Consider the following 922,746-nt stretch of genomic DNA (forward strand, 5'->3'; position numbering starts at 1 on the left):
CGCGGCGATGAGTTCTTCCCGTCGATCCTTCGCTGCCATGCGAGACATTCGGTCCACCGTTTCATCAAGAGTGAAATGCTCACTCCATGCTAACCGGCGTCTTGGACGATCGACCAACTGTGATTTCGGTCGTCGGAGTCGATGGCGTACATCTCGTCCGTGGGCTTCAGGCAGTAGCCGGTGTGGGCCTGGTCATCGATGTCGATGCCCTCGTCCACGAGCCCACGAAGTACTCGTCCTTGCTGATGCCGATGCGGTGGCCATCAGCTCCGTGGAGTAGCAGTCCTTGCCGGAGATGTCCGGGTAGCCGTCGGGCCGGGGCCCTGGAGTGGGCCCGGCGGTGGGCGTCAGGGATGGTGGTGCTGGTCGAGGGCGCGGCGGGCGAGGTCGTAGGCCATGCCGAGGGCGGCAAGTGCTACGCAGGGCCATACGTAGGTGGGCTCGACGTCGCCCGTGACGAAGGAGATGAGGAGTCCCGTGCCGCCGCCGGTGGTGGCGATGCCGGGCAGGGATGTCGTACCGGGCCCGCCGACCATCAGCTGGACCGGCCGTGGCCGCGCCTCCTCCAGGCCCAGAGCCCACTCGGCGTTCTCCTGGGCCCGGATAGCCATGAGGCACGGCTTGCACAGCCCATCCGTGTTGAGGTGTGCCTCGTGGGCGGCACCGCGGGCACACCCCGAGCTCGGGGTACTTCCTCACCCAGGGCCGGCACCCGTCGCACACTCGGTACCAGTGCACCACCAGCCACCCCAGGCACACCGGGCAGCTCCGCGCCAGCCCCTCCCCACGCCCCACCGCCACCGTCCAGCCCCTCAGCTCGGCGGGAGCGAGCGTGGACCGGCACCACGACGGCCGCGAGGCACCGGCCGCACCGGGCCCGCCGACGGCTGTTCCTCGGCGCCGACGGCCCGTTGGCCGACCTCCGGCGCGGCCTGGCCCGCCGCGAGCGGCTCAGCCTGGAGCAGGTCGGCGACCGTGCAGTTCAGTGCGGCGCACATCTTGTCCAGGTCATAGAGGCGCACCGTGACCGGCGTACCGCTCCATAGTGCGGCCACCTTGCTCAGCGACGGGTTGAACCCGACCTGCTGAAAAGCGGCGAGCACCTCGGTCGGCCGCCACAGGTCCCGCTGGGCGGCCACCATCCGCAGATTCCATTTCACCGAAGGTTCCCCTTGTCCATCACCAGTCGCCGGGCCGCCCGGGAGCTGGCTGTCAGATTCGCGAGCTCCGGGTCAGCGTGTGCAGTCGCCATGTACCGAAGAGTCGTAGTTGCCCAGTCGCGTCCGAGGACCTTCTGGACCTCCCAAAGTGTCATCCCGCGCTCGTAGTTGTGGGTCGCGCAGGCATGCCGCAGCAGATGCGGAACCAGGTCAGTGACCGGTCCCGTCAGGTACTGCGCGGCCGCGGTGTGCAACGCCTTCCGGAATGTCGAAGGCACGATCGCCGGTGCGATCGGCACGTTCAATTCCGCGATCGCCTTCGACTTGCGCTCCGAAGGCCACAGCGGCGCCCGCGGATGCTCAGCGTCGTCGCCGAACTCGCCCCGGATCTCTTCGATATACCACCACAGCAGGGCACGGCCCTCCTGAAACAGGTACGCCTCCCTCGGACGAGGACCGGAGCCCCGGGCGCCCTTACCCAGGACAACGAACCGGCCCCACTGGCCGTGCTCCCAGTGGATGTCGCCCAGGCATACCCCGCACAGCTCCGACGCCCGGACACCCGAGAGGTAGGCGACCTTCGTCATCACGTAGTCGCGGCAGGCGACCGCGTACTTCCGCGCGTTCGGCAGGTCCTCGCGCCACCGGCCGAAAGAGTCCTTCACCGCAGTCTGGGAGGGCGGGATGCGCAGCCCGAAGTCCCCTCGGTGACGCGGGCGGTTGAACGGGTCGATCGGCGACTCGACGGAAGCGCCGAAGCGGCGCATGATCTCGCCGGCATAGCGCTGCTCCAGGAACGCGAAGTACGCGTCGAGCTTGTTGATCTTGCCACGCAGGGTCGACTGGGCCCGCTTGCCCGGTCCGGCGAAGTACCGGTCGACCTCGCGGGAGGTCAGCTGCCATGGAACAGTGCCGTAGAACTCGCAGACCTCGATCACCGGCTTGATCAGCCCGTCCAGCGTCGTGGGCGCCAGACCGGCCGCGTCGCGCGCCCACTGGTATTCGGACAGCGTGTCGAGGAAGAAGCTCTCCTCGTCGTGCACCGAGATCCGTGCCTGGCGCCGCCGTTGGAGCGTGACCACGTCCGCGAGCCCGGTCTCCACCGATACGTCGGCCGGGTCCATCACGGCCGCCGGATCCGGAGTTGGGCGCACGAGGGTCAGCACGCGACTTTCAGAATCTGACACGAGAACGCATATTACTGCGATCACTCGCAGATTTTGCGAGTTACTGCAGAGATCTCACATGAGCGATCCAGGGCGTACAGCACCGTCATTGACCTGTTGAGATGCGCGTTCCCAGGTTGTGAGCGCTCCAACGGAACCCGCGCGTACTCCACTAGTGAGGGCGGTCGGGTCGGGAGGGATCGCGTGAAACGATCTCCGCGGCCAGGCCGCCGCAATTAGGCTCGTCCGCATGGACATTCTGGGAACCACGCTGCGTGTCTGTGTCGATGACCTGGAGGCCGCGGTCGTCTTCTACGAACGGCTGGCGGGCGCCAAGGCTCTCCGTTTCGAGCGCGGCGGCGTCCAGGTGGCCGCGGTGGGCTGCTTCCTGCTGATGAGCGGCCCCGAGGCCGAGCTGGAGGTGCTGCGCAAGGTCGCGGCGACCATCGCGGTGAAGGACGTCGACGAGGCCCACCGGCTGCTCAGCGAGCTGGGCGCCCGCGTCATCGCCGGCCCCGTGCCGACGCCGGTGGGCCGCAATCTGATCGCGATGCATCCGGACGGCGTGGTGTACGAGTACGTGGACCGCAACGTCGGCTAGAGGGACGGCCGGCCTCCCTATGTCTCGGGCCGCATCCGGAAGTCGTGGAACGGCGGCAGCGGTTCGTCGCTGACCCGGCTCCACAGGTCACTGATCGCCTCGGCACCCTCCCGCAGATCGGCGACCTCGAAGCCCTCCTCGAAGACGGCCCGCGCCACCTCGGGCCGCCCCTCGGCGAGCAGCAGTCCGGCTTCGATCAGCCGGAACCGGCCGCGCGCCCGGATCCCCGGATACAGCCGCTCCCACACGGAACGCGCCTCGGCCGTACGCCGTGCCGCGAGCAGCGCCTCGATCGCCTCGCGGCCCAGCGCGGCGGTGGCCGCCGTCCACGACTCGCCGTCGTCGCGCCGCTCGTGGCACAGGTCGTCGAAGGCGTCGGCGTACCGGTCGGCGGCCCGCTCCCGGTTGCCGGTCTCCACGTCGGCGACGGCGAGACAGCGCAGCAACGGCCAGACGGAGGGGGCCAGTTCGAGCCCCCGCTCCCAACTGCGCACCGCCTGGGCCCGGTCACCGGCGTGCCACTGGGCCACGCCCAGGTGGTACTCGGTGAGCGGGGTGGCGGGCGCGGTCTCCAGCATGTCCCGCCAGTGCTGCGCGACCAGCGTCTCGCCGGGCGGCCGTACCCGGCGCGGTTCGGGCAGGGCCCCGGCCCGCAGCAGCTCCAGCCAGGGCGCCTGGGCCTCGCCGAGGGTGCTCTCCTCGAAGGGTGTGCCGGGCAACTTCCAGTCGGCGCGCAGCACTTCGAGGGCACCCCAGCCCGAACCGACGGCGAGGATCTCGCCGGGTTCGGTGTCGGCGTAGGGCTTCCAGGCGGCGTAGGCCTCGTCGACGGCGGCACGCGGCAGTACGGCCTCCAGGCGCGCCTCCGCCTCGGCCGGCACCGGCGGCGCGCTGAGCGGCCCGTAGGCCTCCAGCCACGCCACCTCGCTCACCACGTCCAGCGGTACGTGCTCCACCTGGGTGCGGGCGAGCCCGGCCTGGATCTCGCAGTAGCCTCCGGTGCCGGGCTCGGTCAGCCACTCCTGCCATCGCCGACCGCCGCTGCCGGTCCCCCACACGAACAGCTTGCGGCCCCGCAGGACGTCCGTGGACGTCTGCACCAGCCCGTGCCCCTCGGAGTCGAGGGCGGCGATCCAGCGGCGCTGCGCGTCGGGCAGGTCGTAGAAGTAGTCGGCGGCATGAGAGCTGCCCAGCGGGTCCGGCGGGACGGGAACCCGGCTCAGGTGCCGCTCATGTCCGAAGTGCCAGGCCTCCTCGGCCGGGGCGAGCACCCTGCGCTCCTCGGGCACGGCGATGTTCGACCACCAGTAGCCCGGCACCGGCCGCTCGTGCGGATTGCGGATCCGCACCCCGACGTACAGGAAGTCCGATGCCTCCGGCAGCCACAGGTCCACCTGGAAGGGCAGGTCGCGCAGCCGTTCCCACTCCCACAGGCGGAGCATCTCGCCGTCGTCGGGGGCGGGCACGCGGGCGGCGTGCAGGGGGGCGCAGGAGAGGGTGGTGTGACCGGTGGCGCCGATGTTCCACTCGATGCCGCCGGAGAACCAGGCGCCGTTCAGCGCGAAGTTCGCGGGCTGGAACACCGGGTTGCGGTAAAGGAGTTCACGCCCGGTCGGCTTGTGGAAGAGGGAGGCGACCCGGCCGCCGAGACCGGGGAGCACGGTGGCCCTGAGCCGGTCGTTCTCGATCACGATCGTCTCGAACTCGCGGGGTGCGCGCTCTCTGCCGTAGCCGTCCCGGACGCGGACGGGCAGCAGGCTGTGCAGCGGCCCGTAACCCGCCTGCCGGGCCATGTCCCGGGGCAGGTCCTCCCGGTCCCGTATGTCGATGCGATGGACCTCGTGGAGGAGCCGCAGCGGGGGCAGGGGGTTGTCCGGGCCCAGCGGTGCGGCGGGCAGGGTGAGTACGTCTCGCCGGATCGTCGTCACGATCACCATGGAAACGGCTCGACGGTGAGTCGGCCAGGGGAGCCGCCGGTCAGGATTGCGCAAAGGCGTCCACGACGATGTCGGTGAGCAGCGCGCCGGCCGTGCCCTCGGGGTCCAGATCGGGGTCGTAGATGGTGATGTTGAGGCCGACACAGGAGGGGGAGGCGAGCAACGGCCGCAGCAGGGAGGTGAGTTCGGCGGGCAGGAGCCCCTCCGGGTCGGGGCTGTCGACGGCGGGCATGACGGACGGGTCGAGGACATCGGCGTCCAGGTGCACCCAGAAGCCGTCGATCTCGGGGATCTCGAAGGCCTGGACGGTGGCCCGGGCGAGGGCGTCCGCGCCCCACTCCCGGAGATCACCGACCGTCACGACCGGGATCTTCAGGGCGGCGAGCTCGGCCCTGTCCTCCTCGAACTCGTCACGGATCCCGAAGAACCGCACGTCCTCGTCCCGCAGATAGGGCCGCAGACCTTCCAGGTTCGTCAGGTCCTCCTGCCCACGCCCGGTGGCCAGCGCGACCTCCTCGCCGCCCGCCGCGCCGATGCGGTCGGAGTTGCCGGTGTGCCGGAAGTCCGGCGAGGCGTCGATCGCGGCCAGCCCGTGGCGTCCGACGCGGCGCAGGGCGAGCGAGGCGCCGAGCTGGATGGAGCAGTCGCCGCCGAGGACGACGGGGAGATCCCCGGCGCGCACATGGCGCTCGATGCGGTCGGCGAGCCTGACGGTGTACGAGGCGATCGCGGCGGCGTTGAAGACGCCGTCACCCTCCTGCCAGTCCCCGCGGTCGTAGCGCGGCGGCACCACCACGCCGCCTTCCAGGGCGTGCAGCCGCTGTACGATCCGCTGCTCCCGGAGAGCACCTGCGAGCTTGTAGCAGCCGGGCACGGTGCCGGGGGCGGGCGGACGCAGGCCGAGGTTGGAGGGGGCGTCCAGCACGACGATATTCCGCATGCGGATCATCGTCGCCGACGTACAGTCGACCGTCCACGGGATTGACGAAGGAGCGACAGTGAGTGAGCAGCACACCTACCGGGTGATCGTGCGCGGAACCTGGGACGGGCTCACCGACGAGGCCCGCGCCCGGCTGCTCGCCGAGGCGGCGGACCACGGCATGGCGAGCATGCGGTTCACCGAGGAGGGCTCGCTGTCGTACGAGCCGGCGCCGCTGAAGCACTTCTCGATGCGGTACGTGGTGGTCTCGGACGCGGCGGACGGCGAGGAGATGGCGGGGGCGATCGCGGAGGACCGCGCCGAGGGCACGCTGCGGGATCTCGGTTACGGTTTCCGGGACCTGAAGTCGACGGTCACGGACCTCGACACCATGAAGATCAACCGGAAGCCCGCATCTCGGCGGTGATGGCCCAGCGCTCGTGGTCCCGCCAGTCCCCGTCGATGTAGATCATCTTCGGTGAGAAGCCTTCGAGGCGGAAGCCGCAGCTGCGGGCGAGGGCGAGGGAGCCGGCGTTCCGGGGCTGCGCGTTGATCTCGAGGCGGTGCAGCCGCATCGGGCCGAAGGCGTGGTCGATCACGAGGTTCAGCCCTTCGCGCATCAGCCCGCGCCCGGCCGCGTGCGCGAAGGCGCCGTAGCCCAGGGCCCCGCACTGGAAGCCGCCCTCGACGATGTTGTTGATGTTGATGTATCCGGCGATGGCCCCGTCGCCCCGCTCGCCGTCCTTCTCGCAGACCAGGAACCCCGCTTTGGTCCGGTCCTCGATCAGCCGTCCGGCGTAGGCGAGATAGGCGCTCTCGCTGTCGGGCGGGAACAGCCACGGCTGGTGGAGTTCCTTGCTCTCCCGGGCCCGGGCGGTGAACTCGGCGCCGTCCTCGTAGGTGAAGTGGCGTATGCCCACGCGGGGGCCTTCGGCGAGATAGCGGGAAGCGGTGTGCGGCATCTGACCACCCTACGATCCGCCGGGCATGAACCTCCGGGCAGTCCTAGCCGCGCCTCTTCATGACATACGCCCCGCACAGGGCCCCGATGAGGCCGGTGGCGAGCAGAGCCGTCCACAGGGGCATCGTCACCTCGGGGACCAGCAGCCGGATCCTCGTCGCCCGGGTGTTCTCGAAGATGAAGGTCAGGGCGAGGGCGGCCAGCAGCAGGACGACCGCCCTGGCGGGCGGCATCGTCCCGCTCCTGCCCTCGGTGGTGCCGGCTGCGGAGGTCTTCGGGCTCATGCGACCAGGGTGAGCCCGAAGACCTGGTCACGCACGGTGAGAGCTGCCCTCCGGGTGACTCACCGTCCGCCGACCGGCAGCTCCAGCACCCCGGCCCGCCCGGGCGCGCTCACCACGGTCACCGGCTTGATGCCCCGGTTCCCGAAGTACGCGTCGTCGCTCGCCGCGATGACGAACTGGAGCCGGTGCCCCTTCTCGTAGCGGTGGACGACCCCCGGCAGGGTCACCGTGAACGGCTTCGTCACGTCGGGCACCCGGACCGGCGCGACCAGCCGGTGGGCGAGCGTCTTCGTGCCGTCCGGAGCGATGTCGTAGATCTTGGCGAACAACACCAGCTTGTCGGCGGCGTCCCCCGAGTCCTGCGTCCGCTCGGCCTTCGGGGAGCTCACCTCGAGCGTGACCTTCGGGGCGCCGACGACGTCGAGGGTCCGGGGCAGGGGGGCACTGGTCCAGTCGGCGTAGGTGCCCTCGGTGTCGTACGGCGCCGGGTCCGGGAGGCCGAGGGCGCCGTACAGCGAACTCTCCGAATGGCTCGTGGGAACCAGCCGGTTGCTGTACGACCGACTGCCCCACGTCACCTTCCTGCTGTTGTCGACGAGCTTGCCGTCCCCGGAGAGGTAGAGCTTCTGGCTGAGCGCGGGCAGGTGGTCGGCGGTGGCGTAGGTGCCGTTCGGGTCGGTGATCCAGTCGCGGTAGTAGGCGAAGGCCGGGCCCGTGTCGACGTCCTTCCGCCCGTGCAGGTACCGGTCGAACCAGGCGAGGATCCGCCGGCCGACATAGCTGGTCTCCAAGTTGCCCTGGACGAGGTTGAGTTCACCGGCCGCCGGATCGGTGATCCCGCCGCTGTGCCCTCCCGACTGCCAGATCATCCTGGCGGTCGTGCCCTGCGCCTTGAGCTTCTTGTACGTCGCGGTCGCCTCGTTGAGATTGAAGAGACTGTCGCTCTGTCCCTGGACGAGCAGGGTGGGCGCCTTGACGCGGCTCAGGTACGACACCGGCGAGACACTGTGCGAGTAGTCGAGCAGCTCGGCCGTGCGGGCCGCCGGAAAGCTCCCGGAGTTGAGCGTACGGACGGTGTCGCAGGCCTCGGTCACGAAGTGCAGACAGCCCAGGGAGTTGATGCGGGACGGGTCGAGGTTCACCTCGGTCAGCGGCTGGCTCTCGCCGATGAGGTAGAAGCCGTTGGCCCACTGCCACTTGAAGGCACCGGGGACGCTCCCGGCGCGCGTCGTGTTGTTGGGGGCCAGTGCGTACGCCAGGTCGTTCCAGGTGATCATCGGCACGAGGGCGTCCACCCGATGGTCCACGGCGGCGGTCGCCAGCTGGATGGCGCCTCCGTAGGAGCCTCCGATCATGCCGACCCGCGGGTCGCCCGGGCCGTCGAGGGTGACGAAGTCGGCCCTGGTCCCGTCGTCGGCGGCACGCTTTCCGCCCAGGAAGTCGATCAGCGCCGAGGCGGCCGTCCCGTCGATGCGCGGGTCGTCGAGGGAGATCAGACAGCCGGACCTGCCGAAGCCGAGCCCCGACCAGGCGAGCGAGACATAACCGCGCTGGGCGAAGGCCCTGGCGGTGGCGTCCGTGGAACCGTCGGACTTGCTGCCGCCGAAGCCGTTGGTGGTGAGCACGGCGGGCGCCCGCTCCACACCCGACGGGCGGTACAGGTCGGCGTCGATCGTGCAGGTGCGACTGCCGACCTGGACCGTGAACTTCACCGCGCTGACGGTGTATTGGCCGGTCGCGGGGGCGGGAGTGGTGAGCGTGGCGGCGAGCAGGAGCGCGAGTGGGACGGAATGTCCGAGCACACGACGGGACACGGAGATACCTCCACACTGGGGACACAACCCGAGACTTACCGACCGGTAGTCATGGTGTGACACGTGTCAGAGGAGGTCAATCGCCCGACCGGGTGTTTCTGACGGAGATTCAGCGGAGGGCGGGTTCTGCCAGCGTCAGCGTGCCCGTGTCGGCATCGAGCTCGGCGGCCACTCCGAAGGGGATCGTCAACGCCCCTTCGCAGTGGCCGAATCCGAACTCCTCGACGACGGGCACGCCGAGTCCGCCGAGCCGGTCGAGGAGCAGCGCGCGCACGCTCTCGTACGGTTCGCACCTCTCCCACGACCCGAGGAGCACCCCGCGCACCCCGTCGAGCCAGTCGGCGCGCAGGAGCTGGGTCAGATAGCGGTCGAGGCGGTACGTCTCCTCGCCGACGTCCTCCAGGCAGAGCAGGCCCCCGCGCGCGCCGGGCCGGGCGTGAGCGGAGCCCAGTTCGGAGGCGAGCAGGCACAGACAGCCGCCCAGGGTGACGCCGAGGGCCCGGCCGGGGACGAGGGCCCTGCCACCGGAGGCGATCGTGCGGACCGTCTCCGGCGCGAACAGCGTGGACCTCAGATGCTCCTGGGCCCGCGCGTTCTTGATGAAGTCGAAGCCGGCGGCCATCGGACCGTACAGCGTGACCAGGCCGAGCCGGGCGGCGAACGCCTCGTGCAGCGCGGTCACGTCACTGAATCCGACCAGCACCTTGGGACCGGCCGCGCGCAGGGCGTTCCAGTCGAGCAGTTCGACCATGCGCATCGCGCCGTATCCCCCGCGGGCGCACAGCACGGCGTCCACGGACGGGTCGCACCAGGCGTTCTGGAGATCTGCCGCCCGGTCGGCGTCGGTGCCCGCGAGGTAGCCGAACTCGCCGTGCCGGTCGAGGACATGGGGTCCCACGACGGGGTCCAGATCCCAGCCGCGCAGGATGTCCAGGCCCGCCTGGAGCCGTTCCTCCGGCACCGGCCCGCTGGGCGCGACCACGGCCACGCGCGCGCCCGGGGTGAGTCTGGAGGGCCTGACGAGTTCCTTCACTTGACGAGCTCCAATGTCGGTACGCCGGGCGGGTTCAGCCCGAACACCTGTGCATACAGGGAGAGTTCGGCCTCAAGAGCCCGGATCATGGTCTCGGCCCGACGGAACCCGTGCCCCTCCCCCTCGAAGGCGAGGTACGCGTGCGGCACCCGCCGGCCGGCGATCCGGGACAGGAACCGCTCGCACTGCGCGGGCGGGCAGATCACGTCGTCCAGGCCCTGGAGCAGCAGGAAGGGCACGGTGACCCGGTCGGCGTGCTCGACGGGCGAGCGTTCCGCGTACCGGCCGGGGACCTCGGCGAACGGTCCGACCAGGCTCTCCAGATACTGGGACTCGAAGTCGTGGGTCTCCCCCGTGCCCCAGCCGGCCAGGTCGAGGATCGGGTAGACGATCGTGCCGCAGGCGTAGACGTCGGTCGCGGTGAGCGAGGCGGCCGCGGTCCAGCCGCCCGCGCTGCCGCCGCGGACGGCGAGCCGGTCGCGGTCGGCGGTGCCCTCGTCGGCGAGGGCGAGCGCGACGGCGGCGCAGTCCTCGACGTCGACCACGCCCCACTGCTCGCGCAGCCGGTTGCGGTACTCCCGCCCGTACCCGGTGGAGCCGCCGTAGTTGACCTCGGCGACGCCGATGCCGCGCGAGGTGAAGTAGGCGATCGAGAGGTCGAGCACGAGGGGCGCGTGCCCGGTGGGTCCGCCGTGCACCCAGACGACGTACGGCGGCAGCTCGCCGCCCGGCGCCCGGTGTCCGGGGTGGTGGGGCGGGTAGACGTGGGCGTGGATGTCGCGGCCGTCCGGACCGGTGAAGGTACGGATCAGGGGCTCGGGGTAGTACACGGGGTCGACGGGGTCGTCGTGCGGGGCGCCGATCACCCGGGCCCGGCCGGTGCGTGTGTCCAGCTCCACGACCTCGTAGGCGGTGCGGGGGCTGGCGCCGACGGCGACGACCCGTTCGCCGTGCACCGCGAGGGTGGGCGCGAACTCGGTCCAGGGCCCTGCCGCGTCCACGAGTTCGCCGGTCTCAAGGTCCAGGATCCCGAGGGCGGTCGAGCCGCTGCCGTGCACGACGGCGATCAGTCCGCTGTCCAGGGGCGCGAACCAGCGGTGGCCGAGCTTCCAGAGGGCGCCGCCGAACTCCTCCTCGCGCGGGCAGAGTTGCTCGCCGTCGCGGTAGAGGTTCCACCAGCCGGTGCGGTCGCTCGCGTACAGGAGACGGCCATCGGGCGACCAGTCGGCCTGGGCGATCGACTCCTCCGGACCGCCGGCCAGGGTGCGGGGCTCGACGAGCGTGCCGTGGGGCCCGATGTCCGCGACGACCAGTTCCGTGCCGTCCCAGGGCATGCGCGGGTGGTCCCAGGCCAGCCAGGCCGCGCGCGAGCCGTCGGGGGAGATGCGGGGGCCGGTGACGAACCGGTGGCGGTCGTCGGTGAGTTCGCGCACCGCGTCCCGGTCCCGCACGGCCGAGCCGTCGAGCGGTACGGCGGCCAGGACCCGGCGGACGTCGGTGGGTCCGTCGCCGGTGAACTCCTCGAGGACGCACCACACTTCACCGAGGTCGAGTCTCACCTGCGGTTCCGCCCAGCGCAGTCCGCCGCCCACCGGGGAGAGGGGTGTCAGGGGACGCGGCTCGCTCCCGGGCTCGTACCGGTACAGCCGCTGGTCGGCGAAGTGCACGAACACGACGAGCGGTTCGCCGGCCACCACCGCGCCGGACCAGGGATGGCCGCCGTACTCGATGACCCGGCTGCGCACGTTCCACGGCGCGGGCAGCACCGACTCCTCCTGCCCGTCGGCGCGTCTACGCACGAGCGTGCGGCGGCCGCCCTCGGTGGGCCGGGGTTCGGTCCACCACACCTCGTCCCCGACGAAGCCCAGCCATTCGGGGTGCCCGTCGTGCGCGGCCGCGAGCGCCGCGTCGATGGGCGAGGGCCAGGAACCGTATGCCGACGTCTGCACGTTCTCCCCCACTTGCTCAGGCCGTTCGCAGGAAGCGGTCGAGTACCCGCACGCCGAAGTGCAGTGCCTCGACGGGGACGCGCTCGTCGACCCCGTGGAACAGGGCCTGGTAGTCGAAGCCCTCCGGGAGCTTCAGGGGCGCGAACCCGTACCCGGTGATGCCGAGGCGGGAGAACTGCTTGGCGTCGGTGCCGCCGGACATGCAGTACGGCACCACATGCCCCTCGGGCGCGAACTCCTCGACGGCGGCACGCATGGTGGCGTACGTCGGCGAGTCGACCGGCGCCTGGAGGGCGACCTCGCGATGACTGAACTCCCAGTCCACGTCAGGTCCGGTGAGCAGGTCGAGGGTCGCCCGGAACTCCTCCTCGCCGCCGGGCAGATAGCGGCCGTCGACGTAGGCCACTGCCTCCCCCGGGATCACGTTGAGCTTGTAACCGGCCTCCAGCATGGTCGGGTTGGCGCTGTTGCGGACGGTCGCCTCGACCAGCTTGGCGGCGGGGCCCAGCTTCTCCAGCAGCCGGTCCACGTCGGTGAGGTCCGTCTCGATGCCGTAGAGCGCGGCGAGTTCGGCGAGGGCCGCGCGGACGGTCGGGGTGAGCCGCAGCGGCCACTCGTGCTCGCCGACGCGGGTGACGGCGGCGGCGAGCCGGGTGACCGCGTTCTCCTTGTTGACCTTGGAGCCGTGCCCCGCGCGGCCACGCGCGGTGAGCTTCAGCCAGCCCGTGCCGCGCTCCCCCGCGGCGATGGGGTAGATCTGCCGCCCGGCGCCGTCGTGGAAGGTGAACGCCCCCGACTCGCTGATCCCCTCCGTGCACCCCTCGAAGAGCTCGGGGTGCTCGTCGGCGAGGAACCCTGAGCCGTCCACGGCACTGGCCTCCTCGTCGGCGGTGAACGCGATCACGAGGTCCCGCCGGGGCCGTACGCCCTGCCGGGCCCAGCCCCGCACCACGGCCAGGATCATCGCGTCCATGTTCTTCATGTCGACCGCGCCGCGCCCCCAGACGACGCCGTCGCGGATCTCCCCGGAGAAGGGGTGAACGCTCCAGTCGGCGGCCTCGGCGGGCACGACGTCCAGATGGCCGTGGACGAGCAGCGCGTCCGCCGACGGGTCGCTGCCCTCGATACGGGCGACGACGTTCGTACGGCCCTTGGTGCGCTCCAGCATCATCGGCTGAAGGCCCGCCCCGGCCAGCTGCTCGGCCGCGTACTCGGCGGCGGGGCGCTCCTGGCAGTCGCCGCCGCCCCGGTTGGTGGTGTCGATGCGGATGAGGTCGGAGGTGAACCGGACGACCTCGTCCAGTGCCTGCTGGTCAGCCATACTGCTCCTCCACGGCGGCCGAGACGATGGTGGTGACCGCCTTGAAGGTACGGATTCCCGCGTACATGGTCTCGCTGGGGTACGCCACCTTCCGCTCCCCGATCCGCCGCACCCCCGGCACCACGGTGGCGGCCATCGCGAGATGCTCGGCGTCGAACTCGACGGCGATCGTGAACGGCCCTGCCTGCACGGGCTCCTGACGAGTCGCCAGCCGCGCCGCCTCCTTGGCGGCGGCCCGGATGTCGGCGGCCGTCCGGGTCGGCGTACGGCACACGGCCGCATAGCGCGAGACGTGGTCCTTGACCGCGACCTTCAGTGCCTGCGGGGCGTAGCCGAGCGCGTCCTCGCAGGCCACGTCGTCGCCGGTGACGAGCACGACGGGGACGCCGTACTCGGCGACCACGTGCGCGTTGAGATGTCCCTCGCTCGCGGGCACGTCGTTCAGCCACACCCCGGTGATGGAGTTGGCGAGGTAGGTGTGGGCGAGAACGCCCTCCTGGCCCGCGCCCGCGTGGTAGCCGAGGAACGCGATGCCGTCGACGTCGCCGTGCTGGACGCCCTCGACCATGGAGAGGTCCTTGTGCCGGCCGGTGAGCATCTGCGCGCGCTCGTCGAGCCGCTCCAGGAGCAGGTTGCGCATGGTCCAGTGGGCCTCGTTGACGAGTACCTCGTCGGCGCCCCCGTCGAAGAAGCCCAGCACGGCGGCGTTCACGTCCGAGGTGAACATCGCCCGGCACCGCTCCCACTGCGGTGTGCCCGGCAGCACGTCGGCCGGCCAGGTCACTCCGGTCGCGCCCTCCATGTCGGCGCTGATCAGGATCTTCATGGTCCGCCACGTTACGCGTCGCGGAGGTTTGCGTCGCCCGCAGGTGGTGAGGCGAGTCCTTGTGCCGCTCCCCCCTGCCGCACAGGCAACCCCTGGAAGACGCGTATCCTCCCTCGCGGGTTCCACAGGAGACGGACAGGGAGCAGCGTGAGCGACACCGCACAGCCCGTACAGGCGCCACGACGGACGACGGCGACCACCGCGCCGGGGAACCCGCCCGGACGCCCGAAGCAGCGCGACGCGTTCTTCGACAACGCCAAGTACCTCGCGATCGTGCTGGTGGCCATGGGGCACGCCTGGGAGCCGCTGCGCTCCGACAGCCGTGCCGTCACCGCGCTCTACACGATCGTCTACGCCTTCCACATGCCGGCGTTCATCATCATCTCGGGCTACTTCTCCCGCTCCTTCGACGCGAGCCCGGCGAAGATCAAGCGACTGGTCACCGGCGTCGTCGTCCCTTACGTCGTGTTCGAGACGGCGTACACCTATTTCACCCGGTGGTCCGACGGTGTCCCGGACCGTGAGATCAGCCTCCTGGACCCGCTCTACCTGACGTGGTTCCTGGCGGCCCTGTTCATCTGGCGGCTGACCACCCCGATCTGGCGGAGCGTGCGGTGGCCGCTGCCGATCGCGCTCACCCTCGCCGCGCTCGCCACCCTGAGCCCGTCCATCGGCAACGACCTCGACCTCCAGCGCACCCTGCAGTTCCTGCCGTACTTCGTGCTCGGTCTGTGTCTGCGCCCCGCGCACTTCTCGCTGGTACGGCAGTGGCGGGTGCGCATCCTCGCGGTCCCGGTCCTCGCGGCCGCGCTGGTGTTCTCCTACTGGGCGGTCCCGCGCATGGACTACGCCTGGTTCTTCCACCGCGACGCCGCCGAGGACTTCGGTGTGCCCGCCTGGTACGGGCCGCTGATGACGCTGGCCCTCTTCGGCTGCTCGCTGGTCCTGGTCGCCTGCTTCCTGTCCTGGGTGCCGGGGCGCCGGATGTGGTTCACGACCCTGGGCGCGGGCACGCTCTACGGCTATCTGCTGCACGGTTTCGTCGTCCAGGCCGGCAACCACTTCGACTGGGCCGGCCACCACTGGGCGCACACGCCACTGGGCGCGATCGCCGTGACCGTCGTCGCCGCCGTGGTGGTGACCGCGCTGTGCACCGCGCCCGTGCGGCGGGTCTTCCGGTGCGTGATGGAGCCGCGGATGGAGTGGGCGTTCCGGAAGACCCCGCCCGGCACGGGCGCGGTGCCGGCCCAGGTGCGCCGGTAAGGCCTGCCTCCAGGGAAGAGGCCGGCCCGGTCGTCAGGCGGCGCGGCCCACCGCCCACCACTTCGACGGCAGTTCGATCCGGGTGCCGTCGGACCGGTACTCGGTGGTGATGAGCGGCAGTTCACCGCTCGCCACGATCGTCAGCCCGGCCGCCCCGAGGTACACCGGCACCGCCTCGTCGGCCACCTCACCAGGGGCGATACCGTGCGCGAAGATGGGCGCCAGCTTGGCGGGCGGCCCGTCGGGGCTCTGCGCGAGGCCCACGAGGACGGCCTTGGCCGCCTCGGAGAGCTCGACGAGGAAGGCCCGGCCGCGTTCCCCGACGAGCGTGGCGATCCCGTCGACCATCTGCTGCCGGTCCTCGGGCGCGGCCTGGTGCAGCACGCCCCGCATGTAGACGTTGGCGTCGCCGAGTGCGGCGTGCAGGTTCTCCGGCTCGGCCTTGTCGGAGGCGTCCAGCAGCCGGTAGGTCACCTGCTCCTCGGGGTCGGCGTCGCGGGCGCGATCGAGGGCGGCGGCGGACAGGTCGACGCCGATCACCTGGGTGAAGTGGGCGGCGAGAAAACGGCTCTGGGTGCCGTTCCCGCAACCCAGGTCCACGAGTGGCAGCCCGGCGTCGACCAGGAGCGGCTCGAAGTGGGCAAGGTGGACCCCGGCGGTCAGCACCGGCTCCGCATCCCAGAACACGGCCCCCTGCCGTCCCGGGGCCTCCCGCCAGAACCCCTCCCAGGACTCCCGGTACCGACCGCTCACGCTCATGCCCAACTCCCCAGGATGCGAACACAACCCGCCACATCTGACAGGCCAGTACGGTGTATCGCGCCGAGGTTGCGCGGACAAGCGCATGGCGCATTCCTTCACTGCCAGTTCGAGCGAGCGCCCGTGGACAGCCGATCAGCGACGCGGCAGGGTCAGTTCGAACCAGACGGTCTTCCCGGCCTTCGTACGACTCGCCCCCCACTCCCGGGCGAGCGTACTGACCACCCTGAGTCCCCGCCCCAGTTCATCGGTGGGTCCGGCACTCAACAGGTTCGGCAGCTCATGGTCGTCGTCGTCCACCTCGCACAGCAGGGAGTCCCCCCGCACGAGCCGCAGCTCGACGGGACGGCTGTGGGAGTGCCGCACCGCGTTGGTCACCAGCTCGCTCACCATGAGCTCGGCGCCGTCGGCCAGCCTTCCCAGCCCCCAGTCGTGAAGCTGCTCCCGCACCACCGCGCGGGCCCGCCCCACCTCGACCGGATCCAGGGAGATCCGCCACTCGGCCACGTCGTCCGGCTCGATGCCGTTGAGCCGGGCCATGAGCAGCGCCACGTCGTCCTTGCGGCCGCCGCGTGTGTTGAGCGCGCGGATGATGGCGTCGCAGGCGTCGTCCATGGACGCGGCCGGATGCGCGGCGGACTCGGTGAGCGTCGCGAGACCGACCCCGATGTCCTCGCCGCGCACCTCCACCAGCCCGTCGGTGCACATCAGCAGCCGGTCACCGGGCGCCACACGCACGCGTATCGCCTCGAACGGCACCCCGCCGACACCGATGGGCGCCCCGGTCGGCAGGTCGAGCAGCTCGCTGCGCCCGTCCCCGGCCCGCACGATCACCGGCGGGATATGCCCCGCGTTGGCGATGTGGAGTTCGCTCGCGATCGGGTCGTAGACGGCGTAGAGGCAGGTCGCGAGGTAGGTGTCCCCGAGTCGCTGGGCGAGGTCGTCGAGGTTGCGCAGCAGCTGGGCCGGCGGCAGGTCGAGCGCCGCCATGGTCTGTACGGCCGTCCGCAACTGGCCCATCATGGCAGCCGAGTTGAGCCCGTGCCCCATCACGTCGCCGACCACGAGAGCCGTACGCGCGCCGGGCAGTTTGACGGAGTCGAACCAGTCGCCGCCGACACGTCCCAGGAGCGTGCCCGGCAGATAGCGGGTGGCGATGTCGCAGCCCGCCATACGGGGCGGGATGTGCGGCAGCATGCTGTCCTGGAGGGTCTCGGCGACGGACTCCTGGAAGGTGTACATGCGCGCGTTGTCGAGCACGAGGCCCGCGCGGGCGGCGAGTTCGGCGCCGGTGACCCGGTCCATGTCGTTGAACTCGACGCGCTCGGGGTGGCGCAGCAGGATCATGAAGCCGAGGACCACATTGCGGGCCTTCAGCGGTACGACCAGCATGGAGCGGCCGGTGATCAGCGGCCTGATGTCCCGCTTCTCGAACTGCGAGGCGATCGCGTGCCCCATCTGCTCGCTGATCCGCGGCACGAGGACGGGCTCACCGGTGGTCATGCACTGGAAGAACGGCGTGTGCGCGGGGAACGGCATGGCCTCGCCGACCGGCACGACATCGTCCCAGCGGCCGGGTTCGTCGGTGTGCTCCAGGGCCACCCGGTGCCACATGGTGGTGGTGTCGGGCACCCCGTCGGGGAACCCCTCACCGGCGACGACCTGTTCGCGCAGATAGGTGCCGGCGACATCGGTGAAGCGGGGCACGACGGCCCTGCTGACCTCGACGATGGTCCGGGACAGGTCGAGGGACGTGCCGATCTTCCCGCTGACCTCGTTGAGGAACTCCAGCCGCTCGCGTACGGCGACGTACTCGAGGTCCTCGCCCTCGTCCAGGTCGTCCTGCGGCAACGGCAGGCCCTCCGCGGCCGCCCGGGCCGCCCACTCACGGCGGGCCTTGCGCTCGGCACGCCGGGGCACGCCCCAGTCGGGGGTGACGGGCACCCGGTCGTTCTGGCTGAACTCCATGACGGGATAGCCCAGTTCGAGGACCTGCGCGACGATGCGGGCGCTCTCGCCGACGCTCATGCTGGGCAGGATCTCGGGGAGCCCGCGGGCGAGCTCGTCGGCGCCCGGGAAGTCGGTGTGCAGGGCGAAGGCGGGCGCGATCCGCTCGACGGCCACCGTGCCTTCGTCCAGGTCCAGGTCCTGGTGGAGCAAACCCGCGTCGGCGGCCAGCACCAGCAGACGCTCCCGGCCGGGGCCCACCAGCGGGTAGGCCCACCACAGGACGTCCACGCGGTCCGCGCCGGGCACGGTGAGACGCGCGCGTCCGGCGGCCGGGTAGGAAAGGCCGCCGTCGAGAGAGGACTCGAGATCGGGTCCGAGTCCGTCGTAGGCCGCGTACACGCCGTAGGGCGGGGTGTCCTCCTCGGCGAGTGCCCCGGAGACGGGCAGCAGGTCGGCCGCCGAGCGGCCGATGGCCTCCTCCTTGGTGGCGCCGAACAAGCGGCTCGCGCCGCGGCTCCAGTGGGAGACCATGCCGTCGCGGTCCACCACGACCACGGCCAGCGGGACACGTCCGGCCGCGGCGGGTCCGTCCGCCGCGCCGTTCCCAGCTCCGCGGCTGGGAGGTGCGCCCCTCTCGGTGCCACGGTCCATGGCCCAGGCCCTCTCTCCGCAAGATCTGTGCCCGCCTGCTCCACCGTACGGCGCCGGGCAGCACGGTGTGCGGCAACGCGGGAATTGGCCGGACCGGATCGCACCGGCGCGCGCCCCCGTCCTGACACTCCGTCAGTCTCCGTGTCCGAGCTGGAGATCCCGCTCCGTCCGGCCGCCTCCGCCCACCTGGAGGACGGTGGCGACCGGTGGGTATCCGGCGGCGATGACGGTGTACTCGCCGCCGGACAGGTCGCCGAAGCGGAAACCGCCGTCGGGGCCGGTCGTGAGGGTGTCCACGACGTTGCCGGCCACGTCCAGGAGGGTCACGCGCGCGTCCTCGACGGACCGTCCGCCACCGGCCCGCACGGTGCCGCGCAGCACCGCGCCGCCCGCGAGTTCGACGTCCTGGCGGGTCTCCCGGGAGGCCTGGACGGTGACGGGGAGCGCCGCGGGTCGGAACGCGGGCGCACTGGCGGCGAGGGTGTACTCCCCGGCGACCAGTTCGGTGACGGCGTAGCCGCCCTCGTCTCCGCTGCGGGTGGTGGCCACGACCTCGCCGTGCACATCGGTGAGGGTGACGGCGGCGTCCCGCACGGGCGTGCCGTCGGCGGTCCGCACCCGGCCCGCGAGCCGTCCGGCGCCGCCGAGGACGATGTCCAGTTCGACGGGACGCTCGCCGACGGTCACGGAGACGGCCTGCGGCTGGTGGCCGCCCGCGGCGGAGATGAGGACGTACGTCCCCGGTCCGGGCGTCGACAGCGCGTACCGCCCGTCCTCGCCGCTGGCACCGCGCCCGATCTGCGCACCGGCCACGTCGATGAGCGTGAGCGCGGCCCGCGGCAGGACGGTGCCGTCGCAGTGCTGCACGGTGCCGCGGACGGAGGGCCCGGCGGTGCCGGTGTACGGCGGACGCGACTGCGGGATCGTGGCGTTCACCGGCGCGGTCGCCGTCTCGGGGGCATCGTGGGTCACCAGCGGTTTCTCCTTGAGGAAGAAGGCGATGAACAGGCCGAGGGCGAGGACCGGCACGAGGTAGAGGAAGATCCTCGGCATGGCGTCGGCGTAGGCCCGGATGTAGCTGTCGCGGAGCGCCGGGGGCAGGGCGTGGACGAGCTGCGGGGTGATGGACTCGGGGTCGGGCAGCCCGGCACCGGTCGGCAGCCGCTCGGTGAGCGCGTCGGCGAGCCGGTCGGCGAAGAGCGTGCCGAAGACCGCCGCTCCGACGCTGCCGCCGATCTGCCGGAAGTAGTTGTTGGCGCTGGTGGCGGTGCCGAGGTCGGCGGGGCGGACGGAGTTCTGCACGGCGAGGATCAGCACCGGCATCACCATGCCGATCCCGGCGCCGAGGACGGCCATCCAGACGCTGTAGTGCAGCCGGGGTGTGTCGACCTCGAGGCGGGACAGCAGCCACATGCCGACGACGGAGAGGGCGCTGCCGAGGATCGGCCAGATGCGGTAGCGGCCGGTGTGGCTGATGAGCTGCCCGGAGACGACGGAGGCGCCGACGATCCCGGCCATCATGGGCAGCATCAGCAGTCCGGACTCGGTGGCGCTCGCCCCGTCGACCATCTGGAGGAAGGTCGGCAGATAGCTCGCCGCCCCGAAGAGCGCGACGCCGATCACCAGGCCCACCAGAGCGGTGACGTTGAAGACGGGGTCCCTGAACAGCCTCAGCGGCATGAGGGGTTCGGCGGCGAAGTGCTCGGCGACGAGGAAGAGCACCGCGGAGGCGGCGGCCCCGGCGCCCAGTCCTAGGACGACCCGCGAGTCCCAGGCGTACTCGGTCCCGCCCCAACTGGTCAGCAGGACCAGGCAGGTGGAGGCGGCGGCGAGCAGGAGGGTGCCGAGGACGTCGAGCCGCGGCGTGACCCGGGGCTTCGGAAGCTTCAGTACGGCGGTGACGACGGCCAGGGTCAGCAGACCGAAGGGCACGTTGATGTAGAAGCACCAGCGCCAGGAGAGGTGGTCCGTGAAGTAGCCGCCGAGCAGCGGGCCCGCGACGGAGGCCAGTCCGAAGGCGGCGCCGATCAGGCCCATGAAGCGGCCGCGCCGCCGGGGCGGCACGATGTCGGCGATGATCGCCTGCACCCCGATCATGAGACCGCCCGCGCCGACACCCTGAACCGCGCGGAAGGCGATCAACTGGTCCATGGTCCCGGCCCGTCCGGCGAGCGCGGAGCCGACGACGAACACGACGATCGCGAACTGGAAGACGCCCTTGCGGCCGAGCAGATCGCCGAGCTTGCCGTAGACCGGCAGTCCGATCGTGGCGGTGAGCAGGTAGGCGGTGATCGCCCAGGACATCCGGTCCAGGCCGTGCAGCTCACCGACGATCTTCGGGAGCGCGGTGGCGACGATCATCTGCTCCAGCGCCGCGAGGAGCAGCGCGAGCATCAGCCCGAAGAAGACCAACCGCACCCGCCGCGGGCCGAGTTCGACGGGCGGCGTAGGTACCTCGGGGGGCGCTTCGACCCGTTCCTCATGCACCGGAGTCGTCACGCCCACGTCCCGCTCCCCTCGTCGCGCCTGCCACGCAATTCCCGCTTTAGGCGACAACTACGAACAAGCGCGACGAGTTACGGCATACCGGGAGGCCCTACGGAGATCCACTCGATCCGGTGACCGAGATCAACATCCGCCGAGCGCCGGGGACTTACTTCTCGACCTCGGTGGCGAGCCGGCCGAGGAGGGAGTCGTAGATCCGGCCGAGGCCCTTGGGCGCGAAGGTCTTCTCGAAGAAGCCGCCGATGCCGCCGGCACCGTCCCAGGTGGTGGTCACGACGACGCGGGACTTGCCCTCGCCGGCCGGGGTGACCCGCCAGGTGGTGACCATGGAGGAGTTACGGTCCTTCTCGACGAGCTCGCCGTCGGTGGGCTCGGTGACCTCCAGGAGGCAGTCGCGCACGCGCTTGCTGGTGGCCTGGAGCTTCCAGTGGACGAGGGTGCCCTCGCCGTCACCGCCCTCGCGCACCTCGTACTCGCTGAACTGCTCGGGCAGCACCTTCCCGCGCGTGCCGCTGTAGTCGGCGACGGCGTCGAACACCTTCTCCGCGTCCGCCGCGACGATCCGCTCCGTAGTGGCCTCGACCTGCGCCATCGACTTCCTCCAGGACTTCAAGTTCTCGGGGTCGGGGCAAGCCAACCACCCGCGCCCACGGGCGCCCAAATCGGGGTTGCGCAGAAATTCGAACAAGTGTTTCACTCGAGGGGCAGTGCTACCGAGGAGGCCTCATGCGCTGGGAGAACCTCACCGAGTCCGCCGAACACGGACGGGCCGACGCCGCCCTGTTCGGCGCCGACGCGGTGGTCAGCCGTACCTTCGACACGCCCGAGTTCGCCGGGATCACGTTCCACGAGATCCGGGCCCGCTCGATCATCAACCGGGTGCCGGGCGCCTCCCGCATGCCTTTCGAGTGGACGGTCAACCCCTACCGGGGCTGCACGCACGCGTGCGTCTACTGTTTCGCCCGCAAGACCCACAGCTATCTCGACCTGGACACCGGTCTCGGCTTCGACTCACAGATCGTGGTCAAGGTGAACGCCCCCGAGCTGCTGCGCCGCCAGCTGGGCTCGCGCCGCTGGGCGGGCGACCACATAGCGATGGGCACCAACGTCGACTGCTACCAGCGCGCGGAGGGCCGCTACCGCCTGATGCCGGGCATCCTCGCCGCCCTGCGCGATCACGCGAACCCCTTCTCGATCCTGACGAAGGGCACGCTGATCCTGCGGGACCTCGACCTCCTCACACAGGCCGCGGAGGTGACGGACGTCGGGATCTCCGTGTCGGTCGGCTTCACCGACCCCGAGCTGTGGCGCACCGTCGAGCCCGGCACCCCGGCTCCGGAGCGGCGCCTGGACGTCGTACGGACACTGGGCGAGCACGGGATCGGGTGCGGGGTGCTGATGGCGCCGGTGATCCCGTTCCTGAGCGACCAGCCGGCACAGTTGCGGGCCACGGTGCGCGCGATCGCCGCCGCGGGAGCCACGTCGGTCACCCCGCTGGTGCTGCATCTGCGGCCGGGCGCCAGGGAGTGGTTCATGGCCTGGCTGACCCGGGAGCACCCGTATCTGGTGCGCCGTTACGAGCGGCTCTACGCGGACGGCGCCTACGCTCCGAAGTGGTACCAGCGCCGGATCACCCGTCAGGTCCACGAGCTGGCCCAGGAGTACGGCATCGGTCCCGCGGGCGCGGGGATGCCGCGACGGATCCGGGAGCCGGAACCCGAGGTCGCGCCGATGTCCGAACCTACCCAACTCACGTTGATCTGAGAGCGTTCGAGCGCATCGGACGGCCCAATCGGGTCAAGTATTGTCAGAACACGTTCTTCCGGGCGTACTTTTCGGGACGATGCGGCGGGGACCGTGACCCTCGCGGCCCGAAACCCTCCGTCCTGGGAGGACTTCATGAGAAAACGCGCAGCCGTGCTGTGCGGTGCCGCGATCGTCGTGGCCGGGACGTTCACCGCCGTCCCCGCCGACGCCAGCGCCCCGCCCTCCGCACCCACCGCATCCGCCGCCGGACTCACCTGGAAGAAGTGCGGCACCGCCGACTACCCGACCCTTCAGTGCGCGTCCCTCAAGGTGCCGCTCGACCACGCGAACCCGCGCGGGCGGCAGATCACCCTCGCGCTGTCCCGGGTCCCCCACACCGCGAAGGAGTACCAGGGCCCACTGCTGGTCAACCCCGGCGGCCCCGGCGGCAGCGGTCTGACCTTCGCCGGATTCATCGCCTCCGGCCTGCCCAAGGCCGTCGCGGCACAGTACGACGTCATCGGCTTCGACCCGCGCGGGGTGGGCGCGAGCAAGCCCGCCCTGAACTGCAGGCCGGGCTACTTCAACCCGGTGCGCCCGGACTCCGTGCCGAGCACGCCCGCGATCGAGAAGGCCAACCTCGAGCGAGCGAAGTCCTTCGCCGCGGCCTGCGGCCGGAAGTACGCGAGCGTGCTGCCGTACATCAACACCATCAGCGCCGTGCAGGACATGGACTCCGTCCGCCGGGCCCTCGGCGCCAAGAGGATCAACTACTTCGGTTACTCGTACGGCACCTACCTGGGCGCGGTCTACGCCAAGCTCTTCCCGCACCAGGTGCGCCGACTGGTCCTGGACTCGATCGTGGACCCGACCGGGGTCTGGTACGACGACAACCTCGGCCAGGACTACGCGTTCAACGACCGGCACCGCGCGCTGATGGCCTGGATCGCCAAGTACGACGCGACGTACAAGCTGGGCACCGACCCCGAGAAGATCGAGGCCAAGTGGTACGCGATGCGGGCGGCCCTCGCCAAGAAGCCCGCGGGCGGCAAGGTCGGCGCCTCGGAGCTGGAGGACACCTACGTCCCGGGCGGCTACTACAACGGCTACTGGCCCTACCTGGCCGAGGCGTTCGCGGCGTACGTGAACAGCAAGAACGCCGACCCACTGATCGACGCGTACGAGGACTTCGGCGCCGTGGACGCGTCCGGGGACAACGGCTACAGCATCTACACGTCCGTCCAGTGCCGTGACGCCTCCTGGCCGCGTGACTGGAGGCAGTGGCAGAAGGACAACTGGGCCGTGTACGAGAAGGCCCCGTTCATGGCCTGGAGCAATGCCTGGTACAACGCACCGTGCGCGTTCTGGCCGACCGGCTCGCTGAAGCCGGTGAACATCGCCAACGGCAAGCTGCCGCCGGCGCTGCTCTTCCAGGCGACGAACGACGCGGCCACCCCGTACGAGGGCGGTGCGACGGTCCACCGCATGCTGGCCGGATCCAGCTTCGTCGTCGAGGAGGGCGGCGGAAACCACGGCATCACGCTGAGCGGGAACACCTGCCTGGACACGTACCTCGCCGCGTATCTGACCGACGGCAAGGTGCCGCGTGGCGGCGGCGAGGCCGACGCGGTCTGCCAGGCGCTGCCCGATCCGAAGCCGCTCACCGCCAAGGCGGCGTCCACGTCCTCGCGCGGTGCGGCGCTGCACCGGCTGCTCGGCGCCCGAAGCTGATCGCCTGACGCTCCGTCGGGGACGGGCGTTGTCAGTGCCGTGGTCCACCATGGACGCATGAGTGAGCTGACCAGGATTCCCGCCCCCGCCGGGCTCGCCCCCGCGGCCCAGTACTCCCACGTGGTGCTGGGCCGTGGCCGTTTCGTCGCACTCTCGGGCCAGGTGGCTCTCGACGAGGACGGCAAGCTCGTCGGCGAGGGCGATGCCGCGGCCCAGGCCCGTCAGGTCTTCGAGAACCTCCGCCGCTGCCTGACCGCCGCCGGAGCGACCTTCGACGACGTCGTCAAGCTCACCTACTTCGTCACGGACATGGCCCACATGCCGGCACTCCGGGCGGCCCGCTCCGAGCACATACCCGACGACCGGCTGCCGGCGGCCTCGGCCGTGCAGGTGGCGGCGCTGGTGCGGCCGGAGTTCCTGATGGAGGTGGAGGCGTTCGCGGTGGTGGGCGAATAAATCCGAGGCCGGAGCGGGTGGGTGGTGCCTAGGGTGCCGCCATGGACGACGACCGACTCCTCATCCGCCCGATGGTCCTCGCCGACTGCGACCGCGTGGCCGAGATCCGCGTCCGCGGCTGGCAGAGCGCGTACCGGGGCCTCATCCCGCAGTCGTACCTCGACGCCATGAGCGTGGCGCGGGACGCCGAGCGGCACCGCACGCGCTTCGGTCAGGGGGACGGCAGCGTCGTGAACCTCGTGGCCGAGTGGGACGGCGAGGTCGTGGGCTGGGCCTGTCACGGCCCGTACCGGGACGGCGAAGTCCGCACCGACGACGCCGAGTTGTACGCCGTCTACGTGGACCCGCGGAGATACGGCACCGGTATCGGACACGCCCTGCTGCTGGAGTCCCTGTGGAACCGCACGGCCGTGGGCCACGAGCGCATGTACCTGTGGGTCCTCGAGGACAACACCCGCGCGCGCCGCTTCTACGAACGGGCGGGCTTCGAGGCCGACGGCACCGAGGAGCCCTTCGAGGCGGACGGCGTCCCCGTACAGGAGGTGCGGTACGCCCGGACGCTCAACACCTGACCGCCCGCCGCCTGTGCGGTGCAGCGGGGCCGGCCGACCGGACGGGGGGCGCGGACGCCCTCGCCCGCATCCGTACCTCCGCCGTGCGGCGGGGCCCACGGCACGCACGCGTTGCCGGGCAGGGCGCTCACCGGCGCCGATCCGGCGACCTCGCCCGCGTCCGCGTCCGCACTTCACCGCTCTGCGGGCCGCGGCCGACGCCGACGCCGACGCCCGCCGCAGATGCCCGCCAACTCGCCGTCCACCACCCGGCCCCCGCGCCCGACAGCTCCCCGCACCCCGCCGGCCGGCTCACCGCTGCTTCGGGATCCGTGCCAGCGCCCGCACCGCCGCCTCCGCGAGCGTGGGATGCGCGAGCGCCTCGTTCAGTACGGGTCTGGCGCGGGTGTCCGCCAGGGTGCCCAGGCCCTCCACGCAGGCGAGCGCCACGCGGCGGTAGGGGTCGTGCGGGCGCAGCCGGCGTTCCAGCGTGGTGATCAGCGCCGGCACGGACTCGGGGGCGCGCAGCTCGGCCAGGAGCCGGACCGGGTGCAGGGCGTAGGCGACCCGCAGTTCGTTGGTGGCGAGGGCGGCGGCCGCGCGGGCCGTGCGCGGGTCGTCCAGACGGGCGAGGGCGTACGCGGCGGCGGCGCAGCGCGGCGGATCCCGGTGGTTGAGCAGCAGGACGAGGGACTCGAAGGCCCGGCGGTCCCCGGCCAGGCCGAGCCGGAACGCGGCGAGCTCCCGGGCCCACAGCGGCTGTCCGGGCTCGGTGAGCACCCCGGCCAGTTCGTCGAGGTCCTCGGTCGCCATCAGACGGTCGTAGGCGGCCGACGCTCCCGACTCCTGCCGTAAACGCTCCGTGAGCGATCGCAACTCTTCGTCCATGAACCCGAGGTTAGGCGGCCCGCCCGGAGCGCGGGACGTACATCACAAATCCGGGGGCTGGCGTGCTCGTTACCCACCGGTTAAGCTCAGACGAGCGAGTTACCCACTCGTGGAACTCCTTGCGGGGGCCTGGTGACGCAGCCGCCGCGAGAGCAGTCGGTTCGGTACCTCGGGTACCACCAGTACGACCCCGGCCTGGGACAGGGCCGGTCGGTTCCACCGTTCTCCGGGCATGTGCAAGGCCCGCGACGACGGCCCGGGCGTGTGCGCCAGCAGCCCGGCAACACCCGCATTCAGCAGTTCCTCACGCACCCGGTGCGCCCCTCGGCGTACCGGGTCGCGCTCCCAGTCGTCACCCTCATTCCTGGAGTTCCGCGATGGCCACTCCCCTGTCCGACCCCTCCCTGTCCCCGCTCAAGACGATCGCCGTCGTCGGCCTCGGCACCATGGGCACCGGCATCGCCGAGGTCCTCGCCAGGGCCGGCCGCGACGTCATCGGCATCGACATCAGCGAGGCCGCGGCCGCCAAGGCAGCCGCCACTCTGGAGACCTCGACCGCCCGTGCCGTGCAGCGCGGCCGGCTGACCGAGCAGGAGCGCGCGGACGTCCTCGCCCGTGTCCGCACCTCCACCGACCTCACCGCCGCGGCCGAAGCCGACCTCGTCATCGAGGTGGCTCCGGAGTCGTACGAGATCAAGCACCAGATCTTCCGCGAGCTCGACGGGATCGTGCGCCCCGAGACGATCCTCGCGACCGGCACCAACGCCCTGTCCGTGACCCGCCTGGCCGCCGACTCGGCCCGCCCGGAGCGCGTGCTGGGCCTGCACTTCTTCAACCCGGCGCCCGCGATGAAGCTGGTCGAGGTCGTCTCCTCGGTGCTCACCGCGCCGACGGCGGTCGCGGCGGTCACCAACCTCGCCCTGGACCTCGGCAAGGAACCTGTCGCGGTCGGCGACCGGCCCGGCTTCGTCGCGGACGGGCTGCTGTTCGGCTATCTCAACCAGGCGGCCGCGATGTACGAGGCGAAGTACGCCTCCCGCGAGGACATCGACGCGGCGATGCGGCTCGGCTGCGGTCTGCCGATGGGCCCCCTGGCGCTGCTGGACCTGATCGGCATCGACACCGCGCGGACGGTCCTGGAGGCCATGTACGCCGAGTCCCACGACCGGCTGCACGCCCCCGCCCCGGTTCTCAAGCAGCTCAGCGAGGCGGGTCTGACCGGACGCAAGTCGGGACGCGGCTTCTACACCTACGAGGCTCCGGGCAGCGCGACGGTCGTGCGGGACGCGCTGACGCCCCTGGAGGGCTCCGAGCGGAACCAGGGCCGCGAGGTCCGCTCCGTCGGTGTCGCGGGCTCCGGCACCATGGCGTCCGGTATCGCGGAGGTGTTCGCCAAGGCCGGTTACGAGGTCGTGCTCGCCGCCCGCAGCGAGGAGAAGGCGCAGACGGCGAAGGCCCGCATCGGCAAGTCGCTGTCCCGCTCCGTCGACAAGGGCCGGATGACCGCCGAGGCGGCCGCGCGGACCCTGGACCTGATCACCGCGGCGGGCTCGTACGAGTCCTTCGCGGACGTCGACCTGGCCGTCGAGGCCGTCGCCGAGGACCTGGAGATCAAGCAGCAGCTCTTCCAGACGCTGGACAAGGTCTGCAAGCCGGGCGCGGTCCTGGCCACCACGACCTCCTCGCTGCCCGTCGTCGCCTGCGCCCGCGCCACCTCGCGGCCGCAGGACGTGATCGGCATGCACTTCTTCAACCCGGCGCCCGCGATGAAGCTGGTCGAGGTCGTCCGTACGGTCCTGACGGCCGAGGACGTCCACGCGACGGTCCGCGAGGTCTGCGTCAAGATCAAGAAGCATGCGGTCGACTGCGGCGACCGTGCGGGCTTCATCGTGAACGCCCTGCTCTTCCCGTACCTCAACAACGCGATCAAGATGGTGCAGGAGCACTACGCGTCCCTCGACGACATCGACGCGGCGATGAAGCTGGGCGGCGGCTACCCGATGGGCCCCTTCGAGCTCCTGGACGTCGTCGGCCTGGACGTCTCGCTCGCGATCGAGAAGGTCCTGCACCGCGAGTTCCGCGACCCGGGACTGGCTCCGGCCCTGCTGCTGGAGCATCTGGTGGCAGCGGGCTGCCTCGGCCGCAAGACCGGCCGTGGCTTCCGCGAATATGCCCGGCGCTGAGCGTCCCGGCGACTGGTTCCGAGACGGTGAGGACTGGGGTGGGCTGCTCGACCCGGGCAGCCACCCCCCGCTGACGGGGTCCGGCGCCTGCCCGCCGGCCCCGGGCGGGACAACCCCGGGACACGCGCACCAACCTGCGCACATGCAGTACGTTCGGGTCATGTCCCAGCCCGCCAAGTCCTCCCGTACACCAGCCACGTCCGACGCGCCGGAAAGTGCCGCAGGCAGTCGTGCGGCCGCCCAGCGGCTCAAGATGCGCCGAGAACTGGCGGCCGCCGCGATGGAGCTGTTCTCCACCAAGGGGTACGAGGCAACCACTGTCGACGAGATCGCGGCCGCGGCCGGGGTCGCCCGTCGCACCTTCTTCCGCCACTTCCGCTCCAAGGAAGAGGCGATCTTCCCCGATCACGACGACACGCTGATCCGGGCGGAAGCCGTGCTGAACGCGGCCCCCGCGCACGAGCACCCGCTCGACACGGTGTGCCGCGGCATCAAGGAAGTCATGAAGATGTACGCGGCCCGGCCGGAGATCTCGGTCGCCCGCTACAAGCTGACGCGCGAGGTGCCGACGCTGCGCGAGGCGGAGATCGCGTCGGTGGCCCGCTATGAGCGGCTGTTCACGCGCTATCTGCTCGGGCACTTCGACGAGCACGCGCACGACGACGACGCGAACGACGACCCGCTGCTGGCGGAGGTCGCCGCGTCCGCCGTGGTCACCGCGCACAACCATGTGCTGCGCCGGTGGCTCCGGGCCGGGGGGCAAGGGGACGTGGAGGCGCAGTTGGACCACGCCTTCGCAATCGTGCGGAAGACCTTCGGGACGGGAATCGGGGCAGGTCGGGACACCGCGGCGCCGCGGCCGGCTCCGGCTTCCGTGGCCTCTCAGGGAGAGGTCCTGGTCACCGTCGCTCGCACGGACGCGCCGCTCGATGAAGTGATGCGGGCCATCGAGCAGGCGCTCAAGGAGCGCTGACGAGCGTGGGCGCGTCGAGTCCGGCGACCGATAGCGCCCGATTGATACCTACTCTCCAGTAGCTTTGATCGATCATCGCTCATTTGTTACGTAAAGATTTCACCTGAGGGCAATATCTGGCACTCAGTGCCTTGCATGGTGGCACGCGGTGTCTTACGTTGAAGGTGTCCGGGCGGCCGGCGTGCAGAGACCATACGTACGCCGGCTGTCCCAGCAAGTCATCGACCTGCCCGCCCGGACGCCTGCGTCACAGGCAACCTCCCGCGCCACAAAGCGCTGCCGAACAGCATGACCGCCGAACCGACGGCACCGACGTAACCCTCAGCGTCTCCCCTCAAGACGCCATTCGCCGGAGGCAACACCGTGACCGTGAAGGACATCCTGGACGCGATCCAGTCGCCGGACTCGACTCCGGCCGACTTCGCCGCTCTGCCGCTCCCCGAGTCGTACCGCGCCATCACCGTCCACAAGGACGAGACGGAGATGTTCGCGGGCCTGCAGACCCGCGACAAGGACCCGCGCAAGTCGATCCACCTCGACGACGTGCCGGTGCCCGAGCTGGGCCCGGGTGAGGCCCTGGTCGCCGTCATGGCATCGAGTGTCAACTACAACTCGGTGTGGACCTCGATCTTCGAGCCGCTGTCGACCTTCGGGTTCCTGGAGCGCTACGGCCGCACCAACGACCTGGCCAAGCGGCACGACCTGCCGTACCACATCATCGGCTCCGACCTCGCGGGCGTCGTCCTGCGCACCGGCCCGGGCGTCAACGCCTGGAAGCCCGGCGACGAGGTCGTCGCCCACTGTCTCTCGGTCGAGATGGAGTCCTCGGACGGCCACAACGACACGATGCTCGACCCCGAGCAGCGCATCTGGGGATTCGAGACCAACTTCGGCGGCCTCGCTGAGATCGCGCTGGTCAAGTCCAACCAGCTGATGCCGAAGCCGGACCACCTCAGCTGGGAGGAGGCCGCCGCCCCGGGGCTCGTGAACTCCACCGCCTACCGGCAGCTCGTCTCCCGCAACGGCGCCGGCATGAAGCAGGGCGACAACGTCCTGATCTGGGGCGCGAGCGGCGGACTCGGCTCGTACGCCACACAGTTCGCGCTGGCCGGAGGCGCCAACCCGATCTGTGTCGTGTCCTCACCGCAGAAGGCGGAGATCTGCCGGGCGATGGGCGCCGACGCGATCATCGACCGCAACGCCGAGGACTACAAGTTCTGGAAGGACGAGCAGACCCAGGACCCGAAGGAGTGGAAGCGCTTCGGCAAGCGCATCCGTGAACTCACCGGTGGCGAGGACATCGACATCGTCTTCGAGCACCCCGGCCGCGAGACCTTCGGCGCGAGTGTCTTCGTCACCCGCAAGGGCGGCACCATCACCACCTGCGCCTCGACCTCGGGCTACATGCACGAGTACGACAACCGCTACCTGTGGATGTCCCTGAAGCGGATCATCGGCTCGCACTTCGCCAACTACCGCGAGGCCTGGGAGGCCAACCGGCTCATCGCGAAGGGCAAGATCCACCCGACGCTGTCGAAGGTCTACTCCCTGGAGGAGACCGGCCAGGCGGCCTACGACGTGCACCGCAACCTCCACCAGGGCAAGGTCGGCGTGCTGTGCCTGGCCCCCGAGGCAGGTCTCGGCGTGCGCGACGAGGAGATGCGCGCCCAGCACATCGACGCCATCAACCGCTTCCGCAACATCTGAGACACCCGGGGTCATAGATGACTGAGCGTCAGTTTGCCGACGGCAAGCGGGAGAAGGACCGGCCGTGGCTCATGCGCACGTATGCCGGTCACTCCACGGCCGAGGCGTCCAACGAGCTGTACCGGCGCAACCTCGCCAAGGGCCAGACCGGCCTGTCGGTCGCGTTCGACCTGCCGACGCAGACCGGCTACGACTCCGACCACATCCTCGCCCGCGGCGAGGTCGGCCGGGTCGGCGTGCCGATCGCGCACCTGGGTGACATGCGCCGGCTGTTCCAGGACATCCCCCTGGAGCAGATGAACACCTCGATGACGATCAACGCCACCGCCATGTGGCTGCTGGCGCTCTACCAGGTCGTCGCCGAGGAGCAGGGCGCGGACATCACCCAGCTCCAGGGCACGACCCAGAACGACATCGTCAAGGAGTACCTGTCCCGCGGGACGCACGTCTTCCCGCCGGGGCCGAGCCTCCGTCTGACGACCGACATGATCGCGTACACGGTCTCCCACATCCCGAAGTGGAACCCGATCAACATCTGCAGCTACCACCTGCAGGAGGCGGGCGCCACACCGGTCCAGGAGATCGCGTACGCGATGTCGACGGCGATCGCGGTCCTGGACGCCGTCCGGGACTCCGGCCAGGTGCCGCAGGAGCGCATGGGCGATGTCGTCGGCCGTATCTCCTTCTTCGTGAACGCGGGCGTCCGGTTCATCGAGGAGATGTGCAAGATGCGCGCCTTCGGCCGTATCTGGGACAAGGTCACGCGGGAGCGCTACGGCATCGAGAACCCCAAGCACCGGCGCTTCCGGTACGGCGTCCAGGTCAACTCCCTCGGGCTGACCGAGGCGCAGCCGGAGAACAACGTCCAGCGGATCGTCCTCGAGATGCTGGCCGTGACCCTCTCGAAGGACGCACGCGCGCGTGCCGTCCAGCTGCCGGCCTGGAACGAGGCCCTCGGTCTCCCCCGGCCCTGGGACCAGCAGTGGTCGCTGCGGATGCAGCAGGTGCTGGCGTACGAGAGCGACCTGCTGGAGTACGCGGACATCTTCGAGGGCTCGCACGTCGTCGAGGCGAAGGTCTCCACGCTCGTCGAGGACTCCCTCGCGGAGATCGAGCGGATCCAGGAGATGGGCGGCGCGATGGCCGCCGTCGAGTCGGGCTATCTGAAGTCGCAGCTCGTCTCCTCGCACGCCGAGCGCCGGGCTCGTATCGAGTCCGGGCAGGAGAAGATCATCGGCGTCAACATCTTCGAGACGACCGAGCCGAACCCGCTGACGGCCGACCTGGACACCGCGATCCAGACGGTGGACCCGGCCGTCGAGGCCCGGGTCATCTCGGGGCTCCAGCACTGGCGCGACACCCGCTACCAGCCGCCCTTCAACCACCCGCGCCCCTGCAAGGCGCTGGAGAAGCTGAAGGAGGCCGCCAAGGGCACCGCCAACCTCATGGAGGCCACCCTGGAGTGCGCCCGCGCCGGGGTCACGACCGGCGAGTGGGCCGGCGCGCTGCGCGAGGTGTTCGGCGAGTTCCGCGCCCCGACCGGCGTGTCGTCGGCACCGGTGGCGGTCCCGGCGGAGGAGGGCTCGGCCATGGCCGACGTCCGCCGCAGGGTCGACCTGACCGCGAAGGACCTGGGCGTCGGAAAGCTGCGCTTCCTGGTCGGCAAGCCGGGCCTGGACGGGCACTCCAACGGCGCCGAGCAGATAGCCGTACGCGCGCGGGACGCCGGCTTCGAGGTCGTGTACCAGGGCATCCGGCTGACGCCCGAGCAGATCGTGGACGCGGCCCTCGCCGAGGACGTGCACGCGGTCGGCCTGTCGATCCTGTCCGGCTCGCACGCGCAGCTGGTGCCGGACGTACTCGAGAGGCTGCATGTGGCAGGCGCCACAGATGTACCTGTCATCGCCGGTGGGATCATCCCCAATGGAGACGCCGAACAGCTCAGGGCTGCCGGCGTGGCCGCGGTCTTCACCCCGAAGGACTTCGACATCACCGGCATCATCGGCCGCATCGTCGACGAGATCCGGAAAGCGAACAAGCTCGACCCCCTGGAGGTCCCCGCATGACCGTCAACCGTCTGCGTCCCCGCCGCTCGTGTCTCGCGGTGCCGGGAAGCAACCCCCGCTTCCTGGAGAAGGCGCAGGGCCTCCCGGCGGACCAGGTCTTCCTCGACCTGGAGGACGCGTGCGCGCCGCTCGCCAAGCCCGAGGCGCGGCACACCATCGTCAAGTTCCTCAACGAGGGCGACTGGACCGGTAAGACGAGGGTCGTGCGCGTCAACGACTGGACGACCGAGTGGACGTACCGCGACGTCGTCACGGTCGTCGAGGGCGCCGGCCAGAACCTCGACTGCATCATGCTGCCGAAGGTGCAGACGGCCGAGCAGGTCGTCGCGCTCGACCTCCTGCTGACCCAGATCGAGAAGACCATGGGCTTCGAGGTCGGCAAGATCGGCATCGAGGCGCAGATCGAGAACGCGCAGGGCCTCAACAACGTCAACGAGATCGCGACGGCGTCCCCGCGCGTCGAGACGATCATCTTCGGCCCGGCCGACTTCATGGCGTCGATCAACATGAAGTCGCTGGTCGTGGGTGAGCAGCCGCCCGGCTACCCGGCGGACGCCTACCACTACATCCTGATGAAGATCCTGATGGCCGCCCGCGCCAACAACCTCCAGGCGATCGACGGCCCCTACCTCCAGATCCGCAACCTCGACGGCTACCGCGAGGTCGCCCAGCGCGCCGCGGCCCTCGGTTTCGACGGCAAGTGGGTGCTGCACCCGGGCCAGGTGGAGGCGTCCAACGAGATCTTCTCGCCCTCCCAGGAGGACTACGACCACGCCGAGCTGATCCTGGACGCGTACGACTACTACACGTCCGAAGCGGGCGGCAAGAAGGGCTCGGCGATGCTCGGCGACGAGATGATCGACGAGGCCAGCCGCAAGATGGCGCTGGTCATCTCCGGCAAGGGCCGTGCGGCCGGCATGCAGCGCACGTCCAAGTTCGAGACCCCCGACAACTAAGGAGCGCTGAGCGCGATGCAGTTCGGACGCACCTACGAGGAGTTCGAGGTCGGGGCGGTCTACAAGCACTGGCCCGGGAAGACGGTCACGGAGTACGACGACCATCTCTTCTGTCTCCTGACCATGAATCACCACCCGCTCCACATGGACAGCAATTACGCGGAGAAGACGACCGACTTCGGCAAGAACGTCGTGGTCGGGAACTACATCTACTCCCTGCTGCTCGGCATGTCGGTACCGGACGTCTCCGGCAAGGCGATCGCCAACCTGGAGATCGAGTCGCTCAGGCACGTGGCGCCGACCTTCCACGGCGACACGCTCTACGGCGAGACGACCGTGCTCGACAAGTGGCCGTCCAAGTCGAAGAACGACCGCGGGATCGTCCACGTCGAGACCAAGGGCTACAAGCAGGACGGCACGCTGGTCTGCGTGTTCCGCCGCAAGGTCATGGTGCCCACCGAGACCTACATCAAGGAGCGCGGCGGCGAGCAGCCCGGCCGCCCGGAACTTCAGGAGGGCTGACCCCCATGGCACGCCTCGCCCAGACCGCCGGTCTGACCGACATCCAGCAGGAGATCCTCTCCACCGTCCGCGACTTCGTGGACAAGGAGATCATCCCGGTCGCGACCGAGCTGGAGCACCGCGACGAGTACCCGCAGCAGATCGTCGACGGGCTCAAGGAGTTGGGCCTGTTCGGGCTGATGATCCCCGAGGAGTACGGCGGTCTGGGCGAGTCCCTCCTGACGTACGCGCTGTGCGTGGAGGAGATCGCCCGCGGCTGGATGTCGGTCTCCGGCATCATCAACACCCACTTCATCGTGGCGTACATGCTCAAGCAGCACGGCACTCAGGAGCAGAAGGACCACTTCCTGCCGAGGATGGCGGCCGGCGACATCCGCGGCGCCTTCTCGATGTCGGAGCCGGCGCTCGGTTCGGACGTGTCCGCCATCACGTCCAAGGCGGTCAAGGACGGCGACGAGTACGTCCTGAACGGTCAGAAGATGTGGCTGACGAACGGCGGAACGTCAAGTCTGGTCGCCGTTCTCGTCCGAAGTGATGAAGGACACTCCCCCGAAGAGGCGGCCGCCAAGCCCCACAAGTCGATGACGACCTTCCTGATCGAGAAGGAGCCCGGGTTCGGAGAGGTCCGTCCCGGCCTCACCATCCCCGGGAAGATCGACAAGATGGGCTACAAGGGTGTCGACACCACCGAGATGATCATGGATGGCCTGCGACTTCCGGCCAACCGTGTACTCGGCGGCGCCACCGGCCGAGGTTTTTACCAAATGATGGACGGAGTCGAGGTAGGCCGCGTGAACGTGGCGGCGCGTGGCTGCGGCGTCGCTCAGCGTGCCTTCGAGCTGGGCGTCTCGTACGCCCAGCAGCGTCACACGTTCGGCAAGCCGATCGCTCAGCACCAGGCGATTCAGTTCAAGCTGGCCGAGATGGCTACCAAGGTCGAGGCCGCGCATGCGATGATGGTCAACGCGGCACGCAAAAAGGACTCCGGTGAGCGAAACGACCTTGAGGCAGGGATGGCGAAGTACCTCGCCTCCGAGTACTGCAAGGAGGTCGTGGAGGACGCCTTCCGGATCCACGGCGGCTACGGCTTCTCCAAGGAGTACGAGATCGAGCGCCTCTACCGTGAGGCTCCGATGCTGCTGATCGGTGAAGGTACCGCCGAGATCCAGAAAATGATCATCGGTCGCAGGCTGCTCGAAGAGTATCGGTTCCAGGGCTAGATGTCCGGATACGGGGTGTTTTCTTGGAGAAGAAGATCACACCCCGTCAAGGCGGTTCAGCCGCCGACTCGGCTTCCTGGCTTGCCCAGTTGTGGCCCACGACCGGTACGATCCCGGAAAGCCGCCGTCCCCCGTCTAGTGCGCGGCATCATCCGCTACGAAGGTCATCCATGCCCCACAGCCAAACCTCTGCACCTCGCGACAGCCTGGCAGGCGTACGCCTCGCGCGCGGAGCATCGCCGTGGCTCCTCCCGACCGTCGCCACCGCAGCACTGAGCCTGGTACGCGCGCGCAAGTCCGGCGCCGCCAAGGCCGTCGCCGTGCCCGCCACCGCGCTGGCGGCGGGCATGCTGTGGTTCTTCCGCGACCCCGAGCGCGAGATCGCCCCGGGCCGGGTCATCTCGCCCGCCGACGGTGTGGTGCAGAGCATCATGCCGTGGAAGGACGGTCGCACCCGGGTCGCGATCTTCATGAGCCCGCTCAACGTCCACGTCAACCGCGCGCCGCTCTCCGGCACGGTGACCTCGGTCGAGCACATCCCCGGCGGGTTCGTTCCAGCGTTCAACAAGGAGAGCGAGAACAACGAGCGCGTCGTCTGGCACTTCGACACCGAACTCGGTGACATCGAGATGATCCAGATCGCCGGCGCGGTGGCCCGTCGCATCGTCCCCTACATCCCGCAGGGCACGAAGGTCGAGCAGGGCGACCGCATCGGTCTGATCCGCTTCGGCTCGCGCGTCGACATCTACCTGCCGGAGGGCGTGGAGGTCGCGGTCGAGGTCGGCCAGAAGACGGTGGCTGGGGTGACTCGCATTGACCGTGATTGATCCTGAGACCCAGGCGGGCTGGGTGCCCGAGGCCGACGAGGTCGACGACGAGGAGGAGATGCCTCTTTCTCTCCGCCTCTCAATAGCGGACACCCTCACCCTCGGCAACGCCACGTGCGGCTTCATGGCGGTCTACTTCACGACCACCGGCATCCTGATCCCGCACCTGACCGACAGCCAGGAGACCGGCATGGCGCGCAACAGCGCGGCCACCGCGGTCATCCTGATGCTCTGCGCGGCGGTCTTCGACCTGTTCGACGGCCTGGTGGCGCGCAAGCTGCGCTCGTCGCCGATGGGCGCGGAGCTGGACAACCTCTCGGACCTGATCAGCTTCGGTCTGGCCCCGGCGTACTTCGTGCTCGTCTACGGCATGGTGGCGGACGACGCGTCCCAGCGGGTGGCGGCGGTGGGCGCCGTCGTGGTGCTGCTGGCGGTGGTACTGAGGCTCGCGAGATTCTCCTGTGTGACGGTGAAGGACGGCACCTTCCAGGGCATGCCCTCGCCGTTCGGCGCGCTGACCGTGGTCTCGATCGTCCTGCTGGAGCTCCCCTTCGTGGCGACGCTCCTGGCGATCCTGGGCACCGCCTGGCTGATGGTGAGCCGGGTCGAGTACCCGAAGCCGCGGGGCCGCCTCGCGGTCGCGATGCTCTCCTGGATCGTCCTCGGGATGGGCCTCCTCGCGGCCTGGGCGTTCGGCGCCCCGGGCGGCCAGCTCCTCCTCCAGACGGGCTGCGCCCTCCAGCTGGTCATGGGTGCGGTGATCCCCCTGTTCGCCACGGCCCGCCGGGTGAACAACTTCCGCGGCAACCGGCGCGAGGCCCGCGCGGCCCAGCTGCCGTAGGCTCCGCCGTATCGCTTCCGAGGGGCCCGAACCGTTGACGGTTCGGGCCCCTCACCGTTGCGGCCACCGCTACCTGTACGGCGCTGGGCCCGGGCTTTTCCAACCCGCTCCTCAGGCCTCCGGTGTGTACGCCTCCGCCACCTCTGATGACCCCGCCCGTCACGCTCCGGTCCGGCTGGAGGATCACGCTCTCGCGGGAGGACTGGGCTTTGGGGTCGGTGAAGTTCTGGGCGACGCCGAAGCCGACGCGTGGAGTCGATCGACAACAGGGGGCGCGCCGGGCGGCTCGCCGAGCCGGCGCTGCGCACCTGTCCGCCGGACGGCACCGCGGTCGTGCGCCTTGATCAGCGGATGCCGACCGGGCTGATGGTGAGCCGGCCGACCGGCTGGTGTCGGCCGCTGGGCGGCTGTACTGCCACCACAACACGGTCATGACGTCGGCGCTGGACGCGTACCGATGGTCGGGGCCACGTCAGTGACCCGCGAGGGGCGGATCGTGCGGGTCAGACCAGGAAGTCCCGGCCGATCTGTTCCGCCACGTCCTCCAGGATCGGCCCCGCCTCGGTGATGCACCGCTGGATGTCGGGCTCGGCGTCGGTGAGCGGGTAGACGCGGCGGATGCCCGCCCGGCCGAGGGCCTCCGGGGGCAGCGCGAGGCGGCCGCACACGGCGACGACCTCCTTGCCCTTGGCGCGGGCCGCCGCGGCGACGCCCGCCGGGGCCTTGCCGTGCAGGGTCTGCTCGTCGAGCGAGCCCTCGCCGGTGATCACCAGGTCCGCCCACTCCAGCGCGGGCGCGAAGCCCAGGACATCGAGCATGACCTCGATGCCGGGGCGGAACCGGGCGCCGAGGAGGAGGGCACCGTAGCCGATGCCGCCGGCCGCGCCCGCACCCGGCGAGGCGGCGTACCCGGCGGCCTTCGCACCCACGGCCTCCTCCAGCACCTTCGCGTAGTGGGCGAGGGCGCTGTCCAGGGCCTCGACGTCGTCCGGGGAGGCGCCCTTCTGCGGGCCGTAGACCGCGGGGGCGCCCTTGGGGCCGGTCAGCGGGTTGTCGACGTCGCTGGCCAGGATGAACTCGACGGACGCGAACCGCGGATCCAGGCCCGACAGGTCGGCCGAGGCGAGATCGGCGAGGCCTCCGCCGCCGGGGGCCACGGGCTCGCCGTCGGCGTCCAGGAAGCGGGCGCCGAGCGCGGAGAGCATGCCGGCACCGCCGTCGGTGGTGGCGCTGCCGCCGACCCCGAACACGATGGTGCGGGCGCCGGCGTCCAGCGCGGCGCGCAGAAGCTCTCCGGAGCCGTACGTCGACGCCGTGAGCGGGGCGAAGACGCCTGCGGGCAGCCGCTGCAGGCCGCTGGCCTCGGCCATCTCCACGACGGCGGTGTCCCCGCGGACCGCGAAGGCGGCGGTGACCTCCTGTCCGAGGGGCCCGGCGACCGGCACGTCCCGGCGCTCGAAACCGGCCGCGACGGCCGCGGCGACGGTTCCGTCACCGCCGTCGGCGACGGGCAGCGCCTCGACCTCCAGGCCCGGCACGACCCGGCGCAGCCCGGCCGTCACCCGCTCGGCGACCTGCACGGCCGTGAGCGAGCCCTTGAACTTGTCCGCGGCGATGAGCACGCGCAGTGTCACGTTTTCCCCTTGCTCTCCGGGCCTCGCGCACGTCAAGGCCAGTCGCGCCGCTGCGACCTTAACCGGAGACGCCCCCCGACGTCATGCACCGCCCGGTCCCTGAGAAGGCCCCGCCAACGCTCTGTCGCCGGCCGCGGTCATGAGCTCCGTGCTTCCCGCGCGTTCCGCGTCCGGTCACCGCGGCTCTCGGATGCTGTCGACGACGCGGGTCCAGTTGTCGCTGCCGTGTCCGTTCTCGATCGCGCGTCGGTAATGGGCCCGCACGGCCAGGGGGAGCGCGAGGTCGAGGCCCAGGGATCTGCTGGTCTCGACGATGTGGTCGGACGTCGCACCCATGATGGTGACCGTGCTGAGGTCCCCGGGATGCTCACCGGCTTCCAGCGCGGCACCGAGCGTCTCCTCCCCGGCCCTCAGGGCGGCGCCGATCGAGTCGGCGAAGAAGAGCAACTCCGGCCGGGCGTGAACCGGTCCCGCGGCCGGAGCGACGACACCACCACCTCGGCGGGGGGACTGAGCGGCTCTCCGGAATCGGGTACACCGGAGCTATGACCCCTGTGGGCACCGAACCAGAGCTCGCCGACCGCATCCTCGGGGGCTGGCTCGGCCGGATCGCGGGCAACATGCTCGGCAAGCCGGTCGAGCAGGGCGACCTGTGGACGCGGGACCGGATCGACCGCTATCTCCGGCAGGCCGCCGCCCTGCCCCTGACCGACTACCTTCCCGAGCCCGTCGGCGAGAGCGACGGTTTCGAGCTGCGGCCCGAGTGGCGTGAGTGCGTGCGCGGCCGCATCCATGGCAGCTGCCGCGACGACGACGTCGACTACGCCATCCTCGGCCTCGACCTCCTGGAGACCCACGGCTTCGGCTTCAGCACCGAACAGGTGGGCGATCTGTGGCTGCTGAGGCTGCCGTATCTGCAGACGTTCACCGCCGAGCGGGCCGCCTATCGCAACCTCGCCAACGGGCTGAAACCGCCGCTGACGGCGACGTACGACAACCCCTGCCAGGAGTGGATCGGCGCCCTCATCCGTGCCGACATCTACGGATGGACCTGCCCCGGTGCCCCGCGTCGCGCCGCCGCCCTGGCCCGCCGGGACGCGGTGCTCTCGCACACCGGCAACGGTGTGCAGCTGGTGGTGAGCGAGTTGGTCACCAACGCCCGCAAATGCGCGCCCGGCCCGTGTCTGCTGGACCTGGAGATCAGCAAGGGTGCCGTCCAGATCAGCGTGTGGGACAGCGACACCACCCTCCCGTCGGTCCAGGGCGCCGACCCGGACCGGATCGGCCAACACGGCCTGGAGATCGTCATGGCGGTGTCCCAGACCTTCTGCGTCCACCGAGCGCCCGTGGGCAAGAAGATCACCTTGGTGTCGCCTTGGCAGCGAAAGCCGGCGCAGCGGCTGGTAGGAGGCCGACGACCGCTATCGCGGCGGCCGCCAGCGCGAGAGACGGGTGTGCTCTACGTCTCGGTCTCAAGGATTCCCCTAGGTCCGAAAGAGAATGTGCCAGGGCAAAACTCCGCAGCCATGCCGGTAGGTGTGACACTGGTTCAGCGGCGGAGAGCTTGTGTGGGCTGGATACGTGCGGCTCGCCGGGCCGGATAGTGGTCGGCGAGAGGGCCAGTGAGCGACCCGATGGCTGGGTCGATCGCGACGACAGTGGGCGGGATGACGGGGCCCTCTGGCGGGTGACGGCCACGACGAGGACGGTCAGTGTGCCCAGCGTGCCCAGGGACGCGGACTAGTACTGCAACGGTGCTTGTTCTGAGTGCTGGGCAGTTCAGGGGCTGTGTCCGCGTCGTTTGTAGTGGCTGATGCGGGCTTGGTGCTGGCGTCGTCGTCGCCAGGTTGACCAGTGCAGGATGTGGTCGGCCGGGGTGGGACGACGGTCGGTGAGGCGGGTGATCAGACGTCTGATCTCGGCGAGGCTGAGATGGATGAGCTGGGAGGATCCGTTTCTGCTTTGTCGGTGTCCAGCTGTCGGGCTCGCAGGACGGTCAGGCAGGCGTGGGTGGCCATGGCCAGGGTCATGTGACGGTGCCAGCCGGGGTAGCGGCGGACCTGGTAGTCGTCCAGGCCGCACTCCTGCTTGGCGGTCTGGAAGCATTCCTCGACGGCCCAGCGGCTGCCCGCGATGCGGATCAGCTCGTCCAGGGTGGTGTCGGCGGGACAGTAGGCGATGTAGTAGGAGATCTCCTCGGGCCTGCTCACGCTGCGGCGGGCGAGGACCCAGTGCCGGCGGTCCTCGCGGTGCCAGGGCCTCACTTCGACGCGGGCCCAGTCGTAGATCCGCCGGCCATGGGCTCCCTCGCCGCAGGAACGGCGTTTCCATTTCTGCCGGGGCAGGCCGGGGAACAGGTCGTGGACGGGGTGGTCGATGGACCAGCGGGTGACGACGGTGTCGTGCCGGGTGGTGGCCATGACGTGGAAGACGTCCGCCTGCTCGAGCTCGAAGCGCCAGCCCTTGCTGTAGCCGTAGGCGGCGTCCGCCGTCACCCATCCGAAAGGGATCCGGTCGGTGATGGCCCGGCGGACCATCGCCTTGGCCATGGCCACCTTCGTCTCGAAGGCGACGTGGTCGTCGATGCCGGCCCGCCGGCAGCGGTCCCGGTCGTCCGTCCAGGACGTGGGCAGATACAGACGGCGGTCTATCAACGTGCGTCCGCGGCCGGTGGCGTAGGCGAGGAACACACCGATCTGGCTGTTCTCGGTGCGGCCGGCGGTTCCGGAGTACTGCCTTTGCACACCGGCCGAGCGGATGCCCTTCTTGAGAAAGCCGGTGTCGTCGACGATCAGGACGGCATCCCGGTCTCCGAGGTGTTCCACGACGTAGTCGCGTACGTCGTTCAGGACCTCGTCGGCGTCCCACTCGATCCGGTTCAGCAGTCGGTGGATGCGATCGGGACCGGCGTGTCCGGCCTCCTCCGCCAGCGTCCAGCCGTTCTTGCGCTGCAGCGGAGCGACCAGGCCCCGCATGTAAGCCAGCGCCGACTGACGTGGCTCCTCCCGGTTGAACCTGTGCACGAACCGCTCATGCAGAGCGTCCAGTTCACCCGCCCACAGCCTGACATCAGCAAGGTCCCCACCCATAACCACACCAACGACCGAATTGGCCAGCAGTCACGGCAAAGACCGTTGCAGTACTACTGATCTTTTCGTAAGTTCGGTGGGTGTGGTGGCTGTGTGGGTGGGAGGCTGTCTGGGTGGCTTATCAACCTTCCCCTTCGGTTGCCGGCTCCTCCCTTCCTCCTTTGTCACGGCCTCAGTTGGCGGAGGCACGTCGTGTTCGGGCAGTCGAGTTGTTCGAGGACAGCGTTTCGAATGCGGACATCGCGAGGGCGGTAGGGGTGTGTGCCGAGAGCGTGCGGCGTTGGCGGCGGGTGTGGGAGCAAGGCGGTGCTTCGGCCCTGCGGCGACGGGCAGCTACCGGACGCCCACCCAAGCTGGACGACGCCCAAGTCGAGATGGTCCGGGCCGCGTTGGAGCAAGGCGCCCAGGCTCATGGTTTCGAGGCCGACCTGTGGACCCTGGAACGAGTCGGCGCGGTCGTCACCCGGGCAACGGGGGTGGTGTTGTCGAGGGCATCGGTGTGGCGGCTGCTGACCGGCCGGCTCGGATGGAGCCTGCAACGGCCCGAGCGGAGGGCTGTCGAGCGGGACGATTCGGAGATCGCCCGCTGGATCGCGCACGAGTGGCCGCGCATCAAAAAGGGGCCGTGAACACACGTGCCTGGATCGTCTTCCTCGACGAATCAGGCGTCTTCCTGCTCCCTCAGATCCGCCGCACCTACTCGCCCCGTGGGCGGACTCCGCTCCTGCGGCACCGCCTGAACTGGAAGCGCGCGTCGATGGCGGGGGCCTTGGGCTACCACTCCACCGACCCCGATCGCGGGGCCCGCCTGTGCTTCCACCTCAAGCCCGGCAGCTACGACACCGCCGGACTCATCGAGGTCCTGGAGCAGATGAAGGTGTTCTACCGCGGCGAGCGAGTGGTCCTGGTCTGGGACGGCCTGTCCGCCCACTGGAGCCGGGCGATGCGGGCCTGGGTCGCCGAACAGGACTGGCTCACCCTGGAACGATTACCCGCCTACGCTCCCGAACTGAACCCGGTGGAACTCCTGTGGTCCTCGCTCAAGAAACGTGAACTCGCCAACCTCGCCGGCGACCGCCTCGCCGATGTCGCCGACGCCACCGAGCAAGGCATCCACCGCATCAACGCCAACCCCCGACTGCCATGGTCATTCCTCGCCCATACCGGCCTGACCATCCGCCCACCACACCCACCGAACTTACGAAAAGATCAGTAGGTGAGGAGCTGCGCAGCGATGTGCCAGCCCCGGGTCCCGACTGCCTTGCGCTGCCCGATGCCGACGGTTTGTTCCAATACTGCGACCGGGGTGGTGTTGGCGATGCCAACGACTTCGACGATCGGGCAGGATACGACGCGTGCTGATGCCCGACGTGGAAGACGACTGAGCGTCGTCAGACCAGATGTCCCTCACCCAGGGCGAGTTCACTCGGTACGGTCGCGGATCGCCGTGTGCAGATGGGGCGGCCCGCCCCTTCTCGTAAGCCCGGTTAGAAGGTTCTCGGCTTCATCGGCAGATGTCGGGGGTCTCAGCGCCGCCTCCGGCTTGGACCGTGGCGAGGACGGCTTCGTGAAGGTCTTGCAGCCCGTGGTGGCAGAGCGAGGTCGGGCTTCCGACGAGCGTGTACAACTCGTCGGTGTCGGTGTATCGCCCGCAGGGAAATCCTGCAGACGACTGCAGGGGAGCGCGGCAGCTTTCCAACCCCCTGTGTTCCCCCAAGACACAATCCCCCCAGATTGAGTGCCGCGCACGAGGCTGCCTGCCTGCAGCCCGTGAGCTCTATGCGTGTAATGGGCTAGGGCTTCCTGCCCGCCGCTCGGGTCACAGTAGTTGCAGCCGTTACGAAACAGGCACCCCTGAAGGCGTCCCTGACCAGAATCGGGTGCACCCGACAGCGTTAAGCGGAATCCGCACCTTGCGCAACGCGGTAAGCACTTGCAGGCCTGCGGGTGAAAAAGCGGAGGGATCTCGTCAGGGAGCATCCTGATCAGGTTGTCTGGATCCCGGCACGCGGATCTTGTTGAGGGCCAGCCGCAGATGTCCACCGCCCACCGCACCTCGTAGGCCGCCTCGCACGCCGCCACGCTCAGGCCAGGATGTCGTCCTCACAGTTGACGAGATTCCTGGGGAGCACCTTCTCTCCGCCCGCGTTGACTCCGAACGCCCAGCGATGGGCCTTGTCGGCGTCGGTGTCGACCCAGATCTGCTTGTGACGTTCCGTCACCGTCGTTGCTCCGTTCCTCAGGCACCAGCACCTTTGAGGTCCGGGAACACTCCGCCGCCAAGCCCTTAACCAGCGGGAGGTCGATTGCGTCAGGATAGGAGACCAACGAGGCTCCTGCGCCGATTGAGTTGAGACGTGGAACACCTCTCTCAACGGCAGAGGAGCCTCGTGCCTTACGGGAGGCCGCCCCGTCACCCGACCGGTGGCCACTCTGAAAACGCCCAGTGACGGAAAGCACGATTCCTGTATGCCCAGGAGGCTCCCGGGCTGATTCGAAACAACCTGGGCCAGCCGTCTCCAGTCGGTCTCAACCGCCTGCCACGGGCTTGGAGCCGATGGCTGCGCAGGCTGCCTTCTTTGTGGGGTAGCCGTCCGCCGGGTAGACCACCGGCCCGCCGAGTGCCCCCTCGTCGTCGGGGGCCGAGGATTCGCCGCTGTCAGGCTGCGCGTTGGGGAAGAAGCAGGCCGCGAACCGGGTTGGCTTGGGAGTCCGTGGCCTTGTGTCCTGGGCAGGCTGATTCCACATCCGATCCCAGGATGCCGCGCAGGAACGCGCCGCGTCCTGCGGATCGAAGTCCTTCATGGCTTTGACCGGCAGCTGGCTCAGGTCCGCCTCGGGTGACAGCGTGCGAGCGCACATGACATTGCGCCCGTCCTCGTCCCATGGCCCGAATGTGGCTACGGCAGCCGTGGTGGCGCCCCCGAGGAGTGCGGCCGTGACCGCACCCAGCATGAACATGTGCCGACGTCTCCCGGAACCGGCCGTGGCACGCGGCTGCCCGGTGCGCAGCAGGATCCCCCGCAGGGCGGCCTGGCCGTCTTCCGACGCCGCCCAGCCTTCGGTGCCGTCGCCGGTGGGCCGCAGAGCGCGGACGGCGGCGAGGTCGGCCGCCTGGATGCGCTTGGTGACGCTCTGCTTCATGCTGACTCCCGTTGGATGAAGTGGGGGTGGGAAATCGCGTTATGGACCGGCCGTGCATGGCCTGCACGGAGCAGCGCTGCCCTGAACCGTTTGCGCGCCCGGTGCAGACGCACAGCGAAGGCAGTGGCCGTGCAGCCCGCGACTACGGCCGCCTGCTTGGCCGTCAGGCCGTACCAGGCGCTCAGCACGAGTACCTCCCGGTCCTGTTCGGAAAGCGCCGACAGCGCGGCGGCCACCTCGGCACGCGTCCCTATCGTGTCCGCGATCTCCGCGGCCCCCGTCCGGTCGGCCATCACCGCCAAGTGCTCCGTCAGTGCGCGGTGCCGCTGGTCGGACCGCACGCGGTTGGCGAGCAGCCGCCGGGCCGAGGCGAGCAGCCACGGCAGGGCATCGTCGGGTACGGACCCGGACTTACGCCAGGCCAGCACGAAGGTCTCCGACAGGATGTCCTGAGCTGTCTCCCGGTCCGTACGGTGCAGCAGGTACGCCAGGACCCGATCAGCATGAGCCGTATAGAGCGCCTCAAGGGCCCGGTGTCCGGCCGGGTCACCGTACTCCCCGGCGGTTGTTCGTCGTCGTCTCACAGCACCTCCATGGACCATCCATCAACGGCCGTCAACCGGGAGATGTACGGCCGGGCCGGATTTCTTACAGCCTCTGACAGATTCACGCTCGGGCCGTCTCGGCGGGCGTGATACGGAGCACGAGCCTGCCGTCAGTACACACTGCGCGCGAGTCGCTCGTGTGCACCTCCCCTCCGGTGGAGAGCATGACCGGAGGGATAGTTGGGGGTCGTGGCATCCGGGAGGCGCATCTACGACGCCGAGTTCCATGACTGGGCGGTGCGGATCATGACGGAGTCCGGGAAGCCGATTCCGGAGGTGGTCGAGGATCTGGGTATCCATCCCGGGACGCTGCGCAGCTGGGTCTCGCGGGCCCGGCGCAACGTGTCGCCGTCGTCGGACCGGCCAGTGGCAGAGCCATCTCCTAGATCAAACGCCCTCTGAGTGCCTGCACCCAGGACCCGGTCCTGTGGGTCTGCAACATAGCCCCTCGGTCGCCTGTGTGATGAGTGAGATCACCACGCCGACGACGAGGGTCTCTGCCACGTCACACATCTCGCTGACCAGCCCGCTTCACCCCTGCAACCCAGGATGAAAGAGGCTCAGTGCGGTGTGTTCATGCTCCTTGCCCCCGTGTCAGGCACGCTCGACCTGGAAGACGTCGACCTTGTCGTTCCAGTTGCCGCCACCTGGGTAGTCCATGTTCTTGAAGTTCGCCCAGCCGTGCGGCGGGACGAGTTCACGCTCCCGGTCGTGCAGCGGCCAGGACCGCGAGTCCCAGATGGTCGCAGTTCCGAAGTTGATCGACCAGCGGCCGACCCAGTAGAAGACCGAGCTTAGCTTGTCGCGGAATCCGTAGTCGCCGAGGTTCTTCTTGCCGCTGCTCGAGAACTGCAGGCGCCTGCCACCGTAGTTGGCGTCCTGAAAGAGGCACCAGTAGTCGGCGGCACATTTGTCGTGCGGGTCAGAGGCCAGATCGGTGGTGGCTCTGAGGCTTGCCTTACGGACCTGGGCCGGAAGTTCTGGGTCCGCCAGGGATTCCTCGTTGGAGTCGTAGCAGTGGACTTCGCCGTTGGGAAGTTCCGTACAGATACTGGCACCTTCCCATGACTCGGCGAGGTTGATCTTCTTCCCGTCATAGTCGGCGATCACCGGGTTCACCGGGTCTGCGGTCGGCTCCCCGGTCGGCTCTGCAGTCGGCTCTGCAGTCGGATCCTCAGTTGCCGTGGCCGACGGCTCCACAGTGGGTCCCTCCGCGTGTGCCAGCGGGGCAGTACCCAGCAGAAGGGCTCCAGCAGATGCTGCGACTAAGAGGGTGGACGTAAAGAGTCTCGGTCTCAAGAGGAGTTCTCCCTGGTGGTGTCGTAATGGTGCAATCTGGTCCCGTCAGGGCCGTACACGTTGAGCACGTAGCCCTGAAGGAGGCTGACGCCCGTCCCGGTCAGGAAGGACGTCAACGTCTCGTCGAACTTGTCGAAGCCGCTCCCGTAGCCGGACTTCTTGCGGGTCCATACAGTGAGGGTCAGCAGGCCATCCCGGTTCTTCGTGTGCTTGATGCCGGACACGTCCGGGTCTCCGCCGGCCCGGCGATAGCGTGCCGCCAGATCTCTGTCGCTACCGGACGGGGACGCGCTGGTGGTCGGCGGGCCGCTCTTCGGCGTCGTCTCCGTGCTGCATCCCGACAGCAAAACCGCGATGGTCAACAGGAATGCGGGAAGGATTCTTTTCATGGCCTCAGCGTGGCAAAGGGTCAGTGGTGGACGTACGTCGAGCCCCGCTTGCCATTGGGCCCTTCACTGGTGAACGGGCAACACGACGATGCTGGGGCAGCCCTATTACGTCGGCGAGCACTATGCGCTTCGGCCGGAATCTCAGCGGGCGCCAGCACTGACCGCGTAGGTCGTCGCCCGTGGGCGACTGGTCACCGAACGAGACCAGAAAGAGGCCCACGTGGAGAAGTCCCCTAGGCCGGTGACCGGCAGTTTCACGAAGGACTGGTCCAGCTGCCGTACGTCGCGTTGACGAACTTCTACCCCTGCAACACCATCTGGTCGGCCATCAGCATCCCTCCGTTTTCGGCAGGGAGCGTCGACATGATGACGCAAAGCGGCTCCCCCCGTCGCCGTTCCGATACACGCCCCCTTGTTCGAGCGGTGGTCAGCCGCGTTCGAGGACGAGCGGGGTCACTGTAGACAGGCGAGTACTGAGATATGCAAGAGAAGATCAACAAGGTGGCGTGAAACAGCAACACTTCACTCCGGTCATCCGATCACCAAGATTCCGTGCGGTAGCTGCAGTCTTTAGGTGAAGAACCGATGGTGGGCGGAGTTCGGATTCAAGCGAGATGACCGAAAGTGGGCCCATCGGCAGCCGTGACGGTCCGCACCCCGCCACGGGCCGGTCCCCGCGCCCTTGAGGCTTCCCGAAGGTGCGGAGGAAGCTGATAGAGGTCAGAGGGGGACGCATGAGAGGAACATTGACCATGACTTCCCCCAGGAAACGGCCTCCCGGGGCCTTCAGGTCCACCTGATCCTCGACAACTATGTGACCCACAAGACACCCGACATCAAGAAGTGGCTGCTGGCTCACCCGCGGTTCCACCTGCACTTCACCCCGACCAGCGCGCCCTGGCTGAACCTGGTGGAGCGATGGGTCGCCGAGCTCACGCAGAAGAAACTCAAGCGCGGCGTCCACCGCTCCGTCCAGGCCCTCGAACGCGACATCCGATCCTGGCTCGCCGACTGGAACGAACAGCCCAGACCTTTCACCTGGACGAAGACAGCCGACGAGATCCTCGACAAGGTCGCCGCCTACTGCCGACGAATCTCTGAACGGATCACTAGCAGGTGACGACGTCGAGGAGGTGCTCCTCGTGTCCGAGCGTCAAAGGAGCGAGGTCGAATAGAGCATCTCCCTGGCCCGTCGGACCAGTCGATGACGCCCACCGTCTCGTCACCGTCGACGCACACGTGAGCGATCTGTACCTCGCCGTGCCTCAACACCGGAGTCCACGGCCGGCGAGGGGCCTCGGCGACCTGGCGGTTACGGGTGACCAGGTCGGCGGGCAGCGCGCCGTTGGGCACAAGCCACTCGCACTCGCCGTCGAGATCCGCCGCCGGCTCGCCGAGGCCCCGGCGGGGGCGGCAGCGGCACGTCGTGCAACGTCCCGATGGCGGCAACCGCTGCGGCCCGCCTCGCCGGAGACGCGGTCGACGGCTCGCCGAGGCGGCCGAGCGCCGGCCCCGGGACCGCGGCGATCACGAACACAGGCGGCCTGCGCACCAGGACCTTCGGGGGCGGACCGGCGCAGGGCCATCGCCTGGACTTCGACGCCGATGCGCGCCTGATCGACGTCCACCTTCAAGGGCACGTCGCCGACGCGCAGGGTGGCGCGCGAAATGAGGCGACGACGACCTTGACCTCGTCCATGACGATCAGTTTCCTGGATGACCGTCCACGGCGCCGGAGCATCGCGTGCGCATGCGCGGCCGACCACGTCCCGCCACCCGGCCGCCTCGTGCGCGACACCGATCCCGGACCAGGTCAAGCGCGCCATAAACCGCACCGGTAGGACATTCCTGACCCGGCCCCGACGTGGCGCGCTGCCACGCGAGGAGCGGGGATCGGCCAATCCGATCAAAGCGCCAACCTTCTGCCGCATCTCTGCGGTCACAGGAACCTCACAGGTGACACGATTTTCGGCGGACCGTAGAGCGGCGGCTTCGCGTGGCGGTGCAGTGGATCACTTTCCGCCATGTCCGCATCGAGCTCTATGTGGCATGTTCACGTGGCATTTACAGTGGCCCAGCGTCCGGCGGAGTGGACCAGACCATCCTTCGTACCGTCGGCGAAATGAGCGGCTGGCAGCGGGAATTGGCTTGATGTACGGCGGTGTGTCCCTGCCTGCCGTGAACCGCCGATGTGAGGGGGATCCGTGCGTCTCAGTGGCACAGCACCGAAGAGCTGTGCACCGCGCAGAACCGCAGCGTCGCATCTGGCGTTTTCGCAGCCTTCGCTCTTGCTGAAGTAACGCTGGTTGTCCGCCTGGAACGCACCTCCGGGATTGGGTTGAGCACGGTGCTGCTGACCGATGCGTGTGCTGTCCGGCGCGCCTCTCACATGCATGACCGCCCTTCTCTCCCTCTTCGTTGCATCGGGCGTGTGCGATTGCGCGGCCCGTGCCCACGAGCCCTTCCCACTCGCATTCCCGCCCCGGTCAATCGACCTCTGCGGCGGGACAGACCGCGCATCACAGCGCGAGGAACCACTGAAGGAGAAGCGTTGAGATTACGCAGACGAGTGCTCGCGCCACTAGCCGCGATGGCAGCGGGTACGGTGCTTGCGGGAATGGTCCCCGCGACCGCCCGGGCTGAGGAGCCCGAAGCGGCAGACACCACGGTGAAGACTCAGGCCAAGGCGCCGTCCGATGCGGTGCCGCCGGCGAAGCGGGCCCTGGTCCTGGGAAGGTCCTGGCAGAAGTCGAGCGACCTGGCGTGGACGACGTCGAGTGACGCGGAGGGCTTCCACCTCCTCACGGCCCGCAAGAAGGACGGCTACACGTGGCGCAGTACGGCCTCGTTGTCCGAACCGGGTCTGGAGGCGGATGCGTGGATCGGCAACGCCTGTGTGACCGGCTCGGGCAGGCGGGCGGTCGTGGTCTACGCGCCGCGCACCTTCACCAACAAACCGCAACTGATGGCCAGGGGGGCCTTCACGGCGGTCGTTGACCTCGTGTCCGGTCGGGTGACGAAGCTGGACGTCAAGGCGTCATTGTCGTACTACAACCCGGGTTGCGGGACGGGGGAGACGGCTGTCTTGACCCAGTCGGGCGGTGAGGACCTGCCCGGTACCCGGCTGTTCAAGCTGAACACGTCAACGGGCAAGCTGAGCAAACCCATCAAGCTCAAGGGACAGGTCACCTCGGCCGTCCCGGCCGCCGACGGCCTCATCGCCGCGGCCTTCGGAGCTGAGGTCGTCCACATCGACGCCCGAGGCACCCGCACGGCCGTCGTCCGCACGGACGGCGTGCCCTACCGGCTCACCCCCGACAGCTCGGGCGGCCTCACCTTCTTGGACAAGCGCGGGCAGACCTCGACGGTCAAGCGCGTCAGCGCCACCGCGCTCAGCCGCCCGAACACGCGGACCGCGCGCGCCGCAGTGCTGGCCCGGGGCCTTGCGGCCGAGACCGGACTGACGCGCAGCGCCGGGAGCGTGTATGTGACCGGCCGGACGACGCCGGTGGCGAAGCACTTTCCCGCCGCGGTACGGCGCCTTTCGGGGGCGGCCAAGGACGTCACCGTCTCCAGCCGCGGCGAGGCCTTCGTGACCCATACGACCTCGGCCGACGGCAAGGGCAGCCTCCTGCTGCCGGGGGAGGCCGCGACGGCCCGCCCCGTACGGATGTCCATGACCGCGCTGGGCTCGGGGCGCACGGTCTCCTTCACCGCCGATCCGGGCAAGCGCGTATCCACGTACGCACGCCAGGGTCGCGATGCTTCCCCTGGCCTGCTCACCGGGGCCGCGGGCACCCACCCGAGCGCCGCGCCCGTGGCGGCCGCCGGTGACCCCAGCAACCCGGTGGAAGAGGAGCGCACATGCTCCGTTCCGCGCAACGACCCGCGCAACCAGGCCATGCAGCCCAAGCCGCGCCAGGTGGAATGGGCCGTCGACATGGCGGTCAAGGGGCTGCTGAACACCCACATCTCGCGGCCGGCCAACTGGAAGAACCTCGGCATGCCGGCCTACCAGCCGCAGACCCTCTTCCTGAACCCGGCGCTGAGTGGCGGTGGCCGCGCCATCGCGCAGGTCATGCTCGGTGTGACCACCCAGGAGTCCAACATGTGGCAGGCCGCCCGCTCGGCCGTGCCCGGTGTCACCGCCAGCCCGCTGATCGGCAACTACTACGGCATCGACCTCTATGACGGCGACTCGGCCAATGACTGGGACGTCAACTTCGCCAAGGCGGACTGCGGTTACGGCATCACGCAGATCACCGACCACATGCGGATGGCCGGCCGAGAGGACGGGCACGGCGGCGAGGCCTGGCCCTACCAGAAGCAGCGGGCCGCGGCGCTGGACTACACGGCAAACATCGCCGCGGGTCTGCAGACCCTCGTGTCCAAGTGGAACGAGACCCGTGCCGCGGGCCTGATCGCCAACCACGGTGCCAACGGCCGCCCCGAGAACTGGTACTTCGCGCTGTGGGCCTACAACTCCGGCTTCCACCCCAAGGACGCTGCCGCGCCGTGGGGCCTGGGCTGGGCCAACAACCCGGCCAATCCCGAATGGGACGCCGGACGGCTGCCGTTCATGGAGAACTCGGCAGGCAACGACGACGCCAGCGCCGCCGCCCGCCCGCAGAACTGGCCCTATCAGGAAAAGGTCCTCGGCTTCGCCGCCCACCCGCCGTCCTTCCTGGAATCCCCGGGTGTGATGGTTCCGGCCTTCCGTCAGTCCACCTGGAACGGCACCAACGAAGGCGTCACCGTAAAGGGCAGCGCCAAGTACAACCGTGCCCGTGTCAAGGCGCCCGAGGACGCCTTCTGCGACTCGTCCAACTTCTGCTCCCCGGGCAAGATATCCGACGGTGCCTCCAACGACAGCGCGACCAGCGGCCCCTGTGGCCGTGAGGACTTCAAGTGCTGGTGGAACAAGCCGGTCACGTGGAAGAGCGACTGCGTCGACACGTGCGGTTTTGAGTTCATCCGCTTCGGCGAGAGCATGCCGGAGGAGGCCGACGGCACCGCCTACCCGCCGGTCTGCACCAGAAGCGGTCTGCCGGACGGTGCCCTCATCGTCGATGACGTTCCTGCGGGCACACCCGTCGTCCGCCCCGGCTGCAGCAACTCCTGGACGAACTCCGGCACTTTCTCCTTCAACTTTGCCAGCAACGCGGTGGAGACCGTCTATCCCGCCAAGGTCGACCTGCACCAGTTGGGCGCGGGGTTCGGCGGGCACTTCTACTTCGGCCACACCCGGCAGAACGACGCCAAGGGCCAGAGGCTGAAGATCACCGGCAACTGGAAGCTGAACCGGGAGCTCGACAAGGACGCCAGGGTCTGGGTCCACCTGCCCGACCACGGCGCACAGACCAAGCTCGCCAAGTACGAGGTCAAGACCCGCAACGGGTGGCGCAGCAAGACCGTCTCCCAACCCGGCAACAGCAACCGCTGGGTGAAGCTGGGCATCTTCCGCACCAAAGGCATCGTGCCCGAGGTCAGACTCGCCACCCTCACCGCTGACGGTACCGGGGACGAGGACATCGCCTTCGACGCCGTGGCGTTCGAGCCCGGCAACTGGGACTTCGTTCCCGACATGGTCATCCCGGAGGCCGACCCCGACGCCCCGGACCCCGAGTTCGAGGACACCGACCGCCAGAAGCAGCCCAACCCCGATGGCGTGATCGGCCTCGCCGCGAACAAGGAACAGTGCTACAACACGGACCGCGACGGCGTACGCCAGTGCATCAAGCTCGACTACGACGTCAAGAAGTACGGCGCCGATGCCTGGCAACAGCCCCGCACCCGGGCGGCGAACCTCGACGGCCCCTTGGTGGCCTGGTGCGACGATCCCACAGTCGCCGGCTACACCCTCACGCGCCGTGAGGGCTGCCACAAACTGGCGGTCCTGGTCAGGTGGACGGCTGACGGCAAAACCGTGGGCACGGCCACCTTCCTGGTCCGTGAGGAATTCGTGGTGGAGAACAAGAAGGAGTTCCGCGAGCGACTGTTCATGAGCCCGCTGTCCATCGACGCGGCGCTGGGCACGGTCTCGCTGGACTACTGGGACGCGATCTGCACACCGGACTGCGACGAGAGCTACGTCGGGACCTGGGACGGTGTGACCGCATGGGCTCCCCTCGTGGACAAGCACTGGGTGTCGGCCACCAAGAAGTTCACCTGGACCACCCCGACGACCGGTACGGTGCAGGATTTCGACCGGGGAACGTTCCTCAGCTTCAAGGCCAGTTCGCCAGAAGCCTCCGGCGCGGTCGAGGCCATCAAGCCGGAGTGGACCTTCTGGGACCAGGTCACCTGCGACGCCGCCGTCACCGTGCCCAATTCGACAGGCTGTGTGTTCGGCAAGCACATACCGACCTTCGAGACCAACACCAAGCGGTATCCGGCCGCGGCCGCCTACTACTGGGTGCTGAGAGAGAAACTGGCCGACCATCCGGGCAGCAAGAAATACGGCAAGCCGATGCACCGCCTGATGGACAAGGTCCAGCAGGACCACAACCGTGACACGATCTGCAACAAGACCGGCGTCGGCAAATGGACGGCCCATCCGGACGCCACGCCGGACACCAAGGGCGTGCAGTGCGACGAGTTCCCCTTCGCGGCCACCCGGGAGAGCGGCGGCGTCCCCACGCCGGTCGTCAACGGGGGCATCTGCGTCCAGCTGTACGCCGAGAAGCAGGACGACGGCACCTGGCGGCTCTTCGACGACGAGCGCTACGACCCGCCCACGTGGAACGAGATCTGCGGACGGGCCTCGATGCCGGGCAAGCAGAACGGAGACGCGGGCCGCGGGCCTGGCCTGTCGGGCTTCTACACCAAGGCGCGGGTGCAGAACGGAGGAGAGTTCTACATCGAGGTACCGGGATACGAGGGCTGCAACACGCAGGACGTGTGCATCGTGCGGCCGTGATGTGATGTCACCGGCGTGACAGAAAGGGGGGACCGGCACGACTGGTCCCCCCTTTCCGCGGTGTCAGCGCCAGACCAGTTGCCAGGTGCCGTCGTCCTCGTGGACGTACTCGGCCCGGATCTCCTTGCCCAGTGCGGTCACCACAGGATGTCCCGTCTCCAGGGAAACGACCGTCTCCTCGAACATCTCCGCCACGCTCTTCCAGCGGACGACGCCCCACAACTCCGCATCCTGGTCGATCTCCAGGACCGCCCCTTGGGTCGGCCCCTCCCTATGGTCGACGACAAGCTCCACCCCCGACAGCGTCCTGGCCAGCGGGACCCACCGGACATGCGCGGTCGTCCCGACGACGGACTCCTCGCTCTCGTCCTCCAGACTCCAGGCCACTTCCTGTTCCATGTCCCGCTGCCCGAGCCGCATCCCCTCCGCGTCCAGCGGATAGTGGCCACCAGGCAGCCATCCCCCCGGCCCTCCCGGCCGCGTCCAGGTCGACACCCCGTTGTGGCGGGCGAGCCAAAGCCCCAACTCCGGATGGAGATCGAACCGGTTCTCGGCGACTTTACTGATCTGCGCCGCCGTAGCGGGCGGGTTAAGAGTGCGGAACTCGTCTGGCGCGTGGGCTTCCAGCCACGAATCCAGGCGATTCAGTATGTCAGGGAAGGGCACGGTTCATCCTCACGTCGCGATGCGCTCTCACCTGTCAGACCCACAGGCCTCCTCGTGGGTTCCCGCATTCCCACAACCTCACGCCCGGCTCACGACAGCCGTGTCCTTCGGCCCGCAGAATACTCACAAGCAGGGAGTAATCGTCAAGGCCTGTGGATGGGGTGGCATGTCGCCTCGCGGTGCGCCGCCCTTGCGTCGAGGGGCAGCTTCGTCACTCCGCAGACCGTGGCCGCCTCAGGCGAAGTCTGCTGCGGTGATGCCGTCGGGAGGCGTTGTCACGTTGTTGGGTGGGTAGGGCCTGACGGTGTGTCGAGGCATGGTTCAGTTGGGCTCCGGTCCTGTTGCTCAGGCCGCTGAGGGTCGGCCGGTTACCTGGTCCCAGATCGCAAAGCGGATGGTCATCTCGACTCGGTAACCGGGAGCGGTCATCAGGTGGCGGCGGGGCCGGAAGTGGGGTGAGATGCCGCTGAACGCGGACAGGAACCGCTGGGCAGCGCCGGTACTGCGGAAGCCTTTCATAGCGCGTGCGCGTTGCCTGGGGGCTGTTCTCGGCCCGGTTGTTCAGGCCCTTGTGGGAGCGGTGCTCCACCGAGGGCATGACCTCACGGTGGGCGGCGCCGTAAGAGCGGAGCTTGTCCGTGACGACTACCCGCGGCACCGCGCCCGCCGTCTTGAGCAGCCGGCGGAAGAAGCGCCTGGCCGCAGCCTTGTCCCGGCGGTTCTGCACGAGGATGTCCAGCACCATGCCGTCCTGGTCGACGGCCTGCCCCAGGGACTTCCGCTCGCCGTCGATCTTGATGAAGACCTCGTCCAGATGCCACTTCGGCGGCGGCGCAGCGAATTGGAGAGATCACCGCGACCGGGTACCTGTGACCCCTGTGCGACGGCAACGCGCTCCCCACGGACGCCACCCTCCACCATGATCAACCCGGCGATCATCCCACCCACCCAGCCAACGTGACAGCGCCCGCCCGGCCCCCGCATCGGCGGCCCGACCGACGGAAGCGATCTCGACGAGCTGGTTCGCCAGGTCCACCAGTGGCATCCGCATTCCCGCTGGGTGCTCATCGCCCAGACACTGCACACGTTCGTCTGCAGACTCACCGAAGAAGCGAGAACGGCAACCACACCGGCAGATGCGAGCCGAACTTCGCGGCCAGCGCTGCCGAACGGGGCCCGTCGCCCAGAAGGTCGGACACCACGAAGCGCAGCAGACTCGACTTTCCCGCTCTCGACTCGCCACCACGATGGAAAGATCACCGTCGGACAGCCACTCGTCGCAGGCGCTGCGGGTCACCTCCAGGCCGCCCAGTTCGTCCTCTGCCCGACCGCGCGCCAGCAGGCGGTCCCGGGAACGGCGTCACGGTAGGACCAGTGAGCGTGCACGCCGACGGCCTGTTCCATCTCCGCCGTTCCTGCCGCACCAGGGCCGGTCGCGCTGGGCAAACCATGCCCGTCTCGGCGCTCGTCCGCCAGGGCCCGCTCACCCGCAGTGCCCGGCTGGCCGCCGAGGAACTCACCGCGCTGCCGGTGATGTCCAGCAGCACGTATTCAAGCGGCTTGAGCGGGCGTGGACACGGGCGGAGCCAGCAGGACCTCCTGCGGTCCCGAATCAGGGTTCTGACCGACGAGCTCCAAGAACGGGGTTTTAGCGTGTACGGGGCGATGTGGGCGGCGGCGCTGATCTCGGCGGCGTACACGGTCGACACGGTGCGGCAGGCCGTGGACCAGGCGCTCGCGGTGATCCCCGCGAGCAGCCGCCTCGCGCGCACGGTACACCGGGTGGTGTCCCTGCACGACACCCGGATGACCTGGGAGGACACCCTGACGACGGTCTCGGAGGAGACCGCCGGGCTCGGCTGGATCCAAACCATCCCGAACGCGGCCGTCCTGACCGCCGGACTGCTCTACGGCGACGGCGACTTCACCCGCACCATCACGCTCACCGTCCGGGGCGGTCTGGACACCGACTCGAACGGAGCCACGGCCGGTTCGGTGGCCGGGGTGCTCACCGGGGCGGACGCGATCCCGGGCCAGTGGAAGGAGCCGCTGGAGGACCGGGTGCGCAGCGCGGTGTTCGGGTTCGACGGGGTGCACATCAGCGAACTGGCCGAACGGACGGTGCGGTTGGCGGGGGCGGAGACCACCTGCTGAGCAGGCGAAGGCGGCAGCGGTTGCTGGTTACCCTTCGAGGATGACCACCACCCCTGACTTCGCCACGTACATCGCCGGTCTGCCCCGGATCCTCGCCGGTGCCGCCGCTCTCTTCCGTGACGCCTCGGGCCGGATCCTGCTCGTCGAGCCCAACTACCGTGAGGGTTGGGCGCTTCCGGGCGGCACGATCGAGTCCGACGAGGGCGAGACCCCTCGGCAGGGCGCGCGCCGCGAGACCCTCGAGGAGATCGGGCTCGACCGCGACCTCGGCCGGCTGCTCGCCGTGGACTGGGTGTACCGGCCGACCTGGCCGCCCCTGGTGGCGTACCTGTACGACGGCGGTGTCCTCGGCGAGGACGACCTCAAGGCGATCCGCCTCCAGGAGGAGGAGCTGCTGTCCTGGCGGCTCGTGCCGCACGAGGAGCTGGCCGAGTATCTGCCCGACGGGCTCGGCCGCCGGGTCCTGGCCGCGCTGGACGTGCTCGCGGACGGGGCGGGGACGGTGGAACTGGAGAACGGGCGCCGGGTGGGCTGATCCCGCACGCTGTCTGCGTTCACGGTTGCTCGCGCCCAGGCGGTGGAATATCCACTCGCCGCACCCGGATCACCCGCCCTACCCTCGGCACCATGACCAAGCCCCTCGTCGCCCTCCTCAGCGGCGCCGGCATCTCGACCGACTCAGGGATCCCCGACTACCGCGGTCCGAACGGACTGTGGCGCAAGGACCCCGAGGCCGAGAAGCTCGTCACGTACGACTACTACATGAGCGATCCGGAGATCCGCCGCCGCTCGTGGCAGATGCGGCGCGCGAACCGGACCCTGAAGGCCGAGCCCAACGCCGCACATGTGGCGGTGGCCGAGCTGGAGAAGTCCGGGGTGCCGGTGCGGGTGATCACGCAGAACGTGGACGGGCTGCACCAGCTCGCCGGGATGCCCGCCCGCAAGGTCCTCGAACTGCACGGCACCGCACGGCAGGTGGTGTGCACGAAGTGCCATGCCCGCGGACCGATGGAGGACGCCCTCGAACGCGTCGAGGCCGGCGAGGCGGATCCGTCCTGCCTGGAGTGCGGCGGCATCCTGAAGTCGGCGACCGTGATGTTCGGCGAGCGCCTGGACCCGGTGGTGCTCGGCGAGGCCGTCGCGATCACCAAGGCCTGCCAGGTGTTCGTCGCCGTGGGCACCACCCTCCAGGTCCAGCCCGCGGCGGACCTCGCGGGTGTCGCCGTCGACCACGGCGCCCGGCTCGTCATCGTCAACGCGGACCCGACACCGTACGACGACCGGGCCGACGAGGTGATCCGCGAACCGATCGGCACGGCGCTGCCCGAGCTGCTCCGCGGCCTGAGCGCGGGCTGAGGCCCTCGGTGCCCGAGCTCCTGCGGCTGCGCGCGGAACACGCCCCGGCGGTCCTGGCCTTCGAGTTGGCCAACCGGGAGTACTTCGCCACCTTCGTCTCCGACCGAGGCGACGACTTCTTCGAACGGTTCACCGACCGGTTCAACGCCTTGCTGGTCGAGCAGGAGGCCGGCATCTGCGCCTTCCACGTGCTCGTCGCCGAGGACGGTTCGGTCCTCGGCAGGTTCAACCTCGTCGACCTCGAGAACGGCACCGCGGACCTCGGTTACCGGGTCGCGCAGCACGCCACCGGCCGCGGGGTGGCGACGGCGACCGTCCGCGAGCTGTGCCGTCTCGCGGCGACCCGGTACGGGCTGGACACCCTGTGCGCGGCCACCAGCCACGAGAACGTCGCGTCCCAGAGGGTGCTGGCCAAGGCGGGCTTCACCCCGGTCGGCCCGGCGGACCCGGCCGACCTCGGCGGCAAGGCCGGCATCCGGTACCGACGGGACCTGCGCGGCTGAGGGTCGCTCGGCACGCCCGGTCCCCGGCGAATCACCGGGGACCGGTCAGAACAGCGCCGCTCCCCGCTCGAAGTCCAGCAACCGCTGCTTGCGTTCCACCCCGCCGCCGTAGCCCGTGAGGCTGCCGTCCGCGCCGACCACGCGGTGGCAGGGGACGATGATGCCGATCGGGTTCCTGCCGTTGGCGAGGCCGACCGCGCGGGAGGCCTTGGGGTTGCCGAGGGCGTCGGCGAGTTCCCCGTAGGTGCGGGTCTCGCCGTGCGGGATCCGGCGGAGTTCTTCCCAGACCGTGCGCTGGAAAGCCGTTCCGTGCAGGCACAGTTCCAGGGTGAACTCCTTCAACTCGCCCTCGAAGTAGGCCATCAGCTGGTCCTCGGCCTCCTTGGACCAGCCGTCGTCCGGCTCGCCGAAGGTCTCCTGCGGTGGGCGGTGGCGTTGCTCGGTCATGTAGAGGCCGCACAGGACGCCGTCATCGGCGACGAGGGTCAGCGGGCCGTAGGGGCTGTCGATCACGGTGTGCTGTTTCACTGGACGTCCTTATACGGGAAGGAAGTTGATCGGGTGACTGTCGGTCGCCCACAGGTACTGGACCGCGTAGGCCCGCCAGGGCCGCCAGGCCGCCGCCCGGGCCGTCAGCGCGGCCGGGGTGGAGGGCAGGCCCAACTCCTGGGCCGCGCGGCGGATTCCGAGGTCCGTGGGGAGGAAGGCGTCCGGGTCGCCGAGGGCGCGCATGGCGATGACATCGACCGTCCAGGGGCCGAAGCCGGGCAGACCGAGAAGGCGGGTCCGGGTCTCCGTCCAGTCGGTCTCCACGCCCAACTGAAGGGTTCCGTCGGCCAGTTCGCCGACCAGGGTAGTGAAGGTCGTGCGACGGGTGCGGGGCATCGCGAGTAACGCGGGGTCCACCGCGGCCAGTGCCTCGGGGGACGGGAAGAGGTGCGTCAGGCCGCCCTCGGGGTCGTCGACCGGTTCGCCGTGGGCCGTGACCAGGCGGGCCGCGTGGGTGCGGGCCGCCGCCGTGGAGACCTGCTGGCCCAGCACGGCCCGTACGGCGAACTCCGCCTCGTCGACCGTGCGCGGGACGCGTCGGCCGGGCGCCTTGTCCACCAGGGGTGCCAGGAGCGGGTCCGTGCGCAGCCGGCCGTCGATCGCGACGGGATCGGCGTCCAGGTCGAGCATGCGGCGGCAGCGGCTGATGGCGACGGTCAGGTCGCGCAGGTCGCTCAGCATCAACCGGCAGGCGATGTGGTCGGGCTGGGGCGTGAGGGCCACGATGCCGTGTCCGTACGGCAGCCGCAGCGTCCGGCGGTACGCGCCGTCCCGCCACTCCTCCACCCCCGGGACGGCGGTGGCCGCGAGGTGACCGAAGAGGTTGTCGGGGTTGAGGGGGACGCGGAACGGCAGGCGCAGGGACAGGAAGCCGGGGGTGTCCGGCGTGGACTTCTTCGCGGCGCGGGTGCGCAGGTCGCTCGGCGAGAGCGCGAAGACCTCACGCACGGTGTCGTTGAAGGTGCGGATCGCGGAGAAGCCGGCCGCGAAGGCGATGTCCGCCATCGGGAGCGCGGTCGTCTCGATGAGGATCCTCGCCGTCTGGGCGCGCTGGGCGCGGGCGAGGGCGAGCGGGCCCGCGCCGAGCTCGGCGAGCAGCTGGCGCTCGATCTGCCGGGCGCTGTAGCCGAGCCGGGCGGCGAGGCCGGGCACGCCCTCGCGGTCGACCACGCCGTCGGCGATCAGCCGCATCGCGCGGGCCACGAGGTCGGCGCGCTGGTTCCACTCCGGGGAGCCCGGACTGGTGTCGGGCCGGCACCGCTTGCAGGCCCGGAAACCCGCCTGCTGGCAGGCCGCCGCGCTCGGGTAGAAGGTCATGTTCTGGGGCTTGGGCGGTACGACCGGACAGCTCGGCCGGCAGTAGATGCGGGTCGTCAGGACCGCCGTGAAGAACCATCCGTCGAACCGTGCGTCCTTGGACTGCACGGCGCGCACACAGCGCTCGGTCTCGGTGTACATCCCCGTCTGCATGCGTCCAGCATCGGCCACCGGCCGGGTCCTGGCTGGCGAGAATCCGACATCACCCTCGCGTGCCCTGGGACGGGAGCCGGCCCGGTCCCACAGGACGAGCCCGGTCATGGAGGTACCCGCGATCATCAGGTTCTGGACGACCAGCCGGCGGGCGGCCCGGGACAGCCGTACGACCGAAGGGACGGTCGCGAGCTCGTCCCGTACGACGACCGCGTCCGCCGTCTCCAGCGCGAGGTCGGAGGCCGCGCGGCCCACCGTACGGCGACATAGGCCACCGCGTACAGCGGGCCGTGCGCTCACCACGAACACATGAAGACTCATTCATCTGTTCATGTGCGACGGGTAAGATACCGCCCATGGGTCATGGAGCCGTCACCACCGCGCGGGAAGCCGCCGAGCGCGTACGTTTGGACGTGGCCAACGTGGCCAAGGTGGCCACCACCCTCCAGGCCCTGTCCACCCCCTCCCGGCTGCTGATCCTCGCGCGGCTTCGCGAAGGACCGCTGCCGGCCACGGAGTTGGCCGCCGAGGTGGGGATGGAGCAGTCGGCGTGCTCCCACCAGCTGCGGCTGCTGCGCAATCTGGGCCTGGTCGTGGGCGAGCGCCGGGGCCGGTCGGTGGTGTACGCGCTGCACGACCACCATGTCGCCGAACTTCTCGACCAGGCCGTCTACCACGTCGAACATCTGCGGCTCGGGCTCAGTGACGCCACCGACTGAGCCGCCTCGGCGTCTGATGTGGCCGCTGTACGCGGCCGGTTTCACCACTGCCTTCGGCGCGCACGGCATCGCCGCGAACCTCGGCGCGGACTCGGCGGACGCGGTCACCTCGCTGCTCGTACTGGGCGGTCTGCTCGCTCTGTACGACGGCGCCGAAGTCCTGCTCAAACCGCTGTTCGGCACGATCGCCGACCGGATCGGGGCGCGTCCTGTGCTCCTCGGCGGACTGGTGGCCTTCGCCGTGGCGTCCGCGCTCTACGCCCTCGCCGACAGCCCCGGGTGGCTGTGGGCGGCGCGACTGGGGCAGGGCGCGGCGGCCTCCGCCTTCTCCCCCGCCGCGTCCGCGCTGGTGGCCCGGATGAATCCGGCCGCCAAACGCGGGCGGGCCTTCGGGAGTTACGGCTTCTACAAGTCGGTCGGCTACACCCTGGGCCCGCTCCTCGGCGGGGTGCTGGTGTGGGCGGGCGGGCTGCGGCTGCTGTTCACGGTGCTGGCGGTGCTGGGCGCGGCCGTGGCGGTGTGGGCGCTGATCGCCGTGCCCGTCGTGCCGCCCCTCCCCCGGGCCCGGCAGACGGTCCTCGACCTGGCCCGGCGGCTGGCCGACCCGGTGTTCCTGGTCCCGACGGCCGCGCTCGCCGGGGCGACCGCCGCGCTCTCGGTGGGCGTGGGCTTCCTGCCCGTGTCGGGCGCGGTGGCGGGGCTCGGCACGGTGGCGACGGGTGCCGCGGTGTCGGTGCTCGCGGCCTGCGCGGCGGTCGTACAGCCGCGCGCCGGGCGGGCGTTGGACGCGGGGCGGCTCACGGTCCGGGGCGGGCTGACCGCCGGACTGCTGCTGGCGGCGGCCGGCCTGGGCTGCGCGATGCTGCCGGGGCTCGTGGGTGTGCTGCTGGGGGCCGCGCTGATCGGCGTGGGGACGGGGCTGATCACCCCGCTGGGGTTCGCGGCGCTCGCCGCCTCGACTCCGCCGGAGCGGCTGGGGCAGACGATGGGGGCGGCCGAGCTGGGACGCGAACTGGGAGACGCCGGGGGGCCGTTGCTGGTCGCCGGGGTGGCCGCGGCGGCGAGTCTGACGTACGGGTACGGGGTGCTGGCGGTCCTCCTCGCGTGCGGTCCGGTGGTGGCTGTGGGTCTGCGTCGCCGGCGTGGGTGAGGCGTTCCCGGGAGTCCTGGTCCGCCCCACCCACGCCGTGCGCTAGACGGAGGCCGTCGGCCGCCGTGAGGCCGCCGTCGCCCGGGCCACATCCGTCAGAGGGCGCAGCCGATACGTGTACGAGTAGTCCCGGTTGGCGAACAGCTTGTACTCGTCGTGGGTGTGCGCGCCCCAGCTGTTGTCGCCGCCGACACCCATCTGCCGGTGGTTCACGCGCAGGACGACCGCGTCGCGCGGGGTCAGCTGGTAGTCGTGGCGCACTCCGTTGGACAGGTCCTCCGGGGTGAAGTGCGAGGCGTTGACCTCCAGGAGGGGCTCACCGGCGACCAGCAGTCCCACGCCGTCACGGCCGGTCAGGGCGGCCCAGCGGACGTCGGTCTTGTTGCCGTTCTCCTGCGGGCGGATGTAGGGGGTCCACTGCTCGGCGACGGTCCCGGAGTAGAGCCCCACGTCCGTACCGTCGTTGCGGTCCCAGTGGTTCTCCTCGGGTCCGCGGCCGTAGTAGTGCAGCCTGTCCAGGCGGCGCGGCAGGAACAGGATCGTGCCGACCTCCGGGATGTAGGGCAGTGAACTCGCACCCGGGTGCAGGGTGTTGTCGACCTTGATCTCGCCGTTGCCGAAGACCGTGTAGGTCGTCGTGTACGTCGACTCGGTCGTCGTCGGCAGCGTGCCGCTCACCTTGATCGCGACGGCCCGGTCCCGCAGGGCCCGCACGCTCACGTCGGTCACCTTGCGGTTCGCACCGGCGTCGCGCCAGGTCTGGTTGCGGGTGTGCTGCCCGTTGCCGTGGTCGTTGTCGGTGGGCGCCCGCCAGAAGTTCGGGACGGGACCCGAGGTGATCAGACGGGTGCCGTGCGCCTGGTACGACGTGATGGTCCCGCTGCCCTTGTCGACGGTGACGGAGAAGTCCTTGCCGGTGACGGTGACCTGGGCGGAGGCGTCACGGTAGGTCACTGCCGGGACCTTGGCGAGCGGTACCGGCGCCACCGCCGGGCTGTTCGCGTCGACGGCCAGCTGCTGCTTGGCCACCTCGAAGCCGGCCCGCGCCCAGGGTGTGGACTCCTTGGTGGCGAAGGAGAGCTGGAGGAAGTACTCCGTGCCGGGCGCGGGGGTGCTCGGGAGCTCGTACGGGACGGTGATGGTCTTGCTCGACAGCGGTGCCAGGTTCAACTGGTCCCGTGTCAGCCTCCCGCGCTGCACCACCTTCCCGTCGGCCGAGAGTGTCCAACTGCCGTCGAGTTCGCGGAGGTTGGTGAAGAGGTACTCGTTGGTCAGGGTCACCGACCCGTCCGCGGCCCAGGACGCGTTGACCGCCTGGTAGATCTGTTTGACCTCGGCGGCCTTGCCGGTGTGGCCGCGGTCGGCGGTGACGATGCCGTCCGCGACGAAGGCGCCGTCGTTGGGGTTGTCGCCCCAGTCGCCGCCGAACGCGAAGAAGGTCTTCTGGGCGGGCCGCTTCTCGGTGAGCCTCACGGTCGCCGCGTCGAACCAGAACCGCACGCCCTCGTCGCCGGGCCCCCGGCTGTCGGAGGCCAGTTCGGCGGCGGTCAGGGCGCGGCCGTACACGCGCGCCTTCCTGATCGTGCCGCTGAACTCCCTTGTGGGGTTGTCGACATCGACGGCCAGCGCGAGGGGCGCGGTGTTGCCGCCGGGCCGCTGCGTGGTGGCCTTGGTCGCCCTGACCTGGCCGTCCACATGGAGGGTCAGCGTGCCCGCGGCCGCGTCGAAGACACCGGCGACATGGTGTTCCCGCCCTGTCCAGTCGTCCGGGACCGCCCAATTGGCCGCGATCCACTGACCGCCGCCGTAGATGTAGAACTCCAGTGTCCTTCCGGACTGTTTGAGGGCGTAGTGAGTGTCGCCCTTGGCGATGATCGGCTGGTGATTGCCCGTCACCTTCGGTGTGAACCAGGCTTCCAGGGTCAGCGAGCCGGTGAGGTCGAGTCGGGGGTCGCGGGCGAAGACCGTGCCACCGGAGACGCCCTTGTCGCGGTCGAACCTGGCGCGCGCGGGCAGCACTTCGCCCTTCAGCGCGCCGGGCCCGCTCTCGGTCAGCAACTGGCGTACCGGGACGGGCTCGCTGAGGGACTGGTCGACGAAGTCCCAGATCCAGCCGCCCTGGAGGACGGGGTAGCGGCGGACGATGTCCCAGTACTTCTTGAAGTTGCCGTTGGAGTTCCCCATCGCGTGGCAGTACTCGATCATCACGTACGGCCGGGTGTCGGAGGTGTCCTTGGCGCGCTGCTCGACGCGTGCGGGGCTGTCGTACATCTCCGAACGGATGTCGCTGACGGTGGGCCGGTCGTCGCCCTCGTACTGGACGACACGCGTGGTGTCGTACGACTTGATCCAGTCGCGCATGTTGACGAAGGTGCTGCCGCCGCCCGCCTCGTTGCCGAGGGACCAGATCACCACCGAGGCGTGGTTCTTGTCGCGGTGGACCATGTTCTGGGCGCGGGCCACACAGGCCGCGCTCCAGTCGGGGTGGTCGCCCGGGTACTCGTCGCGGATGCCGTGGGTCTCCAGGTTGGTCTCGTCGACGAGGTAGAGGCCGTACTCGTCGGCGAGTTCGAGCCACAGCGGGTTGTTGGGGTAGTGCGAGGTGCGGACCGAGTTGATGTTCATCCGCTTGATGATCGTGATGTCCTTCACGAGGTCCGCGCGGGTGAGCGCGGTGCCGCGGTCGGGGTGCATCTCGTGGCGGTTGGTGCCCCGGAAGGAGACCGGCTTGCCGTTGATGCGCATCAGCCCGTCCTTCAGGGCGAACTCCCGCAGGCCGACGCGGTGCGAGAGCGTCTCGATCACCTTGCCGGCGGGGTCGCGCAGCCGCAGGACGGCGGTGTACAGGTTCGGGTGCTCCGCCGACCACAGCTTGGGCGCGGGCACGGCCTTCGCCGCCTGTACGGTCGTCTCGTCGCCGGTGTCGAGCGCGACGGCCTGCTGGAGGGGGCGGGACCAGACCGCGTGGCCGCCCGAGTCGTACAGCTGCGTCTCGACCGTGTAGCGGCCCTGGTTGCCGCCGCCGTAGTCGCGCACGCTCGCGGTGACCGAGAGTTCGGCGGAGGTGTAGTCGTCGCCGAGCGGGGTGTCCAGCTTGAAGTCGCGCAGGTGGACGGCCGGGGTGGAGTAGAGGTAGACCGAGCGGAAGATGCCGCTCAGCCGGATCATGTCCTGGTCCTCCAGCCAGTCGCCGTCGGAGTAGCGGTAGACCTCGACCGCGATCTGGTTCGTGCCCGGCTTGAGGTGCGGGGTGATGTCGTACTCGGCGGGCGTGCAGGAGTCCTCGTGGTAGCCGACGAGTTCACCGTTGATCCACACGTAATGGGCGGACTTGACGCCCTCGAAGTGCAGGAAGGTCCGCCGCCCCGACCAGTCCTTCGGGACGGTGAAAGTACGTCTGTACTGGCCGACGGGGTTGTAGCGGGTCGGGGCGGCGGGCGGCTGTGCCTCCTCGCCGAGGCCATTGGGGCCCCACCAGGGGTAGGTGATGTTGACGTAGATCGGGAAGTCATAGCCATGCACCTGCCATACCGAAGGGACGGGAAGCGTGTCCCAGTCCGTGTCGTCCACGTCGATGCGGTAGAAGTCGGTGTCGCGGTCGGCGGGGCGGTCGGCGTAGGCGAACTTCCACGTGCCGTCGAGGCTCAGCCGGTACGGCGAGCGGGTGCGGTCGGCGGCGAGTGCCTGGCCGACGTCGGCGTACGGCATGAGGGTGGTGTGCGGGGGCTGGGTGCCCACCCGGAAGAGGTCGATGGCGCCGTTCCACTCCGGGGCGCCCTCCGCCGCGTGGCCGCGACCGGCCAGGGGGCCGGAGGAGAGGGCGAGGGCGCCGAGGACGGCGGCCCCCGACTCCAGCAGACGCCGGCGGCTGATGGGAGCGGGCAGATACGGGTGGGGCATCGGTGGAACCTTCCTCGGGACGACAGTGCGGTGTACGTACTGAGGGAGCGTCAATTCCTGTGCGCTATTGGTGACTTTGAGGCACAGGATGCGACTCAACCTAGATCCCGAAGACTTCCTAGGCAATAACTCTGTCGGACTTTGTGGGGTCCTGGGGACATGAGGACATGCGGCACCCCCGCGTGCGCTCACGCGGGGGTGCCGTGGAATGCCGTGGTGTCAGCTGGTGGCCGGCAAGGAGGGCAGACCGCCGCCGAGGAGCCCGGTGACGGCTCCGACCACAGAGCCCAGGAGGCCGGTGACCGAGCCCACCACACCGCCCAGGTCCAGCGAGGTCAGTGACTTGAGCAGCTCGTCGACCGCGGACTGGAGCGAGGCCAGGAGATCGGAGACCGGGTCGGCCGCCGCCGCGGACCGGTCGGTGGCGCTCAGCTTCCGCAGCTGTTCCTGGACATCGGCGTTCGCCGCCTTCACGGCCTTCGCGTGGGCGGCCGCCTCGCTCGCGTCGAGGTGGGTGCCGTCCAGGGCGGTGATGTCGGTGACGGCATCCAGGAGGGGCTGGAGGACGCTGCCGTGCGCGGAGCGGTCCAGTGCGTCGAGGCGGTCCGTCAGGGTGTCCGTGTCGTCGGTGCCGTACCAGGTGGCCGCCCGAGCGACACCGTGGTTCGACGCGCCGCGGCCCGCGTCGACGACGGCGGCCGCGGTGCCGACCGGGCCGAGGATCAGCGCGGTACAGACCAGCGTCGGCAGGAGGAGGCCGCGGGAGACGAGGGGGCGCATGCAGGGGTCCTTTCGAAGTGTTTCTTTGAGCCCACCGTGAGAACCGCCCCCGCTCCGCGCAACCGGTCACGGAGCCCCCACTCGGACGAGCATCGCGTTGAGATGCCTCTGACCAGTGATTTTCCCCGTCTGCCCCCGCTTTCGGGGCCCGCGGCCATTCGGCCGTCCGAGGAGGAGCCCGGCGAGGTCAGGCGACCTGCCGCGCGAACGCCTGGTACGCCTTCTCGTCGAACAGCACGAACCGGGCCTCCTCGACCGCGGTCTCCGTCTCCCATACGGTCTGAACAGCGATCCGGGCGGCGTCGTCGATCGGCCAGCCGTAGATGCCGGCCGAGACGGCCGGAAAGGCCACGGTCCGGGCCCCCAGTTCGTCGGCGACGCGCAGGGACTCGCGGTAGCAGGAGGCCAGCAGCTCCGAGCGGTCCTCCTCCTGGCTGTAGCGGGGGCCGACGGTGTGGATCACCCAGCGCGCGTCAAGGTCGCCCGCGGTGGTGGCGACCGCCTTTCCGGTGGGAAGCCCCTTGCCGTGGTGACCGGCGCGCAGCTTGCGGCAGTCCGCCAGGATCGCGGGGCCGCCCCGGCGGTGGATGGCGCCGTCGACTCCTCCCCCGCCGAGGAGGGAGGAGTTCGCGGCGTTGACGATCGCGTCGGCGCTCTCTCGGGTGATGTCGCCCTGGACGAGGCTGATGGTGGTCATGACCACCACTCTTCCAGCCCGCCCCGCCGGGGGCAGATCGGTCAGATCTGCTGTCGCAGGCTGCGCCAGACGGCTTTCGCGGCGTTGTGGCCCGACATGCCGTGCACGCCCGGTCCCGGTGGGGTGGCCGACGAGCAGATGAAGACGGCCGGATGAGGAGTGCCGTACGGGGACAGGGAAAGCTTGGGGCGCAGCATGATCTGGAGTCCGCTGACCGCGCCGGAGCCGATGTCGCCGCCGACGTAGTTGGCGTTGCGGGCGAACAGTTCGGGCGGGCCCGCGGTGGCGCGGGCGAGGACGCGGTCGCGGAACCCCGGGGCGAAACGCTCCAGTTGGCGCTCCATGGCGTCGGTGAGGTCGCCGGTCCAGCCGCTGGGCACGTGGCCGTAGGCCCAGAACACGTGCTTTCCGGCAGGGGCGCGGCCGGGGTCGACGACGCTCGGCTGCACCGTGATCATGAACGGCCGGTCGGGTGCGCGGTCCTCCCGGGACGCGGCGCGCAGGGCGGTGCCGATCTCCGCGGAGTCGGCGCCGATCTGCACGGTGCCCGCGGCGCGCGCCTCCTTCGCGGTCCACGGCACGGGGCCGTCGAGGGCGTAGTCGACCTTGAAGACGCCCGGGCCGTAGCGGTAGCCCTCGTAGTAGTTGCCGAAGCCGGCGATGCGGGCCAGGGCGGTGGGCGAGGTGTCGAAGACGTACGCGCGCGCGGGCGGCAGGTCGTCGAGCCGCTTGACCTCGTAGTCGGTGTGGACGGTGCCGCCGAGGTCCTTGAGGTACGCGGCGAGCGCGTCGGAGATGGACTGGGAGCCGCCGCGGGCCACGGGCCAGCCGCGGGCGTGTGCGGCGAGGGCGAAGACCAGGCCGATGGCGCCGGTGGCGAACCCGCCGAGCGGGGCCATGACATGCGCGACGAGTCCGGCGAACAGGGTCTTCGCGCGCTCGTCGCGGAACCGGCGCATCAGCCAGGTCGACGGGGGCAGGCCGACGAGACCGAAGCGGGCGAGGGTGACCGGGTCACGGGGCAGCGCGGTCGCGGGCAGGGACATGAAGTCGCGGACCAGGGTGTCCCACCTGGGCAGGAACGGCTCAACGAGCCGTCGGTAGGTCCCCGCGTCGCGCGGTCCGAACGAGGCGGCCGTCTCGGCGACCGACCTCGACAGCACGGCGGCGGTGCCGTCGGCGAAGGGGTGCGCCATGGGCAGCTCGGCATGCAGCCACTCCAGGCCGTAGCGCTCCAGGGGCAGGGCACGGAACGCCGGGGAGTTGATGCCGAGGGGGTGGGCCGCGGAGCACGGGTCGTGCAGGAAGCCGGGGAGGGTCAGCTCCTCGGTGCGGGCTCCCCCGCCCACGGTGCCGCGCGCCTCGAAGACGGCCACGGAAAAGCCGCGCCGGGCCAGCTCCACGGCAGCCGTCAGTCCGTTCGGCCCCGCACCCACCACGACCACATCGAGCATCGACGGCACCTTCGGACCCCTTCGTCAGCCGATGGCCAGAGGATCAGGATATGCCGGGGGACCGACAGTCTCGGGGTTCGGGGGTAAGTCGGTGCCGGTTGAGGTTCGGGGGCCCCTCCCGTTCGGACGCCGGCGCCCGACTCGGGGTTCCGGGGTAAGCCGGGACCGGGCCGGGTTCCGAGGCCCCTCCCGTTCCGACGCCGCCGCCCCACTCGGGGTTCCGGGGTAAGCCGGGACCGGGCCGGGTTCCGAGGCCCCTCCCGTTCCGACGCCGCCGCCCGACTCGGGGTTCCGGGGATCGGGGATAGGCGGGCACGGTTCGGGTTCCGGGGCCGCTCAGGCTCCGGCTCCAGGGCCGCTCCAGTTCGCCCAGCCCTGGCCCTCCCCCACGTGGAGCCGGCCCGACCCGGCGGTTGCGTCAGACCTCGGCCGCCAGCAGCGCCCGCACCCTGCGGGCCGTCGCCGCGTCGCGGGCCGCGGTGAAGGGGAGGGTGTTGCCGCCCGTGATGCGGAACGGTTCGCCGGTGAGCGTCAGATGGGTGCCGCCCGCCTCCTCGACCAGCAGCAGCCCCGCCGCGTGGTCCCAGGCCGCCTCCCAGGAGAAGGCGACGGCGTCCGACTCGCCGCGGGCGACAGCGAGATACTCCAGGCCGGCCGAGCCGCACGCCCACGGTGCGACGCCGTCCGTCCACAGTCCCAGCAGGCCGCGCTTCTGCTCATCGGTCGTGTAGTCCGGGTGGGAGGTGGCCACTTGGAGGTCGCGGCCCGGGTCGGGGACGCCCGCGTACAGCCGCTCGCCGTCGAGGAAGGCGCCCCGGCCGCGTATCGCCGTGGCCAGTTGGTCCCGGGCCGGGGCGTACGTCCAGGAAGCGAGCAGAACGCCGCTCTTGGCCAGGGCGACCAGCATGCAGAAACCGGGGTCGCCGTGCACGAACTGCCGGGTGCCGTCGACCGGGTCGACGATCCAGACCGGGGTGTCGCCCTGCAGCGCCTCGTACGACGCCGGGTTGGCGTGGACCGCCTCCTCGCCGACCACGACCGAGCCGGGCAGGAGGGCGCCGAGCGCCTCGGTGAGATACCGCTCGGCCAGCCGGTCGGCGTCCGTCACCAGGTCGTGCGGGCCGGCCTTCTGGTCGACCTCGTGCGCGGCGAGCCGCCGGAAGCGCGGCATGACCTCGGCCGCGGCGGCCTTGCGCACCGCTTCTTCCACGTCGTCCGCGTGCCGGTCGAGAAACTCGTCGATGGTTTCCGTGTCTTCGATCATGGCTCCATGAGAGCACGCGGGACTGACAATCCCCACCCGCCCGATGGAGGGTGAGTGGAATCGGCGTGAATAGCGGGATCTGGAGGCAACGATGTTCATATCAGGCCCAACTATGCGATAGGGGCCGATGTGCAGACCCTGTAGCCACAGCGGCAGACGGCAGACGCTTCAGCGGCCCAGCAGGTGCAGCCCGCCCTACACCAGCTCGGACGACGGCAAGCCCCGACGGCGATCATCAATCGGCCGCTCGCTGCCACCTGCTTCCCGCCCAGTTGCTCCGGGCCGGCGTCCCTTCTCGGCCCGATCAGCCCTCGGGCATCGGTCGGTCCGCCCTCGGCCCCCTTGGTCACCCGCCCACTCGGCCCGGCCGACGCCCCCGCGCAGCTACGTCACCGCCCCACCGCATACCCCTGCATTCCTCGCGGATTGGCCCCCGCCGACAGCACCCCCGTCTCCGGGTCCCGGGCCACCGCGCACAACCGTCCCTCCGACCACGACTCCCCCACCGTCACGTCGTGCCCCCGCCGCCGTAGCCCTTCGACCACTCCGGGATCCGTCCGCGCCTCCACTGTGACGCTTCCCGGCCGCATCCCCCGCGGATAGAACGACCCCGGGAAGCTGTCGTTGTGCCAGTTCGGGGCGTCGATCGCGCCTTGGAGGTCGAGGCCGCCGCGGACCGGGGAGCGCAGGGCGAGGGCCAGGAAGAAGTGGAGCTGCCACTGGTCCTGCTGGTCTCCGCCGGGCGTGCCGAAGGCCAGAACCGGCACCCCGTCGCGCAGGGCGATCGAGGGGGTGAGGGTGGTGCGGGGGCGGCGGCCGGGAGTGAGGGAGTTGGGCAACCCCTCCTCCAGCCAGGTCATCTGGAGCCGGGTGCCCAGGGGGAAGCCCAATTCGGGTACGACGGGATTGGACTGGAGCCATCCCCCGCTGGGCGTGGCGGCCAGCATGTTGCCCCAGCGGTCGACGACGTCGATATGGCAGGTGTCGCCCCGGGTCGTGCCGTCGGGGCCGACCTCGAGCTCGCCCGGCACGGGCGACATGGGGTTCTTCGCGACCGTCGGCTCGCCCACGCCCATCGGGCCGAAGCCGGGCTCGTCGGTGACGACCACGCGCGCGTGCGCGCTCAGCCGGGGAACACGCCCACCGGGACTGCCCGGCCGGAGCTCATGGGAGGCCTTGTCGCCGACGAGCTCACGCCGTCCCGCGTTGTACTGCGCCGACAGCAGCTCACCGAGCGGCACTTCGGCCGCGTCCCCGTACCAGGCCTCCCGGTCGGCCATCGCCAGCTTGCAGCCCTCGACCAGCAGATGGACGTACTCGAGGGACCCGTACCGCGGCAACTCGGGCGGCAACAGCGCGAGCTGCTGGAGGAGGACAGGACCCTGGCTCCAGGGGCCGGCTTTGCACAAGGTCCAGCCGTTCCAGTCGTACGTCGCCGGCGCCTCGTAGGTCGCGGACCACCCGGCGAGATCTGCGGCCGTGAGCGTGCCGGCGTTCCGCGAGCCGCTGGTGTCCATGGTGGGTCGCCGCGCCTGCCGTACGAGCGCCTCGGCGATGAATCCGGTACGCCACACCTCACGAGCCGCGTCGATCTGCGCGGCCCGGTCGCCCGCCCCGGCCACCTCGTCGATGAGCCGCTTCCAGGTGGCGGCCAGGGCGGGGTTGCAGAACAACTCGCCGGGCCGCGGGGCCTTGCCTCCCGGCAGGTACACCTGCGCCGACGAGGTCCACTCCGTCTCGAACAGCTCCCGCACACTCTCGACGGTCGCGCCGACGTTCTCCACGGGCGCGTGCCCGTCCTCGGCGTACCCGATGGCGTACTTGAGGACGTCGGCGAGGGACTTGGTGCCGTGATCGCGCAGCAGCAGCATCCAGGCGTCGAAGGCGCCCGGGACGGCGGCGGCGAGGGGGCCGGTGCCGGGGACGAGATCCAGGCCCAGCGCCTGGTAGTGGGCCACGGTCGCCCCGGCGGGCGCGACGCCCTGTCCGCACAGCACCCGCACCTCCCCACCGGCGGGCGCGAGCAGGATCGGCACCTCACCGGCGGGCCCGTTGAGGTGCGGCTCGACGACGTGCAGCACGAACGCCCCGGCCACCGCCGCGTCGTACGCGTTGCCGCCCTCCTCCAGCACCGCCATCGCCGACTGCGAGGCCAGCCAGTGGGTGGAGGACACCATGCCGAAGGTGCCTTGAAGTGTGGGTCGAGTCGTGAACTGCATCTCTCACCTCAGTCTTCGCGTGGGTCGGTCGGCCATATCCAACATCAGAAGCCGCCAAGGAGGCATCTGACGGTGCGTCATAAAAGCTGGCAAAGGGTTGGCAAGAATCCTGCCGGTGCCGCCCACGGACGAAGACACCGTGGAATGGCGCAGCACCGCGCATCGGACTTGCGGCGCGCCCAGCCACGCTCCCGCACACGACGTGACCGCGGAAGACGACGCACGCCGGCCAGTCACTCGCCCGTCACCGATCAATCAGGCATTTCCGCAGGTCACCGAAAAACGAGACACGCCATGCAGTCTCAGTGGCCCCATGGCATCGAGCCGGTCTCAAGGTCTGGTCGAGCGGTCACCGTCAGAGTGCTGTTGATCGAGCAAGCGTTTGCGGGCGGGTGCGAGTCGGCGGGCAGTTGCCGCGGACAGAAACGCCGAACAGGCGCGCACGCCCCCTGTGACGGGAAGGTGGACTACGCCGTGACCAGCAGACTGCCTTGGCCCGAGCCCGACCATGACACCACGGACACCACGGACACTCCGATTGTGATCGTCGGCCTCGCTGCCCCGGAGGGGGCTCCCGAGCCCGTACGCCGAGCGGAAGCGTCCGGCCCGGTCGGCGTGCGGGTGCGCTGTGCGCCCGACGGGGTCGCGGCGTTCATGGGGGACTCCGTGCATGGGGCGTCCCAGGAGCGGCTCAGCGCGCTGCACCTGGTGTGGGCCGCGCTGGAGGACGCCGGAATCGTCCCCGGTTCGCTGCGCGACGCCGATGTGGGTGTGTTCCTCGTGCAGGCAGAGGCCGGGAACGGGGACGCCGACGGCTCAGACGCGCTGGCGACGCTGGTCGGGGGCGATCTCTGCTGGGGGCGTGGCCCCCGGGTGACGCTCGGGGCGGAACTGCCGGCGTGCACGGCGGTCGAGTCGGCCGCCGGGCATCTGCGCCGGGGGGAGTGCGACGTGGCTGTGGCGGGCTCCGTCACGGGCGCGGTCGCAGTCCTGCGGCGGGGCTCCTCCTCCGTACCGGCCGGTGTGCGCGTGCTCGCACCGGCGGAGGCGTTCGGCTCCGACGATCCGCTCGCCCTCGACGGTGCGCCGGCACAGCCGGCCGCGCGGCTCGTGCCGCTCGTGCTGTCCGGGCGCAGCGACGCCGCCGTGGCGACGCTGGCCCGGAATCTGCTCGCCCGTGTCGAGGCCGACCCCGAGCTGTCGCCGGACGACCTGGGGTGGTCATTGGCGACCACCCGTACGACCGGCCTCGCGCGGCGGGCCGTGCTGCTCGCCGCCGACCGGGAGGAGGTGGTGCGCGGGCTGCGCGCCGTCGCCGAGGGCGGATTCGCCCCGCTGCTGTTCCGTACGGCACCCGGTGCAGGCGTCGAGGGCGGTGGAGGCGTGGTCCAGGTCTTCCCCGGGCTGGGCTCCCAGTGGCCGGGCATGGCGCTCGACCTGCTGGATGCCTCCCCTGTGTTCCGTTCACGGATGGAGGACTGCGCACGGGCTCTCGAACCTCTCGTTCCCTGGTCGCTGCACGACGTACTGCGCGGTGCCGCGGGCGCGCCGACGCTGGACGAAGTGGACGTCGTCCTGCCGGTCCTGTTCGCCGTGAGCGTGTCGCTGTCCGCGCTGTGGAGTTCCTGCGGTGTGGAGCCCGCAGCCGCCGTCGGCGCCAGCCTCGGTGAGATCGCCGCGGCGCACGTCGCGGGTGCGCTGACGCTGGACGAGGCTGCCCGGGTGGCCGTCCTGTGGAGCCGGATGCAGGCGGAGGCGGCCGGGGAGGGCGAACTGGCCGCAGCGGCCCTGTCTCCCGACCGACTCCGACCCTTGCTCGACGCCGAACGCCTGCGCGGCCGGGTCCACTTCGCTGGTACGAACGGTCCACGATCCGTGCTGTTCGGCGGGGAGAGCGCGGCCGTGAACGAAGTGGTCGAGATGCTCGCGGCCAAGGGCCTCCAGGCCAAGAAGCTGAACCTCGGTCTAGCCGCACACACGCCGGGCCTGGCCGTCGAATCCACCGCGTTCCTCACCGGTACGGCGGCGATCACACCGGCTCCCGCCACCGTGCCCTTCTACTCGTCCCTCACCGGCGGCGAGTTCGAGACGACCGGTCTGGACGGCGCGTACTGGCTCCGCAACCTCACCTCCGAGGTCCGTTTCGAGACAGCCGTACGTGCCCTGTCGGCGGCAGGTCACCACACGTTTCTCGAGATCAGCCCGCATCCCGTGCTGCTCGGCGGGGTGCAGGAGACGCTGGAGGACATCGGTGCGGGCACCGGGGCGGCTGCGTCGTCCGGCGTCGTCGGCACCCTGCGCCGGACGCAGGACGGGATCACGGCGTGGCTGACGGGGATGGCGCAGCTATATGTGCGCGGGATCTCCGTCGACTGGGCCGCCTTCTTCCAGGGGAGTGACGGCCGGCGCATCGCCCTGCCGACCTATCCGTTCGAAGTCGAGCAGACGGACGGGGCGGAGGGTGCGGGTGACCCGACCGTCGTGGCCCGTGGCACCGGCACCGGCACCGGCCTGTCCCTCACCGGTCTTTCGGCGGGCGAACGGGCGCATGCGGTCGAGGAGTTCGTACGGGCCCAGGTGGCGACGACACTGGGGCACAACGACCCGGATGCGGTCGCCCTGGAGCATGTCTTCCTGCAGTTGGGCTTGGACTCGCTGCAGGCGGTGGAGCTGCGCAACCGACTCAACGAGGCCACCGGGCTGAACCTGCCCACGACGCTGATCTTCGATCATCCGACTCCCGCGGCCGTCGCTGTCCTCATCGGCGAGTTGCTGGCAGTCCGGACGGAGCAGCGTCCGGAGCGGGGCGCGGGCCAGGGCACGCTGCCGGCGGTCCTCGCCCAGCTCGATGCCCTGGAAGCCGAACTGCTCGCCTCCGGCCTCCTGCATGACGGCGACGACGGCTCGGGGAGCGTTCCCGCGCGGGAGCGTGTGGCGGCACGGCTGCACGACCTGCTGGACCGGCTGGCGCCGGACGACGAGGACGATTTCGGGGATCTGTCCATGGACGAGTTGCTCGATCTCGCCGACTCCGATCTGCGCAAGCCATGACACAGCAGCAATCAGCTGCGGACCTCTGCGAACTCCTCGAACACGGCCCTGCGCACTCATACGCGGTCCCACGCATTCGCGCGCAGTCGTAGCAACGCGCAGCTACTCGTACGCAATCGGAGAGTCCCCCACGTACTTGGAAAGGCCACGGCACCATGACGAGCAGCGCGAAGAACAGGACGGCCGACGCTGCGACCGGTGACGGCGAGGTTGTCGACACGCTCAAGCGGATCACCGCCGACCGGCGCACCACCCGGCAGCGGCTTCGGGAAGCCGAGGAATCGGCCGGTGAGCCCATCGCGATCGTGGGCATGGCCTGTCGCTTCCCCGGCGGGGTCGAGTCCCCCGAGGACCTGTGGCGGCTGGTGGCGGAGGGCCAGGACGTCATCTCAGCGCCGCCGGCCGACCGTGGCCGGGACGAGGATCTGTACGACCCGGATCCGGCCCGGCACGGCGCTGTCCACGTCCCGGAAGGCGGCTTTCTGGACGATCCGGCCGCCTTCGATCCGGCCTTCTTCGGTATGAGCACCCGGGAGGCGCTGGCGACCGACCCGCAGCAGCGGCTGCTGCTGGAGACGTCCTGGGAGGCCGTCGAGCGGGCCGGTATCGCCCCGACGTCGCTGCGCGGCAGCCGCACCGGCGTGTTCGTGAGCTCCTTGTGCGAGCACGACGAGTCCCGGCTGCGCAACGCCCCGGCCGACTTCGAAGGGCACCTCGCCGACGGCAGCGCGGGCGGCGTGACGTCCGGCCGGGTCGCGTACACGCTGGGCCTCGAAGGACCGGCCGTCACCATCGGCACGTCCTCCTCGTCGTCGCTCGTGGCCCTGCACGAGGCCGCGCGGGCGATGCGGGCGGGCGAGTGCGATCTGGCACTGGCGGGTGGGGTGACGGTGATGGCGTCGCCGCAGTGGCTGTCGCGGTTCCGCCGGTGGCGCGGGCCGGCCCCGGACGCGCGGTGCAAGTCGTTCGCCGCCGCCGCGGACGGCACATCGCTCGGCGAGGGCGTCGGGATGCTGCTGCTGGAGCGGCTTTCGGACGCACGCCGGGGCGGCCGGCGGATCCTCGCCGTCATCCGGGGTTCCGCGGTCGACCAGGACGGTCCGAGCAGCGGACCGACGGCGCCCAGCGGGCCCGCGCAGCGCCGGGTGATCCAGCTGGCCCTGGAGTCGGCTGGGTTGGCGCCCGCAGACGTGGACGCGGTGGAGGCGCACGGCACCGGCACGAAGCTGGGTGACTCCGTCGAGGCACAGGCCCTGATCGCCGCCTACGGCCGGGACCGCCCCGCCGGCCGGCCGCTCTGGCTCGGCTCGGTCAAGTCCAACATCGGGCATTCTCAGGCCGCCGCCGGTGTGGCCGGTGTGATCAAGATGGTGAAGGCGATGGAGCACGGCGTGCTGCCCAGGACCCTCCACGTGGACGCGCCGACACCGCGGGTGCCCTGGTCGGCAGGCGCGGTCAAGCTGCTGACCGGGGCCCGGGACTGGCCGGACACGGGACGCCCCCGCCGGGCCGGCGTCTCATCGTTCGGCGTCAGCGGCAGCACCGCGCATGTGGTGCTGGAGCAGCCGGAACAGAGCGCTGATTGCGGACCGCCCGCGGAAACCGACCAGATACGGACGTGGCCCACCGGGATTCCGTGGGTGCTGTCCGGGCACAGTGGCGACGCCCTGCGGGCGCAGGCCGCGCGGCTGGCGGCGCATGTGGCGGAGCATCCGGAGCTGACGCGTGCGGAGGTGGGCGCCTGGTTGGCGCGAGGCCGGTCGGTGTTCGAGCACCGGGCGGTGGTCCTCGGCTCCGACCACGCCGAACTGTGCGCGGGCCTGACGGCCCTGGCGGAGGGCCGATCGGCGCCCCAGCTGTTCCAGGGCCGGGTCACCTCCGACAGCCGTACCGTGCTGGTGCTCTCCGACCGCGGTCTGGCGCAGGACATCGACTGGGCCGCACGGCTCGTGCTGACCTCGCAGACGTTCTCCCGGCGGCTGGCGCACTGCCAGCGTGCGCTGGCCAAGGCAGGCGACCACGCGCTGCGCGGCGGCGCCTTCCCGGGATCCGAACCGACCGTGCGGTGGGCGGTGCTCGTGGCGCTCGCCGAGGTGTGGGTGGAGCACGGCGTGGCTCCCGAGGCGGTGGTCGGCGAGGGCATCGGTGAGATCGCGGCGGCCTGTGTGTCCGGCGCGATGTCACTCAAGGAGGGCGCACAGGCAGCGGCGCACGGCACAGGCGTGGAACCCTACGAGGGCCGGATCCCGTTCCTGGGGACGTCTTCGATCCCGCTCGACGACGCCGGCCGCATGTTGAGCGCGCACAGTCAGGCACTGTTCGTGGAGGTCGGTGCCGCCTCGGCCGTCACTCCCCGTCTCACCGCGGCACTGAACGGGCGCACGGCGCGGGTCGTCGCCTCCCCGGTGGGCGGGACGAGCGGCGCGGACGGACTGCTGCCCGAGCTGGCCCGGCTGCACGTATGCGACACCACCGTGGCCTGGCCCGCGGCCTTCCCGTCCCTGATCCTGGAGGGCTGCCCGCCGGCCGACCTTCCGACGTACGCCTTCCAGCGGCGCCGCCACCGGCTGGACGATGGGCCTCGCAGGCTCGACGCGGCCGGGCACGCGCCCGCGGACGCTCCGGCACCCGGCACGGACGGCACCGGCACCTCGGTGTCCACGGAGGTCGCCGACGCGGCCGGCGTGCCGGTGGCGACGCTGCACCTGAGATCACTTGACCGGGAATCGACCGGCGCCGTCGGCGTCGGCCCGACGGAGGCCGTCGAGGAGTCGGCGCTCGTTCCGCGGGGGCCGGACATCGCGCAGAGGACGAAGCGAACGGTCTCAGGCAGGCTGCCGCCGCAGGGCTCGCCGGTGGACGGCTCCGAGGCGGCTCCGGAGGCGGCCCCACGTCGGTTCCCGAGGCGGGCCGAGGCCGGGCACCGAGACCGAGGTGACGGGCGGGCACCGGTGTCCTCCAACGCGGAGTCGACGCCCACGACGTCTGCGGCGGGGCTCAGGCGGGCCCTCCTCGGTGGCCCGGCGCCCGCGGCGGACAGCGCCCCGAACGACTTGCACCACCTCTACGCGGACGACCTTGTCGAGCCGACGTTCGGCGCGTGGGAGCAGTGACCACCTGGGACCGCGGACAACGACCATGAGCGCAGAAGGGATCCCTGTGACGCAGGACTTGCCGGGCACACGGGCCGAGGAAGGTGCCGCGACGAGCGGCCCGGACGGCGACCGGACCGAGCGGATGATGGAGGCGCTGCGCCACTCCCTGAAGGAGAACAAGCGCCTGAAGCAGCAGAACCGGCAGTTGGTGGAGGCGCGCCACGAGCCGATCGCCATCGTCGGCATGGGCTGCCGCTACCCGGGCGGCGTGCGCTCACCCGAGGACTTCTGGCAGCTCCTTGACGAGGGGCGGGACGCGATCACGCCGTTCCCGTCCGAACGCGGTTGGGACATCGAGTCGCTGTACGACGCGGACCCCGACCGGCCGGGCCACACCTATGTGCGCCACGGCGGGTTCCTGCGCGACGTCGACCGGTTCGACGCCGGCTTCTTCGGGATCAGCCCACGTGAGGCCCTCGCCATGGACCCGCAGCAGCGGCTGCTGCTCGAGACCTCCTGGGAGACACTTGAGCGGGCCGGTATCGACCCGACGTCACTGCGCGGCAGCCGCACGGGTGTGTTCGTCGGTGCGGCGTCACACGGATACGGCGGCCCCGGGACGGGGGCGGCACCCGAGGGCACCGAGGGCCATGTGCTGTCCGGCACCGCGCTCAGCGTCGCCTCCGGCCGGCTGGCGTACACCTTCGGGCTGGAGGGGCCGGCGATCACCGCCGAGACGGCGTGCTCGGCGTCGCTGGTCGCGCTGCATCTGGCAGTGCGGTCGCTCCGGGACGGCGAGTGCGGGCTGGCGCTGGTGGGCGGGGTCTCCGTGATGGCCCACCCCTTCATGTTCGTGGAGTTCAGCAGGCAGCGCGGCCTCGCGCTCGACGGCCGCGTCAAGGCGTTCGCCGCCGCCGCGGACGGTACGGCCTGGGGCGAGGGCGTCGGGATGCTACTGGTGGAGCGGCTGTCGGACGCCCGGCGCCACGGTCACCGGGTGCTGGCCGTCATACGCGGCAGCGCCGTCAACCAGGACGGCGCCTCCAACGGCCTGACCGCGCCCAGCGGCCCCGCCCAGCAGCGTCTGATCCGGGCGGCCCTCGCCGACGCGCGCCTCGCCCCGGCCGACGTCGACGCCGTGGAGGCGCACGGCACGGGCACGAAGCTGGGCGATCCCGTCGAGGCGCAGGCGCTGCTCGCCACGTACGGGCAGAACCGGACGGAGCCCCTCTGGCTGGGCTCGGTGAAGTCCAACATCGGGCACACCACACACGCGGCCGGTATCACCGGCATCATCAAGACAGTGCTGGCGATGCGGCACGGCAGCCTGCCCGCGACCCTGCACGTGGACGAGCCGACCCCGCATGTCGACTGGTCCAGCGGGGCCGTGCGACTGCTGGCCGAGGCGCGGGAGTGGCCGTCCACCGGCCGGCCCCGGCGCGCGGCGGTGTCGTCCTTCGGGATCAGCGGCACCAACGCGCACGTCATTCTGGAGCAGGCCGAGGAGTACGCCGTCGGGAAGGCCGACGACCAGGGCACGCCCAGCGAGGAGACCCGGGCCACCGCCCCGGCGCTCGTCCCCTGGCAGCTGTCCGCCGCCGAACCGCAGGCCCTGCGTGCCCAGGCCGAGCGGCTGCACGAGGCGGTCGTCGCGCACCCGGACCTCGATCCGGCCGCGCTCGCCCTGCCGCTGTTCGCCGAGCGGGCGAGCCTCGACCGGCGTGCCGTGATCGTCGGTACCGGCCGGGACGATCTCCTCGCGGGTCTGGACGCGCTGCGCGGCGCCGGTCCGGCCGAACCCGGCCAGGTCATCACCGGCACGGCGGTGAACGGCACGGGCCTTGCGTTCCTGTTCACCGGCCAGGGCGCGCAACGAGCCGCCATGGGGCGGGAGTTGTACGCCGCCCAGCCGGTGTTCGCCGGGTCCCTCGACCGGATCTGCGCGCTGTTCGCCGAGCGGGCGGATCTTCGGCTGCGCGAGGTGCTGTTCGCCGACGAGGGGTCGGAGCAGGCGGCGCTGCTGGACCGTACGCAGTGGACGCAGGCCGCGTTGTTCGCCCTCGAAGTGAGCCTGTACCGGCTGGTCGAGTCCTGGGGGCTGCGCCCCGGCCATCTGCTGGGCCACTCCGTCGGCGAGCTGTCCGCCGCGCATGTCGCGGGCGTCCTCTCGCTCGAAGACGCGGTCACCGCGGTGGCGGCCCGCGGGCGGCTCATGCAGGAGTTGCCGGCCGGCGGGCTGATGGCAGCCGTCGAGGCCACCGAGGACGAGGTCGCCGAACTTCTCGTGGGCCACACCGACCTGGCCGGCATCGCCGCGGTCAACGGCCCGACCTCGGTGGTCGTGTCGGGTGACGAGGACGTGGTGCGCACGGTGGCCGGGACGCTGCACGCCCGGGGACGGCGGACGAAGGAACTGGCCGTGAGCCACGCGTTCCACTCGCCGCGCATGGACGGCATGCTGGACGCCTTCCGCACGGTCCTGTCCTCGCTGGACCTGCGTGAGCCCCTCATCCCCATCGTCTCGAACGTCACCGGCCACCCGGTCACCGCACAGGAGATCCGCTCCGCCGACTACTGGGCACGGCACGTCCGCCAGGCGGTGCGTTTCCACGACGGCGTGCGCACGCTCCTGGGCCAGGGGGTACGCACGTTCCTGGAGTTGGGGCCGGACGGGGTGCTGTCCGCGATGACCCGCGACAGCGCCGCCGACGTGCTGTCCCAGGAGGAGCACTCCGACGTTCTCGCGCTGCCGCTGCTGCGCCGCGACCGCTCCGAGGCCCGCACGGTCCTCATCGCGCTGGCCGAGGCCCACGTCCGGGGCGTCGCCGTGGACTGGCGGGCGCACCTCACCGCCGCCGGTGCCGGTGCCGCGCGGCGCCTGCCGCTGGAGCTGCCGACGTACGCCTTCCAGGGCGAACGTTACTGGCCGGACGGCGCCGGGAAGGCGTCGGCCGAGCCCGGCGATCTGGGGCTGGCCCCGGCCGGGCACCCGCTGCTCGGTGCCGTGCTCACCCCGGCGGACGGCGGTGGGCTGGTCCTCACCGGCCGGCTGTCGTCCCGTACGCACGGGTGGATCGCCGACCACGTCATCCTGGGCTCGACCATCGTCCCGGGCACCGCGCACCTCGACATGGCCCTGCACGCGGGCCGTTTGACGGGCTGCGGCACGGTGGAGGAGCAGGTCCAGGAGACCCCGCTGATCCTCGGCGAGGGCGACGTCGTCCACATCCAGGTCACCGTCGGAGAGGACGACGGCAGCGGACGCCGCAGGTTCACCGTGGCCTCCCGGCCGGCATCCGCGACGCTCGCGGAGGGCGAGGCGACCGCGCTGCCCTGGACGCGCCATGCCGCCGGTGTGCTGTCGGACGCCGCCGCCCAAGCTCCCGCCGAAGGCGGCCTGACGGGCGCGTGGCCGCCCGCCGGTGCCGTGCCGGTGGACGTCACCGACTTCTACGACTCGGTCGCCCTCGACGGGTTCACGTACGGGTTGTCCTTCCAGGGGCTGCGTGCGCTGTGGCGCCTGGGTGACAAGGTGTTCGGCGAGGTGGAGTTGCCGGAACCCTTCCGGGCGGAGGCGGCCCACTACGGAGTGCACCCCGCACTGCTGGATGCCGCGCTGCACGCGGGGCTGGTCGGCCACACCGGCGACCAGGTGCGGCTGCCGTTCGCCTGGCAGGACGTACGGCTGCACCGCACCCGTGCCACCACGTTGCGGGTGCGCATGTCGCCGCTCGGCGACAACGCGACACCGGTGCTCGTGACGGACGCGGACGGGGTGCCGGTGCTTTCCGTGGGGGCGCTGGGGACCCGACCGGTCTCCGTGGAGCAGTTGCGGGCAGCCTCCCGGCACGGCCACACGGACAGCCTCTTCCATGTCGCGTGGCAGCCGCCGGCCGGGTCCGGCGCCGGGACGGTCCCGGACCTCGTCGGCGTGGGCGACGGCACGCTGCCGGACGGGTCGGCCACCGAGACGTTCGCCGATCTGGCGGCACTGGGGACGGCGGTGGCGGCCGGCCGGCCGGTGCCCGGCGCGGTGGTGTGGGACTGCGCGGCGGCGGTGCCCGCCGACGAAAGCGTCCCGGCGGCCGCACGGGCAGTCGAGCGTGCGGTGCGCTCCGTGCTCGTGGCCTGGGCGGCGGACGAACGGCTCGCCGGGGCACGGCTGGTCGTGGTGACGCGGAACGCGGTGGCCGTCGACGCCGACGACGAGGTGGGGGGACTGCGGCAGGCGCTGGTGTGGGGGCTCGTACGGGCCGCACAGGCCGAGCATCCCGACCGGTTCGTCCTGCTGGACGTGGACGGGGCCACGGCGCACGACGGGGAGCTGTGGCGCGCGGCGATCGGCTGCGGTGAACCGCACCTCGCGCTGCGGGACGGAACGCTGCTGACGCCTCGGCTCGTGCGCACCCGGGAGGCGCCCTCGGACGGGTCGGCACCGGTGGCAGGTCTCGATCCCGAGGGCACGGTCCTCGTCACGGGCGGCACGGGCGCCCTCGGCAGCCTCGTCGCCCGCCATCTCGTGACGGAACACGGCGTACGCAGGCTGGTCCTGCTGAGCCGCGGCGGGCCGCGGTCCGCCGGGGCTCGGGAGCTGGCCGACGCGCTGGGAGCACTGGGCGCGGACGTGACGGTGGAGGCGTGCGACGCGGCCGACCGCGACGCGTTGTCGGCCGTACTGGACCGGATTCCCGCCGCGCACCCGCTGACGGGGGTGATCCACGCGGCGGGTGTCATCGAGGACGGTGTGCTCGACGCGCCTACCCCCGACATCGTGGACGCCGTCCTGCGCCCGAAGCTCGACGCGGCCTGGCATCTGCACGAGCTGACCCGGGAGACGAAACCGCCGGTCTTCGTACTGTTCTCCTCCGCCACGGCCACGCTCGGCGCCCCGGGCCAGAGCAGCTACGCGGCGGCCAACGCCTTCCTCGACGCCCTCGCCCAGCACCGTGCGTCCCTGGGGCTGCCGGCGGTCTCACTGGCCTGGGGCGCTTGGGACGCGGGTATGGCAGCCCGCCTGGACGACGTGGCCCTGCGGCGCTGGCGGCGCTCCGGTGTCCTCTCGCTGTCCCCCGAGGACGGACTGGCCCTGTTCGACGCGGCCTTGACGGCCCTGCAGGCAGGGAACGGGACACGGGAGGACCGGACACCCCGCACGCTGTTGCCGGCCCGTCTCGACATGGCCGCGCTGCGCGGCGCGGACGGCTCCGTTCCCGCGTTGCTGCGCGGGCTGGTACGCCCCTCGGCCCCGGCGGCAGCGGCCGGCGCACCGGCGCGGGAAGACGCCTCCGGGGAACTGCGGCGGCGGCTCAACGGAGCCGACGCGGAGGAGAGGGAGCGGATCCTGCTCGATCTGGCGCGCCGCACGGTCGCCGAGGTGCTCGGGCACCCCGACAGCTCCGCCGTCGCACCGGGGCGCGCCTTCAGCGACCTGGGCCTGGACTCGCTGACGGGCGTGGAACTGCGCAATCGGCTGGGCGCCGTCACCGGGCTCCGGCTGCCCGCGACCCTCGTCTTCGACCATCCGACAACACAGGCGCTCGCCCGGTACATGGACAGCGCGCTGCCGCGGGACGACGTACCGGGGGCCGAGCCGGTGCTGGCCGAACTCGATCGGCTGGAGCAGACGCTGACCGGGATCGCGGCCGATCACCCCGATCGCGCCCGCATCGCCGCGCGGCTGCGCGCGGTCGTCGCCGACTGGGGCCTGCAACCGACGACCGGCACCGGAACACCACCTGACGAAACGACGGTGCACCTCGACTCGGCCGGCGACGACGAGGTCTTCGACTTCATCACCAACGACCTCGGGATCTCCTGACCCGTGCGGAACAGAGAGGACAGCGCCATCGTGGCGAACAGCGAGACCACCGAGGACAAGCTCCGCTACTTCCTCAAGAAGGTGACGGCCGACCTCCAGCAGACCCGTGCGCAGCTGAAGGAGCTGGAGTCCGTCGAGGGCGAACCCATCGCCGTCGTCGGCATGTCGTGCCGGTACCCGGGCGGCGTCGAGTCGGCGGACGGTCTCTGGCAGTTGGTCCTGGAGGGCCGGGACGCGACGTCCGCGTTCCCGACCGACCGGGGCTGGGACGTCGAGTCGCTGTACGATCCGGACCCGGACACGCCGGGGACGACGAACACCCGCGAGGGCGGCTTCCTCGACGAGGCCGACCGCTTCGACGCCGGTTTCTTCGACATCGGCCCGCGTGAGGCCCTCGCCATGGACCCGCAGCAGCGGCTGCTGTTGGAGACCTCCTGGGAGGCGTTCGAGCACGCCGGCATCGACCCGAGGACCCTGCGGGGCAGCCGCACGGGCGTGTTCGTGGGCACCGGCCAGCAGGACTACCGGACGCTCGTGGGGAGCGCCCCCCAGAACGTCGAGGGCTATCTGATCAGCGGCCTCACCGCAAGCATCCTCTCGGGCCGACTGGCGTACTTCTTCGGGCTGGAGGGCCCGGCGCTCACCGTCGACACGGCGTGCTCGGCGTCGCTGGCCGCCCTGCACGTGGCCGTCCAGTCGCTGCGGCGCGGCGAGAGCGAGCTGGCCCTCGCCGGCGGGGCGACGGTGATGGCCACGCCCTTCATGTTCACCGAAACGGCCCGCCAGCGCGGCGTGTCACCCGACGGCCGCTGCAAGGCCTTCGCCGCCTCAGCGGACGGCACGGGGTTCAGTGAGGGCGCCGGTGTGCTCGTACTGGAGCGGCTGTCGGAGGCTCGGCGGCACGGGCACCGGGTGCTGGCCGTCATACGCGGCAGCGCCGTCAACCAGGACGGCGCCTCCAACGGCCTGACCGCGCCCAGCGGCCCCGCCCAGCAGCGCGTCATCCGGCAGGCGCTCGCCAACGCCCGCCTCACCCCCGCCGACGTGGACACGGTGGAGGCACACGGCACCGGCACGAAACTGGGCGACCCCATCGAGGCGCAGGCGGTGCTCGCGACGTACGGCCAGGACCGCGAAGAGCCTCTGTGGCTGGGCTCGGTGAAGTCCAACATCGGGCACACACAGGCTGCCGCCGGCGTCGGCGGCATCATCAAGATGATCATGGCCATGCGCCACGGCGTGCTCCCCAGGACCCTCCACGTCGACGCGCCCACCCCGCACGTCGACTGGTCGGCGGGCAAGGTGGAACTGCTCACCGAGCAGCGCGAGTGGCCGGCCACGGACCGGCCCCGCCGCGCCGCCGTGTCCTCCTTCGGCGTCAGCGGCACCAACGCGCATGTGGTGCTGGAGCAAGCGCCCGCCGAGGCCCCTCAGCCGGCGGACGAGCCCGCTGTGCCCCTCGCGCCGGTCGTGCCGCTCGCCCTCTCCGCCCGCGACACCGCCGCACTCCGCGCCCAGGCCGAGCGCCTGGCCACCGGCCTCGACGACCTTCCGGACGTACGCGAGGTGGCACACGCCCTCCTCACCCAGCGAGCCAACCTCGACCACCGCGCGGTTGTCCTCGGCACCGACAGGGACGAACTCCTGGCAGGACTTGAGGCCCTGGCCACGGGGGCGGCGGATCCCGGCGTCATCACCGGCCAGGGTGAGTACGAGCGTCCGGTGTTCGTCTTCCCCGGCCAGGGCTCGCAGTGGGTCGGCATGGCCACCGAACTCCTGAAGACCTCCGACGTGTTCGCCCGGTCGATCGCCGACTGCGAGGCCGCCCTCACCCCGTACGTCGACTGGTCCCTCACCGAGGTGCTGTGCAGCGGAGAGCGGATCTCCCGCTCCGTCGTCGTGCAGCCCGCCCTTTTCTCGGTGATGGTCTCCCTCGCCGCCATGTGGCGCTCCCTCGGCGTCGAACCCGCCGCCGTCATCGGCCACTCCCAGGGCGAGATCGCCGCAGCCGTGGTGGCCGGGGCGCTCTCCTTGGAGGACGGCGCCAGGATCGTCGCGCTGCGCAGCCAGGCCCTGCTCGGCGTCACCGGACAGGGCAGCCTGGTCTCCCTGGCGGTGTCCGAGGAGCGGGCAGGCGAGCTGATCGAGCCCTGGCAGGGGCGTCTGCACGTGGCCGTCATCAACGGCCCCGGAGCCACCGTCATCGCCGGAGAGCCGCAGGATCTCGACGAACTCGTCGCCCTCTGCGAGGAGAAGGAGATCCGCGCCCGCCGCATCGACGCCGACTACGCCTCTCACTCCCCGTACGTCGAACCCGTCAAGGACGAGGTCGTCCGGGCCATCTCGGGCATCACGCCCCGTTCGGGCACGGTCCCGTTCTACTCCACGGTCACCGGTGAACTCATCGACACGGCCGGGCTCGACGCCGACTACTGGTACTCGAACCTGCGCCGGCCCGTCCGCCTCACCGACGCGGTCCGCACCGCGTTCACCGAAGGTCACACGGCGTTCATCGAGTGCAGCCCCCATCCGGTTCTCGCCCTCGCCCTCGAAGCCATCGCCGAGGAAGACGAGCGCGACATCTTCGTCACCGGCACCCTCCGCCGCGACGAGGGCGGCTGGCCCCGTGTCCTCACCTCCGCCGCCCACGCCCACTGCCAGGGCCTGTCCGTCGACTGGAGCGGGTTCACGACACCGCCCGGCCGGGTCCTGGACCTGCCGGCCTATCCCTTCCAGCGCCGGCGCTACTGGATGGACGTCCGGCAGGAGAACACCGTCCTGGCGCAGACGGGTGCCGTCCCCGCCTTCGCGGCGACGGGCAGCGGCCCGGAGTCCGAGGGCAACGCCGAGGGCACGGACCTGGCCCGCCGGCTGGCCGGACTGCCCGAGGACGAGCGGCGGCAGCTGGCGCTGGACCTTGTGGTGGATGAGGCCACCGCCGTGCTGGGCCTCGACGCCCCCGCCTCGCCCGGCCGGTCCTTCAGCGACCTCGGTTTCGTCTCGATGACCGCCGTCGAGTTGCGCAACCGGCTGCGCGCCGCGACCGGCGCCCGCCTGTCGACGTCCGTCGTCTTCGACCACCCGACTCCGCAGGCCCTCGCCGGTCATCTGCTCGACCGGCTCTCCGGTGCCCGGGACCGTGCTCCGGTGGCCCAGGCGGACGCGTCCGCGGACGGCGACCCGATCGCGATCGTCGCGATGGCCTGCCGCTTCCCGGGAGGCGTACGGGGACCGGACGACCTGTGGCGGCTGGTGTCGGACGGCACGGACGCGATCTCGTTCTTCCCCAAGGACCGCGGCTGGGACGTGGAGTCCATCTACGACCCCGACCCGGACCGCGTCGGCCACACGTACACCCGCGAGGGTGGCTTCATGGACGACGCCGACCAGTTCGACGCGGCGTTCTTCGGGATCAGCCCGCGCGAGGCCCTCGCCATGGACCCGCACCAGCGGCTGCTCCTGGAGACATCCTGGGAGCTTTTCGAGCATGCCGGAATCGACCCGACCACCCTGCGCGGCAGCCGTACCGGCGTCTTCGCGGGCCTGGCCGGGCAGGACTACCCGCAGCTGCTGACGGGGACGTCCGCGCGGGAGGGCGTCGAGTCCTTCCTGCTGACGGGCGGCGCGGCGAGCGTGCTCTCCGGCAGGCTCTCGTACACCTTCGGACTGGAGGGCCCGGCGGTGACCGTGGACACCGCGTGCTCGTCGTCGCTGGTGGCGCTGCACCTGGCGGCGCAGTCACTGCGGGCGGGCGAGTGCGAGTTGGCGCTGGCCGGCGGGGCCACCGTGCTGTCGACCCCGGAGGCGTTCATCGGCTTCAGCCGGACGCGCGGACTGTCCCCGGACGGCCGGTGCAAGCCGTTCTCGGCCACCGCCGACGGTACGAGCTGGGGCGAGGGCGTCGGTCTGGTGCTGCTGGAGCGGTTGTCCGACGCCCGGCGCAACGGGCATCGCGTACTGGCCGTCGTCCGCGGCACCGCCACCAACCAGGACGGCGCCAGCAACGGGCTGTCCGCGCCCAACGGCCCCTCCCAGCAACGCGTCATCCGCCAGGCCCTGGCCAACGCCCGCCTCTCCACCGCCGACGTGGACGCCGTGGAGGCGCACGGCACCGGCACCACGCTCGGCGACCCGATCGAGGCGCAGGCTCTGCTGGAGAGCTACGGGCAGGACCGCCCGGCCGACCAGCCCCTGTGGGTGGGCTCGGTGAAGTCCAACATCGGGCACACGGCCGCGGCCGCGGGCGTGGCCGGTGTGATCAAGATGGTGAAGGCCATGGAGCGGGGCGTCCTGCCGAGCACGCTGCACCTGAGCGAGCCGACGCCGCACGTGGACTGGTCCGCGGGTGCCATGGAGCTGCTGTCTGAGGCGGTCCCGTGGCCGCAGACCGGGCGTCCGCGGCGAGCCGGTGTGTCGGCGTTCGGCATCAGCGGGACGAACGCGCACGTGATCCTGGAGGAGCCGCCCCAGGAGGAGGCCCCGCAGCCCGAGGCGCCCGCGACGGCTCCGGGGGCCCTGCCGTGGCTGCTGTCGGCGCACAGCGCGGCGGCCCTGCGGGCGCAGGCGGAACGACTGCGCGAGCACCTGTCCGCGCGGCCCGGGACCGACCTGGCGGCCGTGGCCGGGACGCTGGCCTTCAACCGCGCGACACTGCCGCACCGCGCGGTCGTCGTCGGCGCCGACCGGACGGACTTCGAGGCGAGTCTCGCGGCCCTGGCGTCGGGCACGTCGGGTCCCGGCCTGGTGCGTGGTACGCCCGCCACCGGCCGCCTGGGGTTCCTCTTCCCCGGCGAGGGCAGCCAGTTCCCTTGCATGGGGCGGGAGTTGTACGAGCGCTACCAGGTCTTCGCGCGAGCGCTGGACGAGCTGTGCGAGGCCTTGGACCGCGAGATGAACCTCCACGGCGACTCGGCCCGGCCCGGGCTGCGCGAGGTGCTGTTCGCCGTGGCCGGCACCCCTGAGGCTGCCCTGCTGGACGAGACCGAGTACGCCCAGGCCGGCCTGTTCGCCGTCGGGGCGGCGTCCTTCTGGCTGCTGCAGTCCTGGGACGTGGTCCCGGACGTGCTGGGCGGTCACTCGGTCGGCGAGCTGACGGCCGCCTACGCGGCGGGCGCGCTGTCTGCCGAGGACGCCTGCCGGCTGGTGGCGGCGCGCGGGCTCCTGATGCGAGCAGCGTCCGGTGAGGGCGAGCTGCAGCGGTCGTCGCGGGAGTCCCGCCCGGCCCTGACCGACAGCGCCCTGGAGGAGTTCGGGCGGATCGCCGGCACGCTGGCCTTCCAGCCACCTCGTATCGCCCTGCTGTCGAGCGGCACGGCCGAGGAGGTGAGCACGCCCGAGTACTGGGTGCGCCACCTGCGCGAGGCAGCCGGCGCCCACGACACCGTGCGCGCCCTGCTGGATGCCGACGTCACGACGGTGGTCGAGCCCGGCGCGGGCGGTGCGCTGACGGCGCTCGTGACCGACGCGGCGGCCGAGCGCCCGGGCCCGGCCGTCGAGGCGGTGCCGCTGCTGCGGCGCGACCACCCGGAGCAGCAGAGCGCACTGGAGGCGCTGGCCCGACTGCACGTCCGCGGAGTGCGGGTCGACTGGTCCGCCGCCCTGGACGTCCCCGCCGGTGCCCACACCGGCCTCCCCACGTACGCGTTCCAGAGCCGCCGTTTCTGGCCGGACGGCACGCTCCCGACGGCGGTCGCGACGGTCGGCGGCGCGGGCGACGGGCCGTCCCCCGACGACGCGGCGGCACAGCTGCACGAACGCCTGGCCCCGCTCACCGCCGACGCCCGTGAGGACGCCCTGCGAACCCTGGTCGCCCAGCACGTCGCCAGGGCCCTCGGGCACGCCGACACCACGGAGGTCGAGGAGGCGTTCAGCCTCCCGGAGCTGGGCATCGAATCCGTCATGGCCGCGGAGATCCGTGTCCAACTCCAGACGGCCACCGGAGCGCGGCTCCGCTCCACGGTCCTCTTCGAGCACCCCACGCTCGACAAGTTCGCCGCCCACCTCCACACGCTACTGGTCACCGCGTCGCTGCTTCCTCCGCCGGGGGACCTGCCCGGGGACTCCCAACCCGTCGCGAGCGAGACGGCCGCCCCGGAGCCCGCCGGCGGGGGCGTCCTGGCCGCGCTGGCCGCGCGGGCCGGACAGGAAGGGCACTTCGCGGAGTTCCTCACGTTCCTGGAGGACGCCGCCCGGTTCCGGGAGACATTCGACGCGGCGGACGTCGCGGCCGGGACCGTACGGCGGCCCGCGCCGGTGCGGCTGGCGCGCGGCGGTGACGGACCCGCACTCGTGTGTTTCCCGTCGTTCGCGGGCAAGTCCGGCGCCCACCAGTACGCCCGGCTCGCCACCGGCCTGCGCGGCGAACGGGACGTGTGGGTGCTGCCCGCGCCCGGCTTCGTCGCGGGCGAACCCCTGCCCGCCGACCTCGACGCCCTGGTCCGGCTGCACGCCGACGACGTCGAACGGTGCACCGACGGCGCGCCGTTCGCGCTCCTCGGGCACTCCGCCGGAGGCTGGCTCGCGAACGCGGTGGGCACGGAGCTGGTGCGCCGGGGTCTGCGTCCCGCGGCCCTGGTCCTGCTGGACAGCTACGCGCCCGGCAGCCCCGTGCTGCCGCCCATCGGGCAGTACATCGGCCGCTCGCTCACCGAAGCGCCCGTCGACGGCGCCGCCGCCCTCCTGGACGACACCGCCCTGACCGCGATAGGCGGCTTCGGCCGGATCTTCGCGGGCTGGGTCCCGGCCGATCTCGACGTCCCGTCCCTCCAGGTCCGGGCGACCGAGCGGGTGCCGGAACCCGGATTCCCCGAGTCCGGCTGGCAGGCGCACTGGCCCGGACTGCCCGCGCCCGTCGAGGTGGATGTGCCCGGCGACCACTTCACGATGATCGTCGACCACGCCGGGACCACGCTCGACGCGGTCCGCGCCCACCTTTCCCCCTGACCCGGTCGTAACCCGGCCGTGAGGGCGGGAGTCCGGGGCCATATCCCCGGCCCCGGACTCCCGCTCTCGTTCCCGACCAGCGATCCGGGCCGGTCCCCCGCGGCGGCGGCCTCGACCGCGCCCGCAAGGCCGCCTGACGCGCACCGACCCCTCCGCTCTCCCCGCAGTACCACTCCCCCCGCAGACTCCCTCCGGAAGGACGACCTCCGATGCCCACTCGCTGGTACCCGGTCGAAGAGGCCGGCGACTCGCTCTTCACCACCGCGTCCGTCTACCTGACGCGCACCGTCGACGTTCCCTACCCGGCCGAGGAGACCTGGGCGGCCCTGACCGACGACTCCGGCCCTGCCCACTGGACGAAGGGCGTGAAGCGGCTGACCTGGACCACTCCCCGGCCGTTCGGGGTCGGGACGACCCGGGAGGTCGAGACCTACGGAGGCTTCGTCCTGCGCGAGCGCTTCTACCGCTGGGACGAGGGACACCGCAAGACGTTCACCGTCGTCGAGAGCACCCGCAACGTCTTCAGGAGCCTCGTGGAGGACTACGTCGTGGAGTCCACCCCGGACGGCTCCCGGCTCACCTGGCAGTGGGCCGGCGAACTGCACCGCCCGTGGTCGCGGATGAAGGGCGTGGTGAAGCGGCTCGTCCTGGAGCCGACGGCCCGCTCCCACATCGGCGGACTGCCGGCCCACATGGCGGCCACCCGCTGACACGCGCACGAGTCGGACCACCACCGAACAGAACATCAGCAGGAGAGGACGCACATGTGTGGGATCGTCGGCTGGATCGCCTTCCAGCGTGACCTGGCGAGGGAACGCCCCACCCTGGACGCGATGACCGCCACCATGGTCTGCCGCGGCCCGGACGCCGAAGGCACCTGGGTGTCGCCGCACGCCGCCCTCGGGCACCGCCGGCTGTCGGTCATCGACCTGGAGGGCGGTGTCCAGCCCATGACGGTGGACACCCCGGACGGCCCGGTGGTGATGACGTACAGCGGTGAGGCATACAACTTCCGGGAGCTGCGCGACGAACTGCGGCGCCGTGGGCACGAATTCCGCACCTCCAGTGACACCGAGGTCGTCCTGCGCGGTTACCTGGAGTGGGGCGAGGCGGTCGCCGACCATCTCCTCGGCATGTTCGCGCTGGGCATCTGGGACGGCCGTACGGACCGCCTGATCCTGCTGCGCGACCACCTCGGCATCAAGCCGCTGTACGTGTACGAGACCGAGGACGGCGTCCTGTTCGGTTCGGAGACCAAGGCCCTACTGGCCCATCCGGCCGTGGAGGCCGTGGTGGACCGGGACGGCTTCCGGGAAATGATGGGGTACGTCAAGGAACCGGGCCAGGCCACGTGGAAGGGCATGCGGGAGGTCAAACCGGGCACCATGCTGATCGTCGACCGGGGCGGGGTCCGCGAGCGGGTCTACTGGCGGCTGGAGGTCGGCGAGCACCACGACGACACGGAGACGACGGTACGCCGGATCCGTGAGCTGCTGGAGGACAGCGTCAGCCGTCAGCTGGTCGCGGACGTACCGCTGTGCCTGCTGCTCTCCGGCGGTCTGGACTCCAGCGCCCTGACGGCCCTGGCCGCGCGGAAGCTCACCGAAGAGGGACGGCAGGCCAGGACGTTCACGGTCGACTTCGAACAGCCGGACGACTTCCGCGCGAACGAACTCCGCGGCTCGCCGGACGCCCCGTTCGCCCGCGAGGTCGTGGACCACGTCGGCACGCTGCACAGCAACATCAAACTGGACCACCAGAAGCTGGCCGACCCCGAGGTACGCCGGGCCGTGATCGCGGCCCGCGATCTTCCGTTCGGCTTCGGCGAGGGCGACAACTCCCTCTACCTGCTGTTCAAGGCGATCCGCGAGCACTCGACGGTGGCACTGTCCGGCGAGGGCGCCGACGAGACATTCGGCGGCTACCCGTGGTTCCACTCCCCGGCGGTGCAGCAGACCGCGACGTTCCCCTGGGTGGAGCCTCTGGTGCCCACCCGGCTGTACGAGCCGGAGCTGACGCTCGGCACCCTCGACCTGCCCGGCTACCTGGCGCAGCGCTGGTCCGACACGGTCGCACAACTGCCGTCCCTGCCCGGCGAGGACGCGCACGAGCGCCGTATGCGCGAGTTCTGCTACGTCCATGTGACCAGCGCGCTCCCCACGTTGCTGGACCGCAAGGACCGGATGAGCATGGCGGTCGGCCTGGAGGTGCGAGTTCCGATCTGCGACCACCGGCTGGTGCAGTACGTCTTCAACACGCCGTGGTCGATGAAGGCGTTCGACGGCCGGGAGAAGAGCCTGCTGCGCGCCGCCGTGCGCGACATGCTGCCGGCTTCGGTGGCGGACCGGCCAAAGGCGGGTTACCCGCTGACCCAGGAGCTGAGCTACGTCGGGGAGGTGCAGCGCCAGGTCGGAGAGCTGCTGTCCGACGACCACCGCGCGGTGGAGTTCTTCGACCGGGCGGCACTCACCGAAGCCGTGCGCGGGAAGCCGGAGGCGGTGGAACGTGACACCCGGGACGCCTTCGAGCGGGTCCTGGACCTGGCCGTCTGGCTCGACCTGTACCGCCCCACCATCAAGCTGTCCTGACCTCGCGTCACTGAGCCCGTCGAGGGGCACGGCCGGGCCGTGCCCCTCGACGGGCGAAGGATGGTCCGACTACGTGCGGGTGACGCGGTGTCGGACGGTTGCGGCGGGGCGCCGCTCCAGGTCGGGCTCGGCGAGGGCGAGCAGGCTCGCCCGGACCTCGTCGGCCAGCTCGCGCATGAACGGCCGGCTGAAGCAGGCGGTGTGGTGCGGGAACTCGATGGCGAGGCGGCCGTCGAACGTAGTGACGCAGGCCATGATCGGGCTGCGGCCGGCCTGCGGGAAGTAGTGCTCGCGGGCGGGCGTGAGCCGTACGTCGGTGACGCGCGTGCCCTCCGGGAGACGCGGGCCGGACACGGCACCCATGTTGGTGACGATGACCGTGCCGAGGTGGAGTGTCGGATGCTGCGGGACCGACGGCATGATGTGCATCTCCCGGAAGTGATCGCCGCGGTCGAGGAAGTCCCGCAGGCCGTCGCCGAATTCACGCGCCAGCTCCAGTACATCGGTGTCCTCGCCGACGGGCAGGGCCTGCAGGTGCATGCTGACCGCGGCGACCATGAGGGTGGCGGGCACCGGCGGCGACAGACGCGAGCGCAGATCGACCGGTGACAGGCAGCCCAGGACGCGCGGGTCCGTGCCGTCCATGCGCCGACGGGCCGCGAGCAGCAGGGCGGCGCTGATCAGGGCGTGCACGGACAGACCTTCCGCGCGGGCCCGCTCGCGCAGCCCGGTGGTCGGTTCGGTGTCGAGCAGCAGCCGCCGGACCTCGATGCGGTGGGGCTCCTCGGGCGCTTCCTCCGCTGCCTGCACGTCGTACGCGACGAGTTCGACCGGGCGGCGGCCGACGTTCTCCACACGCTGTTCCAGGTACTTCGCCGTGTCGGCCGCGTCCGAGTGTGGCAACAGCGTGCTGATGGGCGCGGGGAGTTCGGCCACGGGCGTGCGCGGAGCCAAGGTGTCGCCCATGCGCTCCCGGTAGCGGTCCCAGAGGGTGTTGAGCAGGGCGATCCCGCTGTGTCCGTCGGTGATGACGTGGTCGATGCTCAGGACCAGGGTGTGCCGCTCCTCGTCGGGGTCGCTCACGAGGACCGCCCGGGTCAGCGGACCACCCACCGTCAGCGGGGTGTTGAGCTCCTCCACGTACGCCTCCTCGCCCCCGGTGCGTGTCCGCAGCCGGGGCCGCTCGGCTTCCGGGAGAGATTCGAGGGCGTGGCCGTCGCCGTCCGGGACGATGTGCGTCAGCAGTTGCGGCTGCTCCGCCGTGACCGCCTCGAACGCCGCGGACAGGGCCGCCGAGTCGACGGGACCGTCCAGGGCACAGGAGAGGACCGCCCTGCTTCGCTGGGCGACGTAAAGGTTTTCCACGGGGCACAGCACGCGTCGCATGCAAACAGCCTTTCTCCGCGTCGGTCACACTCCGCAGGAGAACACGACTGACGAATTCTCTTGCTCACGCGGCAGGATAGAACGGTTTCTGGAGCGGGCGGGACGGAACACCGGCATCTCGAGGAAGAGTCGAGCGCAGCTCAAGGAATCATCGAGCGGAAAGCACCGCTCAGCCCCAGGTACCGCACGCGCTCAGGGGTGCCCCGTCTCACATGAATTCCCTTCGGCTGAACCCGGTAGAAGCGTGCGCGAATTTCCCTTGAGTCTTATTCGTGCGTCACTTGAGCCGCCCTGGAACGCCTTGACTGGCCGACTCCCGGTCGAGCAGTGTGAGGCGGCAGGAGGTGATCGTCGTTTGCCTGTACTCCCCATTCGACAGCATCCAGCGGGTGATTCGTGTGAATCCCGCGCGTCATTGAGGGTTGGTGCCATGTCAATCCAGCAGTACGAACATCGCCCGCTGTCGGGAGCCCAGGAGGGTCTGTGGTTCGCCGGGCGGCTGGCGACGCACACGGCCGCCTACAACACCGGCGAGTACGTGGAGATCCACGGCCCGGTCGACACCGGCCTGTTCGAGGCCGCGCTGCGCCGTACAGTCAGGGAAGCCGATACCTTCGCGCTGCGCTTCGTCGAGACGCCGGACGGGCCCCGCTGCGTTCCGGTCGACGACCCGGACGACTGGCCGTTGCACCGCCTCGATGTCAGTGCCGAGCCCGATCCACAGGCCGCGGCGGAGGACTGGATCCGGCGCGACCTGGCGACGGCGACCGACCTCGTCTCGGGAGCGCTGTTCTCGCACGCGCTGATCACGCTGGGGCCGGACCGGTTCATCTGGTTCCTGCGGGCCCATCACATCGTGCTGGACGGTTACAGCTACAAGCAGGTGGCCCGTCGGCTCGCCGACACGTACACCGCTCTCGCCGCCGGGCGCGAGCCGGAGCCCGCCGGCTTCGAGCCGGTCGCGCGGCTCCAGGCCGAGGAGGCCGCCTATCTGGCCTCCGAGCGTCACGAACGGGACCGCGCGTTCTGGGCGTCCCGGCTGGCCGGTCTGCCCGACCCGGTCCGCCTCACCGAGCGCACGGCCCCGCCCCAGGCGCCCTTCCTGCGCTGCACCCACGACCTCACGCCCGCCGAGAACGAGGCGCTGAGCGAGGCGGCCGCCCGCCTCGGGGTCTCCCCCACCGACCTGCTGGTGGGTGCCGTCGCCGCGTATCTGCACCGCATGACCGGCGCCGACGATCTGGTCCTGGGCCTGACCACGATGAGCCGGCTCGGCTCGGCCGCGCTGCGCACGCCGGGCACGGCCTCCGACATCCTGCCGCTGCGCGTCGCCATCTCCCCCACCGCGCCGGTGGGCGATCTGATGCGGTCCGTGGCCGAGGAGCTGCGGTCGCTGCGCCGACATCAGCAGTACCGGGGCGAGTCCGTGCGCCGCGACCTGGGCCTCGTGGGCGCGGGTCGGAAGGCGTACGGGCCGGTGGTCAACGTGGTCCCGTTCGCCGAGGACCTGACCTTCGCCGGGCGTCCCTCGACCTCCCACCACCTCTCCGGCGGCGCGGTCGACGACCTGCAGATCAGTGTGCGCCCGGGAGCCGAGGCAGGTGGCCTGTGGCTGGCGTTCGACGCCAACCCGTCGGCGTACGAGCAGACCGAACTGGACACCCACCTGCGGCGGTTCCTCAACCTGCTGAACCAACTCGCCACCGGGGACGAGCAGTCGGCACTCGCCGACGTATCACTGCTGCTGCCGGGCGAGCAGCCGCAGACCCGGCCCGTGCGCACCTACACCATCACGGGCACCCTCACTCAGCGCTTCGAGGAGCAGGCGGCCCGCGCTCCGCACACCACTGCGGTGACCTGCGAGCGGGAGCACCTCAGCTACGCCGAACTCAACGCGGAGGCCAACCGGTTGGCGGGACTCCTCGTCGAGCGCGGTGCGGGACCGGGAAGGATGGTCGCGCTCGCGCTGCCGCGCGGGATACGCCTTGTCGTGGCGCTGCTCGCCGTGCTGAAGACGGGTGCCGCGTATCTGCCGCTGGACACCGGTCACCCGGCCGAGCGGCTGCGGCTCGTCACCGAGGACGTGCCGCCGACCGTGCTCGTCACCGACGCCGAGACCGCGGGGGCGCTTCCCGCGATACCGGCGCCGACCGTCGTGCTGGGCACCCGGGAGACCGACGAGGACCTCGCCGTACGCCCGCCCGGCGACCTCACGGACGCGGACCGCACCGGACCCACGGGCCCGGACGACCTCGCGTACATCATCCACACCTCCGGCTCCACCGGCCGCCCCAAGGGCGTGCCCATTCCGCACTCCAATGTGCTGCGGCTGTTCGAAGCCTCCAACGAGCACTACGACTTCGGCGCGGACGACGTGTGGTCGCTCTTCCACTCGTACGCCTTCGACGTCTCCGTCTGGGAGTTCTGGGGTGCGCTGCTGCACGGCGGGCGGCTCGTCGTTGTGCCGTCCGCGGTCACCCGCTCGCCGCGCGACTTCCTGCGGCTGCTGCGGGAGGAACGGGTCACGGTGCTCAGCCAGACGCCGTCCGCGTTCGAGCATCTGATGCAGGCGGATCTGGAGGACGAGCGCGCCGAGACGGCCCTGCGGTACGTCGTGTTCGCCGGTGAGGCGCTGCGGATGGAGCGGCTGCGGCCGTGGGCGGACCGGTACGGCCTGGACGCGCCGGCGCTGATAAACATGTACGGCATCACCGAGACGACCGTCCATTCCACGTTCCAGCGCCTGACCCGTGCCCACCTGGACGATCCGCGGCGACCCAGCGTGATCGGCCTTCCGCTGGCCGATCTGTGCATCCACCTGCTCGATGCGTCACTCCGGCCGGTTCCGCCCGGGGTGACCGGCGAGATCTATGTGTCGGGTCCGGGTCTGGCACCCGGCTACCACGCTCGGCCCGAGCTGACGGCCGAGCGGTTCGTGGAGGACCCGTTCGGCCCGCCCGGCACGCGGATGTACCGCTCCGGCGACCTCGCCCGGCGCAGGGCCGACGGGATCCTGGAGTACGCAGGACGCGCAGACCACCAAGTGAAGATCCGCGGGTTCCGTATCGAACCCGGCGAGATCCAGGCCGTGCTCGCCGATCACGCGGACGTCGCCTCCGCGGCGGTCGTCGTGCGGCGGACCGCGGACGGCGACCCGCAGCTCGTCGCGTACGCCGTGCCCGTCGAGGGACACCGCCCGGACCCGGCCGAGCTGCGCGCACACCTGGCCGAGAGGCTGCCTGGTCATATGGTCCCGGCTGCCTGTGTGCTGATCGACGCGCTGCCGCTGACCGCGAACGGCAAGCTCGACGTGCGGGCCCTGCCCGAGCCGGACTTCACCGACGCCGCGTCGGGGCAGCGCCCCACGACGCCCGAACAGTCACTGGTCTGCCGCCTGTTCGCCGAGGTGCTGCGACTGCCCGAGGGTTCCGTGAGCGTGGTCGGCAACTTCTTCGACCTGGGCGGGCACTCTCTGCTGGCCGTGCGGCTGCTGGCCAGGCTGCGCGCCGAGACGGGCGAGGACATCCCCATGACGGTGCTCTTCGACACGCCCACGCCCGCGGCCCTGGCGCTCCGGCTGACGGAGGAGTCCGGTTCGATCCGGCTGCCCCCTCTGGAGGCGGCGGCGCGTCCCGCGCGGGTGGCGCTGTCGTTCGCGCAGGAGCGGATGTGGTTCCTCAACCGGCTGGACGGAGCGTCGGCGACGTACAACATCCCGCTGGTCGTCCCGCTGGAGCACGACCTCGACGAGGAGGCGCTGCGCGCGGCGCTCGCCGATGTCGTGGACCGGCACGAGAGCCTGCGCACGGTGTTCGCGGACGACGGGGACGGTGCGCACCAGCGGATCCTGCCGCCCGGGACGCTGCGTCCGGAGCTGCGGATCGTGGACTGCCCGGGCGAGGAGGTGGACGCGCAGGTGGCCGCTGCGGGCCGGCACAGGTTCGACCTGACGCGGGAGAGCGCACTGTGGGCCGCGGTCGTCGGCAGCGGGGCGCGCCGCACGCTGCTGCTCGTCCTGCACCACAGCGCGGCCGACGGCTGGTCGCTGCGGCCCTTGGCGGAGGATCTGAGCGCCGACTACGAGGCCCGCGGGGAGGGCCGGGCGCCGCACGGGAAGCCGCTGCCGGTGCAGTACGCCGACTACGCGCTGTGGCAGCGCGGTGTCCTGGCCCCCGCGCCCGAAGGGCCCGGCCGTCTGGAGCAGCTGACCGGTTTCTGGCGCGAGGTTCTCGCGGGGCTGCCCGAGGAGAGCACCCTGCCCGCCGACCGGGCCCGGCCCGCCGTGGCCGGCGGCGCGGGCGCGAGTGTGTCGGCGACCGTGGACGCGGCGCTGCACGCGCGGCTGGAGCGGCTGGCGGACGCCGAGGGCGGGAGCCTGTTCATGGTCCTGCACACCGCCGTGGCCGCGTTGCTGTCCCGCTGGGGCGCCGGCACCGACCTGGCGATCGGCACGCCGGTGGCCGGACGCTCCGAAGCCGTGCTGGACGACGTCATCGGGCTGGTCACCAACACACTTGTGCTGCGCACCGACGCCTCGGCCGATCCTGACTTCCGTGAACTGCTCGCGCGGACCCGCCGGTTCGACCTCGCGGCGCTGGACCACCAGGATCTGCCGTTCGACCTGCTGGTGGACGACCTCAACCCGCCCCGGCACCCGGCCCGCCATCCTCTGTTCCAGGTCATGCTGGCCCTGCAGAACAACGAACCGGCCGTGCTCCGGCTCGGCGACCAGAGCACCCCGCTGCGTCCCACGGCCACCGGCACCGCCAAGTTCGACCTCTTCGTGGACGTTCTTGAACGGCGCGACGAGCAGGGCGCGCCCCAGGGCCTGGACCTCCATGTCGAGTACGCCACTGACCTGTTCGCCCCGGAGACCGCCGTCCGCTTCGCCGAAGCGCTGTCCGCCGTCCTCGGTGACGTGTGTGCGAATCCGGCGCTGCGGGTGAGCGACCTGCCCGCACGGCGTCCCCGTCCTCAGGGCCCGCCCGACGACCTTGCCGCCGTGGCGCTGAACGTCGCCGGCGTGCGGGACGCGGTCGCCCTGCCGTCCCGCGACGCCTCCGATGCGCCGTCGCTGTACGTGGTGCCCGGCCGGGCCACCGCGCCCGGCCAGGTGGAGCAGACCCTCGGCGCCGCGCGTGTCACGGCCGTGAACGGGCTGCCTCGCACCCCGGACGGCGCACTCGACGTCGATGCCCTGCGCGCGCTGCCTGCCGTCGACCGCACCGCCGCCACCCGCTGGGAGCGGGAACTGGCACGGCTCACCGGAGTCCGCGAGGCGACGGTCGAACCGGAGGACATTCCCGAGGAGCTGGGCCGGATCCACGCGGGGCCGCCCCGGCCCGGGACCCAGCCGGAGGCCTCCCCCGAGACCACGCCCCGGACCGATCGCGTCCCCGCCCTCAGCGAGGGCCCTCTCCTGCCCGAACCGTCCGTCTCCGGCTGGGCGGCAGCCCTCACCCGCGCGGCGGCCAAGCCACACGGCGAGATCGTGCACGTGCGCGCCGACGGCAGCGAGACCCGCCGCAGCTACGCCTCACTCGTCGAGGAGGGCTCGCGTGTCCTGGCCGGACTGCGGCAGAAGGGGTTGCGTCCCGGCGATCAGGTCATCCTCCAGTGCTCGGACACGGAGGACTTCGTGGCCGTGCTGTGGGGCTGTGTCCTTGGCGGGTTCGTGGCCGTGCCCCTGACCGTGCCCACCTCCTACGCCACCCCCTCGGCCGCCGTCACCAAGCTGGAGGGCATCTGGCGGATGCTGGACCGGCCGTGGATCGTCGCCTCGCCGTCGGACGCGCCCGGCCTGCGGGAGCTCGCCGGGCGGGACGGCTGGCCGGGGCTGCGGCTGACCACAGCCGACGCACTGCGCGAGGCGCCCGAGGACCGCGACTGGCACGAAGCGGCACCGGACGACCTGATTCTGATGCTGATGACCTCGGGCAGCACCGGCCTGCCCAAGGCCGTGCGGATCACCCACCGGGGCGTTCTGACCCGGTCGGCGGCCACCGAGGCGATGAACGGCCTGGGCGAGCACGACGTCAGCCTCAACTGGATCCCGCTGGACCATGTGACCGGCGTCGTGATGTTCCACCTGCGGGACGTGTATCTCGGCTGCCGGCAGATCCACGCGCCGACCTCCTGGATCCTGCAGGACCCTCTGCGCTGGGCCGACCTCGCCGACCGGCACCGGGTCACCGTCACCTGGGCGCCGAACTTCGCCTTCGGGCTCTTGGCCGAGCAGGCCCATCGCTTCGAGGGCCGTACCTGGGACCTGTCGCCGATGCGGCTGGTGATGAACGCAGGCGAGGTCGTCGTGGCCTCGGCCGCGCGCCGCTTCCTGCACGTGCTGGGTCCGTTCGGGCTGCCGCAGGACGTGATGCACCCCGGGTGGGGCATGTCCGAGACCTGCTCGGTGGTCACCGACTGCGTGCTGCCCGCCGAGCCGCCGGGACACGACGAGTCGTTCGTCAGCTGCGGGCTGCCGTATCCCGGGTTCGCCATGCGCGTCGTCGACGACCGGGACACCCTCCTGGCCGAGGGCGACGTCGGCCGGCTCCAGGTGCGCGGGACCTCGGTGACCGAGGGCTACTACGACAACGCGAAGGCCAACGCGCAGTCGTTCACCGAGGACAGCTGGTTCGACACCGGCGACCTGGCCTTCCTGCGCGACGGCGAGCTGTACATCACCGGCCGGGCCAAGGACGTCATCATCGTCAACGGTGTCAACCACTTCAGTCACGAGATCGAGTCCTGCGTCGAGGAACTCCCCTGCGTGGTGCGGAGTTTCACGGCCGCCGTCGCGGTCCGCTCCGATCCGTCCACGACCACCGACGAACTCGCCCTCTACTTCCACCTCGCCGAGGGGCACGACCCGGCCGGCGCCCTGCGCGAGATCGGCGGCAAGGTGACAAGGGAGATCGGCGTGAGCCCGGCCTTCCTCATCCCCGTCGGCACCGAGGACATCCCGAAGACCGAGATCGGGAAGATCCAGCGCACCAAGCTCCGCAAGAGTTTCGAGGCGGGCGACTTCGACGAGGCGGTGCGCGAGGCGCAGCTGCTGCTCGGCGGCGCGGCCACCCTGCCGGACTGGTTCCTGCTCCCGGTGTGGCAGCGGGCCGACGCCCTGCATCCGCCCCTTACAGCGGCGGGGCGGCACGTCCTCGTACTGGCCGGGCGCGAGCCCGAGGCCGCCGCACGCGTGGCCGGACGGCTGCGGGCCGCGGGCGGGCTGTGCACAGTGGTCGCCGAGGGGCGGGCGTACGAGCGGATCGACGCCGCCGCCTATCGGGTACGGCCCGCTGAAGTGGGCGACTTCGCAGCCGTGCTGGAGCGGCTCGGCGCCGACGGGCGCGAGGTCGACGCCGTGATCCGCCTCGGCTCGGACGGCGACACCGACCCCGCCGAGTCCCTGCTCGCCTTCGCTCGCGCGCTGATCGACCGGCATGATCCGAAGCGCCCGCTGCCGTTGCTGTTCGCCACGGCCGGCGCGCACGCCGTCACGCCGCACGACCGGCCGCGCTGCGACCACGCCACGTCCGTGGGTCTGCTCAAGTCCCTGCGCGAGGAGCAGCCTTGGCTGCGGGGTGTGCATGTCGACGTGGCGCCGAACTGGGACGTGGAGGCGCTGCTCGGCGAGCTGACGGCCACGCCCGTGGAGGCCGAGGTCGCCCACCGCGACGGCCACCGGTATGTGCGCCGCCTGGCGCCCCTGCCGGACCCGCTGCCGCGCACCCAGCCGTCCACCGCCGGCTTCCACCTGATCAGCGGCGGCCTCGGCGGTGTGGGCGTCGAGATCGCCCAGCATCTGCTCAAGACGCCCGGTACGAGGCTGCTGCTGCTCGGCCGCGGTGAGCCCAGCGACGAGCTGCGGCGGCTCGCCCAGCTCGGGGACGTGCGCTGGGCGCGGGCCGACGTCACCGACACCGCGCGGGTGCGGGCCGCCGTACGCGAGGCGGGCGAGGCGTGGGGCGTACCCCTGACCTCGGTGCTGCATCTGGCCGGTGCCTTCGACGAGCGGCCGGTGAGCGAGCTCGACACGGAGAGCTGGCGCACGGCACTGGACGCGAAGGTGCGGGGTGCCTGGGCGCTGCACGAGGTCGCGGCGGAGCACCCGGTCGACTCCTTCGTCACCTTCTCCTCCGTCAACGGCTACTTCGGCGGCGCGATGAACTCCGCGTACGCGGCTGCCAACGCCTTCCTGGACGCGCTGGCCGTGCACCGCCGTCACCTGGGGCTGCCCGGGCAGAGCCTGGCGTGGAGCATGTGGCGCGAGCGTGGCATGAGCCGCGGCTATGGGCTCACCTCGCTGACCGAGGCCCGGGGCTATCGGGTCCTCGACCCGGCGGCGGCGCTGCGTTCGTTCGATTTCGCGCGCTCCCTGGATGAGCCGCAGGTCCTGATCGGAGCGGACCGTACGGCACCGTGGGTGCGCGGTCACGTCGTGGACCCGGTACGACAGGTGCGGCGGCTCGCCGCGAGGGTCGCCCTCGACGAGGGCACCGACCTCGGCGCGCTGTACCGAGACGCGGCCCGGATCGCGGAGGGCGACGTGTGGGTGCTGCGGTCGGCCGGCATGGCCACCGACCGGTCCGAATCCCCGGAAGCCGGCGAGGAGTCACACCGACTCGAGCAACGGCTCGCCGGCATCTGGTGCACGGTGCTGGGCCGGGACCGGGTCGGCCGGGACGACAACTTCTTCGACCTGGGCGGCAATTCGCTGCTCCTGGTCGGCGCTCAGGCGGCGCTCAACAAGGAACTGGGCTGCGAGCTCGACGTGGTGGACCTGTTCGCGCATCCGACGGTGCGGGCGCTCGCCCGGCACCTGGTCAAGAGCGGAGTCGCCCCCGGCGATGTCGAGGCGGCCCCCGCGCCCGACCGGCCCACCGGCCTGGACCGGGCCAAGCAGCAGGCGCAACGGCAGCGGGCGGCCCGCGGCGCCCGTCGCTCCGTACACGGACGGAAGGACCGAACCGATGGCTGAGGCCACCACCGATCCGGACGAGGAGGTGCCCGCCGTCGCCGTGATCGGCATGGCGGCGCGCTTCCCGGGCGCGGACGACGTGGACACGTTCTGGGAGAACCTGGCCGCGGGCCGGGACGCGGTGCGGCCGGTCACCGACGAGGAGTTCCTCGCGGCGGGCGGCGATCCGAAGGACCTCGACGACCCGACCGTGATCCGGATGGCGTCCGTCGTCGAGGGCATCGACCTCTTCGACGCGGACTTCTTCGGCATGAGCCCGGCCGAGGCGGCCGTCGTCGACCCGCAACAGCGGCTGCTGCTGGAGATGGCGTACCACGCGCTGGAGGACGCGGGGCAGGTGCGCGAGGCGCAGGAGGCCACCGCCGGCGTCTACGCGGGCGCCGGCGACAGCCGCTACTACCCGGCGCACGTCCATCCCCAGTACGCCGGTCAGCCGGGGTCGGTGGCGCTGGTGCACGCGGCCACCGCCAACTCGCTCGGCACACTGGCCACCCGGATCTCGTACGAACTCGGGCTCACCGGGCCGAGTCTGTCGCTGCAGACGGCGTGCTCCACGGCGCTGGTCGCGCTGCACACCGCGTGCCAGGACCTGCTGGACTTCCGGTGCGACCTGGCGCTCGCGGGGGCGGTGTCCCTCAACCCCTCGGCGCTTCTCGGCTATCGGCATGTGCCGGACGGGCCCTTCTCGCCGGACGGGCGCTGCCGGGCCTTCTCTGCGGAAGCGGCCGGCACCTCCTCGGGCAACGGGGGCGGGGTGGTGGTACTGAAGCGGCTGGAGGACGCGCTCGCCGACGGTGACCGGATCCGAGCCGTGGTGCGGGGCTCGGCGGTCAACAACGACGGGCGCCGCAAGGTCGGGTTCACCGCGCCCAGCGCGCCCGGCCAGACCGAGGTGATCCTCGCGGCGCAGGCGCAGGGCGACATCGACGCCGGCACGATCGGGCTGATCGAGGCGCACGGTACGGCCACGCGGATCGGCGATCCGATCGAAGTGGCGGCGTTGACCGAGGCGTTCCGGCAGAGCACGGACCGGCGCGGGTTCTGCGCACTGGGCTCGGTGAAGAGCAACATCGGGCATCTCGGCGCGGCGGCCGGCATCGCCGGCGTCGTGAAGGCCGTACTCGCCCTCGAACACCGCCAGATACCGCCCAGCCTGCACTTCGACACGCCGAACCCGCTGATCGACTTCGCATCCGGTCCGTTCCGGGTGCCGACCGAACTGCAGGAGTGGCCGGACGCCGGCCATCCGCGCCGGGCGGCGATCAGCGCCCTGGGCATCGGCGGCACCAACGCCCACGTCATCGTCGAGGAGGCACCGGCCGCCGCACCGGAGCCCCGGCCCGCCGAAACGTCCCGGCGGCATGTCCTGCCGCTGTCCGCGCGCACGGCCGGCGCGCTGCGCGGCCAGGCCGAGGCCCTGGCCCGCCATCTGGAACACCACCCCGAGCTGCGGCTCGACGACGTCGCACACTCCCTGCACACCGAGCGCCCGGCCCTGCGCCACCGGCTCGCCGTCAGCGCCACGACGCCCGCCGAGGCCGTGGACGCGCTGCGCACCCCACAGCCGCCGGTGGGTCCGGTGCCCGACGATCCGTCGCGGGTGGCGTTCCTGCTGCCCGGCGGCGGCACCCAGTACGTCGGCATGGGGGCCGAGCTGTACCGGGACAACGACGTCTACCGCGACGTCGTGGACGAGTGCGCGCGCGTCCTGCGGCCGGTCGTCGATGGCGATCTGCGCACCGCCCTGTTCGAGCGGGTCGAGCCGGACGGCCTCGCCTCCTTGCTCACGCTGATCGTCACCGAGTACGCGCTGGCCACGACACTCATGGAGCAGGGCGTGCGCCCCGACGCACTGATCGGGCACTCGCTCGGCGAGTACACGGCGGCCTGTCTGGCCGGAGTGATGGATCTCGACGAGATGCTGCCGGTGGTCACCGAGCGCGTACGGCTCATCCTCTCCCGCGGCGGGGCGACCGTCGGCGTCGCCGCCTCCGCGGACGCCGTCGCGCCGCTGCTCGGCCCGGACCTGTCGCTGGCGGCGGTGAACGGCCCCGCGGCCTGCACGGTCGCCGGACAGGCGGATGCGGTGTCCCGGTTCGAGGCCGAACTCACCCGCCGGGACGTGCCGTTCCGTCGGCTGCGTATACCCGCCGCCGCTCACTCCCACGTCCTCGACCCGATCCTCGACACCTTCGCCGGCCAACTGCGCCCCCTGCGGCTGCGAGCGCCCAAGATCCCGTACGTCACGAATGTCACCGGCACCTGGATCACCGACGCGCAGGCGACGGGCGCAAGGCACTGGGTCGACCACACGCGGCGCACCGTGCGGTTCGCCGACGGCATCCAAACGCTGTGGGCGGGCGGGCGGCCGGTGCTGGTGGAGATCGGACCCGGGGACAGCATGACCAAGCTGGCCCGAGCCGCGCTGGAGCACGAGGACCCGGTGACGGTCACGACCATGCGGCACGCCAAGGCCGACGGGCCCGACGGCTTCGTCTTCGCGGGCGCGCTCGGCAGGCTGTGGGCCGCCGGTGTCGACGCGGCGCTGCCCTACGACACCGATTCGGCCGGGCCGCCGCGCCGGGTGCGGTTGCCCGGGTACGCCTTCGACCGGCGGCGGCACTGGATCGACGCCCCGGGCGCGCACACCGGGTCGGGGGCAGCCGAGCAGGAGCGGGCCGTGGACGCCGGGCACGGGCGGGTGCCCCGTCCGCTGCTGACCTCCGAGCGCGTGGCGCCGCGCACGGAGCGGGAGCGGGCCGTGGCCGAGGCGTGGGAGGAGCAACTGGGCATCGACGGCATCGGCGTCCACGACAACTTCTTCGACCTCGGCGGCGACTCGATGCGGGCCGTGCTTCTCGCGGGCCGACTGCGTGCGACGGGTGTGCTGGACGTGCCCGGCGGCTCGCTGCTGGCCGCTCCCACGGTCGCCGGCCTGCTGGAGTGGGTCGACGAGCGCCAGGGCCCGTCCTCGAACGCGCTCGGCCCCTTGCTGCCGCTGCGCCGCGAGGGCGCCGAGACGCCCCTGTTCTGCATCCACCCCGGCGCGGGCGTCGCCTGGCGGTACACCGGACTGCTTCCCCATCTCGGCCCGGATCAGCCGGTCTTCGGCATCCAGGCGCACGGCCTCGACGGCAGCCGCCCGCCCGCACCGGACGCCGCGTCCATGGTGGCTTCGTACGTGGACCTCGTGCGAGAGGTCCAACCCAGCGGCCCCTACCGGCTGTTGGGCTGGTCCTACGGCGGTTTCGTCGCGCACGCCATGGCCTGCGCACTCCAGGAGCAGGGCGAGCGGGTCGAGTTGCTGGCCATGCTGGACGCCCCGCAGACCCGCGGCATGCTCTACGCCCCGGAGCAGGTCGAGCGGCAGGTGGCCGGGCTGCTGATGCGGGTGGCGGGGCTGCCGGTCGACGCGGACACCGCGATCCCGGACGTCGACAGCGTGCTGGCGCGCATCGGTGAGGATCCGGCCGACGGCGACGCGACGGCTCCGGTGACGCGCGGCGAGGCCGCGGCGATCGCCGACGTGATGCGCAACAACCTGCGCATCGCCCCGCAGTTCAGTCCCGGCGTCCACGGCGGCGATGTGCTGTTCTTCACCGCCGCCGAGGACACCCACACCGATGGCGCCGATCCCGCGCTCGCCGCCGGAAAGGCGGACGCGTGGCGGCCGTACGTCGACGGATCGCTGACCGATCACCCCGTGCCGTGCGGCCACTACGCGATGACCGAACCCGCGCCCATGGCCGTGATCGGCGCCGTGGTCGCCAAGGCGCTGCGCCCCGTCTCCGAGTGAGCCGATCCGCTTCCCCACGCTCCCCCACCGAACTCGACCACCTCACGCTCGGCTTCGACGTCCGTCCGGCCGACCACCCGACTCGCAAGACCTTCAGGAGAGGGAGACCACCTTGGCAAGCACCGGACGACACCAGGGCAGGACCGCGCTGGTCACGGGAGGCAGCCGTGGCATCGGGCGAGCCGTCAGCAGCCGGCTGGCGCGAGAGGGCGCGCTGGTCGCCGTCCACTACGGGCACGACGAGGCGGCGGCGGACCGTACGGTCAAGGAGATCGAGACGGACGGCGGCCGGGCGTTCGCGATCCACGCGGAACTGGGCGTCCCCGGTGACGCGACCGCCCTGTGGTCCGCGTTCGACCGCGAGCTGGCCGCGTACGCCCCGGATGCCGAACCGGGCCTGGACATCCTGGTCAACAACGCCGGGATCACACTTCCGCGGACGATAGAGCATGTCACCGAGGAGGACTACGACCGCGTCTTCGCCGTCAACACCAAGGCGCCGTTCTTCATCCTCCAGCAGGGCCTCGGCCGGCTGCGGGACGGGGGCCGGATCATCAACATCTCGTCAGGGGCCACGCGTTTCGCGTACCCGGTGATCATGACGTACTCCATGACCAAGGCGGCCATGGACCACCTGACGCTGTCCCTCGCCGCCGAGCTCGCCCCGCGGAACATCACGGTGAACGCGGTCGCCCCCGGCTTCACCGAGACCGAGATCAACCCGACCCTGAAGGACCCGCAGATCCGGCAGGCGCTGTCCGCGCACTCGGCGTTCAACCGGCTCGGCCAGCCGGCTGACATCGCCGATGTGGTCGCCTTCGTCGCGAGCGACGACGCCCGCTGGGTGACCGGCCAGTTGCTCGACGCGACCGGCGGCGTCCACCTCGGCCTGTAGGCCGACCCGTTCGCGCGTCCCCCAGCCCGTTCCGAGCGGACGGCAGTTCCAAGGAGCACTTCATGAACGACGGCATGTGCGTCGTGAACGCCGATCACCCGCGCGAACCGGCCTCGCTTCCCGGAGTCGTGGGCGGTGCGCGGTGACATCCAGGGAGATCTCGGCCTTCGCCGCCGAGGAGGAGCAGCGCGTCCTGAGCCTGAAACCGGTCCTCGCGCCGGTGCACGGGAAGTACGGTGACCATCCCCACCAGGTCTACGACGCCTGGCCCGCCGAGGACCCGGAAGCACCGCTGGTGCTGTTGCTGCACGGCGGATACTGGCGCTACGACCGGATGCATCTGACGCCGTTCGCCTCCTGGCTGGCGCGTCAGGGCTTCTCTGTGCTGCTGCCGGGCTTTCGCCGGTCCGGGGGTGCCGGAGGTTATCCGGAGACCTTCGACGACGTCGCCCGGATCGTCGACACGCTGCCCGAAGGCCAGCCGTACGTCCTGGCCGGCCACTGCTCCGGCGGCCATCTCGCCCTGTGGTGCGCGGCCCGCGCTCTCCTGCCCGCCGACTCGCCGTGGCACACGACGTCCCTCCCACCCGCCGTGCTCGCCCTCGCCCCGCTGACCGACCTCGAGGCCACCCGCCGGGACCGGCTCAGCAGCGACGCGGCGCTGCAACTCCTGGGCGGATCCGACCTGTTCGAGGCGCGGATGCCGAACGTCGATCCGCTGACGCTGCTGAAGGGGCCGGGAACGACGGGCGTACGGACCGTGCTGCTGCACGGCGCGGTCGACGAGGAGGTGCCTCTGTCGCAGTTCACGGACTACGCGGCGGTGCACGACGACCTGGAGACGATCGTCCTGCCTGACATCGGCCACTACACGCTCATCGAGCCCGACGCCCCCGGCGCGATCGCGGTCGCCGACACCATGCGCCGCCTGGCCGCGACCGTAGCCGTCGATGGACGCGGCCGCCTCTGACGCCGCTGCCCCCCGCTCCGGGCGACGCTGTACGCGCGCGGCCCCGGAGAGCGCTGCCGTCCGTCAGGGGCCGTTCGGCGAGGTGCCCTGTCAGCGGCGAAGCCGGTCCGGCCATGGTGAGATCGACGACCCGGTTCACAGGCCCTCGAAGGCCGGGGTGAATGCCGTCACGGCTCAGGCCTCAGGGCGCCCGACGACGGACGCCGGGGCATGACGACGGAACCGTTCCCGCCGGATGCGGCGATCCGCCGGGCGGCGAGCGACTCCAGAGCGCAGCGCGCCTCGGCATCCCGGAGAGCGCGGCCCCTGCGGCGCCCACCTCATCTCAAGCCCGGGCCGGAAGGCTCGACTTCGCTACCCAGGGCGAACACAAGGAGAGTCGTTCATGACGCATACGACACATACACAGCGGCGTGGATCCACGGGCGTGGCCGACACATTCGATGAGCGGCCAGGTCTTACCGTCCGGCTTGTGTCCCGAGTTCCGCGAGATGGGTCAGGGCGGGGAGAGCGGCGGCGATCGCCTGTCGTTCCGCGGGCGTCAGCCGGGCGATCAGCGGGAGCAGGTGCCGGCCGCGGTCCTCGTGCCGGGCCTGGCCGATCTTCCGGCCGCTGTCGGTGATGTGGATGAGGACGGCGCGTCCGTCCTCCGGGTCGGGACGGCGCTCCACTAGTCCGTCACGCTCGAGTCGGGTGACCATCTGGGTGAGCCCGGGCTGGCTGATCTGCTCGGTCCTGGCGAGTTCGGTCAGCCGCTTCGGACCGCCGACGGCCAGCGTGTCCAGCACGGACAGTGTCGTGAACGTCAGCTTCTGCACCACGGGAAGCCGGATGTAGTAGCGGTTGAAGTTCTCGATCACCCGCGTGAAGTCACCGACATTCAAGTCGGAGTCGAGGTCGGCTCGATGAGTAGAGGTCACCATGGAAATGTACCGCAGTCTTATATAAGCTACTTATTGATCGCGGTACCGGCGCCTCCCCCGGGCGCGTGGTCTGCATCGCCCCGCGGCGCAACGGCGCGTCAAACGACATCACAAGCGTTAGGCGAAAGACACACCCATGACTGTGCGTATCGGCATCAACGGCTTCGGACGTATCGGCCGCAACGTCTTCCGGGCGGCGGCAGCGCGGGACTCGGAGCTGGAGATCGTCGCCGTCAACGACCTGGGCGATGTGCCCACCATGGCCCACCTGCTCGCTTACGACTCCATCCTGGGCCGCTTCCCCGAGGAGATCACCGCCGCGCCGGATGCGATCCGCGTGGGCGACCGGACGGTCAAGGTCCTCGCCGAGCGCAATCCCGGGGACCTGCCCTGGGGCGACCTCGGTGTGGACATCGTGATCGAGTCCACCGGCATCTTCACCGACGCCGAGAGGGCGCGCTCACACGTCGAAGGCGGCGCGAAAAAGGTCATCATCGCGGCTCCGGCCAGCGGCGAGGACCTCACGGTCGTGCTCGGCGTCAACGACGGTGCCTACGATCCGGAGCGCCACACGATCATCTCCAACGCCTCCTGCACCACCAACTGTCTCGCCGTGCTGGCCAAGGTGCTGCACGACACCGTCGGCATCGACACCGGCATGATGACCACGGTCCACGCCTACACGCAGGACCAGAACCTCCAGGACGCCCCGCACAAGGACCTGCGCCGGGCCCGGGCCGCGGGCATGAACATCGTGCCCACCTCCAGCGGCGCTGCCAAGGCCATCGGCCTCGTCCTGCCGGAACTCGCCGGCCGGCTGGACGCCTTCGCCCTGCGGGTGCCCGTCCCTACCGGCTCGGTCACCGACCTCACGGTCACCACCCAGCGCGGCACCACGGTGGAGGAGGTGAAGGAGGCGTACGCGGCCGCGGCCTCGGGACCGTACAAGGGGCTGCTCTCCTACCTGGACGCACCTCTGGTCAGCACCGACATCGTGGGCGACCCGGCCTCCTGTGTCTTCGACGCCGGGCTGACCCGGGTGTCCGGCCCGCAGGTCAAGGTCGTCGGCTGGTACGACAACGAGTGGGGCTACTCGAACCGCCTCATCGACCTGGCACTGCTCGTCGGGTCGTCTCTGTAGTTTCTCGCCGGAGCGGCGGCCGCCGCTCCGTCTCCGCTTCGGCGCGCCCGTAGCCCGGCGCGCAGCGTACCCGACGCCACTGATGCCGTCGGCGTGCCCGGATACCCCACGAATCCCATGCACGACGCCCCGAGGACAGACCAAATGACGGAACTTCCGACGCTACCGTTCGACAACCCATCCATACTCGGCATCGCGCCCCAGATGCGCGCACTGCAGCAGCAGGGGCCGATCGCCAGGGTGCGGACCGCCGGTGAAGACGCCTGGCTGGTCACCCACTACGGCGAGGTGAGGAAACTGCTCGCCGACCCCCGACTCGGTCTCAGCAATCCCCACCCGGAGCAGTCGGCCAAGAGCGCGGCCAGGAAATTCATGATGGCGCTGATGGCCGGGGACGACTACGACACCGAGGCCACCAACCATCCGCAGATGCGCGAGCTGCTCGTGCCCCGGTTCTCCACGCGCCGGATGCGCCTGATGAAGACCCGGATCGAGCACCACGTGGACGAGCTGCTCGACAAGTTGGCCGCCGGCACGGCGCCGGTCGACCTGCACCACGCGCTGTCGTTTCCGCTGCCGACCATGGTGGTCTGCGATCTGCTCGGCGTGCCGTTGGCCGACCGGGAGCGGTTCGGGCAGTGGGCGAGGGGCACATTCGACGAGAGCGACGGCCAGCACGCGGCGAACACCTTTCAACAGGTTGTCGACTACATGATGGACCTGGTGGCGCGCAAGCGAATCGAGCCGGGCGACGACATCCTGTCCGAGCTGATCGCCGAGAAGGACGGCTCACTGTCCGATGCGGAAATCGCCCAATTGGGTAACGCCGTACTGCTGTTCGGCTACGAGACCACCATTGTGCGCATCGACATGGGCGTCCTCCTGCTGCTGCGCAATCCGGCCCAGCGTGCCCAGCTGGCCGAGAACCCCGCACTCGCGCCGGCCGCGGTCGAGGAGATCCTGCGCCTGGCCGTCGGCGGCAAGGGATCCAACGCGCTGATACCCCGCTACGCGCACAGTGACATCACCCTCGGCGACACAGTCATCCGGACCGGAGACGCGGTGCTGCTGGCCATCGGCGCAGCCAACATCGACGGCCGGGCGTTCCCCGACAGCGACCTGTTCGACCTGGCCCGGGACAGGCCCAAGTCGCACATGGCATTCGGGCACGGCACCCGGCACTGCATCGGCCGCGTGCTGGCCCGGATCGAGCTCACCGCGGTGTTCGAGCGGCTGTTCCGCAGACTGCCCAGCCTGCGACTCGCGGTACCCGAGGAGTCGCTGCGCTGGCAGGAGCACCGGATCACCGGCGGATTCGACGAAATCCCCGTCACCTTCTAGCGGCATTGCACGGGCAAAACCCACAGCCGCCCACCGTCCATGGCCATAGGTGGCCACAACCGCAAGATCCAATCCGTTGGCCCGCCCGGATGTTTGACGCTCCTCCCCCCACACGCACAGACGTCACGAGGACAAGGAACCATGACGGACACTTTCAGCGACTACATCGACTGCACGCCTCTTCTCGACGACCGTGAGGCCCTCGACCGGTTCTACGACGAGCACGGCTACCTCTATCTGCGCGGCGTTCTGGACCGTGATCTCGTGCGGGCCGCCGCCGAGCAGATGCTCGAGGGCCTGATCGCACTCGGCCACGCCGCCCCCGGCACCACGCTCGACACCCTCACCATCGAGTCGTTCGAGGCGGTCGACGAGAGGGCGATGCACGGCTACGTCAAGTACGACGACCTGTGGAACCACCCCTCGACCCTCAAGGTCTGGGAGAAGGTCTTCGGCGAGCCCGTCTTCGTCTTCAAGTCGACGACGATCCGCTACTACCCCTCCGGCGCGGGCTCCCCGGCGCCGAGCTTCCTGACGCCGCTGCACCAGGACGGCTACTACATCGGCCCGAACAAGGACTTCCGCACCGCCTGGATGCCGCTGCTCGCGACGACCCGCGACATAGGCGGCGTCGCCCTCGCCAACGGCAGCCACAAGAAGGGCCCGCGCGAGCACGTCGCCACGGAGAACCACCGCCGCTTCGGCCACCCCATGCGCGGTATCCCGGCGGAGGAGTTCGGCGCGGACGAGCAGCTGCTGCTCTCGCCCATGGAACCGGGCGACGTGATCATCTTTCACGCCTTCATGTGTCACAAGTCCATCCCGAACGTCTCGGTGAACCCGGCCGGCATGCGGATGTCGATGGACACCCGCATCCAGCCCGCCTCCTCGCACCGCGGGTTCAACGCCCTGACCCCCTGGGCGGAGTCCGCGAAGGACCCCTCCAAGGGACTCGTCGCGAAGCTCTCCGGCACCCCCGCCACCAGCGAGTGACGTTACCCCCGCATCCGCCCCAACCGTCCCCCACAACGCCCGGGTAGGCAGCGCATGACGAAACGCGAGGGCCTCCCCCCTCTGAAGGAGCCCACCGCGGCACCGGAGCCCTCGGCCGTCACGGAACCGGCCACCGCGAGGCTCAGTGGCATCGCCCTCATGGTGGTGCTCACCGGATACGTCTTGTCCATCGTGGACGCCTCCATCGTCAATGTGGCGCTGAACTCGATCAGTGACGACCTCCACGGCGGCCCCGCCGCACTGGAGCTGGTGGTGTCCGGCTACGGCCTCACCTACGCCCTCGGCCTGGTGCTGGGCGGACGGCTGGGCGACGCCTTCGGCAGACAGCTCCTGTACGCCTACGGGCTCGCGGCGTTCACCGTCACCTCGGCGCTGTGCGGACTCGCCCCGACCATCGAGGTCCTCATCGTGGCCCGGCTGTTGCAGGGCGCCGCCGCCGCCATGCTCGTACCGCAGGTGCTGGCGACGATCCAGGCGGTCACCGTGGGCCAGGCGCGCGCCCGTGCGATCGGCATGTACGGCGCGACCGCGGGCGTCGGCATGGTCATCGGGCAGATCCTGGGCGGGCTGTTGGTCTCGCTGGACGTCGCCGGGATCGGCTGGCGGATGGTCTTCGTGATCAATGTGCCGATCGGAGTGGCCGCGCTGCTGGCCGTCCGGCGCGTCCCCGCGACCAGGGCCGACGCGAAGCCGGGCTTCGACCCGCTGGGCACCGTGCTGTTCGGTGCCACCATGGTCTGTGTCCTGGCCGTGGTAGTGGCGGGCCCCGACCTGGGCTGGCCGCTGTGGCTGTGGTCGTTGCTCGCGGTCGCCGCGGTGGGGGCGCTGGCGCTGGTGCGGGTCGAGCGCGGGCTGGAGGCGCGGGGCGGCTCACCGCTGCTGTCCCCGTCGGTGCTGTCTCATCCGGGGATGCGCAGAGGGCTGGCGGCGATGGTGCCGTTCTCGGCCGGCTTCGGCGCCTTCCTGTTCGTCTACGCGCTGATCGCGCAGGGTCACTTCGGCTTCGACGGGCTCGCCTCCGGCGCGGGGATGGCGCCGTTCGCCGTGGCGTTCTTCGTGGTGGCGCAGTTCACCCCGAGGATCGCGGCGGCCCTGGGCGGCCGGATCGTCACCCTGGGCACCGTCGTCCAGGGCGCGAGCCTGCTGCTGCTGGCGCTGGTGCTCTGGCTGGGCTGGCCACATCCCTCCCTGGCGCTCGTGCTCGTCGGGATCGGCTTCTTCGGCGCAGGCGCGGCGCTGATCGGCCCGACGCTGTTCCGGACGATCCTCGCCGACGTACCCTCCGCGCAGGCCGGCATGGGCAGCGGTGTGCTGGTGACCAGCCAGCAGATGGCGACCGCGCTGGGCGCGACCGTCGGCGGAACCCTCTACATCTCCCTGGCCGGTTCGCTGTCGACGGTGTCGGCGGCCGTGCTCGTTCTCGCCCTGTTGATGTGTTTCCTAGTGATCGTTCTCGTGATCAGCCTGAAGCTCCCCGACCCCAGCTGACACCCGCGCCCCTCGAACGGCGCTATCTGATCCAGACCTTCTCGTTGGCAACGGCGCGCCGTTCTTCGGCGTACCCGCGCGCAGGAGTGGAGACAGCCAAGTGCAGTTACAGACAAGGACGGCCGTGGTGACCGGCGCGGCCAGCGGCATCGGCCTCGCCCTCAGCGCCCGCTTCGCACGGGCCGGCGCCGGGGTGGTCATGGCGGACGTCGAAGGCGACGCGCTGCACCGGCGGGCCGCCGAACTCACCGCACAGGGCGCTCAGGTCACCGCCGTGACCGCAGACCTGACCGACCCGGACGCCGTTGAAGGGCTCGCGGACACGGCGTTCGACCTGCTCGGCGACATCGACGTGGTGTGCAACAACGCCGGGGTCCTCGGCCCCGTGGGACAGCCCCTGTGGGAGGTGCCGCTGGAGCGGATGCGACAGGTCTTCGAGGTGAACCACTGGGCGCACGTCCTGGTGGCCCGCGCCTTCGTCCCCCGGCTCCTGGAGCGCGGCCGGCCCGCCCATCTGATCCACACCGCCTCGATGTCCGCCTTCGTCGTCGGCGCGGGCAGCGCCGCCTACGCCGCCTCCAAGCACGCCGACCTCGCGGTCGCCCGCAGTCTCCGTGCCGATCTGCGGGGCACCGGGGTCCGCGTGTCGGTGCTGTGCCCCGGCCGGGTCGACACCCCCATGGTCCAAGGCCTGACGGCCCCGCGCGGCGCGGGCGGCGACATCTCGGTGAGCGCCGAGGACGTCGCCGGACTCGTGTGGGAGGCCCTCGGCTCCGACCGCTTCTATCTCTTCAGCAACTCCGACGCCCCGCTGCGGCTGCGCGGTCAGTTCGACGACGTGTGGCGTCATGTATCCCTTCCGCCCCCTTCCCTCGAGGAGGAGCTGTGGCCCGCGCCGAAAGCGACGACCGTAGCGACGAAACACTGACCATCGACCTGGAAGCGGTGAGGGAGAAATACCGGCAGGAACGCGACAAGCGCAGCGTCGGCCGCACCTACCGGTTCGCGCGCGGTGACTTCAGCCGCTACGCGCGAGACCCCTACACCGAGCGGCAGGAGCGCGAGCCGCTCACCGACGAGGTGGACGTCGCCGTCGTCGGCGCCGGCATCGGCGGCCTGCTGACCGGCGCCCATCTGCGCAAGGAGACCGGCCTGGAGCGCATCCGGCTGATCGACGAGGCCGGCGATGTCGGCGGCACCTGGTACTGGAACCGCTTCCCAGGCGTCCGGTGCGACGTCGAGAGCTACGTCTACATGCCGCTGCTCGAAGAGATCGGCACGATACCCACCGAGAAGTACTCCACCGGGCCCGAGATCTTCGCCCACCTCCAGCAGATCGCCCACAGGTACGACCTCTACCGCGACGCCCTCTTCCAGACCACCGTCACCGAGCTGCGCTGGGACGAGGCCGCCGGGAAGTGGCTGGTGAGCACCGACCGCGGCGATCTGATCCGGGCCCGTTACGTGGCCATGTCGATCGGTCTGATGCACCGCCCCAAACTCCCCGGGCTGCCAGGCCTGGAGACGTTCGCCGGGCACTCCTTCCACACCAGCCGCTGGGACTTCGACTACACCGGCGGCGACAGCACCGGCGGCCTGACCAAGCTGAAGGACAAGAAGGTCGGCGTCATCGGCACCGGCTCGACGACCATCCAGCTCGCCCCGCACCTCGCCGAGTGGGCCGAGCAGCTCGTCCTCTTCCAGCGCACCCCGGCCGCCGTCGACGTCCGCGGCAACCGGCCCACCCCGTCCGACTGGGCGGACACCCTCGAACCGGGCTGGCAGCAGCACCGGATGGAGAACTTCCACGCGCTGACCTCCGGCCTCCCGCAGGACGAGGACCTGGTCCAGGACCGCTGGACCCAGACCACGGCCAAGCTGGCCGCCGCGATCCTGCCCACCGGCGACACCGGGGGCGACCCGAAGGAGCGGGCGCTCGCGGCCGAGCGGGCGGACTTCCTCAAGATGGAGGAACTGCGCGCCCGCATCGACAGCGTCGTCACCGACCCCGCGACCGCCGCCGCCCTCAAGCCGTACTACCGCGTGTACTGCAAGCGGCCCTGCTTCCACGACGGCTACCTCCAGACCTTCAACCGGCCCAACGTGACCCTGGTCGACACCCAGGGGCAGGGCGTGGAGCGGCTCACCCCGGCCGGGGTGGTCGCGAACGGCCGGGAGTACCCGGTCGACTGCCTGGTCTTCGCCACCGGCTACGAGCACGAGTTCGCCGTCCCGTACACCGACCGCGCCGGCTACGACATCGTCGGCCGCAACGGCGTGAAGCTGTCGGAGAAGTGGGCGGACGGGGCGCACACCCTGCACGGACTCCAGGTGAATGGTTTCCCCAACTGCTTCATCCTGTCGAAGGTCCAGGCCGGCCGGCACGTCAACATCGCCTACATGCTGGGCGAGCAGACCCGGCACCTCGCGCACATCGTCAAGTCCGTCGAGGAGCGCGGCCACCAGGTCGTGGAGGCCTCCGAGGCCGGCGAGAAGGAATGGGTCGAGGAGATCCTGCGGCTCGCCACCAACGACCTCGACTTCCTGGAGAACTGCACGCCCGGCCTCTACAACAACGAGGGCGACCCGAGCGGACTGCCCCTGCTCAACTCCAGCTACGGCGGCGGCTCGGTGGAGTTCGTGAACATCCTCAGGCGCTGGCGCGAGGCGGGCGACCTCGCCGGCCTCGAACTGCGCTGACCACTCCATCCCCTTCTGCGAAAGGCGGCAACGCCCATGGATGTAACGCCGATACCCGGCGCCGCTCTCGGCGCCGTCGTGCACGGCGCCCATATCACCGGCGACATGGACAAGACCCAGTTCGAGGAGATCTGGGCGGCGCTCGACTCGCATCTCGTCCTCGTCTTCCGCGGCCACGAGACCCCCTCCTACGAGGAGTTCCTGGGCTTCGGCCGCCGCTTCGGGTACATCCCGAAGACCGGTCTGACCAGCGGCGCCCACCCCGACCACAACGAGATCCTGATCGTCTCCAACCTGGTGGAGGACGGCCGCAAGATCGGCGTCGGCGACGCCGAGTGGATGGGCTGGCACACCGACTACTCCTTCCGCCCCCGCGTCTCCCAGGTCGGCTTCCTGGAGGCCGTGGAAGTGCCGTCCTCCGGCGGCGGGGAGACCCTCTTCACCGACATGTACGCCCTGTACGAGTCGCTGTCGCCCGAGGAGCGCCGGCGTCTGCACTCCTACCGGGTCCGCCACGCCTTGCGCACCGGGTACGAGGAGACCATCGAGGAGGAGCTCCAGGGTGAGGTGTCCCTCGGTGAGAGCACCGCGCGGATCCAGCCCGAGGACGGCACTTCCACCATCCACCCGCTGATCGCCCGCAATCCGCGCACCGGCCGCCAGTCGGTCTACATCAGCACCCTCAACACCAAGCGGATCGTGGACCTCGCCCCCGACGAAAGCCGCAAGCTGCTCGACGAACTGCTGTCGCACGCGGGCAAACCCCAGTACACCTACGCCCACACCTGGCAGCCCGGGGACATCGTCATGTGGGACCAGCTCGGCACCGTCCACGCCAAGCAGGCCTTCGACCCGGCCGAACGGCGCGTCATGCGCCAGGTTGTCAGCATCTTCGACGACCCGACCGGCCCCTGGCGCGCGGAGGTCGCCGCATGAGCACCGCTCCCGCCTGCCTCAGCCACAGCCGGGGCACGATCACCCCGGCGCTGCGCGCCGCCGTCGACCGGCTCGACCACCGCTCACGTCACCAGGCGGCCTACCACTTCGGATGGATCACCGCCGGCGGCGCGCCCACCAGCGCCGACGCCGGCAAGGCCGTACGGCCGGCGCTCGCGCTGCTGTCGGCCGAGGCGGTCGGCGCACCGCCGGAGGTCGCTCTGCCGGGCGCCGTCGCCGTGGAACTCGTGCACAACTTCTCCCTGGTGCACGACGACCTGATGGACGGCGACGAGGAGCGCCGCCACCGGCGCACGGTGTGGAAGCTGTGGGGTGCCTCCAGCGCGATCCTGACCGGTGACGCGATGCTGGCGCTGGCCCAGGAGGTGCTGCTGGACACCGGGCTGCCGACGGCGGCGCCCGCCGCACGGCTGCTGGCGCGGACCACCCGGCATCTGATCCGCGGCCAGGTCCAGGACCTGGTCTTCGAACAGCGCTCGCACGTCACGGTCGAGGAGTGCGTCGACATGGCCGCCGGCAAGACCGGCGCGCTGCTGTCGGCGAGCGCCGCGATCGGCGCCGTCCTCGCCGGGGCACCGGAGGCGACGGTGGACGCGCTGGCGCTCTACGGCGACCAGGCCGGCGTCGCCTTCCAGCTCGTCGACGACGTTCTCGGCATCTGGGGCGACCCGGCCGTCACCGGCAAGTCGGTCCACTCCGATCTGCGCTCCCGCAAGAAGTCCCTGCCGGTGAGCCACGCACTGAACCAGGACGGCCCGCTCAGCGACGAGCTGGCCGCCTGGCTCACCACCCCCGGCGAACCCGACGAGGAGGAACTGCGGCGCGTGGCCGACCTGATCGAGGACGCCGGCGGCCGGGACTGGGCGCTGGCCGAGGCCGCCCGGCGAATGGCGCTGGCCGAGGACGCGCTGCGCGGTGTCGAGCTGGACGCCGGCGCGCGGGACGAACTCCTCGCGCTCGGGCGGTTCGTCATCGACCGCGAGGTCTGAGACCGGACCGGTCCTGATCCCCGTTCCGTTGCCCCTTCTTTCTTCCCTCAGGACACCGCGGTGTCCACCGCTCCCCACTTCAAGGATTTCTTCATGCCCCAGGATGTCCACTTCCACATACCCCTGCCGGGTCGGCAGAGCCCCGACCACGCCCGGGCCGAGGCCGAGCAGCTGGCGTGGCCGCGCTCGCTCGGTCTGATCAAGTCCGAAGCGGCGGCCGAGCGTCATCTGCGCGGCGGCTACGCCGACCTGGCCTCCCGCTTCTACCCGCACGCCACCGGCGCCGACCTGGACCTGGGCGTCGACCTGATGTCGTGGTTCTTCCTCTTCGACGACCTCTTCGACGGTCCGCGCGGCGAGGACCCCGAGGAGGCCAAGCGCCTCACCGACGCGGTGGCGGCCGCACTGGACGGTCCGCTGCCCGCCTCGGCGCCACCGATCGCCCACGGGTTCGCCGACATCTGGCGGCGCACCTGCGAGGGCATGACACCCGCCTGGTGCGCGCGCAGCGCCCGGCACTGGCGGAACTACTTCGACGGGTACATCGACGAGGCCGAGAGCCGGTTCTGCGACACGCCGGCCGACTCCGCCGCGCAGTACCTCGCCATGCGGCGGCACACCATCGGTGTGCAGCCGACGGTGGACCTCGCCGAGCGCGCGGGCCGCTTCGAGGTGCCGCACCGGGTCTTCGACAGCGCCGTGGTGTCCGCGATGCTCCAGATCGCCGTCGACGTCAACCTGATGCTCAACGACATCGCCTCCCTGGAGAAGGAGGAGGCCCGCGGCGAGCAGAACAACATGGTCCTGATCCTGCGCCGCGAGAACGGCTGGTCCAAGAACCGCAGCATCTCCCACATCCAGGGCGAGGTGCACGCCCGGCTCGAACAGTTCCTGCTGCTGGAGTCCTGCCTGCCGAAGGTCAGCGAGATCTACCGGCTCGACACCGGCGAGCGCGAGGCACTGGAGCGATACCGCACGGACGCCGTACGCCCGGTGATCCGCGGGTCCTACGACTGGCACCGCTCCTCGGGCCGCTACGACGCCGAGTTCGCGGTTGCCGCCAGCTCCCAGGGCTATCTGGAGGAACTCGGCAGCAGCGCCCGCTAGCAGCACCGCACACCAGCAGCACGCACCCGCGCCCGACCGTCGCGTCGGTACAGCTGTCAACAGACCGGAACAGCCGTCAACAGAGCAGTAAAGACGGGAAGTTGAGAATCGAATGACCGAGCAGACCACCTTCTCGGCGGGAGCGGCGCCAGGGGCGCTCCCCGTCGTGGGACACGCCCTCCAGATGATGCGTCACCCCGTGAACTTCATGACCTCCCTGTCAGCCCACGGAGACCTGGTCGAGATCAAGATCGGCCCCACCACGGCCCACGTCCCGACCCACCCCGAACTGCTGCGGCACGTCCTGACCAACGACCGCATCTTCGACAAGGGCGGCGTCTTCTACGACCGCGCCCGTGACATCGCCGGCAACGGCCTGGTCACCTGCCCGTTCGCCGACCACCGCCGCCAGCGCCGGCTGATGCAGTCGGCGTTCACCCGCGGCCAGCTCAAGCGGTATGCCGAGGCCATGCAGGCCGAGATCGAGGAGACGGCGTCGCGCTGGCAGGACGGCATGGTCGTCGACGCCTTCCAGGAGATGTACGGCATGGCCCTGCGCACGGTCGGCCGCACCCTGTACTCCACACCCGTCAGCCCCGAGCTGACGGCGAAGGTGGAACGTTCCTTCGACGTCGTGCTCAACGGCCTGTTCCGGCAGATGTTCCTGCCGGCCTCGATCCGCCGGCTGCCCCTGCCGTCCCAGCGCCGCTACAAGAGCAACCTGGACTTCCTGCACGAGACCACCCAGCAGCTCATCAACGACTACCGCAACGACGGCGCCGAGCATGACGATCTCCTCGCCGCGCTGCTGGCCTCCCGCGACGACGACGGCGGCCGGCTCGACGACAGGGAGATCCACGACCAGGTCATCACCGTGATGGCGGCCGGCACCGAGACGGTCGCCGGCACCCTCACCTGGGTCTTCTACCTGCTCTCCCAGCACCCGGAGATCGAGGCGGCGCTGTACGAGGAGATCGACACCGTCCTCGACGGCCGCGCGCCGGAGTGGGACGACCTGCCCAGCCTCTCCCTGGCCGACCGGATCATCTCCGAAGCACTCCGACTGCACCCGCCGGCCTGGCTGTTCACCCGGCTCACCGCGTCTGCGACCGAACTGGCGGGCCGGCAGCTGCCCGAGGGCACGACCATCGTCTTCAGCCCCGCCGCGGTGGCCCAGTACGAGGACGCCTTCGACAACCCCGCGAAGTTCGACCCGGATCGCTGGCTGTCGGACCGGGTCTCGCCGCTGGCCCGCCAGACGTTCATGCCGTTCGGCACCGGTGCCCGCAAATGCATCGGCGACCTGTACGCGCGCACCGAGGCCACGCTGGGGCTAGCCACGATCCTCGGCCGCTGGCGGGTCACCTGTGAGCCGGACATGGACATCCGCCCGGTACCACTGGCCACCGTCTACCACCCGCGCCGGCTGCGCCTGAAGCTGTCCGCGCGCACCCCGCGCCCCGTGGCGTCCTCCGTACCGGCACCGACTGGGGGTGACGCCGCATGACGGGCAGCGTCGTCCTGGCACAGCCGCGCGGTTTCTGCGCGGGCGTGCGACGAGCCATCGGCATTGTCGAGCGGGCACTGGACCTGCACGGAGCGCCGGTGTACGTGCGCAAGGAGATCGTGCACAACCACTACATCGTCTCGGAACTCAAGAAGCGCGGCGCGGTCTTCGTCGACAGCGAGGACGAGGTCCCCAAGGGCGCGGTCTGCGTGTTCTCCGCGCACGGCGTCTCTCCCGGTGTGCGGTCCTCCGCCGTCGAACGGCAGCTCGAAGTCATCGACGCCACCTGCCCGCTGGTCTCCAAGGTGCACCAGGAGGCGGTGCGCTTCGCCCGAGACGGCCGGACCATCCTCCTGGTCGGGCACGAGGGACACGAGGAGGTCGAGGGCGTCCTCGGCGAGGCCCCCGAGCGTATCGTCGTCATCGAGACCGAGGAGGACGTACGGCGGCTCGGTCTGCCCGACGACACCCCGGTGGCGGTTCTCACCCAGACCACCCTGTCGTTCGACGAGACCGCGAAGGTCGTCGAGGCGCTACGCGCCCGCTTCACGGACCTGATCACCCCGGGCGACGACGACATCTGCTACGCGAGCCAGAACCGGCAGAACGCCGTCAAGGACCTGGCGCGCCGCAACGACCTGGTCCTCGTCATCGGCTCACGCAACTCCAGCAACTCGCTGCGCATGGTCGAGGTGGCACGGGAACACGGGGCCGCGGCGCATCTCGTGCCCGACGCGAGCCATCTCGAACAGGCATGGCTGGAAGGGGCCTCGGCCATCGGCATCAGCTCGGGAGCCAGCGCCCCGGAAATCCTGGTCGACGGTCTCGTCACCAGGCTGGCCGAGCTCGGTTTCGACCGGGTCGAGCTTCAGCAGGGCATCGCCGAGGACGTCGTGTTCTCCATGCCCGGACGCCTGGCCGACCCGGTCAGCGGCCGGGTGCCGCAGACACCGCTGGCCGGTGAGGCCGTGTCCTCACCCGGTGTGACGCGATGAGTCCGTCACAGGAGAGGGAAGGTTCCGTCATGCCACGTCTGGAGGAGATCCGGGGGCCGGAGGACCTGCGGGCCCTGTCCTCGCGACAGGCCCGCGATCTGGCGCCGCAGATCCGGCAACTGCTGGTGGACACCTGCACCGTCACCGGCGGTCACCTCGGTCCCAACCTCGGGGTTGTCGAGCTGTCGATCGCCCTTCACCGGGTCTTCGACTCCCCCCGCGACCGGATCCTGTGGGACACCGGCCACCAGGCCTACGTGCACAAGATCCTCACCGGCCGCACCGAGGCCCTGGCCACGCTCCGCCGGACCGGCGGGCTGTCGGGGTATCCCTGCCGCGCCGAGTCCGAGCACGATGTCATCGAGAACTCGCACGCCTCGACGGCGCTGTCGTGGGCGGACGGGCTGGCGCGCGCCCACGCCATCCGTGGGGAGACCGACCGTGCCGTGGTGGCCGTGGTCGGCGACGGCGCGCTGACCGGGGGCATGACCTGGGAGGCCCTCAACAACATCGCGGCCGCCCCCGAGCGCCCGGTGGTCGTGGTGCTCAACGACAACGGCCGCTCCTACGCCCCCACGGTCGGCGCCATCGCCGAGCACCTGGCCGTGCTGCGCGGCCCCGACGCCCCGCAGGCCCTGTTCGAGAGCCTGGGGCTGGCCTACCTCGGCCCTGTGGACGGCCATGACATGGAGGCCGTGGAGGCCGCGCTGCACAAGGCGGCCGCCCTGCGCCGGCCCGTGGTGGTGCACTGCGTCACGGAGAAGGGCCGCGGCCACCTCCAGGCCGAGCAGGACGAGACGGACCGATTCCACGCCGTGCGCGCCGCCTCCGCGAAGAAAGCGGCCGGCGCGCCCTCGTGGACGTCGGTGTTCGGCCGGGAGCTGGTGGACCTCGCGGCCGACCGGCCGGACGTGGTCGCCATCACCGCGGCCATGCTCGACCCGACCGGGCTGAGCGAGTTCGCGCGCCGCTACCCGGAGCGCACCATCGACGTGGGCATCGCCGAGCAGCACGCCGTGACCTCCGCAGCGGGACTGGCCCTGGGCGGCCTGCATCCGGTCGTCGCGCTGTACGCCACCTTCCTCAACCGTGCCTTCGACCAGCTCCTGCTGGACGTGGCCCTGCACCGCGCACCGGTGACCTTCGTCCTGGACCGGGCGGGCGTGACCGGCGACGACGGCCCGTCGCACAACGGCATGTGGGACCTGTCGCTGCTCAACCTGGTGCCCGGCCTGCGCCTCGCCGCACCGCGGGACGCCGCCACCCTGCGCCGCGCGCTCAGGGAGGCCGTCGCCTGCGACGACGGCCCGACCGCCCTGCGCTTCCCCAAGGGCGCCAGCGGAGACGACATTCCCGCCGTAGACGTCTTCGCCGGAATCGACATCCTGCGCCGCGGCGAGCGGCCGGACGTCCTCCTGGTCTCCGTCGGCGTCATGGCCGCCACCTGCCTGGAGGTGGCCGACCTGCTGGCCGCGCAGGGCGTCGGCGTCACCGTCGTGGACCCCCGCTGGATCAAACCGGTCGCATCCGAACTGATGGGGCTCGCCCTTGACCACCAGCTGGTCGCCACGGTCGAGGACAACGGCCGGGTCGGCGGCGTCGGGGCACGTGTCGCCCAGGCGCTGAGCGATGCCGAAGCTACGCTGCCGGTCCGCACCTTCGGCGTCCCGCAGCACTTCCTGAACCATGGCTCACGGTCCGACCTGTTGGAGGCAAGCGGCCTCACAGCCCGTCACCTCGCCCAGACGCTGCTGGAATCCTTGCCTGCCGGACGGTACGAAGCCCGGCAGGAGGCCACTCCCTCCCTGGCCCTCGGCGGACACTGAGGACTTCAAGGAGGAATCCCAATGAGGGTGTCACCGCAGGCGCCGGTTGCAGCGTTTGGGCCGGTGGTAGCTGACACCGCGGCGGCCGGCGTCAGGGCAGCCGGACAGGTCGTCGGTCTGAAAGGCCTCGCGGATCTCCCGATCGTTGTTCGTGATCCGTCGGCGTCGACCACCACCGCCCGGTGCCGGAGTCGGAGCCTCACCGGAGGACCGGGCGGTCATTCCTCCCGAGCCAACAACGGCAAACAGTCATCAACGACAAACAGTCATCAGCCACACCCGGTCCTCCCGGACCGGCCGACATGCTGGGGGAAACTGTCATGCCTGTCGCACTCGGAGTGCCGACGGTGCCGCCGAGGCTGGCCCAACGACGTACCAGCCGTCAGATCCACGTAGGACCCGTGCCGGTGGGCGGGGACGCCCCGGTGTCCGTGCAGTCCATGACCACCACCCGTACATCGGACATCGGCGCCACCCTGCAGCAGATCGCCGAACTGACCGCGTCCGGCTGCCAGATCGTGCGGGTGGCCTGCCCGACTCAGGACGACGCGGACGCCCTGGCCACGATCGCCAAGAAGTCGCAGATCCCGGTGATCGCGGACATCCACTTCCAGCCCAAGTACGTGTTTGCCGCGATCGAGGCCGGGTGCGCGGCGGTCCGGGTCAACCCGGGCAACATCAAGCAGTTCGACGACCAGGTCAAGGAGATCGCGCGGGCCGCGAAGGATCACGGCACGCCGATCCGCATCGGCGTCAACGCCGGTTCCCTGGACAGGCGGCTGCTGCAGAAGTACGGCAAGGCCACCCCGGAGGCCCTGGTCGAATCGGCGTTGTGGGAGGCGTCCCTCTTCGAGGAGCACGGCTTCCGTGACATCAAGATCTCCGTCAAGCACAACGACCCGGTGGTGATGGTCAACGCCTACCGGCTGCTCGCGGAGAAGAGCGACTACCCCCTGCATCTCGGGGTCACGGAGGCGGGCCCGGCGTTCCAGGGCACGATCAAGTCGGCGGTCGCGTTCGGCGCGCTGCTCAGCGAGGGCATCGGCGACACCATCCGCGTGTCACTGAGTGCCCCACCCGCGGAGGAGGTCAAGGTCGGCATCCAGATCCTGGAGTCGCTGGGCCTCAGGCAACGGCGCCTGGAGATCGTCTCCTGCCCCTCCTGCGGCCGCGCCCAGGTCGACGTCTACAAGCTGGCCGACGAGGTCTCGGCCGGCCTGGACGGCATGGAAGTGCCGCTGCGCGTCGCCGTGATGGGCTGCGTCGTCAACGGCCCCGGCGAGGCCCGCGAGGCCGACCTCGGCGTCGCCTCCGGCAACGGCAAGGGCCAGATCTTCGTCAAGGGCGAGGTCATCAGGACCGTCCCCGAGTCGAAAATCGTCGAGACGCTGATCGAGGAGGCCTTGAAGCTTGCCGAGCAGATGCCTCGGGAAGAGGCTGACCCCTCCGCCGAGCAGGTGACCGTGAAGGTGGTGGGCGAGTGAGTACGCCGCCCACGGTGAAGCAGCTCGACCGGGTCGTGATCCGGTTCGCCGGCGACTCGGGCGACGGAATGCAGCTGACGGGCGACCGGTTCACGGCGGAGACAGCGGGCTTCGGCAACGACCTGTCGACGCTTCCGAACTTCCCCGCCGAGATCCGGGCGCCCGCCGGCACTCTGCCCGGGGTGTCGTCCTTCCAACTGCACTTCGCCGACCACGACATCCTCACCCCCGGTGACGCGCCGGACATCCTGGTGGCGATGAATCCGGCTGCGCTCAGGGCGAACCTGGCGGACCTGCCGCGCGGTGCGGAGATCATCGTCGACACGGACGAGTTCTCCCGGCGCGCCCTGGCAAAGGTGGGCTGGAGCGCCAACCCGATGGACGACGGCACGCTGGAGGCGTACCGGGTGCATCCGGTGGCGCTGACCACGCTGACCGTGGAGGCGCTGAAGGACTCGGGGCTCACCCGCAAGGACGCGGAGCGGGCGAAGAACATGTTCGCCCTGGGCCTGTTGTCCTGGATGTACCACCGGCCCACCGAGGGCACCGAAAGGTTCCTGCACACCAAGTTCGCCCGGCGGCCGGAGCTTGCCGAGGCCAACGTGACCGCCTTCCGGGCGGGATGGAACTATGGCGAGACCACCGAGGCGTTCGCCGTCTCCTACGAGGTGGCGCCGGCCGAGCGGGCCTTCGCGCCGGGCCGCCATCGCAACATCTCCGGAAACCTGGCCCTGTCCCTGGGGCTGGTGGCGGCCGCCGAACGCGCGGGCCTGCCGCTGTTCCTGGGCTCGTACCCGATCACCCCGGCCAGCGACATCCTGCACGAGCTGAGCAAGCACAAGAACTTCGGGGTGCGCACCTTCCAGGCCGAGGACGAGATCGCCGGCATCGGCGCGGCCCTGGGCGCGGCCTTCGGCGGCGCGCTGGGCGTGACCACCACCTCCGGTCCGGGCGTGGCCCTGAAGTCGGAGACCATCGGCCTCGCGGTCTCCCTGGAACTCCCGCTCCTGGTGGTCGACATCCAGCGCGGCGGACCGTCCACCGGACTGCCCACCAAAACCGAGCAGGCCGACCTGCTCCAGGCGATGTTCGGCCGCAACGGCGAGGCCCCGGTCCCGGTCCTCGCCCCGGCCACCCCGGCCGACTGCTTCACGGCCGCTCTGGACGCGGCCCGCATCGCCCTGACGTACCGCACTCCGGTGTTCCTGCTGTCCGACGGCTACCTGGCCAACGGCTCCGAGCCCTGGCGCATCCCCGACGTGGCCGAACTGCCGGACCTGCGGGTGGAGTTCGCCACCGCTCCGAACCGGCCCGACGGCGCCTTCTGGCCGTACCTGCGTGACCCCGAGACGCTGGCCCGCCCTTGGGCGGTGCCGGGCACCCCGGGTCTGGAGCACCGCATCGGCGGCATCGAGAAACAGGACGGCACGGGCAACATCTCCTACGACCCCGCCAACCACGACCGCATGGTGCGGCTGCGCCAGGCCAAGGTGGACGGCATCGCCGTACCGGACCTGGAGGTCGACGACCCGTCGGGGGACGCCCGACTGCTGGTGCTGGGCTGGGGCTCGACGTACGGCCCGATCACCGCCGCGGTGTCCGAGGTGCGCGCCGCCGGCGGCAGGGTCGCGACCGCGCACCTGCGGCACCTCAACCCCTTCCCCGCCAACCTCGGCGCGGTGCTGCGCCGTTACGACCGGGTCCTGGTGCCGGAGATGAACCTCGGTCACCTCGCACTGCTGCTGCGCGCGCGGTTCCTGGTGGACGTCCGCTCCCACACCCAGGTCTCCGGCATGCCGTTCAAGGCCGCACAGCTGGCCACCGTGATCGAGGAGAACCTGGAGGCCACCGGTGCCCACTGACCTCGCCCTCACCCCGAAGGACTTCAAGTCCGACCAGGAGGTGCGCTGGTGCCCCGGCTGCGGCGACTACGCGATCCTTGCCGCAGTCCAGGGCTTCATGCCGGAGCTGGGCGTCGCACGCGAGAACATCGTCTTCGTCTCGGGTATCGGCTGTTCCTCCCGCTTCCCGTACTACATGAACACGTACGGCATGCACTCCATCCACGGCCGCGCCCCGGCCATCGCCACCGGCTTGGCCTGTGCCCGCCCCGACCTGTCGGTGTGGGTGGTCACCGGCGACGGCGATGCGCTGTCCATCGGCGGCAACCACCTCATCCACGCCCTGCGCCGCAACGTCAACCTCAAGATCCTGCTGTTCAACAACGAGATCTACGGCCTCACCAAGGGCCAGTACTCGCCCACCAGCGAACAGGGCAAGATCACCAGGTCGACCCCGATGGGCTCCCTGGACGAGCCGTTCCGCCCGCTCTCACTGGCCATCGGCGCGGAGGCCTCCTTCGTCGCCCGCACCCTCGACTCCGACCGCAAGCATCTGACGGACGTCCTGCGCCAGGCCGCCGCCCACCAGGGCACGGCCCTGGTCGAGATCTACCAGAACTGCAACATCTTCAACGACGGCGCCTTCGACGACCTCAAGGACCCCGCCACCCGCGACGGCGCCCTGCTGCGTCTGGAACACGGCAGGCCCTACCGGCTCACCCCGGACGCCGAGGAGATCGTCCACGACGTCGAGGATCCCGATCCCACCGCTGCCTTCGCCCTCTCCCGGCTCAGGCACCCCACCCCCATCGGCATCCTGCGCAGTGTCCGGCGCCCCGCCTACGACCAGCTCATGAACCAGCAGATCTCCAGGGCCGCGGCCGAGCGGGGCCCGGGCGACCTGGCCGCGCTGCTGACCGGTACCGACACCTGGACAGTCGGGGACTGAGCCCGACAGCGACAACCTCCACAGACAGCCACATGAACAGAGGGAGCATTCGTGACCTACGTCATCGCGCAGCCTTGTGTCGACGTCAAGGACAAGGCGTGCATCGAGGAGTGCCCCGTCGACTGCATCTACGAGGGCCGGCGGGCCTTGTACATCCACCCGGACGAATGCGTCGACTGCGGGGCCTGTGAGCCGGTCTGCCCGGTCGAGGCCATCTTCTACGAAGACGACACTCCCGAGGAGTGGAAGGACTACTACAAGGCGAACGTCGAGTTCTTCGACGAGCTCGGCTCCCCCGGCGGCGCCAGCCAGCTGGGTCTGATCGAGCGCGACCACCCGGTCGTCGCCGGACAGCCGGTCCGCACGGCATGAGTCGGGTGGGAGGGAATGCGCGACATGGGTGACGGTCCAGGCTACGGGCCCGCCCCGGGGCACGGCTCGGCGCCACGGTTCAAGGCCCGGGAGCGGCCGAAGTACCGGTCGGGGAAAGCAACGGAAGCCGGCGACGGGAAACGATCTCCGCGAGCCCCTGAGTATTCGCTGACCCAGCACGTTCGTCGGTGTCCCCGTTGCCCGCCACCGTACAACGACGTCAGGAGCGCCGCCGTCCTGCCACCATCGGCCTCGTGCAAGGGATGATCATCAAGGAGGTCTTCAGAGGCACGGCGCGGCGAACACCGCGGCCTGCGCACCGGCCGATGTGTCCGCCGCGGAGACGCCCGCAGCCGCCCGGCTCAGGGTAACCAGCCTTGGTCGTAGGCGATCCGGACCGCGTCGATGCGGTTACGTGCGCCGAGCTTGGAGACGACGGAGGTCAGGTAGTTGCGCACGGTCCCTTTGGACAGACACAGGCTGTTGGCTATCTCGTCGGCGTCGGCGCCCCGGGCAGCGTGTCGCAGGACCTCTGTCTCCCGGGCCGAGAGGGGACTCTCCTCGGAGTTCCAGGCGTCCAGCAGTAGTTCGGGGTCGATCGCGCGCTGACCGGCGGCGACCGCGCGCACCGACTTGGCGAGCTGGCCCGGCTGGGCTTCCTTCAGGAGGAACCCCAGCACATGGGCGGCCAGCGCGCGGCGCAGCAGGCCCGGGCGGTCGATGGAGGTGAGGATCAGGGTGCGGCAGCTGGGGAGTTTCTGGTGGAGTTCCGTCGCCGCGGTGAGCCCGTCCGTGCCGGGGAGATCGATGTCGAGCACGGCTACGTCGGGCCGGGTTTCGAGAGCGGTCGGTACGATGTCGTTCCCGCAGCTCACCGAGGCCACAACTTGCATATCCGCTTCCAAGTCCAGCAGGGCTGCCAGTGCCCCGCGGACCATGTGGACTTCCTCGGCGAGCAGGATTCTGGTGTGCATGGTCGTGTACCTTCGTCTCGTTCCGTGCGCTCCGGCCCCACGCCGGTGCATTTGCTCTGCTCCCGTTGCTTTCGGCAACAGCCGCCCAACCGTGCAAAGTCCTCAGTGGTGCCTCGGCGACGGGGCGAAAGCGACCGTCCGCGCCAACGCCCGCGCCCGCGCCCGCGCGGCCACCGAACTCCGCCAGGCGGGCGCCGAGAAGGGCCAGTCGATGGCCGCCCGGGGAGTCCGGCGGCGGGGACGGAACGACGCCGTCACTCACCATGAAGAGTCGCGGGGTACTGCCGGACGCGGTGAGCGTGACGTGGCGGTTCCTGGCCTTGCTGTGTCTGATGACGTTGGTGGCGCCTTCCCTCAGAACGATGACCAGGACGACGTCGAGCGCCGGGTCCGGACCGGTCGTGGTCAGAACCGACCGCACCGATCCCTGCTCGGCTGCGAATGGCATGGGGTACCGGTAGCCCCTGGTCACCACACGGGGCGCATGCTGACCAGCAGGACCGAACCGGCCGGCGGCCCCGCCATACGGGTCCAGGGGACGCCGTACCGGAGCAGAGTCCGACAGGTCGGGGCTTGCGCACCGGGGATCGCCGGCAGTTGGCCACTCGTCCGGCGCGTGATCGCCCTCTGAGCGGCGAACACGAGCACGAAGAGGGCGATGGCCAAGCGGGATGACGGTGATGATCCAGGTCAGCCAGTATGTGGGGATGTCATAGTCCGGAAGTCGATCCAATCCGCCCGGCCACCACTCCCCGATCACACCCGGGGGCCGTCTTACGCCAGGCGCCGACGCGCCTTTTACCACCCCGAGCAGCACCCACATTTCGTCTCCCCCGAGCGCTGGCCGCTGGGTCCGGAACCAGCCATGTCTCAAACGTGCCGCGCGATACAGGAGTTCTCGCCGCCGTAACCGACTGGGCGTCAGGACGACCGCCGCCAGTCCGAATGTTGCACCCACCTCATACGAATGCCATTTCCTGCCACTTGAGGATGGTCGCATCGAAGGCAGTCGGCGATGGGGGGATTCTCGCGAGCGAATGAAGGAATCAGAGCACAGCAATAACGCGGAGGCGAAAGCCGAGGATGCGCTCCGCCCTTCCTCCTCGGCCTCCCTGCGCCTTGGGTACGGAAGATCCCGAGCGCCGGTGACCGGGCATTCCGCTTCGCCGCATCAGATCCCTGCCCCACCGCGCCTGTTGATAACCGCCCGGCAGACCTGAACGTGGCACATGTCACCGACGGCATATGCGCCCCAACTCCCGCCGTGACAGCGGAACATGCGCGAGCGGTAGGGTCGGCCGCCTCTGCACCCCGTGCCCTCTCCGACCCATCGAGCCCTGCCCGACTGCGCCGCCCCCGGGTGAGCAGTGAATACAGTTTCCCGATTCTGTGATATGCCACACAGGGATAATTGCGACACAGAAGCAAGGGGGGCAATGAGTGGGGGGGCCTCATGGTTCCATGATGGCGGACCTGGCCACCATGTCAAGATTCTTGAAAACTAAAAGGCCCTCAAATCTTTCGTGAACAGACCTCACTCCGATGAACACTTAATGAGGGGGATCAGGGTTTCGGCATAGTCGGATGGCGTCCGGTTTGTGATCACCCGAGGCCGAGAAGTGCCACATGTCGCGGCGGCGCGTGGCTAGAGGTCGTCCCGTGTGGGGTGTGGGTTTTCCGGTGAGGGCCAGGTTGTGCAGTCGGGCGATACCGAGCATTGCCTGGTGAACGCCGTTGCCTTTGAGGCGGCAGTCGCGCAGGATCTTCCAGTTCTTCCGCCGGGGCAGAGCGTGTTCGACCCGGGCTCGGGCCCGGCGATGGATGGTGTTCTCCGCTTCCTGCTGCGGGCTGAGATGCGTCTGGACACGTCGTCTGCGGTGTGGGATGAGCAGGCCGGTGCCCTGGTAGCCGCCGTCGGCGATGACCGGGGCTCCGCGGCAGGCCCGGTCGACGCCGGACTCCGTGAAGGCCCGGCAGTCGTTGCGGCTGCCGGGCAGCGGGCTCCCGATCGCCACGACCAGGCTGCTGTTGGCGTCGATGACGACCTGCAGTTTGGTCGAGCAGCGGTAGTTCTCGCTGGAGGCGGCGATGCTGCGGCCGCGGGTGGGCCCAGGGCGCTGTCGACGATGTAGACGGTGTCCTCACGTGGCCGGCGCGCCGGCGAGATCGCCAGCAAGGGTGCGTGGCGATCAAGGATGCGATGGGCCACGGACTCTGAGACCCGAACAATGATGCCACCTGCCGCAACGTGAGGTTCGTGCGCCAGTACGTCGCGACCACCAGCACCCGGTCCTCCAGCGGAAGACGCCGAAGACGCCAGGGACGGCCTCGTTGAACGTCACCGCCACGGCGCCGCACCAACACCACCAGCCTGGCGAACTGCACCTCGGCCAACCCGGAGACCGGCTCGATTTGCTTCGACTCATCCGCTGAAATCGCCCCACCCATACTCACTCAACGCACCAACTGCGAGGCTGCCCCGGCCAGTACCGCACGAGCGGTCAGCCGAGGACGACCGCCAGGACAGGCCGTATCAACGATGACGCGATCTTGGAAGCCGTGCCTGGTCTTGTTCCCGGGGCCGCCGCCCGACAGACCGTCATGGACCTGGCGCCACATGACCACGCCGGAGTCCTGGACCGGATACCGTTCGGCCCGCGGGCACAGGCCGTCCCGAGGCCGCTCGACTCGGCCGGTTGAGGCATGACATGACATCTTAATGTGCAAATTCGTGAATGGATCACTGGGCCCCACGGCACGGTCCTGCCAGTCTTCAAGGCGCGGGGGGTTCCCAAGACAGCAGAGGACTTCTATGACGGACATCACCGTTCTGGGGCCGTTCACAGCTACCTACGGACAGTCGTCGTTCGCCCCCAGTGCTACCAAACCCCGACAGATTCTGGCACTCCTTGCCCTGCAGGCCGACCGTGTCGTCACCGCGCCCACCCTGATGGAGGAGATCTGGGGCGAAGAACTGCCTCGCAGCGCCGTCACGACACTGCAGACCTACATCCTGCAGTTGCGCCGCAAGCTCTCCGCCGCCCTGGAGTGCGACGCGGTGGACGCGAAGGACGTCCTGGTGACCCTGCACGGTGGGTACCTCCTGCGGGCCCGGCCCGAGCAGATGGACGCACGGGGATTCGAGAAGCTGGCCGCCTCGGGAGACAGCGCCTTCGAGGCGGGTGACGACCTCACGGCCTCCCGATTCTTCAGCCAGGCCCTCGGGCTGTGGCGCGGGCCCGCGCTGATGGATGTGAAGGTGGGCCGTGTGCTGGAGCTGGACGTCGTCCGACTGGAGGAGAAGCGGATGACCGTCCTGGAGCGCCGGATCGACGCGGACCTCCGACTCGGGCGCCATGGCGAACTCGTCCCGGAACTCTCCGTGCTGGCCACCCAGCACCCCATGCAGGAGACGTTCTGCGCGCAACTCATGACGGCCCTGTACCGGTCCGGCGGCGCGTGGCGGGCCCTGGAGTCCTACCAGCGTTTACGCTCGGCCCTGGTGAAGGAACTGGGCCTGGAACCCTCACAACGGCTCAAGCGGCTGCACCAGGCGGTGCTCTCCGGCGAGGAGTTTGTCGACCACCGCAGCTTCGCCCCATCCCACAGCCGCACCGAGGCCCGACTGATCAGCCGGACGACCGCCGCCTGAGGCTGCCCTGCGCCACCGAGGCCGTCCGCCTGCCGCGTCCCGGCGAACGTCCGGGGTCCCGAGCGGCGCTTCGTCCCGCTGTTCGACCCGGGCAATCTCCTGGGGCACACCACGCTGCTCCGCCGACGAGTGCGGCCGGAGCCGACCAAGGCCAAGCGGCTGCTCGACGACCGCGGTTTCCGCACCGCGTTCGTGCCCGCCCCGCTCGGCGGAATGCTGCTCCGGCTCGATGGCCTCAGCCGGGGCGTCCGGCCGGTCTTCCGGCGGGATGTCTCGCTCGGCTTCGGCCACGGCCTCGCCGTCCTCTGCGCCGCCGCACCGTGTGGACCTGCGGCGACGACCGGCAGCGTGACCGGATCGCCCGACCAGGGCGGGTGTCGGAAGTCCCGTCGTCCGTCGGCAGGGCGGGTCCCGCGGAGTCGTGGGGCACCGCCCGCGCGAGCGAAGCCGAGCGTGCCCTCGGCGTGCCGGCCGGAAGTCCTCGTACTGGATGTACTCGGTCTTCGGCCGGTGCGACGCGAGGGCCTGCCGAGCACCGCTCCTGGCGAAGGTGGCGCACACCTGCCGGTCGACGGTCCGGGCGCGTACGCGCCGCGGCCGGGTACGCCGTACCCCTGCTGGTGCGGGAGACAGCGCACGATCCGTGCCGGCCGTCCTGGGTGCCGCACGCTTCGGCCGACACGGCGTCGACGGGCCTCGCCCGCCCGGACGCTTTAGTGGATCCTGGCGCCCAGTTCGTCGGCGTGGTTCAGCAGGATCCGGTCGGCCTTCCCCCGTCCCCGCGGGAGTGTGGTCGCGATCCCACCCCCTGCCTGCCACGTTCGCCGAAGAGGACCTCGGCCGCCCGGAAGCCGTGGGTCAGCCCGCGGAACCCGTGCGCTCTCGATGTCCCGCTGCCGGGCGGACGTCCGACGACGCCGGTGTGGTGGCGGGTACCGGCAACTCACGCGGTGGTCACCCCTGCGGGGCCGCCGCCGAACCTGCGATGGCGAAACCGTCCGAACTCACACAGGCTGCCGGGCAGGGCGAGAACCGTGTCCGTGATCGTCCTGATACGCGGGCCGGTTGCGTCAACGCTCCGGTTCCGCACTCGAGCCTGACTCGGTCGGCGCCAGAACAGCCGGTGGACCGATCCGGCCGAGCCGGCCCGCCAAGGCCGTCCGGAACTCCGGCTCGTCGAGGAAGAAGTGGCCCTCGCGCAGCAGCGTCAGGTCGAAGGGCCGTTCGGTGAGCTCGGCCCACGCCTCCATGCCCGCCTGATCGGTCAGCCGGTCCTGGAGTCCCGCGAAGGCGGCGATCGGCAGGTCCAGCGGGTCGCTGTGCGTATGAGCGTAGGTCTCGACCATCTGCAGGTCGGCGCGGAGCGACGGCAGGTACACCTGCAGCACCGACGGACTCGCGAGCAGGGCTTGAGGGATGCCGCCCATCCGGCTCAGCCCGGCCGTGAACAACGGATCCGGAAGCATGTGGAGGGCCTCGTGGGACAGCGGCCACGCGGGGCTGTTACGCCCGGAGACGAGCAGCAGTTCGGGCGGCGTGCCCAACTGCTCCAGACGCCGCGTGGTCTCGTAGGCGACGAGTGCGCCGAAACTGTGGCCGAAAAGGGCAAAGGGCCGACCCTGATCCTCCCCATCAGACGGATCACCTCGGTCACGACCTGCCCCATGTCCCGCAGCAGGCGCTCGCGCAGCCGCGTCCCGTGGCCGGGCAGTTCCAGCGGGACCACCCGCACTCCCCGTGGCACCGCGGTCCCCAGGCGGCCGTACGGCTGTGCGCTGCCGCCTGCGTGCGGCAGGCAGTAGAGAGTGAGCCAGGTCTCGGGGTTGAAGACCTGCGTCATGGATCGTCTCCTTCCGCGGCACGGGGGAGGTCCGTGCCGCCTCGATCACCGGTGGGGTCGCATCACCCGTAGCGGTAGAACCCTCGCCCTGCCTTCTTGCCCAGGAATCCGCTCGCGACCATACGCGTCAGCAGCGGCGGCGGGGCGTAGAGCGTCTCCTTGAACTCGTCGTAGAGGGCGTCGGCCACCGAGCGCAGGACGTCCAGGCCGACCAGGTCGGCGAGTTTGAGCGGGCCCACGGGGTGGGAGCAGCCCAGCGTCATGCCGCGGTCGATGGTCTCGGCGGAGGCGAATCCCGACTCGACCATCCGCACGGCGGCCAACAGATAGGGAATCAGGAGCGCGTTCACCACGAAACCGGTGCGGTCCGTCGACGCGATGGCCTGCTTGCCGAGGCCCGCGGCCACGAACTCCTCGGCCCGGGCCAGCACCGACTCCGCCGTGTGCAGGGAGGAGATGATCTCGACGAGCGGGATGCGCTGCGCCGGGCTGAAGAAGTGCATCCCCAGGACCTGCTCGGGCCGACCGGTCGCGCTTGCCATGGTCGTGATGGACAGGGAGGAGGTGTTCGAGGCCAGGATCGCCTCCGGGTCCTCCAGCGTCTTGTCGAGCAGGGCGAACAGCTCGACCTTGGCGGCCTTGTCCTCGGCGATGCTTTCGATCACCAGCTGACGGTCCGCCAGGTCGATCAGGTCGGTGGTGAAGGAGATCCGGCCCAGCACCTCGTCTCGCTCGGCCGCGCCGATCCGCTCCGCGCGCACCGCCCGGTCGAGGGAGGCGAGGATGCGCTTCCGCCCGGCCGTGAGCGAGTCCTTCGAGGAGACGGCCACCCGCACGTCGTACCCGGCCTGCGCCGACAGTTCGGCGATGCCCGAGCCCATCAGTCCGCAGCCGACGACGCCGACCCGTTCCACCCCGCCGGCCCCTTCCTGGTGGCGTGACGCCGGCGTCATGCGGCGGCCCCCCAGCGCAGATAGGCGGCCGCCATCGCCATGCCACCGCCGAAGGCGCCCAGCATGACCAGGTCCCCGGGCCGCAGGTGCCCCGCGCGGGCGGCGTCGTCCAGGGTGATCGCGACCGAGGCGCTCCCGACGTTCCCGTAGCGCTCCAGCGTGCGGTGGGTGTGCGCGTGGGCCAGGCCGCCGGCCTCGACGAGTTCGGAGAGCATCACGCCGTTGGGCTGGTGCGGAACGAAGTGCCGCACCTCGCTGAGCGGAATCCCCGTCCTCTCGGCCAGGCCTCGGGCAAAGGGCGGAAAGTTCTCCATCACGAATTCCCGCACACCCCGCCCTTCCATGCGGACGAAGTGGTCACCACGGGCGAGAGTCTCGGCGGACGCCGGGAGCCGGACGCCGCCCGCGTCCACCCGGATGAGCCGCTGGGCATCACCGCGGCTGGCGAGTTCGAAGTCGACGAATCCGGATCCGTCCCCCGTCCGGCCGACGAGCGCCGCCCCGGCACCGTCGCCGAACAGCACCGCCGTGCGGCGGTCGGAGAAGTCCAGAGACCGGGAGTACAGGTCGGCGGCGACCACGAGGGCACGGCTCTCCGGCCGCTGGGCGACCAGGGCACGGGCGAGCGCGAGGGCGAAGATGAAGCCGCTGCACACTGCGTTGATGTCGAAGCAGGCGGCACGAGTGGCGCCCAGCATGTCCTGCACAAGGCAGGACGTCGGAGGCTGCGGTGAGTCCGGCGTCGAGGTGGAGACGATCAGATAGTCCACGTCCTCGGCCGGCACGCCGGCGCGATCCAGTGCCTCGGCCGCCGCACGGGCGACCATGTCGGACGTCACCTCGTCGGGTGCCGCGTAGCGCCGGCTCCTGATCTGTGTCTTGCGCTCGATCCACTCGGTTTCCACTCCGACGCGTTCGGCGACCTCGGCGTTGCTCACCTCCTGCTTCGGTAGATACGAACCCGTACTCAGGATTCCTATGGGGTGGAAGGACATGGGCAATGTCTCCTTCGGGCGTCATTCCGGGTTCATGTCGGATTCCAGGTCGGGCATGGCTTCAATTACGGGCGGAATGCGACTCGGGATTCCGCAACAGGTTGAGCCGCTTGTCCCCGATCCTCGCCCGGAGTTCGGGATCGGTGACGCCCAGTCCCTCGCGAGGGGCCAGGCAGAGCACTCCGACCTTTCCGACGTGCCGGTTCTGCTGCACCAGGCGCACCGCCGCACCGCTGTCCTCGAGGGGATAGAGATCGGACAGAGCCGGAAGGAGTTTCGAGAGGCCGAACAGCCGGTTGCACTCCGCCATCTCCTGAAGGTTCGCGGCATGGCTGCCCACGATGCGCTTCAGGTTCATCCACAGATAGCGGTTGTCGTACTGGTGCTGATAGCCGGTGCTCGATCCGCAGGTGACGACCGTGCCCCCGCGGCGGACCACGAACACCGAGATCCCGAAGGTCGCCGCGCCGACGAAGTCGAAGACCACGTGGGGATCCTCGCCGGTCTCCTTGCGGATGATCCTGCCCAGCCGCTTGCCGAGCGTGATGGGGTCCTCGGGCGCGCTGTCGCCGTGCAGGCCGATCTCCGCGCGGTTGACCACCACGTCGCAGCCGAGGGACCGCACCAGCTCTGCCTTCTCCTCCGAGCCGACGACGCCGACCGGAATGCCGCCCGCGTTCTTGACGAGTTGGACGGCGTAGGCGCCGAGGCCGCCTGCCGCTCCCCAGATCAGGACGATGTCGCCGAGCTTGATCCGGGCTCCCCGGTCGCTGATCAGCATCCGGTAGGCGGTCCCGGCGGTCAGCAGGTTGACGGCTGCCTCCTCCCAGGTCAGATGGGCGGGCTTGGGCAGAAGCTGGCTCGCCCGGACCACCGTGTAGTGCGCCATTCCGCCGAAGTTGGTCTCGAAGCCCCAGGCGCGCTGCCCGCTGCCGAGCACGCCGTCGGCGTGGGTCATCGGCTCCTGGTCGTCGGCCTGGATGGGGCTGACGACGACGTGGTCGCCCACCCGCCACCTTCGGGTGCCGGAGCCCACGCGGACGATGACGCCGGCGGCGTCGGACCCGATGACGTGGTAGGGCTGGTCGTGCCGGGCGGCGTGGCCGCCCTCCCTGCCGAAGCGTTCCAGGAAGGCGAAGGTCGGGATCGGCTCGAACATGGCCGACCAGACGCTGTTGTAGTTGACGGAACTGGCCATCACGGCCACCAGCACCTCGTCCGGGGCCAGTTCCGGCATGGGCACCATACCCACGTGGAGCGCCTTCCGGACGTCCTTGTCCTCGACCCCCGCGAAGATACCCACATCTTCCTTGCGAAGGTGGGCAGCAAGGTATTCGTCCGGGACTTTCTCCCGTTGCAGTTCTTCCGGATCCGCACCGGCCAGCACCGCCTGGGTCAGAGACGACATGGGAATTCCTCCAACTCGCTTCCGAACAACTTGTTTCCCACGGCTTTGGCCTTGTCCGCGGCCCGCGCTCGGCGAAGCCGAAGTGCTTGCGCACGTGATTCGCCCTGGCCATGTGGTCGTGCAGGGCGTCGATAAACCCGGCCGAATGCGAGGTCGGACAATAGCGGTGGCCCACCATCTGCCCAGCGGAGTACTGGAGCCGGACGCTCCCGGGCCGGTACCGCGTCCGCGAACTGCGGCGCGATGTCCGGGAACCGGGAGACGCTCCGGCGGGACTCCTTCTCCGGCAAGCAGTCCCGTTCCGGGGGGACAACCGGAACGAGGCTGAGGCCGACGCTCCACAGCGAGTTGGTCGCGGTGGGGGCGGCCACGCTGTACTGCGGTGGTTTGCCGAGCATCACGTACGCCTCCGCCGGTCCGGGAACACAAGGCCCGGACGGGATCACACCACTGGCGAGTCGTACTTCGGCGGAGATCCGCTTGAGGACGGCTCGGCCGGTTCGGCGTTCGGGAGCCGGGCCGATGGACGTCGACCGCGGTGCCCCGCGCCCGCGCGTGCCGGATGAGCCGTTCGGCCGCCCCACTCGCTCTGAGGGTAGCCATTGACCAGCTTGCCGGCCCTGAAGATGTCGACGTCTCAGCGGTCCGGCGGCACCTCGGTGACGACATCGGTGGTGTCCTCAGCAAGCCCCACGGCCCGTCGACTCCCGACCCGCCGCCGGGACACCGGCATCCCGCGCCCACGACGGCAACGGTGTCGGTGTACCGAGATGCCGTTCCGAAGTCGGTCGTTCCTTTGGACCGCCGGGCGAACGGTGTGCGACCACGCTGCGCGGCCTGTCCGGAACGGCCCTCGAACACGGCTGGACAGCACACCCCGCAGCCGTTCGGCCGGTTTTCGAGACAGATTCCAGGCGCCCTGGCCAGGCTTCGGGGCATGAGAAATCCCGATGCCCGAGCTCACCCGGCGTACGACGTCGCGGTGCTCGGCGGCCGTCTCTCTGCGGGCCTGCTGGGGGCGGTCCTGTCCAGGCGAGGCGTCCGGGTTCCGCTGATGAGCACTCCGGGTGATCTCTCCGAGCTCGTGGGCGAGGCAACGATGCCGTACACCGACGGCCGCCTTCGGCCTGTTCACCGAGTTGCCCGCACGGCTCCGTGGCGCCGGCGGCACGAACCGCGGCCTGGGATGCCTCATCACCGGCCGGGCATCCGGCCCGGCCGGCCCTCACCATTGACCACGGCGACCGACCGTGGAGGGAGGTTCTCAAGGAGAGCAGACCAGCCCCCGACCGCCCGTCACACTCGTGAGGCCCCATGACCAGCCCCCATATGCCGTGGACGCCCAAGGCCAGCCCCGAGCCCTGCGAAGCCGACGTCATCCCTTCCCGCGACCGCCACACCCCGCAGGTGAGCATCCTGTTGCCACGCGCTCAGGCCGGTGACCGTGAGGCCATGAACGACCTGTTGCAGCACGTCGCCCCACTGGTCGTGCGGCACTGTCAGCGGGTCACCCGGCGGCACGGCCCGGATGCCGCGCAGGAGGCCATGCTCGCGATCTACCGCGGCATCCGCGGACTGCGTGAGCCCAAGGCCTTCTACGCCTGGGCCCGCGCGATCGCGGTACGGGAAGCCATCCGCACCAACCGGCGCCTTGGTGACTTCGCGGCCGGTGACATGCCCGACCTGGCGCAGGACAGCAATCCCATGGCCGCCGTCCACATCAGCGACGTCCTGGACCGGCTGCCGAACCACCATCGCGAGGTACTCACCCTCCGAGCGGTCTACGGCCTGGACGAGCAGGAGATGGCGACGGCACTCGCCCTGCCTCTCGGGACGGTCCGCTCCCGGCTGCACCGGGCACGGCAGAACTTCCACTACGCCTGGCACCAGCAGTCCGCCTGACGAACCCGGCTCAGGGCGCCGGGCCACACCCTTGTGGGGTGGGTGACGGGCCCCTTCCTTGAGTTCCTTGAGTTCCTTGAGTTCCTTGAGCAGGATGCGGTGGGCGTCCGGCCATGCCGTCGTTCGACCATGCCGCTGGTCTGAGGCCGTGCAGGAAGTCGGGGCCGTGCAGGAAGTCGGGAGCGCCCGTGGCTACGGGCCGGTTCGCCGGTGGCCCGGTCCGGTGCGGCCGACGTCGGCATGCCGTGACACTGCCGCAGGGCACGGCGCACGCGACCCGGTTGCAGGCCACGAGTCGGCCCGTTGCCGGACGTCGCCGCCCGGCGGTTTCTCGACGCCGACCGGACCGGGCAGGGGCCGGACCGCTTCTCCGTCCTGCTGCGGAACGCGGCTCACCCTGCGGGAGGTCACGTCCGCCGCGCAGCGCGAGGCGCGGGGTTTGCTCTTGTGCCGGACGGTCAGGTGACGGCTGCGCGGTGTCGGAAGCGCGGGTCCCGGTGCTCCCCTCGGGTCACAGCCTGCCGCAGGTGTCGTACAGCCGTCAGCATGTCGCGGTGGGAGAGGTACAGGGCGTTGACGCCGAACCGCAGCAGGTCCGGAGCCCGCATGTCGCCGATGACGCCGCGGGCGGCGAGCGCGCTCACCAGCGGATACGCGTCCGGGTGCCGGAGAGCCACCTGGCTGCCGCGCCGGTGCGGTTCCCGTGGGGTGACAGCGGTGAAACCGAGACCGTCCAGCAGGGTGTCGGCGCAGTCCATGAAGAACTCGGTCAGCGACAAGCTCTTGGCCCGGACCTGCTCCATGCCGACCCCCTCGAAGGCGGTGAGGGCCGCCTCAAGTGCGAGCAGGGAGAGGATCGGCGGCGTGCCGATGCGAGCGCGCTCCACTCCCGGGGCAGGAAGGTAGTCGCCGCTCAGCCCGAAGGGATCCACGTGCCCGTTCCAGCCGGTGAGCGGATGATCGAAGGCGGCCTGGTGGCGCCGGGCGATATAGATGAAGGCCGGGGCGCCCGGTCCGCCCGACAGGAACTTGTAACCACAGCCCACCGCCAGATCGACGCCCAGCTCGTCCAGTTGGACGGGCAGCGCGCCGGTCGCGTGGCACAGATCCCACAACATCAGCCCTCCGGCCTCCTGTACGGCACGGGTGATCGCAGCCATGTCGTGGAGCTCACCGGTGCGGTAGTCGACCGGCGAGTAGCCGGCCACCGCCACCTCGTGTCCCCGTTCGGCCAAGCACCGCGGCAGGTCGTCCACCGCGACCCGGCGGACCTCCAGGCCGAGCAGCCGGGCCACAGAGTCGGCGATGTACCCATCGGTGGGGAAGTGGCCCGGGTCGGTCAGCAGCAGCCGCCGCCCGGGACGCAGCCGTGCTGCCGCGGCCAGGCCATTGAACAGTTGCACGGTGGTGGAGTCGCCCGCCACGGTCTGCCCGGGCGCCGCGCCGAGCAGCCGTCCGATGGCGTCCCCCACCCGCAGCGGCGCCTGCCACCACTGGTGCTCGTTCCAGGAGCGGATCAGGCCCACACCCCATTGCCGGTGGACGCCGTCCGCGAGCGCTCCCGGCACCGCGGCCGGTAGGGCACCTAGCGAGTTGCCGTCCAGATAGACGATTCCGTCCGGCAGGATGAAGCGTTCCCGCTGTGCTGCCAGCGGGTCCGCGGTGTCGAGTGCGGACGCCCGTGCCAGCAGTTCCTCCAGGGCGGGTGCGCTCTCGGAGACGGTCACGGTCACTCCTTCCCATGGCGGGACGGCCGGGTGAAGAAGTCGATCACCTCGTGGAGGCCTGCGCGCCGGGCTCGATGGGGGTGTGGTGGCCGGTCTCCGGCAGGATGACCAGCTCGGCCACGGGGTGCACTGCCGTGTAGTCGCTGAAGTGCTCCCACGGCACCTTCTCGGCGGCGGCGCCGGTGACCGGAGCCAACACGAGCACCGCGGGCAGCCGCCCGCGCGCCGCCCACAGGGCGAGCCGGCCGCCGGAGCAACAAGGAGGGACCGGCCCGGATGGTGTCCACCGCCAGGTCGGCGTCGTCGAACACGCCCGGACAGCCACCGGACCGCCGGCCCTCGGGCAGCACCATGGTGAACCCGTTCGCCGCCAGGTACGCGGCGAAGGGCGCCAGATGCATCCGGTGGTACCGCCAGTGGCCGCCGTGCCGCAATATGACCAGCGGGGCGTCGGGGTCCTTGGCCGCCCCCAGGTCGTAGGCCTGGCCGGGGTGCTCGCCGCAGGACCGGTGGACCGGCGCGAGCACGGGCTCCGGGCCCAGCACCCGGTGCTCCTCCTCGGCGGCGCCTGCGGAGATCTGCCTAGACATGACCGCGCGCCGTCCATATCTCGGGGAACAGCGGACGGGCGGCTCGTTTCTCCAGCCAGGCGACACCCGAGGAGCCGCCGCTGCCCGCCTTGGAGCCCATCGCCCGGCGGGTGGCGAGCAGATGGTCGCCACGCCAGCGCATGACCGCATCGGCGATGTCGGTCAGCGCCTCGCCCAGGTCCAGCAGCGGGTCGTTCTGCGGGCCGGCGTAGATGCGCCGCCAGACCTCCTCGATGTCCGGGTCGGCCTCGTACGGGGCGCTCACGTCGCGTTCCAGCACATGCTCCGGGACGGGCAGGCCCCGGCGGTGCAGGTAGAACAGCGTCTCGTCGTACAGCGACGGCTGATACAGCAGCTCCTCCAGTTCGGCGTACGTCCTGGGGTCGTCCCGCTGCGGGTTCATCAGCGAACGGGACCTGTCGCCGAGAAGGAACTCCATCTCCCGGTACTTCGCCGACTGGAAACCGGACGCCGCGCCGAACGCCTCGCGGAATCCGTTGAACTGGGCGGGGGTCATTTTCGCGATCGGCTGGAGGGAGTCGTTGAGCGCGTGATGAGCGCTGATGCTGCGACGCAGGGCGCCCATGGCGCGCTCGTGGTCGTCCTTGACCAGCGCGTCCCGGGCGGTCCGCCACTCGTGGACGGTCAGGGTGAACCACAACTCCATCACCTGGGTCGTGACCAGGAACGCCATCTCGTGCGGGGCGTCGGTCAGGGGCTGCTGCAGCGAGGACAGCACCGAGGCGTGGACGTAGTCGTCGTAGGGGGTCCTTCCCTGGAAGGTCACCAACGGATCGTCCGTCCCCGAGGTGCGGGGCAGTGACGTGGCGTCGGGCATCGTGTCTCCTCAATGGGCTGCGGTGATCAGCGCGGTGAGATGTCAGCGGGCAGTGGTCATGCGGTGCCCTTCTCGTCTGCTCAGACGTCGAAGTCCAGCCCCGTCTCGTCGGACTCGGGGCGGGCACGGCAGGCAAGGGTGTATCCGGCCGCGAGTTCTCCGGCCCCCAGCACGTACTGGCGGCCGGTCGTGACGGCTCCGTGGGTCACCCTGGCGCGACAGCTTCCGCACAGACCCTCGCGGCAGGCGTACGGGATGTCCGGCCGGGCCCGCAGCAGTGCGTCCAGCGCCACCCGGTCCTGGTCCTCCATGACGGCTTCGGTCGTCCGTCCGCGGAGAGAGGCGGTGATCCGCAAGGTGCGGCCGCGCGGTTCGGCCACCGGAGGTGACGGGGCCTGGGAGCCGAGGGAGAAGAGTTCGGAGCGTATCCGTGCCGGGTCGGCACCCCACCGGGTCAGGGCCGCGCGCAGCGAGGTGACCATTCCCCAGGGCCCGCAGAGGTAGAAACACGCGTGGCCGTCCGGCTCGGCGCCGACCGCGCGGAGCAGTTGCGACAGCCTCGTGGTGTCGATGTGGCCGGAGAGTATCTCGGCCTCGCGGGTCTCCCGGGTCAGCAGGTACAGCGGGAGGAACCGGTCGAAGTGGGCGTCCTTGAGGTCGGCCAGTTCGTCGGCGAGCAGCACCGACGGGGCCGTACGGTTGATGTAGAGCAGCGACACCCTGCACCGTGGATCGTCCCGCAGTGCCGCCGTGGCCATGCTCAACAGCGGGGTGATACCGCTGCCGGCGGCCACCATCACATGGTGCGCCCCGGGGCGCGCCACGATCCCGAAGCCGCCGACCGGAGGCCCGACGTCCAGCTCGTCACCGGCAGCCAGGACGGTCGTGGCGTACTCCGCGAAGCCGCCGGGGCCGAGCCGCTTGACCACCAGGCGCAGTTCGCCCGGTACGTGGGCCGGCGGGCAGATCGAGTAACTGCGGCGGATCCCGGTCCCGTTCAGGACATGCCGGACCGTCACGTGCTGACCGGGCCGATGGGCGAAGGCACTGGCCAGCCGGTCAGGGAGGTCCAGGGTGAGGGCCACCGCGTCCTCGGTGAGCGGCCGCACCCGCGCCACCCGCAGCCGGTGCCATCCCGTCGCCTCCCCGGTGTTGCCCACCGCGCCCTGCTCGGTACTCGTCATGGGCGCCGTCACACCGCCTTCATGTGGGCGAAGGACTCCCGGCAGGCGGTGCACACCAGGATCGTCTGGCATCCGGTCGACCCGAACGGGCCGAGCGGCCGGGTCGCCACGGAACCGCAGTTCGGGCAGGGCCGGCCGAGACCGAGCCGGACCTGCAGCGGTGCTCCGGCGGCACCGGGGGGCACGATGCCGTGTTCGGCGAGCTTGCGGCGACCCGCCTCGCTGATCCACTCGGTGGTCCACGCGGGCGAGAGCGCCCACGTCACCCGCCCTTCGGGATGCCCGCAATCCGCCAGTACGGTCCGCAGATCGGCCTCGATCAGCGGGAGCGCCGGACAGCCGAGGTAGGTCGGCGTGACGACGACCTCGATCACACGGTCCGCCCCCTCCCGCACCGAACGGATCACTCCCAGGTCGGCCAGCGTGATCATCGAAAGTTCCGGGTCCGGTACGACCTCGACCCGGGCCCGGACCTGGTCGGGGTTCAGCCGGACGGCCGCGCTCACCAGTGGCCTCCGGGATACTGCCGGAAAACCGACTGGAACTCGGCCAGCAGCGGGGCGAATGCCTCGGTGTGAAGTCCCGATCGCCCGCCGGTCGCCTGCCAGGACGGCGCCGGGAGGGTGAGCCCGGCCTCCGTCAGAACCTCGGTCACCTCCCGTTCCCAAGCGGCCCGGAGGCGGGCCGGGGCGACCGCCGTGCCGTCGGTGTCGAGCCGAGTCGTCAGGTCGTCCTCCTCGAACAGCTCGGCTGCATAGGGCCATACGTGTTCCAGACCCGCCTGCATCCGCCGATGGCTCTCCTCGGTTCCCAGACCCAGCCGTACGGTCCATTGCGAGGCGTGCAGGCAGTGGTACTCCGCCTCCTTGGCCGCGCGAGAGGCAAAGGACGCCAGCCCTTCGTCGGCCGATGCCGCCAGCTCCGTGTACAGCAGGGCCGTGTAGTGCGTGTACGCCAACTGCCGGGCGATGGTCGCGGCGAAGTCGCCGTTGGACAGCTCCAGCAGCAGCGCGCTGCGGAACTCGCGCTCGGTCCTGCGGTAGGCGAAGTCGTCGTCGCTGCGGTTCGTCCCGTCCGAACGGCCGCTGAGGCCCAGCAGGACTCTGGCGTGGCCGAGCAGGTCCACTGCGATGTTCGACAGGGCCAGATCCTCTTCGATGGTGGGGGCGTTGGTCACCCAGGCGCACAGTCGCTGACAGAGGATCAGCGCGTCGTCACCGAGCCTGAGGGCGTACTCGGCGATGTCGTGGTCCCGCCTGGCCCCGAGGGCAACGGGGAGTTCACTCGTCATGGTCGCCTGCCTCGCTGAGCGGCACGTACATCTGCGGATACCGGTAGGGCTTGTCGGCTCCGTTGCTGAAGAAGGGGTCTTTCTCACCGGGAGACGAGGCCCGCACCGCGTCGGAGCGCACCACCCAGATCGACAGCGGGTCCCCGCGGCGGGTGTACAGGTCCCTGGCGTTGGCGATGGCCATGTCCGCGTCCGCGCCGTGAACCGAACCGACGTGCTGGTGGGAGAGGCCCCGGCGCGGCCTGATGAACACCTCCCAGGGCGTCTGCCCCCCGGTGGTTTCGCAGCTCATGGCTCCTGCCTCTCCGTCACCGGGCGTGCCGCGTAGGCGTCGACCGCCGCGCGCACCCAGGCGCCGTTCTCGTGGGCCGCCACGCGGTGCGCCAGCCGCTGTCGGCCGCACTGTGCGCCGGCGGCCAGGGCCGTGCGGTACACCTGCCAGGTCACCGGGGCGAAGTCGTAGTGCCCGCGCTTCTCGTTCCAGCGGATCGTCGGGTCGGGCAGAGTCACCCCGAGCCGCTCCGCCTGCGGGACGACGTTGTCCATGAAGCGCTGCCGCAGTTCGTCGTTGGTGTGGCGTTTGATCCCCCAGGCCATCGAACGGCGACTGAGCGCGGCGCCCAGGGCCGCGGCCCGCGTGTCCCCGCCGTCGCCCGCGGCCGTGTCCGGCGGGCCGAACATCAGGGCCACCGCAGGCAGCCACCATCGGTCAACGGCGTCCTGTGCCATCTCCTGCTGCTCCCGCGTGCCCCGGCACAACGCCCAGAGCAGGTCGTATCCCTGACGGACGTGGAAGGTTTCCTCCTGGCACACCCGCTGCATGGCCCTCGCATACGGGCCGTAGGAAGTGCGGCACAGCGGGGCCTGGTTGATCACCGCCGCGCCGTCCGTCAACCAGGCGATCGCCCCGGTGTCGGCCCAGGTCCGGGCGGGGTGGTTGAACGTGTCCGAGGACCGCTGGTGTCCGCTGTGCAACGCGTCGAGAAGTTCGGCCCGGGTGACGCCCAGGGTCTCCGCCGCCGCGTACAGGTACAGGCCGTGTCCAGCCTCGTCCTGCACCTTGGCGAGCAGGGCCGCCTTGCGATGCAGGGAGGGGGCCCGGGTCAGCCAGGAACCCTCCGGCTGCATCCCGATGATCTCCGAGTGCGCGTGCTGAGCGATCTGCCGGAGCACCATCCGCCGGTAGCCGTCGGGCAGCCAGTCCCGGGGTTCGATGCACTCGTCGGACGCGACGAGCGCATCGAAGTACTGGTCACGTTGCTTCACGTCGTCCGCGGCAGCGGCCGTGGAATCTGCCTCGGTGGTCACCTGGAACCTCCACTCCCCCTCTTCCTGGAGGGCTTCACATACGGAGGAGTGGCGGCGCGGTGGTTTCCATCCCTCACCGGTTGTCGAAATGGCGTGAGCAACACCACAGCGGTGGCAGGGATTGTCGGCGCCCTCCCGTTCCTCCTTCCGAGACGAGAGACCGCTTGGCATTGCGAACCGTTGTGAAAGGTGGACAGGCGTGAGCACCATACGAGAGCTACTCACCGAACTGACCGGGACGTCGGAGTACGCCGAGAAACTCAGCGACGACACAGATCTGGCCGCCAGCGGTATCGACTCGGGGGACCTCGTTCGTCTGATCCTGCTCGTCGAACAGAACACGGGAGTGGAGATCACCGCCCAGGACATGGAGCAACTGTCCACGATCGCGGACTACGAACGGTTCCTCGCCGCCCGTGCCGACTCCGTGCCGCAGCCTGGCAGTGCGTGATGTGGCTGACCCAGTTGCTCCAGCGCAACCGCCAGTGCTTCCCCGACCGGACGGCACTGGTGGACGCGCGCCGCTCGGTCACCTGGGCCGAACTCCACGACAGGGTGGCCCGGCTCGCCCACGGGCTTTCCGGGCGCGGCATCCGCCGTGGCGACCGCGTGGCCGTCCTCTCGCTGGATCGCGTCGAGGTGCTGGAGACTTACTTCGCACTGGCCCGTCTCGGAGCGCTGTTCGTCCCGCTCAATCACAGCCTGACCCCCGCCGAGGTGACCGGGATCGCGGAGTCCTGCGAACCGGTGGCGGTGATCGGTGAGTCGGCCCTGCTGGATCGGCATCCGGACCTGCCTGTGCGGATCCGTGTGCCGGTGGACGGCGCGGAGTTCGCCGCACTGTGCGAGACGGACGGGCCGGCCCTTCCCGACGCGCCCGTGCCGGACCCTGGCGGAACCCCGGGGCTTCCCGACGTGCCGGACGACTCGCCGGCCGCGATCCTGCACACCTCGGCGACCACCGGCCGGGCCAAGGGCGTCGCCGTCGACCACGCCTCGTTCCGGGCCATCGCGCTCGGCTGGCTCGCCCAGGCGCGGCCCACGAACGACATCGTGCTGGTCAACTGCTGCCCGCTGTACCACGGCAGCATGGTGGTCTCCCTCACCTATATGGCCGCGGGTGCCACCGTGGTGCTCATGCCGGGCTTCCAGCCGCAGCGGGCGCTGGCCGCAATCGAGGACAACCGGGCCACGCACGTCTGGCTGGTGCCTCAGATGATCCGTTTCCTGATGCAGTCGAAGTCGCTGCAGGGCACGGACCTGTCCAGTCTGCGGGAGGTGCTCTACGGTGCCGCGCCGATGCCGCCGGAGGTCTACGCCGAGGCCGTCGAGCGGCTCGGCTGTGGCTTCCGGCACGTCTATGGGATGACCGAGGTGGGCGGTCCGTTCGTCACGCTCGGTCCGGACGAGCACCCCGCGCCGGGCGGCACCGACGTGATCCCGGCCGGCCGGGTGATCCCCGGCATGTCGGTGAAGGCCCTGGACCCGAAGGACCAGGAGGTGCCCCACGGCGTCATCGGGGAGATCTGTGCGCGTGGCCCCGGTCTGATGCGCGGCTATTGGAACGACGAGAAGGCCACCGCCGACATCACGACGACGGACGGCTGGATCCGCACCGGCGACCTCGGCTTCCTCGACCGCGACGGCCGGGTGCACCTGATCGATCGGAGCAAGGACCTGATCATCCGGGCAGGACAGAACGTCTACCCCAGGGAGATCGAACAGGCTCTGCGTTCCCATCCCGCGGTGCACGACGCGGCCGTGGTCGGGGTCACGGACGCCGACTACGGCGAGGTGCCGCTGGCCTTCGTGGTGGCCGAGGACGGGACCACCCCCGACGAGGTGTCTGCCCACCTGGTCGGCCTCCTCGCCGCCTACAAACGGCCCCGACACATCCGGTTCATCGAAGAGGTGCCCAGGAACCCCGCAGGAAAAATCCTCAAGAAGTCGCTGCCCCTCTGACCCGCACGCCCGGGTTGGCCCGAGCGTCCCGGCGCGCGTCTCGCGCCGCCGGCCGCGCTCGCGCCGTACCGGATCACCGACGAGGACGTGGCGGCCTGGCGGCGGCCGGAGCACACCGACCAGCTGCTGGTGCACCTCGTGGCCTACGGGGCGTTCCTGGCCGTGGACCGCGTCGAATCGGCCCTCTGCCGGCCCATCGTCCGGACATAAACGGACACATGACGCATCGGCGGCAGGGCACAGTGACGGCACAGGTACGGAGCGAGTTCGCACTTCCACCCCACAGGGAGACGTGTGAAACTGGCGTCCCGTCCGCAGTGCGGACCCGTCCGCGCCGTCCGTCCCCCACGAAAAGTGCGCCGTGCGAAATCTTTCCCTGCCGCTTGCCCTCACCGCGCGCATCTCGCCCGTCGTCGTGCTCGCCGCGGCGGGCTGGGCGCTGACGTCAGGCCCGGCCACGACGCCGGCCGCCGAGAAGGAGTCGGCGCCGCAGTCCGCCGACGAGACCCCCTCGGGCGCGTCCACGGCAGCGGCCTCGAAGCAGTACGCGGCCGCCCCCGCACCCTGCGGCAGCATCGGTACGGCCACCATCAAGTCGCTCGTACCGGGTGCCAAGACGGCCGGCAAGGAGATCCCCTCCACGGACACGGCCCTGCGTCGCACCTGCTCCTGGAACGCGCTCAAGGGGTACAACTACCGCTGGCTCGACGTCTCCTTCGAGATCACGGAGTCCGACGCGGCGGCCGCCAAGTCGTACAAGGAGACCATCGCCGAGAAGAGCGGCGGCGGGACCGTGCCCGGTGTCGGCGACGCCGGCTACTCGGTGGTGAACCTCACCACCGAGGACAAGCAGCAGACCCGTGAAGGCGTGGTCATCATCCAGGCGTCCAACGCGCTGGTGACCGTGACGTACAACGGCAGCGACTTCGAGTCGAAGAAGGCGCCCAGCACGGACGAGATCAACAAGGGCGCCATCAAGGCCGCCAAGGAGGCGGTGGCGGCACTGGAGGGCGGCCAGAAGGCCTGAGCCGACAGGCCGGGACCGAGCCCGACCGCCCTCCACGCGCGCGTGACGCGAACCGTCAGGCCGCGATGCCCTCCTGCTCCCTGCCCTTCGGCAGCATCAGCGCGATGTACAGCAGCAGGGACGCGCTCAGGCCCACCGCCCAGCCGTAGTCGGCCAGTGGCTTGAGGAACGGGATCAGACCGTCGGTCGGGAATGGCCCCGTCTTCTTGCCGTCCGCGCCCACCCCCGAGTACGAGCCGCCCACCGCGAGCAGACCGCCCACCACGAAGGCGACGATGGCCCGCCAGTTCCAGCCGTTGGTGTACCAGTAGCGGCCGCCGGGCGTGTAGAGGTCCGCGAGGTGCAGGACCGTACGCCGGACGATCCAGTAGTCGGCGATGAGGATGCCCGCGACCGTGCCGAGCAGACCGCCGACCACGCCGAGCCAGGTGAAGATGTAGAACTCCGGCGTGGAGATCAGCTTCCACGGGAAGATCAGGATGCCCACGACACCCGTGATCAGCGCACCGGTGCGGAAGTTGATGAACTTCGGGGCCAGGTTGGACAGGTCGTACGCCGGTGAGACCACGTTCGCCGCGATGTTCACGGAGATGGTGGCGACCAGCACGACGATCAGCGCGAAGAGCAGCCCGAAGGCGTTGTCCGCCTTGGCCGCCAGCGCGACCGGGTCCCAGATGGCCTCGCCGTAGACGACCTCGGAGCCGGAGGTGACCAGCACGGCGAGGACCGCGAAGAGGGTCATCGTGGTCGGCAGCCCCAGGGACTGGCCCCAGGTCTGCGCCTTCTGACTGGCACCGAAGCGAGTGAAGTCAGGAATGTTCAGGGACAAAGTCGCCCAAAAGCCGATCATTCCCATCAGGGACGGGAAGAAGACCGGCCAGAAGTCGGGGCCCCAGCCCAGCTTCGACGGCTGGTCGAGCAGCGCGCCGAAGCCGTCCGCCTTGACCGCAATCCAGATGAGCAGCACGATCGCCCCGGCGATCACGAAGGGCGCGGCCCAGTTCTCGAAGTGGCGCAGGAAGTCCATGCCGCGGTAGATGATCGCGATCTGGAGCGCCCAGAACAGCAGGAAGCAGAGCCACAGGGGCCAGGGGTTGCCCGCGATCTGGCCCGCGTTCTCCCAGTGGCCGCCGGTGAGCTTGGAGCCCAGCGCGAAGATGCCGCTGCCGCCGATCCAGGTCTGGATGCCGAACCAGCCGCAGGCCACGGCCGCCCGGATCAGGGCCGGGATGTTGGCGCCGCGCAGCCCGAAGGAGGCGCGGGCGAGGACCGGGAAGGGGATGCCGTACTTGGGTCCGGCGTGCCCGGTGGCCAGCATCGGCAGCAGCACGATGATGTTGGCCAGGGCGATGGTGAACACGGCCTGCTTCCAGTCCATGCCGAGCGCCACCAGGCCGGAGGCCAGGGTCCAGCTGGGGATGCAGTGCGCCATGGAGATCCACAGGGCCGCGAAGTTGTACGTCGTCCACTTGCGCTCGGAGACCGGTACGGGACGCAGGTCCTCGTTGGCGAAGGGGCTGTCGGTGGGGAAGGCCTCGGGGGCGAGCTCGACGCGGCCACCGGCCGACTGCGATATCGGGGACCCCGTGGGGACTGTTTCGGTCATGGGCAGGCCAATCGATCAGAGCGGGACGGGAGAGGCCGTGCGGGGGCCTTGGGCCCCTCTCCGCCCCGGGACGGCGGGAGGAGAGGGGGGAACAAGGTGTGGGGGGTCGCGGGTCGGACGTCAGGCGTTGAGGGCGGGGATGACCGTCGAGCCGTACGCGTCGATGGTCGCCTCCTGGGCGTCGTGCATGTCGTAGACGGCGAACTGGTCGACGCCCAGCTCGCGCAGCGCGTTCAGCTTCTCGATGTGCTTCTCGACCGGTCCGATGAGGCAGAACCGGTCGACGATCTCGTCGGGCACGAACGCGGTGTCCGGGTTGTCGGCCCGCCCGTGGTGCGAGTAGTCGTACCCCTCACGCGACTTGATGTAATCCGTCAGCTCGTCGGGTACGGCGGCCGAGTGCTCGCCGTACTTGGAGACCAGGTCGGCGACGTGGTTGCCGACCATCCCGCCGAACCAGCGGCACTGCTCGCGCGCGTGGGCGAGTGCCTCGGGGGAGTCGTTCTCGGTGACGTAGGCGGGGGCGGCCACGCAGATCTTGACCTCGTCCGCCGAGCGGCCGGCGGCGACGGCCGCGTCCTTGACCGCCTTCACCATGTACTCGGTCAGGTACAGGTCGGCCAGCTGGAGAATGAACCCGTCAGCCTCCTCGCCGGTCATCTTCAGCGCCTTGGGGCCGTACGCCGCCATCCATACGGGGAGTTCGGCTCCCGGCTTGATCCACGGGAACCTGATGACCGTGCCGCCGAGGTCGGCCTCGTCGCCCCGGCCGAGCGCCCGGATGACCTTCATGGCCTCGCTGATGCGGGCCAGCGTGTTGGGCTTGCGGCCCGCGACACGCATCGCGGAGTCGCCGCGGCCGATACCGCAGACCGTGCGGTTGCCGAACATGTCGTTGAGGGTGGCGAAGGTGGAGGCGGTCACCTCCCAGGTACGGGTGCCCGGGTTGGTGACCATCGGGCCGACCTTCAACTTCGTTGTGTTCGAAAGGATCTGACTGTAGATCACGAACGGCTCCTGCCAGAGCACGGCGGAGTCGAAGGTCCACCCGTAGGTGAAGCCGTTGCGTTCGGCCCGCTTCATCAGGCTGATGACCTTCGAGGCGGGCGGATCCGTCTGCAGGACGAGTCCGAAGTCCATGGGCGCCACTCCTAGTTGAGGTACTGACAGGTGGAGCGGGGGGTGTAGGTGCCGTGCCCGGCGTGCCCGGTGTACTCCCGCTCGGTGATGACGAGTTGGCCGCGCGAGAAGACCGTCTCGACGCGGCCCGTGAGGCGCTTTCCTTCGTACGCCGAGTAGTCGACGTTCATGTGGTGGGTCTCGGCGGAGACGATCTGCTCGGCGTGCGGGTCGTAGATGACGACGTCGGCGTCGGCGCCCGGGGCGATGGTCCCCTTCTTCGGGTACATGCCGAACATCCGGGCCGGGGTGGCGCAGGCGATCTCGATCCAGCGGCGGCGCGAGATGTGTCCGTCCACGACGGCCTGGTGGAGCAGGTCCATGCGGTTCTCGACGCCGGGCAGGCCATTGGGGATCTTCGAGAAGTCGCCGCGGCCGAGTTCCTTCTGGCCCACGAAGCAGAAGGGGCAGTGGTCGGTGGAGACGACCTGGAGGTCGTTGGTGCGCAGCCCCTGCCAGAGCTTGGCCTGGTGTTCCTTCGGCCTCAGGGGAGTTGAGCACACGTACTTGGAGCCCTCGAAGTCCGGCTCCGCGAGGTTGTCCGTCGACAGGAACAGATACTGCGGGCAGGTCTCGCCGAAGACGTTGAGCCCCTCGTCGCGCGCGCGTGCCAGTTCGGCCACCGCCTCCATGGCCGAGACGTGCACGACGTAGAGGGGAGCGCCGGCGACCTGCGCGAGCTTGATGGCGCGGTGGGTGGCCTCGGCCTCGAGGAGGGCCTTGCGTACCTCGCCGTGGTAGCGGGGGTCGGTCTCGCCGCGCGCCAGCGCCTGCTCGACCAGCACGTCGATCGCGATGCCGTTCTCGGCGTGCATCATGATCAGGCCGCCGTTCTCGGCGGAGCGCTGCATGGCGCGCAGGATCTGGCCGTCGTCGGAGTAGAAGACGCCGGGGTAGGCCATGAACTGCTTGAAGGAGGTGACCCCCTCCCCCACCAGCAGGTCCATCTCCTTGAGCGTGTCCTGGTTCACATCGGAGACGATCATGTGGAAGCCGTAGTCGATGGCACAGTTGCCTTCGGCCTTGGCATGCCAGGCGTCCAGACCCTCGCGCAGCGAGTGGCCGACGCTCTGCACCGCGAAATCGACGATCGTGGTCGTACCGCCCCAGGCGGCGGCCCGGGTGCCGGTCTCGAAGGTGTCGGAGGCGAAGGTGCCGCCGAACGGCAGCTCCATGTGGGTGTGGGCGTCGACGCCACCGGGGATGACGTACTTCCCGGTGGCGTCGATGGTCCGGTCGGCTGTGAACGACTCGGCTGCCGAGGTGCCCGAGGCGGCGAGGGCGGCGATGCGGCCGTCCTCGATCAGCACGTCGGCGTGGATCTCGTCGGACGCGGTGATGACGAGGCCACCGCGGATGACGGTACGGCTGCTCATGTTCCCTCTCCTGCCAGAGTGGACGGTTCGGTCAGGGTGCGGTCAGCGGGGGGTATGCGTCCGGACGGCGGTCGCGATAGAACTGCCAGCGGTCGCGGACTTCCCGCAGCTTGGCCATGTCCAGGTCCCGGACGACCAGTTCGGTCTCCTTGTCGCTCGCCACCTCGCCGACGAACTGGGCCTCGGGGTCGACGAAGTACGTCGTTCCGTAGAAGTCGTTGTCGCCCAGCTCCTCGACGCCCACCCGGTTGATGGCGCCGACGAAGTACTCGTTGGCGACGGCCGCGGCCGGCTGCTCCAGCTGCCACAGGTAGGCGGACAGACCGCGCGAGGTGGCCGACGGGTTGAAGACGATCTCGGCGCCTGCCAGGCCCAACGCCCGCCAGCCCTCGGGGAAGTGGCGGTCGTAGCAGATGTACACACCGATCCTCCCGACCTTGGTGTCGAAGATCGGCCAGCCGAGGTTGCCGGGGCGGAAGTAGAACTTCTCCCAGAATCCCGGCACTTGGGGGATGTGGTGCTTGCGGTACTTGCCGAGGTACGAGCCGTCCGCATCGATCACGGCGGCGGTGTTGTAGAGGACGCCGGGCTGCTCCTCCTCGTACATCGGCAGGATGAGGACGATGCCCAGCTCCTTGGCCAGCGCCTGGAATCGCTTGACGATCGGGCCGTCCGGAATCTGCTCGGCGTACTCGTAGAACGCCTTGTCCTGGACCTGGCAGAAGTACGGTCCGTAGAACAGCTCCTGGAAGCACAGGACCTGAGCACCCTGCGCGGCCGCGTCCCGGGCCGCCTGCTCGTGTACCTGGATCATCGACTCCTTGTCGCCCGTCCACGCGGTCTGGAAGAGGGCGGCACGAATCACTCTGCTCATCGGGACCTCCGGTCACTCGGTGTGCGAGAAGACTAGGAAGTCCGAAAAGGTGCTTTGAGTTGCACGGTGTCACGTCTGCGGGCCTTGGGCGTGCCACGGTGTCACCCTGTCGTGCGCCCATGTTTCACCGCCGTTTTCCCAGGTCGCGGCATGTTTCAGCTCTGTTGCGCGTCGTGTGCGAGAAGCGCGATGTGCACCGAGGCCGCCTGTTCGAAGTCGTCGAGGTCGACCCCGAGGCGGCCCTGTATCGCTTCCAGCCGCCGGTAGAGCGCGGGGCGGGAGACGTGGTGGAGCTGGGCGGTGCGGGACTTGTTGCGGCCGGTGGCGAGATAGGTGCGCAGCACCGCCAGCAGATCCTCTCCCGCCCCGCACAGCAGCCCGTCCAGCTCGCGTTCGGCGAAGGACTGGACGTGCGGGTCATCGCGCAACAGCCGGATCAGACCGCGCAGATGAACGTCCTTGAGGCGGACGACGGGCGGGAGGTCGAGGACCCCCGAGGCGACCGCGTCCGCGACGTGCCGGGCCTCACGCATACCGGCGGGAACGTCGTCCCAGGCGGTCCTGGGATCCGCTGCCGCCACGACCGTCCGCGACAGCCGGGCCGCGAAGTTCGCCGTGAGCACCGTGGCGTCCTGGTCCCGGGCCAGGCTGAGCAGCACGGCGGTGGCCCCGTCGGCGAGCTCGGCGACGATCCCGGGCAGGCCCAACAGCCTTAGTACCCGGTCGAGTTCGGCTGGATCGCCGTCCCGCACGACCAGCGGCACGAAGGTGCGCCGGTTGACGGGCAGTCCGGCCGCCCGTGCGCGGGGCAGTAGCTGCCTCGCCGGTACGACCCCGCTGACCAGGTCGGTCAGCAGGCTCTGCGCGGACTGCTCCTCCCAGGTGTGGGCGGAGGTGCCGCCCAGCATGCGGTGCAGGACGAGGGCCTCGGCGGCGCGGTCGGCGAGCAGCCGTCCGGTGGCGGTGTCGCCCCGGTAGCCGCACAGCATGATCTGACCCCAGCGCTCCCCGCGCCCGCCCAGTTCGGCGCGGATCCAGCCGTCGCCCTCGCTGCCGCCGGCCTGGCGGGCGATGCGTTCCCAGTCGCGCAGCACGTCCTCCACCGCGGAGCGCTCCCCCCCGGTGGCGAGGACGCGATGGGCGAGGTTGGTGACGACGACGGGACAGCCGCTGTGGTGGGCGATCTCGTCCAGCATCCGCTGGAGCGGGGCGCCCGCGGTGATGAGTCCGGTGAGGGCCGTGCGCACGGCCTCGGACATGCTGACGGCGGCGAACTTCCGCCGTACGAGCCGGGCTTGGACCTCCTCCGTCAACTCCGCGAAGGGGAAGGGCCGGTGGAGGACGACCATGGGCAGCCCGCACCGCTCGGCGGCCCGCCGCATCACGTCCGGCGGGGCCGGAAAGGCGCGGCCGAGGCCGAGGACGACGGCCGCGGCCTCCGCGCGGTGCAGGGACCGGATGTACTCGGCCTGCTTGTCGTCGTCCCCGGCGAGCAGCACTCCGGTGGTGAGGACCATCTCGCCGCCGCTGAGCATCACGCCGACGTCGGCGGCCTCCGCCACGTGCACCCAGCGCACGGCCCGGTCGAGCTGGCTCGCACCGGCCACCACCTCGGGCTCCCCGGCCAGGACCCGTTCCAGCATGAGGACCTGGCGGACCGACAGGGTCGGCGCCAAGGACTCCAGGGGCTCCAAGGTGGTGCTCATGACGGTGTTCCCTTGCTGTGGGCCTACTGGATGGTGCTCCTCAGAGCGTGTTCGAGGATCGTGGCGCCCTCTTCGGCCTCCGCGACGGTCAGGGACAGGGGCGGGGCGATCCGCAGCGCGCTGGTGTTGTGCCCGCCGCCCTTGCCGAGGAGCAGCCCCTCGGCGCGGGCCGCCTCGAGCACGGCGGACGCGGCCTGCGGATCGGCCTCGTCCGTGCCGGGCTTCACCAGCTCGACGCCGAGCATGAGCCCACGGCCACGCACCTCCCGTACGCCCGGAACCTGCGCCGCGACGGCCCGCAGCCGCTCGATCAGCAGCCCACCGACGCGCCGGGCGTTGCCCTGCAGGTCGTGTTCCAGGAGATACGTCAGGTTCGCGAGGCCGGCCGCCATGGTGATCTGGGTGCCGCCGAACGTCGAAATGCTGTTGGAGTCCAGGCAGTTCATGATCTCGGCGCGGGCCACCACCCCGCCGATGGACATGCCGTTGCCGATGCCCTTGGCGAAGGTGAGGATGTCCGGCGGACCCGACCCATCGTGCGCCTGCCAGCCCCAGAAGTGGTCGCCGGTGCGGCCCCAGCCGGTCTGCACCTCGTCGGCGATCCACAGGATGCCGTGCTCGTCGAGCACCTCGCGGAAGGCCGCGTAGAGGCCGTCGGGCGGGGAGGTGAAGCCGCCGACGCCCTGGATCGGCTCGGCGATCAGGGCGGCGGGCGGGCGGGTGTGACCGAGCAGGTCCTTGAGGTCGTCGACGCAGGCCTCGATGAAGTCGTCGTCGCCGAGGGAGGCGTACGGGCCGCGGGTGCGCACGCCTCCGTGGACGTACAGCGTCTGGAGCGGGGACAGCGAGGTGGGTGACCAGCCGCGGTTGCCGGTGATGCCGACCGCGCTGAAGGAGCGGCCGTGGTAGCTGTTGCGCATCGCCAGGATCGTGTTGCTGCGCCGGTAGGTGGTGGCGAGCATCAGGGCGGTGTCGTTGGCCTCGGTGCCGGAGGTGGTGAAGAAGACCCGGGCGTCCGGGATTCCGGACAACTGGGCGATGCGCTCGGCGAGTTCGACCATCGGCCGGTTGAGGTACAGGGTCGACGAGTGGATGATCCGCCCGGCCTGTTCGGTCACCGCCTTGGCGATCTCGGGCAGGGCGTGCGCGGTCATCGTGGTCAGGATGCCGCCGAAGAAGTCGAGGTACTTGTTGCCCTCGGCGTCCCACACGTGCCGGCCCTCGCCGTGGGTGATCTCCAGCGGGTCCTCGTAGTAGAGGGCGAGCCAGTCGGGCAGGACGGCACGGTGCCGTCCCAGCAGGTCCTCGGTCACGGCTGCACCAGCCCTTCGTAGGCGTCGGGGCGGCGGTCGCGGTAGAACGCCCACTGCTGCCGCACTTCTTCGACGAGGTCGAAGTCCAGGTCGCGGACGAGCAGTTCCTCCTCCTTGTCGCTCGCCGTGTCCCCGACGAACTGACCGCGCGGGTCGACGAAGTACGACGTCCCGTAGAAGTCGTTGTCGCCGTACTCCTCGACGCCGACCCGGTTGATCGCGGCAACGAAGTACTCGTTGGCGACGGCGGCTGCGGGCTGCTCCAGGCGCCACAGGTGGGAGGAGAGTCCCCGGTGCGTGGCGGAGGGGTTGTAGACGAGCTGGGCGCCGTTCAGGCCCAGCTGGCGCCAGCCCTCCGGGAAGTGGCGGTCGTAGCAGATGTAGACGCCGACCTTGCCCACCGCGGTGTCGAAGACCGGCCAGCCGAGGTTGCCCGGCTTGAAGTAGTACTTCTCCCAGAAGCCCTTGACCTGCGGGATGTGGTGCTTGCGGTACTTGCCGAGGACGCTGCCGTCGGCGTCGATCACGACCGCGGTGTTGTAGTAGAAGCCGGACTGCTCGACCTCGAACACCGGCACGACGATCACCATGCCGGTCTCGCGGGCGAGTTCCTGCATACGACTCGTGGTGGGGCCGTCGGGCACCGGCTCGGCCCAGCGGTAGTGCTCCGGTTCCTGGACCTGGCAGAAGTAGGGGGCGTTGAACACTTCCTGGAACCCGATGATCTTCGCGCCCTGTCGGGCCGCCTCGCGGGCGTGCTCCTCGTGTTTCGCCACCATGGACTCGGTGTCGCCGGTCCAGGTGGCCTGGACCAGAGCGGCACGTACGACGTTGGCCATGAGCTGCTCCTTCGGCGGGACGTCAGAGCCTCTACGCCCGTAGATGTAGCCGTAGAGGGACGAACGTAAGCCTCCTGGAGAGGCTTGCCAAGCCCATCGTCGTTAACCCGCGAAGTCGATCACGTTTCACACTCCAGTGGAGGAGTCACGCGGCCGGTCAGTGGGTTGCGGGGGACCTGTCAGGCGGAGAATCCGGCGACCCGCAGGGCGTGGACCAGGTCCCAGTGCCGCTCGTCCGAGACGCCTCGCGCGGCGGCCAGCAGGAGCGGTACGAGGGTCTGGGGGCCGGGCTCGGCGCTGCGGGCGGCCTCCTCGGGGGTGCGGACCCGGACGTAGGCGTCGAGGAGCGCGGAGACCTCTCGACGACGGCCCTCGGCGACCAGCCCGAGCACGGCGGCGCCGATCTCACCCGCGGGCCGTGCGACGCCCTGCCGGAGCACCTGTTCCCCGTCCGCGCCCCGCCCGGCCGCGACCAGCGCGTCGGCCGCCGCCACCAGCCGGTCGGCGGGCAGCGAGGCGGCCTCCCACAGCAGGGTGGCCCAGTCGGCGCGGAGCCCGGCACGCTGAAGCTCGGCGGCGAGCAGCGGAAAACGGTCGGCGGGCCAGTGGGCGACCTCGGCGAGCAGCGCGTGCGCCTCACCGGTCCGGCCCTCCGCGCGCAGCCGCATCAGCGTCGCGATGGTGTCGGCGGTTTCCCTCCGAGCGACCACGTCCGACGGCTCGGCCCGCTGTTCCGACCGCTCCTCCGCCGCCTCCGCGGCCCCGGCGAAACGGGCCCCACGCGGGGTGCGCCCCTGCGTCACGGGCCCGGTGGGCAGATCGGGCACGGCCGCCGGGGGTACGACGACGGGGGCGCCGCCCTCCTCGGCCATACCGGCGAAACGGGCACTGCCACGGCGGCGCTTGCGCTTGGCCGGTTGAGCAGCGGGCGTCGGTTGTCGCGGGGCCTCGGCGTCGGGGCGGGTGACTGCGGGCGAGGCCTGCTGGTACGGGGCGTACGTCGTGCGGGAAGCGTCGGCCTCGCTGGACTGCTGCGGGCCGGGGCGGGTTGCGTCGACGGGAGCGGCGGGATGCGGGCTGTACGCCGGACGGGTCGCTTCGACGAAGTCGGACCACTGCGGGGTGTGTCCCGCACCGGATGTTTCGGCGGAGTCCGACCACTGCGGGGTGTGTCCCGCACCGGGCGTTTCGGCGGAGTCCGACCACTGCGGGGTACGTCCCCCATGGGCCGCATCGGCGGAGTCCGACCACTGCGGGATTCGTCCCTCACGGGCCCCTTCGACGGATCCCGACCACTGCGGGATACGTCCCCCATGGGCCGCATCGGCGGAGTCCGACCACTGCGGGATTCGTCCCTCACGGGCCCCTTCGACGGATCCCGACCGCTGCGGGGTACGTCCCGCACGGGCCGCATCGGCGGAGTCCGACCACTGCGGGGTACGTCCCCCACGGGCCGCATCGGCGGAGTCCGACCACTGCGGGGTGCCTCCCGGACTGTCTGCACCAGCGGGAGTCGACCATTGCGGGGCGTGCCCCTCGTCGTCCTCGCCGGCATGAGCCGAGGCCTGCGGAGCGTGCCCCGCGCGAGGGGCTTCGGCAGCGCCCGACCAGCCCGGCGCGCGCCCCGCACCCTCCGCTCCAGCAGAAGCCGACCCTTGCACGGCATGGCCCGGACGAGCCTCTTCGACAGCACCCGACCACTGCGGCGCCCGCCCAGGACCAGCCACCCCGGCAGGAGCCGACTCCTGCGGAGCGTGCCCCGCACGGGCCGCCTCGGCGAGGCCCGGCCACTGCTTGGCGGGTCCTCCGTGGGTCGCTTCGGCACCTGTGATCGACGTGCTGTCGCGCTGCTGGGGCATGTTCAGGGACTCGGCGCCTCGGCCGCCCATCGACCGTCCGTCCAACTCGGCCATTCGGGACTGGAGTTCGGCGCAACGGCGGACGGCGCGCTCGTGGTCGTCGCGGGCCCAGGCGAGGTCCAGGCGGATGGCGTCGGCCTCCTCCTGGGTGGTGGCGCCGGCGAGCAGGCGGCCCAACTCGGCCTGCCGTTCCGCGGCGTAGCGCTGTTCGCGGAGCATGACGTCGAAACGGTCACCGAGGGCGTCCCGGCCGCCGGGTCGGGCGTCGTGGGCGGTCTGGGCCGCGGCGTGCAGAGGGCGGGCCCGCTCCGCCTCGACGTGGGCCACCTCGGGGCCGTACTCCGCGGCGAGGTCCTGAAGGAGGGCCTCGACCACGTCCCAGGGCGGCACTTCGCGGCCGTCGAGGCAGGCTTGCATACCGTCCGGGTCGCGCTGCCAGAACACCGCGCACCAGCCGCCGCCCTGATCCAGACGCGCGAGCAAGCCGTCCAGGTAGGCCACGAACTCCCGCAGCCGCCCCGGGAGTTGATCCACTGCCATCGCTCAACTCCCGTTAGACCGGAGCACTCCGGTCCGTAAGGCAACACCAGCAGTGTTACGAACGGGCTACAGCCAGTTTGCAAAGGAGCAGCAGGACCCTCCTGGCGCGACCCCGGACCGGTGAGCGAACTTCCGTCACACGCCCGCCAACTCGCACAGTCCGGCCAGCTCGTCCATGGAGAGCCCGAGGGCCCGGGCAAGCGCGGCCACCGTGAAGAACGCGGGGGTGGGAGCCCGCCCGGTCTCGATCTTCCGGAGCGTCTCCGGGGAGATCCCGGCACTCGCCGCGACCTCCGCCATACTGCGGCCGCCACGGGCTTCGCGCAGCAGCCGGCCGAGCCGCTCGCCGCGTTCGTGTTCTTCGGGAGTGAGAGGGGTGCGCACCATGCCCCCATTCTAATACCGGTATAGTAATTGGCATGGTGGAGCTGAAGACAGACACATCGATCGAGGCCATGTACGAGGCGGGACAGGTGGTCGGGCGCGCCCTGACCGCCGTACAGAAGGCCGCTGACGTGGGCGTTTCCCTGTTGGAACTGGACGAGGTGGCACGTGGGGTGCTGCGGGAGGCCGGGGCGTCCTCGCCCTTCCTCGGTTATCGCCCCTCCTTCGCCACCACCCCCTTCCCCGCCGTCATCTGCGCCTCCGTGAACGACGCGATCGTGCACGGCATCCCCACCGGCTACCGGCTGCGCGACGGCGACCTCGTCTCGATCGACTGCGGTGCCCAACTCGGCGGCTGGGCCGGTGATTCGGCGATCAGTTTCACGGTCGGCAGGCCGCGCCCCGCCGACGTCCGACTGATCGAGGCCGCGGAACAGGCGCTGGCGGCCGGGATCGCTGCGGCGGTCGTGGGCAACCGCATGGGCGACATCGCGCATGCGATCGGCACGGTGTGCCGGGGCGGCGGCTACGGCATCATGGACGACTTCGGCGGGCACGGCATCGGCCGCCGTATGCACGAGGACCCGCCCGTGCCGAACGAAGGGCGCCCGGGACGGGGCCTCGCCCTGCGACACGGCATGGTGCTCGCGATCGAGCCGATGCTCATCGCCGGCGGCACGGACGAGTACCACGCCGCGCCGGACGGCTGGACGCTGAAGACCAACGACGGTTCGCGTGCCGCACACACCGAGCACACCGTGGCGATCACGGACGCGGGCCCCCGCGTCCTGACGGCGCGCTGAGTCAACCTGCGTCCCTGTCCATGTCGGGCGCGCCGCGCCCGACGAGCGGTACGGGGAGGACAAGCCGCCCGCCCGCCGCTTCCCGGCCGCCCATCACGAGGTCGGCACCGTCGACTGGCGGCCGCAGGTCCGCGAGGTGCTGAGTGGACCGGCATGGCCGGCCGACCGCTGAAAGTGCCCCACTCCCCCATCCGTGCGAAGGTGTAACCGGCTGACACCCGGGTTACCCGGCCCCGGCACGTCGATCAGCGAGGGCATCCCCGGCCCTCTTCCAGTCCTCGAACGGGCTCGGCCCGGGGGGACTCCCATGGGGATGCCGGATGGGAACGCCATGACCAGCGGATTCAGCGGACCGGAAGGCTATGACGCCTTCGGAGAGTTTCTCGCCCGTTTCTTCGGCGGACCGCGTCCCGGCCCCCGGCAGATCAACATCGGCCAGCTGCTGAGCCAGCCGGCCCGGGAGCTGGTGCGGGGCGCCGCCCAGTACGCCGCAGAGCACGGCAGCCGGGATCTGGACACCCAGCACCTGCTGCGCGCCGCGCTGGCCGCCGAGCCGACCCGGACCCTGCTGAGCCGGGCCGGCGCCGATCCCGACTCCCTCGCCTCGGAGATCGACGAACGTTCCGGCCCCGTCCAGCACCAGCCCGAAGAGGCCCCTCCACCCACCTCGCTGTCCCTCACCCCCGCCGCCAAGCGGGCCCTGCTGGACGCACACGACCTGGCCCGGGCCCGGGGCGCCGGTTACATCGGCCCGGAGCACGTCCTGAGCGCCCTGGCCGCGAATCCCGACTCGGCCGCCGGGCACATCCTGAACTCCGCCCGGTTCGCCTCCACCGGCCTGCCTCCCGAGACGGCCCCGGATTCCGGACAGCCCCGCGGCGAGGCACCACGCAACACGGGCACGCCCACGCTCGACAAGTACGGCCGCGATCTCACCGACCTGGCCCGCCAGGGCCGTATCGACCCGGTGATCGGCCGGGACGAGGAGATCGAGCAGACCATCGAGGTGCTGTCCCGGCGCGGCAAGAACAACCCGGTGCTCATCGGTGACGCGGGCGTCGGCAAGACCGCCATCGTGGAGGGCCTGGCCCAGCGGATCGTCGACGGGGACGTGCCCGACGTGCTGACCGGGCGTCGGGTCTTCGCCCTCGACCTGACCGGGGTGGTGGCCGGCACCCGCTACCGGGGCGACTTCGAGGAGCGCCTGACGAACATCGTGGGCGAGATCGGCGACAACTCCGACCGGCTGATCGTCTTCATCGACGAGCTGCACACGGTCGTCGGCGCGGGCGGGGGCGGCGAGGGCGGCTCGCTGGACGCCGGGAACATCCTCAAGCCCGCCCTGGCCCGCGGCGAGCTGCACATCGTGGGCGCGACCACGCTGGAGGAGTACCGCAGGATCGAGAAGGACGCGGCCCTGGCCCGCCGCTTCCAGCCGATCCTGGTACCGGAGCCCACCGCGGCGGACGCGATCGAGATCCTGCGCGGGCTGCGCGACCGCTACGAGGCCCACCACCAGGTCCGCTACAGCGACGAGGCGCTGGTGGCCGCCGTGGAGCTGTCCGACCGTTATCTCCCCGACCGCCGCCTGCCGGACAAGGCGATCGACCTCATCGACCAGGCGGGGGCGCGGGTACGCCTTCGCGCGCGGACCAAGGGCACCGACGTACGGGCCCTGGAGCGCGAGGTCGAGCAGCTGACCCGGGACAAGGACCAGGCGGTCGCCGACGAGCAGTACGAACAGGCCACACAACTGCGCGACCGCATCGCGGAGTTGAAGCAGCGGATCGGCGAGGCCACCGGGAACGAAGAGGCCGACGAGGGCCAGAACCTGGAGGTCACCGCGGAGGCCATCGCCCAGGTGGTGTCCCGGCTGACGGGCATCCCGGTCAGCAGCCTCACCGAGGAGGAGAAGGACCGGCTGCTCGGCCTGGAGCGGCACCTGCACGAGCGGGTGGTCGGCCAGGACGAGGCCGTACGGGTCGTCTCGGACGCCGTGCTGCGCTCCCGCGCGGGCCTCGCGAGCCCGGACCGCCCGATCGGCAGCTTCCTCTTCCTCGGCCCGACGGGCGTCGGCAAGACCGAACTGGCCCGCGCCCTCGCCGAGTCCCTGTTCGGCAGCGAGGAGCGCATGGTCCGGCTGGACATGAGCGAGTACCAGGAGCGGCACACGGTCAGCCGGCTGGTGGGCGCCCCGCCCGGATACGTCGGCCATGAGGAGGCGGGCCAGCTCACCGAGGTGGTCCGCAGGCACCCCTATTCGCTGCTGCTCCTGGACGAGGTGGAGAAGGCCCACCCGGACGTGTTCAACATCCTCCTCCAGGTCCTCGACGACGGACGGCTCACCGACTCCCAGGGCCGCACGGTCGACTTCACCAACACCGTCATCGTGATGACGAGCAACCTGGGCTCGGAGGCGATCACCCGCAGGGGCGCGGGCATCGGCTTCGGGCCGGGTGGAGCGGACTCGGACGAGGAGGCCCGCCGAGAGCGGATCCTGCGCCCCCTGCGCGAGCACTTCCGCCCCGAGTTCCTGAACCGCATCGACGAGATCGTCGTCTTCCGCCAGCTGACAAGTGATCAACTACGCGAGATCACCAGGCTGTTGCTGGAGCGGACCCGCCGTCTGCTCCACGCCCAGGGCGTCTCGGTCGACTTCACCGACAGTGCGGTGGACTGGCTCGCCGAACGCGGCTACCAGCCGGAGTACGGCGCCCGGCCGCTGCGCCGCACGATCCAGCGGGAGGTGGACAACCAGCTGTCCCGCCTGCTCCTGGACGGCAGGATCGCGGACGGCGGCCGGGTGACGGTGGACACGGAGGCAGGCGGGTTGACGTTCACCGAGACTCCGTAGGTGCGCGGCCGGCCCCGCGCACCCTCGACACCTACGGCGCGGGGTGCACCACTTGCGCGGAGCCCCCACCCCGGCGAACGGTCTCAGCGGCCGCCAACCACTTCCCGCCCGGCAACCGCTGCACCCCGGTCGCCGCGCCGATCTCCGGATTGAGCTTGAACGAGTGTCCGATCGCCTCCAACTGGGACCGCACCCCACTGCTGAACAGCGCCGGCTCCAGCTCGGTCTGCGCGGCATTGCGCTGACTCGCCCGAGGCGCGGCAATCGCGTCCACGAGCGGCAGTCCACGATCCACGAACTCGGTCAGCACCTGCAGCACGGTGGTGATGATGGTCGCCCCACCGGGCGAGCCCAGCGCCACCACGGGCTTGTTGTGCCGGTCGAGCACGATCGTCGGCGAGATGGAGGACCTGGGCCGCTTGCCGGGGCCGGGCAGATTCGGGTCATGAACAGCCGGGTTGGCGGGAGCGAAGGAGAAGTCCGTCAGCTCGTTGTTGAGGATGAACCCACGCCCGGGCACGGTGATCGCGCTGCCACCGGTCTGCTCGATGGTCAGCGTGTAGGCGACGACGTTCCCCCACTTGTCGGCCACCGTCAGATGCGTGGTGTTCTCACCCTCGTACGTCGTCGGAGCCGCCGTACCCCCGTCCGAGCAGGCCGCAGGATCGCGCGGGTCCCCGGGCGCCAGCGGACTCGTGAGCACCGCGTCGTCCTTGATCAGACACGCCCGTGAGTCGGCGAACCGCTGCGACAGCAGCCCCTTCGTCGGTACGTCCTCGAAGGCCGGGTCGCCGACCCAGCGCCCCCGGTCCGCGAAGGCGATCCGGCTGGCCTCGATGTAGTGGTGCAGGTACTGGACCTCACTGGCCTTCGAGAGGTCGGTGTTCTCGAGGATGTTGAGGGCCTCACCGACCGTCGTGCCGCCGGAGGAGGAAGGCGCGATGGAGTAGACGCCGAGCCCTCGGTACGAGGTGCTGGTCGGCTTCTGGAGCTTGGCCCGGTAGGCCGCGAGGTCCTTCTCGGACAGGTCCCCCGGCCGTGCGTTCCACCCTGAAGCCGGATCCACGGGCGGGTTGTTCACGGTGTCGACGATGTCGTCACCGAGGTCGCCGTGGTAGATGGCTCCGACGCCCTTGTGGCCCAACTCCGCGTAGGTGCGGGCGAGATCGGGGTTCTTGAAGGTGGAGCCGACGGCCGGCAGCTGCCCGCCCGGAAGGAACAGCTGCGCCGTGTCCGGGAAGTAGCGGAACCGTGTCTCGTTGGACGCGGTCTGCGAGCGGAAGGTGTCGTCGACGACGAAGCCCTGACGGGCGATCCGCTCGGCGGGCTTCAGGACGTTGCCGAGCGATCTGCTGCCCCACTGGCCCAGCGCCGTGGCCCAGGTGGCCGGCGTGCCCGGGGTGCCGACGCTCAGTCCGCTGCTGACGGCGTCGGCGAAAGCGAGCGGCTTGCCGTTCTCGAGGAAGAGGTCGGAGTCGGCGGTCAGCGGTGCCGTCTCGCGGCCGTCGATCGTGTGGACCGTACGGGACTTGGCGTCGTAGTAGACGAAGTAGCCACCCCCGCCGATGCCGGAGGAGTACGGCTCGGTGACGCCGAGCGCGGCGGCGGTGGCGACGGCCGCGTCGACCGCGTTGCCACCGTTCCTCAGGACCTCGATGCCCGCGGCGGACGCGTCCGCGTCCACGCTGGAGACGGCGCCGCCGTAGCCGACGGCGACGGGTACTTTCTCGGGTGCCGAGGCGGCTTGCGGCGGCGCTGCCGCCCCCACCGACACCACGGCGGCCGAGACCGCCAGAACCGACAGTTTCCGTGCGACAGGGCGACGCATCCGTACCTCCAGGCCAGGACCGTCCGCGCAGCGTAACCACATCACCGGGGCCCCGACAGCCCTCTTCGGGTCAGGTGTCATGCGAATGCCACACTTCGAACACCGGTACGTACCAACGACGTCGGGCCGCTACCATGCGCGCACATGACTGACGACGTGCGCAATATCGTTCTGGGCGTGCTGGCGGCCGGCATCAGTGCCGCGCTCGGCTGGCTCGCCCGGACGTATCTGTGGAAGCGGAAGCTCCGCCGCAAGCAGGCCTTCTTCGGGCTGCCGGACAACTCGGAGTCACTGCTGGTCGTGAACCGCGGCGCGAGCGGCCCGGACCTCGCGGTGATGCGCTACGACGTGTTCGCCCTCCTGGAACTCGCCGCGCTCATCAAGGACTGCAACGCACACGCCCAGGTCCTTCCGCACGACGCGGCACGGCAGGGCTTCGGCGAGCGCACCGAGTTCTGCGTGGGCGGGCCAGCCTCGAACCGCCGTATGGCCGCACACCTTTCGTCCCTGCTGCCCGGCGTCCGCGTGAACGTGGACGCCGAGCCGAGCCCGGACCGCGGCGCCTTCCAGGTTGGCACCGAGCGCTACCGGGTGGAGGTCGGCACGACCGAGTACGCGCTCCTCGCCCGGCTCACCGTCGACCAAAGCAACGGCGCCCGGCCGGTCTTCCTCTTCTGCGGCCAGACCGCGATCACCAACCAGGCGGCGACCCGCTATCTGGCCCGCAACCAGGAGCGGTTGACCCGCAAGTACGGCGACAGCACCTTCGTGCTGCTGCTGAAGGTAGTCAACTCCGGGGCCTACGGGCCGGACGTCGTGGAGTTGGTCGCGGATGTGACCCGGGAGGCCAAGACCCCCCTCCCGACGGCCGCGGCTCCACGCAACTCCCACCGCGCCTCCTGAATAGATTCACACCACAACAATCGTTACTCCCACGTAACTTACCGACGGGTTACCTCCGGTAAAGCGTCGAGGTTACCGTCTGGTCACTTTGCAGTGACACGAGTAGGGAGTGACCCGTGGGACACCCTCGCAAGGCCCTGCGTACGACCACCGTGGGCGCCGTCTCCGCGACTCTGATCGCCGGTAGCGCCCTCGGGCTCGCCCCCACCGCCCAGGCGGCGGACGCCATCCGCTTCGTCGACATCGCCGGCGACGGCGGCACGGTCCTCAAGGCGAACGTCGTCATGCCCGCCGGAGCCGACGGCACCCGGCGCTACCCGCTGCTCGTCCTGCCCACGAGCTGGGGCCTGCCGCAGATCGAGTACCTCGCCCAGGCCCAGAAGCTCGCGAACTCCGGCTACGTCGTGGTCACTTACAACGTCCGCGGCTTCTGGCAGTCGGGCGGGGAGATAGAGGTGGCGGGCCCTCCCGACACCGCCGACGCGTCCAAGGTCATCGACTGGGCGCTCGCCAACACCCCCTCGGACGACCGGCACATCGGCATGGCGGGCGTCTCCTACGGCGCCGGCATCAGCCTGCTCACCGCCGCCAAGGACAAGCGCGTCAAGGCGGTCGCGTCTCTCAGCGGCTGGGCCGACCTGATCGACTCGATCTACTCCGGCCGCACCCAGCACGTCCAGGCCGGGGCCCTGCTGGACGGCGCGAGCCTCGTCACCGGCCGCCAGAGCGCCGAAATCCGCCAGATCTTCGACAACTTCTACGCGTCGAACCTGTCGAAGGAACAGGAGATGATCGATTGGGGGAAGAAACGTTCGGTCGCCACATATGTGGACCAGCTGAACCAGAACGGCGCGGCGGTCATGATGGCCAACGCGTGGGGCGACACGGTCTTCCCGCCCAACCAGTACGCGGACTTCTACGAGAAGCTGACCGGCCCGAAGAGACTGGAGTTCCGTCCCGGCGACCACGCCACCGCCGAACTGACCGGGCTGTTCGGTCTGCCCAACGACGTGTGGACCGACACCGAGCGCTGGTTCGACCACTACCTCAAGGGCGCGGACAACGGGATCAACCGCGAGGAGCCGGTCCGGCTCAAGTCCCGTTCCACAGGCGGCTACGAGGGCTACCCGGACTGGAAGTCGGTCGGCGCGACCCGCAAGAAGATCGCCCTTGCGGGCACGACCACGATCCACACCAACGTCGACTCGGGCGCCGACGGCGGGATCGTCTTCCTGTCCAGCATCCTCGACCAGATCGCCAAGGCTCCCCCGGTCGCCTCGATCCCCCTGCTCCCCCGCCGCTGGGCCGCCGTATGGCAGTCGGAGAAGTACCCGACCGCCCAACAGGTGCGCGGCACCGCGAAGTTGCACACCACGGTGACGCCCACCAAGGAGAGCGGCACCCTCGTCGCCTACCTCTACGACGTGGGGCCGCTCGGCCTCGGCAAGCTGGTCTCCCACGCGCCCTACACCTTCCACGGGCAGACGCCCGGGAAGCCGATCGGCGTCGACCTGGAGCTGTTCTCCACGGCCTACGACGTCCCGGCAGGGCACCGGCTGGCCCTGGTGGTCGACACGGTCGACCCGCTCTACATCGAGCACAACCCGTCCGGCGCCCAGCTGACCTTCTCCTCGCCGTCGAACGACCCGTCGTACGTGTCGATTCCGCTGCGCGAGCAGTGATCTCCGGCCGGCGCCGGGCGGGTATGGCTCTGTGACTGCCGCCCCCTGCGGTTCAAGGGCCGTGGGGGGACCCCCAACCCGGCAGCAGCGACCCTGGAGGCTCGGTCGCCGTCACCGTGGGGAGGAGCGGACCATCGTAGTCGAGGTTCGAGGACATGGCCGCGCCCCTCTCAGTGTTTGAGGATCTTGGAGAGGAAGTCCTTGGCGCGCTCGCTGTCGGGGTTGGTGAAGAAGTCGTCGGGGGCCCGGTCCTCGACGATGCGGCCGTCGGCCATGAACACCACACGGTTGGCGGCCGAGCGTGCGAAGCCCATCTCGTGGGTGACGACGACCATGGTCATGCCCTCCCGGGCCAGTTGGCGCATGACCTCCAGCACCTCGTTGATCATCTCCGGGTCGAGGGCCGAGGTGGGCTCGTCGAAGAGCAGGGCCTTGGGCTCCATGGCGAGGGCACGGGCGATGGCCACGCGCTGTTGCTGGCCGCCGGAGAGCTGGGCCGGGTACTTGTCCGCCTGGTCGGCGAGGCCCACCCGGTCGAGGAGTTCGCGGGAGCGACGGTCGGCCTGCTCCTTCTTGCGCTTGCGGACCTTGACCTGGGCCAGCGAGACGTTCTGCAGGACCGTCTTGTGGGCGAACAGGTTGAAGGACTGGAAGACCATGCCGACCTCGGCACGGAGCTTCGCGAGGGCCTTGCCCTCCTCGGGCAGCGGCTGCCCGTCGAGCGTGATGGAACCGGACTTGATGGTCTCCAGGCGGTTGATCGTCCTGCAGAGCGTGGACTTGCCCGACCCCGAAGGGCCGATGACCACGACCACCTCCCCCTTGCCGACGGTGAGGTTGATGTCCTGCAGGACATGCAGCTCCCCGTAGTACTTGTTGACGTCACGCAGTTCGATCAACGGATCGACGACGGCCATACCCAGCCCTACTCACTCTCAGCTGTGTCGTGGTTGCCGCAACTTATCGAGGCAAGATCGCACTTAAGGAACGACACGCACTTTTCGGTCATAAGCCGTATTTACGCCGCACTTACGGCCATGGTTTCACTCCTCGGCGACCTCCGCGTAGAGCTGGGACAGCTCAGGCACCCCGCTCGCGGCCCACTCGTGTCCGGAGGCGACGACGTCGAACTCCCGGCCGGATTCCAGCCGGATCACGGGCTGGCCGTCCGAGCGCAGATCCCAGGCCGCTCCGGGGACGGTCCGCACGATGACCGTGCCCAGGTAGAGCCCGGCGTCGTTGCCGAGCCAGAGCAGGATCTCCTCGTCGTCGCGCCAGCCCGGCACCAGCTGATCGAGCGCCTCCAACGAGGCCGCCGTGTCGTCCAGTCGGACACCTGAACGGGACGCGTGGGAGCGCAAGAGCTCGCACTCGGAGAGGAGTTCGGCGATGCCCTCGGCGTCACGGGTCCCGGGCTTCTCGCCCCGGCCGCCCAGAAAAGGGATCTTCATACGCCCAGCGTGTCACTCACCCGGCCGCATGCACCACAGGCGCGCGGACTGTCGTTTCCGGTCGACTTCGCACCGAGTCCACGCGTGGCGCGTTGACGTGCCGCCGATGTCTCCTTGGCGCCGTGATGCGCCTTTCGTCCCCCGTGAGCAGGAGAAGTCTGCTGTGCACCGACGCGTCCGGGGTGGTGCGGTGGCCCTCGCTGTGGGCCACCGCAGACCGTGGCGGTGCCGGTGCACGGGCCGGCGCTGCAGCGGTCGTATGTGAGCGGGGCCGGCGACCACACGGGGCGTCGGTGGGTACGGCCGTGGGGTTCGAGAGCGTCAACGCCGTGCGGGGCGAGTCGGCCAGGAAGGCGTCGAGAGGCTGCGGGGCCAGGCCCGGTACACGGCCGCCGTCGACACCGAACAGGCCGCGGTGGGGTCTGGTCGTGCCAACTAGACGTCCAGGTCCACGACCACCGGCGCATGGTCGGACGCGCCCTTGCCCTTGCGCTCCTCACGGTCGACGTACGCGTCGGTGACCGCCTTCGCGAAGGGCTCGTTGCCGTACACCAGGTCGATGCGCATGCCGCGGTTCTTGGGGAAGCAGAGCTGGCGGTAGTCCCAGTACGTGAACGGATGGTCGTACTTGAGGGGCCGCGGGACCACGTCCGACAGGCCGGCCTCGCGCAGGGAGGCGAGGGCCGCGCGCTCGGCCGGGGTGACGTGGGTGAGGCCCTCGAAGGCGGCCACGTCGTAGACGTCGTCGTCCGTCGGCGCCACGTTGTAGTCGCCCAGGACCGCGAAGGGGCGGCTGCCCGCGGCGTCACCCGCCACGGCGGCCCTGAGGGCCTCGAACCACTGGAGCTTGTAGGCGTAGTGCGGGTGGTCGACCTCGCGGCCGTTCGGCACGTAGACCGACCAGACGCGGACCGGGCCGCAGGTCGCGGAGATGGCGCGGGGCTCCGGGGCGCCGTCGTAGCCCGGGTCGCCCGCCAGGCCCTTGACGACGTCCTCCAGACCCACTCGGGAGATCACCGCCACGCCGTTCCACCGGCCGGTCGCGTGCACCGCCGCCTCGTAGCCCGCCTCGCGCAGTTGGTCGAACGGGAACTGCTCCTCGGCGATCTTGGCTTCCTGGAGGCACAGCACATCGGTGCCGGTGCTCTCCAGCCAGGCCAGCAGCCTCGGGAGGCGGGCGGTGATCGAGTTGACGTTCCAGGTCGCGATGCGCATGCCCGACAACCTACCGGGCGGCACTGACACTCAGAGTGCCGCGCTCTCCCTCGGCTGCAGCCGCAGGTGCTCCGCGCCACCGAGGGCGCCGATCTGGTTGTCGTAGACCGGGCGCGCGAGGTCCGTGAGAAGGGCGTCGTGGATGTCGTAGGCACGCTGGGGCCTGACCTCACGGACATAGTCGATGACCTCGGAGATCTTGCTCCAGGGGGCCATGACGGGAAGCATCAGCGTCTCGACGGCGTGGTCGGGGACGGTGAGGGCGTCGCCGGGGTGGAAGATCCGGCCGCCGTCGACGAGATAGCCGACATTGGTGATGCGCGGGATGTCCGGGTGGATCACGGCGTGCAGTTCGCCGTGGACCTGGACGTCGAAACCGGCGGCGGTGAAGGTGTCACCGTGGCCGACGGTGTGCACGCGGCCCGGAAAAGCGGTCGAGATCTTCTCGGCGACCGACTTCAGCGTCCAGATCTCCGCGGCCGGGTTGGCGTCCAGGGCCGTCCGCAGCCGCTCCTCGCTGAAGTGGTCCAGGTGTTCGTGCGTGACGAGGATCGCGTCCGCGCCGAGGGCGGCGTCCTCCTCGCTGAAGGCACCGGGGTCGAGGACGAGCGTCTGTCCGTCCTTCTCCAGGCGGACACAGGAGTGCGACATCTTCGTGAGCTTCATGGGTCCATCCTGCCCCCGGGTGAAACACCCGGCTCACTCGGTGGGGGTGGTCTCCTCGCGGATCACCTGCTGGGCCACCTTGAAGGCGCTGTTGGCCGCCGGGACACCGCAGTACACAGCCGCTTGGAGGAGCACCTCCTTGATCTCGGACGGGGTGAGGCCGTTGCGCAGGGCGGCCCGGGTGTGGAAGGCGAGCTCGTCCAGATGTCCGCCCGCGACCAGGGCGGTGAGGGTGACGCAGCTGCGCGAGCGACGGTCGAGTCCGGGCCGGTCCCAGATCTCGCCCCAGGCGTAGCGGGTGATGAACTCCTGGAAGTCACCGGAGAACTCGTCGGCCTGCGCGAGCGCCCGGTCGACGTGCGCGTCGCCGAGCACCTCACGGCGCACCTTGATGCCGGCGTCGTACGGGTCGGGACGGGTCCCTGACTGCGGGGCGGGGGCGGCCGGGGCGATCTCGGCGATCGGCACCGGTTGCGGCGGCGCGGCCGTCAGGACCGCCTGGAGCGGGGTCGCGGGGATCGCGGTCTGGCCGGTGGCCGAGTCGAAGGCGGGCTGCCAGGCGGTGGAGAAGTGTCTGACCAGCAGGTCGGTGACGGCCGCGGGCTGCTCGACCGGCACCAGGTGGGAGGCGCCGGGCACGACGGCGAGCCGGGCGTCCGGAATGCCCGCGACCAGGGTGCGGGCCTCGGCGGGGCCGGTGACCTGGTCGTCGGAGCCGACGAGGACGAGGGTCGGCACCCCTACCCGCGCGAGGTCGGCCCGCACATCGAACGCGGCGAGCGCCTCGCAGGCCGCGATGTAGCAGCCCGGGTCGGTGGTGCGCACCATCTGCACGGCCCACTCGGTGATCGCGGGCTGGGCGGCGGCGAACCCGGAGGTGAACCAGCGCTCGGGCGAGGTGCGGGCGATGGGATCGAGCCCGTTCGTCCGTACGATCACCCCGCGCTGGCGGAACTCGTCGGCCGTGCCGAAGCGGGGCGAGGCGGCGATCAGCGCGAGCGAGGCGAGCCGCTCCGGGTGGCGCAGCGCCAGCTCCATGCCGACCGCGCCGCCCAGCGAGCAGCCCGCGTAGCCGAAGCGCTGCACACCGAACTGGTCGAGCGTGGCGAGCAGCCGGTCGGTGAGATCGCGGACCGAGCCCGCCGGGTAGGCGGGCGCGCCGCCGTGCCCCGGCAGGTCGAACCGGAAGATGCGCCACTGCTTGACCAGGTCGGGGACCTGGCGGTCCCACATGTGCCACGTGGTCCCGAGCGACGGCCCCAGGATGAGGACCGGGGCGTCTTCCGGGCCGTCGAAGCGGTACTGGAGGGCGGGGGTCTTCGTCTCACTCACGGCCCCCACGCTAACCGTCTTTTCTTACGTTACGGACCCTGGGCCCCTGCCCCCCACACCTGGCTCCCGAACATCACCGCCGCACTCTCACACGGCCTTCACCGGGTGTCGGACTGGGGCGGCGTCGAGACGGCTCCGGGCCCGTGGGTGTCGAGGAGGGCGGCGCCCGGACTGCCCCGCCCCCTGCGACAGCGGTCCGCTCCGGGGGTACGTCGGGTGGGACGGTCCGGCCATGGGGCGGTGGGGCGGCGCCGGGGGGACTGGGACATGGGCGTCAGGCGGGTCAGAGGTCGGTCGGTGTGCCTAGGCCCGTGAGGGCGCCGACCGGGTCCAGGTCGGGGGTGCCGCGGGGCCACCAGTCGTCGTGGCCCGGTTCGGACTCGTAGGCGTACCACAGGCCGTCGCGGCCGAGGCGGAGCTGGATGTGGCCGCGGGGATGGGTGAGGTGGTTGTGCCAGGGGCGGAAGGCGGGGAGGTCGGCGGCGAGGAGGAGGGGACGGGCGCGGTCGAAGCGGCCGGCAGGGGGGTCCCAGGGTTCTTCGAGGACGGCGAGTCCTTCGATCCCGCCCTGCCTCCAGGCGGCGACCGCGCGGGCCAGATCGGCCGGGGTGCGGTCGGTGGCGGCGGCGAGGGAGGCGTAGAGCGCTCGGGTGCCGGCGGTGAGGCCGGAACCGGGGCGTGCGGCGGCAAGGCGTACCGCGTCCTGCCACAGGGTGAGTTCGCCCACCGGGTCGCGGCCGGTGCCGAGCAGAGCGTGGGCGCGGGCGGCGGCGTCGGTGGCCAGCTGGTCCAGGGCGAAGGGGTCGGGGCCGCCCGGGGACGCGGGGTAGGCCGGGGGCTGCTCGGGATGCGCGGGGGCGGGCAACGGGGCCGGAAGCGGCGGGAGTCGGCGGGACGCGAGGGCTTCACTGGCCCGTACGCCGGGCAGTGGCGTCGGTTTCTGTTCCTGGGCGGCACGGGCCGCGCGGGCGGCGCTGAGACGGGACAGGGCGTCGAGCAGTTCACGTTCGCCCCGGCCTCGCAGCAGGAGCAGGACGAAGGGATCGGCGTCGAGCAGGCGTGCCGTCTGGTAGCAGAGGGCGGCGGCGTGCTTGCAGGGGTGACCGCGGTCGGGGCAGCTGCACTGCGGTTCGAGATCGCCCGGACCGGGGAGCAACGGCACTCCGCACTCGGCCAGCGCCTGAGGCATCTCCCTGTCGAGGAGTGCGGCGATGTGTCCGGTCCGGTCGGCGGCGAGGTCCAGGAACCGGTCCCAGTCGACGTCGCCGAGCGTCCGCAACCGCACCTGCACGCGGTACGGCCGCGGGCGGCTCCCCTGCACATAGGCGAGCACCAGCCCCGGCGTCACGGTGATCGCGTCCACATGCCCCTGCTCGGCATAACTCCGGCCCCGCGCAAGCCGCTTGGCGTCCAGCGCGCCCTCCTCCAGCGCGGAGACCCAGGCGTTGCCCCACCAGGTGGCGGCGAACCGGGCGTCCTCGGAAGTCCGGGGAGGGAAGGCGGGGAAGGTGCGACGCAGGTCGTTGTCCCGGTTGGGGGCGGCCATGGAGTGGGGGCGGTGTGGGGAGGCCGGAGTTGGCGCGGAAGCGGGTGCCGGGAGGAGCCTGCTCTCGTCGGCGCCGGTGTCCGTGGGGGCGTCGCCGGGCGGGCCCGACGCAGCCGTGCCGATTCGGTTGCCGGTGCTCGGAGCGCTGTCGTCGGCAGCGGGTGGCCGTGGAACGGAACTCCCTTGCCGCATACCGTCGTTGTCCTCGGGATCCTCGGGGTCCTCCCCCGGCAGGTCCACGTCGTCGGGCATCCGGAACGCGTCGGCCAGCAACTCCTGTACATCACGCGCCCGGGCGCCGGCGGCTGGACGCGGTGCGGGGCTTCGGTCCCGGGATGCGGTCGGGGCCGTACGACGCGACCGACCCGCGAGTGCGGCCTCGGCGGCCGCCCGCCTCTTGCGTGCCTCACGCAGCGCTTCGCGGGCGGCATCCGCGGGGCGCGCCTGGGGACTCCCGGGCGCGGCGTCGTGGACAGCCGGGGCAGCCGGAGCCGACTCGGCGACTTGTTGCGTTTCCGCACCCAGGGAGTCGGCGGAAGCCGCGGAGGGTGCGCCCGCGTCGAGCCCACCTGAGTCGTCGACTTCCGTATCCGCACTCGGGGCACGCCGGGCCGCGACGGCTCCCCGTAGCGCCGCGCGGGCCGCGTCACCTGGCCGAGACTCGGGCGGGGCCGGGTCGGGCTCGGCGTTCTCTGGCGCCGCGCCCTCCGTGTCCTGCCCGCCAGGTCTCCCCGGCTCATCGGGATCCGCGTTCGCCCGGTGAGCCGCGCCCTCGGCCGTCGAGCGGTTCGCCCCTTCTGCCGCGAAGCCACCGGCGTCCTTCACCGCAGGACGGTCGCCCCCCTCGCCCTCGATGCCCCCCGCGCCCCGCACCGTGAAACTACCGACCCCCTCGACAGCGAGGAGGCCCCCCGTACCCTGCGCCGCAGAGCCGCTCGCCTCCTGCGTTTCCCCGCCGTCCGCACCGGCGACCGTCTGCCCGCCCGCATCCTCCGTCCCCTCCCGGCTCGCCCGCTCCCGTGCCGCCCGCAGGGCACGGCGGGCCTCGTCGGCGGGGCCGGGGGTCATGACGGCCTCCGGAGGGAGACCAGGTCGGACAGGTCGCGGTCGGTGAGTTCCGTGAGGGCGGACTCGCCGGAGCCGAGGATCGCGTCGGCGAGGGCGCGCTTGGACTCGAGCATCTCGGCGATGCGGTCCTCCACGGTGCCCTCGGTGATGAGGCGGTGGACCTGGACGGGCTGGGTCTGGCCGATGCGGTAGGCGCGGTCGGTGGCCTGTTCCTCGACGGCCGGGTTCCACCAGCGGTCGAAGTGGACGACGTGGCCCGCGCGGGTGAGGTTGAGGCCGGTGCCCGCCGCCCGCAACGACAGGACGAGGACCGGAATCGCGCCGCTCTGGAAGCGGTCCACCATGCGCTCCCGCTCCGGCACCGGCGTCCCCCCGTGCAGCAGGTCCACCGGGACCGCGCGGGCAGCGAGGTGGGCGGCGATCAGACGGGCCATCCCCACGTACTGCGTGAAGACGAGCGCGGAGCCGTCCTCGGCCAGCAGGGTGTCCAACAGCTCGTCCAGCAGGGCCAGTTTGCCCGATCGGGCGACCAGCCGCTCGCCGGCCGTCGGCAGGACCTCCTCCTTCAGATACAGCGCGGGGTGGTCGCAGATCTGCTTCAGCGCTCCCAGCAACTTCAGCACCAGGCCCCTGCGCGCGATGCCCTGCGACGTCTCGATCGCCAGCATCGACTCGCGCACCACCGCCTCGTACAGCGAGGCCTGTTCGCGTGTGAGGGGGACCGGATGGTCCGTCTCCGTCTTGGGCGGCAGCTCGGGGACGATGCCGGGATCGGACTTCTTGCGGCGCAGGAGGAAGGGCCGCACCAGCCTCGCCAGCCTGGTCACCGCCTCCTCGTCCTCGCCGTTCTCCACCGCGCGCGCGTGCCGGGCGCGGAAGGACTTCAGGGGGCCGAGGAGCCCGGGGGTCGTCCAGTCGAGCAGTGCCCACAGTTCGGAGAGGTTGTTCTCGACCGGTGTGCCGGTCAGGGCCACGCGCGCGGGCGACGGGATCGTGCGCAGGGCCTTCGCGGTCGCCGAGTACGGGTTCTTCACATGCTGGGCCTCGTCCGCCACGACCATGCCCCAGCGCTGCTCGGCCAGCCTCGCGGCCGCCGCCCGCATGGTGCCGTACGTGGTGAGGACGAAACCGCCGTCGAGGTCGTCCAGGCTGCGGTCGGTGCCGTGGAAGCGGCGGACGGGGACACCGGGCGCGAACCGGGTGATCTCCCGCTGCCAGTTGCCCAGGAGCGAGGCCGGGCAGACGACGAGGGTCGGCTCGCGGCGTGCCCGGCGCAGGTGCAGGGCGATGACGGTGATCGTCTTGCCGAGTCCCATGTCGTCGGCGAGGCAGCCGCCGAGGCCCAGGGACGTCATGAGGTCCAGCCAGGCCAGGCCGCGGAGTTGGTAGTCGCGGAGGGTGGCGTGCAGGCCCGCGGGCGGTTCGGCGGGGTGGACTCCGGTCGTCAGGCGGTCGCGCAGGGCGGCGAGCGCGCCGACCGGGACCGCCTCCACCGTCTCGCCGTCGACCTCGGCGCTGCCGGTGAGGGCGACGGAGAGCGCGTCGACCGGGTCGAGCAGGCCCAGTTCACGCTTGCGTGCCTTGCGGACGAGGGCGGGGTCGACCAGCACCCACTGGTCCCTGAGGCGTACGACGGGGCGGTGGGCCTCGGCCAGCGCGTCCATCTCGGCCTCGCTGAGCGGGTCGCCGCCGAGCGCCAACTGCCAGCGGAACTGGAGGAGTTCCTCGCTCTCGAAGAAGCCGGTGCCGTCGGTCGCCGAGCCCGGCGCCGGTCGTACCACCGCCGCCGCGGTGAGGTCCTGCGCCAGATCCCGCGGCCAGTGCACCGCGACCCCGGCAGCCGCGAGCCGGGGCGCCGCCACGCCGAGAAGATCGCCCAACTCCTCGTCGGACAGGGCCAGTACATCGGGCACGTCCTGCTCGGAGAGCCGGTCCAGGGGCGGCCACACCCGGGCGGCGCGCCGCACCGCGAGGGCCGCGTCGACGCGTGCGCGTGGACCGAAGACGGCGTCGGCGTCCCCCGCCCACAGGGCCGCCGCGTCGGCCACGAGGGTCGGGTCGGCGAGGCTGTGCACCTGGACGATCGCGGCGCCCGCGCTGCGCGCGCCGTCGGCGTCGGCGTTGAACAGGTTGTACGCCGACAGGTCCAGGCGGAGTGAGATCCGCACGCCCGCGTCCATGCCGGCGGCGACCTCCGCGGCCCAGTCGTGGGCATGCGGCAGCCGCTGCGGTGCGCGGGCCGCGAAGGGTTTGCCGGAGGCGAACGGTGCGGCGGGGGTGCGGGGCAGGGTGTCGGCGACGGCGTCCAGGAAGGAGCGCATCAGTGCTTCCGGTTCCGGCAGCCGGAGCGGGCCGGGGCCGGGCAGCGGAACCGCGTGGCCCTCGTGGGGCAGGGCGGCCGCGACGGCGCGGAGGTGGGCGATGTCGTCCGGGTCCAGCGGTCCGGCCCGCCAGGCGTCGTGGCCGGTGGCGGTGAGTCCGGGCAGCAGACGGCCGCGGGCCGTCAGCCGCAGCGCGTGCAGGGCGGCCGCGCCCCAGCAGGCCGTGGCGGGATGGGCGGCGGGATCGCGGCGGGCCCGGACGAGCAGCGGAAGGGCCGCGCCGACCGGGAGGGAGAGGGCGGGGGCAGTGCGACGTCGGACTCCCGCTCCGTGCGGTCCTACGACCGTGAGCTCGGTGCGCTCGAGCGAAGAGGCGTCGGCCTCGGCTTCGGGACTCTCGGCCGGCAGGGGCGCGCCCTGGGGATCCCAGAAGGCGATCCGCCCCTCTCGGGGAAGTGGTGCGGGCAGGAAGACGGCTGCGAGCCGGACGGGAACGGCCGCCCCCTGCCGCTCGCCCGTGCGCTCGGCCACCACGGCGCTGTCGCTCATACGTCCTGTCACCTCCCGCCCGCATGTCGGATCACTCGTCTTCGACTCTACGGGCGGGGTCTGACAATCGGCTCCGGCGGCCGGGTCAGGGGACCGTGCGCGAGACGACGTACACCTTCGGGGCGTTCGGCACGGTCAGGTTGACCATGACGTCCTGCGTGGGCGCCGGGTCCTTCTGGGAGTGGGTCAGCCCCCACCAGGAGCGCGGTCCGTCGAACCGCCAACCGCTGATCTTCTGGTCGCGTTCGCTGATCGAGATGTCGCCCTTCTTCAGGTCGGCGCGGCTGACACCCATGCCGGTGAGGAAGGCGGCCAGACCGGCGTCGGTCGTCCGGAACTGGACGTAGAGGCGGCTGGTCTTCCAGTTGTTGGTCTCGTAGGAGGCGACCAGGTCCGCGGGGTGCGGGACCGGCACCTGGTAGAGGCGGCGCTGGACCTTGGACGGCCAGTCGGGCGTGAGGCCCGTCGCCGAGTACTTCGCCTCCTTGTCCTTGCCGCTGTCGCGGCTCTGGTTGGCGGAGATCACCAGATAGCCGGCCGGGACGCCGATGAGCAGACCGATGATGAGCAGCGTGATCGCCCGGCGGCGGATCATGTGACGGCGGTCCTCGGTGGGCCGCTCCGGCTCGCCGGGGGGCGCCGAGGCCTGGCGCGGCAGGGATGCCGTCATGCGGTGTCCCGGGACGTACGGCGGGCCTCCACGTACCGTTCGTATCGCTCGTGCCGCTCCACCCGGCGCCGGTTGGCACGCCGGAAGCGGCGGGCGACCAGGCGTGCGAGGTCGGCGGCGCCGACCATGCCGGCCTCGGGGCCGAGCTGGGCGCGGGCGATGCGGGCCTCGGGGCGGTAGCCGCGGCCGGTGAGCTGTCGCTTGAAGGCATCCCGCGCGGGGCCGATCAGCAGGTCGTCGGCCGCGCTGACGCCGCCGCCGATGACGAAGCAGGACGGGTCCAGGGCGGCCGCGAGGTTCGCGATGCCGACGCCGAGCCACTGGCCGATGTCCTGGAGCAGCTCGATGCACATCGCGTCGCCGTCGCGGGCCAGCTCGGTGATCATCGGACCGGTGATGTCGGCGATGTTGCCCTTGACGTGCTCGATGATCCCGTACGCCACCGGGGAGTCCGCGGCGGCCAGCTCCCTGGCCTCCCTGACCAGTGCGTTGCCGGAGCTGTACTGCTCCCAGCAGCCGCGGTTGCCGCACGGGCAGCGGTGGCCGCCGGGGACGACCTGCATGTGACCGAACTCGCCGGCGACGCCGTACTTGCCCCGCTTGACCTGGCCGTCCTCCAGGATCGCGCCGCCGATGCCGGTGCCGAGCGTGATCATGACGAGGTGGTCCTCGCCACGCCCCGCGCCGAACCGCCACTCGGCCCAGGCGGCGGTGTTCGCGTCGTTGTCCACCAGGACGGGGACCGCGAGGCGGCCGGCGATGCGGTCGCGCAGCGGCTCGTTGCGCCAGGACAGGTGGGGGGCGAACAGCACGCGGTTGCGGTCGGCGTCGACCCAGCCTGCCGCGCCGATACCGACCGCGTGCACGTCGTGGCGGTCGGACAGGTCCAGGACCAGCTCGACGATGGTGTCCTCGACGACCTTGGGGCTCTTGGACTTGTCCGGCGTCTCGGTGCGGACCTTCTCCAGGATGTTGCCGTCGGCGTCGACGACACCCGCCATGACCTTGGTGCCGCCGATGTCGATGCCCACCGTCGGCACGCGGGGTGCGGTCAGGTGTGAGCGGCGTTCCCTCGTGCCGACGGTCCGCAGGGCGGGGGCGCGGCGGGAGCCTATGGGGGCGCTGAAGTTGCCGTAGGTGCTCATCGGCCCCGATTCTGCCGCACGCTCACGCTGGGTGCCGAACGGGGGAGCTAAGGGGGAGTGCGCGAGTCATGCCGGCTGCGGCTGATACGGGGCTGATCGCGCAGTTCCCCGCGCCCCTTAAGGCCGGACCAAGAGCTGGAATTCAAATGAATAGCGAGTTGGGCGATATGTGTGCGTGCCGTACTCGACCGCTCGCCCCGTGTCATCGAAGGTCACTCGCTGCATCGTCAGCAAAGGGGCGCCCGCCTCCTCGGCGAGGCGTTCCGCCTCCGCCTGTGTGGCCGCTCTCGCGCCGATGGACTGGCGGGCGCTGTGCAGGGTGATTCCCGCGGTGCGCATCATGCGGTACAGGCCGGTGGCCTCCAGCTGGGCGGTGTCCAGGTCGAGGAGGGCCGGGGGCAGGTAGTTGCACAGGTACGCCATCGGCTCGCCGTGCGCGAGGCGCAGGCGTTCCACCCGGTGTACGTCGCTGCCCTCGGCGACGCCGAGGGCAGCGGCGATCTCGGCGGTGGCGGAGACGACGGTGTTGACGAGGACCTTGGTCGCGGGACGCTGACCGGCCGCCTCCAGGTCGTCGTAGAGGCTGCTGAGCTCCAGGGGGCGCTTGACCTGGCTGTGCACGACCTGGGTGCCGACTCCGCGGCGCCGCACCAGCAGGCCCTTGTCGACGAGCGACTGGATGGCCTGGCGCACGGTGGGCCGGGACAGGCCGAGCCGGGCGGCGAGCTCGATCTCGTTGCCCAGCAGGCTGCCAGGAGTGAGCGTTCCGTGCTCGATCGCGGCCTCCAACTGCTGGGACAGCTGGAAGTACAACGGCACCGGGCTGCTGCGGTCCACACTGAGCTCGAGCGTCACGGTCGGGTCCACTCCTGGTTTCGGCACGGGCCCGAGCGTAGCTCCGCGCGTTGTTGACGGGAAGTCGTGTAGTCAGATTGTCCGGACATACAGATTGACAGCAGGGGGTTCTCGACCACACTTTGTTCACATGCGCATCGGGGTCATAGGGACGGGCCGCATCGGCACCATTCATGCGAACACGCTCAGCCGCCATCGGGAGGTCGGTTCCTTAATCCTCACGGACGCGGACGGAGCACGGGCCCAGGAGCTCGCGCACCGCCTCGGGGAGACCGCGGCCCCTGGGGTCGACGAGATCTTCAAGTGGGGCGTGGACGCCGTGGTGATCACTACGGCGACCTCGGCCCATGCCGAGCTGATCGGCCGGGCGGCGCGCTCGGGACTGCCCGTGTTCTGCGAGAAGCCCATCGCACTCGACCTGCCCGGCACGCTGCACGCCATCGCCGAGGTGGAGACCGCAGGGACGGTTCTCCAGATGGGCTTCCAGCGCCGCTTCGACGCGGGCTACATGGGCGCGCGCGAGGCGGTGCGCTCGGGACGGCTCGGGCGGCTGCACACCGTGCGGGCACTGACCTCCGACCAGGCGCCGCCGCCGGTCGAATGGCTGCCGCTGTCCGGCGGGCTGTACCGGGACACCCTGATCCACGACTTCGACATCCTGCGCTGGGTGACCGGGCACGAGATCGTCGACGTGTACGCCGCCGGGTCCGACGCCGGGCCGCCGATGTTCCGGGCCGCGGGGGACGTCGACACCGCGGCCGCCCTGCTCACCCTCGACGACGGCACCCTCGCGACGGCCACCGCGACACGGCTCAACGGGGCCGGGTACGACGTGCGCATGGAGCTCGCCGGGGAGCTGGACCAGGTCGTGGTGGGCCTGGACGACCGTACGCCCATCGCGTCCACCGAGCCCACGGGGCCGCCCGCGGCGGACAAGCCGTGGACGGGGTTCCTGGAGCGCTTCGGTCCGGCCTACGAGGCCGAGCTGGCCGCGTTCATCGAGGTGGTCCGGGGCGAGAGAGCGAACCCCTGTGACGGGCGCGAGGCGTTGCAGGCGCTACGAGTCGCCGAGGCGTGCGAGACGTCCCGGCGCGAGCGCAGGGCCGTGCGGCTGGCGGAGATCCCGGGCGGCGCGAGCGCGGCCGCGTTCTGAACTCGTTCCGCCCAGCAGACCCGGCCTCACCGGCCCAGCCGAGGTCACCCCGTCACGCCCCACCGACCTCACGCCGCCATGCCTCACCGGTCTGCCCCGGTCACCCACCCGTCCCCGGTACGTCCGGCCGACCTCGCCCCCGTCACCCGCCGAGCTGAACACGCCCCGCCCGTGGGCCCACCCACCTCCCGCCAACAGCCCCCGTCAGGTCCCCGCACGAACGAGCCGAGCCCCTCCCGTCGAACCCACCAAGCCCTACCACCGCACCGGCAAACTCCGCACTCCTCTGATCAGCATTCCCGGCAGCCACTCCCCCGCGGGCCCGGCGAGCGCCAGGGCGGGGGCGCGGTCCAGCAGGGTCCGGATTGCCGTGCGGGCTTCCAGTCGGGCCAATGGGGCGCCCAGGCAGTAGTGGATGCCGTGGCCGAAAGCGAGGTGGCCGCGCGGGTCGCGGCGGATGTCGAAGCGGTCCGGTGCCGGGTAACGGGAGTCGTCGCGGTCGGCCGCGCTCAGGCAGATCATCACCGGGTCGCCCTTGGCTATGGCCCGTCCCGCTATCTCCAGGGGCTCGGCGGCGTACCGGAACGTCGCGTTCTCCACCGGGCCCTCGTAGCGCAGTGTCTCCTCGACCGCGCCGTCGATGAGGCTCATGTCGGCGCGCAGGGCGGCGAGTTGGTCCGGATGGGTGAGCAGGGCGTGCACGCCGTTGGTGATGAGGTTGACCGTGGTTTCATGGCCCGCGATCAGCAGCAGGAAGGCCATGCCGCGCAGTTCCGACGGGGAGAGCCGGTCGCCGTCCTCGGCGGTGGTGCGGATGAGGTCGCCGAGCAGGTCGTCGCTCGGTCCGGCGCACCGCTTGTCCTCGATGAGCTCCGTCAGGTACTCGCCGAGGCGCAGGACGGCGTCGTACGAACTCTCCGGGCTGGTGGGTGCCACGACCTCCGTGGACAGCTTGCGGAACTCCGTGCGGTCCATCTCGGGTACGCCGAGGAGCTCACAGATGACGGTGATCGGCAGCGGGTAGGCGAGGGACTGCACCAGGTCGGCGCGGCCGTGCGGCAGCATCGCCTCGAGGAGGTCGTCGGTGATCTCCTGGATCCTGGGCCGCAGTTGCTCGACCCGGCGCATGGTGAAGGCGCGGGAGACGAGCCCCCGCAGCCGGGTGTGCTCGGGCGGGTCGCTGCCCAGCAGATGGCGGCCGATCAGCTCCTCGTCGTGGAACACCGCGCCGATTCTGCGGCCGTCCTTGGACAGCCTCGGATCGGCGAGTGCCGCGCGCGCCTCCTCGTGCCCGACGACGAGCCAGGTCGAGTAGTCGGCGTCGGAGCCGGGCGGTCGCACCCGGTGCACGGGGCCGAGACCGCGCAACTCGGCGTACACGGGGTGCGGGTCGAAGCGGAACGCGTCGCCGTACTCCCCGAGATCGATCACTGCTTCGGTCATGGACTCCCCCTTCACCCTCTCAACGCCCGGTGACCGCGGCTAGTGCCCGTCCGGCTCGGATTCCGCGGACTGTTCCAGCAGTCCCGCGTCGTACGCCAACAACGCGATCTGCACCCGGTTGTTCAGGTCGAGCTTGGCCAGCACGCGGGAGACGTGGGTCTTGACCGTGGCGACGCTCATGTAGAGGGCGGCGGCGATCTCGGCGTTGGACAGGCCCTGGCCGACGGCGACTGCGACCTCGCGTTCGCGGTCGTTGAGGGCGGCGATGCGCTCACGCGCGCGTGCCCGTCGGATGTCGGCGGCGGAGCCGACCGCGTGTTCCATCAGCTGGCGGGTGACGGTGGGCGACAGAACCGGGTCGCCGGCCGCGACCCGTCGTACGGCGGCGAGGATCTCGGCGGGCGGAGTGTCCTTGAGGACGAAACCGGCGGCGCCCGCGCGCAGGGCCCGCAGGACCTGCTCGTCGGCGTGGAAGGTGGTCAGGACGACGACCTGGGGGGCGTCGGGGCGGCCGCGCAGCCGTTCCGTGGCCGTGAGGCCGTCCACCGACGGCATTCTGATGTCCATGAGGACGACGTCCGGGCGGGTCCGGTCCACGGCCGCCTCGACCTCGGTGCCGTCCGCCGCCTCTCCGACGATCTCGATGTCCTCGGCGCCGCCCATCATCAGGGACAGACCGGCCCGCACGAGGGGGTCGTCGTCGACGAGAAGCACTCTGATCACAGTCATGGGCCTACGTAATCACGCGGAGGCAGGGCGCAATCACCCTTGCGGCCGGGCGAGTTGCACCACCGACGACACCCGGGAACGTCACCCCCACGGCAGCCACGCCCGTACCCCGAAGGCGCCGTCCGTCTCCGCCCCGTACTCCAGTCGGCCGCCGGCGAGCGTGGCGCGCTCGGTGAGACCGATCAGGCCCTGTCCCGAGCCGGGGACGTGCGGCACCTCACCCTCGGGCGCCCGGTTCCGCACGGTCACGACGAGGCCCTCGCCCGGGCCGCCGACGACGGTGACCGTCACCTCCGTACCGGGGGCGTGCTTGCGGGCGTTGGTGAGGCTCTCCTGGGCGATGCGGTAGGCGGTGCGGCCCACGGACGCGGGCACGGCGGCGGGCTCGGCCACGCGAGTGTCGAGGATGACCTTCATGCCGGCCTCGCGGGATTCGGCGACCAGTGCGTCCAGCGCGGCGAGGGTCGGCTGGGGTCGACCCGTGTCGTCGTCCGCCGCCCGCAGCACCCCGATGATCTCCCTGAGATCCTGGAGCGCCTCGTGCGCGCTCTCCCGGATGACACCGGCCGCCCGCGCGACCTCCTCCTGGGGCGCGTCCGGCCGGAACTCCAGGGCACCCGCGTGGACGCTCAGCAGCGTCAGCCGGTGCGCGAGGACGTCGTGCATCTCGCGCGCGATGGCCTCGCGGGCGAGCCGCTGCGCCTGCTCGGCCCGCAGTCGCGCCTCGGTCTCCGCGCGCCGTGCGCGGTCACGCAGGCTGAACATGAGCTGCCGTTTGGCCCGTACAAGCAGACCCCACCCGACGACCGCGGCGACCAGGATCACGGTGAGGACGACCGAGACGAGGTACGGCAGGTCCGCGTCGGGCCGCAGTCGGAAGGTAAGGGGGACCGCGGCGATGTTGAGGCCGGCCACCCAGGCGACGTATCGGAAGGGGCGGTGAACGGCGAGGGTGAAGACGGCGATCAGGCAGGCGCCGCCGGCGGTGTCGGAAAGCACCCCGAGCGGGATCGTGGCCAGGGCGAGGCCGAGCGGCCAGCGGCGGCGCAGCCACACGGCGGCGCAGGCGAGGGCGCCGAGCAGCTGGTCCAGGGTGGCCGCGGTGTGCGACACATGGGGGTTGTCGCCCAGCGCGTCCGCGGCGATCATGCCGATCAGGACGGCCAGGAGGAAGCAGGAGAAGTCGACGATCCAGTCGCGCGCGGTACGCCGGGGCCGACGTCCGGGCCGAACGGCGGACGGGTCGAACTCGTGGATCACCGCGGACGGCAGCAACCAGCGTCGGCCGGGGAAGGCCGGAGGTTCGGGAACCGTCTTGTCACCACTCACGGTCGACAAATCTACGCAGCGCCGGCCCGCCGCACCCGTCCGTGGACAGCATCCGCGACCAAAGTCGCGACATCGCAGACTTTCGGCGTGGGCGGTCCCGTGGTCCTGATGCTTTCGCGCGAGAAGGCCGACCCCGCGGCCGATGTCCGTGAGGGGTCGCCGGGGTGAGGGTCCCTCCATGAAGCAACTGCTGGAACTGCTCGGCTTTTTCGCCCTGGTGCAGGGCGCGATGGGTCTGCTGCACGAGTTCACCGACTGGCACATCGGCCTCGTCCAGCGCATCGGTTTCCTCGACGGTTACGAGGTCTACGCGAACGTCGCCCTGATCGTGCTGGCGTTCGCGCTGTTCGCCGCCGCCGAGAGCCGGAGGTCCGGCTGAACACCGCCGGCCCTTCGGCCGGTCGCACCGCGCCCCGGGCTGTGGGGACGACGTGGCGACTCCGGGTCGCACGTTAACTCCGCGAAAACTCCTCGGACTTGACGGGAATATCTCCCGAGTTGTCATTGACATGCCACTGTCTACGCGCGTCATCATGTGGGCATGAGATTCCCCCCACGAATCGCTCGCATCGGTACGGCAGCCGCCGTCCTGTCCGCTCTCCTCGTCGGCGGCACCGTCGCCACCGCTACGCCGGCGGCCGCCGCGGTCGGCAGCATCTGCTACAGCGACCTGCCCTCCCAGGCGTACGACACGCTCGACCTGATCGACGCGGGCGGCCCTTACCCGTACTCCCAGGACGGCGCTGTCTTCCAGAACCGGGAAGGCGTCCTGCCCTCACAGTCCTCTGGCTACTATCACGAGTACACCGTGATCACGCCGGGCTCCTCCACCCGCGGCGCGCGCCGCGTCGTCACCGGCGAGGAGACCCAGGAGGACTACTACACCTCCGACCACTACGCCACGTTCGATCTCATCAACTTCGGTTGCTGAGGTCTGACACTCCAGCCCTCCAGCAGCACGAGCCAGGTCACGATTCGTGTGTTGCCCTGGTCAGGGACGCTTGTCGGCGTTTCGCGAACGTCCAGCCGCGCGGTTTCCGTGCGCGCGCCGGGCGGTTCGCTGTCGGCAACGTCCGTTGAACGCCCAGCCCCTCGCCCCGCGCACCCCACCCCCACGCCTCGGGTCGCGGGGCGAGGCAGTTCGGCAGTTCGGCCTGGAGCCGCCCGCCGATTGTCCGGCCCGACGGCCGGGATCAAACCGGTCCGACAGCTGGCCGTGGGGCGACGTCGGTGGCTCGCGCTGATCCTCCCGGTGGCTCGCCCACCCCACCTGCTGCTGCTCGGCGAACCCACCAACCACCTCTCCCCCGGCCGGTGCGACGAGTTGGAAGCCGCCTTCGGCCCAGGCCCCGGCGCGATCGTCGTGGCGCGCCACGACCGATGGCCGCGCCGATGCCGGCCGGGCCGCGAGCTCTGCCCGGAACCGGCACGCGACCAGAAGGAGGTCTCGTACGATCTCTAGCCCGCCGCGACCCGTAAGAACCGTCCGAGGCGGTGACGCTCGTTGCTCTCGATATGAGTCACCTGTCAAGATGGTGATGTGAATCTCGACCATGTATTCGTATGCGGACACCCGGCTCTCGATTTCGCGGCCACCCTCCGGGCCCGGCGCTCGACCCGGTTCGAGATGCTCGCGACGCCGGAGCGGCTTAATGCCTGGTACCTGGAGTCTGGGCTGGTGGACACGATCACTCCCGGCGAGGAGGACGATGTCCGGGCGGCGACGAGCGTACGCGAGGCCGTCTACCGGCTCGTCACGAACCGCCGTCTCAGTGAGGAGTTCGACCGGGAGGCGCTCGCCGTGGTCAACGCCGCCGCCCGCAAGCCTCCCGTGACGCCGCAGCTCACCCTGGCCGGACGGCACACCGATGCGACGCCGGAGCAGGCACTGGCGACCGTCGCCCGGCAGGCCGTGGAGCTGCTCAGCGGTCCGGACGTCCCCTTGATGAAGGAGTGCGGCAACCCCGAGTGCACCCGGGTCTACATCGACCGCTCACGGGGCATGCGGCGCCAGTGGTGCGGCATGGAGTCCTGCGGCAACAAGATCAAGGCCGCCGCGTACCGCGCACGCAAGAAGACCGCACCGGCGGTGCCCGCGCACTGACATGTTGTCGCGCTGGGCCTTGGAGTACGGGCACATCAGGTGGGCGGCCTGGACGAGTTGCTCGACGGTGGCCCGGTCGACACCGCCGAGCACGGATTGAGGACCGCGGAGAGGGAGAACTCACCGTCGCCGCCGTGGGCCAGAGTGATCTCGGCGGTGATGATGATGCCGGTCAGCCGTATCGTGCCGAGGGTGGCGGCGCGGCGCAGGGCGCCGAGGAAACAGCCGGGCCGGCCGGCGGCCAGGAACTCCTCGGGACTGGTCGCGGTGCCGGCGCCGCCGAGTTCCTCGTTACGGCCGGCCCCGGCGCCCTCTGGGGCGGGCCACTGACCTGAAGTCGAGGCCGGGCCGCAGCGTGCCGGAGGTCTACAGCCCCAGGTCCAGGGCGAGGCACGAGGAGAACTTCCACGAGCCCTCGGGGTCGCACGACGACGCGCTCACCCCGCCGGCCGGCGCGGCCTCGACCTCGGTGGTCATGTCGTCGAAACGTATGCGCTCGGGGAGGCTGCCGAATCGCGCGTGCCGCACCGCCGCCTCGGCGGCTTCCGTGGTGAGCCCCTCGTTCATGGCCGTGCTCCACTTCGTCGATCGTGGATGGTGTCCCGGTTGTCGCCTTGGACGACCACCAGCCTGCCGTCACCTTCGTCACCTGTCAAGGTGGTGACGCACGTCGTGCGCGCGTCAGCCCCCCATGGCGCGACTTCGAGGTTCGAGGCGGTGAAGGCAGGGCCTCTCCTGAAGGAGGCTGCGGCCGACCTCCGGGAGGACGTAGTGCTTCCAGGGGCCCGAGAAGTGGGCGGCGTAGCCGCTCCCGTCGGCCGACGGGGTGACGCCGTCGGTTGGCGGGGTCGCCGCCGATCACGGTGGTCCCGGAACCGTCGACCACCTTCGGCTGGAACCCCGCGAAGATGTCGTACGTACGGCGGTCCAGGAGGTCGGCCGCAGTCCTCGTCGCCGTACGGGACGACCCCACAACTCATCGGTGGGACCGTCAGCATGGCCGACGTCCGTGTCCGTTGGCCGCCAGCGGTCCTCGCTCCGGGCCGGTGGGATGGGCGGTATGACAACGACTTACGGAACTCTGCACGGCAAGGTCGCGCTCGTCACCGGGGGCAGCCGGGGGATCGGTGCCGCTACGGCGGTGCGGCTGGCGCGGGAGGGCGCGGATGTGGCCCTGACGTTCGTGGACGGCAAGGAGGCGGCCTCGGACGTCGTACGGCGGGTCGAGGCCCTGGGCCGACGGGCCGTCGCCCTGCGGGCGGACTCCGCGGACGCCGAAGAGGCGGCGGGGGCGGTTCTCCGTACGGCGGAGGCGCTCGGTGGGCTGGATGTGCTGGTGAACAACGCGGGCGTGGGGGTGCTCGGTCCGCTGGGCGAGCTCTCCCTCGCCGAGGTCGACCGGGTGCTGGCCGTCAACGTGCGCGGGGTGTTTCTGGCCTCTCAGGCGGCGGCCGCGCGGATGCCGGACGGGGGGCGCATCATCACGGTCGGCAGCTGTATGACCCAGCGGGTGCCGGGTCCCGGCGGGACCCTGTACGCGACGAGCAAGTCGGCGCTGACCGGGCTGACGAAGGCCCTCGCGCGTGAGCTGGGGCCCCGGGGGATCACGGCGAACATCGTGCATCCCGGGCCCACGGACACCGACATGAATCCGGCGGACGGGCCGTTCGCGGCGGGGCAGACCGCGTTGACCGCGGTGGGACGGTTCGGGACGGCGGAGGAAGTGGCGTCGATGGTGGCGTATCTGGCGGACGCGGCGTACGTCACCGGTGCGGAGTTCTCGGTGGACGGGGGGCACGCGGCGTGAGGTAGCAGCCTACTTCTCGCCCCGGCGCCCCTACCCGACCTCCCGGGGGGATTGCCCCCCGGGAAGGCCCGCGGCCTCAGCCGCCCAGCTCCTGGTGCCTCGCCGACAGCGTCGCCGCGCCGCCCTCCGTCAGCGAGCCGAACAGGCGCAGTCGCGAGATCCCCCCGTCCGGGAAGATGTCCACGCGCGCGTGCGTGCCCACCGCCGGCGTCGGGAGGACGAAGCGGTGGTTCGTGTCGGGCTGGAGGCGCGTGCGCGGAAGGATCTCCTGCCAGCCGCCGTCCTCGCCGTCGCGGACCGACACCGATGCCCAGCCCGCGCTGTTCCCCTTGAGATACGCCGTGTCGATCTCGATCGCGCGGATCTGGGACTGGGCCACCAGCCGGTAGCGGATCCAGTCGTTCCCCTGGTCACGGCGGCGGCGGGTCTCCCAGCCGTCGTCCATCTTGCGGGAGCGCCCCGGCTGGATGGTGTTCGACGCCGGCGAGTAGAAGAGGTTGGACGCGTCCTCCGCCTGTCCGCCGTTCTCCAGGGCTACCACGTCGAAGGTGCCGAGGACCTCCAGCCACGCGGGGTCCGGGACGACCTCGCCGTACACGCGCAGGCGGGCGACGCCACCGTCGGGGTGCTGGTTGACCCGCAGGTGCGTGAAGCGCTGTTCCAGCGACACGGAGAAGCCGTTCGCCGCATGGCCGCCGACCGGCGTCCGCGGAACGAGCGTCGTCCACTTCACGTCGTCGCCCAGCAGTACCTCCGGGGACGGGGAGCCTGTCACCGACGCGCCTTCGACCGACACCGCCTGCGGGTAGTTGCCGCGGAAGTGCGCCGTGTCGACCACGACCCCCCGGATCACCCCGGGCGCGCCCAGGCGCACCAGCGCCCAGTCGTGGTCCTCCGCCGTCGGCCAGGGGTGCTCGGCCGAGGCGCCCCGGCGGCGCCGCGTCTCCCAGCCGTCCATGATCTTGCCCTTGTGCCCGAAGTGCTCGGGGTCGAACTCGGCCCGCTCGGGCATCAGCAGGTTCTCGCGCTGGGCGAAGAACTCGTCGTTGGCGGCGATGACTCCGGCGCCGAGCGTCCGTGCGGCGAGGTTGGCGTACTGGGTGAAGGGGAAGTCGGCGGTGCGGTAGTCCGCGTACGGGTCACCGCCGCCGTACGGGTTCGCGTCGCCGGTGAAGCTGGGAATCGCCGTCACGTACATGTGCCTTTCTGGAGTGGGCCGGTGCGGGTGGATCAGGGTGTACGGCTGAGCAGTTGACCCTTCGGGGCCGTGAACTCGCCGTCCGCCACGATGCGTTCGCCCCTCAGCCAGGTCGACCTCACGACGCCGTACAAAGTCTTGCCCGCGTACGCCGTCACGCGGTTGCGGTGCTGGAGGGCCGCCGGGTCCACGGTGAAGGTCTCGTCGGGGGCGAGGACCGCGAAGTCGGCGTCGCGGCCGGCCTCGATGGCGCCCTTGCGGTCCAGGCCGACCAGTTGGGACGTCCGCGCGGACATCCAGCGGACCACGTCCTCCAGCGAGTGACCGCGCTTGCGGGCCTCCGTCCAGACCGCCGCCAGGCTCAGTTGAAGGCCCGAGATACCACCCCACGCGGTGGCGAAGTCGTCCGTCTTCAGGTCGGCCGTGGACGGCGAATGGTCGGTGACCACGCAGTCGATCGTGCCGTCGGCCAGCGCCTGCCACAGCAGGTCCTGGTTGGCGGACTCACGGATGGGCGGGCAGCACTTGAACTCGCTGGCGCCGTCCGGGACTTCCTCGGCGGTGAGGGTGAGGTAGTGCGGACAGGTCTCGACCGTGATGCGGACGCCCTCCGCCTTGGCCCGGGCGATCAGCGGCAGGGCGTCGGACGACGACAGGTGGAGCACGTGCACGCGCGCGTCCAGCCGCTTCGCCTGGGCGATGAGCTGGGCGATCGCCGTGTCCTCGGCGTCGCGCGGACGGGACGCCAGGAAGTCCGCGTACCTCGGACCGGCCTGCTGCGGGGCGGCCTCGAGGTGGTGCGGGTCCTCGGCGTGCACGATCAGCAGGCCGCCGAACGAGGCGATCTCGGCCAGGGACCGGGCGAGCCCGTCCTGATCGAGGTGCGGGAACTCGTCCACGCCCGACGGGGACAGGAACGCCTTGAAGCCGAAGACACCGGACTCGTGCAGCGGCCGCAGGTCCTTGACGTTGTCGGGCAGGGCGCCGCCCCAGAAGCCGACGTCGATGTGGGCCTTGTCGGCGGCCACCTCCTGCTTGGTACGGAGGTGGTCGACCGTCGTCGTGGGCGGGAGGGAGTTGAGCGGCATGTCGACGAGGGTGGTGATGCCGCCGGCCGCCGCCGCGCGCGTGGCGGTCCAGAAGCCCTCCCACTCGGTGCGTCCGGGGTCGTTGACGTGCACATGAGTGTCGACCAGGCCGGGCAGCAGGACGTCGTCGCCGAGGTCCTCCATGCGGGCGCTCCCGGAGACGGAGGCCTCGTACGGCAGTACGGCCGCGATCCTCCCGCCGGCGACCGCGACCGACGCGGCCCGCGTCCCCTCGGGTGTGATGACGCGCGTGGAGCGCAGCACCAGTTCAGTGTCGGACACCCGGACCCCTCTCTGCCGCCGTTAACTTCCGCGTAACGGAATTCAACTTTCTGTTGAAGGAGTCTTCACTCCCGGTCGAGCGCCGTCAAGGGCACACTTCCCCACAGTGCACCTTGCGCCGACACTCTGGACGTTTCCACAAAGCGGAATTAGAATTCCAGCAAGCAGAACGTAGCTATGCACCAGCGGGGAGTCAACCGACTGCCGGGTAGGCTTCTGCCCTCCTGCCCAGACCCGAAAGGCAGCTCCGAAAGGAACGCGCCGTGCCGACGTCCAGCGCCAGCACCACCGACTCCGCCAAGTCCGCCGGCGGCGGGGTCCAGTCCCTCGAGCGCGCCTTCGATCTGCTGGAGCGGATGGCGGACGCGGGCGGAGAAGTGGGACTGAGCGAACTGTCCGCGAGCAGCGGGCTGCCGTTGCCCACCATCCACCGCCTGATGCGGACGCTCGTGTCCTGCGGATACGTCCGCCAGCAGGCCAACCGGCGCTACGCCCTCGGCCCGCGCCTGATCCGCCTCGGCGAGTCGGCCTCCCGACTGCTCGGCACCTGGGCCCGCCCCTACCTCGCCCGTCTGGTCGAGGAGACCGGTGAGACGGCCAACATGGCGCTGCTCGACGGGGACGAGATCGTCTACGTCGCCCAGGTGCCGTCGAAGCACTCGATGCGGATGTTCACCGAGGTCGGCCGGCGCGTCCTGCCGCACTCCACGGGCGTCGGCAAGGCCCTGCTCGCCCACACCCCCGACGACGAGGTCCGCGCCCTTCTCTCCAGGACCGGCATGCCGGCCGCGACGGAGAAGACGATCACCACGCCGGACGGTTTCCTCGCGGCCCTCGAGGAGGTGCGCGGCCAGGGCTACGCGGTCGACGACAACGAGCAGGAGATCGGGGTCCGCTGCCTCGCGGTCTCGGTGCCCAACTCCCCCACCGCCGCCGCCATTTCGATCTCCGGACCGGCGGGGCGGGTCACGGAGGCGGCCACGGAGAAGATCGTCCCGGTGCTCCAGCAGGTCGCGTCGGAGCTGTCGGAGGCGCTGGCCAGCCAGAACCCGGGGTGACGACCCCACATCGACCTAGCGCCGCGGCTCCCTGAACAACTCCACCGCGTCGCGTACGTCGGTCAGCCCCCGCGACAACGCGCTCACCGACCCGATCGCCCCCGCGATCAGCAGCAACGACCGTCGCAGGCGCGGGATTTCGGGCCTTCCGTCGATGGTCATGGCGGCCAGCGCGGCGAGTTCGTCCTCGGCGATGCCCCGGTCGGGGAACTCGGCCGGATGCGCGGCGAGTTCGCGGCGCAGCCGGGACACCGCGGTCCGCAGTTCCGCCACTCTCGGATCGTTGTCGCTGCCGGTCACTGGCCTCTGCCCCAAGCTCCGCAACACAGCTCTCCCCCTCGCACACCTTCGTGCGCCCCAGCACCGTGAAGCCCCGTCGGCGTTGGTCAGACCCCTGGGGACGCGGGTCAGTAAACGCCACGCAGGGCGCCGCGCGCCACCGTACGGACCGAAATTCAGCCTGTGGAAACCCGGCGCACGCCGGCGCGTCAGGTATGCAGGACGCATGACGGAGAACGAACAGCAGGTCGCCGGACTGCTCCTGGCCGCGGGCGGCGGACGACGGCTCGGTGGGCGACCCAAGGCGCTGCTCGAACACCGGGGCCGCCCGCTCGTCGAACACGCGGTCGGCGTCCTGCGCACGGCCGGCTGCACCCGCGTGCACGTGGTCCTGGGGGCCGCCGCGGCAGCCGTACGGGAGCGGGCGGAGCTCGATGACTGCGTGCTCGTGGAGAACCCGGAGTGGGCCGACGGCATGGGGTCGTCGCTGCGGGCCGGGCTGGACTCGCTCACCGGAACGGAAGCGCGGGCCGCGCTGGTCTCGCTCGTCGACCAGCCCGGCATCGGGGCGGAGGCCGTGCGCCGGGTCCTCACCGCCTACGAGGGCGAGACCTCGCTCGTCTCGGCCGTCTACGACGGTGTACGCGGTCATCCCGTTCTCCTCGGCGCCGCGCACTGGGCCGGGATCACCGCGAGTGCGACCGGGGACCGGGGGGCACGCGCCTATCTGAAGGAGCACGCGGACGCCATCACGCTCGTCGAGTGCGCGGACGTGGCCGAGCCCTACGACATCGACACGACGGCCGACCTGAAGCACCTTGGGTGAGCACACTGGCACTGAGCGCCACATTGGCTCGACTCGGAGAATCTCGACATCAACAAACCATTGAACTTCCACGATGAGGAAACTAGTATCCACTGTTCAGAAGCGTCCGCCTCCCGTGCAGGGCGCTGCTCGCGTACCCGGTTCGACTGGCACCCGGTGCCACCGCTGAAGGAAGTGACAGCTCATGTCCGCACCAGCGCCGTCCCCGCTGGCCATCGTCGACGCCGAGCCCCTGCCGCGGCAGGAGGAGGTCCTCACCGAGGCGGCCCTCGCCTTCGTGGCCGAGCTGCACCGCCGGTTCACGCCACGGCGTGACGAGCTCCTCGCCCGCCGCGCCGAGCGCCGCGCCGAGATCGCCCGCACCTCCACGCTCGACTTCCTCCCGGAGACCGCCGCGATCCGCGCGGACGACTCCTGGAAGGTGGCCCCCTCCCCCGCGGCCCTGGACGATCGCCGGGTCGAGATCACCGGCCCCACCGACCGCAAGATGACCATCAACGCCCTGAACTCCGGCGCCCGGGTGTGGCTCGCGGACTTCGAGGACGCCTCGGCGCCGACCTGGGAGAACGTCGTCCTCGGGCAGGTCAACCTGGCCGACGCGTACACCCGGAACATCGACTTCACGGATGAGACGTCCGGAAAGTCGTACGCGCTCAAGGCCGCCGAGGAGCTCGCCACGGTCGTCATGCGCCCGCGCGGCTGGCACCTGAACGAACGCCATCTGGTCGACGCGAACGGCGCCCAGGTCCCGGGCGCGCTCGTCGACTTCGGCCTGTACTTCTTCCACAACGCCCAGCGTCTGCTGGACCTCGGCAAGGGCCCGTACTTCTACCTCCCGAAGACGGAGTCGCACCTGGAGGCCCGCCTCTGGAACGACGTGTTCGTCTTCGCGCAGGAGTACACCGGCATCCCGCAGGGCACCATCCGCGCGACCGTGCTGATCGAGACGATCACGGCTGCGTACGAGATGGAGGAGATCCTCTACGAACTCCGCGACCACGCCTCGGGGTTGAACGCCGGCCGCTGGGACTACCTGTTCTCCATCGTCAAGAACTTCCGTGACGGCGGCGCCAAGTTCGTCCTTCCGGACCGCAACGCGGTCACGATGACGGCCCCGTTCATGCGCGCGTACACCGAACTCCTCGTCCGCACCTGCCACAAGCGCGGCGCGCACGCGATCGGCGGCATGGCGGCCTTCATCCCGTCCCGCCGGGACGCCGAGGTCAACAAGGTGGCCTTCGAGAAGGTCTGCGCCGACAAGGACCGCGAGGCCGGCGACGGCTTCGACGGCTCCTGGGTCGCCCACCCCGACCTGGTCCCGATCGCCATGGAGTCCTTCGACAAGGTCCTCGGCGACAAGCCGAACCAGAAGGACCGGCTGCGCGAGGACGTCCACGTCGAGGCCGCCGACCTCATCGCGATCGACTCGCTGGAGGCCAAGCCGACGTACAACGGCCTCGTGAACGCCGTCCAGGTCGGTATCCGTTACATCGAGGCCTGGCTGCGCGGGCTCGGCGCGGTCGCCATCTTCAACCTCATGGAGGACGCGGCCACCGCCGAGATCTCCCGCTCGCAGATCTGGCAGTGGATCAACGCGGGCGTCGAGTTCGAGAACGGTGAACTCGCCACCCCGGAGCTGGCCCGCAAGGTCGCCGCCGAGGAACTGGCCACCATCCGCCAGGAGATCGGCGAGGAGGCCTTCGCGGGCGGCCACTGGCAGCAGGCCCACGACCTGCTGCTCCAGGTCTCCCTCGACGACGACTACGCGGACTTCCTCACCCTGCCGGCGTACGAGCAGCTCAAGGGCTGACATCCTCCTGCGAGACCTTGTCCGAGTGGCCCAGGGACTTCCCCGGGGCCACTCGGTCGCGTACGGCCTGCTTGACGGCCGTAGGCTCCGGGAAGCCCTGATCCTTGCGGTCCCAGACGACCTCGTCGTCGACCCGGACGACGAAGATCCCGCCCTTGCCGGGCTTCAGGGCCAGTTCCGTCAGCTCGGTCTCGAAGGTCGTGAGCAGTTCCTGGGCCAGCCAGGCCGCGCGCGGCAGCCAGCGGCACTGGGTGCAGTACTCGATCTCGACCCGCCGGGAGTCCGAAGAAGGCTCCGTCATCCGAGGTGCACCGACCAATCCTGTTCCGCGGCCGGTTTGCCGTGCAGGTCGGGGACCCGCTTCAGCCAGTCGGGCCGGCCTGCCTGTGTCTTCGCCGCGCGGAGAGCCTCCTCGGCGGCGAGTTCCTCCCGGGTGGGAAAGTCGGTGGGCAGCCATGACTCGGAGGCCCGCACGCGCGCGTGGAGGTACGCCATGTAGGCCTCGCGTGCCTCGTCCGGCGTCGCGAAGCCGGTGAGCCAGGCGTCCGGGACGGCCGCCGTGACCTCGCGCAGGACGTCGAGAGTGACCTTGGGTGCCAGTTCCGCGTCGGCGGCGCGGACGTCCGGGCCGTAGTGACCGAGGGCGTGGTGGCTGAAGTCGTAGGACTTCGACGGGTCCGTGCCCTCCCAGCGGTGGTGGAAGACGAGGGCGGCACCGTGGTCGATCAGCCACAGGCGCGGGGGTGCGATGCCGAACGTCGGCCAGATCATCAGGTTCGAGCTGTGGACCGTCCGGTCGACGTTCACGGTGAGCGCGTCGAGCCAGACGATCCGGCCGGCCTCCACCGGATCGACCGGGAACGTCCTGGCCACCTCGGGGGTGAAGTCGCGGGCGCCCGGCAGGTAGTCCATGCCGAGGTTGAGGCCCGCGCTGGCGCGGTGGAGCTCGCGTACCTCCTGGTGCGGCTCGCCGTCGGCGATCTCCGGGTCGAAGTGCACGAGGACCAGCTCGGGAAAGCGCAGCCCCAGCACCCGCGCCAGCTCACCGACGATCACCTCGGCGACCAGCGCCTTGCGGCCCTGCGCGGAACCGGTGAACTTCACGACGTAGGTGCCCAGGTCATCGGCCTCGAAGACGCCGGGGACGGAGCCCCCGGACCTCAGTGGGGTCACGTATCGAACAGCAGTCACGTCGCGCAGCACACCGGCCAGGGTATGTCAGCGCTCACCCGGCCAGCGGATTCGGCAGCGGCAGGTAGCGGGCGTCCGCGCCGTCCGCACCTGTCCAGCGCAGCAGCAGGTTCGTCTTGCCGGGGAGGGTGGGCGCGGTGAGCAGGGCGGCGGCTTCGGGGAGGTCGTGGCGGGCCAGTTCCCGGCGGGCGGCGGGCCAGGGGGCGAAGCCGGGGTGGCGTTCGGCGAGGGCCGCGGCGACCTCGCACAGGTGATTCACGACCAGGCAGTACACCAGCCGCTCCCAGCCGGCCGCGCGCGGGACGTCCGCCAGCAGCTTCACGCCCTCGGCGTCCCGGAACAGCGCCTGTACGGGCGTGCCGTGGGCGTCCACGGCGACCAGGGTGTTCTGCAGATGCGCCTCGAGTACGACGCCGTGGTCGGCGAAGGCCGCGAGGGCGGGCGGGACGACCACGCCCAGATAGGCCTCCCACCAGGCCGCCGGATCCGCGGTGCCGTCGAGCGGGCTGCCTTCGAAGCCCTCCACCAGGGCCGCGGCGAGCAGCGGGGTCGCCCCGGGCCGCACATGGTCGTGCAGGCCGTCGCGGACCAGGACGGCGAGTTCCTCGAAGGCGAAGTCCGCGGTGCGGTAGCCGCGGTCGCTCAACCAGGCGGCCGAGCCGGGGCTCGCGGCGAAGGCGCGCGCGGTCGCTTCATCCGTACGGCGGAGTTTGAGCAGGTCGTGGCGCCAGAGCCGGCGGATGTCGTTCGTGATGCGGACGTCGAGACTGAACTTGAGAAAGAGATCCTGCGAGGGCGCGTACACCGTGCGGACCGCCGCCGTCGGCCAGGTCTCGAAGCCGGTCGTGCCGAGCCGGATGAGCCTGCCGTCCTCGAAGGCCTCCGTGCAGGACACCAGGTCGAGCTGCCAGGGGTGGGCGGGCAGCAGCCGGTAGCCGGGCGGTGCCTCGCCCAGCGTGTCGAGAGCCGAGGTGTCGCCTTCCTCGACGACGCAGTCCTCGCGCAGCCCGAGCAGCACCAGTGGGAAACGGGCATGGGCCTCGGGGGCGTACGGCAGCCAGGCGGCGACCGGGCCACCGCCGCGGGCCTTGGGCGCGGGGTGGTACGGGTGCCCGGTGACGAGGCACTGCTCGGAGCGCAGATACCGGTCGCCGGGCGCCGTGACCCGGTCCCGGGCCGTGAGCAGGGCGGCCACCGCGTCCCGGCTGTCGATCATCTCGGCGGGCAGTTCGTGGTTGGACACTCCGGTGTGCCGGGTCAGTTCCTCGGCGACGAGCTTCACGAGTTCGGTGTGGCCGACGCGCCGCCAGCCGCCCGCGGCGTACACCTCGGGCTCGGCGGGCCGCCGGCCGCCCCGCACCCTGAGCAGTCTCCCGCCGGGGAGCCGGTGCACCGGGCGCTCGACGGGTTCCGGGAGCGGCTCGGCCACCTCGCGCAGCAGGCAGTTGAGCAGGGGCGCGGCCGCGTACGCGTCGGCGCGGTGCGCGACGTCGGTGCCGGCCGGCGGGGGCGGGAGGTCCACGCGATCCACTCGTTCTCTACGGTTCATCTGGGGCGATGACGATCAGTATGTCTGTCCTCACCGCCCCACCGTGACACCGGTCGTACCCGAGGAGCCCGCCCGTGCACCGTCCCTCCGCCGCCGAGGCCGACTTCGCCCAAGAGCTGGCCGTCCTGCGCCCCGACCTCGTGGCGAGGTACACGGCCGAGCTGCCCGGCGCCCGCGCGGCCGTGCTGTCCCGGCTGTGGCGTGGGCTCGCGCACGAGCCGCTACCCTGGGTCACCGGCCGCGAGGCGGGCCGGGAAGGGCTCGCCCTGCGTCTCTCGGACGGCCGCAGGCTGCACGGCCCGCACCCGGACCCGTTCGCCACCGCCGCCCACACCACCGTCGTGCGGCTCGACGAGGTCGCCCACGACGATCCGGCGCGCCTGATGACCGCGCTCGGCGTACCGCACGGTGCGGATTTCGCCGGTGAACTCGCCGACAGTGTCGCCTCGTTGGCGCTGTCCAGGGCGGGACAACCCGCCCGCCGGGAAGCCTGGCCGGTGCGCGACTGGGAGTGGGAGCAGCGGGTGGTCGACGGGCATCCCTATCACCCCAACTGCCGTTCCCGGCCCGGTTTCTCGGTGGCCGAGCAGCTGGCCTACGGGCCCGAGCACCGGCCGCTGGTACGGCTGGGGTTGGTGCCGGTTCCGGCGGACGAGTGCCTGGTGACGGGCGCGTGGCCGGCACATCTGCGGGACGGGGAGCGGCTGTTGCTGCCCGTGCATCCGTGGCAGTCGGAGCATGTGCTGAAGCGGCCCGTCGCCGAAGGCGTCGAGGCACACCCGTTGATGTCCCTGCGCACCCTCGCCCTGACCGACGGACCGCACGTCAAGACCGCGTTGAGCACACGGCTCACGTCCTCGGTGCGGGACATCTCCGTCTACTCGATCAGCATGTCGGCGACGCTCTCACGGTTCGCGGAGACGGTGGCGGAGCGCATGGACGGCCTCCTGCACTTCACCCGCACGCTGGGGGCGGTGACGGCCAACTCCCCCGACCTGGCGGCCGTGTTGCGCGAGTCCCCTCAGGTGTACGGGGAGCGGGTCCTCCCGGTGGCCGCCCTCACCACCACCGAGCTGCCCGAATCCCCCGTCTGGCTCGCGGAGTTCGCCCGGCTGTCCCTCACGGTCGGACTGCGCCTGTTGGAGTTGGGCATCGCCCTGGAGGCGCACGGCCAGAACCTCCTCGTCGTCCTGTCCGAGTCGGGCGCACCGGTGCGGCTGGTCTACCGGGACCTGGCCGACATCCGGATCAGCCCGGCCAGGCTCGCGCGGCACGGCATCCCGGTCCCCGCACTGTCCGGGCGGCTGGTCACGGACGACGTGACGACCCTGCGGCGCAAGCTGTTCGGCTCCCTGGTGGCCGGAGCCCTCGCGGGTACCGCGGGTTCGGCCACGGCGTTGCGAGGAGCGCTGGAGACGGCCGTACGACAGCTGCCGCACACCCCCGATCTGGCGGCGCTACTCGAACAGCCGCTGCCCGCGAAGGCGTTGACCTTGATGCGGCTGTCGCCGGGGACGCCGGGCGACCAGTGGACCGAGCTGCGCAACCCCCTTGTCTGAGCGGCCGTTTTGGAACCCGGCGCACCTGATCAATAGGATCCGGCGATGATCACAAGAAAACGGCGGGTGGCAGGAGTGTGCGCCCTGCTCGCCGCCCTGACGGCGGGGATCGCCTTCCCGGTCGCGGCGGTCGCCGGTGAACCCACCGGCCAGGCCACGCCCCAGGTCGATCTCGTCCTCGACGTGAGCGGCTCGATGCGGACGGCGGACATCGACGGGGGCACCCGGATGGCGGCGGCGAAGCAGGCCTTCAACGAGGTGCTGGACGCGACGCCCGAGGAGGTGCAGCTCGGCATCCGGACCCTGGGCGCCAACTACCCTGGCGACAACCAGAAGACGGGCTGCAAGGACACCGCCCAGCTCTACCCGGTCAGCACGCTGGACCGCACCGAGGCCAAGACGCAGGTGGCGACCCTGTCCCCCACCGGCTGGACGCCGATCGGCCCCGCGCTGCTGAAGGCCGCCGGCGACTTCACCGACGGCGCCTCCTCCAAGCGGATCGTGCTGATCAGCGACGGCGAGGACACCTGCGCCCCGCTCGACCCGTGCGAAGTGGCCCGCGAGATCGGCGCCAAGGGCATCGGGCTGACCATCGACACCCTCGGCCTGGTCCCGAACACGAAGATGCGGAAGCAGCTGAGCTGCATCGCGGAGGCGACCGGAGGTACCTACACCTCGGTCGAGCACGCCGACGAACTCACCGACAAGGTCAACCAGTTGGTGGACCGCGCGGCCGACCCGGTGGTGACGCCGGTGGCCACCGAGGGGGCCGGCTCCTGCGCCACGGCGCCCACGCTGAAGTCGGGTCTGTACACCGACCGTGAGGAGTTCACCCAGCAGCGCTGGTACCGGGTGGACGTCGACCCGGGCCAGGAGTTGCGGGCCTCGGTGAGCGTGGGAGCCGACCGGGCCGTGAACCCCTCGTACGGGGTTCTGCTGCGGGCGGTCACCGTGCACGGGCGCGAGATCGTGCGCGGCGAGGCGGGCGGTAACGGCCGTACGGATGTGATCGCCACGGGACTTCGCTACCCCAAGGCGGACACCGATGACGAGGACGCGGCCGCGGAGACCGTCTGTCTCCAGATCACCAACTCCTTCTCGGCGGCCTCCGGGGTGAAGACCACCCCGGGTCTGCCGCTGGAGCTGACCGTCGATGTCGTGGACGGGCCGTCGAAGGCGAGTGACGTGGCCTCCTTCGGCCTCGGGCGCGGCTGGTGGTTGCTCGGCGCACTGATCCTCGCCGGCTTCGTCGCCGGTCTGCTGTGGGGCTGGCTGTCACGCTGGCGGGTCGCGGTCTGGAGGACCAACTGATGCGGATCACACGCGCGTTGAGCGCTTCCCTGCTGATGCTCGGGCTGGCCGTCGCGCCGGCCGCGGCGGACTCCTCGCCGACACCGACGGATTCGGCCTCGGCGGACAGCGACGCGCCCACCCGGGCGGGCACGTCCTTCCGCACGGCCACGGAGATCGAGCAGGGCCAGACGGCCACGGCGAGCGGCTCCGCGGGTGACTACCTGTACTGGTCGTTCCCCGCGGACGCCGGCCAGCGGCCCACCGTGAAGGCGACGGTCAAGCTGCCCGAGACCCACGCCGCGCAGACCTGGCAGATCGACGTGTACGACGGTCTGCGGCGCCGCCAGTCCTGCCAGTACGGCGCGCAGACACGCACCGCGGCTGCGGACGCCTCCTCGGCGGAGCTGGCCTGCACGCTGCGCACGGTCCGCGCCTGGTCGGAGACGTGGGCGAACGACCCGCTGCCGGGCACGTATTACGTGCGCCTGACCGCCGTCGGTCTCACCACGGCCGACCTGGGTCTCCCCGTCGGCACCGAAGTCCGGGCCGACTCCAAGGACATCGGCGGCTCGGCCGCGGTGGACGGTTCGCTGGCGGAGCCGCTGGTGCCGGGCATCGCGGTGAAGTCCGAGGCGAAGGACGGCGGTTCGGAGGACTCCTCCGCCGTGCTGTCCGCCATCGAGCCCGAGGACGGCTGGTCCTCCGGCTGGTGGTCCGACCGGTGGGTGTGGACCGCGATCGGCGGCGCGCTCGCCGCGCTGGCCGGGGTCGGCGGGTACACGCTGACGCGCGGGTCGGGACGGCCGTCCCGGGTGCCGCCCGGCGCCTGACGGCTCGTCGAGAAGGCCCGCTTCGGCGGGCCTTCTGCGTTCACGCCGCCCGCAGCGCCTTGGCGATCGTGCCGTCCCCGGTCACCTCGACCCGGCCGTCCCGCACCGCGTCCGCCAGGCTCAACTCCCCCCGGCCGACAGCACCCCAGACCTCCGAGTCCAGGACCAGCCGGGCGTCGGGTTCCCGGGGGGCCGGCCCCTCGCCGTACGCGGGACCGTCCTGCGCGCCGACGTACACATGGAAGTCCCCCTCCTCCAGCCGCACTTCGACGAGCCCCTCCCCCTCCAGCGAGCGCAGCAGGGGGAGCGCGAACCAGTGCGCGCGTACGGCGTCGGTGGGCCGTCGTACGCCGAGCTCGGGCCCGCCCCAGGTGCCGAGCGCCTGGAGCACCGGCAGCAACTCGCGTCCACGAGCGGTGAGTTCATAGACGAAGGCCGCGCCGGGCGGGGGGAGCCGACGCCGGGTGGTCAGTCCGTCGCGTTCCATGTCCTTCAGCCGTGAGGCGAGTACGTCCGTGCTCACGCCCGGCAGGTCGGCGTGCAGGTCCGTGTAGCGGCGCGGCCCCGCCAGCAGTTCCCGGACGATCAGCAGCGTCCATCGGTCGCCCACCACGTCGAGGGCGCGGGCCGCGGAACAGTACTGGTCGTAGCTTCGGCGAGGTGACATGCGACGCAGTCTAGACAAGTTGTTGGACTTTCCAAGCTCCTACTTGGTAAAACCAAGCATCATCCGAAACCGGAGAGGCAGCAGCGCATGGAGTTCCGGCAGTCGAGCAAGCTCAGCGAGGTCTGTTACGAGATCCGCGGCCCGGTGATCGAGCACGCCGACGCACTGGAGGAGGCGGGCCACAGCGTGCTGCGCCTCAACACCGGCAACCCCGCGCTGTTCGGCTTCGAGGCGCCGGAGGAGATCCTCCAGGACATGATCCGGATGCTCCCGCAGGCGCACGGCTACACCGACTCCCGGGGTGTCCTCTCCGCCCGCCGCGCGGTAGCCCAGCGCTATCAGACCCTGGGCCTGGAGGTCGACGTCGACGACGTCTTCCTCGGCAACGGCATCTCCGAACTGATCTCGATGGCCGTACAGGCGCTGGTCGAGGACGGCGACGAAATCCTCATCCCCGCCCCCGACTTCCCCCTCTGGACGGCGGTCACGACCCTCGCGGGCGGCAAGGCGGTGCACTACCTCTGCGACGAACAGGCCGACTGGTACCCGGACCTGGACGACATGGCGTCGAAGATCACGGACCGCACCAAGGCCGTGGTCATCATCAACCCGAACAACCCGACCGGCGCGGTCTACCCGAAGGAGATCATCGAGGGCATCCTCGACCTCGCCCGCCGGCACGGCCTGATGGTCTTCGCCGACGAGATCTACGACCAGATCCTCTACGACGACGCCGTGCACCACTCCGTCGCCGCCCTCGCCCCCGATCTGGTCGTCCTGACCTTCTGCGGCCTGTCGAAGACGTACCGAGTGGCCGGCTTCCGCTCGGGCTGGCTGGTGATCACCGGCCCCAAGCAGCACGCCAAGAACTACGTCGAGGGCCTGACCATGCTGGCCTCCATGCGACTGTGCGCCAACGCGCCCGCGCAGTACGCCATCCAGGCCGCGCTCGGCGGCCGCCAGTCCATCCACGACCTGACCGCGCCCGGCGGACGCCTGTACGAACAGCGCACCGTGGCCTGGGAGAAGCTCAACGAGATCCCCGGCGTCTCGTGTGTGAAGCCCAAGGGCTCGCTCTACGCCTTCCCACGGCTCGACCCCAAGGTCCACAAGATCCACGACGACGAGAAGTTCGTCCTGGACCTGCTGCTGCAGGAGAAGATCCAGGTCGTCCAGGGCACCGGCTTCAACTGGCCGACCCCGGACCACTTCCGCATCCTGACGCTGCCCCACGCACAGGACCTGGAGGCGGCGATCGGGCGGATCGGGCGATTCCTGAGCGGGTACCGGCAGTAGCTGGTGGTGCGGACGGGGTTCACGGGCGGGGAGAGCGGGGATGCCATGGAGTGCGGCCCCTGATCCCGGGGCCGGGGGGATCGGGGGATGGGGGAACCCCAGATGTACTTGTCTCGTCGGCGTGCGCCGGGCACACACTCGTCGTTACGCGGCCGTCTCGCGCTGCTGGTCCTGCTCGTGGTGCTCGCGGGCGGCCCATGGGTGCAGCGGCCGCTCTCGGACTACTACACCAAGAAGTTCTACATAGAGCTGTCCGACAACAAGATCCTGCGCTGGCTCGTGGAGGCCGCGTTCCTGCCCCGCTGGGAGGTCTCCTCCGAACGGTACGGCGGCACGTCCTCGCTGGTCGTGAACGACCTCGCCGTCCTGGTCCTGCTCGCGGGACTCGTCTTCTTCGCCAGGCGGCTGTCGGCCCGCGGAACGTCGGGCCGGCTCCGCTGCCTCGCCGCGGGCGTGCTGGCGTCGGCGCTGGCCAACCTGGCGTGGTGGGGCATGCACGAGGCCTTCGTGGACAACGTGGTGCTCACGCCGGCCGACACACTGGTGAAGGACCTGCTGCGCAGCGCTCTCCTCTTCGGCCTCGCGGTCGGCGCGCTGCTCGCCCTCCTGACCGCCGGTCTCCCGGGAAAGGTCAGTACGGGCTCCGTCGGCGCCGTGACGGCGCCGCTCCGCCGCTGGAGAGAGGGAGGACTCGGCATGACGACCGAGCCGGTCCACATGCCGGTCGGGAGCGCTCCGGGTGACGTCACCCGGTATCTGTGCGCCGCGGCCTACGTGGACGAAGGATTCGCCGACCGCGTGGTGGAGGACGTCCTGGCCGACGAGGCGGGCGCGGTGGCCACCTCTCCCGACGTCGACCTGGTGACAGTCGTACGGCACTGTCTGACGGCACAGCAGATGCGGCACCGCAGGGATCAGCGCCTGACGGGCGCGTTCGCCCTCGTGGCCGTCTTCGCGCCCCTGTGGCTGCTGTTCGTCACGTTGTTCCTGTCGACCACCCGGCAGGCGGGTGGCCGGCCGAGCCTGGCCACCCGCGGCCGACACCAGCCCGCGGGCAGGGTGTTGGTGGGCACGGCTGTCGCGGCGGGCATCGCGGTGCTCCTCGCCTTCGGCCTCGGCGTCGCCATCTCGTCGCTGCCCACCCCCGCGTTCGTGAGCTGGCTGCTGGGCTCCTATCTGGCCGGGGTGCCGGCCGCCCTGGTGTCCGTCACGGCGGTGGCCCTCGCGTACGTGACGGTCGTACACCATGATCTCGCCGTCGACCGGCTGCTGCGCACGACCATGACCCGCGAGGCGTTCTCCCGGCAGCCCCGCCCGACCGTGCCGCCGCGGAAGTGGATGGCCGAGCGGCTGGCGGCCATCCGGGAGGCGCAGGACGGGAACGTCACGGTCTACAGCGGGTTCACGCCCTTCCTCGGCTATTCACCGGCCGACTCGCAGTGGTCGCTCGCCGTGCCACTGCTGCCCGCCGCCGACCGCGTCGGCAGGGTCTCGCGTCCCGGCGGGCCTCAGCCGTTCACCGTCACCGAACTCGTCGACCACGTACGCGCGCGGCTGTCGGCGACCGCCACGCGCGGCGTGACGGACGCGGCGGCGGACGGCGAGGCGGCCCTCGGCTCCCTCCTCGTGCAGGACCGGGTCTTCGCGAGCGGCACGGCCGTCGGTGACGACGAACGGTTCATCAGGTCCACGAGTCTCGCCCCGGCCGCCCGGCTGTCGGCCGACCAGGTCGAGCGGATCGTGGAGCGTCCGACCGGCGCGGTCCGGCACTGTCTTGCGATCCACGTGCCGCTGTGGGGCGGGGACGTGGTGCCGACCGTGTTCCTGCACTTCTCGAACGAGGGCAGAACACTCCACCTGCACTGCAGCAACCATGTGCTCGGCCCGGTGAGAGCCGACTACCACGTCGTGGACCGGCTGCGTGGGCCCCTCTCCCCCGCCGCGCGGCGGGGGCTGCTGCTGGACGCCGTCCCCCACACCGGCGGTGCCTTCTTCGCCGCTCCGTTCCGGGCGCTGCGGCAGGCCCGCTTCGAGGAACGGCACAGCAGACGCATGGGGGACGAGCTGAAGGCCCTGGAGCAGGACCCGGTCTACGACTTCGGCGCCCGGCTGAGCGTCCGGGAGCTGGCCGTGAGCCCGAACTTCCAGAACTACTTCCAGGTCGTGGACGCCGCACGGATCACGTCGCTGGTGGAGCGCCACACCCTCGCCGCGATCCGCGAGTTCCTCGACACGCACGGGTACGACATCGCCGACTTCCGCGCCCAGCAGCAGACCATCCTCAACCAGGGCCTCATCCAGCAGGGCGGCATGAGCATCATCGGCAACCAGGCGATCGGCAGCGGCGCGACCGCCACCCAGAACGTCCCGCAGCAGCCCGGCGCCGCCGCCCCCGTCGCCGGTTCCGGAAAGTAGGAGGTCCTCATGACGGGCAGCGACGACCGGCGACAGGACCCTCCGGTCAACAACGGCCTCATGATCAGCGGGGGCACCCACTACGTCGGCAACCAGGCCGTGGGGCACGGCGCCCAGGCGTTCTCCGGCTCGGTCTCCTTCCAGCCGCAGGACGCCGAGCGTACGGCCGAACTGCTCGCGTACATCGAGCGGCTGCTCGAGGAGCACCGGGCGGCGCTCGCCGATCCCGACGCGACCGGCAGGGAGCTGCGCCGCCTGCGCGAGGAACTGGACGAGGCCGAACCGCAGCCGACGGTCCTGCGGCGGGCCCTCGACCGCCTCAACGAGTTCGTGCAGCCGGTGACGCCGCTCGTCGTCGCGGTGGGGCAGCTCGCGCAGTCGGTGCAGGGTCTGCCGGGGCTCTGAGAGGTCCCAAGCGGCTGAGGGTTCCGGCGAGCGGCCGTCCGGCCCAGTCCGCCCTGCGAGCCCTCGGAGCGGTGTGGCACGGTGCTGGGAGTCGAGCGGGAAGGGCGCGCATGGGTGATCTCTTTCTGGTCCGGCACGGTGAGACCGAGTGGTCGCGGTCCGGGCGGCACACCGGCTGGTCGGACGTACCGCTGACCGGGCGCGGCCGGGAGGAGGCGCGCCGGCTGGTGCCGCTGATCCGCTCGCACCGCATCGGCGCCGCCTTCGTCAGCCCCCTGCAGCGGGCCCGGGAGACCGCGGAGCTCATCGGCCTGCACGACCTGCGGATCGACGTCGATCTGCGCGAGTGGGACTACGGCGGCTACGAGGGCGTCACCACCGTCGAGATCCAGCGGGAGCGCCCGGACTGGTTCCTGTTCACGGACGGGGTGGCACCCGGCCCGCCCGAGCACCCCGGGGAGAGCCCGGAGCAGGTCGGCGAACGGGCCGACCGCGTGCTGGCCAAGGTGGACGCGGCGCACGCGAACACCGAGGGGTGCGTGGTGCTGGTGGCGCACGGCCATTTCCTCCGGGTCCTCACCGCCCGCCGGCTCGGGCTGCCGCCGTCGGCCGGTGCGCTGTTCCAGCTGGCGACGGGGACGGTGTGCCGGCTGGGGACGGAGCACGGGCGGCCGGTGATCGCGGGGTGGAATGTCAGACCCGGGTCGTAGTCTTCGAATGGGCTGATCGCGTGAGCGTCTCGGCCCGTCGACCAGGCCGCTTTCCGGGGAGGTGCCCGTCATGGCCCGACAGCCCACCGCCGCGCAGCGGCGTGTCATCGACGCCGCCGATCCCGTCACCGGTCGGCTGAGGGGCACCGACTCCCAGTTGGACGCGCTGGTCAAGCGCGGCCTGGCCTTCCGGCATCCGCGGCCGCCGCACGACCATTTCCTGACCCCGACCGGGCACCGCGTACGGGAGTCGGTTCCGGCGGAGCCCGAGCAGTCCGCCGAGCGGGCCGCCGATTCGGCCACCGGTGTGTTCGCCGCGCGGATCGGCGGCGCGCAGGAAACCGCGGACACCGGTCCGGCCCGCGCGCGTGAGGTGCACAGCGCCTGGCAGGGATTGCTGGAGCTGCGCCGCATGACCAACCCCGACGGGGCCACGGACCGGCCCTGCGGCTGGGAGCGCGCGCATCTGGTGCAGTCGGCCGCGCTGGCGCTGGAGGCGGCCGGGCACCCGCCGGAAGCCGCGGACTCCTCCGGCTACCGGGTGCGCGCGACCCCGCAGCCCGAGGCCGTGGCCGTGCACGCGCCGGACGGCGAGGCGCTGCGGGCCTGCGCGATCACCCTGGAGGGGGCCGGCTGGCAGGTCGGCGAGTACACGGAACCACGGACCAGGGCCCGGTATCTGCTGGCCTCGCCACGCCGGGTGTAGGGGGCACATGTCAGGATCGGATCCAGCAACTGCCGTGACATGAGAGGGGATTGACGTGAGCGAGCCGTTTTCCGTGCCGGTGACCGTCCGCGGGTACGAGACGGACGTACAGGGCCACCTCAACCAGAGCGTGTACCTCAACTACGCGGAGCACGCCCGCTGGTCACTGCTCAGGGCCGCCGGGATCACCCAGGCCGCACTCATCGGGAGCGGGGTGGGTCCGGTGGCGCTGGAGACCACCATCCGCTACCTGCGCGAGCTGCTGGCCGGTGACAAGGTGGAGGTGACCTGCGCCTTCGAGTGGGGCGAGGGCAAGACCTTCCGCATACGGCAGACCGTCCGCAAGCAGGACGGCACCGTGGCGGCCGAGATCACCGCGGTCGGCGGGCTGATGGACCTCAAGGAGCGGCGCCTGGTCGCGAACGCGAGCGAGGTCCTCAAGGGGCTGGCCACGGACCCGGGCCTGTTGTAGCTCAGGCCGGCTCCGGGTCCGGGTGGGGACGGTGGTCGCTGTCGGGGCGTTGGGGTGGGCTGCGGCTGTGCTCAGGCGCGAGGGCGGGTGTGCGCCGCCTTCGAATGTGCCGCGCTGTGTCGTCCCGCGACGCGTATGCGTCGTGGCTCAGCCCCCGCCGGCCCGCGGGCGAAGTACCCCGCCGAACAGCCCTTTGTGGTCTTCCGCCCACTCCCGATACGTCCGCGCCGGACGCCCCAGCACCTCCTCGACATCCCTGGTGACCACCGCGTTTCCGCCCTCGGCCACGAAGCGGACGCTCCGCAGCATCCCCTCCGCGGACTCCTCGCTCCAGCCCGAGGCGACCAGCAGTTCACGCGTCTGAGGCGGAGTCAGGTCACGGAGCTCCACAGGGCCGCCGAGCACCCCTGCCAGCGCGGCCGCCTGGTCCTGGGGGCTGAGCGTCTCGGGGCCGGTCAGGGTGTACGTCCGCCCCGCGTGCCCCGGACCGCCCAGCGCCGCGACCGCGATCTCGGCGACATCCCGCGGGTCCACGACCCCCTGCCGGCCCGAGCCCAGCATGTTCGGCACCGGCTCACCCGAGCGGAGCGCCTCCGCCCAGCTCAACGTGTTCGACGCGAAGGCGGACGGGCGCAGGATCACCCATTCCAGCCCACTTTCCCGGACCGCCTCCTCACCGCGTCCGTGCGCGATGCCACCCAGGCCCGTCCGGGAATCGCCCGCCATGATCGCCGAAAGCTTCACAACCCGCCGGACGCCCGCCGTCCGGGCCGCCTCGACCATCCCTCGGTCGCTGTCCCCGTCCTCCGGGCCGAAGACGCCCACGAGGAAGGCGCGGTCGACGCCCGCCATGGCCGCCGCCACCGAACCGACGTCACGGTGATGGCCCCGCGCCGCCTCCACGCCGGGCGGCCATTCGGCCGCGGCCCTCTCCGGGTCCCGCGTGAGCGCGCGCACCTTCTCTCCGCGCGCCACGAGCCGTCGTACTACCTCACTGCCGATGGTTCCGGTGGCACCTGTCACAAGGATCATGACCACCACCGTGCGCCCCGCGGGGCGCCGGACGATAGGAAATTCCGGCACGTTTCGCAGGCCCGAACCCCCCGGCCCCGCGCTTACGGTGGATACGTGAGCGACTCCGTTTCCGGGCGGGCCCTGCGCACCCCCGACGAGCTGCGTCCGTGGATCACAGAGATCAAGGCCCTGGCCGTCGAGGGGGTGGATCCGCGGAAGCCGTTCGTCCAGCTGCCCGACCCCACGACCAAGGTGATCGTCCGCAGTGAGGGGCGGGGACGGCCCACCTTCCTGGTCTCCGGGCCCCGTGTCCGGGCCGGGTACCACGCGGGCAAGCGACAGGTGTCCTGCACGGAGGTGCGGCTGGCGCCGGGAGCCGTCCGGCCACTGCTCGGCGTCCCGGCCGTCGACCTCGTCGGGCGGATCGTCCCGCTGGGCGCGCTGCCGGGCCGGGCCGCGCGGCAACTGGCGTACGAACTCAGGTGGCTGGAGTCCGAAGAGGTCGTCGCCCGGCTCGCGGACGTCCTCCCTGGACTGCTGCCCACCGCGGCCGGCGGGACACGGACCGAGCTGCTGCGGGCCGCGGTCTCCGCGCTGTCCGTCCGCTCGGGGCACATACCCGGCCATGTCAGTGAAGTGGCTCGTGAACTCGCCGTCAGTGAGCGTCAGTTGCGCAACCTGTTCAGCGAGGGGGTCGGCCTCTCGCCGAAGCACTACGCCCGCATCGACCGCGTCCGCGCCGTGCTCGCCCATGCCACCGAGCTGGCCTCGGCCGAACTGGCCGCCGTCACCGGCTACTACGACCAGTCCCACATGACGTCCGACTTCCGCACCCTGATGGGCGTCCCGCCACGCTCCTACTTCACGGGACGGCTTCCCGCTCCCCGCTCCTGCCAGGTGATCGACAGACAGTGATGCGATTTCCCAGTGCCCTGCCCCGAACCGCCGCCCGCCGCACGCTGCTCGCCGTCCTCGGAGCCGGGGCGTTGAGCACCCAGCTGCCGTCCGAGGAGGCCGCGGACCCGACCGGGCTGGACGACCCGGACAAGAAGGACCTCGCGATGCGGCTGGTGTCCAGCGCGGAGAACTCGTCTCTGGACTGGCAGGCGCAGTACCCGTACATCGAGGACCTCGGGGACGGGCGCGGCTACACCGCCGGCATCATCGGTTTCTGCTCCGGTACGAGCGACATGCTGGCCCTGGTCGAGCTCTACACGCAGCGGGTCTCCGACAACCCCCTGGCCCCCTATCTGCCCGCCCTGCGCGCGGTGGACGGCACCGACTCGCACGACGGGCTGGACCCGGGCTTTCCTTCGGCCTGGCGGAAGGCGGCGCAGACCTCCGCGTTCCGCCGGGCGCAGCGGGACGAGCGGGACCGCGGCTACTTCGACCCGGCGGTCGCGTGTGCCAAGAAGGACGGCCTCGGCACGCTCGGCCAGTTCGTCTACTACGACGCGATGGTCATGCACGGCCCCGGCACCGATGCCCTGAGCTTCGGCGGCATCCGTCGGCGGGCCCGCGAGGACGCGGACACCCCGACGGACGGCGGCGGTGAGATCGCCTATCTGCACGCCTTCCTGAACGCCCGGGTGTGGGCGATGAAGCAGGAGGCGGCGCACAGTGACGTGAGCCGGGTCGAGACGGCCCAGCGGGTCTTCCTGGAGCAGGGCAATCTCGACCTGGACACACCGCTCAAGTGGAAGGTGTACGGGGACAGTTACGAGATCGGCTGAGCGGGGACGGCCTCCATGGGGTGGGTGGTGGCGGGGCTGGATGCAGTTGTTCCGCGTGTGTCAGGGACCTTTGCGCAGGCTGCTCGTTGACTGCCGTGACGGGAAGACCTCGACTTCACCGACGGCACCAGCCGCGAGCAGCGCTTCCGCTGCCTCATCTCACGCTTCCCGACCGCCATACTCACAGCGCGCCTCGTCTCGATGGCCGCCGAACAGGACATCGCGATCGTTGCGGTCGATCCGGCGTACACCTCCCGCTGGGGTGCCCAGCACTGGCAGAAGCCCCTGCCCACCCCACTACGCGAGATTCCCGGCACGATGCGGCGAGCATCGCGGTCGGGCGACGCGCCCTCGGACACCCGATCCGGCGACGGACGGCACCGCCCCACCCCGACCAGAGTGATCGTGGTGGGCATCGGACCGTCCAGGCCCGACCGGAGGCCCGGCGGCGTGAGGAACCCCGCCCCCACCTTCCCGGACCGCGCACCGGATGCGCGCCGCCTGGTAGTGGAGCGAAGGCGGGCGACCCTGCGACTCGCCTCCGGGCGGTTACACGTCGGCACTGGCGTGGGTTTCTTGGAGGTGGTGCGAGTGGTCGTGCGGGACCGGGACGGTGACCGTTCCGGGGCGCGTGCGTCCAACACGCGCCCCGGGCACGGCCGCCATGGAACCCGGAACGCGGGGTCCATGGCTGCCGGCCGGGAGCCGTCCCTCCCGACCGGAGTACTGGTGAGGTGATCAGCCCTGCGCGGCGATCCGCGCCAGACGCCGGGCCTGTTCCCGCGTGGAGCGCGCGATGGCGTCCTCGTCGACGTGCAGCAGACGGCTGTTCTCGACGATCTGACGGCCATTCACGAAGGAGGCCGTGACGGGTGCCGCCGCGCCGAAGACCAGCGCGGTCACCGGGTCGGCGATCGAGGCGTGCGCGAGGGTGTCGAGCTTCCACAGCACCAGGTCGGCGAGCTTGCCCGCCTCCAGGGAGCCGGTCTCGGCCGCGCGGCCCAGGACCTGGGCGCCGCCGTAGGTGCCCAGGCGCAGCGCCTGCCGGGCGTTCAGAGCCGCTTCCCGGTGCGTACCCAGGCGGTTGATGAGCAGGGCGTTGCGCAGCTCGGTGTGGAGTTCGCCGGACTCGTTGGAGGCCGTGCCGTCGACGCCGAGGCCGACCGGGACACCGGCCGCGAGCATGTCCGGGACCCGCGCGATACCCGCCGCCAGACGGGCGTTGGACGACGGGCAGTGGGCCACACCCGTCTTCGTCCGGGCGAAGGCGGCGATGTCGGAGTCGTTCATGTGGACGCAGTGCGCCATCCACACGTCCTCGCCGAGCCAGCCGGTGGACTCGAAGTAGTCGGTCGGGCCCATGCCGAACAGCTCCTTGCAGAACTGCTCCTCCTCGACGGTCTCCGAGCCGTGGGTGTGCAGCCGTACGCCGAGGCGTCGGGCCAACTCGGCGCCTTCACGCAGGAGTTCGGTGGAGACGGAGAAGGGCGAGCAGGGGGCGACGGCGACCTGGGTCATCGCGCCGAAGGAGGAGTCGTGGTGCTCCTTGACGGTCGCCTCGGTCGCGGCGAGGGCGCCGTCCAGGGTCTCGACGGCGAAGTCCGGGGGCAGGCCGCCGTCCTTCTCGCTGCGGTCCATGGAGCCGCGGGCGAGACTGAAGCGGACGCCCGTCTCGCGGGCGGCGCGGATGATCGCGCCGGACAGGTCGCCGGAACCTGCGGGGAAGACGTAGTGGTGGTCCATGGCGGTGGTGACGCCACCGCGGGCCATCATCGCGAGCGAGCCCTGCGCCGCCGCGTAGACCATCTGCTCGTCGATGCGTGCCCAGGTCGGGTACAGCGCGACGAGCCAATTGAAGAGGTTGTGGTCGGTGGCCAGGCCCCGGGTGATCCACTGGTAGTAGTGGTGATGGGTGTTGACCAGGCCGGGGGTCACCAGGTGGCCGGTGGCGTCGATCCGGCGGTCGACGTTCTCCAGGCCCTCGGGCGCCCTGCCCGCGCCGAGCGACTCGATGCGGTTGCCGGCGATGACGACGTATCCGCTCGGGTACTCGGTGTCGTGCGCGTCCACGGTCGCGATCGAACAGTTCTCGATGACGATGCGCCGGTCTGCTGCCATGGTTCGTCCTTTGCGCAGAGGTGGAGAGGGCACGGCAGGACCCCGGGAGTTTGAGTGCCGCGGCCCGCCCTGGCGGGCCGCGGGTGCCGCAGAGGGAGTTGCTCAGAGGTTGGTGAGATCCACCGGAATCCTCGGCTCGCAGCCGTCCCGGAGGATGGTCGCCTCGATCAGCCCGTAGGGCCGGTCGGCGGCGAAGTAGACCTCATTGTCGTTCTTCAGCCCGAACGGCTCCAGGTCCACGAGGAAATGGTGCTTGTTCGGCAGCGAGAAGCGGACCTCGTCGATCTCGGCCCGGTGGTCGATGATCCGCGAACCCATCTGGTACAGGGTCTGCTGGAGCGAGAGCGAGTACGTCTCGGCGAAGGCCTCGAGCATGTGCTTTTTGACCTGCTCGTAGGACGTCTCCCAGTCGGGCGTCTCCTGCTCGTCGTCCGACCAGTTGAAGCGCCAGCGGCCGGCCACCTCGGTCGCCAGGATGCGGTCGTACGCCTCGGGCAGGGTCGTGTACTTGTCCTTGACGTAGCCCCAGAACTCGGAGTTGGTCGAGTTCATGACGGTCAGGTCCTTGAGCCCGGAGACGACCTCCCAGGAGGAGCCGTCGTAGGTGATCTGGGTCAGGCGGGTCTCCTGGCCCTGGCGGACGAAGGAGTGCGCGTCCTCGCCGGCCGTCGCGATCCGCTCCCAGGAGTACTCCTCGATGCGGATCCGCGCGGTCCTGATCGGTTCCTGCGAGGTGACGAAGTGCCGGGCGAGGTGGATGCCGAACTGCTCGGCGGATGCGATGCCGTGCTCCTTGGCGAACGCGTACACCGTGTTCTTGGTGGTGTCGGTCGGCAGCACGTGGGCGTTGGAGCCGGAGTAGTGGACCGCGTCCATGTCGCCGCTCAGCGACACCGAGACGTTGAGGTCCTTGATGTGGTGGGTGGCGCCGTCCCGCGTGATCTTCACGACTCGGTTCTCGGCCTTGCCGTACTGGTTCTGTCCCAGGATGGGCATGTAGCTAGCTCCCTCGGTAAACGGAGTAGCCGAACGGGTTGAGCAGCAGCGGTACGTGGTAGTGCTCGCCCGGGTTCACGGCGAAGGTGATCGCCACCTCGGGGAAGAACACTCCGGTCGCACCGCTGTCCCGATTCGCGGGGGCGTCCTGCTGCGCATCGGCTTGCTTCAAGAAGTACGGTTCGACCTCGAAGTCGAGCCGTACGTGGGTGGTCCCCTCCGGCAGCGCCGGCAGGTCCTTGCACCGGCCGTCCGCGTCGGTCGCGGAGCCGCCGAGCGCCTGCCAGTCCGCCTCGCGCCCGGGGCGGGCGGCGAGCTGGACGGCGACTCCCCCGGCGGGGCGGCCGGCGCTGGTGTCCAGGATGTGCGTGGACACGGAGGCGGTGGTGCTCGTACTCATGGTCAGGCGTCCTCTTCGACGATGCGGGCGAGCCGGATACGGTTGATCTTGCCCAGCTCGGTGCGGACGATCTCGCGTTCCTGCTCCGGCGCGTTGCCGATCCGCTCCCTGACCGCGTCGCGCATCTGCTCGCCGGTGCGGCCGGTCGCGCAGATCAGGAAGACATGACCGAACCTCTCCTGGTACGCCAGGTTCAGTTCGAGCATCTCCGCCTTGAGCTCCTCGGAGGCGCCCGCCATGCCGCGCTGCTCGCGGGCCGAGGCGGGGTCGCCCGGCTTGGGACGGCCGATCGGCGGGTGACCGGCCATGGCCTCGGCGAGGTCGTCGGGGGTCAGCTCGGCCATGGCGGCGTCGCTGGTGGCGTAGAGGTCCTCCGCGGTCGCGTAGGGGCGGGCGGCGAGCAGACGCCGAGCCCACGCCGTGGAGGCGCACGCCTCGAGGAGCACCGCGTGGGCCGCGTGCTCCTCCAGGACGTTGAACCGGGCCAGGCCGGGGGACGTGGAAGTCGAAGTCACGGGATTCAGCTAACGCCTTCACGCGACAACACGTCAACACTTTGTTGAAAATTCGGGGTTACGAAACCCGCCCGGATTCTTTTCCTACGCTTTGTCCCGGTTCAGATAGTTGTAGACCGTGAAGCGGCTCACCCCGAGCGCGCTCGCCACGGTCTCCACGCCGTGCCGTACGGAGAAGGCGCCACGCGCCTCCAGTATCCGCACGACCTCCTGCTTGGCCTTGCGGTCCAGGTCCGCGAGCGGCTTGCCCCGCTTGCGCTCCATGGCGGCCAGGATGTGGTCGAGGGAGTCCGCGAGCTGCGGCAGCCGTACGGCGACCACGTCGGCGCCCTGCCAGGAGAGCACGACGTCGTCGGGGCCGGCCTCGTCCGGCGGGAGCATCTCGCCGCCCATGGCGTCGACCAGCGGCTTGACCGCCGTGATGAACGGTTCGTCGGCGCTCACGCGTCAGCCTCCCCGAGCACGTTCACCTGGAGGGAGATCCGGGTCGCGCCGGAGGCCAGGGTCCTGCGCAGCAGGGCGTCCACGGCGGTGAGCACCTCGTCGGCGCCGCCTTCCGCCGTGTTGCCGAACGGGCCGACATCCACCGCGTCCAGTTCGGCCGCCTCGATGACCTCGCGCGCCACGAGCGCGTGCGCCGGGGCCTCGTCGAGGTCGAACGGCTCGGTCGTGAACTCCACTCGCAATCGCACGCGCACAACCTAACGCGCGGTGCCGTTTTCCGCCGAGCCCTCTTGACAACGCCTTCAACCCGACGGCAATCTTCCAATAAGCAGAAACTAACTTCCACATTATGGAAACACTCGACACGGAAGGGAGCGCCGACCCCCATGCCCGGTTTTGAATCGAGCACAGCCGCAGAACAGCGCTTCAACGTCAACCTGTCGATCCTCTTCACGGAACTCCCCCTCCTGGAGCGCCCCGCCGCAGCCGCCGCGGCCGGCTTCACCGCGGTCGAGCTGTGGTGGCCCTGGATCGACACCCCCACGCCCGAGCGGACCGAACTCGACGCGCTGAAGACGGCGATCGAGGATGCGGGCGTCCAGCTCACGGGCCTGAACTTCTACGCCGGCCGGCTGCCGGGCCCCGACCGCGGTGCCCTGTCCGTCCCCGGCGAGGAGTCGGAGCGGTTCCGCGCCAACATCGACGTGGCCGCCGACTTCGCCGGATCGCTCGGCGCCACGGCGCTCAACGCCCTGTACGGCAACCGCGTCGACGGCGTGGACCCGGCCGAGCAGGACGCGCTCGCGCTGGAGAACCTGGTCCTCGCGGCCCGCGCGGCCGACCGGATCGGCGCGATCCTCCTGATCGAGGCCCTCAACAAGCCGGAGTCACCGCTGTACCCCCTGGTGAGCGCGCCCGCTGCGGTGGGGATCGTCGACAAGGTCAACGACGCAACCGGCCTCGGCAACGCGAAGTTCCTCATGGACCTGTACCACCTGTCCATGAACGGCGAGGACCTGCCGGCGGTGATCGAGGAGTTCACCCCGAAGACCGGCCATGTGCAGATCGCCGACAACCCGGGCCGCGGCGCGCCCGGTACCGGCTCACTTCCCCTCGAAGACCTCCTCGACCGGCTGAGGAAGGCGGGCTACGACGGCTGGGTCGGCCTCGAGTACAAGCCGGGCGACCGCCCGAGCGCCGAGGCCTTCGACTGGCTGCCCCGCTGACCCCCTTCCCGGAAAGGCACCCCCGATCATGAGCAACCTCCCCAAGATCGCCTGGATAGGTCTCGGCATCATGGGCTCCCCCATGTCCGAGAACCTGGTCAAGGCGGGTTACGACGTCACCGGCTTCACCCTCGAACAGGACAAGCTGGACCGGCTGGCCGCCGCCGGTGGCACCGCGGCGCGTTCGATCGCCGAGGCCGTGCGGGACGCCGACGTGATCATCACGATGGTGCCCGCCTCCCCGCAGGTCGAGGCCATCGCGTACGGCCCCGAGGGCATCCTGGACAACGCCCGCTCCGGCGCCCTGCTGATCGACATGTCCTCGATCACCCCGCAGACCTCGGTCGACCTGGCGAAGGCGGCGAAGGAGAAGGGCATCCGCGTCCTGGACGCGCCCGTGTCCGGCGGCGAGGCCGGTGCGATCGAGGCGGTGCTGTCCATCATGGTCGGCGGTGAGCAGACCGACTTCGACGAGGCCGAGCCGGTCTTCGAGGCGCTCGGCAAGACCATCGTGCTGTGCGGTCCGCACGGCTCGGGCCAGACCGTGAAGGCCGCCAACCAGCTGATCGTCGCCGTCAACATCCAGGCGTGCGCCGAGGCCGTGGTCTTCCTGGAGAAGTCGGGCGTGGACCTCAAGGCCGCCCTGGACGTCCTGGGCGGCGGTCTCGCCGGCTCGACCGTGCTGACCCGCAAGAAGGACAACTTCCTTCAGCGCGACTTCAAGCCGGGCTTCCGTATCGACCTGCACCACAAGGACATGGGCATCGTCACCGACGCCGCCCGCAACGTCGGCGCGGCTCTGCCCGTCGGCGCCGTGGTCGCCCAGCTGGTCGCCAGTCTGCGTGCGCAGGGCGACGGGGGCCTGGACCACTCGGCGCTGCTGCGGGCCGTGGAGCGCCTGTCCGGCGCCCAGGTCTGATCCCGACTTCCGGTCCGCGGCGGCGCTGACATCTGTCCTGTCGCGCCCAGGCGCCGCCGCGGACCGGAAACCCATGACCTCGCGCTGCGCGAGGACCGAGACACCCTGACCGCACCCGACGCGCCCGGCGACCCGGATGAGGGGTGGTCGCCCGGTACCGGGTGCGGACAGGGGGAGGACCGCGGCGGCGTGCGAGCCAGTGCGGTGGTGAAGGTCCCGGGCCCTCCTTCTTCGACCTGAGGGAAGGAGCGCGCCCCGGTTCCGTCGCGGCCGCCGCGGTCCCGGCGAAACCCGCAGGAAAGCAGAGCGCCGGATACGGACGGTCCCGTGTCCGGCGCTCCGCCGTGCGTCGGGTGCGGTCACCGGGGTGCGGAATCCGGCCGACCGCAGCACGCTGTAGGCATGGCAGCACATCCGACACAGCATCCGCATGTGGTGGTGCACGCTCCGGCCCTGGACGGATCGCGGCGGGTCACCGTGGACGACGAGAATCTCGGCGTCGCCGCGCACCTGGACGACGTCGTGGAGCTGCTCCGGCTCGCCGACCTGGACCGGATCGAGGTCGAGGACGACGACATCGTGGAGTGGCAGGGCGGCGGTCCGGAGGACTGGCCGGGGCTGTCCGAGCACCAGGAGCCGTGAGCGGGCGTACGGCAGCGGTCGTAGGCCGGATACGGAATCCTCAAATCAACCTCTGAACATGATTCAGGGGCTTCTGCCGGACCCCTGCTCGGGCGCATTCTCATCAGGCGAGGTCGGCCGGCACGGGGGCGGCGGGCATCGCGACGGGGGACGGCTTCGGGGGAGCCGGGCACAGGAAAGGGCGGTCCGACCTTCACGGTGGGACCGCCCTTCAGCTGTGCGCGGGGTCAGACCTTCAGCGGCTTGATCGACGTCGGCGCGTGGCCCGGCTCCGTCGCGATCTCCTCGAACTCGACCACGTTGCCGATGTCGTTCGTCGTCGACATCGAGATGTTGGTGACCCGCTCCAGGATGGCCTCGACGACGACCGGGACCTGGAACTCGGCGGCGAGCTTCTTCGCCTGTTCCAGCGCCGCGCCAAGTTCCGCCGGATCGGTCACCCGGATGGCCTTGCAACCGAGGCCCTCGGCGACCTTGACGTGGTCGACGCCGTAGACGCCCAGTTCCGGGGAGTTGACGTTCTCGAACTCCAGGTTGACCTGGAAGTCGATGTCGAAGGCGCGCTGGGCCTGGCGGATCAGGCCCAGGTAGGAGTTGTTCACGAGGACGTGGATGTACGGAATCCTGTGCTGGGCCCCGACGGCCAACTCCTCGATCATGAACTGGAAGTCGTAGTCACCGGAGAGGGCGACGACCTGCGCCTCCGGGTCGGCCTTGGCGACACCCAGCGCGGCCGGGATCGTCCAGCCGAGCGGGCCCGCCTGGCCGCAGTTGATCCAGTGGCGCGGCTTGAAGACGTGCAGCATCTGGGCGCCGGCGATCTGGGAGAGGCCGATCGTGGAGACGTACCGGGTCTCGGGGCCGAAGGCCTTGTTCATCTCCTCGTACACACGCTGCGGCTTGATGGGGATGTCGTCGAAGTGCGTACGGCGTTGGAGGGTCGCCTTCTTCTCCTGCGCGGAGGCCGCCCAGGCCGAGCGGTCGGGGAGCCGGCCGGCCGCCTTCAACTCCCTTGCCACCTCGACGAAGAGCTCCAGGGCCGCCTTGGCGTCGGAGGCGATGCCGTAGTCCGGCGCGAAGATCCTGCCGATCTGGGTCGGCTCGACATCGACGTGGACGAACGTCCGGCCCGCCGTGTAGACGTCCAGCTTGCCGGTGTGGCGGTTGGCCCAGCGGTTGCCGATGCCGAGGACGAAGTCGGACTCCAGGAAGGTGGCGTTGCCGTAGCGGTGCGAGGTCTGCAGGCCCACCATGCCGGCGTTGAGCTCGTGGTCGTCGGGCAGGACGCCCCATCCCATGAGGGTCGGGACGACCGGGGTACCGGTCAACTCGGCGAACTCGACGAGGAGTTCGGCGGCGTCGGCGTTGATGACACCGCCGCCGGCGACGATCAGCGGCCGCGCGGACTCATTGAGCAGACCGAGCGCCTTCTCGATCTGCGCACGGCTCGCGGCCGGCTTGTAGACCGGGAGCGGCTGGTACGTCTCCGGGTCGAACTCGATCTCCGTCAACTGGACGTCGATCGGCAGGTCGATGAGGACGGGGCCGGGGCGGGCGGAGCGCATGAGGTGGAAGGCCTGCTGGAAGACGCCGGGGACCTGGGCCGCCTCCAGGACGGTGACCGCCATCTTCGTCACCGGCCGCGCGATGGAGGCGATGTCGACGGCCTGGAAGTCCTCCTTGTGGATCACGGCGGTCGGGGCCTGGCCCGTGATGCACAGGATCGGGACGGAGTCGCCGGTCGCGGAGTACAGGCCGGTGATCATGTCGGTGCCGGCGGGTCCTGACGTGCCGATGCAGACACCGATGGTGCCCGCCCGGGTGCGGGTGTAGCCCTCGGCCATGTGCGAGGCGCCCTCGACGTGACGGGCGAGGGTGTGATGGATACCCCCGGAGGCCTTGAGCGCCGCGTAGAAGGGGTTGATCGCCGCGCCGGGGACACCGAACGCGTCCGTGACACCTTCGCGCCTGAGGATCTCAACTGCCGCGCGGGCAGCGGTCATTCGAGCCATCGAGTACTCCTGCTTCAACTGCTTCGGCTGTCGGATGCGTACTCCCGTCGCGCCCCGCGGTGAGCACTTCCGTATTGCGGAATAATTTTTCTACTATCTGGAAGCAATGTAAGTGGGCAGACCAGGGCAGTCAAGAGACGAAGGTTGGCCAAGAGACGGACAGAGGCGGGCCTCCTGGAGGACGATGAGGCCATGTCCGAGAGCGTCTCGGTGCGCTGTCCGGTCTGCCGGCGCGAGCACCTCTACGCGGCGCCGTCGTACCCCTGCGAGTGCGGCGCCCCGGTCTGCCTGCCACTGGACCGGCACGGCGCGCCCACGGCCGTCACCCACCAAGTGTGGGAGGAGGCGTGGGTCGCCGTGGAGTGCGCGGTCTGCGGCCGCAAGGCCGAGTGGCCGCAGCCGGAGCTGGGCTGTAGCTGCGGGACGGTCCTGCGGATTCCGGTGGCCGGGGACACCTGTACCGAGACGGAGCCGGACGTGGACGCCTCCGCTCCCCCGCGCCGTGCCTTCCAGCCGATCACGATCCGCACCGCGCGCGACGCGGTCACCGTCGCCGCGCTGTATCTGCGCTGGCTCGGCTACCAGGACATCCGGCGCGCGGACCAGCGTCCGCCGTCCGGCATCGGTCTCGCGGCCCGCGGGCTGCTGGCCCAGGTGGATCCTGCCGTGCGACCGGCCTCGCTGCGGGACGTGGAGTGCCTGTGGCTGACGGCCATGACGGAGTCCGCACACTGCGTGTACTTCTCACTGTCCGGCTACACCACCGAGGCCCGCGCCCGCGCCGACTCCCTCGGCGTCCCGCTGTTCGTCCTGGACCTGACGGGCACGCCCCAACCGGTGAACAGCCTGGCCGACGAGCTGGGCGGATAGGCCGCGGGCGGTTCGGGCCGACTCGGCGCCTGCCGCGCCTGACGAACGGCCGGCGGAACCCGGCCCCCGGGACTCCCCCGACCGGGAGCGGCTCACGGGCAGCGGCCACCCCCACCCCCCAGGCGTGCGGCACGCGAAGCCTGCGGTCCCGCCGAACGAACGCAGCCACCCAGGCCGGCCCACAGACGGGTAGCAGCCGCACCCCGCCAGCCCACCACCAGCCGTGCGGCACACGAAGCCTGCGGCCCCGCCCCCGGGCGCAGCCACCCAGGCCGACCTACACACCGGTAGCAGCCGCACCCCGCCAGCCCACCAGAACCGCCAGAACCACCCACAAGCACACAGCGCGACCCGCCGGGCGCGGCCACCGAAGTCCGCCACACCAGGAACGGCCACCGATACGACGAACGGCCGACGGCGGCCCACCCGACCCAGCCCGCCAGAACCACCCCCAGGCCTGCGGCGCGCGAGGCACAGGCGGGCCGGCCGGCGCGTCGGCGAGGGCCGCGTCGGCGGGTGCGGTGTGCTCAGTCCTCCGCGTACGTCTCCCGCAGTTCGACCTTGCGCACCTTGCCGGACACCGTCATCGGGAAGGCTTCGAGGATCCTCAGCCGGCTAGGGATCTTGTACTGGGCCAGCCGCCCCTCGCAGAAGCCGCGGAGATCCTCCAGGGTCGGCGGGTGCGCCGGGTCCCGTGGGATGACGCAGGCCAGCACCTCCTCGCCGTAGCGCTCATGAGGGACCCCGACGACCTGGACGTCCGCGATCTTCGGGTGGCCGTACAGGAACTCCTCGATCTCGCGCGGGTAGATGTTCTCGCCGCCCCGGATGATCATGTCCTTGATGCGGCCGACGATCTCGACGTAGCCGTCCTCGCGCATCATCGCCAGGTCACCGGTGTGCATCCAGCGTCCGGCGTCCACGGCCTCCGCCGTCTTCCCTGGCTCGTTCCAGTAGCCGAGCATCACGCTGTAGCCGCGGGTGCACAACTCCCCTGCCACGCCCCGTGGTTGGGTGACCCCGGTCGCCGGGTCGACGACCTTGACCTCGATGTGCGGCAGGACGCGGCCGACCGTGCCGGTGCGGTGCTCGAGGTCGTCGTCCCTGCGGGTCTGCAAGGACACCGGGGAGGTCTCGGTCATGCCGTAGCAGATGGACACCTCCGCCATGTGCATCTCGGCGACCACCCGCTTCATCACCTCCACCGGACAGGGCGAGCCCGCCATGATCCCGGTGCGCAGGGAGGAGAGGTCGTACGTCGCGAAGTCGGGATGGTTCAACTCCGCGATGAACATGGTCGGAACGCCGTAGAGCGAGGTGCAGCGCTCCTGCTGGACCGCGCGCAGCGTCGCCGCCGGGTCGAAGGACGGAGCCGGGATGACCACGCAGGCGCCGTGCGAGGTCGCCGCCAGGTTGCCCATCACCATGCCGAAGCAGTGGTAGAAGGGCACCGGGACGCAGACCCGGTCCTGCTCGCTGTAGTCGATCAACTCGCCCACGAAGTAACCGTTGTTGAGGATGTTGTGGTGGGAGAGGGTGGCCCCCTTGGGGAAGCCCGTCGTGCCCGAGGTGTACTGGATGTTGATCGGGTCGTCGCAGGACAGTTCCGGGTACGCCGCGGCACGGCCGCCGCGCCCCAGCAACTCCCGCCAGCTCGGGTGGCCGAGGTACACGACCTCCCGCAACTCGCGGCACCTGCCGCGCACTTCGTCGACCATCGCCCGGTAGTCGCTGCCCTTGTGGCTGAGCGAGGCGAACAGCAGGGAGACCCCCGCCTGGTTGAGGACGTACTCGACCTCGTGGGTGCGGTACGCCGGGTTGATGTTCACCATGACCGCGCCGATCCGCGCGGTGGCGTACTGCACGAGCACCCACTCGGGACAGTTGACCGCCCAGATCCCCACCCGGTCGCCCTTGAGGACCCCGGAGGCGAGCAGCGCGGACGCCAACTCGTCGACATCGGCGCCGAATTGCGCGTACGTCCAACGCCGCCCGGACGGCACGTCGACGAGCGCCTCGCGCTCCTGCCAGGTGGCCACGGCCCGGTCCAGGTTGTCGCCGATGGTGTCGCCGAGCAGCTCCGTCGTGCTCACGCCGTGCGTGTACGAGTTCACCGGAAGTCCTCCTCGCGGTACTCGGCGTCCGACCCCGCCGCCGTCGCCTCGCGCAGTTCGATCCGCCGGATCTTGCCGGACACCGTCTTGGGCAGCGCCGCGAACTCCAGCCGCCGGATCCGCTTGTACGGCGCCAGCGACTCCCGGGAGTGCTCGAACAGCACCTTGGCGGTGTCGGGACCGGGCTCCCAGCCCTCCGCAAGCACGACATACGCCTTCGGGACCGCGAGCCGCAGCTCGTCCGGCGCGGGTACGACGGCCGCCTCGGCCACCGCTTCGTGTTCGAGGAGCGCGCTCTCCAGCTCGAAGGGGCTGATCTTGTAGTCGGAGGCCTTGAAGACGTCGTCGCTGCGCCCGATGTAGGTCAGGTACCCCTCCTCGTCCCTCGACGCCACGTCGCCGGTGCGGTAGTAGCCGCCCGCCATCGCCTCCGCCGTGCGGTCCGGGTCGCCGTGGTAGCCGGTCATCAGGCCGACCGGCCGGGCCGACAGGTCCAGCGCGATCTCGCCCTCGGCGGCGCCGGGCGCGCCGGACACCGGGTCGAGGAGCTCCACCTTGTAGCCGGGGCTCGGGCGGCCCATGGAACCGGTCTTCAGCACCTGCCCGGGGCTGTTGGAGACCTGGACGGCCGTCTCGGTCTGGCCGAAGCCGTCCCGGACGGTGATGCCCCAGGCCCGCCGGACCTGCTCGATGACCTCGGGGTTCAGCGGCTCGCCCGCGGCCACCACCTCGCGCGGCTTTCGGCGCAGCTGGGTCAGGTCGGCCTGGATGAGCATGCGCCACACGGTCGGCGGTGCGCAGAAGGTCGTGACCCCCGCCCGGTCCATCTCGGACATCAGACGGCCCGCGTCGAAGCGCGTGTAGTTGTGGATGAAGACGGTCGCCTCCGCGTTCCACGGCGCGAACAGGTTGGACCAGGCGTGCTTGGCCCAGCCCGGCGAGGAGATGTTCAGATGCACGTCGCCGGGCCTCAGGCCGATCCAGTACATGGTCGCCAGGTGCCCGATCGGGTACGAGGTGTGCGTGTGCTCGACGAGCTTGGGGCGGGCCGTCGTACCGGAGGTGAAGTACAGCATCAGCGGGTCGTCGGCGAGGGTCGGCCCGTCGGGCAGGAACTCCTCGGAGGCGGTGTACGCGTCCTCGTACGGCTGCCAGCCCTCCGGTACGCCGCCGACGGCGATGCGGGTGTAGTCGCCGGGCACCTCGTCGAACTTGCCGGTGTCCTCGGCCCGCACCAGGACGTGCCGCACCCGGCCGCGCTCGACGCGGTCGCGCAGGTCGGCGGGGCCGAGCAGCGGGGTCGCCGGGATGACGACGGCACGCAGCTTCATGGCCGCGAGGGCCGTCTCCCACAGCTCCGCCTGGTTGCCCAGCATGACCAGGATCCGGTCCTCGGCCTCCACCCCGCGCTCACGCAGCAGATGGGCGACCCGGTTGGACCGTTCGGCCATCTCGGCGAAGGAGAGGCGGATCTCGCTGCCGTCCTCCTCGACGATGTGCAGGGCCGTGCGGTCGTTGCCCTCGGCGATGACGTCGAACCAGTCGAGCGCCCAGTTGAAGTGCTGCGGGCGGGGCCAGACGAAGCCCTCGTACGCCGTCGCGTAGTCCTCGCGGTGCTGGAGCAGGAAGTCCCGCGCCCCGCGGAAGTCCTCCGTAGCCGTCATCTTGCGTCCTCCTTGGTGCCGGACCATTGCCGGGCGGCTCTCTGCCATCGTGTAATCCGTGATGCAGGTCTCACTACCCCCGAACGGGGGTGTGTGCCGCAGTGAAGGGACGAGCAGGTGGCAGTGAACCCGGGCGGAGCAGTGGAGATCCGGCGTGCACTCGCGCGGCTGCGGCACACGACGGGGCTACCGGTCGCCTTCGGCGGTCTGGTCGAGCCCGACCGGTCGCGGGTCCGGATCAGCGAACTGAGCGGTACGGCCACCACCTCGCTCCTCGCGCTCGCGGTGACCTCGGGCAACGGACTCGGCGGCAAGGCGGTCGCGCTGGCCCGCCCGTGCGCCGTGGCGGACTACTCCACGTCCCGGCAGATCAGCCATGAGTACGACGCCGCCGTCGCCGCCGAGGGGCTGCGCTCGGTGCTGGCCGTGCCGGTGGTCGTACGGCGCCGGGTGCGCGGCGTGCTGTACGGCGCTCTGCGGGACGCCCGGCCGCTCGGCGACCGCACGCTGACGGCGGCGGTGGACGCGGCGCGCGACGTGGAGCAGGCGCTGGTCGTCGACGACGAGGCGCGGGACGTGCTGGTGGCGGCGCGGGCCGAGCCGCGGCGCGCCGACACCTCCACGTGGGAGCAGGTCCGGGAGGCGCACGCGGCGCTGCGGGCGCTGGCCCCGCGGATCGGCGACCCGGCGCTGCGGGCCGACCTGCTCGACGCCTGCGCGCTCCTGACCCCGGATGCCGAGACCGCGCACGGCATCGCCCTGGCACCGCGCGAGCTGGACGTCCTGGCCTGTGTGGCGGCCGGGGCGACGAACGCCGCGGCGGCGGACAGGCTGGGCGTGAGAGCCGAGACGGTCAAGGCGTACCTGCGGTCGGCCATGCGGAAACTCGGGGCCAGGACCCGTGGAGAGGCGGTGGTCGCCGCACGCCGGGCGGGACTGCTCCCGTGACAACCCGGCTCCTCCCGTAACATTGGTAGACATCTCATTCATTCGTGGGTGCTTTGAATTTTTCCATGCGGAACCGGTTGTTATTTCCCTCACCACCTCTTCCCGCCGAATTTCAAAGCACCTTGCCTAATATTGGCCAGGACACGACACAGGGAGGGGAGCGGTGACCGTGCCACGCGACTTCCAGGAGCCCGCGAGATGCCGCCCTGACCTGGTCATCGGCCGGGACGAGCTGTTCGGCCAGGCCCGTGAGCAGCTGGCCCGCGGCGGCAGCGTGCTCCTGCACGGCCCGGCCGGAATAGGAAAGTCGACCGTCCTGCGGGCCCTGGCGGCCGAATACGGCGAAGCGGCCCACACCGTGTTGCGCTGCTCGGCCACCGAGTCGGAATCCCATCTCCCCTTCCTGGCCCTGGCCGACCTCTTCGGTCTGGTCCTCGACGACGTCTCCGACAAGCTGCCCGCCGCCCAGCGCACCGCCCTCGAGTCGGCGCTGACCGGACGCGGTGAGTCCACCCTCCAGCGCGACGGCCTCGCCCTGCGCCTGGCCGTGCTGTCGGCGCTGCGCGCCCTCGCCGCCGAGAAGCCCGTCCTGCTCGTCGCCGACGACGTCCAGTGGCTGGATCCCGCGAGCCTGGAACTCCTCGGCTTCGCCGCCCGGCGGCTCGGCGACATCCCGGTGCGGATGCTGTGCGCGGTCCGGACCGACGGCACCGAGTACGACCGCCATCTACGCGCGTTGCCACCGGACAGTCTCGCCGTCCGCTTCAACCCGCTCACCCGCGCCCAGGTGGCCGCGCTGCTCGACCACCGCGGCTACACCGGCCTGCAGCGCTCCACCGTCCGGGACATCCACCGCACCAGCGGCGGCAACCCGTTCTACGCCCTGGAACTCGGCCGCGCACTCACCGAGAACCCGACCCCGCCCCGCCCCGGTGAACCGCTGCCGGTGCCCACCTCGCTGCGGGCCCTGGTGCTCAGCCGCCTGGAGATGCTGTCCGAGGAGGCCCGCCGCACCCTCCTGGTGGCGAGCGCGGGCGCCCGCCCGACTCCGGCCCTGCTGCACGCGGCCGGCCGCAGGGACGCCGAGGCGGAGATGGCCCAGGCGGCCGCGCTGGGCCTGCTCGCGACGGAGGCCGAGGGTCCCGCCGTACGCTTCGCGCATCCGCTGATCTCGGCCGCGCTGTACGCGGAGGCGCCCGCGCAGGATCGGCGGGATGCGCACCGGGCGCTGTCCACGGCCGCCTCCGACCCCATCGAGCGGGCCCGCCATCTGGCCCTCGCGACCATCGGCACCGACCCGGAGGTGGCCGCCCGGCTCGCCGAGGCCGCGGCCCTGGCCCGGGACCGGGGCGCACCCTCGATGGCCGCCTCCCTCGGGCTGCTGTCGGCCCGGCACACCCCGGCCGACGGTGCGCCCGCTCCTGACGTACGCCGGCTCGCGGCCGCCGAGGACGCGATCACCGCCGGTGAACTGGACCTCGCCCGGGACATCGCCCGTGACGTGCTCACCCGGGCCACCGTGCCCGCGGACCGGGTGCGGGCCTGGATCATCGTGATCGACACCGCGGGTCACGCCATGACGGAGGTCGACGCGGTCTTCCCGCAGGCGCTGGCCGACGCGGGCGACGACCCCGAACTGCTCGCCCTGATCCGCTACCAGCTGGCCTGGCGGGCCCTGCTCGTCGAGGGCGACTTCGTCGAGGCCCGCGGGGAGGCCGCGCACTCGGCAGCGCTGGCCGCGCGGGCAGGCGACCGCTACAACGAGCTGATGGCGCTGTCCTTCCAGGCCCAGCTGGAGACCCTCATGGGCCATCCGGACGCCCCCGCGACCATCAAGCGTGCCCTGAAGGAGCCCCAGGACCCGCGGGTGGCCTGCCATCACAACGGCGCCGGGTACTCCCGCTTCCGCTGGCTGATCATGAGCGACCAGCTGCCCGAGGCCCGCGCGACGGTCACCGCGCTGCTGCGCGAGGTGCGGCGGCGCGGTTCGGTCGAGAGCGAGGTGCACTTCCTGCGCGGGGTGGCCGAGACCGAACTGCGCTCGGGGCACTGCGGGCGGGCGCTCGACCTGGCCCGGGAGAGCCTGATGATGGCCCGGGACACCGGGATCGGCGAGGTGGCCTCGGCCGTGCTCGCCTCCATCGCGGAGGCCTCGGGCGGCAGTGTCGAGCGGGCGCTCGAACTGGCCCGGGAGGCGGTCGATCACGCCGAGGAGAACGGCGACCAGATGTACGAGTCCCGAGGCTTGGCCGTCCTCGGCTACGCGCAGCTCGTGGCCGGGGACGCGCAGGGCGCGGTCCGTTCACTGCGCCGGGTGCGCGAGCTGGAGCACGGGCTCGGCATCACGGATCCGGCGCGCGGCCGCTGGCAGGGCGACCTCGCCGAGGCCCTCGTACGCATCGGGGAGACCGGCGAGGCACAGGACGTCATCGACGTGACGCGGGTGAACGCGCTCCGGCTGGGCCGGGAGAGCGTGCTCGCCGTCCTGGACCGGGCCGAGGCGCTGGTGCGGGCGGCGCGCGGTGAACTCGAGGCGGCGCTGGTCCAGTTGACGTCGGTGCAGGACCGTCTCGCCAAGCTGGGCTACGGCCTGGAGGAGGCGCGCGCCGCCTTCGCCCTGGCCCAGCTGCGCACCCGGCGGCCGGGGCCGACGTCGTACGACGAGGCGGCCCGGCTCTTCAGGCGCTGCCGGGCGCTGCCCTGGCTGCGCCAGGTGGAGGCGGCCGCGCTGGCCCGGCCGGAGGAGCCGGAGCCCGTGCCCACCACCGCGCCGGACGGCCTGGAAGGGCTCGAGGGGCTCGAAGGGCTGGCCTCGATGGAGCGTCAGGTGGCCGCCCTCGTCATGGAGGGCGCCACCAACCGGGAGATAGCCGCGCGGCTGTTCATCAGCGTGAAGACGGTCGAGGCGACCCTCACCCGGGTCTACCGCAAGCTCGGGATCCGCTCCCGCGTGGACATCGTCCGGCTGGCGGCGGGGCGCCGCCCGTAGCCGACGGTCCGTCAGAAACGCTCTCCCCAGGGCGCACCGAGGGTTTTCCCTGCCCAACTCCCTTAGGGGGTTCCCTCATTGGGAAGGGGAACTTCCGGGTTCTAGCTTATGGACATGCCGCTCGCCCGGGCATACGGGGGTCGGTCCCGCGACCCCCGTGTACACCCCCACACCCGCGCGACCCCCCACCGGCAACCCTGAGGAGACTCACTGATGTTCGGTCTCACCCGTGCGAAGAAGGCCACCGGCGTCACCCTGGCGATCGCCGCTGCCGCCGCCACCGCGTTGCTCGGCGCCCCCACCGCCGTCGCCGCTCCCCAGCCCATCGTCGGCGGTACCACGACGACCACGACCTCGTACCCGTTCATGATGCAGATCACGGACGCCTCGCAGAACCAGTTCTGCGGCGGCACCCTGGTCTCCGCGACCAAAGTGGTCACCGCGGCCCACTGCATGGTCGGCGAGACCACCAGCAGCGTGAGAGTCGTCGGCGGTCGCACCTACCTCAACGGCACCAACGGCACGGTCAGCCGGGTCAGCAAGATCTGGATCAACCCGGACTACACGGACGCCACCAACGGCGACGACGTGGCCGTGCTGACGCTGTCGACGTCGATGCCGTACACCACGGCGTCCTATGTCTCCTCGTCCCAGACCGGGGTGTACGCGGCCGGCACCACGGCCCGCATCGTCGGCTGGGGCACCACCTCGGAGAGCGGCAGCTCCTCCAACCAGCTGCGGACCGCGACCGTCCCGATCGTGTCCGACTCCAGCTGTGCCAGTTCCTACGGCTCCGACTTCGTCGCGAGCGACATGGTTTGCGCCGGATACACATCCGGCGGCGTAGACACCTGCCAGGGCGACAGCGGCGGTCCCCTGCTCATCGGGGGCGCCCTGGCAGGTATCACTTCCTGGGGAGAGGGGTGTGCGGAGGCCGGTTACCCGGGTGTCTACACCCGGCTGACCACCTTCTCCAGCCTCGTGACCGCGCAGGTCAACTCATAGGTCCCCAGAGGTTCTCCTGAGTATTCCTCAGGTGAGAAGCCGGGGGCGTTGCGGGCCACCACGAGCGGCCCGCAGCGCCCCCTGTCCATGCGTGCGATCCGTGCTTGAATGACCGCCATGGTGTCCACGGACCGCGTCCTCGCCTTCGCCGCGATGTCCCTGCTGGTCATCGTCATCCCGGGGCCCAGTGTGCTGTTCGTCATCGGCCGGGCCCTCGCCCACGGCAGGCGTACCGCGGTGGCGACGGCGGTCGGCAACGTCTTCGGTTCCTACCTGCTCGTCGTGGCGGTCGCGGTCGGGATCGGTTCCCTGGTGGAGCGGTCGGTGGCCGTCTATCTGGCGGTGAAGCTGGCGGGCGCCGCGTATCTGGTCCTCCTCGGGGTGCAGGCACTGCGGCACCGCAAGGAGCTGAAGGCCTCGGCCATCGCCTCCCGACCCGCCGGGCCGGCGCGGGGTGACCTGCGGACGGTCCTCGACGGCGCCCTCGTCGGCGTCACCAACCCCAAGGGCATCGTCTTCTTCGCGGCCGTGCTCCCCCAGTTCGTGGACCACTCGGCGGGGCACGTACCGGCGCAGATGCTGCTGCTCGGCCTGGTCCCGATCACCATCGGCCTGGTCACGGACACCCTGTGGGGCCTGACCGCGTCGGCTGCCCGCACCTGGTTCGCCGGCTCCGACCGCCGCCTCTCGATGATCGGCGGCGCGGGCGGGTTCACGATGATCGGACTGGGGCTGACGGTGGCGGTGACAGGGCGGGCGGACTGAGCGATCCCCTTCGGCGGGTCACCTTCCTACGACTGTCCCGAACCGGACGTCGTACGGCGTCCCCGGGTGCAGCGTGGCGAGCATCCGTTGCCCCTCGGCGGTGACGTCCTTCTGCTGGGCCTTGGTGAGCCGCTCGAAGGGCTCGACGACGAGTGTGTCCCCGGTGAGCTTCCAGACGCCCGCGAGGAAGCCGTCGACGAGGAGCGTGCAGTAGGCCTGGTTGCCCTGCCAGCTGCGGCCCCAGTACTCCTTGGGCACCACGCGGGTGCGGTCGGCGTGGGAGAGCAGCAGGTTGTCGAACTCCGGCAGGAAGCGCGGCGGGGCGGGCGTGTCCTCGGCGGGACGGGACGCTTCGGGGAGGTCGAAGAGTTCGACGCCGTTCTCGTCGCGGAAGATCCGCAGCTGGGGTCGGAGCCGCTCGAAGGCGTCGCGCAGGCGGGTGAGTCCGGCCCAGGTCTGCATGTCCTTGACGGAGGCGGGGCCGAAGGCGGCGAGGTAGCGCAGGACGGTGGCGTCGGGGGTGGGCCCGGTGGGGAGGGGCTCGGTGGGGACGGGTTCCGTGGGGCAGCCGAGCCAGTGCTCTGCCGTGGTGAGCGCGACCTGACCGCTCCTGCCCCACAGCCCGCGGGGGGTGACCTGGACGAGGGGGAGCTTGCAGCGTGCGGCGATGGCGAGGGCCTGCGGGTCGGCGTCCGGCCACTCGGCGAGGAGTGCCTCGCGCAACTGCTTCATGGTGCGCGGCTCGGCCTCGACGAGTTCCCGGGCGAGGACGGCGAGGCGGTCGAGGTCGACGCCCTGAAGTCCCTTGCGGAAGTTGATGAGTTCGCGGTCGCGGGCGGGCTGCACGAGGGGCCGCAGGGTGAGGCAGTCCTCGGCGGTGTGGGTGTGGATGGTCGAGCGCATGGTGACGATCCGGACGACCTCGCGCTCGGCCATCAGCTCCGACAGCCGCTCGGGGGCGAAACCGTCGAGGCGGGCGGCGAGCGCGTAGTACGGCGGCTTGACGTTCTGGGCCTGGAGGCCGAGCAGATGTCCGACGGCGGCCTTCGCGGACAGGCCGGACCGCCGCAGGAGCAGTTGCCGGTCGAGGGTCGCGCGGTTGAGGGCACGGGGGCTGAGCACGGGAGCCGACGTGGTCGTCTTGGTCATACCGGACACGCTAGAGGCGCTTGCGGACACGTTCTGTCCGCAACTCTCACCGAAACTCAGTGACGTCTCCCCCTACGATGTCATTTGCCCCGTATACCCTGCTCCGTGATCACGCCGACATCGGCTCGACCCGAGAGCGAGAGGCAGCCACGATGTCCGAGCGACGCGCCCGCCCCGCCGCGAAGAGCTCCGCCGCCAAGGGTTCCAGGAAGTCCGCCTGGCGCCGTGCCCTGACCCCGCCTTCCGCCCCGCCCCAGGCTCCGGCGCCCGACGCCGAACCACCCGCCCCCGAGGGGGCCGAGCCGCCGAGCATCGTCCAGGCGGCTCTGTACCGCGACGGCGTGCGGGTCTCCTCCCCCGCGACGCTCGCGGACACCTTCCGCGAACTGCGCGAACAGCCGTCCGGAATGGCCTGGATCGGTCTCGCTCGCCCCACGGAGAGCGAACTCCTGTCCCTGGCGGCGGAGTTCGACCTGCACCCCCTGTCCGTCGAGGACGCGATGGAGGCCCACCAGCGCCCGAAGCTGGAGCGCTACGGCGACACGCTCTTCGTGGTGCTCAGCGCGGCCCGCTATCTGGACGCCCCCGAAGAGGTCGACTTCGGCGAGCTGCACGTGTTCGTGGGCCCGGACTTCGTGATCACGGTCCGCCACGGGGCGGCCCCCGACCTCTCGGCGGTCCGTCACCGCATGGAGGAGACACCGGAGCTGCTGAGCCTGGGCCCCGAGGCCGTCCTCTACGCCATCCTGGACACGGTGGTCGACGGCTACGCTCCGGTCGTCTCGGGCGTCCAGAACGACATCGACGAGATCGAGACGGAGGTCTTCCGCGGCGACCCGGAGGTCTCCCGCCGTATCTACGAACTCTCCCGCGAAATGGTCGAGTTCCAGCGCGCCACCCGCCCTCTGGTCGGCATGCTGCACGCCTTGATGGCCGGCTTCGCGAAGTACGGCACGGACGAGGAACTGCAACGCTACCTGCGGGACGTCGCCGACCACGTCACCCACACCAGCGAGCGGGTCGACGGCTTCCGCCAGGCCCTCGCCGACATCCTCACAGTCAACGCGACCCTCGTCACCCAGCAACAGAACGCGGAGATGCGGGCGTTGGCGGAGGCAGGGTTCGAACAGAACGAGGAGATCAAGAAGATTTCCTCTTGGGCGGCCATTTTGTTCGCTCCGACGCTGGTCGGGACGATCTACGGGATGAACTTCGACAGCATGCCGGAGTTGCACTGGGTACTCGGATACCCCTTCGCTATCACCTTGATGGCCATCGTATGCACCAGTTTGTACATCATCTTCAAGCGGAAAGACTGGCTCTGAGTAGTCACCGCGAGAGGCGCCTCAACCAGCAGTGGCATCCTCGATTGCCCGCTCTGACGGAGCCTCGGAGGCTGGTGGGGAGAATCTGGGGAGAATCAACCGCGGTCCGACGCGGGCAGTCTGCCGCGATCGCGGACGTTGACCTGCGAGAGGTTGGCCGCTGTGGCGTCGCCTGGGAGCGGTGGTCAGCACGGAGAGTAGTGGGCTTCCGAGGCGGAACACCAAAACGGATGGGCACAGCAGGTTGCTGTGCCCATCCGTTTCGCGGGTTGGGCGAACTGGACGTCTAGGCGGCCGTGGCAACGGCGGCGGAGTGGTTGAGCAGGGCATCGATGGCCCCGCGCCCCTTGCCGCCCGGCCTCGGGCATGAAGTGGGCGTAGTAGTCCAGGGTGATGGTCGGGCTCGAGTGCCCGAGCCAGCGGGCCAGGGTGACGACGGACTCGCCCGCTTCGAGGATGACTGAGGCGTACGTGTGTCGGAGCACGTGGAAGCCGTCCTTGCGAGACGCCTTCCACCGCTCCCCTTTCTTCCGCAGGGGGATGACACCGGCGGCGGCCAGGGCCGGCTTCCAGACCTCGACGTTAAAGAGGTTCGCGCGAAGAGCGTTGCCGTACGTCGTGGTGATGACGAGCGGGAACTTCTTCGTCTCCCGGTCGGGCTCCGGACCGCCCCACGGCAGCTCCACCTCGACTGCGGGGTACTCCATGAAGTACTGGGCCAAAGCTGCTGCAACCGACGGAGGCATGTCGACGACACGTGTCTTGCCACCCTTCGGCAGGGTGAAGTACAGCTGCCCACCGAGGAGTTGTACCTGCCGGCGAATACGCAGGACCGAACGGGCGAAGTCGCGTCCCGTACACGCTGCACGGTCTCCAGCGGCCACGCTTCCCACTGATCCTCCGGCACCTTGGGCCAACGCACGGACTTGGCCCGCATCGGGTTGCGGGCCAGCCGCTTGTCGTCGATCGCGGTCTCGAAGATGTTCGAGAGCGAGCCGAGAATCTGCCGGGTGCAGCGCGGCGAGCATTCGCTCTCCAGGGCGGCGATGTAGCCACGCAGGACGGCAGGGCTGATGTCCCGCAGGGCAACGGTGCCCAGTTGAGGCCGTATGTGGAGGCGGACGCGTTCGTCGATGCGTTTGACCGTTCCGGGCGCTCCGCGGACTCCCGTCTGCCAGAAGCGAGTCACGTAGTCGTCCAGCGCGATGGAGCCGTCACGGGGGTCGACGAACTCGCCGCGCTCGCTGTCGGTGCTGGCCCTGCGTAGCGCTCCGCGCGTCGGCCAGGCTTTCACTGGACCGGGTGCTCCGGGACGGATCAGAAATGACGACCGGCTGGGTGGACAGCGCCCGACGCCGACGCCGACCAATGGCGCCGGGAAGTGCGACACATCCTCCAGGCACTCGAAACGCCCGATCGTCACCAATCGTGACCGGTTCACGGGAAAGGCGAGCCAGAACCGAAACCGGTGAACAAAGCCAGACAGAGGCTCACCCTCGTCGAGCTGGCCCGACGACAGGTTTTGCAGTCCGGGCCTTGCCGCCCGGTCCAAGTTTTTTCGGAACTCGCTGTCGGCCGTGCGACCTCGGGCGCGCGCCCACCGAACTCCCCTTGCCCACTGGGTAAGGGGAGTTCGGTGGGCTTGCACCGGATATCGGTGTCAGCAGGAGCGCGAGCCCACGAAGCCGACGCGGACGAGCTTCCACTGCTGGTTCACGCCGCCCCAGTCCGAGTACTGGACGATGCCGGTCCCGTCGGCGGAGGAGAAGCCCGGTACCTCGACGGCCTTCCCGCTGTTGCGGTTGATCAACCGGACGTATCCGTCCGGTGAGTCCGCCAACCGGAACTGCTGGTTCACGCCACCGTGGTCGCTCCACTGGTTGATGGCGGCGTTGTCGGCCGTCGACCAGCCGGAGACGTCCAGGAGCTTGCCGGAGTGCCTCGCCTTCAACCGGTAGTGGCCGCCACCGGAGTCCACGAACTGGAACTGCTGGTTGGTCCCGTCGTACCGGCCCCACTGCGTGACCGCGGCGCCGTCCGCGGAGCTCGCGCCCGCCACGTCCAGTGCCTTGCCGCTGTTGCGGTTGACCACGACGTACCAGGCGTTCGTGTCCACAGTGCCTGCTTGCGCCGTCGGCGCGCACGCGCGCAAGTCGAAGCGTTCCACCCGCACTTTGCCACCGAGGGCCTTGGTGGCGTGGTTGAAGACGGCGAAGCGGTAGCCCATGAAGAAATTAGGTTTCTCGTTCATGGTGAAGGCGGGGCCGAGCGGGGTGAAGGTGGTGCCGTCGGTGCTGTAGGAGAACGTCGCCTGGCGGCCCGATCCCGGGCTGATGTCGGCGGTGGCGCGCAGCCAGACGCGGCTGCCGGACGCGGGGAGGTCGGCGCGGGCCTGCTCGGTGCCGGTGCCGGTGGTGTTCCAGCTGGCGTCCATGGTCAGGCCGTCGAACATCACCAGCCTGCTGACGCCGTTTTGCCACGTGACGCCGATCCAGGCGGAGGAGTCCCGCAGCATCGCCAGCCCGGCCCGGTCGCCGTCCGCCATCCCGGAGCAGTCGAGCACGACGGTCGCGGTGGAGACGGGGCCCTGGATGCGGCGGGTGAGGGTGTTACGGGCGTTGTAGAGGTCGTCGGTGACGGTGGCGGTCCTGAGGGTAAGCCCGTTGTCGACGGTGAACGCGGCGGTGTCGGGGTTGTGGTTCCACTCCCAGTACGGCGCCAGCGCCGTCCCCTCGAAGGTGTCGGAGCCGGTCATCGGCGGGAGCGGGTGCGGGGTGACCGGGTAGGGGTATGTCTCGCCCCACGCGCCGTCGACGAGCTGGAGCTCGGGCCAGCCCTCGGCGTTCCAGGTGACCGGGGCCAGGGCGGGGACGCGGCCGCCGGGATAGGCGTCGATGAAGCCCATGTAGTACCAGTCGCCGTTCGGGGTGTCGACCAGCGCGCCCTGGTGCGGTATGCCGCCGCCGGGGATCGGGCCGGGCAGGTTCAACAGCACCTCCCGCATCTCGTACGGACCGAAAGGGCCTGAGGTGGACTTCCAGATGTACTGGCCGTTGGGCGGGCGGGTGACGAAGATGTAGTAGTTCCCGTTGATCTTGTAGAAGCGGGAGCCCTCCATCAGGTGCAACGCGTCGGGCTTGGTGAGCACGTGCTCGGACCTGACCTCGGTGCGCATGTCCGGGGAGAGCTGCGCGACGTGGATCTCGTTGGCGCCGTACGCCACGTACGGGGTGCCGTCGTCGTCGAAGAGCAGCCCCGCGTCGTAGTAGACGCTGCCGATCTCGGCGTGCCGGGTCCAGGGGCCCGCCGCGTCGGTGGCGCTGTATACGTACGACCGCTGCCAGCCGATCTGGCCCAGCCAGTAGAAGGTCTGGTCGCTGGGGCGGTAGCGCATCGAGGACGCATAGATGCCCTGGACGTATGCCCGTCCGCCGTTGAGGTCGTACGCGTCGCCGAAGTCGAGGACCGGCACCGAGTGGCCGATGAACTCCCAGTTGACCAGGTCGTAGGAGCGCAGGACGGGCGCGCCCGGCGAGTAGTGCATGGTCGAGCCGGTGTAGTAGTACGTGTCGCCGACGCGGATGACCTCGAGGTCGGCGAAGTCCTGCCAGATCACCGGGTTGGTGAACTGCTCCTGCTGGGCCGTCGTGGCCGCCGTCGCGCGCATCGCCGGCAGTGTGGCGCCCGCGACCAGGCCGGCGGTGGCCGCCATGACTCTCCGGCGGCTGTGGGGGTGTTGGAGCCAGGACATGCGAGATCAGCTTCCTCACGGGTAGGAGGGGGACCGAGAGTAAAGTTCGAAATGCCGGACATCGTTCTGAGTGTCGAACGGGAATATCGGAGGGGGCAGGAGGGGTCTCAACGCCGGGTGGTCAGCGGCTCGCCCACAGCAGTCGTCATTGGGTGATAGTGCGCGGGGCTCTCGAAGTCGTCCGGGTCAACTCCTCGTGGCCATGCCGGGAGGTTGTCCCCGTCGGAGCCCGGCCAAGTCCCGACCCCACTCGTTCAGGGGAGGTTGTGCAAGTCCACCCCTGACACACCATCAGCCAACTGCACTCCGCACGACGCCCGCGTGGTGCAGGTGCCGGTCCAGCAGTTCAGCAGGTCTTGGATGGTGTCGAGGATCTGGTAGAGGGTGAGCCTCAAATCCCTGGACCGGGGCGGGGAGGGGCTCAGGTCCCGGGAGCGGGGGTCATCCGGCGGTCAGAGTGGTCCACTTCTGGTTGGAGCCGCCGTGGCAGTCCCACAGGTGGAGCTGTGTGCCGTCGGTCGTGGAGGCGCCCGGAACGTCGAGGCAGCGGCCGGAGGCGGGGTTGCGGTAGCCGCCGTTGTAGGGCTGCCAGATCTGGTTGGAGCCGCCGTGGCAGGCCCAGAGCTGCACCTTGGTGCCGTTGGTCGTGCCGAAGCCGGCGGCTTCGAGGCACTTGCCCATGGAGCGCAGGGTGCCGTCGGTGTAGGCGGACCAGTACTGGTTGATGCTGTCGCCGCAGCTCCAGATCTGGACGGCGGTCCCGTCGGCGGTGCCGAAGCCGCTGACATCCAGGCACTTGCCGGCGATGTCGGACTGCACGCGTGCGGGGGCGGGGGCGGGGTTCCTCAGCCACCCGGCGCTGTCCGCGGTCTGGATGCCGCGGTGGAAGGCGTCGGCCATCTTCTGGTAGCCCGCGTCGTTGGGATGCACGGCGTCGGCCAGGTCGGCCGTGGTCAGGCTGCTCATGTCCACGTATGCGACGCGCTTGCCCGCGGCCTGCGCGTCGCTCACGATCTGGGGGATGGCCTGGTTGTACGCGCCACGGTACTGCTCCTCCGAGCCGCTGGTGGACACGATCAGGGAGGCCACGAGGACGGTCGCGTCGGGGACGTCGGCGGTGATCTGGTTGACCAGCGACCTCAGCCGGTCGGCGGCGGTGGAGGGCTGATAGCTCCCGCCCAGGTCGTTGGTGCCGATCTCCAGCGTCACGACGTTGGGCCGGTAGCGGGTCAGTGAGGCGTCGGCGAGTGCGGCGATCTGGTCGATGCGGTATCCGGAGTGGCCTTCGTTGTCGGGGTCGGACATCGAACCGCCCCGCCCCGTGCCGACGAAGTCCAGCGGATGGCCGTCCGTCGCGAGCTCGTCCCACAACGGACCCCGGTAGCCGTTGCCCGTACTGCTTCCCACGCCCCAGGTTATGGAGTCGCCCAACGGCATGACCCGCAACGGCGTGGTGGAGGCGGCGGAGGCAGGGGCCACACCAGCCGCCGTCACCCCGAGCGCGGCAGTGACGAGAGCGATGAGGGACAGAGTCCAAGACTTTTTCATGCAGTCGTCCTCTTCTGCGAGTGAGTGCTGAATCTGGCGCGGGCTGCTCGCCGTTCGTGTCGGCAACTCGGCTGCTGTGTCGTCCCGTTGGCATCGGCGGGCACATGACGTACTGGCGGAACGGCGTGGTGGGGAACCGCTTGCGAGGTGAGCGTTGACAACGTCGAGCCATCCGGCGTCCCGTCTGCCTCGGTGCTCGACTGCGGAAAGACCGTCGCCTCGCCGAGCCAGGAGACGCCGTGCAGCGCCTCAGTGCCGGTGCGGAACGAGGCGATGCCGAGGCGCTCCACGTCCGGTGCGTACTGGTGGAGCAGCGCGATCCGCTCGCCGAGCGTGAGCCGACCGAGCAGATCGTCGATGCGCTTGCCTATCGGCAGCGCGGCGTCGCGGAACGGATGCCTCTCGGTCGCAGGGAGGGACGGAAAAGCGCAAGGCTGACCTCTAAGCAGGCTGGTACGGAGTGTTGAAGCGCTTCGACGCTGTCATCGCTTCTACCGGACTGTCAATGGCTGGAATGCAAGAATTCTTCGTATGGGCCCTCTTGTTCCGTGCGAATTGCGCCGTTAGCGTTCGCGCCGGGTGAAGCGCTTCGACACCCGGTTCAGGGAGGGTCGCCGCCATGAGAAACGAGTGGAACCGCAGACGCTTCGTCGGCAGAGCCGCCGTCGTGGCGGGAGCGGCCGCGATGGCCCCTGCGCTCTCCGCGTGCGGAGAACTACAGCGCCCAACCCGGCTCACCCTCCGAAGAGGGACTGCGCCTGCTCGCCTCCTGGGCAGCCACCCAGGACGCCCCCGTGCCCGTACGACCGGGCACAGGGGTCGCCCCCGCAGGGCCTGAGGCGTAGGTCCTCGCCCCAGAAGCCGTCAGTCCGTCATGGCGTCGCGGACGAGTGCGGTGTCGACGAACTGCTCGAAGCGGACTCAGCACCGAGCCCGTCGCTCTTTGGAGCGGTTCGTGTCAAGGATCGTGCCGGCAGAGCGGGTGGCTACTGCGTCGACCTGGCCCAGTCGTCGTATCGCTCGCCCTTCGCGCCCGCACCGGCCAAGTACCGCTGCCAGGCACGCCTCGGGATCTTCGCCATCAACGCCTTCACCGGGAACTTCCCTGTGGGCGTGGCGACTTGGTGGCTGCTGGAGACGGCCGACACGTAGCCGAACTGGCGGCTTTCGTGGGGCACTCGTCGTCCTCTCGAAGTCAGACGACGGCAGGCGCGACACCTGTCGTGCGCGCCTGCCGCATTGCGGCCTTTCAGCCCTTCGGTGCGACGCGGATACGGTTCCCGTCAGGATCGGCTGCGAGGAAGGTCAGCCCGAACCCCGCATCATGAGGCTCGCGCAGGATCGTGACCCCCTTGGACTTCCACTGCTCAAAGGTCGCGTTGAGCTCGTCGGGTCGTCCACCGTCGATGGCCAGGCAAACCTCACTGGTGCGCGGGACGTCCGGTGACAGATCCTCGAACTGGCCGGACCACAGACCGAGGTCAGCGCCTGGCCCGAGGTCGAAGGTGATGTATCCCGAAGTCTCGAACGAGGGGCTCATGCCGAGGAGGTCGCCGTAGAAACGCGCTGCGGCGGGAGCGTCGTTCACGTAGACGATGGACACGACGGATGTGGTCATGGTTGTTCCTTCTCAGGTGGTAGGTACGCATCCACCAGCCTGACCAGGATATGCGCCGCATCGTGTCGCAATTCCTGAAAAAATTGGGGTGTGACCCCAGACCGCTTCTTCACCCTGATGCTGCTCCTCACATCGAGGGATGCCGTGACCACACAGGAACTCGCGTCAGCGCTCGGGGTGTCCCTTCGAACCATCACCCGAGACCTGAACTGGCTCCGCGACGCCGGTCTGCCGGTGACCGCGCACCGGGGCCGCCTCGGAGGCGTGACCATGCTGCCCGGGTCCGGGCTCGACCTCACCCGACTCACACCGGCCGAGCGTGATCATCTGTCGCTCACCGGGCTGGACGAGAAGCAACGTGCGGAGCTCAACGCATCGGTCGAAAGCCGGCGCGCGCTGTCCAAGATCGCTGCTGCACAGCCACGTCGAGTTCATGAGCTCCTGCCGCTCACCGACGTAGTGCACGTGGACAGCCGTCCCTGGCGTCAGGCACGAGCTTCCGGCACGACTCCGGCTTCGCTGATCGGCGCAGTGCGGCGAGGTCGCCGGCTACGGATCGAGTACGACAGCCCACGCGAGCCATGCCCACGCGAACTGGTCGTGGATCCCTACGGGCTGTTCGCCAAGGCCGGCATCTGGTACCTCGTCGCCGACTGTGCCCGAGTGCCACGGATGTACCGACTCGAACGGATCACGACGTGGAAAGAAGTCGACCAGCCACGACGGATCCGCGAGGGCCAGACCCTGGCCACCGTCGCTGCAGCGCTCATTGATCAGTGGGAGCACAACCACGCGATAGAGGTCAGCGCCACCATCGACCAGACCCAGATCGCGCGAGCGCAACGGATCTTTGGCCTACGACTCGTCCCGGACGGCCATGAAGAATCCGCCACCGGCCGCAGGGTAACGATCCGCTTCCTGCATCTGGAGGACGTGCGAGCACTACTGCCGTTCGGGAGCGCCGTCACTGTGCACGGCCCCACCGAAGCCAGGGCTCACCTCCGGGACCTCGCCACCAACCTTGCCCACCACTATGCGCCGTCACCAACGCCCTGACCCGCAACAAGATCCGGTATCAGCGTGTCCACCACTCAGGGGAGACCATGGCAAGGCAGTACGCCACTGGTCAGTCGCCATGGCTGCCGATGGGGCACGACGAGACGTCGTCGACTTGTCTGGTCGGCGCGGAGGCCGTCGGCGTGGGCTGGAGGGCATAGCTGTCGACGAGGGAGAAGGCGGCCAGGTAGCGGTGCGCGGTGTAGGCGGACCGGCTGACCGCGGAGGTCGACAGTGGGTGCCAGGTGAGGTAGGTGATTCCGTCAGTCGCGGACTTCTCCAGGGTGCCGCCTAGTTGGATGTCGCCGGTGTCCGCTTGGGGCGTGCAGGGAAGCTCCGCCACGGACACGCGCAGCCGGACGCCGAGCCCGCCGTGCGCCAGTTCCTGCTGCTGCATGGCTGGGCCGTACGACGTGGACAGGCAGATCGGCTGCGAACCCGGGGGTTCGGTGCTTCCCCGCTGCGACACGGTCGGGGACTGGTCACCGCCGGCCTGGCTCATCCAGGTCGCCATGCCGGTCAGCGTGTGCGGCAACTGCCCCGAGCCCACCCACTTCTGCTCGGCCAGTACGGCGTCGAGTTGGTGGAGGCGCGTGCGGATGTCCCCGTCGAACGCGAGGTAGAGGACGCTGCTGCGCACGCAGTTGACAGGCGCCCAGCGCGCCGGCCCCATGAACGGGTTCTGGTCCTCCGTCCGGCAGGAGTCCGCCACCGATGTGCCGAGTGGAACGGCCCACGACAAGGCCGACGTCAGGTCCGTCAGGCGCGCGGAACTTCGGCGTGCCGCGGCCACGTCGGCGGTCCGGGTGGCAGCGGAGTGTGCGAAGACGCCGACGTCGGGCGGCGTGCGGTTCCACGTGCGGTGGATCTGCCACAGCAGGCAGATCACCAGCGTGCACACCACGCTGACCACGACCAGCCCGGCCACCATGCATCCGCGTGCCAGCGTCCCCGCCCGGCCGCGTCCCCCCGTTGGATGATCCATGTCTGCATGGTCGCGGGCCGGCACTGGTTTTGGGACAACGGACCGGTCTCCTTACGGTTTCGCACCAGGCAGCATCACCCCGGCACTGCTGCAAGCGGCCCTCTGGGGAGAATCGGCTCCAGCCAGATGCGCACCACGTGGTCGGAGGTGCACAGGCATGGCACAGCGATCCGGACAGGTATGAACGCGACCGCCGGAACCAGGGCGCGCGGCAGTTCGGTGGATGGATTCGAAGGTCTTCCGGCGCCGGCTCCACAGTCACCGCCTGCTGAGCGGAGGGCGTGCTCAGGACTGAGGGCCGGGCGCGCTGTCGGGGGCGATGGGGAAGATCTGGTCGAGGCCGGCGATGCGCAGGGTGCGCAGGGTATGGGCGGGTACGGCAGCGAGTGCGATGTCCGCTTGGGCGGCCTGGGCGTGGTTGTGGGCCGCGATCAGGGCGCTGAGCCCGCTGGAGTCGCAGAATTCCATGCCGCCGAGGTTCAGGATGAGGCGCTGACCCGGTCGGAGGGTGAGGGCGGGGATCAGTTCACGCAGTTCGGTGGCGCTGTCGTAGTCCAACTCGCCGAAGATCTCCAGTACGGGACCGGTGGCGGCGTCTCGGGTGGTGATCTTCAGTGGGCTCATGGACTGCTTCTCGTCTGGGGGTTGGGGGCTGGGACGCCGAGGGCGAGCAGGGCGGTGTCGTCGTCGAGGCCGTCACCGAAGCTGTGCAACAGGCCGGTCAGGGCCCGGATCACGGCTGGCGGGGACTTGCCGGCCTGGCCGGCGGCGAAGGCGAGCAGGGACTCGTCCCCGTACAGGCTGGTGCGGTCTTCGCCGGTGCGGGCTTCGGTGAGGCCGTCGGTGTAGAGGAGAAGGGTGTCGCCGGGGGCGAGCACGGTCGTGGCGGTGGTGAAGCGGGCGGTGGGCAGGATGCCGACGAGGAGGCCACCGGGGGTGGGCAGGAAGTCGGCGGTGCCGTCGGCACGCATGATGATGGCCGGAGGGTGGCCGCCCGAGGCCAGGTGGACGGCGACCTGCCCGGTGTCGGGGTCCGGGTCGAGGGCGCCGAACACCACGGTGCAGTAGCGCGGATCGTTGCCGGCGCCGGCGTACCGCTCGTGGAGCACCTTGTTCAGGGTGGTCAGGGCACCGACGGGGTCGGGGTCGTGCAGTGCGGCGGCGCGCAGGGTGTAGCGGGTCAGTGAAGTGACCGCCGCCGCCTGGGGTCCCTTGCCGCACACATCGCCGAGGAAGAAGCCGAAGCGTTTGCCGTCGATGGGGAAGACGTCGTAGAAGTCGCCTCCGAGCCGATCCGGTGAGGCGGTGTGGTAGTGGGCGGCCGTCTCTATCCCGGGTACCGCCGGGAGGGTGTCGGGCAGCAAGGACTGCTGGAGCACGGCGAGGGCGTCCTGCAGCCGGGCCCGGTCGGTCTCCGCCTGTTTGCGTGCTTCTTCGGCTGCCTTCCGGCTGCGCAGGAGTTCCTGTTCGTAGGTGCGACGATCCCGGGCGTCGAAGATGGTCGTGCGGATCAGCAGGGGATCGCCAGTGGTGCCGTGCTTGACCGCGGAGGAGACCAGCACCGGTATCCGGCCGCCGCCGTTCTGTCTGATCTCCAGGGCGATGCCGCTGATCTCGCCCTGCATCCGCAGCAAGGGGGCGAAGTGCGTCTCGTGGTACAGCTTGCCGCCCACCGTCAGCAGGTCGGTGAACCGCATCCGGCCCACGACCGCCTCGCGGTCCAGGCCGAGCCAGGTCAGCAGCGTGGTGTTGATCCTCGCGACGGTGCCGTCCATCAGCGTTGACAGGTATCCGCAGGGCGCGCTCTCGTAGAGTTCCTCGGCGCTGTCCTCCAGCAGAGCGGCGAACGCCGCGCTGGAGGTCTTCTCGTCGCCGGTCTCGTGCGGATCGGGCTGCTGCCCGGTGCGGCACATCACCGCAGGGCCGCCAGGAACTCCGTGATCGCCTGGTTGGTGGCCTCGGGCGCGGACAGATGCGGGCAGTGCCCGGTCGCTTCCAGCGTCACCAGCGTCGAGCCGGGGATGGCCTCGTGGACGAAGGCACCCACCTCCCGGGGAGCGATCACGTCCTGGGTGCACTCCAGCACCAGCGTGGGCACGTTCACGCCCTTCAGGTCGGCCCGCGAGTCCGACAGGAACGTGGTCCGGGCGAACACTCGCGCCATCTCCGGGTCGGTGGCGCAGAAGCTGTTCTTCAACTCCTCGCCGAGTTCCGGACGGTCCGCGTTCCCCATGATCACCGGGGCCATCGCTGCCGACCAGCCCAGATAGTTCGACTCCAGCGACTCGAGCAACTCGTCGATGTCCTCGGCGCTGAACCCGCCGCGGTAGCCGTCGTCGTCGATGTACCGCGGAGACGGAGCGACCATCACATGCGCCCCGATCCGCTCCGGTGCCTTGTCGGCCGCCAGCACGCCGATCATCGCGCTGACCGAATGTCCGACGAACACCGCATCGCGCAGATCGAGCGCCTCGCACACCTCCACCACGTCCTGGGCGTAGCCGGCCAGGGAGGCGTAACGGTCCTCCGAGAACGCTGCCGCATCCGAGCGGCCCGAGCCGACGTAGTCGAACAGCACCACCCGGTAGTCCTCGACCAGCGCAGGCAGTGTCAGCCGCCACATGTTCTGATCGCACCCGAAGCCATGAGCCAGCACCACCGGCCGCCCCTGCGGATTGCCGGTCACGCTGACATTGTTCCTGCGGGCGATATCCATACTCGGGAGTCTCTCAGACATGGTCGGGGGGTCCTGTTTCATCCAGAATCATCCACATTTGGTCCGACGTTCTCATCGGCCGGCGCCGTCCTGCCGCTTGCCTCGTGGCATCGGTCTTGCCGGTGTCGGGAGATGCGCATCTGGGCGAGGGTGTGCAAGGCCTCCACCGGTTCCAGCGCCTGGTCTTGGGCGCCGATGAAGTCCTGCAGGGCGCTCTCGCCGTCTTCGCCGCCGCCGGTCGCGGCGTCCAGAGAGGTGGAGTTGTAGCCGTTGGCGGCCGGGCCTCCCGCACCTCTTCCTCGGGCGGGCTCATCAGCTCCGACAGGTCTTTGACCGTGGGGGTGCGGCCGAGCAGGCAGTGCAGTTCCTCGGTGGCGCGGGCGAGCTGGACGCGGGCTTCCTGCTGTCGGCGCGGCACGTGTACGGCCCAGGTGGTGTCGCGAAAGAACCGCTTGCTCTCGCCCACGATGCAGGGAATCGCGAAGAATGTGAACTCCCCTTCGGCGTCAGTTCGCATCGGTCGATGGCCTTGATCAGGCCTCGGCCGGCCGCGTATCGGACCAGGGACATGTTCATCTCGATCAGTGCGACCTCCGGCAGCTCGCTCGTTCTTGCGTCCGCTGCCGCCGGAATGTTCATGAGCGCCATGCTGTGCCCTCCCACCGTCGGAGCCGACCGCTACCGCCTGCAAAACGGCCAACGGCGCAGCGTGTACCCCGTCTTCCCGCACCCATACCTGTCTGTGCTGCGCGGGATTCGGCGGGCGGCGGCCGGTCGGCGGATCGGCCGGCTGTCCGCCGTCGTGGACCTCGCAGACGATCCGGTCGCTGTCGGCCCGGATCCGCGGTGTCCCCGAGCCCGCGTCGCGGAGGACGCTGTTGGTGGTCAGCTCGGCCACGGCGCGTTCCAGGTCTCCCGGGCCTCCCGACCTCACGCCGGACACGCCGGGGGACCGCGCCTGAGACTCCTCGGCGGGCACACGGCACCCGATCGGAGGCGGCCGACGGGCAAGCCCGGGGCCGCTCGGTGTCCGGTCGTACGGGACTGGGGTGTCACCCCGGTTCGAGCGCGCCGGAAGTCGGGTTGTGTGAGCCACTGTCGGAACGGCACGTCGCCCCGCAGGAGGACTGAACCATGACCATGCCGATCCCCGTCTACTTCATCCACGGGCTGTGGCTGCACAGCGCCTCCTGGCAGCCGTGGATCGACCTGTTCCGTAAGGAGGGCTACGACCCGTCCGCCCCGGGCTGGCCGGGCGACCCCGACACCGTCGCCGAGGCCCGGTCGAACCCGGAGAGCATCGCCGACCACGGCATCGACGACGTCGTGGAGCACTACGCGGCACTGATCGCCGAGCTGCCCGTGCCGCCCGTCCTGATCGGTCACTCCTTCGGCGGCATGATCGCGCAGAAGTTGCTCGGCCAGGACCGCGCCGCCGCGGCCGTCGCGATCGACGCCGCGCAGATCAAGGGCGTCCTGCCGCTGCCGCTGTCGGCGCTCAGGGCCACCCTCCCGGTGTTCAGGAACCCCGCGAACAAGCGCCGTGCGGTGTCCCTGACCGCTGAGCAGTTCCGGTTCGCCTTCGGCAACGCGGTCACCGAGGAGGAGTCCGCGGCGCTGTACGAACGCTGGACCATCCCCGCCCCCGGCAAGCCGCTCTACGAAGCGGCCTCCGCCAACTTCAACCCGCACTCCGCGGCGAAGGTCGCCACCGGCAACGACGGACGGGGCCCGCTGCTGCTGATCTCGGGCGGCAAGGATCACACCGTTCCCGAGACCGTCACCCGCGCGACCCTCAAGCAGTACCGGCACTCCGAGGCCGTCACCGACATCATCGGCTTCCCCGACCGCGGGCACTCCCTGACCATCGACAGCGGCTGGCGCGAGGTCGCCGAGACGGTCCTGGCCTGGCTGGGCCGACAGAACCTGGGGGACGCGCGATGACGCCGAGCACCTTCGGGCCCGCCGCCTTCGACCTCGGTCTGGCCGGGCGGAGTGCCGTGGTCACCGGGGCCGGGCGCGGGATCGGCCTGGCCGTCGTCGAGGCACTCCTCGGCGCCGGCGCCCGCGTCGTCGCGGGTTCGAGACGACGTACCGATGGCCTGGACGCCCTGGCCAAGGGCGGCGCCGAACTCACCGTCGTGGAGCTGGACCTGACGGAGCCCGGCGCCCCGGCCGCGCTGGTGGCGGAGGCGGTCGCCGGGTACGGCGGCGTCGACGTGCTGGTGAACAACGTCGGCGCGGTGCGTCCGCGCGTGGACGGTTTCCAGGCCGTGTCCGACGCCGACTGGGACTGGGCCTTCACGATCAACTTCATGGCCGCCGTGCGGGCCACCCGTGCCGCGCTGCCTCATCTGATCGCGAGCGGCGACGGACGGATCGTCACCGTCTCCTCGGTCAACGCCCGCCTGCCCGATCCGCTGGTCATCGACTACAGCGCCGCCAAAGCGGCGTTGACGAACTTCTGCAAGGCCCTGTCCAAGCAGGTCGGGCCGGAAGGCGTCCGCGTCAACACGGTGAGTCCCGGGCCGGTCGAGACCGCGCTGTGGAAGGGCGAGGGCGGTGTCGCCGACACCGTCGGTCAGTCGCTGGGCGTCGATCCGGGCGAGGTGGCCCGCAGTGCCGCCGGGGCGGCGGCCACCGGGCGGTTCAGCACCCCGGCCGAGGTCGCCGACCTCGTGCTCTACCTGGCGAGCCGGCGCTCGGGGAACATCACCGGCGCGGACTTCCTGATCGACGGCGGCATGATCGACGCTCTCTGACGGACTCCTTCCCCGACACCGGGCCAGGTCGCCCACGGACCGTGCGGAGGCCGGCGACCTGCGCGCGGTGATCGCCTCGCCCGACCCGTTCCACGCGCGGTCGACCGCCCGCCACCGACTTCGTGACGGAGAAGGGAGTACGAGGACGCCGGATGCCTCAACCCTGCCGTGCGGGCGACCTGATGTACCGGTCGCCGTCCGGCGTCACCGGGTGGTCTCCTCGGCGCGGACGGCCGCCCCTGCCCGCCGGCGCGTCGGTCGGCGGACTGCCGCTGCGACAGGCCGACGCGGCCGTGCCGTTGCGGGCAGCCGCCGGGCTTCCGGCCGGCCGCGCCCGGTGGCGGATCCGAAGCGTCGCCTCCTTACCCGGGGGCGAGGCGAAGCGGCCGTTCGTCGGAGCTCTGTTTCCCTCTCAGATCGTCGGCCGCGGGGCAGTACTCTGACCTTCCAGACAGACCGAGTCCGGGGACCCGGCTGATGGGGGGAACGTGGAGCTCGTCGGTCGGGACGACCAGCTGGATCTGTTGCGCCGATTGCTTGCCGATCCGCGGAGCCACGGGAGCGCGCTGCTGGTCCGTGGCGCGCCCGGAATCGGGAAGACGGCGTTGCTCGCCGAGACCGCCGCTCTCGCCGAGAGGCTCGGCTACCGGATTCTGCGCACCAGCGGTGTCGAGGCCGAGAGCGACATCCCCTACGCCGGTCTGCAGCTGGTTCTCCGCCCGTTGGCCGCGGGAGCCGCCGAGCTCGCCGCGCCGCACCGGCAGGCCCTGGACACCGCCCTCGGGCACGCCGAAGCCGCTGTCCCGGATGTCTTCCTGGTCGGTCTGGCGGTTCTCAACCTCCTGGCCGACGCCGCCGCGGTCGCTCCGGTGCTGGTCCTGGCCGACGACGTCCAGTGGCTCGACGACGCCACGGCCGGCGTCCTGGCCTTCGTGGCGCGCAGGGTCGGCACGGAGCCGGTGGTCATGGTGGGAGCCGCACGCGACGGCCACCGGTCGCGTCTGAGCCCCGACGAGCTCACCTCCGTGACCCTGGCCCCGCTCACCGAAGGCCAGGCCACGGAACTCCTGGCGGACCACGCTCCGGACCTGCGTCCGACGGCGCACCGCCGACTGCTGGCCGAGGCGGCCGGGAACCCCTTGGCCCTGACGGAGCTGTCCCGCACCCTCGGCGCGTCGGCCGATCCGCACGTCTCCCAACTGCCCCTCACCGAGCGGCTCGAGCGGGCCTTCACCGACCGCCTGGAGACCCTGCCGGACACCACCCGAGCCCTGCTGCGGATCGCGGCTCTCAACGACAGTCCGTCACTTCCCGAGATCTACACCGCGACCCGGCAGCTGACCGGCGCGACGGCCTCGGCCGCGGAGCTCGACCCGGCCGTGCGTGCCGGGCTCGTCCACGTCGTCGGCACCGAGCTGCGCTTCGGGCATCCACTGATGCGGTCGGCCATCCAGCAGACCATGCCCGGCGGCGTCCGCCGCGCCGCGCACGCCGCCCTCTCCGCCGTACTCGATCAAGAGCCGGACCGGCAGATACGTCACCGGGCCGCCGCGGCCGACAGCCCGGCGGAGGCGGTCGCCGCCGCGTTGGAGGACGCCGCTCACCGAGCCGCGCGCCGCGGCGGCGTCGCGGCGGCCGTCACGGCCCTCGAACAGGCCGCCGCGCTCAGCGAGGACATCGGCCACCGAGCGGAACGGCTGTTGCGGGCGGCCGACTTCGCCGTCGAACTCGGCCGGCCCGAGACCGTGACCCGACTGCTGGACCAGGCACTCACCGGCCCGCTGTCACGGCGGCAGCACGCCACGGTCGTCTGGCTTCGCGGCAGCTTCGACGAGGGACTGCACGGCCACTCGTCCGGCGCCGTCTCGCTGACGGCACTCGCCGAGGAGATGGCCGCGCAGGACCGCCCGCTGGCGCTGCGGATCCTGTGGAGCGCCGCGCAACTGTGCTTCTGGTCCGAGCCGGGGGCGGAGGGACGCCGCGCGGTCCTTCAGGCCGTGGAGCGGATGGAGCTGGACGAACTCGATCCGTGGCGGCTGGCCATCAGTGCCTACGCCGCGCCGGTCGATCGCGGCGCCTTCGTCCTGGACCGGGCCCGCCGCGTCGCGCTGGAAGAGGGTGACGACGGCCGCGCCTACCGCATGCTCAGCACCGCCTCGCTGCTCGTCGGCGGCTACGACCTGGCCCGGGTGTTCTCGGCCGCCGGCGGTGCGCCGCTGCGTGTCCAGGGACGGCTGGGGCTGTTGGCCCGTACGGTCGGTGCGGACGCGTGGAGCGCCCTGGTGGTGGGCGACCTCGGTGCGGCGATCGCCGCGACCGAGGAATCACGAAGGCTGGCGCGCGAGACCAGCCAGACGATGATGTACGCGCTGATGACCGCCACCGCGGGCAAGCTGGCCGCGGTGCGGGGTGAGGTGGATTCCGCCCTGCGGCTGGCCGAGGAGGCGGAGGGGATCGGGCTTCCGGCCGGGGCGCGTCCGGTGCTGGCCACCGCGACGATGGCGCGCGGGCTGGCCGCGTTGGGCGCCGGGCGGTTCGAGGAGGCCTTCGGTCATTTCCGCCGGCTGCACGATCCGGCGGACCCCGCCTTCCAGGTCGCCCTGCGGCTGACCACCGTGGGCGACCTCGTGGACGCGGCGACGCACTGCGGGCGGCTGGAAGCCGTGCTCCCGATCGTGACGGAGCTGGAAGAGGTCGCCCAGGTGACCCCCGCGCCGGTGCTGCACGCCGACCTGCGTCTGGCCCGGGCCCTGCTGGCCTCCGACGAGGACGCCGACCCGCTCTTCACGACCGCGTTGGGCGCCGATCTCAGCGCGTGGCCCCTGATCAGGGCCCGGACCCACCTGGCGTATGGCGAGTGGCTCCGGCGCCGTCGGCGCAGTGTCGAGTCCCGCGACCACCTCCGGGCGGCCCGCGACATGTTCGACGCGCTCGGCGCGATCCCGTGGGGGGAGAAGGCCCGCCGGGAACTGCGGGCCGCGGGTGAGACCAGCCGCCGCCGGGCCCCGGACGCCCGTGACCAGCTGACCGCCCACGAGTTGCAGATCGTCCGGCTCGCCGCCGACGGGTTGACCAACCGCGAGATAGGCCAGCGGCTGTACCTGTCGCACCGCACCGTCAGCTCGCATCTCCACCGGATCTTCCCCAAGCTGGGCGTGGTCTCGCGCGCCGAGCTGCGGACGGTGGTCAGCGCACTGTCCTGACCACCGTCACATGACGCTCGCCGCCGACCGCGCGGCGCTCCTAGCGTTCCCCCCACAGGGTCTCGACGAGTCGGGGAGCGGTCCCATGGTGTGGAACGGCGTCCAACAGGCATCCGGGCGGTCCCCTGCGATGGTCGGCCGTCACGCGGAACGGGAGGCCATAGGACGGCTCCTCGACGCCGTACGCGACGGCCTGAGCGGAGCCCTGGTCCTGACCGGCGAACCCGGAATCGGCAAGACCCGGCTGCTGGATCACGCCGCGGCCCGGGCCGGGGGCCTGCGCGTGGTCCGTCTGACCGCGGTCGAGCAGGAGACCGGTCTCGGCTTCGGCGCGCTGCACCGGCTGCTGCGGCCGTTCCTGAACCGGGCGGCCCGGCTGCCCGAGCCGCAGGGGGCCGCACTGAACGCGGCTCTGGGCCTGGCGAAGGGGTCCCCCGCGGACCGCTACCTGGTCGGACTGGCGACGCTGACCCTGTTGTCGGAGGTCGCCGCCGATCAGCCCCTGCTCCTCCTGGTGGACGACGCGCAGTGGCTGGACCGGGAGTCGGCCGAGGCGCTGGCGTTCGCCGCTCGCCGGCTGCATGCCGACTCCCTGGGCCTGATCGTCGCCGTCCGCGATGCGCTCGGCGGCGCGGGCCTGTTCGACGCGCTGGGCGCGCACGCCGTGACCGGTCTGCCCGAGTCCGAGGCCAAGGTGCTGCTCTCCTTCGGCACCCGTCGGGTGGACCCGGCCGTGGCCGACCGGATCGTCGCCGGGACCGGCGGCAATCCGCTCGCGCTGCTGGAACTGGCCGACGCCCTCGCTGCCGAGCAGCTGTCCGGTATCGCCCCGCTGCCCGATCCACTGCCGGTGGGCCGCCTGCTGAAGGACCATTTCCAGCGCCTCGTCCGAGCCCTGCCGCCGGAGACCGAAGCCCTGTTGCTGCTGCTCGCGGCGGCTCCTGCGGGAGACACGGGGATGATGTGGCGGGCGGCCGGGAGGCTGGGCCTGTCGGCCCGCGCCGCCGAGCCGGCGGTCCTCGCGGGCATTCTCGGCCGGGGCATGCCGACGGCCTTCCGGCATCCTCTGATCCGCTCCACGGTGTACGCCGGAGCCGAACCCGCAGCACGCCGCCGGACCCATGCGGCACTGGCCGCCGCCTGCGACGCCGTACGGGACGCCGACCGCCGTGCCTGGCACCGGGCCGAAGCCGCCTGCGAGGGCGTGGACGACAAGGTCGCCGACGATCTGGAGGCCGCCTCCGAGCGAGCCCGCTCCCGCGGCGGTTACTCCCAGCAGGCGCTGTTCCTGTCGCGTGCCGCCGACTTCACCGGTGACCCGGGCCAACGCGCCGAGCGGCTCCTCGACGCGGCGCAGGCCCATCTGATCTCGGGCGACGCGTCGGCGGCACGGACCGCGCTGGACCTGGCCGGCGCCGACATCCGTGGCCCGGTGATGCGCACGCGCGAGCTGCGCATACGGGCGACCGCGCAGATGTTCGGGATCGTCGTCGCCGACGTCCCCGCGATGCTGATGGACGCCATAACCGGGCTCGGTCCGCAGGACCCACGGCTGACCTGGGAGCTGCTCTGTGAGGCGCTGCACGCCGCGCTGGTCGCCCACGGCGGTACGCAGGGCACGTCGTTGACCGAGGTCGCGGCGGCCGTTGCCGCCGTCCCGCACCGTCCGGACACCGTCGCGTACGGCCGTGACCTGCTGATGGAGGGTCTCGCCCGGCGCGTGGCCGGGGGCTACGCACACGGCGTGCCCGTGCTGCGCACCGCCCTGGACCGGCTGCGGAACGCCCGCGAGATCGGGGACGCGAACAGTCCGTTCGCGGTGATGCTGTCCATGGCCTGCGACGATCTGTGGGACGTCCAGGCCGAGCGCGACATCGCCGGCCGGCTGGCGGCGGCGGACCGCGACGCCGGCGCGCTGTACGCGCTGGGCATGACGCTGCTCGTCGAGGCGCGCTGCGAACTCTGGGACGGACGGTTCGCGGAGGCGGAGGTCCGCTACGCCGAGTTCGAGGACATTGCGGCCGACACCGGTTTCCGCGGCGGCGGGGACATCAACCGGCTCCACCTCTTCGCCCTGACCGGCCGGGAGGCGGAGTTGCGGGCGGCGGTGCGCCGCGCGGCGGAGATGAGGGGCATCGGCCACGGTCTGCTCGGGCTCCTGGCGCGGCACGCTCTGACCCTGTTCGAGCTGGGGCGGGGCCGCTACCGGCAGGCGCTGGAGCACGCGCGCGCGGTTTTCGAGGAGGACCCCCTGGCCTGCGGCAGTCACGTTCTCCCGCTGCTCGTGGAGGCCGCTGTGCGCACCGGCGACCGAGCGGGTGCCGGCGAGGCCATGGCCCGGCTGGAGGAACGCGCCCCGCTCGCCGGTACGCCCTGGGCCCTGGGCGCCCTGGCCCTCGGCCGGGCACTGACAGCCGACGGAGACGCAGCCGAGAAGTTCTACCAGGAGTCGGTCGAACTGCTGGGGCGGGTTCCCGTGGCGCTGGAACAGGCCCGGGCCCGGCTGCTGTTCGGTGAGTGGCTGCGCCGGGGCAAGCGGCGTTCCGAGGCCAGGACACAGCTGCGTGCCGCGTACGAGAGCTTCGACGCCTTCGGCGCGATGCCGTACGCCGAACGGGCCCGGATCGAGTTGCTGGCCACCGGTGAGACGGCCCGCAGGCGGACCGAGGAGACCAGGTTCGATCTCACGCCCCGGGAACGGCAGGTGGCCTCCATGGCCGCTTCGGGGCTGACGAACGCGGAGATCGCGACGCGGTTGTTCGTGACCACGTCGACCGTGGAGTTCCATATGAACAAGGTGTTCCGCAAGCTCGGCGTCACCTCTCGCAAGCAGATACCCCGCGCGATCGGCGCACCGGGGTCCGACCCCGGTGCGAGCGGCACATGAGGGGTCGCGCGCGACATCCATGACGTCGAGGCTCCGCCTGCCGGGGCCCGCGAGACCGGGGTCACATTCTCGTTGCGGGAAAGGTCACAGCCGTGCCCCCTCCTGCTCCTTGGGGGTCTGGCCTAGCATCCGAGCATGACGGTCCTGCCTGACGACGGGCTCTCGCTGGCCGCCGAGTTCCCTGACGCGAACCTTGAACAGTGGCACGGCCTGGTGGCGGGTGTCCTGCGCAAGTCGGGCAAGGAAGTCTCCGGCACGGCAGCTGAGGACGCCCTGTCCACCGCGCTCGAGGACGGGCTGCGCACCCGCCCCCTGTACACCGCGCACGATGCCGCACCCGACCCCGGTTTCCCCGGCTTCTCCCCCTTCGTGCGCGGCGCCCGCGCCGAGGGGAACACCACCGGGGGCTGGGACGTACGGCAGCGGCACGCGGTCGCCGACAACACCGCGGTGCTCACCGACCTGGAGAACGGCGTCACCTCGCTGTGGCTGGTCGCGGGCAAGGGTGGCATCCCGGTCACATCGCTCGGCAAGGTCCTCGACGGCGTCTACCTCGACCTCGCGCCGGTCGCCCTGGACGCGGGCAGCCAAGTCAACTCCGCCGCACAGGAGTTGCTGCGGCTCTACGACGAGCGCGGCATCGACAGGAAGGCCGCGCGCGGCAGCCTCGGCGCCGACCCGCTGGGCCACCAGGCGCGTACGGGCGAGGCGTCGGACTTCGCGCCGGTCGTCCCGCTCGCACGCCGGTGCGCCGAGGAGTACCCCGGCCTGCGGGCGCTGACCGTGGACGCGCTGCCGTACCACGAGGCCGGCGGCTCGGCCGCGCAGGAGCTGGGCGCCTCGATCGCCACCGGGGTCGCCTATCTGCGGGAGCTGACCGAGGCCGGCCTGAGTGTGGAACAGGCCTGCGCCCAGCTGGAGTTCCGGTACGCGGCGACGGCCGACCAGTTCCTGACGATCGCCAAGCTGCGGGCCGCGCGCCGGCTGTGGGCGCGGGTCGCCGAGGTGTGCGGCGCGCCCGGCGCCGGAGCGCAGGCACAGCACGCCGTGGTGTCGCCGGTGATGATGACCCGCCGCGACCCGTGGGTGAACATGCTGCGCGCGACGATCGCCACCCTGGCCGCCGGGGTCGGCGGGGCCGAGGCCGTCACCGTGCTGCCCTTCGACCACGCGCTCGGTCTGCCGGACGCGTTCGCCCGGCGGATCGCCCGCAACACCTCGACGATCCTGGTCGAGGAGTCGCACCTGTCCCGGGTGATCGACCCGGCGGGCGGCTCCTGGTACGTGGAGCGGCTCACCGACGAACTCGCCGAGGCCGCCTGGCGGTTCTTCCGGACGATCGAACGCGACGGCGGCCAGGCGGCCGTCCTGCGCTCCGGCCGCCTGCGCACGGACCTGGCGACGACGTGGGCGCAGCGCTCCAAGAAGCTCGCGACGCGCCGCGAACCGGTCACCGGCGTCAGCGAGTTCCCGTTCCTGTCCGAGAAGCCGGTCGTGCGGGACCCCGCCCCCGAGCAGCCGGCGGGCGGTCTGCCCCGCGTGCGGCGCGACGAGGCGTACGAGGATCTGCGCGCCCGCTCCGACGCGCACCTCGCGGCGACCGGGTCCCGGCCGCGGGTCTTCCTGGCCGCGATCGGCCCCGCCGCCGCCCACACCGCCCGCACGACCTTCGCCGCCAACCTCTTCCAGGCCGGCGGCATCGAGCCCGTCACCGAGGGCACCTTCGAGGAGAGCGGCGCCACCGAGGTCTGCCTGTGCTCCAGCGACGCGCTGTACGAGGAACGGGCCGAGGACGTCGCAGGGACCCTGAAGGCGGAAGGCGCGCGGCACGTGTTCCTCGCCGGGCGGCCCGGGCAGTACTCCGGCGTGGACTCCTACGTCTTCGCGGGCTGCGACGCCGTCGCCGTGCTCACCGCCACCCTCGACCGCATGGGAGTGTCCTGATGGGAATCCCCGACTTCACCGGCATCGAGCTGGGGACCCCGACCACCGCCGGCGGCGCCGACGAGTGGCGTACGGCCGTCAAGAACGCCACCGAGGGCGCCGAGCCGGTCTGGGAGACGCCGGAGGGCATCGAGGTCAAGCCGCTCTACACCGGCGCCGACCTGGAGGGCCTGGACTTCCTGGAGACGTACCCGGGTGTGGCCCCGTATCTGCGCGGGCCGTATCCGACGATGTACGTCAACCAGCCCTGGACGATCCGCCAGTACGCGGGCTTCTCCACCGCCGAGGAGTCCAACGCCTTCTACCGACGCAACCTCGCGGCCGGCCAGAAGGGCCTGTCGGTCGCCTTCGACCTGCCCACGCACCGCGGTTACGACAGCGACCACCCGCGCGTGACCGGGGACGTCGGCATGGCGGGTGTCGCCATCGACTCGATCCTCGACATGCGGCAGCTCTTCGACGGCATCCCGCTGGACAAGATGTCCGTGTCGATGACGATGAACGGCGCCGTGCTGCCGGTGCTGGCGCTGTACATCGTCGCCGCCGAGGAACAGGGCGTACCGCCCGAGAAGTTGGCCGGGACCATCCAGAACGACATCCTCAAGGAGTTCATGGTCCGCAACACCTACATCTATCCGCCGAAGCCGTCGATGCGGATCATCTCCGACATCTTCGCCTACACCTCGCAGCGGATGCCCCGCTACAACTCGATCTCCATCTCCGGCTATCACATCCAGGAGGCGGGCGCGACGGCCGACCTGGAGCTGGCGTACACCCTCGCGGACGGCGTGGAGTACCTCCGGGCGGGCCGTGAAGTGGGCCTGGACGTGGACGCGTTCGCGCCCCGGCTGTCCTTCTTCTGGGCGATCGGCATGAACTTCTTCATGGAGATCGCCAAGCTGCGCGCGGCGCGCCTGCTGTGGGCCAAGCTGGTCCGGCAGTTCGACCCGCAGAACCCCAAGTCCCTTTCCCTGCGCACCCATTCACAGACCTCCGGCTGGTCGCTGACCGCGCAGGACGTGTTCAACAACGTGACGCGCACCTGTGTGGAGGCGATGGCGGCGACGCAGGGCCACACCCAGTCGCTGCACACCAACGCCCTCGACGAGGCACTGGCGCTGCCCACCGACTTCTCCGCGCGCATCGCCCGCAACACCCAGCTGCTGATCCAGCAGGAGTCCGGCACCACCCGGGTCATCGACCCGTGGGGCGGCAGCGCGTACGTGGAGAAGCTGACGTACGACCTCGCGCGCAAGGCCTGGCAGCACATCCAGGAGGTGGAGGCGGCGGGCGGCATGGCCAAGGCGATCGACGCCGGCATCCCCAAGCTGCGTATCGAGGAGGCCGCGGCCCGCACCCAGGCCCGTATCGACTCCGGGCGCCAGCCGGTGATCGGCGTCAACAAGTACCGGGTCGAGACCGACGAGGCGATCGACGTCCTCAAGGTCGACAACTCCTCCGTGCGGACCCAGCAGATCGAGAAGCTGCGGCGGCTGCGCGCCGAGCGGGACGAGACCGCGTGCCGGGACGCGCTGGACGCGCTGACCCGGGCCGCCGACGGCGACGGCAACCTGCTGGAGCTGGCCGTGCACGCGGCCCGCGCGAAGGCCACCGTCGGCGAGATCTCCGACGCCCTGGAAAAGGTGTACGGCCGGCACGCGAGCCAGATCCGTACGATCTCCGGCGTGTACCGCAACGAGGCAGGAGAGTCCCCGAACGTGGACCGCACCCGCGCGCTGGTGGACGCCTTCGACGAGGCCGAGGGCCGCCGCCCGCGCATCCTGGTCGCGAAGATGGGCCAGGACGGCCACGACCGCGGTCAGAAGGTGATCGCCACCGCCTTCGCCGACCTCGGCTTCGACGTCGACGTCGGCCCGCTGTTCCAGACCCCGGGCGAGGTGGCCCGGCAGGCCGTGGAGGCGGACGTGCACATCGTCGGCGTCTCGTCGCTGGCCGCGGGGCACCTCACCCTCGTACCGGCGCTGCGCGAGGCGCTCGCCGAGGAGGGCCGGGAGGACATCATGATCGTGGTGGGCGGGGTCATCCCGCCGCAGGACGTGCCGACCCTGCTGGAGATGGGCGCGGCGGCCGTGTTCCCGCCGGGGACGGTGATCCCGGACGCGGCGTACGACCTGGTGGAGCGTCTGTCGGCCGACCTCGGGCACGGGCAGTGATCGGTCTCGACACGTATGTGAAGGGCGTGCTCGACGGGAAGCGGGCGATCGTGGCCCGCGCCATCACCCTCGTCGAGTCCACGCACCCCCGACACCGGTCGCAGGCACAGGAGTTGCTCACCGAGCTGCTCCCGCACAGCGGCCGGGCCCGGCGGATCGGGGTCAGCGGGGTGCCGGGCGTGGGGAAGTCGACGTTCATCGACGCGTTCGGCACGATGCTCACCTCGCTGGGGCACCGGGTGGCGGTGCTCGCGGTGGACCCGTCCTCCACTCGCACGGGCGGCTCGATCCTGGGCGACAAGACCCGGATGGAGCGCCTGGCGGTCGACCCTGCCGCCTTCGTACGGCCCTCCCCCAGCGCGGGCACACTCGGCGGAGTGGCGAAGGCGACCCGGGAGTCGATGGTCGTGATGGAGGCCGCCGGCTACGACGTGATCCTGGTCGAGACCGTCGGCGTCGGCCAGTCGGAGACCGCGGTCGCCGACATGGTCGACTCCTTCCTGCTGCTGAGTCTGGCCCGCACCGGCGACCAGCTCCAGGGCATCAAGAAGGGCGTCCTGGAACTCGCCGACGTGATCGCGGTGAACAAGGCGGACGGCCCGCACGAGCGTGACGCCCGCTCGGCCGCACGTGAACTGGCGGGCGCACTGCGGCTCATGCACGGCAAGGACGCCTTCTGGACTCCCCCGGTACTGAGTTGCAGTGCCCGCGAGTCGGCCGGCCTGGACGTGGTGTGGGAACGGCTCGAGCAGCACCGGACGCTCCTCGACTCCACCGGGCGGCTCACCGCCAAGCGGCGCGACCAGCAGGTCGGCTGGGCCTGGGCGATGGTGCGGGACGAACTCCTCGGCCGCCTGCACGCCGACCCGGCCGTGCAGTCCCTCGCCCCGGGCCTCGAACAGCAGGTCCGGGAGGGCCGGTTGACGGCCACGCTGGCCGCCGAGCGGATCCTGGAGGCGTTCGGTCAGGACACCGAGCGCAGGTAGGTGCCAAGGCGGGCGATCGCCGACGGGTTGCGGGGGCTCTCGACCAGGTCGACGCAGTCGAGGACGAAGATCCGCTTGTGTTCGACGGCGGAGACGCCCCGCAACGGGCCGTAGGAGAGCAGGAACTTCTTCTTCCGCTCGGCGCTCACGTCGCCGTAGTCGCAGACGACGATGACGTCGGGGTTCCGCTCGACGACGCTCTCCCAGCCGGCCGTGGTCCACGAATCGTCCACGTGGTGCATGACGTTGACCCCGCCGGCCTTGCTGATGATCTCGTCGGGGGTGGCCCAGCGGCCTGAGGTGAAGGGCTGGTCCTGGCCGCTGTCGTAGAGGAAGACCTTGGGCTTCTTCGGGAGTGCCTGCGCTGCGACGGCGGCGACCTGCTTCTGAAGCCGGCGATCAGCGTGGCCGCGCGCTTCTCCACACCGAACAGCTTCCCGAGGTTGGTGAGGTCGGCGTACAGGGCCTCGAGGGGCGGCATGATGCCGCGGGAGGTCTGGGTACGGCCGTTGCGGCAGGACTCGGTGAGGACGTACGAGGGGATGCCGAGCTTCTTCAGCGCGTCCGGGGTGAAGCCGTTGTCGTCGCGGAAGCCGTAGTTCCAGCCGGCGAAGACGAAGTCGCCCTTGGCGTCGAGGACGTTCTCCTTGGTGAGCTGGTCCTTGGAGAGCCACGTGACCTTGTCGTAGCCGTCCTTCCAGGGCACGCCGGTCAGGTCGCCCTTGTCGTCGGGCATGGCGAACCCGGCCATGCGGTCCTCCAGACCGAGCGCGAACATCAGCTCGGTGATCCCGACGTCGTTGGTGACGACACGTTCCGGGACCTTGTCGTAGGTGACCTTCCGGCCGCAGTTGGTGAGGGTGACGGAGGTGGACCTCCCGTCGTCGGACGACTCGACGGTCGCACCGCAGCCGGTGGCTGCAGCGGCGAGACACAGGGCGGCGGCGAGCAGCTTGCGCATGGGGATGCTTACGGGAGCAGGTCGAAAGGGAGCTGGAGGGCGCCGGTCTCCGGATGCCGTACGGCGTGGGCGCGGACCCCGAACACCTCCGCGAGCAGCGTCGGTTGGAGCACGTCGTGCGGTGGTCCCGAGACGACGATCCGGCCGCCCGCGATGACGTACAGGAGATCGCAGTGCGCGGCGGCCAGGTTGAGGTCGTGCAGGGCGGCCAGCACGGTGAGGCCGCTGCCGCGGACCAGGGACAGGACGTCCAACTGGTGGGCGATGTCGAGGTGGTTGGTCGGCTCGTCGAGGACCAGAACACGCGGCTGCTGGGCCAACGCGCGGGCGATCAGCACCCGTTGTCTCTCACCGCCCGACAGGGCGAGGAAGCCGCGGTCGGCGAGGTGCCGTACACCGGTCCGGTCCATCGCGTCGGCGCAGATCTCCTGGTCCGCGGCGGCCGTACGGCCCCGGTGCGGCAGCCGGCCCATGGCGACCACCTCGGCGACGGTGAAGTCGAACTCGGCGGACGACTCCTGCGGCAGCGCGGCCAGCACCCGGGCGGCGGCGCGCGGGTCCATGGTGTGCACGTCGTCGCTCCGGTCAGCCCGGCCCACAGGAACCGGAACACCTGTGCCCACCCGATCCCGGCGGCCCCGAGGGCGACACCGCACCCGAGCGAGAGCACCAGCAGGAGTGCCAGACCGAGGACCGGCGGGACCACGGGTATGCGGCGGGGAACCGGACTTCGGGGCACGGCAGGAACGTCCTTCGCCAAGGGCCGCCTCCCGGACATGCAGCGGAAGACGAGCCCGTACGACCGTGCCGGCCGCGCGATCCCCTCTCGCAGTCCTCGGCGAGCAGTGAACGGTGTCGCGCCACCCACAGGTGATCGGGCTCGCGCGACGCACCACCTGGTCACCGCGCACACCGTTGCGGGTCAGCGCCGGAATCTCACCGGACTTCCCCCGCGGGAGGCTCGGGGAGCGTAACAAACAGGGGTGAAGGCGCCACCGTGGCCCCGGCGGTCAGGCCTGTGGAATGTCCCTGCCGGTCGGCCGGTACTCCAGCAGCAGAACCCGCCCGTCCAGGGCCCGGTGGCCGATCAGGGCCAGGTCGGCCGACGCGATGCCCGCGAAGAACGGCTCGCGGCCCGAGGCTCCCAGCAGCAGGGGGAACGTCATGAGCCTGAGGCGGTCGACGAGGCCGGCGCCGCACAGCTGCCGTGCCAGGGTGAGGCTCCCCATGGTGCGGAGCGGTACCCGACTTTCGCGCTTGAGCCTGTCGACCTCGGCGACGACGTCGTCACGGCAGACGCGGGTGTTCGGCCACGAGGCCGCCTCCAGAGTTCTCGAGAACACGATCGTGTTCAGCTGGGCCAGCCGGTGCGACGACGCGTCCCGCGCCTCCTCGGGCAGGCCCGCGAGCGCCTCGTAGGTCCGTCGGCCGAGGATCACGAGTTGCGGCAGGGCGAGTTCGGCGGTGATCCACTCCTCGAGTTCGGGGCCGGGGTATCCGAAGTAGCCGGGCGAGCTGGCCCCGCCGGCCCATCCGTCCACGGAGAGGAACAGATCGACGGTCAGGGGCTGTGTCCGGGTCCGCATGGCCGGTCCTCCTGGTGCTCGTGTGTCGTGGCCCTTGCACCGGATACGTCGAAGCCGATCCGGACTTCTCGACACCCGCCGGAGGTCGGACTTCGCGGCACCCCGACAGGAGCGGCCCGTTCACCCCCCGCGTCGACGACCCCGGGTGCGAGCCCCGTCCCGCCCACCGCGGCACCTGCGTAGACCGCGGAGCCCGCACGACATCGCCCCGCCCGGAGAGGCGACGAGCATCACAAGTGGTCAGCTCCGCAACGGAGTTGACAGGTCAGGAGCGGGCGGTCGCTCCAGGCCCGGACGTCACACAGCCGGTCGGGGCTGGGGACTCTGAGACTCCGGCCCCGCCTCCCGCACCGCCACGTCGTCGGACGGGGTCGTCGGGGTCTCCCGCACCTTGGCGACGGCCACCGCCATCTGCTGTCGCAGTTCCTCCGGCACCTGGGTGCCGTGGATGGCTCCCATCAGGTCCTGCGCGAGGTGGTGCAGCTTGGTGTTGGTGTTCTGGGAGGCGGTGACGAGCACCGTCCAGGCGTCCTCGGCACTCAGCCCGAAGGTGGCCATGACGATCCCGCGGGCCACGTCGATGGTCGGCCGGGTCCGCATCGCCCGGCGCAGCTGGTCGACCTCCAGGCGCAGCTCCTGGTCGACGTCCGTGTCCCGGGACCGCTCCTCGGGGACGGTCGCGCGCTCGGCGGTCGGGGCGTCGGGGTTTCCGGAGTCCTCGGTCACGAACAATTCGCGGGCACCGGTCAGGTCGAGCAGGCGCCCGACGGCCGGGCTGTACGCCCGGACGGTGACCGTCTTGCCCTGGTCGAGGGCCTCCCGGCGCAGGTCCAGCAGGAGGTTGAGGCCGCCGCAGTCGCAGAACCCGACTGCGTCCAGATCCAGGTCCACGCCGGTGGCCGAGCGGTCCAGAACGGCGTACAGCTCGGACTGGAGCGCCTGGGCTCCGACGTCGAACTCACCGCGGCAGGTGACGTCCGTCCGTTCCCCGGCCACCACGGCCTCGATCGTGGCCAGACACGGCGGACGCGCGTCCAGCGTGGTGAGGCGCTGCGCCGAGTGCGCAGATTCCGGCATGGCCCTCTCCCTCATGTGCTCGGCTGCCTCTGCCTCTCAGATTCCCTCTGTCCGACCACGTACGTCAACCAATACATGAAATTACGTTCAGGTTTTTGAATGCGTGAACATAGGGTCGCTAGACTGCCGTCATGGATGGAGTGCCCGAATCACACACCGGATGGACGTTCGTCACCAACCACGCACGCGTGCTGGCCGTGATCGCCGACAATCACAGCGCCCGGATCCGCGACATCGCCGCACACTGCCGCCTCACCGAACGCGCCGTCCAGAAGATCATTTCCGATCTGGAGCAGGACGGATACCTCTCGCACGTGCGGGAGGGCCGCACCAACACCTACCGCATCGAGCCGGGCAAGGTCCTGCGCCATCCCGCCGAGGCCGGCCTGACGGTGGCGTCACTGCTCTCCCTGCTCGTCCAGGACGAGGCGGACCGCAGCCCGTTCTCCGACAGCCGGCGGCACACACCGGCCTGACGCGGCGCACAGACCCCACCCGCCTCGGCAGGCGGCTCGCACACCGGGAACACACCCCGACGCGACCGCGATCAGCAGGGGTGAGATTCCGGAAACGCCGCGTTCATGACAACCAGGGCCGTCGGTAACAACCGCTTTCTAGCGTGACGGGCCGTGGGATCCGAGTCGTATACAGGGTCATGAACCGCTCATGACGGCCCGTCGACCTCCCGGCCTGCCGACGACGCCAAGACGGGGCTCCCACGCATCCCCCACCGCCCGCACGAGAGCACCGGGAGGCGTGACATGAGCACCACAGAGTCGCGGCCGGCAAAGGCAGACCCGTCGAAATCCGCCGATCAGGCGGTCAAGGAGACCCTGGAGGACTACACCCTCCGGTTCGCGCCCCGCAGCTACCGCCGCTGGACCCCCATGGTCGTGGCCACCACGGCACTCGGCGGCATCGCGTACATGGCCGACTTCTCCATCGGCGCCGGCATCGGCCTGGCCCACGGCACCGGCAACGCGCTCGTGGCGATCGCGGTCGCCGCCGTCGTCATCTTCGTCACCGGCTTCCCCCTCGCCTACTACGGCGCCCGCTACAACATCGACCTCGACCTGATCACCCGCGGCTCCGGCTTCGGCTACTACGGCTCGGTCCTCACCAGCGTCATCTTCGCCAGCTTCACCTTCATCTTCTTCGCCCTCGAAGGCTCGATCATGGCCCAGGGCCTCAAGCTCGGCCTCGGACTGCCCTTGTGGCTGGGTTACCTGGTCTCCACGTTGATGGTGATCCCGCTGGTCATCTACGGCATGAAGGCGCTCAGCAAGCTCCAGGTCTGGACAACCCCGGTCTGGCTGCTGCTGATGGTCGGCCCGCTGGTCTACCTGATCGCCACCGACCCGGGCACCGTCGACCGCTTCCTCGCCTACGCGGGCACCGACGGCGACGGCGGGGTCAACACCGCCTCCGTGCTGCTGGGCGCGGGTGTGTGCCTCTCGCTCATCGCGCAGATCGGTGAGCAGATCGACTATCTGCGCTTCATGCCACCCAAGACCGAGGCGAACAAGCGCACTTGGTGGACCGCGGTGGTCATGGCCGGACCCGGCTGGGTGGTGCTCGGCGCGCTCAAGCAGGCCATCGGTGTCTTCCTCGCCGTCTACATCCTGGCCAAGGTCGGACCGGACGTCGCGCCCGAGCCGATCCAGCAGTTCAAGGGCGCCTTCGACGCGATGATGCCGTCCTGGCTGGTGCTCCCGCTGGCCGTGGCCCTCGTCGTGATCAGCCAGATCAAGATCAACGTGACGAACGCCTACTCCGGCTCGCTCGCCTGGACCAACTCCTTCACCCGGCTCTCCAGGCACTACCCCGGCCGCATGGTCTTCGTCCTGGTCAACCTGGGCTTCGCGCTGGTCCTGATGGAGGCCGACATGTTCAGCTTCCTCAACGACATCCTGGGCTTCTACTCGAACTGCGCGATCGCCTGGGTCGTCACCGTCGCCACCGACATAGGCATCAACAAGTACCTGCTCAAACTGTCCCCGCTCGCCCCCGAGTTCCGGCGCGGCATGCTCTACGCGGTCAACCCCGTGGGTGTGGTGGCCTTCGTCGCCGCGTCCGGCCTGTCCATCGCCATGTACTTCCACGGCCTCGGCGACACCCTCCAGCCGTACTCCCCCGTCGCCGCCGCCGTCATCGCCTTCGTCCTCACCCCGCTGATGGCCATCGTCACCAAGGGCAAGTACTACCTGCGCCGCGCGGACGACGGCATCGACGAGCCCATGCTCGACGCGGAGGGCAACCCCAGCGCGGTCACCTACGACTGCCACGTCTGCCACCAGCCCTACGAGCGCCCGGACCTGGCCGCCTGCGCCACCCACGACGCGGTGGTCTGCTCCCTGTGCCTGAGCACGGACAAGACCGGCGACCACGTCCTGCCCGCCACCGTCTGACACCACCCGGCAGACCCGCTGGGGGGGCATACGGGGTCGGCGGTGGGTGGAGCCGGTTGCCGCCAAGAAGCGCTACGCGGGCCACGGCGGCACCGTGCTTCACTCACGGGCGGCCGCGCCGAACCACCTCGGCAGCCGGTCGAGCAGTTCCCGCTGATCCTCGCCGACCCACGCCACATGGCCGTCCGGCCGCAGCAGGACCGCGGGCGCGTCCAGTTCCTCGCCGACGTCGACGACGTGGTCGACCCGGTCCGACCAGCCCTCAACCGAGAGCCGGCCGGTCCGGTCGAGCAGCAGTCCACGGCCGGCGTGCATCAGCCCGTACAGGCGGCCGCGCTTCAGCGTGAGGTCCCGCAGTCGCCGGCCGAGCAGTTCATGGCCCGCACCGAAGTCGTAGCGGACACCGATCGCGGTGATCTTCTCGATCAGGTACCGGTTCACCTCGTCGAAGTCCATCAGCCGCGCCAGCAGCCGACGCACCGCCTGCGGCCCCGGCTCGGTGGACAGCAGCCCCATCTGCGCACGGGTGTTGTCCAGCACGTCGGCGGCCACCGGGTGCCGTTCGGCGTGGTAGCTGTCCAGCAGGTCCCGCGGTGCCCAGCCGGCCACCTCTGCGGCCAGTTTCCAGCCCAGGTTGAACGCGTCCTGGATACCGAGGTTGAGGCCCTGCCCGCCCACCGGCGGGTGGACGTGCGCCGCGTCGCCGGCCAGCAGCACCCGGCCGACCCGGTAGCGCTCGGCCTGCCGGGTGGCGTCGCCGAAGCGGGAGAGCCAGCGCGGTGAGTGCACACCGAAGTCCGTGCCGGCGACCGCCCTGAGCCGTCGTTCGAACTCCTCCAGGGTCGGCGCGACCGAGCGGTCCGCGGTCACCGCCTCGGCGGGCACGACGACGCGGTACAGCCCGTCCCCGACGGGACCGAGGCCGAACAGCTTCTGGGTTCGACGGACTTCACTCACCACGGCGGTCACCGTCTCCGGCGGCACGCCCACCTCCATCGCGCCCAGCAGGATCTCCACCTCGGCGGGCGCGCCGGGGAAACCGACACCGAGCAGCTTGCGCACCGTGCTGCGGCCGCCGTCGCAGCCGACCAGATAGCGCGAGCGCAGCCGCGTGCCGTCGGCGAGTTCGGCGCTCACCCCGTCGGCGTCCTGGCTCAGCCCGACCAGCTCGCAGCCGCGCCGGACCTCGGTGCCGAGCTCGACGGCGTGCTCGGCCAGCAGGCGGTCGGTGACCGTCTGCGGGATGCCGAGGACATAGGCGTGCGCGCTGTCCAGCCGGGCAGGCCAGGGCTTGTCGATGGCGGCGAAGAAACCGCCCGCCTCGAACCGCTTTCCGTGCGCGAGGAACCGCTCCAGCAGCCCGCGCTGGTCCATCACCTCGATGCTGCGCACGTGCAGGCCGAGCGAGCGGACGATCTCGGTCGGCTTCGCCTCCTTCTCCAGCACGACCACCCGCACACCGTGCAACCGCAACTCGGCGGCCAGCATCAGACCGGTCGGTCCGCCACCGGCGATGATCACGTCGAACACTGAATTCCCCGTTTCCGCAGGTTCTGGCCTCGGACGGGGATTGTGCGGCACCACCGGGGCCTTGCCGCAAGGCCCCCCGTGGGCTATACGTTGAAGAGGGCAAGGAGGTGTGACCTCCTTGCCTTTGCTCATGTGTCCACGCGGCTCATGTGTCCACGCGTCTGATGTGTCCACGCGGAACGCGGATCAGCCCGCCTGCGGTTGCAGATAGCGCGCCAGCAGGTCGTCCAGCGTCACCATGCCCGTGAGCGCGCCCGCCTCGTCGCGTACGACCGCCAGAGAGGCCCGGTTGCGGCGGAGCAGGTCGATCGCGTCGGCGACCTTCGTGTCCTCCTTCAGTTCCGGAACCGGGCGGGCGAGGGTGCGCGCGGTCGAGGTGCGGCCCTGGGCGCGGGCGACCAGGGCGTCGCGGGCGTGGAGGGAGCCGAGGACGAGATCGCCCTCGCGGACCAGCATGCGGGTGCGGTCGTGGTCGGCGGCCGTGCGCAGGATGGTCTCGAGGTCGGCGGTGCCGACCACCGAGGTGATCTCCGCGGCCGGGATCCGAAGGTCGGCGACCGGGGTCTCGGGCTCGGTGAGCGAGCGGGTGAGCAGCTCCGAGTCGGCCTCGCTGATCAGTCCGAGCCGCTCCGACTCCTCGACCAGGTGGGTGAGTTGCTCCCGGTTGTGCACCGCGGCCAGTTCGTCGCGCGGGGTGACCCGGCACAGCCGTACCAGTGCGTTGCTCATGCTGTTCAGCACCGAGATCAGCGGCCGGACGATCTTGACCACGCCCCAGAAAGGCGGCGCGAGCAGCATCGCGGAACGCTCGGGGTGGGCGATGGCCCAGGACTTGGGGGCCATCTCGCCGAGCACCATGTGCAGGAACACCACGACGACCATGGCGAACACGAAGGCCACGGCGTAGCTGACCGCGCTGGGCAGGCCCACGTCGTGCAGCAGGGGGTCGAGAGCGTGGGAGATCGCGGGCTTGGAGACCGAACCGAGGCCCAGGGTGCAGACGGTGATGCCCAACTGGGCGCCGGCCAGCATCAGCGACAGCTCGCGCATCCCGGCCAGGGCCGCCTTCGCACCGCGCCGGCCCTCCGCCGCGGCCTTCTCCATGCGGTGCCGCTTGGCGGCGACCAGGGCGAACTCCGCGGCGACGAAGAACCCGCTGCCGATCAGCAGCAGAACGGTGACGAAGAGCGCCATCGGGAAACTCATGCCTGGCCCTCCTCCGCGGACTTCTGGATACGGACACGCTCCGGCACATGGCGGTCGAGGGTCCGTACGTCGATCACCGCGCGCCCGCCGTCCCACAGGTCGACCGTGATGCGGTCCCCGATCGCCGGGAAGCGGCCGAGGCGGTCCACGACCAGTCCTGCGACGGTGTCGTAGTCCTCCTCCTCGGGCAGTTCGACGCCGGTGGCGTCGGCGATCTCGTCGAGGCGGCGGCCCGCGTCGACCAGCCAGCCCTGCCCGTCGGGCACGGCGAGTGCGGTGACGGTGTCGGTCTCGTCGGCGATGTCACCGACCAGTTCCTCGGCGATGTCCTCGTAGGTGACGATGCCGGCGACTCCGCCGTGCTCGTCCAGGACGACCGCGAACTCGTCGTCCCGCTCCCGCATCTGCTCGACCGCCTCCGGCAGCGGAAGCGTGTCGGGCAGCAGCAGCGGGCTGCGGGCGAGGGCGCCCGCGGTGGCCCGGGTCAGTTCATGGGCCGGCAGCCGCATCAGCTCCCGTACGCCCAGGACGCCCGGGACGTCGTCCGGGTGGTGGCCGAGGACGGGGTAGGTGGAGTGGCCGTGCTTGGCGATCAGGTCGACGGCCTCGGCCGCGGTGGCGTCCCCTCGGACGAAGACGGCGTCGACGCGCGGCACCATCACCTCGTCGAGGGTGCGCTCGGAGAACTCCAGGGCGTGGTCGAGGAGTTCGGCGGTGTCCCTGGGCAGTTCACCTTGTTCGTGGGACTCGCCGATGAGGTGGCCGAGCTCCTCCAGGGTGGCGCCGTGGTGGAGTTCCTCGACGGGTTCGATGCCGGCCTTGCGGAGCAGGCGGTTGGCCGCCCCGTCGAAGACGTGGACGAGCGGGCCGACGACCTTGAGGTACCCGAGGGTGGAGGGTGCGAGGGCCTTCGCGAGCCGCTCCGGGACGGCGATCGCGAGGTTCTTCGGGGCCAGCTCGCCGAGCACCATCTGGACGACGGTGGCCAGGACGAAGGCGAGCACGACGGAGATGCCGCCGACGGCCCCCTCGGGAACCCCCATGCCGGTCAGGGCGGGTTCGAGCAGGGCGGAGACCGACGGTTCGGCGATGAAGCCGACGACCAGGCCGGTGACGGTGATGCCCAGCTGGGCGCCGGAGAGCATGAAGGACAGCCGCTCCAGCACCTTCAGCGCGCGGGCCGCCTTCCGGTCACCCGCCTCCGCCTCACGGGAGAGGGCGAGCCGGTCCGCCGAGACGTAGGCGAACTCCTGGGCGACGAAGTAGCCGGTGCCCGCGGTCAGCAGGAACACGGCCAGCAGTCCCAGGACCGCACTGGTGGTACTCAACGGCGCGTCGATCGCGTCGGGCGGGAGTCCGTCGGTGTGGCGGACACGGGCTTGCTCCTTAGGTAGTGAGGTGCGCTGGGTGAACGCCCGGGGCGCATGCGGCGTTCCCGGATCTGCCGGCCGGGCGGCGGGGCCGCCCGGCGGTCAGACGGCGGCCGGCGTCGGCCCGACCAGCTCGGACAGGACGTCCTCCATGGTCACGAACCCGAGGACGGCCCCCGACTCCCCCGTCACCGCCGCCAGATGACTCCCGTCGGCGCGCAGCGCGGTGAGGGTGTCGTCCAGCGGGGTGTCGATGCGGACCCGGGTGACCGGGTGCAGGGTGGCGCGGGGGAAGGGCCGGTCGCGGTCGGTGACGCCGAGGGTGTCCTTGATGTGCAGATAGCCCAGCAGGGTGCCGTCCGGACCGGTGACCGGGAAGCGGGAGTAGCCCACCTCGGCGGCGACCCGCTCGAGCCGCGCCGGGGTGACCGAGACGTCCACGGTCCGCATCTTCCGGGCGGGGACGAGGATCTCGCCGACCGGGCGGGTGCCCAGCTCCAGCGCGTCCCGCAGTCGCTCGCCGTCGGCGGGCGAGAGCAGTCCCGCCTCACTGGCGTCGACGACCATGCGGGCGAGCTGGTCGTCGGTGAACACCGACTCGACCTCGTCCTTGGGCTCCACGCGCAGCAGCTTCAGCAGGGTGTTGGCGAAGGCGTTGATGCCGAACACGAAGGGCTTCAGCGCACGCGTGAGGGCCACGAGAGGCGGTCCGAGCAGCAGTGCGGTCGGCACGGGGGCCGCGAGCGCGATGTTCTTCGGGACCATCTCGCCGATCAGCATGTGCAGATACGTGGCCAGCGACAGGGCGATCACGAATGCGATCGGGTGCACGAGGCCCTGCGGGATGTGGGCCGCGTGGAAGGCGGGCTCCAGCAGGTGCGCGATGGCCGGTTCGGCGACCGCACCGAGCACCAGCGAGGAGACGGTGATGCCGAGCTGGGCGGTGGCCATCATCGCGGAGAGGTGTTCGAGACCCCACAGGGTCATCCGGGCCCGCTTGTGGCCGGCACGCGCACGCGGCTCGATCTGGCTGCGGCGCACGGAGATCAGGGCGAACTCGCCGCCCACGAAGAAGGCGTTGGTCAGCAGCGTCAGGGCGCCGACGAGCAGCTGGACGGTGGTCATCGGGCCTCCTCCCCGGCCTGGACCAGGCCTCGGGCGGGCTCCGGCGCGGTGATGCGGACGCGGTCGGCGCGGTGGTGGCCGACGTCCAGGACCTCCAGGCGCCAGCCGTCCAGGTCGAGGTCGTCGCCCTTGGCGGGGATGCGTGCGAGGCGGGTGGCGACCAGTCCTGCCACGGTCTCGTACGGCCCCTCGGGCGCCGTGAGCCCTATCTCGCCGAGCCGGTCGACGCGGACCGAGCCCTCCGCCTCCCAGGCCCGCACACCGGCGGGCCGCAGGTCGGGGATCTCCACGGGGTCGTGCTCGTCGCGGACCTCTCCGACGACCTCCTCCACGATGTCCTCGACCGTCGCCACGCCCGCCGTGCCGCCGTACTCGTCGATGACGACGGCCATGGTGCGGGTGACCCGCAGCCGCACCAGGAGCCGGTCGGCGGTGAGGCTGTCCGGGACCAGCAGGGGTGCGGTGGCCAGCTCGGTGACCGGGGTGGTGGCGCGTCGGCGCGGTTCCAGGGCGAGCACGTCACGGATGTGCACGGTGCCGATGACCTCGTCCAGGCTGTCCCGGTAGACGGGGAAGCGGGACAGGCCGGTGGCGTGCGTGAGGTTGGCCGCGTCGGCGGCGGTGGCGTGCGCTTCGAGGGCCTTGACGTCGACGCGCGGTGTCATGACGTTCTCGGCGGTCAGCTCGCCCAGGTGCAGGGTGCGCACGAACAGTTCGGCGGAGTCGGCCTCCAGGGCGCCCTCGGCGGCGGAGTGCTCGGCGAGCGCGACGAGCTCCTCGGGGCTGCGGGCGGAGGCCAGCTCCTCGGCGGGCTCCAGGCCGAAGCGTCGTACGAAACGGTTCGCGGTGTTGTTGAGATGGCGGATGAAGGGGCCGAAGAGGGCGGTGAAGGCGCTCTGTGGTCCGGCCACCACCTTGGCGACGGCCAGCGGGCGGGAGATCGCCCAGTTCTTCGGCACCAGCTCGCCCACCACCATCAGCACGACGGTGGACAGGGCCACGCCCAGCGCGGTCGCCACCGGCGCGGCGGCTCCGCCGAGGCCGGCGGCCTCCAGCGGGCCCCTGAGGAGCACCGCGAGGGAGGGTTCGGCGAGCATGCCGATCACCAGCGAGGTGACCGTGATGCCGAGCTGGGCGCCGGAGAGCTGGAAGGTCAGCCGGCGTACGGCCCTGAGCGCACCCCCGGCGCCGCGCTCACCGGCCTCGGCGGCCCGCTCCAGGTCACCGCGCTCGACGGTGGTCAGGGAGAACTCGGCCGCGACGAACACGGCACAGGCCAGGGTGAGGAGCAGGGCGAGCACCAGCAGCAGGATCTCGGTCACCGGTGCACCCCCGCCCGTCCGTGTGGGGGAAACGCGGCGCGGCCGGTACTGGGAGGCTCACCCATTGCGGAACTGTGGCTCCTTCGTGGTGGGGCAGGTCGCATCCAATAGTAAAGGACGGGCAAAGCAACCTGGGGCCGCGACCGCGTCGGCTGCGTCACCTGGTCTTCCCCCGCGCCCCTGGTCTGCGGGTACGCTGCCGGTCCGGCGGGCGTCTCGTCCGACCCAGGTGCCCACCTCTGACGGAGGCCTCCCCCATGTTCGGACTGAGTGAGCTCGCGATCATCCTGATCGTCGTCATAGCGGTCATCGCCGTCAGGAAGGGTCCGGAACTGACCCGTACCGCGGGCAAGTCGGCCCGCATCCTCAAGGCGGAGGCGCGGGCGGCGAAGGAGGGCGGCCCGGAACCCCAGGTCATCCAGGGAGAGGTCGTCCGGCCCGGGAGCACCGCGGGAACCGAGCAGAGCCACGGCACACGCTGAGAAACACGAGGCCGGGAGTACGGGTTTCCCCTGCCGGCCGGCCCGCGATGCCCCATGATGAGCGGGACATGTACCTGCCGACCACCACGACTCGCGCGCCTCTGCCCGTTCTGCGGGCCGCGGTGTTCGCCGTCGTCGGTACGGTGCTCGGGATCAGCGCCCATCATCTGCTCGCCGAGGGCCCGGTGCCCTGGGGGCAGGGTGCTGCCGCGACGGCCGTGCTCTTCGCGGTGGGACTCATCGGTGTGCAGCGGCCCCGGAGCCTGGCGGCGGTCGTCACCTGCAGTGTCGCGGGTCAGTCCGGGCTTCATCTGTGGCTGACGCTCAACGCGGCCGGGCATCTCCATGGCGGCCACGTGCACGACGCCCACTCGGCGTGGCACGAACGGTTCTACGGCTCCCTCGCCATGACGGCGGCCCACTCGCTGGTCGCCGTGCTCGTGGCCGTCCTGCTGCACCGTGCGGACGCGGCCTGCTGGACGGTGGCCCGCGGGGTGACGGCGGCCCTCGACGCGGTCCGGGACCGATTGGCCGCCGCCCGGCTGCTGTTCACCCGGCCCGCGTCACCCGCGCCCCCGGCCGCGGTGGTCGTGGTTTCGGGGTACGGCGAACGGCCGCTCACGGGGCGGCTGTTGCTGGCGCACGCGGTGGTACGGCGGGGTCCCCCGGTGGCGAGCGCAGCTCTCGCCCACTGACCCCACCGGGAAGCGACGGTCCGGCCCCGCCGGACTGCGTTCCCGCCGTACCACCCTGCCTGGAGACCCGCATGTCCCGTATCACCCTGCCCCGCCTGTGCGTCGCGGCCGTCGGAGCCGCGACCGCCGTACTCCTGACCGCCGTTCCGGCCGCCGCCCACACCGAGGTCGAGGCCGACAAGGCGCAGGCCCTCGCCGAGAACGTCACCGTCTCCTTCCACGCCGAGGCCGAGTCCGACACCTCCGGGATCAAGGAGGTGCGCGTGGTCCTGCCCGAGGGCATCGCGCCGGCCGACGTGACGTACGGCGAGGGCCCCAAGGGCTGGAGCTTCAGCACGACCGCCGACGGCTACACCGTCAAGGGCACGGAGCTGAAGACCGGCGAGGGCGCCGAGTACTCCGTCGTCGTGCGGCAGTTGCCCGACGCCGAGGAGGTGCCCTTCAAGACCCTCCAGACCTATGGCGACGGGCACGTCGACCGCTGGATCGAGCTCGACGAGAACGGCGAGAACCCGGCGCCGACGCTGAAGCTCAAGGCCGCGGCACCGGGGGCGAAGGCGGTCAGCCCCTCCCCCAGCGCGTCGGCGTCACCGTCACCCACGGCCAGGGAGACGACCCCCGCGGCCACCCCGCAGGCCGCCGACACCGAGAAGGGCGACGAGGGCGGGCTGTCCGCGGGTGCCTGGACCGGGATCGGCGCCGGGATCCTCGTCGCGGCGGCGGCCGTGGTCTTCGCGGTACGGCGGCGGGGCGGCGCCGAGGAGTAGGCGCGCCAGATGCGGGGTTTTCCCACACGTCCTGGATGAATCCCCTGCCTCCGGGTAGGCCAGCCACACGGTGTACCCGGGAGATGGAGTGCCATGACCTGTGCGAACCTCCCTGCACGGCACGGGACCTGGGCGGTGGCCCTGGCGGTCACCGCCCTCGTCCTCACCGGAGCCTGTGACGACAACGACGGCGGTGGTGACGGCGGGGCCACCCGGACGGCCCGGTCCTCGGCCGCCGGGTCGCCGGGCGCGACCACGGCCGGCGGCTCCCCGTCGCTCTCCGCCTCCCCGGCTCCGACCGCCACCGCGCCCTCGGATCCACGACAGGCCGAGCAGGACATCCGGGAGGCGTGGACGGTCCTCTTCGACCCGAAGTCCTCCCTGGAGCAGCGCAGCGACGTCGTCGAGGACGGCGACGAGAACGCCCTGATGATCGACAACCTGTTCCGCGACCCGAGCGGCAGCAAGCTGCGCGCCGAGGTGACCTCCGTGTCGTACACCTCGGACGTGCACGCCGATGTGGCCTACGACCTCACGCGCGAGGGCCGCCGGCTGGACCCCGGCGGCCGGGGGGCGGCCGTACTCCAGGACGGCGGCTGGAAGGTCGCTCTGCGTACGGTCTGCGCGCTGACCCGGCACGCCGAGGACGCCCCCGAGGCACCGAGCTGCGTGGTACCGCCCTCCAGCACTGCCCCCAGCCCTGCCCCCAGCCCTGCCTCTAGCCCTGCCGGAACAGATCGTTGAGCTCCGTCTGGGAGAGCTGGTCGGAGGCGTAGGAGAACGTACCGCTGCCGGCCAACTCCCGTGCGGCGTCGAGCAGATGGCGGTACATCGCGCGGGCGATGCTGCCGCCGACCGTGACCCGGCGGACGCCGAGTTCACGCAGGTCGTCGAGGGAGAGCGCGTTGCCGGTCAGGCCCATCACCACGTTGAGCGGGCCGTCGAGCTCGCGGACGAGCGTGCCGATGGTCTTGGCGTCGGCGGCGCCGGGGACGAACGCGCAGTCGGCGCCGGCCTCCAGATAGGCGTTCGCCCGCCGTACGGCCTCGTCGAGCGGGCGGCCGACCAGCAGCACGTCGGTGCGCCCGACCAGGACGAAGGGCTCGCCGTCGGCCGCAAGGGTCTCGCGGGCGGCGCGGATGCGGTCGGCGGAGAGCTTCTCGTCGTAGAGCGGACGGGTGCGGTCGCCGGTGAAGTCCTCGATGTTGCCGCCGGCGGCCCCGGCGGCGAGGGTCCTCGCGATGGTGGTGGCGACGGTCTCGGGCGACTCGCCGTATCCGTCCTCCAGGTCCGCGCTCAGGGGTACGGAGATCCCGCCCGCGATCTCGTGGACCCGGCGCAGCATGGTCTCGCGGTCGACGCGGTCCTCGGCCGGCTGTTCGGCGAAGAAGTCGTGGTCGGTCCGTCCGAGGGAGAACGCGACGCCCGCGCTGGTGGTCGCCACGGCCGGGAAGCCGGCCGCCTCCAGGATCCGCGCGCTGCCCACGTCCCACGCGTTGGGGAGCAGAAAGCAGCCCTCCCGGTGCAGGTCGGCGAAGCGCTGCGCCTTGGCTCGACTGTCGGTGTCCACACGGTCCTTCCCGGCCCGCCGCCCCTCGACGGGCTCCCGGAGAACGTACGCCCGCGGGCGGCGCGAGGCGGACTCGTTTTCGACGGCGACCTGAACCGGAGGCACGCTCTGAACAGAGGGCGTCGCGGGGACGTACCGTACGGCGACGGCCTCGGTGCACAGCCGTGGCACAGCCCTCTCTAGGATGATCCCGATGACCCGGCCCGAGCACCTTCCCGCACGACCGCCCCTGTGGCGGGCGTTGCTCTTGCTCGGGATGCTGGTCGGAGTGCTGGCCATGCACGGGCTGGCTCCGGGGGGCGGGCTTCATGGCCACGAAGGCTCGGGCTCCGCGCGCGTGACGACCGTCGCGGTCAGCGCCGACGCGACCTGTCACGACGGTTGCGGGTCCGGGCACCTTCACCATGCCGACGCGACCTGTGTCTCGGGGGCCGTGAGCGGTGGGCCGGTGTTGCCCGCGCTCGCTCCCGACCCCGCCGCCACGGCCGTGTCCGACGACAGCCTGTGCCCCGAGGCGGTCACGTCTCAGGACGGTGCCCGCGCACCGCCCTCCCTCGCGGAACTCCAACTCCTGCGGATCTAGACACGACGTGCTCCGTCACGTCCGGATCCCTTTCGCACAACAGGAGTTCCAGCATGCGTACCACCCGTTTCGCGGCGCTGACCGTGACTGCCGTGTTCGCCCTCGCCGCCTGTGGGGGCGGCGACGACAGCGGCTCGGCCGCCTCGTCGCCCTCGGTGTCCGCCGAGAGCTCGGCCGGCGCCCACAACGCCCAGGACGTCTCCTTCGCCCAGGGCATGATCCCGCACCACCAGCAGGCCATCGAGATGGCGGAGCTCGCCGACGGCCGGGCCGCCTCCGCCCAGGTCAAGGACCTCGCCGCCCGCGTCGAGAAGGCGCAGGGGCCGGAGATCACGACCATGACGGGCTGGCTGAAGGCCTGGGACGAGAAGGTCCCCGAGTCGATGCCCGGCATGGATCACTCCGGCATGGACGGCATGGACGGCATGGACGGGATGATGGACAGCGCCGACATGGGCAAGCTGAAGAAGGCCTCCGGCAAGGACTTCGACTCCATGTTCCTCACCATGATGGTCGAGCACCACGAGGGTGCCGTGGAGATGGCCACGACCGAGAAGGCCAAGGGCGAGGACAAGGCCGCCACGGCCATGGCCGGTGACATCGTCACCGCGCAGAACGCCGAGATCAGCGAGATGAAGAAGCTCCTCGGCGAGAACTGACCCGTCCGTGTGTCGCCACGGTGCCCGCGCCGCTCGGTGCCGGCACCGTGGCCCGTCGGCCTTCCACGCCCAGTGACCGGACGGTTCACGGGTCCTTCTCCGGGCACCCGAAGAAGGACTCTCCGGATCCGCGAGGAGCGACAGTGACGACAGGGCGACTCCCCGATCACGAACAGCGCATTCTGGACGAGGTGGAACGCGCCCTGCGCCGCGACCGCCGTCTGGACCGCCGCCTGCGCACCGGGCGGCTGCGTCGGCGGCCCGACCTCTCCCGGGTCACGCACTACCGGCCGCACGTCCTGACGGTGAGCCTGCTGCTCGCGGTGTCGATCGCGCTGCTGGTCACCGGGATCGTCACCTCGCGGCCCGCGGTGATCTGGACCTTCGCGGCCGTCTGGCCACTGACCCTGTTCGCGGTGTTCCGGCTGGTGTGCCGGTGGACGGAACGCTGACCGTCAGCCCTCCCCCGGCTCGAAGGCCGACTCGATCGGCCGCTCGTCGACCAGGACCCGCCCCTGCGGCGGCCCGGTGAGGAGCGCGCGGACGGCGGTCAGGACGTCCGGCGCCACATGATCGGCCCGCGCCGTCTCCTCCGGCCGGGTCCGCTCGTCCGGTACGAGGATCCCGTGGGCGCCCACCCGGGCCGCGGCCTCGGCGTGCGCGGCCGTGCCGATGACCGCGCAGTCGGCCGGTGCGGTGCACACCCGGCCGGCCGCCCAGAGGATCAGGCCCGGTTCGGGCGGTCGGCAGTGGCAGCCGTCGTCGGGTCCGTGCGGGCACACGCCCCAGATGTCGAAGGGGCCGAGGAGGTCGTCGACGCGATGGTTGACGGCCCGTACGTCGGCGTCGCTGAGCCGTCCGTGCCCGACAGCCGGTTGCAGGGCGACGAACCCGGTGCGGACGCCGTGCAGGCGCAACATGCCGAGCGCCTCACGGGCACCCGGCGCCGGGCGCACCCGGTCGGGGCCGGGCGGGTCTTCGGCGAGGATGCTGTCGCGGTCGAACAGCACCGTACGCACGCGCGTCATGCGGCCACCTCCCGGCTCTCGCGTGCACTTCTTTCTCTCCGCGAGTAACCGCGCGGGGCCGGTCCATGCGGCGGGGCGCGATCTACCAGGTCAGGTGGAGGCGCTGGGGCGAGCGGTGGATCATCGTCGGCCGCATGGCGACCGGCTGCCCGTCGGCGAGCCGGAGCCCCGGAAGCCGGCCGGTGAGCTCCTGGAGCGTGAGGTGGAGCTGTTCGCGGGCCAGTTGCGAGCCGGGGCAGCTGTGCACGCCGTGTCCGAAGGCGAGGTGGCGGACGGCCGGGCGGGTGATGTCGAACGTGTCGGGGCGCGGGTGCCGGGCGCCGTCCCGGTTGGCGCCCCCGAACGCCACGAACATCGTTGCTCCGGCGGGGAGTTCGGTGCCCGCCAGGGTGACGGGACGGGTGGTCACCCGGCGGAAGCCCTGTAGCGCGCTGTCGTAGCGGGCCGCCTCCTCGACGGCCGCCGGTATCCGCTCGGGTTCGGCGCACAGCAGCTCCCACTGGTCCCGGTGGCGCAGCAGGTGCAGGACGGTCGTGCCGATGAGCGCGGTGGTGGTCAGGTGCCCGGCGATCAACAGGTTCTGGAGGTGGGCGACGAGTTCGTGCCGGTGGTCGAGGGTCAGCTCGCCCGGCTCGGTGAGGGACGTGACGAGTTCGCCGCACAGGTCCTCGCGCGGCTCGGCGTGCCGCTCGCGTACGAGCCGGTCGAGGATGTGCTGCATCGCCACCACGTCCTGGGCGGCGGCGACCTGCTCGCTCTCCGCCAGCGGCCGGAACAGCAGTTCCTCGGCGCGGTGACCGCCGTGCACCACGGCCGGGACGTCGGCGGGGTCGAGGCCGACGATCCGCCCGATGACGTCGCCGGGCAGCTTCCGCGCGTACCCCGACATCAGCTCGACCCGGCCGTCCTTCACGAAGCCGTCGACGAGGGCGGCGGCGCGCTCCGCGGCGTACGGGAGGACCGCGGCGACTCGCGACGGCGAGAGCCCGCGCACGATCGGCGCGCGCAGCCGCTGGTGCAGGTCGCCGTCCGCGGTGACGACGACCGGGCGCCCGCCGAATCCGCCGCCGAGGACGGCGAGCGCGGCCGGCGACGGCAGTACGTCGGGCACGAGGGCGTTCGCCGACGAGAAGTCCTCGGGCCGGCGCAGCACTTCGCGCACGTCCGCGTCCCGGGCGACCAGCCAGGCGTCCAACTCGTCGATGCGCGCCAGCCCTTCGGTGCCCCGGGCCCGCTCGTAGTGCGGGTACGGATCGCTCTGCAACGCGTCGAGCCTGCCGTGCCGTTCGCTGTCCACGAGACGTCCCCCTGCGGCCGGTGGTGCGGTCGCGCTCATGGTGCCGCACGGATGCGGGGGTGTACATGCACACGTCGACAGGCGTACGACCCGGGACCCCGTCCAGGGCCGTGTTCGCCCGCGGTACGTCAGCGCACCCGCACCCCGCTGCGCCAAGTATGTGAGACCCCTTTTGAAATCCCCGCTGAGCAGGACTGATTCCCTAAGATCAGCCCGTGGTCACCTTCCTCCTCGAACGCACGGCCCCGCTCTCCCCGGACGAGGCCTGGCGCCGCCTCACGGAGTGGCCCCGCCACGGCGAGGTCGTCCCCCTGACGCGCGTCACCGTCGTGCCGCCGGGCCCGACGACCGAGGGCACGCTCGTCGTCGCCCGTTCGGGGATCGGCCCGCTCGCCTTCGCCGACCCCATGGAGGTCACGGTCTGGCGCCCACCCGCGGAGGGCGTCTCCGGTCTGTGCCGCCTGGAGAAGCGCGGCCGGGTGGTGAAGGGCTGGGCCGAACTGGAGGTGCACCCGGGTCCGGGCGGCCGCGCCCGCGTGATCTGGCGCGAGTCGCTCCGGGTGCCTTTCCTGCCCGGCCTGTTCGCCCCTGTGCTGCGGGTGTCGGCCCGGTCGGTCTTCGGGCGGGCGCTGAACCGGCTGCTGCGGGGGACCTGAGGGGCGTGCAACAGTGGGCGCCATGAATGCAGTTGACGGTACGACGGTGCGGGTGGACGAGGTCGAGGAGCTCGCGGTGGACGGGCTGCGGTGGCTGGTGGCCGCCGCGCGGGAGACGGCGGACGGCGGACTCGCCTGGCCGACCACACCCTCGCAGGAGAACACCGACCCGACCCTTTACACCGGCACGGCGGGGATCGTCTCGGTGCTCCTGGAGGCATGGCGGCACCTGGGCGACGACTCCTACGCCGACCTCGCACTCCGCGCGGGCCGCGGCCTGGCCGCCGCCGTCGACGGCCACGAGGACGACTCCCTGTACTTCGGCCGGTCCGGAATGGCCCTCGTCCTGCACACCCTGCACGACGAGCTCGGCGACACGGCCTGCGGTACGGCGGCCGACCGCGCGATGGCTCTCGTGCGCTCGCACTTCGACGGGGAGCGCTGGGGCGAGCTGTTCGAGCTGATGGGCGGCAACGGCGGAACGGGGCTGGCCGCTCTGGCGGTCGGCGATCCCGAGTTCGCCGTCCTCGCGGTGGAGCCGTATCTGCGGGCCGCGGAGAAGACCCCGTGGGGGGTCACCTGGCCGCACCGCCCGGGCACGGAAGCCCGCATGCACCACATGTCGCACGGCACGCTGGGCATCGCCTACACCCTCGTCCGGATCGGCCACACGACGGGCCGTGCCGACCTGGTCGACCTGGGGCTGGCGGGGGTCGCGGACGTCGTGGCCCGCGACGAGGGCGGCCCGGACGGTTTCCTCGTGCGGCACTCCACCCCGCAGTTCCTGCCGGACCTGATCGAGCCGGTCAGCTACGGCTGGTGCCACGGCCCGGCCGGGGACGCCCACATGTTCCGGCTGCTGCGCGACACCCAGGGCGACCCGGCCTGGGCCGCGCTCGCCGACCGCTGCTGGCACACGGTCGTCCACTCCGGTCTCCCACGGCGGCTGCGGCCGGGGTTCTGGGACAACAACGGCCGGTGCTGCGGCACGGCGGGCGTCCTCGCGCTGGCCGGCGACCGGATCGCCGAAGGAGCCGAAGGACGGGAGGCTCACGACTTCGCGCGGGTCCTCGTCGCCGACCTCGCCGCCCGCGCGGTCCGGGACACCGACGGTGCCCGCTGGTCCAACGTCGAGCACCGGGCCACCCCGAGCGACCTCGAACCCGGTACCGGCTGGGCGCAGGGCGGTGCGGGCATCGTGCGTGAACTGCTGCGCTTCGTCCGGCTGAGCCGGGGCGGCGATCCGCGGTACGCGTTCACGTGGCCGGACCAGCCCCAGGCGTCCGCTCAGGCCACCGACCCGATCCGGCGGACCGGTTCCGAGGTCACGTCGTGATGGATCGGCGTGTGCGCCCCGGTGAGGGAGACCCCGCTGCCGCCCCGTCGGCTCGCGACGATCTCCGCGGCGATCGACAGGGCCGTCTCCTCGGGCGTCCGCGCGCCGAGGTCCAGGCCGATGGGTGACCGCAGCCGCGCCAACTCCAGCTCGGTCACACCGACTTCACGCAGGCGTTCGTTGCGGTCGAGGTGGGTGCGGCGGGAGCCCATGGCGCCCACGTAGGCGACCGGGAGCCTGAGGGCCAGTCGCAGCAGGGGTATGTCGAACTTGGCGTCGTGCGTGAGGACGCACAGGACCGTCCGGGCGTCGACCTCCGTGCGCTCCAGGTACCTGTGCGGCCACTCGACGACTGTCTCGTCGGCCTCCGGGAAGCGTGCCTCGGTCGCGAAGACGGGGCGCGCGTCGCACACGGTGACCCGGTAGCCGAGGAACGTGCCGATCCGCACCAGGGCCGACGCGAAGTCGATCGCGCCGAAGACGATCATCCGGGGCGGCGGTACGGAGGACTCGACGAGCACGGTGAGCGGGGCGCCGCAGCGCGAGCCCTGTTCGCCGATCTCCAGGGTGCCGGTGCGGCCCGCCTCCAGGAAGGCGCCGGCCTCGGCGGCGATCGTGCGGTCCAGCTCGGGATGGGCGCCGAAGCCGCCGCGACCGGAGAGGTCCTCGGGTCCTACGACGAGCGCGCGGCCGACGAGTTCCCGCGGTCCGGAGACGATCCGCGCCAGCGCCGCCGCCCGGCCCCCCGCCGCGGCTTCCAGTGCGGAAGCGAGCACCGGGCGGACGGGGGCGTGGGCCCGCACCGGGGTGACGAGGATGTCGATGACGCCGCCACAGGTCAGGCCGACGGCGAAGGCGTCCTCGTCGCTGTAGCCGAAGCGTTCGAGGACCGACTCCCCGTCCTCCAGCGCCTGTTGGCACAGCGCGTAGACCGCGCCCTCCACGCAACCGCCGGAGACCGAGCCGATCGCCGTGCCGTCGGCGTCCACCGCGAGGGCGGCGCCGGGCCGGCGGGGCGCGCTGCCGCCGACGGCCACCACGGTGGCCACGGCGAAGTCACGTCCCTGCTCGACCCACCGGTGCAGCTCGTCGGCGATGTCCAGCATGTCTCGGTCTCCTTCACAGCGGTTGCGTACGGGTCGTTCGAGCGGCTAGTGCACGCCCATCCAGCTCTCGATCGGGTTGAGGGCGTAGTACACCAGGAAGATCGCCGTCAGTCCCCACATGAAGGCGCCGATCTCCCGCGCCTTGCTCTGCGCGACCTTGATGGCGACGTACGAGATGACGCCGGCGGCGACACCCGCCGTGATCGAGTAGGTGAACGGCATGATCACGACGGTCAGGAAGACCGGGATGGCGGTGGCGCGGTCGGCCCAGTCGACATGGCGGGCGTTCATCATCATCATCGCGCCGATCACCACCAGGGCGGCGGCCGCGACCTCGCCCGGCACGATCGCCGTGAGCGGGGTGAAGAACAGACAGGCCGCGAAGAACAGGCCCGTGACGACGGAGGACAGTCCGGTACGGGCGCCCTCGCCCACTCCCGTCGCCGACTCGACGAAGACGGTCTGGCCGGAGGCACCCGCCACTCCGCCGATCGCACCGCCCGCGCCGTCGATGAACAGTGCCTTGGACAGGCCCGGCATCCGGCCCTGCGCGTCGGCGAGTTCGGCCTCGGTGCCGACGCCGATGATGGTGGCCATCGCGTCGAAGAACCCGGCAAGCACCAGCGTGAACACGATCATGCCGACCGTCATCGCGCCGACCTCGCCCCAGCCGCCGAACTCCACCTTCCCGAAGATCGAGAAGTCGGGCATGGAGACCGCGCTGCCGTGCAGTTCGGGAGCGCCGCTCGCCCACTGCTCGGCGTCCACCGCCCCGACCGCGTTGAGGAACACGGCGAGTACGGTCCCGCCGACGATGCCGATCAGGATCGCGCCGGGGACGCCTCGCGCCTGGAGCATGAAGATCGCGAGGAGCGTGACGGCGAACAACAGGACGGGCCAGCCCGCGAGTTCGCCCGTGGGACCCAGGGTCACCGGAGTGGCCTTGCCCTGGTGGACGAAACCGGCCTTGTAGAAGCCGATCAGCGCGACGAAGAGGCCGATGCCCATGGTGATCGCGTGCTTGAGGGCCAGCGGGATCGCGTTCATGATCATCTCGCGCAGGCCGGTGACGACGAGCAGCATGATGACCACGCCGTACATCACGCACATGCCCATGGCCTGCGGCCAGGTCATCACGGGCACGACCTGCGAGGACAGGACGCCGGAGACGGAGAGACCGGCGGCGAGCGCCAGCGGCACCTTGCCGAAGAAGCCCATCAGCAGCGTGGTGAGGGCCGCCGCGAACGCGGTCGCGGTGATGAGGGCCTTCTGGCCGAGGGTGTCCCCCGCCGCGTCCTTGCCGGACAGGATCAGGGGGTTGAGCAGGAGGATGTACGCCATCGCCATGAAGGTGGTGACGCCGCCTCGGAGTTCACGCGCGACCGTGGATCCCCGCTTGGATATGTGAAAGTACCGGTCGAGCCAGGACCTGCCGGCCCGAACGCGGGTGCCTTCTCCCGCGTCGTCGGCCGTGGTCCTGGGTTCCAGGGACTGCTGGGTCATGGTGCCGTCTCCCAAGGTTCACAGGGGCACCCGTGCAACCGCCTTGTCGGTCACGGGATTTGGGATGTGCACGACCCGGGGGACGGCCCAGGACGGACAGTTGGGGCCCGGGGGAACACGTCCCCCGGGGAAAATCACCGGTCCATTACGTGCCGGTCAGGTGCTCCGGCCGTACCGGTGTCCTGTTCAGCTCCAGCCCCGTCGCGTTGCGGATCGCCGCGAGCACGGCCGGGGTCGAGGACAGGGTGGGTGCCTCGCCGACGCCGCGCAGCCCGTACGGCGCGTGGTCGTCGGCGAGTTCGAGCACGTCGACGGGGATGGTCGGCGTGTCGAGGATCGTGGGGATCAGGTAGTCCGTGAAGGAGGGGTTCCTGACCTTCGCCGTCTTGGGGTCGACGATGATCTCCTCCATCACCGCGACGCCCAGGCCCTGGGTCGTACCGCCCTGGATCTGGCCGATGACGGACAGCGGGTTCAGCGCCTTGCCGACGTCCTGCGCACAGGCCAGCTCGATCACCTTGACCAGCCCGAGCTCGGTGTCGACCTCGACGACCGCTCGGTGGGCGGCGAAGGAGTACTGGACGTGTCCGAAGCCCTGCCCGGTCCGCAGGTCGAAGGGCTCGGTCGGCCGGTGCCGCCACTCCGCCTCGACCTCGACGCTCTCGTCTTCGAGTACGTCGACCAGGTCCGCGAGGACCTCACCGCCGTCGGTGACGACCTTGCCGCCCTCCAGGAGCAGTTCGGCGGTGGCCCAGGCCGGGTGGTACGAACCGAACTTGCGGCGCCCGAGCTCCAGCACCTTCTCCCGGACGAGCTCGCAGGAGTTCTTGACGGCGCCGCCGGTGACGTACGTCTGACGGGAGGCCGAGGTCGAACCCGCCGAGCCCACCTGCGTGTCCGCGGGACGGATGGTCACCTGTGCGACCCCCAGCTCGGTGCGGGCGATCTGCGCGTGGACGGTGACCCCGCCCTGCCCGACCTCCGCCATGGCCGTGTGCACGGTGGCGACGGGCTCGCCGCCGACGACCTCCATGCGGACCTTCGCCGTGGAGTAGTCGTCGAACCCCTCGGAGAAGCCGACGTTCTTGATGCCGACCGCGTAGCCGACACCCCGCACGACGCCTTCACCGTGGGTGGTGTTGGACAGACCGCCCGGCAGCTGCCGTACGTCGGCCTCCTCGCCGGCCGCGAGCCACTGCTGCTCCGGAGGAAGCGGCATCGCCTTGACGCGGCGCAGCAGTTCGGCGACGGGAGCCGGCGAGTCGACGGGCTGGCCGGTCGGCATGATCGTGCCCTGTTCCATGGCGTTCAGCTGCCGGAACTCCACCCGGTCCATGCCCACCGCGTCGGCGAGCTTGTCCATCTGCGCCTCGTAGGCGAAGCACGCCTGGACCGCGCCGAAGCCGCGCATCGCGCCGCAGGGCGGGTTGTTGGTGTAGAGCGCGAGGGCCTCGATCTCGACGTCGTCGACGACGTACGGCCCGACGCCGAGGGAAGCGGCATTGCCGACGACCGCCGGCGAGGCGGAGGCGTAGGCGCCGCCGTCGAGGACGATCCGGCACTTGACGTGCGTCAACCTGCCTTCACGCGTGGCCCCGTGCTCGTAGTACAGCTTGGCCGGGTGCCGGTGGACATGCCCGAAGAAGGACTCGAACCGGTTGTAGACGATCTTGACCGGCTTGCCCGTGCGCAGCGCGAGCAGGCAGGCGTGGATCTGCATCGACAGGTCCTCGCGGCCGCCGAAGGCCCCGCCGACGCCGGACAGCGTCATGCGCACCTTGCGCTCGGGCAGGCCGAGGACGGGCGCGATCTGCCGCAGGTCGGAGTGCAGCCACTGGGTGGCGATGTAGAGGTGGACGCCACCGTCCTCGTCCGGCACGGCGAGACCCGACTCGGGGCCGAGGAAGGCCTGGTCCTGCATACCGAAGGTGTACTCGCCCTTGACGACGAAGTCGGCCTTCCTCGAGGCCTCCTGGACGTCACCGCGGATGATCGGCTGCCGGTGCACGATGTTCGGGTGCGGGACGTGTCCGACGTGGTGGTCGTCGCGGCCCTCGTGGACGAGGATCGCGTCGGGGGCGGTCGCGGAGGCCTCGTCGGTGATGACGGGCAGCTCGCGGTACTCGACCTTGATCTTGGCGGCGGCGCGGCGGGCCGTCTCGGGATGGTCGGCGGCGACGATCGCGACCGGCTCGCCGTGGTGGCGTACCTTGCCGTGGGCGAGGACCGGGGTGTCCTGGATCTCCAGACCGTAGTTCTTCACCTCGGTCGGCAGGTCGTCGTACGTCATGACGGCGTACACGCCCGGCAGGGCGAGGGCCTCGCTCGTGTCGATGGACACGATCTCGGCGTGTGCGACCGTCGAGCGGAGGATCTGCCCCCAGAGCATGTCCTCGTGCCACATGTCGGACGAGTACGCGAACTCGCCGGTGACCTTGAGGGTGCCGTCGGGGCGGAGCGTGGACTCGCCGATGCCGCCCTTGGTCTTCGAACCCTGGGTGATCTTGGTGGGAGTGCCGTTGGGAGTGGACACGTCAGACCGCCTCTCCCTGCCGGGCGGCCGCGAGGCGGACCGCGTCCATGATCTTCTCGTATCCGGTGCAGCGGCACAGGTTGCCCGACAGCGCCTCGCGGATGTCCGCGTCGCTCGGGTTGGGGTTGTGCTCCAGCATCTCGTCGGCGGCGACCAGCAGCCCCGGCGTGCAGAAGCCGCACTGGACGGCGCCGGCGTCGATGAACGCCTGCTGGACGGGCGAGAGTTCGGTGCCCTCGCCGGTGTGGGAGTCCTGCCCCGCCGGCGCCTGGTGACCGCACGAACGCTGCTTCGCGTAGTCCGCGAGCCCCTCGACGGTCACGACCTCGCGCCCCTCGACCTGTCCGGCGGCGACGAGGCACGAGCACACCGGGACGCCGTCCAGCCGGACCGTGCAGGACCCGCACTCACCCTGCTCGCAGGCGTTCTTCGAACCGGGCAGCCCGAGCCGCTCCCGCAGCACGTACAGCAGGGACTCGCCCTCCCACACGTCGTCGGCTTCCTGCGGACGTCCGTTGACAGTGAAGTTGACGCGCATTACGCAGCTCCCTCCGTGGTGGCGGCGGTGCCGCGGTACGACTCCCAGGTCCAGGTCAGGGTGCGGCGGGCCATGATGCCGACCGCGTGGCGGCGGTAGCTCGCCGTGCCCCGGACGTCGTCGATCGGGTTGCAGGAGGCGGCGCAGAGGTCCGCGAACTGCTTGGCGACCGAAGGGGTGATGATCTTGCCGTTGTCCCAGAACCCGCCCTCTTCCAGAGCGGCGTTCAAAAACTCCTCGGCGGCCTTGGCCCGAACGGGTGTGGGAGCGGCCGAACCGATCCCCGTCCGCACGGTCCTCGTCACGGGGTGCAACGCGAGCCCGAAGGCGCACACGGCGATGACCATGGCGTTGCGCGTGCCGACCTTGGAGTACTGCTGGGGTCCGTCGGCCTTCTTGATGTGCACGGCGCGGATGAGCTCGTCGGCCGCCAGCGCGTTGCGCTTCACGCCGGTGTAGAACGCGTCGATCGGGATGAGCCGCGATCCGCGCACCGACTCGACCTCGACCTCGGCACCGGCCGCGAGGAGGGCGGGGTGGGCGTCACCGGCCGGGGAGGCGGTACCGAGGTTGCCGCCGACGCCGCCGCGGTTGCGGATCTGCGGAGAGGCCACGGTGTGCGAGGCGAGGGCCAGGCCCGGGAGCTCGCCGCGCAGGTCCTCCATGATCCGGGTGTACGGCACGGAGGCGCCGAGCCGCACGGCGTCCTCGCCGACCTCCCACTCGGTGAGGTCGCCGACGCGGTTCAGGTCGAGCAGGTACTCGGGCCGCCGATGGTCGAAGTTGATCTCGACCATCACGTCGGTGCCGCCCGCGATGGGCACAGCGGTGGGGTGCTCGGCCTTGGCGGCGAGCGCCTCCTCCCAGCTGGCGGGGCGAAGGAAGTCCATGACCGGCTCTCTTCTTCGTCTTGGGGGTCGTACGGATCGAGCCAGATCGGGTGCGGCGGGCCCGGCTCGTTCATGTGCTGTTCACGTGGAGTGGAGCCAGTACACAGCGGCGTACTCCGACGGGGTCAGTCACGGAAACCATGAAGGAGTTGGCTGGTCGGGACCGTCATCTTGTAGATTCGTATGAACGGAGGCCCTCGGTCACCTCCATGTTTTCCTGCGGAAACGTTCGACACAGCCCACGTGACCTGGGACACAGCCCCGGGGACGGCACAGACCGCTCCGCACCTCACCGGACCCTTCCTCCATCGTAGATTTCGAGACAAAGAACGGCGGCGACGAGAATGCGGCTGCGCGCACTGCTGGACACCGACGCGCTGGGCCTGCGGCTGCTCGGCGGCGAGGACGAACTGGATCGCACCGTGCGCGGGGTGATGACCACGGATCTGCGCGACCCGAGCCGCTACCTCTCGGGCGGGGAACTGGTCCTGACAGGCCTCGCCTGGCGCCGGGACGCCGCCGACTCGGAGCCTTTCGTACGACTCCTCGTGCAGGCCGGAGTGGCCGGGCTGGCAGCCGGTGAGGCGGAACTGGGCAATGTCCCGGAGGACCTGGTCGTCGCCTGCGTCCGCCACCGCCTCCCGCTGTTCGCGGTGCACGAGTCGGTGGCCTTCGCGACGATCACCGAACATGTCGTACGGCAGGTCTCGGGGGAGCGGGCCGGCGACCTGGCGGCCGTGGTGGACCGCCACCGCCGCATGATGACCTCGGGCCCGGCGGGCGGCGGACCGGACGTGGTCCTCGACCTCCTGGGCTCCGACCTGGACCTGCGCGCCTGGGTCCTGTCCCCCACCGGCCGTCCGATCGCGGGCCCGAAGGTGGCGGGCCCCGGTCTCCCGGCGGACACCTGCGCGAAGCTCGCGGCGGAACACCTGGCGGCGGCCCGCACCGGGCGCCGAGGGCCCCACCGGGTCACGCTCGGCTCGTCGACGTACTCCCTCTTCCCGGTCCGCAGCTCCGGCCGCTCCCCCCAGGCCTCCAGGGACGTACGCGAGACGGTCCTGTCGGACTGGCTGCTGGCGGTGGAGGCGGACGCCGGCGACTGGCCGGAGGAACGCCTGGACCTCCTGCGGGGCGTCACCCAGCTGATCGCGGTCGAGCGGGACCGCAGGGACGCGGCGCGCACGGTCCGCCGCCGCCTGGCCCAGGAGGTCCTGGAGCTGGTCCAGACGGGAGCGGCACCGGCCGAGATCGCCGCCCGCCTCAGGGTGGCCGCCCCGGTCCTCCTCCCCGGCCTGGGAGCCGCCCCTCACTGGCAGGTGGTGGTGGCCCGGGTCGAGTGGCAGGACGGCGACCTGGAGGGCGGGCCCGTGGCCCAGTCGCTCCTGGAGGAGATCCTGGTGGACCCGTCGGCCACGGGCCCCGAACCGTCCGACCGCATAGCGGTGGCCCACACCGGCGACGAGGCGATCGCCCTGGTCCCCCTCCCGGCGGTGTCCACCGAGCACGACGGCTCCGAGGCCGGGATCCTGGCGGACGCCCTCCTGGAATCCGTACGGGACCCCCTCTCCGCCGGCCTGGACGACGACGGCAGGGTCACCCTGGGCGTCAGCGCGTCGGTCCACTCGGCGGAGGGACTCAGAGGCGCCCTGGAGGAGGCCCGCCACGCCCGCAGGGTGGCGGCGGCCCGCGCCGGCAGGGTCTGCGCGGCAGGCCACCAGGAGCTGGCCTCACACGTCCTGCTGCTGCCCTTCGTGCCCGACGACGTCCGCCGAGCCTTCACGGCCCGTCTCCTCGACCCGCTCCGCGACTACGACCGCCGCCACCGGGCCGAACTCATCCCCACCCTGGAGGCCTTCCTCGACTGCGACGGTTCGTGGACCCGCTGCGCGACCCGTCTCCACCTGCACGTCAACACGCTGCGCTACCGCGTCGGGCGGATCGAGCAGTTGACGAGCCGGGACCTCTCACGCCTCGAGGACAAGCTGGATTTCTTCCTGGCACTGCGGATGAGCTGAAACCTGTGAGACCCCGGACTCCCACGACTTTGTGAATTCCTTCACCCACCCCCTTGGCCGGGCCCGCCGTTTCGTGCTGAGATGCCGCCACCACTCATAGCTCGACGGCGCGCTCGGGGAGGGCAACGTGGCGTATACCGCCATGTCTGGTAACGGAACGACCGCCGGTGACGATCCACTCCAGACCGCGGTATGGCGGCTGCGCTCCCGGGCCTGCTGGGCCGACGCGGCCGCCCTGCTCCAACCGGTCACCGCGCAGGCGGCGCTGCAGAGAGCGGCACTTCTGGTGGAACGCTGCCTGTACACGGAGCAGGGCTGGCCGGAGGCGGAGGACGCGCTGCGCACCGCCGAGGCCCTGGCCCACAGCGACGGCGAACGGGGAGCGGCCGCTTGTGAACGAGGGCAACTTGCGTACGCCTCGACGCTCCACGGGGTCCGTGACCGCGCGGACGAGGCGAGGGCGGCGCTGGGCCGTGCGGCGGCGCTGATCCCTCCGGGGGTGGAGGCGAGGGCACTGCTGGACTTCCGCCGAGGTCTGCTGGCCGAGAACCTGGCCCACGCTCCCCAGGCGGCCCGAGCGGCCTACCGCCGCGCCCACGCGGGCGCCACGGCCCACTCCGACCCCCTGCTCCTGTCCTTCACCTGGCGCCACCTCGCCGGACTCGCCCTGCGGGACGGGGAGTTGGCCGAGGCCCGACATGGCTTCGCCGAATCACTCCGGATCCGGGAGGAGTTGGGCTACCTGGTGGGAACGGCACCGGCCCTCGCGTCCCTCGCGGACGCGGAGGTGGAACCGGAGGCGTCCCGGCTCCGCGAGGAGGCGAGGCGGTTGTACCGGTTGCTGGGGGGCGTACCCACATGGCTGGCACGGCAGTTGGCTCCGCCGGCGGCCACGGCGTGATGTGAGCCGGGGCGCCTACGGGGGTGTCGGGTCGGCTTGTCGAGCGGGGGCGGGTGAGTGGGGGGCGGGCCGCGTGCGCGGGGCCTGAGCCGGGCGCCTATTGGGGTGCCACACCGGGTCCTCACGCGTGTGCGGGCCGGTGGGGGCTGGTCGCGCAGTTCCCCGCGCCCCTGGGGAGTTGCGGTCACCCGCGCCAGGACGGACCGTTCGCCACCTCATGCGCCCCGGCGGGCCGTTCGCCGCACCGCGCGCCACGAAGGGCCGGTAGCCGCGTACGGCGGCGAGGGGACGGGGTGGGGGGTGTCCGCCCGCAGCGGCCGGCGTCCGTTACAGGGCACCACTCAAGGGACCGAGCCGCCGGACCGAGGACGGACACCCCCCACCGCGGCCCCGACCCACACACCACCCGCACGCGCTACACCCGCCCCCACCGGGCCCGCAGCTGCGCCGCAGGCATCCAGGGGCGCGGGGAACTGCGCACAACGCCCACCCCCACCGCACCCGCACAGGCCCGCCCAACCGCCGGACGTCAGGAGCTCCCGGCGAAATGCCCGCCCACCAACCCCCGCACCACATCCAGATCCCGTGCGATCAACGCGTCCAACAGCGCCGTGTGCTCCGCCGCGTCCGCGATCAGGTCCGCCCGCCCCCGGGCCGCGGAACCACCCAGCAGCGGCCACTGAGACCGCCGGTGCAAGTCCTCCGAGATCTGCACCAGTTGCTCGTTCCCCGACAGCGACAGCACCGCGCGGTGGAAGGCCCGATCGGCCTCCGCGTACGTCGCCCGGCACCCCGACGACGCCGCCCGCACGCTCGCCTCCGCCACCGGCCGCAGCTCCGCCCACCGCTCCACCGACACGCTCCGCGCCAGCCGCAGCATCACCGGCACCTCGATCAGCGCCCGCACCTCGGCCAACTCGGCCAGCTCACGGGCCCCCCGCTCGACGACCCGGAACCCACGGTTGGGGACAACCTCGACGGCCCCCTCCAAAGCGAGCTGCTGCATGGCCTCCCGCACCGGCGTGGCGGACACCCCGAAGCGTTCCCCCAGCGCGGGCGCCGAGTACACCTCACCGGGCCGCAACTCCCCCGTGACCAACGCCGTACGCAAGGCATCGAGGATCTGCCCCCGCACGGAGGCCCGCTGGATGACAGGCCGCGGAATCGGCACCTCACTGTGCGTGTGCTCACCCCGGACCCCGGAACCCGTCTCGGCCCGGGCCCGCGCAGCATCGGGGGCCCGCATCTGCGGCGGCACCCGAACCGCGCCCACGGCCAGGTCCATGGCCCGCTCCACACCCCCCTTCCCGGCGGAGCCCTGCGCACCCTGCTTCACGGGTCCTCCTCCGGACGTGTCGGTACTTGGGGTCATTAACGACGGGTTGTTACTCACCCGTCAAGCACCTTAGGCGCAGAACGCTCCAGTTCAAATCCCAACGATCCCGGGTAAGGTAAGCCTTACCTTTAGACGACTGTGAATCGGTGCCCCCGCATGCCCATACCGCCGCCCGCCCCCCGCTCCGCCGTCACAGCCGCCTACGCGCGCATGACCGAGGCTCTCCCGGTGCTGACGGTCACGGAGCTGCCCGCGGACACCCCCCTCCCGGCCGGTGACGGCTGGTTCACCGCCGCGGCCCTCGCGGGGAGCGGCACCGCCCTGGACACCTTCCTCGCCTGGGACGACGAGCAGGTCCTCCGAGACAACGCCAGGAAGGGCCGCCCGGACGTGATCGCCGGCTTCGGCCTGCACCGCTACACCTGGCCGGCCTGTCTCCTCTTCACGGCACCCTGGTTCCTGCACCGCAGGGTCCCCCGCTACCCGGCGCCCCGGGTCTCCTACGACCGCACCCGGGGCCCGATGGCCCTCGCGGTCCACCCGGGCCCGTTCGCCTGCCTCCCGGACGACCCGGCCGCCACGCTCCCCGGCGCGTACACGGTCCCGGACGAGGAGTCCCTGCGCGCGGAACTGAGGGACGCGATCGCCGAGCACATGGAGCCGCTCCTCGCCGCCTTCGGCCCACGCATGCGCCGCCGCGGCAGGGCCCTGTGGGGCATGGTGACCGACGAGATCGTCGAGGGGATCTGGTACGTCGCCGAACTCCTCGGCGAGCACGAGAGGCGCCGGGCCGAACACGCCCTGGAGCTCCTCCTGCCCGGGACGACGAAGCCGTACGCCGGCTCCCCTGCCTTCCGCGTGCTCACCGGCCCCGACGGCAGGCCCCTGGCCACCCGGGACCGGATCAGCTGCTGCATGTACTACACACTGGATCCTGACGACACCTGTGCTACCTGCCCGCGCACCTGCGACACGGACCGGATCGCCAAGCTCACGGCGGCCGCCGCCAGTTGAGGTCCCGTCAGAGGGGACCCCGCCGCAGACCGTCCTCCCGCGTCCCGTAAGATCAGCGCCGACTGGGACGCCCGTTCGGTTACAGGCAATTCACAACTTCCTCACTTGTCGCAGGAACTTTCCGTGGAACCACCCGTACGGGTAGTCTTATTCGAACTCAACTCCCGCCCCTCAAGCGGCAGTTCGAGCAGAACGCCGCCCTGGGCAACCCCTTGCACTTCCTTGGCGGCCTCTTGCCCCGAAAACGCCTGAGGGCCGTTGGGATTGGGCCACTATGGCGGGCGTTACGCCCTATCCCAATGCAAGGGACCCCAGATGAGACTGACCGACATATCGCTGAACTGGTTGCTTCCGGGCGCCGTACTGCTCCTGGGCATGCTGGCGGCGGTGGCGGTGCTCGCGCGGAGCAAGCGGTCCGGCGGGGAGCACGCGAAAGACGACTCGTGGGAGCGGAGCGAGGAGCGCCGCAGGCGCAAGGAGGCCATATACGGCACCGCCTCCTATGTCCTCCTGTTCTGCTGTGCGGCGGTTGCCGCCGCCCTCTCCTTCCACGGTCTGGTGGGCTTCGGCCAGGAGAACCTCGGCCTCTCCAACGGCTGGGAGTACTTGGTCCCGTTCGGCCTGGACGGCGCGGCCATGTTCTGCTCCGTCCTCGCTGTGCGCGAGGCCAGCCACGGCGACGCCGCGCTCGGCTCCCGGATACTGGTGTGGACGTTCGCGGGCGCCGCGGCCTGGTTCAACTGGGTGCACGCGCCCAGGGGTTTCGGTCACGACGGCGCGCCTCAGTTCTTCTCCGGCATGTCCCTCTCGGCGGCCGTCCTCTTCGACCGCGCGCTGAAGCAGACCCGCCGGGCCGCGCTGCGCGAGCAGGGTCTGGTGCCGCGTCCGCTGCCCCAGATCCGCATCGTCCGCTGGCTGAGGGCGCCGCGTGAGACGTACAAGGCCTGGTCGCTGATGCTGCTGGAGAACGTGCGCAGCCTCGACGAGGCCGTCGACGAGGTCCGCGAGGACAAGCGGGAGAAGGAAGCGGCCCGACTGCGTCGGCGCGGCGAGCAGCGCGTGGAGCGAGCCCAGCTCAAGGCGATCAGCCGGGGACACCGCGGCTTCGTCGGCCGGGGCGGCGGGCGCCAGTTGGAGGCCCCGGCGGCCCCGGCTCTGGAGCGAGCCTCCGCGGAGCCTGCCATATCCAACCCGGAGCCGCTGCCCGTACGCCAGCGTCCCTCTCTCCAGCCCGTCCGCGGCGCGTCTGAGTCGCAGTCCGTCGACCTCACCGCGGAGGACGACACAATGGCCCTGCCGCGACTCGACTCGCTGGAGCGCAAACTCAAGGATCTTGAGCAGCAGTTCGGCTGAGGCGAAAGCCGAGGCCAAGGCCTGAAGGGCGCGGCCCGAGAGGCCGGAGCACCACGGGAGGGGGGCGTGACCGACGCGGTCACGCCCCCCTCCCGTGGTTCACGCCGTTCCGGCGTCGAGTTCGAACCAGACGGCCTTGCCCACGCCGTGTGCCCGTACGCCCCAGGCGTCCGCGAGGGACTGCACCAGGACCAGGCCCCTGCCGTGTGTACCGTCGCCGGCGTTCGGTACGCGCATCCGGGGTCTGCGGGCCACGAAGTCCCGCACCTCGACCCTCAGCGCCCGGGGCCCCACCGTGGCCGTCACGACCGCGTCGTCGTCGGTGTGCACGAGTGCGTTGGTGACGAGTTCACTGGCGAGCAGTTCGGCTATCTCGGATCGTCCGGGCCTCCCCCAATGTCGTAACAACTCGCGCAAGGCCCTGCGTGTCTCGGGTACGGCCCCCAGGTCCGCCCGCTCCAGTCTGCGCCGGAGCTGAGGCGACTGCGCCTGCTCCAGGGCGCTGTCCGCCTTCTCCTCCATGGTCTTTGCCGAGAAGGCCCCTACTGCCGTGGGACCGCCTCCTCGTGCCTGCCTCTTCATGACCCCCGCCCGCGTGCCGATGTCGGTTCCCCTCCTGCTCGAACACGTTCACGGGGATCCATGCCCCCCTGGTTCATGCGCCAGTCATGTCGAATCGTCAACGACCGGGTGTTCGGCCACGTTTGCGGGGGCGACCACGGCGGTGCCGACGGAGCGGACGAATCCCGGGCCACGCCCCGCGGACCACCGCGCACGCCGGAGCCGCTCCGACGGGGCGGCGCCCCGCGGCGACCCGTACGGGCCGCCCGACACGCGGCGCGTATGCCGCCGGCCCCCTCCGTGCGGCAGGTGCCCTGCGAACCGGTGTCGGGGTTCCGGACGCCACGGGCGCCGCGCGAGCCCTTCACTCCTGGAAGGCGCGGGAAATCACCTGGTCGGCGGGGTGGTTCCGAGGGACGCGAGGAGTGCGCGGACCTGGGCCTCCGGGCGGGAACCGGTCCCGGATTCACACGTTCCGTTCCGGGCCTCGAGGTGAGGAGCCTGCCGTACGACGACCCGCGCGCCCCCTGAAACGGAGTGCACCCCCGCCGCCGGCACCCGACGATCGGGTCCGGCGAGCGGAGGTGAAATGGTGCGTCCGTTCCCGGAGGCGGCAGCCGACCCCGAGGTGCCACAGGGCTGCTGAGCCATGTGGCTCCGGGACACCGGGACCACCGGGCATGGGCCAATCTGCCGACCTCGCACTGCCGACCTCGCCGTACCCGGCGAACAGGTGTGGCAGTCGGGAAACTGGCCGGAATCCGCCACTACTTGCCTGCGACGCCCTTGGTGCCGATGTGGAAGATCTTGTGGCTGCCACGGGTCATGTCGACCACGAGGGTGCTGGTCTGCCCGGCGCTCCAGGTGAGGGTGACGACGGCCTCGGTGCGGGCGGCGGTGGTGCCGTTGTCGGTGACCTTCCACGCGAGGGGCACGTTCTGGGCGCGCAGGACGCCGTCGGCGTGCTCCTTCTCCTCCCAGGCGTTCAGTTCCTTCTGGAAGGCGGGCGTGAGGTAGTGGGCGCGGAGGGCGTCCCGGAGGTCGCCGCTGCCCTCGTCGGTCACCGCGTCGATGTAGGCGCCGTAGAAGTCGGCGATGCGCGTGATGTTGTCGGAGGGCTTCCCGCTGACGCTGCGCGGTGCTCCGGCGGAGGCCTGGGCCGTGACGCCGAGGCCGAGGGCCAGGGCGAGGCCGAGGCCGAGGGCCAGGGTGGTGCGGCGGGTCGCCTTGGTCGTGTTCATCTGTGTTCCCCGTTTTCTTTCAGGTTTCTGCTACTGGTCATGTGGTCCGTGCGGGGCCGCCCGCCCGACCCCCGTGCGGGAGGGCGGCCCCGGCTTCAGTGGAGCTTGTTCACCGCGGTGGCGGTCGTCTTCTTGAAGGCCTTCACCGGGGCGTCGGCGAAGTCGCCCATCTGGGACCACTCCACGACGGTGACGGTCCGGTCGTCCCGGCCGACGGAGAGCAGGTGGATGTCGGTGGCGCCGAACGAGTGCTCGGTGTGCAGGCCGTGCACCCGGGCGCCCTCCTCGACCGCGACCTTGCCGTAGTCCTTGTACGTGGCCTGGAGATCCGGGTCGCCCTGTTCGAGGCGGTCCGCGCAGGTGCGGATCTCCTTGTTCATACGGGTGGCGAGGGCCGCGGCCTTGGTCTTGGTGCCGACCTCGATCGTCAGCTGGCGGGCGCTGGTGTCCAGGTCGGTGCGGAAGTCGCGGTACCGGGAGTCGTAGCCCGGCAGCGCGTCCTTCAGACAGAGCTGCAGTTCCTCCGGTACGCCGTCGGTCACCTTGCCCGCCGTCCACGTGGACGAGGGGTGCGGCGGGAGGTCGGCGGCCGAGAGGAACTTGGGCGCGGCCGGCGCGGCTCCGGCCTGCACGGCGAGGGTGACGCCGAGCATGAGGCCGGTGAGAGAGAGTACGGTGAGCCCGCCTGCTCGACTGTGCTTGGGCATGAGTGTCCCCCGTGAGATGCGTACAGGAATGTGGGATGCCACGACGACGCCGGATGGTCGGTCCGGCCCGGTCGGTGTGACACCAAGAGCATCAGCGGTCACACGGGGCGGACGCAACATGGGACACGGGATCCGTCGGCATGGAACCATCCCAGGCCGTCTGACGTGCAGGTATAGGGAGTGCCTGGGATGCGGGATCTAGGGGGAATCGTTGTCGGCACCTGAACCACAGGACGATGTCCAGGAGTTCGCGGCCCTGCTGCGGCGGCTGAAGGAGGGCACGGACCGCAGCTACGGCTCGCTGGCCCGGCGGCTGGGCATGAACACCTCGACCCTGCACCGGTACTGCGCGGGCGACGCGGTACCGGTCGACTTCGCACCGGCGGAACGGTTCGCGGCGCTGTGCGGGGCATCGGCCGAGGAGCGGATGGACCTGCACCGGCTGTGGCTCTCGGCGGTCGCGGCGAGACAGCGACCGCGGACTGCGGAGTCGTCTGAGACGTCGGAGTCGTCGGAGTCGACAGCGGCTCTGGTCGTGCCGGCGGGGGCAGGGCCGACGGAGGTAGCGGGCGACCCTCGCGCGGACGCAGCCTGCGAGCCGGGCCCGGAGAGCGCATTCGAGGGACCGGACGACAGTGAGAGTGCGGGTGAGCCGGACACCGTGCGGGTGACGGGGTCCGCTCCCCCGCCCCGCCCCTGGTACCGCCGTCGGCGTTTCCTCGTCACCGCGGCCGCCGTCGTGGTCGCTCTCGCCACTCTGGGCAGTCTTTCGGCGCTGCCGTCCGGCCGTCCCGCCTCGGACAAGGTGGCCCAGGCTCCTGACCCGTCATCCCGGACGACCGCGTCGGGCCTGCCGGACCGTTCCGGATCGCCGTCACCGAGACCCTCCGCCACGTCCGCCTCCCCCTCGGCCGAGACCACCGGAACGCGGCCCTCCGCCTCGGCGTCCCACGGCCGCGGCACCGCGAAGGAGGGCCCGGGGGCCGGACAGCAGGGGACCTCCGTCGGCACGCCCCTGACCTGGAGCGCGAACTCCCAGATCTGGGAGGGAAGCTGCGGTCACGACTACGTCATCGACAAGCCGCCCTCCCAGGTTCCCCCGCCCCCGCTCGTGCAGGACGCCGGGATCTGGGCGGCGACGCAGGGCGCGATCCACGGGCGGGAGACGAAGGTGCAGATCTCCGTGCAGGGACGGTCGTCCACGGCCGTCGTCCTGGAGGCGCTCCGCGTCCGGATCACCGGCCGCAGCTCCCCGGCACCCGGTACCGCGTACGCCATGGACCAGGGCTGTGGCGGCGGGATCACCCCGCGCGGCTTCGACGTGAACCTGGACATCGACCGCCCCATCGCCCACGCGGTCGCCGGCAACGACACCGGACAGACCGTCCCCGCGGTGCAGTTCCCCTACCGGGTCTCCGCCACGGACCCGGAGGTACTGCTGGTCACCGCGACGACGCAGACGTACGACTGCAACTGGTACCTCGAACTCGACTGGTCCTCGCAGGGCCGCACCGGCACGGTCCGCATCGACGACCACGGCCGCCCGTTCCGCACGACCAGCATCAAGGGCCTGACGCGTCTCTGGTACGGCACGAACGCCGCGGGCGAGCGGGCCTGGGTGGAGTCCGGCACCTAGGAGCCGGCCGCGGACCCCACCCGGTGAGCCGTGCCGTCGGGGTCCACGTAGGCGAACTCCCGTAGTCCGTAAGGCGTGTCGGCCGGCTCGACGAAGCGGCCCTCGACGCCGGAGGCCCTCCACTCGGCATGGACGGCGTCGGCGTCACTCACGTACAGGTAGACGACGGCTCCGGTGCGCAGAGGGTCGTGCTCGGACCACTCGCTGAGGTGCATCGAGACCGCACCCCGCTCGACGAAGCCGTACCGCTGCGGACCGTCGTAGGCACGCGCGGCGAAGCCCAGCAGACGGTATCGCTCCAGGGCCACGTCGAGGTTCCGGACCGGGACGACGGGCGCGACGTCGGTGAAGGCGATGTCTGGCATGCGGCCAGTCTTGCATCCACGGGCTGCTCAGGGCCGGGGGACGTTCCGGAGGTTGGAGCGGGCCATCTGGAGCATGCGGCCGACTCCTCCGTCAAGGACGATCTTCGAGGCGGACAGGGCGAAGCCGGTGACCATCTCGGTGCTGATCTTCGGCGGGATGGAGAGGGCGTTGGGGTCGGTGACGATGTCGACGAGGGCGGGACCCTTGTGCTTGAACGCCGACTTCAGTGCCCCGGCGAGGTCCTTGGGCTTCTCCACGCGCACGCCATGGGCACCGCAGGCGCGGGCCACGGCCGCGAAGTCGGGGTTCTTGTTGGTGGTGCCGTAGGAGGGGAGCCCGGCGACCAGCATCTCCAACTCGACCATGCCGAGCGAGGAGTTGTTGAAGAGGACGACCTTCACGGGGAGGTCGTACTGGACGAGGGTCAGGAAGTCGCCCATCAGCATGGAGAACCCACCGTCGCCGGACATCGACACGACCTGTCGCCCGCGGTCGGTGAACTGCGCCCCGATCGCCATCGGCAGCGCGTTGGCCATCGAGCCGTGTGAGAAGGAACCGATCACCCGGCGGCGGCCGTTGGGCGAGATGTAACGGGCGGCCCACACATTGCACATGCCGGTGTCGACGGTGAACACCGCGTCGTCGTCGGCGAGTTCGTCGAGTACGGAGGCCACGTACTCGGGATGGATCGGGACGTGCTTGTCGACCTTGCGGGTGTACGCCTTCACGACCCCTTCGAGTGCGTCGGCGTGCTTCTTGAGCATCTTGTCGAGGAAGCGCCGGTTCGTCTTGGCCTTCACCCGGGGCGTCAGACAGCGCAGGGTCTCCTTCACGTCGCCCCACACGGCGAGGTCGAGCTTGGAGCGGCGGCCCAAGTGCTCCGGACGTACGTCGACTTGGGCGATCTTGACGTCGTCGGGGAGGAAGGCGTTGTACGGGAAGTCGGTGCCGAGCAGGATCAGCAGGTCGCACTCGTGGGTGGCCTCGTAGGCGGCGCCGTAGCCGAGCAGTCCGCTCATGCCGACGTCGAAGGGGTTGTCGTACTGGATCCACTCCTTGCCCCTGAGGGCGTGCCCCACCGGTGACTTGACCTTCTCGGCGAACTCCATGACCTCGGCGTGCGCGCCCGCCGTGCCGCTGCCGCAGAACAGGGTGACCCTGTCGGCCTTGTCGATCATCTCGACGAGCTTGTCGATCTCGGCGTCGCCGGGGCGGACGCTGGGCCGGGAGGTGACGAGGGCGGTCTCGGCGGCCTTGTCGGGGGCGGGCTGGTCGGCGATGTCGCCGGGGAGGGTGACGACGCTGACGCCGGAGCGGCCGACGGCGTTCTGGATGGCGGTCTGGAGCAGCCTCGGCATCTGCTGCGGGTTGGAGATCATCTCGCTGTAGTGGCTGCACTCGCGGAACAGCTGGTCCGGGTGGGTCTCCTGGAAGTAGCCGAGGCCGATCTCGCTGGAGGGGATGTGCGAGGCGAGGGCGAGCACGGGGGCCATCGAGCGGTGGGCGTCGTAGAGCCCGTTGATGAGGTGCAGGTTGCCGGGTCCGCAGGAACCGGCGCAGGCGGCGAGAGTGCCGGTGATCTGGGCCTCCGCGCCCGCGGCGAAGGCGGCGGTCTCCTCGTGCCGTACGTGCACCCAGTCGATGGCGGAGTTGCGGCGGACGGCGTCCACGACGGGGTTGAGGCTGTCGCCGACGACGCCGTAGAGGCGCTTCACCCCGGCCTTGACGAGGATGTCCACGAACTGTTCGGCGACGTTCTGCTTGGCCATGGAACCATGCACCCCTTCGGTCTCCTTGGGTCCATCAATCCACAATGGCCGCGATCACGCCTCCCAAACAGCGGCGGCCGTACGGTCGTCGGCGTATCCCTTGACCCGGACTTGGGAGTCGGCGAGGAACTCGGCGAGACCGGGCGGGGGTCCTGACCACCTTCCCGTGAGGTACTCGCACAGTTCGGGCTCGCCGCGCAGGGGGTCGGCGAGGCCTCCGGTGCACATCAGGAGGGTGTCACCCGGGCGGGCGACGGAGGCACGGAAGCGGAAGGGTTCGCGGGGCGGCTCCGGGGCGGGTTCGTAGGCGCTCGGGGGTGTCGGGATGCCGAGGTCCATGGTGAGGCGGTCGCCCTCGGGGGTCTCGGTCGGCAGGGAGCCGAAGCCGACGACCGGTTCGCCGGTGACGTCGGTGATGCGGGGTTCGATGTCGTGCCACTCGCCGTCGCGGAGGCGGAAGAGGCCGCCCTCTCCGACGCCGAAGAAGACGCGGATCCGGCAGTCGGGGTCGGCGGGCAGGAGCAGACAGCGCAGGGTGGCGGCGTACTCCTCCGGGTCGACGCCCTGCTCGACGGCGCTGGCGCGCAGCTTGCCGAGGCTGCGGTCGGTGAGCCGGTGCAGCCCGGACTTGAGGTCGCCGCGGCGGGCGGCGCTGATGTCCTGCGCGAGCCGGGCCTGACTGCGCCCTATGGCCCGCCCGATCCAGTGACAGGCCTCGGCGGCGGCGCGGTGGGCGCCGGGGGTGGCGCGGGCACCGGTGGCCATGGCGACGAGGATCAGCGCCTGCTCGCCGGTGCCGAACCGGGCGGTGAGCAGGGAGTCCCTTCGGGGTTCGCCGCGGAACCTGGCCGAGTCCCCTCGCGCGGACACGGCTCGCAGCGTGCACGCCCCGTACCTGGCGCCGTCCAGCACGGTGTCCGCCACCAGGTCGTCGAGTTCGTCGGGGTCGGCGGGCGGGAGGGCGGTGGGTTCGGCGTCGTAGGTGGGAGGGCCGGAGCCGACGAATCCGACGGGGGCGGGCGGGAGGGTGGGGATGTCCACGCGGGTGGCGGTTCGGGGTGCCTGCGGCGCGGGAGCGGGGTCCTGGTCGGCACCTCGGCGGTCCTGGACGGATCCGTCCTGGTCGTGGTCGGCGGTCCGGCCACGTCCGGGTGGTTCGGGGGGCTCGGGGGGCAGGTTGGGCTGAGTGGAACCCGGGCCGGCTGCGGGGGGTACTTGGGCGAGGTCGGCGTCGACGTCGGGTGGGGCGGCCCACCAGTCGCCTTCGACGCGAGGTGGGCCGGCTCCGCCTCGGTTCGACGAGGGCCCTGGAAAGCTCTCGGGGCCGCCAGATGTGGGCACGTCCTCGGCGCCGCCTGCGATGTCACCCGTGCGCGAGCCGACCCCGTCCGGGGCGCCCCCACGCGGGTCGACTCCGCCGGCACCACGCCCTCCGGAATCGCCGCGGCCCGGCGAACCGACCGGATCGGCGTCCTGCGGCGGGCCGCCAGTGACCCCACCCGGCGAGACCGCTCCGGCGTCGCCGCGGCCGGAGGAAACGACCCGGTCACCGCCCGGCGGCGGACCATCAGCGACACCATCCCTGCCCAAGCCTCCGCCGTCAGGCGAAACGGCCCGGTCGGCGTCCTGCGGTGGAGCCGCGGGGCGCGGTGGGGCTGAGGGGTGCGGGGGTGCCGCCGTCGGCGGCCTCGGGGGCTCGGTCGGCAGGCGCGAGGCCGGAACGGTCGTGGCCGGAGGCGTCTCGGTGGACGTACGGCCGCCGGGTGGCGAGGGCGGGCGGTCCTCGGCGGGCCGCTCGACGAAGCCGGGCGGCTTGGGGCCGGGCGGGAAGGACGCGGGGCCGTCGGATGCGTCAGGTGGCGCCTGCCAGGGGACGGGGTGCCGGCCGGGCGAGGGGGCCGTCGCCCCGGGGAAGCCTGTCCGCGGCGCGGGAACCCCGGTACCGGGCCGACGGCTCTGCTCCTCCGCAGCGCCCGGCTCGGAACCGGGCTGTCCGTCACCGGACCCTGTCTGCGGGCCGGGCCGTCCACCACGAAGCCCTGCCCCCGAGCCCGGCTGCTGCCCCCCGCCTAGACCCGCCCCCGAGTCGGGCCGTCCGCCACCAAGCTCTGCCTCCGAACCCGGCCGCCCACCACCAGGGACCGCCTCCGATCCGGGCAGTCCCTCACCGGACGGTGCCCCCGAACCCGGCTGACCCACACCGCGCCCCGCCCCCGAGCCCCGCTGGCCCTCACCAGGCCCCGCCTCCCAGCCGGGCCGTCCCTCACCGGGCCCCGCCTCCCAGCCCGGCCGTCCACCACCGGACTGCGCCTCCGAACCCGGCTGACCCACACCAGGCCCCGCCCCCAAGCTCGGCCGTCCACCACCAAGCCCCGGCTCCGATCCGGGCCGACCCTCACCGGGCCGTGCCCCCGAACCCGGCCGTCCACCACCAAGCCCCGCCCCCGAGCCCCGCTGACCCACACCGGGCCCCGCCTCCCAGCCCGGCCGTCCACCACCGGACTGCGCCTCCGAACCCGGCTGACCCACACCGCGCCCCGCCCCCGAGCCCCGCTGGCCCTCACCAGGCCCCGCCTCCCAGCCCGGCCGTCCCTCACCGGGCCCCGCCTCGAAACTCAGCCGCCCGCCCCCCGGCCCGTCCCGCACCGCCCCCGCTGCCGAGGCGAAGCGGTCGTCCAGGGTGTCCGGGGCCGGTGTGGGGCCCGTGTCGTCGGTGGAGTCGTACAGCTGCCCCCACCAGTCGTCCTCGTGACCGCGACCGGTGGGCGTTCCCCCCTGCTGGCTCATGCCCCCAATTGTCCACCGCACCGGCCGTATGAAAACGGGGCATCCCGAAAATCAAGCCCCGCCACGCGCGTCGAACTGTGTTGCGACGGGTCGCCGGACGGTTCCACCCCCCACGGGAGAACCGCCCGGCGACGCCGAATGACCCGGACTCCGGCGGACGCACGTCGTGGGTACCGGTCGGGTCGGCCCTGAGTGTGACCCACTTCCCTGTCGCAGAGCTGTGCCGGACGACGGCCCGAGTGCCCACCGCCGTGAGGCCGATGCGCAGCTCTTCCCCAACGGGCCGGGGACGGGCCGGGGACGGGCCGGGCTGATATCGCTGACCTGCACTTTCTGCCTGCCTCCGGCACCCTGGACTCATGGGAGTGTGGGACCTCCTGCTGGTCGGCCTGGTCATGCTGTTCGGCCTGGTCGGGGTTCTGTTGCCCGGGGTGCCGGGGTCGTGGCTCGTGTGGGCCGCGGTCCTGTGGTGGGCGCTGAAGGATCCGCAACCGGTCGCGTGGAGCGTGCTCGTGGGGGCCACGCTCGCCCTGTTCCTGTCCCAGGTGGTGCGCTGGTCGCTACCGCCACGCCGGCTGCGGGAGAGCGGGGCCACCCCGCGCATGGCGGTCTACGCCGGAGCGGGCGCGTTCCTCGGCTTCTTCCTGATCCCCGTGCTCGGCGCGATCCCCGGGTTCATGGGCGGCATCTACCTCTCGGAGCGCCTCCGGCTCGGCCGCCACGGGTCGGCGAAGGCCGCCCTGCGCACGGCGATGCACTCGGGCGGCTCCAGCGTGCTGGCGGAACTGTTCACCTGCCTGCTGATCATGGGCGCGTGGCTGGGGACGGTGCTGTGGGGCAGCTGACGTAGGACCGCGGCCCCAGACAGGCCTAGGACGAGATTCCGATGTGCGGACGGCACGCGCGTGTTTGGGTGGCTGCCATGACCGAATTCAGCGAGGCCGAGCGCGCGTACCTGAAGTCCCAGCGGCTGGGACGACTCGCCACCGTCGACCCGCAGGGACAGCCGCAGGCGAACCCGGTCGGCTTCTTCCCCCAGGACGACGGCACCATCCTGATCGGGGGCTACGCGATGGGCCGCACGAAGAAATGGCGCAACCTCCAGAAGAACCCGAAGGTCGCGCTGGTCGTCGACGACATCGCCCGTCTGAAACCGTGGACGGTGCGCGGCATCGACATCCGCGGCGAGGCGGAACTCCTCACGGGCCCACACGATTTGGGCCCGCACTTCAGCGAGGAACTGATCCGCATCCATCCACGACGGATCCACAGCTGGGGGCTCGAGGAGTCCTAGAGGGCACCTTCGAGGGCGAGCAGGGCCGTCTTGCGCTCCAGGCCGCCCGCGTACCCGGTGAGCAGGCCGTTCGCGCCGATCACCCGATGGCACGGGCGGAGGATCAGCAGGGGGTTCGCGCCGATCGCTCCGCCCACGGCCCGGACGGCGACGCGGGAGGCACCGACGCGCGCGGCGATCTCGCCGTACGTCGTGGTCGCCCCGTACGGAACGTCGTCGAGGGCGTCCCAGACGCGGGTCCGGAACTCGGTGCCTTCAGGACGCAACTCCAGTTGGAACTCCTTGAGTTCACCGGCGAAGTAGGCGGCGAGCTGCTCCTCGGCGTCCCGGAAGGGGACGGGGTCGTGGATCCAGCCCTCCTGGACGGTACGGCCCTTCTTCTGCTCCGGAACGGACAGCGAGGTGAGCGCGCCGGTCTCGTCGGCGGTGAGGAGCAGGGTGCCGACGGGGCTGTCGAGACGGGTCCAGCGGATGGCCATGATTACTCCAACTCTCCTGCTGTGCGCAGGTGTTGCCAGGCGTAGGAGCGCCAGGGGCGCCAGCTGTCGGGGGCGTCGAGGCCCGGTGGCGCGACATCGGGGTCACCGAGGGCGCGGGTGCGGATGACGGCGACCGTTCGGGCGTCCAGGCCGGGCAGGGCGAGGAGTGCGTGCTGCACCTCGTCTCGGTCGGCGCCCGGATCGAGTCGTACGGCCCCGTCGGCCAGGGCGGTGGCCAGCGTGCCCAGAGGGCCGGCCGCCTCCGACAGGGCCGCGGGCTCGGGAAACAGGTGGGTGAGGCTGCCGCAGGGTGCGTCCAGGGTCTTGCCGTAGCGCTGGACGAGCCGCTCGGATGCGCTACGGCCCACCAGCGCCCGTACGGCGAACTCCTCGGGGTCGGCGGCGCCGGGCGACCGGAGTCCTGGGCGGGCGGCGACCAGGGCAGCGAGCCGGGTGTCCGCGCCGAGCCGCTCGTCGACGGCGTAGGGATCGGCGTCGAGGTCGAAGAGCCGCCGCAGCCGTCCGACGGCGGTGGTCAGGTCGCGAGGGTCGGTGAGGTGCAGATGGGCGTCGAGCCAGCCGCCGGGGTTCGCGCCGGAGGTGGTTCCGGTCGTGCCGGTGCGTTCCTGGACGGCGACGATGCCGGTGCCGTGCGGGAGGCGGAGGGTACGGCGGTAGGTGCGCAGCCCGGGTGCCCCGCCCACCTCTTCGACGCCGGGTACGGCCTCGCTCTCCAGCAGGTCGAAGACGGCGCCGGCCCGGTAGGGGCCGCGGTGGGCCAGTCGGAGCGGAATGCCCGCCGTGGGGGTGGCCGCACGGCGTGCGGTCCGGGCGGCGGCCCGCAGGTCGCTGGGGGTGGAGGCGTAGATCTCCCGGACCGTGTCGTTGAACTGCCGCACGCTGGCGAAGCCCGAGGCGAACGCGATCTCCGTGACCGGCAGGCCGGTGGTCTGGAGCAGGACACGCGCGGTGTGGGCGCGCTGGGCGCGGGCCAGGGCGACGGGGCCGGCGCCGAGCTCGGCGGTGAGCTGGCGCTGGACCTGGCGGGCGCTGTAGCCGAGGCGGCCGGCGAGCCCGGCGACGCCCTCCCGGTCGACGACACCGTCGCCGATCAGGCGCATCGCCCGGCCCACCACGTCCGCCCGTACGTTCCAGTCCGCGGAACCGGGGACCGCGTCCGGGCGGCACCGCCGGCAGGCCCGGAATCCGGAGCCCTGCGCGGCGGCTGCCGTCTGGTAGAAGCGGACGTTGCGACGCTTCGGGGTCACCGCGGGACAGCTGGGCCGACAGTAGATCCCGGTCGTCTCGACAGCGAAGAAGAACTCCCCGTCGAACCGGGCGTCCCGGCTGCGGACGGCTTCGTACCTGGTGTCTTCGTCCATCACGTGTTCCAGTTTCCGCCGTGGGCGAGGATGCCGCTGGCGGAAATCGGACACGGTGATGGGGTGCCGCGTCAGTTCCGTGTGACTGCACCCGCTCAGGGGCGCGGGGCTGGATCCCTATGCGGCTCCGCCACGTGGGCGCGACCGGCCCCCACCCACCCGCGGCCGACCCTTACGCCCAGCGCCCCCGCTTCGCGTCCATCGCCGCCTTCCCCTCCGCTCCCCTCTTCTTCCAGTCCTTCCGGATCTCGGCACGCAGCCGCGCGTCCGTCTTCGCCACGATCCGCTGGTTCTCCCGGATCAGCTTCCGGTAGCTCTCCAGCCGCCGCTCGGGCAGCTCACCGGAGTCGATCGCGGCCAGTACCGCGCACCCCGGCTCGCTCTCGTGCGCGCAGTCGTGGAAGCGGCACTGTGCGGCCAGTGCCTCGATCTCGGAGAAGACCTGTCCGACACCGGTCTCGGCGTCCCACAGTCCCACGCCCCTGAGGCCGGGCGTGTCGATCAGTACGCCCCCGCCCGGCAGGGCGAGGAGGTTGCGGGTCGTGGTCGTGTGGCGCCCCTTCCCGTCCGCGTCCCGTGCGGCCTGCACAGTCATCACGTCCTCGCCGATGAGCACGTTCGCCAGTGTCGACTTCCCCGCGCCGGACTGGCCGAGCAGCACGGTCGTACCGCCGGAGACGACCGCGACGAGTACGTCGAGCCCCTCCCCGTGCAGCGCGCTGACGGTCAGCACCGGGACGCCCGGCGCGGTCGTCTCCACGTCCTGCACGAGATGCGAGAGCGTCACCGCGTCCGGCACGAGGTCGGCCTTGGTGAGCACGACCACCGGCTGTGCGCCGGACTCCCAGGCCAGGGCCAGGAACCGTTCGATGCGGCCGAGGTCGAGCTCGACGGCCAGCGACACGGCGACGATCGCGTGGTCGACGTTGGCCGCGAGGATCTGCCCCTCGGACCGCTTGGAGGAGGTGGAGCGTACGAATGCGGTACGGCGTGGCAGATACGTCCGTACATAGCGAGGGCTGCCCCCGGGCTCGACGACGGCCCAGTCACCGGTGCACAGGACCCGCATCGGATCGGGCGGCGTGACGAAGGCCGTGTCGGCCCGCATCATCCCTTCGGCGGTGACGAGGTCGCACTGCCCGCGGTCGACCCGGACCACCCGTCCGGGCAGGAGCCCCTCGGGCTCGTAGGGGGCGAACTCGTCCGCCCATGCCTCGTCCCAGCCGTAGGGAGCGAGAGCGGAGAAAGCATGAGAAGTGGAGCTGGAAGTCAAGGGTGACCCTTCACAAGGGTGGCCCCGGCACCAGGAGTTGGTGTCAGCCGACGGCCACGGAGGTGGACTTGATGATCTGGATGCGAGCAGCGCTCTTCGCAAAGACAGCCATCGGTCGACACCTCCCTCATTCCTCGCTCGTGGGGCACGGCAGCCGTGAGCGGCCGTGCGAAGCGGTCTCACCTTAGAGGCCCCGGCGTCGGAGGCGCCACCGGTTTTCCGGAGCCCGGTGCCGTCGCCCCTCTCACTCGAACGGCCCGGTGCGTTGGTCGTACGGGAGGAGCGGTTGTGGCATGGAACCACCGCCCCATCTCCAGGAGACCTCGTGATGACCCACCGTCCGCCCCGCCCCTTTCGCGTCCTCGCCTCGATCCTCGCGGCCGGAGCCCTGTTGACGACCGCCGCGTGTGCGGACGGTGACGACAGCGGTCAGGACCGCGCGGACACCACGGAGATCACCACGGAGATCTCCTCCTCGCCGCTCGCCCAGCAGTCCCCGGCCGCGCTCACCCCGGCCGGGGCGCGTGCCGCGCTGGTGACGGAGGCGGATCTGGAGGACGACTGGACAAAGGTCAAGAACGCGGCCACCTGGCGCGACAGCCTGCTGGTCGGACAGGTGGACGTCGCCGACTTCCTCACCGCCAAGGCCGACGCGGCCGACTGCCAGAAGCTGCTCGACCGGCTCTACGACGACGAGCTCCTGGGCAAGCCGTCCGGAGCGTCCGCGCTCACCGGCTTCAAGGAGGGCGAGTCGCGGCTGCTGTACCAGGTGGCCGCCTATGACAAGGCCGCGCTGGACACGTCCTTCGCCTGGTTGAAGAGCCTGCCGGTCAAGTGCGACCAGTTCACGGCGAAGGACGGCTCGGGTGGGCAGCGCACGGTCCAGGTGGTCGCGACCTCCCTGCCCAAGGAGGGCGATGCCCGGCAGGGGCTGCAGGTCACGGTCCAGGGCACCTCGGGCGGGGAGCCCACCACCCTCACCCTCGACGTCGCAGCCCTGCGGTTCGGCACGGACGCGATCACCTTCACCAACGGCGGCCTCGACGGAGCCGACGACCACACCACCGAGCAGGCGGCGAAGCTGGGCGCGGCCCGTCTCGAGGACGTCCAGGCGGGCCGGACCCCGTCCGCCGACCCGAGCGAGATCGACTGACGGCCCGGTGAGCCCCGTCCGTCCCAGCCCCCCCCCGCCCGCCCGCCGGTGCGACGTCATGGTGTTCCCGCCGAGAGCGGCATGTGACATAGTACTGACGTGAGCAAGCGACTGACCTGCGATGTCGTGGTCGTCGGAGCCGGGATGGTGGGTGCGGCCTGTGCCCTGTACGCCGCCCGCGCGGGCCTCGACGTGATCGTCGTCGACCGCGGTCCGGTGGCCGGCGGTACGACCGGCGCCGGTGAGGGCAATCTCCTGGTCTCCGACAAGGAGCCGGGACCCGAGCTCGAACTCGCCCTCCTGTCCGGCCGGTTGTGGACCGAGTTGGCGGAGGAGGTCGGCGACGCCATCGAGTACGAACTCAAGGGCGGCGTGGTCGTGGCCTCCACGTCCGACGGCCTCGAAGCCCTGGAGAGGTTCGCGACCGGGCAACGGGCCGCAGGCGTCGAGGCGGTGCGGGTGGACGCAGGCCGACTCAGGGAGCTGGAGCCCCACTTGGCGCCCGGACTCACCGGCGCTGTGCTGTATCCCCAGGACGCGCAGGTCATGCCGACGCTGGCCGCCGCTCATCTCGTACGGTCCTCGGGTGCCCGGCTGTTCACCGGCGCGGCGGTGACCGAGGTGCTGCGCGGCGCCGACGGTGCCGTGCGCGGGGTGCGGACCGGCCGGGGCGAGATCCACACCCCGCATGTCGTCAACGCCGCCGGGACGTGGGGCGGTGAGCTGGCCGCGCTGGCGGGAGTGAGCCTCCCCGTGCTCCCCCGACGCGGCTTCGTCCTGGTCACCGAGCCGCTGCCCCGCCTGGTCCGTCACAAGGTGTACGCCGCCGACTACGTGGCCGACGTGGCCAGCGACTCGGCGGCCCTGCAGACCTCACCTGTCGTGGAGGGGACGGCGGCCGGGCCCGTCCTGATCGGTGCGACCCGTGAACGGGTGGGCTTCGACAGGTCGTTGTCGCTGCCCGCGCTGCGCGCGCTGGCGGAGGGCGCGACCCGGCTGTTCCCGTTCCTGGAGCGGGTGCGCGCGATGCGGACGTACCTCGGCTTCCGGCCGTACATGCCCGATCACCTGCCCGCGATCGGCCCCGATCCGCGGGTGTCCGGGCTGTTCCACGCCTGCGGGCACGAGGGCGCCGGCATCGGACTGTCCACCGGGACGGGGCAGTTGATCGCCCAGGTGCTGGCCGGGCGCGCCCCCGATCTCGATCTCGCACCTTTCCGTCCCGACCGTTTCCCCGCCTCCGCCTCCGCCTCCGCCTCCGAGGAGGCCTCGTGAACCCGCTGGAGCTGGTGGGCGCCGAGCCCGGTCCCCCCTTCACCGTCACCCTCGACGGGCGGGAGATGGAGGCCCTGCCCGGCCAGACCGTCGCCGCCGCGCTGTGGACTGCGGGCATCACCTCCTGGCGCACCACCCGCGGCGAGGGCCGCCCGCGCGGGATCTTCTGCGGCATCGGCGTCTGCTTCGACTGCCTGGTGACCGTCAACGACCGCCCGAACCAACGGGCTTGTCTGATGCCCTTGCGGCCGGGCGACGCGATCCGCACGCAGGAGGGAACGGGCCACGATGACTGAGCCCAGCCTGGCGGTGATCGGTGCGGGTCCGGCCGGACTCGCGGCCGCCCTCGCGGCGGCCGCCCGGGGCATCCGTGTCACCCTGATCGACTCGGCCGCGGAGGCGGGCGGGCAGTTCTACCGGCAGCCCGCACCCGGGCTCGGGGCCCGTCGGCCGCAGGCACTGCATCACCAGTGGCGGACCTGGGAGAGACTGCGGGACGGCCTGCGCGCCCATGTGCAGGCGGGCACCGTGCGGCACATGACGGATCATCACGTCTGGTTCGTCGAGCGCCGGGACACCGCCGGTTTCGCCGTGCACGCCCTCGTGGGCCCCGAGCAGGAGCAGCCGGCCGAGGTACGCGCGGCGGCGGTCCTCCTCGCCACCGGCGGCTACGAGAAGGTGCTGCCCTTCCCCGGCTGGACCCTGCCCGGTGTCGTCACGGCGGGCGGGGCGCAGGCCATGCTCAAGGGCGGGCTCGTGCTGCCGGGCCGTACCGCCGTCGTCGCCGGGACCGGGCCGCTGCTGCTGCCCGTCGCCACCGGCCTCGCCGCGGCGGGCGCGACGGTCGCCGCGCTGGTGGACTCGGCCGACCCGAAGTCGTTCGTACGGCGGTCCCGGACGCTGGCGGGCCGACCGGGCAAGGTGGCCGAAGGCGCCCAGTATGCAGGGCAGTTGCTCCGGCACCGGGTACGCACTCTCCTCCATCACACCGTCGTGGCGGCGCACGGCGCCGAGCGGCTGGAGGCGGTGACGATCGCGGCCCTCGACCGGGACGGGCGGGTGCGTCAGGACACCCGCCGACGCCTCGGCTGCGACACCCTCGCCGTGAGTCACGGCATGCTGCCGCACACCGACCTCGCCGACGCGCTGGGCTGCCGGGTCGACGGCACGGACGTGTACGTCGACGACGAGCAGCGCACCGACGTGCCGGGGGTGTGGGCGGCGGGCGAGACCACCGGCATCGGCGGCTCCGCCCTCTCACTCGCCGAGGGACACATCGCCGGGCGGTCGGTCGCGGCGCGGCTGGCCGGGCGGGCACCGGATCCCGGTGAGTGGGCGGCCGCCGCGCGCACCCGGGCCGGGCTGCGGGCCTTCTTCGCCGCCGTCGACTCCGTCTACGTGCCGCCCGCGCACTGGGCCGAGCAGGTCACCGACGGGACGGTGGTGTGCCGCTGTGAGGAGGTGTCGGCCGGTGCGGTGCGGGAGGCGGTGCGCGAGCTGGGGGCCGGTGACCTGAGGACCGTGAAGCTGCTGACGCGGGCCGGGATGGGCTGGTGCCAGGGCCGGGTGTGCGGGCCCGGAGTGGCCGGTGTCGCCGGGTGCGCGGAGACCGCGGGCCGCAGGCCGTTCGCACGGCCGGTGCCGCTGGGCGTGTTGGCCCGGGCCGGAGAGACCGAGGAACAGTGATATGTCACACCCTATGGAGAGGTGATCCACATGACCGCCAGCCTTCGTCCGTGGCGCGGAGTGCTCGTCGCCACCGCCCTCCCGTTGAACGACGACCTGTCGGTGAACTACGAGAAGTACGCCGAACACTGCGCCTGGCTGGTCGAGAACGGCTGCGACGGCGTCGTACCGAACGGCTCGCTCGGCGAGTACCAGGTGCTCACCCCCGAGGAGCGGGCCAAGGTCGTCGAGACGGCCGTGGCCGCCATCGGCGGTGAGCGGGTGATGCCGGGCGTCGCCGCGTACGGCTCGGCGGAGTCCCGCCGCTGGGCCGAGCAGGCGCGTGACGCGGGCTGTGCGTCCGTGATGCTGCTGCCGCCCAACGCCTACCGCGCCGACGAACGGTCGGTCCTCGCGCACTACGCCGAGGTCGCGAAGGCGGGTCTGCCGATCGTGGCGTACAACAACCCCATCGACACCAAGGTCGACCTGGTGCCGGAGCTGTTGGCCGAACTGCACGCCGAGGGATACATCCGCGCGGTCAAGGAGTTCTCCGGTGATGTCCGCCGCGCCTACCAGCTGGCCGAACTCGCCCCGGAGCTGGACCTGTTGATCGGCGCCGACGACGTCCTGCTGGAACTCGCCCTCGCCGGGGCCAAGGGGTGGGTGGCCGGCTACCCGAACGCGCTGCCCAGGGCCTCCGTCGAGTTGTACCGGGCAGCCGTGGCCGGCGACCTCGGCACCGCGAGGAAGCTGTACGAGCAGCTGCACCCGCTGCTGCGCTGGGACTCCAAGGTCGAGTTCGTACAGGCGATCAAGTTGTCGATGGACATCGCCGGCCGGCACGGCGGGCCCGTGCGTCCGCCGCGCGTCCCCCTGCTGCCCGGGCAGGAGGCCGTCGTGCGGGCCGCCACGGAGAAGGCCGTCGCCGCGGGACTCGTCTAACTCGTCAAGGAGAGCGGACCATGCGCAGCACACTCGTCCTGCACGCCGTCGACTCGCACACCGAGGGCATGCCCACCCGCGTGATCACCGGCGGCATCGGCACGATCCCCGGCGCGACCATGAACGAGCGCCGGCTGTACTTCCGTGAGCACCGCGACGACATCAAGCAGCTCCTGATGAACGAGCCGCGCGGGCACTCGGCGATGAGCGGCGCGATCCTCCAGCCGCCGACCCGCCCCGACTGCGACTGGGGTGTCGTGTACATCGAGGTCTCGGGCTATCTGCCGATGTGCGGACACGGCACGATCGGGGTGGCGACCGTGCTGGTGGAGACCGGCATGGTCGAGGTCGTCGAGCCGGTCACCACGATCCGGCTCGACACCCCGGCGGGCCTGGTCGTCGCCGAGGTCGCGGTGGAGGACGGCAGGGCGAAGCACGTCACGCTGCGGAACGTGCCGTCCTTCGCCGTCGCCCTCGACCGCGAGATCGCACTGGCCGACGGGCGGACGGTGACATATGACCTGGCGTACGGCGGCAACTTCTACGCCATCCTGCCGTTGGACCGGTTCGGGCTGCCCTTCGACCGGACCCGCAAGGACGACATCCTGAAGGCGGGGCTGTCCCTCATGGAGGCGATCAACACCGAGGAGGAGCCCGTCCACCCCGAGGATCCCTCCATCCGCGGCTGTCACCACGTCCACCTGGTCGCGCCCGGCGCGACCGCCCGCCACTCCCGGCACGCGATGGCCATCCACCCCGGCTGGTTCGACCGCTCCCCCTGCGGCACCGGCACCAGCGCGCGCATGGCCCAGCTCCATGCGCGCGGCGAACTCCCGTTGCACACCGAGTTCGTGAACGAGTCCTTCATCGGGACGCGGTTCACGGGCCGGCTCCTCGGCACCACCGAGGTGGCGGGCCGCCCCGCCGTCCTGCCCAGTTTCACCGGGCGGGCGTGGATCACCGGCACGGCGCAGTACCTGCTCGACCCGACCGATCCGTTCCCGGCGGGATTCGTCCTGTGAGCCCCGAGGGCGTCGAGGATAATGCCGGGTGCCGCGTGACATTGCACCACTAGGAGATGCCCCTCATGGCCGCCCAGCGATCCAGCACCCCCGCTCTGCCCGTTCTCGGCGGCAAGAAGAGCAGCTACCGGGAGCGGGTCGCCGACGCCCTGCGGGCCGCGCTGATCGCGGGCGAACTGCTGCCGGGTCAGGTGTACTCGGCGCCCGCGCTCGCCGCCCGCTTCGGTGTGTCGGCCACCCCCGTGCGTGAGGCCATGCTCGACCTCGCCAAGGAGGGCCTGGTCGACACCGTGCCCAACAAGGGTTTCCGGGTCACCGCGGTCTCCGAGAAGCAGCTCGACGAGTACACCCACATCCGCTCGCTCATCGAGATCCCCACCGTCGTGGAGCTGGCCTCGACCGCCGACCCGGTCTCCCTGGAGGCGCTGCGTCCCGCCGCCCGGGAGATCGTCCAGGCGGCGGTGTCCGGTGACCTCATCGCGTACGTCGAGGCCGACACCCGCTTCCACCTCGGCCTGCTCGCCCTCGCGGGCAACGCCCATCTGGTCGAGGTGGTCGGCGACCTGCGCAAGCGGTCACGGCTCTACGGCCTCACCCCGCTGGTGAAGTCCGGCCGCCTGCTGGCCTCCGCCGAGGAGCACCTGGAACTCCTCGACGCGCTGATCGCCCGCGACGAGAGGGCGGTCCATGCGGTGATGACCCGGCACATCGGGCACGTCCGGGGGCTGTGGGCGGCGAAGTAGGCGCGACAGCCCCCTGCGGAACCGAAGGTGTCAGGCCTTCACGCACTCCCGCCCGTTGAGGGAGAAGTCGTACGCCGGGGCGTTCCTGCCCTGCCAGGTGGCGAGGAAGCCGAGGGAGAGCGAACCGTCCGCGGGGACGGACTTGTTGTAGTCGGCGGCGCTCGCGGTGACCTTCGCGCCGCTCTGGGTGAAGCTCCCGTCCCACATCTGCGTCACCTTCTGGCCGTCCTTGAAGGACCAGGTGACCCGCCAGTCGCTGAGCGCCTCGGTGGTGGTGACGGTGACGGCGCCCTGGAAGCCGTCGGGCCACTGGTTGACGAGGGTGTACTCGACCTGGCAGGACGGCGTGACGCTCTCGCCGGGCTCCGGTTCCTCGGCACCGGCGGAGGAGGTCCCCTGGGGTTCCGGGTCGGAGTTCTTCGCGCCCGTGGACTCGGACGGGTTCCCGCTGGGCGTCTGCGACGGGTGCGCCGAGCCGGGCGCCCGGGACGTGGCGGCGGGGACGGACGAGCTGGGGTTGGCCACCGGCTCACCGTCGGCGGAGGTACCGGTGCCGGGCTTGGCGGCACTGTTCCCCGTGTCGTCGCCCGGCATCATCGAGACGGCGAGGGCGAGCAGGGAGACGAGGACGGCCGCGACGAGCAGTCCGTTGCGCACGACCTTCGCCTTGTGCGCCCCGGGGTTCGGGGGCCCGCTCTCCAGTGCCTCCGGGCGTCGGGCGCCAAGGCGTACCTCGGCGGCCCGGCGGCGGCGCTCCAGATAGGCGAGCCCGCCCCAGCCGATCACCCCGCCCGCGAGGGCCGCGGGCAGCCCGCCGCCCTGCAGTCGAAGACAGGCGGCGGCCTCCGCGCACTGCCGGCATCTCGCGAGGTGGCGGGAGAGGTCGTCCGGGGTCTCGCCGGAGGTGGATCGGGTGACCGCGTCCAGCAGCCGGGCGTAGCTGCGGCACTGCGCGTCCATCGGCATGTCGAGATGGTTGCGGTGGCTGCGGTCCCGGAACAGACCGCGCACCTGGGCGAGTTCGTCGCCCACGGTGGCCGGGTCGAGGCCGAGCCGGCGGGCCACCGCGGACAGCGGCAGCGCCTCCACCTCGGCCAGCCACAGCAGTTCGGCGTCCGCTGCCTGCAGATCGCGCAGTCCGCGCAGCGCGATCGGCCGCTGGAGCGGCGGGCCGGTGTAGCGGGCGGCCTTGTCGGAATTGAGCCACAGCCGCAGATCGGGGTCGAGCCGGTGGCCCAGCCCCTGTGTCTCCCACTCCGCCGCCGTCGTGCGAACGGCGGTCAGCAGCAGGGGTATTCGGGGCAGCCGGGCCGGACGGCGGCCGACGCCCCGGGCGGCGGCCTCCGCCTCACGGACCTCGCGCATGCCGAGGGAGAACGCCTCCGTGGCCAGCTCGGTGGCGGCGGTGGAGCCGGCCGTGCACAGATCGGCGTACGACAGCACGGCATCCCAGCACTCGGAGAACAGCGCGGCCTCGGCGGCGTCCTGGGGGGTCGGCAGGTCGGGCATGGGTCTCCTGCATCCAAAGCGAGGTCAACTCGCCATACTGGCAAAGGAGTTGGGGGGAACCTCGCGGCAGGACAGGAGCCTTTCACGTCTCCCACACAACTGACAAGCAGGCTATTCAAATCGGTTACCGAGGGTTCGCGCCAGCGGTCGGAGCACATGACCGGGAGCGCTGTTACGAGAGTTATACGGAAAGAACGCCGGGAAATCTCGACACCGGGTGCAACTCATCGCGAAATGTGCGGAGCAGCGGCCACTACGGTCACCTTGTCGATAAATCATTCGGCACATCAGAGCGGGCCGCGGATCCCCAAGGTCTCCGCGGCCCGCGCCCGTCCGTTTCGGCGGTGAGGAGTTACACCTCGACCGGCTCCTGCGCCGGAAGGCTGTCCATGAAGGAGCTCACGGAGAAGACGGCACGACCGGGTCCGGGCGGGCCGTAGCCGGGGGGCGAGGACAGTCCGAAGTCGTCCATCGTCCGGCGATAGGCCTGGAGCAGCCGGATGTGGTACTCCAGCGGCGCGCCCTGCGGGTTGGCCTTGCCGAGCGGGGTCGTGGGCTCGGGGCACCACGTGGTGAAGCGGGGCGTGATCCCGTGCGACATGAAGAAGCGCAGGCCCTCCGTCGTGGACGCGATGGCCTCGTCGACCGTCTTGAAGCCGAACGGCTCGGCCATCTCCACGCCCGCCACGAAATTGGGGATCACATTGCGCGCGCCGAAGACCTCCGCCGAGTCCAGGATCCGCTTGTGCCACTCGTCCCGGCCGACGTACCGCTCCTTGCCCGGGCAGTACATCTTGAAGAGATACTCGTCCCACACCTCGTAGTTGGGGTGGTAGATCTGCACGCCGTAGTCCTTGAAGCGCTGCACGTCGTCCTTCGGCAGCGCCTGCGCGACGACCTTGCCGATCCAGCGGCCCGGGAAGTGCTCCTCGATGGCCTTCGCGTACATGCCGTAGAAGTCGGCCTCGTCACGGCCCTGGAGCTTCGAGGTGATCGCGCCGCCGGTGAGCGTGTAGGCGGTGGACACCTTGGCGGTGTCGTACCGGTTGATGATCTCGAGCGCCTCCAGGACCTCGTCCACGTCCTTGACGCCCGTGTACGGCCGCCCCGCCGCCTTGTGCTGGCGCCAGTTGTGGTTGATGTCGCAGTACTGGCACTCCTCCTTGGCGCCGAAGTACTGGCACACCCGGAAGACGGTCAGATAGATCAGGTAGCCCCACTGGATGGTCGGGGCGACCTCCATCACGGACTTCCCGTTGGAGAGCTTGTGCCGGTAGTACTCCGGCATCGGCGGCACACCCACGTCGGCGATCCGCTTGCCGTCGAGGTAGAGCCCGAGCATGCCGGAGTCGTCGGCCGCCACGCGGTAGGGCGAGGCGGGGTTCACCCGCACCGACACCACGGTCCGCCTGAGGTCGTACGGCCCGCCGGTGAGGATGATCTCCTCCGGCGGGCGCCGCAGCGCGGCCTCGCCGAGCTCCGGCAGGGTGCCGTGGTCGAAGGAGAAGATGAAGTACGACTTCGGCTTCATCTCCCCCGACTCGTTGTCGCTGAGGGCGGACGGGTCGAAGGCCACGCCACCTCGCAGCAGGTCCTCTTTGAAGACGGCTTCCCGCGGCACCTGCGGAAACCGCTCCATCAGATCCTCGACCAGCGCGGTACGGCTGCCCATCCCGTGTCTCCTCCCGGCTCAGACGTACGACCGACTCCTCACGGTATGCCCTCGCGCCGGCATCACCCGTGCCGGGTCCCCTCACGGCGAGCTATATGGGTGGGTACGGGCGTTTCCTGCGGCAGCAGCGGGTCGGGAACAGGCGCGTCCCAGGTCGAGGTGAGCGGAAGCACACCGGCCCACAGCCCCAGCGCCGCGTCGGGTCCCTCGCCGTCGTCGGGCGCACCGGTACGGATCTTGACGGAAGCCTCCTCGAGGGAGACGGCCAGCAGGGTGGTGGCCGCGAGTTCCTTGCGGCTCGGCTGCCGGGCGTACGCCCACTGACCCGGCGCCGCGTGGTCAGTCAGCCGGCGCAGGCCCGCGAGCTTCTCCTGCGGGTCGGTCACCCTGCGGGCCTCACCGTGGATCACGGCGCTGCGGTAGTTGACGCCGTGCTCGAAGACGGACCGCGCGAGGACCAGCCCGTCGACGTGCGTGACCGTGACACAGACCGGCGTACCGCCCGCGAGGCTGCGGCCGGCCACCGAGCCGTGCACGTACAGCTGTCGCTCGTCCCACCCGTACACCGTGGGCACGACCAGGGGCCGCCCCTCGACCACCACACCCAGATGACAGACGAAACCGGCGTCGAGGATCGCCTCCAGATCGGCCCGGTCCAGACTGCCCTGCTCGCGCAGGCGGCGATGCCGGGTGAGCTCGGTCTGCGGGAGGGAGGCGGGGAGGCGTTCGAGTCGAGGCTCGGGGCCGGATTCGGGGCTCATGACCAGGCAGGCTACCGACGCGTCAGGCCTGGCCCCTGACCAGTCAGGCCACCGAAGCGTCAGGCCCCGCGCTCCAGCGCGTCGAACGTCACCGGGAACGCCACCCTCGCCCCGGACACCACCCGTTCCGCCTCTTCCGCGACCGCCAGGCCCAGCCGCGCCAGTTCGTTGCCCTGCGACCCCGCGAGGTGCGGCGTGACGAAGGCACCCGGGAGCTCGTGCAGCGGCGAGTCGGCGGGCAGGGGCTCCGGGTCGGTGACGTCAAGGACCGCGGAGAGGCGGCCCGACCGCAGTTCCGCGACGAGGGCGTCCGTGGCGACGAGCGACCCGCGCGCGGTGTTGACCAGCACCGCTCCGTCCGGCATCAGTGCCAGTTCGCGGCGACCGATGAGATGCCGGGTCTCGGGGGTCTCCGGGGCGTGGACGGTCACGATCTCCGAGGTGCGCAGGAGCTCGTCCAGCGGCAGCAGCGGGACACCCAGCTCCGAGGCCGCGCTCTCGTCGACGTACGGGTCCGTCAGACTCACCGAGAGGTCGAACGGCCGCAGCAGCTCGATCACCTTCCGCCCGATCCGGGACGCCCCGATCACGCCGACCCGCCGCCCGTGGTTGCCGATGCCGGGCACGACCCCCCAGCCGGGAGGCGCCCCCTCGGTGCGCAACCGCTCCCGGCGCACGAAGACGTCCTTGCCGGCGAGCAGGATCACGGCGAGCGTGTACTCGGCGACGGGCACCGCGTTGGCCTCGGCCGCCGAGGACACGGCGATCCCGCGCCGCCAGACCTCGGGAGTGGCGAAGCCCTTGACCGAGCCGGCCGAATGCAGGACGGCCCGGAGTTTCGGGGCCGCGTCGAGGACGGCCGCGTCCAGGCGGGGGCAGCCCCAGCCGGTCACGAGGATCTCGGTGCGGGCCAGGACGTCCGCGAGCGCCGGGTCGGTGAGGTCCTCGGCCACCAGCCCGGGGTCGATCTCCACGGACTCCCGCAGCCGGGCCAGCACCTCGGGCGGGAAGACGAGCGGCACGTTCTCGGCGGTCATGGCGAACAGCGCCTGGGGTCGCTCGGGCAAGGTGGTGATCCTCCAGACCGACGGAAAGGTTGTAGAAAACGCTCTCTACGGTAGGCCCCGACAAATGAGGGGTGAAAGCTACTACAGATTTTCTAGTCATTCATAGTCATCCCTAGTCGTCTGCCTCACGTAACTTGGTCTCGTGAAGCTTTCGGAGTGGGCCCGTCAGCAGGGCGTGAGCTACCAGACCGCCTGGCGGTGGGTGAAGGACGGGAAGATGCCCGTCCCCGTTCGCCAGGCGCCGTCCGGGACGTGGTTGGTCGACGAGGTCGCCGTCCAGCCGTCCGGGCGTGTGGTGGCGTACTGCCGCGTGTCGTCCGTTGACCAGAAAGCCGATCTTGAGCGGCAGGCCGCCCGGGTCGTGTCCGGCGCGAACGGGCTGGGTCTGGCCGTCGCTGAGGTCGTCACCGAGGTGGGATCCGGGTTGAACGGGCGGCGCCGCAAGCTGCACCGGCTGCTGTCCGACCCGCAGACCGCGGTGATCGTGGTCGAGCACCGCGACCGGCTGGCCCGCTTCGGCGTCGAGCACCTGGAGGCCGCGCTGTCGGCGTCCGGGCGGCGCCTGGTCGTCCTCGACCCCACCGAGACCGCCGATGACCTGGTACGCGACATCACCGAGGTGCTCACCTCCCTGTGCGCCCGCCGGTACGGGCGGCGGGCAGCGAAGAACCGGGCCGCCCGCGCGGTGGCCGTAGCGACCGGCGAGGCCGCCGAGTGAAGAAGTTCCAGCCGCAGCCCGGGTTCGTGGTGCAGGCGTACCGCTTCGCACTGGACCCGAACGCCACCCAGGAGCATGCCCTGCGCTCGCACTGCGGCGCGGCGCGTGCCGCCTACAACTGGGCCGTCGGCTGGGTGAGCGCCTCCTGGTGGCAGCGCCGCGCGGAGGAGTCCTACGGCATCGGCGGGGCCGGGCTGACCAAGTGGCGGCCGTGGTCGCTGCCCGCGCTGCGGAAGGCGTTCAACGAGGCCAAGCACACCGATCCGAGGTTCGCCGCCTGGTGGGAGCAGAACTCGAAGGAGGCGTACTCCACCGGCCTGGCGAACGCGTCGGCCGCGTTCGACAACTACGCGAAGTCCAAGAGGGGCAAGCGGCGCGGCAAGCGGATGGGTGCGCCGCAGTTGAAGTCGAAGCGGAACCGCGCGCCTTGCCTGCCGGTTCACCACCGGCGTGATCCGCGTGGACACCGACGGCCGTCACGTCACTCTGCCCCGGCTGGGCACGATCCGCACCCACGAGCCCACCGTGAAGCTCCTCGCCCGCGTCCAGGCCGGGACGGCCCGGATCCTGTCCGCGACCGTGCGGCACGAGCGCGGACGCTGGTTCGTCTCGTTCCAGGCCGAGGTCAAGCGGGACCTCGAACCCGTGGCGCGGCCGGACGTGGCGGTCGGGATCGACCTGGGGGTGAAGTCCCTCGCGGTCATGGCCGACAGCACCGGCGAGATCCGCACCATCGCCAATCCCGGGCACCACGACCGGGCACGCAAGCACCTGCGCCGCGCCTCCCGCGTCGTCTCCCGACGGCAGGGCCCCGACCGGCGGACCGGGCAGAAGCCGTCGAAGCGGTGGGAGAAGGCCAACGCCGCCCGCAACAAGGTGCATCACCGGGTGGCCAACCTTCGCGCGGACGCCCTGCACAAGCTCACCACCGCCGTGGCGGCCGAGTACGGCACGGTCGTGGTCGAAGACCTCAACGTCGCCGGGATGCTCCGCAACCGGCGTCTCGCGCGAAGGATCGCCGACGCCGGGTTCGGGGAGATCCGCCGCCAGCTCACCTACAAGACCCGCCAGCGCCACGCCACCCGCACCATCGTGGCGGACCGCTGGTACCCCTCCTCGAAGACCTGTTCCGGGTGCGGCGCGGTGAAAGCCAAACTGCCGCTGCACGTGAGGACCTACCGGTGCGACGCCTGCGGTCTGGTCATCGACCGGGACGACAACGCCGCACTCAACCTCGCCGCGCTCGCGGCAGCCGCAACAACTGGTACCGGAGTGGCCGGAGACCAGGACACCGCCCCTGCGGTGTCGAAGCCTCGTGGAGCCGACCAGAAGACCCGCACCACCCGCCCCCGCCGCAAGGCGGAGGCGGGGCGGGCAGGTGGCGCAACCCTGCCGCACCAGCGGCAGACGGAAGCGAGAGACCGTACTCAAGCCGAAGCCCTCACGTTCTGGTGACGAGACGGACCTTCCCGGCGGAAACGTCCGGAATGCTGAGACCTGACTACGGTCTCGGTAACGGTCAACGCATACACACTTCCGGGAGGAACGACGGACATGTCGGAGACGATCACCAACTGGGCGGGGAACATCACCTACTCCGCCAGGGAACTGCACCGGCCGCACTCGCTCGACCACGTCGCCGCCCTGGTCGCGGGCAGCGCGAGCGTGCGGGTGCTGGGCAGCGGGCACTCCTTCAACGAGATCGCCGAGCCGGGCCCCGAGGGCGTGCTGCTGTCGATCGCCGACCTGCCGCCGGTGATCGACGTGGACACAGCGGCCCGTACGGTACGGGTCTCGGGCGGCGTCCGCTACGCCGAACTCGCCCGCCTGGTGTACACCCACGGCCTCGCGCTGCCCAACATGGCTTCGCTGCCGCACATTTCCGTGGCCGGCTCGGTGGCGACCGGCACCCACGGCTCGGGCGTGGGCAACGGTCCGCTCTCGTCGGCCGTGCGCGAGGTGGAGCTGATCACGGCGGACGGCTCCGTGCTGACCATCGGCCGGGACGACCCGCGCTTCGGCGGGGCCGTCACCTCGCTGGGCGCGCTCGGTGTCGTCACCGCGCTCACCCTGGACCTCGTGCCCTCCTTCGACGTGGAGCAGTACGTCTTCACCGAACTCCCCCTCGACGGGCTGGACTCGGCGACCTTCGGGACGGTCATGGGATCGGCGTACAGCGTCAGCCTGTTCACCGACTGGCGGGCGCCGGGCTTCCGGCAGGCCTGGGTCAAGCGGCGGACGGACCAGCCGCTCGCCGACTTCCCGTGGGCCGCGCCCGCCACCGAGAAGATGCATCCGGTGCCGGGGATGCCCGCGGTCAACTGCACCGAGCAGTTCGGGGTGGCGGGTCCCTGGCAGGACCGACTGCCGCACTTCCGGGCGGAGTTCACGCCGAGCAGTGGGGCGGAACTCCAGTCGGAGTACCTGCTGCCGCGTGAGCACGCCGTCGAGGCGCTGCACGCGGTGGACGGCATCCGGGACACGGTCGCCGGGGTGCTCCAGACCTGCGAGGTGCGGACGGTGGCCGCCGACGAGCAGTGGCTGAGCCCCTGCTACGGCCGGGACACCGTGGCCCTGCACTTCACCTGGATCGAGGACACCGCGGCCGTCCTGCCGGTGGTGCGCCGGCTGGAGGAGGCGCTGGACGCCTTCGACGCGCGGCCGCACTGGGGAAAGGTGTTCACCACACCCGCGGACCTGCTGCGCGAGCGCTACCCGAGGCTCGGCGACTTCCGCAAGCTGGCGCGTGAGCTGGACCCCGAGGGAAAATTCGCCAACGCCTTCGTCCGGACCGTACTCAGCGACTGACTTTATAAAGCCCCTTTCCTAACCCCTTGTACAAAGTCCCCGCTGCCCATAATCTTGCGCCGCGCCGGTGCCACTGTCGTCCCGGCATGAGCGAAGGGATGGGGGCCGGCCCCGATGAAGCGCACATCACGTGACATCCGCACCGCGAACCGCTACGAGGTGTTGCGCCAGATCATCGCCGAGTCACCCACCTCCCGGCAGGAACTGGCGGCGGCCACCGGGCTGAGCCTGGCCACGGTCGCCACGCTCGTGGGCGAGCTGCTCGACCTCCGCATGATCACGGAGGTCGGGTTCGAGGAGTCGGCGGGCGGGCGCCCCCGGGGGCTCGTGGCGGTCAACGCGTCGGGGGGCGCGTTGATCGGCGTGGACATCGCGGAGACGTACGTCCATGTCGAACTGTTCGACCTCGCACTGAACGTGCTGGCCCGCGCCGAGGAGGACGTCCGCCCCGGCGAGAGCCTCCCCGAGCAGCTGGTCGGCCATGTCGCCGCCGCCGTCGGCTCGGTGGTCACCCAGGCCGGGATCGAGGGCGCCCGGGTGCTCGGCGTCGGCGTGAGCGTGCCGGGGCAGGTGGACCGCGCCACCGGCATCTCGGAGTACGCCCCCAACTGGGACTGGCACGACGTGCCGCTGGTCGACCTGCTCTCCGAGTACATCGCCTACCCGCTCTACCTGGACAACCCGCTGCGTGCCGTCGCCGTGGCCGAGCTGTGGTTCGGGGCGGCGCGCGGGAGCGGGAACGCCGTGGTGGTCACCCTCGGGACCGGCGTGGGCGCCGGGCTCGTCCTGGGCGGCGCCCTGCATCGCGGTGTCTCCAACAGCGCCGGCGAGTGGGGCCACAACACGATCGTCCTGGACGGACGCCTGTGCCGCTGCGGCAACCACGGCTGCGTGGAGACGTACGTGGGAGCGCCCGGGATCATGCTGAACCTGCGGGAGCTGAGCCCCGACAGCGAGCTGCTGCACCCGGGCGACCAGACGGCGACGATCGCCGCGCTGGCCCGGGGGATGCTCACCCAGGACCCGGTCGCGGTCAAGGTCGTCCGGCACACCGCCCGTTACCTGGGCGCCTCCATCGCGCACCTGGTCAACCTGTTCAACCCCGAGGTGGTCGTGCTCAGCAGCTGGGTCGCGGCCGCCCTCGGCGAGCCCCTGGTCGCGGAGGTGCGCGAGGCCGTCGCCCGGCACGCGCTGCCCCGGCCGATGGCCGCCACCGAGATCGTCCTCTCCCCGATCCCGACGGACCCGGCGTGTCTGGGCGCGGCGACGTTCGCGCTCGAAGGGGCGCTCCAGTCGGTCGGACAGAGGTCTGCGAAACGCACCACCCCCGCAAGGACGAAGACGCACGACCCCCGCTAGGAGCCGTACCGCACCACCTTCATGACGACGGAAGGGATGCACGTGTCTCACCCCCACCGCACGAGATCGGCCCTGCTGACAGCCGCAGCCGCGTTCGCTGTCGCGGGACCCCTGATATCCGCCCCGCCCGCCTCGGCCGCCACCCCCACGGTGGCCGAGGTGTCCCCGCACGCCGCCCAGACCATCGACAACATCGGTGCCTCGGGCGCCTGGTGGGTCAACGACCTGAAGAACTTCGACCCGAAGGTCCAGGCCCGGGTGTCCAGGCTGCTGTTCTCCAAGGACGGCCTGGCGCTGAGCAGTTACCGCTACAACATCGGCGGTGGCGGCACCGGTGTGACCTACGCGCCGCGCGCCCCCGAGACCTTCGTCAAGGACGACGCGTCGTACGACTGGAGCAAGGACAAGGCGGGCCGTACGTTCCTGTACGCGGCCGCCAAGTACGGCGTGAAGGACCTGATCGCCTTCGTCAACAGTGCGCCGGCGCAGTGGAAGACCAACGCCAAGAGCTGCGGCGGTTATCTGAAGGCGGAGAACACGCAGGACTACGCCAGGTACGTCGCCGACGTCACCGACCACTTCGCGAAGCAGGGCGTGAAGTTCGACTACATCAGCCCCTTCAACGAGCCGACCAACAGCTTCGACGACTGCGGCCAGGAGGGCATGCTGGTGCCGGTCGACCAACGCGACGACATCGTGCGGGCGTTGGGCGCCGAGCAGCAGGCCCGGCACCAGCGGACCGGCATCATCGCGGACGAGTCCAGCTCCACGGTGAGCTTCAACACCGAGGTCCCGCAGTGGATCTCGCAGCCGGACACCGCCCAGTACGTCGACAAGCTCGCCCACCACACGTACAACAACCCGGGCGACGACCAGCGGGCGAAGATCTACGAGACGTCCAAGTCGGTCGGCAAGCAGTCCTGGTCCACGGAGATCTGCTGCTTCGGCAACGGCGGCACGGGCTGGGCGCAGGAGTACGACCCCACGATCGACGGTGGTCTGAACCTCTCCCGGATCATCTACAAGGACTTCGCGACCGCGCACGACTCGGCGTTCCAGTGGTGGGTCGCCCTCTCGGAGCAGATCGGCTCCGACCCCCTCGCGAAGAACAGCGAGGGCTGGAACGACGGCCTGATCTACTACGACCCGAACTACGCCACCAACGGCAACCAGACCCTGTACTACACCAAGCGCTACTACGCGCTCGGCCAGTACAGCAAGTTCGTCCGGCCGGGCTCGGTCGCCCACAACGTGACCGGCGTACCGGACGGCGTCGAGGTGTCGACGTACGACGACCACGGCAAGTGGGTCGTCGTGGTCAACAACCACAACACCACCGACACCGCGGTGAAGCTGCACTTCAACAGCAAGGCGCCGGTCCGTGCGAGCAAGGCCGTGCGGACGTCGGCGACCGAGAGCTGGGCGAACGTGGCGAAGCCGTCGGTCAAGGGCGGCACCGCCTCGGCGACCCTGCCGGCCCGGTCCATCACGACGTACGTCCTCGACCAGAAGGGCCACGGCACGTCGGCGGTCACGGGCGCGCTCCAGGGCAAGCAGTCCGGCAAGTGCCTGACCGCGAACGCCTCGGGTGCGGCGATCAGCAGCTGCACGGGCGGGTCCGAGCGGGTGTGGTCGTACGACGCGAAGGGCCGCCTGAAGGGCGTGAACGGCTATCTGACCGCGGGGAGGTCGGGGCTCACGACGAGCCCGGAAGCGACCCGTGACGGCAGCCAGCAATGGCTGCTGAACTCCAACGGCCAAGTCGTCAGTGAGGCGTCCGGCACCTGCCTGGACGTCGGCGGACAGGCGACGGCCGAAGGCAGCAAGGTCGGCCTGTGGTCCTGCAACGGCGGGACCAACCAGGCCTGGTTCAGGCAGTAACACAGCACATCCGCAAGGGGGTTGCGGGCCGCTGGTGCGGCGGCCCGCAACCCCGAGACGTCCGGTATCCCGAACGCCGCACAACGCTTCGAGCAGACTTCGTCCAACCCCTTGCCGAAGCCTTAGCCGAAGGTTAACGTCCCGCACCGCAGGTCCATTTGAGCCACCTGGCACTGAGCCGCAGAGCCATGGCACAGAGCCGCAGCCGTATTCGAGACAAGGACGTCAGCATGTCGGCATTGAGCAACAGCAACTGGAACCGTCGAAACGTTCTGCAGGCCGCGATGGGCCTGGCCGCCGCCGGCGGACTGGCCGCGTGCGGCGGGAACACCGGCCGGAGCAGCGGAGGATCGGGCGACGCGCTCACCCAGTACTTCCACGCCTACGGCGAGGCGGGCACGGAGCAGGCCATCAAGAAGTACGCGGCCGCGTACAAGAAGGCCGACGTCAGCACCAACTGGATCACGGGCAACAACTTCGAGTCCGCGCTCTTCGCGGCCCTGCTCACCAAGAAGGCGCCCGACGTCTTCGAGTTCCACCCGCAGCTCCAGCTCGTCAAGAGCGGCCAGGTGGCGGACCTGACCGACCTGATCGACCCGGTCAAGGACGACTTCAACCCGAACGACATCAAGTCCCACACGGTCGACGGGAAGATCTACGGGATACGGATGATCGACGACCCGCAGTTCTTCTACTACCGCAAGTCGATGTTCGAGAAGGCCAAGGTCGAGGTCCCCACCACCCTGGACGAGCTGATCGAGGCCGCCGCCAAGCTCACCACCGGCAAGGTCAAGGGCGTCTTCCTCGGCAACGACTTCACCGCGATCCAGAACGTCATCATCTGGTCCGCCGGTGCCGACACCATCAACGCCAACAACGAGATCGCCTACCACACGGATGGCGTCGCCGAGGGCCTCAAGCAGCTGCGCCAGCTGTTCACCAGCGGCAACGTGCTCCTCGACGCCCCGACCGACTTCTGGGACCCCTCGTCGCTCAACCAGGGTCTGTGTGCCATGCAGTGGGGTGGCATGTGGTCCATGCCGGCCATGCAGCAGGCGCTCGGCGACGACCTCGGCATCTTCCCGTTCCCGAAGATCGGGTCCGCCGGCAAGCAGTCCGTCTACAACGGCGGCTGGTCGATCTTCGTCAACGCCAAGGGCAAGAACGTCGAGGCCGCCAAGGAATACGTCAAGTGGCTGTGGATCGACCAGAAGCAGTACCAGGAGGACTGGGCCACCTCGTACGGCTTCCACATCCCGCCGCGCACCTCGATCGCCAACTCGGCCACCAAGCTCAAGACCGGCCTGCCCGCCGAGGGCGTGAAGCTCTTCACCGACTACGGCCACTTCGACAACATCGCCTACGACCAGACGATGCAGACCGCGTTCGCCGAGGTGATCGCGTCCTCCGTCCGTAAGAACGGCAACCCGGAGGCGGCGCTCGACACCTGCGACAAGAAGGTCAACGTCGAACTCAAGAAGCTGTTCGGATAGGCCGCAGGGAACCCCACGACATGTCGACCACCACCACGCGCGGGGTCGCCCAGCCCGCCCCGGCCAAGGCCTCCCCGGCCCGGCCGCGGCGGGGCCTGCGGGGCAACCCCACCTTCAACTTCTGGCTTTTCACCGGGCCCTTCCTCATCGGCCTGGTGATCTTCGTCTTCGTGCCGATCGGCTGGAGCATCTGGCTCAGCTTCTTCGACGCCCGCTACACGGTCACGCCGAGCCACTTCATCGGCTTCGACAACTACAAGCAGATCCTGACCAACAGCAACTTCCCCGACTCACTGCTGACGTTCAGCGTGTTCGCCGCGTTCATCGTGCCGACCACCTGGGCACTGTCGCTGGGTCTGGCGCTGCTGGTGCACCGGCTGCGGTTCATGCGGGCGTTCTTCCGCTCGGTGTTCTTCCTGCCGACCGCCGTCTCCTACGTGGCCGCGGCGCTCATCTGGAAGATGTCCATCTTCAGCGGTGTCCGCTTCGGCCTGATGAACACCGTCCTCGGCTGGTTCGGCGTCGAGAACATCGCCTATCTGGCCAACCCCAGCCCGCCCTGGTACTGGGTGGTCATCGTGAGCCTGCGTCTGTGGATCCAGTCCGGCTTCTACATGATCCTCTTCCTGGCGGCGCTGCAGAACATCCCGGGCGAGCTGTACGAGGCCGCGGCCATCGACGGCGCCAAGCCGGGCTGGCAGACCTTCCGGTACATCACGCTGCCGCAGCTGCGCGCCACCTCGACCGCCGTGATCCTGCTGCTGCTCATCGCCGCGTACCAGGCGTTCGACGAGTTCTTCAACATCATCGGGCAGAACGCGACCTGGGCCCAGACACCGCTCATGGAGCTCTACAAGACGGCCCTCGGTACCAGCCAGGACTACGGCGCCGGCAGCGCGGGCGCGGTCATCCTGTCGCTTCTCATCTGTCTCGTCACCCTGATCCAGGGCAAGTTCATGGGCTTCGGAAGGGGGGAGGAGGCCAAGTGACCACCACCGCACCTCAGCTCGGAAAGCAGCACAAGAAGGGTCGGGGCGTCCTCGGCAACGCGGGACTGTACGTAGCGGTCGGCATCGCCGCCCTGCTGTTCCTGATCCCCTTCTACCTGATCGTCCGCAACTCCCTCTCCACGGATCTTGAGATCACGGGCGAGCACTGGAAGGTGCTGCCCTCCTTCCAGTGGGGCAACGTCTCCGAGCTCTTCAACGACCCCACGGTCGAGTTCGGCCGCTCCTTGTGGAACTCGCTGGTGGTCGCCGTCCTGACCACCCTCGGCACACTTCTGATGTGCTCCCTCGCCGGTTACGGCCTGGCCCGCATCCCGTACAAGCACGCCGACAAGGTCTTCTACGCCGTCCTGGCGACCCTGATGGTTCCGACGGCCGTGACCTTCGTGCCCAGCTTCGTGCTGGTCTCGTCCCTCGGCTGGGTGGACACGTATCGTGGTCTGATCATCCCGGGCCTGTTCAGCGGTTTCACCTGCTTCCTGTTCCGGCAGTACTTCCTGGGATTCCCGAAGGAGCTGGAGGAGGCGGCACGCGTGGACGGGCTCGGCTACTGGGGCGCGTACTGGCGGATCGTCGTGCCCAACTCGCTGAACTTCTTCGCGGCCATCGCCACGATCACGTTCATCAGCGCCTGGAACTCCTTCCTGTGGCCCCTGGTCATGGGTCAGGACCCGAGTTCCTGGACCGTCCAGATCGCGCTCTCCTCCTTCATGACCAACCAGACCGTGAACTTCCACCTGATCTTCATGGCCGCCGCCATTTCCATCCTGCCCCTGGTGTTCGTGTTCCTCTTCCTCCAGCGCTGGCTGGTCCAGGGGATCGCGCAGACCGGCATCAAGGGCTGACGCCTCTCTCTCAGGACCTGGAGACCGATGTCTTTCCGCACGACCAGCGCTTTCGACTACGTCGAGGACGTCTCACCCGGCAGCGGGGCCCTCCCGCCCCGCGCCTGGTACGCCTCCTCCGACGCGAAGGCCCTGCCCCTCGACGGCGCCTGGCGCTTCCGGCTCTCGGCGACCGCCGACGCCGAGGACGACTCCTTCGCCGAGGAGGGATACGACGCCGACGGCTGGGCCGAGGTCACGGTCCCCGGGCACTGGGTCCTCCAGGGAGACGGGGCCTTCGGGCTGCCCATCTACACCAACCACCTCTACCCCTTCCCGGTGGACCCGCCGCACGTTCCGACGGAGAACCCGACCGGCGACCACCTGCGCGTCTTCGACCTGCCGGAGGACTGGCCCGCCGACGGCGACGCGGTCATCCGGTTCGACGGCGTCGAGTCCTGCGCCCGGGTCTGGCTCAACGGCACGGACATCGGTGAGTTCAAGGGCTCCCGCCTCGCGCACGAGTTCGCGGTCGGCCATCTGCTGAAGCCGAAGGGCAACGTCCTCGCGGTCCGGGTGCACCAGTGGTCGGCCGGGTCCTACCTGGAGGACCAGGACCAGTGGTGGCTGCCGGGCATCTTCCGTGAGGTGACCCTGCTGCACCGTCCGGCGGGCGCTGTCCTCGACTTCTTCGTGCACGCCTCCTACGACCACCTCACCGGCGAGGGCACCCTGCGGGTCGACTCCGACGTCGACGGACGGGTGCTCGTGCCTGCCCTCGACATCGATGTCGCCACCGGCGAGGCGGCTACCACCCTGGTGGCGCCGTGGAGCGCCGAGAGCCCCCGGCTCTACGACGGCGAACTGGTCACCGAGGGCGAGCGGGTCCCGCTCAGGATCGGCTTCCGTACGGTCGTCCTCGATGACGGTCTGATCAAGGTCAACGGCAAGGCGGTCCTGTTCAAGGGCGTCAACCGGCACGAGTGGCACCCCGAGAAGGGCCGCACCCTCGACCTGGAGACCATGCGCGAGGACGTGCTGCTGATGAAGCGGCACAACATCAACGCGGTGCGCACCTCGCACTACCCGCCGCACCCGGCCTTCCTGGACCTGTGCGACGAGTACGGCCTGTGGGTCATCGACGAGTGCGACCTGGAGACCCACGGCTTCACCGAGCAGGACTGGCGGGACAACCCCGTCGACGACGACCGCTGGACCCCGGCCCTCCTGGACCGCGCGGCCCGCATGGTCGAGCGGGACAAGAACCACCCCTCGATCGTCTTCTGGTCGCTGGGCAACGAGGCCGGCACCGGCCGCGGCCTGACCGCGATGGCCGAGTGGATCCACGGCCGCGACTCCTCGCGCCTGGTGCACTACGAGGGCGACTGGAACTGCCGGGACACGGACGTGTACTCGCGTATGTACGCGAACCACGCCGAGGTCGAGCAGATCGGCAAGGAGCTCGACGGCGGCACCCACAAGCGCCGCGCACTCCCCTTCATCCAGTGCGAGTACGGCCACGCCATGGGCAACGGCCCCGGTGGCATCGCTGACTACCAGGAGCTGTTCGAGAAGTACGACCGTCTCCAGGGCGGCTTCATCTGGGAGTGGATCGACCACGGCGTCAAGCACGCCGAGCTCGGTTACGCCTACGGCGGTGACTTCGGCGAGGAGCTGCACGACGGCAACTTCGTCTGCGACGGCCTGATCTTCCCGGACCGCACGCCCTCCCCCGGTCTGATCGAGTACAAGAAGGTCATCGAGCCGGTCCGCATCGACGGCGCCCAGGGCACCGTACGGATCACCAACACGTACGACTTCGCGGACCTGTCCGGGCTCGCCTTCGAGTGGTCGTACCAGGTGGACGGCGAGACGGTCGAGGCCGGCACGCTCTCGGTGCCCGCGCTGGCCCCCGGGGAGTCGGCGGACCTGAAGCTGCCGGAGCCGCCCGCGCACGAGGCCGCGGAGGCGCAGTGGACGGTGCGGGCGCTGCTGGCGTCCGACACGGTCTGGGCGCCGAAGGACCACGTCGTCGCGTGGGGCCAGTTCCCGGCCTCCTCAGGGGTACGGCCCTCCGTCGCGCCCACCGGCCGGCCGGTGCGCGGCGAGAAGCTGATCACCCTGGGCCCGGGGTCCTTCGACGGCCGTACCGGCGCCCTCAAGGCGATCGGCGGGGTCGCCGTCGAGAGCCCGCGGCTGGACGTGTGGCGGGCGACGACCGACAACGACGAGGGCACGGAGTGGGCCTCCGGCATCCGCTACAGCTCTCTGTGGCGGACCCTGGGCCTGCACAGGATGCGCCACCGGCTGGACTCGGTGGAACTCGGCGAGGACGCACTGACGGTCCGGACCCGGGTGGCGCCCGCCGCTCGTGAGGTGGGGCTCGCCGTCGGGTACCGCTGGACCTCGGACGGCTCGCGGCTTCGCCTGACGGTGTCCGTCGGCCCCGAGGGCGAATGGACCCAGCCGCTGCCGCGGCTCGGCATCCGGCTCGGACTGCCCGAGGCCGACCAGGTGAAGTGGTTCGGCGGTGGCCCCGGCGAGGCCTACCCGGACACCAGGAAGGCGTCCATGGTCGGGCGCTGGCAGGCGAGCGTGGACGAGCTGCAGACGCCGTATCTGCGCCCGCAGGAGAACGGCGCCCGCGCCGACGTCCGCTGGGTGGAGCTCGGCGGCCTGCGGATCGAGGGCGACCCGGAGTTCTCCTTCACCGCCCGGCGCTGGACGACCGAGCAGCTGGACGCGGCCGCCCACCTCACCGACCTCACCCCCGGTGACACGGTCTGGGTCAACCTCGACCACGGCCACCACGGCATCGGCTCGCAGTCCTGCGGACCGGGCCCGCTGCCGCAGTACCACCTGCGGGCCGAACCGGCGGAGTTCTCGTTCGTCTTCTCGGTCCTCCCCCGGTGACCTCCCTATGATCGATTAGTCCAATTCACCGGTGGATTAATCCATTGCCAGTGTGATCGGGATTCTGCGACGGTCATCGTGTACCCGCGGCCGGTCGGCCTTCCAAGCCGACCGGCCGCAACTCTTGTTCCCAACAAGGGAGTTCACAGCGTGCCCGGAAGCATCGAGGTTCGCGGCCTGTCCCGCACCTTCCACACCACCGTCCGTCGCCCCGGCCTCGCCGGCACCCTTCGCTCCCTGGTCAACCCGGAGCGGGTCGCCAAGCACGCCGTCTCGGACATCACCTTCGACGTGGCACCCGGCGAACTCCTCGCCCTGCTCGGCCCGAACGGCGCCGGCAAGTCCACCACCATCAAGGTGCTCACCGGCATCCTCACGCCCACCTCCGGCGAGGCCCGGGTGGCGGGCGTGGTGCCGTACCAGGATCGCGAACGCAACGCCCGTAACATCGGCGCGGTGTTCGGGCAGCGCACCCAGCTGTGGTGGGACCTGCCGGTGCGCGAGTCGTTCTCGATCCTCAGGGACATCTACGAGGTGCCGAAGGCCGAACACGCCGCGCGCCTCAAGGAGTTCGACGACATCCTGGAACTCTCCACGTTCTGGGACACCCGGGTGCGCCATCTCTCCCTCGGCCAACGGGTGCGCTGCGACCTGGCCGCCGCGCTGCTGCACGATCCGCCGGTCGTCTTCCTCGACGAGCCGACCATCGGCATGGACGTGGTGGTCAAGGAGCAGGTGCGGGAGTTCCTGCGCCACCAGGTGGAGGAGCGCGGCCGTACGGTCCTGCTGACCACCCACGACATGACCGAGGTCGAGCGGCTCGCCGAGCGGGTCGTCCTGATCAACCACGGCAGGCTGGTCCTCGACGGCAGCCTCGACGAGATCCGCCGCAGGTTCGGGTCCACCTGGCAGGTCCGCGCTACCTTGGCCGACGCGCACACGGAGGTCGTCCCGCTGCCGGGGATCGCGGTGCTGCGCAAGGAGGGGCCCCAGGTCGTGTTCGGCCCCGAGAGCCCCGACGGGCCGGACTCCCCCACCGTGCACCAGGCCCTGAAGGCGGTCATCGAGCGGTACGAGGTGACGGGCGTCGCCATCGACGAGGCCGACCTCGAAGACGTGATGCGGGCGGCCTACGTCCACGCGGAACCCGCGACCGAGGCGGTCTGACATGGCCGTCCTGCACGCCTGGCGCGCCGCCCGCGTCACCCCGCTCGGCGAGCTGCACGCACCGCCCCGGATGACGGCCGTGCTGGTCCGCCTGGCCGTCCAGGTGGTGCTGGTGGCCTCCCTGTGGCACGGCCTGTACGCACACACCGGCACCACCGCGGGCCTCACCGAGGGCCAGGCCGTCACGTATGCCGTGCTGGCCGTACTCGCCTCCCGCCTCAGGGAGTTGGACCAGTACGCGGGCCGGGACACCGTGCTCCAGCACATGCACTTCGGCACGATCGTCTACTGGTATCTGCGCCCGCTGCCGCCCCAGCGCTACCACGCTCTGCGCGCGCTGGGCGAGCAGGTGTACGGCTTCGCGTGGGCGCTCGGCGGCTACCTGGTCTGCCTGGCGGCCGGGGTGGTGGACCCGCCCAGGTCGGCAGCCGTGGCAGGGGTGTTCGCGCTGAGCCTGTTCCTGGGCCAGTGCGTCCTGTACTTCGTGCTGCTCACCCTGGACCAGCTGTGCTTCTGGACGGTCCGCAACAACGCGGCGATGCTGATCCTGATCTTCGCGCAGAACCTGCTGTCCGGTGTGTACGCGCCGCTGTGGTTCTTCCCGGACTGGTTCATCACACTGAGCGGATTCCTGCCGTTCCAGGCCACGTTGAGCGTGCCGTTGTCGATCTACATCGGGCGCATCCCGCTCTCCGACGCCTTCGAACAGCTGGCGATCCAGGCGTTCTGGGTGGTGGCGCTCTTCCTGTTCACCCGTTTCCTGTGGCGGCGGGCCGCCCGCCGCGTCATCTCCCAAGGAGGCTGAGGCCAGTGAACGGCATGCGGATCGCGTGGCGCGTCACGCGTCTCAACTTCCGTGCCCAGCTGGAGTACCGCACCGAGTTCCTGCTGATGATAGCGATCGGCGCGATCTGGCAGGTGTCGGTGATCGTGTTCGCCACCGTGCTGCTGACCCGGTTCACCGGGATGGGCGGCTGGGACAGCTCGGAGGTCCTGCTGATCCCGGCGACGAGGATGCTCGCGCACGCGCTGTTCGTCCTGCTGCTGGGCCGGGTGCACGGCGCGGGACGGCAGATCCAGGAGGGCAGGATCGACATCTACCTGACCCGCCCGATGCCGGTGTACCGCCAACTCCAGCTGGCCTTCTTCCCCACCAACGCGATCGGCGACCTGACGGTCGCGGTGGGCCTGATGGTCGGCGCGCTGAGCCGCAGCCATCTGGACTGGACACCGGGCCGTATCTCCTACCTGATCGCCGCCATCGTCGGCGGCATGTTCCTGGAGGCGGCCCTCTTCACGGCGATCACCTGCGCCGGCCTGCGCTTCCCGGCCGCGGACTACTGGAGCCGCTGGCTGGAGGAACTCCTCGGCACCTTCGGCAGCTACCCCCTCAACGTCCTCCCGAAGGCGGTCGGCGGCCTCCTCACCTACGGCCTCCCCCTCGCCTTCGTCGCCTACTTCCCGGCAGCGGTCCTGACCGGCCACGGCCACGACACGGGCGTCCCGTACTGGCTGGCGGCGGTGTCGCCGCTGCTGGGGGTGGTGGCGTACCTGGGGTCGCGGGTGCTGTGGCGGTGGAGTCTTCGGCATTATGCGGGGGTGAACGGGTGACGGCGGGCCCTGCCGGCGGACGCGGTGTCAGGCCCGCCGGACGGGGGTGAACAGGGCCGCCGTGATCGCGATCAGCACGCAGCACGCGCCGGCGGCCACGCCGACCGGGGCCGTGCCCTGGTGTTCGGCGGCCCAGGTGAGGACGGCCGCGCCGATCGGGGCCGCCGAGTAGTGCAGGGTCCAGAAGGCGGCGGTGACCCGGCCCAGGAGCGGTTCCGGGGTGACCTCCTGGCGCAGGGACATGGAGCAGGTGCCCGCCACGGCGACGCAGGCCAGGAAGGCGGCGCTCAGGGCCGCGACGACGGGCACGTCCCGCGCCCAGCCCATGCCGGCGAAGGCGAGCCCGCACACCGCGACCGCGGCCGACCAGGTCACGCCGAAGCCGAGCCGGCGGCGGGCCCGGGCCACCAGCAGGGCGCCGGTGATCGTTCCGAGGGCGCCGACGGCCATGACGGTGCCGACCGTGCCGTCGCCGTGGCCCAGGTCGTGCTTGAGGTGGTAGATGATCAGGTCGTTCAGGCCGAAGGTGAGGAAGCTGAAGACGAACAGCAGCGCGGTGAGCGCACGCAGCACGGGGTGGCCGCGCAGGAAGGTCGCCCCGGTGCGCAAGTCCCGCCACAGACCGGTGCGTTCGCCGTCGGCTGCGACGGGCCGCGCCCGGAACCGTACGAAGGCCGTGCACAGCGCCGACACCCCGAAGCTCACGGCGTTCACCCCGACGGCGGCGGCCGGTCCGGTCCACGCGGCCACCATGCCCGCGCACAGCGGGCCCAGGACGCCGGCCGCCGCCGCGGTCGCGTTCAACCGCCCGTTGGCCTCGGTCAGTTGCCCGGTCCCGACGAGACTCCGTACGACGGTGACGTAGCCGACGGCGAACAGTGTGCCGACGGCCTCGCACAGCGGCAGGACCGCGTACAGCAGCCAGACCTGCGGCCCGAGCAGCCAGACCACCGGGATCACGCCGTACAGCACCAGGCGTACCAGGTCACAGCCGATCAGCAGCCGACGTCGGTCGACCCGGTCCACCACGACCCCGGCGAACACCGCCGCCACGACCGCGGCCGCGCCGCCCACCGCCGTCAGCAGCCCCATCCGGGCGAGGGAGCCCGTGGCCTCCAGCACCAGCAGGGGCAAGGCGATCAGGGCGAAGGAGTCGCCGAGGACGGAGAGGGTCTGGGCGGCCCAGAAGACGGCGAAGTCCCGTTGCCGCCACAGCGGGCGCGGCTTGTCGTCGGACGGTGGGGTAGCCGTACGGCCATCGGACTCTCCGTCACGCCGCGCCTCGTACGCCATACCCCTCCCCAGGTCCCGGACAACCTGGGCAACCCTAGAGCCGCCGAGCCCGGCACGGAAACGACTTTCGGCGCCGCGTCACGCGCCCCGGGCATCGCGGGATGTGGTGCGGCGGGAGTCCCCCTGGTCCGTCCGCGCGGGGTGGCCGGGCGAGCCCGACTCCCTTGTGGGAGTGGGCGGTTCGGCCGTTCCGTGCCACGGTCCGGTCTCCAGGGACCGGATCCCGGGTATCGGCGACGGCAGCAGCCACAGCACGGACAGCACCCCGCCGACGGCGACCGTCACGAGGGTCACCCGGAGTCCGAAGGCCGTGGCCAGCGCGCCACCGGCGAGGGCGCCGAGGGGGCGGATGCCGTAGTTGACGGTGCTGTAGGCGCCCACCACACGGCTGCGCAGGGCATCCGGAGTCACCACGGCCTGCAGCGAGTTGAGGTTGACGTCGAACCACATGACGCCCATGCCGACCAGGAAGTACGCGGCAGCCAGGAGCCCGGCGGCCGCCCAGGCCGGCCCACCGGCGATCGCGGCCAGGGCGAAAGGCGCCGGGAACAGTACGGCCCCGACGGTGACGGACCGCCCCACCCCGATCCGCCTCGACACCCGCGGAGCGGTCAGCGCCCCGACGAGGGAGCCGCCCGCCCCGATGCCGAGGGTCAGCCCGATGGCGGCCGGGGACAGCCCGAGCTCGCGGTCGGCGAACAGTACGACCATGCCGGTGCCCGCGAGGAAGGTGAAGAAGTTGACGGTCGTGGTGCACCCGAGGCCCGCCCGCAGTACCGGCTGCCGCATGACGAAGGCCAGGCCCTCGCGGGCGTCACGCAGCAACGCGGGCACGACGGCACCGGTCCGGTCGGCGGGTGCGGGCTCGTCGACCACGACCCGGTTCAGCAGCAGCGCGGAGACCAGGAAGGAGACGGCGTCCGCGACCACGGCGACCGGCGCGCCGAGTGCCTGGACGAGCCCGCCGCCCGCCGCGGGACCGGCGATGAAGGAGGCCGAACGGGCCGCGCTGAACTTGCTGTTGGCATCGACGTAGGACGAACTCGGCACGAGCCGTGCGAACAGCGGCATCCAGGCGCACCCGGCCACCACGCCCGCGAAACCGGTCAGCAGCGCCACCGCGTACAGCTGACCGAGCGTGAGGGCGTCCCACAGATACGCGAGGGGCAGGGACAGTAGTACGACCGCCCGTACCAAGTCGGTGACGACGAGCAGCCGCCGCTTGTGGGGCCGGCCGTCGACCCACGCCCCCAGGACCAGGGCGAGCAGGTTCGGCGCCCAGGCAAGTGCGGTGAGCCAGGCCACCTGCCCGACCGAGGCGTCCAGCAGCCCGACCGCGATCAGCGGCACCGCGACCTCGGAGACCCGGTCGCCGAACTGTGAGACGGCGCTGCTGGCCCAGCACCGGACGAAGCGCGGATCACGCCACAAGGAGGCCCGCCCCGCTTCGCGTGTCATGCGGTCGTGCCGTCGTCGTCGGTGCCGTCGGCCGCCTCCGGCAAGGCGTACAGGAGCACCCGCACGCCCCTGCCGTCCTGCGGTCGCCGCGCGGGATCGCGGGTGACGTACGGCGCGAGGAGCTCTTCCATCGCGTCCTTGAGAGCGGCGAGTTCATCGGCGGTGACCACGATCCGGGTGTTGTTCGCGACAACCTTGCCCACCCACTCCTGCTCCAGTCCGGGACCGGTCTCGGTGAGCCAGCGCATCGGAAGGTCGGCGGTACGGGCGAACATCTCCCCGGCGAGCAACTGGGCCGCGGCCCGCCCGTCCTCGTCCTCGGGCGTCTCGAACCGGAACCCGCGCGCCACCGCCTCCCAGCGCCGCTCCCGCCGGTCCGCCCCGCCTTCGACGGCGTCCCGGACCAGCCCGAAGCCCGCGAGATGCCGCAGGTGCCAGCTCGCCACGGACGGTGTCGCCCCGACGTGCGGGGACAACTGAGTGGCGGTGGCCGGACCATGCCGCTGGAGGCGTTCCAGGATGGCCAGCCGTACAGGGTGCGCGAGCGCCCGCATGGCCTTCGGATCGGTGATCTCCATATCGCCGAAGCGATTGTCGGACTGCATGTCATGAGACTGTCCTCTCACATATTGTGAGAGTCAACTCTCAGATCAGACAAGGTTGTTCAGCGCCTTTTCCTATAGGGTCAAGTAATATGCCTAGGGACCCTAGCTTTACGGAGCACGCACAGGTCTACGGAGCACGCATGAGCCCCCGCGCAGGCCTCACCGCCGACCGCCTCACCGAGGCCGCCGCCGACCTCGCCGACGAGATCGGCTTCGAGAACATCACCCTGACCGCCCTCGCCAAACGCTTCGGCGTGAAGGACGCGAGCCTGTACTCGCATGTCAGGAGCCTCCAGGACCTGCGCACCCGGCTCGCCCTGCTCGCCGGCGGCGAGATGATCGACCGGATCGCCGTCGCGGTGGCGGGGCGGGCCGGCAAGGACGCGCTGGTCGCCTTCGCCGGCGCCTACCGGGCGTACGCGCAGGAGCGGCCGGGGCGGTACGCGGCCACACAGATCCGGATCGACCAGTCGCTGATCGCCGGCACCCCCGCGCTCCACCGCACCGCCGAGATCACCTACGGCATGCTCCGGGCCTACGGCCTCGCCGAACCCGATCTCACCGACGCGGTACGCCTGTTGCGCGCCACCTTCCACGGTTACTGCGCCCTGGAGTCCGCGGGCGGCTTCGGCGCCCCCCGCGACGTACGGAAGTCCTGGGACAGGGCGGTCGACGCCCTGCACGTGGCACTCGAGAACTGGCCCCAAGAGGAGAGCACAGATGACTGACCTGCACTACGACATCACCGGCCACGGCCCCTTACTGCTGCTGCTCCCCGGCGGCGCCGGACACCCGATGGGCCTCGGCCCGATGACGGAGTCGCTCGCCGGGCACTTCACCGTCGTCACGTACGACCCCCTCGGCCTCGCCCACGGCCGCCTCGGCGAACCCGTCGAGGACCAGCGGGTCCAGGACTGGAGCGACGGTGCGCGGCGGGTGCTCGACGCGACGCTCCCGGAGGGCGGGTCGGCGTACGTCCTCGGCACCAGCGCCGGGGCCATCGCCGCGCTCGATCTGCTCGCCCGGCACGCGGAGCGGCTGCGGCACGTCGTCGCGCACGAGCCGCCGTGTGTGGGGGTGCTGCCGGACGGGGCGCGGCAGCAGGCCGCGTTCCGAGAGGTCGCCGAGGTCTACCGGGCCAAGGGACTCGCGGCGGCGGGCGCCCTGATGACCGCCGTACTGGAGGAGCGGGCGGCGGGGGAGCTTCCGGAGGGCCAACCCCTCAGCCGCGAGGAGGAGTTGGCGACTCCGATGGCCCTCTCCCTGGCGCATGTCATTTCGCCCTTCACGGCGTACGTCCCCGAGGCGGGCCCCGCGCAGGCCCGCCTCACCGTCGCCGCGGGGACCGACTCCCACGGTCAACTCCTGTACCGGACCGCCGAGTTCCTCGCGAAGGCGCAACAGGCCGACTTCGTCGAGTTTCCCGGCGGTCATCTCGGCATCCTCCAGCACCCGGTGGACTTCGCCGACCGGCTCACGCGGACGCTGCTCGGGACCGGCCTGCGGTCATGACAGGTCGCCGAGCGCGTCGGCGTAGTACTTGACATCCTCCCCCTCTTAAAAGAGGGGGATTCCAACCCAGGTGGGTTGAGGTTCACAGGCACTCGAACGGCCGGTGGCCGCTGTCACCCCTCCGGCACCGGCTGATCGCCGGGGGCGGGGAATCCCGCCCTGTCCTGCCGCGACGTTGTTTGCTGCGTTCTCATCCGCGTTGCAGGTGAACCCGCAGGACACACAGATGAAGTCGGCTTGGCTCTTGCGCGACTTCTTCTCGATCCATCCGCAGGCGCTGCACCGCAGGGAGGTGTAGGGGGCGGGGACGTCCTCGATGCGTCCGGGGGCCTTGTGTTCGGTGCGTTGCCGGAGCAGGCCCCAGCCCTGGGCGAGGATCGCCCGGTTCAGCCCGGCCTTCTGCCTGACCTTCTTGCCGGGCTGTTCGGCCGTCCCCTTGGCGGAGGCGGTCATGTTCTTGATGTTGAGCTTCTCGAACCGCACCTCCCCACCCTCGACGGCCAACTCACCTGGAACGGCAAGAAGTACGGCGCCTACTTCGTCGTGCACGGCGCGGGCGGCTTCGCGGACGGCCACTTCGGCGACAAGCTGTCGTACGTCAGCGCCAAGGGCGCGAAGCTCAGCGGGGGTTGGGGCTGGGGATGCAGCCACAACGAGGGCGTGGCGCTGCACGCCGAGACCACCGGTGACTTCACCTCCCTCTGCTTCGACGAATGGCGTTCGGGACTGTTCGTGTCGACGGGCATCGGCGCCCCGGACGTGGCTCCGGTGGTGCAGCGCGAGCAGTGCTGGGCGGGGTACTGCGGCGGTACGTTCGCCGGCCGCACCGGCGACCTGGTGAAGTCCTCGACGGGCCGCTACGCGACCGCCTTCGCCTCGCGCGGTGCCGCGTCCGCGAAGAAGAACCCGGACGACTCGAGCGGCCGCGGCTGGACGGTCAAGCCGAAGACCGGCACCCACCAGGTGGCGGTGGCCTTCCTGAAGAACCGCAACTCCGGTCCGGGCAAAGCCCTTTACCTCACGAACGCGCCGGGCACCGAACATGTCGACGTGCACGTGGCGCCGTACGGCAAGAACCGCCTTCTCGTGTCCTGGGAGTCCGTGAAGAACGCCAAGTGCGCGTGCGGCACCTGCACCGGCACCTTCACGGGCACGCACTTCCGGCTCATCGACTGGAACGGCACGTTCCAGAGCGCGGACAAGGTGGTGTCGGCTCGGATCACCGGCGACATCGCGGTCCAGAAGGACGGCACGCTGGCCTGGGCGTACGTCCCGGTCGCACCGTCGTACACGAAGCCGCTGACGGGCGCGTCACCGACCTCGACGAGTCTGCGGATCGCCCGCCTCAGGCCCTGAGTGGTTGGAGCCGCTCGACCATGCGCCGCATGACCTCCACCGGCAGTGCCGGGTTCTGGGCGGCGGCTTCCGCGGAACCGGTTCCCTGCCGCAGCAGCTGGACGAGGATGCGGGCCGGCATGTGGGGGTGGCGAGCGGCCGCGCTGCGGATGTGTTCGTGCGGGTCCTCCAGGAGTCGTGCCGCGGCCGCCGGAGAGAGCCGCGGGTCGGTCACGGCTCGGCGGCGGACCTCTTCGCTCCTGTCCCGGCTGAGCCGTTCGACCAGCTCAGGCGTGGACTCCGGGTCGTCGAGGGCCAGTCGGCGCATGCGCGGATTCGGGTCGTCGGCGTACCGCAGGAGGTCGTGGCGGGGGAAGTTGGGGTGGCCGCGCGGCCGGTCGGGGTTGGTGAGGCTGCCGTCCCACCACTGCCACACCCGCATGAGCATGTCGGCGGGCGCGTCGTCACAGGACTCGGCGAGGAAGAGCTGGACGACGCGGTCCTCGTCGTCGGCGAGAAGGGCCACGGCGTCCGGCGGGAGGTGCCGGGCACGGGCGACGCTTCTGCGGACGAGGGGGTGGGAGGAGGCCGCCAGGCGGCGCATGGCGTCCCGGTCGTCGTGCAGGGCGACGACCCAGTCGAGCGGGAAATAGTGGCCGCCCGGGTCGAAGTCGTAGAGGATTCGGGCGCGTTGCTCCTCGGTGAGGTCTGCTCGCGTCGAGATCTTGAACCGCACGCCGGCGTCGGGATCCTCGCGGAGGAGACCGATCAGGTCTTGGGCGAGTCCCGGGTTGCGGGCCAGAGAGCGGCGCTCGGCCGACTCCCCGTGCCGTGCCACGTGCTCGGCGAGCTCGCGCCCCAGGAGGCAGGTCTCCAGGGCGTCCGTCTTGACGTCCAGCGTTTCGAACACCGGCAACGGCATCGGGCGCTCCCGGTGGTGCAGCAGCAGCGCCCGCGCCCGCACGATGTCATGGGGATCGGCCAGCAGCGCCTCTCGTGCCGGGGCGTCGAGGTGCGGCCAGGCCGCCGTGCAGGCCACGTAGCGCACGCCGCCGTCGGGGTCGGCGGCCAGGCCGACCGACAGGGAGGCGGGCAGGCCCTTGAGGCGGGCCGTCTCGGAGCGGACGCGCGGGGACGGGTCGGCGGCGAGTTCCCGGCACACGTCCTCGGGAAGTTCTGCCCAGCGGTCGGCGGCCAGCATGGTGAGGATCCACCGCTGTCGCTCATCCCGCTCCGCGAGGATCGCGCGCGCCCACTGCTCAGGCGTGATGTTCGGCTGGTGCTCGACCGCCCGCATCCGCAGCTTCGGGTCCGGGTGGGCCAGGAGGGCGTCCACGGCGTCCGCCGGCAGTGCGCGGTACATTGTGTACCACGACCGCTCCACCAGCGTCGGCCACAGATCCCTGGGGGTGCCGGGGTTGAGCGAGAGTCCGTCCGCCCACGCGTCAAGCAGCTTCCCGAGGGGCTTCGGCCCCTCGAACAAGGACACCCACGCGGCCGCACGCTCCTCCGGTGTCTCCGCTCCGGCCGCCCGTGCGGCCTCCTCATGGCGCTCCCTTAGCCGGTCGACCGCGACGAGCCAGACCGCGTACTCCTCGGTCGTGGCGCCCACCATCGCGTCCCCGTCCAGGGACAGCGTGAGGAACTCCGGCTGCCCGGGCCGCGGCCCCAGGACCCCGGCGAGATCCCAGCCGTCGGTCAGCCGGACCCGCACCCAACGCCGGTCCTGGTTACCGGAGAAGTCGATGAGGAAGACCCCGTCACCGCCGAGGATTCCCGCGTCGGACGCCAACCGGTGCCACTGAGCGTTGAGTTCGGCAACCAGATCCGGCCGGTCGTCCGCCACCGCCACGGTCGGCTCGACCTCGGACCCGATGACATGCCGCCATACGACCGGAGGCGGCGGCACCTCCTCGACCCGCCGCTCCCCCACGACCTCCAGCCCGGCCCGGCCCAGCAGTTCGACCAGTTCGTCCATGCCACCCATGATCCTCATACTGCCCGAGGCGGCTCAGTCCCCGGCGGTGATGTCCACGCCGGAGTCGTCCAGACGGACCCATGTCTCGGGGCCCCCGCTCCACGCCACCGTCAACTCCCCGGGCCCTACGGCCCGTACGGTCACCGTCTCCCCCAACGGCACGGCATCCGCGTCACCGGTGAGCCGGGCCAGCGCGACGAACAACGTGTCCCCCTCCCCGGTCACCCCGCTCAGCTCGTCGTCGAGGCCCACGGCGGGCAGCAGTTCGGCCCGCACACCCTCCCGCCGGGCCCACCCGGTCACCCGCACCGACGTCCCGGGCTCGGCCCCGGCCACGAGAAAGGCGCGTACCTCCACGGCTCCCTGGGCGAGCACGACACTGGAGACCCGCGTACCCCCGGCCGCCGTGTGCCGCGAGGCCGCCCACCCCTCCCCCACCCCCAACGGCACGATCTCCGTACGGCTCGGATCGCCGTCCACGATCACGCTGTTGTCGTACGACGTCGAGGGCTCCGTCACCGTCGAGTAGGCGAGGCGGGTGTAGTACGGGTCGTAGCGGACGTCCTCGCTGCCGTGGTTGTGGAGGCGGACGAGGCCGTCGGAACTCGTGGACTGCAGGAGCCAGTTGGGGGCGGTGATCGAAGTGACCGCGTCGGAGCGTTCGGCCGGGCCCGGCTCCTCCACCGCCGTCCACACCGCGTGGTCGGCCGGGAGGAGCAGGCCGAGGAAGCCCTTGCTCGCCCAGTACGGGGACGCCGGGCCCGAATAGCTCTGCAGGACGGCGGGGTCGGGGCCGTGCCAGCCGAGGGTGAGGAGGCCGTGGGAGTCCACCGCGCCCCGGTCCAGGAAGTACTTGAGGGCTCCGGAGGCCAGCCGCCGGGTCTCGCCCGGGGGCAGCGGGGTGTGGCCCGTCAGCGCGCCCAGCCACAGCGGGGCCGTCGTCGCGAAGCGATACGTCAGGGAGCGGCCCTGGTGCATCGGGGCACCGTCGGCGCCGAACAGGCGGGCGTAGTCCTCGAGATGGCGGGAGAGACGGCCGCCGTACAGGTCCGTCAACCCCTCGTCCTGGGCCAGCCAGGCGTGCAGCACCGGGTAGAGGTGCATGGCCCAGCCGTTGTAGTAGTCGAACTTGCGGCCGTCGCCGTCGGTGTACCAGCCCTCGCCGACGTACCACTGCTCGATGCGCTCCAGCCCGCGGTCGATCGCCTTGCGGGAGGCGTCCGGCTCATACCCGGCCGACGCCAGGAAGCCGGCGACCGTGACCGGGAAGAGCTCCCAGTTGCAGGGCCAGGCCTCCGCGGTCAGCGCGTCGCCGAGCCAGGCCGCGGCGCGTTGCCGTACGGCGTCGTCCAGCCGGTCCCAGAGCAGCGGCTTCGTGATCCGCAGCGCGAACGCGATCGACGCCGCCTCCACCAACGGCTGGCTGCGGTCCTCGATGCGGGGCCAGACTCCCGAGACTCCGGCGGCGAGCCCGTCCGCGTACCGCTCCAGCGCGGTCCCGTCCTGGCGGAGGGCCGCGAGCAGGAGCGTACGGGCGTAGCCCTCCAGCCCGTCGGAGAGGCGACCGGACCAGCTCTGCCGGTCGCCGGGGAGGTGGTAGAGGGCGCGGTCCTCGGTGGCGTACGGCTCCACCGCGGCGAGCAGGGCGTCGGCCGCGGCCTCCCAGTGGGCGCGCGTGTAGCCGGTGTACGGACTGAGGGTGCGGTCCTCGGGGGGCAGCTGCATCGGTTCTCTTTCTTCGGCTCGCAGACTCGCAGGCTCGCGGCTCACATCACAGACCTGGGGCGCCCCGGTTCCGGTCGGGACGCCCCAGGCGTCTATCCCACCCGCACCAGCCCTGCGGGCACCAGCCTCTGTGCGACCAGTTCGTCGCGGACCAGGCCCGCGTACACGGTGGCGCCGTGTACGGAGGTGTGGGTGTTGTCCCTTTTCTCGTTGTAGAGGTAGATCGCCTTCGAGCCCTCCACTCCCAAGGACTCCACGAGCGACTTCGTCTTCGCCGTCAGGTCGATCAGCGGGACGTCCTCTGCCGCGGCCACCGAGCGGATCACCGCGGGATGGTCCACCCCGAGGCCGTTGACCAGCAGGGCCGTCCCGTTGTTCAGCGTGCCGTCCGAGTTGAACCAGCGTCGCACGATGGGCGTCACGAGGACAGGGTTCCCGCCTTTCTCCCTCACACCCGCGACCAGTGTCTCCAGGTTCGCCCGGTACGTCGCCTCGTCGGTCGTCTTGTCGTTGTGGGCGAGCTGGACGAGGACGAGGTCGCCGGGACGGATCAGCGGCTGGACCGTGGCCCACAGGCGCGGCTCGGCCAGATACGTCACCGTACTCTCGCCGGAGTCGGCGTAGTTGGCCACGGACAGGCCCTTGCGCAGGTACTGGGGCAGTTGCTGGCCCCAGCCGGAGTACGGGTCGCCGGGCTGGTCGCAGACCGTGGAGTCGCCGACCAGGAAGATCTGGCGGGTGTGCCGGGCGGGGGTGACCTTGATGCCGGCGAGTGCGGGGGCCGAACCGCCCAGCGCGAGGTCCAGGCCGGGCGTGCCGTCGGGGCCTGTGGGCTCGCCCTCCGGGGTGCGGACGTTCACGGTGAAGCTGCGGGAGGCCCGTTCGCCGGCCGCGACCGCCGTCTCCGGCAGCAGGGAACGCCGGGTCTCGCCGCTGATCGCGGTGTGCGACTCCGCGTCACCGCCGAGAAGCACCTTCACGTCGTACGTGCCCGGCGGCACGTCGAAGTGGCAGCCGGCCGCGGTGCAGCTCTCGAGGCCTGGCGGACGTCCGGTGTGCGCCTGCGCCGGGACGGCCGTCAGGCCCGAGGCCAGCGCCACCGCCGCCAGCAGGGCGAGGTTGAAACGTCTCATTCGTGGTTCCTCCGTCAGGGGGACAACACCTGGCGCCGGACCGTACCGCCATCTGCAAGCGCTTTCTAGACCTTGAACCGTTTTCACAAGATTGCCAACTTCCAGCGAGCGAAAGCCCTTTCGCGAAATCGATTCAACTGTCACTCTCCAAAGCACCCGCACCACCCCCACACCTCTCGGAGGAGGCACCCCCATGTCCGAATCCACCGTGAACAGACCGGTCGGACGCCGTACCTTCGTCCTCGGCACCGCGGCCGCCGCAGGGACGGCCGCGCTCGCCGGACCGCTCGCCGAGACCGCGTCCGCCGCGAGCTTCGGCTGGAGCGACGACGGCTCCAACTACGTCGTCGACACCGGCGCGAGCCTCGTCTTCAAGGTCAGCAAGACCAACGGCGACCTGACCTCGCTGGTCTACAAGGGCACGCAGTACCAGGGCTACGGCGGCAAGAACTCGCACATCGAGTCCGGCCTCGGCACGTCCACCGTGAGCATCAAGCAGTCCGGTACGACGATCCTGATCTCGGTCGCGTACGGCACGCTCAAGCACTACTACGCGGCCCGCAGCGGTGAGAACAACGTCTACCTGTGGACCAACAAGGCCGACGACTCTGTCTCGGCGACCCGCTACATCCTGCGCGTCAACGCGGGCAAGTTCCTCAACGACGAGCCCGACTCGTACACCTACGCGCCCACCACCATCGAGGCCTCCGACGTCTTCGCGAAGTCCGACGGCCAGACCCGCTCCAAGCACTACGCGAAGGCGCGGGTCATCGACTACAACTACGTCGGCTGGACCACCGGCAGCGTCGGCCTGTACATCGTGCGCTCCAACCACGAGAAGGCCTCCGGCGGACCGTTCTACCGCTCCCTCCTGCGCCACCAGAGCGCGGACGGCGGCGGCCTGTACGAGATCCTGTACTACGGCGAGAACCAGACGGAGGCCCAGCGCTTCGGCCTCCAGGGCCCCTACGTCATCGCCTTCACCGACGGCGGCGCCCCCTCCTCCGCGCTGTACCCGGGGACCCTCACCACCTCGTGGGCGGACTCGCTCGGCATCTCGGGCTACGTCCCCGCGAGCGGCCGGGGCAAGGTCGCCGGCGTCGGCATCACCGGGCGGAACACGGCGTACGCCTACACCGTCGGGCTCGCCAACTCCGCCGCCCAGTACTGGGGTTCGGCGCGGGCCTCGGACGGCTGGTTCTCCATCGGGGGTGTGCTGCCGGGGACGTACACGCTGACCGTCTTCAAGGGTGAACTCGCCGTCTACACCACCTCGGTGAGCGTCAGCGCGGGCGGCACGACCACGCTCAACAGCATCGCGATCCCGGCCTCGAACGATCCGAGCAACGCGAGCGCGATCTGGCGCATCAACAACTGGGACGGCACGCCCGGCGGCTTCAAGAACGCCGATCTGATGACGTACGCCCACCCGTCCGACGTCCGCGCCTCCTCCTGGACCGGCAACGTCGTCATCGGCAGCGGCACCGAGACCTCGGCCTTCCCCTGCTACCTGTGGAAGGACGTCAACAGCGGAATCATCGTCTACTTCAAGCTGACGGCCGCCCAGGCCGCCGCCGCGCACACCCTGCGCATCGGGGTGACGACGGCCTACGCCAACGGCCGCCCGCAGGTCGTCGTCAACGACACCTGGACCTCCGCCGTGCCCTCCCCGCCCACCCAGCCGAGCACCCGGTCGCTGACCGTGGGCTCGTACCGGGGCAACAACTACACGTTCACCTACAGCGTGCCGGCGTCCGCCTGGCGGACGGACACCAGCGCCTACAACACGCTGAAGATCTACGTGGCGAGCGGTTCGGGGTCGACGTCCTTCCTCAGTGCGGGCACATCGATCGACGCGATCGATCTGCTGGCCTGACGTCAGGTCCCGCGCGTCCACTGCTGGTTGGCCGCTCCGTTGCAGGTGTACGTGATGATCGCGGCGGAGTTGGCGGTGGACGCGCCGTTCACGTCGAGGCACTCGCCGGAGGCCCGGGCCTTGATGTTCACGTACGAGCCCGACGTGACCACCGACCACTGCTGGGTGGTCGCACTGCCGCAGTTCTCCTGGGTGACGTTCGTGGCGTTCTCCTGGAGGCACAGGGAGCTGCCGCGGCCGACCAATTGGTAGTAGCCGGTGCCGAGGTCCTTGAACCACCATTTCTGGTTGGCACCGCTGTTGCAGGTGTACTGGCTGATCGCGATGCCCTGCCACAGCGACTGGTTGGCCACGTCCGCGCACTTGCCGCTGTTGCGGGAGACCAGCGTGTTGTACGTGGCGCTGGTGCCGCTGATCGTCCCGGCCGCCGCGTCGATCGCGATCTGGGGGTACCAGGACATGGACATCGTGGTGGAGGTGGGGAAGGTCAACGGCAGCCACACGTACCGGGAGTCGTTGACGGTCCCGCCGAAGGAGTTGCCCCAGCGGTCGCCCATGTAGAGGTACGAGGTGCCCGAAGTCCCCTGCACCGGAAGGACGTAGGCGGTCTGCGAGTTGTAGGTCGTGGAGTCACCGACGTTCGCCATCGAGGTCCACGGGCCGGCGAGGGAGGTCGCGGTGGCGTACTGCTGCTGGTTGGCGCTCCAGCCGGTCGCGCCCGACGTCAGCATGAAGTAGACACCGCCCCGCTTGAACAGGGCCGGTGCCTCGCGGTGCCCGCCGACCCAGGGGTTGGCGACCAGAGCGGCGATGCCGGTGTAGTCGGCGGTGAGCCGGTAGATGTGCAGGTCGTAGTTCTCGTTGGCGGCCGAGACCATGTAGCCGGTGCCGTCGGAGTCGACGAACGTCGTGATGTCGCGGGACATGTTGTCGCCCAGCGGGCGGAAGCTGCCCTGGTAGGTGTAGCTCCCGTCGACCGTGGAGGAGACGGCGACGGCGGCGCGGGCCTCGCTGTAGTCGGTGCCGTTCTCCTTGTGCATCCACATCACGAACTTGCCGGTGGACGCGTTGTAGATGACCTTGGGCCGCTCGATGTAGGCGGTGGCGAGCTCCGGGGCGCTGGACTGGGTCAGGACGTGGTTCCTGAACTCCCAGTTCTTCAGGTCGGTGGAGCGGTAGGCGTCCACGTACCGGAAGGTGTTGTCGGAGTTGCGGTCCTCGCCGAACCAGTAGTAGTAGGAGCCGACCTTGATGACCCCGCCGCCGTGGGCGTGCAGGGCGTTGCCCGACGTGTCCGTGAACTGGACGCCGTTGGGGATCGTCAGCGCAGCGGCCTGGGCCGGTCCGGCGGTCACCAGGGCGCCGGCCAGGGCCAGACACAGGGCGAGCAGTACCGCGTAAGCACGTCTCATGACGCGACCTCCGTGTCCGTGGCGGTGTCCGCCACCGGTATGCCGAAGTTCGGGGTGCCGTCCGCGTGCCAGCCGAGCTTCTGGACGCGGGTGTGGCGGTTGGGGTCGTTCAGCGGGTCGCCGACGATCTCCTTGTACTGGCGGGCGTGGTAGACGAGGACGTCACTGCGACCGTCCTCGGCGACGGTGAAGCAGTTGTGGCCGGGGCCGTACTGCTTGGTGGTGTCGTTGCTGGTGAAGACGGGGGTCGGGGACTTGGACCAGTGCGCCGGGTTCATGAGGTCGGCGTCCGCGTCGACCGTGAGCAGGCCCATGCAGTAGTGCCAGTCGGTCGCGCTGGCCGAGTAGGACATGAAGAGCCGGCCGTTGCGGGCGATGACCGAGGGGCCCTCGTTGACCTTGTAGCCGATGCACTCCCAGTCGAACTCCGGGGTGGAGAGCCTGATCTGAGGACCTGTCAGGGTCCACGGGTTCGCCATCCTCGACAGGAAGATGCCGGTGTTGTTGTCCAGGCCGGGCTCGTGCTGGGCCCAGGCGAGGTAGCGGCTGCCGCGGTGGGTGAAGGTGGTGGCGTCCAGGGAGAAGGTCTCCCAGGCGGTCCTGATCTGGCCCCGCTCCACCCAAGTCCCCTTGAAGGGATTGGGGTTGGCGTTCTCCAGGACCCAGATCCGGATGTCCCACACACTCTCGGCGGGCGCGGAGGCGAAGTAGATGTACCACTTGCCGCCGACGCGGTGGATCTCCGGCGCCCAGATGTGGGCGCCCATGACACCGGTCGGGTGCTTGGTCCAGATGACGGACTCGTCGGCGGTCGCGAGGCCGCCCAGGGTGCGGGAGCGGCGCAGGATGATGCGGTCGTACTCGGGGGCGGTGGCCGTGAAGTAGTAGTAGCCGTCGGAGTGACGGTGGATGTACGGGTCCGCGCGGTTGCGGACGAGCGGGTTCACGAAGGGAGCGGCCTTCTTCGGGCGGGGTGCGGCTTCGGCGACCGTGGGGGTGGCGGCCAGGGCGCCCGCGGCCAGGGCACCTTTCAGCAGCAGTCGTCGGTGGGGGACGTCGGGGGCGCGGCTCATACGGACTGCCTCTCGGAGGGGGGTGTCCTGAGAGAGATGTTCGATATTGAGAACATCTGTTGTTATTGCGAACAGCCGAAAGGTAAGGCTGGGGAACCAGGAGGTCAACGGGTCGGACGGGATCAGAAGAAGGCGCTTTCTGTTTTCGGTTTTCTGTTATCTGCCCGCACCTCGCCCGTCTCCGGTCATGTGCGCAGCCATTTCCACAAGACAGCAGCCGCGGCCGGAGCCCTGGCGGCGGCCGCCCTCCTGGTCACCGCTCCCCCGGCGTCGGCCGTAGGTTCCCGTGACGTCACGGCCGACGTCCTCGCGGACCGGGACGTCACCCTGACCGGCGACACCGTCGTCACCGTGCCCGCGGGAACGACGACGTACGACGGGGTGTTCCGCGGCGAGGGCACGCTCACCGTGCGCGGCAGCGGGACGCTGATCCTGACCAGGGACAGCGACTTCACGCTGCCGAAGTCCCTGCAACGGCAGTCCGTGCGGACACCGGGCGGCAACCACCCGTACGTCACCACGACCCGCCCGGACCCGCCCGCGATCACGGTCATGCGCGGAGCGACCCTCCAGTACGGCAACGGCGGGACCACGGGCCTGATCGGCCACTTCCCGTACAACACCCCGGCGTTCCGGCTCAACCAGGACAACATCCGGGTCGACGGCACCCTGCGGCTGGCCCTGAAGAGCGCCTACAACCTGGGCGCCGTCAGCGGCTCCGGCCTGATCACCCAGCCACGCTTCCTGTGGGGCACCTGGGACCTGACGTCAGGCCCGTTCTCCGGGGTCATCGACAACGGCACGCAGGCCAACGCCGGGCGGCCCGAGTACGCGACCTCGCTGCCGGGCGTACGCAAGGTGCTCAACCAGGGCACCTGGACCGTGGACACCCCGCTGGGCCGGACCGTCACCCAGCGGATGGACTTCTACCAGCGCGAGTACGGCAGCGACATCAACGTCCAGTCCCGGCCCGGCGGCAAGGTGGTCCTCACCGGCCAGTACAGCTGGTCGAACCAGGGCGGCGACACCGACCCCTCACTCAGCGACCCCGCCCTGAACTGGACGCCTGCCACCAAGCACGTCAACAAGCGCGGCACCAACATCAAGGGCGCGAACGTCCAGTGGGGCGACGGGACGACCAGTAGGATCTTCATGCCGGGCACGGCGAAGACGGTGTACATCAACCTGCTGGCGGCGCGCTCCCGTTCCCTGCTGACCTTCGACTACAACGGGCCGGTGACCCTGGGCGCCCCCATCGGCGGTGGCCGCTTCCACGACACCCTGTCCGCGCCCGGCGCGGGTGACATCGTCATCAAGGGGACGAAGGGCAACGACGTCACCTTCGCGGCCGTCCAGTACTACGACGGCTCCACGACCGTCGAGAAGGGCGCCGTGCTCCGCCTCGGCAGCGGCAAGCCGGGCGGCGACGGCGGGCTCTACACCGGGGGCGGTCTCTACAAGGTCGTGAACAACGGCTCGCTGATCCTCGGCAACACGGCCAAGCCCCTGGCCCTGCCCCGGATCAGCGGCAGCGGCTCCCTCACCCAGGCGGGCAGGGCGACGACGACACTGACCGGAAGCGCGGTGACGTACACGGGGACGACGACGGTCCGCAAGGGCACGCTCGCCCTGCGGGGCGGAGCAACTCTCGCCCGCAGCAAGGGGATCCGGCTCACCTCGACGGCCGCACGGCTGGACGCGGGCACGGCCGGCCTTCGCGTGGTCTCCTCGCTGTCCGGCAAGGGCGCGGTGAAGGGAGCGGTCACCAACGAGGGTGTGGTCGCGGGCGGACTCACCGTTTCCGGCGGCTACACGCAGACCCCGAAGGGTGAACTGATCCTGGGAGAGGGCCCGTTGAAGGTGACGGGCCCGGTACGGCTGGCCGGTGAGCTCGACTTCTCGGCCGTCGGCACCCACCCCGCCCGCAGGATCACCGTGCTGGACAACACGGGCACGTCGAGGACCACGGGCGCCTTCAAGGGCCTGAAGGAGGGCACGCGGCTCAAGCTCGCCGACGCGACGTACCGGATCACCTATCGGGGCGGCGACGGCAATGACGTCGCACTGACCGCGGTCACGGCGAGCGCCTCACCGGGCGTCCGTGCCGATACCGCGTCGAAGGCTCCGGCAGCGGCACCTCGCGTGACGGGAGCGGAGACGGAGGGGCTGGGCTGGTGGCCGTACATTCTGGCTCTGGGGCTGCTGGGCGGGTTGGTGGTCCCGCCGACCGTGCGCAGGCGCGGCAAGCGACGTGAGGGCGGACGGCACGCGGCCCACTGAGCGGGGCCGGGGCTCCGCGGCGCCCTTCAGTGGGCCCACATGCCGGTCCCGGTGTTCGCGTACCGGACGGCCGGGGCTCTCTCCTGTCCCTTCGGCTAGCGTCGAGGCATGACCAGCGACACCCCGGAAGTCCCCGACGCCCTCTCCCGCCCCCTCGCCGACACCCTCGCGGCGGGCCCTGTCGTCCTCGACGGCGGGATGTCCAACCAGCTCGAGTCCGCCGGGCACGATCTGAGCGACGAGCTGTGGTCGGCGCGGCTGCTCGCGGAGCGGCCCGAGGCGATCACCGAGGCGCATCTCGCCTACTACGAGGCGGGCGCGGACGTGGCGATCACGTCCAGCTACCAGGCCACCTTCGAGGGGTTCGCCAAGCGCGGGATCGAGCGCGCGCGGGCGGCGGAACTGCTGGCCCTGAGCGTCGGGCTGGCGCGCGAGGCGACGCGGCAGGCGTGGGCGAAGGGGGTCCGGCGGCCGCTGTACGTGGCGGCCTCGGTCGGGCCGTACGGCGCGATGCTCGCGGACGGTTCCGAGTACCGGGGCCGGTACGGCCTGAGCGTGGCCGAGCTGGAGGCCTTCCACCGGCCCCGGCTCGAGGTGCTCGCGGCGGCCGGGCCCGACGTCCTGGCCCTGGAGACGATCCCCGACAGCGACGAGGCGCAGGCGCTGCTGCGCGCCATCCGTGGTCTCGGTGTGCCGGCCTGGCTCTCCTACTCCGTCGCCGGCGACCGCACCCGGGCCGGCCAGCCCCTGGAGGAGGCGTTCGCCCTGGCCGCCGACGTGGACGAGGTCATCGCGGTCGGCGTCAACTGCTGTGTCCCGCAGGACGTGGACCACGCGGTGGAGACGGCCGCGCGGGTCACCGGCAAGCCGGTCGTGGTCTACCCCAACAGCGGCGAGTCCTGGAACGCGGAGGCGCGCCGCTGGGAGGGACGGTCCTCGTTCACGTCGGAGGAGGTCACGGGGTGGCGGGAGTCGGGGGCGCGGCTGATCGGGGGGTGCTGCCGGGTGGGGCCGGGGGCGATCTCGGGGATCGCGGCAGCTCTGCGTTAGCGGGAGCGGTGCGCCTGCTCGCCTTCGGGGTTCCGTCGTCTTGCGGCTGCGGCGTTCGTCGCGGTTGCTCGCGCAGTTCCCCGCGCCCCTGCGGGCGCTGCGCGCCCGCCTCTTAACCCCGCCCCACTCCCCCTGCTAGCCTCCGCTCGGGAACCGGTTTCCGTCGGTGTTGCCGCTGTTCCCGAGGGGGCGAGGCAGGGATGACCAGGAAGAGCGAGGACGCGAGCCGGAGCACGATCCGGGATGTCGCCGCGCGGGCCGGGGTGTCCGCGTCGACCGTGTCACGGGTGCTCGGCGGGGTGTATCCGGTGAGCGCGGCGACCCGCACGCGCGTGATGCGGGCCGTGCGCGAGATGGACTACGTCGCCGACGCGCGCGCGAAGGCGATCGCGGGCGTCGGCACGCCCACGCTCGCGTTCGTGCTCGAGGACATCACCGGCCCGTCGTTCGCCCTGATGGCCCACGGCGTCGAACGTGAGGCGAACCGGCTGGGCCATCTGTGTCTGGTGTGCAGCACGGAGGGCGACGTCGAGCACGAACTGGAGTTCGTGGAGATGATGCGGGCGCAGCGCGCCGCCGCCGTGATCCTGGTGGGCGGCGCCGCCGACACCGTCGAGTACCGCGAGCGCACCCGCCGTATGGCCGACTCGCTCTCCTCCGCCGGCTCCCGCCTGGTGTTGTGCGGACGGCCGCCGCTCGGCCCCGGGGCCCCGGTGACGGTCATCGAGTACGACAACGAGGGCGGCGCCTACGCGCTCGTCGCCCACGTCCTGTCCCAGGGCCACCGGCGGGTCCTGTTCCTCGGTGGCAAGGCGGACCACACCACCGCGCAGGGCCGTGAGCGCGGCTATCTCGCCGCGCACCGCGGGCGCGGCCTGGACCCCGACCCCGCGCTGGTCCTGAACGGCGACTTCACCCGCGACTCCGGTCACCGTCTGATGCGCCGGGCCCTGAAGGAGGGCCTGGAGTTCACGGCCGTGGTCGCCGCGACGGACATGGTCGCGGCGGGCGCCCTGACCGCCCTGCACGAGGCCGGCCTCGACGTCCCCGGTGACGTCTCCCTGGCCGGCTACGACGACATCCCCTTCGCCCGCGACCTGCATCCGGCGCTCACCACCGTCCACGTCCCCTACGAGGAACTGGGCCGCCTCGCCGTCCGCACCGCGCTCGGCCGTACGGCGGAGGACCCGGCGGAGCACCTCCTGCTGGGCACCCACGTGGTGGTCCGGGACTCGGTCGCGGCGACCGGCACCTGAGACACGGGGGCCCGCGCGGTCAGTGCCGCCGCGCCAGTCCGGTGCGTCGCAGCCGCCGTACGACCGACCGGAGCTCCGCGGTCCGGGCCGGCCAGCCCTCCGCCGGTTCCTTCACGGGGGCCGTCTCCGGCGTGGTCGTGTCCGCCGTCCACACCGCGAAATCGTGGTCCCGAGGGCCGGACTCCACGTACGGATCGCCCTTGCCGAAGATCTGGACGGGGTGGGTGGCGTCCCAGGGCCGCCAGCCGGGGTCGCCGTCGGCAGCGAAGCGCACCCACGCCCCGTGCATGGCGTCGGCGAGCTCGGTCGGGGCGCCCTCGCCGGCGAGCTTGGCGGACTCGGGAGCGGCGCCGGTGTCGAAGACGAAGCCCAGTTCGAGGGCGTGGCAGGCACCGAGGCCCGGGCGGTGGGAGGGCCAGGTGAACTCGTAGACGTACGACGACCCCGGGCGGGCCTCGGCCAGGCGGTGCAGGGGGATGCGCAGCAGGTGGTCGGTGACCATCTGGCCGACGATCTCGGCGGTACCGGCGTCGGGATGCAGCGCGCGGTAGCCGCGGACCACCTCGGAGCCGCAGTGGCAGCGGGCCATGGCACCGGCGAGGGCGACCGGGCCGAGCCGGTCGACGCGCTCCAGGAGGCCGCCGGGGACGAGCCAGAGCCGGTACTCGTCGCTGGTCCAGCCCAGCATCAGCTCGACCCCGCGGGCCACCGAGCCCTCGATGAGCGCCTCCAGCGGATCACGCGGCACGAGGTCGTCGTCGACCACGATCCCGAAGGCGGGGCCGCCCAGGACCGGGCTGCTCCGACGGCCCACCTCGGCCTGGGTGTGCAGCAGCAGCTCGCGGTCGACCTCGGCGAAGGCCGCGGCGGTGGCGGGGATCTTCAGCCGGGTGGCCATCCGGCGCACCATCCGCCGTACCTTGTCGCGGTCGCTCGCCTCGGGCGGCCCGCTCTGCAGCACGGCGCGCCGGACCAGGCCCTGGGCCTGCGGGGCGGCCAGCAGGGCGCCGATGCTGATCGCACCGGCCGACTGCCCCGCCAAAGTGATGCGGCTGGGGTCGCCGCCGAAGGCCCCGATCGCCTCGTGCACCCACTGCAGGGCGGCGAGCTGGTCGCGCAGGCCGGGGTTGGCGGGGGCGTCCGGGAAGAGGCCGTAGCCCTCCACGCCGAGCCGGTAGTTGACCGAGACGAACACGACGCCGTCCCGGGCGAAGGCGTGCCCGTCGTACACGGGCACCGCGGAGGATCCCCTGGTCAGGGCTCCGCCGTGCAGCCACACCAGGACCGGGAGCCGGGCCCCCGGGCCGGGCTCCGGCGTCCACACGTTGAGGTTGAGGCAGTCGTCGCCGGGCACGAACGGGTCGGACAGGTACTGCGCGAAGGCGTCGGAGTACGGCGGTTTCGGGGCCGTCGGCCCGAAGTCGGCCGCCTCGCGCACACCGTCCCAGGGCTCGGGCGGCACGGGCGGCCGGAAGCGGCGGGGGCCGAAGGGCGGGGCCGCGTAGGGGATGCCGCGAAAGACCGCGACCCGGTGCTCGTACCGGCCCCGTACGGTCCCGTACGGCGTGCTGACCACGGGGTCTGTCTGGACTGCTGTCATACGTCCACCAGCCTCCTCACCGCGCTACTGCACCATGAACAACAGAGCACCACACATCGGCTCGATATTCCGGTGCAGAGCGCGGTTCGGCCGCTACTTGGCGTACATCAGGGTGCCGAAGCCCAGCTGGTCGAAGCCTCCGCTGGTGGTGCCGTAGTCGCCGCCACCCCCCTCGGGAACGACGAGGTCGTAGTACATCTGGGAGATGTACTTGTCGTCGAGGCCCAGGCGCCGGTTGTAGTGGAAGTGGAGCATCGCCCAGACCGGGCGGATCTGGCCCCGGGAGTCGGAGGAGACCACGGTCTGGGACGAGGCGGCGCAGTTCTGCCCGGTGCCCCAGTTGTAGGTGGTGAAGGGGACGTCCTGGCCGAGGTTGTACTTCGCGACGTACTGGGCGCCCTTCATGAAGCGGCGACTGTCGTACGAGTAGAGGTCGTCGCCCTGGTTCCAGGCCATCTCGCAGATGGCGCCCATCTGACCCATGCCCATGACGGTGTGCCCCTGGTCGCGGCCGGACTCCTGCCACTGGCCCAGCGCGTACCCGGCGGAGTCGGTGTACAGGTACGGCACCGCGTGGGCGATCGAGCCGTTGCCCGCGCCGGACTTGAAGTAGGTGACCGCCTGGTCGTACTTGGCGCTGTCCTCGTTGAGGATGCCGATGGCCAGGACGGAGGCCATGTTGCACAGGTCCCAGTTGGCCCAGTAGTTGGTGATGCAGGCGTCGTTGTGGTTGGTCAGGAAGCTGTTGTTGAGCGGGTAGAAGACCTTGGCGAGCATGTCCTGGGCGGCGGCGAGGTCGAATCCGCTGTAGCCGCGCATCAGTTCGCAGGCGTTGGCGAACTGCCAGCCGTAGATGCCGGCCGCGAGAAACCGGTCGGCGTTGCCGGTGACCGAAGTGAGCGTCCTGGACCAGGCGTTGAGGATGTTCGCGGCGCAGACGGCGTTGGCCTCGGTGCCGCCGACCTGCCAGCGCAGCGCGTTCTGGTAGGCGGCCGCGATGTCGTTGAAGAGCAGGGAGTAGTTCTCGCCGGTGCCGCCGCGGATGATGGTCGCCGTGGCCCGGTTGGTCCAGGTGGACTGGGAGTGGGAGTTGGCGACCAGTTTGTTCCAGCCGGACAGCCAGGGGTCGGTGCCCGCGGCGACCCTGACCTTGGCCCGGTTGATGTCGCCGGCGTTGTGCAGCATGCCGGGGTGGGTCCAGGTCGAGGGCGCCGCGTCGGCCGTGTTGGCCATGCTCGTGGCGAGGGCGCCACCACCCAGGGCGAGGGCGGCGCCGAGACCGCCGGCGGTCCTCAGCAGACCGCGGCGGCTCAACTCGGTGTGCGGGAGGTGCTGGTGGGGGGAAGTGCGGCTCATTCGGTGCATCTCCGTTCCGTGGGGGGAATCAGATGGGAGTGATGCTCACCTCGTCGAACTCGGAGGTGACGAGGGCCAGCGGACTGCGGGAGCAGGCCACCAGGCCGACGTGGAAGGGGGCGTCGCCGAAGCCGGGGATCTCGCCGGAGGCGAGGTCGGTCCAGGTGGCGCCGTCGTCGCCGGAGACGGATGCGGTGAAGAGGGTCCCGGTGCGCTTCAGCCGCAGCAGGGCGGGGAGTCGGACGGCGCCGCTGCCGGAGAAGACGGAGGCGCCGGCGACGGTCTTGCGCAGCATCAGCTGAGCGGTGGTGCCGTCGGTGACGATCACTCCCGCCGCCTGGTCGAACGGCGACAGCGACTTCGCCATCAGCAGCCCGACGCGGTCGGCGGTGACTCCGGTACGGGAGACCAGCCGGGCGGTGACCTCGCAGTCACCGGCGGCGGGCCGCCGTACGAACTGCCCTGTCATTCCCTGGTTGTTGACGGTCAGATCCACACCCGCGCCCCGCACCACGAAGGTCCCGTCCTCGTGGGCGGTGCTGCCGGGGGTGAGGATCGCGGCCACGCCCAGGGTCCCGAAGGCGCGGTCGTCGAGGACCACGTCGCCGAGGTCACCGTACGTCCACGGGGCCGGCGGGGGTGTGCCGACGGTGAGGGTGAGGGTTCCGGTGCCGTCGCCCGCCGCGTTCCCGGCGGTGGTGGTGACGGTGAACTCGCCGGTCTCGCGCGGGGTTCCGTGGATCAGGCCGGTGCGCCTGTCGACGCCGAGGCCGTCGGGGAGACCGGTGGCGGTGAACCGTACGGGCTCGTGGGAGGCCCGCAGAAGGTGCCGGAAAGGGGCGCCCTTGTTCGTGAACGCCGTGGTCGCGGAGGTGAGTTCGGGCAGGGAGGGGGTCGGCATCACCGCGGAGGAGGGTTCCGAGAGCGGGCCCCGCCCGGCCGTGTTCGTCTTCGCGACGGCGTAGTGGTACGGCGTGCCCGGCGTACCGGTGGCGTCCGCGTACTGGATGCGGGTGCCGGAGCCGACCGGGCCGACGCCGGTCGCGAGGGTGACGTAGGGGCCGTCGGAGTCCGTGGCGCGCAGGACCTTGTAGCGGGCGGAGAGGTCCGGGTCGGTCCAGGCCAGCTCGACGGCGTCGGCGCCGGTCGTCGCCTTCAGGTCCCCTGCCGTGCGGGCGGGCTGGGGAACGGACCAGATCTCGCCGGCGGAGGCGGAGACCACGGTGACGTTGTCGAAGGCGCCGGTGCCCGTCTCGGCGTAGTCCGCGTCGACCCCCAGGCAGGAGGTGAGGAGGAGGCCCGCGTATGCGGTGCGGTCCAACTCGACCTCGGTGGAGCCGACTTCGGTCCAGCGGATGCCGTCCGGGGAGATCGCCCCGGTGCAGCGGCGGCCCTTGCGGGTCACCCGCACCCAGTAGGGCGTGCGCAGCCGGTAGCCGTCGCCCGCGCCCTCGACGTACGGGGCCTCCAGCGGGGTCGCCGACTCGGGCAGGGCACCGAGACCGGAGATCGGGAAGGAGGCGCTCGTGGTGATCGCCGTCTGCTGCGAGGGCGGGACCGGTGTGCTGCCGGTCGCGGAGACCTCCGCTCCCCGTGCCGGCCGTACGGTCCACACCCCGCTCCAGGTGTGCAGTGGCAGCCCCTGGATCACCATGGCCGCGTGGGCCGCGTCCGCGTCGAGGGAGTCGCGGAGGCTGACGCCGATCTTGGAGTACTGCGAGCTCAGCGGCCACACGATCCGGGCGGTGACCGAGCCGTCGCCGCGCAGCGGCAGATGGACGAGCCGGTGGGTGTCGGAGCTGCCGCTCGCCTCGAGCATGAACCGCTCACCGTCGAAGACGGCCGCACCGGGGATCCGGACGTCCCCGATGTCCTGGGTCGACCAGGGCTCGGGGAGACCGGCGGTGGCGGAGGCGGCGGCCGAATCACCGCTGTGTCCCTGGGAGTTGGTGGCGCTGACGGTGTAGTGGTACGTCCGTCCCGCGCGCACCCGGTCGTCCGTGTACGTGGGCTTGTCGATGCCGGAGGCGAGCTTCTCGTAGGGCCCTTCGGGGCGTGTGGCGCGCAGGACGGTGTACCCGGTCGCCCAGGTGGACGGCAGCCAGTTCACGGTGACGTGGGTACGGTCGCCCGTCGCCGTGACCCCCGCGGGTGCGGCCGGTACGGTCCGCGAGGGTGCCGTGGTTCCCGCGTAGGTGAAGGTCCCCCAGCTCGGCAGGTCGTCGTTGCTGCCCTCGACGACCCGGGCTCCGCCGGTGCCGCGGAAGACGGCCGCCTTCGTGTACGGGGTGTCTAGGCCGCGGACACCGGCGTAGTGGGCGTAGGCCATCTCGTAGACCGGCGGGAGGGTGCCGCGGCCGATCGCGGAGACGGTCGTCTTGATGTACTTGCCGGTGCGGTCCAGGTCGGGGGTGAAGGGAACGTCGCCCCCGAGGTTGTAGCGGGCCGCGTACTCGAAGTTGGCGAGGATCCGGTGGTCGTCGTGGCCCCACAGGTCGACGCCCTGGTTCCAGGCGACCTGGGCGATGTCCCCGGTCAGGCCGACCGCGAGCTGTTCGTGGCCCTGGTCGCGGCCGGCCTCCTGGCCCTGGCCCTCGTCGGTGACGATGCGGTGGGCGAGGGAGCCGTTGCCCGCGCCGGCCGCGGCGAAGCGCAGCGCGTCCTCGAAGAGAGTGGGCTCCTCGCAGAACACGCCGATGGCCAGAAGGGTCTGAAGGGCCGTCAGGTCCCAGTTCCCGTTGGCGTAGAGCATGTAGCCGGAGACGGCCGGATACCAGACGTCCAGGAAGGACCGCTCGCAGCGGGCGATGTCCGTCTCGGCCCAGCCGTCGTAGCCGGTGTGGCGGAGCAGTTCGGCCGCGTTGACGAACTTGAAGGCCTGGAGCCCGGCACCGAGCGGGCCGTCGGCTCCCGTGATCTTCGTGAGGGAGGCCGACCAGGCGTTCAGGAGATCGCGGGCCTTGTCGGCGTGGGCGCGGTTGCCCGTGACCGCCCACATCAGGGCGTTCTGGTAGGCGGCGGCCGAGTCGGCGACGGCCTGGTTCTGGAAGTTGGTGGGGCCGCGGCCCCAGGAGGTGATCTGGCCGGTGTTCTGGATCGGGTACGTCGACTGGGAGCGCGCGTGGGCGGCGAACGCCAGGTAGCCGTCGTGGACCGGGGGCCGCTTGGCGGCGACCGCGGCTTTCATACGGGCGAGGTCGTCGGCGCTGTGCAGCAGGCCCGGGTGTGTGAAGGCACGGCTGCCGGACTTCTGGTCGGCGGCCCGGGCGGTGGCGGGCGCGAGCAGTCCGCTCGCGCCCGCCACCAGCAGCAGGGCGGCCGTGCCGCCGAGGAAGCCCCGGCGGCTCGGAGCGAGGGTTCTCGGGGGCACGGTGCTCATGACGCGGCGGCCGCCTCGGCCTCGGCGGTGGTGAGGAACTTGAGGTTCGTCACGTGCTCGTTGGAGAACCACTGGATCGTGTCCGTGGTGTAGTACCAGCTCGGCTTCTTCATCGAGTCGGCGACGACGAGGCCGTTGACCACCAGGTTCTCGAAGGTGACGTCCTTGATGGCGTGGTGGGCGTCATAGCCGAGGAAGAGCGACGGCTTGGCGTTCGTGCCCGTGTAGCTGAGGTCCTTGACGTAGACGTTCTCGATGCCGCGGCCGACCGAGGTGTTGTACTTCGTGTTGTACATGACCTTCATGTAGATGACCTGGCCCCAGCGGAAGTCCTCGATCCGCACGTCCTCGATGCGGACGTTCTTGATCAGGTTGGAGTCGCCGGGGTTGAGGGCGATGCAGCCCTGGTAGTTCATCTGCGGTTCGCGGTGGTCGAGGATGTCGAGGTTCTTGAAGCGCAGGTTCTTCAGTGCCTCGGGGTTGTCGGTGTTGCCGTGGGTGCCGACGTTGATCGGGTGGGCGACGTCCGCCCAGAGGGTGGAGTTGCGGACGGTGATGTCCGTGGTGTCGCCGTAGTACTCCCAGCGGTGGGTGTAAAGGGCGATGCAGTCGTCGGAGTTGCGCATGAACACGCCGTCGATGACGACGTTGCTGGAGCAGAACACGTCGATGCCGTCGCCCCAGCCCTTGGAGCTGAAGGAGCCGAGCCCCTTGATGGTGACGCCGGTGGCCTCGCCCAGCTGGACGGCGTATCCGTTGGGGTTGAGCACGGTGACGGCGCCGATGGAGATGTTCCGCGAACTCTCCACCAGGGCCCCGCCGCCCGCGGTCCCGGCGAGCACGCCACGGCCGGCGATCCCGGCGTGCTCCACGTTCCGGAAGATCACGGTCGCCTTCAGGACGGCGCCGCCGTCGAGGTACACGGTCTTACCGGAGGGGACGAGCAGGGTGCCGTCGGCGGTGGTGTGGACGCCGGGGCCGTAGTAGAGGACGTCCGGGTCGTCCTGCGCGGGCTTGTTCTTCTCGATCGCGCGGGCCAACAGGTGGAGACAGTCGAAGATGTCGTCGTTGATCTGGACGACGAGGTTGCGCGGCTGGTCGAGCGTGAAGCGCAGGGTGTCACCGAGCACCTCGGGCGTGATGCCGTAGGAGTCCGGCCGCACCCGGACCTTGGTGGTGCCGCCCTTGAGGTAGGTGATCTCGACCTCGACGGAGCCCTGGAAGTCGAAGTACGCCAGCGAGGAGTTGTAGGTCTTGCTCGACCCGGTGGTGGGGTTGATCTCGCCCAGCTGGGGCCGCCAGATGTCGAGGGTCTGCCACTCGCCGTCGGGGGCGCTACGGACGCGCACCTTGAAGCTGGTGTTGGTCGGCATGGCGGACGGGCGGGGGTAGGTGACCAGCTTCGGCGTGACGGCTGTGTCGTCGGCCCGGGCCGCCGTGGCCGTGAGGTTGGTGAGGCCGGCGGCGAGCACGGTGGCGCCGGCCGCCTGGAGAGCCGTACGGCGGGACAACGGCGTGTTCATTCGGAACTCCTTGCGAACAGGGTTACGGGGACGGCTACTTGAGGCCGGTCGTCGACATGCCGGCGACGAAACCGCGCTGGGCGACGAGGAAGATCAGCAGGATCGGCACGACGTACATCACCGAGGCCGCGGCCTGGAGGTTGGTGACAGGGGTGCCGGCCGAGGTGACGTAGGTGGACATGACGGCGACCGCGAGGGTGGTGCGGTCCGTGGACAGCAGGAGCTGCGGGGCGATGTAGTCGCCCCAGGTCCAGGTGAAGGCGATCACGAAGCTCGCGGAGAGGACCGGCCAGGACTGCGGGAGGAAGATCCGCCAGAAGATGCCCGAGTAGCCGCAGCCGTCGACGATCGCGGCCTCCTCCAGTTCCCGGGGCAGCCCCGCGAAGAACTGCCGGAAGAGGAAGACCAGATAGGGGGCGGAGGACAGGCCCCACAGCACCCATGGCCAGTACGTGTCGACCATGCCGAGCTTGGCGAAGATCAGGTAGGTCGGCAGCAGGGTGATCATCTGGGGCAGCATCATCGAGCCGAGCAGGATGCCGAACAGGGTCTTCCTGCCCGGGGCTTCGAGGCGGGCGAAACCGAAGCCGACCCAGGCGGAGCTGAGCGTCACGAGGGTGGCGTAGATGAGCGCGATGATCAGGGAGTTGCGGGCGTAGCCGAGGAAGTCGATGAGGTTGAAGGCGTCGGCGATGTTGTGCCACTGCACATGGTCGGGCAGCCAGTGCACCGGCGAGGCCGCCAGCTCGGCCGGGGTCTTGAGGCCGGAGATGACCAGCCAGCCGAAGGGGCCGAGGAACAGGCCGGTGATCGCGACGAGGACCGTGTACAGGACGAGGCGGTTGACGCGCAGGCGCGGGCCGCGCCTCGGGGTGAGGCTGGTGGCGGTCACTTCTTCGCCTCCGGGTCGACGTTGTAGAACACCACGCCGGACGTGGCCTTGAAGATCAGTCCGGTCGCGACGAGGATCAGGACGAAGAGCACCCACAGCAGCGCGGAGGCGTAGCCGTAGCGGCCGAACGCGAAGTACTCCGCGAACACGTGCATCATGTAGAGGTAGGTGGACTGCGGGAGCGCGGTGATGCCGGCCGGGGTCGGGTCGGGGGCCAGCAGCAACGGCATGATGGTCTGCACCGAGGCGATGACCCCGGTCACGGTCTGGAAGAGCAGTACCGGCGACAGCAGCGGCACCGTGATGCTGCGGAAGCTCCGCCAGGCGCTCGCGCCGTCGATACGGGCCGCTTCGAGGAACTCGCGCGGGATGTCCTGGAGCCCGGCCAGCGAGATGATCATGATGTTCCCGGCGGTCCAGAGCACCGTCATGATCAGTACGTAGCGGGCGTAGGGGTCGGCGAGCCAGCCGAGGGCGTCGATGCCGAAGAGGTTCAACACCCCGTTCGCGGCACCGGAGTTCTGGTCGAAGAGCTGCTTGAACGCGATCCCCGCGCCCACCGGGGGCACCACCGCCGGCAGATAGAGCAGGGTGCGGAACAGCCCACGCGCCTTGAGCGGCCGGTTCACCAGTACGGCGAGCCCGAGTCCGGCGATGATCGACAGGGGCACCGAGGTGATCGCGAACAGGCCCGTGCGGCCCAGCGACTTCCAGGTCTGCGCGTCGGAGAACAGCTCGCGGTAGTTGCCGAATCCCACGTAGTGCCAGCGGGGCGAGATGCCGTCGAAGGTGGTGAAGCTCAGCCACAGCGCGTACGCCATCGGGGCGATGGTCAGCAGCGCGAAGCCGATGATCCAGGGCGAGGCGAACATGTAGAACGCCCGGTGCCTGCGGGTGGCGATGGAGGTGCGCGGCCGGGAGGCGGCCGACCCCGCCGCCGGGGCGGAACCGCGCCGGTCCACGACCGACGGAATCTGATCGACCGTCATCCCACCTGCTCCTTACCACGCTTGAGCTGATCGTTCATGGCCGAGTTCAGACGCCCGGCGAGGGCGTCGACGGAGAGGTGGCCGTTCATGGCGGCCGGGGCGATCTGGTTGAAGAGGGCGAGGAGCGAGTCCGCGGTGGCGTACGGCGTGAAGGCGATCACCGAGTAGTGCTTCAGCTCGGCCTCCTGCACCGTCAACACCCGTTTCTGGTAGTCCTCCTGGGCCGGCATCAGCGGGCGCAGCGACTTCAGGGTCGGGATGCCCCAGCCGCCGGAGGCGCGCGCCTTGGCCGGCGCCTCGCCGAAGAACCACTCGAAGACCCGCCAGGCGGCGTCCTTGTGGTGCGATGTGCTCGGGATCCAGAAGCCGGTGCCGGCCTGGCAGGGACTGACCCGTCGGCCGCCCTCGAAGTACGGAGCGGGAGCGAGCCGGGAGAGCGGCGCGAGCTTCTTGTCCGCGTTGATCAGGCCGCCGAGCCAGTAGCCCGAGTTCGACATGGCCAGCCGGTTCGCCTGGAACGTGGGCCCGTCCCAGGTGTTGGGGTCGGGCTGGATGATACTGGGCCCGACCTTCGTCCGGCAGTAGTCGATGTACCAGCCGAGCGCCTTACGGGCCTCCGGGGTGGTGAAGTCGACGCGCGCGTAGTCGTCGGTGAAGAGGTTCCCGCCGGCGGCCACGGTGAGGCTCGCCAGGAGGCTGGGGGTGAGCACGCCGTTGTAGCTGCCGCCGAACACGGTGGTCTGGCCGTTCTTGCGGCGGGTGAGCCGTTCGGCCTTGTCCAGCCACTCCTCGTAGGTGACCGGGTCCAGCTCGGGCGGGTAGTCGACGTCCGCCTGGTCGAACAGCGCGGTGTTGTACCAGAACATCGAGTCCTGGGAGAAGTCCTTCGCCATGCCGTAGCGCGGGCCCTTGCCCTGGGTACGGCCGTCGTAGCGCCACAGGTCGTTGACCGGGTCCAGGTCGGCCGGACCGAGGACGCTGCTCTTGGCGAAGTACGGGTCGAGATCCTCCATCACGCCCCGGGCCGCGTAGTACGGGGCGTCCACGGCGCCGACACCGCGCACCAGGTCGGGCGGATTGCCGTTGGTCATCATCGCGATCAGCTTGCTGGTGCTGTACAGCACCGTGTTGATCTTGACGCCGATGTCCTTCTGGGCCTGCTTGATCAGCTCCGGCGAGAAGTCGTCGGCCTTGGCCATGACCGTGACGGTCTCGCCGGAGCCGCCGACCGCGCTCGACACCCGCATCGCACAGCCGCTGAGTGCCGCCGCCCCCGCCACGGCACCGCCGGCGGAAAGGGAGAGAAAACGGCGGCGGCTCACGGCGGCACCGGCATGTGGGCGCACGGCGCACCACCTCCTGATCTGTCCGTTCATGGGACGCGGTGGGCCGGTAGACAACCGGTTGCCGCGTTGGGGCAGAGCTTCGGCCCTGGCTGGAAACGGCGTCAAGAGGCTTGACGAACTTTCGAAAAGACTGTGTAACCTCGCCGACATGGCCATGGGCGGGAAACCGGTTGTCATCCAGGCCTCTTCAGCGATTGACCACCCCTGGAGGCCAGACCTACGGTAGATCTGCCGTAGAAGACGTTTTCAGAAACTGTTTCCACTCAGTGCGTCAGGAGTGACATGCCCAGCCCGCAGCCACCCAGGGCCGTGTTCGCGATGGATCCCGTGCACCTCCCTCTGCTCTTCCCCCCACCCCTGATGACCCGGCTGAGCGAGGCCGCCGGCCTCGACCCCGCGCTCGTCGTCCAGGACTTCACCGACCCCGTCGCGGCGGACGCCCTGGCCCGGGCCGACGTGCTGATCACCGGCTGGGGCTGCCCCCGCCTCGACGCCGGCGTCCTCACCGCCGCGCCCCGGCTGCGGACCGTCCTGCACGCCGCGGGATCCGTACGCTCCCTCGTCGGCGACGCCGTGTGGGAACGCGGGATCACCGTCTCCAGCGCCGTCACCGGCAACGCGCTGCCGGTCGCGGAGTACACGCTCGCGATGATCCTGCTGTGCGGGAAGGAGGCCTTCGAACACCGCGAGCGGTTCCGGACCACCCATGCGTATCCGCCGCCCGCCGAGACCGCGGCCATGGGGAACGTGGGGCGGCGGGTGGGGGTCATCGGGGCGTCCCGGGTGGGGCGGCGGTTGCTGGAGCTGCTGCGGCCGTTCGACTTCACGGTCCTGTTGCACGACCCGTACGTGAGTCCCGCGGAGGCCGCCGCGCTGGGGGCCGAACTCCTTTCGCTGGACGACCTGTTGCGGCACAGCGACATCGTTTCGCTGCATGCGCCCGACATTCCGGACACCTATCGGATGCTCGACAGGGCCCGACTCGGGTTGATCCGGGACGGGGGCGTGCTCATCAACACCTCCCGGGGAGCGCTGGTCGATCCCGACGCGCTGACCGACGAGGTGGTCTCCGGACGGCTGCGTGCGGTGCTCGACGTCACCGAGCCCGAGCCGCTGCCCGCGGGGTCGCCGCTGTACCGGCTGCCCAACGTGTTCCTCACCCCGCACATCGCCGGGTCGCTCGGGAACGAACTGGAACGGCTCGGGCGGATCGTGGTGGAGGAGCTGGAACGGGTGGTGACGGGGGTGGGGTTGGAGCATGAGGTGCGATATGCGGATATGGCTCGGGTGGCTTGAGGCGGGCGGGGGTCGCTGCGGTCACGCCTGCCGTATTACCTGCTCCCGGGTCACTTCAGTCACCCCGGCTGTATCACCTGCTCCCGGGTCACTGCGCTTGCCCGCACCACATTGGTTCGGTCGCCTCCGGGGGCGCCTCAGTCGGTGTCCGGGGTGCAGTGGAGCCTGGTGGGCACTTGCCGCCGGTCGGTACCTACGCCGTCGGAATCGTGCTGGAGTAACAATGGGATACGGTTTCCGGACCCTGGGTCCTGTGTGGCCGGGCCACTACCGTTAAGGAGCCGCAAGGGTGAGTCAGCGCAAGGCGTCCGGGGACGTCGGACGGGCCACCATCCGGGACGTGGCCGAGCGGGCCGGGGTGTCCGTGGCCAGTGTGTCGCGCGTGCTGTCCGGGAACTATCCGGTCTCCGAGGACCTGCGCCGCAAGGTGATGAAGGTCGTGCGCGACCTGGACTACGTCACCAACGCGCACGCCCGGTCGCTCGCCGGGGGCGGCACACCCACCGTCGCGATCCTCATCAACAACATCACCGGTGCCGCGTTCGCCCACGTCGCCAAGGGGGTTGAAGGCGCCGCGACACTGCGCGGCTGGCTCTCCCTCGTGGGGACCACCGGGGACGATCCCGAGCGCGAGCTCGCCCTCGTCAACCTCATGCGCCAGCAAGGAGTCGCGGCCGTGGTGCTGCTCGGCGGCGCCTACGACTACGACGAGTACCAGCTGCGCATGGCCCGGTTCGCCCGTTCCCTGGACGCCGCCGGGTCACATCTCGTGCTGGTGGGACGGCCCCCGCTGGAAGGTGCCGTGCCGGCCACCACCGTCGACTACGACAACGAGGGCGGCGCCTACGCCATGGCCAGCCATCTGTTGTCGGCCGGGCACCGCAAGGTGCTCGTGCTGCCGGGGCATGCCGAACTCACCACCGCCCAGGGGCGGCTGAACGGGGCCCGGCGCGCCTTCGAGGCGTACGGCGTGCCGTTCGAGGCCACGATGGTGCGGCACGGCCCCTACGACTACGAGCACGGGTACGCGGCCGTCGAAGAATGCCTGCGCGACGGACTCGACTTCACCGCCGTCCTCGCCGGGACCGATGTCGTCGCCGCCGGTGCCATGCAGGCCCTGCGCGCGGCCGGGCTGCGGGTGCCGGAGGACGTGTCGATCGTCGGGTACGACGACATCCCGCTCGCCTCCCAGCTCACCCCGCAGCTCACCACCGTCCACGTGCCCTACGAGGAGATGGGACGGGTCGCCCTGCGGGCCGTCGCCGATCGGCGTGAGGGCGGCGGGGCGCGGCGCAAGGGAGCCGACGGGGACCATCTGGTGCTGGGCACCCATGTCGTCGTACGGCACTCCGTACGCCCGCCCGCACAGCCCCGCTAGCCACGGAAGAAAGAGATCGTTTCGTAAACGGTTTCCACAGATCATCAGGGTGGGACAGAGCCGACCCGGCGGACCGCCGGGTCTTGCGTTCATCGTGTCCTCAGGTCTCTGAACTGGCAGTACGCCAGGTTTCTTGCCGTCGCGCGACCCGCGCACAGGCCTAACCCCACGGACAAACCGGCGTAACAAATTGCCGTCTACCTCTTGCTAACCACGGGACCGTCGGCCTACCGTCCCAGCAACCGGTTACTACAGCTTCTGCTGGGCCGACCCCCCGCAACCGCGAGCCGATGGAACTTCCGGCCGCCGTTTCCGGCCGACACCGAGCCGCCGATCCCCTCTCTCCTCTCCGAGACGCCCTACTTTCCGAAGGAACACGGTCAGATGAACTTCAGCAGCCCCCGGAGAAGGTTCGCCCGCGTCGCCGTTGCGGGACTCGCGTTGTCAGGTCTGCTCACCGCGTGCGGCGGGTCGGACGATTCCGGCGACTCGCAGTCGTCGGGGCCCGTCACCCTCCCCTTCTGGGGCTGGGCCAACGGCCAGGACGCGGTCGTCAAGGCGTTCAACGCCTCGCACAAGAACATCCAGCTGAAGTACACGAAGGTCACCGACCAGCTGACCATGCAGAAGCAGCTGACCAACGCGGTCAAGGCGGGCAACGCGCCCTGTCTGGTCCAGAACACCGCCGAATACGTCACCAGTTGGGTCGCGCAGGGCGCGCTCGCCGACATCACCCAGTACGTCGAGGGCGAGAAGAGCAAGTTCAACACCGGGTCGTGGGCGAGTGCGCAGGTGCAGGGCAAGTCGTACGGCGTGCCGACGAGTTCGTCGCCGAACTTCACCATCTACCGCACTGACATCCTCAAGAAGTACGGCATCAAGGCCCCGACGACCTGGGACGAGTTCATCGCCGCGGGCAAGGAGCTGAAGAAGCACGGCATCAAGATCACCAACTATGCGGGCGAGGACCCGAGCACGCTCGAGGTGCTGGCCATGCAGGCCGGGGCGCACTGGTACTCCATCGACGGCAACTCCTGGAAGGTGGACTTCCAGGACGCGGGCACGCTGAAGGCCGCCAAGGTGATCCAGGAGATCATCGACAACGACCTCAACTCCAAGCTGTCGTTCGCCGACTACGCGGCCGTGCAGCGCAACTACGACAACGGCGGGACCGCCACCCGGCAGATCTCGACGTGGCAGATGGCCGGCATGGTGCAGAACTTCACCAAGTCCTTCGGGGACTGGGGGCTGTCGCCCTGGCCGACGTTCACCGGTGAGGCCGCCAAGACCCCGGCGGGCACCAACCTGACCGGCAGTGTGACGCTGGTGACCAAGGGGTGCAAGAACCAGGAGCAGGCCGCCGAGGCAGCGCTGTGGATGTCCACGAACACCGGTGCGGTCAAGACGATGGCGAACCCGGAGACGGGCAACGGCGTGATGCCGGCGCTGGCCGACAGTGACGCGTATGTGCCCGAGGCGGTCTCCCAGAAACTGCTCGGCTCCAACTACCAGCCGGCGCAGCAGATCGTGAAGGACAGTCTGAAGACCGTCACCACCGACTGGACCTTCGGGCCGAACTGGACCGCGATGTTCACCGAGATGCAGGCCGGCTGGGCCAAGGTGGTCAGCAAGGAGCAGACGGTGACCCAGCTCCTGGCCCATATGCAGGAGTGGACGGTCAACGACCTGAAGTCCCGCGGCATCAGCGTCAAGGGCTAGAGGCTGAGGGCTGCTACTGATGATTCGCTCTCTGCGCTGGAAGGGTGCCGCCTTCACGGTGCCCTTCCAGCTCGGCTTCGTCTTCCTGTACCTGCTGCCGATCGGGTACGCCGTCTACCAGTCGCTGTACCGGTCGCAGTCCTCCGGGCTGGGGCTCGGTGGCACGACCGACGAGTTCTCCGGTCTGGACAACTACCAACAGGGGCTGACCGACTCGGCGTTCATGGGATCCGTGCTGCGGGTGGTGCTGTTCGCCTGCGTGCAGATCCCGATCATGCTGCTGGTCAGTCTCGTCCTCGCCCTGTTCCTGGACGCGCTGAGCTCCCGGATGGCCGGCCGGTTCCGGATTCTGCTGCTGGTGCCGTACATGATCCCCGGTGTGGTCGCCGCGATCGTGTGGCTGAACCTCTACAGCCCGGACGTGGGCCCGCTCACCCCGCTCGGCGAGATCTTCGGGTTCTCCTGGAACTTCTTCGCGCCCTCGATGGTGTGGCCGTCCATCGGCAACCTGCTGACCTGGCACGGCATCGGCTACAACATGGTCATCATCTACTCGGCGCTCCAGGGCGTGCCCCGCGACCTGTTCGAGGCGGCGCGGCTGGACGGGGCCTCCGAGCTGCGGATCGCCCGCAGCATCAAGATCCCGTTCGTGCGGGGGGCGTTGGTGCTGACGGGGATGCTCTCCATCATCCAGATGCTCCAGATCTTCAACGAGCCCGCGCTCTTCCGGAACGTCACCCCGCAGACGGTCAGCGACTCATTCACCCCGATCATGATCATCTACAACCAGGCGTTCAACGCCGGCAACTACCACTACGCGGCGGCCCTTTCGGTGCTGCTCGCCCTGATCCTCGGCGTCGCCTCCTTCCTGTTCTACCGGTTCACCTCGAAGGAGACCGACTGATGACCCTCATCGAGGAACCCACGAAGACCCGGCCCGTCCGTCGGCTCACCGCGCCCGATCCGGCGGCCCGTTCGCGGGGCGGACAGCGGTTTCTGCTCGTCGGGCTGTCCCTCGCGAGCGTCTACAGCCTCTTTCCGGTGTGGTGGCTGATCGTCGCCGCCACCAAGGACCGCACCGGGCTCTACCAGTCCAACGGGCTGTGGTTCTCCGGCTGGCATCTGTGGGACAACCTGCATCAGCTGTTCACCTACGAGCACGGCATCTTCCTGCGCTGGACGGCGAATTCCTTCCTCTACGCCGGTGTCGGCTCGCTGGGCGGCACGTTGCTGGCGCTGGCGACCGGCTACGGCCTCGCGCGCTTCGACTTCCCGGGCCGCAACCTCGTCTTCGCGTGCGTGGTCGGTTCCTTCCTGATCCCGATCGCGCTGCTCACGCTGCCGCTGTACCTGCTGTTCTCGGAGATCGGCCTGGTGGACACGCCCTGGGCGATGCTGATCCCCTGTCTGATCAACCCGTTCAGCGTGTACCTCGCCAAGGTGTACACCGAGGCCACGATCCCCTTCGAGCTCCTGGAGGCGGCTCGTATCGACGGTGCCGGGGAGCTCAGGATCTTCTTCAGCATCGTGCTGCGGATGATGACCACGGGTGGCGCGACGGTGTTCCTGCTGGCCTTCGTGAACACCTGGAACGCCTTCTTCCTGCCGCTGACCGTGCTGCGCGGCGAGAACAACTGGACGCTCAACATCGGCCTCTACAACTGGTCCGGCAAACGCCTGGAGTCCGGAGTCGACCTCACCAGTCTGGTCCTCACCGGCGCCCTGCTGTCCATCGTCCCGATGGCGATCATGATGGTCGCGATGCGCCGCTACTGGCGTTCCGGAGTCACCCTCGGAGCCCTCAAGTGACCCTGCTGCACAACCCGGTGATCCGCGGCTTCGCCCCCGACCCGTCGATGGTCCGCGTCGGCGACTGGTACTACGTGGCGACCAGCTCCTTCGAGTGGTTCCCGACGATCCCGCTGCACCGCTCGCGCGACCTCGCGCACTGGGAGTACGCGGGCCATGTCGAAGGCGCCGTCCCGGGCAACTCGCTTGCGGGCGTCCCCGATTCGGGCGGCATCTGGGCACCCTCCCTGAGCTGGGACGGCGAGCGGTTCTGGGTGGTCTACTCGATCGTCCGCTCGGTGGGAACGCCGTACTTCGACACGGACACCTATGTCTCCACGGCGACGGAGGCGGCCGGCACCTGGACGGCACCGCGGCGGATCGCGAGCCATGGCTTCGATCCCGCGCTCTTCCACGACGACGAGGGTCGGCTGTGGCTGCTCAACCTCCAGAACGACCACCGTCCCGGCGGCCGGCGTTTCGCGGGGATCGTGCTGACCGAGCTGGACCGGGAGACGCTTGCGCCCGTCGGTGACACGCACCTGCTGCTCCAGCACGAACGGCTCGTCGAGGGACCGAAGTTGGTTCACAAGGACGGCTGGTACCACCTCGTCCTCGCCGAGGGCGGCACCGGTTTCGAGCACGGGGTACTGGTGGCCCGCAGCCGGGAGATCACCGGCCCGTACGAGCTGGACGACCGACCGCTGCTGACGTCCCGGGACGACCCTTCGCTGCCCCTGCAAAAGGCCGGCCACGGCGAACTGGTCCAACTCCCCGACGGCAGCTGGGTATTGAGTCACCTCACGGCCCGCCCCCTGAACACACCGGACGGCCCCCGCTGCCCACTCGGCCGCGAGACGGCGATCCAGCCGGTGACCTGGGACGCAGAGGGCTGGCCGAGGCTGCGGCACGGGGGTCCGCATCCTTCGACCGAGGTCGACGTATCGACCCACCCGCGCCTGGAGGGCGGGGCCGCCGCCTCGGCGCATCGAGGGCCAGAGGCCCAGATCGGTACACCGGCGCATCCAGCGCTGCAGACCCAACTCGGCGCACCGGCGCATCCCGGGCCACAGGCCCAGACCGGCGCACCGGCACAACCGCACCCGGCGGTCCGGACCGCCGTACCCACGCACCCGCGGCCACAGGACGAGACCGCCGCACCCGCACCACCACACCCGGCCATCGACGCCGCCGGACCAACACACGCGCGACCACAGACCCAGATGGCCACACCGGCGCCTCCCGGGCCGCAGACCCGGATCGGCGCGCCGGCACCAGCGCATCCGGCGGTCCAGCCCGGCACACCGACCCACCCACGACCAGAGGACGAGACCGCCGCACCAACGCACCCGCAACCGGCCATCGACGCCGCCGCACCAATAAGCCCGCGATCACAGACCCAGCCCGTTATCCCAGCTCCCGGCCCGCAGGCCCAGACCGGCCCGCAGACCCACCCATGGTCCCAGCCCCAGCCCCAGCCCCAGCCCGGCACACCAACACACCCCGGACCCCAGGCCCACCCCGGCACCCCGGCACAACCGCACCCGGCGATCCAGCCCGCCGTACCACCGCACCCCCGATCGTCGGAACAACCCGCACTCACGAACGATCCGTTGCACTGGCCCTGGAGCACGCTGCGGGCCGCGCCCGATCCCTCGTGGGTGGACGCCGCCGCGCGTCCTGGCTGGATCCGGCTGCGTGGGCGGCACGGGCCCGAGTCGTGGTGGGCGCACAGTCTGCTGGCCCAGCGGATCACCGAGCACCGGGCGGAGGCCGAGGTCACCGTGGAGGCGCGGCCGAGCACGTTCACCCAGGCCGCCGGTCTGGTGCTCTGGTACAACACCGAGTCCTATCTGGCCCTCGACCTGACCTGGGCGGAGCCCGAGGGCGAGGAGCAGCGCGGCCAGCAGTGGCGGGGCGGCGGACGGACCGTGCTCAGTCTGGTCGAGCGGGACGAGGGCAGCACCCGGCAGGTGGCCGTCGTCGACGTCCCCACGGAAAGCGCCTTCACCCTCGGCGTCACCGTGGAGGACGGGGTGGCCCGTTTCTGGCGCGTGGACGGTGCCGGCCCACGGACACCCGTCGGCCCGGAACTGGACTTCACCCGCCTCTCCGACGACCACGGATCCAAGCTCCGGTTCACGGGCGCGATGGCCGGAATCCACGCTGTGGACCTGGTCGGCGCGGCCTTCACGGCCGACTTCACCGGGTTCCGCCTGAGCTGCGGCCAACGTTCGAAGTTTCGAAAGTCAGGGGGACACGAAGACCCGCGAAGCCCTACCTCTTCCCGACCTCATCGGGTGAACCTAGGGTAGGAAGCGCTTACTGTTTCCGCGCTGGTCGAAAACTTTCATGGCCCTCGGGCGGGCCGGAGAGGTGGTTCCCGATGGTCCGCACGGGGAGTGCGAGCGTGGCGGCCGGTCCGACGCTGGCGGTCGTGGCCCGGGAGGCCGGCGTGTCGGTGCCGACCGCCTCCAAGGTGGTCAACGGGCGGGAGGACGTGGCCCCCGAGACCCGCCGCCGGGTCACCGAGGCGCTGGACCGGCTCGGCTACGTCCGCAGACCGAGGTTCGACGCGGCGAAGGCGTCGGGACTGGTCGACCTGGTCGTACACTCGCTGGAGACCTCCTGGTCGGGGGCGGTGCTGCACGGCGCAGAGGCGGCCGCTCACGACGCGGGGCTCGAGGTGGTCGTCTCGGCCGGGCCGAACCGCACCCGGGCCGGGCGCCCGGAGCGCGGCTGGCTGGACAAGCTCACCGCGCGCGGCTCCTCCGGGGTGCTGTTCAACCTGGCCGAGCTGACGTCGTCGCAGTACGGCTGGCTGGACCAGCACCGCATCCCGTACGTCCTGATCGACCCGGTCCTGGAGCCTCCGCCGGGCGTCGTCTCGGTGGGCGCGGCGAACTGGCAGGGCGGGGTGACGGCGACCGAGCACCTGCTGGCGCTGGGGCATGAACGCATCGCGGTCGTCGCCGGCCACCAGCGCAAGCTGGGGAGCAGCGCGCGCGTGGCGGGCTACCGTTCCGCGCTCGCGGCGGCGGGGATACGGCAGCGGCCCGAGTACGTCCGCCACGCCGGCTTCGACGAGAGCGCGGCCCACCGCCGCACGCTGGAACTCCTGGACCTGCCCGAACCGCCCACCGCGGTCTTCGCCTGCTCCGACCGCATGGCCCTCGGCGTGTACGAGGCCCTGGCCGAACGGGGCCTGCGCGTCCCGGACGACATCAGCGTCGTGGGCTTCGACGACCTGCCCGAGGCCCGCTGGACCACCCCGGCCCTCACCACGGTCCGCCAGCCCCTGTCGGAGATGGCGGCGACGGCCCTGCGTTTGCTGGTCCGCATGATGGAGGGCGACCGCCCGGAGAGCACCCGGACCGAGCTGTCGACGCGGTTGATGGAGCGGGCGAGCACGGCCCCGCCGGCCGGCTGAATCGCGTCGCCGCGACCCGTGCCCCGGCGTACGCCTCCCCGGTCGGCCCGTACGTCCTCGTATCGGCTGCATGGGCCACTGACCACCGCTTTCGTTCACCTTCGGTCATCTGTGGGCGGTGGGAGCCGGCCGGGGCGGGCGGGCGTCGAACGTTGCGGCCGGGAGCAGTGGGGGGGACGACCATGAGGCGCCGGCGGCCGCTGCCGCAGCTGCTCGACGAGATGCCGTGTCTCCCAGGAAGTGGCGGCGGTATCTCAGCGGGCAAGCAGCGCGCCGCGCGGGGCGGTGGAGGCGCTGCGCCCGGTGACGGGCGCGGATCAGGCGCGGCTGCCGGCGCTGTGGGACCTGGCCCGCCCGGTCTGGCCGTACGGCACCGTGGTGGCCGCAGTGGCGCCGGAGGTGGGCCCGAGGGGCCGGTGCCGAGGACGCCCGGCCTCGAGTACCGGCAGTGTCGCCGTACGGGTGTTCCATCGGGCGGGTCGCCGTGCGTAGCCTCGGCGCGGTGAACGCGATTCCCGCACGGCTGGACCATCTCGTCCTCGCGACCCCGGACCTGGCGGCGACGGTCGCCGACTTCACCCGGCGCACCGGCGTGACCCCCGCGCCCGGCGGTGTGCACGTCGGTCTCGGCACCCGCAACCATCTCGTGTCCCTGGGCGGCACCGCCTATCTGGAGATCATCGGCCCGGACCCGGAGCAGCCGGAGCCGATGGGGCCGCGCCCCTTCGACGTCGACACCCTCGCCACCGCCCGCACGGTGACCTGGGCGATCGGCCCGCCCGACCTGAACGCGGCGGTCGCGACCGCCCGGGCCCGCGGTTACGATCCCGGCGAGATCCGCCCGATGAGCCGCCGCACACCCGACGGGACCCTGCTGAAATGGCGCCTCACGGACGGCGACACCCAGGACCCCTCCGGCCTGGTCCCCTTCCTCATCGACTGGGGCACCTCCCCCCACCCGACGGCCTCGGGCCTTCCCGCCGCTCCCCTGCTCTCCCTGATCGCGACCGCACCGGACCCGGACGCGATCCGGCCCCTCCTCGCCGCCCTCGACGCCGACCTCACCCTCACCGAGGGCCCGGTGGGTCTCTCCTTCACGCTGGACACTCCGCGGGGGCCGGTGCGGTTCGGCTGATGTGTCCGATTCCTTCAAGACCGGTCGTCCGGGCGCTGCCTACGGTGGCGGCATGACTCCACGATTCGATGCCATCGGTCTGGTGGCCTCCGACATGGCCGCCTCCGTCGCCTTCTACCGTCGGCTCGGCTTCCCGTTCCCCGAAGGGTCGCAGACGCAGCCGCACGCGGAGGCCGAACTGCCGGGCGGTGTGCGGCTGATGCTCGACACCGAGGAGACGGTCCGCTCCTTCCACCCCGGATGGCGGGCACCGTCCGGCGGCAGTCGCACCGGGCTCGCGCTGCGGTGCGACAGCCCGGCCGAGGTCGACGCGGTGTACGAGGAGCTGGTGGGCGAGGGGTTCCACGGTGAGCTCAAGCCGTGGAACGCCGCGTGGGGGCAGCGGTACGCCTCGCTGCACGACCCCGACGGCAACGGCGTCGACCTGTACGCCCCGCTAGCCGACGGCGAGTAGCCGCCCGAGCGGCACACCGGCCAACTCCTTGACGTCCCGCGCGAGATGGGCCTGGTCCGCGAACCCGCACCGCACGGCCGTCTCCGCGAACGGCACCCCTGCACCGGCCAGCACGAGAGCCCGCCGCAGCCGCAGAATCCGGGCCAGCGTCTTGGGCCCGTATCCGAAGGCCGCGAGCGACCTTCGGTGCAACTGTCGTGCCCCCAGGCCGAGTTCGTCGGCCGTCGCGGCGACGGGGCGGCCCGCGTCGAGGGCGGTCACCAGGCCGTGCAGAACGGGGTCGGGAGCGGCGGCACGCTCCAGGGCGATCCCTTCGAGTGCCGTGGCGGGGTCGGGGGCCTTCTCGGTACGGCTCCGCAGCCGCCGTACCTCCGAAGCCGGCCAGAGATCGGCCAACTCGACGCGGCGGTCCCGCAGTTCATGGGCGGGCACGCCCAGGAAGGCGGGCGCGGTCCCCGGGTAGAAGCGCACGCCCGCCCAGGTGCTCGGGGCGCCGCCGGCGACGTACGCACGCGTGTCGGGGCCGGCGACGAGCAGCCGCCCTTCGTTCCAGAGCAGATCCATGCACCCGTCGGGCAGCACACGTCCGGCCCCGTCACCGGTCCAGATGACGGCACCGGCAAGCCGGGACGCCCGTTCCGTGTACACATCACCAGGCTACGGTCGGCCCCCGCCGGCCCGCACCCGAAACTCCTGCGGGCTGACCCCGTATCCCCTCTTGAACGCACTGGACAGCGCGAACGCGCTTCCGTACCCCACCTGTCGGGCGATCGCCTCGAGCGTCGACGGACTCCCCCGCAGCAGATCCGCCGCCAAGGCCAGCCGCCATCCGGTCAGATACGTCATCACCGGCTCCCCCACCAGCTCGCTGAACCGCCGAGCGAGCGCGGCACGCGAGACGCCGGCCTTGGCCGCCAGGGACGCCACCGTCCAGGGATGCGCGGGATCGTCCTGCACCAGCCGCAGCACCCGCCCCACGACAGGGTCCGCCAGCGCCGCGTACCAGGCGGGTGCCTCCGCCTCGGGCCGGGAGAACCAGGCCCGGAGCGCCGCGATGACCAGCAGGTCCAGCATCCGGTCCAGGACGACCTCCTGCCCCGGCTCGTCGCGCACGATCTCCTCCATGAGGAGCGGGGTCAGCGGGCACTCCCACACGTCGGTGGTGAGCGACAGCAGCGGCGGCAGCGCGTCCAGAAGCCGATTGCTGATCTCGCCCTCCATCAGATACGTCCCGATGAGGACCACCGTCTCGCCGTCGAGCCGGTCGCCCCAGGTGCGCACCCCGAGGTCCATCGAGCCGTTCAGGGCCCGCCCGTCGGGGTAGCGGCACTCCGCGCCGGGCAGGATCAGTGCCTGCGGGGCCGTACCGGGGTCGTCGGCGCACGTGTAGGGGTCGGGGCCGCGGGCGATGGCGAGGTCGCCGGGGCGCAGCCGGATCCGCTCGCCCGAGTCGGGCACGATCCAGGCGTCGCCACGGACCATCAGCATGACCGTCAACGGCGCCCGGTCCTCCACCCGCAGCGCCCACGGCGGGTCGAAACACGCACGGATCATGAAGGCGCCACGCGCCCGCGGTCCTTCCAGCAGGCCTGCCAGAGCGTCCATGCGGCCAGCGTAGACGCGCGCGCATGGGAATGAGCCGTTCAGCGATGGCCCCTTGCGGCGGGCGGCAGTTGACTCGACGGCATGACACAGAACGCGCGGAACATGACGGTGGTGGTGACCGGTGCCTCGGGTCGTACGGGCAGCCGGGTGGCGCGGTCCGCGGAGGCGGCGGGGCTGACGGTCCGGGCGGCCTCGCGGGCGCAGGGGTTCGACTGGCAGGACCGCTCGACATGGGCCGAGGTGTTGCGGGGCGCGGACGCGGCGTACCTCGTGTACCCCTCGGACATCGGCGCTCCGGGGGCCGCCGAGGCGATCGGGGCGGTCGCTCGGGAGGCGGTGGGGATCGGCGTACGGCAGCTGGTGCTGCTGTCGTCGCGGGGGCAGGACCGGGCGCGGGACGCGGAGGAGGCACTGCATGCGTCGGGGGCCGACTGGACGGTCGTACGGGCCGCGTGGTTCGCGCAGAACTTCAGCGAGGGGCCGTTGGTGGAAGGGCTTCGGCTGAGCGGGGAGCTGGTGTTTCCGGCGGGTGAGGTGCCGGAGCCGTTCGTGGACGTGCGGGACATCGGGGACGTGGTGGCGGCCGTGCTGGGGTCGCCGGACCGGTATGCCGGAGAGACGGTCACCGTCTCGGGACCTCGGCTGCTGACGTTCGGCGAGGCGGTCACGGAGATCGCGAAGGCGACGGGGCGGGAACTGACGTACCGGGCGGTGTCGCCTCAGCAGTACGGGGAGAACCTGGTCGGGTTCGGGGTGCCGGCCAAGGAGGCGGAGGCGCTGGTGGAGGCGTTCGCGCAGCTGCTGGACGGGCGCAACGCGTATCTGTCGGACGGGGTGCGGCAGGTTCTCGGCCGTGAGCCGCGGGACTTCGCCGACTTCGCGAGGGAGGCGGCGGCCGCGGGTACGTGGAAGCTCTGACCCCGGTCAGTGGACCCGCCCCCCTCAGGAGTCCTCCGGCTTCTGCGGCGGGTGCGTCGTCTTCGCATGGGTCCGCAGCCGCGACGTCACATCCTCCGGCGGCAGGAAGCGCGACCACCTCTCCGGGAACTCCGAGGGCATGTCGGGGTCCTCGGGGTCGGTGTCGGTGTCGTGGAGAGCGGCCGCCCGGGCGACGTACTCCGCGACCTGCGCCTCCCGCAGCCGTTCGTTCGCCGCGCGCGCCGCCGCCGTGGCCGCGGCAGGCCATACGCGGTCGATCGCGGCGTTCATCGCGGCGCCCACCAGGACCGCGAAGGCCGACACCCCGATCCACAGGAGCACCGCCACGGCCGCGGCCAGCGAGCCGTAGATCGTCGCGCCCTCGATCGTGCTCTGGAGGTAGATCCTCAGCAGGAAGCTCCCCAGCACCCACATGGCCAGCGCCACCAGCGCGCCGGGGACGTCCTCGATCCACGGTGAGCGCACCGGTACCGACAGGTGGTAGAGCGTGGTCAGGAAGGCGATGGACAGGATGATCACCACGGGCCAGTACAGGACCTGCACCACCGTCGCCGACCAGGGCACGATCCGCACCACCGCGTCCGGCCCCGCCACCATCAGCGGCAGCGCCACCGAGCCGATCAGCAGGGCCGCGATGAACAGCGCGAACGCCACGAGCCGGGTCTTGACGATGCCGCGGACGCCGTCGAGGCCGTACATGACGGTGATGGTGTCGATGAAGACGTTCACCGCGCGCGACCCGGACCACAGGGCGAACAGGAAGCCGACCGAGATGACGTCGGGACGGCCGCCCTTCATCACGTCGTCGAGGATCGGCTGCGCGATCTCCCGTACCCCCTTGGAGGACAGGACCGTGCGCGCGGCGTCCAGGAGGTTGGCCTCCAGGCTGCTGATGCTGTCGGTGCCGGTCCAGTCGTCGACGTAGCCGAGCAGTCCGATGAGGCTGAGCAGCAGCGGTGGCACGGACAGCAGCGAGAAGAACGCGGCCTCGGCGGCGAGCCCCAGGATGCGGTACTCGATGCACGAGTTGACGGTGTCCTTGACCAGCAGCCAGGCGGTCCGGCGCTTCGAGACGTTCCGGTAGAGGACACGGGCCCGGTGGAGCCGGCCGGAGGGCCGCTGAGGGGATTCGCTTGCTGCCTGCACGACCTAAAGGTATCCGCCATGGCAGCGTGCACTCATCCCCCGGTCCGGGTCCGGGGCACACCCGTGCGGGGAACGCCCGCTCGTGTTCGGTTCCGTCATGCCGCGGAAAACACCGGGCAACCCCGCGGAAATCGCCAAGTAAATCGAACCACTTTTCTGTCATGAACCCGGTGGCCGGATTTCGCGTCCGTGAAAAGCGGAATGCCGGACGGCATATGCGCCGCCCCTCTGGTGAGTTCCCCGGTGACGCCACCGAACGGCATGAGCAGGGCATACCGCCAATGAACGGTCGACCAGCAAGAAACCGCCATTGACCGAAACGCGCTTGACCTGTTCATGAGCCCGTCGAAACAATTCGGATTGCATTCTCAGAGCCCTGACCAAGGCTCGAACAGGCCACCCCGTCCCCACCGCGTGGTCACTTCAGGCACAAACCGAACCGCTCCTTCTCTTATTTCATTCCGTGCCTCACGGCACTTCTCTTTCTTCCGGCACACCGGAACCACGGGGGTTCTTCTTCATGATTTTCCGCTGCGTGGTGAACAGCGGGAGATATTCCGTCGCACCCCTCTCTGGAGAACTTCCATGCCTGTTCCGTATGCGCCGAAGCATGCCGTGCCGCGAATCGTGGGGGTCGATGTGGCACGGGGCCTCGCCCTGCTCGGTATGTTCTCCGTTCACGTGTTCGGCGCGTTCGACGCGGACGGCTCGGTCACCCCCGCCTGGATGGTCGCGGGCGGCCGTTCCTCGGCGACGTTCGCCGTGACGGCCGGGATCGGCCTGGCCTTCACGACCGGCGGGCGGCGGCCGATCACCGGGCGGCCCGCGGCCGCCGCGGTGGCGGCACGGGCCGGTGTCATCGCGCTGATCGGGCTGCTGCTCGGCTACGCCTCGCGCGCGGCGGATCTGGACGTGGACGTGATCCTGGCGTTCTACGCCCTGTTGTTCCTGATCGCGATCCCGCTGCTGGGCCTCGGTCCGCGCACCTTGGCGTTCCTGTCCCTGGCCTTGGCCCTGGGCGCCCCGTTCGCCGTGCACGCGCTGCGGGGCGTGCTGCCGGAGCCCGCCTTCGACGGCGACCCGACCCTCCAGGACGTGCTCACCGACCCGCTCGGCCTGGTGTCGGACCTCCTGGTCCACGGCGACTACCCGGTCCTGGCCTGGACCGCCTATCTGTGCGCCGGACTCGCCCTCGGCCGGATGGACCTGACGTCACGAACGGCCGCACCCCGGCTCTTCGGCGGCGGTCTCGCGCTGGCGGCCGTCGTCTGGCTGGTGTCGTCCCTGGTCCTGTTCCGGTACGACGGGCTCCGGCACCTGTGGCGTGCGGAGTTTCCGGGCGCCTCCCGCGCCGAGGCGCTGTGGGACAGCCCCGACGGCGCGACTTGGTGGGCGCTGCTCTCCCGTGCGCCGCACGCGACCACGCCCTTCGACATGCTCCTCACCCTGGGCTCGGCGACGGCGATCCTCGGCGGCGCCCTGCTGCTGACCAGGAGCGCCCTCCTCGCGCGGGCGCTCACGCCGCTCGCGGCGGCGGGCAGCATGCCGCTGACCCTCTACGTCGCCCACGTGCTCCTTCTCGCCACCGGCGCACTCTCCGGCTCGCCCGGGCTCCTCTACGCCGTCATGACGACCGGAGCGCTCCTCTTCGCCCTCTCGTGGCGGCACGTCGGGCGTGGCCCGCTGGAAACGGTCGTCGCAGGCGCGGCCCGGCGGTGTCGCGAGGCCGTAACACCGACGCGGTCCCCGGAACCGGTGGAGAGCCCGGCCCGACTTAGCAAGCACATCGAATAGTCCATAAGACCAAAAGTGATGATCTAGGAGCTCAAGTGGTGGTAAATCCCGGCGAGATCACGACAGTCGCCCCGGTGGACGGCACCGCCCAGGTCTTCGCCGAGGTGCTGGCCGGGGTCGTGAAGACGGATCAAGTGCCCCTCGACAGCCATTTCTTCGACGATCTGGGTGCCAACTCCCTGGTCATGGCGCAGTTCTGTGCCCGGGTCAGGAAGCGGGACGATCTGCCGCCGGTGTCGATGAGGGACATCTACGGCCACCCGACGATCCGCAGTCTCGCCACGGCTCTCGCCGAGGTCCCGGAGGCCGAACCGACCCCCGCACGGCCGGCCGAACCACCTCCGCCGCCGGGCAGCACCGCCCGCTACGTCCTGTGCGGGGTCCTGCAGTTCCTCGTCTTCGCCGTGTACTGCCTCGCCGCGGGGATCGCCACCGCGCAGGGGTACTCCTGGATATCCGGTGGCGACGGCGCGCTCTCCGTCTACCTGCGCTCGCTGGTCTTCGGCGGCGCGCTGTTCCTGGCCGTCTGCACCCTGCCCGTGGTGGCGAAGTGGGTGCTGGTGGGCCGGTGGAAGGAGACGGAGTTCCCGGTGTGGGGCCTCGCCTACGTCCGCTTCTGGACCGTCAAGGCACTGCTGCACGCCAACCCGATGATCCTGTTCACCGGCAACCCGCTGTACGTCCTGTACCTGCGGGCCCTGGGCGCCCGTATCGGCCGGGGCGTCACGATCCTGTCCCACTCGGTGCCGGTCTGCACCGACCTGCTGACGGTCGGCGCCGGCACGGTGATCCGCAAGGACGCCCTGTTCCTCGGCTACCGGGCGCACGGGGGCCGGATCCGCACCGGACCGGTCACCCTGGGCCGGGACGTGTTCGTCGGCGAGAAGACCGTCCTCGACATCGGCACCTCCATCGGCGACGGCGGCCAGCTCGGCCACTCCTCCGCGCTGTACGACGGCGCCGCCGTCCCCGCCGGGCAGCGCTGGCACGGCTCCCCGGCCCGCCCCACCGACGTCGACCACGTCCGTGTCCCGGCCACCCGCTGCGGCACCGCGCGCCGGGCCGGCTACGCCCTCGTGGCCCTGCTCCAGACACTGCTGGTGTACGTCCCGCTCGGCATCGGCGGCGCCTTCCTGGTGATGGAGCTCGTCCCGGCGCTGGACCCGCTGCTCGAACCGAACGCGAAGGAACTGGCGTCGGCGGCCTTCTACGCCGAGGCACTGGCCCTGTCCGTCGCCCTCTTCGCCGGTTTCGTGGTCCTCGGCTTCCTCACCGTCACGGTGCTGCCGCGGCTGCTGAACCTGACCCTGAAGGCGGACCGGGTCTATCCGCTGTACGGCTTCCACTACTCGGTGCAGCGCGCGATCGCCCGCATGACCAACGTCAAGTTCTTCAAGTGGCTGTGCGGCGACAGCTCGTACATCGTCCCCTACCTGCGGTCCCTCGGCTACGACCTCTCGCACGTCGAGCAGACCGGCTCGAACTTCGGCACCGAGGTGTCGCACGAGACGCCGTACCTGGCCACCGTCGGCAGCGGCACGATGGTCGCCGACGGGCTCTCGATCCTCAACGCCGAGTACTCCAGCACGTCGTTCCGCCTCTCGCGGGTGGCGATCGGGCCGCGCAACTTCCTCGGCAACCACATCGCCTACCCGGTCGGCGGCCGTACCGGCGACAACTGCCTGCTCGCCACCAAGGTGCTGGTCCCGCTCGGCGGTGAACTGCGCGAGGGTGTGGGCCTGCTGGGCTCACCGCCGTTCGAGATCCCGCGCACGGTGGAGCGCGACACCCGCTTCGACCACTTCCGCGAGGGCGACGAACTGCGGCGCCGGCTGTCCGGCAAGAACCGCTCCAATGCCCGTTCGATGGCCCTGTTCCTGTTCCTGCGCTGGCTGCACTGGTTCCTGCTGACGCTGCTCGGCTTCGCGGCCGTCGATCTCCAGGGCGGTCGGAGCGCCCTCGGCGGCCTGCTCATCGGCGGCTACCTGATGGCCGGACTCGCGGTGACCGTCGGCTACTGGGCGCTGGTGGAGCGCGTGATCACCCGGTTCCGGCCGCTGACGCCGCGGCTGTGCTCCATCTACGACCCGTACTTCTGGTGGCACGAGCGGCTGTGGAAGGTGCCGGACGAGCATCTCGCCGTGTTCAACGGCACCCCGTTCAAGAGCCTGGTCTGGCGGCTGCTGGGCGTGCGGATCGGCCGCCGGGTCTTCGACGACGGCTGCTACATCACCGAGCGGACGCTGGTCGCGATCGGCACCGACACCACACTCGGCCACCACTCCAAGGTGCAGGCCCACTCCCAGGAGGACGGCACCTTCAAGTCCGACCACATCGTCATCGGCGACGGCTGCACCGTCGGGGCGGGCGCGCTGGTCCACTACGGCGTCGCGATGGGCGAGGGCGCCGTGCTCGGTGCCGACGCCTTCCTGATGAAGGGCGAGGAGATGCCGGCGGGGGCGCACTGGGGCGGGAATCCGGCGGTGGCGCTGCGTCGCGCCTGAACCGCCCGCACGAAGAAATCAGGGGGAAGAAAGTCATGGAAACAGTTCCGCACCGCACGCCCGGTCCGATACCGGACGTCACCGAGTACACGGTCCCGCTGCCCGACGGCACACCGTCCGATCCGGCCGCGCTGCTGACGGCCCACGCCAGGGTGCTGGCGGCCCTCTCGGGCGAGACGGAGGGCGCTCCCGGCGACGAGCTGCGCGTCACCGTCACCGACGGCACGCTGCGGCTGAGCCACCGCACCGGCGCCTTCGACACCGAGGCAGCCGCCCGCATCGCCGGCTACCACCTCACCGCGCTCGCCGACCCGGACCGCAGGAGCCTGCTGTCCGAGGAAGAACTCCGTTTCCAGCTCGAGGAGTTGGCGGGACCGGTCCGTGAACTCCTGGACCGGCGGGTGCACGAGCTCTTCGAGGAGCGGGTCGGCAAGCACCCGGACGCCGTGGCGGCCGTACAGGGCGAGCGGCGGTGGACGTACGCCGAGCTCAACTCCCGGGCCAACCAGATCGGCCGGGCGCTGCTGGCCCGCGGCCTCAAGGCCGAGGGTGTCGTCGCCGTCGTCATGGAGCGCGACCTGGACTGGATGGCGGCCGTGCTCGGCGTGTTCAAGGCCGGCGGGGTGTATCTGCCCGTCGAGCCGCACTTCCCGGCCGAGCGGGTGTCCAGGACGTTGTCCCGGGCGGGCTGCGAGCTCGTCGTCACCGAGCGGGGCAGCACCGGCTCGCTCTCCATGACGACGGCCACCACGCTGTTCGTGGACGCCGCGTACGCCGAGAGCCACGCGGACGACGATCTCGGGATCCCGGTCGCGGCGGACCAGCTGGCCTACATCTACTTCACGTCCGGCTCCACCGGCGAACCCAAGGGCGCGATGTGCGAGCACGCCGGCTTCGTCAACCACGTGCTCGCCAAGGTCGAGGACCTGGGGTTCGGCGAGGACGACGTGGTCGCGCAGACCGCGCCGCAGTGCTTCGACATCTCCCTGTGGCAGCTGCTCGCCGGGCCGGTCGTCGGCGGGCGGACGCTGGTCATCGACCAGGAGACCGTCCTGGACGTGCCGCGGTTCGTGGACACCGTGGTCCGGGAGCGGGTCAACGTGCTCCAGGTCGTGCCGTCGTACCTCGAGGCCGTCCTCGCGGAGTTGGGACAGCGGCCGCGCGAACTGGCCGACCTGCGCTGTGTGTCGGTGACCGGCGAGGCGGTGAAGCGGGAGCTGGTGCAGCGCTGGTTCGCCACCGCGCCCGGTATCCGCCTCGCCAACGCCTACGGGCTGACCGAGACCTCCGACGACACCAACCACGAGGTCATGGACCAGGTGCCGGATGGCGACCGGGTCCCGCTCGGGCGGCCGGTGCGCAATGTGCGCGTGTACGTCGTCGACGAGGACCTGGTGCCCGTGCCGCTGGGCGCGCCGGGCGAGATCGTCTTCTCCGGGGTGTGCGTGGGGCGCGGGTACGTCAACGACCCCGAGCGCACCGCGGCCGCCTTCATGGAGGACCCGTACCGGCCCGGCGAGCGGCTCTACCGCAGCGGTGACGTGGGGCGCTGGCGGTCCGACGGCCGGCTGGAGTTCCTCGGCCGCCGGGACACCCAGATCAAGATCCGCGGTTTCCGCGTGGAGATCGGCGAGATCGAGAACGCGCTGCTGCGGGTGGCCGGGGTGCGGGACGGGGCCGTCGTGGTCGTACGGGGGACGCAGCTCGCCGCGTTCTGCGCCGGGCCCGAGCCGGTGGGCGCGGACGCGGTGCGGGAACGGCTGGCCGCGTCGCTGCCGGCCTACATGGTGCCCGCCGTCGTGCACTGGCGGGAGCACCTGCCGCTGACGGCCAACGGCAAGACCGACCGCCGGACGCTCACCGCGCTCGCCGAGGACCTCGACGCCGCCGTGGCGGGCGAGCCGGTGACGGCCGGCGAGCGGCGGCTCGCGGATGCCTGGGCCGAGGTGCTCGGTGTCCCCGCCGACCGGATCGGTCGCCTCGACCACTTCTTCGACCGCGGCGGCACCTCGCTGTCCGCCGTGCGTCTCGCGATCGCCCTGGACCGGGCGATCACCCTCAAGGACGTCGTCCGCCACCCGGTCCTCGCGGACCTGGCGGGCCTGCTCGACCGGCAGCACTGAAAGGAACCCCGAGATGTCCTCCATGAATCTCCTTCCGAACCCGGACGTGGCCCCGGACAGTCCGCCGATCCTGCATGCCAAGCCCGCCGACGATCCGGCGAGTTGGGCCGCCGAGCACCACGACACCCTGCGGGCCCTCGTCCGCGAACACGGTGGCGTCCTGGTGCGCGGCCTGGGCCTTTCGGACCCCGCGACCACCGAGGCCGTCTTCCGGCGGCTGACCAGCGGTCTGATGCCCGACCGCGAGCCCTTCGCGCCGCGGCGCAGCTACGGGGGCGGCGTGTACTCCACGACCAAGTGGCCGCCGAACCAGCAGATGTGCATGCACCACGAGGTCAGCTACGGCCTGGAGTTCCCGGGTCTGCTCCTGTTCGCCTGTCTGGAGGCGCCGGCGACCGGGGGCGCGACCGCGCTCGCCGACGCGTCGGCGGTGCTGCGGGACCTGCCCCGCGAGCTGGTCTCCCGCTTCGAGCGCGAGGGCTGGCTGCTGACCCGCTCGTACCACGAGGAGATCGGCGCGTCGGTGGAGGAGGCGTTCGGCACGGACGACCGCGCCGCCGTCGAGCGCTACTGCCGCCGGAACGCCATCGAGTTCGCCTGGCAGAGCGACGGCTCCCTGCACACCCGGCAGCGGCGCGGCGCGGTGCTCCGGCACCCGGACTCCGGCCTGCCCTGCTGGTTCAACCAGATCGCGTTCCTCAACGAGTGGACCATGGAGCCGGAAGTGCACGAATACCTGGTGGAGATGTACGGCGCCGACGGGCTGCCCTTCAACACCCGCTTCGGCGACGGCGATCCGATCGACGCGGACGTCGTGGGGACGATCAACGAGGTGTACGACGCCCATACCGTGCGTGAGCCGTGGCAGGACGGGGATCTGCTGCTCGTCGACAACATCCGTACGGCGCACAGCCGCGAGCCCTTCGAGGGACCGCGCGAGGTGCTGGCCGCGCTCGGCAACCCGGTGGCGCGCACCGACGGCGAGGTGAGCGGCGTATGAGCACCGTCGGCGCACCGACCTTCGCGCTCGTCACCGGCGCCCAGGTCCAACAGGCCCTGCACGGAAGGGAACCGGAGATCGCGGACCTCGTCGAGGCCGTCTACCGGCTGCACGGCGCGGGCGACTCGGTGAACCCTCCGTCGTACTTCCTGCGGTTCCCGGACCGCCCGTCGGCACGGATCATCGCGCTGCCCGCGTCACTGGGCGGACCGCTGAGGGTGGACGGCCTGAAGTGGGTCTCCAGTTTCCCGGAGAACATCAGGTCCGGGCTGCCGCGGGCGTCGGCGGTGCTGATCCTCAACGACCCCGAGACCGGCTACCCGTTCGCCTGCCTGGAGAGCTCGGTCATCAGCGCCACGCGCACCGCGTCGTCGGCGGCGCTGGCGGCCGGAAAGCTCAGCGCGGGCCGGAGCCGCCCCACCCGGGTGGGCTTCATCGGCACCGGGCTGATCGCCCGCTACATCCACACCCATCTCACCGCCACCGGCTGGGAGTTCGAGGAGACGGGCGTGCACGACCTGTCCGCCGAGAGCGCCGCCGGGTTCCGCGGCTATCTGGAGCGGTCCGGCGCACCGGGGAAGGCCGTCGTGCACGACACGGCCGAATCCCTCGTCCGCTCCAGCGAGCTGGTCGTGTTCGCCACCGTCGCCGGCGCACCGCACGTCCACGACCCGTCGTGGTTCGGCCATCACCCCCTGGTCCTGCATGTCTCCCTGCGCGATCTCGACCCGGAGATCCTGCTCGCGTCCGCCAACTTCGTCGACGACGTCGAGCACTGCCTCAAGGCCGAGACCTCCCCGCATCTGGCCGAACGGCTCTCGGGGAGCAGGGACTTCATCGACGGCACGCTCGACGACGTGCTGACCGGACGGGTGACCGTCCCGACGGACCGGACGGTGGTGTTCTCCCCCTTCGGCCTGGGGGTGCTCGACCTCGCCGTCGGCCGGTTCGTCCACGACGAACTGGCCCGGCGCGGCGAACTGCACGTCGTCGACGGGTTCTTCAACGAGCTGCGCCGGTACGGCTGAAACACCTGTGGCGCATGAGGAGGGGGGCGTCATGCCCGTCATTTCCGATCCTTCGGAGTACAACGAGTCCGACCTCTACGTCGACCTGCGGGCGGCGCTGGAGCTTCCGCTGTTCCTGAAGTGCGAGGGCTTCAACTTCGCCGGGTCCATCAAACTGAAGGCGGCCCGCGAGATGGTGAACGCCGCCGAGCGCGACGGCACCCTGCGGCCCGGGTCGATCCTGGTCGAGTCGTCGTCGGGGAACCTGGGGGTGGCCCTGAGCGTGATCGCGGCGAGCCGGGGCTACCGGTTCCTGTGCGTGACCGACTCACGGTGCAACCTGGTGACGATCCGGTTGATGGAGGCACTCGGCACCCGGGTGCACGTGGTCAGGGAGCCGGACCTGCACGACGGCTATCTGGGCGCCCGGCTCGCCTATGTGCGGGCGCTGTGCGCCTCGGACGAGCGGTACGTGTGGCTCAACCAGTACAGCAACGAGGGGAACTGGCGGGCGCACTACCGCACCACCGCGCCGGACATCGCGCGCCGCTTCCCCGACCTGGACGTCCTGTTCGTGGGGGCCGGCACCACGGGGACCCTGATGGGCTGCGCCCGCTGGTTCTGGCAGTGGCGGCGTCCGGTGCGGATCGTCGCCGTGGACAGTGTCGGCTCGATCACCTTCGGGGGGCCGCCCGGCGTGCGGATGATCCCGGGGCTCGGCACCAGTGTGCCGCCGCAGCTGCTCGACAAGTCGTACATCGACGACGTCGTGCTCGTCGAGGAGCCGGACACCCTCCAGGTCTGCCGCCGGCTGGCCGCCCGGGGTTTCCTGTTCGGCGGCTCCAGCGGCACGGTCGTCAGCGGCGCCGACCAGTGGCTGTCCGCGCACGGCCGCCGCGGGCTCACCGCGGTCGCCATCGCGCCGGACCTCGGCGAACGCTACCTCGACACGGTGTACCGACCGGGCTGGCCGCACGGCCTGCCCGAGGCGGACCCGGTCCACCACACGGCGGAGGCGATGGCCCACCTCGCCTGACCCCCTCCACCCACGGCACCCGGCCCGCACACCTGCGGCACCCGGGTGCCGAGCCCGAGCCACCCGGCACGTGCCCTGTCGGCGAGGTACCAGTACGCACACCCACAGCAACCAGAGGCCCTCCCCACAAGGCACCCGCACCGCCCCGGCTGCCTGACCGCGAGACGCCCGGCCCGCCGCAGCGACGCTGCCACACCGACGAGGCACCACTGCACACACTCGCCACGGCCAGAGGCCCTCCCCGCCACAGCGCCCCGGCAACCCAGCCCCGCAACCGCGAGACGCCCGGCCCCCCACAGCGACGCCGCCACACCGACGAGACACCACTGCACACACCCGCCACGACCAAAGGCGATCCCGCAACACGCCCGCAGCGCCCCGAACACCCGGCGCCACCGCAAGGCGCACACCACCCCCGCAGCGAGCCAGAGGCGATCCCCGCAACGCGCCCCAGCACCCCAGCGCCCGGCCCTTCAACCGCGAGGCGCCCCGCGCCCCCGCAGCGACCGCTGCCGTACCGGCGTGGCGCCGCTGCACACGCCCGCGGCGCCCGCGGCCGTGTCCATGAGGTGACCAGTGACGTACCCCGGGGTACGTTCGCAGAATGGCAGGCAGTACGCACACCGTGACCAACCAGCCCCCACCGCTGATCGGCTACGACGTCTACGGCGCCGACCGCGCGCTGCGAGCGGCCGTGGAACGGCATCTCGACCCGGACCTGCTCGACGAGGTCCACGGTGAGCTGGCGGCGCTCGGCCGGGCCTGCGGCTCGGCGCAGGTGCAGGAGTGGGGCCTGCAGGCCAACGAGAACCCGCCCCGGCTGCGCACCCACGACCGTCACGGCCACCGTATCGACGAGGTGGAGTTCCATCCGGCCTGGCACCGCGTGCTCGGCAAGGGCGTCTCGGCGGGTCTGACGGCCGCCTGGGTCCGCCCCGGGGGCCATGTACGGCGAGCGGCCGCCTTCCTCCTGTGGACGCAGGTCGACGCGGGCAACTGCTGTCCGCTGTCGATGACCCACGCCGCGGTCCCCGCCCTGCGCACCGATCCGGACCTGGCCGCCGAGTGGGAGCCCCGCCTCACGTCCATGGTCTACGACCGCGAGCTGCGGCCCGCCCACCTCAAGGCGGGGGCGCTGTTCGGGATGGGCATGACGGAGAAGCAGGGCGGCAGCGACGTCCGGGCGAACACCACGTCCGCACGGCCCCTGCCCGACGGCGAGACCTACGAGCTGACCGGCCACAAATGGTTCTGCTCCGCGCCCATGTCGGACGGCTTCCTGGTCCTCGCCCAGGCCCCGGGCGGGCTCAGTTGCTTCCTCGTGCCGCGCGTCCTGGAGGACGGCACCCGCAACACGTTTCTCCTCCAGCGCCTCAAGGACAAGCTCGGCAACCGTTCCAATGCCTCCGGCGAGGTCGAGTTCGACCGGACCTGGGCCCGCCGGGTGGGCGACGAGGGGCGAGGGGTCCGCACCATCATCGAGATGGTCGCGGCGACCCGGCTCGACTGCGTGCTGGGCTCGGCGGGCCTGATGCGCCAGGCAGTCGCCCAGGCGATCCACCACTGCACCCACCGCGAGGCCTTCGGCGGCAAGCTCGTCGACAAGCCGCTGATGCGCAACGTCCTGGCCGACCTGGCCCTGGAGTCCGAGGCGGCGACCACCCTCGCCCTGCGTCTGGCGGCCGCCTACGACAAGGACGACGAGCAGGAACGGGCCTTCCTCAGGATCGCGGTACCGGCGGCCAAGTACTGGATCACCAAGCGCTGCACCCCGCTGACGGTGGAGGCCGCCGAATGCCTGGGCGGCAACGGCTACGTGGAGGAGTCGGGCCTGCCCCGCCTGGTCCGCGAATCACCGCTGAACTCCATCTGGGAGGGTGCGGGCAACGTCCAGGCCCTGGACGTCCTGAGGGTCCTCCGGCGGGAACCCCAGGCCCTGAACGCCTACCTCCTGGAGATCGGCCGGACCCGGGGCGCCGACCACCGCCTGGACGCGGCGACCAAGAACCTCTTCACCGAACTGGCCGATCTGGAGGGCGTCGAGGGCCGGGCCCGCCACCTGACGGAACGGCTCGCGCTCGTCCTGCAGGGCTCCCTGCTCGTCCGCCACGCCCCCGCGGAGGTGGCCGACGCGTTCTGCGCGTCCCGCCTGGGCGGCGACGCGGGATCGGCCTTCGGCACGTTGCCCTCGACCCTGGACCTGGAGTCGGTGGTGGATCGCGCCCGCCCGGTGCACTGACCTGTTCACCGGTGAGCGGGGGTGGTGCTGCGCCGACACGGCACCACCCCCGTTGCGGCCCTCGGAGGCCGGACAACGCCGCTGCGAGACGGCGTTCGCCCAAGTTTCAAACACTCCGGGGCTCACCACCAGGGTTGCAGGGGGTTGCAACTTCCTGGCGTCTGTGGGCGGACTGTGTCCCTGCCCGAGACACGACCGGCACTATGAGACGGACAGTCAATGGACCCGGGACCGGGAGGACCAGTGCCGCTCTCGCCGACGCATGTGACCCACCTAGCCACCGTGGACACGGCACGTGCGGCGCGGGTACTGAACGACGTCCGGTCGGCCACCCTGTCCGGCCGGCCCGCGCCCATCGCTCCGCGCCCCGTGATCGAGGAGTCCTGGACCCGTATGCTGCGCGGCGGCGTCGACCCGGACCACGACTTCCGGTCCGGGCTGCTGGCGCCCGAGGAGGTGCAGCGGCGCCGGGAGAGCACCCCGCTGCGGCACGTCCTGCCGGTCCTTCGGGAGGGGTTGTTGTCGGTCGCGGACGTCGCCCACCACATCATGGTGGTCGCCGACGAGGACGGCCGGGTGCTGTGGCGGGAGGGCAGTTCCCCCGTGCTGCGCAAGGCGGACGGCACCGGCTTCGAACTCGGCGCGGACTGGCGGGAGGACGTCGTCGGCACGAACGGCATCGGTACCCCGGTGGTGGTGCGCCGTCCCGTCCAGGTCTTCGCCTCCGAGCACTTCGTCCGCTCCCAGACCTCCTGGACCTGCACCGGTGCCCCGATCAAGGACCCGCGGGACGGCCGGCTGATCGGCGTGGTCGATGTGAGCGGGCCGCTGGACACCATGCATCCGGCGACGCTCGCCTGGGTCGACTCGGTGGCCAAGCTCGCCGAGTCACGGCTGCGTGAGCTGCATCTGACCACTCTGGAGCAACTGCGGGCCGTGGCGGCGCCGGTGCTCGCCCGGCTCAGCGGCCGGGCCCTGGTGGTGGACCGGGACGGCTGGACGGCGGCCGTGACCGGAATGCCGTATCCGAACCGGATCGCGCTGCCCAAGTCTCTCTCGCCGGGCCGACGGTGGCTGCCCGCGCTCGGCCTGTGCGCGCTGGAGCCGCTGGCGGGCGGCTGGTTGATCCGCGCCGCCGACGAACCGGAGCCGCAGGGCATCACCCGGATCGTCCTCGACCTCGCGCAGCCGCGCCGCTGGACGGTGACGGTGTCGGGCGGCGCGGGCACCTGGAGCCACGAACTGAGCCCCCGGCACGCCGAGTTGCTCTACCTGCTGGCCCTGCACCGCTCGGGCCGCAGTGCGGCGGGCCTGGCCGAGGACATGTTCGGCGATCCGGGCCGCACGGTGACCGTGCGCGCGGAGATGTCCCGGGTACGGCGCTATCTCGGGGCGTTTCTGGAACACCGGCCGTATCGTTTCTGCGAGGACGCCGAGGTCGAGGTGCTGCTGCCGGGCCGTCCGGGCGACCTGCTGCCGCACTCGAGCGCCCCCGCCGTGCTCGGGGCCCGGGCCGACGCCGAGACCGAGTGAAAACCCTCGATCTGGGCGCATCTTCCGCATAATTGCACGGTCTTCGTCCCCAGCGGCCCTTTACTGCCGTAGCATCCCCTACGGGTCACCCCACCTGCTCCTCGGTCAACGTACTGATCATCAGGCGCAGTTGGCCCGCCTCGGGAGGACTGTATGAAGCAACGTGGCAGACACCGCAGGCGCAAGCGGGGCCAAGCGCTGCGCGCCTTCCTGGCCGGGACCGCCCTCGCGCTGACCGCCGCCGCCACCATGATCAGTGCTTCCCAGGCCACGGTCGCCGCCAATCCCGGGACGCTCAAGCCGCTCACCTCGGCCGCCGAGACCGACCCGCTGGGTCTCAAGGAATCCCGGGTACCGCAGAGCGCCCTCGACCGGCTCTCCTCCGCGATGGGACGTCCGGCCGGCGTCTCCGCCGTCCTCGACTCCGCCGACCGGAGCCTGCGCGACGCGATCGGTTGCACGGCCGGCGAGCGCAGGGCGCTGCCCGTGGCCCCGGAGGCCACCGCCGCGTACTGCTGGGACAGCGCCGACACCCGCTCCTGGCGGGCCGGGGCGGTCACCACCTCCGGAGACGCCGACGACGACGGCCTGTGGGGCGCCCACCGCGTGATCCTCTCCGCGTGGAGCCGCACCGGCACCGCGGCGCGGGACGGGGGCCTGGCCCGGGTCGCGTTCGTCGACGCGGACGACCTGAACCGGCCCACCTACTCCTGGGTCCTCCTCGCCGTCCCCGTCGACGGCGGGCGCGACTACCGCGGCCTCGCCTCCCAGGTGTCCGGCATGGTCTGGTACCAGAACAAGCTGCTGGTCACCGCGAGCGGCGACGACGGCGACGCGCTGTACGTCTACGACATGAACCGCGTCCAGCGGGCCACCGTCGACAGCGACGCCGTCGGCAAGGTACGCGGCGGCTGGTCGGCGCACGGCGCCCAGTGGGTCCTGCCCGCGGTCGCCTCGTACCGCCCGACCGCCGACACGGGCGCCGCCCGCCCCGACTACCTCTCCCTGGACCGCAGCACCGCCCCGGACAGCCTGGTCGCGAGCGAGTGGGTGTCCGGGGACGACGACGCCGGGACCCGGGTGTGGCGCTACGACTTCAGCACCTCCCCCGCCCGCTCCGGCCTCCTGGCCACGGACACCGGCGGCTCCGCGCGCGTGGCCGAGGCGTACGTCACCAAGGCGTCCGGCTCCGGCCCCGTGCTGTCGTACGACTCCCAGTGGTACCTGGGCCGCGCGGCCCACACCGAGGGCGACCACGGCACCCTGTGGCGCCAGAACGCGAAGGACCCCGCGAAGGCCGCCCGCTGCGGCGCGGACGAGACCCGCAGCTGCTGGAGCGGGGAGTCGGAGTCCCTGTCGTACTGGGAACAGACGGGCGACGTGTGGTCCCAGTCGGGCCGGGTGCTGTTCGCACTGCCGCTGGCCTCGATCGACAGATCTCTGGGATAGATGATTCCCTGACCGGCATGCCGAACATCCCCGTGACCACCTGGTCCCTGGAACAGACCGCTCCGACCGACCTCCTTCCGGCCGAACCCCCGGAGGGTGACCTCCGCATCCGCCGCGCGGAAGTCCCCTCCCCCGAGTTCAGCCGCTACCTCTACGCCTCCGTGGGCGGCGACATCCACTGGACCGACCGGCTCTCGTGGACGTACGCACAGTGGCAGGAGCACCTGGAGCGCCCCGGCGTGGAGACCTGGGTGGCCTACGACCGCGGCACCCCGGCCGGCTACGCCGAACTCGGCCCGCAGGACGACGGCGTCGTGGAGATCGAGTACTTCGGCCTGATCCCGGCGTTCCGCGGCCGGCGGATCGGCGGCCACCTCCTTTCCTACGGCGCCGCCCGCGCCTGGGACCTCGCGGACCGCTGGCCGGGGCTGACCGACACCAAGCGGGTCTGGCTGCACACCTGCTCCAAGGACGGCGAGCACGCGATGGCCAATTACCAGCGCCGTGGCTTCACGCTCTTCGACACCAAGGTCGAGGAGGAGGCCGAGGCGCCCTCACCCGGCCCCTGGCCCGGGGCCTACCCGGCCTGACCTGCGGGAACAAGAGGCCCCGCGATCTTTGTGACCAACGACACCCTGGTCTCGCCTGTCGAGACCAGGGTGTCCACATGGTGGATAAAGCTGGACTGTGTCCAGATCGCCGTGACACGCTTCCGTCATGTCTGGAACTGGAATTGCCTTGGTGAGTCGGCGGCACGTCGACCTCGGCCGCATGTCCAGCGCCATCTGTCCGGTGCGCTGACGAGCCGCAGCGTCACCCGACACATCCTCTCGTTCTCCTGCCCGCGCAATGACGCGCAGGTACACCCATGCGCCCGTACGCGCAGGTAAGAGCCGCTTTCCGCCTGTCCCGAAGGACGTAGAACCATGGCCGCCACCCCGCAGAACCCTGCCGCCGCAGCGCCCCGCCGCAAGGTGAGCCGTCACCGCGGTGAGGGTCAGTGGGCCGCGGGGCACCACACCCCGCTGAACGGCAACGAGCAGTTCAAGAAGGACGACGACGGTCTCAATGTGCGGACACGCATTGAGACGATCTACTCGAAGCGCGGCTTCGACTCGATCGACCCCAACGACCTGCGCGGCCGGATGCGCTGGTGGGGCCTCTACACCCAGCGCAAGCCCGGGATCGACGGCGGCAAGACCGCGATCCTGGAGCCGGAGGAGCTGGACGACAAGTACTTCATGCTGCGGGTGCGGATCGACGGCGGACGCCTCACCACCCAGCAGCTGCGGGTGATCGGCGAGATCTCCGAGGAGTTCGCGCGCGGCAGCGCGGACGTCACCGACCGGCAGAACATCCAGCTGCACTGGATCCGTATCGAGGACGTCCCGGAGATCTGGAACCGCCTGGAGGCGGTCGGGCTGTCCACGACCGAGGCCTGCGGTGACACCCCGCGTGTGATCATCGGCTCGCCGGTCGCCGGCATCGCCGAGGACGAGATCATCGACGGCTCCTGGGCGATCGACGAGATCCACGAGCGCTACATCGGCAGCAAGGAGTTCTCCAACCTGCCCCGCAAGTTCAAGACGGCGATCTCCGGCTCGCCACTCCTCGACGTGGTCCACGAGATCAACGACATCGCCTTCGTCGGCGTCGAGCACCCCGAGCACGGCCCCGGTTTCGACCTGTGGGTCGGCGGCGGTCTGTCCACCAACCCGAAGCTCGGCGTCCGGCTCGGCGCCTGGGTTCCGCTGGACGAGGTGCCCGAGGTGTGGGCCGGTGTGGTCGGCATCTTCCGCGACTGGGGCTACCGCCGCCTGCGCACCCGGGCCCGTCTGAAGTTCCTCGTCGCCGACTGGGGCCCGGAGAAGTTCCGCCAGGTCCTGGAGGACGACTACCTCGAGCGCAAGCTGGTCGACGGTCCCGCACCCGCCGAGCCCTCGGGCCGCTGGCGCGACCACGTCGGCGTGCACCGCCAGAAGGACGGCCTGTTCTACGTCGGTTTCGCCCCGCGTGTCGGCCGGGTCGACGGCACCACGCTGACGAAGATCGCCGAGGCCGCGGAGGCGCACGGCTCGGGCCGGGTCCGGACCACCGTCGAGCAGAAGATGATCATCCTCGATGTCGAGGAGGCGCAGGTCCAGCCGCTGGTCGAGGCCCTTGAGGCGCTGGACCTGACGGCCAAGCCCTCGCCCTTCCGACGCGGCACCATGGCCTGCACCGGCATCGAGTACTGCAAGCTCGCCATCGTCGAGACCAAGGCGCGCGGCTCCCAGCTGATCGACGAACTGGAGCGCCGGATCCCGGACTTCGACGAGCCGCTCACCATCAACCTCAACGGCTGCCCGAACGCCTGCGCCCGCATCCAGGTGGCGGACATCGGTCTCAAGGGCCAGCTGGTCCTCAACGACCGGGGCGAGCAGGTCGAGGGCTACCAGGTGCACCTGGGCGGCGCGCTCGGCCTGGAGGCCGGGTTCGGCCGCAAGGTGCGTGGCCTGAAGGTCACCTCCGAGGAGCTGCCCGACTACGTCGAGCGCGTCCTGAAGCGGTTCCAGGCCGAGCGCGAGGAGGGCGAGCGCTTCGCCGCCTGGGCCTCGCGCGCCGGCGAGGAGGCCCTGTCGTGAGCGAGCGGGCCGCCCCCTTCTACTGCCCCTACTGCGGCGACGAGGACCTCCGTCCGAGCGAGCAGTCTCACGGCGCGTGGGAATGCGCGGCGTGCAACCGCGCATTCCAGTTGAAGTTCCTCGGGCTGCTCGCCCGGGGCCTTCGGCACACCGACGCAGGGGGAGATCAGATATGACGGCGATTCAGGAAGAGCGCGCGACCGAGGATCTCAAGGCGCTCGCCGAGCAGGCGGGCCGCGACCTGGAGGACGCCTCGGCACTGGAGATCCTCCAGTGGGCGGTCGACACCTTCGGCAAGCGCTTCTGCGTGACCTCCTCGATGGAGGACGCGGTGGTGGCGCATCTGGCGTCCCGGGTCCTCAAGGGCGTGGACGTCGTCTTCCTCGACACCGGCTACCACTTCGAGGAGACCATCGGCACCCGGGACGCGGTCGAGGCCGTGATGGACGTGAACGTCATCACGCTGTCGCCGACGCGGACGGTCGCCGAGCAGGACGCCGAGTTCGGCCCGAAGCTGCACGACCGCGACCCCGACCTGTGCTGCAAGATGCGCAAGGTCGAGCCGCTGGAGCGGGGTCTGAAGGACTACCTGGCCTGGGCGACCGGTCTGCGTCGCGACGAGTCCCCGACCCGGGCGAACACCCCGGTGGTCGGCTGGGACGAGAAGCGGCAGAAGGTCAAGGTCTCCCCGATCGCCCGCTGGACCCAGGACGACGTGGACGCGTATGTCGCGGAACACGGCGTCCTCACCAACCCGCTGCTCATGGACGGCTACGCCTCCGTCGGCTGCGCCCCCTGCACCCGCCGTGTCCTGGAGGGCGAGGACGCGCGCGCCGGCCGCTGGGCGGGCAGCGCCAAGACCGAGTGCGGGCTGCACGGATGACGACATCTACCAAGGAGTTGCACGTGACGACCGGAGCCACCGTCTGGCTCACGGGTCTGCCGAGTGCCGGCAAGACCACCATCGCGTACGAGCTGGCCGGCCGGCTGCGCGAGGAGGGCCACCTCGTCGAGGTGCTCGACGGCGACGAGATCCGCGAGTTCATCTCGGCGGGCCTCGGCTTCAGCCGCGAGGACCGGCACACCAACGTGCAGCGCATCGGCTTCCTCGCCGAACTGCTCGCCCGCAACGGCGTGAAGGCGCTGGTGCCGGTCATCGCGCCCTACACCGACAGCCGTGACGCGGTGCGCAAGCGCCACCAGGAGAGCGGTGCGGCCTACCTCGAGATCCACGTGGCGACTCCGGTCGAGGTGTGCTCCGTACGCGATGTGAAGGGCCTGTACGCCAAGCAGGCCGCGGGTGAGCTGTCCGGGCTGACCGGGGTCGACGACCCCTACGAGGAGCCCGAGTCGCCCGATCTGCGCATCGAGTCGCAGAACCAGACCGTCCAGGAGTCCGCGGCGGCGGTCCACGCGCTGCTCACCGAGAGGGGACTGGCATGACGACGACCGTTGCCAAGGCGGATGAGGGCACGGAGGCTCCGTACGCCCTGTCCCACCTGGACGCGCTGGAGTCCGAGGCGGTGCACATCTTCCGTGAGGTGGCGGGTGAGTTCGAGCGGCCGGTGGTCCTGTTCTCCGGCGGCAAGGACTCCATCGTCATGCTGCATCTGGCGCTGAAGGCGTTCGCCCCCGCGGCGGTCCCCTTCTCGCTGCTGCACGTCGACACCGGACACAACTTCCCCGAGGTGCTGGAGTACCGCGACCGTACGGTCGCCCGGCACGGTCTGCGGCTGCATGTCGCCTCCGTGCAGGACTACATCGACCGGGGTGTCCTCAAGGAGCGCCCGGACGGCACCCGCAACCCGCTCCAGACGCTGCCGCTGACCGAGAAGATCCAGGCGGAGAAGTTCGACGCCGTCTTCGGCGGGGGGCGCAGGGACGAGGAGAAGGCCCGGGCCAAGGAGCGGGTGTTCTCGCTGCGGGACGAGTTCTCCCAGTGGGACCCGCGCCGCCAGCGCCCCGAACTGTGGAACCTGTACAACGGCCGCCACGCCCCCGGCGAACACGTCCGCGTCTTCCCGCTGTCCAACTGGACCGAGCTGGACGTCTGGCAGTACATCGCCCGCGAGGGCATCGAGCTCCCGGAGATCTACTTCGCCCACGAGCGCGAGGTGTTCTCGCGCAGCGGCATGTGGCTGACGGCGGGCGAGTGGGGCGGCCCCAAGGACGGCGAGAGCGTCGAGAAGCGCCTCGTGCGCTACCGGACCGTCGGTGACATGTCCTGCACGGGTGCCGTCGACTCCGACGCCGTGACGCTGGAGCAGGTCATCACGGAGATCGCCGCCTCCCGGCTCACCGAGCGCGGCGCCACCCGCGCCGACGACAAGATGTCCGAGGCCGCGATGGAAGACCGCAAGCGCGAGGGGTACTTCTAAGCATGACCACCACCACGGAACTCACCGAGACGACCCTTCTGCGGTTCGCGACCGCCGGTTCGGTCGACGACGGCAAGTCCACGCTCGTCGGCCGGCTGCTGCACGACTCCAAGTCGATCCTCACGGACCAGCTGGAGGCCGTGGAGCGCGCGTCGGCGAGCCGGGGCGCCGAGGGCCCGGACCTCGCGCTGCTCACGGACGGCCTGCGGGCCGAGCGCGAGCAGGGCATCACCATCGACGTCGCGTACCGCTACTTCGCGACGCCGAAGCGCCGGTTCATCCTCGCCGACACGCCCGGCCACGTGCAGTACACCCGCAACATGGTGACGGGTGCCTCCACCGCCGAGCTGACGGTGATCCTCATCGACGCCCGTAACGGCGTCGTCGAGCAGACCCGCCGGCACGCCGCCCTCGCGGCGCTGCTGCGGGTGCCGCACGTGGTGCTCGCGGTCAACAAGATGGACCTCGTCGACTACGCCGAGCCCGTCTTCGCCGCGATCGCCGAGGAGTTCACGGCGTACGCGCTCGAACTGGGCGTCCCCGAGGTCACCGCGATCCCGATCTCGGCGCTCGCCGGCGACAACGTGGTGGAGCCGTCCGCGAACATGGACTGGTACGGCGGCCCGACCGTCCTGGAGCACCTGGAGACGGTCCCGGTCACCCACGACCTGAGCCACTGCCACGCCCGGCTTCCCGTGCAGTACGTGATCCGGCCGCAGACCGCCGAGCACCCCGACTACCGGGGCTACGCCGGTCAGATCGCCGCCGGTTCCTTCCGCGTCGGCGAGCAGATCACCGTGCTGCCGTCGGGCCGTTCCACGAAGATCGCCGGCATCGACCTGCTCGGTGAGCCGGTCGACGTCGCCTGGACGACCCAGTCGGTGACGATCCTCCTGGAGGACGACATCGACATCTCGCGCGGTGACCTGCTGGTGCCCAGCAAGGACGCCCCGCCGACCACCCAGGACATCGAGGCGACCGTCTGCCACGTGGCCGACGCCCCGCTGACCGTCGGCCACCGGGTGCTGCTCAAGCACGGCACCCGTACGGTCAAGGCGATCGTCAAGGACATCCCGTCCCGGCTCACGCTCGCCGACCTGTCCCTGCACCCGCACCCGGGTCAGCTCGTCGCCAACGACATCGGCCGGGTGAAGATCCGTACCGCCGAGCCGCTGCCCGTCGACTCCTACTCGGACTCGCGGCGCACCGGTTCGTTCATCCTCATCGACCCGAACGACGGCACCACGCTCACCGCGGGCATGGTCGGCGAGTCGTTCGCGTCCCCGGAGCCCGTCAAGGACGAGTCCGAGGACGACGGGTGGGACTTCTGACATGAACTCCACCGACTACTGGTCCACGTTCGCGAAGGAGGGCGGCCGCGTAGGCAGCGGCGCGCTCGGCAGCGGGCAGGGCGGAGTGGCGCGATGTGTGCGCTGACGTACGCGCACCGCTTGCGCGCCCCGTCCCCCCACAGCCGTAGACGCAGACCTGCCGACCTCCCGGCCACGACCTGAAAGACCGTGACCGCCGGGCCTCCGAGAGGAACACCTCCCGTGCCTGCTACACCAGTTCTTCGCCGCACCCTCGCGGTCATCGCCGCGCTCCCGCTCCTCACCCTCGCCGCCTGCGGTTACGGCTCCGACGCGAAGGACGACGGCGCCGCCAAGGTCGCCGCCGGGGCCAAGAAGATCGACGGGCTCGACTCCGTCAAGATCGGCTACTTCGGCAACCTGACCCACGGCACCGCGCTCGTCGGGGTGAACAAGGGCTTCTTCCAGAAGGAGCTCGGGGCCACCAAGGCGTCGTACGCGACCTTCAACGCCGGCCCTTCCGAGATCGAGGCGCTCAACTCCAAGTCGATCGACATCGGCTGGATCGGCCCCTCCCCGTCGATCAACGGCTACGTCAAGTCGGGCGGCAAGAGCCTGAAGATCATCGGCGGTTCGGCCTCCGGCGGTGTGAAGCTGGTCGTCAACCCGGACAAGATCAAGTCCCTGAAGGACGTCAAGGGCAAGAAGATCGCCACCCCGCAGCTCGGCAACACGCAGGACGTGGCGTTCCTCAACTGGATCGCCGACCAGGGCTGGAAGGTCGACGCGCAGAGCGGCAAGGGTGACGTCACCGTCGTCCGCACCGACAACAAGATCACGCCGGACGCCTACAAGTCGGGTTCCATCGACGGCGCCTGGGTGCCGGAGCCGACCGCGTCCAAGCTGGTCGCCGAGGGCGGCAAGGTGCTGCTCGACGAGGCGTCGCTGTGGCCGGACAAGAAGTTCGTGATCACGAACATCATCGTGCGGCAGGACTTCCTCAAGGAGCACCCGAAGGCGGTCGAGGCCGTCCTGAAGGCGTCGGTGGAAGCCAACAAGTGGATCAACTCCAATCCCGACGCGGCGAAGGCGGCGGCGAACAAGCAGCTGGAGGCGGACTCCGGCAAGGCGCTCAAGCCCGAGGTCCTGGACCCGGCCTGGAAGTCGATCCAGTTCACCAACGACCCGCTGGCCGCCACGCTCAACACCGAGGCGGAGCACGCGGTCAAGGCCGGTCTGCTGAAGAAGCCCGACCTGAACGGGATCTACGACCTCACGCTCCTCAACAAGGTCCTCAAGGCCGACGGCGAGTCCCCGGTCGACGCCGCCGGTCTCGGCACCAGCTGACCCCGGTCCCCGAAGAGTTCCCAGGAGGTGACGACCATGGCCACGACCACGACGCTCGCCAAGGCCGACGAGTCCGTCGAGTACGCCGCACGCCTCGACCACGTCTCGAAGTCCTTCGCGGGACCGGGTGGACAGCAGCTCGTCCTGGACGACATCAGCATCGATGTCGCGCCGGGCGAGTTCGTCACCCTCCTGGGGGCCTCGGGCTGCGGCAAGTCCACGCTGCTGAACCTGGTGGCGGGACTGGACCAGCCCAGCACGGGCGCCATCACGACCGATGGCCGCCCCGCCCTGATGTTCCAGGAGCACGCCCTCTTCCCGTGGCTGACCGCGGGCAAGAACATCGAACTCGCCCTGAAGCTCAGGGGAGTTCCCAAGCCCGAGCGGCGCGGCAAGGCCGAGGAGCTGCTCGAACTGGTCCGGCTGAAGGGCGCGTACGGCAAGCGCGTCCACGAACTGTCGGGCGGTATGCGCCAGCGCGTGGCATTGGCCCGCGCGCTGGGGCAGGAGAGCAACCTGCTGCTGATGGACGAGCCGTTCGCGGCCCTCGACGCCATCACGCGGGACGTGCTGCACGACGAGATCACCCGGATCTGGACGGAGACCGGGATCTCCGTCCTGTTCGTCACGCACAACGTGCGCGAGGCGGTACGGCTCGCGCAGCGCGTGATCCTGCTGTCCTCCCGGCCCGGCCGGATCGCGCGCGAGTGGACGGTCGACATCCCGCAGCCGCGCCGCATCGAGGACGCGCCCGTGGCCGAACTGGCCCGTGAGATCACCGAAGAACTGCGTGGGGAGATCCGCCGTCATGGCCAGCACTGACACGACACCGGCCCAGGACGCCGGGAGCGTAGAGGCGGGCCTCGACGCGCTGGAGACCCAGGCCACCGGCCGCCCGACCCTCCGGCAGACCCTCGTCAACAAGATCCTGCCGCCGGTCATCGCGCTCGCGGTGGTCCTCGCGGTCTGGGCGCTCCTCTACCCGGTCGTCGACGACCCGTCGAAGCTGCCGTCGCCGGCGGCCGTGGGCTCCACGTTCAAGGCGGCCTGGCTCCAGGGCGATCTGCTCGGCTACATCTGGACCAGCGTCTCGCGCGGTCTGCTGGGCTTCTTCTTCGCCCTGCTCATCGGCACCCCGCTGGGCCTGATCGTGGCGCGGGTGAAGTTCATCCGCGCGGCCATCGGCCCGATCCTGTCCGGCCTCCAGTCGCTGCCGTCGGTGGCGTGGGTGCCGCCGGCCGTGATCTGGCTGGGCCTGAACAACTCCATGATGTACGCCGTGATCCTGCTCGGCGCGGTCCCCTCCATCGCCAACGGCCTGGTGTCCGGCGTCGACCAGGTGCCGCCGCTGTTCCTGCGGGCCGGCCGCACGATGGGCGCGACGGGCATCAAGGGCATCTGGCACATCACGCTGCCTGCCGCGCTGCCCGGCTATGTGGCGGGCCTCAAGCAGGGCTGGGCGTTCTCCTGGCGCTCGCTGATGGCCGCGGAGATCATCGCCCAGTTCCCCGACCTCGGCGTGGGCCTCGGCCAGCTGCTGGAGAACGGCCGCACCAACAGCGACATGGCCATGGTGTTCGAGGCGATCCTGCTCATCCTGTTCGTCGGCATCGCGATCGACCTGCTGATCTTCAGCCCGCTGGAGCGGTGGGTGCTGCGCAGCCGCGGTCTGCTGGTGAAGAGCTGAGTCCATGAAGCCCGTTCTCCTGGTCATCGCCCACGGCAGCCGCGATCCGCGGCATGCCGCGACGGTGCACGCTCTCGTTCGCCGGGTGCGCTCGCTGCGCCCGGACGTACGGGTGGAGACGGGCTTCCTGGACTTCAACATCCCTTCCGTGCAGGGGGTGTTGGAGTCCCTGGCGGCGGAGGGCGTCCGTGACGTCGTAGCGCTGCCCCTGCTGTTGACGCGAGCGTTCCATGCGAAGGCGGACATCCCCGCGGTGCTGCGGGACGCGCCGCCGCAGCTGCGGATCCGGCAGGCGGAGGTGCTCGGCCCGTCGCCGCTGCTGCTGTCGGCGCTCGAACGGCGGCTGTACGAGGCTGGGTTGACGCCCGCCGACAAGTCCTCGACCGGGGTCGTGCTGGCCTCGGCGGGGTCCACCGACCCGGAGGCGATCGCAGTGATCGCTGACATCGCGCGGGAGTGGCGGCACACCGGTTGGTGCGCCGTGCGGCCTGCGTTCGCCTCCGCGGCCCTGCCCCGCACCGAGGACGCGGTGCGGGAGCTGCGGGCTCTCGGCTGCGCGAAGGTGGCCGTCGCGCCGTACGTGCTCGCCCCGGGCTTCCTGCCCGACCGCATCGCGCGGGGCGCGGCCGAGGCGGACGTCCTGGCCGAGGTGCTGGGGCCCGCGCCGGAGGTGGCGCGGGTGCTGCTGCGGCGGTACGACGCGGCGGCGGCGCGGGGGCTGCTGCGGCTGACGGTGAGCGCGTAGGCGTTACTCCTCGGCAGCCGCCACCGCCTCGTCGGCCAGCCGTGCCAACTCCCCCACCGGCAGCGACCCGGCTGCCCTGCGCTCGCGGGCGAAGGTGTTGGCCAGGCCCTGGAGAAGTTCGTTCAGCGGCGTCGGGACGCCGTGCCGTCGGCCCAGGAGGACGATCTCACCGTTGAGGTAGTCGGCCTCGATGGTGCCGGTGGCGCGGGCGAGGGACTGCCAGGAGGAGCCGCCGACCGGGACGCCGTCGAGCGGGACGGCGGTGACCTTGTCGCCGCGGGTCGTCCGCTGTTCCTCGACGCTCGCGTACGGGATCCCGGCCGCGTCGAGCGCCGCCTCGCCCTCGGCACGGACCCGCCGGCGCAGTGACCTGCTGTCCGCTCCGCCGTCGTCGGGGCCGCTCAGAGCCATCAGGGCGTTGCCGAGGTTGGTCAGCAGTTTGGCGTACTGCCACCGCGTCACGTCCGCCACGACCGGCGCCTCGAACCTGGACTTCTCCAGGTCGGCGGCGATCCGGTGCAGGATCTCGTCGGTGCCGTGCGGGTAACGGCCGAGGTGCAGCATCCCGGTGAGCGGGGCGCAGGCGGCGCTGACGACACCGGGTTCCACGAAGCTCGCCGGCAGCCAGACGCAGACGCCGTACACCTGCCGGAATCGCCGCAGGGCCACGCGCTGCCCCTCCACGCCGTTCTGCGCACACAGCAGCGGCAGCCGCTCGGCAGCCGTGCCGCCGCCCTCGACCGGGGCCGGGCCCCACGCGTTCAGGGCGCCTTCCGTGTCCTGGGTCTTCACGGCGAGGACGAGTACGTCGTCGGCGCGCAGTACGCCGAGTCCGGCCGGCCCCTCCACGACCGGGAGCCGGTACGTGAACTCGCCCTCCGGCACCCTCAGTCGCAGCCCGCTGTCCCTGAGCGCCGCGTACTGCTTGCCCCGCGCGACCAGAACGACCTCGTGCCCGGCCCCCGCGAGCCGTCCGCCGACGGCCCCGCCGACCGCCCCTGCCCCGATGATGATGTAGCGCATGGGAGGAGCCTCGCACAGGGGTGTCGACGCTGTGCGCCCGGCGGGTCATCCTGCGAACGGCGTCGCCTGGTGGAAGTACAGCAGCCACCCGCTCGGCGTGCGCCGCCACAGTGAACTGCGGTGTGCCCGGCCGCCGTTGTGCTCCGTGTCGAAGGTGAGATGAACGACGTCGGGCGCGAGCCGGACCCCCTTCATCCCGGACGCGGCGATCGGCCCGGCCTCCTGATCCGAGGCCCCGGCGAGGGCGGCGATGATCGACAAGCGGTCCCAGCGCCGCCCGGACGCGCCGAACTCGTGGAACTCGGGGTGCAGCAGCGCGCCCACCAGCTCGGGCGAGGCGCGCACCTCGGGGACCAGGAGCCGCAACTCGCCCTGGACGGCGGCCTCCACGGCGGAATCGCGGTCAGGCACCGGTCATCTCCACCAGCTTGACGACGGTGTTCCAGTTGCGGCTGGTGGCGATCACGCCCTTGTTCAGCCTCGGCTTGGACAGGTGCTCGGCGAGCTTGGAGCGGCCGAGGCCGTCCGGGGCGTACAGGTACAGGGCGCGGTCGCCGAGGCGGAACTCCTCGGGGAGGTAGGCGGCCTGGTCGATCTCCGCGAAGCGGTCCGCGTCGACGGGCGCGGAGAAGTAGGTGACGTGGAGCTGTTTGGCCTCCAGCTCGGCGGCCGGGAAGGGGCAGGCCTCGGCGATGGCCTTCAGGTAGGCGTGGTCGCGGACGATCACGTCGACCGCGAAGCCGAACCGCTTCTCGATCGCGCCCGCGAGCTCGGCGGCCAGGGTCTCCTCGTCGCCGTGGTCGGCGGTGAACACGGCCTGTCCGCTCTGGAGGTAGCTGCGTACACCACCATGCCCGAGGTCTTCCATCAGGGTGCGCAGGTCGGCCATGGGGACCTTCCTGCTGCCTCCGACGTTGATTCCGCGCAGCAGCGCCGCATACGTGGTCGTCATGCGCACACCCTAGGACGGCCTTCGCGCGTACCCCGATCATCGCCCCGCACAAGGGCCGTTAGATGTAAGGGTCACGGTCCTCCCCAGTGCGGAGGGCGCGCGGTCCCTTGGGAGGAGCCGGTGCCCGGCGGACCTCACCGGGCAGCACGACGAGATGGCCTTATCCGGCCCATACCTTCGAAACGAAAGGTGGCGGCAGGGGGCTGCCACCGCTCTCGAGGGGGCAAGCCCGTCATGGGGAACGGAGACACAAGGGTGCGGGGCCTGGCCGCCCGGGCCGGCGGCTGGAGCGCACGGCACCGATGGGCTGCCGTCGGTATCTGGGTGCTGTTCGTCGTTCTGGCGATGGGGCTCGGCTCGGCGGCGGGCCGGGTCGACGTCAAGGACAGCGACCAGCTGAAGGGGGAGACCCACACCGCCGCGAAGATCATCGAGGACGCCGGGATCGACGAGCCGGCCAGTGAGTCGGTGCTGATCCAGGCCAGGGACGCCGACGCCAAGGCGACCGACGCCGACTTCAGGGCCGCCGTCGCCGCGGTCGTGAAGGCGGTCGAGGGCACCGGCAAGGTCACCGACGTGACGTCGCCGTACGACACCAGGACGATCTCGAAGGACGGCCGCAGCGCGCTCGTGCAGTTCGACATGCGCGGCGAGGCGGACACCGCCGGGGACCGGGTCGAGCCGGTGCTGAAGGCCGTCGAGGGGGTGCAGAAGGAGCACGAGTCGCTGCGGATCGAGGAGATCGGCGGCGCCAGCATGATGAAGACGTTCTCCGACGCGTTCGGCGACGACTTCGAGAAGGCCGAGCTCTCCGCGGTACCGGTGGCGCTCGGCATCCTGCTCATCGCGTTCGGCGCCCTGGTCGCGGCCTTCCTGCCGGTGCTTCTGGCCGTGAGCGCCATCATGGCGACCATGGGGCTGATGGGCATCGTCAGCCATGTGATGCCCATGAGCGACACCGCCAACTCCGTGATGCTGCTGGTCGGTCTGGCCGTGGGCGTCGACTACTGCCTGTTCTATCTGCGCCGTGAGCGCGAGGAGCGGCAGGCCGGGCGGGATCCGCAGACCGCTCTGCGGATCGCCGCCGCCACCAGCGGCCGCGCGATCATCGTCTCGGGTGTCACGGTGTGTGTGGCGATGGCGGGCATGCTGTTCACCGGGCTCGCCGAGTTCGAGGCGATGGGTCTGGCCTCGCTGATGGTCGTGGCGGTCGCCATGGTCGGTTCCGTGACCGTGCTGCCCGCGCTGCTCTCCCTGCTGGGCGAGCGGGTCGAGAAGGGCAAGATCCCCTTCCTGCACCCGGAGAGCCGGCTGCGTCGCAAGCGGGGCGGCAACCGGGAGAGCCGGTTCTGGACCGCCGTGCTCAAGGGCGTCCTCGCGAAGCCGGTCGTCTCGGTCGTGGTCGCGGCCGGCGCGCTGCTCGCCATCGCGGCGCCCGCGCTCGGCATGAAGACCCAGAACCTCACCCTGGACCAGCAGTTCGGCGACTCGCTGCCGATCGTGCAGACGTACAACCGGGTCAACGACGCCTTCCCGGGCGGCTCCGAGCCGGCCGAGGTGGTCGTGAAGGCGGCCGACATCAACGCCCCCGAAGTCACCTCCGCGCTGGCCGACTTCAAGGCGAAGGCGATCTCCTCGGGTGCCTCGCGCGGCCCGGTCGAGATCAAGCTGCACGACGCGCAGAACCTCGCCTTCGTGTACGTCCCGCTGGTGGGCGGCTCCGATCTCGACAAGGCCGGTCAGAGCCTGGACACGCTGCGCGACGAGGTGCGTCCGGCCACCCTCGGCAAGGTCGACGGAGTCGAGGCGCCGATCACCGGGCAGGTCGCCGGTTCCAAGGACTTCAACGACCAGCTGGCGGGAGCGGTCGTCCCGGTGTTCGCGTTCGTCGTGGTCTTCGCCTTCGTGCTGATGCTGCTGTCGTTCCGCTCGCTGACGGTCGCGATCACCTCGATCGTGCTCAACCTGCTGTCGGTGGGCGCCGCCTACGGCATCCTCGTCGCGGTCTTCCAGCACGGCTGGGGCGCGTCACTGGTGGGCGCGGAGGGCGTCGGCGCCATCATCACCTGGTTGCCGTTGTTCCTCTTCGTGATCCTGTTCGGCCTGTCGATGGACTACCACGTGTTCGTGGTCTCCCGGATCCGCGAGGCACGCCTGCGGGGCCGTACGACGAGGGACGCGATCCAGCACGGGGTGGTCACCACGGCCGGTGTCGTCACCAGCGCCGCCGTCATCATGGTCGCCGTGTTCGCGATCTTCGGGACGCTGTCCATGCAGTCCATGAAGCAGATGGGCGTGGGCCTCGCGGCCGCGGTGCTCATCGACGCGACGATCATCCGGGGCGTGCTGCTCCCGGCGGTGATGGCGCTCCTCGGCGAGCGCAACTGGTATCTGCCGAAGTGGCTGAACCGGCTGCCCGACCTCACCCACGACGAAGCCGCGGACGCCGTGGCGGCGCCTGCGGCACGGGACGACGAGGGTGAGCCCCTGAGGGTCTGAGCCTTCCTCGGTGAAGGCTGAACCCCCTTGTACTGAGGGCCCGTTGGTGACCGGGGTACCAACGGGCCCTCACTCATGCGGGCAGTGCCGCCTCGATGAGGTCGGCCGCCCTGCGGGTGCCGCCCTCCTGAGCCATCTCCGCCTGGATCTCCTTCAGTTTCCGGGCGACTTCGGGGTCGTCGACCAGCGCGAGGGCAGCCGCTTTCAGGGCCTCGGCGGTTGCCTCCTCGGTGTCGATCCGGCGGGCGACACCGAGGCCCTGGAGCATGTCCGCGTTGCCGAACTGATCCACGGCCTGCGGTACGGCGATCATCGGCGTGGCGGTCGCCAGTCCCTCCTGGCTCCCGCCCGCGCCGGCGTGCGTGACGAACAGGTCGGCCTGCTTGAGGATCGCCAACTGCGGTACCCAGGACCGTACTTCGACGTTGTCCGGCACGGTGCCGAGTTCGCCCGGGTCCACGTGCCTGCCGATCTGGAGCACGAGGTGCCAGCCGGGAAGGTCACCGAAGGCCCTGACGCACTCCTTGTAGAAAACGGGCCGCCGGGTGAACGAGGAGCCGAGCGAGACCAGCGCCACCTTCTCCGCCGCGGCCGGCCGCTGCCATTCCCCCTCGGCGCCGCGGTCGCCCTGACAGGCGCCGACGAAGGTGTACACGCTCTCGTCGACCCGGTCGGCGTTCGGCTGCAGGGCCTTGGGGATCAGCACGAGGGAGCGGTCGGGACGGCCGACGAAGGTGTCCGGGTGCATGGCGACCCCGTTCTCCTCCAGCCAGCTCTGGAACCGGGCGTAGTAGGCCTGCCCGCGCTCGGTCTTCTTCGGCTCGGCCCACATCGGCTCGGCGACCTCCTCCTCGTAGCCCCGCCAGGCGACGAGGTTCGGCGAGAGGGAGATCGCCGACACGCCCCAGCGGTGGGCGAGGATGCGGGCCGGGTAGGCGGTGATGTCGTGCAGGACGAGATCCGGTTCGTCACCGTCGTACGCCTCGACCTGCTGCGGCAGGGCCTGGATCGCGTCGGCGAGGAAGAGCTCCACGTGGTCGAGCAGCTCGGTGCCCCAGGCCGCCGGGTCGTCGTCGGGGCCCGGCAGAGTCGAGTTCCAGGACTTCACCTCGGCACCGGTCTCGGCGACCTTCTCGGCGAACAGGGGCGGGACGGCGTACGTGACCCGATGCCCGCGCGCCACGAGCTCGCGGATCACCTCGAGGCTGGGGTTCACATGACCGTGGGCGGCGATGGAGAACATGGCGATGTGCGAGCGAGTGGTCATGACGGGAAGGCTAGACGAGACGAAACGTCTCGTGCAACGTGTTTGGGGAGTTCGAGCGGTACGGCGTCCGTTGTCCGCGGCGCCACCGTGCCCGGTCGCGCAGTTCCCCGCGTTCCTGGGCCCGCTCACGGCGCCAGCACCTCGTACAGCCGCAGCCAGTGCACCGGCGCCACCTCGCCCACCAGCGACCTCCGGTCGAGCCCCGCGGAGCGGAACGCCGCGTCCACCCGCCGCCGTGGGTGGGCCCGGCACAGGGACGCGTGCAGCGACCCGCCGACTCCCGAGAAGCCGAGCTCGACCAGGTGCCGCCAGCCGTGCAGCGCCGCGGGCCCGAGCAAGGGTGTATGCCGGCGCCCGATCCGGAGGATCCCCGCGTCCACCCGTGGCGCGGGCCGGAAGCTGTGCCGACCGACACGGCCCACCAGCCGCCAGTCATGACGGGGCCAGCTCAGGACCGTCAGCTGGGTCCACCTCCCGTAGTCCCCGGTGCGTTTACGGGCGTACTCGAGCTGGGTGAGGAGTGTCGCGTCGGTGAGGGCGGGAGCCCGCAGACACCAGTCGACGATGTCCGCGGTCCGCGAGAAGGGCACGTTGCCGGCGACGGCGAACGGCGTGCGGGGCGGTCGGGCGACGAGGAAGTCCCCCTCGACCACCTGCACGTGTGGGGTGTCCGAGAAGCGCTCCCGGAGTACCGGAACGAGCCGCGAGTCGATCTCGTACGCGAGCAGCCGACGGCAGCGCGGGGCGAGCAACTCGGTCAACGCGCCCTTTCCCGCGCCGACTTCGAGCAGCAGCGGGGTCGGGCGAGGTACGGCGAGTCCGGCGAGGCGCGCGGCGGCACCGCGGTCGGTGAGGAAGTTCTGCGAGAGCACGCGGGAAACGCGGGTGGGGCGGCCCATGGCCAGTGGTCCTTGTCTTCCGTGACGGGAAACGGGCAGACGAAGGCCCCGACCGGAAGACTGGGGAAACAGAAGCGGGGACGCGCAGACGTCAGAGGGTGTCGCGCCCCGGGCCGGTCAGGGCTCCGGGGCCGCGGCGCATCCGGATGGAGTGCGTGCAGCCCCGGCCGAGACCGGAGATGTAGATCGCGTTGAAGGCTCCCACGGAGGGCACGCTAGGCGCGGGCCCTCGACGCCGACAACCGAATTACCTCAGCGCTGGTAGCGGGCCAGCACCAGGTTCCCGTCGTCCTCCAGACGTTTGCGCAGCTCATCGAGGCCGATCGCTCCGCTGTAGTACTCCTGGAAGGCGGGGGTGGCGACCTTGTCCTTCCACTCCGGGTAGCCGCGGACGGACTGCGCGGGCGCTGTGGTGAGGTGGGAGGCCAGGGCGGTGCCGGTGGCCCAGCCGTCCTTCGTGACATGGAGGGCCGGATCGGCGAGCGCCTGCGTCCCCGTGGGCAGCATCCAGTCCCCCAGCGCCAGCCGGACCATGTTCTTGGGCCGGAGCAGGAAGTCGATGAACTCGGCGGCTTCCTTCTTATGGGGGCTGTCCTCGGCGACGGACAGGGTCTGCGGGCTGACGCCCTGGGTGAGCCCGTCGGCGCCGGCCGGGGCCGGCAGCACCTGCCACTGGAAGCCCTTCGGCGCCTGCTGCGCGATCTGCTGACGGTAGGAGAACCCGAGCGGGACCATCGCGTACTTGCCGCCGAAGAAGCCGGGCAGGGTGTCGGAGCCGCCGCTGCCGAGTGTGGTGGGCGAGGCGCTGTGGTCGGTGTTCGCCTGGTCGTGGATCGTGCGGGGCACGGTCTCGTCGGCCTTCTCGAAGCGGATGGTGGCCTTTCCGTCGGCGCCCCGGTGGAAGAGCTGTCCGCCCGCCGACAGCGACAGGTTGAGGGTCGCGGAGACGGGCTCCTTGAGCGGCCAGGCCACGCCGTACGTGCCGTCTCCGCTGAGCCGCTCGGTGATCCGCCGGAACTCCGCCCAGCTCCATGGGCGTTCGGGGGTGGGGATCCGGACGCCGGACTCGTTCAGCCACTCGGCGTTGGCGATGAGGACACGGGGCTCCTGGAGGAAGGGCACGCCGTAGACCCCGTCACCGAAGGTGGCGGTCGCCCAACTCCGTTGGGGGATGTCCGACTTCAGCCGCTGCGGCAGCAGGTCCTTGAGATCCGCCAGGTAGCCGCCGTAGGCGAAGTCCGCGAGGTCGTCGGAGGCGTCATGGATGATGTCCGGCGCCTCACCGCCCTCGAAGGAGGTGAGCAGCTGGTCGTGGACGCTGTCCCAACTCCCCTGCACATACTCGACCTTCACGCCGGGATGAGTCGCGTTCCACTCCTTCACGAGTGCCTTGTTGGCCTCGACGGACTCCTCCTGCCAGGCGAGGGACTGGAAGCGGAGGGTGATGCGACCGTCCTCCGGTGCGCTCGTGCCGGTACACCCGGCCAGGAGCAGAAGGAGCACTCCTACGAACCATCGGGCGCGCATCAGCTCTTCACCGCCCCGGCCAACATGCCTCCCGTGATACGGCGTTGGATGATCGCGAAGATGATCAGCGAGGGAAGGGTGGCGAGGAAGGCGGCCGCCGCCAGTGGACCGAGGTCGGCGACGCCCTCGGCGCCGATGAAGTGGGTGAGGACGACCGGCAGGGTCTGTTTGTCGGAGGTCTTCAGCAGCACCAGCGCGAAGAAGAACTCGTTCCAGGCGGTGATGAACGCGAACAGTGCCGTCGCCACGATCCCCGGCGCGAGCAGCGGCGCCGTCACCGACACCAGGGTCCGCAGGCGCCCGGCTCCGTCGACGGCCGCCGCCTCCTCCAGTTCGGTCGGCACGGCGCGGACGTATCCGACGAGCATCCACAGCGCGAACGGCAGCGCCCACACGACGTACACCAGCACAAGGCCCACGAGGGAGTTGATCAGCCGGAGGTTCTTCAGCACCAGGAACAGCGGGATGATCACCAGCACGAGCGGGAAGGCCTGGCTGACCACCACCCAGCCCGTGGCGGCCTTCGCGAGCCAGGTGCGCCGGCGTGCCATGACGTACGCCAGCGGGGTCGCGATCAGTACGGCGATCACGGCGGCGGCGGATGCGGCGAGCAGGGAGTTTCCGGCGGCGCGCAGCAGGGGCTGTTCGTCGAAGGCCTGGCGGAAGTTGTCGAGGGTGGGGTCCCGTGGGATCCAGGTGGGGTGCAGACTGCCCAGTTCTCGCGGGGACTTGAAGGCGGTGGAGACCAGCCAGAGGAAGGGGAAGGCGAGGAAGACGAGATAGGCGAGGAGGGCGGCGTACTGGCCGACGCGTCCGGTGGTGCTGGTCCTCACGCCTGGTCACCTCCCGTGCGGTCCCTGAGCCGGCCCACCAGGAAGAGGGCGAGGAGGAGGGAGATCACCGCGACCATCACCAGGCCCATCGCGGCCGCGTAGCCGAACTGGCCGTAGCGGAAGGCCTCTTCGTAGGCGAAGAGCATGGGGAGCCGGGTGCGGCCGCCGGGTCCGCCGCTGGTCAGTACGTACACGAGGGCGAACGAGTTGAAGTTCCAGATGAAGTTGAGGGCGGTGATCGCGAGGGCGACCGGTCTGAGGGCGGGCCAGGTGACCGTACGGAACCTGCGCCAGGCGCCCGCGCCGTCCATCGCTGCCGCCTCGTGGAGTTCGCGCGGGGTGTTCTGGAGGCCGGCGAGCAGGGTGACCGTCGTCTGGGGCATCCCGGCCCAGACGCCGACGACGATCACGGCGGGCAGGGCGGTGGACAGGCCGCTGAGCCAGTCACGGCCGTCGCCGAGGCCCAGGGTTCGGAGGGTCTCGTTGAGGACGCCGGCGTCCGGGTTGTAGACCAGCCGCCACATGACACCGACGACCACCTCGGGCATGGCCCAGGGGATGATCGCGAGGGCGCGGGCGAGCCAGCGCAGTTTGAGGTCCTGGTCGAGCAGAAGGGCGAGGCCGAGCGCGAGCAGGAACTGCGGCACGGTCACGCCGACCGCCCACACCAGACCGATCCGGAACGACTCCCAGAACAGGGTGTCGTGCAGCAGATCCTGGAAGTTGAGGCCGCCGATCCACTGGGTGGCCCGGGTCCGGCCCGACTGGGCGTCGGTGAAGGCCAGCAGGATCCCGTACAGCAGGGGTCCCACGCTCAGCACCAGGATCGGGATCAGCGCCGGCAGCACCAGGAACCAGGCCCCGCGGTCGGGAGGCCGGCGGTCCCCCTCGGCGCGCGGTGCGCCCTGCGCCGACCGCTCCGTCGCGGTCACCAAGGTCACGTCATCGGCTCCTTCGCACGGTTCGTGACGTTCCGGCCCGCCTGGCCTGGGCCTCCGTCATGGTCGTGAAGGGGGTATGCGCCGTCAAGGCAGCGCGCACACGGGCCCACCTGTGGGAATGCGAGACTGGCCGGGCGATGGCGTGAACTCGACGCCGTTCGCGGTGGCAGGACACAGGCATGCGTGACGTGTCAGGACCGGGAGGGCCGGACGATGGACGAGACACTGGCGCGGGACGTACTGGCCGCGGCGGGGGTGCTGCCCGGGGCCCGGCTGCTCGCCCTGGGCGAGAACGCCGTGTTCGCCGCCGGTGACCTGGTCGTCAAGGTGGGCCGCGACGCCGAGCTCCTCGACCGGGCACGCCGTGAACTGGCCATCGCCGTGTGGCTCGCGGAGGCGGGGGTGCCCGCGGTGCGGGCGGCCGAGCCGGAGGCCCGGTTGGTGGAGGGGCATCCGGTGACCTTGTGGCACCGGATGCCCGACGCCGTACGGCCCGCCGAGCCACGGGATTTGGCCGAACTGCTACGGGTCGTGCACGCGCTGCCGAAACCGTCCTTCGACTTGCCGCCCCGTGAGCTGCTGGGTGGTGTGGAGCGGTGGCTGAGGCTTGCGGGGAACGCGATCGACCCCGCCGACGCGGCGTACCTCCGCGAGCGGCGGGACGGTTTCGCGGCGGCCGCGGCCGCGGTGACGCCTCGTCTGGAGCCGGGGCCGATCCATGGGGACGCGCTGCCCCGCAATGTGCACGTGGGGCCTGACGGGCCGGTTCTCGTCGATCTGGAGACCTTCTCCTCGGATCTGCGTGAGCATGATCTGGTGGTCATGGCGCTGTCCCGGGATCGGTACGGGCTGCCTGCCGAGGCCTATGACGCGTTCACCGCCGCGTACGGGTGGGACGTCCGGGAGTGGGAGGGGTGTTCGGTGCTGCGCGGGGCTCGGGAGACGGCCAGCTGTGCGTGGGTCGCGCAGCATGCGCCGTCGAATCCCAAGGCGCTGGGCGAGTTCGAGCGCAGGGTGGCTTCGCTGCGGGACGGTGATGACACGGTGCGGTGGTCTTCGTTCTGACCGGTGGGGTCAGTCATCTCCCCCTTGGACTGTGCGTGCCGCGCTCCTGAGCTCCGTCAGAACCGAGCGGACCGCCCGCCTCGCCGTCCTCTCGGGGCGGTACAGCGCGTCGATGTACCGTCTCGCCCGGACGCCGCTCAGGGGTCTGAGCGCCAACGCCGGATGGCGGCGCGTCGTCCAGCGGGGCATCAGTGCCAGGCCGCCACCCGCGGCCACCGCCTCCGCTGCCACCGCGAACTCGTTGATGCGGTGGGCCAGGTGGAGGCGGCGGCCCGCTGCCGCCGCGATCGCCTCGATGGTGGCCATGACCGGGAAACCGTCGTGGACGGTGATCCACGGCTCGTTGGCCACGTCGTCCGGGGTCACCCGGTCTTTGGCCGCCAGTGGGTGGTCGGCAGGCATGGCCACGTCCAGTGGTTCCCGCAGGAGGGTGGTGGCCGTGACCGTGGACGGCCAGGCGGGGGCATGGTCGAGACGGTGGGCCAGGACGATGTCGTACTCCCGGGTGAGGCGGGGGAAGTCCTCCTGCGGCACGTCCTTGTCGGCCAGCCTCGGCACGGGGGCGCCGGGGTGGGCGAGTGCGCGCAGCAGCAGGGGGAAGAAGGCCGCGCCGGCACTGTTGAAGGCCGCCACCGAGACCTCGCCCTCGGGCCGGTCCACGAACTCCTCGACCGTGTGCCGCGCGCGTGCCAGCGCCGTCTCCACCTCGATGGCCGCGCCCGCCAGGGCCTGCCCTGCGTCCGTGAGCACCAGCCGCCTGCCGTCGCGCTCGGTCAGCGGGACCCTGACCGAACGCTGCAGCAGCCGCAGTTGCTGTGAGATCGCCGACGGGGTCACCAGCATTGCCTCGGCGACCGCGGTGACGCTGCCCAGTTCGCCGAGCTCCCGCAGGATCCGCAGCTGTCGTTCGTCCATCACGACAGTGTAGGAGTACTAAAAGATCGTTTTAGAAAGTGGATCTGGGCTTCAGCGGGCTCCTGGTGGACCGTAGGGACATGTCCGACACCCGCCGTACCGACGCGGTACTCCTGCTGGTCGCGATCGTCTGGGGTTCGAGTTATCTCTCCGCCCAGACAGCGACGTCCGCTCTCCCCGTCCTGCTGGTGCTCTTCGCCCGCTACGCCCTGTCCGCGCTCGCCTGCCTGGGAGTGGTCGCCGCCCGCGGGCGAGGGCCGCGCGGGTGGACCCGTGAGGAGCTCCGGGCGGGGGTGCCCCTGGGCCTCACCCAGGCCGCCGTCCTCGTCGTCGAGACCTACGGCGTCGCCCACACCAGCGCCGCCAACGCCGGGCTCATCATCAGCCTGACCATCGTCCTCACCCCCCTTCTCGACCGCACCGGTCACCGGGGCGGTCTGCCGCCCGCCTTCTACGCCGCCGCCGGTGTGTCCGTCCTGGCCGTCGGGCTCCTCATGGCGGGCAACGGCTTCCACGCGCCCCGCCTCGGAGACCTGCTGATGCTCGGCGCCGCTGTCGTACGGGCCGGCCATATGGCGCTGGTCGGCCGGCTCACCGCGGGCCGGGCGATACGGCCGCTGCACCTCACGACCGTGCAGACCCTCGTCGGCACGGCCCTGTTCCTCGCCCCGGCCGCACGCGAGCTTCCGACGCTGGCCCACGCCGGCCCGGCCATCTGGGCGCAGCTGCTCTATCTCGCCCTGTTCTGCAGTGTGTTCGCCTTCCTCGCCCAGACCTGGGCGGTGCAGCGCACCTCGGCCAGCCGGGCCAGCCTGCTGCTCGGCACCGAACCGATCTGGGCCGCCGCGGTGGGAGTCGCCCTGGGTGGTGAGCCCTTCACCGTACTGACCGGGCTAGGCGCGGTCATGATGCTCACCGGCACCTACTGGGGTCAGTCCGTGGAACGCGCCCACCGCGCAACGACTCCGCCCCGCACCACAGTTCACCCCAGCGAAGAGGACACGCGATGCCCGGCGACGACGCCTACGACACCTACGACCGTCTGATCTCGCTGCTCGACGCCTCCTCCGTCGACTACACACTGATCGACCACGCGCCCGAGGGCACCACCGACGCCGTGTTCGCGCTGCGTGGACACCCCGCCTCCGAGGCCGCGAAGTGCATCGTCCTGCGGGTCAAGGTGGATCGCCGGACCACCCGGAGTGTCCTGGCGGTCGTCCCCGGGGACCGGCGCGTGGACCTGGACACGATCCTAGCGCTGTACGCCGCGCGCTATGTCGGGTTCAGCGATGCGGAGACCGCCGAGCGGCTGGCCCGCGCGATCCCCGGCACGGTGCTGCCGTTCAGCTTCGACCCCGAGCTGGAGGTCGTCGCCGATCCGGGCGTCGTGGCCCGACCCCGGCTGTACTTCAACGCCGCCCGGCTCGACCGGTCGCTGTGCATGTCGGGGGCCGACTACGCGCGGTCGGCGAAGCCGCGGGTGGAGCCCATCGCGGGTCCCGTGCCGGAGTGACGTTCTCTCAGACCGTCTCGTCGGCAGGCTCGCGCAGCGGCCAGGTGCCGTCGATCACCGCCGTGGCGTCGCCCTTGCGGCGCAGGAAACTCTGGAAGTCCGCCGCCCATTCCGCGTACCACTCGATCTGGCGGCGGTGCAGGTCCGCCGGGCCGAGGGCGGCGACCTTGGGGTGGCGCGCGGCTATCGCACAGGCGAGCCGGGCCGCGGCGAGGGCGTCGGCGGAGGCGTCGTGGGCGGCGTCGAGTGCGACCCCGTACTCCGTGCAGACCGCTTCGAGGTTGCGCTTGCCGCGCCGGTAGCGGTCCACCGAGCGGTCGATGGTGTACGGGTCGATGACCGGGGCCGGGTCGAGGCCGCCCAGGCGCTCGCGCAGGGACGGCAGGCCGTACCGGCGCAGTTCGGCGGAGAGCAGGCTCAGGTCGAAGGCGGCGTTGTACGCGACGACCGGGACGCCCGTCTTCCAGTAGGTCGCGAGGACGTCCGCGATGGCGTCGGCGACCTGGTCGGCGGGTCGGCCCTCGGCGGTCGCCCGTTCGTTGCTGATGCCGTGCACCGCCACGGCGTCCGCCGGGATCTGTACGCCCGGGTCCGCCAGCCACTCCCGGCGCCCCAGGGCCTGCCCGTCCCTGACCTCGATCACGGCTCCCGTGACGATGCGCGCCTCGCGCGGATCGGTGCCGGTGGTTTCCAGGTCGAAGCCGATCAGCAGCTCTCGGTGCCAGCCCATGGGCCGTCCCCCTTCTTGGTGGTGCTTTCCCCCAGTGGTCTCCACCTTCCCATGCGCCACTGACAATCAGAGGACCGCATTCCGCTTACGGGTCCGGACACTTCGGGAGGCCCGGACACTTCAGGCCCGGACACTTCAGAACACCGGAACACTTCAGGACACCGGCCGCGAATCCGCCCAGTTCGTCTCGAACTCCTCGCGGTAGGTGGGGAAGAGGCCGCTGTCGTCCACATCGCCCGGCTTGACCACGCGACGGCCGTTGCGCAGCACGAGGACCGGTGCCTCCATGCCTCTGGCCCGGCGCAGATAGGACTGCACGACCGCGATGCCGTCCGAGCCGTCGCCGTCCACGAGGTAGGCCGTGAAGCGCGGGGTCTCGTCGTAGACCTGGATCTCGAAGGCGCCCGGGTCGCGCAACCTCGACCGCACCCGGCGCATGTGCAGGATGTTCATCTCGACCGCGCGGCTCAACTCACCGCGCTTGATGCCGAGTTCCCGCTCGCGCCGCTTGACCGCGCTGGAGGCGGGGTTCAGGAACAGCAGCCGCACCCGGCAGCCGCCCTCGGCCAGACGGACCAGACGACGGCCGGAGAAGTTCTGCACGAGGAGGTTGAGGCCGATGCCGACGGCATCCAGGCGGCGGGCGCCGCCGAAGATGTCCTCGGCGGGGAACTGCCGCAGCAGCCGCACCCGGTCGGTGTGCACGGCGACCACGTCGGCGTACCGGTCGCCGACCAGGTCCTCGACCGCGTCGACGGGCAGCCGGCGGGCGGACGGCACGTCGCCGCCGGCGCCGAGTATCTCCAGCAGCTTGGCGGAGGCGCGCTCGGCCTGGCCGAGGACCGCCTCGGACAGGGCCCGGTTGCGGGAGACGACGTTGCGTGTCACCTCCAGCTCGTCCAGAGCCAGTTCGACATCGCGTCGGTCGTCGAAGTAGGGCTCGAAGCAGGGCCAGTGCTGCACCATCAACTCGCGCAACTGCGGCAGGGTGAGGAAGCTGAGGACGTTGTCGTCGGCCGGGTCGAGCAAGTAGCCCTTGCGGCGGCTGACTTCGCGCACGGCGACCGCGCGCTGCACCCACTCCTGCCCGGCGGGCCCGGCAGCGGCCACCACCCAGTCGTCGTGGCCGTGGACGGGTTCGTAGATGGGACGCAGAACAGCGGCCACCACGGCCCGCAGCCGCTGTTCGACGAGGTTCAGCCAGATGTAGGCCCGGCCGGCCCGCTGTGCGCGCGTGCGTACCTCGCGCCAGGCGTCGGCGTCCCAGTCCAGCTCCGGCCCGATGGTCGCTCCCGCGTCCATCGGCCGCGCCAGGGACACCGTGCCGGGCGGGGCGTCTGCGGAGTTCCCCTCGTGACCCTCGTCACCAGGGGGCAACTCCAGCCCTCCCGAGCCCACCCGCGCACCGCCTTCCGCTCCCCCGAGCACTCCCGGGGGCATGACCCCACCCAACGATCAAGGAAGGGTACTCCGGGAGCGGTCGGCGGTGCAGCCGGATGGACAGGGTCAATCTCAACTACCGGGCTCCCAGTGACCGTTCTGTCCGGCGAGCTCGGCGGGAGTGAGCGGATTCATAGCCGTGACGTCCCTGGGGGCGATGGAGAAACCCTGCCAGTGGACCGGCATGGGCTGCTGGTCCTCGTCCCGGGCGATGTGGTGGAAGCCCACGTTCATCCAGACCACCGGGTGGGTGAGGGTCTGGCCGTTGACCCACTTGTCGACGGACTCGCCCGCTCCGGCACCGCAGTTGCCGGTGTTGTTGCTGGCGAACTGCTCGCACGGGTTGTACTCGGTGAAGTACACGTCGTGCTTGGTGAAGGAGCGGGCCGGGTACTTGGTGCTGGGACCGGGGACGATCTCGTACGACCGCGGGTGCCAGTCCTTGTTCTTGCCGACCGCGCTGACCATGCGCCACCAGCGGTAGCTCTTGGCGTCGCCCGCGAGTTCCTTGGTGACCGGGGTGCGGGTGGTCTTCACGGTCGCCGTCTGCTGGCCCTGGGCGGCCGCGGTGACCGTGGAGTCGTACTGCTCGACCCGGTTCTTGGAGGAGCCGTCGAGGGCGAAGTCGAGGCGCCAGAAGGCGTTGTGGCTGTGGCTGGTGGCCTGGGCGCGGGGGCCCTTGCCGATGGGCCAGCCGCGGCCGTCCCCGGCGTCGTAGTCCTCGTAGGAGAGGCTGCCGGTCGCGCCGAGGTTCATGGTGATGGTGCCGTCGTCCTGGAAGCGCCACTCGGTCATGTACTCGTACCAGCCGACCTGGTTGACCGAGTAGACGAGCAGGTCCTTGCCCTGGGCCTGGTAGACCTTGTTCGCGCTGTCGCCCTGCATGCGGTAGGCGTGGCCGCGGGAGCGGGTGGTGGTGCACAGGCCGTTGACGTTCGGGTGGTCCGGGTCCCAGGAGTCCGGGACCTTGACGCTCTTGATGGTGCCGCCGGGGCACTCGCCCGGGTCCAGGTTCATCAGGCCCTGCGCGAAGCCGAAGCCCGTCAGGTCGTCGTACTCGACGCTTCCGTCGTCGTAGGGGACGTGGATCTGGCCGAGCCTGGCGCTGTTGAGGACCTTGATCGGCGCGGTCTCGCCCTTGGGCTGGTAGGAGATGTTCTCCAGGACGAGCCCGGCCTTGCTGTCGTAGCGCCAGCACATCCGCCACGTCGTGCCGCTGGAGAGCTTCTGCTCGATCTTGTAGGCGGTGCTGCACTCCGCGGCCGCCGCGGCGGCGGCCTTCGGCTGGGCGGCGGCCGGTCCCGCCCCGGTGGTGACACCGGCGGCCAGCGCGGCCACGGACACGCCGAGGGCCGCGTGCCTGCGCGCGCGGCTGATTCTGTTGACACGCATGAAGAAATGACTCCCTTGCGGAAGGAGCAGGTGGGAAAAGTGGACGGAGGGAGGCGGATCAGTTCTTGAGCTTGGCGACCTTGCGGGCGCTCAGATCGATCACGAAGGCCCTGGCGTCGATCCAGGGGCCGTTCTTCACCTTCGGGAACAGCCGCACGCAGCGGTGCTCGCCGCACTTGTCGAGCACGGCGGGCTGGCCGCCGGGAACCGCCCGGTACACGGCGCCGGTGAGCAGCAGCTGGTTCGGGTCGGTGAGTTCCTTGTCGGTGGCGTCCTTGTAGTCGGCCTTCAGGTCCGCGCCCAGCGGGTCGGCGATCAGAAGGCTCGCGGCCTCGGCGTACTCGGCGCTGCTCAGCGGCGGCTGGACGCCGTGCTGGGTGCCGGTCGCGACGACCTTGCCGGTGTCGAGGTCGACGGTCCTGGTGACGAGGGTGTCGTCCCGGTAGTCGTAGAGCGTCACGTCGGCGCGCCGGGGCGCGTCCGGGTCGTCCAGCTCGCCGGCTTTCGGGTCGGCGAGGTCGACGGTGAGCCGTTGCGGGCCGCGCTCGCCCTCGACGTCCTCACTGGCGTTGAGCAGCTGCCGGTTCACGGCGATCTGCTCGACCCGCTGGATCTCGTCGTCGGTGAGCGGGTCGCGGCCCTTGCCCTTCTCGCCCTCGGCGGCCGGCGCCTGCTCGACCACCCCGGGCGCGACAGCCCCGTCCGCGCCCTGTCCCGCCTGTGCAGCGGACTGTCCCGCGGCCGTCTTGCCGCCCCCCGTGTCGTCCGCCCCCGCCGTGCCGGGCAGCGTGATCCCGATCATTACGGCGGTCCCGGCAACCGCGACGGCCGCACCTGCCACCACCTTCCCGAGGTGGCGGTGCACTATCTTGCGCACATCTTCCCCCTACTCCCCGGGTATCTCCGGGAGTACGTGTCTGCCCCATTGGTTCGGCACAGGGCGATCCTGTGATCGCACTGTGCTCTGGTCGATCGGTAAGAGGGACGTAAGTCATAGGTGGTTCCATCACTTTCGGGGACACTCGGGGCCAAGGGGCCCCACGCGGCGCGGGACAGCTGAAAGAGTCGTTTCATGCAGGTCTGGCCTGGAGAGGCGTATCCACTCGGTGCCACGTACGACGGCGCCGGTACCAACTTCGCGGTCTTCACGGAGGCCGCGAACCGAGTAGAGCTGTGTCTGTTGCACGACGACGGCTCGGAAACGGCGGTGGAACTGCGCGAGAGCGACGCGTTCGTCCGGCATGCGTACCTGCCCGGCGTGATGCCCGGACAGCGCTACGGCTTTCGCGCTCACGGCCCGTACGCGCCCGAGCGCGGCCTGCGCTGCAACTCGTCGAAGCTGCTGCTCGACCCGTACGCGCGCGCGATCAGCGGTTCCATCCGCTGGGGCGAGGAGGTGTACGGCTATCACTTCGACTCGCCCGACAAGCGCAATGATCTCGACTCGGCGCCGCACACCATGACGTCGGTCGTGGTCAACCCGTACTTCGACTGGGGCGACGACCGGCGGCCCCGGATCGGGTACCACGAGACGGTGATCTACGAGGCGCACGTCAAGGGCCTCACCATGCGGCACCCGGGGCTGCCCGAGGAGCTGCGCGGCACCTACGCCGCCCTGGCGCATCCCGCGATCATCGAGCACCTGGTGGAGCTCGGCGTCACCACCCTGGAGCTGATGCCCGTCCACCAGTTCGTGAACGATCACCGCCTGGTCGACATGGGCCTGAACAATTACTGGGGCTACAACACGATCGGTTTCTTCGCCCCGCACAACGCGTACGCCTCCTGGGGCGACCGCGGCCAGCAGGTCCTGGAGTTCAAATCGGCGGTCAGGGCGCTGCACGAGGCCGGGATCGAGGTCATCCTGGATGTCGTCTACAACCACACCGCCGAGGGCAACCATCTGGGCCCGACGCTGTCCTTCAAGGGCCTCGACAACCCGCAGTACTACCGCCTGACCGATGACCAGCGGTACTACATGGACACCACGGGCACCGGGAACTCGCTGCTCATGAGGTCCCCGCACGTACTCCAGCTGATCATGGACTCGCTGCGGTACTGGGTCACCGAGATGCATGTCGACGGCTTCCGCTTCGACCTCGCGGCGACCCTGGCCCGGCAGTTCCACGAGGTGGACCGGCTGTCGTCGTTCTTCGACCTGGTGCAGCAGGACCCGGTGGTCTCCCAGGTGAAGCTGATCGCCGAACCGTGGGACGTCGGCGAGGGCGGCTACCAGGTGGGGAACTTCCCGCCGCTGTGGACCGAGTGGAACGGCAAGTACCGCGACACCGTGCGGGACCTGTGGCGGGGCGAGCCGCGCGCGCTCGCGGAGTTCGCGTCCCGGCTGACCGGGTCCTCCGACCTCTACCAGGACGACGGACGGCGTCCGCTGGCCTCCATCAACTTCGTGACCTGCCACGACGGGTTCACCCTGCACGACCTCGTCTCGTACAACGACAAGCACAACGAGGCCAACGGAGAGGACAACCGCGACGGCGAGAGCCACAACCGGTCCTGGAACTGCGGGGCGGAGGGCGAGACGAACGACCCCGCGGTGCGGGAGCTGCGCGCCCGGCAGATGCGCAACTTCATCGCCACGCTGATGCTGTCCCAGGGCGTCCCGATGATCAGCCACGGCGACGAGGTCGCGCGTACGCAGCGTGGCAACAACAACGCGTACTGCCAGGACAGCGAGCTGGCCTGGGTGGGATGGCCGGAATCCTCCGGCGAAACGGGGCTCGGCGCCGAGCTGCTGGCCTTCACGCGCGCGATGGTGTGGCTGCGCAAGGACCACCCGGTTTTCCGCCGTCGCCGCTTCTTCCACGGGCGGCCCGTGGAGGGCACCCACGACGAGCTGTCCGACATCGCCTGGTTCACGCCCGAGGGCAAGGAGATGACCCAGCGGGACTGGGACCACGCGCAGGCCTCGGCGCTGACGGCCTTCCTCAACGGCAACGCGATCTCCGAGCCGGGCCCCCGTGGAGAGCGGATCACCGACGACTCGTTCCTGCTGATGTTCAACGCCTCGCCCAAGGCGCTGGACTTCGTGGTGCCGGTCAACCACGGCCGGCAGTGGCAGGTCGTGGTCGACACCGGCCGCCCGGACGGGGTGCCGCCGGGCACGGGGGCGAAGGTGCAGGCCGGGGATCGGCTGACGCTGGTGGACCGCAGCATGACGGTGCTGCAACGGCCCGTCTAGCGGGGTGGTTCGTGTGCCGATCACCGGGTACGCGCGTGTAGGGAGCGTTTTCGGCGCGTCCGGGGTACGAGGTCGGACGCGCCGTTTGCGTGGGGACGGGACCGTACCGTCGTGCCGTTCTCGTCGGGACGGGACGGTCCCGTCGTGCCCCCGGTGTCACGTCGGGACCGTCCCGTTCCGACGTCCCGTGTCCCGCACACATGGAGGACGCGATGACACGAAAGGCGGCAGGGCGGGTACGTAGGTCTGCATGACATCTGAGCGACCCGACCCGTCGGTGCCGACGGCCACGTACCGGCTGCAGCTGCAGCCCGAGTTCCCGTTCGCGGCCGCGGCGGCGGCCGTGCCGTACCTGGCCTCGCTCGGCGTCTCGCACCTGCACCTGTCCCCCGTGCTGGAGTCCGTCCCCGGTTCGACGCACGGCTATGACGTCGTGGACCACGCGCGTGTGCGTGAGGAACTGGGCGGCGAGGACGGACTGCGGACGCTGTCGCGCATCGCGCGGGAACACGGCCTTGGTCTGGTGATGGACATCGTGCCGAACCACATGGCGATGGCCCCGCGCCACAACCGTGCCCTGTGGGAGGTGCTGCGGGAGGGCCCGAAATCGTCGTACGCGCGATGGTTCGACATCGACTGGGAGGCACAGGGCGGTCAGCTGCTGCTGCCGGTGCTGGGACATCCGGTCGGCGCGGAGCTCGGCAACCTCAGGGTGGACGGCGGGGTGCTGCGCTACTACGACCACGAGTTCCCGCTCCGCGAAGGCACCGAGGAGCTTCCGCTGCCCCAGCTCCTGGACGCGCAGTGGTACCGGCCGGTCTGGTGGCGGCTGGCCCGTACGGAGCTCAACTACCGGCGTTTCTTCAGCATCTCGGAGCTGATCGGGGTGCGGGTCGAGGATCCGGAGGTTTTCGAGGCGACCCACGCCAAGATCCTCCAGCTGCTGCACGAGGGAGTGGTCGACGGGCTGCGGGTCGACCACCCCGACGGCCTCGCCGACCCCGACACCTACCTCCAGCGGCTGCACGAGGCGACCGGCGGGCGCTGGACGGTCGTGGAGAAGATCCTGGCGGACGGGGAGCGGCTGCCGGCCAACTGGCCGATGGCGGGGACCACGGGCTACGACGCCCTGCGGCACATCGACGGGCTGTTCACGGACCCGGCGGGGTTCGGGGAACTCCTCGGCCAGTACCGGCGGTTCGCGGCCCCGCAGACCGACCGCGGCGGCGACTGGGCCGCGACGGCACGGCGGGCCGCGTACAAGGTGATCACGCACGAGCTGGCCACCGAGACAGACCGGCTGACGCGGGTGGCGACACGCGTGTGTGCCGCGTCCCCGGAACCCGAGCTGCGCGACCGCGCGCCCTGGGCGCTGCGCACCGCGCTCCAGGAACTCCTGGTGCGGATGGAGGTCTACCGGCCCTACGGCTCGTCGGACGCCGCCGCCGTCGTCACCGAGGAGGCCGCGGCCGAGGCCCGGCTGGCCTTCGTGATCCCCGAGGAGGCGGGCGCCGTCGACGTCGTACGTGATCTGGTGCTGGGGCGGGCCGGTGCCGGGCCGGACCATGTGGAGTTCCGGACACGGTTCGCGCAGACGGCGTCGGCGCTGCGGGCCAAGTCCGTGGAGGACACGGCGTTCTACCGGTACGTGCCGCTGCTGTCGGCGACCGAGGTGGGCGGGAATCCCGGGAGTCCGGCGGTCTCTCCCCGGGAGTTCCACGATTACTGCACGCGCGTGCAGCGCGACTGGCCCCTGACGGGGACGGTGGTGTCGACGCACGACACCAAACGCAGTGCCGACGTGCGTGCTGCCCTGGCCGTGCTCACCGAGTGCCCCGAGTGGTGGGCGGACACGCTGGCCGAGGTGACCCGCACCGGCGACGGTGTGCCGGACGCACAGCTGGCGTGGGCGGCCTGGCAGACGGTGTTCGGGCTCGGCACCGCGGCCCCGGAGCGGGTCGGGGAGGCGCTGTTGAAGCATGTGCGCGAGGCGGGGCTGTACACGAGCTGGACGGAGCAGGAGCCGGCGTACGAGGAGGCGGTGGCGGCGTTCGTCGCGGCCGGGCCGTGCGGGCCGCAGGGTGAGCAGGTGGCCGGGCTGCGGAGCCGGCTGGAGCAGCACATCCGGGCGAACGCGCTGGGCACGGCCCTGGTGCAGCTGACGATGCCCGGGGTGCCCGACGTGTACCAGGGGACGGAGGGCATGTACCTGGCGCTGGTGGACCCGGACAACCGGCGGCCCGTGCGGTTCCCGCCGGAGGACTCCGGCGACAAGGGCGCGCTCACGGCTGCGGCGCTGCGGCTGCGCCGACGCCGGCCGGATGTCTTCGGTGACGCGGCGACGTACGCGCCGCTGGTCGCGGAGGGGCCCTCGGCGGCGCACTGCGTGGCGTTCGCGCGCTCCGGGGAGGTGGTCACCGCGGTGACCCGGCTGTCGCTGCGGCTGGCGGAGGCGGGCGGCTGGCGGGAGACAGTGCTGCCGCTGCCGCCCGGCGTGTGGCGCGATGTTCTGGTACCGGAGCGTGAGTTCTCCGGGCACGTGCGCGTGGAGGAGCTCCTGGGCGACTCGCCGGTGGCACTGCTGGAGCGGGTCGCCACGGATTGACCAGGTCCGGGTGAGTGCGGGCGGTCCTCCATTACTGCGGGCCGGGGGGCGCGGGCAACCCCGTGGGCACCTACGGCTCTACCGGCCGGCGGTAAATGCATCCGGGCGCCCCCTGGAGGCTCCCCCGTGGCGCGCTTGACAGCTCAACCAGACCGTGGGGTACTGCGAATGGCGAGGCCGGTCGGACGTGTCGGGGGTGAGTCTCCTGCCGGAGCTGCGCTACCCCACGGTGACCGAACTGGTTTTGTCCGCGCGGGCGTTGGCCGCACAGCGCCCCGACGTCTGCCGGCTGAGGCAGGTGGGTGTCTCGCGAGCGGGCAGGCCCCTGCATGTGCTGTCGATCGGCCATGCCCGGCGGGCCGTCCTGGTGGTCGCGGGCGCCCACTCCAACGAGCCTACCGGCGGCCCCGCGGCCCTGTCGGTGGCCGCCCGGGTACTGGCCGAGCGGGAGTTGAGATCGGGCACGTCCTGGCACTTCCTGCTGTGCGCCGATCCGGACGGGGCGAGTCTCCATGTCACCCCGGCTCCGCGCAGCCTCTTCGACTACCACCTCGGCTTCTTCCGGCCGGCCGGAGAGGAGCAGCCGGAGTGGGCCCCCGCGATGCTGCCGCCCGACCGGCTGCCGCCCGAGACCCGCATCCTGACCGGGCTGATCGACGAACTGCGCCCCTACCTCCAGGTGACCCTGCACGGCACCGACCTGGGCGGCAGCTGGGTGCAGCTGACGAAGGACGTGCCGGGCCTCGCCGAGCCGTTCTCGAAGTCCGCGGCGGAGTTGCACATCCCGGTGGAGACCGGTGCCTCGGACGCGGCGGGCTGGCCTGCGTCCGGGCCCGGGGTGCATGTGATGCCGGCGCCGGGCGCGGGGGCGGCGTACCCGAGCATGCCGGACGACGCACGGCGCAGCACCTGGTACCACGCGCACCGCTACGGCGGTCTTACCGCGGTGGTTGAGGTGCCGATGTGGGCGAGCGACCTGGTGGACGATCCGGCACCGCATCCGGCGCCGGCGGCGGCGATGGGACGGCTGGCGGGCCGGCTGCTGCGCCAGTCGCGGGCGGTGGACCGGGTGCTGGCGGATGCGCTGCCCCGTCTGGAGGGCGCCGACGGGCCGCTGCTGCGGGCCGCCACCTGGAGCCTGGGGCTGGTTCCGGGACTGGCCGCGGACTGGATCCACACCCGGCCCGCCGACGACACGAGGGCGTACATCGGCAGTGTGGACGCGTTCTCCCGCCGGCTGCCGCTGCGGGCGGCGGCCATGCTGCTGCGGGTCCTGCGGGAGGCGGACGACCGCGCGGCACCGCGTCTCGAACGGCTCGTCGAGGCCTGGAGCGACGCCTTCGCGGACCGTTTCCGGGCCCGCTGGGTGCCGTTGGAGCACCAGGTGGAGCACCAGGCCCGCACGGTCGTGGCGGTGGCGCTGCACGCGCGCGTACCGGCGGACTGAGCCGACGTCGCTCCACGCGGGTGTGCGTCACCGCGCCACGCGTCGCGCCTCAGCTCTCCAGTGCGAAGACCGCCCCGGTCCGCGCTCGCATCACACATGCGTTCGGGAAGGTCTGCCGGTACTCGACCGGTCGGCCGTTCCACTCTCCGTCGGCCTGTGCGGTGACCGGTGCGTAGAGCATCGTGCAGAAGACGTCCGCGGGCGGAAGTGCGCCGATGTCGCCGCCGACGGCGGCGAGCTGGGCGCAGGCCTCCGCTGCCCGGCCGTGGCCCTCGGGCGGGTCGCACAGCAGGAGGGTGCCGCGGGTGTCGCCGGAGCGGCCGTCGCCCTTGGTCACCGTGAGGAAGAGGTGGTCTTCCGTAGAGGGCCCGGTCGGCACGGGCGCCGCCGCGGCGAGGAGCAGGACGGCCGCCACCGCCAGACCCGCGCGTGCCGCTCGCCGTACCGCCGTCGCTGTGATCGTGTAGGTCATTCCCGATGCATCGGCACGGCGGCCTCGGAACCCCACCCCGGCTCACCCGAACGGGAGCATGCGGGCGCTTGCCACGCGGCGAGTTCGAAGGCGGCGAGCACCACCCGCGACTGGTACTCGATCTGGCGCGGGACCGGGATCCAGCGCGCCCCGCAGCCGTCGCGGTAGTCGGCGCACCAGAGGTCGATGAGCCGGTCCAGTTCCGGCAGGGCGCCGACCGGGTCGGCGCCCGCGCGGGTCACGAGCTGGTGCAGGAGCCCGGCCGTGCGCAGGGCCAGGCGCCGTCCGGCGATGCGCAGCGCGGCCAGGTGGCCGGCGCTCAGCGGAGGCAGCGGGCGGCCGCCGTCGGCGACGTCGGGGTCCCAGGCGTCGGCGAGTCCGGGGCCGACCAGTAAATAGTCCTCGACCGGGGCGAGCAGACGGGCCGCGTCCGGGGCGTCCGACACCTGCGGGCGGATCCGCGCCAGGACGTCCTCCAGGAGCCGCCCGTCGCGGCGCAGCGTGTGGCTGACGGTGCGCAGTACGGCGGCCGCGTCGGCGGGTGCACTGCCGTCCTCGACGGCGGCCACGCCCCACATGGGCGCCTCGACGACGGCGGTCACGGTGCCGTGCCGGTGCGGGTGGTACCAGGTCGACTCGACGGCGGCCTCGGTGATGGCGGCGGCCAGGTCGCCGCGGCGGGGCGGCGGGATCCGGTAGACGGCGGGGCCGAGGCACGGCCAGTACAGGGTGTCGTACGGGCCGAACTCGCGGGGGATGCGCAGCCGGGCCGCCGTGTGGGCGACGCGCCGGGCGAGGCCGGGCAGGTCGCGCGTGAGTTCGACGAAGCCGCCGCCGACGTCGACGCCGTGCAGGGAGCACTGGAGGAAGGGCCGCAGTTCGTCCTGGAGGGCGAGCAGGGTGCGGGTCTCGGGAAGCGCGGCGGCCTCCGCGCCGTCGGGCAGCCATTCCGGCTGTTCGCCGAAGCCGGGCCGGAAGAAGTTCCGGAAGTAGCGGTCGAGGGAGTACGGGCCGCGCAGCCAGCCCTCGTTGCGGCGCAGGCCGTCGGGGTCGAGGCAGAGCAGGAGATTCCAGGTGGCGTCGGCCTCGACGGTGAGCCGAGGGTCGGCCAGGGCCTGCTCGGCCAGCCTGAGGACGGTCCCGCCGCCCACGGGCTCGTTGGCGTGCGGACCGGCGACGACGAGGGCCTGGCGGCTGCCGTGGCCGACGGAGAGCAGCCACAGGGGGTTGCCCGCGCGGGAGGTGCCGGCGCGGCGCAGCCGGGCGTCCGCGGGATGGCGGGCGACGAGCGCTGCGGCCCGTGCGCCGAGCTCGTCGACGGTCGGGTAGCGGAGGAGGGGCGGCAGGGCACACCTCCACAATGTGGTGCCGTCGGTTCACCTGGTGTGCATGGTGTACGCACAGTCAGTCACGACTTCAGGGGTACGTCAACACCGCGCGACGCCTGGGGTTTTGGGCCGCGACGGCACGTAAATCCCAGGCCAGAGGTGAGGTTGTGCTCAGTTGACCGCGAGCCGGAAGGCCATCCGGCCGAACCCCACCTGGTCGCCCTCACGGACGACGGCGGCGCCGATGACCCGTCGGCCGTTGACCGTGGTGCCGTTGGTGGAACCCAGATCCCGCAGGACCCACATGCCGCCCTGCCGGCTGAGTTCGGCATGGACCCGGGAGACCGTCTCGTGGGTCAGCCGCAGGCCGTTCGCCGGATCGCGGCCTATGCGCAGTGCGTGGCCGCTGCCGGGGTGCGGCAGCAGCAGCTTGGGCAGGCGCTCGGCCTGCCACGCCCTGCGCAGCCGTACGGTGAAGCCGGAGACGGCCTCGACGGTGCCGAACACCAGTCGGGAGACGCGGCTCTCCTGGGGCAGGTCCGCGGTGAGCGCGGCGAGTTCGTCGGACCGGCGCGCGATGAGGGCCAGTTCCATGCGGCGCACGAACGTGTCGTGCGACAGACGGCCCATGGCGACGCCGTCACGGAGCACCTTCAGCACCTTGTCGCGCTCCGCGTCGGACAGCCGCGCGGGGTACGTGTTGAACTCGAAGGACGACGTCACGTTGGTGATTGTCGGGCAGTGAACCCCGGGTGTCCAGAAAACGAGACAACGCCCGCCGCACGCGCGTACCTGACGACACCTGTCACAAAGGGGAAGATTCAAAGGCGGATTGATCTCGTTTGACGGCACCATGGACGGGCTACATCACGATGAGCAGACGAAGGGGACCGTCCGTGCAGTTCGAGGTGTGGGCACCGCAGGCCGGCCGTATGACGCTCCATTGCGACGGCGCCACGCGCGCGATGGAGCGTGATCCGGAACGCCCGGGATGGTGGCGGGGCGAAGCGGAGGCCACAGACGGCACTCGCTACGGCTTCGCGCTGGACGACGGCCCCGTCCTTCCCGATCCGCGCTCGCGCCGTCAGCCGGACGGCCCGGACGGGCTCAGCGCGGTCGTCGAGCACGAGCGGTACACCTGGCGTACGCGGTGGGCGGGCCGTCCGCTGCCGGGCGCGGTCCTCTACGAGCTGCACGTGGGCACCTACACACCCGAGGGCACCCTGGACGCGGCCGCGGCCCGTCTCGACCACCTCGTCGAACTCGGCGTCACCCACGTCGAGTTGATGCCACTGTGCCCCTTCCCGGGGCGACACGGCTGGGGCTACGAGGGCGTCTCCCTGTGGGCCGTGCACGAGCCCTACGGCGGCCCCGAGGCCCTGAAGCGTTTCGTCGACCGGGCGCATGAGCTGGGCCTGGGCGTCGTCCTGGACGTGGTGCACAACCATCTGGGCCCCTCGGGCAACTATCTGCCCGTCTTCGGACCGTACTTCACGGACACGCACCACACGCCCTGGGGTTCCGCCGTCAATCTGGACGCGCCCGGATCCGACGAGGTGCGCACGTATCTGCTGGGCAGCGCGCTCTCCTGGCTGCGGGACTACCGGATCGACGGACTGCGCCTGGACGCCGTGCACGCGCTCGCCGACACGCGCGCGTGCCACTTCCTGGAGGAGCTGTCGACGGCTGTCGACGCCCTCGCCGCCGAGCTGGGGCGGCCGCTGTCCCTGATCGCCGAGTCGGACCTGAACGACCCGCGGCTCATCACGGCCCGCGCGGAGGGCGGTCTCGGGCTGCACGCGCAGTGGAACGACGACTTCCACCATGCCCTGCACACCGCGCTGACCGGTGAGTCCCAGGGCTACTACGCCGACTTCGGCCGCGCACCCCTGGCCGCGCTCGCCAAGACCCTCACCGGCGGCTACTTCCACGACGGCACCTACTCCAGCTTCCGGGGCCGCAGCCACGGGCGCCCGCTGGACCGTACGCGCACGGCGGCGCACCGGCTGCTCGGCTACTCCCAGACCCACGACCAGGTCGGCAACCGCGCCGTGGGCGACCGGCTGGCGGCGTCGCTCTCCGCCGGCCTGGTGGCCTGTGCTGCGGCGCTCACCCTGACCGCGCCCTTCACGCCCATGCTGTTCATGGGCGAGGAGTGGGCGGCGGGCACACCCTGGCAGTTCTTCACCGACCACACCGATCCCGAGCTCGCCGAGGCCGTACGGCGGGGCAGGCGGCGGGAGTTCGCGGAGCACGGCTGGGCCGAGGAGGACGTGCCCGACCCGCAGGACCCGGCGACCCGGGACCGCTCCTGCCTCGACTGGTCCGAGCCCGAACGCGAGCCTCACGCGCGCGTACTCGCCTGGTACCGCCGGCTCCTCGCGCTGCGGCACGAACAGCCGGACCTCACCGACCCCGACCTCGCCGACACCAAGGTCGCCTACGACGCGGATCAGCGCTGGCTCGCCTTCCGGCGCGGGGACGTCCGGGTGGCCGTGAACCTCGCGAAGTCGCCTGCGGCGATCCCCCTGGGCCCCCGAGAGGCCGCCGTCCTCGCGGCCTGGGAGCCTGTGGAGGCACCGGGCGCGGACGGGGTGCTGCATGTACCCGGGGAGTCGTGCGTGGTGTTGCTTCAGGCCTGACCTCACGCAGCCTCCTTCGCCGCCCCGGCTCGCGCGAGGGCGGACACGGGAGCCGGTTCCTGGTGACGGGCGCGTGTGCGCAGGCCGCGGACGACGATCACGCCGAGTCGGAAGACGACCTCCCCGAAGGCCATGAGGACCAGGGCAGCCACCCACGCCTGCCCACCGGTGATGTCGTGATCGGCGGAGAAGCGGGCGACGGACGCCCCACCGGAGGCGTGGGAGGACCAGACCGCGAAGCCGAGGCGGAAGCCCATGCTGACCACCCACAGGGCCGCCGCGCCCAAGGTTGCCTTGATCCGTATGTGCCCGTCCGCGTACCGGACCCGGGTGATCGAGCCTCCTGCCAGCCCGAAGACGACGCCGGTGCCGGCGAACGCGGCGATCAGCACGAGGTCGTTGCCCGCGGTGGGGATGTCGTGCAGGTAGGCGGTCCCCGCCCAGGTGATCAGTGCGAGCGGCAGCAGCACGGTGCGGAGCGTCAGCCTCTCCTCGCGCAGCTGCCGGAAGACCACGAGGAGAAGCGCCACGTCGATGAGCCAGTCGGAGATCGTCATGCCTCGACTATCCGGCTCCGGCACGGTCTCGCGCCTCGACCCAGGGGTGGAAGGAGGGTGGAAAAGACCAGGTGGAGACGCCTACAACTCCGCGTCGTCCGGCTCCTCGTCCCGCAGTTCCGTGACGCGTTCCAGCAGGATCGCCTCCCAGGCGCGCAGCAGCCGGGTCCGCAGGAGCGGCAGGAGGGCGGCATCGCGGCCCTCCACCCCCGCGGCGAGGCGGATCACGGTGTCGCAGCGGGCGAGCCAGAGGCCGCGCAGGCAGGGCCGGGCGCCGTAGCCGGCAAGGGTGGCGGCGCGCACGGCGGCGGGCGAGCCGACGGCGAGGGCGAGGCCCGCGATGTCCTCGGCGGGGTCGCCGACCACCGTGGCGGTCCAGTCGAGGACGCCGCGCACCCGGCCGTCGGCGCTGATCACGAGGTGTTCGCCGGTCAGGGCGTGGTGCACGAGGACCGCGCTGCCGGGCTGCGCGGCGAGCTGGACCGCGGCCGGGGAGGTCAGCTGCTGGAGCCGGACCGGATCGAACTCGTCGGCCGCGCGCAGGAGTTCGGCGGCCCGGCCGGCCTCCCGGCGCAGTGCCTCCAGGGAGCGCGGGGCGACGCGTGGGACGCCGAGCGCCTCGGCCTGCCGTACCGGCACCTCGCGCAGCCCGGTGAGCAGCCCGGCGAGGTCGGCCTCGCCGACGGCGGAGACGTCGTGCTCCTCGGCCGAACCGCCGGGCACCTTGGTGTCGAGCGTGTAGGCCAGACCGGGCGCCCAGTCGCCCTGCGCCACGCTGGTCGGCACCGTGACCGGGACGTGCGGGCGGACCAGGTCGCGCAGCCGCAGTTCGCGGCGTCTGCGGGTGGAGGCGGGTCGGTCGCCCGCGAGGCGCAGCACATGGCGGGTGCCGACCCACCAGGTGGAGTGCCCGCCGCCCTCGGCGACGGGCCGGACCTCGGGGCCGCCGGCCTCGCCCGCGTCGGGCGTGCTGTCCTTGAGCAGGGAACGGACCAGTCGGCGGACCGTGTCCGCGGTGGGTGTCGGTGCCTGGGTCATGGTCGCGCCGTAGTCGCTCGGGGGTGGAGGGGCTCCTGGGACTCTGTCAGTCCACTATGACCATCTCGCGGGTGGTGTCGTTGAGCCTGCGGCCGCCGTCCTCGGTGACCGTGACGATGTCCTCGATGCGTACCCCGAAGCGGCCCGGCACATAGACGCCGGGCTCCACGGAGAAGCACATGCCCGGGACGAGGGGTTGTTCCTCGCCCTCGATCATGTACGGGGGTTCGTGTGTGGTGACGCCGATGCCGTGCCCGGTGCGGTGGATGAAGTACTCGCCGTACCCGGCGTCGGCGATGACCGCGCGGGCGGCCCGGTCGACCTCCTGGCAGGGCACGCCGGGCCGTACCGCACGGAAGCCCGCCTCCTGCGCCGCGCGCACGAGATCGTGCACCCGGCGCTCCTCGTCGGTGGGTTCGCCGACGTGGACCGTACGGGAGGTGTCGGAGCCGTAGCCGTCCTTGAGGCCGCCGAAGTCGAGGACGACCATGTCGCCGCGTTCGATGACCCGGTCGCCGACCTCGTGGTGCGGGTTGGCGCCGTTCGGGCCGGAGGCGACGATGGTGAAGTCGACCTGGGAGTGGCCGAACCGGCGCAGCAGTCCGGCGAGGTCGGCGGCCACCTCGGACTCCCTGCGGCCACCGAAGGCAACCTTCCGGATCTCCTCGAACGTCGCGTCGGCGGCCGCTCCCGCGGCCGCCAGCAGCTCCAGCTCCGCCGTGTCCTTGACGGCCCGCAGCATCGGCAGGGCGTCGGTGAGGGAGGCGTACGACGTGCCGGGCAGCGCCTTCTGCAGGCCCAGCAGGTGCATGGCCCAGGCGTTGTCGCTGATGCCGAACCGCCCGCCGGCGTCCAGGAGGGCGGCGGTGGCGGCGTAGGGGTCCTTGCCGTCGGTCCAGTCCCGCAGGGTCAGGGCACTCGCGCCGGCCGCCTTGGCGGCGTCCGGGGCCTCCAGGGTGGGCACGACGAGGACGGGGTCCTGGCCGGGGGCGAGGACCAGCAGGGTGAGCCGTTCGGTGACGGCGGTGGGTGCGTAGCCGGTGAGCCACACCAGGTCCGGACCGGGGGCCACGAGGAGACCGGCGAGCCCGGCCTCGGCGGCCGACCGTGCCGCGCGCTCCATGCGCGCCCTGTAGTCGTCGGCGGCGAAGGGCGCTGCGGTGCCGGTCATCGGGGCCTCCCTGGGCGGGTGAGGGTCTCAGGGCAGCATCCTGCCCGGACGGCGAGGGGCGCGCGAGCCGGTCGACATTTCTTTCGGGTCGACCGGACCTGAGTCCGGCCCGCGTCAGCTCTCCAGGGCCATGCGGACGCCGAGGAGCAGCAGTACGCCTCCGGAGACCTGCTCCAGCCGCCGGCGCACGCCCGCGCGGGACAGCACGGCCCGCAACCGGCCGACGCACCACACGTAGAGGCCGTAGTAGCCGACCTCGTAGACCGCCCAGAGCGCGGCGAGCCCGACCATGGTGAGCAGGTGCGGGGCGCCTTCGGGGACGAACTGCGGCAGGAAGGACAGGGCGAAGACGGCCGCCTTGGGGTTGGCGAGGTTGAGCAGCAGCCCCGCGCGGTAGGCGGCCCAGCCGGTCCTGCCCGTGCTCTCCCAGCCGCTGTCGGCCACGGCCCCCTTGGTGCGGCGCGCCTGCCGCAGTGCCTGGATGCCGAAGGCGACGAGCACGACGGCGCCGCCGATGCGCATCACGTCGTAGGCGATCTCGGAGGCGGTCAGCAGCGCGGTCAGGCCCAGCGCGGCGACGACGCCCCAGATGAACACCCCGGTCTCGTTGCCGAGCACGGTCAGGAAGCCGGAGCGTCTGCTGTGCAGCGACTGCTTGATGATCAGCACAGTGCTCGGCCCGGGTGACGCGGCGATGAGGGTGCAGGCACCGAGGAAGGCGATGAGCGTGGTCGGCATGGGCTCATCGTGGCGCCGACTGCCGGATCCGGACCAGTGGTTTTCCCACCGGATGAACCGGATTAACGGGAGTGACTTGATCAGGCATTAATTCTAATGCTTGGATCAACTCAAGCCATTAGAAGAGGGGGTACGGTCGTGCTGGTACTCGCGCACATCAGCGATCTGCATCTCGACGGGAGCGCACGGTCGACCGAGCGCGCCGAGCGGGTGCGTGACCGGCTGTGGGGGTTGCCGGGGCACGTGGACGCTCTGCTGGTGACCGGTGACATCGCGGATCACGGTGCCGAGGCGGAGTACGAGGAGGCCGCGCGGATCCTGGGACTGCACGAGGGCGACCCGCCGTTCCCGGTGCTCACCTGCCCGGGCAACCACGACAGTCGCGCCCCGTACCGCAAGGCCATGCTGCGGCGGCCCGCGGGCGACGGGCCGGTGAACAGCGTGCAGGTGTTCGACGGGGGCGCGGTGCTGATGTGCGACTCCAGCATCCCGGGCAGCGACGAAGGGGCGCTGGACGAGGAGACGTACACCTGGATCGAGGCGACCCTCGACGAACTGGACGGGACCCTTCCGGCCCTGTTGGCCTTCCACCATCCTCCGGTGGCGCTGCACCACCCGCTCCCCGACTCCTACCGACTGAAAGAGCCCGGACGGCTGGCAGCGCTGCTGGAGCGGCGGCCCGAGATCGCCGGACTGGTCACCGGTCACGCGCACACGCCCGCGGCGACCGTGTTCGCCGGGCGGCCGCTGGTCGTCGGGCCCGGGGTGACCTGGACGCTGCGGCTGCCCTGGGAGGGCGAGCAGGTCGCGGACCGGGACGCGCCGGTCGGTCTGGCCTTCCATGTGCTGGACGACGACGGACGGCTCACCACGCACTTCCGGGTGGTCCCGTGAACCCGGGGCACGTGAGCACGGGCACGTGACGAGGGTCCACCTGACGAGGGTTCATGTGACGACGCCCGGTACGGCCGTCAACTGCTGGTAGCCGCCGCTGCGGTGGCGGACCGTCAGCGCGACCTCGCGGCCGGGACGGGCGGCGGCGACGGCTCGCGCGAGGTCGGCGGCCGTGTCGATCCGGGTACGGCCGACGCCGAGGAGTACGTCACCGCGGACCAGGCCCGCCGTGAAGCCTGGGCCCGGGACGTGGACGCCGACCACCAGCGCGCCCGCCTTCTCCGCGTCCACGGCCTCCAGCCCCAGGGTCGCGGTGACGGGGGCGGGCCGGCGGACCGGAGCCGATGCGGAGGAGTTCGCGGACTCCGAGACCGACGGGCCCGTCCGGGTGTGTTGCCCGTCCTGGCCCGGTGCGCCCCGGCCGGAGGCGGCCTGCCCCGGCACTCCAGGGCCACCCGCCTGCCGCTGCAGTTCGGCCAGTCTGCTCATGCCGATCACCGTGACGCCCACTGTGCCGAGGCCCACCCCCGTCAGCACCAGGACGGCAGCGACGAGCAGGCCGAACAGCAGGGTCGTGAGCCGGCGTCCGCGCCGGCGCGCGGCATGCGGCCGTCGGACGGGCTCGGACTTCCTGCCTCCGCCCGGTTTCTGACCGGGCATCGGCTTGGGGCGCAACGCAGTCTGTTCCATGGATCGCCTCCGGCTGGATCACCACCGGATGGTTCCTACCCGGCGCACCGGCACGCGACGAGCCACGAACGAGTGAGACTGACGGGGGGTCAGGAGCGGGAAGCGGCCCCGGAGCTCGCGGTCAGCCGACCAGGGGGAACACCGGCGGCCGGTCCGGGAGGAAGCCATGGGCGCGGCGGGCCAGGTGGTCCGCCTTGTAGCGGTCGACCGTGCGGTGCCAGTGCAGGATGCCCGCCATCCAGTGCTGGAGGTCGGCGACATAGCCCCGCATGACCTCCCGCGCTTCCTCCGAGAGACCGAAGTCGTCGTACACGACGGGCAGTTCGTGCGCGGCGACATGCTCGAACTGCTGCATGCGCTGGGTCATCAGGTCGTGGACGACGCGCAGTGCGGTCGGGTAGTCGATGCCGAAGAAGTTCTGCACGACGAGGATCGCGTTGTGGACCTCGCCCTCGTACTCGATCTCCTTCTGATAGGAGAAGACGTCGTTGACCAGGCACGCGTAGTCGACGGCGGCGTTCTCCAGGGAGCGCACCGGTCCGCTGCGGTAGACCTCCGGCGGGACGGCGGGACCGTGGCCCATCCGGCACAGGCTCATGGTGAGGTCGGAGCCGAAGGTGGCGCGCCGCATCTCCAGGTAGTCGACCGGGTCGGGGACGCGGTGCTGGATCTGGTTGGCCAGCTCCCAGACCCAGCTCTCGGTCATGACGTTCACGGCGTCCTTGAGGGTGCGCCGCTGGTCGGGGCGCATCTCGGCCGTGGTGCGGGCCCACAGGTCGATCAGACCGCGTTCCATGGCGTTGGCGGGGACCAGGACCTGCTCGCCGTCGAGGGGCATGCAGTCCGACAGCCGCTGTGTGGTCAGGCGGGCGGCGGCCAGGTCGCGGCGACCGCCGTAGACGAGCGGGTAGTAGTCGTCGCCGTAGGTTCCCCAGGCGAGCCAGTCCGAGCTGAGGTCGAGGGCCTCGGGACTCGCGTCCGGGTCGATGCCCGCCGCGCACAGGGGGAGGTCGGCCGCGGCGAGCTTGTCCTCGTCCCAGACGCCCTCCTGGAGCATGCCCATACGGTGCGTCCACTCGGCGAGGCGGGGGCGGGCGCCGGGCAGATGCGGGCTGTGCTCGACCTGGAACGGCATGTAGAAGTCGGGCAGCAGGGACGGACCGACCTTCTGGAAGGGCACATGCGTGTGGGCGCGCAGCCGCTCGGCGCCGGCCGCGGCGAGCAGGGCGCCGACGTCGGCGGCCGAGGTGCCGGGGCCGGTCAGGGTCTGCCAGGGGGAGGTGGTCTCGGCGCGTGCGTTCATGTAGCGGCTGGAGCGCATGTGCCATTCGTGGCCGCCGGACTGCCAGTCCTGGAGGCCTTGCGTGTAGGCGGCGACGGCGGTCAGCTCGCCCGGCGAGAGACCTTTCTCCAGGGCGATCGCGGGGACCTCGGTGAGCGCGGTGTGCTCGAACTGGTGGAGGCGGGAGGTCAGGACGTCGTTGACGGTGTCGGCGGCCTCCTGGGTGGTGCAGCCGAAGAAGGTCTCCAGGACGAGGACGCCGTTGCTGAGCTCGCCCTCGTCCTCGACCTCGCGCTGGTAGGAGAACAGGTCGTTGCGCAGGTGGACACCGTCGGAGAAGGTCTCCATCAGCACCCGCAGGGGTCGTGTTCCGGCGACGGACGGCGGTACCTCGGCCGTCGCGTACTCCACGAGACCGGCCGACCAGGGGGCGCCGCCCACCTTGCGGCGCATCTCGATGTACTCGACGGGGTTGGCGATCCGCCCCTCGTTGATGTTGGACAGCTCCCACAGCGACTCGTTGAGCAGGTGCTCGGTGGCGACGGCGAACCGGCGGCGCCAGTCGGCGGACATCGACGGCACGGTCCGCGTCCACAGGTCGGCGAGGCCGGCCTCGACCGGGTTCTGCGGCTCGGGCATCGGGGTCGACAGGTCCATCGGCATGAACAGCGGCAGCCGGTCGAGGTAGGCCTTGCCGCCGGCGCGGTCCTGGGTGCGCTTGAAGATCTCCAGGAAGTGGTCGTCGAAGAAGAACACCCACACGTACCAGTCGGTGATGAGGGAGAGGGCGGGACCGTCGCAGTCGGGGTGTGTGTAGGCGCAGAGCAGGCCGTAGTCATGCGCGTCGAGGTCGGACTGCTCCCAGATCCCGGACCCCTCCAGCATGCCCATGTCGCGCGCCCACACGGTCGAGTGGGCGCGGGCCTCGTCGACGTGCGGGTTCAGCCGCGCGGGGTACGGCATGTAGAAGTGCGGGAGTTCGAAGGGCTGCTGCGTCATGAGCCGGGCCCTACCCAGGGCGTTCCCGAGGCATCCGCCGGGGCACACATGATCACACCATCGCGTGAATCCGGACTGAACTCGGGAGTTCTCGGCGAGACTTGTGGCGTTGATCTCCACGCGCGCGCACTCACCCGTTCACTCCGTCTCCCCGCTGCGCACCGCCCGCCCCACCTCCGCCCGCAGCGCGACGAACTCGGGCAGTCCACGGGTGGCGATCTGGTCCCGCCGCCCGGGGAGCCGGACCGGCAGGTCCCGGACGATCCTCGATCCGGGGCCCGGGGAGAGGACGACGACGCGGTCGCCGACGTAGACGCTCTCGTCGATGTCGTGGGTGACGAACACGATGGTCGTGCCGTCGGTGCGGTGGACCTCCAGGAGCAGGTCCTCCAGGTCCTCCCGGGTCTGGGCGTCCAGGGAGCCGAAGGGTTCGTCCATGAGGAGCAGGGTGGGGCGCCGGACGAGGGCACGGGCGATGGCGACGCGCTGCTGCATTCCGCCGGAGAGCTGCCAGGGGTGGCGGCGGGCGGCGCCGGACAGACCGACGCGGTCGAGGATGCGGTCCGCCTCGGCACGGCGTTCGGCGCGGGCGAGGCCGCGGCGGCGCAGCGGCAGGGCGACGTTGTCGCGGACCGTGAGCCAGGGGAAGAGGGAGCGGCCGTAGTCCTGGAAGACGACGGCCAGGCTGTCGGGGACGCCGGTGACCGGTGCCCCGTCGATGGTGACCGTACCCTCGCGGGCGGGGAGCAGACCGGCGATGGTGCGCAGCAGGGTGGACTTGCCGCAGCCGGACGGGCCGACGACGCACAGGAGTTGGCCCGCGGGGACGGTGAGGGTGATGTCGTGCAGGACGCGGTGGTCGCCGTAGTGCTGGCCGACCGCGGTGAGCTGGAGCATGCGGTCGGTCCCCTGTTCCTGGGTGCGGGTCGCGTGGCTCATGGGGCCCTCCCCCTGCCGATCAGTCGTTTCTCGACGGCCAGCAGGCCGGTGTTGAGCAGATAGCCGAGGGCGCCGAGCAGGACGAGCGCCGCCCACACGGTGAGCAGGTCGGAGCGGGTCTGGGCTTCGGTGAGCGTGAAGCCGATGCCGTTCGCGGTGCCGGGCAGCAGTTCCGAGAACACCATGAGGATGAGGGAGAGCGAAAGGCTCAGGCGCAGTCCGGCGAAGATGCGGGGCAGGGCGGAGGGCAGGACGAGGAACCACAGGCGTTCGGCGGTGTTCAGGCGCAGGACCGCGGCGACGTCGAGGCGCAGCGGGTCGGTGTTGCGGACGCCGGCCGCGGTGTTGATCAGCACCGGCCAGACGGCGCTGAAGGCGATCGAGGCGATCTGCATCGGGGTGCCGAACGCGAAGACCACGACGAAGACGGGGACCAGGGCGGGCGGCGGGACGGCTCGGGCGAACTGAAGGACGGGGTTGGCCAGCGCGTACGCCCGCCGCGAGCGGCCGACCGCGACACCCAGCACGATCCCGGCGACGGCCGCCAGCGCGAATCCGGCGGCCATCCGGCCGAGGCTGGGCAGGATGTCGTCCACCGCGGCCGAACTGAGGAAGAGATGCCGAGCGGGCCCGTCGAACCACAGCTCGTGGACGTGGCGGGCGATGCGGTCCGGGGGCGGGAGGTAGACGCTGCCATGGGCACGGGCGGCCAACTCCCAGACGCCGACGGCCAGGACGAGGACCAGCCACCGGAGGACGGCAGGGTGGGGGGCGGCGCGGGAGCGGGGCGGAAGCGATGACGGCGCCGGGCTCCCCCGGGGTGCGGTGTCTGCTTCCCCGCTCACACCCGGGCCCCTCCCCCGGCGGCCTCCCGATGTTCCGGCGTCCAGGGAAACAGCCGTCGCTCGCCCCACACCAGCACCCCGTTGATCACCAGCCCCAGGGTCCCCGCCCACACCACACCCGCCAGGACGTCCCTCGTGCCGTCCGTGGCCAGGCCTGCCTGGGCGATGAAGATGCCGAGGCCTTCGCCGAAGCCGGAGAGGATCTCCGTGGCGACGGCGAGGATGAGGGCGACGGCGGCGGAGATGCGGATGCCGGCGGCGATGAAGGGGGCCGTGGCGGGGAGTTCGGCGCGCAGCAGGACCGCGAGGCGGCCGAAGCCGAAAGCGCGCAGGGTGTCCTTGGCGAGGGGGTCGGTCTCGCCCAGGCCGTAGACGGTGTTGAAGAGGATCGGCCACACCGAGGCGTAGGTGATCAGCGCGACCTCGGTCTCGGTTCCGGAGCCGAGGAGCAGGGAGACCAGGGGGATCAGGGCGACGGACGGCAGGGGCCGCAGCAACTCCACGATCGCCCGGGTGGCGGTGTCGACGAGCGGCACGCTGCCCAGCAGCAGGCCGAGGGGTACGGCGATCGCGCAGGCGAGGCCGAGGCCCAGCGCCCAGGCCCACAGGGTCACTCCGATCCCGTCGAGGAACACCCGGTCCCCCGCCAACTCCAGGGCACGGGCGAGGACTTCGGTGGCGGGCGGCAGATAGCTGCGGCGGACGAGGCCGGCCCGGCTCACCGCCTCGCACACCCCGAACGCGAGCAGCACACCGAGGAGCCCGAGCCACAGCTCCTGACGCCTCCTCAGCCGGCGCACGGACACCGCCCCTTCATGCCCCGCGCCGACGGCGCCTCCTCATGCCCCCGCACCGGCGAACGCCCCTCACTTCACCAGCAATGTGGTCGGATCGATCGGTTTCTTCAGCATCTTCTGCTTCTCCATGAGCTCGGCGAGCCGGGCGAGCTGCGTTCCGTCCATGGTGGCCGGATACACCGGCAGGTCGATCTTCTCCGCCTGCTCCTTGGTGACCTTGGTGTACGTCGGCAGCACCTCACGCACCAGGGACGGATCCGCTTCGGCGAGTTTGACGGCTGCTTTCAGGGCCCGTTGGAACCGGGCGAGCGCGTCGGCGTTCTTCCCGGCGAAGCGCTCCGTCGTGATGTACCCGCTGAGCGGGATCGACTCGACGGGGGCGGACGACCCGTCCACCAGCACCCTGGCCCCCGACTCGTCCTGGATGGAGCTGTCGAAGGGCTCGACCGCGTGCACGGCGTCGACCTGTCCCTTGTCCAGGGCGGCGCCCATCTGCGGGAAGGGGATCTGCCGGTAGACGGGGCGGCCGACGCCGTGTTTCGCCAGGATCTCGTTGAAGGTCAGCGACTGGACGTTGTTGAGGACGTTGACCGCGAGCTTCTTGCCCGCGAGATCGGCGAGGGTCTTGATGTCCGAGTCCTTCGGCACCAGGACGTCCATCATGCGCGGCGCGGCCCTGATCGCCTCGGCGACGACGCGGATGTCGAGGGTGCCCTGGTCCTGGGCCTGGAAGTAGGTGACGTAGTTCGCGCTCGCGACCATGTCGATCTGACCCTTGGACAGGGCGGGCAGCGCCTGGAGGCTCTGCTGGATCTGCTGGACGCGGACGTCGAGGCCTTCCTTCTTGAACAGCCCCCGGTTCTGGGCGATGTAGAGCATGGCACTGTCGCTCAGGGGCAGCGCGGCCACCTTGAGCGTCGTGCGCCCGTCCGAGGACGTGGAGTCCCCGTCACCGCCGCAGGCCGTGAGCACCAGCGCGAGGGCGGCCGCGGCGGCCGCCGTCTTCCCTCTTCCCGAACGCCAAGGTCGTAACGTCAGTCCCCACGTCATCCGGGCATGATGACCGATCGATCGACGTGATCACTACACCAAGGTCAGCCGAATCGTCACCCCTCGGAGAAAGCCGAAAGGATCTCCTCCGCGACCCAGCCGAGCGCGTCGGGCAGCGCCTCGGTGGCCACCGGCAGCCACAGCGAGCAGGCCGTGAGCCCCGCTTCGGCCAGCTGCCCCAGCTCCTCACGCACCCGCTCGGCGGTGGAACGCGCTCCACCCAACGGGCGCCGCCCGGGCGGTTGTACGGCGGCCTCGAAGCCCGGCGGTACGAGCATCAGACCTTCCGTCAGCTCCAGGACCTTGGCCGGATCCCGCCCCGCCTTCTCCCCGAGCACCGCCAACCGGCCCCCGCACCTGGGCGACTCCGGCCGCGTCCAGCCCTGAGCCGTGCCACGCGTCGCCGTACCGCAGCGCCCGCCTGAGGGCCGCGTCGCTGTGGCCGCCGACCCACACGGGCGGCCCCCCGGGTGTGCGCGGCCGCACCCCGAGCCGGACCTCGCCCTCGTCGCGCCACAACGTACGTACGGTGTCCAGCTGTTCGTCGGCGCGCCTGCCCCGCCCGGTGAACGGCACCCCGGCGGCGGCGAACTCCGCGGTGTCCCAACCGGTGCCGACGCCGAGCGTGAACCGGCCGCCGGACAGCCGGTCGAGCGTGGCCGTCTGGTGAGCGACGACGACCGGCTGGTACAGGGGCAGGATCAGGACGCTGGTCACCAGCCGGATCCGGGTGGTCGCCCCGGCCACGGCGGACAGCAGGACCAGCGGATCCGGGGTCACGCCCACCGCTCCCGCCAGCAGATGGCTGCTCGCGATGAGATGGTCGAAGCCCAACTCCTCGGCGGTTCGGGCGGTTTCGAGGACGCCGTCGAGCTCGTCCTCGTGCGCGGGCCACAGGCGGTGCGGTGCGACTCCCAGACGCATGGGGTGCGACTCCCTTGGGGTGAGGGGCAGAGGGCGGTGCATGGGCCAACAAGGCGACGTGCTCCTCTCATCCCTTGCCATCCCTTGCCGAGTTCCGGGCGGCCGTACACGGCACCCGGGCCGACCGGGCAGCGGATCGGGAAGGCCCGAACGGCTCATGTCGACCTTCAACAACCGGATCAAGTCCCGCCGGGTCCACGTGACATGAGAACCTGAAGACGGGAGAGGGGTTCGGACGTAGCCGTCGAGGTGTGTGCCGACAGGGGGTCCTCGGTGTTCGGGGCAGAGTTGTTCACCCAGACCGCTGCCGCCGCAGCGGGCACGATGGTCGGGCTGATGACCACGGATGCCTGGCAGGCGGCCAGGCAGCGGATCGCGCGGATCCTGCGGCGGGAGGACGTGGAGCGGCTGGAGCGGGCGCGGGCGGAACTGGACGCCGCGCCGCCGGGGCGGCAGCAGGTCATCCTGCGGGAGCAGCGGGACGACCTGGACACGACCCTGCGTGCTCTGCTGACCAGGGACCCCGCGCTGTCCGGCCTGCTGTCCGAGTTCGTCCAGGAGTTCTCCGGCTTCGCGCGTCCGGTCTTCATCCAGGTCCAGCAGCCCCCGGCCCCGGTGGAACCCGTCCGGGCCCCGGGCGCGCTGACCGTCGCGCCGCCCCTGGGCCGGCTCGACCGCCGGGTGCGTGGCCGTGAGCCGCTCCTGGACACGCTCAAACAGCTGGTGGGCAAGCCGACGTCGGGTGTGCGGGTGCTGCACGGCATGGGCGGGAGCGGGAAGACGACGGTCGCCCTGGAGATCGCCGCCCACGCCGCCGCGCTGAACGTCGACGTGTGGTGGGTGACGGCGAAGAACCCCGCCACGCTGAGTGCGGGGATGCGCGAGGTGGTGGCCGCGCTGGGCACGCCCGCGGATCTCATCGACCGTGCCTGGTCGGGGCGTTCGAGCGCGACCGACCTGCTGTGGCGGCGGCTGTGCGACACCGCGACCCCCTGGCTGCTGGTGGTGGACAACGCCGACGAGCCCGAACACCTGGCACCCTACGGCCGGTTGGCGGAGGGCACGGGCTGGATCCGGCCCGCCGCGGAGCTGCCCGGCCTGGTGCTGATCACCAGCCGGGACAGCAGCCCGACCACCTGGGGGCCGTGGGCGACGCTGCACTCGGTGGACGCCCTGGAGGAGGCCGACGCCACCGAGGTGCTGTGGGACCTCGCCGGGGAGCGGGCCGGTTCACGTGAGGACGCCCGGCTGCTGACCCGGCGGCTCGGCGGGCTGCCCCTGGCGCTGCGTATCGCGGGCTCGCATCTCGCGGCGGCCTCGGCTTTCCCCGCATGGCCGGGCACGACGACCGTGCGGACGTACGCCGACTACCGCGTGGCCCTCGACGAGCGCTTCACCGAACTCCTCGACGAGCGCCCGCACGGGCGGCAGGGCAGCAACTACTCCGTCCCGGTGACCGGTACCTGGGAACTGTCACTGGACCTCCTCGAGCGGCGGGGCATCCTCCAGGCCCGCCCGCTGATGCGGCTGCTGTGCTGTCTGGGCGAGGCACCGGTGCCCCTGCTCGCCCTGTTACGCCCCGACCGGCTCGCGGACTCGTCGCTGCTGCCCGGCGTCACACCCCAGGAGCTGTTCACCGCGCTCACCTCGCTCGCCGACTTCGGTCTGGTCGAGCTGCACACCCCGCCCGGCGGGGACGACCACACCCGCACCCTGCTGATGCACCCGCTCGTGCGGGACGCCGGCCGGCTCCAGCGGGACCTCGCCGAGCACATGAGGGAGTACGCGGCCGTCGTCGCCGACCTGGTCGTCTGCGCCACCGCCGAGCTGAGCGAGGACGACCCGCGCGACTGGCCACGCTGGCGGCTGCTGCAGCCGCACTGCGACGCCCCGCTGGCCCTGATCGGCGACCCGTACGAGGCGGAGGACGAACTCGTCTCGAAGGCGCTACGGGCGGCGGCGGCCGGGGCCCGGCATTTGATCAACAGGGGCTGGCTGGACCGGGCGGAGGAGGTGCTCGGGGCGAGCGAGCCGGTCGTGCTCGCGTGCGGTCCGCGGGACCCCGACGCCCTCGAAGTACGGTCCGCCGCCGCCCACTTGCTCCATCTGCGCGGTCGGCTGCCGGCGGCCGAGTCGCTGCTTCGCACGGTGCTGGAGGACACCCGGGCCCTGTTCGGCGACGCGGCCGGCGAGACCGCCGACGCCCGGTACGCACTCGCGAACCTGCTCAACGGCCGGGGCCGCCCGGTCGAGGCGGCGACCGAGTACCGCGCGGTCCACGCCACACGCCGGACCCTGCTGGGCGAGCGCGACCCCCGGACCCTCGCGGCCCGCAAGGGCGTGGCCTGGATGGCGCGCTACCGAGGGTTGCTCGCCGAGGCCGAGGAGGACTACCGCCTGCTCCTGGACGCCTATCGGGAGACACTCGGCGCCAACCACCCCGACACCCTGGTCACCCGGCACGAGATGGCCCAGGTGCTGCACGAGCGCGGGATGTTCCGGCAGGCGGAGCAGGAACTGAGGGAGACGCTCCAGGTGTGCGCGGACGTACTGGGCGAGCGCCACCCGAGCACCCTCGCCGTGCGCCACGACCTCGCGGACGTCCTGCGCGACCGCGGCCTGCTCGCGGAGGCCGAGCACGAGTTCCGTACGGTGCTCGCGCTGCGCGCGGACGCCTACGGCGAGGACCATCCGGAGACCGTGGCCGCCCGGCACGGCCTGGCCACCGTGCTGCGCGACCGTGGCTGGCCCACCGACGCGGAGACCGAGTTCCGGGAAGTCTTCGAGGTCCAGCGAAGACTGCTCGGCGACATGCACCCACATACCCTGGAGGTCCGCCACAACCTGGCCGACCTGCTGATGGAGCGCGGCCAACTGGAGGCGGCGGAGACGGAGTTCAGGGAGGTGTACGCGGCACGCCGCGAGGTGCTCGGCGAACAGCACCTGCTCACCCTCTCGGTACGGCACGGCGCCGCGCACGTCCTGCATCTGCGGGGCCGTACCCGCCGGGCCGAGACCGAGTACCGCACGGTCCTGGCGGACTGCGTGGACACCCTCGGCCCCCGCCACCCCGGCACGCTCGCGGTCCGGCACAACCTGGCCGACCTGCTCAAGGACCAGGGCCGGTTCGCGGCGGCGGAACAGGAGTTCAGGGAGGTGTACGAGGCCCGGCGGACCGTACTCGGCGAACAGCACCTGCTCACGCTGTCCGTACGGCACGGCGCCGCGCACGTCCTGCATCTGCGCGGGCACGTCGAGCAGGCGGAGGCGGAGTACCGGACGGTGCTCGCGGACTGCGTGCGGACACTGGGGCCACGGCACCCGGGGACCCTGGCGGTACGGCACAACCTCGCCGACCTGCTCTGCCTCAAGGGTGAACTCACTTCGGCGGAGGCGGAGTTCACGGAAGTACGGGAGACCTGTGAGGAGGTGCTGGGACCACGGCACCCGCGGACCCTGGCCGCCCGGGACGCCCTCGCCCGTCTGCGTTCCAGTGACGGCGATCAGACGCCGAGCGATCCCGACTCGGCGACCGCCGGCTCGTAGCCCGGGAAACGCGCGGGGATCTGCCGCAGGTCCCACAGCGCGAGCGCCTTGTCGTCGTAGAAGTCGTCGGACTCGTCGTCACCGATGACGCGCAGGGGTTCGGGCAGGCCGAAGGGTTCCTTGCACAGGTCGATGGGGCGCCACCAGCCGGTGACGATGTCGGTGTTGGCGGGCGTCCGGGAGAAGGTCGTGGTGAGCAGATAGCGCGAACCGCTCTCGCGGAAACGGGTCAGTGCCTCCACCACATGCTGGTAGGAGAAGTGCACGAGGGCGTCCCGGCACACGATGAGATCGACGCGCGGCACCGGCTGGGCCGTGAAGTCGAGCAGCTGGAACTCGCGCCCCGGGCCGGGGTGGTCGGCGCGGTTGGCCGTGATGAGCTCCGTGACGACGTCCCCGCCCAGGTAGGAGGCGCCGTGCAGGTCGACGTGCTGCATCCAGTTGAAGTCCCCGCACGGCGCGTCCAGCACCGAGCGAACACCCAAGTCCTTGATGAGGGAGCCGAGTTGGCCGATCACCTGCTTCATGCGCTGCAGCTCGGAGCCCGGCCCCGAGCGAGTCTCGTCGGACCCCCAGCGGTTGGTGCGGTAGATGTCCGTGAACACGTCGGGCAGGTCGGCCTCGGCACGGGCGTCCGAGACGTCGACGTAGCGCCGTGCGTCCACGTCGTAGACGGGCTCCCCTGGATTGCTCAGGTACCGCGGGGTCAATGACGTCCTCTTTCGCTGCCCGTCGGCGGGACGTAGGGCAGCCCACCTGTACAGGTCGGCAGCTTACGCTCCTCAGGGCCGGACCTGGATGAGCGCATGGGTCCCGCTGGTCCGCCAGCGTCGCCCCTCCGCCTCGATCAGCGCGGTCTCCGTACGGCCGTCGAGGCCGGTGATCACATCGGACTTCAGGGTGCGCAGGGCGGCGACCGGTCCCGGGAAGTACGCGGTCACCTCGGCGAAGGACGTGGTCGGCGCCCACCAGCGATCCCCCACCAGGCGCCGGTAGTTGAGGTCTCCCTTCAGGACCGTGAGCGCAGCCTCGCCGATCTCCGCACGCAGGTCGTCGGGCATGTCCGCGTACGGCAGCGGAGCGCAGGAGAACGCGTGCGCACGAACACTCAGCCGTCCGTCGGCCATGGCGTCCCACAACCGACGCCCGTACTCCGCGGCCTGCCCGGGCGCCCGCACGAGCCGGCGCAGCGCGTCGACCACGTCGGCGGTGGTCGCGTCGGAGACGTAGTAGGGGTACGGCTTCACGTGAAGAACGGCCCGCTCGATACGACCGTGTTCCAGGAGGTGAGACAGAAGCAGCAGGTCGGGGATCAGCTCGCGTCCGGCGTTGTCGGCGATCAGGCAGAGGGTGCCGGCACCGTCGAGCAGCGACCAGAGCCGGTCGCTGTCGTCGGCGACCAGATCCGGTACGGCCTCGCGCCTCTCGGCCTCGCCGTCGGAGAGCCGGAACCCGAGGTCGGCCCGGTTCCCCCACAACGATCCGTGCAGCAGAGCCGTCCCCCGCTCCTCGGCCGTCCGGGAGGCGAGTTCGTCCAGAGCGGCCAGCTCCTGGTCGGTCTCCGGGGAGTCGAGTTCGGCGAGCTTGGAGGGCCGGAAGGGGTCGATGCCACGCCAGGGCCCGTCCCCGAAGTAGCCGACGGCATCAAGGAGCCGCCGATAGAAGTAGCTCTCGGACCACAGCCACGGCACGTCGAACCAGGACTGCCCGAGGTGGTCGTCGATTCCCCACTCGCCCCATGCCCCGTCGGGGAGCGGTTCGATCACTCCTTCGGTGCAGCTGTGGAGCAGCGCGTCAAGCGCCCGGTGCTGCTCGGGCCCGTAGGGAAAGGCCTCCCGCACCTGCCCGATGATGGCGGGGTGCCGCTCGGCGAGCACGCTGTACGGAAAGGACTCGGGTGCACTGCCGAGGATGACAGCCGCGCTGAGAGACATGCCCCGACTGTAGCCAGCTGGGGGCGCGGGGCTGGGACCACCCACCGGCATGTGCCGGAACCGGGCTCAACCGCTCCGGGACTCCTGCTCCAGCTGGCTGACAAGAGCCAGATACCGCGCCCGTCGAGGCACCGGCACCAGGCCCCGGATCATGACGTGCCACATCTCCGCGAGCCGCCGCGGCTGCCGCCCCACCGGCTCCAGGTGCCGCCCCACCACCCGCGTCCCGACAAAGAAACAGACAAGGGAGTGCGCCACCGCGTCCACATCGGTGTCCGGATGGAGGTCTGACTCCTTGACCGCACCGAGCAGCTTCCCGGTGGCGAGGTCGAGCCACTCCGTGAACGGATGCCGAAGCGGCGGCCGCACCTCGACTCCGCCCGTGGCGAGCCGGAGTCCGGCGCGCAGCACCGGCCCCTCGACCGACAACCGCGCTATCCCGAAGGTGATGCGGACCAGCGCCTCCATCGAGGTGTACCCCCGGGCGTCCACGTCCCCCGCCACCTGCCGCGACGTCCGTGACTGGATCTCCATGATCGCGTGCGCGAGATCGTCCTTCGCCGCGAAGTGGAAGTACAGCGCGCCCTTGGTGACTTGGGCGTGCTCGACGATGTCGCTGAGACTGGTCGATTCATAGCCACGGCGGTCGAACAGATCGGCGGCGGCGGTGAGGATCGTCGCTCGGGTCTGTTCAGCGCGTAACTGCCTCGGCATCGACTGCACACTCCTGTGGCGGAAAAGAACGGGCCATGCCGTTTGTTTCTTACTCCCTGTACAAGATAACTCACCCTGCGACGACACCCACCCTGCACCCGAAGACCACCGACTCCCCTTGCAGCGCGACGACTTGTACGTCGCCGCCGCCCTCTGCGCTCACTTCCATCCATACCGGCCGGTCGAGCTCCGCGTACTGGTGGAACGCGGCGTGGAAGGAGACCGGCACCCGGCTCTCGTCACCTCCGTGTGCCCGTACGGCCTGGCGGGCGGCCTCCAGGAGGAGCATGCCGGGGATGTGGTCCAGCGGGTGATCGAAGAAAACAGGATGTGCGGTATCGACGCGGAGCCGCCAGCGACCCGGGCGGGCCGCGGGCGACAGGAGGACGTCGGCGCGCAGGGCACGCCCCACCGTGTCGGTCGGTAACAGCGCGGTGGGCGGCTGGGGCAGCCGCAGGGCGCCGACGTCGGCGGTCCGCCCCCCGCGCAGTCGGCGGTAGACGGACTCGTTCGTCCAGGTCACGGCGATACCGCCGGTCGCGATCCGTTCGCCGCCCAGGCGTACGACGGCGTCGTAGCGCAGTGCGGCCGGGCGGCCGGCACGGCGGCGGACCTCATCGACCGTGATGTCGATGACGGGCTCGGCGGGTGCGGCGCCGACGGCCAGGTGCTCGGGGCGCGTGTCGACACGCAGTTCCCGCAGGACGAACTGATGCCCCAGCGGGACCTCGTACACCGCGTGCGCGAGCAGCGCCCCGCACTGGCGGACCGTTTCTGCTACCAACAGCGGTTCATATGCCGAGCGGTCCGGGGACACGTGTAACTGATGGGTGCGCGGCCACTGGGCGGTGAGGGTGAACCGGTCGGCGTCCGTCCTGGTCCAGCCGGTGAGGAGGACCTCCGCGACGGCCACGCGGTGCACGAATTCGCGGGGGACGGTCGCCGTCAGCACCCCCGGTCCGGCCGGGGTCCGCGTGAACTGCCGCAACTCTGGCATGTCTCCCCCTCGTTCCTCCGAAGCGATGACGGACGGCGAGGTGCCCGTGCCGGTGAGCGCTAGAGTACGAGGGATTCCGGTCTGTTTTCAATGTGACCTGATCGAGACCGGACAGGATCCGAACTCGCGCATGGGAGGGGTTCTTATGGCGAGACAGGAGCGCGCCATCAGGACACGCAGGACGATCGTGGAGGCCGCGGGCGCCGTCTTCGACGAGCACGGGTACGCCGCGAGCACCATCGCGATGGTGCTGGAGCGGGCCGACGTCACCAAAGGTGCCCTGTACTTCCACTTCCCCTCCAAGGAGTCGCTGGCCCAGGCGGTGCTCGACGAGCAGTTGTCGCTGGGTGCCGTACCACCGCATCCGTGCAAGTTGCAGGAGATCGTCGACATGACGTTCGTCTTCGGGCAGCGGCTGCGGACCAACTCCCTGCTGAAGGGGAGCGTCCGGCTGACGGTGGACCAGTGCGCCCCGCCCGGTGTCGATCACACGGGACCGTTCCGGCAGTGGAGCGAGCACCTGTTGGCGATGCTGCAACAAGCCCGGGACCAGGGCGAGTTGCTGCCGACGGTGCAGCCGCCGGACACGGCGGACCTGCTGGTGGGGGCGTTCGCCGGGGTTCAGCTGATGTCACGGGCTCTTCACGGGCGGGAGGACCTCGGGCACCGCATCTCCGTCATGTGGGCTCACCTGCTGCCGAGCATCGCGGTGCCGGGACTGCTGATCGGCCTCGACAGCCGGCCCGACCGCGGGGTCCGCGTGCTGGCGTCGGTGGAAAGCGGTGAACTGGTCGGCGCCGAGGCGTGATTCCGGGCGCGTGAGGTTCCCCGGCCGGGCGCGTGCAGACGCAGGAGGGCCGGCCGGTGCCCCATCCGCACCGGCCGGCCCGTCCGTTCAGGGGAGTGCGCTCAGAAGGTCAGCTTCCAGCCGTTGAGCGTGCCCGTGTCCTGCGCCGCCGTGTCCTGGACGCGGAGCTTCCAGGTGCCGTTGGCGGTCTCGGAGGAGGCGTTCACGGTGTAGGTGGTGTTGACGTTGTCCGCGGAGTCCGAGGAGCTCGCCGGCTTCAGGCTGTACACCGTGCCGTCCGGGGCGACGAGGCTGATCGCCAGGTCACCGCGGTAGGTGTGGGTGATGTCGACGCCCACCTGGAGGGCCGAGGGGGCGTTGCCGCTGCGGCCGCTGACGGCGATGGAGGACTCGATCGCGGAGCCGTTGTCCGGGATGGCGACCGCGGTGGTGCTGGAGAAGGTCGTCCCCGTCGTCGTACCGCCGCCGCTCACGGCCGCGACCGTCTTCGCCGCGTCCGCCAGGCCGGCGCCGCAACCGCCCGAGCAGGCGCCCGGCAGGGGACGGGCGTTGTTCTTGATGGCGGTCTCGATCTGCGCCGGGGTCAGTGAGGAGTTCGCCGACTTCACCAGCGCGACCAGGCCCGCGATGTGCGGGGTGGCCATGCTGGTGCCCTGGTAGTAGGCGTACGACTCCGAAGAGGGCGTCGAGGCACCGGAGTTGAGCGTGGACAGGATGCCGTTGGCGGTGCCGGTGCTGGTCTGGCCGCCGGGCGCCGAGATGTCCACGAGGGAGCCGTAGTTGGAGTACGAGGCCTTGGCGCCGGCGCGGTTGGTGGCGGCGACGGAGATGATGTTGTTGCAGTTGCCCGGCGAGTGGCCGGAGACGTTCTCGTTGTCGTTGCCCGCGGCCACGACGACGGTCGTGCCGCGACCGACGGCGTTGTTGATGGCGGTCTGGGTCGCCGAGGTGCAGGCGCCGTCGCCGCCGAGGCTCATGTTGATGACCTTGGCGACATTGGTGTTGGCGGGCACGCCGGAGACGGTGCCGCCGGACGCCCAGGTGATGGCGTCGATGATGTCGGAGTCGTAGCCACCGCACTTGCCCAGGACGCGCACCGGGGAGATCTTCGCGCCGTACGCGATGCCCGCGACGCCCTTGCCGTTGTTCGTGACCGCGGCGATCGTGCCGGCGACGTGCGTGCCGTGCCAGGAGGAGCTGGAGGCCGGGATGCCCGCGCCGCACGCGTTGGCCGCGTAGTAGTCGCCCGGGTCGGCCGGGTTGCTGTCGCGGCCGTCGCCGTCGACCGAGACCGCGGTGTCCGAGATGAAGTCGTAGCCGCCGACGATGTTCGCGGCGAGGTCGGAGTGGGTGACGTAGCCCGTGTCGATGACGGCGACGGTGACACCGCTGCCGGTCGACGTCGGCCAGGCACCCGGCACGTTCATACCGGCGGTGGACTCGAAGAGGTCCCACTGTTTGGCGTACTCGGTGTCGTTCGGGTCGGCCTGCGGCTTGTTCAGGCGGTCCGGTACGACGTAGGCGACCTGCGGGTCCGCCTTGAACTCGGCGACGGCGTCGGCGACTTCGGCCTTGCTGGGGTTCGCGCCCAGGTCGACGAGGGCGGCCCCGGTGCCGAGTCTGCGCCGGAAGTCGGCGTCCTTGGCGGCGGCGTCGGCCTCGGCGGCCTTGTTCGACGTGGCCTCGGCGGCGCCGGTCCGGTAGCCGACGATGAGGCGCTCGGCCTGGATGTCGGGGGCGGCCTCGGTGAGCGCGGCCGGGACGGCGGTTTCCTGGGCGGGGGCGTCCTGGGCTGCGGCGACGGAGGCCGTGCCGACCGAGAGCAGGGCCGCGGAGACGGCGGCGGCGGATATCAGCTTCCGCCGGAGGGAGGGGGAGGTACGCAAGGGCTTGCCTTTCGTGGCCGTGCTCCGGGCAGCGCGGAGCGGCAGTCGAATCGCTTCGTCGGTGAAGCGGCGGGGGGTGAAGCCAGGAGCGCGGCGGCCGGCCAGAGGGAGACGCGTGACCCGTTCGGGGTTACCTGTGGGTCAGCTGTGGTCGAACGATAGGCAAAGAGCAGGTCATGCGGATACAGGGGAAACCCTTGATCCGGCCGAGAACCCACCCTCTGCGGTGGCCGGTTGACCTGTGGTGGCTGCTTTGCCCGCCTCTGAGCGGGGCGGACGAACCGGTGCGCCGGTGAACGCGTGAGTCCCTTCTCCCGTACTGCACGGAAGCCCGTAGTTCCCGCGCCGCCCGAGGAGGCGTTCCGGATGGCCCGGATGCCCTGGACCACTGCCCGTCGTACGAGTGCGGCGGTCGCCGCCCTGTCCCCGTTCCTGCTGACCGTGTTCGCGGCGGTGCCCGCGCAGGCCCACGGCGCTCCCACGGACCCGGTCAGCCGGGTCTTCGCCTGCTCCCCCGACGGCGGCTCCTCGGGCACGGCGGCATGCCGCGCCGCCGTGGCGGCCAACGGCTCTTCCTTCACGGCGTGGGACAACCTGCGGGTCGCGAACGTGAACGGGCGGGACCGGCAGACGATCCCCGACGGCAAGCTGTGCAGCGGCGGCCTGCCCGCCTACCGGGGCCTCGACCTGGCCCGCTCCGACTGGCCGTCGACCCGCCTGTCCCCCGGCGCGACGCTGACCATGAAGTACGCCTCGACGATCCCGCACACCGGCACGTTCCGGATGTACCTCACCGAGCCCGGCTACGATCCGTCGAAGCCGCTGAAGTGGTCCGATCTGCCGGAGCAGCCGTTCGCTGAGGTGAAGGACCCGGCGCTGACGGACGGCGCGTACCGGATCAGGATGACGCTGCCGAAGGACCGGACGGGCCGCCAGGTGCTGTACACGATCTGGCAGAACAGCAGTACGGCGGACACGTACTACTCGTGCTCGGACGTGGTGTTCCCGGCAGCGGCGGACAAGGGCGGGGACGGAGGCGGGGGCGGGGCGAGCGCCGCCGCGTCGCCGACCCGGTCGAAGGCGGCGGAGAAGCAGCCCGCCAGGAGTCCGGCGCCGACCACCGCCCCACCCACGGCGACACCTTCCGTGGCCCGGTCGGCGGGCGGCGTCGTCCCCGACTCCACTCCGGTGGCCGCCGACGCCGACCCCGCCTCCGGGCCTTCCGCGCCCATGCTGGCGGGCGGCGCCGCCGCGGTGCTGGTACTCACCGGGGGCGCCGCCCTGGCGCTTCGTCTGCGCCGGCGCTGAACTACGCGGTTACGGGGTTCAGTTGACGTAGACCGCCTCGCCGCTCGCGGTCACCGGGCTGTACTTCGCGCTCCAGAAACCGTTGGCGGGGCACAGCGAGGAACCGGACGTCCGGGTGAACTGCTGGTTGGCGAACTTGATGCTGTTGTCGGTGTTGTCGGCCGTGCCCGCCAGGCCGGACGCAGCCTGGTAGACACAGCTGACGCTGCCCAGCAGGGTGCGCAGCACGACGGTGGTCTGGATGGCGGTACCGCTCGCCGGGGTCACGGCGACGGAACCGTCGGAGGACACGGCGGTGGTGTACGGCAGGTTGTTCACCGTGATGCTGGTGACGCCGAGGACGCCGACCACGTTCGAGGTGCAGTTGCTGAAGGTCTGCCCGGTCAGGGACTCGGTGGCGGTGCCCGGGGCGGTCGGGTTGCCGTCGACCGTGGCGGTGAACGTGGAGGCCGAGCAGCTGATCCCGCTGGTGCCCGTCGAGCTGGAGTAGAGGGTCGCGGTGGTTCCGGTGGCCAGGGACGCGCTGATGGCCGTGCCCTCGGCGATGCTGGTGCCGCCGGCCCCGCCGGTGGTGAGAACCGCGCCGTCGGCCGCGGCGGCGGGGGCGGACGCGGCCACGGCCACGGGAAGCGCGAAGGCGGCGGCAGCGGCGGTGAGGGAGAGCAGAGAACGCATACGCATGCGGGGTTGCCTCTTTCCTGAGGTGAGGGTGGGTGTGGGGGGGCGCGGACGCAGATCGGCGTCCACCGTCGCCGACCCGTCACGCCTTCTCCGTACGTGACGGACCGGCAACGGCAGCCGGCCGGTGACCGACCGGACACCCCATGGGGGAGGGCTCCGGACGGGCCGGGCGGGAGGTGGCGATCCCGGTACGGCCCAGGGGGGAAGTGACCGTTTCGGGTGCCGTGGAGGGTCGGACTCGGGCGGTGAAGAGCCCGTGAGGACAGATGGTCCGGGAATACGGGCAGGTGCCGCCCGACGGTTGGATCCGGCGCCACGGATCCGAGGGAAGCCAGGGAGAGTTGTAGACCTGATCATCCGTCAACGTCAAGATGCAACAAGGGAGTTGATCATCGTTCGCCGATATTTCCCCGCCGGTGGGAACGCTGTTGATCACGGCTGCCACATAATCGACACCCTTTACTCACAAGTTGCTTGACCCATGACCGTAACCGCCGGTAACTTCCGTGTCGCTACTGCGGAGTACGTGAAAGCCCTTGCAGCCGCCTGGGTCGGGAGGGAGACGTGCGCCGCAGTCGCTGTCCGCGCCAGGACAACACGCCACTGAAGCCGCACATCCGCACGTGAGCCCCACTTGCGTTGACTATGCCCCTGGGAGCAGCACATGGCCTCGTCCGTCGGCACCATCTCCGAGACCCCCGAAAGCGGTTCCACCCCTGAAGCCTCCGACAGCCACAGACGCGGGCGGGTCCGGGGACGCCGGGCCGCGATCATGGCCGTGCCGGCCGTCGCGATCACCGCGGGTCTCGCGATCCTGACCGCCGAGGGTGCACTGGGCGTCCAGTTCGCCATCTCCGGCATGCCCTTCACGGTCACCGCGACGGAGCTCACGGGCACCGGGTTCGAGCAGTTCGGCGGCCTCGACAACATGGCGGACAACAGCCCGAACGCCGGCGACACCGGCGGCCAGGTGCTGGTCGTCACCTCCGCCATCAAGAGCGCGACCCTCACCAAGCTGTGCCAGAGCGTCGACCTGGGCGGCACCAACCTGAAGATTGAGGCGGGCGCCGGGGAAAAGAAGGTCGAGGCCACCGACCTGACCACGGACTCGACCGAGATGTCCGGTAACGCCGCTTTCCGCAACATCGAGATCGGTAATGACGCCAGCACCCTCACCAAGGCGGGCGTGAAGGGTCCCCTCGGTGTCTTCAGCCAGCAGGCCGACACCGTGTACATCGACAACCTGCGGCAGACCAACTACGCGACCACGGCGGGCGTCTTCAAGCTGCCCGGCCTCAAGCTGAGCTTCAGCAGCAAGGCCTGCTGATGGAGGGGCAGGAGTCGGAGGGCGCTCAGCGGCCTGTGGCCGACCAGGACGCGTTCACCCGCTGGGTGTACGGACGCCCCTTCTTCGGCGGACTGTGGCTCACCCTGGGTGGGGCATGGATCCTGCTCACGATGAAGGCCTCGGTGAAGGTCGTCCTGCACGTGGGGATGCAGGGGGTGGCGGGCTACCTCCTGCCGACCCTGATGGTGCTGCTGGGACTGCTGATCCTCTTCAGCCCCGACCAGCGCCTGTTCTACTCGATCACCGGCGTCCTGATCTCCATGGCCACCTGGGTCACCTCGAACCTGGGCGGCTTCATGGTCGGCCTCCTGCTGGGGGTCGCGGGGAGCGTCCTGACCTTCGGCTGGCTGCCCGACCAGGACCAGCGGGTGGGCCGCCACGAGCGGCGCGAGCAGGCCCAGAGGGCGGAGCGACCCGGTGCGGCGACCGACCCGGGGCAGCCCGGTCCCGCGGCCGACCCGGCGCAGGCCAGGATGGTCTCCGGCCTACCGCAGGCCACCCAGTAGCCGGGCCCGCACAGACCGCACCCGTCCGTGGGATCACGCACCTCCGCAGGAACGCGCGTCCGCTCTCCCAGGGCCCCGACCGCGCAGGCACAGCCCGTCAGACGCCGGGCAGCCTGCGCGGTTCGACGCGTTCCTCGACCGCCGTCCCGCCGTCGCGCGTGACGACGTAGGCGCCCTTTCCGGGTACCTCGGTGACGGCCTCGACGAGTTCGGTGCCGCGGTAGACCAGTCCCACGCCGTCGTCCGTGCAGTGGGTGACGGGCAGGGTGCCGTCCGCGACGAGTCGGTGGACCAGGGGGCGACGGCCCGGGTCACTGTCGTAGTGCACGCCGTTTCCGTACGGCAGGAAGCCCAACGCGTCGGTGAGCGGGCGGAGTTCGGGGCCGTACGAGTCGGTGGTGCCGCCCTCGAACCAGCACAGGGAGCCCGCGCTGACCCCGCTGAGCACCACCCCGGCCTCCCAGGCCCTGCGCATCACGCGGTCGAGACCGTGCACCCGCCACACGGCGAGCAGGTTCGCCACCGAGCCGCCCATGACCCACACCACGTCCTGCTCGAGGACGGTGCCCTCGACGTCCTCCAGGTTGGGCATGGGGAAGAGGTGGAGCGGGGTGAGGTCGAAGCCGGCCACCCGGGCCGCCTCGTGCATGCGTGCCGTGAAGTGTTCGGCGTCCCCGATGGCCGTGCCGACGTACATCACGCGCGGCCTGCGGCCGTGCGCGCCCGACAGATCCACGGCGTGGTGCACCAGCGCGTGGAACGACACCATGGTGCGACCACCGGTGCGGTGCCCTCCGGAGGTGGCGACGATGGTCGGTTCCGATCCCATTCACGTGATCATAGCCAGCGGCCGCGCGGGGACAGGGGCGAGGATGGGGGCATTGCTCGATGCCCTCGACCGCGGCCTGCTCCACGCGCCGCGCACCGCGCACCGCGCACCGACGGGCGGGTGCCGTTCAGCCGGGTCGCCGCGGTGCCGGGCGTCTCGGCGCAGGCGGTCCCGCGGCGGTACCGGCGGCTGTGCGCGGACTCCGGCCTGCGGGTGGTGGGGCTGACGGGCCCTCACCAGGCTGGCCTACCCGGTGGTTGGTACGACTGACGGTGACCGCCCGCTCGGTCCGGGACAGGCGACCAGGGCGGCCGGGAAGGCCCGGTGGGCGAACAGCTCCGGCTCCACCAGCGGGGTGCGGCCCGTGCCGGCGACGTGTCGCTGGTGCCCGGACGGCTCGGGCACCGAGGTGATCCGGGACGCGGACACCGCGATGTACGGAGGTGGTGGGGCGCAAGCCGTGACGCGGGGGGCGAGGCGGGGGACGACGCGGGGCCATGAACGCCACCCCGCTACCGCCACCTCCTCCTGCCCGCAGGCGTGAAGATCATTACGATGCGGAACCGAGAAGCCACTACAAGGGGCTGATCACTTGACTACCGGCGGTCACACGCGGTTGGCTCCTGGCCAGTGAAGGTTAAACCGGCCGACGCACCCGCGTTCCGGCCACCCTTTCGCGTTCCGCCTGCTCGGCCGCACAGCGAGGTGCCGCACCCATGAACACTCCTCCCCCACCTCGGACTCCCTCGAGATCCCTGCGCGTGGCCGCCCTCGCCTCCGTAGCCCTCCTGCTGCTCGCCGGCTGCTCCGGCGCCGGTGGCGACTCCTCCCTCGGGTCGGGCAGGGGCGCGGCGGGGTCGGACGCCGCAGGGCTGAAGGTCGCCCTGATCACCCACGGCGGCGAGGGTGACGCCTACTGGGAGCTCGTGCGGAAGGGGGCCGCGGTCGCCGCCGTGAAGGACGGTGTCGATCTGACGTACGCGAACGACTCCGACCCGGCCGGGCAGGCGCAGCTGGTCCGCGACGCGATCAGCGACCGGGTCGACGGCATCGCGGTCACCCTGGCCAAGCCGGCCGCGATGAAGGCACCGGTGGCCGCGGCGCGGGCGGCGGGAATCCCGGTGGTGGGCCTCAACTCCGGGATCGACGCCTGGACGTCGCAGGGGCTGCTGGAGTACTTCGGCCAGGACGAGAGCGTGGCCGGCGCCGCCGTCGGGGACAAGCTGAACGGCCTCAAGGTCAAGCACGCGCTGTGTGTCATCCACGAGCGGGGCAACGTCGCCCTGGAGGCCCGCTGCGCCGGCGTGAAGAAGACGTTCCGCGGCGAGACCGAGAACCTGTACGTGGAGGGCACCGACCCCGAGGCCGTGGACGCCGTGCTCACGGCCCGGCTGCGGCAGGACCCCGGCATCGACGAAGTCGTCACCCTCGGCGCGCAGTTCGCTCTGGACGCCGTGGGATCGGTGAAGGCGGCCGACAGCAAGGCCCAGGTCGCCACCTTCGACCTCAACAACGACCTGGTCAAGGCGATCCGCGCCGGGAACGTACAGTTCGCGGTCGACCAGCAGCCGTATCTGCAGGGCTACCTCGCGGTGGACTCCCTGTGGCTGTACAAGACCAACGGCAACATCAGCGGGGGCGGTGTGGCTCCCGTCCTCACCGGGCCCGCGTTCGTCACCCGGACGAACGTCGCCGCGGTCGCGAAGTTCGCCGCGGCCGGCACGAGGTGACCTCCCTTCGGAACGACAACCCGCCTCCGAACACCCCACTCCGCTCTCCCTGACCGCCCAAGGACGACCATGCCCGACCGGACAGGTGCCCGGCGCCGCCTCGGCTCCATACGTCTCTCCCTCATCATGCTGGCGTTGGTGCCCAGCGTCACCCTCGCCGCCGTGTGGGGCGTGACGACCACGCAGTTGTTCTCGGAGGGCCTACGGCTGCGCTCGCAGACCGAGCTCAGCCGGTCGACCGGCGCGATGGGCACCGAGGCCACCCTCGCGCTGCAGGGGGAACGCGCGCTGTCCGCCGCCTGGCTGGCCGAGGTGCCCGGTTCCCGGGCCGCCCTGGACGAGAAACGCGCGGCCACGGACGCGGCGGTCGCCAAGCTCGTCCGGCGGTCCGACGAGATCCAGCGGGCGCCCGCGCGCATCGCCGACCAGCTGTACTCGGTCCTCGGCTCGGTGGGCAGCCTGGAGTACTACCGCGACCAGGTGGACCACCCCACCGACATCACCGCCCAGCAGGCGCTCGACCAGTACACGTCGATCATCGACGACCAGATACACGCCTTCCAGCAGCTCTCGCAGGTCGACGACGGCGACCTCACCTCGCAGGCCGGGCCGCTGGTCGCCATCGAACACGCGGCGGAACTGACCTCGCAGGAGGATGTGGCGCTCACCCTGGCCTGGCCGTCCGGGCATCTCGACGAGAAGGCCTGGGAGCAGTTGGTCCAGCTGGTGAACACGCGCCGGTGGCTCGTCGAGGACCAGATCGTTCCCGCGCTGAGCGGCACCGCGAAGACGCAGACCGAGCGGATCCTGGCGAGCCCGGACTGGCGGGCCCTGACATCCGTCGAGGACCAGGTGCTCGCCGCGCGTCCGGCCGCCGGGACGGGGAAGGTGGCCCTGCCGGACCTGCGCAAGCGGTGGACGCCGGCGATGGACAGGGTGTCCGTCCGCTACACCGCGCTGATCCGGCAGCAGACGTCCGGGCTGCTCACCCGCAGCGCGGACAAGGCGCACGAGCAGCTCCTGACGGCGGCCTCGCTCAGTGCCGGCGGGCTCATCGCGCTGCTGCTGTGCCTCGTGATGTCCTGGCGGATCACCCGTTCGCTGTCCCGGCGGCTGCGCGGCCTGCGGGAGGCCACGCTGAGCCTGGCCAAGGAGCGGCTGCCGGACGTGGTCGCACGGCTGGACCGGGGCGAGAAGGTCGATGTGGACCGGGCCGCACCGGAGTTGGACTACGGCTCGGACGAACTGGGGCAGGTGGCCAAGGCGTTCAACGCGGCGCAGCGCACGGCCGTGCTGACCGCCGTCGAACTCGCCGACACCCGGCGGGGATTCCAGAAGGTGATCCTCGGGATCGCGCGGCAGAGCCAGAACCTGGTCAACCTCCAGCTCAGCCGGCTGGACACGCTGGAGCGCGAGCACCAGGACCCGGACGTGCTGTCGGGGCTGTACGAACTGGACTCCACGGCCAGCCAGTTGCGGCGGTACGAGGAGAACCTGGTCATCATCAGCGGCGGGCAGCCGCGGCGCAGCTGGACCGAGCCGGTCGCGCTGATCGACATCCTGCGCAGTGCGGTGGGTGAGGTCGCCGAGTACCAGCGGGTGGAGGTGCGCACGGAGGAGGAGGTCTGCCTGGCCCCGCCCGCGGTCGCGGACGTGATCCACCTGCTGGCCGAGCTCATCGAGAACGCCACGCTGTACTCTCCCGCGCCGAGTCCCGTCTCGGTGCGGGCGGGGCTGGTCGCCAAGGGGCTTGCCGTCGAGGTCGAGGACCGGGGCCTGGGCATGTCGGAGGACGAATACGCCTCCTTCAACGCCCACTTGGCCCAAGCTCCCAAGTTCGACGTCGTCGCCCTCGCCGACGACCTCCGCCTGGGCATGTTCGTCATCGCCCGCCTCGCCAACCGCCACGGCGTCCAGGTGACGCTGCGGTCCTCGCCGTACGGCGGAACGACGGCGATCGTGCTGATCCCGCACGAGATCGTCGTACGGGAGGAGAGCGAGCCGGAGAACCTGGTCGGAGCCGTCGCACCGGCCGGCGCGGGGGCCATGACGGGGCCGGGACGTAGGGCGGCCTCGGCGGGTCCGGGACATGTGGAGAGTCGGTCCGACGGAGACCGACCGACAGACTCCGGGAGCGCACGTCCTTGGGCACGTACGGGGCTTGGTGCGGATGCGAGCGGGCCGACGAGCACGGCGGGTGACCTGGCCGGTGCACCGGGGTCGGCGGAGGCGGGAGGCCCGGCCGGTGCGTCGACCAGCGCGGGCCCGGGAGACCGGACCCGCGTGTCGGGGGCCACGGCCGGCACACAAGGCACGGCAGCCCCGGCGAACTCGTCAGGATTCACCTCAGCGGGCACTTCCGAGACCGCGACCGGCGCTCAAGGCGCGGCGGCCCCCGCGCGCTCGTCAGGATCCATCAGCGCGTCGCGTCCGGTGGGTACCGCCCGCCCGGACGGGCTCGCGCCTCTCCCCCGGCGGGTGCCGCAGACCAGTCTGGCCGTCGAGTTGAGGGAGGACGCCCCGGCCGTCGGCGAGCAGGAGGACGCCGACGAGTTCACCGCGGACCACGCGGCCTCCTCGCTCGCCGGATTCCAGCGCGGGACGCTCCGCGCCCGGGACGAGGACGACGTCCTCGACACCCTGGAGAGCACGACCACGGCGACCGGCGACGGGACCGACCCGCTCGGCACCCCCGGGGACGGGTTGCCCGGCGCCCCGGCGAACTCTGCCCCCGCCGGGGAAACACCCCCCACCGATCGGCACAGTCTGCCCAGTGCTCCGGGCAGCCCGGACGCTCCCGCCGACGATCCCCAGCGTCGTAGCCCCGAAGAAACGGCCCCCGCCGACCACAACCATCAGCCCCGCCCCCGAAAGACCCCGAACGCCGCCCACCACACCACCGCCGACGACCCCCCGCCCGGCACCCCCGAAAGAACGGCCCCCGTCGACCACAACCACCAACCCGGCACATCCAAGGCCCCGGACGCCACCCACCACACCACCCACGAAGACCAGTCCCCGCTCGGCACCCCCGAGAAAGCAGCCCCCGCCGACGACCCCCAGCCCGGCACCCCCCAGGCCCCGAACGCCGACCAGCACACCCCCCACGAAGGCCAGTCCCCGCTCGGCACCCCCGAGAAAGCAGCCCCCGCCGACGACCCCCAGCCCGGCACCCCCCAGGCCCCGAACGCCGACCAGCACACCCCCCACGAAGACGAGTCCCGGCCCGGCACCCCCGAAATCACGGCCCCCGCCGAACCCGCACCCCCCGCTGCCCCGCAGGACGCGGCCGTCGTCGCTCGTAGTCCCCGTATCGATCGCTCATGAAGGACACGCCATGACACGCCCCACCCCCGCCACGCACACCCAGCTGGACCAGCTGCTCACCGGACTCGTGGAGCGGGTCGCCGACGTGACGCAGGCTGTCGTGCTCTCGGAGGACGGACTGGTCGTCAGCAAGTCCACCGGGTTCCTGCGCGACGACGCCGAGCGGCTGGCAGCGACCGCGTCCGGTCTGATGAGCCTGAGCAAGGGCGTCAGCATGGACTTCCGGGGCGGCCCGGTGCGCCAGGCGCTCATCGAGATGGCCAACAGTTTCCTGATCCTCACCTCCGCGGGGCCCGGCGCCCACCTCGTCGTGCTCACCGGCCCGAACGCCGACGTCGGCGTCGTGGCGTACCAGATGAACATGCTGGTGAAGAAGATCGGCGAGCACCTCAGCGCAGCACCACGGGCCGGCATCGGCCCCACCGGCGGGTGAGGTGACCGACAGCGACGCGGCGGCCAGGCTGGTGCGACCGTTCGCCCTGACCGGCGGAAGGACGCGGCCCAGCCGTGCCGATTTCACCCTCATCACCACGGTGACCGCGGTGGACCCGCCACCGGAACTCGCCCCCCGCCCGCAGGCCGAGCAGACCCGCATCCTGCGCCGGTGCGCCCGCCCCGTCGCCGTGGCGGAGCTGGCCGCGCTGCTCGACCTCCCGGTCAGCGTGGTCGTGATCATGCTCTGCGATCTGCTGGAGGCGGGCCTCATCACCGCGCACCCGCCACGTCCCGTCTCGCCCCGCTCCCCGGACCTGGACCTGTTGCAGAAAGTGAGGGAAGGCCTTGGCCGGCTCTGACCCGCTCGCCACCGAGACAGCCGGTACTCCCACCGCACCCGACACCGTCAAGATCCTCATCGCCGGGGGCTTCGGGGTCGGCAAGACCACCATGGTCGGGTCGGTCAGCGAGATCGCCCCGCTGCGCACGGAGGAACCCCTCACCGTCGCGGGCCTGGGCGTCGACGACCTCGCCGGGATCGAGCAGAAGCGGGCCACCACCGTGGCCATGGACTTCGGCCGGATCACCATCAGCGACGAACTCGTGCTCTACCTCTTCGGCACCCCGGGCCAGCAGCGGTTCTGGTTCATGTGGAACGACCTCGCCGTCGGTGCCCTGGGCGCGGTCGTCCTCATCGACGTCCGGCGCCCGGAATCCAGCTTCGCCGCCGTGGACTTCTTCGAACGCCGGCGCATCCCCTTCGTCGTCGCCGTGAACGGCTTCGACGGCCAACACCCGTACCCGGCCGAGGACATCAGGGAATCCCTCGCCCTCCCGGAGGGCGTCCCGGTGATGTTGTGCGACGCGCGGCGACGCGAGTCGTCCCGGGACGTGCTGATCACCCTCCTGGACCTGCTGATCGCCGCGGCGGTCGACTGACGGCACCTCACTCGTCGGGCCCGGTCAACTCCTCGTCCGAGGACGGGATCACCTGAGCCCTGAGGTCCGGGCCGGGCAGCTCGCGGTCGAAGGGGAACATCGGCCGGCGGATACGCCGGTGGCCGAGGCGCGGCAGGTCCTGGTCGACGCCGCCCGGGGTGAGGGCCATCTTCCAGTCGGCGGCCATCGCGAACAGCTCGGGCTCCAGATACCCGATCTTGACGAGGACGAGATCCGCCTCACGCGGCGCCAACTCCAGGTCGGTGAAGTCGTGTTCACAGTGGTACGGCTTTCTCAGGCGCGTCAGGATCACGTACACGCTTCCCACCCGCAGCACCGCCTCGGTCACCGCGTGCTGGTCACCGTGCCGGATCGCGTGGACCACACCGGTCAGCGTGAGCGGGCCCGCGTGACGGTCGTCGACCTCGGCACCCGCGGTCACGGTGACCGTGGCACCGACGCCGGCCTGCACGGCCGTGTCGACGGCGGCCGGGCCCGGGAGCGAGGCGTAGATGACCACCGGGCCCGAGGGATCCTGGAACTCCGGGCGGGCCAGCACCTGTTGGAGCCCCCAGGTGACATCACCGGCGCCGCCCGCTGTCGGGTTGTCGCCGGTGTCGCTGATGAAGTACGGCCGCTTCCGCGAGGCCAGCGCCGCGTCCAGGCACTCCTCGAGCGTGCCGGTCGGGGCCACGAAGTCGAAGTCGTGGCGGGCCTTCCAGAAGCCGCGGGCCAGCCGTTCGGCACCGGTCGTCACCGCGTCCGCGGAGGAGCCCGTGACGACGACCGCGGCCCGGTTGCGGGGCTCGTCCGCCCACGCGTAACCGACCCAGATCGCCGCGTCCGTCACTCCGTCGGCCGCCTCCACCTCCGCCACGGCGGCGTAGACGCTCTTCGCCGGCTCGATCCGGGTGGAGGTCTGCTCACCGGCCAGGAGTACGGGGACCGGGATCCAGGCCTTGACCGGGCGGGGGGCGCCGGTCGTGAGGTGGTGCACGAGGTTGCGGGCGGCCCGCTCCTTCGTCTCCATCGCGTCCTCGTGCGGGGCCATGCGGTAACAGGTGATCAGGTCGGTGCGGTGAGCCAGTTCCCGCGAGACGTTGCCGTGCAGGTCCATGGAGGCGGAGATGATCGTGTCGGGGCCGGTGATCTCCCGTATGCGACGCAGGAGTTCGGCTTCGGCGTCGTCCAGACCCTCGACGGTCATCGCGCCGTGGATGTCGTACCAGAGGCCGTCGACGGGGCCCAGTCCCCGGAGACGGTCGAGTAGTTCACGGGTCAGCTCGGCGTAGGCGGCCGCCGTCACCGTACCGCCGGGCAGTGCCTTGCCGACGAGGGTGCCTCGCCAGTCCGCTGCCTCGCGCAGCGGCTGACCCGGGGCCAGGAAGGGATAGCGGGTGAGGACGTCCGCACCGCGCAGGGGGTGGAAGGCGGAGGCTTGCGTGCGGGCCGGGGAGAAGGTCGAGGATTCGATGCCGAGGCCTGCGATGGCGATTACGGGGAGGGATGAAGGCACGGTTGCTCCAGGTCCGTTGGTGTCTGCGAGTTCGTCGTGGCTGGTCGCGCCCCTACAAGCCCCCAGTGACCGTCTTCATCGCCTGCGCCAGCGCCCGCTGCAGCGCGAACTGGCCTGCCCCCGCCAACCCGGCATCGGCGCCCAACGAGGTCCGCTCGATCACCAGGTGCTGGGTCACCAGCGGATGGCAGCCCTCGTACAGCTGACTTCGCACGGCCGCGACGAACGGCTCCAGCGTGGAGAGGATCCCGCCCAGGTACACGGCGTCGGGGTTGAAGAAGTTGACGTTGGCGGCGAGGACCTGGCCGAGGTAGCGGCCGGCCTGGCGGACCGCGCGGGTCGCTTCGGGGTCGGCGTCGAGGGCGAGGCGTACGACGTCCTCGGTGCTCGCCACCGGCAGACCCCGTTCCCGCAGGATCCTGACCAGTGCCGCGCCCGAGGCGACCGTCTCCAGACAGCCGGTGTTGCCGCAGGAGCAGGGGGTGTCCTGGGCGGCCTCGACGCGGACGTGGGTGATCTCCCCCGCCCCTCCGGTCGCGCCCCGGTACAGCCGCCCGTCCGCGATGACGCCCGCCCCGATCCCGGAGCCCACCTTCACCATGATCGACTGCCGGCGTTCGACGGGCCGGACACTGTGCTCGCCCACGGCCATGCAGTTGGCGTCGTTCTCCACGGCCACCGGGACGGCGAAGCGCTCCTCGAACCAGTCCCGCACGGGGAAGCGGTTCCAGCCGGGCATGCGCGCCGGAAGGGTGACGAGGCCCGGCTCGACGTCGACCGGGCCCGGCAGGCACAGACCGACGCCCCGCAGCTGCTCCCGGCCGTGCCGGTCGATCAGCGTCTGGAGCGTGTCCGCCAGGCCGGGCAGCGCGGCCTCCGGCCCGTCCGCCGTGGCGAACGGCACGGTCGAGACGTCGGTGAGGCCGCCCCCGGGGTGTACGACCCCGACATGCGCGTGCTTCCCGCCGAGGTCGGCCGCGACCGCGTATCCGTCGCTGCCGCCGAGCCGCAGCACCTTGCGCGGCCGCCCGCCGGTGGAGGACCGGGTGCCCTCCTCGGCGACCAGGCCGTGCGCCAGCAACTGGCCGACCGCGAAGGACACGGTCGAGGGCGCTGCGCCGAGCAGTGCGGCGAGTTCCGTACGGGTCGACGCCTGCCCGGAGGCGAGAAGTTCGAGGACGCCCTCGGCGAGCGAGGAGAAGCCGGAGCCGTGCCGGCGATGCGGTGGCGGACTTTTTTCAAGCATGGTCGAAGTTACTCCCGAATTCGACGGCCCAGGCGTCGAGCGTAGGCCCGAAAGCCCTCTCCGTGCTTTTTTCAGAACAGCAGAAACAGGCTTTTTACAGCGGCACGCCTATTTCTTCCAACAGAGGGGGCGTTCACTTGGCCCACCCCCGCTTCCACCTCCCTGGTCCCAGGAGCACGCCATGCCCCCTGCCCGCACGAGACTCCTCGCCGGTGCCGCCGCCCTCAGCGCGGGCACCCTGTTGCTCACCGCCTGTTCGGGGTCGAGCGGCACGTCGTCGTCCTCGCACGACACGATCAACTACGCGCTGCCCGCGAACTTCACCCCGAACTGGATCCTGCCGATCGGCACCGCGGCGCACCTCAACACCAACAACATCTCCATCGCGAACACGATGTGGGAGCCGCTGATCGCCTACGACGGCTCGACCGGCAAGATCGGCTGGAACAAAGCCGGTTCGGTCGCCACGGACGCCACGTTCGCCGCGGACAACAAGAGCGTGACGATCACCCTGGGCGACCGGCACTGGAGCGACGGGAAGCCGATCACCTCGGCGGACGTGAAGTTCTGGTTCGACCTCATCAAGGCGAACAAGACCGCGTGGGCGGGCTACAACCCCGGCAAGGCGCCGGACAACTGGACGTCCTTCAAGACGGTCGACGCCCGCCACTTCACGATCGCCTTCGACAAGGCCTACAACCCGCAGTGGATGCTCGCCAACGAGCTGAACTCCATCACCCCGCTCCCGCAGCACGCCTGGGCCGGCGGCCGGGACGCCAAGCAGGCCTGGACGTACCTCAACGACGCGGCGAAGAACATCTCCGGGTACGCCTCGAACCCGCTGTGGAAGACCATCAGCGGCCCCTACTCCGTCAAGTCCTTCTCCACGGCCGGCAAGGTGGTCCTCGCCGCCAACACGAAGTACGACGGCGGCGAGAAGGCGAACATCCCCACGGTGAACCTGCTCCCCTTCACCACCGCCGACGCCGAGAAGAACGCCCTGCGCTCGGGCAGCGTCGACTACGGCTACATCGAGGCGACCGACCTCGACCAGAAGGACAGCTTCACCGCACAGGGCTTCAAGGTGGAGCCGTGGTCGGGCTGGGCGATCACCTACATGCCGTACAACTTCAACAACCCGGCGATGGGCGCCGTGTTCAAGCAGCTCTACGCCCGTCAGGCCATCCAGCACTCCATCGACCAGGCAAGTCTCGCGAAGGTCGTCTTCAACGGGACGGCGGTACCCGGCTACGGCCCCATCCCGCAGGGACAGGCCTCGGACTTCCTGTCGTCGGTGCAGAAGGACAACCCGTACCCCTTCTCGAACGACACCGCCAAGTCCCTGCTGACCAGCCACGGTTGGACCGAGCAGGGCGGGGTCATGACCTGCTCCGAGCCGGCGAAGTGCGGTGAGGGCGTCGCCAAGGGCACGAAGTTCGAGATGCAGGTGCTCTCGCAGTCCGGCTCCGCGGTCACCGACAACATGATGAGCGCGATCCAGTCCTCGCTCGCGAAGACCGGCATCAAGTTCTCCATCAAGACCGCTCCGGTCAACTCGGTGCTCTCGCAGACCCCGCAGTGCACGTCGAGGCAGTCGATCTGCAAGTGGCAGCTGAGTTTCTTCGGCACGGCGGGCAGCTGGTACTTCAACGCCTTCCCGACCGGTGACTCGCTGTTCCAGACCGGCGGCGGATCCAACTTCGGCAACTACGCGAACCCGGACGTCGACAAGCTCGTCTCCGCCTCCACGACGTCGAGTTCGAACCAGGCCATCCAGGACTACAGCGCGGCCCTCGCGAAGGACCTGCCGGTCATCTGGCTGCCCGAGCCGGACTACCAGATCTCCGTCGTCAAGAACGGGCTCGGCGGCTTCTCCCAGGACTCGCTGGCCAACTTCCACCCGGCGCAGTGGAAGTGGATCGGCTAGTGGACACGGTCCTCTATCTCGTCCGTCGGCTTCTTCAGGCCCTCGCCGTGATCCTGATCGTCACGATCGTGGTCTTCTGCCTGCTGCACGCGCTGCCCGGGGGTCCCGCGCGCGGGATCCTCCGGCCGCAGGCGACGGCCGGGCAGATCGCCGCCTTCAATCACGAGCAGGGGCTCGATCGGTCCCTGCCCGTGCAGTACGTCCTGTATCTGCGCGAGTTGGTGCAGGGGGATCTCGGGACGTCGTACACGCTGAACGAAGCGGTCTCTCGGCTGATCGAGCAACGGTTGCCGAAGACGCTGGTGTTGACGGTGTTGTCGGCTGTCGTCGGGCTGGTGCTGGCGGTGCCGTTGGGCATGTGGCAGGCGGTGCGGCGGAACAAGCCGACCGACTACGTCATCACCACGCTGAGCTTCGTCGCGTATTCGACGCCGGTGTATTTCCTGGGGCTGCTGCTGATTCTGCTGTTCACGCAGACGCTTCGGTGGTTTCCCTCCCAGGCCCCCCAAGGGGACACGTTGGGGCAGGTGTTGGCCGATCCTGCGGGGCTGGTGCTGCCCGTGGTCACCGGGGCCGCGTCCATGGTTGCCGTGTTCAGCCGCTATATGCGGGGCGCGACGCTGGAGAACCTCTCCGAGGACTATGTGCGGACCGCTCGGGCGGGGGGTGCGGGGCAGTACGCCGTGCTCTTCCGGCACGTTTTCCGTAACTCGCTGACGCCGGTGGTGGCGATGCTCGGGTACTACGTGCCGGTGCTGTTCGGGGGCGCGCTGGTGGTGGAGCAGTTGTTCAACTACCCGGGGATGGGCCTGTTGTTCTGGTCCGCGGCCCAGTCGTCGGACTATCCGGTGCTGTTGGGGTGTGTGCTGGTGATCTCGGTGGCGACTGTTGTGGGGACCTTGCTCGCGGATGTCGTGCAGCGGGTTGTGGATCCTCGGGTGAAGGAGGGGCGGGCGTGAGTGTTCAAAGCGCGGGCCGGTGGGGGCTGATCGCGCCCCGTGGCGGAGCCGCAAAGAGACGCAGCCCCGCGCCCCTGAAGGCACGCTTCGCGCGCAATCGGCTTGCTGTGGCTGGACTCGCGGTGGTCGTCCTCTTCCTGGCCTTCTGCTTCATCGGCCCCCTCGTGTACTCCACCGATCAGACCCACACCGACCTCACGCAGGTCAACCTCGCACCCAGTGGCTCCCATTGGCTCGGTACCGACGCCGTCGGACACGACCAGCTCGGGCGGCTCATGTACGGCGGTCAGGTGTCGCTGCTGGTGGGGCTGGCGGCCGGGGTGCTCGCGACCGTCATCGGGACGCTGTGGGGGGCCATCGCGGGGTATGCGGGCGGCTGGGTGGACGCCGTGATGATGCGGGTCGTCGACGCGGGCATCGCCATCCCCGCCCTGTTCATCCTGCTGGTCGTGTCCGCCATCACCAGTCCCGGCACGCTCGGGCTGATCGTCGTGCTCGGGCTGGTGTCCTGGCTGGTGCCCTCCCGACTCGTGCGGGCCGAGACGCTCACGCTGAAGAACCGGGACTATGTGCTGACCCTACGGGCGACCGGCGGCACGCACGGGCGGGCCATCCGCCGGCACATCCTGCCCAACTCGGTGTCCACGATCGTCGTCGCGGCCACCTTCCAGATCGCCGACGCGATCCTGCTCATCGCCTATGTGTCGTATCTCGGGCTCGGTGTACAGCCGCCGAAGACCGACTGGGGCGGCATGCTGTCGGCCGGGCTGACGGCCGCGTACTCGGGGCGCTGGTGGCTGATCGTTCCGCCGGGCCTCGCGATCATCCTCGTCGTGTGCGCGTTCAACGCGATCGGCGACGGGCTGCGGGACGCCTTCGACGTGAGGGGACGCGCGTGAACATCCTGACCATCGAGGACCTCGGGGTGACCTTCTCCACGGAGACGGGTGACGTACCGGCCGTCCGTGGCGTGTCGCTGCACGTCCGGCCGGGCGAGACACTCGCCCTCGTCGGCGAGTCCGGGTCCGGGAAGTCGACGGTGGCGCTCGCCGCCATGGGGCTGCTGCCGGGCACCGCGCGCGCCTCGGGGCGGGTCTCGGTCGACGGGACGGAGATCGTCGGTGCCGCGGAGGCCTCGCTCGCCCGGCTGCGGGGGCGGACCGCCTCCATGGTCTTCCAGGAACCGGCCACCGCCCTCGATCCGCTGACCCGGGTCGGCGCCCAGATCGCGGAAGTCGTACGCAACCACCGGGACGTCTCCCGGTCGGAGGCCGCCCGTGAGGCGGTCGAGCTCCTGCGCCGCGTCGGGATTCCCGAGCCGGAGCGGCGGGCCTCGGCGTTCCCGTTCCAGCTGTCGGGCGGGCAGCGGCAGCGGGTCGTCATCGCCATGGCGATCGCCAACTCGCCCGGTCTGCTGATCGCGGACGAGCCGACCACCGCGCTCGACGTCACCGTGCAGGCCGAGATCCTGGATCTGCTGCGGCGGTTGGCGGCCGACTCGGGCACCGGCGTCCTGCTCGTCACGCACAACATGGGCGTGGTCGCGGACTTCGCGGACCGGGTCGCCGTCATGCTGCGGGGCGAGGTCGTGGAGACGGGGCCCGTGGAGGACGTGCTGTTGCGGCCCGAGCACGAGTACACGCGGGGGCTCCTTGCGGCGGTGCCGCGGCTGAGGTTCAGCGGCGAGGACGCACCCCCGGCCGAAGAGCCCCCGGTGGTGCGACTCCGGGACGTGTCCGTGCGGTTCGGACGGGTCCAGGCCCTGGACGGCGTCCTTCTCGACGTCCGTCCCGGAGAAACCGTCGGGCTCGTGGGCGAGTCCGGGTCGGGCAAGTCGACCGCGGCCAGGGTCGCACTCGGGCTCGTCGCGCCCGCCTCCGGCTCGGTGTCCCTGTTCGGGGCCGACCTGGGCCGCGTCCGGGGCCGGAAGCGGCGGGCGCTCCTGTCCGGTGTGGGTGTGGTGCTCCAGGACCCGGTGGCCTCGCTGGACGCGCGGATGAGTGTGGCCGAGTGCGTGGCGGAGCCCCTCAGGGTGCACCGCAGGGGGATGTCGGGGGCCGAACGGCGGGACCGGGTCGCGGAGGTGCTCGAACTTGTGAGGCTGCCAAGGGAGTTGGCGGGTCGGGGGCCGCGTGAGCTGTCCGGTGGTCAGCGGCAGCGGGTGAGTCTCGCCCGGGCGCTGGTCCTCGAACCCCGGCTGCTGGTCGCGGACGAGCCGACGAGCGCGCTGGATGTGAGCGTGCAGCGGACCGTGCTGGAGGTGATCGCCGAGTTGCAGCGGGAGTTGGGGTTCGCCTGCCTCTTCGTCTCCCACGACCTGGCGGTCGTGCAGGAGTTCGCGCAGCGGGTCGTCGTCATGCGGGACGGGCGGGTCGAGGAGCAGGGGCCGACCATGTCCACGCTGCTGCGCCCGGAGACCGAGTACACCCGGCGGCTCATCGCGGCCGTACCCGTGCCGGATCCGGTGGTGCAGCGGCGGCGGCGCGCCGAGCAGCGGGCCGGGGTCACCGCGTGAAGGCGGTCGCCGGGGTCGACATCGGCGGTACGAGCACACAAGTGGCTTTGTTCGCCGATGACTTGACGGTTGTCGACCGACTGGAGGTGCCCACGCCCGCGTCCGTCGGCGGGGACGCGATGGTCGGCGCCGCGCTGGACGCCGTACGACTGCTGCTCGACCGTACGGGCGTACGGCTGCTCGGGGTCGGGGTCGGGGCCGCGGGTGTCGTGGACGTGCGGGAGGGGCGGATCCTGGTGGCCAGCGACTCGTTCCGGGACTGGGCCGGGTTCGCGGTCACGGCGGCGTTCGAGGAGGCGCTCGGGGTGCCGGCGTTTCTCGACAACGACGTCAACGCGTTCCTGCGCGGCGAGGCGACGGCCGGGGCGGTGGCGGGCGAGCGCGATGTGCTCGGGATGACCCTCGGCACCGGGGTCGGCGGGGCGCTGTGGCTGGACGGCGCGCTCTACGGCGGGCCGCACGGCGCGGCGGGCGAGATCGGGCACATCCCGGGCTTCGGCGACCTGCCGTGCACATGCGGCGGGCGCGGCCATCTGGAGACGCTGGCGTCGGGGCGGGCGATCGCGGCGCGGTACGGGGAGCGGACCGGGCGGGCGCTGAGCGCGCGCGACGTGGCGGAGGCCTCCGACGCGGACGCGCTCGCCGTGTACGAGGACGCGGGCGCCGCCGTCGCTCGCGCGCTCCTGGTCACGGCGGGCCTGCTGGATGTCACCACCGTGGTGATCGGCGGGGGCGTCGGCCGCGCCTGGACGCTCCTCGAACCGTCGATCCTGCGGGCCCTGGCCACCGAACCGCCGGTCAGCGGGCATCCGGTACGGGTGGTGCCGTCACTGCTCGGCGGGGACGCGGTGGCGGTGGGCGCCGCGGCCCGGGTCCGGGCGGAACTCGGAATCTGACCTGCGAGCCGGTGGGGATTTCGCGCGGTCACGACGTCGGGGTGGACACCGGTGCCGCCGGACAGCGGGGCGTTGCCGCGGACGGTGCGCATCGCTCGGACCCGGCGGGGTGGGCGCCGAACCCGAAGTCGCCCGCGCCGGGGTCGAGCAAGGCCACGTCCGGACCGGCGCGGGCCCTCCAGGGAAGTGGCCTCCCCCGTGGGGGAGGCCACCCGCGCCGGTTCTCGACCGAGGTCAGCCCAGGCTGTTCGTCTTCAGCCACGCCTTCGCCACGTCCAGCGGGTCCTTGCTCTCCAGCTGGACCTGGAGGTCCATCTCGAGGAGTGCCTTGGTGTCCAGCTTGGCCGAGACGGCGTTGAGCGCGGCGACGCCCTCCGAGGAGAGGCCGGACTTGTAGACCAGCGGAGTCACGTTCGCGAAGCCGAAGAGGTTCTTCGGGTCCTGGAGGACGACGAACTTCTCCTTGATGATGGTCGGGTCGGTCGTGAAGATGTCCGCGGCCTGCACGGTGTTCTTCTTCAGCGCCGCCTGGGTCAGCGGACCGCCCGCGTCGAGTGCCTTGAAGGACTCGAACTTCAGGCCGTACACGGACTCCAGGCCCAGCAGACCCTGCTGCCGGGTCTGGAACTCCGGCGAACCGCCTATGACCAGGTCCGGGGCGATGTCCTTGAGGTCGGCGAGTGTGGATTCGGTGGTGAGGTTGTACTTCTTCGCGGTGGCCGCGTTGACCGTGACCGAGTCCTTGTCCTCCGCCGGCGCCGAGTCCAGCAGCGTCAGCTTGGAGTCGAGCTTGGCCTTGGCCGCGGCGTCCACGGCCTGCGTCGACTCCTGCTTGGCATCCTTGTCCAGGTAGGCGAGCAGCGAGCCGTTGTACTCGGGCAGGACGGTGATGGAGCCGTTCTTCAGCAGGCCGTAAGTGGTCTCGCGGCTGCCGATGTTGGGCTTGTAGGTGACCTTGATGCCCTTGGCCTTCAGGGCTTCACCGTAGATGTCGGCGAGCAGGATGCTCTCGGCGAAGTTGTTGGAGCCGACGACGACGGTGTCGCCGTTGCCGGCCCCCGCCGTGTCCTCGCTCAACGGGTCGGAGGTGTCGTCGGAGGACCCGCATCCCGCCAGCAGGACCGTGGCGGCGGCGAGCGCGACAGCGGCCACGCCGGGGTTCTTCCTGATGGACCTGCGGTGTGCGGCGGTAAAAGTCACGATTCCCGTTCCGGAACTCAGGGGGATGCAAGGTGGTTCAAGGACGTTCGAGGGGGAAGCCCTCGCACTGATCCAATCCAGCCCGTTCTCGGTCAGTCAAGACCGGCCTGGTCACAATTGGCACCAACCCATGGTCGGTTGTGAAGGAAGAGCGAAACCGGCACGCCGGGTGCAGCGCGGGTTGTAACGGATTCTTGACTCAGGGCGGCGGCAAGCGCTGTCCGAAGAGGCTGTAGTCTCGCCGAAGTTGGCGCCGGTCACACAGGCGTGCAGGAGCCACTCAGGTGTCCCTATGCACCGTCCCGTAGCGATCAGTATCGGTCATGTGCGTTCTCGCGCCGCCGAGACACCCACGAAGGAGGGCTGGTGTCCACGAACGAGGTGGGCGCGTCCACCCGGTCGGCACCGTCGCCGTCGCGGGGCGGCACCCGTGGCAGCGGTATCCGGGGCATACGGGACTTCGCCGAGCGCTGGCCGTTCCGGCGCAAGCTGAACATCCTGGTCGGTGTGCCTCTCGCGGTGGTCGCCGTGCTGCTGACCTATCTCTTCGCCGACCAGGTCGGCCAGTCCCGGGACGCGTCGGACGCGGCCCAGCTGGTGCGGGACAGCGCCGAGGTGGCCAAGCTCGTCGGGCAGTTGGAGGCCGAGCACCAGCAGGCCGTCCTGCTCTCCGTGCGCCACCAGGCCTCCTGGGACGGCGCCACCCCCTCGCAGTCCGCCTACCGCGAGGCCCAGATCCGCGTGGACAACCAGGTCGAGAAGGTCCGCGCGACCTTCGGCGGCCGGCTGCCGGACGAGGAGGCCCAGGCCCTGCGCGAGGTCAACGGCCTGGAGGACCTGCGCAACACGATCGAGAAGGCCTATCTGCCGGCCGACAACATCGACCCGGCCTACAGCGACGCCGCCAAGGGCCTGATCGACGGTCTCGGGCTCGACCGCAACCCGGCCCTCGCCGCCACCTTCACCGGCAACCTGCTCGACTCGCTGCTGCGCGCCGACGCCGCCCACGGCGCCTTCGAGACCGGAGTGTTCTCCGCGACGACCGGCGACTCCAACGCCCTCATCGAGCTGATCGGCGCGATCGGCTCCTACGACGAGTACACCCACCAGGTCGAGCGCTTCGGCCGGTTCGCCAGTGCGGAGCAGGCGGAGGAACTCGGCGACATCGAGCACAACACCGCCCAGGCGACGATCGCCCGGCAGTACGCCGAGCTGCAGATCGACCCGGGCTCGCTCCAGGCGGACACGCCGTCGGAGATCAAGAACGCCTTCCAGACGGCGCTCGACTCCTACCCGGACTACCGCGCCCAGGCCCGGACCCGGCTGAAGACCACGACCTCGCTCATCGACCAGATCGCCGACCGCGCCGACACCGCCTCCCGGGACGCGCGCTCGAACGCCGCCTGGCTGCTCGGGTCCGCTCTGCTCGGCTTCGTGCTCTGGCTCGCCTTCTCGGTCGCCGTACGACGCTCGGTGGTGCGCCCGGTGCAGGCGCTCACCGGTGCCGCCAAGCAGGTCGCCGAGGTGGCGGGCCGTGAGCTCGCCCGCGTGGCCGACGACGACACCGAGGACACCGGGACGCCGCGGCTCCAGGAGATGCCGGTCACCGCGAAGGACGAGATCGGTGACCTCGCCGACGTGTTCAACCAGGTGCAGAGCACCGCGGTCGCGCTCCTGGAACGCCAGGTGCTCAGCCGTCGCAACGTCGCCGAGATGTTCGGCAACGTGGGCCGCCGGGTCAGCAACCTGACCACCCGGCAGCTGGCCCTGATCGACGCGGTCGAGCGCGGCGAGACCGACCCGGCGCTCCTGGAACGCCTCTACAGCATCGACCACATCGCGGTCCGCCTGCGCCGCAACGCCGACAGCCTGATGCTGCTCGCCGGCATCCGCGAGACCGTCCTCGACTCCGGGCCGCTCGCCCTCACCAACGTCGTCCGCGCCGCGCTCGGCCAGATCGAGGGCTTCCAGCGGGTCTCCCTCCAGGTCGGCACGGAGGTCATGGTCGAGCCCGACATCATCGGCGACCTCACGCTGATGGTGGCCGAACTCGTCGAGAACGCCGTGGCCTTCTCGCCCGCCGGCAGCCCCGTCGAGGTGATCGTCAAGGACAGTCACGAGGGTGCGCTGGTCGTGATCTCCGACCACGGTCTCGGCATGAGCGCCGAGCGCCTGGAGGAGGAGAACGCCCGCCTCATCCGCCGCGAACGCCTCGACCTCGTCCCGACGAAGGTGCTCGGCCTGTTCGTGGTCGGCACGCTGGCGCGCCGCTGGGAGGTGGGCGTCACCCTCACCCGCACCCCCGGCGGCGGCGTCACGGCCGAGGTGACGATCCCGTCGTCCCTGCTGCTGACGATGAGCCCGGTGGCGGTTGCCTCCGGCGGTTCGACGGCGGCGGGTACGGCGGCGGAGTCCCGTACGGCACCGGTGGCGGACGCGTCCGGCACCACCACCGGAACGCTCCCCGGCTCGGCCGCGGCCGGCCATGTCGGCGCGACCCCGCGCACTGCGGCGGAGACGGCACAGGCCCCCCGTACGACCTCGTCCGCGGGTCCGGTACCGGCAGCGCGGGCGGAATCCACCGTGGGCGGGACGGCGGACGCCGGGTCCGGCCAGGGCGGTGCGAGGTCCGCCGAAGCCGGCGTCCGGGGAGGCGGCCCCGGCGCATCCCACGGGTCCCCCGCTTCCGCCACAGGCGAGCCCACCCCGCTCCCCCGCCGTATCCCCCACCGCGACACCTCCTCCGGCACAACCCCGTTGATCCCGCAGGCCCGTACCGGCGAGGCGACCACCGCCGAAACGACGGGGAACGGCGACGGAGGCGACGGCGGCCGCCCCCTGCGTCGCCGCGTCCGTGGCGCCACGCTGCGCACCACCCTCGGTGCCGACGCCGTGTCCCAGGCGGCCCCGCCCCGGCCCGCGGACGCCGACGCCGTGCGTGACGCGCTCGACGAGTTCGAGGCGGCCGTGGAGCGCGCCCACCGGGACAGCGAGACCGGTAACCACGTCAGACCGGTGCTCGAGGACGACCTGGAAACCCGCACGACCGCATCCAACCCCCCGCACGACCAGAACCACTCCCCGGAAGGAGCGGAGCAGTGAGCACGTCCACAGGTGACACGCCTACGGAAGGCACCACGCCCGCCGACCTGCAGGCCGCCGCAGCCGACTTCACCTGGCTGCTGAACCGTTTCGCGACGGAGACGGCGGGTGTCGTCGACGCCATCGCCGTGTCCTCGGACGGGCTGCTCATCGCCGTGTCGGAACTACGCGAGCACGCGGACTCCGAACGCCTCGCCGCGATCGTCTCCGGCATCACGAGCCTGGCCGCCGGTGCCTCCGGCAACTACGGCCTCGGCGGCCTCAACAAGGTCATCATCGACCTCGAGGGCGGCCATGTCCTCGTCTCCGCGATCGGCAGCGGCGCCGTGCTCGGCGTCGTCACCGACAAGGAGGCCAAGCTCGGCAACATCGCGTACGAGATGACGCTGTTCGCGAACCGGGCCGGCAGCGCGCTCAGCCCCCAGCTGGTGCTCGAACTGAAGAACAGCGTCGGCGCGGCGTCGAAGCGCTGACCGAGGAGGAAGCGCAGTCATGGCGGACGGCAGCACGCCTCCGAGCTCGGAGCCGGGCGGTCCCGTGCCCGCCGTACGGCCGTTCCTCGTCACCGCCGGCCGGGTGGCACCCGATCCGTCCGGCCGGACGATGCCCGTCGAGACCCAGGTGGTGGCCACCGCCGAGGGACTCGCCGTGCTCGACCGGCTCGCCTTCGAACAGCACGACATCGTCGCCGCGTGCCGTATACCGCAGTCCATCGCGGAGATCGCGGCCCGCCTGCGGCTGCACCTGAACGTGGTGCGGATCCTCGCCGAGGACCTGCGCACGGCGGGGCAGCTGACGGTGCACGTGCCCGACACCGACGTCACCCACGACGCCTCCGTCCTGCGCAGGCTCATCGACGGCCTGCGTGCCATCCCCGACTCCCGAGGGGTACTCCGTGACACCGACTGAACCGGCCACCCGGCCCTCGGCCGCGCCCTCCGGCGCCGTACGACCGCCGCTGCCGGTCAAAATGGTGATCGCGGGTGGCTTCGGGGTGGGCAAGACGACCGCGGTCGGCTCGATCTCCGAGATCGAGCCGCTGACCACCGAGGCCGCCATCACCGAGGTCGCCGCGGGCGTGGACGACCTCAGCCACACCCCGCGCAAGACCACGACCACGGTCGCGATGGACTTCGGCTGCATCACCGTCGACCCGACCCTGAAGCTGTACCTGTTCGGCACGCCGGGGCAGGAGCGCTTCGGCTTCATGTGGGACGACATCGTCGAGGGCGCGCTCGGCGGCCTGGTCATCGTCGACACCCGTCGCCTCGACGACTGCTACGCCGCGGTCGACTACTTCGAGCACCGGCGGATCCCGTTCGCGGTCGCCGTCAACGCCTTCGACGGCAGGGTCGAACACACCCTGGACGAGGTCCGCTGGGCCCTGGACGTCAACGACCGCGTCCCGGTGATCGTCTTCGACGCGAGGGAGCGCGGTTCGGTCCGCGACGCGCTGCTGGTCGTACTGGAACAGGCGTTGGCGCGCACGGAGGCTTGACGGGGCCGGGGGGAACCGCAACTCCCCCGGCCCTTCGCCTAGTTGCTCCTGAGCACGCCGCGCGAGACCGTGAGCCGGGTGACCCCCCAGAACAGCGCCAGCGTCGCCAGCGCCATCAGGGCGACCAGCGCGGCGCCGCCCACGACCTTCTCGTAGTTGCGCTGGTACAGGCCGTCGACGATGTAGCGGCCGAGGCCGCCCAGGGAGACGTACGCGGCAATCGTGGCCGTCGACACGATCTGGATGGCCGCCGACCGCAGTCCGCCGAGAATCAGCGGAAGGGCCACCGGGAGCTCGACCCGGAAGAGCACCTCCACGTCGTGCATGCCCATCCCCCGGGCCGCGTCCACCGGGGCGGGGTCCACCGACCGCATCGCCTCGTAGGTGGTGACCAGGATCGGCGGCACGGCGAGCACGACCAGCGGGATCATCACGTTGATCAGCCCGAACCCGAGCGACAGGGTCATCAGCACCAGCAGACCGAAGGTGGGCAGGGCCCGCCCGGCGACGGCGATGAAGGCCAGCGCGTTGCCGCCCCGCCCGTAGTGCCCGGTGGCGAGCCCCACCGGCAGCCCGATCGCCGCGGCGATGGCGAGGGCCTCCAGGGTGTACTGGACGTGCTCCCCCAGCCTCGTGGGAATCCCGTCGTAGCCCTGCCAGTGTGCGCTGTCGCTGAAGAACGCGTTGATGAAGTTGAGGATGTTCACCGGGCGGCGACCTCCGGTTCGGGCCGCTCCGCGCGCCGCGCACGCGCGCCGCTCGGCATCCACGGCGTCAGAAGCAGTCGTACGACGACCAGCAGCCCGTCGGCGAGGATCGCGAGGACCGCCATGGTCAGCACGGCGTTCACGGCGAGTTCGGGCCGGTTGTAGATGTTCGCGTCGTTGATGAGGTTGCCGAGCGCCCCCTGGTTGCCGATGAGCGCGCCGACACTGACGAGGGAGATGCTCGACACGGTCGCCACCCGCAGCCCCGCGATGATGGCGGGCACGGCGATCGGCAACTGGACCTGGACGTAGCGGCGTACGGGTCCGAAGCCCATCGCCGTCGCCGCGGCGATGGTCTCCTGCGGCACCGAACGCACGCCGTCGACGATCGCCGGGACCAGGATGACCAGCGTGTAGACGGTGAGCGGGATCATCACCGTGAGCTCGGTCTGACCGGTGTAGTCGATGAGGACCACGAAGAAGGCCAGCGACGGGATGGCGTACAGCACGGTCGTCACCCACAGCACCGGCGGGTACAGCCACCGGAGGCGCACGCACAGCTGGGCGAGCGGCAGGGAGATCAGCAGTCCCGCGAGGACCGGCAGCCCGGCCTCCCGGACGTGCAGGCCGACGAGACCGAGCCAGCTGTGCTGGAGGTCGCTGGGGATGTCGAAGAAGCCGTCCATCAGCCGACCTTGGAGTCCGGGACGGAGGCGTCCGTACGGCCCTGCGCGTGCGCCCCGCGGATCGCCTCGCCGATGGCCTGCTGGGAGACCACCCCGGCCACCCGCCCCTCGGCGTCGACACCGACGGCCCACCCGGTGGGCGAGAGCACGGCACAGTCCAGTGCGGCCCGCAGCGAGTCCGTACCGGCGACGAACGGCCGCCCGTAGGGCAGCAGTTGCCCGACGTCGACGCTCCCGGCGGTGAGGTCTCGCGGCTCGCTCCAGCCGAGGGGCTTGCCGTCCACGTCGGTGACGAGGAGATAGGGGGCCTCGGCCGTCTCCCGGGCGGCGATCTGCTCGGCGGTGGCGTCGACCGCGACGACCGGTCCGGTGAGCAGTCGCAGGCCCGTGGCGGGGAAGAAGGACAGTCGCCGGATGCCGCGGTCGGTGCCGAGGAAGTCCTCGACGAACGCGTCGGCGGGGCTGGAGAGCAGTTCGGCGGGCGGCGCGTACTGGGCGAGCTTGCCGCCGGTGCGCATCACGGCGACCATCGTGCCGATCTTGACGGCCTCGTCGATGTCATGGGTGACGAAGACGATGGTCTTGCCCAACTCGTCCTGGATGCGAAGGAGTTCGTCCTGGAGGCCCTTGCGGACGACGGGGTCGACGGCCGAGAACGGCTCGTCCATCAGCAGGATCGGCGGATCGGCGGCGAGCGCCCGCGCCACACCGACGCGCTGCTGCTGTCCGCCGGACAGCTGGTAGGGGTACCGCTGGGCGAGCGAGCCGTCGAGCCCGACGCGCTCCATCAGCTCCCGCGCCCGGGTTCGCGCCTTCTCCTTGCCCCAGCCCAGCATCCGGGGCACGGTGGCGATGTTGTCGACGATCGTGCGGTGCTGGAAGAGACCGGCGTTCTGGATGACGTACCCCATGGACCGGCGCAGCGTGTTGACCGGCTGCTGCCGGCTGTCCTTGCCGTCGATCAGGATGGTTCCCTCACTGGGCTCGACCATCCGGTTGATCATGCGCAGGGTGGTCGTCTTGCCGCAGCCCGAGGGACCGACGAGGACGGTGATCGAACGGTCGGGAATCTCCAACGAGAGCCGGTCGACCGCCACCGTGCCGTCCGGGTACCGCTTGGTGACTGAATCTATCCGTATCAAAGCGCCGAATACCCTTCGGGTCTGGCAGAAGTTGTCCGCATTCGGCCAGTCCGGAAGGCCGTCCGGCAGAGTCTAGACGGCTTGTGTTGCGGACGTTCGAACGGCGTCCCGAGCTGCGGACGCGATCCCGGCCGTACGGGGCGAAGCGGCTGTGGGCACCCTGTGAGTTCCCTGATTCTCATCCTTCGTTCAGTGAAGCCACAGGGATCACCCAGCCCCGGGCCCGAGGGTCATGACAACCACCGCTCGGAGACCTGGAGTACGTGCCATGACGACCCTCGCCCCACCGCCCGCGCCGACCACCCAGGACGGCCGGCACCGGGCCGCGCCGCCCGCCGCGCGCAGCCGGCTGCGCGGACTGTTCACCGGTCCCCCGGAGGATCCGCGCTGGGCCCGCCCCGCTCTGTGGGCGATCCTCGTGCTGGCCACGGCCCTGTACGCCTGGAACCTGTCGTCCATCAGCGGCAACACCTTCTACAACGCGGCGGTCTACTCCGGCACCAAGAGCTGGAAGGCGTTCTTCTTCGGCGCCCTGGACTCGGGCAGTTTCATCACGGTCGACAAACCGCCGTTCGCGCTGTGGGTGATGGGCCTCTCGGCGCGTGTCCTCGGGTACGGCACCTGGCAGTTGATGCTGCCGATGGTCGCGCTCGGCACCGGCTCGGTGGCCCTGCTGTACCGCATGGTCAAGCGGGACTTCGGCGCCGTCGCGGCCACGATCGCGGCGCTCGCGCTCACCCTCACGCCGATCACCGTCGCCATCACCCGGGACACCAACCCCGACCCGGTCCTGGTCTTCCTGATGCTGCTCGGCGCTGCCGCGCTGATGAAGGCCGTGCGGACCGGGCGGCTGCTGCCGCTGGTGTGGTCCGGGGTGGCGATCGGCTTCGCGTTCAACACCAAGATGATGCAGGCCTACGTCGTCCTGCCGGTCTTCTTCCTCGTCTACCTCTGGGCCGCTCCCTTCGGCCTGGGCCGGCGGATCCGCCATCTCGCCGTCGGCACCCTCGCGCTGGTCGTCTCCAGCGCCTGGTGGATGGTGGTCGTCGACCTCATTCCGGCGTCCTCCCGGCCGTACATCGGCGGCTCCACCGACAACACGGTGTGGGACCTGGTCATCGGCTACAACGGCTTCGGCCGGATCTTCGGGGCGAGTTCCTCGGTGGGCTCGCAGGGCAACGGCGCCAGTTTCGGCGGTGAGGCAGGTCTGTACCGGCTGTTCAACAGCATCATGGGCGGCCAGATCTCCTGGCTGATCCCCTTCGCGCTCGTCGCCCTGATCGGCGGTCTGGTGCTGCGCGGCCGGGCCCCTCGTACGGACGCCAAGCGGGCGGCGCTGCTGCTGTGGGGCGGCTGGTTCGTCCTGCACTACCTGACCTTCGCGCTCGCCGAGGGCACCTTCCACCCGTACTACGTCACCGCCATGGCGCCCGGCATCGCGGCTCTGGCCGGTATCGGCGGCGTGATGCTGTACCGGGCCTTCCGGGAGGGTGCGGCGGCGGTGGGGGTCCCTCCGCGCGAGCGAGTTCGAGCGTGGGGGAGGGCGTGGGTGCTGCCGGCGGCGATCGCGGGCAGCACGGTGTGGGCGGTCGTCCTGCTCCAGCGGGTCTCCGGCTCCGGGACGCTGTACACGGTCGCCGAGGTCGTGGCCGGGGTCGCGGGTGCGGTCGCCGTGATCGGGCTGCTGCTCGGCCGGTTCACCGGGCGGCAGCGGCTGACGGGCATCGCGGCCCTCGCGGCGGTCGTCGCCCTGCTCGCCGGTCCCGCCGCGTACTCGGCGTCGGCCGCCACCGCCGGCACCAACGGCACCAACCCGACGGCCGGTCCGAGCACCGGCGGCATGGGCGGGGGCGGGGGCATGGGCGGGGGCCGGCGGCCCAGTGGGAGCGGCGGCCCGGGCGGCGGCACGGGCACGAGCGCCGGCGGCAGCGCACCGAGCGGCTCCAGCAGCTCCAACGCCAACTCCAGCTCCAGCTCCGGCAGTCAGCCCACGGGCCAGTCCGCGTCCGGCCGTACCGCCGGAGGCATGGGCGACACCCAGGTCTCCTCCGCGATGATCTCGTACCTGAAGAAGCACCAGGACGGCGCCACCTGGCTGGTAGCGGTCGCCACCGACCAGACCGCCTCCTCGATCATCCTGGAGTCCGGTGAGCCGGTGATCTCCATGGGCGGCTGGTCCGGCTCCGACAACGCCATGACCCTCGCCAAGCTGAAGAGCCTGGTGAAGTCCGGAATGCTGCACTACATCGTCGTCGGCGACAGCGGCCAGGGCTCCTCGAACTCCGAGATCTCCACCTGGGTCAAGAAGAACGGCACGGCGGTCTCCGCCTACAGCGGCTTGTACCGCCTGGGCTGACCGGCGCGTGGACACGCGGAGAGCGGGCCGCAGGTGAACAGAACCGGCGGCCCGCCCTCGTGACGTGTCCTGTCAGGGCACGGCCGGAAAGCCCGGCGTACGCAGCACCTGGCGCTCCGCGTCCACCGCGAAGACCTCACAGCCCGCCAGGGAGGCGGCCCAGTCGACGCCCTCGGGGCCCATGGCGAAAGCCGCCGTGGCGACCGAGTCGGCCTCCGTGAGGGTCGGGGCCACGACGGTGAGGCTGAGCAGGCCGGTTGCCGGGCGGCCGGTCCGGCCGTCGAGGATGTGGTCGCCGCGTTCGTAGCGCGCGGACGTCGCGACCGCCCCGCCGTCGAGCGAGAGGACCGTGCACAGTTTGTCGGCGTGTTCGGGGTGCCGTACGCCCACCCGCCAGGGGCCGCCGGCGGCGACCACGTCACCGCCGGCGTTGAGGACGAACCGCGTCGCGCCGGCCGCTGTCAGCACCTCCGCCGCCCGCTGCACCGACCAGCCCTTGACCACCGCGCAGGGATCGAGACGGTGACCGGGCAGCCGTACGTCGAACGCGCCGCCGGTGGCCTTCCGGTAGTGCTCGCACAGGTCGAGGATCTCGCGCAGGTCCGCGCTCAGCCCGTCCGCGGACAGCTCGCCGCGGTCGTACCGCGACACTTCGCTGTCCTCCTTGAACGGGCTGAACCGGGCGTCCACCTCGCGCAGCCACGCGAAGACCGCGTCCGCCGCCGACTCGGGGACGTCCTCGTCGTCGACCCGCAGCGAGACCGGGAACCCCATGACGTGTTCGACGCGGTGCAGCATGGTCGGTCCTCAGCCCCTCGCGTCGATCGCGGCCTGGAGGGACTCCTTGTAGGCGTCGCTGGTGATGGTCGCGCCGGACACCGTGTCGATGTCCGCGCTCTGCGCCTTGAGCGTCTCGGCCACCAGCACCGGCACGGCGGCCGTCGTCTGCGGGTGGTTCGGCTGCTGGAGCATCTTCACCGCGGTGATCTTCGTACCGACGAAGGTCACCTGGACCTGTACGGGGCCCTTCTCCGTGCTGAGGGCCGAACCGTCGACGGTCTGGGAGGACGCCTCGGAAGCGGACGCCGAGGGCGAGGCCGACGCCGACTTCGCGTTGTCGTCGATCGTGGCCTGGAGGGACTTCTTGTAGGCCTCGCTGGTGATGGTCGCGCCGGACACCGTGTCGATGTCCGCGCTCTGCGCCTGAAGCGTCTCCGCGACCAGCTTCGGCACGGCGGCCGTCGTCTGCGGGTGGTTCGGCTGCTGGAGCATCTTCACGGCGGTGATCTTCGTACCGTCGAAGGTCACCTGGAGCTGTACGGGGCCCTTCTCCGTGGTGATGGTCGAACTCGTGACGACGTTCTCGCCGGAGGTCCCCGACGACGAAGAGGACGAGGTGGAAGGCGCCGGAGTGGTGGCCTGGACGGTGGAGGACTCGGCCGACGGCTGGTAGAGCCACACGGGGACCAGGCCCGCGATGCTCAGGACGACGACAGGTATGGCTCGTTTCACGGTCTGTTCCTCATCCCGCCAGGCTGAAGCGCTCGAAGTGGATCTGCGGCCCCGGCACGTCCAGCTCGCGCAGGCTGCCCAGGACCGCCTTCATCATCGGGGACGGTCCGCACAGGAAGACGTCCCGCTCGGCGATGTCGGGCACGAGTCGCGCCAACTCGCCCGCCGCCAGCTTGTCGGGCACCGACGGGCCGGTGACCAGGTGGAGTTCGGCGCCCTTGGCGGTCGCGAGGTCGCGCAGCTCGTCGTAGAGGACGGCGTCCCGGTCGGAGCCGACCCGGTAGATGACGACGGCGTGGCCCTGCACCTCCTCCAGGAGCGCCCGGATCGGGGTGACGCCGACGCCGCCGGCGATGAGCACGGACTCGGGCCGCGTGCGGTGCAGGGCGGTGAAGGCGCCGTAGGGGCCCTCTGCGAAGACGCGGGTGCCGACCTTGACGTGCCTGAGGGCGGCGCTGCCCTCGCCGGCCGCCTTGGCGGTCAGGCGCAGTGTCCTGCCGTCGGGGGCGGCGGAGAGGGAGAAGGGGTTGGCCTGCCACCAGCGGTCGGCGGTCAGAAAGCGCCACAGGAAGAACTGTCCGGCGCGGGCGGGCAGTTGGTCGAGGTCCTTGCCGCTGATGTAGATCGAGACGACGCTGTCGTTCTCGGGCACGACGGCCGTGACCCGGAACTGGTGACGCCAGTTCCGCCACAGCGGGAGCACCGCCCGGCCCAGGACGACCGAGCCGAGGGCCACACCCCACACGCCGTACCAGTACCCGGTGGCGACGGAGGAGGACGTGAAGGTCGTGCCGACGGCGACCTGGTGGGTGAAGGCCAGCACCACGGCGACGTACGTGTACAGGTGGATGAAGTGCCAGGTCTCGTAGGCGAGACGGCGCCGGGCGTACCGGGCGGAGACCGCGCCGACCACGATGATCAGGCAGAACGCGACGACCGCGCGCAGGACGCCCTCGGTGGTCTCGGCGAGGTCGACGATCTCGCCGATCGGGCCCACGTCGGTGCCCTCGGCGTAGCCGAAGCTGATGAAGACGACGTGCGCGAGGAGCGTCCACAGGATGCCGAAGCCGGTCCAGCGGTGCCAGGAGGTCAGCCGGTCCATGCCGATGCGGCGGTCGAGCCAGGGCAGCCTGGCCACCAGGACCAGCTGGAAGGCCATGATGAGCGCGGCGTACAGGCCGGTGAGGCGGCCGAGCACGATGAGCGCGTTGGAGGCGAAGCCTGCCTGGGCGAAGAACCAGGCGACCACGGCCGCGTTGGCGGCCAGCACGGCGTAGAGCCCGGTGCGGGCCACCACCCTGGGGCGTTGTATCGCCGTGGGGGGCGCAGGGGGCGATTGGACGGTCGTCACGGGTCGTAGCTCCTTGATCGGGGCCTCTGGATATCCGAGCTTGTCCGGCGGGAGCTGTCGATTCGCTGTCGTACAACTTTCAAGAGGTTATCGATGTGGCCCGGGTGCCCACCCGGCGATGGCTTTCCGGCCGCTGTGAAGCACTATGAGCGGGTGGAAAAAGTACGACTCCTCGTCGTGGACGACGACCCGCCGATCGCCGATCTCGTGGCGACGGTCGCCCGCTACGAGGGCTGGGAGGCGGTCACCGCGAACTCCGGTGAGGAGGCGCTGAGCCGCGCCGCGGAGTTCCGTCCCGACATCGTCGTGCTCGACCTCATGCTGCCCGACATCGACGGCTTCGGCGTCCTGGAGCGGCTGCGGCGCTCGGGCACGATGGTGCCCGTGGTGTTCCTCACGGCGCGGGACGCGGTCGCCGACCGGGTGGCCGGGCTGACCCGGGGCGGGGACGACTACCTGGTCAAGCCGTTCGCGGTGGAGGAGCTGATGGCCCGGCTGCGGACCGTGCTGCGGCGCAGCTCCGGGCCCGGCTTCCAGCGCTCGGTGCTCTCGGTCGCGGATCTCACGATGGACGAGGACACCCGCGAGGTGCGCCGCGGCGACAAGCTGCTCACCCTCACCCCGACCGAGTACGAGGTCCTCAGGTACCTGATGCGCAAGTCGCCGACCGTGCTGACCAAGGCGCAGATCCTCGACCACGTGTGGGAGTACGGCTTCGGCGGCCGCTCCAACGTCGTGGAGCTGGTCGTCAGCCGGCTGCGCCGCAAGCTGGACGACACGGGCGAGCCCCTGATCCACACGGTGCGGGGCTTCGGGTACGTCGTCCGGCAGGCGGCCGAATGAGATCCGTTCTCGGCCGCCTGCGTTCGGCGTACCGGAGGATGCGGCTCGGTACCCGTCTCGCGCTGGGACTCGGGGCGGTTGCCCTGATGGTGTTCGCGGTGGTGGGCACCGCGCTGACCACGTACATGCGGGACTATCTGTCGGCCCAGCTCAACGAGCAGCTGTCGCTCGCCCAGGTCGCCCAGTCGAAGAGCATCGCCGAGTCCGGCACGCTCACCGGCAAGAAGTACTGGAGCTGGTACTACGCGGTGTACGACGTCAAGGACGGCATCCCGCGGCTGCGCACGCCCGAGGACCCCTCCGACCTGCCGGAGGACGTCGACGCGTTCACCGGCGTCGCGAAGGCGCAGGCCGCCGCGCACACCGAGGTCCTGGCCACCGAGCACCTGAGGGGTCAGGGCGAGTACCGGCTGCGCGCCTGCGAGGTCGAGCCCGGTGTGGTCCTGGTGAGCGCGGCTCCCATGGACGGCATCGACGCCACGGTACGGCGGCTGATCACGGTCCAGGTCGTGGCCTTCGGGCTCGCGCTGCTGGCTCTCGTGGTGGTCGGCCGCAAGCTGCTGCGCCGGGGCCTGAAGCCGCTGAGCGACATGACGCACACCGCCCACGGCATCGCCCTGCACGACCTGACCGAGTCGGCGGCCCGGCTGCCGCTGCGTGCCGACAAGCGGGGCGGCGGTCCGGAGGTCGAGGAGCTGCGGACGGCGTTCAACACCATGCTGGAGCACATCGACGACTCGCTGGCGGTCCGCGCGGAGGCCGAGCAGCGGCTGCGCCGGTTCGTCGCGGACGCCTCGCACGAGCTGCGCACCCCTTTGATGTCCGTACGGGGCTACGCGGACCTCTTCCAGTACGCCGCCGCGAACGCCCCCGAGGAGCGCGACAAGCACCTGGCCCGGCTGCGCGCCGAGGCCGCCCGCATGGGTTTCCTCCTGGACGACCTGCTGCTGCTCGCCCGCCTGGACGCGGCGGAGGTGGAGACGCCGCTCAGGCCCGTCGAGGTGGACCTGGTGGAGCTGGTGGAGCACGCGGCCGACGCCTTCCGCGCCAGTCACCCGGACCGTCCGCTGACGGTGACGCCGGGGCCCCTGGCCCTGAAGCTGCGGCTCGATCCGCAGCGTGTCCGCCAGGTTCTCGACAACCTTCTCACCAACGCGGCCATGCACACTCCGCCGGGCACGGCGGTCTCCGTCGGGGTCCGCGTGCGGGACGGCCGGGTGCAGGTGCGGATCGCGGACGCGGGTCCCGGCATTCCGGCCGCCGACCAGGAGCGGGTCTTCGACCGCTTCTACCGCGTCGACAAGGCCCGCAGCCGGGACCGGGGCGGCAGCGGCCTGGGCCTCGCGGTGGCGAGGTCCCTGGTCCGGGCGCACGGCGGCACCATCGAGCTGGCCGCCGGGCCCGGCTCGACCGTGTTCACGGTGGCGCTCCCGCTGAGCCTCACGCGACCGTGAGTCTTACGAAGCCGTGACGTGACGGGCGCGGTCCGGCCGTCCGGGCAGCTCAGGGCCCTAGCGTGAGGGCATGCGCGTACTGGTCACCGGCGGTGCCGGTTTCATCGGGTCCCAGATCGTCGAGGCGCTCGTGGCACACGGTCACGAGCCCGTCCTGTACGACGTCCGGGCCGACCCGGCCTCCGACGTACGGGACCCCGACGCCGTCCGCCGCGCCCTGACCGGGGTGGACGCGGTGTGCCATCAGGCGGCGATGGTGGGCCTGGGCGTGGACTTCGCCGACGCCCCGGAGTACACCTCCCACAACGACCTCGGCACGGCGGTGCTGCTCGCCGCGATGGCCGGGGCGGGGGTACGGCGGCTCGTGCTGGCCGGGTCGATGGTGGTGTACGGCGAGGGCCGCTACACCTGCGCCCGGCACGGGACCGTCAGGCCGGGCCCGCGAGTTGTCGCCGACCTGGACGCGGGGCGCTTCGAGCCGCCGTGCCCGGTGTGCGGCGCGGACCTCTCCCCCGGCCTGGTCGGCGAGGACGCCCCGGTCGATCCCCGGAACGTGTACGCGGCGACCAAGCTCACCCAGGAGCACCTGGCGGCGTCCTGGGCGCGGGCCACGGGCGGGTCGGCGGTGGCACTGCGCTACCACAACGTCTACGGACCGGGCATGCCCCGCGACACCCCGTACGCCGGCGTCGCCTCCTTCTTCCGCTCCGCGCTCGCCCGCGGCGAGGCCCCGCGCGTCTTCGAGGACGGCGGTCAGCGCCGGGACTTCGTGCACGTACGGGACGTGGCCGCGGCCAACGTGGCGGCGCTGGAGGCCGGTTCGAGGGACGGCGCGCTCACCTCGTACAACACCGGAAGCGGCGAACCGCACACGGTGGGCGAGATGGCCCGCGCGCTGGCCGGGGCCCACGGCGGGCCCGAGCCCGTGGTCACCGGGGAGTACCGCCTCGGGGACGTACGGCACATCACGGCGGACTCGGCGCGGCTGCGCGCGGAGCTGGGGTGGAAGGCGGCGGTCGGATTCGCCGAGGGAATGCGGGAGTTCGCGGGCGCGGGCATGCGGGGCGCGTAGCCCGCGGTGGACCGGTGGTGCCACCCCGCGAAAGAAAGCGGCCGCGGGGCGGCACCACCTCATACCCGACAAGCGGGCCGAGGGTGTCTTCGGTCAGAAAACGGCTCCCGGCAGGAGCACCTCGAAGCGGCATCCGCCGGGGACGTTGCGGACCGTGGTGCTGCCCTGGTGGGCTTCGACGATGCCCCGGACGATGGCGAGCCCAAGACCCGCCCCGGCGGGCGGTGTCCGGGCGTGCGTGCCGCGCCAGCCGGTGTCGAAGACGCGGGGCAGATCCTCCTCGGGGATGCCGCCGCAGCCGTCGGTGACGGACAGGACGACCCCGTCGGCGCGGTACTCGGCGGCCACCGCGACGGTCCCGTCGGCGGGTGTGCGGCGGATGGCGTTGACGAGGAGGTTGCCCAGCACGCGGCTCATCTCCTTGCTGTCCACCTCGACCGGCACGGCGGCCACCCGGTCGCCGACCAGCCGTACGCCGTGTTCGCGTGCCAGGGGGTCGGCGCCCGCGAGGGCGTCGGAGACGAGGTCGTACAGGGAGATCCGGCTCGGGCTCAGCGCCAGCGTCCCCGCGTGGATGCGGGAGAGTTCGAAGAGGTCGCCGACCATGCCGTTGAGGCGTTCGACCTCGGTGCGGATCTGCCTCAGGTAGCGGGCGGGGTCGGCGGCGACACCGTCCTCCAGGGCCTCGGACATCGCGCGCAGGCCGGCCAGCGGGGTGCGCAGGTCGTGGGAGATCCAGGCGACGAGTTCACGCCGGGAGGACTCCAGGGCACGTTCCCGCTCCCGGGACTCGGCGAGCTTGGCGCTGGTGGCCTCCAACTCCCGGCTGAGTTCGGTGAGTTCGGCGGTCGTGGGCCCGCCGGGTGAGGTGAAGTCACCGCCGTCGCCGAAGGAGCGGGCGGCGAGCGCGAGGGCCCGGCTGCGGGCGGCGACCCAACGGCCGAGCAGCAGGGCGGTGGCCAGGGAGACCACGGCGGCCATCAGGACGACGGTCGTGACGACGCTCAGGTCGTGCCCGGACAGGAACATGGCCTGGGCGACCGCGAGGGTGCCGGCCAGCATCGCGGTGATGCCGACGGCGGCGACCACGGTGAGGTGCAGGGAGAGCGAGCGCCGCCGGATCAGCAGCAGCACGCACGCGCCGAGGAGTCCGGCCGTGACGGCGCCGAGGAAGGCGTAGAGGGCGATGAGAAGTGTGTCGCGCACGGGTCACACCTCCGCGGGTGAGCCGTCGAAGCGGTAGCCGACGCCCCACACGGTCTGGATCAGGCGGGGCCTGGCCGGGTCGTCCTCGACCTTGCCCCTGAGCCGGCGCACATGGACGGTGACGGTCGACAGGTCGCCGAAGTCCCAGCCCCACACCTCGCGCATCAGGTCCTCGCGGCTGAAGACCCGGCCGGGGTGCCGCAGGAAGAAGGCGAGGAGGTCGAACTCCCGGATGGTGAGGGCGAGTTCGGTGCCGTCCTTGAGGGCGCGGCGGGCCGCCGGGTCCATCGAGAGTCCGGCGGCACCCAGGTGACCGGACGGCTGGGAGGGCCGGGAGCGGCGCAGCACGGACTCGACGCGCAGGACCAGTTCGCGGGGGCTGAACGGTTTGGTGACGTAGTCGTCGGCGCCGACCTCCAGGCCCAGGATGCGGTCGTCCTCGTCGCCGCGCGCGGTGAGCATGATGACCGGGACCGGCCCGCGCCCCCGCATCCGGCGGCACACCTCCAGGCCGTCCATGCCGGGCAGCATCAGGTCCAGGACCACGAGGTCCGGGCGGTGGGCGGCGGCGCGGGCGAGGGCGTCGGGGCCGTCGGCGGCCCGGTCCACGAGGTATCCGGCCCGGTCGAGGTAGCCGGCGACCACTTCGGCGACGGTGGGGTCGTCGTCGACGACGAGGACCCGGGGCCGGGTCTGTGCGTACTGCTGCTGCTCCATGCCGCAAGCCTCGCACCACGCGTGCGCATGTGCCGCCCACGGCCTCCGACGTCCTTGTTTCGTAAGGAGCCGGAGTCGGGTTCGTCCGTTTTGCGCTCGTAGGGTGAACGTCGTGACGACCCCTTCCCCAAACGAACCGGCGACGTCCGTGGACGTCGTGCTGCCCTGTCTCGACGAGGCCCGGGCCCTGCCCTGGGTGCTGGAACGCATCCCGCCCGGCTGGCGCGCTCTTGTCGTCGACAACGGCTCCACGGACGGCTCGGCCCGCATCGCCCACGCCCTCGGCGCGACCGTCCTCCGTGAGGAGCGGCGCGGTTTCGGCGCCGCCTGTCATGCGGGACTGACCGCGGCCACGGCCGACATCGTGTGCTTCTGCGACTGCGACGCCTCGCTGGACCCCTCGGACCTGGTGCCGTTCGTGGGCGAGGTGCTGGCCGGCGAGGCGGACCTCGTGCTCGGCCGGCGCCGTCCGCAGGCCCGCGGTGCCTGGCCGCCGCACGCCCGCGCGGGCAACCTCGCGCTCGCCCGGCTGCTGCGCCGCCGCACCGGTCTGCGCCTGCACGACCTGGGCCCGCTGCGCGCCGCCCGGCGCGAGCCGCTGCTCGCCCTCGGCCTCACGGACCGGCGCAGCGGCTACCCCCTCCAGATGGTGGTGCGGGCGGCCGACGCGGGCTGGCGGATCGCCGAGCACGACGTCCCGTACCGACCGCGTACCGGTGCCTCCAAGGTGACGGGCACCTGGCGGGGCACGTGGCAGGCGGTGCGGGACATGAGCCAGGTCCTCTCCGAGTCCGAGACGGGGGTGCGGGCGTGACCACGCTGCTCGTCATCGCCAAGGAGCCGCGGCCGGGGCGGGTCAAGACCCGGCTCACCCCGCCGTTCACCCCCGAGGAGGCGGCCGCGCTGGCCGAGGCGTCCCTCGCGGACACCCTCGACGTCGTGGCCCGCACCCCGGCCCGCCGCCGGGTCCTGGTCCTGGAGGGCGCGCCGGGCCCCTGGCTGCCGCCGGGCTTCGATGTCGTACGGCAGTGCGCGGGCGGCCTCGACGAACGGCTGGCCGCGGCCTTCGCGGGCTGCGACGGCCCGGCCCTCCTCATCGGGATGGACACGCCCCAGGTGACTCCGGAACTGCTCACGGTGGACTTCGCCGACTGCGAGGCGTACTTCGGGCCGGCCGAGGACGGCGGCTTCTGGGCACTGGGTCTGGCGCGACCGGATCCGTCCCTGCTGCGCGGGGTGCCGATGTCGACACCCCGGACCGGAGCGGCCCAGCGCGCCCGCCTGAGCGGCCTGCGGGTACGGCAGTTGCCGCCGCTGCGGGACGTGGACACGGCGTACGACGCCGAGCTGGTGGCCAAGGCGGCACCGGGCGGACGGTTCGCGGCGGAGCTGGAACGACTCGCGGGGGCGGGGCGATGAGGGGGCCGGGGGTCGACGTCGCTGCACGGATCGCGGAGGCGGGGCCCCTGCGGGCGGACGGCGAGAGCGGAGCCGGCCCCGAGTCGCGCGGCGAGGCCGAGAGCCCGCGGCGGAGCGGGATCGGCCGGCAGCGAGACGCCGACCGAGCACCACGAGAACCGAACCTGACCCCCACGCCCGGCACCGGGCCACCCGGCACGAACACGCAAGCCCGAGCGGACAGCACCGAGCAGCGGCGACAGCCGGCCACGGCCACCGCGACCGACACACGTGCCGGAGCCCGACCACCGGGCCCCGGCACGGGCTCCCAAACCGACACCCCACGGCCGCAGACGCACAACCACGAGCAGCGACGGAAGCCGGCCACGGCCGCAACGACCGACACCCGGCCCGCACCCCGACCGCCCGGACCCGACACCGGCGCCCAGGCCAACAACCCACGGCCGCCGACGGACAACCACGAGCAGCGGCGACAGCCGGCCACAGCCGCAACGACCGACACCCGGCCCGGACCCCGACCGCCCGGACCCGACACCGGCGCCCAGGCCGACACCCCACGACCGCCGACGGACAGCTCCGAGCGGCGACGGAAGCCGGTCACGGCCGCCGCCACCGGCACACGGACCGGGGCCTGGCCGCATGCCACGGACGCCCCGTCCCACGACGGCACCTGGTCCGCCGACCCCTATGCACAGGCCCTCCGCACCGGTCAGGGCCCCCTGTTCCTGCGCCGCTCCGACGGATGGCTGCTGCTGCTCGAACTGGAGCGGTGGTGCGCGGCCGCGGATGCCGCGGATCTGGAGGTGTTGCGGCGCTGCGAGGGCGCGGTGCTGGATGTCGGCTGTGGTCCGGGGCGGCTCGTCGCCGCGCTCGGTGCCCGCGGCCGGCGGGTGCTCGGCATCGACGTGAGCGAGGCGGCCGTCGCACGGACCGTCGCGCTCGGCGGGCAGGCCCTTCGGCGGTCCGTCTTCGAGTCCTTGCCGGGCGAGGGCCGCTGGGGCACCGCGCTGCTGATCGACGGCAACGTCGGCATCGGCGGCGACCCGCCGGCCCTGCTCGACCGGATGTCCCAACTCCTCGCCCCAGGAGGACTGTTGATCGCGGAGACGGTCACCGACCCGGACGTCGACGAGCGGGTCCAGGTGCGGGTCACCGATGCCCGGGGAGCCACCGGCAACCCGTTCCCGTGGGCCCGGCTCGGCAGCCCGGCCCTGCTGCGGCACGCGCCCCGCACCGACTGGGCACCCGTGGATCAGTGGACGGCGGGCGGCCGTTCCTTCGTGTCCCTGCGCCGCCGTACGACGAAGACCACCGCCGAGCCACCGAACAGCACGGCCGTCACCAGCAGCCAGCGGGCCAGGAAGCCGTCCGGTGACAGGCCGGTCGCGGAGGCGTAACGGTCCGCGACCTGCCCGCTGATCAGCGGGAACCACACGAGCAGGAGCAGGAGAGAGAGGGCGGCGGGGACCCGCACGTACAGCACGTGCCGCCCCGCCGTCTTCACGAGCGCCCGGTCCGCCGCCGCGTACAGCGGCAGCAGCACCACGTCGTGCACCACGGCCGCCCCCACGAACCACAGCGCGACTCCGAACCAGTCCCCCGCGAGGAGCCGCACCCCCGCGTATCCCGCGAGGGCGAACGAGCAGACGAGCAGGAGGAGTTGGAGAGGGTTGCCGAGAGGGATCCGCATCACAGGTCTCCGAACGTCAGCCGGGCCACCCACTTGGTGTTGAGCACACCGGGCGCCGCGGGCACGATGATCCGGGCCGGGTGGCCGTGGTCGGGGGTCAGGTCCTCGCCGTTGACGGACAGAGCCAGCAGGGACCGCGGATCGGCGACCTGGTTGGCGCGCAGGGCGGCCCGCCGGAAGGCACCGTGCCGTTGCAGCGACTCCACGAAGACGTCCGGCGGATCGTCCTCGTACCCGACGAGCGCCGCGAGGTCCCGCAGACGTACCCCGCGCCACCACTGATCCGAGGTGGACCATCCCTCCACACAGGCGATGGGCAACGCCGAGCTGTGCAAGGGAAGTCGGAGGAGTTCCGCGCGGCCGAGCCGGACGGTGCGCCCCGCACGCCCCACGACGACGAGCCGCCAGGCCTCCTCGCTCGTCTCACCCGGATCGATCCCCGCGTATGCGGCGGTCTTGTTGATCTGGAACCCTCCCGGCCCGGAGCCGGGTTCGGCGCCCCCGTGCGGGGCGAGCAGGGCGGTTCTGCGGAGTACGCCGTCGAAGCTCTGCCCGGCCGTGGTGACGAACAGCAGCAGCGAGCCGCTCCCGACGAACCAGAGGGCGCCGCGCCGGGACACCGTCGGCCGGGCGGGGTCCGGAGAGACCAACTCGGTCTTCTCCTCACGGAGTTGGCGCAGATTCCGCCAGGCGAGCGGCATCTTCAGGACGGCATGAGCGACGAACGCGCTGAAGAACACCCACGCCCCGTAGAAGTGCAGGGGATAGAAGGAGCCCGGGAAGACGTAGTCCAACTGGACGTTGAGCACTCCGGTCACGAACTCGAACAGGGCGCCGCCGACGAGCAGCAGCAACGAGAGCCGTTCCAGGGCGTGCGCGAGGGACCGCGCGGGCGGCAGCGTGAACAGCTTCGGTACGACCGACCACAGCTTGGCCAGCAGGACGGGGATCAGGGTGATGCCGAGGGTGACGTGGACGCCCTGGTTCAGCCGGTACAGCCAGTGCGGGTCGGTCGGCCAGGAGAAGAGGTAGAAGCCGAGGAGGCCCTTGTCCGGGGTCTTGTCGTTCACCGGCGAGAGGTCCGGGTTGTAGGCGGCGTACGACAGCAGCCCTGTCACGAACAGCAGAGTGATCCCGCCGAGGAGGACGACTCCGAGGACCGAGGTGAGCCAGGGGCCGCGCAGCGGACTGCGCCAGAAGGAGGGTGCGAAGGGAGACCGTGCCATGCCCCGACGGTAGGCCCGCGCCACCGGGGAAACGGGCCCGCGAACCATGACGAAACTCTGACGTCCTCGCATGTCAGCCGTCCGGGGGAGGTCGTGCGGCCTAGCGTCGTCCGCGTGAACCGGGACCTCCTTCGTGACCTGTACGCGGCCGTGTGCGCCGCGCTCCTCGTGCTGGCCGCCGTACTGGTCGGCACGGCGATCCAGCACCGGGACGGCTCGCTGCGTGTCGGCTGGCCGCCGCTGCTGGCGAGCTGGGACCCGCATGTAGGCCCCGGCACACCTGCCGCGGTGGTCGTCGCGGCCGCCATGGTGGCGTACGGCCCCTCGCTGGCGGCCCGCCTCCCCTGGCGCCCGCTGCTGCTCACCGTGTGGGGCGCGGGCATGGCCTGGACGTGGTCGCTGGCCCTCGTGGACGGTTGGCACCGGGGCGTCGCCGGGCAGCTCACCACCAGGAACGAGTACCTCCCGGCCGTCGGTCGCTTCCACGACATCCCGGCGGCCCTGCGGGACTTCACCCGGCACATCCTGATCGGCTCGCCGGACAGCTGGGGCGCCCATGTCGCGGGACATCCCCCGGGCGCCACCCTCACCTTCGTCCTGCTCGACCGGATCGGGCTGGGTGGCGGGGGCTGGGCGGGGACCTGGTGCATCACCATCGGCACGACCGCGGCGGTCGCGGTCCTGGTCGCCGTACGGACTCTCGCCGACGAGTCGCTCGCCCGCCGCGCCGCGCCCTTCCTGGTCCTGGCCCCGGCCGCGGTCTGGGTGGGCACGTCGGCCGACGGGTACTTCGCGGCGGTGGCCGCGTGGGCGGTGGCGCTGCTCGCCCTTGCGGTGCGGGGGGTCCGGCCGGGTCTGAACGGCTTCTGCTCGGGGTTGTTGTTCGGGCTGACCGTCTATCTGTCGTACGGCCTGACGCTGATGGCCGTCGTCGCGGGGGCGGTGGTGTGGGCCGGGTCCTCCCGTCGGCGGCCGCTGTTGTTCGCCCTGGCCGGTTTCGTGGTCGTGCCGGCGGTCTTCACCGCGCTGGGGTTCGAGTGGTGGGAGGGGTATCGGATTCTCGTCACCCGCTACTACCAGGGGGCGGGCGGGGTTCGGCCGTACGGGTACTGGGTGTGGGCGAATCTGGCGTGCACGGTGCTGATCGTGGGGCCGGCGACGGTGGCGGGGGTGCGGCGGGCTGTCCCGCGCCTCCGCCCGGCACCCCCGAACCGTGCTGATCGTCGGCTGGGCCTGCTGGTGGCGGCCGCTCTCCTGGCCCTGCTCGTCGCGGATCTGTCCGGGATGAGCAAGGCGGAGACCGAGCGGATCTGGTTGCCGTTCGCGGTGTGGCTGTTGCCGGCGTGCGCGTTTCTGACGGGGGTGCGGGGGTGGCTGGTCGGACAGGCCGTACTCGGGCTGCTCATCAACCACCTGTTGGTCACGGGGTGGTGAGGCGCCTCGGCTTCTGTACGGCGGCGGCCAGGTGCTCCAGGACCGGGGCCGGACCGGCGCACCCGCACGGCCGATCCGGTCGAAGGGAACGGGTCAGCAGGTGGCCACGCCGTCCAGCCAGGCCGGGCCCTTGATGTAGATGTTGGTCATCCACGAGCCGTCGGTCAGCTTCGACCAGGCGTCGTTGGTGTAGCCCTCGGCCGTCACCTCCTGGGCGTGCTTCTGGCAGACCACGTTGACCGTGGTCGGCTGCGCGAAGTAGTCGACCACGCCGGCGTTGACGTTCGGCTCGCTGTGGGTGCGCACCCCGGTGCCCCAGGTCTGGAAGGCCTTGCTGCCACCGGACGGCGGCGGGGTGCTGCTGCCGCCGCAGTCCGGGATGCCGGGCAGCCACGCCGGGCCCTTGATGTAGATGTTGGTCACCCACGAGCCGTCGGCGAGCTTGGCCCAGGCGTCGTTGGTGTAGCCCTCGGCGGTCACGGTCTCCGCGTGCTGCTGGCACTGGACGGACACCTGGGTCGGTCCGGGGAAGGTGTCGACGACGGCGGAGCCCACGCTCGGCGTCCTGTGCGTGCGCACACCGGTGCCCCAGGTCTCGAAGACCGTGCCGCCGTTCGCGGGCGGCGGTACGGGGGTGCCGGAGCCGTTGATCCGGATCGCGCCCGCGTAGTCTCCGCCGGTGCGCACGGACGTGACCCTGATGTGGGTGCCCGACTCGTACGCCTCGACCATCTGGCCGCCGCCCAGGTACATGGCGACGTGGTGGATGTGCCCGCTGCCCCAGAACATCAGGTCGCCCGGCAGCAGCGGGGCGGTGCCCTGCCCGGCGGAGAACCGGGCGGAGGCCTGCGAGCTGTGGTACTGGTCGTCGGCCGTGCCGTTGAGCAGGTCCTTGCCGGTCGCCCGGTAGTACGCGTACCGCATCAGGCCCGAGCAGTCGAAGCCCTTGCGCTCGCCGTCGTGGAGGCTGTCCGGGTCGGAGCCGTCGTAGTAGCCGTAGCTGGCGCCGGGTGTGGCCGCGTGGCCGCCGCCCCAGCTGTACCAGACGCCGATCTGCGAACAGGCCGCGTCGACGGCGGCCTGAGCCGTGGCCGAGGCGCCGGGCGCGAGGACACCGCAGGTGGCGTCCTGGGCGGCGTGGGCCGGGGCGGAGAAGAACGCGGTGAGCGCCAGCGCCGAGGCGCCCAGGAGCGCGCCGCTGGTCCGACGGCGCGTACTGATGGTCTTCAAGGGACTCTTCCTTCGTCGAGGTGGCGTCAGCGGGAGGCCGGTGACACCGGTGGGAGAAGCGGAAACGCGGGTGGCACACCCCACCCCCGTGGAGGTGTGCCACCCGGCCAGGGCCGGTCCGGCCCTAGTTGTGGAGAGCGGCACGCATCTTGGCGAGGCCGCGCAGGCGGTTGCGCTGGACCGTGCCGCGGTGGGCGCCGAGGCGCTCGCCGGCCGTGTCGTGGGTGAGTCCCTCCAGGTCCACGAGGATCACCGCGGCGGCCTCCTTCTCGGAGAGCATGCCGAGCAGCGCGAGCGCCGTCGCGGAGGCCTCGTAGGAGGCGAGTCCGCCGTCCCAGCCGGCTTCCGGCAGCTGGTCCGTGGTGCGCTCGCGGCGGGAGGGGTGCTGCCAGGAGTCGCGCAACAGGTTGAGGGCCACGGCGCAGGTGTAGGCGTACGGATGCTGCTGCCGCGTCAGGCTCTGGGAGCGGGCCCGCCGGGAGAGCCGCAGATAGGTCTCCTGGAGCAGGTCGTCGGCGTCGTGCGGATTGCCCGTCAGTGCGAGCAGCCGTCGTCGCAGACGTGGCATGTCGGCCGTGAAGGACGCGTCGAAGTCTCCCGGGGTCATCCGGTTGTCCGGGCTCATCCGGTTGTCCGGGCCCGTCCGGTTGTCGGCCTCGCGCGGCGGTGGCGGACAGGTGGCGTGGCTGTGCATTTCTTTCCCCCTTGCGGTGATCCTCGCGGCGATCCCTTGCGGTGATCCCCTCGTGGTGTCCTTGGTGCGCTGTCCCGCTCCGGTGGTCAGGCCGCAGGGCGGGGCGGGTCGGCGGGGCCGTAGCGGGCGGCGGGCACGCGGCGCAGCAGGGCCCAGTACCGGTCGCCGTACGACCAGTGCCACCACTCGGTCGGGTAGTTGACGAATCCGGTCGTGGTGAGCACCCGGCGCAGCAGGGCCCGGTACTCGCGTGCCTCGGCGGTGATGCCGGGCGCGTCGGTGCGGCAGGCGCCCGCGCTCTCCTCCGGGGTGGCGTTGACCTCCGTGCCGAGCGGCAGTTCCCGGCCCGTGCGGTCGCACAGGGTCAGATCGACCGCGCCGCCACTGACGTGCGGGGCGACCTCCGGCGGCGAGATGTACGCGCTCGCCAGCTCACGGATCCGTTCGGGAGCCGCGTCCGGGTGAGCCTGCCGCATGGTCGCCGCGTACTGCTCGAAGTACCGGCGCTGGAGGTCCGGCGGCCGGTACCCCTCCACCACCAGGAACCGGATCCCCGCGGGCAGCAGCCGCTGCGCCCGGACGAGCCGCCGCAGCGCGCCGACCCGCAGATGGGCGTAGCTCCCCTCGTCGTCGGCCTGCCGGGCGTCGAGCCTCAACTGGCCGTCCTCCCGCAGATCGACGAGCCGTTCCCCGCACTCGTCGTGCCTCACCGCGGCAACCCTGGGATCCGCGAGCGTGATGATGTCTGTCACGAGAAGAGCGTCGCGGGGTCCTCTGCAAATGCTCTGCAGATCGCCTGCAAGCGCCGGCCCCATGAGTTCTGCAGCACCTTCGCGCCCACGTCGCGCCCACGTCGTTCCTACGCCCGCTCCCGCGCCTCCCGAGCCCCCAACTCCCGGAAAACCCCCATCCCTTCGGCTCGGGCCCCCGAAGCCGCCCCCGCCTCCCCGTCGGCCTCCCACACCTCGGCCAGGTCCCAGAGGGTCCGCGCCCGCCACAGCGGCAGCCGCAACGTCTCCCAGAGCGACAGTGCCCGCTCCAGCGGCCCCCGCGCACTCCGGGCGTCACCGGAGGCCAGACACCACTCCCCCAGCGTCCTCAGCACCAGCGCCTCGCCGAACCGGTCCTGCCGCTCCCGCGCCAGCTCCAGACACCGCCCGAGCCGTTCGCGCGACTCGTCCAGAAGACCCAGCCGCAGCTCCACCTTCGCCAGCGACTGCTCGGTGTACATCACGCCGAACGTGTCGTGGAGGCCGACGAAAATCCGCAGCACGCCCCGCAGCAACCGCTCGGCGTCCCCGTACTCCCCCTCGGCCCGGTGGCAGAGGGCCAGCGCGCGCAGGATCAGCGCCTCCCCGTGCCGGTCGTCCTCCGCGCGGTACAGCTCCAGGGCCTGCGTGAAGGCCTCACGGGCCGCGGGGCCGTCGCCCTGTTCCCGGTACACGTAACCGAGGCCGTACAGCACCCGGGCCCGGGCACCACGGTCGTCGAGCCGCCCGTACCGCTCCAGCGCCGCGCCGAGGAGCTCCAACGCCTCGGAGTAGCGGGCCTGTTCACGCCGGGCCGTGGCCATGCCGAGCAGGGCCTGGGCCATCCCCTGCGGCCCGTCGTCCTGTGCCTCGAACAGCCGCAGCGCGTCACGGTAGTAGGCGTACGACTCCTCGAACTCGTCCTGCTCGTAGCGCAGTTGACCGAGTCCGGTGAGCAGCCACGCCTCACCCTCGCCGTCGCCGCTGCGCCGCACCGCCGCCATCGCCGCGGTGTGCGAGCGCGACCAGGCGTCGAACTGGTTGTACAGCGCGACCGAGCTCGCGATCAGCGCGCCGGCGAGGTCCCGGGCGGCGCGCTCCATCCCGTGGTCGGCGCAGTACTCCACCGCCGCCAGCAGACCGGCCTGTTCGGCGGCGAACCAGGCCGCGGGGCGACTGAGCAGCTCCTCCTCGGCCTGCGGATCGAACCGGTCGACGGGCCGTACGGCGGCCGGTTCGGGGAAGTAGCGTGCCGTGCCGCCGGGGCCCCGCGCGGCGGCCTTCTCGGCCAGCCCGAGCCAGCACTCCACCAGACGCCGTACGGCCGCCGCCCGCTCCTCGGCGCTCTCCTCCGACAGACAGCGCTCGCGGGCGTGTTCCCGGGCCAGGTCGTGGATGCGGTAGCGGCTGCGGCCGGTGCCGTCCACCCCGATCACGTCGATGAAGTGGCAGTCGACCAGCCGCTCGACGGCCTCCTCGGCCTCCTCCGTGCCGATGTCCAGCAGGGGCGCGGCGATCCAGGCCGCGAAGTCGGGCAGGTCGAGCAGGGCCAGCCGGCGCAGGGCGCGCCGCTCCTGCGGATCGAGGTCGGCGTAGCCCAGTTCCAGGCTGGTGCGCAACTCCAGGTCCCCGGCGCGGAGTTCGTTGAGCCGGAGGCGTTCGTCGCGCAGGCGGGCGGCGAGCCGACCGGGCACCCAGTGCGGCCGGGCCGCGAGCCGTGCTCCGGCGATGCGCACGGCGAGCGGCAGGCGCCCGCACAGGGCGACGATCTCGGCGGTCTGTTCCGGCTCCGCGCGGACACGGTCCGCTCCGGCGACCCGTCTGAGGAGTTCGAGTGCCTCCTCCTCGCCCGGGACGGTCAGATCGAGATGGGCCGCTCCCTCCAGCGCCACCAGTCGGCGCCGGCTCGTGACGAGCACCGCGGAACCGGGGCCGGGCGGCAGCAGCGGCCGTACGTGCGCCTCGCCGGCTGCGTTGTCGAGGATCAGCAGAATGCGGCGGTGGCCGGTGTACGTGCGGTACAGCCCCGTCAGTTCCTCGACGGAGCTCGGCAGCGTCGCCGGTTCGGCGCCCATGGCCCGCAGCAGCCGGGCGAGGGCGTCGGCCGGTTGCAGCGGGGCGGTGTCGGCGGCCCGCAGGTCCACGAACAGGCGGCCGTCCGGGAAGAGTTCCGCGGTGCGATGGCCGACGTGGACGGCCAGGGCGGTCTTGCCCGTCCCGGAGCGGCCGGAGATCACGCCGATCGGCGGGGCGGTACGGCCGGGGTCGTCGACCCGGCCCAGCAGCGAGACGGCCCAGTCGATCTGGTCCGACCGGCCGACGAAGTCGGCTATGTCCGGGGGGAGATGGGACGGGGCGGGTCTCGGGGACGGCGCGCCCGGTCCGGTGCCGACCGCCGTCGCAGGGCTCGTGGCCCGCTGCCGGTCCTTCGCGGCGGCGACGGCTTCCTGTGCCGACGGGCCGGAGCCGGAGCCGAGCGGTGAGGGGTCGTGGGGGCCGGCGCCGGAGCCCGGCGGAGTGGGGTCGTGGGCTCTGGAGCCGGTTCCGGGCAGTGCGGGGTCGTGGGACCGGGAGCCGGTGCCGAGCAGCGCGGGGTCGTTGGTCAGCACGGCCTTGTGCAGCGCCCGCAGTTCCGGTCCGGCGTCGATGCCCAGCTCCTCGCGCAGGACCTCGCGGCCCTCCTGATAGGTGCGCAGGGCGTCGGAGACCCGTCCGGTGCGGAACAGGGCGGTCATCAGCTGGCCCCGCGGCCGTTCCCGGAGGGGGTGGGCGGCGACGTGCGCGAGCAGGGGCGCGATCGTGCGGTCCGCGCGGCCGAGCTCCAACTGGAGGCCGAAGGACTCCTCCTGGGCGACCAGCCGCAGTTCGCCCAGCCGGGCCGCCTCGATCCGGGCGAACGACTGGCCCAGGCCTTCCATGGCCTCCTGCCCCCGCCACAGCCCCAATGCCTCGGACAGCAGCTCGGCGGCCTCGTCCGCGCGGCCCCGGGCGGCCTCGGCCCGGCCCGAGGTGAGCAGTTCCTCGAAGCGGCGGGCGTCGACCTGGGAGGGGTCGAGGTCGGCGACGTATCCCGGCGGCCGGGTACGGATCACCTCCGCTTCACCGACGCGGGCGAGCGCGCGGCGTACCGCGGAGACATGGGTGGCGACGAGGGCGCTGGCGGTGGCGGGCGCCTGCTCGTCCCAGACACAGTCCACGAGCCGTTCCGTGGAGAGCACCTCGCCGAGATGGACGACGAGTGCGGACAGCACGGCCAGGGGTCTGACCCCGCCGAGCGGGGCCCGTCGGTTCCCCTCCCACACCTCCACCGGACCGAGAAGACGTACCTGGAGCATCGTTCCCCGATCGCCGTACCGCCCGCCCCACGGATGCGTGTTCGACGATATCGACGGGCGGTGCCGGTGGACGACGAGATCGGCGCCGCCCTGGCCGGATCCGGCCAGTCGGCCGCTGGGCGGCGTGCCCTGAACAGCGGGTTGTGCCCGGCGTGCAGCAGTCGGCGCCCGGCTTCCCCCAGGACGACGGTTGGCTGGATTTCGGCGGTGCCCAGGGATACCCCTCACCTGAGGGACGGCCGACCGGGGGCGCTCGTATGAGGGCTCTCCGACATTCTTTCCGCACCGCCGTCCCACCCCGTTTCGCCCACCCGCCCGCGCCCCTTCGGTTGCCGGACATTTGAACGTCACACCGAGCGGGAACGTTTCCCTCGTCCCCTCTGCATCGCCTTGCCTCCGTCATGCCCCGTGTCCCGCACGGGGCATGACGCGAAAGGACGACGTGCGCCGTGTCCCTGCTTCCGCTCGAAGGTCCCCCGGGGCCGCTCCCCGCGCCCGCCCCGGCCCCGCTCCCGGTCAGTGTTCCGGCTCCCGCTCCCGCCGGTTCCCGCCGCTCCCTGACGCGTCTCACCCGCCGCCTGCTCACCCTGCTCCCCGTCCTGCTCATCGGTATCTGGGCGGCGCTGGACTGGCGTGCCCTGTACGACGGCACCGCACGGCTGACCACCGCCGACCCCTGGTGGCTCCTCATCGGGCTCTTCTACACCTGCCTGGGCTGGGTGTCCGCCTCCGTCGTCCGACAGGGTGCCCTGCCCGAGCGGCTGCCGCCGGGGCTGTTGGTCGCCTCGCAGTTCGCCGCCGGCGCGGCCAACCACGTGCTGCCGGCGAGCCTCGGCGCACACGCCGTCACCCTGCGCTTCCTTCAGGGGCAGGGCATCCCGCTGGGCCGCGCCACCGCCTCGCTCGCCCTGTACGCGCTGGTCAGGCCGATCGCCAAGACGCTCGTCCTGGTCGGCTTCCTGGTCGCGCTGCCCGGCCTGCTGCGGCTCGGTGAGCTCGTCCCGGACCGGCGGATGCTGTTCCTGCCCCTGGTGGCCGCGGGACTCGGGCTGGCCGGCACGCTCCTGGTGCTGACTCTCGTCCGCCCGCTGCGGCGCCCGGCGGTCACGTTCGTGCGCACCGCCCTGACCGACGCCCGCCGGCTGCACACCATGCCCAGCCGGGTCCTCGCGTTGTGGGGCGGCGCGGCCGCCGCACCCCTGCTCCAGGCGAGCGTGATCCACGCGGTGGGCGCCTCGCTGGGAGTGACGCTGTCCTGGGCGCAGGTCGCGTTCGCGTACCTCGCCGCGAGCAGCGCGGTCGGTTCCGTGCCCGCGCCCGGCGGCATCGGCCCGGTGGACGCGGCCATGGTCTTCACCCTCGCCGTCTACGGCGTCCCCGTGAGCCTCGGCACGGCGACCCTCATCGGCTACCGCGTCCTGACGGTGTGGCTGCCCCTGCTGCCGGGTGTGCTGTGCATGTCGGCCCTCGTGCATCGGAAGGCTCTCTGAAACACCGGCACCATTGAATGATGCATTCAACACTCCTAGCATCCTCAGGTGGATTCATTCATCAATCTCAGATGTGTGGCCGCCGCCCTGCTGCTGGCCGTGGGCCTCGCGGCCCCGGCGGCCCCCGCCTCGGCCGGCCCCCGGCAGGCGGTGCCGGAGGTCTGGCCGACCCCTCAGAAGATCACCGTCGGACCCGGCCGGCTCCTCGTTCCCGACCGGGTCGTCGAAGTCGTCGGCCCCGGTACCGATCCCTCGGCCCGAAAGGTCGTCGAGGCGGCCCTCAAGGCCGCCGGAGCCGACCGCATCACGAAGGTCGACGCCGGCGACCGGCCACCCCCGTCCGGCCTGACCGTCTACCTCGGCGGCCCCGGCGAGAACAGCGCCACCGCCCGGACCCTGAAACAACTCGGCGCCGACTCCCCGTCCGGTCTCGCCACCGGCGGTTACGTCCTGGCCTCCGGCCGCAGCCACGGTCGGGCCCTCCTCGCCCTCTCCGGCGTCGACACCACCGGCACCTTCTACGCCGCCCAGACCCTGCGCCAACTCCTGAACGACAAAAGCCAGTTGCCCGTGGTCAAGGTGCGGGACTGGCCCACCGCCGCCCTCCGCGGAGTCATCGAGGGCTTCTACGGCACCCCCTGGACGCACGCCGAGCGACTCGCCCAACTCGACTTCTACGGCCGGACGAAGCAGAACGTCTACGTCTACTCCCCCAAGGACGACGACTACCTGCGCGCCCGCTGGCGGGACGCGTACCCGGCCGCGGCGCTGGGCCGGCTGAAGGAACTGGTCGACCGGGCCGACGCCGACCACGTCCGCTTCACCTACGCCCTCTCCCCCGGTCTGTCGGTCTGCTACTCGTCGGACGCCGACATCAAGGCGCTCACCACCAAGTTCGACTCGCTGTACGCCATCGGCGTCCGCTCCTTCGCGATCCCGCTGGACGACATCAGCTACACCAAGTGGAACTGCCCCGAGGACGAGAAGGAGTTCGGCACTGGCGGTGGTGCGGCGGGGGCCGCGCAGGCCCATCTGCTGAACGCCGCGTGGAAGCGGTTCTCCGCCGACCACACCGGACTTCGGCCCCTGGAGATGGTCCCCACCGAGTACTCGGACCTCGCCGACTCCCCGTACAAGAAGGCCCTCAGGGAGCAGCTGGATCCGTCCGTGGTCGTCGAGTGGACCGGCGTCGGCGTCATCGCGCCCACCATCACCACCGAGCAGCTGAAGCAGGCCCGCGAGGTCTACGGCCACCCGATCCTGGTCTGGGACAACTACCCGGTCAACGACTACGTCACCAGCCGTCTCCTCCTCGGCCCCTACGCCGGCCGGGAACCCGGCGTGGCGAGCGCCGCCACCGGCGTGACCGCCAACCCGATGGTCCAGGGCGAGGCGAGCCGGATCGCCCTGTTCACCTCGGCCGCCTATCTGTGGAACCCGACCGCCTACGACCCGCGCAAGGCGTTCGCCGCCTCGGTCCAGGACCTGGCAGGACCCCAAGCCGCCGGCTGGCTGCGGATCTTCGCCGAGAACAACTACTCCTCCCAGCTCGACCCGACCGAGTCCCCCACCCTCACCCGGCTGATCGCCGCCTTCCGCAAGGCCTACGAGCAGGACAGCGGACTCGACCGAGCGGCAGCCCGGTTGAAGGCCTACTTCGCCGACATGGCCGCCACCCCCGCCCAGTTGCGCGCCCGGCTCGACAACCCCGGGTTCCTCGACGAGACGTCCGCCTGGCTCGACAAGCTCGGACGCTACGGCGGCGCGGGCGGAACGGCCGTGGATCTGCTGCTGGCCCACCGGCGCGGTGACACGGACGCGGTCTCCACGTACTGGAAGCAACTCCAGAAAGAACGCAAGGAGTTGGACGCCATCCCGCAGCAGGTCTCGCCGGGCGTGATGGACCGGTTCCTCTACACCACGATGCTGGAGAACGCCCCCGACCCCGGCGTGGACGCGGCCTTCTCGCCCGGCTCCGTGTCGCTCGCGCCCGGAGCCTCCGCCACGGTCACCCTCGACTTCTCCGACACGCAGGCCAGGACCGTGAGCTGGAAGCTCGACGTGCCCGACGGCGTCACCGCCTCGCCCTCCGAGGGCACGGCCACCACCCCGGACGCCAAGGTCAGCGTCACCCTCACCGGGAAGACCGAGGGAGTCCACTCCGTCGTCGTGTCGGGCACCGGCATCCTGGACCGCGCACTCCCGGTCCAGGTCACCGACGGCACCGGCACGCCCCGCGCCCTGACCGCCGACTTCAGTGGCGCGTCGGTGAGTTCCATCGATCTGTCCTCCGGCACGACCAGGAACATCGCCGTCGGCAACAACCCCGGCGAGGTCGTCGTGAGCGCGGACGGGCGTACCGCGTACGCCGCCAACCAGGGCTCCGACACGGTCAGTGTGATCGACGTGTCGAGCGGCACGGTCACCGCCACCGTCGCCGTCGGCAAGGTCCCCGCCGGACTCGCGCTCACCCCGGACGGCGGCACGCTCTGGGTCGCCAACTACACGGACGGCACGGTGCAGTCGATCGACACGGGCACCCTGAGGACCGGCACTCCGGTCCCGGTCGGCGACGGTCCCGAGAACATGGCGATCACGCCCGACGGCAGAACCCTGTACGTGGCCGACATCCACGACAACACGGTGAGCCCCGTCGACCTCACCACCGGCCAGGCGGGCGCGGCGATACCGGTCGGTCCGAGCCCGTTCAACGTGGTGGCGGCCCCCGACGGCAGGACGGTGTACGTCTCCAACTCCGGCGGCTCGACGGTGACGCCGATCGACACGACGACGAACGAGACCGAACCGACCTTCCTGATCTCCGGCCAGGCATACGGCCTCGCCCTGTCACCGGACGGCCGGACCCTGTGGGTCAGCCCGAGCAACGGAGACACCGTCACCCCCGTCGACACGGTGACCGGCGCACCGGGCAAGCAGGTGACCGTCGGAAAGTCGGCGTTCGACGTGGCCCTGAACTGGAACGGCAGCACGGCGTACGTCACGACGGCGGACGGCAACTCCCTGGTACCAGTGGACACGAGCACGGGCAGAAGCGGCACAGGCTTCACCACGGGCGCCTATCCACTGGCGGTGGCACTAACTCCCTAAAGGGGCGCGGGGCTGTGTCGAATCTGCGGCCACCGCCGCGTGGGCGCGACCAGCCCCCACCTTCCCCGCAACCCCCGCCCGAGCAGCACTAACTCGCCGTACGCCGAACCCGCCCCGCGTACCGCTTCTCCAGCTCCAGGTTGCCCTCGAACCCGCCGGGCACGTTGGCCGAGACATACACCGGCGGCCGCTCACCGGAGGCGAGCAGCAGCCCCGAAGCCTCCGCAACCGCCATCTGCACCAGCATCACACCGGTCAGGGTGGACAGCGCCCCCACCGCCCCACCCCCCGGCAACGACAGCAACGCATCCCCGACCGGCGCCGCGTTGTCCAGCACCACATCCGCCAGGTCCACGAGCTTCTTCCCGCTCGTGTGTCCGGCCGGCACGGCCGCCGTGTGAGTGAGAGAGGTGATCGCGAGGACCTTGTGCCCCTGCTGCCTGGCATGCAGCGCCATCTCCACGATGACGTTGTTGACGCCGGAGTTGGAGATGATGACGAACAGGTCCCGGGCATGCGGCGCAGCCAGGTCGTAGAGGCGGACGGCCACCCCCGGCTCCCGCTCCAGCAGCGGGTCGTCGAGGACGCTCGGGTCGTCACCGCCGTACAGGACGAGGTCGGAGATCTGGAGCCGGTTCGTGGGCACGAGACCGCCCGCGCGGCCCGCGACCTCCAGGACCATCGCCTGGGAGTGACCGGTGCCGAAGGCATGGATCACACCCTCGGCGCGGATGCAGTCGGCGATCAGCTCGGCGGCGCGGCGCACATCCTCGCGGGCGGACTCGGTGACGTGACGGAGGACGTCCAGGCTCTGTTCGGCGAAGCCCTGGGCGCTGACTGACTCGACGGACACGCGACACTCCCCACTGATGGATTGAACCACCATACAACCACCCATCGATGAATCAATAAACCATGGTGCGGTCCTGGTATTCAATCAGAGGCCCTAAGGGTGGCTGATACCTTCTTTCCATGCCTCCGACCGACGTCACCACCCTGATCCGCACCGAGCTGCCCCGGCTGGCCGGTTCCCTGCGGAAGGTCGGCGAGCTGATCCTGGAGGATCCGGCCGCCGTCACCCACTGCTCGGCCGCCGAGCTGGGCCGCCGCACCGGGACCTCGCAGGCCACGGTGACCCGGTTCTGCCGCGCCATCGGACTCGACTCCTACCAGCATCTGCTGATCGAACTGGCCCAGGAGCGCGGCCGCGGCGAGGTCTCCGACTGGGGTTCGGCCGAGATCGGCCCCGACATCTCGCCGGACGACAGCCTGGAGCGAGTCGTCCAGGTGGTGGGCAGCGCGGATCTGCGCGCGATCCAGCAGACCATCGAGCGCATCGACCTCGACGCCCTGGAGCGCGCCGCCCAGGCCCTGGCCAAGGCCCGCCGCATCGACGTGTACGGCGTCGGCGGCAGTGGCGCGGTCGCCCAGGAGACCGAGACCCGGCTGTTCCGCATCGGCTGCCAGGTCCGCGGCTGGACCGAGGTGCACGGCGCGGCCACCTCCGCGGCCCTGCTCACCCCCGCCGACGTGGCCATAGGCATCTCCCACTCCGGCGCCACCCGCGAGACCCTCGAGCCCTTCGAGACGGCCAAGGAGCGGGGCGCGACCACCATCGCCATCACCACCGACCCGCGCTCCCCGCTGGCCAAGGCCGCCGACATCCGGCTCATCTCCTCGACCTCGGAGACCAGCTTCCGCACCGGCAGCATCGGCGGCCGGCACTCCGTCCTGATGATCATCGACTGCCTCTACGTCCGCGTCGGCCAGGTCTCCTACCAGCGGGCCAGCGCCTCCCTCGCGCTCACCGACCACATCACCCCGCGGCACGCGGTGAAGGCACGCCGCACGCGCTGACGGTGTCCGATCTTGCATGGATGAACCACCGAGATAACTCAAAGATGGTTGTTTGAATCATCCCCTCAGTGCCAGGATGGGGCTCCCCCGAGTCATCTCGTAGGAGCCCCATGCGTGTCACCGCTGTTGAGTCGACCGAGTTGTTCGTCGGTACACCCGAGCGGCCGCTCCAGGTGGTGGCCGCCGGCATCGAGCACCTTCCGGGTCGTTCGGTCCACGTCACCGTCGCGGGGCGCGGCGTCGGAGAGACGGTCGTCACCGTCGGCGAGAACGGCACCGTGCGCGCCGAGATACCCGTGACCGGCGACGGCGGGCCCATCACGGTCACCGCGACCGACGGCGACGAGAGCGCGCACGGCACCGGAGAGTTCACGGTCGCCGAGCCCGGCTGGACCATGTTCATGGTCAGCCACTTCCACTACGACCCCGTCTGGTGGAACACCCAGGGCGCCTACACCGAGACCTGGGACGTCGTCGACGACCCCGCCTCCACCGGCCTGCCCGCCCGCCCCTTCGGCTACCGCGGCGACTCCGGGATGAGCCTGGTGCGGGCGCACAGCGATCTGGCCCGGCGCGACCCGGCGTACACCTTCGTGCTCGCCGAGGTCGACTACCTCAAGCCCTACTGGGGCGCCTTCCCGGAGGAGCGCGCCTTCCTGCGCGAGCTGATCCGCACCGGCCGCGTCGAGATCATGGGCGGCACCTACAACGAGCCGAACACCAATCTCACCGGCGCCGAGGCGACCGTACGCAATGCGCTGTACGGCGACGGATACCAGCGCGCGATCCTCGGGGCGTCCCCGGAGACGGCCTGGCAACTGGACGCGTTCGGGCACGACCCGCAGTTCCCGGGGCTGATGGCGGACGCGGGGGTGACATCCAGTTCGTGGGCGCGCGGGCCGCACCACCAGTGGGGGCCGACGATGTCCGTGTTCGGGGAGGAGCCGCGCGATCCCGGGCGGATGCAGTTCCCGGCCGAGTTCGAGTGGATCGCCCCCTCGGGGCGCGGGCTGCTGACCGCGTACATGGTCAACCACTACGCCGCCGGCTGGGCGATCGACAGCGCGCCCGCCCTGTCCGAGGCGGAGGCCGCCGCCCTCAAGCTGTTCCAGGGGCTCAAGAAGGTCGCCCTCACCCGCAACGTGCTGCTCCCCGTCGGCGGGGACTACGCGCCGCCGTGCCGCTGGGTGATGGACATCCACCGGGACTGGAACGCCCGTTACGTCTGGCCCCGGTTCATCAGCGCCGTCCCCCGGGACTTCTTCGCCGCCGTGCGCGCGGAACTCGACGCCGAGGGCCGCAAGGCCTCGCCGCAGACCCGGGACATGAACCCGATCTACACCGGCAAGGACGTCTCCTACATCGACACCAAGCAGGCCCAGCGTCACGGCGAGACGCTCCTCGCCGACGCGGAGGCCTGGGCGACCCTCGCCTCCCTCGTCACCGGGCACGCCTATCCGGACGGGGCCCTCGACAAGGCCTGGCGGCACCTCGTCTACGGCGCCCACCACGACGCCATCACCGGCTCCGAGTCGGACCAGGTGTACATCGATCTCCTCACCGGCTGGCGGGAGTTGGTAGACCTCGCCGAGACCGTGCACGCGGATGCCACCAAGGCGCTGGCCGACCGGGTCGAGCCGGGCACCGGCCCGGACCTGGTGGTCTTCAACCCGACGACCTGGGAACGCCAGGACGTGCTCACCGTCGACGACCCCGGCCTCGTGCCCGTCGGCGACGACTTCCAGCCGCTGCCGGCCGTGCGTGAGCAGGACGGCACCCTGCGGGTCGTCGTCCCGCAGGTGCCCGGCATGGGCCTCAAGACCCTGCCCCTGGCGGCCGGTTCCCTCCCCGGGTGGGCCTCCGGCGAGGGGACGACCATCCGCAACGAGTTCTACGAGGTGACGGTCGACGCGGCGCGCGGCGGTGCCGTGAGCAGTCTGCGGGCCGTGGCCGAGGGCGGCCGGGAGCTCCTGCCCGCCGGGGAGATCGGCAACGAGCTCGTCGTCCAGGAGGAGTTCCCGAGACACCCGCGCTTCGGCGAGGGCCCCTGGCACCTCACCCCGACCGGCACGACCGCCGCGCGCGGCCGTGACGTGACCGCCGACGTCGATGTCGATCACTCCCCGGCCGGATCCAGGATCACCGTCCGCGCCGACCTCGGCCTCTTCACGTACACCCAGCGGCTGACCCTTTGGGCGGGCGTCGACCGCCTCGACGTCTCCACGACGATCGACGGCTACGACGGCGCCGACCGCCTGATCCGGGTCCGCTGGCCCTCCGACGTGCGGGGCGGGCTGCCCGTGCACGAGGTCGCCGACGCGGTGATCGGGCGCGGCTTCGGCTTCGTGGAGGTGGACAGCGAGCAGTTCCCGTGGACGCTGGACAACCCGGCCAACACCTGGTTCGCCCTGGGGTCCACGGCCCGGGTCCTCCTGCACGACGACTCCGGTGCGCCGCTCGGCAGACGGGCCATCGGTGTCGCGGAACTGGTGTACACCGACTGGGACGAGGCCGGTGGGCTGGGCACCCCGCTCGCGGCGGCCCTCGTCCGCGCGGGCGTCACCGCCACCTCGACCATCGCGGGCGGCCCCCGCTACGGAGACCTGGAGGTGGACTCCAACCTCCCCGACATCCGGATCGCCGTCGGCGGCCCGGAGCGCAACTCCCTGGTCGCCGAGGCACTCGCCATGGACCCGGCCGCAGACCGCGAGCTGCGCCGCCAGGTCGCCGAGCGGGGCGTGGCGGCCGTGTGGGTCGCACCGCGCGCCTCGCTGCGCGAGGAGTGGGTGCCGGGCGCCGACCTGCGCGACCTGGAACGCCTGCCGCTGCTGGTGATCGCGGGCGCGGACCCGTCGGGTGACGCCAAGGCGGTCGACGCGCTGATCGCCGATCTGCAGGACTTCACCGTCACGGCCACGGCGCCGGGCGGTGGCGAGGCCCTGCCGCCGGGCGACGCGTGGGACGGGCGCGGCTTCGCCGTCCTGAACCGCGGCACACCGGGCTGTGTGGTCACCTCCTCCGGAGACCTCTACATGTCCCTGATGCGCTCCTGCACCGGCTGGCCGTCCGGCATCTGGGTCGACCCGCCCCGCCGCACGGCCCCCGACGGGTCGGGCTTCCAGCTCCAGCGCTGGTCGCACACCTTCGAGTACGCGGTCGTGGCGGGCGAGGGTGACTGGCGGGACCTCCGACTCCCCGCCCGCGGGCATGAGTTCAACCATCCGCTCACGGCCCGGGTGCGCGGTGAGGGCACGTCCCCGCTCCTGCCCAGGAAGACCTCCCTGCTGGCGGTCGAGCCCGCCCGCGAGGTGCTCCTCGACGCCCTCAAGCCGCTGGGCTCCCCGCTGGCCCGGGGCGGCACGACACCGGCGGACCCGGGGCGCGGGGTCGTCGTCCGCGTGCACGAGGTGAACGGACGGCCGGTGCGGGCCCGGGTGCGCGGGCCGGTCGCCTGGACGGAGGGCGCCCGGGCGGACGTACTGGAAAGGCCCGGGGAGTCGCTGATCCCGGACGGCGAGGGGGCTCTGGAGGCGGAGCTGACCGGCTTCGAGGTGGCCACCGTCCTGGCCACGCCGCCACTTGCTCCCGAGCCGACGGCCGACCCCGGTGTCGCCGCCCACGAGCCCGCCCAGCCCGTCCACACCCGCTACTGGCTGCACAACTCCGGGCCCGCCCCACGCGGCAACATGCCCGTCTCCGTCTACCTCTCCCCCACGGCCCTGACCGCCTCCGGCCCTGTCACGGCGACGGTCCGGATCGGCTCGGAGCTCACCGACACCTCGACGAAGGGCACGGTGGTCTTCGAGGTGCCGCCAGGCTGGTCCGCGGAGCCCGCCGAACTGCCGTACGCGCTCGGCCCCGGCGGCTTCTCGCTGGCCGAGGTGACGGTGACACCGCCACCGGACGCCGAGCCCGGCCGCCACTGGCTCACGGCCCGGCTGTCGTACGGCGGTCAGCACTACGAGGACGTCGTCGGCCTCGACGTGCCCGGCGGCCCGCCCGCCGGCCAGGGGCTGGTGTGCGAGCTGAACGCCGACCGGGTCACCGTGCGCAGAGGTGAGCGGGCTCAGGTTCCGGTGAGCCTGCACAACACCACACGGGGCCCGGTCGGCGGCCAGCTGTGGACGGTGTCGTCGTGGGGCACGTGGCGGGGCGTGGGCCCCGGGCTGCGGGGCTTCACGGTGCCGGGCGGGGAACAGGTGGAGTGCGCGATCGAGGTGGACGGTTCCGCGATCCCACCGGGCTCGTACTGGCTGATGGCGAAGGCCGCGTGGAACGGCCACGTGGCCTACACCAAGGCGATCGCCCTGGAGGTGACCCCGTGACGCAGGAACACGCGGCACTGATAGGCGGTGAACCACTCCCGACAGCACGAGTGAACGCCTTCCTTGCAGCGCCCCATAGGGGTACGGGGAACGGCGCGACCGGCCACCACGGCCCCGCACCCGCCAGACGGCAGCCAGAGGCACCCTCTGTCGCGAGACAACGCCGCCGCTGGGCCACCCAAGTAGTCGTCACCGACGAACTCGCCCGAAGGGCCTGCGCCGACCGGGGCCTGAAAGTACCGGAAGAGGTGTCACCCGTCTCCGTCCTGGCCGTCGCCGAGACAGACGTAGCGGACCTCGGAAGCATCGTCGCCGCAGCCCTCACCCACTCCCCCGCCGTCCGCACCCTCCTCGCCGCCCTGGAAGCCGAACAGACGGTGCCGGAGACCGCCGTACGGGACTACTACGCCCGCAACCACGACCGCTTCCTCACCCCGGAGGCGTTGAGGCGAGGCGTTGCCCCCTTCGACGGCGTGGCCCCGGAGGACCTCCTGCCCTACGACGAGGTCCGCGAAGGCATCTCACGCGAGCTCCGCAAGGCAGCAGGCCGCAAGGCCTTCTTCGGTTGGCTGGACCAGGCACGCGCCGGCGTGACCTACGCCCATGGGCACGAACACCCCGGCGATCCCTCGCACGCGGACCATGAACACCGGCACTGATCTCGCACGGAACCTAAACGCAACACGGGAAACCATTGACCTCCGATGAATTCTGGTCCACCTTTTCATCAATCGGAGTCGGAGTTGGTTCATTGAACCAGCCGTGGAGGGCATCACATGCGCGCAAAGAGACTGACCCGCACCCTGACCTGTTTCGCCGTTCTGTCGCTGACAGCCGCCGGCTGCGGCCTGTCCGGCGGAGGATCCGACAGCGGTGACGCCACCGCCGGCGGCTGCAAGGTCGACAAGGGCAACGTCGGGTCGGGGAAGCTCACCGGCGAGGTCAAGGGCGACATCACCTTCCAGACCACCAACCTGAAGAAGGACTTCGGGGACTTCTTCAACGGAGTGATCAAGGACTTCGAGACGGCCCACCCCGGCACCAAGGTCAAGTGGATCGACGACCCGGGCGACTCGACGTTCGGCCAGCGCACGGTCGCCGACGCCCAGGCCTGCACCCTGCCGGACGTCCTCAACGTCGACTCCCCCACCGCGACCTCCCTCACCAAGGCCGGCTACCTGCTGAACGTGGGCGTCAAGGACCCCGACGCCGCCAAGCCCTTCGTCCCGGCCTTCTGGAAGTCCAGCGTCATGAAGGACCCCTCCGGCGCGTCGGTCCACACCGTCCTGCCCTGGTACACCGGCGGGATCCTCCTGACGTACAACACCGATCTGCTGAAGCAGGCCGGTATCGACCCGGCCAAGCCGCCGACGACCGTCTTCGGGCTGTTCGCCGACTACGAGAAGGTCGCCAAGGCGGCCAAGGGCAAGTACTACGCGACGATGGCCAACCCGGTGTGGCGGATCCCGGCCGACTGGGACCAGATGAACATCAAGACGCTCTCGGCCGACGGCAAGTCCGCCGTCTTCGCCGACGACCCGCGCACCGTCCAGTGGGTCGAGTGGATGAGCAAGCTGTACAAGGAGGGCGCGATGCCGAAGGACTCACTGTCCTCCAGCAACGACCCCTCCACGCTCTACAGCCAGGGCAAGGTCGCCTACGGTTCGACCAACCCGAGCTTCGTGCGCTTCGTGCAGCAGAACAGCCCCTCGGTCTACGACAAGACCGCGGTCGGCCAGCAGCCCTTCGACGCGCTCGGCCACACCACCGGCGCCCCGCAGTACATCGCGACCGCGGCGACCAGCAAGAACGCCCCCACGGCGCTGGCGTTCTCCGAGTTCCTCACCAACGCCGAGAACCAGACGGCCTGGTGCAAGGACCCGAAGGTGGTGATCTTCCCGACGACCTCGGCCTCGCTGGACGACCCGTTCTTCCAGAAGGTCACCGGTGACGACCCGTTCGCGCAGGCCCGCAAGCTGGTCGCCGAGCAGCTGAAGACGGCCACCGCCTACCAGACCAACATCTCCTCGGCCATGCAGAACGCCATCGTCGCCCAGGTGCAGCTGGCCATGCAGGGCAAGAAGAGCGCGGCGGACGCGGTGAAGGACGCCCAGGAGAAGGCCAACGAGATGCTGAAGCAGAGCAGCTGATGGCGGCGACGCACACCACGAACCCGGTGTCCGTGCCCGGTGCGGAGGCGAAGGTCTCCGCACCGGGCCCGGCCCCCTCCCGCGCCCGCCGACTCGCCAGGGCCGTCCTGCCGGGACCCGCCCCCGGCGCCAACGGCGCTGCCATGTACCGCCGTTGGTGGCTGCCCTGGCTGTGGACCGCGCCCGCGATCGCCTGCGCGGTGATCTTCGGGGTGTTCCCGTTCCTCAACACCATGCTGCTGTCGTTCACCAACGCCAAGCCGCTGGGCGGCGCGTACCGTTTCGTCGGACTCGACAACTACACGCGGATGCTGGACGACTCGGACTTCTGGCTGGCGACCCGCAACAGCATCCTGTACGCGCTGATCGTCGTACCGCTGATGGTGCTGCTGCCGCTGCTGCTCGCCGTGCTGGTGGAGAAGAACCTGCCGGGCATCGGCTTCTTCCGGTCCGCCTTCTACACACCGGTGCTGGCCTCCAGCGTGGTCGTCGGTCTGAGCTGGCAGTGGCTGCTGGCCGACGACGGACTGGTCAACACCTGGCTGGAGAAGGCCCACTTGATCAGGTCGGCCGTCCCGTTCCTGTCGGACTCGTGGCTGATCCTGCTGTCCGCGATGGGCCTGACCCTGTGGAAGGGCCTCGGCTGGTACATGGTCTTCTACCTGGCCGCCCTCGGGAACGTCCCCAAGGAGCTCCACGAGGCCGCCGCCATGGACGGCGCCGGAGCGGCCCGCCGTTTCTGGCACATCACCGTGCCCGGTGTACGGCAGGCCATGATGCTCGTCGGCACCCTCACCGGCATCGGATCGCTCAGGGTCTTCACCGAGATCTACATGCTCGGCAGCGCCACCGGCGGCCCAGGCGGCGCCGACCGCACCCTGCCCTTCTACATCCGGGACGTCGGCCTGGACCCGATCACCGGCAACGCGGGGTACGGCTCGGCCGTCAGCGTGGCCCTGTTCCTGCTGACGCTGGGGCTGACCCTGCTGGCGCAGCGCCTGACGAAGGAGGACGAGGCATGACGACCGCTGTCGCACCCAAGCGCCGCCGCCTGATGCCGCGTTGGCGGGACTACGGCCGCCCCCGCGAGCTCGTCGTCCGCTATCTGCTGCTGCTCCTGGTCCTCGGCCTCACCGTCGGCCCGCTGCTCTGGCAGCTCCTCGCCTCGCTGAAGAGCACCGGCGAGGACGTCTTCGGCGCGAACGCCACCCTGCTGCCCCACCATCCGACCCTGCGGGCCTACCGGACCATCTTCGACCAGGTGCCGGTGGGCACGTACATCAGGAACAGCCTGATCGTGGTCGCCCTGTCGGTCACCAGCCAGCTGGTCTTCTCCACCACCGCCGGCTACATGCTCTCCAAGCCCGGCTGGAAGGGCCGCAAGGCGGTCTGGGTGGTCCTGATCGCCTCGATGATGTTCCCCTTCGAGTCGATCATGGTGTCGCTGTTCCTGAGCATCCGGGACATGGGCCTGGTCGACAACCTGGCCGGCGTGTGGCTGCCCGGGTTCGTCGGCGCCATCAACGTCCTCCTCATGCGCGGCGCGTTCCTCGCGGTCCCGCGCGAGATCGAGGACTCGGCCATGCTCGACGGCGCGAACGAGTGGCAGCGCTTCCGGCACCTGTATCTGCCGTCCGCGTGGGGCGCGATCCTGGTGGTCGTCATCAACACCTTCATCAGCGCCTGGGACGACTTCCTGTGGCCGCTGATCGTGCTGCGCTCCGAGACCAACATGACGCTGACGCTGGGACTTTCCCGCCTGCAGAGCTCCTCGTTCGGCTACGACCAGCGGATGGTCATGGCCGGCTCGGTGATCTCCGTGATCCCGGTGCTGGTGCTGTTCGTGATCACCCAGCGGTGGTTCTACAAGGGTGTCTCGTCAGGGGCCGTCAAGCTGTGACCCTGCGCGCCGAGCGCCTCCCCGGCTGACGCGGCGACCCTGATCTCGACCGTCCTGGAAGGGGCGAGCTGCTCGGGGTCCAGGGTCAGCGAGACCGTACGACGCTCACCCGGAGCCAGGCCGACACCCTCGAACGCGCACAGTTCGAGGGTGCGCGGCCAGGTGGGGGTGAGCAGGCGGCGCAGATAGACCTGGACGACCGAACGCCCGTACCGCTGGCCGGTGTTGGTGACATCGACCTCGACCGTGAGACCCATGGGTCGTGGCGTGCCGTAGGCGAAACTCGTGTACGACAGCCCGTGCCCGAAGGAGTACCGCGGCTGCGCGCTCTCGTCCACGTATCCGCCGTACTCGGTGTCCTTGTGGTTGTAGTAAACGGGGAGTTGGGCCGCCGAGCGCGGGACGGAGACCGGCAGTCGGCCCGCCGGCTCCGTGAGTCCGAGCAGGACCCCGGCGATCGCCTCGCCGCCCCACGGGCCCGGATACCAGGCGGTGAGCAGCGCGTCGGCGGTGTCGGGGACGAGGTGTGGACGGCCCTGGACCAGGACGACCACCGTGGGCGTGCCGGTCGCGACGACGGCGTCCAGGAGCGCGTACTGGGCCGTGCCGAGCCGCAGTCCGGCCAGGTCGACTCCCTCGCCGCAGGTCATCTCGGACACGGCTTTGCGCGCGGCCCCGTTGGCGTCGAACTCGGTCTCGGGAGTACGGGCGCTGCTGCCGCCCAGCACCAGGACGGCCAGGTCGGACGCGGCGGCCTGGGCGATGGCCTCGGGGATCCCGGAGAGGTCGTCGCCGGTGAGGGCGCAGCCGGGGGCGTGGCGGATCTCCAGGCCGGGCGGGGCGAGGCGGCGCAGGGCGTCGAGGACGCTGCTGCCGGTGCCGGGGCGCTGCGGGGCGGTGTAGTCGCCCAACTGGTGTGCGGTGGTGGCGGCCTGGGGCCCGAGAACGGCGATCCGTGAGACATGCGCGCCGACGGGCAGCACGCCGTCGTTGCGCAGCAGGGTGACGGCCGCCCGCGCGGCCTCCCTGCTGATCGCCGCACCGCCGGCCGGCGGGCGGGCCGTCGCGTCCTGCTGTTCGAAGAGGCCCAGCCGGAACTTGAGCCGCAGCACGCGGGCGACGGCGGTGTCGAGGGTCTCCTCGCTCACCAGACCACGCTCGACGGCCTCCTCCAGATGGGTGAAGCCCTCGTCCCAAAGGCTCAGATCCACACCGGAGTCGAGGGCGAGAGCACCCGCGGAGACCTTGTCCCCCGTGATCCGCGCCAGCCGGTCGACGGCCAGGCCGTCCGCCATGACCAGCCCGTCGAAGCCCCAGTCCTCGCGCAACAGCCCGGTGAGCAGGGCGCGGTTGCCGGAGCAGGGCATCCCGTCGACCTCGTTGTATGCGGCCATGACGGCGGCGGCGCCCGCCCGGACACCGGCCCGGGCGGCGGGGAGGTGGATCTCGTGCAGTTCACGCAGGCCGAGTTCGGACTCGGCGGAGTTGCGGCCACCGACGGTGGCACCCTGGCCGGCGAAGTGCTTGAGGACGACAGGAGCCTTGTCGGCGGCGAAGACGTCGTCGTCCGGGGCACCCTGCATTCCCCGGACCAGCGCCTCCGTCAGCCGGGCGGCCAGGTACGGGTCCTCGCCGAAGCACTCCTCCGTACGGCCCCAGCGCGGGTCGCGGACGATGTCCAGCGCCGAGACGAGGGCCACGTGGCCGCCGCGGGCACGGAGTTCGGCGGCGGCGTGCGCGGCGGCGCGCTCGTGGAGGTCGGGGTCCCAGGTGGCGCCGATCGCCAGGTTGACCGGGAGGACCGTGCCGTCGAGGGCCATGAGGCCGTGCGGGACCTCCTCGACGAAAAGGGCGGGGATGCCGAGCCGGCTCCGGCCCACGACATGCCGCTGGACCAGCTCGGCGAGGGCGGCTCCGTCCTGCGCGCCGGGTCCGCTCCCGTGATCCACGCCGGACCAGGCGTCGGCGCGCTGGAGGCCGTACAGGGCACCGAGTCCCTCGAAACGGTCGGTCTCGGCGTGCAGGGCCTCGGTGAGTTCGAAGCCGCCGTCGGAGGTGCGGCGGTAGGCGTCCCAGCCGTACATGCGCTGGTTGAGCTGGCCGACCTTCTCGCGCAGGGTCATCCGGGACAGGAGGTCACGGACGCGGGCGTCCACGGGTGCGGTGGGGTCGCGGTAGACGGCATCGCTCATGACGGGTGCGCCAGCCGTGCCAGGGCGACCGCGCCGGGACAGCCGTCGGCCACCCAGTCCAGGCTGAGGCCGTGGGTGTGGAGCCGTTCGGCCAGCGGGGTCGTGAGCGGACCCCGGGGACCGAGCAGGCCGCCCGTGGCGACGATCCGTTCACCGGGGCGCGGTTCCAGTGCCCGTACGGTCTCCAGCAGGTGCTCCGCCGCCTCGCTCAGGATCGTCTCGGCCACGGCGTCCTGCTCGGCGGCCGCGTCGGCGACCAGCGGGGCGAAGCGGGCCAGCCGGATCGGCGGATCGGCCATGACGGCGGGCAGCAGATGGCGGCGGAAGTCCTCACGCCGGGCGGATGACCAGCCGGGGACGCCGGTGGGGTGGGCGCCGGTACCGCTCGGCAGAGCGGTACCGCCTCGGTCGTACGAAGGGATTGAGCCCTTCGGGAGGACGTCGACCGGCAGGCCGAGGGTGCGGCCGACCCAGCCGGCGAGGACGGTCGGACGGCCGCGGCCGTCGGCCATGCGCAGGGCCGCGCGGACCGCGCTGCGCCCGATCCAGAAGCCGCTGCCCTCGTCACCGAGGAGCCAGCCGTCGCCGTCCACCGTGGTCGCGGCGTGACGGTCGGTGATGCGCATGGCGACCGCGCCCGTGCCCGCGACCAGGGCAAGGCCGTCGGAGGGGGTGCCGGGGGCGGCGGCGAAGGCGGCCTCGATGTCGCTGCAGACGCCCACCCGGCCGATCGGGATGCCGAGGCGGCCCAGGGCCTCGGTGAGGGCCGTGCGGGCCCTGGAGGTGCCGGGGTCCTCCGCGGAGGCCGCCGTGGCGCCCGCGAAACCGCCGGTCACGGCCACGACCCGGGACCGCGCGCCCTCGGGCACCACCCGGGCCAGCGCCTCGGCGAGGTGGTCAGTGAGCTGCGGAACCGGCACGGTCATGGCGTTGCCCGGACCGCCGGTGCTCTCGCCCAGCACGCGCCCGTCGTCGGCGGCGGCGAGGACCGCGCGGGTGCGGGTGCCCCCGGCGTCGAGGCCGACGACCAAATCTTGGTTCAAATCATTACCCATCGACGACTATGGTGATTGATACATTCGCGCAGGACAAGGGCCCGGCCCGAGGAGGATCCCATTCCCACGCTCCGCTTCGGCGTCAACTACACGCCCCGCCACGGCTGGTTCCACGCCTGGCACGACTTCGATCCGGGTCGCGCCCGCGAGGATCTGGCCCAGATAGCCGGGCTCGGCCTCGACCACGTCCGGGTCTTCCACCTCTGGCCGCTCCTGCAGCCCAACCGCACGCTGATCCGCACCGCCGCCGTGGACCAGCTGGCACAGTTGGTCGACCTGGCGGCCGAGGCGGGCCTCGACGTCCTGGTGGACGGCGTGCAGGGCCATCTGTCGAGCTTCGACTTCTACCCGGAGTGGACCCGCAGCTGGCATCACCGCAACGTCTTCACCGACCCGGAGGCGATCGACGCCCAGGCGGGCCTGCTCCGCACCCTCGGCCGTGCCCTCACCGGCCGCCCGAACGTCATCGGACTCCAGCTGGGCAACGAGCTCAACAACCTCATCGAGCACAACCCGGCGACGGTGGCGGAGGTCGACCACTACCTGGACACCCTGCTGGCCGCCGCTCGCGACGGCCTGGGCTCCGAGGGCCTGGTCACCCATTCCGCGTACGACGCGGCCTGGTACGGCGACGACCACCCCTTCACCCCGGAGGCCTCGGCCCGCAAGGGAGACCTGACCACGGTCCACCCGTGGGTCTTCTCCGGCGGCTGCGCGAGCCTCTACGGCCCCCGCTCCCCGCAGGTCCTGCACCTCGCCGAATACGGCACGGAACTGGCCAAGGCCTACGCCGAGGACCCGGCCCGCACCGTCTGGGTCCAGGAAACCGGCGCTCCCGAACCCCACATCCCGGCCGCCGACGCCCCGCACTTCGCCCGCGAGACCATCCTGAACGCGTCGGGTTGCGAGAACCTGTGGGGCGTGACGTGGTGGTGCTCCCATGACGTGGACCGCTCGCTGGCGGACTTTCCGGAGCTGGAGTACACGCTGGGGTTGTTCGACGCGGAGGGGCGGCCCAAGCCGATCGCGGAGGCCGTGGCGGCCACGGTGGCGGAACTTCGGGCCAAGCCATTGATCGCGGACCCCCGGGCCACGGCTCTGGTCCTGGACTGCACTCCGTCCACGCGCTCGATTTCCGGCCCGGGCGGGGTCTACTTCGACGAGTGGATGCGACTGCGCCAGCAGGGCGTCCGCCCAGCAGTGATCCTGGCGGCGCAGGCAGACGACGAAAGCCACCTGGCGGCGAGGGGCATCGAGGAGCTCATCCGGATCCCGTGAACGTGAGGGCGTTTAGGGGCGCGGGGAACTGCGCGACCAGCCCCCACCGGCCCGCAGACGAATCACCGCGCTCCCACCAGCACTTCAGCCACCGCCCGCAAATTGACCTTCCCCCGCCCGTAAGAACACAACGCGCCCCCCTCCGGCAGCCCCGTCGCGACCCGCACCACCCCCGGCCGCCGGGCCACCAGCTCATCCCGCATGCGGGCCTGCCAGGGGTACAGGCCCGCATCGGACGTGGCCACCACCAGCGGCGCTTCCCCGGCCTCGGCCAGAATCACGTCGACGAGTGCGGAAGGATCAACCGGCTCCCCGGCCACCGCCGTCCCCGTGGCCGTCGGATCAACCGCGAGCACCGCGGTCAGCAGATCCTCCCCACCCCAGTTCAACGCCGGATGCGGCGTCGGAAACAGGTCCACGACATGCGCCCCGGACACGGCACCCGGCGAAACCTGTCCCCGCAGGGCCCGCCGAGCCGCCTCCAGCCCCGCCCCTTCGTCCCATACGGCGACCTCGTCGGCCGGCGTCGCATACCGCTCGACCAGCCGCTGAACCCGCCCCGCCGCCTCCCGCACCCGTTCCTCGCCCAGCACCCCGTCCCGCAACGCCTCGAGCACGGCGTCCCGGCACTCCAGAGTCACCCCCAGATCCGCCACGGCGACGATGACCTGGTCCGCTCCGGCGGCCAGGGCGATCCGCGCCCCCGCGGCCTCCCCGTACACGTCCGCGATCGACTTCATCTCCAGCGCGTCGCTGACCAGCACCCCGTCGAAGTCGAGCTCGTGCCGCAGCAGATCCCCGAGGATGCGCCGGCTGAGCGTGGCCGGCCGGTTGGGGTCCAGTGCCGGAAAGACGACATGCGCGCTCATCAGCATCGGCACACCCGCGGCGATCGCGGCGCGGAAGGGGCCGAGGTCGAGTTCGTCGTACGGCCGCGGGTCGACGGCGAGTTCGTGGTGGCTGTCGGTGAGGGTGCCGCCGTGCCCGGGGAAGTGCTTGGCGCAGGAGGCGATGCCTCGCGCCCCGGTGGCCGCGATCCAGGCGCTCAGGTGCCGGGAGACCAGCTCGGGCCCGGTACCGAAGGCCCGCGTGCGCACGATCGGGTTGTCGGCCTGTCGCTGGATGTCGGCGACAGGGGCGTAGGAGGCCGTGATGCCCAGCGTGGCCAGATGTCCGGCGAGGGCGTCGGCGCAGCGGGCGGTGAGGTCCGGGTCGTCGACGACGCCGAGGGCGTAGGAGCCGGGGACCTCCGGGGCGCCCGCCGCGACCAGGTGCCCGATGCCGCCGCCCTCGTTGTCGATGGCGATCAGCAGGTCCGGCCTCAGTGCTCGCAGCGTGTCGGTGAGCCGGCGCACCTGTTCCGCGTCGCGCACATTGCGGGTGAACAGGATGACTCCGCCGAGACCGCGGTCGATGAGCCGCTTCAGGGTGTCGGGGACGGCCGTGGTGCCCTCGAACCCGGCGACGAGACAGCGGTGTGCGGCCTCGTCGAGGTCGACGGGCAGGGCGGTGCGGGCAGGCTGGCGCTCGGTGTGGGTCACCCCCGGAATCTTCTGGCTCGTCCAGCCGAAAGTCAACATACCAATGGTTCGGTCATTCATCGCCCGGCTGGGCGGCCGTTCCTCAAGCCGTGTCCCAGCCCAGCCCGTCCGCGGAGGCGACGAGGTGACCCGTGCCCGCCGGACCGGTGTCGTCCAGAGGGCCGCCGTAGAGCGCCTGCTCCTGGAGATCGTTGCCGGTCCGGAAGGTCTCGCCGACGACCCGCGTGGACAGCAGCGGGTTCACCCGGTCGTCCGTGGTCGCCAACCGGCCCACCGCGCCGTCCAGTTCGGCCGCCGCGGCACTCCAGTGGTCCCCGAGCCGCTCCGGCCCCAGCACCGCCGAGTCACCCGAGACCAGTCCACCCGCCAGCTCGGCGAAGGCCGCCACCTCGGTGCTGTCGACCTTCGTGACCTTCTTCGCGGACCAGAAGTAGGACTCGTCGTTGCGCTCCATGTCGTAGAAGGCGATGAGGAACTCGTAGAACACCCCGTACTCACGCCGGTATCGCGCCTCGAACTCGGCGAAGCCGCGCTCCTCGGGCACACTGCCGTCGAGTGCCGAGTTGACCGCGCGGGCCGCCAGCAGGGCGCCGTAGGTGGCCAGATGGACACCGGACGACAGCACCGGGTCCACGAAGCAGGCGGCGTCACCCACGAGCGCCATGCCGGGCGTCCAGAAGAACGTCTTCCAGTACGACCAGTCCTTGCGCACCCGCACCCGGTCGTACGGCGGCTCGGTCGCGGCCGGCACTCCGTCGAGCAGCTCGGCGACCTCCGGGCAGGCCCGGATCATGTCCTGCCAGGCGGCCCTCGGATCCCGTTGGACGGCGGCGGTGTGCTCGGGCGAGATCACGGCGCCGACGCTGGTCAGGTCGTCGCGCAGCGGGATGTACCAGAGCCAGCCGGCGTCGAACGCGGCACAGAAGATGTTGCCCCTGTTCGGCTCGGGGAGCCGACGTCCGCCCGCGAAGTACCCGAACACGGCGAGGTTGCGGAAGAAGTCCGAGTACACCCGCCTCCCGCCCACCCCGGAGTGCACCCGGCTGGTGTTGCCGGACGCGTCGATGACGTAACGGCCGTAGGCGGTACGGGCATTGCCGTCACCGTCGGTGTACTCGACCCCGCGCACCCGCTCGTCGTCGGCGACGACCCGGCGCACCGTGCTGCCCTCCCGCACCTCGGCGCCGACGCGGGCGGCGTTGCGCAGCAGGATCTCGTCGAACCGGGAGCGCTCCACCTGGAAGGCGGTCGCCGTGGGTTCGGGCAGCCGGGGCGTCATGGAGAAGGAGAACTGCCACGGCTTCGGGTCGCGCCCCCAGCGCAGTGTGCCACCGCGCTTGAGCGTGAATCCGGCCTCGGCGACCTCCTCGGCGACACCGAGGATGCCGCACAGGCCGTGCACGGTCGCCGGCAGCAGCGACTCGCCGATCTGGTACCTCGGGAAGGTCTCCCGCTCCAGCAGCAGCACCCGGTGCCCGCGCATCGCCACGGCGGCCGCGGCGGTCGAGCCGGCCGGCCCGCCACCGACGACGATCAGGTCGTACTCGGGGTCCATCGGGAACTCCAGTTCTCGGTCGGGGGGTTGCACGGATCGTGTGTCTACGCGGGCAGCCAGGCGCGGATCGCCGCGGCCGTGGAGTCGGCGTCCTGGTGGACGACGGAATAGTGGTCGCCGGGGACGTCCGCGATGTCGTGGGGCAGCGGCCAGTGCGGCAGCCAGTCCCCCTCGGGGTCGATGCTCCGCATCTCGGCGGTCGGCCGGCCGCGCAGCAGCAGCGTCGGCACGGGGGACGACTCGGGGGGCGGCTCGGGGTGCCATCCCTCGAGAACGCGCGCGTAGCCACCGCCCGCGATCAGCAACGAGTCGTCGAACTCCGCGACCACGTCCTCCGGCAGGGCGGCTCCGGCCGCCATCAGGGCGAGCGCGCGCGCGTCACCGCGCTGGAGCAGGCCCGCGTGGGAGTCGATCAGGACGACACCGGCCGGCGGTTCTCCGGCGGTCGCCAGCCGGCGGGCCACCTCGTGCGCGATCACCCCGCCCGCGCAATAGCCGACCAGGACCACGGGGCCGCCCCGGGCGATCTCCCGCACCGCGTCGGCGTGCGCTCGCGCCAGCGTCTCCATCGAGTCGGGCACCGCCCTGCCGGCCCCGAATCCGGGGTGCTCCAGCAGGTACAGGTCCCGCTCCCCGGCGAACTGCCGGGCCAGTCCGGCCGGGACACGCTGGAAGGGTGCGAGGTAGTCGGGGATGTAGGCGAGCGCGGCGGCACTTCCTCCGGTGCCGCTCCGGGCGAGCCGGACGGGCCCGACGGCATGCCGGGCACGATCGGCCGCGGTGAAGGACGGCAGGGCGTAGGAGGCGACGTACCGCAGGGTCATCGCCTCCAGCGGGCCCCGCTCGCCCAGGACGCGGTGGTAGAGGGTGCTGAACCGGTAGGCGGACGGCGGTACGTGAACCTCCGGCTCCGTCACCGGAGTGCCCTCCGTCTCCTCCGGCTCCGGCAACGCGCCCGCCTCCCCCAACGCCTCGAGGAGGTGCGCCGACAGCCCCTCCAGCGTCGGATGCTCGAGGACGACCGTCGGGGCCAGCCGCACCCGCGTGAACGCGCTGAGCCGGTTGCGGAACTGAAGGGCCGTCAGCGAGTCGAAGCCGAGCTGTCCGAACTCCCGGTCGGCGGGGAACGCGTCCGCGTCCGGGAAGCCGAGCACCGCGGCCAGCTCGGCGCGGAGCAGACCGGCCAGCACGCCGGCACGGTCGCCCTCGGGAGTCCCCGCGAGCCTCTTGCGCCAGGCACCGGGTGCCTGGTCGGCCGCCGGTGCCGCGGCGACCGGTGCAGGGCGCGCCGGGAGCAGGTCGGCGAGCACCGGCGGCAGGGTCGAGCCCCTCGCCGTAGCGCGGGCGAACGGGACGGGCACCAGCACCGGTTCCGCCGTGCGCAGGGCGGAGTCCAGCAGTTCGACGCCCGCCTGCTCGGTGACGGCGGGCACCGCGCCCTCGTCCGGCAGGTGCGGCGCGACCCGGCCCGCCATGCCCTCGCCGTGCGTGGTGGTCCAGGGGCCCCACGCGAGGGACTGCGCGGGCAGCCCGCGGGCGGCCCGGTACTCGGCCAGCGCGTCGAGGAAGCCGTTGGCCGCCGCGTAGTTGGACTGTCCCGGCCGGCCCAGCACACCGGCGGCCGAGGAGTACAGCACGAACGCGGACAGCCCCAGGTTCTCGGTCGCCTCGTGCAGATGCCAGGCGGCGTCCGCCTTGGGCGCCAGCACCTCGGCCACCCGCTCCGGCGTCATGCCGTCCACCACAGCGTCGGCCACCACTCCGGCCAGATGGAACACCCCGGTGAGAGGTGGGCTGCAGGACTCGACCAGCGCGTCGACGGCCGCCCGGTCGCTCACGTCACAGGCCACCACCCTTATGTCCGCGGGCAGTTCGGCCGCCCAGTCGGGAGTACGGCCGCCGCGGCTCGCCAACAGCAGGTGCCGTGCCCCGTGTTCGGCCACGAGATACCGGGCGAGGCTCGCGCCGAGCGCACCCGTACCGCCGGTGATCAGCACGGTCCCGTCGGGGTCGAGGGCGGGTGGCGGGGCACTCGCAGGGCCGGCGGTGACCAGCCTGGGCACCAGGACCGCGCCTTCGTGCAGGGCGAGTTGGGGTTCGCCGGTGCGCAGGGCCGCGCCCAGTGCCGCGGGCGTGGCGGTACCGCCGCGGAGGTCGACCTGCACGATCCGGCCGGGGTGCTCGGACTGGGCGCTGCGCAGGAACCCGGCCACCGCGGCCTGCGCCGGATCCGGGTCGTCCCCGGTGGCGTGGTGGGTGAGTACCAGCAGACGACCCTGGCGGGGACCGGCGACCCAGTCGCGTACGCGGGCGAGGACGGCCGTGACGAGGTCCCGGGCCCGGCCCGGCAGGTCCGCGCAGGACCCGGTCGACAGGTGCGCCGTATCGAGCAGTTCGTACTCCGTGTCGGTGTGTCCGGCTTCTGTGGCGGGCCGCCAGGCCGGCTTGTACAGCTCGGTGGGCCGGACCTGCACCACCCGGGTGACCAGCGACTCGACGGTGGCCAGGGGCCGCCCGTCCACGCCGGTCAGCGTCACCCGTACCTCGTCGGGTCCGAGCCGCTCCAGACGCGCCCTCGCGGCGGTGGCGCCGGTCGCGTGCACGCTCACTCCGGTACAGGCGAGCGGGACCCGCGCCTCGCCCGGCCCCTCGGCCAGCAGCGCGGCGTGCAGGGCCGCGTCGAACAGCGCGGGATGCAGGGCGTACGAGCCGGCCTCCGCCGCCTCCTGCGGCTGAAGTGCCAGCTCCGCGAACGTCTCGGCGCCACGCCGCCAGAGCCTGGTGACCGCGCGGAACGCCCTGCCGTAGTGGTGGCCGTACGCGGCGAGCCGCGCGTAGTCGACGGCGAGCTCCTCGGCGCCGGCGGGCGGCCAGGGCGTGTCCTGAGCGGCGGCGGGCGGCGTACCGGCCGCGGCGACCGACGCTTCGGCATGGCGGGTCCACGTCGTGCCCGTGCGTGCCCACACGGTGACCGGGAGGTTCCCCTCCTGATCGGGGGTGTCCGCGACCACCTGGATCGGCACCCGCTCCGACGCGGGCAGCACCAGCGGCTCGTGGAGGACCAGCTCGGACAGTCGTGGCGAGCCCTCCGCCGCGCCTGCCCCGGCCGCCCGGAGCGCCAGCTCGGCGAAGACCGTCGCGGGGACCAGCACCCGGTCGCCGATCACATGGTCCGCGAGCCAGGGCTGCCGCGCGGTGGACAGCACACCGCTGTACCGGGTCCGGGGCCCGTCGGCGTCCGGCTGCGCCGGTCCGACCAGCTTCCGGTCGTCACCGCTGTCGTTGCCCCGCACGTCGAGCCAGTAGCGCTGCCGCTGGAAGGGGTATGTCGGCAACGGCCGCCGCCGCGCGCCGGTCCCGGCGTACACAGCCCGCCAGTCCACCGGCACGCCATGGACATGCAGCTCCGCCAGGGCCACGGCCGTCTCGGCACCGACCGTGAACAGGGCCCCGGAGCCCGGCTCGACGCACTCCTCGGCCGCCGCGCTCAGTGCCGCCGACGGTCCGGCCTCCACGTACGCCGTCACCCCCGCCCGCGCCAGCCACCGCACCGCGTCGGCGAACCGCACGGTCTCGCGTGCCTGCCGCACCCAGTAGTCCGGGGTCCGGATCGCGTCCGGCTCCGGGCGGCCGGTCAGCGTCGACACCACCGGCAGGGACGGCCGGTGATAGGTGACCGACTCGGCGACCCTGCGGAACTCCTCCAGCATCGGGTCCAGCAGCGGCGAGTGGAAGGCGTGGCTGACCTGCAACCTGGTTGCCGTCCGCCCGAGTCGAGCCGCCAGCGCGGACACCGCGTCCTCGGCACCGGACAGCACCACGGACTCGGGACCGTTGACCGCCGCGACGGCGACCGGGGCACCGGGGACTTCGTCGAGCCGTTTCACCACGTCCGTCAGGGGAGCCCGTACGGCGAACATCGCGCCGCCCGTGGGGAGTCCGGCCATCAGCCGACCCCGCGCGGCCACCAGCCGTACCGCGTCGGACCGCGAGAAGACGCCCGCGATGTGGGCGGCGGCCAGTTCGCCGATCGAGTGGCCGACGAGGAAGTCCGGCCGTACCCCGCAGTCGGCGAGGAGGGTGTGCAGCGCGACCTCGTAGGCGAACAGGGCGGGCTGCGCGCAGTCGGTGCGGTGCAGGAGGTCGCTGTCGGGGTCGTCGATCACCTCGCGCAGGGGGAGGTCCAGGAACGGGGTGAAGGCGTCGCACAGTTCGGTGAACGCCTTGGCGAACGCGGGGAAGGCGGCGGCCAGTTCCTGGCCCATGCCGGTCCGCTGGGTACCCTGGCCCGCGCAGAGCAGCGCCACCTTGGAGGTGCCGCGCGCGGTGCCCTTGCGCAGTGCGGAGCCGTCGGCGCCGTCGGCCAACTCCCGTATTCCGGCGAGGAGTCCACCGGCGTCGGCGGCCAGTACGGCGGCGCGGCGCTGGAGCGGCGTCCGGGTGGTGGCGAGCGAGTACGCGACATCCAGGGCGTCCGCGTCACCTTCCACGTCGGCGAGAGCCGCTGCCAACTCCCGCGCGTGGGCCCGGAGTCCGGCCTCGTCGCTGCCGCTGACGAGCCAGGGGGCGATGGTGTGCGGGCCGGAGCGGACGTTCCGGGATTCCTCCTCGGCTTCCTCCGGCTCCTCGATGATCACGTGCGCGTTGGTCCCGCCGATCCCGAACGAGGAGATCGCCGCCCGGCGCGGCCGGTCCCGCTGCGGCCAGGGCCTGGCCCGGTCCAGCAGCCGTACCGCCCCGTCGGACCAGTCGACGTGCGACGACGGCTGCTCCGCGTACAGGGACCTGGGCAGTTCGCCGTGGCGCATCGCCTCGATCATCTTGATGACGCCGGCCACTCCGGCCGCGGCCTGGGTGTGCCCGAAGTTCGACTTGACCGAGCCCAGCCAGACGGGGTCGTCCGGGTCGCGGTCGCGGCCGTAGGTGGCCAGCAGGGCGCCCGCCTCGATGGGGTCGCCGAGCGCGGTCCCGGTGCCGTGGCCCTCGACGGCGTCGACGTCGGCCGTGCGGAGTCCGGCGTCGGCCAACGCCAGCCGGATCAGCTCCCGTTGGGCCTCGCCGTTCGGCGCGGTGAGGCCGTTGGACGCGCCGTCCTGGTTCACGGCGGAGCCCCGCAGCACCGCCAGGACCGGGTGGCCGTTGCGCCGGGCGTCGGACAGCTTCTCCAGCAGCACCAGGCCGACCCCCTCGGCCCACGCGGTGCCGTCCGCGCCGTCCGCGAAGGACCGGCAGCGCCCGTCCGCCGACAGCCCGCGCTGCCGGCTGAACACCACGAACGGCTTGGGACTGGCCAGGACGGTCACGCCGCCGGCCAGCGCGAGGGTGCACTCGCCCGCGCGCAGCGCCGCGGCGGCCAGGTCCATGGCGACGAGGGAGGAAGAGCAGGCCGTGTCGACGGTCAGGGCCGGGCCGCGCAGGCCCAGCACGTAGGAGATCCGTCCGGAGGCCACGCTGCCCGCCGACCCGGCACCGAGGTGCGCCTCCAGCGGGTGCTGCGACGCCCCGGCGCCGTATCCGCCGTGCATCAGACCGACGTAGACGCCGGTGGCACTGCCGCGCAGCGAGGGCGCGGGGATGCCCGCACGCTCCAGCGTCTCCCAGGCGACCTCCAGCAGCAGCCGGTGCTGCGGGTCCGTGGCCGTGGCCTCGCGCGGCGAGATACCGAAGAACAACGGGTCGAAGTCGGCCGCGTCGGTGAGGAAACCGCCGCGTCGGGTGTAGGTCGTCCCGAGCCGGTCGGGGTCGGGGTGGTACAGGGCGTCGACGTCCCAGCCCCGGTCGGCCGGGAACTCGCCGGTGGCGTCCACACCGTCGGACACCAGCCGCCAGAGGTCCTCGGGCGAGCGCACCCCGCCCGGGTAACGGCAGCCGACGGCCACGATCGCGATCGGCTCCGCGGCGGGGCCGCGGCGCGGCTGTGCCGTCTCGCGGGAGCCGCCGTGGAGGCGCTCGTCCAGGTGGGCGGCGAGCGCGGCCGGGGTGGGGTGGTCCCAGACCAGAGTGGCGGGCAGCCGCAGTCCGGTGCGGAGGCTGAGCCGGTGCCACAGGTTCATCGCGCCCATGGAGGTGAGACCGAGGTCGGCGAAGGCGGTGTGGGGGTCGATCGCCGCCGCATCGGTGACGGGCGCCTGGCCGCCGGCCGCCGGGGCGAGCGCGGGCATACCGGCGACCACCGACCCGTCGGAAGCGCCCGGCTCGCCGACGGCCTCCGCCCCTCCGATCGCCGCCGTCTCGGCGCACACCAGCTCGGTCATTGCCGCCCGCCGCTCCGCCGGGGTGCGGTCGGCGAGGCCCGCGAGGGTCTCCTCGGCCGGGCGCGCGGCCAGGCCCTCCCTGAGGACGGCCCGCCGTGGCTTGCCGGCCGCGGTGCGTGGGATGGCCGGGGTGAACAGGACGTCGTCGGGCACCTTGTGCGCGGAGAGCACCTCGGCGCACGCCCGCAGCAGAGCGCCCGTGTCGAGGCCCCGCTCCCCCGGTACGACGAACGCGACCGGGGCCTCTCCGAGCAGGGGGTGCGGCCGCGCCACCACCGCCGCGTCCAGCACTCCGGGCAGTCCGCGCAGCACCTGCTCGACCTCGACGGGGTCGACGTTCTCGCCGCCGCGCACGATCCGGTCGTTCACGCGTCCCGTGACGGTCAGAGCTCCGTGCTCACCGAACCGCCCCAGGTCACCGGTGCGGTACCAGCCCTCCCCGGCCACCGCGCCCCCGTCGTGGTAGCCGAGCATGACGCCGGGCCCGCGCACCCAGATCTCGCCTTCGGCGCCGACGGCCTCCTGCCCGGTCCCGGGGTCGGCGAGCCGCACCTCCATGCCGGGCAGCACCGCCCCGCTGCTCCCCCGCACCCGCGGCCCCGCCAGCGACTCCATGGCGATCTTGCCGCAGGTCTCGGTGCTGCCGTACCCGTCGAGCAGGGGCGCCCCGAGCCGCTCCTCGACCCGCTCCCGCAGCTCCGGCTCGCTCGGCGCCCCGGCGGTGACACACACCCGCAGCGAGGGCACGTGGCCAAGTCCGGCGTCGAGCAACTGCTGGTAGGTGAGGGGGACTCCGCCCAGAACCGTCGGAGCGAACTCGTCGATGAGCCGTAACAGCGCGGCCGGTTCCCGCACCGCGGTGATGCGCGCGCTGCCGCCTGCCACGGTCGTACCGAGGACACAGAGCGAGTGGGCGTAGGTGTGCGCGAGCGGCAACGGCCACAGCAGCCGGTCGTCCGCCGCCAGCCCCAGCCGGGGCACGTAGCAGGCGACCGGCGACCAGAGCGCGGACCGCTGACTGGCGACGGCGGCCCTGGGCGTGCCCGAGGTACCGGAGGTGTAGAGCAGCCAGGCGGGCGCGTCCAGACCGAGGTCGTCGCGCGGTTCGGGTGAACGGCCGTCCGCCACGAGGTCGTCGAAGTGCACGACCCCCTCCGGCACCGGTCCCTCCCCGGTCACCACCAGTCGCGGCGACCGCTCCCCGACCACACTGGCGATCCGGGCCAACTGCCGCCGGTCGACGACCAGTACCTCCGGATCACAGTCCGCGAGCAGCGCCGCGAGTTCGGCGTGGGTCCCGCGCGGGCTCAACGGCACACCCACGGCGGCGGCTCGGACCGTGGCGAGCAAACCCTCGACCAGCTCCACGCTGTTGTCGAGGCAGAACGCCACCCTGGCGCCGCGCCCGACGTCCAGCGCAGCCGCCAACCGCCTTGTGCGGAGCTCCAGTTCGGCCCAGCTCAGCGCCCGCCGGTCGTCGGCGAACGCGAGCTTCCCGCCGTATCGCGAGGCGTTCTCGACCAGCAACTCCGCCACGGGCCGGACCTCGGACACTCCCCCGACACGCATCGGGCCTCCCTCTGGATCACCGAGTCCGCACCGTATCCCGCCCGCGCGCCCGGCACCGCATCACAAAGAGGGCTCACATGGCCGGAGTTGATCGGTGGCGTCCGGAGGAAGCGTGACCGGTACCGCTCCGTCAGTCCTCGTCCGCCGTCAACCGCAACGAGATGCTGTTGATGCAGTACCGCTGGTCGGTGGGCGTCGGATACCCCTCACCCTCGAACACGTGGCCGAGATGCGAGCCGCAGCGGGCGCAGCGGACCTCGGTGCGGACCATGCCGTGGGAGCGGTCCTGGATCAGTTCGACCGCGTCGGTGTCCTTCGGGTCGTAGAAGGACGGCCAGCCGCAGTGGGACTCGAACTTCGTGGTGGAGGTGAAGAGCTCGGCCCCACAGGCGCGACAGGAGTACACGCCCGTGGTCTTGCTGTTGGTGTACTCGCCGGTGAAGGCGGGCTCCGTCCCGGCCTGGCGGAGTACGGCGTACTCGGCCGGGGTCAGCTCCGCACGCCACTGCTCGTCCGGCTTTTCGATGTCGTACGACATGAAGCTCAGCCCCTTACTTCGCGAGACGGTCCAGAATCAGCGGGCCGAGGTCCGTCACGTCACCCGCGCCCATGGTGAGAACGAGATCACCGGCCTTCGCCATTCCCGCGACCACCGACGCCACGTCCGCCGTGTCGTGGACCGGCGTCACGTCCGCGCCCGCGGCCCGCGCCGCCGCGATGATCAGCTCGCTCGTCACCCCGGGGATCGGGTCCTCGCGGGCCGGGTAGATGTCCAGGACCAGCGAGCCGTCCGCCGCCGCGAGCGCCTGGCCCATCTCCTTGCCGAGCTCCTGCGTCCGCGAGAACAGATGGGGCTGGAAGACGACCAGGATGCGGGCGTCACCGGCCGCCGCCCGCATGGCCTCCAGGTCCGCCGTCATCTCGGTGGGGTGATGGGCGTAGGAGTCGATGACCTGCACCCCGGCCGCCTCGCCCTTGAGCTGCAGGCGTCGCTTGACGCCGGTGTACGCGGCCAGGGCGGGAGCCAGCTCGGCGGCCGGGACACCCAGTGCGACGCCCGCCGCCAGCGCGGCCACCGCGTTGTGCGCGTAGTGGCGGCCGGGCACGGACACGGTGAAGGTGAGCGGCGAGCCGTCCAGCTCCACGGTGACCTCGCTCTTCAGCCCCTGCGGGACGACCGACAGCACGCGCACGTCGGCGTCCTCGGCGTCTCCGTAGGTCACCACCCTCACGTCACACGCGGTGACGCGCCGGGTCAGCTCCCGCGCGCCCTCGTGATCCGCCGAGATCACCAGCGTGCCGCCCTCGGTGACGCGGTCCACGAACGTCTCGAAGGAGGCGTAGATCTCGTCCATCGACGCGTAGTTGGCGTGGTGGTCGAGCTCGACGTTGAGGACGATCGCGACCTCGGGGGCGTACTTGTGGAAGCTGCGGTCGGATTCGTCCGCCTCGGCGACGAAGATCTCGCCCTCGCCGTGCAGGGCGTTCGAGCCGGGGGCGTCCAGGTCGCCGCCGATCGCGTACGACGGCTTCAGGCCCAGTGCGCTCAGCGAGACGGCGAGCATCGACGTGGTCGTGGTCTTGCCGTGGGTACCGGCGACCGCGATCGGCCGCAGGCCGTCCATCAGCGAGGCGAGGGCGTCGGAGCGGTGCACCACGGGGATGCCGAGCTCGGCCGCCCGCGCCAGCTCCGGGTTGTCGGCCCGGATCGCCGACGACACGACCACACAGGTGGCGTCGGAGGCCAGGTGCTCCGCCGCGTGCCCGATGTGCACGGTCGCGCCCAGCGCCCGCAGCGCCTCGACGGTCGGGGACTCCTTGGCGTCGCTGCCGGCCACCTTCGCCCCGCGCTGCGCGAGGATCTTCGCGATCCCCGACATCCCGGCCCCACCGATCCCGATGAAGTGCGGTCGGTCCATGGCGGTAGGAAGGCCGGGGGCCATGTGGTGTCTCCCTGTGCATACGGCTACGGCGAAGACCCCAGCTTATTGCCTACGGCGAGCGCGCCCGGCCCCTGCTCCCTTACTCCTTGCTGTGCGAAAACAGCTTCAGCACCGGCACGCCCACCTTGTGCCGCGCTCTCGACGCCCAGTCCCGGTGGAAGAACTCCTCCACGTAGTGGGGATCGGTGAGCACGATCACCTCGTCCGCGCCGATCTCGTCGACCAGGGACTTCAGCGCGTCCAGGGGGTGGTCCTCGATGAGCCGCCCCTCCGCCTCGCTCCCGGACGCCCTGAGCGCCTGCAGGGAGACCTCCAGGGCCCGCTCCCCCACACCCTTCGCGGCCTCACCCTCGGGGGTCTCCCGCTCGCGTACGGCCTCGTCCAGCTCGCCCAGCGCCACGTCGTCGATGGCCCGCAGCAGGCGGTCGGCCTGATCCCCCCGCGGCTGGAGCAGCACGTGGAACGCGACCGACTCGTCACCGTGCAAGGTGGTGACGAACTCCACATCGGCGGACGTCAGAGCCTTCTCGATCATCAAAACGCTTGTGAACACCGTGCGTCCCCTTCTCTACGCTCTGCGGAAACCATCCTGCCCCGTGGTCGCACGGTACTGCCGGATTGAGTGTGCCCGCCGCAAGCTAAGCGGAACGCCAGATTCCAACCGATGTCGACGTCAGCGGTACCGATCGAACCCGCGTCCGGGCGGTCAAGCCCTGCGGTACCTGCTGTAGAGGAATCCGTCCTCCTCCAGCAGCGAGTCCAGCGCGAACCGTGCCGGCACCGCCACCGACGGCCCCCCGGCGATCCGCTGCGCGTCCCCCGCGGTGAGCATCGGGGACAGGGTCAGACAGAGTTCGTCGAGCACTTCGGCGGCCACCAGCTGGCCGAGCAGCCGGGGGCCGCCCTCGGTCAGCAGCCGGGTGTGTCCCAGCTCGGCGAGCACCCGTACCGCCCGCGCGGGGTCCACGCCGACGCCGTCCCCGGCGATCACCACGCGCGCGCCCGCCTTCTCGGCGGCGGCGATCCGGTCCGGGGCGGCCGCGGCGCCCGTGAGGATCAGGGTGGGCACCTGGGGCGAGGTGTACAGCGGGAGGGAGAAGTCCAGGTCCAGGCTCGCGGTGATCACCGCGATCGCCGGGACCGGGCCCTGTCCGGCCGCCTCGCGCAGCTGCGCGAACTCGTCCCGCACGCGGGCGGGTCGGTACCCCTCCTGGCGGACCGTTTCCGCGCCGGCGATCACCACGTCCGCCAGCGCCCGCAGCGTCCCGAAGATCCGCATGTCGGTCGCGGTGGAGATGGGCTGCGAACGGCCGTCGTGCTGGGCGGCCCCGTCGATCGTGGACACCATGTTGGCGCGCAGCCACACCTCCGGGGTCCCGGGGCCGGGCCCGAGCTCGGGATACGCGTAGGCGGCGGCCAGCTCGGCGAGGCCCCACTCGTGGTCGGCCCCCTCCGGGCTCCGGGTCTCTGTCTCGTCGGTCACAGGGAACAGGCGTCGCATGTCGTGCAGTGTGGCACGGCCCTTAGCATGGTGAACCGTGTCTACTTCCCCCGCCGCGTCCGGGTTCGGTTCCATGGCCGACACCGCCCCGCTCTCCCTGTGCGACCGTGAGCCGCACGTCCCCGCGGACCGGCTGGTCGCCGAGATGGTGCCGCCGCCGCGGTTCGACTCGGTGCGTTTCGACACGTACATCCCGGACCCGAACCAGCCCAGCCAGACCGAGGCCGTCCGGGTCCTCGCGGGCTTCGCGGCGGGCCTGTCCGGCGCACACGCGGTCGGCGGCGGCAAGCGCGGCTTCCTCGGTTTCGGAAAGGCGTTCGGGAAGGCGAAGGAGGCCAAGACCCCGACAGGCCCGCGCGGCGTCTACCTCGACGGCGGCTACGGCGTCGGCAAGACCCACCTGCTGGCCTCGCTCTGGCACGCCACCCCCGCCGAACCCTCCCTCAAGGCCTTCGGCACCTTCGTCGAGCTGACCAACCTGGTCGGCGCCCTCGGCTTCCAGAAGACGGTCCAGACGCTCTCCGGCCACCGCCTCCTGTGCATCGACGAGTTCGAGCTGGACGACCCGGGCGACACCGTCCTGGTCTCCACCCTGCTCGGCAAGCTGGTCGACGCGGGCGTGGCGCTCGCCGCCACATCCAACACCCTGCCGGGCAAGCTCGGCGAGGGCCGGTTCGCGGCCGCCGACTTCCTGCGCGAGATTCAGGGCCTCGCCGCACGCTTCCGCCCCCTGCGCATCGACGGCGAGGACTACCGCCACCGCGGACTGCCCGAGGCGCCGGCGCCGTTCACCGACGAGGAGGTCGGCAAGGCGGCGTACGCCACCGAGGGCGCCTCGCTCGACGACTTCCCGAGCCTGTTGGCGCATCTCGCCAAGGTCCACCCGAGCCGGTACGGCGCCCTGACCGACGGCGTGAAGGCGGTGTGCCTCACGGACGTCCAGCCGGTGCCGGACCAGTCGACGGCGCTTCGGCTCGTGGTGCTCGCGGACCGCCTCTACGACCGCGAGGTGCCGGTGCTGGCCTCCGGGCTGCCCTTCGACCGGCTGTTCAGCGAGGAGATGCTGAACGGGGGCTACCGCAAGAAGTACTTCCGCGCGATATCCCGGCTCACCGCGCTGGCGCGCGACGCGAAGGGCCTGGTCGAGGGCGCCTGAGGCGCTTCTAACGCATCGAATACGCAAGATCAAGAGCCGGTTCGCGCCACGACCCGCCGCGCTTCAGCCTCTCTTCAGCTGGAAACGTTAAGTTAACCCTGCAAACAACTTTGCCGAGCTAAGGTGTTTCTTGACCAGTCATTGACCAGTGGTTGGTCTGGACTAGAAGCGTGAACTGCCGAGAGGGGGGCGCATGTTCCGAGGTGCGACGGTACGGACCGTGCTGGCGGCCCTCACTGCCGTCCTTCTCGCGCTCCCCTTCTTCGCATCAACCGAGGAATTCGCAACCGCGCACACAGTCCGTCAGGCCAAGGCCAAAGCTCAGACCGGAACCAAGCTCTCCGGCAAGGCGGCGCGCGTCGAAGCATCCGGCAAGCGCCACTGCAACCACGTCGGGGACCCGACCGGTCCCCTGCGCACCCGCGACCGGCACCGCGCCGTCGACTTCGCCCCCGAGGGGCCCGAGCGCCCGCTGTCGGCTCAGGAGCCGGCGACCGCGCCCGAGCGGGTCGCAACCGGCGATTTCCCCCTGTCGAGACCCTCGACAGCCCACGCTCCAGCGGCACTTCAAGTGTTCCGCTGCTGACGGCAGAGCAGTTCCCCCCATCTGTTCCCCCACCTGTCATGTAAGCCGACGCGCCCTCAATGCGCGCCAGGTAAGCCCGACGCGCCCCCATTGCGCGCCAGGAGGAGTCACCACATGCAGCCCCTCATCGACAACGCCCGTACGTTCGGACAGCGCCCTGAGGAGTTCGCCCAGCTGGCCGAAGGCCAGTCCCCCCAGGTTCTGTTCATCACCTGCTCGGATTCCAGGGTCGTCCCGGCCCTGATCACGGGCGCCCGCCCGGGCGAGCTCTTCGAGCTGCGCACCGCGGGCAACATCGTCCCCCCGTACGCCTCCGAGCACCCCACCAGCGAGGCGGCCACCATCGAGTACGCCGTGGAGGTGCTGGGCGTCCGCGACATCGTGGTCTGCGGACACTCGCACTGCGGTGCCGTCGGCGCCCTGGTGCGCGGCGACGACCTGGACGCCGTACCGGCCGTGCGCGACTGGCTCCATCACGCCACCCCGCGTCCCGCGGGCGCGGCCGAGGACCCGGCCGTGGCCGACGGCGTGCAGAGCCACGTCCTGGCCCAGGTACTGCGCCTGCGGTCGTACCCCTTCATCGACAAGAAGCTGGCGGAAGAACAACTGACCCTGCACGCCTGGTACTACGAGGTGCACACGGGCGCGGTGCGCGTCCACCGCACCGAGTCCGACGCGTTCGAGGGCCTGTGATCGCCATGATGACCAAATACCCTCACCTGCGGCAGGACTTCGCCGCCTCCCTGGTCGTGTTCCTGGTCGCGCTCCCGCTCTGCGTGGGCGTGGCCGTCGCCTCCGGCGTGCCGGCCGAACTCGGCCTGGTCACCGGCATCGTCGGCGGTCTGGTCACCGGATTCATGCGGGGCAGCAGCCTCCAGGTCTCCGGCCCGGCCGCCGGTCTGACCGTCCTCGTCTTCGAGGCGGTCAACGAGTTCGGGCTGCCCGCCCTCGGTGTGATCGTGCTGTCCGCCGGAGTGCTCCAGCTCGCCATGGGCGCCCTCAAGCTGGGGCGCTGGTTCCGGGCGATATCCGTCTCGGTCGTCGAGGGCATGCTGGCCGGAATCGGCCTCGTGCTCATCGCCGGCCAGCTGTACTCGGCGGCCGGCCTGAAGGCGCCCACCTCCGGCATCGACAAGATCGTGGGGCTGCCCGGTGCCGCCCTCGACGCGCTCGGCAGCACCACGGCCCTTGCCTCGCTCGCCGTCGGCGCGGGCACCGTGGCGGTCATGGTGCTGTGGAAGAAGCTGCCCAAGAAGGCGCAGACCGTGCCGGGCGCGCTCGCCGCGGTCCTGCTGGCCACCCTGGTCACCCGGGTCTTCGGCCTGTCGATCGCCACCGTCGAGGTGAACGGCCTGCTGGCGTCCATCCAGCCGCCCGGCAGCGAGGCGTTCGGCGAGCTGGCCAACCCGGCGATCTTCGGCACCATCCTCGCCTTCACTCTGATCGCCTCCGCCGAGAGCCTGTTCAGCGCCGCCGCGGTGGACCGGCTGCACGACGGTCCGCGCACCGAGTACGACAAGGAGCTCATGGCCCAGGGCGCGGGCAACGCGGTCTGCGGCGCGCTCGGCGCCCTGCCCATGACCGCGGTCATCGTGCGCAGCTCGGCCAACGTCCAGGCGGGCGCGAAGACCAAGGCCTCGCGGGTCATGCACGGCGTGTGGCTGCTGCTGTTCGCGGCCCTGCTGCCCTCGACGCTGGCACTGATCCCGCTGCCCGCGCTCGCCGGCATCCTGGTCCACGCGGGCTTCAAGCTGATCCCCTTCCGGGAGATCGTGTCGCTGTGGCGGGGCCACCGCGGTGAGGCGCTGATCCTGGTGGTCACGGCGATCTCGATCGTCGCGGTGAACATGTTCGAGGGCGTGCTGATCGGTCTGGCCCTGTCGGTCGTCAAGACCGCCTGGGAGGCCTCGCACCTCAAGCTGGAGATCATCGACAAGGGCGCGGGCCCCATCCAGGCCCATCTGTCGGGCAACGCGACCTTCCTGCGGCTGCCGAAGATCCTCGACAGCCTGGAGTCGCTGCCCCAGGACCGGCCCGTGGAGCTCGACCTCTCCGGTCTGCACCACCTGGACCACGCCTGCCGTACGGCGCTGGAGAACTGGGCCGAGCGGCACAGCGCGGTCGGCACCGAACCGGTCCGGGTCACCGAGCCCGAGCCGGTGAAGGCCACCGCTCCGTAGCACTCCCCGCCTGGTCCGGGGCCGATCGTGGCCCCGGACCAGGCACCGGGCATATCGTTACAGGAGTAGACATACGGACCTCTGGACGAGGAGGTCGGAATGCTCCAGGAACTGTTGACGGCGGCCGTGGCGGCCGGTGCCGCGGGGTTCGTCTACCTCACGGCGGCGGCCCGGGTCGTCAAGCAGTACGAGCGCGGGGTGGTCTTCCGCCTCGGGCAGCTCGCGGGTGAGGTGCGCGAGCCCGGGTTCACGGTGATCGTGCCGTTCGTGGACCGGCTGCACAAGGTGAACATGCAGATCGTCACGATGCCGGTGCCGGCCCAGGAGGGCATCACCCGGGACAACGTGACGGTGCGCGTGGATGCGGTCGTCTACTTCCGTGTCGTCGACGCCGCGAGCGCCCTGGTCAAGGTCGAGGACTACAAGTTCGCCGTCTCCCAGATGGCCCAGACCTCGCTCCGTTCGATCATCGGCAAGAGCGAGCTGGACGACCTGCTGTCCAACCGCGAGAAACTCAACGAGGGTCTGGAGCTGATGATCGACAGCCCGGCCGTCGGCTGGGGCGTGCAGGTGGACCGGGTCGAGATCAAGGATGTGTCGCTGCCGGACGCGATGAAGCGGTCGATGGCCCGGCAGGCCGAGGCCGACCGTGAGCGCCGGGCCCGGATCATCAACGCCGACGCCGAACTCCAGGCCTCGAAGAAGCTCGCGGAGGCCGCCGAGCAGATGTCCGAGCAGCCGGCCGCGCTCCAACTCAGGCTGCTGCAGACGGTCGTGGCGGTGGCCGCCGAGAAGAACTCGACGCTCGTCCTGCCCTTCCCGGTGGAGCTGCTGCGCTTCCTGGAGAGGGCTCAGGAGCACCCGACCGGCACGTGACGGGCGGGGACACGCTACGCGCGTGGTTCCCGCGGGCCGACCCAGGTGATAGACACAGCGACGTCACAGTCCTGTCCGCCAGCAGGAAGGTTGCTCCGCCATGTCCGCAACACGACGTCAGGTCCTGGCCCGCTCCGGCGCCTTGGGCGTGGGCATCGCCTTCACCGGTGCCCTCTCCGAACTCTTCGCCGGCACCGCCGCCGCCCAGTCCCTCGGCCACACCGGCTACGGCCCCCTCGTCCCGGACCCGAAGGGCCTGCTGGACCTGCCGAAGGGCTTCCGCTACAAGGTCCTGTCCCGCGAGGGCGACCCGCTCCGCTCCGGCGAGGGCAAAGTCCCCTCCCACCACGACGGCATGACCGCGCTGCCCGGCAGACACGGTCGCGTCCACCTGGTCCGCAACCACGAGAACCGCCCCACCGCGGCCATCGCCGTCCCCACCGTCGAGGGCCTCACCTACGACCCGGCGGGCAAGGGCGGCTGTACGGCCCTCACGCTGGACTCCCGCAACAACGTGCTGTCCGAGCGGGTCGCCATCGCCGGCACCGCCGTCAACTGCGCGGGCGGGCACACTCCTTGGGGCACCTGGCTGACCTGCGAGGAGACCGAGGACAAGGCCGGCACCAACGGCTACGCGAAGGACCACGGCTTCATCTTCGAGGTCGACCCGGTCGACCCGCACCGCTCCGGTGCCGTACCGCTGACCGCGATGGGCCGCTTCCAGCACGAGGCCATCGCGATCGACCCGAAACGCGGCATCGTCTACGAGACAGAGGACGCCTTCCTCAAGCCCTTCGGTCTCTTCTACCGCTTCCTGCCCAACAGGCCCGAGGGCGGCCTCGGTTCACTGCGCGCGGGCGGCCGGCTCCAGGCGATGCGGGTGCCCGGCGTACCCGACCTGTCCGTGGTGCAGGAGACCGGCGCCTGCTTCGAGGGCATCGAGTGGGTCGACGTACCGGACCCGCTGGCCACCGAAACCCCGGTCCGGCTCCAGGACTTCGGCCCGAAGGGCATCACCCACGCCCAGAAGCTGGAGGGCTGCTACTGGGGCGGGAAGAGCGTCTACTTCGTCTCGTCGTTCGCGCACAGCGCCGACGGTTCGGCCGCCGACCACTACGGGCAGATCTGGCGCTACGACCCCTCGGCGCGCCGCCTCACCCTGGTGATCGTCTTCGGTCCGGACACCGACATCCAGCTGCCCGGCGAGTCCCCGGACAACATCTGCCTCGCGCCCAGCGGCGGTCTGATGGTGTGCGAGGACGGCAGCGGCGCCCAGCACGTCTTCGGCGTGACGCGGCACGGCGAGGTGTACGCCATGGCCCGCGGGAGGCAGAACATCGGCACGCCCGAGGCACCGGAGTGGGGCGAGTTCGCGGGCGTCACCTTCTCCCCCGACGGGCAGACGATGTACGTCAACTGCTACACGCCCGGGACGACCTTCGCGGTGACGGGCCCCTGGCGCCGGTAGCCGTCCCGCACGACGGCGCGCCCCGGCCCCTCGGCGCAGGATCGAGGGGCCGGACCCGGACCGGAAGGGCCCCCGAAGAAGGACGCGAAGGGCAGCACGACGAAGAAGGTCCCACGACCGGTGGCGACCTCGCCCGGCGAGAGCTGCTGCGGGTACCCGGCGGCAAAGTGCTGGTCCCGCGACTGGGCGGTCAGCCGACTCCTCCTCGAACACCTGTCGGAGTTGGACCCGCTGCTCGAACGGTGAATACCGGGGTACTCGGGGCGCATGAGCGAGAACCGGCACGTCAAGGGCTCGTACTGGCTGGAGACAGCGCCCGGCGGACCCCGGTCGCCGCTGACCGAGGACCTTGACGTCGACGTGGCCGTGATCGGCGCCGGCATCGCCGGGCTCAGCACGGCGTGGGAACTGACGCGGGCCGGGCGCCGGGTGGCGGTCCTGGAGGCCGGACAGGTGGCCGCGGGGGTCACCGGGCACACCACCGCCAAGCTGACCGCCCTGCACACACTGATCTACGACAAGCTGCGCCGCACCCGTGGCCCCGAGGGCGCCCGGCTGTACGCCCGCTCGCAGAGCGAGGCGATCGAGCGGGCCGCCGGGATCGCGGACGAGCTCGGGGTCGACTGCGACTGGGAGCGGCGCAGTGCCTATACCTACGTCCGTGACCCGAGCCGCGCCGACGAGCTGCGGGCCGAGGCGGCGGCCGCCCGGGAGGCGGGGCTCCCGGCTTCGTTCGTGAAGGAGACCGGGCTGCCGTTCCCCGTGGCGGGCGCGGTGCGGGTGACCGGGCAGGCGCAGTTCCATCCGCGCAGGTATCTGCTGGCCCTGGCCGAGGACCTCGTCGCCTCCGGTGCGGCCGTGCACGAGCACACGGCCGTTCTGGGCCTCGAAGAGGGCGAGCCGTGCCGCCTGACGACCGACACGCGGGCGACGGTGACGGCCCGGGACGTCGTGGTCGCCACCCACTATCCGATCTTCGACCGTGCCCTCCTGTTCACCCGGCTCTCGCCGCGCCGCGAGCTGGTCGTCGCCGGGACGATCGACCGGGAACGGGATCCGGACGGTATGTACATCACGCCGGAGGAGGGCACCCGCTCGGTCCGTACGGCTCCCTGGGACGCCGACCGGCGCCTGCTCATCGTCACCGGCGAGCACTTCACGCCCGGCACGGGCGACACCCGCAGCCGTTTCGACCACCTGGGCGCCTGGGCTTCCCGGCACTTCCCCGACGTGGACCTCACCCACGCCTGGGCCACTCAGGACAACGACCCCACGGACACCGTGCCGCTCGTCGGCCCCCTGCACCCGGGCGCCAGGCACACCTACGTCGCCACCGGCTTCGGCGGCTGGGGCCTGAGCGGCGGAATCATGGCGGGCCGCCTGCTCACGGCGCAGATCACCGGCGAGAACTGCGCGTGGAGCGACCTGTACGACCCGCGCCGCCTGCGCTCGGCGGTCCGCGAGGCCCCGTCCTTCCTCAAGAACCAGGCACAGGTGGCCCGCCACTTCGTCGGCGACCGGCTGCGTCCCTCGCCCCCGCTGGAGTCCCTCCCGCCCGGGGAGGGCGCGGTCGTCCGGGTGAACGGCGACCGTCTCGCGGTGTACCGGGACGACGAAGGCGCCCTGCACGCCGTCTCCCCGCGCTGCACCCACCTCGGCTGCCTGGTCTCCTTCAACGGGGCCGAGGACGCCTGGGAATGCCCCTGCCACGGCTCCCGCTTCGACACGAACGGCGAGGTGATCCAGGGGCCGGCGACCAAGCCACTGGAACGGCGGGACATCTGAGCGGGTGACGTTGCGGCCGAGGTGAAACTTAAATAGGACAATTTGCCCTATTTTCATACGGTGATCACTCTTGTACGACGCGTCACCGCCGCCTGTGTCCTCAGCGCCGCCCTCACCGCCTGCGCCGCCACGCCGCAGCCGGTCCGCCCGGTACCTTCCGCGACCACCACGGCTCCTTCCGCGCCCCCGACTCTCGCCCCCGGCCCCGGGGGCCTGACCCCCGTCTTCAAGAACGGGTCCCGTACGCACGGCAGGACCGTCGCGCTCACCTTCGACGCCGACATGACGGCGGACCAGGGGGCGCGGGCGGCAGCAGGCGAGCACTTCGACAATCCCGGGCTGATCGCGGCCCTGCGGACACTGAAGGTGCCGGCCACCGTGTTCATGACCGGGCGGTGGGCCGAGCAGTATCCGGAGCAGGCCCGATCCCTCGGGCGGGACCCGCTCTTCGAGGTCGCCAACCACTCCTACAGCCACTACGCCTTCACCGACGACTGTTACGGGCTGCCGACGGTCTCCGGTGACCGGATGCGAGCGGATGTGGAGCGGGCGTACGCGGCGTTCCGGAAGGCGGGGGTGCCGGACGCTAGGCCGTACTTCCGGTTTCCCGGCGGGTGCTACGACCGGCGGGCACTCAAGGCGCTGACCCCGGTCGGCGTGACCGCCGTCCAGTGGGACGTGGTGAGCGGGGACGCGTTCGCGACGGACGCGGAGGCGGTGACCCGACAGGTGCTGGAGGGGGTGCGGCCGGGGTCGGTCGTGGTCATGCACTGCACGCGCAGTGCCGCGCCGACGACGGAGCGGGTGGTGCGGGCGGTGGTGCCGGAGCTGCGCGAGCGGGGGTTCCGGTTCGTGAAGGTGTCCGAGCTGATCGGGTCCTAGGCTGGAGGTATGAGCGAGGACTACTGCACGATCGGCAACGTGCCGAAGCCCCCGGTCGCCGACGGGCCGCCGTATGCGGAGTGCGTGCTGTGCCGGAAGCCGACGGAGTATCCGGAGTCGTACAAGGGGATCACCCTGTGCCCGGTCTGCGAGTGGCAGGAGGCTCAGCGTACGGCCTGCTCCGGGTGACCTTAGGGTTGTCCGGGTGAGCCACGACGTGACGCCCTCGACCGACAGCCCCTTCCGTTCCGAGCCGACCGTACGCGACCAGGCACCCCAGTTCGTGCTGCCCCTGGTCGTCCGTATCGAGAAGACGGCTCCGCCTGCTCGCACCGACGCTCTCGAGACCGCCGCCCGCGCCGTTCTCGTCCTGCTCAGCGACGAGCGTTCCGTCGGCGACGGGGAGTGGGCCGAGGTGGTGCGGGACTGGCAGGACGCCCGGATCCGGAAGGTCGTACGGCGGGCGCGAGGCGCCGAGTGGAGGCGGGCCGAAGGGTTGCCCGGGATCACCGTGAGGGGGAAGTCGGCGGAGGTACGGGTGTTCCCGCCGGTGCCGCTCGACGGCTGGCCGAAGGATCTGGCCAGGCTCCAGGTTTCCGGCACCGACCTCGACGACCCCGAACCGCCGCCGGCCGCGGACGTGACGGCTCCTGTCCTGTGGCTCAATCCGGACCTCGACATGTCGGCGGGCAAGGCGATGGCTCAGGCCGGTCACGGCGCCCAACTGGCCTGGTGGGAACTGTCGGACGAGGAGCGGGCCGCCTGGCGGGTCGCCGGGTTCCCGCTCGCCGTACGGGCCGCGGATCCCGCGCGGTGGGGTGAACTCACCGCCGGCGGACTGCCGTTGGTCCGTGACGCTGGTTTCACCGAGATCGCACCGGGCTCCTGCACGGTCGTCGCGGACCATCCGGCGCTGCGATGACCCGGGTCGATGGGCGCGTCGAGCGGGGCAACCGCACCCGGCGGGCAGTGCTGCGGCGGGCCGTCGACATCGCCTCGGTCGAGGGACTGGAGGCCTTGTCCGTGGGGCGGCTGGCCGGGGAGCTGGAACTGAGCAAGAGCGGGGTGTTCGCTCTGTTCGGATCCAAGCAGGAGCTGCAGCTGGCGACCGTGCGGGAGGCCTCGCGGATCTTCGTCGCCGAGGTGCTGGATCCGGCCGCCGAAGCGACCGAGGGGGTCGACCGGCTGCGGGGGCTGTGCGAGGGCTGGCTCCGGTATTCGCAGGAGCGGGTCTTCCCGGGGGGGTGTTTCTTCTACGGCGTGATGGCCGAGTTCGACGCCCGCGAGGGGCCGGTCCACGACGCGCTCGTCGAGGCCCAGCGTGCCTGGCTCGCCGAGTTGGAGAGGTGCGCCGAGCGGGCACGGGCCGCGGGTGAGCTGAGCGCGGACACCGACCCGGCACAACTCGCCTTCGAAGTCGTCGCGTTGATGGAGACGGCGAACGCGATGTCGGTGCTGCACGGCGACTCGACGCCCTACGTCAGGGCCCGGCGGGGCATCGCGTCACGGCTGCGAACCTGACCCCTGACGCACTCGGGGATTTCGCGGGGAAACTAGTAGCACGATCGTTCGTTTAGTTTTAGGGTCGGGCCATGGATACTCCTCGACGACGCGTCCTTCGCTCCCGGTGGAAGTCCGGTCCGGCCCTCCCGCTCGACGACTTCGCGCTCGTCGCTGTCACCGACTTCACCGCCCACGGCTACGGGCAGTCCGTCGCCGTCGCGCTGGCCGGGATGCGGTTGCGCCGCACCTGGCCGTCGACACCCGGCGCGGTGGGGATGTGGTTGTTCGCGGATCCTCTGCGCCGGCGCTCCGGGTCCGTGTCCGTGTGGGCCGACGAGCGGGGACTGAAGGAGTTCACCGGGCGCCCCGACCACGTGCGGATCGTGCGTGCGCATCGCGGACGCGGTGAACTTCGGTCGGCCCGGCGAGAGTTCGAGGAGTTCGACCCCGATGCCGTGTGGGCGTACGCCCTGGACCTGATCACCGAGGAGCGCTGATGGATGTCGTCGAGCTGGACCGGACCGCCGTACAGGAGGCTTCGCGGGTCGTGGAGTCGGCCCGGGACGGCGACGACGGGGACTGGGAGCGGGACACCCCCTGCTCGGGGTGGAACCTGCGGCGGCTGGTGGCGCACATGACCGCCCAGCACCACGGGTTCGCGGCCGCCGCCCGGGGCGTGGGCGGCGATCCGGGGTACTGGCGGGAACCGGAGGGGGCGGCCGAGCCTGCCCGTGCGCATCGGGCGGCTGCGGACGCGGTGCTCGCAGCGTTCGCCGAACCGGGCGTTCTCGAGCGGGAGTTCGTGCTGCCGGAGCTGGGCGGAGGGTTTCCCGGCCGCACGGCGATCGGCTTTCACTTCGTCGACTACGTGGTGCACGCGTGGGACGCGGCGGCCACGCTCGGTGTGCGCCTCCTCCTGACGGACGAGGTGCTCACCGCGGCCCTGTCCGTGGCCCGACGCGTTCCGACGGACCCCGCCGTCCGCGGCCCGGGCTTCGCGTTCGCGCCCGCGCTGAAGGTCGCGGAGGGGGCCGGGCCACTGGAGGAGACGCTACGACTACTCGGCCGGGACCCGCAGGCGTGGCCCGGAACCGGCAGGTGACACCACCGGCGGCTGCGGGCCGGAGTTCACACCCGCGCCGAAGCCCGCGGACCAGCCCCGGCCGCTGGAGCAGACACGGCGGCTGCTGGGCCGGGAGCCGCAGGCGTGGCCCCGGACCAGACGGCTCCCGGCGGCCGCGGGCCGGGGGCCACACCCACGCTGAAGGACGCGGACCAGGCCCGGCCGCTGGAGGAAACGCGGCGGCCGCTGGGCCGGGACCCGCAGACGTGGCCCCGGACCAGACAACTCCCGCCGACCGCGGGCCGGGGGCCACACCCACGCTGAAGGACGCGGACCAGGCCCGGCCGCTGGAGGAAACGCGACGGCTGCTGGGCCGGGACCCGCAGGTGTGACCGCGCATCGCATGTGATGTCGCCAGGCGTGGGTCGGAGTCCACACCCGCGCTGAAGGGCGCGGAAGAGACGCGGCGGCCGCTGGGCCGGGACCCACAGACGCGGCCCCAGGACCAGACGGCTCCCGGCGGCCGTGGGTCGTGCCCGCGCTGGAGTTCGCGGAGGAGACGCTGCGGCTGCTCGGCCTGGACCGCAGGTGAGGTCGTCGGCCGTGTGGGGTCGAACCTCAAATGTTGCTCTGAAGGTCACCCGGGCACGGTTCGGGTCCGGAGTCCGGGGCCATACCTCCGTCACGCCGAGCGGACGGCGACCGGAGCGGATGCGGGAGAGGCCGAGGAGGGGACGGACCATGGAGCGACTGGGGACGGGTATCGGATGGCGGCCGGAGATCGCGGACGCCGTGGAGCGGATGCCGGGCATCGACTGGGTCGAGGTCGTGGCCGAGAACCTGTGCCCCGGGCACCTCCCCGAGTCGCTGCGCCGGCTGCGCGAGCGCGGGGTGACCGTCGTGCCGCACGGCGTCTCGCTCGGCCTCGGCGGCGCCGACCGGCCCGACGCGGGGCGGCTCCTCGCTCTCGCAGAGCGGGCCGAGGCGCTGGGCTCGCCGCTGGTCACCGAGCACATCGCGTTCGTTCGCGCGGGCGGCCCGCTGACCGCCTCCCCCCGACTGGAGGCCGGCCACCTGCTGCCTGTCCCGCGCACCCGGGACGCCCTCGACGTCCTCTGCGAGAACATCCGCATCGCGCAGGACGCGCTGCCGGTGCCGCTCGCCGTGGAGAACATCGCCGCGCTGATCTCGTGGCCGGGCGAGGAGATGACCGAGGGGCAGTTCCTGTACGACCTCGCGGACCGGACCGGGGTACGGCTGCTGATCGACGTGGCCAACCTGCACACCAACCACGTCAACCGCGGCGAGGACCCGGCGGAGGCACTTGCCGGGCTCCCTCTGGAGGCCATCGCGTACGTCCATGTCGCGGGCGGCTTCGAGCGGGACGGGGTGTGGCACGACAGCCATGCCCACCCGGTGCCGCGGCCCGTTCTCGACATCCTCACCGACCTCACGTCCCGCATCTCGCCGCCGGGGGTGCTGCTGGAGCGGGACGAGAACTTCCCCGAACCGGGCGAACTGGCGCGGGAGTTGGTGGCCATTGAGGAGGCGGTGGAGAAGGGCGGCGGGGCACGGGCCGACGGCGCGTGGCGCGCCGGCGCCCCCGTGGAGCCGTCGAGCGTCTCGACCGACCCCGCCCGTCAGCGGCTCGCCCTCGCCCAGACCGCGCTGCTGTCCGCGCTCGTGGCGGGGACTCCGGTGCCGGAGGGGTTCGACCGGGTGCGGCTGGGGGTGCAGGCGCGGGCGCTCGCGGGAAAGCGGGCGGATGTGGTGGCGAAGGTCGCACCCGAACTGCCGGTGATCCTCGGGACGGGCTATCGGCCGGCGTTCCTGGCGTATGCGCAGGGGGCGCCGATGACGGACGGGTATCGGCGGGACGCGCTGAGCTTCGCCGAACAGCTGCTGCTGAGCGGGGGGTTGGCGGACGCGAGGGTGCGACGGGAGTTGCGGGAGTGGTGGCTGGAGCGGTCGGGGCCCACGCCGGGGTCCCGGAGGCCGGCGGTGCGGCTGGCCCGGGCCACGCGGAGGGTGTTGCTGCGGCACTGAGGGTGCGGGTGCCCGGAGGTGGGTGACGCCCTCGCCCGCGCAGGTGTGCAGGCGGCGCGCGCGGCCGCGTATCCGCCCTCGCCGGCGGCCGGGCACCCGGGCGGGATGCCGCCGCGGGCGTCGGATCGCGCAGGCATGGCGGCCGACAGCGACCGCAACCCACCCAGGGGCGCGGGGCTGCATCGATCTGCGGCTCCCCGCGGGGCGCGACCGGCCCCCACCGGCCCGCAGCCGACATACGACCTCCACGGACCCGGCAGTAATATGTCAATCCCGCACCTGAATCCCACTAGCGTGCGGTGCCGCAACAGGAGGCACCATGCGACCGCGACCGCCCGTCAAGGGGCGAGGCATCATCTCCGGCACCGGGGTCATCATCGCCGGACTCACGGCGACCCTCGTGGCCCTGCTCATCCCGATCTGGTCCTATGCCGACCGCTCCGGCACGGGACTGAGCGTGCTCAACGCCGGGACCGTGACGACGCCGTACGGGCCGCTCTCCGCACTGGACCGGGAGTTCGTCACGAAGGTGCGGCTGGCGGGGCTGTGGGAGCTGCCCGCGGGTCAGCAGGCGGAGCAGAAGGGCACGACGCAGGCCGTACGAACGGCGGGGCAGCATCTGGTCGAGGGGCACACGTTCCTCGACGCACGCGTGCGTGACGTGGCGTCGAAGCTCGGACTCACCCTGCCCAACGAGCCCAGCGATCAGCAGAAGCAGTGGCTCGACACCCTGAACCAGGCCCAGGGCGTCGACTACGACCGCCAGTTCGCCAACATCCTGCGTCTCGCGCACGGCAGGGTGTTCTCCGTTGTCGCTCAGGTGCGCGCGAGCACCCAGAACTCCCTGGTCCGCGCCCTGGCCGACGACGCCAACACCACCGTGCTGGACCACATCAAGATCCTGGAGGCCACCGGGTACGTCGACTTCGGCGCCCTGGCCCGGGACATGGCCACCGGCAGCACGCCACCGATCACCAACTCCCCTGCTCCTCCAGGCCCGACGACCGACCCGGGCGCGGTCGTTCCGGTCACCCCGTCGCCGTACGCCACGACCTTCACTCTGCCCCCGGCCGCCTCCAGCCCGCCCCCGGTCCCCGTCCCGTCGTAGTCCGCTTCCGGACAAACGGAACGTCACACACCGACAACACTCCGTCCGGATTGTGAACAGCCCATGGCGTCGCCGGGAGCCTTTGGCATAGAAACGCGGCATGTTCTGGGTTCTTCTTCTGCTGCTGGCCTGGGCCGCCGCCGGCACCGCGTGTACGCGGCTGTGCCTGGCCGCCGTACACGCGGCGGCCGCCGACGCGGATGCCCGGAGACACGATCTGACGCTGTACGAGGCCGCGTTCCTGTCGGGCGGCCCGCGGCGGGTCGCCGATCTGACGCTCGTCTCCATGGCCCGGCAGCGACGGCTGCTGCTGGCCCACACCGGCTGGGCAACCGTCGTCGATCCGCGGGGGCGGGACGAGATGGAACGCACGGTCATCGGGGCCATCGGCCCCGAGGGGCAGTCCCGGATCGCGCCGGTGCGCGCGGACGCGGCCTCGGCGGACGCGGTGCGCAGCATCGCCGACCGGCTGGTGGACGCGGGCCTCGCCGTGTCCGACGGCGCCCGGTCCGGCATCGCGGCGGCGGTCCGCCAGGTACGGCTGGCCTCGGTGGCCGTCGTCGCGCTGGGCGCGATCGCGCTGCTCGTGCCCGCCCCGTCGGAGATGCCGCGGCACCTGGTCGCCCTCTGGTTCGCGCTGCCGCTGGCGCTCTCCCTCAGCTGTCTGGCCATCGCACGGATGGAGGTCCACCCGTACTCACGCTGGGCGTCCCCGGCCGGCCAGCGGCTGCTCGGCGCCCTGACCCGGCGCACCGGCGGCACGGACGAGCGGACGTATCTCACCTCCGTCGCCGTACGCGGCATCAGCGCGGTGGGGGAACCGGATCTGCGCGCGGCCTTCGCCCACCGGGAGCAGCGCCAGGGGCGTCCTCGTGAGGAGTGGCGAGGAGAACGGCCCGACGGACACGGCGAGGAGCACCGCCGGCCGCACGGGCGCGACTGAGCTCATCCGGGGGCGCACGGAGGCATTGGGGCCGACACCGGCGGTGCGGTGCTTGCCTTCCCCCGCAGTCGAACGAAACATCCCTTTTGTCGCTGCCGCGCACCGAAGGGATACCGATGAGAGCCCCCGCCCTCTACACGGCCGCCGGGTCACTGCTTCTGACCACGCTCGCCGCCGCACCGGCCGGGGGCGCTCCGGCCGCCCCGGGCGCGGCGGAACTCCACGGCACCGCGATCGCCGCCGCGCGCGCCGGGACGGCGGGAGTCCGCTTCGGCACCTGCCCCGCGGCGGAGGACCTGCCCGACAGCGTCCAGTGCGGCACGGTGTCCGTCCCGCTCGACTACGCGCGCCCCGACGGCCGACAGATCACGCTGACCGTCAGCCGGGTGCGGGCCACCCACAAGGACGAGCACAACAGCAAGCGCAGGGTGCCCCGGCAGGGCGCCCTGGTCTACAACCCCGGCGGTCCCGGCGCCTCCGGCATGTACTTCCCGCTGGTCGGCGCGCTCCCCGAGTGGAAGCGGCTCGCGGCGGCGTACGACCTCGTCGGCTACGCACCGCGCGGGGTGGGCCGTTCGGCGCCGCTGTCCTGCACGGACCCCAAGCAGTACCTGAAGGCGCCCACGCAGACACCGACGCACCCCTCGCTGTCGTATAAGAAGGAACGCATCGCGCAGGCGAAGGTGTACGCGCGCGGGTGTGCGAACCGGGCGGGCGCGGCTCTCCGGTACTACACCTCCCTCAACAACGCCCGCGACCTGGACGTGCTGCGGGCGGCGCTGGGCGAGCGGAAGCTGACGTTCGTGGGGGCCTCGTACGGGACCTACTTCGGCGCGCTGTACGCGACGCTGTTCCCCTCGCATGTACGGCGGATGGTCTTCGACGCGGCAGTGGACCCGGACCCGGAGCAGATCTGGTACCGCAACAACCTGGACCAGTCGGCCGCGTTCGAGGAACGCTGGGCGGACTTCCGGGAGTGGATCGCCGGGCACGACGACGTGTACGGGCTCGGGGACACGGCCGAGGAGGTGCTGCGCAGCTACGAGAAGGCGGCGGCGCGGCTGGCCGCCGAGCCGGCCGGGGGGAAGGTCGGGCCCGGGGAGCTGCAGGGGGCGTTCCTGTCGGCCGGGTACTACGACGACTTCTGGCCGCATCGGGCACAGGCCCTGTCGGCGTACCTCAAGGGCGATCCCAAGCCGCTGATCCAGCAGGCCGGGCCGCATCAGGAGGCGGCGAAGGAGGCGGAGAACTCCAACGCCGTCTATACGGCCGTCGAGTGCAACGACGCGCCCTGGCCGACGGACTGGAAGGTGTGGGACCGGGACAACACACGGCTGGCGCGGGTGGCGCCGTTCGAGACATGGGACAACGTGTGGATGAACCTGCCCTGCGCGTACTGGGTCCCGCCGCGGCAGCGGGCCCTCGATGTGCGGACCGGGCCCGGTGAGCTGCCGCCGACGCTGATTCTGGCGGCCGAGAGGGACGCGGCGGCTCCGTACGCCGGCGCCCTGGAGCTGCACCGGCGACTGTCCGGCTCGGTGCTGGTGACCGAGCGGGACGCGGGCACGCACGGCATCGCGGGCGGCCCGAATCCCTGCGTCAACGGATACCTGGACGCCTACCTGCTGGAGGGACGCCTCCCGGTGCGGCGCGCCGCATGCGCCCCGCACCCCGAGCCCACGCCGAAGCCGAAGTCGAAGTCGAAGGGCAGCTCTCGGAAGGCGGCCGTCGCACCCGCCGGCTGATCAGGCGAGGCCCGCCACGAGCTCGGCGATCTCCTTGCGGCGGCCCGTGTAGAACGGGACCTCCTCGCGGACGTGCATCCTCGCCTCCGAGGCGCGCAGGTGGCGCATGAGGTCGACGATGCGGTAGAGCTCGTCGGCCTCGAACGCCAGGATCCACTCGTAGTCGCCGAGGGAGAAGGAGGCGACCGTGTTGGCGCGGACGTCCGGGTAGCCGCGGGCCATCTTGCCGTGGTCGGCGAGCATGCGGCGACGGTCCTCGTCGGGGAGGAGGTACCAGTCGTACGACCGCACGAACGGGTAGACGCTCACGTAGTCGCGGGGGTTCTCGTCCGCCAGGAACGCCGGGATGTGCGAGCGGTTGAACTCGGCGGGGCGGTGCAGAGCCATGTTCGACCAGACCGGCTCCAGCGCGCGGCCCAGCTTGGTGCGGCGGAAGAGGTTGTACGCCTCCTGGAGCTGGTCGCTGGTTTCCGCGTGCCACCAGATCATGACGTCGGCGTCGGCGCGCAGGCCGGACACGTCGTAGGTGCCGCGGATCGTGACGTCCTTGGCGGCGAGCTGGTCGAACAGCTCCTGGACCTCGTCGGCGTAACCCGTGCGGTCCTCGGGGAGCACGTCCTTCAGCTTGAAGACGGACCAGAGCGTGTAACGGATGACCTCGTTGAGGTCCTTGGCCAGCTTGCCCTTGTTCGGGACCCTGCCGGACTCGGGGGTGGGGGCGTCGTTGCTCATGGGCCCTATTCTCCCGCTCCGCCGTGCAGACTCTGCACCGGGTTGGCGGTCAGCTCCCGGACGGCGGTCAGGTCGCCCTGGATCTGGTCCACCGCCGCGTAGGCGCTCGCGATGCAGGCCGGGATGCCGACGCCGTCGTAGTGCGCGCCGCACACCGCGAGGCCCGGAAGTTTGGCGACATGCTCACGGATGCGGGCCACGCGCGCGTGGTGGCCGACGGGGTACTGGGGCAGGCCGTCGGTCCAGCGGGTGACGCGGGTTTCGAGGGGGGTGGCGTCCAGCCCGGTGGCCTCGCGCAGGTCGTGGCGGGAGACGTCCACCAGGGCGGTGTCGTCCCGCTCGAGGATCTTCGTCTCGCCATGGCGGCCGACGGAGGTGCGCAGGACGACGACGTCCGGGTTCTCGTCGGCGATCCAGCCCCACTTCTGGGAGGCGAAGGTGGACGCCTTGATGGTGCGGCCGTCGACCGGCGGGACCAGGAATCCGCTGCCGGCGGGCAGGGCGGTGTCGGAGCGGCGGTAGGCGAGGGTGACCAGGGCCATGGAGGCGTACTCCACGGTGTCGAGCTCGGTGGCGGCCTCGGGGGCCTCGGCGCGCAGGAGACCCGCGGCGGCCGGGGCGGGGGCGGCGACGATCACGGCGTCGGCGTGCAGGACGCGGTCCGCGGCGACGACCCTCCAGCCACCGGACGGCTCGCGGCGCAGCTCGGTCACCGGGGCGCCGGTGACGATCTCGCCGCCGCGCGCGCGGACCGAGTCGGCGACGGCGAGCGGGAGGGTGCCCACACCGCCGCGGACACCCATGAACACCGGGCCGGTCTGCTGGTTGCCTGCGGCCATCCTCGCCTGGATCTCGCGGACGCCCTCGGTGAGCGAGGTGTGGGTCCTGGCGACCTGGAAGAGCTGCGGGACCGCCGAGCGCATCGAGATGCGGTACGCGTCGCCCGCGTAGACCCCGCCGAGGAGGGGTTCGATGAGGCGGTCGACGACCTCGCGGCCCAGGCGCGCCGCCACGTACTCACCGACCGCCACGTCGTCGCCGACCTCCGTGCGGGGCAGCTCCGCGTCCTGCTCGATGCGGGCGAGGCCCTCACCGGACAGCACTCCGGCCAGGGCCTCGGCGGTGCCGGGGACGCCCATGACGTGGCCCTTGGGCATGGGGCGCAGGGCGCCGCGGGTCCAGATCGAGGCGCTCGCGGTGGCGGGCGGCTGAAGGCGGTCGCCGAGGCCCACCTCGCGCGCCAGGGCCACCGCCTCCGGCCTGCGGGCCAGCATCGACTCGGCGCCGAGGTCGACGCGCGCGCCCGCGATCTCGCCGGGCAGCAGCTTGCCGCCCACCCGGTCGGACGCCTCTAGCACGGTGACGTGCGCACCGCGCTGCGCCAGCCGATGCGCCGCGGCCAGTCCCGCGATGCCGGCTCCGATGACGACGACCCGTGATCCGCTCATGGCCCCAGCCTCTCAGACCCCACTGACAGTGCGACGGCGGCCCGGTGTCCTTCACGAGTCCCGACCGTGACCGCATCGGAACCACCGAAGTCCAACGTTCGCACCCACTCCGGCGTCGAAGGAGCGTCAGTTGTTCACGACCCTCGGGGGGACGCCCATGCGCACATCACGTTCACGCCGTACACGAAGCTCGGTACGTCCCGTCCAGGCACTCGCCGGGCTCCTGCTGGCCGCGGCCCTCGCGCTGACCGGGTGCAGCGCGGGCGGCGACTCCGGCAGCGACGGCAGCAGCCTCACCAAGGACGACAAGGCCGCCTTGCAGGCCGACGCGGAGGGCGCGGCCGGCGCCGAGGCCGGCGCGGGCGGCAAGCAAGCCACCGCCGCACCCCAGCCCGCGGTGAACCACATCATCCGCACCGCCACGCTGACCGTGCAGGTCAAGAACGTGCCCAAGGCGCTCGCCGCGGCCCGCACCACCACCGAGAACGCGGGCGGGTTCGTCGGCAAGGAGTCCACCTCGCGCGACGAGGAGGGCCAGGAGCAGACGGAGGTGGTGCTGCGGATACCCGTCGAGAAGTACGACGAGGTCCTCGCCGACCTGGAGGGCGCGGGCAAGCTCCTGGAGCGCACGGCGAACGCGCAGGACGTCACCGACCAGGTCGTCGACGTGGAGAGCCGGATCGCGACGCAGCGCGCGAGTGTGGCGCGGATCCGGGAGCTGATGGACAAGGCGACCAGGCTGAGCGACGTGGTGACCCTGGAGGGCGAACTGAGCACCCGTCAGGCCGACCTGGAGTCGCTGCTCGCCCGCCAGGCGTCCCTGAAGGACCGCACGAGCCTGGCCACCATCACCCTGTCCCTGTCCGAGTCGCCCGTCGTCAAGGCCGAGAAGGACGACGACCCCGGCGTCGTCGACGCGCTCGCGGGCGGCTGGGACGCGTTCGTGACCATGCTGCGCTGGGTCGTGGTGGCGCTGGCGGCGGTGCTGCCGTTCCTGGCGGGGATCGCGCTGATCGTGCTGGTGTGGCTGCGGCTGATCCGGCCCCGGCTGCCGCGCCGGCCGGCGCCCGCGGCCGCCTCGACCGCTCTGGGCCCGCTGCCCATGGCACGTCCCGTTCCGGAACCGGGGCGGGAGCAGGAGCGGGGCGAGCGGGACTGAAATGCCCCGCCCTCGTAGCGTGTTCGCATGAACATGAGCCGTACGCGGGACTCGAGGGAACGTCTGGTAGTGATCGGCGGCGACGCCGCGGGGATGTCCGCGGCGTCGCAGGCACGCCGGTTGAAGGGCCCCGACGAACTGGAGATCGTGGCGTTCGAGCGGGGCCACTTCACCTCCTACTCGGCCTGCGGCATCCCGTACTGGGTGGGCGGGGACGTCACCGAGCCGGAGCAGTTGATCGCCCGGACGCCCGAGGAGCACCGGGCCCGTGACATCGATCTGCGCATGCGCACCGAGGTCATGGAGATCGACGTCGACCGACAGCGGGTACGCGCGCGTGACCTCGAGTCGGGGGCCGAGTCCTGGACGTCGTACGACAAACTCGTGATCGCTACCGGCGCCCGCCCGATCCGCCCGGACATGCCGGGAGTCGACGCTCCCGGTGTGCACGGGGTGCAGACGCTCGACGACGGGCAGGCGCTCATCGACACGCTGGCACACGCGCGTGGCCGCGAGGCAGTGGTGGTGGGCGCCGGTTACATCGGTGTGGAGATGGCCGAGGCGCTGATCAACCGCGGCTACGAGGTGACGGTGGTCAACCGGGGCAGCGAGCCCATGTCCACGCTCGACCCGGACATGGGCCGCCTGGTGCACGAGGCCATGGAGGGTCTGGGCATCACCATGGTCGACGACGCCGCAGTGACCAAGGTGCTCACGGGCGAGGACGGCCGGGTGCGGGCGGTGGCCACGGAGAACGCCGAGTACCCGGCGGACGTGGTGGTGCTCGGCATCGGCGTACGCCCGGAGACGACGCTCGCGCGGGCGGCCGGTCTGCCGCTGGGCAGCCACGGGGGTCTCCTGACGGACCTGGCGATGCGGGTGCGCGGCCACGAGAACATCTGGGCGGGCGGCGACTGCGTCGAGGTTCTCGACCTGGTCTCGGGGCAGGAGCGGCACATCGCGCTGGGCACCCACGCCAACAAGCACGGCCAGGTCATCGGCACGGGCGTCGGCGGCGGCTACGCCACCTTCCCCGGGGTCGTCGGCACCGCCGTCAGCAAGGTCTGCGACCTGGAGATCGCCCGCACCGGCCTGCGCGAGAAGGACGTGCGCCGGGTGGGCCTCCAGTTCGTGTCGGTCACGATCGAGTCCACCAGCCGGGCCGGGTACTACCCGGGCGCCTCCCCCATGACGGTGAAGATGCTCGCCGAGCGCCGCACAGGGCGGCTGCTCGGCGTGCAGATCGTCGGGAGAGAGGGCGCGGGCAAGAGGGTCGACATCGCCGCGGTGGCCCTGACGGCGGGGATGACGGTGGAGCAGATGACGGCCCTGGACCTGGGGTACGCGCCGCCGTTCAGCCCGGTGTGGGATCCGGTGCTGGTGGCGGCCAGGAAGGCCGCCGCGAAGGTGCGGGCCTCCTGACGGCTACGCCGTTCCGTTGATCCGTTCGATGGCCTGGCGGGCCTGGTCGGCCGGCGGCCTGGGCGGCAGCGCCGAGACGGAGGCGCTGGTGCTGGCGGGCATCGCGGCCGGCTGCTCACCCGCCGGTTTGGCGTGCGAGGCGGGCCGCGTGGTCCTGAGCCGGTTGCTCACCGCCTCGTCGAGCGTCACCGGCCGCTGCATCTGCGAGGCCAGCCGTCCGGCCTCCTGACCGAGCCTGGCCACGTCCTCCCACGGCAGCCGCACCACCAGGGAGATCTCGGCCTCACCGTCGGGAAGAGCGTGCATCGGAGGAGTAATTCGGTCGTTCATCGGTGGTTCCTCACGTAGTCCCCGCGGCCCGCCTTCCCCGTGCCGCGGGCGGTTGAGGAGACATACGCACGCGCGCGTGCGGGTGTTCACCGATTCGCGGGGCCCATCGCGGGCACTACTTCCTTGTGGTCATCCCCGTCCATGACGTGAACCCTGTGCGCCGTACCCCCGTGGTGACGTACGCGCTCATCGCCGCGAACGTCCTCGTGTTCCTGTTCACGCCCGGCCTGTCCGGCTCCGTGGCGGGCGACAGCAGCCTGTCCCAGCTGTGCCATCTCCAGGCGTTCCTGGACCACTACGCGGCGGTCCCACAGGAGTTGATCCACCATCAGCTGCCGCGGCTGGTCCCCACGGGCGACGTCGGCACGAGCGCGCAGGGCTCGGCGGGCTGCGTGGTGGCCCCGCCGGACTACGACAAGTCACCCCCGCTGTCGGTCCTCACGGCGATGTTCCTGCACGGCGGCTGGCTGCACCTGCTGGGCAACATGCTGTTCCTGCTGATCTTCGGCAACAACGTCGAGGACCGCATGGGTCATGTGCGCTTCGCGCTGTTCTACGTCGTCTGCGGCTACGCGGCGTCGTACGGCTTCGCGCTCCTCAACGACGACTCGGGCGACCCGCTGATCGGTGCGTCGGGAGCCATCGCCGGGGTCCTCGGCGCCTATCTGGTGCTGTACCCGAAGGCCAGGGTGTGGGTCCTGGTGCCCTTCCTGGTCTTCCTGCCGCTCAGACTGCCGGCCTGGATGGTGCTGGGCTTCTGGTTCGTGCTGCAGGCGGTGTACTCCTCGGGCGAGGGCGTCTCCGCCGCCGGCACGGTGGCGTACGCGGCGCACGTCGTGGGCTTCCTCGTCGGGATGCTGCTGGCCTGGCCGCTCAAGCCGGGCACTCCCCCGCCGCCGGAACCGCGCGGCCTGCTGTTCGGCCGGAAGGCGCGGCCCCGGCACACCTGGTGAGTCAGCGGGCGGTGTGCGTGTGGACGTACTCCACGAGGCGGGTCAGGGCGTCCGGGTCGGTGGACGGCATGACGCCGTGGCCGAGGTTGAAGACGTGGCCCTCCAGGCCCTCGGCCGAGTCCAGGACTTCGCGGGTCTTGGCCTCGATCGCCTCCGTGGAGGCGAACAGGACCGTCGGGTCGAGGTTGCCCTGGAGCGCCTTGCCGGGGCCGACGCGGCGGGCGGCCTCGTCGAGCGGGACGCGCCAGTCGACGCCGACGACGTCCGCGCCGGCCTCGCCCATGAGCTTCAGCAGCTCGCCGCAGCCGACGCCGAAGTGGATGCGGGGGACACCGTACCCCTCGACCTCCTTGAAGACCTTCGCGGAAGCCGGCAGGACCGAGCGGCGGTAGTCGACGGGGGCGAGGGCGCCGGCCCACGAGTCGAAGAGCTGGACCGCGGAGGCACCGGCCTCGATCTGGACCTTAAGGAAGACGGCGGTGATCTCGGCGAGGCGGTCGAGCAGGTCGGCCCACAGCTCGGGGTCGCCGTACATCATCGCCTTGGCGTTCTCGTACGTGCGGGACGGGCCGCCCTCGACGAGGTAACTCGCGAGGGTGAAAGGTGCGCCCGCGAAACCGATGAGGGGGGTCGGGCCGAGCTCGCGGGTCAGCAGGCCGATGGCCTCGGTGACGTAGGAGACGTCCTCGGGGGTGAGGTCACGTAGTTGAGCGAGGTCGGCGCGGGTGCGGATCGGGTTCTCGACGACCGGGCCGACACCGGGCCTGATGTCGAGGTCGACGCCGATGGCCTTCAGCGGGACGACGATGTCGCTGTAGTAGATCGCCGCGTCCACGTTGTGGCGCCGGACCGGCTGGAGTGTGATCTCGGTGACCAGCTCGGGCCGCATGCAGGACTCGAGCATCGGGATGCCCTCGCGGACCTTGCGGTACTCCGGCAGCGAGCGCCCGGCCTGCCGCATGAACCACACGGGGGTATGCGGGACGGGTTCACGGCGACACGCCTTGAGGAAGGCGGAGTCGTAGGCGGCTGACGGCGGCGTCTCAGGTGCACTCACGTCGGAAAGTCTCGCACGGCGCGATGAGTGCCGAGTGCGCGGTGTCTGTGTGGGCATGGAGCCAAGTCCGGGTGTCTAGGGCGGCACCACGGCGCCCTTCCCTTTAACCTTCCCGCATGGCTGCGGCTCAAGGACGACTGTCGGACGGCGCTGGTGGGATGGACGACGCGAAGGAAGGGGACCGGGATGGCGGAGGTGCGGCTCCGCCGGCTTTCCAGGCCGCGGTTCAGGCCCTGCGCGGGAGCCGGCTGCGGCCGCAGATCGAGGTCGAGCCGACACGGGCTCCACAACGGCTCGCCCCGCATGCGTACGCGCTGGAGGCCACCGTCGTCGACGGCGACCAGGACCTCGCCGACGGGCGGCTCGTGCTGCTGCACGATCCGGACGGCCACGACGCCTGGCGGGGCACCTTCCGGCTGGTGACGCTCGTGCGCGCGGAGCTGGAGGCGGAGATGGCCGCCGACCCGCTGCTGCCCGAGGTGTGCTGGTCGTGGCTGACGGGCGCGCTCTCGGCGCGCGGGCTGTCGTACGGCGAACCGAGCGGCACCGTCACGCGCGCGAGTTCGCACTACTTCGGCGGTCTGTCCGAGCGCCCGGCGACCTCGCAGATCGAGATCCGGGCCTCCTGGACGCCCCGCGAGGGCCTGGGCGGGGTGCCGGACACGGCGGGGCACCTCGCCTCCTGGTGCGACCTGCTGGCCCAGGTCGCGGGTCTGCCGCCGGCCGGTCCGGGTGACGCGTCGATCGTGACGTTGCCACAGCGGCGGGACCCGCAGGCGCGCTGACCACCCACACGGAGCATCAATTTGTCGATACGGCCACTTTCAGTCAGGAGTGAGCCGTCGAACGAACCGATATGTTCACCGAACGATCGACCGTACGTCCGAATTGCACTAATTGTTACTCACTAGATCGTGATCATTCTCTAAAGGACGCCCGGTTCGGTGCCGAAGACGTCTGTGACCTTCCAAGCCGTCCCGCACCCCAGGAGGCCCGGTGTCCGTTCTCCTCGAGCAGCCCGCAAGCCTGGTCGCCTACCGCCCTAACAAGCCCACCGCCATGGTGGTCGTGGCCGACCCGCGTGTCCGATCCACCGTCACCCGTCACCTCTGGGCGCTCGGTGTGCGCGATGTCATTGAAGCCTCGTCCGTGGCGGAGGCCCGACCCCGAATCGGCAACCCAAGAGACATCTGCGTCGCCGAGGTCCACCTTCCCGACGGCTCCGGCCTGACCCTGTTGTCCGAGACCCGCGCCGCGGGCTGGCCCAACGGCCTCGCCCTCTCCGCGGCCGACGACATCGGTGCCGTGCGCAACGCCCTCGCGGGCGGCGTCAAGGGCTACGTCGTCACCGGCACCCGCACCAACGTCGGGCTCCCCACCCGGCCTGGCGCCGCCCCCATCGGCTCCGCCGCCGCCCGTATGCACCGCCGCCACCCGGGTGCCCCGAGTCACCCGGGTGGCTACCGCGAGCTCTCCGGCCGTGAGGTCGAAGTACTGCGGCTGGTGGCCGAAGGGCAGTCGAACAAGGCGATCGGCGTCTCGATGGGCCTGTCCGCACTGACCGTCAAGAGCCACCTCGCCCGGATCGCCCGCAAGCTCGGCACGGGAGACCGCGCCGGCATGGTGGCGGTGGCCCTCCGTACCGGCATCATCCATTGAGGCCCTTTTCGAGCCTCGCTGTTCACGGACGTGAACCATCGCTTTCACCGGGCTGACTGGTTTACGACCCTCAGGCGCCTGCCGACGGAACGTTCCGTCGGCAGGCGCTGTCCATACACAGATACCCTTGACATGTGACCGACGCCCAAGAGACCGCAGCAGACGTTTCACTGCGAACCACCGGAGGCGGCCCTCCGGACGATGGCGGATCTTCTGCAGCGGAGGCGCCGATCCCTCTGCTGGAGCCGCGCGAGGGCATTCCGCCCGTGATCGCCGACGAGGCCTCGCTCGCCGAGGTGATCGCCGCGTTCGCCGCGGGCTCCGGACCCGTCGCCGTCGACGCCGAGCGTGCGTCCGGCTACCGCTACGGACAGCGCGCGTATCTCGTGCAGCTGCGCCGCGCGGGTGCGGGGACCGCGCTGATCGACCCCGTGGCCTGCCCCGACCTCTCGGGCCTCGGCGAGGCCCTCTCCGGTGTGGAGTGGGTGTTGCACGCCGCCACGCAGGATCTTCCCTGTCTCCGCGAAATAGGCATGGTGCCCTCGCGCCTGTTCGACACCGAGCTGGCCGGGCGGATCGCCGGATTCCCCCGGGTCGGGCTCGGCGCGATGGTCGAAGGGGTGCTGGGCTACGTACTGGAGAAGGGCCACTCGGCCGTGGACTGGTCGACCCGTCCACTGCCCGAGCCGTGGCTGCGGTACGCGGCCCTGGACGTGGAGCTTCTCGTCGACCTGCGCGACGCACTGGAGAAGGAGCTCGACCGGCAGGGGAAGCTGGAGTGGGCGCTTCAGGAGTTCGACGCGATCGCTTCGGCTCCGCCGGCCGAGCCGCGCAAGGATCCCTGGCGCCGGACCTCCGGGATGCACAAGGTGCGGCGGCGCCGGCAGCTGGCCGTCGTGCGGGAACTGTGGGAGGCCCGGAACCGGATCGCCCAGCGGCGGGACGTGTCGCCGGGCAAGGTGCTGTCCGACGCGGCGATCGTCGAGGCGGCGCTCTCCCTGCCGGTCAATGTGCACGCCCTGGCCGCGCTGAACGGGTTCGGGCATCGGATGGGACGGCGGCAGCTCGAGCAGTGGCAGGCCGCGGTGGATCGGGCCAGGGCCCTTGCCGAGACACAGCTGCCGCAGCCGGGGCAGCCGCTCACCGGACCTCCGCCGCCACGGGCCTGGGCCGACAAGGATCCTGCGGCGGCCGCGCGGCTGTCCGCCGCGCGGGCCGCGGTTTCCGCGTTGGCCGAGTCGCTGAACATGCCTCAGGAGAACCTGATCACTCCGGACACGGTGCGGCGGGTCTGCTGGGAGCCGCCGAGCGTGGTCAGCGCGGAGTCGGTGAGTGCTGCATTGGCCGGCCACGGGGCTCGGGCCTGGCAGGTCGAGCAGGTGACTCCGGTGCTGGTGGCTGCGCTTTCCGCCTAGCACCACCCCGCGCCCCTGGCAGGTCATCTGGTCGCGCCCCGCGTGAATCCGTTGTAGATGAAGCGCTGCAACGACAGGAAAACGATCAGGGTCGGCAGGATCACCAGGACCGCTCCTGCCGAAATGACCTCCCAGTGGGCCGCGTAGGGGCCTCGGAAGCGGAACAAGGACGTCGAGATCACGCCAAGATCTTCCGAGGGCATGTAGAGGAAGGGGATGTAGAAGTCGTTGTAGACGGTGATGCCCTTCACGATCACCACGGTCGCGGTCGCCGGCTTCAGCAGCGGGAAGATGATCTTTCGGTAGATCGTGAAGGCGTTGGCGCCGTCCAGGCGGGCCGATTCGTCCAGGGAGACCGGGATCGAGCGGACGAACTGCAGAAAGATGTAGATCGAGACGATGTCCGTGCCCATGTAGAGGGCGATCGGGGCCCAGAGGCTGTCGAACATGCCGAAGCTGTTGACGATCTGGAACGTCGCCACCTGGGTCGTGACACCGGGGACCAGGGCGGCCGTCAGGAAGAGCGCCACCACCAGCTTCTTGAAGCGGAAGGTGAACCGGTCGATGGCGTAGGCCGTCATCGAGCCGATGAGGACCGTGCCGCCGATCGAGATCAGCAGGATGATCGCCGTGTTGGTGAAGGCGGAGAGCATCTCGCCGTCCTGGAACGCCGTCACGTAGTTGTGGAAGTTCAGCAGGTCGTGCGGGAGCTCGAGGGCCCCGCTCGTGTCGGCCATCTCCTTCTCCGACTTGAGGGAGGTGAGGAGGACGACCACGAGCGGCAGCAGGACGACCAGGGTCGCGGCGATCAGCGACAAGTAGACAAGGGCGCGGGTGATCGTACGGCCTGTCATACGAGGTCCACCTTGTCGTCGGGGACCAGGCGCCGCTGCACCCAGGTCACCAGCAGGATGATCAGCAGGAGGACGATGGCGGCCGCCGAGGCCAGGCCCGTCTTGTTGAAGCGGAAGGCCAGGTTGACCGTCTGGATCACGAACGTCTCGGTGCCGGTCGCACCGCCGGTCATGATGTACGGAATCTCGAACACCGACAGCGAACCGGAGATCGAGAGGATCACCGTCAGGGTCAGGACCGGCTTGATGCCCGGCGCGATGATGTGACGGAACTGGTGCCAGCGGTTCGCCCCGTCCAGCTCCGCCGCCTCGTACAACTCCCCCGGGATGGACTGGATCGCGCCCAGGAAGAGCACGAAGTTCAGGCCGAGATAGCGCCAGACCGAGACGCCGGCCAGCGAGGTGTTCGCGGAGACCGGGGTGCCGAGCCAGGCGTGGTCGGTCTTCACCCCGAACAGGCTCAGCACCGAGTCGAGGGTGCCGCCGTCCTGGAAGAAGTAGAGGAACACGAAGCCGATCGCGACGCCGTTGATCAGGTACGGGAAGAAGAGCACGCCCTTGAAGAAGTTCCGGAAGCGGACGTTGAAGCTCAGGATCGTCGCGAAGTAGAGCGCGAGGACGATCTGGACCACGGAGGCGGCGAGGTAGTAGCCGCTGACCCAGAAGACCTCGAAGAGATCCGGGCGGGTGAACACCTCCCGGTAGTTCTCGACGCCCGTGGAGTGCAGTTCGGGGCTGACACCGTCCCAGTCGGTGAAGCTGTACGCGATCATGTTGGCGATCGGCGCGTAGGTGAAGGTGATCAGCAGGGCGAGCGGGACGATCAGGAACAGCCAGGGGGTCAGGCCCCGCCGGACGCGGGTCCGGCGCGTGGGCGGTGCCGGGACGGGGGCGGCCGGGATCACCTCCACGGCCGCCTTCTGTGTGGTGTCCGTCATCAGGACCCCAGGTTCTTCCGGGCGTCCGTCCAGCGCTTGCTGAGGTCCGCGAGGAAGTCGTCGAGGCTGCCCTTGCGGGCGCCGCGGGCGAGGTCGACGAGCTTCTGCCGGTATTCGGGGGCGTAGAGGCCGACCTCGGACTCGTTGTCGATCTGCTTGACCTTCGCGCCCTGGGCGTCGTCCAGTTCGATGAACTTCACGCCCTGGTCCTCGTACGGCTTCAGGACCGACGGCAGCGGGGCGTCCTTGAGCGGGGAGAGGGCGAGGTTGTCCTCGACATAGCCGGACTTGTCGGTGAACCAGTCGATCCAGGCCCGGGCCGCCTCCTTGTGCGGGGAGTGGACGTTGACCGCCTGGTTGTAGTCGGGGGCGATGGTCGCGCAGAACTTCCCGCCCGTTTGGGCCGGGAAGGGCATGAAGCCGATGTCGTCGGGGTTCACGCCGGCCTTCTTCGCCGCGTCCTGGAACTGCACGATCGCCCAGGTGCCGAGCCACTGCGTGGCGATCTCGCCCTTGGCGGTCCGGGGCTTGGACTCCTCCCAGTTGCTGGTGGTCGGGTCCTTCTCGATCAGCCCCTCGTGGACGATGTCGTACAGGAGCTGGTCGCCGACGCGCAGGTCGGCGCCCTTCGCCCAGGGGTCGCCCTGGGCGAGCTTGTCGGTCGCCTTCGGGTCACAGGTCACCGCGCCGTCGACCTGCGTCCACTGTGACAGCGTCCAGCCGGCCGAGAAGTTGGTGTAGTACGGGATCGCGTCGGTCTTCGCCTTGATGGCCTTGAGGTCGGCGAGGAACTCGGCCGGGGTGGTGGGCCATTCGGTGACCCCGGCCTCCTTCCAGATCCGCTTGTTGTAGACGAACCCGGGACTCACGGCGACGGGGCTCTGCCCGTACACCTTGCCGTCGACGGCGGTGAAGTCGGTGAAGCGGTACTTCTTGGCGCGCTCTTCCTGGGTGCCCAGCGAGGCGAAGAACCTTGGGTAGTCGCTCTTCTTGATGACGGCCGGGATCAGCAGGACATCGCCGTAGTTCTCGGTGTTCATCCGGATCTTGACCTCGGCCTCGTAGTCCGTGATGCCCTCGAACTCGACCTTCACCTTCGGATAGGTCTTGCTGAACTCTGCGGCGTACTTCTTCAACGTGCCGTCCTGCACGAGGTCGGTGCGGACGGTGAGGACCTTGATCGTGCCGGTGACCTTCGACGGGTCGTCAGGCGCTTTTGCGTCGGCGCCCTTCGACGATCCACCGGTACCGGTGCACCCGGGGATCAGCAGGGCGGCTCCCACGGCCATGGCCAGGGCTGTACGGCGGTTCATGTGCATCAGCTCCGTTCAGGGGACGGACGAGCACGAGCGGGTTGGCTGGTTCGGTACTCTGACAACGTTTTCTTAACCGGTAAAGTCCCTATCTCGCCAACGATGCCAGCCCTGCCAAAAAGTGTCCGCAGCACAGGACTTGATCGGTTTAGGGAGTGTGTACATGCTTCAGGCCACACCGCTCACCGAGGGATGGATCCTGCGCCACTCCGACGGCACGGTGGACGAACTCCCCGCTGTCGTGCCGGGATGCGTGCACACCGACCTGCTGGCGGCGGGAGTGATCCCGGATCCCTTTCTCGGGCGCAACGAGACCGAGGTCGCGTGGGTGGGGCGGCGGGACTGGACCTACGAGACCGACCTCGTGCCCCTGAACGGGCATGAGCAGACCGACCTCGTCTTCGACGGTCTGGACACCGTGGCCGAGATTCTTCTGGACGGCCGGCTCCTGGGCCGGACGAGGAACATGCACCGCTCGTACCGCTTCGACGTGACCGGCATGTCCGGACGGCTCGCCGTGCGGTTCGTCTCCGCCTACGCCGAGGCCGAGGCGGTGCGCGGGAAGCTGGGTGAGCGGCCCGCCGCGTATGCCGAGCCGTATCAGTACCTCCGCAAGATGGCCTGCTCGTTCGGCTGGGACTGGGGGCCCACGCTGGTGACCGCCGGGATCTGGCGGCCGGTGCGCCTCGAGCGGTGGTCGACGGCCCGGATCGCCCGGGTGCGGCCGCTCGTGACCGTCGAACAGGGCGTGGGCGTAGTGGAGTTGGCGGTCGACGTGGAGCGCGCCAGGGTCGAGGCACCGCTGACGGTCGAGGCGACGGTCGGGGGTGAGCGGGTGCGCGCCTCGGTCGACGGCACGCAGGGGGTCGTACGCCTCGAAGTGCCCGGGGCGCGGCTGTGGTGGCCGCATGGCTACGGTGAGCAGCCTCTGTACGACGTCGAGTTGACGCTTCTGCACGAGGACCGCCCGCTGGACGTGTGGCGGCGCCGGGTCGGCTTCCGGAGCGTCGAGGTGGACCGCGCGGCCGACGCACACGGCACCGGGTTCACCCTCGTCGTCAACGGCGAGCGGCTCTTCGCGCGCGGGGTGAACTGGATCCCGGACGACGTGTTTCCGTCCCGGATCACCCGGGAGCGGTACCGCGAGCGGCTGGGACAGGCGGCCGACGCCGGGGTGGACCTGGTGCGGGTCTGGGGCGGCGGGATCTACGAGAGCGAGGACTTCTACGACGCCTGCGACGAGCTCGGGCTGCTGGTCTGGCAGGACTTCCCGTTCGCGTGCGCCGCCTACCCGGAGGAGCAGCCGCTGCGGGGCGAGGTGGAGGCGGAGGCCCGGGAGAACGTCGTACGGCTGATGCCGCATCCCTCGCTCGTGCTGTGGAACGGCAACAACGAGAACCTGTGGGGGTTCCGGGACTGGGGATGGGAGGCGCGGCTCGCCGGGGACTCCTGGGGCGAGGGGTACTACCTGGGCGTACTGCCGCGGGTGGTGGCCGAGTTGGACCCCACGCGGCCGTACACGGCGGGGAGCCCCTGGTCCGGGTCGTGGGAGCACCACCCGAACGATCCGGCGCACGGGACGCACCACTCCTGGGAGGTGTGGAACCGGGAGGACTACGCCGAGTACCGGGGTGAAGTACCGCGTTTCGTGGCCGAGTTCGGCTGGCAGGCGCCGCCCGCGTACGCCACGCTGGCGCGTGCGCTGCCCGGGGAGGTGCTCGCGGCGGACTCCACCGGTGTGCTGCACCACCAGAAGGCCGACGACGGGAACGGCAAGCTTCGGCGTGGGCTGGAGCGGCATTTCGCCTTTCCCGAGGGGGACTTCGATCGCTGGCACTACCTGATGCAGGTCAACCAGGCGCGGGCCGTGGCCGCCGGGATCGAGCACTGGCGGTCGCACTGGCCGGTGTGCGCGGGGACGGTGGTGTGGCAGCTCAACGACTGCTGGCCGGTGACGAGTTGGGCCGCGATCGACGGGGATGGACGGGAGAAGCCGCTCTATCACGAGCTGCGGCGCCTGTACGCGGATCGGTTGCTGACAGTCCAAACGCGCGGGCAGAAGCTGGTGTTGGCAGCCGTCAACCAAGCGGCCGAGCCGTGGGCGGGGGTACTGCGGCTGCGGCGGATGTCGGTGGACGGCGAGGTGATCGCCGAGGCCGAGCTGGACTTCCGCGCGCCCCGACGCACGGTCACCGATGTGACGGTACCGCCGGAACTGGTACCGGCGGGGCCGAAGGAGTTCCTTGTGGCGGATGCGGGCGGGGACGGCGGCGCGGGCCGGGGAGTGGCTGTGGACGCCCACACGGGCCGGGGCCCGGCTGCCGGCACGGACCGGGGAGGGAATGCGGGCACGGGCCGGGGCGCGGCTGCGGGCCCGGGAGAGGACGCGGCCGCGAGCGACGGCCACGGCTCGGGCACGAAAACCGGCGCAGGCCCGGAAGCGGGCAGGGGCCGAGACCCGGGCACGAAAGCCGGCACGGATGCGGCCGCGAGCGCGGGCGACGGCTCAGAGGCGGAAACCGGCGCAGACCCCGAAGCGGGCAGGGGCCGAGGCTCGGAAGCCGGTGCGGGCGCGAGCCAGGACACGGGAGCGGGTGCGGGCCCGGGAGAGGACGCGGCCGCGAGCGACGGCCACGGCTCGGGCACGAAAACCGGCGCAGGCCCGGAAGCGGGCGTGGGCCGAGACCCGGGCACGAAAGCCGGCACGGATGCGGCCGCGAGCGCGGGCGACGGCTCAGAGGCGGAAACCGGCGCAGACCCCGAAGCGGGCAGGGGCCGAGGCTCGGAAGCAGGTGCGGGCGCGAGCCAGGACACGGGAGCGGGTGCGGGCCCGGGAGAGGACGCGGCCGCGAGCGACGGCCACGGCTCGGGCACGAAAACCGGCGCAGGCCCGGAAGCGGGCAGGGGCCGAGACCCGGGCACGAAAGCCGGCACGGATGCGGCCGCGAGCGCGGGCGACGGCTCAGAGGCGGAAACCGGCGCAGACCCCGAAGCGGGCAGGGGCCGAGGCTCGGATGCCGGTGCGGGTGGGAGCCAGGACGCGGGGATCGGGCCAGGCGGTTTGCGGGCTCTGTACTTTCCCTCGCCGGACCGGGAGATTCCTTACCCGCGGCCGGAGTTCGACGTGGCCGTGGCGCCGGGGGGCGTGACCGTGACGGCTCGCACCCTCGTACGGGATCTGCTGCTCCAGGCGGACCGGCTGGAGCCGGCGGCTCGGGCCGACCGGGGGCTGGTCACGCTGTTGCCCGGGGAGCGGGTGACCATCGGGGTCAGCGGCTGGCAGACTCCTGATCCGGACGCCGCTCGATCCGCCCTGTACTGCCTGGAGCCCAGCCGATGACAGCCCAGCCGGCCCCGCGCGTCACGATCAAGGACGTCGCCGCGCGCGCCGGTGTGTCCAAGGGGGCCGTATCGCTCGCCTTCAACCACAAACCGGGGCTGTCGGAGGCGACCCGGGACCGGATCTTCCGGGCGGCGCAGGATCTGGGCTGGGCGCCGAACCTCACGGCAAGGACGCTGGCGGGGTCACGGGTGGACGTGGTGGGTCTCGCGATCTGCCGGCCGGCCCGGCTGCTGGGGCTCGAACCCTTCTACATGGAGTTCGTGTCGGGCGTGGAGAGCGTGCTGATCGAGCGGAACTGCTCGCTGCTGCTGCGGCTCGTGCGGAACGTGGAGGAGGAGGTCGGGCTGCAGGAGTCCTGGTGGCGGGGACGGCAGGTCGGGGGGTCGATCCTGGTCGACTTCCGTGCGGACGATCCGCGCGTCGCGGCGGCCGAGCGGCTGGGTCTGCCGGTGGTGGCGGTGGGGCATCCCGCGTTCACCGGCGGCCTCACGTCCGTGTGGACCGACGACGCCACCGCCGTGACGGAGGCCGTGCGGTATCTGGCGGCACTGGGGCACCGGCGGATCGCCCGGGTGGGGGGTGCGGCGGCGCTCGGGCACACGGCGATGAGGACGGCCGCGTTCGACGAGGCGGCACGGAGCCTGGAGCTGGCGGGGGCCTGGCAGGTGACCACCGACTACTCGGGAGAGGCCGGAGGGCGGGCCACCCGGTCCCTGCTGACCGCCCCACCGTCGGACCGGCCCACGGCGATCGTCTACGACAACGACATCATGGCGGTGGCCGGACTGGCGGTCGCGGCGGAGATGGGCCTGAACGTTCCGCGCGATGTCTCGCTGCTCGCCTGGGACGACTCCCAGCTCTGCCGACTCACCCATCCCACGCTCTCCGCGATGAGCCATGACGTGCACGGATTCGGTGCGGAGGCGGCTCGGACGTTGTTCGGGGTGATCACCGGGGAGGGGCCGGGATCTCATCCCGTGCCCACGCCGGTCCTGACCCCGAGGGGCTCCACCGCGCCTCCCACGGTGTGACCTTCGCCGCTCCGGCCTCCAGGGGTGGGCAGTCACGTTACTCATAAGTAGCATGGGTCTGAGCGCGCGCTCAGCGCATCGCAGCAGTGCAGATCCCGCATCTGGAGGAGAGCCATCGTGCCTCGTACCGTCAGGGACGTCGTCTTCGTCGACGGCGTCCGCACCCCGTTCGGCAAGGCGGGCCCGAAGGGCATCTACCACGAGACCCGCGCCGACGACCTCGTCGTGAAGGCGATCCGGGAGCTGCTGCGCCGCAACCCGGGTCTGGACCCGAAGAAGATCGACGAGGTCGCCATCGCCGCGACCACGCAGATCGGTGACCAGGGGCTCACCATCGGCCGTACGGCCGGGATCCTCGCCGGTCTCCCGCAGTCCGTCCCGGGCTACTCCATCGACCGCATGTGTGCCGGCGCTCTGACCGCCGTCACCGCGGTCGCGGGGTCGGTCGCCTTCGGCGCCTACGACATCGCCGTCGCCGGTGGTGTCGAGCACATGGGCCGTCACCCCATGGGCGAGGGCGTGGACCCGAACCCGCGGTTCGTCAGCGAGAAGCTGGTCGACGAGTCGGCTCTGTTCATGGGCATGACCGCCGAGAACCTGCACGACCGCTATCCGCAGATCACCAAGCAGCGCGCCGACGAGTACGCCGTGCGCTCCCAGGAGAAGGCCGCCAAGGCGTACGCCAACGGCAAGATCCAGGCCGACCTGGTGCCGATCTCGGTGCGCCGCACCAACCCGGAGGCCGGTGAGACCGGCTGGGGTCTGGTCACCGCCGACGAGCCGATGCGCCCGGGGACCACCCTGGAGAACCTGTCCGGCCTGAAGACGCCGTTCCGTGTGCACGGCCGGGTCACCGCGGGTAACGCGGCCGGTCTGAACGACGGCGCCACCGCCTCCCTCATCGCGTCCGAGGACTTCGCCCGCGAGAACGACCTGCCGGTGAAGATGCGCCTCGTCTCGTACTCCTTCGTGGGTGTCGAGCCGGAGGTCATGGGCTACGGCCCGATCCCGGCCACCGAGAAGGCGCTCGCCCAGGCGGGCCTGTCCATCTCCGACATCGGCCTGTTCGAGATCAACGAGGCCTTCGCCGTCCAGGTCCTGGCCTTCCTCGACCACTACGGCATCGCGGACGACGACGAGCGCGTCAACCAGTACGGCGGCGCCATCGCCTTCGGTCACCCGCTGGCCTCCTCGGGTGTGCGTCTGATGACGCAGCTGGCCCGCCAGTTCGAGGAGCAGCCCGAGGTCCGCTACGGCCTGACCACCATGTGCGTCGGCTTCGGCATGGGCGCGACGGTCATCTGGGAGAACCCGAACCACAAGGACGCCGGAGGCAGCAAGTGAGCACCACTGAGCTCTTGAAGGGTGCGGCCGAGCTGTTCCCGGACGAGGTAGTCACCCAGGCGCACGTGCGCCACCTGGACCTGCCGTTCAACGCGGGCCGCTTCGCGCTCATCACGCTGGACAACGGCTTCGACCACACCAAGCCGACCACCTTCGGCCCGGCCTCGCTGGCGAACCTCGACACCGCCATCGACCAGGTCGAGAAGGAGGCCTCGGCCGGCGAGATCGTCGGTGTCGGCATCACCGGCAAGCCGTTCATCTTCGCCGTCGGCGCCGACCTCAAGGGCGTCGAGCTGCTCAAGGAGCACAAGGACGCGCTCGCCATCGGCAAGGGTGGCCACGAGGTCTTCAAGCGCCTCGCGGGCATCGCGGTGCCGACCTTCGCGTACTACAACGGTGCCGCGATGGGCGGTGGCGTCGAGGTCGGTCTGCACTGCACCTACCGCACGGTCTCCGCCGCCCTTCCCGCCTTCTCGCTCCCCGAGGTCTTCCTCGGTCTGGTCCCCGGCTGGGGCGGCTGCACCCTGCTGCCGAACCTGATCGGCGCCGACAAGGCCGTCTCGGTGATCATCGAGAACTCCCTCAACCAGAACAAGCAGCTCAAGGGCGCCCAGGTCTACGAACTGGGCATCGCCGACGCATTGTTCGAGGGCGCGGACTTCCTGGAGCAGTCCCTGCTGTGGACGGCCTCCGTCCTCAAGGGCGAGATCGTCATCGAGCGCCCGGCGATCGACCGCGGTGAGGCCTGGGACCAGGCCGTCGCCAAGGGCCGTTTCGTCGCGGACTCCAAGGTGCACGGCGCCGCTCCGGCCGCCTACCGCGCCCTCGACATCATCGCCGCCGCCAAGAACGGCGACCTCCAGCAGGGCTACGACGCCGAGGACCAGGCCCTCGCCGACCTGATCATGGGTGGCGAACTGCGTTCCGGCATCTACGCGTTCAACCTGGTGCAGAAGCGCGGCAAGCGTCCCGCGGGCGCCCCGGACAAGAACCTGGCCCGCCCGGTCACCAAGGTCGGTGTCGTCGGCGCCGGTCTGATGGCCTCCCAGCTCGCGCTGCTCTTCCTTCGCCGCCTCGAGGTGCCGGTCGTGCTGACCGACATCGACCAGGAGCGCGTCGACAAGGGTGTGGGCTACGTCCACGCCGAGATCGAGAAGCTGCTCGGCAAGGGCCGTATCAACCAGGACAAGGCCAACCGCCTCAAGGCCCTGGTCACCGGTGTGCTGGACAAGGCGGAGGGCTTCTCCGACGCGGACTTCATCATCGAGGCCGTGTTCGAGGAGATCGGCGTCAAGCAGACGGTGTTCGCGGAGGTCGAGGCGGTGGCCCCGGCGCACGCGATCCTCGCCACCAACACCTCCTCGCTGTCGGTCACCGAGATGGCGTCGAAGCTGAAGAACCCCGAGCGGGTCGTCGGCTTCCACTTCTTCAACCCGGTCGCGATCCTCCCCCTCCTGGAGATCGTCCGCGGCGAGCAGACCGACGACGCGTCGCTGGCCACCGCCTTCGCCGTCGCCAAGAAGCTGAAGAAGACCGCGGTGCTGGTCAAGGACGCCCCGGCGTTCGTCGTCAACCGCATCCTCACCCGCTTCATGGGCGAGATCCAGAACGTCATCGACGAGGGCACCCCCGTCGAGGTGGCGGAGAAGGCGGTGGAGCCCCTGGGCCTGCCGATGTCTCCTCTCGTCCTGCTGGAGCTGGTCGGTCCCGCGATCGGTCTGCACGTCTCGGAGACCCTCAACCGGGCCTTCCCTGACCGCTTCACGGTCTCCCCGAACCTCGCGGCCGTCGTCAAGGCGGGCAAGCGCGGCTTCTACGTCTACGACTCCGGCAAGCCGGAGCTGGACCCGGAGGTCGCCGCGCTGCTGCAGCAGGGCGACTCCGTGCTGACCGAGGAGCAGGTCCGCGACCGCGTCCTCGACGCCGTCGCCCAGGAGATCGGGCTCATGCTCGACGAGGGTGTCGTCGCCGAGGCCCAGGACATCGACCTCTGCCTGATCACGGGCGCCGGCTGGCCCTTCCACCTGGGCGGCATCACGCCGTACCTGGACCGCGAGGGTGTCTCCGAGCGTGTGAACGGCAAGAAGTTCCTGGCTCCGGGCCTGGCGTCGGTTCCGGCGTAGCGACCGGTCGTACGACGGTGAAGAGGGCCTCCGCGGCGGCGGAGGCCCTCTTTCCACGTTCGGGGAGGTGCTCAGACCTGCTGCCAGGCCGCCAGTGCCAGTCCCGGCTCGTCCTTCTGCCGGGCGATCCGGAGCTCCCCGTCGGGGGTCACCGTCGCGGCGACGATACGGCCGTCCGCGTCCTCGGCGAGGGCCACGGCCGTGCCCACCGGCAACTGCGGCCCGGACTCGGTCCACCACAGGCCCGCCGACTCCTGCTCGGTCGGACAGGCGGCGAAGGCGATCCGGCCGGAGGCCGAACGCTGGGCGAGCAGCGTGCAGTCGTGGCCGTCCAGGGTGCAGCGGAGCAGGGCCGCCGGGCCGGGGCCGGCCGCCGCGAGCAGGGGGGTCGGCTCGGTGCCCGGGCGCCAGGCGTAGAGCATGCCCTCGGGGTCCGCGAAGAACAGCGTGGTGTGTTCCTTGGAGGTGGGCACCACGCTGAGGGTGCCCGGCTCGACGCGGACGGGCAGCGGGTCGGCCGGTACGAGAGGCGCGCCCGCTTCCTCCTGGAGCCAGCGCAGGATGCCGTCCGGGTGGGTGCCGTACAGCTCGACCCGGCCCGACTCCCCTGTCACGGCGGCCAGTTCCTCGTGCACGTCGGAGCCCTTGAGGTCGGACCAGGCGTTCCAGCCGCCGCGTTCCTTCTGGATGCGGGCGTGCACGCCGTTGCCGCGGTTGCCGACGAAGACATGCGCCCGGCCCTCCGCGTCGACGGCCACGGCGGGGACGCCGGTGCGGGCGCCCGCCCTGTCGGGGTGGCCGACCGGGCTCCAGTCGAGGGCGGCGAGGTGGACGCGGAAGTGGGTGGAGTGCACGAGGCCCGCTTCTTCCGCCTTGGTGGGGCGCCAGGAGACGAGGTGTGCGTAGCCGTCGGCGCCGTGTCCCACGGCGAGTCCGGGGTGCAGGCGCTGGTCGCCGCCGACCTTGCGCCAGGGCAGCCAGGTGTCGCCGCCGGGGCGGCGCTCCGCCCTGCACCACACGGCTTCGTCGCGGGTGGCGTAGACGCCGAGTCGGCCGTCGCGGGCGCGGATGAGCCAGTCGCCGTTCACTGTACGGACCATTGACACGGGTCCACTCTAATCGGGCGGTCGGCGCCGGCTTCGGGTGGGCCGGTCGTGGGACGCTGGGGGCATGAGTGACGTGCTGCTGGTCGTCGTGGATGCCGCGAACGTCGTCGGGTCGGTGCCGGACGGGTGGTGGCGGGACCGGCGGGGGGCGGCGGAGCGGTTGCGGGACCGGCTGGCGGTGGACGGGGTGCCGGGGCGGGACGGTCCGGTGGAGATCGTGCTGGTGGTGGAGGGGGCGGCTCGGGGGGTGGAGTCCGTGCCGGGGGTTCGGGTGGAGTCGGCGGTGGGGAGCGGCGACGATCGGATGGTGGAGCTGGTGGCGGACGCGGGTGAGCGGCCGGTGCTGGTGGTCACCGCGGATCGGGAACTTCGCCGCAGGGTCGGGGAGTTGGGGGCGGAGGTGGCGGGGCCGCGGACGGTTCGTCCCTGAGCGCCTTCCGATGTGCCGCGCTGTGTGGTCCGGCGGCTGCGGCCCGCCCCCACCGGCCCGCAGCCGAACTGAGACCGCCCCCTACCTCCTCCTCACGTACAGCACCGCCCCATCCACCGCCCCCGCCTCCTCGTACCCCGCCGCCAGCAACCGCCGGAGGCCCCGTACCCGTTCCGGCGCGTACGGCTTGCCGCGGGAGTCGTCCACCACCAGGGCCGCAGAGACCGCCTCCCGGCGGAACACCGCCCACGTACCCCGCACGGCATACCTCTCCCCCACCCGCCCCCCGTCCCGGCCCCCGCTGTAGTTCGTGAGGAGACCCGCCGTCAGATAGCGGGTGGCCGGGGCACGGTCCGCCATCCAGTACGTCTCCGGGTGTATCCCCCAGATCAGGACCGGATCGCCCGGCGGCGTACGGGACGACACCGCCTGTGCCACACGGCGTGCGTGGTCGAGGTCGGTGCGAGGGGCCAGCACACCCCACGTCAGGAACAGCGCGCACGCGCAGGCCGAGGTGAGCACCGCCGTGATCGTACGGTCGTACGGCAGCGCGCGAAGCGCACCCGTGGCCAGGAGCGCGATCGGCGGGAGGAGTTGGAGGTAGTAGTGGCCGAAGAAGTGGAAGCCGAGGAGCACCGCTCCCGCCGACGCGAGCAGCCACAGCCACAGATCGGCGGTCGGCGCGCGCCGGGCCCGTACGACGGGGGCGATCAGGCCCGCGCAGGTCACCGTCACGATCCCGGTGTTGGCCAAACCCCTTGCCAGTACGTGGAGTTCGGAGCCGGTCAGCGTGGCGTACGCCCCCGAACCCGTCACCGTCCAGAACAGGAAACCCGCCGGGTCCGTCACCAGCGCCGCGCACAGCACCGGCGTCAACGCCCCCGCCACGAGCCGCTGCAGCCCCCGTCGCCCCGCGCCCGAGGCGACGTACAGCCAGAGCACGGGCAGCAGCACCGCCCCGCCCGTCTGCTTCGTGAGGAACGCGCACGCGACCGCCGTTCCCGCCGCACCCCAGCGCCGCCGGTCCGCGCACCACATCGCGGCGGCCGTGCAGGGCAGGAGGAACACCTCGAAGCTCGCGGCCTGCGCGTCCTCGGGGTTCAGGCCGACGGAGATCAGCAGATACAGCACTCCTGCGGTACGGCCCGACGTGTCGCCCCAGCGGCGGCCGGCCAGGGAGGCCAGCAGGGCGGCGGTGAGGAGCTGGGCCAGGACCGCCAGGACCCGCACCCCGGCCAGTGTGCCGGAGCCCGTCACCGCGAACGCGGCCTCGTAGAGCCACGGCACGAGGGGCGGCTTGCGGTCGACGACCGTCTCGTAGAGCTGTCCGCCCTGCGCCAACAGTCGTGCCTGCACGGCGAGATAGCCCTCGTCCGGGTTCCAGAAGGGGCGTGTGAAGGACGGGACGCGCGTCGCGCAGGCCAGGGCCGCGAGCGGGGGCAGCAGTCGGCTCCAGTACGCCGTACGGGAACCGGGTACGGAAGGTGACGGGAGCAGGAGCTCTGCGGGCATGACCAGCACGCTATCCGGCCCCGTGTATCCGGATGAAACAGGACATACGGGGCCGGGAGGCGGAACGTATGTGTTACTCCGTGTTGTTGGCCGCCGCCGTGCGCTGTCCGAGACGGCTGTGGCTACGGCCGTAGAGGAAGTAGACGAGGAAGCCGATGACCATCCAGATGGCGAACCGCAGCCAGGTCTCGGCCGGCAGGTTGAGCATCAGCCAGAGGGAGGCCAGGACCGACAGGATCGGGATGACCGGCACCCAGGGGGTGCGGAAGGCGCGGGGCAGGTCAGGGCGGGACTTGCGGAGGATGACCACGCCGATGGCGACCACCACGAACGCGAACAGGGTGCCGATGTTGACCAGTTCGGCGAGTTCGCTCAGGGGTGTGAAGCCGGCGACGATCGCGATGATCACGCCGAGCAGGATGGTCGGACGGTGCGGCGTCCGGTACTTCGGGTGGACGTGGGAGAAGAACGTCGGCAGCAGTCCGTCGCGGCTCATCGCGAAGAAGACCCGGGTCTGGCCCAGGAGCAGGATCATGCAGACGGTTGTCAGGCCGACGGCGGCGCCGAAGCTGATGAAGCCCGCGAACCAGGGGTGGCCGGTGGCCTTGAAGGCGTCGGCGAGCGGGGCCGTGATGGACAGGTCGGTGTACTTCTGCATGCCCGTCACGACGATCGAGACGGCGACGTAGAGGGTCGTGCAGATGAGGAGGGAGCCGAGGATGCCGCGGGGCATGTCGCGCTGCGGGTTCCTGGTCTCCTCGGCGGCGGTGGCCACGACGTCGAAGCCGATGAAGGCGAAGAAGACGACGGAGGCGGCGGTGAAGATGCCCATCACACCGAAGTTGGAGGGCGCCCAGCCGAACATCAGCTGGATCAGCGGTGACTGGAGACCGTCACCGGCCGGCACCTCCTGTGCCTTCGGGATGAACGGGTCGTAGTGGTCGCCCTTGATGAAGAAGGCGCCCGCGATGATCACGGTCAGCACGACCGTCACCTTGATGGCGACGACGATCGAGGTCACGCGCGCGGAGAGCTTGGTGCCGAGCACGAGGATGCAGGTCAGCACCAGGACGAGCGCTGCGGCGAGGATGTCGAAGCCGAAGCCGTCGGCCCCGTCGCGGCTGCCGAGCGCTTCGGGCAGATGCCAGCCCGCGTTGTCCAGCAGCGAGGCGATGTAGCCGGACCAGCCGACGGACACCACCGCCGTGCCCAGCGCGAACTCCAGGACCAGGTCCCAGCCGATGATCCAGGCGGGCAGTTCGCCGAGGGAGGCGTAGGAGAAGGTGTACGCCGATCCCGCCACCGGGACGGTGGAGGCGAACTCGGCGTAGCAGAGCGCGGCGAGCGCGCAGACGACACCGGCCACGACGAAGGCCAGGGCCACCGCCGGTCCGGCGTTGTTCTTGGCGACGGTGCCGGTCAGGACGAAGATGCCGGTGCCGATGATGACGCCGACACCGAAGACGGTCAGATCCAGCGCGGACAAGGACTTCTTGAGCGCGTGCTCTGGCTCCTCGGTGTCGAGGATGGACTGCTCGACCTTCTTCGTCCGGAAGAGGGTGCTGCTCACGGGTACCTCCCACGCTGTGTCGTCCTCGACATGATCGAGAGGGGGCGTAGGTCGTATGCCCCGGCGCGGGGGGATTCACGCGAATGGGCCGGCCGTTCCACTGTCACGAGTGGTACGGCCGGCCCGTTCGGCCGTGTCAGTCGCGGGCGGGCTCCGCCTCGGCCGCGCTGTCGCTGTACCGCCCGTCCAGCTTGGAGACCAGGCCGGTGACCTGGCGGGCGATGTCGGGGGCGGTGAGGCCGATCTCCGCCATGACCTCGGCACGGGAGGCGTGGTCGAGGAAGCGCGGCGGGATGCCGAAGTCGCGCAGCGGTACGTCGACGCCCGCGTCACGCAGGGCCTGGGCGATCGCCGAGCCGACGCCGCCGACCCTGCTGTTGTCCTCGACGGTGACGACCACGCGGTGCCGCTCGGCGAGCGGGGCCATGGCCTCGTCGACGGGCTTGACCCAGCGCGGGTCGACGACGGTGGTGGAGATGCCCTGCTTGTCTAGGAGCGTGGCGATCTCCAGGCACATGGGGGCGAGGGCGCCGACGGAGACGAGGAGCACGTCGGGCGTGTCGGTCCCCGGCTCGCGCAGGACGTCCATGCCTCCGACGGTGCCCACGGCGGGTACGGCGGGGCCCACGACGCCCTTGGAGTAGCGCAGCACGGTCGGCGCGTCGTCGACCTGGACGGCCTCCCGCAGCTGGGCGCGCAGCTGTTCGGCGTCGCGCGGGGCGGCGAGCCGGAGCGTCGGGATGACCTGGAGCATCGACATGTCCCACATGCCGTTGTGCGAGGCGCCGTCGTCGCCGGTGACGCCGGCCCGGTCGAGCACGAAGGTCACACCGCACTTGTGCAGGGCGACGTCCATGAGGACCTGGTCGAAGGCACGGTTGAGGAAGGTGGCGTAGACGGCGAAGACGGGGTGCAGGCCGCCGGTCGCGAGGCCCGCCGCCGACACGGCCGCGTGCTGCTCGGCGATGCCGACGTCGTAGATGCGCCCCGGGAAGGTGTCCGCGAACTTCTTCAGGCCGACCGGCTGGAGCATGGCCGCGGTGATGGCGACGATGTCCTCGCGCTCCCGGCCCAGCTTGACCATCTCGTCGCCGAAGACGGAGGTCCAGCTGGCCGCGGAGGCCTTGACCGGCAGGCCGGTGTCCGGGTGGATGGGGCCGATGCCGTGGAAGCGGTCGGCCTCGTCCTGCTCGGCGGGCTCGTAGCCGCGGCCCTTCTCGGTGAGGCAGTGCACGATGACCGGCCCGCCGAACCGCTTGGCGCGGGCCAGCGCGGACTCCAGCGCCTCGAGGTCGTGTCCGTCGATGGGACCGACGTACTTCAGGCCGAGGTCCTCGAACATGCCCTGGGGCGCGATGAAGTCCTTGAGGCCCTTCTTGGCCCCGTGCAGGGTCTCGTAGAGCGGCCTGCCGACGACGGGGGTGCGCTCCAGCAGGTCCTTGCCGCGGGCGAGGAAGCGCTCGTAGCCGTCGGTGGTGCGCAGGGTGGCCAGGTGGTTGGCGAGACCGCCGATGGTCGGCGCGTAGGACCGCTCGTTGTCGTTGACGACGATGACCAGCGGCCGGTCCTTGGCGTCGGCGATGTTGTTCAGCGCCTCCCAGGCCATACCGCCGGTCAGGGCACCGTCACCGATCACGGCGACGACGTGGTCGTCCCGTTTGAGCACCTGGTTGGCTTTCGCGAGCCCGTCCGCCCATCCGAGGACGGTCGAGGCGTGGCTGTTCTCGATGACGTCGTGCTCGGACTCGGCGCGCGAGGGGTAGCCGGACAGCCCGCCCTTGGAGCGCAGCCTGGAGAAGTCCTGCCGCCCGGTGAGCAGCTTGTGCACATACGCCTGGTGGCCGGTGTCGAAGAGCACCCGGTCCTTGGGCGAGTCGAACACCCGGTGCAGGGCGATGGTCAGCTCGACCACACCGAGGTTGGGGCCGAGGTGGCCGCCGGTCTTGGAGACCGCGCCGACGAGGAAGCTCCTGATCTCCTCCGCCAGCTGGTCCAGCTCCTCAAGGCTGAGCCGGTCCAGATCACGCGGTCCCCTGATGCGGGTCAGCAGCGGCACCCGTGCCTCCTTGCAGTAGAGCTGATCGAGCTTTGCCGGGCTTGTCGAGTCTAATGTTCTACGAGAACAATCTTGCCCGGCACCTTGTGGGTGCCGGGCAAGAGGATCGACCCGAAGGGGCGCGATCAGGCGCTATCCGCGACCGGCCGCCTTCTGAGACTTTCGAGACACCGAGTCGATGACGACCGCTCCCAGCAGAACACCACCGGTGATCATGTACTGGATCGACTGGTTCATGTTCAGCAGGTCCAGACCCGTCTGGATGGACTGGATCACCAGCATGCCGAGCAGCGCCGACCACACCGAGCCACGCCCACCGAACAGCGACGTACCACCGATGACGGCCGCCGCGATGGCGAGCATCAGCGTGTTGCCGCCGCCGGCGCTCAGCGTGGCACTGGCGGTCTGACCGGCGAAGAACATGCCGCCGATGGCTGCGAACCCACCGGAGATGGCGAACACGGTGATACGGATCAAGGGCACGTTGATACCCGCACGGCGGGCCGCCTCGATGCCGCCGCCGACCGCGAACACCTTGCGGCCGTATGTCGTGCGACGCAGCACGAAGTCCACGATCACCAGCGCCGCCAGGAAGATCACCAGCGCGTTGGAGACACCGGCGGCGTCGTTCAGCACGTACGCGGCGAGGAAGGACGCCAGCGCGAGCACCCCGACGCGCAGCAGGATCTCGCTGGTCGGCCGGAACGGCACGTTTGCGGCCTTGCGGCGCCGCTGATCATTGAGGTTGCCGACGAGGCTCAGTACGACACCGAGGCCCGCCAGCAGGTACGCGCCGATGATGGCCTGGTCCATGAAGAACGAGCTCTGGCCCAGCAGGTGGATCGGACCGGAGTCGGACGGGATGTTGATGGTGCCGCTGGAGCCCAGCAGCCACAGCATCAGACCGTTCCAGCCGAGGAAGCCGGCCAGGGTCACGACGAAGGCCGGTACGCCGATCTTCGCGAAGAACCAGCCCTGCAGCGCGCCGATGCCGATACCGACGAGGACCGCCAGGACCAGCGACAGCCAGACGCCCACGCCGTGTTCCACCGAGAACACGGCGAACAGGGTGGAGGCCAGACCGCTGACCGAACCGACCGACAGGTCGATCTCACCGAGCAGCAGGACGAACACCAGGCCGATGGCGAGCATGCCGGTGGCCGACATGTAGTAGCTGATGTTCGAGACGTTGTCGGCGCTGAGGAAGCGGTCGTTCTGCAGCTGGAAGATCGTCCAGATGACGATCAGGCCGACCACGACCGGCAGCGAGCCCAGCTCACCGCCCTTGACCTTGCGCGTGAACTCGGTCCAGTAGCCCTTGAGGCCCTCTTCGCGGATCAGCAGCCGGGGGTCGACCACCGAGACCGGCGCGGCGGTGGGATCGTCGGAGGGGGCGACCGTCGACTGGTGCGCCTGCCCCTTCGTTCCGGCGTCCTTGGAAACCTTGGATGTGTCGCTCACTTCGCGGCCTCCGTGCTGCGACGCCCCGCACGACGGGTCACGGCGTTGTCCGTGGCACCCGTGATCGCGGAGATGATCTCTTCCTGACTGGTGTCCTTCACCAAGAAGGAACCGTTGTTCCTGCCCAGACGCAGCACGGCGACGGTGTCGGCGACGGCCTTCACGTCGGCCATGTTGTGGCTGATGAGGATGACGCCGAGGTTGCGCTCGCGCAGCCGCTCGACGAGGTCGAGGACCTGTGCGGTCTGCTCGACACCGAGGGCGGCGGTGGGCTCGTCCAGGATCACGACCTTGGGGTCCCCGATCAGGGCGCGCGCGATGGCGACGACCTGGCGCTGACCGCCGGAGAGGCTCGCGATCGGGATGCGCACACTCGGGATGCGGATGGAGAGCGTGTTCAGCAGCTCGCGGGCCTTCTGCTCCATCGAGACCTCGTCGATGATGCCGCGGCGCAGCAGCTCGCGTCCGAGGTAGAGATTGCCGACCACGTCGAGGTTGTCGCACAGGGCGAGGTCCTGGTAGACCGTCGCGACGCCGAGTCCCTGGGCGTCGTGCGGCTTGTTGATGCTGACCGGGCTGCCGTCCCACTCGATGATGCCCTCATCGATGGGATGCACACCGGCAATCGTCTTGACCAGCGTGGACTTTCCAGCGCCGTTGTCGCCGACGAGGGCGACCACTTCACCGGCGTGGACCTCCAGTTCGACGTCGGTGAGGGCCTGCACCGCACCGAATCGCTTGGAGACTCCGCGCAACGCCAGCACGGGCGTAGCGGACACGTTAACCATCTCCTTCGCCGCCTGACCGGCGGGGATGCCGCGCTTGGGGTAGGCGCGGAGGGGTTGTGCTTTTAGCACTTACTTACGAGTTGTGCTGTCAGCACGGATTTACAAGTCGAACATGCGCGCGGCCGATGCCTCTTGGCAACGGCTGCGTCCGCCATGCTTCCGTCCGGCGCCCGCCCCGCAGCGGGGTATGAAGGCGGTGCGGGCGCCGGACAGGCTCTGTGCCTGCCTGTCGGGGCGGGTCCGTCGAAGGACTCGCCCCGGGGCTCAGCGGCTCTTACTGAAGGCCGGCCTTCTTGCACGCGGCGGCGTAGTTCGCGGTGCAGATGTCGGCGACGGTGTACAGACCGTCCTTGACGACCGTGTCGTTGATGTTCTTGACGGTGACCGAGACCGGGGTCAGCAGCTTGGCCTGGACCTTGTCACCGGAGCCACTGGTGACCTGGGTGTCGGCCAGGGACTTGATGTCCTTGCCCTGGAGCAGGTTGACCGCGAGCTCGGCGGCGTTGTCGGCCTCCGGCTTGTAGGCCTTGTAGACCGTGGAGGACTGGGTGCCGGCGACGATCCGCTGGATGGCCGCGAGCTCGGCGTCCTGACCGGTCAGCGGGATGGTGCTGATGCCCGCGCCCTTGAGGGTGTTGGCGATACCACCGGCCATGCCGTCGTTGGCGGCGTAGACGCCCGCGATGTTCTTGGCGCCCAGCTGGGTGATGGCCGCGGACATCTTCTGCGCGGCGACGGTGTCCTTCCACAGGCCGGACTGCTCGTAGGCGATGTCGACCTTGCCGTCGAGGACCTTGTGGGCGCCTTCCTTGAACTGGCCGGCGTTCGGGTCGGCGTCGTCACCGTTGATCATGACGACCTTGGACTTCGGGGTCGCCTTGGAGCCGAGCGCGTCGAGCAGGGCCTGACCCTGGAGCTCGCCGACCTTGACGTTGTCGAAGGAGACGTAGGCGGAGACCGGGCCCTGGGCCAGACGGTCGTACGCGACGACCTTGACGCCCTTGCTCACCGCGGAGGCGATGGAGGACTTGATGGCGGCGGAGTCCTGCGCCGAGACCACGATCACCTTGACGCCCTTGGTGACCATGCTGCTCATCTGCTGGGCCTGCTTGCCCGGGTCGGCCGCGGCGTTGGCGTAGGAGACGGTGCAGTCGCTGCACAGCTCCTTGACCTTGGCCTCGAAGTACGGCTTGTCGAACTTCTCGTACCGCGCCGTGACGTTGTCGGGCAGGAGCAGGCCGATCGACTTGCCGCCCGAGCCCGAGCCCGAGCTGCTGCTGCTGTCACTGCCGTTGTCGTCGCCGGCCTTGCCACAGGCGGCGGCCGAGACGGCGAGCGCCGAGATCGCGACGGATACGGCCACACGACGCATGAGCGTGTTCACTTTTGAAACCTCCCTGACGAGGCCGCGTCGTTGCGGCCGAGGTGGCTGGAAGTCAACTCGGCCGCACGTGCGACGTCAAGAAGTAAATACTTAACGAGATGGCAACGGCGTCCTGCGTTCTCTAAGTGAAGGCAGGTGTCGCTGCATGCAGCGTGCTGTCCAAAAGGGTCGAATCACCCATCTCGCTGAGCGCGAGGGCGAGTGCTCCGAGCACCTCCGCACGACCTCCAAGTGCCCCGGGAAGCACGCTCAGTTGGCGTGCCGCACTGGGGATCGCATAGCGGCCGACAGACTCCCTGATCGGCCCGAGCACCAGCTCACCGGCCTCGGCGAGATCACCGCCCAGGACGACTCGGCTCGGGTTCAGCAAGTTGCAGAGATTGGCGACTCCACTGCCGATATGTCGGCCGACGTCGGCGATCACCCGACGGCAGCCAGGATCTCCGTCCCGTGCGAGTCGAACAACGCCTTCCATGGTGAGATCGGTGCCGTGGCTGGACTGGAGGAGCGGGAGCACATAGCGCGCGGCCGCGAAGGTCTCCAGACAGCCGCGGTTGCCGCAACGGCAGACGGGACCGGACTCATCAAGAGTAATATGCCCGATTTCTCCCGCTGTGCCACCCGGGCCACGGTAGATCTTGCCGCTGATGACCAGTCCGGCACCCACACCGCTCGCGACCTTGATGTACGCCAGGTCCCGCACTCCCCGGCCACTGCCCCAGACCAGCTCACCGAGGGCGCCCAGGTTGGCGTCGTTGTCCACGTGCACGGGCACGCCCAGGCGCCCCTGGAGCTCCTCGGCGGGCTTGGTGCCGATCCAGCCCGGCAGGATGGCGGAGGAGCCCAGGGAGCCGGACTCCAGGTCGATGGGGCCGGGCACGCCGAGGCCCACCCCGGCGATCTTCGAGCGGTCCACGCCGGTCGCCTCGATCAGCCGGTTGACCAGCTGTTCCGCCCGGTCGAAGCCCTGGGTGGAGGAGGCGTCCACGTCCAGTGGCTCGGACTCCTCGGCCAGCACCTGATGGGCGAGGTTCCCGACCGCGACGCGCAGATGGGTGTGCCCGAAGTCCACCCCTATGACGATGCCGGCGTCCCCGCTCAGGGAGACCGCGCGGGCCCGCCTGCCACCCGCCGACGTGGGCGTGACCTCGACGGTTCCGCCGTCCTTGAGCTCGCGGACGATATTGGAGACGGTCGCGGCGGACAGTCCCGTGGTGCGTGCGATCTCCGCCTGTGTGAGCGACCCGGCCAGCCGGACGGCACGTACGACCCGCTCCAGGTTGGCTCGGTGCAGTGACGACTGCGACCCCGGAGTCTCCACGACGACCTCCTGCGCGCGGGACCGCAGCGATGAGGCCCCGTCTATGTCCAACTAGTGAACTCTAAGATGAGCCGTTAGGGTCGCCTCCCGTCAAGAGGTTGAACAGTATCCGCGTTCTTGTCCATGCCGAAGGGGCGCCGCCCGTTCAAGATCCGGACCTTGAAGGGGTGACGCCCGTGCGGGCGGCCGAGCTCTACTTCAGCGCGCCCGCCGTCAGCCCGGCCACCACCTGTCGCTGGAAGATGATGTAGGCCACGAGGACCGGGATCATCGCCATCACCAGACCGGCGAACAGGCCCGACCAGTCGCCCTTGTAGCCCTGGCTGGCCGCGAGTTGGACCAGCCCCTGGGTCAGTACCCGTTTGTCCGGGTCGGTGTTGAGCACCGTCGGCAGCATGTACTGGTTCCACTGGCCCAGGAAGTTGAAGATCCCCACGCTGATCAGGCCCGGCTTGGCCATCGGCAGCATGATCTGGAAGAACGTCCTGGAATGCGAGGCCCCGTCCACGAAGGCCGCTTCCGCCACCGAGGTCGGCAGGGTGCGGAAGAACGCGGTCAGGAAGAAGACCGTGAACGGCAGTGAGTACGCGATGTAGACCAGGATCAGCCCGTGAATCGTGTTCAGCAGGCCCATGTTGTTCACGACGTAGAACAGCGGGACCAGCGCCAGCATGATCGGGAAGCTCATGCCGCCGATGAACAGGAAGTAGATGAAACGGTTGCCCGGGAAATCGAACCGGGCCAGCACATACGCCGCCATCGAGCCGAGCACCAGGGTGCCGATGAGCGAACCCGCCACCACCAGAATGGTGTTGAGGAAGTAGTCGCTCATGTTGGCGTCGGTCCAGGCCCGCGACCAGTTGTCGAAGTGCAGCTTGTCCGGCAGCGCCCAGGGCGAGTTGAAGATGGCACTGTCGTCCTTGAAGGACGTCATCACCGCCCACAGCAGCGGCATCACGACCATGAACGCCCACAGGATGAGCATTCCGTGCGAGAAGACGTTGAGGACGCCGCCCTCCTTCTTCTTCTCCTTCCGGGCCGGGCCGCCTCGGGTGTCGGTCTTGGCGACGGGAGTACCGGAGTCGGCCGGTACGGGGGCAGGGGTTTCGGTCGTCTTCATCGGATCAGTACTCCAGCCGCTCGCGCCGGCCCAGCCGCATCACCAGGGCGGCGAACGCCAGCGTGACGACGAGCAGGGCGACGCCGATGGTGGTGGCATAGGCGGCCTGTCCGTCACGGAACGCCTTCTGGTACACGTACAGGACCATGACGGTGGTCGAGTAGTCGGGGCCGCCGGGCCCGGTCGTCATGATCTGTACGACCGCGAACGACTCGGCTCCGAGGGCCAGGATGCCCATGTAGACCCAGCCGGACTGCACGGTGTCCCACAGCAGCGGCAGGGTGATCCGGAAGAACGTGCTCGCCCGCCCCGCCCCGTCGAGCAGCGCCGCCTCGTACAGGTCCGCCGGGATGGAGGCCATACCGGCGCTGAACAGGACCACGAAGAAGCCGACCGTGGACCACACGAGGACCGCCATCACGGCCCACAGGGCGAGGCTCGGGTCGCCCAGCCACAGAGGCTGGACGCTGCCGAGCCCGATTCCGCGCAGGATCGAGTTGATGGCGCCGCTGTCCGGGTTGTACGCGAAGGCGAACAGCAGGGCGACGATCGCGATCGAGAGAACCTGCGGGAAGAAATACACGATCTTGTAGAAGGAGGAGCCCCGGACACCGGTGACGACCGGGCCTCCCCTTCTTTTCCGTCCGCCGACATTGATCATGAAGGAGAAGAACAGCGCCAGGCTGATCGTCACCAACGGCAGCACGAGCGCGAAGATCAAGCTGTGCTGCAAGGACTTCCAGAAGATCTCGTCGTCCAGCATCCTCCGGTAATTGTCCAGGCCGACCATCTTGAATTCGGGGCTCAGGCCGGTCCAGTCCGTGAACGAGTAGTAGATGGACTGGATGAACGGCCAGACCACGAATAGCGCGTACAGTCCCAGGGGCAGCGCCAGAAACCCCACGATGAACCGGTACTTGCCGTGCTGCATCGCCGCTCCGTTGCCGTTACTGGTGCTTGTAGTGCTTGATCGACGAGTCCTTCGCGGCCGCGTCGGCGAAGCCCTGGATCTTCTTGATGGCCTCCGCCGGGGTGAGCCGTCCGGCCATCATCTCGCCGAGGCCCGCCACACCGATCTGCTCCTTCTGGAGCTGGACGTACCAGTCCTGCAGCCGCGGGTTCACCACGTTGTCGCCGGCCTTCTCCAGCGCGGCCACACCGGACTTCAGGCCCGGGGTGAGGGTGATGCCGTCGGTGCCGCCGTTGTAGGCGGTCAGGGACTTGACCTTGGAAGTGAAGTTCTTCGAGGACGCCTCGCTGAGCATGATGCGCAGCTGCTCCATGCCGCCCGCGGTGTTCTTCGCCTTGGCCGGGACGATGAAGGGTTCACCGCCGGAGGCCCAGATGGTGCCGAAGGGCATCTTGTCGGAGGAGTCGATGCCGGTGGGCGCGGAGACCGCGAGGCCGAAGTCCTTGGGGATGACGTTGGCCGACTCGTTCTCCACCCAGGAGCCGTTCGGGATGAACAGCGCCTTGCCCTGGGCCCAGGCGGTCTGCGACTGGATGTGGTCGAGGCCGGGGGTGCCCTTGAGGACGTAGCCCTTCTTGTAGAGCTCGTAGTAGGCGTCGAAACACGCCTTGACCGCCGGGTTCTTCCAGGCGTTCGGCTCCAGGTTGTCGATGGCGTCGAGGACCTCGACGCCGCCGACCTTGCCGATCATCGGGTAGAGCGAGAAGGGGAGGTAGTACGGGTACTTGCCCGCGTACGTCCAGCCCGCCATGCCCTTCTTCTTGGCCTTCGCGCACACCGCGAGCATCTGGTCCCAGGTCTCCGGGTACTGCTCGTCGAGCGAGTCGAGGGCCTTCTGGGAGTACCAGACGCCGTAGACCGTGTAGGCGTAGTACATGATCCACACCGGGTCGCCGTCGAACTGGCCCATCTCGACGATGCCGGGGCGCAGGGTGTCGCGGACCTTCTTGCTCGGGTCGTCGTACGACGGGGCGTCCAGGAGCGGGGTGAGGTCGGCGAGCTGGTTCTTGCCGACCAGGACGCCCATGTCCATCTGCTCGGCGCCGGAGTTGTCGATGAGGTCCGGCGGGGTGCCCTGGTTGAAGCGGGGCTGGAGCGTGGACTGGATCTTCTGGGTGGCGGAGAACTTCACCTTGGCCTTGGGGAAGTTCGTCTCGTAGATCTTCACGGCGTCCTCGGCGTATTCCTTGCCGAAGCCGCCGTCGAACAGGACGAACTCCATCTGCGCGGTGTCGTTGACGGCCAGGGGGTTCTTGGCGGTCTTCTTGCCCGCCTTGGCCTTGTCGCCGCTGTCGTCGCCGCCGCTGCTGGCGCACGCGGACAGAAAACTCATCGTCGGAACGGAGATCAGACCGAGTGCGGCCGACCGCTTGATCAGATCGCGGCGGCCTACACCCGCGCTGCCGTTGTTGCTGTTCTCGGCGGAAGTGGATCCCATGCTCAAGTCCTCGCCTTCTCCAGGACTCAGGCGGTGAACCGGATCCTCCCCGGCACCGCGGTCAGGTCAAGCAGGTTCGTACAAGAGGGGTGAATCGCCGACAGGTATAGTCCACTTCCGGTCGAGGGAGCAAGATCGAACGCAATGTTGGCCATGGGTGTTCTCTAGTTGAGACCTCGCGGAAATATGAGCGCCCTGTGCGAAGCTTGCCGGAAAAATCCGCGACATACGCCCCGAATGCCACACCCAACCCCCTTGACATCACTGTTCACTTGGGCCACTACTGATCCTTGCACGGATTGTGTGACAACGTTGTCCGTCCTTGTGCAGGGAGGGTACTCGCCGATGGCTCGGTACAGAACTCGGCTCAGACGTAGTGCGGCGGTCGTGATCACGGCCGCCTTTTGCGTGACCGTGGGCTCGCAGGGCGCGGCGGTGGCCCTGCCCGAGGCCGCGGCCCGGGCGGACCGGGGGTTCACCTCCTCTTTCGAGGCCGGCGAACCGGCGCCCGACTGGACCAGCAGCGTCGACGGCGACCGGGCCTCCGGCGTCGACGGCGGCTACAGCACCGGCATCCCGGGCAATGTCACCGACCAGGTCACGGACGTCCGGGCGAGCGCCGAGAACACCGGCGGCGGCGAGGTGAAGGAGAACCTCGTCGACGGCGAGCCCAGTACCAAGTGGCTGGCCTTCGAGTCCACCGGCTGGGCCGAGTTCGACCTGGCCAAGCCGCTCAAGGTCGTCACCTACGCGCTGACCTCGGCCAATGACGTCGCCGAGCGTGATCCCAGGGACTGGACGCTGAAGGGCTCGACGGACGGCAAGGACTGGAAGACCCTCGACACCCGATCCGGCGAATCGTTCGACGAACGGTTCCGGACAAAGTCGTACGACATCGCGGATCCGGCCGAATACCAGCACTTCCGGCTCGAGATCACGAAGAACAACGGCGCCTCCGGCATCCTCCAGCTGGCCGATGTGCAGCTGTCCACGGGCGGCGGCGAGGGGCCGGTGCCGCCGGACATGCTCTCGCTGGTCGACCGCGGGCCGAGCGGATCGCCCACCGCGAAGGCGGGCGCCGGATTCACCGGAAAGAGAGCCCTGCGTTACGCCGGACGGCACACCTCGGACGGGCGGGCGTACTCGTCCAACAAGGTCTTCGACGTGAACGTGGCGGTGGATCCGCTGACCCGGCTGTCGTACCGGATCTTCCCGTCGATGGCGGACGGCGACCGGGACTACGACGCCACGAACGTATCCGTGGACCTGGCCTTCACCGACGGCACCTTCCTGAGCGAGCTCGGGGCGCGTGACCAGCACGGATTCGCGCTGTCGCCCCAGGGGCAGGGCGCCGCCAAGGTGCTCTACGTCAACCAGTGGAACAACGTGGCCTCGCGGATCGGGTCGGTCGCGGCCGGGAAGACCGTCGACCGGATCCTCGTCGCGTACGACTCCCCGAGTGGGCCGGCGAAGTTCCGGGGCTGGCTGGACGACGTGACGCTGGAGCGGGCCGCGCCGGAGAAGCCGAAGGCGCATCTGTCGGACTACGCGCTCGCCACCCGCGGCACCCACTCCAGCGGCGGCTTCTCGCGCGGCAACGACTTCCCGGCCACGGCCGTCCCGCACGGCTTCAACTTCTGGACGCCGGTGACCAACGCGTCCTCGCTGAGCTGGCTCTATGACTACGCCCGCGCCAACAACGCGGACAATCTGCCGACGGTTCAGGCGTTCAGCGCGAGCCACGAACCGAGTCCGTGGATGGGCGACCGGCAGACCTTCCAGGTGATGCCGTCGGCCGCCCCGGGCACTCCGGACACCGGCCGTGAGGCGCGGGAGCTGGCGTTCCGGCACGAGAACGAGACGGCGCGGCCGTACTACTACGGGGTGCGGTTCGAGAACGGGCTGAAGGCGGAGATGACGCCGACCGACCACGCGGCGGCCCTGCGCTTCACCTACCCGGGCGACGACGCGAGCGTGCTCTTCGACAACGTGACGGACCAGGCGGGGCTGACGCTCGACCAGGACGCCGGGGTGATCACCGGGTACTCGGACGTGAAGTCCGGCCTGTCCACCGGGGCGACCCGGCTCTTCGTGTACGGCGTCTTCGACAAGCCGGTGACGGACGGTTCCGCCGGCGGGGTCAAGGGCTATCTGCGCTTCGACGCCGGTGCGGACCGGACCGTCACCCTGCGGCTCGCGACCTCGCTCATCAGTCTCGACCAGGCGAAGGACAACCTGCGCCAGGAGATCCCGGACGGCACGTCCTTCGAGACGGTCCGGGACCGGGCCCTGCGGCAGTGGGACAGGCTGCTGGGCAAGGTCGAGGTGGAAGGCGCCACGCAGGACCAGCTGACCACGCTCTACTCCAGCCTGTACCGGCTGTACCTGTATCCCAACTCGGGCTTCGAGAAGGTCGGTTCGACCTACCAGTACGCCTCTCCCTTCTCCCCGATGCCGGGCCCCGACACGCCGACGCACACCGGGGCGAAGATCGTGGACGGCAAGGTGTACGTCAACAACGGTTTCTGGGACACCTATCGGACGACGTGGCCGGCGTACTCGCTGCTGACGCCCTCTCAGGCCGGCGAGATGGTCGACGGGTTCGTCCAGCAGTACAAGGACGGCGGCTGGACCTCGCGCTGGTCATCCCCCGGGTACGCGGACCTGATGACCGGCACCTCCTCGGACGTCGCCTTCGCGGACGCGTACGTCAAGGGCGTCGACTTCGACGCGAAGTCGGCGTACGACGCGGCCCTGAAGAACGCGACCGTCGTGCCCCCGTCGTCCGGCGTGGGCCGCAAGGGCATGGAGACCTCGCCCTTCCTCGGCTACACCGGCACCGACACCCACGAGGGTCTGTCCTGGGCGCTGGAGGGCTACCTCAACGACTACGGCATCGCGCGGATGGGACAGGCGCTCTACGCGAAGACCGGCGAGAAGCGCTACAAGGAGGAGTCGGAGTACTTCCTCAACCGGGCCCGCGACTACGTGAACCTCTTCGACTCGAGGGCCGGGTTCTTCCAGGGCCGGGACGCCGACGGCAACTGGCGTGTGCAGTCGGCGAGTTACGACCCGCGGGTGTGGGGCTACGACTACACCGAGACCAACGGCTGGGGCTACGCCTTCACCGCCCCGCAGGACAGCCGGGGCCTCGCCAACCTGTACGGCGGCCGCTCCGGGCTCGCGGAGAAGCTGGACGAGTACTTCGCGACCCCCGAGACGGCCTCGCCGGACTTCGTCGGCTCCTACGGCGGGGTCATCCACGAGATGACGGAGGCGCGGGACGTCCGGATGGGCATGTACGGGCACTCCAACCAGGTCGCCCACCACGTCAACTACATGTACGACGCGGCCGGTCAGCCGTGGAAGACGCAGCGCAACGTCCGTGAGGTGCTGTCCCGGTTGTACGTCGGCAGCGAGATCGGGCAGGGCTATCACGGTGACGAGGACAACGGCGAGCAGTCGGCCTGGTATCTGTTCTCGGCGCTGGGCTTCTACCCGTTGGTGATGGGCAGCGGCGAATACGCGGTCGGCTCCCCGCTGTTCACCAAGGCCACGGTCCATCTGGAGAACGGGCGGGACCTGGTGGTCAGGGCGCCCGAGAACAGCGCGCGGAACGTGTATGTGCAGCGACTGAAGGTCAACGGCCGTGCGTGGAAGTCGACTTCACTGCCGCACTCCCTGCTGGCTCGCGGTGGTGTCCTGGACTTCGACATGGGTCCCCGTCCGTCGAAGTGGGGCACGGGGAAGAACGCGGCTCCGGTGTCGATCACCCAGGACGACGAGGTGCCCACGCCGCGCGCGGACGTGCTCGTCGGTGACGGGGCGTTGTTCGACAACACCTCGGCGACGGACGCGGCCGTGACCTCGGTGGATCTGCCGGTGTCCCAGCAGGTCAAGGGCGTCCAGTACACGGTGACGTCGTCCTCGGACCACACGAAGGCGCCGAGCGGCTGGATCCTCCAGGGCTCGGACGACGGAACCAAGTGGAAGACCCTGGACCGGCGGTCCGGGCAGTCCTTCGCATGGGACCGGCAGACACGGGCGTTCACCGTGAGGTCTCCGGGTACGTACGGGAAGTACCGCCTGGTGCTCGACAACGAGGCGGTGGTGGCTGAAGTCGAACTGCTCGCCTGAGCAGCAGCGTTGGGGGTCTCATGCAGGGTGTCGATCCGGCCTGGCTGCCGGACGGGGCGTTCCGGCCGATCGGCACCCGGCGGACCCTGATCCGTGGCTCGGGTCCACTGGTGGACACGGTCCACGGTGAGGTGGCCAGGGCCTGCGAGCGGTTCGGAGGGAGCGTCTCGCGTGAACCCGGGTCGTACGACCTGGTGTTGGAGCTGGACGGTGACGACGGCACCGAGGGGTTCGTGTACGAGCGGGGTGACGGGTGTACGACCGTCACCGCGTCCGGCGCGCGCGGACTGCTGTACGGGTTCTTCCATGTCGTACGGCTCGGCGAGACGGCGTTCCTCGACGATGTTCGACGCGTTTCGCATCGGCCCGAGTCGGCGCTGCGGATGCTCGATCACTGGGACAACGTGGCCGTGCATCCGGTCATGGGGCAGGTGGAGCGCGGGTACGCCGGCGGGTCACTGTTCTGGGAGGACGGGCGGGCGCGTGGGGACCTGGAGCGGGTGCGGGCCTATGGCAGGCTGCTGGCGGCCTGCGGGATCAACGCCGTGGCCGTCAACAACGTCAACGTGCACGCGGCCGAGGCACGGCTGCTGACCGACCGGATCGGTGAAGTGGCGGACGTCGCGGGCGCGTTGCGGCCGTACGGCATCCGGACGCATCTGTCGGTCACCTTCGCCGCGCCGGTCGTACTGGGCGGGCTGGCGAGCGCGGATCCGCTGGAGGAGTCGGTGCGGGCGTGGTGGGCCGGGGCGGCCGCCCGGGTGTACGCGGCGATCCCCGACTTCGGCGGGTTCGTGGTGAAGGCAGACTCCGAGGGACAGCCGGGCCCGTTCACGTACGGGCGCAGTCACGCGGACGGCGCGAACATGCTCGCCGCCGCGCTCGCGCCGCACGGCGGTACGGTCCACTGGCGGGCCTTCGTCTACGACCACCACCAGGACTGGCGGGACCGCTCGACGGACCGGGCACGGGCCGCGTACGACCATTTCGTTCCGCTGGACGGGGAGTTCGCCGACAACGCCGTCCTCCAGGTCAAGCACGGGCCCATGGACTTCCAGGTGCGGGAGCCGGTCTCCCCGCTGATCGGGGCGATGCCCGGCACCCGGTTGGCCGTGGAGCTGCAGGCGACGCAGGAGTACACCGGGCAGCAGCGGCATGTGTGCTGGCTGGGGCCGATGTGGAGCGAGGTGCTGCGGTTCGGGATCGCCGGGGAGTCTTCCGTGGGCGCGCTGGCGCGTGGCGGGCTCGTCGCCGTGGCGAACGTCGGGGACGATCCGTTCTGGACGGGTCATCCGCTGGCTCAGGCGAACCTGTACACCTTCGGCCGGCTGGCCTGGGATCCGGACGCCGACCCGCATCGCGTCCTCGACGAGTGGATCCGGCTCACCTTCGCACCCGGGCCCGGGCCCGGGCTCGCGGCGGGACTGCGCTCGGTTCTGGACGGCTCGTGGCGGACGTACGAGAAGTACACCGCTCCCCTCGGTGTGGGGTTCATGGTCCAGCCGGGGCACCACTACGGGCCGAGCGTCGACGGCTATGAGTACAGCCCCTGGGGCACCTATCACTTCGCCGACCGCGACGGCGTCGGTGTCGACAGGAGCCTGGCGAGCGGGACCGGGTACGCGGGGCAGTACGCGAAGCCCTGGGCCGACGTGTACGAATCGCCTCACTCGTGCCCCGACGAGCTGCTGTTGTTCTTCCACCACGTGTCGTACGGGCACAGGCTGCACAGCGGCAAGACGGTGATCCAACACATCTACGACACGCACTTCGAGGGCGTGACGGAGGTCGAGGCAGCCCGGGAGCGATGGGCCTCGCTGGTGGACCTCGTGGACCCGGCGTGTCACGCACGGGTGGCGGAGCGGTTCGAGGAGCAGCTCCGCAGCGCCCGCGAGTGGCGCGATCAGGTCAACAGCTCCTTCTTCCGGAAGTCGGGGGTGGCGGACGAGCGGGGGCGGACGATCTACTGAGCACGGAGTACGGCGACGCCCAGCTGGTCGAGGGGGAGAGGGGCGCCCGCCTCCACCTTCTTGCCGCTGAGCAGGTCGGACGCCGTGGTGTGGGCCGTCAGGTCGGCCGGCTGTGCGGAGTGGTTGAGGAGGAAGAGCAGGCGGGTTCCGTCGGGGGCGATCCGGGCGGCCGTCTCCAGGCCCTCGTGGTCGGCGTACGGACCGATGAGGTCGTGGCGGGACAGGACGCGGCGGACCACCTGGTCGACGCCCGGCTGGTCGAGGGCGGTGGCGACGTACCAGCCCTCGCCCCGCCCGTAGGCGTTGCGGGTGACGGCGGGGGTCCCCGCGTAGAAGTCGCAGCCGTAGGTGGCGACCGTCTCGGCACCCCGAAGCTGCACGATCTCGAAGACGAGCCGTCCTGCTGAGGCGAGCTCGGGGACGGGCTGGGCGAACTCCGCCCCGCGGGAGTCCCATTCGTCGATCCGGATGCCCATGAGCGGGGCGAGCGGACCGGGGACGTCGGTGAGGAAGGCACGGTCGTGTGCGTCGACGCGGCCGGAGAGGAAGGTGGCCAGGACCGTGCCGCCGCGTTCCGCCACCGCTTCGAGGCGGGCGGCGAGGTCGCCCTTGACCATGTGCAGGACGGGGGCGAGGACCACGTCGTACGGGGTGAGGTCGGCGGTGTGCGGGACGACGTCCACGTCGGCGCCGGCCTCGCGGGCTGCCCGGTAGTAGGCGTGGACCACCTCCTGGTACTTCACCAGCCGCGAGGGGCCGTCGGAGATCTCCAGGGCCTACCAGCTGTCCCAGTCGAAGAGCAGGGCCGTGCGGGCGGGAGTGCGGGCGCCGAGGGTCGCGTCGCCGAGCGTCTCCAACTCCGCGCCCAGTGCGGCCACTTCCCTGAACACCCGGGTGTCGTCGCGGCCCGCGTGGCCGATGACCGCCCCGTGGTACTTCTCGCAGGCTCCGCGGGAGGCGCGCATCTGGAAGTAGAGGGCCGCGTCGGCGCCGTGGGCGATGGCCTGGAAGGTGGCCAGGCGCAACTCCCCCGGTCTGCGCAGGGGGTTGACATCACGGCAGGCCGTCGTGGACGGGGTCTGCTCCATGAGCCAGAAGGGGGCCCCGTCCTTGAGGCCGCGCATCAGGTCGTGGGCCAGGGCGGGCCAGGTCGGCGGGGCGTCCAGGGGCGGGTAGCTGTCCCAGGACGCGAAGTCGAGGTGGGGTGCCCAGCGGTGGTAGTCGAGGGGGCGAAACATGCCCATGAAGTTGGTCGTGACGGGGATGACCTGATCATGGGTGCGGATCACCTCCTTCTCGGCGAGGAAACAGCCGAGCAGCGCGTCGGTGGTGAAGCGGAAGTAGTCGAGCGTGATGCCCTGGAAGGCGGTGTGGTCCGGGCCCCGCCAGTGCTCGGTGAGGGCGCTGGGCGGTTCGACCTCCTCGAAGGAGGTGTAGCGGTGCGACCAGAAGGTCGTCCACCAGGCGTCGTTGAGGGCGTCGAGGGTGACGTACTTGTTCCGCAGCCAGTCGCGGAACGCGTCGGCACACAGCGCGCAGTAACAGACGCCGCCGTACTCGTTGTTGATGTGCCAGGCGAGCAACGCCGAGTGCCTCGCGTACCGTTCGGCGAGCCGTTCCGCCATCGCGGTGGCGAGTCCGCGGTACGCCGGTGAGCTGGGGCAGAAGTTGTGGCGCTGGCCGTAGCGGTGGCGGCGCCCCTCGAAGTCGGTACGGTTCGCCTCGGGGTACGCCTTGGCCAGCCAGGGCGGCAGGGCTGCCGTGCCCGTGGCCAGACAGACCTGTCGGCCCTCGGCCGCCGCCCGGTCGAGGACGCGGTCGAGGACCGCGAAGTCGTAGGTGTCCTCGGCGGGTTGGGTGAGCGACCAGGAGAAGACGCCCACGGTGAGGGTGTCGATGCCGGCCCGGGTGAACAGTCGGTGGTCCGCGTCCCAGAACTCCTGTGGCCACTGCTCGGGGTTGTAGTCGCCGCCGTACGGGATCTTGGAGCTCGACGGGCTCATGCGGTGAAGTCCTCCTGGGTCTCGGCGATCACCGGACGGCTGCTGTGCAGCAGGGACAGCAGCAGCGGGGCGGCGAGCAGCGCGGGCAGGGCCTCGGTCAGTACGGCGGTACCGGCGGCGGTCAGGACGAGCAGCGAGGCGGCGCCGAGCGTGGCGCTGACGTGCCGGAACAGGAAGTGTCCTGCGAGGCGTGCGGTGTCCCTCGCCCGGAAGGCGAACAGGGCGGTGAGGACCAGCGCGTGCGCGCCCCAGAGCAGGGAGCCGAGGCCGATCGCCGCGAGCAGCACCGCCCACCAGCCGGGCAGGCCGGAGGCGGTGAAGTGGGTCAGCGTGAAGGCGATGACCGTCAGCCAGGCCAGCAGGGGTGCCCACAGCTTCAGGGAGGGGACGGCGTTGAGGCGCCAGCCGCGCCAGTAGGCGCGGGCCGGGTGGAGCTCGGTGAGGTCGCGGTCGCGGTGCCGGAGGGCGTACAGGGCGGCGGCCGTCGCCGGGCCGAGGGGCAGCAGGCATACGGCGGCGAGGGGGAGGTTGGCGGGGGCGGGGCCCAGCAGGAGCAGACCCGCGAGGCCCGGCGAGGCGGCGACGAGAAGCAGGGCCTCGACGGTGACCAGGGTGTGGATGAGGGCGGCGGCGCGGGAGAGGGAGCCGGTGCCGAAGGAGGGAGCGGCGGAGGCGCCGGGGTGAGAGTTCGCTCCGCTCACGCCACTCGCGCCGCTCACCGCGGCCCCGTCCCCAGCAGTCGGCGTTCGTCCCACCACTCCGGTGCCTCCTCCACGACCGGGTCACCGCCACGAGCGTGATCTCGTGGCGGGCACGGCGTCAGGTCCAGTACGGTCCGGTCGTCCTCCACCGGCACCCGCAGGTGCTGCCGACCGGGCTCGGCGGGGACGCGGAGGATCACCCGTTCTCCTTCTTGAACCGGTCGTGCGCCTTGTTGTGCAGGTCGACGAGTTGCTGCATGTTCTTCGCTTTCAACTCGCCCACGAACGCGTCCCATTCGGACATCGGGCGTTTGCCGAGCACGAACTGGAGGGTGTTCTGGATGGCGTGGTCCTTGAGCGGGGTGTCCCAGAGGGTCGCCTGTTCCTGCTCGAAGGACTGCAGCGGGTGGGCCGGGTCGACGGGCAGTTCCTTGCGCTGGGACATGACGTCCTGGAACTTCTTCTCGTCCGGGCCGAAGTTGGAGGACACCAGCTCCCAGCTGCCGCCGTAGGTGAACACGCCGTTGAAGAAGCCGAAGTCCTTCTGGAGGTCCTTCGGGGCGCTCGGGTCGGAGCCCATCAGTGAGATCCCGGGCTTCAGCGTGTACGTGCCGCCGGACTCGGTGTAGGTGACGCCCTCCACGCCCCACTTGCAGAACTTCTGGCCCTCGTCGGAGTACCAGAGCCAGTCCACGAACTGCATCATCGCGACGAAGTCGGAACTCTTGAGGGCCTTGCTGGAGATCATGACGCCGTTCTCCAGCCGGATCCCGCTCAGCAGGATCGGACCGGCCGGACCCAGGGGCACCGGGACCATCTCGATCTTCGAGCCCTTGACCTGCTTGCCCAGGTTGTAGCGGTAGTTCTGCACCAGTTCCTGCGGATTGGCGCTGATCACATAGGACTTCTCGGCCAGCAGCTTCTGCACGGCCTGGTCGTCCTGCTGGGTGAAGCTCTCGGGGTCCAGCAGCTTCTCGGCGACGATCTTTCTCAGGTACTCGATCATCTGCCGGTAGGCGTCCTGGGCCGCGGTGAAGACGAACTTCTGCGCCTTGGTGTCGAAGCTGATGTTGTCGTACGTCCACCCCGCCTTGACGCCGTACGCCTGGCCGAGGTAGCTGAACAACGCGCCGCACGGGAACGGGGTGTTGGTACTCCAGCGGTCGGTCCAGGGGTATGTGTCGGGGTACTCCGCCTTGAGCGCCTTGAGGACGTCGTAGACCTCGTCCCAGGTCGTCGGCAGGGCCAGTCCGTGCTTGTCGAGGATGTCCGTGCGGAAGGACAGCGAGTAGCCGGCCTTGGGCCTCTCATGCAGCCCTGGCAGCAGGTAGTACTTGCCGTCGGACTGGCGGATGGAGTCGAGCTCGGGCTCCAGACTCCACTTCTTCACCTTGTCGCGGAAGTTGGGCATCAGGTCGACGTACTCGCTGACCGGGAGGATCGCGCCCGAGGACACGAACGCCACCTCCGCGGGGTGGTACGTCTTCGGGATCAGGAAGGGTGCGTCACCCGCGCCTATGAGGACGCTGCGCTTCTTCTCGTAGTCGGCCAGCGGGACGTCGAGGGGTTTGACCGTGATGCCGGTGCGCTTGGTGACCTCCTTCCAGAACAGCCAGTTGCTCTTGAGGGGGTAGACCGGGTTGTCGTTGTGCAGCATGGAGAAGGACAGCGCCTTGGTGGCCTTGAACTGCTGGCCGGCCCGGTACTCCTTCATCGCGCCGTTCTGCTTCTTGGAAAGGTCCTTGGAGTCGCCTCCGTCCTCGCCGCCACCGCAGCCGGTGAGGGTGGCGAGGCCGACAAGGCCTGCGGCGGCGAGGACTTGGCGCCGTGACAGTTGTCCACCGTTCATCACTCAGATCCTCCTGGTCCTGGGGACACGGTTGTGGTTGGTGCCGACCGGGCTGCCTGCGACGCCGTGGCGGCATCGGGTGGGCCGGCCGTGCGGTCCCGCCGCCTGCGGCCGACGGGTCACCGCCGGGAGGGTGCGCACGGTCGAGACGGAGCAGGACACTTCGGTGCCGCGCCGGTGGGCCGGCACGCCGTCAGCCCTTGACCGCGCCGAGCATCACGCCCGAGACGAAGTAGCGCTGGACGAACGGGTACACGCAGATGATCGGCAGCGCGGTGAGCACGATCGTGACCGCCTGGATGCTCGCGCCGACCTGGCTGAGTTCCGCGGTGCCGGCGCCGGCGTTGCCGCCGCCGGTGGCGCCCGCGATGAGATTGCGCAGATAGACGGTGACCGGCATCAGGTCGGAGTGGTCCATGTAGAGGAACGCGCTGAACCAGGAGTTCCAGAAGGACACCGTGTAGAAGAGCACCATGGTCGCCACCACCGCCTTGGACAGCGGCAGCACGATCCTGAGCAGGATGCCGTAGGTGCTCAGGCCGTCGATCTGCGCGGCCTCCTCCAGCTCGGCCGGCAGGCTCTCGAAGAAGGCCTTCATCACCAGCAGGTTGAAGACGCTGATCGCGTTGGGCAGCGCGATCGCCCAGACGCTGTTCTTCAGTCCGAGCTCGGTGACCAGGATGTAGTGGGGGATCAGGCCGCCGGTGAAGAACATCGTGAACACGGCGATGCCGACGAGCAGCCCGCGCCCCCTGAGGTGCTTCTTCGACAGGACGTAGGCGTAACAGGTCGTCAGGACCATGGCCACGACGGTCGACACGACCGTGTAGAAGACGGTGTTGCCGTAGTTCCGCCAGAACATCGAGTCCTGGAACACGATCCGGTACGTGGTGAGGTTGAACCCCTTGGGCCACAGGGTCACTTCACCGGCCCGGATCTGCCGCTCGCCGCTGAAGGACCGAGCGACGATGTTGACGAAGGGATAGAGGGTCACCACCACGACGAGGGTGAGGATCACCCCGTTGACGCCCTGGAAGACCCGGTGGGAACGGCTCGGCTTCACCACAGGCTGGTCCCCACTGTGCGGCGCGCGAGCGTGTTGGCGGTGGTGATCAGGACCAGGCCGATGACCGCCTCGAACAGCCCGATGGCGGCGGCGTAGCTGAAGCTGTTGGATTCGACGCCGACCCGGTACACATACGTCGAGATCACGTCGGCGGTCGGGTAGGTCAGCGGGTTGTACAGGAGCAGGACCTTCTCGAAGCCGACCGCCATGAACGTGCCGACGTTGAGGATCAGCAGCGTGATCATGGTGGGGCGGATGCCGGGCAGGGTGACGTGCCAGATCTGCCGCCAGCGATTGGCTCCGTCGATGCGCGCGGCCTCGTACAGGTCCTCGTCGATGGTGGTGAGCGCGGCGAGGTAGAGGATCGTGCCCCAGCCCGCGGTCTGCCAGATCTCCGAGCCGACGTAGATCGTGCGGAACCAGCCGGGTTCCTGGATGAAGCGGATCTCGTCGTGGCCCAGCCGTCCGAGGGCGTGGTTGACCGGACCGTCCGTGGCGAGCATCTGCAGGGTGAGGCCCGCGACGATCACGATCGACAGGAAGTGCGGAAGGTATGACACCGACTGCACGAACCGCTTCAGGGAGCGCCGGCGCACCTCGTTCAGCAGCAGGGCGAGGACGATCGGGATCGGGAAGCAGAACACGAGCGTGAGCCCGCCGAGCCACAGGGTGTTGCGGAACACCTGCCAGAAGGTGGGGTCGCTGAGGAACATGCGCACATAGCGCAGCCCCACCCAGTCCTCCCCGAACATCGAGCCGCCGGGCTCGAAGCGCCGGAACGCGATCACGTTGCCGATCATCGGCAGATAGCGGAAGACCAGGAAGAACAGCAGCGGCAGGACCGCCAGCGAGTACAGCTGCCAGTCGCGACGCAGAGCCCGGCGCCATCCGCTGCGCGGCGCCGGGCGGGTGACTGTTCCGGGCGGTTCCTCGATGCCGGGTGGTGGAGAGGCCGACTTGACGGATGTGCTCATGCTCGGTCCTCTCAGACGGAGGCACGGAACCGAAACTTTCGAGCTCTTACCGGTAACTGCGCGGCAACTTAGAGGCACGAAGAAAGCGCTGTCAATGGGTCTGACGTGAGATACCTGAGGCACGTGTGGGGTATGACAGTGAGGCCAAGACCCAGCGCCGTCCGCAACTTTCACCGTCTGGACCGACTCATGCGAGGTGTCCTGTGCCCGCGTTCGACCTGTCGATGAGGGAGCTGGAGCGGTACCGTCCCGAGGTCCGGGAGCCCCCGGATTTCGACGGGTTCTGGCGGGAGACCCTCAAAGAGTCGGCGCAGCGGGACGTGTTGGCGTCGGTGCACCCGGCGGAGAGCGGACTGCGGCTGACGCGGACCTGGGACGTGACCTTCCGCGGCTTCGCCGGCGATCCGGTGCGCGCCTGGTACAGCAGACCGGCCGGGGTGGGCGAGCCCCTGCCCGCGGTCGTCGAGTACGCCGGTTACGGCCGCGGGCGCGGCCTGCCACACGAGCGGCTGACCTGGGTGAACGCCGGGTACGCGCATCTTCTGATGGACAACCGCGGGCAGGGTGACCAGTACGGCAACGGCGGGGCCACCCCCGACCCGCACGCCTTCGCACCGGGCGGCCCGGGACCGGCGGCCCGTGGTCTGCTCGACCCCCGCGCCTACCACTACCGGCGGCTGATCACGGACGCGGCGCGCGCGGTGGCCGCTGTGCGCGCCCTGCCGGGTGTGGACGCGTCCCAGGTCGCGGCCGTCGGCAACAGCCAGGGCGGCGGGCTGGCCCTGGCCGTCGCGGGACTGGTGCCGGACCTGTCGGCGGTCCTGGTCACCGCGCCTTTCCTGTGCGACATCCGACGGGCCCTGGATCTGACCGACGCGAGTCCGTACGGCGAGATCAGCGCGTACCTCTCCGTGCACCGGGGCACGCAGGAGGCCGCGTACCGCACCCTCGCCTACATGGAGGGCGTCTCCTTCGCACGGCGCGCCGCCGCCCCGGCCCACTTCGGGGTCGGCCTGCGTGACACGGTGTGCCCGCCGAGCGGGGCGTACGCGGCCTTCAACCGCTACGGCGAGCTGACCGGCGCGGACCCCCGCAAGGAGATCCACGCCTATCCGTACAACGGCCACGAGGGAGGCGACGCGGTCCACGTACGGCGCCAACTCGACTGGCTGGGCGAGCTGTTGGAGCCCGGTACGGTCAGCTCGCAGCCAGGGTGAACACGTGCAGATCCGTGTTGTTCGGCAGCTGCACGCCGACGATGCTCTTCCCTTCCGGTGCCTTGAACGGCTTCGTGGCGAAGACGTACGTCGCGACCGGGTCCCGGTCCGCGCCCGCGACGTTGCGATAGGCGGCCCGGGCGACGACCTCGTTGCCGTACTGGACGGTGCCGCCCCCGCCACCGACCGTCCAGTCGGTGAAGGCGAGCTCGATCGTGCCGGTGCTGCCGTCGGTGTAGGTGACCGTGGCCTGACCCTGCTGGTTGCCGTTCACGGCGCTGCCGATGAAGGACAACTGGTCGGCCGGTGAGGTCAGTTGGATGGTCCGGCCGGATGCCGTCGCGTTGTCGGGCCGGCCACTCGGCGAGTTCGGCCAGGTGAAGGTCAGGCCGTTCACCGTGCCCTGCCGGCCCGGGGTGAGCCCTGCCGCCGCGAGCGCCTGACGGGAGTAGCTCCAGCCGCCACCGTCGAAGTCGGCCTCGTCGTGGTCGCCTGAGTCGTCCGAGATCCCGGTGTTGTCGTAGGCGGCGAGGAGGGTGCCGGGTGCGGCCACCGTGAGGGACACCGGCTGCTGGTACGCGGTGTCGTCCGAGGTGACGGCGATCGTGACGTCGTAGAAGCCCTGCTCGGTGCGCTCGGTGGAGCTCAGGGTGATCTCCTGGGAGCCGTCGACCACCGTGCCCTCGCTCGGAGTTGCCGTGATGCCCTCGGGTGCCTCGACGCGGAAGCGGACCTCCGGGCCCGTGCCGTCGCCGCTCAGCGACAGCGCGCGGACGCCGACCTTCGTGCTGCCACCCGGCGCGATCGTCGCCGTGGTCGGGCCGACACCGATCTGGTACGGCTGCTCGCCCTCGCGGAACGACGGCGGAGCCGCGCCCGCTCCCCAGGCCGGGGCCGGCTCGGTGGACAGGGTGTAGTCCAGCCGGCCGCCGTCCCGCACGAAGGAGGCGGGGAGCCAGGCGGCCTGGCTGGTCCGGCCGTTGACCTTCAGGCCGTGGACGTACGGCGCGTCGGCGGCCGCGCCCTCCGCGCGGACGGAGATGTCGTTTCCGGAGGGCCGGGTGATCTCGATGCGCGGGAACAGCGGTGAGGCGAGGACCAGTTCGGACCGGGACGGCACCTGGGGGTACATGCCGAGCGCGGAGAAGACGTACCAGGCGGACATCGCGCCGAGGTCGTCGTTGCCGGGGATGCCGCCCGGCCGGGTCGACCAGAGCTGCCGCATGGCGGCGCGGACGGTCTGCTGTGTCTTGTACGGGGCACCCGCGTAGGCGTACAGGTAGGGGACGTTGATCGACGGCTCGTTGTCCAGCTCGGACTTCTCACCGCCGTTGCCCGTGAAGGCCCAGTCTCCCGTGTCGTCGTGGAAGAAGGTGTCCAGGCGGGCGAGAGCCTTGTCGCGGCCGCCCATCGCGGCGAACAGGCCCGCCGGGTCGTGCTGGACCATCCAGGTGTACTGGGCCGCCGTCCCCTCGACGAAGCCGTTGCCGGTGGCCGGGGTGAAGCCGGTGACCCAACTGCCGTCCGCCTTGCGGTTGGCGATGTAGCCGCCGCCCGCATCGGCGGCGATGTTGAAGTTGTTCTGCCACCACTGGGATCGCTTGGAGAAGGCGGACGCCGTCCCCTTCTCCCCTGCCGCGCGGGCCAGTTGGGAGAGCGCGAAGTCGGCGCCGGACATCTCCAGGGTCTCGGCGGCGCCTCCCCAGGCATTGGAGACGGACGGCATGTAGTGCAGCTTCAGGTATGTGTCGAGGGAGGGGCGCTGACCGACGGACAGCACCGGCTTCCCGGCCGGCGACCGGTCCTGTTCCGTCGGGACCGTGGCCGCCTCGACGAGCGAGTCCAGTGCGCCGCGCAGGTCGAAGTCGGTGCCGCCGAAGGCGTGGATGCCGGCCAGGGCGATCGGTGAGGGGTCGCCGTTCATGACGTGGGTGCCGCCGGCGCCGTGCAGCCAGCGGTCCCACACGCCGCCGTTCTGCCGGGCCAGTTCGTACAGGGACTGCGCCACGTCCGAGCCGGTGCGCGCGTCGAGCAGGGTCAGCAACTGCACCTGGCCGCGGTAGACGTCCCAGCCGGAGAAGGTGCCGTACTGGGCGCGGTGCCCGCGGGCGACGCGGTGCACCTCGTCGTCGCTCCCCCGGTATCTGCCGTCGGCGTCGCTGATGACGTTGGGGTGGAGGTGGGCGTGGTAGAGCGCGGTGTAGAAGGTGGTGCGTTCGTCGTCGGTGCCACCGCCGACGCGGATCGCCCGCAGTCGTTCGCGCCAGGCGCGGCGGGCCGCGTCGCGCACCGAGTCGAAGGAGCGCCGGGGCGGGTTCTCGGCGGCGAGGTTGGCCTCGGCGCCCGCCCGGCTGACGTACGAGATACCGATCTTGACGCCCACCTGCTCGGTGCCGGGTGCGAACCGGACGTACCCGCCCGCCCCCTTGCCCGCCACGGGACGCCCGCCCTGCGAGAAGCCGCCCGTGCCACCGGACGCCTCCAGCGCGCCGGGGCTGAGCCTGTCGTCCTGCCAGGTACCCGTGGCCGTGAAGGGACGGTCGAAGAGTGCGGTGAAGTGGACGGTGTAGTAGGCGCGTCGGCCTTCGGGGTCGAGGTAGCCGCAGAAGTTGCCGGAGGTGACCGAGCCGGAGACCGTCCGGGTCGCCGGGTCGATCTCGACCGTCGAATCGGTCGAGCCCACCTCGGAGTTGGCGGTCCTGAACAGCAGCGAGGCGGGCTTGTCGGCAGGGTAGGTGAAGCGGGCCGAGCCAGTGCGGGCGGTGGCGGTGAGGTCGGCGGTGACACCGGAGGCGAGGCCCACCCGGTAGTGGCCGGGCTCAGCGGTCTCGTCGGCGTGACGGAAGTCGGCCGCGTACACCGCGTCCTTGGTGTCGCTCGCCGGGGACGAGGTGACCTCGCCGGCGAACGGGAAGAGCGGGATGTCGCCGCTGCCGCCCGCGCAGCCCGTGCCGGACATGTGGGTGAGGCTGAAGCCGCGGACGCGGGTGGCGCCGTACAGGTAACCGCCGGGAGCCGCGGTCCGGGTGGCGTCGCCGCGGGTGTTCTCGGGACTGAAGGAGAACATGCCGAAGGGGGTGACGGCGCCGGGAAAGACGTTGCCGCCGTTCTCCGTGCCGATGAGCGGGTTCACGTGGGCGGTCGGGTCGCCGACGAGAGGGGGTGGCGCGGCGGGCGCCGCGAGGGCGGCGGGGGTGGCACCGGTGACCGCGAGTACGGCCGCCAGCAGCAGGGACGTGGGACGGAAACGCATGACGCGGCCCCTCCTCCTTCGGACGGGTCGCGCACCACAGGTCGCACAAGCCGCTGGGACAGTAACGTGCGCCACGCGTATCACGGAAGACCGCGTACGGCCGGAGGAGCGCGCGAGGGGATCACCCGGGCGGTCCCTCCGATTGCCCCAACTGAGTTGACATCGTTGTCCGTTGACGCGGTAGAGTCATGTACAGACCACTCGACAACGTTGTCGCGCGTCGCGTCGTCACAAGCCATGCACCATCCGCGTCGGCCACCACCCCCCTGCGCCGACCCGGCTCGCGGACCCGGTGGTGCCCAGCCCCACCGGGTCCGCCCTGAGCGGAAGGTTCGAGCGCGTTCTGACGGTGACTCAGCCGACCTGACAGGGAAGGGTCGTGGCCGTGTCGCCTCCGGCGCCGGTGACGACGTAACCGAACGTCGTACTCTGCCCCGGACTCAGCGAGCCGTTCCAGTTGGCGTTGTGGACCATCACGTCCTGGCCGGTGTAGGTGGCGTTGCCGTTCCAGAGACTGTCGACCTTCTGGCCGGTCGGCAGGGCCCAGTCGACCATCCAGCCCAGCATCGGGACGTCGCCGGAGTTGGTGACGGTCACCTCGGACTGGTAGCCGCCGCTCCAACTGCCCGTGGTCTTGCGGGTGGCCATGCAGGTGCCGGGCACCGGTTCGGTCGGGTTGCCCGGCTCGTGGATGCCGGTGACCTCGCCGTTGCCGCCGTCGAAGACGACGTCGGAGCAGGAGTAGAAGGTCTCCGCGCTGTCCGAACGCTGCCAGACCATGTAGATGATGTGGCGACCGGACTTGTTCGCCGGAAGCTGCCCGGTCCAGGAGTAGTTGGCCTCGACCGTGCCCGGACTGCCGTTGAGCGGCGGGTGGTCGACGCTGAGGAACGGCTGGGCCTCCATGTCGTCCCAGGTGAGGGTCTTCTTCGGGTCGAAGCCGTCCTTGGTGACGTAGACGTAGAACCAACCCGGGTGCGCGGCCCAGGCGTTGTAGGAGAAGTCGACCGTCTTGCCCGAGGTGAGGTGGGTGAGCGGCCAGTCGTCGCGGGCGGCGTTGAAGCCGGTGAAGTTGGTGTTGCCGCCGCTGCACAGCTCGCCGTCCGGCACGAAGCCGCGGGTGCGGCCGGCGCCGTCCGAGCGGAGCACGGAGAACCAGTTGTAGAACGGCGTGGTGCCGCTGACCGCCTGCGCGTTCTTGCAGGCCGGGTTGACCGGCTTGATCTCGCCGGTGTCGGTCAGCGCGTCCTGCCAGCACAGGAAGGTGCGGCTGGCGGGCTTCATCGGGGTGCCGTGGGCCTCGGCCTTGCCGCCGGCCGTGAGGACGAGGCTGAGGGCGGGGATGGTGGCGAGCAGGGAGACGAGGACCAGGAAGAGGGCTCTGGGGCGGGTCACCCTCGATAACTTTGTCAGGATCATGACATTCCAGTCCGTTCCTTGAGGTACGGGCCGTTGCGGGTGTGTGAGATGCCGTGGGGTGGGGGCGGCACGCGGGCGGGTTCCGGTCCGTCCACATGGGAGCGCTCCCACCCCACGTGTTGCGGAACGTAGCGCGAACCGGGGCGACTGTAAACAGCTGACGCTCCTTCATCTGTACGATCACGCGCGGGCGGCGGTCACACCGGGTGGGCCGCCTGGAAGGCCAGCCGCTCCTGCGCGCCTTCTCCTACGGCCGTCAGCGCGTCGTCGAGGTCCAGGAACTCCTCCCAGACGGGCCGCCCGCCCACCTCGGCCAGCCGCCTGACCACGAGGTCCTCCAGCTCCGGCACCCGCTTGTTCTTCCAGATCTTGTCGGCGACGCTGACGATCAGGTCCTCGAGACCGATGTCCGGAAGGGTCCAGCTCGCGTGGGTGGCGGCGAAGCGGGCGAGTTCGGGGGCTGTGCCGTGGGCGAGGAGGAGCTCGCGGCCGGCCTCCTCGTGTACGGAGCCGGGGCCGGAGAGCTCGCGGACGTGCACGGCCTTGCCCACGTCGTGCGTCGCGGCCCCGAACAGCACCGCCTCACGGTCGAGTGCGAGCGCCGGGTACCGCTGGGCCAGCCACTCGACGAGCTCGTACGCCACGTCGTGCACGAGTCTCAGGTGGGCCGCCAGCCGGGGCGGGGCGGAGAGGGTCCGGAGGAGGTGAGCCGCCTCGTCGGGGAGGGGGCGGGGGCCGGGGTCGTGGAGGGCGCGGTGGAGGAGTTCGGGGGTGGTCACGCGGTAAGGGTAGGAGTGGGGGCGGACCTTGGGGGGGGCGGCGCAGGGAAGGGGCCGGGGCGACTCCCGGGAGCGGTCGGATGAGCGGGCGTCGCGGTGGTGGGGCTTGGTCGGGTCCCATCGGGGGCTCACGGCATCGCGGCATACGGTGGCGGACCCGGACGGTGCCCCCTACGGGGCCGACAAGACACCCCAAACAGCTTTCGGGTCAACAGCTGCCCGGAGTCCTCGCTCAAGCGGGCCGCACAGGGTGCCGGCCGACGACTTGGCCGGGGTTCGCCACCGTTCCTTGCCGGTGGCGAGGTCGAGGGCGATGAACGACTTCGCGGTGTCCGGCGCCGTCAGGACACCGCCGTCGAACAGGGTCACGGGGTGACTCGCGTCGACGTCACGGGCCCAGATCCGCTGTCCGGTGGCCGCGTCCAGCGCTGTCACCCGCTGGTCGGCGTAGACCTCGTCGGGCTGCTCGTAGGTGTAGACGATGCCGTTCCGCACGCCGAGGGGCAAAGCGCTACACCGAGGCCGGACTTCCTGTGACCGCTCGCTCCTCCAAGCCGGCCTCCGTGGCCCTCGGGAGTTCGATCGTGAACTCCGTGCGGCCCGGGGTGCTGTTCACCTGGATGTGGCCGCCGTGGGCGCCCGTGATGGCCGCCGCGATGGCCAACCCGAGCCCGGATCCGCCGGACTTGGCGTCGGCGCGGGAGCGGGACGTGTCCGCTCGGGTGAAGCGTTCGAAGACGATGGGGAGGAGGGCGGGCGGGATGCCCGGGCCGTTGTCGCGGACTCGGATCACGCGGCGCTCGTCCGTCGACTCCACCGACGCCACCACCCTCGTGCCCGCCGGCGTGTGCATCCTCGCGTTGGACAGCAGGTTGGCCACCACCTGGTGCAGGCGGGCCTCGTCGCCGGTGACCAACGCCGGTGCGTCCAGGCTCAGTTCGAGCTGCCAGTCATGGCCGCCGGCTGCCGCCCGCGCGTCCCACACCGCCTCCGCGACCAGCGCCGCCAGGTCGACCTCGCGGGACTGAAGAGGGCGGCCCTCGTCGAGGCGGGCGAGCAGGAGCAGGTCCTCCACCAGACCCGTCATCCGCGCCGACTCCGCCGAGACCCGGCGCCAGGCCAGCACCGGTTCGATCCGATCGGTGCCGCGGTTCATCAGCTCGGCGTAGCCGGCGATCGAGGCGAGGGGCGTACGGAGTTCGTGGCTGGCGTCGGCCAGGAACCGCCGCATGCGCTCCTCGCTGCGCTGCCGTTCGGCGAGGGAGGACTCCACGTGGTCGAGCAGATGGTTGAGCGCGGCGCCGACCTGGCCGGCCTCGCTGCCGGGGTCGGTGTCCCGTTCCGGCACCCGGGTCAGGCCGGTGACCTGGCCGTGTCCGAGCGGGGCGCGGGAGACCTCGGAAGCGGTGGCGGCGACGCGGCCGAGGGGGCGCAGTTGCCGTCGTATGACCACCGTGCAGACGCAGCCGGCGGCGGCGAGCCCGGCCACGGCGACGCCTGTCTCGATCATCACGAGTCCGCTGATCATGTCCTGGACGTCGTCCATGGGCAAGCCGGCGAGGACCCGGACGCCTCCGTCCACGAGGACGGTGACCCGATAGGTGCCGAGGCCGGGCACGGTCCTGGTGTGCATCGCGCCGTCGGCCCGCGTCCCGGCCAGAGCGGCGCGCTGGTCGGTGCCGAGGTTCTGGATGGGGGCGTCCTGGACGACGACGGCCGCGGAGACGATGGTGCCGTCCGCGTCGAGCCGGGCGGCGAGCATTCCGGCGGGCTGCCCGCTCTCCCTCAGGAACGTCAGATCGTCCTGGAGGTCCTGGTGCAACGAGGCCCCGCCCAGGGCCCGTTCGGCGGTGTCGAGGACGCGGTCGTCCAGGTTGCCCATCAGATAGGCGTGCTGGAAGAGCGTGGTGATCAGGCCCATCGCGACACAGACGACGACCAGCGTGGCAGTGACGAAGACGAGCAGGCGGGTACGGATGGACCGGGTGGGCATCCTCGCGTTCGATCGCCGGCTCATCTCCCGTCCTCCGCGGCCCTGATGGCGTACCCGAGGCCGCGCACGGTGCGGATCATCGGTGCCCGTCCCTTGTCGATCTTCCTGCGCAGACTGGAGATGTAGACCTCGACGAGATTGCCGCCGCCGTCGAAGGAGCTGCTCCAGACGTGGTCGAGGATCTGCGCCTTGCTGAGCACCTGGCGTGGATGGCCGAGCAGCAGACCGAGCAGGTCGAACTCCTTCGCGGTGAGCTGGACGGGCACACCCGCCCGGCGCACTTCGCGGGTGTCCCCGGTCATCACGAGGTCGCCGAGCACGTGGACGGAGTCGTCGCTGCGGCCGTCTCGCGACGCCGCCCGGCGCAGTAGTCCGCGCAGCCGCAGCACGACCTCCTCCAGGGAGAAGGGCTTGGTGACGTAGTCGTCGGCGCCCGCCTCCAGGCAGTCCAGGCGGTGTTCGAGGGCGTCGCGGGCGGTGAGCATGAGGACGGGCAGCTTCGGGTTCTCCTGGCGCAGCCGGCGCAGCACCTGGAGGCCGTCCAAGTCGGGCAGCATCCCGTCGAGCACGACGGCGTGCGGTGCGCAGCCGCGCGCCGTGCTCAGTGCGCTGCGCCCGTCGAGCGCCGGATAGGGACGCCAGCCCGCCTCGGTGACGGCGACGGACAGCACTTCGTTGAGTGCGGGCTCGTCGTCGACGATGAGGACTCTTGCGCGGCCGGTTCGGGACCCGGAGGTGCCAGTCATGTACCGATCGTGTCCCCGTGGGCTGAGGGAATCCTGTGTTCCACCTGAGGGTGGGTGATGACCTGCGGCGGTGGGGTACGGCGAAGGGCCGCACCCCCGTCACCGGGTGGGGTGCGGCCCTCAGGCGCCCGAAAGGACTTACTTGCGGATCAGGCTGCGCAGCACGTACTGCATGATGCCGCCGTTGCGGTAGTAGTCGGCCTCACCGGGGGTGTCGATGCGGACGACCGCGTCGAACTCCACGCCCGTGTCGGTGGTGACCTTGACCGTGCGCGGCGTGGTGCCGTTGTTGAGCTCCTCGACACCGGTGAAGGAGAAGGTCTCCTCGCCGGTCAGGCCGAGGGACTCGGCGCTCGCGCCCTCCGGGAACTGCAGCGGCAGGACGCCCATGCCGATGAGGTTCGAGCGGTGGATGCGCTCGTACGACTCGGCGATGACGGCCTTGACGCCGAGGAGCGCGGTGCCCTTGGCGGCCCAGTCGCGGGACGAGCCGGAGCCGTACTCCTTGCCGGCCAGGATGGCCAGCGGGGTGCCCTGCTCGATGTAGTTGCGGGAGGCGTCGTAGATGAACGACACCGGACCGCCGTCCTGGGTGAAGTCGCGGGTGTAGCCGCCTTCCGTCCCCGGCGCGATCTGGTTGCGCAGGCGGATGTTGGCGAACGTGCCGCGGATCATGACCTCGTGGTTGCCTCGGCGGGAGCCGTAGGAGTTGAAGTCACGACGCTCCACACCGTGCTCGGTGAGGTACTTGCCGGCCGGGGTGTCGGCCTTGATGGCACCGGCGGGCGAGATGTGGTCCGTCGTCACCGAGTCGCCCAGCTTGGCGAGCACGCGGGCGCCGGTGATGTCGGAGACCGGGGTGGTCTCCATCGTCATGCCCTCGAAGTACGGGGGCTTGCGGACGTACGTCGACTCCGCGTCCCACTCGAAGGTGTTGCCGGTCGGGATCGGCAGCGCCTGCCACTGGGCGTCGCCCGCGAAGACGTCGGCGTAGGACTTGTTGAACATGTCCTCGCCGATGGCGTTCGCCACGACGTCGTTGACCTCGGCCTCGGAGGGCCAGATGTCCTTGAGGTAGACCGGGTTGCCGTCCTGGTCGATGCCCAGGGCGTCCTTGGTGATGTCCACCTTCATGGAGCCGGCGAGGGCGTACGCGACGACCAGCGGCGGGGACGCCAGGTAGTTCATCTTGACGTCGGGGTTGATCCGGCCCTCGAAGTTCCGGTTGCCGGAGAGGACCGACGTGACCGCGAGGTCGTGGTCGTTGACGGCCTTGGAGACCTCCTCCGGCAGCGGGCCGGAGTTGCCGATGCAGGTGGTGCAGCCGTAGCCGACGAGGTTGAAGCCGACCTTGTCGAGGTAGGGGGTGAGCCCCGCCTTGTCGAAGTAGTCGGTGACGACCTTGGAGCCCGGGGCGAGGGTGGTCTTGACCCACGGCTTGCGGGTCAGGCCCTTCTCCACGGCCTTCTTCGCGACGAGCGCGGCGGCGACCATGACGTACGGGTTGGAGGTGTTGGTGCAGGAGGTGATGGCCGCGACCGTCACCGCACCGTGGTCGACCTCGTACGTCGAGCCGTCGGGAGCGGTCACGGTGACCGGGTTGGACGGGGCGCCGTTCGGGGCGACGGCCGGGGCGTCGGAGGCCGGGAAGGACTCCTGGCCGGCCTCGTCCACGCTGTCGACGTAGTTGCGGACGTCGACCTTGAACTGCTCGGCGGCGTTGGCGAGGACGATGCGGTCCTGCGGGCGCTTCGGGCCGGCGATGGAGGGGACGACCGTGGAGAGGTCGAGCTCCAGCTTCTCGGAGAAGTCCGGCTCGGCCTTCGGGTCCAGCCAGAGACCCTGCTCCTTGGCGTACGCCTCGACGAGCGCGAGCTGCTGCTCGGAGCGGCCCGTGAGCTTGAGGTACTTGATGGTCTCGTCGTCGATCGGGAAGATCGCGGCGGTCGAGCCGAACTCCGGCGACATGTTGCCGATGGTGGCGCGGTTCGCGAGGGAGGTGGCGGCCACACCCTCGCCGTAGAACTCGACGAACTTGCCGACCACGCCGTGCTTGCGGAGCATCTCGGTGATGGTCAGCACGAGGTCGGTGGCGGTGGTGCCGGGCTTGAGCTCACCGGTCAGCTTGAAGCCGACGACGCGCGGGATGAGCATGGAGACCGGCTGGCCGAGCATCGCGGCCTCGGCCTCGATGCCGCCGACGCCCCAGCCCAGCACACCCAGGCCGTTGACCATGGTGGTGTGGGAGTCGGTGCCGACGAGGGTGTCGGGGTAGGCCTGGCCGTTACGGACCATGACCGTGCGCGCCAGGTGCTCGATGTTCACCTGGTGGACGATGCCGGTGCCGGGCGGGACGACCTTGAAGTCGTCGAAGGCCGTCTGGCCCCAGCGCAGGAACTGGTAGCGCTCGCGGTTGCGGCCGTACTCCAGCTCGACGTTCTGCGCGAAGGCCTCGTTGGTGCCGAACTTGTCGGCGATGACGGAGTGGTCGATGACCAGCTCGGCCGGGGAGAGCGGGTTGACCTTCGCCGGGTCGCCGCCGAGCTCCTTCACGGCCTCACGCATGGTGGCGAGGTCGACGACACAGGGCACGCCGGTGAAGTCCTGCATGATCACGCGGGCCGGCGTGAACTGGATCTCCTGCGACGGCTGGGCCTGGGAGTCCCAGCCGCCGAGGGCGCGGATGTGGTCGGCGGTGATGTTCGCGCCGTCCTCGGTACGGAGCAGGTTCTCCAGGAGAACCTTGAGGCTGTACGGAAGGCGGGCCGAGCCCTCCACCTTGTCCAGCCGGAAGATCTCGTACGACTCGTCGCCCACGCTCAGCGTGGCGCGGGCGTCGAAGCTGTTCGCCGACACGACAGTCTCCTTCATTTTTGTGCGCTTACCGCCGCATCCTGCCGCCACGCCGTCTTGGCCGATCCGCTAAGGTAAGGCTAAGTTAGGTATGCCTTACTGCCAGACCCAGCGAAAGCGTGCGACTGCGGTACGCCTCGGCAGATATCTCGATGTCGAGATAACTCTAGTACATGAGGCCGGGATGGTCATGCCCGGCTTCCCTGTGATGTCCGCCGCCACGGTGCCCGGGTCGGCGCGGTCGCGGTCATCAGTTCGCCAAGTCGGGGTATGCGGAGGGAGTTGGGAGCACCAGACCGACCCGAGGGGAGACCCACATGGGCCTCACGTTCCGCAAGAGTTTCCGGATCCTGCCCGGCGTGCGGCTGAACATCAACCGGCACTCCTGGTCCATCACCACCGGCGGCGGCAAGCACGGCCCGCGACACACCCACAGCAGCACGGGACGTCGTACGACATCGATGGATCTGCCCGGGCCTTTCGGGTGGCGTCGCACCCGTACCGCCAAGCGCCACTGAGGTCTCCTCAGGTCCGCGGGGGCCCCTCACTCGAATGGACTCCCCGGAATGCGCCATCTCATATCTGAGATAACCTCAAGCTCATGGCAGACGACTACCTCGTACGCATCGGCAAGCTCATCCGTGACGCCCGGCAGCACCGAGGCTGGACACAGTCGCAGCTTGCCGAGGCGCTCGGCACCAGTCAGAGCGCCGTCAATCGCATCGAGCGCGGCAACCAGAACATCAGCCTTGAGATGATCGCCCGTATCGGTGAAGCACTGGACAGCGAAATCGTCTCTCTGGGCTACGCGGGCCCCATGCATCTGCGCGTGGTCGGCGGTCGTCGGCTGTCCGGCGCGATCGACGTCAAGACGAGCAAGAACGCGTGTGTGGCCCTGCTCTGCGCCTCGCTCCTCAACAAGGGGCGCACGGTGCTGCGCAGGGTCGCCCGCATCGAGGAGGTCTACCGCCTCCTGGAGGTGCTCAGCTCCATCGGGGTCCGCACCCGCTGGATCAACGACGGCGTCGACCTCGAACTCGTGCCGCCCGCCGAGCTGGACATGGACGCCATCGACGCCGAGGCCGCCGTCCGCACCCGCTCCATCATCATGTTCCTCGGTCCGCTGCTGCACCGTATGGACGGCTTCAAGCTGCCCTACGCCGGCGGCTGCGACCTCGGCACCCGGACCATCGAGCCGCACATGATCGCGCTGCGCCGGTTCGGTCTGGACGTCGCGGCGACCGAGGGCCAGTACCACGCGCGCGTGGACCGGTCGGTCCGCCCCGGCCGTCCGATCGTGCTGACCGAGCGCGGCGACACCGTGACGGAGAACGCGCTGCTCGCGGCCGCCCGCCACGACGGCGTCACCGTCATCCGCAACGCCTCCTCCAACTACATGGTCCAGGACCTGTGCTTCTTCCTGGAGGCCCTGGGAGTGAAGGTCGAGGGCATCGGCACCACCACCCTCACCGTGCACGGCGTACCGCACATCGACGTGGACGTCGACTACTCCCCCTCCGAGGACCCGGTCGAGGCGATGAGCCTGCTGGCCGCGGCCGTGGTGACGGAGTCGGAGCTGACCGTGCGCCGGGTGCCCATCGAGTTCCTGGAGATCGAGCTCGCGGTCCTGGAGGAGATGGGGCTCGACCACGACCGCACCCCGGAGTACTTCGCGGACAACGGCCGTACCCGACTGGTCGACCTCACGGTCCGGCCCTCCAAGCTGGAGGCGCCGATCGACAAGATCCACCCGATGCCGTTCCCCGGTCTGAACATCGACAACGTGCCGTTCTTCGCGGCCATCGCGGCGGTCGCGCAGGGCCAGACCCTCATCCACGACTGGGTCTACGACAACCGGGCGATCTATCTGACGGATCTGAACCGGCTGGGCGGGCGCCTCCAACTCCTCGACCCGCACCGGGTGCTGGTGGAGGGCCCGACCCGCTGGCGTGCCGCCGAGATGATGTGCCCGCCTGCCCTGCGCCCCGCCGTGGTCGTCCTGCTGGCGATGATGGCGGCCGACGGCACGTCCGTGCTGCGCAACGTCTATGTCATCAACCGCGGCTATGAGGACCTGGCCGAGCGGCTCAACTCGGTGGGGGCGCAGATCGAGATCTTCCGGGACATCTGACCGCCTTCGGTGCCCTGCTCCCGGGTGACCCCGGCCCGTCCGCCCGTCGTTGGCGCAGGTCGGGGTCGAGGGCTGCACGGCCACCCTGGCGTGGGGCGCCGGATTCTTCGTCGACGGTGCCCGACAAGAAGCGCTTCCCTGCCGCCAACCTTTCCCCCGGTCGACATCCCGTACACGAAGTGGCAGGACCCGGTCAAAGGCTTCCCAAGTTCCGGACACTTCCTCCCACCCATGGTCGGGTCCCAACGAAGGCCGTACGTATGCCTGTTTGGGAGGACCTCGTGTCAGCACCGACCCGTAAGAGACGATGGCTCACGACCTGGGCCATCACCGCATCCGCCGCACTCGTGGCGATACCGGCAAGCGCCGCGTCCGGCCAGAGCAACAGCCCCTTCGGCGCCCGCACGCTCGCTCGACTCGCCGCCGAACGCGCGGACTCGGTGGGCGCCATGAGCCCCAAGGCGAAGGCCGAGGACGGTGACGGCGACGACGGCAACGAGGCCGACGAGATAGCCGAGGGCGCGGACCAGTACGCCGAGGCGCGCACCTCGCCCGGCATCGTCGCGCCGGGCGCCTACGGCGCCGCTTGGTCCGACCTGACGAAACTGCCGAGCAGCGGCGGCAGTTGGCGCAACGTCACCGACCTGCCGTACAACTCCGACGACTCGCGCTACCGCGACATCGACTCCAACTCCAGCGGCGGCTCCGGCAACGTCACCGGCCGGATGGCGGCGATCGCCGCCGACGACGACGGGTACGTGTACGCGGGCAGTGCGGGCGGCGGCGTATGGCGGTCCCGGTCCGGCGGCGGACACTGGCAGTCGATCAGCGACCCGCTGCCGGCCCAGTCCACCGGCGCGCTCGCGCTCGACGGAACCGGCCGACTGTGGCTGGGCACCGGCGAGGCGACCACCAACGCGGACGCCTACCTCGGCAGCGGCGTCTATGTCCTGTCCCACCCGCACCACGGCACCTTCTCCACCCGCAGCCGGGTAGGCGGCGACGAGCTCGAGTCCACCAGCATCCACGAGCTGCGCTTCGGCGGCGGCAAGGTGTGGGCGGCGACCAGCGAGGGCGTGTGGAGCCACTCCACGAAGACGCTGAAGGGCGCCTGGAAGCTGGAGTTCGCGCCCAACCCCGACTATCTGCCGGGCCGTTCGGAGGCCGACGACCCCGACGCGCCGTACAAGAACATCGCCAACGACATCGCGATCGACCCGAAGAACCCGAGCAAGGTCGTGCTCGCGGTGGGCTGGCGCAGCGGTGACGACTACAACGGCTTCTACACCAAGGGCGCGGGCGGCGCCTGGACGCGGATCACCAGCGGCCTGGGCGACCTGCCCGCCGACGCGGACAACGTCGGCAACGTCACCTTCGCCCGCTCCGCCGACGGCTCCCGCTACTACGCCATCGACCAGTCACCGGAGCAGCTGAACACCAACCCGGACAGCGGTCTGGAGGGCATCTACGTCTCCAAGTCCGGCTCCCCCACCGGACCTTGGACGAAGATCGCCGACTACCAGGGCCTGGCCGCCGACGGCTCCGCGCTCACCACCAGCGGCTACATGCCGGGCGTGCAGGCCTGGTACAACCAGTTCCTGACGGTCGACCCGGCGAACGCGGAGCACGTGTACGCGGGTCTGGAGGAGGTCTACGAGACCAAGGACGGCGGCAGCACCTGGTCGACCGTGGGCCCGTACTGGAACTTTTCCTTCCCCTGCTGGAACATCGACCCGGCCAAGCAGACCGGTGACTGCAACCAGACCACCCACTCCGACCAGCACGGCGTGGCGATCGGCAGCTACCACGGCAAGAGCTTCGTGTACGTCGGCAACGACGGCGGCGTCTACAAGCGGCCGGTCAACGGCTCCCAGGACACCTCCGGGCACGCCACCGACTGGACCTCGCTGAACGACGGCACCATCGACACCCTGCAGTACTACTCGGTGGGCATCGGCAAGGACCTGGACCACGGCGGCGTCTCCGTGACGGGCGGCCTTCAGGACAACGGCCAGTCCGTCCTGCGCAGCAACGACCGTGTGATGGGCTCCAACTTCGGCGGGGACGGCGGCGACACGCTCACCGACCCGGCCAACGGGTGCAACATCGCCGAGGAGTACGTCTACCTCTCCATCCAGGTGACGCAGAACTGTGCCGTCAACGACGGCAGTTGGATCGACGATGCCGCCAAGGCCACGTCGTACAACGTCGCCCCGGCCGACAACGCGACCAGCGAGGCCCGCTTCATCGCCCCGCTCACGGCCGACGCCAAGAACCCCTCGACCTGGATCGCGGGCGGCCGTCACGTGTGGGTGCAGACCCATGGCTACGCCATCCGCAGCGGCAGCGAGTGGACCAGCCTGTACGACCTCGGCGAAGGCCGCACCGCGACCGCCGTCGCCACCTCCGGCGGCAAGGTCTACGCGGCCTGGTGCGGGCCCTGCAACAACCAGGGCTTCGCCCGCGGGATCTCCGTCGGCAATACGGACGGCACCGGATGGCACGACATCGCGCTGCCGGTGGACGGGACCGTGCCCAACCGTTACCTCAGCGGCTTCGCCGTCGACCCGAAGCACGCCGACCACGTCTACCTCACGGTCAACGGCTTCTCCCGGCAGTGGACCGAGGGGCCGGGCGCGGGCGTGGGTCACGTCTTCGAGTCCAAGGACGGCGGAACCACCTGGAAGGACATCTCGAAGAACCTCCCCGACGTGCCGGCCGACTCCGCGGTCGTCACGCCGAACGGTGGTCTCGCCGTGGGCACCGACCTCGGCGTCGTCTACCGGGCGCCGGGACGTACGACCTGGCAGCGCGTCGGCAACCTCCCGGCGGTCGCCGTGCTCCAGGTGAAGCTGAGCCCCGACGGCAGCACGCTGTACGCGGCCACCCACGGCCGCGGCATCTACACGATCAAGGTGCGCGACTGCGGCTGACAACGGCGCGACAGGGGTGGCCCCGCTTCCGGGGTCACCCCTGCGTCGGATAGGGCACCACGTCCACGTGCAGTGTGAACGCGACCCGCGCCGCGCCCGCCACGTCCGGCGCCTTCGCCCGCGCGGTGACCTGGGCCGTACCGCCCCGGGTGCCCGCGCACCGCAGCGAGGCGCGGGCCGTGCCGTCCGCGTCCACCCGCCAACCGGACGCCAGGACGAAGGCCGGCGCGGAACTGAGCACGGCCGTCCACCGCCTGTCGTCCGCCCGGGGCTCCAGGACGAGGGACACGACGGCTCCCGGCCGCAGGCACAGCCGCTGGACGACCGCGTCCCCGGGCCTGAAGAGGACCTCCGCGCGCCCGGACACACAGCGCGCCGCCGACGGAGACGGCGCGGCGGCCGAGCCGGACGGGTTGTCGGACGGGCTCCCTCCAGTCGGGCTCACGGACGGGGACGGGGACGGAGCGGCGGACGCGCGCGTCGACGTGCCCCCCGACGGCTCTGTCGCACCGCCGCTCCCTCCCGAAGGCCCCGTAGGCCCTCCCGCCGACGTACCGCACGCCACCAGGACGGCCGCCCCGGCCACCGCCCACACTCCGGCCCACCACCGCATTCCGGCACCTCCTGGCCCTCGTACGGACACCAGCATGCCTCTTCGACGCGGATCCGGGGCCGCTCGTCCGTGGTCAGAAGCGCATCGCGTACGAGATACGGCGGCGCAGGGACTTGGTGCGCTGTGCCTCGTGGAACCGGTCGTCCTGTTCCAGGACCTCGGTGGCCTCGCGGACCCGGACGCCGGCCCGGTCGATGGCCTCGTCGAGCGGCATCACCAGCGGCAGGCCGAAGATGTCCACGATCTGCGCCACCCGCTCGCGGACACTGCCGCCCACGACGTGGTACGGGATCTGCAGCTCCTCGAGGGTCTCGATCAGCAGGTCGTCGGAGAGTTTCCGGAACTTCTCCGACACCGGCCGGTGGCCGTCGGCCTTCATGGCGAACTCGACGGGGAGGTGGACGTAGGCGTCGTAGATCCGCTTGGCGCGCGCCTTGGTGACGGCGCCGTAGGCGTCCATGTACTGGCGGTAGAACCGCTTCACCGGCAGCCCGGCGATGTTCTTCGCCGTCTTGACCAGGAGGTTGGCCCCCGGGTTGATGCCGACCCGCATCCGTGCCTCACCGTAGATCCACTCGTGGATCACGGAGCCGTCCGAGATGAACGGCCCCGCGCCCGACTCGTGGTGGATGCGCTCCTCGAGCCGTCGCAGCCCGAGCATCGTCAGCTCCGACGCGGTGAGTTCCTGGACCTGTTTGCCCGGGACGAGGTCCATCAGGATCTCGCGCGAGGTCATGGCGTGGGTGCGCGGTATGCCGGTCGCCATCGACAGGGCCTCGGTCGTGGTGCTCTTGCCGCTGGAGTAGGTGCCGGAGATGGCCAGGTGAAGGCCTCGTTCCCCGGAGGGTGCCGCGGAGGGTGAGGCGGCCTGCACGGCCGGGGTGCTGGTGTCACTCATGGTGTGTTCCTTCTCGTCTCAGGTGTGATGGCGACAGCCGGGGTGACCGGGACCGCCGGGCGGCTTCGGGTCATCCGCCCAGGCCCAGGCCGCCGCTGACGGGCAGGACGGCACCGGTCACATAGCGGCCCGACTCGCCGGTCAGATACCGCACCGCCGCGGCGACGTCCGCCACCTCCCCGGCGTGGCCCAGCGGGGTGATGGCCAGCAGGTGTTCGCGCCGACGGTCGGTGATCCCACGGCTCATGTCCGTGTCGATCAGCCCCGGCGCGACGACGTTGACCGTGATGTTGCGGGGACCGAGCTCCCAGGCGAGGGAGCGGGCCATGCCGAGCATTCCGGCTTTGGAGGCCCCGTAGTTGACCTGTCCCGGCGCGCCGTACGCGTACGTCATCGAGGACATCAGGACGATCCGGCCCCAGCGGGCCCGCACCATGCCGCGCACGGCGCGCCGCACGGCACGGAAGGCGCCGTGCAGGTTCACGTCGATGACGTCGGTGAAGTCCCGCTCGTCCATGCGCAGGAACAGGCCGTCGCGGGTGATGCCCGCGTTCACGACGAGTACCTCGACCGGCCCGTGCTCCGCCTCCACCTTCTCGAACGCGGTGTCGATGCTCTTCGGGTCCGTCATCTCCGCGCGCACGGCGAACAGTCCGTCGGGCGGTTCGGTGTCGCGGTGGGTGATGGCGACGCGGTCGCCGTCCGCGGCAAGAGCGCGCGCGACGGCGAGTCCGATGCCGCGGTTGCCGCCGGTGACCATGACTGAACGTCCCATCAGTGACTCCTCCGGCCCACGGCGTCGTCCCCGTGATCCGCGGGGCGCCGATCGGTGACCCGCCAGTGGGCGAACCTGAGATTCGCGGCCGCGGTGACGACGATGAGCGAGCCGATCTCCCCGTGGCTGGGCACGCGGCCGGAGCCGTTCGGGAGGCCGGGGCACAGGTCGCTGTCGTCCGCGCCACCGTGCGGGTCGTCCTCGTGATCGTGGTGAGTGCCGATGGCGGGGTGTGTTTCATGCCGTGTTTCGTGCCGTGTTTCGTGCCGTGTGCCGGTCATCGGTCCGCCTCGCTTCCGCGGCCCGCGGCCGCGCAGTGCTGCGCGCCCTCGACGAAGAGGTGCTCCACGGCCGCCGCGAGCCGGCCCGCGGTCAGCGCGTTGGGCAGGATGCGCCGGGCGAAACGGGGGCTCGGCGGCAGTCCGTCCTGCCTCTCCTCGGTCATCAGCGGCGGAAGGAGCGCCACCGGGGTACGGGACAGTGCCGCGTCGCTGTCTTCGAGGAAGCGGGCGGCGCGGTCGCGGTGCGCGTCCGGCAGCCAGTCGAGGAACGGCAGCCGCACCTCTACGACCTCGTCGTCCAGGAGTTCGCCGGAGCCGGTGCTGGTGCTGGTGCCGGTGCCGGTGCCGGTGCCGGCCATGAGGGACTCCAGCAGCCGGCAGGGCGCGGCCCGCAACTCCTGTCGCAGCAGCGGTATACGACGGTGGGCCTCGTCCAGCAGGACGAGCAGCGGCAGTCCCCTTTCTATGTGCTCGCGCACCATCGCCAGTTCATCCTCGTCCGGCCAAATTCCGGTGGGTGTCCAGTCCCCCGCACCGGGTTGCGGTGACGGCTCCTTCCAGAGCACACGGGCCGGCCCTTCGAGTACGACGAGCACTTCTCCGAAGCGTAACGTCGGCGAAAAACGCATGACTTATTGATCCCCCGTATTGTTGCTGCAATTTCCGTGATTCCGCACGGTCGGATTCCGACCGCCGTACCGCCAAAGGCATGGAATTTAATTTCCCCGTAATGCCGTGCCCATGACGATGTACCGGTGACGGGATTCGTCAGGCGGCGGTGGGCAGTCGGTGCGCGAGTGAGCACCGGCCGCTGATTCCGGCGAAGTCGTCGACGGCCAGATCCGAGGTGCGCCATGTCTGCCCGCCCATGGTGACGAGGCGGGTGCCGGCGGTGCGGACGGTCGTCGCGAAGCTCCGGCCGAGCGGTCGCACCGGCGTCTGTGCGCCGATGACGAAGCGCCTCATCCAGAGCGTGTCCGTGCTGCCCCGGAGCAGTCCGTCCTGGGCGTAGAGCAGGGCCTGGGCCAGTTGGGCCACTCCGACGAGCGCGTCGACCGGCGAGACGGAAGGTCCGTAGGCCGCTTCCGCCCCGTGGGTCTCCGGGTCCGTCCGGGTGGCTACGACACGCTGGTGGCCCTGGATGAGCTGCTGGTCCAGGTCGACGTGGACGTGGTCCGCGTACTGGTTGCGGTTCTTGTAGCCGTGGCCGTAATGCCGGGCGCTCGCCGGTCCCAGGGCCTGCGAGGCGTCGGCGTGAGCGACGGGGCCGCGGGCTCCGTCGCCTTGCTCGTGCGCGAGTGTGCAGCGCACGCGCAGTCCGCCGACCCGGCAGACGAAGGTCGTGCCGGTGAGGGCGGAGTGCTCGCGATCCAGGGTGTCGGACGCGAGGAGCCGGCCCTCCACCGGGAAGTCCGCGAGGTCCTCGTGCGGAGAGCTCCCGGCGCGCACGTCGGCGTGCCGCAGCCAGGTGCGACGCTGTTGGGCGGCCGTCAGTCCGAAGGCTCGGCCGATGTGCACCTCGGCCAGGGTCACGGCCAGTACCAGTGCGTCGATGCTGCTGAGATGGGGCCGCAGTTCGTCGGTGCCCGACTTGCGGGACCAGTCCTGTGGATACGTCAGGGTGCCCCGCGCGGTGATGAGCGCTCCCGGGTCGGCCGAGCCGTCGGTGGTGATGTCCCTGAGGTCCTGCTCGACTCGCTTGTAACCGCTTCCGAAGAAGCGCGCACTGCCCGGACCGAGGCAGCTGTCAAAAGATCGGTAGAATAAATCCTTACTGTTCATTCCCCCGTTTACCTCTCCCCGTGTCGCGGGCTTGACCCGCGTACCGGAGCCGCCAAGATTCGATCGGCTCTGGACATGAAAACACTAACACAGTCAAGTTGGGGCACAGCAAGGAATCAAGGCGCCTTGTGACGCTCCGCACAATAGCGCCGAAAGGTGTATCAGAAGAGTGGACTGACCAATTCCATAATTAGATCAAAGAGGAACGATCCAAGAAAGGCGGATTCCGGAATTCCAGTAAACAAGAACGGGAACGGGGAGGCGCACTAGCAGGCGATCACACGCGGCCAGCGATCGGCGAGCAGTTCGCCGAGCAGCGTCCTCAACCGCTCACGGTCGGCCTCGGGTACGGCGGCCAGGAAGTCCCGCTCGACCTGGTCGACCGCGTGCCCGGCGCGCTCGAGAGCCTGCCGGCCGCCGTCGGTGAGGCTCAGGATGTAGCGCCTGCGGTCCGACGGGTTGCGGCGGCGCTCCACATGGCCCGCGCCCTCCATCTCGTCGACCAGCGCGACCATGGTTGTCGGGTCCAGGTTGAGCAGTCGGCTCAGGTCCTGCTGGGAGAGGCTGAGGCCGCTCTCCAGGGCCGCGAGGACGTAGAAGTGGCGCACGCGCATTCCCTGCGCGGCCAGTGCCCGTTCGGCGTCCTCCATCAGGAGCACGCCGGCCTTGTGCAGCAGGTATCCGGTTCTGCGGACGAGGGGCAGGTCGAGCCCGGCGGGCTCCGCCGGGCCGGGCATCGCCTGTGTCATGCGGACCGCTCCCCTTGTCGCCGAGATGACCGCGCCGGGCAGACCGGGGACCGTCGGCCGTGCCGAGCGTCCCCTGTGCCGATCGTCGGTTCTTTGAAGGGTACTGGCCGTGGTGTCGGCCTCCAAGACCGGGCAGCCGCGCTCACCGCCCACGGCTGCCCGGTCCCTGTGCGGTCCCTCAGTACGATCCGCCGGCCGGCTCCTGACCGTGCCCCGCAACGCGTGCGGCAGGCACGGCGATCTCCTCGGAGCCCTCGCCGCCCTCGCCCGGGGCGGCCGCAGGAGACTCGGCGACCGTCGACGTTCCCGTACGGGCACTCTCGTGGAGGTCCCGGTTGCGGACGAAGGCGAACCCCACCGCCGTGCAGTCCCTCAGTACGATCCGCCGGCCGGCTCCTGACCGTGCCCCGCAACGCGTGCGGCAGGCACGGCGATCTCCTCGGAGCCCTCGCCGCCCTCGCCCGGGGCGGCCGCAGGAGACTCGGCGACCGTCGACGTCCCCGTACGGGCACTCTCGTGGAGGTCCCGGTTGCGGACGAAGGCGAAGCCCACCAGCGCGCCGACGGCGGCGACCGCGGCGCAGATGAGCATGACGTCGGTCAGACCGTCCACGAAGGCGGTGCGTGCCGCCTCGTCGAGGGCGGGAACCAGGTCCCGGGGCGCCTGGCGCAGCGCTTCGGCCCCGCCGCCGGCCGCGACCGCCTCGCCGAAGTCGTGGGCGGCCGGGCCCAGTTGCCGCGCCGCCTCGGACTCGACGAACAGATCCGTCACTCGGCTGTGGAAGACGGCACCGAAGCCGGCGATGCCGATGGCGACGCCCACCTGCTGGAACGTCTCGCTGATGCCCGAGGCCATCCCCGCCTTGGACGGCTCCACGACGGCGATGGACAGCGAGGCACGCACGGGGTTGAACAGGCCCATGCCCACGCCGATCCCGAACATGCTCGGCAGCAGTGCGGTCCAGGCGGTGTCGGGACCGGTGAGCGCGACCAGCGCCAGTCCGACCGCGATGAGCGCGAGCGAAACCCCCATCAACAGCCGCTGCGGCACCCGGGTCGTCAGCGAGCCGGCGACGGCGGCCGCCACGAACAGGGTCAGGGTCAGCGGCAGGAAGCGCAGACCGGTCTCCCAGGGCGAGAAAGCCAGCACGTTCTGCACGTAGGAGACCAGGAGGAAGATCGCCGACATGGTCGCGGCCGCGCACAGCAGCGTGACGGCCGAGACTCCGTTGAACGTGACGTTCCTGAACAACGACAGCTGGAGCATGGCCCGTTCGCCGCGCCGCTTCTCGACGACGCCGAACACCACGAGCAGGACGACGGAGGCGAGAGCCATGGCCACGATCGGCGCGCTGCCCCATCCGTCGCTCTCGCCCCGCAGCAGCGCCAGGACCAGCAGGCTCAGCGCGCCGGAGAAGAGCACCAGGCCCCACCAGTCGAGGGCGGGCGCCGACTCCTGGCGCCATTCACGCATCCGCAGCAGGCTGATGACGAGGGCGATCAGCCCGACCGGAACGTTGACCAGGAAGATCCACCGCCAGCCGAGTCCATCGGTGAGCGCACCGCCGATCAACGGCCCGAAGGCGATGGACAGGCCGACGACACCGCCGAAGACACCGAAGGCCTTGCCGCGTTCCTGTCCCTGGAACTCCTGCCCGATCAGCGCGGGGCCGACGGCGAAGAGTACGGCGCCCCCGAGGCCCTGCACACCGCGGGCGACCGAGAGCATCACGTCGTCACCCGCGAGCCCGCAGGCGAGCGAGGCCAGCAGGAAGACGACGAATCCGACGTTGAAGACGCGCTTGCGGCCCAGCCTGTCGGCCAGCGATCCGGCCGTCAGCAGCACCGCGGCGAGCCCCAGCGCGTATGCGTCCAGCACCCACTGGAGCGAGGTGAAGCTCGCGTCGAAGGCCTCGCGGATGTCCGGTAGCGCGACGTTCACCACGGTCAGGTCGAGCAGCAGCATGAACGTGGCTACGCACACGACGGCCAGCGTCCACCCCCGGCCGCCGGAGCCGAGTGCCTCTTGGGGCGGCCTGGTCGTTCGTTCGTCCATCATTCCCCCGGTTCAGTGATCAAGATTCTCAATCATCGGAAACGTCGATGATTTGAAAAGCTATGAATGAGCCGGGTCACCTGTCAATGGAGGCAGGGCCTTTCGGCCAGTAGCGGGCTGGAAAGCGCGGCTTCGCGCGATGATCCGGGGCGGTCCCGCCGGTGTTGATCGCCTATCTTGGCGCGTATGCAGTCCTACACGATCGGCCAGGCGGCGCGTCTGCTCGGAGTGAGCCCGGACACCGCGCGGCGGTGGGCGGACGCCGGCCGGGTGGCCACCCATCGGGACGAGACCGGACGACGCCTCATCGACGGGAGGGACTTGGCCGCGTTCTCCGTGGAGTTGGCCAAGAGCGGCGGCGACGAGGAGACCTCGTACACCTCGGTCCGCAACGCCTTTCCCGGGATCGTCACGGCCGTGAAGCTGGGCGATGTCGCGGCCCAGGTGGAGATCCAGGCAGGCCCGCACCGACTGGTGTCACTACTGACGCGGGAGGCCGTGGAGGAACTCGGCCTGGAGGTCGGGGTGGAGGCCACGGCCCGCGTGAAGTCGACGAACGTGCACATCGATCGCGCCTGACCGGGAGTCGTGCGGGGTCAGAGGGTGAGCAGTTCCTCGTGGAAACCGCCGAACCGCCGTTCCGTGTCGACGAGATGGACCTCCAGGATCCAGTGGCAGCGGCGTCCGGCCTTGTCGGTACGGCGCAGTGGGGTGCCGTTGGCGGGCGCGATGTACGACTCCACGTCGGCGCCGTCGATCCACTCGTGCGGGAACTCGCCGACCAGGTGGCCCGCGTGCCAACCCCCCAGTTTCCAGCCGGACTTGGCGGCCAGCCGCTCGATCTCGGCGTACAGCCGTGCGCCGGTGATGTCCGGGTCGGCCTCGAAGCGGCTCCGGCCCGCGGCGAAGATCTTCGGCAGGTCGTCGCGGAGGCGGTGCTTGACCGGGTCGTCACCGAGGACGAAGGTCCGGCCGAAGTCGGCCTCGTACTCCTCGAAGATCGGGCCGAAGTCGGCGAAGACGATGTCGTCCGTGCCGATCACCCGGTCCGGCGGGTTCTCCCGGTACGGCTCGAGCGTGTTCGGTCCGGAGCGCACGATCCGCTTGTGCCAGTGCCGAGTGGTGCCGAACAGCTCGTTCGCCAGGTCCCGGATCCGGTCGCTGACCGCCCGCTCCCCCTCCCCCGGCGCCACCAGCCCGCGCTCCTCGATCGCCGCGAAGAGCCGAACGGCCTTCGCCTGTGCGTCCAGCAGTCGTGCCGCGCGCGTGGGTTCGTCGTCCGCCATGGAGGCGAACGTAATCACCGGGATCGCCCCCCGGCAACGGAATTGCCGCATCCCGTACAAACGCACATGCCACCCTGATCAATCAGGTTCCAAGCTCATGCGATGCGACAGAAGACTTTCACCTCGCATCTGCGCCAGTATCGTGGATCGTGGAAGGTCCGCCAGGACCGCAGGTGAATGTGTCCGTCAGGACCAGAGGGAGTGGACCCGTGATGACCCGTACCGCGCGTCGGAACCACCGGACCCTGCAGGTGACCGGGGCGGGCGTCGCCGCGCTGCTGGCCCTCGGCGCCTGCTCGTCGTCCGACTCGGGCTCCTTGTCCACGACGTCGGGCTCGTCCGGGTCCACCTCGGACAAACTCACCGGCACGGTGACCGTCTTCGCCGCGGCCTCCCTCCAGGAGAGCTTCACGACGCTGGGCAAGCAGTTCGAGCGGGCCCACCCCGGCACGAAGGTGACCTTCAGCTTCGGCGGCAGCGACTCGCTCGCCGCGAGCATCACCGGCGGCGCCCCGGCGGACGTGTTCGCCTCGGCCAGCCCCAAGACGATGAAGATCGTCACGGACGCCGGGGACGCCTCCGGCACGCCCGTCACCTTCGTGCGCAACCAGCTGGAGATCGCCACCCTGCCCGGCAACCCGGACAAGGTCGCGTCGCTGAAGGACCTCACGAACCCGGCCCTGAAGGTCGTGCTGTGCGACAAGGAGGTGCCCTGCGGTGCCGCCGCCCAGAAGGCGCTCGACGCGAGCGGGCTGAAGCTCACGCCGGTCTCCTACGAACAGGACGTCAAGGCCGCGCTGACGAAGGTCGAGCTGAAGGAGGCCGACGCGGCCGTCGTCTACAAGACCGATGTGCACGCCGCGGGTGACAAGGTGGGGGGCGTGGAGTTCCCCGAGTCCGCCGACGCCGTCAACGACTACCCGATCACCCTGCTCAAGGACGCACAGCACACCGACACCGCCAAGGCGTTCATCGCACTCGTGCGGTCCGCCGAGGGCCAGAAGGTCCTGACCGAGGCCGGGTTCCTGAAGCCGTGACCCGCGCAGACCTGTCCGAGGCCGCGACCGAGACCCTCCGGGGCGGGCCGCGGCGCCGGCGTGTCCGGACGGGTGCGGTCGGCCGCGGTGTGCCGCTGCCACTGCTCGTGCCGGCGCTGATCGGTCTGGCGTTCCTGATCGTGCCGCTGGTCGCGCTTCTTGTACGGGCGCCCTGGAGCAGCATGCCCGAGCAGCTGACCAGCGCCGATGTGTGGCAGGCGCTTCAGTTGTCCCTGGTCTGCGCCACGGCCGCCACCGCGGTGAGCCTGGTCATCGGGGTTCCGCTGGCCTGGCTGCTGGCCCGCGTCGAGTTCCCCGGCCGCGGCCTGGTCCGAGCCCTGGTGACCCTGCCGCTCGTCCTGCCGCCGGTCGTCGGCGGTGTCGCGCTGCTCATGGCGCTGGGCCGCAACGGGGTCGTGGGCAAGTGGCTCGACGCCTGGTTCGGGATCACGCTCCCCTTCACCACGGCCGGGGTCGTGGTCGCCGAGGCGTTCGTCGCGATGCCGTTCCTCGTCATCAGCGTGGAGGGCACTCTGCGGGCCGCAGACCCGCGGTACGAGGAGGCGGCGACGACCCTGGGTGCCTCCCGCTTCACGGCGTTCCGCCGGGTCACTCTGCCGCTGATCGCACCGGGCATCGCCGCGGGTGCGGTACTGGCCTGGGCCCGGGCGCTGGGTGAGTTCGGCGCGACGATCACTTTCGCGGGCAACTTCCCGGGCCGTACCCAGACGATGCCGCTCGCCGTCTACCTCGCCCTCCAGAGCGACCCGGAGGCGGCCGTCGCCCTCAGCCTGGTCCTCCTGGCCGTTTCGGTGGCGGTGCTGGCGGGGCTGCGCGATCGATGGATGACGGCGGGGTGAGCGATATGGGCGGGGGCGGGGCGGGCGGGCTCGGTGGTGGAGGGACTGCTGGGGCCGGTGAAGGCTGGGCCTGCGGCAGCGCGAGCAGTCCGACGGCCGAGACCAGTGACGGCCCGACCAGTGGCAGCCGACCGGCGGGAGCCAAGGCCCCCAGGCCGACGGGGAGCGGAGCGCGCCCGATGATCGAGAAGACTCAAGCCGCCGTGCCCGGCGTCCGCCCCGGCACCGCCCTCGACGGCCTCGACGCCCGTCTCGTCGTGGACCGCGGCGCCTTCCGCCTCGACGTCTCGCTCACCGTCGCCCCCGGCGAAGTCGTCGCCCTGCTCGGTCCGAACGGTGCCGGAAAGACCACCGCCCTGCGCGCACTCGCCGGTCTGACCCCGCTCACCGACGGTCATCTACGGCTGGACGGCGCCGCGTTGGAGCGCACACCGCCGGAATCCCGTCCCGTCGGTGTCGTCTTCCAGGACTACCTGCTCTTCCCGCACCTCACCGCCCTCGACAACGTCGCGTTCGGCCCGCGCTGTCAGGGCGCGACCAAGGCGATGGCCCGTGCGCGGGCCACCGCATGGCTGGAGCGCCTGGGTCTCGCCGACCACGCGGGCGCCAAGCCGCGCAAGTTGTCCGGTGGCCAGGCCCAACGCGTGGCCGTGGCCCGCGCGTTGGCGACCCACCCCCGGCTGCTGCTCCTCGACGAGCCCCTGGCCGCCCTCGACGCCCGGACCCGGCTCGAGGTACGTGCTCAACTGCGGCGCCATCTGGCGGAGTTCGAGGCCGTCGCCGTACTCGTCACGCACGACCCGCTGGACGCCATGGTCCTCGCCGACCGTCTCGTGGTCGTCGAGCACGGCGAGGTTGTCCAGGAAGGCGACCCGTCCCACATCGCCCGCCACCCGCGCACCGACTACATCGCCCAGCTGGTCGGCCTGAACCTCTACCGGGGCGAGGCCGACGGCCACACGGTCCGCCTCGAAGCCGGGCCCGCGCTCACCACCACCGACGCCCTCTACGGACCCGTGTTCGTCGCCTTCCCACCGAGCGCCGTGACTCTCCACCGTGAACCGCCCGCCGGCTCCAGCGCCCGCAACCACTGGCGCTGCGAGGTGGCCGGCCTGGAGACCCACGGCGACCAGATCCGCGCCGACCTCACCGGCGAGCTCCCCCTCGCAGCGGACCTCACCACGGTGGCCGCGGCGGAACTCGACCTGCACCCGGGCGCGGAGGTCTGGGCGGCGGTGAAGGCGGCGCAGACGCACGCGTATCCCGTGTGAGACGGCTCCGGCTCCCCGCTGATCATGCGCTGCTGGCGCTCCGGGCGAGGCGGACCGACAGGCTTGGAGCACCGCATCCCTGTGCACACCCGGAACACGCGATCGCTCCCCCTTCACCCGAACGGCCGCCCGGACAGGCTGCCCGGCCTGCCCGTCCCTAGCGTGAGGACATGCGGCGTGCGCCCGGCCGACCGGCCGCAGGACCCCAGATCGCCGGATCGCCGGATCGCAGCGCCGCAGAAACACAGGACCGCGGGGCCCCAGCTCGCAGGACGACAGGACGACATACCGCGGGATCGCAGGACCCACGCCCCAGGACCCAGACCTCAGGACTGCGGGACCCCGGGACCCCCGAAACCTCGGGACGCCCGGACCCCCGGGCCCCAGAACCTCGGGACCCCCCGGCCCCCCGAACCTCCGGACCCCAGAACCTCGGGACCTCGGGACCCCAGAACCTCGGGCCCCCCGGACCCCCGGACCCCAGAACCCCAGAACCCCAGAACCTCGGGACCCCCGGACCCCAGAACCTCGGGACCGCAAGAGCCCGGGACCCCAGGACCGCCGGACCCAGACCGCGTGACCGCGTGACCACGGGACCCCGAGACCGCCGGACCGCCGGCCCCCAGGTTCCCAGGTTCCCAGGCCCCCAGGCCCCCAGGCCCCCAGGCCCCCAGGAGGATCAGACCATGACGCCCGGCCAGGAGGAGCAGACCATGATCCCGGCCCCCCTCGACCACACCTCCGACGCGACGTCGGCCGTCCGATGACGGGCGCGGACCCCACCCCCGCGCTGCGCTGCGCGAGCCGGTACTCCGGCCCGCGGGACGGCGAGGAGTGCGGGGCCCGCGCCCGCTTCGAGATCTCCTGTCACGCGCGGCCACCGCTGCTCGTGTGTCCTCAACACCTGGGCCCCGCACTACTGTTGGCCGAGGGTGTGCTGTGGCCTCCGGAGATCAGACTGGTGCGGTGAGCCGCCGACGGGTGAGCGGGTCCCGCCGGCACACGTGGGCCGCGCTCAGCCCTTCGTCAACGTGACGTCCTGCTGCGCGGCCGCGTGGAAGCGGGGCAGCGGCAGGCCGCCCTCGGGGCTGAGTTCCATGAGGGTGGCCTCGACGTGGGCCTGGCCCGGTTCCAGGACATCGGAGCCGGGCGTGCCCGTGTTCTCCCAGCTGTGCTCCACGCCGTCGCACACCGCGCGCGTGCCGCCGATGCCCTGTCGGATCAGCGGGGAGCGCTGGCTCACGGAGGAGCTCACGAAGACGGGACCCGCACTCTCGGTGCAGCGGTAGGTGCCGGACAGGGTCACGGTGCCGTCCTCGGCGATACGGCCGACGGGGCCGACGGTGACGGTGTCGGACGCATCTGCGCTCGCGGGCAGCGCGGGGGCGGCCAGCAGGAACAGCGCGGCAGCGGTGGCGAGAGCGGAACGCAGGAGCAGGGGGCGGACGGACATGGTGTGTCTCCCGGTCGAGTGGAATGGGGGCCTCCACTGCTACCGGGAACACGCGCCGACAGCCGTGATCGTCACTCCTTTGGTGGCGAGTCCGCACCGAGCGTCGTGGAACCGTCCGAGAGATGTCCGCGTGTTGTCACGCTTCCTGCTGGACCGTTCCGATGGGCTCGCGACGGGAGCATGGTCTACCCATACGGACACGGACCCCATGGGGACGGTCCCACCAATGTGGAGGTGCGCCATGTGTTCTCACCAGTCTTCGTGCGCTTCGTCCGACGGCACCACCCCGCACATCGTCGCGGCCCACCCCGAGCAGGGCTGGAACCTGCTGTGCAACGGCGCGATCGTCTTCGACGACAGCGGCGAGCTGCTGCCCGACGGTCGGATCGTCGCCCCGCACCGGGTGCCGGCCGGACAGCTGGCCGTAGCCGCCTGATCGGTTCCCCGCCCTGCACTCCCGCGCCGCGGAGGCCTGGCGCTCCGGCTGGTCCTCGGCGATCGGCGTCCGCGAGCCCCCTGGGCCTCCAGAGCCACCCCTGCGGGAGAAGTCCGGCCGGGCGGCGACCGCGGATGCCGTGTCCCGCCTTCCGGATGCGCGTCCCCGCGACGCCGTAAGTCCCGCCGGGTCCCCGCGTCCGCCCGCAGCGCCCACAGCCGGCCGATCCCGACCGGCAGTCCGAGCAGCTGCTTCAGCCCGACGCCGACATCAGGAACGCCACCCCGGGCAACTTCCCGCCCCCCGGTGCGGGGCACGCTAGGGCAGCACCGCGAAGCCGTCGAGTTCCACCGCCGCCTGGTCGTCCCACAGCCGTACGACCTCCACGACCGCCATCGCGGGGTAGTCCCGGCCCGCCGACTCCCTCCAGATGCGGCCCAGTTCAGGGGCGTGGGTGCGGTAGGCGGCGATATCGGTGGCGTAGACGGTGACGCGGGCGAGGTCGGACGGAGTGCCACCGGCTGCCGCCAGGGCGGTGAGGAGGTTGTCGAGCGCCTTCTCGAACTGCTCCGGCAGGGATTCCCCGACCACCTTGCCGTCGGCGTCGAGAGCGGTCTGGCCCGCGAGGAAGACCAGCCGGGACCCGGTGGCGACGACCGCGTGCGAGAAGCCGGTGGGCGGGGACAGTTCGGGTGGGTTGATGCGCTCGGCGGTCATGAAGCCTCCATCGTCTTTACGGCTTCCTCGGCTTCCCCGGCTTCCCCGGCCTTCACGGTCGCCAGTTCCGCGTACAACTCCTTGGCGATGATGCCCCGTTGCACCTCGCTCGCCCCTTCGTAGATGCGCGGGGCGCGCACCTCCCGGTACAGGTGCTCCAGCAGATGACCGCGCCGCAGTGCGCGTGCGCCGTGCAGTTGGACCGCGCTGTCGACGACGTACTGCGCGGTCTCGGTCGCGAGCAGCTTCGCCATCGCCGCGCGCTTGGGCACGTCCGGGGCTCCTTCGTCGTACGCCGTGGCCGCCGCGTACACCATGAGGCGGGCCGCGTCCGTGCGCAGGGCCATCTCGGCGACCGTGTGCGCGACGCTCTGAAGGTCCCTCAACTTGCCGCCGAAGGCGTCCCGTCGGGAGGTGTGCGCGAGGGTCGCGTCCAGCGCCGCCTGCGCCATGCCGACCGCGAAGGCGCCGACACTGGGCCGGAAGAGGTTGAGGGTGCCCATGGCGACCCGGAAGCCGCGGTCGGCCTCGCCGAGGACGTCGTCGGCCCTCACCGGCACGGCGTCGAAGGCGAGGGCGCCGATGGGGTGCGGGGAGAGCATGTCGAGGCCGGTGCCGCTGAATCCGGGCCGGTCCGCGGGCACGAGGAAGGCGGTCACCCCGCGGGCGCCGGCGCCTGGGGTGGTTCGCGCGAAGACGGTGGAGAAGTCGGCCTCGGGGGCGTTGGAGATCCAGCACTTCTCCCCGGTGAGCCGCCAGCGGGAGGGGCCGTCGGGGACAGCGGACAGGGACAGCGCCGCCGCGTCCGACCCCGCGCCCGGCTCGCTGAGCGCGAACGCGGCCACCGCGCTGCCGTCGCTCACCGCCGGCAGCCAGCGCTCCCGCTGGGCCGGAGTGCCGTACGCGTGGACGGGGTGGGCACCGAGGCCCTGGAGGGCAAGGGCCGTCTCCGCCTCCGTGCAGGCGTACGCGAGGGATTCCCGCATGAGGCACAGGTCCAGCGCGCCGGAGGTGAACAGGCGCTCCAGGAGGCCCAGTCGGCCCAGTTCAGCGAGCAGCGGACGGTTCACACGGCCCGGCTCGCCCTTCTCCGCGAGTGGGCGCAGCCGTTCCGCGGCGAGGGTGCGCAGCTGCGCACACCGGGCGGTCTGGGACGGTTCGAGCGAGAATGCGGGCATTGCCGGTCCCCTCTCTCGACAGGGCCCTACGACAGTATCGCGTGCCGTTGACTGTCGTCACCAACACGATACGCTCCTTGTGCGAGCCCACCATCGACGCCCACAAGGCGGCCCACGGCAAGGGGGCGACCCGCCATGAACGTCTCGGCCCACGTCGACACCTTCGCGCGCGACCACCTCCCGCCCCCCGACCAGTGGCCGGAGCTCCGTTTCGACCTTCCGGAGCTGCGTTACCCCGATCGGCTGAACTGCGCCGCCGAGCTGCTGACGGGCCCACCCGACGACCGCCCGGTGTTCCACACCCCGGCGGGCGACACATGGACGTACGGCACGCTGCGTGCCCGCGTCGACCGGCTCGCGCATCTCCTCACCGGCGACCTCGGGGTCGTCCCCGGCAACCGTGTCCTGCTGCGCGGACCGACCACTCCCTGGCTCGCGGCCTGCTGGCTGGCCGTGCTGAAGGCGGGCGCGGTCGCCGTGACGGTGCTGGCCCAGCAGCGGCCGCACGAGCTGGCCACGATGTGCGAGATCGCGCGCATAGAGCACGCCCTGTGCGACATCCGCGCCGTCGACGATCTCGCCAAGGCCGAGATACCGGGCCTCAGGATCACGACGTACGGGGGCGACGCCCCCGACGACCTCCTGAACCGCGAGGCGCCCGGGACGCCGTACCCCGCCGTGGAGACCGCGGCCGACGACGTGGCGCTGATCGCTTTCACCTCCGGGACCACCGGGCGGCCCAAGGGCTGTATGCACTTCCACCGGGATGTGCTCGCGATAGCCGACACCTTCTCCAAACATGTACTCAAGCCACATGTGGACGATGTCTTCGCAGGCAGTCCCCCGCTCGGTTTCACCTTCGGACTCGGCGGCCTGGTGATCTTCCCGATGCGCGCGGGCGCCAGCTCGCTCCTGCTCGAACAGGCCGGCCCCCAGCAGCTGCTGCCGGCCGTCGCCGAGCACCGGGTCTCGGTCCTGTTCACCGCCCCCACCGCCTACCGCGCGATGCTCGACCAGCTCGACGCGTACGACGTCTCGTCGCTGCGCCGCTGTGTCTCCGCGGGTGAGAACCTGCCCGCGGCCACCTGGCGGGCCTGGCACGAGCGGACCGGGCTGGGGATTGTCAACGGCATCGGCGCCACCGAGCTGCTGCACATCTTCATCTCCGCCGCCGACGAGCACGTCCGGCCCGGGACGACCGGGGTGCCCGTACCCGGATGGCACGCGCGCGTGGTCGACGAGACAGGTCGGGAGAGGCCCGACGGCGAGCCCGGCCTGCTCGCGGTGCGCGGTCCCGTCGGCTGCCGCTACCTCTCCGATCCGCGGCAGGTGGAGTACGTGCGGGACGGCTGGAACATCACCGGCGACACATACATCCGCGAGAACGACGGGTACTTCCGCTATGTGGCGCGCGCGGACGACATGATCATCTCCGCCGGGTACAACATCGCCGGACCGGAGGTCGAGGACGCCCTGCTGCGGCACCCGGACGTGGTCGAGGCGGCCGTCGTGGGGCGGGCCGACGAGGCACGCGGTCAGGTGGTCGTGGCCTTCGCCGTCCTCAAGGAGGGCGCCGAGCGGGACGCCGAGGCGCTGCGCTCGTACGTCAAGACCGAACTGGCACCCTACAAATGCCCGCGCGAGATCGTCTTCCTCGACGCGCTGCCGCGCACGGCGACCGGCAAACTCCAGCGGTTCAGGCTGCGCACCGATGGTGACCAGCAGTGATCCACACGAACTAAGATGATCAACGTGTCCGACCAGCATGCACCACGGTCTCTCATCGTCACGCTCTACGGAGCCTACGGCCGCTTCATGCCGGGCCCCGTGCCCGTCGCCGAGCTGATCCGGCTGCTGGCCGCGGTCGGCGTGGACGCCCCCTCCGTACGCTCGTCGGTGTCCCGCCTCAAGCGGCGCGGCCTGCTGCTGCCGGCCCGCACGACACAGGGCTCGGCCGGGTACGAACTGTCGCACGAGGCCCGTCAGCTGCTCGACGACGGCGACCGGCGCATCTACGCGGTGACCCCGCCCGAGGACGAGGGCTGGGTGCTCGCGGTGTTCTCGGTGCCGGAGTCGGAGCGGCAGAAGCGGCACGTGCTGCGTTCACGGCTGGCCGGACTGGGCTTCGGCACGGCGGCCCCCGGGGTGTGGATCGCCCCGGCGCGCCTGTACGAGGAGGCCCGGCACACCCTTCAGCGGCTGCGGCTCGACCCGTACGTCGACTTCTTCCGCGGCGAACATCTCGGCTTCGCCGCGACCGTCGAGGCGGTGTCCCGCTGGTGGGACCTGGCCGCGATCGCCAAGGAGCACGAAGCCTTCCTCGACCGCCACGCGCGCGTGCTGCACGACTGGGAGGGCCGGGCCGACACCCCGCCGGAGGAGGCCTACCGCGACTACCTGCTCGCCCTCGACTCCTGGCGCCATCTCCCCTACTCCGACCCCGGCCTGCCCGCCCCGCTGCTTCCGGAGGACTGGCCGGGCCGGCGGGCGGCGGCGGTGTTCCGAGGGCTGCACGAGCGACTGCGGGACGCGGGCGCCGCCTTCGTCGGTCTGTGACCCCGGGCACATCACAGTCCCGATCGTTCCACGAGGCTGTACGCCCTCAAGTGCCCAGTGTGAGACGGGGCTTGGGGGCATCGGTGCGTCCGGTCTGCGGTTGGCGGCTGCCCGCGCGGTACGGGTCCGGCCAGCCGACTCCAGGGCCGTCGTACCCCTGCTCGGCGGCCGCGTGCAGGGTCCAGTGCGGGTCGTAGAGATGCGGGCGGGCCAGTGCGCACAGGTCCGTACGCCCGGCCAGGATCAGCGAGTTGACGTCGTCCCAGGAGGAGATGGCGCCGACCGCGATCACCGGGACACCGGTCTCGTGACGGATCCGGTCGGCGTAGGGCGTCTGGTACGACCGCCCGTAGTCCGGGTGCTCCTCGGCCACGACCTGCCCGGTCGACACGTCGATCGCGTCGGCGCCGTGCGCGGCGAAGGCGCGGGCGATCTCGACGGCGTCCTCGGCCGTGTTGCCGCCCTCGGCCCAGTCGGTGGCGGAGATACGGACGGTCATGGGCCGTTCCTGCGGCCACACTCCTCTGACGGCGTCGAAGACTTCGAGCGGGAAGCGGAGGCGCTTCGCGAGCGAACCGCCGTAGGCGTCCGTGCGCCGGTTGGTCAGCGGGGAGAGGAAGCCGGAGAGCAGATAGCCGTGTGCGCAGTGCAGTTCGAGGAGGTCGAAGCCGGCCCGGGCGGCACGCCAGGCCGCCGCCGTGAACTGCTCGCGGATGTCGGTCAGTTGGGCACGCCCGAGTTCGCGCGGGGTCTGGTTGGAGGGCTTGTACGGGATCGGGGACGGCGCCAGGACCGGCCAGTTGCCGTCCGGCAGCGGCTCGTCGATGCCCTCCCACATCAGCTTGGTCGAGCCCTTGCGGCCGCTGTGGCCGAGCTGCACGCCGATCGCGGTGCCCGGTGACTGCGCGTGCACGAAGTCGGTGATCCGTTTCCAGGCCGCGGCCTGCCTGCCGTTGTAGAGGCCGGTGCAGCCGGGCGTGATCCGTCCCTCGGTCGAGACGCACACCATCTCGGTCATCACCAGCCCGGCTCCCCCGAGAGCCCGGGCGCCCAGGTGGACCAGGTGGAAGTCGCCGGGGATGCCGTCGGTGGCGGAGTACATGTCCATCGGCGAGACCACGACCCGGTTGCGCAGGGTCAGACCGCGCAGCCGGAACGGGGTGAACATCGGGGGCGTGCCCGGCGCACAGCCGAACTCGCGTTCCACGGCCCCGGTGAAGCGTGCGTCGCGCAGGCGGAGGTTGTCGTGGGTGACGCGGCGGCTGCGGGTGAGCAGGTTGAAGGCGAACTGGCGGGGCGGCTGGTCGAGGTACAGGCCGAGGTTCTCGAACCACTCGAGGCTGGCGCGGGCGGCGCGCTGCGTGGAGGCGACGACGGGTTTGCGCTCCGTCTCGTAGGCCGCCAACGCACCTTCCAGCGAAGGCTGTTCCTCCAGGCAGGCGGCCAGGGCGAGGGCGTCCTCGACGGCGAGCTTGGTGCCGGATCCGATGGAGAAGTGGGCGGTGTGGGCCGCGTCGCCGAGCAGCACGGTGTTGCCGTGCGACCAGTGGTCGTTGACCACCGTGCGGAAGGTGGTCCACGTGGAGTTGTTGGAGCGCAGCGGGCGGCCGCGGAGTGCCTCGGCGAAGATCTTGGCGCAGCTCTCCGTCGACTCCTGTGGGCTGACCTCGTCGAAGCCGGCCGCCCTCCAGACCTCCTCGCGCATCTCGATGATCACGGTGGAGGCGTCGGGGGCGAAGGGGTAGCCGTGGAGTTGCATCACGCCGTGTTCGGTCTCGGCGATCTCGAACCGGAAGGCGTCGAAGGGGAAGTCGGCGGCGAGCCAGATGTAGCGGCAGTGGTGCGGGGTCACATGGGGGCGGAACACATGGCTGTGGCGTTCGCGTGTCGTGCTGTTGACGCCGTCGGCGGCGATGACGAGGTCGTGCGTCTCTTCGAGGCCGGCCGGGGCCACCGTACGGAAGCGCAGGTCCACGCCGAGAGCGCGGCAGCGGTCGTGCAGTATTCCGAGGAGTCGTCTGCGGCCGAGTGCGGCGAAGCCGTGGCCTCCGGAGGTGTGCCGTACGCCCCGGTGCACGATGTCGATGTCGTCCCAGCGGACGAAGTCGGACTGCATCGCCTCGTAGACCACCGGGTCCGCGTGTTCGATGCCGCCAAGGGTCTCGTCGGAGAGGACCACGCCGAAGCCGAAGGTGTCGTCGGGGGCGTTGCGCTCCCACACGGTGACCTCACGCCCGGGGTCGAGCCGCTTCAGCAGAGCTGCCGCGTACAGCCCACCGGGGCCGCCGCCGATGATCGCGATGCGGGGGACGGAGAGGGACATGATCACCGTCCCTGCCATTTCGGCGGTCGCTTCTCCGTGAACGCCGCGTGGAACTCCCGGTAGTCCTCGCCGTTCATCAGGAGGGCCTGCGTCGAGGCGTCCAGTTCCACCGAAGCGGCCAACGGCATGTCCAGCTCCGCCGTCAGCAGGGCCTTCGTCTGGGCGTACGCCAGTGCCGGGCCCTCGGCCAGACGGCGGGCCAGGCGGGCGGCGGCCTCGTCCGCGCCACCCTCCTCGGTCAGTTCGCTGATCAGGCCGATGCGCTCGGCCTCGGGAGCGCGGACCGGTTCGCCGAGCATGAGGAGCCGGGTGGCATGACCGAGGCCGACCACGCGCGGCAGCAGATACGCCGCGCCCATGTCTCCGCCGGACAGGCCGACCCGGGTGAAGAGGAAGGCGAAGCGGGTCGAGGGGTCCGCGACCCGGAAGTCGGCCGCCAGGGCGAGGACCGCGCCCGCGCCCCCCGCCACCCCGTGCACCGCCGCGATCACCGGGAACGGACACTCCCGTACGGCCCGCACCACCTGGCCCGTCATCCGGTTGAAGTCGAGGAGCTGGGCGGTGTCCATGGCGAGGGTCGCGCCGATGATCTCGTCGACGTCACCGCCGGAGCAGAAACCGCGGCCCTCGCCGGCCAGGACCAGGGCGCGGACGGACCGCTCGCGGGACAGTTCGGCGAGCAGGTCGCGCAGGTCGGCGTAGGCGCCGAAGGTGAGCGCGTTGAGTTTCTCGGGGCGGGCGAGGGTGACAGTGGCGACCCCGTCGGCGAGGTCGACGCGCAGGTGCCGCCAGTCGGAGGTGCGGGCGGCGGAGCCGGTGAAGGGACTCATGGCGTGCGGCCTCCTCGTGCTCGGACGAAGTGCGAGTGGCGAGGTTCCAGGCGCATCCAGGTGCGCTCTCCCCTCGAAGCTATCACCCCTCTTTGACTGTCGTCACGAGTGCGCGATAAAGCATCCGGATGTGACCTGGCCGGGTCACATCCGTCACGGCTCGTCGACAGACCGGCAACGGCGGGATCAGCCGCGGGAGGCAAGCCGTTGCTACGGGTAAGCCGCCTGCCAACGGGGCCGAAGGTCCCGTACGGCGCCCGCCGGACGACTCTGCCGACGGCGCCGTACCATTCATACGGTTGAAAGCAGGACAGCCTGCTCATGAACGGACCCGCCTTGCAAGATCGCCCCCCGGCCTCCGCCTCCTGGCGCATCGCGCTGCCGCACTCCGCCGCGGCCGTGCCCGTGGCGCGCGCTCTGGTCCGCACCGCGCTGGCCGAGCTGGAGCACGGGGCGGACTGCGACACCGCGGAACTGCTGACGGCCGAGCTGGTGGCGAACGCCGTGGAACACACCTCCGGCGACACCCCGATAGAGCTGGTCGTGGAGTTGCTGCCGACCGGCTGCCAGGTGGAGGTGCACGACCCGGACCCGGCGCCCCCGGGCCATCTGACCCACCCGGACACCAGGGACCCGGACCCCTGGCAGGAGCACGGCCGGGGCCTGCTCCTGATCAGGGCGCTCAGTTCGTCGTGCGGGCACCGCCCGACCGAGACCGGCAAGGCGGTGTGGTTCCGGCTGCCGGTGGTGCCGCGTCAGTGGCATCCGGCGTGACGCTCAGGCCAGCGTCGCCACCAGGACCGCCTTGATCGTGTGCAGACGGTTCTCCGCCTCGTCGAAGACCACCGAGTGCACCGACTCGAACACCTCGTCCGTGACCTCCAGGGACTCGAGACCGTGGGTCTCGAAGATCTCCTGCCCCACCTTCGTACCGAGGTCGTGGAAGGCGGGCAGACAGTGCAGGAACTTGACGTCCGCGTTCCCCGTGGCCCGCATCACGTCCGCGGTCACCGCGTACGGCGACAGCGCGGCGATCCGCTCGTCCCACACGTCCTTCGGCTCCCCCATGGAGACCCAGACATCGGTCGCGACGAAGTCCGCGCCCCGCACACCCTCCTCCAGCGACTCGGTGAGGCTGATCCGCGCCCCGCTGTCCACGGCGAGCGTACGAGCCCGCTCGACGACGTCCTGCGCGGGCCAGTAGGCCTTCGGCGCGACGATCCGTACGTCCATGCCCAGCAGCGCGCCAGTGATCAGATACGAGTTGCCCATGTTGAACCGCGCGTCACCGAGGTAGGCGAAGACGATCTCCCGGACCGGCTTCGCGGTGTGCTCGGTCATCGTCAGCACGTCGGCCAGCATCTGCGTGGGGTGCCAGTCGTCGGTGAGCCCGTTGTACACCGGCACCCCGGCGTACGCGGCCAGCTCCTCCACCTTCTGCTGGCTGTCCCCGCGGTACTCGATCCCGTCGTACATACGACCGAGCACGCGCGCGGTGTCCCGTACGGACTCCTTGTGGCCGATCTGCGAGCCGGACGGGTCCAGGTACGTCGTCGAGGCGCCCTGGTCCGCCGCCGCGACCTCGAACGCGCAGCGCGTGCGCGTCGAGGTCTTCTCGAAGATCAGCGCGATGTTCTTCCCGTTCAGGTACCGCGTCTCGGTCCCCGCCTTCTTGGCGGCCTTCAGCTCGGCCGCCAGCTCGACCAGCCCGAGGAACTCCTGCTCGGTGAAGTCGAGCTCCTTGAGGAAGTGGCGGCCGGCGAGGGCGGTCGGGACTGTCGCCATGGGGGCGCTCCAGAGGTGCGTGAACAGACGGACCTTGGAAGTCTATACGACGCTCAGCATTTATATACAGACTGCTGTACGACTATGCGATCGCGCGTTCCCTGAGGGATCCCACCTATACGGCCTCCCGCTCCACCGGACAGCTCATGCAGCGCGGCCCGCCCCGTCCCCGCCCCAGCTCGCTGCCCGGGATCTCTATCACCTCGATGCCCTGCTTGCGCAGATGAGTGTTGGTGGTGGCGTTGCGCTCATAGGCGACGACGACACCCGGCTCGACGGCGAGGACGTTGCAGCCGTCGTCCCACTGCTCGCGCTCGGCGGCGTGCACGTCCTGGGTGGCGGTCAGCACACGGATCTCACTCAGCCCGAGCGCGGCGGCGATCGCGCGGTGCATGTGCTCCGACGGATGGTCGGTGACCTTGAGCTCCTTGTCCCCGACGCCCGGTTCGATGGTGTACGACCTGAGCATGCCGAGTCCGGCGTACTGGGTGAAGGTGTCGCCGTCGACCATCGTCATCACGGTGTCGAGATGCATGAAGGCCCGCCGTTTCGGCATGTCGAGGGCCACGATCGACTGCGCGGAGCCCTCGGCGAACAACTTGTGCGCCAGCATCTCGACGGCCTGGGGCGTGGTGCGCTCGCTCATGCCGATGAGGACGGCGCCGTTGCCGATGACGAGGACGTCCCCGCCCTCGATGGTGCACGGGTAATCGGCCTGCCCCTCCGACCAGGTGTGGAACGTTTCGTCACGGAAGAGCGGATGGTGGCGGTAGATCGCCTCGAAGTGGACCGTCTCGCGCTGACGGGCCGGCCAGCGCATGGCGTTGACGGAGACACCGTCGTAGATCCAGGCCGAGGTGTCGCGGGTGAAGAGGTGGTTGGGCAGCGGGGCGAGGAGGAAGTCGTCGAGGTCCATGACATGGAAGCGCACGGAGGTCGGCTCCGGGTGCGCCTCCAGGAACTCCCGCTTGGTCATGCCGCCGACGAGGGCCTCGGCCAGCTCTGCGGCGGGCAGCGCCTCGAAGGAGGCCCGGAGGTGGTCGGTGGCCAGCGGGCCGTACTCCTTCTCGTCGAAGACGCGGTCCAGGACGAGGGACCGGGCCGCCGGGATCTCCAGAGCCTCGGTGAGCAGGTCGCCGAAGAGATGGACGGCGACCCCTCGGTCGCGCAGCACGTCGGCGAACCCGTCGTGCTCGGCGCGCGCCCGGCGCACCCACAGCACGTCGTCGAAGAGCAGTGCGTCCTTGTTGCTGGGGGTGAGCCTTTTGAGCTCGAGGTCCGGCCGGTGAAGGATGACGCGGCGCAGCCGCCCGGTCTCGGAGTCGACATGGAATCCCATGCCTCCATCCTGACCAACGAGGGGCGTCTTGACCCCTCCGTCCGCCCTGCTTTCTTGTTCTCGTCCCCTTGACGACAAGCACCCCTCTCGATTATCGTCCAATAGACGAAAAGAGGGGGTTCGATGGCCGACATCACCCGGCGCCTCGGCTGGCGCCATCTGCGCGGCGCGCCCACGGCGCACATCCGGCACCACCGCGGCGGCACACTGCTGCACGACGGTCCGGGGCTCAGCTTCTGGTTCCGCGCACTGACGGCCGCGCTCTCCGAAGTTCCGGTGGACGACCGCGAGTTGGCGATGACGTTCCATGCCCGTACGTCGGACTTCCAGGACGTGGCGGTCCAGGCGACCGTGACCTACCGGATCGGCGACCCGGCGCTCGCCGCCGCCCGCCTGGACTTCTCGATCGACCCGGACACCGGAGTGTGGCGAGGCGCGCCCCTGGAGCAACTGGGCACACTGCTCACGGAGACGGCCCAGCAGCACGCTCTCGACGTACTGACCCGGACCTCCCTGTCCTCCGCCCTGGTCGACGGCGTTTCGGCGGTGCGCGAGCGGATCGCGGCGGGCCTGGACGCCGAACCACGGCTGCCGGCCACCGGCATCGAGGTGGTGGCCGTACGCGTGATGGCGCTGCGCCCCGAGCCGGAGGTGGAGCGGGCGCTGCGCACCCCGGCCCGCGAACAGATCCAGCAGGAGGCCGACCGGGCGACCTACGAACGGCGGGCCGTCGCCGTGGAGCGGGAGCGGGCCATCGCCGAGAACGAACTGGCCAGCCAGATCGAACTCGCCCGCCGCGAGGAGCAGTTGGTGGAGCAGCGCGGCACGAACGCACGCCGGGAGGCGGAGGAGCACGCGGCGGCGGACGCGGTACGGGCCGAGGCGGAGGCGACCCGCTCGGTACGGCTCGCTCGCGCGGAGGCCGAAGGGGCGCGCACGGTGGGCGACGCCAAGGCGCAGGCGCAGGCCGCCTGGTTGCGGGTGCACGCGGACGTCGAGGTCGCCACGCTGCACGCCCTCGCCGGAACCCGGCTCGCGGAGAACCTGCCGAACATCGACAGCGTGACGATCTCACCGGACGTGCTGACGGGGCTGCTGGCGAAGCTGGGCGTACGGGAGCCGGAGTGAGTCTCGCACCGCGAGCGGTCCTGGTCCACCGCACCACGGAGTACGAGGAGTTGGTGGCCCACCACGGCACGCACGGCCAGGCCGCCTTCTTCCTCTCCTCCCGGGGCCGGGACATCGCGGAGGTCGCCGAACGCCATGAGCGCACCCGGCGGGCGCTCGCCGAGGTGACCTCCGCGATCCCTCTGACCTGGCGTCAGGCGCGGGTGGAACGAGCCGACCTGGACCGCTTCCTCTTCGCGCCCGAGGACGTCGTGATCGTGGTCGGGCAGGACGGTCTGGTGGCGAACGTGGCCAAATACCTCGCCGGACAACGGGTGGTGGGCATCGACACGGACCCCGGCCGCAACCCCGGTGTCCTGGTACGCCACCGCCCCGGGCAGGCCGCGGCTCTGCTCCCGGCGGCCTTCGACACCACCGTGGACGAACTCACCATGGTCGAGGCCGTCGCCGACGACACCCAACGGCTGGTCGCCCTGAACGAGATCTACCTGGGCGCCGCCGGACACCAGACAGCCAGATACCGCCTGGGCCTGGAGGACGACGGGGGTGTCGTCGAGGCCCAGGCTTCCTCCGGGGTACTGGTGGGGACGGGCACCGGCGCCACCGGCTGGCTCCGCTCGCTCTGGCAGGAGCGGGGCGGCCGGCTGCGGCTGCCGGGCCCGACGGAGGACCGCCTCCTGTGGTTCGTACGCGAGGCGTGGCCGTCCCCCGCCACCGGAACGACCCTGATCGCCGGCGAACTCCCCGCCCGCGCCCGCCTCCGCCTCACCGTCGAATCCGAACGGCTGATCGCCTTCGGGGACGGGATGGAGGGGGACGCGCTGGAGCTGACGTGGGGGCAGACGGTGGAGGTGGGGGTGTGCGGGGAGCGGTTGCGGTTGGTGGGGTGAGGGGTGACCGCCGGATCACCCCTCACGCCCCGACCCGCGGCTCACAGCCGTGGGTCGACCGGCTCCGACTCCAGCGCCAGCACCCCGAACACCGCCTCGTGGACCCGCCACAGTGGCTCGCCCTCCGCCAGCCGGTCCAGGGCCTCCAGGCCGAGGGCGTACTCGCGGATCGCGAGGGAGCGCTTGTGGTTCAGGAACCTCTTGCGCAGCCGGTCGAGGTTCTCCGGCCGGGTGTACTCGGGACCGTAGATGATCCGCAGGTACTCCCGGCCGCGGCACTTGATGCCGGGCTGGACCAGTCGGCCCTCCGGGCTGCGGACCACCGCGCCGAGCGGCTTGACGACCATGCCCTCGCCGCCGCGGCCGGTCATCTCCAGCCACCAGTCGACACCCGCCCGCACCGACTCCGGGTCACCGGTGTCGACGTAGAGGCGCCGGGTGGTCTGGAGCAGGCCTGTGCCGTCGTGCTCCACCAGGCGGTCCAGCAGGGCCAGCTGCTCGTCGTGCGGGAGCGCGGCGAGGCTGCGGCCCTGAACCGCGAGGATCTGGAACGGCGCCAGACGGACGCCGTCCAGACCGTCGGTGGTCCAGCAGTAGCGCCGGTACGCGTCGGTGAACGCGCCTGCCGCGTCGGCCCGTTCGCGCTGCCGGGCCAGCAGGTCCGTCACGTCCACACCCCGGTCGGCCGCACCCCGGAGCGCGGCCAGCGCACCCGGGAAGACCGCGCCGGACGCGGCGCCGACGGCCGCGTACTGCGACCGCAGCAGCCCCGAGGCCTTCAGCGACCACGGCATCAACTCGGCGTCCAACAGGAGCCAGTCCCCCGCGCCGGAGGCGCTGTTGGACGCAGTGAGTTCGGACCACAGGCCCGCCTCGCCGATCGCCGAACGCAGCCGGTCCAGGATCGCCTCCGTCACCGACTCGTCGTCGAAGAACGGGCGGCCGGTCCGCGTGTACAGCGAGCCGGTCGGGCCGTCCACGCCGAAGCGCCTGCGGGCCGTCTCCTCGTCCCGGCAGACCAGGGCCACCGCCCGCGAGCCCATGTGCTTCTCCTCGCACACGACCCGCTCGACACCGTCCTGCGCGTACTGCGCGAAGGCCTCGGCAGGGTGCTCCAAGTACCCCTCGAGGTGGCTGGTGGCCGTCGGTGCCATGGTCGGCGGGAGGTACGGCAGCAGCCGCGGGTCCACCGCGAAGCGGCTCATCACCTCCAGGGCCGCGGCCGCGTTCTCCTCGCGAACGGCGACCCGGCCCGCGTGCCGGGTCTCGACCGCCCGGCGGCCGTGCACGTCGGCGAGGTCCAGCGGCCGGCCGTCCTGCCCGCCGGGCGCCTCCGACTTCAGCGGCTTCGTCGGCTCGTACCAGACCCGCTCCGCCGGTACGTCGACCAGCTCGCGCTCCGGCCAGCGCAGCGCCGTCAGCTTGCCGCCGAAGACCGCTCCGGTGTCCAGGCAGATGGTGTTGTTGAGCCACGTCGCCTCCGGGACCGGGGTGTGGCCGTAGACCACGGCTGCCCGGCCGCGGTAGTCCTCCGCCCACGGGTAGCGCACCGGCAGCCCGAACTCGTCGGTCTCTCCGGTGGTGTCGCCGTACAGCGCGTGCGAGCGGACCCGGCCCGAGGTGCGGCCGTGGTACTTCTCCGGCAGACCGGCGTGGCAGACGACCAGACGGCCGCCGTCCAGGACGTAGTGGCTGACCAGGCCGTCGATGAACTCCCGCACCTCGGACCGGAACTCGTCCGAGACGGCCTCCATCTGCTCGATGGTCTCCGCGAGGCCATGGGTGTGCTGGACCTTGCGGCCCTTCAGGTAACGGCCGTACTTGTTCTCGTGGTTGCCCGGCACGCACAGCGCGTTGCCCGACTTGACCATCGACATCACGCGGCGCAGCACTCCGGGGCTGTCCGGGCCGCGGTCGACGAGGTCGCCGACGAAGACCGCGGTACGGCCGTCGGGGTGGACGCCGTCGACGTAGCCCAACTTGCCGAGCAGCGACTCCAGTTCGGAGGCGCAGCCGTGGATGTCGCCGACGATGTCGAAGGGGCCGGTGAGGTGGGTCAGGTCGTTGAAGCGCTTCTCGGTGACGACGGTGGCGTTCTCGACGTCCGCCACGCCGCGCAGGACGTGCACCTTGCGGAAGCCCTCGCGCTCCAGGCGGCGGATCGACCGCCTCAGTTCACGGATGTGGCGCTTGATGACCCGGATCGGCATGTCGGCCCGGTCGGTGCGGGCCGCGTTGCGCTCGGCGCACACCTCCTCGGGCACGTCCAGGACGATGGCGATGGGCAGCACGTCGTACTTCTTCGCCAGGTCGATCAGCTGCCGTCGGCTGTCCTCCTGCACACTGGTCGCGTCGACGACCGTGCGGCGGCCGGCGGCCAGGCGCTTGCCCGCGATGTAGTGCAGGACGTCGAAGGCGTCCTTGGTCGCGCCCTGGTCGTTCTCGTCGTCGGAGACCAGGCCCCGGCAGAAGTCCGAGGAGATCACCTCGGTCGGCTTGAAGTGCCGGCGGGCGAAGGTGGACTTGCCGGAACCCGAGGCGCCGACGAGGACGACGAGGGAGAGGTCGGTGACGGGAAGAGTCCGTCCCGTGCGCGGGATCTCGGTCATGCCGCCTTCGCCTCCTTCTCGGTCCTGATCACAGCTGTGCTCAATTCAAAAATGGCCATCTGGGTGGGCGGTCCCACCTCCGGGTCGTCCGCTCCCACCGGCCTGAACTCCACGTCGTAGCCGTGTCGTTCGGCCACCGACGCGGCCCAGGCCCGGAACTCCTGCCGCGTCCACTCGAAGCGGTGGTCGCCGTGCCGGACATGGCCGGCCGGGAGCGACTCCCAGCGGACGTTGTACTCGACGTTCGGGGTCGTCACGAGGACGGTCCGCGGGCGGGCCGCGCCGAACACCGCGTACTCCAGGGCGGGCAGCCGGGGCAGGTCGAGGTGCTCGATCACCTCGCTGAGCACGGCGGCGTCGTACCCCTTGAGCCGCTTGTCGGTGTACGCCAGGGAGCCCTGGAAGAGCTGGACGCGGGAGGCCATCCGCTCCCCCATGCGGTCCAGCTTCAGCCGCCGGGAGGCGATGGTGAGCGCCCGCACCGACACGTCGACGCCGACGATCTCGGTGAACTTCGGGTCCTTGAGCAGTGCCTGCACCAACTGGCCCTGTCCGCACCCGAGGTCGAGGACGCGGGCGGCGCCGGCCGCGCCCAGCGCCTCCAGGATGGCCTCACGGCGCTGGACCGCGAGCGGGGTCGGCTTCTCCTCGGTCTCGGTCTCCGCCTCGACGGCGTTGTCGATGTCCTCGACCTCGCTGTCGTCGGCCTCGGCGAGCCGCACCAGCTCCAGGCGTTCCATCGCCTCACGTGTCAGCGACCAGCGGCGGGACAGGTAACGGCTGGTGATCAGCTTCTGCTCCGGGTGCGCGGGCAGCCAGCCCTCGCCGGCCCTGAGCAGCTTGTCGACCTCGTCGGAGGCCACCCAGTAGTGCTTGGCGTCGTCGAGGACGGGCAGCAGGACGTACAGATGACGCAGGGCCTCGGCGACGGTGAGCTGCGTGGACTCCAGTTCGAGGCGGACGTAGCGCGAGTCGCCCCACTCGGGGAACTCGGTGTCCAGCGCGACCGGTTCGGCCGTCACGGTCCAGCCGAGCGGCTCGAACAGGCGGCGTACGAGTTCCGGGCCGCCGCGGGCCGCCACAGCGGGCACCTCGATGCGCAACGGTCGTGTCTGCGACGGGAGTTCGGGCTTGGCGCTGCACACCCCGCGCATCGCGCTGGAGAAGACCGCGCTCAGCGCCACCGCGAGCAGCGAAGACGCCGCGTAGGGGCGGTCGTTGACGTACTGCGCGAGCGCCGCGTCCGGGGCGCCGCCGCGTCCCTTGCCCTTGCCGCGCCTGACCAGCGCCACCGCGTCGACCTCCAGCAACAGCGCCGCCGTGCACCGCTGATCATCCGCCTCGGGATACAGGACGTGCGCCCTGCCGTAGGAGGTGGAGAACGCCTGCGCCTTCTCGGGATGCTTGTGCAGCAGGAAGCCGAGGTCGGTGGCGGGGCGCTCGGGAGTGCCGGTGGTGCTGATCGTCAGAAACATGCGAGTGGCCTCTCCGGCCGGTGGACGGGACGGGAACGCCGTACGTGCGAAGGCCCCCGAGGACGGTGATCCCGGGGGGCCTGCAGGACGACGTCCTCAGCTTCGCACGATCCGTCCGACCTGCGCCTTCGATTAATCGAAAGGCGCCGAACCGGTTACGACAGCTGCGACTGGATCTGTGCGGAGATCAGCTCCAGGTGGTCCAGGTCGTCGAGGTCGAGGACCTGGAGGTACATCCGGTGCGAGCCCGCGTCGGCATAGCGGCCGATCTTGTCGACGACCTCGGCCGGGGTGCCGGCCAGGCCGTTGGCCTTGAGCTCCTCGACCTCGCGGCCGATCGCGGCGGCACGGCGGGCGACCTCCTGGTCGTCCTTGCCGACGCAGACGACGAGCGCGTTGGAGAAGGTGATCGCGTCGGCGGCGCGGCCCGCCTCCTGGGCGGCGGCCCGGACCCGGCCGAACTGCGTCTCGCTGTCCTCGGGCGAGCCGAACGGCATGTTGAACTCATCGGCGTAGCGGGCGGCCAGACGCGGGGTGCGGGTCGCGCCCTGGCCGCCGATCAGCACGGGGATCCGGCTCTGGGCGGGCTTGGGCAGCGCGGGCGACTTCGTGAGGTCGTAGTGCTCGCCGTGGAAGTCGAAGGTCTTGCCGGGCTCGGTGGCCCACAGGCCGGTGATGATCTCCAGCTGTTCCTCCAGGCGGGGGAACTTCTCCTTCGGGAACGGGATGCCGTACGCCGCGTGCTCCTCCTCGAACCAGCCGGCGCCCAGGCCCAGTTCGACGCGGCCGCCGGACATCTGGTCGACCTGGGCGACCTGGATGGCGAGGACGCCGGGGAGCCGGAAGGTGGCCGCGGTCATCAGGGTGCCGAGGCGAATGCGCTTGGTCTCACGGGCGAGGCCGGCGAGGGTGATCCAGGCGTCGGTGGGGCCGGGGAGGCCGTCGGCGTCGCCCATCTTCAGGTAGTGGTCGGAACGGAAGAACGCGTCGAAGCCGAGGTCCTCGGTGGCCTTGGCCACGGTGAGGAGGGTGTCGTAGCTCGCGCCCTGCTGGGGCTCGGTGAAGATGCGGAGATCCATGGCTCCATCCTGCACGCAGGAGTGCGCCGTGGTCCCATCGGTCCCCGGCGGGCGACGTTTCGTCAACGATGTGCGCGAGGGTTGGCCGTGCCAGTGACCGGGCCCTTTGGTGATCGTTGGCTCGGGCGGAGCCGGCTTGTCGTCGCCGGTGCGTGATCCGTTACCCGCGTCGGCCCCTCCGCCGGGGTCCTTGGGCCGAGGAGGCCGTCTTGTCCGAAGAAACCGTGCCGCTGACTGCGGGGGCTGGGCAGCCGAAGGGGTTGCTGCAGCAGATGGAGGAGTTGATGGCGGCGCTGAACGCGGATCTTTCGGCGCTGGATGCGGATCTTCAGGGAGCCGGGGGTTCGGGACGGGGAGTCGGCGAGGAGGAGACCGGCTGAGGGTTGTCCGGTGGCTGCGGGCCGGTGGGGGCTGGTCGCGCAGTTCCCCGCGCCCCTGGGTGGCTACAGCTGGGCAGGTGCCGACTGCACCCACTCCAAGGAGCCGGCCCCCACCGGCCCGCAGCCGAAGAACTCACCCCGCCTCCGGCAACTCCTCCCCCCGATCCGCCAGTCTTCGCAGCATCTGCAGCACCCGGTCCCGCGACTCGTCCGCCGCGTCGATCGCTTCCATGCACTGCCAGTACGTCGTCTCGTCGTCCGCCGCGGACGCGAGGCCGACCAGGGCTATGCCCACCTCGCCGAGGAGGCCGCCGAGGTAGAGGAGGGCCTGGCGGGCGTCGCCGAGCTCGGTGAGCTGGGCGGCCCGCAGCTCCGCCATGGCGATGTCGGGGCGGTCCAGGACACCGCAACCGCGGCCCGCCAGCTCGGTCAATCCCAGGGCCTCGCCCCGGAGTTCGGGAGGGCCGGCGACCGCGAGGCGGCTCCCTATCGCCTGGGCCAGGGCCTGCGCCTGCCACACCTCCGCCATGACCTGAGGCGCCTCCCCGCCTCCGGCCAGGGCACGCCTGCTCGTCACGATGAGCCGCACCGCGTCCATCGGCTGCCCCCGTCTGTCCCGGCGTACCCCCGGGCACATCCGCCCGAACCTGCTTGTCCACTACCCAGAGTGAACTCGCTCGGAACGAAAAACCAGAGGTAGACGGAAATCTGTGGACAACAAATCGGTTTCGGATCAACTTTTCATCACGGAGAGTGAAAGAGGACTGAACCCTTCCTTACGGCGCCGGAAACCTCCGCTCGTTCCGGTCGATCTTCGCGTTCAGCGCGGTCAGCGGATCGACGCCGAGCACCTCGCACAACTGGAGCAGATACGCGAGTACATCGGCGATCTCGTCCGTGACACGGTGCGCGGTGTCGGGGTCGTCCATGACCCGCGCCGACTCCTCGGGAGTCAACCACTGGAAGATCTCGACCAGTTCGGAGGCCTCCACACTGAGCGCGGCGACGAGGTTCTTGGGGGTGTGGTACGGCTGCCAGTCGCGGGCGGCCGCGAACTCGGCCAGCCGGCGCTGCAGCTTCGCCACGTCGAGGGGTTCTGTCACGGCTCCAGGTGTACCACCGTGACCCCCTCCACCCCGGCGGCCCACGAGGCGTCGCTCACCGCGCCGACGAGCCGGATGTGTCCGCGCTCGCACATCCGCGCCGCCAGCCGCAGCAGTTCGGCGCGCTGCCGTGGGTCCAGGCTCCGGTCGAGGTTGTCGGCGAGCACGGTGAGCGTCTGCATCGCCGCGGGCACCTCACCGACCGGGTCGACCTCCAGCACTCCGGGCCCGGTGAGCAGCACCAGCGCGAGCGCGAGGTACCTCAACTCGCCGTCGCCCAGCCGCCCGAGCACTGTCCGGCTGCCGTCCCCACGGTCGAGCAGTGCCCGGACCGTCCCGGTGGCCAGGGGTTCGGCGAGGACGTCGGCGACGGGGCCCGCGCATCCGGCGCGCGCCGCGGCGACGAGTTGCGCGTGGCGCCGGCCGCACTCCGTGCGGGTGCGCCACAGGACGTCGGCGAGGTTGTCGCAGCCGCCGAGGAGCCGTCCGGTACCGGTCGGGACGGGCAGGCGCATACGGCCGGGCCGTGGGTCGCAGCCGAAGACGGAGCGCAGGGCGACGACCATCTGCTCGGCGGCGGCGAGGACGCGCCGCTGTCCGTCCGTCTTGCCGGCCACGCGCAGCGGCAACAGGGCGGTGCCGAGCCGGTCGTCGGGGAGCGGGGCGCGGGTGACCGGCGCGGTTCCGGCCGTGTGCCAGGTGGCCTGCACGGCCCGGCGGGAGGGGTCGCGCAGGGCGGTCTCCAGCAGGACGAGCCCGCCGGAGGTCAGCCGCTCCCCCGCGATGCGCAGTTCGGGCTCGGCCTGGACCGCGATGTCGAGCCGGACCGGTCCCTCGGGTCCGTCGGCCGTGCAGCCGATCCGGAAGCCGCGGCGGCGCTGTGCGTCGGGGCGGGCCCGGTCGGGGACGTACGAGAGGGGATTCGGGAACACCTCACCGAGGCTCGCGCCACCGCCGAGCCGGGCGAGTGCCTCGTACGCCCTGAGGGCGCTCGTCTTGCCGCTCCCGCTGGGCCCGGCGATCAGGGTCAGCGGCGCGAGCGGTAACCCGGCCCGCCGGTGGACGGCGTACGCGGACAGCCGCAGTTCGGTGAGACACGGCCGGTCGGGGCGGCGCTCAGCGCCCTGCGACCGCTCCGCGCGCGGCGGAGCCGACTGAGCGGGCACGACAGAGGATGTGGGGGACACACGCATATCCGGACCGTAGGACTCCGCCACCGGACGAACCGTTCCTCCGCGGCGGCCTTCCTACGAACGAGCGAACGCCCCGAGGCTTACGACCCCGGCATGCCCGCGCCCTCCATCAGCCCCGTGACCTCGGTCCCGGCCGGTGTCAGCAGGAACACGTTGCGGTCCACGCGGTGCATTCCGCTCGCCAGGCCGAAGACGACGCCGGTGCTGAAGTCGAGGACCCGCTTGGCCACTTCCGTCTCCGCGCTGGTGAGGTCGAGCAGGACGGGTATGCCCGCCATCAGGGTCTCGGCGACCTCGCGGGCGTCCGCGAAGACGTTGATCCGCAGGACGACGAAGCGGCGCCGGGCCTCGGTCACGGCCTCCGGCATGGACCGGTGGTCGATCGCGGACGGCCATGCGTCGCGCCCGCGCAACGGAACGACCTGGGCGAGCCCCTCCCACTGTTCATCGGTGACGTCGTACCTGTTCACCGGTTGCCCCCGCTCCGACTCGCCTTCAATGCCTGCACCAGCCAATTCTTACGCCAAGTCACCCGTTCGGCCCAACAGCGACACGGTGCGCGACCGCGTCGGGTCACACATCCCACCGCCGTCCGCCGTGCCGAAAGGGGGTTTTACCCGCCTCACACCGGACTCTTGACCTCCGGCGACACCTCGCTCACCGGGTCCGATTAGCGTCCGATGTCGTGCTCCTGGCAGATACTCAGCTGTCGGCACCCGGCCGGCCGACCCAGCCGGCGGTGTCCACCGCCCCGGAACCCCCCACGCAGTGGCATCGCGTCCTGACGCTGCTCGCGGACGTCAGCCTCTTCATCGGCACACGTGAGGTGTGGACGCAGGCGGCCACCCACCGTCCGGCCGTGGCCGCGGTCATCTCCGTCTGCTACGCCTCGATCCTCGTCTGCGGCGTTCTCGCGCTGGTGGTGCGCGGCCGGCGGGCCCTGGCGCGGGTGGACCTGTGCGTGCTGGCGACCGGGCTGACGCTCGCCCTGTGCACGTTCGTCCTGTTCCACCGCGGCTCCGACGAGTCCGTCCTCACCGCCCAGGCGGCGCGCGACCTGGTCGCCGGTCACGGGATCTACGGCCACCCCTGGCCGTGGCTCTTCGGCGGCAACGGCATCGCGCTCACCCCGACCGTCACGGGCGGCTACGACTACACGTACGGCTATCCCCCACTCGCCCCGCTGCTGACCGCCCCCCTGCTCCGGCTCGGCCACGGAGGTCTGCCGGCCATAGCGATGAGCACGGGCGCGCTGCTCGTCGGCACGGTCGTGCTGTGGTGGCTGCTGCCCGCGCCGTGGCGGTCGGCGGCGACCATGGCGTGCCTGGGGTTCTCGATGATTTCCATGTACGGCCGTCTCGGCTACCCGGCGATCCTGGCGCTGGCCCTGCTGGTGCCGGTGGTGGTGCGCTGGCCCCGGATCGGCCGGGGCGGGCGGCTGGGTCCGGCCGGGGTGGCGCAGGCCGCCTGTCTGGGCGCGGCGTGCGCGGCGCAGCAGTTGCCGTGGTTCCTCGCGCCGTTCCTGCTCGCCGGGATCTACGCCGTACGGCGTGGGGAGCTCGGCGCGCGGGCGGCGGGCCTGGTGGTGCTGCGGCTCGGCGGGGTCGCCGCGACCGCGTGGCTGCTGATCAACACGTATTTCATCGTCAGCCAGCCGGTCGCGTGGCTGAAGGGGATCGCGCTGCCGCTGCTCCAGGGCGCGGTGCTGCACGGCCAGGGCCTGGTGGGCGTGTCGCTGTATCTCACGAACGGCAGCGACCGGCTCGACTGGTACGGGTACGCGAGTCTGCTGCTGCTCGCCGGTCTGCTGGCGTTGTTCGTGCTGTTCGTGCGCCGCCTGGGCCCGGCGGCGACCGTGCTGCCGTGGCTGGCCTTCTGGCTGGCGACGCGTTCGCAGGATGGCTATTACCTGATGATGACCCCGCTGTGGCTGGCGGCGGCGGTCACCGCGCCCGCGGCGGAGTTCGCGGGGGCCTGGCAGCCGTTCGCGCTCCGGCTGTCCGGCCCGTACCGGCGTCCGGCGCGGATAGCCGCGGCCGTCCTTCTGCTGAGCCCGGCTCTGGCGAGCGCGGCGCTGGCGGCCACCGGCTCACCGCCCCTGCGCATGGAGGTCACCTCCGTGCGCCACGACGTCCGCACGCTCTCCCGGCTGACCCTGCGGGTCACCAACACGGGCGACGACGCGCTCACGCCGCACTTCACGTTGACCCGGGGTCAGGGCATGTACCCGTACTTCTCGGTCCTGCGGGGGCCGGCCACGCTGCCCGGCCACACGACGGCGACGTATGAGCTCCGGCCGCCCGAGGGGACGTACGCCCTGCCGAAGCGGGGTCAGCGGATCCGGCTCCGGGTGTTCACGTCCTCGCCGCAGACGCTGTCGAGCGCTGACGTCACGCTGCCGACCGTGTGAAGCGGAGCGTGGCGGTGACCGTGGTCAGGCCGCGGATCATGCCCAGCTGATTCCAGCCCAGGCCGAAGTGGTCGCGGTCCACCGAGAACTCGGCGGTCAGCGTGACCGCGTCGGCGCTCGCGTCGCCGAGGCGTGCGGTGAAGGACTGCGGGCGGCTGATGCCGCGCGCGGTCAGCTGGCCGATCACCTGCACCTGGTCGCCGTCGCGCAGCTCGGCGCTGCGCACCGCGAAGGTGATCTCGGGGTGGTTCTCGACGTCGAAGAAGTCGGCCCCGCGCAGGTGCTCGTCGCGCTTGGCGTTCTTGGTGTCGAGGGAGGCGGCGTCGAGGGTCACGGTGCCGACGGCGGACCCGTCGGCCCGCACCTCGCCCTGGCCGTCCACGGTGGCGAAGGATCCCTTCACGGTGACCAGGCCCCACATCGTCTTGTGCTTGAGGGCGACGGTGGTGGCGGTCCGGTCGAGCTGCCAGGTTCCGGTTTCGACGGCGACGGTCATGATTCCTCACTCAGGTGGTCCAAATTTGGATGACATCACGCTAGCCGATACTTCAAATTTGGACAATGGCTACACTTGAATCCATGGCCGACCCGTCCGAATGTCCCTCCGTGTCCGAAGGGCTCCTGCCGCCCGAGCTGCATGCCTGGATGCTGCTGCTGGCCGCGACGGGAGCCGTGGAACAGGAGCTGCGCTCCGCCGTCAAGGACGGTCTGGACGTCTCGCACGACGAGTTCCTGGTGCTGTGCCTGCTGGGCGCGCGCCCCGCCGAAGGGGTGCGCATGACGAAGATCGCGGAGCTCCTCGGCCGCCCCAAGACCCGGCTCACCTACCAGATCGCCTGTCTCCAGCACGCCGGTCTGGTGACCCGGAAGTCGGTGTGCGGCGACAAGCGGGGCGTCGAGGTGGCCCTCACCGAGAAGGGCGGGCGCCTGCTGGCGGAGTCCTCCGGCACCCTCGCCGCGACGGTCAGGGACGCGCTGACCCGGTTCATGGGCGCCGACCAGCGCGAGGCGCTGCGCGCGCTGCTGCCCGATCTCGCCGTGGAGGCGAGGCCGGAGTAGTCGTCGGCGCGGTTGCGGGTACCCGGCCGCTGTCCGCGCAGACACCGAAGGAGGAGTTCATGGCCACCTCCGACCTGCCCGTTCCTGTCGTACGACGGCCTGACGCACCCCCACCGGACACGGCGGCCCTGGAGCGCGCGCTGCGCGAGCGGGTCGACGGCGAGGTCCGCTTCGACGCGGGGAGCCGGGCCGCCTACTCGACGGACGCCTCGAACTTCCGGCAGACCCCGATCGGCGTGGTCGTGCCCCGGACACCCGAGGCGGCCGCGGAGGCGGTGGCCGTGGCCCGCGAGCACGACGCGCCGGTGCTGTCCCGGGGCGGCGGAACCAGCCTCGCCGGGCAGTGCACCAACACCGCCGTGGTGATCGACTGGTCGAAGTACTGCGACCGTCTGGAGTCCGTGGACCCGGACGCCCGCACCTGTGTCGTCCAGCCCGGCATCGTCCTCGACGAGCTCAACCGCCGACTCGCCCCGACCGGGCTGCGGTTCGGCCCCGAGCCGGCCACCCACGCCAACTGCACGATCGGCGGAATGATCGGCAACAACTCCTGCGGGGCCACCGCGCAGGCCTACGGCAAGGTCGTCGACAACATCGCCCGCCTGGAAGTGCAGTTGTACGACGGCGCCCGGTTCTGGTGCGGGGAGACCAGCGACGAGGAGTACGCCGAGATCGAGCGGCACGGAGATCTACGGGCCTCCCTGTACCGGCAGTTGCGCGCCCTGCGCGACACCTACGCCGACGAGATCCGCGCCCGCTTCCCGGACATCCCCCGCCGGGTCTCCGGCTACAACCTCGACTCGCTGCTCCCGGAGCACGGCTTCGACGTCGCCGGGCTGCTGGTCGGCAGCGAGTCGACCCTGGTCACGGTGTTGCGCGCGGAGCTGGAACTGGCGCCGGTGGTCAAGGAACGCACCCTGGTCGTCCTCGGCTTCCCCGACATCGAGACGGCCGCCGACGCCGTCCCGACGATCCTGCCGTACGAGCCCATCGCGCTGGAGGGCATCGACGCGCGCCTGCTCCGGGACGAGCGGATCAAGCACCTCAACCCGAAGGCCCGCGCCGAACTCCCCGAGGGGAACGCCTTCTTGATGGTGCAGTTCGGCGGGGAGACGCTCCAGGAGGCCGACGAACACGCCCACCGCATGCTGGACGGCCTGCACGAGTCCCCCCACGATCCCGACGTCGCCTTCCTCGACGACCCGTCCCACGAGCAGGAGTTGTGGCAGGTTCGCGAGGCCGGACTCGGCGCCACCGCACACGTCCCGGGACGCCCCGACACCTTCGAGGGCTGGGAGGACTCGGCGGTCCCGCCCGAGCGGCTCGGCGACTATCTGCGCCGACTGCGGGGCCTGTACGACGAGTTCGGCTATCTCAGTGACACCGGGCCCAGTCTCTACGGCCACTTCGGGCACGGTTGTGTGCACACCCGGATCCCCTTCGACCTGTACTCCGCCGACGGGGTGGCCGCCTACCGGCGGTTCATGGAGCGGGCGGCCGACCTGGTCGTCGAGTTCGGCGGCTCCTTCTCGGGCGAGCACGGCGACGGGCAGAGCCGGGGCGAGCTGCTGCCGCGGATGTTCGGGGACCGACTCGTCACCGTGTTCGAGCAGCTGAAGGCCGTCTTCGACCCGCTCGACCGGATGAACCCCGGGAAGGTCGTGGCGCCGTACAGGCTGGACGAGAACCTGCGCCTCGGCGGCGACTGGGCGCCGTACGACCCCCGCGACCTGCACTTCCGCTTCCCGCACGACGGCGGGTCCTTCGCCGAGGCCGCCAACCGCTGTGTGGGCGTGGGGAAATGCCGTCAGCACACCACCGAGGGTGGTGCGGTGATGTGCCCGTCCTACCAGGTCACGCACGAGGAGGAGCACTCCACGCGCGGGCGGGCCAGGCTGCTGTTCGAGATGCTCGACGGACACGGCGACAGCCCGCTGCGGGACGGCTGGCGGTCCGAGGCGGTCCGGGACGCCCTCGACCTGTGTCTGGCCTGCAAAGGCTGCAGGAAGGACTGTCCGGCGGACGTCGACCTGGCCACGTACAAGGCGGAGTTCCTGTCCCACCACTACGAGGGCCGCTGGTGGCGCAGGCCCCGCGCCCACCTCTCCATGGGCTGGCTGCCCGCCGTGGCGCAGGTGGTCGGACGCACCCGACTCGGGCCCGTCGTCAACGCGGTGACCCACACCCCGCCCCTGTCCCGGGCCGCCGTGGCGATCGCGGGCGTGGAGAACCGCGAGGTCCCGCTGTTCGCCGGCGAGACGCTGCAACAGTGGTTCGCCCGGCACGAGCCGTACGGCGACGGGGAGCGCGGCAGCGTCCTGCTCTGGCCGGACACCTTCACCAACCACTTCCACCCGCACATCGGCCAGGCGGCCGTGACGCTCATGGAGCACGCCGGCTGGCGGGTCGTGCTGCCCGAGGAACCGCTGTGCTGCGGGCTGACCTGGATCTCGACGGGACAACTCACCACCGCCGAAAGGGTGTTGGGCCGGACCGTGCGCAGTCTCGCCGAGCACGTCCGGGCGGGCGGTCTGGTGGTCGGGCTGGAGCCCAGCTGCACGGCCGTCTTCCGGTCGGACGCGCCCGAGCTGCTCCCCGGCGACCGTGACGTACGGCGGCTGCGCGACCAGACGGTCACGCTCGCCGAACTGCTCACCGAGCACTCCCCCGGCTACGAGCCCCCGCACGTCCCGGAACGCTCCGCGAAGGCCCTCGCTCAGGTGCACTGCCACCAGCACGCGGTCCTGGACTGGCAGGCCGACCGGAAACTCCTGCACCGCGCCGGCGTCGACGCCGAACAACTGGACTCCGGTTGCTGCGGTCTCGCCGGCAACTTCGGCTTCGAACCGGGCCACTTGGAGGTCAGCGAGGCATGCGCGGAACGCGTACTGCTGCCGCGCCTGCGCGACGAGCCTGCCGAGACGGTGGTCCTGGCCGACGGTTTCAGCTGCCGCACCCAGATCCACGAGCTCGACAGCGGCGGCCACGAGGCGGTGCACCTGGCGGAACTGCTGGCGTCCGCCCTGCCGGGGGCGCCGGGCAGCGCGTACGGCGTGGCGCCGGGCGCGAGGCCGACCACCCCGAGCCGAAGGGCCAGGGCACTGGCCTTGGCCGGGACCGGCTTGGCGGGCCTGGCGGCTGCGGCCACGGCAGTCAGGTTCGTTTGGAAGAAGCGGTGACTGAACTCCTTTAGGGGCACGGGGCTGCGTCGATGTGCGGCTCCGCCGCGCGGGCGCGACCAGCCACGACGGACCCGCAGTCGCCACACAACCCGTCGCGACACCCCCCATGAGCGCGCTCAGACCACCAGTTCCACCAGCGCCGCCCGAGCCCGCGCCACCCGCGACCGGACCGTCCCCACAGGACAACCACTCACCTCGGCCGCCTCCTCATATGGCAACCCCAACATCTGCGTGAGCACAAACGCCTCCCGCCGCTCAGCAGAAAGCGTGGCCAACAGGTCGAGCAGCACTATCCCGTCGTCGAAGCCGGGCACGCCCCGCGGCTGAGCGCGCTCGGCCGCGGCCTGCCAGTCCGAACCGTCGTACCGGCGGGGCCGAGCCGCGGCATGCCGGAAACCGTCCATCACCGCACGGCGGGCGATGGACAGCAGCCAGGCCCGCGCCGAGGACCGCCCCTCGAACCGGTGCAGACTGCCGAGCGCCCGCAGAAACGTGTCCTGGGCGAGGTCGTCCACGGCCTGGGGGTCGGCACACAGGTAGGAGACATAGCGCAGCACGTCATGGTGCAGCGCGCGGACGAAGTGGTCGACGGCCTCGGCGTCGCCGGCCCGGGCGGCGAGCGCCCAGGCGGTGGCGGAGGCATCGGCGGACTCCCGTTGGGTGCGGAGGTCGGCCGGGGCGGGCGGGGCGGAAGTGATCACCAGGTGTCCTTCTCGGGTCAGCCGTGATCCGGGCCACCGCTGTGATGGCGGTGCGCTGGGGTGCGCGGCGGTCCGGTGAGGGGATGCAGCCGTGCGGCGACCACGTGTGCGGGGAGCACAGATGTGGGTGCACGACCAGCCCGAGGCGCACAGGGGCTTCCTCGGGGGTGCCGTCTGTCGTCAGGCGACAGCGGTCCCCAGGGGCGGTCCCCGGTGGGTGATCGCGTGGACGAGAAGGAGAAGCCGGGGCTCCCGCTCCGAGCGGGGCCGGCGCGCCCGCAGACGCGGGCGGTGCGGGGTGGCGGGCAGGGCGAGCAACAGCCGCAGCGGGGCCGCGAGCCGTGCTGCGACGGCCCGCAGGACACGGAACGCGGCCCTCTCGCCGTACGCCAGCCAGAGACCGGTCAGGAGCGCGGCGAGCAGGTGGGCGACGTACATCCCGAACGGCAACCAGAACGAGAGAGCATCGACGCCGGCCGATGTCCCCATGAGGGACGTATCCATGGAGCCCATGCCACTCGCGTGCATGGACTCCATGTGCATCGCACCGACGTCCTGCGCCGCCGGGGTGGGCTGCGCGAGGGAGAACGCCGCGTGCAGGGCCGTCTGGGCAACGACCACGACGGCCACGATCAGCGGCAGTCCGCGTTCACGGCCGGTCAGGCACCAGCCCGCGCACCCGGTCACGACCAGGCCCGCGGCCAGCGTCCATCCGGGCATATGGGTGCCGGACATGAGGACGTGGCCCAGGGCGGCGAGCAGCACACAGACGGCCGCGAACACCGCGGCCCGTACCGTGCGAGAACACCACCCTGCCGTCATCGCGCCTCATCCTTCCATCCGGGCACCGATCACTCCTGTGGGTACGGAAATCCACAGGTTCCCGCTCACTGCGAACGGCGGCCCCGTACGACGGCGAAGGCCCCGGCCGCGAGGCCCAGCACGCCCACGACCAGCCCGGCGACGCCGAGACCGCGGGCGGTGGAGTCGCTCGCGGAGGCCTTCGACGCCTTGGACGCGACCGCGGAGGTCCGCGACGCGGTGGCCGACGTGGCCCCGGCCGCCGTCAGCTTGAGGACCGGCGCCGGGTTCTCCGGCTCCTCGTCGCCCTGGGCGGCCTCCTCGATCCAGCGGACGACCTTCCCGTCGGAGTAGGTCTGGAGGGTCTTGAAGGTCAGCTGCGCGGTGTCGTCGGGGAGTTGGCCGAAGGCGACGTCGAAGTCCTCGTACTGTCCCGGCCCGATCTTCCCCCCGGTCCAGGTGATCTCGGAGACCGCGTCGGTGATCGTGCCGTCGTCCGTCTTGACCGGTGTCTTGAGCTTGGTGTCGGTGACCTTCGCGGTCCACCCGTCGTGCGGGGAGACGAGCACGCCGAGCAACGGGTGGTCGGTGGGCAGGAACAGCTGGACCTTCGTGGTGCTCGCGGTGTCGCTCTCGTCCGGGACCCGGAAGGTCAGGGCTCCGTCGGTGGCGCCCTTGGCGTAGCTCTCGGGGTGGACGGTGACGTGCGCGGAGGCGGCGCCGGCGGCGGTCAGGACCGCGGCGGCGGCGAGGGCGCTGCCGAGGCCGAGGCGGCGCAGCGAAGTGCGTGCTGAGGACATGGGTGAGGGATCTCCGTACTGACAGGAAAGGGGCGAAAGGGTCAGATCGGGTACGGGATCGTGGTGGGCGGTCCGCGCCGGTGGACCGTGTGGCGGAGCAGGAGGGGACGAGGCGCGCACGGGCCGTCGGCGGGCGGGCGTACGGGGTCCGGGGCGACCGGTTCGCCGTACCCCCGCCACCAGGCGGCGAGGCCCGGTACGAGCGTGCCCGCCCGGCGCAGCAGGGACCACAAGGCCGCCTCGCCGCGGCGGAGCCACCAGGTCAGCAGGAGAGCGGCCGAGACGTGGGCGGCGGTGGCGTGCGGGGTCAGGGCGTGGGAGTGCGGTGCCGCCATATGCGCCATGCGCAGGCCGTGCATGGTCATCGTGTGCGTCGCCGACATGTGGTGCATCGCCATGCCAGACGGCGTTCCCATGGAGCGCGGTCGTGCCGCGCCGAAGGCCAGATGCAGCCCGCCCTGGGACGTGAGTGTCGCCCCGCCGATGGCCCCGAGCGACCGCTCCCGGCCGCCGAGCAGCCAGCCGGTCACGAACATCGGCACGAACCCGGCCGCCTGCGTCCACACCGGCGGCGCCATCCCGGTCGCCAGTGCATGGCCCCCGGTGGCCAGCAGCACGCACAGCGCGGCGAACACCGCTGCGCGCAGGCTCCGGACCGCTGGGGACGCCTTCATGGCGACCGATACTCCCACGTGTGGCCGGGACTCCGCCCACGGGTCCGGGTCAGTAGATGTCACGCACATAGCGCTTGTCCGTGGCGAGTTGCTTCACATAGGCCGCCGCGCCCGCCTCGTCCAAGCCGCCGTGGAGGACCGCGATGTCCCTGAGCGCCCGGTCGACGTCCTTCGCCATGCGGGAGGCGTCGCCGCACACGGAGAAGTGGGCGCCGTCCTGGAGCCAGGACCACAGCAACGGGCCGTGTTCACGCATCCGGTCCTGGACGTAGACCTTCGCGCGCTGGTCACGGGAGAAGGCGGTGTCGAGGCGGGCGAGCGTGCCGTCCGCGAGGAATCCCGTCAGCTCGTCCTCGTAGTAGAAGTCGGTCGCCTTGTGCTGTTCGCCGAAGAACAGCCAGTTGGGGCCCCGGTGGCCGAGAGCCCGGCGCTGCTCCAGGAAGCCGACGAAGGGGGCGACGCCGGTGCCGGGGCCGACCATGACCATGGGCGTGCCGGAGTCGGCCGGCGGCCGGAAGTGCGGAGAACGCTGGACGTGCACCGGCACCGGGGTGTCCGCGGCGGCATCGGCGAGGAAGGGCGAGCAGACACCCTGGCGGGGCCTGCCGTGCAGGTTCTCGTAGCGCACGACGGAGACGGTCAGCGACACGAGGTGCGGGTCGGTCAGCGGGCTGGACGAGATGGAGTACAGACGCGGCTGGAGGCGTCCGAGGGTCTGCGTCCACTCCTGCGGGCCGGCCTTCACGCCGTACTCCGTGATCACGTCCACGGCCTGGCGGCCCCAGCCCCACCTGGCGAGCTCGTCCTTGTTGTCCGGACGCAGGAGCTTCTTCAACTCCCGCGGGTCCCGGGTGCGTTCGGCGACGAACCGGAGCAGGCCGGGGGTGATCCTGGTGATGTCGAGGTGCCGCAGGAACGCCTCGCCGACCGGGACCTCCCCTACGCCGTTCAGGTCCACCACGGCCCCGGCGTCCAGGCCGGTGACGGCCAGCCATTCCTCGACCAGGTCCGCCGAGTTGAGCGGCCGGATGCCGAGGGCGTCCCCGGCGTCGTAGAGGAGCGGGCTCTCGCTGTCGCGGGTGTCGAAGGTGAACCTGCGGACCTCCTTGCCGGCGCCGGGCAGGCTCAGGAGGCGGTTGCCGGCGAGGCGGGCGAGGACGGGGGCGGGCTTCTTCGAGCGGGGCGGGGCGGGGGCCGTCCGGGGCGCGGCCGGGGATGCGTGGATCACCGTGGGGGCCGAGGGCACGGTGTCGGCCGCGGGGGTGTCGGACAGCGCCGTCAGAATCTGGTCCAGCCAGCCGTGCGCCGCGTCCTCGAAGTCCGGCTCGCAGTCCGTGCGCGGGGCCAGCCGCAGCGCGCCCAGTTCGTCGAGGCGCTGGTCGAGACGGCGGCCGTGCCCGCAGAAGTCGTCGTACGACGAGTCGCCGAAGGCCAGCACGGCGTACCGGCGACCCTCCAGGCGGGGGGTGCCGGGGTCGGCCAGGGTCTCCCAGAAGCCGCTGCCGTTGTCGGGGGCGTCGCCGTCGCCGAAGGTGCTGGTGATCAGCAACAGGTCGGCGCCGGGCGGTAGTTCGCCGAGATCTGCCTGGTCCATGCCGACCATGGAGGTGCTGTGGCCGGAGGTGGTGAGCCGCTCGGCGGTGGCGGCCGCGAACTCCTCGGCGTTGCCGGTCTGCGAGGCCCAGAGGATGACCACCTCACGGCGCAGCAGTGTGGCCGAGGGCTGTGTGGCCGCCGCCCGTGAGTACATTCCGGCGAGTGTGCCGTTCACCCACAGGGCGTGTTCGGGGCTGAAGGGCGCGTCGGGCGGCAGGACCGGCACCCCGGGCACCCCGGCGTGGACCCCGGCAAGGAAGCCGACCAGGTACTGACGTTCCTGCGCGGTGAGGACGGGCGGCGGTGCGGGGTCGAGGCCGAAGACGGTCGCGGCCATGGACGCGGGGGGAACAGCCTCAGCGACCTCCAGCGCAGCTTCCGGAGCCGGAGCCACCGCGGCTGCCGGAGCCCGCAAGGTCACCGGCACGGCCACCTTCGTCAGCGACACCGCGCACACCTTGAACTCCGGCTGGAACGACAGCGGGTCCACCGCGTCACTCGTCACCGCGTTGACGCTCAGGTACTCCCCGAACAGGTCGTTCCAGTGGAAGGGCGCGAAGCAGCACCCCGGCCGCACCCGGTCCGTCACGACGGCCGGCAGCACGGCCCGGCCGCGCCGGGAGGCCACCTCGACGGAGTCACCGTCGGCCACGTCCAGGGCCGACGCGTCCTGAGGGTGCAGTTCCACGAAGGGCCCGGGGTTCAGCTTGTTCAGCTTCGCCACCTTCGCCGTCTTGGTCAGCGTGTGCCACTGGTGCTGGAGCCGCCCCGTGTTGAGGACGAACGGATAGTCGTCGTCCGGCATCTCGGCCGGCGGGATGTGCGGCCGGGCGTGGAAGATGCCCCGCCCGCTCGCGGTGGGGAACGTCAGTGAGCCGTCCTCCCCCACGTACCGGATCGGATTCCGGTCGGGCCCGTCCGGACTCGCCGCGGGCCACTGCACCGGCGTCTCCCGCAGCCGCTCGTACGAGACTCCGCGCAGATCCCAGCCCGTCTTCGGGTTCCAGGCCTGCTTGATCTCCTCGAAGACGTCCTCCGCGCTGTCGTAGGAGAACCCCTTCTCGTACCCCATCTCGCACGCGACGGCCGCGATGATCCGCCAGTCCGCCATCGCCTCGCCGGGCGGGTCGGCCACCGCCGGGGTCAGCGTGAGGTTGCGCTCGCTGTTGACGAAGACGCCCTCGCCCTCCGTCCACAGCGCGCCGGGCAGCACGACGTCGGCGTACGCGTTGGTCTCGGTGTCGGCGAAGACGTCCTGTGTGACGACGAACTCGGCGGCCTCCAGGCCCTCGATGACCGTGCGGCGGTTGGCGACGGAGGCGACCGGGTTGGTGCAGATGATCCAGCAGGCCTTGATCTCGCCGTCGGCCATCTTCCGGAACATCTCGACCGTGCCCTTGCCGACGCCGTCGGCGCGCAGGGTGTCCGGGGGCAGTTCCCAGAGGTCCTCGATGAAGGCCCGCTCGTCGTCGACGAGGACGGACCGCTGGCCGGGCAGGCCCGGGCCCATGTAGCCCATCTCGCGGCCGCCCATGGCGTTGGGCTGGCCGGTGAGGGAGAAGGGGCCGCTGCCGGGGCGGCAGATGGCGCCCGTGGCGAGATGGAGGTTGACCAGGGCGTTGGTGTTCCAGGTGCCGTGGGTGGACTGGTTGAGGCCCATGGTCCACAGGCTCATCCACTCACCGGCCGATCCGATGAGCCGCGCCGCCTCCCGGATGTCCTCCTCGGCGAGGCCCGTCATCTCGGCCACCGCGGCGGGCGGGTAGTCCGCGAGGAACTCCGGCATCGCCTCCCAGCCCTCGGTGTGGGCGGCGACGAACTCGGGGTCGATGTGGCCCTCGGCGTGCAGCAGGTGCAGCAGGCCGTTCAGCAGCGCGAGGTCGGCACCCGGCTTGATCTGCAGGAACAGGTCCGCCTTCGCGGCCGTGGCGGTGCGCCGCGGATCGACGACGATCACCTTGGCGCCCGCCGACTTCACCCGCTCCATCATCCTGAGGAACAGGATGGGATGGCAGTCGGCCATGTTGGAGCCGATGACGAAGAACAGGTCGGCCTTCTCGAAGTCCTGGTACGAGCCGGGCGGGCCGTCCGCGCCGAGCGACAGCTTGTAGCCGGTGCCGGCGCCGGCCATGCACAGCCGGGAGTTCGACTCGATCTGGTTGGTCCGTACGAACCCCTTGGCCAGCTTGTTCGCCAGGTACTGCGCCTCCAGGCTCATCTGGCCGGAGACGTAGAGCGAGACCGCGTCGGGGCCGTGCGCGTCGATGATCTCCCGCAGCCGCCTGGCCGTCTCGGTGATCGCCACGCCGACGGCTTCGGGCACCGGCTCCTCGCCCCGCTCGGGCCGGACCAGGGCCGTGGTCAGCCGTCCGGGCGCGGCGAGCAGGTCGGCGGTGGTGGCGCCCTTGGTGCAGAGCTTGCCGAAGTTGGCGGGGTGCTCCTTGTCTCCGGACGCCTTCAGGACCGTACGCCGTCCGTCCGGGCCGGTGCCGATGTCGAGGACCAGGCCGCAGCCCACACCGCAGTACGAGCAGACCGTCCGCACCACGGGCACGCCTCCCTGAGCTCAACCGATTCGATCTCCTCCGACCGTACGAAATGCCCATTACACAGATGTCTCCCGTGCCGTTCATCAGGGGTTACACCGCCCGCACACCTCACCGGCCAGTGTTGTGAGCGCCTTCGTGTGCCGGAGGAGCCCCGAACTGAGGCGCCACAGATTTGGAACGGTTCCATTTCTTGAACCATTCGTGTTTGTGGGGGTAGGTTGGTCGCATGACCGCCCCCCGGATTCCGAACACCGCCGACGAGCTGCGCGGTGCCGGCCTGCGGGTGACGGCCGCACGCGTCGCACTGCTCGAGACCGTGCGGGCCGGTGACCACCTCGCGGCCGACGCGCTCGCCACGGGAGTGCGCGACCGCCTCGGCCACATATCCCTCCAGGCCGTGTACGAGGCCCTGCACTCGCTCACCGCGGCGGGTCTCGTGCGCCGCCTCGAGCCGCCCGGCAGCCCTGCGCGGTTCGAGGGACGGGTCGGGGACAACCACCATCACCTGGTCTGCCGGTCGTGCGGGGCCGTCGTCGACGTCGACTGTGCCGTCGGTCACGCACCCTGCCTGACAGCTTCCGACGACGGCGGCTTCTCGATCGACGAGGCCGAGGTCATCTACTGGGGCCTGTGCCCCGACTGTTCCCCCCAAAGGCTTATTTCAGCACCGTGATCCACCCAGTTCGGAAGGACTGAAATGTCTGAGAACCCCGATGCAATCGTCACCGACGCCAAGACTGAGGGCACCGGTGGCTGCCCGGTCGCGCACGGGCGCGCCCCGCACCCGACCCAGGGCGGTGGCAACCGCCAGTGGTGGCCGGAGCGGCTGAACCTGAAGATCCTCGCCAAGGACCCCGTCGTGGCGAACCCGCTCGGTGCGGACTTCGACTACGCCGAGGCCTTCCAGGCCCTGGACCTGGACGCCGTGAAACGGGACATCGCCGAGGTGCTCACCACCTCGCAGGACTGGTGGCCCGCGGACTTCGGCAACTACGGCCCGCTGATGATCCGGATGGCCTGGCACAGCGCCGGCACCTACCGCATCAGCGACGGCCGCGGCGGTGGCGGCCGTGGCCAGCAGCGCTTCGCGCCGCTGAACAGCTGGCCGGACAACGGCAACCTCGACAAGGCCCGCCGTCTGCTGTGGCCGGTGAAGAAGAAGTACGGCCAGTCCATCTCCTGGGCCGACCTCATGATCCTCACCGGCAACGTCGCCCTGGAGACGATGGGCTTCGAGACCTTCGGCTTCGCCGGCGGCCGCGCCGACGTCTGGGAGGCCGACGAGGACGTCTACTGGGGTCCCGAGACCACCTGGCTCGACGACCAGCGCTACACCGGCGACCGTGAGCTGGAGAACCCGCTCGGCGCCGTCCAGATGGGCCTCATCTACGTCAACCCCGAGGGCCCCAACGGCAACCCGGACCCGCTGGCCGCGGCCCGCGACATCCGTGAGACGTTCCGCCGCATGGCGATGAACGACGAGGAGACCGTCGCCCTCATCGCCGGTGGCCACACCTTCGGCAAGACCCACGGCGCCGGCCCGGCGGAGAGCGTCGGCAACGACCCCGAGGCCGCCTCCATGGAGGAGCAGGGCCTGGGCTGGAAGTCCACCTACGGCACCGGCAAGGGCGGCGACGCCATCACCTCCGGTCTCGAGGTCACCTGGACCACCAAGCCCACCCAGTGGAGCAACGACTTCTTCGACATCCTCTTCGGCTACGAGTGGGAGCTCACCCAGAGCCCCGCCGGTGCCAACCAGTGGGTGGCCAAGGACTCCGAGGAGATCATCCCGGACGCGCACGACACGTCGAAGAAGCGCCGTCCCACCATGCTCACCACGGACCTCTCGCTGCGCTTCGACCCGATCTACGGCGAGATCTCGAAGCGCTTCCACGAGAACCCGGACCAGTTCGCGGACGCCTTCGCCCGCGCCTGGTACAAGCTGACCCACCGTGACCTGGGCCCGAAGTCCCTGTACCTCGGCCCGGAGGTCCCGGCGGAGACGCTGCTGTGGCAGGACCCGCTGCCGCAGGCCGAGGGCGAGACCATCGACGCCGGTGACGTGGCGTCCCTGAAGGCCAAGGTCCTGGAGACGGGCCTGACCGTCTCGCAGCTGGTGTCGACGGCGTGGGCCTCGGCGTCCACCTTCCGCGGCAGCGACAAGCGCGGCGGCGCCAACGGTGCCCGGATCCGCCTGGAGCCGCAGCGCGGCTGGGAGGTCAACGACCCCGAGCAGCTCGGCCAGGTCCTGCGCGTCCTGGAGGGCGTCCAGGCCGAGTTCAACACCGGCGCCAAGAAGGTCTCCCTGGCCGACCTGATCGTCCTCGCGGGTGCCGCGGCGGTCGAGCAGGCCGCCAAGGACGCGGGCTACTACGTGGAGGTCCCCTTCACGCCGGGTCGCGTGGACGCCACCGAGGAGCACACCGACGTGGAGTCCTTCGCGGCGCTGGAGCCGGTCGCGGACGGCTTCCGCAACTACCTCGGCAAGGGCAACCGCCTGCCGGCCGAGTACCTGCTGCTCGACCGGGCGAACCTGCTCACCCTGAGCGCCCCCGAGATGACCGCCCTCGTCGGTGGTCTGCGCGTCCTCGGCGCCAACCAGGGCGGCACGACGCACGGCGTCTTCACCGACCGGCCGGGCGTCCTGACCAACGACTTCTTCGTCAACCTGCTCGACCTGGGCACGACGTGGAAGTCCACCTCCGAGGACCAGACCGCCTTCGAGGGCCGTGACGCGGAGACGGGCAAGCTGAAGTGGACCGGCACCCGTGCCGACCTGGTCTTCGGCTCCAACTCCGAGCTGCGCGCCCTCGCGGAGGTCTACGCGAGCGACGACGCGAAGGAGAAGTTCGTGAGGGACTTCGTCGACGCATGGGTCAAGGTCTCGAACCTGGACCGCTTCGACCTGGTCTGATCGACTGAACGACACAGGGGCCGGTCCACACGGACCGGCCCCTGTGCCATGTCCAGTGCCTCGGCAGGCACTAGGCGAGCGTGGCCACGAACTTCCCGAGCCGCGCGATCCCCTCGCGCAGTGCGTCGGCCGAGGCCGCGTAGGACAGCCGTACATGGGTCTCGGCGGTCCCGACCCCGAAGTCCCGTCCCGGTGTGAGGGCCACGTGCGCCTCCTCGAGCGCCCGTCCGCAGAACTCCCACGAGGTGAGCCCGGTGCCGCTGACGTCGAAGTAGACGTAGAACGCCCCGTCGGGCGGCACGGGCACCGGCAGCCCGATCTGCTCCAGCCCCTCGAGGACCAGCGTCCGCCGCCGCCCGAACTCGGCCCGCCGCTCCTCGCACACGGCGAGCGACCCGGGCGTGAAACACGCGAGCGCGGCGTACTGGGCGGGGGTGGAGGCACAGATCATGTAGTTCTGGGCCAGCCGCTCCAGCGCGGGCACCAGCGCCTCGGGCACGACACACCAGCCCAGCCGCCAGCCGGTCATCCCGAAGTACTTCGAGAAGCTGTTGATGACGACGGCGTCCTGGTCGTACGACAGCACACTGCGCGGCGGCCGCCCCTGCGCGTCGTGATCGCCGAGGTCGAGGTAGATCTCGTCGACGATCCGCCACGCGTCCCGTTCCCGGGCGAGCGCGCAGATGGCCGCCAGCTCGTCTGCCGGGACGGAGGTGCCGGTCGGGTTGGAGGGACTCGCGACCATGATCCCGCGGGTGCGGTCCGTCCAGGACGACCCTACGGAGGCCGTATCCAGCTGGTACCGCGACCCGGCACTGGTGGGGACGAGGGTGACCCGCGCCCCGAAGCTCTCGGCGATCTGCCGGTTGCAGGGGTAGGACGGGTCGGCGATGAGCACCTCGTCCCCCGGGTCGACGAGGGCGGCGGCGCCCAGCACCAGTGCCGCCGACGCCCCCGCGGTCACGACGACCCGGCCCGGATCGACGTCGACGCCGTGCTGATCGCCGTAGAACCGCGCTATGGCCTGCCGCAGTGCGGGCAGTCCGAGCGCTCCGGTGTAGCTCATGGGCCTGCTGCCCACGGCCTCCCGCAGCGCGTCCAGCACGGCCGGGGGCGCCCCGAAGTCCGGCTCTCCGAGACTGAGCTTGACGACGCGGTGCCCCTCGGCCTCCAGTGCCGCGGCGTGCTTGCCGAACTCCATGGCGTAGAACGGCGCGACGGACTGGGCGCGCTGCGAGATCCTCATGCGGGAATCATGCCAAAGTCGGCGAAGGCCAGAGAAACCGCAGGTCAGACCTGGTTGGAGAGCTGCGGCTCGGTCCGGGCGGCCCGGCGTTGGCGTATCACCGCGTAGACCACCACGGCGAGGGCGACCAGGGTGGACAGGACGACCTGGTCGCGGCCTCCACCGTCGGCGGTGTCGGTGAGCATGTAGCCCAGGACGAAAGTGATCAGGGCGATGGTGGCCCAGGTGAGGTAGGGGTAGAGCCACATCCGGACGACCAGCTTCTCCGGCGACTCCCGCTCGATGATCTTGCGCATCCGCAGCTGGGAGAAGCAGATCACCAGCCAGACGAACAGGGCGATCGCGCCGGAGGAGTTGAGCAGGAACTGGAAGACCGTGTCGGGCCACAGGTAGTTGAAGGCGACCGCGACGAAGCCGAAGACCACCGAGGCCAGGATGGCCGCCTGCGGCACACCGCGGCCCGTGGTCCGCCCGAGCGCGGCCGGGGCGTCGCTGCGGCGGCCGAGCGAGAAGGCCATGCGCGAGGCCGTGTACAGGCCGGAGTTGAGGCAGGAGAGCACGGAGGTCAGCACGATGGCATTCATGATCTGGGCGGCGTGCGGGATGCCGATGGAGCTGAGGGCGGCGACGTACGAGCCGTCCTTGAGGATGGCCGGGTCGTCCCAGCGCAGCAGCGACACCACGATCAGGATCGAGCCCAGGTAGAACACCGCGATCCGCCAGATCACGCTGTTGGTGGCCTTGGTGACGGCGGCCCGCGGATCGGCGGTCTCACCCGCGGCGAGGGTGACGATCTCGCTGCCCATGAAGGAGAAGACCACCATCAGGACGCCGGTGAGGATCGCTCCGGGGCCGTTGGGCAGGAAGCCGCCGTGCGCGGTGAGGTTGGAGAATCCGGAGGCCGGGTGGTCCGAACCCGGCAGCAGACCGAAGATCGCGAGTCCTCCGACCACGATGAACGCGGCGATCGCGACGACCTTGATGCCGGCGAACCAGAACTCGAACTCGCCGTAGGAGCTGACCGAGACCAGGTTGGTGGCGGTCAGGACGACCATGACGATCAGGGCCCAGCCCCACTGCGGGACCGCGGGTATCCAGCCGGCCAGGATCTTGGCCCCGGCGGTCGCCTCGACGGCGAGCACCACGACCCAGAAGAACCAGTACAGCCAGCCGATGGTGAACCCGGCCCAGCGGCCCAGCGCGCGGTCGGCGTAGGCGGAGAACGAGCCCGAGGTGGGGTTGGCCGCGGCCATCTCGCCGAGCATGCGCATCACGAGGACGACGAGGACGCCGACGAGGGCGTACGAGACGAGGATGCCGGGGCCGGCGGCGGCGATGCCGGAGCCGGATCCGACGAACAGACCGGCGCCGATGACGCCGCCGATCGCGATCATCGACAGGTGGCGGTTCTTGAGCCCGGCCTGCAGGCCACCGGACTCCGCGGGAGGGGTTTCGGGGAGGGTTGCAGTCATGGACCGGGAAATTAGTTCAGCACGATCAGAAAAAACAGTCTTGTTTAACTGTTCATGTTGCTCTATTTTCCGTACATGCAGAGCACGCCGTGCCACCGTCCCCCGTAACCTCGCTCAGCAGGCCGTTAGGGTGGCGTCGTGGTGAACGCAGCGGGCAAGTTCGGGCCCTACAACCAGGCGGCGCCCGCGCAGGTCGGCGGGGTGTGGGACACCCGCGTCCTGGCCGGCCGGGGCACCACGGGAGCCGAACTCGTCCGGTCCAGGATCGCCCTGCGGATACGGCTGAGGTCCGTGGCGCCGGGCGACCGGCTGCCGGACGCGGGCGTCCTCGCCGAGGAACTGGGGATCAGCGAGATCACCGTGCGCCGCGCGCTGGAGGCCATGTGCCAGGACGGCCTGCTCGACCGCCGTCGGGGCCGGTCCGGCGGCACCTTCGTCGCGGCCGAATGGGACACGGTCGTCGCCGTGCTGCACGACGTCGACGAGACGGCCTCGCTGGAATCCTTCCATCTGCTGCTCGAATGCGGTCTCGTGGCGCACGGCTCGGGTGAGGTCCCGGACGGACGCCTCGACGGACTGCACACCCTCATCGAGGAGCTGGACCTGGCCGATGACCCGGCCCGGCTGCTCGAACTGGAGACCCGCTTCCACCTCGACCTGGCCGAGGCGCTCGGCGGCGTCGGGATCCGTGAGTTCGCCGCCGACCTGCTCGGCCGCCAGTGCCTGCTGGGGCCCGCGCCCACCCCTTCGGTCGTACGGGCGCGCAACCGCTGCCACGCCGACCTGCTCGACCAACTCACCCGCGGTGCCATGGACCCGGCGGTCCGCGCGGTGAAGGCGCACCGGCACGCCGGCCTGAACTGATCTCCCCTTTTACTGAGCCGCCGACCTCGCTGAAGGAGCTGTCCCATGCCGGTACCCGGACCTGTCGGCCCCTCGTCGACGTCGGGCCCCGCCGACGACGCACCGCAGCGGCTGCGCGGCGGTGTCCTCGGCATGGCGGACATCGCCGCCGCCACGATGGCCAACGTCGGTCCGGCGATGAGCTTCTTCTTCGGCTTCGCCTTCCTCGCCACCACCGCGGGGATCGCGTCCCCGCTGACCATCGTGGCGGCGGGGGTGGCGGTCGCGCTGCTCGGCAACACGCTGGCCGAGTTCTCCCGGGCCCACCCCTCGGCGGGCAGCTTCACCACCTTCGTCGGCAAGACCTTCGGTCCGGTCAGCGCGGTGACCACGGCCCTGCTGGCCGGACTCGGCTACATCATCGCGATGGCCTCGGTGATCGCGATCTCGGGTGGCTTCGTGCAGATCACCCTGCACCACTACACGGGCGTCGACGTGCCGTGGATCATCTGGACGCTGCTGCTCACCGGTTGCTCGGTGGTGCTGATGCTGCGCGGGATCGTCGTCTCCACCAAGTGGGCCGGCTACTTCTTCGGCGTGGAGATGCTGGTGCTCGTCGTGGTCTCGGTCGCGGCGATCGTCGAGCATCGCGGCGCCCTCTCCGCCGCCCCGTTCCTGCCCGGCCGTCTCACCCACGGCCTCAAGGGGCTCGCGGCCGGATTCCCGCTGGCGGTGTACCTGTTCATCGGCTGGGAGAACTCGGCGGCCCTCGCCGAGGAGACGGAGAACCCACGGCGCAACGTCGGCCGCGCGGTGTTCTCCTCGGTCGCGATCATGACGGTGAGCTACATCCTCTTCTCCTACGCCACGGTGACCGGCTTCGGCTACGACCTGGACCGGCTCGGCGCCTCCCCCATCCCGTTCATCGACGTCGCCCAGCACACCCTCGGCGCGCTGGCGTTCCTCGCCTACGTCGGCGGCCTGACCTCCACCCTCGGCGTCCTGATCGCGGGCATCAACTCCCAGGCCCGCCTGGTCTTCAACGCGGGGCGCGAGGGACTGCTGCCGTCCTTCTTCGGCTACGTCCATCCCACGCGCCGTACGCCGAACAACGCGATCGTCACCTTCGCCGTCACCGCGCTGCTGATCATCGGCGGCTGGGGACTGGGCCATCTGCTCGGCTCCGGCGGCGGTCCGATGAACCCCGTGGTCTTCTTCACGGAGTCATCGAGCCTCGGCGCCATCCTGATCCTGCTGGTCTACCTGGCGTCCAACATCGCCCTCCCCCTCTACTACCGCCGGTACCGCCCCCAGGAGTTCCGGCCCGTCCGACACCTCGTCCTGCCCGCGATCGGCGCCCTGGCCATCCTGGTCCCCCTCTACTACCTGGCCAAGCCCGGCCAGCCGGCCCCGTACAGCTGGTTCCCGTACGCCGCCCTGGCCACGTTGCTCGCGGCCATCGGCTACGCGACCCTCCTGGTCCGCCGGGACCCGAGCCTCGCGGAGCGGGTGGGATCGGTGGTGGCGGACGCGGAGTGAGCCGACGTCCCCGTCGCCACGCACTTCATGGGGTGCGTCATCGGCAAGGTGTCCTGGAGGAGCCGGCGACAGCGAGAAGGCGACGATCGCCTGAGGGGTGCCGGGAAGCTGGGCCACCCGGCCGTCGTCTCTCCCCCCCCCGCTCGCGCACAATGGCGGCGACAGAGACGACCCGGGCACCCGGTCGGCCGTCGGCCCCGGCGGACCGCTTCGGGCGGCGGCCTTCCCTCCGGGTGCGGGCACCATGCCGTGTTGTCTCGGGCTTCATCGGCTTCGCGCGCCCTGGGCACGGCCCTTCCGTACAGGTGGTTGTCGGGACGCACGGCCGCCACCACATCGCCCGCGGCGGCGAAACGGGCAACCACGACATGGTTCTTCACGGCAGGACCAGGACGGGACGGTGAGCGGGCCGCCGCCACGACGCGGGGAAACGTCACGCGGCGGCGGCCCTGGGAGGTCCGGCAGCCTCCGGGCAGGACGGGTCAGGCTGCCGGACGAGCGGTGTGCACTCCGCCGGACCGAAGTCCGCGGATCAGAGCAACGCGTCCGCGGTGATGGGCAGTTCACGGATGCGGCGGCCGGTGGCGTTGAAGACGGCGTTGGCGATGGCGGGCGCCACCCCGATCATCACGAGCTCTCCGAGGCCCTTGACGCCGAGCGGGTCGGCCTCGCGGTCCTCGCCGTCCAGATAGATCGCCTTGAGGTCGGGGATGTCGGCGTTGACGGGCACCAGGTAGTCGGCGAGGTTCGCGTTGACGATCCGCCCGTCGCGGTGGTCGGTGACCGTGTGCTCCAGCAGGGCCGTGCCGATACCGCCGACCATGCCGCCGAGGGCCTGGCTGTCGGCGAGCTTGGGGCTGATGATGCGGCCCGCGTCGTACACGCCGAGTACGCGCCGCACCCGCACCAGGCCCAGCGTCACGTCGACGGCCACTTCGGCGAAGGTGGCGTTGTAGCCGTAGAAGGAGTGCCGCTCGGGGCCCGTCGGCGGCGCGAAGGAGCCGTCCGCTTCCAGGTGGGTGCGGTCGTTGCGGGTCAGCAGCCGCCGGTACGTCTCCCCGCGCGTGGGGTCGTTCCTCACGTGCAGTCGGCCGCCCCGCACCACGACCTCGTCTGCCGCCACCCCGTACAGCGGCGACTCGCGGTCCTCGACGGCCAGTCGGATCGCCTGACGACGGACCTTGTCGCAGGCGTCGAGGGTGGCGGAGCCGACGCTGGCCATGGTCATCGAGCCGCCGTGCGGTGGGGTCGGCGGGTAGAGGGAGTCCCCCAGCCGGAAGGTGACCGTGCGCACGGTCAACCCGAGGGCGTCGGCCGCGACCTGGGTCTGCGAGGTGTACGTGCCCGGGCCCATGTCGGTGGCGGCGGCCTCGACCAGCGCGGTGCCGTCGGCGTCCAGGCGGGCCCGGGCCTGGGCGGGCATGCGGGCGGTGTCGTAGACACCGGCGGCCATGCCCCTGCCGATCAGCCAGTCCCCCTCGCGCGTGGAGCGGGGCTCGGGACGGCGACGGTCCCAGCCGAACTCGCGGGCGCCGACGGTGCAGCACTCGCGCAGCCGGCGGGTGGAGAACGGCAGCCCTGACGACTCGTCCTCCGACGGCTCGTTGCGCCGGCGCAGTTCGATCGGGTCGACGCCGAGCTTGTGGGCGAGTTCGTCCATGGCCGACTCGATGACGAAGGAGGCCGTCTGGAATCCCGGGCCGCGCATGTACAGGGGCGTGGGCAGATCCAGCGGCACCGTCCGATACCTCTGGGTCACGTTGGGCATGCTGTAGAGCATCTGTCCGGCCGCCAGGACGGACTCGGTGAACGTCTCGTACGAGGACGTCTCGGCGTCCAGCTCGTGCACCGCGGCGGTCAGACGGCCGCGCCGGTCACTGCCGAGGCGCAGGTGGTACGTGTACGAGGGCCGGAAACCGGTACCGAGGTACATCTGCTTGCGGCTGAGGACCAGCTTGACCGGGCGCTTGGTCTCGCGGGCGGCCAGCGCGGCGACGACCACGTGCGGCCAGCAGCGCAGGGCCGTGCCGAAACCGCCTCCGACGAACGGCGAGATGACCCGCACCGCATCCGTCTCCAGGCCGAACACCGTGGCGAGTTCGGTCTGTGTGCCCACCACCCACTGGGTCTTGTCCCACACGGTGAGCTTGTCGCCTTTCCAGCGGGCGATGGTGGCGTGCGGCTCCATCGGGTTGTGGTGGTTGCGCGCCGTGCGGTACGTCAGGTCCAGCCGCACGGCCGCTGAGCGCAGGGCCCCTTCGGCGTCGCCGCGCGCGTAACGGGTCGGCTCGTCCGGCTCGGCCTCGGTCAGGTCGGTCGAGGGCTGTTCGGCGTCGTAGCCGACCTTGACCAGACTCGCACCGTGCTGTGCGGCCTCCAGGGTGGTGGCCACCACGACGGCGACCGGCTGGCCGTGGAAGCGGACACGGTCGTCCTGGAAGACACGCAGTCGCCGGCCGGGCGGATTGTTCGACCCGGAGTTGTCGCGGTACGGCAGCTTCGGCGCGTTGCGGTGGTGGAGCACCTTCAGTACGCCCGAAAGGGCTTCGGCGGCGGCGCTGTCGATCGACGTGATGCGGCCGCGGCCGATGGCCGCGTCGACGATGACGGCGTGAACGGATCCCTCGACCTCGTGCTCGGCGGCGTACAGCGCCTGGCCGGTGACCTTGAGCCGGCCGTCCACCCGGGACAGCGGCGCACCCACGGCTGCGCGCGGCTGGGGGCTCACTTGGTACCTCCTACGACGCGCAGCTGGCGTTCGACAGTGCGCTTGAGCAGCTCGACCTTGAAGCGGTTGTGCTGCAGGGGACGGGCGCCTTCCGCCGCCTTCGCGGCAGCGGCCGACCAGAGGGCCCCGGAGGGGCGTTCACCGACGAGGTGCTGCTCGACGGCGGGCAGCTTCCAGGGCACGGTGCCCACTCCCCCGGCGGCGACCTTGGCCTCGCGGATCACCCCACCGCGTACGTGCAGCGCGACGGCCGCCGAGGTCAGGGCGAACTCGTACGACTGCCGGTCACGCACCTTCAGATAGCCGGACCTGAGCGGGCGCGGGAGAGCGGGAACCCCCACCGCCGTGATCAACTCACCTTTACGCAGGGCCTGTTCGCGTTGTGGGGTGCTGCCCGGCCGCAACAGGAAGTCGGCGAAGGGGATGTGGCGTACTCCGTCCGGGCCCAGCAGGTGCACCCGTGCCTCCAGGGCGGCGAAGGCCACGGCGGCATCGGACGGGTGCGTGGCCACGCAGGCGTCGGAGGTCCCGAGGATGGCGTGCGTGCGGTTGACGCCGTGCAGCGCGGTACAACCGGAGCCGGGCTCGCGCTTGTTGCAGTCGGCGGTGACGTCCCGGAAGTACGAGCAGCGGGTGCGCTGCATGATGTTGCCGCCGATGGTCGCCATGTTCCGCAGCTGGGCCGACGCGCTCAGCTCCAACGCCTCGGAGACGACGGGATACAAGGTGCGCACCTTGGCGTGGGCGGCGGCCTCGGACATGGTCACCAGGGCGCCGATGCGCAGGCCCCCGCCCTCGGTGACGGTGATCTCGCCCAGCGGCAGGGCGGTGATGTCGACGAGGGTCTCGGGGCGTTCGACGGCCTCCCGCATGAGGTCGACCAGGGTGGTGCCGCCGGCGATGTACCGGCCGCCGTGGCGACCGGCGTCGAGGGCTTCACGGGTGTCGGAGACGCGGGTGTAGGAGAAGGGATGCATGGCGGCCGATCCTCACTTCCGGCCCGCGGTCTGCTCCACCGCGCGCACGATCTTGACGTAGCAGCCGCAGCGGCAGATGTTGCCGCTCATCCACTCCCGGATCTCCTCCGGCGAGCCGGTGTGACCCTCCTGGATGCAGCCGACACCGGAGACGATCTGTCCGGGCGTGCAATAGCCGCACTGGAAGGCGTCCTGGTCGATGAACGCCTGTTGCAGCGGGTGGAGTTGATCGCCCTCGGCCAGGCCCTCGATCGTGGTGACGTCGGTCCCCTCCAGACGCACCGCGAGCGTCAGGCAGGCGTTGTGCCGCTGACCCTCGATCAGGACCGTGCACGCCCCGCAGGCTCCGGCGTTGCAGCCCTTCTTGGAGCCCGTGAGGCCGAGGTGCTCGCGGAGCAGGTCCAGCAGCGAGGTGCGGTTGTCGACCGTCACGGTACGGCGGGTGCCGTTGACCGTCAGGGATACACGGCTGGACGGCGGCCTCTCGGCGGCCGTCGCTTCCTCCGGGTCGGCGAGGAACGTGCCTCCGATGACGCCGCCCGCGACGACGGCACCACCGACCGCGGTGCTGGTGGCGATGAAGGTGCGCCGAGTGGGCGCCGCGGAGGACTCGCCGGTTCCGGTGGGGGGTGGGGCGGCAGGTTCGGGGAGTTCAGTTGACATACGTACGCCTTCGTATCGCTGACGGATCGGCCGTACACCACAGCGGGACGGGAGACCGGATCGTCGTCACCGCGGGGAATCGGGCAACCGCGCGCTTCGGCAGCGGCGACCGCTCACCTCGGGAGTCTCGCACCACCGGCAACGCTCGTGGCAGGGAGACTTTCCTCCCCCTTTACGCTCCGTCAGGAGCGGGTGGCCGACGCCCTGGAGGCGTTTTCGCGCGGCCGGGGCTACTGGTTGCGGGTGCGGAGGCCGGTGTACTGCTGGTCGGTGACCGGCTCGGCCCAGGCGGTCTCGGGCGTGCCGTCGTCCGTGCCCTCCCACAGGGCGATGTGCTCCATGAACCGGTCGGGCGCGGCACCGTGCCAGTGCTCCTCGTTCGGCGGGCACGCGACGGTCTCGCCGGGGTGGGCCTCGAAGACGGTGCCGTCCCGGGTGCCGATCAAGGCGGTGCCGGAAACGACGTGCAGGGTCTGGCCCAGGGCGTGGGAGTGCCAGTTGGTGCGGGCGCCCGGCGAGAAGCGGACCAGGTTGGCGCGCATCCTGGACGGAGCCTGGCCGGCCACGATGACATCCCACCAGACATCGCCGGTGAACCAGTCCGCCGGGGCCTTGCTGCTGGGCTGCTGCTTGATGAATTCCATGGTCTCTCTCCGAGGGGGTCGATGCGCGGGTCGTCCCTAACGGGCGACGTAGCCGCCGTCCACGGGAAGGGCGACGCCGATGACGAAGCCCGCTCCGGGGCTGCACAGCCACAGGACGGCCTGGGCGATCTCCTCGGCGGTGCCCAGCCGGTTGATGGGCTGGTTGGCCTCGGCCTCGGCGCGGTCGAGTTCGCCCTTGGCGATCATGTCGCTGACCATGGGGGTGTCGATGGTGCCCGGGCAGACGGCGTTGACGCGGATGCCCCGCGGGGCGTATTCGAGGGCTGCGCTGGAGGTCAGGCCGATCACCCCGTGCTTGGAGGCGTGGTACGAGGCGCGGCCGGGGAGGCCGACCAGGCCGCCCAGGGAGGAGCAGTTGACGATGGCGCCGCTGCCCTGGGCGCGCATGTGGCGGAGTTCGTGTTTCATGCAGGCCCAGACACCGCGGAGGTTGATGGCGTTGACGCGGTCGAACCTCTCGGCGGGTTCTTCGGCGGCGTCGCTGGGCGGGATCTGGATGCCGGCGTTGTTGTAGGCCATGTCGAGGCGGCCGAAGGTCTCCACGGTCCGGTCGACGGCGGCGGCGACCTGGTCCTCGTCGCTGACGTCGCAGCTGAGGGCGAGCGCCCGGTGGCCGGCGTCGGTGAGTTCCTTCGCGGCCGCGTTCAGGGCCGCTTCGTCGATGTCGGTGAGGGCGACGGCGGCTCCCGACGCGGCGAACGCGCGGGCGGTGGCCAGTCCCATACCTGCGCCGGCGCCGGTGACGAAGGCGACCTGGCCGGTGAAGTCGTATGTGGGGTTCACGTCGTGGTCTCCGTACGAGTGCTGTCGAGTGCGTGGACATCGGGCGATCGTGGTAGCCGGGGCGGCGAGCCCGGCGGCTCAGCGCCCTGAGCGGTGGCCCGCGCCCGGCGCGACCTCGATGGTGATCTCGTCGGCGGTGGCGAGCTGCTCCACGCCCCTCCGGTCCATGCGTCCGAGGGGGACCAGGCCGGTCGCGTAGGGGGCGTCGCGGTAGTAGGTGGCGAGCTGGTTCCAGGGCGCGTAGTACGCCAGGTCACCGACCTCGGGGTCGGTGCCCTGCGGGGCGCCGGAGGTGGACAGCTTTCGCGGCAGGTCGGCGATCTTCTCGGCCTGGTGGAAGTCGCGCAGCGACAAGGTGAGCGGGAGCTGGGCGGCGAAGTCACGGGCGGTGGCGCTGTCGTTCAGCGTGGCGGCGATGCGGTGGCCGTTGAGCGTGAGCCGGATGTGCATGGCGGTCGTCCTGCCGGGTGATGTGGTGGCGGCCGGAGCTGTCGGAGCCTGTGGCGACGCGGAGGGGGAGGCGGCCGGGGAATCGCTGGTGCAGGCGGTGCCGACGAGCAGCAGGGCGGCGGCCGGGACCCCACGGGTGAAAGCGCGCAGGGGTGCGGGCTTCACGCCTCTTCCAGTGGCTGGTCGGGCAGCGGCTCGGAGTAGTGGCGGAAGCCGTCCCGCTGCCGGTGGATGTCGTACAGCCGCTGCGCCAGCACATCGGGGCTGCTGTACTCGGCGTCGGGCCGGATGGCGCCGGGGATGATCAGCTGGGCGGCATGGATGTTCTCCGGGCCGAGCGTGTCGTGCAGCATGCGGGCGTAGGCGCTTTCGGCGGCGAAGGCGATCGAGGTGCCGGCGACGTTCGGGTTGGGGCGTACGGCGCTGCCGCCGTTGACGAACAGCAGGGTGCCGCGGCCGAGTTCGCGCATGCCGGGCAGGACGGCGCGCACCGCGGTGACCGGGCCCTTGACGGAGAAGGCGAGCGGCGCGTCGAGGTCGTCGGCGCCGGTGTCGAGGAGCTGCTTCATGAAGTCGGCACGGGGCACCGGACTGTACTGAAGGATCTCGATGGGCCCCAGGGCGGCCGCGGCCGCGTACAGGCCGGCGCTCAGCGACTCGGTGTCGAGGACGTCGGCGGTGAAGCCGCGGGCCTGGATGCCGTCACGGGCCAGCTCGGTGGTCATCTCCTCCAGGCGCTCGGCGTTGCGTGCGATGAGGGCGACGGCGTGGCCGGCGGTTCCGAAGCGGCGGGCGGTGGCCAGCCCGAGACCGGGGCCGGCGCCGATGAGCGCGAAGGTCGTCATGGGGGTACGTCGTTCCTTGTGTGAGGCGTTCCTTGTATGGGGCCGAGGCGTTCCGTGCTGCTCGACAGGTGCAAGCCGGTCGCCGGGCTGGGGGTCAGGGCTTGAGGAGGGTCTTGATGGCGCGGCGCTCGTCCATCGCCCGGTATCCCTCGGCGACCTGGTCCAGGGGCAGGGTGAGGTCGAAGACCTTGCCCGGGTTGATCCGGCCGGTGAGGACACGGTCGATGAGGTCGGGCAGGAAGCGGCGTACGGGTGCGGGTCCGCCGCGCAGCCCGACGTGGGAGAAGAACAGCTCCTGGCCGTCGACCGCCACCTCGTGCGGGACGCCGACGAAGCCGACGTTGCCGCCGGGCCGGGTGGAGCTCAGGGCCTGCCGCATCGACTCGGCGGTGCCGACACACTCCAGCACGGAGTCGGCGCCGACCCCTTCGGTGAGGTCCTTGACGCGGGCGATGCCTTCGTCGCCGCGCTCGGCGACGATGTCGGTGGCTCCGAACTCCAGGGCGAGCTCCTGCCGGGAGGCGTGGCGGCTCATGGCGATGATCCGCTCAGCGCCGAGCTCCTTGGCGGCGATGACCCCGCACAGGCCGACCGCCCCGTCACCGACGACCACGGCGGTGGAGCCGGGCTTCACCTCGGCGGCGAGGGCGGCGTACCAACCGGTGCCCATCACGTCGGAGACGGCGAGCAGGCTCGGCACGAGTTCGCCGGCCGGGTGCTCGTCGGTGGCGACGAGGGTGCCGTGGGCGTTGGGGATGCGCACGTGGTCGGCCTGACAGGTGCTCATGAACTCGCGGTGCAGACAGGAGGACTGCCAGCCGTTACGGCAGTTGGCGCAGGTGTTGTCCGAGGTGGCGAACGACCCGACGACGAACTGGCCCGGCTTGACGTTGGCGACCCCGCTGCCGACCTCCTCGACGATGCCGACGTACTCGTGGCCCATCGGGTGCGGGTCGCCGATCGGTTCCGCGCCGCGGTAGGGCCACAGGTCGGAGCCGCACACACAGGTGGCGACCGTGCGGATCACCGCGTCGGTCGGGTTGATGATCTTCGGGTCGTCGAGCTCCTCGAAGCGCACGTCGCCAGGGGCGTAGATGACTGCTCCGCGCATGGGGTTGCTTCCTTCGGTGCGAGGGTCGGTGAGCCGCAGCCGGTGATCGCGATTGGCTGTTCGCAATCGGCTGCTCGTTTTCGAGCCTCACACGCGAGGGCAGACGCGAAAAGCGGAGAAATCCATCCTGGGAGGAGAACATCCTGGGAGTAAATTCTCCCCCCTTTCCCGAGTGGCATCGGTGTCATGCTGGGAAGCATGACCGCCAACGTTCCCCTCAATGAGCTGGGAGAATTCCTCAAGAAGCGCCGCTCCGAGCTGAGCCCGCGCACGGTCGGACTGCCCGACACCGGCAAGCCGCGCCGGGTGGCCGGGCTGCGCCGCGAGGAGGTCGCCCAGCTCGCCAGCATCAGCACCGACTACTACACCCGTCTCGAACAGGGCCGTATGCAGGCGTCGGCGCCCGTGCTGGACGTTCTCGCCCAGGTACTCCATCTGGATGACGACGAGCGGGGCTACCTCTTCCAACTCGCGGGCAAGACCACCGGCCGCACCCGGCGGCGCGGCCGGCAGAAGGTCCAGCCGCAGTTGCAGCGCGTCCTGGACGACCTCACCGCCACCCCGGCCATCGTGCAGGGCCGGCGCGGGGACATCCTCGCCTGGAACGCGCTGGCGGCCGCACTGGTCACCGACTTCTCCCGGATCCCGGAAAAGCACCGCAATTACCCGCGGATCATCTTCACGGATCCGGCCATGCGCACCCTGTACGCGGACTGGAAGACCTCGGCGCACATCTCCGTGGCACAGTTGCGGATGGAAGCCGCGAAGTACCCCGAGGACCCTCGCCTGATCGAGCTGGTCGGTGAACTGTCCATGCGGGACAAGCAGTTCGCCCAGTGGTGGGGCGATCACCGCGTCGCCGCACGCACGGTGGGCACGAAGACGCTGAACCATCCGGGCGTCGGCGAACTCGTCCTGGACTGGGACACCCTCACCGCCAACACCGATCCCGACCAGCACCTGACCGTCTGGACGGCCGCACCCGGCTCCCCCACCCACGAGCGGCTGCGCATCCTCGCCTCCTGGGCCGCCGACCAGAACCTGCCGGCCTCCTCCCCTCTCAGCTGACCACGAGGGACCGCCGTCGCGGGTACGCCGCCGTGTCGTGCCGGTGGCACCGCCCAACGGAAGACGGACGCACTCCTCCGCTGTGCCGTCGGGCAACGGCCACCGTGCCGAAACGGAGGCCGCCGTGGGCGCGGAACCGGCGAAGCGCATGACCGGCGTGCTCGCGGCGACGCCCCGACGACACGTCAGAACATGAGGGCGTACAGATCAGGCGCCCTTCGCCGCAGGCTCCAAAATCGCCACGCACTCCACGTGATGCGTCATCGGAAAGATGTCGGCCTGAGCAGGTCCCGGAAAAGACCAGGTCAAGACCTGTTTCTCGGCTGACGACCCCGCGTGTGTGCGGCCAGAGCGTCAAACGAGCGTCATGACCGACAAGTCCTTCCCTCCCGCTCCGGGCAGGACACGCTGCCGGTACCAGCTCACCCCCGTACGGGTCTGCCCCTTCCCTCCGGACGCCGGCTCGCGCATCACGACACGCACGACGTCACGGCCGCCACGATGGCGACATGCCCTCGAGTTCAGAGCACCCCGCACCCGCGCCGAGGAACTTCTCGGGCGCGGAAGCCGAGGATCTCGCGCTGTACTGGGAGAAGTTCCGGCGGCGTCTGCCGGAGTCGCTGGAGGAGTTGCACGGCCCGATCCAAGGGGTCGTGGAGCTGCCGCTGCACATGGCCTGGTCCGGGATGACCTCGTACGACATGGGCAATCCTCGCCAGCGCACGGGCCTGTACCGCACCGTCCTGCATGAGGGACTGCGCGACGACCTGCCCCGCTACCTCAACCAGGACCTGCTCCTCCAGTTGTGGCCAGTGCTGCGCGCCCTGGTCGGTCGCACCGTGCGTACCGTTTGGGAGGACGCCTTCCCCCAGCTCGCCTGCCGCACTCGGGCAGCCGCGACCTGTCCCATGTCCGCTCACGAGGCACCCTCTCTGACCTTTCCGGTGGCGGTCATGACCGGGCGGGCTTCGTGAGGCGCGGGTCCAGGCCATACTGCTCGTGGGCGCCGAGGTTCTCGCGCAGGGTGGGGCCTTCGTAGTCGTCGTGGAACAGGCCGCGTTCCTGCAGGATCGGGGCGACCTGGTCGACGAAGGCGTCGAAGCCGTCGTGGTAGCCGTCGACGGCGATCGAGAAGCCGTCGCAGGCCCCTGCCTCGAACCACTGCTGCATGTGGTCGGCCACGTCGGCGGCGGTGCCGGCGACCACCGGGTGGTAGTCGATGACACCGTGGGCGAGCACGTCGCGCAGGGTCCAGCCTTCCCGGGCCACTTCGACGGCGCGAGCGGAGCGCGGGTCGTGCGGGCTGGGCACGGCGTCGGCGAGTTGGTCCGCGGTCAGCGGCTCGTCGAGTTGGCTGGGGCCGAGCGGGAGGCCGATCATGACGCCGAGGTAGCGAACGCGTTGGTTCAGGTCGACGACCTCGTCCAGGAAGCGGCGCCGTTCCAGGCCGGCCTGGCGGGAGGAGGCGATGGTCGGCATGAACCCGGCGAGCATCTTCACCTCGTCCGGGTCGCGTCCGGCCCGTTTGGCGGCGTCCCGCAGGGCCTCGCGCTGGGCTCGGGCGTCTTCGATGGTGTACGGGTTGGCGTAGACGCCGCTGGCGTAGCGGCCCGCGAGTTCCAGGCCGTAACTGCCGCCGCCTGCCTGGAAGATGACCGGCTGGCCCTGCTCGGACGGGGGGATGGGCAGCGGGCCGCGGGAGGCGGTGTGCTTGCCCTGGAGGTTGACCGGCTGGATCTTTTCCATGTCGGCGAACCGCTTGCCGTCGACGTCGAGCAGCCAGGCGTCCTTCTCCCAGCTGCCCCACAGCCCCTGCACTATCTGGATGACCTCGTGGGCGCGCTCGTACTTCTCCGCGCGCGGCGGGATCGTCGCGCCGAAGTTCGCGGCGGCGGCGGGGTCGGAGGTGGTCACCGCGTTCCAGCCGGCCCGGCCGTGGCTGATCACGTCCAGGGCCTTGAACTGGCGGGCGAGGTTGTAGGGCTCGGTGAACGTGGTGGAGGCGGTGGTGACCAGGCCGATCCGCTCGGTCTCGCGCGCGAGGACGGTCAGGATCAGCAGCGGGTCGATCATGTGGTGCGGGGCATGGTGGTCGAGGTCGACGTCCAGTACCGGGGTGTCGGCGATGAACAGCAGCTGGATCTTGCCGCGCTCGGCCGTCTGCGCGTAACGCACGAACTGGTTCATGTCCGTGTAGCTCTTCAGGTTCGCACCCGGCAGCCGCCAGGCCCCGGGTGCGGCCCCGTATCCGCCGCTGAACTGCATTCCCAGGACCATCTGTCGGCTTGTCACGGTTACTTCTCCAGACCGGGAGACGGGAAACGGAGAGTGCCTCCGATTACTGCATCGACAATACGGAGGCGCCATCCGTATTGTCAAAGGCCGTGCGGGCGCCGGGCGAGGGCCAGCCGGGTGGCGGCCCGCGCCCAGGTGGCCGGTTGGGCCCTGAGGGCGGAGGAACTACTGCCTGCCGAGGACTCCTGGGGTGTCATGCAGGATCACGCTCCGCTGCAGCGGAACCCGCTCCGTGCGGAGCGTGTTCACCGGTGCCGCCGGGTCGGCCATGCCGAAGGAGATGCCGAACAGCAGCTTGAGCTCCGCGGGGACACCCAGGAACTCGCGGACGGTGTCGGCGTAGACGCCGAGTACGGTCTGCGGGATGCCGGCCAGCCCGCGGGCCGCCAGCGAGAGCAGGAAGTTCTGCGCGTACATGCCGATGTCGCCGGCCGTCCGTACCCCGTCTCCGAGGGCCGGCATGAACAGGAGGGCGGCATGGGGCGCGCCGTAGAACTCCAGGTTCTCGCGGACCGCCGCCCTCCTGCCGTCCCGGTCCGATCGCTCGACGCCCCGGGCCCGGTAGACACTCGCGCCCAGGGCCCGCGAGCGCTCCAGGTAGAGGCCGTCGCCGTAGCCGTCGGTGAAATCCGGGGAGGTCCGCCCCTCCTCCTCGGCCCGGAGCAGCTGTTCGGCCAGGGCGTCCCGCGCCGCACCCGAGACGACGTGCACCGTCCACGGCTGGGTGTTGCTGTTCGAGGGGGCGGTCTGCGCGTCTTCCAGCACACCGCGAATGTCCGCAGGGGACAGGGCAGTGGGCAGGAACCGCCGGGGGGAGCGGCGGGAGCGTGCGATGTCAGTGAAGGGTGATGCGATGCCTGGCAAGGCGGTTCCTCTCCGTGGCGCGCGCCATCTGCCATGCTGCGCTGCGCGGAGGCCGCCGCGGCTGCGGACGCACCCTGTGGGTACCGGCAGGCGTGCGGATGCTCGCAGGCAGCGGCGTGCCGAGACCGCAGGTCACAGCGTGGAGTGGACTGTGCGCTCTTCGTGTTCGTCCTGTGTTTTCGTGGGCTGCCGAGGCCGCCGCCCTCGTGCCATTGGGTGCACGAGAGCCGCGTCGGGTGACTCAGCGGTGGGCGGCGCGGTTCATCTCGACGACGTCGTCGACGGTGGGGTCGGCACCGAGGGCGGCGAAGCGTTCCGGGAGGGTGTCGCGGATGGCCGCGTCCTTGGCGCGGTCGGCCGCGGCCAGGGCCGCCGGCAGTTCCTCCAGGGTCAGTTCGGTGCAGTAGGCGGGGCTGTTGGGCTGCTGGCGCCAGGAGTCGGCCAGGGTGCCGGCGTCGTAGGGGTCGAAGCCGGTGTCGTCCACGAGCTGCATGGCCACGCGCCGCGCCTCCTCGCTGTCGCCGGCGACGGGGATGGCGAGGCGGCCGGGTGTTCCGGCCGGGACGCCCTTGGCCCGCTGGGTTTCGGCCAGCGCGGCGTTCCACGCCTTGACCACGGGGCGGCCGAGCAGCTCGGCGGTGTACGCGCTCTCCACCTGGCCGTCGTCCACCGCCTCGATCGGCTCGCTGAGCATGCCGGGGTAGTAGTTCGACGTGTCGATGACCACCGTCTCGTCGGGCACCGACGCGAACAGGTCCGCCAGCCGGCCCGCCACCCCGAACGGGATCGACAGGACGATGACGTCCCTGCCCTGGACGGCCTCGGCGAGGTCCGCCGCGCGGGCCCCGGACTCCAGCACCTCCGCCCGGACGGCCTCGGGGCCGCGGGCGTCGGCCACCTGGACGTCATGACCGGCCGTGCTGAGCTTGGCAGCGAGGTTCCCGCCGATGGCACCAGCGCCTATGACAGTAATTTTCATGATTTGTTCCTTCAGAGGTTGTGCTGCCCCTGAGGGCAGCGCGAGGTGATGGCCGGGTGGTGGTGCCGCCTGGCGTTGCGGAGGTCGGGGCAGGGGTGGCTGGCGGTTTACGCCTGGGTGTCCTGTTGGCGGTAGCCGCTCGCGATGAGCGTGCGGAGCCGGTCGAGCGGCTCCTCCTCGGTACCGGTGCCCTTGATCCAGGCGACGGAACAGGCCGCGAGGAACAGGTCGTGCCCCCGCACCGACGCGCGCACGCGCCCCGCGAGCTGTGCGGCTCGCACGTACTGATCGGTGGCGGTGATGAGGATGTGGCAGGGAATGGTGAGCGGGTTGTCCGGCTCCTGCGCCCGGGCCGCGGCCATGAGCGGGTCCGGCAGCCCGCTGAAGGCGCTGAAGTACTCCTCCATCGCCCGCAGCCACTGCTCCAGCGCCTCGGCCGGGTCGCCGAGCTGCTCGATGTCCGCCTGGCGCGCCACCAGTTCCTCGGAGCGGGTCTGCAGCACGGCCGCCAGCAACGCTTCCCGGGTGGGGAAGTGCCGGTACAGGGTGCCAGGCCCGACGCCCGCCTCCTTGGCCACCGCCTCGAGGGAGGTGCCGACCCCGTGCTGCAGGAAGTGACGCTGCGCGGTCTCCAGAAGGGCCGCGCGGTTGCGCTGCACGTCCGCACGGGGCTTGCGTCCCCGCTGTCCACCGGCGCTCATGCGCCCTCCTGCCTGCCCCGACCGTGCGACCGCATCAAAACGGATGCTGCCTCCGTACATGTTCGAGAGTAAAACGGAGGCGGCATCCGGTCAAACCGGCGGCCCGAGCGCGGAGCCCAGACATCGCAGGGGCCGACATATTTGGCCGTAGAGCGCAGGGGGCAAAAGCCGTGCGGCTACACCATGCCTGGCCCGGTCCCCCGGTCCGGGACGTCAGGGGGTGAGCTGTTGGTGTCCGATGACGGAGAGCAGTTCGAGTTTGCTGTGGCTCTCCGTGCCGGGGCGGGTGGTCAGCACCACCAGGGTCTGGGCGCGGTTTTCGGTGTACAGCAGCTGGGCGTCGACCTCGATGCGGCCGAGCTGAGGATGGAGAAGGGTCTTGCAGTCGCCGTAGCGGGCGACCTCCTGCAATTCCCACATGCGGACGAACTCGGGGCTGTGTTCCTGGAGTTCGGCGAGGATCCGGGCGGCCCGGGGGGTGTCGCTGCCGGCTGTCAGCGCGGCCCGCAGGCGCGCTGCCTGGGCGCGGCCGTGCTGTTCGTGGGTCTCCTCGGGATACACCAGACGTTCGGCCGGGTCCATGAACCAGCGGTAGTAGCCACTGCTGGCCAGACCGGTGTGGCGGGTCTGGTCGCCGAGCAGCGCGACGGCCAAGGGGTTCATCGCGAGGGTGTCGACCAGGTCGGTCGTCACCAGGGCCGGGGTGTCGTCGAGGCGGTCCAGGACCCGCATCAGCGTCGGGCTGACGTGTTCGCTGCGGTGGAAGCGGGCCGGAGCGTTGTGGCCGATGAGGACGAAGAGGTGGTCGCGTTCGTCCAGGGTCAGCCGCAGTGCCCGGGCGAGCGCCGCGGTGATCTGCACGGAGGGCTGCGGAGCACGCTGCTGTTCCAGCCGGGCGTAGTAATCGGTGGACATGCCGGCGAGCTGGGCGACCTCCTCGCGGCGCAATCCCTGCGTACGCCTGCGTGGCCCCTCGACCAGCCCGACGTCGCGGGGGCGCAACGTCTCACGCCGGTAACGCAGGAATTCCGCCAGTTCCTTCTTGTCCATGCCGTCCATCCTCGCCGCATCCCGTCCGGCTATCCAGAGACCGCCGATCCATGGCTGAGCCCTCCTCTTCCGCCCGCGCGAAGCCGCGCGCACGGCCGACGCCGAGGACGCTCGCAGCGAGACGACCCGATGGTCACCTGACCCGCTGGGAAATTCGCCGGCTGTCGGCGGTGCGCCGCAGGCCGTCGGTCTGGAAGACGGCCCGCAGCGTCGGTCCCCTGTCGGGGAGCCCCAACCCTTTTACCGGCCCCCGGCGTCGTCGCCCGGCCCGTCCGACACGATGATGTTCGCTGTGTCGGACGAGGCGCGCGTGCCCCTCGGCGCTCCGGACGAAGCCTGTCGCCCCCTGGGCGACGACCGGGGCGAGGCCAAGGCGCTTCCTTACCGTTCCGCGTCGGTCATTTCAGGTCGGTCAGCTGCCGCTGATCATGGCGAGGACGTCGTCGTAGGAGCCGGTGGCCACCGCGTCGCGGATGAACCTGGCACGCTCGACGACGATCTCCTTCGCGTCGGGCTTCTCGCGCAGCAGATCGAGGGCCTCGGTGAGGAAGTCGTCCAACGGCATGGACTGCTCGCTGTCCTGCTGGCCCATCAGGGTCGTGCGCACGGGCGGCGGGACCACCTCGATCACCTGGACGCCGGCGCCGGCACCGGCGAGCTGGATGCGCAGGCTCTCGGAGAAGGAGTGCAGCGCGGCCTTGGTCGCGCTGTAGGTCGGCGTGATCGGGAAGGGGACGAACGCCAGCGCGGAGGTGACGTTCATGACGACCGCGTCGTCCTTGCCCGCCAGCAGCGGCAGGAAGGCGTACGTCATCCGGATCGTGCCGAGCAGATTGGTCGCGACGTGGTCCTCGGCGACCTGGAGTCCGGCCGGGTCGAGGATGCTCTCCAGCAGTTGAATACCGGCGTTGTTGACCAGGACGTTCAGCCCCGGATGGCTCGCCGCCACGGTCTCACGGGCCCGGGCGATCGAGTCGGGGTCCGCGACATCGAGGACGAGCGCGTCGATGCCCGGGTGCCCGGCCGTGATCTCGTCGAGGAGTTCCTTGCGCCGGCCGGCGACGATCACCTTGTTGCCGGCCTCGTGCAGACGCAGGGCCAGACCCAGGCCGATACCCGAGGTGCCGCCGGTGATCAGGATCGTATTGCCGGTCATCTTCATGGGGGTGGCCTCTTCCCTGGCGTTCTTTCGCTTCCGCGGGCCGGTGAGCGCCCGCAGCCCCGACCCTAGAGACGCCCGCGCAGGGGCGGGAGAGGACGGTTTATCCATGGATCCGCCGTCTCTGCCTTGTGAAGCGAACGCCGGCCGTCGGACTGGTTTCTGTAGAAGTTGGACGCCGGCCGCGGTCCCGGCTGAGGCGTCGTCCACGCCGTCGACTGCGAGGAAGCACCCGCCGGGGCGCCGCTGCTGACCCTGGACCAGGCACTGGACGCCGCGGAGCATCCCGGTACCCGGCTGTGCTCCCTGTGCAGCCCATGCCCGACGTTCCGTACGAGCTGGTTGAGCACGTCTCGTGGCTCATCTACGCCCGATCGCGCCTCTGAAGCGCCGGCGCCACCGTCTGCACCCCTTATCTACGGCCACCGTGAACTTCCGGAGCACTCCAGCAGTACAACCGCGACTGCCCGTCTCCGCGCTCCAGACGAACGCGCCTTCGCCCGCCTCAAGTCCTGGCGACTCGACGAGGTCGGGGAGGGCGTGACCGGCGTCGCGGTCGGTGACGAGGTCTTCGGGTTCCAGCGTCAACGTCCTGGTCAAACAGATCCGCGCCGACATCGACTCCTGGAACGCGAGTACGAAGCCCTTCGCCTGGACCGCCCGCCGACGAGATCCTCGCGAAGGTCCGACTCTTCCAGACCAGCGTGAAGAAACTCGTCAAGAACAACTCGAAGTAATGCGATCAGGATCACGAGACACTAGGGTCCGCAGCTCCTTCTCGTGCACGATCTCCATGATGACCGGCTGAGGAGGATTGTCGGTCCATGGATATGTGATCCTCTCCCGCCCCCGCCGATACACCCCCATAGTCGAGAGGGGCCGGGCGCGCGCGGCCCCTGCGGCGAAGGAGTGAATCGCCGAGGCCAACGGTGCCTTCCACCAGGTGCCGGCCATGTTGAGCGGCGCCAAGACCTGATCCAGCAACGCGCAAAACGGAGAGCCGAACGTGAAACCCACGAATGAAGACACCGTCGAAATCAGCAGGGCCGTGGCGCTGTGGGCGCACATCATGGACGACCATGAACTGGACCGTCTCGGCGAATGCCTCACCGAAGACGCGGTGTGGGACGGCAGCGTCTTCGGCGGCGAGCCGGTCGTCGGGCTGGACGCGATCGCGACCTTCATGAGCGCCCCCGGACACGCGAAAGCCCACCACACGACGAACATCGTCGTGTCGGAAGGCCCGGGCGACGAGGCGCGGGCCCGATCCAAGGGTCTGAGCCTGCTGGAGGACGGTGGCGTCGCCAGCGTCGTCTACGCCGACGACCTGCGCCGCACCGATGACGGCTGGCGCATTTCCCGGCGGGTCATCCATCTCACGTGGCCACATCGCTTCTAGGGGTTTCTTCAAAACGCCGGGTGCTTGCGGGCGACTGTCATGCAGTGGGCGAGTTGCAGGAAGGCGTCGTGCATGTCGTCGCGTACTTCCCACCGGCTCCGCAGGCGGCGAGGGCCATGGAGCCAGGCGATGGCGGACTCGGCGTCCCAGCGGACCTTGGCCGGGCCCGAGCCGTGCGGCCGGCCGCGTCGGGCGATCTTCGGTGTGATGCCGCGCTCGCGCAGTTGGCAGTGATAGAGGTCGTAGTCGTAGCCGCGGTCGGAATACAGCATCCTGGGTTTGTGCCGGGGGCGGCCCCGCTTGTCCCGCACCGGCCCAAGGCTGGCGATCAGCGGCACAAGCCGGGCGACACGGTGACCGCCGGTCAGCGACACGCGCAGCGGGGTGCCGCGGGCATCGGTCAGCACGTGACGCTTTGAGCCCGACCGTACACGGTCAACCGGACTCGGACCGACATTCGGGCTGCGTGGCCCCATTTGGCCTGCATTGTGCGAGGCGTCGATGGTGGCGCGGCAGAAGTCGAGACGGTCCGCCGCCCGCAACCCATCCAGCAGCACCCGCTGGAGCTCCTCCCACAACCCCGGACTCCTGTCACTCGCCCAGCCGCAGCCAGCAGGTAGGACCGCAACCGAACCCCAACTCCTGCGGCAGAAACTCCCCCTGGACACCTGTGAAGAGGACGAACAGCACACCCTGGAGCGCCTTGCGGTCATCGATCCGCTTACGCCCCGGGTACCGGAACCGCCGCTCATGCTTCGGCAACAGCGGCTCGATCACCCCCCACAACCTGTAACTCCCCTAAAAAGGACGTAACACCGCCATGAACGCTTTCACCACCGCCGTAGCCGTCGGGTCGGAGGAGCCGCTCAGCCCCGGCTACGACGCGGCGACCAAGGACGACGCGGAGTTCAACAAGTACTTCCGGCACGGCTTCACCACCATCGACGAGGTGCAGATGCACTACGTCATCGGCGGCGACGGCCCGCAGGTCATGGTGCTGCTGCACGGCTGGCCGCAGAGCTGGTACGAGTACCGCCCGATCATGTCCTCGCTGCTGCCCGGCCGCACCGTCATCGCCATCGACCTGCCGGGCATGGGCGACTCGACCGGAAACCCGCCCTCCATGACCAAGACGGTCCTGGCCACCTACGTCCACAAGCTGCTCAACCACCTCGGCCACCACGAGAACGTACAGGTCGTCGCCCACGACCACGGCCTCAACGTCGCCTACCCACTGGCCGCCCAGTACCGCGACCAGGTGGCGGGCCTGTTCCTCATGGACGCCGCTCTTGTTGGCAAGAACCTGAAGTTCGCCACCCTCGCATCGGTATCTTGGCACTTCTCATTCTTCCTGCAGAATCCGCTCGCCGAGGAACTGGTCACAGGCCGGGTCGAAACCTTCCTCACCCGCTTCTTCCAGAGTATGAAGACCGCCGACGAGAACGTCTCCGACGACGAACTCGCCGAGTTCGTCCGGGTGTACTCCCGCCCCCAGGTCCTGCACGCCGGCTTCGAGCTCTACCGGACCCTGACCCAGGACGAGGCCGACAACACCACACTCCAGGACACCCCGCTGACCATCCCGGTCCGCATGATCACCCAGGCCGCACTCGCCGACATATTCCTGCCGACCGTCCAGGACGCCGCCCCCCACGCCACCTCCGCCGTCGTCCCCGGCGCCGGACACTTCCTCGTCCACGAAGCACCCGACCGCGTCCTGGCCGAGATCAACGCCTTCTACCCCACCTCCACCCCCTGACCAAAAAGCACCACACGACCACATGACGCCCAAACCATCCGATGCCAGAACTCGCGCGGTCCCTGAACGGCGACCTCGAACCGGCTGTGCCGGGGCGTCGCTGTCGGCCCGGTCGTTGTCCGTGCTGTCGATGGTTTCGGTGTTGTGGCGATGTCGTTGGCGAGGAACTGTTCGGCGATGGCGGGGTCGGAGTTTTCGGCGCCGGTGGCTTTGGTGAGTTGCTCGTCGGTGATGATGCCGGTGCCGGGTTCGGTGGCGAGGTGGGCGCGGTAGCCGTCCCGGCGGGCTTCGGGACCTTCACCCCCTCACTCACATGTTGAGCTGGTCGCACTGGCGCCGACGACGCCAAGCGGTGGCCCGTCGCTGCCACTACCGCAGTCGGGGGCACTCCCTCGAGGGGCGTGCGGGCAGAAGCCGTGTGACGACCTCCCGCCCGCTACACTCCCATAGCTCGACGTTTCCCCAGGTCAAGCCACGAAGTACTGCTGCAGTACTAAAGCAGGGTGACCTTGTCCGGCCCCTCCCGCGCCGAGCCTTGGCCCGGTCCCCGGGTCCAGGACGTCAGGGGGTGAGTTGCTGGTGTCCGATGACGGAGAGCAGTTCGAGTTTGCTGTGGCTCTCCGTGCCGGGGCGGGTGGTCAGTACCACCAGGGTCTGGGCGCGGTTTTCGGTGTACAGCAGCTGGGCGTCGACCTCGATGCGGCCGAGCTGAGGATGGAGGATGGTCTTGCAGTCGTCGTAGCTCTGTGCAACCTCCTGGAGTTCCCACATGCGGACGAACTCGGGGCTGTGTTCCTGGAGTTCGGCGAGGATCCGGGCGGCCCGGGGGGTGTCGCTGCCGGCTTTCAGCGCGGCCCGCAGGCGTGCTGCCTGGGCGCGGCCGTGTTGTTCGCGGCTTTCCTCGGGAACCATCAGGCGTTCGGCCGGGTCCATGAACCAGCGGTAGTAGCCACTGCTGGCCAGGCCGGTGTGGCGGGTCTGGTCGCCGAGGAGTGCGATGGCCAGGGGGTTCATCGCGAGGGTGTCGAACATGTCGGTCTGCACCATGGCCGGAGAGTCGTCGAGGCGGTCCAGGACCCGCATCAGCGTCGGGCTGACGTGTTCGGAGCGGTGGAAGCGGGCCGGGGCGTTGTGGCCGATGAGGACGAAGAGGTGGTCGCGTTCGTCCAGGGTCAGCCGCAGTGCCCGGGCGAGCGCCGCGGTGATCTGCACGGAGGGCTGCGGAGCACGCTGCTGTTCCAGCCGAGCGTAGTAGTCGGTGGACATGCCGGCGAGCTGCGCGACCTCCTCGCGCCGCAGCCCCTGCGTCCGCCTGCGCGGCCCCTCCACCAGCCCGACGTCGCGGGGGCGCAACGTCTCACGCCGGTGACGCAGGAATTCCGCCAGTTCCTTCTTGTCCATGCCGTCCATCCTCGCCGCATCCCGCCCGGCTATCCAGAGACCGCCGATCCATGGCTGAGCCCTCCTCTTCCGCCCGCGCGAAGCCGCTCGTACGGCCGACGCCGATAGCGCTCTCGGTGAGAGGCCCCGATGATCACCTGACCTGCATGACCTGCATGACCTGCTGGGAAAATCACTGGCTGTCGGCGGTGCGGCGCAGGCCGTCGGCATGGACGGCGGCTGCTGCGACGGTCTCTGTCGAGGACGCCTGCCGCTTTGGACAGGCCCCGGGCCTCGTCGCCCGGCCCGGCCGACACGACGATGTCCGCCGTGTCGGCCGGGCGCCCGCGTGCTGTTGTTTCCCGTCGGAAATAACAGGTCGGTCAGTTGCTGGTCATCATGGCGAGGACGTCGTCGTAGGAGCCGGTGGCCACCGCGTCGCGGATGAACCTGGCGGACCCGACGACGATCTCCTTCGCGTCGGGCTTCTCGCGCAGCAGGCCGAGGGCCTCGGTGAGGAAGTCGTCCAACGGCATGGACTGCTCGCTGTCCTGCTGGCCCATCAGCGTCGTGCGCACGCCCGCCGGGACCACCTCGATCACCTGGACGCCGGCGCCGGCACCGGCACCGGCGAGCTGGATGCGCAGGCTCTCGGAGAAGGAGTGCAGTGCGGCCTTGGTCGCGCTGTAGGTCGGGGTGCTCGGGAAGGGGACGAACGCCAGCGCGGAGGTGACGTTCATGACGACCGCGTCGTCCTTGCCCGCCAGCAGCGGCAGGAAGGCGTACGTCATCCGGATCGTGCCGAGCAGATTGGTCGCGACGTGGTCCTCGGCGACCTGGAGTCCGGCCGGGTCGAGGATGCTCTCCAGCTGCATGATGCCGGCGTTGTTGATCAGGACGTTCAGCCCCGGATGGCTCGCCGCCACGGTCTCACGGGCCCGGGCGATCGAGTCGGGGTCCGCGACATCGAGGACGAGCGCGTCGATGCCCGGGTGCTCGGACGTGATGTCGTCGAGGAGTTCCTTGCGCCGGCCGGCGACGATCACCTTGTTGCCGGCCTCGTGCAGACGCAGGGCCAGACCGAGGCCGATGCCCGAGGTGCCGCCGGTGATCAGGATCGTGTTGCCGGTGATCTTCATGGGGGTCTTGCTCCTTCGGTACGGCGGGCCGGTGAGTGCCCGCGGTCTCGACCGTAGGGGCCCCCGCGCGGGGGCGGGAGAGGACGGTTTATCCATGGATCGGCGGTCTCTGACTGAGCCGTCGGGGGCTGCGGGAAGACCACGCTCGCGGAGATGGTCTGGGCCGAAGAGGACCCCGGCCGTGTGACGGCCAGGGTCCTCTGCCTTGTGCAGGTGTCGGCTCAGTCGCAGCAGTCGCAGGCGTCTGTCTCCCCGCTGGCGGCCGGAACCACCGCGGTGGGTCGGTGTCCGGACCCGGTCAGGAATTCCGGTTCCATCTCTTCTTCCGCGATGCCCTGCACTCAGGTCCAGGCGTCGACCGACAAGCTGCCGCCCGCGGGACCCCGGACAACCGTGGCGGTCAGTTCCCTCACGCGGTCGGCAGGCACAGGAACGCCCGGCGCCTGGAAGATCCATTCCATCGTCTTGTCCAAGCTCACGTCCTTGGGTACTTCCCCGTAGTAGGCCTTGCCGTAGACGGGCGTGCCCGGTTCGCTGCGCCAGCTGTCGGCGAGCGTGCCGATGTCCACCGCGTCGTAGCCGAGGAGGTCGAGCAACTCCACGATCTCCGCCTTGGCGGCGGCATCGTCGCCGGCGATCGGCATGGCACTGCGGTCCGGCGCACCCGAGGGGCGGGCAAGGCTGAACAGCTGGCTGGAGACGATGTTGCTGGCCGCCTTGACCACACGGGAGTCGGCCAGGTGGCGCTGCACCAGCTCGCTGCTCGTCAGCTCGTTCGCGTCCAGCTCGGCGATGCGCCCGTCGCGCTCCGGGTAGTAGTTCAGCGTGTCGATCACGATCTTGCCCGCCAGCGACCGGGCCGGGATGTTCTCGTAGGCGCTCAGCGGGATGGACACCACCACCAGGTCCCCGGCCTCGGCGGCCTCGGCGACAGTGGCCGCCCGGGCGCGGGGGCCGAGTTCGGCGACGAGACCGGCGAGGGACTCGGGGCCGCGGGAGTTGCTCAGGACGACGTCCAGGCCTGCGGTGACAGCAAGGCGGGCCAAGGTGCCGCCGACGTTGCCACTGCCGATGAAGGCGAGTGTCTTGCTCATGGTGCTCTGTTCTCCAATGGGATGAGGAAATGCCGGAGTGGCCACAGCCACGAACCGTAACCGGACCGGCTGGTCACTTTAACTACCGTACCACCTAACCGGACCGTCCGGTCATGTTGCGTAGAGTGGACCCATGAGCACTGAAGAAGAAGCCGTTGCAGCGCCGCCCGCGCGACGGATGAGAGCCGACGCGGTACGGACGCGCCAGGCGCTGTTGAAGGCAGCCGCGGAGGTGTTCGCCGAGCACGGCGCGGAAGCGTCCACTGCGCAGATCGCGGCACGGGCCGGTATCGGAAAGGGAACCGTCTTCCGGCATTTCCCCACCAAGGAGGACCTGTTCGCCGCGATCATCGGCGAGGCAATCGACGGGCTGGTGGCAGTGGGCCGCCAGCAGGCCGAGCAGGCCGACGCGGACGCCGCCCTGCTGCAGTTCATGAGCGCGGGCGTCGATCTCTACGCGAACAACCGGGCGCTCGCGGAGGCACTCCGCATGGTGTCGGATGTTCGGCACCCGGAGATACAGGCCGGACAGGAACAGCTGATCGCCACAGCCGGGGCACTGGCGCGGCGGGCGCAACGCGACGGCTCACTCCGTGCCGACCTGAACGGGCAGGACGTGATGCTGCTGATCTGCGGCGTGTACTACACCGCCGCACCCTTGCTGGCCGCCGATCCGTCGGCCTGGCGGCGCTACCTCCGGCTCACCTTCGACGGCATGTGCGCCACCGGCACCGGCCCTCTGCCCCCGGCACTCGTCCACGACTCCTTGCTGCCGACGGTCCGGTAGGGCCGACCGGCACGCGCCAGAAGGTCACCGCCGCGCGGGCTGCCGATTCAACCGAATCCGGCTCCTACAAGGCTTCCCTGGCTTTCTTTCGCTTCCGCGGACCGGTGAGCGCCCGCAGCCCCGACCGTAGAGGCGCCCGCGCAGGGGCGGGAGAGGACGCCTTGTCCATGGATCGGCGGTCCCCGGCCGAGCCGTAGAGACGCCACAGCCGGTCAGCGCCTCCAGACCGGGCGCAGCAAGCCGCCCGAGGGTCCATGTGTGATCTCAGTCGCCTGGTGCCCTTTCGGCGGTCAGCGGCTCGGCTCGTAGGTGAGTTGCTTGACATGCCGCAGGGTCAGGGTGGTTTCCACGGCCTGCACGCCGTCGAGGCTGCCGATCTTCTCGCTGAGGTAGGTGTAGAGCTCGCTCGTGCTCGAGGCGGCGACAGTGGCGACGAGATTGGCCTGGCCAGTAGTGGCGCCGGCGAAGCGGACCTCGTGGTGTTCCGCCAGTTGCCGTCCGGCGGCATCGAGTGCGGAGGGGGCGACAGTGAGCCAGAGCATCGCGCTGATGCCGTGCCCGAGGGACTCGCGGTCATACTGCACCTTGAAGTAGAGGATGCCCGTGGAACGCAGACGCTCCAGGCGCGGCTTGACAGCGGAATCCGACTGGCCGGTGCTGGATTGCAGCTCGCTGAAGGTTGCCCGGCCGTCGCGCCGCAGCACGGCGAGCAGCGCCTCGTCCGCTCCTTCGAGAGTGACGGGGGCGACCACCGGTTCGCTGTGCGGGAGGCGCAGTGCCGCCTCCTGGTCGGGTTCGAGCGCTTGAGTCTTGTCGAGCCAGCCGAGGGGACCGCCGTAGAAGGTGTGCAGCAGGCAGTGGGCGCTGACCGAAATGACCTGAGGTGTGCGTTGCAGGCGGTCGAAGAGCAGCGCGTGCAGCAGCTTCAGATCAAGCGCGTCGGGCGAAGGGGACTGCATCGATAGCTCCTGTTTCGAGCGGGTGATGTTCACGTCATGTCGTACGACGGCGCTGTGTGGCCTGGGACCGGAAGGGTCCGGTCCCAGGCCACTGAGCGGCGCCGTGCCCGTCCCCACGGTCGGCGCCTGTACCGGCGCGGTGACTATCCGCTCCTGAGCCGTGCCGGTACGTCAGGTGTCACCTCGGTGCAGGGCCGGCGCTCACCGAGGGTCGGCGGTTGCCTGCGACCCGGCTGCCGTCCGAGGCTCGGTGGCGGGCAGGTCGGGGCTGCGAGGCCCTTGGACGGAGGCAGCCGGGCCTGCGGCCGCCAGGGCCGACAGCTGCGGCCTGCGCAGCAGGACGAATCCCACCACAGCCGCCAGCAGGGTCAGGACGGCCGCGACGACCAGGCAGAGCTGAAGACCGTCGATGAACGCCTGCGACAGGGCCCCGAGGACACGCGGGGTGTCCGCGCCCATACCAAGCCTGCCGACCGCACTCAGCCCGCCGGCGTCCGCGGCCTCGGTGACGCGCAGGACCGTCGCCCCGCCCAGCCCCGCGGCGGTGAGATGTCCGGGCAGAGCGTCCACAGCCCGAGCGGACAGCAGCGCACCCAGGACAGCGGGGCCGAGGGCGGCGCCGAGCTGACGGAAGGCGTTGTTGGCGGCAGCGGCCATACCGGCCTGGTGGAACGGCACCGAACTGACGGCAGTGGCGGTCATCGGGGTCAGCACGAACGACACGCCCAGGCCGAGCAGGGTCAGCCGCCAGGCAAGTGAACCGAACGAGGTGTCGACGTCGATCGTGGTCAACGACAGCAGCGCCACCGCCGCGACCAGCAGGCCGCCGGGAATCAGCACCCGAGCAGAGACCCGGTGCATCAGGCGCCCGATGGGGACACCGAGGAGCAGCGGCACTATGCACACCATCAGCAGCCGCCAGGCCGATTCGAGGGTGCTGAGCTGCTGGACCATGCCGAAGTAGAGGCTGAGGGCGAAGATGAACCCGATGAGCCCGAGGAAGCTGATCATGGCGATCAGTGCGGTGGCGGTGAAGGAGGGGCTGCGGAACAGTGTCAGGTCCAGCATCGGGCTGGAGCTGCGCCGCTCCACCAGGACGAAGGCGACCGATGCGACGACGGCGATCGACAGGGCAAGCATCACCTTGGTGTCGGTGAAGGAGTTGGCGCCGCCCTCGATGATCCCGTACACCAGAGCGGTGATGGCCAGCGCGGAGGTGAGCTGGCCGGCCCAGTCCAGCCGGCGGGTGCCCGGGGCACGGGAGTCGGTGAGCAGCTTCGTCGAGACGACCAGCGCGAGCAGCGAGGCGGGGACGGGCAGCAGGTAGAGCCAGCGCCACGCGAAGTGGTCGAGGATCACGCCCGCGATGACGGGGCCGAGTGCGAGGGAGGCCACCAGGGAGGTCGCCCACACGCCGATGAAGTTCCCGCGCTCGCGCGGGTCGGGGACGGCGTGGCTGATCAGGGCGAGGGTCGAGGGCAGCAGCGCGGCCGCGCCCAGACCGGCGAAGGCCTGCCCGGCCCAGACGACCTCGATCGAATGGGCGCACAGTGCGATCAGGGCACCCAGACCGCTGAAGGCCAGGCCCGCCTGGAAGACCTTCTTGCGGCCGTGCACGTCACCGAAGACGCCCGCGGTGAGGATGAGCGCGGCCATGGGCAGCACGAACGCGACGCTCACCCAGGACAGCTGCGAGGTCGACGTGTCCAGCGCCCGCTGAATGGCAGGCAGGCTGGCCGAGACGGTGGTCACCGGCAGATAGGCGACGAACACGCCGACGCAGGCCATGACGAGTGTGGGCACCCGCCGTTCCTGCGGTGCGTTCCTCGTGGTCGTGACGTTCACGAAAGACTCTCTCCCTCAAGCGCCGGGCGCTGTGATCGGCCGGCTTCCGCCGCAACGTTTCGCCCCGCCGGGGGGCCGAAGCCAGCCATGACCGCCGGATCCCGGAAAACCGACATCCGGGCCTTCGGTCCGGAGAAAGTCCGACAGCCGGATAGGCGTCGACGGTGAGGAACACCGGTTCGGGAATGGGGCTCCTCCTGGGCAGCCGTCACAGAGTGGGCTCGTCGAGGTGGCACCAGCGCGGGTCCTCGGCATACGCGAAGGACCGGATCACCGGATGGACGGTCCCCCTGAAGTGAACCGTGGCGGGTTTGCCGGGTGAGCAGTCGCATCATCCGACGTGCCCGGAGGTCTGACAGAGCCGCGGGGCAGCCGTCCCAGCCGCGCTGGAATGCGGGCCCGGGGACGGCTAGGGCGAAGGTCGTCATGATCAGCCTTGTGTGCGAGGGGGTGGTGGCATCCCGAAGGGGATGCCGGGTCAGGGCGTCAGTAGCGGGCGTTGGGCAGGACACTCATCGACGGCCTGGTGGCCCGGCCGGTGGATCGGGCCCGTGCCGAGAGTCAGGGGCAGACCCGTGCCCTGGTTGGCGTGGGCGAGGATCTCCGCGGTGATGGAGATCGCCGTCTCCTCAGGGGTGCGCGCTCCGAGGTCGAGACCGATCGGGGAGCGCAGCCGAGCCAGTCGGTCCTGCGCGACGCCCGCCTCGCGCAGGAGACGCAGGCGTTCGTCGTGAGTCCGGCGGGATCCCATCGCGCCCACGTAACCGACGGGCAGATCGAGTGCCAGGCGGAGCAGGGGGATGTCGAACTTGGATTCGTGGGTGAGGACGCAGACGGCGGTACGGCCGTCCACCTCGGTGCGTTCCAGGTAGCGGTGCGGCCAGTCGACCACGACCTCGTCCGCGTGCGGGAAGCGTGCCACGGTGGCGAACACGGGGCGGGCATCGCACACGGTGACCCGGTAGCCGAGGAAGCGGCCGGCCTGGCTGAGCGCGGTGGCGAAGTCGACCGCACCGAAGATCAGCATGCGGGGGCGGGTCGCGGCAACATGGACGAGGACGGACAGGAGGCGGTCGGGGCAGGTGTCCGCGTCCCCGCCGATCGAGACGACCGCGGTGCGTCCCGCCCGCAGCTGGGCCGTGGCCCGATCCGCCACCGCCTGGCCTGTCGGCCCTGCGGCCAGCGCCCCGTCGGCGATCCAGCTGTCACCGAGAACGCTCAGGGTGGCACCGATCAGTCCGTCGGGGCCGTCGACGACCTGTGTCACTGCGGCGGGTCGGCCCCCGGCAACCTCGGCGAGGGCCGCGCCGAGATGCGGCCGGGTCGCGGGGTCGATGCGCTGGACGAGGACATCGAGTTCGCCGCCGCAGGTCAGGCCCACCGCGAAGGCGTCGTCGTCGGAGTACCCAAACCAGGCGCGCTGCGGGGCACCCAGGTCACTGAGCACCTGTCGGCACAGGTCGTAGACGGCGCCCTCGACACAGCCGCCGGAGATGCTGCCGACCGCGTTGCCGTCCTCGTCCACGGCGACCGACGTACCGACGGGCAGGGGCGCGCTGCCGGTGACGTCGACGACGGTGGCCAGGGCGAAGGGGCGTGCCTCGCGGCACCAGCGGTGCAGTGTGTCCGCGATGTTCAGCATGGGGCGTCCTCCGGGTTCGCCGCAGGGGTGGGTAGGGCGGTTGCCGCCGCGCCTGGACGCTGAGCACATACGCGGGGCGACCCTGGTAGGTCCGGCGGTCGGACGGGGACCGACGGCCGGTAAGGCCGGTGGCATGGAAGACCGCGTTGGCGAACAGGGCCTGCGCCGTGCAGAACAACACCCGGGCAAGCCCCGGACGCGCATTTCCGGGGAGGATGCATTTCCAGTGGTCCCGGTGGGGCCTACATCACGTGCTCGATCCGGATGGGCAGTTGGTTCTGTCGCTGTCCGGTGGCGTGGAAGACCGCGTTCGCGACAGCGGCTGCCGCGCCGATCATCGTGACTTCGCCGAGGCCCTTCACCCCGATGTCGTTGAGGAGCAGGTCGGGCTCGTCGATGAAGTCGAAGTCGATCTCCTGTATGTCGGCGTTGACCGCGACGGGGTACTCCTCCAGCGTGGTGTTGAGGAATCCGCCGAAGCGCCCGTCGACCTCGCTCGACTCGCGGAGCGCCTGGCTGATACCCCAGACCACGCCCCCGCGGACCTGACTGGCCGCGGTGACCGGGCTGGCGACCCGGCCGCAGTCGGCCACGCAGAGCGCTCTGGGCACACTGATGCGTCGTGTCGTGGCCTCGATGCGGACCTCGACGAAGTGAGCGGTCCAGCTGAAGGCGGTGAAGTCGGGGAAGACCGGACCCGCGGCGGAGAACAGGCCGGCCCGTGAACGGTCGAGCATCTCGGGGGGCTGGCCCGGTCCCACGGAGGTCACCTCCACCTCCGGCGCCCCGCCTCCGGTGGCTCGAACCGCGGCTGCCACATCTACTGTCCCGGTGTCGCCCGTGCCGAGGTGCTTGCGCAGCTCGCGCAGTACCTTGTGCACAGCGGGCAACGCGGTCGCGGTGCCCCACGCCCCGGCGGTGAGATGCTGCGGCGCGACGCGCGTGTCACCGACCCGTACGACGACGTCCCGCACGGGAACACCGAGGTCCTCCGCGACCAGGAGAGCGATGGCCGAGCGGATGCCCTGCCCCATCTCGTGGCCGTCGACGCTGACGGTCACGCGGCCATCGGCTGCAGCGGACATACGGGCCACGGCCGGAGCGACCAGCACCGGGTGGGCGCCGACAGCGACGCCCAGGCCCACGAACGATCCATCGGCGGCACGCATCGACCCCGGCCGCGGATCGCGTTTGCCCCATCCGAACCGCTCCGCACCTCGCGTCAGACACTGCGCCAAGTGGCGGGAGGAGAAGGGCAGCCCGGTGACCGGGTCCGTGGCGGTGTCGTTGACCAACCGCAGCTCGACGGGGTCCTGGCCGGTGGCGTACGCCAGTGCGTCCATGGCCGACTCGAACGCGAAGCTGGCCGGGCCCTCCATCGGAGCCCTCATGAATCCCGGCGTCTGGACATCAGTTTGAACCAGGCGCTGACGTCCCCCGAAGTGGGGTACGCCGTACAGTCTCGACGTCATCTCCGTGAACATGGCGGGGTACAGGTCGTGGCGGGACGTCTGGTGCTCCGCGTCGTGGAGGGCGGCCAGGAGCCGTCCCGACGGGTCGGCGCCGAGCCGGATGCGATGACGGCTGACCGGCCGGAAGCTGCCGGCGTGGAACGTCTGCGGGCGCGGAACGACCAGCTTGACCGGACGCATCAGCCGACGTGCGGCGAGCGCCAGTGGTCCGATGTGCGGCTGCAGTGCGTTGCGGGATCCGAAGCCGCCCCCGATGTAAGGCGAGATGACTTCGACGTCGGCCGGATCGAGGTCCAGCTGCGTGGCGACTCCGTGGCGCAGTGCGCCGGCGTGCTGGGTGCCCTCGTGCACCACGAGCCTGTCACCCTGCCATTCCACGACTGAGCTGATCAGTTCCATCGGGACCTGGTGCTGGGCCGGGTGCAGGTAGGTCTCGTCGATCTGTACCGGGCTCGCCGCGTACGCGGTCTCGGCGTCGCCCACCGTGACGTCGGGAAACCAAGGCAGGGCTTCTTCCTGGATGACGGAGGTGGCACCTTCGTCATCGAGTCCGACGGCGAACGGCTCGGTCTCGTAGCGTGCCCGGACGAGTTCCGCCGCCTCGGTGGCGGCGACCAGAGTGTCGGCGACAACCAACGCGATCGGCTGTCCCCGGTAGGCGACGACATCGCTGAGCAGCGGCTGCAGGCTCTGGAAGGCGAAGCCTCCGCCCATCAGGAACCCGGGGCCACGCAGTTCGTCCTCGTCGAACCGGGTCAGGACCAGACGGACACCGGGGACCGCCTCGGCCGCGGCGGTGTCGATGGCCACGGTGCGGCCCCTGCCGATCGTGGCCACGGCGAACATGGCGTACGCCAGGTCGGCCGGGACGCGGTCTGCGCCGTAGCGTGCGCTGCCGGTGACCTTTTCGTGGGCGTCGACGCGGCGCAGGTCTGGGGTCTTCATCGGGCGGCTCGCTTCCCGGCGGTGAGCAGTGCGTCAGTGACGGTGCGGATGCCCAGCTCCACTCGGAACGCGCCGGTGCGAGGAGGGCGGGCCGCGGCGAAGGCGACTTCCCCCGCGCGGCGGGCGGTTTCCCTGGTGAGTCGCTCGCCGATCAGTGAGCGTTCCGCTGCCGTCGCCCGCCAGGGGCGCGTGGCGACCCCTCCCAGACCGATCCGGCAGTCCGTGACCCTTCCCTGTGCGTCCAGCGTCACGGCGGTGGCGGCCGAGGTGAGGGCGAAGGCGTAGGACTCCCGGTCACGGATCTTGTGGTAGGTGGAGCCGCGACCGGCGGGTGTCGCGGGAACGCGGATCCGCAGGATCAACTCATCGGGAGTCAGGGTGTGTTCGAGCAGGGGGTCGTCTCCCGGTTCGACGTGCAGTTCGCCGAGCGGAAGCGTCCGCTCGCCTGCCGGGCCGACCACGTCGAGTTCGGCGTCGAACGCGATCAGGGCTACGGCCCAGTCGCCCGGGTAGGTGGCGATGCAGGTGTCACTGGTGCCCAGCAACGCGTGGGTACGGTCGAGTCCATCGAGAGCCGCACAACCGCTGCCCGGATTCCTCTTGTTGCAGGGGAACTCCGCTCCCCCGCGGAAGTAGCCGCACCGCGTGCGTTGCAGCAGGTTCCCACCGACCGTCGCCATGTTGCGCAGCTGCTGGGACGCCGCCCGCCACAAGGATTCCGACAGCGCCGGATAATCGCGGCGTACGACCGGATGGTCGGCGACCTCGGCCATTCTCGCTCCCGCACCGAAGGACAGTTCGCCCTCACCCGTACTGATCTCGGTCAGCTCGGCGAGACGGTGAATGTCGATGACGGCCGGCGGCGCCTCGATGCCGAGCTTCATCAGGTCGTACAGGGTCGTGCCACCGGCCAGGAGCTTGGTGCCCGGCTCGGCGGCGGCCAGGGCATCGACGGCCCCGGCGACGCTGTCGGGCACCACATAGGCGAATGAGCGCACCGTCTACACCTCGGTCCGCTTGGTCTGGTCGGCCACCCGGCGGATGGCGGCGGTGATGCCGACATACGCGCCGCATCGGCACAGGTTGCCGCTCATGTACTCACGGATGTCGCCGTCGGTCCCGGTGTGGCCTTCGGCCAGGCAGGCCAGGCCGGACATCACCTGCCCAGGTGTGCAGTAGCCGCACTGCAGGGCGTCGCAGTCGACGAACGCCTGCTGCAACGGGTGCAGCGTGCCGTCGGGGGCCGCGACGCCTTCGATGGTCATCACGTCCCATCCCGCGACCTGGACCGCCGGAGTCAGACAGGAGACGACGCGACGGCCGTCGACGTGCACCGTGCAGGCGCCGCACTGCCCCTGATCGCACCCCTTCTTGGTTCCGGTCAGCACGAGACGCTCGCGTAGCACGTCGAGCAAAGACTCACGAGGATCCAGAGCGAGGCACACCTCCTCGCCGTTGACGGTGAAGGCCGTCTCGACAAGGCCGGTCGGCGGCCCGGTGGTCGTCGATGTCTTCTCCATAGGGGGCTCGCTCCTTCGTTGCGGCGGGCGGGTGAGCGCCTGCGGCCTCGACCGTAGAAGCGCCCGCGCAGGAGCGGGAGGGGAAGGTTTATCCATGGATCGGCGGTCTCTGCCTGGTGGAGAGCGCCCGCGCCACGGACATCCGGGTGTAACGGCACCTACAACGGCCGGGCCCGCTGGGTGGCTACGGGGCCTTCGACCTATGCCGCCAAACGGCATGCTCCAGTGCACCCTTGTCGTGCCCGAGAAGTGCGGCGGCTTCCTCATACACTGCGCGCAACTGGTCGTATGGGAGATCCGGAACACCAGCATCCACGGCGAAGGCGCGCAGATGTACGTCAACGGCGACGTGCGAACGGCCGACGAGATTGCCTATGTAGTCGATGCTCTTGGGCCCCACTCCCTTCACCGTGCGCAGAGCGGCGCGATTGGCCTGATGATCGAGCCAGGTGTGAAGGTCCTCGCGGGTATCGACCCCGTCGGCAGCGAGGAGGTCGGTGATGGCGTGAGCCGTCGCGACCTTCTGTGCGTGGTTGAACTTCATGGCCACGGCAAGGTCTTCCGTGACGAGCCGGCGCTGGAAGCCGCGGACTGTTCTTGCATCAGCCCAGCTCAGTTGCAAATGGAGGAGCCGCGGTCGGAGAGTCCTCTCGTAGTTGCACCGTGGCTGGAAGCTGACGTCGCAGATGACGGCACCCATGTGGGTCCATCCGCCGGGCTGGAGAAACGGTCCGCTGCCAAGGAGGTGTCGAACGTGGTCGGCGAGCCGTTGGGCAGGGCTGGATGCGGGCATGGGTCAAGGATGGCGCTGCCGTCTGGCAAGCTGGTGGGAAAGTTCAAAACTCTCGAATGGATGGAGCAGGGGGCCGTTCCATCGGGCAGCTCCCTCCATGATGGGAAGGCTGCCCATTTCGGCTACCGGGTCTCCGTCGAGACCGGGGCGAGGCGGAATAGGCACTGGACCGTGTTGAACTCGATCACCTCGGCGATGAAGCGGAACTTGTCGCCAACTGCAAGGGTGGCAGGGACCTCCTTGCCGGTCAGGTGGAGGTTGCCGGTGTTGACGTCCTCGTACTTGAAGTTCGGGCCGTCCGTCGTCTGCGGCCCCTTGTCGCCCGGGCCGAGAAGGAAGTCGTAGCGGGTTCGGTCATCCGCGTGGGCCGCCATGTGCCTGATTGACCCGTCGAAGGCGACCGTCTGCCCCTCGTGCTTGGTTGCGAAGTTCACGTTCGCTTCGCCACACGGATCCGCCTTCAACAACGTCGCGAACTCGGGACTGTTCTGCGCCGTGATCATTTCAGCGGTGGTCGGCTCGTCTGCGGGCGGCGTAGCAGAAGGCTTCTCACTGGCGGCCGTCGAACTGGCCGACGCGCCCTTCTCCTCGTCGCCGTCGCCGAGCGCAACGCCCGTGCCGATGATGGCGGCCAAGACCACGAGGGCGGCAGCCCCCGCCCCGATCAGACGCCAAGGCAGTGGCCTCTTCGGCCGACGGAAGTTGAGGGTGGTGCGAAGTCTGCCTGGGAGCTGTTCCACGAGCTCCCATCCGTCCTTCTGCATCTTCGAGATCACCAAAGCGTCGGTGCCCCGAACCGTCTGCACGGCCTTGTACTCGTACTTGATCTCATCGGCCATGCGGCTCCCCGCCCCCTGAAGCGAACTGGTCATACCAAGTGGGCGCGAGCATAGATGACTCCGCGAGGAGCCCGGCGTCACGAACTGGCGGCTCATCAAGGGGATCCGCAGCACGCTGAACGCGTGTAACGGGAGCCCGGAGTCGGCACGCACTACCAAGGGCACACCTCGGGCAACGAGTTGATCACCGTTGGTAGCCTCACGAGCGGCGCAAGTGTTCGCCCAGCTCCATGGCCTGCTAATGGAGCTGGAGGGACAGATGGAGGGCCGTACAGTTCCAGCCCGTCGGCCTATGTCATCGCCATACAGGCGTGAAGACTTCCACCAGCCTCCCCACCCGGAGCTAGGGAAGCGACGCCGGCAAGACGGTCGCGGGTCCTTCGTCGGTCCGCCCCTGCTCTCCCGCCCGAGATGATCGTTGAGCTCACCCTTAGGGCCCCTCGACCACCAGCTTCGTCAACTGCGCCAGCAGACCGCCCTCAACTGCCGACTCACTCGCACGCGTGTTCTGCTTCATGCCGCTCTTCCGCGGGAGACTCACCAGTTCTAACTGATGCTCTCTGTTGAGGAGTTACACGAGGACTCACCACACAGACCCTCCCTCGAACTTGGGTGAGCGCACGACCGTGCTGCGGTCCCCTGCGGGATGCTCACGCCGAACGGGCCCGGCCTCCTGCTGCATCTTCCGTGCTCTCCGCCGCCCCAACAGCATGCCTTAGCGTGTGCGGCATGAGGATGCTCATCATTGGTGGCAGCGGGTTCTTAGGGACGGAGCTGCTGCGCCAAGCGCAAGTACGGGGCTGGGAGGCGGATGCTACGTTCCACTCCCGCCCCAGTGCCGCGCAGGCCGGCGCCTGGCACCAGCTTGACGTCCGTGATCCCGCACAGGTGGAAGCGCTCCTGGTTACGGTGGCACCTCGCGCGGTGATCAACGTGGGAAGCGGCGGTGCGGACTGGGCGATCACTGCGGACGGCTCCATCCACATCGCCATGGCCACCGCGAAGCTCGGAATCCGCCTGGTACATGTCTCCTCTGATGCTGTGTTCTCCGGCATCGGCAAGGCCCGTTACGACGAGACCTGCGCCCCAGACCCGATCACCCCGTACGGGGCCGCGAAGGCCGCCGCTGAGACCGCTGTGCGACTGCTGTGCCCGGACGGCCTTGTCGTCCGCACCTCCCTGATCATCGGCGACGGAGGATCCCACCACGAACGGGTGGTGCACGAGCTGGCTGCCAATGAGCGGGAGGGAGCCCTGTTCACGGACGACATTCGCTGCCCCGTCCACGTCGCCGATCTTGCGGCCGGTTTGTGGAAGCTCGCGGCCTCGAACGAGGCAGGCGTCTTCCACCTCGCCGGCACCGACGCCCTCAGCCGCTACTCGCTGGGCGTGCTCATCGCCCGCCGCGATGGCATCGCACCCTCCTTGCTGCCCGCGGGCCGTCGGGCGGACACCCGGCTACCGGGGGCACTGGACGTACGCCTCGACAGCCGCGCCGCGCAACGGCTGGGCATCAGGCTCCGCGGCGCCAGGGACTTCCTCCATACGAGGTAACACCCGCTGGCCGACCCCAGTTAGTCCGGGCGTCACCTGCGGTCAAACCTTCTCCCCCGTCCGGCGCGGACAGGGGAGATGGAACGTTCATGCTGCGACGGTGAGCGGGGCTTCCATCCGCTCCCATGCTCCGAGGACGGCCTTGTGCGCGTCCGGCTGCAGGTGAGCGTAGCGCTGGGTGGTTTGGAAGCTCTCGTGGCCCAGGAGGTGCTGGACCTCGTAGAGCGAGACTCCCTTCTGGACCAGCCACGAGGCGCAGGTGTGACGCATGGAGTGCGGCGGGTAGTGCGGGACGAGTAGCTGCTCGCCGTCGCTGTCGAAGTAGTAGGCGGCCTCGACGGTGGGCCACCAGATCTGCCGGCGCCAGTTGCTGTCGGCGAGGAGCCGTCCGGCACGGCCCTTGGTGGTGGTGGTGAACACCACGGCGTCCCGGTCGAGCCGGTGGATGTGGCGTTCGAGGGCCTCCAGGACGTGAGGCGGGAGCGGGACCTCTCTACGGCTCTTGGAGCTCTTGGGGTACTCCTTGATGCCGCTTTTGCTGTTGACCTCCACCACAAACAGTCGCGAGCGGCGCTGGTCGATGCGGTGGCGATGCAGGCCAGACAGTTCTCCCCATCGGAGTCCGGTGTAGAAGCCGAGCAAGCACATCGTCCGCCACGCGGCGGGGAGTTCGTCCAGGATGCTCTGTGCCTGGTCAAGCGTGAACCACTGCGGCGGCTTGACCGCGATCTGGGGCAAGTCGATGTTGCGGCACGGGGTCACCGCCAGGACATCGTCGTCGACGGCAGCGCGCATCATGGAGGATGTCAGGTTGTAAGCCCGTTTGATCGCAGCGGCCCCCGCCCCTTTCTCGACCAGGGTCCGGATCCAGCTCTGGACGTCCATGCGGGTGATGGCCCGTATCTCCCAGTCCGCCCAGTAGGGCATGACGTGGTTCTTGATGTTGGATGCGTCGCCGCGAAGCGTGTGGGGCTCCACGATTCGGGCGTTCCACCATCGATCGTGCCACTCGCGGAACGACATCTCGCCGGCCCGCGGGTCGCGCATGCCTCCGCGTGCGAACTGGGTCTCCATCTCGATGCCCCAGGCGCGCGCCTGCGCCTTGAGGGGGAACGACTCGCTGAACCGGTCTCCTGTCCGGTTGCGTACGGTCGCCTGCCACTTGCCGGACTTCAACTTACGGAGGTACGAGGCTCTACTCCTTGTTCAACGGTGACGGGGTGGAATGGCCCAGGGTCAGCGGCGGGCTGCCGGCGGTACGACGGCGCGGCGGCTGATGAACTCGTCGAGGCCGACCGCGGGGACCCGTACACGGGACCGGCCTGATCCGGTACGGAGGTCGACGACAGGCAAGTCGCCTGCAGCGATGAAGCGGTAGACAGTGCGTCGGTCGACGTCCAAGGCGGCGGCGACGGCCGGGATGGACAGCAGGCGTGCAGGCATGGAGGAGAACCTTGAGGTAGGGATGGACTTGGGGTCGACGTGTCAGCAATCGGCGGATCGACCGGGAGATCTAGAGCTCGGCACAGACCCTCATTGAGCGTCAGCTATTGCCCGGGCCGAACCACTACTGACATGACGCCGCCCTGCGATTGCGGATAGACGCGGAGTCAGCAAGCAAGACGGACGGGCCCGCCAGGCCAGGGTGAAAGGGCATGGGGTATCGCGGATCGGCACATCAGGTGAAGTTCCTCGAGAGGGAGCCCACTGGCGACAGAACGGGATCAGCAACGCCGGAGTGCCCTCACGCAAACTCGACGCGGCTACCGCTGCTTTGAGCAACCGGCGCTGCAAAATCAGGGAAGCCGCAGGCGGGGCCGCTCATTACCTCCTTGCGTTTTGCGGCACTACCGACTGCATCCCGCAACGGCTCCACCGCCAAGCACAGCCGCTGCGAACACCCTCAATGGTCATCACGATCGCCGGTTTGGCTAACCGGCGATCGTGGTCTATGTTGCGCGCCTCATCAAATGCATCCGACAGCTCCTCGGGCTGGCCGCAGTCAAGACGCCAGCCGTTGAGCGCAGGGATGGGGCCGCACCGTCCGCAACAAACACCAGCAGATCGTCATCAGGCGGGCAGTCATGATTCCCCACCATTACACGCTCAGGAACCGCGACGGCATGGGCCACCAAGCGAGTTGCAGCTCCGGGGTGCGCCGCAAAAGTGCGGGGACGGCCCTATCGCGGCGGTAGCCGTGTGGCAGCAGGTCCTCGCCGAACAGGCCAGGCATTCAGTGCGCCGAACGCAAAGAGGAAGGGGGAATGAAGCGCATGGAACGAATAGCGGAACCGACAGGAGGGCCTCCTAAGTAGGACCGTGCCAGCAAAGCAGCCCAGTGCGGTGTGGGGTTCCGAATCAATCGCAATCCGGCCGCGCTGGAGAAACTGCATGCGTCTGACCTGGTATTTTCCGGGACGTTGTACGTTGACATGCTCCCGGCGGAGGTTTCCAGTCCTTTGGAGTTCTTTCTTGTCTGCCGTGGGCGAATGCCCGCGGACAACTGCGTGGAGCCCTCCTGCCACGGATCCGTTGAGGCGCAGACATGCGCCGACCCCCGCATCATGAAGCCGTTACACAACCTCGTCGACGAGAGGACCTTCACCGTGGTGCCGGAGCGACGCGCCACCCAGAATGACTCGCTGCCGTCTGACTGATCCGGGCCGGTGGGTAGTTCCCCTCCTTCACCGGCAGCGACCGGCTTTCGGCGTGCCCTTGACGGCTGGGTAGGGTCGCGGTACCCGAGCTGGAGAGGTAGTTGCATGGCCAACGATATTGTGATCGCGCAGACGACCAGCGACAACGAGGACCAGGCGAAGGCGCTGGCCTGGGGCGCTGTGGAGAGCAAGCTGGCAGCGGGCGTCCACATCGATGCGCCGATCACCGCCTTCTACTGGTGGAAGGGGAAGGTTGAGACGGCGCAGGAGTGGCGGATCTCGTACATGACTACGACGGACCGTCTCCCGGCACTGGAGGCGTGGCTGCACGAGAAGCACCCGTACGACGTCCCCCAGTGGATCACATTGCCCGTGACCGGCGGTTCGGAGGCGTACCTGTCCTGGGTAGTCGCGGAGACGGCATAGGTCTGCGGAGCGACGGACCGGCCGTACGACTGTTCGCGTCCTGGGCTTGTCCGCGTGCCGCGCAGGGACTCAGGATGCGAACTGCCGCAGATGGCGGCTCAGTTCCTGCTCGCTGTCGGGGAGAGACGCTGCGATTGTCGATGCGCGCTCCCTGCCCATCGTGTTGGGCTTGGCCTGTGCCGCTGCGGCGAACTGGCGTGACACGTAGACCCCTTGGTCGACGTCACCTCCACGCAGCAGGGCCGAAGCGAGATCACCGAGGACCACGACGCCTCCGTCCGGGAGTTCGTCTCCGAGGCGGTCGACTGCGGTGTCTGCTGCAGCGGTGAGTTCGGGACGCCCCAACTGCCCGTATACAGAGAGGGCCAGCGAGTCCATGCGGTACGGGGTCACGAACCGGACCCACGCCTGCTCGTTGGTGTGATCCGCGAAGTCGTAGGCGAAGCGCGCTCGCTCCAACGCCCGGAGCGCCCCCATCTCGTCGCCGGCCGCCGCAGCCTCCTCGGCGTGCCTGCCGAGGACCCAAGCGGCAGCAGTAGCGTTGCCGTGGCCTCGCACATCGCTGGCCGCCTGGGAAAGGAACTCCAACTTCGCCTTCGGCCTCGAGGCGCCGTAGCTGCTGTAGGTCAGGGCCAGGGCTCGGAGCGGAGGGTGCCCGGCGGTCGTCGCACACTGCGACGTGACCTTGTAGTACGCGTCGGCTTTGTCGTGCTCACCCAGGTCCCAGGCAACCCAACCGGCCAGGGCGGCGGTTTCTCCGGCGGCGATAGTGAGAGCCCGCTCGTGCTCGCCGGCACGAGGCAAAGCCGCGGTGATCGCGTCAAGATGCGACTCGACCGTGCTTTGTAGCCGCCGGGCGCTGAGATTGAGTTCCTGGACGTGTAGTTCAGCGGCCCGGTCGATGAGCGCGACGGCGGTGGGCGAATCGATCTTGGCCCCCTTGCTGAGGGCGAAGGCGAGGCGCCCCCAGGGCTCGGCAGCCGCGCTCACGCCGACAGCGGCGCCACCCAGCAGCGTGCGACGCTTCACGGCGTCCTGGTCCTCCTCTGCATTGGCATGCCCCCTTCTCTTCCGAGCGCGGGCAGCCTTGGCCTCCCGCTGTAGCTCCTCGAAGGGCACACCGCAGGCCGCCGCGATGTGGGCGATTGTGTGATTGGTAGGGACGTTCTCGAAGTTCTCATAGCGGCTGATCTCTCGGCGGGTCATGGTGTCCCGGCCGGAGACAGCGTTGATCGCGTCTGCCTGCTCCTCCTGCGTCCTGCCCGCCTCCTGCCGGAGCCGGAGGAGCAGGTCGGCGAACGGATCTGGCATGAGTGTGACCTCTATTGGTGGGCGGAATCCAATCATGGCCTCAATTCCCCCTCCAACTTTCCCCCTTGACAGATATTTCCCCCTCTGGATTCCCCTGGTCGACGGCGTCGCCACGCGGTGCGATAGCCCCCATGACCAGGCTCCAAGAGGAGACCCCGCCGCGCGGGGGCATCCGTAGCTTTGCCGACGTGGCAGGCATGTCATGCGCGAGGTCGGTTCACGAAGACCGGCACAGCACATCGGCGAGGGCAGGCATACCGGCGGCATCCCATGGCTGTCAGGCGGCCTTTCTCCCTGATCTCGCGAAAGTTGGGGAGATGCGGCAGACAGCCGGGGCGTTCCTGCGGCGGTGCCGTGTTTCGGAGCCGGTGGCGGGGGTCGTCGTACTGGCCGTCTCGGAGCTGGTCACCAACGCCGTGATTCACGGTGAGGGAGAAGTGGTGCTCCGGATCACGGTGGCCGTCGACGTGGTGCGCGTCTCGGTCACCGATCACCATCCGGCCCCAGCTGTACTCAAGGAAGCCGGACCCGACGGTGAATCCGGTCGAGGGATCCGGCTTGTCGATGCGATCTCAGACGCGTGGGAGAGCAGCGGCGAGGAGACGTGGTGTGAGTTCCGGAACGCGAGGGCTGCGGGTTGAGCCAGACTTCCAAGTGGTTCCCGGCCATGCGGTTGACGAGTCGGGCAGCTCAGTCACTTCCCCTACAGGGGACGCTCGGAGGGCCGTTCGCTTGCCTTCGCCCAGTAGTTCGGATCAAGCATCTCGCCAGGCCATGCGGGCTGACGGATCGGGCCCTGAGGCCCCATCTGTTCGAAGTACGGTGCCAGGTCGATCACGGGCGTCCCGTCGACGGCGTCGAGATCGGTGACCAGGAGGTCCCTGCCTTCGACCTTAAGCAACCGCGGGTAACTGACCGCCAGTTGGTTGGGGCGCCGGTGGTTGCGGTGGACGAACGTACCGGTCGCCGGCCAGTTCTGGTTTCCCCTTGGACTGCGTGCGTGGAGCTGGACATCTTCGGGTCGGGCCAGATGGAAGCGCCAGGTCACGGTCAGGTGGGAGAACTCCTCGATTCCTTGCAGCGTTTCGAGGGGATACGCGTCGTCGAGCCGGATGATCGATTCGACCCCGCCTTGGTAGTCGTCCTGTACGCGGGTGTGGCCGCCGACGACCGTTGCGATCGACTTGACCTCGTAGGTCGGCATCAACGCTCGTTCCTCTCCCTGGGCGTAGCGTGCGCGGCGGCCTCCGGTCAGGGCCGCGAAACCGTTCTGTGGTCAGCCTATGGCGCGCAACATGCCTCGCGCGCGACGGTCCAGTTCGGCGACGTAGCGACCACCGCGCTGCCGGACGGGCGAGATGTCGCTCTGCATGCGGACGATGACGTCGCGGGCTCGCCCGGACTGGATCCCGGCCATGGCGTCGAGTGCTTCGTTCCAGGTTGCGCATGCCTCGTCGAGGCGTCCCTGCTGGACTTGGACAGCGCCGAGGTAGCCGAGCGTCACGCTGTGGGTACGGGCGAACTGCTGGCGTCGGCGCGTAGCCACGCTGCGCTTGAAGTGGATCTCCGCGTCCCGAGGCTGGCCCATGTCGCGCAGAGCGCAGGCCGTCTCGTGGGCGAGGGAGGCTTCCTGAAAGAAGCCGACGCGGGCCGGTGCCTCGGTGGCGTCGGCGCGGGCGAGGTCCCGCTCCGCGCGGCTAATGGCCGCGAGGGTGCCGGCCCGGTCGCCGTCGGACGCAAGGGCGCGTGCATGGACGATCGCCAGCAGCGCCTTTTCACGATGGCTGGCCTGGCCGTAGCGGTCGCGGGACATCGAGGCGTCGGCCAGGGCCAGTGCCCGGCGTGGATGCCCGAGGTCCACGGCCTGGTGGGCGAGGGCGCGCAGGACGTGACCACCGAGCGGTCCGTCTCCAGCTTCCGCCGCGATGCGGGCGGCAATGGTGAGGTAGCGCTGGGCAGTGCGGTGTTCGCTGGCGTCGAAGGCCATCCAACCGGCGAGGTAGGTCATCTCCGCCACGGCGGAGTACGTGTCGCGGCGGAGCTGATCTGTGCGGAATCGGCCGCCGAGCAGCGGTACCGCACCGTCGAGCAGGTGGCTGGCGAGGGCCTTGCGGCCGGATGCGCCGCCTCGCTGCTGGTCGCGCGCGGAGTAGTAGACCGTGAGATCGCGGACGTCGTCGATGTCCGCCTGGGTCACCGAGCGCGAGGAGGCCGGTCGGCGGTTCGCCGCTGCAGCGGGGGCGGCTGCCCACCACGAGGTAGTGGGCAGGGCAAGGCCGGCTGCGGAGTAGGCGGCGGTGGCCAGCAGCTTGCGTCGGTGCATGTCGAGATCGTCGCTTCCCAGCTCGGCCAGTGCGGTCAGAGGGTCGACGCTCCAGTCGGAACCGCTGTCGGTCGTGCCTGTCGGCTCTTCTTCCAGCCCGAGATCGGCCAGGGAGAGGCGGCGGCCAAGTCTGCGGGACAGCGTCTCGCGCAGGATATGCGGTGCTCTGCCGCTGGGCTTTGTGCCCTGGACCCACATGGCGATGTGCGAGCGGGAGATCGCGTCGAGTTCGCGCACTCCGCTCTCAGCGGCCACGCGGGCCACCGCGGCGGCTGCTTGTGGCTGGGACCAGCCTGCTTCGCGCAGAAGTGCGGCGAGGGCGACGTTGCGTTCACGGGCCATGGGCTGCCCCTCGGTTCCGAAATGATCTTTGACGCCTTTGACTGCCCTGCGGGCGGTGTGGGCATACCGCTCGGCCGTGATTCACGGTTCGCTCAACGTAGCGGCCAGATCACTCACTTCGCACGTCAGTCGTCGGTGCCACTTGGTGACTTGGGCTCACTTTGGCTTGATCCGAACAGGAGTTGTGTCATGCGCCTTTCGCTGGACCCTCGCCGAGGCGACAGCCAGCTCGGAGGCGGGCGCGGGCGGCGAGAGTCCGCCACCGTGGTGCCGGCGCCAGAGCGCGATCACGTGGTTGCCGCGTCGGAGACGGTAACGCTCGTGCTGGGCGAGGATTCACCGCTGCCCGAGAACGCTGCCGATGTGGAGGACCTCGTTCGGCTTCTGCGCGGTCATATCGCCCAGTTGGGAGCACGGACCGCTGTGGGCAGCCCCGTCCTGGTGCGAGCGCAACGGCTCTGCTCCGAAAGCATTCCCGAGGGCTACATGCCGAGCCGGGTGTACTTGGTCAAGCTCGCCGAAGCCACCCGGGAGCTGATGGCACACGTGGAACGGGGCGGTCCCGGGCCGATCCGATCGAAGCGCGGGCGGCGCTGGCGGAAGCCGCAGATCAACGCGCTGCGCGGGGCGGTCTTCGCCGTCGCCCTGGCCTGTCTGGTCTTCGCCGCTTCGGTACCGCGGACATGACGGTGACCGGGGCCGTCGTCATCGGGCTGGTCCTCGGGCCGATGGCCTGGCCCGTTCGGCCCCACGCAGCACACGCCAGATCCGCGCAGACCTGACGCCGCAACACGCTTAGTCACCCCCACCTCACGAGGATTCCCATGCCTGACAGCGCCTTCCCGGCACGGCCGGCCGCTACCGGCCACCGCAGACGGCGGCCTCCGATCGACGCGTTCACGCTGCACCGTGTCCGCCGCGCCGTGGCATTGCCCCTGGTGCTGCTAGCTGCGCTGCTGGGTGCCGCCTTCCCCCTCTGGTCGGTGTCCGCCGTAGGCCCCGGGTGGCTCCTGGCCGGCCTGGTCTGCGGACTGGCCGGGGTCGCCACGGCGGCGGCTCGCGGAGCGCGCGTGGCGGCAGGTGCCGTGCAGGCGACCGCGGCGGAGGACTGGGCAGCGGCACTGGCAGCGGTTGCGGGGGCAGCGGCGGCCGTCGAGAAGTCGGTGCAGTGGTCGGCGGATGAGCTGTGCCGCGGGGGACGCCCGCCGCTGCCGGACCTGCAGGCGCCAACTTCGGCCAGTCCGAACGCCGAGATCAACACGGCGTTGAGTGCCCTCCAGGTGCAGGCCATCGCGTCGCTGATACGGGTGCACGACGAGTCCCAGTCCGTCGTCCTCCTGGAAGTGCTGCGCCGTCTGGCCATGCGCGAGCACGCACTGGTCGGCAAGGCGCTTCAGGCACTGAGCGAGCTGGAGATGCTGACCGACGACCCGGAGCTACTGGCCAAGATCTTCGAGATCGATCACCTCGTGACACGGATGCGTCGCCAGGTCGAGAGCACTGCGGTGCTGGGCGGCCAGTCCCTGCGCAGCGTGCGCCGGCCCGTTCCCGTCGCGACGGCACTGCGCGGCGCCGTGTCCGAGGTCGTGCAGTATCCACGTGTGTCCGTCGCCGCCGGGTCCGTGGGCGCCGAGCTAGGTCTTCCCGGCCATGTGGGCCCGGACCTGACGCACCTGCTGGCCGAGCTGATCGAGAACGCCTGCGAGTGCTCCGATCCCGCGACGAAGGTGATGGTGCGTGCGCAGCGCGTGGCGAACGGGCTGGCGGTCGAAGTCGAGGACCGGGCTATTCCCATGCATCCGCAGACGCGGGCGCAGATGAATCACCTGCTCAAAGCCCCCGACGAAGTCGACGTCAGCGGCCAAGTCCGGGCCGGCCGACTCGGATTGCTGGTCGCCGCGAAGATCGCCCAGTCGCACGGGCTGTCCGTTCTCCTGCAGGAGAACGTAACAGGAGGGACCACCGCCCTCGTCGTCATCCCGGCACGGCTCCTGGTAGCGATTCCCTCTGTCGACGATGCGACCGCGCGGCACCAGGAAGCCCGCCCATCCGCTCCGCCGCAGCAGGTCGCCGCGGCTCCAGCCGTCCCGACGGCAGGCCAGGTCACACACCCCGGCAATGTGGGGGCACCAGGAGCCGTAGAGGCAGGTCACTCTGCTGATGCGCCCGCTCTTCCCACGCGTAGACGTCAGGCCGGCTCGTTCCGTCCATCGCGCGAGCGGGAGCAAGCCCCCGTGACCGGGGCGACGCCAGGGCTCGCAGCCGCCTTCCGCAACGGCATCCAGGCCGGCGGGAGAGCCGGTTCTTCCGCCGCTTCGACAGAGCAGCCCGCGCCCTGAGCCCCCGTCCCTCGACGTTCCCGGTGGCCCGTTACATCCACGGGCGCCCTTCCCCCTTCTGGAGCGATCCCTATGAGCACCCACCCCGCGATGGACAACGCGACCGGCGACGCGCCCGTAACCGAGACAACTGCAAGCGGACAGCGGGACAACATGGCCTGGCTGCTGCGTCAGTTCGCCTCCGACGTCCCGGGCGTCACGCACGCCGTCCTGCTGTCGCGCGACGGACTGCGGCTGCTGGACAGCGACGTCGACAAGGACTGGGCGGACGAACTGTCGGCCGCCCTCAGCGGAGTTGCCTCCCTCGCGGCGAACATCACCGGCCCCAGCCACAAGAAGAGGCCGGCCCGGCAGGTCATCATCGAGCGCGACGACTGCCTCTTCTTCGTTCAGAGCGCCGGACGCAGCGCGGCCTTCGACAACCACCCCGGCAACGAACGCGGTGAGGTGGACACGATTCTCGCCGTCATCGCAACCACGGACGCCGATGCGGGCACCGTCGGATTCGAGATGGGGCGCCTCGTCCAGAAGTTCGCCCCCTACATGCTGATCCCGGTCCGCGTCGGCACGGGCGGAGAGGTCCGGTGAGCACACACGGCCGCGCGACCGAGGAGTCGATGTTCGTGCGGACCTACACCCTGACGCGCGGGCGGACCAGGCCGCGGCACCTACTCGGTCTGGAAACCGTGCTGGAAGCAGGACGGGGAAGGCCCGGCCCGGCCCAGGCCGAGAAATGCGAGGAGATCCTCGCCCTGTGCCGGGAGCGCCGACGATCGGTGGTCGAACTGGCGGGACGACTTGGCCGGCCCGTCACCGCCGTCAAGATCCTCGTCTCGGACCTCCTGGACGCCGACGCCTTGGTCGTCCCCCTCACCCACCCCTATGCCGATACAGGCGCGGAATCCGGTCCGTCTACCCAACTGCTGGCAGCCCTTTCAGCGGGCTTGAAGAGGAAGTGGCCTGATGCCATCGCCTACCCCCAGGCCGGATGACCCGGGCGCAGTGCTGCGTACTTCGCCGCACCCGCGCGCCGGCGCCGCGCCGACCGTGCTGAAGGTCGTGATCGCCGGGGGCTTCGGCGCGGGCAAGACCACCGCCGTAGGCGCCGTCAGCGAGATCGCGCCGCTGAGCACGGAGGAGTACCTGACCGAGGCGAGCGCAGACGTGGACAGCCTGGCGGGCATCGAGGCGAAGCAGACCACCACGGTCGCCTTCGACTTCGGCCGCCTCAGCCTGCCCGACGCGCCCGTACCCCTGGAACTGTTCCTGTTCGGCACGCCCGGCCAGGACCGGTTCGTCGACCTCTGGTACGACCTCTCCCGCGGCGCCGTCGGGGCGGTCGTCCTGGTCGACACCCGCCGTCTGGAGAGCAGCTTCACTCCCATCAGCTTCTTCGAAGACATCGGCCTGCCCTTCGTCGTCGCCATCAACCAGTTCGACGGAGCGCACCGTTACCAGCCCGAGCAGGTCCGCACTGCCCTCGAACTCCCTGCCTCCGTACCGGTGATCACCTGTGACGCCCGCGACCCGAACCACGTCGCCGGCGTCCTGCTGACCCTCGTCGGCCACGCCGTGAAGAACGCCTCCGCGAGCCGCGTTCACCACACGCCCACTACCACCCTCCAGGACGCCTGATGTCACATCACCCCAACCCCTACCTCGCATCGCCGACCGCCCCACCCGCCCTGTCCCTGCCGCGACGCGGCACGCGGGACGCCGACCGCGGGCTGATCACCCCGCCCGCCACTGCCGTCACCGGGCCACAGACCCAGCAGGCACCGGAGCTGGCGCAGCGGTACGAGCTGCTCAACCGCCTGGGCGTGCCTACCGTGGCGAGCGAGGACTTCGACGACCTGGCCCGCGACATGGCCGCCAAGGCCGGGTTCCTGTACGGGTTCGTCAATCTCTTCCTGGAGGAGCAGACCTTCGTCGGGCTGCACCAGCCGCCGGCGGACAGCGGGTACTTCATCGTCGGCCGCACCATGAGCCGCGACCACGGCTGGTGCCCGGACGTCATGGCCCGCAAGAAGGCTCTCCCGCTGCACGACGTGCACGCCAGTCCGCGCTTCAGCGGCAACCACGTGGTCGACGCCGTCGGGATCCGCTCCTACTTCGGCGCCCCGCTCGTCCATGACAGCGGCACCGTGCTGGGCACGGTGTGCGTCATCGACCCCGAGAAGCGCCCCCTGAGCGAGGCCCGACGGCTCAGGGACATCGTCATCAACGCCGGTGCCCAGGTGATGGACCACATGGTCCGCGCCCCCGTCCGCTAGGCCGTTCCACCACCCCCACCCGGGAGCCGTAGTCGATCCCCGGCCGCTCCACGTTGCGACCTTCGCCCAGGGAGAGGGAGACCATGTCCGCCACACCCACTACACCGCCACCGGCGCTGCGCCCCTACCTCACCGCCCGCCACGAAGTGCTGTGGGACGAGGCGGACGCCTTCGCGGCCGAGCACATCGCGTCGCGCGTCGCGCGTATGGAGGCCGCTCCGGGCAGGGTGGAGCGCAAGGTCGCCGACCTGATGGCCGCACGGGGCTGGTTCGCCGTCACCATCCCGGCCTCCTTCGGCGGGCTGGGTGCCGGACATGTGGCCAAGACCATCCTGGTCCACCGCATCGCGCGGATCTCGGCGGCTGCCGCAGCCATCCTGCAGGCCACCCTGATCCCCGTCGGCGCCCTGCTGCACTTCGCCACCTACGAGCAGAAGGGCCGCTGGCTGCCCCGTGTCGCGGACGGTTCCCTGCTGCTATCGATCGCCGTGACCGAACCACAGGCCGGCGGACACATCGGTGGCATCGAAACCACAGCCGAACGCGCCGGCAGCGAGTGGGTGATCACCGGCCGCAAGGTCCATATCGGCAATAGTCACCTCGCCGGTGCCCACCTCGTCGTCGCCCGCACCGCCGAAGCGGGCGTGAGCACCTCCCAGGCGCTGACCGCGTTCATGGTCGAATCAAGCCGCCGCGGGCTCTCGGTCCCCGAGCACCGCCCCGGCCTTGGTCTGCACGGCTTCTCCGCCGGCCGACTCGACCTCGATCACGTCCGTGTTCCCGAGGACAACGTGGTCGGAGAGATCGGCCAGGGGCTGAGCGTGGCCCAGAGCAGCAGCATCCTGTACGGCCGTCCCAACCTGGCCGCCGTGAGCCTCGGCATTCACGAAGCGGTCGTGGCCGCCACTACTGCTCGTCTCAAGACCCGTCCTCGCTATCGGGCCAGCCTGTCCGACCTGCCCGTACTGCGGGACCGCATCGGTGGCATGGAGGCCCGCCTGCGCGCCGGCCGGATACTCGCCTACCAGTCCGTGCACCTTCTCGACCAGGGCCTGCCCTGCGACGCCGACCTGATCAACGCCAAGTACCTCGGCCACCAGTGGGCCGCGCAGTCGGCCCAGGACGCCATGGAACTGCACGGCGCCCACGCCTTCGACCGCGACTACGCCCTCCAGCGCTTGTGGCGCGACATCCAGCACACCTACCCGCCCGCCGGCACCGGCGAGGTCCAGCGCATACGCCTAGCCGACGCCGCTTTCGACGAGGACCACATCCAGTGGTCCGAACGCCTCGCCGCCGAAGCCGCCTGGGCACGCCCCGACCCGACCGCCGCATGAGCCCCCGTACGCGGCACCCCGTGAATCCCGACCGCCGCGCACGGGCCGGTGCCGCCGGTCCCCGTCCCCCGCGGGGACCGGCAGCACCCACCCCGGTGACCGTCCGTTCCAGCCGAGAAAGAGACACCGTGACCCCGCCCGTGACGACCAGCGCACCGATCACCCCTCTGACGCCGACGCTGCAGCGCGTCGCCCAACACCTCGCGAACGGCTGTGCATCCCAAGAGATCGCCGCGAAGACAGGGCTCTCGGCGGTCACCGTCCGCCAGTACATCCGCGACATCCGCGCGAGCCTCCACTGCCCGCCCCGCTGCAAGCCCCCCGTCATCGTGCACCGCCTGTTCACCACCCAGCAGGTGGCCTCTCCCACGGCGGACAGGCCAGCTCCGAAGCTCAGCCCCGAGCAGCGGCTGCTGTTGCGAGCCGTCGCTGAGCACAGCGATACGCGCGACATCGCCGTCGCCGCCAAACTCGCCCCGGCCGACCAGCGCGCCGCGCTCGACCAGCTCCTCGCCGACACGGGCGCACAGGACACCACCGAACTGGTGGTCCTGGCGCACGGCTGGCAGCTGCTGCCGGCCGAGCAGGCAGCCCACGCGACGCGAAACGGGGCAAGCCAGTGACCCGGCCTACGACCTCAGCGGCCAGCGAGTACCGCTCCGCCTCCGTCCCCTTCACGCAGACGCCGCCGACCGCCATCTACGAGATGCGCATGCTGCGCACGGCGGCCGAGCGCGAGGAAGCTGCGGCCCTCGTCCAGGACCGCCAGCGCTGGCTCACAATGCACGGCCTGCCCGTACCCGCCCGCGCCGACATCCCGGCACTCTTCCGCGAGGCCCAGACCATGTCCGCCGGACTGTACGAGGACGGAAAGCTGCTGGCCTGCATGATCCCCGAGCGTGACCCCGACCTCGGATGGGGTCAGGGTCCGTGCCTCTTCCTCCAAAGCGTCCACACCCTGCCCGGCCAGTCCGATGACATCACCCGCCTGATCACCCTGTGGGCGTCCGACTTCGCCGCCCGACTCGACCTCCAAGTCGTACGGGCCGAGACGCTGGCCCGCCACACTCTCGAAGCCGAACCCCTCGCTGCCCTCCTGCGTCGGCTCACCGACAACGGCTGGGACGTGTGCGGATCCGGCCCCGGACGCGACGGCGATCGAGTCGCCCGCCTCGAACTCCCCGCCGAGCACCGCGCCGGGCTCCGCGCGCTGATCAGCTGCCAGGTCCACGCGCCTCAGCCGGCTCCGGATGATCGGAGCAACGCGTGACAACTGACGAACCGCAGCGGCCCGACCTCGCCCGCGAGCTGATCGCCCGCGCCACGGAATCGGCCACGCACCGGGCCAAGCGCGTGCGCGACCAGCTCGACGCCGTCCAACTCGGACAGGGCAGGCACACCGACCACGTCAACACCAAGGTGCTGCGCCGCATCCTGGCCGACCACGACTGGCCCGGCCACCGCCTCGTCGGCCCCGACGCGGCCCGTGCCGCGTGGAGCATCGCCCTGCACAGCGACGACGAACCCGACTTTCAGCGCGCCGCCACCACCCTGCTGGGACGTGCGGTCCAGGCCGGCGACGCGCTGGTCCAGCACTGGGCGCACCTGCACGATCGCGCCCTCATCACCAGCGGGCGCGACCAGGAGTACGGCACCCAGCTCCTGCTGTGCGCCGACGGCATCGAGCTGTGCCCGCTGCGCGAGCCGGAGTCAGTCGACGCACGCAGGGCCACCGTGGGTCTGCCGCCGATCGCTGTCGCTCTGAAGGCGGTGCGCCGCCGGTACACCGCGCATGACTCTGCCGATGAAGGCCCGACCGTCGTCCTCGCGGGGGCCGCGTGAAGCAGCGGAACCCCAGGTTCTCCACCAGTCGGCCTCCCGGCCGCAACTCCGCTCTGGGAAAGGATCGTTGACAGATGAAGCTCACCACCGCCGTCCTCGCTGCCGGTGCTGCCGTCTCCGTCACCACCGCCGTGGTCGGAGCCGCTCGGCTCAGGCAGGACGCGCGGCACCAGGCCGAGCGCAACGAGGCGGTCGTCGCCCGCAACCAGCTCGACTGGCTGGCGCAGATGTCCACCAACGCCGACCTCGCCAAGCTCTGGGCGCCCAAGGACGTGGACGTCGAGGAGTACATGCAGCTGCTCCATGCCAACCAGCAGATCTGCACCCTCAACCTGCGCGACCGCCTGGGCTTCGTCCGCGACGGACAACTGCCCTTCTACGCCTCGATGCTCATGAACAGCGACGTCTGCCGGCGCTACTGGGCCCGTTTCGGAGACCTCCGCGCCCAGGAGGCCGAGGGCGACGCACGCGCCGAGCACTTCACCAAGGTCCTGAACCAGGCCGCGAAGGCCCACCAGGAAGCGCAGCCCGTAGCAGCCTGACGGCACGGGTCCCATCGACTCCCAGACGTCCTGGACCAGGCGACGCCTTCGCCTGCCACCGTCTGGCACCAAGCTCCGGGCCCCGACCGGGTCCCGGGATCCCGCACCACCCATCGCCACTAGGAGGCAAGCATGACCGCCGTGCAGACGGAGAGGCCGACCGCCCCCGTGCAGTCGGACCTGGCAACCACCGTCGAGACCGACCCGTTCGGACTCGACATCACCTTCATCGAGGGCACGCCGGCGACCGAGACGGTCCTGATGTGCAGCACGGGCGACACCTGCGGCAGCTCCTGCCCCAGCGCCTGCACCACCTCGTAAGTCGGGACACCCCGACAACGCGGGCCGGATGGGGCTCTCCCCGTCCGGCCCGCCCCGCCCCGCCCGCCACGCAAAAGATGAGGAGAGCGCTGATGACACGGCACCGGTCCAGCCTGTATGAGGGCGCGGGGCAGGCCATGCTGCGCGCCGCGGTGCACACGACCGAGCCCGCCATGCCGCCCTGGCCAGCGACCACGGCGCCCGTGGAGGAGTGGCGCGTGTGGCTGAGCACGGTGTGGTCCGACACCGACTTCCGCCGAACCGTGTCGCAGGCGAGCCCTCACCTGACGGACCAGGTGCAGGCCATCATCGACGGCCGCACACCGAAGGTGCGCCGGATGCGCCGGGCGGCGCTGGCCACCGCCCGCTACGCGATCCGTTACGCCCGCCGCTCCACCCCCTACGGCCTGTTCGCCGGCGTCGCCCCGCTCGGCTTCGCCCAGGCCACGTCCGTGCGCTTCGGTGAGAAGCACCAGGCGGTCACCCGCCCCGACCCGGTGGGGCTCGCAGAGAAACTCAGTGCCTGGGAGAGCGACGCTGCGCGCATGGCCGACGCCGAGGTCTGCGTCAACACCCTGATCCGACAGCGCGACCAGCACATCCACGTACCGTCCGAGGGCGATGCCGAGTTCCGCCTCGCCCTCAGCCCCGCGCTGCGTCTCGTACTCGACCTCGCGCGATCGCCGATCACCTACCGCCAGTTGTCCGACAAACTGGCCGCGGAGTTCCCCGCCGTGAGCGACACGGCGCGCGACCGGCTGCTAGGTGAACTGCTGCGGGTGCGGTTGCTGCGCTCCTCCCTGCGTGCTCCCGCCACCATCGCCGACCCCACCGACGTCTTACCGCCTGCAACGCACACCCAGGCAGCCGGCCTGCGGACAACGTGCGACCTGCGGCTGGACGCCGACGTGCGGCTGCCCAAGCAGGTGCTGACCGAATCGGAGACCGCGGCCACCGTCCTGGCCCGCCTGGTCACCCACCCGAACGGGACACCGACCTGGCGCCGGTGGATCGAGCAGTTCTCCGAGCGCTACGGCGAGAACACCGCGGTGCCAGTGGAAGCGGTGACTGACCCCGACCGGGGCGTGGGCTTCCCGGCAGGGTTCGTCACGGCGAGCGAACCGCCCCGGCCGATGTCCAGGCGAGACCGCCTGCTGCTGGAGCTGGCCGGCACCGCAGCCGCCGAAGGCAGCCGCACCGTCGCGCTGACCGGGGCAATGATCGAGGAGCTGGAAGCAGCGGCCGGCGACAAGCCCCAGGCCCTGGCACCCCACCTCGAACTGGCCGCACAGGTCCACGCCTCCTGTCTTCCGGCCTTGGACCGAGGCGACTTCCGGCTGCACGTTCTGACCGTCTCCCGCTCAGCCGGATCGATGACCGGTCGGTTCTGGCACCTCCTGCCCGGCACCGAGACGGCGTACGCGAACTTGCCCACCGTCGATCCGGAGGCGGAACTCGCGCAGCTCTCCTTCCACGCCGGGCGGGTGCCGGCCGACCTGCTCACCCGCGCACCACAGGCCCTGCCCCGGATCGTCAGCGTCGGCGAATTCCGCCGTCCCGAACCGCACGTGCTCTTCCCACGCGACCTGGCGGTCATCGTCGCGGACGGCCGCCCCCAGCTGGTGGAGTCCGCGACGGGCAAGCCGCTGGAGCTGCTGGCCCCCACCGCCATCAACTTCCTGTGGAACAACTACACCCCGCCGATGGCCCGCTTCCTCGGCGAGATCAGCCGGGCCGCGTCCCCGCAGGTGACCTGGTTCGACTGGGGCGCCGCCTGGACCCTGCCCTTCACCCCGGCCCTCACCTACCGTCGCACCATCCTCACCACAGCCCGGTGGAAGATCCGCAGCCGTACGCTGCCTGCCCGCACCGCCCCACTCCAGCAGTGGGCGGACCAACTCCATGCCTGGCGTGCCCGGTTCCGCGTGCCGGATCGGGTCCTGCTCGCCGAAGACGACCAGCACCTGCCCCTCGATCTCACCCGCGACGTCGACCTGGACCTCCTGCGCGCGCACCTGGACGCCAGCCCTCTCGGCATCGCCACCCTGCACGATGCGCCCCCGCCGGACGCCGACGGGTGGATCGGCGGCCGGGCCCACAGCATCGTCGTCCCCCTGGCCAGGCGCTCATGACCACGACGACCGTGCCCCGTACGCAGGACCTGTCCGAGGGCGCCCTAGGGATGGCGCTGCTCGACATCGAGCGCCGTGATCTGTCCACCGCCCGCCGCCACCTCGCCCAGGCCACCGTCCGGGGCGTCAGCACCGGCAGCAACGCCAGCCTCTTCCACGGCGCACCCGCCCTGGAGTTCGTCCTGGACCGCGCCCACGGGGCCGCAAACGACGTCCGCGCGGCCGTCGACCGCGTCGTGGACGCCCGGCTCGCCGCCGCCCACCGCCGGCAGGAGGCCGGCACGCTGCCCCACCTCGCCGAATGGGACCTCATCCGCGGCATGACCGGGCTCGCCGCACTGCTGCTGTCCCGCCGCCCGATCGCGCCCCGGCTGCCCGACGTGCTCGTTTGCCTCGTCGCGCTCGCACGCCCCGCCCGCAGTGACGGCAGGATCCTGCCCGGGTGGTGGTCGCCGGTCGGCCCCGACGGGAAGGACATGGCAGGCGGACACGGCAACAACGGCATGGCCCACGGCATCGCGGGGCCCCTGGCCGTGCTCTCCCTCGCCCTGCGCGCCGGAGTCAGCGTCCCCGGCCAGGAGGAGGCCGTCGGCACGTTCGCGACCTGGCTCGACCGGCACGGCGACCACTACTGGTCCACCGCAGCCCACATGGACGCCGCCCAGCCGCCCGCAGCGGAGCCGGCCCGCCAGTCCTGGTGCTACGGCCAGCCCGGCATCGCCCGCGCCCAGCAGCTCGCCGCGCTTGCCCTCGGCGACCCTGTACGGCGCCAAGCGGCCGAGGACACCGTCGAGGCGATCCTGACCGACCCGCTGCGGCTCGCCCGGATCACCGACTCGTCGCTCTGCCACGGCTGGGCCGGGCTGCTGACTCTCACCCGCGCGGTCGCCGCCGACAGCACCAGCCCCGAACGCTTCACCCCGATCATCCAAGACCTGCACCGACGGCTGGCCGCCGACTGGGAGCACCTGCCCAAACCCGGATTCATGGAAGGCCGCGCCGGGGCCCAACTTGCCCTGAAGGCCACCGACGACACCGGTTGGACCCGCGTCCTCCTGCTCACCTGACCCCACCCCGCCGTCTCGCAAGGAGTTCCCCCCTCATGACCCTCGACGAAGAGAACCTGCCCGTCACCCTGGACACGTCCTGGTGGCACGCCTCCGTGGCCTTTCCCGACCCGCACGCGGACGCCGCCCGGGCCCTGGCGACCGCGCTGGCCGGGCGCCGCTTCCACTTCCTGCGCAAGGACGCCGGCGTGCGCCTGCGTACCGAACAGCCCGTCGCCGACTTGCTGGACCAGCTCGTCGCCGACCGCGTGATCACCGGATGGGTGGGCGGGATCTACGAGCCGGAGACGCACGCCTTCGGCGGCCCCGAGGGCATGGAGGTCGCGCACGACGTGTTCTGCGCCGACAGCCCGGCCTCGCTCGCCGAGACCGGCACCCCCGGCGCCCGCGAACGCAGCGTGATGCTGCTGTCCGCCATGATCCGCAAGGCAGGGCTGGACCCGTTCGAAGCCGGAGACGTATGGGCCCGGTGGGCCGCCCTGCGGCCCCCCGTCACCCCGCCCCAGGGGCCCGCACTGGACAGAGCCGTCTCCGCGATGCGGCGGCTGATGAACGCGGACGCGGCCCTGCGCTCAGACGCGGAAGCGGGCTGGGTCGAGCGCGTCGCCGAGTTCGAGGACGCCGGCCGCCGCCTGCGCCGGCTCGCCGCAGACGGCCGACTAATACGCGGAATCCGGGCCGTCATCGCCCATCACGCGATCTTCGCGTTCAACCGTGCGGGCGTGCCTGCCGACGCGCAGGCCGCCACCGCGTGGCTCGGCCGTCACGTCGCCTTCTCCACCGGAGAAGGCGCTGACGTGTCTACCCCCAAGTCCGCCTCAGCGGACCCTAGCCTCCCTCGAATGGAGACCACCATGACACCCGTAACCGACCCCAACCAGCTGCGCGAAGCCCTCGCCCAGCGGCTCGTCGACAGCGGCCACCTGCGCAGCAAGGCGGCCATCGACGCCTTCCGCACCACCGACCGGCACGCCTTCCTGCCCGGCGTCGACCTGGAGAGCGCGTACAAGGAGGACGCCGTCCCGATCAAGCACGACGAGCACGGGGAGATGATCTCCTGCATCTCCGCGCCGTCCATCGTCGCCACCCAGCTCGAACAGCTCGGCGCCCAGCCCGGTCACAAGGTCCTGGAGGCTGGAGCCGCCACCGGCTACAACGCCGCCCTCCTCGGCAAGATCGTCTCCCCCGGCGGGCAGGTGTGGACCCTCGACGTCGACCAGGACCTCGTCTCCGGCGCGAGCAAGCACCTCGCCGAGGCCGGCGTCGACAATGCCACCGCGGTGATGGCCGACGGCGCGGCCGGGCTGCCCGAGCACGCCCCCTACGACCGGATCATCTTCACTGTCGGCGCCGGCGACGTACCCGTGAAGATCCTCGACCAGCTCGCCCCCGGCGGGCGCCTGGTCCTGCCGATGCGCATCCGCGGAAGCATCTCCCGATCCTTCGCCTTCGAACGCGACGGCGACACGTGGAAGACCGTCTCCTGCGAGATGGCCACCTTCATCCCGCTGCGCAAGGGCGTCTGCGACGACGTGTACACCCTCGTGCCGATGGCAGGCGAGGGCAACGTGCGCCTGGAGACGTTCAGCGAGCAGGACGTCGACCGCGACGCGCTGCGCTCCGTCCTCGACCAGCAGCAGACCAAGCTCTACACCGGGGTGAAGTTCCGGCAGGGCTCGGCGTGGGAGTGGCTGTACCTGTACCTGGCCTGCGTGCTGCCCAACGGCCTGTCCCGGCTGCCGGGCCAGCGCCCCGGGTTCACCCCGCACTTCGGGTGGGGCTCCATGGCCGCCCTCGACGGCGGGTCGCTGGCATACCTGACCATCCGGGAGGGCGAGGACGAGCAGGGCCGGTACTGGGAAGTCGGCGTGATCGGCCACGGCGAGGGCGGCGCCGGCCTCGCCGAGCGCGTCGTGAGCGAGATCCGCGCCTGGGACGCGACCGGCGGCAACGACGCCCCCGAGCCGGGCTTCCGGATGGCCGTCGCGGACTCGCGTGACCGGCTGATGGCGGACGACGCCTGCTTCGTCGTCGACAAGCCCTACAGCCGACTCGTCGTCGACTGGGCGCGCAAGGGCTGAGCCGATGATCCCCGCGATAGCCAGCCGCATCCCCCTGGTCCGCCGCACCAAGGCGCCCGCTCTCTCCTTGGAGGAGCGCATCAACCACCTCACCGGGCTGACCGTCGCGCCCGCAGGTGCGAGCCACCACGACCTGGTGGCCCGCGCCTGCGGGGTCCTCAACTACGCCGCGCTCATCGCCTCCGACGTCGGCCTGCCCGACCTGGCCGCCGACCTGTGCTGGCGCCAGCACCAGGTCTGCGCCGACGCCGGACGCCTGAGTGGACCGATCGCCGTCATGTCGCTGATGCCGCTGGTCAACCTCTCCCGGCTGCTGACTCGCGACGGCCAGGGCGAGGCCGCCTACGACCTGCTGGTCCGCCTCAACCACGCCGCGCGGCAGCGGGAGAAGACCGAGATCGACGGCCGCACCGTCGACCTCTCGCCCCTGACCGGCACGGACGAGGATCACCGCACGGTGTGCCAGGAGCTGTACGTCACCCTCCTCGTGGACGGCGCCCGCGCCCTCGCCCGCATCGGCCGGTGGACCGAGGCCGCCGACGCCATGACCCAGCACCGCGGCATCGGCAATCGGCTGCTCGACGGCCGCCAGATCAAGATCATGGCCCTGATGGAGCAGGGCCTGAACCAACAGGCCCGCGACCTGATCGACAGCACCCAGCCCACGGAGCCTTGGGAGAGAGCCATCGCCCTCCTCCTGCACGCCCACTGCCGGCCCGTAGACACCCCCGTCCCTGAACCCGACCTCGACCGCACCCTTGATGAGGCCGTCCAGCTCCTTGCCCACCCCGATCCGCCGACCGCCGCCTTCCAGACCCGGATTGGCCTGTCAGCCCTGGAACTGGACCGCACCGGACGACATGCCGCCCGCCTACTCGACTCCCTCGTCAGCGTCGCCCGCCTCGACGCCTACGCCGCACGAGACGCACTGCACCACCCCGTCGCCGTGTCCGCCCTGGACGACGGGGCGATAGACGCGCTCAACGCGGTGATCGCCGCGGCCGGACTGGGATCCGGCGTCCTGTCCGCCCACCACCATGAGGCTCTGACGGGCGCGGTCGGCCACGCCGAGACAGAACTGGAAAGGCTGCTGCAGGCCGAACCAGATCCCGGCTAAGAGGGGACGGCCCGGGATGCCCCGCCGTGCTGCCCACGCTGTTTGGCGGTGTCGACTTTCGGCCATTTCCTGCCCGCAGCCGCTCCAAGCCAGGCCAGGGATCCCGCGCCCGCGGGGATCCCTGACGCAGGACATGGCGGGCTCCCCAGCACGACCGAATGACGTGTGTTCGATATCGCAGCCGTGTCGTTAGACCTCACGACTCTGCCGCAGCGACCGTCCTAAGGGGAACGATGACCTCGGCCATTACGCAGGACCAGCCGCCGCAACCGCCCAAGAAGACCGCGCCGGACGACGAACCGCAGGAGGCCGGTGTTCGAGAGGAGGAATACCTCTACCGCGACGAGTCGAGGCTCCAGGCCGGCTCCCTGCTGACCTCCCGCACCATGGCGCGGCGCCTTCCCTCGCTCGTGCGGCGCTCGGTGCAGATGGCCTGGCGCGTGGACCGCGGCGCGACCATCGGCCTGCTGGTGTGCCAGATCGGGACCGGCCTCCTCGCTGCCCTCAGCCTCCTGGCCGTCACGGGCACGATCACCGCGCTGATCTCCTCGGGCGACATCACCGATCGGCTGTGGGACGCCGCCCCGCAGCTGGCCGTGATCGCCGCCGCCACCGGCCTGCGCACCCTGCTGGGCATCACCGTCGTCTGGCTAACCGGCCGTCTGCGCCCGGTGCTCGGCCGGGCAGCGGAGCTGACGATGATCGAGGCCGCGCTCGGCGCGGAACTGGCCGCCAACAATAAGCCCGGCTACAACGACGCCTACGACATCGCCGACCGCGGCGCCCAGGTCACCCCCGATCTCGTCGAAGAAGCGCAGGACGTCCTCGCGGCCACCGCCACGCTCGCGGCAGGCGCCACCGTCCTGACCGTCCTGCACCCCCTGCTCCTTCCCCTGCTCTTCCTCGCCTGCCTGCCGCAGGCCGCCGCCTACGTCCGCTCCGCCCGCGTGATCTACCTCGCCGGGCTGGAGACCTCCGGGCGGCGCCGGATGCTGGGCAAGCTGCGCTGGCACATGGCCTATCAGGAGTCCAGTGAGGAGATGCGCGCCTGCCTGGCCGGCCCTTTCCTGATCGGCCGGTACCGGCGGCTGGCCGCCTCGGTCAACGCCGCCGAACGCCAAGCCGCGAACACCGGTGCCTGGATGGGACTGGCCGGAGCAGTGGCCGGCGGGATCGCCTCGACCGCGGTGTGGGCGGCGCTGCTGTGGCTCCTGGCCTCCGGGCGGATGAGCCTGGCGGCCGGCGGCGGCGCCGTATTCGCTCTCCAGACCGCCACCGGCTCAGTGCGCGGCATCATCAACGGCGGGGCCCGCCTGGTGCGCACCGGCTGGTACGTACAGGACTGGCAGAACTTCCTCGACAACGCCCACGGCCAGGCCATGACCGACTCCCGCGGCACCGCGCCCGTCACCGCGGCCCCGGAGCGTTTCGAGGTCCGCGACGTCACCTACCGCTACGACGGCGCCCCGAAGGACAGCCTGAGCAACGTCTCCCTGCACGTGCGACGCGGGGAGATCGTGGCGCTCGTCGGGGAGAACGGCTCCGGCAAGACGACCCTCTCGCGCCTGCTGTGCGGACTGCTGCTGCCCACCGAGGGCGACGTGGCCTGGGACCACGCCTCCACCGCGGACCTGCACCCGTGGGAGTCGTGGGAGCACGTCGCTCTGGTCCCGCAGAAGTTCACGTACCTGCCGCTGACAATGCGCGACAACATCACGTTCGGGCAGGGCGACACCAGCGACGCGGCCCTGCTAGCCGCCTGCGAGGCGTCCGGCGCCGCGGAGATGCTGCCGGGCCTCCGCTCCGGCCTGAACACCCTCCTGACCAGCGAGTGGTTCGGCGGACAGCAGCTCTCCGGCGGGCAGTGGCAGCGCCTGGTCCTCACTCGCGCGTTCCACCGGCAGGCGGCTCTCCTGGTGATGGATGAACCCACGGCCGCCCTCGACGCCCGCGCAGAGCACCGGATCTTCGCCGGCCTGCGCGAACTGGCCAAGGACCGCGCCATCCTGCTGATCACGCACCGCCTCACCAACGTGGCCGTCGCCGACCGGATCGTGGTCCTGGACGAAGGGCGGATCGTCCAGGAGGGCACCTACGCCCAGCTCACCCAGGAGCCAGGTCTCTTCCGGACCCTGTGGGAGCTGCAGCGCCGGATGAGCGGCGACACCCCCTGATCACCCGGCCCGTGCGAGGCCACCGTTCTGCCAGGCAGAGACACAGGGCCGCTCCCGATGCTCCCTCCGCTCCACGTCCGAACCCGCCCAACTAGCCCCGGAAGGAAGGCCGTGACGACTCCACCGGCTACGGAAGTCAGCGACGTGAGCGAGCTTCGCCACCAGCTCGTCGAGCAGCTCCGCGCCGACAACCACATCCGCACCGCCGCTGTCGAGCGCGCCTTCCGCACCGTGCCCCGGCACGTCTTCGCTCCCGACGTCGCGGTGGAAGAGGCGTACGCCAACGACATCATCCCCACCCGCCACGCGCCCGACGGCCGGGTGATCAGCTCCGTTTCCGCACCGTGGCTACAGGCCGACATGCTCGAAGCCGCTCGCATTCGGCCTGGCCACCGTGTCCTGGAGATTGGCTCCGGGGGCTACAACGCCGCCCTCATGGCCGAACTCGTCGGCCCGGCCGGGCACGTCACCACCCTCGACATCGACCCTGCCGTCTCCGAGAGGGCCGCCCGCTTCCTCACCAAGGCCGGATACGACCGCGTCCGCGTGGTCACTGCGGACGCCGAGCACCTGCCCGCCGGTGTGGTTCCGGACGGCGGATTCGACGCCATCGTGGTCACCGTCGACACCTGGGATCTGCCCTGGATCGGCGCCCTGGCCGAGGGCGGCCGTCTCATCGCACCGCTGCGTCTGCACGGCTACCACTGGGCCATCGGCTTCACCAAAGATGAGGGGACGCTGCACAGCGACGAGCCGCTCATCGTCTGCGGCTTCGTCGCCATGCAGGGCGACGGCGCCTGGCAGACGAACCGTCGCACCGTCCCCGGCACCGGAGTCCACCTGTCCTGGGAAGACGGCACCCCGCTGCCCGTCGACCAACTCGCCCCAGCCCTCACCCGCGAGCCGACCGTGACACGCACCCACGTCACCGTCGGCGGCCAGGAACCCTTCGACGCCCTCACCCTCTACCTCGCCGGCGCCCTGCCCAGCTTCTGCCGCCTGGAGGTCGACCCAGACGGCGACAACCAGATCCTGAACCCGCCGCCCCAGCACTGGCCCGGCGCCGCCATCGTCCGCGGAGCCTCCCTCGCCCGGCTGGCCACCGAACGCATCGGCGACGGAGACGATGGCAAGGGCCTGTACGAGTTCGTCGTCCACGGCCATGGCGCCCAAGGACACGTCGCCGCGCAGGAGATGGCCGAGCAGGTACGCCACTGGCAGCGCAACCACCGCGGCGCCCGCTGCCCCCTCATCACCGCCCGCCCGACAGCCGACTGTGCTCCGGCAGGCACGGACCACGAACCGCACGTGTTCGCCAAGAAGCACACCCGTATCACCGTGGACTGGCCGATCGTTCCCAGCAGCGCTGCCCTGCTCACCAACCCGGGGAGCTGCAGCGCCATATGAACGGCGGTGCCTCCTGATCACCGCTCGCCCGCCCGCGCTGCACTCGCCCGTCCACCGTCTCGGAAGGCAGAGCTACGTGACCTCTCCCGTCTCCCCTTCGGATCACGTCACACCGCGTGCCGCCCTGTTCACGGGACAGCACGCCGCATCCCGGCACGCAGTATGGGTCGGCGCCGCCGCGATCATCACCGACGAGGTCGGCCGGGTCCTGCTGGTGCACCCCACCTACCGCAAGGACGGCTCGTGGCTGCTGCCCGGAGGCGTCGTCGAACCCGGCGAACATCCGGACGTCACTTGCCGCCGCGAGATCACCGAGGAACTGGGCCTGGCGAACCTGCCCCTGGCGGGCGTACTCGCCGTCCACTCCCTCTCCCCGCACCACCCCGACATTCAGCCCGGCACTCCCTTCCCCGGGGAGATCCGGTTCGTCTTCGACGGGGGAACCCTCTGCCCCGACCAGGTCGAGGCCATCCGCCTGCCGCGCGAGGAGCTGTCCGAGTTCGCCTTCCTGGAGACCCGGGATGCGGTACAGCGACTGCGCCCTGTGGACGGGCAGATCATGCTCGCCGCCTACCGTGCCCGGCTCGGGAACACCGCCACCGCCCAACTCGCCGACGGCCGACACATCCTCGACGTCCCGGCGCTGGACCGCCACGACGTGCACGTCCGCTACCGGCCTTTGTGGGACAGCCCTCTCAACCGCGGCCCCGTCCCCGAGCGGCTCCCCGTGCAGCAAGCCTGGGCGTGGTGCTTCGTCCCCGACGGCCGGGTCGTCCTCGTGGCCGACCCCGGCCCCCGCGGCGCCCTGCCGATGCTGCCCGGCGGCACCGTGGAGACGACCGACACGACGCCCGAGGACACCCTGCACCGCGAAGCCGCCGAGGAAGCCCAACTCACCCTGGCCGATCCAGTACGACTGGGCTGGGTGCTGGACGAGACCGGCGAGGTCTACGGCGGAGTGGGGCCCAACGCCCGGCTCCGCCTGGCCGCCCGGGTCACCGCCATCGGGCCTGCGACCGCCGACCCCGCCACCGGCCACCCTTTCGCCCGCCTGCTCGCCACCCCCGCCCAGACAGCCGCTCTCCTGGGATGGGGCCCGCCCGGAGCGCGGCAAGCCCTGCTCGCCGCGGAGACAGCCCGGAAGCGGTGGCGCCTGCCCACGGCTCGCGCCGCCGCCATCGAGGAAGCCCCGCCGGAGGGGATGCGGCTGAGCTGACACGAACGACCACCCCGCCTCGACTCGTCCCGCTCCACGCACCTCTGAGGTAGCCCCATGCCGTTGTCGCACGACCACATCCGCACCACCGTCGAGACCTACCTCGCTCGCCACCCTCACGAGCGAGAACAGCTCGGCGGCCTCCTGGACGCCCTCGACCGTCCCACCGACATCGCCAGCCGGACCACCTTCACCGGACACGTCACCTGCGGCGCAATCGTCATCGACCCCCTCGGCCGCGTCCTGCACGTGCTGCACCTGGCCAGCGGGAAGGTCCTCGCCCCCGGCGGACACACCGAGCCCGAGGACGAGTCCCTGGCAGGGGCGGCGCTGCGGGAGCTGCACGAGGAGACCGGGATCCCGCCCCAGGCCGTGGCACCGTGGCCCGGCTACGAGACCGTGCCCTTCGACATCGACACCCACGACATCGACGCCCACCCGGGCAAAGGCGAACCCGGCCACCAGCACTTCGACCTCCGGTTCCTCTTCCACCTGCACACCGCCACAGAGGTGCCGGTGGTGCAGGAAGAAGAGGTCGGTGGCATCGAGTGGCGGCCCGTGGACAGGGTGACCTCCCCCTCCCTACGCGAGAAGCTGCTCAAGCTCCCGCCCGAAACCGAACCGGAGACCGTCAACGCCTCCGCCCTGATCTACAACGACCGCGGCGAGTACCTGCTCCACCTGCGCGACTACTTCCCCGGCCGAATCTGGGAGCCGGGCATGTGGTCCCTGCTGGGCGGCGGCCGAGAGCCCCAGGACGCCACCCTGGAACACACCGTGCGGCGCGAACTGGCCGAGGAAGCCGGCCTCAACATCGCCGACCTGACCCCGTTCGGCACCGAGTACGCCTCCGACGACGCCGGCGCGACCGTGGCCATCGCCATCTACGCCGGCCGCTGGAACGGTGACCCCCGCGAACTCCACCTGACGGAAGGGGTGATGCTGGCCTGGTTCGCCCCCGATGACCTCCACCGTCTCCGCATCGCGCCCACCACCAGCGACCTCGTACGGCGCCACGCCGCCAGCCTCCCGGCCAGCATCGCGCCGCAGAGCGGGCTCTCATCGAACGAGGAGCACCGCCCAGCTTCGCCGCACGGCACGGTCCTCAACGTCATCGGCGTCCACCTCTACCTGGAGCGGCCCGACGGAACGGTGCTGCTCGGGCTGCGCCACCCCAACTCCGCCTTCGCGCCCTCCACCTGGCACGCCCTGGCCGGCCACTGCGAGCAGGAGAGCGCCATCACCTGCCTGATCAGGGAGGCGCGAGAGGAAGCCGGCCTGCACATCGAACGAGCGGACGTCAAACTCGTCCACGTCGTCCACCACATCGACAAGGCTGGGGACCAGCCCCGCATGGGCCTGTTCTTCCGCGCTCGCACCTGGAGCGGCGAGCCGGAACTGCGTGAGCCGGACAAGTGCACTAAGTGGAAGTTCTGGGACCCCGCCACGCTGCCCGACAACCTCGTTTCCTACACCCGCCAAGCCATCGCGAAGATCCAGAACGGGGACCTGTACAGCGAGACGGGCTGGCCCGCATGACCCGCACACCGAGCGGCGCACACCGTCGTCTGTCCACTGCAACTGCGGCCGGCCGTGAGAACACCCGTCTGGTGGTGATCCGCGGCGACTCGGCGTCAGGCAAGTCAAGCGTGGCCCAGGGCCTGCGAGATCACTACGGCCGCGGTATCGCGATCGTGGGCCAGGACGTGATCCGCCGGAACGTGCTCAGGGAACACGACACCGCGCGCGGCGCCAACATCGCCCTGCTCGGCCGGATCGCACGCGAAACACTGAACGCCGGCTTTCACGTGGTACTCGAAGGAATCCTGTACGCCGACCGCTACAGCCACATGATCACCTCTCTGGTACGCGACCACCGCGGCGTCTCCAACTGCTACTACCTGGACGTGCCGCTGGAAACGACGTTTGTCCGACACGCATCGAAGGCGCATGCCGCGTACCTGGCGCAAGTCACCGACAACCACCTCGCCTCCTGGTACCGCGAACTGGATCTGCTGCCCGGCAGTCTGGAGACCGTGATCCCGGCCGACAGCACGCTGCAGGACACCATCGCGCGAATCCTGCGCGAAACCGACCTGGCCTCTGCCTCCCCCGTCCCGCCACCGCAGTGCAAGCCGTCACAGGGAGACTCGATGGACCTTCTGGTGTTGATGTCCGATCCGCGGGTCGCCGCGATCCCGCTGCGCGAGTACGGGGAGCCGCTCGTCGACGTGCGTGACCACAGCCTCCGCGTCGATCCCCGCAAGCAAGACCCGCTGGGCGCTTTCGCCCACGTCCGCGAGCGCGTCCTCGCCCGGCTGGAGCACGCCCGCTCGCTCCTGCCCGCTGGCACCGACCTGCTGTTCATCGAGGGCTACCGGCCGCTGGTCCTACAGCAGCACTACTTCACCGAGTACCGGGACGAGTTGGCCGCCGCTCACCCCGACTGGACAGCTGAGCAGCTGCATCAGGCCGCCAGCCGGTACGTGTCGCCGCCGGAGATCGCGCCTCACTCCGCGGGCGCGGCCGTCGACGTAACCCTCATCGACCAGGACGGCCACGAACTCGACCTCGGCACCCGCGTCAATGCCTCCCCCGAGGAGAGCGACGGCGCCTGCTTCACTCACGCCCCGAACCTCAGCGATCGCGCGCGCCATCACCGCACGCTGCTGCTCAACGCCATGGAGAACGCAGGTTTTACCAACTATGCGACCGAGTTCTGGCACTTCTCGGTAGCGGACCGGTACGACGCGCTGATGCGGCAGGAGCCGCACGCGCGCTACGGACCGATCGAACTGCCCTAGCGCGCTGGCATCCTCGTCCACTTCATCGCCACCCACGCCGATCCGGACGGACAGGAGCGCGGCCACCGCACCCTGACCCGGTTGCGATCCCAAGACCGCGACGGACGGAACACATCGAACGGAGGCACGCGTGCCTGACGACACCCAGCAGGCGATCCCAACTGTCCCGAGTCCGGCGACCGGAGGTGAACCACAAGAGCACCACATGCACCTGCTCGGGCGGTACTACCGCCAAGTGGAAGCAGGCCGCAAGACGATCGAAGTGAGGGTGGCCACCCCGCAGAAGCGCGCCGTCGCAGTCGGTGACACGGTCGTCTTCCACGACCGGGACACCGGGCGGGAACTCGACGTCATCGTGCAGCGGATCACCCCGTACCACTCCTTCGAGGATCTGCTCAGCTCGGAGGACACCGTGCGCATCGACCCGGACGGGCCGCCCGGAGACCTGCTCGCCAACCTCCGCAGCACCTACCCGCCGGCCAAGGAAGCCCTCGGCGCTCTCGCCCTAGCCTTCGACCACCGCCCTGCCCGGCCCGGCCGCCCCATGCCGATGACGCCCACGCAGTACGCGCAGACCGTCCCCCACCACACGGTGTACGGCTGCCTCTACATCCGCGACGAGCACGACCGGCCGGTCCAGCTCCGCTCGGTCTATGGCTCGAGACTCTGGCAGTTCCCGGGCGGCAATCTGGACGCCCCAGGCGAGGACCCGCTGCAGACCGCCCGGCGCGAGGCGGTCGAGGAGACGGGCCTCGAACTCGGTCTGGACACGCCGAAGCTGCTCCTGACGCACTTCCTGCACGCCGGGCCGCGCCTGCCGCTGAACAAGGTGGGGCTCATCTTCGACGGAGGCCAGCTGACCGCCAGCCAGCTCGGCCGGATCCGACTCGATCCCGCAGAGCACGACATGTGGGCCGTCCACGACCTCGCGACCTGGCAGGAGCTGATGGCGCCGCGCGCCTTCGCCCGCCTCGACGCCATCGAACGAGCCCGGCGCGGCGAGGGCCCCGCCTACCTGATCACGCACACCTGATCTCCCCAGCACCCCCACCCAGGAGGCAACCGTGCCCGCCGAGGACACCAACACCCGGGCCTGGCAGATCTACGGCCAGCGCCAACTGGCCCGCGCCTACACCCCGCCCATCCCCGACCGGCTCGGCTGGACGCCCTGGGAAGGGATCGGACCGGGTGCAGAAGTCCTCGGTGACATCGCCGGCCGCCGGGCCCTGGACATCGGGTTCGGAGCCGGCCACCACGCCGTCCGACTCGTCCAGGCTCACGGAGCCCGCGTCACCGGCATCGAGCTGTCCCCGACCCAGCATGAACGCGCCGCCTCCGCCCACGCGGACGTTGACGGCGTGGAGTTCGTCCAAGCAGACGTGGCCGAGCACCTGGCCGGAGCCGAGCCATTCGACGCCCCGTACGCGATCGGGCTCGCCTTCATCGACCCGCACCGCTCGCTGCCGGGACGGCCGGGCGTTCCTGCCCGCCGTGCACCTGGCCGCCGCGTTCCCGCATGTGGCGGGCGCGGTGGAGTACGCGGTGGTGTGGGAGCCGCGCCGCCAGCGGGCACTGCGCGGCACGCTCCGGCCGGACGGCGGGCAGCTGCTGCGCGCCAGCCGGTCCATCGTCCTCGACCACGGCCTCTGGCGTCGTTCCGATCGCGACGAGCGAAAGAAGACCGTCCGGGCCGTGGGATGACGCCCACTGCTCGTCTACCTGCCAGCGTCCAAGGAGGTCCTCCTGCGGCCTCGCCGCACGCAACCAGCGTCGAGACGCCAATACCTTGACCGTGACTCCAACCGCCCTTAGTACGGTGGGTCTAGACCGTAGCTACTCGTCGGTCAGTTCGTCCCAGGTCCCGGGCTTAACGCAGCGGCCGTTCCTCATCCGCAGCCCTGCCTGGATGCCGCCTCCCCACTTCTCCGTGTTGACTCCGCACGCCTGGGCGAACTCGACCACGTCGAAGTTGGCCCGCTCGGCGTGCGCAAGGACCTGGGCAGTCACCCACATCACATTCAGACGAAGTACTTCGGTCTCGTCCGAGTTGAGGACGGGTGTCTTCGAGCTCTTCTCGTAGTCCCGCGCGCGGTTGTGCCCCGCGCGATCGGGCCGATAGGGCGCATCAGTCCAGTCATGTTGCTTGATCTCTGCGGCGAACTCTTGAGCGAGACGGCTCAATCCCACGGATACTCCTCGTGCAGACAGGGCAGGTCCGCGCATCGTTGCATGTGAGCTCAGACGGTTCGTGGACCCAGCGTGTCGCTGCGAGCCGCCGGACTGACTCCGATCCGGCGGGGCGGGCCGCTGCGACCTCGCACGCTCGGGCCCTGGTTTCCTTTCAGCCGGACTGGTTTAGCGATCCCATACCGTCATCAGAGGGCTGGGCTCCGCCGAGTATTGGCGACAGTTGAATCTTCGGCCTCACCAGTACGAAGCCTTGGACGACTTCTTCACTCGGTTCGAACCGCCTACCGCCGATGAAGACGCAGTCACATACAACGGTGACGTAGAGGTCATCCGCTCCGTGGTGCGATGACGCCCTGGGCCGTTCCTCCGAGCAGGGGCGCCAGGTGCTCGGCCATCACGAGCAGGGTCCGGTCCGAATGAGCCGGTCCTACGAGCTGCACACCGATCGGGAGGCCGTCGGCGCCGTGCGCAATCGGCATGACCAGGCTGGGCAGCCCGACGTGGCTGGTGAGGTTCGCCCAGCCGGTCTGGTCGAAGAAGCTCCGTTCGGCGCCGTCGACCGTGAGGGAACGGCTCCCGGCCGGGATCGCCGCGGTGGGAGCGGCGGGCGTAATGAGGACGTCGTACTGACCGTCGGCGAAGAACCGGTGCCACGTCTGCTGGAGCCGGAGGCGCTCCTCGTTGGCGCGGAGCCAGACGCGGTGTGTCTGCGTGCGGTGGCGGAGGATAGCGGCCCGTGGGCTCGCGTCGTCCGGGTGCAGGTCACGGGCGGCGGCGAGTTCGGCCGCGCCTGCGGCGTCGTCGGTGGCGGCCGTCGCGGTGGCGTGGAGGAGCTGCTCGAAGAGGCGGAGGGATTCGGCGAAGCCGACCGGCCCCGCGGTGCGGTGGACACTGGCGCCGGCGGAGGCGAGTGTCCCTTCGAGGGCGGCGATAGCGTCGGCGGTGTTGCGGTCGACGGGGCAGTTCGCGTCGTCGGCCCACACCGCCACGCGGAGTTGGCCGATCGGGCGCTGCGCCGTGGGCAGCGTGGCGCGCCAGGGGGTGTTCTCGTCGGGTGACGGTGTTGTCAGTGCGGCGAGGAGCAGGTCCAGGTCGCGGGGGTGGCGGGCGAGGGGGCCGGGGGTGACCATGTCGCTGCTGCTGATCCATCCCGGCGGTCGGGGGATGTGGCCGCGGGCTGGGACGAGTCCATGGGTGGGGCGCAGGCCGTAGACGCCGCAGTAGTGGGCGGGGAGCCGCAGGGAGCCGGCGAGGTCGCTGCCGAGGTCGGCGGGGGTCAGGTGGGCGGCGACTGCTGCGGCGGGGCCGCCGGAGGAACCGCCGGTGGTGTGCTTGGGGTCGTGCGGGTTGATTGTGGGGCCGAACAGGGCGTTGTCGGTGTGCAGGTCCTGGCAGTACGCCGGGGTGTTGGTCTTGCCCATGATGACGGCACCTTGGTGGCGGAGCCGTGCGACCGCGTCGGCGTCGCGTGCGGGGACGTGGTCGGCGAGGTCTTCGGCGCCGCTGGTGGTGCGCAGGCCGGCCGTCTCGAAGCTGTCCTTGATCGTGAGGGGAAGGCCGTTGAGGACGCCGGTGCTCTCTCTGCGGGCGCGGCGTTCGTCGGCTGCGTGCGCGGCGGCTCGGGCCGCGCTGTCGCCGCGTGTGACGACGGCGTTGATCTGGCTGGCGCCTATCTGGGCGAGGTGCAGGTCGAGCAGTTCGCGGCTGGAGATCTCGCCGCGGTCCAGGGCCTGGAGCTGGACGTGGGCGGGCTGTTGGGTGAGGTCGTTCGTCATGCGGAGACTCGCTCAAGGTGGGGGGCTCGTGCGGGCTGGCGGGGCAGGTGGCGCGCGACGTCGAGGAGAGCGTCGATGTCGTCCATGGGCCCGGTGGTCTGGCGTTCAGAGTCGGCGAACTCGGTGAGCTGGTCGGGCTCCGGGCGGGCGCCGGCGGCCCTGGCGGCGATTCCGGCGAGGATCTGATCCGCCGTGACGGCCGCGGACAGATTCTTTCCGTGAAGCCCTCGGGCCCGGTGACGGGCTTCGCTGGCCTCGCGGACGGCGGCGTCGAGGTACTGGCGGATCACGAACCGGCCGTCCCGGATCTCGACGGCTCGGCGGTAGAGCCGGATCGAGATGCGACGGAAGCGGCGCCGCTGGGCCGGGTCGACCCTGTCGATCGGCAGTTCGATCTCGGGTGCCTCGCTGTAGAAGGCCAGCCATAGGGGGCGCAGGCCGTAGTAGCTGCGGTATTGCTTGATCCGGTACCGGACGCTCTGGGCCTGGTCGCTGATGGTGGGCACGAGCCAGCCGATCAGCGTGAGCATGGCGCCGACATCGCCGCAGGTCCAGGCAAAGCCCTCCCATTCCGTGAGGGAGGTGTCGAAGGCGCCGGCGATCACGTTGCCGATGCGGACGGCGCTGTATCCGAGGGTGACGGTCGCGCCGAGGGCGACGATGCGTAGGCCGACGCGGACGGACCCGCGAATGCTGCGGCGGGCCAAGCGCCAGCAGGCGCGGGCGAGGAAGACTTCGCCGATGGTGTAGGCCGTGACGTACAGGGTGAGGTACGCGGCGTACCAGTCGTCGTGCGCGTAGTAGAGCGTGAAGTCGATCGGATGCGGCGCGTTGGGCGTCAGCAGGGCGAACAGCACCAGCAGCCCGGCGATCACCGCGAAGCCGGCCCAGAGCCAGCGGCGACTGCGCCGGCGGGCTACCTCGGGCGGGGATCCCCAATAGGTGAGGACCACCTGTTGGCAGGCCAGGAGCGCGACCACGCAGCCCTGCGCGAGGGGCACGGAGATGTTGACGGTGCCGAGCACGCGGTCGAGGTAGTTCCACATCGGCGTGATGGAGAACAGGAACGAGAGCCCTGACAGCAGGAAGACAGCGGCCAGCGCGGCGGAGGCGGGGTCGCGGCGCCGGGTGGGCACGTCCCGCAGGAGGCAGAGGAAGCCGAGCGTCGCGACGACGAGGCTGATCGGGTGGAGCAGGTCCTTCACGGCCGCGCCTCCCGTCGGCGCAGCAGCGTGTGCGTCACCCGATCCTGCACTTCGTCCCCGGAGGACTCGTCGCTGCGCAACCACCGGTCGATGATCCGGCGCTGGAGCAGCGATGCTAGGAGTTCGGTGTCTCGCTCCTCGTCCTCGTCGTACTTGGTGCGCCCCAACATCATCTGCACGGTGGCCGGGTCCACGCTGGTGATGAAGGCCGGAGCCAGCGCGGAGACCGGTCGGTTCTCGTGGTGGCCGAGCAGTAGGTGGCTGAACTCGTGGGCGATGATGTGGTCCTGGTGCAGGACGCTGGTCCACGGGTCGTAAAAAACGTGGACGGCACTCTCTGTAACGGCACATGCCCCGCACACCGAGGGCGCCTGCTCCCGGGGCTCTAGGACCACCGTCCGTCCCGTGCGGCGAGAGACCTCGTCGCTGAGGTCGCGGATATTGGTGACGTGCGGGAGCTTCAGCTCGGCCAAGAGGTCAGGCCGGCGCAGCCTACGTGCAGACCACATTGCTTTCCTTGATCATTTACTGAACTGCAGCCGTTTACGCGCCAGTTGAGGGCGGCAACCCCTCGGATTTTCGTACGCTCTCAACGATCCCCAAGACCGCATCCTTTCCGTCTGCAGAGACGTCGGATAGGCGAAGAAGAACGTTCTTGATCTTCGCGTCGCGAAGCAGGGCGAGCAACTCAAGTTCCTGCACGGTCTTTTCGGCGACAGCATCGTCGAACCAATAGGCGGGGTCCACGCCGAAGAACCCTGCGAGCGCCTCGAGATGACGCTTCGTCGGGTTATCGCGCTGCCCGGTCCGCAAGAGCCACAGGTACTGCCCCGACAGCTTGCCCAGCCCTCGCTTCTCCATCAGTTCGGCCACTTCAGCGTTGCTGTAAGGGCCGCGATCGGGCGGGTGCACAGTGTCGAACAGGCGGTTTAGGCGATCCATGAGCCCCTTGGGGCTCACCTGACCTTCGGCCACTCTTTCATGATCCTTTCCAGGGCGGGCTTCCTCGCAACTTCAGCCACCCTACCTCGCCATAAACACCAGTTTGACGCACCGATCACACGTATGGAAAGTTGTTCCCCACCAGCACGTTTCCGTGTGGCGCGTACCGCCTGTTTCAGGGCGACCTGTCCGTTTCTGCCGACAGGAGTACGCCGGGCGACGTGGCACAAGCCACATTCACCCAGCGACATAAGTCACGTCTGGCAGGCCGTATTTGATCTTCGATCGGAAAGCGCGGAGGCGACCGTGGAAACACCTCATCCACATCGCGTTTCCGCTGCAGGGAATACCAGATTCCCGCTCCAATTCGGACACAATGGCACGCTCTCGGCGTACAGGGCAACCGCGGCAACGGTGCGCTTCGACGCGAGGACGGACCCCGCCAGGCCCTATGCGGACGACTGCGGCACACGACCGTTCGGCGACTCTCTGCAACCAGTACAGAGTTTAAGAACCAAGTCTGGATCTTGACACCGGTCCGTGCGTATGTTCGTCGTCCCCGGGCAGCCCGCCTGCGGCGACGAACGTGAGGAGACCGCGAGCACGGACCGGACCGCGAAGGTCCGCAAATAGCGACGGCGCCCGAGAGCGGTAACTCGCGGACGCCGAACGCTAAGCGGCATACCCGCCCCGGCAAGGGCGGAGATTGCCCACCATCACCACGCTGAGTCCTTCCGAGGGGCGCGTCAGCGTGGCAACACTGCAAAGGGGAGTATCGCATGCCTCCTGCCCTGCGCAAAAGGCCCTTCCGCCTGGCCTGCGCGGCAGCCACCACCGCTTCGGCGCCTCAGCGCCCCGAGCGGGACCGCACCACCCTGGCCCCGGCGAGCAGCCGGACCCGCCCGCTCGTCTGGAGCGGCCGATGAGCAGCGAAGCCCGCGAGTGGGTGTGGGAGCACAGCTCCAGCCGAGGGGCCGCGCGCCTGGTCCTGCTGTCGATCGCCGACCGGGTGACCGACGAGCAGTGCATCTCCTGGGCCTCGCTGTCCAGCCTGGCCAAGCGCACCCGCGCCTCGGTCTCCACGGTGCGCGAAGCCGTCGAGCGCCTGCTCCTGGCCGGCGAGCTGGAACAGCTCGATGACCTCGTAGGCCCGCAGCGCAGCACGGTCTACCGGATGCCTCTCGCCGCCGAAGTGGTCGCCGAGGCCCAGCGCGAGCAGCAGAAGCAGGAAGACAGCGATACAGCAGCAGACGAGCCCGCGGGCCCTGCGAAGCTTCGGCTCTCGGCTCTGCGGCGGTACGGAATCCGCCCGCGTGAGGTGCCGGAATCCCCCGCGAGGGTCCGGAATCCAGCAGTACCGGAAACCGGCAGCTCGAGGCGGAAACCGGCACAGCGACGTACCGGCCACCGGCACAGCGATGTACCGGCTACCGGCACACAGAACCGTAGTGAACCTGATTTGAACCGGAGGTACAGCAGTAGTGGTGCTGCCGTCCTCCCGGCTGCCGAGTGGCAGGTCGACTCCGCCACCCACACCTGGGCCCGCCAGCAGGGACACCTCGATCGCCTCGGCGAGCAGGGCCTGCGGGCCGCTGACGCGAAGTGGCGTGCACACCGGGCGGGCCATGCTCCGAGGGCGGCGGAAGCCTGGGCTGCCGACTGGCGCTCCTGGGTCGCCCGGGAGCACGCTCCCAGCCGACCGAACCTCTACGCCGTGCCCGGCAAGAACACCGCCGTACCGGGGGGCATGACGCGGACGGAGGCCCACACCGCCGCCCTGCTTGCCGCCCTCGACGAGCCGACCGGAACGGAGGGCTGACCGTGGATCGCCGCGAAATCGCAGCCCTGCTGGCCTACATCGGCCGACTCGACCCCCGCACCATCCGCACCGACCAAGGCGAGGCGCGCGACCAGCTCGCCCAGTGGCACGAGCTGCTCGGCGACGTGCCGATGGCCACCCCGCACGGCTGGGACGTCCGCGTCGCCGCCCGCCAGCACATCCGCACCTCGCCGTACCAGATCCTGCCGGCGGACGTGGCCCGCCCCTGGGAAAGCTACCGGCGCGACCGCCTGGCGAGGCACTCCGATCCCACGCCGTCCGTCGACCCGGACGACCAGGCCGCCTGGACCGCAGAGCTGGCCGGCACCCGCCGCGCCGTCGCCGCTGGCACCGCCCAGCCCGCGCAGGCCCGAGCAATCACCAGCGGTCGCGACGGGGTCGACCCGAAGCTGGAGGCGCGGCTGCGGGAGATCGGCTCCTGCATACCGCCCGCCGCCCGAGCAGCCCTCGCGCCGTACCGACCCGCCCGCGCAGCCCGTGAGGCAGCTGTCGCGCAGGGACTGCCCGATGCCCTGAGCATGCGGTGCGAGTGGTGCCTGGCCCAGCCCGGCGAACCATGCCGCCGCCGAAGGATCGGCCCCGACGGCGGAGCCCGCGGAACCGCCCCGCGCGCCACCCCGCACCCCGGCCGCCTCGACCTCGCCACCGCCCAGCAGGCCCAGCACACCGAGCAGGCCCAGCAGCCCGCCCTGGCCTGACCGGCGCACCCGGCGCGTGCACCGCCGTCCGCTGCACCGCCACCCGACACGACCCGCACCGGCTGCGACGCACGCCCCGCGCCGCAGCCGGCACCCGACGCCGCACCCGCCGAACCGCCCTAGCCGGCCGCCGCGGCAGCACATCGGAGACCCGCCTTGCGCCACATCACCACCCACGACGCGCCAGCCACCGGCCTGCGCGGCATCGCAGACACCAGCTGGCACACCCGCGCAGCGTGCCACGGCATGGACGTCGAAGACGCCGACGCCGTGTTCTTCCCCGGGCCCCGAGACCACGAGGAGATCGCAGAGGCGAAGGAGCTGTGCGGCTGGTGCCCCGTACGCCGCGAGTGCCTGGACTTCGCCCTGGAGAACGTCCTCAAGGAGGGCGTCTGGGGCGGCCTCACCGAAGCCGAGCGGCGCCCGCTGCACGACGGACTGCACCAGCGCCTGGACTACCGGCGCGTGACCGCCTTCTTCCAGGGACGCGACGTGCACCTGACCGAGGCCGAGCGGCAGGTCGTCATCGACCACGCCTACGTCCGGGGCTGGCAGCCCGACCGGCTCGCCGCCGCCCTGCAGATCAGCCACAAGCACGCCCGAGACCTGCTCCGGCAAGCCGCCAACAAGGTCCTCGACCGCGACCGTAGCTACGGCGTGCCCCGCCCCAAGAAGAAGCGGAAGAAGACCTCCAAGACCAAGGGCACCCCCGCGTCCGCAGCTCCCGGCACGCAGCAGCCGGCAGGCCGCCCGGCAGCGTCGCCCCCGACGCACGCCCCTCTCGGAAAGGCAGCATGACCCACCCCGTCCTCGCCTTCGGCGCTACTTCGGACCTCCCTCTCCTCCTCGCCGCCGTCGTGCCCGCCACCCTCGCGCTCGTGCTGACCGCCTGGACCATCCGGCGCCGGGGATCTCGCTCGCAGAAACGTCTCGGCGGCCCGGCGGTCAAGGTCGCCGCCGTCGCCGCCCTCGGCTGCACCGCCTACAGCGCCGACACCTCGTGGCGGTTCGCCGCCGACTACCTCGACATGGCCGGCGCCGCCGAGCGCGCCGGCATGTTCGCCGCCGCCGAACTCGCCCTGTTCGCCACCGCGCTGATGGCACGGCAGAACCTCGCCGTCCAGGGCGCCCCCGGCCTGCCGGGCACGCTGGTCTGGGTGATCACCACGGTGCAGGTCATCCCCGCCTACGCAGAGAGCGGCCCCATCGGCGGCACAGTCCGCGCCTTCGTCGGGCCAGTCATGGCGGCGATGCTGTGGCACCTGGCCATGGGCATCGAACTGCGCCTGCGCACACCCGGCGCCGCCTCAAAAGGACTGATCGCCGTCCTGGGCCGGGAGGCACGTGAGCGTCTCCTGTCCCGCCTCGGCATCGCCGCGCGAGACCGCGACGCCGCACAGATCACCCGGGACCGGGCCACCGCCCGTGCGGTCGCCCTCGCCGCCCGCCTCGCCGAGCGCACACCCGAGCAGCAGCGGAACCGTCGAGGCCGGCGGCTGACCCGACGCCTGTCGAAGGCGGTCGGCAGGGCTTCGGTCGGCACCGACCCCCTCCAGCGAGCACAGCTGCTCGCCCAGCTCGCCGCCCGGCGACACGCGCTCGCGCTCGCCACGGTCCCGCTCCCTTCTCCCTGGTCCCCCGCGCACAGCAGCGCATCGGCGGCCACGGTCCCCGCACAGCCGACATCGAATGTGCCGGTCCCCGTCCCCGGTCCCGACAGTTCCGACGAGCCGGTCCCGGACCGAGGACCGAGGACTCCTCGGGGACCGGTCCCCGAGGAGGCGGACCCTGAAGCCAAGGTCGGCGCGGGGACCAAGGGCGAAACGGGAACGACCGCAGGGACCAAGCCCCCTGAAGACGGCGCGGTCCCGGGGACGGGTCCCGCCGATCCAGAAGCCGCAGCGCGGGTCTCAGCGGCCACGAGGACCGACCGCAACGCGCGAGAAGTAGCAGCTCGGGACCCAGATTCTCATCGGGGACCGAGCCTCGCGAAGTCGGGGACCGAGAGCACCGAGGACCGAGGACCGACCGCCACCGGGTCCGGGACCGAGACCACCCAGGACCGAGGACCGACCGCCACCGAGTCCGGGACCGTGACCACCCAGGACCGAGGACACAAGGTCCCACTCCGTCGGAAGTCGGCCAGGAAGTCCCGGACGAAGAACAAGGACAACCGTGCCCGGTCCCGCTCTCCGCAGACGGAGCGCCCGGCACGCGAGCTGGGCGAGTCCGAGCGCCAGCTTGTCCGCGAGGTACGCCCCCATGTTCCCGCCCTGCTCGAACGGGACGGCAACGGAGCGATCACCCGGGTGCAGCTGCGCGAAATCATCCGCCGCCAGGGCCTGACGGGTGTCGGGAACGACCGACTCGGCCTCGTCCTCCAGGAGCTGCGGAACGAGGACATCACGACGACGAGGAGCACTGCCCGATGAAGACGTGCCACCAGTTCGACACCGTCCGCGCGGAGTACGAGCGAGAGATCGGATTCATGCTCGCTCACTCTGAGCGGCACGCGGGCAGGCCGGCGGCGAAGTCCAGTGCGAAGCAAGCTGCCTCGGCGAAACAGCGAATGGCTCGCGCGCTCAACAGCCACGTCGGGCGCTGCCCCGAGTGCGGCTAAACCGGCAAAACCCCAGCTCAAAGCCCGTACCCATAAAGGTGGCCCTGCTTCACGCCGGGCCACCGCCCGCTTAGGAGGTACGCCGTGATTCCGCGTCCACCTCGTTCTTCCGAGCCGACCACCGCCGAGGCCGATGCCTGGGCGGACGTCTTGGTCCGCCGGCAACTCCTACACGCCGTCGTCCTCACGCCGACCGGTCAGTGGCTCGTCCAGGACCGCCCCGACGGACCGGTCCGCGTCCTTGCCAGACCAGCCGATGTCCTCGCGCTGGCCGCAACCATCCAGCAGCGCACCCGCTCCACGAGGCCCGAATCCCGATGACGAACGCACGCAAGAACAGCACCACCCCGGAACCTGATCCCGACTCCAACTCGGTCTCGGGGCGAGCAAGTTGGGGCGGAAGCGTAGCTTCCGCCGAACCCACCCCCGAGGGGGCGGGAGAGGACCTGCACCGGGGGGCGCAGGTCCTTGAGGCTTCGACCGGGGGCGGATCGAAGCCGGGGCAGGGGGAGAAGCAGACTGAGCCGCGTGTACGCCGACAGCGCGCTCCTCGCGCCCGCCAGCGTCCGCGCCAGTCGCCCGAGAAGAAGCGCCTCCACCAGCCCAACACACGTTTCAATGATGATGAGTTCGCCCTGATCAAGTCCGCCGCCGCCCAGTGCAATCTGTCCGTCGCCGGGTTCCTCGCCCGCTCCTCGCTCGCCGCTGCCCGCGACCTCAACCGCACCAGCGCCGAGATCGCCGACGAACGCGACGTCATCACAGCCCTGTTCGACAGCCGACGCCGGCTCGGCTGGGCCGGCAGCAATCTCAACCAGGCAGTCAAGGCGCTCAACTCCGGTGCAGACGTTCCTCAGCTCGAAGCAGCCGTCGCCGCCGTACGGCGTGCCGCCGACACCGCCCACGAAGCCGCCACACGGCTGATCGAGCACCACGGCTCATGATCCCCAGCGTCAACCCGTCCGGGTCGGACACCAGAGGTCTCCTCTACTACCTCTACGAGACCGGCAAGTACGAGGACCACACCGACCCCCACCTCATAGCCTCCTTCGACGGCATGTCCCCCGACCCCGGCCGCGACCCGAACGCCACCCTCACAGACCTCCAGCAGCTCCTCGACCAGCCTGTGATGGCCCTCGCCAAGCACGCCCGCCCGGCCAAGCACGTATGGCACACCTCCGTACGCGCCGACCCCGGCGACCGCATCCTGTCCGACGAGGAGTGGGCCGGCATCGCCCGCCGCATCGTCGCCGCCACCGGCATCGACCCCGGCGACGGACAGCCCGGCTGCCGCTGGGCCGCCGTACGCCACGCCGACGATCACATCCACATCGTCGCCACCCTCGTCACCGAGGACGGCCACCGCCCCGACGACTTCCGCTCCGGCGCCCGCGCCCAGGCAGAAGCCCGGCTCATCGAGAAGGAACTCGGCCTCCACCAGGTCGCACCCGGCGACGGCACCGCAGCCCAACGGCCCACCAGCGCCGAACGCCACAAAGCCGAGCGGCAGGGTCGTGAGCGCACCGCCCGCGAGGAACTGCGCGAAGCCGTACGACGGGCGGTGGCCGGCGCGAGGAGCGACGAGGAGTTCTTCGACCGGCTCGCCGCCGCCGGCCTCCTGATCCGCAAGCGCGCCGCTCCCTCTGGCGACCTCCTCGGATACAAGGTCGCCCTGCCCGATGACCTGAACAAGGACGGCGAGCCCGTGTTCTACCCCGGCGCGCGCCTGGCGCCCGACCTGTCGCTGCCCCGCATCCGCGAGCGCTGGGCCGGTGACGCGCAGGACGTTCCGGCTGCCCGGCGGGAGGATGCGATCCGTACGGGGCCGGGCAGTCCGGCCGCCGCACGCCGCGGGATGGCCTCGGCCGTGTGGCAGGCCGTGCTCGTCGTCGAGCACGGCGAGGACGCGGTCGCCGCAGCCCACATCGCGGCGGCCGGCGAGGTCCTGGATGCCTTCGCGAGGACCTCCGCCGCCCACACCCGCCGCGAACTGCGCGACGCTGCAACGGCATTCGAACGGGCCTCGCGCTCTCACGTCCGCGCCGTGCGCGGGCACGATCGAGCCCTGCGGCAGGCCGCCCGCGACCTCGTCCAAGGCGGCCCGGCCATCGGCCGCGGCGAGGACGGAGCCACCACGGCCATGGCCATCGACATGCTGTTCTTCCTCATCACCGCCGCCGCGCGCTGGCACGCCAGGAAGGGCCACGCCCAGCAGGCCGAGGCCGCTACCCGGGCCGCCGCGCACCTGCGCACCGCCTACCAGGCCGCCGCCGCCCAGCCCCTGGGCGTGCTCTACCAGCGCGGCCGACGCCTGAGCCGACCGATGCTCCAGCGGCAGACCGTGCTGCTGCGCGAGGCGCTGCCGGAGCTGGCCGAGCAGATCCTCGCCGAGCCTGGCTGGTACGCCCTGGCGGCGACCATCGCGGACGCCGAAGCCGCCGGCCACGATCCGGCCGCCCTCCTGTCCGACGCGGTAGAGCGTCGTGAACTCGACACCGCGGACTCGGCCAGCGATGTCCTGGTGTGGCGGCTGCGGCGGATGGCCGACCCGCCCGCCGACGCCTCGGGAGTACCGGAGCACGGCGCGGTGAAGGGCCCGTCCGCCATGCGCCCTGTGGCGTCCCGTCCCACGTCGTCTAACCGGTACCGCGGCGAAGAGGCGGCAGGCAACACGCGATGAGCTCTCCAGGGGGCCGACGAGAGTGATGGGGCGCTGTACCACTATCGGTGGCGGACACACCCCTCGAACCAGCTGGGGGGCATCTGCATTCGGTCGTCGCTGACGTCCACCAACACGGTCGCCACCGTGGGCACCGGCGGGGCCGGCGGTTCCGCCTCGTGAGCTTGGAGGAGCTGGAGCACATGGGGCGGCAACCGGGGAGGGTCGCTACCCAAGGTGGCGAGAGCGTCATCGACATCATCTACGTCCGGAGTGTGGGCGTACGCAGCGTCCTCCTGGCTGCTGTCGCCGGGAGTTGATCCTGCCGAGTATGTCGGTGACAGGCCCCGGCCCACGCGCGTCAGCTCTTTGACGGCGGTAAATACGCCGGTAAGGATCTCGCTGCTGGAACGGGAGGACGGTGCGTCGGCATCACGGCGGTCGCACAACACCCTGTTCCAGGGCAGTGATTCCGCCCACAGAGCTGCGTGACGTACATTGCGCCCGCCGGCCTTCCGGCCGACTTCGCTCTGGACGCGATAAGCCGACAGCAGCGTGCATCCATGGTGTGATCCGTCAGCGGCGACGTGGCCGCACAGAAGTCCTGCCTGAGCCGCTTCCTCCTCGCCCCCGTGTTCCCAATCCCAGTGGTTGTGCGGCAAGTAGACGGGCACGCACCTGACCGTCAGCGCGTTTTGGACCAGCAGGTCGCACTGGTACACGTTCTGTTTCCCGACCCTGTGGTCGAAGAGGTACCGGCGCTGCTTCGACGCCTTCTTGGCCTGGATGCGCAGACCAACTCCGTGAGTGCGGTTGTGGATCCACATCTCCCAGTCGGCACCGTTCTGGTGCTCCTGGTCCTTGGTGAACTGGAACACCTTGACCCGATCGCCGACGAACTGGCGCAGGTGCCGGATGTTCATGTCGGTGAAGCTCTCCTCACCGGGCGCAGGGGGATAGCGGTGATGGCCGTTGTGCAGCCAGTGGAACGTGTCGCCGGCTATCCACAGCAGTACCTCGCACAGCGAGGGCTGCTGACCTGCCTGGGGGTTGCTGCTCGGCAGGGAAAATGCATGTCCGATCACGGGCATCAGCTAACCAGAGGTCATCGACTCAAGGCGGACGGAGCGGCCGAGGAGCCGGACGTGAAGGCTCGGTACGGGGTTCGCGGGACAGCTGGCAGCCGCGTGGGGGTGACTGTGGACTTTGTGAATTGAAACCTCCGGGGGCGCAGGGCACGATCATGAAGCGAGCAGGACGAGGCAAGGGAGGACGTCGGAGTGTTTCGCCGGATACGCCGCAGGGCCAAGGAGCCGAGCGAAGCTCAGAAACAGTTCGCCGAGCTGTACGTGCAGCTGCAGGGCCAAGTCCCGCCCGGCTTCGGAGTGCCAGCGCCTGAGCCGGAGTCCGCCGAGCCAGCCGCCATCGTGGACGACTTCCTCCCGCCGGAACTGCGGGTGCCGAGCCACGACCAGGTCGAAGGCAAGATGATGCCGTGGAAGCAGCCCCTCGTCCTCGACGGTGAGATGGCCGCCTGCACCGAGTGCGGCGCATACCGGGATTGGCTCATCCTCTCCACCCGCGGTGAGATCTGGCTGCGCTGCAGGGCCGGACACCAGCAGCAGGAGACCCGCATCGACACCGCCTGGTACAACCGGCACTCCGGGCCGGCGGACGCGACGCACGCCACGTTCGAGGACTGCCTGCGCCACCTCGGGCACTGACCACCAATCCTACGACCCCACCGGGCCCGCGGGCCCGCACTGACCACCCGTCGCCTAGCACCAAGGGGTCAGTTCCGTCATGCGCGTTCGCGTCGCCACCACCGCACTCGGCATCACCGCCGCCCTCCTCGCTCTGCCCGCCTGCGCCACCGACACCACCGGGGCCAAGCATCAGACCCCCTCCTCCCGTACGGGAAAGCCGGCCGACGCCGTCCAGAAGCCGGCCGCGCTCTCCTCGGCCGCACTCGAGTCCCGCCTGCTCGACCCGCGCGACCTCGGCAGCGGCTACCTTCCCAAGCCGGAGCGTCCGGCCCAGCACGACGACGTCACCGTCATCGGCTGCCCGGCCCTGAGCGAGCTGGGCGGCGACGCGGCGACTGGCGGCACGCTCGCCTTCCCGCACAAGGCGAAGGCGGACTTCACCTACGGCGGCAGCTCCTCGGAGATCTCCGAGGAGCTGTACAGCGACAGCGCGAAGAAGCTCTCCGACGGCATCGACCGGATCTTCGACGCCATGACCGGCTGCCCGACCTATCAGGTCGTCTCGGGCGGCACCCCGGTCGACGTGACCTCCCAGAAGCTGCCCGCACCCCACGCCGGCGGTGACGAGCAGTGGAGCCAGCTCCTGACGTTCATCGCCGGGGGACGGAGCACCGTGGTCAAGCAGACCGCGATCCGCGACGGCAACCTGCTGCTGGTCGTCTCCGGCTCCCCAGCCCTGGTCGACCGCCACCTCGACAAGGCTCTCGCCAAGGCCACGGCAACGAGCTGACCTGTGTGCACGTCACGCTGCTGCCTCCGACCACCGCAGGTCGGGGGCAGCAGTGCGTTACTGGCTGACGCGTTGAGCGGAGCGAGCGGCTTGCCCTGATACCCAGGCTCGGACCTGGCCGGGCTGGACGTAGAGCACGTTCGGGTTATGACTGTGCGGCCCATAGCCACTGGAGGCGTTCACGAGCAGGTACGCGCCTGCGGGAACGTGCCAGTTCCAGAACCAGGCGTCCTGCTGCCGCCCGGTGTCGCACCAGGTCACGACAGCTTTGGAGCCACGGCGGCCGTGCTGGTAGACCCGCGTCACCTGGAGGAGTTGCCCCTGCCCGGAGCTTCAGTGCTGCTTGAAATGCCTGCCACTGCGCCGCGAGGGCAGCCGTGCGCTTGCGGCGTGAACGGACCGTCAACGCGATCGTCACGGCGACGATGAGAGCGATGACCATTAAGGCGGCGCCGGGGCTGGGGTGCATTGCCGCATCCTGCTTCGTTCCATCAACAGGCGGCAATTCTTCCTGGCATCGAAGACCGAACGGCCACTTCACCCGAGAAACAAGAAAGTCCGACACCCCCAACTGGGAGGGTGCCGGACTGCGATCGTCGAGAGTTGTACGCGGGACATTAGATGGCCGGCGCGCGCAGGAGGCGCTCCTGGGTGGCCTCGGGCAGTACCCGCCGCAGGACCGGTGCGGTCGAGCTGAGGGAGGCGGCGAAGGCGGCGACGAGATCGTGCGGGACGCTGGCGGCGAACGATGCCGCCCACAGACACGGTGCACCGAGCGCGGGCTCGGCCCACGCCTGCCATCCGGCCGGTCCCGTCTCGTCGTCCTCGGCGGACAGGGCCCGCGGGTCAGCGTCCTGGATGAGGGGCGGGACGTCGCCGAGGCTGATGTGCGAGGTGAACGTCGGGTCCGTCGCCGCCGCCTGGGGTTGGTCGATGTCGCGGAACCATCCGTGGGTGGCGACTGCGTCAAGGACCAGATCGGATCCGGCGAACGGCACGGCAGGCTGATCGCTTGCGTCGAGCGCGACGAGGAAGTCGACCACTGCCTCGCCGGGGACGTCACGGGTGAAGTAGGCCGACCACTGGGCGAGCGGGCTGCTTGCCTCGGCTCGGGCGGAGATCTGCCAGGCGATCGGCAGCTCACCCAGGTGGAACGGCTCGTCCGCCAGGCCCCACTGGGCCCAGCGCAAGGCGTCGGGGCTGATGTGCAGGACGGTGCTGCGCAGGACCTGGCGGTCCTCCGGCGCCTCGTCCGGCTCGTGCCGTCCGCGGACGATCGTCAGGCTCGTCCAACCCAGGCCGGCGAGCGCGTCGGCGACGACGTCGTAGAGGCGTCCATCGTCACCGGCCAGGTGCCGGGGGCCGACCCAGAACGCGGGTTGGCCGCCGCGCGGGGTGGACGAGTCGGGCGGGAAGTCGGGGTACAGGGGCGCCTCCAAGGGCTCGGTGCGGGTCTAGTTGCCGCCGGCGCGACGGCGGGGGCGGCGCGGGGGCGCCTGGACGGGGCCCTGCCACGTCAGCTCGACGGCGACCTCCGGCGGAAGGTGGCCGAGCTGAGCGTCCTCGTCACGCCCTTCGGCGAGGTAGACGACGGTCCGGCCGGTCTCGTCGACCGACTGCAGGACCTGCGCCAAGCGGTGTGCCATCGGGAAGAACGGGTTCATGGCCTGGCGGACCGGAGCACTCCGGTCACAGCCGGACAACAGGTCAATGAGATCGCCGACGGTCATCTCCGGGGACGTCACGAACAGCCTCCTGGGGTGCGGGGAAAACAGGGCAGTGGAACGGGACGGGCCAGCCTTCGGTACGGCCAGCGCTCACAGTGCGGGCATTACGTGTCGGTGTCCGCGCTGTCAGAGGCAGCGTGAGGTCTCCAGCACACGCGCTACGGTCGCGGCGACGATGTCGGCCGGCGTCTCGGTGTCGAACGACAGGTGGTAGCCGCGGACCTTGGCGGTGCCGGTGACGGCAATCTTCCATCCCTCGCCATCCGTACCGGGGCGGCCGAGCGGGAACCATCCGAGGTAGAACCGGCCGTCCTTGGAGCTGACGTGCACGTCCGCGCGATCATCGACGATCAGGTGGAAGTCCTCGGCGGAGAACTGGTCCATGACCAGGGTCGGCTGACCGGGGCCGAGCTGCCACTCCCGCGGTCGCAGGGCTTCGACGGTAGTGGAGAAACCGGGGCCCGCAGGGGCTACGGTCACGGGCAATCACCTCTCTGACCTGGGGTTTCTTGCAAGGTCGTCTACGTTGACATGCCCTCGCGCCCGTTGGCCAGTCTTTCCGCGATCTTTCCTGTCTGCCCCCGGCGAACTGTGTCTCGTCTCACCGAAGGTTGAGCGTTCTCACCGAACTTTGACCGCCTTGCGGGCCTACTGAGCCAGAGGTACCGCGCAGCTCGGAGTTACTCACCACCGACGGCTCGCAGGTCAGGACCGCATAGCCCTGGCTTGGCAGCTGACAGCGCTCCGCCGTGACCGCGCTTGTACCTCAAATCAGCCTGTGGGCGACCCGGTTGATTACCTGTTCACCTGATCTACTGAACTCCGCCGTCCTAGTTCGGCATTGCGCGGGAGCGGGTGGCAGATTCCGTGGTGCACGTCGGTGGCTCATCACCGGCGTCCGCCTCATGCCGCCGTCGGCGGAGCAGGAGCAAGCTGCGAGATGTCCAGGCGCCACCGAGGCGCTGTTGGGGCTGATCGTTCTTCGGACGTTGGCAGATGGGCCGTACGGGGCGAGGACCGCCGCACACCCTTCTGCAAGGGGTGTCTGCCTGTTCCTCGTTGGCACGAGGCTTCGGCGCTCGGGCGCGTGACACGCTCCCGAGAGACGGGAGCTTCTGTGTTCGCCCGGCACGCCCGGGTGGAAGGACAAACACCATGGTCGCGAAACGACCTGACGGCATTTTCCCGCGCATCGGCACCGACACCTACGGTGGCCGCCTCGCGGATGCCATCGAGAACACCTGCGCGGAACACGGGGTCGTGCCCCCTCCTCGGCAGGCGATCACCGAAGGGCTGGCCACCGCTCTCCCGGACACCGAGATCAAGGGCCTGATCGCCAGCCGGAACAACAAGAAGGTGCTCAAGCCCTCGGCCTACCGTCTCGTGCAGGCCGGGGACGAGCAGGTACTCCTGCTGATGTGTGACGTCCATGGCGCTGCGGTAGTCCCGTGGGACCTCAACGACCGCACCGTCAACTGCTGGTCGCCGCCCGTCGCTGAGGCCAGCCAGCGCGTCAAGGACCTCATCGCCGCCGAGCTGGCGCTGCACGAGGCCAGGAAGGCCGAGAAGACTGCGGAGAAGGAGCGGGAGAGCTGCCGCCGCGCGGCCGGCGACGACACGTACGCCGCGCAGGCCCTGGCGGCGGCCTCGCAGAAGCACGAGAACGCCGAGCGCCGCGTGATGGAACTCGAAGGTGAACGCCAGGCCCTCCTCACCGCCCTCGGCGGCCGGCGGCCGCGTCCTGTGGTCCGGGCCGCGGAGGAGGACGGGGAACCGAAGGCGGCGCTCGCTCTCGCCGAGCAGCCGTACGAGGTGGCCGTCCACATGCAGCGGTACGCCGCGGAGAATCTGGAGCGTGCCGGCAAGACCCGCGGCTACGACCTGGCCGAGTCCCTCGTGGACGCGGGCCAGCTCTCCAAGGGCATGAACGTCCTGCAGCAGTGGCAGATCACCCGCCCCGACGGCACGGTGTCGAAGCTGTGGCGGCTGGCCTCCGTGACCGGGAACAACCGTGCGCTGGCTCGTCTCAACATCTTCCGTGTGCGTCCGGAACACCTGGTCACGGGGATGCCCCAGTCCCTCCTGCCCATGCCGAAGGGCAAGAAGGCCGATCCCGAGCTGCTGCTGCTGAGCCAGCGGGAGATCCTGAACCGCCTCTCCGACCGGCTCAACGAGGCCGCTGCCAAGCCGGAGCCGGAGGCGACCGACCCGTCGGTCCGGGCCCAGAAGGTCGCCACGGTCTCCGCGGAGATCGTGATCGGCTGCACCAAGCCGGCGGCGCTGGAACACGTCCTGCGGACGCTGAACGTCAACGACCACCTGCGCGGCATCCAGCCCTACGACGAGGACGCACGCCTGATCGCCCTGTTCGCAACGCTCGTCGACGCCTACGCCAGGGAATCGCTCCTCGCGGACGCGCTCGCCGAGGCGTTCCCCGACGCGCGCGGCGCGGACCTCCTCGACCTGGTCGGGGTACGCGACGCGCTGACCGCCAACGGACCGCTCAACCCGCTCGAGCCGCTCGTGCCCGCGGGCGACGACGTCTCCCCCACCGTGCTCCGCGACATCGCGGTGCGCGCCATCACCGCGCTCGTGTTCCCCGAGATCCCGCCCGAGACCCCGAAGCGGCCGACCGCACGCACCGTCCGCGACACGGGGCGCTTCTGGCCGATCGTCAGGGGCACGCTGCAGGAGCCGGCGTGGAGCCAGACCAAGGCGAAGACAGCAGAGGCACGCACCCGCCTGTGGTCCGCCGCCATCGCCCAACTGTTCCTGCACCGGGGCAACATCCTCTCCGCCCTCGGCCTCTTCGGCGTCCCGGAGACCGCCAAGGGCGCCGGGCAGGACCCGCGGTCACTCAAGGTGCTCCTCCTCAGGGCAGGGGCCGGTGACGCGACCGCCTGGGCCGCCCTCGTCCAGCGCATGGCACCGGCGCTGATCCACGCTCCGCAGCCGTTCATCACCGCCGGCCAGGGCAGCGAGGCAGGCGAAGGACGCAAGGGTGTGCGGCGCACCCCCAAGAGCGCCCTCGCCGCCCTCACCCTGGCGTACACGGCAACCGGCGCCCCAAACATCAGCCGGGCACTCCTCCTCGCGTTCGCGAAGGCCGTGCTGGAGCACCCGGACGCGACGCAGCCGCCCGAGTCGGAAGACGGTGAGCCCCTGGTCTGCTATGGGGAGCGGCACTGGCTGGAGGGCCGGACGCCGATCACCGCGGGGATGGTGATCGCTCCTGACACCGAGGGCCGGCCCACCCACTACGTCGCGGACAAGGCTTGGTTCGACGAGACGTTCCCCGTGGAGCTCGGCCGCCCGGCCCCGGGCAGCCCCGGAAGCACCACCACGTCCCCCACGGCCGGGACCAGCACGGATCCCACTGCCACCGTGAACGGCGCTCCGCCAGCCGACCCGCACGACCAGCTGGCCACGCTTCGCCGGGAGCTGCCCGCCCGTGTGGAACTCGTCGAGAGCGGCTACCAGCAGGCCGTGGACTCCGCCCACACCCTGATGACGGATTTCGAAGAGGCGCACCGCCTGCGAGTCCAGCTCGGAGAGGACGCGCTCCCGGCCGAGCAGCGGATCGAGTGGATGGAGAAGCTGACAAAGGTCCGGGCCGCGGCCCAGGCCAGTGTGACGACGCTCGAACAGGTAGAAGCGCTGATCCTTCAGGTCTGACCGGCGCGGTAGAACCCGAGACCGGCATGTGCCGGGAGGGCTCCTCAAGGCAGTTGAGGAACCCGCCTCCTGTTCTCACCAGCCGCGTGATCGGCGGTCATGCGGCTGGTTCAGCCACGTGCCGAGAACGGGCAGATCCGACCGAGGCAGTCAAAGTTCGGCGAGCACGCTCAACCTTTGGTAAGACGGGACAGACTACCCGAAAGGAAGCGAAACGGTCCCCGCACGTCCGCTCTGCAGATGCCTTCGAGGAGCTCAAGAAGAAGCACGCGGACCTCCAGGAGGACTGCCAGTTCTTGGAAGCTCGGGTGCAGATCTACGCGACCGCCCTCAACCTGGTCTGCCTGGAGAATGTCGCATGCCTCTGACAGCTCGGACCAGTCGGCCTCCGTACCGCCCGCGTCCGACGATGCGGCCGCGCGAGCAGGGCGCTCTCCTCGGCGTTGAGCAGGCCGGTGCCGAGGGGTGGCCGAAGCCGGAGGTGACCGACTCGACCGGCTTGCCGTCGCCGGGAGCGCGAGGGCCGGGTAGAGACTGCGTTTGTCCTTCACCCAGCACTGGGCGCGGAAGGCAACACCGTTGTTGCAACCCTCCCGCCATTGCCAACCGTTTGAACTGCGCTTTTACACCGTCAGGGCAAGCAGCTCCCGGCCAAGGGATGGCGGGATAAAGAAGGCGTTGCGGCCTCGGTCGAGGTGCACCCGGTAGAAAGTCATGGACCCGACAGGGACGTCCTCGACCGCGCGGGGCGGGGTGTCGGGGGCCGCGTACCCGCTGGGGCCGACCAGTTCGTGCCCCGCGGCGCGGGTGCGTCGGCGGTGCAGGACGGCAACGTCCCAGCGCTCCAGCGTGTCGGCCGGCGGCGTGTCCCAGAGTTCGTCGTCGTAGGAGATGCGCAGGTGCAGCTCGGAGGGATCGCCGGGAGCGAAGAGGGGTCGATCACTGGGGCAGCGTAACGAGGTCCGCGCGCGTTCGTGGACGACAGAGCCCCCGGATTCCAGGCGGTGGAATCCGGGGGCTCTGCGTCGTGGAGGGGGGAGTGCGGGTCAGCTCTCGGTGGAGTCGTCGGTGGGGCTGTCCGTGCGGCTGCGGCGTGCCAGGAGGAGAGCGCCTCCGCCTGCTGCGATCAGCACGGCCGCGCCACCGATCAGCCACGGTGTGGCGTCGGCTCCGGTGTGGGCGAGGGAGCCCGTCGGCGTTTTCTGCGTGGTGTCCTTGACCGAGGTCGTGGCGACGGGTGAGGAGTCGGGCTCCGGTGTGTCGCTGCCCGAGGCGGAGGGCGTGGCACCTGCGGTACCGCTGTTCGGCTTGCCCGGACTGGACGGGGAGTCGGTGGGCCTGTGCGTCGGCTTACTGGAGGGGGCAGGCTTCGGATCGGTGGCCGTCTTGGCGATGGTGACGGTCACCGTCACCGGGGCGCCGGGACCTGCGGTAAACGTCTTCGTCGGCTTGTAGAGGTCGTAGCCGGCAGGAGCCTTCATCTCCTTGACCCAGAACTGCGTCCGGCGGCTCGACACGGGCAGTTCTCCGGAGGCGGCGCCCTTGGTGCCTGTAGTCAGGGTGAGCAGCGTGGAGGTGCCGGTGCCGATGTTCACGGTCGCGCCGGGCAGGAGCTTTCCGGTCTTGTCGTCCTTGGCCTGCAGGAGGACCTTGGCGGACTTGAACGGGTCGGTGATCGTCAGCCGTGTGGTCGCACCCGGGGTGACGATGACGTCCTGATCACTGACAACCTCGTGGAGCGGGCTGCCGGAAGCCGTCTGCTTGAGCCGGTAGACGCCCGGAGCAAGGTCGGAAAAGGTCAGCCTCCCCTGGGCGTCGCTCTGTCCGCGTGCGGCTTCCTGGCCGGCGGAGTCGAGCAGCAGGAACGCGGCGCCGGGCAGGACGTCTCCGGCCGTGTCCTTCGTAGTGATCTCGACGCTGCCCGCGTCCGAAGCCGGTGTCGCGGCGGGAGCGGCGGAGGCCGAGGGGGTCGGTTCGGAGGGCTCGGCACTCGCGGCCGGCGCCCAGATCAGGGTGCCGGCCGCGACAGCGAGGGCAGCAGCGGATCGGACGAGACATGCGTGCACGGGGAAGAGGACTCCTTGATCGGTCGGGGGAGGTCAGCGGGTGCGGCCGACGACTGGGGTAGCTGGCTGGGTGGGAGTGCTGCGCGGGGTGCGGCCAGCCGCGAGCCTGGGCCTGGACGCGGCCCAGGCGCCGGGGAACCAGACGGCGGTGTACTGCTCGATGGCGTCGCGCAGCCCGGTGGTGACGGCCCCGTCCCACGGCGGGCGGCCGGGGCGGTGATAGGTGTCGAAGGTGCCGTACTGCTTGGTGTTCGGCCGGGTATTGGTGGCTTCATCGCGGCGGTGGAAGGTCCCGTGGTCCACGAAGCTGAGCGCCACCGCGTCGATCTCGCCGCGTTCCGGATGAACGACGGTGACACGCAGCCCTCCGTAGGTGTCCGCGTGGATGGTGCGGGTGAAGTCGATCCGCATCCGCAGCGGTGCATCGGGGATCGGGACAGCGAAGTAGGTGTTGCCAACAACGGTGTGGTCGTGGAAGGGAAGGCACAGCTCGGCGAAGAACTCGGCGGCTTGCAGAGACAAAAGAGGCTCCGGTCGAGGTCTGGCTGGTCCTACAGGCGCGGGCCGGGCAGGGCCGGTCGGCTGGTGGTGCTCCAGCGCGGGACGCTGGCCGCGGGCAGCGCAGCCGGACGGCGGGAGGAGACGGCCCGCTGCACGTCGAGCGGAGTGGGAGCCGACGGGACCGGCGGGAGGATCGGGGTGAGCTGGGCCATCCCCTTGATGTAGCTGGAGGTCACCTCACGCCACCGGGGCAGGGGAGCCGGATCGGCGACGCACTCGGTGACGGCGGTGAGCAGGGCGACCGGGGTGTCGGTGCTGGCCGTGGCGTACCAGACGGGCCGGTCGATGGACCTGCCCGCCCACAGCTGCCAGCGCGCGTCGCGCGTGGTCAGTTCGGCTTCCGGATCGAGGTCGCCGGTGGTGAACTCCATGCCGGCGAGCCCGTCCGGGGCCTGGACCGCGAAGACGCCCCAGCGCGGACGGTCGATCTCCCAGCCCTGCTTCAGAAGCGGCACGAGCGCGAGGAAGGGATCGTGCTCGTCGATGCCGGAGATCGGCCGGGCAAGGTAAGCATCCGGCCCCTGCTCGTACGCCGTGGCCAGGATGGTGGTGAACGCCTGGACAAACTCGGTGGGAACGCGGTCGTTAAAGCAGACGCCCCAGGCCGGCGGTCCGAAGGAGTCCTTGTAGGCGTTGATGCGCCAGAGCCCGTCGTCCTCGCCTTCGGGCAGGTAGCCCAGGCGCACGCGCCGGTCGGGAGCGCTCACATACACGTTGGAGTCCTCGTCGTACCGCAGGTCCCAGCCAAGTTCGAGCAGCGGGGCGAGGGCGGGGTCGCCGGTTCCGGTGGTGGAGGCGAGGTGGCGCGGGGAGACGTAGACGTCGCCGTCGATCTCGTGGTGCGAATCGGGCTGTGGGTTCATCGGTCCGCCCTCGTGGTGACGGTGATCTCGTCGGCGGCGGTGTCGAGGCGTTCGGTGACCTCGGCGGTGGTGCGGCCGGTCACGATGTAGAACCCGGCCCGGGCGGTGAACAGGTCGCCGTCGGGCGGCAGGACGAGCTGGTCGCCGATCTCGCGGATCCACTGCACCTGGCGCAGCCAGGGGGTGTGGGCGGCGAAGGGCTGGTTGATGTGCCGGGCGGTCAGGGTGCCGGAGGCGTCCGGGTAGAGCATGCGGATGCCGGCAGCCCCGCTGCGGGTCGGGGTGAGGTCCGGCGCTCGGCCGCAGGCGAGATCGGCGGCGGCCCGGGGCAGGTCGATGCCGGTGGCGAGACGGACGAGGTGACCGATCATGTCGCCGCCGATGCGCGCGTTGACCTCGATCAGCCGGGGCCGGCCGTCCACCAGGCGCAGCTCGACGTGCTGCACGCCGTCTGTGATCCCCAGGGCCTTGACCGCAGCAGCGGCGGCCGGGGCGACCTGGGCCAGGAGCGGGTCGGAGGCATCGACGGTGTGCCCGGTCTCGGCGAAGTACGGTGCGGGGCCCAGGTGCTTGCGGGTCACGGCGACCGCCGTGGTCACGCCGCGGTGGGTGACGCATTCGACCGAGAATTCCGGCCCGTCGAGGTACTCCTCGACCAGGACGCCGGTGTCCTCGCGGCTGCGGTTCGCCCCGGCCGAGGCGAATGCGAACGCGGCGGGCAGTTCTTCGGGCTGGTCGACGCGGATCACGCCGATGCTGCCCGCGAAAGCCGCCGGCTTGATGACCGCCGGCAGGCCGAGGGTCATCGTCGCCAGGCCGGCCTCCAGCAGGGTCCCCGCCTTCATCGAGGCGGCCGAGGGCACGCCGTGGCGGGCGAACAGGGTGCGTGCGGTGGCCTTGTTGCGACAGGCCCGCATCACCTCGATGGACGTCGAGGACAGACCGAGCGCGCGAGCGAGACGGACGGTGGGGACGAGGTGCCACTCGTCCCAGGTGACCACGCCTGCAACATCGTGGCGCTCGGCCAGCGCCCGACCGCCACCGAGCAGCGCTGCGGGGTCGCTCAGATCGACGACGGCGTGGTCGACGACGAACGGCTTCTCCCACGACGGCTCGGTGCCGGTGAGCAGGACGACGTCGTACGCGGCAGCCACCTGCTCCAGGCAGTAGCCGCGATAGGTCTCGTCGCCGGGAGAAACGACGAGCACGAGAGGACGAGCGGACAAGAAGGGGTTCTCCGTATCGGTGGACGGCAGGGCGAGAGAAGAAAGGATCGTCTTAGGCGGCACGGCGGCGGCGCAGCTCGAACGCCGCAGCCCAGTGAGGGTGTTCGCTGATCAGGCGGCGGGCGTAGAGAGCGGTGTAGTTGTTGTTCAACCCGGCGCCCCCCTGAGGGAGCTGGCGGCGCAGGTCCTCGAACAGGTCCTTCAAGCTGACCCGAGTGGCGCTGGCGGCCAGACGGCGGGCGGCCATGCCCTCCAGGGCCCGGTAGACGTGCGGGTTGCGGGCGTCGAAGGCGTGGAACTGCTCGGTGATGGTGCGACCGGTCGCGCGGTGCGATCCGAGGGCGGCGATGGGCATGAAGTTCTCCACAGGCTGGGGGCGCAGCAGGATCAGGCGCGCAGGGCGGGATCAGTGCGCAGGCGGGCGAAGGTGCAGAACAGACCCAGGGCCTGCAGCGCGGCGCAGACGGTGATGACGTGGCCCAGCGCGTCGGGCGGGGTGAGCGCGGTGAGCACGCCGACGACGGGGAAGGGCAGCAGGAGGAGGAGGATCGTCGCCGACAGGGTGCTGCCGAACTTCTCCGGAGGGATCAGACGGGAGCGCAGGGTGCGCAGGACGACCGTCATGCCGCCTTCGCCCGCCATGAGGACCGCGACCAAGACGAGGTAGGACCGGTAGTCGGGGGCCTGGGCAGCTGCGAGACAGCCGAGCGAGGAGATGGCGGCGCAGGCGGCGCCAACCGGCCACAGGCCGAGGCGGTCGAGCGCGAACCGGCAGAGCGTGACGCTGAGGAGCGTCGCTGCGGCAGCGGCGGACCAGACCAGGCCGACAGCGGTGGTGGACTGCCCGAAATGCTTGACGACAATCACGGGTCCGGCCGCTTGGAGAAGGCCGGTGGCCAGGTTGGACAAGGTCAGCCCGGTCACGAGCCAGCCGAGCGCGGGCAGCGAGCGGATGGTGCGCCACCCGGTGAGCAGTCCGGCGCCGGACTGCCCCTTCGGCAAACGGGCCGGCGCCACGGGCGAGGGCGGGGTGCGCAGGGCGAGCAGCGCGGCAAGCAGCGAGAGCATGGTGATCACCGCGAGCATCGACGGCGGCCCGGCAAGCAAGAGCACTCCGGCGAGCGCCGGACCGGCCAGGGTCGCCGTCTGGTCGATGCCGAGCAGGACAGCCTGGACACGGTGGGCCCGCCGTCCTGCTCGGCGTCCGGCGGCGGCACCCGCGGTCTCGGCCGCGATATAGCTGAACTCGGTGAGCACGCCGGTCGTCGCCGCCAGCACCATCAGGGTCGCGCTCGCCATGGTGCCGGACGGGTGGAGATGGAGCAGGACCGCGCCGGCGGCGAGAGCCAGCGCCCTCCCCAGGGAGGCCAGGGGGAATACCACCGCGGCACCGCGCCGGTCAACGACCGATCCGGCCCACCCAAACGCAGCAAGCCGCGGGACCCACTCCAGGGCGAAGGCGGCGCCCGTCAGCGCGGCGGATCGCGTCGTGGCCAGGACGAGCAGCGGGATGCCGTAGGTGGACATCGCGAAGGCCAACGCGTCCGCCGTGCGCGGCAGATAGATGCTGCGCATCAGCCCGCCCGTGTTGCGTGCGTGCCGGGGTGTGACCGCTGCGTTCACGCGACCGGCTCAGGCTCAGACACCCTGGCCACCTGGGGGTTGTCTGCCAGCCACTGGATCAGGAGCGTGCGGGGACGAGCCAGCCCCGCCTCGGCTCCGTCGCCGATCAGCGGGGAGGGAACATCGGCTCGCTCGGCGGTGAGCGATGGTGCCAACAGGTCGAGGACGTGCCGGATACGGCTGCTGAACTCGCAGACGGGGGCCGGGACGGCGTGACGCCGGGCCCAGCGGGCCATCACGTCGTACAGATCTGCCAACTCCATCCCGGCGTCGGTCAGTTCCAGACCGGCGCCGGGCGCGACCCGGACGAGACCGTGGGCGCGGGCCGTGTCCGAAGCGCTCCGCAATTGGTGCGTGGAGAGGTCGGGCAGGACGCCGGGCAGCCGTCGCGGCGGTATGGCGCCGTTGTCGTCGATCTCGGTGACCAGGCGGACCAGGGGGCGCGAGGCGAGCAGTTTGACAGCGCGGTGCACTTCGGCAGAGCTGTAGAGGGTGCTCATCGGCGCGGGCCTCCCGCCGGGATGGCTGCCTTCGGGCGGGCGATCGTGGCGTGCGAGAAGAGATCGCGGTTGTGCCACGCCGGAGAGGACTGGGCCGTCCGAGCGCGTGGGAGCGCCGCGGGGGCCGGTCGTGACTGGCTGCTGACCCACGGCCTCTGCGCGGGCTTCGCCTGCGGGTTCCCCCAGACCGGGTGTTGGGACGCCTGGTCGAGGGGCTGCCCGGCGGACCATGCGGACAGGGTGCCGAGAACGGGGCTCAGGCCGTCGCCTGCTGCGGAAAGCCGGTAGGGCCGGCCGGTGCCCTTGGTGTCGACGAGGCCGTCGGCGACCAGCTGCCGCAGCGGCGGGTAGATGTTGGTCCAGTCGCTGCTGGGCATCACGATCCGGGCCAGGGCCCGCCCGCTGACCTCCTGGCGGGACTTGAGCACCCACAGGATGGCGGCGGCGTGACGCCGGGTGAGCAGGGTGAGGCTGTCCTCGATCTGCTCGATCGCGGGCAGCGGGCGGTCCGCCTTCTCCAGGTGTTCCTCGGCCCAGGTGACGATCATCGGCAGGACCGGCAGCAGGGCAACACCACGGTTGGTGTGGCCATAGGTCACGTGCCGTGAGGTGTGTTCAGTGCGTTCGACGAGTCCGGCGTCGCACAGCGCCTTGAGCTTGGGGTGGAGCTGGCCGTTCTGCAGCCAGGACACCTTGGCCGCCAGCTCGCTGTAGCGCAGCGGCGGGCCGGAGAGGGCCAGGAGGATCCTCACGTTCCAGCGCGGGGTGATCATGGCCAGGGCCTCGGTGACCCGGGCGATGTCGGCGTCGGTGTCAGGGGGCAGAGCGGTGATGGCCAAGGGAGGAACTCCTGGGTGAACGAAAGGGGGATGGCCTGCGGGTCAGCGGCTGTGCGCCGGGCTCTGCGCCGCAAGAGGCGGAGCTGGAGCAGGCGGCGAGGGAGTCGGCGGGGCCGGCGTCGGGGCCGGGATGCGGGCCAGGCTTTGCAGGACGGCGGCGACCGATTTGGCCTGGACCTCGCGGACGGCGACGGCTTCGGCGAGGCGGCGTGCACCGTCGAGGAGGTGGGAGACCTCGTGCGGGCCGATCTGCCGGGACGGCTCGGCCCGGATGCCGGCCGTCCACGCTCGGGGTGGATGAGCCGGGCGAGGTGGTCGCGGTGGAAGTCGATGCTGCGCTCGGCGAGGGCGAGATCGTCGTGCATGCCGAGCAGGGCGGAGAGCATGCCGGGCGGCTGGGCGTGGGCGTGGGCTTCGAGGTCGGCGAGCGGTGCGCCGTACAGGTCCTCGATCCGTCCGGCTATGTCGGTGGACGTGGGGTGGGGCAATCGAGGGCTTTCACGGTCGGCGGGCCCGGGCCGCCCCGGCACGCGGGGGTGCCGGGGCAGCGGACGGGGGCAGGGTTGCGGTGGCGCTGAGCGGTGCCGTGCGGACGGGCCGGGCCTGCTGCGCAGGCGGGGGCATGGTGCGCAGCAGCTCGCCGAGGGCGGCGCGGTAGCCGTCGCGGGCCTCCAGTGCCGCGTCCAGCCACTGCGCGTCGAAGCGGAGCCTGTCGGCCGACAGTTCGCTCATGTCGCGGTCGGGATCCATGTCGGCGTATACGCGGTCGCGGACACGGGCGACCTGCTCCTCGGTGAGCGCCAGGAAGGACCGCAGCTCCAGGGCACGGGCGAACGCGGGCGAGGCATCGTGGCCGGCAGCCGCCTCGTACAGCTCGGGTACCGGCTTCCCGAAGACCTTCTGCAGGTCGCCGTCCATGGTGCTGGCCTTGTCCCGGCTCATCGGGCGGCCCTCGTCGACCGCCACGCCGTCGCCGGTGCGGCTGTACTCGCAGGCCGGTTGGGGGCGCTGGTCTGCACCGCTGGCCCGGTGCGGGGCCGAAGACGGGCGAGGCGCTCTGCGGCGAGGTCCTTCTTCCCTGGGGCGTCCGGGTCGAGGAGCCATCGCACGACCAGGGCCCGGCCGTCGCGGGCCGTGACGGCCGCGTTCACCCGGTGAGCGAGGCCCATCGTCGGGTCGTCGACCTCGTTGGGCTGGGTATGCAGTGCAGCGAGGAGGTCGTCCTCCGCGCGCTCCAGCACGGACTGGGCCTCAACGAGAAGGCCGTGCCACTTGACGACGTCGGTGGCGTCAGGGTTCGCGGTCGGCGCGGCGGCGACCGCGGCCTTCAACTGGTCCATGCTCATGTCGAAGCGCGCTTCGATCCGTTCGGTGAGCACGCCCACGACATCCGCAGAATCCTCGGACATGCCGTCGGACAAGGGGGATCTCCTGTTCTGGATAGGCCGATGCGTAGGGAATGTGAGGGGCCCCGTGCTGGGCGATCAGCCGCTTGCCGGGACGTGCTGAAGTCCGGTCAGTCCAGGCACATACGGACGTCGCGGTACACGTACGTGCCGGAGACCCAGCCCTTCACGCCGGTCGTCTTGTCCGTGATGTAGACCCAGTTGCCGCTCTTCTTGGAGACGGTGAACTTGTGGCTCTTGTAGAGCACGCCGAGCGCCGTGGACTTCGAGCTGGCCTTGGACCGGATGGTCACGGACTTGGCGTGCACTGCGCACGGCAGCGGCGGGAGGGACGAGCAGTTGCTCGCGGGGAGAGCGGAGGCGGTGGTCGGTGCCGCGTTGGCGGTGGTGGCGGACAGCACCGGCAGAGCGAGTGCGCCGAGCATCGTGGCGGATATGGCAATTCGGGTGGAGCGCATGCGGAAGAAACCTCCGTGAAGGCGTGGGGAATGTAGAGGAGGGCGCCGCGGGGTTGTCCCGGCGGCTGAATAAGAGTCCGGAGAATCGCCGGTTTGGCTAACCGGCGATCGTCGGCTATGTTGCGCCGCCCGCGTCAGGCTGAGAGCTCAGCGCGAACGGCCGGGCGGGCGCGGAGCAGGGGCCTTCGCCACACCGGCCAGGCGGCTGGCGGCGGCTGCCGGGCGGACCGGCGGGAGAGGGCCGGCCTCGCCGATGAGCCGGTCGTCGCACCACTGCAGGGCCTCGCCCACCGTGTCGAAGCCGCCCTCGCGCAGGGTGTGCGTCCAGGTGTCGGTGTCGACCTCTTCGACCACAACGCGGAACGGCGACGGGGCGCGTTCGTCCAGGGCACGCAGTGCCACGACGACGACCATGTCGTCCGGGTCGTCGCTGGTGTGGGAGTAGCCCATGGCGTAGTGGTCGCCGTCGCCGGCGAGGCGTCGCTCCAGTGCTCGCGTGGCCTCGTCAGCCGGCGGCGGGCCCAGCTCGGGGTCGAGGCCGATGGCATCGTGCGGGCAGCCGCGGTGGATGAGCCAGGACTGCGCCATCGCGGGCAGCGGCAGCGGGGCCTTCTCGAAGCTGAACGTCCGCTTCTCGTGGTCCCGTTGCAGATGCACGGCGAGCACCTGGGGCATGCCGGGGTGTCCCCAGGTCGCGGTGCGGTCGAACAGGACGTAGTAGCTGTGCGGCCCGTCGTGGTGTTGGGCGAGTGGGACGAGCATGTCCTCGTGGACGCCGACCTTGCGGTAGAAGTCGAGGTATTTCTCCTCGTCGGCGTCGAGGTCGTCGAGATCGAAGTCGACTTGGGGGATGGGCTTCCGGACCGGCGCCGGTTCGGTGGGAGACAACAAGGGGCCTTTCGGTGGAGTTCAGGGCTCTTCCGGCGTCGGTGAGCGCGACCGGCTGGCCGGCGTGTACGGGGTGGCCGGTGTCCCGGGCGACCAGGCCGGCGTCCTCCAGCCGCCGTAGCTTGGTGTGGGGGATGCGGGTGTCGGAGGCGGCTGTGACGGACATCCGGCCGGTCAGCAGGTGTTCGTAGAGCTTGGCGCCGCCGGCGATGGCGAGCAGCCCCGCCTGGTCGTCCGTCGAGAGCTGCTGCGCGACAGACGCTGCTGCGGCTTCGATGGGCTCCAGGACGGCGAGCACATCCCGGGCAGCGGCGTCCCGCGCGTCGGCAGCCTCTTCCAACTGGTCCACGGTGCGGTCGATACGCGTGAACAGAGCGCCGTCGACGTCGAACTCGCCGCTGGACAGGCGGTTGAGGAGGCGCAGATGGAAGATGACGCCAGTCTGGGTCTTGGCCAGCTTCCGGTGCCGGTCCACCAGTTGGGCGTGCTGCTCGTCGAGGACGCCGCGGTCGCGGTAGGCCCACAGGGTGTCGATGTCGTGCCCAGTGGCGGCTTCGAGGCGATGGTCGAGCGGGGAGACCGCACGCCGGGAGGGTGACGGCGCGGGTTCAGGGGGCATAGGCGACGCTCCGTGCGTTCAGCGGGTGGGATGGTGCGCGGGGTTCGGTGCGGGACGGGGCAGACCCGGTGGCGCAGTGGGTGGCGGACCGGGCCGGGTCACGGGCCCGCGGGTGGCCAATTGCGGGGAACGGGAGCGTGCCGCGTGAGTGCGGGCGCTCAGCGGCCGGCGAGTCATGCCCAGACGGCGGCCGACCTCGTCGTAGACGTCGTTGCCCGCGCGCGGCCGGATCGCGACGACGTGGATCTCCTTGTGGTGGGCGGACTCCGCGGGCGCCGGGCGGACGGCGTAGACGACGCGCCAGTCCTTGCGGGAGTCCACGAACAGCTTTCGACAGCCCTCCAGGTCACCGTCGAGGCGCAGCCCGAAGCGCTGCGCGTTCACGACTTCCTGCAGGTAGGCAAGGGTGAGGTCGCGTATGTCGCTGGGGGCCTGGAGGAGATCGGTCAGCGCGCGTGGATCGAAGCTCAGTCCGAAGGCGGGCTGTCCCTGCCCCGCGGTCATGACGCCGGCTCGTCCTGGTCAGCGGCTTCCGCCGTGGCCGCCGTCTCCGTCCGTACGGACGGCGGCGGACCGGGCAGGAGACGGTGTGCGGGCCGGTCGGGAGAGGTCATACAGGCCGACAGCGGGCCGCCCGGTGCGCGGATCGCCGCGACGGCGTGGGTGAGGAAGTCCCGGTGCCACACGAACAGACCGGAGAGCCCGGCTTCGGGGTCCTTGTGCTGCTGGTAGGCGAGCCACAAGGCATGGAGCCAGGCCACGACGTCGTCGTGCTCCTGCCACTGCAGGCACCAGGGCGCCGCGGTGGTAACCTCCGCCCCGTAGACCGGGAGGAAGAAGTCGTCGACCCAGTCGGACAGGGCGTCGAGTTCGTCCTCGCGTTCCTCTCCGTCCAGTTCCAGGATCGGGCGGGGCTCCGGTGGAGCGGCGGCCGGCGGGCCGCCGAGTCCCGGCATGCCGAACGCGGCGAACGGTGATCCACTCGGCGACGGGGCGGACGCGAGGTGGTCGAGCTGCTGAGCCTGTTGCGCCGACTGCTCCATGAGCCGCCGCACGCTCGCCTCGATTCCCTCCAGCTGTGGATCCGGAATACGAATCGGCTCCAACTCTCCATCGTCGGCAGGTTTTGCGGATTCGGACATTGAGAAGTTCGGCCTCCTACGAGACGCGGAATGAGGGAAGTGCGGGGGCGCCCTTGCGCGGCGCCGCCGGCGGATTGCACGTTCCTCCGGGCGGTATTTCGCCTACGGCTGCGCGTGGGAGCTGGTCGCCTTGGCGACGGGCAAGGACGCGGCTCAGGCGGTGAGAACCACGCCGTCCTGCGTGAGGGTTGCGCGGATCGTCTCGGTGAGCCGGTCGGCTGCGATCGACGCGTAGTGCTCGGTCTTCTCCACGCCGATGAAGTCCCGGCCTTCCAGCAGGGCGGCCACGCCCGTGGAGCCGGAGCCGGCGCAGAAGTCGAGGACCGTGCCGCCCTCGGGGCTGATCTTGACCAGCTCCCGCATCACCTCGACCGGCTTCTGCGTGATGTGCTGGCGCTTCGCGCCAGAGGGCTGCGAAGCCGAGTACATGCCAGGCAGATAGACGGGATTGCGGGAGCCGTCGATCGGCCCCTTGCTGGCCCAGACGATGAACTCGCAGTTCTGGGTGAACCGGCCCTTCTGGGGCCTGGCCTGCGGCTTGTGCCAGGCCAGGACACCGCGCCACAGCCATCCGGCCGCCTGGATCGCGTCCGTCGTCGTCGGGAGCTGGCGCCAGTCGGTGAACAGCAGGGCCGTCCCGCCGGTCTTGGTAAGGCGGTGGGCTTCGGTCATGATCTGCGTCAGCCAGAACGAGTAGGACCGCTGGTCCATGTTCTCGCCGGTGAAGTCGGCGAGGTCGTTCTTGGCGTCGGCGGAGGTGTACTTCTGCTTCGCGGAGCGCGTGGTGCGCTCCTTCGCGGTCCGGCCTCCGCTGTTGTACGGCGGGTCGGTGATGACGGAGTCGACGCAGCCGTCCGGAAGGCCGGAGAGAACGGCCAGAGCGTCGCCCTGGTGAAGGGAAAAAGGCAAAGAGGAACCCCGATTCAGGTTGCGGAAACGCGGAGGGAAATAGCCGCCTCGCGCAGGAGTCCTCGCGGGCCGGAAGTGGGCATGCAGAAACCCAGGGCCGCAGACCGAGGAGGGCGAGGGGGAGTCCAAAAACTGTAGAGGCGAAACCGCCGACGACCAAGAAGTGCCCTGCCGAGGTATCGGTTTCCGGCACCTCACGCCGACTTTTTGGTCAACCGCCGATCCGCGCCTACTGTTTTTGAACCGCCCGGCCCACGCCGCCGCTGGCCACTCCCCTGCCACACCTCACGGAGGTACCCCTTGCCCCGGCACACCTAGCTCACGGCCCGGCCACGCGGAGCGAGCGGCAACTCGCCCCGCACCGGCCCGTCCCGATCGCCCACCCCGGCTGCCGCGCCCTTCCGAGACGCCTCGCGCACGCGGTATGCCGGACACCACACCCCCAAGGACACGTTCATGACGTCTCGCTACCCACCCATGCCCGAAACCGCTGACCGGCGAGCGGTCCGCTCGGATTGAAGGGGCTCGCCGCCGGCATCGGCGTCGTCTTCCTCTCCCCGATCCTGATCGCCGGCACCGGCATGATGCTGGCCTCCTCGGCCGACGCCGTGCAGAGCAGCGGCTCCTTCAGCAGCTGCCTGAGCGACATCGACAGCGACAAGGTCGCCGAACAGGTCACCAAGATCCTCGACGGCGCCTCCGGCAAGGACGTGCACGTCGAGGGCCTGGACCTGCCCGCCGAGCAGGTCCCCAACGCCCAGACGATCGTGGCCGCCGGCCTCTCCCTCGACGTCCCCAAGAAGGGACAGATCATCGCGCTCGCCACGGCGATGCAGGAGAGCCGACTGCGCAACCTCGCCTACGGCGACCGCGACTCCCTCGGCCTCTTCCAGCAGCGCCCTTCCCAGGGCTGGGGCAGCGCCGAGCAGATCCGCGACCCCACCTACGCGAGCGAGCAGTTCTACAAGCACTTGCTCAAAGTGAGCGGGTGGCAGCAGATGACCGTCACCCAGGCCGCCCAAGCCGTGCAGAAGTCCGGCCTGCCAGACGCCTACGCGCAGTGGGAGAAGCTCGCCACCGCGCTGCAGGGCGCCATCGCCAAGAGCTTCCCCGGCGGCGGTGACGCGGACGGCAAGGACACGGACCAGGACAAGCAGTCGGCCACGACCGGCTGCGCGCCGGACCAGGACGGTTCCGGGTTCGGCCGCATCCCCGAGGGGAGCGTCCCGAAGGGTTACTCGATCCCCAAGGACGCCGATCCGAAGGCGCGCAAGGCCATCACCTGGGCGATGCAGCAGCTCGGGACGCTCTACCAGTGGGGCGGCTCCTGCACGAACTCGCATGGTCCTGACCCCATGGGCCGCTGCGACTGCAGCTCGCTGATGCAGCAGGCGTACGCCCACGCCGGAATCACGCTCACCCGCACGACGTACACGCAGGTCAACGAAGGCAAGGCGATCTCGCCCGCTCATCTCAAGCCCGGTGACCTGATCTTCAGCCGCGGCACCGCCGCCCGGCCCGAGCACGTCGGCATGTACATGGGCGAGGGCCTCGTGATCGAGGCGCCGCGCACCACCAAGCCGGTCCGGATCACCCCGATCAAGGACTGGACGATTCTCGCCGCCCGCCGCGTCCTCTGACGCCGCCCCCGCCCGGCATCGCCCCGGGCGCCCTGGCCCCACGGCCACTTCCGCGCCCTTCGCGCGCCCCCCTCCGCTTTCGCCTTCCCCGCCGGCCCCCGCTGGGCCCGCGTATGCAAGGAGCCCCACCACCCCTATGTCCGTCCCCCTCGCAGACCGCGTCATCCAGCTCGCCTATGACCCAGGAATTTCGCCCAAGGGCGGTGGCCTGCCCGGCCTGAGCGTGCTGAAGAACGTCGTCAACTCGATCAACATGTTCGGCATCATCGCCGTCGTTGGCGCCCTCGCCGTCTCGCTCGGCGTCTGGGCCTGGGGCCACCACACCGGTGGCCACCAGGCTGAGGCCAATGGGAAGAAGGGCGCCGTGGTCGCCGCCGGCGCCGCCCTCGGTCTGGGCGCCGCGAACGGCATCGTGGCCTTCTTCTCCGGCCTGGGCTCGCAGGTCCACTGATGCGGAAACGATCCCCGTCCCTCGCACTGTCCTCGTACGGCTCGGGGTGGTCGGCCAACCGGCGCATCGCGATCGTCGCCGCCGCCGTCGCCGTCCTGCTCGCCATCGCCGGGGTCGTCGCCCTGCTGACCGGAGGCGGGAATAGCCACCAGGCTCCGGGCGCCGTGGCGCCTGCCCCAACCGGCAGCCCGTCCTCCTCCGAGGCCGCCCCGAAGCCTTCCTCCGGATCCGGGTCGGTGCCCAAGCCGCCGCAGATCTCCGAGCCGGTCGCCTACGCCAAGGCAGCAGCCCAGATGCTGTGGTCCTACGACACCCGTGACACCAGCCGCAACCAGCAGCTCGCCGGCATGCGCGCCTGGATGACCGCCGAGACCAAGTACACCGACTGGGCCTCGGTCTCCGGCCAGGTTCCTGACCCGGTGCTGTGGTCACGGATGGCCGACCAGGACCAGCACGCCACCGCCCACGTCACCGAGGGCCACTACCCCGGCGCGTTCAAGCAGGCCCTGGCCGAGGACCCGTCCGCGATCACCGAGGCGTACATCTACGTCGTCACCGTCAACGGCAAGCAGACGCTCAGTTGGAAGAAGGGCGGCGGAGGGGCCGAGGAACGGGCCGTGACCCTCGCCGTCCAGTGCCGCCCGAACCACGACTGCACCCTGGCCGCCATCGCTCCGAGCGTCACGCAGTGACCCGCGCCTGAGACACGAAAGGAGGAGTAACTCCCCGTGGGCTTCTGTGATTACCCTCTGGCCGACAAGTTGTGCACGGTCGGCGACGCGGTGGATTTCGCCTCGGACCCCGGCAAGGCCATCGGTGACTGGATGGCGAAGTCCGCCGGTGAACTGGCCGCCGCCGCAGCCGACCTGGCCGCCGAGGCGGTCGACACCACCACGAAGGTGGATCTGAACGCCGGATGGTTCCGTGACAACTACGAGATGCTGCTGCCACTGGGCCTGGTCCTGCTGGTCGCCACGTTCTGCGCACAGCTGGTCCGGGCCGCCATCCGGCGCGACGGGCAAGCGCTGACACAAGCGTTCACCGGCACCATGAGCGGCGTCCTGTTCGCCTTCTGCGCCATCGCCCTGACCACGGTGGCCGTCGAAGTCGTCGACGCCGTCAGCGACGGCCTGTTCAAGACCGCGCACCTGAACATCGAGTCAGCCGTGCGCCGTATCGTGAAGGTCAACCAGATCGGATCGCTGTCCGGACTCGGCTGGCTCGTCCCGGTCGTCGTCGGGCTCGGCGCCGCCATCGGCGCCTTCCTCTACTGGTGCGTGATGATGGTCCGCAAGGTCGGCATCCTCGTCATGGTCACCCTCGCCGTCTTCGCGTCCGCCGGCGGCGGCTGGGAAGTCGCCCGGCGCTGGCGCAAGGGCTGGATCGAAGCCACCGCCACCCTCGTGGTCTCGAAGCTGCTGATGACCGTGATCTTCGTGCTCGGCATCGCTGCCATGGGCAAGACCGAGGCCGAGGACGGCATCGCCGCCCTCGCCGACGTCATGTCCGGCATCGTCATCATGATCCTGGTGCTGCTGTGCCCGTACGCGGTCTTCAAGTTCGTGCACTGGGCGGCCGACGGGACCGACGGGGAGTCCATCCACCGTGCCGGCGGCGCCGGTGCGCAGATCGCGAAGGCTCACGCCGAGAAGGCCGCCCGCAAGGCCGCCGCTGCTGCGGCCACCGCCGGAACCGGTGGCGCTGCCGCCGGCGCGGGTGCCGCACCGCAGGGCCCCGACGGCGGCGGGTTCCCCGGCGACATCGCTGCCAACCCGACCGGCGGAGGCGGCGAGGGCAAGGAGGGATCGCAGAGCGGCGGAACGGGTTCCTCGCCCGGCGGCGACGCGGTCAAGTCCGGCTTGGAGAAGGCCGTCCAGCCCGCGCCGACGAGCGTGTCCGACGACACCAGTGGCCAGGTGGGCGGCAGCCAGGGGCCTGGCGGATCCGGTGCGAGTAGCGCGTCTGGGCAGAGCGGCGGATGGCAGTCCACCCCGCCGCCGCAGGGGGCACCGCCGTCCTCCGGCATGCAGAACGCCCCGTCCAGCGGGGCGAGCGGGCCCCCGCCGCCTCCGACCGGCCTCTGATTCCCTGACCGACTCCCGGGGGCGGGACGTGCACGCGCCCTCCCGCCCTCGGGTTCCACCCGCGCCTCCAGGACCCGCCCCTTGACTGATCTTTCCGTCGCCCCGGTCACGGTGAAGTTCCCGCACCGGAGCCGCCGCGGCATCCTCCTCGGCCTCTCCCTGCCTCAACTCGTCCTCGTCTCCTGCACGCTGGCCCTGCTGCTGATGACGGTGATCTCCACCGGGCTTCTCGGCGCCGTCGCCCTGGCACCGCTGTGGGCGGCATCCGGGGCACTCGTCGCGATCCGCCGGCACGGCCGCTCCCTGATCGACTGGGCGCCGATCGTCACCCGGTATGCACACCGTCGCCACACCGGCCAGACCCTCTGGCTTGCCCGGCCCGTCACCCGGCCCCGGCAGGACGGCGTCCTCCATCTGCCCGGCACCGTCGCCTCCCTGAAGGTGGTCACCCCCGGCGACTCCGCCAACGGCGCCGCAGCCGTCCACGACCCGCATCAACAGACGCTGACCGCCATCGCCCGCGTCACCAGCCGCGCCTTCGCTCTCCTCGACCCCGCCACCCAGAACCACAACGTGAGCAGCTGGGGACGCGCGCTCGCGGGCATCGCCCGCACCGGGCACATCGCCACCGTGCAGGTGCTGGAACGCACCGTCCCCGACTCGGGCGACACCCTCACCCGCCACTGGACCCACAACGGGCAGCCCCAGACCCCCGTCGCCGGACAGATCTACTCGGAGCTGGTCTCCTCTGCCGGCCCTGCCGCCGCCCCGCACGAGACCTACCTCGCCATCTCCCTCAACCTCAAGGCCGCCCGGCGCCTGATCAGCCAGGCCGGCGGAGGGCTGCCCGGGGCGTTCACCGTCATGGAGCAGACCACCGCGTCCATCGCGCAGGCCGCCCGCAACGCAGGTCTCCAGGTCACCGGCTGGCTGAGCGCGCGGGAGATCGCCGCCGTCATTCGCACCGCCTACGACCCGAAGGCCCTCGCCGCACTCCAGCAGTGGTCCGAGACCGGCCGCGCCGAGGCCGACCCCGCAGCTGCCGGGCCCGTCGTCCAGTTCGAGGAGTACGACCGCCTCGCCACCGACAGCGCGCGGCACGCGACGTACTGGGTGGAGAACTGGCCGAGGACCGAGATGGGGGCCGGGTTCCTGCACGGGCTGATGTTCACGGCCGGCGTGCGCCGCAGCCTCTCCCTTATCTACGTGCCGCAGGGGCTCGAGTCCGCACTGCGGGACGTCCAGCGCAAGAAGGCCGCGATCATCGCCGACGCCAACGAGCGCGCCCGCCGCGGACAGGTCGATTCCGAAGAGGACTCCGTCGAGTACGCCGACGTCAAAACCCGCGAACGCCAGCTCATCGCCGGGCACGCGGACGTCGCACTGACCGGCCTGGTCACCGTCACCGCCGAGACCGACGCCCTCCTGGACGCCGCCTGCGCACAGATCGAGACCCACGCCGTCGCCTCCGGCGTCGACCTTCGTCGGCTCAACTACCAGCAGCCCGACGCCTTCGCCCTCACCGCGCTGCCGCTCGCCCGCACCGCCCTGTGAACCAGCCGCGCCCGTGCGCACCCCTGACCCACCGCACTCCGGATCACCCGCGACGGGACGCCCCTCACTGCCCTGCCTACCGGCAGGAAGGACCACCACCTTTGACCTCTCCTACGCGCCCCGCCGACGCGCACCCCTACCTCCGCGCCGCGAACGCCGGCATCCGCCACCACGCACGGGCCTTGGCGCCGTCGGACGCGGACCCGCCCAAGCCCGGAGATCGTCTGCACCTTGACGTGCTGCACGCCCACCTCACCGCTCTGCTCCAGCTTCTGGACCGGCTCGCTGACCACACCCGGCCCCCGCACCCAGTCGCCGGACGTCACCTGGCCACCGCCCACACCAGGCTCTGGCAGGCCACCAGCGAAGTCCACGCCGCCTTCCACCTGCTGCCCGGCACACCCCAGGCGGACGCCGAGACAAGCGCCTGCCATCCAGAGCGGCTCCCCGAGGGCCCGCCCGTGCTGACGATCTGCCAACGCCACCTCGCCGCCGGACACGTAGTCCGCCGCAAAACCACCCCCACCGACCTCCGCCCGCACACCACGGCCTGCGTGCGATGAGCACCACCCGCAGAATCGAGGGCCCCCGATGAGCCACCGGCCCGCCCGTCGCGCCCGCCGCGCGTCCGCCAGCCCGCTGTTCACCCCCCACGGCACCGCCCGCGCCAGCCGCAAGGCCGCCCGCCGCCAGCTCGCCGAGGCCACCGCCAAAGCCCGCGCCGAAGCCAGCGCCCACCAGAGCGAAAGCACGCCCGCCGAGCACCAGATGCCCGCCCCGCTCTACCCATCGAGCGGACGCCCCGGGCCCGCCTCCTCTCGCGGGAACCGGCTGAAGCTGCCCGCCCACCGCATGACCACCGCGGTCGCGGCCGGCGCCTATCCCTTCCTCGCCGAAGGCGGACTCGGCGCCGAGGGCATCTACATCGGCCGCGACGTCCACGCCGAAGCATCATTCGTCTTCGACCCGTTCGCTCTGTATGGCAAAGTCGAGGGATTCACCAACCCCAACCTTTTGCTCGCCGGCGTGATCGGCCAGGGCAAGAGCGCCCTCGCCAAGTCCTTCGCGCTGCGTTCGGTCGCCTTCGGATACCGCGTCTACGTCCCGTGCGACCCGAAGGGCGAGTGGACTCCGGTGGCAGAAGCCCTCGGCGGCCGGTCCGTCGCCCTCGGTCCCGGACTGCCGGGTCGCCTGAACCCCCTGGACGCGGCCCCGCGCCCGGAGAGCGTGTCCAAGGCCGACTGGGTCGGCGAGATCCGCAAACGACGCCTGCTCCTGCTCGGCTCCCTTGCCCGCACCGTCCTGGGCCGGGACCTGATGCCCATGGAGCACACCGCCCTGGACGTCGCCCTCGACGCCGTCGTCACCCGCGCCGCCGACACGCACCGCACCCCGCTCCTCGGCGACGTCGCCGCCACCCTCAACAGCCCAAGCGCGCTCGACGAAGCCGCCGGGATGATGTCGGGCCAACTCGGCGACGCCGCCCGCGACCTGGCCCATGCCATGCGGCGCCTGGTCCACGGCGACCTGGCCGGCATGTTCGACGCCCCCTCCACCGTGAGCTTCGACCCGAACGCGCCGATGCTCACCATCGACCTGTCCCGCCTCGGCGGCAGCGGTGACGACACCGCCCTCGTCCTCGCGATGACCTGCGCGAGCGCCTGGATGGAGTCCGCCCTCTCCGACCCGAACGGCGGACGGCGCTGGATCGTGTACGACGAGGCATGGAGGCTGATGCGGCACGTCGGCCTGCTCCAGCGGATGCAGGCCCAGTGGAAGCTCAGCCGCGGCCTCGGGATTGCCAACCTCATGGTGATCCACCGGCTGTCCGACCTGCTCACCGCCGGCGACGCCGGATCACAAGGCCGAGCCCTGGCCGAGGGACTCCTCGCTGACTGCAGCACCCGGATCATCTACCGCCAGGAGAACGACCAGCTCCACGCCGCGGCCTCCCTGCTCGGCCTGACCTCCGTCGAGATGGACGCCATCGCGCACCTCAACCGAGGGCGCGGCCTGTGGAAAGTCGCAGGTCGGAGCTTCATTGTTCAGCACCTCCTGCACAGCCACGAACTGGCGCTCTTCGACACCGACGCCCGTATGCACTGAAGCCGATCCACCCACATCCCAAGGAATGCTCTGCACCGCCCCGCTCATTTCAGCGACGCCGACTGGGCCGAATACCAGCAGTGCCAGGCCGAGCACGACGACCTCATGGCGCAAGTCGCCGATCGTGAAGCCCAGCTGGAACACGACCTGATCGCCGCCTACGACGAGTACGAACTCGACTCCAGTCCGGTTCCGAAGCCAGAAGCCGGCCTCGCTCGCCGAACGACTCCGTCGCACCCATCGGCGTCTCGCAGGAGAATTCGTGGCCGCTGACGAGGCGAACGCTACGGACGCCCGCGAGGCTCTGATCGCGCCACTTCCCGACCACCGCGACGTGAACATGCCGTGGTGGCAGGAGCTGTGGCGTCGCCACGTGCACATCACCACGCCGCTGCGAGCGCGCGGTCTGCCATGCGACATCGAGTTCGGCCTCAGCGCCTACATCGTGCGCGTCTCGCTCCCCGACGACAGCTACCTGATCATCAGTCCGCCGCAGGAACCGCCCTCCGACCACCCGCCCGGGGACCCCGAGGGCTGGATCGCGACCCGCGAGCACCCCGACGACCAGACGCTGTTCGAGGTCCTTTACGACTCCGCCCCCTCCGACACCCCCGGGGCTCGCCAGCGGCCCGAAGCCCGCCACGGCGGCAGCGCCCAACCCCTGATCGAGGCGATCGACCTCCGCCTCGCCCAGCTCGGACTGCTACCGCACCCCGCTCTGCCTCACGAGAGCCCCCACGTGCACCCGGCCCAACCGACACCCCCGCCCCCGTCCCGGGACATCCCCGGCACACCAGACCGCGGCCCCGCCTACGTCTACGGCGACGCGCTGCGCGATCTGACCGACCGGCTCAACAGAGCCGAGTCGCACGCGGATGTCGCTGCCCTTTTGCATCAGATTTTGGAACCCACGGACGGCCTGCTGGCACAGCTCGGCGAGTTCTTCGAAGCAGCCGGCGAGAAAGCCGAGGAGGACGACGGCTTCGACCTCTCCTACGACCTCGCCGACGCCGCTGCCTCGGAGAGGTCCTGCACGTGGCCGAGGACCGGATGCGGGCGCTCACCCCCCTAGCGCCCGCACCGCGGCTGCCCTGCACCCCGGCTCGTGCACCGTCCCTTCCGCCGCGAGCCCTCCCGTCAGCTCCGCCGCGGCACACGCGCTGACGCCGCACCGCCTACGGGGACAACGGTCGCGCACTTCGCGTCCACGGCGTGGTCCAGCAGCTCACGGCCAAGGGCATCGGTGTGAACCTCCGCCACTCGGCGCCCACCACCCACCACCGTCTTCGCTGGCGCCGCCAAGCTACACGGACGCCTACGCCCTCAAGACCACCGACGGCGGCGCGCTGATCCTCTTCTCCCACACGCACACCCAGACCGACGCCGTCGCGCGCGCCCCGGCCTGCAGATCAACCCCGGCAACGACGACCGGGCCTGGCTCCACGACGTGCCCCGCACCTCCATCCGCTACACGTTCGTGTGCAACGACGCCGCCACCGTCCCCGCGAAGGCCGAACCCTCCCGCCTGATCGGCTACACCTGCGCGCGTACCGACGCCTCCGGCCCTCCAGTCCCGTCCTGGTCCGACCGCGCGTAGACGCACCCGCACGCCACCGTGACGGCCGTCGAACATCCCCCGCACCCCGCTCGCTCCGGAGAATCCCCTGTCCACACGCTCCTTCATCGCCCGCCCCACCCGCGGTACGGGATACACGGGCATCCACGTCCAGCTCGACGGCGTACCCAGCCACCACCTCCCCTTGCTCCTGGCCGCCTACCGGTACAAGTTCGGGCGCAACATCGAGGCCATGTCCCGGCACCTCATCGACGACGTCGCCGTCGGCTGGGACGAACTCGGCACCGATCTCCTCGACGACGCCCCGCCCGCACTCGTGAACGCGCTGACCGGCGGCGAGCACTGGCCCAGCCGAACCCTCGACCACCTGATCACCCCGGACGGCTCACCCCCGGTCCGTATGTCGGTCACCGACACGACTGTCGACGAACAGGACATGCAGTGGGGGTACGTCCTGCATAGGGAGGGCGTCGAGGTGATCAGTCTCCTGGACGAGCACATCGGCCCGATCGTGAGCTGGTCCACCGACCCGCGCACCGCCTTCAACGACCACCCGGCGGCCTGGTCATCCCTCGACTCCCCGCCCGCCATCCGGGCATCCCGCGGCGAGCGCCCCCTGAGCGCTCCTACCGTAGCCCCGGCGAAGGCCGGCACCCCGCGCCCCACCGCCCGCCGCTAGTTCCCCCTCGTCTTCCCGGAGCCTTCCCTGCCCCCGCCCAGCACGCCCCTGATCACCGTCGTCATCGCCAGCCGCCTGCGCGAAGACCGGCTGGACTACCTGGCCGCCATGCACGCCAGCCTCACCCGGCAGTCCGTGCCGTGGGAGGCCGTGATCGCGCTCGACGGTGCATCGCCCGACCGCCTGCCGACCCCGCTCACGCAGGACCCGCGCGTTCGCACGCTGGCGCTGTCCCGTCCAGTCGGCGCCGCCTGCGCCAGGAACCTGGCCCTCGCTCACGTACGCACCCCGTACACCAACTGGGCAGACGACGATGACCTGTTCACCGACGACGCGATGGCCGTACGGCTGAACACCCTGGAATCCACCCAGGTCGGCTGGTGTGCCGGCTGGAGCGAGGATCAGCACCCCGACGGCTCGACCACCCTGTGGCGCTGCCCCACGCCGCCCGGCCGGCACGAGGCCGGTGACGTGTGGACGTACTGGAAGTCACCGACGGACACCATCCCCATCGGGCCGACCACGATCCTCGCCCGTACCGACCTCGTGCGCGCCGCGCCGATGGGCGGCCTCGTCCAGGGCGAGGACTACTGCGCGGCCGTCGGCGTCACCGCTCTCGCCCCCGGCGTCCTGCTGCCAGTGCCCGTGTACAGGTACCGCAAGTGGAACGGGCAAATGACAGCCCAGGCCGGATACGACCAGCTGGAGGCAGCGGCCCGTGAGCACGCCTGGGCGTACGGCCGCAGCCTGCGCGCCGTCCTGCGCGGTGGCGAGGACCTGGTCCATGGCTGAGGCGCAGATCATCCTGTCGCACAGCCGGGACTCCGGGATCGTCGCCATCGCCTCGGGCGAGCGTTACTCCTGGGCGCATACCGCCCTCGCGGAGAGCGGCTTCCAGCGGGATGACGACGGTGTCTGGCGCCTGCCCGCGGACGGCACCCAGACCACCGTCGTCGACCTGGTCACGTGCGCGAAGCAGCACCGCACCAGCGTGCACACGAGCAGCCGCCGGTTCATCGGCGACGCCGCCCGCGACCTCGCGCGCCTCCTGCCCGGCCAGTGGCACGCCTCGGTCGAGATCTACTCGCACCCCGCCTGGCAGGAAGACCTGGTCCCCTGGATCTGGGACAGCGGCGAACTCGGCCCCGCCGTCCAGAGCGACAGGATCCCCTACGCCGCGCTCCTCACCGACATGGTGCAGGGCACCACGCTGCTGTTCATCGAGCGTCCCGGCCGTCAACTCGACTACCTGGTAGGGGCCTTCTCTCCCGAGGGGCTCGAAGGGGGCTACGGCGATCCCCACGCCCCGCGCAGCATCGTCCTACCGCCGTTCCCCGGGCGGGCTGCCCAGGCCCTTACCGACCGGTACCTCCCAACCTACGAGCAGGCCGTCCACGCCCGCCAGACGGCGGCCATCGCCGCCGTGCTCGGAGACATTCGCTCCGAGCACGACACCTGGCAGGCCATGAACGCTTCCGGCCGCTACAGCGACGCCACCCCACTGAGCGCCGCCGCCCTCGGCGCCGCGACTGAGTTGTTCCTCGACCACGCCTGGCGCCGTTTCCTGACCGTCGTCGACCACGCCCCGCCGCTGCTCGACCGGTGCCGACCCGCGAGCAGCCCGTGGCCCGACGACGCCGCAGTCCTTTCCCGTCTGGCCGACGCCGTGACCGATGCCGATGGCCTGGTCGACGAGATCGTCCATGGCTGTTCCGTGCCGGAGCTGGAGCGCCGAGCACGCGCGTGGTCGGCCATCGAGACGTGGCTCACCGACGGCCAAAAGTTCTTGCGTCAGGCCCGCATCAGCGCACCCCACCGCCGCCCGGCCCTGCCCGTCACCGCGCCAGCCCGCCCCCTCACCGCGGCCCGGCCCGCGCGCCGTGGCCCCTGACCCTTCCGTCCCACGCCCCGAGGAGAACCCCGCCCCCTTGCGACCCGGCACCCACTTCGCCTTCGGCGACCACGAGGAACACGGCTTCGTGGCCTCCTTCACCTCCTCCCTGCCCGCACACCTCGCCCACTGGTACCTGGAGCGCGAGCAGTTCGAGCCCGTTCCCGGAGCACCCGGCCTTTACCGGCTCAGCGAGCCCGAGCGCGACGGAGTCCGCCGCACCCGCCAAGCCGTCCACGACCTGCGCCGCCACGGCTACACCGTGCAGGCCGACATCCGCCTCGACCCGTCCCTCTCGGCCGGCCCGCCACGCCCCGCCCGACCCAACGGACTCCAGGAGCGCCGCAGCCGTCTCGCCCAGGCCGCCGCCGGCCGGACGACGCAGCGCTCCGGACCGCCCACCACCTCCCCGCCGGCGGCCCGGCCGATCCCGCCGAAGCCCACCTACGCTCCGACCGTCCATTTGACGGCCGCGACCGGCGGGCGGTCTCGATGACACCCGCGAGCAGTCCGGCCCCCGACGGGCACTTGCCGACAGCTCCCGAACTGGCCAACGGGGCACGTGACTTCCGCTTGCGGATGGCGGTCATCGACTGCGAGACCGAGGCCGCGCTCGACCTGACACGCGACCACTACGGCCGTACCGTCCACGCGGGCGCCGCGGTCCCGTTGGACGGCTGACCAGCCCCGGCCTGCTGCTCCTGTTCGTCTCGCTGACCGGCATCGGGTTCGCGATCGGGGCCATGAATGTGTGGTCGATCGCCATAGCCGAGGACCACGAACAGGACATGCTCTCGGGCATCATCCCCGCCGCGTTCTCCACCGGCAGCCTCCTGGGCGGCCTCGTCTACGGGCGCCGCACCTGGAGTCGGACCACCGCCGACCGGCTGATCATCGCCAGCGCTGCGTTCCTCGCCGGTTGGCTCCCACCCGTAACCCTGCCCGCGCCGTTCGCGGCCACCGCCGCCATCGCAGTGCCCGGTGCGTTCCTGACCGTCGTGGTCGCTTGCGCCTACGTGACCACCGATGCCCTCGCCCCTGCGGGCCGGACCAGCGAGGCGTATGCGTGGCTGATCCTCTCGATCGGCGTCGGACAGTCCGCGGGTACCGCCCTGGCCGGACGCCTCGCCGAGCAGCCGCTCACCAGCGCTGTGCTCCCCGCCGCCGGCGCGGCCTTCGCTCTCGCGGTCCTTCTCGCCGCGCGCCGACAGCTCCGCCCCGCCGGACACCGGCCGCGCGGCCGACACCGCCCACTCCGAGGCCGGCACAAGACGCCCTGATCTGGGCGCACCCCCACCTTCCAACCCCTTTTGAGGAGAACGAATTATGGCCGTGCGTACGCACTGGACCGTGGAGCACGCCTGCTCCCACAGCGTGGATCATGACCTGTCCAATCGCCCTGCCGACAAGCGGGCAGGCTTTGCCCGTTGGCTCGCGTCGAAGGACTGCACCAACTGCTGGAAGGCGGCGCGCGACGCCGACGCCGAGTCCAAGGACGAGTGGCTCGCGACCAAGCGTGCCGAGGAGCAGGAGGCAGCCGTCGCGTGGGCCAAGCAGTTCGACATGCCGCAGCTGGAGGGCCCGGAGAAGGCCCTGAATTGGGGCGAGCGCTCCCGCCACCAACTGATGACGGCCGCGCACACCGCGCTCGTCGTCGAGGGCACTTGGGACGAGGCGGACTGGGCGGAGCTGGAAGAGAAGGCCCGCTCCATCACCCGTGCCGGATGGTGGATCGACCAGCGCGACGCCGACGGCACTGACCTGCTCGAACTCCTCGACGCGGCCAGTGAGGCGGACCGCGGGACGGAGAACCCCTTCCGCTGACGCCGGGGCAACATAGCCGGGAAACGCCGGTTAGCCAAACCGGCGTTCCTCCGGACTATTGATGCTCCCACCCCGCCAGCAACCGCGCGGAAGGAACTCATGTCCCAGCCCCCGCCCACCTCGGCCTTCGCACCGACGCCCGACCCGCTCACCCCCGACCGGGACATCACCCACGCCCACTTCCAGGCCGGTGACACCGTCGTCGTCCTGAAGGGGGTGGCCGACGGAGAACTGTGGGGCGACGCGATGCGCGTCGTTGCCCCTTCCTGGCACACCCCGACCGACGAGGACGGGTGGCGTCTGCGGGATGCGACCGGCGGCGCCCAGTCCTACGTCACCGCCCATCCCCGCTACCTCGTGCACCTCCCACGCCGCTGCCCTGACTGCCTGATCTATCTACGGGCCATGGAGAACACCCTCCTCGCACGGTTCGCCGACCGCGACGAGCTGATCGACTGCGGCTGGTACACCACCACCGCCCTGGGCCAGCTCGTGCACATCGCCGACATCCGGAGCGGCCGGTGATCCCCCGCCTGCACGAGCGGACCCACCGGCCCCACGACCCGCTCGAAGAGGCGCTGGGGCGGCCGGTCTCACCGAACGAGGGCCTAACGGAGCACACGATCGTCGCCCACTGGCCCGGCCTGGATTACTTCACCCTGGACGACGAGCAGAGGATCTGGACGTCCGTCCAGTGGGCCGAGCACCTCGAAGACCCCTACCTGGAGCATCCGTTCGCCGCCAGCCCCGACGACGACCGGCGGGCGATCCTCCACCTAGACATCCGCCTTCACCCGAAGGACCGGGAACTGACCGGACCGGAGTGGGCCGAGGTCGCTCAACGGCTCGCGCGGGCCGTCGGCATCGAGATCCCCGGCAAGGAACATGGCTGCCGATGGATCGCTGTCCAGGCCCAGCCAGGGCGCCTCGATCTGATCGCCAACCTAATCCATGTCGACGGCGCGTGGCACGCTCCCCCCGCGGACAAACTGCGGCGCCTGGCACAGGAGGCGCGTCGCATCGAACAGGACCTCCACCTGATCCCTGTCCGATCCGACCCCCCTTCGCGGCCTGCCGTCCGCGCGGCGCTCACGGCGTCGGCCCAGCTCGCGACCATCCTCAGGCAGCTCGCCGACGAACAGGCCGGCCCTCTGGCCGCGGTACGCGGACTCGTCGAGCACACCTCGCACCGGATCGCCCGCCAGCCGGGAGCAGCCGGCACCGATACGGCACACCGCCTGGAGCTGATTGCCCGCCGCCTCTACGCCATCCAGCAGGACCTGGACACCACCGCAAACCGCCTGGTCCAGCCCCGCGCCGTCCCGGCCCCGGACGCCGTCCGGCACAACGCCCACCGATCGCCGTAGGAGAAACGTCTCCTTGCCCCGCACCGACCGCTTCCTGGACATCCGCCGCGACCCGCACTCCGACGAACTCCTTGCCCGCGGCGGCGACTCCGAGGCACACAGCATCCTCCAGCGCGCGGGCTTCGTCGCCGTCGTCCGAGTCCATGAGACGTACCACCGCGCCCCGACCGGCCTAGCAGAGGACGACGAGTCCCGTCTCGCCACCGACGCCGTGGCCCGCCTGCGGGCGGCCGGATACCACGTCGACTGCGACGCGGACTTCGACACCGACTCGCGTCCGGCCAGCTACCTGCCGCTGGGATCCTCCGTTGCCCACGTCGCCGAGCGCCTTCGCGAGGCCGCCACTACGGACGAGGCGGCCGATGCGCTGACTGAACTGACCGCCGCCCACGACGGCGTCCTCGCCGCGCTCGAGGAAGTCCTCACCGCCACCGCCGACTTCCACGACGGGCTCGGCCAGGCGGCCGACCCCTACATCGCGCGGCGGCTGCGCTACCTCGCCGACGAGCACCTTCGCGTCATCCGTACCGACCTCTCCGAGACCCGCAACCAGCTCGCCGACCGGCATGCCCCGCACCCCGGCCGCAGCACCTGCACCGGGGAAGTCCCGTCAACCGCGCAAGAGCGCTCTGCCGCGTGCGCCTGCCCGCCACCGCCGCGCACCCTCCCGGCCCCGCCGCCCCCGATGGCCGCCGGACTGCGCCGCTGACTCCCACCTCGCCCAAGGACACCATGCACGACCACCACACCTCCGAGCGCCTCGCCTCGTACGCCGACGTTCTCGCCGGCGAACTCCCCGACAGTTGGACCAGCTCCCACCTGCCGGCCGACGCCAAGGACGACCTCGCCGAACTCGCCAACCGCATCTGGGACCTGGACCTGGTCGCCGCCTCTCTCGCCGAGCACCCCCTGCAGCAGGCCGCCGTCCTGAGCCGACAGGACGGTGCGCAGCTCGTCCTTCTGGACCGGCACGACGAGCGCGACGGCTTCCTCATCGCCGCCGTCGCCCCGCACGCCCTGCCCGACGAGGCGTTCCGCGGCGTTCCCGAGCCCAACGGCATCGCCCTGGCCGATGACCCGTTCCTGAGCGCCGAGCAGGTCACCGGCGACCTGCTCGCCCGATACGACAGCGCCCTCGCCCAGGTCCGCCACAACGCCCTGGGCGGCATCCAGCCCTCCCAGCCGGACCGGGTCGTCCTGACCTGGCAGCCGGACGGCAGCGTCGCCACTGCCCCCGCCGACGACCGCGCCAGCGCTGTCCTCATGGCCCACGGCTTCGTCCAGGACCCGCAGAGTGGCATCTACCGCCTGAGTGGCGACGACACCCAGGCCCAGGCCCGCGCCCTGCGCGAGATCGGTCCGCGCCTCGACGCGCTCGGCATCGGCACCGCTCTGCAGCATCCCGCAGGCCGGACCGCGCCCACCGCCGCCGCCGCTTCCATCCCGCCCGTCCCTGCCGCTCCCCGTACGCCGGCCACCCGGTCTCGGTGAAGCAGACGGAGCCCGACTTCTGGGTGCTGGAGTACGTCACCATCACCAAGGACCCGCGAACTGACCTGGTCGTGGCCATCGGCGGCACCGACCAGGCCGCGGACATTCTCCAGCGAACCGGCGGCTTCCTCTCCGCTCCCGGACCGCGCGGTGACTATCACCGGCTTCCGCACGGCCTGCCCGTCGAGCAGCAGCGCCGGAAGGCGACCGCAGCCTCGCACGCTCTGCTCGCCGCCGGTCACAGCGTCCACCTCGACCCCACGCTGAACATGCTGGTCGCACCGGACGGTGAACGTGAGGCCGCCCTGCGCTACCTGGCGGGGCTCGCTGAGCGAGCCGCAGCCGCCACAACCAGCAGCGAGGTGGCCGAGGTCCTGACCGAGGTCGCTGCCCCCGTCCACGGGCTGCTGCCCCTCGCCAGAGAGGTCGTCGTCCGCGCCTGGATCGCCGCCAGCGACTTCCAAGGGGCCGCGCCCGCCGCGGAACCCGATCCCATCGCACGACTCGGAAGCATTGCCACCTCCGTGAGCGAGGCCGCGCGCGCCATCCTCCACGCCCGCAACCACGCCGCGCGCCCTGCGCAGCGGCCGGCCACCGCCTCACCACCGCCGAGCCGCGCCCAGCCTGCGGAATCCCGCCGCCGCTGACCCCGGAGAACCACATGGCCAACCTGGCCGACGAATACGGCACGGACGTCGAGATCTACATCAAGGCCCTGACGACCACCATCCACGCCGACACCCCAACGGGCGCCCCCGCCCAGCTCCACGACCTGCTGGAACACCTCGGCCTGGAACGCCACGCATACCCCACGGACGCGCCGCTCTACATCTGGCACACCGTGCCCGAACACCTCGACGCCGACGAGCAGAAGCGGCTGGCAACCCGTGCCATCCCCGTCCTGCTCCTGGCCGGGTACGAGGTCAACTGCACGCCCGAAGTCTTCGACGAATCCGCCTACCGGCAGGCCGTGCATGACCTGCGCACCCGAGCGGGCCGCCCTGCCGTGCGGCAACAGGCATCGATCGGCTCCCCCTCGCCTGCAGCTCCGGCCCGCCGCACCCCGTAAGACGCCTGGGCGGTCCCGGCACCGCGCCGGGACCGCCCGCCTCACCACCCGAGACCCGGAGATACCCGTAGCAATCCGCACACCCCCACCGATCAGCAACCGGCTCAAGCCCCGACTCGCCACGGCCCTCTTCCGCCGCTATCTGCGCGCCTGTATTCCGACCGGCCCCGACCGCGCCTCCCCGCTGGCCGGCGCTCGCCCGGAGGCCGTCCTCGCCGAGACGCAGCGCGTCGGGCAGCGCCACCACCACTGACCGTCCACCGACCCGGAGGAGCATGTCCCACCCCACCCCCTACCCCGTGAGACTGGCCGACGAGATCACCCGCCAGCTCGGCCAGCTCGCCGACCACCTCTCTCACCTGCCCCCGCCCGAGGCCGCTCAGGTCATCGCCCGCGTGCTCGACCCGGATACCGGAGTCCTCGGCGGCGTCACCCACCTCGTCGCCACCGGCAGCGTGTTCGCCAAGGACCAGGCAGAGCGAGGCGCGCTCCCCGCAGAGGTGTGGCTCGCCCTGGGCCGTGCCTCGAACGAACTCGGCGACATCACCCTCGACCTGGACGAACACAAAGACACCCTCCAGCGCGTCGGCGCCCAGCCCGCCACTACGGCGGCGAAGCCCCCGGCACCCGCACCGCTCGTCGTCCGGCGCCGCCGGTGAAGAAGAAGCAGTGGCAGGGCTGGGGACCCGACGAGCAGGCCGAACAGCACTACCTCATCCAGCCCCGCGCCCTGGCCGGCGGCGGCGACGTCCGGCACGTCTCTGAGTTCCTGCGCGCCTCCGGCTGGCGGGACAGGTCCAAGACGGGCGGCCCCCTGCACATGGAGAGCCCGGATCGCACCGTCCGCATCGCCTACGACCCCTACGTCCTCCCCGGCGGGTGGACCATCCACGGCAGAGCCGACGGAGCGAACGGCGAGTGGTCCGCCCACCTGGGCCAGCAAACGCCGGTGGAGATCGTCGCCGGCCTGACCGATGCCCTCACCCGCCCCCTCTCCGCCCATGCCCCTAACGTCTGGACCCCTCTGCAGGAGCAGAGATGGCACACGCGCTTCGAGGGCCAGGACTACATGGCGACGAGCCGGTACTGCACCGCGTGGGTGCAGTACCGGCAAAGCCCCGACGGGGCGGCGATGTGGTGGACCGGAGCGCAGGACAAGCAGGGCAACGGCTGGACGGCCAACTTCACGCCGAACACCCCGATGCACCTGGTGCAAGCCTTCTCCACCGAACTCGCCAGCCCAGACCCCGTGATGCGCCCACGCGGACGCGTGCCGATGAGCACGCAGATCCGTACCTGGTCGGTGTCCGTGAAGCCCTCCCAGCTCAGTGCGTGGCAGCAGGCCCGCGTCACGGCCGCCCGCGCCGCCACCTGGGCCCGCAACAGCGCCCGCAGCACCAGGCCGTGCACCAGCGCCCGCCCCTACACCCCGGCCGGCGGCACACGCACCCGCCGCTGACCGCAATAGCCCGCCCCGAGGAGCCCGATGCCCGCACTCACCCCGGACACCATCCGCACCCTGACCGAAACGCTCGCGGACCTCGCCGACTACCTGCGCGAGAACCCCGACCCCGCAGAAGCCCTCGCCCTCGTCGAGCCCCTCCTCGACGAGTACACGGGCCTACCCGTCCAGTTCGCCGACACGCTGCGCGCCCTCGCCCGCGCCGTTCAGGAGAGCCCTGACGCGCCGCGCACGGCGCAGGGCGACCTGCTGATCACCGAGCTGCGCACGGCCGCGTGGGAACTGGCCGACCAGCACACCCTCCACTACGTGCTGGACGATCTCCGTGACCTGTACGGCAGTTCGCTGACGAGCGAGCAGGGGTGCTGCTGGTGCCGCTGAGCGAACGGCAGCTCGCCGCCTTCGCCGACAAGCACGCCGTGCAGATCCCGTACGACACCAGCCCCCGCCACCTCGTCGGCCCCGGAGACGCCCGCCACGTCACCCACGGCCTGGCCGCCGCCGGATGGAACGCCGTCTCCGACCCCCTGAGCGCCGAAATCATCCTGGCAAGCCCTGACCTTCGCCACCGGCTCCAGTTCGACCCGCAGTCCCGCACCTCGGCGTGGTGGCGGCTACGGGCGGAGCCCGTCGGCACCGAGCCCGGCTGGTACGCCGAGTTCGGCGAACTCGTGCCCGCCGAGGTCCTAGCTGCCTTCACCGACGCCCTCACCGCCCCGCCGCCACAGCAGCCGGACCCGTGGCAGCAGGTGACCTCGGCAAGATGGCACCACGAGCCAGACGGCGCGCGCTCGCCGGACTCCATGTGCCACATCGAACTGTGGCCGTTGAGCGAATTCCACGACCGGTCGTCCTGGCACATCGAGACCCGCGAGCCCGGCCACGGGGAGTTTTCCGGCCCGCGCATCTGGCACGCCTACCTCGACGAGCACACCCCCGCTCACCTGGTCAGCGCGTTCCTCACCGCGCTGACCGACCACAGCCCGCTCCAGCGCGGCATGTTCGAACGCACCGGCCACCACAGCGCCGTACAGGAGCCCAGCCCGCTGCACCCGCAGCAGGTGGTCGACGCCCACGCCACGCGCATCAAGCATCTGCGCGCCCAGGCACGCTCAGCCCGCCGCCAGCAGACGAAACCCGCGACGATCCCGGCGCACGCCAGTACCGCGCAGCCGGCCGCTCGCCGCTGACCTGACAGGACCCCTCCCCATCTCCCGAGACCACCACGCACACCGCGACTTCCTGCGCCACCTCGACCACTACGTGCGGGACAGCCAGAAGATCCTCGACGCCTGGGACGCCTACTCCGACGAGCACACCGGCCTCGACGGCTGGCCCTACGACGACCACGCCTACGGCATGCGCAAGAGCCAGCGCGATGCCGACACCGCCGAGGCGTTCGAGCCGCTCCGCTACGGCGCCCGGCACCTGCTGGCGACCGCTGAGACACAGCTGACCCAGCTGCCGGAGAACACGGTGCAGAGCCGCTGGGTATACCAGCTGAGCGTCCTGCACACGGCCCTCGACCGTCTCGACGAACTGCACGAGCAATGGCTGCTCACCCGCGACGCCCTGCCCGCCACCGCCAAGCCCGGCACCACCGAATTTGACGACGCCCTCGCCGAACATCACGCCGAATCTTGGAGCTACCTCGACGACTGGGCCACCCACGGCAAAGCGCTCCGGGAGATCAACACCGCAGCCCGCAAGGCCCCCTCATCCCTGCTTCCCATGCCTGCCCTCGCACCTGTGCGACGAACCGCGGCACGGAAGTGACTAGGGCGCCGACTCCCGAGACCGTCGAGGTCGACTTCATCACCCCGCGCCACCTCGCCGGCGGCGGTGACCCCGCCTGGATCACCGTTCCCCTCCACCGTGCCTGCGGATAGAGCCACCGCCTGGAGCCCGACCCCGACGACCAGTGGTGGACCCTGCACCACGTCGCCGAGCCGGACCGGCCCGCCTGGTACGCCAGCTTCGGCGCCCGCACGCCCGTCGAACTGATCGCCGCCTTCACCGACGCCCTCACCGACCCGGCCCCAGCCGCTGACGCGCCTTGCGACCCGTACGGAGCGCTCCGGCAGGCCGGCTGGTCACCGTACGGCGACAACGGCCTTGCTTCCCCCGACAAGACGGCGTACGTCGAGCGGCTGGGAACACCAGCTGATCCGGAAGCCTGGTTCATCACGGTCACCCTCGGCATGCGCCAGAAGGTCTGGCAGGCCCGCTTCGGTGCGCACACTCCGCCACACCTTGTCACCGCGTTCACCGCCGCGCTCGGCGATCCGAAGCCCGTGCACCGCACCGACAGCGGGCACAGTCTGCCGACCCTCGACCCGAACGTCGGTATCCGCCGGACGACCGACGTGCTCGCCGTGTACGTCGCCGGCGCGCTGACCGCGTTCACTCCCTCGCTGCCCGGCGCACCACCACGCCGCCGGCCTCGATCCCCTCACGGCCAGCGCCGCCCAGGCACGGCCGCAGCCGCTAATCCTCCCTCCCCGCCCGGAAGCACATAGCTCTTGCCCCCTTCCACCTCCAGCAGCAACACCGACGGATACGACCTCGTCCTGCGCCTCCTCCTCGGCGTGCTCGCCGTCGTCGTCCCCCTGTCCCACCTGGCCTGGCTGTCCGGCAACATCACCGCCTACCTCACCGGCACCAGCTGGGCCCCCTACCAGCCGACCAACGCCCTGCTCCACCCCGAGCAAGTCTGGCCCGACACAGGAGAAACGTCCCTGCTGATCGGTGCCCGCATCGTCCCCGTTCTCCTGCTCCTCTCTCTCGGGGCGGGGGCTGGCGTCCTCTGGGCCCGGCACAAGAACCGAGGCGGCGACCGGAAGAAGATCACCGACATGGCCAAGGCCCGGGACATCGAGCCGCTGATGGCCAAGGCGATCACCGACAAAGCCCGCTCCCTGCGCCCCAGCCTGAAGGACAGCAAGCACATCGACGCGAAGGACACCGGCATCCTTCTCGGCAACCTGCAGGGCAGCCGCCACGAGGTACGGATGGGGTTCGAGGACGTCGCCGTCGCGATCATGGCGCCCCGGTCCGGCAAGACCACCTCGCTCGCCATCCCGTCCATGCTCGGCGCACCCGGCCCGGTCCTGCTGACGTCGAACAAGGCCGCCGGCGACGCCTTCACCACCGCCTACGAGGCAAGGGCCCGGGCGGGGGCGGTGTGGACCATGGACCCGCAGCAGATCGCGCACGCCGCCCGCGAGATGTGGTGGAACCCCCTCGCCAGCGCGAAAACCCTGGACGGGGCGAACCGGCTCGCCGGACACTTCCTCGCCGCGAGCGTCGATGCGTCCCAGCAGGGCGACTTCTGGTCGAAGGCCGGCAGCAACGTCCTTTCCCAACTGCTGCTGGCAGCAGCACTCGACGAGCGCCCGATCACCGACATCATGCAGTGGCTCGCCTTCCCCGCCGACCGCACTCCGCTGGACATCCTGCGCGACCACGACTTCGCCGCCGTGGCCGCTCAGCTCAAGGGCACCGTCGAAGGCCCCCCGGAAACGAGGGACGGTATCTACGAGACAGCCCGGCAGTACGCCTCCGCGCTCCTGAACGCGGAAATCGCCGCGTGGGTGACGCCGCAGAAGGACGTCCCGGAATTCCGGCCGGAGCAGTTCGTCACGTCTACCGACACGCTGTTCCTACTCAGCAAGGACGGTGGCGGCGGAGCCTCGGCGCTGATCGCCGCGTGCGCGGACTCCGTGATGCGGGCCGCGACCGCGCAGGCCGAACGTGCCGGCGGGCGCCTGGATCCGCCCATGCTGGCGATCCTCGACGAGGCCGCCAACGTGTGCAAGATCAGCGACTTGCCGGACCTGTACTCCCACCTCGGCAGCCGCGGGATCATCCCGATCACGATCCTCCAGTCCTACCGCCAAGGCCAGAAGGTCTGGGGAGACGCGGGCATGGACGCCATGTGGTCCGCCTCGACTGTCAAGGTGATCGGCAGCGGTATTGACGACCCGGACTTCGCGGACAAGCTCAGCCGCCTGATCGGCGACCACGACGTGGAGACCACGTCCACCTCGCACTCAGAGTCCGGCAAGAGCACGTCAGTGTCGATGCGGCAGGAACGGATCCTGCCCGCCGACGCGATCCGCGCCCTGCCCAAGGGCACCGCGCTCTGCTTCGCCACCGGCATGCGCGCCGCCATGCTCGACCTTCGGCCGTGGTACCGGGAGCCCGGCGCGGAGGAGCTGTCCGCGGCGTCCGCCCGCGCGTCGCAGGCAATCACCGCCCGCGCCGTGGCGAAGCACGCGCCGGCACAGGACGGCTTCGGGTTGTCCGCGTGATACTCGACCTCTTCGCGGGGCCGGGCGGCTGGAGCAGGGCGCTGCACGTCCTCGGCGTGCGCGACATCGGGCTGGAATGGGACGAGTGGGCGTGCAAGACCCGGGCTGCGGCTGGGCAGTTGACCATCCGCACCGACGTGGGAAGGTATCCGACCTGGCCCTTCATCGGCCGCACCCGCGGAATGATCGCTTCCCCTCCGTGCCAGGCGTGGAGCATGGCCGGCAAACGCCTCGGCCTGCTCGACCAGCCGCTGGTGCACGCGGCGGTCGAGGACCTGGCCGCCGGACGCGACTCCCGCGAACGCCTCCTCGCCGCATGCCGTGACGAGCGCTCCCTGCTCGCAGCCGAGCCCATGCGCTATCTGTACGCCCTCAACACGGTCGGCGAGCCCGACTGGGTCGCCATGGAGGAAGTGCCGCACATCCTGCCCTTGTGGAAGCAGTACGCGGCCGTCCTGCGCGGGTGGGGGTTCTCCGTCTGGTACGGGATCCTCAACGCGGCCGACTTCGGCGTCCCGCAGACCAGGAAGCGGGCGATACTCCTGGCCTCCCGCGTCCGTACGGCGCAGCCTCCTACCCCCACGCACTCCCAACTGGCCGAACCGGAGTCGCTGTTCGGTCCCGGCCGCGCCCGCTGGGTCAGCATGGCCGAGGCTCTGGGATGGGGCGCGACCGACCGGCCCGTCCCCACCGTCTGCGCGGGCGGTGGACCCGGCGGCGGACCCGAACCGTTCCCGTCGGGCTCCCGCAAGACGCTGTCCAACGCCCGTGAGCGCGGCACCTGGATGCCCCGGCCGGACGGAGTGGTCCTGCAGTCCCGCCCCGAAGGCGCCGGATGGGCGGCCCCGCACGGCACACACGAGAACCGAGCCGCCGACGCTCCGACGCCGACGTTCACCGCTGAGGCCCACCGCTGGTCCTGGTCCCTGCGCAGCAACAACCAGGCAAACGCCACTGTCCGTCCACTGTCCGAGCCGGCTGGCACGCTGTTCTTCGGGCACCGCGCGAACGAGTGCACTTGGATCGCCGAGCCTGCCTCACCGTCGGCCATGGATGTCGACGTGCCAGCGGATCCCGAGCCGATCCGAATCACCGCCCACGAGGCGGGCATCCTGCAGACCTTCCCCGCCGACTACCCCTGGGCCGGCAACAAGGGCCAGCAGTTCTCCCAGATCGGCAACGCCGTGCCCCCGCTGCTCGCCGGCCACCTCCTCGCCCCACACCTCGGCGTCACCCTCGACCCCGACGACTTCACCCTCGCCGCCTAATGCCCCACGCCCCCGAACCCGACGAAGACGACCTCGACGCCATCCCACCGCCCCAGCCGGTGTTCCACGTCGAGCAGGCCCTCCTCGGCGCCCTCCTCCTCGAACCGCACCGCCTCAGCAACATGACCGGCATCGCCGCCGACTCGTTCTCCACCGCCGCGCACTCCGCCTTGTACGCCGCGATCACCACCTTGCCGCCGCCCGACCCCGCCGAGCACGCAAAGAACACCAAGTGGCTCGACCGCGTGCTCGCCACAGGCCGGGAGCAGGCGCGCGGACTCACCGCCTCCTACCTGCACACCCTCATCCAAGTCTGCCCCTGGGCCAGCCACGCCCCCGCCTACGCCCGGATGGTCGAAGCCGAACACGCCCGCCGCCGCCTACGGACGGCTGCAGAACGCCTCGTCCACACCGTCCACGACGCCAGCCTCCCGCACCCCGTACAGACGGTGCTCGCCGAGGCGGACGCACTCGCTGCGGTCGTGGATGACATCGCTAACCGCTTCCCGCCACGCGCAGGTGTGCTGCCGCGCACCACCGCCCCGCCGCCGCCCGCCGCACCCGACCCCGCAGAGGCAGTCGAGGAGGAACAGATTCTGCTCGCCACCGCCACGGCCTACCCCGCCGACATCGAGGCCGTCCGGTGGCTGCTCCCCGAGGACCTCACCCTGCCGCTGCACGCCGGCCTGTGGCAGTGCCTGACCACCCTGGCCCGCCGCCGCGAGCCCGTTGACCCTGTCACGGTTCTGTGGGAAGCCCAGCAGCGCGGCCTGCTGGACGACGGCAGTGGACCGGGCGAGGTGCTTCGCCTGCTGACCGAACCGGCCGGTTCCGTCGAGCACTGGGGGGAGAGAGCCCTGCAGCGCTCCCTTCTGGCCACGGCCGAACAAACCGGCCGACGCATCGAGGCGTATGCCAGCGACCCGGCGAACACTCCGTTCCAGCTCGTCGTCGGCGCCCGCCGCGGCCTCGCCGACATCAGCGCCATCCGCACCCGCTGGCAGCACGCCACCGGAGCCGCCCCGACACAGCGGCAGCGACCAGCGCCCACCACCCGCGCCGGCCCGCCGACCACCACGGCCGCGCACGCCGCCCGGTCCACACGAGCAACCCGGTAGCCCCCGCGTACCTCGGTGGCCGGGCCCGAAGGCCCGGCCACCGGCAGAAGAGACGAGACCCCAACGTGACTCCCGCCATCGACGCCCACGTCCGCCTCGACACCCACCCCACTCACCCGAGCGCCGTGACCGCCGTCCTGACCGGCAGTCAGGCCCGCGTCGCTCTTATAGCTCTGGAGGCTGCCGACTGGAGCGTCGCCGCCGACAACATCCTGGTCCTGGCCCGCATCGATCATGAGGAGCCCTACTGGGCCGAGGACGCAGCCAAGCACCTTATCGCCGAAGGCATCACCGTCGAGATCACCCCTCGGCTCCAGGAGGCCATCAACGAGGAATGGACCTGGGCGAACTACCCGATGCCCTGGTGCACCCGCAGCGAAATCCGCGAGGTCTCCAACCAGGCGCAGAAAATCCACGACGACATCCGCCACGGCCAGCTCCTCATCCACGCCCACGCCCACGACGGCCACACCACCGTCGCGGTCGGCACCTACCTCCACCCAGGCGGCAAGTCCGTCTACCTGCACGGCGAGGACCACCTGCGGCAAATCGCCGACACCTTCGACTCACCCGCCAAGGCCCTGCTCGCCTTCGAGAAGGCCCACTCGGCCGAGATGCACCCCGGCCCAGCTCCCCTGACCGACACCGAACGCGCCGCCATCGAAGCGCGCTCCGTCTTCGACGTCACCACGGCCAAGTCCGACCCCTTCAGCAATGAGCCGGAGACCGTCCCCGTCTACCTGGCCGATACCGGCGACCACGACGCGCTCCTCGACACCTTCCTCGAAGCGCACAGCGAGTTCGAAAAGTGGCGGACCTGGTCAGACGACACCACCCACGCGATTCACGAGTCCCAGACCCTGCGCATCGAGCGCGTCCACGAAGCCCACCCCCGCGAGACCGCATGGACCATCACCGCGTACGAGACGCCCGTCTCCGACCGCATGTGGCACCTCACCGCGACCGGCGCCACCCCGGCGCCCGTGCTCCAGACCCTGCTGCATCACCTCGCCGAGGGTGACGGCTGCGACACAGCCGTCGGCGGTCCGGTCGACGAGCAAACCGTCACTGCGGCCACCAGGCCCCTTACGGACGCCGGTTGGGAACACGCGGTCGACGGACGCTGGATCCGCTGGACGAACCTGGCCGGAGATGCCGGCGTCCAATTCGACGCTTTCGCCGCCCAGAATGCGAACAGTGCCCTGGCGACCTGGACCGTGTGGGCAGGCCCCAACATCGACCGCGCCGCCTGGGCTATCCACGCATCCCCCTACACACCCGCGGCACTCCTGGCCAGCCTCGCTGACGGCCTCGCCCACGCAACCGGCACCAGCACCACCACGGCGCCAACAGCATCCCGGCACGCTAGACAGTTCGTTACCACGTCACCCAGTCTTCCGCAGATCCCTAACCGACAATCAGGTAGCCGGAGCCGGTAACGGCCCGCCCCGTCCACCGCGAGGCGAGCGTCGGTCTGCCCACGAGAACACCGTGTCGAGATTGGTCGGTCATCCTCTCTGGACGGCCGAGCCGTCCGCCTCCGCGAGAGCTTGGACGAGACGACGGCGCACCGGCTTCCCGTACTGAAGGTGCAATCCGAGGATCAGCGCCGGCGGCATCGTCCGGTACCTGAACCACCGGGGATGACGCGGCGGTGCGACTCCCTCGGCGTTATTGCACTGGGTGCATAGGAGGCCGCGCACGAGGCCGGTCTCATGGCAGTGGTCGATCACTGCGTCGGCTTGAAAGGAGTGCCCGCACCCCGCGCAGCGGCCCGCTTGCCAGGCCACAAGCAGTTCGACGGGGTCCTCGTCGGGCAACGGCACCGCTCTTAGGTACGGCCAGGAGTGGCAGGCGGGTGGCTGGGCGGCCCAAAGCCTGCGTTCGGTCTGCTGCTCTACCGTCATATGGACGCATCCGCCAGAGACGTCGCGGAGATACGCGTGCGGGTAGTCGATGGTGTCTTGCCATTCCTCGTCGTTGAGGTGGCGGGCACATCCGGCAAGGCCGGGCAGCGGCCATGACTGGCATTGCCGGATGCCGTCGCTCAAGGGCCTGCCGCACCGGGCCTCGTCAGGGTGCAGCCCAGCTGCTCGCCGCTCTTGTCTGATCCGTGCGACCAGAGCGAGATGGCGGGCTCGCTCCGGTGTCATCTTCGGCTCGCGAGGGGGCGGGACCGTAATACGTGTACTCATGCGGGCCACTCCGGGGTCGGCGGCAACTGACGCAAACCTCATCCCACCACTCACCACTGACATTGGGTCTATGGTTACTCGCAAGCGGGAAACAGAGGCCGCAGCCGCAACCGCCTCCTCCCGCTGCAGCCCTCGACTCGCTCCACTGGCTGTCTACGGCCAACCCCCTTGTCACAGGCTCCTGTTAGCTTGCGAGCGTGTTTGACGACATTGCCCCTGACCAGTGGTGTCCGCTGTGCGAAGACTGGGTCTGCTCCTTGGTACGCGGGCGGGTATGCCGCAAGTGCCGACAACTGCAACGCCGGATGTGGCGGTACGGCCTGACGATTGCCCGATACAACGCCATCCTGCGGTCACAGGACTTCGCGTGTGCACTGTGCGGCGATAACGAAGAAGAAGATGACTTCGGAATTCCGCACGCGAAGACGTCCCACTGGCACGTCGATCACGACCACGCATGCTGCGGGCCCGGCTCTTCTTGCGGCAAATGCGTCCGAGGGCTGCTATGCCGTAAGTGCAACATGGAGTATCTGCCGGCCTACGAGCGTCTCCCGATGCACATGCGCGACAGCCCGCTGTTCAACACCTACCTCGCCGCTCCGCCAGCCCAGCAGTCAGCGGCTCAGGTGATCAAGGGCCGGGACAACATGTACCTGCCGACCTCGCACGCCTTCCTCATGAACAGGAAGTTCGCCGACGGTCTCGAGAGTGCGGCCGGGTAGAAGATCAGGTGTTGGCGGCGCGATGGCGGGTGCGAAGGCGAGAGCTCGTCCCCCTTCCAGGTGATAGGAGCCCGAAATCTGGCCGGCTCACCGCCAAGGGGCTTCTGCGTGATCTACGATGCAAATGCGGCTTGACCACCGCTCCCCGGAGGCGATTCGGCCCTGATCCTCCACGCTCGGGTGAACCGGTCAACACACGAATCTCCGCGCACCCCACCGGATCTCGCTTCCGTACGTCCTGGGCCGAGACGTGCAGGAGACCCATGAGCGCACTGCACCAAGACCTGTCCCTGCTCCGGCGCCTCTACACGGGCGAGAGCGTCCAACAGGGCCGCCGGGCGATCGATGGACTGCAGGGGGGCGAACCACCGATTCCAGAAGCCGCCTCGCCAGCTCAACAGCACCTTGAGGCCCGCGTACTCCTCGCGCTCCTGGAGTTCCGAGACATCTACACCCGCTTTCCCCTGGGGATCACCGTGGTTCGCCCCGAACCGAACGGCATCGCCCTCGCTGTTGAGAGCAGGGAGCGGGCATCGGAGATTCTTTTCCACCTGCTGCCGTCATGCGCCTCAGACGAAGAGGTGCAGGGTGTGCCTGGCCTACGCATCACTCGCCGAGATCGGACTGCGATCGAATTGCAGGTACTGGGAGAGCCCGCCCGGCTGCGGCTGTTCGGGCTACCAGCCAGACTCTGGCGCAGTGCCGAGGCGAGCACCCTGGACAAATGGATCGACCCAGACAGCATGCAGTTGTGTTGGCGTTCCTCGCCACGGTCCTGGACTCAGGTGGAGCGGGAGCACCACGCTCAATGGGAAGACGACAACGACCGCTACACCCAGGTCACGCAGCGTGGGGCCTGGCTGAGTAGCGGACTGCTCCGACGCGCTGCCCTCCTGCACACCGTCGCCAACACCTTCCTGATCGACGGCTACCGAGGCGCCGCCTTCGACGTGGCGCGGCTGGTGCTGCGCTCGTCGCACGTGCAGGAACAGGGACCAGGGCCGCACAACTTCATCGCCGCCCTGGTGGACCCGGTGTGCGGTCTGCCTCTCCTCCTCAAGAGGTTCCGCGGTGACACGGACGAAAGCTACGGCCGCGACCAGCAGTTCGTCCTCGGCGACGTCGGCAACACGGCCGTGTTTGACTTCAGGGCCACGATCGAGCCTCCGCCCTCCCGCCTTGCACCCGAAGTCTGGCAGGCCATTCTCCGCCGCGTCCCCCAGACGGGATTCACGAGCAGCCTGTCCCCGGGCGTACTCGCGGGGCTGTGCGGCTTGGGCGCGCCATAGAGAATGCGCAGCCGCCAGTTGCCCCGCACAGGCTTCGTGGAATCCAGGCCGTGATCAGCAGTAGCCCGACCGCGTGAATCTTCCAGCGTGTCCGTTCCCCAGACGCGGCCCGATGCATGCCATGTCCGTAGGGTGCGTCGTACGGGTGGATCAACGTGGGGTACAGCAGGCGCCTTCTGAAGCGCCCGCTTCATTCTGAGAAACAGCGCCTCTCCGAGTCTGCATCGCCCTGCACTATGAGCCCGGCAACCGACACGGGTTGCCGGGCCTCATCGCATTGTCAGTCAACGAGGTAGTGGGCTTCGACGTAGGCGACGGTGGAGCCGTACGGTTCGCCCACCGGCTTCAACATGTACCGGCGGAAGACTGCGGCGGTTGCACGGCGGACGCCGCGGTTGCGGGCCTCGGCGTTGTCCCATGACTGGGCGAGGGTGCGCTTGACCACCTGGTCGATCTCCTCGGCCAGGTTTTGCTCCGTGACGGTGAGGCCGGGCGGCGCGTGGTCGTGGATGATCCGTGACAGGACACCTACGTGGTCGTCGTCCAGTACGACGGCTTCGTCGGGGTGCTTCTCGGCGTTCACGATGGCACGGGCGACCCGAAGTGCTTCGGCCAGGAACTCCAAGGCGTCCTGGGCGTTCTGGATGATCCGGTCCCGCAGTTGCCTGATCCGCTCTGCCAGGGCGGTGTACTTCGCGGAACCCGGTTCGACGCCTTTCTCAAGGGCGGCCTTGATGTGGTCCAGGATCTCCGCCGCAGACGGCGGCCTCTTGTCCTCGCTGTCGTCCTTTTCGGGCTTGGGACGGACGAGGGCCAGCAGCTCCTTGAGGATCGTGATGCCCTGGGCATCCAGGACGAGGGCTTCTTCCTGGGAGGCGGCCACCGAGAAGGAGTGGACGTGGGCGTTGATTATCTCTAGGACCATCGGCCCCAGCTCGCCCAGTCGCTCCTTCCTTTCCTCGTCGGAAGACTTCTGGAACAGGGTCGTGTACGCAGACCCGAAGAGCCCGAACCCGTCCTGGTACTTGGCGACCCGCTTGTCCGTGTTGATGAGTGGGTACAGGCGGGCCAGAAGCCGGTAGTTCTTGCTGAAGACCTCGGCGGCGTCAGGGTTGGCGTCCAGGAAGCCGTTGATGGCACGTACGGACTCGTATCCGTGTGCCGTGAGGTCGAGGCCGTCCACATCTGCGAGGAGGTCTTCGATGCGGGCGAAGGTGGTGCGGAACTCGGCGACCAGGTCGGTCAGGTCGGTGACGAACCCGCCGCCCTTGCCGGCGGACCCCTCCGAGGTGGGGTCGACGACGGCACGCTGGACTTCTTCGGCCAGGCTGATGTAGTCCACGACCACGCCGGTGGTCTTCACGAATCCGGCCGGGGAGATCCAGGTGCGGTTCGGGCGGGTGATCGTCTGGAACAGGTTGTGAGCCTTCATTGGCTTGTCCAGGTAGAGGACGCCCTCGTTGGGGGCGTCGAACCCAGTCATCAGCTTGGCCGTCACGACCAGGAAGCACAGTGGGTCATCGGGAGTGAGGAATCGCCGCTTCTGGTCCTCCTCGTCGACCTCGGAGAGCCGGTAGGGCCGCATGGCCGCTTCCTCGGTCTTGGCGTCCGAGACGTGGATATTCACCTCTGCGGTGATCCGATCGTGCTTGCCGACCTCGGCGAGTACCTGCGACGCCTCGTAGCCGGCCAGCAGCTCGTTGATCTTGTCCGTGTATGCCACGGCCAGCTCACGGTTGTAGGCGACGACCTGCGCCTTGAGGCCGTTGCGATAGGTGCCGGCCAGGTAGTGGTCCACGATGTCCTGGCAGACCGTGTGGATGCGTTCGGGGTTGGCGAACACTGAGGTGAGGCGCCCGAACTTGCGGGACAAGGTTTCCCGGTCGGGGTCGTCGAGATCGAATTCGTCAGCGAACTGGTCGAACTCGGCCTGTAGGGCCCGGTCGTTCATCTCGAAGGTGACCGGGTGTGGGTCCAGCATGACCGGGACGGTTGCCTCGTCCTGAAGGGACCGGGACACCGAATACCGGTGCAGCACCCTGTTCGGGTCGGTCTCCTCACCGAAGAGGGCGAAGGTGTTGGTGGCGAGGTTCCTGACGGGTGTGCCGGTCATGCCGAAGAACTTCGCGTGCGGCAACGCTGCGCGCATCTGCCCCGCCAGGGACTCTTCCTCGGATGACTGCGTGCGGTGCGCCTCATCGACCAGCACGATGATGTTGCGGCGGGTCGACAGGTTCTTGCCGGCGTCGGCGAACTTGTGGACGGTCGTGGAGATGACGCCGCGCACATCGTCTGCCAGCAGCGAGCGCAACTCCTTGCTGGTGGAAGGTTGGTGGAAGTAGGCGTCTCCCATCGCGGAGGTGAATACCCCGGAGGTTTGCCGCACGAGCTGGGTTCGGTCCGAGAGCAAGATGATCGTGGGCGACTCGGTGCGGGTGTCAGCCAGCAGCAGCGAAGCAGCGAACACCATCAGCAGTGTCTTCCCGCTGCCTTGGTGGTGCCAGACCAGACCCTTCTTGCCGTCGGCCAGGACCCGCCTGTGGATCAGATGGGCGGCCTCCATCTGTGGGTAGCGGGGCAGGTACTTCTTGTCCGCCCCGCCTCCAGAGGTGTCGAAGAGGGTGAAGTTGGCGAGCATGTCCAGGACCGTGGCCGGGTTGAGAAGGAGCTCGACGGAGCGCTGCACGTCGGCCTGCCCGGACAGGTTCTCGTCGTCGTCAGTGGATCGGAACGGCTGCCACAGGTTCAGGGGCGCACCAGCGGCACCGAACCGCAGCTTCAGCCCGTCGGAGGCGACAGCGAAGACATTGGGGGTGAAGAACCATGGATATTCGGTGGCGTACACGTCGTTGATCTCGCGTGCGGCGTCGGCCCACCCGGACTTAACGGTCGGTGACTTCACCTCTACGACAACGAGGGGCAGGCCATTGGCCCAGTACACGAGATCGAACCGGCGGGGGGTCTTGCCGGGGATGGTTATGGTCACCTCGTCCGACACGACCAGGGTGTTGGTGGTCGGGTGCTCGAAATCGATGACCTTCAAGGCGTGCCACACGCCGTCGGCGCCCCGGAACTCCTCGTGCCCGCGCAGCAGTTCCAGTACCTGCTCATTGGCTCGCACCAGCCCGCCATCGACGGCGTTGACCGTAGCGATAATCTCCTCGACCACGGCGTCCACGTCGAACCCGTCGATCACCTCAGGGTTGAGCCGGACGATGGCGTCCCGCAGCTGGCCGGCGAGCACCGTTTGTGTCGTCTCACGCGGCAGCGACCTGCCCGCTTTGAAGCCCCATCCCATCGGGAGGGACCACTGGATCATGGAGTTCTGGAACTCGCGCTCTCGAATGCCCTTAACCATTAGGCGACCTCCAGGTCGGCGGCGCCGATGCTGATGGTCCCGTCCAGCAGGCCCGCCAGCAGAGCGGCGCGGACTTGGCGGAGCCTGTCCGCCTCTGCGTGAGACGCCCTTCCGAGTGAGCGCACCGAAAGGACCGTCGAAGCAACCTTGCGCTGCTCAGCCAGTTCTGGCACTGGCGCTTCGAGCGCAGTAATTTTCGACTGGCTGATGTTCTTCATGGAAGCCGAACCAGAGGCGGCCATAACGATCTGCCTCCGCACCGCTGAAAGAGACATAGCGACAACCAGGAAATCCGGGTCAAGGCCACTAGCGGTGACCATGCGAAGCGTCTTGTCGCTCAGGTACAGACCGCGTCTAACGTCAGAGGGAACACGGCAGACCGCGCCGACGCGGTGGATGGCGCCATTCGCACGTGTGACTAGTACATCTCCTGCCCGCACTTCCGCTGACTTTGGCATCTCTGTTTCCGAGGCGAGCGTCTTGGCCTCGTCCGCAATAAAGTGGAAGGCTGCGACCGCACTGACCTTGAGAACGCCCTTCTCGTCTTCTTTGGGCGGTGCATCAACCGCCTGCGGGCTACGACCGCCCTCGATGCGATCAAGGTAGTTCCCGACCCGGACGGGAGCATGATCGGCCAGCATCGACTCGGCAATTGCGCCAGCGGCTGTGTTGGCAGCACTTGCTTCACGATCGAGTGCTGCGATCTGGTCGTCGACCGCGTCGAGCATTTCGACGATCCGAGCTTGTACCTCACGGGGCGGGATCGGCAGTCGAATCTGCAAGAGTTGTTCTGGGTTGAGACGCTTGCGTCGTTGAACTGTCCCGCTCACTCGGTTCTTCATCTCTGCCCACAGTCGCGGTGAGCCACAGACGTGCCTCATCCAGTCAGGCATCACTTCTGGGCCAAGCGTGAACGTCGGGAATTCGTTGCTGACGACGAATCCGTCGAACTCGGCAGGCACTACGGTGATTGGCCCTTCCCACGCGGTCAGTTTTCGCATCACGACCTGGTCGGCGCGCAGCACGTTCATTGCTGCGTACTCTGTATCTCCGCCGTCGAGTTCGCCTTTAGCGACAACCCCTTTTCCCGAATTCAGAACCCCGGCTAGGCGGTAGGTAGTTGCAGGCTTCATCGGTGTGCGCTGGATGTCGAGGCGCATCACTTCCCCGAGCGGACGGAGCGGATAGCCGTCACGCATTGAATCCCTCGATCCCTGCGGAGGAACGGCTGCCTTGCGGTGCACGGGAGTCTCCAGGTCGCCGAGCCCGATCTGCTGCCAGTCACTCATCGAAGCCCTCGATCCCGGCGGCAGAGAGGACCGCGAGCATGCGTTGCTCGGTCTTTTGGCGCTCGGCGCGGGCGATGTTGTAGGCGTCGATGAGGGTGCCGAGGTCCTCCTGTTCGGCAGCGGCCTGCTTGATGTAGCGGCCGATGTTGAGGTCGTACCCGTTCGCCACGATCTCTACGGAGGGGACAAACCGTGCCGAGAAGCCAGCCGTTCCGTTGCTGTCGGAGCCCGAATGGTAGGCGGTCACGATGTCGGTGATGTTTACGTCCGTGAGGACGTTGCGGTTCTTGGCTTTAATGAACCGTGTAGAGGCGTCGATGAACAGCACGCCGTCCTTCCGCTCCGGGGCCTTGGTGCCAGGGGCACGGAATACGAGGATGCAGGTCGGAATCGTTGTGCTGTAAAAGAGGTTCGCGGGCAGCCCGATCACGGCTTCCAGGAGGTCGGTGTCCAGGACGCGCTGGCGGATGGCTGCCTCCTGGCCGCCTCGGAAGAGGACGCCGTGCGGCAGGACGACGCCGGCGCGGCCCTTCTGCGGGTCCATGCTGGCGATCATGTGCTGCACGAATGCCCAGTCCGCCGACGACTGTGGGGCGACCCCGCCGATGGCTCGGGGGTCGTTGGTCCAGGGCTTCCACTTCAGGCTGTAGGGCGGATTGGCGACGATGATGTCGAATTGCTTGACGGACCCGTCCGGCTTCTTGAAACGCGGGTCCCTCAAGGTGTCGCCGACCTCGACCTTGAACTCGGTCAGGTTGTGCATGAAGAGGTTCATGCGGGCCACGCCAGCAGTGTCCGTTACCGCCTCTTGGCCGTTCAGGCTGAGTGTGTACCCCCGCCCACCGTGGGCCTTCAGAAGGTTCGCGGCGGCAATGAGCATGCCGCCTGACCCGCAGGTCGGGTCGTACACCGACTCGTGGTTCTTGGGGCCCAGCAGTTCGATGATCAGCTCGACGACCTCGCGCGGCGTGAAGAACTGGCCAGCGCGGGTACCGGACCCGTCCGAGAACCGCTTGAGCAGGTATTCGTACGCTCCACCGAGCACGTCGTGGGACATGTTGCCCTCGTGCATCTTGGGGACGCGGTTCATCGTCCGCATGACCGACGCCAGCACCTCCCCTGGAAGCACCGCTTCGGAGGTCCAGGTCATGGACCCGAAAATACGGGAGAACTTGTCAGGGTTGGCCGACTCGATGGCCTGGAGGGAAGCGCGAACCCGCTGGCCGAGGCCGTGCTGGGCGACGGTGGCGAGGATGGATGACCAAGAGGCGCGGCTCTCGGCGACGGTACCAGGGAAGATGAAGGGGATCTTGAACGTCTGGTAGTTGCTGTACTCGACCTCGTCGGCTTCCTCGGCTGAGAGGTCGAGGTCCTCGTTCTCCTTGAGGAAGGTCTGGTGGGTGTGCTCCCAGGTATCCGACAGATACTTCCAGAACATCAGAGGGAAGACGACCGAGGAGTACTGCGCCTCGGGCATCGCCACGCGCAGCTCGTCGGCGGCGTCCCACAACCGGTTCTCGATCTCCTGCTGGGTCACTGCCATCAGTCGGGGGTGTCCTTGCTCGTCAAAAGGTGGCGACCCGAAGGCCGTGAAATCCTGTTCGTCCCTATTTAGGGCGGGCTCTGCATGTACACACCAGGCTTGACCTGCCGGGTGAGCACACGCGAAGCGTCGCGCTCCCTGCGCGGGAGACTCACAGACGATATCCGCCTCCCCAAAGCCACGAAAACGGCAAACGACGCAGCCATCGGGACGCACCTTGCGGTGCCCTCGGGCATATGCGCGCGGGTAGCCGACGGCGCCCTGCACACCCTGTCGCCACTGCGAGGTTCGCCCGCCGGCCCCCATCGCTCGAGGGCTGCCCGCACCAGACCTCCCAGGACGCAGCCCGATGGCTCGCTGCTCGTGTCCGATCAGTGCAACCCGAGCGAGGTACCGGGCTCGCTCCGATGCCATCTTTCGGCTCACGAGAGGCAGGGGCCGTCATATCTAAGCTCATGCGGGCGACTCCGGAGACATCGGCAACGGTGCTACGGCATATCCCACCACCCACCACTGACAGCGCGGGCCGCGCGCCTTCCCGGAGCCGAAGACAGAGCGGCTTTCAGAGATCCCCATCGCAGAATCCCGCAGGCCGTAGCGCCGCTGTCCACAGTGCTGTCCGGCAGCGCCAGCCGGCGGTGATCGAAATCATGAGCGGATTAATCGCATAGACATTCGAATTCCGAGAGGCGTTGTCAGTCCGGTCGGGTATACCGGTCGGCTATGAATGTTGCTCAGGAAGCGGCTGCGTCGGCCTCCGGGGGTACGCAGGCACCATCGGTTGACGGCGACTTTCCAGATGACCACCGCCCCGCTGCTGCGGTCCCTGCATCGCGGGACGCCCGCCTCGGCGGAGAAAGAGACCCACGGACCGCCCAGGACGACTACCTGCTGGTGGAGCTGCTGTGTGCCGCCTTGGCGAAAATCCGCCTCGAACGACAGCGGGCCGGCGTTCAAGCCCGCGGCACCGACGGGTCGGGGCCATTGCCGCGTGCCTGGCGTGATGCACGCGGCCGGTTGTGGTGGAAGGCACAGTCACTGGGTTTTGAAGGCCCCGGCAACGACCTGGAACTGTTCGACTGGTGCCGTCGCCCGCTGGGATCGTGGCCGGTGCCGCTGTCGCTCACCGAGGGCGATCTCGAAGCGGTGCTGCTGGAGGGTGATGCCCTGTCTGAGTTCGCCGAGCAGGCGGCAGACCTGATCCAGCATGCTGACGTCGAGGCGGAGCTCGTTCAGAATCAGGTTTTTGCCGCCCTGATGTTGTGTGCCCGGATGAACGGTAAGGACGACGACGCTGTCCAGCGGATCTACTGCCGGCTGCGGCGCCTGCTGATCGACCATCCGGTGCTCAGCGACCGCGAGGTCCAGGCGCTGGCGCGGGAACTCCCGGCAGCGGACTCCGACCATGACTCGTTCCTCGCGAAGTTCGTCCGCATCGCCTACGTCCACCACCCGGTCCAGGCGCCGGGGAAAGTCCGCCTGCGGCACTGTGCAGACTGCCGAAATCCGGTTGACGACGGGGCCGTTGGCTGTGGGGCTCCCGGCTGTACAGGGGTGCCAGAGCAGTACGAGGTGCCGTGTCTCGGCGCGTATTGGACCCAGCACCGGGCAACCCGCCAGTTCTTCCACGACCCTGGACTGCTGGAGGGACGGCTGCTGGACCACCTGGGCGAAATCGCCGACGGCACACTGTGCGTCGAGGACTGGCCGTGCCTGGACGCGTGGGATATGGCGTTGACGTTCAAGACCCAGGAACCGGGTGCAGAGGCGGAGCGCTGGGCCGTCGACGCCAAGGACTGCTCAAGCCCAGCCCTACTCGCCCGAGGCTTTCGCTGCGATCCACGCGTGCCAGCGCGGCGACGCATCATCGTCATCCCCATGCACCGCCTCAGAACTCCCGGCTACCGCACGGACCTTGAGCGCGAACTGCAGGGCCGCGTTTCCGGCGTCGAAGTCCTCGACGAGAAGACGTTCCTGCGGCAGGCCACCGTCCGTGCGCGCCAGGCAGGAGGAACGCGATGAGGGACACCCGCGCCTGGAGCAAGCCACTGGTCAAGGAACTGGCGGACGACAGCGTGCGCCCCCTGCTCGGCCCCCTCAGGCCGTGGGAGATCTGCGCGCTGGAGATGGGCCTGTCGTTCCTGGACGACCATCTGCCCGGCCAGGGCGTCGGCGCGCTGTGGCCGGTCCTGTCTGGATACATGCGCCTGGAAGGGGACCTGGGCCCGCAGCTCCGGACCCTGCGGGAGGTGATGGGCCCGCTTGCCAAGACCGGGACCATGCGGGAGAAGCTCGATCAGTACGTGAAGCTGCCGGTACAGGTGCGAGGCTTCGAACCCTGCGACATGCGCGGCCACAAGCCGGAGTTGTCGACCGTGTTCACTCGCCGGCCCACCCCATACGCCGCGACCCGTCATGACCTCTACCGTCAGACGCTACAGAAAATCGCCCCCTACCAGACGGCCTCCTCATACCGGCCGACGCCGCCGGGTTCGGTGTGTTCCTTCGAGCGGGCCGACGGCAGGCGGGAACAGATCCGCGTCCCCGAGACTCTCATCCCGGCGCCGGCGCCCGCGGTGCTGTCCGCAGCGGCCTCCCGAGTGCAGGAGCCCATTCCCCTCACGCGGGATGACTTCCAGTGGGCTGCCGAACAGATCGACAAACTCCTGGAAGCCCATCCGGAGATCGAAAACCGGGACTTCGTCAAACGGTTCGAGCAGATGGAAGCCCTGCTGGCCGACCACACCGAAGGTCATCTCCTCGATCATCAGTGGCGGATGACCATTGACCGCCTGTGGCACGTGGTCGGCCTGATGAACAGCGGCAAGTCCACCCTGCTGGACCTGATCGCCTTCATCGTCGCCCGCCGCGGCGGAAAGGTCGGGTTCGTCCTCGCCTCCGGCAGCGACGTGTTCGCCAAAGTCAGCTTCCTGCAGGCCCTGGGCATCGATGCCGTGCCCATCTTCGGACGCACCCGGGAAGGCATCCACAAGGACCGGTTCTGGCGCTCGCTCCTCCACGACGGCGAGACGACCTTCCCCACGGGTCTGGACCCTGCCGCGGCGTTCGCCGACGACCAGTGCTACCTGGAGGAGCTGCGGCTGACCAGCAGGACCGACCGGGCCCCGCTGCCCCGCGAGGAGCGGCCCTGCACAGGCCGGCTCACCGTCGCCGGCGAGAGCGGGCGTCGAGACTGCCCGCTTCTGTCCCGGTGCCCTTCCCATACGGCGGCACGCAAGATTGCCGAAGCACAGGTGTGGGTAACGACCTCGGCGGGCCTGGCCTCGACGAGGATGCCTCAGTCCCATATCGAGGTCCGCGTCGCCGAAGCCGCACAGCACCACCTGTCCGTCCTGCTCGTCGACGAAGCCGACACCGTGCAGCAGCAATTCGACGACCGGTTCCTGCTGCACGAGATCCTTTCCCAGCCCGGCAGGGGCTGGAGTCACCGGGTAGGCGACCGCATCGGGCAGCGGCTGGAGCACTCCTGGTTCCTCGATCTGCTCAACCCGGAGGTGACGGCCGGCGACAAACACTTCCGTCGGCACGATCAGGCACTGACCGAGCTGTACCGGCTGGTCATCGCCTCTGGTGCTGACGCCCTGCGCGACGTCATCGTCGAGGGACCGTTCACCGGCTACAGCCTCCTGCGGCGCTTGGCCCGCAGCCTTCACGGCCTTGGTGAACGGACTGACTTCACGGACAAGGCGGAACAGGAAGAAGCCGCCGACCACTACTTCGAAGAGCACTTCGCCTCGCTACTCTCCGCCCCGTTCCAGCCTCCTGCGACGAATTGGGCCGAGCTGATCGAATCGATGACGGCAGCCCACGACACTCATGTCTCGGCCCAGGAGGCCGCAGAGGCATGGATCACCACGCACCAGCCCGCCATCGACGAGGCGAATGTCCGAGGCACGCTGGCGGAGTACGCACAACTGCTGCAGGCCGGGGTGTGGGCAGCGCGAATCACTACCTCATTCTTCGAAGTCGCCCAAAGGCTGCACGCCATCAGCTCCTCCCCGATCGGCGACGGGGAAGACTTCTGGAGCCGGCAGCCGCCACGTGACCTGATGCCCTTCGTGCCCGAACAGGCTGCCGGCAACCTGATGGCACTTCAATGGCAGCCCAACCCCGGTGGTGACAGCGGATCGTTCAGCATCCTGTGGCTGCGCGGGGTCGGCCGCTGGTTGCTCTACCACCTCCATGATCTCCTGACAGCCGAGGGCATCGAGGGACCGCATGTCGTCCTGGCCTCAGCCACCAGTTGGATGCCCGCCTCGCCCCGCTTCCACCTGGACGTCGCCCCGAACCTGGTACTACGTGAGCCGGCAAAGGCCAGGGCGGCGCTGAAGGAGAGCAAGATGTTCTTCCGCCCGCCGCGCTACCCCGACGGCCGTCCCGTCTTCACTTCGGGCACCGGCGGCGACCCCATTCGCCATGCCCACGCGCTGTGCACGGCCGCCGATTGGATCTGCAACCCGGCCCCCGGTGCGCGCGAGTCCCTGCTCCAGCAGGCCCGTCTGCGGCTGGCCGACGACCGTCAGCAGGTCCTGTTCACCGTGCAGAGCACCCGCGATGCCCAGACGGTCGCCGACTACATCAACCACAAGACCCCGTACACGGCCCTGCACGTCATTCGCGACGACGATCCGCCCACTCGGCACAGCATCCCGAGGCGCCGCCTGCCCACCTTTGCCGCTTCCGGCGCCGACATCCTGGTTGCGGCCGAAGGCGCCGTCCAACGCGGCCACAACATCCTCAACGCACGCCGCGTCGCCGCCCTGGGCGCGGTGTTCTACCTGGCCCGCATCCACCCACCCGCCGACGATGCCACCTTCCCGCTGTCCCTGCTCAGCCGCGAGGCGATGCGCCGCCTCCGCGACCCGATCGAGCTGGCCGACCCCTTGGTCGATCCCGTCGACCTCGCGCGCAAACTCCGCCACGGCGAGCGTCGGCGCTGGCAGCAGCGGGTCGGAGAGCCGGTGCTGTTCTCTCGCCTGACCGACCCGGTCGAACACGCGGCGTTCGTCGGCAACTTCATCGTCCCGCTCCACCAGACGATCGGCCGAGGCATCCGTGGCAACGAACCGGTGCTGGTGTACCTCTGCGATGCCGCCTTCGCGCCCCGCACCGCCACGCTCGACGAAACCGCGGCCGACACTCCCCGCACGAGCGTGATCGTCGCCGCCCAGCAACTCCTGCACGGCTGGCTCACCGATCCAGGCCCGACCGCCACCGCGGCACAGCGACTCGACCATGAACTCGCCCACGCCTGCTGGGGCCTGGCCTCCCATCTCCTCGACAACATCGACTGGGGTCACCGCTGATGCCCGCCTACCGCGCCACCCAGGCCACCGTGCTCACCTTCGCTACCGGGGCCAGCTGGCCCGTCACCGGCTACCGCGCGACCTGCCCACCGGGGATGCTCAGCCTTCTGCAGGACGCCTGGGAGGCCCGCCCCGGCCGCCGAAAGCGCAACGGACCCGACAGCCTGCCCACCAGGTCGCTGAGGGACTTGATCACTCTCATCGACCCGGAGATCACCTCCGTGCAATGGAACCCGCGCCATCCGGCCTGGCTTCGCGCGCGGACCGAGATCGACCCGGATCTGCTGCTGATCGCGCTGTCGGCATGGGCCTCCGCTCATGTGGCGCCCCAGGTGCCGGACACCGACTGGTACGGCCGTCTCGAAGGCGCCGGCCAGTTCGAATGGATCCCCGAAGACCTCGACCTCGCCCAGCACGGCCTTCATCTCAACGGCACCGCCAACCCTCCCGCGCACGTCTTCGACCTCCTGCCCAGCCTCGTCGCCGAACATCTCACCACCACCGATCTTCAGCTCCGGGGCCACCGCCGTGACCTGCGGCTCGGCCCCACCCAGGCCGACGGCCGCCGCGCCCTGCATCTCGGCCAGCCGGAGTTCCTCATCGATGACGACGGCGCGGCCGGAGCCAGCGTGGACGTCCTCACCCTCCACCTGGAAACCGTGCCGGGGGTCCCTGAAGTCCACCTCCACCTCGACCTGGGCATGACCCGCTTCGCGATGAACGCGCTCGACTACATCCCCCGCCGCGGAAACGGCGACCCCACCGCCAGCGTCCTGCTCTCCGCCAAAGAGGGATTCATCCATCGCCGCGAACGTCCCATGCTCCTACAGAGCTCCGTCATCATCCGCCGACGCGGACAGGACAGCTCATGGACCTGGCAGCCGGGCGTCACCAGCATCCTCGCCCGCCTCACCCACCACGAGCCGCCCAGCCTCGACGAACTGCGCGCCGCCCCGGGCAACGCGGCGGCTCAGCCCTTCGCCGCGCACATCGTCCACAGCACCGGCATGACCTACCGCCATCCGGACCAGGACGGCGCCCCGCCGGCTCGTGCCACCCACGACCACCCCGTCGGCCACGGCTACCAGCCCCGCGACCATATGGAGGTCCTCACTCAGGTCGCCCGACAACTGGAGGACAAGGGGCTGGTCCCCCTAACGCCCAGCCCCAAGGCACGGACCCGGTCGAAGACACGCCTGCCGATGCATCTGCCCGACTCCCCCACGTACGAACTCGAAGTCTGGGCCTCCTCCGACCGCACCTGGCAAGGTCTACAGACAGCCGCCGCCAACAAACTCGGCCTGGCTCCCGCCACCTCAACAACGGCGTGCGCCAGCTTCACCGGACCGATCAACCTCACCCTCCACCGCCATGACCCGCAAGACCTGACCGCCGGCCTGCCACGTTCCACCGAGTCGGACCCAGCAACCCGGCGGGCCGCCTACGAAGCCAGCGAGACCGAACGCACCACACAAATCACCCGGGCATTCCCCCGTCTTGCCCATCCCATCGCCTGCATCGTGGAGATGGAAGGTGCGGCCTACTTCTCCCGCACTCACCAACGCGACCCCAAAACCCTCTTCAAGAAGGTCCTCCCGAGCCTGCGCCGCAACGTCCAGGGCCTGCGCCCCATCCCGCCGGCCAACCCCAATCCCAGCAAAGCAGCCCTCGCCAAGCGTTTCCCCGGCACCGACTTCGCGACCTCCGACATCGAGCGCGCCGCTTCCGCCCTCAGGGACGCCCTCCGCCAGGCCGGTCACCTGCCCAAACTCCCCGCTCCACCCGGTGTCGAAGGCCCCTTCGAGCTGATCACCGTCTGGCTCGCCCCCGCCGGCGAGCGGATGCTCGTGCCCATGCTGATCCGTCAGCACACCCACGAGGAGTCCACGGCACAGCTCATGACGACGACGGGCAGCCCCACCGAGCGTCCCATGCCACTGACCGCCCTGCCGGAAGCCCTCGTGGCCGGCCGCGGACGCGTGCCCCGTACCGCTCGCGCGGCCCTCGCCGAATTCCTCACCAACGCTCTGTCGCTCGACTCCACCGCCGACCGCCTGCTGCTCGTACGCCGCGCCCGGACGAGCGACAAGGACATCTGGCCCTGGCTACAGGACAGCCGCATCACCTTCGACCAGCTCGTGTTGCCGGGCATCGACATCACGGCCCCCAACGCGGACCCAGACCGCCGTAAGCCCGGCGACCAACCGGGCCTGCGCATCATCCGGCTACGCGAGCGCAGCGATCGCTCTGCAGTGCCCAGGGCTTTCGGTGTCACCCAGGAAATGGTCAGCGCCGGCGACGACACCGACGAACTGACCCCCGTCACCCGGCACGGACGATTCTCCGGCCTGGTCGAAGTCGGGGAACGCGCCTTCTGGGGCATCAACCCGCGCCCCGATCAGAACCAGACCCCTCTCACGCTCACCAAGTTCGACCCGGCCCAGACCGCTAACCGGACCTGGACCTGCTCCAACCCCACCTCCCTGGAGATCGTGCCCGCCTTCCTCCAGGACGGCGACAACCCGGCCGACTGGGCCATGTACGTCCACGCCCAACGACGCTTCCACGCCCACACCAACATCGCCACCACCTGGCCCGCCATCGTCCACCTCGCCGAACTGATGGAGGAATACATCGTCTGATCGGCCAGCCCGTGCCACTGCTGACTGGTCAGGTCACACGCGCTAGCCGGATGGGTCGGAGGCCATCCGGCTACGCGTCACCGCACCCAGGTAGGTTCCGCCACGCGCCGTCTCGCCCTGGCGAACGGCTTCACTGCGGTGGCGGGGATCGAGCAGCACCCATTGCCCGGTCAAGCCTTGCGGGCTTCTCACAGCGTCACTCGAGTGGCAGAGCAGCCTCATTAGTGATCGAATTATGACGATCTGGGTATTATCGATGCTTTGGTGGCCATCTGTGCCACTGGTTCATCACCTGGGCTAGGCGACCCCTCCTCGCCACGCACATAGGGGCATCACAAGCTTCCGAATGGATGGGCCTCCCGACATGACCAAGATCATTGCGTTCGACGAGGAGGCGCGGCGCGGTCTCGAGCGCGGGATGAACCAGCTCGCGGACGCCGTGAAGGTGAATCTCGGCCCCAAGGGCCGCAACGTCGTCCTCGAGAAAAGGTGGGGCGCCCCCACGATCACCAGCGATGGTGTCTCCATCGCCAAGGAGATCGAGCTCGAGGACCCGTACGAGAAGATCGGCGCCGAGCTGGTCAAGGAAGTCGCCAAGAAGACGGACGACGTCGTCGGCGACGGCACGACGACCGCGACCGTCCTGGCCCAGGCCCTGGTCCGCGAAGGACTGCGCAACGTGGCCGCCGGCGCCAACCCGATGGCGCTCAAGCGTGGTATCGAGAAGGCCGTCGAGGCCGTCTCCGGTGCCCTGCTCGAGCAGGCCAAGGATGTCGAGACCAAGGAGCAGATCGCCTCGACAGCCTCCGTCTCCGCCGCCGACACCCAGATCGGCGAGCTCATCGCCGAGGCGATGGACAAGGTCGGCAAGGAAGGCGTCATCACCGTCGAGGAGTCCCAGACCTTCGGTCTGGAGCTGGAGCTCACCGAGGGTATGCGCTTCGACAAGGGCTACATCTCGGCGTACTTCGCCACCGACATGGAGCGGATGGAGGCGTCGCTCGACGACCCCTACATCCTGATCGCCAACTCCAAGATCGGCTCCGTCAAGGACCTGCTCCCGCTCCTGGAGAAGGTCATGCAGTCGGGCAAGCCGCTGCTGATCATCGCCGAGGACGTCGAGGGCGAGGCCCTGTCGACCCTGGTCGTCAACAAGATCCGCGGGACCTTCAAGTCCGTCGCGGTCAAGGCCCCAGGCTTCGGTGACCGCCGCAAGGCGATGCTGAACGACATCGCGATCCTCACAGGTGGCGAGGTCATCTCCGAAGAGGTCGGTCTCAAGCTCGAGAACACCTCCCTGGACCTCCTGGGCCGTGCCCGCAAGGTGGTCATCACCAAGGACGAGACCACCATCGTCGACGGCGGCGGCTCTGCCGACCAGGTCGCCGGCCGGGTCAAACAGATTTGTGCCGAGATCAAGAACTCGGACAGCGACTACGACCGCGAGAAACTCCAGGTCCGCCTGGCGAAGCTCGCCGGCAGTGTCGCGGTCATCAAGGCCGGCGCCGCCACCGAGGTGGAGCTCAAGGAGCGCAAGCACCGCATCGAGGACGCCGTCCGCAACGCGAAGGCCGCCGTCGAGGAGGGCATCGTCGCCGGTGGTGGCGTGGCGCTCATCCAGGCGTCCGCCGTCTTCGAGAAGCTGGAGCTCGAGGGTGACGAGGCGACCGGCGCCAACGCCGTTCGCATCGCGCTCGAGGCCCCGCTGAAGCAGATCGCCGTCAACGGTGGTCTCGAGGGTGGCGTCGTCGTCGAGAAGGTCCGCAACCTGCCCACTGGTCACGGACTCAACGCCGCGACTGGCCAGTTCGTGGACATGATCGCCGAGGGCATCATCGACCCGGTGAAGGTCACGCGTTCCGCGCTGCAGGCCGCCGCGTCGATCGCCGTACTGTTCCTCACCACCGAGGCCGTCATCGCCGACAAAGCGGAAGTGGCTGTGCCCCTGGGAAGTAGTCCAACTTCTAGGGATTCAGAACGGGACCGGACCTTGGAGTTGCAGTCCCCAATGATGGCTTCCCACCCGGCGCACTTGAAACCTTTGATGGCGCCCCAGAAGCAGCAGGCTGATCTCTCTCAAACGCGCCGCCGTCGGAGGGTGGAGGCGGATGTTGAGTATCAAGAGGCTTTCCATATGACGCGCTATGGACCGCGCCCTGGCCGGCAGCGCTATATTATGGTTGAAAATCCAGTAAGCGACAACAAAAGAAGTATGGCGGCAGAATTCCCGAAGGGGCTTGCACGAAGAAGAAATGAAGGTCTACACGCCCTCGCTCGCAGGCCCGGCCACCTGGCACTCTTTGAGGCCCCTCTGGACGTAGTGGAGCGTCTCCGTGCTGATGGTCTTGAGATCTACGAAGACGTGCCAGCATATCCTGCTTCGGCGAGACCCCCAGCGATGCACAGGTATTTGCCGGGTAACTCCACAAACTCATACCTGGTAGTGCTTGTTCGATCCAACAAGGATAGTACAGGCGTTGGTGGCGCGATTGTAACCGGACGAATGGCCGACGAGAGCGTCGATACCTGTGTAACCGATACTGGCGGGATGGCTCAACTAAACATCACGCGCTCGGAGCTCCTGGAGCTTTGGGTTGCTCCGGTCCCGGGATACTGGTCCTGGCACGCCCGCCAGCCTGTGATGCGTGGCGGATGCGTAGAGGTGCACCTGAAACCCATCATGGAGGGGCATGTTGACGGGCTCCGTCACTACTACAGCCAACCTGACATGTCCGCCGGTGACGGAGTCTGCGTTGGCGTCATTGACACCGGAGTCGGCCCGCATCCTGCTCTCACCGTAGCGGGAGGACGTGCATACGACGATGACTCTCGCGGACACTGGGCAGCGGAAACCTTGCCACACGGGACACATGTAGCAGGAATCATTGCGGCAAACGACATTAATTCATGGGTGGGCGTGGCTCCAAGGGCCACGCTCAGAAGTTACCGTATTTACGAAGGAGACGAGGAGGTTACGGGTCCCTACGCCATTGCGGCGGCAATCGCTGACGCGGTCGACGATGGGTGCGACGTAGTAAACCTCTCTCTATATCTCGAAATAAATATGCCCGTCGTGACGAGGGCGATTCGTCGAGCTATCGCCGCAGGAGTAATTGTGGTGGCAGCTGCAGGAAACGACGGACGTGAAGCACCACTCGCCTTCCCTGCTTCGGTAGATAATGTAATAGCCGTCGGAGCACTGGGCAGGCAGGGAACGTATCCTCTCGGGACGGCGTCCGTGGCCACAATTGATCCTCCCCCGGGGGCCGATGCTGCCAATTTCGTGGCATCGTTCTCCAATCGCCTTCGGCAGGGGGACTTCCTCGCGCCGGGTGTCGGAGTGATCTCGACCCTCCCAGGCGTGAGCGGTCCGTGGGGCGTGATGGACGGCACTTCCCAGGCCGCTCCAGTGGTTGCCGGCCTAGCGGCGCGTGTACTGACAGAGACCGGATGGGTACACAGTGAACGCACCGCATCGCGAGCGGAACAAGTCCTAGCCGAACTCCGCCGGCGTGCTGCTAGCCTTGGCTTCTCCCCCGACCGTGAGGGAATCGGCCTCATTGGCGCAGGAGGCGCAACCGCGGAGGCCAACTGATGCCCCACTACTTGCTCTACTACGCGGGTGACGAGGACGCGCCACCGAGCGACCTGGCTCGAATTAAGAGTTCGCCGGCCGTCTCAGTGGTCACCTCAAGAAGAGACATGCTGATCGTCGACGCCGCCCAGGATGTGCTCGAACAACTGATCGCCACACTCGAAGGGTGGGAGTACACCACCGGCAGCAGGGTGGGGCTACCGGCCGAGGACGGCCGATCGCGAGCAACGACGAGGCGTTGCTAGAGCCCCCCAGTTAGGGCTTGCTGTGCTCGGCTGGGCTTAGTTGCAGGAGTGTAGGACAGCAGGTTGAAGTCAGTTCAGTCAGACGAGGTAGCCGATCTGCTGGCTGCCGAGTTTCCCGCGTCGCATTGGCCTACGAACGTGGGCGTCTGCGACGTCGCGGCCGACTCCTGACTGTCGTGACGCCTTGCAAGCCGCGCGATCCTTGGACGCCCGCGAACTCCTCCATGGTGCAGTGCTGGCCGCTTTCACACCAGCTCAAATGGAGTTTCGGTTAGTTCGAGTGCTTCGGAAATCGCACCTGGTGAAGCATCCGTGGGGAGAGCACTCGCAGTCTTTACGATGTCTCTTCGGAAGAATCGATCTTTCACGCGATAGGCGTTATAGAAGGCTGGAATATTCTTAGCGCCGATGATTTGATCTAGTGCGCCGCTCTGGTGTGTAAGGTGGGCACCTGCCGCTACATCTGCCACCGAGAAATTCCCTTGCCCGAGTGACGTGTCAACACTAAGAAGCAACTTCGCCCCGCTTTGACGGGAGAGAGTGGCGGTGTAGGCAGCTGCGGTGCCAACCTGATAGACGAAACAGTATCTTTTTTCCCATGCCCCAGCCTTGTATCGCTTGAGCATTTCTGCAAGCAATGCGGCTGGATCGCCCATGGTGGTGATTGCGACATCCTTGGCCGAAAGCATGAAGGCGGATTCAGTAGAAAATGATAGCTCGATCGCACCGTTCGCACCGACGATACTGCCAAAGGTTTCCGAAGTTTCTCCGGATGCGTAGATCCTGTGGCTGAAACCGTCCTCTGAACTTGCATTGAAGCTGATGAGACCTTCGCTGGGGAGAGGGCTTCCTGCGCTCTTCCCGAGCAGCGTCTCCACGGTTCCCACATAGCGGAAAGCGTGATCCTCGAGGAAGCCAACAGAGCCGATGGAGAGTGCTTGTCCGAGCGGGAGGACTGGTCGCATTTTAGGCGTTCCGTCCATGCATGCGTCAACGAGCTCATTGATGTCAACCACCCGGACTCCTAACACGTTGTGGGAAATCTGCACGCTACACGGTGACTTATGCGACAAAAAGCCGCCATGCGGGTGACAGACAATGTCGGTAAGCTGACCCTCTCCGCGACGAGGTCCGAAATGCTGCAGGGGGTCAGGCGAAAATTCCACATACCATCGGATCGAAATTTTCGAGCACCAGCGAGCTGGCTTCTCAGGCGACCACCGAACGGAAAATGAATCCTCACAAACCCTCTGACAGCCTGCGGGCTGCCCCAGGCGGGTTCTGCGGGGGCGAGGATTCTTCAGACGAAGGGCCCGATCTCCGTCGGCAAGGCCGCGGATGCGCACGCGCCAGAGGGCTCCACCGTCAAGGATGAAAAGAGAAGGCGCACTATGAGCACATCTGACGTCAGCGCGATCCGAAGGTCAGCGGTGCGCTGGTGGCTTGACTGGTGCAGAGAAGTAGCCTCCGCCCTCGCGGTAGCGCAGCAGGAGGACCCGCTGGGCATCGTCAAGGGCGATGACACGTGCGGCTTCCCGCAGGGGTGAGGTGGTCATGCCGCACATTGTGGTGGTTCAGGCCCGCTCGACGAGGCGGCTCCGACCCAAACGGTGTCCTGTTTCTTATGCCTGAGGGTGATGAGTGCGTGGGCTGGGGAGTCAGACCGGCCGCACGGCGGACGTCAACGGCCGGCGCCGCCGCACAGACCGAGGCGGCTGCCCATCTCGGGATTCGGCTCCCCTTCGTGCTTGCTACGGTCCCGCATATGACGCTGTCTGTGCCTCGTGCTGTTGATCTACGCGGGGAACCCCTTGAGGGGGTGCTGGACCGTGTGGAGCGGTCGCTGCAGGTACGTCTCGACCGGGAGACAGTGGTGGGCAAGCGCCGGACTGTCGGGACACGGACCAACCGCAATACATGGGTGCGCATCGAGCGGCGAGGGTTCGACCGGATCGGCGCCCAGGGGTGGAACGGCCCCGAATCCGCTGCTGTCCTGAGGGAGTCGTCATGCCGCAGTGGTACACGGGGCTCGCTTGGCGCGAGCCGGGTGAGCCAGTGATACGGCGGGCGGATGAGATGGAATTGGTCAACGCCGCATCCTCAGGAAGCGCCGTCCCATAGCGGTCCACCATGGCCTCGGTGACAGCGGGTTTGGGTGTGTAGCCGCTCGCGTCGAGGGTCATCAGCCAGTCGATGTCGGTTTCAGGCAGTGCATGCTCCGCCAGGAGAGCGGTCGCCGCGGCCCGGAAGGCGGCGTCGCGGTCCACTAATGTGTTGTCGAGATCCAGCATCAGCAGCCGCATGACCGGCAGTAGACCACGAGCCATAGCCTCCGGGCAGGTGGGTTTCCCTGCCGCGAACCGCGTGAACTCAAGTTGAACCAACGTAGGTGGTCGCGCCCGGACTGGCCTTCGCACCGGACCGATGTCAGTGCGAGAGCCGGGCATCCACGAGTAGGCGCACGATGAGCACTCCGTCCCGGAGTCACTCGACGAATTCGGCCGGGGCCTGCCTCCGGGCGCTTGGCCCTGCCAGGGCACATCGGCTGGGGCCCGCACGACGAGTACGACCTAGCCGACGCACCGTCGACTGACCCGCATCGGTCGGCGCGGTCGGTGACGCCTTCGGCCCCCTCCGTCTCCCGATAGCTCAGGGCGGATGCGGGCATCGCAGACCGCCCGGCACCCGAAACACCGCTGACGATTACGGCGAGCTGATGACGGCTCGGGCAGGTGAACGCAGCCTGCTACGAAGCGGGGCAACATAGCGCGGGATCGCCGGGTTGGCCAACCCGGCGATCCCGCGCATCATTGATGGTCCACCGCCATTACCTGCCCGTACGTCGGAAGGCACGACCACCACAACGTCCAAAGCAGCCCAGCCCCCATACGCCCTCACGTCACAAGCACACCGGACGGTTACGCCGCCGCGTAGCTGGCGCGGAAGAGGTCCACGGCCCGCTCCATGTCCCGCTCGGAGCGCAACTGCACCTCCAGGTCGCCCGTGCCGTGGTGGCCCAGCCCCGTCACATCCCGAGTGAAGCCAGGCATGAGGTCGACCTCCTTCGGGTCGGCCTTGAGATAGACGAGGAGCTTGGTCTTCTGCGGCGGGCAAACGCAGGCGAAGTTCCGCAGGCGCTGATACGCCCGGTACTGCTTGCGCTGCACCCGGCTGACGCCGTCCCCGAGGCCGAGCAGCACTTCATCAACCGCCTCCGCCAACTCCGCCAGCGCACCGCCCTGCTCTCGGGCGGGCGGCAGCCCGGCCGCGCTCCGGCGAACCCGCCGCGCGGCCGGCGTCCGCCCTGTGACGGAAGCCACGGTCTCAAGTCCAATCAGGTCCTTGCCGAAGAACCGGTAGCGGACCAGGTCGATGCTGCGCCTGTGCTCGCGTACGGCGTGCGCGTCGTAGCGGGTGAAGTCGCCGGCGACACAGATCAGCCGGGGTGCGCTCCACAGCACCTGGGACGCGGCCGATACCCCGAGCCGGTCGCGGACCAGGTTCCGGAAGGCGTCCTTGTGCGCCATCAGCCACGCCATGTAATACAGGCCCTGATTGATCACGCCGGCCGCGGTGCCGCGCTTGAACTCCACGACCACCGGCGCCCCGTTCTCGTCGAGCCCCAGCGAATCGATCCGGCCGCCGTCAGCACAGTCGATGACGTACTCGCTCGCCAGGAACCGCACCCCTAGCATCGTCTCCATGTGTGCCTCGACGAGGCCCTGCACATCCGCCTCGACCTCGGCAAGACGCGGCGCGACCTCCGTCACGTCGCCATTCGTCGTGTGGAACAGCTTCAGGCCCGACACCTTCCCCTCCTCGGCTCAGAGATCGAGAACGCAGGAGAGGGGTAGATCTATTTCCGCGCGTGCGCACCGAACAGGTGAGGAGATGTGAGACGGTGACCACCTGGCACAGTCGGGAACCCCTGCATCCCATCCGTCCCAGAGGTGCCCTCGTCCCACATACGTCCCACAAAACCCCTGACGGCGTGTCAGTGAGGAAGAAAGTGGGGAGGTCAAAGCACCTGCCGACGAGATGCGCCAGGCGCCTTCTAAACGCCTGTTCTGAGTTCTTGCGCCCGTAGCCCCGACTTCGACACCGCCCACATCGCCAGGTCCGGCACGCAGGACAAGGTCGCCCCAGCTAAGGGAAGGATCGCCGAAGCCCTACCCCACCAAGGGGCTCACCGTCCTCAACGCCCCCCATTTCACGGCCGTGACCGAACGCGCCAACGCCCGCGTCATCACCTACGGCTTGGACGCACCGTAGGCATCCGTGCCACCGAGATCGCCCTCAAGGGCCAGGGCTGGCCCTCCTACGCGGGCGTCTCGCCCGGGGAAGCGGTCTCTTCCTGATCGCCGTCATCTGGTGAGGTGGCGGCCTTTACAACTGCCCCCAGGAGGTCGGTGATGGTGTTCCGATATGCCTCCGCAAGTTCGGCAAGCATTTCGATAACAGCGGCCGTGCCGGGTTCGTCGACATCGACATCGGCGTCCGCGGAGGTCTCCACCTCGTCTCTCCGCTGGAGGGCTGCTGCTCTTCTTGGCGAGTGGGCCGCATACCGCAAGACAGCCGACTCCTGCTCGGTGAGATCGTGGCCGAATCTGTTCAGCCACTCTGCCTCCTCTTCCGGGCCTTCGGCGGTCGCCAGGTCGACCAGGATGGCCAAGACGTTGTGGTGAATCTCGTGCAGCCGCGCCGGCACGGTAGGCCGCGACCAACTGTCGTTTCCCGGTTCAGGTAGCGCGTCGAGGGTCGCAGCCAGCTTGGCCGCGTATGGGGGCGGCCATCCGGAGGGCCACGAGGACCGGGCCTGCCAGAGTCGCAGGATCGCGTCCCGTGCCTCAGCAGCGCGGGCTGCGGCGTCCGGCGCGTTCCGCTCACGCGCCTGATCGGCTTCCGTCACGAGGCGAGCTGTGTGGTGTGCGAGCCACCGGACCAGAGTGTTGTTGGTGTGCTCGTCGCCGAACTCGGCCAGGATGCGTTCGCCCAGCTCAGCGACGGAGTCCACTGGCGGTGAGGTCTCCGGCGGCGTCGAGGAGATAGATGCGGCTGACGGGGATCCGGTACCCGTCTCGTCGTTGTCCAGTTCGGCGCCGTGCAATCTGAACCTCCGTGATCAGGATTTTTCCTGTGGCGGCGAGATACCGCAACAATGTGTCCCGCCTGACGTGGACACGGTAGCCAGATGAGACGAGCGTAGATTCTGGGTCACGTCCCGGGTCAGGGTCGGCCCATTGCTGAGCCTGCGCCACGATGCCTCCGTCGTGCGCTGTCAGCGTGAGATGGGCGGCGTCGACTGACGTGCGGCTCTGAATCCTGAATGCCTTCCCTGGCAAGGGAGGTTCACGACGCAGCTCGTAGGCATATGCATCGTGCCGGTCGAGGAATTCCGCGGGCTCGTAAGGACGCAGGATCCATCCGCTGAGGTGAAAGGCACCTTCGTCGACTTCGAATTCTTCCTCTTCTTCGTCGGGCAGCTTCCAGTCTGTCGGGCTGGAGGCCGAGGCGAGGGCGCGCTGCAGGTCGGCGGAATGGCGAGGATCCACAAGGGCCGAAGCCACGCTCACCGTCTCGAGGGTGCCGGAATCCTGGAGTCGTACACTCGCCGCCACACGGATCATGTCCGATACACCGCCTACCCCGTCGTCGATGGTTAGCCCGAGGGCACGATCGAAGTCAGCGAGCGATGCAGTATCCCAGGTGGCGGACCGCGCCCGGGGCAGAAGGAACTCCGGATCGGCCGGGACCGGTGTCCCGAGGTCTGCGAGCCAGCCGGTCGGGGCCGGGAGGTGTGGTAGCAGCCAGTCCTCCCAGGAGTCATCTTGTTCATGTGCCAGGGTTCCGGCACGGACCGGACGGCCTTCGTCAGCGAGGTGCCCGGCTGTGGCCATCATGGCGTGATACTCGATGTAGAGCCGGAGACTCTCCTGGCGAGGAATGCTTCCGTGCCTGTGACCGGTGCGTTCGTAGGAGCGCTCGTCGCGCAGCTCTCGGACATCGGTCCACCAATCGTCCGTGCTCAAACCCCATCGGTCGATGATGAATCCCTCGGCCGTCTCGGCGATGACGTCCACCTCGACGTCGAAGACCTCGGCCAGCGGCCCGTACCAATAGGGGATGGTGTCCATGGAATCAAAGTCGTAGCGACCGTTGCGGGAGGTTCTGTCGCGTCGCGCGTAACTGCGTCCGTAGTCCACGAGCCAACTGGAGGGCTGGTTGGCCAGGCAAAGCATCTCAACCTGCGTGGGATCGGCGTTGGCTGCTGCCGCCACCGCCAGGCCAATGCGACGCGCCAGTTCACGGATTTGTGCATGAGGGAACACTCGATCAGTAGCGACGCGCATGAACTCACGGAAGTACGCCGCAAGAATATTAGGACGCTCCACTGCCACCCGCTCAAGTGCCGCAAGAAGTGCGGCGATCGCCGAGAAGCTGTAGAACTGCAGGTTCGCATCCCGGAAGGTTCCCGGCTCATTGTCGTCCAAGCGTCGCATCAGGTCCGCTACAAGCGACTCGGCGTCAGCAGCGGAGGAGGCGCTCAGTAGTTCGCGAGTGGAATGCGCCGCACGCCAGCGTAGTTCCCGCTGAGGGTGCCCGAAGGTGCTCCAGAGCAGCAGGGAAACGGCCGTCGCCGCGCTCTTCCGTTCGGCGGCTACGGTGTCGGGCGGAACACGGTCGTCGAGGAGCCCCAGAAGGGCCGAGCCGGCATCGGCGGTGGGGCACAGATGTCCAAGGAGGGCTGCGACGCTCCGCCATCCGTAGGCCCGCAGCCCCTGCCGTGCCTCCGGCAGGGCGGCCAGAGCGGCGTGCCGGATGGCCAAGTCGTCTCCGAAGACCCTTAGTTGTTCGATCGTGCTTTGAGTGTCATGCCCCCAGAACACCTCGGCGAAGAGTCGACTAACCAGGTCGGGAAGCCTTGCAGCCGCCCATGTCGCCACCGCTGGTGTAGAACTCCAGCGGCGGACGTGGTCGGACAGGACCGCTAGCGCGTCGTTCGTGCCCAGGTTCGGCAGCGACGCGACAGATGTCAGAGCGTCCAGGCGCTGTCCGTAGGGGGTGTATTGGAGAACCGCCGTAATGAATCCACGCAGTTCTTCGCCGTAGACACGAGCGTCGGTCAGTGTCCGTACGTCCTCTGCCATCGACACCCAGCTGCGAGACGTGGCCCCGGACAGCAAGGCTTGAACCTCGGGAGCGTGACGCTCACTACCGCCCCAGTCTCTGCTGGAAGCCTGGCCAATGACCGAACCTTCCCGTACGTCTCCGAGCCGAATCACGGCTTCGAGCGCCTGCCGGATGCTACTCCCGTGCCCCATCTGCTCGGCAGCGTCGACAAGGTGCCGCGCCCTTGCCGGCTGATCGCGTGCGGGAACACGACGCCGCACCCATTCCGCCGCTCTCAACAGGACACGGCGGCACTCCTGCCTTTCCGTAGCACCGCTCGCCGCCAGCCTTTTGGCGACGTTGAGCTGCAGAAGCCAACGACCTCCGTCGTCGGCGATCAAGTGGTCCAGGAAGAGAAGCTGCTGCGAGGGGATCTCTCCGTTGTGAACTGCACCGGTCAATGCGGCAGGCAAGGTGGACGAGAACCCGATGCGGTCCTGGTCATCCCATCTGCTGGCAGCCGCAAGGCCAGTGAAGGGGTCCAGGCGAGCCGCCGCGCCGGCGATCTCCGCATAGGGAATCTCGGCGGCGTCACTCACGTGCGGGGCCATCAGTTCCGCGGCTCGAACGAGACGCGCGGCGGTATGAGCCGGATCAAGACCGGAGTTGTTGGCGCGGTGGGCAAGGTCTACGTGGACCTCCAGGAGACGGGCCGCGTCGTCGTTAACTCCGGTCGCTGCTTCCACAGCCTGGTCGAAGAGATGTCCTCCCAGATCCACATCCACCTTCGCTCCCAGCTCCGCCAAACGAGCAAGGAGGTCAAGGCGTTCCTGTGCTGGATAGTCGTTGCTGTTGACGTAGTCGGCCGCCCTCGTGCACAGGTCGGCTGCCATGCCCTTGAGATGCGAGTGGGGCAGGAGTAGGGCCGCCAGTTCCATCCAGAGTTCAGGCGCACCGTCACGACGGATGGCCTCGGCGGCCCCGGCCAGACGATCGACGGCCTGCTGTGCCACTTGGGTGTCCAGGGCGGCGGAGGCCACTAGGCTTGCCCAGGCCGGATAGGACCTGTCGTACGTGAACCACCGGTGCGTGGCGCGCTCCATACGTGCGGCGATTCCTCGATCACAAAACGTGAGGACCTCTTCGGCGTCCGCTTGCCCCAAGGAAGCGCGTGCAGCCAGCACGGCGGCTGCGGCGATGGCCTTCACGAGTTGGAGCCATTCATCGCGTTCGCGCGCCCGGGGGTCAGTGGTGCGACCCGTTTCGTCGGTGCGTGACTGCAGTGTGGCGGGAACGAGCGCGGCGACGTCCATGTCGTTGCCGCTGAGCACTGCGTCTGCGGCATGGCAGCGCAGAAGCACAGTGCCTGGCTCCGTGGATCCCGCATAGTTCGAAATACCGCTGGGCAGCGCCGTGGACCAGCGTTTGGCCAGGTCGGCAGTCAGCTGACGGTCGCCGTGCCGCAGCGCCTCGTCGAGCACTCGTGACTGCACTGGCAGAGGCTCGGCAGGCAGGTCCAACAGCAACGCAGCAAGTACTTCGTCGACCCACTCCGCGTCCGGCTCATCGGAAGGCGATACGACAGCGGCAAAGACGCGTGCCTGCGCCTCCGCCGGAACCCGGTACCTCTTCAACAACCGTCGTACGACGGCAGGATCGACATCATCCGCGAGGCGATCTGCCAGTGCCACAGCGGCCTCCAGCACGAGATTACCGGGGCGCCATCGCCGCAGTTCTCTCAGCGCGGCCCTGACCCCGTCAAATCGATAGCACGCCTCCGCTGCCGCGGCAACGTCGTCCGGCGTGACATCCCAGTGCTTGCCCTCCCCGTTCCGCTGAGCCATCCAGCGACGCAGCCAGCCCCCGGCGCTCTCCAGGTCAGCCCGGGCCACGTCGTGCCGTTCCGGAGTACGGGACAGCACCGCAGCCGTCTGGAGGAACACCGGGGCGAGCCAAGACCCGCTCGGTGTGCGCAGTACGTGGGCTCGCAGGAGGTCCGGGTCCGTATAGCGGGCGACCAGCTCCAGATGTGACTCGGTCAGGCGCGACAGCGTGTCGAAACGGGACGCCGTGTCGCAGCCCCGAACGGCCAGTCGTACGGCGGCTGCCGCGTCGGCCGTTTGTGCTGCGGCTCGCACAGCCAGGTCCAGGCGCCGGCCCTGGACCTCCTCTCGGCGGAAACCGTCCGTAATGCCGACAGGAGTGGCTTCTTCCAGGACCAGTTGCAGCAGCTCCTCCAGGCGGCCCGACGCTGCCAGATGGTCGGCCAGGTGCGTTGCAGCGTCCGCGTCGGTCGCCCGCGCGGCGAGACACAGATCCGCCAGTCGGCTGTGTGCCGCGATCACTTCGGAGGGATCCACGCAGTCCCTGACATGCGTTTCGAAGTCTTCGTCCCGGAACTGGATCGAGTCGTCGACGACCTGGACTCCGGGAGTGAGCCCCGCTGCGAAGTTCCTGACGGCCGGCAGGTCGACGTCGAGAGCGGTGGCAAGTGTCCGAAGCGGCACCGGGCGGGAAAGCGCCAGCATCAACGCGAGCCACCGTAGACCACCGGCGTCCGCTCCGCCCACATGCAGAGCCGAGTCGATGAGATCCTCGAATACCGCCTTGGGGGTCCGCTCCGATTTCGCCAGTAGCGTGGACATCTCCCAGGCATGCTCGGCGGCTTGCTGAAGGACGTAGAACTGGGCTCTGGGATTCCCTTGAGTCCTGTCGTGGAAAGCGTGGGCGTCCTCCTCGGAGGCGTCCGGCCGGTGCCGACGCAAGTGCGCCGCAGACGTGGGAGCGTCGAACGCTGCGAGCGGAACCTCCTCGGCCGCCGTCGTAGCCCCCAGCGAACCGACCCGGTGGCTGCGGGCGGTGAGCACCACGGCGACTCGCTGGGGCAGTGCCAGGCGGACCAGCTCCGGCAGAAAGGAGCGATTTCCGCATTCTCGAGCCGCTGTCGCGGCGTTGTCAGCAGCGTCGACGGCCAAGACCACCACGGCGTTCCGCGGGAGGCCAGCGACGGCTCCGTCGAGCGTGCGGCGGAACCGCCGCCAAAGGTCCTCCTGCCGCTGCGAGACCGGAATGAGCAGCGGAGTTCCGCACAACTGCGCCAGTTCGTTGACCACTTGGGTGACGAATCGCTCCGGCGTGTGCCGCTCTTCACCTGCACTCAAATAGTCTCCGCCGCCGTAGCAGTCGAAGTGGACGACCTGGGATCCCACCGGCAGGTGGTCGTTCATCTGGCGGATCGCCGTGGTCTTCCCAGCCCCGGCATCTCCGTGAGCCACCACGAGTCGTCCCGGATGCCTCATGACGGCGTCTGCGATGGAACGGGCACCGGGCGCGGGGAGTGGATCGGCAACTTCCGTGAACCGAGCAGGTGCCGGGTACAGATCCAGCAGTTCGGGAGCCCCTAGTTCCGCAAGGACGTCACTTGCCGCCACTCCCTTGCGGTTGCTGTCTGGCAGTGCCTGCGCACGGACGAGGTGGAACAGCTTCAGGGCCGAGTCGTGGCCCTTGCCCGGTGTCAGCTCAGCCGCTCCGGACTGAACCGCGCGGGCCAGTGCAGCCCTGTCCATGGCGCCCGTCTGTGACAGATCAAGGGCGCCCATGAACGCGCAGAACTGCTGACTGCTCAGCCGGGCGCATACCGCCTCAGACAGAGACCGGACAGTCGCAGCCTGCTCGGCAGGGAGCGCAGCGAGAAGAGCCCGGGTCTGGACCGCCTGCCCTTGGTCTGCAACCCACGCCGTCGCAGCTGCTACAGAGGAGACCAGCTCGGGCGCGGCCGACTGGTTGCTGACCAACGCGATACGGGCCTTGGACGCGACATCAACCCCATGTTCGTCCACAAGCCGTCGATAGGCAGCCGCCAGATCCGCGATGACGGATCGTGCTGGCGTCGTAGTGCCGTTGGCGCGGTACCGCACGCTCTTCTTACAGAGCCTTGCCGTTGTCCATTCGGTGTCCGGGTGGCGCGAGCTGTACTTCAGCTGCGACAGGACAAGAGCGTCTGCCGAAGCGGCATCGTCGCCCCCCAGGTACTCGGCAACGTCCACCGTCTCGTACTCGTCGTCTGGATCATCGACGTGGGCAAGACCTTCGAGTGTGACACGCCGGAGAACGGTGCCCGGCTCGACCAGTTTCAGCGCCCGGCTCGCCGCCCACCAGAAGTGGAAATCGTCTCCGGCATTCGACTCCGGCGCACCCACCCTGCTCCCCCTTAACACTGCACCGGTCGAGACGACCGACGCGAGGGGCACAGAATATCCCCGAGATTACGGGCAGATTGCCAACTGTTGGACCACCGATGCGCGCCCCGCAGCCTCTCGCCCTGGATAAAGCAGAAACAGCGGGCATCGGCAGTGGGAGTTCCCTGGGACTCTTCTGGGCCTTCAACTCCGCTGACGCGGATGAGCATGGATCAGACAAGAAGCCATCTGCACAAGTCAACGAGGCGTGATTGATCACATCCGATCAGCAGAAAGCAACCGCCTTTCACTCAGCGTCGCCCACCCTCGGCACCCCATCGGCACTCGCCACTTGGCAGGGTCCGACCTGCTCAGCAGGCCACCTGACACCCCATCAGAACGAGCGTCAAATGAGCGTCACGAGCGTCATTTCAGCGTCAAGATATCGCCCGTAACGCCCACACCGCACATAATGCGCACACACGAAACCGCAGGTCAGGCGCCCTTTGCGACCGGTTCAAGGATGGCAACGCACTCCACATGATGCGTCATCGGAAACAGGTCGAACACCCGCAGCATCCGCACCCGGTACCCCCCGTCCCGGAAGTACCCCAAGTCCCGCGCCAGCGCGGCCGGGTCGCAGGCGACGTACGCGATGCGCCGCGCGCCCAGGGACGACAGGTGCTCGACGGTCTTACGGCCGGCCCCCGCCCGCGGCGGGTCCAGCACGATGAGGTCGACCTCCGTGATCCCGGTGCGCGGCAGCACTGCCTCCACCTTGCCCTGCTCGATCCGCACCCGGTCGAAGTCGGCGAGGTTGTGCCGGGCGTCCTCGACCGCGCGCTTGCCCGACTCGATGCCGAGGACCGCGCCCTTGTCGCCGAGGCGATCGGCCAACGCCCCCGCGAACAGCCCCACACCGCAGTACAGGTCGAGCGCCATCTCGCCCTTGCGCGGCAGCAGGCCCTGCATGACCGCCTTCACCAGCGTGTCGGCCGCCTGCGGGTGGACCTGCCAGAAGCCGCCGCTGCCCACCCGGTGGGTGCGCCCGTCGGCCCGCTCACGCACGAAGGCGCGGCCGTGGACGCGGTGGATGCCGCCGTCCTTCTCCTCGACACGCATGACGGAGACGGGCTTGTCGAGTTCCACGAGGGGCAGGCGGGCGCCCGGCCGGGGCTCCAGGATGACCATGCGGTCCTGGGAGCCGGTCGCCGCGATCGCCTCCACGGACGCCATCCCGGACCAGTCGCGGTCCTCGATGCCCAGCTCGCTCACGCCCGGCGCGGCGATCATGCAGTGCTCGATCGGCTCCACCTCGTGCGAACGGTGGCGGCGCAGACCGGCGTTGCCGTCGGCATCCACCGCGTACTGCACGCGGGTGCGCCAGGCAGGCACCTCGCCCGCGGGCAGCTTGTCGCCCTCGGCCGGCATCACCGTGCCGTCCCAGCCGGCCTCCTCGGGGGTGAGGCCCGCGAGCCGCTTCAGCTGCTCGGCGACGACCTCGCCCTTGAGACGCCGCTGGGCGCCGGGCTTGGCGTGCTGCCAGTCGCAGCCGCCGCAGCGGCCGGGACCGGCGTAGGGGCAGGGCGCCTCGATGCGGTCCTTGGACGGCTCCAGAACCGACACCGCGTCCGCGCGCAGGAAGCGCGCCCCCTCCTCGCCCTCCGTCACCCGGGCCACGACCCGCTCACCGGGCAGCGTGTGCCGGACGAACAGCACCTGGCCGTCCTCCGTGCGGGCGATGCAGTGCCCGCCGTGCGCGACGGGGCCGACCTCGACTTCGAACTCCAGCCCCACCAGCGATTTCTTCGGTTCTGCCTGCATGGCGGGGTGACTCCACAACGTCAAGGGGAAAGGGGAACGCGGCCGGCCACGAAAGGACCGGACACGAATCGGCCGGACACAAAGGGAAAGCGGCCGAGACGACAGCCATCCAGTCTACTTCGGCGCCGGCGTCTCCTTCGCCCGCTGCTCGGCCGGACCGCGCCGCACCGCGCCGGGCGCGTTCCACTCCTGCCGCCTGCGAGCGCGGTTCTTCGCCGCCTCCGAGGACTGGAGCTGATAGGGCACCGAGGTCACCATGACCCCCGGCGTGAACAGCAGCCGCCCCTTGAGCCGCAGCGCGCTCTGGTTGTGCAGCAGATGCTCGTACCAGTGGCCGACCACGTACTCGGGGATGATCACGGACACCGCGTCACGCGGCGACTCCTTCCGCAGCCCCTTCACGTAGTCGATGATCGGCCGCGTGATCTCGCGGTACGGCGAGTCCAGGACCTTCAGCGGTACGTCGATCCCGCGCCGTTCCCACTCGGCGCGCAGTGCCTTGGTCTCGGCCGGGTCGACGTTGACGCTCAGCGCCTCCAACGAGTCCGAGCGCATCAGCTTGGCGTACGCCAGCGCCCGCAGCGCCGGGCGGTGGATCTTGGAGATCAGGACGACGGAGTGGACGCGGGACGGCCGCAGGCTGTCGTCGCTCGGGCCCTCGGGTGCCGCGAGTTCCTCGGAGACGCGGTCGTAGTGCTTCCGGATCGCCGTCATCGTCGCGTAGAAGATGCACATCCCGAGCAGCGCCACCCAGGCGCCGTGGGTGAACTTGGTGACCAGGACGACGACCAGGACGAGCCCGGTGAAGAAGGCGCCGAAGGCGTTGATCGCGCGGGAGCGGACCATGTGGCTGCGCTTCGCGGCGTCCTTCTCGGTGGCCAGGTGGCGGTTCCAGTGCCGGACCATGCCGGTCTGGCTGAGCGTGAAGGACACGAACACGCCGACGATGTAGAGCTGGATCAGACGGGTCGAGTCGGCGCCGTAGATCCACACCAGGAGTCCGGCCGCACCGGCCAGCAGCACGATGCCGTTGGAGAAGGCGAGGCGGTCGCCACGGGTGTGCAGCTGGCGCGGGAGGTAGCGGTCCTGCGCGAGGATCGAGCCGAGCAGCGGGAAGCCGTTGTAGGCGGTGTTCGCGGCGAGGAACAGCACGAGCGCGGTGGCCGCGGCCAGCACGACGAACAGGAAGCTGCCCTTGCCGAAGACGGCCTCGGCGACCTGGGAGATCACCGGGTTCTGGACGTAGCCGGGGCCGAGGGGCACACCGTTGTGGATCAGGTCGACGGCCGGGTTCTCGGCCATGCGGACCTTGGTGGACATGGCCAGCGCGATGATCCCGCAGAACATGGTGACGGCGAGCAGGCCCATCATCGCGAGCGTGGTCGCCGCGTTCTTCGACTTGGGCTTGCGGAAGGCCGGTACGCCGTTGGAGATGGCTTCGACGCCGGTGAGCGCGGCGCAGCCGGAGGAGAAGGCGCGCAGCAACAGGAAGACAAGGGCGAATCCGGCCAGGCCCTGGTGCTCGGCCTTGATGTGGTAGTCCGCCGTCGGTGCCCGCATGGTGTCGCCCAGAACCAGACCGCGGAACGCGCCCCACGCGATCATGATGAAGACGCCCGTGACGAAGACGTACGTCGGAATCGCGAACAGCGAGCCGGACTCCTTCATGCCCCGCAGGTTCATCAGGGTCAGCAGGATGATCACGGCGATCGCGCAGGGGACCTTGTGCTCGACCACGAAGGGGATCGCGGAGCCGAGGTTCTCGATGCCGGAGGCGATGGAGACGGCGACGGTGAGGACGTAGTCGACGAGCAGCGCGCTGGCGACCGTGAGCCCCGCCCTGGGGCCGAGGTTGGTGTTGGCCACCTCGTAGTCGCCGCCACCGCTCGGGTAGGCGTGCACGTTCTGCCGGTAGGAGGCGACCACCGTGAACATCAGCACGACGACCGCGAGCGCGATCCAGGGGCTGAAGTGGTAGGCCGACACGCCCGCGATGGACAGGACCAGCAGCACCTCGCCGGGCGCGTACGCCACGGAGGACAGCGGGTCGGAGGCGAAGACGGGGAGGGCGATGCGCTTCGGCAGGAGCGTTTCGCCCAGCCGATCACTGCGCAGTGCGCGCCCGATCAGGATCCGTTTGGGCACGTCGGTCAGTTTGGACACAACAGAGAAGCGTAAGCGTTCGAACGGGCGAGCAACCACCCGGCACCCCGCATCTGCTCTCCGGGTGAAATCCGGTCACGCTCCGGCTACGGATTCCGCAGGTGAGCGAAGCGGCATGCCTATATGACAAGACCCTGCCCCTTACTGTCCCGGGAGGTTCCATGCACACGACCGCAGAGCTGATCGGCGCCGCGGCCACCCTCGTCGGCCTCGGCATCCTGACGCTCGCAAGCGTCCGCAGCATCAGCCGCCGTTGACCGACACGAAGTCAGGGCAACCGTGCACGGGGGTGCCGTCGTCCTACCGCCCGTGTGTAGCTTGGGCGTCGGTCTGAGACCCTGATGTGGCTGAGCAGTACTTATTGACACCGGAAGGACGGTCGTGCACATCGTCATCATGGGCTGCGGGAGAGTGGGTTCCGCTCTCGCCCAGACCCTGGAGCAACAGGGGCACACGGTCGCCGTGATCGACCAGGACCCCACCGCCTTCCGACGACTGGGCTCCGGTTTCGGCGGTCGCCGTGTCACCGGGGTCGGTTTCGATCAGGACACCCTGCGCGAGGCGGGCATCGAGGAGGCAGGCGCCTTCGCCGCGGTCTCCAGCGGCGACAACTCCAACATCATCGCCGCGCGCGTGGCCCGCGAGATGTTCGGCATCGAGAACGTCGCGGCCCGGATCTACGACCCCCGGCGCGCCGAGGTCTACCAGCGCCTGGGCATCCCGACGGTGGCCACGGTCCGCTGGACCGCGGACCAGATGCTGCGCCGGCTGCTGCCGTCCGGCGCGGAGCCGCTGTGGCGGGATCCCACCGGTGGGGTCCAGCTGGCCGAGGTGCACGCCTCGACCGCCTGGGTCGGTCACAAGATCAGCAAGATGCAGGAGGAGACGGGCGTCCGGGTGGCGTTCCTGACCCGCCTCGGCGAGGCGATCCTGCCCACCTCGCAGACGGTGCTGCAGGAGGGCGACCTGGTGCACGTGATGATGCGCACGGACGACATCGAGAAGGTCGAGGCGTCCTTCGCCGAGGGCCCCGAAGAGGAGAGCGGTCACTGATGAGGGTCGCCATTGCCGGTGCCGGTGCGGTCGGCCGCTCGATCGCGGGTGAACTGCTGGAGAACGGCCACGAGGTCCTTCTCATCGACAAGGCGCCGACCGCCATCTCGGTCGAGCGCGTCCCGCAGGCGGAGTGGCTGCTCGCCGACGCCTGCGAGATCACGTCCCTGGACGAGGCCGCGCTCCAGCGCTGCAACGTGGTGATCGCCGCGACGGGCGACGACAAGGTCAACCTGGTCGTCTCCCTGCTGGCGAAGACGGAGTACGGCGTCCCGCGGGTCGTCGCCCGGGTGAACAACCCGAAGAACGAGTGGCTGTTCAACGAGTCCTGGGGCGTGGACGTCGCCGTCTCCACCCCTCGCCTGATGTCCGCCCTGGTCGAGGAGGCGGTGAGCGTCGGCGACCTGGTCCGCCTGCTCCGCTTCAGCCACGGCGACGCGAACCTGGTCGAGCTGACCCTGCCGGAGGAGTCGGCCCTGGCCGGCACGACGGTCGGCGACGTGGAGTGGCCCGAGGACACCTCCCTGGTCACCATCATCCGCGGCACCCGCGTCCTCACCCCGTCGCGGGAGGATTCCCTGGAGGCCGGCGACGAGCTCCTCTTCGTCGCCGCCCAGGCCCGCGAGGAGCAACTGGAGGACCTGCTGTCGGTGCGCCGCGAGGACGCGACGGGCTGAGGTCTTCGAGCCGTACGACGACGGAGGGCGCCCTGCGTGTGCAGGGCGCCCTCCGTCGTCGTATCGGAAGGAGCGGGAACTACGCCTCGCGCCGGTGCCGCCCGGCCGCGGCCTCCGTGTCCCCACGCTCCGCGGCCTGCGCCGCCTTGCGCTCCTCCTCGGCCTTCTCCTCCGCCTCCATCTCCGCGAACACGTCGATCGGAGCCGGCGCCTTCGCCAGGAAGACCCAGGTCAGCCATACGGCCAGCAGGAAGGGCGGGATCTTGAGGGCGACCAGGACCCAGCCGAGCTGCGCGGTGTCGGCCCACCAGTACAACGGGAAGAGGATCGCGCACTTGGCGAGCAGGATCCCGCCCCAGGCGTAACTGGCCTTGGAGTACGCCTTCTTGCGGCCAGGGTTTCGGGTCCGCCAGGAGAGGTTCTCCTTGAAGACCGGGCCGAGGATGAGCCCCATCAGCGGCACACCCGCGAGCGTCGTGATGACGTACGCCAGGCCGAGGCCCAGCGTGTACAGCATGCCCGGCAGATAAAAGTTCTTGGCGTTGCCCGTCATCATCGCGAAGACGACACCGAAGGCGACACCGAAGACGCCGCTGAAGGCGTGCTTGACGGTGTCCCGCATCACCAGGCGGACCACGACCAGCAGCAGCGACACCGCGAGCGCGGCGATCGCCGACAGGTGCAGATCCTTGTTGATCGTGAAGATCGTGACGAAGAGCAGGCCCGGCAGAACCGTCTCGACCATGCCCCGGACGCCGCCGAACGCCTCGAACAGGGCCGCCTCGGTCACCGCCCGCGCGTCATCGGTCTGAGTGTCTTCGGTCGGCTTGTCGAGAGACGTCACCGGCTACTCCCGTCCCACGGGTCGGAGTTCGTATTTCGGATTGAACAGCACCCGGCGGCCCCGGCTCATCGAGATCCGCCCGGAGGCGATCAGCTTGCGCCCCGGCTCTATCCCGACGATGGAGCGCCTGCCGAGCCACACCACGTCCAGGGCGGCGGACCCGTCGAACAGCTCGGCCTCCAAGGCCGGGACGCCCGCGCGCGGCCGCAGGGTGACCGTGCGCAAGGTACCAGTAACGGTCACGATCTGGCGGTCGTGACAGTCGCCTATACGGGTGCAGCCGGCGGTCTCGGTGTCCTCCCGCAGCTCCTCGGACTCCAGGTCCTCCTGCGACGAGGAGAGCCGGTCGAGCATGCGCCGGAACCGGCCCACCGGCTTCTCGGAACGCGGAACAGCACTCATATCCAAAAGCCTACCGGGGTGCGCCGACAGCGTTGTACCCGCAGCACTAGCGTTCGAACCGGTATCCCATGCCCGGCTCCGTGATGAAGTGCTTGGGGTGCGAGGGGTCCGCCTCCAGCTTCCGTCTCAGCTGGGCCATGTAGACCCGCAGGTAGTTCGTCTCCGTCCCGTAGGACGGCCCCCAGACCTCCTGGAGGAGCTGCTTCTGGCCGACCAGCCGGCCGGTGTTGCGGACCAGCACCTCGAGCAGATGCCACTCGGTGGGGGTGAGGCGTACGTCTCTGCCGTGCTTCTGGACCTTCTTCGCGGCCAGGTCGACGGTGAACTCGTCGGTCTCCACCAGGACATCCTCCTCACCGCCCCCGGTGGGCTCCGCGCGGCGCACGGCGGCCCTGAGGCGGGCCAGCAGCTCGTCCATGCCGAAGGGCTTGGTGACGTAGTCGTCGGCGCCCGCGTCCAGCGCCTCGACCTTCTCGTCGGAGGAGTGCCGGGCGGACAGCACGAGGATCGGCACCCGGGTCCAGCCGCGCAGCCCCTTGATCACCTCGACGCCGTCCATGTCGGGCAGGCCCAGGTCGAGGACGATCACGTCGGGGTGGCGGGCGGCGGCGAGCCTCAGCGCGGTGGCGCCGTCGTGCGCCGCGTCGACCTCGTACTTGCGCGCCTTGAGGTTGATCACGAGGGCGCGCACGATCTGCGGCTCGTCGTCGATGACCAACACTCTGGTCATGTGGCCTGCCTTTCGGGTTCTGCTGCTTCTGCTTCTGCGACGGGTGCGTCGGGGAACTCCGCGTGCGCGTCCGCCGCGCGCAGCGTCAACACCATGGTGAGGCCTCCGCCGGGCGTGTCCTCGGCGTTGAGGGTGCCGTTCATGGCCTCCGCGAAGCCCCGTGCCACCGCGAGCCCGAGCCCCACCCCGGCACCGCGCGGGGCGTCACCGTAGCGCTGGAAGGGCTCGAAGATGCGCTCCTTGGCCTCGTCCGGCACTCCGGGACCGCGGTCGACGACCCGTACCTCGACACGGTCGGCGATGGCGCTGGCGGACACCCGGACGGCATGGCCGGACGGGCTGTATTTGACGGCGTTCTCGACCAGGTTGGCCACCGAACGCTCCAGGAGCCCCGGATCGACGGCGACCATGGGCAGGGTCTCCGGGACGTCCAGCTCCACGCTTCCGTCGGGCACCCCGCCCAGGGCCATCGGCACCACCTCGTCGACGTCGATCTCCCGGATGATCGCGGTGACCGTGCCGGTCTGGAGGCGGGACATGTCGAGCAGGTTGCCCACGAGATGGTCGAGCCGGTCGGCGCCCTCCTCGATGCCCTCCAGGAGCTCGGCCCGGTCCTCCTCGGACCACGCCACGTCGTCGGACCTGAGCGACGAGACGGCCGCCTTGATGCCGGCCAGGGGCGTCCGCAGATCATGCGATACGGCGGCCAGGAGCGCCGTACGGATGCGATTTCCCTCGGCGAGCGTGCGGGCCCGGTCGGCCTCCTCCTGGAGTCTGCGGCGGTCAAGGGCGACGGCGGCCTGGGCGGCGAAGGCGGCCAGCACCCGGCGGTCCTCGGCGGGCAGCACCCGGCCGGTGAGCGCGAGCGCCATGTGGTCCCCCACGGGCATGTCGACGTCGGCGTCCTCGGGCCGCTCCACGGGCGGTCCGAGCCCAGCCCGGCCCGCGCAGGTCCACGGCTCGACGTCGCTCGCCCGTTCCAGCAGGGCCGCCGACTCCATGCCGAAGGTCTCCCGGACGCGCTCCAGGAGCTCCTCCAGACGGGTCTCGCCACGCAGCACGTTCCCGGCGAGGAAGGACAGGATCTCCGACTCGGCGCGCAGCCGGGCGGCCTGGTGGGTGCGGCGGGCGGCGAGGTCGACCACGGAGGCCACCGATATGCCGACGCCCACGAAGATCACGATGGCGACGATGTTCTTCGGGTCGGCGATGGTCCAGCGGTGCAGGGGCGGTGTGTAGAAGTAGTTCAGCAGCAGCGAGCCGACCGCGGCCGAGGCGAGCGCCGGGAACAGCCCGCCCAGCAGGGCCGCGGCCACCACGACCGCCAGGAACAACAGCATGTCGTTGGCGAGGCCGAGGTCGACGGTGGTGAGGAGGATCGTCAGGAACGCCGGACCGGCCAGGCCGATCAGCCAGCCCCACAGGATCCGGGCCCGTCCGAGCCGCGCGCCCCGGGCGACGGGCAGTCCACGCCCCTTGGCGACCTCGTCGTGGGTGACGATGTGCACGTCCAGGTCGGGCCCGGACTCCCGGGCCACGGTCGCGCCGACACCGGGTCCGAAGACGTACTGCCAGGTCTTGCGGCGGGAGGAGCCGAGGACGATCTGGGTGGCGTTGACGCCTCGCGCGAAGTCGAGCAGCGCGGCCGGTATGTCGTCGCCGACGACATGGTGAAAGGTTCCTCCAAGGTCTTCGACGAGGGTCCTCTGGACGGCGAGTTCCTTGGGCGAGGCGGAGGTCAGCCCGTCGCTGCGGGCTATGTAGACGGCGAGGACCTCGCCACCGGCGCCCTTCTCGGCCAGCCGCGCGGCCCGCCGGATCAGCGTCCGGCCCTCCGGTCCGCCGGTCAGCCCGACCACGATTCGTTCCCTGGAGCCCCAGATCTTCGAGACCCGGTGCTCGCTGCGGTACTGCTTGAGGTACTCGTCGACCCGGTCGGCCACCCACAGCAGCGCGAGCTCCCGCAGGGCGGTGAGGTTGCCGGGTCGGAAGTAGTTCGACAGGGCCGCGTCGACCTTGTCCGGCTGGTAGATGTTGCCGTGCGCCATCCGCCGCCGCAGCGCCTGCGGCGACATGTCGACAAGCTCGATCTGTTCGGCCCGCCGTACGAACTCGTCGGGCACCGTCTCCTGCTGCCGCACGCCGGTGATCGACTCGACGACGTCGCCGAGCGACTCCAGATGCTGGATGTTCACGGTCGAGACCACGTCGATCCCGGCCGCCAGCAGTTCCTCGACGTCCTGCCAGCGCTTGGCGTTGCGCGAGCCCGGAATGTTGGTGTGGGCGAGTTCGTCCACCAGGGCGACGGCGGGGGCCCGGCGCAGGACGGCGTCGACGTCCATCTCGGTGAAGACGGCGTCCCGGTACTCCAGCTCCCTGCGCGGGATCGCTTCAAGGCCGTGCAGCACCACCTCGGTGCGCGGTCGCCCGTGGTGCTCCACGAAGCCCACGGCGCAGTCGGTCCCCCGCTCGACCCTGCGGTGCGCCTCGGACAGCATCGCGTACGTCTTGCCGACGCCCGGTGCCGCACCGAGATAGATCCGAAGCCTGCCGCGTCCCATGAGGCCCATTGTCTTCCGCTCACTACTGCCTACGCAGCGCCGACCTTACGGCCAACAATCCCGACAAAGGGGTCCGGGCCAGACGCGGGGCCCGCCTTTGACGCAACCCTGACGCGCCCCTCAGACAAAGACCCGGCCAATACCGAAGGGCGCACCCCCACCCCAGCCCCACCCGGGAACACCGCACGCCCAGCGGGTCCGCGCCCTCCGCCACGGCCGGCCGCGCCGGCGCGGCCGGTGATCTCCATGGGGCCGGTGTCGAGGCCGGGGTGGACGGTCTGCCACTGCCGGACGACGGCGGCGACGGTGTCGTGCCTCGCCGGTTCCTCCGGTCGTGCGTGCCAAGGCCGAGTCCGGCGATGGACGAGCCACCCAGCCGTCGCCGGGAGCCACCCGTGACGCAGCCGGACGCGACCCTCAGGCGGAGCCCCAGCCACAGCACCCGGACGGCACCGGAGCCCGCGTCACCGTCCCTCCGCCATCCGGGAACAGCACCCCGAGGTTGGGTCCGGCTGTGCCTGGCCACGCGAGCGCCTGTTGCAGGGGGCGCGCCGGCCGCGTGGAGCGGGAAGGCCAGGCCGTGCCGCCGGCCAGTGCGTCAGCGCGGCATCCCGCCCGCCAGGGCCGCGAGCTCACGGGCCAGGATGCGCCGCTCGTGCCGGTACAAGCGGCAGTGCGTCATGACTGTCTCCGGCACCCGCGGCACCACGCTGTGCCCCTCACAGCTCATGAGCAGTTGGAGCCCACCGCCTTGAGAAGCGCCCCGGCACCTGCTCGAGCAGCGCGATCGCACGGCCGTACGAAAAGAGCAGCCGCCCCCGGTCGAGACGCCGCATGATCCGCTCGGCGCCGGAGGAGCCGACCGCAGCCGGTCCCGTACACGCCCCAGCCGCTCCACCCCGCGCTCAGTGCCCCACGATCTCCCCGTCCCCCAGCTCCAGCACCCGGTCCGCCAGGTCCAGCAGGGTCGCGTCGTGGGTGGCGACCAGCGCGGTGACGTTCTCACTGCGTACGACGGCTCGCAGCAGCTCCATGACGGAGTGGCCGGTCTCCACGTCCAGCTGGCCGGTCGGCTCGTCGGCGACGAGGAGCGAAGGGTTGTTGGCGAGGGCGCGGGCGATGGCGACGCGCTGCTGCTGGCCCCCGGAGAGCTCACCGGGGCGCTGCTTCGCGTGCTCCGCGAGGCCGACCAGGGCCAGCAGCAGCTCGACGCGCTCCTCACGCTCGCGGGCGTCCACCCGGCGCAGTCGCATCGGGACGCCGATGTTCTCCGCGGCGGTGAGGATCGGAATGAGCCCGAAGGACTGGAAGACGAAGCCGATACGGTCCCGGCGCAGCGCCAGCAGCCCGTCCTCGTCCAGCCCGGCGATGTCGACCCCGTCGAGCTCGACCCGTCCCCGGTCGGGCCGGTCGAGCCCGCCGACGATGTTGAGGAGCGTGGTCTTGCCGGATCCCGAACGCCCCTTGAGGGCGACGAGTTCACCACGCGGCACCTCGAAGGAGACCCCGCGCAGCGCGTGCACCGCGGCGGCCCCCTCGCCGAACGACCTGTGGATGTCCTCGACCCGCACCATGGTCTCCGTGACCACCTGAGTCATTGCGCTCTCCCCCGTGAAACCCGTGAAACTCGTGGCACCGGGCGCCAGTATCACCGTCCGGCGCCCGGCCTTCAACGGTTTCAGCTCGGGTTGTCCCCGTGAGTGAGGGTCTCCCAGGCCACGAAGAGGTTGTTGCTGCCGGCCGGGCGGTTCCGCTCGGTCAGGGTCTGCGTATTGGTCATGCCCATGCCAAGTCTGTTGTGCAGCGCGTTGTACCCGACCTCGGTGACCGGCCCGAGCCCGAGTTTCAGCGACCCGCCGCACAGCCAACTCGGCACGGCGGTCCCCAGCTCGTACCTGGCCTGGAATCCCAGCGCCTGCCGCAGCCGCTCGCCCACGTCCGTGCCGTACAGGTCCTGCCCCTGGATACGGCTCGTCTCGGCGACGTGCGAGATCGCGGAGATGCCGTACCCCGTATGCGTGAGATCCCGGCAGGTCTCCTGGGTGAGCCCGGTGACGAAAGTGGACTGCCCCTGCCAGTAATTGACGATCTTGTCCCGGGTGTTCAGGTTCTGACTCGGCACGGTCTTCGGCAGCTCGCCGTCGGAGTCCAGGTAGACGTAGGCCGCGGTACGGGCGCGGAACTTCACCATGGCCTTGTCGTACGACGGTTTGTCCTCGAGGAAGACGGAGATGCCGACGGCCGCCTCCATCATCGACAGCTCCCAGTTCCCGTTGGAGTTCGAGCCGTTGATGATCTCCGGCAGATAGACGTTGCGGAGCATGGTCGCGAAGCGTCCGGAGTTCGCCCAGGTCCCGGTGTACGTGTACTTGATGATCTCGGCCGCCCTGGGCCACGAGGAGCCGGCCCAGCCGGTCTGCAGAGGCGCGTTGCTGTTGGTGTGATCCGTGATCACCGCCGACCAGGCGTCCATGAGCTGGATGGCCTTCCTGGCGTACCGCTCGTCCCGGGTGACGTACCAGGCGAGGGCGTCGGTGTAGGCGGCGATCGCGTCCTCGCGCTCGTCGGTGCAGCCGTGGTTGGGATTCGAGTACGACCCGCACTCGACGACCGCCCGCGGCTTGGGCGTGCGGTTCAGATCGGCGTACTTGCTCGCCAGCATCGCGTCGAAGGCACCCTTCCAGGGCTGGGCACCGGCGTTGACCTTGGTGCGGGCGAAGTCCAACTGCCCTTGGGAGACGGTGACTCCGGGATGGACGAAAGCGGCGGGGGCGGCGTCGGCGGGTCTGGCGAGGACACCGAGGGCGAACGCGGTGACGACCACCAGCCGTACGGAATGGCGCATAGCGGCTCCGTTCTCGTATGTGAACGTGAAGCGCCCCTATGAACATAGGCGTTGGCGGATGACCGTAGGTACAGACCAATACAGCGTCAAGACCCCGCGCACGGAAAAGGGCCGCACCCCACCACGGGGTACGGCCCTCGACGTCGTGCGACTAGCGGACCTCGGTGATCTCCGGTCCGCGCTGCAACTGACCCATCCCGCCGGAGAAGCGGGAGCCCTCGTCCTGCTGCTGGACGCCCTCGGGGACCATCTGAGCGTCGTTCGGCAGCTTCAGGACGATCGGGTCGCGTGGCGCCATCGGGCCCTCGCCGCGGACCACGACCGTGTCCCGGAAGATCTGCTCCAGCAGCCCGGCCGCCTGCGGCTGCACCGCGCCCTGGCCCGAGATCACCCCGCGCAGGAACCAGCGCGGACCGTCCACACCCACGAACCGCACGACCTGGAAGCCGCCCGTGCCGTCCGGCAGCTGCACCGGTACCTGGGCACGCAGCTCCCAGCCCAGCGGCCCCTCGACCTCGTCGATGATGCCGCCCTGCTGGGTGATGCCGGAGCCGATCTCCTCGCGCACCTCGCCCCAGATGCCCTCGCGCTTGGGAGCCGCGAAGGCCTGCAGCTGGATGGCGCTGTCGCGCAGTACGACGGTGGCCGCGACGATGGCATCGCCCGCGACCTCGACCCGCAGCTCCATGCCGTCGACGCCCGGCACGAACAGACCGCCGAGGTCCACGCGGCCCTCGGCGGGGTCACGTACCTCGGTGTCGTCCCAGGGCCCGTCGGGGCGCGGCTCCGGTTCCAGCCGTACGCGCTCGCGCTCTACGTCGTCCGCCTCAGTGTCGACGCTGTCGACGACCTGCTCGGCCTCGCCGGCCGCGCCCTCGGCGGCACCCTTCTTCTTGCGACGTCCGAACACGTCACTGTCCTTCCCGGTCGGATACGACCGAAGCGTATCGATTCCCACCCGTTGTGCCGCCCACGGCGGCCTCAGCGCTTCTATCGCCCCCGTCGCCCACGGCGGCGTGACCGCCGGTGGACCCGAAGCCCTCCTCGGCCCGCGCCGAGTCGGGAAGCTCCGCGACCTCCTGGAAGCGGACCCTCTCGACCTGCTGGACGACGAGCTGGGCAATCCGGTCGAAGCGCTCGAACCGCACGGACTCGTGCGGGTCGAGATTCACCACGATCACCTTGATCTCCCCACGGTACCCGGCATCAACCGTCCCCGGGGCATTCACGAGAGCGACACCGCAGCGGGCGGCGAGACCGGATCGAGGGTGCACGAAGGCCGCGTACCCCTCCGGCAGCGCCACAGACACCCCGGTGGGCAGCACGGCCCGCTCTCCTGGCTTCAGTTCACGGCTCTCGGTGGTCCGCAGATCGGCTCCCGCGTCACCGGGGTGCGCGTACACCGGAAGCGGTACGTCCGGGTCGACGCGCCGGATCAGCACGTTCAGGGGATCACGGCTCACGGGTTCACCTCGAAGGCACGGGCACGCCGGACCTGATCCGGGTCGTCCATGGCGGCCCGGATCTCCTCCGGACGGCCGTTGTCGATGAAGTGGTCGACCTTGACCTCGATGAACAGGGCGTCGGCGCGGACGGCCACGGGTCCCTCCGGGCCGCCGATCCGGCCGGTGGCGGTCGAGTAGATCTTCCGCCCGGCCACCGCCGTCACCTCGGCCTCCAGGTACAGCACCGTGCCCACGGGCACCGGCCGTACAAAGTCGGTCTCCAGACGACCGGTCACGGCGATGGTGCGCAGCAGCCAGTTGAGCGAGCCCAGGGTCTCGTCGAGGGCGGTCGCGAGCACCCCGCCGTGCGCGAGCCCGGGAGCGCCCTGATGGGCAGGGCGCACCGTGAACTCGGCGGTGACCGAGACCCCCTCGCCGGCCCGCGCCTCCAGGTGCAGCCCGTGGGACTGCTCGCCGCCACAGCCGAAACACTGGCCGTAGTGCGCACCGAGCAGCTCACCGGGCGCGGGAGCATCCTGGTGTCGCACAGGTTGCGCCGCGTCGGCGGGAGGCTTGAGAGCCGGGGAAGTACCACTCACAGGCGCAGACCTTACCCGCCCGCCCGTCTCCCACCGCCACCCTGCCTGACAGCGCTTCGCGCCGAATCCCCCTGCCATCGGACCTGTCAGGACACCGTGCCAAGCTTGGTTCCATGCAGCCCTCCGCCGCCCCGTACGACGAACGTCTCACCGCCCCCCGCTCCTGGTGGCTGATCTCCTTCCTGGTCGGGGTCGCCTTCGCGCTGATCCTGCTTCCCTTCGGGACGCTTCCGCTGCTCGGCGGCCTGGTCGGCGGCACCGCCGTGGCGGCGATCCTCGCGAGCTCCTACGGCTCGCTGCGCATCCGCGTCGTCGGTGACTCCCTCATCGCGGGCGAGGCGAAGATCCCGGTGGCGGCGCTGGGCGAGGCGGAGATCCTGGACCCGGAGGAGGCCCGGGCCTGGCGGACCTACAAGGCCGACACCCGCGCCTTCCTGCTGCTGCGCGCCTACATTCCCAGGGCGCTGAAGGTGGAGGTCACCGACCCGGACGACCCGACGCCGTATCTGTATCTGTCGACGCGGGAGCCGGAGCGGCTGGCCGAGGCACTGAAGGCCGCCCGAACGGCCGCCGCCTAGAACGTTCGTGCAGGACTTCACCCGTCTGTCCGGACAGTGGAGGCCGAAGTCTCACGGAAGTCTTACGTCTCCAGCTGAAGCGGATCCGCGGGCATCTCCAGGGCCGGGAGCTGGGGCAGTTCGTTCCACGGCACCTGGAGCTTGCGCAGATCCTTGCGGATCCGCTCGGCCAGCTTTCTGGTGTCCCGGCGGTTCATGACCGCTCCGACGGCCGCGCCGACCAGGAACGGCATCAGGTTCGGCAGGTTGCGGACCGTGCGCTTCATGATCTGCTGACGCATCTGCTGCTTCATCTGGCTGTTGAGCGCGACGCTCACGGTCGACGGCTTTCTCGCGTCGATCCCACGCTCTCCTGACCAGGAGTTCAGATACGCGGTGCTGCGCTCCTTCAGGTTCCCGGGCGGCCGTGCGCCGTAGACCTCGTGGAGTTCGGCGATCAGCTTCAGCTCGATCGCGGCCACGCCGGTGATCTCGGCGGCCAGTTCGGTCGGCATCGCCAGCGGCACGGGAAGCATCGCCGCCGCTCCGACCCCGGCCCCGACCGTCGCCGTGGCGCTCGCGGCGCCCGCGACAAGCTTGCCCGCGAGCTCCTCGGGGCCGAGGCCGGGGAACTGGCGGCGGAGGGTCGCGAGGTCCCGTACGGGGACACGCGGGGCGTTCTCGATGATCCGGTCGGTCACGTACGCCAGGGCCGCCCTGGCCCTGCTGCCGCCCTTACGGGCCCCTTCCCGGGCCCTGTCCCGGACCGCCGCCACCCGTCGTCTGGCGACGGGCGCGGGCGTCCTGGTCGTATCGGTCGGCGCCGGGAGGTCAGCCCGGTCGGCCACCGGTTCGAGCGAGGCTCCCGTTTCGGAAGAGCCCCGCTCGTCGTCACGCGCGCGGTGAGGGCCGTCGGACAGCCCCTGGTCCGCTCCCTGTCGGAGAGAGCGGCGCTTCCAAGGAGGGGTCGAGCCAGTCATGCCCGACCCGCCCTCAGTCGCAGTCGCGGCAGATCGGCTGGCCGTTCTTCTCCCGGGCCAGCTGGCTGCGGTGGTGCACCAGGAAGCAGCTCATGCAGGTGAACTCGTCCTGCTGCTTGGGCAGTACCCGGACGGCCAGCTCTTCGTTCGAAAGGTCCGCGCCGGGCAGTTCCAGGCCTTCGGCGGCCTCGAACTCGTCGACGTCCACTGCGGAGGTCGACTTGTCGTTCCTACGTGCCTTGAGCTCTTCAAGGCTGTCCGAGTCGACGTCGTCGTCGGTCTTGCGTGGGGTGTCGTAATCCGTAGCCATGTCGCTCTCCCCCTCTGGGTGTCTGCGGTGTCTCCAGCGCACGTAACGCGTGAGAGGCCGGACTTGTGCCCGACCCGAGGCGGAGATTTTGCCTCACATCAAGGTCTGTTACTCAATCGACACCCAACCGGACTCCTCTTGAGTGATCGGGTTGGATGGCGATCGGGACCGTACACGGTCCGAATCCCGCACTTCAAAGGCGTCTCACCGTGTACTTCCCGTGATCAGGACCCCTGAAAACCCGGATTATCCCGGCTTTCCGACAGGGTGCATGATCACCGAGAGTAGATGGCCGGAAAATCTCCCTTGTGATCGATCACACATGGGGCGGTCCATCAGGTGCCCAGAAAATTCCGCGCAAAGCGAACATCCCTGGGTATCGATCTCAGTGCGGGGCCATGGTCTCAGACCGGAAGGGTGACTCGCATCACGAGCCCACCCCCTTCGCGCGGCTGAGCGGTGATGTGCCCGCCGTGCGCCCGCGCCACGGACCGCACGATGGACAGACCGAGCCCGACGCCCTTGTCGCTGCCGGTGCGGTCGGCGCCCCGCAGCCGCTTGAACGGTTCGAAGAGGTTGTCGACCTCGTACGCCGGCACGACGGGGCCCGTGTTGGACACCGTGAGCACCGCGTGGCCGTGCTGGACCTCCGTGCTCACCTCGACCCAGCCGTCCTCGGGCACGTTGTAGCGCACGGCGTTCTGCACCAGGTTCAGGGCGATCCGCTCCAGGAGGACGCCGTTGCCCTGGACGACCGCCGTCTTCCGGTCTCCGCGGATCACCACGCCCTTGGCCTCCGCCTCGCCGTGCACCTGGTCGACCGCCTGCTCGGCGACCTCGGCGAGGTCCACGGGCTTGCGCTCGACGATCTGGTTGTCGCTGCGGGCGAGCAGCAGCAGACCCTCCACGAGCTGTTCACTGCGCTCGTTGGTGGCCAGCAGCGTCTTGCCCAGCTGTTGCAGCTCCACTGGCGCCCCCGGATCCGACAGATGCACTTCCAGAAGCGTGCGGTTGATCGCCAGTGGGGTTCTCAGCTCGTGCGAGGCGTTGCCGACGAAGCGCTGCTGGGCCGTGAAGGCCCGCTCGAGGCGCTCCAGCATGTCGTCGAAGGTGTCGGCCAGTTCCTTGATCTCGTCGTCCGGGCCGTCCAGCTCGATACGGCGGGAGAGGTCCGAGCCCGCCACCGAGCGCGCGGTGCGCAGGATCCGGCCGAGCGGCGACAGGACGCGTCCCGCCATCGCGTAGCCGAAGGCGAAGGCGATGATCGCGAGGCCGAGCAGGGCCAGCAGTGAGCGGCTGAGGAGGTTGTCCAGGGCGTGCTGACGCTGGTCGTTGACGCACTGGTTCAGCGCGTTGTTGAGCTCGTCCGCTTGCAGCGGACTGCCCGACAGCTTGCAGACGTCACTGGTCACCCCGCCCGAGACGATCTTGAAGGGCAGGTTGCTCCCCACGTTCAACGCGTTCGCGGCCAGCAGGTAGATGATCGACAGCAGCAGGATGCCGGCGATCAGGAACATGCCGCCGTACAGCAGCGTGAGCCTTATCCGGATGGTCGGGCGCAGCCACGGCAGCGGCGGTGCCGGCCGCCTGGGGTCCCAGGTGGGCTTCGGAGGGGCCTGGGGAGGAGCGGGAGTCGAGGCCACGGGTTATCAGATCCGGTAGCCGGAGCCGGGGACGGTGACGATCACTGCGGGCTCACCCAGCTTGCGGCGCAGGGTCATGACGGTCACCCGCACCACGTTGGTGAAGGGGTCGGTGTTCTCGTCCCACGCCTTCTCCAGGAGCTGCTCCGCGGAGACGACGGCGCCCTCGGAACGCATCAGCACCTCCAGGACGGCGAACTCCTTGGGGGCGAGCTGGACCTCCTTGCCGTCGCGGAAGACCTCGCGGCGGTTGGGGTCGAGCTTGATCCCGGCGCGCTCCAGGACCGGCGGCAGCGGCACGCTGGTGCGCCGGCCGAGGGCACGCACGCGTGCCGTCAGCTCGCTGAACGCGAAGGGCTTGGGCAGATAGTCGTCGGCGCCGATCTCCAGGCCCTCGACACGGTCGCTGACGTCGCCGGACGCCGTGAGCATCAGCACGCGCGTCGGCATGCCGAGTTCGACGATCTTGCGGCAGACGTCGTCGCCGTGGACGAGGGGCAGGTCGCGGTCGAGGACCACCACGTCGTAGTCGTTGACTCCGATGCGTTCCAGGGCGGCCGCACCGTCGTACACGACGTCGACGGCCATGGCCTCCCGGCGCAGTCCGGTGGCCACCGCATCGGCGAGCAGTTGCTCGTCCTCGACGACGAGTACGCGCACGTCGCTTGTCCTTCCTGTGTCCACCCGCGTAGCGCGCTTGGGGCACGCACGGGCAGGGGGCCGGGTGAGTGTTGGCCTCCATCCTGCCCTTTTCGGCCATAAGTCGGCTGTAAGGCGGGTGAGCGGCAGCTGAAAGACGGGTGTGAGAGCGGGAATGCGGGATTTTCTCGCGAGGTTGAGGTTTCCGTCGGAAGGAGCGGGGGGAGGACGGCTTTACACCCCGCGATCACGCTCTGCATGTGCCGTACCACCATGCGGCACGCCGCGATCCGCTTCCGCAGAGCGGGCGTGGGTGTCCGGCACCGTCGCCGCCCGGCAGGGCAGCGCTGGGCACCTACAGGAGACGTGATCGCCCCTTCCGAACGGCACACCCCCGTGCCACCGACCCACGACCCAGGACGAGGGGGCGCAGCATGGACGCATTCACCGCAGGACTTCTGCAGCGCATAAGGGCGACCGAGACCGATCTGACACGGGCTCGCAACGAGGGCGACGACTTCCTCGTCGAGGTGGAGCAGGGCGAGCTCGACGACCTGCGCCGCCTTGCCGCCGAACACGGTGTGGAGGTCAGCGCCTAGCGTCTGATCGGCTTCGCGGCACGACAGCGGACCCCCGGCGAATCCAGCGCCGGGGGTCCGCTGCGTCGGGGTCCGGACGCGTTCACCTCGTGTTCGTCCGGAGTCCGTCCGTCAGTCGTGCCAGGCGCCGAAGTCCTCCAGGAGCTCCTGGAGGGGCTCGAAGACCCCGGGGGTGCCGGCGACGGTGAGGCCGGGGTTCGGGCGCTCTCCGGGGCGGCCGCCGGTCAGGGCGCCCGCTTCCCGGGCGACGAGGTCGCCCGCCCCGTAGTCCCAGGCGTTCAGGCCCCGCTCGTAGTAGCCGTCCAGGCGGCCTGCGGCCAGGTCGCACAGGTCGACCGCCGCCGAGCCGCCGCGGCGGATGTCGCGGAGCAGGGGGATCAGCTTCCCGGCCACCTCGGCCTGGTGGGTGCGGACCTTCGTGACGTAGTTGAAGCCCGTCGACACCAGGGCCTGTTCCAGGGGCGGCGCCGGGCGGCACGTCAGCCTGCGCTCGCCCTCCCACGCGCCCGTGGCCCAGGCCCCCTCGCCTCGGACCGCGTGGTACGTCTCGCCGCGCATCGGCGCCGCGACGACTCCCACCACGGTCTCGCCATCCTGCTCGGCCGCGATGGAGACGGACCAAGTCGGCAGCCCGTAAAGGTAGTTGACCGTACCGTCGAGGGGGTCGATCACCCAGCGGATCCCACTCGTGCCCTCGGTGGCGGCGCCCTCCTCGCCGAGGAAGCCGTCGTCCGGGCGGGCCTCGGAGATCAGGTCCGTGATCAGCTTCTCCGCCGCGATGTCCATCTCGGTCACCACGTCGATGGGACTGGACTTGGTCCTGGCGACCGCGAGGTCGGCCGGGCGGCCGTCCCGCAGCAGAGCGCCGGCCCGACGGGCGGCCTCCTGGGCCAGCCGAAGCAGTTCCGCGTGCAGGGGGTCGGTCACGGGGCTCCTCACGCGTACGGGCTGTCGACGCCCGCGGCTGCGGGCTTGGCGGCACGGGCCGGGCAGCAGCCGACCGGACAGACGTCGTGGTCGGCCCCGAGCGCGCCGAGGGCGCAGGGCGTGACCTCCTGCCCGCGCTCCACCCCGGCCCGCTCCAGGACCAGGTCGCGGACCGCGGCGGCGAACCGCGGGTCGTCGCCGACGGTCGCCGAGCGGCGCATCGGCAGGCCCAGCTCCTCGGCCTTGGCCTTCGCCTCCGTGTCGAGGTCGTAGAGGACCTCCATGTGGTCGGAGACGAAGCCGATGGGGGCGATCACCACGGCCGGGACGCCGGATCCGTGGCGCTCCTCCAGGTGGTCGCAGATGTCCGGCTCCAGCCACGGGATGTGCGGGGCGCCGGAGCGCGATTGGTAGACGAGCTGCCAGGGGTGGTCGACGCCGGTGCGCTCACGGACGGCGTCCGCGATCAGCCGGGCGACCTCGAGGTGCTGCGCGACGTACGCGCCGCCCTCGCCATGGCCCTCGACCGGGCCGGAGGTGTCCGCGGACGCGTTCGGGATCGAGTGGGTCGAGAAGGCGAGGTGGGCGCCGTCGCGGACGTCCTCGGGGAACTCGGCGAGGGACTCGATCACCCCGTCGACCATGGGCTCCACGAAACCGGGGTGGTTGAAGTAGTGCCGCAGCTTGTCGATCTTCGGCAGCTCCAGGCCCTCGGCCTGAAGGACCGCCAGCGACTCGGCGAGGTTCTCGCGGTACTGGCGGCAGCCCGAGTAGGAGGCGTAGGCACTGGTGGCGAGGACCAGGATGCGGCGGTGGCCGTCGGCGACCATCTCGCGCAGGGTGTCGGTCAGGTAGGGCGCCCAGTTGCGGTTGCCCCAGTAGATCGGCAGGCCCAGGCCGTGGTCCGCGAAGTCCTTGCGCAGGGCGTCCAGCAGGGCGCGGTTCTGGTCGTTGATGGGGCTGACCCCGCCGAACAGGAAGTAGTGCCGGCCGACTTCCTTCAGGCGTTCCTTGGGGATGCCACGCCCGCGCGTCACGTTCTCCAGGAACGGGACCACGTCGTCGGGGCCCTCGGGGCCTCCGAACGAGAGCAGGAGCAGGGCGTCGTAGGGGGTGGCATCGAGCGCGTCTCGCATGGGTCGATCCTGTCATCCGGTGCTGACAGCCGGGAAACGGCGGGGTGACCACCCGGGTTCCCGGACCGTCCGACCAGGTGCGTTAGGGTCACCTCACTCGTAAGCTGTATGAGGCGCATTCGCGCCTTACCACCCCTGCCCGAGCCGCTGCTCACCGGCCGACCGGAGAACCCCTGTGCCCAGCCCCTACCGCGCCCTGTTCGCCGCCCCCGGCTCCAAGGGTTTCGCCGCCGCGGGCTTCGTCGGCCGGATGCCGCTGTCGATGATGGGCATCGGCGTGGTCACGATGATCTCCCAGCTCACCGGCAGGTACGGCCTCGCGGGCACGCTGTCGGCCACCATCGCGCTGGCCGCCGCGGCGATCGGCCCGCAGGTCTCCCGGCTGGTGGATCTGCACGGTCAGCGGCGGGTGCTGCGCCCGGCGACGCTCGTCGCGCTGGTGGCGTCCGCCGGGATGCTGCTCGCCGCGCACTTCCGCTGGCCGGACTGGGTGCTGTTCGTGTGCGCCGTCGGCATCGGCTCGGTGCCGAGTCTCGGCGCGATGATCCGCGCACGGTGGGCGGCCCTGTACCGCGGCACCCCGCAGCTGCACACCGCGTACTCCTTCGAGTCCGTCGTCGACGAGGTCTGCTTCATCTTCGGGCCGATCATCTCCATCGGGCTGTCCACGGCCTGGTTCCCGGAGGCGGGTCCGCTGCTCGCCGCCTGCTTCCTGGCGGTCGGCGTCTTCTGGCTCACCGCGCAGCGGGCCACCGAACCGGCCCCGCACCCGCGCGAGCACGACGGCGGCCGTACGGCCCTGCGCGCGCCGGGCCTGCAGGTCCTGGTGGCCACCTTCGTGGCGACCGGGGCGATCTTCGGGGCGGTGGACGTGGTCACCGTGGCCTTCGCCGAGGAGCAGGGCCACAAGGCTGCCGCGAGCCTCGTGCTCGCCCTCTACGCTGCGGGGTCCTGCGTCGCGGGGCTCGTGTTCGGGCTGCTGCACTTCGGGGGACGGCCCGAACCTCGCTGGCTGCTGGGCATATGCGCCATGGCCGTGAGTATGATCCCCCTCCTACTGGTCGGAAACTTGCCGTTTCTGGCCGTGGCGTTGTTCGTTTCGGGCCTGTCCATCGCTCCCACGATGATCACGACGATGTCCCTGATCGAGCAGCACGTACCACGCGCGCAACTGACCGAGGGGATGACCTGGATCAGTACCGGGCTCGCGGTCGGGGTCGCGCTCGGCTCCTCCGTGGCCGGCTGGGTGATCGACGCGGCCGGTGCGCGCGCCGGGTACGGGGTTCCGGCGGTGTCCGGGGCCGTCGCGGTCGCGGTCGGTTTCCTGGGGTACCGCCGGCTCAGCAGGCCGGCTCCACGTCGGGGAGGCAGCGTTGAGCACGGCAGCGAGCGCGAAGAACGGCACGTGGCGTAACTGGGGCGGCAATGTCGCCGCGCGTCCCGCCCGGGAGGTCACGCCCGCCTCGGTCGACGAGCTGGCGGATGCCGTGCGGAAGGCCGCCGAGGACGGTCTCAAGGTGAAGGCCGTCGGCACCGGTCACTCCTTCACGTCGATCGCCGCGACCGACGGTGTGTTGATCCGCCCTCAGCTCTTGACCGGCATCCGCACCATTGACCGGGACGCCATGACCGTCACGGTGGAGGCCGGTACGCCGCTCAAGAGGCTCAACATGGCTCTCGCGCGCGAGGGCCTGTCGCTCACCAACATGGGCGACATCATGGAGCAGACGGTCTCCGGCGCCACCAGTACCGGCACGCACGGCACGGGCCGCGAGTCGGGCTCGATAGCGGCCCAGATCAGGGGACTTGAGCTGGTCACGGCCGACGGCTCGGTCCTCAGCTGCTCCGAGAAGGAGAATCCCGAGGTCTTCGCGGCCGCCCGGATCGGCCTGGGCGCGCTCGGCGTCGTCACCGCGATCACGTTCGCCGTCGAACCGGTCTTCCTGCTCACGGCCCGCGAGGAGCCCATGAGCTTCGACAAGGTCACCAGCGCGTTCGACGAACTCTGGGCCGAGAACGAGCACTTCGAGTTCTACTGGTTCCCGCACACCGGCAGCACCAACACCAAGCGCAACAACCGCAGCGCGGGCCCCGAGAAGCCGGTGCCGCAGCTCCAGGGCTGGATCGAGGACGAGTTCCTCTCCAACGGCGTGTTCCAGGTGGCCCAGTGGGTCGGCCGCGCGGTGCCGGGCACGATCCCCTCGATCGCGCGGATCTCCAGCAAGGCGCTGTCCGCGCGGACCTACACCGACATCCCGTACAAGGTCTTCACATCGCCCCGCCGGGTGCGGTTCGTGGAGATGGAGTACGCCGTCCCGCGCGAGGCCGTCGTCGGGACACTGCGGGAACTGAAGACGATGATCGAACGCTCCGGGCTGAAGGTCAGCTTCCCCGTGGAGGTGCGCACCGCGCCCGCCGACGACATCACGCTGTCCACCGCCTCGGGCCGCGACAGCGCGTACATCGCGGTCCACATGGTCAAGGGGACGCCGTACCAGGCGTACTTCACGGCCGCCGAGCGGATCTTCACGGCGCACGAGGGGCGCCCGCACTGGGGGAAGGTGCACACGCGCGACGCGGAGTACTTCGCCGGGGTCTACCCGCGCTTCGGCGAGTTCACCGCGCTCCGGGACCGGCTCGACCCCGACCGTCGCTTCCAGAACGACTACTTGCGGCGGGTGTTGGGGGCGTAGCGGGACGGTCGAGGGACGCACGCGGGAAGCCAATAGTTCCGTTTCTGGTCATTCCGTGAAGTACGCCACGTCCAAGATCCCGACAACCGCTCGACGAACGGCCGGACACCTTTTCTTGAACGAAGTTGAGTGGCGCGCCAATCCACGCACGTGGCCCAAATGGAGTACTGTTGCGAGCCCTGGGTACGGTCTCCCGCCAGGGCGTCCGTGGCCTTCAAGGGACGCCAGGAGGGGGCTAGTTGCACAGGGTGACGGAGTTGGTCACTCAGCGTTGCGAATAAGTAACCGTGCCATAACGGCGATCCAGGGCCCGTGCCCGACACGCCGGGCAACTCGGCAAGGTTGTGGCAGGCTGCACCCGGGCAGGTCACACTCGACTAGCGGAAGCAGCGACGCACGTGACGTCGGCAGGCACCACCCGGGAGGTCCCCATGCCCGAACTGCGTGTCGTGGCCGTCTCGAATGACGGCACACGGCTGGTGCTGAAGGCTGCCGACTCAACGGAGTACACGCTTCCGATCGACGAGCGGCTGCGCGCAGCGGTGCGCGGCGACCGTCCGCGCCTCGGCCAGATCGAGATCGAGGTCGAAAGCCATCTCCGTCCCCGCGACATCCAGGCGCGTATACGCGCGGGTGCCACCGCGGAAGAGGTAGCCCAGCTCGCAGGTATCCCCGTAGACCGTGTACGGCGCTTCGAGGGCCCAGTGCTCGCCGAGCGCGCCTTCATGGCCGAACGAGCCCGCAAGACCCCGGTCCGCCGGCCCGGCGAGAACGCCGGACCGCAGCTCGGCGAGGCCGTCCAGGAGCGGCTGTTGCTGCGCGGCGCCGAGAAGGACACCGTCCAGTGGGACTCCTGGCGCCGCGACGACGGCACCTGGGAGGTACTGCTGGTCTACTGCGTCGCGGGCGAACCCCACTCGGCGAGCTGGACCTACGACCCGCCCCGGCGGCTCGTCCAGGCCGTCGACGAGGAGGCACGCTCGCTGATCGGCGAGTCCGAGGACCTCGGCGCGCCGGAGCCCAGCTTTCCGTTCGTGCCGCGTATCGCACGGCTGCCGCGCGACCGTCCGCTGGACCGCGCCCTCGACCGGCCGAGCCTGCCCCCGGCAGAGCCCGTCGAGGAGACGGTCGCTGAACGGGACTCGCTGACCAGCCTGTTGGAGGCCGTACCGAGTTTCCGCGGCGACATGGTCGTACCGGAGCGGCCGTCCGAGCCGGCGACCGCCGAGGAAACGCCCGATCCGGAGCCCGAGGTGGAGGAGCCGCCCGCTCCCGCGGCCTCGGCCGGTTCCGCCTACGCGGACGTCCTCATGCCGCGTTCGGTGGCCAGCCACCGCGACCGCCTCATCGGCGCCACCGACCGCCAGGCCGAGGCGGACGGTGTCCGTCCGGGCCGCAGAGCGGCGGTCCCGAGCTGGGACGAGATCGTGTTCGGGACGCGGAGGAAGAAGCAGGAGTAGTCGGTCGTACGAGGAAGAGGGCCGCGCTCACCGAGCGCGGCCCTTTCTCGTGGTCGGGACGGGGGCGGGCTACTGGGGATCCGGCCCCACGGCGACCGGGCGCTCCGGGTCCGAGGACCATTCCGACCAGGAACCGACGTACAGCGCCGCCGGGATGCCCGCGACCGCCAGGGCCAGGACCTCGTGGGCGCCGGAGACGCCCGAGCCGCAGTAGACGCCGACCTCGGTGTCGTCGCCGGCGCCGAGGGCCTTGAAGCGGGCATTCAGCTCCTCCGCGGGCAGGAACCGGCCGTCCGGGCCGACGTTGTCCGTGGTGGGCGCGGACCGGGCGCCCGGGATGTGGCCACCGACGCGGTCGATCGGTTCCACCTCACCGCGGTACCGCTCCCCCGCGCGCGCGTCCAGCAGCACCCCCGCGCGGGCCAGCGCCGCGGCCGTGTCGGCATCGAGGAGACCGTTCGCCGCGGGCACCGGCTCGAAGTCGCCCTCGGCAAGCGCCGGGCCGGGCACGGAGGACTGCAGCGGCCGCTGCCAGGACGGCAACCCGCCGTCGAGGACTCGCACGTCCGGGTGACCCGTCCAGCGCAGCAGCCACCACGCGCGGGCGGCCGCCCAGCCCTGTCCGCCGTCATAAACGACCACCGGCGTGCCCGAGGAGACACCCGCCCGGCGCATCGCGGCGCCGAACTCGGCGAGGTCGGGCAGCGGGTGCCGCCCGCCGGTGCCGGCCGGGCCGGCCAACTCCCGGTCCAGGTCAACGTAGACCGCGCCCGGGATGTGCCCGGCCGCGTACTCGGCCCGGCCGTCGAAGGGCGGTTCACCGGCCGCCTTGGCCACGCTCAGCTGCCAGCGGACGTCGAGCAGGACGGGCGGGTTCGGGCCCGCCAGGTCGCTCGCGAGTTCGGATGCGGAGATGATGGCGTTCATGGCCACCATCCTTGCGCACGGGGTGGCCGCGTCGTCCATGTCCGGCTACTGTGCTCCGCCGGACAGGCCCGATCACGAGGCGTACGGGACCGGGCACATGCTGTACAGCCGATCGACACCCGTCGGCCCTCGCCTGGCAACGGTCAGGCAGCCGCGCGGCGGGCACCCTCCTGGCACTGGAGGCCTCGCGGCGGCGTGCCCGGAGCGCGCGGCCCCGCGGGGGGTGCGAGCATCGGCACGGAGGTCCGGACCACGGACACGACACGGCCACCGCAGAGGGGCCGAGGAGAGAGTGACGATGACCGAGGCAAGGGGGTCGGCCGCCCCGCCCGCTCGGCACACGCCCGGTACGCCCTGCTGGGTGAGTCTGATGGTGCACGGGATGGCCGCGACACAGGCCTTCTACGGATCGCTGTTCGGCTGGGAGTTCGTGCCGGGCCCGCAGCAGCTCGGGCCCTATGTCCGAGCCCTCCTGGACGGCCAGGAGGTCGCCGGGATCGGCCAACTGCCGCCCGACCGCCATCTTCCGGTGGCCTGGACGCCCTACCTCGCCTCGGACGACATCGACCTGACCGCCGAAACGGTACGGCTGTGCGGCGGCACGGTGGGAGTGGGACCGCTGGACGCCGGGGACGCCGGGCGGCTGGTGATCGGCTCCGATCCCGCCGGCGCCGTCTTCGGGGTGTGGCAGGCGGCGGCGCACCTCGGCACGTCCGTCGCGGGCGTACCGGGCACTCCCGCCTGGCACGAGCTGCTCACCTTCGAGACGGTGGGCGTCGCCAAGTTCTACGAGACGGTCTTCGGCTACGAGGAGGAGCCGGTGGTCTCCGCCGACTTCGACTACGTCACCCTCCACGCCGGCGGCCGTCCGGTCGCCGGCCTGCACGGCGTGGGCCACACCCTTCCCCGCGACCGTGGACCGCACTGGATGACCTACTTCGAGGTGGCCGACGCGACCGCTGCCACCCGCCTCCTCACCGACCTGGGCGGCCACGTCCTGCGCCCACCGCACGACAGCCCGCACGGCCGCGTGGCCACGGTGGCGGATCCGGAGGGGGCGCGGTTCTCGCTGATCGAGAACCCGCGCTGAGGCTTCTGGGGGCGGGCCGTGCGGTGGGCGGCGCAGGACCTGTCACGGCGAGGGCAGCGTCCTCGGCGTCCCTCGACCCGGCCGTGGAGGAAGCCGTCGCGCTCATAACTGTTCGTCCGTAGGCGTCGCTCTTCGCTTGCCGACGGCGGAGAGCGCCGAGCGGATCGTGGAGCTCGAGGGCGGACGGGTCGTCCCGCACGAGGAGTTCGACGGCGGGCGAGGCCTACGTGCGGTTGTGGAAGCACGGCGCCGAGGACCCGGGTCCTGTGGGGAGTTGCGCAGACCGGCCCTGAGGGCGTCAGGTCAGAAGCGCGCCCCGGCCGACGGGACCGGCAGCACGTCCGGGGACAGCGCGGCCGCACGGGCCGTCCCCGCGGTCATACGGCGGCGGTGGTGCCGGCGGCACAGGACCTCGTAGCCGATGTCGTCGGCCTGGTTGACGTCCCCGACGACGACCTGGGCACCCTCGACGACCATTTCGCCGTTGACCGTACGGGCGTTGTGCGTGGCCCGGGCGCCGCACCAGCACAGGGCCTCCACCTGGAGGACCTCGACCCGGTCGGCCAGCTCCACCAGGCGCTGGGAGCCCGGGAACAGCTTGGAGCGGAAGTCGGTCGTGATGCCGAAGGCGTAGACGTCGAGGTCCAGGTCGTCGACCACGCGGGCCAGTTGGTCGATCTGCTCCGGCGTGAGGAACTGCGCCTCGTCCGCGATCACGTAGTCCGCGCGGCCGCCCTGGGAGAGGTGGTCGACGAGGTAGGCGTAGAGGTCCTGGCCGTCCTCGACCTCGACCGCGTCCGTGACCAGACCGAGCCTCGAGGACAGCTTGCCCTCGCCGGCCCGGTCGTCCCGGGTGAAGATGATGCCCGTCAGGCCACGCGCCGAACGGTTGTGCTCGATCTGGAGAGCCAGCGTGGACTTCCCGCAGTCCATGGTTCCGGAGAAGAACACCAGCTCGGGCATGGGAGGTCGAGCACCTTTCGGTTTCCGCGGTGGATGGGGCCAGGTCGGTTTCAGGAGCGTACTTCGAGCAGCGGGACGAGCTGCTCGGCGGGGGTCATCGAACCGTGGTTCCCGACCATCGACGACTCCTTCGGCTCCCGCTCGGAGGCGATGAGGAGCACGTCGTCGCAGGCGGCGGCGACCACGTCCCCGATCCGGTCGTACACCCGCTCGTCGCAGTGGTCCGGCGGCCCGAACCAGCCCGCGGCGATCGCCTCGTCGCGTGAGGCGACCCAGAACTGCTCGCCGAGGACCTCGCGCCAGCAGGTCAGGACGTCACCCGCGGCGCCCGGCACCGCGTAGACATGGCGGGCGCGGCCCTCGCCGCCCAACAGGGCGACCCCCGCGCGCAGTTCCCAGTCCTCGTCGAAGTCGATGCGGTGCTGCTCGTCGAAGGGGATGTCGATCATGCCGTGGTCGGCGGTGACGTACAGCGCGCTGTGCGGGGGCAGTTGCTCCGCGAGACGCTGGACCAGGCGGTCGACGTACATCAGCTGGCCGCGCCAGGTGTCGGAGTCGACGCCGAAGCGGTGTCCCGCGCCGTCGACCTCGGAGTAGTACGTGTAGACCAACGAGCGGTCGCCGGCGGCGAGTTGCTCGGCCGCGAGGTCCATGCGGTCGTCGCCGGACAGCCGCCCGTGGAACGTCCCGCCGCTGAGCGCGACCTTGGTCAGCGGGGTGTTCTGGAAAGTGGGCGAGGAGACCTGGGCCGCGTGCACGCCGGCCTGGTCGGCGAGTTGGAAGACGGTGGGGTACGGCTGCCAGACCTGCGGCTTGGTCCACGGCTGCCAGCGCAGCTGGTTCATCAGCTCGCCGGTGGCCGGGTTGCGCACGGTGTAGCCGGGCAGTCCGTGGGCGCTCGGCGGCCGACCGGTGCCGACGGAGGCGAGGGAGGTCGCGGTGGTCGCCGGATAGCCGGTGGTCAGGGGGCGGCCGGTGCCGCCGCGCGAGCTGGCCAGCAGGGAGGTCATGAAGGGCGCCTCGTCCGGGTGCGCCTTCAGCTGCTCCCAGCCGAGGCCGTCGATCAGGAACACGCAGTTCCGGTCGGCGGGGGTGAGCTCGGAGATCGCGGCGGTCGTGCCCGGTACGGCCATGCCGGCGGCGAGGGTGGGCAGCAGGTCGGAGAGGGAGCCGGTGCCGTAATCGGGGACGGGCGCGGTGTCGAGGGCGAGGGGTTCCGGGTGGTCCCAGGCGGCGGGCTGCGCCATCAGCGAGCTACGTCCGCGGTCGCCTCGGAGATGGCCTGGGCGAAGGCGAGCGCCTGGCGCACGGTGTCCGGGCCGTCCCCCGCCTCGCTGACGCGCAGGCTGAGGTCGTCCGCCGTGGAGCTGCCGGTGTAGCCGTGGTCCGCCTCGCAGTTGGGGTCGCCGCAGGCGGCGGGCTCCAGGTCGATGCGGGAGACGGCGCCCCAGCCGATGGTCAGCACGACTTCGCGGGGCACGGTGCCCGGCTGGTACTGCTCCGGGTTGGCGACGACCCTGCTGACCACGACCGACGAGATCCGGCCGAGCTTCACGGACTCCGTGGAGGTGGTGGCGTACGGCGTCGGGGACGTGCTGTCCGCGGCCTGCTCGTCGGTGTGGCTGACGATGAAGCGGTTGCCGGTGAGGACGAGCACGGTCACGTGCCGCCGCACCTCGTTCTGGTCGAACGTCGTCTCCTGGTGGACCAGGTACGACCGGATGGGCTCGCCGCCCAGCGCGGACTCCACCGCCTCGGCCACGAGGGCCGGGTAGTAGCCGCTGCGCTCGATCGCCGCTCGCAGCCCCTGGGTCGTCGTACTGGTCTTGGCCATGACGTCCATCCTAATCCCCGTGTAAGGCCGGTCCGGGCCAGTCAAGAGCAACCCGGGCCGTTCGAACAGCAGGGCCGCCATGCCTTCGTCCATCCGGGCCCACGTGGCCTCACCGTAGACCGGCGGGTGGTTCTGCTGATCGTGGTGGTGGTCTCGCGGGTGTCGAGCCGATGCCTTCACCCCGCCGGGCTTCAATGCCTCCTCGTAGATCGAGCACGACTCGGCATCCTCGCGGCCACCACCCCCGAGAACACGATCTGGCTGGCCACGCGGGTGCCTGGGGTCGGCTGGGCCTCGATATCTACCCGTGCGAGGCCCGGTGGCCACACAGCACACCACGGACGTCAACACCCTCGCTTTGATCACTCGTTGGTGTTGGTGGTGCGAGCCCGCTGCACGGTGACCTCTTGAGAAGCCCGAGCCGTCTGAGCTCCCGGTTAGACCGAGGCCCGTGGGGTGAGCTGGCGCCACGAACGGCTACTGAGGTGGCGGACCGGCCCTCGCGCTGAGTCCTGGGATTAGGTCGCCGCGTGGTTCCGCATGAGCTCGTGACCTGCGCAAACTGCACTATGGGGAGGAACATCTTGATCTACTGCGGCATCGACTGGGCCGAGCGGACACACGACGTCGCCCTGGTCGACGACAGCGGCCAGTTACTGGCCAAGCGGCACATCACCGACGACGCCGCGGGCTACAAGATCCTGCTGGACCTGCTGGTCGAGTACGGCGACAGCGAAGAGAACCCGATCCCGGTCGCGATCGAGACCTCGCGGGGCCTGCTTGTGTCCGTGCTGAGGGCCAGCAAGCGGCAGGTGTTCGCGATCAACCCGATGGCCGCCGCCCGCTACCGCGACCGCCACTCCGTCTCGCGCAAGAAGTCCGACCCCGGCGACGCCTTGGTACTCGCGAACATCCTGCGCACCGACATGCACGCCCATCGGCCGTTGCCCAACGACAGCGACCTTGGCCGAGCCGTCACCGTTCTCGCCCGTGCTCAGCAGGACTCCTTGTGGAACCGCCAGCAACTGTCCAACCAGCTCCGTTCGCTGCTGCGGGAGTACTACCCGGCCGCCCTGGCGGCCTTCGAGCCCTGGCGCAACGGCCTATGTCGGCCGGAGGCCCGGGAACTCCTCAAGGCCGCCCCGACTCCGACCCGGGCCGCGCGGCTGACCCGCACGCAGCTGGAGGCCGCGCTCAAGCGGGCCGGCCGCAAGCGCGGCATCACAGCCGAGGCCGAGCGGCTTCGCGACGTCTTCCGCGACGCCTACGCCCACCAGCCGCCGCTGGTCGAGGACGCGCTGGGCAAGCAAATGCTCGCCCTCCTGGTCCAGTTGGAGGCCGCATGCACCGCCGCCGACGACCTCACCGAGGCGGTCGAAGAGGCTTTCCCTCAGCACCCGGACGCTGAGATCATCCTCAGCTTCCCCGGCCTCGGCGTCCAGCTCGGCGCCCGGGTGCTCGCCGAGATCGGAGACGACAAAGCCCGCTTCGCAGACGCCCGCGGCCTGAAGGCCTACGCAGGCGCCTCGCCCATCACCAGGGCCTCCGGCAAGAAGTCGAGCATCACCCGCCGGTGGGTCAAAAACGACCGGCTCAACGCAGCCGGCTACCTCTGGGCCTTCTCCTCCATCACCGCCTCGCCCGGAGCCAAGACTCACTACCGGCGCCGCCGCGACGACCACGGAGACTGGCACGCCGCAGCCCAACGCAACCTCTTCAACCGCATGCTCGGCCAGCTCTACCACTGCCTCCAGAACCGCAAGCTGTTCGATGAAGACACGGCCTTCCCAACCGCTCTCGCCGCAGCTGCTTGACACGTTGAGCGCCTGAGGTGTCTACGGTGGCGCACTGACTGCGAGGCACCGCTCGCCGCCGCTCAGTACGCGGGAAGTGTCCGCGGGCCGAGGTCGTCGCGGGCGGGCGGCGGCGCGAGCCGCACGGAGGCGCCGAGAACGCTCAGACCGCGCGGAGCGACGACGACCGGCTCCAGGGTGACCGCGACGACCTCGGGATGGTCGTCGACCAGCCGGGACACCCGCAGCAGGAGTTCCTCCAGTGCCGGTGTGTCGACCGGGGTGGAACCCCGCCAGCCGAAGAGGAGCGGTGCGGTCCGGATCGAGCGGACTAGGGTCGCCGCCTCCCGGTCGGTGACCGGAATCAGCCGGTGCGCGGTGTCGTCGAGCAGCTGCGAGGCGGCCCCGGCGAGTCCGAAGGACAGCACGGCGCCGGCGGCGGGGTCGATGACGGCCCGGATCACCGTGTCCACCCCGCGCGGGGCCATGCCCTGCACCACCGGGCGCAGTTCCTCGGGGGTGCCGAACAGCTCGGTCAGCTCGGCGTACGCCCGCCGCAGCTGCTCCTCGTCCGCGAGATCGAGGCGTACGCCGCCGAGGTCGGCGCGGTGGCGCAGGTGCGGGGCGGTGGCCTTGAGGGCGACCGGGTAGCCGAGGGTGGCGGCGGCCTGAACGGCCGCGTCGGCGGTGGTGGCGGGCAGGGCGCGGTGGACCTGGATGCCGTACATGCCGAGCAGCTCGCAGGTCTCCTCGCTGCCGAGGGTGAGGCCCTGCCCGCGCGTGAGCAGTCCGTCGATCAGGGCGGCGGCGCCCTTCTCGTCGATGGCCGCGTCGAGGGACTCGGGCACCTTGCCGGGTTCGGCGGCCTCCCGGCGCCACTGGGCGTACTGCACGGCGTCGGCGAGGGCCCGCACCGCGCGCTCGGCGGCGGGGTAGGCGGGGATGAGGCGCTCGCGGGTCTCGGCGGCGGGCGGTTCGGTGGGGGCCGGCGTGGCGCGCAGCCGGTCGAGGGCGCGGAAGGGGTGGTCGGCGCGGATCGTCGGCGGGCCCGGGACGGCCTGGGGCGCGGTGCTGGTCGCCGCGGACAGAGCCTCCGCGAGGCCGCCGAGCTCGACGTGGACGACGAGGACCGGCTTGCCGGGGACCTGCTCCGCCGCGGACCTGAGCGCCTCGGCGAGGGCGGCGTCGCCGGCGGATCCCTCGCCGACCGCCGGGATGGCCGTCACGATCACCGCGTCGTACGCGTCGTCCGCCAACACGCGCGCGAGGGCCACGTGGAAGTCCTCCGGCGCGGCCGCCGTGGTGAGGTCCAGCGGGGTCGACGGCCGGAGCCCTTCGGCCACGCACGCGTCGTAGGTGAGCAGGCCGAGCGACTCGGAGTTGCCGAGGATCGCGACCTTGGGGCCGGTGGGCAGCGGCTGGCGGGCGAGCAGCAGGCCGGTGTCCACCAGTTCGGTGATGGTGTCGACCCGGATCACGCCGGCCTGCCTCAGCAGCGCGGAGACCGTGGTGTGCGGCAAGCGTGTCGCGCGGACGGCGTGGCCCTGCGGGGCGGTGCCCGCGCCCTGCACCACGACCAGGGGCTTCGCGGCCGCCGTACGCCTGGCGAGGCGGGTGAACTTGCGGGGGTTGCCGATGGACTCCAGGTACATGAGGACGACGTCGGTGTGCGGGTCGTCGTACCAGTACTGCAGGACGTCGTTGCCGGACACGTCCGCGCGGTTGCCGGAGGAGACGAAGGTGGAGACGCCGGTCTCGCCGGTGACGCCGGCGCCGCGTCGGTGCAGCCGGGAGAGCAGGGCGATGCCGATGGCGCCGGACTGGGCGAACAGGCCGATCCGGCCGGGGCGGGGCGCCTCGGGGGCCAGCGAGGCGTTCAGCCGGACCTCCGGAGAGGTGTTGATGATCCCGAACGCGTTCGGACCGATGATCCGCATGCCGTACGCGCGTGCGTGCCGCACGAGTTCGCGCTGGCGCTCGCGCCCGTCGGGGCCGCTTTCGGCGTACCCGGCGGAGAGCACGACGAGTCCCTGCACGCCGTGTGCCCCGCACTCGGCGACGACCTCGGGGACGTGCTCGGCCGGCACGGCGACGACCGCGAGGTCGACGGGGCCGTCGATGTCGCGCACCGAGCGGTGCGCGGGGATGCCGTCGAGCTCCTTCTGTTCGTCGGGGAACGCCTTGTTCACGGCGTGCAGGCGGCCTTTGAACCCGTAGTCCCGGATGTTGCCGAGCACGCTGCGGCCCACGCCCCCGGGGGCGCGGCCGACACCGACGACGGCGACCGAGCCGGGGGTGAGCAGCCGCTGCACGGACCGCGACTCCGCTCGCTGCTCGCGCGCGTACTGCACGGCGAGCGAGCGGTCGGTGGGCTCCAGGTCGAACTCCAGGCGTACGACGCCGTCCTCGAAGCTGCGCTTCTGGGTGTACCCGGCGTCGGTGAACACCTTGATCATCTTGACGTTGGCGGGCAGCACCTCGGCGGCGAAGCGCCGGATGCCGCGCTCGCGCGCGACAGCCCCGATGTGTTCGAGGAGGGCGGAGGCCACGCCGCGCCCCTGGTGGGCGTCCTGGACCAGGAAGGCGACCTCGGCCTCGTCGGCGGGGGCGGAGGCGGGCATGCCCTCGGCGCCGATGCGGTCGTAGCGTACGGTGGCGATGAACTCGCCGCCGACCGTGGCGGCGAGCCCCACCCGGTCCACAAAGTCGTGGTGCGTGAAGCGGTGGACGTCCTTGGCGGACAGGCGAGGGTAGGGCGCGAAGAAGCGGTAGTACTTCGACTCGTCCGAGACCTGCTCGTAGAAGCTGACCAGGCGATCGGCGTCGTCGACGGTGATGGGCCTGATGCGCGCGGTGCCGCCGTCGCGCAGCACCACGTCGGCCTCCCAGTGGGCGGGGTACTCGTGCCGGTCCGACGCGCTCTGCATGGGCCCCAGAGTACGGCTCGCGTACGACAACGGCGCGAGGCAGTCTGTGGAGAACGCGCGAGAACGCACAAGGACGGAAGTCGGGCCGAGGCCGCGGTCCGACCACTGCCCCCGGAGGGACTTCAGGTCCTGTCCGGGGGAGCTTCACGTGTGGGAAACTGGTCTAGACAACCCTGAACACCGAAGGGCAGCATCACATGGCTGAGCGCCGCGTCAACGTCGGCTGGGCCGAGGGCCTTCACGCCCGCCCCGCTTCCATCTTCGTCCGGGCCGCCACGGCCGCAGGTATCCCGGTGACGATCGCCAAGGCCGACGGCAACCCCGTCAACGCGGCCTCCATGCTGGCCGTTCTCGGCCTGGGTGCGCAGGGCGGCGAGGAGATCGTCCTCGCCTCCGACGCCGAGGGCGCGGACGCGGCCCTCGACCGCCTCGCGAAGCTGGTCGCCGAGGGGCTCGAGGAGCTTCCCGAGACCGTCTGAGGGAAGGTGCCTTAAAAAGCATCGAGGGGCTCGTCCGAATTACCGGGCGGGCCCTTCGCATTTCCCTTTTACGGGCAGCAGAAATACTCCCCCTCGAATTACCCTCTCTTTGTATACGGCGCCCGTGTTAATGCCGCAGGCCTGTCACGTTTACAGGATGTTGCGAGGTCCTCACACGGTCCGCGCGATCCTGCCCGGAGACGAACCGAAGCCGGTGCACCGCGCCCGAGCGCTCGGTGTGCAGCGCCGTGATCGCCCGCGCGCGCTCCCCGTCCCCGCGGGCCACCGCGTCCACGATCGCGCCGTGCTCGGCCCAGGACTCCGCGGGGTTGGCCGGCGCGTCCACGACGTACATCCAGGCGATCTTGTGCCGCAGCTGGGTCAGCATCGAGGTCAGCGCGGGACTTCCGGAGGCCTGGGCGAGCGTCTCGTGGAACCAGCCCCCCAGGGAGCGCAGATCCTCGCTGTTGCCCCGCCTGGCCCGCTCCTGGCCCAGCCTGACCAGGCCGCGCAGCACCTTCAGATGGGCCTCGGTGCGGCGCTGGGCGGCCCGGGAGGCGCCGAGCGGCTCGAGGAGCATCCGCATCTCCAGGAGGTCGGAACCCTCCTGCTCGGTCGGTTCGGCCACGCACGCGCCCGCGTGCCGCCGCGTCACCACGAAGCCCTCGGCCTCCAGCGTGCGCAGGGCTTCCCGGACCGGGACACGGGAGACGCCGTAGCGGCGGGCGAGCAGTTCCTCGGTGAGCCGGCTGCCGCGCTCGTAGACACCGGCGACGATGTCGTCCCGGATCGCCGTGCATACCGAGTGCGCCGGAATACGCATGTCCGACCTCCGTCTTAATCCCCGTGAAACGTCGCCGATTGACGTGTGTTCAGTGACTCTATTGCAATGAACGGGAATTTCCGACGGCGGACCGGAATCCGGGGATATTTTTTGGACAACGGGGCCGCGGAAACGACGAAACCCCGGCTCGGGGGAGCCGGGGCCTCGCGGAGATCGCGCGGTGGGTCGTCAGACGTTCACACCGTGCGAGCGCAGGTAGGCGACGGGGTCGATGTCCGAGCCGTACTCGGCGGTCGTGCGCGCCTCGAAGTGCAGGTGCGGGCCGGTGACGTTGCCGGTCGCGCCGGACACTCCGATCTGCTGGCCCGGGGTGACCGACTGGCCGACCGAGACGCCGATGGACGACAGGTGGCCGTACTGGGTGTACGTGCCGTCGGCCATCCTGATCACGATCTCGTTGCCGTACGACCCGCCCCAGCCGGCCTCAACGACCGTGCCGCGGCCGACCGCGTGGACGGAGGTGCCGCTCGCGGCGTGGAAGTCGACACCGGTGTGGCTGCCGGACGACCACAGGGAGCCGCCGGTCTTGTAGCCGGTCGAGATGTAGGAGCCGGAGATCGGGACGACGAAGCTGTTGAGGCGCTTGCGCTCGGCCGCACGGGCGGCTCGCTCCTTGGCCTCGCGCTCCTCCTTGGCCCGGGCCTCGGCCTTCCTCTTGGCCTCCGCCGCCGCCTTCTTCTGCGCGGCGGCCTGCGCCTGGGCGGCGGCCTGGGCGTCGAGCTGGTCGGCGAGGGAGTCGCCGACGCTGACGACGGGCATGAGGCCGGTCTGCTCGACAGAGTTGTCGGCGGCGAGTGCGGGGGCGGCGATGGTGCCGATGACGCCGGTGGTGGCGAGGGCCGCGACGCCCGCCGCGCGGGCGGTGGTGCGCTTCATGCGGCTGGGACGACGGTGCTTCCCGGTGGCGCAGGTGAACGCCATGTGGTGGCTGGTCCTTTCCTTCCTTCTCGCCTACCGGGTTAGCTGACGGGTTCGGAGCAGGAAGGTCTCCTACGGACTCCCTCGCGGCTCGCGCGGGCGTCCGATTCACCCCAGGGACACGTGATGTGGGTCCCCGGCTCCCCTGGCTCGCGCCATGCGGGGACTCGGCGATGACTGTCCGGTGCCGCGGGCGCGGCGCAGTGCCTGACGGACAGCCCAGAGGACGCTAAGCGGGGCCACATTCAATCCCCAAACGGATCACGGCGTTTGTAGCGCATCCCACAGGGCAGACAGGCAACCTCCTGCCCAATTCGGACATCTGAGGGCCCTGGTGACGCATGCGTCACCAGGGCCCCCGAGGTCGGATTCCTCTACTCGGCCGTGACGACCTTGACTTCGCCGATACCGAGGGCCTCGACGGGCTCCTTGATGGCGGCCGCGTCGCCGACCAGGACCGTCACCAGCCGGTCCACCGGGAAGGCGTTCACGACGGCCGCGGTGGCCTCGACGGTGCCGGTCGCGGCGAGCTGCTGGTACAGAGTCGCCTGGTAGTCGTCCGGCAGGTGCTGCTCGACCTGGTCGGCCAGCGTGCTCGCCACGGCCGCCGCGGTCTCGTACTTGAGCGGCGCCACACCGACGAGGTTCTGTACGGCGACATCGCGCTCGGCGTCGGTGAGACCGCCTTCGGCGAGCGTGCGCAGCACCTTCCACAGGTCGTCCAGGGCGGGAAGGGTGTTCGGGGTGTCGACGGAGCCGCTGATGGCGAGCATCGCGGCGCCCGAACCGTCCGGGGCGGACCTGAGGACCTGACCGAACGAGCGCACACCGTAGGTGTAGCCCTTCTCCTCGCGCAGGACGCGGTCCAGGCGGGAGGTGAGGGTGCCGCCGAGGCAGTACGTGCCGAGCACCTGCGCGGGCCACACGCGTGCGTGGCGATCGGCGCCGATGCGGCCGATCAGCAGCTGCGTCTGGACGGCGCCGGGGCGGTCCACGATGACGACCCGGCCGGTGTCGTCGGCGGTCACCGGCGGCACCGGCCGCGGCCGGCCCGTGGAGCCGGTCCAGGAACCGAGGGTGTCGCCGAGCAGGGCGTCAAGGTCGATGCCGGTGAGGTCGCCGACCACCACGGCGGTCGCGGTGGCGGGGCGCACGTGCTTCTCGTAGAAGCCGCGCACGGCCGCGGAGTCGATGTTCTCGACCGTCTCCTCGGTGCCCTGGCGCGGGCGCGACATGCGCGAGTCGGCCGGGAACAGCTCCCTGGAGAGCTCCTTGGCGGCGCGGCGGGACGGGTTGGCCAGCTCGTGCGGGATCTCGTCCAGGCGGTTGCGGACGAGCCGCTCGACCTCGCTGTCCGCGAACGCGGGCGCCCTGAGGGCGTCGGCCAGCAGACCGAGCGCCTTGGCGAGGCGGGAGGCCGGCACTTCGAGGCTGAGGCGGACGCCCGGGTGGTCGGCGTGCGCGTCGAGGGTGGCGCCGCAGCGCTCCAGCTCGGCGGCGAACTCCTCGGCGGAGTGCTTGTCGGTGCCTTCGGAGAAGGCGCGCGCCATGATCGTGGCGACGCCGTCCAGGCCGGTCGGCTCGGCGTCCAGGGGTGCGTCCAGGAGCACCTCGACGGCGACGACCTGCTGGCCGGGGCGGTGGCAGCGCAGGAGGGTGAGGCCGTTGTCGAGCGTCCCGCGCTCGGGGGCGGGGAAGGCCCAGACCTTGGGCTCGCCCGCCTGCGGCTGCGGGTGGAATTCCATCGCGGCGAGCTCGGTCACTTGGCCGCCTCCTCGTTCTCGTCGGTGGCTTCCACGGCGGCCGCGGACTCCGGGTCTTCGGCGCCCTCGGCGTCCTCGGCGCTCTGGGCGATCTCGGCCGGGGCGGTGGGCTCGTAGACGAGCACCGCGCGGTTGTCGGGGCGCAGCTTGGCCTTGGCGACCGCCTGGACCTCCTCGGCGCTCACCTCGAGGACGCGCTGTACCGCGGTCAGGGCGAGCTGCGGGTCGCCGAACAGGACGGCGAAGCGGCACAGTTCGTCGGCGCGGCCCGCGACGGTGCCGAGCCGGTCCAGCCACTCGCGCTCCAACTGGGCCTGGGCGCGCTCCATTTCCTCGGCTGTCGGGCCCTCCTCGGCGAACCGGGCGAGCTCCTCGTCGATGGCCGCCTCGATGACCGGAACCTCGACGTCACCGGAGGTCTTCACGTCGAGCCAGCCCAGGGAGGGCGCACCGGCCAGGCGCAGCAGGCCGAAGCCGGCCGCGACGGCCGTACGGTCGCGCCGTACGAGCCGGTTGTAGAGGCGGGAGGACTCGCCGCCGCCCAGAACGGTGAGGGCGAGGTCGGCCGCGTCGCACGCGCGGGTGCCGTCGTGCGGAAGCCGGTAGGCCGCCATCAGGGCGCGTGCCGGGACCTCTTCCTCGACGACCTCGCGCAGCTGCTCGCCGATCGTCTCGGGCAGGGAACCGTCGCGGGGCGCGGGCTTGCCGTCGTGCGAGGCGATGGAGCCGAAGTACTTCTCGATCCAGGCGAGCGTCTGCTCCGGGTCGATGTCGCCGACGACCGACAGAACCGCGTTGCCCGGCGCGTAGTACGTGCGGAAGAACGCCCTCGCGTCCTCCAGCGTGGCCGCGTCCAGGTCGGCCATCGAGCCGATCGGGGTGTGGTGGTAGGGGTGGCCCTCCGGGTAGGCGAGGGCGGTGAGCTTCTCGAAGGCCGTGCCGTACGGCACGTTGTCGTAGCGCTGTCGTCGCTCGTTCTTGACGACGTCCCGCTGGTTCTCCATGGACTCGTCGTCGAGGGCGGCGAGCAGGGAGCCCATGCGGTCGGCCTCCAGCCAGAGGGCGAGCTCCAGCTGGTGGGTGGGCATGGTCTCGAAGTAGTTGGTCCGCTCGAAGCTGGTGGTGCCGTTGAGCGAGCCGCCGGCGCCCTGGACGAGTTCGAAGTGTCCGTTGCCCTGTACCTGCTTCGAGCCCTGGAACATCAAGTGCTCGAAAAGGTGAGCCAGGCCGGTACGTCCCTTGACCTCGTGGCGTGAGCCGACGTCGTACCAGAGGCACACCGCCGCGACCGGGGTCAGGTGGTCCTCGGAGAGCACCACGCGCAGGCCATTGGCCAGGCGGTGCTCGGTCGCTGTCAGGCCCCCGGTGCCTGCCTGGTCTGTGGCCGTGTGACCCATGGGCATGTACGTCCCTTCGATCGCGGTCGCGGTCGTGGAAACCGCGGTTGTCCTGCCGGTCCTGCCACTGTATGCAAGCGTGCGGACCCTCGGCGAAGTTCCCGGAGCGCGTACGCCCACAGCGGATCGCGTAGCCTGCGGGCAATCGTGAGGGAGGCGCTGTGCCGGCGCCGGGCCGGGCGCCTCAGTCGGGTCCTGGCCCGGACTGTCAGTGCCGCGGTCCACAATGGTCCGCGTCAGATCCCGTTCACGCTTCAGCAAGAGTGAGCCAAAGGGCCGTGAGCGACCCGTAGGCGAGCGACCAGAAAAGAGGAGCCGGCAGCGATGGCCCGCCGCAGCACGAAGACCCCGCCGCCCGACGACTCGTACGAGGAGCGGATCCTCGACATCGACGTCGTGGACGAGATGAAGGGCTCGTACCTCGAGTACGCGTACTCGGTCATCTACTCCCGCGCGCTCCCGGACGCCCGCGACGGCCTCAAGCCGGTGCACCGGCGCATCGTCTACCAGATGAACGAGATGGGCCTGCGCCCTGACCGCGGCTATGTGAAGTGTGCCCGCGTGGTCGGCGAGGTCATGGGTAAGTTGCACCCGCACGGCGACGCGTCGATCTACGACGCCCTCGTGCGCATGGCCCAGCCCTTCTCGATGAGCGTGCCGCTGGTAGACGGGCACGGCAACTTCGGTTCGCTGGGCAATGACGACCCGCCGGCCGCCATGCGGTACACCGAGTGCCGCGCCGCCGAGGCCGCGAGCCTGATGACGGAGTCCATCGACGAGGACACGGTCGACTTCGCGCCCAACTACGACGGCCAGGAGCAGGAGCCGGGCGCGCTGCCCGCCGCCTTCCCGAACCTGCTGGTGAACGGCTCCTCCGGCATCGCGGTCGGCATGGCCACCAACATGGCGCCGCACAACCTCGCCGAGGTCATCGCGGCGGCCCGCCACCTGATCCGCTACCCGAACGCGGACCTGGACGCCCTGATGCGGCACGTTCCGGGCCCCGACCTGCCCACCGGCGGCCGGATCGTCGGGCTCTCCGGCATCCGGGACGCCTACGAGACGGGCCGCGGCACGTTCAAGATCCGCGCGACGGTGTCGGTGGAGACGGTGACGGCCCGCCGCAAGGGCCTCGTCGTCACCGAGCTGCCCTTCACGGTCGGCCCGGAGAAGGTGATCGCCAAGATCAAGGACCTGGTCGGCTCGAAGAAGCTCCAGGGCATCGCCGACGTCAAGGACCTCACGGACCGCGCGCACGGCCTGCGTCTGGTCATCGAGATCAAGAACGGCTTCGTGCCGGAAGCGGTCCTTGAGCAGCTCTACAAGCTGACGCCGATGGAGGAGTCCTTCGGCGTCAACAACGTCGCGCTGGTGGACGGTCAGCCCCTCACGCTCGGCCTCAAGGAGCTCCTCGAGGTCTATCTCGACCACCGCTTCGAAGTGGTGCGCCGCCGCAGCGAGTTCCGGCGCACCAAGCGCCGCGACCGGCTGCACCTGGTCGAGGGTCTGCTCACCGCCCTGGTCGACATCGACGAGGTCATCCGCATCATCCGCTCCAGCGACAACTCAGCGCAGGCGAAGGAGCGCCTGATCGAGCGCTTCTCGCTGAGCGAGATCCAGACGCAGTACATCCTGGACACGCCCCTGCGGCGCCTGACCAGGTTCGACCGCATCGAGCTGGAGTCGGAGAAGGACCGGCTCAACGCCGAGATCGCGGAGCTGACCCGGATCCTGGAGTCGGACGCCGAGCTGCGCAAGCTGGTCTCCGCCGAACTGGCCGCGGTCGCCAAGAAGTACGGCACCGAGCGGCGTACGGTCCTGCTGGAGGCCGGAGCGACGGCCCCCGTGACCGCCGTTCCGCTCCAGGTGGCGGACGACCCGTGCCGGGTACTGCTGTCCTCGACGGGCCTGCTGGCCCGTACGTCGAACGGCGAGCCGTTCCCGGAGGACGCCGACGCCAGGCGCAGTAAGCACGACGTGATCGTCTCCGCGGTACCGGCCACCGCGCGTGGCGAGATCGGCGCGGTCACGTCGTCCGGCCGCCTGCTGCGGCTGAACGTCATCGACCTTCCGCAGCTCCCGGACACCGCCGCGGCCCCCAACCTCGCGGGCGGGGCCCCGCTGTCGGAGTTCCTCTCCCTGGAGGACGACGAGACGCTGGTCTGCCTGACCACGCTCGACGAGTCCTCCCCCGGTCTGGCGCTCGGCACCGAACAGGGCGTCGTCAAGCGCGTGGTCCCCGACTACCCGTCCAACAAGGGTGAGTTGGAGGTCATCACGCTCAAGGAGGGCGACCGGATCGTCGGCGCGATCGAACTGCGCACCGGTGAGGAGGACCTGGTGTTCATCACCGACGACGCCCAGCTCCTGCGCTATCAGGCCGCGCAGGTCCGCCCGCAGGGCCGCCCGGCGGGCGGTATGGCGGGCATCAAGCTCACCGAGGGCGCGAAGGTCATCTCCTTCACCGCGGTGGATCCGGCCGTGGACGCGGTCGTCTTCACGGTCGCGGGCTCGCGCGGCACGCTCGACGACTCGGTCCAGACGACGGCCAAGCTGACCCCGTTCGACCAGTACCCGCGCAAGGGCCGCGCCACGGGCGGTGTGCGCTGCCAGCGGTTCCTGAAGGGCGAGGACTGCCTGTCCCTGGCCTGGGCGGGCGCCGTCCCGGCCCGCGCCGCGCAGAAGAACGGCACACCGGCCGACCTCCCGGAGATCGACCCGCGCCGTGACGGCTCGGGCGTGTCGCTGGCGAAGACGGTGTCGGTGGTGGCGGGACCGGTCTAGAAGCCGGGGTCCTGCTCGTCGGGATCCGGTACGTAGCGAAGGACGCCCCACATGCCGGCCTCGTCGGCGTGCGGGGCGTCCGCGTCTGCCCTGCACGCCTCCAGCTCCTTGCGCAGGGCGGGAGTGTCGATGGCGGAGCCGATGAGGACGAGCTGGGTGAGGCGGGTGTCACCGGGCGCCCAGGCCTCCGGGTAGAAGCGCAGGAAGCGTCCCACGGCATGGACGGCGTAACGGTTGCGGACGTCATGCGGGCCGAAGTCGACGTACCCCTTGATCCGGTAGAGGCCCTCGGGCCTGCTGTCGAGGAACGTCATGAGCCGGCGGGGGTCGAGGGGTTCGCCGCAGGCGAAGGAGAGGCTGTCGTAGCCGGAGTGCAGATGTCCGGCGTGATCGTCACCGTGGTCGTGGTGGTCGTGGTGGTCGTGCAGGTCGTCGAAGGAGAGCTGTCCGATGCGCTCCTCGGCGGGCCGGCAGTCGAAGAGGAACTCGGGGTCGATGCGACCGTAGGTGGCGGGAACGACAGCCGCACGGTCGACAAGTCGATGCACCAGAGCGAGGACGTGTTCGGCATCGGCCGCCCGGTCGAGCTTGTTGACGACGACGAGGTCGGCGAGGGCGAGATGCCGGTCGATCTCGGGATGCCGGGCGCGGGTGTCGTCGAACTCGGCGGCGTCCACGACCTCGACGAGGCCGCCGTAGACGATTCCGGGTTGTTCGCTGGCGAGCACCATGCGGACGAGTTCCTGCGGCTCGGCGAGTCCGCTGGCCTCCACGACGATCACATCGATACCGGTGTCGGGATGAGCGAGCCGGGACAGGTACTGGTCGAGTTCGCTGACATCGACGGCGCAGCACAGGCAGCCGTTCCCGAGGGAGACGGTGGAGTCGCCGAGCGCGCCGGCGACGGCCATGGCGTCGATCTCGATGGCACCGAAGTCGTTGACGATGGCTCCGATACGGCTGCCGCCGCTGCGGTGGAGGAGATGATTGAGGAGGGTGGTCTTGCCGGAACCCAGGAATCCGGCAAGGACGACGACCGGGACCTGCCGGTGGCTCCCGCTCGGCTGACTCAACGTGCGACCTCTTTCGCGCTGCCGCGTGCACCGGATCGCGGGCCCGGCGCACGTACGAGATGTGAATGCCGGACCAGGATACGAGCCGGAATAATCACCGCGAAGTGAACGATTGTTAGCAGCACTTGCGGGGCAGACGTTGGGGAAGGCGCCGGTTCGTGCGACCCTCACTTCCCTCCGTGCGCCTCCTCTCCGCCTCCCCCGCCGATCAGAGCCGCTCGGCACCCTGGGAGACGGCAAGCGCCGCCCACCGCTCGCCGGTCCCCATCAGTCGACCCGCACCCCGACGACCGGCGGACGGCCGCCTGAATCGGGGGTTGACATGGTCACACAGAGCTTTTGGACGCGAGGCCTGCGCACGGCCGCCGCGGTCGGCGTCGGCGCTGTGGCGGGTGCCGTCGCCTCCCTCGCCGCGCAGCAACACACGATGCGGTCGCTCCATGCGCGTCTGGACCAACTGGAAGCGGTTGCCCGGTCCCCTCGGCACGCCGACCTGGCAAGTCAACAGCACCAGCACTGGGAACTGCTCAGCAAGGCCATAGACGATCCCGAGTTGGCCGAGGTCCTGGATCTCTACGAGGCGCCGGTGTCCGCCAAGCAGCGCCGCCAGTACCTGTTCGCCAACGCCTTGTACACGAACCTGCTCTTCTACTACCGCATCGGCAACCTGTCCAAGGAGGAGTTCTTCAAGCACGTCCGCGGCATCTTCCAGAACCCGATCGTCAGGGAGTACTGGTACGCCACCCAGCAGCAGCGGGCGAGCCTTGCGGACACCGACGAGGCGGAACTGGGCAAGCTGGTGGACGATCTCCTCCAGCAGCTGGAGGATTCGGACACGGAGGAGTGGTGGGTGGTCGGCGAGCCGCCTGGCGCACCGTAAAACTCTTGAGCCGCCCGTCTGTGGAAATCACACCTCCGGCCCATAACGAACAGGTCAAGTATCCCGTTGTCCCAGGCGCCGCTGAGGTTGACTCAGCCGCCGGGGTTGACTCACACGTGATCGCGTACGGCAGCCCCACGCCACCGTCGCCCACGTCGCCAGATGACGCGTGCACCCCACAGGGCCGCCTCGCCTCGTACCGCCGTGCGCGTGCTCGTCATTCGTGAGACCAGAGGGAAACCAACAGTGAGTCAGATCATTCGCCGCCTCGGCGCATCGCCGCGCGAACGAGGCAGCACCTCCGGCGCGACGTGCCCGGACATCTTCGAGTTGGCCGACGGGAGCTTCGCCGTCATCGGCACGGACGCGACCGGCTCTCTGGACTCCCAGCTTCCCGCGGACGCGGCACGGGCCGACTACGAACGCATCGTGGTCATCACGCGCGAGACACTCGTGCGAGCCAAGGCCGACATTCCCGACGCCTAGGCGATGTCATGGCCCAAATCGAGCAGATAGCCACGCTTGTCGCTTCGGTTGCCACCCTTGTCACCGCTGCCACAGGTCTGGTGGTCGTGATCAGGTCCCACCCCCGTCAGGGAAACTCCGGCACCGACGCGGTGCCGCCGCCGCAGAGGTCGACTCCGGAAGGGCGACCTTCGCCTCACCGTCCCGGGCCGCTGTCCAGGATCCTGCGACGGCATCGGTAGAACCGGCAGCACGCTGACCGGTGGCCCGCCAGGTCCGGCACCACTCCCGGTGCCGGACCTTCGCGTTCCTCAGGCCACTTGCGGCACCGCCACCGGCGCCCCCGGCCCCACGTACCGCGCCACCGGCCTGATGATCTTCGAGTCCGCCGCCTGCTCCAGGATGTTGGCGCTCCACCCCACCACCCGCGCCGCCGCGAACGTCGGTGTGAACATCTCGCGGGGCAGGCCGCACAGTTCCATGACCACGCCCGCGTAGAACTCGACGTTGGTGTGCAGCTCCCGCCCCGGCTTGAGCTCGGCCAGGATCGCCTCGACATGGCGTTCCACCTCGACGGCGAAGTCCACACGTGGACCGCCGAACCGCTGGGCGACCTCCCGGAGCATCCGGGAACGCGGATCCTCCGTGCGGTAGATCGCGTGACCGAAGCCCATGATCCGCTCACCGGAGAGCACACGCTCACGGATCCAGGAGTCGATGCGGTCGGGTGTGCCGATCGCGTCCAGGGTGTCCAGCGCCCGACTGGGCGCACCCCCGTGCAGCGGCCCGGACAACGCCCCTACGGCCCCCACGAGGCACGCGGCCACATCCGCTCCCGTCGACGCGATGACCCGCGCCGCGAAGGTTGATGCGTTGAAGCCGTGATCAATGGTTGAGATCAAGTACTGCTCGACCGCCCGCGCGCCTTGAGGCTCCGGCTCCGAACCCGTCAACATGTAGAGGTAGTTCGCCGCGTACGAGAGGTCCTCACGCGGCTCCACCGGCTCCAGCCCCTTACCCAGCCGGTGCAACGCTGTGAGCAGCGTCGGCACGGCCGCAGCAGCTACGAGTGTGTCCCGTCGCCGCTCGTCCGGGTCGATGTCGTACACCGGCCGGAAGCCTTTCGCCGCTCCGAGCAGCGACAACGCGGTGCGCATGCCGGCCAGCGGCCCGGACCGCCCACTCGCCGCAGCGATCGCCGGCAGCGCCGCCCGCACCTCGTCGGGCAGCCCCCGCAGTGCCGCGGTCTCGGCACGGAAGGCCACGGCATGTCCGGCGTCCGGCAGTTCCCCGTGGACCAGGAGATGCCAGACGTCCTCGAAGCCGCGGGTCTGCGCGAGTTCGACAGCCGAGTACTGGCGGTAGTGGTAGAAGCCCTCGCGTCCCCGGACATCTCCGACCTCGGTGTCGGTGACGACGACTCCGGCGAGTCCTCGCGGTACGTCGACGAGCGTGGTTGACCTGTTGACCGACATGATTCCTCCCTGGACTTGATTCGACTGTCCATGGTTGACTCAGTATGTGTCAATATTGATTGAATCAATATACGCGAATCAACCCACCCGGTTACGGATACGGTGACCTCTTATGCGCGATCAAGACCCCCTCCCCGGCCCTGCCGAACGCCGGCTCAGCACCAAGGAAGCGGCCGAGCTGCTGGGCGTGAAGCCCGAGACCGTCTACGCCTACGTGAGCCGAGGCCAGCTCAGCAGCCGACGCGTTCCCGGCGGCCGGGGCAGCACCTTCGACGCCAAGGAGGTGGAGGCCCTCTCCCGGCGCAACCGCCGGGAAAGCGGCGGGAGTCCGGGCTCCGGCGGCGAACTGTCCGTGCGCACCCGCATCACGTTCATCGACCGGGACCGCTACTACTTCCGGGGCGTCGACGCCACCGAACTGGCCGCGCAGCACTCCTACGAAGAGATCGCGGAATGGCTGTGGACCGGCCGTCTACGCCCCGGAGTCACCTTCACCGCGCCCGACGCCGCCGTCGAGGTGGCCCGCCGCGCGGTCGACGCGCTGCCCGAACACACAGGCCCCACGGACCGGTTGCGGGTGGCGGCGATCGCCGCCGCGGTCTCGGACCCCCTGCGTTTCGACCTGTCCGAAGAAGCCGTGCTCGGCACCGCACGGACCCTCATCCCGACCCTCGTCGCCGCCCTGCCGCCCGTGCTGCGGGACCGCCGCCGCGACGACGGTCCGCTGGCCCACCGGCTGTGGACGCGCCTCAGCGGACGCAAGCCCGACGAGGCATCTCTGCGCGCCCTGGACACCGCACTGGGTCTGCTCGTCGACCACGACCTCGCCGCCTCGACCCTCGCGGTGCGCGTCGCCGCATCGGCCCACGCGCACGCGTACGCGGCCGTCTCCGCCGGACTCGGTGTCCTGGAGGGCCCCTTGCACGGCGCTGCCAGCGGGCTCGCCCACAAGCTGCTGCTCGATGTGCTCGACCGGGGCGACGCGGCCCCCGTCATCGCGGAGGAACTGCGGGCCGGTCGCCGGATTCCTGGCCTCGGTCACCGGCTCTACCCCGGCGAAGACCCACGCGCGCGAGCCCTGTTCGCCCTCCTGGAGGAGATCCCGCACGCAGAACCCGCACTCCTCGCGGTCCGCGACATCGTGGCCACCACCGCCCGCCACGCCCCTCTGCACGCCAACGTGGACCTGGCCCTCGCCGCCCTCACGGCCTCCTCCGGGATGCCGTCCACGGCGGGCGAGACGATCTTCGCGGTCGCCCGCACGGCGGGCTGGATCGCCCACACACTGGAGGAGTACGGGGAGCGCCCCCTGCGCATGCGCCCGAGCGGCACCTATGTGGGCCCGAAGCCACCCCAACCCCTGCCGGAGCACTGACAGCGGCACGGCCGGAAGTCTTCAAACCCAAGTCAGGTTAGGCTCACCTCTGTGAGTACCTGCTCAACGGTCTCGCACGACCTCGACGAGCCCGTTTCCGGAACCGCGGCCACCGCGCGGACCTGGCTGCTGCTGGAACAGTCCGGTCCCTGGGGCGCCAAGGCGCTCACTTCGAGCCACCTGGACCCCGCGCTGGGGCGTGCCCTGGAGACCGCAGCGAAGGACACGGGCGTGCGCATCGCGCTCATCCGCCGCCCCGGACGGCACGCCGACAGCGGAACACCCACCACCCGGCAGGCGTACATCGCCCACACCGTGCCCGGCAACGTGTGGCTGCGCAGTGCGACGACCCGCGATCCGCGGGACCTGCTCGAGCTGGACTTCGTCGCGCTCGGCAGGGGCGAGCACGCCACCTTCGACTCCGTGCTCGGGGGGCGTCCCCACACCGGCGGCCCCCTCGCGCTCGTCTGCACCAACGGCAAGCGGGACCGCTGCTGCGCGCTCCTCGGCCGCCCGCTCGCCGCGCAACTGGCCGCCTCGGGCGTCGAGGGCGCCTGGGAGGTCACCCATCTGGGTGGTCACCGGTTCTCGCCGACGCTGCTCGTTCTGCCGTACGGCTATGCCTACGGCCGCGCCGAGGCCCATGCCGTCAAGGAAGTCCTCCACAGCGTCCAGGAGGGCCGCATCGTGGTCGAGGGGTGCCGCGGAAGCTCGGCCTGGGAGCGCCCCGGCCAGGCGGCCGAGCTGGCCGTGCGCTCGGCGGTGCGTGAATACGCGGCGGAGGCGCTGACAGTCGTACGAACGGACGGCGCCGCCCCGCACTGGGAGGTCACCGTCGCTCACGCCGACGGCCGCCACTGGCGCGTCCTCGTGGCCCAGACCGCATCCCTGCCGCCCCGTCCGGAGAGCTGCGGTGCGTCGGCGCTCGGCTCACCCGCGCGGATGGACGTCGTGGCGGTGCACGAGCTGAGGACATCGGCAGCGCTGGCGAGCTGACCGAGCCGGCGGGCCCGTCCACGCATTGATCGAGAAATCCATGTCACACCCCCTGCGGTGGATCGGGCACCTCCACGTACCTTCTTGGGTATGAGCCGCACTCCCCCCGCCCGCCGCCTGCGCCTCGGGCTGCCCCGCCGGGTGTTCTCGCAGGTGCTCCTGATGCAGCTGGCGATCGCCGCGGGAGTCGCGGTGCTCGCGACCGGTCTGTTCCTCGCCCCTCTGAGCAACCAGCTCGACGACCAGGCGATGCGACGGGCGCTCGCCATCGCCCAGACCACCGCCGCCGAGTCGCAGATCGCCGAGCAGGTCACGGACACGCCCCCGCTGCCCACCGGCCCCGTCCAGCGGGAGGCCGAGAGGATCCGCAGGGCGACCGGGGCCGAGTACGTCGTGGTGATGGACTGGCGGGGCGTCCGCTGGTCGCACCCCACTCGCAGCGAGGTCGGCAGGATCGTCTCGACCGACCCGGGCCAGGCCCTGGCCGGCAAGGAGATCATGCAGATCGACAGTGGCACCCTGGGCCGCACCGCCCGCGGCAAGGTGCCTCTGTACGACAGCGAACACAAGATCGTCGGGGCGGTCTCCGTTGGCATCGCCTACGACAGCGTGCGTGCCCGGCTGATCCATGCGATCCCGGGGCTGTTCGCCTACGCCGGCGGGGCCCTCGCCGTCGGCGCGCTGGCAGCCTGGCTGATCTCCCGGAGAGTCCAGCGACAGACCCGTGACCTGGCCTTCTCAGACATCTCCGCCCTCCTCGCCGAGCGCGAGGCCATGCTGCACGGCATCCGGGAAGGCGTTGTCGCCCTGGATCGCACCGGGCGCATCCGCCTGCTCAACGACGAGGCCCGCCGCCTGCTGAACATCGGGGACGAGGCCGTCGGCCGGCCCCCCGACGAAGCTCTGGGGGCCGGCCGTACCGCCGACGTCCTGGCCGGACGGGTGACGGGCACCGATCTGATCACCGTCCGCGGCCAGCGGGTTCTGGTCGCCAACCGCATGCCCACCGACGACGGCGGTGCCGTCGCCACCCTGCGCGACCGCACCGAACTGGAGCAGCTCGGCCGGGAGCTCGACTCGACCCACGGTCTGATCGACGCGCTGCGCGCCCAGGACCACGAGCACGCCAACCGGATGCACACGCTCCTCGGGCTGCTGGAGCTGGAGATGTACGACGACGCCGTGGAGTTCGTCGGAGAGGTCGTCGGCGACCACCGGGCCACCGCGGAGCAGGTCACCGAGAAGATCGAGGATCCGCTGCTCGCCGCACTGCTGGTGGGCAAGGCGACCGTCGCGGCCGAGCGTGGTGTCGCCCTGTGGATCTCCGACCGGACCCGGCTGCCGGACCGGCTGGTCGATCCGAGCGGGCTGGTCACGATCGTCGGCAACCTCGTGGACAACGCCCTGGACGCCGTCGCCGGCGCTCCGCACGCGCGCGTGGAGGTCGAACTGCGCACGGAGGGCCGTACCGCCGTCCTCAGGGTGCGGGACACCGGGCCCGGAATCCCGGTGGAACAACGGGAACTGGTCTTCACCGAGGGCTGGTCGACCAAGGAGCCTCCTGCGCACCGGGGGCGCGGCCTCGGGCTCTCCCTCGTACGCAAGCTCGCCGAGCGCCAGGGGGGCAGCGCGACCGTCGCAGAGGCAGATGGCGGAGGCGCGGAGTTCACCGTCGTACTGCCCGAGGCACTGGCCGAGCCGCAACCGGCGCTCACCGCGCCGCCCGCCCAGCAGTCCGCCACCGAGGAGGAGTCGTGATGATCGAGGTGCTGGTCGTGGACGACGACACCCGCGTGGCACGCGTCAACGCCGCCTACGTCGAGAAGGTGCCCGGCTTCCACGTGGCCGGCGAGGCGCACAGCGCGGCGGACGCGCTGCGGCAGCTGGAGGCGCTGCCCCACGTCGACCTGGTCCTCATGGACCACTACCTGCCCGACGAGACGGGTCTGGCGGTCGTCCAGGAGATGCGCCGACGCGGCCACCAGACCGACGTGATCATGGTGACGGCTGCGCGGGACGTGACGACCGTACAGGCGGCGATGCGGCACGGCGCGCTGCAGTACCTGGTCAAGCCGTTCGCCTTCGCGGGCCTCAGGGCCAGGCTGGAGGCGTACGCCGAGCTGCGCCGCACCCTGGACGGTGGAGGCGAGGCGGAACAGGCGGAGGTCGACCGCATCTTCGGCGCGCTGTCCACGCCCGGGGAGCCCGAGCTGCCCAAGGGACACTCCCCCACCACGGTGGAACTCGTCCGCAGATCCCTGATGACCGCCGAAGGGCCGCTGTCGGCCCAGGAGATCGCCGACCGGACGGGGGTGAGCCGGCAGACCGCCCAGCGCTATCTGAAGCTCCTGGAGCGCACGGGGCGGGCCAGGCTCACCCTCAAGTACGGCGACGCGGGCCGCCCGGAACACCGTTATGTGTGGGCGACCCGCGCGTGAGGAGGCTCAGCCGGCGTTCTGCGCGGCCTTCTCGACGAACTCCGTCGTGTACGTCTTGTCGAGGTCGACGTCGGCGTTCTGGATGGTGGGGTTGAACGCCTTGAGGACCTTCTCGACGGTCTCGGGACCGTTCTCGGGCATCACCCCGTCATTGGTGAACATCGGCAGCGTGTTCTTGATGGCCACCGCGTACAGCAGTTTGTTGCCCTGCGAGTAGTCGGCGGGCATCTTGTCGGCGATCTGGGTCGCGCTGTGCGTGGACATCCACTTGAGCGTCTTGACGAATGCATTGGCCAACTTCTGGACGGTTTCCTTGTGACCGTTGACCCAGTCCGTCTGCATGTACAGGCTTGACGACGGATACGGTCCGCCGAGTGCCTCGGCCGAGCCCTGGGGCGTGCGCATGTCCAGAAGGATCTTTCCGGCCTTCTTGTCCAGGATCGTCGCGACGGTCGGGTCGGTCGTCATGCCTCCGTCGATCGAGCCCTGCTGGAGCGCCGAGATGAAGGTCGGCCCCGCGCCGACGGCGACCGGCGTGAACTCGCTGACCTTCACGCCGTTCTTGACGGCGAGGTACTTGGTGAGGAAGTCGGTCGAGGAGCCGAGGCCCGTGACACCGAGCTTCTTGCCCTTGAAGTCCTTGGCCGAGGTGATGTCGCCCGCCGCCTTGTTGGAGACGATCTCCACCTCACCGGGCGCGTGTGAGAACTGCACGACCGACTCCACGTCCTTGCCCTTGACCTGCAGGTCAAGCGTGTGGTCGTAGAAGCCGACGGCGCCCTGGACCTGGCCGGAGACGAGCGCGGTCTCGGCCTGGACGCCGGCGGGCTCGCTCAGCAGCTCCACGTCGAGTCCCTCGGAGTCGAAGTAGCCGAGCCGCTGGGTGAGCATCGCGGGCAGGTAGATGACCTTGTCGAGGCCACCGACCATGATCTTGACCTTGGTCCCCTTGCCGTCGCCCTTGCTGCCGGCGTCGGCGGACGCCGTGCCGGCCGCGTCGTTGGCACAGGCGGTGAGGGAGGAGAGGGCGAGCAGGCCGGCGGCGGCCAGGGAGGTGTATCTGGCGGTCTTGCGCATGGGGTTCACGTCCTTGTGAGGGGCGGTGCGGGGAAGGGCTGAGCCGGGGACGGGCTGAGCTGAGGTCGGGGAGACCGGCGTGGAAGGCCTCAGCTGTCGGAACTCGCCGGCTTCCAGCGGAAGATGCGGCGCTCGGCGAAGGTGAGCAGACCTTCGGCGAGAAGCGCGACGACGGCGAGGATGACCATCGCGGCGTACACACCGGCCGCGTTGAAGGTGCCCTGGGACTGCGCGACGAGCAGGCCGATGCCCTTGGTCGCGCCGATGTATTCGCCGACGATCGCGCCGATGAGGGCGAAGCCGAAGCTGACGTGCAGGCTGGTGAAGATCCACGAGGTCGCGGACGGGATGACGACCTGAAGCGTCACTCTGCGGTCGCTCGCGCCGAGGATGCGGGCGTTGGCGACCAGGTTGCGGTCGACCTCGCGGGCACCCTGGAAGGCGTTGAAGAAGACCGGGAAGAAGACCAGGACGACGGCCGAGGCCACCTTGGAGGCCGGTCCGAGTCCGAACCAGATCACGAAGATGGGTGCAAGGACAATCCTCGGTATCGAGTTGAGCACCTTGATGTATGGACCAAGCACGTCGGCGAGCAAGGTGATTCGCCCCAACGCAATACCGAAGACCACACCGGCCACCACGCCGACGACCCAGCCCAGCAGCGCCTCGTACAGCGTGTACCAGATCTGTTCGCCCAACGAACCGAGTGCGGTCCCATGCGTCACCCAGGTCCAGATCTGGTCCCAGATCTTCGAGGGCATGGAGAAGTTGAAGGGATCGATGACCTCGGCCCGCGAGAGCACTTCCCACAGACCGAGGACGGCCACCAGGAGCAGCACACGGGAAGCGCTGACAACGATCCGGCGTCTGCGGACGGCACGCGCGCGTGAGTGTGCGCGGTCGGTCTTGCCGCCGGGGTCGGTCAGGGCCGGTGCGGCCTGGGTCTCGGGCATGACGTCAGGCGACATGGGCGGCGCTCCTCTCGCGAGTGATGCGGACCTCTTCGCCGAGGGACTCCCAGATCTCGCGGTAGATCTCGATGAACCGCGGCTCCAGTCGTACCGACTCGACCTTGCGCGGCCGCGGGAGGTCGATGTCGAAGACCTGCTTGACGGTGGCGGGTCCGGCGGTCATCACAACGACCTTGTCGGCCAGCGCGATGGACTCCTCCAGGTCATGGGTGACGAAGACGACGGAGGCGCCCGTGCCCTCCCACAGTTCGAGGAGTTCGTCGGACATCAGGGCCCGGGTCTGCACGTCGAGCGCGGAGAACGGCTCGTCCATCAGCAGGATCTCGGGATCGTTGACGAAGGTGGCGGCGAGCGCGACCCGCTTGCGCATGCCGCCGGAGAGCTGATGGGGGTAGCGGTCCTCGAAGGCCGCGAGCCCGACCCGGGCCAGCCATTCCCGCGCCTTCTGCCTGGCCTCCGCCTTGGGCACACCGCGGAAGCGAGGGCCGGCCATGACGTTGGACAGGACGGTGCGCCAGGGGAAGGTGGCGTCCTGCTGGAAGACGAAACCGACCTTGTCTCCGACTCCGCGAACCGGCTCCCCGACGACCAGGACCTCCCCCTCGGAGGGTTCTTCCAACCCGCTGACCAGGGTCAACGTGGTCGACTTGCCGCAGCCCGTCGGCCCCACGACCGCCACGAACTCCCCCCGCCCCACGGTGAGGTCAAGTCCCCTGACGGCTGTGTGCAGACCCCCCGACGGGGTCCGGAATGTCTTGCTCGCGCCCCGCAACTCGATGGCGGGGCTGGTGTCTGCGCTCATGGCCGGGGACGGTAGATGTGGCGTGCGCCACGGCATCAGTCTTCTGGGCACATGCCGTTCTTTTGCTTGCAACGACCTGTTGTGCTCGTTTTGCGCGCGCTACAACAGCGAAGCCGAAACACGGGCGTGACGCCCGCCAGGCCTTGAGGGAAAGAGGCCCGATGATTGACGTCCTGGTCGTGGACGACGACTTCCGTGTCGCCGAGATCAACGCCAAGTACGTGGGAAAGGTGCCCGGCTTCCGGGTGGCCGCTCGCGCCCACAGTGCTGCCCAGGCACTGGCCAGCGTGCAGCGCGGGACCATCGATCTGATCCTGCTCGACCACTACCTGCCCGACCAGACGGGCCTCAAGCTCGTCCATCGGATGCGGGAACAGGGCCACGGCACCGACGTCATCATGATCACGGCAGCCGGGGACGTGACGACCGTCCAGGCCGCGATGCGCCTGGGCGCCCTCCACTACCTGGTCAAACCTTTCACCTTCGCGGCCCTGCGCACCCGGCTGGACTCCTACGCCGCGCTGCGCCGCACCGTCGACCGGGTCGGCGGCCGCGGCATCGCCGGTCAGGAACAGGTCGACAGGATCTTCAGCGCCCTGCGCACCACCCCGGCTCCGCCGTCCCCCGGCCTGCCCAGCGGCCACTCGGAGCCGACGACGGACCTCATCTGCCGCGTCCTGCATCACGCCGACCACCCCCTGTCGGCCCACGAGGTCGCCGCCGAGACGGGCCTGAGCCGCTCCACCGCCCAGCGCTACCTCCGCCATCTCGAACAGGCCGGCCGCCTCCGCCTGACCCTCAGATACGGCGACACGGGGCGGCCGGAGCACCGCTACGCGTGGGTGGCGCCGTAGCGGTACGCCTCGAAGGGCCTCGACGGCAGAAGTCGTACGACGAAGACCGATGCCGTACAAGGACGAGGGCGCCGCCCGATCACGGGCGCCGCGCCTACACGGCCCCCGCTCCCGTGAGCGACCGCACCTCGGTCTCCGCGTGCTTGGCCTCGTCGGCGACCTCCGCCGAGGTGACCGTGCCGAGCCAGCCCGCGACGAAGCCCAGCGGGATGGAGACCAGACCGGGGTTCTGCAGCGGGAAGTACTGGAAGTCCACGCCGGGGAAGAGCGATTCGGGGCTGCCGGACACCACGGGCGACAGCAGCACCAGGGTCATGGCCGGCAGGAGTCCGCCGTAGACGGACCACACGGCGCCCCGGGTGGTGAACCCGCGCCAGAACAGCGAGTAGAGCAGCACCGGCAGATTCGCGGACGCCGCGACGGCGAAGGCAAGGCCCACCAGGAAGGCGACGTTGAGGTCGCGGGCCAGGAGGCCGAGAGCGATCGCGATCACGCCGATCCCGACGGCGGCAGTCCTGGCCACGGCCACCTCGCTGTGCGGCTTGGCCCGCCGACGCCGCAGTGAGGCGTACAGGTCATGGGCGACGGAGGCCGAGGAGGCGAGCGTGATGCCGGCGACGACGGCGAGGATCGTGGCGAAGGCCACGGCGGCGACGACAGCGAACAGAACCGTTCCTCCCGTGGAGCCCGCGCCGCCGCCCAGGTCGAGGGCCAGGAGGGGAACCGCGGTGTTCCCCGCGGCGTTCGATCCCCGTACGGCCTCGGGCCCCACGATCGCCGCGGCACCGAACCCCAGGACGATCGTCATCAGATAGAAACCGCCGATGAGCCCGATCGACCAGACCACCGAGCGCCGTGCGGCGCGTGCCGTGGGCACGGTGTAGAAGCGGGACAGGATGTGCGGCAGGCCGGCCGTACCGAGCACGAGGGCGAGTCCCAGGCTGATGAAGTCGAGGCGGGCGGTCCAGTCCCCGCCGTACTTCAGGCCGGGCGCCAGGAACGACTGACCGTGGCCACTGCGCTCCGCCGCCGTGAGCAGGAGTTGGTCGAAGTCGCCGTGGAACCGCACCAGCACGAGCACGGTCAGCGCGATGGTCCCGCAGAGCAGCAGGACCGCCTTGACGATCTGGATCCAGGTGGTCGCCCGCATCCCTCCCAGGGACACGTAGATCACCATGAGCGCCCCGACGGCGATGACGGTCCAGGACTGTGCCGCCTCGCTGGTGCCGCCGAGCAGCAGTGCGACCAGGCTGCCCGCGCCCACCATCTGTGCCACCAGATACAGAACGGACACGGTGACCGAGGAAGTTCCCGCCGCGATGCGCACCGGCCGCTCGCTCATCCGCGCGGCGACCACGTCGGCGAGCGTGAACCGCCCGCAGTTGCGCACCAGTTCGGCAACGAGAAACAGCACCACCAGCCAGGCCACGAGAAAGCCCACCGAGTAGAGCATCCCGTCGTACCCGAAGAGCGCGATGAGCCCGGAGATACCGAGGAAGGACGCGGCCGACATGTAGTCGCCCGCGATGGCAAAACCATTCTCCATCGGCGAGAACAACCGCCCGCCCGCGTAGAACTCCTCCGCCGAACCGTGCCGGTGGCGGCTCACCCACGTCGTGATCCCCAGCGTGACCGCGACGAACGCACTGAACAGCAGCAGCGCCAAGGTCTGGTGGTCCCCCGTCATGACGACGCACCGCCCCGTGCCGTGCGCGTCAGTTCCTGGGTGTCCCACCGCAGTTCGAGCGCGGCCCGGTCCCGGCGCAGCCTCGCATGGCGGGCATAGGCCCAGGTCAGCAGGAAGGTGGTGAGGAACTGCCCGAGTCCCGCGAGCATCGCCACGTTCACCGCACCGGCGACCGGCCGCGCCATCAGTCCCGGCGCGCTCGTCGCTGTCACGACATAGGCCACGTACCACGCGAAGAACCCGATGCCCGCGGGCACCACGAACCTCCGGTACCGGCTGCGCACTTCCTGAAAGGCCGCGCTGCGCTGCACTTCGAGGTAGACGTCGGCCGCCGCGGCGTCCCGGTCCTCGCGCTGCGCGCGTGCCGTCGCAACCGGGCCCGCGGATGTACCGTCACCGCCCGTCTCGCCCCAGCCGGAGGCAAGCGCGTCATACCAGGGGTCGTCGTACCGCACACCGGCGGACGCCTCCGCGCGGGCCACATCGTGGCTGTCGTGGTTCTCGGCCGAACTCTCGGCATCACCCCCGCTTCCGCGGGGACGAGCGTTGCTTGACTGCATGCCCAAGGATGGACAGAACGGGAAGATCCCTGACTCTTCTTCCCTACCCTCTTCACCCCATCAGGTGATTCCTCCCATCGGTGGCCGTACAAGCCCCTTCGCATAGGCGTAACGCACCGCCTGCGCGCGGTCCTTGATGCCCGTCTTGGCGAAGAGGTTGTTGATATGGGTCTTCACCGTGGCGGTGGAGACATGCAGCTTCCGGGCGATCTCCTGGTTGCTCAGTCCCTCTGCGATCAGCGCCAGCACCTCGACCTCGCGCGCGGTGAGCCCGTCGGGCGCCTCCGCGGACACCGGCTGGGGCGGCTCGGGGTCCGACAGCCGCTCCAGCAGCCGACGCTGAATGCTCGGCGACAGTCCGGCGTCCCCGGAGAGCACGCTCCGCACGGCCCGCACGATCTCGTCACCTCCCGCGTCCTTGGTGAGATAACCGCGCGCCCCCGCCCTGAGTGCGGGAAACAGCGACTCGTCGTCCGCGAAGGTCGTCAGCACCACGACCTGCGTCCCGGGGTGCTCGGCGCGGATCCTCCGGGTCGCCTCCACCCCGTCGCAGCGAGGCATGCGCAGGTCCATCAGCACCACGTCCGGGGCGAGTTCCGCGACGAGCTCCACCGCCTCCTCACCGTCCCCGGCCGCGCCCACCACTTCGATCCCCGGCAGCAGGCCGAGCAGCATCACGATGCCTTCGCGCACCACGGTCTGGTCGTCGGCGACCACCACTCGCGCAGGCCTCGGCTCCGCCTCCTCCGTCATACCGGCACCTTCAACGTCACCACGAACCCTTCGTCGTCCGGCCCGGCGTCCAGCGAACCGCCCAGCAGTTCGGCGCGCTCCCGCATCCCCAGCAGACCGTACCCGCCTCCGGTGGCGGTGAGTTCACCAGGCGAACCGCCCGAGTCCCGCACGACCAGCGTCACCTGGTCCCCGGCGTAATCCAGCCACACCCGGATCTTGGCTCCCGGGGCATGCTTGCGGACATTGGTCAGTGCCTCCTGCGCGACCCTGCGCACGGCCTGCGACGCCTCGGCCGGCAACGGTCTGCGCTCACCCGAAATGGTGGTCTCGGCTCCGTCGGCCGTCCCGACGAGCTGGGTCAGGAATTCCTCCAGCGGAGTCATGTCACCCCGCAGAGCCGACAGCGCCTGCCGGGTCTCCGCGAGACCGTCGCGGGCCATGCCCCGGGCCGCCACCACCCTTTCGAGGATCTGGTCCCGGTCCGCGCCGCCCTCGATCAGCAGCCGGGCCGCCTCCAGGTGCACGAGCTGGGCGGAGAGACTGTGGGCCAGCACGTCGTGGATCTCCCGAGCGATACGGGCCCGCTCCGCGAGTGCGGCCGACTCCGCCTCGGCCGCCCGCGCGGCCCGCTCCTGGTTGAGCAGCTGCTGCGCGTTGCCGCGGGCCTCGGCGTCCAACCGCAGGACGTAGCCGGCCAGGGCGAGCCCCGCCGTCGTGGCCAGGGTGGTCAGCCACACGTCGTCGTTGACGGCGGCGTAGAGGGCGAGAGCGCTCACGGTCACCGGCAGGGCGGCGGCAATGGGCAGCCGTTCCAGAGCGGTGATGGCGCAGCCGCACCACAGGACGAGGGCGACGACTCCGAAGTCGGCGGCCTGGGCGGCGACGGCGATCGCCAGGAGGACGCCGTAGAGCGCCAGGGAGGGCCAGAGCCGGTGCTCCAGGGTGGTGCGGAAGAGTGCCCAGGCGACGACTGCGGACAGGAGGATTCCCGCCACTGCTCCGAGCACGCCCCAGCCCTGGACATGGCTGCTGTTGAAAGCGCCCCAGAGGAGCATGGCGAGTACCAGCGACCGCGTGACCCAGCCGAGCAGGCGCCGGGGACGCGTGGTCGCCTCACGCCCGAGTGCCTCCCGGGATGGCCAGCGGGTCCAGGCGTTGTCCGTCACACGCGTTCCTTCCCCGTGTACCGGAACATGGGCTCACCGTACGCCGGGACGGATGCGGGGGCAGGACGCAGGGAGTGCGCTCGCCCGACGAGTATCCCGGAGCGCACGAGCAGGGTGGCCGCCAGGGCGAGCAGCAGTGCGGAGGAGTCCTGGTGGACACCGAGCGCCGCGCCGAGCGCGAAGAGGCCCACGCGCAGTCCGATGCCGGCGGCCCAGACGGCCCCGCTCGCCTTGGTACTCCTGCTCCACACCGCGCCGTCCGGCTCCGTCCATATCCGGCTCGTCCAGGCCCAGCCGGCCCCGATGGCGAGGCCGGTGAGCAGCTCGGCGGTGAGCAGGGCTGCCGATGCCGTGCGGTGATGGGCGTCCACCAGCCCCGGTTCGCGAAGTGCCACGACGGCGAGGACAGCGGGCAACAGCCACCAGCGCCGACCGGTGTCGATCCGGCTCGCCCGGAACTGCCGGGCGATCACCACGACCACCGCGACCACGATCAGCAACGCGTCGACGAGCCCGGACATGACAGCCTCCGTGAGCGAGGAAGGGTCTGCCGGCAGCGGACGCCGCCGACACCTTCGAAGCTACGGATATCCGCAGGCCGGGAGATCGGAGCAGGGGTGGATCACAGGTGGATTCCCATACCCCGGGACCGTCCACCCACGGGTGGAGAGGCCAGCCCAGAGCCCTGGACGCAACCCTCCGATCCCACCACCGACTCCCACGAGGGTCGCCGATACTCAACCGCGAAAGCCGCCGGGTGCAGCCGAGGCCGGTTGCAAACCCGGCCCCGGCCCCGGCCCCCAGTCTCAGCCCAGCGACTATGCGTCGATACGCGACCGATCGAGGGTCGCCGCAGACCCGGAGATGAACTCCTTCCGCGGCGCCACGTCATTGCCCATCAGCAGATCGAAGACCTGCTCCGCGGCCTCCAGGTCGGCGAGGTTGATCCGCCGCAGCGTCCGGTGCCGCGGATCCATCGTCGTCTCGGCCAGCTGATCGGCGTCCATCTCGCCCAGACCCTTGTACCGCTGGATGGAGTCCTTGTACCGGACCCCCTTGCTCTGGAACTCGAGCAGCTTCTCGCGCAGCTCACGGTCCGAGTACGTGTAGACGTACTTGTCCTGCCCCTTCTTCGGCTGGACGAGCTCGATGCGGTGCAGCGGCGGCACCGCGGCGAACACCCGCCCCGCCTCGACCATGGGCCGCATGTAGCGCTGGAACAGCGTCAGCAGCAGGCACCGGATGTGAGAGCCGTCGACGTCGGCGTCGGTCATCATGATGATCTTGCCGTAGCGGGCGGCGTCGATGTCGAAGGTCCGGCCGGAGCCTGCTCCTATGACCTGGATGATCGCACCGCACTCGACGTTCTTGAGCATGTCCGTGACGGACGACTTCTGGACGTTGAGGATCTTGCCGCGGATGGGCAGCAGCGCCTGGAACTCGGAGTTCCGGGCGAGCTTCGCCGTGCCGAGCGCGGAGTCACCCTCGACGATGAACAGTTCGCTTCGGTCGACGTCGTCGCTTCGGCAGTCGGCGAGCTTGGCGGGCAGCGAGGAGGACTCCAGGGCCGTCTTCCGGCGCTGTGCGTCCTTGTGCTGACGGGCCGCGATACGCGTGCGCGCGGCGGCGACCGCCTTCTCCATGACGACCCGGGCCTGGGCCGCGGCGTCCCGTTTCGTGGACGTCAGGAACGCCTTGAGCTCCTTGGAGATCACGGTGCTCACGATGCGACGGGCCGCCGACGTGCCGAGGACTTCCTTGGTCTGGCCCTCGAACTGCGGCTCGGCGAGGCGGACGGTGACGACCGCCGTCAGGCCCTCGAGGGCGTCGTCCTTGACGATGTCGTCCTCGGCGACGCGCAGCAGCTTCTTGGCGCGCAGCACTTCGTTCATCGTCTTGGCGACGGCCTGTTCGAAGCCGGCGACATGGGTGCCGCCCTTGGGCGTGGCGATGATGTTGACGAACGACTTCAGGGTCGTGTCGTAGCCGGTCCCCCAACGCATCGCGACATCCACACCGAGTTCTCGGGTGACCTCGGTGGGCGTCATCTGGCCGTGGTCGTCGAGAACCGGGACGGTCTCCTTGAACGTGCCTTGCCCGGAGAAGCGGAGGACGTCGTTGACCGGCTTGTCGGTGGCCAGGTACTCGCAGAACTCGCTGATGCCGCCGTCGAAGCGGAAGGACTCCTCGCCCTTGCTGCCGCCCTCGCCCAGGCCGTACTCGTCGCGGACGACGATGGTCAGGCCCGGCACCAGGAACGCGGTCTGACGAGCGCGCTGGTGCAGGTTCTCCAGGGAGAGCTTGGCGTCCTTGAGGAAGATCTGCCGGTCGGCCCAGTACCGCACGCGCGTGCCGTTCCGGGTCTTGGGGATCCTCTTGGTCTTGCGCAGGCCGCTCGCGGCCTCGAACTTGGCATCGGCGCCGTTCGCCGCGAAGGCACCCGGCACGCCGCGCCGGAAACTGATCGCGTGAGTGTGGCCACCACGGTCCACCTCGACGTCCAGCCGCGCGGACAAGGCGTTCACCACGGAGGCGCCCACGCCGTGCAGACCGCCGGAGGCGGCATACGAGCCGCCGCCGAACTTGCCACCGGCGTGCAGCTTGGTCATGACGACCTCTACACCGGACAGGCCCGTCTTGGGCTCGACGTCGACCGGGATGCCCCGGCCGTTGTCCCGGACCTCCACGGAGGCGTCGTCGTGGAGGATCACCTCGATGTGGTCGCAGTACTCGCCCAGGGCTTCGTCGACGGAGTTGTCGATGATCTCCCACAGACAGTGCATCAGACCACGACTGTCGGTCGAGCCGATGTACATTCCCGGGCGCTTGCGTACGGCCTCGAGCCCCTCGAGGACGAGCAGGTGCCGCGCGGTGTAGTTGGAACCGTCCCGGTCTGCTCCTGCCAGCAGAGCTGTGGACGGCACGGACGTTTCGGCGGTCACGCGGTTCGCTCCTCGCTGAATTTCAGTTGGGGCCCTTCTGGGTAAGGGCGCGGCATCGGTCGCCGCCATGAGGGTACCGAGGCCTGGTAGAGCCGTTGTAACGCCACCCTCGTGTGGAAACACAGAGTAGTCCAGGGTCGCATACCTGTTCGATCCCTCGATGGGGTGAAGTACATATCACGTTCCCTTACAGGCATGAACCATTTAGGCTCCGGGCACGTCCTCATGAACAACCGGCAACCCAGCCGGGAGGACCGACCTTGACCGACAGTGCGAAACCGTAAGACACACAGACACGCAATACGGCACATTCGCCGCCAAACCGGCAGCAGCCGGCCGCCCGGAAAATTTCTCTCTGGGTGAAGCCCCGAGCGGGAACGTTTTGGGGCTGGTTGGATGTTGACCCTGGTACGACAGCTCGTCGAGCTAGAGAAGAGGCGACGTGACTACTGTTCTGACCCCCGCGAGCCCGCTGACGGCCGCTGACCGCTGCGACCGCTGCGGCGCCCAGGCGTACGTGCGCGTCGTGCTGCTCAGCGGCGGAGAACTGCTCTTCTGCGCCCACCACGGTCGCAAGTTCGAGCCGGAACTCAAGAAGATCGCCGCTGAGATACAGGACGAGACGGAGCGACTCACGTCTGTTCCGGCATCCGTCTCAGAAGAAGAGCGCTGACACTTCGCGTCCACGACGAGCCAGCTCCGGCACAGGCCGGCATGAGGGCGGCTGCCCCTGTTCCCAGGGACAGCCGCCCTTGCTCATGGTTCTGCGGGGGCGCTCAGCGCCCCCGAGGCATTGTCACGCGGTGCCGTGGCGTCCGTCGGCCGCGTTGCGACCGTCCCGGTCCAGCGTCCGCATGACCTCGGACACACGGGTATAGACACCGGGCTGGCCCGGTCGCCCACAGCCGCTGCCCCAGGAGACCAGCCCGACCAGCTTGCCCTGGGCGACCAGCGGTCCCCCGCTGTCCCCCTGGCAGGCGTCACGACCACCGCGCTCCTCCCCGGCGCACAGCATGCTGTCGGCCAGGTAGGTGCCGTCGCCGCCACCCGGATAGGCCTCCCCACAGCGCGCGTCGGACATCAGGTGCACGCGTGCCGCGCGCAGACGGCGGGCGTAGTCACCCCCGCCCGTGACGTCGCCCCAGCCGTAGACCGTGGCAGGAGTTCCCGGCTCGTACGCCGGATCGCCGGCGGCCGACATGGCGATGACCGCGTCCTGCGGCAGCGGCTCGGCGAGTGTGAGAACAGCGAAGTCCCCCGCGTTGGTCTGTGGGTCGTAGCCCGGATTCACCCTCACCTCACGTACTGCGATCTCCACCCCCTGGTCCGAGAGCAGATCCGTACGGCCGGCGATGACACGGAAGTCACTCACCTGCTCCGGCGGCGCCCCCAGGACGTCCTCGCCCATACAGTGGGCCGCCGTGAGCACCGTGGTACGGCCGACGGCGACACCGCCGCAGAACTGGCCGGCGCGCGTACCTCCGAACCGGTCACGGCTGGACAGGGCGACCGTCCAGGGCGCCTCGGACACATCGACCGGGAATCCCCCGACGACGATGCTGTCGGCGGCCACGGGGGCGGCCGACGCCAGCGGTATGGCCGTCGCCACGGCCGCCAGAATCAGCGGCCGGGCCAACGCCCGGGCAATGGGATGACGCATGCATGCTCCTCACTCCGGGTTGGTGATCGGAAACCCAGAGTCATGCAGGGAGCCTGCACGCGCAGCACGAAGGCCCGGCCCCTGACAAGGGACCGGGCCTACGGTGTCGTACGACTGCGACCTAGTCGAGGTAGTCGCGCAGCACCTGCGAACGCGACGGGTGACGCAGCTTCGACATGGTCTTCGACTCGATCTGGCGGATGCGCTCGCGCGTGACGCCGTACACCTTGCCGATCTCGTCGAGGGTCTTCGGCTGACCGTCGGTGAGACCGAAGCGCATCGAGACGACGCCCGCCTCACGCTCGGACAGGGTGTCGAGGACCGAGTGCAGCTGCTCCTGGAGGAGCGTGAAGCTGACCGCGTCAGCCGGGACGACGGCCTCGGAGTCCTCGATGAGGTCACCGAACTCGCTGTCTCCGTCCTCGCCCAGCGGGGTGTGCAGCGAGATGGGCTCACGGCCGTACTTCTGGACCTCGATGACCTTCTCAGGGGTCATGTCGAGTTCCTTGGCCAGCTCCTCCGGGGTGGGCTCGCGGCCCAGGTCCTGGAGCATCTGGCGCTGCACGCGCGCGAGCTTGTTGATGACCTCGACCATGTGCACCGGGATACGGATGGTGCGGGCCTGGTCGGCCATCGCGCGGGTGATCGCCTGGCGGATCCACCAGGTGGCGTACGTGGAGAACTTGTAGCCCTTGGTGTAGTCGAACTTCTCGACCGCGCGGATCAGACCGAGGTTGCCCTCCTGGATGAGGTCCAGGAACAGCATGCCGCGGCCGGTGTAGCGCTTGGCCAGGGAGACCACCAGTCGGAGGTTGGCCTCCAGGAGGTGGTTCTTGGCGCGGCGACCGTCCTCGGCGATGATCTCCAGCTCGCGCTTGAGCTTCGGGGCGAGCTTGTCGGCGTTGGCCAGCTTGTCCTCGGCGAACAGACCGGCCTCGATGCGCTTGGCGAGCTCGACCTCCTGCTCGGCGTTGAGCAGCGGGACCTTGCCGATCTGCTTGAGGTAGTCCTTGACCGGGTCGGCGGTGGCACCGGCAACGGCGACCTGCTGGGCCGGCGCGTCGTCCTCGTCGTCGTCGGAGAGGACGAAGCCCTTGTTCTCGGCCCCCTCCTCTTCCTCTTCACCGGGCTTGATCTCTTCGAGGACCTCGTCCTCGGCGACCTCGGCGTCGTCCTTGCCGGCGGTCGTCTTCTTGGCCGCCGTCTTCTTGGCGACCGTCTTCTTGGCGACCGCCTTCTTCGCGGTCGTCGTCTTCTTGGCTGCGGCCTTCTTCACGGGCGCCTCGTCCTCGACGGAGGATTCGGCGGCAGGCGTCGCCGGGGTGGCGGTGGCGGTGGCCTTCTTCGTGGTCACCGTCTTCGCCGCGACCGTCTTGGTGGCGGTGCGCTTGGCCGGACTCTTCGCTGCGACGCTCTTTCGGGTGCGCTTGGGCTCCGCGGCACTGACCATCAGCGTCACACCCTCTTCCTCGAGGATCTGGTTGAGGCTGCGCAGTACGTTCTTCCACTGAGTGGCCGGAATCTGGTCAGCTTCGAAGGCCCGACGCACGTCGTCGCCGGCGATCTGCCCCTCAGCCTTTCCCCGCTCAATGAGAGCCATGACAGAGACGGACTCGGCGATCTCCGGCGGGAGCGTACGGGATGTGCTGGCCGACACGAACAACCTCTCGGAACGTTGGAAAACGGCTTCCGGCCCCGTCCACGGCGGACAGGAGCCGACCACCGGCCTTGGAGTGGCCGACGGCGCGGGCGGGAGGCCGGGAAGATGCACAGCGCCTGAAACGGCGTCCGTATTCCCTCCGCGGCTGTCACCTCTTAGGTCATCGCACTGTTCCCGCGAGCGTTACGCCCAATCCGCGTGGCCCGAGTCACACCCCGTAAGCAACCAAAAACGGTCAGACGTGGACAGACAAGGTCACCGGACCGTCGCGACCAGCAGTTCCCGGGGTGCCGTCACCGCGCCGCGCCGGTCGGACCCCGCAGGATCCCAGGGGGACCTGCGGGGTCCGACGGAGGCGGTTCGGCGGCCGAACGACGCGAATGGAGGAGGACATCCTCCGCCGCACTGCCCGCGGTGTGCGGTCAGTGCTCGCGCGGCGCGGGCACCACGCGCTCCACCTCGGGATGGACTGCGAGCAGTTGGCGCATGGCCGCTTCGGCAGCCGCACCGTCGCCCGCGGCGAGGGCGTCGGCGATCCGGCCGTGGTGGGCGAGCGACGACTCGTTCGGTCGGTCACAGCCGGTGACCGGGCCGCCGGAGACCTGAAGGGCAGCGGAGACGATCCCGGAAAGATGCTCCAGCATACGGTTGCCCGCGAGCTGGATGAGCAGGGAATGGAACTCGGCGTCGGCACGGGAGAAGGTGAGCGCGTCACCCTGGCTCATGGCGTGCCCCATGATCTCGACCATGTCGCCGAGGCGCTGCTGGACATCCGCACGGCCGTGCCCCGCGGCCAGGCGCGCGGCGAGCGGCTCGATCGTCCAGCGCAGTTCGCTCAGCTCACGGCGCTGGTCGTCGCGCTGCGGCCCGAAGGCCCGCCACTCGATGATGTCCGGGTCCAGGAGGTTCCAGTCACTGACGGGACGCACGCGCGTGCCGACGTTCGGGCGGGCGCTGACCAGGCCCTTGGCCTCCAGGACGCGGAGCGACTCACGGACGACGGTACGGGAGACCTCGAAACGCTGGCCGATCTCCTCGGGGACCAGCGGCCGGTCGGCCCCCAGGTCACCGGAGACGATCATCTGGCCCAGCTGCTGGACAAGTTGGCCGTGCAGTCCGCGCCCGCGGCTGCCTGCGGCCCGTCGGCCCACGCGGCCCAGTTCCGGGTCCGAGCCGTCCCAGATGGAGGCTCCGACACGGCCTGCGGCCGGGGCCTCGGCGTAGGGGTAGCGGTCGAGTTCGCCCGGGCCGGCCAGACCGGAATCGGCGGAGCGGGCGGCGGTCATCATGGTGTGCGCAAGGGTACTCACGGATCCTTTGTCGGCGTCGCCTCCAACTCCCTTGAGGTCTTTGGTGAAAAGCACACGAAAGGGTGATCGCTCACGCCGTCGCAATTGACGCCTTATCGGAAAGAAATGCGCTTCCATCGGGAAATTGTGCGCAGCTCGGGACCGGAAGCGCACGGAAGGTCATCATCGGACCCTGCTCCGCAGGGCCGTGAGCAGATATGCGCACAGCAGGGCGGTCAGCGACAACGTCAGTGCGCCGCCCACGGGTTGGGCGACCACACGCACCACTCCGGCCACGTAGCGCTCTCCGCCGAAGGGCCACTGCAACAGGAGAACCTCGCGCATCCGAGCGGGAAGTCCCGCCGCCGCCCGCACGGACCCCCCGTCCAGCGCTTTCCGCACGAGAGGTACGACGAGAATGGGCACGGAAACCACCGCGGCGAGCCCGGCCGTGGTGGACCGGAAGATGCCGGCGGCCAGAACACCTGCCCAGGCGCACCCGACCATGAGTCCGATCCAACTCACGCTGAGCGACAACCAGTCGGCCGGAACCTCCGTGAGCTCCCGTCCGTAGACGAGATAGAGCACTTGGGCGTCGCAGCCCACCGCGAGAAAGGCAAGCGCCAGCGCGGTGACGGCGGCGACGACGAGTTTCGCGGTGAGCAGCCCCAGTCGGCGGGGGACGGTGCCGCGGTCCGCGGCCAGGGCAGGATGGCGGAACTCGTCACCGAACGCGAGCGCGCCGAGCAGCCCGGCCCCGAGCGCCGCCGGGGGCAGCGGCAGCTCCCTCGGCCATGCGGCGAGCAGACGCGCCTGTGGAGTGTGACCGAGCCGCGCCAGGAATACGGCGGTGAGGGCGGACGTGACGAGTACGGCGACGCCTGTGAGGAACCCGGTGCCGATCCCAGCCGCGCGGCGCAGTTCGTAACGCAGGGGGCGCAGGGGACTGGGGGCGGACCTGACGGAGATCGGGGGCGGGAGGGGGGGCAGGGGGGCGGGGGCCCTGGAGGCTGTGGTGGAGCTCAGAGCGCCGTGACCACTTACCTCAGCCGCGCCGCTGTGGGTGTCCCGACTGCTGTGGGGCACCTGTTCGCCATGCGCTTTCGGAGCTGCGGGCACTACCCGGGCACCGCGCATGCGTGAGCCGCTCTGCGATGCGAAGTCGTCGTGCGCAGCCGGACCGCTTTGCATGTCCGGCACCGCAACCCCTACAGCCCCGTCACCGAGGAGCTCGCCGGTCCCCGGCCCCGTGGCCCCCGCCCGCGGGCCCTGGGCGGCTTCTGCCGCCTCGCCGGGAAGGGGACCCGCACCAGGGCCCATGTCCCCGATCTCGTCGGCGAGTTGGTGGACGAGAACACCGTGACGGAAAGCCGTCTCGCCGACGTCGGCACATGTACTGCCGTACACGGACAGACGGTTGCCGCCTTCCCGGACGACTTCGACGGAGCGGTGCGCCGTGCGGGCCTCCTTGGCGAGCAGCGCGGCGAGGCGGGCGGCGTGGGGGGTACGGACGGCGACACGGGGGCGGAGTCTGGTGCGGGCGAACTCCGCGGCCTCCTGGTCCGCGACGAGTCGGCCTTGTTCGAGGGTGATGACGTGATCTGCGGCGCGCGCGGCCTCTTTGGGCTCGGACGTGGTGAACAGGACCGAGCCTCCCTGGGCGGCGTGCGCTCGCAGCATGCCGTGCAGCCAGTGACGCTCGCGCGTGGAGAGCCCGTCGGCGGGGTCGTCCAGGACGAGTGTGTGGGGGTCCGGCAACAGGGCGCAGGCCAGGCCCAGGCGGCGGTCCATGCCGCGCGACAGGGTGCCGAGCCGCTCGTCGCGCAGGCTGACGAGGCCCACCGCTTCGAGCACGTCGTCGGCGCGCCGGACCGGGACGCCGGCCGCGGCGCACAGCATGCGCAGATGGCCGCGGACCGTGCGCGCGGGATGGCCCGGCACGTCGCCCATGAGTACGCCGACCTCGCGCGAGGGATGCGCGATGCGATGCAGCGGGCGGCCCCGGAAGTAGGTGAGGCCACGGCCCTGTTGGAGTTCGAGCATCAGTCTGAGCACCGTCGTCTTGCCCGCGGCCGTCGCTCCGAGAAGCGCGGTGACGCCGCCCGCACGGGCCTCGAAGGACACATCGTCGACCGCGGGCGGGAGGTCCTTGCGGGAGTTGCTGGTCAGTCCGAAGGCCTGGATCACCCGTAGCAAGATAGCGCGTTATGTCCGGTTTTCGATGCTGTCACACTTCGGGGCGCAGCATCGGCGGGTTGAGAAGTGTGGCACCGCCGGCCCGGAAGAGCTGGGCAGGGCGGCCGCCCTGTCGCGTGGTGGTGCCGCCGGTGGGGACCAGGAAGCCCGGGGTGCCCGTCACCTTGCGGTGGAAGTTGCGCGGGTCCAGAGCCACGCCCCACACCGCCTCGTAGACGCGCCGCAGCTCGCCCACGGTGAATTCGGGCGGGCAGAACGCGGTGGCCAGCGACGAGTACTCGATCTTCGAGCGGGCGCGCTCCACTCCGTCCGACAGGATCTGCGCATGGTCGAAGGCGAGCGGCGCGACCGGTTCCCCGTCTCGTCCGTAACCGCCCTGCTGCAACAGCTCCTCGACGGGCGCCCACCGCGCGTTGCTGGCGTCACCGCCTGCCCGTGGGGCGGGCAGGTCGGGGGCGAGGGCGAGGTGTGCGACGCTCACCACGCGCATTCGGGGATCGCGCTTGGGGTCGCCGTAGGTCGCGAGCTGTTCCAGGTGTGCTCCGTTGTCCTGGACGGGGACGGCCGGGTCATGGGCGCGCAGCCCGGTCTCCTCGGCCAGCTCACGGGCCGCGGCCTGCGCCAGGTCCTCGTCGGCCCGTACGAAACCGCCGGGAAGTGCCCAGCGCCCCTGGAACGGCGGCTCACCCCTGCGCACCGCGAGCGCACACAGGGCGTGTCGGCGCACGGTCAGTACGACCAGGTCCACGGTGACGGCGAAGGGCGGAAAGGCTGACGGGTCGTAGGGCATGCGGCGATCATAGTCGTCTGCCTGACGATAAACACTCCTTTCGTCGGCCGCATCAGTAGCTGATCCACTCCGGCTCCGAGCAGGTCCGGTGCCCTGCTCCCGGCCCTTTCCGGAGGGAGTGTCGTCCGAGGTCACGACCTCAGTTGCAGCCCCCCGGCGGCCTCTTCGACCATGGCGAGCCCGAGTCGGCTGACCCGTACCGAGAACGGGGCTCCCGCGACCCTCAGTCCGGTCAGACCGATCTCACCGAGAGGCGCACTGCGCATGGGGCGCAGTGTGACCGTCCCCGCCGGGGCGTCGGGACGGATTCCCGCGAGGGCGCTCAGCAGCAGGACTCCCGCGGCCGCTGACGTGGCCGCCGGACGGCAGGCCGCCGGGTGGGGAAGGGGAGCGTTCCCGTCGGTGCGCTGCTCACCGCGTACATCTCGGGAAGCCGGTGGCCGAAGGTCTCAGCCGCCGCCAGCAAACCTCGCAGGCGCGAGCCGGCCTCCCTTTCGTACCCGGCGGCGGCCAGGCCTGCGACGGCGATCGCCGTCTTGTGGACGCGTACCGCACCGGTGCGATGGCCGAACGGGTTGTATCCCGCCTCTTTCACACCCAGTCCGCGCAGCCCCCAGCCCGAGTCCATGACCGGGCTTCCGAGCAACCGGGCTAGCTGCTCGGTCTGTGCCCTGTCGAGCAGGCCGGGTGCCTGTTCACCCCCGCCCAGCAGGCCGGTGTCCAGGAGACGGACGGCTGCGGCACCGAGCTCCGGAACCGCCACCCTGCGACGCAAGCGAGACCACCCGCGTGCGACACACTTCCAGTGGTCGCTCATCCCTCCTCCTCGGTGGCACCCCCGGGCCGTGTGCCCTCGGGTCGGCGTACGTCGCCCTTGCCCGTGGTGCGGCGGACGGCACCGGGACGCGTACTGCGGGCCGGTCGAGAGCACGGGCGGGATTCCTCCACGAAGGGCTGTCGCCCGTCCGCTTCCGCGGCATACGGACGGGCCTCGGGGCGAGTGCCGGGACGCACACGCTTACGTCGGCGGGAGGCGGTGGCGGGCGGTGGCGCCGGCAGAGAGCGGTCGGAACCGGACGGACACGGCGGCAGCGCATCTTCGGCGCGGGACGGGGATGCGGACGGCATGTCGTCGCGCTTGCCGGGCACAGGCTTGCCGGCCATGCCCCCGTCGGAACCGGGCTGGGTTGCCACCTGACCAGGAACGGGCGTGTTCGGCCGCATCAGGCCGTCGGTCGTCTCCACATCGTCCACTTCTGTGGGCGGAACGATCTCCGCCCGCGCGCGTGCCTCGCGCCCCTCGCGTTCCGCGCGCAGGCAGCGGCGAATGGATTCCGGGTCCAGTCCCTCGTTGCAGGCTTGGTGCAGGAGCCGGGCGAAGAGGTAGCCGGGATCCGCACCCAGGGCCATGGCCAGTGCTTCCCTGGCCTCGATCTCGTCGCCCGCGGCCCACGCGACCCATCCGGCGAGGGTGAGCGGCGCCGCCGCATGCTCGCCGTAGGGTCCGACGCAGCGGCGGGCCAATGCGCGCCACAGGCGCAGTGCCGGTCCGGCCTCCTCGGCCTCCATCCACTCGGCCGCGCGGTCCCGGGTCGTGCGGTCCTGCAGGCCGAGGATGAGTTCCGCCGCTTCTTCGTGCCCCAGCAGTTCGTCGTCTCGCAGGTCGGCCTGGAGCGCGCCCGACACGGGCGCTGCCTCGGCGAAGCGTGCCATCGTCCGCCTGGCCAGGCGCACCGTCTCCTCGGCCACCTCCGCCCGGCCCGTCTGGTCGAGCATCCTCGGGACCAGGGCCATACCTGCGGTGTCCAGGGCGACTTCCTGTTCCAGCGCGGCCGCGGTCTCCCAGGGCTGCAGCCTGGCCCGCAACTCGCGCAGTGTGCCGCGCACCTGTAGTCCGGCGTACGTGGCCGCCGCGGCGAGCACCGAGGTGCCGGGCAGACCCATCGGAAGTCCCTCAACGGGGCAGCATTCCTCGCTCGGGCAACAGTACGACCAGTAGCGGCCGTCAGAGATGCACAACGCCTCGATCACAGGAACGTCGAGCCGGCCGCACTCCATGCGCAGCAGCGCGGCGAGCGGGGCGAGCCGCTCCGTGATCTGCCTGCCGGTCTCACCGGCCGCGGGTTCCTGGCAGAGGTAGGCGACCATCTGCTCGGGGCGGGCGCCCCGGCGTTCGCTGCCGGTGATCAGTCCATGGGCCAACTGCCGGGCCACAGCGGCCCAGTCGTCCTTGCTGGCGGGAATGCCGAGGCGGGCTCGCCCGCCGAACCGGCCGCGGCCGCCCCGGTCGTGCAGGGCGACCAGAACGATGCTGTCCTCGGGCCGGTACCCGAGCAGGTAGGGCAGCGCGTCGGCCAGTTCGCCCGGGGTCCTCAGGGTGACCTGGTGTTCGGCGCCATGGGCGTCGAATCCGACGCGGTCGTTGATCCCCGAGCCGTCGTTGTTGCGTCCGTCGCCGTCCCGTCCGCCGTTGTTGCCGTTTGCGGCGGGTCCGGTCGTTTCGCTGTGATTCGTCATGCGCAGACGATCTCGCGGATCGCGACGTTCCGTTTGACCCTGTGGATAAGTCCGATCAGGGCCACGACAAGACCATCCCAGCGTCCACAGCCCGGCCGCCGCGAGGCCCCGCTGTCGGAGGCGTCCTGTTGTATGGAGGCATGACGCACACGAGCAAGACGGAGTTGCGCGAGGCTGCCGACGGGATCCTCGTCCGGCTCGTCGGGGACGGCACCGGATCGGCCCGCCTGCGCGAAGACCAGTGGCGGGCGATCGAGGCGCTGGTCGCCGACAAGCGACGGGCCCTGGTCGTGCAGCGCACGGGGTGGGGCAAGTCCGCGGTGTATTTCGTGGCGACGGCCCTGCTGCGCGAGCGCGGTGCCGGGCCGACCGTGATCGTCTCTCCGCTGCTCGCGCTCATGCGCAACCAGGTCGAGGCCGCCGCCCGAGCCGGCATCCACGCCCGGACCATCAACTCCTCCAACCCCGAGGAGTGGGAGACCATCCGAGCCGAGGTCGCCGCGGGCACCGTGGACGTGCTGCTCGTGAGCCCCGAGCGGCTCAACAACCCGGACTTCCGCGACAACGTCCTGCCGGAACTGTCTGCCGCCACCGGCCTCCTCGTCGTCGACGAGGCGCACTGCATCTCCGACTGGGGCCATGACTTCCGCCCCGACTACCGCCGTCTGCGCACCATGCTCACCGATCTGCCTCCCGGGGTGCCTGTGCTGGCCACCACCGCCACGGCCAACGCCCGGGTCACCGCCGACGTGGCGGAGCAGTTGGGCACCGGCACCGGCTCGGACGCACTGGTCCTGCGCGGCCCGCTCGACCGTGAGAGCCTCAGCCTCGGCGTGCTCCAGCTCCCCGACGCCGCCCACCGGCTGGCCTGGCTCGCCGATCACCTGGACGACCTGCCGGGTTCCGGGATCATCTACACACTGACGGTCGCCGCCGCTGAGGAGATCACCGCCTTCCTGCGGCAGTGCGGGCACACCGTCGCCTCATACACGGGAAAGACGGAGAACGCCGAACGCCAGCAGGCCGAAGAAGCCCTCCTCGCGAACAAGGTCAAGGCGCTGGTGGCCACCTCCGCGCTCGGCATGGGGTTCGACAAACCCGACCTCGGCTTCGTCGTCCACGTCGGTTCGCCGTCCTCCCCCATCGCCTACTACCAGCAAGTCGGCCGCGCCGGACGCGGCGTGGAGCACGCCGAGGTGCTGCTGCTGCCCGGCCGCGAGGACGAGGCGATCTGGTCGTACTTCGCCTCGGTCGCGTTCCCACCCGAAGAATCCGTACGGCGCACCCTCGACGCCCTCGACCGAGCGGACCGGCCGCTGTCACTGCCCGCGCTCGAACCGCTGGTGGAGCTCAACCGCACCCGCTTGGAGATCATGCTCAAGGTGCTGGACGTGGACGGTGCGGTCCACCGGGTCAAGGGCGGCTGGATCGCCACCGGAGCGCCCTGGTCGTACGACGCGGAGCGCTACGCCTGGGTCGCCAAGCAGCGCGCCACCGAGCAGCAGGCCATGCGCGACTACGCCACCACCACGGGCTGTCGTATGGAGTTCCTGAGGCGGCAGCTGGACGACGAGGAGGCCGCCTCCTGCGGCCGCTGCGACAACTGCGCCGGACCCCGCTTCACCGCCGACATCTCCTCGGCCGCCCTGGACACGGCGGGCGGCTCACTCGCCCGCGCCGGTGTCGTCGTGGAGCCCCGCCGAATGTGGCCCACAGGCCTCCCGGCCATCGGCGTCGACCTCAAGGGCCGCATTCCGCCCGGCGAACAGGCCTCGCCGGGCCGGGCGCTCGGGCGGATGTCGGACATCGGCTGGGGCAACCGTCTCCGCCCGCTGCTCGCACCCCGGACTCCGGACGCTCCCGCCCCCGACGACGTAGCGAACGCCGTCGTGACCGTGCTGGCCGACTGGGCCAAGTCGCCCGACGGTTGGGCGTCCGGCGCCCCGGACGCGCCGGCCCGCCCTGTCGGGGTGGTCACCATTCCCTCGCGCAGCCGGCCCCAGTTGGTCACATCCCTCGGGAGCCGAATCTCCGCCGTCGGCCGCATCCCGTTCCTGGGATCCCTCGCGTACACGGACCACTCCGACGACCTCCTGCTGCCCCGCTCCAACAGCGCCCAGCGCCTGCGGGCCCTGCACGGATCGATCACCGTGCCTCCGCCCCTGCGAGAGGCGCTGCAGGCAGCCGGGGGCCCCGTCCTGCTCGTCGACGACATGACCGAGACCGGCTGGACCCTCGCGGTCGCCGCCCGGCTGCTGTTGCGGTCAGGCGCCCAGGGGGTGTTGCCTCTGGTGCTGGCCGTCCGTGGCTGAGCAGACACCGGAGGCGACAGCACGGGTCTCGAACGGCCGGGCTCGGAGGTCCCCTGGCATCGCCGGTCAAACACTGGGTAGGGATATAAGCCACGAACCGTCAGATTCGTGTCGGTGGACCCAATTGCTCGTTGCCGCAACCAAGTTCGACAGGAAGAATTGAGGTCCGCTCCCCGCACGGCCCGTCCGTTGACCGGTAGGGCTCTGCTGCGGTGCGCGCTCCCCCGAATCCGACCCCGCCCGCCGTATGGGCGCGTAGCCGAAGGGAGGACCGTGACCTTCGGATTCGCTCCGTCCTCCGCGGCGTCCACGTCGTCAACCGACCTGTCCGCCGCATCCGCCAACCCTCTGGCCCGTCTGCTCGAACCCGCCGAGTGGGCCGAGGCCGGCATCCCGCTGCTGCGCAATCCGCGCGAGGTCGTCAGCGGGCTGCACTCCCGGCACCGTCCCAAACCGGCGACCGCGATCGTGGCGGTCCTCGACCCGGACGAACGACTGCGGGCGAGCGCCTCGTTCACGCGCCGTCCGGCACCGGCCGACGGCTGGATGTTCCGGAACACGCTGCTTGCCCAGCTGCGCCGGGTGATCCCGCACGACCTGCGGCGCCGCACCCCTGTGCGCACCGCAGTGCTGCTCTACTGCCGTGAGGGCGACGCGCGTTGGACCGAGGAGGACGGCGCGTGGATGTGGGGTCTGCGTGACGCCTGCACTTTGCACGGGCTGCGCTGCGGGGCGTACATCACGCTGACGCGCGACGGTTGGCAGGTGCTCGGCGAGGGACGCGGCGGACGCCGGCCGAACGCGGACTCCGCGCCGGAGCCGTTCGCCACGTCCGAGTCACCACCCCTGCTGCCACGCACCGGCGGCGCCGCCTCGGAGGTCCTGCGCCGCGTGGCGGCTCGCTGAGGGCTGAGCGGCGAGACCGGCCCGGTCGCCGTTCTTCGGCCGTACGTCCCGGACGTACGGCCCACGACGTCATGGCGCACCGGGCGCACGCGTTCCTGGCACCGGCATGGCGCCTTTCGCGAGGGGACACCCGCTCGGACGCGTGCATGCCGAAGGACTCACTGTGCAGGTGCCGCGCATGCGGCACCTTTCATCACCCCGACGTCCCTCCGGACGTACCGGAACCGGCTCAGACGCCGGCGCCCAGTACCGAGTTGATCTGCTGCGGGTCGCCGCAGACGATCAGCAGCGCGCCGGCCCGGGCGTGCGCCAGAGGCAGTGCCTCGGCGGCAGCGGCGGCGGAACCGCCGTTGACGGCGACCACGACCACCGGACGGGACGCGGCACGCGAGACCGCCGTGGCGTCCGCGTAGAACACGTCGTCACCGGCGTCGTGCTGCGCCCAGTAGGAGGCTTCACCGAAGGACAGCTCGTGGGCGGCCCACGGATGGTGTTCGCCAGTGGTGATCACCAGCACTTCACCGGGGGCGCGGCCCGACTCCAGCAGGAGGTCCACGGCTTCCTCGGCGGCGTCGAGCGCACCGGTGGCCGAGGACGGGATGAGCTGGATCTGCGGGGCGGCCGAAGCTGAAGCCGGGGCCAGAGTCGCGGCGGCGGTGGCAGGGACAGC

General features: G+C 70.6%; 751 protein-coding genes, 31 pseudogenes and 1 riboswitch (2 of these 783 cut by a window edge). Of the genes and pseudogenes, 387 read left to right on the forward strand and 395 right to left on the reverse strand.

Annotated elements, in window-relative coordinates:
- The 5 genes from OG841_RS09285 to OG841_RS09305 form a co-directional block, all read right to left on the reverse strand.
- A protein-coding gene (locus OG841_RS09285) for a TetR/AcrR family transcriptional regulator (protein WP_328641867.1) crosses the window boundary here: on the reverse strand, nt 1–39 show its 5' portion. The gene continues 552 nt to the left of window position 1, outside the view; only the first 39 of its 591 coding nucleotides appear in the window; the start codon lies at nt 37–39; the stop codon falls past the left edge of the window.
- A 50-nt stretch (nt 40–89) separates the two neighbouring features.
- Nucleotides 90–218, reverse strand: a complete 129-nt coding sequence (locus OG841_RS09290; RefSeq protein WP_328641866.1) for a hypothetical protein — start codon at nt 216–218, stop codon at nt 90–92.
- A gap of 129 nt (nt 219–347) precedes the next feature.
- Entirely contained in the window at nt 348–611 is a 264-nt protein-coding gene (locus tag OG841_RS09295; RefSeq protein ID WP_328641865.1) for a hypothetical protein, read from the reverse strand.
- 201 nt (nt 612–812) lie between these two features.
- Nucleotides 813–1,160, reverse strand: coding sequence for a helix-turn-helix domain-containing protein (locus tag OG841_RS09300; RefSeq protein WP_328641864.1), 348 nt, complete (start codon nt 1,158–1,160; stop codon nt 813–815).
- Nucleotides 1,157–2,284 carry a tyrosine-type recombinase/integrase gene (locus OG841_RS09305; RefSeq protein WP_328643701.1) on the reverse strand — a complete coding sequence of 376 codons (1,128 nt, stop codon included), beginning with the start codon at nt 2,282–2,284 and terminating at the stop codon, nt 1,157–1,159. Before OG841_RS09305 ends, OG841_RS09300 begins: the two co-directional genes overlap by 4 nt.
- A 292-nt stretch (nt 2,285–2,576) precedes the next feature.
- On the opposite strand from OG841_RS09305, the gene OG841_RS09310 reads away from it, so the two are divergent.
- The gene (locus OG841_RS09310) at nt 2,577–2,927 is read left to right on the forward strand and encodes a VOC family protein (RefSeq protein WP_328641863.1); all 351 of its coding nucleotides are present in this window, start codon (nt 2,577–2,579) and stop codon (nt 2,925–2,927) included.
- 17 nt (nt 2,928–2,944) lie between these two features.
- Here OG841_RS09310 and OG841_RS09315 read toward each other — a convergent pair whose 3' ends face one another.
- Nucleotides 2,945–4,864: a DUF5107 domain-containing protein gene (locus tag OG841_RS09315; protein WP_371564424.1), complete on the reverse strand. Its 1,920-nt coding sequence runs from the start codon at nt 4,862–4,864 to the stop codon at nt 2,945–2,947.
- 40 nt (nt 4,865–4,904) lie between these two features.
- On the reverse strand, nt 4,905–5,804 hold the full coding sequence (locus tag OG841_RS09320; protein ID WP_328641861.1) for an arginase family protein: 900 nt from the start codon (nt 5,802–5,804) through the stop codon (nt 4,905–4,907).
- A gap of 58 nt (nt 5,805–5,862) precedes the next feature.
- Between OG841_RS09320 and OG841_RS09325 the strand changes: the two genes are divergently transcribed.
- A complete protein-coding gene (locus tag OG841_RS09325; protein WP_059209561.1) occupies nt 5,863–6,210 on the forward strand; it encodes a DUF6204 family protein in 348 nt (115 codons plus the stop codon).
- Here OG841_RS09325 and OG841_RS09330 read toward each other — a convergent pair.
- The 7 genes from OG841_RS09330 to OG841_RS09360 form a co-directional block, all read right to left on the reverse strand.
- Entirely contained in the window at nt 6,182–6,745 is a 564-nt protein-coding gene (locus tag OG841_RS09330; protein WP_328641860.1) for a GNAT family N-acetyltransferase, read from the reverse strand. The genes OG841_RS09325 and OG841_RS09330 overlap by 29 nt on opposite strands.
- 43 nt (nt 6,746–6,788) lie before the next feature.
- Nucleotides 6,789–7,028, reverse strand: coding sequence for a LapA family protein (locus tag OG841_RS09335; protein WP_328641859.1), 240 nt, complete (start codon nt 7,026–7,028; stop codon nt 6,789–6,791).
- 59 nt (nt 7,029–7,087) lie between these two features.
- Nucleotides 7,088–8,842 (reverse strand): CocE/NonD family hydrolase, encoded by a 1,755-nt coding sequence (locus OG841_RS09340; RefSeq protein WP_371564429.1) that lies wholly within the window; start codon nt 8,840–8,842, stop codon nt 7,088–7,090.
- A 109-nt stretch (nt 8,843–8,951) separates the two neighbouring features.
- Nucleotides 8,952–9,875, reverse strand: coding sequence for a S66 peptidase family protein (locus OG841_RS09345; RefSeq protein WP_371564431.1), 924 nt, complete (start codon nt 9,873–9,875; stop codon nt 8,952–8,954).
- Nucleotides 9,872–11,836: an LpqB family beta-propeller domain-containing protein gene (locus tag OG841_RS09350; RefSeq protein WP_371564433.1), complete on the reverse strand. Its 1,965-nt coding sequence runs from the start codon at nt 11,834–11,836 to the stop codon at nt 9,872–9,874. Before OG841_RS09350 ends, OG841_RS09345 begins: the two co-directional genes overlap by 4 nt.
- Before the next feature lie 4 nt (nt 11,837–11,840).
- On the reverse strand, nt 11,841–13,145 hold the full coding sequence (locus OG841_RS09355; RefSeq protein WP_328641855.1) for a M20/M25/M40 family metallo-hydrolase: 1,305 nt from the start codon (nt 13,143–13,145) through the stop codon (nt 11,841–11,843).
- Entirely contained in the window at nt 13,138–13,971 is an 834-nt protein-coding gene (locus OG841_RS09360) for a M55 family metallopeptidase (protein ID WP_328641854.1), read from the reverse strand. Before OG841_RS09360 ends, OG841_RS09355 begins: the two co-directional genes overlap by 8 nt.
- A gap of 147 nt (nt 13,972–14,118) precedes the next feature.
- On the opposite strand from OG841_RS09360, the gene OG841_RS09365 reads away from it, so the two are divergent.
- Nucleotides 14,119–15,234: an acyltransferase family protein gene (locus OG841_RS09365; RefSeq protein ID WP_328641853.1), complete on the forward strand. Its 1,116-nt coding sequence runs from the start codon at nt 14,119–14,121 to the stop codon at nt 15,232–15,234.
- A 33-nt stretch (nt 15,235–15,267) separates the two neighbouring features.
- On the opposite strand, the gene OG841_RS09370 is transcribed toward OG841_RS09365, so the two are convergent.
- The 4 genes from OG841_RS09370 to OG841_RS09385 all read right to left on the reverse strand — a co-directional run bounded on the left by OG841_RS09370 (nt 15,268) and on the right by OG841_RS09385 (nt 21,691).
- Entirely contained in the window at nt 15,268–15,993 is a 726-nt protein-coding gene (locus OG841_RS09370) for a class I SAM-dependent methyltransferase (protein WP_371564436.1), read from the reverse strand.
- A 135-nt stretch (nt 15,994–16,128) separates the two neighbouring features.
- A complete protein-coding gene (locus OG841_RS09375; RefSeq protein ID WP_371564439.1) occupies nt 16,129–18,594 on the reverse strand; it encodes an ATP-binding SpoIIE family protein phosphatase in 2,466 nt (821 codons plus the stop codon).
- Between the two features lie 132 nt (nt 18,595–18,726).
- Nucleotides 18,727–21,099, reverse strand: a complete 2,373-nt coding sequence (locus OG841_RS09380; RefSeq protein ID WP_371564440.1) for an MFS transporter — start codon at nt 21,097–21,099, stop codon at nt 18,727–18,729.
- A 148-nt stretch (nt 21,100–21,247) separates the two neighbouring features.
- The gene (locus OG841_RS09385; RefSeq protein ID WP_266557389.1) at nt 21,248–21,691 is read right to left on the reverse strand and encodes an SRPBCC family protein; all 444 of its coding nucleotides are present in this window, start codon (nt 21,689–21,691) and stop codon (nt 21,248–21,250) included.
- A gap of 134 nt (nt 21,692–21,825) precedes the next feature.
- Between OG841_RS09385 and OG841_RS09390 the strand changes: the two genes are divergently transcribed.
- The 4 genes from OG841_RS09390 (at nt 21,826) to OG841_RS09405 (ending at nt 25,604) form a co-directional block, all read left to right on the forward strand.
- On the forward strand, nt 21,826–22,863 hold the full coding sequence (locus OG841_RS09390; RefSeq protein ID WP_328641849.1) for an Rv2578c family radical SAM protein: 1,038 nt from the start codon (nt 21,826–21,828) through the stop codon (nt 22,861–22,863).
- A gap of 135 nt (nt 22,864–22,998) precedes the next feature.
- Nucleotides 22,999–24,576, forward strand: coding sequence for an alpha/beta hydrolase (locus OG841_RS09395; protein ID WP_371564443.1), 1,578 nt, complete (start codon nt 22,999–23,001; stop codon nt 24,574–24,576).
- Between the two features lie 57 nt (nt 24,577–24,633).
- Nucleotides 24,634–25,032 carry a RidA family protein gene (locus OG841_RS09400; RefSeq protein ID WP_328641847.1) on the forward strand — a complete coding sequence of 133 codons (399 nt, stop codon included), beginning with the start codon at nt 24,634–24,636 and terminating at the stop codon, nt 25,030–25,032.
- A gap of 41 nt (nt 25,033–25,073) precedes the next feature.
- The gene (locus OG841_RS09405) at nt 25,074–25,604 is read left to right on the forward strand and encodes a GNAT family N-acetyltransferase (RefSeq protein WP_328641846.1); all 531 of its coding nucleotides are present in this window, start codon (nt 25,074–25,076) and stop codon (nt 25,602–25,604) included.
- Between the two features lie 291 nt (nt 25,605–25,895).
- Here the strand turns inward: OG841_RS09405 and OG841_RS09410 are convergent, their stop codons facing one another.
- Nucleotides 25,896–26,471: an adenylosuccinate lyase gene (locus tag OG841_RS09410; protein ID WP_328641845.1), complete on the reverse strand. Its 576-nt coding sequence runs from the start codon at nt 26,469–26,471 to the stop codon at nt 25,896–25,898.
- A gap of 377 nt (nt 26,472–26,848) precedes the next feature.
- Here OG841_RS09410 and OG841_RS09415 point away from each other — a divergent pair, with 377 nt between their 5' ends.
- From OG841_RS09415 to OG841_RS09460, 10 genes are all read left to right on the forward strand, one after another.
- Nucleotides 26,849–28,654, forward strand: a complete 1,806-nt coding sequence (locus OG841_RS09415; RefSeq protein WP_371564445.1) for a 3-hydroxyacyl-CoA dehydrogenase family protein — start codon at nt 26,849–26,851, stop codon at nt 28,652–28,654.
- Nucleotides 28,655–28,814: 160 nt separating this feature from the next.
- Entirely contained in the window at nt 28,815–29,627 is an 813-nt protein-coding gene (locus OG841_RS09420; RefSeq protein ID WP_306974319.1) for a TetR family transcriptional regulator, read from the forward strand.
- Between the two features lie 363 nt (nt 29,628–29,990).
- Nucleotides 29,991–31,334 (forward strand): crotonyl-CoA carboxylase/reductase, encoded by a 1,344-nt coding sequence (ccrA, locus tag OG841_RS09425; RefSeq protein WP_328641843.1) that lies wholly within the window; start codon nt 29,991–29,993, stop codon nt 31,332–31,334.
- A 17-nt stretch (nt 31,335–31,351) separates the two neighbouring features.
- Complete coding sequence (locus OG841_RS09430; RefSeq protein ID WP_328641842.1) at nt 31,352–33,400, forward strand: protein meaA; 2,049 nt, start codon at nt 31,352–31,354, stop codon at nt 33,398–33,400.
- Nucleotides 33,397–34,356 (forward strand): HpcH/HpaI aldolase/citrate lyase family protein, encoded by a 960-nt coding sequence (locus OG841_RS09435; protein ID WP_328641841.1) that lies wholly within the window; start codon nt 33,397–33,399, stop codon nt 34,354–34,356. The genes OG841_RS09430 and OG841_RS09435 overlap by 4 nt, the downstream gene beginning before the upstream one ends.
- A 15-nt stretch (nt 34,357–34,371) precedes the next feature.
- Entirely contained in the window at nt 34,372–34,878 is a 507-nt protein-coding gene (locus tag OG841_RS09440; protein WP_266557409.1) for a MaoC family dehydratase, read from the forward strand.
- 5 nt (nt 34,879–34,883) lie between these two features.
- A complete protein-coding gene (locus tag OG841_RS09445) occupies nt 34,884–36,098 on the forward strand; it encodes an acyl-CoA dehydrogenase family protein (protein ID WP_280865116.1) in 1,215 nt (404 codons plus the stop codon).
- 170 nt (nt 36,099–36,268) lie between these two features.
- Nucleotides 36,269–36,925, forward strand: coding sequence for a phosphatidylserine decarboxylase (locus OG841_RS09450; RefSeq protein ID WP_037706416.1), 657 nt, complete (start codon nt 36,269–36,271; stop codon nt 36,923–36,925).
- Nucleotides 36,926–36,947: 22 nt separating this feature from the next.
- Nucleotides 36,948–37,766, forward strand: coding sequence for a CDP-diacylglycerol--serine O-phosphatidyltransferase (gene pssA, locus OG841_RS09455; RefSeq protein WP_057608271.1), 819 nt, complete (start codon nt 36,948–36,950; stop codon nt 37,764–37,766).
- A gap of 249 nt (nt 37,767–38,015) precedes the next feature.
- Nucleotides 38,016–38,201, forward strand: coding sequence for a hypothetical protein (locus OG841_RS09460; RefSeq protein WP_328643784.1), 186 nt, complete (start codon nt 38,016–38,018; stop codon nt 38,199–38,201).
- 68 nt (nt 38,202–38,269) lie between these two features.
- Here the strand turns inward: OG841_RS09460 and OG841_RS09465 are convergent, their stop codons facing one another.
- Both OG841_RS09465 and OG841_RS09470 read right to left on the reverse strand, forming a co-directional pair.
- On the reverse strand, nt 38,270–39,388 hold the full coding sequence (locus tag OG841_RS09465) for a glycerate kinase (protein WP_328643700.1): 1,119 nt from the start codon (nt 39,386–39,388) through the stop codon (nt 38,270–38,272).
- Between the two features lie 186 nt (nt 39,389–39,574).
- Nucleotides 39,575–39,859: pseudogene (locus OG841_RS09470) on the reverse strand (NAD(P)-dependent oxidoreductase); the annotation flags it as partial.
- 86 nt (nt 39,860–39,945) lie between these two features.
- Between OG841_RS09470 and OG841_RS09475 the strand changes: the two are divergent.
- A complete protein-coding gene (locus OG841_RS09475; protein ID WP_371564451.1) occupies nt 39,946–41,004 on the forward strand; it encodes an ADP-ribosylglycohydrolase family protein in 1,059 nt (352 codons plus the stop codon).
- A gap of 300 nt (nt 41,005–41,304) precedes the next feature.
- Here the strand turns inward: OG841_RS09475 and OG841_RS09480 are convergent, their stop codons facing one another.
- Nucleotides 41,305–42,489, reverse strand: coding sequence for an IS701 family transposase (locus OG841_RS09480; RefSeq protein WP_328635955.1), 1,185 nt, complete (start codon nt 42,487–42,489; stop codon nt 41,305–41,307).
- A 113-nt stretch (nt 42,490–42,602) separates the two neighbouring features.
- Between OG841_RS09480 and OG841_RS09485 the strand changes: the two genes are divergently transcribed.
- Nucleotides 42,603–43,118, forward strand: coding sequence for a winged helix-turn-helix domain-containing protein (locus OG841_RS09485; RefSeq protein WP_371564454.1), 516 nt, complete (start codon nt 42,603–42,605; stop codon nt 43,116–43,118).
- On the forward strand, nt 43,115–43,705 hold the full coding sequence (locus tag OG841_RS09490) for a transposase (protein ID WP_328641837.1): 591 nt from the start codon (nt 43,115–43,117) through the stop codon (nt 43,703–43,705). The genes OG841_RS09485 and OG841_RS09490 overlap by 4 nt, the downstream gene beginning before the upstream one ends.
- An 868-nt stretch (nt 43,706–44,573) precedes the next feature.
- Here the strand turns inward: OG841_RS09490 and OG841_RS09495 are convergent.
- The 3 genes from OG841_RS09495 to OG841_RS09505 form a co-directional block, all read right to left on the reverse strand.
- The gene (locus OG841_RS09495) at nt 44,574–44,711 is read right to left on the reverse strand and encodes a hypothetical protein (RefSeq protein WP_328641836.1); all 138 of its coding nucleotides are present in this window, start codon (nt 44,709–44,711) and stop codon (nt 44,574–44,576) included.
- Nucleotides 44,712–45,018: 307 nt separating this feature from the next.
- Entirely contained in the window at nt 45,019–45,633 is a 615-nt protein-coding gene (locus OG841_RS09500) for a hypothetical protein (protein WP_328641835.1), read from the reverse strand.
- Entirely contained in the window at nt 45,630–46,217 is a 588-nt protein-coding gene (locus OG841_RS09505; RefSeq protein ID WP_328641834.1) for an RNA polymerase sigma factor, read from the reverse strand. Before OG841_RS09505 ends, OG841_RS09500 begins: the two co-directional genes overlap by 4 nt.
- A gap of 210 nt (nt 46,218–46,427) precedes the next feature.
- Between OG841_RS09505 and OG841_RS09510 the strand changes: the two genes are divergently transcribed.
- The gene (locus OG841_RS09510) at nt 46,428–46,640 is read left to right on the forward strand and encodes a transposase (protein WP_365118935.1); all 213 of its coding nucleotides are present in this window, start codon (nt 46,428–46,430) and stop codon (nt 46,638–46,640) included.
- A gap of 192 nt (nt 46,641–46,832) precedes the next feature.
- Here the strand turns inward: OG841_RS09510 and OG841_RS09515 are convergent, their stop codons facing one another.
- Nucleotides 46,833–47,348, reverse strand: a complete 516-nt coding sequence (locus OG841_RS09515; protein WP_328641833.1) for a peptidase inhibitor family I36 protein — start codon at nt 47,346–47,348, stop codon at nt 46,833–46,835.
- Between the two features lie 185 nt (nt 47,349–47,533).
- Nucleotides 47,534–47,926 (reverse strand): hypothetical protein, encoded by a 393-nt coding sequence (locus OG841_RS09520; protein WP_328641832.1) that lies wholly within the window; start codon nt 47,924–47,926, stop codon nt 47,534–47,536.
- Nucleotides 47,927–48,665: 739 nt separating this feature from the next.
- On the opposite strand from OG841_RS09520, the pseudogene OG841_RS09525 reads away from it, so the two are divergent.
- Nucleotides 48,666–49,046, forward strand: a pseudogene (locus tag OG841_RS09525) (transposase); the annotation flags it as partial.
- On the opposite strand, the pseudogene OG841_RS09530 reads toward OG841_RS09525, so the two are convergent.
- Nucleotides 49,045–49,625: pseudogene (locus OG841_RS09530) on the reverse strand (phosphotransferase); the annotation flags it as partial. The pseudogenes OG841_RS09525 and OG841_RS09530 sit on opposite strands and share 2 nt — an antisense overlap.
- A 918-nt stretch (nt 49,626–50,543) precedes the next feature.
- Here OG841_RS09530 and OG841_RS09535 point away from each other — a divergent pair.
- Complete coding sequence (locus OG841_RS09535; RefSeq protein WP_365118939.1) at nt 50,544–54,845, forward strand: hypothetical protein; 4,302 nt, start codon at nt 50,544–50,546, stop codon at nt 54,843–54,845.
- Between the two features lie 63 nt (nt 54,846–54,908).
- Here OG841_RS09535 and OG841_RS09540 read toward each other — a convergent pair whose 3' ends face one another.
- Nucleotides 54,909–55,370: a hypothetical protein gene (locus OG841_RS09540; protein WP_328641830.1), complete on the reverse strand. Its 462-nt coding sequence runs from the start codon at nt 55,368–55,370 to the stop codon at nt 54,909–54,911.
- 486 nt (nt 55,371–55,856) lie between these two features.
- A pseudogene (locus OG841_RS09545) lies at nt 55,857–56,343 on the reverse strand (IS6 family transposase); the annotation flags it as partial.
- A gap of 812 nt (nt 56,344–57,155) precedes the next feature.
- Here OG841_RS09545 and OG841_RS09550 point away from each other — a divergent pair.
- The 4 genes and pseudogenes from OG841_RS09550 to OG841_RS09565 all read left to right on the forward strand — a co-directional run.
- A pseudogene (locus OG841_RS09550) lies at nt 57,156–57,665 on the forward strand (ADP-ribosylglycohydrolase family protein); the annotation flags it as partial.
- Between the two features lie 40 nt (nt 57,666–57,705).
- A complete protein-coding gene (locus tag OG841_RS09555; RefSeq protein ID WP_328641828.1) occupies nt 57,706–58,200 on the forward strand; it encodes an NUDIX hydrolase in 495 nt (164 codons plus the stop codon).
- A 92-nt stretch (nt 58,201–58,292) separates the two neighbouring features.
- Nucleotides 58,293–59,021 carry an SIR2 family NAD-dependent protein deacylase gene (locus tag OG841_RS09560; RefSeq protein WP_328641827.1) on the forward strand — a complete coding sequence of 243 codons (729 nt, stop codon included), beginning with the start codon at nt 58,293–58,295 and terminating at the stop codon, nt 59,019–59,021.
- 8 nt (nt 59,022–59,029) lie between these two features.
- Complete coding sequence (locus OG841_RS09565; protein ID WP_328641826.1) at nt 59,030–59,524, forward strand: GNAT family N-acetyltransferase; 495 nt, start codon at nt 59,030–59,032, stop codon at nt 59,522–59,524.
- Between the two features lie 45 nt (nt 59,525–59,569).
- Here the strand turns inward: OG841_RS09565 and OG841_RS09570 are convergent, their stop codons facing one another.
- Nucleotides 59,570–60,052 carry a methylated-DNA--[protein]-cysteine S-methyltransferase gene (locus OG841_RS09570; protein WP_328641825.1) on the reverse strand — a complete coding sequence of 161 codons (483 nt, stop codon included), beginning with the start codon at nt 60,050–60,052 and terminating at the stop codon, nt 59,570–59,572.
- A gap of 9 nt (nt 60,053–60,061) precedes the next feature.
- Nucleotides 60,062–61,543, reverse strand: coding sequence for an AlkA N-terminal domain-containing protein (locus OG841_RS09575; RefSeq protein WP_365119053.1), 1,482 nt, complete (start codon nt 61,541–61,543; stop codon nt 60,062–60,064).
- 356 nt (nt 61,544–61,899) lie between these two features.
- Here OG841_RS09575 and OG841_RS09580 point away from each other — a divergent pair, with 356 nt between their 5' ends.
- Nucleotides 61,900–62,262: an ArsR/SmtB family transcription factor gene (locus OG841_RS09580; RefSeq protein ID WP_365118941.1), complete on the forward strand. Its 363-nt coding sequence runs from the start codon at nt 61,900–61,902 to the stop codon at nt 62,260–62,262.
- A 16-nt stretch (nt 62,263–62,278) separates the two neighbouring features.
- A complete protein-coding gene (locus OG841_RS09585; protein WP_365119054.1) occupies nt 62,279–63,412 on the forward strand; it encodes an MFS transporter in 1,134 nt (377 codons plus the stop codon).
- Nucleotides 63,413–63,454: 42 nt separating this feature from the next.
- Here OG841_RS09585 and OG841_RS09590 read toward each other — a convergent pair whose 3' ends face one another.
- From OG841_RS09590 to OG841_RS09615, 6 genes are all read right to left on the reverse strand, one after another.
- Nucleotides 63,455–67,312, reverse strand: a complete 3,858-nt coding sequence (locus OG841_RS09590) for a glycoside hydrolase family 2 TIM barrel-domain containing protein (protein ID WP_365118942.1) — start codon at nt 67,310–67,312, stop codon at nt 63,455–63,457.
- A 219-nt stretch (nt 67,313–67,531) separates the two neighbouring features.
- Nucleotides 67,532–68,092 (reverse strand): hypothetical protein, encoded by a 561-nt coding sequence (locus OG841_RS09595; protein ID WP_365118944.1) that lies wholly within the window; start codon nt 68,090–68,092, stop codon nt 67,532–67,534.
- Nucleotides 68,093–68,279: 187 nt separating this feature from the next.
- Nucleotides 68,280–68,789 (reverse strand): O-acetyl-ADP-ribose deacetylase, encoded by a 510-nt coding sequence (locus OG841_RS09600; protein ID WP_365118946.1) that lies wholly within the window; start codon nt 68,787–68,789, stop codon nt 68,280–68,282.
- Nucleotides 68,790–68,830: 41 nt separating this feature from the next.
- On the reverse strand, nt 68,831–70,243 hold the full coding sequence (locus OG841_RS09605; RefSeq protein ID WP_365118948.1) for a phytoene desaturase family protein: 1,413 nt from the start codon (nt 70,241–70,243) through the stop codon (nt 68,831–68,833).
- A gap of 418 nt (nt 70,244–70,661) precedes the next feature.
- Nucleotides 70,662–71,507 carry an inositol monophosphatase family protein gene (locus OG841_RS09610; protein WP_328641818.1) on the reverse strand — a complete coding sequence of 282 codons (846 nt, stop codon included), beginning with the start codon at nt 71,505–71,507 and terminating at the stop codon, nt 70,662–70,664.
- Between the two features lie 389 nt (nt 71,508–71,896).
- A complete protein-coding gene (locus OG841_RS09615; protein WP_371564461.1) occupies nt 71,897–73,726 on the reverse strand; it encodes a gamma-glutamyltransferase family protein in 1,830 nt (609 codons plus the stop codon).
- Between the two features lie 474 nt (nt 73,727–74,200).
- Between OG841_RS09615 and OG841_RS09620 the strand changes: the two genes are divergently transcribed.
- The 6 genes and pseudogenes from OG841_RS09620 to asnB all read left to right on the forward strand — a co-directional run bounded on the left by OG841_RS09620 (nt 74,201) and on the right by asnB (nt 95,220).
- Nucleotides 74,201–76,777, forward strand: coding sequence for an acyltransferase domain-containing protein (locus OG841_RS09620; protein ID WP_328641816.1), 2,577 nt, complete (start codon nt 74,201–74,203; stop codon nt 76,775–76,777).
- A gap of 155 nt (nt 76,778–76,932) precedes the next feature.
- Nucleotides 76,933–79,890, forward strand: coding sequence for a type I polyketide synthase (locus tag OG841_RS09625; RefSeq protein WP_328641815.1), 2,958 nt, complete (start codon nt 76,933–76,935; stop codon nt 79,888–79,890).
- Nucleotides 79,891–80,014: 124 nt separating this feature from the next.
- Nucleotides 80,015–85,690 carry a type I polyketide synthase gene (locus OG841_RS09630; protein ID WP_419184341.1) on the forward strand — a complete coding sequence of 1,892 codons (5,676 nt, stop codon included), beginning with the start codon at nt 80,015–80,017 and terminating at the stop codon, nt 85,688–85,690.
- Between the two features lie 48 nt (nt 85,691–85,738).
- Nucleotides 85,739–92,599: pseudogene (locus OG841_RS09635) on the forward strand (type I polyketide synthase); the annotation flags it as partial.
- Between the two features lie 242 nt (nt 92,600–92,841).
- Entirely contained in the window at nt 92,842–93,342 is a 501-nt protein-coding gene (locus tag OG841_RS09640) for an SRPBCC family protein (protein ID WP_328641812.1), read from the forward strand.
- A gap of 54 nt (nt 93,343–93,396) precedes the next feature.
- Nucleotides 93,397–95,220 carry an asparagine synthase (glutamine-hydrolyzing) gene (gene asnB, locus OG841_RS09645; RefSeq protein ID WP_328641811.1) on the forward strand — a complete coding sequence of 608 codons (1,824 nt, stop codon included), beginning with the start codon at nt 93,397–93,399 and terminating at the stop codon, nt 95,218–95,220.
- Between the two features lie 69 nt (nt 95,221–95,289).
- On the opposite strand, the gene OG841_RS09650 is transcribed toward asnB, so the two are convergent.
- A complete protein-coding gene (locus tag OG841_RS09650; protein WP_328641810.1) occupies nt 95,290–96,606 on the reverse strand; it encodes a phthiocerol/phthiodiolone dimycocerosyl transferase family protein in 1,317 nt (438 codons plus the stop codon).
- 430 nt (nt 96,607–97,036) lie between these two features.
- On the opposite strand from OG841_RS09650, the gene OG841_RS09655 reads away from it, so the two are divergent.
- The 4 genes from OG841_RS09655 (at nt 97,037) to OG841_RS09670 (ending at nt 111,244) form a co-directional block, all read left to right on the forward strand.
- Nucleotides 97,037–105,583: an amino acid adenylation domain-containing protein gene (locus OG841_RS09655; protein ID WP_365118957.1), complete on the forward strand. Its 8,547-nt coding sequence runs from the start codon at nt 97,037–97,039 to the stop codon at nt 105,581–105,583.
- The gene (locus OG841_RS09660; RefSeq protein WP_328641808.1) at nt 105,576–109,379 is read left to right on the forward strand and encodes a type I polyketide synthase; all 3,804 of its coding nucleotides are present in this window, start codon (nt 105,576–105,578) and stop codon (nt 109,377–109,379) included. The genes OG841_RS09655 and OG841_RS09660 overlap by 8 nt, the downstream gene beginning before the upstream one ends.
- A 112-nt stretch (nt 109,380–109,491) precedes the next feature.
- Nucleotides 109,492–110,274 carry an SDR family oxidoreductase gene (locus OG841_RS09665; protein WP_328641807.1) on the forward strand — a complete coding sequence of 261 codons (783 nt, stop codon included), beginning with the start codon at nt 109,492–109,494 and terminating at the stop codon, nt 110,272–110,274.
- Nucleotides 110,275–110,416: 142 nt separating this feature from the next.
- A complete protein-coding gene (locus OG841_RS09670; protein ID WP_328641806.1) occupies nt 110,417–111,244 on the forward strand; it encodes an alpha/beta hydrolase family protein in 828 nt (275 codons plus the stop codon).
- Nucleotides 111,245–111,702: 458 nt separating this feature from the next.
- Here the strand turns inward: OG841_RS09670 and OG841_RS09675 are convergent, their stop codons facing one another.
- A complete protein-coding gene (locus OG841_RS09675) occupies nt 111,703–112,167 on the reverse strand; it encodes a MarR family winged helix-turn-helix transcriptional regulator (RefSeq protein ID WP_365118959.1) in 465 nt (154 codons plus the stop codon).
- A 136-nt stretch (nt 112,168–112,303) separates the two neighbouring features.
- Here OG841_RS09675 and gap point away from each other — a divergent pair, with 136 nt between their 5' ends.
- The 16 genes from gap (at nt 112,304) to fdxA (ending at nt 131,878) form a co-directional block, all read left to right on the forward strand.
- Nucleotides 112,304–113,308, forward strand: a complete 1,005-nt coding sequence (gene gap, locus OG841_RS09680; RefSeq protein WP_328641804.1) for a type I glyceraldehyde-3-phosphate dehydrogenase — start codon at nt 112,304–112,306, stop codon at nt 113,306–113,308.
- Nucleotides 113,309–113,452: 144 nt separating this feature from the next.
- Nucleotides 113,453–114,649, forward strand: a complete 1,197-nt coding sequence (penM, locus tag OG841_RS09685) for a pentalenolactone synthase (RefSeq protein WP_328641803.1) — start codon at nt 113,453–113,455, stop codon at nt 114,647–114,649.
- A gap of 141 nt (nt 114,650–114,790) precedes the next feature.
- Nucleotides 114,791–115,642, forward strand: a complete 852-nt coding sequence (ptlH, locus tag OG841_RS09690) for a 1-deoxypentalenic acid 11-beta-hydroxylase (RefSeq protein WP_328641802.1) — start codon at nt 114,791–114,793, stop codon at nt 115,640–115,642.
- Nucleotides 115,643–115,696: 54 nt separating this feature from the next.
- Entirely contained in the window at nt 115,697–117,151 is a 1,455-nt protein-coding gene (locus tag OG841_RS09695) for an MFS transporter (RefSeq protein ID WP_328641801.1), read from the forward strand.
- A 100-nt stretch (nt 117,152–117,251) separates the two neighbouring features.
- Complete coding sequence (gene ptlF / locus OG841_RS09700; protein ID WP_365118962.1) at nt 117,252–118,079, forward strand: 1-deoxy-11-beta-hydroxypentalenate dehydrogenase; 828 nt, start codon at nt 117,252–117,254, stop codon at nt 118,077–118,079.
- Entirely contained in the window at nt 118,037–119,851 is a 1,815-nt protein-coding gene (gene ptlE / locus OG841_RS09705) for a neopentalenolactone/pentalenolactone D synthase (protein WP_328641799.1), read from the forward strand. Before ptlF ends, ptlE begins: the two co-directional genes overlap by 43 nt.
- Before the next feature lie 36 nt (nt 119,852–119,887).
- Nucleotides 119,888–120,787, forward strand: coding sequence for a neopentalenolactone/pentalenolactone F synthase (gene ptlD, locus OG841_RS09710; RefSeq protein ID WP_328641798.1), 900 nt, complete (start codon nt 119,888–119,890; stop codon nt 120,785–120,787).
- Nucleotides 120,784–121,797: a polyprenyl synthetase family protein gene (locus OG841_RS09715; RefSeq protein WP_328641797.1), complete on the forward strand. Its 1,014-nt coding sequence runs from the start codon at nt 120,784–120,786 to the stop codon at nt 121,795–121,797. Before ptlD ends, OG841_RS09715 begins: the two co-directional genes overlap by 4 nt.
- A gap of 93 nt (nt 121,798–121,890) precedes the next feature.
- Nucleotides 121,891–122,904: a pentalenene synthase gene (ptlA, locus tag OG841_RS09720; protein WP_328641796.1), complete on the forward strand. Its 1,014-nt coding sequence runs from the start codon at nt 121,891–121,893 to the stop codon at nt 122,902–122,904.
- Nucleotides 122,905–123,016: 112 nt separating this feature from the next.
- Entirely contained in the window at nt 123,017–124,411 is a 1,395-nt protein-coding gene (ptlI, locus tag OG841_RS09725) for a pentalenene oxygenase (protein WP_328641795.1), read from the forward strand.
- The gene (locus tag OG841_RS09730; protein ID WP_328641794.1) at nt 124,408–125,406 is read left to right on the forward strand and encodes a 4-hydroxy-3-methylbut-2-enyl diphosphate reductase; all 999 of its coding nucleotides are present in this window, start codon (nt 124,408–124,410) and stop codon (nt 125,404–125,406) included. The genes ptlI and OG841_RS09730 overlap by 4 nt, the downstream gene beginning before the upstream one ends.
- A gap of 29 nt (nt 125,407–125,435) precedes the next feature.
- The gene (locus OG841_RS09735; protein ID WP_328641793.1) at nt 125,436–127,232 is read left to right on the forward strand and encodes a 1-deoxy-D-xylulose-5-phosphate synthase; all 1,797 of its coding nucleotides are present in this window, start codon (nt 125,436–125,438) and stop codon (nt 127,230–127,232) included.
- A gap of 320 nt (nt 127,233–127,552) precedes the next feature.
- The gene (gene ispG / locus OG841_RS09740; protein WP_371564475.1) at nt 127,553–128,716 is read left to right on the forward strand and encodes a flavodoxin-dependent (E)-4-hydroxy-3-methylbut-2-enyl-diphosphate synthase; all 1,164 of its coding nucleotides are present in this window, start codon (nt 127,553–127,555) and stop codon (nt 128,714–128,716) included.
- Nucleotides 128,713–130,578: a 2-oxoacid:acceptor oxidoreductase subunit alpha gene (locus OG841_RS09745; RefSeq protein ID WP_328641791.1), complete on the forward strand. Its 1,866-nt coding sequence runs from the start codon at nt 128,713–128,715 to the stop codon at nt 130,576–130,578. The genes ispG and OG841_RS09745 overlap by 4 nt, the downstream gene beginning before the upstream one ends.
- Nucleotides 130,568–131,506: a 2-oxoacid:ferredoxin oxidoreductase subunit beta gene (locus OG841_RS09750; RefSeq protein ID WP_328641790.1), complete on the forward strand. Its 939-nt coding sequence runs from the start codon at nt 130,568–130,570 to the stop codon at nt 131,504–131,506. The genes OG841_RS09745 and OG841_RS09750 overlap by 11 nt, the downstream gene beginning before the upstream one ends.
- Nucleotides 131,507–131,557: 51 nt before the next feature.
- Nucleotides 131,558–131,878: a ferredoxin gene (gene fdxA / locus OG841_RS09755; RefSeq protein ID WP_328641789.1), complete on the forward strand. Its 321-nt coding sequence runs from the start codon at nt 131,558–131,560 to the stop codon at nt 131,876–131,878.
- A gap of 362 nt (nt 131,879–132,240) precedes the next feature.
- On the opposite strand, the gene OG841_RS09760 is transcribed toward fdxA, so the two are convergent.
- Together OG841_RS09760 and OG841_RS09765 are read right to left on the reverse strand one after the other, a co-directional pair.
- Nucleotides 132,241–132,852: a response regulator transcription factor gene (locus tag OG841_RS09760; RefSeq protein WP_328641788.1), complete on the reverse strand. Its 612-nt coding sequence runs from the start codon at nt 132,850–132,852 to the stop codon at nt 132,241–132,243.
- A gap of 1,676 nt (nt 132,853–134,528) precedes the next feature.
- Nucleotides 134,529–135,300, reverse strand: a pseudogene (locus OG841_RS09765) (transposase); the annotation flags it as partial.
- Between the two features lie 364 nt (nt 135,301–135,664).
- Between OG841_RS09765 and OG841_RS09770 the strand changes: the two are divergent.
- Nucleotides 135,665–136,504 carry an AfsR/SARP family transcriptional regulator gene (locus tag OG841_RS09770; RefSeq protein ID WP_328641787.1) on the forward strand — a complete coding sequence of 280 codons (840 nt, stop codon included), beginning with the start codon at nt 135,665–135,667 and terminating at the stop codon, nt 136,502–136,504.
- 1,070 nt (nt 136,505–137,574) lie between these two features.
- On the opposite strand, the pseudogene OG841_RS09775 reads toward OG841_RS09770, so the two are convergent.
- The 4 genes and pseudogenes from OG841_RS09775 to ccrA (OG841_RS09790) form a co-directional block, all read right to left on the reverse strand.
- Nucleotides 137,575–138,344, reverse strand: a pseudogene (locus OG841_RS09775) (thioesterase II family protein).
- A gap of 62 nt (nt 138,345–138,406) precedes the next feature.
- Nucleotides 138,407–139,297: a 3-hydroxybutyryl-CoA dehydrogenase gene (locus OG841_RS09780; RefSeq protein ID WP_328641786.1), complete on the reverse strand. Its 891-nt coding sequence runs from the start codon at nt 139,295–139,297 to the stop codon at nt 138,407–138,409.
- Nucleotides 139,294–140,292, reverse strand: a complete 999-nt coding sequence (locus OG841_RS09785; protein ID WP_328641785.1) for a 3-oxoacyl-ACP synthase III family protein — start codon at nt 140,290–140,292, stop codon at nt 139,294–139,296. Before OG841_RS09785 ends, OG841_RS09780 begins: the two co-directional genes overlap by 4 nt.
- A gap of 61 nt (nt 140,293–140,353) precedes the next feature.
- Nucleotides 140,354–141,700, reverse strand: a complete 1,347-nt coding sequence (ccrA, locus tag OG841_RS09790) for a crotonyl-CoA carboxylase/reductase (RefSeq protein ID WP_328641784.1) — start codon at nt 141,698–141,700, stop codon at nt 140,354–140,356.
- Nucleotides 141,701–143,014: 1,314 nt separating this feature from the next.
- Between ccrA (OG841_RS09790) and OG841_RS09795 the strand changes: the two genes are divergently transcribed.
- Nucleotides 143,015–143,602: an RNA polymerase sigma factor gene (locus tag OG841_RS09795; RefSeq protein WP_328641783.1), complete on the forward strand. Its 588-nt coding sequence runs from the start codon at nt 143,015–143,017 to the stop codon at nt 143,600–143,602.
- A 458-nt stretch (nt 143,603–144,060) separates the two neighbouring features.
- Here the strand turns inward: OG841_RS09795 and OG841_RS09800 are convergent, their stop codons facing one another.
- The 8 genes from OG841_RS09800 to paaA all read right to left on the reverse strand — a co-directional run bounded on the left by OG841_RS09800 (nt 144,061) and on the right by paaA (nt 150,498).
- A complete protein-coding gene (locus OG841_RS09800; protein ID WP_328641782.1) occupies nt 144,061–145,329 on the reverse strand; it encodes a kynureninase in 1,269 nt (422 codons plus the stop codon).
- Between the two features lie 43 nt (nt 145,330–145,372).
- On the reverse strand, nt 145,373–145,534 hold the full coding sequence (locus OG841_RS09805) for a hypothetical protein (RefSeq protein ID WP_328641781.1): 162 nt from the start codon (nt 145,532–145,534) through the stop codon (nt 145,373–145,375).
- 377 nt (nt 145,535–145,911) lie between these two features.
- Nucleotides 145,912–146,757 (reverse strand): tryptophan 2,3-dioxygenase, encoded by an 846-nt coding sequence (locus OG841_RS09810; protein ID WP_328641780.1) that lies wholly within the window; start codon nt 146,755–146,757, stop codon nt 145,912–145,914.
- Nucleotides 146,758–146,837: 80 nt separating this feature from the next.
- A complete protein-coding gene (locus OG841_RS09815) occupies nt 146,838–147,941 on the reverse strand; it encodes a 2Fe-2S iron-sulfur cluster-binding protein (protein WP_328641779.1) in 1,104 nt (367 codons plus the stop codon).
- A gap of 8 nt (nt 147,942–147,949) precedes the next feature.
- Entirely contained in the window at nt 147,950–148,447 is a 498-nt protein-coding gene (gene paaD / locus OG841_RS09820) for a 1,2-phenylacetyl-CoA epoxidase subunit PaaD (protein WP_328641778.1), read from the reverse strand.
- Nucleotides 148,444–149,232 (reverse strand): 1,2-phenylacetyl-CoA epoxidase subunit PaaC, encoded by a 789-nt coding sequence (gene paaC, locus OG841_RS09825; RefSeq protein ID WP_328641777.1) that lies wholly within the window; start codon nt 149,230–149,232, stop codon nt 148,444–148,446. Before paaC ends, paaD begins: the two co-directional genes overlap by 4 nt.
- Nucleotides 149,222–149,524 carry a 1,2-phenylacetyl-CoA epoxidase subunit PaaB gene (gene paaB / locus OG841_RS09830; RefSeq protein WP_328641776.1) on the reverse strand — a complete coding sequence of 101 codons (303 nt, stop codon included), beginning with the start codon at nt 149,522–149,524 and terminating at the stop codon, nt 149,222–149,224. Before paaB ends, paaC begins: the two co-directional genes overlap by 11 nt.
- Nucleotides 149,521–150,498, reverse strand: coding sequence for a 1,2-phenylacetyl-CoA epoxidase subunit PaaA (gene paaA, locus OG841_RS09835; RefSeq protein ID WP_328643697.1), 978 nt, complete (start codon nt 150,496–150,498; stop codon nt 149,521–149,523). The genes paaB and paaA overlap by 4 nt, the downstream gene beginning before the upstream one ends.
- 241 nt (nt 150,499–150,739) lie before the next feature.
- Here paaA and OG841_RS09840 point away from each other — a divergent pair, with 241 nt between their 5' ends.
- The 4 genes and pseudogenes from OG841_RS09840 (at nt 150,740) to OG841_RS09855 (ending at nt 153,529) form a co-directional block, all read left to right on the forward strand.
- Nucleotides 150,740–150,991 (forward strand): acyl carrier protein, encoded by a 252-nt coding sequence (locus OG841_RS09840; protein WP_328641775.1) that lies wholly within the window; start codon nt 150,740–150,742, stop codon nt 150,989–150,991.
- The gene (locus OG841_RS09845; protein ID WP_328643696.1) at nt 150,991–152,502 is read left to right on the forward strand and encodes a class I adenylate-forming enzyme family protein; all 1,512 of its coding nucleotides are present in this window, start codon (nt 150,991–150,993) and stop codon (nt 152,500–152,502) included. The genes OG841_RS09840 and OG841_RS09845 overlap by 1 nt, the downstream gene beginning before the upstream one ends.
- Before the next feature lie 9 nt (nt 152,503–152,511).
- Nucleotides 152,512–152,712: pseudogene (locus tag OG841_RS09850) on the forward strand (carboxymuconolactone decarboxylase family protein); the annotation flags it as partial.
- Between the two features lie 151 nt (nt 152,713–152,863).
- Nucleotides 152,864–153,529 carry a hypothetical protein gene (locus OG841_RS09855; RefSeq protein WP_328641774.1) on the forward strand — a complete coding sequence of 222 codons (666 nt, stop codon included), beginning with the start codon at nt 152,864–152,866 and terminating at the stop codon, nt 153,527–153,529.
- 55 nt (nt 153,530–153,584) lie between these two features.
- Here the strand turns inward: OG841_RS09855 and OG841_RS09860 are convergent, their stop codons facing one another.
- From OG841_RS09860 to OG841_RS09900, 9 genes are all read right to left on the reverse strand, one after another.
- On the reverse strand, nt 153,585–155,135 hold the full coding sequence (locus tag OG841_RS09860) for an NCS1 family nucleobase:cation symporter-1 (RefSeq protein WP_328641773.1): 1,551 nt from the start codon (nt 155,133–155,135) through the stop codon (nt 153,585–153,587).
- 120 nt (nt 155,136–155,255) lie between these two features.
- The gene (locus OG841_RS09865) at nt 155,256–156,275 is read right to left on the reverse strand and encodes a TIGR03842 family LLM class F420-dependent oxidoreductase (protein ID WP_328641772.1); all 1,020 of its coding nucleotides are present in this window, start codon (nt 156,273–156,275) and stop codon (nt 155,256–155,258) included.
- Between the two features lie 11 nt (nt 156,276–156,286).
- Nucleotides 156,287–157,690: a dihydropyrimidinase gene (hydA, locus tag OG841_RS09870; protein WP_328641771.1), complete on the reverse strand. Its 1,404-nt coding sequence runs from the start codon at nt 157,688–157,690 to the stop codon at nt 156,287–156,289.
- Between the two features lie 31 nt (nt 157,691–157,721).
- The gene (locus tag OG841_RS09875) at nt 157,722–158,564 is read right to left on the reverse strand and encodes a nitrilase-related carbon-nitrogen hydrolase (protein WP_164421243.1); all 843 of its coding nucleotides are present in this window, start codon (nt 158,562–158,564) and stop codon (nt 157,722–157,724) included.
- A gap of 155 nt (nt 158,565–158,719) precedes the next feature.
- Nucleotides 158,720–160,270: a PucR family transcriptional regulator gene (locus OG841_RS09880; RefSeq protein WP_371564486.1), complete on the reverse strand. Its 1,551-nt coding sequence runs from the start codon at nt 160,268–160,270 to the stop codon at nt 158,720–158,722.
- Between the two features lie 23 nt (nt 160,271–160,293).
- The gene (locus OG841_RS09885) at nt 160,294–161,583 is read right to left on the reverse strand and encodes an aspartate aminotransferase family protein (RefSeq protein ID WP_371564488.1); all 1,290 of its coding nucleotides are present in this window, start codon (nt 161,581–161,583) and stop codon (nt 160,294–160,296) included.
- Nucleotides 161,580–162,422, reverse strand: coding sequence for a nitrilase-related carbon-nitrogen hydrolase (locus tag OG841_RS09890; RefSeq protein ID WP_326662412.1), 843 nt, complete (start codon nt 162,420–162,422; stop codon nt 161,580–161,582). Before OG841_RS09890 ends, OG841_RS09885 begins: the two co-directional genes overlap by 4 nt.
- A gap of 179 nt (nt 162,423–162,601) precedes the next feature.
- Complete coding sequence (locus OG841_RS09895; protein WP_371564490.1) at nt 162,602–164,821, reverse strand: hypothetical protein; 2,220 nt, start codon at nt 164,819–164,821, stop codon at nt 162,602–162,604.
- Between the two features lie 135 nt (nt 164,822–164,956).
- Nucleotides 164,957–165,208 carry a helix-turn-helix domain-containing protein gene (locus tag OG841_RS09900; RefSeq protein ID WP_020119078.1) on the reverse strand — a complete coding sequence of 84 codons (252 nt, stop codon included), beginning with the start codon at nt 165,206–165,208 and terminating at the stop codon, nt 164,957–164,959.
- A gap of 32 nt (nt 165,209–165,240) precedes the next feature.
- Between OG841_RS09900 and map the strand changes: the two genes are divergently transcribed.
- A complete protein-coding gene (map, locus tag OG841_RS09905) occupies nt 165,241–166,008 on the forward strand; it encodes a type I methionyl aminopeptidase (RefSeq protein WP_328641766.1) in 768 nt (255 codons plus the stop codon).
- A 331-nt stretch (nt 166,009–166,339) separates the two neighbouring features.
- Entirely contained in the window at nt 166,340–168,862 is a 2,523-nt protein-coding gene (locus OG841_RS09910; protein ID WP_328641765.1) for an ATP-dependent Clp protease ATP-binding subunit, read from the forward strand.
- A gap of 31 nt (nt 168,863–168,893) precedes the next feature.
- On the opposite strand, the gene ggt is transcribed toward OG841_RS09910, so the two are convergent.
- A complete protein-coding gene (ggt, locus tag OG841_RS09915; RefSeq protein WP_365118974.1) occupies nt 168,894–170,690 on the reverse strand; it encodes a gamma-glutamyltransferase in 1,797 nt (598 codons plus the stop codon).
- Between the two features lie 144 nt (nt 170,691–170,834).
- On the opposite strand from ggt, the gene OG841_RS09920 reads away from it, so the two are divergent.
- Together OG841_RS09920 and OG841_RS09925 are read left to right on the forward strand one after the other, a co-directional pair.
- Entirely contained in the window at nt 170,835–171,593 is a 759-nt protein-coding gene (locus OG841_RS09920; protein WP_371564493.1) for a hypothetical protein, read from the forward strand.
- Between the two features lie 116 nt (nt 171,594–171,709).
- Nucleotides 171,710–173,275: a CocE/NonD family hydrolase gene (locus OG841_RS09925; RefSeq protein ID WP_328641762.1), complete on the forward strand. Its 1,566-nt coding sequence runs from the start codon at nt 171,710–171,712 to the stop codon at nt 173,273–173,275.
- Nucleotides 173,276–173,445: 170 nt separating this feature from the next.
- Here the strand turns inward: OG841_RS09925 and OG841_RS09930 are convergent, their stop codons facing one another.
- The 10 genes from OG841_RS09930 to OG841_RS09975 all read right to left on the reverse strand — a co-directional run bounded on the left by OG841_RS09930 (nt 173,446) and on the right by OG841_RS09975 (nt 186,093).
- On the reverse strand, nt 173,446–174,192 hold the full coding sequence (locus tag OG841_RS09930; RefSeq protein ID WP_328641761.1) for an amino acid ABC transporter ATP-binding protein: 747 nt from the start codon (nt 174,190–174,192) through the stop codon (nt 173,446–173,448).
- A gap of 126 nt (nt 174,193–174,318) precedes the next feature.
- Entirely contained in the window at nt 174,319–174,726 is a 408-nt protein-coding gene (locus OG841_RS09935; protein WP_328641760.1) for a DUF6278 family protein, read from the reverse strand.
- A 435-nt stretch (nt 174,727–175,161) separates the two neighbouring features.
- Nucleotides 175,162–175,941, reverse strand: coding sequence for an exodeoxyribonuclease III (locus tag OG841_RS09940; RefSeq protein ID WP_306974399.1), 780 nt, complete (start codon nt 175,939–175,941; stop codon nt 175,162–175,164).
- Nucleotides 175,942–175,971: 30 nt separating this feature from the next.
- Nucleotides 175,972–176,607 (reverse strand): MBL fold metallo-hydrolase, encoded by a 636-nt coding sequence (locus OG841_RS09945; protein ID WP_328641759.1) that lies wholly within the window; start codon nt 176,605–176,607, stop codon nt 175,972–175,974.
- Between the two features lie 33 nt (nt 176,608–176,640).
- The gene (gene pcaDC / locus OG841_RS09950) at nt 176,641–177,939 is read right to left on the reverse strand and encodes a bifunctional 3-oxoadipate enol-lactonase/4-carboxymuconolactone decarboxylase PcaDC (protein ID WP_371564497.1); all 1,299 of its coding nucleotides are present in this window, start codon (nt 177,937–177,939) and stop codon (nt 176,641–176,643) included.
- A gap of 283 nt (nt 177,940–178,222) precedes the next feature.
- Nucleotides 178,223–180,553, reverse strand: coding sequence for an SWIM zinc finger family protein (locus tag OG841_RS09955; protein WP_371564499.1), 2,331 nt, complete (start codon nt 180,551–180,553; stop codon nt 178,223–178,225).
- Nucleotides 180,550–183,423 carry an SNF2-related protein gene (locus tag OG841_RS09960; RefSeq protein WP_371564501.1) on the reverse strand — a complete coding sequence of 958 codons (2,874 nt, stop codon included), beginning with the start codon at nt 183,421–183,423 and terminating at the stop codon, nt 180,550–180,552. Before OG841_RS09960 ends, OG841_RS09955 begins: the two co-directional genes overlap by 4 nt.
- A gap of 85 nt (nt 183,424–183,508) precedes the next feature.
- Nucleotides 183,509–184,093, reverse strand: coding sequence for a sugar kinase (locus OG841_RS09965; protein ID WP_371564503.1), 585 nt, complete (start codon nt 184,091–184,093; stop codon nt 183,509–183,511).
- Nucleotides 184,090–185,238, reverse strand: coding sequence for an ROK family glucokinase (locus OG841_RS09970; RefSeq protein ID WP_031051879.1), 1,149 nt, complete (start codon nt 185,236–185,238; stop codon nt 184,090–184,092). Before OG841_RS09970 ends, OG841_RS09965 begins: the two co-directional genes overlap by 4 nt.
- Before the next feature lie 117 nt (nt 185,239–185,355).
- Complete coding sequence (locus OG841_RS09975) at nt 185,356–186,093, reverse strand: GntR family transcriptional regulator (RefSeq protein WP_328643695.1); 738 nt, start codon at nt 186,091–186,093, stop codon at nt 185,356–185,358.
- A 130-nt stretch (nt 186,094–186,223) separates the two neighbouring features.
- Between OG841_RS09975 and OG841_RS09980 the strand changes: the two genes are divergently transcribed.
- Complete coding sequence (locus OG841_RS09980) at nt 186,224–187,246, forward strand: Gfo/Idh/MocA family protein (RefSeq protein WP_328641754.1); 1,023 nt, start codon at nt 186,224–186,226, stop codon at nt 187,244–187,246.
- Between the two features lie 255 nt (nt 187,247–187,501).
- Here the strand turns inward: OG841_RS09980 and OG841_RS09985 are convergent, their stop codons facing one another.
- The 3 genes from OG841_RS09985 to OG841_RS09995 all read right to left on the reverse strand — a co-directional run bounded on the left by OG841_RS09985 (nt 187,502) and on the right by OG841_RS09995 (nt 190,756).
- A complete protein-coding gene (locus tag OG841_RS09985; RefSeq protein WP_328641753.1) occupies nt 187,502–188,689 on the reverse strand; it encodes a cytochrome P450 family protein in 1,188 nt (395 codons plus the stop codon).
- A 39-nt stretch (nt 188,690–188,728) separates the two neighbouring features.
- Complete coding sequence (locus OG841_RS09990) at nt 188,729–189,418, reverse strand: response regulator transcription factor (RefSeq protein WP_328641752.1); 690 nt, start codon at nt 189,416–189,418, stop codon at nt 188,729–188,731.
- Nucleotides 189,419–189,499: 81 nt separating this feature from the next.
- Nucleotides 189,500–190,756, reverse strand: coding sequence for a sensor histidine kinase (locus OG841_RS09995; RefSeq protein ID WP_365118989.1), 1,257 nt, complete (start codon nt 190,754–190,756; stop codon nt 189,500–189,502).
- Between the two features lie 169 nt (nt 190,757–190,925).
- Here OG841_RS09995 and OG841_RS10000 point away from each other — a divergent pair, with 169 nt between their 5' ends.
- From OG841_RS10000 to OG841_RS10020, 5 genes and pseudogenes are all read left to right on the forward strand, one after another.
- Nucleotides 190,926–191,126 carry a hypothetical protein gene (locus OG841_RS10000; protein WP_328641750.1) on the forward strand — a complete coding sequence of 67 codons (201 nt, stop codon included), beginning with the start codon at nt 190,926–190,928 and terminating at the stop codon, nt 191,124–191,126.
- A 162-nt stretch (nt 191,127–191,288) separates the two neighbouring features.
- Complete coding sequence (locus OG841_RS10005; protein WP_328641749.1) at nt 191,289–191,678, forward strand: ribonuclease domain-containing protein; 390 nt, start codon at nt 191,289–191,291, stop codon at nt 191,676–191,678.
- 264 nt (nt 191,679–191,942) lie between these two features.
- A pseudogene (locus OG841_RS10010) lies at nt 191,943–192,209 on the forward strand (ABC transporter ATP-binding protein); the annotation flags it as partial.
- A gap of 78 nt (nt 192,210–192,287) precedes the next feature.
- Nucleotides 192,288–192,851, forward strand: coding sequence for a CGNR zinc finger domain-containing protein (locus tag OG841_RS10015; protein ID WP_328641748.1), 564 nt, complete (start codon nt 192,288–192,290; stop codon nt 192,849–192,851).
- A 134-nt stretch (nt 192,852–192,985) separates the two neighbouring features.
- The gene (locus OG841_RS10020; protein WP_328641747.1) at nt 192,986–193,186 is read left to right on the forward strand and encodes a hypothetical protein; all 201 of its coding nucleotides are present in this window, start codon (nt 192,986–192,988) and stop codon (nt 193,184–193,186) included.
- A 31-nt stretch (nt 193,187–193,217) separates the two neighbouring features.
- Here the strand turns inward: OG841_RS10020 and OG841_RS10025 are convergent, their stop codons facing one another.
- On the reverse strand, nt 193,218–193,418 hold the full coding sequence (locus OG841_RS10025; RefSeq protein WP_371564510.1) for a hypothetical protein: 201 nt from the start codon (nt 193,416–193,418) through the stop codon (nt 193,218–193,220).
- A gap of 484 nt (nt 193,419–193,902) precedes the next feature.
- Here OG841_RS10025 and OG841_RS10030 point away from each other — a divergent pair, with 484 nt between their 5' ends.
- Nucleotides 193,903–194,658 carry an SDR family NAD(P)-dependent oxidoreductase gene (locus OG841_RS10030; protein WP_328641745.1) on the forward strand — a complete coding sequence of 252 codons (756 nt, stop codon included), beginning with the start codon at nt 193,903–193,905 and terminating at the stop codon, nt 194,656–194,658.
- Nucleotides 194,659–194,734: 76 nt separating this feature from the next.
- On the opposite strand, the gene alc is transcribed toward OG841_RS10030, so the two are convergent.
- Both alc and allB read right to left on the reverse strand, forming a co-directional pair.
- Nucleotides 194,735–195,850 carry an allantoicase gene (gene alc / locus OG841_RS10035; RefSeq protein ID WP_328641744.1) on the reverse strand — a complete coding sequence of 372 codons (1,116 nt, stop codon included), beginning with the start codon at nt 195,848–195,850 and terminating at the stop codon, nt 194,735–194,737.
- 38 nt (nt 195,851–195,888) lie between these two features.
- Nucleotides 195,889–197,226, reverse strand: a complete 1,338-nt coding sequence (allB, locus tag OG841_RS10040; protein WP_328641743.1) for an allantoinase AllB — start codon at nt 197,224–197,226, stop codon at nt 195,889–195,891.
- A 263-nt stretch (nt 197,227–197,489) separates the two neighbouring features.
- Between allB and OG841_RS10045 the strand changes: the two genes are divergently transcribed.
- Nucleotides 197,490–198,284, forward strand: coding sequence for an IclR family transcriptional regulator (locus OG841_RS10045; protein WP_328641742.1), 795 nt, complete (start codon nt 197,490–197,492; stop codon nt 198,282–198,284).
- Nucleotides 198,285–198,299: 15 nt separating this feature from the next.
- Here OG841_RS10045 and OG841_RS10050 read toward each other — a convergent pair whose 3' ends face one another.
- Complete coding sequence (locus tag OG841_RS10050) at nt 198,300–198,584, reverse strand: DUF5955 family protein (RefSeq protein WP_328641741.1); 285 nt, start codon at nt 198,582–198,584, stop codon at nt 198,300–198,302.
- Between the two features lie 205 nt (nt 198,585–198,789).
- Here OG841_RS10050 and OG841_RS10055 point away from each other — a divergent pair, with 205 nt between their 5' ends.
- Both OG841_RS10055 and aceB read left to right on the forward strand, forming a co-directional pair.
- Nucleotides 198,790–199,389: a nucleotidyltransferase family protein gene (locus tag OG841_RS10055; RefSeq protein ID WP_328641740.1), complete on the forward strand. Its 600-nt coding sequence runs from the start codon at nt 198,790–198,792 to the stop codon at nt 199,387–199,389.
- 184 nt (nt 199,390–199,573) lie between these two features.
- Complete coding sequence (aceB, locus tag OG841_RS10060; RefSeq protein ID WP_371564514.1) at nt 199,574–201,199, forward strand: malate synthase A; 1,626 nt, start codon at nt 199,574–199,576, stop codon at nt 201,197–201,199.
- Here aceB and OG841_RS10065 read toward each other — a convergent pair.
- The 3 genes from OG841_RS10065 to OG841_RS10075 are packed head-to-tail and all read right to left on the reverse strand — an operon-like array spanning nt 201,189 to nt 203,921.
- Entirely contained in the window at nt 201,189–201,500 is a 312-nt protein-coding gene (locus OG841_RS10065; protein WP_328641738.1) for a SelT/SelW/SelH family protein, read from the reverse strand. The two genes, aceB and OG841_RS10065, sit on opposite strands and share 11 nt — an antisense overlap.
- Nucleotides 201,497–202,402, reverse strand: a complete 906-nt coding sequence (locus OG841_RS10070; RefSeq protein ID WP_328641737.1) for a HipA family kinase — start codon at nt 202,400–202,402, stop codon at nt 201,497–201,499. The genes OG841_RS10065 and OG841_RS10070 overlap by 4 nt, the downstream gene beginning before the upstream one ends.
- Before the next feature lie 22 nt (nt 202,403–202,424).
- On the reverse strand, nt 202,425–203,921 hold the full coding sequence (locus tag OG841_RS10075; RefSeq protein ID WP_371564517.1) for an IucA/IucC family protein: 1,497 nt from the start codon (nt 203,919–203,921) through the stop codon (nt 202,425–202,427).
- A 92-nt stretch (nt 203,922–204,013) separates the two neighbouring features.
- Between OG841_RS10075 and OG841_RS10080 the strand changes: the two genes are divergently transcribed.
- The 3 genes from OG841_RS10080 to OG841_RS10090 are packed head-to-tail and all read left to right on the forward strand — an operon-like array spanning nt 204,014 to nt 207,621.
- Nucleotides 204,014–205,498, forward strand: a complete 1,485-nt coding sequence (locus OG841_RS10080; RefSeq protein ID WP_371564519.1) for an IucA/IucC family protein — start codon at nt 204,014–204,016, stop codon at nt 205,496–205,498.
- A gap of 45 nt (nt 205,499–205,543) precedes the next feature.
- Entirely contained in the window at nt 205,544–206,809 is a 1,266-nt protein-coding gene (locus OG841_RS10085) for a VWA domain-containing protein (RefSeq protein ID WP_328641734.1), read from the forward strand.
- Nucleotides 206,809–207,621, forward strand: coding sequence for a hypothetical protein (locus OG841_RS10090; RefSeq protein WP_365119009.1), 813 nt, complete (start codon nt 206,809–206,811; stop codon nt 207,619–207,621). Before OG841_RS10085 ends, OG841_RS10090 begins: the two co-directional genes overlap by 1 nt.
- A 40-nt stretch (nt 207,622–207,661) precedes the next feature.
- Here OG841_RS10090 and OG841_RS10095 read toward each other — a convergent pair whose 3' ends face one another.
- Nucleotides 207,662–208,288 (reverse strand): winged helix-turn-helix transcriptional regulator, encoded by a 627-nt coding sequence (locus OG841_RS10095; protein WP_365119011.1) that lies wholly within the window; start codon nt 208,286–208,288, stop codon nt 207,662–207,664.
- Between the two features lie 87 nt (nt 208,289–208,375).
- Between OG841_RS10095 and OG841_RS10100 the strand changes: the two genes are divergently transcribed.
- From OG841_RS10100 to OG841_RS10125, 6 genes are all read left to right on the forward strand, one after another.
- Complete coding sequence (locus tag OG841_RS10100) at nt 208,376–209,584, forward strand: pyridoxal phosphate-dependent aminotransferase (RefSeq protein ID WP_328641731.1); 1,209 nt, start codon at nt 208,376–208,378, stop codon at nt 209,582–209,584.
- 102 nt (nt 209,585–209,686) lie between these two features.
- Nucleotides 209,687–211,999: a hypothetical protein gene (locus OG841_RS10105; protein WP_365119013.1), complete on the forward strand. Its 2,313-nt coding sequence runs from the start codon at nt 209,687–209,689 to the stop codon at nt 211,997–211,999.
- Between the two features lie 9 nt (nt 212,000–212,008).
- Nucleotides 212,009–212,404: a hypothetical protein gene (locus OG841_RS10110; RefSeq protein WP_328641729.1), complete on the forward strand. Its 396-nt coding sequence runs from the start codon at nt 212,009–212,011 to the stop codon at nt 212,402–212,404.
- A 110-nt stretch (nt 212,405–212,514) separates the two neighbouring features.
- On the forward strand, nt 212,515–213,114 hold the full coding sequence (locus OG841_RS10115; RefSeq protein ID WP_328641728.1) for a histidine phosphatase family protein: 600 nt from the start codon (nt 212,515–212,517) through the stop codon (nt 213,112–213,114).
- 70 nt (nt 213,115–213,184) lie between these two features.
- Nucleotides 213,185–213,820: a hypothetical protein gene (locus tag OG841_RS10120; protein ID WP_365119016.1), complete on the forward strand. Its 636-nt coding sequence runs from the start codon at nt 213,185–213,187 to the stop codon at nt 213,818–213,820.
- 55 nt (nt 213,821–213,875) lie between these two features.
- The gene (locus tag OG841_RS10125) at nt 213,876–214,292 is read left to right on the forward strand and encodes an acyl-CoA thioesterase (protein ID WP_365119018.1); all 417 of its coding nucleotides are present in this window, start codon (nt 213,876–213,878) and stop codon (nt 214,290–214,292) included.
- A gap of 147 nt (nt 214,293–214,439) precedes the next feature.
- Here the strand turns inward: OG841_RS10125 and OG841_RS10130 are convergent, their stop codons facing one another.
- A complete protein-coding gene (locus OG841_RS10130) occupies nt 214,440–215,333 on the reverse strand; it encodes an SDR family oxidoreductase (protein WP_371570638.1) in 894 nt (297 codons plus the stop codon).
- An 87-nt stretch (nt 215,334–215,420) separates the two neighbouring features.
- On the opposite strand from OG841_RS10130, the gene OG841_RS10135 reads away from it, so the two are divergent.
- The 3 genes and pseudogenes from OG841_RS10135 to OG841_RS10145 all read left to right on the forward strand — a co-directional run.
- On the forward strand, nt 215,421–216,221 hold the full coding sequence (locus OG841_RS10135; protein WP_371564523.1) for an AraC family transcriptional regulator: 801 nt from the start codon (nt 215,421–215,423) through the stop codon (nt 216,219–216,221).
- Nucleotides 216,221–217,039, forward strand: a complete 819-nt coding sequence (locus OG841_RS10140) for a chitosanase (RefSeq protein WP_371564524.1) — start codon at nt 216,221–216,223, stop codon at nt 217,037–217,039. The genes OG841_RS10135 and OG841_RS10140 overlap by 1 nt, the downstream gene beginning before the upstream one ends.
- A 102-nt stretch (nt 217,040–217,141) precedes the next feature.
- Nucleotides 217,142–217,656: pseudogene (locus tag OG841_RS10145) on the forward strand (hypothetical protein); the annotation flags it as partial.
- A gap of 121 nt (nt 217,657–217,777) precedes the next feature.
- On the opposite strand, the gene OG841_RS10150 reads toward OG841_RS10145, so the two are convergent.
- The 6 genes from OG841_RS10150 to OG841_RS10175 form a co-directional block, all read right to left on the reverse strand.
- Entirely contained in the window at nt 217,778–219,157 is a 1,380-nt protein-coding gene (locus OG841_RS10150; protein WP_371564526.1) for an 8-oxoguanine deaminase, read from the reverse strand.
- A gap of 102 nt (nt 219,158–219,259) precedes the next feature.
- Nucleotides 219,260–220,153, reverse strand: a complete 894-nt coding sequence (gene pucL, locus OG841_RS10155) for a factor-independent urate hydroxylase (protein ID WP_328641722.1) — start codon at nt 220,151–220,153, stop codon at nt 219,260–219,262.
- Nucleotides 220,154–220,157: 4 nt separating this feature from the next.
- Nucleotides 220,158–220,553: a hydroxyisourate hydrolase gene (gene uraH / locus OG841_RS10160; protein WP_328641721.1), complete on the reverse strand. Its 396-nt coding sequence runs from the start codon at nt 220,551–220,553 to the stop codon at nt 220,158–220,160.
- Nucleotides 220,554–220,555: 2 nt separating this feature from the next.
- On the reverse strand, nt 220,556–221,068 hold the full coding sequence (uraD, locus tag OG841_RS10165) for a 2-oxo-4-hydroxy-4-carboxy-5-ureidoimidazoline decarboxylase (protein ID WP_328641720.1): 513 nt from the start codon (nt 221,066–221,068) through the stop codon (nt 220,556–220,558).
- A gap of 84 nt (nt 221,069–221,152) precedes the next feature.
- On the reverse strand, nt 221,153–221,461 hold the full coding sequence (locus OG841_RS10170; protein ID WP_280868191.1) for a helix-turn-helix domain-containing protein: 309 nt from the start codon (nt 221,459–221,461) through the stop codon (nt 221,153–221,155).
- A gap of 47 nt (nt 221,462–221,508) precedes the next feature.
- Nucleotides 221,509–221,760, reverse strand: a complete 252-nt coding sequence (locus tag OG841_RS10175) for a hypothetical protein (RefSeq protein WP_079162710.1) — start codon at nt 221,758–221,760, stop codon at nt 221,509–221,511.
- A 138-nt stretch (nt 221,761–221,898) separates the two neighbouring features.
- Here OG841_RS10175 and OG841_RS10180 point away from each other — a divergent pair, with 138 nt between their 5' ends.
- The 3 genes from OG841_RS10180 (at nt 221,899) to OG841_RS10190 (ending at nt 224,299) form a co-directional block, all read left to right on the forward strand.
- Complete coding sequence (locus tag OG841_RS10180) at nt 221,899–222,738, forward strand: TIM barrel protein (protein ID WP_328641719.1); 840 nt, start codon at nt 221,899–221,901, stop codon at nt 222,736–222,738.
- A 28-nt stretch (nt 222,739–222,766) separates the two neighbouring features.
- Entirely contained in the window at nt 222,767–223,657 is an 891-nt protein-coding gene (locus OG841_RS10185; protein WP_328641718.1) for a 2-hydroxy-3-oxopropionate reductase, read from the forward strand.
- Between the two features lie 402 nt (nt 223,658–224,059).
- Entirely contained in the window at nt 224,060–224,299 is a 240-nt protein-coding gene (locus OG841_RS10190) for a hypothetical protein (RefSeq protein ID WP_328641717.1), read from the forward strand.
- 227 nt (nt 224,300–224,526) lie between these two features.
- On the opposite strand, the gene gcl is transcribed toward OG841_RS10190, so the two are convergent.
- The gene (gcl, locus tag OG841_RS10195) at nt 224,527–226,311 is read right to left on the reverse strand and encodes a glyoxylate carboligase (protein ID WP_328641716.1); all 1,785 of its coding nucleotides are present in this window, start codon (nt 226,309–226,311) and stop codon (nt 224,527–224,529) included.
- A 192-nt stretch (nt 226,312–226,503) separates the two neighbouring features.
- On the opposite strand from gcl, the gene OG841_RS10200 reads away from it, so the two are divergent.
- Nucleotides 226,504–227,181: a hypothetical protein gene (locus OG841_RS10200; RefSeq protein ID WP_328641715.1), complete on the forward strand. Its 678-nt coding sequence runs from the start codon at nt 226,504–226,506 to the stop codon at nt 227,179–227,181.
- 527 nt (nt 227,182–227,708) lie between these two features.
- Here the strand turns inward: OG841_RS10200 and OG841_RS10205 are convergent.
- Nucleotides 227,709–229,295: an AMP-binding protein gene (locus OG841_RS10205; protein ID WP_371564533.1), complete on the reverse strand. Its 1,587-nt coding sequence runs from the start codon at nt 229,293–229,295 to the stop codon at nt 227,709–227,711.
- On the reverse strand, nt 229,292–230,959 hold the full coding sequence (locus OG841_RS10210) for an AMP-binding protein (protein WP_328641713.1): 1,668 nt from the start codon (nt 230,957–230,959) through the stop codon (nt 229,292–229,294). The genes OG841_RS10205 and OG841_RS10210 overlap by 4 nt, the downstream gene beginning before the upstream one ends.
- 123 nt (nt 230,960–231,082) lie before the next feature.
- Between OG841_RS10210 and OG841_RS10215 the strand changes: the two genes are divergently transcribed.
- The 4 genes from OG841_RS10215 to OG841_RS10230 all read left to right on the forward strand — a co-directional run bounded on the left by OG841_RS10215 (nt 231,083) and on the right by OG841_RS10230 (nt 236,666).
- Nucleotides 231,083–231,907 carry a response regulator transcription factor gene (locus OG841_RS10215; protein WP_371570641.1) on the forward strand — a complete coding sequence of 275 codons (825 nt, stop codon included), beginning with the start codon at nt 231,083–231,085 and terminating at the stop codon, nt 231,905–231,907.
- Nucleotides 231,908–232,070: 163 nt separating this feature from the next.
- A complete protein-coding gene (locus OG841_RS10220; protein ID WP_328641712.1) occupies nt 232,071–234,896 on the forward strand; it encodes a helix-turn-helix transcriptional regulator in 2,826 nt (941 codons plus the stop codon).
- 213 nt (nt 234,897–235,109) lie between these two features.
- The gene (locus OG841_RS10225; RefSeq protein ID WP_328641711.1) at nt 235,110–235,901 is read left to right on the forward strand and encodes a S1 family peptidase; all 792 of its coding nucleotides are present in this window, start codon (nt 235,110–235,112) and stop codon (nt 235,899–235,901) included.
- A 117-nt stretch (nt 235,902–236,018) separates the two neighbouring features.
- The gene (locus tag OG841_RS10230) at nt 236,019–236,666 is read left to right on the forward strand and encodes a LysE family translocator (protein ID WP_328641710.1); all 648 of its coding nucleotides are present in this window, start codon (nt 236,019–236,021) and stop codon (nt 236,664–236,666) included.
- An 18-nt stretch (nt 236,667–236,684) separates the two neighbouring features.
- Here OG841_RS10230 and OG841_RS10235 read toward each other — a convergent pair whose 3' ends face one another.
- A complete protein-coding gene (locus OG841_RS10235) occupies nt 236,685–237,815 on the reverse strand; it encodes a winged helix DNA-binding domain-containing protein (protein WP_371564537.1) in 1,131 nt (376 codons plus the stop codon).
- Nucleotides 237,816–237,967: 152 nt separating this feature from the next.
- On the opposite strand from OG841_RS10235, the gene OG841_RS10240 reads away from it, so the two are divergent.
- A complete protein-coding gene (locus tag OG841_RS10240; protein ID WP_328641708.1) occupies nt 237,968–239,140 on the forward strand; it encodes a magnesium and cobalt transport protein CorA in 1,173 nt (390 codons plus the stop codon).
- Nucleotides 239,141–239,325: 185 nt separating this feature from the next.
- Here OG841_RS10240 and OG841_RS10245 read toward each other — a convergent pair whose 3' ends face one another.
- From OG841_RS10245 to OG841_RS10265, 5 genes and pseudogenes are all read right to left on the reverse strand, one after another.
- Nucleotides 239,326–240,033, reverse strand: coding sequence for a tyrosine-type recombinase/integrase (locus tag OG841_RS10245; protein ID WP_371564539.1), 708 nt, complete (start codon nt 240,031–240,033; stop codon nt 239,326–239,328).
- Nucleotides 240,034–240,800: 767 nt separating this feature from the next.
- Nucleotides 240,801–241,313: an RICIN domain-containing protein gene (locus OG841_RS10250; protein ID WP_371570644.1), complete on the reverse strand. Its 513-nt coding sequence runs from the start codon at nt 241,311–241,313 to the stop codon at nt 240,801–240,803.
- Nucleotides 241,290–242,891 (reverse strand): annotated as a pseudogene (locus OG841_RS10255) (glycoside hydrolase family 43 protein); the annotation flags it as partial. The gene OG841_RS10250 and the pseudogene OG841_RS10255, both read right to left, overlap by 24 nt.
- A gap of 441 nt (nt 242,892–243,332) precedes the next feature.
- The gene (locus OG841_RS10260) at nt 243,333–244,439 is read right to left on the reverse strand and encodes a ricin-type beta-trefoil lectin domain protein (RefSeq protein WP_371564541.1); all 1,107 of its coding nucleotides are present in this window, start codon (nt 244,437–244,439) and stop codon (nt 243,333–243,335) included.
- A 197-nt stretch (nt 244,440–244,636) separates the two neighbouring features.
- Nucleotides 244,637–244,888: pseudogene (locus OG841_RS10265) on the reverse strand (hypothetical protein); the annotation flags it as partial.
- A 170-nt stretch (nt 244,889–245,058) separates the two neighbouring features.
- Between OG841_RS10265 and OG841_RS10270 the strand changes: the two are divergent.
- Nucleotides 245,059–245,130 (forward strand): annotated as a pseudogene (locus OG841_RS10270) (twin-arginine translocation signal domain-containing protein); the annotation flags it as partial.
- A gap of 295 nt (nt 245,131–245,425) precedes the next feature.
- On the opposite strand, the gene OG841_RS10275 reads toward OG841_RS10270, so the two are convergent.
- Complete coding sequence (locus tag OG841_RS10275) at nt 245,426–245,617, reverse strand: hypothetical protein (RefSeq protein ID WP_371564543.1); 192 nt, start codon at nt 245,615–245,617, stop codon at nt 245,426–245,428.
- 71 nt (nt 245,618–245,688) lie between these two features.
- On the reverse strand, nt 245,689–246,057 hold the full coding sequence (locus OG841_RS10280; RefSeq protein WP_266555071.1) for a VOC family protein: 369 nt from the start codon (nt 246,055–246,057) through the stop codon (nt 245,689–245,691).
- A gap of 90 nt (nt 246,058–246,147) precedes the next feature.
- Here OG841_RS10280 and OG841_RS10285 point away from each other — a divergent pair, with 90 nt between their 5' ends.
- Entirely contained in the window at nt 246,148–247,113 is a 966-nt protein-coding gene (locus tag OG841_RS10285; RefSeq protein WP_371564546.1) for a helix-turn-helix transcriptional regulator, read from the forward strand.
- Nucleotides 247,114–247,183: 70 nt separating this feature from the next.
- Here OG841_RS10285 and OG841_RS10290 read toward each other — a convergent pair whose 3' ends face one another.
- The 5 genes and pseudogenes from OG841_RS10290 to OG841_RS10310 all read right to left on the reverse strand — a co-directional run.
- Complete coding sequence (locus OG841_RS10290) at nt 247,184–248,098, reverse strand: hypothetical protein (RefSeq protein ID WP_371564548.1); 915 nt, start codon at nt 248,096–248,098, stop codon at nt 247,184–247,186.
- A 285-nt stretch (nt 248,099–248,383) separates the two neighbouring features.
- Nucleotides 248,384–248,722: an STAS domain-containing protein gene (locus OG841_RS10295; protein WP_328641702.1), complete on the reverse strand. Its 339-nt coding sequence runs from the start codon at nt 248,720–248,722 to the stop codon at nt 248,384–248,386.
- Nucleotides 248,719–250,011: a PP2C family protein-serine/threonine phosphatase gene (locus tag OG841_RS10300; RefSeq protein ID WP_365119038.1), complete on the reverse strand. Its 1,293-nt coding sequence runs from the start codon at nt 250,009–250,011 to the stop codon at nt 248,719–248,721. Before OG841_RS10300 ends, OG841_RS10295 begins: the two co-directional genes overlap by 4 nt.
- A complete protein-coding gene (locus tag OG841_RS10305) occupies nt 250,011–250,814 on the reverse strand; it encodes an alpha/beta fold hydrolase (protein WP_328643691.1) in 804 nt (267 codons plus the stop codon). The genes OG841_RS10300 and OG841_RS10305 overlap by 1 nt, the downstream gene beginning before the upstream one ends.
- A gap of 110 nt (nt 250,815–250,924) precedes the next feature.
- A pseudogene (locus tag OG841_RS10310) lies at nt 250,925–251,399 on the reverse strand (sigma-70 domain-containing protein); the annotation flags it as partial.
- A 549-nt stretch (nt 251,400–251,948) separates the two neighbouring features.
- Here OG841_RS10310 and OG841_RS10315 point away from each other — a divergent pair.
- The 7 genes from OG841_RS10315 (at nt 251,949) to meaB (ending at nt 264,770) form a co-directional block, all read left to right on the forward strand.
- On the forward strand, nt 251,949–252,758 hold the full coding sequence (locus OG841_RS10315) for an alpha/beta hydrolase (protein ID WP_328641700.1): 810 nt from the start codon (nt 251,949–251,951) through the stop codon (nt 252,756–252,758).
- A complete protein-coding gene (locus OG841_RS10320; RefSeq protein WP_328641699.1) occupies nt 252,755–253,576 on the forward strand; it encodes an SDR family NAD(P)-dependent oxidoreductase in 822 nt (273 codons plus the stop codon). The genes OG841_RS10315 and OG841_RS10320 overlap by 4 nt, the downstream gene beginning before the upstream one ends.
- Before the next feature lie 488 nt (nt 253,577–254,064).
- Nucleotides 254,065–256,779 (forward strand): ATP-binding protein, encoded by a 2,715-nt coding sequence (locus OG841_RS10325; protein WP_328641698.1) that lies wholly within the window; start codon nt 254,065–254,067, stop codon nt 256,777–256,779.
- A gap of 10 nt (nt 256,780–256,789) precedes the next feature.
- Entirely contained in the window at nt 256,790–259,666 is a 2,877-nt protein-coding gene (locus tag OG841_RS10330) for an ATP-binding protein (RefSeq protein WP_328641697.1), read from the forward strand.
- A 135-nt stretch (nt 259,667–259,801) separates the two neighbouring features.
- Nucleotides 259,802–261,610, forward strand: a complete 1,809-nt coding sequence (locus OG841_RS10335; RefSeq protein WP_371564553.1) for a methylmalonyl-CoA mutase family protein — start codon at nt 259,802–259,804, stop codon at nt 261,608–261,610.
- The gene (scpA, locus tag OG841_RS10340) at nt 261,610–263,784 is read left to right on the forward strand and encodes a methylmalonyl-CoA mutase (protein ID WP_326662543.1); all 2,175 of its coding nucleotides are present in this window, start codon (nt 261,610–261,612) and stop codon (nt 263,782–263,784) included. Before OG841_RS10335 ends, scpA begins: the two co-directional genes overlap by 1 nt.
- Nucleotides 263,781–264,770, forward strand: a complete 990-nt coding sequence (gene meaB, locus OG841_RS10345) for a methylmalonyl Co-A mutase-associated GTPase MeaB (RefSeq protein ID WP_328641694.1) — start codon at nt 263,781–263,783, stop codon at nt 264,768–264,770. The genes scpA and meaB overlap by 4 nt, the downstream gene beginning before the upstream one ends.
- On the opposite strand, the pseudogene OG841_RS10350 reads toward meaB, so the two are convergent.
- The 4 genes and pseudogenes from OG841_RS10350 to OG841_RS10365 form a co-directional block, all read right to left on the reverse strand.
- Nucleotides 264,749–265,731, reverse strand: a pseudogene (locus tag OG841_RS10350) (ABC transporter substrate-binding protein). The gene meaB and the pseudogene OG841_RS10350 overlap by 22 nt on opposite strands.
- A gap of 8 nt (nt 265,732–265,739) precedes the next feature.
- On the reverse strand, nt 265,740–266,513 hold the full coding sequence (locus tag OG841_RS10355) for an ABC transporter ATP-binding protein (RefSeq protein ID WP_371570649.1): 774 nt from the start codon (nt 266,511–266,513) through the stop codon (nt 265,740–265,742).
- Between the two features lie 228 nt (nt 266,514–266,741).
- Entirely contained in the window at nt 266,742–267,317 is a 576-nt protein-coding gene (locus OG841_RS10360) for a dihydrofolate reductase family protein (RefSeq protein ID WP_328641693.1), read from the reverse strand.
- 297 nt (nt 267,318–267,614) lie between these two features.
- Entirely contained in the window at nt 267,615–268,394 is a 780-nt protein-coding gene (locus OG841_RS10365) for an ANTAR domain-containing protein (protein WP_328641692.1), read from the reverse strand.
- 131 nt (nt 268,395–268,525) lie between these two features.
- On the opposite strand from OG841_RS10365, the gene OG841_RS10370 reads away from it, so the two are divergent.
- On the forward strand, nt 268,526–268,870 hold the full coding sequence (locus OG841_RS10370) for a helix-turn-helix transcriptional regulator (RefSeq protein ID WP_328641691.1): 345 nt from the start codon (nt 268,526–268,528) through the stop codon (nt 268,868–268,870).
- Nucleotides 268,871–269,155: 285 nt separating this feature from the next.
- The gene (locus OG841_RS10375) at nt 269,156–270,802 is read left to right on the forward strand and encodes a purine-cytosine permease family protein (RefSeq protein ID WP_328641690.1); all 1,647 of its coding nucleotides are present in this window, start codon (nt 269,156–269,158) and stop codon (nt 270,800–270,802) included.
- A gap of 99 nt (nt 270,803–270,901) precedes the next feature.
- On the opposite strand, the gene rox is transcribed toward OG841_RS10375, so the two are convergent.
- The 5 genes from rox to OG841_RS10400 all read right to left on the reverse strand — a co-directional run bounded on the left by rox (nt 270,902) and on the right by OG841_RS10400 (nt 277,355).
- Nucleotides 270,902–272,332, reverse strand: a complete 1,431-nt coding sequence (rox, locus tag OG841_RS10380; protein ID WP_328641689.1) for a rifampin monooxygenase — start codon at nt 272,330–272,332, stop codon at nt 270,902–270,904.
- Between the two features lie 186 nt (nt 272,333–272,518).
- Nucleotides 272,519–273,538 carry a hemolysin family protein gene (locus tag OG841_RS10385; protein WP_328641688.1) on the reverse strand — a complete coding sequence of 340 codons (1,020 nt, stop codon included), beginning with the start codon at nt 273,536–273,538 and terminating at the stop codon, nt 272,519–272,521.
- Complete coding sequence (locus OG841_RS10390; RefSeq protein WP_328641687.1) at nt 273,535–274,866, reverse strand: hemolysin family protein; 1,332 nt, start codon at nt 274,864–274,866, stop codon at nt 273,535–273,537. Before OG841_RS10390 ends, OG841_RS10385 begins: the two co-directional genes overlap by 4 nt.
- Nucleotides 274,867–275,010: 144 nt before the next feature.
- A complete protein-coding gene (locus tag OG841_RS10395) occupies nt 275,011–276,033 on the reverse strand; it encodes a hemolysin family protein (RefSeq protein WP_328641686.1) in 1,023 nt (340 codons plus the stop codon).
- Entirely contained in the window at nt 276,030–277,355 is a 1,326-nt protein-coding gene (locus OG841_RS10400; RefSeq protein ID WP_328641685.1) for a hemolysin family protein, read from the reverse strand. The genes OG841_RS10395 and OG841_RS10400 overlap by 4 nt, the downstream gene beginning before the upstream one ends.
- Nucleotides 277,356–277,612: 257 nt before the next feature.
- Here OG841_RS10400 and OG841_RS10405 point away from each other — a divergent pair, with 257 nt between their 5' ends.
- The 4 genes from OG841_RS10405 to OG841_RS10420 all read left to right on the forward strand — a co-directional run bounded on the left by OG841_RS10405 (nt 277,613) and on the right by OG841_RS10420 (nt 280,043).
- The gene (locus OG841_RS10405; RefSeq protein WP_328641684.1) at nt 277,613–277,837 is read left to right on the forward strand and encodes a twin-arginine translocase TatA/TatE family subunit; all 225 of its coding nucleotides are present in this window, start codon (nt 277,613–277,615) and stop codon (nt 277,835–277,837) included.
- Nucleotides 277,838–277,905: 68 nt separating this feature from the next.
- On the forward strand, nt 277,906–278,532 hold the full coding sequence (locus OG841_RS10410; protein WP_328641683.1) for a hypothetical protein: 627 nt from the start codon (nt 277,906–277,908) through the stop codon (nt 278,530–278,532).
- Nucleotides 278,533–278,603: 71 nt separating this feature from the next.
- On the forward strand, nt 278,604–279,299 hold the full coding sequence (locus tag OG841_RS10415) for a DUF1775 domain-containing protein (protein WP_328641682.1): 696 nt from the start codon (nt 278,604–278,606) through the stop codon (nt 279,297–279,299).
- Nucleotides 279,300–279,392: 93 nt separating this feature from the next.
- Nucleotides 279,393–280,043: a hypothetical protein gene (locus OG841_RS10420; protein WP_328641681.1), complete on the forward strand. Its 651-nt coding sequence runs from the start codon at nt 279,393–279,395 to the stop codon at nt 280,041–280,043.
- On the opposite strand, the gene OG841_RS10425 is transcribed toward OG841_RS10420, so the two are convergent.
- A complete protein-coding gene (locus tag OG841_RS10425) occupies nt 280,018–280,869 on the reverse strand; it encodes an isocitrate lyase/PEP mutase family protein (protein ID WP_328641680.1) in 852 nt (283 codons plus the stop codon). The genes OG841_RS10420 and OG841_RS10425 overlap by 26 nt on opposite strands.
- A 193-nt stretch (nt 280,870–281,062) precedes the next feature.
- Here OG841_RS10425 and OG841_RS10430 point away from each other — a divergent pair, with 193 nt between their 5' ends.
- From OG841_RS10430 to OG841_RS10440, 3 genes are all read left to right on the forward strand, one after another.
- Nucleotides 281,063–281,452, forward strand: a complete 390-nt coding sequence (locus OG841_RS10430; RefSeq protein WP_328641679.1) for a DUF6153 family protein — start codon at nt 281,063–281,065, stop codon at nt 281,450–281,452.
- Between the two features lie 53 nt (nt 281,453–281,505).
- On the forward strand, nt 281,506–282,111 hold the full coding sequence (locus tag OG841_RS10435) for a DUF305 domain-containing protein (RefSeq protein WP_328641678.1): 606 nt from the start codon (nt 281,506–281,508) through the stop codon (nt 282,109–282,111).
- A 143-nt stretch (nt 282,112–282,254) separates the two neighbouring features.
- Complete coding sequence (locus OG841_RS10440; protein WP_328641677.1) at nt 282,255–282,563, forward strand: DUF3040 domain-containing protein; 309 nt, start codon at nt 282,255–282,257, stop codon at nt 282,561–282,563.
- 3 nt (nt 282,564–282,566) lie between these two features.
- Here the strand turns inward: OG841_RS10440 and OG841_RS10445 are convergent, their stop codons facing one another.
- Nucleotides 282,567–283,139 carry an HAD-IIIA family hydrolase gene (locus OG841_RS10445; RefSeq protein WP_328641676.1) on the reverse strand — a complete coding sequence of 191 codons (573 nt, stop codon included), beginning with the start codon at nt 283,137–283,139 and terminating at the stop codon, nt 282,567–282,569.
- 82 nt (nt 283,140–283,221) lie between these two features.
- A complete protein-coding gene (locus OG841_RS10450) occupies nt 283,222–284,436 on the reverse strand; it encodes a cytochrome P450 (protein ID WP_328641675.1) in 1,215 nt (404 codons plus the stop codon).
- A gap of 215 nt (nt 284,437–284,651) precedes the next feature.
- Here OG841_RS10450 and OG841_RS10455 point away from each other — a divergent pair, with 215 nt between their 5' ends.
- Both OG841_RS10455 and OG841_RS10460 read left to right on the forward strand, forming a co-directional pair.
- Nucleotides 284,652–285,092: an SRPBCC family protein gene (locus tag OG841_RS10455; protein WP_328641674.1), complete on the forward strand. Its 441-nt coding sequence runs from the start codon at nt 284,652–284,654 to the stop codon at nt 285,090–285,092.
- Nucleotides 285,093–285,114: 22 nt separating this feature from the next.
- A complete protein-coding gene (locus tag OG841_RS10460; protein ID WP_371564561.1) occupies nt 285,115–286,428 on the forward strand; it encodes a lanthionine synthetase LanC family protein in 1,314 nt (437 codons plus the stop codon).
- Here OG841_RS10460 and OG841_RS10465 read toward each other — a convergent pair.
- From OG841_RS10465 to OG841_RS10485, 5 genes are all read right to left on the reverse strand, one after another.
- Nucleotides 286,380–287,534 (reverse strand): XdhC family protein, encoded by a 1,155-nt coding sequence (locus tag OG841_RS10465; RefSeq protein WP_365119047.1) that lies wholly within the window; start codon nt 287,532–287,534, stop codon nt 286,380–286,382. The two genes, OG841_RS10460 and OG841_RS10465, sit on opposite strands and share 49 nt — an antisense overlap.
- Nucleotides 287,535–287,579: 45 nt before the next feature.
- Nucleotides 287,580–289,037: an NCS2 family permease gene (locus OG841_RS10470; RefSeq protein WP_371564563.1), complete on the reverse strand. Its 1,458-nt coding sequence runs from the start codon at nt 289,035–289,037 to the stop codon at nt 287,580–287,582.
- Between the two features lie 145 nt (nt 289,038–289,182).
- Nucleotides 289,183–291,570, reverse strand: a complete 2,388-nt coding sequence (locus tag OG841_RS10475) for a xanthine dehydrogenase family protein molybdopterin-binding subunit (protein ID WP_371564565.1) — start codon at nt 291,568–291,570, stop codon at nt 289,183–289,185.
- A 1-nt stretch (nt 291,571) separates the two neighbouring features.
- Nucleotides 291,572–292,108, reverse strand: a complete 537-nt coding sequence (locus OG841_RS10480; protein WP_328641669.1) for a (2Fe-2S)-binding protein — start codon at nt 292,106–292,108, stop codon at nt 291,572–291,574.
- Nucleotides 292,108–292,998 carry an FAD binding domain-containing protein gene (locus OG841_RS10485; protein ID WP_328641668.1) on the reverse strand — a complete coding sequence of 297 codons (891 nt, stop codon included), beginning with the start codon at nt 292,996–292,998 and terminating at the stop codon, nt 292,108–292,110. The genes OG841_RS10480 and OG841_RS10485 overlap by 1 nt, the downstream gene beginning before the upstream one ends.
- 344 nt (nt 292,999–293,342) lie before the next feature.
- Between OG841_RS10485 and OG841_RS10490 the strand changes: the two genes are divergently transcribed.
- Nucleotides 293,343–295,016: a PucR family transcriptional regulator gene (locus OG841_RS10490; RefSeq protein ID WP_326662603.1), complete on the forward strand. Its 1,674-nt coding sequence runs from the start codon at nt 293,343–293,345 to the stop codon at nt 295,014–295,016.
- Nucleotides 295,017–295,143: 127 nt separating this feature from the next.
- Nucleotides 295,144–295,917, forward strand: coding sequence for a hypothetical protein (locus tag OG841_RS10495; RefSeq protein WP_328641667.1), 774 nt, complete (start codon nt 295,144–295,146; stop codon nt 295,915–295,917).
- Between the two features lie 529 nt (nt 295,918–296,446).
- Here the strand turns inward: OG841_RS10495 and OG841_RS10500 are convergent.
- Complete coding sequence (locus OG841_RS10500) at nt 296,447–297,253, reverse strand: GntR family transcriptional regulator (protein WP_328641666.1); 807 nt, start codon at nt 297,251–297,253, stop codon at nt 296,447–296,449.
- A gap of 156 nt (nt 297,254–297,409) precedes the next feature.
- On the opposite strand from OG841_RS10500, the gene OG841_RS10505 reads away from it, so the two are divergent.
- Both OG841_RS10505 and OG841_RS10510 read left to right on the forward strand, forming a co-directional pair.
- Nucleotides 297,410–298,267 carry a (2Fe-2S)-binding protein gene (locus OG841_RS10505; protein ID WP_328641665.1) on the forward strand — a complete coding sequence of 286 codons (858 nt, stop codon included), beginning with the start codon at nt 297,410–297,412 and terminating at the stop codon, nt 298,265–298,267.
- A 315-nt stretch (nt 298,268–298,582) separates the two neighbouring features.
- Complete coding sequence (locus OG841_RS10510) at nt 298,583–299,620, forward strand: DUF2637 domain-containing protein (RefSeq protein WP_328641664.1); 1,038 nt, start codon at nt 298,583–298,585, stop codon at nt 299,618–299,620.
- A 99-nt stretch (nt 299,621–299,719) separates the two neighbouring features.
- Here the strand turns inward: OG841_RS10510 and OG841_RS10515 are convergent, their stop codons facing one another.
- The 3 genes from OG841_RS10515 to OG841_RS10525 all read right to left on the reverse strand — a co-directional run bounded on the left by OG841_RS10515 (nt 299,720) and on the right by OG841_RS10525 (nt 302,129).
- Nucleotides 299,720–300,142 (reverse strand): ATP-binding protein, encoded by a 423-nt coding sequence (locus OG841_RS10515; protein ID WP_328641663.1) that lies wholly within the window; start codon nt 300,140–300,142, stop codon nt 299,720–299,722.
- 806 nt (nt 300,143–300,948) lie between these two features.
- Nucleotides 300,949–301,422 (reverse strand): hypothetical protein, encoded by a 474-nt coding sequence (locus OG841_RS10520; RefSeq protein ID WP_328641662.1) that lies wholly within the window; start codon nt 301,420–301,422, stop codon nt 300,949–300,951.
- Between the two features lie 95 nt (nt 301,423–301,517).
- Nucleotides 301,518–302,129 (reverse strand): hypothetical protein, encoded by a 612-nt coding sequence (locus tag OG841_RS10525; RefSeq protein WP_057617356.1) that lies wholly within the window; start codon nt 302,127–302,129, stop codon nt 301,518–301,520.
- Between the two features lie 211 nt (nt 302,130–302,340).
- Between OG841_RS10525 and OG841_RS10530 the strand changes: the two genes are divergently transcribed.
- Nucleotides 302,341–303,765, forward strand: a complete 1,425-nt coding sequence (locus OG841_RS10530) for a helix-turn-helix domain-containing protein (RefSeq protein ID WP_328641661.1) — start codon at nt 302,341–302,343, stop codon at nt 303,763–303,765.
- Here OG841_RS10530 and OG841_RS10535 read toward each other — a convergent pair.
- Genes OG841_RS10535 through OG841_RS10545 form a run of 3 tightly spaced genes read right to left on the reverse strand, consistent with a single transcriptional unit; the run spans nt 303,762 to nt 306,941 of the window.
- Complete coding sequence (locus tag OG841_RS10535; protein WP_328641660.1) at nt 303,762–304,130, reverse strand: bleomycin resistance protein; 369 nt, start codon at nt 304,128–304,130, stop codon at nt 303,762–303,764. The two genes, OG841_RS10530 and OG841_RS10535, sit on opposite strands and share 4 nt — an antisense overlap.
- A 27-nt stretch (nt 304,131–304,157) precedes the next feature.
- On the reverse strand, nt 304,158–305,900 hold the full coding sequence (locus OG841_RS10540) for a pyruvate dehydrogenase (RefSeq protein WP_328641659.1): 1,743 nt from the start codon (nt 305,898–305,900) through the stop codon (nt 304,158–304,160).
- A gap of 54 nt (nt 305,901–305,954) precedes the next feature.
- Nucleotides 305,955–306,941, reverse strand: coding sequence for a protein phosphatase 2C domain-containing protein (locus tag OG841_RS10545; RefSeq protein WP_371564573.1), 987 nt, complete (start codon nt 306,939–306,941; stop codon nt 305,955–305,957).
- A gap of 2,105 nt (nt 306,942–309,046) precedes the next feature.
- Here OG841_RS10545 and OG841_RS10550 point away from each other — a divergent pair.
- Together OG841_RS10550 and OG841_RS10555 are read left to right on the forward strand one after the other, a co-directional pair.
- Complete coding sequence (locus tag OG841_RS10550) at nt 309,047–309,532, forward strand: DUF456 domain-containing protein (protein WP_328641658.1); 486 nt, start codon at nt 309,047–309,049, stop codon at nt 309,530–309,532.
- 77 nt (nt 309,533–309,609) lie between these two features.
- Nucleotides 309,610–309,981, forward strand: a complete 372-nt coding sequence (locus tag OG841_RS10555) for a PPOX class F420-dependent oxidoreductase (protein WP_365122181.1) — start codon at nt 309,610–309,612, stop codon at nt 309,979–309,981.
- Here the strand turns inward: OG841_RS10555 and OG841_RS10560 are convergent.
- The 3 genes from OG841_RS10560 to rsgA form a co-directional block, all read right to left on the reverse strand.
- Entirely contained in the window at nt 309,978–310,460 is a 483-nt protein-coding gene (locus OG841_RS10560) for a methylated-DNA--[protein]-cysteine S-methyltransferase (RefSeq protein ID WP_328641656.1), read from the reverse strand. The two genes, OG841_RS10555 and OG841_RS10560, sit on opposite strands and share 4 nt — an antisense overlap.
- Before the next feature lie 2 nt (nt 310,461–310,462).
- Nucleotides 310,463–311,842: a DNA-3-methyladenine glycosylase 2 family protein gene (locus tag OG841_RS10565; protein ID WP_328643689.1), complete on the reverse strand. Its 1,380-nt coding sequence runs from the start codon at nt 311,840–311,842 to the stop codon at nt 310,463–310,465.
- 172 nt (nt 311,843–312,014) lie between these two features.
- Complete coding sequence (gene rsgA, locus OG841_RS10570; RefSeq protein ID WP_328641655.1) at nt 312,015–313,115, reverse strand: ribosome small subunit-dependent GTPase A; 1,101 nt, start codon at nt 313,113–313,115, stop codon at nt 312,015–312,017.
- 328 nt (nt 313,116–313,443) lie between these two features.
- Here rsgA and OG841_RS10575 point away from each other — a divergent pair, with 328 nt between their 5' ends.
- The 7 genes from OG841_RS10575 (at nt 313,444) to OG841_RS10605 (ending at nt 319,918) form a co-directional block, all read left to right on the forward strand.
- The gene (locus OG841_RS10575; protein WP_328641654.1) at nt 313,444–314,268 is read left to right on the forward strand and encodes a hypothetical protein; all 825 of its coding nucleotides are present in this window, start codon (nt 313,444–313,446) and stop codon (nt 314,266–314,268) included.
- Nucleotides 314,269–314,367: 99 nt separating this feature from the next.
- Entirely contained in the window at nt 314,368–315,543 is a 1,176-nt protein-coding gene (locus OG841_RS10580; protein WP_328641653.1) for an NAD(P)/FAD-dependent oxidoreductase, read from the forward strand.
- Nucleotides 315,540–315,839, forward strand: a complete 300-nt coding sequence (locus OG841_RS10585; protein WP_328641652.1) for a (2Fe-2S)-binding protein — start codon at nt 315,540–315,542, stop codon at nt 315,837–315,839. The genes OG841_RS10580 and OG841_RS10585 overlap by 4 nt, the downstream gene beginning before the upstream one ends.
- Nucleotides 315,832–317,229 carry an NAD(P)/FAD-dependent oxidoreductase gene (locus OG841_RS10590; protein WP_328641651.1) on the forward strand — a complete coding sequence of 466 codons (1,398 nt, stop codon included), beginning with the start codon at nt 315,832–315,834 and terminating at the stop codon, nt 317,227–317,229. The genes OG841_RS10585 and OG841_RS10590 overlap by 8 nt, the downstream gene beginning before the upstream one ends.
- Before the next feature lie 30 nt (nt 317,230–317,259).
- A complete protein-coding gene (locus OG841_RS10595; protein WP_328641650.1) occupies nt 317,260–318,153 on the forward strand; it encodes a dihydrodipicolinate synthase family protein in 894 nt (297 codons plus the stop codon).
- 20 nt (nt 318,154–318,173) lie between these two features.
- Nucleotides 318,174–319,175: a proline racemase family protein gene (locus tag OG841_RS10600; protein WP_328641649.1), complete on the forward strand. Its 1,002-nt coding sequence runs from the start codon at nt 318,174–318,176 to the stop codon at nt 319,173–319,175.
- Nucleotides 319,176–319,240: 65 nt separating this feature from the next.
- Complete coding sequence (locus tag OG841_RS10605; RefSeq protein ID WP_057610980.1) at nt 319,241–319,918, forward strand: GntR family transcriptional regulator; 678 nt, start codon at nt 319,241–319,243, stop codon at nt 319,916–319,918.
- A gap of 30 nt (nt 319,919–319,948) precedes the next feature.
- Here OG841_RS10605 and OG841_RS10610 read toward each other — a convergent pair whose 3' ends face one another.
- From OG841_RS10610 to OG841_RS10625, 4 genes are all read right to left on the reverse strand, one after another.
- Nucleotides 319,949–321,427, reverse strand: coding sequence for a cellulose binding domain-containing protein (locus OG841_RS10610; RefSeq protein ID WP_371564581.1), 1,479 nt, complete (start codon nt 321,425–321,427; stop codon nt 319,949–319,951).
- A 352-nt stretch (nt 321,428–321,779) separates the two neighbouring features.
- Nucleotides 321,780–323,099 carry a radical SAM protein gene (locus tag OG841_RS10615; protein ID WP_266557771.1) on the reverse strand — a complete coding sequence of 440 codons (1,320 nt, stop codon included), beginning with the start codon at nt 323,097–323,099 and terminating at the stop codon, nt 321,780–321,782.
- Nucleotides 323,100–323,161: 62 nt separating this feature from the next.
- Nucleotides 323,162–323,860, reverse strand: a complete 699-nt coding sequence (locus OG841_RS10620; RefSeq protein ID WP_371564583.1) for a pyridoxamine 5'-phosphate oxidase family protein — start codon at nt 323,858–323,860, stop codon at nt 323,162–323,164.
- Nucleotides 323,861–323,919: 59 nt separating this feature from the next.
- The gene (locus OG841_RS10625; protein WP_371564585.1) at nt 323,920–324,927 is read right to left on the reverse strand and encodes a hydroxyacid dehydrogenase; all 1,008 of its coding nucleotides are present in this window, start codon (nt 324,925–324,927) and stop codon (nt 323,920–323,922) included.
- Between the two features lie 142 nt (nt 324,928–325,069).
- Here OG841_RS10625 and OG841_RS10630 point away from each other — a divergent pair, with 142 nt between their 5' ends.
- The gene (locus OG841_RS10630) at nt 325,070–325,645 is read left to right on the forward strand and encodes an IS607 family transposase (RefSeq protein ID WP_328641645.1); all 576 of its coding nucleotides are present in this window, start codon (nt 325,070–325,072) and stop codon (nt 325,643–325,645) included.
- A 29-nt stretch (nt 325,646–325,674) separates the two neighbouring features.
- Nucleotides 325,675–325,728: pseudogene (locus OG841_RS10635) on the forward strand (hypothetical protein); the annotation flags it as partial.
- 89 nt (nt 325,729–325,817) lie between these two features.
- Here OG841_RS10635 and OG841_RS10640 read toward each other — a convergent pair.
- Nucleotides 325,818–325,991 (reverse strand): hypothetical protein, encoded by a 174-nt coding sequence (locus OG841_RS10640; RefSeq protein WP_371564590.1) that lies wholly within the window; start codon nt 325,989–325,991, stop codon nt 325,818–325,820.
- 104 nt (nt 325,992–326,095) lie between these two features.
- Here OG841_RS10640 and OG841_RS10645 point away from each other — a divergent pair, with 104 nt between their 5' ends.
- The 11 genes from OG841_RS10645 (at nt 326,096) to OG841_RS10695 (ending at nt 340,708) form a co-directional block, all read left to right on the forward strand.
- Nucleotides 326,096–327,100, forward strand: a complete 1,005-nt coding sequence (locus tag OG841_RS10645) for an RNA-guided endonuclease TnpB family protein (protein WP_371564592.1) — start codon at nt 326,096–326,098, stop codon at nt 327,098–327,100.
- 99 nt (nt 327,101–327,199) lie between these two features.
- Complete coding sequence (locus tag OG841_RS10650; RefSeq protein WP_371564594.1) at nt 327,200–328,453, forward strand: D-arabinono-1,4-lactone oxidase; 1,254 nt, start codon at nt 327,200–327,202, stop codon at nt 328,451–328,453.
- Nucleotides 328,454–328,567: 114 nt separating this feature from the next.
- Complete coding sequence (locus OG841_RS10655) at nt 328,568–329,812, forward strand: ROK family transcriptional regulator (RefSeq protein ID WP_326662660.1); 1,245 nt, start codon at nt 328,568–328,570, stop codon at nt 329,810–329,812.
- Nucleotides 329,813–329,848: 36 nt separating this feature from the next.
- Nucleotides 329,849–331,693, forward strand: coding sequence for a glycoside hydrolase (locus tag OG841_RS10660; RefSeq protein WP_328641642.1), 1,845 nt, complete (start codon nt 329,849–329,851; stop codon nt 331,691–331,693).
- Between the two features lie 230 nt (nt 331,694–331,923).
- Complete coding sequence (locus OG841_RS10665) at nt 331,924–333,186, forward strand: ABC transporter substrate-binding protein (protein WP_328641641.1); 1,263 nt, start codon at nt 331,924–331,926, stop codon at nt 333,184–333,186.
- Between the two features lie 20 nt (nt 333,187–333,206).
- Nucleotides 333,207–334,175 carry a carbohydrate ABC transporter permease gene (locus tag OG841_RS10670; protein ID WP_328641640.1) on the forward strand — a complete coding sequence of 323 codons (969 nt, stop codon included), beginning with the start codon at nt 333,207–333,209 and terminating at the stop codon, nt 334,173–334,175.
- Nucleotides 334,172–335,038, forward strand: a complete 867-nt coding sequence (locus OG841_RS10675; RefSeq protein WP_328641639.1) for a carbohydrate ABC transporter permease — start codon at nt 334,172–334,174, stop codon at nt 335,036–335,038. The genes OG841_RS10670 and OG841_RS10675 overlap by 4 nt, the downstream gene beginning before the upstream one ends.
- 27 nt (nt 335,039–335,065) lie before the next feature.
- Nucleotides 335,066–337,930 (forward strand): glycoside hydrolase family 2 TIM barrel-domain containing protein, encoded by a 2,865-nt coding sequence (locus OG841_RS10680; RefSeq protein WP_365122159.1) that lies wholly within the window; start codon nt 335,066–335,068, stop codon nt 337,928–337,930.
- 150 nt (nt 337,931–338,080) lie between these two features.
- Nucleotides 338,081–339,097: an ABC transporter ATP-binding protein gene (locus OG841_RS10685; protein ID WP_371564599.1), complete on the forward strand. Its 1,017-nt coding sequence runs from the start codon at nt 338,081–338,083 to the stop codon at nt 339,095–339,097.
- Nucleotide 339,098: 1 nt separating this feature from the next.
- The gene (locus OG841_RS10690) at nt 339,099–339,902 is read left to right on the forward strand and encodes an ABC transporter permease (protein WP_371564600.1); all 804 of its coding nucleotides are present in this window, start codon (nt 339,099–339,101) and stop codon (nt 339,900–339,902) included.
- A 5-nt stretch (nt 339,903–339,907) separates the two neighbouring features.
- Nucleotides 339,908–340,708 (forward strand): ABC transporter permease, encoded by an 801-nt coding sequence (locus OG841_RS10695; protein ID WP_328641636.1) that lies wholly within the window; start codon nt 339,908–339,910, stop codon nt 340,706–340,708.
- Nucleotides 340,709–340,735: 27 nt separating this feature from the next.
- On the opposite strand, the gene OG841_RS10700 is transcribed toward OG841_RS10695, so the two are convergent.
- The 3 genes from OG841_RS10700 to OG841_RS10710 form a co-directional block, all read right to left on the reverse strand.
- Entirely contained in the window at nt 340,736–342,001 is a 1,266-nt protein-coding gene (locus OG841_RS10700) for an MFS transporter (RefSeq protein ID WP_328641635.1), read from the reverse strand.
- A gap of 78 nt (nt 342,002–342,079) precedes the next feature.
- Entirely contained in the window at nt 342,080–343,459 is a 1,380-nt protein-coding gene (locus tag OG841_RS10705) for an MFS transporter (RefSeq protein ID WP_365122154.1), read from the reverse strand.
- Complete coding sequence (locus OG841_RS10710; protein WP_328641633.1) at nt 343,456–344,064, reverse strand: ArsR/SmtB family transcription factor; 609 nt, start codon at nt 344,062–344,064, stop codon at nt 343,456–343,458. Before OG841_RS10710 ends, OG841_RS10705 begins: the two co-directional genes overlap by 4 nt.
- A gap of 140 nt (nt 344,065–344,204) precedes the next feature.
- Between OG841_RS10710 and OG841_RS10715 the strand changes: the two genes are divergently transcribed.
- Together OG841_RS10715 and OG841_RS10720 are read left to right on the forward strand one after the other, a co-directional pair.
- Nucleotides 344,205–344,792 (forward strand): TetR/AcrR family transcriptional regulator, encoded by a 588-nt coding sequence (locus OG841_RS10715; protein ID WP_371564607.1) that lies wholly within the window; start codon nt 344,205–344,207, stop codon nt 344,790–344,792.
- Nucleotides 344,785–345,576: an alpha/beta fold hydrolase gene (locus OG841_RS10720; protein ID WP_371564609.1), complete on the forward strand. Its 792-nt coding sequence runs from the start codon at nt 344,785–344,787 to the stop codon at nt 345,574–345,576. Before OG841_RS10715 ends, OG841_RS10720 begins: the two co-directional genes overlap by 8 nt.
- A gap of 45 nt (nt 345,577–345,621) precedes the next feature.
- Here OG841_RS10720 and OG841_RS10725 read toward each other — a convergent pair whose 3' ends face one another.
- Nucleotides 345,622–346,125 carry a zinc ribbon domain-containing protein gene (locus OG841_RS10725; protein ID WP_371564611.1) on the reverse strand — a complete coding sequence of 168 codons (504 nt, stop codon included), beginning with the start codon at nt 346,123–346,125 and terminating at the stop codon, nt 345,622–345,624.
- Here OG841_RS10725 and OG841_RS10730 point away from each other — a divergent pair.
- The gene (locus tag OG841_RS10730; protein WP_371564613.1) at nt 346,120–346,932 is read left to right on the forward strand and encodes a hypothetical protein; all 813 of its coding nucleotides are present in this window, start codon (nt 346,120–346,122) and stop codon (nt 346,930–346,932) included. The two genes, OG841_RS10725 and OG841_RS10730, sit on opposite strands and share 6 nt — an antisense overlap.
- On the opposite strand, the gene OG841_RS10735 is transcribed toward OG841_RS10730, so the two are convergent.
- From OG841_RS10735 to OG841_RS10745, 3 genes are all read right to left on the reverse strand, one after another.
- Nucleotides 346,922–348,889, reverse strand: a complete 1,968-nt coding sequence (locus tag OG841_RS10735) for a PE-PGRS family protein (protein WP_371564615.1) — start codon at nt 348,887–348,889, stop codon at nt 346,922–346,924. The genes OG841_RS10730 and OG841_RS10735 overlap by 11 nt on opposite strands.
- 33 nt (nt 348,890–348,922) lie before the next feature.
- The gene (locus OG841_RS10740) at nt 348,923–350,614 is read right to left on the reverse strand and encodes a DUF2264 domain-containing protein (RefSeq protein WP_371564617.1); all 1,692 of its coding nucleotides are present in this window, start codon (nt 350,612–350,614) and stop codon (nt 348,923–348,925) included.
- 92 nt (nt 350,615–350,706) lie between these two features.
- Nucleotides 350,707–351,747: a rhamnogalacturonan acetylesterase gene (locus tag OG841_RS10745; RefSeq protein WP_328641627.1), complete on the reverse strand. Its 1,041-nt coding sequence runs from the start codon at nt 351,745–351,747 to the stop codon at nt 350,707–350,709.
- Between the two features lie 193 nt (nt 351,748–351,940).
- Here OG841_RS10745 and OG841_RS10750 point away from each other — a divergent pair, with 193 nt between their 5' ends.
- Nucleotides 351,941–353,623 carry a rhamnogalacturonan lyase B N-terminal domain-containing protein gene (locus tag OG841_RS10750; RefSeq protein WP_371564620.1) on the forward strand — a complete coding sequence of 561 codons (1,683 nt, stop codon included), beginning with the start codon at nt 351,941–351,943 and terminating at the stop codon, nt 353,621–353,623.
- A gap of 2 nt (nt 353,624–353,625) precedes the next feature.
- On the opposite strand, the gene OG841_RS10755 is transcribed toward OG841_RS10750, so the two are convergent.
- Together OG841_RS10755 and OG841_RS10760 are read right to left on the reverse strand one after the other, a co-directional pair.
- Nucleotides 353,626–355,035, reverse strand: coding sequence for an RICIN domain-containing protein (locus tag OG841_RS10755; RefSeq protein ID WP_328641625.1), 1,410 nt, complete (start codon nt 355,033–355,035; stop codon nt 353,626–353,628).
- Nucleotides 355,032–356,108 carry a glycoside hydrolase family 43 protein gene (locus tag OG841_RS10760; protein ID WP_328641624.1) on the reverse strand — a complete coding sequence of 359 codons (1,077 nt, stop codon included), beginning with the start codon at nt 356,106–356,108 and terminating at the stop codon, nt 355,032–355,034. The genes OG841_RS10755 and OG841_RS10760 overlap by 4 nt, the downstream gene beginning before the upstream one ends.
- Nucleotides 356,109–356,297: 189 nt before the next feature.
- Here OG841_RS10760 and OG841_RS10765 point away from each other — a divergent pair, with 189 nt between their 5' ends.
- From OG841_RS10765 to OG841_RS10775, 3 genes are all read left to right on the forward strand, one after another.
- On the forward strand, nt 356,298–358,388 hold the full coding sequence (locus OG841_RS10765; RefSeq protein ID WP_328641623.1) for an autotransporter: 2,091 nt from the start codon (nt 356,298–356,300) through the stop codon (nt 358,386–358,388).
- A gap of 108 nt (nt 358,389–358,496) precedes the next feature.
- On the forward strand, nt 358,497–359,438 hold the full coding sequence (mmuM, locus tag OG841_RS10770; protein ID WP_328641622.1) for a homocysteine S-methyltransferase: 942 nt from the start codon (nt 358,497–358,499) through the stop codon (nt 359,436–359,438).
- A gap of 200 nt (nt 359,439–359,638) precedes the next feature.
- A complete protein-coding gene (locus OG841_RS10775) occupies nt 359,639–360,694 on the forward strand; it encodes a LacI family DNA-binding transcriptional regulator (protein WP_371564626.1) in 1,056 nt (351 codons plus the stop codon).
- 19 nt (nt 360,695–360,713) lie between these two features.
- Here OG841_RS10775 and OG841_RS10780 read toward each other — a convergent pair whose 3' ends face one another.
- The 7 genes from OG841_RS10780 to OG841_RS10810 all read right to left on the reverse strand — a co-directional run bounded on the left by OG841_RS10780 (nt 360,714) and on the right by OG841_RS10810 (nt 371,779).
- On the reverse strand, nt 360,714–362,294 hold the full coding sequence (locus OG841_RS10780; protein WP_328641620.1) for a carboxylesterase/lipase family protein: 1,581 nt from the start codon (nt 362,292–362,294) through the stop codon (nt 360,714–360,716).
- A 93-nt stretch (nt 362,295–362,387) separates the two neighbouring features.
- A complete protein-coding gene (locus tag OG841_RS10785) occupies nt 362,388–363,650 on the reverse strand; it encodes an alginate lyase family protein (protein ID WP_371564629.1) in 1,263 nt (420 codons plus the stop codon).
- 28 nt (nt 363,651–363,678) lie between these two features.
- On the reverse strand, nt 363,679–367,029 hold the full coding sequence (locus tag OG841_RS10790) for an alginate lyase family protein (RefSeq protein ID WP_371564631.1): 3,351 nt from the start codon (nt 367,027–367,029) through the stop codon (nt 363,679–363,681).
- Nucleotides 367,026–368,552: a glycosyl hydrolase family 28 protein gene (locus OG841_RS10795; RefSeq protein WP_371564635.1), complete on the reverse strand. Its 1,527-nt coding sequence runs from the start codon at nt 368,550–368,552 to the stop codon at nt 367,026–367,028. The genes OG841_RS10790 and OG841_RS10795 overlap by 4 nt, the downstream gene beginning before the upstream one ends.
- A gap of 34 nt (nt 368,553–368,586) precedes the next feature.
- Nucleotides 368,587–369,444: a carbohydrate ABC transporter permease gene (locus OG841_RS10800; RefSeq protein WP_328641616.1), complete on the reverse strand. Its 858-nt coding sequence runs from the start codon at nt 369,442–369,444 to the stop codon at nt 368,587–368,589.
- On the reverse strand, nt 369,441–370,433 hold the full coding sequence (locus OG841_RS10805) for a carbohydrate ABC transporter permease (protein ID WP_328641615.1): 993 nt from the start codon (nt 370,431–370,433) through the stop codon (nt 369,441–369,443). The genes OG841_RS10800 and OG841_RS10805 overlap by 4 nt, the downstream gene beginning before the upstream one ends.
- Nucleotides 370,430–371,779, reverse strand: coding sequence for an extracellular solute-binding protein (locus OG841_RS10810; RefSeq protein ID WP_328641614.1), 1,350 nt, complete (start codon nt 371,777–371,779; stop codon nt 370,430–370,432). Before OG841_RS10810 ends, OG841_RS10805 begins: the two co-directional genes overlap by 4 nt.
- 282 nt (nt 371,780–372,061) lie before the next feature.
- Here OG841_RS10810 and OG841_RS10815 point away from each other — a divergent pair, with 282 nt between their 5' ends.
- The 9 genes from OG841_RS10815 (at nt 372,062) to OG841_RS10855 (ending at nt 382,979) form a co-directional block, all read left to right on the forward strand.
- A complete protein-coding gene (locus tag OG841_RS10815; RefSeq protein ID WP_328641613.1) occupies nt 372,062–373,075 on the forward strand; it encodes a hydroxyacid dehydrogenase in 1,014 nt (337 codons plus the stop codon).
- A 289-nt stretch (nt 373,076–373,364) separates the two neighbouring features.
- Nucleotides 373,365–374,453, forward strand: coding sequence for a LacI family DNA-binding transcriptional regulator (locus OG841_RS10820; protein ID WP_057611019.1), 1,089 nt, complete (start codon nt 373,365–373,367; stop codon nt 374,451–374,453).
- A gap of 384 nt (nt 374,454–374,837) precedes the next feature.
- Nucleotides 374,838–376,172 (forward strand): ABC transporter substrate-binding protein, encoded by a 1,335-nt coding sequence (locus OG841_RS10825; RefSeq protein ID WP_371564646.1) that lies wholly within the window; start codon nt 374,838–374,840, stop codon nt 376,170–376,172.
- Between the two features lie 19 nt (nt 376,173–376,191).
- Nucleotides 376,192–377,076: a carbohydrate ABC transporter permease gene (locus tag OG841_RS10830; RefSeq protein ID WP_057611021.1), complete on the forward strand. Its 885-nt coding sequence runs from the start codon at nt 376,192–376,194 to the stop codon at nt 377,074–377,076.
- Nucleotides 377,076–377,981: a carbohydrate ABC transporter permease gene (locus OG841_RS10835; protein ID WP_371564649.1), complete on the forward strand. Its 906-nt coding sequence runs from the start codon at nt 377,076–377,078 to the stop codon at nt 377,979–377,981. Before OG841_RS10830 ends, OG841_RS10835 begins: the two co-directional genes overlap by 1 nt.
- Nucleotides 377,978–380,275 (forward strand): glycoside hydrolase family 43 protein, encoded by a 2,298-nt coding sequence (locus OG841_RS10840; RefSeq protein WP_365122131.1) that lies wholly within the window; start codon nt 377,978–377,980, stop codon nt 380,273–380,275. Before OG841_RS10835 ends, OG841_RS10840 begins: the two co-directional genes overlap by 4 nt.
- 71 nt (nt 380,276–380,346) lie before the next feature.
- Nucleotides 380,347–381,390, forward strand: coding sequence for a LacI family DNA-binding transcriptional regulator (locus OG841_RS10845; RefSeq protein WP_365122128.1), 1,044 nt, complete (start codon nt 380,347–380,349; stop codon nt 381,388–381,390).
- Between the two features lie 502 nt (nt 381,391–381,892).
- Entirely contained in the window at nt 381,893–382,525 is a 633-nt protein-coding gene (locus OG841_RS10850) for a VOC family protein (RefSeq protein ID WP_365122125.1), read from the forward strand.
- A gap of 52 nt (nt 382,526–382,577) precedes the next feature.
- Nucleotides 382,578–382,979 carry a VOC family protein gene (locus tag OG841_RS10855; protein WP_328641607.1) on the forward strand — a complete coding sequence of 134 codons (402 nt, stop codon included), beginning with the start codon at nt 382,578–382,580 and terminating at the stop codon, nt 382,977–382,979.
- Here the strand turns inward: OG841_RS10855 and OG841_RS10860 are convergent.
- Both OG841_RS10860 and OG841_RS10865 read right to left on the reverse strand, forming a co-directional pair.
- On the reverse strand, nt 382,962–383,627 hold the full coding sequence (locus OG841_RS10860) for a DUF6597 domain-containing transcriptional factor (protein ID WP_371564653.1): 666 nt from the start codon (nt 383,625–383,627) through the stop codon (nt 382,962–382,964). The two genes, OG841_RS10855 and OG841_RS10860, sit on opposite strands and share 18 nt — an antisense overlap.
- A gap of 9 nt (nt 383,628–383,636) precedes the next feature.
- The gene (locus tag OG841_RS10865) at nt 383,637–384,584 is read right to left on the reverse strand and encodes an AraC family transcriptional regulator (protein ID WP_328641605.1); all 948 of its coding nucleotides are present in this window, start codon (nt 384,582–384,584) and stop codon (nt 383,637–383,639) included.
- 81 nt (nt 384,585–384,665) lie between these two features.
- On the opposite strand from OG841_RS10865, the gene OG841_RS10870 reads away from it, so the two are divergent.
- Nucleotides 384,666–385,502, forward strand: a complete 837-nt coding sequence (locus OG841_RS10870) for an NmrA family NAD(P)-binding protein (RefSeq protein ID WP_365122117.1) — start codon at nt 384,666–384,668, stop codon at nt 385,500–385,502.
- Between the two features lie 24 nt (nt 385,503–385,526).
- Here the strand turns inward: OG841_RS10870 and OG841_RS10875 are convergent, their stop codons facing one another.
- Nucleotides 385,527–386,669 carry a YihY/virulence factor BrkB family protein gene (locus tag OG841_RS10875; protein ID WP_328641603.1) on the reverse strand — a complete coding sequence of 381 codons (1,143 nt, stop codon included), beginning with the start codon at nt 386,667–386,669 and terminating at the stop codon, nt 385,527–385,529.
- A gap of 585 nt (nt 386,670–387,254) precedes the next feature.
- On the opposite strand from OG841_RS10875, the gene OG841_RS10880 reads away from it, so the two are divergent.
- The 21 genes from OG841_RS10880 (at nt 387,255) to OG841_RS10980 (ending at nt 411,445) form a co-directional block, all read left to right on the forward strand.
- Nucleotides 387,255–388,463, forward strand: coding sequence for a heparan-alpha-glucosaminide N-acetyltransferase domain-containing protein (locus OG841_RS10880; protein WP_328641602.1), 1,209 nt, complete (start codon nt 387,255–387,257; stop codon nt 388,461–388,463).
- 35 nt (nt 388,464–388,498) lie between these two features.
- On the forward strand, nt 388,499–390,967 hold the full coding sequence (locus OG841_RS10885; protein ID WP_371564657.1) for a Pls/PosA family non-ribosomal peptide synthetase: 2,469 nt from the start codon (nt 388,499–388,501) through the stop codon (nt 390,965–390,967).
- A 35-nt stretch (nt 390,968–391,002) separates the two neighbouring features.
- Nucleotides 391,003–393,090 carry a non-ribosomal peptide synthetase gene (locus OG841_RS10890; protein WP_365122114.1) on the forward strand — a complete coding sequence of 696 codons (2,088 nt, stop codon included), beginning with the start codon at nt 391,003–391,005 and terminating at the stop codon, nt 393,088–393,090.
- Nucleotides 393,091–393,103: 13 nt separating this feature from the next.
- Nucleotides 393,104–394,090, forward strand: coding sequence for a TauD/TfdA family dioxygenase (locus tag OG841_RS10895; RefSeq protein ID WP_328641600.1), 987 nt, complete (start codon nt 393,104–393,106; stop codon nt 394,088–394,090).
- Complete coding sequence (gene sbnB, locus OG841_RS10900; protein ID WP_328641599.1) at nt 394,087–395,118, forward strand: 2,3-diaminopropionate biosynthesis protein SbnB; 1,032 nt, start codon at nt 394,087–394,089, stop codon at nt 395,116–395,118. Before OG841_RS10895 ends, sbnB begins: the two co-directional genes overlap by 4 nt.
- 31 nt (nt 395,119–395,149) lie before the next feature.
- Nucleotides 395,150–396,133: a 2,3-diaminopropionate biosynthesis protein SbnA gene (gene sbnA / locus OG841_RS10905; protein ID WP_328641598.1), complete on the forward strand. Its 984-nt coding sequence runs from the start codon at nt 395,150–395,152 to the stop codon at nt 396,131–396,133.
- Nucleotides 396,134–396,737: 604 nt separating this feature from the next.
- Nucleotides 396,738–398,372, forward strand: a complete 1,635-nt coding sequence (locus tag OG841_RS10910; protein WP_328641597.1) for an acyl-CoA dehydrogenase family protein — start codon at nt 396,738–396,740, stop codon at nt 398,370–398,372.
- Nucleotides 398,373–398,591: 219 nt separating this feature from the next.
- Entirely contained in the window at nt 398,592–399,905 is a 1,314-nt protein-coding gene (locus tag OG841_RS10915; protein ID WP_371564661.1) for a GAF domain-containing protein, read from the forward strand.
- Nucleotides 399,906–400,058: 153 nt separating this feature from the next.
- Complete coding sequence (locus OG841_RS10920) at nt 400,059–401,354, forward strand: hypothetical protein (RefSeq protein WP_328641595.1); 1,296 nt, start codon at nt 400,059–400,061, stop codon at nt 401,352–401,354.
- A gap of 17 nt (nt 401,355–401,371) precedes the next feature.
- Nucleotides 401,372–401,944 carry a GNAT family N-acetyltransferase gene (locus OG841_RS10925; protein WP_328641594.1) on the forward strand — a complete coding sequence of 191 codons (573 nt, stop codon included), beginning with the start codon at nt 401,372–401,374 and terminating at the stop codon, nt 401,942–401,944.
- 127 nt (nt 401,945–402,071) lie between these two features.
- Nucleotides 402,072–402,155, forward strand: coding sequence for a putative leader peptide (locus tag OG841_RS10930; RefSeq protein ID WP_349817346.1), 84 nt, complete (start codon nt 402,072–402,074; stop codon nt 402,153–402,155).
- Nucleotides 402,156–402,280: 125 nt separating this feature from the next.
- Nucleotides 402,281–403,978, forward strand: coding sequence for a nitrite/sulfite reductase (locus OG841_RS10935; RefSeq protein ID WP_328641593.1), 1,698 nt, complete (start codon nt 402,281–402,283; stop codon nt 403,976–403,978).
- Nucleotides 403,975–404,154: a hypothetical protein gene (locus OG841_RS10940; protein ID WP_266557900.1), complete on the forward strand. Its 180-nt coding sequence runs from the start codon at nt 403,975–403,977 to the stop codon at nt 404,152–404,154. The genes OG841_RS10935 and OG841_RS10940 overlap by 4 nt, the downstream gene beginning before the upstream one ends.
- The gene (locus tag OG841_RS10945; protein ID WP_328641592.1) at nt 404,151–404,861 is read left to right on the forward strand and encodes a phosphoadenylyl-sulfate reductase; all 711 of its coding nucleotides are present in this window, start codon (nt 404,151–404,153) and stop codon (nt 404,859–404,861) included. The genes OG841_RS10940 and OG841_RS10945 overlap by 4 nt, the downstream gene beginning before the upstream one ends.
- On the forward strand, nt 404,858–405,421 hold the full coding sequence (gene cysC, locus OG841_RS10950; protein WP_326662805.1) for an adenylyl-sulfate kinase: 564 nt from the start codon (nt 404,858–404,860) through the stop codon (nt 405,419–405,421). The genes OG841_RS10945 and cysC overlap by 4 nt, the downstream gene beginning before the upstream one ends.
- Entirely contained in the window at nt 405,418–406,356 is a 939-nt protein-coding gene (gene cysD, locus OG841_RS10955) for a sulfate adenylyltransferase subunit CysD (protein WP_328641591.1), read from the forward strand. Before cysC ends, cysD begins: the two co-directional genes overlap by 4 nt.
- Before the next feature lie 2 nt (nt 406,357–406,358).
- Entirely contained in the window at nt 406,359–407,687 is a 1,329-nt protein-coding gene (locus OG841_RS10960; protein ID WP_328641590.1) for a sulfate adenylyltransferase subunit 1, read from the forward strand.
- Nucleotides 407,688–407,909: 222 nt separating this feature from the next.
- Entirely contained in the window at nt 407,910–409,013 is a 1,104-nt protein-coding gene (locus tag OG841_RS10965; protein ID WP_328641589.1) for an aliphatic sulfonate ABC transporter substrate-binding protein, read from the forward strand.
- A 36-nt stretch (nt 409,014–409,049) separates the two neighbouring features.
- Nucleotides 409,050–409,835 (forward strand): ABC transporter ATP-binding protein, encoded by a 786-nt coding sequence (locus tag OG841_RS10970; protein WP_307079507.1) that lies wholly within the window; start codon nt 409,050–409,052, stop codon nt 409,833–409,835.
- On the forward strand, nt 409,822–410,700 hold the full coding sequence (locus OG841_RS10975; protein WP_328641588.1) for an ABC transporter permease: 879 nt from the start codon (nt 409,822–409,824) through the stop codon (nt 410,698–410,700). Before OG841_RS10970 ends, OG841_RS10975 begins: the two co-directional genes overlap by 14 nt.
- Before the next feature lie 4 nt (nt 410,701–410,704).
- Entirely contained in the window at nt 410,705–411,445 is a 741-nt protein-coding gene (locus OG841_RS10980) for a sirohydrochlorin chelatase (protein ID WP_328641587.1), read from the forward strand.
- Nucleotides 411,446–411,448: 3 nt separating this feature from the next.
- Here the strand turns inward: OG841_RS10980 and OG841_RS10985 are convergent, their stop codons facing one another.
- The 3 genes from OG841_RS10985 to OG841_RS10995 are packed head-to-tail and all read right to left on the reverse strand — an operon-like array spanning nt 411,449 to nt 413,420.
- Nucleotides 411,449–412,468: a ketopantoate reductase family protein gene (locus tag OG841_RS10985; RefSeq protein WP_328641586.1), complete on the reverse strand. Its 1,020-nt coding sequence runs from the start codon at nt 412,466–412,468 to the stop codon at nt 411,449–411,451.
- Between the two features lie 45 nt (nt 412,469–412,513).
- Nucleotides 412,514–412,879: a nuclear transport factor 2 family protein gene (locus OG841_RS10990; protein ID WP_328641585.1), complete on the reverse strand. Its 366-nt coding sequence runs from the start codon at nt 412,877–412,879 to the stop codon at nt 412,514–412,516.
- Nucleotides 412,872–413,420 carry a DUF1697 domain-containing protein gene (locus OG841_RS10995; protein ID WP_328641584.1) on the reverse strand — a complete coding sequence of 183 codons (549 nt, stop codon included), beginning with the start codon at nt 413,418–413,420 and terminating at the stop codon, nt 412,872–412,874. The genes OG841_RS10990 and OG841_RS10995 overlap by 8 nt, the downstream gene beginning before the upstream one ends.
- A 234-nt stretch (nt 413,421–413,654) precedes the next feature.
- On the opposite strand from OG841_RS10995, the gene OG841_RS11000 reads away from it, so the two are divergent.
- Complete coding sequence (locus tag OG841_RS11000) at nt 413,655–415,919, forward strand: MMPL family transporter (protein WP_328641583.1); 2,265 nt, start codon at nt 413,655–413,657, stop codon at nt 415,917–415,919.
- A 73-nt stretch (nt 415,920–415,992) separates the two neighbouring features.
- Here OG841_RS11000 and mgt read toward each other — a convergent pair whose 3' ends face one another.
- From mgt to OG841_RS11025, 5 genes are all read right to left on the reverse strand, one after another.
- Entirely contained in the window at nt 415,993–417,186 is a 1,194-nt protein-coding gene (mgt, locus tag OG841_RS11005) for a macrolide-inactivating glycosyltransferase (RefSeq protein ID WP_371564670.1), read from the reverse strand.
- 125 nt (nt 417,187–417,311) lie between these two features.
- A complete protein-coding gene (gene erm, locus OG841_RS11010; RefSeq protein ID WP_328641582.1) occupies nt 417,312–418,085 on the reverse strand; it encodes an ErmE/ErmH/ErmO/ErmR family 23S rRNA (adenine(2058)-N(6))-methyltransferase in 774 nt (257 codons plus the stop codon).
- Nucleotides 418,086–418,337: 252 nt separating this feature from the next.
- Entirely contained in the window at nt 418,338–419,612 is a 1,275-nt protein-coding gene (locus OG841_RS11015; RefSeq protein ID WP_328641581.1) for an ABC transporter substrate-binding protein, read from the reverse strand.
- Nucleotides 419,612–420,445 carry a carbohydrate ABC transporter permease gene (locus OG841_RS11020; protein ID WP_328641580.1) on the reverse strand — a complete coding sequence of 278 codons (834 nt, stop codon included), beginning with the start codon at nt 420,443–420,445 and terminating at the stop codon, nt 419,612–419,614. Before OG841_RS11020 ends, OG841_RS11015 begins: the two co-directional genes overlap by 1 nt.
- Complete coding sequence (locus OG841_RS11025) at nt 420,442–421,386, reverse strand: carbohydrate ABC transporter permease (protein ID WP_328641579.1); 945 nt, start codon at nt 421,384–421,386, stop codon at nt 420,442–420,444. Before OG841_RS11025 ends, OG841_RS11020 begins: the two co-directional genes overlap by 4 nt.
- A 213-nt stretch (nt 421,387–421,599) precedes the next feature.
- Here OG841_RS11025 and OG841_RS11030 point away from each other — a divergent pair, with 213 nt between their 5' ends.
- Nucleotides 421,600–422,451: a phosphotransferase enzyme family protein gene (locus tag OG841_RS11030; RefSeq protein ID WP_328641578.1), complete on the forward strand. Its 852-nt coding sequence runs from the start codon at nt 421,600–421,602 to the stop codon at nt 422,449–422,451.
- Between the two features lie 9 nt (nt 422,452–422,460).
- Here OG841_RS11030 and OG841_RS11035 read toward each other — a convergent pair whose 3' ends face one another.
- The gene (locus tag OG841_RS11035) at nt 422,461–423,366 is read right to left on the reverse strand and encodes a LysR family transcriptional regulator (RefSeq protein WP_328641577.1); all 906 of its coding nucleotides are present in this window, start codon (nt 423,364–423,366) and stop codon (nt 422,461–422,463) included.
- Between the two features lie 80 nt (nt 423,367–423,446).
- Here OG841_RS11035 and OG841_RS11040 point away from each other — a divergent pair, with 80 nt between their 5' ends.
- Together OG841_RS11040 and OG841_RS11045 are read left to right on the forward strand one after the other, a co-directional pair.
- Nucleotides 423,447–424,412, forward strand: a complete 966-nt coding sequence (locus OG841_RS11040; RefSeq protein ID WP_328641576.1) for a DMT family transporter — start codon at nt 423,447–423,449, stop codon at nt 424,410–424,412.
- Nucleotides 424,373–424,879, forward strand: a complete 507-nt coding sequence (locus OG841_RS11045) for a YbaK/EbsC family protein (RefSeq protein ID WP_371564676.1) — start codon at nt 424,373–424,375, stop codon at nt 424,877–424,879. Before OG841_RS11040 ends, OG841_RS11045 begins: the two co-directional genes overlap by 40 nt.
- A 7-nt stretch (nt 424,880–424,886) precedes the next feature.
- Here the strand turns inward: OG841_RS11045 and OG841_RS11050 are convergent, their stop codons facing one another.
- From OG841_RS11050 to OG841_RS11065, 4 genes are all read right to left on the reverse strand, one after another.
- Nucleotides 424,887–425,609, reverse strand: coding sequence for a 3'-5' exonuclease (locus tag OG841_RS11050; RefSeq protein ID WP_328641574.1), 723 nt, complete (start codon nt 425,607–425,609; stop codon nt 424,887–424,889).
- 153 nt (nt 425,610–425,762) lie between these two features.
- The gene (locus OG841_RS11055) at nt 425,763–427,049 is read right to left on the reverse strand and encodes an SAV2148 family HEPN domain-containing protein (RefSeq protein ID WP_328641573.1); all 1,287 of its coding nucleotides are present in this window, start codon (nt 427,047–427,049) and stop codon (nt 425,763–425,765) included.
- Between the two features lie 72 nt (nt 427,050–427,121).
- Complete coding sequence (locus OG841_RS11060) at nt 427,122–428,441, reverse strand: copper amine oxidase (RefSeq protein WP_328641572.1); 1,320 nt, start codon at nt 428,439–428,441, stop codon at nt 427,122–427,124.
- Nucleotides 428,442–428,499: 58 nt separating this feature from the next.
- Nucleotides 428,500–429,318 carry a Tat pathway signal sequence domain protein gene (locus tag OG841_RS11065; RefSeq protein ID WP_328641571.1) on the reverse strand — a complete coding sequence of 273 codons (819 nt, stop codon included), beginning with the start codon at nt 429,316–429,318 and terminating at the stop codon, nt 428,500–428,502.
- 195 nt (nt 429,319–429,513) lie between these two features.
- Here OG841_RS11065 and glgX point away from each other — a divergent pair, with 195 nt between their 5' ends.
- The 3 genes from glgX (at nt 429,514) to OG841_RS11080 (ending at nt 435,692) form a co-directional block, all read left to right on the forward strand.
- Entirely contained in the window at nt 429,514–431,640 is a 2,127-nt protein-coding gene (gene glgX / locus OG841_RS11070; protein ID WP_328641570.1) for a glycogen debranching protein GlgX, read from the forward strand.
- Between the two features lie 250 nt (nt 431,641–431,890).
- Complete coding sequence (gene treY / locus OG841_RS11075) at nt 431,891–434,245, forward strand: malto-oligosyltrehalose synthase (RefSeq protein ID WP_328641569.1); 2,355 nt, start codon at nt 431,891–431,893, stop codon at nt 434,243–434,245.
- A 196-nt stretch (nt 434,246–434,441) separates the two neighbouring features.
- On the forward strand, nt 434,442–435,692 hold the full coding sequence (locus tag OG841_RS11080; RefSeq protein WP_365115389.1) for a M14 family zinc carboxypeptidase: 1,251 nt from the start codon (nt 434,442–434,444) through the stop codon (nt 435,690–435,692).
- A 49-nt stretch (nt 435,693–435,741) separates the two neighbouring features.
- Here OG841_RS11080 and OG841_RS11085 read toward each other — a convergent pair whose 3' ends face one another.
- The 3 genes from OG841_RS11085 to OG841_RS11095 form a co-directional block, all read right to left on the reverse strand.
- The gene (locus OG841_RS11085) at nt 435,742–436,164 is read right to left on the reverse strand and encodes an SSI family serine proteinase inhibitor (RefSeq protein WP_328641567.1); all 423 of its coding nucleotides are present in this window, start codon (nt 436,162–436,164) and stop codon (nt 435,742–435,744) included.
- The gene (locus OG841_RS11090) at nt 436,161–437,525 is read right to left on the reverse strand and encodes a M14 family zinc carboxypeptidase (protein WP_328641566.1); all 1,365 of its coding nucleotides are present in this window, start codon (nt 437,523–437,525) and stop codon (nt 436,161–436,163) included. Before OG841_RS11090 ends, OG841_RS11085 begins: the two co-directional genes overlap by 4 nt.
- A 138-nt stretch (nt 437,526–437,663) precedes the next feature.
- Entirely contained in the window at nt 437,664–438,215 is a 552-nt protein-coding gene (locus OG841_RS11095; protein WP_069763642.1) for a DUF1707 and FHA domain-containing protein, read from the reverse strand.
- 173 nt (nt 438,216–438,388) lie between these two features.
- Between OG841_RS11095 and treZ the strand changes: the two genes are divergently transcribed.
- Entirely contained in the window at nt 438,389–440,134 is a 1,746-nt protein-coding gene (gene treZ / locus OG841_RS11100) for a malto-oligosyltrehalose trehalohydrolase (protein ID WP_371564682.1), read from the forward strand.
- A 2-nt stretch (nt 440,135–440,136) separates the two neighbouring features.
- Here the strand turns inward: treZ and OG841_RS11105 are convergent, their stop codons facing one another.
- From OG841_RS11105 to OG841_RS11120, 4 genes are all read right to left on the reverse strand, one after another.
- Nucleotides 440,137–440,691: a hypothetical protein gene (locus tag OG841_RS11105; protein ID WP_328641564.1), complete on the reverse strand. Its 555-nt coding sequence runs from the start codon at nt 440,689–440,691 to the stop codon at nt 440,137–440,139.
- Nucleotides 440,692–440,772: 81 nt separating this feature from the next.
- Complete coding sequence (locus OG841_RS11110) at nt 440,773–441,729, reverse strand: aminoglycoside phosphotransferase family protein (RefSeq protein ID WP_371564684.1); 957 nt, start codon at nt 441,727–441,729, stop codon at nt 440,773–440,775.
- Nucleotides 441,730–441,775: 46 nt separating this feature from the next.
- A complete protein-coding gene (locus tag OG841_RS11115; RefSeq protein WP_328641562.1) occupies nt 441,776–442,900 on the reverse strand; it encodes an aminopeptidase P family protein in 1,125 nt (374 codons plus the stop codon).
- A gap of 114 nt (nt 442,901–443,014) precedes the next feature.
- Nucleotides 443,015–443,638: a LysE family translocator gene (locus OG841_RS11120; protein WP_328641561.1), complete on the reverse strand. Its 624-nt coding sequence runs from the start codon at nt 443,636–443,638 to the stop codon at nt 443,015–443,017.
- A gap of 138 nt (nt 443,639–443,776) precedes the next feature.
- Between OG841_RS11120 and OG841_RS11125 the strand changes: the two genes are divergently transcribed.
- Nucleotides 443,777–444,532 (forward strand): metallophosphoesterase, encoded by a 756-nt coding sequence (locus tag OG841_RS11125; RefSeq protein WP_328641560.1) that lies wholly within the window; start codon nt 443,777–443,779, stop codon nt 444,530–444,532.
- A gap of 51 nt (nt 444,533–444,583) precedes the next feature.
- Here OG841_RS11125 and OG841_RS11130 read toward each other — a convergent pair whose 3' ends face one another.
- The 8 genes from OG841_RS11130 to OG841_RS11165 form a co-directional block, all read right to left on the reverse strand.
- The gene (locus tag OG841_RS11130; RefSeq protein WP_328641559.1) at nt 444,584–445,222 is read right to left on the reverse strand and encodes a PDZ domain-containing protein; all 639 of its coding nucleotides are present in this window, start codon (nt 445,220–445,222) and stop codon (nt 444,584–444,586) included.
- A gap of 121 nt (nt 445,223–445,343) precedes the next feature.
- Entirely contained in the window at nt 445,344–447,503 is a 2,160-nt protein-coding gene (gene cyc2 / locus OG841_RS11135) for a germacradienol/geosmin synthase Cyc2 (protein WP_371564687.1), read from the reverse strand.
- A 138-nt stretch (nt 447,504–447,641) separates the two neighbouring features.
- Nucleotides 447,642–448,400, reverse strand: coding sequence for an ABC transporter ATP-binding protein (locus tag OG841_RS11140; RefSeq protein ID WP_365115748.1), 759 nt, complete (start codon nt 448,398–448,400; stop codon nt 447,642–447,644).
- Between the two features lie 38 nt (nt 448,401–448,438).
- Nucleotides 448,439–449,188: an ABC transporter permease gene (locus tag OG841_RS11145; protein ID WP_365115750.1), complete on the reverse strand. Its 750-nt coding sequence runs from the start codon at nt 449,186–449,188 to the stop codon at nt 448,439–448,441.
- 95 nt (nt 449,189–449,283) lie between these two features.
- Nucleotides 449,284–450,087: an ABC transporter permease gene (locus OG841_RS11150; RefSeq protein WP_328641557.1), complete on the reverse strand. Its 804-nt coding sequence runs from the start codon at nt 450,085–450,087 to the stop codon at nt 449,284–449,286.
- Nucleotides 450,088–450,153: 66 nt separating this feature from the next.
- Entirely contained in the window at nt 450,154–451,134 is a 981-nt protein-coding gene (locus OG841_RS11155; RefSeq protein ID WP_371564689.1) for an ABC transporter substrate-binding protein, read from the reverse strand.
- 56 nt (nt 451,135–451,190) lie between these two features.
- Nucleotides 451,191–451,328 (reverse strand): hypothetical protein, encoded by a 138-nt coding sequence (locus OG841_RS11160; protein ID WP_365115403.1) that lies wholly within the window; start codon nt 451,326–451,328, stop codon nt 451,191–451,193.
- Nucleotides 451,321–452,058: an LLM class flavin-dependent oxidoreductase gene (locus tag OG841_RS11165; protein ID WP_365115405.1), complete on the reverse strand. Its 738-nt coding sequence runs from the start codon at nt 452,056–452,058 to the stop codon at nt 451,321–451,323. Before OG841_RS11165 ends, OG841_RS11160 begins: the two co-directional genes overlap by 8 nt.
- A gap of 336 nt (nt 452,059–452,394) precedes the next feature.
- On the opposite strand from OG841_RS11165, the gene OG841_RS11170 reads away from it, so the two are divergent.
- A complete protein-coding gene (locus OG841_RS11170; protein WP_365115407.1) occupies nt 452,395–455,604 on the forward strand; it encodes a tetratricopeptide repeat protein in 3,210 nt (1,069 codons plus the stop codon).
- Here OG841_RS11170 and OG841_RS11175 read toward each other — a convergent pair.
- From OG841_RS11175 to OG841_RS11190, 4 genes are all read right to left on the reverse strand, one after another.
- Complete coding sequence (locus OG841_RS11175; protein ID WP_328641553.1) at nt 455,562–456,314, reverse strand: class I SAM-dependent methyltransferase; 753 nt, start codon at nt 456,312–456,314, stop codon at nt 455,562–455,564. The two genes, OG841_RS11170 and OG841_RS11175, sit on opposite strands and share 43 nt — an antisense overlap.
- Nucleotides 456,315–456,386: 72 nt before the next feature.
- On the reverse strand, nt 456,387–457,538 hold the full coding sequence (locus OG841_RS11180) for a damage-control phosphatase ARMT1 family protein (protein ID WP_365115410.1): 1,152 nt from the start codon (nt 457,536–457,538) through the stop codon (nt 456,387–456,389).
- Between the two features lie 66 nt (nt 457,539–457,604).
- Entirely contained in the window at nt 457,605–458,252 is a 648-nt protein-coding gene (locus tag OG841_RS11185; protein ID WP_328641551.1) for a ScbR family autoregulator-binding transcription factor, read from the reverse strand.
- A 70-nt stretch (nt 458,253–458,322) separates the two neighbouring features.
- The gene (locus OG841_RS11190; protein ID WP_328641550.1) at nt 458,323–459,249 is read right to left on the reverse strand and encodes a ScbA/BarX family gamma-butyrolactone biosynthesis protein; all 927 of its coding nucleotides are present in this window, start codon (nt 459,247–459,249) and stop codon (nt 458,323–458,325) included.
- A gap of 145 nt (nt 459,250–459,394) precedes the next feature.
- On the opposite strand from OG841_RS11190, the gene OG841_RS11195 reads away from it, so the two are divergent.
- Nucleotides 459,395–460,057 carry a ScbR family autoregulator-binding transcription factor gene (locus OG841_RS11195; RefSeq protein ID WP_328641549.1) on the forward strand — a complete coding sequence of 221 codons (663 nt, stop codon included), beginning with the start codon at nt 459,395–459,397 and terminating at the stop codon, nt 460,055–460,057.
- A gap of 101 nt (nt 460,058–460,158) precedes the next feature.
- Here OG841_RS11195 and OG841_RS11200 read toward each other — a convergent pair whose 3' ends face one another.
- A complete protein-coding gene (locus OG841_RS11200) occupies nt 460,159–461,943 on the reverse strand; it encodes a S8 family peptidase (protein ID WP_328641548.1) in 1,785 nt (594 codons plus the stop codon).
- A gap of 366 nt (nt 461,944–462,309) precedes the next feature.
- Here OG841_RS11200 and OG841_RS11205 point away from each other — a divergent pair, with 366 nt between their 5' ends.
- Nucleotides 462,310–463,251, forward strand: a complete 942-nt coding sequence (locus tag OG841_RS11205; protein WP_328641547.1) for a lytic polysaccharide monooxygenase auxiliary activity family 9 protein — start codon at nt 462,310–462,312, stop codon at nt 463,249–463,251.
- 18 nt (nt 463,252–463,269) lie between these two features.
- On the opposite strand, the gene OG841_RS11210 is transcribed toward OG841_RS11205, so the two are convergent.
- A complete protein-coding gene (locus tag OG841_RS11210) occupies nt 463,270–463,932 on the reverse strand; it encodes a Tat pathway signal sequence domain protein (RefSeq protein WP_328641546.1) in 663 nt (220 codons plus the stop codon).
- Between the two features lie 664 nt (nt 463,933–464,596).
- Between OG841_RS11210 and OG841_RS11215 the strand changes: the two genes are divergently transcribed.
- Together OG841_RS11215 and OG841_RS11220 are read left to right on the forward strand one after the other, a co-directional pair.
- The gene (locus OG841_RS11215) at nt 464,597–465,259 is read left to right on the forward strand and encodes a DUF6230 family protein (protein ID WP_328641545.1); all 663 of its coding nucleotides are present in this window, start codon (nt 464,597–464,599) and stop codon (nt 465,257–465,259) included.
- Nucleotides 465,259–465,786 (forward strand): DUF6114 domain-containing protein, encoded by a 528-nt coding sequence (locus OG841_RS11220; protein ID WP_328641544.1) that lies wholly within the window; start codon nt 465,259–465,261, stop codon nt 465,784–465,786. The genes OG841_RS11215 and OG841_RS11220 overlap by 1 nt, the downstream gene beginning before the upstream one ends.
- A gap of 97 nt (nt 465,787–465,883) precedes the next feature.
- On the opposite strand, the gene OG841_RS11225 is transcribed toward OG841_RS11220, so the two are convergent.
- The gene (locus OG841_RS11225) at nt 465,884–466,615 is read right to left on the reverse strand and encodes a peptidase E (protein ID WP_328641543.1); all 732 of its coding nucleotides are present in this window, start codon (nt 466,613–466,615) and stop codon (nt 465,884–465,886) included.
- Between the two features lie 716 nt (nt 466,616–467,331).
- Between OG841_RS11225 and OG841_RS11230 the strand changes: the two genes are divergently transcribed.
- The 5 genes and pseudogenes from OG841_RS11230 (at nt 467,332) to OG841_RS11250 (ending at nt 473,046) form a co-directional block, all read left to right on the forward strand.
- Nucleotides 467,332–468,345 carry a substrate-binding domain-containing protein gene (locus OG841_RS11230; RefSeq protein ID WP_328641542.1) on the forward strand — a complete coding sequence of 338 codons (1,014 nt, stop codon included), beginning with the start codon at nt 467,332–467,334 and terminating at the stop codon, nt 468,343–468,345.
- 69 nt (nt 468,346–468,414) lie between these two features.
- Nucleotides 468,415–470,835, forward strand: a pseudogene (locus OG841_RS11235) (nitrate- and nitrite sensing domain-containing protein); the annotation flags it as partial.
- A gap of 847 nt (nt 470,836–471,682) precedes the next feature.
- Nucleotides 471,683–472,105 carry a roadblock/LC7 domain-containing protein gene (locus OG841_RS11240; RefSeq protein WP_030313681.1) on the forward strand — a complete coding sequence of 141 codons (423 nt, stop codon included), beginning with the start codon at nt 471,683–471,685 and terminating at the stop codon, nt 472,103–472,105.
- 1 nt (nt 472,106) lies between these two features.
- The gene (locus tag OG841_RS11245) at nt 472,107–472,466 is read left to right on the forward strand and encodes a DUF742 domain-containing protein (protein ID WP_328641540.1); all 360 of its coding nucleotides are present in this window, start codon (nt 472,107–472,109) and stop codon (nt 472,464–472,466) included.
- A complete protein-coding gene (locus OG841_RS11250) occupies nt 472,453–473,046 on the forward strand; it encodes a GTP-binding protein (protein WP_328641539.1) in 594 nt (197 codons plus the stop codon). The genes OG841_RS11245 and OG841_RS11250 overlap by 14 nt, the downstream gene beginning before the upstream one ends.
- A 7-nt stretch (nt 473,047–473,053) precedes the next feature.
- Here OG841_RS11250 and OG841_RS11255 read toward each other — a convergent pair whose 3' ends face one another.
- Entirely contained in the window at nt 473,054–474,562 is a 1,509-nt protein-coding gene (locus tag OG841_RS11255; protein ID WP_371564703.1) for a M81 family metallopeptidase, read from the reverse strand.
- A gap of 52 nt (nt 474,563–474,614) precedes the next feature.
- Nucleotides 474,615–475,808 (reverse strand): ROK family transcriptional regulator, encoded by a 1,194-nt coding sequence (locus tag OG841_RS11260; protein WP_371564705.1) that lies wholly within the window; start codon nt 475,806–475,808, stop codon nt 474,615–474,617.
- A 181-nt stretch (nt 475,809–475,989) separates the two neighbouring features.
- Between OG841_RS11260 and OG841_RS11265 the strand changes: the two genes are divergently transcribed.
- The 5 genes from OG841_RS11265 to OG841_RS11285 are packed head-to-tail and all read left to right on the forward strand — an operon-like array spanning nt 475,990 to nt 482,105.
- Complete coding sequence (locus OG841_RS11265) at nt 475,990–477,735, forward strand: peptide ABC transporter substrate-binding protein (protein ID WP_365115423.1); 1,746 nt, start codon at nt 475,990–475,992, stop codon at nt 477,733–477,735.
- Nucleotides 477,735–478,694 (forward strand): ABC transporter permease, encoded by a 960-nt coding sequence (locus tag OG841_RS11270; protein WP_371564708.1) that lies wholly within the window; start codon nt 477,735–477,737, stop codon nt 478,692–478,694. The genes OG841_RS11265 and OG841_RS11270 overlap by 1 nt, the downstream gene beginning before the upstream one ends.
- Nucleotides 478,695–478,720: 26 nt before the next feature.
- Complete coding sequence (locus tag OG841_RS11275) at nt 478,721–479,593, forward strand: ABC transporter permease (protein WP_328643683.1); 873 nt, start codon at nt 478,721–478,723, stop codon at nt 479,591–479,593.
- Complete coding sequence (locus OG841_RS11280) at nt 479,590–481,209, forward strand: ABC transporter ATP-binding protein (RefSeq protein WP_328641534.1); 1,620 nt, start codon at nt 479,590–479,592, stop codon at nt 481,207–481,209. The genes OG841_RS11275 and OG841_RS11280 overlap by 4 nt, the downstream gene beginning before the upstream one ends.
- Nucleotides 481,206–482,105 carry an ROK family protein gene (locus tag OG841_RS11285; protein ID WP_371564712.1) on the forward strand — a complete coding sequence of 300 codons (900 nt, stop codon included), beginning with the start codon at nt 481,206–481,208 and terminating at the stop codon, nt 482,103–482,105. Before OG841_RS11280 ends, OG841_RS11285 begins: the two co-directional genes overlap by 4 nt.
- Nucleotides 482,106–482,339: 234 nt before the next feature.
- Here the strand turns inward: OG841_RS11285 and OG841_RS11290 are convergent, their stop codons facing one another.
- Nucleotides 482,340–483,305 carry an ABC transporter substrate-binding protein gene (locus tag OG841_RS11290; RefSeq protein WP_371564714.1) on the reverse strand — a complete coding sequence of 322 codons (966 nt, stop codon included), beginning with the start codon at nt 483,303–483,305 and terminating at the stop codon, nt 482,340–482,342.
- A gap of 366 nt (nt 483,306–483,671) precedes the next feature.
- On the opposite strand from OG841_RS11290, the gene OG841_RS11295 reads away from it, so the two are divergent.
- From OG841_RS11295 to OG841_RS11310, 4 genes are read left to right on the forward strand one after another with little or no spacing between them, the layout of a single operon-like run.
- On the forward strand, nt 483,672–486,407 hold the full coding sequence (locus tag OG841_RS11295; protein ID WP_365115428.1) for an ATP-binding protein: 2,736 nt from the start codon (nt 483,672–483,674) through the stop codon (nt 486,405–486,407).
- Entirely contained in the window at nt 486,404–486,880 is a 477-nt protein-coding gene (locus OG841_RS11300; RefSeq protein WP_057611113.1) for a roadblock/LC7 domain-containing protein, read from the forward strand. The genes OG841_RS11295 and OG841_RS11300 overlap by 4 nt, the downstream gene beginning before the upstream one ends.
- A 19-nt stretch (nt 486,881–486,899) precedes the next feature.
- Nucleotides 486,900–487,316 (forward strand): DUF742 domain-containing protein, encoded by a 417-nt coding sequence (locus OG841_RS11305; RefSeq protein WP_266558023.1) that lies wholly within the window; start codon nt 486,900–486,902, stop codon nt 487,314–487,316.
- A complete protein-coding gene (locus tag OG841_RS11310; RefSeq protein ID WP_328641530.1) occupies nt 487,303–487,905 on the forward strand; it encodes a GTP-binding protein in 603 nt (200 codons plus the stop codon). Before OG841_RS11305 ends, OG841_RS11310 begins: the two co-directional genes overlap by 14 nt.
- Nucleotides 487,906–487,943: 38 nt before the next feature.
- On the opposite strand, the gene OG841_RS11315 is transcribed toward OG841_RS11310, so the two are convergent.
- The 3 genes from OG841_RS11315 to OG841_RS11325 are packed head-to-tail and all read right to left on the reverse strand — an operon-like array spanning nt 487,944 to nt 490,440.
- Nucleotides 487,944–488,612 (reverse strand): ABC transporter permease, encoded by a 669-nt coding sequence (locus OG841_RS11315; protein WP_328641529.1) that lies wholly within the window; start codon nt 488,610–488,612, stop codon nt 487,944–487,946.
- Nucleotides 488,609–489,298 (reverse strand): ABC transporter permease, encoded by a 690-nt coding sequence (locus OG841_RS11320; protein ID WP_328641528.1) that lies wholly within the window; start codon nt 489,296–489,298, stop codon nt 488,609–488,611. The genes OG841_RS11315 and OG841_RS11320 overlap by 4 nt, the downstream gene beginning before the upstream one ends.
- Nucleotides 489,298–490,440 carry an ABC transporter ATP-binding protein gene (locus OG841_RS11325; protein ID WP_328641527.1) on the reverse strand — a complete coding sequence of 381 codons (1,143 nt, stop codon included), beginning with the start codon at nt 490,438–490,440 and terminating at the stop codon, nt 489,298–489,300. Before OG841_RS11325 ends, OG841_RS11320 begins: the two co-directional genes overlap by 1 nt.
- 268 nt (nt 490,441–490,708) lie before the next feature.
- On the opposite strand from OG841_RS11325, the gene OG841_RS11330 reads away from it, so the two are divergent.
- Nucleotides 490,709–492,796, forward strand: coding sequence for an ArnT family glycosyltransferase (locus OG841_RS11330; protein ID WP_371564725.1), 2,088 nt, complete (start codon nt 490,709–490,711; stop codon nt 492,794–492,796).
- Nucleotides 492,797–492,868: 72 nt separating this feature from the next.
- On the opposite strand, the gene OG841_RS11335 is transcribed toward OG841_RS11330, so the two are convergent.
- Genes OG841_RS11335 through OG841_RS11345 form a run of 3 tightly spaced genes read right to left on the reverse strand, consistent with a single transcriptional unit; the run spans nt 492,869 to nt 495,659 of the window.
- Nucleotides 492,869–493,594 carry an FAD:protein FMN transferase gene (locus tag OG841_RS11335; protein ID WP_328641525.1) on the reverse strand — a complete coding sequence of 242 codons (726 nt, stop codon included), beginning with the start codon at nt 493,592–493,594 and terminating at the stop codon, nt 492,869–492,871.
- 9 nt (nt 493,595–493,603) lie between these two features.
- Nucleotides 493,604–494,308, reverse strand: a complete 705-nt coding sequence (locus OG841_RS11340) for an FMN-binding protein (protein WP_371564727.1) — start codon at nt 494,306–494,308, stop codon at nt 493,604–493,606.
- A 10-nt stretch (nt 494,309–494,318) separates the two neighbouring features.
- Nucleotides 494,319–495,659: a ferredoxin reductase family protein gene (locus tag OG841_RS11345; RefSeq protein ID WP_328641523.1), complete on the reverse strand. Its 1,341-nt coding sequence runs from the start codon at nt 495,657–495,659 to the stop codon at nt 494,319–494,321.
- Between the two features lie 153 nt (nt 495,660–495,812).
- Here OG841_RS11345 and OG841_RS11350 point away from each other — a divergent pair, with 153 nt between their 5' ends.
- The 3 genes from OG841_RS11350 (at nt 495,813) to OG841_RS11360 (ending at nt 499,028) form a co-directional block, all read left to right on the forward strand.
- The gene (locus OG841_RS11350) at nt 495,813–496,502 is read left to right on the forward strand and encodes a response regulator transcription factor (protein WP_328641522.1); all 690 of its coding nucleotides are present in this window, start codon (nt 495,813–495,815) and stop codon (nt 496,500–496,502) included.
- Nucleotides 496,499–497,956: a sensor histidine kinase gene (locus tag OG841_RS11355; RefSeq protein ID WP_328641521.1), complete on the forward strand. Its 1,458-nt coding sequence runs from the start codon at nt 496,499–496,501 to the stop codon at nt 497,954–497,956. Before OG841_RS11350 ends, OG841_RS11355 begins: the two co-directional genes overlap by 4 nt.
- A 70-nt stretch (nt 497,957–498,026) precedes the next feature.
- Nucleotides 498,027–499,028: an NAD-dependent epimerase/dehydratase family protein gene (locus OG841_RS11360; RefSeq protein ID WP_328641520.1), complete on the forward strand. Its 1,002-nt coding sequence runs from the start codon at nt 498,027–498,029 to the stop codon at nt 499,026–499,028.
- A 93-nt stretch (nt 499,029–499,121) separates the two neighbouring features.
- On the opposite strand, the gene OG841_RS11365 is transcribed toward OG841_RS11360, so the two are convergent.
- Entirely contained in the window at nt 499,122–500,234 is a 1,113-nt protein-coding gene (locus OG841_RS11365) for a sensor histidine kinase (protein WP_328641519.1), read from the reverse strand.
- A gap of 3 nt (nt 500,235–500,237) precedes the next feature.
- Complete coding sequence (locus OG841_RS11370; protein ID WP_266558053.1) at nt 500,238–500,951, reverse strand: response regulator transcription factor; 714 nt, start codon at nt 500,949–500,951, stop codon at nt 500,238–500,240.
- 103 nt (nt 500,952–501,054) lie between these two features.
- Here OG841_RS11370 and OG841_RS11375 point away from each other — a divergent pair, with 103 nt between their 5' ends.
- From OG841_RS11375 to OG841_RS11385, 3 genes and pseudogenes are all read left to right on the forward strand, one after another.
- Complete coding sequence (locus OG841_RS11375; RefSeq protein WP_371564732.1) at nt 501,055–501,765, forward strand: glycosyltransferase family 2 protein; 711 nt, start codon at nt 501,055–501,057, stop codon at nt 501,763–501,765.
- A complete protein-coding gene (locus OG841_RS11380) occupies nt 501,762–502,370 on the forward strand; it encodes a TIGR04282 family arsenosugar biosynthesis glycosyltransferase (protein ID WP_328641517.1) in 609 nt (202 codons plus the stop codon). The genes OG841_RS11375 and OG841_RS11380 overlap by 4 nt, the downstream gene beginning before the upstream one ends.
- Nucleotides 502,367–503,446: pseudogene (locus tag OG841_RS11385) on the forward strand (methyltransferase domain-containing protein); the annotation flags it as partial. The gene OG841_RS11380 and the pseudogene OG841_RS11385, both read left to right, overlap by 4 nt.
- Nucleotides 503,447–503,622: 176 nt before the next feature.
- Here OG841_RS11385 and OG841_RS11390 read toward each other — a convergent pair.
- Both OG841_RS11390 and OG841_RS11395 read right to left on the reverse strand, forming a co-directional pair.
- Entirely contained in the window at nt 503,623–504,060 is a 438-nt protein-coding gene (locus OG841_RS11390; RefSeq protein ID WP_328641516.1) for a hypothetical protein, read from the reverse strand.
- Complete coding sequence (locus OG841_RS11395) at nt 504,060–505,286, reverse strand: molybdopterin-dependent oxidoreductase (protein ID WP_365115437.1); 1,227 nt, start codon at nt 505,284–505,286, stop codon at nt 504,060–504,062. Before OG841_RS11395 ends, OG841_RS11390 begins: the two co-directional genes overlap by 1 nt.
- Nucleotides 505,287–505,400: 114 nt before the next feature.
- Here OG841_RS11395 and OG841_RS11400 point away from each other — a divergent pair, with 114 nt between their 5' ends.
- Nucleotides 505,401–506,720: a hypothetical protein gene (locus OG841_RS11400; protein WP_371564736.1), complete on the forward strand. Its 1,320-nt coding sequence runs from the start codon at nt 505,401–505,403 to the stop codon at nt 506,718–506,720.
- Between the two features lie 93 nt (nt 506,721–506,813).
- Here the strand turns inward: OG841_RS11400 and OG841_RS11405 are convergent, their stop codons facing one another.
- The 4 genes from OG841_RS11405 to OG841_RS11420 all read right to left on the reverse strand — a co-directional run bounded on the left by OG841_RS11405 (nt 506,814) and on the right by OG841_RS11420 (nt 512,728).
- Nucleotides 506,814–507,950 (reverse strand): C40 family peptidase, encoded by a 1,137-nt coding sequence (locus tag OG841_RS11405; RefSeq protein ID WP_328641513.1) that lies wholly within the window; start codon nt 507,948–507,950, stop codon nt 506,814–506,816.
- Nucleotides 507,951–508,074: 124 nt separating this feature from the next.
- The gene (locus OG841_RS11410; protein ID WP_371564739.1) at nt 508,075–508,644 is read right to left on the reverse strand and encodes an RNA polymerase sigma factor; all 570 of its coding nucleotides are present in this window, start codon (nt 508,642–508,644) and stop codon (nt 508,075–508,077) included.
- Nucleotides 508,645–508,730: 86 nt separating this feature from the next.
- A complete protein-coding gene (locus OG841_RS11415; RefSeq protein WP_365115442.1) occupies nt 508,731–509,396 on the reverse strand; it encodes a M15 family metallopeptidase in 666 nt (221 codons plus the stop codon).
- Between the two features lie 107 nt (nt 509,397–509,503).
- On the reverse strand, nt 509,504–512,728 hold the full coding sequence (locus tag OG841_RS11420) for an AfsR/SARP family transcriptional regulator (protein ID WP_365115444.1): 3,225 nt from the start codon (nt 512,726–512,728) through the stop codon (nt 509,504–509,506).
- A gap of 449 nt (nt 512,729–513,177) precedes the next feature.
- Between OG841_RS11420 and OG841_RS11425 the strand changes: the two genes are divergently transcribed.
- Nucleotides 513,178–514,218: a lysylphosphatidylglycerol synthase transmembrane domain-containing protein gene (locus OG841_RS11425; RefSeq protein WP_328641510.1), complete on the forward strand. Its 1,041-nt coding sequence runs from the start codon at nt 513,178–513,180 to the stop codon at nt 514,216–514,218.
- A gap of 48 nt (nt 514,219–514,266) precedes the next feature.
- Nucleotides 514,267–517,326 carry a beta-N-acetylglucosaminidase domain-containing protein gene (locus OG841_RS11430; RefSeq protein ID WP_365115446.1) on the forward strand — a complete coding sequence of 1,020 codons (3,060 nt, stop codon included), beginning with the start codon at nt 514,267–514,269 and terminating at the stop codon, nt 517,324–517,326.
- An 88-nt stretch (nt 517,327–517,414) separates the two neighbouring features.
- On the opposite strand, the gene OG841_RS11435 is transcribed toward OG841_RS11430, so the two are convergent.
- Nucleotides 517,415–518,179, reverse strand: coding sequence for an SIS domain-containing protein (locus tag OG841_RS11435; RefSeq protein WP_365115448.1), 765 nt, complete (start codon nt 518,177–518,179; stop codon nt 517,415–517,417).
- A gap of 119 nt (nt 518,180–518,298) precedes the next feature.
- Between OG841_RS11435 and OG841_RS11440 the strand changes: the two genes are divergently transcribed.
- The 6 genes from OG841_RS11440 to OG841_RS11465 all read left to right on the forward strand — a co-directional run bounded on the left by OG841_RS11440 (nt 518,299) and on the right by OG841_RS11465 (nt 527,558).
- On the forward strand, nt 518,299–519,183 hold the full coding sequence (locus OG841_RS11440) for a MurR/RpiR family transcriptional regulator (RefSeq protein WP_328641507.1): 885 nt from the start codon (nt 518,299–518,301) through the stop codon (nt 519,181–519,183).
- A gap of 110 nt (nt 519,184–519,293) precedes the next feature.
- Nucleotides 519,294–523,508, forward strand: a complete 4,215-nt coding sequence (locus tag OG841_RS11445) for an NEW3 domain-containing protein (RefSeq protein ID WP_371564744.1) — start codon at nt 519,294–519,296, stop codon at nt 523,506–523,508.
- Nucleotides 523,505–524,167 (forward strand): peptidyl-prolyl cis-trans isomerase, encoded by a 663-nt coding sequence (locus OG841_RS11450; RefSeq protein WP_328641505.1) that lies wholly within the window; start codon nt 523,505–523,507, stop codon nt 524,165–524,167. Before OG841_RS11445 ends, OG841_RS11450 begins: the two co-directional genes overlap by 4 nt.
- Before the next feature lie 117 nt (nt 524,168–524,284).
- Complete coding sequence (locus OG841_RS11455; protein WP_365115453.1) at nt 524,285–525,658, forward strand: extracellular solute-binding protein; 1,374 nt, start codon at nt 524,285–524,287, stop codon at nt 525,656–525,658.
- A complete protein-coding gene (locus OG841_RS11460; protein WP_328641503.1) occupies nt 525,658–526,680 on the forward strand; it encodes a carbohydrate ABC transporter permease in 1,023 nt (340 codons plus the stop codon). The genes OG841_RS11455 and OG841_RS11460 overlap by 1 nt, the downstream gene beginning before the upstream one ends.
- Entirely contained in the window at nt 526,677–527,558 is an 882-nt protein-coding gene (locus OG841_RS11465) for a carbohydrate ABC transporter permease (protein ID WP_365115455.1), read from the forward strand. Before OG841_RS11460 ends, OG841_RS11465 begins: the two co-directional genes overlap by 4 nt.
- Here the strand turns inward: OG841_RS11465 and OG841_RS11470 are convergent.
- Nucleotides 527,522–529,750: a glycoside hydrolase family 3 N-terminal domain-containing protein gene (locus OG841_RS11470; protein WP_365115457.1), complete on the reverse strand. Its 2,229-nt coding sequence runs from the start codon at nt 529,748–529,750 to the stop codon at nt 527,522–527,524. The genes OG841_RS11465 and OG841_RS11470 overlap by 37 nt on opposite strands.
- Nucleotides 529,747–530,805, reverse strand: coding sequence for an N-acetylglucosamine kinase (locus OG841_RS11475; protein WP_371564748.1), 1,059 nt, complete (start codon nt 530,803–530,805; stop codon nt 529,747–529,749). The genes OG841_RS11470 and OG841_RS11475 overlap by 4 nt, the downstream gene beginning before the upstream one ends.
- A gap of 15 nt (nt 530,806–530,820) precedes the next feature.
- Between OG841_RS11475 and OG841_RS11480 the strand changes: the two genes are divergently transcribed.
- Nucleotides 530,821–532,083 carry a glycoside hydrolase 5 family protein gene (locus OG841_RS11480; RefSeq protein ID WP_371564750.1) on the forward strand — a complete coding sequence of 421 codons (1,263 nt, stop codon included), beginning with the start codon at nt 530,821–530,823 and terminating at the stop codon, nt 532,081–532,083.
- A 62-nt stretch (nt 532,084–532,145) separates the two neighbouring features.
- On the opposite strand, the gene OG841_RS11485 is transcribed toward OG841_RS11480, so the two are convergent.
- The 7 genes from OG841_RS11485 to OG841_RS11515 form a co-directional block, all read right to left on the reverse strand.
- Nucleotides 532,146–533,624 carry a glycoside hydrolase family 3 N-terminal domain-containing protein gene (locus OG841_RS11485; protein ID WP_371564753.1) on the reverse strand — a complete coding sequence of 493 codons (1,479 nt, stop codon included), beginning with the start codon at nt 533,622–533,624 and terminating at the stop codon, nt 532,146–532,148.
- 82 nt (nt 533,625–533,706) lie between these two features.
- On the reverse strand, nt 533,707–535,179 hold the full coding sequence (locus OG841_RS11490; RefSeq protein WP_371570654.1) for a tryptophan 7-halogenase: 1,473 nt from the start codon (nt 535,177–535,179) through the stop codon (nt 533,707–533,709).
- Between the two features lie 44 nt (nt 535,180–535,223).
- Nucleotides 535,224–543,002, reverse strand: a complete 7,779-nt coding sequence (locus OG841_RS11495; RefSeq protein ID WP_371564755.1) for an SDR family NAD(P)-dependent oxidoreductase — start codon at nt 543,000–543,002, stop codon at nt 535,224–535,226.
- A 130-nt stretch (nt 543,003–543,132) separates the two neighbouring features.
- On the reverse strand, nt 543,133–543,540 hold the full coding sequence (gene msrB / locus OG841_RS11500) for a peptide-methionine (R)-S-oxide reductase MsrB (protein WP_328641495.1): 408 nt from the start codon (nt 543,538–543,540) through the stop codon (nt 543,133–543,135).
- 13 nt (nt 543,541–543,553) lie between these two features.
- Nucleotides 543,554–544,945 carry a UDP-N-acetylmuramate--L-alanine ligase gene (gene murC, locus OG841_RS11505; RefSeq protein WP_328641494.1) on the reverse strand — a complete coding sequence of 464 codons (1,392 nt, stop codon included), beginning with the start codon at nt 544,943–544,945 and terminating at the stop codon, nt 543,554–543,556.
- Nucleotides 544,946–545,024: 79 nt separating this feature from the next.
- Complete coding sequence (locus OG841_RS11510; protein ID WP_057611340.1) at nt 545,025–545,480, reverse strand: hypothetical protein; 456 nt, start codon at nt 545,478–545,480, stop codon at nt 545,025–545,027.
- A 171-nt stretch (nt 545,481–545,651) separates the two neighbouring features.
- Nucleotides 545,652–546,446 (reverse strand): pyrimidine reductase family protein, encoded by a 795-nt coding sequence (locus OG841_RS11515; RefSeq protein ID WP_328641493.1) that lies wholly within the window; start codon nt 546,444–546,446, stop codon nt 545,652–545,654.
- Nucleotides 546,447–546,519: 73 nt separating this feature from the next.
- On the opposite strand from OG841_RS11515, the gene zapE reads away from it, so the two are divergent.
- The 19 genes from zapE (at nt 546,520) to OG841_RS11610 (ending at nt 563,787) form a co-directional block, all read left to right on the forward strand.
- Nucleotides 546,520–547,602 (forward strand): cell division protein ZapE, encoded by a 1,083-nt coding sequence (gene zapE / locus OG841_RS11520; RefSeq protein WP_328643681.1) that lies wholly within the window; start codon nt 546,520–546,522, stop codon nt 547,600–547,602.
- Nucleotides 547,603–547,795: 193 nt separating this feature from the next.
- Nucleotides 547,796–548,188, forward strand: a complete 393-nt coding sequence (locus OG841_RS11525) for a hypothetical protein (protein WP_328641492.1) — start codon at nt 547,796–547,798, stop codon at nt 548,186–548,188.
- 114 nt (nt 548,189–548,302) lie between these two features.
- A complete protein-coding gene (locus OG841_RS11530) occupies nt 548,303–548,881 on the forward strand; it encodes a carbonic anhydrase (RefSeq protein ID WP_328641491.1) in 579 nt (192 codons plus the stop codon).
- A gap of 5 nt (nt 548,882–548,886) precedes the next feature.
- Nucleotides 548,887–550,368, forward strand: a complete 1,482-nt coding sequence (locus OG841_RS11535; protein WP_371564763.1) for a SulP family inorganic anion transporter — start codon at nt 548,887–548,889, stop codon at nt 550,366–550,368.
- Between the two features lie 99 nt (nt 550,369–550,467).
- A complete protein-coding gene (locus OG841_RS11540; RefSeq protein ID WP_328641489.1) occupies nt 550,468–551,244 on the forward strand; it encodes a slipin family protein in 777 nt (258 codons plus the stop codon).
- Nucleotides 551,245–551,344: 100 nt separating this feature from the next.
- Nucleotides 551,345–552,712, forward strand: a complete 1,368-nt coding sequence (locus OG841_RS11545; RefSeq protein WP_328641488.1) for a PhoX family protein — start codon at nt 551,345–551,347, stop codon at nt 552,710–552,712.
- Between the two features lie 120 nt (nt 552,713–552,832).
- A complete protein-coding gene (locus OG841_RS11550; RefSeq protein ID WP_328641487.1) occupies nt 552,833–552,958 on the forward strand; it encodes a hypothetical protein in 126 nt (41 codons plus the stop codon).
- Between the two features lie 21 nt (nt 552,959–552,979).
- The gene (locus tag OG841_RS11555) at nt 552,980–554,497 is read left to right on the forward strand and encodes an FAD-dependent oxidoreductase (RefSeq protein WP_365115471.1); all 1,518 of its coding nucleotides are present in this window, start codon (nt 552,980–552,982) and stop codon (nt 554,495–554,497) included.
- Between the two features lie 60 nt (nt 554,498–554,557).
- On the forward strand, nt 554,558–555,379 hold the full coding sequence (locus OG841_RS11560; RefSeq protein ID WP_328641485.1) for a polysaccharide deacetylase family protein: 822 nt from the start codon (nt 554,558–554,560) through the stop codon (nt 555,377–555,379).
- 9 nt (nt 555,380–555,388) lie between these two features.
- Nucleotides 555,389–555,568, forward strand: coding sequence for a hypothetical protein (locus OG841_RS11565; RefSeq protein ID WP_057611163.1), 180 nt, complete (start codon nt 555,389–555,391; stop codon nt 555,566–555,568).
- Nucleotides 555,569–555,584: 16 nt separating this feature from the next.
- Entirely contained in the window at nt 555,585–556,301 is a 717-nt protein-coding gene (locus OG841_RS11570; RefSeq protein WP_365115474.1) for a peptidyl-tRNA hydrolase, read from the forward strand.
- Nucleotides 556,298–556,900: a TetR/AcrR family transcriptional regulator gene (locus tag OG841_RS11575; RefSeq protein ID WP_371564772.1), complete on the forward strand. Its 603-nt coding sequence runs from the start codon at nt 556,298–556,300 to the stop codon at nt 556,898–556,900. The genes OG841_RS11570 and OG841_RS11575 overlap by 4 nt, the downstream gene beginning before the upstream one ends.
- 71 nt (nt 556,901–556,971) lie before the next feature.
- Nucleotides 556,972–557,379, forward strand: coding sequence for a hypothetical protein (locus OG841_RS11580; RefSeq protein WP_365115478.1), 408 nt, complete (start codon nt 556,972–556,974; stop codon nt 557,377–557,379).
- Entirely contained in the window at nt 557,379–557,984 is a 606-nt protein-coding gene (locus OG841_RS11585) for a TIGR03086 family metal-binding protein (RefSeq protein ID WP_371564775.1), read from the forward strand. The genes OG841_RS11580 and OG841_RS11585 overlap by 1 nt, the downstream gene beginning before the upstream one ends.
- Nucleotides 557,985–558,211: 227 nt before the next feature.
- The gene (locus OG841_RS11590) at nt 558,212–558,337 is read left to right on the forward strand and encodes a hypothetical protein (RefSeq protein ID WP_365115482.1); all 126 of its coding nucleotides are present in this window, start codon (nt 558,212–558,214) and stop codon (nt 558,335–558,337) included.
- Nucleotides 558,338–558,686: 349 nt separating this feature from the next.
- Nucleotides 558,687–559,991 carry a DUF692 domain-containing protein gene (locus OG841_RS11595; protein WP_328641480.1) on the forward strand — a complete coding sequence of 435 codons (1,305 nt, stop codon included), beginning with the start codon at nt 558,687–558,689 and terminating at the stop codon, nt 559,989–559,991.
- Between the two features lie 319 nt (nt 559,992–560,310).
- Nucleotides 560,311–561,099 carry a DUF4142 domain-containing protein gene (locus tag OG841_RS11600; RefSeq protein WP_328641479.1) on the forward strand — a complete coding sequence of 263 codons (789 nt, stop codon included), beginning with the start codon at nt 560,311–560,313 and terminating at the stop codon, nt 561,097–561,099.
- A 100-nt stretch (nt 561,100–561,199) separates the two neighbouring features.
- On the forward strand, nt 561,200–562,042 hold the full coding sequence (locus tag OG841_RS11605; protein ID WP_365115487.1) for a TIGR04222 domain-containing membrane protein: 843 nt from the start codon (nt 561,200–561,202) through the stop codon (nt 562,040–562,042).
- 116 nt (nt 562,043–562,158) lie between these two features.
- The gene (locus OG841_RS11610) at nt 562,159–563,787 is read left to right on the forward strand and encodes an alpha/beta hydrolase (RefSeq protein WP_371564780.1); all 1,629 of its coding nucleotides are present in this window, start codon (nt 562,159–562,161) and stop codon (nt 563,785–563,787) included.
- On the opposite strand, the gene hemQ is transcribed toward OG841_RS11610, so the two are convergent.
- On the reverse strand, nt 563,788–564,519 hold the full coding sequence (gene hemQ, locus OG841_RS11615; RefSeq protein WP_328641476.1) for a hydrogen peroxide-dependent heme synthase: 732 nt from the start codon (nt 564,517–564,519) through the stop codon (nt 563,788–563,790).
- A gap of 5 nt (nt 564,520–564,524) precedes the next feature.
- Complete coding sequence (hemG, locus tag OG841_RS11620; protein WP_371564783.1) at nt 564,525–565,967, reverse strand: protoporphyrinogen oxidase; 1,443 nt, start codon at nt 565,965–565,967, stop codon at nt 564,525–564,527.
- A gap of 157 nt (nt 565,968–566,124) precedes the next feature.
- Between hemG and OG841_RS11625 the strand changes: the two genes are divergently transcribed.
- Nucleotides 566,125–567,126 (forward strand): DUF4349 domain-containing protein, encoded by a 1,002-nt coding sequence (locus OG841_RS11625; RefSeq protein ID WP_371564786.1) that lies wholly within the window; start codon nt 566,125–566,127, stop codon nt 567,124–567,126.
- 27 nt (nt 567,127–567,153) lie between these two features.
- A complete protein-coding gene (locus OG841_RS11630; RefSeq protein ID WP_328641473.1) occupies nt 567,154–568,548 on the forward strand; it encodes an FAD-dependent oxidoreductase in 1,395 nt (464 codons plus the stop codon).
- A 3-nt stretch (nt 568,549–568,551) separates the two neighbouring features.
- On the opposite strand, the gene OG841_RS11635 is transcribed toward OG841_RS11630, so the two are convergent.
- On the reverse strand, nt 568,552–568,878 hold the full coding sequence (locus OG841_RS11635) for a hypothetical protein (protein WP_266558137.1): 327 nt from the start codon (nt 568,876–568,878) through the stop codon (nt 568,552–568,554).
- Between the two features lie 125 nt (nt 568,879–569,003).
- Here OG841_RS11635 and OG841_RS11640 point away from each other — a divergent pair, with 125 nt between their 5' ends.
- A complete protein-coding gene (locus tag OG841_RS11640; RefSeq protein WP_328641472.1) occupies nt 569,004–569,831 on the forward strand; it encodes a rhomboid family intramembrane serine protease in 828 nt (275 codons plus the stop codon).
- Nucleotide 569,832: 1 nt separating this feature from the next.
- Here the strand turns inward: OG841_RS11640 and hemE are convergent, their stop codons facing one another.
- Entirely contained in the window at nt 569,833–570,888 is a 1,056-nt protein-coding gene (gene hemE / locus OG841_RS11645; RefSeq protein ID WP_328641471.1) for a uroporphyrinogen decarboxylase, read from the reverse strand.
- Nucleotides 570,889–571,004: 116 nt separating this feature from the next.
- On the opposite strand from hemE, the gene OG841_RS11650 reads away from it, so the two are divergent.
- The 3 genes from OG841_RS11650 to OG841_RS11660 all read left to right on the forward strand — a co-directional run bounded on the left by OG841_RS11650 (nt 571,005) and on the right by OG841_RS11660 (nt 573,962).
- Nucleotides 571,005–571,673 carry a DUF3000 domain-containing protein gene (locus tag OG841_RS11650; protein WP_328641470.1) on the forward strand — a complete coding sequence of 223 codons (669 nt, stop codon included), beginning with the start codon at nt 571,005–571,007 and terminating at the stop codon, nt 571,671–571,673.
- Nucleotides 571,674–571,884: 211 nt separating this feature from the next.
- The gene (locus OG841_RS11655) at nt 571,885–572,547 is read left to right on the forward strand and encodes a response regulator transcription factor (protein ID WP_328641469.1); all 663 of its coding nucleotides are present in this window, start codon (nt 571,885–571,887) and stop codon (nt 572,545–572,547) included.
- A gap of 134 nt (nt 572,548–572,681) precedes the next feature.
- Nucleotides 572,682–573,962, forward strand: coding sequence for a ribonuclease D (locus OG841_RS11660; RefSeq protein WP_328641468.1), 1,281 nt, complete (start codon nt 572,682–572,684; stop codon nt 573,960–573,962).
- A gap of 23 nt (nt 573,963–573,985) precedes the next feature.
- On the opposite strand, the gene OG841_RS11665 is transcribed toward OG841_RS11660, so the two are convergent.
- Genes OG841_RS11665 through OG841_RS11675 form a run of 3 tightly spaced genes read right to left on the reverse strand, consistent with a single transcriptional unit; the run spans nt 573,986 to nt 577,067 of the window.
- The gene (locus tag OG841_RS11665; RefSeq protein WP_328641467.1) at nt 573,986–574,816 is read right to left on the reverse strand and encodes a carbohydrate ABC transporter permease; all 831 of its coding nucleotides are present in this window, start codon (nt 574,814–574,816) and stop codon (nt 573,986–573,988) included.
- Nucleotides 574,813–575,754 carry a carbohydrate ABC transporter permease gene (locus OG841_RS11670; protein WP_328641466.1) on the reverse strand — a complete coding sequence of 314 codons (942 nt, stop codon included), beginning with the start codon at nt 575,752–575,754 and terminating at the stop codon, nt 574,813–574,815. The genes OG841_RS11665 and OG841_RS11670 overlap by 4 nt, the downstream gene beginning before the upstream one ends.
- Nucleotides 575,754–577,067, reverse strand: coding sequence for an ABC transporter substrate-binding protein (locus tag OG841_RS11675; protein WP_328641465.1), 1,314 nt, complete (start codon nt 577,065–577,067; stop codon nt 575,754–575,756). The genes OG841_RS11670 and OG841_RS11675 overlap by 1 nt, the downstream gene beginning before the upstream one ends.
- 163 nt (nt 577,068–577,230) lie before the next feature.
- Here OG841_RS11675 and OG841_RS11680 point away from each other — a divergent pair, with 163 nt between their 5' ends.
- From OG841_RS11680 to OG841_RS11695, 4 genes are all read left to right on the forward strand, one after another.
- Nucleotides 577,231–580,407, forward strand: coding sequence for a glycosyl hydrolase 2 galactose-binding domain-containing protein (locus OG841_RS11680; protein WP_371564801.1), 3,177 nt, complete (start codon nt 577,231–577,233; stop codon nt 580,405–580,407).
- A complete protein-coding gene (locus tag OG841_RS11685; RefSeq protein WP_328641463.1) occupies nt 580,404–581,441 on the forward strand; it encodes a LacI family DNA-binding transcriptional regulator in 1,038 nt (345 codons plus the stop codon). The genes OG841_RS11680 and OG841_RS11685 overlap by 4 nt, the downstream gene beginning before the upstream one ends.
- Nucleotides 581,442–581,558: 117 nt before the next feature.
- On the forward strand, nt 581,559–582,785 hold the full coding sequence (locus tag OG841_RS11690; RefSeq protein ID WP_266558156.1) for a thiolase family protein: 1,227 nt from the start codon (nt 581,559–581,561) through the stop codon (nt 582,783–582,785).
- Entirely contained in the window at nt 582,782–584,908 is a 2,127-nt protein-coding gene (locus OG841_RS11695; protein WP_328641462.1) for a 3-hydroxyacyl-CoA dehydrogenase NAD-binding domain-containing protein, read from the forward strand. Before OG841_RS11690 ends, OG841_RS11695 begins: the two co-directional genes overlap by 4 nt.
- A gap of 71 nt (nt 584,909–584,979) precedes the next feature.
- Here the strand turns inward: OG841_RS11695 and OG841_RS11700 are convergent, their stop codons facing one another.
- Nucleotides 584,980–586,008: a hypothetical protein gene (locus OG841_RS11700; protein WP_328641461.1), complete on the reverse strand. Its 1,029-nt coding sequence runs from the start codon at nt 586,006–586,008 to the stop codon at nt 584,980–584,982.
- Between the two features lie 70 nt (nt 586,009–586,078).
- On the opposite strand from OG841_RS11700, the gene OG841_RS11705 reads away from it, so the two are divergent.
- Nucleotides 586,079–586,444 carry an NTP pyrophosphohydrolase gene (locus OG841_RS11705; protein WP_328641460.1) on the forward strand — a complete coding sequence of 122 codons (366 nt, stop codon included), beginning with the start codon at nt 586,079–586,081 and terminating at the stop codon, nt 586,442–586,444.
- Nucleotides 586,445–586,525: 81 nt separating this feature from the next.
- On the opposite strand, the gene OG841_RS11710 is transcribed toward OG841_RS11705, so the two are convergent.
- From OG841_RS11710 to ngcE, 10 genes are all read right to left on the reverse strand, one after another.
- Nucleotides 586,526–587,956: an ArnT family glycosyltransferase gene (locus OG841_RS11710; RefSeq protein ID WP_371564807.1), complete on the reverse strand. Its 1,431-nt coding sequence runs from the start codon at nt 587,954–587,956 to the stop codon at nt 586,526–586,528.
- 73 nt (nt 587,957–588,029) lie between these two features.
- Nucleotides 588,030–589,526 (reverse strand): amino acid permease, encoded by a 1,497-nt coding sequence (locus OG841_RS11715; RefSeq protein WP_328641458.1) that lies wholly within the window; start codon nt 589,524–589,526, stop codon nt 588,030–588,032.
- Nucleotides 589,527–589,662: 136 nt separating this feature from the next.
- Nucleotides 589,663–591,582 (reverse strand): 1-deoxy-D-xylulose-5-phosphate synthase, encoded by a 1,920-nt coding sequence (gene dxs / locus OG841_RS11720; RefSeq protein WP_328641457.1) that lies wholly within the window; start codon nt 591,580–591,582, stop codon nt 589,663–589,665.
- 132 nt (nt 591,583–591,714) lie between these two features.
- The gene (locus OG841_RS11725; RefSeq protein WP_328641456.1) at nt 591,715–593,043 is read right to left on the reverse strand and encodes a sugar ABC transporter permease; all 1,329 of its coding nucleotides are present in this window, start codon (nt 593,041–593,043) and stop codon (nt 591,715–591,717) included.
- The gene (locus OG841_RS11730; protein WP_328641455.1) at nt 593,040–593,831 is read right to left on the reverse strand and encodes an ATP-binding cassette domain-containing protein; all 792 of its coding nucleotides are present in this window, start codon (nt 593,829–593,831) and stop codon (nt 593,040–593,042) included. Before OG841_RS11730 ends, OG841_RS11725 begins: the two co-directional genes overlap by 4 nt.
- 274 nt (nt 593,832–594,105) lie before the next feature.
- On the reverse strand, nt 594,106–595,203 hold the full coding sequence (locus OG841_RS11735) for a sugar ABC transporter substrate-binding protein (protein ID WP_328643680.1): 1,098 nt from the start codon (nt 595,201–595,203) through the stop codon (nt 594,106–594,108).
- Nucleotides 595,204–595,336: 133 nt separating this feature from the next.
- Nucleotides 595,337–596,536, reverse strand: coding sequence for an ROK family transcriptional regulator (locus tag OG841_RS11740; RefSeq protein WP_328641454.1), 1,200 nt, complete (start codon nt 596,534–596,536; stop codon nt 595,337–595,339).
- Between the two features lie 193 nt (nt 596,537–596,729).
- Nucleotides 596,730–597,656 carry a carbohydrate ABC transporter permease gene (locus tag OG841_RS11745; RefSeq protein ID WP_328641453.1) on the reverse strand — a complete coding sequence of 309 codons (927 nt, stop codon included), beginning with the start codon at nt 597,654–597,656 and terminating at the stop codon, nt 596,730–596,732.
- Between the two features lie 4 nt (nt 597,657–597,660).
- A complete protein-coding gene (locus tag OG841_RS11750; RefSeq protein ID WP_306975203.1) occupies nt 597,661–598,587 on the reverse strand; it encodes a carbohydrate ABC transporter permease in 927 nt (308 codons plus the stop codon).
- A 16-nt stretch (nt 598,588–598,603) separates the two neighbouring features.
- The gene (ngcE, locus tag OG841_RS11755) at nt 598,604–600,064 is read right to left on the reverse strand and encodes an N-acetylglucosamine/diacetylchitobiose ABC transporter substrate-binding protein (protein ID WP_328641452.1); all 1,461 of its coding nucleotides are present in this window, start codon (nt 600,062–600,064) and stop codon (nt 598,604–598,606) included.
- A 408-nt stretch (nt 600,065–600,472) separates the two neighbouring features.
- Here ngcE and OG841_RS11760 point away from each other — a divergent pair, with 408 nt between their 5' ends.
- Nucleotides 600,473–604,201: a GH92 family glycosyl hydrolase gene (locus OG841_RS11760; protein WP_371570659.1), complete on the forward strand. Its 3,729-nt coding sequence runs from the start codon at nt 600,473–600,475 to the stop codon at nt 604,199–604,201.
- A gap of 20 nt (nt 604,202–604,221) precedes the next feature.
- A complete protein-coding gene (locus OG841_RS11765; protein ID WP_371564817.1) occupies nt 604,222–606,171 on the forward strand; it encodes an alpha-glucuronidase in 1,950 nt (649 codons plus the stop codon).
- On the opposite strand, the pseudogene OG841_RS11770 reads toward OG841_RS11765, so the two are convergent.
- From OG841_RS11770 to OG841_RS11795, 6 genes and pseudogenes are all read right to left on the reverse strand, one after another.
- Nucleotides 606,165–608,174, reverse strand: a pseudogene (locus OG841_RS11770) (beta-galactosidase). The gene OG841_RS11765 and the pseudogene OG841_RS11770 overlap by 7 nt on opposite strands.
- Nucleotides 608,171–608,875: a hypothetical protein gene (locus tag OG841_RS11775; protein WP_371564820.1), complete on the reverse strand. Its 705-nt coding sequence runs from the start codon at nt 608,873–608,875 to the stop codon at nt 608,171–608,173. Before OG841_RS11775 ends, OG841_RS11770 begins: the two are co-directional and overlap by 4 nt.
- Nucleotides 608,876–608,889: 14 nt before the next feature.
- Nucleotides 608,890–609,075 carry a hypothetical protein gene (locus OG841_RS11780; RefSeq protein WP_328641448.1) on the reverse strand — a complete coding sequence of 62 codons (186 nt, stop codon included), beginning with the start codon at nt 609,073–609,075 and terminating at the stop codon, nt 608,890–608,892.
- Complete coding sequence (locus OG841_RS11785; protein WP_328641447.1) at nt 609,072–610,727, reverse strand: ABC transporter substrate-binding protein; 1,656 nt, start codon at nt 610,725–610,727, stop codon at nt 609,072–609,074. Before OG841_RS11785 ends, OG841_RS11780 begins: the two co-directional genes overlap by 4 nt.
- Before the next feature lie 190 nt (nt 610,728–610,917).
- Entirely contained in the window at nt 610,918–611,790 is an 873-nt protein-coding gene (locus OG841_RS11790) for a carbohydrate ABC transporter permease (protein WP_328641446.1), read from the reverse strand.
- Nucleotides 611,784–612,764, reverse strand: a complete 981-nt coding sequence (locus tag OG841_RS11795; protein ID WP_328641445.1) for an ABC transporter permease — start codon at nt 612,762–612,764, stop codon at nt 611,784–611,786. Before OG841_RS11795 ends, OG841_RS11790 begins: the two co-directional genes overlap by 7 nt.
- Nucleotides 612,765–612,967: 203 nt before the next feature.
- Between OG841_RS11795 and OG841_RS11800 the strand changes: the two genes are divergently transcribed.
- On the forward strand, nt 612,968–613,981 hold the full coding sequence (locus tag OG841_RS11800) for an acetylxylan esterase (protein WP_371564827.1): 1,014 nt from the start codon (nt 612,968–612,970) through the stop codon (nt 613,979–613,981).
- Here the strand turns inward: OG841_RS11800 and OG841_RS11805 are convergent.
- The 7 genes from OG841_RS11805 to acnA form a co-directional block, all read right to left on the reverse strand.
- The gene (locus OG841_RS11805) at nt 613,962–617,234 is read right to left on the reverse strand and encodes a GH92 family glycosyl hydrolase (protein ID WP_371564831.1); all 3,273 of its coding nucleotides are present in this window, start codon (nt 617,232–617,234) and stop codon (nt 613,962–613,964) included. The genes OG841_RS11800 and OG841_RS11805 overlap by 20 nt on opposite strands.
- A 354-nt stretch (nt 617,235–617,588) precedes the next feature.
- A complete protein-coding gene (locus OG841_RS11810) occupies nt 617,589–618,653 on the reverse strand; it encodes a lytic polysaccharide monooxygenase auxiliary activity family 9 protein (RefSeq protein WP_371564835.1) in 1,065 nt (354 codons plus the stop codon).
- 197 nt (nt 618,654–618,850) lie between these two features.
- Nucleotides 618,851–619,432: an HD domain-containing protein gene (locus OG841_RS11815; RefSeq protein ID WP_371564842.1), complete on the reverse strand. Its 582-nt coding sequence runs from the start codon at nt 619,430–619,432 to the stop codon at nt 618,851–618,853.
- A gap of 171 nt (nt 619,433–619,603) precedes the next feature.
- Complete coding sequence (locus OG841_RS11820) at nt 619,604–619,927, reverse strand: outer membrane protein assembly factor BamB family protein (protein ID WP_328641440.1); 324 nt, start codon at nt 619,925–619,927, stop codon at nt 619,604–619,606.
- 16 nt (nt 619,928–619,943) lie between these two features.
- Entirely contained in the window at nt 619,944–621,449 is a 1,506-nt protein-coding gene (locus tag OG841_RS11825; protein WP_371564845.1) for a sensor histidine kinase, read from the reverse strand.
- On the reverse strand, nt 621,446–622,171 hold the full coding sequence (locus OG841_RS11830) for a response regulator transcription factor (protein WP_365115533.1): 726 nt from the start codon (nt 622,169–622,171) through the stop codon (nt 621,446–621,448). Before OG841_RS11830 ends, OG841_RS11825 begins: the two co-directional genes overlap by 4 nt.
- 138 nt (nt 622,172–622,309) lie before the next feature.
- Nucleotides 622,310–625,027: an aconitate hydratase AcnA gene (acnA, locus tag OG841_RS11835; RefSeq protein ID WP_328641437.1), complete on the reverse strand. Its 2,718-nt coding sequence runs from the start codon at nt 625,025–625,027 to the stop codon at nt 622,310–622,312.
- Between the two features lie 314 nt (nt 625,028–625,341).
- On the opposite strand from acnA, the gene OG841_RS11840 reads away from it, so the two are divergent.
- The 3 genes from OG841_RS11840 (at nt 625,342) to OG841_RS11850 (ending at nt 630,088) form a co-directional block, all read left to right on the forward strand.
- Nucleotides 625,342–625,542, forward strand: coding sequence for a DUF4236 domain-containing protein (locus tag OG841_RS11840; RefSeq protein ID WP_057611210.1), 201 nt, complete (start codon nt 625,342–625,344; stop codon nt 625,540–625,542).
- A gap of 83 nt (nt 625,543–625,625) precedes the next feature.
- Nucleotides 625,626–627,155: a helix-turn-helix domain-containing protein gene (locus OG841_RS11845; protein WP_328641436.1), complete on the forward strand. Its 1,530-nt coding sequence runs from the start codon at nt 625,626–625,628 to the stop codon at nt 627,153–627,155.
- A 281-nt stretch (nt 627,156–627,436) separates the two neighbouring features.
- Complete coding sequence (locus OG841_RS11850) at nt 627,437–630,088, forward strand: WD40/YVTN/BNR-like repeat-containing protein (RefSeq protein WP_371564853.1); 2,652 nt, start codon at nt 627,437–627,439, stop codon at nt 630,086–630,088.
- A 34-nt stretch (nt 630,089–630,122) separates the two neighbouring features.
- Here OG841_RS11850 and OG841_RS11855 read toward each other — a convergent pair whose 3' ends face one another.
- The 8 genes from OG841_RS11855 to OG841_RS11890 all read right to left on the reverse strand — a co-directional run bounded on the left by OG841_RS11855 (nt 630,123) and on the right by OG841_RS11890 (nt 637,169).
- Complete coding sequence (locus OG841_RS11855) at nt 630,123–630,533, reverse strand: acetyl-CoA synthetase (RefSeq protein ID WP_365115577.1); 411 nt, start codon at nt 630,531–630,533, stop codon at nt 630,123–630,125.
- A gap of 241 nt (nt 630,534–630,774) precedes the next feature.
- Nucleotides 630,775–631,599, reverse strand: a complete 825-nt coding sequence (locus tag OG841_RS11860) for an ATP/GTP-binding protein (protein ID WP_328641406.1) — start codon at nt 631,597–631,599, stop codon at nt 630,775–630,777.
- A 70-nt stretch (nt 631,600–631,669) separates the two neighbouring features.
- Nucleotides 631,670–632,374 carry a 3-oxoacyl-ACP reductase FabG gene (fabG, locus tag OG841_RS11865; RefSeq protein ID WP_328641405.1) on the reverse strand — a complete coding sequence of 235 codons (705 nt, stop codon included), beginning with the start codon at nt 632,372–632,374 and terminating at the stop codon, nt 631,670–631,672.
- Nucleotides 632,374–632,655 (reverse strand): hypothetical protein, encoded by a 282-nt coding sequence (locus OG841_RS11870; protein WP_371564862.1) that lies wholly within the window; start codon nt 632,653–632,655, stop codon nt 632,374–632,376. Before OG841_RS11870 ends, fabG begins: the two co-directional genes overlap by 1 nt.
- Nucleotides 632,652–633,251 (reverse strand): hypothetical protein, encoded by a 600-nt coding sequence (locus OG841_RS11875; protein ID WP_371564867.1) that lies wholly within the window; start codon nt 633,249–633,251, stop codon nt 632,652–632,654. The genes OG841_RS11870 and OG841_RS11875 overlap by 4 nt, the downstream gene beginning before the upstream one ends.
- 172 nt (nt 633,252–633,423) lie before the next feature.
- Complete coding sequence (locus tag OG841_RS11880) at nt 633,424–634,437, reverse strand: AvrD family protein (RefSeq protein WP_371564869.1); 1,014 nt, start codon at nt 634,435–634,437, stop codon at nt 633,424–633,426.
- Nucleotides 634,438–634,703: 266 nt separating this feature from the next.
- Complete coding sequence (locus OG841_RS11885) at nt 634,704–635,186, reverse strand: MarR family winged helix-turn-helix transcriptional regulator (protein WP_328641401.1); 483 nt, start codon at nt 635,184–635,186, stop codon at nt 634,704–634,706.
- A gap of 372 nt (nt 635,187–635,558) precedes the next feature.
- A complete protein-coding gene (locus OG841_RS11890) occupies nt 635,559–637,169 on the reverse strand; it encodes an MFS transporter (RefSeq protein ID WP_371564875.1) in 1,611 nt (536 codons plus the stop codon).
- 258 nt (nt 637,170–637,427) lie between these two features.
- Between OG841_RS11890 and OG841_RS11895 the strand changes: the two genes are divergently transcribed.
- Entirely contained in the window at nt 637,428–637,820 is a 393-nt protein-coding gene (locus OG841_RS11895; RefSeq protein WP_371564879.1) for a TOBE domain-containing protein, read from the forward strand.
- Between the two features lie 17 nt (nt 637,821–637,837).
- Here OG841_RS11895 and OG841_RS11900 read toward each other — a convergent pair whose 3' ends face one another.
- Entirely contained in the window at nt 637,838–638,527 is a 690-nt protein-coding gene (locus OG841_RS11900; RefSeq protein ID WP_328641399.1) for a M24 family metallopeptidase, read from the reverse strand.
- Nucleotides 638,528–638,739: 212 nt separating this feature from the next.
- Here OG841_RS11900 and modA point away from each other — a divergent pair, with 212 nt between their 5' ends.
- The 3 genes from modA (at nt 638,740) to OG841_RS11915 (ending at nt 641,695) form a co-directional block, all read left to right on the forward strand.
- A complete protein-coding gene (gene modA / locus OG841_RS11905) occupies nt 638,740–639,564 on the forward strand; it encodes a molybdate ABC transporter substrate-binding protein (RefSeq protein ID WP_371564885.1) in 825 nt (274 codons plus the stop codon).
- The gene (locus tag OG841_RS11910) at nt 639,561–640,424 is read left to right on the forward strand and encodes an ABC transporter permease (protein ID WP_328641397.1); all 864 of its coding nucleotides are present in this window, start codon (nt 639,561–639,563) and stop codon (nt 640,422–640,424) included. The genes modA and OG841_RS11910 overlap by 4 nt, the downstream gene beginning before the upstream one ends.
- A gap of 179 nt (nt 640,425–640,603) precedes the next feature.
- Nucleotides 640,604–641,695, forward strand: coding sequence for an ABC transporter ATP-binding protein (locus OG841_RS11915; protein ID WP_371564888.1), 1,092 nt, complete (start codon nt 640,604–640,606; stop codon nt 641,693–641,695).
- A 1,015-nt stretch (nt 641,696–642,710) separates the two neighbouring features.
- Here OG841_RS11915 and OG841_RS11920 read toward each other — a convergent pair.
- The gene (locus tag OG841_RS11920) at nt 642,711–643,148 is read right to left on the reverse strand and encodes a DUF6299 family protein (RefSeq protein ID WP_371564891.1); all 438 of its coding nucleotides are present in this window, start codon (nt 643,146–643,148) and stop codon (nt 642,711–642,713) included.
- 241 nt (nt 643,149–643,389) lie between these two features.
- Here OG841_RS11920 and OG841_RS11925 point away from each other — a divergent pair, with 241 nt between their 5' ends.
- Nucleotides 643,390–643,584 (forward strand): DUF5999 family protein, encoded by a 195-nt coding sequence (locus tag OG841_RS11925; protein WP_365115595.1) that lies wholly within the window; start codon nt 643,390–643,392, stop codon nt 643,582–643,584.
- Between the two features lie 318 nt (nt 643,585–643,902).
- Here the strand turns inward: OG841_RS11925 and OG841_RS11930 are convergent, their stop codons facing one another.
- Both OG841_RS11930 and OG841_RS11935 read right to left on the reverse strand, forming a co-directional pair.
- A complete protein-coding gene (locus tag OG841_RS11930) occupies nt 643,903–644,301 on the reverse strand; it encodes a RidA family protein (RefSeq protein WP_266558392.1) in 399 nt (132 codons plus the stop codon).
- Nucleotides 644,298–645,479: an acyl-CoA dehydrogenase family protein gene (locus tag OG841_RS11935; RefSeq protein ID WP_371564897.1), complete on the reverse strand. Its 1,182-nt coding sequence runs from the start codon at nt 645,477–645,479 to the stop codon at nt 644,298–644,300. Before OG841_RS11935 ends, OG841_RS11930 begins: the two co-directional genes overlap by 4 nt.
- A gap of 135 nt (nt 645,480–645,614) precedes the next feature.
- Between OG841_RS11935 and OG841_RS11940 the strand changes: the two genes are divergently transcribed.
- On the forward strand, nt 645,615–647,207 hold the full coding sequence (locus OG841_RS11940) for an AMP-binding protein (RefSeq protein WP_365115599.1): 1,593 nt from the start codon (nt 645,615–645,617) through the stop codon (nt 647,205–647,207).
- Between the two features lie 15 nt (nt 647,208–647,222).
- The gene (locus OG841_RS11945) at nt 647,223–648,035 is read left to right on the forward strand and encodes a PaaX family transcriptional regulator (RefSeq protein ID WP_365115601.1); all 813 of its coding nucleotides are present in this window, start codon (nt 647,223–647,225) and stop codon (nt 648,033–648,035) included.
- A 46-nt stretch (nt 648,036–648,081) separates the two neighbouring features.
- Here the strand turns inward: OG841_RS11945 and OG841_RS11950 are convergent, their stop codons facing one another.
- Together OG841_RS11950 and OG841_RS11955 are read right to left on the reverse strand one after the other, a co-directional pair.
- Nucleotides 648,082–650,358 (reverse strand): bifunctional salicylyl-CoA 5-hydroxylase/oxidoreductase, encoded by a 2,277-nt coding sequence (locus tag OG841_RS11950; RefSeq protein ID WP_371564901.1) that lies wholly within the window; start codon nt 650,356–650,358, stop codon nt 648,082–648,084.
- Between the two features lie 2 nt (nt 650,359–650,360).
- Nucleotides 650,361–651,188: an enoyl-CoA hydratase family protein gene (locus OG841_RS11955; protein ID WP_371564906.1), complete on the reverse strand. Its 828-nt coding sequence runs from the start codon at nt 651,186–651,188 to the stop codon at nt 650,361–650,363.
- 321 nt (nt 651,189–651,509) lie between these two features.
- On the opposite strand from OG841_RS11955, the gene OG841_RS11960 reads away from it, so the two are divergent.
- A complete protein-coding gene (locus tag OG841_RS11960; protein WP_328641388.1) occupies nt 651,510–651,962 on the forward strand; it encodes an ATP-binding protein in 453 nt (150 codons plus the stop codon).
- Nucleotides 651,963–651,965: 3 nt separating this feature from the next.
- On the opposite strand, the gene argF is transcribed toward OG841_RS11960, so the two are convergent.
- Both argF and OG841_RS11970 read right to left on the reverse strand, forming a co-directional pair.
- Complete coding sequence (gene argF, locus OG841_RS11965; protein ID WP_328641387.1) at nt 651,966–652,973, reverse strand: ornithine carbamoyltransferase; 1,008 nt, start codon at nt 652,971–652,973, stop codon at nt 651,966–651,968.
- A gap of 115 nt (nt 652,974–653,088) precedes the next feature.
- Nucleotides 653,089–654,312 (reverse strand): arginine deiminase, encoded by a 1,224-nt coding sequence (locus tag OG841_RS11970; protein ID WP_266558408.1) that lies wholly within the window; start codon nt 654,310–654,312, stop codon nt 653,089–653,091.
- Between the two features lie 123 nt (nt 654,313–654,435).
- Between OG841_RS11970 and OG841_RS11975 the strand changes: the two genes are divergently transcribed.
- Nucleotides 654,436–655,440, forward strand: a complete 1,005-nt coding sequence (locus OG841_RS11975; protein ID WP_371564923.1) for an SPFH domain-containing protein — start codon at nt 654,436–654,438, stop codon at nt 655,438–655,440.
- The gene (locus OG841_RS11980; protein WP_328641385.1) at nt 655,437–656,330 is read left to right on the forward strand and encodes a hypothetical protein; all 894 of its coding nucleotides are present in this window, start codon (nt 655,437–655,439) and stop codon (nt 656,328–656,330) included. The genes OG841_RS11975 and OG841_RS11980 overlap by 4 nt, the downstream gene beginning before the upstream one ends.
- Nucleotides 656,331–656,371: 41 nt before the next feature.
- Here the strand turns inward: OG841_RS11980 and OG841_RS11985 are convergent, their stop codons facing one another.
- The 3 genes from OG841_RS11985 to OG841_RS11995 all read right to left on the reverse strand — a co-directional run bounded on the left by OG841_RS11985 (nt 656,372) and on the right by OG841_RS11995 (nt 661,493).
- Nucleotides 656,372–658,939 (reverse strand): polynucleotide kinase-phosphatase, encoded by a 2,568-nt coding sequence (locus OG841_RS11985; RefSeq protein ID WP_371564927.1) that lies wholly within the window; start codon nt 658,937–658,939, stop codon nt 656,372–656,374.
- Entirely contained in the window at nt 658,936–660,414 is a 1,479-nt protein-coding gene (locus OG841_RS11990; protein WP_371564930.1) for a 3' terminal RNA ribose 2'-O-methyltransferase Hen1, read from the reverse strand. Before OG841_RS11990 ends, OG841_RS11985 begins: the two co-directional genes overlap by 4 nt.
- A gap of 155 nt (nt 660,415–660,569) precedes the next feature.
- Nucleotides 660,570–661,493, reverse strand: a complete 924-nt coding sequence (locus OG841_RS11995) for an LLM class F420-dependent oxidoreductase (protein ID WP_371564932.1) — start codon at nt 661,491–661,493, stop codon at nt 660,570–660,572.
- A 209-nt stretch (nt 661,494–661,702) separates the two neighbouring features.
- On the opposite strand from OG841_RS11995, the gene OG841_RS12000 reads away from it, so the two are divergent.
- Complete coding sequence (locus OG841_RS12000; protein ID WP_371564935.1) at nt 661,703–661,873, forward strand: hypothetical protein; 171 nt, start codon at nt 661,703–661,705, stop codon at nt 661,871–661,873.
- A 133-nt stretch (nt 661,874–662,006) separates the two neighbouring features.
- Here the strand turns inward: OG841_RS12000 and OG841_RS12005 are convergent, their stop codons facing one another.
- The 4 genes from OG841_RS12005 to OG841_RS12020 all read right to left on the reverse strand — a co-directional run bounded on the left by OG841_RS12005 (nt 662,007) and on the right by OG841_RS12020 (nt 664,639).
- The gene (locus tag OG841_RS12005; protein WP_306975291.1) at nt 662,007–662,471 is read right to left on the reverse strand and encodes a DUF6099 family protein; all 465 of its coding nucleotides are present in this window, start codon (nt 662,469–662,471) and stop codon (nt 662,007–662,009) included.
- Between the two features lie 178 nt (nt 662,472–662,649).
- Nucleotides 662,650–662,976, reverse strand: a complete 327-nt coding sequence (locus OG841_RS12010) for a nucleotide pyrophosphohydrolase (protein WP_328641380.1) — start codon at nt 662,974–662,976, stop codon at nt 662,650–662,652.
- Nucleotides 662,973–664,169, reverse strand: coding sequence for an AAA family ATPase (locus OG841_RS12015; protein ID WP_371564939.1), 1,197 nt, complete (start codon nt 664,167–664,169; stop codon nt 662,973–662,975). The genes OG841_RS12010 and OG841_RS12015 overlap by 4 nt, the downstream gene beginning before the upstream one ends.
- Before the next feature lie 80 nt (nt 664,170–664,249).
- The gene (locus OG841_RS12020; RefSeq protein WP_326663227.1) at nt 664,250–664,639 is read right to left on the reverse strand and encodes a cell division protein SepF; all 390 of its coding nucleotides are present in this window, start codon (nt 664,637–664,639) and stop codon (nt 664,250–664,252) included.
- Between the two features lie 215 nt (nt 664,640–664,854).
- On the opposite strand from OG841_RS12020, the gene OG841_RS12025 reads away from it, so the two are divergent.
- Complete coding sequence (locus tag OG841_RS12025) at nt 664,855–666,579, forward strand: hypothetical protein (protein WP_371564941.1); 1,725 nt, start codon at nt 664,855–664,857, stop codon at nt 666,577–666,579.
- Here OG841_RS12025 and OG841_RS12030 read toward each other — a convergent pair.
- Nucleotides 666,560–667,075, reverse strand: coding sequence for a YceI family protein (locus OG841_RS12030; RefSeq protein WP_328641378.1), 516 nt, complete (start codon nt 667,073–667,075; stop codon nt 666,560–666,562). The genes OG841_RS12025 and OG841_RS12030 overlap by 20 nt on opposite strands.
- An 83-nt stretch (nt 667,076–667,158) precedes the next feature.
- On the opposite strand from OG841_RS12030, the gene OG841_RS12035 reads away from it, so the two are divergent.
- The gene (locus tag OG841_RS12035; RefSeq protein WP_328641377.1) at nt 667,159–667,638 is read left to right on the forward strand and encodes a MarR family winged helix-turn-helix transcriptional regulator; all 480 of its coding nucleotides are present in this window, start codon (nt 667,159–667,161) and stop codon (nt 667,636–667,638) included.
- A 59-nt stretch (nt 667,639–667,697) separates the two neighbouring features.
- A complete protein-coding gene (locus OG841_RS12040) occupies nt 667,698–670,817 on the forward strand; it encodes an FAD-binding and (Fe-S)-binding domain-containing protein (RefSeq protein WP_371564945.1) in 3,120 nt (1,039 codons plus the stop codon).
- Between the two features lie 119 nt (nt 670,818–670,936).
- Here OG841_RS12040 and OG841_RS12045 read toward each other — a convergent pair whose 3' ends face one another.
- The 5 genes from OG841_RS12045 to OG841_RS12065 all read right to left on the reverse strand — a co-directional run bounded on the left by OG841_RS12045 (nt 670,937) and on the right by OG841_RS12065 (nt 677,940).
- Nucleotides 670,937–671,521, reverse strand: coding sequence for a sigma-70 family RNA polymerase sigma factor (locus OG841_RS12045; RefSeq protein WP_328641375.1), 585 nt, complete (start codon nt 671,519–671,521; stop codon nt 670,937–670,939).
- Nucleotides 671,522–671,701: 180 nt separating this feature from the next.
- Nucleotides 671,702–672,343, reverse strand: coding sequence for a hypothetical protein (locus OG841_RS12050; RefSeq protein ID WP_328641374.1), 642 nt, complete (start codon nt 672,341–672,343; stop codon nt 671,702–671,704).
- Nucleotides 672,344–672,408: 65 nt separating this feature from the next.
- Complete coding sequence (locus OG841_RS12055; protein WP_328641373.1) at nt 672,409–673,122, reverse strand: YcnI family protein; 714 nt, start codon at nt 673,120–673,122, stop codon at nt 672,409–672,411.
- A gap of 41 nt (nt 673,123–673,163) precedes the next feature.
- Complete coding sequence (locus OG841_RS12060) at nt 673,164–673,796, reverse strand: hypothetical protein (RefSeq protein ID WP_328641372.1); 633 nt, start codon at nt 673,794–673,796, stop codon at nt 673,164–673,166.
- Between the two features lie 49 nt (nt 673,797–673,845).
- Complete coding sequence (locus OG841_RS12065; RefSeq protein ID WP_371570661.1) at nt 673,846–677,940, reverse strand: molybdopterin-dependent oxidoreductase; 4,095 nt, start codon at nt 677,938–677,940, stop codon at nt 673,846–673,848.
- A 227-nt stretch (nt 677,941–678,167) separates the two neighbouring features.
- Between OG841_RS12065 and OG841_RS12070 the strand changes: the two genes are divergently transcribed.
- Nucleotides 678,168–678,614, forward strand: coding sequence for a Fur family transcriptional regulator (locus tag OG841_RS12070; protein ID WP_328641371.1), 447 nt, complete (start codon nt 678,168–678,170; stop codon nt 678,612–678,614).
- Between the two features lie 24 nt (nt 678,615–678,638).
- Nucleotides 678,639–680,855 carry a catalase/peroxidase HPI gene (gene katG / locus OG841_RS12075; RefSeq protein WP_371564950.1) on the forward strand — a complete coding sequence of 739 codons (2,217 nt, stop codon included), beginning with the start codon at nt 678,639–678,641 and terminating at the stop codon, nt 680,853–680,855.
- 70 nt (nt 680,856–680,925) lie between these two features.
- On the opposite strand, the gene OG841_RS12080 is transcribed toward katG, so the two are convergent.
- Nucleotides 680,926–682,101, reverse strand: a complete 1,176-nt coding sequence (locus OG841_RS12080) for a pyridoxal phosphate-dependent aminotransferase (RefSeq protein WP_328641369.1) — start codon at nt 682,099–682,101, stop codon at nt 680,926–680,928.
- 44 nt (nt 682,102–682,145) lie between these two features.
- Nucleotides 682,146–683,573: an amino acid permease gene (locus OG841_RS12085; RefSeq protein ID WP_328641368.1), complete on the reverse strand. Its 1,428-nt coding sequence runs from the start codon at nt 683,571–683,573 to the stop codon at nt 682,146–682,148.
- Nucleotides 683,574–683,711: 138 nt separating this feature from the next.
- Here OG841_RS12085 and OG841_RS12090 point away from each other — a divergent pair, with 138 nt between their 5' ends.
- Nucleotides 683,712–684,437 (forward strand): FadR/GntR family transcriptional regulator, encoded by a 726-nt coding sequence (locus OG841_RS12090; RefSeq protein ID WP_328641367.1) that lies wholly within the window; start codon nt 683,712–683,714, stop codon nt 684,435–684,437.
- Between the two features lie 45 nt (nt 684,438–684,482).
- On the forward strand, nt 684,483–685,955 hold the full coding sequence (locus OG841_RS12095) for an APC family permease (RefSeq protein ID WP_328641366.1): 1,473 nt from the start codon (nt 684,483–684,485) through the stop codon (nt 685,953–685,955).
- Between the two features lie 532 nt (nt 685,956–686,487).
- On the opposite strand, the gene OG841_RS12100 is transcribed toward OG841_RS12095, so the two are convergent.
- The 8 genes from OG841_RS12100 to OG841_RS12135 all read right to left on the reverse strand — a co-directional run bounded on the left by OG841_RS12100 (nt 686,488) and on the right by OG841_RS12135 (nt 694,177).
- Nucleotides 686,488–688,683, reverse strand: a complete 2,196-nt coding sequence (locus tag OG841_RS12100) for a xanthine dehydrogenase family protein molybdopterin-binding subunit (protein WP_328641365.1) — start codon at nt 688,681–688,683, stop codon at nt 686,488–686,490.
- Entirely contained in the window at nt 688,680–689,660 is a 981-nt protein-coding gene (locus OG841_RS12105) for an FAD binding domain-containing protein (RefSeq protein WP_328641364.1), read from the reverse strand. The genes OG841_RS12100 and OG841_RS12105 overlap by 4 nt, the downstream gene beginning before the upstream one ends.
- Before the next feature lie 12 nt (nt 689,661–689,672).
- On the reverse strand, nt 689,673–690,323 hold the full coding sequence (locus OG841_RS12110; protein WP_328641363.1) for a (2Fe-2S)-binding protein: 651 nt from the start codon (nt 690,321–690,323) through the stop codon (nt 689,673–689,675).
- Between the two features lie 230 nt (nt 690,324–690,553).
- Entirely contained in the window at nt 690,554–690,967 is a 414-nt protein-coding gene (locus OG841_RS12115) for a (R)-mandelonitrile lyase (RefSeq protein WP_328641362.1), read from the reverse strand.
- Nucleotides 690,968–691,003: 36 nt separating this feature from the next.
- On the reverse strand, nt 691,004–691,771 hold the full coding sequence (locus OG841_RS12120; protein ID WP_328641361.1) for a glucose 1-dehydrogenase: 768 nt from the start codon (nt 691,769–691,771) through the stop codon (nt 691,004–691,006).
- 78 nt (nt 691,772–691,849) lie between these two features.
- Nucleotides 691,850–692,386 carry a cyclophilin-like fold protein gene (locus OG841_RS12125; protein ID WP_328641360.1) on the reverse strand — a complete coding sequence of 179 codons (537 nt, stop codon included), beginning with the start codon at nt 692,384–692,386 and terminating at the stop codon, nt 691,850–691,852.
- Entirely contained in the window at nt 692,383–693,066 is a 684-nt protein-coding gene (locus tag OG841_RS12130) for an SDR family NAD(P)-dependent oxidoreductase (protein WP_328641359.1), read from the reverse strand. Before OG841_RS12130 ends, OG841_RS12125 begins: the two co-directional genes overlap by 4 nt.
- 94 nt (nt 693,067–693,160) lie before the next feature.
- On the reverse strand, nt 693,161–694,177 hold the full coding sequence (locus tag OG841_RS12135) for a zinc-dependent alcohol dehydrogenase family protein (RefSeq protein WP_328641358.1): 1,017 nt from the start codon (nt 694,175–694,177) through the stop codon (nt 693,161–693,163).
- 186 nt (nt 694,178–694,363) lie between these two features.
- Here OG841_RS12135 and OG841_RS12140 point away from each other — a divergent pair, with 186 nt between their 5' ends.
- Both OG841_RS12140 and OG841_RS12145 read left to right on the forward strand, forming a co-directional pair.
- Complete coding sequence (locus OG841_RS12140; protein WP_328641357.1) at nt 694,364–695,245, forward strand: helix-turn-helix domain-containing protein; 882 nt, start codon at nt 694,364–694,366, stop codon at nt 695,243–695,245.
- Nucleotides 695,246–695,754: 509 nt separating this feature from the next.
- Nucleotides 695,755–696,144, forward strand: a pseudogene (locus OG841_RS12145) (hypothetical protein); the annotation flags it as partial.
- 52 nt (nt 696,145–696,196) lie between these two features.
- Here the strand turns inward: OG841_RS12145 and OG841_RS12150 are convergent.
- From OG841_RS12150 to OG841_RS12175, 6 genes are all read right to left on the reverse strand, one after another.
- Nucleotides 696,197–697,537 carry an NtaA/DmoA family FMN-dependent monooxygenase gene (locus OG841_RS12150; RefSeq protein WP_371564963.1) on the reverse strand — a complete coding sequence of 447 codons (1,341 nt, stop codon included), beginning with the start codon at nt 697,535–697,537 and terminating at the stop codon, nt 696,197–696,199.
- Nucleotides 697,538–697,705: 168 nt separating this feature from the next.
- Entirely contained in the window at nt 697,706–698,404 is a 699-nt protein-coding gene (locus tag OG841_RS12155) for a nitroreductase (protein ID WP_371564965.1), read from the reverse strand.
- A 241-nt stretch (nt 698,405–698,645) separates the two neighbouring features.
- Nucleotides 698,646–699,383, reverse strand: a complete 738-nt coding sequence (locus OG841_RS12160) for an NADPH-dependent F420 reductase (protein WP_371564966.1) — start codon at nt 699,381–699,383, stop codon at nt 698,646–698,648.
- A 107-nt stretch (nt 699,384–699,490) separates the two neighbouring features.
- A complete protein-coding gene (locus tag OG841_RS12165) occupies nt 699,491–700,084 on the reverse strand; it encodes a TetR/AcrR family transcriptional regulator (RefSeq protein ID WP_371564969.1) in 594 nt (197 codons plus the stop codon).
- Between the two features lie 213 nt (nt 700,085–700,297).
- On the reverse strand, nt 700,298–701,134 hold the full coding sequence (locus tag OG841_RS12170; protein WP_371564972.1) for a helix-turn-helix transcriptional regulator: 837 nt from the start codon (nt 701,132–701,134) through the stop codon (nt 700,298–700,300).
- 412 nt (nt 701,135–701,546) lie between these two features.
- Complete coding sequence (locus OG841_RS12175) at nt 701,547–702,296, reverse strand: SDR family oxidoreductase (RefSeq protein ID WP_371564974.1); 750 nt, start codon at nt 702,294–702,296, stop codon at nt 701,547–701,549.
- 135 nt (nt 702,297–702,431) lie between these two features.
- Here OG841_RS12175 and OG841_RS12180 point away from each other — a divergent pair.
- The 3 genes and pseudogenes from OG841_RS12180 to OG841_RS12190 form a co-directional block, all read left to right on the forward strand.
- A pseudogene (locus OG841_RS12180) lies at nt 702,432–702,605 on the forward strand (DUF6233 domain-containing protein); the annotation flags it as partial.
- Between the two features lie 77 nt (nt 702,606–702,682).
- Nucleotides 702,683–702,815 (forward strand): annotated as a pseudogene (locus OG841_RS12185) (IS5/IS1182 family transposase); the annotation flags it as partial.
- Between the two features lie 484 nt (nt 702,816–703,299).
- The gene (locus tag OG841_RS12190; protein ID WP_371564977.1) at nt 703,300–703,692 is read left to right on the forward strand and encodes a nuclear transport factor 2 family protein; all 393 of its coding nucleotides are present in this window, start codon (nt 703,300–703,302) and stop codon (nt 703,690–703,692) included.
- Between the two features lie 8 nt (nt 703,693–703,700).
- Here OG841_RS12190 and OG841_RS12195 read toward each other — a convergent pair.
- Nucleotides 703,701–704,478, reverse strand: a protein-coding gene (locus OG841_RS12195) for an IS5 family transposase (RefSeq protein WP_371564980.1) whose coding sequence is annotated in 2 segments (ribosomal slippage) — nt 703,701–704,285 and nt 704,287–704,478 — 777 coding nt in all. Because the reading frame shifts where the segments join, the coding sequence is not laid out codon by codon here.
- Between the two features lie 34 nt (nt 704,479–704,512).
- On the opposite strand from OG841_RS12195, the gene OG841_RS12200 reads away from it, so the two are divergent.
- A complete protein-coding gene (locus OG841_RS12200; RefSeq protein ID WP_371564983.1) occupies nt 704,513–705,451 on the forward strand; it encodes an alpha/beta fold hydrolase in 939 nt (312 codons plus the stop codon).
- 561 nt (nt 705,452–706,012) lie between these two features.
- On the opposite strand, the gene OG841_RS12205 is transcribed toward OG841_RS12200, so the two are convergent.
- The 3 genes from OG841_RS12205 to OG841_RS12215 form a co-directional block, all read right to left on the reverse strand.
- A complete protein-coding gene (locus tag OG841_RS12205; RefSeq protein WP_371564987.1) occupies nt 706,013–706,852 on the reverse strand; it encodes a helix-turn-helix transcriptional regulator in 840 nt (279 codons plus the stop codon).
- Between the two features lie 362 nt (nt 706,853–707,214).
- Nucleotides 707,215–707,970 (reverse strand): SDR family oxidoreductase, encoded by a 756-nt coding sequence (locus OG841_RS12210; RefSeq protein ID WP_371564989.1) that lies wholly within the window; start codon nt 707,968–707,970, stop codon nt 707,215–707,217.
- Between the two features lie 341 nt (nt 707,971–708,311).
- A complete protein-coding gene (locus OG841_RS12215; protein WP_371564992.1) occupies nt 708,312–709,064 on the reverse strand; it encodes an NADPH-dependent F420 reductase in 753 nt (250 codons plus the stop codon).
- 133 nt (nt 709,065–709,197) lie between these two features.
- Here OG841_RS12215 and OG841_RS12220 point away from each other — a divergent pair, with 133 nt between their 5' ends.
- Complete coding sequence (locus OG841_RS12220) at nt 709,198–709,851, forward strand: TetR/AcrR family transcriptional regulator (protein ID WP_371564995.1); 654 nt, start codon at nt 709,198–709,200, stop codon at nt 709,849–709,851.
- 290 nt (nt 709,852–710,141) lie between these two features.
- Here OG841_RS12220 and OG841_RS12225 read toward each other — a convergent pair whose 3' ends face one another.
- The 8 genes from OG841_RS12225 to OG841_RS12260 all read right to left on the reverse strand — a co-directional run bounded on the left by OG841_RS12225 (nt 710,142) and on the right by OG841_RS12260 (nt 719,866).
- On the reverse strand, nt 710,142–710,843 hold the full coding sequence (locus tag OG841_RS12225; RefSeq protein WP_371564998.1) for an Lrp/AsnC family transcriptional regulator: 702 nt from the start codon (nt 710,841–710,843) through the stop codon (nt 710,142–710,144).
- A 168-nt stretch (nt 710,844–711,011) separates the two neighbouring features.
- A complete protein-coding gene (locus OG841_RS12230) occupies nt 711,012–712,598 on the reverse strand; it encodes an MFS transporter (RefSeq protein WP_371570664.1) in 1,587 nt (528 codons plus the stop codon).
- A 535-nt stretch (nt 712,599–713,133) separates the two neighbouring features.
- Nucleotides 713,134–714,297 carry an XdhC family protein gene (locus OG841_RS12235; RefSeq protein ID WP_371565000.1) on the reverse strand — a complete coding sequence of 388 codons (1,164 nt, stop codon included), beginning with the start codon at nt 714,295–714,297 and terminating at the stop codon, nt 713,134–713,136.
- A gap of 242 nt (nt 714,298–714,539) precedes the next feature.
- Entirely contained in the window at nt 714,540–716,714 is a 2,175-nt protein-coding gene (locus tag OG841_RS12240; RefSeq protein ID WP_371565002.1) for a xanthine dehydrogenase family protein molybdopterin-binding subunit, read from the reverse strand.
- Nucleotides 716,711–717,712, reverse strand: coding sequence for an FAD binding domain-containing protein (locus OG841_RS12245; protein ID WP_371565006.1), 1,002 nt, complete (start codon nt 717,710–717,712; stop codon nt 716,711–716,713). The genes OG841_RS12240 and OG841_RS12245 overlap by 4 nt, the downstream gene beginning before the upstream one ends.
- Nucleotides 717,713–717,715: 3 nt before the next feature.
- Nucleotides 717,716–718,234, reverse strand: coding sequence for a (2Fe-2S)-binding protein (locus OG841_RS12250; protein ID WP_371565008.1), 519 nt, complete (start codon nt 718,232–718,234; stop codon nt 717,716–717,718).
- 184 nt (nt 718,235–718,418) lie between these two features.
- On the reverse strand, nt 718,419–719,027 hold the full coding sequence (locus OG841_RS12255; protein WP_371565011.1) for a hypothetical protein: 609 nt from the start codon (nt 719,025–719,027) through the stop codon (nt 718,419–718,421).
- A gap of 122 nt (nt 719,028–719,149) precedes the next feature.
- A complete protein-coding gene (locus OG841_RS12260; RefSeq protein ID WP_371565013.1) occupies nt 719,150–719,866 on the reverse strand; it encodes a DUF4839 domain-containing protein in 717 nt (238 codons plus the stop codon).
- A gap of 729 nt (nt 719,867–720,595) precedes the next feature.
- On the opposite strand from OG841_RS12260, the gene OG841_RS12265 reads away from it, so the two are divergent.
- Nucleotides 720,596–721,420 carry an SDR family oxidoreductase gene (locus OG841_RS12265; protein WP_371565016.1) on the forward strand — a complete coding sequence of 275 codons (825 nt, stop codon included), beginning with the start codon at nt 720,596–720,598 and terminating at the stop codon, nt 721,418–721,420.
- Nucleotides 721,421–721,507: 87 nt separating this feature from the next.
- On the opposite strand, the gene OG841_RS12270 is transcribed toward OG841_RS12265, so the two are convergent.
- On the reverse strand, nt 721,508–722,596 hold the full coding sequence (locus OG841_RS12270; protein WP_371565017.1) for a tyrosine-type recombinase/integrase: 1,089 nt from the start codon (nt 722,594–722,596) through the stop codon (nt 721,508–721,510).
- A gap of 60 nt (nt 722,597–722,656) precedes the next feature.
- Nucleotides 722,657–722,863 carry a helix-turn-helix domain-containing protein gene (locus OG841_RS12275; protein WP_371565018.1) on the reverse strand — a complete coding sequence of 69 codons (207 nt, stop codon included), beginning with the start codon at nt 722,861–722,863 and terminating at the stop codon, nt 722,657–722,659.
- A 1,319-nt stretch (nt 722,864–724,182) separates the two neighbouring features.
- Between OG841_RS12275 and cutA the strand changes: the two genes are divergently transcribed.
- Entirely contained in the window at nt 724,183–724,503 is a 321-nt protein-coding gene (gene cutA, locus OG841_RS12280; protein ID WP_371565021.1) for a divalent-cation tolerance protein CutA, read from the forward strand.
- A 69-nt stretch (nt 724,504–724,572) separates the two neighbouring features.
- Here the strand turns inward: cutA and OG841_RS12285 are convergent, their stop codons facing one another.
- Nucleotides 724,573–725,814 carry a helix-turn-helix transcriptional regulator gene (locus OG841_RS12285; protein ID WP_371570666.1) on the reverse strand — a complete coding sequence of 414 codons (1,242 nt, stop codon included), beginning with the start codon at nt 725,812–725,814 and terminating at the stop codon, nt 724,573–724,575.
- A 254-nt stretch (nt 725,815–726,068) separates the two neighbouring features.
- Here OG841_RS12285 and OG841_RS12290 point away from each other — a divergent pair, with 254 nt between their 5' ends.
- The gene (locus OG841_RS12290) at nt 726,069–726,455 is read left to right on the forward strand and encodes an ATP-binding protein (protein ID WP_371570669.1); all 387 of its coding nucleotides are present in this window, start codon (nt 726,069–726,071) and stop codon (nt 726,453–726,455) included.
- 62 nt (nt 726,456–726,517) lie between these two features.
- Here the strand turns inward: OG841_RS12290 and OG841_RS12295 are convergent, their stop codons facing one another.
- Both OG841_RS12295 and OG841_RS12300 read right to left on the reverse strand, forming a co-directional pair.
- Nucleotides 726,518–727,018 (reverse strand): SAM-dependent methyltransferase, encoded by a 501-nt coding sequence (locus tag OG841_RS12295; protein ID WP_371565024.1) that lies wholly within the window; start codon nt 727,016–727,018, stop codon nt 726,518–726,520.
- A gap of 72 nt (nt 727,019–727,090) precedes the next feature.
- On the reverse strand, nt 727,091–728,479 hold the full coding sequence (locus tag OG841_RS12300; RefSeq protein ID WP_371565030.1) for a Tat pathway signal protein: 1,389 nt from the start codon (nt 728,477–728,479) through the stop codon (nt 727,091–727,093).
- A 189-nt stretch (nt 728,480–728,668) separates the two neighbouring features.
- On the opposite strand from OG841_RS12300, the gene OG841_RS12305 reads away from it, so the two are divergent.
- The 24 genes and pseudogenes from OG841_RS12305 to OG841_RS12420 all read left to right on the forward strand — a co-directional run bounded on the left by OG841_RS12305 (nt 728,669) and on the right by OG841_RS12420 (nt 752,832).
- Nucleotides 728,669–729,166: a DUF6415 family natural product biosynthesis protein gene (locus OG841_RS12305; protein WP_371565036.1), complete on the forward strand. Its 498-nt coding sequence runs from the start codon at nt 728,669–728,671 to the stop codon at nt 729,164–729,166.
- Nucleotides 729,167–729,303: 137 nt separating this feature from the next.
- Nucleotides 729,304–730,818 (forward strand): sensor histidine kinase, encoded by a 1,515-nt coding sequence (locus OG841_RS12310; RefSeq protein ID WP_371565043.1) that lies wholly within the window; start codon nt 729,304–729,306, stop codon nt 730,816–730,818.
- 72 nt (nt 730,819–730,890) lie between these two features.
- Nucleotides 730,891–731,406, forward strand: coding sequence for a roadblock/LC7 domain-containing protein (locus OG841_RS12315; RefSeq protein ID WP_371565048.1), 516 nt, complete (start codon nt 730,891–730,893; stop codon nt 731,404–731,406).
- Nucleotides 731,403–731,810, forward strand: coding sequence for a DUF742 domain-containing protein (locus OG841_RS12320; protein WP_371565054.1), 408 nt, complete (start codon nt 731,403–731,405; stop codon nt 731,808–731,810). Before OG841_RS12315 ends, OG841_RS12320 begins: the two co-directional genes overlap by 4 nt.
- Before the next feature lie 55 nt (nt 731,811–731,865).
- Nucleotides 731,866–732,453, forward strand: coding sequence for a GTP-binding protein (locus OG841_RS12325; protein ID WP_162625126.1), 588 nt, complete (start codon nt 731,866–731,868; stop codon nt 732,451–732,453).
- Nucleotides 732,453–733,091, forward strand: a complete 639-nt coding sequence (locus OG841_RS12330) for a GAF domain-containing protein (protein WP_371565062.1) — start codon at nt 732,453–732,455, stop codon at nt 733,089–733,091. Before OG841_RS12325 ends, OG841_RS12330 begins: the two co-directional genes overlap by 1 nt.
- Nucleotides 733,092–733,174: 83 nt before the next feature.
- Nucleotides 733,175–734,428, forward strand: coding sequence for an acyl-CoA dehydrogenase family protein (locus OG841_RS12335; protein ID WP_371565066.1), 1,254 nt, complete (start codon nt 733,175–733,177; stop codon nt 734,426–734,428).
- A gap of 128 nt (nt 734,429–734,556) precedes the next feature.
- Nucleotides 734,557–735,051, forward strand: coding sequence for a LuxR C-terminal-related transcriptional regulator (locus OG841_RS12340; RefSeq protein ID WP_371565072.1), 495 nt, complete (start codon nt 734,557–734,559; stop codon nt 735,049–735,051).
- Entirely contained in the window at nt 735,048–735,698 is a 651-nt protein-coding gene (locus OG841_RS12345; RefSeq protein WP_246040944.1) for a hypothetical protein, read from the forward strand. The genes OG841_RS12340 and OG841_RS12345 overlap by 4 nt, the downstream gene beginning before the upstream one ends.
- On the forward strand, nt 735,695–736,270 hold the full coding sequence (locus OG841_RS12350; protein ID WP_371565077.1) for a DUF6624 domain-containing protein: 576 nt from the start codon (nt 735,695–735,697) through the stop codon (nt 736,268–736,270). Before OG841_RS12345 ends, OG841_RS12350 begins: the two co-directional genes overlap by 4 nt.
- A 74-nt stretch (nt 736,271–736,344) precedes the next feature.
- Nucleotides 736,345–736,812: a DUF6082 family protein gene (locus OG841_RS12355; RefSeq protein WP_371565079.1), complete on the forward strand. Its 468-nt coding sequence runs from the start codon at nt 736,345–736,347 to the stop codon at nt 736,810–736,812.
- 132 nt (nt 736,813–736,944) lie between these two features.
- Nucleotides 736,945–737,133 carry an FxLD family lanthipeptide gene (locus OG841_RS12360; protein ID WP_371565083.1) on the forward strand — a complete coding sequence of 63 codons (189 nt, stop codon included), beginning with the start codon at nt 736,945–736,947 and terminating at the stop codon, nt 737,131–737,133.
- A 92-nt stretch (nt 737,134–737,225) separates the two neighbouring features.
- The gene (locus OG841_RS12365; protein ID WP_371565085.1) at nt 737,226–739,265 is read left to right on the forward strand and encodes a lantibiotic dehydratase family protein; all 2,040 of its coding nucleotides are present in this window, start codon (nt 737,226–737,228) and stop codon (nt 739,263–739,265) included.
- Entirely contained in the window at nt 739,262–740,332 is a 1,071-nt protein-coding gene (locus OG841_RS12370) for a lanthionine synthetase C family protein (protein ID WP_371565088.1), read from the forward strand. Before OG841_RS12365 ends, OG841_RS12370 begins: the two co-directional genes overlap by 4 nt.
- A gap of 35 nt (nt 740,333–740,367) precedes the next feature.
- Nucleotides 740,368–742,413 (forward strand): methyltransferase, FxLD system, encoded by a 2,046-nt coding sequence (gene fxlM / locus OG841_RS12375; protein WP_371565090.1) that lies wholly within the window; start codon nt 740,368–740,370, stop codon nt 742,411–742,413.
- A 4-nt stretch (nt 742,414–742,417) separates the two neighbouring features.
- Nucleotides 742,418–743,530 (forward strand): hypothetical protein, encoded by a 1,113-nt coding sequence (locus tag OG841_RS12380; RefSeq protein ID WP_371565092.1) that lies wholly within the window; start codon nt 742,418–742,420, stop codon nt 743,528–743,530.
- Nucleotides 743,531–743,763: 233 nt separating this feature from the next.
- Nucleotides 743,764–745,704, forward strand: a complete 1,941-nt coding sequence (locus OG841_RS12385) for an ATP-binding cassette domain-containing protein (RefSeq protein WP_371565095.1) — start codon at nt 743,764–743,766, stop codon at nt 745,702–745,704.
- Nucleotides 745,705–745,848: 144 nt separating this feature from the next.
- Nucleotides 745,849–747,111 (forward strand): methyltransferase, FxLD system, encoded by a 1,263-nt coding sequence (fxlM, locus tag OG841_RS12390; protein ID WP_371565098.1) that lies wholly within the window; start codon nt 745,849–745,851, stop codon nt 747,109–747,111.
- Between the two features lie 76 nt (nt 747,112–747,187).
- Nucleotides 747,188–748,327 carry an NUDIX domain-containing protein gene (locus tag OG841_RS12395; RefSeq protein ID WP_371565101.1) on the forward strand — a complete coding sequence of 380 codons (1,140 nt, stop codon included), beginning with the start codon at nt 747,188–747,190 and terminating at the stop codon, nt 748,325–748,327.
- Between the two features lie 57 nt (nt 748,328–748,384).
- Nucleotides 748,385–749,866, forward strand: a complete 1,482-nt coding sequence (locus OG841_RS12400) for an NUDIX domain-containing protein (protein ID WP_371565104.1) — start codon at nt 748,385–748,387, stop codon at nt 749,864–749,866.
- Nucleotides 749,863–751,131, forward strand: coding sequence for a M15 family metallopeptidase (locus tag OG841_RS12405; protein WP_371565107.1), 1,269 nt, complete (start codon nt 749,863–749,865; stop codon nt 751,129–751,131). The genes OG841_RS12400 and OG841_RS12405 overlap by 4 nt, the downstream gene beginning before the upstream one ends.
- A gap of 130 nt (nt 751,132–751,261) precedes the next feature.
- Entirely contained in the window at nt 751,262–752,164 is a 903-nt protein-coding gene (locus OG841_RS12410) for an NUDIX domain-containing protein (protein ID WP_371565110.1), read from the forward strand.
- A 31-nt stretch (nt 752,165–752,195) separates the two neighbouring features.
- A pseudogene (locus tag OG841_RS12415) lies at nt 752,196–752,561 on the forward strand (class I SAM-dependent methyltransferase); the annotation flags it as partial.
- Between the two features lie 61 nt (nt 752,562–752,622).
- Nucleotides 752,623–752,832, forward strand: coding sequence for a hypothetical protein (locus OG841_RS12420; RefSeq protein WP_371571061.1), 210 nt, complete (start codon nt 752,623–752,625; stop codon nt 752,830–752,832).
- A gap of 132 nt (nt 752,833–752,964) precedes the next feature.
- Here the strand turns inward: OG841_RS12420 and OG841_RS12425 are convergent, their stop codons facing one another.
- The 5 genes from OG841_RS12425 to OG841_RS12445 all read right to left on the reverse strand — a co-directional run bounded on the left by OG841_RS12425 (nt 752,965) and on the right by OG841_RS12445 (nt 757,276).
- Nucleotides 752,965–753,318, reverse strand: a complete 354-nt coding sequence (locus OG841_RS12425; RefSeq protein WP_371565113.1) for a hypothetical protein — start codon at nt 753,316–753,318, stop codon at nt 752,965–752,967.
- A gap of 329 nt (nt 753,319–753,647) precedes the next feature.
- Complete coding sequence (locus OG841_RS12430; RefSeq protein ID WP_371565115.1) at nt 753,648–755,096, reverse strand: amidase family protein; 1,449 nt, start codon at nt 755,094–755,096, stop codon at nt 753,648–753,650.
- Nucleotides 755,093–756,301, reverse strand: a complete 1,209-nt coding sequence (locus tag OG841_RS12435) for an MAB_1171c family putative transporter (RefSeq protein WP_371565118.1) — start codon at nt 756,299–756,301, stop codon at nt 755,093–755,095. The genes OG841_RS12430 and OG841_RS12435 overlap by 4 nt, the downstream gene beginning before the upstream one ends.
- Nucleotides 756,298–756,774, reverse strand: coding sequence for a hypothetical protein (locus OG841_RS12440; RefSeq protein ID WP_242435748.1), 477 nt, complete (start codon nt 756,772–756,774; stop codon nt 756,298–756,300). The genes OG841_RS12435 and OG841_RS12440 overlap by 4 nt, the downstream gene beginning before the upstream one ends.
- Nucleotides 756,775–756,844: 70 nt before the next feature.
- Nucleotides 756,845–757,276, reverse strand: coding sequence for an XRE family transcriptional regulator (locus OG841_RS12445; RefSeq protein ID WP_245237322.1), 432 nt, complete (start codon nt 757,274–757,276; stop codon nt 756,845–756,847).
- 746 nt (nt 757,277–758,022) lie between these two features.
- Here OG841_RS12445 and OG841_RS12450 point away from each other — a divergent pair.
- The 8 genes from OG841_RS12450 (at nt 758,023) to OG841_RS12485 (ending at nt 765,081) form a co-directional block, all read left to right on the forward strand.
- Nucleotides 758,023–758,169 (forward strand): hypothetical protein, encoded by a 147-nt coding sequence (locus OG841_RS12450; RefSeq protein WP_371565123.1) that lies wholly within the window; start codon nt 758,023–758,025, stop codon nt 758,167–758,169.
- Entirely contained in the window at nt 758,166–759,062 is an 897-nt protein-coding gene (locus OG841_RS12455) for a helix-turn-helix domain-containing protein (protein ID WP_371565126.1), read from the forward strand. The genes OG841_RS12450 and OG841_RS12455 overlap by 4 nt, the downstream gene beginning before the upstream one ends.
- Nucleotides 759,063–759,064: 2 nt before the next feature.
- Nucleotides 759,065–759,781 carry a zinc finger domain-containing protein gene (locus OG841_RS12460; protein ID WP_371565128.1) on the forward strand — a complete coding sequence of 239 codons (717 nt, stop codon included), beginning with the start codon at nt 759,065–759,067 and terminating at the stop codon, nt 759,779–759,781.
- Between the two features lie 156 nt (nt 759,782–759,937).
- Nucleotides 759,938–760,579, forward strand: a complete 642-nt coding sequence (locus OG841_RS12465; protein WP_371565131.1) for a WhiB family transcriptional regulator — start codon at nt 759,938–759,940, stop codon at nt 760,577–760,579.
- Entirely contained in the window at nt 760,576–762,213 is a 1,638-nt protein-coding gene (locus tag OG841_RS12470; protein WP_371565134.1) for a hypothetical protein, read from the forward strand. Before OG841_RS12465 ends, OG841_RS12470 begins: the two co-directional genes overlap by 4 nt.
- Nucleotides 762,210–762,401 carry a hypothetical protein gene (locus OG841_RS12475; protein WP_057608355.1) on the forward strand — a complete coding sequence of 64 codons (192 nt, stop codon included), beginning with the start codon at nt 762,210–762,212 and terminating at the stop codon, nt 762,399–762,401. The genes OG841_RS12470 and OG841_RS12475 overlap by 4 nt, the downstream gene beginning before the upstream one ends.
- Nucleotides 762,402–762,718: 317 nt before the next feature.
- Nucleotides 762,719–763,345 (forward strand): hypothetical protein, encoded by a 627-nt coding sequence (locus OG841_RS12480; protein ID WP_371565137.1) that lies wholly within the window; start codon nt 762,719–762,721, stop codon nt 763,343–763,345.
- The gene (locus OG841_RS12485; RefSeq protein WP_371565139.1) at nt 763,342–765,081 is read left to right on the forward strand and encodes a relaxase/mobilization nuclease domain-containing protein; all 1,740 of its coding nucleotides are present in this window, start codon (nt 763,342–763,344) and stop codon (nt 765,079–765,081) included. Before OG841_RS12480 ends, OG841_RS12485 begins: the two co-directional genes overlap by 4 nt.
- 41 nt (nt 765,082–765,122) lie before the next feature.
- Here the strand turns inward: OG841_RS12485 and OG841_RS12490 are convergent, their stop codons facing one another.
- Nucleotides 765,123–766,151 carry a DUF6615 family protein gene (locus tag OG841_RS12490; RefSeq protein ID WP_371565142.1) on the reverse strand — a complete coding sequence of 343 codons (1,029 nt, stop codon included), beginning with the start codon at nt 766,149–766,151 and terminating at the stop codon, nt 765,123–765,125.
- A gap of 189 nt (nt 766,152–766,340) precedes the next feature.
- On the opposite strand from OG841_RS12490, the gene OG841_RS12495 reads away from it, so the two are divergent.
- On the forward strand, nt 766,341–766,784 hold the full coding sequence (locus OG841_RS12495) for a hypothetical protein (RefSeq protein WP_371565145.1): 444 nt from the start codon (nt 766,341–766,343) through the stop codon (nt 766,782–766,784).
- Nucleotides 766,785–766,863: 79 nt separating this feature from the next.
- Nucleotides 766,864–767,556, forward strand: a complete 693-nt coding sequence (locus OG841_RS12500) for a hypothetical protein (RefSeq protein WP_371565148.1) — start codon at nt 766,864–766,866, stop codon at nt 767,554–767,556.
- Between the two features lie 617 nt (nt 767,557–768,173).
- On the opposite strand, the gene OG841_RS12505 is transcribed toward OG841_RS12500, so the two are convergent.
- The 3 genes from OG841_RS12505 to OG841_RS12515 all read right to left on the reverse strand — a co-directional run bounded on the left by OG841_RS12505 (nt 768,174) and on the right by OG841_RS12515 (nt 769,763).
- Entirely contained in the window at nt 768,174–768,995 is an 822-nt protein-coding gene (locus tag OG841_RS12505) for a DUF317 domain-containing protein (protein ID WP_371565150.1), read from the reverse strand.
- 15 nt (nt 768,996–769,010) lie between these two features.
- A complete protein-coding gene (locus OG841_RS12510; RefSeq protein WP_371565154.1) occupies nt 769,011–769,301 on the reverse strand; it encodes a hypothetical protein in 291 nt (96 codons plus the stop codon).
- A 108-nt stretch (nt 769,302–769,409) separates the two neighbouring features.
- A complete protein-coding gene (locus OG841_RS12515) occupies nt 769,410–769,763 on the reverse strand; it encodes a DUF317 domain-containing protein (protein WP_371565157.1) in 354 nt (117 codons plus the stop codon).
- Nucleotides 769,764–770,438: 675 nt separating this feature from the next.
- Between OG841_RS12515 and OG841_RS12520 the strand changes: the two genes are divergently transcribed.
- Nucleotides 770,439–772,958, forward strand: coding sequence for a hypothetical protein (locus OG841_RS12520; RefSeq protein WP_371565160.1), 2,520 nt, complete (start codon nt 770,439–770,441; stop codon nt 772,956–772,958).
- A gap of 1,046 nt (nt 772,959–774,004) precedes the next feature.
- On the opposite strand, the gene OG841_RS12525 is transcribed toward OG841_RS12520, so the two are convergent.
- From OG841_RS12525 to OG841_RS12605, 17 genes and pseudogenes are all read right to left on the reverse strand, one after another.
- Nucleotides 774,005–775,024: a SpaA isopeptide-forming pilin-related protein gene (locus OG841_RS12525; protein WP_371565164.1), complete on the reverse strand. Its 1,020-nt coding sequence runs from the start codon at nt 775,022–775,024 to the stop codon at nt 774,005–774,007.
- Nucleotides 775,025–775,057: 33 nt separating this feature from the next.
- On the reverse strand, nt 775,058–775,546 hold the full coding sequence (locus OG841_RS12530; RefSeq protein WP_371565169.1) for a hypothetical protein: 489 nt from the start codon (nt 775,544–775,546) through the stop codon (nt 775,058–775,060).
- Nucleotides 775,547–775,575: 29 nt separating this feature from the next.
- A complete protein-coding gene (locus tag OG841_RS12535; protein WP_371565174.1) occupies nt 775,576–776,448 on the reverse strand; it encodes a DUF317 domain-containing protein in 873 nt (290 codons plus the stop codon).
- The gene (locus OG841_RS12540; protein WP_371565177.1) at nt 776,445–777,674 is read right to left on the reverse strand and encodes an ATP-grasp domain-containing protein; all 1,230 of its coding nucleotides are present in this window, start codon (nt 777,672–777,674) and stop codon (nt 776,445–776,447) included. The genes OG841_RS12535 and OG841_RS12540 overlap by 4 nt, the downstream gene beginning before the upstream one ends.
- A 52-nt stretch (nt 777,675–777,726) precedes the next feature.
- Entirely contained in the window at nt 777,727–778,029 is a 303-nt protein-coding gene (locus OG841_RS12545) for a hypothetical protein (RefSeq protein WP_371565180.1), read from the reverse strand.
- Nucleotides 778,030–778,061: 32 nt separating this feature from the next.
- Nucleotides 778,062–779,297 carry an MFS transporter gene (locus OG841_RS12550; protein ID WP_371565184.1) on the reverse strand — a complete coding sequence of 412 codons (1,236 nt, stop codon included), beginning with the start codon at nt 779,295–779,297 and terminating at the stop codon, nt 778,062–778,064.
- Entirely contained in the window at nt 779,294–779,797 is a 504-nt protein-coding gene (locus OG841_RS12555; RefSeq protein ID WP_371565188.1) for a regulator, read from the reverse strand. Before OG841_RS12555 ends, OG841_RS12550 begins: the two co-directional genes overlap by 4 nt.
- On the reverse strand, nt 779,794–780,636 hold the full coding sequence (locus OG841_RS12560; RefSeq protein ID WP_371565193.1) for a winged helix-turn-helix transcriptional regulator: 843 nt from the start codon (nt 780,634–780,636) through the stop codon (nt 779,794–779,796). The genes OG841_RS12555 and OG841_RS12560 overlap by 4 nt, the downstream gene beginning before the upstream one ends.
- A gap of 42 nt (nt 780,637–780,678) precedes the next feature.
- A pseudogene (locus tag OG841_RS12565) lies at nt 780,679–781,124 on the reverse strand (hypothetical protein).
- Between the two features lie 10 nt (nt 781,125–781,134).
- A complete protein-coding gene (locus OG841_RS12570) occupies nt 781,135–781,578 on the reverse strand; it encodes a hypothetical protein (protein ID WP_371565196.1) in 444 nt (147 codons plus the stop codon).
- The gene (locus OG841_RS12575; RefSeq protein WP_371565202.1) at nt 781,575–782,057 is read right to left on the reverse strand and encodes a hypothetical protein; all 483 of its coding nucleotides are present in this window, start codon (nt 782,055–782,057) and stop codon (nt 781,575–781,577) included. Before OG841_RS12575 ends, OG841_RS12570 begins: the two co-directional genes overlap by 4 nt.
- A 95-nt stretch (nt 782,058–782,152) precedes the next feature.
- A complete protein-coding gene (locus OG841_RS12580; RefSeq protein ID WP_371565206.1) occupies nt 782,153–782,500 on the reverse strand; it encodes an SH3 domain-containing protein in 348 nt (115 codons plus the stop codon).
- 147 nt (nt 782,501–782,647) lie between these two features.
- Nucleotides 782,648–783,391: a hypothetical protein gene (locus tag OG841_RS12585; protein WP_371565209.1), complete on the reverse strand. Its 744-nt coding sequence runs from the start codon at nt 783,389–783,391 to the stop codon at nt 782,648–782,650.
- A gap of 18 nt (nt 783,392–783,409) precedes the next feature.
- Nucleotides 783,410–784,007, reverse strand: a pseudogene (locus OG841_RS12590) (hypothetical protein); the annotation flags it as partial.
- An 18-nt stretch (nt 784,008–784,025) separates the two neighbouring features.
- Nucleotides 784,026–784,511, reverse strand: coding sequence for a hypothetical protein (locus tag OG841_RS12595; RefSeq protein WP_371565211.1), 486 nt, complete (start codon nt 784,509–784,511; stop codon nt 784,026–784,028).
- Nucleotides 784,508–785,050, reverse strand: coding sequence for a DUF4913 domain-containing protein (locus OG841_RS12600; RefSeq protein WP_371570672.1), 543 nt, complete (start codon nt 785,048–785,050; stop codon nt 784,508–784,510). The genes OG841_RS12595 and OG841_RS12600 overlap by 4 nt, the downstream gene beginning before the upstream one ends.
- A 252-nt stretch (nt 785,051–785,302) precedes the next feature.
- The gene (locus OG841_RS12605; RefSeq protein ID WP_371565213.1) at nt 785,303–786,058 is read right to left on the reverse strand and encodes a DNA-methyltransferase; all 756 of its coding nucleotides are present in this window, start codon (nt 786,056–786,058) and stop codon (nt 785,303–785,305) included.
- A 515-nt stretch (nt 786,059–786,573) separates the two neighbouring features.
- Between OG841_RS12605 and OG841_RS12610 the strand changes: the two genes are divergently transcribed.
- The 32 genes and pseudogenes from OG841_RS12610 (at nt 786,574) to OG841_RS12765 (ending at nt 813,390) form a co-directional block, all read left to right on the forward strand.
- Nucleotides 786,574–787,698 carry a C40 family peptidase gene (locus OG841_RS12610; RefSeq protein WP_371565215.1) on the forward strand — a complete coding sequence of 375 codons (1,125 nt, stop codon included), beginning with the start codon at nt 786,574–786,576 and terminating at the stop codon, nt 787,696–787,698.
- A gap of 136 nt (nt 787,699–787,834) precedes the next feature.
- Nucleotides 787,835–788,149, forward strand: a complete 315-nt coding sequence (locus OG841_RS12615) for a DUF6112 family protein (RefSeq protein ID WP_011031268.1) — start codon at nt 787,835–787,837, stop codon at nt 788,147–788,149.
- The gene (locus tag OG841_RS12620) at nt 788,149–788,841 is read left to right on the forward strand and encodes a hypothetical protein (protein WP_371565219.1); all 693 of its coding nucleotides are present in this window, start codon (nt 788,149–788,151) and stop codon (nt 788,839–788,841) included. Before OG841_RS12615 ends, OG841_RS12620 begins: the two co-directional genes overlap by 1 nt.
- 36 nt (nt 788,842–788,877) lie before the next feature.
- Nucleotides 788,878–790,233, forward strand: coding sequence for an SCO6881 family protein (locus OG841_RS12625; protein ID WP_371565220.1), 1,356 nt, complete (start codon nt 788,878–788,880; stop codon nt 790,231–790,233).
- Between the two features lie 81 nt (nt 790,234–790,314).
- Nucleotides 790,315–791,787 (forward strand): SCO6880 family protein, encoded by a 1,473-nt coding sequence (locus tag OG841_RS12630; RefSeq protein ID WP_371565221.1) that lies wholly within the window; start codon nt 790,315–790,317, stop codon nt 791,785–791,787.
- Between the two features lie 101 nt (nt 791,788–791,888).
- Entirely contained in the window at nt 791,889–792,350 is a 462-nt protein-coding gene (locus OG841_RS12635) for a DUF6238 family protein (RefSeq protein WP_371565222.1), read from the forward strand.
- A gap of 28 nt (nt 792,351–792,378) precedes the next feature.
- A complete protein-coding gene (locus tag OG841_RS12640) occupies nt 792,379–793,893 on the forward strand; it encodes a VirB4 family type IV secretion system protein (RefSeq protein WP_371565223.1) in 1,515 nt (504 codons plus the stop codon).
- A 262-nt stretch (nt 793,894–794,155) separates the two neighbouring features.
- Nucleotides 794,156–795,057, forward strand: a pseudogene (locus tag OG841_RS12645) (hypothetical protein).
- 283 nt (nt 795,058–795,340) lie between these two features.
- On the forward strand, nt 795,341–795,490 hold the full coding sequence (locus tag OG841_RS12650; RefSeq protein WP_371565224.1) for a hypothetical protein: 150 nt from the start codon (nt 795,341–795,343) through the stop codon (nt 795,488–795,490).
- A gap of 163 nt (nt 795,491–795,653) precedes the next feature.
- Nucleotides 795,654–796,148, forward strand: coding sequence for a hypothetical protein (locus OG841_RS12655; RefSeq protein WP_371565225.1), 495 nt, complete (start codon nt 795,654–795,656; stop codon nt 796,146–796,148).
- Nucleotides 796,149–796,196: 48 nt separating this feature from the next.
- Nucleotides 796,197–796,940, forward strand: a complete 744-nt coding sequence (locus tag OG841_RS12660) for a glycosyltransferase family 2 protein (RefSeq protein WP_371570675.1) — start codon at nt 796,197–796,199, stop codon at nt 796,938–796,940.
- Nucleotides 796,933–798,039 (forward strand): hypothetical protein, encoded by a 1,107-nt coding sequence (locus OG841_RS12665; RefSeq protein ID WP_371565226.1) that lies wholly within the window; start codon nt 796,933–796,935, stop codon nt 798,037–798,039. The genes OG841_RS12660 and OG841_RS12665 overlap by 8 nt, the downstream gene beginning before the upstream one ends.
- A 37-nt stretch (nt 798,040–798,076) precedes the next feature.
- Entirely contained in the window at nt 798,077–798,535 is a 459-nt protein-coding gene (locus tag OG841_RS12670) for a hypothetical protein (RefSeq protein WP_371565227.1), read from the forward strand.
- A complete protein-coding gene (locus tag OG841_RS12675) occupies nt 798,532–798,720 on the forward strand; it encodes a hypothetical protein (protein WP_371565228.1) in 189 nt (62 codons plus the stop codon). Before OG841_RS12670 ends, OG841_RS12675 begins: the two co-directional genes overlap by 4 nt.
- 62 nt (nt 798,721–798,782) lie before the next feature.
- Complete coding sequence (locus tag OG841_RS12680; protein ID WP_371565230.1) at nt 798,783–799,319, forward strand: hypothetical protein; 537 nt, start codon at nt 798,783–798,785, stop codon at nt 799,317–799,319.
- A 46-nt stretch (nt 799,320–799,365) separates the two neighbouring features.
- Nucleotides 799,366–799,863, forward strand: coding sequence for a hypothetical protein (locus OG841_RS12685; RefSeq protein ID WP_371565232.1), 498 nt, complete (start codon nt 799,366–799,368; stop codon nt 799,861–799,863).
- Between the two features lie 99 nt (nt 799,864–799,962).
- On the forward strand, nt 799,963–800,388 hold the full coding sequence (locus OG841_RS12690) for a hypothetical protein (RefSeq protein WP_371565234.1): 426 nt from the start codon (nt 799,963–799,965) through the stop codon (nt 800,386–800,388).
- Complete coding sequence (locus tag OG841_RS12695) at nt 800,385–801,230, forward strand: relaxase/mobilization nuclease (protein ID WP_371565236.1); 846 nt, start codon at nt 800,385–800,387, stop codon at nt 801,228–801,230. The genes OG841_RS12690 and OG841_RS12695 overlap by 4 nt, the downstream gene beginning before the upstream one ends.
- Before the next feature lie 13 nt (nt 801,231–801,243).
- Nucleotides 801,244–801,939: a hypothetical protein gene (locus tag OG841_RS12700; protein ID WP_371565238.1), complete on the forward strand. Its 696-nt coding sequence runs from the start codon at nt 801,244–801,246 to the stop codon at nt 801,937–801,939.
- Nucleotides 801,940–801,962: 23 nt separating this feature from the next.
- On the forward strand, nt 801,963–802,721 hold the full coding sequence (locus OG841_RS12705; RefSeq protein WP_371565240.1) for a hypothetical protein: 759 nt from the start codon (nt 801,963–801,965) through the stop codon (nt 802,719–802,721).
- Nucleotides 802,718–803,368, forward strand: a complete 651-nt coding sequence (locus tag OG841_RS12710) for a hypothetical protein (RefSeq protein WP_334450421.1) — start codon at nt 802,718–802,720, stop codon at nt 803,366–803,368. The genes OG841_RS12705 and OG841_RS12710 overlap by 4 nt, the downstream gene beginning before the upstream one ends.
- Before the next feature lie 14 nt (nt 803,369–803,382).
- The gene (locus OG841_RS12715; RefSeq protein ID WP_371565243.1) at nt 803,383–803,790 is read left to right on the forward strand and encodes a hypothetical protein; all 408 of its coding nucleotides are present in this window, start codon (nt 803,383–803,385) and stop codon (nt 803,788–803,790) included.
- Nucleotides 803,791–804,065: 275 nt separating this feature from the next.
- The gene (locus tag OG841_RS12720; RefSeq protein WP_371565245.1) at nt 804,066–804,449 is read left to right on the forward strand and encodes a hypothetical protein; all 384 of its coding nucleotides are present in this window, start codon (nt 804,066–804,068) and stop codon (nt 804,447–804,449) included.
- The gene (locus OG841_RS12725) at nt 804,446–805,249 is read left to right on the forward strand and encodes a DUF317 domain-containing protein (protein WP_371565247.1); all 804 of its coding nucleotides are present in this window, start codon (nt 804,446–804,448) and stop codon (nt 805,247–805,249) included. The genes OG841_RS12720 and OG841_RS12725 overlap by 4 nt, the downstream gene beginning before the upstream one ends.
- Nucleotides 805,250–805,276: 27 nt before the next feature.
- The gene (locus OG841_RS12730) at nt 805,277–805,633 is read left to right on the forward strand and encodes a hypothetical protein (protein ID WP_371565250.1); all 357 of its coding nucleotides are present in this window, start codon (nt 805,277–805,279) and stop codon (nt 805,631–805,633) included.
- Nucleotides 805,624–806,442 (forward strand): DUF317 domain-containing protein, encoded by an 819-nt coding sequence (locus OG841_RS12735; protein WP_371565252.1) that lies wholly within the window; start codon nt 805,624–805,626, stop codon nt 806,440–806,442. Before OG841_RS12730 ends, OG841_RS12735 begins: the two co-directional genes overlap by 10 nt.
- A gap of 73 nt (nt 806,443–806,515) precedes the next feature.
- Nucleotides 806,516–807,028: a hypothetical protein gene (locus OG841_RS12740; RefSeq protein WP_371565255.1), complete on the forward strand. Its 513-nt coding sequence runs from the start codon at nt 806,516–806,518 to the stop codon at nt 807,026–807,028.
- A 155-nt stretch (nt 807,029–807,183) separates the two neighbouring features.
- Entirely contained in the window at nt 807,184–807,771 is a 588-nt protein-coding gene (locus OG841_RS12745) for a DUF317 domain-containing protein (protein ID WP_371570677.1), read from the forward strand.
- 3 nt (nt 807,772–807,774) lie between these two features.
- Nucleotides 807,775–809,565 carry a type IV secretory system conjugative DNA transfer family protein gene (locus OG841_RS12750; RefSeq protein WP_371565257.1) on the forward strand — a complete coding sequence of 597 codons (1,791 nt, stop codon included), beginning with the start codon at nt 807,775–807,777 and terminating at the stop codon, nt 809,563–809,565.
- Nucleotides 809,562–810,833, forward strand: a complete 1,272-nt coding sequence (locus OG841_RS12755; protein ID WP_371565260.1) for a DNA cytosine methyltransferase — start codon at nt 809,562–809,564, stop codon at nt 810,831–810,833. Before OG841_RS12750 ends, OG841_RS12755 begins: the two co-directional genes overlap by 4 nt.
- Entirely contained in the window at nt 810,833–811,951 is a 1,119-nt protein-coding gene (locus OG841_RS12760; RefSeq protein ID WP_371565262.1) for a DnaB-like helicase N-terminal domain-containing protein, read from the forward strand. The genes OG841_RS12755 and OG841_RS12760 overlap by 1 nt, the downstream gene beginning before the upstream one ends.
- Nucleotides 811,952–812,016: 65 nt before the next feature.
- Nucleotides 812,017–813,390 (forward strand): DUF317 domain-containing protein, encoded by a 1,374-nt coding sequence (locus OG841_RS12765; protein WP_371565264.1) that lies wholly within the window; start codon nt 812,017–812,019, stop codon nt 813,388–813,390.
- A gap of 69 nt (nt 813,391–813,459) precedes the next feature.
- Here OG841_RS12765 and OG841_RS12770 read toward each other — a convergent pair whose 3' ends face one another.
- The gene (locus tag OG841_RS12770) at nt 813,460–814,209 is read right to left on the reverse strand and encodes an endonuclease domain-containing protein (RefSeq protein WP_371565266.1); all 750 of its coding nucleotides are present in this window, start codon (nt 814,207–814,209) and stop codon (nt 813,460–813,462) included.
- Between the two features lie 242 nt (nt 814,210–814,451).
- Between OG841_RS12770 and OG841_RS12775 the strand changes: the two are divergent.
- The 3 genes and pseudogenes from OG841_RS12775 to OG841_RS12785 form a co-directional block, all read left to right on the forward strand.
- A pseudogene (locus tag OG841_RS12775) lies at nt 814,452–814,658 on the forward strand (endonuclease domain-containing protein); the annotation flags it as partial.
- 9 nt (nt 814,659–814,667) lie between these two features.
- The gene (locus OG841_RS12780) at nt 814,668–814,868 is read left to right on the forward strand and encodes a hypothetical protein (protein WP_371571064.1); all 201 of its coding nucleotides are present in this window, start codon (nt 814,668–814,670) and stop codon (nt 814,866–814,868) included.
- Nucleotides 814,869–815,131: 263 nt separating this feature from the next.
- Complete coding sequence (locus tag OG841_RS12785) at nt 815,132–816,157, forward strand: hypothetical protein (protein ID WP_371565269.1); 1,026 nt, start codon at nt 815,132–815,134, stop codon at nt 816,155–816,157.
- Between the two features lie 280 nt (nt 816,158–816,437).
- Here the strand turns inward: OG841_RS12785 and OG841_RS12790 are convergent, their stop codons facing one another.
- Genes OG841_RS12790 through OG841_RS12800 form a run of 3 tightly spaced genes read right to left on the reverse strand, consistent with a single transcriptional unit; the run spans nt 816,438 to nt 822,314 of the window.
- Nucleotides 816,438–819,515, reverse strand: a complete 3,078-nt coding sequence (locus OG841_RS12790) for a type I restriction endonuclease subunit R (RefSeq protein WP_371565271.1) — start codon at nt 819,513–819,515, stop codon at nt 816,438–816,440.
- On the reverse strand, nt 819,515–820,804 hold the full coding sequence (locus OG841_RS12795) for a restriction endonuclease subunit S (RefSeq protein ID WP_371565274.1): 1,290 nt from the start codon (nt 820,802–820,804) through the stop codon (nt 819,515–819,517). Before OG841_RS12795 ends, OG841_RS12790 begins: the two co-directional genes overlap by 1 nt.
- Nucleotides 820,797–822,314, reverse strand: coding sequence for a type I restriction-modification system subunit M (locus OG841_RS12800; RefSeq protein WP_371565276.1), 1,518 nt, complete (start codon nt 822,312–822,314; stop codon nt 820,797–820,799). Before OG841_RS12800 ends, OG841_RS12795 begins: the two co-directional genes overlap by 8 nt.
- Before the next feature lie 927 nt (nt 822,315–823,241).
- On the opposite strand from OG841_RS12800, the gene OG841_RS12805 reads away from it, so the two are divergent.
- The 6 genes and pseudogenes from OG841_RS12805 (at nt 823,242) to OG841_RS12830 (ending at nt 834,156) form a co-directional block, all read left to right on the forward strand.
- A complete protein-coding gene (locus tag OG841_RS12805; protein ID WP_371565278.1) occupies nt 823,242–824,369 on the forward strand; it encodes a restriction endonuclease-related protein in 1,128 nt (375 codons plus the stop codon).
- Complete coding sequence (locus tag OG841_RS12810) at nt 824,366–827,674, forward strand: hypothetical protein (protein ID WP_371565280.1); 3,309 nt, start codon at nt 824,366–824,368, stop codon at nt 827,672–827,674. The genes OG841_RS12805 and OG841_RS12810 overlap by 4 nt, the downstream gene beginning before the upstream one ends.
- Complete coding sequence (locus OG841_RS12815; protein ID WP_371565282.1) at nt 827,674–830,316, forward strand: pPIWI_RE module domain-containing protein; 2,643 nt, start codon at nt 827,674–827,676, stop codon at nt 830,314–830,316. Before OG841_RS12810 ends, OG841_RS12815 begins: the two co-directional genes overlap by 1 nt.
- Before the next feature lie 364 nt (nt 830,317–830,680).
- Nucleotides 830,681–832,294: pseudogene (groL, locus tag OG841_RS12820) on the forward strand (chaperonin GroEL); the annotation flags it as partial.
- A 750-nt stretch (nt 832,295–833,044) separates the two neighbouring features.
- A complete protein-coding gene (locus OG841_RS12825) occupies nt 833,045–833,911 on the forward strand; it encodes a S8 family peptidase (protein WP_371570680.1) in 867 nt (288 codons plus the stop codon).
- 107 nt (nt 833,912–834,018) lie between these two features.
- Nucleotides 834,019–834,156 carry a hypothetical protein gene (locus OG841_RS12830; RefSeq protein ID WP_371565284.1) on the forward strand — a complete coding sequence of 46 codons (138 nt, stop codon included), beginning with the start codon at nt 834,019–834,021 and terminating at the stop codon, nt 834,154–834,156.
- Nucleotides 834,157–834,401: 245 nt separating this feature from the next.
- Here OG841_RS12830 and OG841_RS12835 read toward each other — a convergent pair whose 3' ends face one another.
- The 7 genes from OG841_RS12835 to OG841_RS12865 form a co-directional block, all read right to left on the reverse strand.
- Complete coding sequence (locus OG841_RS12835; protein WP_371565286.1) at nt 834,402–835,172, reverse strand: hypothetical protein; 771 nt, start codon at nt 835,170–835,172, stop codon at nt 834,402–834,404.
- Nucleotides 835,173–835,580: 408 nt separating this feature from the next.
- Nucleotides 835,581–835,712, reverse strand: coding sequence for a hypothetical protein (locus tag OG841_RS12840; protein ID WP_371565288.1), 132 nt, complete (start codon nt 835,710–835,712; stop codon nt 835,581–835,583).
- 1,362 nt (nt 835,713–837,074) lie between these two features.
- Nucleotides 837,075–837,965: a DUF5655 domain-containing protein gene (locus OG841_RS12845; protein ID WP_371565289.1), complete on the reverse strand. Its 891-nt coding sequence runs from the start codon at nt 837,963–837,965 to the stop codon at nt 837,075–837,077.
- 509 nt (nt 837,966–838,474) lie between these two features.
- Nucleotides 838,475–839,170: a hypothetical protein gene (locus OG841_RS12850; RefSeq protein WP_371565291.1), complete on the reverse strand. Its 696-nt coding sequence runs from the start codon at nt 839,168–839,170 to the stop codon at nt 838,475–838,477.
- Complete coding sequence (locus OG841_RS12855; protein ID WP_371565292.1) at nt 839,154–845,465, reverse strand: AAA family ATPase; 6,312 nt, start codon at nt 845,463–845,465, stop codon at nt 839,154–839,156. The genes OG841_RS12850 and OG841_RS12855 overlap by 17 nt, the downstream gene beginning before the upstream one ends.
- A gap of 474 nt (nt 845,466–845,939) precedes the next feature.
- The gene (locus tag OG841_RS12860; RefSeq protein WP_371565293.1) at nt 845,940–847,268 is read right to left on the reverse strand and encodes a class I SAM-dependent RNA methyltransferase; all 1,329 of its coding nucleotides are present in this window, start codon (nt 847,266–847,268) and stop codon (nt 845,940–845,942) included.
- Between the two features lie 114 nt (nt 847,269–847,382).
- Nucleotides 847,383–849,431, reverse strand: coding sequence for an APC family permease (locus tag OG841_RS12865; RefSeq protein WP_328641346.1), 2,049 nt, complete (start codon nt 849,429–849,431; stop codon nt 847,383–847,385).
- Between the two features lie 381 nt (nt 849,432–849,812).
- On the opposite strand from OG841_RS12865, the gene OG841_RS12870 reads away from it, so the two are divergent.
- Nucleotides 849,813–850,484, forward strand: coding sequence for a potassium channel family protein (locus OG841_RS12870; protein WP_057611263.1), 672 nt, complete (start codon nt 849,813–849,815; stop codon nt 850,482–850,484).
- Nucleotides 850,484–851,161, forward strand: coding sequence for a potassium channel family protein (locus OG841_RS12875; protein WP_057611264.1), 678 nt, complete (start codon nt 850,484–850,486; stop codon nt 851,159–851,161). Before OG841_RS12870 ends, OG841_RS12875 begins: the two co-directional genes overlap by 1 nt.
- 79 nt (nt 851,162–851,240) lie before the next feature.
- Here OG841_RS12875 and OG841_RS12880 read toward each other — a convergent pair whose 3' ends face one another.
- The 10 genes and pseudogenes from OG841_RS12880 to OG841_RS12925 form a co-directional block, all read right to left on the reverse strand.
- A complete protein-coding gene (locus tag OG841_RS12880; protein WP_266558488.1) occupies nt 851,241–852,005 on the reverse strand; it encodes a DUF3159 domain-containing protein in 765 nt (254 codons plus the stop codon).
- A gap of 3 nt (nt 852,006–852,008) precedes the next feature.
- Nucleotides 852,009–852,407, reverse strand: coding sequence for an OB-fold nucleic acid binding domain-containing protein (locus tag OG841_RS12885; RefSeq protein ID WP_037710883.1), 399 nt, complete (start codon nt 852,405–852,407; stop codon nt 852,009–852,011).
- Nucleotides 852,408–852,453: 46 nt separating this feature from the next.
- Nucleotides 852,454–853,137 carry a response regulator gene (locus OG841_RS12890; RefSeq protein ID WP_328641345.1) on the reverse strand — a complete coding sequence of 228 codons (684 nt, stop codon included), beginning with the start codon at nt 853,135–853,137 and terminating at the stop codon, nt 852,454–852,456.
- Nucleotides 853,134–855,698, reverse strand: a complete 2,565-nt coding sequence (locus tag OG841_RS12895; RefSeq protein WP_371565299.1) for an ATP-binding protein — start codon at nt 855,696–855,698, stop codon at nt 853,134–853,136. The genes OG841_RS12890 and OG841_RS12895 overlap by 4 nt, the downstream gene beginning before the upstream one ends.
- A gap of 230 nt (nt 855,699–855,928) precedes the next feature.
- Nucleotides 855,929–856,027 (reverse strand): annotated as a pseudogene (locus tag OG841_RS12900) (MarR family transcriptional regulator); the annotation flags it as partial.
- A gap of 576 nt (nt 856,028–856,603) precedes the next feature.
- A complete protein-coding gene (locus OG841_RS12905; RefSeq protein ID WP_328641343.1) occupies nt 856,604–857,296 on the reverse strand; it encodes an ABC transporter ATP-binding protein in 693 nt (230 codons plus the stop codon).
- A gap of 80 nt (nt 857,297–857,376) precedes the next feature.
- On the reverse strand, nt 857,377–858,543 hold the full coding sequence (locus tag OG841_RS12910; RefSeq protein ID WP_371565302.1) for an alginate lyase family protein: 1,167 nt from the start codon (nt 858,541–858,543) through the stop codon (nt 857,377–857,379).
- 151 nt (nt 858,544–858,694) lie between these two features.
- Nucleotides 858,695–859,453, reverse strand: coding sequence for a DUF3710 domain-containing protein (locus tag OG841_RS12915; protein WP_328641341.1), 759 nt, complete (start codon nt 859,451–859,453; stop codon nt 858,695–858,697).
- Between the two features lies 1 nt (nt 859,454).
- A complete protein-coding gene (gene dut / locus OG841_RS12920) occupies nt 859,455–860,006 on the reverse strand; it encodes a dUTP diphosphatase (RefSeq protein WP_328641340.1) in 552 nt (183 codons plus the stop codon).
- The gene (locus tag OG841_RS12925) at nt 860,003–860,587 is read right to left on the reverse strand and encodes a PaaI family thioesterase (protein ID WP_328641339.1); all 585 of its coding nucleotides are present in this window, start codon (nt 860,585–860,587) and stop codon (nt 860,003–860,005) included. The genes dut and OG841_RS12925 overlap by 4 nt, the downstream gene beginning before the upstream one ends.
- Before the next feature lie 113 nt (nt 860,588–860,700).
- On the opposite strand from OG841_RS12925, the gene OG841_RS12930 reads away from it, so the two are divergent.
- Nucleotides 860,701–861,165 (forward strand): DUF3093 domain-containing protein, encoded by a 465-nt coding sequence (locus tag OG841_RS12930; RefSeq protein WP_328641338.1) that lies wholly within the window; start codon nt 860,701–860,703, stop codon nt 861,163–861,165.
- A gap of 62 nt (nt 861,166–861,227) precedes the next feature.
- Here OG841_RS12930 and OG841_RS12935 read toward each other — a convergent pair whose 3' ends face one another.
- From OG841_RS12935 to OG841_RS12950, 4 genes are all read right to left on the reverse strand, one after another.
- Nucleotides 861,228–862,124, reverse strand: coding sequence for a hypothetical protein (locus OG841_RS12935; RefSeq protein WP_371565305.1), 897 nt, complete (start codon nt 862,122–862,124; stop codon nt 861,228–861,230).
- A gap of 13 nt (nt 862,125–862,137) precedes the next feature.
- Nucleotides 862,138–862,434, reverse strand: coding sequence for a DUF4193 domain-containing protein (locus tag OG841_RS12940; protein ID WP_005481602.1), 297 nt, complete (start codon nt 862,432–862,434; stop codon nt 862,138–862,140).
- 404 nt (nt 862,435–862,838) lie between these two features.
- Nucleotides 862,839–864,077 (reverse strand): sensor histidine kinase, encoded by a 1,239-nt coding sequence (locus OG841_RS12945; protein WP_328641336.1) that lies wholly within the window; start codon nt 864,075–864,077, stop codon nt 862,839–862,841.
- A gap of 6 nt (nt 864,078–864,083) precedes the next feature.
- Nucleotides 864,084–864,737 carry a response regulator transcription factor gene (locus OG841_RS12950; protein WP_030605557.1) on the reverse strand — a complete coding sequence of 218 codons (654 nt, stop codon included), beginning with the start codon at nt 864,735–864,737 and terminating at the stop codon, nt 864,084–864,086.
- A gap of 413 nt (nt 864,738–865,150) precedes the next feature.
- On the opposite strand from OG841_RS12950, the gene OG841_RS12955 reads away from it, so the two are divergent.
- The gene (locus tag OG841_RS12955) at nt 865,151–865,315 is read left to right on the forward strand and encodes a hypothetical protein (RefSeq protein ID WP_020121920.1); all 165 of its coding nucleotides are present in this window, start codon (nt 865,151–865,153) and stop codon (nt 865,313–865,315) included.
- Between the two features lie 111 nt (nt 865,316–865,426).
- Here the strand turns inward: OG841_RS12955 and OG841_RS12960 are convergent, their stop codons facing one another.
- On the reverse strand, nt 865,427–866,242 hold the full coding sequence (locus OG841_RS12960) for an inositol monophosphatase family protein (RefSeq protein WP_328641335.1): 816 nt from the start codon (nt 866,240–866,242) through the stop codon (nt 865,427–865,429).
- Nucleotides 866,243–866,250: 8 nt separating this feature from the next.
- The gene (locus OG841_RS12965; protein WP_371565310.1) at nt 866,251–867,378 is read right to left on the reverse strand and encodes a ferrochelatase; all 1,128 of its coding nucleotides are present in this window, start codon (nt 867,376–867,378) and stop codon (nt 866,251–866,253) included.
- Between the two features lie 175 nt (nt 867,379–867,553).
- Here OG841_RS12965 and OG841_RS12970 point away from each other — a divergent pair, with 175 nt between their 5' ends.
- The 3 genes from OG841_RS12970 to sepH all read left to right on the forward strand — a co-directional run bounded on the left by OG841_RS12970 (nt 867,554) and on the right by sepH (nt 871,531).
- Nucleotides 867,554–868,792, forward strand: coding sequence for an MFS transporter (locus tag OG841_RS12970; RefSeq protein ID WP_328641333.1), 1,239 nt, complete (start codon nt 867,554–867,556; stop codon nt 868,790–868,792).
- A complete protein-coding gene (locus OG841_RS12975) occupies nt 868,752–870,071 on the forward strand; it encodes a D-arabinono-1,4-lactone oxidase (protein ID WP_328641332.1) in 1,320 nt (439 codons plus the stop codon). The genes OG841_RS12970 and OG841_RS12975 overlap by 41 nt, the downstream gene beginning before the upstream one ends.
- A 431-nt stretch (nt 870,072–870,502) precedes the next feature.
- The gene (gene sepH / locus OG841_RS12980) at nt 870,503–871,531 is read left to right on the forward strand and encodes a septation protein SepH (RefSeq protein ID WP_306975386.1); all 1,029 of its coding nucleotides are present in this window, start codon (nt 870,503–870,505) and stop codon (nt 871,529–871,531) included.
- A 69-nt stretch (nt 871,532–871,600) separates the two neighbouring features.
- Here sepH and OG841_RS12985 read toward each other — a convergent pair whose 3' ends face one another.
- On the reverse strand, nt 871,601–872,458 hold the full coding sequence (locus OG841_RS12985) for a sulfurtransferase (RefSeq protein ID WP_365115671.1): 858 nt from the start codon (nt 872,456–872,458) through the stop codon (nt 871,601–871,603).
- A 298-nt stretch (nt 872,459–872,756) separates the two neighbouring features.
- Between OG841_RS12985 and OG841_RS12990 the strand changes: the two genes are divergently transcribed.
- Nucleotides 872,757–873,548, forward strand: coding sequence for a VOC family protein (locus OG841_RS12990; RefSeq protein ID WP_328641329.1), 792 nt, complete (start codon nt 872,757–872,759; stop codon nt 873,546–873,548).
- Between the two features lie 303 nt (nt 873,549–873,851).
- Here the strand turns inward: OG841_RS12990 and OG841_RS12995 are convergent, their stop codons facing one another.
- From OG841_RS12995 to OG841_RS13005, 3 genes are read right to left on the reverse strand one after another with little or no spacing between them, the layout of a single operon-like run.
- Complete coding sequence (locus tag OG841_RS12995; RefSeq protein ID WP_057611284.1) at nt 873,852–874,511, reverse strand: thymidine kinase; 660 nt, start codon at nt 874,509–874,511, stop codon at nt 873,852–873,854.
- A gap of 50 nt (nt 874,512–874,561) precedes the next feature.
- The gene (locus tag OG841_RS13000; RefSeq protein ID WP_328641328.1) at nt 874,562–875,758 is read right to left on the reverse strand and encodes an alkaline phosphatase family protein; all 1,197 of its coding nucleotides are present in this window, start codon (nt 875,756–875,758) and stop codon (nt 874,562–874,564) included.
- Complete coding sequence (locus OG841_RS13005) at nt 875,758–876,354, reverse strand: DUF5998 family protein (RefSeq protein WP_328641327.1); 597 nt, start codon at nt 876,352–876,354, stop codon at nt 875,758–875,760. The genes OG841_RS13000 and OG841_RS13005 overlap by 1 nt, the downstream gene beginning before the upstream one ends.
- Nucleotides 876,355–876,914: 560 nt before the next feature.
- On the opposite strand from OG841_RS13005, the gene OG841_RS13010 reads away from it, so the two are divergent.
- Nucleotides 876,915–878,159 carry an IS110 family transposase gene (locus OG841_RS13010; protein WP_365115674.1) on the forward strand — a complete coding sequence of 415 codons (1,245 nt, stop codon included), beginning with the start codon at nt 876,915–876,917 and terminating at the stop codon, nt 878,157–878,159.
- Between the two features lie 62 nt (nt 878,160–878,221).
- Here OG841_RS13010 and OG841_RS13015 read toward each other — a convergent pair whose 3' ends face one another.
- Complete coding sequence (locus OG841_RS13015) at nt 878,222–881,065, reverse strand: bifunctional acetate--CoA ligase family protein/GNAT family N-acetyltransferase (protein WP_328641325.1); 2,844 nt, start codon at nt 881,063–881,065, stop codon at nt 878,222–878,224.
- A 197-nt stretch (nt 881,066–881,262) separates the two neighbouring features.
- On the opposite strand from OG841_RS13015, the gene OG841_RS13020 reads away from it, so the two are divergent.
- Nucleotides 881,263–881,544 (forward strand): HPr family phosphocarrier protein, encoded by a 282-nt coding sequence (locus OG841_RS13020; protein WP_007385204.1) that lies wholly within the window; start codon nt 881,263–881,265, stop codon nt 881,542–881,544.
- A gap of 127 nt (nt 881,545–881,671) precedes the next feature.
- Here OG841_RS13020 and OG841_RS13025 read toward each other — a convergent pair whose 3' ends face one another.
- The 4 genes from OG841_RS13025 to OG841_RS13040 all read right to left on the reverse strand — a co-directional run bounded on the left by OG841_RS13025 (nt 881,672) and on the right by OG841_RS13040 (nt 886,466).
- Complete coding sequence (locus tag OG841_RS13025; RefSeq protein ID WP_371565321.1) at nt 881,672–882,367, reverse strand: GntR family transcriptional regulator; 696 nt, start codon at nt 882,365–882,367, stop codon at nt 881,672–881,674.
- Nucleotides 882,368–882,556: 189 nt separating this feature from the next.
- Complete coding sequence (locus OG841_RS13030) at nt 882,557–883,309, reverse strand: M23 family metallopeptidase (RefSeq protein WP_365115680.1); 753 nt, start codon at nt 883,307–883,309, stop codon at nt 882,557–882,559.
- 13 nt (nt 883,310–883,322) lie between these two features.
- A riboswitch (cyclic di-AMP (ydaO/yuaA leader) is annotated at nt 883,323–883,489 on the reverse strand.
- Nucleotides 883,490–883,680: 191 nt separating this feature from the next.
- The gene (locus OG841_RS13035; protein ID WP_371565322.1) at nt 883,681–885,069 is read right to left on the reverse strand and encodes a M16 family metallopeptidase; all 1,389 of its coding nucleotides are present in this window, start codon (nt 885,067–885,069) and stop codon (nt 883,681–883,683) included.
- Complete coding sequence (locus OG841_RS13040) at nt 885,066–886,466, reverse strand: M16 family metallopeptidase (RefSeq protein ID WP_328643677.1); 1,401 nt, start codon at nt 886,464–886,466, stop codon at nt 885,066–885,068. Before OG841_RS13040 ends, OG841_RS13035 begins: the two co-directional genes overlap by 4 nt.
- 324 nt (nt 886,467–886,790) lie before the next feature.
- Here OG841_RS13040 and OG841_RS13045 point away from each other — a divergent pair, with 324 nt between their 5' ends.
- Nucleotides 886,791–889,250 carry a DNA gyrase/topoisomerase IV subunit A gene (locus tag OG841_RS13045; protein WP_328641322.1) on the forward strand — a complete coding sequence of 820 codons (2,460 nt, stop codon included), beginning with the start codon at nt 886,791–886,793 and terminating at the stop codon, nt 889,248–889,250.
- Here the strand turns inward: OG841_RS13045 and OG841_RS13050 are convergent.
- The gene (locus OG841_RS13050; protein WP_371565324.1) at nt 889,247–890,323 is read right to left on the reverse strand and encodes a CobW family GTP-binding protein; all 1,077 of its coding nucleotides are present in this window, start codon (nt 890,321–890,323) and stop codon (nt 889,247–889,249) included. The two genes, OG841_RS13045 and OG841_RS13050, sit on opposite strands and share 4 nt — an antisense overlap.
- A 322-nt stretch (nt 890,324–890,645) precedes the next feature.
- Between OG841_RS13050 and OG841_RS13055 the strand changes: the two genes are divergently transcribed.
- Together OG841_RS13055 and OG841_RS13060 are read left to right on the forward strand one after the other, a co-directional pair.
- Nucleotides 890,646–891,203: a DUF6082 family protein gene (locus tag OG841_RS13055; protein ID WP_365115685.1), complete on the forward strand. Its 558-nt coding sequence runs from the start codon at nt 890,646–890,648 to the stop codon at nt 891,201–891,203.
- Nucleotides 891,204–891,449: 246 nt separating this feature from the next.
- Nucleotides 891,450–891,689 carry a hypothetical protein gene (locus tag OG841_RS13060; RefSeq protein WP_328641319.1) on the forward strand — a complete coding sequence of 80 codons (240 nt, stop codon included), beginning with the start codon at nt 891,450–891,452 and terminating at the stop codon, nt 891,687–891,689.
- 290 nt (nt 891,690–891,979) lie between these two features.
- Here the strand turns inward: OG841_RS13060 and OG841_RS13065 are convergent, their stop codons facing one another.
- Entirely contained in the window at nt 891,980–893,143 is a 1,164-nt protein-coding gene (locus OG841_RS13065; protein ID WP_371565325.1) for a citrate synthase/methylcitrate synthase, read from the reverse strand.
- Nucleotides 893,144–893,255: 112 nt separating this feature from the next.
- Between OG841_RS13065 and OG841_RS13070 the strand changes: the two genes are divergently transcribed.
- The 4 genes from OG841_RS13070 (at nt 893,256) to OG841_RS13085 (ending at nt 897,952) form a co-directional block, all read left to right on the forward strand.
- Nucleotides 893,256–894,518: a citrate synthase gene (locus OG841_RS13070; protein ID WP_371565326.1), complete on the forward strand. Its 1,263-nt coding sequence runs from the start codon at nt 893,256–893,258 to the stop codon at nt 894,516–894,518.
- 51 nt (nt 894,519–894,569) lie between these two features.
- Entirely contained in the window at nt 894,570–895,514 is a 945-nt protein-coding gene (locus OG841_RS13075) for a sucrase ferredoxin (RefSeq protein WP_328641316.1), read from the forward strand.
- Between the two features lie 90 nt (nt 895,515–895,604).
- On the forward strand, nt 895,605–897,272 hold the full coding sequence (locus tag OG841_RS13080; protein WP_328641315.1) for a sensor histidine kinase: 1,668 nt from the start codon (nt 895,605–895,607) through the stop codon (nt 897,270–897,272).
- The gene (locus OG841_RS13085; protein ID WP_306975422.1) at nt 897,272–897,952 is read left to right on the forward strand and encodes a response regulator; all 681 of its coding nucleotides are present in this window, start codon (nt 897,272–897,274) and stop codon (nt 897,950–897,952) included. Before OG841_RS13080 ends, OG841_RS13085 begins: the two co-directional genes overlap by 1 nt.
- 6 nt (nt 897,953–897,958) lie before the next feature.
- On the opposite strand, the gene OG841_RS13090 is transcribed toward OG841_RS13085, so the two are convergent.
- The 3 genes from OG841_RS13090 to OG841_RS13100 all read right to left on the reverse strand — a co-directional run bounded on the left by OG841_RS13090 (nt 897,959) and on the right by OG841_RS13100 (nt 900,802).
- On the reverse strand, nt 897,959–899,029 hold the full coding sequence (locus OG841_RS13090; protein ID WP_328641314.1) for an ABC transporter substrate-binding protein: 1,071 nt from the start codon (nt 899,027–899,029) through the stop codon (nt 897,959–897,961).
- Between the two features lie 89 nt (nt 899,030–899,118).
- The gene (locus OG841_RS13095) at nt 899,119–899,997 is read right to left on the reverse strand and encodes an ABC transporter permease (RefSeq protein WP_328641313.1); all 879 of its coding nucleotides are present in this window, start codon (nt 899,995–899,997) and stop codon (nt 899,119–899,121) included.
- Nucleotides 899,987–900,802 carry an ABC transporter ATP-binding protein gene (locus tag OG841_RS13100; RefSeq protein WP_020121891.1) on the reverse strand — a complete coding sequence of 272 codons (816 nt, stop codon included), beginning with the start codon at nt 900,800–900,802 and terminating at the stop codon, nt 899,987–899,989. Before OG841_RS13100 ends, OG841_RS13095 begins: the two co-directional genes overlap by 11 nt.
- Before the next feature lie 161 nt (nt 900,803–900,963).
- Between OG841_RS13100 and OG841_RS13105 the strand changes: the two genes are divergently transcribed.
- Complete coding sequence (locus tag OG841_RS13105) at nt 900,964–901,656, forward strand: response regulator (protein ID WP_371565331.1); 693 nt, start codon at nt 900,964–900,966, stop codon at nt 901,654–901,656.
- 94 nt (nt 901,657–901,750) lie between these two features.
- Here OG841_RS13105 and OG841_RS13110 read toward each other — a convergent pair whose 3' ends face one another.
- The 6 genes from OG841_RS13110 to OG841_RS13135 all read right to left on the reverse strand — a co-directional run bounded on the left by OG841_RS13110 (nt 901,751) and on the right by OG841_RS13135 (nt 908,746).
- Nucleotides 901,751–903,343 (reverse strand): solute symporter family protein, encoded by a 1,593-nt coding sequence (locus tag OG841_RS13110; RefSeq protein ID WP_328641312.1) that lies wholly within the window; start codon nt 903,341–903,343, stop codon nt 901,751–901,753.
- On the reverse strand, nt 903,340–903,903 hold the full coding sequence (locus tag OG841_RS13115; RefSeq protein WP_328641311.1) for a DUF485 domain-containing protein: 564 nt from the start codon (nt 903,901–903,903) through the stop codon (nt 903,340–903,342). The genes OG841_RS13110 and OG841_RS13115 overlap by 4 nt, the downstream gene beginning before the upstream one ends.
- 60 nt (nt 903,904–903,963) lie before the next feature.
- Nucleotides 903,964–904,656 carry a response regulator transcription factor gene (locus tag OG841_RS13120; protein WP_328641310.1) on the reverse strand — a complete coding sequence of 231 codons (693 nt, stop codon included), beginning with the start codon at nt 904,654–904,656 and terminating at the stop codon, nt 903,964–903,966.
- Nucleotides 904,653–905,804, reverse strand: a complete 1,152-nt coding sequence (locus OG841_RS13125) for a sensor histidine kinase (RefSeq protein ID WP_328641309.1) — start codon at nt 905,802–905,804, stop codon at nt 904,653–904,655. Before OG841_RS13125 ends, OG841_RS13120 begins: the two co-directional genes overlap by 4 nt.
- A complete protein-coding gene (locus OG841_RS13130) occupies nt 905,801–906,325 on the reverse strand; it encodes a DUF1453 domain-containing protein (protein ID WP_371565333.1) in 525 nt (174 codons plus the stop codon). Before OG841_RS13130 ends, OG841_RS13125 begins: the two co-directional genes overlap by 4 nt.
- Before the next feature lie 297 nt (nt 906,326–906,622).
- Nucleotides 906,623–908,746: a DNA gyrase/topoisomerase IV subunit B gene (locus tag OG841_RS13135; RefSeq protein WP_328641307.1), complete on the reverse strand. Its 2,124-nt coding sequence runs from the start codon at nt 908,744–908,746 to the stop codon at nt 906,623–906,625.
- Between the two features lie 442 nt (nt 908,747–909,188).
- On the opposite strand from OG841_RS13135, the gene OG841_RS13140 reads away from it, so the two are divergent.
- Nucleotides 909,189–909,419: a DUF7455 domain-containing protein gene (locus tag OG841_RS13140; protein ID WP_057611313.1), complete on the forward strand. Its 231-nt coding sequence runs from the start codon at nt 909,189–909,191 to the stop codon at nt 909,417–909,419.
- Between the two features lie 123 nt (nt 909,420–909,542).
- Here OG841_RS13140 and OG841_RS13145 read toward each other — a convergent pair whose 3' ends face one another.
- From OG841_RS13145 to OG841_RS13175, 7 genes and pseudogenes are all read right to left on the reverse strand, one after another.
- Nucleotides 909,543–910,406: a S1 family peptidase gene (locus OG841_RS13145; protein ID WP_371565336.1), complete on the reverse strand. Its 864-nt coding sequence runs from the start codon at nt 910,404–910,406 to the stop codon at nt 909,543–909,545.
- A gap of 121 nt (nt 910,407–910,527) precedes the next feature.
- The gene (locus tag OG841_RS13150) at nt 910,528–912,063 is read right to left on the reverse strand and encodes an RNA polymerase sigma factor (protein WP_371565338.1); all 1,536 of its coding nucleotides are present in this window, start codon (nt 912,061–912,063) and stop codon (nt 910,528–910,530) included.
- Between the two features lie 425 nt (nt 912,064–912,488).
- Nucleotides 912,489–913,376 carry a FadR/GntR family transcriptional regulator gene (locus OG841_RS13155; protein ID WP_079072383.1) on the reverse strand — a complete coding sequence of 296 codons (888 nt, stop codon included), beginning with the start codon at nt 913,374–913,376 and terminating at the stop codon, nt 912,489–912,491.
- A 162-nt stretch (nt 913,377–913,538) separates the two neighbouring features.
- Nucleotides 913,539–915,542, reverse strand: a complete 2,004-nt coding sequence (locus OG841_RS13160; RefSeq protein ID WP_371565343.1) for an ABC transporter ATP-binding protein — start codon at nt 915,540–915,542, stop codon at nt 913,539–913,541.
- 40 nt (nt 915,543–915,582) lie between these two features.
- Nucleotides 915,583–916,341 (reverse strand): NUDIX hydrolase, encoded by a 759-nt coding sequence (locus OG841_RS13165; protein WP_030326766.1) that lies wholly within the window; start codon nt 916,339–916,341, stop codon nt 915,583–915,585.
- Nucleotides 916,342–916,472: 131 nt separating this feature from the next.
- Nucleotides 916,473–917,098: pseudogene (locus tag OG841_RS13170) on the reverse strand (glycogen debranching N-terminal domain-containing protein); the annotation flags it as partial.
- A gap of 56 nt (nt 917,099–917,154) precedes the next feature.
- Nucleotides 917,155–918,858 (reverse strand): DUF4192 domain-containing protein, encoded by a 1,704-nt coding sequence (locus OG841_RS13175; protein WP_371565347.1) that lies wholly within the window; start codon nt 918,856–918,858, stop codon nt 917,155–917,157.
- 140 nt (nt 918,859–918,998) lie between these two features.
- On the opposite strand from OG841_RS13175, the gene OG841_RS13180 reads away from it, so the two are divergent.
- Both OG841_RS13180 and OG841_RS13185 read left to right on the forward strand, forming a co-directional pair.
- On the forward strand, nt 918,999–921,170 hold the full coding sequence (locus OG841_RS13180) for a RecQ family ATP-dependent DNA helicase (protein ID WP_328641302.1): 2,172 nt from the start codon (nt 918,999–919,001) through the stop codon (nt 921,168–921,170).
- Nucleotides 921,171–921,443: 273 nt separating this feature from the next.
- A complete protein-coding gene (locus OG841_RS13185; protein WP_306975458.1) occupies nt 921,444–922,076 on the forward strand; it encodes a hypothetical protein in 633 nt (210 codons plus the stop codon).
- 229 nt (nt 922,077–922,305) lie between these two features.
- Here OG841_RS13185 and OG841_RS13190 read toward each other — a convergent pair whose 3' ends face one another.
- On the reverse strand, nt 922,306–922,746 hold the 3' portion of the coding sequence (locus OG841_RS13190; RefSeq protein ID WP_328641301.1) for a hypothetical protein. Its footprint extends 219 nt past the window's final position; the window shows 441 of its 660 coding nt (coding positions 220–660); the start codon falls outside the window, past its right edge; it ends in the stop codon at nt 922,306–922,308.

Source organism: Streptomyces canus, from assembly GCF_041435015.1.
Classification (GTDB): domain Bacteria; phylum Actinomycetota; class Actinomycetes; order Streptomycetales; family Streptomycetaceae; genus Streptomyces; species Streptomyces canus_G.

Bases quoted from the DNA above. Each gene is read 5' to 3' on its own strand.
- OG841_RS11490 (WP_371570654.1), bottom strand. From the start codon at position 535,179: ATGGACCCCGAGTACGACCTGATCGTCGTCGGTGGCGGGCCGGCCGGC.
- OG841_RS11045 (WP_371564676.1), top strand. From the start codon at position 424,373: ATGCCCGGCGACGACGCCTACGACACCTACGACCGTCTGATCTCGCTG.
- OG841_RS12205 (WP_371564987.1), bottom strand. From the start codon at position 706,852: ATGGACAAGAAGGAACTGGCGGAATTCCTGCGTCACCGGCGTGAGACG.
- OG841_RS10320 (WP_328641699.1), top strand. From the start codon at position 252,755: ATGACGCCGAGCACCTTCGGGCCCGCCGCCTTCGACCTCGGTCTGGCC.
- OG841_RS12470 (WP_371565134.1), top strand. From the start codon at position 760,576: ATGACCCACCCCGTCCTCGCCTTCGGCGCTACTTCGGACCTCCCTCTC.
- OG841_RS11895 (WP_371564879.1), top strand. From the start codon at position 637,428: ATGCAGTCCTACACGATCGGCCAGGCGGCGCGTCTGCTCGGAGTGAGC.
- OG841_RS12935 (WP_371565305.1), bottom strand. From the start codon at position 862,124: ATGACTGGCTCGACCCCTCCTTGGAAGCGCCGCTCTCTCCGACAGGGA.
- OG841_RS10750 (WP_371564620.1), top strand. From the start codon at position 351,941: ATGTCCGAATCCACCGTGAACAGACCGGTCGGACGCCGTACCTTCGTC.
- OG841_RS12095 (WP_328641366.1), top strand. From the start codon at position 684,483: ATGCCGGTACCCGGACCTGTCGGCCCCTCGTCGACGTCGGGCCCCGCC.
- OG841_RS11955 (WP_371564906.1), bottom strand. From the start codon at position 651,188: ATGAGTCCCTTCACCGGCTCCGCCGCCCGCACCTCCGACTGGCGGCAC.
- OG841_RS10610 (WP_371564581.1), bottom strand. From the start codon at position 321,427: ATGCCCGACCTGCCGACCCCCCAGGACGCCGCCGAGGCCGCGCTGTTC.
- OG841_RS12730 (WP_371565250.1), top strand. From the start codon at position 805,277: ATGCCCGCACTCACCCCGGACACCATCCGCACCCTGACCGAAACGCTC.
- OG841_RS09360 (WP_328641854.1), bottom strand. From the start codon at position 13,971: ATGAAGATCCTGATCAGCGCCGACATGGAGGGCGCGACCGGAGTGACC.
- OG841_RS11700 (WP_328641461.1), bottom strand. From the start codon at position 586,008: ATGGTCCGTACAGTGAACGGCGACTGGCTCATCCGCGCCCGCGACGGC.
- OG841_RS12990 (WP_328641329.1), top strand. From the start codon at position 872,757: ATGACCGAGGCAAGGGGGTCGGCCGCCCCGCCCGCTCGGCACACGCCC.
- OG841_RS10670 (WP_328641640.1), top strand. From the start codon at position 333,207: ATGTCGACCACCACCACGCGCGGGGTCGCCCAGCCCGCCCCGGCCAAG.
- OG841_RS11960 (WP_328641388.1), top strand. From the start codon at position 651,510: ATGAACGGACCCGCCTTGCAAGATCGCCCCCCGGCCTCCGCCTCCTGG.
- OG841_RS10110 (WP_328641729.1), top strand. From the start codon at position 212,009: ATGACGGGCAGCGACGACCGGCGACAGGACCCTCCGGTCAACAACGGC.
- OG841_RS13110 (WP_328641312.1), bottom strand. From the start codon at position 903,343: ATGACGGGGGACCACCAGACCTTGGCGCTGCTGCTGTTCAGTGCGTTC.
- OG841_RS10970 (WP_307079507.1), top strand. From the start codon at position 409,050: ATGGCCACGACCACGACGCTCGCCAAGGCCGACGAGTCCGTCGAGTAC.
- OG841_RS10680 (WP_365122159.1), top strand. From the start codon at position 335,066: ATGTCTTTCCGCACGACCAGCGCTTTCGACTACGTCGAGGACGTCTCA.
- OG841_RS09795 (WP_328641783.1), top strand. From the start codon at position 143,015: ATGACCAGCCCCCATATGCCGTGGACGCCCAAGGCCAGCCCCGAGCCC.
- OG841_RS11165 (WP_365115405.1), bottom strand. From the start codon at position 452,058: ATGCGTCTGGGAGTCGCACCGCACCGCCTGTGGCCCGCGCACGAGGAC.
- OG841_RS10410 (WP_328641683.1), top strand. From the start codon at position 277,906: ATGTACCTGCCGACCACCACGACTCGCGCGCCTCTGCCCGTTCTGCGG.
- OG841_RS12405 (WP_371565107.1), top strand. From the start codon at position 749,863: ATGACCCGCACACCGAGCGGCGCACACCGTCGTCTGTCCACTGCAACT.
- OG841_RS11915 (WP_371564888.1), top strand. From the start codon at position 640,604: ATGATCGAGAAGACTCAAGCCGCCGTGCCCGGCGTCCGCCCCGGCACC.
- OG841_RS11035 (WP_328641577.1), bottom strand. From the start codon at position 423,366: ATGGACGAACGACAGCTGCGGATCCTGCGGGAGCTCGGCGAACTGGGC.
- OG841_RS10515 (WP_328641663.1), bottom strand. From the start codon at position 300,142: ATGGAGGAGAAGGCGGACAGCGCCCTGGAGCAGGCGCAGTCGCCTCAG.
- OG841_RS11105 (WP_328641564.1), bottom strand. From the start codon at position 440,691: ATGACGATCTCCGACTGGCTCATCGACGTGGCGCTTCTCCTCGTGGTC.
- OG841_RS10395 (WP_328641686.1), bottom strand. From the start codon at position 276,033: ATGACCACCGTCCAGCTGCTCGTCGGCGCCCTGACGCTGCTGACCAAC.
- OG841_RS10555 (WP_365122181.1), top strand. From the start codon at position 309,610: ATGACCGAATTCAGCGAGGCCGAGCGCGCGTACCTGAAGTCCCAGCGG.
- OG841_RS12370 (WP_371565088.1), top strand. From the start codon at position 739,262: ATGACCACGACGACCGTGCCCCGTACGCAGGACCTGTCCGAGGGCGCC.
- OG841_RS09405 (WP_328641846.1), top strand. From the start codon at position 25,074: ATGGACGACGACCGACTCCTCATCCGCCCGATGGTCCTCGCCGACTGC.
- OG841_RS12085 (WP_328641368.1), bottom strand. From the start codon at position 683,573: ATGACTGCAACCCTCCCCGAAACCCCTCCCGCGGAGTCCGGTGGCCTG.
- penM (WP_328641803.1), top strand. From the start codon at position 113,453: ATGACGGAACTTCCGACGCTACCGTTCGACAACCCATCCATACTCGGC.
- OG841_RS10300 (WP_365119038.1), bottom strand. From the start codon at position 250,011: ATGTGCCGCACCGGGCAGCAGCCCGATCCGCACGAGACCGGCGACGAG.
- OG841_RS10920 (WP_328641595.1), top strand. From the start codon at position 400,059: ATGAAGCAACGTGGCAGACACCGCAGGCGCAAGCGGGGCCAAGCGCTG.
- OG841_RS10615 (WP_266557771.1), bottom strand. From the start codon at position 323,099: ATGGGCAGCCGTACCGCGCTGGTCGAGGATCTGATGGAGCGGTTTCCG.
- OG841_RS11565 (WP_057611163.1), top strand. From the start codon at position 555,389: ATGAGCGAGGACTACTGCACGATCGGCAACGTGCCGAAGCCCCCGGTC.
- OG841_RS09625 (WP_328641815.1), top strand. From the start codon at position 76,933: ATGACGAGCAGCGCGAAGAACAGGACGGCCGACGCTGCGACCGGTGAC.
- OG841_RS11055 (WP_328641573.1), bottom strand. From the start codon at position 427,049: ATGCCCCCGGGAGTGCTCGGGGGAGCGGAAGGCGGTGCGCGGGTGGGC.
- OG841_RS10295 (WP_328641702.1), bottom strand. From the start codon at position 248,722: ATGAGCCCACTGAAGATCACCACCCGAGACGCCGCCACCGGTCCCGTA.
- uraH (WP_328641721.1), bottom strand. From the start codon at position 220,553: ATGAGTACGAGCACCACCGCCTCCGTGTCCACGCACATCCTGGACACC.
- OG841_RS09910 (WP_328641765.1), top strand. From the start codon at position 166,340: ATGACCAGCGGATTCAGCGGACCGGAAGGCTATGACGCCTTCGGAGAG.
- OG841_RS11975 (WP_371564923.1), top strand. From the start codon at position 654,436: ATGGCCGACATCACCCGGCGCCTCGGCTGGCGCCATCTGCGCGGCGCG.
- OG841_RS09890 (WP_326662412.1), bottom strand. From the start codon at position 162,422: ATGGCCAACGTCGTACGTGCCGCTCTGGTCCAGGCCACCTGGACCGGC.
- OG841_RS10200 (WP_328641715.1), top strand. From the start codon at position 226,504: ATGTCCGAGAGCGTCTCGGTGCGCTGTCCGGTCTGCCGGCGCGAGCAC.
- OG841_RS09955 (WP_371564499.1), bottom strand. From the start codon at position 180,553: ATGACCCCCGGCCCCGCCGACGAGGCCCGCCGTGCCCTGCGGGCGGCA.
- OG841_RS13065 (WP_371565325.1), bottom strand. From the start codon at position 893,143: ATGTCGGTCAACAGGTCAACCACGCTCGTCGACGTACCGCGAGGACTC.
- OG841_RS12355 (WP_371565079.1), top strand. From the start codon at position 736,345: ATGAAGCTCACCACCGCCGTCCTCGCTGCCGGTGCTGCCGTCTCCGTC.
- OG841_RS10650 (WP_371564594.1), top strand. From the start codon at position 327,200: ATGTCGGAGACGATCACCAACTGGGCGGGGAACATCACCTACTCCGCC.
- OG841_RS09435 (WP_328641841.1), top strand. From the start codon at position 33,397: ATGACCGTCAACCGTCTGCGTCCCCGCCGCTCGTGTCTCGCGGTGCCG.
- OG841_RS12315 (WP_371565048.1), top strand. From the start codon at position 730,891: ATGAGCACCCACCCCGCGATGGACAACGCGACCGGCGACGCGCCCGTA.
- pucL (WP_328641722.1), bottom strand. From the start codon at position 220,153: ATGCCCATCCTGGGACAGAACCAGTACGGCAAGGCCGAGAACCGAGTC.
- OG841_RS09785 (WP_328641785.1), bottom strand. From the start codon at position 140,292: ATGTCCTTCCACCCCATAGGAATCCTGAGTACGGGTTCGTATCTACCG.
- sbnB (WP_328641599.1), top strand. From the start codon at position 394,087: ATGAGCACCGTCGGCGCACCGACCTTCGCGCTCGTCACCGGCGCCCAG.
- OG841_RS11455 (WP_365115453.1), top strand. From the start codon at position 524,285: ATGCGCGCAAAGAGACTGACCCGCACCCTGACCTGTTTCGCCGTTCTG.
- ptlA (WP_328641796.1), top strand. From the start codon at position 121,891: ATGCCCCAGGATGTCCACTTCCACATACCCCTGCCGGGTCGGCAGAGC.
- OG841_RS10550 (WP_328641658.1), top strand. From the start codon at position 309,047: ATGGGAGTGTGGGACCTCCTGCTGGTCGGCCTGGTCATGCTGTTCGGC.
- OG841_RS11825 (WP_371564845.1), bottom strand. From the start codon at position 621,449: ATGAGCCGGCGATCGAACGCGAGGATGCCCACCCGGTCCATCCGTACC.
- OG841_RS09695 (WP_328641801.1), top strand. From the start codon at position 115,697: ATGACGAAACGCGAGGGCCTCCCCCCTCTGAAGGAGCCCACCGCGGCA.
- OG841_RS10985 (WP_328641586.1), bottom strand. From the start codon at position 412,468: ATGCGCTACATCATCATCGGGGCAGGGGCGGTCGGCGGGGCCGTCGGC.
- OG841_RS10370 (WP_328641691.1), top strand. From the start codon at position 268,526: ATGGATGGAGTGCCCGAATCACACACCGGATGGACGTTCGTCACCAAC.
- OG841_RS10180 (WP_328641719.1), top strand. From the start codon at position 221,899: ATGCCCGGTTTTGAATCGAGCACAGCCGCAGAACAGCGCTTCAACGTC.
- OG841_RS12080 (WP_328641369.1), bottom strand. From the start codon at position 682,101: ATGAGGATCTCGCAGCGCGCCCAGTCCGTCGCGCCGTTCTACGCCATG.
- OG841_RS10105 (WP_365119013.1), top strand. From the start codon at position 209,687: ATGTACTTGTCTCGTCGGCGTGCGCCGGGCACACACTCGTCGTTACGC.
- OG841_RS10705 (WP_365122154.1), bottom strand. From the start codon at position 343,459: ATGACACGCGAAGCGGGGCGGGCCTCCTTGTGGCGTGATCCGCGCTTC.
- OG841_RS12130 (WP_328641359.1), bottom strand. From the start codon at position 693,066: ATGACGACCTTCGCGCTCATCGGCGCCGGCCCCGGTCTCGGGCTGGCC.
- OG841_RS10815 (WP_328641613.1), top strand. From the start codon at position 372,062: ATGCCCAGCCCGCAGCCACCCAGGGCCGTGTTCGCGATGGATCCCGTG.
- OG841_RS11220 (WP_328641544.1), top strand. From the start codon at position 465,259: ATGGAGGGGCAGGAGTCGGAGGGCGCTCAGCGGCCTGTGGCCGACCAG.
- OG841_RS10385 (WP_328641688.1), bottom strand. From the start codon at position 273,538: ATGAGTTTCCCGATGGCGCTCTTCGTCACCGTTCTGCTGCTGATCGGC.
- OG841_RS12985 (WP_365115671.1), bottom strand. From the start codon at position 872,458: ATGAACGCCATCATCTCCGCATCCGAACTCGCGAGCGACCTGGCGGGC.
- OG841_RS10830 (WP_057611021.1), top strand. From the start codon at position 376,192: ATGATTCGCTCTCTGCGCTGGAAGGGTGCCGCCTTCACGGTGCCCTTC.
- OG841_RS12215 (WP_371564992.1), bottom strand. From the start codon at position 709,064: ATGAGCAAGACACTCGCCTTCATCGGCAGTGGCAACGTCGGCGGCACC.
- OG841_RS11115 (WP_328641562.1), bottom strand. From the start codon at position 442,900: ATGACCGGCACCGCAGCGCCCTTCGCCGCCGACGACTACAGGGCGCGC.
- OG841_RS11320 (WP_328641528.1), bottom strand. From the start codon at position 489,298: ATGGACGGCTTCTTCGACATCCCCAGCGACCTCCAGCACAGCTGGCTC.
- OG841_RS10435 (WP_328641678.1), top strand. From the start codon at position 281,506: ATGCGTACCACCCGTTTCGCGGCGCTGACCGTGACTGCCGTGTTCGCC.
- scpA (WP_326662543.1), top strand. From the start codon at position 261,610: ATGGGAATCCCCGACTTCACCGGCATCGAGCTGGGGACCCCGACCACC.
- OG841_RS09520 (WP_328641832.1), bottom strand. From the start codon at position 47,926: ATGAAAAGAATCCTTCCCGCATTCCTGTTGACCATCGCGGTTTTGCTG.
- OG841_RS11110 (WP_371564684.1), bottom strand. From the start codon at position 441,729: ATGACCCAGGCACCGACACCCACCGCGGACACGGTCCGCCGACTGGTC.
- OG841_RS09575 (WP_365119053.1), bottom strand. From the start codon at position 61,543: ATGCAGACGGGGATGTACACCGAGACCGAGCGCTGTGTGCGCGCCGTG.
- OG841_RS11410 (WP_371564739.1), bottom strand. From the start codon at position 508,644: ATGCACAGCCACGCCACCTGTCCGCCACCGCCGCGCGAGGCCGACAAC.
- OG841_RS10560 (WP_328641656.1), bottom strand. From the start codon at position 310,460: ATGGCCATCCGCTGGACCCGTCTCGACAGCCCCGTCGGCACCCTGCTC.
- OG841_RS11990 (WP_371564930.1), bottom strand. From the start codon at position 660,414: ATGTTTCTGACGATCAGCACCACCGGCACTCCCGAGCGCCCCGCCACC.
- OG841_RS12055 (WP_328641373.1), bottom strand. From the start codon at position 673,122: ATGTCCTCAGCACGCACTTCGCTGCGCCGCCTCGGCCTCGGCAGCGCC.
- paaC (WP_328641777.1), bottom strand. From the start codon at position 149,232: ATGACGAGTGAACTCCCCGTTGCCCTCGGGGCCAGGCGGGACCACGAC.
- OG841_RS11545 (WP_328641488.1), top strand. From the start codon at position 551,345: ATGTCCGCAACACGACGTCAGGTCCTGGCCCGCTCCGGCGCCTTGGGC.
- OG841_RS11575 (WP_371564772.1), top strand. From the start codon at position 556,298: ATGACCCGGGTCGATGGGCGCGTCGAGCGGGGCAACCGCACCCGGCGG.
- OG841_RS10960 (WP_328641590.1), top strand. From the start codon at position 406,359: ATGACCACCACCACGGAACTCACCGAGACGACCCTTCTGCGGTTCGCG.
- OG841_RS11050 (WP_328641574.1), bottom strand. From the start codon at position 425,609: ATGGGCTGGCACCGAGAGCTGCTGATCGGCTTCGACCTGGAAACCACC.
- map (WP_328641766.1), top strand. From the start codon at position 165,241: ATGGTGGAGCTGAAGACAGACACATCGATCGAGGCCATGTACGAGGCG.
- OG841_RS13045 (WP_328641322.1), top strand. From the start codon at position 886,791: ATGGCCCGCCGCAGCACGAAGACCCCGCCGCCCGACGACTCGTACGAG.
- OG841_RS13015 (WP_328641325.1), bottom strand. From the start codon at position 881,065: ATGCAGAGCGCGTCGGACCGGCACGAGTACCCCGCCCACTGGGAGGCC.
- OG841_RS10210 (WP_328641713.1), bottom strand. From the start codon at position 230,959: ATGACGGCTACGGAGGACTTCCGCGGGGCGCGGGACTTCCTGCTCCAG.
- OG841_RS10240 (WP_328641708.1), top strand. From the start codon at position 237,968: ATGTCCGAGCGACGCGCCCGCCCCGCCGCGAAGAGCTCCGCCGCCAAG.
- OG841_RS11930 (WP_266558392.1), bottom strand. From the start codon at position 644,301: ATGACCGCCGAGCGCATCAACCCACCCGAACTGTCCCCGCCCACCGGC.
- OG841_RS12475 (WP_057608355.1), top strand. From the start codon at position 762,210: ATGAAGACGTGCCACCAGTTCGACACCGTCCGCGCGGAGTACGAGCGA.
- OG841_RS12135 (WP_328641358.1), bottom strand. From the start codon at position 694,177: ATGCGCGGAGCAGTCATCTACGCCCCTGGCGACGTGCGCTTCGAGGAG.
- OG841_RS11395 (WP_365115437.1), bottom strand. From the start codon at position 505,286: ATGGCACGGTCTCCCTTCGCACCCTCCTTCTGGCGCAGTCCGCTGCGC.
- OG841_RS12330 (WP_371565062.1), top strand. From the start codon at position 732,453: ATGTCACATCACCCCAACCCCTACCTCGCATCGCCGACCGCCCCACCC.
- OG841_RS09480 (WP_328635955.1), bottom strand. From the start codon at position 42,489: ATGGGTGGGGACCTTGCTGATGTCAGGCTGTGGGCGGGTGAACTGGAC.
- OG841_RS10590 (WP_328641651.1), top strand. From the start codon at position 315,832: ATGACTGAGCCCAGCCTGGCGGTGATCGGTGCGGGTCCGGCCGGACTC.
- OG841_RS09660 (WP_328641808.1), top strand. From the start codon at position 105,576: ATGGCTGAGGCCACCACCGATCCGGACGAGGAGGTGCCCGCCGTCGCC.
- OG841_RS12790 (WP_371565271.1), bottom strand. From the start codon at position 819,515: ATGGTTAAGGGCATTCGAGAGCGCGAGTTCCAGAACTCCATGATCCAG.
- OG841_RS13100 (WP_020121891.1), bottom strand. From the start codon at position 900,802: ATGAGCGCAGACACCAGCCCCGCCATCGAGTTGCGGGGCGCGAGCAAG.
- OG841_RS12965 (WP_371565310.1), bottom strand. From the start codon at position 867,378: ATGCGAGACGCGCTCGATGCCACCCCCTACGACGCCCTGCTCCTGCTC.
- OG841_RS12595 (WP_371565211.1), bottom strand. From the start codon at position 784,511: ATGACCGCGGGGCAGGGACAGCCCGCCTTCGGACTGAGCTTCGATCCA.
- OG841_RS10260 (WP_371564541.1), bottom strand. From the start codon at position 244,439: ATGAAAAAGTCTTGGACTCTGTCCCTCATCGCTCTCGTCACTGCCGCG.
- OG841_RS09580 (WP_365118941.1), top strand. From the start codon at position 61,900: ATGGGTCATGGAGCCGTCACCACCGCGCGGGAAGCCGCCGAGCGCGTA.
- OG841_RS12705 (WP_371565240.1), top strand. From the start codon at position 801,963: ATGCACGACCACCACACCTCCGAGCGCCTCGCCTCGTACGCCGACGTT.
- OG841_RS09500 (WP_328641835.1), bottom strand. From the start codon at position 45,633: ATGAAGCAGAGCGTCACCAAGCGCATCCAGGCGGCCGACCTCGCCGCC.
- OG841_RS09295 (WP_328641865.1), bottom strand. From the start codon at position 611: ATGGCTATCCGGGCCCAGGAGAACGCCGAGTGGGCTCTGGGCCTGGAG.
- OG841_RS09815 (WP_328641779.1), bottom strand. From the start codon at position 147,941: ATGACGAGTACCGAGCAGGGCGCGGTGGGCAACACCGGGGAGGCGACG.
- OG841_RS10735 (WP_371564615.1), bottom strand. From the start codon at position 348,889: ATGGACGAACTGGTCGAACTGCTGGGCCGGGCCGGGCTGGAGGTCGTG.
- OG841_RS12810 (WP_371565280.1), top strand. From the start codon at position 824,366: ATGAGGGACACCCGCGCCTGGAGCAAGCCACTGGTCAAGGAACTGGCG.
- OG841_RS12430 (WP_371565115.1), bottom strand. From the start codon at position 755,096: ATGACGAACGACCTCACCCAACAGCCCGCCCACGTCCAGCTCCAGGCC.
- OG841_RS11495 (WP_371564755.1), bottom strand. From the start codon at position 543,002: ATGCGTGTCGGGGGAGTGTCCGAGGTCCGGCCCGTGGCGGAGTTGCTG.
- OG841_RS10225 (WP_328641711.1), top strand. From the start codon at position 235,110: ATGTTCGGTCTCACCCGTGCGAAGAAGGCCACCGGCGTCACCCTGGCG.
- OG841_RS12220 (WP_371564995.1), top strand. From the start codon at position 709,198: ATGAGCACTGAAGAAGAAGCCGTTGCAGCGCCGCCCGCGCGACGGATG.
- OG841_RS10700 (WP_328641635.1), bottom strand. From the start codon at position 342,001: ATGGCGTACGAGGCGCGGCGTGACGGAGAGTCCGATGGCCGTACGGCT.
- OG841_RS10535 (WP_328641660.1), bottom strand. From the start codon at position 304,130: ATGCCAGACATCGCCTTCACCGACGTCGCGCCCGTCGTCCCGGTCCGG.
- OG841_RS09375 (WP_371564439.1), bottom strand. From the start codon at position 18,594: ATGGACCGTGGCACCGAGAGGGGCGCACCTCCCAGCCGCGGAGCTGGG.
- OG841_RS10715 (WP_371564607.1), top strand. From the start codon at position 344,205: ATGAGCCCCCGCGCAGGCCTCACCGCCGACCGCCTCACCGAGGCCGCC.
- fabG (WP_328641405.1), bottom strand. From the start codon at position 632,374: ATGGGACGTTCAGTCATGGTCACCGGCGGCAACCGCGGCATCGGACTC.
- OG841_RS12685 (WP_371565232.1), top strand. From the start codon at position 799,366: ATGGCCGTGCGTACGCACTGGACCGTGGAGCACGCCTGCTCCCACAGC.
- OG841_RS12665 (WP_371565226.1), top strand. From the start codon at position 796,933: ATGGCTGAGGCGCAGATCATCCTGTCGCACAGCCGGGACTCCGGGATC.
- OG841_RS10805 (WP_328641615.1), bottom strand. From the start codon at position 370,433: ATGACGGTCGATCAGATTCCGTCGGTCGTGGACCGGCGCGGTTCCGCC.
- OG841_RS10660 (WP_328641642.1), top strand. From the start codon at position 329,849: ATGCACGTGTCTCACCCCCACCGCACGAGATCGGCCCTGCTGACAGCC.
- OG841_RS10280 (WP_266555071.1), bottom strand. From the start codon at position 246,057: ATGACCACATCCGTCGTGTCCATCGTCTACGTGAACGACGCTCCCGCC.
- ngcE (WP_328641452.1), bottom strand. From the start codon at position 600,064: ATGGGATCCACTTCCGCCGAGAACAGCAACAACGGCAGCGCGGGTGTA.
- OG841_RS10235 (WP_371564537.1), bottom strand. From the start codon at position 237,815: ATGACCAAGACGACCACGTCGGCTCCCGTGCTCAGCCCCCGTGCCCTC.
- OG841_RS11845 (WP_328641436.1), top strand. From the start codon at position 625,626: ATGGCAGACGACTACCTCGTACGCATCGGCAAGCTCATCCGTGACGCC.
- OG841_RS11465 (WP_365115455.1), top strand. From the start codon at position 526,677: ATGACGACCGCTGTCGCACCCAAGCGCCGCCGCCTGATGCCGCGTTGG.
- OG841_RS09320 (WP_328641861.1), bottom strand. From the start codon at position 5,804: ATGCGGAATATCGTCGTGCTGGACGCCCCCTCCAACCTCGGCCTGCGT.
- OG841_RS12115 (WP_328641362.1), bottom strand. From the start codon at position 690,967: ATGGAATTCATCAAGCAGCAGCCCAGCAGCAAGGCCCCGGCGGACTGG.
- OG841_RS10935 (WP_328641593.1), top strand. From the start codon at position 402,281: ATGGCCGCCACCCCGCAGAACCCTGCCGCCGCAGCGCCCCGCCGCAAG.
- OG841_RS10445 (WP_328641676.1), bottom strand. From the start codon at position 283,139: ATGACGCGCGTGCGTACGGTGCTGTTCGACCGCGACAGCATCCTCGCC.
- ccrA (WP_328641784.1), bottom strand. From the start codon at position 141,700: ATGTCGTCTCTGACCCAGGCGGTGCTGGCCGGTGCGGATCCGGAAGAA.
- OG841_RS09595 (WP_365118944.1), bottom strand. From the start codon at position 68,092: ATGCGCCCCCTCGTCTCCCGCGGCCTCCTCCTGCCGACGCTGGTCTGT.
- murC (WP_328641494.1), bottom strand. From the start codon at position 544,945: ATGGCCCCCGGCCTTCCTACCGCCATGGACCGACCGCACTTCATCGGG.
- OG841_RS10095 (WP_365119011.1), bottom strand. From the start codon at position 208,288: ATGTCACCTCGCCGAAGCTACGACCAGTACTGTTCCGCGGCCCGCGCC.
- OG841_RS12795 (WP_371565274.1), bottom strand. From the start codon at position 820,804: ATGAGTGACTGGCAGCAGATCGGGCTCGGCGACCTGGAGACTCCCGTG.
- OG841_RS11935 (WP_371564897.1), bottom strand. From the start codon at position 645,479: ATGCCCGCATTCTCGCTCGAACCGTCCCAGACCGCCCGGTGTGCGCAG.
- OG841_RS12485 (WP_371565139.1), top strand. From the start codon at position 763,342: ATGATCCCCAGCGTCAACCCGTCCGGGTCGGACACCAGAGGTCTCCTC.
- OG841_RS11750 (WP_306975203.1), bottom strand. From the start codon at position 598,587: ATGCAGCACGGCAAGTACCGGTTCATCGTGGGGTTTCTGGCGCTGCCC.
- OG841_RS11460 (WP_328641503.1), top strand. From the start codon at position 525,658: ATGGCGGCGACGCACACCACGAACCCGGTGTCCGTGCCCGGTGCGGAG.
- OG841_RS09735 (WP_328641793.1), top strand. From the start codon at position 125,436: ATGCCACGTCTGGAGGAGATCCGGGGGCCGGAGGACCTGCGGGCCCTG.
- OG841_RS09605 (WP_365118948.1), bottom strand. From the start codon at position 70,243: ATGCTCGATGTGGTCGTGGTGGGTGCGGGGCCGAACGGACTGACGGCT.
- ispG (WP_371564475.1), top strand. From the start codon at position 127,553: ATGCCTGTCGCACTCGGAGTGCCGACGGTGCCGCCGAGGCTGGCCCAA.
- OG841_RS10330 (WP_328641697.1), top strand. From the start codon at position 256,790: ATGACGCTCGCCGCCGACCGCGCGGCGCTCCTAGCGTTCCCCCCACAG.
- OG841_RS11705 (WP_328641460.1), top strand. From the start codon at position 586,079: ATGAGTGACGTGCTGCTGGTCGTCGTGGATGCCGCGAACGTCGTCGGG.
- OG841_RS09475 (WP_371564451.1), top strand. From the start codon at position 39,946: ATGACCCCTGTGGGCACCGAACCAGAGCTCGCCGACCGCATCCTCGGG.
- OG841_RS10740 (WP_371564617.1), bottom strand. From the start codon at position 350,614: ATGCAGCTGCCCCCCGAGGACCGCACCCTCAGTCCGTACACCGGCTAC.
- OG841_RS11555 (WP_365115471.1), top strand. From the start codon at position 552,980: ATGAGCGAGAACCGGCACGTCAAGGGCTCGTACTGGCTGGAGACAGCG.
- OG841_RS11130 (WP_328641559.1), bottom strand. From the start codon at position 445,222: ATGGAACAGACTGCGTTGCGCCCCAAGCCGATGCCCGGTCAGAAACCG.
- OG841_RS10575 (WP_328641654.1), top strand. From the start codon at position 313,444: ATGACCCACCGTCCGCCCCGCCCCTTTCGCGTCCTCGCCTCGATCCTC.
- OG841_RS09920 (WP_371564493.1), top strand. From the start codon at position 170,835: ATGACTGACGACGTGCGCAATATCGTTCTGGGCGTGCTGGCGGCCGGC.
- OG841_RS09610 (WP_328641818.1), bottom strand. From the start codon at position 71,507: ATGATCGAAGACACGGAAACCATCGACGAGTTTCTCGACCGGCACGCG.
- OG841_RS09845 (WP_328643696.1), top strand. From the start codon at position 150,991: ATGTGGCTGACCCAGTTGCTCCAGCGCAACCGCCAGTGCTTCCCCGAC.
- OG841_RS11335 (WP_328641525.1), bottom strand. From the start codon at position 493,594: ATGCTGCACCGCGTCGAACACGTCATGGGGTTCCCGGTCTCGCTGCGG.
- OG841_RS10915 (WP_371564661.1), top strand. From the start codon at position 398,592: ATGGACCCGGGACCGGGAGGACCAGTGCCGCTCTCGCCGACGCATGTG.
- glgX (WP_328641570.1), top strand. From the start codon at position 429,514: ATGCAGGTCTGGCCTGGAGAGGCGTATCCACTCGGTGCCACGTACGAC.
- OG841_RS10170 (WP_280868191.1), bottom strand. From the start codon at position 221,461: ATGGGCGGCGAGATGCTCCCGCCGGACGAGGCCGGCCCCGACGACGTC.
- OG841_RS12545 (WP_371565180.1), bottom strand. From the start codon at position 778,029: ATGCCCATCGCCGCCCTCGGATCGCACCGCGCGACCGGTCGCACCATC.
- OG841_RS11360 (WP_328641520.1), top strand. From the start codon at position 498,027: ATGCGCGTACTGGTCACCGGCGGTGCCGGTTTCATCGGGTCCCAGATC.
- OG841_RS11635 (WP_266558137.1), bottom strand. From the start codon at position 568,878: ATGAACGACCGAATTACTCCTCCGATGCACGCTCTTCCCGACGGTGAG.
- OG841_RS11805 (WP_371564831.1), bottom strand. From the start codon at position 617,234: ATGCGTTTCCGTCCCACGTCCCTGCTGCTGGCGGCCGTACTCGCGGTC.
- OG841_RS10315 (WP_328641700.1), top strand. From the start codon at position 251,949: ATGACCATGCCGATCCCCGTCTACTTCATCCACGGGCTGTGGCTGCAC.
- OG841_RS12070 (WP_328641371.1), top strand. From the start codon at position 678,168: ATGACCGCCCCCCGGATTCCGAACACCGCCGACGAGCTGCGCGGTGCC.
- OG841_RS13090 (WP_328641314.1), bottom strand. From the start codon at position 899,029: ATGCGCAAGACCGCCAGATACACCTCCCTGGCCGCCGCCGGCCTGCTC.
- OG841_RS09675 (WP_365118959.1), bottom strand. From the start codon at position 112,167: ATGGTGACCTCTACTCATCGAGCCGACCTCGACTCCGACTTGAATGTC.
- OG841_RS11950 (WP_371564901.1), bottom strand. From the start codon at position 650,358: ATGTCCCTCTCCGTCCCCCGCATCGCGATCATCGGCGGCGGCCCCGGT.
- OG841_RS09400 (WP_328641847.1), top strand. From the start codon at position 24,634: ATGAGTGAGCTGACCAGGATTCCCGCCCCCGCCGGGCTCGCCCCCGCG.
- modA (WP_371564885.1), top strand. From the start codon at position 638,740: ATGACCCGTACCGCGCGTCGGAACCACCGGACCCTGCAGGTGACCGGG.
- OG841_RS10375 (WP_328641690.1), top strand. From the start codon at position 269,156: ATGAGCACCACAGAGTCGCGGCCGGCAAAGGCAGACCCGTCGAAATCC.
- OG841_RS10120 (WP_365119016.1), top strand. From the start codon at position 213,185: ATGGCCCGACAGCCCACCGCCGCGCAGCGGCGTGTCATCGACGCCGCC.
- OG841_RS11015 (WP_328641581.1), bottom strand. From the start codon at position 419,612: ATGCGCGCCCGATGGTTCGTAGGAGTGCTCCTTCTGCTCCTGGCCGGG.
- zapE (WP_328643681.1), top strand. From the start codon at position 546,520: ATGGCCGACACCGCCCCGCTCTCCCTGTGCGACCGTGAGCCGCACGTC.
- OG841_RS11170 (WP_365115407.1), top strand. From the start codon at position 452,395: ATGACCACGGATGCCTGGCAGGCGGCCAGGCAGCGGATCGCGCGGATC.
- OG841_RS10890 (WP_365122114.1), top strand. From the start codon at position 391,003: ATGGAAACAGTTCCGCACCGCACGCCCGGTCCGATACCGGACGTCACC.
- OG841_RS10665 (WP_328641641.1), top strand. From the start codon at position 331,924: ATGTCGGCATTGAGCAACAGCAACTGGAACCGTCGAAACGTTCTGCAG.
- OG841_RS11240 (WP_030313681.1), top strand. From the start codon at position 471,683: ATGACACGCCCCACCCCCGCCACGCACACCCAGCTGGACCAGCTGCTC.
- OG841_RS12255 (WP_371565011.1), bottom strand. From the start codon at position 719,027: ATGCCCGCATCCAGCCCTGCCCAACGGCTCGCCGACCACGTTCGACAC.
- OG841_RS11225 (WP_328641543.1), bottom strand. From the start codon at position 466,615: ATGGGATCGGAACCGACCATCGTCGCCACCTCCGGAGGGCACCGCACC.
- mgt (WP_371564670.1), bottom strand. From the start codon at position 417,186: ATGACCACTCGCTCGCACATCGCCATGTTCTCCATCGCCGCCCACGGT.
- OG841_RS11260 (WP_371564705.1), bottom strand. From the start codon at position 475,808: ATGCTTGAAAAAAGTCCGCCACCGCATCGCCGGCACGGCTCCGGCTTC.
- OG841_RS09960 (WP_371564501.1), bottom strand. From the start codon at position 183,423: ATGAGCGACAGCGCCGTGGTGGCCGAGCGCACGGGCGAGCGGCAGGGG.
- OG841_RS10760 (WP_328641624.1), bottom strand. From the start codon at position 356,108: ATGAGCCGCGCCCCCGACGTCCCCCACCGACGACTGCTGCTGAAAGGT.
- erm (WP_328641582.1), bottom strand. From the start codon at position 418,085: ATGGGCCGCCCCACCCGCGTTTCCCGCGTGCTCTCGCAGAACTTCCTC.
- OG841_RS12160 (WP_371564966.1), bottom strand. From the start codon at position 699,383: ATGAAAATTACTGTCATAGGCGCTGGTGCCATCGGCGGGAACCTCGCT.
- OG841_RS12955 (WP_020121920.1), top strand. From the start codon at position 865,151: ATGGACGCATTCACCGCAGGACTTCTGCAGCGCATAAGGGCGACCGAG.
- OG841_RS11515 (WP_328641493.1), bottom strand. From the start codon at position 546,446: ATGCGACGCCTGTTCCCTGTGACCGACGAGACAGAGACCCGGAGCCCG.
- OG841_RS10855 (WP_328641607.1), top strand. From the start codon at position 382,578: ATGACTCCACGATTCGATGCCATCGGTCTGGTGGCCTCCGACATGGCC.
- OG841_RS12360 (WP_371565083.1), top strand. From the start codon at position 736,945: ATGACCGCCGTGCAGACGGAGAGGCCGACCGCCCCCGTGCAGTCGGAC.
- OG841_RS09770 (WP_328641787.1), top strand. From the start codon at position 135,665: ATGACGGACATCACCGTTCTGGGGCCGTTCACAGCTACCTACGGACAG.
- OG841_RS10775 (WP_371564626.1), top strand. From the start codon at position 359,639: ATGACCAGGAAGAGCGAGGACGCGAGCCGGAGCACGATCCGGGATGTC.
- OG841_RS13025 (WP_371565321.1), bottom strand. From the start codon at position 882,367: ATGCGTATTCCGGCGCACTCGGTATGCACGGCGATCCGGGACGACATC.
- OG841_RS09970 (WP_031051879.1), bottom strand. From the start codon at position 185,238: ATGAGCACCTACGGCAACTTCAGCGCCCCCATAGGCTCCCGCCGCGCC.
- OG841_RS10030 (WP_328641745.1), top strand. From the start codon at position 193,903: ATGGGCGGTATGACAACGACTTACGGAACTCTGCACGGCAAGGTCGCG.
- OG841_RS09780 (WP_328641786.1), bottom strand. From the start codon at position 139,297: ATGACGCCGGCGTCACGCCACCAGGAAGGGGCCGGCGGGGTGGAACGG.
- OG841_RS12165 (WP_371564969.1), bottom strand. From the start codon at position 700,084: ATGAGCGCCGGTGGACAGCGGGGACGCAAGCCCCGTGCGGACGTGCAG.
- OG841_RS10620 (WP_371564583.1), bottom strand. From the start codon at position 323,860: ATGAGCCCCGAATCCGGCCCCGAGCCTCGACTCGAACGCCTCCCCGCC.
- OG841_RS10605 (WP_057610980.1), top strand. From the start codon at position 319,241: ATGGCCGCCCAGCGATCCAGCACCCCCGCTCTGCCCGTTCTCGGCGGC.
- OG841_RS11535 (WP_371564763.1), top strand. From the start codon at position 548,887: ATGATGACCAAATACCCTCACCTGCGGCAGGACTTCGCCGCCTCCCTG.
- OG841_RS10745 (WP_328641627.1), bottom strand. From the start codon at position 351,747: ATGAGACGTTTCAACCTCGCCCTGCTGGCGGCGGTGGCGCTGGCCTCG.
- OG841_RS09440 (WP_266557409.1), top strand. From the start codon at position 34,372: ATGCAGTTCGGACGCACCTACGAGGAGTTCGAGGTCGGGGCGGTCTAC.
- OG841_RS09875 (WP_164421243.1), bottom strand. From the start codon at position 158,564: ATGAGCAGAGTGATTCGTGCCGCCCTCTTCCAGACCGCGTGGACGGGC.
- OG841_RS10490 (WP_326662603.1), top strand. From the start codon at position 293,343: ATGCGGCTGCGCGCACTGCTGGACACCGACGCGCTGGGCCTGCGGCTG.
- OG841_RS11605 (WP_365115487.1), top strand. From the start codon at position 561,200: ATGTTCTGGGTTCTTCTTCTGCTGCTGGCCTGGGCCGCCGCCGGCACC.
- OG841_RS11530 (WP_328641491.1), top strand. From the start codon at position 548,303: ATGCAGCCCCTCATCGACAACGCCCGTACGTTCGGACAGCGCCCTGAG.
- OG841_RS10520 (WP_328641662.1), bottom strand. From the start codon at position 301,422: ATGAACACGACCAAGGCGACCCGCCGCACCACCCTGGCCCTCGGCCTC.
- OG841_RS11685 (WP_328641463.1), top strand. From the start codon at position 580,404: ATGACAGCCCAGCCGGCCCCGCGCGTCACGATCAAGGACGTCGCCGCG.
- OG841_RS12170 (WP_371564972.1), bottom strand. From the start codon at position 701,134: ATGGACAAGAAGGAACTGGCGGAATTCCTGCGTTACCGGCGTGAGACG.
- OG841_RS11155 (WP_371564689.1), bottom strand. From the start codon at position 451,134: ATGACGTGGGGACTGACGTTACGACCTTGGCGTTCGGGAAGAGGGAAG.
- OG841_RS12230 (WP_371570664.1), bottom strand. From the start codon at position 712,598: ATGGCCTGCGTCGGCGTGTTCGTCGCCTATCTGCCGGTGACCACCGTC.
- OG841_RS12930 (WP_328641338.1), top strand. From the start codon at position 860,701: ATGCAGCCCTCCGCCGCCCCGTACGACGAACGTCTCACCGCCCCCCGC.
- OG841_RS12620 (WP_371565219.1), top strand. From the start codon at position 788,149: ATGCGGAAACGATCCCCGTCCCTCGCACTGTCCTCGTACGGCTCGGGG.
- OG841_RS12720 (WP_371565245.1), top strand. From the start codon at position 804,066: ATGTCCCACCCCACCCCCTACCCCGTGAGACTGGCCGACGAGATCACC.
- OG841_RS10190 (WP_328641717.1), top strand. From the start codon at position 224,060: ATGGCAGCACATCCGACACAGCATCCGCATGTGGTGGTGCACGCTCCG.
- OG841_RS09860 (WP_328641773.1), bottom strand. From the start codon at position 155,135: ATGACCGAAACAGTCCCCACGGGGTCCCCGATATCGCAGTCGGCCGGT.
- OG841_RS10185 (WP_328641718.1), top strand. From the start codon at position 222,767: ATGAGCAACCTCCCCAAGATCGCCTGGATAGGTCTCGGCATCATGGGC.
- OG841_RS10600 (WP_328641649.1), top strand. From the start codon at position 318,174: ATGCGCAGCACACTCGTCCTGCACGCCGTCGACTCGCACACCGAGGGC.
- OG841_RS12890 (WP_328641345.1), bottom strand. From the start codon at position 853,137: ATGACCAGAGTGTTGGTCATCGACGACGAGCCGCAGATCGTGCGCGCC.
- OG841_RS09355 (WP_328641855.1), bottom strand. From the start codon at position 13,145: ATGGCTGACCAGCAGGCACTGGACGAGGTCGTCCGGTTCACCTCCGAC.
- OG841_RS11920 (WP_371564891.1), bottom strand. From the start codon at position 643,148: ATGTCCGTCCGCCCCCTGCTCCTGCGTTCCGCTCTCGCCACCGCTGCC.
- OG841_RS11670 (WP_328641466.1), bottom strand. From the start codon at position 575,754: ATGACGGACACCACACAGAAGGCGGCCGTGGAGGTGATCCCGGCCGCC.
- OG841_RS12500 (WP_371565148.1), top strand. From the start codon at position 766,864: ATGCGCGTTCGCGTCGCCACCACCGCACTCGGCATCACCGCCGCCCTC.
- OG841_RS09965 (WP_371564503.1), bottom strand. From the start codon at position 184,093: ATGACGGCATCCCTGCCGCGCCAGGCCTCGGCGCCCCCCGGCGAGCCG.
- hydA (WP_328641771.1), bottom strand. From the start codon at position 157,690: ATGAGCAGCCGTACCGTCATCCGCGGTGGCCTCGTCATCACCGCGTCC.
- OG841_RS11795 (WP_328641445.1), bottom strand. From the start codon at position 612,764: ATGAGCACATCCGTCAAGTCGGCCTCTCCACCACCCGGCATCGAGGAA.
- OG841_RS11730 (WP_328641455.1), bottom strand. From the start codon at position 593,831: ATGGTTAACGTGTCCGCTACGCCCGTGCTGGCGTTGCGCGGAGTCTCC.
- OG841_RS10360 (WP_328641693.1), bottom strand. From the start codon at position 267,317: ATGCGGACCCGGACACAGCCCCTGACCGTCGATCTGTTCCTCTCCGTG.
- OG841_RS11420 (WP_365115444.1), bottom strand. From the start codon at position 512,728: ATGCTCCAGGTACGTCTTCTCGGTCCGGTGGAGGTGTGGGAGGGGAAC.
- OG841_RS11525 (WP_328641492.1), top strand. From the start codon at position 547,796: ATGTTCCGAGGTGCGACGGTACGGACCGTGCTGGCGGCCCTCACTGCC.
- OG841_RS11925 (WP_365115595.1), top strand. From the start codon at position 643,390: ATGTGTTCTCACCAGTCTTCGTGCGCTTCGTCCGACGGCACCACCCCG.
- OG841_RS13095 (WP_328641313.1), bottom strand. From the start codon at position 899,997: ATGTCGCCTGACGTCATGCCCGAGACCCAGGCCGCACCGGCCCTGACC.
- OG841_RS10540 (WP_328641659.1), bottom strand. From the start codon at position 305,900: ATGGCCAAGCAGAACGTCGCCGAACAGTTCGTGGACATCCTCGTCAAG.
- OG841_RS09865 (WP_328641772.1), bottom strand. From the start codon at position 156,275: ATGGACTTCGGACTCGTCCTGCAGACGGATCCGCCCGCCTCGAAGGTC.
- OG841_RS12785 (WP_371565269.1), top strand. From the start codon at position 815,132: ATGAGCGCACTGCACCAAGACCTGTCCCTGCTCCGGCGCCTCTACACG.
- OG841_RS09930 (WP_328641761.1), bottom strand. From the start codon at position 174,192: ATGGCCGTCGTCGATCCGTTGATCGAACTGCGTGACGTCAACAAGTAC.
- OG841_RS11830 (WP_365115533.1), bottom strand. From the start codon at position 622,171: ATGACTGGCACCTCCGGGTCCCGAACCGGCCGCGCAAGAGTCCTCATC.
- OG841_RS13000 (WP_328641328.1), bottom strand. From the start codon at position 875,758: ATGGCGCAGCCCGCCGCCTGGGACCACCCGGAACCCCTCGCCCTCGAC.
- OG841_RS11735 (WP_328643680.1), bottom strand. From the start codon at position 595,203: ATGCGTCGTGTGGCCGTATCCGTCGCGATCTCGGCGCTCGCCGTCTCG.
- OG841_RS09900 (WP_020119078.1), bottom strand. From the start codon at position 165,208: ATGGTGCGCACCCCTCTCACTCCCGAAGAACACGAACGCGGCGAGCGG.
- OG841_RS10460 (WP_371564561.1), top strand. From the start codon at position 285,115: ATGAATGCAGTTGACGGTACGACGGTGCGGGTGGACGAGGTCGAGGAG.
- OG841_RS12275 (WP_371565018.1), bottom strand. From the start codon at position 722,863: ATGCCTGCACGCCTGCTGTCCATCCCGGCCGTCGCCGCCGCCTTGGAC.
- OG841_RS12940 (WP_005481602.1), bottom strand. From the start codon at position 862,434: ATGGCTACGGATTACGACACCCCACGCAAGACCGACGACGACGTCGAC.
- ptlI (WP_328641795.1), top strand. From the start codon at position 123,017: ATGACCGAGCAGACCACCTTCTCGGCGGGAGCGGCGCCAGGGGCGCTC.
- OG841_RS11445 (WP_371564744.1), top strand. From the start codon at position 519,294: ATGCGTGTCACCGCTGTTGAGTCGACCGAGTTGTTCGTCGGTACACCC.
- OG841_RS11305 (WP_266558023.1), top strand. From the start codon at position 486,900: ATGGCGGACGGCAGCACGCCTCCGAGCTCGGAGCCGGGCGGTCCCGTG.
- OG841_RS12895 (WP_371565299.1), bottom strand. From the start codon at position 855,698: ATGGGACGCGGCAGGCTTCGGATCTATCTCGGTGCGGCACCGGGCGTC.
- OG841_RS12535 (WP_371565174.1), bottom strand. From the start codon at position 776,448: ATGAACCCACAGCCCGATTCGCACCACGAGATCGACGGCGACGTCTAC.
- OG841_RS11985 (WP_371564927.1), bottom strand. From the start codon at position 658,939: ATGACCGAGATCCCGCGCACGGGACGGACTCTTCCCGTCACCGACCTC.
- OG841_RS12295 (WP_371565024.1), bottom strand. From the start codon at position 727,018: ATGCCGACCTACGAGGTCAAGTCGATCGCAACGGTCGTCGGCGGCCAC.
- OG841_RS09555 (WP_328641828.1), top strand. From the start codon at position 57,706: ATGACCACCACCCCTGACTTCGCCACGTACATCGCCGGTCTGCCCCGG.
- OG841_RS10690 (WP_371564600.1), top strand. From the start codon at position 339,099: ATGGCCGTCCTGCACGCCTGGCGCGCCGCCCGCGTCACCCCGCTCGGC.
- OG841_RS11745 (WP_328641453.1), bottom strand. From the start codon at position 597,656: ATGAAGACGACCGAAACCCCTGCCCCCGTACCGGCCGACTCCGGTACT.
- OG841_RS11210 (WP_328641546.1), bottom strand. From the start codon at position 463,932: ATGCGTATGCGTTCTCTGCTCTCCCTCACCGCCGCTGCCGCCGCCTTC.
- OG841_RS11230 (WP_328641542.1), top strand. From the start codon at position 467,332: ATGAACACTCCTCCCCCACCTCGGACTCCCTCGAGATCCCTGCGCGTG.
- OG841_RS11630 (WP_328641473.1), top strand. From the start codon at position 567,154: ATGAACATGAGCCGTACGCGGGACTCGAGGGAACGTCTGGTAGTGATC.
- OG841_RS12250 (WP_371565008.1), bottom strand. From the start codon at position 718,234: ATGGAGAAGACATCGACGACCACCGGGCCGCCGACCGGCCTTGTCGAG.
- OG841_RS12715 (WP_371565243.1), top strand. From the start codon at position 803,383: ATGGCCAACCTGGCCGACGAATACGGCACGGACGTCGAGATCTACATC.
- OG841_RS09650 (WP_328641810.1), bottom strand. From the start codon at position 96,606: ATGCGACGCGTGCTGTGCCCCGTGGAAAACCTTTACGTCGCCCAGCGA.
- OG841_RS11585 (WP_371564775.1), top strand. From the start codon at position 557,379: ATGGATGTCGTCGAGCTGGACCGGACCGCCGTACAGGAGGCTTCGCGG.
- OG841_RS11940 (WP_365115599.1), top strand. From the start codon at position 645,615: ATGAACGTCTCGGCCCACGTCGACACCTTCGCGCGCGACCACCTCCCG.
- cyc2 (WP_371564687.1), bottom strand. From the start codon at position 447,503: ATGACGCAGCAGCCCTTCGAACTCCCGCACTTCTACATGCCGTACCCC.
- OG841_RS10100 (WP_328641731.1), top strand. From the start codon at position 208,376: ATGGAGTTCCGGCAGTCGAGCAAGCTCAGCGAGGTCTGTTACGAGATC.
- OG841_RS10290 (WP_371564548.1), bottom strand. From the start codon at position 248,098: ATGGATCATCCAACGGGGGGACGCGGCCGGGCGGGGACGCTGGCACGC.
- OG841_RS11060 (WP_328641572.1), bottom strand. From the start codon at position 428,441: ATGCGTGTCAACAGAATCAGCCGCGCGCGCAGGCACGCGGCCCTCGGC.
- hemQ (WP_328641476.1), bottom strand. From the start codon at position 564,519: ATGAGCAACGACGCCCCCACCCCCGAGTCCGGCAGGGTCCCGAACAAG.
- OG841_RS12830 (WP_371565284.1), top strand. From the start codon at position 834,019: ATGCTGATCGTCGACGCCGCCCAGGATGTGCTCGAACAACTGATCGCC.
- OG841_RS10825 (WP_371564646.1), top strand. From the start codon at position 374,838: ATGAACTTCAGCAGCCCCCGGAGAAGGTTCGCCCGCGTCGCCGTTGCG.
- OG841_RS12265 (WP_371565016.1), top strand. From the start codon at position 720,596: ATGAGGATGCTCATCATTGGTGGCAGCGGGTTCTTAGGGACGGAGCTG.
- OG841_RS10565 (WP_328643689.1), bottom strand. From the start codon at position 311,842: ATGGACGAAGACACCAGGTACGAAGCCGTCCGCAGCCGGGACGCCCGG.
- OG841_RS10305 (WP_328643691.1), bottom strand. From the start codon at position 250,814: ATGGATATCGCCCGCAGGAACAATGTCAGCGTGACCGGCAATCCGCAG.
- paaB (WP_328641776.1), bottom strand. From the start codon at position 149,524: ATGAGCTGCGAAACCACCGGGGGGCAGACGCCCTGGGAGGTGTTCATC.
- OG841_RS09395 (WP_371564443.1), top strand. From the start codon at position 22,999: ATGAGAAAACGCGCAGCCGTGCTGTGCGGTGCCGCGATCGTCGTGGCC.
- OG841_RS09655 (WP_365118957.1), top strand. From the start codon at position 97,037: ATGTCAATCCAGCAGTACGAACATCGCCCGCTGTCGGGAGCCCAGGAG.
- OG841_RS10115 (WP_328641728.1), top strand. From the start codon at position 212,515: ATGGGTGATCTCTTTCTGGTCCGGCACGGTGAGACCGAGTGGTCGCGG.
- OG841_RS11390 (WP_328641516.1), bottom strand. From the start codon at position 504,060: ATGCGGATCCCTCTCGGCAACCCTCTCCAACTCCTCCTGCTCGTCTGC.
- OG841_RS10910 (WP_328641597.1), top strand. From the start codon at position 396,738: ATGGCAGGCAGTACGCACACCGTGACCAACCAGCCCCCACCGCTGATC.
- OG841_RS09985 (WP_328641753.1), bottom strand. From the start codon at position 188,689: ATGACCGAAGCAGTGATCGATCTCGGGGAGTACGGCGACGCGTTCCGC.
- OG841_RS11185 (WP_328641551.1), bottom strand. From the start codon at position 458,252: ATGCCGAGGCAGTTACGCGCTGAACAGACCCGAGCGACGATCCTCACC.
- gcl (WP_328641716.1), bottom strand. From the start codon at position 226,311: ATGGCTCGAATGACCGCTGCCCGCGCGGCAGTTGAGATCCTCAGGCGC.
- OG841_RS11205 (WP_328641547.1), top strand. From the start codon at position 462,310: ATGGCCCGGATGCCCTGGACCACTGCCCGTCGTACGAGTGCGGCGGTC.
- OG841_RS11860 (WP_328641406.1), bottom strand. From the start codon at position 631,599: ATGAGTGACACCAGCACCCCGGCCGTGCAGGCCGCCTCACCCTCCGCG.
- OG841_RS12310 (WP_371565043.1), top strand. From the start codon at position 729,304: ATGCCTGACAGCGCCTTCCCGGCACGGCCGGCCGCTACCGGCCACCGC.
- OG841_RS10150 (WP_371564526.1), bottom strand. From the start codon at position 219,157: ATGGCAGCAGACCGGCGCATCGTCATCGAGAACTGTTCGATCGCGACC.
- OG841_RS12690 (WP_371565234.1), top strand. From the start codon at position 799,963: ATGTCCCAGCCCCCGCCCACCTCGGCCTTCGCACCGACGCCCGACCCG.
- OG841_RS12060 (WP_328641372.1), bottom strand. From the start codon at position 673,796: ATGAAGGCGTCCCCAGCGGTCCGGAGCCTGCGCGCAGCGGTGTTCGCC.
- OG841_RS13070 (WP_371565326.1), top strand. From the start codon at position 893,256: ATGCGCGATCAAGACCCCCTCCCCGGCCCTGCCGAACGCCGGCTCAGC.
- OG841_RS10755 (WP_328641625.1), bottom strand. From the start codon at position 355,035: ATGAGACGTGCTTACGCGGTACTGCTCGCCCTGTGTCTGGCCCTGGCC.
- OG841_RS11120 (WP_328641561.1), bottom strand. From the start codon at position 443,638: ATGCCGACCACGCTCATCGCCTTCCTCGGTGCCTGCACCCTCATCGCC.
- OG841_RS10525 (WP_057617356.1), bottom strand. From the start codon at position 302,129: ATGCCCAAGCACAGTCGAGCAGGCGGGCTCACCGTACTCTCTCTCACC.
- OG841_RS10895 (WP_328641600.1), top strand. From the start codon at position 393,104: ATGTCCTCCATGAATCTCCTTCCGAACCCGGACGTGGCCCCGGACAGT.
- OG841_RS12380 (WP_371565092.1), top strand. From the start codon at position 742,418: ATGATCCCCGCGATAGCCAGCCGCATCCCCCTGGTCCGCCGCACCAAG.
- OG841_RS09895 (WP_371564490.1), bottom strand. From the start codon at position 164,821: ATGGCAGTGGATCAACTCCCGGGGCGGCTGCGGGAGTTCGTGGCCTAC.
- OG841_RS10335 (WP_371564553.1), top strand. From the start codon at position 259,802: ATGACGGTCCTGCCTGACGACGGGCTCTCGCTGGCCGCCGAGTTCCCT.
- OG841_RS11140 (WP_365115748.1), bottom strand. From the start codon at position 448,400: ATGCTCCAGCTCACCGCGGTCGGCCAGCACTACGGCGACCACCGCGTC.
- OG841_RS09560 (WP_328641827.1), top strand. From the start codon at position 58,293: ATGACCAAGCCCCTCGTCGCCCTCCTCAGCGGCGCCGGCATCTCGACC.
- OG841_RS11600 (WP_328641479.1), top strand. From the start codon at position 560,311: ATGCGACCGCGACCGCCCGTCAAGGGGCGAGGCATCATCTCCGGCACC.
- OG841_RS11265 (WP_365115423.1), top strand. From the start codon at position 475,990: ATGCCCCCTGCCCGCACGAGACTCCTCGCCGGTGCCGCCGCCCTCAGC.
- OG841_RS12140 (WP_328641357.1), top strand. From the start codon at position 694,364: ATGCTGGGAAGCATGACCGCCAACGTTCCCCTCAATGAGCTGGGAGAA.
- OG841_RS12860 (WP_371565293.1), bottom strand. From the start codon at position 847,268: ATGCAGGCAGAACCGAAGAAATCGCTGGTGGGGCTGGAGTTCGAAGTC.
- OG841_RS09535 (WP_365118939.1), top strand. From the start codon at position 50,544: ATGGTCCCCGCGACCGCCCGGGCTGAGGAGCCCGAAGCGGCAGACACC.
- OG841_RS13030 (WP_365115680.1), bottom strand. From the start codon at position 883,309: ATGGCGTTCACCTGCGCCACCGGGAAGCACCGTCGTCCCAGCCGCATG.
- OG841_RS09450 (WP_037706416.1), top strand. From the start codon at position 36,269: ATGCCCCACAGCCAAACCTCTGCACCTCGCGACAGCCTGGCAGGCGTA.
- OG841_RS11970 (WP_266558408.1), bottom strand. From the start codon at position 654,312: ATGGGATTCCATGTCGACTCCGAGACCGGGCGGCTGCGCCGCGTCATC.
- argF (WP_328641387.1), bottom strand. From the start codon at position 652,973: ATGGCGACAGTCCCGACCGCCCTCGCCGGCCGCCACTTCCTCAAGGAG.
- OG841_RS10420 (WP_328641681.1), top strand. From the start codon at position 279,393: ATGACCTGTGCGAACCTCCCTGCACGGCACGGGACCTGGGCGGTGGCC.
- OG841_RS12520 (WP_371565160.1), top strand. From the start codon at position 770,439: ATGGTCGCGAAACGACCTGACGGCATTTTCCCGCGCATCGGCACCGAC.
- OG841_RS11610 (WP_371564780.1), top strand. From the start codon at position 562,159: ATGAGAGCCCCCGCCCTCTACACGGCCGCCGGGTCACTGCTTCTGACC.
- sbnA (WP_328641598.1), top strand. From the start codon at position 395,150: ATGCCCGTCATTTCCGATCCTTCGGAGTACAACGAGTCCGACCTCTAC.
- OG841_RS11675 (WP_328641465.1), bottom strand. From the start codon at position 577,067: ATGAACCGCCGTACAGCCCTGGCCATGGCCGTGGGAGCCGCCCTGCTG.
- OG841_RS12640 (WP_371565223.1), top strand. From the start codon at position 792,379: ATGAGCCACCGGCCCGCCCGTCGCGCCCGCCGCGCGTCCGCCAGCCCG.
- OG841_RS09415 (WP_371564445.1), top strand. From the start codon at position 26,849: ATGGCCACTCCCCTGTCCGACCCCTCCCTGTCCCCGCTCAAGACGATC.
- OG841_RS12680 (WP_371565230.1), top strand. From the start codon at position 798,783: ATGAATGTGTGGTCGATCGCCATAGCCGAGGACCACGAACAGGACATG.
- OG841_RS09810 (WP_328641780.1), bottom strand. From the start codon at position 146,757: ATGCCCGACGCCACGTCACTGCCCCGCACCTCGGGGACGGACGATCCG.
- OG841_RS13020 (WP_007385204.1), top strand. From the start codon at position 881,263: ATGGCTGAGCGCCGCGTCAACGTCGGCTGGGCCGAGGGCCTTCACGCC.
- OG841_RS12995 (WP_057611284.1), bottom strand. From the start codon at position 874,511: ATGCCCGAGCTGGTGTTCTTCTCCGGAACCATGGACTGCGGGAAGTCC.
- OG841_RS12050 (WP_328641374.1), bottom strand. From the start codon at position 672,343: ATGACGGCAGGGTGGTGTTCTCGCACGGTACGGGCCGCGGTGTTCGCG.
- OG841_RS10790 (WP_371564631.1), bottom strand. From the start codon at position 367,029: ATGAGCACCGTGCCCCCGAGAACCCTCGCTCCGAGCCGCCGGGGCTTC.
- OG841_RS11870 (WP_371564862.1), bottom strand. From the start codon at position 632,655: ATGACCGGCACACGGCACGAAACACGGCACGAAACACGGCATGAAACA.
- OG841_RS09935 (WP_328641760.1), bottom strand. From the start codon at position 174,726: ATGAAGATCCCTTTTCTGGGCGGCCGGGGCGAGAAGCCCGGGACCCGT.
- OG841_RS10865 (WP_328641605.1), bottom strand. From the start codon at position 384,584: ATGGACGCTCTGGCAGGCCTGCTGGAAGGACCGCGGGCGCGTGGCGCC.
- OG841_RS12450 (WP_371565123.1), top strand. From the start codon at position 758,023: ATGCCTCCTGCCCTGCGCAAAAGGCCCTTCCGCCTGGCCTGCGCGGCA.
- OG841_RS12240 (WP_371565002.1), bottom strand. From the start codon at position 716,714: ATGAAGACCCCAGACCTGCGCCGCGTCGACGCCCACGAAAAGGTCACC.
- OG841_RS12555 (WP_371565188.1), bottom strand. From the start codon at position 779,797: ATGAGCACCCTCTACAGCTCTGCCGAAGTGCACCGCGCTGTCAAACTG.
- OG841_RS10055 (WP_328641740.1), top strand. From the start codon at position 198,790: ATGACGGAGAACGAACAGCAGGTCGCCGGACTGCTCCTGGCCGCGGGC.
- OG841_RS10980 (WP_328641587.1), top strand. From the start codon at position 410,705: ATGAAGCCCGTTCTCCTGGTCATCGCCCACGGCAGCCGCGATCCGCGG.
- fxlM (WP_371565090.1), top strand. From the start codon at position 740,368: ATGACCCTCGACGAAGAGAACCTGCCCGTCACCCTGGACACGTCCTGG.
- OG841_RS09410 (WP_328641845.1), bottom strand. From the start codon at position 26,471: ATGGACGAAGAGTTGCGATCGCTCACGGAGCGTTTACGGCAGGAGTCG.
- OG841_RS12815 (WP_371565282.1), top strand. From the start codon at position 827,674: ATGCCCGCCTACCGCGCCACCCAGGCCACCGTGCTCACCTTCGCTACC.
- OG841_RS10480 (WP_328641669.1), bottom strand. From the start codon at position 292,108: ATGCGCGTCAACTTCACTGTCAACGGACGTCCGCAGGAAGCCGACGAC.
- OG841_RS10230 (WP_328641710.1), top strand. From the start codon at position 236,019: ATGGTGTCCACGGACCGCGTCCTCGCCTTCGCCGCGATGTCCCTGCTG.
- OG841_RS13115 (WP_328641311.1), bottom strand. From the start codon at position 903,903: ATGCAGTCAAGCAACGCTCGTCCCCGCGGAAGCGGGGGTGATGCCGAG.
- OG841_RS10975 (WP_328641588.1), top strand. From the start codon at position 409,822: ATGGCCAGCACTGACACGACACCGGCCCAGGACGCCGGGAGCGTAGAG.
- OG841_RS10025 (WP_371564510.1), bottom strand. From the start codon at position 193,418: ATGAACGAGGGGCTCACCACGGAAGCCGCCGAGGCGGCGGTGCGGCAC.
- OG841_RS11995 (WP_371564932.1), bottom strand. From the start codon at position 661,493: ATGGATCTCCGCATCTTCACCGAGCCCCAGCAGGGCGCGAGCTACGAC.
- OG841_RS09940 (WP_306974399.1), bottom strand. From the start codon at position 175,941: ATGCGCATCGCGACCTGGAACGTCAACTCGATCACCGCCCGCCTCCCG.
- OG841_RS10415 (WP_328641682.1), top strand. From the start codon at position 278,604: ATGTCCCGTATCACCCTGCCCCGCCTGTGCGTCGCGGCCGTCGGAGCC.
- OG841_RS11475 (WP_371564748.1), bottom strand. From the start codon at position 530,805: ATGGGTAATGATTTGAACCAAGATTTGGTCGTCGGCCTCGACGCCGGG.
- OG841_RS10470 (WP_371564563.1), bottom strand. From the start codon at position 289,037: ATGACCCAGCAGTCCCTGGAACCCAGGACCACGGCCGACGACGCGGGA.
- OG841_RS10870 (WP_365122117.1), top strand. From the start codon at position 384,666: ATGACACAGAACGCGCGGAACATGACGGTGGTGGTGACCGGTGCCTCG.
- OG841_RS11885 (WP_328641401.1), bottom strand. From the start codon at position 635,186: ATGACACAGGCGATGCCCGGCCCGGCGGAGCCCGCCGGGCTCGACCTG.
- OG841_RS13010 (WP_365115674.1), top strand. From the start codon at position 876,915: ATGGGGAGGAACATCTTGATCTACTGCGGCATCGACTGGGCCGAGCGG.
- treY (WP_328641569.1), top strand. From the start codon at position 431,891: ATGACATCTGAGCGACCCGACCCGTCGGTGCCGACGGCCACGTACCGG.
- OG841_RS11000 (WP_328641583.1), top strand. From the start codon at position 413,655: ATGGGGAACGGAGACACAAGGGTGCGGGGCCTGGCCGCCCGGGCCGGC.
- OG841_RS12455 (WP_371565126.1), top strand. From the start codon at position 758,166: ATGAGCAGCGAAGCCCGCGAGTGGGTGTGGGAGCACAGCTCCAGCCGA.
- OG841_RS12770 (WP_371565266.1), bottom strand. From the start codon at position 814,209: ATGTCAGTGGTGAGTGGTGGGATGAGGTTTGCGTCAGTTGCCGCCGAC.
- OG841_RS09980 (WP_328641754.1), top strand. From the start codon at position 186,224: ATGCGCATCGGGGTCATAGGGACGGGCCGCATCGGCACCATTCATGCG.
- OG841_RS11710 (WP_371564807.1), bottom strand. From the start codon at position 587,956: ATGCCCGCAGAGCTCCTGCTCCCGTCACCTTCCGTACCCGGTTCCCGT.
- OG841_RS12875 (WP_057611264.1), top strand. From the start codon at position 850,484: ATGAGGGTCGCCATTGCCGGTGCCGGTGCGGTCGGCCGCTCGATCGCG.
- OG841_RS12235 (WP_371565000.1), bottom strand. From the start codon at position 714,297: ATGCTGAACATCGCGGACACACTGCACCGCTGGTGCCGCGAGGCACGC.
- OG841_RS12570 (WP_371565196.1), bottom strand. From the start codon at position 781,578: ATGAGCCGGGACAAGGCCAGCACCATGGACGGCGACCTGCAGAAGGTC.
- OG841_RS11195 (WP_328641549.1), top strand. From the start codon at position 459,395: ATGGCGAGACAGGAGCGCGCCATCAGGACACGCAGGACGATCGTGGAG.
- OG841_RS11355 (WP_328641521.1), top strand. From the start codon at position 496,499: ATGAGATCCGTTCTCGGCCGCCTGCGTTCGGCGTACCGGAGGATGCGG.
- OG841_RS12600 (WP_371570672.1), bottom strand. From the start codon at position 785,050: ATGGAGCAGTCGGCGCAACAGGCTCAGCAGCTCGACCACCTCGCGTCC.
- OG841_RS12385 (WP_371565095.1), top strand. From the start codon at position 743,764: ATGACCTCGGCCATTACGCAGGACCAGCCGCCGCAACCGCCCAAGAAG.
- OG841_RS10405 (WP_328641684.1), top strand. From the start codon at position 277,613: ATGTTCGGACTGAGTGAGCTCGCGATCATCCTGATCGTCGTCATAGCG.
- OG841_RS12335 (WP_371565066.1), top strand. From the start codon at position 733,175: ATGTCCGCCACACCCACTACACCGCCACCGGCGCTGCGCCCCTACCTC.
- aceB (WP_371564514.1), top strand. From the start codon at position 199,574: ATGTCCGCACCAGCGCCGTCCCCGCTGGCCATCGTCGACGCCGAGCCC.
- OG841_RS11040 (WP_328641576.1), top strand. From the start codon at position 423,447: ATGTCCGACACCCGCCGTACCGACGCGGTACTCCTGCTGGTCGCGATC.
- OG841_RS11085 (WP_328641567.1), bottom strand. From the start codon at position 436,164: ATGACCTACACGATCACAGCGACGGCGGTACGGCGAGCGGCACGCGCG.
- katG (WP_371564950.1), top strand. From the start codon at position 678,639: ATGTCTGAGAACCCCGATGCAATCGTCACCGACGCCAAGACTGAGGGC.
- ggt (WP_365118974.1), bottom strand. From the start codon at position 170,690: ATGCGTCGCCCTGTCGCACGGAAACTGTCGGTTCTGGCGGTCTCGGCC.
- OG841_RS09310 (WP_328641863.1), top strand. From the start codon at position 2,577: ATGGACATTCTGGGAACCACGCTGCGTGTCTGTGTCGATGACCTGGAG.
- OG841_RS12780 (WP_371571064.1), top strand. From the start codon at position 814,668: ATGGAGTATCTGCCGGCCTACGAGCGTCTCCCGATGCACATGCGCGAC.
- OG841_RS12175 (WP_371564974.1), bottom strand. From the start codon at position 702,296: ATGAAGATGACCGGCAATACGATCCTGATCACCGGCGGCACCTCGGGT.
- OG841_RS11440 (WP_328641507.1), top strand. From the start codon at position 518,299: ATGCCTCCGACCGACGTCACCACCCTGATCCGCACCGAGCTGCCCCGG.
- OG841_RS11840 (WP_057611210.1), top strand. From the start codon at position 625,342: ATGGGCCTCACGTTCCGCAAGAGTTTCCGGATCCTGCCCGGCGTGCGG.
- hemG (WP_371564783.1), bottom strand. From the start codon at position 565,967: ATGAGCGGATCACGGGTCGTCGTCATCGGAGCCGGCATCGCGGGACTG.
- OG841_RS11765 (WP_371564817.1), top strand. From the start codon at position 604,222: ATGCAGGGTGTCGATCCGGCCTGGCTGCCGGACGGGGCGTTCCGGCCG.
- OG841_RS12905 (WP_328641343.1), bottom strand. From the start codon at position 857,296: ATGACTCAGGTGGTCACGGAGACCATGGTGCGGGTCGAGGACATCCAC.
- OG841_RS13165 (WP_030326766.1), bottom strand. From the start codon at position 916,341: ATGCCCTACGACCCGTCAGCCTTTCCGCCCTTCGCCGTCACCGTGGAC.
- OG841_RS12305 (WP_371565036.1), top strand. From the start codon at position 728,669: ATGCGCCTTTCGCTGGACCCTCGCCGAGGCGACAGCCAGCTCGGAGGC.
- OG841_RS11650 (WP_328641470.1), top strand. From the start codon at position 571,005: ATGGCTGCGGCTCAAGGACGACTGTCGGACGGCGCTGGTGGGATGGAC.
- msrB (WP_328641495.1), bottom strand. From the start codon at position 543,540: ATGTCGTACGACATCGAAAAGCCGGACGAGCAGTGGCGTGCGGAGCTG.
- ptlD (WP_328641798.1), top strand. From the start codon at position 119,888: ATGGATGTAACGCCGATACCCGGCGCCGCTCTCGGCGCCGTCGTGCAC.
- OG841_RS10140 (WP_371564524.1), top strand. From the start codon at position 216,221: ATGCGATTTCCCAGTGCCCTGCCCCGAACCGCCGCCCGCCGCACGCTG.
- OG841_RS10845 (WP_365122128.1), top strand. From the start codon at position 380,347: ATGGTCCGCACGGGGAGTGCGAGCGTGGCGGCCGGTCCGACGCTGGCG.
- OG841_RS12840 (WP_371565288.1), bottom strand. From the start codon at position 835,712: ATGACCACCTCACCCCTGCGGGAAGCCGCACGTGTCATCGCCCTTGAC.
- OG841_RS10655 (WP_326662660.1), top strand. From the start codon at position 328,568: ATGAAGCGCACATCACGTGACATCCGCACCGCGAACCGCTACGAGGTG.
- OG841_RS12210 (WP_371564989.1), bottom strand. From the start codon at position 707,970: ATGAAGATCACCGGCAACACGATCCTGATCACCGGCGGCACCTCGGGC.
- OG841_RS09615 (WP_371564461.1), bottom strand. From the start codon at position 73,726: ATGCAGTTCACGACTCGACCCACACTTCAAGGCACCTTCGGCATGGTG.
- OG841_RS11580 (WP_365115478.1), top strand. From the start codon at position 556,972: ATGGATACTCCTCGACGACGCGTCCTTCGCTCCCGGTGGAAGTCCGGT.
- cysC (WP_326662805.1), top strand. From the start codon at position 404,858: ATGACGACATCTACCAAGGAGTTGCACGTGACGACCGGAGCCACCGTC.
- OG841_RS09585 (WP_365119054.1), top strand. From the start codon at position 62,279: ATGTGGCCGCTGTACGCGGCCGGTTTCACCACTGCCTTCGGCGCGCAC.
- OG841_RS10430 (WP_328641679.1), top strand. From the start codon at position 281,063: ATGACCCGGCCCGAGCACCTTCCCGCACGACCGCCCCTGTGGCGGGCG.
- OG841_RS12285 (WP_371570666.1), bottom strand. From the start codon at position 725,814: ATGCCAGATCCGTTCGCCGACCTGCTCCTCCGGCTCCGGCAGGAGGCG.
- OG841_RS09990 (WP_328641752.1), bottom strand. From the start codon at position 189,418: ATGACTGTGATCAGAGTGCTTCTCGTCGACGACGACCCCCTCGTGCGG.
- OG841_RS11190 (WP_328641550.1), bottom strand. From the start codon at position 459,249: ATGCCAGAGTTGCGGCAGTTCACGCGGACCCCGGCCGGACCGGGGGTG.
- OG841_RS13085 (WP_306975422.1), top strand. From the start codon at position 897,272: ATGATCGAGGTGCTGGTCGTGGACGACGACACCCGCGTGGCACGCGTC.
- OG841_RS10510 (WP_328641664.1), top strand. From the start codon at position 298,583: ATGAGACTGACCGACATATCGCTGAACTGGTTGCTTCCGGGCGCCGTA.
- OG841_RS11665 (WP_328641467.1), bottom strand. From the start codon at position 574,816: ATGACAGGCCGTACGATCACCCGCGCCCTTGTCTACTTGTCGCTGATC.
- OG841_RS12910 (WP_371565302.1), bottom strand. From the start codon at position 858,543: ATGCGCCATTCCGTACGGCTGGTGGTCGTCACCGCGTTCGCCCTCGGT.
- OG841_RS12615 (WP_011031268.1), top strand. From the start codon at position 787,835: ATGTCCGTCCCCCTCGCAGACCGCGTCATCCAGCTCGCCTATGACCCA.
- OG841_RS11370 (WP_266558053.1), bottom strand. From the start codon at position 500,951: ATGGAGCAGCAGCAGTACGCACAGACCCGGCCCCGGGTCCTCGTCGTC.
- OG841_RS12675 (WP_371565228.1), top strand. From the start codon at position 798,532: ATGACACCCGCGAGCAGTCCGGCCCCCGACGGGCACTTGCCGACAGCT.
- OG841_RS12885 (WP_037710883.1), bottom strand. From the start codon at position 852,407: ATGAGTGCTGTTCCGCGTTCCGAGAAGCCGGTGGGCCGGTTCCGGCGC.
- OG841_RS09370 (WP_371564436.1), bottom strand. From the start codon at position 15,993: ATGAGCGTGAGCGGTCGGTACCGGGAGTCCTGGGAGGGGTTCTGGCGG.
- OG841_RS11880 (WP_371564869.1), bottom strand. From the start codon at position 634,437: ATGAACAGTAAGGATTTATTCTACCGATCTTTTGACAGCTGCCTCGGT.
- OG841_RS12105 (WP_328641364.1), bottom strand. From the start codon at position 689,660: ATGCATCCCTTCTCCTACACCCGCGTCTCCGACACCCGTGAAGCCCTC.
- OG841_RS11945 (WP_365115601.1), top strand. From the start codon at position 647,223: ATGATCAACGTGTCCGACCAGCATGCACCACGGTCTCTCATCGTCACG.
- OG841_RS13080 (WP_328641315.1), top strand. From the start codon at position 895,605: ATGAGCCGCACTCCCCCCGCCCGCCGCCTGCGCCTCGGGCTGCCCCGC.
- OG841_RS09330 (WP_328641860.1), bottom strand. From the start codon at position 6,745: ATGCCGCACACCGCTTCCCGCTATCTCGCCGAAGGCCCCCGCGTGGGC.
- OG841_RS11510 (WP_057611340.1), bottom strand. From the start codon at position 545,480: ATGATCGAGAAGGCTCTGACGTCCGCCGATGTGGAGTTCGTCACCACC.
- OG841_RS12035 (WP_328641377.1), top strand. From the start codon at position 667,159: ATGGCCGACCCGTCCGAATGTCCCTCCGTGTCCGAAGGGCTCCTGCCG.
- OG841_RS12825 (WP_371570680.1), top strand. From the start codon at position 833,045: ATGTCCGCCGGTGACGGAGTCTGCGTTGGCGTCATTGACACCGGAGTC.
- OG841_RS12110 (WP_328641363.1), bottom strand. From the start codon at position 690,323: ATGTCAACTGAACTCCCCGAACCTGCCGCCCCACCCCCCACCGGAACC.
- OG841_RS11680 (WP_371564801.1), top strand. From the start codon at position 577,231: ATGCTTCAGGCCACACCGCTCACCGAGGGATGGATCCTGCGCCACTCC.
- OG841_RS10000 (WP_328641750.1), top strand. From the start codon at position 190,926: ATGAAGCAACTGCTGGAACTGCTCGGCTTTTTCGCCCTGGTGCAGGGC.
- OG841_RS13105 (WP_371565331.1), top strand. From the start codon at position 900,964: ATGATTGACGTCCTGGTCGTGGACGACGACTTCCGTGTCGCCGAGATC.
- OG841_RS12005 (WP_306975291.1), bottom strand. From the start codon at position 662,471: ATGGACGCGGTGCGGCTCATCGTGACGAGCAGGCGTGCCCTGGCCGGA.
- OG841_RS10365 (WP_328641692.1), bottom strand. From the start codon at position 268,394: ATGCCGGAATCTGCGCACTCGGCGCAGCGCCTCACCACGCTGGACGCG.
- OG841_RS09335 (WP_328641859.1), bottom strand. From the start codon at position 7,028: ATGAGCCCGAAGACCTCCGCAGCCGGCACCACCGAGGGCAGGAGCGGG.
- OG841_RS09630 (WP_419184341.1), top strand. From the start codon at position 80,015: ATGATGGAGGCGCTGCGCCACTCCCTGAAGGAGAACAAGCGCCTGAAG.
- OG841_RS09600 (WP_365118946.1), bottom strand. From the start codon at position 68,789: ATGACCACCATCAGCCTCGTCCAGGGCGACATCACCCGAGAGAGCGCC.
- OG841_RS12260 (WP_371565013.1), bottom strand. From the start codon at position 719,866: ATGGCCGATGAGATCAAGTACGAGTACAAGGCCGTGCAGACGGTTCGG.
- cysD (WP_328641591.1), top strand. From the start codon at position 405,418: ATGACGACGACCGTTGCCAAGGCGGATGAGGGCACGGAGGCTCCGTAC.
- OG841_RS09730 (WP_328641794.1), top strand. From the start codon at position 124,408: ATGACGGGCAGCGTCGTCCTGGCACAGCCGCGCGGTTTCTGCGCGGGC.
- sepH (WP_306975386.1), top strand. From the start codon at position 870,503: ATGCCCGAACTGCGTGTCGTGGCCGTCTCGAATGACGGCACACGGCTG.
- OG841_RS10485 (WP_328641668.1), bottom strand. From the start codon at position 292,998: ATGGACTTCCTTCGCCCCGCCAGCTGGGAGGAGGCGCTCGCCGCCAAG.
- OG841_RS11900 (WP_328641399.1), bottom strand. From the start codon at position 638,527: ATGGCGGACGACGAACCCACGCGCGCGGCACGACTGCTGGACGCACAG.
- OG841_RS09640 (WP_328641812.1), top strand. From the start codon at position 92,842: ATGCCCACTCGCTGGTACCCGGTCGAAGAGGCCGGCGACTCGCTCTTC.
- asnB (WP_328641811.1), top strand. From the start codon at position 93,397: ATGTGTGGGATCGTCGGCTGGATCGCCTTCCAGCGTGACCTGGCGAGG.
- OG841_RS09385 (WP_266557389.1), bottom strand. From the start codon at position 21,691: ATGGCGCAGGTCGAGGCCACTACGGAGCGGATCGTCGCGGCGGACGCG.
- OG841_RS10710 (WP_328641633.1), bottom strand. From the start codon at position 344,064: ATGCAGTCCGACAATCGCTTCGGCGATATGGAGATCACCGATCCGAAG.
- OG841_RS09945 (WP_328641759.1), bottom strand. From the start codon at position 176,607: ATGAAGCTCACGAAGATGTCGCACTCCTGTGTCCGCCTGGAGAAGGAC.
- OG841_RS10995 (WP_328641584.1), bottom strand. From the start codon at position 413,420: ATGACGACCACGTATGCGGCGCTGCTGCGCGGAATCAACGTCGGAGGC.
- OG841_RS10835 (WP_371564649.1), top strand. From the start codon at position 377,076: ATGACCCTCATCGAGGAACCCACGAAGACCCGGCCCGTCCGTCGGCTC.
- OG841_RS12015 (WP_371564939.1), bottom strand. From the start codon at position 664,169: ATGCGTGTGTCCCCCACATCCTCTGTCGTGCCCGCTCAGTCGGCTCCG.
- OG841_RS10720 (WP_371564609.1), top strand. From the start codon at position 344,785: ATGACTGACCTGCACTACGACATCACCGGCCACGGCCCCTTACTGCTG.
- OG841_RS13145 (WP_371565336.1), bottom strand. From the start codon at position 910,406: ATGCGTCATCCCATTGCCCGGGCGTTGGCCCGGCCGCTGATTCTGGCG.
- OG841_RS09420 (WP_306974319.1), top strand. From the start codon at position 28,815: ATGTCCCAGCCCGCCAAGTCCTCCCGTACACCAGCCACGTCCGACGCG.
- OG841_RS12760 (WP_371565262.1), top strand. From the start codon at position 810,833: ATGCCCCACGCCCCCGAACCCGACGAAGACGACCTCGACGCCATCCCA.
- OG841_RS11540 (WP_328641489.1), top strand. From the start codon at position 550,468: ATGCTCCAGGAACTGTTGACGGCGGCCGTGGCGGCCGGTGCCGCGGGG.
- OG841_RS10085 (WP_328641734.1), top strand. From the start codon at position 205,544: ATGATCACAAGAAAACGGCGGGTGGCAGGAGTGTGCGCCCTGCTCGCC.
- cutA (WP_371565021.1), top strand. From the start codon at position 724,183: ATGGCCAACGATATTGTGATCGCGCAGACGACCAGCGACAACGAGGAC.
- OG841_RS09715 (WP_328641797.1), top strand. From the start codon at position 120,784: ATGAGCACCGCTCCCGCCTGCCTCAGCCACAGCCGGGGCACGATCACC.
- OG841_RS13180 (WP_328641302.1), top strand. From the start codon at position 918,999: ATGACGCACACGAGCAAGACGGAGTTGCGCGAGGCTGCCGACGGGATC.
- OG841_RS10945 (WP_328641592.1), top strand. From the start codon at position 404,151: ATGACGGCGATTCAGGAAGAGCGCGCGACCGAGGATCTCAAGGCGCTC.
- OG841_RS11470 (WP_365115457.1), bottom strand. From the start codon at position 529,750: ATGAGCGATGCCGTCTACCGCGACCCCACCGCACCCGTGGACGCCCGC.
- OG841_RS10785 (WP_371564629.1), bottom strand. From the start codon at position 363,650: ATGAGCCGCACTTCCCCCCACCAGCACCTCCCGCACACCGAGTTGAGC.
- OG841_RS13055 (WP_365115685.1), top strand. From the start codon at position 890,646: ATGGTCACACAGAGCTTTTGGACGCGAGGCCTGCGCACGGCCGCCGCG.
- OG841_RS12490 (WP_371565142.1), bottom strand. From the start codon at position 766,151: ATGCCCGTGATCGGACATGCATTTTCCCTGCCGAGCAGCAACCCCCAG.
- OG841_RS12365 (WP_371565085.1), top strand. From the start codon at position 737,226: ATGACACGGCACCGGTCCAGCCTGTATGAGGGCGCGGGGCAGGCCATG.
- OG841_RS10595 (WP_328641650.1), top strand. From the start codon at position 317,260: ATGACCGCCAGCCTTCGTCCGTGGCGCGGAGTGCTCGTCGCCACCGCC.
- OG841_RS09315 (WP_371564424.1), bottom strand. From the start codon at position 4,864: ATGGTGATCGTGACGACGATCCGGCGAGACGTACTCACCCTGCCCGCC.
- OG841_RS11595 (WP_328641480.1), top strand. From the start codon at position 558,687: ATGGAGCGACTGGGGACGGGTATCGGATGGCGGCCGGAGATCGCGGAC.
- OG841_RS10465 (WP_365119047.1), bottom strand. From the start codon at position 287,534: ATGCTGGACATCGCCGACGAGCTGCACCGGTGGGTCGAGCAGGGACGT.
- OG841_RS13120 (WP_328641310.1), bottom strand. From the start codon at position 904,656: ATGACGGAGGAGGCGGAGCCGAGGCCTGCGCGAGTGGTGGTCGCCGAC.
- OG841_RS12040 (WP_371564945.1), top strand. From the start codon at position 667,698: ATGGCCACCTCCGACCTGCCCGTTCCTGTCGTACGACGGCCTGACGCA.
- OG841_RS10880 (WP_328641602.1), top strand. From the start codon at position 387,255: ATGCCTGTTCCGTATGCGCCGAAGCATGCCGTGCCGCGAATCGTGGGG.
- OG841_RS12580 (WP_371565206.1), bottom strand. From the start codon at position 782,500: ATGCGCTCCACCCGAATTGCCATATCCGCCACGATGCTCGGCGCACTC.
- OG841_RS09390 (WP_328641849.1), top strand. From the start codon at position 21,826: ATGCGCTGGGAGAACCTCACCGAGTCCGCCGAACACGGACGGGCCGAC.
- OG841_RS13040 (WP_328643677.1), bottom strand. From the start codon at position 886,466: ATGGGTCACACGGCCACAGACCAGGCAGGCACCGGGGGCCTGACAGCG.
- ptlH (WP_328641802.1), top strand. From the start codon at position 114,791: ATGACGGACACTTTCAGCGACTACATCGACTGCACGCCTCTTCTCGAC.
- OG841_RS11215 (WP_328641545.1), top strand. From the start codon at position 464,597: ATGGCCTCGTCCGTCGGCACCATCTCCGAGACCCCCGAAAGCGGTTCC.
- OG841_RS11330 (WP_371564725.1), top strand. From the start codon at position 490,709: ATGACGACCCTCGCCCCACCGCCCGCGCCGACCACCCAGGACGGCCGG.
- OG841_RS13175 (WP_371565347.1), bottom strand. From the start codon at position 918,858: ATGACGAATCACAGCGAAACGACCGGACCCGCCGCAAACGGCAACAAC.
- OG841_RS10780 (WP_328641620.1), bottom strand. From the start codon at position 362,294: ATGACAGCAGTCCAGACAGACCCCGTGGTCAGCACGCCGTACGGGACC.
- OG841_RS10795 (WP_371564635.1), bottom strand. From the start codon at position 368,552: ATGAACACGCCGTTGTCCCGCCGTACGGCTCTCCAGGCGGCCGGCGCC.
- OG841_RS09445 (WP_280865116.1), top strand. From the start codon at position 34,884: ATGGCACGCCTCGCCCAGACCGCCGGTCTGACCGACATCCAGCAGGAG.
- OG841_RS12030 (WP_328641378.1), bottom strand. From the start codon at position 667,075: ATGACCGTCGCCGTCGAAACCGGAACCTGGCAGCTCGACCGGACCGCC.
- gap (WP_328641804.1), top strand. From the start codon at position 112,304: ATGACTGTGCGTATCGGCATCAACGGCTTCGGACGTATCGGCCGCAAC.
- OG841_RS10090 (WP_365119009.1), top strand. From the start codon at position 206,809: ATGCGGATCACACGCGCGTTGAGCGCTTCCCTGCTGATGCTCGGGCTG.
- OG841_RS12300 (WP_371565030.1), bottom strand. From the start codon at position 728,479: ATGGCCCGTGAACGCAACGTCGCCCTCGCCGCACTTCTGCGCGAAGCA.
- OG841_RS10925 (WP_328641594.1), top strand. From the start codon at position 401,372: ATGCCGAACATCCCCGTGACCACCTGGTCCCTGGAACAGACCGCTCCG.
- OG841_RS13005 (WP_328641327.1), bottom strand. From the start codon at position 876,354: ATGGACGTCATGGCCAAGACCAGTACGACGACCCAGGGGCTGCGAGCG.
- OG841_RS13130 (WP_371565333.1), bottom strand. From the start codon at position 906,325: ATGTCCGGGCTCGTCGACGCGTTGCTGATCGTGGTCGCGGTGGTCGTG.
- OG841_RS10065 (WP_328641738.1), bottom strand. From the start codon at position 201,500: ATGACGGAGCCTTCTTCGGACTCCCGGCGGGTCGAGATCGAGTACTGC.
- OG841_RS12480 (WP_371565137.1), top strand. From the start codon at position 762,719: ATGACGAACGCACGCAAGAACAGCACCACCCCGGAACCTGATCCCGAC.
- OG841_RS12400 (WP_371565104.1), top strand. From the start codon at position 748,385: ATGCCGTTGTCGCACGACCACATCCGCACCACCGTCGAGACCTACCTC.
- OG841_RS09305 (WP_328643701.1), bottom strand. From the start codon at position 2,284: ATGGACCCGGCCGACGTATCGGTGGAGACCGGGCTCGCGGACGTGGTC.
- OG841_RS10930 (WP_349817346.1), top strand. From the start codon at position 402,072: ATGTCTGGAACTGGAATTGCCTTGGTGAGTCGGCGGCACGTCGACCTC.
- OG841_RS11030 (WP_328641578.1), top strand. From the start codon at position 421,600: ATGGACGAGACACTGGCGCGGGACGTACTGGCCGCGGCGGGGGTGCTG.
- OG841_RS09760 (WP_328641788.1), bottom strand. From the start codon at position 132,852: ATGCACACCAGAATCCTGCTCGCCGAGGAAGTCCACATGGTCCGCGGG.
- OG841_RS09590 (WP_365118942.1), bottom strand. From the start codon at position 67,312: ATGCCCCACCCGTATCTGCCCGCTCCCATCAGCCGCCGGCGTCTGCTG.
- OG841_RS11180 (WP_365115410.1), bottom strand. From the start codon at position 457,538: ATGTCTCTCAGCGCGGCTGTCATCCTCGGCAGTGCACCCGAGTCCTTT.
- OG841_RS09880 (WP_371564486.1), bottom strand. From the start codon at position 160,270: ATGAGCACCACCTTGGAGCCCCTGGAGTCCTTGGCGCCGACCCTGTCG.
- OG841_RS10005 (WP_328641749.1), top strand. From the start codon at position 191,289: ATGAGATTCCCCCCACGAATCGCTCGCATCGGTACGGCAGCCGCCGTC.
- OG841_RS11810 (WP_371564835.1), bottom strand. From the start codon at position 618,653: ATGATCCTGACAAAGTTATCGAGGGTGACCCGCCCCAGAGCCCTCTTC.
- mmuM (WP_328641622.1), top strand. From the start codon at position 358,497: ATGACCAGCGACACCCCGGAAGTCCCCGACGCCCTCTCCCGCCCCCTC.
- OG841_RS11625 (WP_371564786.1), top strand. From the start codon at position 566,125: ATGCGCACATCACGTTCACGCCGTACACGAAGCTCGGTACGTCCCGTC.
- OG841_RS10505 (WP_328641665.1), top strand. From the start codon at position 297,410: ATGCCCATACCGCCGCCCGCCCCCCGCTCCGCCGTCACAGCCGCCTAC.
- OG841_RS12200 (WP_371564983.1), top strand. From the start codon at position 704,513: ATGAACGCTTTCACCACCGCCGTAGCCGTCGGGTCGGAGGAGCCGCTC.
- OG841_RS09430 (WP_328641842.1), top strand. From the start codon at position 31,352: ATGACTGAGCGTCAGTTTGCCGACGGCAAGCGGGAGAAGGACCGGCCG.